Below are 922,746 nucleotides of genomic sequence, written 5' to 3'. Positions count from 1 at the left end.
ACCGGTCATCACAGAGATATCTTTCTGGATTGCGTCGCCCTCTCGACGTTGGTGGCCTTAACGACGGGGGGCAAACCAATGCAAGATTCGCGGCCGGAGCTGCGGGCGCTAACGGGACTTCGCGGGTTAGCCGCGATTGCTGTTGCTCTTGCACATTTTCAGAACACCATTCCCGGCTACTCCGGCACCCCATTCATGTGGCACAACGCCGTCGACCTGTTCTTTTGCCTTAGCGGCTTCACCTTATCCTACGTCTACAATCCGGAGACGTTTAGGTTTTCGACTTACCTGACAGCTCGCGTCGCTCGAATCTACCCGCTATATCTAGTCTGCTTGATCGCAGCCGGCGCTCTTTACGTCTGGCCCGTTGTCATCAATCCGATCAGCTACCCTATCCGAACTGCGGTCTCAGATTTCACATTGCAGCTGGCGATGTTGAATGCGTGGCCGGTGATCGGCTCAGGCGTCCATTGGGACACCCCGGCATGGTCCCTATCTATCGAATGGTTCTGCTACTTGCTGTTGTTCCCTATTCTGCTCTTCCAGAAAGCGCTACCGTCAACATCGACTAGGCTGCTCTGCATTGTTGTCGCGACATCCGCCTCCTTCTTCTTGTTCACGTTTTTCTATGATGATCGATTGGTCACTCCGCAGCTCCACGTTGCAAAGAGCCCGTGGAGTGACTGGATTGCGCTGGCTCGTGGGGCGTTGGGATTCACAGCCGGGTGGGCTGCGTTTGCAAGCTTCCAGAAGCGCGACGGGCTTTATGTGGCTTCCACAAAATTTGCTACATTGATCTGGTGTGGAATAGCATTCGTTGTGGTGCTGGCTTATTGCGGACTGGCCAATTCACACGCGCTGATAGTCGTCTATCCCTTCGTCGTACTTGCAGCAACGGACCCGACTTCGATCACGTCGCGGTTGCTCGGCTCGAAGCCATTGCATTTCCTCGGCGTGATTTCGTACTCGATCTACATGACCCACTTTGTCATTTTCCTCGGCGCGGTGGCCTTGTTCGGCGAGCCTGCCGCCTGGCCACTCGCCGTTTATGTGATGCTGGCTGCGGCGACAGCTGTCGTGCCCGTTGGCACTTACTTTGCGATTGAAATGCCAGCCCGCAACGCCCTTCGTGGCATTCAATTCCGTCACGTTCCAATTTGAGCAAGATCCAGCCAATCAGCGCTGGTCGCCCCCGATACCGACGATCGACGAATGAAGACGAGCAGATTTCCTGAATCCATCTGATTTGCTACCTTGAACGTGTTTTTCATTGGTGCCGCAGCAAGTATCGCGGCGATTTCGAGGCCTCTTCGGTTTCTGTCATTTGCAATTTTAACGCATCGATTTGGCACCGCGTGCCCCACACGAGTCAAAAACTCCATGTCTTTCGATGACCAGGTCAATCTTCGAGCGATATCCGTGCGGGCCGTGCGCTTTGCGCCACTGGTATATCCCGTGGCGCTTTTCCTCTCGGCGTTGTTGCTGTTCGCGATCCAGCCGATGTTCGCAAAGATGGTGCTGCCGCGGCTCGGCGGCGCGGCCGCGATCTGGTCGGTCGCAATGGTCTTCTTCCAGTCGGCACTGTTGCTGGGCTACGCCTATGCGCACCTGCTCTGCCGCATGCTCTCGCCGGGTCGCTCGGCCCTCGTCCATCTTGGCCTGCTAGCGATTGCCGCCACGACATTGCCGATCCGCATTGCTTACGGCTTCGAGGCTCCGCCGCAGGGAGGGCTCGAACTCTGGCTGCTGAGCTTGTTCGCCGCATCGATCGGCCTGCCGTTCGTCGCGCTCGCCGCGACCGCCCCACTGCTGCAGAACTGGTTCGCAGCGAGCGGTCATCCCCACGTGGCAAACCCCTATTTGCTCTATGCCGCGTCCAATCTGGGGTCGTTCGCGGCCCTCATGACTTATCCCTTCATCGTCGAGCCGCTGGCCACGCTACACTCGCAGGTTCACGCGTGGTCGGTCGGCTATTTCCTCCTGGTCCTGCTGATTGCGACGGCGGCGGTGATGGTCGCCAGCGCGGACAAGCCTGCGATCCGCGAGACAACCGCGGACACGACCGCCGTTTCCAAAATAGCCGAACGCACGATGTGGACCTTGCTGGCCGCGATCCCTGCGGGCCTCGTGGTCGCGGTCACGGCGGCGATCTCGGTCGATCTTGCGGCAGCGCCATTCCTATGGGTTCTGCCGCTATCGCTCTACCTCCTGACCTTCGTGGCGATCTTCCGCGACCGTGCCTGGGTGGAACATGAGCGGGTATTGCGCATGGTGCCGTTCGCCACTGTGGCTGTGATCGTCACTGCGTCGGCGCTGGCTCGGCCGTATTTGAGTGCGCTGCTGATGATGCATCTGGCGGCCTTCTTCGTGCTTGCGCTGGCGTGCCATGGCGAGCTTTATCGCCGCCGACCGGCGCCGGCGCGGCTGACGGAATTCTATCTGTGGACCTCGTTCGGCGGGATGATCGGTGGAATCTACGCCGGGCTGATCGCGCCGCATACGTTCAACGGCGTCGCCGAATACCCAATCCTTGTCCTTGCAGTGCTACTGGCAATGCCCGGTGCGTTTGCCGGCGGGCTAGGTGTGGTCTCTCAGGAGGTTGTCCATCTGGTCTGAACCGAGGAAGCTGAGGTTGCGAAGCTTCAGTGTTCCAAGGAGAGACCAGATGAACGTGCACAAGAATGCGCCTTTGACGCCCAAAGGTCGAGAGGCGATGGTCCGAAGCGTGGTGCAAGGCGGGCTGAGCCAAGCTGGCGCGGCCGACCTGTTCAATACGACGCCGAAGACGGTCGCCAAATGGGTCAAGCGGTTCCGCGCGGAAGGTGTGGAGGGATTGCGTGATCGCTCCTCCAGGCCCCTTTCATCGCCAAGCCAAACCCCGGTCGCCACGTGCACCGCTGTGGAGGCGTTGCGCCGGCAGCGCCACACCGGCAAACAGATCGCTGCCGAGGTCGAGGTGTCACCGGCCACCGTCAGCCGCATCCTGCGCCGTTTGGGATTAAACCGGATACGCGACCTGGAGCCGGCCGAACCGGAGCGCCGCTATGAGCGCGAGACGCCCGGCGAGATGCTCCACATCGACATCAAAAAGCTCGGGCGTTTCGAGCGTGTGGGCCACCGCATCACCGGCGATCCGAGTGGTCCGAACAAGAGCCGTGGCGCTGGTTGGGATTTCGTCCACGTCTGCATTGACGACCATTCCCGCGTCGCGTTCTCCGAGATCAAGCCCGACGAGACCGCGGACAGTGCTGTTCCTTTTCTCAAGGCGGCTGTGGCTTATTACAAAAGCCTCGGCGTCACCGTCACGCGCGTCATGACCGACAATGGCAGTTGCTACCAGTCCTTCGCCTTCCGCGACGCTTGCCGGGACCTCGGCATCAAGCATATTCGCACCAAGCCCTATACACCCAGAACAAACGGCAAGGCCGAGCGCTTCATCCAAACCGCGCTTCGCGAATGGGCTTATGCCAAAGCCTATCCAACATCAGATCGGCGCGCCCAAGAGCTGCCGTTCTGGCTGCACCAATACAACTGGCACCGGCCCCACGGTGGTATAAAATCTCAAACGCCGATCAGCAGGCTCGGTTTGACCGAGGACAACCTCTTGAGGCTCCACAGCTAGGCCGGTTTCTACGGCATAGCAGCCCCGGTCTGGTATTGGCAGCGGCGATCGTCGCCATGATGTGGTTCCGCGTTCGGATGCCGGCCGGCGCCGTGGTGCCAACCGAAATCGCGCTCATTGTCCTCGCTGGCGGCATGCTGCTGCTGCGACGGCAACCAGCGTTGTTCTTCGGCCTGGCGGCGCTCGCCTTCGCGATTGCCAAGCTCGATCCACTCCTCTCGCCGATCGAGCAAGACCGCAGCTTCTTCGGCGTGCATCGCGTGGTCGAGGACCCCGCGGGGAGAGTCCGTCTCCTGATGCACGGAACGACCGCACATGGTGCCGAACGCGTTCGCAACAACGACGGGACACGGGTGCGCGGCCGTCCCGAACCAACGATGTATTACTATTTCGGCGGACCGATCGGCGACGCCATCGCAGCGGCCCGCGCCGCGCAAGGACGGCTGGCGCGCGTCGCGGCCGTTGGGCTCGGCACCGGCAGTCTCGCCTGTCATCGGCGGGACGGCGAGGCATGGACCTTCTTCGAGCTCGACCCACATGTGGCCCGCATCGCAAGCGACCCGGCGCTGTTCCGTTTCCTGTCGGAATGCGGCCAGCACACGCGCATCGTGCTCGGGGACGCGCGGCTGACGCTCTCGGCGTCACCGGAGCACTATGATCTCATCGTGCTCGACGCGTTCTCCTCCGACGCAATTCCCGTGCACCTGCTCACGCGCGAGGCGTTCGCCGGATATCTGTCGCACCTGACCGCGCACGGCGTCATCGTGGTGCACATCTCGAATCAGCATATGTCGCTGTGGGGACCGACAGCCGCGGTCGGCGCTGCGGAAGGCCTCGTCGCTTTCGGCAAGGATGAAATTCCAACGAACCACGGCGACGACGATACGCGGACGCGCACACAGGTGGTCGTGCTTGCTCGGGACGTGCAGGATCTCGGTGATCTGCCGGCGCAGCCAGGATGGAAGCGCCTCGATCCCAACGCGCGCACGGCCTGGACCGACGACTATGCCAACGTCCTCGGCGCCGTAATCGACCGGAAGTTCAGGCGCTGATCAGACCTCGGTTGCCGCAGCCGTCCGGCGGGGCCGCAGCCACCTGCCCAAGGCTCCAATTTCCTTTCCAACGGCCTGGAAATACAGCAGGTGCGTGATCGCAAAGGACAGAAGGCAAGCCCCAAGAATCGTCGCCATGACGTACAGGCCGGCACCGGTCGGGACAGCGAACGGTCCAAGCGAAGCTTGCGCCGTGGTCGGCACGCCCGACTGCCAGGCGAAGAGCAGAAATCCCGCATAGCCTGCGCTCAGGTGCGTTGCGATGGTGAACGCGGGCCTGGCGTTGGCTGCGAGCCCGAGGCAGGCCAGCAGGAACAGCGGCAGCGCGACGCCGAAGAGCTGGAAACCGTCGATCCCAACAATCCCGCTGAGCAATGCGTGGCTGCGTTGGAAGATGCCGAAGATCCGGAGATTGACGAACCAGAGCAGTTCGGAGTTCGGCGCATATTGCAGGGCCTGCACCGCCAGTTCGGCGCCAAGGGTGGCCGCGAACAGCACGCACGGACCGATGAATTGCAGCTTGAAAAGGCGATTCATGAAACAAGCCATACGTGTATGAAAACGTCTGGCTTTTCTTAGTTCCAAAGCATTTAACTTGTCTTAACGCGTCCCTGCACCGGAGCCACCAAGTACAAAAACGCCATTAAAAACAGGCTACTGCGGCAAGGTTCTCAGCTCATGGCTGATTGTTCGGCGGCCGTTCGATGAACTTCCGGCTACCGTTGAGAAGCTCAAGGTTGTTGGCGATGACCGGGTTGCCCGGATCGAGCGAATACGCCTTCTCGAACTTGCGCCGCGCGCCATTCAGATTGCCGCGCAGCATGAGGGAATATCCCTGGTCATTCAGGATCTGCACGGTCTCGCCGCCAAGCCGGATCGCCTGCGCATAGGCCTGATCGGCAAGATCGAACCTGCGTATCCGGTCATAGCTTGCCGCGAGCCCAACCCAAGCGGTCACGTCCTTCGGCGACTTCTCGACCGCGTCCCTGAAGTAGCGCTGGGCCATTCCGTAGTTGCCGCGGTTGAAATGCTCCAGCCCGAGCCGCACGGGCTCGTCGGAGGGATAGTATTTGACGTCGGTCGGCTCCTGTACGGGGTCGCCGCCCGGCGGATCCACGGGGGCGACGATCGCGGCCTCCCGCGTCGTGTAGTCGCAGGCGGCAAGGCCCACGGCCAGCCAGCAACAGGCGAGCGCCGGAACGAGACGACGCAATGCGCGTCCCGTGCTCCAGCCCCGGCGAACTCCCTGCATCGTTCCAAAGATCATCGCGAAACAACCTACGAGTAACAGGCGGCGCGACCGAAACCGCTACGCCACGAACAGACCTTCACATCCCCGGCTCCGAAGTCCCCGCCCCCTGGCTCGATCAGCCGATCCAATGGGGTCGGTTGCGCTCGAGGGATCGAGATCTTCGGCTCCTTACCTGCCCCCTCCGACCCCGACGGCCACCGATCCTCCGGTCCCCGCTCCCAATCCGGTTGCGTTGACATTCTGAATTGTGGTGACGGGCGGCGGCTGGCCCATCGCCTTGGTCGGATCGCCCATGTCCGGAAGCTGATCAAGCGGACGCTGCTGATTGCCGTAGCGCGTTATGGCCCCGCCCGTGCGCCGGGCGTCGTACGCGATCCTGCGATCGCCGACGTATCGGGGCCATGGATGGATCGTGTGGGTGGCAGCGTTGACTTCCTTGGCGTTGCCGGCGCTCATCGTGATGGTGTCGGACCGCTGGAAGTAACGGTCCATCTCGTCATTGCCGGCAACCCCGTAGCAGCCTCCGAGCAGCAAGGGTGCGAGCAGTGCCAGATACCTGATGGTCATCCCTCGCCTCCTCTAGTTCAGGGTCTTCACGACCGGTTGGTTTGCACCAACGGCCGGTGGCGGAACAGGCACGATCGCATTGGGCGCGATGATGTGGCCGTAAGGCCCTTTCACTTCGCCGCCGGAATTGACGTAGTCGTCGTAACGCTTGCGGACTTCCATCTGGCCATTGAGGAAGAAGTCGACGTCGTTGGCCGGCAGGCGCGAGTCGAGCGGCGATGCCAGTTGCTGGCCGGGCGCCGCAGGCGCGACCAGGCGCGGCGTCACGATGATGACGAGATCGGTTTCTTCCTGCTGGTACGACTTGCTGCTGAACAGGGTTCCAATCACGGGCACCGAGCCGATCCACGGCAATTGCGAGACGTCCTGCCGGTTGCGGGTCTGCAAGAGGCCGGCGATCGCAAAGCTCTGGCCGTCGCGCAGTTCGACGGTGGTGCGCGCGTCGCGGCGGGTCAGTGACGGAACAGTGGTGCCCTGGATCGAGATCGCATTGGCAAAATCGAGCTCGCTGACCGAGGGCTCGACCCGGAGGTTGATCACGCCGCGCGAGAGCACGGTGGGCACGAAGGCCAGCTCGACACCGAACTTCTTGTACTCGATCGTGACGGTGGGAAAACCGCTCGTCGTGTTGCTCGGAATCGGGACCGGAAACTCGCCGCCGGCCAGGAAGCGCGCGGCATCTCCGGAAAGCGTGGTCAAATTCGGCTCTGCCAGCCGGCGAGCCAGTCCCTTGGTTTCCAGGGCCGTAATCAGCAGGTCCACCGAGCCGCCGTTGCTGGTCCTCAAGATGCTGGTCAGCAGGCTTCCGAACGGGGCTGGAGATATGCCGCCGGCGGAACCTATGAGCGTGCCTGCCGTAGCAAGCAGGGGAAGGCTGCCTGTGGGAGGAGCGCCAACAGGACCCCCTCCCGTGCCTAGGGGGCCATTTGCGGTATTGATACCACCAATAGGATCCCGCCCCGCTGCCGTGTTCAACGATCCCCGTCCGGTATTCGCAACGTTGGTGCCATTGGCGTTCGCCGCATAAAGGTTCACACCGAGGTCACGGCCGGCCTGCCGGTTGACCTCGAGGAAGCGCACCTCGAGCATCACCTGCTGCGGTGCCGCAACGCTCATGGCGTTGACGACGATGCCGCCCTCGGGAACAATGCCCTTGGCAATCGTCAGCGCCCGCTCCGCGGCGACCGCATCGGCGGCCATTCCGCTCAGCACCACCTGGCCCTGCGATGCGGAAACGCGAATGCCGCGCGTGCCCGTGCCGGACTGGATGTTCTGCTGCAGGTTGCCGATGTCGACGGTCACCTCGACATCGAGAATGCCGATCTGCTTCATCGAGCTGTCGAACAGGATGACGTTGGTGGTGCCGGTCTTCTTGCCCTGGACGTAGATGAGGTGGTCGGTCAGCGACTTCACGTCCACGATGTCAGGCGAGCCCGCGACGATCGACGCAAATGCCGTATCGACCCTGAAGGTGCGCGACTTGTTGACCGTCACCCTGACCCGCTGGACGTCGTTCATCTCGCTGACAAAGACGCCGCTGGAGGAGTCCCGACGCTCAGCCGCCCGCGCGCGATCCGCCGACGGGAAAAAGGCGAGCGCAGCGCCAAGAGCCACCAGGCTTACGGCGAAAAGACCACGTTCCGCGTTACCCCACACGCGACCGCCACTCATTTCGAATCCCCTCCACCGCGGATATCGCGGCTACATCCCGTAAATTTACGATCCCCGGCGTTCTGGCCACTCTCCTTCGCACATCACGCCGCGGAGCTTACAATGTGTCCGATTACAAATAGTTACCGATGAATTCGCTTTACTGGCGCGCTGGAGAAGGTACGAACCCACCCTGCCCCGGCGCCGCCAGCCGCAAAACGCGGCCCGGAGATAATCCCCTGCCGCACCCGTGGTTTGCAAGGAAAGACCGTCATCCGGTTGCGGCAAGGCCAGAGAAAACTTCCCGATGTTGCCAGCGCGCACCACTTTGGGGGCATGGCTGGGGCCTGCGGGCTGGCCGACGGACAGCCGCCACGCGCTGCGGACGATCGACGCAGCAACCACGCCGATTCGGCGGCAACGAATCGCCGGCCGGATGGCTAGAACGGGACCTTGGTGGAGGCGCTCGGATTGTTGAACGATGCGCCCCATATCGTTGGCCACAACATGGTGAAACCCGATGCCGACGCCGTAACCGTAACGGCGGAACCTGACGTCACCGTATTCACGGTAGGCGTGGCACCGTTGGCATACACGAATGGGGCAAGCGCCTGCTTCTGCGCGAGCGTGGTGTAGTCACCGCTGCAGGTCGGGGTTGTCTTGGTGAGTACGGCGTTCGTGTAGCAGTCGTTGATCATGGCGGCCCGCGCTGCGGCGCCCGCCAGCGACCGCAACGACTGCATCGTGATGACGTAACGTCCGAGATCGATGACGGCGTAAATCAGCGTGAAAACCGCCACGGCGACAACGCAGAATTCCAACGCCGCAACGCCGCGCTGATCGAGCTTCCTCATCATTGCACCAGTCGAACGATTTGACTTGTGGGTTTAGAGGTTGCGGGACATCCTGAATTGTCAAAACTCGAGTTGCCGGACAGGGTGACCGCGTATGCAATGACCTCGGTGCAAGTGCCGGAACTCACGGCGCTGCCGGTGTATGTAACGGGAGTGTTCGGTACGTACATGATCCCCTTGAAGTAGCTCGAGGAGTTGCCGCTGATATTGATACCTTGCTTGCTGTACGGTTCCGGATCGTAGATCAGCAGCTTGCTCATCAAGCCGACAACCGTCGACATCGAGGCCGGCACTTGCGTGATCGCAACGGTATCCGGCGCGGTGAGCTGGATCGTCGGGTTGCCCGTGATTGTCAACGTCGCGCCTTTATCTCCGTTGCTTAGAAATTTCGGAGGCAGCAAGATCAAGGTCGCCGTTCCACTTATAGTGACATCACCGTTGATCTTGATGTCGCCCGTCAGGAAATAGACACCGCTCAAGGTCGCGCTGCCCGACGGCCACGTCGTGTTGTAACAAGGCGCGGTAGTGCCATTATCGGGCCCATACGCTTTCAGCGTTCCACCGCAACTGCCGCCTGTGAAGCTGGCCTTGGTCAATGCCGAAATCGCCGTAGTCAGCCCACTCAGGGGATCAGGTGCCGCCGGCGCATAAGTGATTGCCTTGCTGCATTGGGAGCCGCCCGTCTGAGCGCACCCGCCCTGCCCCGAGATTGATCCCGCGTTGCTCACGTCGAGCCCGTTACCGGTGAAGTCCAGCGAGTTTTGGGCAGTACTGTTCGATGCCAGCCCGCAATTCGGAGACGTCACGGTCGTACTGCCCTGAAAGCTCAGAGGGTCATGAAGACTCAGGACGCACGGATTCGCCAATTGGATGACCCGAGCAATAGCCGTCGCGGCGATGGTCACCGTGGAATAACCAAGCACCTTTGCCAAGTAGGCTGACTGTGTTTGGCTGACCGTGGCTTGGACACCGTTCGACCCCACGGCCGCGATGGTTACGCTCTGAGTTGCGCCGCTCGGAAGGGTGCCACATTGGCGGCCGGGGTACGAGGTACCGTCGCCCGTGGTGCAGAAGGCGTTTTGTGACGCAAATTGCTTGCCGCGATAGTCCATCGACCGCGTATCGGCCGGGCAGAGAGATGAGCCGGCCGTCGAGCAGGCCAGCCACAAGCCGCCGGCATAGGCTGCCGCGTCAGCGGCACTCTGCGCGCGCTGCTTGGTGACATACCACGATCCCGCCTCGCCTCCGAGTGCCATAAATCCGACCACCGGCACTAAGGCGGCGGCGACTGCGAATGCAGTCGAACCTCGACGGCAACGGAGCAGCTTGAGCATGAAACACTCCTATTGAAACCGCTCTGAATAAGGCAGCGTGAACGTACATCCGCCAGTGCCACTCTTGCACAACAATGCTTTCATCACGATCGGTGCAATGGTGACGGAGGTTGAGTACGAATAATATCTGGGCGTCACATTGTTGCCGGCGGAACAGACGGTACTGCTGTCGCCGCACATGATCTGAAAATTGGAAATGGGATATTTGGGATCGGCCTTGGCAACCGCGGCTGCCGTCCAACTCGACGCGCTCGTGACATCAGTCGGCGGGGAGTACTGGATGGAGTATCCGAAGTTACGCAATGCCTGCCGCGCGGATATGAACTGAAAGCCGGCGACCGCAATGTCAGCAAGCGGCAGAATTATGATCAACATCAGGAAAAGCCAGACGGCCGGGACCTCCAACGCGACGGCGCCGCGTTGATCCGCCAGGAAAGAAGCTTTGCTCGTCGCTCCCGTCCGCATTGGGATTCACCTCAACGCATGAATGAGGTTCAGCATCGGCCCGCCGCCCAGGATGACGAACATGGCCGGAAGCAGGAACAGCACCATCGGAAGAGTCAGCTTGGCGCCCAGCTTGTGGGCTCGTTCTTCCAGCTTGGTGATGCGTTCCCGGCGCAGGTCGGCAGCGATGGCGCGCAGGGCCTGGCTCAACGGCGTTCCGTATTGCAGGCTCTGGCTGATCATGGTGCCGAAGCGGCGAAGTCCCTCCGACCTCGCTCCCAGCTTCTCGAACGCGTCAAAGCGATTTGGCAGGATCCTGAGATCATCGAGCAGATCGGTCAGGACGGCGGCCATGGGGGGATTGGTCTGGTGGATCTCAGCCGCCACACGCTGCAGCGCGCTTTCGAGGCCCATTCCCGCTTCGCTGCACACAACCAGCAAATCGATGGCATCCGGCATGCCGAGCCGAATGGCAGCGTCAAAACGCCGCTTCAGCCTCAACATGATCAGTCGCGGCCCCATGATCCCGATCACAACGCCAACAAGCGTGAAGACCAGCAAGTTCGCCCCCGATAGCTGCGCAAAGAGGAAGGCAGCAATCGGGACCGCGAACATGCAGAAGATCTTGACACCGATCCAGATCGAGAGGGTTCGATGATGATTGAAACCAGCCGACTGAAGGATCGTTCGCAGTTCCTCGATATTTTCCTCGGCATAGAAGCGCCGATAGCGCGCGCCCAGCGATGAAAACCAACCGACAATGTCCTTGGAGCGCGCCGTCTGGTCAGGGATACCCAGCACCGCGTTCGACACACGTGTGTCCAATGCACGAAAGTGCATTTCGCGGATGAGCAACAGGAAGGTCGCAGTCGCAGCTGCGATGGCGAGAGCGACCAGGCCGAGACTTGCGGTCATAGCGCCGTATCCCTTCTGATCATCCAACGGATCACGAAGTGCCCGATAACCACCGAGGTGACCGCGTAGGCCAGCATCACGTTTCCGGCCGGATCACGGAACAGGATATCGATGGTTTCCGGATTGAGCGAGTAAATCACGCCACCGACGATGAACGGCGCGAGTGAAAGTGCGCGTGACGAAAAGATCACCTCTGCGGCGAGAGCCTTCGCGCGAGCAGCCAGCGCAACACGCTGCCGCACGGTATCTCCGAGGATCTGCAGGGTCTCGGCCAAACTGCCGCCCGACTTCAACTGCACCGCAAGCGTCACTGCGAAGATGCCGTACTCCGCCACTTGCGTTCGCCGATAGATGCCTTCAATGACGTCCTCCGGCGGCCTGCCCAGATTCAGTTCGCTGCATGCGATCGCAAACTGCCCGGCAGTCGGTTGCGGCATATCGCGGGCGATGGTTCGGAATGCTTCGTGGACGGGCAACCCCGACCGAACGGTACTCGTGACGAGCTGGACCGTGTCAGGCAGTTGCCGGAACAGTCCGTCGGTAAAGCTACGCTGCTGCCATCCGAACAGGCCTCGCACCACCATGATGGCTATAAATGCAGCCACGATGGACACCTTGAGCGTGGAAAATTGCAGCGGGTTTACGGCAAACCAGAATGCCGCGGCTGCGATGAAACCGGCAAGCAGCACATAGGCCGGGCGCCAGGCGTAAGGGATCTCGGGCCGGTAATTGACCAGGCGGTGCAGAAACTGCGAGCGGGATCCGGTCTCCGCACGACGAATTGACGGCAGGCCGGCCGTATGCGAGGCGGGCAGAGCTATCGCGAGCTGACGATCGACGCGTCGCTGTCGGGCATCGAGCACCAACGTCGTGCAAGACGCGCACACGAGCAGCCCAAGGACAATGACGATCACAGAAATCGGTATCATATTTGCCCCATCGCGTCGGCCCAGGCTCGCTCGAGCCCATAATAGACAAGACGGCTCTTGAATTTCGGGACCGCGTTGGTCGACTTGTAGGTGCCCCGGATCCTGCCGTGAACGTCTTCCTCCCGGTACTCGAACACGGCGATGTCGTTGGTCGTGATCACCTCGCCTTCCAGGCCGACCACCTCGCTGATCTGGACAATGCGGCGCTGTCCATCCCGCATGCGTTCGACCTGAACGATGATGTCCAATGCAGCGACGATCTGGGTCCTGATCGCCCGCGATGGCAGATTGACCTGCCCCATCTGCACCATGTTTTCGACGCGTGTCAGGGCGTCGCGGGTGCTATTGGCATGCACGGTGGAAATCGAACCGTCATGGCCGGTGTTCATCGCCTGCAGCATGTCGAATGCCTCGGCGCCGCGCACCTCGCCCACCACGATCCGGTCCGGACGCATGCGCAGCGCGTTCCAGAGCAGATCCCGCTGCGTCACCTGCCCCGTGCCTTCGAGGCTGGGAGGCCGCGTCTCCAGGCTGATCACGTGCGGCTGCTGCAGCTGCAACTCCGCGGCATCCTCGATGGTGACAACGCGCTCGCCGTGATCGATGAACTGGCTCATGGCGTTGAGCAGCGTGGTCTTGCCGGAGCCGGTACCGCCGGAGACCAGCACATTGAGCCGGCAGCGGGAAGCGACCTCCAGCAGCTGGCCGATGCCCGGGCTCATCGAACCGTTCTCGATCAATCCGGCGATGTTCAGCCGCCGGGCCGAGAATTTGCGGATCGAGATGCAGGGGCCGTGAATTGCCAGCGGCGGAAGAATGATGTTGACGCGGCTGCCGTCCGGCAGGCGGCAGTCGACCATCGGACTGGATTCGTCGACGCGGCGGCCGACCTGCGCGGCGATCTTCTGCGCCACCGACGCGATGTGGTCATTGTCGCGGAAGCGGACCGCGACCCGCTCCAGCTTGCCGCTTCGCTCGACATAGATGCTGCTCGGTCCGTTGACCATCACATCGTTGATCGACTCATCCAGCAGGAGCGGACGCAGCGGTCCGTAGCCGGTCATGTCGTCGGCAATCTCGTCCGCCAGCAGAAGCTGTTCGCGACCCGACAGTTCGAGCCGCTCCTGATTAGCGATGCCGTGGATGATTTCCTCGATCTGCCGCCGCAGAACGTCGCGCGGAACCGTTGCAGCCGCCGATGGCTCAATCTGCTCGATAACGCGTTCGCGCAGCGATGCTGACATCACTGGATGGTGAATAGGCGGTTCGTCGCGCCTCGGCGTCGCGCTTGGCGCCGATGCAGGCAAGCTTGGAGCCGACGGCGGCGCGCTTGCCGTCGATGCAGTGAAGCTTGGCGGCGATTCAGGCAGGTCCGGCGCCAATGAAGGCAAGCGAGCCACCAGGTCGTCTGCGCGCCTTCCGAATTTTTTCATAGCCCAAGCAGCCTCCGCAAGCGTCCCTTCCGCTGCCCGCCGACACCGGCGATCTCCCGCACGATCGGGGCAAGGTAACGTCGCAATCCCCTGACGTGCTTGAGTGCTGGAATTCCGAGATTGACGGCCTGGGTCATCCCCTTTCCGAGATCGGGGATCACCATGTCCGGCTCCGCGCCCAGGGCCTTGACGATCGTGGCCCTGGGAAGGCCCCCGGGCCGATTGGCGCGATTGAGCAAGGTAAAGACCCGATCCTTGCCGGCGATGTTGGTGACGGCGGTGCGGAGGGCGTGGGCATTGCGAAGTCCGGTCACTTCGGCTTCCAGCAGCACAAGCACGTGACGCGAAAGCGTGATGACCGGATGGATCGACGGCCCAAACGGGACCGGCACGTCGACGACAATGTAGTTGAAGCGTTGACGGAGCAGACCCAACACGTGTCGCACGCCCGCTTCGGTGACGTTGAGCTGTGCATCCAGATCTTCATCGGCCGAAATCAGGCAAACCCGGTCGTTGACCTCGATCGCGGCGCGTTCGAGGAACAGCGTGTCCGCCCGCATCGGGTTTTCCAGGGCAATCCGGAGCCCCGGCCCGGGCTGAACACCCAACATGACTGCCGTTTCACCGTTCTGCAGATGAAGGTCAAGCAACGCAACCTTGGCCTTGGTGGCATCGGCGAGCTGCAGGGCGAGATTGATGGCGATGCTGGTTGCTCCGGCGCCTCCCTGTGCCCCGCAGATCGAGATCACATGCCCGCCACGATCGGCCTGACCGGTCGGCACGTCGCCGAGCAGCTTCGGGCGCAGCAGGTCCATGACCATGTCGCGCGTGAGCGGCTTCGGAAGGTACTCGGTCACACCGGTTTCCATGAGCTCGCGGTAGAAAGTGATCTCCCTGCTCTCACCGATCAAGGCAACTCGGACATCGGGTGGACAGACTCTTGCCAACCTTTCCAGTTCGGTAAACGGGTCATCGAAACCACTGATGTCGACCACCAGCGCAAACAGCTCAGTGTCGGTTTCGAGCATCCGTATCGCATTGCTAATCGTGCCGCGCCTGATCGCCAGGTTGCTGCCTTCGAGACCCTTGCGCAGAGCCGCGGCACTTAGCTCGTCATCGACGAAACAGACGACACGGTCGCGCGCGACAACCGATAGAGCTTCAGGCGCACTTACCATTGCCATGTTCATCATCTTTTCTCCTGCAACTTGGCGGCGGAACCTGCCGCCGCCGTTGTAGTCTGGCGGGCAACCTCGGGCGACCCATCGCAGCTCACGCTGGTGATGCTGTTTCCTGTGTCTTCCTTCCTGACCGAGAACTCCTTACGCTCGCCGCCGGAATGAACCACCACCGCGGTCGTCTGGCCGGCAATTGCATTCTGGCGGGCAAGCTCAGGCGATACATCGCAGCTCGACATGGCTCCGCCGTCTGCCTTATCCCATTGGTCGACAGCCGCGCGCACGGACAGCGAGAGCGTCCCGAGTTGCTTTGCGACAGTGATCTTCTTGACCTGATCCGGACCGAGCTCCAGCGACACGGTTTGCGCCTGTTTGCCTGTCACGGCGGCGACGCCGCGCCCGCCTTGCACAATCTCCTGGTCGATAGCGATGACGCGAACATTGCGGAGGACGGTTTCGCTCAGGGCACGGCGCGCCGGAGTTGCCTTCTCGAACACCTGGGTCAACAAGACATCCACGTAATCACCCGGCCTGATCAGGCCCGAGACGCCAGACTCCTCGTCAACCTTGATGCTGATGGCACGGCTGTCTGGCGCAAGGACGCTGGCGAGAAAGCCCCGATCCTTTGGGCGCAAGATGTCTTGCAAAGTCACAGGACTGCCAGCATCGACGAATTTGCGAACCAGAGCACCAGGAAGTCCAGCCTTGGAGTCGGGCGTCTCAAGAATCGCCCCTGCTGGAACATGCTCCGGCGCTGCCGTTCGGACCGCGAAGTCTTCGTCACGGGCCAGTGTGCCCCTCGGCAGCGCACGCGCCGCAACGAAATAACCGACAGTCGCGGGCCCAGCCGCCGGCGGCGCGCCCTCCGCGACTGCCACGGGGACCTGCTTCGGCTGGTTCATGTTGTAGGCAATGAGCCCGAACGCGGTGGCTGCGAGCAGCAGGACCACGATGATCGAAAGACGCAATGCAGATGACATCTCAAAATCCTTTGCTCAAAATCGTCCAGATGCCACCGCAGGCTATGGCAACGCCGTACGGCAGCGGTGCGTGCCGCAAATGGCGCCAGCGTTCTACCGCGTAGACCCGCCGCGCGAGCGACGATCCGGCGGGAGCCAATTTCGGATATGGCAGGTTGCGCATCACTAGATGCGCGAGGGCAAGAACGCCGCCGGCCAGCGCGGTGATGGTCAACAACTCGATCACACCCGTCAGCGGGAGGCCAACCGCCAGGGCAACCAGCAACTTGACGTCGCCGCCGCCAACCGCTCCCCGTATGTAGACAACCAACATCAGCAGAAACAGGATCGCAGCGGCGATCAACGACTCCGCGATTTGCATCGAGCTGCCCAATTGGCTGGCTATTCCGAGCAGCGCCAGAGCCAGACAGATCTCGTTTCGGATGAGTCGCGTCGCGACATCGATCGTCGCCACATACAGCAACAAGAGGATTTGCAGAACCGAGACTATGGGAACAATCCAACTCATCAAAAACACGCCTCACAACAGTAAAGAATGCGCGGCTTCAAAACGGGTACGGTCGATTCAAACGTCTCCTTCCGACGGCAATATTAAACTCCAGCTGCAGTGGCGATGGCAGCGCTGATCGCGGTCACCGTGCCCGTCAGCGCTGCCGAGACATCGTTGCCGGGACCGAACACTGCGATCCCTACGACGACAACGCAGACAGCGAGGATCACGTATTCGAAGGACGCCACACCGCACCTGTCCGTACGGAGAAGCCTCGAAGCATCAATGATCTTTTCGCAATACCCCAACACCGGAAAAATCCTTCGTTGGCTTGAGGAGTTTCAAAAACGAGACGTCCGTTCAGTCCGACCTGTAAAATGAAATCCTGAGTATATGGGCAGCGGGTGCGGGGGAAGGCGCCGCCCCCCCCGTTCCAGCAGTCAAATCAGAGGCCAGCCATAGCGGTCGAGATCTTGGTGATCCCGGAGGTCAGAGCAGTCGAGATGCTGGTGTCGCTCTTGAACACCGCGATCACCACGGCGACGATGCAAGCCGCGACGATGATGTACTCGAACGACACCACGCCCTTCTTGTCGGCGACCAGATTCTTCAGAGCTTCCGTGGTCTTGATGTAGTATTTAAGCATAGGAAAAAATCCCTTTTACGATGAATTTACGCATTCCGTTGGCCAGTAAATCCGGTGCCAACCGGAATTTATTTATAATGTCTCGACAGTTGACTGTCATCCGTTAATCGTTCGTTAACCCTACCGAGGTAGCTCGCGAGCCCCTCACCCGTATGGGTTGTCGCACGGACAATGGCCGGGATCCCTTGAGATGACTGGGAATTTCCAACGCCCGGCAACCTCACTGGAGCCGTTCCGTGTGAATACGGGCGGGGGTTCTTGGGGTGCGAACGCAAAGGAAATACCGCGACAAAACGCCCGAAGGGTTACCGTGGCTTCACAGCGCATGCGCAATGTAGCAAGGGCTTTCCGCGCAAATTCCTGTCAGCTCATGCGCAGGATACACCTGGCTAGACGGCAGCTTGTGACCGGGGAAGCAACGTCGAAACCGATTTGGCAGCCGTGCCGGTGCCGAAATCCGGGTCGCGCGCGCGCATGACCGGCCAGCATTTCAGAGAAACATCGAGCGGGTAGACCTACTACAAAATATCCGCATTTTCTGGATGCGCGTACCGGACGAGTCCGCCAGATCGTGAAGCGAAAGTCGCGAATAGCGGATGAGAAAGCCGGCCCAAAGCCCGGCAGTGAATCGATGAACGTCGGAATGCGCTGGAAGATCAGATACTGTAGAACAGCTGTAGTCATCCAAGATGCGGCTTTGCTTTCAGCTCCTCGAGCCTGTCCACTGCGACGCGCGGAATGCCTGGTGGCGTGTGCCCACAGCAGGCACGATCACCGCGGTCGCGACAAACGAGAGCGACGATACCGCGACGAATGCTGTCCGGGCTGCGGAAATAATTTCGGCCGCGCTGCAACCGATGCGATGAAAGGGCCGGCTAACGGACCGGCAATGAACAACGGCGCAGCCAGTGCGAAAGCGTCGACATAGCGCGCATGAAGCAAGTGTCTGCCAAATGACCGCGAGCAGCGCAGCAATCCTGAACGGAGACAGCTGGAGCCCGCCGCGCCGGACGTAGGCAACGCCAGCCAGACTGTAACGGGAATCTGGCGTGCCTAAGTCCAGCAGCCTCCACTCGCCGATATTTCAAAGCATCGCCCGAAAGGTTCAGGACCCGACTGCCCTCTTCGAGCAGTCAGATCAAAGGCCAGCCATCGCGGTCGAGATCTTGGTGATTCCCGCGGCCAGAGCAGTCGAGACGCTGTTGTCAGTCTTGAACACAGCAATCACCACGGCGACGATGCAAGCCGCAACGATGATGTACTCGAAAGACACCACGCCGTCCTTGTCCGCGCGCAGCCGCTTCAAAGCTTCCGTGGTCTTGATGTAAAACTTCGACATAGGAAAATCCTTTTTACTCAGACGAATTTACAAACCGATGGCGCGCAATCCCGCCGCCACCGTTAAGATTTATAATATCTTGCCTAAAGTTGTCACCGTAAATTTTTCTTTAACCCTACTGTGGCAGCCGTTTCCGTATTTACACCGGAGGACGCGCCCGGCGGCTCGCTGGGAATTTAGGGTTACTCCTGATTTAAAGACAGCAACATTGTCGTATCCTGATTTCTGGGCAATCAGCCGGACGGCATTTCAGGGAATGCAAGGCAGGCCCTACCTTCGGGCATCCGCATTTTCCGGACGCGAGCGCCGAACGTGGATGACGGCGACCTCATCCGCATAGGCTCGCTCCCATTCCGGCAGTCGATCGAGCAGACCTACAGCTCGAGTCGACGGGAACAGCAGCGTTGCGCCGATCTTGTATTCGTCGAGCAATCTGACGAAGTCCGCCATATCCTCAAGCGAAAGATCTCGGTAATAGCGGGTAAGAAAGGCCGTTCCGTAAAATTCGGCACGTGAATCGATGAACGTCGGAAAGCCCTGAAAGATCAGATATCCGCAGAGATAGTACTCATTCAAAACGCGATTTGCCTTCAACTCCCTGAGCTTCTCCACCGCAGCGCGCGGAACATTAGGTGGCGTGTGGTGCACCGTCGCTACGATCACGCCAGTCGCGACAACTAGGGCGGCGATAGCTGCGATAAACACTGTCCTTGCTGGTTGTACGACTTTCCTGCTGTGTTGCGACCGGGGCCACGAAAGGTGTTGGCCTAGCGGACCGGCAATGAAGAACGGCGCAACCAGCGCGAAAACGTCGACATAGCGTACATGTGCAAGGGTCTGCCAAATGACCGCGAGCAGCGCGGCAATCCTGATCGGAGGCAGCTTGAGCCCGCTGTACAGGACGTAGCCAACGCCAGCAATCAAGCATACCGTTACAGGATTTGTTTCGCTGAAGTCCAGCGGTTGCCACTCGTTGATCTTTGAAAGAATCGGTCCCAGTTGAAAAAGGCGTATAGTAACCAGGATTGATTCCGGCCCATACGGCGTGATGCAGGCGGCCCCGAGCGCAAGCCCCCCAAATCGAAGCCATTGCAACGCAATCTTCGCGCGCACGGATTTGTCTGCGGTCCAAACCGCCTCCAGGGCGAACGGCACGATCAACGCCAGCCCCATCGTAAAACTGCCGTGAAGGTTCGCCCAGAGCGTAATGAGCGGGACGTACCAGAGCGAAGGCGCTCGTCGTTGTTCACTCGCCTCTACAAGGGCGTTCGCCCACAGCACCATCAACGGGAAGGTCAGGACATGCGGCCTGGCCATCGTGTGCATCGCCGCCATGGCGATTGCAGCCGCCACGATGATCGTGGCCGGCACGTTCGGCAATCTTTTCAGTAGCAAGCGGGTAAGTAGGAAAATCGCTACAGACGCCGATAGCGCCGCAAGAATTGCAGGTCCGGACCATCCGGCCAATTTGAACGCAACGAAATAAATGACTTCTGCCAACCACGCGCTGGTTATCCAGGGCGCGCCGGGCATCGTGAAAGAGAACAGATCAACGTGAGGTACAGCACGATGATCCATGATCCACTGGCCGACCACAATGTGCCAATAGATGTCGGCATCCATTAAAAGGCCGAACCTCTTGGTGATGAGCGTCAGGTACGTTGTGGTTGCGAATATGAGCGGTAACCAAGGCCGAAGGTAGTCGTTGCGCGCAGTGGCTGGGCTCATCTTCGCTTCTGAATCCATCTGAACTGAATGACTATTTGAAACCATGCTTTTCGTCCTGGACGTCAATCAAGGTCAACTTCGATAAATAGGCGCAACCCGATGGCTGCCAAATTGCCCATCTCCACAGCAGCCGCAGAGGCGCCCTCACCTCTCCGGCTTGGATTGCCGCCACTGCGTGACCGCAAGCGCGGGTCTGCTCGGCGCTCGCACCATCCGGGGGCAAGAGCGAGGTTCGGCAGTTGCAGAACAAGCACGGTCTAGGTCAACGCCGGCAACGCCTCGATCAAGGATCGATCCAACAAAACGGCAAACGCGGGTCGGCCGCAATAAGCAGCTGCGCGCATGGCTAACAGCCCAATCAGCGTGGCAGGCGCCCCGCGTTTCGATGACGCGATTGTCACGTCATCGAGGCAAAGAAAAAGCCTAACGAAGAACAGCCAATAATGTCATCGTCGCGAAATCGGAAATGTGGGCTAAGTTATTGAAAAGATGACGCAAGACGGCAACTCGAACCCGTCTCCGCCACGAGTGAACGGAAGCGAAGTCAGTAGAGCTTGACAAGTTCTGGCATTTGGAGGGGGCGATCCAACTCTAAAAGTGGTCACACGGGGGACGGCGCCGGAATTCGGGCAGGATGGTTCCGCGCGGCGACTAACCATCAACACGACTTCCACACCCGCTCACATTGTTCGGCGACCGTCTTGATGCTACGAGTCCGTTCGGCGCGAAGGGAGAGCGACAAGCTTGGAGTCTCGTCACATCGTGCAAGACGGTCCTGCGCACCATCTGCGCCTAGAGCTGAAGGCGCTGACAGGGCTCCGCGGAGTTGCGGCCACGGTCGTTGCCCTGGCACACTTCCATCCCACACTGCCCTATGGCCTCCAGGAATTCATCCTCTGGCATGATGCCGCCGTCGATCTGTTTTTTTGCCTGAGCGGCTTCACGCTTTCTTACGTCTACACCGGGACGAACTTTCAGTTCTCGCCCTACCTGATCGCGCGCATTGCTCGCATTTATCCTCTTTACCTTGTTACGCTAATCATTGTCGGGGCGACCTATACCTGGCCCGTTCTCGTCAACCCAACGACCTATCCTGCCAGTACGTCCCTAACCGACTTTGTGCTGCAGGTGTTGATGCTGAACGCCTGGCCGATCATCGGTACCGGAGTGCATTGGAACATGCAGTCCTGGTCGATATCGATCGAATGGTTTTGCTACATCCTGCTGTTTCCCCTGCTGCTGCGTCTGGAAAACGTCAAACTGCTCTGCGTGATCGCGCTCACTGCCGTTTCCTATGCTCTTTTCGTCAGGTTTTTCGATGAACGGTTGACGAACCCCGAGCTCTATGCCGCCGAGAGCCCTTGGAGCTACTGGGTGAATCTCGTGCGAGGAATAGCCGGCTTCACCACGGGATGGATCGCGTTCTCGAGCTTTGAGCAGCGGGACGAGATCCACACGCTCTGCACCAAGTTCTCAGCCGTCATCTGGCTCTGCTTCGGGGCCATTCTGGTCTTGCTGTATTTCGGCCTGGCAAATTCGCACGCGCTTGTCTTTCTGTTTCCGTTCGTGGTGCTCGCCGCGACAGATCAAACGTCAGCGGCATCGCGCTTACTGGGATCGAAGGCACTGCATTTTCTCGGCGTCATTTCCTATTCAATCTATTTGATGCACTTCATCGTCTTTCTCTTGTTCCGACTTGCTTTCGGTGTGTCTAGTACGTGGTCGATTTGGGTATACGCAGCACTGATTGTTGCGACCTTTGGCATCTCGGTCATCAGCTATTTTGCCATCGAAAGACCCGCACGCGACGCGGTCAGATCGCTCCAAGGAAAGCCGGCCGATCTCGCTGCGAGGGCGTAAGTACCGATACCAGCAGCAGGCCGACGCACACACCGCGCCGTCCTCGACGCGCATCGCCAGCAAAGGTCAATACATTTGTGGGGCGACCACCGGGAAAGAACCAGTAATCCCTTCCAAATGCGCCTCTCGATGGAATTCCTGAGGGCGATCGACGGATGGCGCCACGCTCACCCCCAATTTGGGGGCAAACTGAAAAGGTTGACTAAGAGGATCGATCAGCATCGTCCGCATTGGCCGGCTAGCAAAGCAGCGGTTGTAGGGGAATCGTTACAAGCTGTCGCCCTCTCAGTGCGTCAGCTCGAGCTTCCGCATTTCGGCCATGCGTGCCAGACAGTATTCGCGGTACAGGTCGTTAAGAATTGCCCACATGATAAGTCCCCATCGCTCGAAGCCAGGACAGACTGGTCCAGCAACGTTTCGGCGCGATGTCGGCAACCAGGGAAACGAGTTTCCGGACGGTTTCACAGCCCGCCAATTGGGTCAGGATTTATGCCATTTTAATGGTGCGGGCTTGGAAAGCTTCCGTCCCTTTACGGGTTATTTATCCCGGATCGGCCGCCTCTGTTGCGGCCCCGATCGAGAGAAAACGGAAGTTTGGTTTTGGCAAGGTACGCCCCTCGTGATCGGACAGGGCCTTGGCGTGCTCGCGTGTTTGCTTGGCCTCGGCGATCAGGAGGCAGCGCCTCAGCTCCTCGCTGCAGTGCTTTGCCTGGGCGCGCATCTGGCACTTGTCATCAGCGGGGATGGAGGATTTGGCAAGACTGCTCCAGGTCGCTGCGAGCGACTTCTTGAGCAGCTCAATCTTGCGCTCCAGGTCGTCCAAACGCTGCTCCGTCGATCCTCTTACGGATACACGCTTCGAACGGAGCTAAGCCGATTCTCCTGCTTCGTGGAACCCCGTAGGCGTACTGTCCCCCTCGCGGTCCGCCTATGAAGCGCCGAGCCTCGTCCAGACTGCATGGACAACGAGGAAAACGGACAGCGCCCCCAGGAGCCAACCCAACTCGGTGCCGGTCTGGCGCTCGTCAAATTCAAGATTGGGGTCGTTCTCGCGGCCGAACGGGACCTCTGGTGCCGGCCGTTGCGAGCGAGCCGCTCGTCCGGCTGCGCGTCGCAACAATCGACGAACGATCGTCTCCCGCTCGACAATGCGGCCTCTGTCAGAATCGACCGGCATCGTCAGCCTTGCCCGGCCTTACGAGGAGGTCGTCGTTGCATCATGGCCATGAGGCGCGCCAGGCGGTTTATGCGGCGAACGCTGTCGGAAAAGCGGGCTGCGGGCGTACGGTGCCGAATGTGGAAGACAAGCTTTCGAAGCCGACCGAGCATAATGTCCCTCGCAATGTGACAGAGCGCATGAGGACCCGGATGTCCTGGCAATTTGCAGCCGACCAGCGCGCGGCTAGCGCGGCAGACGTGGTGATCTCACATAGCGCGTCAGGACAGGCGCGCTATGGGCATTGGCGAGGACCCGGACGCTGACGGCCTGCCGCTTGCCGGACCGCTGATCGGGAGCCAGGTTGTAGCTCACCCGGGCACCGGCCTCGGGGGTGAGGCCGGGAGAGAATGATTTGAGATGAAAGAAAATGTCGGTGCCGCCGGAATCCGGCCTGATGAAGCCGAATGCCCTGTCGCCGTGATATGTCTTGATCGTACCTTCCAGCATCTTGCAACCTTCTCAGTTCGATCGACGCATGGTTTCGGAAATTGCTAGCGAATGGACTAAGCAGTTTCCTCACCCTCTCGATATCCGTATCAGCCAACGCCGGGAAAACGGACTCGGCATTTGAGCCCGGCGGGAAGCGCGTAGTTCGGATTTGGCAATTCAAGGCGAACGCCGATCGTCCCGCTCGCCGCATCGAAAACCTGATCGACGACGGTCACGAGCGCGGGATATCTGCCCCCGACCGGCTCCTCGGGATAAACCTCAGCCGACGCCCCCACACGGATCTTTCCGAATTGGCTGAGCGGAACATAGACCTCGACCAGCAGCGGATCGATCTGCGAGACCGTCAGGAGATGGGCCTGGTCGAACGCATACTCGCCCGGTCCCAGTTTGCGCTCGACCACCACGCCGTCGATGGGGCTCCGGATAGTGCGCAGCTTCAGGACTTCGTTGGCGCGGGCCACTTCCAGCGCCGCGAGGGCAAGGTTGACCTTCGCTTCCTCGACATCCTGTTCGGCCACCCGCGCACTCGTCTCCGCCTCATCGGCGACCGCCGCGGAAACCGAGTCATTCTTGCGCAATAACTTGGATCGCTCGTCCTTCCGTCGCTGGAATTCGAGCTTGGCGATGCTCGAGCGAACCGTTGCCTCGTTTTCGGCACGGGCTTTCGCCAGCGAAACCGCCGCCTGCTCGACCCCCGACTCGAGGCGAGCAACGACGTCTCCCTTCTTGATGATGTCGCCACGGTCGACCAGCATCTCGCTCAAAAGGCCCGGCACCGACGTTCCGAGCTTGAGCACCATCTTCGGCTGGATCAGGCAATCGAACTGCCCCTCTGGTCTTCTCTCCTGCGCGTTGGCGCATCCTGCGCCCGCGGCGACCGAGACGACCAGAATGGCGAGAAATGCTCGAGCTCGTTTCATTCGCCCCTCCCCGAAAACGCAAGCACCCGGTCGAGCCGACGATCCAGCTTCACGTTCTGGACGCGCACATAGCCATGTCGCCGTTCGGCCTGGAATTGAGCCAGCCAGCGCAACGACTGGTAGAACCGCAGCGGAACGGGAATCCGGCTGCCGACAAGCCGTGCAATCACGCGCGTCATCGATCCTGCATGGATCATGAACACGTCGTCCTGAAGTGAAACGATTGCCTCGCAGCTGCCGGGATCGCCCTGCCGTGCGCAGCGGCCGAACAGCTGGCGATCAACCCGCCGGGAATCGTGGTACTCGGTCAGGATGACATGCAGGCCGCCGCGCGCGGCAACACCTGGGTCGAGCCGGATATCGGTGCCGCGGCCCGCCATGTTCGTCGCGACCGTCACGCGCGCGGGCTCGCCGGCCCTCGCGACCACCTCCGCCTCATCCTGGTCCTGCTTCGCATTCAAAAGGGCATGCGCAATGCCGCGCGCATTCAAGGCGGCGCTGATCTCCTCGGACGCACCCACCGAGCGCGTGCCGATCAATACCGCCCTGCCCTCGGCCACAGCAAGCCGCTCCACCCTGTCGGCAATGATCCGCAGCTTTTCAGCCGGGGTCGTGCATACCAGAGGGGGCGCCACGCGGCGCCGCGAGGGCCGGTTCAGCGGGATGCGAACGACATCGAGCCCGTACACGGACTTGATCTCCGGCGCGACCTCACGGGCGGTACCGGTCATTCCGGACAGGCGAATGTAGCGACGAAACAGGCGCTGATAGGTGATGCGGGCGAGCGTCTCGCGCCGCTCCGTCAGTTCGCAATCCTCCTTGACCTCGATCAGTTGATGCAGGCCGCGCTCCCAGGAGCGGTCCGGCATCACGCGTCCCGTCGACTCGTCCACGATCTGCACCTTGCCGTCGATGACGACATAGTGCTGATCACGGTTGAACAGCATCATCCCGGAGAGCGCCTGGGTCACAAGCTCCTCGCGAGCCCGAATCGAACTCCAGACGCCCTGCAGCCCCTCGGCCAGCCTGCCGATCTCCCGTCGACCTTCCTTGGTCAGCGCCAGACTTCGCTCTGCGAGATCGATCTCATAGTGCTCTTCGGCAACCAGACCGCTTGCGATTTCGAGCGCCTGCTCGCATTGCAGTCTTTCCTCGCCGGCCCCCGTCGACGATGACAGGATCAGGGGCGTGCGCGCTTCATCGATGAAGATGCTGTCGGCTTCATCGACGATGCCGAAATAGAGCCCGCGCAGCACGAGATCCTCGTCACGCTGCAGACTGCCGCGCAGCCGCTCGAGCGAGAGGTGCAAACTGCTGCTTCGGTGCGCCAGCGCGACACGGTCGCGCAGATAGTCGAATGCGAGCTCCTTGTTGGTGCAATATGTCACCGAGCTCGCATAGGCCCGACGCCGCTCGGCTTTCGGCATGCCCTGGACCACGGCCCCCACACTCAGGCCCAGGAACTCATAAAGTGCCCGCATCTCGCTTGCGTCACGTTGGGCCAGATAATCGTTGACGGTGATGAGATGCACGGGATACCCGGCGAGCGCCACGGTGGCTGCCGGCAGCGTCGCAGCGACGGTCTTGCCTTCGCCGGTCGCCATCTCCACCAGCCTGCCTTTCAGCAGCCCGAATCCCGCAATCAGCTGAACGTCATAGTGCCGCTGACCGATGGTCCGCGACGCCGCCTCCCGCACCAGCGCAAAGCATCGGCCGACGAGAGGCGGCGTGAACCCCGCATTTCGCAGTCTCGCACGGACACTGGACACCTGCAGACGGAGTTCTTCGTCGCTCATGATCCGCAGGGCGTTCTCATGTGCGGCGGTGTACTCGACGATAGGCATCAAGGCGCGAACGGGGTCCCGTAGCCCCTCGAACGCGCGTCCGATCAGACCCTTCGCCAGATATTCGGCCACCCGATCATGCACCGCCGGCTCGCGGTCCGCGCGCTCCGGATAGGGACGGCCAACCGCCAAGTCGCGGTAATCGAGTTCCATCAAGCTCTTAGACATGGAAGTTCGTCAACAATAGCAGTCTGACGCCGCGATACCATTGCACCGCCAGCGGCTCCATCCGATGCTCGAACCGAACGAAGACGTGCTGGCCGAAATGGTCCACCGCCTCCAGACCTTGAAGCTCGATGTCGAATTGAAAGGTCCGCTGGAGCGTCTTCGGCCCCTTCGCATCGCGCGGATCAATCGCGAAATCCCCACCACCTTCCACGCCCAGTGCCGCGCTGGGCAGGTATTCGCCGCCGGCGGGCACCGCCCGCAACACATGCCCCTCCAAAGTCAGGCGCGGCTGGTCCACCGAACGGACCTGGATGCGATCGGTGGTGATGCGTACCCTGTCGACCGCCTCTTGCGGCACGACGACACGCGCCAGCGGCGTCGTGGTTCCGACGACATAGCCGAGGAGTTCACCCCGGCGATAATAGCGGCCGGGCATATCGACCATTTGTGGCACGACGAACACGCCATCGCTGCGCGCGCGAGCCACGAGGTCAGAGGCGCGCTCACGGGCGAGGCCCAGATTTGCGCGCTCGAGTTCAAGCTTGTCGCGGACAATCTGCGCTTTCGCGCGATCCGACACGAATTGCGCTGCATACTCGGCCTGCAGCTCCGCCACTTTGGCCTCATTCCTGCGCAATTGCGCAACGAGCGTCGGCTCGCGGCTCTGGATCAGCGGATCTCCCTGTGCGACCTGCGTTCCTGGCGTGACCAGGAGTTCATGGACGAAGCCATTCGAAGCGGCGCGTACCATTGCCTCTTCAGGCAGCCACAGCACTCCCTCCACGTTGGAATGGTAGGGCATCGGGACGGCGAGCAGAAAGACGGCCAGACCGAGCACGAGACCGGCCGCGATCGTGACAGACCGGGCACGATGCTTGCGCAGGCGGGGGTTTTCGACGAGATGCCGCACCGCCTTTACGACCGGCAGGATCGCCATCGCCCCCACCGCCCAGATGGCGAGAATGACGCCGATGAAGAAGAATTGCCCCGCGATGAACAACGCGATGAAGATCGTCACCATGATGCGATAGACGGTCGAGGCAAAGCCGTAGAAGAAGAACCATGCCCGCTCCACGCGGGACGCATCGGGACGGTCGAGATCGGAGACGCCGAGCAGGTATCGCTCGAACAAATAGCCCCAGTAGCGCGCCGAGCGCGCCGCCAGATTCGGAATCTCGATGAGATCCACCAGGATGTAATAGGCATCGTAGCGAAGCAGCGGATTGCCGTTGAACAGAAGCGTCGACACGCTCGCGATCAGCATGACGTTGAACAGGATCGCCCGCACCAGGCCCGGCTCGACCAGGAGCCACAGATAGAACGCGATCGCCGCGACAAAGAGTTCGACACCCATGCCGGCGGCACCGACAAGCGCGCGCCGATACTTGGACCTGAACACCGTGGCCGCCGACGCATCGACGTAGGGAACCGGCAGCAAGACCAGCAGGATGATGCCGAGATCGTGAACCTCTCCACCTCCGGCCTTGGTGGCGGAGGCATGCCCCAGTTCGTGCAACGCCTTGATCGCCGGAAAGACCAGATAGATGATGAACAGATTGTCGATCGCCAGGACGCGGTCGCTGAAATTGTGGCTGAGCTCCGGCCAATGCGGCCAGACCAGAATGAAGGCCGGAAGCACGATCGCCAGCCACGCGATGGCCCCCCAGCCGCTCCACACGAACCGTACAAGACCCGCCCAGCGATTGAGCAGCCGATCCGGATCAAACAGCGGGATGCGGATCGCCATGGGGTTGCCATAGGACCGCAAATGGCGCGCCCTTTGCTCGCGCTCGCTGCGAGCAAATAGCTCGGCGACATCAGGGGTTACATCGCTTTCCAGCAGGTCGGCGGCATGCAGCTGGCCCAGCAGCTGGATGAGCTCGTCCTGGCTGGGCGCGTCCTCGCCGAGGTGCCTGTTCGCGAGCTCCCACAATTGTTCGACGGAATGCGTCCCGTCCATGAGCGAGACAATCAACCGGGCCGAGGGGCTGAAGCGATGCACCCGCGACGAGGCGGGATCCTGCAACAGGTACCAGACCTCGCCACGATAGATGTGCCGATGCAATCGCGCATGCGAGCGCAACTTTGGCTTTCGCGCTGCGACGCGATACCACCAATTGCTGAGCAACGGCGCGTTCACCATGACCTCGCAATCAGAACAGCCATTTCCAAATCGACAGACGGACCCAGTCCGCGAAATTGTGCGTCCAGATCCAGATCAGCTTGCGCTCTCCGACATCGACCTTCCCGACACCCTCCATACCGGGGCGCACGCGCTCCGATGCGTTCTGGAGCCGCGCCTCGACGCGGAAATAGTTGCGACCCTCCTGGGCTGTCGAGACCGGCGTCATTTGCTCGACCGAGAACTCCATCCGCCGGTGTGGGGATACCCGAGAGGGTAAGCTCGCCCTGCTGACCGAGCTTCACGAAGGAAATGTCCCGCTCCTCGACCTGCAGGATGACGCGATAGCTGTCCAATGGCGCCACCGTGAAGAGCATCTTGCCCAATTCGACCGGCGTGCCGAGAAGCTGGTGCAGGTCGCCCGCGACGACGACGCCATCGAAGGGAGCCACCAGCGTGGCGCGAGCGAGCTTGTCGGTGACCAGCGACAGCATGGCATCGACCTGCTCGATCTGCGCCTGGAGGATCGTCATGGTCGCGCGCTCCTGGGCAGCCAGCGCCTGCCGATATTTGCGGTCGAGCTGCTCGCGCTCGGACGACAACCGCGTCTGTTCGAGCTTGAGCTCCCGGTCGTCGAGCTTGCACAACACCTGCCCGGCACGCACGGTGTCGCCGGCGCGAACGAAGCTCTGTGCGATATACCCGTCGAACGGTGCCGCGGCGATCCGCTGGACCGCTCCTTCGATCACCGTCTTTGCCGCGACACGATACGTGCCCGTCGCGACACTGAAGAACAGGATGACGCCGACCAGCACAAGCGCGATCAGCTTCGCGCCGGGATGGCGCGGTCCGAACAGGAGCTCCAGGCCATGGTGCAACGAGGTCGCGGCATGTCGCAGAACGCCGCGCTCGCTTTCACGCTTGAGCTTCAGGATCGGACCGAGCAGCGCGCCAACCGTCTTGCACAGCTCGATGGTTTCGAGGTCGAACGGCTCGCCCGTGGCCCGTTCCAGGGTCAATACGCCGGTTGCATGTCCGCCGTCTGTGAGCGGCACCGAGCAGACCGCAATATCCCTGTACTCGCGCGCGAGATCGGCATGCGCGAGTGCCGCGCGCTCCACGTCGTCGCGCGGGGGAAACACCAGCGCGACGTCGAGGTCGAGCACCTCGTCCATGGCGTTGCCGATGCGCCGGCCAAGATCCATTTTGGGGTCGAAGGTCGCGGTATGCGAGATCGCCTTGACTTCAACGCTGCCTGAACGCTCGAGTCCCACGCTCACCCGATCGCACGCCAGGCGTCCCGCAAGTTCGTTGGCGACAGCCAGTGCCGCCGCCGAGAAATAGCGCTCCTGCATGGCAGTCGCCACGATATCCATGGCGAGCCCCATTCGCGCGAGCCGTGCGTCGCGTTCTTCCAGCGCGCCCTTGCGGAACTGGTCGATCAGCCAGGCGCTCGCCCAATGCAACAGCCGCAAAGCCCGCTGCAGCGCAGCGTCCGGGCCGGGCCCGATGTCGAGCACGACGACCCCGTGCAGGGTGCCGGACACTTCAATCGGATAGCCGATAAAGGCGTGGTGCTCGCGCAAAGCGCCATGCCCCTCCGAAGGCAGCACAACTCCGCGGCGCTCGGTCAGAGCACGTTCGGCCGCCGGACTGAGATATTGCATGTCCAGGCCGGGGTGTGGCCACACCGCCGCCGGCACGTAGCTGCCATCCTTGTCGGGCCCCAGCAACAGCAGCCCGCCGCCGACCCGCTCGACCTGCATGCAAAGGATTGCGAGCCAGCTCGCGCAAAACTCGGCACTGTCCTTGGCTGCCGAGAATTTGGCCCAGGCTATCGATTCGGCGCGCGCTGCGTCCTCGGTAAAGGAATAGATCGGGGACGCAGTGGTCATGGCTACTGATCGCTCTCGGAGCTATGCCCGCGATGCTGCCATGATGGACAGCATCGCAGCGCGCGCGACGGAGGCGGCGCGGAGGCGTCGCATTCACACGGGGACACGGTGTGATCCGTTCTCTAGGCGGATGCCCTCGCCCCATTCAGGCGATCGCCTGCTTCCGCCTCCGCTGCACCGTCAGATCCGATCGCCGGCGGGGCCGTCCCCTTCACGACCGCGAGGCGCGACGGAAGGGCCTGGAAGTTGCGCATCGACTGAAGGTGAAGATAGAGCAGCTCAAGCTCATCCGTCTTCGCAAGCTCGGCGAGCTTTTCACCGGGAAGAGCCTTCAATTTCTCCCGGTTCACCGCCATGAACCCCGCGAGCGACAGCTTTTCGCCCGAGGCGAGCTCGACCTGAGCCTGCATCGGCTCGAGCAGATCAAGCTCGCGCACCTTGCGGCAGAAAGCCTGGGTGCGGTTGAACTGGGTCTGATATTCCTGCAGGAAGGTCAGGATGTTCTGGACGTACTGGGTGGGCTTGCTGTCGTCATCGAACAGCTGTTGCCCGCGACCGTCACGGTTGAATCCCGAATAGGCCTCGTCGATGCACAGGACGAACCTCTCGCCGTCCGCGCTGGTCGAGAACACGAATGGATAGCGGCGGAGAAATGCCGGGACATACTTGGCGTCCCATTTGGAATCCTGCGACAGGAACAGGTTCTCGCTGTCTCGCACGCCGAGAATGACGGCCGGCATGACGTTGTCCTTGGTGCCGGCAAACACGATCGCATATTCCGATGCGGCAGCGGGAAACTCGACGGCCATCAAGGGCACCGAATTGGTCTTGCTGCTGAAGCCGTAATTCCTGGCCATCTCGACTGCGCAGCCGCGATGCCTCGCGGCGGACAACGGAATAACGGTTTCGTAAATCAACAATTGGGCAGTCATTACTATGCTCCTTCCCTTGCAATTTCGGGCTCAGGCATGGCCCTGAAGATTCATCGACAATGGACGTACGCGGAGACCGGCGTTCGGATTCCACTGGGCCTTGTTCTGGCCCACGTGGTTCAGGAAATCGTCGAGCCACTCCTGCGAACCATTCGACGGTCCTGAAGCGAGATGCTCAACGTCATCGAGACTATTGCGCCAGTTTATGCTGGTTGTTTCCTTCGCGCTATTGATAATCCGCGAGGAGTGATGCTCCGGCGTAGAGAGATCGTCTTGTGAGACTGTCGAGCTCTTCGGGACACCACCGGTCAGGCTTGCCGACAGCGAGACAAAGGACTTGCCGGGATCCTCGCTTGCGCCGACGGACTTACGGACCTCGGCGTTCTGCGACGCGCTTGCGATCGGGCTGAGGAGGATATTCGAGATCAGCGTAATGCCGCTGGGCTCGTCCGCCTTGGCGACCGCCGGTAGCGGCGGCGCGATCGTGGTCGTTGCCGGTGCAAGCGGGATCAGCGTCATCTGCGGCGCGGCTTGAGCGGCAGCCGCGCTCTGCAGCACCGCCGCGGAAGCCGGCGCCGGATGCCCGGCAGGCTCAGGCAGCCGCCTTTCGCCCGCGCGCAGGGTCATGCCGGCCACGTCGTCGCCGAGGTCTTCCGGCATTCCCATCGCATTGCCCATCTCATGGACCAGCGTCGTGAGCAGGTCCATGTGTCCGGCAGCCGGGCTTGACGATGCGGCTTCCAACACCTCATTGGACAGTCGGATCGCGAACTCCCGGTTGTCGCCAGGCGTCGGGTCGACGAACCATCCCCAACCGGCAGCCTCGGCATCAAGAACGATCGTGGATCCTGTCGTCGCGCCCAACATTTGATCCGGCAGGTCGGCGATCAGGACCGTGACCTGATCGAGGATCGACAGACGCGGATCGGCCGGTCCAAGCGCGGCGGTCCAAGCCTGTTTCGCAGCCGCAACGATGGCCGTCAGCTGGTCGGCCGTCACAACGGCGACATCCGTCGCCGGAGGCGCCGCCAGCGCGGCCACCTGCGGAGTACCGCCGCCGGCATAGGCGATATCGTCGCCGCGGATCAGCACGTTGTCGAAGGACGCATTGCCGTTGCGGGCGTAGAGCCCGAGGCTGCCATCGTGCACCAGGATGTTGTAGTTGAAGTTCAGGACGCTCTTGCCGTTGAGCACGACGTTGACGTTGTTCGTCACGCCCTCGGACAGCGCTACGAGCAGATTATAGTCGGTCCCGGCGGCGATGGTCGTGCTTGCGACGGCGTCGACGTACCAGTTTCCGTTGCTGCGGTGTCCGAGCACGACCTGGTTGGTTCCGGCGACGATGCCGGCATAGAGGAAGTCGTTGGTCGATGTGTACGCAAAGGTGAGCCCTGCCGATGTTCCGGCCTTGGCCGCATTCACCGTCGCCGAGTATTCGACATAGGACAGTGGTGCAACCGCGAACGCACGCGTGGAGAAGGCGGCATCGTTCGCCGGCGGAACCGCAAAGTAGCGGCCATTCGTCCCGCTGGTGGTGGTCCATGTCCCGGTCTGGGCGGCAAAGTTATTTGCGACGCCGTCCGAAAAATCTTCCAGCACATTGTAGGTGAAGCTTATCGGCAATCTCTGCACCGTGTACGAGGTGTACGCGGCGATGGAATTGTTGGTGCCGACGCCGACCATTCCCGTGTTCAGCGGCGCGTTGAACGCATACGACAGCTTCAGCGCGCTCGCGGCCTTGCCACCGTTTGCACTGGTCACCGTCAGGGTTGCCACGGTTCCGTTGACCGAGAGCAACAGGCTGTTCTGCGAGTTCAGGCCCAATCCGGGCTTGCCGGCGGAAAGCGTCGCAAGATCAGTCCAGCCGGTGTCTGAACGCTGACCGATCTTGATCAGGTTGTTGGTGACGTCGACACCCGCATACTTGAAGTTGTTCGTTCCCTGATAGTCGAAGATGATGAAGCCATTCTGCAGGGTGCCACCACTTGACACCTTCATGGTGGACTGGATTTCGAAGAAATTGCCCGGCAGCCACATATCGAGGTCGAACAGGCTGACATTGTCGCCGCTCACCTTCACCGTGCTGTTCTGGTAGGCGCTGTTGGCCACGGACCAGCTGCCGCTGTCGACGAACATGCCGGTTACGGTGTTTGGTGCGTAGCTCGCGCTACGCAGCACGTCGCGCTGCGTGCCCGGCGTGTTGCCAGCCTGCGGATCGGTCGGTGCGCCGGTCTGGGCGTGCCAGGCGGCATCCTGTTGCAGGACCAGACCGAGCTCGCCGGCCGGCTCGCCATTTCGGCTCGGAATGGGGTCGTTGGCCTTGGTCGGGGCCGGCGGCAGCGCGCCATTGTTCAGGTCGGAATAGCGCGTGGCGTCGACGCCATCGCTCAGCGACTCCGCATACAGGAAGTGGTGCAGGAAGGGCTGCATCGTGCGGCTGACCGTGGCCATGCCGAATTCGGAGAACGGCACGAGATAGCTGTTGTACTCGCCGACCCAGTCGATCAGCCGGTCGCCGCCGGTGTTGGCGATCAGAACGTCCTTGCCCGCGCCACCGTAGGCCCGATCTTCGTAGGTCGGTGCGGTCTCCGGAACGTTGTTCAGCCCGCTCGCCGTCGTCAGATCATCGTCGGCATTGAGCAGATCGTTGCCCCAGCCGCCATAGGTGTGGTCGCGGCCCGTGCCACCGACGATCCAGTCGTTGCCGTTATCGCCGAAGATATCGTCGTTGCCGTCGTCGCGGACCGGTCCATACGTCACGGACTGGTTCTGGTTGCCTGGCGTCGTGCCGCCCGGCCTCAAGACGCCCTCGGTCTGGTCGAAGTTCAGGAACCACTCGAGGCCGGCACCCGTGCTGCTGGCAGTCCCGTCCGCATTGAGGAGAATCTTCCGCATCGGATTGTTCTCGTCGTACAGCGCGAACTCACCGGTACGGTTCGCGATGTGCGGATGAGTGAACTTGCCGTCCGGATCCGTCGGATTGAAGCGAAGCGCGTCGCCGGGATTGAACGGATGGTAGTAATCGGTCTCGGCGATGCCCGTGAGATCGAGGGTCGTCGCGTTCTGCATCTGCGTGTAGGACAGCTTCAGCGCCTCGGCTCCCGACACTGCGTCGTCGCCGGAGCCGCCATGGATCCAGTCGCTGCCCAGGCCGCCGAAGATGATGTCGTCGTTGTGCCGTCGCGTCTTGCCATCGCTTGCGGCGCCGTTGTTCTTCGTGCTGACGACCGAGAAGTCGTCACGGGTTCCGTCGAAGCTCGGGTCCGAGCTGAACGGCGTCAGATCGACGGTCTTCTTCAGGGCGCCGCTCACGTTGATCGTGTCGATCTGCATGTTACCCGGTGTATAGATGTACTCGTTCAGCGCGTTGCCGTTGCTGTACTTCGGATCGGCATCGCTGGAGAGCAGCGGAGCGATGCCGAATAGCGGCTCACCCACGCTGACCAGATAGTTCGCATTGGCCGCGTCGGCGCTCAGGCTGTTGCGGTTGGTGAAGATGCGGCCGTCGTCACCGATGATGCCGTCCGAGCCGGTGCCGCCGGAGATCCAGTCGTTGCCGTAGCCACCGATCAGGTCGTCGTCCTGGCCTTCGCCGTATAGCCAGTCCTCGCCCTTGCCGGCGTAGATGAAGTCGTCACCGGACTCGCCGTGCAACTCGTCGGCCGCGCCGATGTCGGATGGCTGGTGCACCGGATCGAAATCAACACCGCCCGGCGTGTAGTCGAGCAGCCGATCGACGCGCGGGATAATGCGAACGAAGCCCACGGCGCTGTTGTAGTTGTCGTAGTTGAATGACAGGAAGCCATTGAGCGTCTGGACCGGATTGCCAGCCTGCGTCATCGTACCGGAGATGACGAGGGCGCCGACCGGTGGCGCAACCTGGCCCTTGATGCCAACCAGGCGGATGACGTCTCCGTTGTCGCCGATGATCGAGTCGGAGTCGTTGGCATGGCCATTCGGCGTGGTTGCAATCAACGAATTTCCGTCGATCGTCGCATCGCCAATGGCATTGCGGGCGATACCGCGGCCCGAACCGCCGAAGATCAGGTCAGAGCCGTCGGGCCGCTTGGCCGGCGTGTTGAGGCTGAACAGGTCGGAGCTGCCGCCGATCAAGTCGTCCTGGTTCTGGTTGCCGAACAGGATATCGTTGTCGCCGCCGCCTTCGATGTAATCCTGCCCGTCGGACGCGCCATCGAATGACGGGCGCAGGAACAGGGCGTTGGTGGCATCGCGGAACGGGTTGCCGGCGATGTTTGCGGCGACGTTGAGAACGCCCACCCGCCCGCCGATCGCGGTAGAGTAGCCGGCCGTGCCGTCGCCATTGTCGATCAGCGTGTGAGAGACGTACTCGATCGAGCCGTCGCCCTGCGCGACGTCGTTGCCCATCTCGCCGAAGATCATGTCGTCGGCGGCGCCGCCGGCGATGTAGTCGTTGCCGTACGAGCCGGCCGGCGCCAGCACCGTGGTGTTGCCGTGGTCGAACAGGGTGATCAGGTAGTCGCCCCAGCTGCCATGGCCGCGCGGATCGGCTTGCGGCAGGCCATTGGCGTAATCCAGGCCGGCGGCCAGGGTGTCGGTGCTCAACCCGGTGCTGTAGATCTGCGTACCGGACAGCGTCTCGAAGCGTCCGTTGCGGAAGTCGCCGAGATGTGTCGTCCGGCTGAGCGCGACGTTGTCGCCGAACAGCAGGTCGCGCCCGTTTTCGCCATCGAGCGAGTCGTTACCCATCCCGCCGATCAGGATGTCTTCGCCGCCATTGCCGAAGATCGTATCGTTGCCGCCGTATTGCCGGGACTGGCTGACGATGGTCCGGGCCAGCAGCGTGGTCTCGATGCGCTGCGGGGTGAGCGAAACCGGCTTTGTGGTATCGCGCCAGCCGGAGGTGGCCTGGCCGATGTCGCCGAGGTCGCCGAAGATCACGTCGTCATAGTCGCCGAACGCATCGGTTGCCGTTGAGCCCGGCGCGTCGCCGTAAATCAGGTCATTGCCGCCGTCGGTGACGTTGTCGAGCACCGTGGTCCCGGTGTTGCCGGCCGTCTGTGCGACGTTGAGGACGCGCGTGATGACGTCGACGTTGAAGCCGGAATCGCCGTAGATGTGGTCGACGCCGCGCTGGCCGATGATCGTGTCGTTGCCCGACCCGCCGGCGAGATGATCGCCGGCCTGGCTGCCGATGATCGTATCGTCGCCCTTGCCGCCGTATGCCGTGATGCCGACCGTCGGCAATTGCCCCGCCGGGATATTGCCGAACAGGTTGTGTGCGTCGATGACGTCGTTGCCCGCATACCTGTACTCGTTGGCCAGCGGGAAGACGTAGAAGTCGGCGTTCTGGCCGAGCCTGTTGCGCTCGACGATCGTGCGCGTGAGCGTCGGCGCCGAATTGCCGTTGTTGGTGAGCGTCAGGAAGGCGGGCTTCAGGTCGAACATGAACAGCGTGTCGACCTTCGTGCCCTGCCCGGAGATGATCGCCTGCTCGGGACCTTCCGCGATGACGCTGTTGGACACCTTCAGCGTCAGCACGGTGGCCGTCACGTGATCAACCTGGAAGACGCGCTTGTTCCCGGGGTCTCCGGGCGAGCCTGCTTTGTCCGGCGTACCGTAGACAGCGATGTTCATGCCGTCCTTGAAGCCGTCGGTGATCCAGCTGCCGCCATCGGATCTCGTGATGGTGTCGCCGGTCGCGTGCTGGGCAAACGTGACGAGGTACTGCGAGCCCGCGATTGCAACAGCGCCGACGTCGGCAGCGATCCGTGCGCCTTCCGTGATCGTTGGCGCTCCGGGATCCGCCAGCGTCGTCGGAATGACGCTGTTCTTGACCTCGAGGGTCAATGTATTCGCGGTGACGTCCACGAGTGTGAAGTTGACGTTGTTGTAGGTGGTGAGCGAGACCGAGATGGTCTGGCCCTTTGCAAAGCCTTCGGTCAGCCAGTTGCCGCCGTCGAACCGTGTGATGGTGTCGCCGGTATTGGAACGGGCAAACGCGACCTGGTAGGTGCCGCCGATCGCGATCAGGCCTTCCGGCACGAAGCCAGGATCGAACAGTCCCTGCCCCGGCTGCAGCTTGATCGTGCCGCTGTTCCATTCCTTGATGGTGTGGTTGCCATTCGCGAACGTCGTGAAGGCAGGCGTCAGATCGCTCAGGATCAGGGTGTTGTAGACCAGCGGATGGGCCGGATCGGTTCTGGTAAGCGTCTTCACGTTGCCGACCGGCGTGCCGTCGATCGTGATGAGGCCGTCGACCAGGAAGCGGGTCAGATCGGTGCTGCCGTTCCAGTCGCCGGTCGTACGCTTGATGACGCCGAACGTGCCTTCCAGTGTCGTAAACGTCGAGAATTCGAGACCCAATCCGGCGATCTCGGGGTTGGCCTGGCCCAGCGACGGCGTCGCCATGGTGAACGACACGTTGTCCATGTGCGGCTGCGGCTTGTTGCTGAACTTGCCGAGCGAGGAGGACTTGTCGGCCTTGCCGTTGTACCAGATGCCGTCCTGCGTGGTGTCGCCGTAGACGACCAGAGGCGCATCGACGTTGACCGTCATCGGCGCCGCGAAGATGGGCAGCCCGACTGCGCCCTTGACCAGCAGCGTGTCGCCGGCAACGGCGCTGGTGGCGAAGCCCGTCACCAGGAAATTGCCACTGATCCCGATCGTCACCGGCTCGGTGCCGACCGTGGGTACGACGGTATTGACCGCCGTCAAGGTCAGGGTCGACGCCGTCACGCTCTTGATCGTGAAGTTGCCGTTGTTGGTGAGATTGCCATTGGTGCTGGTCGTGCCCGAGAGCACGATCGTCTCGCCGGCAACGAAGCCGTCCGATAGCCAGCTGCCGCTGCTGCGCGTGATCGTGTCACCGTTGGCATTGCGCGCGAATGTGACGCCAGCATACGACCACTCGCCGGTGATGGTGATCTGTTGGCCGACCGCGAACGCGCTGTCGCCCAGATGGTCCGAAGCCCAGCCATGACCATCCGACCGGGTGATGCGATTGGTCGTTCCCTGCGGATCGCCGGCCAGTGCTGCGGCGACGGTGTTGATGCCGTTGATGTATTCCGTCGTGCCGTTGACGTTGATCGTGTCGCCGCCGATGCGGACGATCGCAACCTTCTGGATCGCAGGCAGCGCCGTCAGATCACCGCCCGTGAGCTTGAGCTTGGTGCTGGTGGGATCGTCGGTCACGAACCACACGCCCGGCTGTCCGTTGATGGCGACCGCCTGGCCCTTGGCGAAGCCGTCGGCAATCCAGCTGCCGCTGCTGCGTGTCAGCGCCTTCGCCGCGACGGTAAACGGTCCAGACACGACGTTCCGGCTGGTCACGGCCACAGTGCCGACAAGTCCGGTTGCGGGGGTCAGCGTCGTGTTGCCGAGCAGCAAGGCACTGCCGAAGCCGGTGCCGGATGGCGTGCTGGCGTTGTCGAAGCCAAGGACCGTGGCGTTCCCGACATTGCCGTTGGACAGCGAGAATGACACCTGCTGCCCCGCTGCGAAGCCGAGATTGTCCCAGGACAGGCCGTCGCGACGGATGATGCGGTCCGCCTGAACGTCGAAGTTGCCGGTCACCTGCAGCCAGTCGGTCACCGAGATCGTCCCGGTGGCGTTGGCCAGAAGCGTCAGTGCGGGGGCCCCGTTGGCGCCGAGCAGAACCAGGATGCTGCCGGGCTTGAGGTCCTGATCGAGGATCGCGGTGATCGTGTAGGAACCGGTGACGGAGCCACCGACCGTGTCGACGCTCAGCATCACTTGCTGACCCACGGCGAAGCCGGCGTCCACCCACGAGCGGCCGTCGGTGCGCTCGAGCGTACCCGTCTTGCCGCCCAGGCTCGGCGTGATGTTGAAGGCGTTGGTCGGCGCAATGCCGGCCGTCATCTGGATCGGCGCATTGCCGCCACCGTGCACGGTGGTGAGGCCGCCGTGCTCGGAGACGAGCCCGATCGTGCCGTCGGCATTGTGATCCGGCCCCGGGATCAGCGTGCTGTTGATGTCCAGCCGGTCGTTGCCGGCGCCGAGGAAGATGTTCACCGACTCGATCGTCGAGTGGCTTGCGTCGGTGCTGAACTCATGCGTGACCGGGTCGACGACGATCGATCCGTAGCTGATGCCGCCCGGATACTTGACGGACTCGCCGAACGGCGCTGGCGCACCCGCCAGCAACTTGCTGAAATCGAGGGTGCCGCCCATCTCGAAGCCCGTCAGGGCCGTCGAGGTCAGCGTTCCCGTATCGTTGGCGACCGTGCCGTCGTTGTAGATGTTGAGCACGTCGATCGACTGGGTCTCCGGCGGCTGCGGCGGGATGTTGAACAGCGGCCCATTGGCCTCGCCCGGCAGCAGCACGGCCTGCACCAGCGAGCGGTCGGCCGCGGTGGTACCGCCTTCAACGGCGAGCGGTCCGCGGATGCCGTCGAGACGATGCGCGACCTTCGGGAAGGCGCGGTAATTCTCGTGGCCCGGCTGGATGTCGAACCATGGGTCGGCGATCAGCTGAACCGTAACCTGCTGATACCAGTTTCCGGTGTCCGGATAGCTGGGATCGGGTTTGGGCGGGCTGGGCGGCGTATAGGTCACGCGCGCGGCCATCTGGATGACCGTCACCGTAACGTTGTTGCCGTTGCCACCGAGCGACCCGCTGTAGAAGCCCGACGCCGGGTGGTCGGTCAGCACCAGCATGTCGAGCTTGTCCGGCGTCGTGCCGGTGATGAGATCGATCTTTTCGATCTTGTCGCCGCCAATGCCCTTGATCTTGATCAGCTGGCCCTCGAAGAAGCCGCTGTCGAGCCAGCTCGTGCCGTCCCTGCGGACCAGCACATCCAGCATCTTCCTGATGCTGACGTTCTGGTACGACGCGTCCGCGGCCGGGCTTCCGCTCAGCGTCAGCTGCGTGTCGCTCACCCCGGTCACTGTGAGTGCCGTTCCCAGGGCACTCTGGTCCGCCTGGAGGATGGTGATCACCTGCCCGATGGCGAAATTGTCGTTCTTGAAGCTGCCGACGTCGTTCCTGGTGATCACGTTGCCGGACACGCTGATGTTGCCGGTGAAGAGCTGGAACGGAACGCTCGTGACGCTGTAGTCGACGTTTCCGACGTACCGGCCGCGCTCGACGACCATGTCGATCGCCACGGTCTTGTTGTCGTCGGTATCGAAGGTACCGAACGCCGTCGGCAGGGCCGAGCCACCGGCATCCGTGAGGCGGATGGTGCTCGCCGTGACGCCGTCGTTCGCGGAGTCGATCGTGTAGAAACCGCCGGGCAGATTGATGTCGCCGTTGTCGACACCGACCACGCCGGTTCCCTCGATACGGATGCGCTGGCCCGGCAGGAAACCGTCGCCGATGAAACTGCCGGTCTCCGAACCGCTGGCGCGCGTGATGATCACGGTGTGGGCATCGACACTGGTCACCGTGATGTGGCCGGTGAAGAGCTGCACGGGCTGGAGCCCGCCCGTTTCCTGCAGACTGACCCGACCGCCGGTCACGAGGTCGGTCTGTCCGTCCGTCACCACATCGACATTGACGTTGGACTTCGGCGGGCTCTGCAGGCGCATCGTGTAGCTGTCGCCCTCCCCCGGCCCGTCCGAGGTTGTGCCAGCCGTGACCAGCGTCCGGCCGGCGCTCTCGAGCAGGAACACGCCCGCCGTCTCGTCGTCCAACACCTTGGCATAGATCGGCGTATCGCTGCTGAACGCCGCGTTCTTGTACGCCGTGTTCGATGTCGATACGAGGCCGTCAAGGTTGACGGTGCTCAGGAAGACACCGCCGGTAAAGGTCGGTACCACGTTGGCCAGTGTCTTCAACGTCAGCGTCGTCTCGGTTGCCGCAGTAATGAGATAGGCGCCGGCGTTCGGACCACCCGTAATGGTGATCTTGTGACCGACCGAGTAGCCGTCGGTCAGCCAATTGGCACCGAAATCCGCCGGATCCTGGCGGCTGACCGTGGCGCCGGCGAAGGTGAGATTCAACGACTGATCAACGTAGATCGAGTGAACGATCGTCGTGTTGTGCGGATCCTGGATCTGGCCATCGTTCACGGCGGTCGCCGTGATGATGACGGGCTTGTTCCAGTTGCTCGAATCGAATGTGAGGTAATAGACGCCCGAACGGACGCCAAACTGGTCCAGTCCGACGCCGAACCGCGCGTCGGACGAGCTCAGCGTCATGCGGCTGTCCTGCGGCTTCAGTGCAATGGTGACCACGCCGCCGATCGGCTGGTTCTCGAGCTCGACCGCATAGAGGTCGGTCACCGCCGTGGTGGCATCCCCCTCGAGCACGATCGTGTTGTTGTCGCTCGGATGATTGAGATATTTCGCCGGATAAAGCGCCGGGTCTGTCGTCGTCGGATCCAGTTGCGTGATCAGGATCCCGGGCTGGTCGTTGTCGTGAATCGTCACTTCGACGTTGCGCACGATGGCATGGTTGAAGGAGGCGTCGTCGCTGAGGACGCTGTGGCTCGTCACCACCGTCCGCACGCCCTCCGGCCGGTTGTCATCGACCGCCATCAGGTGGACCAGATGCTCGTGCGCCTTGTCCCAATTGGTGTCGTCGAACACCAGCACGATGGACCGCGCCGGGACGTGGATGAGGGTTCCGTTGAGGTAGATGTCGCGGTCGTAGTTCGCCGCCGCAATCGCTCCGACCTTCGAATCGTCCTCCGCCAAGAGCATGCTGTCGCCCGGCGGCAGGCCGTTCGCGTCGAGGGGAACCAGACCATTGCCGAGCTCATCCAGGATGTCGCCCGAATGCAGCAGCCCGTCCTTCACGTGCTCTTCCTCCGGCGGCATCGCCGCCGTGATGGTGACGTAGACATGGGTGCCGTGAACCGGCGCGTGCTGCAGATAGACGCCGTAGACGTCCTGGATTCCGCTCTCGCTGATATCTGTGAAACCACGGCTCGCATCGCCGAGCACTTCCTCGTCGATGATCACCTGCCCCTGGTTGGGCCGCGCGACGCTGAGATCGATGCCGTCGGCAACGATACCGTCATAGGCCGAGTCATCCGAGGTGACCCGGTTGTTCACCATTCCGCTGGTGCCTTCGATATCGCGCGACACCACCGGGCCGGTGACGTCACCCGCAACGTTCATCGTGTCGTTGCCGAGGCCGCCGATGACCCGCGTCGCCACGCCCGGCTGCGTGCTCAGCACGTCGATGATGTCGTCTCCCTCCAGCGCATCGACCTCGAGAACCTCGATGTTCTGGTAGGTCACCGTGAGGCCGGCTCCGAAGATGCCCTTTTCAGTGACGACGATGTGGTCGGCAAACTCGGTGCCGAGGATCACCAGCTTGTCGAAACCGTTGCCGCCATCGACCGACACCGGCGCATTGATGTTATATTCGACCTGGTTGGCACCGGCGCCCGTCCGAATGGCGGTTTCGGCCGCCGTCGAGAAGCCCCTGGTGAGCTTCGGCTTCGCGATCTCCTGGACCGGATCGACCCAGACGATGTCGCCCGTGACCGGGTTGGTCTCGGCCAACGCGAAGGCCCGCACCGTGAAGAGGTCGTTGCCATCGTCGCCTTCGAGCCGCAATGGCGATTGATTGCTGTAGACGGTGAACGTGTCATCGCCGGTGCCGCCCTCGGCCACCAGCGGCGAGGTCGCACCGGCAGAGAGCCAGCCGCGCGTCGTGGCGACCGTCCCGTAGATGCTCTGGGGCGTCAGCGAATTGACCAGCTGCGGGAACTGATCGTAGGGCGTCACGACCGAGCCGCCGAACGTATTGCCGAGCGGCGCCGGCGAATGGGTGCTGCCGTCACGCTGATAGCCGTAGATCTGGCCGATCTGGAACGAGTCGTTGTCGGCCCCGCCATCGAGCGTCGTGATGGCGGCATTGTCGTCCACGGCAAAGTAGTCGTTGCCGCCCTGGCCTAACACCATCAAGCTGCCGTTGATCGAGCTGTCGTAGTTGATGCGCTGGACGCTTTGCGACCGGACGTTTGGATCGTTGTTGGGATCCGAGGCCTGCGCCCGGGCGAGGTTGTTCACATGCAACAGCGCCACGAATGCCGAATCGTCGGCATAGAGCACCGGCCGGTTCGCCGTCTCCTGGGCTATTCCGGTCGTGCGCCGCAGCAGGAAGACGTCATCGAAGCCCTTGTCTGCTCCCCGATAGTTGGCGTTTGGATCGTTGATCGCGTTGTCATCGCGGCCGTACACAGTGAGGTTGTCGACGCCGTCGGCAGCGGCGCCGGTATCGAGCACGTTGACCACATAGTTGCGGACCTCGCCGTGCGTGCCGGTGGTGTTGATGACGTAGGTATCGGACGCCGACTGGCCGTCCAGCGTCAGGGTGTCGCCCGTTTCGACGCCGGTCTGCGTCTCCTGGGTGATGACCATCGACTGCAGCTGGTTGACGATGAAGAAGTCCTCGCTGTCGCCTGCCGGGGCCACCTTGTTGTTCTTGACCTTTGCGGAGACGGATTCGGCCCTGACAAAGTTCACGGCCGACAGCGTCAGAACGGTCGCCGTAACGTTCAGGACCGTGAAGCTGCGGTTGTTGGGATCGTCAGCGATTCCCGTGTCGACCGTGACGATGTCGCCGACGGCGAAGCCCGCCCATGTCCCGGCCGCGGCAGTGATCGTGTCGCCCCCGGCATTCCGCGCAAATGTCATCGAGGCGGTGACATTAATGATCTGCGTTGGGGTATTGCTGCCGAACGCGCGGGTCTTGCCGCCCGAGTAGCTCGACATCAAGCCGGCATTGCCGATACCGAGGCCCGTCGTGAATCCGCCATCGGGGATGACCTGGGCGGTGCCGCCCGGTATTGCCGACGTCGCCGTCCCGCTGAGGCCGCCAAGGAACGTCTCATCGAAGAATATCTGATCCGTATCGGCGTTGCCGAAGATGCGGGTCAGATAGCCGCTCGCCGTCGCGCCATGCGCGATGACGCCATGCAGGTGCATCACCGTGCCGAATTTCGGCGTGTCGTCCGGCGAGACGGTGTCGGTCCGGGCAATCCCGCTCGAGAGCTCGTTCACGCGGCGGAAGTCGCCATAGATATCGATATTCTGGCTGGCGAGTATCTGGGAGTTCGCCTCCGTGGTCACATTGTCGGCGACGCGCAGCAGAATCGAACCGTTGGGGGTGTTGATCAGACCGTGGACCAATGTCTCGGGCCCATTCTCGAGGAACAGGACCGCCCCCGTATTCAGCAGATGCAGGTCCTCGCCTTGCACCGCGCTCTCGCGCACGGTGAAGCGAATATTGCCGCCGACCGCATCGCCGCCGGCGATGCCGAGCGCCTGCAACAGCACCACTTCGGCGTTGTTGCCGTAGGGCGATGCCGTCGTGGGCAGCGCCTCGCTCAAATAGATACTTCCGGTCGCGCGGGCGCCGATCGTGCCATAGGCATAGGCCTGGGAATCGATCTCCAGGTCGTTGCCGCCGCTGGTATTGCCGATATTTCCGCCCCTGGCGAACAGATTGATCGTGTTGCCGATGACGGAGGCCGTGTCGTCACCGACGCCATCGGCGCGCGCATCGACGATGGAGCCCCTGGTCGTCGCCAGCGAGACGTCGCCCTGGGTGTTGACGAGGTCGACTTCCAGATCATCCACCTCGTTGGCGATGGCGCCGAGCCAGTGCTGGGATTCGGGCCCGCGCTGCACCTCCGTGATGAAGATGCCGCTCGTGTTGCCGACCTGAGCCGCCGTATCGATTGCGTCGAGGACGCCGAGCGCTGAGCCGACGCCATAGAGCGCATCGACGTTGATCTCGATGAAATTGTCCGGTGTGCCGATGCCACCGAAGCCCGACTTGTCGGCGCTCGTCGAGGTGATGCCGTTGTCGCCCGCGATCAACGTGATGTTGACGCCGGTCACGTCGGCTTCGCCCGAAGCTCCATCGTTCAGCGCATCGATGATCCGGGCCGGCGAATGCAGGGTCACGTCGTTCGCGGTCGACATGATGCGCCCGACGCGCAGGTCGCCGGTCTTCTCGGCCAGATCGATCCAGCCATTCGTCAGGACGTCGATGTGGTAGCTGTCGCTCGGACCGGGCGTCGCGGACCCGGTGATCTCCGTAATCGCCTTGACGTTGACGAGCCTCGGACTCGTCGCCGTCGGCTCGGCATTGGCGATGATGATGTTGTGGGCCGAGATGATGCCGGGACGATAGCGGTGGCCCGTCGAATCCAGCGCCCGGATGTCGTACGTGCTGTCGATATGCACGCCGCCGGTGCCGAATGCACCCGCGTCCTGTGGCAACGCGCTGCCTTCGTCGGGTAGGAATTTGTTGAAATAATCCTTGGTGTTCGCCGGCTCGCGGTCGATCACGTGCACCGCGCCGACCGTCCCGACATTCGTATCCTGGACGCTGCCCCAAATCCTCAGATTGGCGTCGCCCGCGGTATCCACCGCATCGATGACGACCGAGTACGGCGTATTGTCGTCGCGCAGCCGGCCCTTGACGTCCAGCCAGGCGAATCCTTCGGTCGTGCCATTGCCCTTGGCCACGGCCGTGAAGCGCTGTGCCGGTGTGAGAGAATGGAGGTCGGTGGCCGTTGCGGTCGGGGTGATCTCGATCGGGGTCGTCGGGCTCGATACCTCAGCCAGCTGGACCCGCAGGGAATCGAGCGCGATGATGTAGTAATAGTTGCCCGATGTCAGCCCGCCGAGCGCGGTGCCCGAGGCGACATATTTCACGAGCTCGCCATCGAAGAACTGGTTGAGCCCCAGCACGATCGAGTGATCGCCGCCGCTGACGTTTCCGCTCACGAAATCGGTCGCGGCCGGAACATTCGCGCTGTCGACCACATCGATGTTGACCCGATGCTGCGACGGGGAGACAGGATCGGCGAAGTTCACGATGCCGGGGTTCTGGCCAATATTCCCCTGCCGCGCCTCGATGTCGAGGATATTGGTCCGGATCAGCGAAGCTGGATCCGCGTCACCGTCTGCCCGGCTCGCGCTGGACAGGATGTCTCCATGGACGTTGATGACGCGCGTGGTACCGATCGGGTTGTCGATGACGCCGCTGAGCGTAATGTTCGGCGGATCCGTGTTGGTATTCTCGATGTCGATCAGCGTGGGGCTGACGTCGCGCTTGAGCTTGAAGGTCAGGCCGCGCGAGCCCGTGTTGGAGATGTCGACTTGCGGCTTGTCGGCCGGGTCGACATCCAGGACCTTGATGTCCTGCACGTTCATGTCCAGCTTGGACTTGTTGATCAACAGAACGTGGTGATAATTGTCGCGGAACTCCCAGGTGCCGCCGCTGCCGTTGATGTGGTCTGCCGCCGCGAAATAGACGTCGCCAGGATCGTTGTTAATGATGTCGTGAACGTTGATGAAGCTGCCGATGTCGACGTCGACGTTGACCTGGCGCTCGATCGCTCCGTTCTCTCCGACGATCAGCACGGGGGACTGCCCCGAGTAGATCACGACGTTGGAATCGAATTCGATCGTCGCCACCACGTCCGGGTCCCTGTGGGGACTTCCGGACAGGCTGAAGCCGAGCGCTCGAACATGATCCGGGTTCTCGCTGATGATGGCCATGGCGCCCGGCCCGGTCTCCGGCTGGTTCGTCATGTCGATATCGAATGCGAGCCGCGGAGTGGACGGATGCACCGACGGCAGCAGCACCGGATCGCCGTCGACGCGCGGGGTCGCGGTGACTATCGCGTTCGACGCGCTGTTGACGTCCGAGTGGAGCTTGGTCGTGTTGCTGGAGCTCGAATCGACGCCGCCGAACAGCCCAGTCGCGCTCGAATTAGCCCGCGCCTTGGTGAAGATGGCATTGTAGGACGTCCGGAAATCGACGCCTTCCCAGCCCGTGATGGTCGCAAATCCGTTCACCTTGATGTTGAGCGGAATCTCGACGTTGACCGTGGACGAGGCGGTTCCAACCGCGACGAGGCCACCGCCATCGCCTTCGCTGATCGCGACGACCGACATCAAGGCCTGGTTCCCGGTCGCTCTCACGTCGCCATCGCTGGCGGACAGCACGACGATTCTGCCTTCAAGCTTGGCGGCGGTACCGACCTCCACGTTGGTATTGCCGCCCAACGTGGCTTCGGCGCTTGCATTGGCGTCGCCGCCGAGTCCAACGCCGGTCGCATCCGTATTGGCGCTCTGATTGCTCCGTACCTCAGCCGCAACGATCAGATCACCGCCAGCGAGGATCGCCGCGTTGTTGTTGATGGTGGCGAGCGTATCGACCGAAATCCTGGAATGAGTGTGACCAATGGCGACGCCGACCAATCCTCCCGTGATCACGTGAGCGGCCGCCTGGGCCTGATTCAGAGTCAAGGCGAGCACCGACACGCCACCGTTGGCCTCGATGCGCGTACCATCGCTGACATAGGCCAGGGTCTTGTGGTTCGGACCGTTCTGGTCGGAATCCGCGGTCGGAATGCCGAGCCCGACGAAGCCACCGCCCTCGTCTTCTGCGTTCGACGTCGCATTCGTAGTCGACTGGGCCTTGATGACGACATCGCCGCCTGCCGAGACGAGATCAGCGCGTAATGTATGCTTCGACGTCAGGATTGTCGTTGACGACTGCGTGCGTGATGTTCGCACCGAGCAGGACGCCGCCTCCCGAGCCAGTTGCTACCGCAGAGGAGACGCCGTCTCCGGTCGGTGGGGAAATGACATTGAGCGGCGTACCGCCCGGTCCGGTCAGCGTGACCGTCACCGCAGGGCCACTCTTGAGATTGACGCGCAGCTGTTGCAGGCCGGAGCCGGCCGCCTTGATGTCAACGGCTTCCGCTCCGATCGTGTGATTTCCGGTCGCTCCGGGAGCCGACAGGGTCAGTGCCGTATCGCTCAGATCGGCCTTGAGGTGCAGCTTGAACTGGTTGTCGTTCAGCTTCTCGACGTAGAACTGCTTGCCGTCGGCGTTGTTGCCGTCCGCCGTCATCGGCAGATCCGACTTCTTCACCAGGCTGTGTGTGACCGCCTTGAGATCAGTAAAATCGGGGTTGGTCTGATCTTTCGTTCCGGGATTCAGCCCGATCACGACCTTCGCCGCGGTCGTGTCGTTGTTGACCGTGTTTGATTCCGTGAGAGTGAGCGTCGAGCCGCCAGAGCCGCTGCTGATGTGGACGGTGCGATTGTTGCTTCCAAGGTTGGTAGCGCTGATGACCAACGTCTGGCCATCCTTGAAGCCGAAGTCCGACCAGTTATGGCCATCGGTCCGCGTGATCGTGTCGCCGGTGCCGTGCCTCGTGAAGGTGATATTTCCCATTCCGAGCGAGGAAGCGTCGCCGAGCTGGATCGAGCTGCTGTTCGGTCCGCCGACGGTCACGACCTTGTAGTCGGCACCGTCGGTCAGACCGTCGATCACCTTAATGGGCAGTTTACCTCCGGTCGCTTCGTAACGGACGATATCGCCCAACGCGAAGCCCCAACTGGCGGCATCGCCGTTGGCGTCGACGTATTGGATGTTGTTGTTGTCGACGTTGTTGTACGTCTTGCTGCCAGAGTTGAAGATCGCGGAATTGGGATCCACGTCCACCTGCACGCTGACGAAGGTATGCGCCGCCGGCGCATGATAGGTGACCGCCTCGCCATTGAAGAACTGGTGGTTTGTCAGGTCGATCGTCTGACTGGATGCAGGCGGCGTGAAGTTCTCCTGGACATAGCTTCCACCCGGCTCCCGCAGCTTGATATGGACTGGATCCAGCGGATTGGGAATGTAGACGCTGTAGATGTGGCCCGGCGTCAAGCCGTCGACGACCACGCCTCCGGCGGGTTCGTACTCGATCAGGTCGCCGTTGTTCAAATTCACTGCCGACGGCAGCGTGATGATGTCCGTCGTCGGATCGACCTTTGCACCGTCGAAGACATCGCCAAACGCAAGGTGATTATCGTCGATCCTGATCACGGTCTTGATGATGATGTCGTTGTTGTCGTTGTCCTTGCCATTGACGGTGAGACCGTCGATCCCGGCGTTGCTCGGCAGCACGACCGTCGATCCGGTCTGAAGCCCGTGATTGGTCACCTCGACCGAATTATTGAGCGGATTGGCGAGGTCGTCGGATGTCTCCGTATTGATGATCTGGTAGTTCGGCGGCGTCTTGGTCTGCTGCGGTTCGGCCTTCGCCATGACGGTGATGTTACCGCCGGCGGTCACCGTTGGCGGGTCGATATAGGCCTTTACTGTTGGTGTGATGTCGGTGGTCGAGTCGGCCTCGCCGATCTGCGCACCACCCGACAGCCCGAACCCCTTGGTCAGGGCGTCACCCTCCGGATGGTCGATCGCCAGCACTTCGATCTTTCCGGTGGTGTTGATGCTGCCGCCGGACTGGACATAGGCCTCTACGTCCGGCGCGACCCTCGCCGTCGAGCTGTTGATATCCAACGTGAACAGGATTCCTCCAACGACTGCGGTCTCGGTCGCCTTCGCCGCTTCGGTTCCCGTGGCGTAAATGTTTAGCTCCGAAGCCGTGATCACCGAGCCGTCGAGGTGAGCCTTGACTGAGCTCTTCGTTTCCGCTGTCGCGATCGTCACGCCGATGCCGAGACCACCCAGGCCGATGCCGTGCGCCGAAGCGACGGCGTTGCTGTTGTCGGTCGCACTGATCGTCACGGCGTCAGTCGCGGTCACCGTGCCGGTGATCTTGCTCTCCATCGTCGGCGACATGATCGCGGTGGCGACGCCGCCTTCCGCACCCAGAAGGGTTCCGCCCGCGGAGGTCTGCGCCTCGGCACTTGACCCATAACTGGTATCCTTGCCGAGATTCTCCGAAGTCGTGACGGACACCTTCCTGGCACTGACCGATCCGTTGCCGATGCTCGCAGTGATCGCGGTCTCGACGTCCGCCTTCACGAAGGACAGGCCGGCTCCCGCACCGAGGCTGATCTCCACGCCCTCGACGAACGGATTGACCAGGTCGACCGATTCGGCGTTGACCGTGACGTCACCGGTGACGATGACCTTGGCGCCGTCGCCGATGGCCGCGCTCGCCACCGCCTTGTCCGAGACCCGCGCAAAATTGACGCCCGTGGCAACGAGTCCGGCCGAGACCGCGACAGTGTGCACATCGGTGGTCGTGGTATCGCTCGCATCGACCGTCAACGACTTGACCACCCCGGCCTTGCCGATCTCCGCGCTTCCGTCGACCGTTGCGCTGGCGCCGCCCGTCACGTCGAGGCTGGTATAGGACACGCCGGCGGCCACGGCACCAGCCGACACCTGGGCGGTGAGTTCGGTGAGATCCCTTGTGTTGGTCGCGCTGACTTTGACGTCGGCTGCCTGCGTGACGTTGCCGAGGCTGGCCTGCACCAGGCTCGTGTCGCTGATCACCACGACAGCCGCGCCGACGCCGACAAAACCGCCTGCCGCGTCCAGCGCGAGCAGGTTCACGCTCTCGTTGAGGCTCGCATTCACATTGATGTCGCTGGCGAGGCCGGCGCTCAGCGTTCCGTCTGCAAAAGCGGTCACGTTGTTGCCGAGCGACAGCACGGCAACGGCGGCGCCCGCCCCCACGAATCCAACCGCAGCCTGACCGGTCGTAACCTTGATGATGTCGGACTCGTGCGCGCCGACATTGATGGCCAACCCGGCATTGAGATGAGCGCCGCCCTTCACGATCGCCGACGTGCCGTTCGGAATGAGCGGGTCGGCCGCCGGTGGCGGCGCGCTGTTCTCGGTGTTGGTGATACCGGTCTTGGTCGGCGCCTTGGCATTGATGCCGGCGGTGGCCCCGCCGGGCCCGGAGATCGCCTGGCTGATCCGGTCGCGATTGCTGTTCGCCTTGCCGTCGGAGGTGAAATTGTTGATGCCGCCCGCGTTGCTGTTGGTGACCTGGTTCTTGCCGGCCTCCGCCTCGGCGGCCGCATCACTGTCCGCCGACCCGTTCACGTTGCTGAAGGATTGATTGTCGTTTCCGGCCTGCGACAGGGCGATCAGGCCCGTGCCGTTGTGGTTCTGTGCATTCAAGGCCGAATTGTAGAGCTCGACCTTGCCGGTGGCATGACCGCTGCCATCGAGGAGCTGGTGCAGGAAGACGTGATCCCCGTCATGCACGGAGCCGAGATCGCTGCCGCCGCCGCTATGGTAGATCACCTCGGCGCCGTCGCCGAAGGTCGGCTTGCCGAAGTCGATAGTGCCATCGCCGGTATCGACGGCGCCCGTGCCGAATGAAACCGGCTTCGCATCCAGCGCGCTGTCGCTGGTCGCGTTGCCGTCCTTGTCTTTTCCGGTCTTCTCGATCTGCTTGCCGATGGACCAGACGCTGACCGCACCGCCGACGCCGACAAAGCCGCCCGCGCCGCTGGCATCGAATCCTTCGATGTCCTTGAGAGACAATGCATACACATCGATGTCGGCAGCTGCATTCACGGTCGCATTTGCACCGACCACGGCCTTCACATTGTTGTTGACCGTGCCGACGTCCACTGCGCCGGAAACGCCGACGAATCCTGCGCCGATGCCGATGACGAATGTCTTCACGCTGACGTCGTCCGCAGCGCCGACATGGACGCTCTGCGCGCTCGCGGCACTGCCCTCATGCGCCGTGTTGATCAGCGCTCCGTCCAGGATCGAGGCGTCGGTCTCCCCGCTGATCAGCGTCACGCCGACGGCTCCCGAAACGCCGACGAAGCCGCCTGCGCCGGCGGCAACGATATGGAGGAGATCCTCTTTCGACTCTGCCTGCACCAGCACGCCATGCGCCGTGGTCCGGCCGAACCCGGAACCGATCGTCCCATCCAGGATGTTGCCCTGGCCGGCCGATTTTCCGAGCCCATCAACTTGGGCATTCGCCGCGATGAAAGCTTCGGTATCCTTGTGGATCAGCATCACGCCGACCGACCCACCAACGCCGACGGCACCACCGGCCAGAGCGCCGGACAGCTCGAGCACATGGGTGTCGTCGGCGGCAGAGACCAGGACGTCGCCGTGTGCGAACACGACGGCGTGGTCGTCGATATGCGCCTTGGTCGTGTTGCTGACGCTAAGGACATCCACCGCGCCGCCGACGCCAACGAAGCCTCCGGCAATGCCGAAGCCGATCATCACGACGTTCTCTTTGGCGTTTGCCGCGACGCCGATGTCGCCGAGCGCATTCACGGTGGCGTGGTCGCCGATATAGGCCTCTGTGGTATTCCCGATCACATTGACGCCGACCGCCGGCGCCACGCCGACCAGACCGCCGGCCGCCGAGCCGGCAATTGCGAGGTGATAGAAGTCGGCGGCGGCGCCGACCAGCACCGTTTGTTCGCCGGCAGCGGTGGCCGTACTGCCGTTCACCGTGGCATGGTCGCCGATATAGGCCTTGGTCGTCGCATTGACGACGTCGACGCCGGCCGTGACCGCGACGCCGACTTCGCCCGCACCGACGCTGAACGTGAAGGTTCTGATCTCGTCCTGATTGGTGGCCGCCACCGCGACACCGTGGAAGCCGCTTTGGACCGTCGGGCCTGCCGACCGGATGTTGCTCAGCGAGTCGTCGGACACGTCCTGGTCGCCGCTACCGCTCGAGCTCGTCTTCATCGGCTTGAGCGCGGGCGTACCAACATGTCCGCCCGAGCGAAGATTGCTGCGCGCCACCGGATCATCGGACTCCGCGTTCGAGCTGGTGCTGCTGTCGCTGGTCTCGATCCCCTGCCCTTTCGGGCTATCCGGCGAGAACTTGTCGCCGGCATTGACCGGCGTCAGCGTGATGCCGATCGCGCCCGTGTTCACGTCCGCGCCCACGCCTTGTCCGTCGCCCGTCACGACGGCCCCGGACCCGATGAACGCTTCGATGTCCTTGGTCATGACGTTGACGCCGGCGGCTGCGCCGATACCGACGGTTCCGGCCGCAAGAACTGCGGCTATCTCGTTGATGTCGGTCTGGTCGTCCGCCGAAATGGCGACGGTGCCTGTGGCGTGCACGTTACCTTGACCGAAGCTCAGCGTGCCGTCGGTGGGATCGTCGCCAATGAAGGCCCTCGTATGCAACTCGAAGACATTCACGTCGGCATTCGCACCCACGCCGACCGTACCGCCGACGGCGATGCCGGCCGACACCGAAATCAGCGTCTCGGTCGACGCGGCGGCGACCAGGATGTTGCCGCCGACGGTCGCCGTCACGTTCGAGTCGATGAAGGCAGTCGTGAATTTCTTGAACACGCCCACACCGACGCCGACGCCCACACCGGCCGTGCCGCTCGCCGCGATCGAGCCCGCAACCGTGGTAACTGCCGTGTCGTCGGTCGCCTTCACGGTGAGATCGTGCACGCCCACGACCGTGACCGAGGTGCCGTGCCCGATCGACGCCGTGGTGTGCTCCGTCAAGACGTTGATCGCCGCCGAGCCCGCTACCCCGACATCTCCGCCGCCGCCAAAGCCGGCCGCGATCGTGATAATGTCTTCGCTTTCCTTGGCGATGACATCGATATTGCCGCCGGCGCGCAGCGTGGCGTTGGCGCCGACATAGGCCTGCACGGTCGCATTGTGAACCAGCGTGGTGTTCGCCAGACCGATTCCCGCGGTATTCCCGACTCCAATCGCGCCCGCGACCATCGTCGTAATGAAGGTGTCGGTCGCAGTCACCGAGATGGCGCCACCCGAACGCACCTGCGCAGAATCGTCGATATAGGCGTCTGTCTGCGGGTGAATGTCGGCGATGCCAACCGATGCCGCCGCTCCAGTTCCTCCAAACCCGCCGCCGATCGTGCCGGCAACCGACAACATCGTCTCCGGGGATGTCGCCGTCACGGTGACCGCTCCGCCGCCATTGTTGCCGACATGCGCCGACGAACCGATATAGGCCTTCGTCGTCTTGTGCAGGATCTCGACATCCAGTCCGACGCCGAAGCCTGACGAGTCGATAGACAAGGCCAATGCGCCAGCGACGCTGACGACCTTGGTCTCGTTCGTCGCCCCCACGGTAACCGTCTGGCCGCTGCCGACCGTGTAGAGACCGCCCTGGTTGATCTGGCTGAAGGCGCCGATATGCGCATCCACGTCGACGTGCAGATCGTTGATGATGAATGAGCCGGCAACGGCCAAATCGGCTTGGCTGGCAGACCCCGCGACCGCCACCGACGTGAGCTTCGGCTTGAGCAATGGCAGGTCGATTTCGGTCGGCACCATGTGACTCTCGGCGTTCACCGAGATGGCGCCGGCGGCGTCGGCGTCGCCACCGATTGCTGCCGTTACCGTGGCATGCAGCAGCGTCACGTTGATCGCGGCGCCGAACGCGCCCTTGTCCTTGGAGAACGCACCCGCAGCCGCGAGCGTCTGTGGCCCGAGAACGGCCGTTCCATTGACCGCGATACCGCCGTCGGACTCGAGGTGCGATGTGCTCGCCGTCGACGCTTCGGTGTCGAAATGATCGACGATGTTGATCGCCACTGAGCCGGCAATGCTCATGCCGCCCTTGCCGCCCGCGGCCGCCGCACCCCATGCGACAAAGTCGTTGGTCTCGCCGCTCGGCGTGATCGCTTCGAGCGTGATGCCCGCGACCGCATCATGACTAATGATGATCGACCCGCCGCCGACGAGGGCCTTGTTGGTCGCTCCGAGCCAGTTGACGCTGACACCGGCCGCAATGTGATCGTCACCGTCCAGCTTGACACCGGTGCCGATCGCCTTGGCGCTGCCGTCATATTGGGCCACGGCGGAAATCATCACAGCGCCTTGCGCCGTGATGTCCGCGCCGTTTGTCACCTTGGCGGTGTTATCCGCCAGAATCCGGTTCACCGCAATCGATGCCGCAACCGACACGCCGCTGTCGTTCTGACCGCCCTGCGATGAGGCCGAGCTGTTGCCACTCGAGGCGTTGCCGCCCGCCGACGGCAACGACACGCCCTTGCTGTTGGTGCTCGCGTTGCTGCCGTTGACCTGTCCGTCAGCCTGCTTGTCGGCATTGTTGCCCGATCCGGAATCGTCGTCCTTGCCCTTGGCCGACGCAAGGGCCGTCGTTTCGCTGACGACCGTGGAGCTCGAGGCGACCGTCGCAGCGCCGCCGGTGGTGGTGACACTTCTTGCAAGTTCGGCACTGACGTTCTCGGTCAGCCAGGCAATCGCGATCGAGGCACCGACACCGACACTCTTGCCGGCCGCCTCGGCGTCGGTTTCGGTGATGTAGTCCACCTCGTTCGACGCGGTGATCGACGCATCGCCCGTGGCCGAAACGGTGCCGCCCGTGCCGACATAGGCCGACACCGTATCGGAGGCGACCAGGATGCCGGCGCCCACGGCGACGCCAACGCCACCCGCAGCGCCGTTTTCGCCGTGCGTGAACGTCGACACCACGTTTTCGGCCGAGACCGTGAATTGGCCGGCGGCGCCGGACCATGTCGTGCCGTTGATGATCGCCGCGTTGACCGTGTTGGTGGGGACGTCAACCGCGACCGAGGCGCCAACGCCGACATTCTCTCCATCGGTATCGCCGTGCGGAAGTGCTCGTGACAGATTGTCCTCGCTGCTTCCAGCTCTCACTGCAACATCGAGACCGCCGGTGATCGCGACCTTCGCCGTGCTCGTCCCGGAATGATCCCCGGACGGCGTCTTGCCGATGACCGCTTCGGTTTCATTGTTCACGACATTGACTGCGACCGATACGGAGACCCCGATATCGCCGGATCCGGCCGCCGACAATGCCTCGGCGCGCGACGAATGGCTTTCGTCGACGACCCTGGTGCCGTTGCCGTCACTCGTCAGTTCGAGCGCCTTGCCGGCATAAGCCTCGTTGCGTGATGCCGCGAGCTGATAGTGCCCGCCGGTCAGGTCGATGACGTAATAGACCGTGTTGCTGGAAAGGCCACCAATCGCGGTGCTTCCGGGCGGAACGTCGTACGTCACGGAATCGCCGGTGCGCAGATGCGCATTGGCGCCGAGATTGAGCAGCCGGACGGTGCCGCCGGCCGTGAACTTGACATCACTCAGAGGATTGGGCGTCGGAACGCCCATGACATCCTCGACCTTGTAGAAATGCTGATCGCCGGATCCCGGCGACGTAAGGTCGATCTGCTTGTTCGCGCCGGTGGTCTCTCCCGCCTCGGCTTTCGCCTTGCTGTCATAGAGCCTGATCGTGCCGTCGTCGTTGACGTGCACGTAGTAGTCCTGGCTGAGATTGGTCAGTCCGCCGATATCGCCGCTGAGGGCGAAGTTAAGGTATTCGACCCGATCACCGTTCTTCAGGCCCGATCCAAGCCCAACGAAGATCGTATCGTCGGTCGTGTTCACGACGTCGGGCTTGATCACCGGGGCGTCGATCTTCCGCTCGTCCATCACCGCTTCGACGATCACGCCGCCGGCGTGAATATCGGTGTTGTTGCCGATGTAGCCGAGGTTGGTCGGGTTGTTCAGGGCAATTGCCACGCCCAGGCCGACGCCGGTTCCCCCGGACTCAGTAGTCGCCTTGCCATCGGCAGTCGCGTGTCCGTCGGAATTGAGCGCCGAATGAACGGTGAGCAAGCCGGTAGCGGTGACCTTGCGATTGTCCGAGATCGACGCAGTCGACGTCGCATTCTGGACATCGAGGGCAACCGCGCCTGCGACGGTGACGTTGCCCCCGCCCGAAGACGCCTTGTTGGTGTCCGTCGCGCCGGTTCCCTTCGCATTGCTGTTCTTGCTCGTCGCAGCAGAGTTCGCGAAATTCTTCTGACCCGTCGTCTTCTGGTCGATGCTCTTGCCGCCGTTGCTGTTGTTCTTCGTTTCGTCCTCGCCGCCGGCGGCACTGGCCTTGGCCCTGGTCTCGCTGATCGAAATGGCATTCGACAGGAATGCCGCCGCGCCGCCCGTAGTGACGAGGTCGCGTCCGGTAGTCGCCAGTGAATGGTCGTTGACGAAGCTGAGCCCGATGGAAATACCGATCGCCGTCCCTGCCTGGGTGTCTCCCTCGGCCGAGGTCGTTACCTGATCGGTAAGCGTAGCGGACGCCGTGAAGGCACCGCCGATGTCCAATTCGCCTCCGGTGCCGAGCTTGGCCGACACATCATTATCGGAGATCGATATCGCGATGACCGGGGTGACAGAAGTGCTCTTGCCCACCGCCCCGTTCATCGCGTCGGTTTCCATCGTGTGGATCGACGTGGCGATGAGCGTCAGGTCCTTGGCGCCTGCCAATACGGCACCATCGTCGAGGTAGGCGGAGGTCGTGTCATCGTCGTAGCCGAGCGCGACCGAGATTCCGACACCGGTCTTGGCGGGATCGCCCTTGCTGTCGGCGGGCGTGGCCCTGGTGACGAGCGCAATGTTGGACTCCGCCTCGATCGTAACGTTGGTCGGACTCGACAGCGTGACGTTTGCCGTCTTGGCGAGGTACGCATAGTTATGATTGAAGACGAAGTTGAGCGCGACCGAACCGTCGACTGTCAGGTTCTCGGCCGTGCCAATGCCCGAGATCGACGTGACCGTGAACACGCTCTGTTGCGGAGCCAGCACGTCGATGACAAGCGAGCTTCCTGTAATGGTCGTGTTTCCGTCGATGTAGGCGAGATTGCTCCGGTCGGCGACGCCGATCGCCACCGCGATGCCCACGCCCTGCTGAGCGTTGCCGGAGGTGTCACCGGTGAAGCTCGCGTCGGCACCAACAGTCTGCACGTCCCTGGTCGTGGTTGTGACTGCGACCGCGCCGGTCCTGGCGTCGATCGTGCCCGCGTTGATGAACGAAGACGCTGTTCCGGTGTCGACGCCCACGGCAACCGCACCGGCGAAAGTGATGCTGCCCTCGTTGGTGGTCGCACCGTTGCTGCCGAGGGTCTTCTGGCTCGCGTTGCCTCCGCCCCCGTCCGAGGATCCGCCGACCGAGGAGGACGCCGACGTCATGATGGTGCGATCGGCTCCCGCAGCCAGCGTCACCCCTGTGCCGTCGACGGTCGCGCCGTCGATCGACGCCGTTGTATCGCCGAAGATCACCGAAACCGCGACGGCCGCGCCGGCGCTGCCCGCGCTGCCGTCGGCCAAGGTCGTGGCGTTCAGCTTGCTCGTCGCTTGCAGCGTCGCAGCACTCGCCCCGGTGGCATTCACAGTGGCTCCGCCGGAAACACCAAGCTTGGCCCCGCTGTCGAATACGGTCAAAGCAACGGCGGCGTCCTTGGACGCATCGCTGCCGGAGCCGGGCGCGGCGGACGCATTGATCGTAACGTCGGACTTGGCTGTCGCGCCGATCTTGCCGCTGGCGTTAACATGGCTTGACGCCCCGTGGATCAGCACCTCCGGATCGGCCTCGCCGGCCACGAGCGTGATCTTGAACGAACCATTGTTGACCGACGATGCCTTGAGCGTGCCGTCGACCGTCGCAGCGAGGGTGAGATCGCCGGCAGTCGCGCTCAATATCGAATCGCCGATGTCGATCTTTGCGCTCGAGAAGCTCGTGACCAGCGAGACGAGATGGATGTTGTTGCCCAGGTTGTCGTTGATCGCATCGGCGATCTTTCCGGTAATCTTGCCGCTGAAGCCGGAATCATCAGCATTGCCCTGAACCGAGCCGTCAGCGTCCACATCGAGGGCTGAGTGTGCGGTGAACGCGACAGAGCTTGCAGTGAGATTGGCGCCGGTCAGCGTGATCCCTGAATTTGCATCGGCCAGGATGCCTTGGTTCACGACGGGGTCGTTGCCCGCGGTCACCTGCGAAGCGAGGGTCAGGCTGCCACCGAAAGCCGCATGCGCACTCGACGAGATGGCGGAATCGGCCGTGAGATTGAGCCCAAAGTTGAGGACGGCCGAAGCGCCGTCGAGCTTGACGGTGTCCTGGAACAGCCTTTGGTCGCCCCCCGTGAAATTGATATTGAGGGTACCGCCACCGCCGACGAATCCGTTCAAGGCGGAGAACGTATCGAGGTCGATGTGGATCGTGTCCCCGAAGCCCGCCTGTGCGATCGAACCGCCGGAACGCTCGATCGTGACGTTGTTGTCCGTCAGAGCCGCGGTACCCGCGACGTTTGAAGTGCCGGTCTCGAAGAGAGTGAGGCTGCTGGAGCCACTCGCCTGCAGCGTGAACTCGTGCACCGATGGGTTCGGTATCGTCGCGTACGAAATGTCGGCCGACAGCAGCAGACGCGGCTCTATCGCCTCCAGCGTGAAGTTCTGCCGCCGCGGCTTTGCAACCGAACTCGCGGCACTGCCCGTGCGTCGGCGCCTTCTACTGTCCCGCCCGGGAATGATCTCGCGAATGACCTTGTTGAGAAGCGTCTCGAACACGGAGCGCTTGTGAGCTTCCTTATTCCAGCGCCAGGCTATACCCATCGGAATGCCCCATCAAAAAATGGACCGAACGGCGAGCAGCAAATTCGCGTACGCAAGGCGGCTCAAGCACTACGCGCTTGAGAAGGCTAGTGATGTGTGCCGGGGAGAGATCGAGTGCACGTGCCGTCGACGGCACGCGACAGAGGACGAGCTAAATTCCAAATGTTTAAGGTGCTAAAATTCTTGTTCATTGCATCGCCTCCTTCGAATGACGAGTGGGCGGCTTAAACGAAATTTACGCGCAGCTTAAATCGGCTTTAACTACGAAAGTATGACACGACCTCAGATTGGCTACAAGCGCTTTACTCCCGCGCAGTTTATCGACAACTCGTTGAAATAAATTCCGGTTGAAACACGACCGTGATTGCAACCCGACACTCCTGACGATGATCAGCTCCGCTCAGGAGGCGTGTGCCTCCTCAATAACTTAGGCGCAGAGCCCGGCAGAAATTTTGCCAAAATACGCAACTCCACCTTATGTAGCCTGAGGTTGTAAATGGTGCGGATGCCACGAAACGAAAGCATGCGTTGCGTCAGAGCAGCTCCGATACCGTCCTGCCTCGCGGTTTTTTTATCGAGCGTGAGAGACCGGGAATCTTTGGCCGGTCGTGCCGCATCCCGGATGCCACTGCACCCCGAGCACCACGCCGCGACGTTCAGGCGTTACAGACCGATCAGCGAACAGCTGCACATTTGCGCTGGATGATGCTGCAGGTTGAACGCTGCCTCGCCAAACTCGGCCGAGGAGTGCTCGTCGAAGCACGAACGTGAGGTCGTGACCGACGGACGGCACCGACCTTGGCCGGCAAATGCAGTATCCAGGATTGCCGGACTCACGGAGCCGTTTGGCGTAAGCGAGTCACCCGCGTTAATTGCAGGCCGGCCGACTTCGCGGGGTTCAACACAGACATAGGTAGAGGAGCTTGGCGTTGTTCGCCAAGATTCCGGGCCAAGATTCGGCGCGCTTCGCCTTCTAGATGTCCCGATCGCCGACCGAAGAGATCCGGACGCGGAAGCCTTTAGCCTCGATGGCGCGGATCAGCTGTTCGAGGCTCATCTCCTCCGGCCGCATCGAGAGCTGGTCCGAGGGACCTTGATCCTGAGTATTCACGAGATGAACACCGTCCTCGAGAAACTCAGCGCTGACGTTAAGTACCTTTGCCACGGCCTTTATGGTGGCGGGCTTGGGCACCCTGCCGCGCTTCTCCCAATGCCAGATCGCAGGGGGAGTCACGTCAATCCGTCGAGCCAGCTCCGTGATGGTCATCGACCGCTCTTCTCGCAGCTGTTTCAAGCGCGAACCGAAATTGGCAATCGTCTTGTTCTTGAATTTAGGCACCTGTAAATTCCATTTGCAGTCTGGGAATCAGCGTTAACGACCAAAAGCAGGCGAGACTACGGTCTCGTTCGTTTTCAAGTCAATGATAGATCTATAGGTTTTCGCCCTCGGAAACCGGTGCGGTCCGTCGCAATCCTATGCAATCGGTCAGCCAACCTGTCCTCTTCGGTTTTGTTCAGCCGGCCCAGCCATGCAAGGCCCGAGCCACAACTGGAAAGACAATCTCGTTCAGCGTCACGCGTTCCTAACTCCATAGCCCGACGCCGGCGTGACACATATCCCTCGCCGCAGACGGCCGCTCCGCCGAGGCAAAGGGCGGCCGGTCGGTTACGGCCCTGTAATGCCTCGGCGGCGTTAAGTAAACAGGCAAGGCAATCCCTGCCGCTCCTTCACTCGATTGATCAGTGGCCGCTCCAGTGTCACTATGCGCCGGATTGAGCAGGGTAAGGGTTTGGCCGGACGAGCTTTTCTTCATCGCCGGCCATAGCCCGGCAGAGGGGATTGCGTGACCATTTGGCGACGTTCTTTATGTCGGTTGCGGCCCGGGCTGTTGCTGTCGACCGGGGCGCTTTTTGCTCTTGCGGCTCCTTGCGTCGCGCAGACGGCCGCGCCCCGTCCGGCAGCAGAGCAAAGTCCGGAGGGTCCCAAGCGCATCGAGCATCGTCAGCCTCTGATCGACATCCTTGCACACATGTCCGGCAGGTGCACGACCCTCAAGATCGCGGGTCGCAGCTACGCCTGCAAGGCCGTTGTCTACGCTCATAACGAAGCCGGGCGCGTGAGCTTCGCGGTGGCTATCGAGGATCCGGCGGACGACGGCCACGTCGTGTCCTTCTCCGGCGAGAAAGGAAAGCGCTTCGACGACAATTCCTATGAGCTTCCGATCGATCGGATGCTCTTGAACTCCAAGCACCGGCCGAAGGTCCACGGGCTGCCGGTGCCCGCGGAGGAGGCATCGACCGGCATCTGCCGCCAGTTCGGCAACTTTGCCGCGCGGCGGGTCTCGAGTGTCACCTGCACTGCAACGGACTCGCGAGGACAGAGCTATGAACTGCTGTTCGTTTCGGACGGCTCTCCCATCGGCGTTCGACGCGTGAGGCAGTCAGCCGCGTCGATCGACGACCCGTTCAAGTAGTCCTGCATCCAAATAATCCTAGAGCGACGCAGGCAGGTTTTCTGCGCTGCCGTTGCGCGCCAGGATTTGGCCGGCATGGCGCATCATAAAAGGGCATTAACGCGTTGGCGCCACGAGTTAATGGCAGCCTGACCGCCATCCGCGCGAGCACGCTCGACCTCGCCCATGCTTCCTATTTCTGGCGGAAGGAGTGATTGAACGACATGATCAATGGGCCGACGAGATATTCAAATGCCGTGCGCTGGACGGTCGGGATCATGACGGTTGCCGGCATTCCCGGATAAAGCTTGATGTTCGGCATGGCCGCAAGCTCGTCCTGATCAATTCGCACGAACGCCGTGTAGTACGGGTTGTTGCTCTTGGGGTCGGTCAGACGATCTGCCGAGACCTGGATGACGTCACCATGAATGATCGGCACGATCCGCTGCTTGTAAGCCGTGAGGTGAACTTCCGCGCGCACGTTGGGATGCACGTCGCTGATGTCCTCCACCGCCACCTGCGCTTCGATTGTCAGCCCATCCTGCTCCGGGACGATGTCCAGGATCTTTTCGCCGCGCTGTATGACGCCGCCGACTGAAAAGACGTTGAGGCCGACCACCTGGCCGCTATAGGGCGCGCGGATCTCCATGCGCCCCAGGACCGCTTTGGCGTTCATGGCTTTCGGGATGACTTCCAGAATTTTCGCTTGAGTGTCACGAAGGTCCTTGGTCACGTCGGTCATTCGATCATTGTCGAGCTGCGCCATTTGCTGCTCTTGCTCGGCAATTGCCTGGCGGGCTTTGGCAATGTTGGCGTTGGAATCCGCGATCTGACCTTCGAGGCCGTAGGCGGTACGCTCCAGCTGCAGAATACGCGGGCGCGCGCGATCAGGCCCCGCTCGACGAGAGGCGCGATGTCCCTCGCCTCGCTGTGAACGGAATTGATCTGGTCGGTAAATGACTTCACTTGCGCCTGGGCGCCGACGATCTGCGAGCCGAGCTGGTTGATCTTCTCGCGAATGACGCTGCGCTGTCCCTCCAGCGCGGCGCGGCGGCTCTCGAACTGGCTGACCTGCCCGTTCCAGACGCTCTTGAGATAGGGATCTTCGGAACGCGCCTTCAGATCCGACGGCATCACGAGCTCGGATCCGTGATCGAGCTCGGTCAGGAGCCGAACCTCCGTGGCACGAAGCACGGCCCATTGCTGCGTCAGAACTTCGTATTCGGCGCGCGCCTGGGTCTCATCCAGCACGATCAGGAGGTCACCGGAACGGACCTTGCCACCCTCCCTGACCCGCAGCTCCTTCACGATGCCGCCGTCAAGGTGCTGGACGCTCTTGCGATTGCCGTCAACCTTGACGACCGCGTTTGCCACGACGGCGCCGTTCAGCGGCGCGGTCAACGCCCACGCACCAATCCCGCCGAAGAATACGGCAACAATGGCCCAGCCGGCGAGAGAGATACGCCTGATCGAGTCGCTGGGCGGCCCGGCGGAAAGACCGGCGCGGCTGCCAGCAGCGGCGAGATTCTTGGGTGTTCCATCTAAAATGGCCATTGGGCGAGCCTAGCTGCTTGAGCCTTGCACGGCGTGCACGGGCACAGGACGGGTCAGCCGTGCCATGATCTCGGCACGAGCCCCGAACATTTCGGCGACGCCATCTCTGAGGACGAGAATCTTGTCGACGACCCCGATGGTCGCCGGCCGATGCGAGACGATGACAACCGTCGTCCCGCCTTTTTTCAGTTGCACGATGCAATCTGCCAGAGCGACATCACCTTCCGCATCGAGGTTCGAGCTCGGCTCATCGAGCACGACGAGGCTTGGGCTGCCATAGACGGCACGGGCCAGACCAATCCGCTGGCGGAAGCCGCCGGACAGAATTGCGCCGCCTTCTCCGACCTGGGTGTCATAGCCGTGCGGAAGCCTCAGGATCATTTCATGCACGCCGGCGAGCTGGGCAGCGAGGATGACGTCCTTGTCGTTCCCCTCGTCGAAGCGGCCGATATTGGCGGCGATCGTATCGGAGAACAGCTCGATATCCTGAGGCAGGTAGCCGACATGGTCGCCGATCGCCCGCTTGACCCAGGTCGAGACATCGGCACCGTCCAGCCGCACGGCGCCCGCCGAGGGTGTCAGCACGCCGACAAGCTGGCGCGACAGGGTCGATTTCCCGGCCCCGGACGGCCCGATGACCCCGAGCACCTCTCCTGCCTCCACGGCGAAGGTGACGCCGCGCAGAATGGGCTTGGCGCTTCCCTGGGGAACGAAGGTGAGCGCCTCCACCGCAACGTGCCCGTCGGGCCTGGGCAGCGTGAGGCCGGCCTCGAGAAGAGGATGCGCCGTAAGCAGCTCGCGAATGCGCAGGAACGCAGCACGCGCCGACACGAGACCACGCCACGATCCCACGATCTGCTCGACCGGCTGCAGCGCGCGGCCGAGCAGAATGCTGGCCGCGAACATCGAACCGACCGTCGTGACCCGCTCGATCACAAGATATGCGCCGAGCCCCAGGATCAGCGATTGCATGGCGAGGCGCAGGAAACGGATCAGGCTCTGGATCGCGGCGGCGCGGTCGCTTGCCGCGACCTGGCGCTCCAGCATCCTGTCGCGATCGCGACTCCAGCGCCGCAGCAGACCGCCGGTCATGCCCATGGCACGCACGACCTCGGTGTTGCGCAGGCTCATTTCGGTGAAGCTGTAGCTGCGCGCGGCGGCTTCGTTCGATTCCGTGAGCGGCAGCTTCACCAGCCACTCGCTCAGCAGCGCCATCAGCACCAGAATGACCGAACACCCCAGCGCAAAGGCCCCCAGGAACGGATGAAGTGCGAAGATCACCGCGATGTAGATGGGGGCCCAGGGGAGATCGAAGACGGCGTGGATGCCCGTCCCGGTGACGAACTGGCGAAACGTATCGAAATCGCGGATCGCCTGGCTGCGGGCGCCGCCCGCGCTGGCGGAGCGATCGATGATCGCCGTCATCACCCGCGAGGCAATCTTGCGGTCAAGGCGGATGCTGGCGCGGGTCAGCACCCTTGCGCGGACCGCGTCCAGCCCGGCAAGCGCCATGAACGCCAGCAGCAGCGCAATCGTGAGCATCAGCAACGTGATCTCGCTGGCGCTCGAGATCACGCGGTCATAAACCTGCAGCATGTAGAGCGGGCCGGCGAGATAAAGCAGGTTAATGGCAAGGCTGAAGATGCCGGCCGTCGCGAAATAACCCTGGCATGTCTGCAGCAGGCGCCGGAGCTCGTCCGGCCTCTTGAAAGGCGCGCTCACACAATCCGGCGGATTCCCGCCCCCCTAATCAAAAAACACGCCGGAGCGATGACGCCCGGCCAAATAGCCTGCCGACAAAAGTTACAATTCTTATCTAATCCAAGACAATGATTAGCACAGTCCCCAGGCCGCGCGAAATCAATCCTCGCTGGAAAGGTAAAGGCCTCCGTAGAGCTACGGGCACCTTGCGAATTAAACGAGTTACGTTGCGCGAAGCGCACATAAAAAGGTGGCGGCTTGACGGAAAGCGACGACACCAGCGCAGTCCAACAGGCGCTCGAAATGCGGGGGCAACCTTTCTTTCTCGCGCTGCAACATGCCGCGTTTTGGGCTGATAATTCGACATTTTCGGAAAACGCGAGCGCGGGAAAGTCCCGCGCCCGGCGGGCATCCGCAGCGGAAACGCGGGCGTAACGGAGCTTAAAACAGATTTATGCCCCGTTAAATCAGTTCCGAAATTTGAACGGCCGGCGTCAGCCCTCTGGAACCGCTGAATCGAACTTAACAACCGAATTTACCCACCTTTAAATCGCCCCGGCGCCCGATCCCTGCACCGACGCGCGACATCACGCGCTTCTTCTTCCGTCGCACAGGGCAAGGAGCTTCAATGGCCAAGCGGGGCGCGAATGATCAGTACGGGAATTTCTCTGAAGCGAATGCGCATGCTCTGGAATGGGAATTCATCGGACTGAACATCGCCTCGGCAAATGTCGGATCGATGGACACTCCGGCGGTGCACCAGGGTCATGGCATCGAAATGAGCTTTTCGGCTTCGGACGGCGGCGGTCCGGAGAGCTTCGCCGGGAAAAAGGGTGGCGGAGGTGCCACGACCAGCGGAACGACAGGCGGGAGCACATCGGGTGGAAGTGGCACCTCGGGCACCGGCACCACTGTTGGGCAGGGAACCACCACAACGAAACTTGTAGCTGTAACAATCCTGGCGCCGACCCTGAACCCACCCACCGGCAACAGCACGCTGCCCAGTGACACGTACTTTTACAAGGAATGGAATCTGACCAGTAGCACCGGCGGCATCAATGTCACCAAGGCCTGGCAGAACTATACCGGACTGGGTGTCAAGGTCGGCGTCATCGACGACGGCATCGATTACAACAACACCGATCTTCATTCGCACTATCTCTTCAATCTGGACTATGACGCGACCAACGGCGGGAGCGATGCCTACGGCACGTCGACCGACAGTCATGGGACGACGGTTGCCGGTGTGATCGGCGCCGCGCGTGACGGCAGCGGTACTGTCGGCGTGGCTTACGATGCCGGGATCGCGGGCTTCCGCATCAGCTACGGCACCGGCGGCGGCCCGAGCCAGATTGCCGATGCCTTCAACCACACGCTCTCGAGCGGCATGGACGTCGTCAACGCGAGCTGGGGCTACACGACCGCCTACTCGGACAACTTCTTCTCGTCTGCGTTCGCGTCGTCGAAGACCGCCATCCTCAATGAGGTCATGTACGGCCGCGGTGGCCTCGGGACCAGCATCGTCTTCGCGTCCGGCAACGGCCGGAGCTCGGGTGACAACGTCAACTACCACAACTACCAGAACGACCCGTATGCCATCGTCGTTGCCGGAGTCGATCCCACCGGACGCGTTGCAAGCTTCAGCACGCCGGGCGCAGCGCTCCTGGTTTCGGCACCGGGGGGCGCGTATAGCGACGACCGGGTCGGCAGCGCCGGCTACAACACCAGTGGCGACTACATCTCGATCTCCGGCACGTCCTATTCGGCTCCGGCGGTCTCCGGCGTCATCGCCCTGATGCTGCAGGCCAACCCAAATCTGGGATTCCGCGACATTCAGGATATCCTGGCTTATTCCTCCAAACAGACCGACCCGACCAGCGCCAGTTGGCACGTGAACGGTGCCCATGACTGGAACGGAGGCGGCCTGCACTACAGCGAGGACTACGGCTTCGGACTGGTCGACGCGACGGCGGCGGTTCGGCTTGCCGAAAGTTGGCGCTACCAGAAGACCTACGCCGACATGTCGACGGAATCGGCGACGCATGGTGACAACGCCGCGATTCCGGACGGCATCGGAAGCCTGAGCAGCCAGATCACCTTCGCCTCGTCGCTCAAGGTCGAGAAGATGGTGATCGATCTCAACATCACGCACGCAAGCCCCGGCGACCTAACCGTGACCTTGACCGGGCCCGACGGTACGAGCGCCACGCTCGTCTCGCATCCCACGGGCGGCACCGGCGGCGGGATCGTGTTCGAGACCACGGCGAACAGCTTCTGGGGCGGCGACGCCAAGGGCACCTGGACCCTGACAGTCACCGACAGCGCATCAGGCAACAGCGGTACGCTGAACGGCTGGACGCTGACGGCGCTGGGCGATGCACCAACCACCCCGACCACCTACGTCTACACCGACGAATTCGCGACCATGGCCGGAAGCAACCGCGTCGTGCTCACGGACTCCAGCGGCACCGCACAGATCAACACCGCGGCCGTGACCACCGGCTCCTACCTGGATCTCAATCCGGGAGCGACCGACACCATCGCCGGCAAGACGCTTCAGATCGCGTCCACCTCGATCATCAAGAATGTCTGGGCGGGCGTCGGCAACGACACGATCATCGCCAATGATTTCGGCGACACGATCCAGGCCGGCCTCGGCAACGACACGATCGTCACCGGCAAGGGCGCGGATATCCTCTACGCCGCGCAAGCCGCGGGAGGCAGCGACATTTTCATGTTCAATGCGCTTTCGAGCACGACCGACACGATCCTGAACTGGGTGTCGGGCAACAACACCATCAATGTCGGGCAGCTGCTCAGCTCGATCGGCTATGGCGGCAGCAATGCTTTCACCGATGGCTGGCTCAGCTTCGTCTCCGATGCGAAGGGCGGCACCAACGTGGTCGTCGACGCGCACAACGGCGCGGCGCCGCAGGTCATCGTGGACATCGTCGGCATCGCGCCGACGCTGCTTCACGAGAGCACGACGTCGTGGAGCCTGATCGTGTGATCAAGAAAAAGGCCCCGCGGCGATTTCGCCGCGGGGCCTGCTTGGGACTTCGTAGTTCGTCCCGCCTAGGCGTGATTGGCGATTCCCGCGATCGGATGCAGGCCGATCAGGTTCTGATCTTCCATGATGCCCCAGAACGCGTCCACAGTATTGGCTTGAACGTCGTAGACCGGGCCGCCAAGGCTGTCCTGCCAGCCGATCAGGCTGCCGTCCGTCGATATCACGAAGCCGCCAGTCGAACCGTCCAGCCCGTGGTTGTAGGCGGCGAGAGCGTTCTTCAGCCCCTCGCCGCTTGCATACACGGTGGTGGTGACGTCGTTGCCGGCATCGCTGTCGGTATTGGCCGCGATGTAGGACGACTTATAAGAGTATCCAGTCGAAGCAAGCTTCGACCACGAGTCGTCGCTCGAGGACATGCTCGTGCTCTTGAACGTGATGGCACTGCCGTTCAAGGTGTAGTCCGTTCCGGCCGCATCGTTGATGATAGCCTGAACCGCTGGTGACGCCAGGTCATTTGCAGTCGAGAAATTGATCTTGCTGTTGCCGTTGCTGAAGGCACCCTGCCCCTTCAGCCACAACACCGCCTCCTCGATCAGGCCGGTTGGGGATGCATCAAAGCCCGGTGCCAGCCCGCCATGCGCCTGATCGTAGATATAGTCGTTGTACTCGTTGAGCTGCGCCGCAACCGCCTGGCTCGCCAGGATGATGCGGGCGTCGCCGGAGACCGAGCTGTTCGCGAGTATCTGAGCGGAGGCCAGATCAAAGAACAGATGACCCGACTCGCCAGTGACCAGACCGTCATGGTTCAGGTCGCCCATCAAAAGCCCGGAATCCCCGCCTCCGTTGTTGGCGCCTTTCACGAGTCCAAGACTGCTCGAAGGACCGTTCGTCGTAAGCGTGCTGAGATCGTTCGAGCCGGTCTTCGTATCGTGGTCCCAGTCGTACTTCGGAACGACGTTGATCTCCGAGCCGGAGCCTTTTTCGTCGCCGGACGTCGCATCCCACAACGTGAGGTGTGTAGACCAATAACCCTTGGTCAGGCCGGCCAACGTCACGCCGATCGGCGTATAGCTGCTGGGATCGGTTGCGGTGGGCGTCGTCGAGTCACCGCAATCGTCGGAGACCGCATTGGTCGTGGCTGTGCCGATGTTGGTGTAGGCCGTTGCCCCCGCAATTCCGCTCGCCTTGAATTGCCAGGTTTCGCCGACATCGAGCACGTTGTTGTTGTTGAGGTCGCCGATGTTGTGGGTCGTATCCGACCCCAGTAGATCCGCGTTGGATCCGAACACCGTTGCCGCGGCAAAATCGTCGGCCGTCGTGCCCGTCGTGCCATTGTTGTCGGAAACGCCGACACCGGTCAGCCCGACATTGCCGTCGTTTGTGACCGCGTAGGTCCAGTTGATCACCTGCCCCACCAGGACTTTGGCGGAATCCGCACCATTCGTCTTCTTGTCCAACGTGATGTGCGGAGCGAGCCCGAAGTAGATGGCAGAATCGGAAGGATCGGCGGTGAACGTGTTGCTCGCACCGTCGGTGAAGCTGACGCTGACATCCGCCGTGTTGGTGTTGGGTCCACCGGCAACCCAATCGGCGAGCACGGTGTAGGTCCAGGTCTCGCCGACATCGAGGATGTTGTCGCCCGCCGTCCCGGTACCGGTGTCCGTGTGCGTCCCCAGCGCAAGCTGCGAGTCGGTGACGACCGGGTTCGCAAACGCGACGTTCCCAGTGTTCGTCACCGTAATGCGATACTCGACCTTGCCGTCGGAGTCCTTGAGCAGGTTGATCTTGGTATCGGCTTTCAGGACATCGCCGTCATCCGGACAGATGATGTCCTTGGAGATCGTCAGCGAGGGGTTGGCGCCGAAATAATTGGCGTCGTCCGAGTCGCTCGCGGTCGCGGTGTTTTCACAGTCATCGGTGAAGGTCGCCGATACCGTCGCGGTGTTGGTCTGCTGCCCTTCCGCCCAGGATGCGGTGATTGGACTACCACCGATGGCGTCGACGAGTTCGGACCCGCCGCTGCCGGCAACGGTGACGACCTGGTCGATTCCCAATTTGGAGTCGACCAGGTGAATGTCGAGGGACACGTCGCTATTGTTAGTGATCGTAAAACGATACTGAGGATCGTCGTACCCGGTGAGCAGGACCGGTCCAGTCGGATCGTTGGCGTCGGACCAGGTCTGACCGCCGTCGACGGACACCTCCTTCTTGATGGTGATCGAGTCGGGAGCCACCGTTACGCCGGTGTAGCCGCTGATGTCGAATGCGGTTGGATTGAGATCGGCGGGCGGATTGGCCGGGTTATAGCCTGTCGCGCTCGTCGTGACGGTCCCCGTGTTCGAGTAGGCGCCGGCAACCGTCGTCCCCGTTGCAGAGTACTGCCAGGTTTCGGCTTCGTTGACACCGGTCGTTGTGGCGTCATCGGCATCCAGGATACCGTTATGATTGACGTCGCCGACGTTGTACTCCTGGCTGTTGAAAGTCACGGTGACGGCAGTCGCAGTGAAATCGTCGGCCGTCGTGCCGGGCGTCCCGTTGTCGTCGGTCACAACGACGTTGTTCAGACCCACCGTTCCGGTATTCGTGACCGCGTAAGTCCACTTGACGTCTTCACCCGAGAGCAAGGTCTTGCCGGCGACGCTCTCTCCATCCTCCGGGCAGACAGTGTCCTTGGCGATGGAGACCGTCGCATGCGGGGTGGGTGGAGGCGTGACGTTGCCGGACGCCCGGTACGACCACTCCTCGAAAGTGCCGTCGACCCGCTCGCCGCTCACCCCACCGAAGACCGAATACAGGTATATGTAGGAACTGTTGCTAAGCCCCGCGAAGAAGGAGTTCGGGACGAGGAAGCTGTAGTCCGGATGACCATTGCCTGAGGAGAGGTCGTTCAGCTTGAGCGAGACATCTCCGTCGGCACCTGCATCCATGTTCCAGATCAGCGTCGCCGCCGCACCGAAGCCGGTGTCGGTGCCGCCAAGGGCACCTATCGGATCATAGCTGGTGAGTGCCGGATTGGATGAATAGTACAGCTTGAGAACGTCCAGGGAGATCAGGTTGTTGACGTTCTCGCCCAGATCCAGCCGGAATTCCCTGTAGTCCGTCCCGCCGACGTTGACGATCGCCATCGATCCCAGTTGGACGGAGTGGGTAAAGTTGCCTCCAACCTGATCGAACTGGAAATCCTGCGCACCGGTGCTGGGCTTGACGTCACCATCGGTGTTGTAGCCCTGTTCGGTGTTATTGTTGCCGGCATTGTGGATCCGCAAGAACGACGGAAACTGACCAGTGCCGGACGAGCCTGTTGAACCGACCGGAATCTGTTCAATGGTCACCTGATTGACCTGGGCGGTAGAGCCCACGGTCGAAAGGTCGACCTGGACCTGGTACGAAATGTCTGTCGTCGCAGTGCCGCCGGAATCGGTAAAGGCGGTTGTGGCCATCAGGCCTGCGGTCTGGTCGATCGCGCTCAGCACGAAAGACTCCCCGGCTGCGTCGAAGCCGACGTTCCAGGTCGTCTGAACGACGCCGTTCGCAACGTTGTCGAGATCGCCGGCGCCGCCGTCCGTCACCGTCCACGGCACATTCGTTCCGGATACGGGGTTGCCATTCACGTCCGTGACTTCAAAGGTGACGGTGTCGCCGACGCCGACGTTCGCGGTGAAATAGGCGGTCGATCCCGGCGCGTAATCGGCTTGGTCGGTGCTGATCGAGATGGCCGCGAGCGTCGGATCGGCGATCAACTGAGAGTCGTCGACAAGAACGTACACGCCGCTCGCCGGATCGTACTTGTAAATTGCCATGACCTAAGCCTCCAAAAAATCACAACAAAAATTCCAAAGTCACGTGGGAGGAGGCAGGAATGCCGCCTTCGGTTGCGCACGAAAAAACCGACACGCGCGGGCGCGCGTGCCGGCCTATGCAGACCTCCGTCGGCAAAAAACAATCAAAACAGCCCTGCCTGCCCAGTAACAACCAAACAGGGAACTTTAAGCAATTATTTACGATTAACGCAACGTTTAGTCGTGAAATGGATGCCGACCAATTGGGCAGGCGTCGGGAAATCTCGGCAATTTCCGTTTTCGGAGGTTAGTGAATACCTTCGGCGGAGCCGGGATGTTTGTCATCGTAAATTCTTGCAGCAATGGAGTTAAGTGACGCCGCGTCAACGCTCCACGGGGGGTGACATCCAGCCTAGCTCTTGGGTATCGCCCGCTGCGCCAGCAATGCATCGGCGCTCTTGGTGAGCCCTCCGGCCAATTGTTTCGCAGCGTCCGGCGAGAACGCGTAGCCGGCCTGCCCTTCCAGCCGGTGATTGAGGATGAAGAGCACAAGACCGCGGCCGCTGGTGTCAGCGGAAATCGTGCAGTTCTTGGGGATTTCGAACCTCACCTCGTTGGCCTTGTCGGTCGCGCCCGGTTTGGTCCGCGCTGCGGCTTCAGCGCTGGGGGCGGCTGCTTCGGAGGCAAGCGCCGGCCCGCCGTCATTTGACGCCGCCGGCTGCGCACCGCCTCGCACCTTTGTCAGTGCCGCGATCAGATCATCGACGCAGTCGCTGGCGAATCTCAGCTCCAGGGCACCGGTATATTTGCCCGTGGTCTGGACGATGAATTCCTTCTTGTCGTCCGACATGGTGGCGGAACTCACCGCCGCAATCCTGATCGCCATTACTCAATGCCCCGAAATATGGTTGAGGCCTCGCTGGCCCCTCTCGCCCAGTTCTGTGCCGACTATACTGCCCGGAGCGGCCCGGGATAGCACCTGCGCTGGTCGCCCGAAGATCAGGCGATGGATTAACCTTGACGCATCCGCCTTGCCGCTTCCACACGAGCGACCTAGGATAAAGCCATGTTACGGTCAATTCGCATTGCAGCACGATGAATATAAATCCCGCTCCCCGGATCATTGCAGAGTTGCGGCCGAAGTACGAGGTCAAGATCGACCTCGACGAGCGATGCTTCCTGTTTCCGGCCGGAAAGTCGGTCAGCCAGCTGCTGTTGCTATCGGACGGCCACACCATCCTCATCGACGCCGTGTATCCGTTCAACCAGGCGCGCACGCCGCCGCGGCTCGCAGCGCTTGACCTCGACGACGCCAGGGAGTTCGGGCGGCGGCTGGTCGAAGCGGTCCATACGGCGCGCACCCAGCTGGTGGGCACGAATGGCATCAGGATATCCATCAACGTGATCGCCAATGGATATCACCTGCAGTTTGGCGACATGAACGCAGCGACCGAACTGTTTCTCGGAACCGGTTGCATCTGGCGTGTCTGCCAGGGCCTGCTCCGTATCGTCGACCTGATCGCACCGATCGAATCCAACTGAAACGCCGCCGCGGGCGGCGCCGTCTCAGGACGCGGTTTCGACCAGCGGCTCCAGATAGCTGCGATGCAGCGTTTGCGGATGCTTGTGTCCGTCCAGAATGACGCGCAGCGCGTTCTTGGTGTGGGCAAAGCCGATAACCCGTCCCGTCTTGCCGTCCAAACGCTTGCTATGCTTGCCGAGGGACTTCACCCGGAAGCGGCTGCCGATCGCAAGATCGAGCAAGAGCGCGTCGTTTTCATTCATGGCGATCAACTCTTCATCAAATCTCTTCCAGACGGGATCACCCGGTCAACCTACAGGCTACGCTTCTCTACGAGGCTGCTGCAAAGCCGGCGATCATCCTCCGACATGCCGGGCGGCGTCTCCCCATACTTGAAATAGGCCAGGATATGCGCGAGACGGGCAGCGTGCACGATCGCGCTTCGCCTCTTCGCGCGCTGCCAGGCAGTGCGCTGGTGCCCACTCATTGCGAGCTTTGTGGCAGTCTGCACCTCCATGGACAACACCGAGATCATCGTGCTGCGATCGACATCGACGAGTGAATTCAACAAGGCCTCTACGTCACGCATTCCGTTCAGTCCACCTCCTGTTAGGGCCGACTATACATGGAAGATGAAGTCGGCCGCCTTGAGGCTCGACGCCGCGATATTCTTGAGCAGAATGGAGTCGTTGGCATCCAGCGTGACCAGCGTGTCGTTGGGACTGTCCGCCGCCGAAGCCCAGGTTACGTTCGCGAACTGACGAACGTCGAGCCTGTCGATTCCCTCCGCGAAATCGGTGATCGTATGCTGGACGGGCGTCGAAGCCGGAGGGGACGCGAACACGAACTGGTCCCGCCCCCCGCCCCCGGTGAGCACGTCCTGACCGCTCGCAGCGAAGATGACGTCGTTGCCGGAGGTGCCCTGCACGGTCGTCCCCGTGCCGTTCTGGAAGATGAAATTCACGGCCTGAGTGGCACCGGCAACGTCCGACATCGTCAGCGCGACCTTCTCGTACGCGGGTGGCGTACTGCCGGGCGTGTAAGTCACGACGGGCGCGGTCGGAACACTCGGATCGCTGTCGGTCACCTGAATTCCGGTCACGGTGTACGTGCCACTGTTGAAACTGACGGTCAGCTGGCTGGTATCGATGACGGGCCCCTGATGATTCCAGCTGATCTTCGCGCCACCTTGCCCGTCGGAAGCGATGAGGAATCCGGCCGGATCGTAACTGCCGCCGAGAGCGAACGAACCCGTGCCGAAATCGACGTGAAGACCACCCGAACTGGACACGCTGACGTTCGCGGGAGCGATCCCGACGAGATCGATCGTGTCTCCAAGTGCAAAGCCGGTGACCGTGCCGGTAAAATGGGCGGCATCGGCAAGCACCAGAGTCCCGGGCGTGCTTGTGCCGGTATCGAATGCGACGTTGGCGTCCGACGCCGCGCTGAACACAAGGAAAGCACTATAGATCACCGCCGCGCCGCCGCCGGTCACCTCGCTCCCGATGGTCAGGCTGCCGGATTCCACCGCGATCGTTCCGGTATTGGTGAAGCCCACCAGGCCCAGAATCGACGACGTGCCGGTGCTTTCGATCGTGCCGGCATTCGAGAGCGTACTGGCGCCGGTGAACGTGCTAGCACCGCTGAATTGCCAGTCTGCCCCCGCCTCGTTCGTGAACGTCGCGTTGTAGCCAAGGACAACGCCCTCAACGAAGCCGGCATTGTCGATGGTGACCATACCCGTGCCGGTCGTGCTGACGTCGAGCCCCGCCGTGCCACCCATCACCGAACCGTCGATCGTGACGCTCACATCGCCGCCATCGAAGCCGAACGCCGCTACGCCGTACCGGCCCGCGAACACACGGGAATCCGACTCGACCGTAACCGTTATGTCGCCGTCTCCGTAATTCACGGCGCGGATGCCGTCGGTCCCGGTCGGCGCGACGATCGTTGCGTGATCGTGGACCACGACATTTCCGTGGACCGCATCGTTCGCCGTGTTCTGATTGTTGGGATTGTAGCCGGCCAGAATGCCTGCGGCCGGGTCGGCGGCGACGGTGCCCGTCGGGGTCGTTCCGGAGTGGATCGTGCCGGAGGCATTCACGAAGACCTCGGACGTCGCCGGCACGACCACGGTGGGATCGAGGGGATCTGCCGTGGTCGCCTTGTTGACCGCTGCAATGCCGGAGCTACCGGACGTGATCGAGGTGGTAGCCGAGGTCGTCACATGAATGCTGCCCGGCCCAAAATTCTGCGCGAGAATGCCGACACCCGTTCCGTTCGGCGGACTAGCTCCGCCCAAGGCGACGATGGTTCCGGCAAAATTGTTCACGTCGACATCGCCGACGCCGTAGTTATAAGCCCTGATGCCGTCGCCTGCATCGGCGGTGATGTTGCCGAAGTTATAGACGTCAACCTCGCCATAGACGTTGTAGTTCGCGGGATTCGGTGGATTGTTCAGACTTGGGTCCGTCGCCTGACCGATATAGCCTGCGAGGATGCCGGCCGGCTGGCTGTTGAATCCGGTTGTGCCGGAGCCGGAGTGTATGAAGGCCGCGTTGTTCACAATCACCGAACTGTTGAACGACGGCGCAATGCTCGTGGCCTCGTTGACTGCATTGATGCCGGCGCCGCCCTGGTGGGAGTCGATCGTATCTCCCGTCGACGTGACCACCGATATACTGCCGGCGTTGGTGCTCAGGGCGAGGATACCGTAAGCCTTGTTGAACGCTGCGGAGCCAGCGGTGATGGTCGTGTTGGCATAGACGGTGATGGCAATGTCGCGGGACGGCGCGCTCGCCGTTACCGGATCGGTGAAACCGCCATCGGCGTGGGCATAGATGCCATTTGCGCCCGCCGTGATATTGGCGCCGGACGCAACGTTAATGGTGATATTGCCGTAGCCGTAATTGTAGCCCTGGAGGCCGAAACCGGCCGCGGAGACGATCGCGGCATTGTTGATGAAGACGTTGCCGCTGACATACTGGTTTGCATGCCCGGCTCCGTTCACCGGGGCAAAGAAGCCGGCGGCGATACCGGACGGCGTGCCGCCGCTGTTGGTGGACAGTCCGCCGGCGGTGATCGTGCCCGCTGCCGTCACCGCGACCACGGCAGGTTTGCCAGCGGCGACGTTGGCCGCAAACAAATTGGCCAGATCTGAGCCCACCGTCGGATTTGCGTCGTTGACGGCGTTGATGCCGGTGCTGCCGGAATTGATGGAGGACCCATTCGACGTCACGACAACAATATTGCCCGAGCCGCGATTGGTGGCGCCGATGCCGTAGGGCGCATTGCCGCCCCCCGACGACGTTGCAGCCGTTAGCGCCTGGATCGAGACACCCGAGCCGACGTTGACTGTGATGTTGCCGACGCCATAGTCGTACGCAACGATGCCAGGCCCGGCCGCAGCGAGCAGAGTCGGATTGGCGTTGCCGAAGGGATTGCCGTCGCTCGCGACATAGACGATCACGTCGCCGTACACCGCAGAGCTGAACGCACCGCCACCGCCGGGATTATAGCCCGCCTGGATCGCAGACTGTGCGCTGCCGCCGTTGTTGACGTTCGTTCCGGATGAAATGAACCCCTGGCTATAAACCGAGACGGTGCTGCCGCTGCCCGAAGCAATCGTCGTGGCCTGGTTGCCGGCATTGATACCCGTGCTGCCCGAGGTAATGCTGGTGCCCCAGCCGGCATTCACCAGCGAGCTTCCTGCGCCGTAGGTGAAGGCGAAGATACCGTACTGGGTAAGGCCGCTGCCGACACCCGTCACTCCCCCATTGACCGCCGTGATCGCATACTGGCCGGGCGCAAACGTGACTGAAGTATCTCCTGAACCGTAATTGTCGGCAAAAATACCTGCTCCGGCCTGCGCTGTGATGCTGGCCCGATTCTCGATCGTGATGTCGCCTGTGATCGCGGCGTTCGGCACCGTGGTGTTGTTATTGAGAATGCGCGCGCGAATACCGGCCGCGCCGCTGCCCGCAATGTTTGCGGTGTTCGTGCCACTCGCAATGGTGGACGAGTTGTAGATGATAATGTTGCCGCCCGCCCCGGGGGCGGGTTGCTGCAGCTCGGCGGCGCGGATACCGTTAAAGCCGGCATTGATCGTGCCGCCCGACGTCGTGATGGTGACGCCGCCCGTGCCGCTGGACACGCCCAGGATTCCGTACGCGTTCGTTCCGGTCAGCGCGGCACCCACGCTGACGATATTGATATTGCCGTTGACCGTAGTGGCGGAGATGGCGTTGGCGACACCGCTCACATTCGCATAATTGACGATATCGGCGGAGCCGCTGCCGGTGTTTGCATTTTGCGTGGTATCCACGACGAGGCCGGTGTTGGGGCCGGTACTGGCGGTCGGGCCGGATATATTCGCGGCGTTGATGATCGTGCCGCTGGCGCCCTGTGTCGCGACCCGGATACCGGGAAAGGCACCGTTGATCACAATGTCGGAACTTGCGTTGGCCTCGACCGTGTACGTATTCGCAGCAACTCCGTCAGTCGTCGACAGGTTGAACCCAGGTCCGGTGCTGCTGTTGATGTGGTCGTTGTCGAGGATGTAGAAATTTGCCGGCGTCAGCGGTGATTGCGACGTGGTGACACCGGAGATGATGGTCGCGCTGGTCGGCACCAGCACGATACGGTTCGGCGAGAGAACGTCGAACGTATTTCCAGACAGCCCGCTTCCAGACACCTGGAACGCATAGTTTTGTACGCCGCTGATGGTCAGCGTTGAGCCGCTGACGTTCGCGGCCGTGATGCCGCCGCCCTGCAGGGTGATGATGGAGCCAACGTTGCCGCTACCGCTGGCGCTGAAGCTGAGCGGCAGATTCGCGCCAACCGAGGCCGGGTTGTCGAATGCGAGAAGTCCCCTGCCGCCAAGATTGATGGTTTGCGTGGCCGCAACAGACAGTCCGAGCTCGAGGGCCGAGTGGTCGCCCAGGAGGATCGAGCCCACGCCGGTTACGTTGGCGAAGATCTGCGCCGAAGCGTTGGGTACAACGGATATAATACCCGTGTTCGACAGCGCAATCGCGCCTGCCCCGGACAAGGCGGCAAGGCCGAGCATATTGAAGATGCCGGCATTGCTGATCGCGTTCGTGCCGCTGCCAAAGAAGTTCGAGCCGTTGATATTCCAGTTTGCCCCGAGCGCGTTGGTGAAGCTGCCGCTGCCAGTCCCGCTGAAGCTAATGTTGCCGGTGATCGAGCCGTTGTTGGTGACCGACCCATTGCCGGCGAAGAACGAGATGGCGAAGTTGTCGGTCGTGCGGGCAAAGAGAGACGAGGCGATGAACTTGCCCGCGGCGTTGGAAACCGTTGCAGTCTGAGTGCTGTTGCCGTTGCCGATCGTCACGACCGGCATGAACGGCACACCGGGCGCAACGATCGTTCCGGAATTGGAAATCGAGATCAGCCCGTTGACCGACGTACTGGATCCGTTGCCGGCCGAGATGCCGATGGCCGCCGCAGTGATGGCGCCCTGGTTGTCGATCGTAATGTTGCCACCCGCGGCCGAGAATGCGGTAACGCCGCTTCCCTGCGCCGCAGTGATCGATGACGTCGGCCGCAGCGTTGCGCTGATATTGCCATTGCCGCTGTTGTAGAGATTGATGCCGGGACCCGAAGCCGCAATGACAGTCGCCGCATTGTCCAGAACGACGTTGCCGTGAATGTTGGCCGGCGAGAGGACGGAATAACCAGCCGAGATGCCGGCAGGCGTCCCGCCGCCCGAGAAGAAGTTGAAACCGGAGTTGATAGTGCCCGTCGACGTGGTGACCGATATCTGATTTCCGGATGCGACGCTCGCGGCCGCCGAATTGGCGTTGATGCCATAGCCGCCCGACACGAACTGGTCATTGGCGCCGGTCGTGATCGTGATATTGCCGCCGCTCGCGTTGTTGGCGTTGATTGCGGCAAGGCCCATGAGTGAGCTCGCAGTCACCGCAGCAGCCGTCGGCGTCGAATTGGCTTCGACACTGATCGAGACATTGGAAGGCGACACGGTGCCGTTGACAGACGAACCAGCGGCGATGCCGAATTGCGCACCGCTCACCGACTTGTCGGCCCTGTTTATGATCGTGATGTTGCCGTAGCCGAAATTAAAGCCAATGATGCCATATCCGGCTCTCGCCGAGATATTGGCAGCATTGTCGACAAGGACGGAGCCGTTGATGTTCGGGTTTGAGGTCCCGTTGCTGCCATAGTATCCGGCGGAAATGCCCGCCGGCTGGGCACCTCCGACCGACAGATGCACACCCGAGTTGATCGTGCCGGCGGCCGTGACGGTGACGGTCGAGCCCGCGCCCTGCAAAATGGAAGTGGCCTGATCGATCGCGAGGATACCGTGCGACCCCGAGGTGATGCTGGAGCTCGCAGTCGTCGTGACCGAAACATTGCCAGTGCTATTGCTTGAACCGGCGATGCCATAGACATCCCTGGCAATAATGGTCCCGGAATTGCTGATAGCAACGTTGCCGGGCCCGAAATTGTAGCCGCGGATGCCATCACCACCAGCCGCATGGATGGTGGCGGAGTTGTTGATGAAAACGTTGCCGAACACGTTGGAATTGACGGTATTGGTCTCGCCGCCCTTGTAGCCGGCGAGGATGCCGGCTGGACGGCTGCCCTGTCCTGTCAGGGCCGTACCCGAGATGATCGCGCCGCTCGCATTGACCGTAATCGAGCTTGCGATCGATCCGCCGACCTTGGCCAGAGAGATCGCTTCGTTGTATGCGTTGATGCCAACGCCACCCGACGTGATAACCGTGCCGGCGCCCGCATTGATCTGGATATTGCCGGTACCCTTGGATTGCGCCTCGATACCGTAGAGCGTCAGACCAATGATCTGCGCAGTCGCCTCGATCGGATTTGGCGCCGTGGTTACACTGATATTGCCGTTGCCATTGGTCTGAACACGGATGCCGTCGTGACCGCCGATGACATTTCCGCTTTGGCTGACGGTGATATCGCTGTTGTTCGCAGAATTGAGGTTGACGGCGACAATCCCGCTGAACGCAGCGCCCGTTCCTGCCACATTGCCTGATCCATTGATCAGGATACTGCCTGTGCCTGTCCCGTTCTGCTGCGCAAGGATGCCCCTGCCCGCCTGGCCGATCACCGTCCCCGACGTCGTGACCGTGATCGATCCGGCGGCATTCTGAACCACGGAAATGCCGCTTCCGGCTCCGGTGATCTGGCCCGTGGGATTGACGGTCAGGTTCGCGGGACTGCCCGCACTTGCACCGGTCGCATACAGATCGATCGCATCGCCCGCGCTGGTCGTAATGTTGCCGCTTCCGCCGACCGCAACCGGACCGCCGGCGATCGAAATGGCATTGATCGTTGCAGTGACGGCTGCGCCGATCTGCAAAGAGCCACCGGATCCGGTGAACTCGACGACGCCACCTGCCGGATTCATCGAGACGCTGGCGCCGCCACTGGCGACCAGTATCGGTATCGCCGCCGTCGCGCCAACGTTGCCTGTCGAATCGACCACGCGTGTGAAGTAGGTGAAATTCGCGCTTCGGACCGTGCTGTCGGTGAAGGTCCACCGGGTCAAGCCGCTTCGAGCAACATCCGTCCACGTCACGTTGTCGGTACTGATCTGGACCTTATCGCCAAACGCAAGCGTGCCATTCGTCCCCGTCACGATGATCGAGGTGCTGGTCGAAGATGAGCTTCCGGCGACGGACGTAATCGCGACGGATTCCGTCGGCGAACCGGTGTCGACGATATAGCTGGCATTGTCCGCCACCGCGGCCGCGGTCAGCACCGCCGCGTTGCCGGCAGCATCCGTGATCGTGCCGCCGTTCAGGCTCAGCGCGTTGGCATTGATGCTGATGCCGTTGGCATCGTTCTGCCCGGCCTGAATCGTGTAGGTGAACACCAGTTGCGTGCTGCCGCTGCCCGAGGCGTAGCTGGCCTGCACCGGCATCCCACCGATGTTCAAAGCCAGCTGCGGCGTTCCCGTCACCGTGACGCTCTCGCTGAACGACACCGTGACGCTGACCACGTCGCCGGCATTGAGCGTGCCGTTCTGTGCTCCCATCGCGGAGGTGAGCGCCTCGCTGCTCACCGTCGGCGCGGCGGTATCAACCTTGTAGCTCGCATTGTCCGCCACCGCGGCCGCGGTCAACACCGCCGCGTTGCCGGCAGCATCCGTGATCGTGCCGCCGTTCAGGCTTAGCGCGTTGGCATTGATGCTGATGCCGTTGGCATCGTTCTGCTCGGCCTGAATCGTGTAGGTGAACACCAGTTGCGTGCTGCCGCTGCCCGAGGCGTAGCTGGCCTGCACCGGCGTCCCACCGATGTTCAAAGCCAGCTGCGGCGTCCCCGTCACCGTGACGCTCTCGCTGAACGACACCGTGACGCTGACCACGTCGCCGGCGTTGAGCGTGTTGTTCTGCGCGCCCGTCGCGCTGGTGATCGCTTCGCTGCTCACCGTCGGCGCCGCCGTATCGACCTTGTAGCTGGCATTGTCGGCCACCGCCGCCGCGGTCAGCACGGCAGCGTTGCCGGCGGCATCCGTGATCGTACCGCCGTTCAGGCTCAGCGCATTTGCGTTGAGGCTGATGCCGTTGGCATCGTTCTGGCCAGCCTGGATCGTATAGGTGAACACCAGCTGGGTACCGCCGCTGCCCGAGGCGTAGCTCGCCTGCACCAGTGTCCCGCCGATGTTCAATGCCAGCTGCGGCGTTCCCGTCACCGTGACGGTCTCGCTGAACGCCACGGTGACGCTGACCACGTCGCCGGCGTTGAGCGTGTTGTTCTGCGCGCCCGTCGCGCTGGTGATCGCTTCACTGCTCACCGTCGGCGCCGCCGTATCGACCTTGTAGCTGGCATTGTCGGCCACCGCCGCCGCGGTCAGCACGGCCGCATTGCCCACGGTGTCGGTAATCGTGCCGCCGTTCAGGTTCAAGGCATTGGCATCGAGGCTGATGCCGTTGGCATCGTTCTGGCCAGCCTGGATCGTATAGGTGAACACCAGCTGGGTACCGCCGCTGCCCGAGGCGTAGCTCGCCTGCACCAGTGTCCCGCCGATGTTCAAGGCCAGCTGCGGCGTTCCCGTCACCGTGACGGTCTCGCTGAACGTCACGGTCACGCTGACCACGTCGCCGGCATTGAGCGTATTGTTCTGCGCCCCCACTGCGCTGGCGATTGCTTCGCTGCTCACCGTCGGGGCAGCGGTATCGACCTTGTAGCCGGCATTGTCGGCCACCGCGGCCGCGGTCAGCACCGCCGCGTTGCCGGCAGCATCCGTGATCGCGCCGCCGTTCAGGCTCAGCGCGTTGGCATTGATGCTGATGCCGTTGGCATCGTTCTGGCCGGCCTGGATCGTGTAGGTGAACACCAGCTGGCTGCTGCCGCTGCCGGAGGCGTAGCTCGCCTGCACCGGTGACCCGCCGATGTTCAGCGCCAGCTGCGGCGTTCCCGTCACCGTGACGCTCTCGCTGAACGACACGGTGACGCTGACCACGTCGCCGGCATTGAGCGTATTGTTCTGCGCCCCGGTCGCGCTGGTGATTGCCTCGCTGCTCACCGTCGGCGCGGCCGTATCGACCTTGTAGCTGGCATTGTCGGCCACCGCGGCCGCGGTCAGCACCGCCGCGTTGCCGGCAGCATCCGTGATCGCGCCGCCGTTCAGGCTCAGCGCGTTGGCATTGATGCTGATGCCGTTGGCATCGTTCTGCCCGGCCTGGATCGTGTAGGTGAACACCAGTTGCGTGCTGCCGCTGCCCGAGGCGTAGCTCGCCTGCACCGGTGACCCGCCGATGCTCAAGGCCAGCTGCGGCGTTCCCGTCACCGTGACGCTCTCGCTGAACGACACGGTGACGCTGACCACGTCGCCGGCATTGAGCGTATTGTTCTGCGCTCCGATCGCACTGGTGAGCGCTTCGCTGCTCACCGTCGGCGCGGCGGTATCGAGCGTGATGACCAGTGCGGCGGTCGTTGAAGTGTTGCCGAAACCGTCGCTCAGTCTAGCCGAGATCGACTTGGCACCGTCAGGGCCGAGGTCACCGTCGGTTACGGTCAAGCTCACGCTCTGCGCGCCGATGTCGGCTGCGCTGATCGTGTGCGTGACGGGATGGGCGAACGGCGAACCATTGAGCAACAGCTGGATCGTATCTCCCGCCACGACATTGGCACCGAGCACAACCGTGAAAGTCGGCGCGGTCACGTTCGTCGTGTTGTCACCGCTGGAACTGCCGGAATCGGAGCCTGCCACCAGGTCCGGCGTGCCGCCGGTCGGAGCATTGGTGTTCAGGGTAAAGATCACCGTGTTGCTGACGCCCTGGTTGCCGGCGGCATCAGTCGCTTGCGCAGTCAAGCTGTTGGTGTCGCTGTGCAGCGTGACGTCGGTGCTCCAATTGCCGTTGGCCTGGATGGTTGCGACGCCAACGACGGAGGCGCCATCATCCAGCACGGTCACAGTCGCACCCGCGTCAGCGGGATCCGCCGTGCCGGTAATCGTCTGCACGGATTGATTGGTGTTGCCGCCCGGACTGGTGATCGCCAGCACGGGCGCGCTTGTGTCGAGCGTGATAGTCAGGGCGCTGGTGGTCGAGCCGTTGCCCGCCAGATCGGTAAACCGGCCGGAGATCAGCTTGAGCCCGTCAGCTCCAAGATCACCGGGGCTCACTGTGAAACTGACGCTTTGGGCCGCAATGTCGCCGGAGCTGACGGTTCGCACCAGAGGATGGGAGAATGACGACCCATTCAGCAGCAGCTCGACCGTGTCGCCCACTGCAACACCGGCACCAAGCGCGACCGTCAGCGTCGGGGCCAATACGTTGGTGTTGTTGTCGCTGCTGGAGGAGCCGGAATCAGAGCCCGCAATCAGATCCGGCGTGCCGCCGGACGGGACGGTCTGGTCCAGTACGTAGCTGTGGCCGGTGCCCGCAGCGATATTGCCGGCCAAATCGATGGTACGGACCGACAGCAAACTGCCAGCCCCGGAGAGGATCACCCCCGAGGCGGACCACACGCCGCCTGCGGCGTTTGCCGTCACCCAGTTCGTGCCATCGATGCTGAGCTGAATCGACTCGCCGGGACCCAGCGTGCCTGTGTAAGTTCCGGTCACAGTCTGTGACGCTACATTGGTGACGAAATCGCTCGACGAGCTGCCGCTGTCCGAACCCAGTGCCGTCACCGTCGCAACTGCCGATGGCGCGCCGGTGTCCAGCGTGTAGGCATGCCCGGTGCCGGCGAGGCCGTTGCCGGCCAGATCAATCGTCCGAACCGATAGCGTGCTCCCGGCGGCCGACAGCGATACTCCAGATGCTGTCCAGGTGCCGTTCGATGCGTTAGCGACCGCCGTCATCCAGGTTGCGCCGCCATCGGCGCTGACCTGGATGGACTCGCCTGCACCGAGGGTGCCGGAATAGGCGCCGCTGATCGTCTGCGATGTGACATTGGTGACGAAATCACTCGACGAGCTGCCGCTGTCCGACCCCAGCGCCGTCACCGTCGCAACTGCGGACGGCGCGACGGTATCGAAGACGTAGCTGTGGCTGGTCCCGGCCGCGATATTGCCCGCAAGGTCGATCGTGCGGACCGACAGCGTGTTTCCCGCAGGCGACAGCGTCACGCCGGATGCTGACCAGGTGTTGTTGGCTGCATTGGACGTTGCGGTGACCCAGGTCACACCGCCATCCGCGCTGACTTGAATCGCTTCGCCGAAAGCCAGGGCACCCGTGTAGGTGCCGCTTACGGTTTGCGACGGCACATTGGTGACGAAATCGGTCGAGGAGCTGCCGCTGTCGGAACTTAGCAGCGTCACGGTCGCGACCGCGGTTGGTGCTACGCTATCGAGAGTATAGCTGTGTCCCGCTCCGGCCGTGATGTTACCGGCGAGATCGATCGTGCGAACGGTCAGAAAGTTGGTGCCAGGCGACAGCGACACGCCAGATGCCGACCAGTTGCCGCCCGATGCGGCCGCCGTCACCCACGTGGTGCCATTGTTGGCGCTGACCTGGATCGTCTCCCCCGGAGCCAAAGCACCGGTATAGGTGCCGCTTACCGTTTGCGCAGTCACGCTGGTGTTGAAGTCGGTCGGCGCGTTGCCGCTGTCGGCGCTCAGTGCCCCGACGGATGCAACGGCCGCCGGCGACGTCGAATCCAGCGTCAGGACGACCGTATTGCTCTGGCCCAAATTGCCGGCCGCGTCCGTGTCCTGGGCGACGAAACTATTGCCGCCCTCGGAAAGCTGTACGATCACGCTCCAGCTGCCGTCAGCCTGGACAACGGCACCGGCTATGGCCTGCGCATTGTCGAACACGATCACGGTGGTTCCGGCATCGGCCAGGCCGACCGTTCCGGAAATTCTTTGGGTGGCCTGGTTGGTCAGCGCATCCGAATTGTCGATCGTGACCACAGGCGGAGCCGTGTCGATCGTGACGGCCTGCGCTGCGGAGCCGATGGTGTTGCCAACGGAATCGACAACGCGCACCTGGTACGAAAAGCTCGCATTGTGGACGCCCGGATCGATCAGGCTCCAGGTCGTTCCTGTCGCCTGAACAACGTCACTCCAAGTGACACCGCTGTCGCTGCTGACCTGAATCTTCTCGCCGGGCGTGAGCGCTCCATTGCTGCCGGAGACCGACAACTGGGTGCTGTTGGTGATGAAATCGCCGGAGGCTCCGCTATCAGGGCTGATCGCCGTAACAGCCAGCGGCAGCGTGATGTTGAGACTTGCGGTCGAAGCCGCAGTCTTGATCGAATCAGAGACCGTATAGCCGAAGACAACGTGGCCGCTGAACCCCGGATCCGGCGTGTACGTCCACGTCTGATCGCTATTCCGGACCAGACCGCCGCCTCCACTCTGGATCGTCAGCGACGAAATGGACAGGGAGGGACCGTCGATGTCGGAGACGCCCTTGAGCAAGGCCGTCGGCGCGATGACGTAGGGGCTGTCCTGCTGCCCCTGCGCGAGCGTTACGGGCGCCGCCACCGGAGCCGCATCCGTCTTCTGGATGGCAGGCTGGACGCCGTCGTGCACCGTTACGAAGACGGGGATGGTTATGAAGCCATTGTCAGCGGAGAGCCTGATGATGAATTCTTGCGTGGCGGTCTCGCCGAAAGACAGCCCCGCGAAGTCGCTCTTCGGCTCAGCGAAGCTCCAGTTGATATGCCCGTTTGCGTCAAAGCTGGCGCTGAAATAGGGGGTCGCGCCGCCAGATTGATCCGTCACGCTGAGCACGACGCCGGTGTAGTCACCCGTGACTTCAATCGATCCCTTGGCGGTCAGGACGTGGGACGACTTCGCCGTCTCCAGAATGATCGCGCTAAGTCCCGAGGTCGGATCGGCAAAGAAGATATTACTGCTGTTGCCGAAGGCGACGTACTGGCCGCCGGCACTGATCGCGGCGCCGCCATTGGACGCTGTACCCACCCCGTCCGAGACCAGCCGATAGGCGGGGGCCGCCGGATCCGTGACGTCGACGATATAGATATCGGCGAACCCGTTCTGGTCGGCCGAGGTCAGCCTTGCCTCGCTCGTGAACACGATGAAATGGCCGTCCGGGCTCAGCACCGGACTATAGCTGCTGCCCGAAGCGTTGGACGTGTGAAATACGACGGCCCCGGCATTCAGATCATAGAGATAGATCTCGGAATGGCCGGTGCCGTCAGTTCCCTGATAGGCGATCATGCGGCCGTCGGCGCTGATGGTCGGCGCAACCGCACCGGCCCCGGCGGAGATGCTGGCAATCACGGCCACTTCACCCGTCGACAAATCGAAGGCAAGGAGCCTGCCCCCGCCTCCCGGAGCAGCCACATCCGAATTCCAGAAGGCAATCAAGTGGCCGTCGGCGCTGATGGCGGGCTTCCAAAGCGCCCCCGAGCTCCCCACCGCCCCTGGCGTCACCGTTCCTTTGAGCGTGCCGTCAAGACTGTAGATGGCAACGTTGCCGCCATCCTGCTGCACGACGATCGTGCTGCCGTCGCCACTGACGGCCGCGGCACTTCCCGGCGCCAGCGCGGTCTGAACATGATAGTGCGCCGGATCGGAAGGATCGGTGCCATAGACGAAGACGAAGCTCCCGCCACCATCGGAGCCCTGATAGACGATATAGCGACCATCAAAGCTGATCGTCGGCGAACCGTAGCTCCAGCCGTTCGCGGGAGACGCGACGGTGGTGGTCACCCCCGTCTCGTGGCTGAAAAAATAGATCGCGCCGTCGGGATCGTAGACGACGTCGCCATTGGCGCTCATGACCGGGCCGATATGATCTCCCGGCCCGGAGGTGATTGCCGCTACGTTCGGCGGCGTGACGACGAATGGAACGGCCGACAGTTTGACCGGAACAATGATCGGTTGCGCCACAACGGGGCTGCTCGGCGGCGAGCTCGGGCCGGTGTCGGAAACCGGGTTGACCGTGACGACAATGGTCGGGGGCACTGCGTTCGAGGGCGGAGTGGCGCTTGTCCCGGGCAGGGAATGATATTCCGTACCGGGCGGCTGTAGCGGCGGGCTTCCGGCGAATTTCGTCGTGCTGTTCGGACTCGTGTTGTTGTTATTCTGGTCCCGGTTCTCCGTGTGCTGCGGCAGATTTGGAAACAGTTGTTTGCCGGCATCATATGTGCTCAGCACCTGCTGGAATGCACCGAATTCCTGCGCGATCTGATCCGTCGTCTTGTTGCTCTGCTGAGCAATCACGTCGAAATTCGCCGTCGGCGTCAGCGTCAGCGTCGACCCGTTGCTCGTGACGGTACCGATCAGGACGCCGGCCGTATTGAAGACCTGGACGGCATGCACCTGACCGTCGCGCTGATCGATGACGGAAACCGAAATCTTGCCGTCGGTCGCCGAAACGTCGAGGATCACGGCCGTGCCGCGAATGCCGATCGTGGCGCTGGGTGTTGCCACCCGCATATCGCCGGTCTTCGCAACTTGGCCCGCCACAAAGCTGGCGGCGCCCTGCACCAGCGTCATCAGCGAGCTGTTGGATGTGCTGCTGGCATCGTAGGTCAGTTCGTTCAGCATGAACCGCGCACCGGCGGACAGATTGAACGTCGTGCCGTCGTCGAGCACGAGACCAAGCGTCGAGTCGCTGCCCGTCTGCACCACGTCATTCTGGTTGACCGCATCACCGACGTTGACGACGATCGTCACGCCATTACGGACGATGCTCGCGCTGCCGGTCATCTTGACGACATGGCCCACCACCTTGCCGCTAGCGGCGGGTGCCCCGGCCTGCGCATATTGGGTGTGTCCGGTCAGAGCATCGATGACGCCGGGATCGAGGTGCGCGCCTTCGGGGGAAACGAGCAACGGACGCGCGTGATCGCGGAAATAATTCGGCACGACGACGCGATGGAGCTGATCCGAGAGGATCAGGTCGGCGCCGATGCGCACGAAGTCGCCGGAGAAGAGAAGGTGAGCGTCCGGGACCGCAACCACAGCGGGTGGCGTTTCCGCCAACCCGTCGCGCTCGAATTGAAGGGATTGGTGCCCCAGGCCGTTCGGCAAAAACCCGTCGGTGTGGTTCAAGACGCCACCGTAAAAAAGTTAAAAATCAATTAAATCGTTTTTAAGTACCATTTCGAAGTTCCCCGGAAAAGTGGCGACGAACATCTTGCGTGGGTTTTCAGCACCTTAATTAATTCGGGCCGCGGGCGGCGAAAACGCCCGGTTCAAATCCGCGTCAAGCGATTGAAAATATTTCTGAATTTCAATTTTTCACCTGGTCTGGCGCTCACTGCTCCGAACGGATTGCGTCCGAAGAAGGCCTCGAAAACCTCGAGCCGATCGTGCGGGTCATGCGCGAGCGCGACCTGCGGCTCGACCGCGAGGCCGGCGGATGCGGCAGATTGCGAGGAAAGCTGCGCGAGATCGCGGAGTCTCGATTCAAGATCAGACCAGTCGCGCGCGGGCTTTGCCGGACCTCTCGCGGGTAACTCGCGCGAACCGAAATTTATGCGACGCAATGCTCAACTCCCCTGCGTTCTCGTCGACGCAGGAGGGACGCAAAAGCGCCGATCCGAAATCACTCCACGAAAATCATCGCGCCTCCGATTCAAATCGACGCTTGCACGTCGCAAAATGACCTGTCGTGAAAACTTCGACGTTCAAAGACTTCTTGATGGGGATTGGCGAGCGCTCCCGGTTCCGGATCGCCGAAGCGTACCGCACATCCGACAAGAACTTTCAGCCGTGCGCCACGCACAAGCGAATGGAAACTGCTTGCCTCACGCGCCCGCTCGCTCCTAGGATAGCTGCACTCCCTCGCCTCGCCGCGCGGCGACGGGATCGAGCGTGCCGGAGCAGAAGCTATGCCCAAAGCGGAAAGCTTGTCGATCGACAAAATTCGCATTCCGCCCAAGAGCAGAAGGACGCTCGACGCCGGACTCGTTCAAAAGATCGCAGAAAGCATCCTGGAGATCGGACAGCAAGTTCCCATTTCCGTTCGCCCCGAAGATGATCAGTTCGTTCTGGTCGACGGACTGCATCGGCTTGAGGCCTGCAAGGCCCTTGGTGAAATGTCCGTCATTGCTGTCGCGGTCGCAGCAGAGAGTCCTCAGCACAGGAAGCTGCTGTCCGACAGCACCGAACTGGAAGCCGAGCGCAACAAGATGGCTCGATTGAAGCAACTGCGACTTGAGAGGGAGGCCGCCGCAGCAATCGCGGCTGCGCCGGCGAAGCCCGGCCTGAATCGGCAACCGGAACGAAGCACTGTGGCCAAACCGACCGCACCATCGACGCGAACCAACCGGACGTCAGCAGCATTGGCGCCAAGACCGAAAACGCTGTCGCAATGGATCGCTCAACAGAAAAGCGACGGTAGCCGTTATTGACCCTTCGGCCCGAGCGGCGCCATTTCCAGCGTGTTACCGGGGACTAGCAAATTCAAGCGATTGGCCATACGCTTTGGGTCGCATGGGCTGAATGATGACAGCGCGCGACATCTTAAATCATCGAGCGAGCGTAGAGTGCGACCGCGACGGATGCAATGAACGACAGCCCGAACACCTCCTGGCCTGCCTTCATAAGAGACGTGCAAGCCGATTCTCCCGAGCATTTTGACTGGGACGCGCTGGCGGCGTTGCGGGCGAGGCCGGCACCGGCTGCCGCGTCCGGCGCGGCCTATGACGCTTCACGGCGCAACGGCGAATTCCGCGATGGCCGGGCCTCCGTGCAAAGCGTGCCGCCCGTCGTTGAGCCGGAGTCTCAGCCGGGCACTGAACCAACATCCTTGCCGGATGAACCCGCCACGACAGCGGCAGGCGCGATCGATCCGGCGCCCGAGGCTCGTGCTACGCAGAGTGACGCCGGCGCGCTCTCCGATCCGCTTGCATCAGAGAGATCTGCAATCGACCGAGAACCATTGCTCCTTGCGACAATACATCGGCCGCCACTCCCCTTTCCGAAAGACGGCATTTTACGGTTGCGGTTTTCCGATGTCGGTGAGCCAGCCGAACCGGGCGAACACCGCTCGCGCTACGGTCTTGTCGCAATTACACGAAGTGATCTCGCCGTCTGGAAGGCGTTTCCGGACGCGGTCTTCACCGTCATACAACCCTCGCCCTACTCGAACGCGGCAGCCTTCCGACTTGGGACTTTCGAGGTCTGAACGCCCAGCATGTCTCCTTAACGCGAGGGCGGGATCATCGCCCGCAGGATGTCCGGCTTCCAGGCCTGGCGCGCGCTGTCGAAGGCCGCGAAATCATGGTCGAACTGCCAATAGGCCCATGACCAGCCCAGCCTGTCCGCGCTTCTCGCGACGTATGACAGGTATCTCGTGCGACTATCGGATGGCGCGCGCTCGTACACGCCGAACTCGCCGAGGTAAACCGGGCGCCTCTCTTTCTCTGCCCAGAGACTCATCTTCTTGAAGTCGGCCGCGGCCCGCGCTTCGTCGTCCTGTGAACCCCAATCCAGCGGACCGATCCGCGAAAACGTCGGGGACCACGGCGCCCCCTGATGCGTGAACCGCAAGGGCGCATAATAGTGAAACGTGACGATGAGGTTCCGGTCGTCGGCCGGCAAAGCCAGTTCGTCGACGGGATTGTCATCGGTGTTGAGAACAGCAGCAATGACCGGCCGCGCAGGATTGGTGCGACGGATGATGCCGAGGCATTCGTTGAGCAGCGAATTCCACTCGGCCGACGTCATCTGTCCGCCCGGCTCGTTCAAGACCTCGAAGATCAGTTTCGGATACTTCCCGGTATAGCGCTCGGCGATCTGCCGCCAGAACGCCTTGAGCTTTTCCGCGCATCCGGCCACGTCGCGCTGGCAGACATGGGTATCGTGCTCGTCGAGCACAGGAATGAGATTGCGCGCGAGGACCTCCTCGATGACGGCATCGAGCCGCCTCAGGACGATCTCGTCCAGGACATTCCCCGGACCCATGAACTTGAAGCCGAAGAAATTGATTCTGACATGCGCGAACCCGGCCTTCTTGATGGCCGTCAGATTGTCCAGGCGGAACGGCGCATTCTGACCGCCTTCCCAGATCCCGTCATAGCCGAGAATGTTAATGCCGCGCCCCAGTTTCGGCACGCCGTTGGAAGCAGCCTGCGCGGCAGCGACGGATGGGGAGCAGAGCGCCGCGAGGAAGAAGAAACCTGCCGCGAGACTCTTCGGCCAACGAGCACGGATGACGGTCATCTGCTTCCATTCCAGAAACTAGAAATCTGTCGGTCGTACCGGTCTGCACGTCGCGAAGAAGAACCCGACCAGCAGCACCGACGTGAACATCGTCGAGCGAAGGAACGTCGTCTCCGTGAAATTGGTCTGGAAGCTCAGGACGACAAATCCGATGATGAGGGCGCAGTGCGACCGATCGATCGACTGGGCGGAAATGAGATGGAGCATCTTGTTCGAGAACAGAAGGACGCTTCCCGTGAACAGCATATACCCGAGAAATCCTGTCTCGATCAGGATGGCGATGTAGCCGCTGTGATAATTGTCCAGCACCCAGCTGTGGTTCTGCTCGAAATAATCGTAGATCGACGGGATCGTCCAGAACCCGTTGATCCCGAAGCCGAGCAGCGGCGCGTCGTCAAAATGGCTTATCGCGTAGTGCCAGATGAAGGTCCGCTCGGTAAAGTCGATGCTCGCGTCACCGACATGGATCGCATCATATCCGGTCGCGTAGAAATAGAGGAACAGCGCGCCGGCCGCCAGGCACATGACGAAAGGCAGGACCGCATAGAGCCTCATGCAGGTGACCGACCACATCGAGGTCACGAGCAGCGCGCAGGCAGCCAGGGCGACAGCGCCGGCGCCTCGCGATTCCGAGGCAAACACGCACGTCGACGCCAGAAGGAATGTCGCGAGGAACGCTGGCCAGCCCTGCCCCCTCATCTTCAAATAGCAGGCAAAGAACATCAGGTAGGCGCCGACGAAGCCAAGCGTCTGCTTCGATTCATAGATGCCTTGCCATTGACCGCTGTGCATCCAGCTGTGATCGATCCCGATGTCGGGAACAGCGAGCGCAAAGAAGGCCGATGCGGCGGCCAGGACGAAGAGTCCAAGGGCCGTGGCTCCTACGATCTCGTCGATGTCAATGCGCGTGACGAGGCAGAAGGCACCGAAGGTCGTCATCGCAAGCGCTGCACTCTTCATGAGCGCGGCGACATTCAGGCTGGACCAGAACACGGAGATGACGGCGAAGCCGTAGAATGCGACCAGCACGATCAAATCGGGGTTGAATTGCAAACGCAGGCGCGGCCGCACGAATGCGCTTGCATAGATCAAGACGCCCCACATTAGGATCGCGACGGCCTGCTGCATATAAGTCAGCTCCGCCGGCAGCAACCCGGTGTTGAGGGTGCCCATCGACGCAACGACATTGATGGTGATCGAACAACGGATTGCGGCCCTGGCAATCTTCTCGATGCCAACGCTGCGCGTCTTCCAGATCGCGCTCTCGGGTACCCCGGCGTCCGCATCGGTCTGTAGGCTGGCCATGGGCCGACCTTCCTTAAACGCGGTTAATTATTTGCTAGCGCAGGTTGACCTCCGAGCCCCGGCGAAGCCGCGACGTTAAGAATTTGGTAACGATACGAGCCTGGCTCGGTGCATTAATGCAAATCATAGCGCCTCGGTATCTCGATCGTCACTCCCCTGCTATAAGGCCTCGGTTCCGGCTCGATCGACCATTCCCGAGTGACATGATTTCCCTGGTTACGCATGACTATGTCTAGCAATACGTTCGATATCGCCGTCGAGCCGGCATTCGACTTTCTCTCTCCGGAATACGCAGAGCTGTTCGACGGTTCGGCCGCAACTGCCTTCCAGCATCCGCTCTGGCTGCACAGCCTCTACACCAGGCTCGCATCGCATGCCGGGGCAACGCCACTGGTCGTCGTGGCTCGCCATCGTGCGACCGGCACCCTTGCGATGGTGCTGCCTTTGCTGCGGGTCCGGCGCGGTCCGATACGAACCATCGAATTCGCCGACCTGCGCGTCTCCGACTATCTGGCGCCCGTTTGCAGCCCGCAGGTGTTTGCCGAGTTGCTCAGGAACACGGATGCGTGCGCAGAAATCCGGCACATCGTCCGCCCCTTCGACCTGCTCCGGATGACCAAGCTGCCGGACGGGCGGCTTCCGATCGAGAGCCTCCTGGACGCGCCCCGCCGGGTCGCGATGGACAGCAATGCCTATGCGACGGTTCTCGTCGCGCCATTCGAGCAATGGCGGGCCAGCGCGATGGATCGCTCCTACCAGAAGGAGCTCGCAAAGAAATATCGTCAGCTCCAGAAGAAAGGCGCGCTGACCTTCTCATGCTGCGATGACAGCGCCTCGATCCTGAACGCGCTGGACGTGATGAGGAAATTCCGCGGTCCTCGCTTCCAGTCGCAGGGCGACGGAGACCTGCTCCAGCGAGCCGAATACTACGACTTCTATTCCGACGTGGCGGTCCGCGGCCTCGGCTCCTTTGTGCGGCTCTATGCCATGAAGATGGATGGCGAGGTGATCGCCGCGGTGCTTGGATTGCACCACCGCGACAGCTTCCTCGTCATCATGAGCGCCTTCGACATCGCCGGCTACAAGAGCCAGTCGCTGGGCGCGCTGATGTTCGAACAGGTGGCGAGGGATTGCATCGAGCGCGGGGATCAGATGCTCGACTTCACGATTGGCGACGAGCCATACAAGAAACTGTTCGGCGGGCAGCCTTCGCCAATGTGGACCGTCACCCAGGCCGGGAGCACTGTGGGCGCCATATCGCTGTTCGCACTGAAGCAGGCCCCCTGGCTCAAGCTGGCCGCCAAGCGAATATCGGAGTTCAGGCTCCTGCCGACCCGTACCTCGACGCCCACGCGCTGAGGCGCCGACGGATCCGGCGCTCAGGCGCGCAGCGCGCTTCGCACCTGCGCGAGCCAGCCCGGTCGCATCTGATCGACCCGATGGGTGATACTGCGCCGCAGGAAGTGCAGCCGCCGCCGCACGTCCCAGCTGATGTCGTTGCGGGACGTCAGCGCCTGTCGGAAGCGCGCCATCTTCAGCGACTGCTGGTCTGCGGCGATCTTGTCGGGATCGGAATAGAACTGCGATATCTTCTCCGTGCCCATGCCCGCAGTTGCGAGCCAGCGTGGCGCATATTCGGTGCAAAGACGCTCGACGTCGACCAGCAGGCGGGCAACGCCCGTGCCGGCTGCCGGACAGTTGGTTTGGAACGCATCGCCGATGAGCGCGATTCCGGGCTGAAGATGTCCTTCGACGACGGACAGATCCATCACCCAATTCTGCACCCGGTCCGTCACGCGGAAGTCGCCGAGGAAGGACCGCAATCCCGGCAGCAACCGCAACAACGCGGCTTCCGTATCCCGACGCAGGTCACGCATGATGGGATCGGTCGGATCGCGGAACATGAAGAGATTTGCCCGCATGCCCGCGCGCACCGGAAACAGACTGAGATAATCGACGCCGTCCGCCGTGCGCTCGCCGTAACAGGTCAACGCCTCGAAATCGAACGGCGCGCCATCGCGGCGGGCGATGGTGAAGCCGAACGAGACCGAATGGCGCTCCGCCAGCACGCGCCGCCTGATGCCGAGCTTGTAACCGAGCGCTCCCGCCATGCCCGTGGCCAGAACGACGAGGCGCGCATCGATGCGCCGTCCGGAGGCGAGCTCGAGATGCTGCACGTCGTCGCTGGAGGTGATCGCGGCGACCTCGTCGACGATCAGACTTGAGGGATCGGGTAACTGGCTGCGCGCCATGGCAACGAGATCGGCATAGGGAAGCCCGTAAGCCCGGCCGACGGTGACATCGACCACCTTGCCTTCCCTGACATTGAGCACGCGGTCATAGCGGCAACCGGCGCTCGCGAGACCATCGATGAAGCCGAGCCTGCGGAACAGCTCCAGCTGATGGCCACCGATCTTCTCGACCCGAAACTCGTCCGGAGGCACCGCGCGCTTGTCGACCAGAGCGACGCGATGCCCTGCCCGCGCGAGGACGGACGCCGCGAGCGACCCCGCAAGGCCGCCGCCGACGATCGCGATGTCCGCAGCGCTCGTCGAAGTCTCCGCTGCCGCGATCGGCTCGGTCACGGTGCTATCCGCCGTCATCATCCAGGCTCCCACGGTTAACGGAGGTTCCACGTGCAATTATCCCGCCTGATGTCGCATCGCAGGGCCGAACGCGATCATTTCCAGAGATCGAGGTTAACGGATCACGGGATCATCCGTCCCGGCACGCCCCTTGCTCGGGATGATCAACAAAACCCGGCCTCCAATCCTCTCACGGTTCAACACATGATCGTTTTCCGTCAGATCAACAGCCCGCCGAGCCGTGACGCGGCATCACGTCGCTTTCGATTGCAGCCGGTCTCTGCTCTATCTGGGACAAGAGGGACGCAGATGTTTCAGGGTGAAGCAGCGGCCCACGCCGGCGGCGCATGCGAGGATTCCGGAGACCGCGCATTAACACTCGCGATTTCCTGGCATGCTAGGCTCTCATCACTCTCGCAACGGGCATTTTCGGGGGACGCCCCGTATCTTCGATGATCGCATCCATTGTTCAGTTTCTGCGGCGTGACGTAACGCGCGGCGTCGTCGGGACCATCCTCCTCAAGGTTGGTAGCGGCGCGCTTGCGTTTGCGTTGTTCTCGCTGGCGGCACGAACGATGTCGCCGGATGGGTTCGGCATCTTTGCGACCTGGCTCTCCGTTGCCCAGATCGCGGCGGTCGTGGGCTTGGTCGGGCAGGAATCGCTTCTGGTGCGCTTCCTGAACGAGTACCACGTGCAAGATCGGCCCGATCTGACCAAGGGCGTATTGCTATCGAGCCTGAAGATCTCATCCGTCGCGATGCTGATTGCGATCGGCGCAATCGCGATCATGGCGAGCATGAGAGGCGATGGGTGGCTGCTGATCGTTGCGGTGTCCGCCTACACCGCCGTGAGCGCAGGAGTGATGCTCGGCAGCCAGGTCGCACGTTCGCTGGTCAGCATTCTCATGGGAGAAGGAAACCGGGAATTCTTCTGGCGGGTCGGCGTTGTCCTGTTTCTGCTCGCCGTGTTGTTCGGCCACTGGCAGCTCGATCCTGCCGAACTGATTGCCGTGATGACGATCGCGATGTCGATTGGTCTGGTGACGCAGGTCATCGCGGTCGCAAGAGCGCTACCGGATTTCCGCGACACGGCGGCGCGGTCAGAGACGTCGCGCTGGAGATCGAGCGCACTTCATTTCTGGATCGCGTCCATCCTGGAGGCCGCAAACCAGTATTTCGACGTCATCCTGGTGTACTGGATGCTCGATCCGGCAACCGCCGGAATCTATTTCGCCGCCTCGCGCCTCGCCAACATCTTCGCCATGCTGTCGGCTGCACTGTACAGTTTCGGCGCCCGCCGGCTTCCTTCGCTGTATTTCAGCAAGAACCACCAGGAGTTCGAGCGAACGTTGCAGCTCATGGCGGAAGTGACCGCGCTTTGCGTGGTCAGCGGATTGCTCCTGATCTGGGTCGGCGGGCCCCATCTTCTCAATCTGTTCGGGCCTCACTTCGCCGCGCAGCACTGGGTCCTGATCGTGCTCGCGATCGGAACGGCCTTCCAGGCGGCGGGCGGTCCATCTGCGGCGATCCTGCAGCTGACCGGCCACGAGCGCATCTATGTCCCCGTCGTCGCTGCGAACGTCGCGCTGCGGCTGGTTGGGTTCCTCGTCCTGATCCCCTGGCTCGGCGTGCTTGGCGCTGCGATCTCGGCGACCCTGTCGCTGGCGCTCGCGACCATCGCGCTCAACATCCTCTGCCGGCGGCGAACCGGAGTGGATCCTTCCATTCTCGCGCTTTTGCGCTTCTCGACGTGGAAGCGCCGCGCCTATGCGGTCCGCGCTGCCGAGCCCGGCGAGTAGGCGCCGGTCAACCGGCGAGGCCCAGCACTTCGCCGCGACGCTGCGCCGACGCCGGATCAGCCGGCACATGATTGACGACGATCCCGGTCGGCACGCCGCCGAAGCGGGAGAGCGCGGCAATCGCCCGGCGCATGGCGGCTGAATCGACGGCGTCTTCGCGGGCGACCAGAATGACAAGATCAGCATGCGCGGCCAGCGCCGCCGCCTCGGGCTGCAAGGCCAGCGAGGTCGCATGGACGACGATCAGATCGAACTCGGAACGGATATCGTCCGCGGGCAGCGGCTCGGGACGCTTGCTGGCGCCCAGAAGCGCATCGACGCTGCGAAAGTTCGCGATCGTGGCACCGTCCGCCTGCCCTTTGGCAAGGCCCGCCCCGGCACCGCCGAGATCAGGCTCGACCCGGATCAGGACGCTCAGCTTCCCCCTGTTCACCGCCCACCGATTCAGCGACCGCGCGACGGTGTTGCCGCCGGCACGCTTGCCGACCGACATCACGAGCGCGACCTTGCCCCGGGCTCCCTGCAGCTTCTCCAGCCTGTCGAGCACCGGACGCAAATGCGGACCGAGATCGAGCTCGGTCGTCGCGGACACCGGGCCTTGCCAGATGTTTCTGGGCGCATCGCCAGGCAACAGGTCGGGAATGCGCGCCCACACCGGCGGCCGCGGCCAGGCCGCGGGCTGGCGCGGCGCCGGATCTGGAGCAGGAACCTCTTCAGCGGCCTTGTCCGATCCGCGCCCGGTCGCGGCAACGACCGCCGTCGATGCCAGCAGCGAGCCGATCGCGAGGACAGCGAGCAGCAAAGGCAGCGGCGGAAGGGTCGAGCGCAGCGGCGGGATGGCTGGCGAGGCCACCTTGGTCTGGGAGCTCTGCAGGAGGCGCTGCTCGTTCGTCGTCTTGGAGCGCGAGAGGAATTGCTCGTAAATGTTCCTGTTGGCCTCGGCGTCGCGCTGCAGCTCCTGGAGCTTCACCAAAGCCTGACCGTCGACCAGCAGCTGCGATTCAGCCGCCTTCATCTGGCTTTCGAGCGCCTTCTGCTGATCGCGCTGGGACTCGTATTCCGACTTTGCGGTGTCGATGCCCTTGGCCCGCTCGACCTCGATCTGCCTGTTGAGGTCGTTCAGCTGGCTGTACGACATCACGAGATCGGGATGGCGATCGCCGAGCACCGCGCGCTTCTGCGCAATCTGATCGTTGAGAGCCGATCGCTGGGCGCGCAGCGCGCTGAGAAGATCCTGCTTGGCGGGAGCCTCGACATTCGCCTTCACGTCGCGCTGCGCCTGCTCGTAGCGGGCTTTTGCTTCTTCGGTCCGGGCGCGCGCGGCGGCAACCTGCTGCGACAGCTCGGTCACGCGCAATTGCTGGGTCGTGGAATCCTTGCCGGCATTGACGATCCTGTGCTCGAGCTTGAACGCGGCGACGGCGTCCTCCGACGCCTTCAGCCGGTCGTTCAACGTCTTGAGCCGGCTGCTCAGCCAGTCGGCGGCTTCATCAGTCGCCTCGGTTCGGATGCTTTTCTGGCTCGCGACGAAAGCCTCGGCGATCGCATTGGCATAATAGGCCGCCCGCTCCGACCGGTTCGAGGTGAAGCGGATGGCGATGACATAGGTGAGCCCGCGCCGGGAAATATCGAGACGATTGCGGAATCTCTCGAGCAGGCGCGCAGGGTCGGTATGTCCTCCGGAAATGTCCTCGTCGTCGCGAACCTTGAGCTGCTCGATCAGCGGCTTGAGGAAGCCGTCAGACTTCGCAACTTCAACGAGGCTCTGCAGCGCGGCGCTGTCCTGCCCGATGCCGGGCAGAACGTCCTGGTCCGCAGTCACGCGCTGCTCGCGCGGATCGACGACGACCAGCGCGGTCGCGGCAAATCGAACGGGAATGACCAGGAGAATGACGACGCCGAGGGCGAAGATCGCGAGCGCCAGCGTCAGGATGCGGCGCGCATTGTCGCGAAGGAAGGAGAATGCACCTGCGGCGGTGAGCAGGCCGCCAAGACGGGCGACGGTCGCGCGAGGCTCGTCGTTCGATGCGGTCCGAATCTGCCACGACGCGGCGACACCGGTCGATCCGGAACTTGTCGGGTCTGCACGGCGACCGAACGTCATGGACTTTACTCGGATTCAACTGGCGAACACTGTTCAGTGGCCTGCTCCACCGTAAATATCTATGGTTAATCGGCGGTTACCCGCCCCTCGCGCGACCGTCACCAATTGGTTAACGCGCTCGCGTCGCGCCGTGCCGAAACCTGCGGAATTCACCTGCGATCGGCGGCGTTCCGGGCGTGCGCGCATTAACTCCGTTTGTTGCTAGTCGGTGTCCGCGCGATGCTCGCATGATAGGTACGGGGTTAAGAAGGTGAACGTTTCATTAGCGGGTCGGGATCAGTGCTCCACTACCAACCAGGCGCAGAACTGGGCGACGCACCGAAGCTGCCGTCCACCGCAGCAGCACGCGCAAGACCAGACAGCCGCACATCGAAGCCGCATGTGCTTCTCGTTCAGACCCAGGCCGAGAACGCGGGCGCGCAGGAGATCTCCAGGCTGCTTGGCGCCGGCCTCTCCGCGCGCGGCTACCGCGTCACCCACCTGTTCTTCTTCCGCAAATCGGAGTCCTTCGACGAGCCGCCGGATACGCTCTATTGCGCTGCGCGCCGGCCCGGCAACCCGCTGGCGCTGCTGCGAATGCTGTGGACGCTCGGCCGTCATATCAGGACTGTCAGGCCCGATGCGGTTCTGACCTTCCAGCATTTCGGCAACGTCATCGGTGCAGGCACATCGCGCCTCGTCTGCCGTGCGCCTGTTGTCGCCAACCAGGTCTCGTCCGCGCTGTCGATGAGCTGGCCGGTGCGCACGGCCGACGTCGTCATGGGCAGCCTCGGCTTCTTCGACCGGATCACGCTCAATTCGAAGGACATGCAGCGCGAATATTCGCGCTATCCCGCGGCCTATCGCTCGCGCATGGTGCATGTCCCGCACGGTTTTGACGACAAGGCGCTCACTCTGTCGAAGGAAGCTGCACGCGCGAAATTCAATCTGCCGCAGGACTGCATCCTGCTCGGCTGCGCTGCGAGGCTGCATCCGCACAAGCGGCTCGATGCGGCCATACGACTGTTGCCGGACCAGCCGTCCTGGCATCTTGCACTGGCCGGCCAGGGCGCCGACGAGGCCCGGCTGAGGCAGCTGGCGGATGACTTGAAGGTGTCGGACAGGCTGCATCTGCTCGGCGAAATCACCCCGCGCCGGATGGCCGACTTTCTCGCCTGTCTCGATATCTTCGTGTTTCCGACCCAGGCCGAAACCTTCGGTCTCGCTGCGGTCGAGGCCGCCAACGCCGGCGTTCCCTCGGTCGTCACCGATCTTCCCGTGCTGCGCGAGGTTTTGTCCTTCGAGGGAAAACCGACGGCGCTGTTCGTCGATGCGTCCGATCATGCGGAGCTGTCGGCGGCGGTCTCGAAACTCCTGACCGACAAACCCCTGAGCGACGAGCTGCGACAAAACGCCAAAGGCCTGCGGTCGCGCTATTCGGTAGACGCCATGGTGGAGGAATACGTTCGAATTCTCGGCCAAGTCATTTGACCTGACAGGTTGGACTAGATGGGCTCGACATGATCATCGAGTTTCGCTGTGAAATTGAGCACGCGCGGCGGTGGATGGACCGCGAGACGCTGTCGATCGACGGACGCGATGTGCCGGTTCAAGTCGCATGGACGGCAACGGCAGAGCCGCGGCCTGCAGGTCTCGACATGCTGTTCGAGCTCGAACGCCTGGTGCTGCACAAGGGCAAGCACAGCGGCGCCGACAAGCTGAAGGTCATTCCGGAGCGGACGCGGGCGCGCGCCACCACTGCCGATGTGATCGTCGATTTCACCAGCGCTGCGCGGGACCCGAACTGCCCTGCCCGGCTGTATCTCCGCCCGCGGTTCAACGGAGCCGCCGGCGAGAACGCCGCGCTTGCCGCCATCCTCGCCGGCGACCTGCCCGTCATCGAGATCGTCAACGAGGTCGACGGAGCAATCGTTGATCGCGGTCACCCGTCTGGAGAGATTGCGGCTGGCCTCAGCGGCGCGCTCGAAACCGTCATGGCGCGCATCCTGACCATGCTGGCGGCGATCGTATCGGGACGGCCGCGGATTGTGCCGCAGCTTACGCATGTCGCCACGACGACAAGCCAGCGCGGTCCCGTTGGCTACGTCGCGCGTGGCCTCGCGGTGTCGATCGCCAAGGAGATCTATCGCCTTTGCTGCTACGCCCCGCACTGGCACGTCGGATGGCGTTTCAATGACAATGCAGGGGTCTGGCAGACCGGAGATCTCTCCGGGCCAGGCTGGAACGTGCTCGGCGATCCCGGAAACCACTTTTACGCCGACCCCTTCCCCATCACCTGGCGCGGACGGACATTCGTCTTCTTCGAGGATCTCGATCACCGCGTCGGCAAGGGAATCATCTCGGCGATCGAGTTCGGCGACGCGGGGCCGACCGGCGCCGTCGTGCCGGTGCTGGAAGAGCCCTGGCACCTCTCCTATCCCTTCCTGATCGAGGACGACGGCGAGTTGTGGATGATCCCGGAGAGCTCGCTCGCCGGCGACGTCGCGCTCTACAAATGCGTGCGGTTTCCGGACAAGTGGGAGCGGCATGCGACGCTGCTGTCCGGCCTCGAGCTCGCCGATGCGACGATCACGCGGCACAACGGTCTTTCCTATCTGTTCGGCGCCTGGCGCGACGGCACCGGCGGCTATTCGGATTCGCTTGCGATCTATTACGCCGAGCATCTGCTCGGCCCCTGGATGCCGCACGCCAGCAACCCTGTTATGATCGATCGCGCGAGCGCGCGACCGGCCGGGAATTTCGTCACCATGAATGACAAATTGTGGCGCCCGGTGCAGGACTGTGCCGGAGGATACGGCGCAGGGCTGGCGCTAGCGGAAATTATCGAACTGTCGCCCACGGCGTTCAAACAGGTCGTCCGCCACTCCCTCAAGCCCGGACCGCTATGGCCCGGCCGGAAGCTGCACACGCTGAACCGCTGCGGCCGGCTCGAGGTGATCGACGGATCGCGGGTTCAGCCCAAGACGCGAGCCTTCGCGCGTCGATTTCCATCGGCTGTCCTGCCGCCGCGAACCCGTCCATCGACCGCCTGCTGAGCAGAGTTCCGTCAACGGCGCATCCCTCGCCTGAGCGCGAGCGACGTTCTATTCGAACGGGATTCGTGGCAAACAGGTGAGAGCGACGCCGGTCACAGCCACGACGGGCCGCCCGGAGACTCCATGATCAACACCACAAGCTCGGCGCATCGGCCGTTCGACCCCCGCAGCAAATGGGCCGAGCTGTCCCAGGCGGAACGCAGCGCCGCCTATGACAACAACGCGGCCGTCAAGAACAGCCCGGCCCTGATCGCCGAGCGCAACGAAGCATCAAGCCGGCTGCGCGGTACGCTGAAATCGCATCTCGATCTGCCTTACGGCGAACGGGCGAACAACAGGATCGATCTCTACCCTGCCGCAACGGCCGATGCGCCCTGCCTCGTGTTCGTGCACGGCGGCTATTGGCAGCGCAATTCGCGCGAGCTGTTCGCCATGCTGGTCGAAGGCGTCGCCGCACATGGCTGGTCGGTTGCGATTCCCGGCTATTCGCTGGCGCCCGAGGCGTCCCTCACCGACATCGTCGCCGAGATCCCGGGTGCACTCGACTGGCTCGCCGCGCATGGCGCATCCTATGGGGTTGCCGGGCCGGTCATCCTGTCGGGCTGGTCCGCCGGTGCTCATCTCGTGGCTATGGCGCTGAACCATCCGCGCGTCCATGCCGGGCTCGCACTCTCGGGCGTCTACGATCTCGCGCCGATCCGCGATACCGGACTCAACACCGCGCTCAAGCTGACGGATGCGGAGATCGCCACGCTTTCGCCGCTTCGCCTGCCGGTGACGCCAAAGCGGCTCGACATCGCCTATGGCAGCAGCGAGCTGCCGGCGCTGGTGTGCGATTCAATCGACTTCCACGAGAAGCGCGCAGCGGCCGGAGCGCCGGGCAAGCTCATTGCGATCGAAGGCGCCGACCATTTCACCATTCTCGAGGCGCTGCGGCAGCCGGATGGCGTCCTGGTGGAGGCCGCGCGCCGGCTGCTGGATTAAAAAGTGCGAAAACAACCCCATGCACAGTAGAGACGCCGTTGTTTTCAAAGACTTATTTTTTGAAGGCGAGCCGACACTGTCGCGACCGCTTTGACTCGTCGGGCAAAACAGGGGCATGATGCCATCATCGCCCCGGCTGCCGCTCCTGCACCTCAATCCAGATCTGCTCGCCCGTGATCCGCACCGGATAGAGCCGCAGCGGCGGGCTCGGCCATCCCGCTGTGATCGCTCCGTCGCGCAAGTCGAATGATGCCGCATGGCGCGGGCAATGCAGCCGCCCCGTCCTTACCTGTCCCAGGGCGAGATCCGCCTGTTCGTGCGGGCATGCACGTTCGCAGGCGACGACATTGCCCTCGTTCCAGATCACGAGCAGGTCGCGCCCGGCGACGCGGACAATCGCCTCGTGCTTCAGCTGGTCGAGGTCGCAGACCGCAATCCACCCGGCCTCGTCATCCACCGAGATAGGCCTTGCGCACATGCTCGTTCTCGATCAGCTCGGTGCCGGCGCCGGACAGCACGATGCGGCCGTTCTCGAGCAGATAGGCGTGGTCGCACATCTCGAGCGCGGCGAAGGCGTTCTGCTCGACCAGCAGCACCGTGGTGCCGGCATCGCGGATGCCGCGGATGATCGCAAAGGTGCGCTCGACGATGTTGGGGGCGAGCCCGAGCGAGGGCTCGTCGAACATGATCAGCCGCGGCCGCGACATCAGCGCGCGACCGATCGCGAGCATCTGCTGCTCGCCGCCGGACAGCGTGCCCGCGGCCTGCCGGCGGCGTTCGGCGAGCCGCGGAAATTCCGCGTAGATGCGGTCGCGATCGGCCGCGATCTCGCCTGAACCACGACGGAGGTAAGCCCCCATGTCGAGATTCTCCTCGACGCTCATATGCGGGAAGACGCGCCGCCCTTCCGGACAATGCGCAATCCCGCTCGCCAGCACGCGCGGCGGCCTCGCGCCGGTGATGTCGATGCCCTCGAACTTCATCTGCCCGGAGCGCGGCGGCACCAGGCCGGAAATCGCACGCAGCGTCGTGCTCTTGCCGGCGCCGTTGGCGCCGATCAGGGCGACGAGCTGTCCGGCCTTCACGTCGAGCGAAATGCCGCGCAGCGCGGTGACACCGCCATAGCCGCAGACCATGTCGCGGATCTCAAGCACGTCCCGCTCCATGTCCGAGATAGGCTTCGATCACGGCGGGATCGTTACGGATCACGTCGGGCGTGCCTTCCGCGATGATACGGCCATAGTTGAGCACCACGATGCGGTCCGAGACCGTCATCACCATCGGCATGTCGTGCTCGACCAGCAAAATCGTGATGCCGCGGTCGCGGATGCCACGGATCAATTCGACGAAGCGGTGCGTCTCCGAGGCGTTCATGCCGGAGACGGGCTCGTCGAGCAGCAGCATCGACGGCTCCGCCGCCAGCGCCAGCGCCACGCCGACGAGGCGCTGCTCGCCATAGGAGAGCGAGCCGGCCGCATCGTGGGCGCGGCGTTCGAGGCCGACCCATTCGAGCAGTTCGCTCGCCCGCTGCCGTAAGCGGCGCTCCGAGGCACGCGCGCCCGGCAGACCGAGGATGGCGTCGAGCAGCCGGACCCGGCCCTGACGATGCAGGCCGATCAGGAGATTGTCGTAGACGGTGTCGTTGGGAAACACGCTGGTGCGCTGGAAGGTGCGGATCAGGCCGAGATCGGCGATCTCGTGCGGCTTCAACCCGGTGAGCGTCGTGCCCTGATAGGTGACGCGGCCCGCGCTCGGCGTCAGGAAGCCCGTCATGACGTTGAAGGCCGTGGTCTTGCCGGCGCCGTTCGGGCCGATCAGGCTGACGATCTCGCCCTCGCCGACCGTAAAGCTCATGTCGGAGATCGCGACCAGCCCGCCGAAGCGGACGGCTACCTGATCGATGGTCATGGCAATGCTGCGCGCCGTCATCACGCCGGCTCCTTGACGCCGGGCTCAGCAAGCGTCACGGGCGCGAGCGCCGCGGTACCGTTCCGTCGCCGGGTCAACCGCTGCGCCAGCGACGGCACAATGCCGCGCGGCAGCACGAACAGGATGGCGATCAGCACGCCGCCATAGGCGATCCATTGCGCTTCCGGCGCCATCACCGGACGCAGCGCGACCGGCAGCAGCCCGAAGATCAGGCCGCCGACGATGGGCCCCGCCAGCGAGCCCTTGCCGCCGCTGATGACCATGATCACCATGGTGACGGTGTTGATGAAAGCGAACACCTCAGGATCGATGATCCGGATGTAGTGCGCATAGAGGCTGCCGGCCGCGCCGGCGATGGCGGCCGAGATCACCGCCGCAATCGTCAGCGTTTTCGTCACGTCGATGCCGACGGAGACCGCGAGCGTTTCATTTTCCATCAGCCCGCGCATGGAGCGGCCGAAATGGGAGTGAACGAGACGCGCGATCAGGAGATAGGCGATCAGTGCCACGACCAGGACGAGATAGTAGTTCTGCATCTTGGTGCGCAGCGTCAATTCACCGATGCCGGGCAAAGGCAGCGCGATGGAAGGAATGTTGGTCAGCGCCAGCGGGCCCTGCGTCAGCTCGACCCAGTTGAGCGCGACCAGCCGCACCACCTCGGCAAAGGAGATCGTCACGATGACGAAATAGGCGCCGCGGACGCGGAACGAGAGCAGGCCGACGAAATAGCCGCACAACCCGGCAATCAGGATCGCGAGCACGAAGCCTGCGATCGGCGGCCAGGGCGTGTGAACCAGGCGGAAGTCGCCGGGCAGACCGATGTCGAAGCCGAGCGAGGTCAGCGCGCTGACATAGGCGCCGATGCCGAAGAAGGCGATGTGACCGAGGCTGAGCTGCCCGGTGAAGCCGAGCAGCAGATTGAGGCTCATCGCACCGATGACGAAGATGCCGGTGGTGATCAGCGCGTTCAGCAGATAGGGATCGCGCAGCCAGAGCGGCACGGAGGCTAGGGCCGCGACGGCGAGAATGGTGATGATCGTCCTCATCCGACGCGCTCCGCACGCGCGAACAGGCCGGTCGGCCGGAAAATCAGGACGGCGATGATGATCAGAAAGCCCATAGCGTCGCGGTAGCCCGACGAGACGTAGCCGGCGCCGAGCTCTTCGGCGAGCGCCAGGATGAAGCCGCCGATCACCGCGCCCGTGATGTTGCCGAGACCACCGAGGATGACGATGGCGAAGGCCTTCACCGCGGCGAGATCGCCCATTTGCGGGAATATCACATAGACCGGCCCGAGCAGAGCCCCCGCGGCCGCGGCGAGGCTTGAGCCAATCGCGAAGGTCGAGGTGTAGATCATGTCGACATTGACGCCCATCAGCGAGGCCGTGTCATGATCCTGGAACGTCGCCCGCATCGCGCGGCCGAGGCTGGTCCTGTTGATCAGCAGATACGTCACCAGGATCAGCAGCGCCGCAGCGGCAAGGACGAACAGGCGCAGCCAGGATACGGACACAGGCCCAAGCACCAGCGGCGCTTCGGGAAACGGTGTTGTCACCGATTTGGCGACCCCGCCCCAGATCCACAGCGTGCCGGATTGCATCGCGATCCAGGCGCCGATCATGACCAGCATCGTGGTATCGATGTCCGAGCCGCGCAACGGACGCAGCAAGGTCAATTCGATCGCGGCGCCTATCAGCCACCCCGCCATCACGGCCACGGGCAAAGCGAGGAAGAAGTTCAGCCCGAGCTGCTGCACCACGATGAACATGATGTAGGCGCCGAACGTGTAGAGCACGCCGTGGGTGAAGTTCACGACGTTCATGATGCCGAAGATCAGGGTCAGCCCGATGCCCAGCAGCGCATAGGTGCCGCCGAGCACGAGCATGTTGATCAGATGCTGGAGGAATTCGCTCAAAGCCGTTCCCGAGTGGCTCGTAGTAAGGTTGGGCTATTGCATATGACAGCGGGGGGCTGCCCGAGCAGATCGGCCTGCATGGTTCGAGACGCCCGCTTTGGCGGGCTCCTCACCATGAGGGTCTAATATCTCGCCGCAAAACGCGTCCTCATCCTGAGGGCCCGCCATAGGCGGGCGTCTCGAAGGATGGGCCGCAGGCAAGCTGCCCGCCACGTTTTTCCTCATATGCGATAGCCCTGCGTAGTAAGGCGAGAGCGGCGGTATGCCGCCCTCGCCCAGGATATTGCGACGTTAGAGCGTCTTCATCTCGACCTTGCCGTCGTTGATCTCGATGAGATAGACGTTCGGCTGGCTCTGCCCGCTCTCCTTGCCCTCGGGGCCGGACTTGCGGAACACGATGTCGCCATTCAATCCCTTGATGTTGATGTTCCAGAGCGCCGCCTTGATCGCCGCAGGCTCGGCCTTGCCGGCCTTCTCAATCGCCGCCGCCGCGGTGCGGATGCCGTCATAACCGCGAAAACTCTCGGTGCAGCCGGCGAACTCGAAGCCGCGCTTCTTCCACTCCGTGATGAAATAGTTGGTCGCTTCCGGGTTCGGCGTCTTGTCGGGGAACCAGGGCAGGAAGGTCGTCAGATGCATGGTGCCGTTGGCGGCGGCACCGGCCTGGGCGATGATCTGATCCGGGTTCTGCGAGCCGCCGGTGGTGATGATGCGCTTCTTCAGGCCCAGCGCAGCGGCCTGCTTGAAGATCAGCGTGAGCTGGTCGACGGCGGTGGTAACGATGACAGTCTCGGAATCCGAGCTCTTGATCTTGGACAGCTGCGCGCTCATGTCCTGCGCGCCCTGGTCCATGGTCTCGACCAGGCCGATGGTGATGCCCTTGTCCTTCATCATCTTGCTGAAATCCTCGGCGGTGCCGCGGCCCCAGTCGTTGTTGATGACGAGGAAGTCCACCTTCTTGAGCGCGAGCTTGTCGACGATGCCCTTGAACGCGGCGGCCTCGACCGCCGAGGGCGGCGAGATGCGGAAGATGAAGGGATTGCCGGTCGTGGTGATCTTGCCGGAGGACGAGGTCTCCACCACCATCGGGGTTTCATATTCCATCAGCTTCGGCATCACCGCGAGCGTCAGGCTCGAGCCCCAGGCCCCCATCAGCACCGGCACCTTATCGCTGGTGATGAGCTTTTCGGCGACGGCGGCGGCTTCCGTCGGGTTGCTCTTGTTGTCCTCGATGACAAGCTCGATCTTCTTGCCGAGGATGCCGCCCTTGGCATTGATCTCGTCGGCGGCAATCCTGGCGCCGTTGACGACGTAGGTGCCGGAGGCCGCGAATGCGCCGGTGAGCGGCTCGTTGACGCCGATCTTGATGGTCTGCGCCCCTGCCGTACCGCCGAACAAGGCCGTCGCCAGCGCGAAAGCCGGAACCAGTCCGAGTGCTCGTGTCATGTTGTCTCTCCAAATCCCACGCTGTTGATATCCAGGGTCGTCCAAGGCTTCGTCACTCCGCGGCGCCGGCACGCCGATCATTCCGCGCCACCTTTTCCGGTGAAGACGCGGCCAAACACGCGCGCGATCCGGGCGCGCAAAACGTCCGAGACAATCGACCAGCCAATGAGCTCTGCCGCGGCCGCCTGCCCCGACGCCGCGCCGGACATGTGGCGGTCGAGATTGGCGGCGAACTCCGCAACAAGGCGCTTGGCGAGATCCCGCACTAGGCCGGGCCGGCCGACCTGGGCGAGCATTCCCGTGAGCGTGTAGCCGATCGACAGCTCGACGGCGGTCGCCGCGCCGCCTTCGAGCGGCAGCAGGCGATAACGGATCTCACCTTGCGTCGCCGAATGGCTGCGCTGGTCGTTGCCGATGCCGACGATGCGCCCCGACAGCGTCGCGGGATCGCGCTCGACGCGGGCGGCGCCCTCGAAGCTTGCTGCGATCGGCCCGAGCCTGACGCGGATCAATCCTTCCACGCGCTCCGGCCTTGGCGACGATTTCAGCGACACGCCGGGAAGGCAGGACGCAATGGCCCCGATGTCGTCGAACATCGCGAACACCTTTGCCGGCGGATGCGGCAGCGTGAAGCGCTGATCGAGAACGGTCGCCGGGGTGAAGTCAGGGATGGTGCCCGGCGCGGCACTCTCGGATGCCGGAGCCGACGCCTGCTGTGCCGGCCGCGGCTCGCCGCGGCCGGGCGCAGCGCGCTCCGATCCGACGGGGCCGAGACTGGTCCGGCCGCCACCTGCCTGCGGCGCGATGCTGCGCGCGCGTCTCGCTTCGATCACGGACTGCACCGCACGTATGATTCCGACATAGCCGGTGCAGCGACAGAGATTGCCGCTGAGGCCGACGCGGATGCGGCGCTCGTCGGCGTCGGGCAGACGCAGCACCAGATCGCGCGCCGAGACCAGCATGCCGGGCGTGCAATAGCCGCACTGAAGCGCATGCTCGCGGGTGAAGGCCGCGCGCAGCTCGGTCGTGATCTCGTCCTCGTCGAGGCCTTCGATCGTAGTGACATCGGCGCCCTCGCAAGCCGCGGCATAAGTGATGCAGGAGCGCGCCGGCACACCGTCGAGCAGCACGGTGCAGGCGCCGCAGACGCCATGCTCGCAGCCGAGATGGGTGCCGGTGAGATCGAGCCTGTCGCGGACGAAATCGGCAAGGCTGGTGCGTGGCTCGGCGGGCAGCTCCACCGCGCGCCGGTTGACCTGAAGCGCGATCGTAGTCATGCCGCAGCCTCCTGGACGGCACGCTTCAACACGCTGACATGGATGTGACGCTGCGCGGCATCGTCGATTCCCACTTTTGCCAGGAGCGCGTCGGCGGCGCTGATGTCAAAACGCTGCTTGTAGTCGGCGGCGATCCGTCCGCCGAACAGCTCGGCGGCATCGGTCAGGACGATCGGCGCCGTGTCGATCGCACCGATCACGACACGCGCCGAAGCCGCAATGGGATCGATCAGCACCGCACCGATGGCATGGGCGAACTCGCCTGTCTTGCGGCAGCTCTTGGCATAGCCCCAATGCGCCGACGCGGCGCGCGCCGGCACGTGAACCGCTTCGACGATCTCGCCTGCTTGCAGTGCCGATTCCAGAGCACCGACGACGAACGCCTCGATCGCCATCGTACGCGCGCCTGCAAGGCTGCGCAGCGTGACCCGCCCGCCCAAGGCCGCGAGCGCCGAGATCCAGTCCGCGGCGGGATCGGCATGGCTGAGCGAGCCGCCGATCGTACCGCGGTTGCGCACCGCGCGATAGGCGATATTGGCAGCAACAGAACGCATGGCGCCGCGGGTGACGTCGGCGGTGCGGCCATCCTCGATATCGGCATGGGTGACCAGGGCGCCGAGCACGAGCTCGCCGCCGGAGACCTCCGCCCGCTTGAGCTCAGCCAGGCCGGAGATGTCCACGATCAGCTCCGGCTGCACCAGCCGCAGATTGAGCATGGGACCGAGCGACTGGCCGCCGGCGATGATTTTTGCCGATCCGTTGCTCGCGGCCAGCATCGACAGCGCCGCATCGAGATCGCGCGGGCGTTCGTAAGCGAAGGGCGCCGGTTTCATGCCGCGCTCCTCTCAGTCGCGCGGGCGGCCAGCACCGCCGCGACGATCCGATGCGGCGTGATCGGCGACTGCATCAGCTCGACGCCGAGCGGACGCAGCGCGTCGTTGACGGCGTTGGCGATCGCTGCCGGCGGCGCAATCGCCCCGCCCTCGCCGATGCCCTTCACGCCGAACTGCGTATAGGGCGACGGCGTCTCCATGTGGTCGAGGCGCGCCGCCGGGACCTCGGTCGGCCCGGGCAACAGATAATCGGCAAGCGTCGTCGCCAGCGGCTGACCGGAGGCATCGAACGGCATCTCCTCGTAAAGCGCGGTGCCGATGCCCTGTGCGAGGCCGCCATAGATCTGGCCGTCGACGACGAGCGGATTGACCAGCACGCCGCCGTCCTCGACGATTACATAGTCAAGAATTTCCACCTCGCCCAGATCAGGGTCGACCGCGACGACGGCGGCATGCGCGGCATAGCTGAAGGTGCCGCTGTCGCGCACGGGCTTGTAGCCTTGCGTCACCTCGAGCCCGCCGGGATCGACATCGGCCGGCAGGTCCTGCGGGCGGCGATACCAGGTGTGGGCGATCGCCTTCAGGCTGACGCTGCCATTGACGCCGCGCACCTCGCCATTCTGCAACACCACGGCGGCCGGATCATGCTGCAACAATTTGGCGCCGATGCGCCTGGCGCGTTCGCCGAGCTCGCGGCAGGCGGTGGCCACCGCGCCGCCCGCCATCACCATCGAACGCGAGCCCCAGGTGCCGGTCGAATAGGGCGTCATCGCGGTGTCGCCGAGGATGATGCGGATCTTCGCGACGTCGACGCCGAGGATCTCGTGCGCGACCTGGGCGAGCGTGGTCTCCATGCCCTGCCCGTGCGAATGCACGCCGACGCGGAGTTCGAGGCCGCCGTCCGGCGTCAAGCGCGCCGAGGCCTGCTCGTGGCCCGGCACCATCGGGATGCCCCAGCCAGAATAGACCGAGGTGCCGTGCGCGGCCTGCTCGCAATAGATGGAGACGCCGACGCCGATGCGGCGGCCGTCGGTCTCGCCCTGCCTTTGCTTCGCGCGGATCGCGTCGATGTCGACCGCGGCGAGCGCGCGACGCATCGCTTCCGGATAATCGCCGCTGTCAAAGTGCTTCTTGGTGATGTTGTCGAATGGCATCTGTTCGGGGCGCACCAGATTGCGCAGTCGCACCTCGCCGGGTTCGAGGCCGGCTTCGGCTGCCACGAGATCGAGCATCAATTCCAGCGCAAAGCAGACGCCGGTGCGCGCGACGCCGCGATAGGGCAGGATCGGACATTTGTTGGTGGCGACCGAGAAGGTGCGGCAGCGATAGGCCGGCATCCTGTAGGGGCCGGGCAGGATGCTCGCGACCTGCGCGGCCTCTAAGCAGGCCGAGAACGGGTAGGACGAGTAGGCGCCGGAATCCACCGTCGCCTCGCAATCGATGCCGCGCAGCGTGCCGTCGTTGTCGGCATAGACCGTGATCCTGTAATGGTGCTCGCGGCAATTGGAACTGGCGACGAGATGCTCGCGGCGGTCTTCAAGCCAGCGCACCGGATGGCCGCAGCGCATGGTCAGCCAGGACAGGCAGACCTCTTCCGGCAGCAGAATGCCCTTGTGACCAAAGCCGCCGCCGACGTCGGGCGAGATGACGCGGATCTGGCCCTCCTCCATGCCGAGGCATTCGGCAAGGCCGCTGCGGGTGATGTGCGGCATCTGCGCCGCCGAATGCAGCGTGAGCTGGTCGAGCCGCCGGTCGAACGTCGCGACCACACCGCGGCCTTCCAGCGGCGACATGCATTGCCGCGCGGTCGATATCTCGCGCGTCACCTTGATCGGCGCATCGAGCGCCGCCGAGATATCGACCTCGTAGTTGGTTTCGAGGAAGACGTTGTCGCCCCAATGCTCATGTACCAGCGCCGAGCCGGGCTCGCGCGCCTTCAGCATGTCGGTGATGGCGGGCAGCTCCTCCAGGTCGAGCGTCACGGAAGCCGCGATGTCCTCGGCCTCGGCGCGCGTCGGCGCGAGGCACATCGCGACGAGCTCACCGACCTGGCGCACCTTGCCGGTCGCCAGCACCGGCTGCTCCGAAATCTTGAAGCCCGGCAGCCCTGACACAGCGCGGATCGGCTTGATGCCGACGAGGTCCGCGGCGGTGAAGACGCTGCCGCGATGGCGCTCGGGGACGTGGATGCCGCGGATGCGTGCATGCGCCAGCGGGCTGCGCACGAAGGCAACGTCCTGAAGGCCAGCGAGCCTGACGTCGCCGACATACTGGCCGCGGCCGCGCATCAGGCGGTCGTCCTCCTTGCGCGGCAGCCGTGCGCCCACGCCCTGCCCGGATCTGCTAGACGGAAATTCCCGCTCGCTGCGCAACTCCGCGTCCTCCTTCACCGCCCGGCCTTATGCCGCGACGGCTTGCGGCAGGATCGGCGCGACCGCATCGAAGCGCGTGCCGGAGCGCAGGCAGAAGGCCGGCTGCAGCAGACGCTCGGCAATCACCTCGTTCTTCTCGTTGTCCTTCAGGACGAAGCGGCCGTTCTTCTCCGCGAGCACGGAGACGTCGGCGTCCATGCCGACCTTGAGCGCGCCGATCTCGCCGCTGCGGCCGAGCATCTTTGCGGGATTGGAGGTGACCATCGGCACCACCTGCTCCAGCGACAGGCCGAGCGCCATCATCGAGCTCATGGCCTGCACCAGGCTGAACTTGGCCTGGCCGGCGAAGGGATGGTTCTCCTCGTCCTCGTGCTGGTCGGGCGTGCCGGCCGGCGCGGGCACATGGGTGTTGTAGCCGTGGATGTCGGCGCCCAGCGTGGTCGGAATGATGCCGGCGGCGATCGCCTTCTTCGCGAGCCGATAGGAGAAGTGGCTGCCGTGGCCGACATCGACCTTGAGGCCGCGATCGAGCGCGGCCTGGATCACCGGATGCACTTCGCCCTCGCGGTTGACGAAGCCGCCGGGATGGCGCGTGAAGGGATGGGCAAGAATGTCGCCCTCGCGCAGCAGCGGAATCACGCGGGTGAGGATGGTGTCGGCGTCCTCGCCGTTGGCACCGCTCTCGGGCAGACCCCAGAGCTGGCCGAAATGCACATAGACCGGCAGATCGGCGCGCTTGCCGATCTCCGCCGCCATCTCGATGACGCGGATGCCCCAGCGCGCGAAGCCGCCGATCTCCGCATGGGCCTTGATGCCGCGCACGAGATCGAGATTGGCCGTTGCCGACTTCACCGTCGCATCGATGTCGACACCATCGGGGCTATAGAGCTGCGGATAGAAATGTCCTTCGAGTCCGCCGACGAGATAGGCCGACAGAAAGGCATAGACGCGCGAGGCCGCGGACTCCGCGATGAAATGGCGAAACCCCGGCAGCGTCATGCAGGACGGCCCGCCCTGGTCGACCAACGTCGTCACGCCCGACTGCACGCCGACCATGTCGGGATTCATGCCGAAGCGGCCGGAGACATATTGATAGACATGCGCGTGGGTGTCGATCAGCCCGGGCAGCACAAGCTTGCCGCTGACGTCGACCACCTCCTTCGCGCTGGTCGGCAGGATGTCCGCCGCGACCGCCGCGATCTTGCCGCCCCGGACGGCGACATCCCTGATGCCGTCCACGCCCGAAGCGGGGCAGATCACGCGACCGCCGCGCAGCAGAAGGTCGAAGCTGGCAGTAACGGACATGGCGCTCTCCTCGATCTCGCGCAGGCGATTGCCCGCTCCCGGATTACGAAGCATGCTTCGCATCTCGATATACGAAGTATGCTTCGTATTTTGACAAAAGCAAGCATCATGCCATGATCAGGTGGTGGCGGGCGCGCTCGAATCGAGCTAAGCGCGACGGAGTTTTGGGTTGGGAGAGCGTGCATTGCGGCAAGCCAGGAAAAGTCGCAGCGGGGGCAAGCACCGCCCCTGGCCATTGGCGCAGCGACCCGGCTATCTGATCCGGCGACTGCACCAGATTCACGTCGCGCTGTTTCAGGACGCCTGCGGCGCGTTCGAGGTCACGCCGCTGCAATACAGCCTGCTCTCGGCGCTGGCCGTGCGCGAAACCGCCGATCAGACCACTTTGGCGGCCGATATTGCCCTCGATCGGACCACGACGACCGGCGCATTGAAGCGGCTCGCCGCACGGAACCTGGTCGAGCGCGCTGTCAACAAGGACGATCGCCGGGCGCGCCTGTGCCGGTTGACTCCGGCCGGCGCCGCGCTGCTGGTCAAGATCGAGGGCGCGGCACGGCGGGCGCATCGTGCAACGCTCGGCGATCTGAGCGAGCGGGAACAGGCGCTCTTCATCGAGATGATGCAGCGCATCGTGGCCGGCAACCCAAGTCGCGACAGTTCCGCTGCCCTATTCGACTAGACGCAGTTGCTGCGCTTTTGGGTTGGGCTGCTCAATTTATCATCGTACCGCTGCCTGGCCGTGCAACGTCCATCGCTTCTCGCAGGCACGTCGGGCGTGCCGCGGCGAGCCGGCGCGTGAGCTGAAAACTCAGTAGCATCCTGCGCGAGCCACGCTGCACGGCGTCGGGCGTACGCCCTGCTCCGGCCGCCTTGAAACCAATGGCACGATTTATGCTGCGATGATGCGAAGCGTGCTTCGTATTGGGGGATGTCATGACGGATTCCGAACTTCGCGCTGATATTCACAGCATCGAGCCAATTCCCGATGCGGACCGGGACTCGACCGGGCCGCAGCAGATGTGGATCTGGGCCGGCGCCAACATCGCGCCGGTCAACTGGGCGCTCGGCGCGCTCGGCATCATCTTGAAGCTCGGCCTGATGGAGACGATCGCGGTCATCGTGCTCGGCAACATCGTGGGCTGCGCGATCTTCGCGACCTTCACGGTGATGGGACACAAGACCGGCGTCAACCAGATGGTGCTGAGCCGGTCCGCCTTCGGTGTCCGCGGCGCCTACCTGCCGAGCATCCTGATGTTCCTGATGACGCTGGGCTGGATCGGCGTAAACACCTACTTCCCGGTGAAGGTCTCGATGGGCATCCTCGGCCAGTTCGGCGTGCCCGACACCTGGCTGATCGAAATCGTCGTCATCACGCTGGTGATGGCGGTGCAGGTACTGATCGGCATCTACGGCTTCTACGCGATCCGCACCTTCGAGAAGTACACGGTGCCGCCGACCATCGCCATCATGGTGTTGATGAGCGTGCTGGCGTGGACGCGCCCCGGCGTCGTCAACTGGAGCCTGACCACCTCGCTGCCGCCGGGCGCGCATCTGGCGATGCTGACCTTGCTGATGACCGCGATCGGCGTCGGCTGGGGCATCTCCTGGGTCACTTGGGCTTCCGACTATTCGCGCTTCGTGCCGCGCAGCACGTCGTCGAAGTCCGTGTTCTGGTACAGCTATGTCGGCATGTTCGTGCCGACGGTCTGGCTCGGCATCCTCGGCGCCACCATCGCCTCGACGACGCTGGACACCGATCCCGCCAAGATGGTCAGCGCGGTGTTCGGCGGCCCGGTCAGCATCCTCGTGCTGCTGATGGTGCTGCACGGCCCGATCGCCACCAACATCCTCAACGTCTATTCGGCGACGCTGGCGGCGCTGAGCTCGGGGCTGAAATTCTCGCGCTTCTGGCTCACCGTCATCGTCGGCGTCGCCGGCTATCTGGTCACCCTCTACTTCATCTTCGCACCGTCCTTCGCGAAGGCGTTCGACAACTGGATGATCAGCCTGCTGTTGTGGATGAGCCCGTGGGCCGGCGTGGTGCTCGCTGACTTCTTCATCAAGCGCAAGGGCGAGATCGACGTCGCCGAGCTCTACCGCTCGCCGGAGACCAGCGCCTATGGCGACATCAACTGGGCCGGCATGATCGCGTTCTTCGCGGGCCTTGTTGCCGGGTGGCTGGTCGAAGACGGTCTCGTCGGCGCGCTGCAGGGGCCGATCTCGATCAACTTCCTGGGCGGTGCCGATCTGAGCTGGCTGTTCGGAATTGGCGTCGCGGGCCTCGTCTATCTCGGGCTCGGCAAGTTCGCGACCTCGCCCTCCTCGATCGTCGCGAGCAGCGCGGGCAGATAGCGGCATGGACCACGTCCTGCGCTCCACACCCGGAAACGTCCAGTGGGGCCTCTGGGACGGACGATTGAAGCCGGTGCTCCGGATCGCATCCGGAGACCGGGTCACGATCGAGACGCTGTCGGGCGAGCCGGACGATCTGCCCGATCCGGCGCTCGGCTTTGATACCGTTCCCGGACATGCGGAGGTGCTGGCAAGCGCCTTCCGCGGTCCGGGGCCGCACCTTCTCACCGGGCCGATCCATGTCGAGGGCACTGAACCCGGCGACGTGCTGGAAGTGCGCGTCCTCAACATCGAGCTGCGCTGCAATTGGGGCTGGAACCTCCAGGTGCCGATGCTCGGCACTCTCCCTGAGGATTTCCCCGAATTCCGCCGCATCCACATTCCGCTGGACCGCGCGCGCAATATTGCAAAGCTTCCCTGGGGACAGGAGCTGCCGCTCTCGCCCTTCTTCGGCAATTTCGGCGTGGCGCCGCCGCCGTCATGGGGCCGGCTGTCCTCGAAGGAGCCGCGCGCGTTCGGCGGCAACATGGACAACAAGGAGCTCGGGGCCGGCAGCACGCTGTATTTTCCGGTGTTCGTGCCGGGCGCGCTGTTCTCCGCCGGCGACGGCCACGCGCTGCAGGGCGACGGCGAGGTCTGCCTGACCGCGATCGAGGCGGCGCTCACCGGCACCTTCGAATTGCACGTCCGCCGCGATCTCCGTCTCACCTCGCCCCGCGCGGAGACGGCATCGGACTGGATCACCATGGGGTTCGACGAGGATCTCGACGACGCGGCCAAGGCGGCGCTACGCGACATGATCGCGCTGATCCGGGAGAAAAGCGGCCTCAGCGCGCAGGATGCCTATACGCTCTGCTCGATCGCCGCCGACCTCCGCGTCACGCAGCTGGTCGACGGCAACAAGGGCATTCACTGCGTGCTGGCGAAATCGCGCATGCCGCGGCACGCCCTGACCGCGATCGGCTAGCGACGACGACGAGTATCTCGACGATCATGATCGGGCGGCGTGCCGCCCCATCAACAGCGATGCCGCCGTTTTGCACCGCTGATCGCCGGGCAATCGTTTGATAACATTACTTATGATACATTTCTTTAATCTGAATGTTAATTAGGATCGCTAGAGACCCGCCTACTTTCGCAACTCCGACCGAGTAGGATTGGGCTTCCTCTATGAGCAATGACGACATCGACTGCGCTGGAAACGATCGTTCCGGCAGCAGCAATTCCATGCGCCAAATGATCGATCGCCGCGCGGTCCTTCAGGGCGCGGCCAGCCTGTCCGTGCTGGCACTCGGCGCGGGCGCAGCCAAGGCGCAGACCAGCACTCCGTCATTGACCAGCTTCTCGATCGCGGTGCTGCCCGACACGCAATTCTATTCGCGCTACGCGACGACCGACGAAAGCCAGCAGTTTCAGAAGGCCTATGGCTCGACGCCATACGACGCGCAGACCCAGTGGATCGCCGACAACGCCGCCAAATACGGCATCCGCTTCGTCATCCATCTGGGTGACGTGGTCGACCAGCAGAACAAGCCGAACCAGTGGATCATCGCCGACGCGGCGATGAAGAAGCTGGAAGATGCCAGGGTCCCCTATTCGATCCTTGCCGGCAACCACGACGTCGTCACCGATATCGACTACCATAACCCCTGGGATCAGAATTCGGGCACCGACGCCCAGCGCAGCCTCAACGCCGAGCCCTATCTGAAGTGGTTCCCGAGCAGCCGCGCGGCGCAGCAGTCCACGTTCCGCGATCGGGACAGCAGCGGCTTCCACGAATACCACATCTTCCAGGCGAACGGCGTGAAGTTCATGGTGCTCTCGCTGTCCTGGCGCATTTCGGACGGTGCCATCGCCTGGGCGCGCGATGTGATCGATCGCAACCCGACGCTGCCGGTGATTCTGTCCAACCACCAGCTGCTCAACATCGACAGCGACGGCCTGTCGCCGCTGGAGACCGACTACGGCAGGATGCTGTGGGAGAGGCTGATCCGCGACAAGGATCAGATCTTCATGACGCTGAACGGCCACTACCATGGCGCGGCGTATCTGACGAAGACGAACAATTTCGGCAATCCGGTCCACCAGATGGTGGTCGACTACCAGATGGACTATCAGGGCGGCAACGCCATGATGCGGCTCTATGAGGTAGACTTCACCAACAACAAGATCGACGTGATGTCGTTCTCGCCCTGGGTGGTGCAGAAGCCGAAGGCCACGCTCAACCAGTTCGATCACGCCGAGCTGACCGGGCCGAACAACAGCTTCTCGATTCCGATCAACTTCAAGAACCGCTTCGCCCGGTTCACGCGCTTCAGTCCGAGCAAGGTGCTGACTGGACCAGCGATCATTCCGACCGTGCGCGCCGACCTGCTCGCCGGTTATGTCGATCCGCCGACGCCGGAAGTCGTGCTGCCCGCGGATACCGAGGACTATCCGCACGTCGCCGATACCGTGGCACACTGGCGCACGCCCTCCTCGATCGTCGACGGCCAGGTCGTTCCGATCGGCGGCGTCCTGCCTGACGTCGCCGGCGGCAACAATCTGATGCGTGCGGCGCTGGTCGCATCCGCCCAGCTTGGCGACGTCGTGTGGACCACGGACAAGCACCGTCTGTCGTCCGCCGCGGGCAGCGTGGTGTTTCTCAACACCGACAACACGGTCGGTCGCCTCAACGCCTTCCTGACGGCGTCAAGCGCCTCGCTCAACGGCCGCAGCTTCTGGAACGGCTATACGGTCGAGGCCTTCGTGAAGATCCCGGCCGGCTGGACGGCAAACCTGCACAAATGGGGCAACATCCTCGGTCGCATGGGTAACCGCGGCAACCTTCCCGGCGGCTATCAGGGCGGCGATCCCGAGGCCTCGAGCGTCCTGTTCGCCATCTCGAACCTGCGCGAAGTGCAGTGGGAAGTGGTGCCGGCGTCCGTCTCGCGCTACGCGCAGACCAACTGGTCGGGCGAGATCATCCGCGACAGCTGGTATCATATCGCGATCGTGAACGACCCGGCGACCCTCACCACCACGCTGTACATCGACGGCGCGCCGGTGTTGCGCAATGTCGGCAATGCGGCGATCGGCATGCGCTCGCAGAGTACGCCTCAACCCTGGATCCTCGGTGCAGGCTGGTGGGATGGCGTGCTGGCCGACGGCTTCTTCGGTGCGGTCGGAGAGATCCGCATGGTCTACCGGCCGATCGGTCGCGACCAATGGCTGACCGCGCGGCGGACCTGACCTGACCGCGTCCAGGCGCCGACAAAGACAAGGTGGAGCTCGTTGCAACGGGCTCCACTTTTTTGCGCCGCATGTCCGACGCGATCGCGGTTGGCGCGTTGCTTGAGCACTGCCGCGTGATGGCTTGCACACACACTGTTGCAATCCGCACCCACGACGTGTCATTCACATAATACATAACATATCATTAAATATATGATATACAGCGATGCAATACGGGCGCTCTCGCAACTTATTGCCGTAGACCGGCGGATGATATCCGCGGCCGGCACAGTCTGAATGAAAGCGATCCTGAACTATGGCTGCTCCCGTTGTAAAAGTCGGCTCCGAATTCTCCGTCAACACCACTACGACCGGCAGCCAGGAGGCGCCGACCGTCACCGGGCTCGCCAATGGCGGCTTCGTGGTCACTTGGGATGACATCAGCGGAACGCTGGGCGATGCCAGCGGCACCGGCATCAAGGCGCAGATCTTTGCGGCCGACGGCAGCAAGGTCGGTTCGGAATTCCGCGTCAACACCGAGACCTCCGGCGACCAGCTCGCGCCCGTGATCACGGGCCTTTCCAACGGCGGCTTCGTCGTCACCTGGTTCGACAACAGCCAGACGCTCGGCGACGGCGAGGGCACCAGCATCAAGGCGCAGGTGTTTTCGGCCAACGGCACGCCGGTCGGGTCGGAAACCCTCGTCAACAGCTCGACGTCCTATTCGCAGTTCGCGCCGACCATCACCAGTCTTGCCAATGGCGGCTTCGCCATCACCTGGACCGACGACAGCGGCGAAGGCGGCGACGACGACGGCACCAGCATCAAGGCACAGCTGTTCGCGGCTGACGGCAGCAAGGTCGGCTCCGAATTCCTCGTCAACACCGAGACCGGCGGCAGCCAGGACAACGCGACCATCACGGGGCTCGCCAATGGCGGGTTTGTCGTGACCTGGGAAGATCTCAGCGGCACGCTCGGCGATGACGCTGCGACCAGCGTCAAGGCGCAGATCTTTGCGGCCGACGGCAGCAAGGTCGGCGGCGAATTCCTGGTCAACACCGCGACCGCCTCCGACCAGCTCAAGCCGACCATTTCGGCGCTGCCCAATGGTGGCTTCGTCGTGACCTGGTACGATTTCAGCCAGGCGGGCGGCGACAGCAGCGGCAGCGCCATCAAGGCGCAGATCTACGCGGCCGATGGCAGCAAGCTCGGCGGCGAATTCCGCGTCAACACCACGACGGCCAATTCCCAGTTCACCCCGACGGTGACCGCGCTCAGCAACGGTGATTTCGCCATCGCCTGGCAGGACTGGAGCGGCACGGGCGGGGACGCCAGCGGCAGCAGCATCAAGCTGCAGGTGTTCACGGCGGATGGTCGCAGGGTCGGGGAGGAATTGCTGGTCAACACCAGCACGACGTCCAATCAGCTGCATCCCTCGATCACAGCTTATGCCGACGGCCGCTTCGTCGTCACCTGGCAGGATGCCAACGGCAACGACGTCAAGGCGCAGGTGTTCTCGGTCGATACCGTGAAACCGGTGCCGGTCCTGTCGTCCGTGACTCCCACCAACGCGGGGATCGTGACGCTCGCTGGTTCGGTCGACGTAGACGCTGCAGGCCAGATCCTCACGGTACGCGACGGTACGTCGCAAAGCGCGGGCTGGAGCACCACAGCGACCGTCGACAGCAACGGCGGCTGGAGCGCCGGCTTGTCGTGGGACCGGTTCAACACCGCCATCGATCTTGTCGTCACGGACGCGGCCGGCAACACCGGCGTGTCGAACTACGTGTTCGGCAGCGCCAGCGGCCGGACTTTCGGCGCCGGCAGCCATCAGCACATCTACGGAACGGCGAACGGCTACGTTCTCGGGAGCGGCGCGGAGCAGCACATCTATGCAGGCGGAACGGTCGTCGATACGACCCTGAACGCCGGCAGCACGCAGATCAACTGGGGTACGGAGCGCGACACTGCCGTGGCCCAGGGCGCGTCCGACTACGTCTACGGCATCGCCACCGGTTCGACGATCGCCGGCCGGCAAGTGATCGGAGCCGGCGGCAGCGCCAGCACGACGCTGATCGTCGCGGGCGGCGAGCAGGACATCTACAGCGGCGGCACGGCGACCGGCACCACCGTCCAGGGCGGGCTGCAGGCCGTCTACGGCACGGCCGACCAGACGGTGATCGGCAGCGGCGGCGCGCAAATGGTCCAGGGCACGGCTTCGCACACCATTGTCAACGATGGCGGCGAGCAGCGCGTCTATGCGGGCGGAACGGCCATTGGTACGACACTGAACGCCGGCAGCATGCAGATCGACTGGGGCAACGCCAGCGGCACGACCATCAACGGCGGTGTTCAGTACGTCTGGGGCACGGCGAGCGACACCACGATCGCTTCGGGTGCGCAGCATGTCGGTGCCGGTGGCAGCGCCAACGGCACCATCATCGGTGCCGGCGGTCTCGAATATGTCCACACCGGCGGTACGCTGACCAACGTGACCTTCGGCGGGGCCTCGGCGAGGCTGGTGCTCGACGAATCGTCGGCCTTCAGCGGGACGATCGCCGGCTGGCAGGATGGCGTAGAGCTCGACCTCAGCGACATCGCCTTCGGCGAAACCACCTCGCTTGCCTATGCGGCAAACGCCGGGAACACAGGCGGCACACTGACGATCAGCGACGGGGCTCATACGGCCTCGCTGCAACTGCTCGGCCAATTCAGCGCCGCGGACTTCGCGCTCGCTTCGGACGGTCATGGCGGTTCGGTCGTTACCAATCCGCTGGATCAGCCCCAGAGCCTGCTTTCCATCTCGCACGCGGCGTAAGCCGAGATCCGGCAGACCGACGCAAACAAGGAAGGGGCCCGCCTCATCGGCGGACCCCTTTCGATTCTCGGCCGCTGCGCACTTTTCCGGATCAAGCCCTGTCTAGTCGGCCGGCAATGCGTCCAGGTGGCACGCCACCCACCGCTCGTCTCCGGCCGCCCGGAGCGTCGGCTCCTCGGTGCGGCAACGGTCGAACACGTACGGGCACCGGGTGTGGAAGCGGCAGCCCTTCGGCGGATTGATCGGGCTCGGCACGTCGCCGCCGAGGATGATCGGATTGCGCTGGGCACCGGGCTCGGGCAGCGGCACCGCCGAGAGCAGCGCCTTGGTGTAGGGATGCCTCGGCGCAGCGAAGATCTCGCGGCGCGGCGCCACCTCGACGATCTTGCCGAGATACATCACCGCAACGCGATGGGTCATGTGCTCGACGATGGCGAGGTCATGGCTGATGAACAACAGCGCCAGGCCGAATTTCTGCTGGAGGTCCTGGAGCAGATTGACGACCTGCGCCTTGACCGAGACGTCGAGCGCCGAGACCGCTTCGTCGCACACGATCAGCTCGGGCTCGGCCGCGAGCGCCCGCGCGATGCCGATGCGTTGGCGCTGGCCGCCTGAGAATTCGTGCGGCCGGCGGTTCAGAGCCTCGCGCGGCAGGCGCACGGTGTCCATCAGCTCCGTGACGCGAACCTCGAGATCCTCCTTGGATTTGGCAAGGCCGAAATTGCGGATCGGTTCGGCGAGAATGTCGCGCACGCGCATGCGCGGGTTGAGGCTGGAGAACGGATCCTGGAACACAACCTGCACGCGGCGGCGCATCTGGCGCATCGTGCTCGGATGCGCGTCGTCGATGCGCTGACCGTCGAGAATGACCTGGCCCGAGGTGATCTCGAACAGCCGCAGGATGGCGCGGCCGACCGTCGACTTGCCGCAGCCGGATTCGCCGACGAGCGACAAGGTTTCGCCGCGCGCGATCTCGAACGACACGCCGTCGACGGCATAGACGAATTCGGTTTGCCGCCCGAAGAGGCCCTTGTTGATCGGAAAATGCTTCTTGAGGTCGTTGACCTGGAGCAGCGGAGGACTCATGCCGCAATCGCTCCCTTGGCAGCGTAGTGACAGGCCGCGATGTGGCGCGGACCCTTCTCTTCCAGCCCCGGCGCATACTGGCGGCAGAGATCGGTCGCGAGCGCACAGCGTCCGGCGAAGACGCAGCCGGTGATCGGCTTGCGGAGATCCGGCACCTGCCCGGGAATCTCGGCGAGTCGCGTCGCAGTGCCCGCGAGCGAGGAGCCGAGCTTGGGCACCGCGCCGAGCAGGCCTTGCGTATAGGGGTGACGCGGCGAACGGAACAGCTCGGCGACCGGCGCTTCCTCGACCTTGCGGCCGGCGTACATGACCATGACGCGCTCGGCGATCTCGGCGACGACGCCGAGATCGTGGGTGATCAGGATGATCGCGGCGCCAACCCGGCGCTTGAGGTCCAGCATCAGCTTGAGGATCTGCGCCTGGATGGTCACGTCGAGCGCCGTGGTCGGCTCGTCCGCGATCAGCAGTTTTGGATTGCAGGCCAGCGCCACCGCGATCATGACGCGCTGGCGCATGCCGCCGGAGAGCTGGTGCGGATATTCGCGTACGCGCCGCTTCGGCTCGGGAATGCCGACCAGCGTCAGCATCTCGATCGCATGCGCCTCGGCGGCCTGCTTGTCGAGGCCCTGGTGGATCATCAACGTCTCGCGGATCTGGCGGCCCACGGTCAGAACCGGATTGAGGCTCGTCATCGGTTCCTGGAAGATCATCGAGATGTCGTTGCCGCGGATCGCGCGCATCTCGCGGTCGGACAGCTTCAGGAGATCCTTGCCGGCAAAGCGGATGCTGCCTGCGATCCTGCCGGGCGGCTCCGGGACCAGCCGCATCAGCGACATCGAGGTCACCGACTTGCCGCAGCCGGATTCGCCGACGATGGCGAGCGTCTCGCCTTCGTTGACATGGAAGGACACCCCGTCGACCGCGCGGTTGATGCCGCCGGGCGTGCGGAAATGGGTCTGGAGGTTCTCGACTTCGAGCAGCGCCATCGCGATCAGCCTCTCGACATCACAGGCTCTTGGCCATGCGCGGATCGAGCGCATCGCGAAGGCCGTCGCCGAGCAGGTTCACGGCGAGCACGGTGACGGACAGGAAGGCCGCCGGGAAGAACACGATATAGGGCTTGACCTGCCACAGCGCGCGGCCCTCGGCCATGATGTTGCCCCAGGACGGAATGGTCGGCGGCGTTCCGGCGCCGATGAAGGACAGGATCGCCTCCGTGATCATGGCGCTGGCGCAGATATAAGTCGCCTGCACCAGCATCGGCGCGAGCGTGTTGGGCAGGATGTGGCGCAGGATGATCATCGGCGTGCGCGTGCCGCAGGCGACCGCCGCGTCGACATAGGGCTGCTCGCGCAGCGACAGCACGACGCTGCGCACGAGGCGCGAGACGCGCGGGATCTCGGCGATGGTGATCGCCAGGATGACGTTGCCGACGCTGCCACGCGTCAAGGCCATCAGCGCGATCGCCAGCAGGATCGGCGGGATCGACATCAGGCCGTCCATGAAGCGCATCAAAATGCCGTCGGCCCAGCGGACGAAACCAGAGACCATGCCGATGGCGAGTCCCGCTGCGGAGGCGAAGATCGCAACCGACAGGCCGACCGTAAGCGAGACCCGGGCACCAAAGAGCACGCGCGAATAGACGTCGCGGCCGAGCACGTCGGTGCCGAACCAGAAATCGGCCGACGGCGCCCGCGTCCGCTTGGCGGGCGCAAGCGCGGTCGGATCGACGGTGCCGAGATAAGGCGCGAAGATCGCGATCAGCACCAGGGTCAGCAGCAGCGCGCCGCCGATCGCGACCGTCGGATGGCCGCGCAACAGGCCGATGAAGCCGCGCCGGATCTTGACCGGCCGGAGGATGTCCGGCAGTTGCGGCGCAAGGACGAGGCCGGCGGGAAGCGATTGCGGGTTGACGGTGGTGTCGGTCAATAGCGGATCCTCGGGTCAACGAGCGTGTAGGTGACGTCGATCATCAGATTGACGAGGACGTAGACGAAGCTGAACAGCAGCACGATGCCCTGGATGACGGGATAGTCGCGGCGCAGGATCGCATCGATCGTGAGCCGGCCGAGGCCGGGAATCGCGAACACGCTTTCAGTGACGACCGCGCCGCCGATCAGCAGCGCAATGCCGATCCCGATCACGGTCACGATCGGCACCGCGGCGTTCTTCAGCGCATGAATGAACAGGATGCCGCCCTGCCCCAGGCCTTTGGCCTTGGCGGTACGGATATAGTCCTGCTGCAAGACTTCGAGCATGGCGGCGCGGGTGATGCGCGCGACCAGCGCGATGTAGACGCAGCCGAGCGCGATCGCCGGCAGGATCAGGTTTTCCAGCCACGGCCAGAAGCCTTGTGTGAGCGGCGTATAGCCCTGCACCGGAAGCCATTCGAGCTCCAGCGCGAAGATGTAGGCGAGCATGTAGCCGACCACGAAGACGGGCAGCGAGAAGCCGAACACCGCAAAGCCCATGATGACGCGGTCGATCAGGCTGCCGGCCTTCCACGCCGCCACCACGCCGAGCGGCACCGCCACCACGATCGTGAGCAGAAGCGTGACGATCATCAGCGACAGCGTCGGTCCGAGACGCTGCCCGATCATCGCCGAGACCGGCAGATTGGTGAAGATCGAGGTGCCGAGATCGCCATGCAGGATGCGCCAGACCCAGCTTCCGAACTGGACCAGGAAGGGCCGGTCGAGGCCGAGGCTCTGGCGGATGCGTTCCACATCCTCCGGGCTTGCCTGATCGCCCGCGATCACCACGGCCGGATCACCGGGCGCGATGTAAAGCAGGCTGAACACGAACAGCGCGACGATTGCCATGACCGGCAAGGTCGCGACGATGCGACGGAGGATGTAGGAGAGCATCTGGCCTCAACGCACGATCATGCGGACTTCGACACGCCCCAGAACAAGGGCAACGGTCCCTTGGTCACGCCGGAGACGTTCTTGCGCCACGCGGTGTAGCTCAGGAAGAAGCCGGTCGGAGCGTAGACGACGTCATCGATCGCCGCCTTGTTGAGACGACCGATGGCGGCCTTCTCCTCGTCGAGGTTCTTGGCCTCGAACCACGACGAGACCTCCTTTTCGGTGCCTGCGCTGGTCGGCCAGCCGAACCAGGCCTTGTCGCCATTCGCGCGAATGGCGGTGTAGGGAGCCGGATTGACGCAATCCGCGCCTGCGTGCCAGGTATGGAACATGTTCCAGCCGCCTTGTCCGGGCGGTGTCTTCTGCGCGCGGCGGGAGCCGACCGTGCCCCAATCGGTCGCCACGAAGTCGACATTCATGCCGAGCTTCTTGAGGAGGTCGGCGGTCACGTCGCCCATCGCCTTGGTGATCGGCTGGTCCTGCGCGACGAGACACGTCACCGGCTGGCCGGAATAGCCGCTCTCGGCGAGCAGCTTCTTGGCGGCGTCCAGATCGCGCTTGCCCTTCAGAATCTCGCCACCCACTTCGGTGTAGAGCGGCGTATCCGGCGTGAAGTAACCGGGCAGCGGCTTCCACAGCGAATTGTCGTCGCCGACGATCGCGCGCATGTAGTCTTCCTGGCTGAGCGCCATCAGCACCGCACGCCGCGCCTTGGCGTCGTTGAACGGCGGATAGAGGAAGTTCATGCGGAAGGAGCCGATATTGCCGAGAGGATCGCCGATATCGACGCTGATGTTCTTGTTCTTCTTCAGGACCGGAACGAGATCGGCGATCGGATTCTCCCACCAGTCGATCTCGCCGTTCTGCAACGCGGCCGCGGCTGTTGCCGGATCCGGCATGATCACCCACTCGACGCGATCGACCATCACCTGCTTGCCGCCGGCCAGCCAGGACGGCTTCTCCTGCCGCGGCGAATAATCCGCGAACTTCTCGAACACGGCTTTGGCGCCGGGGACCCACTCGCTCTTGGCGAACTTCAACGGACCGGAGCCGACATATTCAGAAATCTGCTTGAACGGATCGGTCTGCGCGATGCGCTCGGGCATGATGAAGGCGCATGGCGAATTGTTCTTGCCCAGCGCGTAGAGCATTTTCGGGAAAGGCTGCTTCAGCACCCATTTGAAGGTGCGGTCGTCGACGGCCGTCAGCTCCTGCTGGAGCGCCTTGATCATCAGGCCCATCGGATCGCGCGCCGACCAGCGCGCAAGGCTTGCGACGACGTCCTTGCTCCGCACCGGCTCGCCGTCGTGGAATTTGAGACCCGGGCGCAGCTTGAACGTCCAGGTCGTGCCGTCATCCGTCACTTCCTCGGACTCGACCATCTGCCGCTGCGGCTGGAACGAGGAGTCGATGCCGTAGAGCGTGTCCCAGACCATCGCGGCCGCATTACGCACGACATATTGCGTGCCCCAGATCGGGTCGAAATTGGCGAGATTGGCCTGCGGCACGAATCGCAGGGTGCGCGCAGCGGCGCCCTGGGCGATCGCCGGGGCCGAGAGGCCGCCCGTCAATGCCAGACCGCCTGCGCCAGCCAGTCCCTTCAATACCGTCCTGCGATCCATGAAGTCCTCCCAGTAATGCCGTGATGTCGGCCAATCGTTGGCCAAAGGCAGGTGAAACCGAAGTCCATTGGCAAGCAAATGGTATGCCAGTAAATGGGCCTTCGCCAGCGGGATCTCATCGACTTTTTGGCTGGCCCACGTTGACTTGCACGGCCTTAAAGAGCAGCCGCGAGCACCTCGCCGGTCTCGATATGCGGGATCGCCTCGACCAGCTTGCGGGTGTAGTCGGTCTTCGGATTGTCGAACAGCGCCCGGCTCTCCCCCTGCTCCACGATGCCACCATTGCGCAGCACGATGGTGCGGTCGCACAGCATGCGCACCACGTTGAGATCGTGGCTGACGAACAGCAGCGCGATGTCGTTCTCGCGCCTGAGGCGATCGAGCAGCTGCAGCACAACCGCTTGTACCGAGACGTCGAGCGCAGCGGTCGGCTCGTCCAGCACGAGCAGCCGCGGCCGGCAGGCGATGGCGCGGGCAATGCCGACGCGGGCCTTCTGGCCGCCGGAGAGCTGATGCGGAAAACGCGGCAAGAGATCGAGCGGCAGCCCGACCCGCTCGGCGCATTCTTCGACCCGTTGCCGCAACGCATCGCCCGCCCGCATGCCGTCGAGCCGCATCAGGGGATGCGCGATGCAGTCGAAGGCGGTGAAGCGCGGGTTGAGGCTCTCGTTCGGGTCCTGGAACACCATCTGAATGTCTTTGCGAAAGCGCGAACGGTGAAAGTCGCGCGAGGCGACATGGCCGATCGACTGCCCGTCGAACACGATGTCGCCTTCGCTGGGATCGATCAGGCGGCAGATCATGCGCGAGGTCGTGCTCTTGCCGGAGCCGGATTCGCCGACGAGACCGACACTCTCGCCGCCCGCCATCGTCATCGAGAAGTCGGCGACCGCGGCAGAGCCCTGGTCGAAACGTTTTGCCAGTTTGCGCACCTCCAGCAGCGGCGGCGTCCCGTGTGCGGGTTCCTGCCTGGGCTTGCTGACGACAGTCGCGTAACGCTCCCGCTCCTCCTCGGTCACGAGATCATCGATCCGCGATGTCGCCGTCGGTGATGCCGCGACGAGGCGCTTCGTATAGGCGTGCTGCGGCGCGCTGAAGAGAGTCTTGGGGCTCGCCTCCTCCACGATGCGGCCACGCTCCATCACCGCGATACGGCGGCAATAACGTGCCGCGAGGCCGAGGTCGTGCGTGATCAGGATTGTCGCCATGCCGCGCGCGGCTGCGATGTCCGCGAGCAGGTCCATCACCACCTTCTGCGTGGTGACGTCGAGGCCGGTGGTCGGCTCGTCCGCGATCAGGAGCGCGGGATTGCAGGAGATCGCGATCGCGATCATGACGCGCTGGCACATGCCGCCCGAGAGCTCGTGCGGATAGGCATTCATCCGCGCCTCGGGATCGCGGATCTGGACCGCGCGCAGCAGGTCCAGCGCCTCGGCGCGCGCCGCGTCCTTGGAGATCCGCTTGTGGGTGAGGATCGCGTCCGCGATCTGCAGACCGATCGCGCGGATCGGATTGAGCGCCGCCCGCGGATTCTGGAAGATCATCGACATCGCGGCGCCCTGGAGATGACGGAGGTCGTCGCCCCGGAGCTTCGTCACGTCCTGCCCGCGAAACAGGATTTTTCCGCCGGTGACGCGGCCGGCGGCATCGAGCAGCCGCGTCGTCGCAAAGCCGGTCACCGACTTGCCCGAACCGCTCTCGCCGACAAGGCCGAGCATCTCGCCGGCCCCGACGTTGAGCGAAACGCCGCGCACGGCCTCGACCATGCCGCGCCGCGTCGAGAACGAGACGTGGAGGTCCTCGATCCTGAGCAGTTCCTCGCTCATGTGCGCATGCGGGGATCGAGAATATCCCGCATCCCGTCCCCGAGAAGATTGAAGCACAGCACGGCCATCATCAGCGCGAGGCCCGGAAACGCCACCAGCCACCACCGCCCCGTGGAGATGAAGCGCGCGCCCTCCGCAACCATGATGCCCCATTCCGGCGTCGGCGGCTTGACGCCGAGGCCGATGAAGGACAGGCCGGCAGCATTCAATATGGCCCAGCCGAGATTGAGCGAGATCTGCACCGCCATCGCCGGCAGGATGTTCGGCAACAGGAAGCGCAGCACCACCGAGAAATGGCTCTCGCCGCAGGCGCGCGCGGCCTCGACCCAGCCGACATTGCGCCGGACGTTCACCTCGGCGCGCGCGAAGCGGATGTAGAAGGGAAGATTGATGATCGCGGTTGCGATCACGATGTTCTCGATCCGGTTGCCGAGCGCCGCGACCATCGCCATCGCCAACACGAACAGCGGAAAGGCCATCATCACGTCGACGAAGCGGCCGACCGCGCGATCGAGCTTGCCGCCGGCATAGCCGCAGAACGAACCGACCACGGCGCCGATCACGAAGGAGATGCCGACCGCCGAGACCGCAATCGCAAGATCCAGCCGCGCGGCAATGATGAGACGGCTGAACACGTCGCGCCCGAGCTGGTCGGTGCCGGCGAGATGCGCCGCGCTCGGCGGCAAAAGAGCCTCCGAGACATTGGAGACCACGGGATCATAGGGCACGATCCAGGGGCCGAAGATCGCGACGAGGACAAACAGGAGAACGCCGGTCGCGGCGACCGCGGTGAGCGGATTGCCGCGCAAAATCCAGACAGAATGGCGAAGGGTTGCGCTGGTCATTCGATCGACACCCTGGGATCGGCGATGCCGTAGCAGATGTCGACCACGAGATTGACCAGCACGAACAGGCTCGCCATCAGCAGCACGAAACCCTGCACCGGCGCGTAGTCGGACGACAGCAGCGCATCGAGCGCGTAGGAGGCAACGCCGGGCCAGGAGAACACCTTCTCCACCAGAACGTTAGCGCCCAGCATGGTCGAGAACACGATGCCGGCGATGGTGATGACGGGCAGGATCGCATTCCTCAGCGCGTAGGTGACGACCACCTTGCGCCAGGACAATCCGACCGAGCGCGCGGTGCGCACGAAATCGCTGCCGAGCGAGACCAGCATCGAGGCCCGCGTGATCCGCGCCAGCGGTGCGATCACGAACAGCGCCATACTGACCGCCGGCAGGATCAATTGCCTGCAGGCCGCCCACCAGCCCTCGAAGTCACCGGCAAGCAGGAAATCGATGGAGAGAAAGCCGGTGCGTTGCGGCGGCAGCGAGGTGAAGACGTCGATCCGCCCCGTGGGATCAGGTGCAAGCCCAAGCAGATAGTAGAAGACGTAGATCAAGAGCAGGCCCGAGACGAAGGTCGGGACGCAGACACCGAGCGCGCAGAACAGCCGCACGCCGTGATCGATGATCGATCCCGGCCGCAGCGCCGCGATGACGCCGAGCGGTACCGCCGCGATCAGCGCGATCAGGAGCGCGGTGAAAGTGAGTTCGAGCGAGGCCGGCAGCCGCTCGCGCAGATCCTTCAGCACCGGCTGCCCGGTCATCATGGAGCGGCCGAGATTGCCGTGACCGATGTCGGAGAGATAGAACACGAGCTGCTCCGGCACCGATTTGTCGAGCCCCATCTGCTTGCGGATCAGCTCGATCTCCTCCTTGCCCGCATTGGGCCCGGAGGCAAAGAACACCGCGGGATCCCCGGGCAGGACGCGCATCAGCAGGAAGGTGAAGACCAGCACACCGAACAGCGCCGGCAGCGACGACAGAAGCCGCCTGCCCGCCCGCACCATCGTTGCGCCAAGACCGGTCGTCACCTTTTAGAGCCTCCTTCGCTTTCCGATATCACTTGCGGCTGACGTCGCGATAGTCGACCTGGCGATGGAACTCGTAAGTGTAGCCTTCGACCGACGGCGCCATGACGGCATCCTGGTTCGGCTGCCACAGCATGATCTGCGGCATCAGATCGAAATGCATCGCGTTGAGCTTGCGGCCCGCTTCCTCATACTTGGCCTTATCCGGCTCGAAGCGGGCTTCCTGCGCGATCGCGGCGAGATCCGGGTTGTTGATCGAGCTGTAGTTCCAGCGCTGATTGCCGGTGTAGAAGTTGCGGTAGAAGTAATCGGTCGAGGGCAGCCAGGCGACGATGCCTTCGGTGTAGAAGGGAAGCTTCTTCTCGTTGATCTGCGTCGACATCTGCGCGTCCGGCAGCTTCTGGATGTCGACCTTGATCCCGATCTTGCCGAGCGACTCCTTCACGAGAGCCGCCATCGGCTCCGCGGTCGCGGCCTGGCCGACGTTGAAGCTGAAGGTGGTCGAGAAGCCTTCGGGCAGACCGGCAGCCTTGAGATATTCCCTGGCCTTGTCGAGATCGAGCTTCACCGGCTGCTGGAACGGATAGATGCCGTTCAGTGGCTTGCCATCCGGCCAGCTCGCGCCGAACAGCGGCGAACCGCGGCCGAACAGAGCGGCCTTGAACATGTCGTCATAAGGCAGCGCGTAAGCGATGGCGCGGCGGACGTTGACATTGTCGAACGGCGGCATCTGGTTGTTCATCGAGACATAGGTGATCGCATTGTATTGCGGCGTCGAGACCACCTTGAGCTTGCCCTTGGCCTCCAGCGACTGCACGTCGCTGGCCTGGAGATCGAGCACGAGATCGGCATCGCCGCGCTCGACAAGGTTGGCGCGGGTCGCGGGCTCCGGCACCGATTGCACGATCACGCGCTTGAAGAAAGCCGGCTTGTTGGCCGAGCCGCGGTTCCAGCTCTCGTCGCGCTTGAGGATGACCTGCTCGCCGGGCTTGAAGCTCTCGACCACATAGGCGCCGCTGCCGGCGGTGTGCTCCTTGAGCCAGGCCGTGGCCCAGGGATCGTCAGCCGTCGCATGCTCTTTTGCCACTTTCGAGTTGATGATCATCGGGTAGACGGTGGCAAGATTGGGCAGCGCGAGCTTGTCGGGCTTGGGCAGCGTCACCTCGATGGTGAGGGGATCAATGACCTTGAACTGGTCGGCCGACGTCAGCGAGCCCGTCAGCAGCTGCGCCTTGCCGAGGATCGGCGCGGTGACGCAGCGGTCGAGCGACCATTTCACATCCTCGGCGGTGACAGGCGAGCCGTCCTGGAACTTTGCATCCTTGCGCAGGCGGAAGGTGAGCTTCAGGCCGTCGGGACTGACCTCGTAGGATTCGGCGAGCTCGCCGGTGATGGTGTCGAGATCGAACACCCACTTGCCATTGAGCTGCTTGCGGCCGAACGCGACCAGCCGGTCATAGGTGCTCATGCTCAATGCGAAGGACTCGCGGGTCGAGCCGGGAATGTTTGGATCGAGCGTGTTGACGGATGCACCCGTCACATAGCGCAAGGTCTCCGCCCTGGTCTGCGCTTGTGACGGCGCGGTGGCGATGAGCAACAACGCAGCGGTAGCGAGGACGCAGGTCGCCGGCCTGAAAGACACAAAACGCATTCTTTTTTTCCTTGAATTTCGAGCAAGAAACGCCAGCAAGGCAGGTTAAGAAAGAAGCAAGTTGCGCGCCAGTCTCATGGGGCGTTTTTGGGGACGCATCGTCGCGGCGGCGCATGGATGATCACAGCATTTCCCCCATTTTTCGCGCCGGCCGCGTGACCACGGCCTGCGGCACGTCATAGGCGCTGAGCGAGGCCCAGTGACGCGCGATATCGGTGCGGAACAGGCCGCGCGTCAGGCCGTGGACCAGCTTTGGAACGGCGGTCGTCATCGCATTGATCGACGATCCCGACGGACCAAAGCTCATGGTGGAGGCGATGGCGAAGAGATGGATGTCGGAGATCCACGGCGTCTTTCCCGGCACGCGTTCGGTGAAGGCGTAGTCGTCGGCGAGATAGGGAAAGCGGCCGAGCCGTTCGTTGCGCTCGTTTTCCGGCGGACGATAGCGATCGGCCCAGGTCGCGATGTTGCCGGCGAATTTGGCGAGCTCGCCACGCCCGGCAAAGTTCATGTCGATGCCGGTGCCGCAGATGACGAAGTCCGCCGTGACGCTGCTGCGCGGCGTCTGCAATTCGATGCCTTTGCCGGTCTCGCGCGCGGCCTCGACCGGCGCGCCCTCGTGCAGCGTGAAATTGGCGTGACGTGCGCAGCGGTCATAGGTCGGTTGCGGAAATCCTTCCCGCATCTCGAGGATCTTGCGCATGAAGCGCCAGCGCCAGGCATCGTCGAGATCGCTGAGATGGCGCAGGAAGCCACGGAAGGTCAGCCAACGATAGGGCTGGATCACCTGGATTTGCGCGCGGCGGCACAGCAGATGCACTTCGGCGGCGCCCGCCTCCAAAGCCGTCGCGGCATTGTCGAAGGCCGATGCGCCCGCGCCGATCACAGCGACGCGCTTGCCGCGAAGCCCTTCGAAATCGATATCGTCGGCGACGGTCGCGACCGAACCCACCGGCAGATGCGCTAGCTGCGCCGGGATCATCCAGTCGCCCATGCCCTCCTGCCCTGTCGCCAGCACGATCTTGCGGGCGTACAGCGTCGCGACCTCTCCTGCCCGTTTTACGCGCGCGGCGAGTAGGCCATCGGCCGCAGGCGCGATCTCCACGAGCTCACTGCCATTGCGCACTGGCAAGCCGATCGTGCGCCGCAGCCAGAGCAGGTACTCCGCCCAATGCTCCCTCAGGATCAGGCTCAGCGTCTGCCAGCTCTCCTTGCCGAAGCGCGCTTCGTGCCAGGATTGGTAGGTCAGGCTGGGGATATCGAGGTCCGGGCCAGTGTAGTCCTTCGGGCTGCGCAGCGTCGGCATGCGGGCATAGGTGAGCCACGGGCCCTCCTTCCCCTCCTCGGCTTTGTCGAGCAGCAAGATGTTGCTGACGCGGGAGCGCATCAGGCCGAAGCCGATGGCGATGCCGGACTGGCCTGCGCCGATAATGAGCACATCCAGCGCCGGCTTGCCGTCGGGCCCCGTTTTCGGTTCGAGCCAGGCGGCGCCGGGATGCGCGATCATCGCAAGATCAGCGCGAATATGGGCTTCGAGCCGGGTGAGCGCCTCACTCATGCCGCGAGCCAGCCTCCGTCGACCACCATCACGGTGCCGGTCGTGAAGGACGACGCATCGCTGGCGAGATGCAGCGCGGTCTGCGCGATCTCTTCCGCCGCGCCGAACCGCTTCATGGCGTGACGGCTGCGCGAGGCTTCGCGCACCTCGTCCGGATTGGCGTGGCGGGCAAAGCTGCGGCGAAGCATCGGCGTGTCGATCGCGCCCGGCGCAATCGCATTGACGCGGATGCCGTCGGTGGCGAAATCCACCGCCATCGTCCGCGTCAAGCTGACGATCGCGCCCTTGGCAGCGATATAGGCGCTGTTGCCCTTGCCACCGGCGATCGCGAGCTGCGAAGCGAGCGTGATGATCGAGCCGGTCTTCTGCCGCTGCATGTGAGGTACGGCTGCCCGCGCCCACAGCCAGGTGCCGCCGACATTGGCGCGAAACACCGCGTCCCAGTCGTCCAGGCTCGTCGTCAGCACCGTGCCGCCGCAGGAGAAGCCGGCCGCCGTCATCAGGATGTCGAGCCGGCCGTGCCGCGCGACGATATCGCTAACAACGGCTTCAGCGAATGCGGCATCGCCGACGTCGCCGACATGCGTCGTTGCCGCACCGACCAGGCTCAGTGTTTCCTCAAGGCCAGCAGCATCGCGATCGACCAGAGCAAGACGCGCGCCCTCTTCCGCGAACAGCTTTGCGCTGGCGCGGCCGATGCCCGAGCCCGCTCCGGTGATGATGGCTGTGCGCCCCTGCAGCCGCATGTCAGATCCCTTCCCTGTGCTGCATCCACCAGGCGCTCATCGCGGCGGCCGACTCGGCACAGCCGAACCGGGCGCGCCAGCCGAACTCGTCGGCCATCCGCTCGACCGACATCGGCGCCCGATCCCCGCCGTGGAGCTTGATGAAGGTGTTCTCTCCGGGAGACGCGAGCCGGCACTTCAGCCCGGGATGCAGGGCCGCAAACGCCTCGCCCCATTGCAGCGCCGACCAGGCCGCGCCGCTGGAAATGTTGTAGAGCCGATGGCGCGGCCGCTCGGCCTCGATCAACACCGCCACCGCTTCGGCGGCGTCGGGCGCGTAAGTCCAATCCTTGATGCCTGGCGCAGGGAGAAGAGCCGGCTCGCCGCGGGCGAACGCGGCAAGGATCTGGAACTGGAGGCTCGGCGTATCGCGCACCGAGCCGGGCCGCTCCCACGGACCGAACACCGCACTTAAGCGCACGCTCAGGAAATCACCGCCAAAAAGCCCGGCGTGCCGTGCCACCGATCGTTCCGAGGTGAACTTGCTGATGGCGTAGAACGAGACGGGATCGCAGGGCGTCTCCTCGTCGAGGACCTCGAACCGCGTGCCCGATGCGCCGTAAGCCGATGCCGACGACAGATTGACGACCCGGCGAACACCATGGCGGATCGCGGCTTGCAGGATCGGGATCTGGGCCATGACGTTGATTTCAAGAACGCGCGCGGGCGATGCCCGTTCGAGGCCATCGCCCGCAGTGACCGCGGCGCCGAGCACGATCGCATCGCAGCCCTTTGCGATGAGGGCGTCGATGGCGTCTACGTCGGTGATATCGCCCTGCAAGGCTTTGAGCCGCTCGCGATAATCGGCCAGCGATCGCTGCGCAGCCGGCGGCAGCGGCGCACGATCATACAGCGTCACCTCATGGCCGCGCGCGAGCAGCACCTCGGCAAGATTGAGACCGACAAAGCCCGTGCCGCCGAAGATGACGATCTTCATCGCGCGCGATCCACCATCACAGCAGTTTTGCTCCGAAATTCCGTTCCGGATCCATGTCGGCGACGAGCCGGCCTGTCGGCTTCGCCGCCTCGCCGCCGCTGCGCGCCAGGAATTTTCCGCTGCCGGCGCTTGCGAGACACTTGTTGCCCTCGACGATCACGCGACCGCGCGAGAGCACCGACACCGGCCAGCCCTTCAGCTTGCGGCCCGCGAACGGCGTGTAGCCGGCGAGATCGTGCATCATCTCGTCGGCGATCACGGTCTCGCGGTTCGGATCCCAGATCGCGATGTCGGCATCGGCTCCGACCGCGATCGAGCCCTTGCGCGGATGCAGATTGTAGATTTTTGCCGGCGCGGTCGCGGTCAGCTCGACGAATTTTTCCAGGCCCAGCCGCCCCTTCGACACCATCGCGTCGAACAGCAGCGGCAGCCGCAGCTCCAGCCCCGGCAGGCCGTTGGCGACCTGCTTGAAATTGGGGTTGGGTCCGGCGCGCAGCTTGCCGGTCTCGTCATAGCGATACGGCGCGTGATCCGAGGAGATAGTCTGGAGATCGCCGAGCGACAGCGCCTGCCACAGCGCCTCCTGGTCCGCATGCGTACGCGGCGGCGGGCTGCACATCCATTTGGCGCCCTCGGAGCCGGGCTTGTCGAGATCGCGGGCCGTGAGGAACAGATATTGCGGACAGGTCTCGGCGAACACCTTGAGCCCCTGCCCGCGTGAATCGCGAATCACCTTGGCGCCTTCGGCGGTCGAGACGTGAAAGATCATGATCGGCTGGTCGATCAGCGCCGCCATGCCGATCAGCCGGGTAAAGGCTTCCGCCTCCGACACGCGGGCGTGACTGATGGCGTGGTATTTCGGCATCGTGTAGCCGCGCGCGAGCAGCCGCTTCACCATCCAGGCGATGATGCCGTGGTTCTCGGCATGGGCGCACAGCATCGCGCCGGACTGGCGGGCGGCGAGCAGGATGTCGAGCAAAGGCTCGTCGTCGACCTTGAGCCGGTCGTAGGTCATGAAGATCTTGATCGAGGCATGCCCCTGCTTCACCAGCGCCGGGATGTGCTCCTCGACCGTCTCCCTGGTCGCATCCGCAATGATCATGTGAAAGGCGTAGTCGATCACCGCGCCCTTCTTTGCCAGCGCGTGATAGTCCTCCACCACCTGTGGCAGCTTCATGCCGACATGCTGAGCCGCGAACGGGATCACCGTGGTGGTGCCGCCGAACGCCGCCGACACGGTCGCGCTCTCGAACGTATCTGCGTTCATGATGCCCGCCGCCGACAGCTGCTCTATATGGGCGTGGCTGTCGACGCCGCCGGGCAGCACCAGCTTGCCGCGCGCGTCGATCTCGCGCTTGGCCGCCGGAAGGCCCTTACCGATGGCTGCGATGGTCTCGCCTGAGATGGCGACGTCGGCCTCGAAGACGTCGGTGGTGGTGGCGACGCGGCCGCCGCGGATGATCAGGTCGTAAGCGGGTTCAGTCATGAGGCACTCCGTGATAGGCTCAAGGCACGTACTCGTAATTTCGCAGGAAGACCATCATGTCCCGGCCGCGCATTCTCGTCATCAACCCGAACTCCAACCCTGCAGTCACGCAGGGGCTGGAGGATGCGCTGAAGCCGCTCGGTTTCGAGGGCGGGCCGGAAGTGGTCTGCCAGACGCTGGCCGAAGGTCCCTTCGGCATCGAAAGCCAGGCGGACGTCGATAGCGTTGCGATGCCGCTGCGAAAGCTCGTCGAAAGCGACAACAGCTCGGCCGCCTTCGTCATCGCCTGCTACAGCGATCCCGGGCTTCAGGTCTGCCGTGAAGGCACCGACCGGCCGGTGTTCGGCATCGCCGAGTGCGGCGTGCTGACGGCGCTTTCGCGCGCCGAGACCTTTGGCGTCATCGCGATTGCCCAGCGCTCGATCCCGCGTCACATGCGCTATCTCAGGCAGATGGGGCTGACCGACCGCCTCGCCGGCGAGCGGCCGCTGAATATGAGCGTCGCCGAAACTGCATCGGGCGAAGGCACGCTCGCCAGGATGATCGAGATCGGCCGCGCGCTGCGCGACGAGGATGGCGCTCGCGCCATCGTGATGGGCTGCGCCGGCATGGCGCGCCACCGCCGCCCGCTGGAAGACGCGCTGCGCATTCCCGTGATCGACCCAACACAGGCGGCTGTCACCATGGCGCTGGGTACGGTGCAGTTCTCGGCTCACTAGGCGTCCTTCAGCTCTTTCTTGTCCTGACGCGCGAGCCATTGCGCATGGCTCTCGCGCGTCAAAGCAAACGTATCGCGCTGCGTGGTGTAGAGATTGCCGAACATGCGGCCGATCGGCCGGTAGGCGTCGAGATCGACATACATATTGGCCTCATCGACGAGGCCCTCGCGGGCGTGCACCCTGAGCACCTCGCCGACCAGGAGCTCGCGATCCGGCGAGAAGTTCAGCACGACATGACGCCGGCACTCCAGCGCGAAGGGCGCCGCAGCAAGGCGCGGCACTTTGACGTCGACGGAGGGAAGCGTCACTAGGCCCGTCGCGGCGACCTCGCTGTCCCCGGAGGGAAAATCGACGGCACAGTCGTTCATCGCGACCGACAGCGCCTCGTCCACCATGTGAACCACGAACTCGCCGTCACGATGGATGTTGCGGGTCGTGTCCTTCGGCGAGTGATCCGGCTTGTGCTGGAGCCCGAGCACGATCAGCGCCGGGCTCTCCGAGAAGACATTGAAGAAGCTGAACGGCGCGGCATTCACCGCGCCGTTCTCGTCCAGCGTCGTCACCAGCGCGATCGGCCGCGGCACCACCACGCCGCAGAGCAGCTTGTAGCGATCGCGCGGGTCGAGTTCACGCAGTGATATGCCGTTGTCCGCCATCGGCGTCACTTCTCCGGTGGCGGCACCGCGCCGGTCTGGCTGGTGATCAGGCCGTAATGCTCGATGCGGCGATGCCGGGCGAAATCGAAGATCGTGGTCTTGCCGAAGGTGGTGGCATCGAGGTCGCAGGCGTGGACCAGAACCTCGTCGTCTTCGGTCTTGGCTTCCGCGACGATCTCGCCGTTGGGATCGACGATCAGGCTGCCGCCGAACAGCGGATGGCCGTCCTCATTGCCGGCCTTGGCGACCGCGACGACCCAGGTCGCATTCTGGTAGGCGCCGGCCTGCACCGAGAGGCGATTGTGGAACAGGCGCTTCTCGACGCCCTCCTCGCTCTTCTCCGCATTCACGGACGGCGTGTTGTAGCCGATCAGCACCATCTCGACGCCCTGCAGGCCCATGACGCGGTAGGTTTCGGGCCAGCGGCGGTCGTTGCAGATCGCCATGCCGATAATGCCACCGAGCTCGCGCCAGACCTTGAAGCCGAGATCGCCCGGCTCGAAATAGCGCTTCTCCAGATGCTGGTGCGAGCGTTTGGTGTCGTAGTCCGCATGGCCGGGCAGATGGACCTTGCGGTACTTGCCGACGATCTTGCCGGACTTGTCGGTCAGGATCGCAGTGTTGAAATGATGACCGTCCGGCGTCAGCTCGGCATAGCCGAAATTCATCGCCATCCCGTGCTGCGCCGCGCGCTCGAACAGCGGCCTGGTTGCCGCGTTCGGCATCTCACGCTCGAACCAGATGTCGAACTCGGAGCGGTCCTCGACGTACCAGCGCGGGAAGAACGTCGTCAGCGCCAGCTCGGGATAGACGATCAGGTCGGCGCCCTTGCTCTTGGCCTCGTCCATCAGCGCGATCATGCGCTTGACCACGGCCTCGCGGCTGTCGGCTTTCTGGATCGGGCCCATCTGGGCGGCGGCGACATTGACGATACGCATCAGCGAATTCCTGATTTCTTGAGTTTCTTGGGGAGGCTGGGGAACGCAGCTTCAGGGGCGTGTCGGCGAGCGCAGCATAACGCAGCCTCGCACCGCTTTTCCAGCCAAGCAGCTTTCATGCCGTCCGCCCCCATTCGGCGTCCTGCAAAAGCCGCCAGTTGATCTTGTTGCTGGCGGTCCGCGGAAGCGACTCGACGAAGACGACGGCGCGCGGCGCCTTGTAGCTCGCCATCGCGCCGCGGGCCCAGCCGACGATGTCATCCGCCGAAATCGTCGCGCGCGCGGCCTCATCGAGCACCACCAGCGCCTTGACGGTCTCGCCGCGATAGCCGTCCGGCGCCGAGACGATGCAGCACTCCCTGATGGCGCGGTTCTGGTACATCGCCGCTTCCACCTCGGCCGGCCACACCTTGAAGCCGCTGACATTGATCATCCGCTTCAGGCGGTCGACGGCGAAGAAATAGCCTTCCGCATCGCGATAACCGAGATCGCCCGTGCGCAGGAACCGTTTGCCGTCGAGATCGATGAAGGCTTCGGCATCCGCCTGCGGCCTGTTCCAGTAACCCTGCAGCACCTGCGGCCCGTGCACGACGATCTCGCCGACGACGTTGTCGTCAAGCTCGATCAGGCTCTCGGGATCGACGACCCTAGCGTCGGTCTCGTGCACGGAGATGCCGAGGCACTGCCGCTTCGGCGCCGCCATCGGATTGAGATGGGTCGGCGACATCGTCTCGGTCATGCCGTAGCCCTCGACGAAATCGAGGCCGAACCGCCCCTTCAGCCGCTCGGCAACCGCGGTCGGCATCGCCGCACCACCGCCGGTCAGCACCTTGAGTTTTGCAAAGCATTTGTCGCGGAAGCTGGCGCTGGCGAGCACATCCACGATCATGGTGGGCGCCGCGTTCCAGAACGTCACGCCATAGGTCTCGAACAGGTCCGGCAGCAGATCCTTGTCCCAGCGCGCCATCAGCAGCAGCGTGGCGCCGGTGACGATGGCAGCATTCATCGAGCCCTGCATGCCCGCGACATGGAACAGCGGCATGAAGCCGGTCATCACGTCGCTGCCGCCGAGCCCGTACCAGCGCGCCTGCAACAGGGCGGTGAACAGCGCGCTGCGATGGGTATGCATGCAGGCCTTGGGCTTGCCCGTCGTGCCCGAGGTATAGGGCAGGATCATGAGATCGTCCGGCCCTGCCTCCATTGCACCCGGCTGCAGGCCTTGCGCGATCGCGGCCGACCAGGAATGCCAGCCCGGCGAGGACGGCGGCACCGACGGCGCTTCGATCACGCATGATGGCAGCGTGTAGGGCGTCGCGGCCGGAACTTCGTCGCGATACTGAGCGACGATTACATGCGCGATGGCATCGCCGGCCAGCGGCGCAAACACATCGCCCAGTTCGCTGCCGATGATCGCGACCCCAGCGCCGCTGTCCGCGGCGAGATACGCGATCTCGGCGGTCTTGTTCATGGGATTGACGGACACGATCACGGCGTCCGCCCGCATCACCGCGTAATAGGCGATGACATATTGTGGCGAGTTCTGCAGCGCGATCATGACGCGGTCGCCGCGCTTCACGCCGCAAACGCCTTGCAGGAAGCCGGCCATGGCATCGACCCGGTCGCGCAGCTCGGCGTAACTCAGGCTCGCGCCGTAAAACACCGTCGCCGGATGCGAGGGACGATCATTCACCGCGCGCGCCAGCGCGTCGTAAAGCGTCCCCTCGGGCATCGCGAGATGCCAGGGCTCATCCGCCGGCCAGGCCGGCGAGCGACGAGGTGCTGCGTGGTCCGCGGTCACGCGTGCTCCTTGTCGGCAATGTCGAGACCGTGGTCGAGCGCATCCAGAAGCAGCGTAGCCTCGCGCTCGGAGATCAACAGCGGCGGCGCCAGGAACAGCGAGGTCTGCTCGCCGCTGGTTCCGATCACCGCGCCGGCCTCCAGCGCGCGCTCCGCGACGCGCGAGGCGATCGGAACCTCCGTGGTATCGGCATGCCAGGTGCGCCAGTCAGGGCCGTGCAATTCGACCGTCCAGTGCAGCCCCTGCCCGGCCACGCGCTGCACGCTCGGGTGCTTTTGCGCGATCGCGAGCAGGCGGCGGGTGAACAGCTTCTCCAGATTTTGCACGTGCTCCAGAATCTTCTCGTCGGTGATGACCTTCAGATAGGCGCTGACAGCGGCCATGCTGATGGGGTGGCCGCGCAGCGTGCCGTAGTTCTGCCAGCTCGTGCCCTTGAGCCGCTCGACGATGTCCTTGGACACCACGACGGCAGCAACCGCCGCAGCACCGCCCCCGAGCGACTTTCCGAGGGTCACGATGTCGGGGCGGCTCTGCGCGCCCTGGAAGGCGAACCAGCGGCCCGCGCGACCGGCGCCGGTGACGACCTCGTCCGCGATCCAGTAAGAGCCGGCCTGCCGCGCATAGCGCGCCACCTCGTCCTGATAGGCGCCGTCGTAGTAGATGCCGCCTTGGGTGTAGTCGATGATCGTCGCCGCCGTGTCCGAGAGCAGGCGCGGGGCATCGGCGAGATATTCGCTCGGCGGCGTATTGGTGGCCGGCCCGCCATAGATCGCGCCATCCGGTGCCGGCAATATCCGCACCGGCGCCATCGGCGCCGGCAGTTTTGAGCCGCCCGCGTGCACGGCGAGGCCGCCGTGCCATTGCGGCTGCACGGTCATGCTGCGCGACAGGCCGGTGATGCCGTGATAGGCGCGCTCGCGCGTCGCCAGCGCGGAGCGCTGCGTCAGCGCCTGGCACAGCGACAGCGCCATGTCATTGGCCTCGCTGCCGCTGATGCAGAAACGCACCGCGCCGACCCAATCCTCCTCGCCTTTGAACGCGGTGGCCATCAGATCGTCCGCGGCCTGCTCGCGGCCGACCCAGGTCCACCCCTCGTTGACGACGGGCGTATCCGCCGCGCGGCGGATCGCCTCCACCATCGCGGGATGGCGATGGCCGAGGCCGCCGCCGGTGTTGCTGCCGTCGATCAGCTTGCGGCCATCCGCAAGATGAAAATAGACGCCCTCGCCGCCGACCACGGCCATCGGCGGGGCCTCGCCCGCATTCAGTCCGGTTCGCAACAATCTGCTCATCGCGGGTCCCCTTATTCCGCCGCCGCGGCGCCGTAGCCGCCGCCGCCGCACATCTCGATCGTGACGAGATCGCCTTGCTGCAACACCAGGTTCGACTTGCCGTCGATGGCGACGTGGGCGCCCTGCCGCACCAGCGAGATGCGGCAGGCCTTGCCGGACTCGCCGCCCTGCATGCCCCAGGGCGCAATCACCATGCGCTCGATGCAGGTGGTCAGGTGCATCGAGGGCGCGAGGATGCGGTAGGTGCGGACGGAGCCGTCACCACCGCGATGCGCCCCCGCGCCGCCGGAATTCCGGCGAATGGCTTGCTGCTCGAGACGGATCGCATAGTTCGCCTCGATCACCTCGACCGGCGTGTTCGAGGTGTTGGACAGATGCACCCGGGTTGCCGAGGTGCCCGCCCGGTCATGCCGCGCGCCTTCGCCGCCGCCATGAACCTCGTAGAGCATCTTCCATGAACCGTTCGGCCGCGGCTCGGCGAAGAACAGCACACCCGCAGTGGTCGCGCCGCCCGCCGACAGGCGCTCCGGAATCGTGTCCTGCATCGCGCGAAAAATCGCATCGACGATACGCATGGAGGTCTCGTGGTTGCCGGCGGCAACGGATGCCGTCCAGCCGGGCTCGAGGATCGACCCCGGGCGCGTGATGATGGTCAGCGGCCGCAACGCGCCGGCGTTTTGCTGCATGTCGCGTCCGCTCATGATGCGCGCGGCATAGGCGACAGCCGAGCGCGCCATGAACGGCGTCGTGTTGCAGAAATTGGAGACGCGGTCACAGCTTCCGGAGAGGTCGAAGGTCGCCTCGTCGCCACGAATGGTGATCTTCACATGGATGCGCGCCGGCGCGTTGTTCGCGCTGCCGTCGTCGAGGTAGTCCTCGCCCTCATAGACGCCGTCCGGAAGGTCGCGCAGCGCCTCGCGCATCTCGATTTCGGAGAGATCGTGCAGGCGCGACTGTGTCGCCATGAAGACGGCCTTGCCATGCTCGCGGCAGAGCTCGACGATGCGCTTCTCGCCGGCCTTGGTCGCCGCAATCTGGGCAAGGAGATCGCCCTCGCAGGATTCGGCATCGCGAACGTTGGCCTTGAGCAGCTGCACGATCGGCGTATTGAGGCCGGCTGAGGTTGCGATCAGCACCGGCGGAATGCGCAACGCCTCCTGGAAGGTGTCGACGGCCTTGGCGAAATAGCTGCCGGGCCAGGTGCCACCGATATCGGGCCAGTGCGCGAGGCTGACCGCGAAGGCGACGATCTCGCCGTCGACGAAGACGGGCCGCACGACCTTGACGTCGTTGAGGTGATTGCCGCCGAGCGCGCCGACATTGTAGATCACCACGTCGCCGTCGTTCAGGCTGTCGCGCGGCACCACCTTCAGCAGTTCAGGAATGGTGTAGGCCATCGCGCCGAGATGGATCGGGATGTCGCGGCCCTGCCCGACAAGGCCGCCGTGGCCGTCGGTGATCGCGGACGAGAGGTCACCGGCCTCGCGCAAGAGCGGCGACCGCGCCGAGCGCGTCATCACCAGGCTCATCTCCTCGGCCGCGGCGGAGAGCCCGTGCCTGATGACCTCGACGACGAACGGATCGAGCTTCATGCCGCCCTCCGGGTCAGGAACAGATTTCCGGCCTCGTCTGGCCTCGCCTGCCAGCCAGGCGGCACCACCACTGTGGACCATGCGTCCTCGATGATGGCGGGACCGTTGACGGTCTCCGTGAGCGCGGCGCGATCGATGATTGCGGTTGGCATGTCGTGGAAGCCGTCGAACGAGCAGATGCGCGTGCCCGACGACACCGCCCTCGCCGCCGTCGCCGGTCGGCTGACGACGGTCGTCGACGGGCGGCGGGCCTGCACACGCACGGATTCGATGACGCAGAGCTCACCGGTCGCATAGCCGAACAGCTCGTGATGCCGCGCCAAAAAATCCTTCTTCAGCCTGGCGACATCGAGCGGCAGCGTGAACGGCACCGGGATGGCATCGTTCTGGGCCGCATAACGCATCAAGGCCACCAGCTCGACCTGGATCTCCGCCTGCGCAACGCCATTGGCGATCAGCGGTGCGGATGCATCGGCAATCAGGGCCTCGATCCGCTCCGATACGCGCGCAAGATCGATGCCGTCGAGGGCGGCGCGAAGGGTCTGCTGCTGGAGGAAGCTGAAATCGGCAGTGAGGCAGCCCAGCGCGGAGAACGCGCTCGAGGCACTGGGCACGACGACCTCTGCAATCCCGTAGAGATCGGCGAGACCCGCGGCATGCATCGGGCCGCCACCGCCGAAGGCGAGCAGCGTGCAGTCGCGTCCGTCGATGCCGCGCTCGACCGTGACGCGCCGGAGCGCCCGGGCCATCGTGGCGTTCGCGACCTTGATGATGCCGAGCGCCGTTTCGGTCAGGCTGAGGCCCAAGGCGTGCGCGATCGGCCCGATGACGCGCCTGGCGGATTCGATGTCGATGCCGATGCGGTCGCCGAGCTTGGTCTCGGGATTGAGATAGCCGAGCACGGCATTGGCGTCGGTGATGGTCGGCTCAAGGCCGCCGCGGCCGTAGCAGGCCGGCCCCGGTTCGGAGCCGGCGCTCTCCGGGCCAACCGTGAGACCACCGGGACCGTTGCGCACGATCGATCCTCCGCCCGCGCCAATCGAATGAACCGCAAGCATCGGCTGGCGCAGCGGCTTGTCGCCGAGCATGCGGCCGTCGGTCATCTCGGCCTGGCCGTCGACGATCAGGCAAACGTCAGTCGTGGTGCCGCCCATGTCGAAGGTCAGCATGCGCGAGGTGCCGAGCTGGCGCGCGATGCTAACGGAGGCCGAGACGCCGGCCGCCGGGCCCGACATCGCCATCACCAGCGGCCGCCGCTTCACGGCGGAGATGGGGATCATGGCACCGGCGGAATGAAACACCTGCAACCCGGGGCCGATCGGCAGCCGCTGCTCCAGCTCGCTGAGATATTCCACCGCGATCGGCATCGCGGCCGCGTTGAACACCGTTGCGGAGGTCCGCTCGTATTCGCGCGCCTCGGGATTGACCTCGTGCGAGAGCGAGACGTGAGCGACCACATCCTTAAGCCGCTCGCCCAGCAACTTTTCATGTACCGGATTGGCATAGGCGTGAAGCAAGGCCACGGCGACGCTCTGCACGCCGGTCTGTTTCAACCACGCCACCAGGCGCTCGATCTCGGCTTCATCCAGCGCCTTCAGCACCCGGCCTTCGTGATCGAGGCGCTCGGCGAGTCCAAAGCATCGTTCAGGCGGCACCAGAGGCGGCGATTTCGGGGGAATGTCGAGCCGATAGAGATCGCGGCGGCGATAGCGCGCGATCTCCAGCACATCGGCAAAACCTTCGGTCGCGACCAGCGCCACCTTCGGCAACCGGCCCTCGACAATGGCGTTGGTGACGCGCGTGGTGCCGTGGACGAAGCGCCTGACCTCGCTCTTGCGCAGCCCCACCGCCTCGATGGCCTCCAGCATCGCCTGGACGGGCGCGTCGGGGCGCGACGGCACCTTAGCGATCCGCGCCTCCGCGGAATCCCGCCGGATCGCGATGATGTCGGTGAAGGTGCCACCGATATCGGTGCCGACCTCCCAGTGATGTTCGGAAGAGCTCATGTGCAGGGGTCAGCTACGCGTGACGTCCGAACCGGACGCCGGGTCCTTCCCGTTCATCGCAACGTCCAATGCCAAACCGAGAGCGTTCATCATGCATCCCCTGTCATGCCACCATGAGCGAGCGTGCGACAGAGCGATGGGCGCGGGCTAGGGCCAGAGTTGTCGCAAACCGTTAGACCAGCGCGCGACCTCAGCCGCGCGCCGCGCCACCAGCTGCACGTTTTGGTGCAGCGCTGCCCGCGCCGACGGCACGCGAGCGCGGACCGTTCCACGCGGGAAAAGTGCAGCGCACCACGGATTTCTCCGTGCAAATCGCAATCTCCGCTGCACTGCAATCCGACCACTTCAAATCGTCTGTCTAATTTGCAGGCGATCGATCGGCACTGCGGGATATTCACCTGCCTATGAGCTATGCATGCCGGTCGGCTCAGCCTCTCTTTATTGTACGAACAGTAAGAGAGGATATCGCCGGGGCTGATGGTGCGTTGCGGGAGCCGCTGCCGATGCAAGCCGCGATTCTCGCAAGCAGTGGCGAGGCATCCTCGACAAGCAGCCGCCCATAGCCGAACACCAGGCCCTGTCGCGTCGGTTGCTCGAGAAAGTTCTGCGACAATGGCTGGACGTGAATGCCAGCCTGCTTCAGGACTGCAGCCGCCTCGCGATCACTCATCCGCGCCCGCATCGCGCCGGTGAACTCCGCCACCAGATGCAAGCCCGTCACCGCCGCGGAGACGACCAGGTCATCCGGCATCTGCGCTGCGATCGCATCGATCAGCGCCTTTCGCCTGGCCGCATAGACCCGCCGCATCCCGCGCAGATGCCGAAGCAGGTGCCCTTCCCGCATGAATTCGGCCAGCGCGAGTTGCCCGATGCCGGAGGTGTGCACGTCGATCCGGGCGCGCCCCTTCGAAAATCCTTCGATGAAATGCCTGTTGGCAACGATGTAGCCGAGCCGCAGGTTCGGCATCATGATCTTCGAGAAGGTGCCGAAATAGATCACCCGCCCCTCGCGATCGAGCGACCGCAAGGAGGCGATCATGCTGTCCTGGTGCCTGAACTCCGAATTGTAATCGTCCTCGATCACCCAGACGTCGTTCCTGTTGGCCCAATCGAGCAGCTCGAGGCGCCGCTCCAGCCCCATGCTGACGCCGAGCGGATATTGATGCGACGGCGTCACCACGATCAGCCGCGCGCCCGGCGCGCGCCGGATTCCTTCGGAGACGACGAGACCCTTGTCGTCGACGGGAATTGGAACGAGCTTCGCGCCGGCAGCGGTCAATGCCCAGCGGGCCTCAACGAACCCGGGCTCCTCGACCCAGACCTCATCGCCGGGATCGAGGATCATCCGGCTGCAAAAATCCAGCGCGCCCGATGTGCCTGACGTGACGACAACCTCGTCCGGCGAGCAGACCAGCCCGCGCACCGAGCCGAGGAAGTTCGCGATCTCGCTCCGCAGGCGCGGATGGCCTTCGGCGGGAAGGTCGAGGCACTCCTGCTCGCGCGGATTCTGCCAGGTCTGACGCAGCAGGCGCGACCATTCCCTAAAAGGGAACGTCGAAATGTCGGGCGCGCCGGGTGCGAACACGGACGGCCAATTGGTCTCGTAATCCAAGCCAAGCAGTGATCGCCAGCGCTTCGACATATGGGCGGGCGCAGCCCCGGGCGACGCGACCGACGACGGCTCCGCATGCGACGTTGCGACGGACGCCACCATGACGCTGCCGCGTGGTGTCGATTCCAGATAACCCTCGGCATACAGCAGATCCCACGCCGTCAGCACCACCGTGCGCGAGCAGCCCAATTCCCGCGCGATCTCGCGCGAACCCAGAAATTGCGTTCCGCGCGGAAAGACGCCGCGCAGAATGCAGCCGCGGATGTGAGCCGCGATCTGCAAATGCAGCGGCACGGCCGAGGTGCGGTCGATATGCATGCCCGCAAGGGAGACGCGCTTGCCCGGGTGATGATCTCTGTCCATCGCGTGAAGGCGGCTGTTGAAACGACCGGCGATGGCCGCCGGCGTTCCCTCTGGATGGGCCAGAAGCGGATTCGGGTCCAGCCTCGGCTGGAGCTGGCGACGTTAGCGCTGCCCGGCGATGCGCAGTGCCTGTTCGAGCGCCTGCAACTCATCGCGTGTCGCCGCCGGCTGCGGCGGCCGCGCCGCGTCGCATGAGAGACGCCCGAGCAGTTTCAGGCACGCCTTGAGCCGCACGGTCGCGCGTCCTCCGGGCGGGTCGCGATAGATCGCGACCGCCAGCGGATAGAGCTTTTCGTGCGCGACGCGCGCCAGCTCCCAATCGCCGGCTTCGGCGGCGGTCCAGAGGCTGACGACAAGCTCCGGCACGACGCAGGCAAGGCTGACCTGGCTGCCGGCCGAGCCAACCAGATAGCTCGTCAGCAGATGTTCGTCGCCCGAGCCGAGCACGACGAAGTCCGGTCGCAGCTTCCGGATCAGCCTCAGGTTCTGTTCGTAGGCCGCAACCTCCCAGCTGCCTTCCTTCACCGCAACGAAACGGGGATCGGCGACAAGCCGCGTCAGCAGCGGCGGTGCATAGGCCATAGCGCCTGCACCAACCGGCGCGGCGTAGAGCATCAGCGGCACCGTCGTGGCATCGCGGATGCGGCGATGATGCTCGATCACGCAGTCATCGGCGTGGCCGAGCGCCCAGCTGTTGGGTGGAAACACCAGCAGCCCGTCCGCGCCGGCCTGCTCCAGCGCAGCCGCCTCGCGCGCAGCCTCCAGGCTCGATTCATGATTGACCCCGGAGACGATCACGCAGTCCTTCGGCGCGTGCCGGCGCGCCAGCTCCACCACGCGCCGCTTCTCGGCCAGCGACAGCACAAAATTCTCGCCGGCGTGGCCGTTGACGAGGAGCCCACTGATGCCGGGTGTGGATGCCACCGAGGTGAGATGGGCTGCGAGCTGCGCCTCGTCGACCTCGAAATCGGCCGTCATCGGCACGATCGTGGCGGCGTGGATGCCGCGCAGGCGGTCGCTGAATGTCCGCATCTTGGCCGACTAATGGATAATCTGGTCGAGGAACGTCCGCGCACGCTCCGCCTTCGGATGCTTGAAGAACTCCTCCGGCGTAGCCTGCTCGACCACCTTGCCCTCGTTCATGAACACGATGCGGTCGGCGACCTCGCGGGCAAAGCCCATCTCATGGGTCACGCACAGCATGGTCATGCCCTCTTCAGCGAGCTTCTTCATGGTCTCCAGCACCTCCTTGACCATTTCCGGGTCGAGCGCCGAGGTCGGCTCGTCGAACAGCATGATCTTCGGACGCATGCACAGCGCCCGCGCAATAGCGACGCGCTGCTGTTGGCCGCCGGAGAGTTGCCCGGGGAATTTCTCGGCCTGGTCCGGAATCCGGACTTTTGTCAGGAAATGCATGGCGAGGTCCTTGGCCTCCGTCTCGCTCATGCCGTTCGCGGTCATCGGTGCCAGGGTGCAGTTCTCCAGCACCGTCATGTGCGGGAACAGATTAAAGCTCTGGAACACCATGCCGGTGTCGCGCCTGACCGCATCGATGTTCTTGCGCTGATGGTCGAGCTCGACGCCGTTGACGTAGATCAGCCCTTCGTCGTGCTTCTCGATGTGGTTGATGCAACGGATGAGCGTCGACTTGCCCGAGCCGGAGGGACCGCAGACCACGATCTTCTCGCCCCTGGCGACCTTGAGGTCGACCTGGTTCAACGCGGTGAAGTCGCCATAGTGCTTGTAGACCGCCTCCATGCGAACCGCAGGAACATCACGCAACTGCGGCTGCATCGTCGCGCTTTCCATACTCATCGACATCTCGCTCATGCCCGAGCCTCCACGCTCGCCGGTGCGACCGGTGGGCTCGCTGCAACCCGCCTGATTTTCGCAGCGCTCGACCGTCCGAAATGTTTTTCCAGCCGGCGTTGCACCGCATCCCAGACCGATGTGAGGATCAGGTAATACGCCGTTGCAGCGGCATAGACTTCGAGAATTTGAAAGTGCTCCTGCATCAGCATGTCACTGCGGCGCATGAGCTCCTCGACCGAGATCACGGAGGCGAGCGAGGTCGCCTTCAAGAGCGAATTGATGGAGTTGCCGAGCGGCGGGATCATCAAGCGGAACGCCTGCGGCAGGGTCACGCGGCGGAACGTGACCCAGGGCGACAGGCTGAGCGCCCAGGCCGCCTCGCGCTGCCCCGCCGACACCGCCATGAAGCCGCTGCGCACGATCTCGGCGAGATAGGCGGCCTCGTTGAGGATCAGTCCGACGAGCGCGCAGGTGATCACGGAGAACTTGATGCCGAGCTGCGGAAGGCCGCTGTAGATCACCACCAGCTGGATCAGCAGCGGCGTGCCGCGGAAGAACCAGATATAGAAGCGCGCGGCTCCCGCGAGCACCGGATTGGACGACATGCGCAACAACGCGATGCCCATGCCGAGGATCAATCCGCCGACGACCGCCGCCACCGTCAAGCCGATGGTGACGAGCACTCCCTTCATCAGGAAGTAGTTGAAGAAGTAGCTGACGGCGGCCGTCGGACTGAAATGGCTCATCGGCTCGTCTCCGTAGGTATCAGGCCGGACCGGGGCCGGCGATCGCAAGCGGCTGGTCGGCCGGCATGCTGGTCAGGCCGAACTTGTCGAACAGCGCCTGATAGAAGCCGTCAGCCCGCATCGCGTTGAGCGCTTTGACGACGGTATCGGCGACCGTCTTGTTGCGGAAACCGAGCGTGGTGCGCGCTGTTCCAAGCCCGCTCAACACCTCTTTCACGCGACCACGGCCGACGAGATCGCGCGCCACGCTGTCCACCAGCAGCGCGTTGTCCACCTGGCCCGCAAGCAGCGCACTGACAACGTTGGTCGCGGTCGGGAACGTGCGCATCTCGACGGCTGCGCCGCCCTTTGCCACGCTCGCATCGCTGAGTTTCTTGAGCCAGTTCATCTGGTAGCTGCTGACCTCGACGGCGGACGATTTTCCAATCAGATCGTTTTCGGTAGCAAATTTTGTGCCGCTGTCGGGCGCAACGACGACCGAGATCGCCTGAATCGCGTACGGCACCATGTACATCAGCTTCGAGCGTTCCTCGGTCCAGAACATGCCGGTATTGACGCCGTCGATGCGCGCTGCGCCCAAGGCAGGAATCATGGCCGGAAAATCCATCCGGACGAGTTCGACCGGGAGACACAACCGCTTGCCGAGCTCAGCGGCGAGCTCGACGTTGAGGCCCTGCAGCTGACCGTCCTTGTCGACAAATTGCTGCGGCGGATTGGTCGGGTTGATCGAGAGCTGCAATTTGCCGGGTGCAATCAGATTGTCATCGGTGATCGCAGGCGTACAGGCGGCATGCACCGCCGTGGATGCAAGAACGAGTGCGGCAGCCGCACCCAAGCGAAACAATGTCGAGACCATGGATACCTCCAGTAAGACGCCAATGACCGATGCAGTTCCTCGCCCGGGATTCCCCTCGATGTTTCTTGGATGCGGCCGGCCAGATCTCGCGACATGGCAGGCAGCATCGTCCTTGATCCGCTTCAGGCCGGTCCCGACATCGGCCTGAGCTGGATGCGCATGAAATTCTTGACCAGGGATTCGAACGGACCGAAGCCTTTCACCTTCAGGAACTCCGGCGTCTCGAATGCCCATCGCCCCGCGACTTCGTACATCGCGGCGTATTTCGGCCCATCGCCCACCGAGACGAAGCGCTTGGCCGAGAGCCAGCCGGGACAGGCGAGCAGATCAGGGAAATGCTTCTGCTCGTACCAGGCGTTGAACGCAGCCTCATGCTCGGGATCGACGTCGACCCGCACGATATGGATGAAGGCTTCGTCCGGCATCGGCTCGCCCCCCATGCTAAGTGCGGATGTCGCCGGCCGTGCGCGCCGCGCCGACCGTCGTTGCAATGGCGTCGCACAGCGCAGGAAGAACCGGCAGCAGTGGCGGCCGCGGATCGGCGTTGCGGATCAGGCCGAGCGCCTTCAGCCCGACCTTCATGCGCGTGTGCATATCCATGATCGGGGCAGGCCCGTAGATGGCGCGGACGATCGGATAGAGCCGCTCGTTAACGGCGCGCATCGCCTTGAGGTCGTCGGCAAGCGCGGCCTGCCACAGCTCTGCGAACAGATGCGGCGCGAGGCTGACGAGGCCGGAGAGAATGCCGTCACCACCGACGGCGAGCTGCGGCAGGAACCAGTTGAAGTTCGACGGCAGGATCGCAACGGAAGGATCGGCCTGCTTCACCGCCCTCCGGTTCTCGTCATAGGCCAGCATGGTGTCGCTGCCTTCTTTGATGGCGATGACGCTGTCGAGCACGGCGATCTTCGCCAGCGTCTCCGGCGAATAGCCGAAGCCGGACGCCAGCGGATACTGGAAGATCGAGACGGGAATTCCGATCGCTGAGCTGACCGCCTGCACGAAAGCCAGTGGCGCGCGCGAGGTCGCCGAGGCGCCGCCGCCGAGCGGTGCGGGCGGGAACAGCACGGCGCAATCGGCGCCGGCCGCTTCCGCGAGCTGGGCCTGATGGATCGCTTCCGCGGTGGAATGCGCGATGATGCCGGCCAATAGCGGCTTGGCGCCGATCTGACGGCGCGTCCGCTCGATCACCGCCCGACGTTCGTCGTCCGAGAGCGAGCCGCCCTCGCCGGCGTGACCATTGACGAACACGGCCGCGATGCCGTCCGGACAGGCACAATAGTCGAGGACGCGGGCGTAGCCGTCCCAGTCGATCGAGCTGTCGTCCCTAAAGGGCAGCACGGTCGCGACCGTGACGCCGCGCAAATCGGGTTTCTTCATCGGCTTGCTCATGACGGTTTCCGCCGTGGGAATTTCAGGCTCGCGCGCGCCTTCAGCACTTCGAGGCCGCCCTCGTTGCGCGCGCTCGCCTCCCAGATGATGGTGCGGGTCTCCTCGTGCTGCTCGGCGATCCAGACGTCGAAGGTGAGCGTGTCGCCGTAGAACACGGGACCGGTGAACCAGAAGCGGTCCTCCACCGACACGCCGATTGTGCCGACCAGCTCAGAGGTGAGGATGCTGGTGCAGAGGCCCGCGACCATGATCCCCGGCGCCAGTCGGCGGCCAAAGCGGGTCGCGCCGGCATAGACCTCGTCGACATGAACGGGGCCGAAATCGCCGGTCGCGGCGATATAGAGCGCGCCATCGGCCTCGGTGATGGTCTTGCTCAGGCTGACCCTGTCATTGACCTTGAGATCGTCGAAGGATTTTGGCTCGTACATGGCTCAGCCCTTCGTGAAGGGAACCAGCGTCGCGGTGCCGTCGACCACGGTCGCGCCAGAGGGTGACAGCGTGCAGGTGACGCGGCAGACCGCGTCGTCGCCGTCAACGGAGACGATCTCGGCCCTGGCCTCGACGGACTCGCCGACGATCACGGGCGCGGCGAAAGTCAGCGCGATGCTGCCGATCCGTCGCGTCGGACCACCGAGCTGGCTGAGGCACGTCGTGGCAAGACCGCCGACGGCGAGCTCGAAGGCCACCATGTTGGACGCGCCGGCTTTCTTCGCGCGGACGGCATCGACATAGAGGCCGCCGAGATTGCCGCTGATGCCGGTGAACATCGCCTGTTCGGCTACCGTCATGGTCTTGCGGAAGGCGAAGGCGGCGCCGGGCTTGAGAGGTGCGTGAGACATGAACGTTCCCTAGAGCTGCAAGCCGTTCTTGATGGTGCTGCGCGCAACCAGCATGCGGTGGATCTCGGAGGTGCCGTCGTAGATGCGGGTGACGCGAGCGTCGCGATACATCCGCTCCAGCGGCAGGTCCTTGCTGAACCCCATGCCGCCGAACACCTGGATGGCGCGGTCGACCACGCGGCCCTGCATCTCGGACGCCGCGACCTTGATCATCGAGACCTTGTCGCGCGCATCCCTACCCTGATCGATGTCCCAGGCGGCGTTCATCACCATCATCTTCACGCCAAAAATCTCGGTGGCGGAATCGGCGATCAGCTTCTGCACCATCTGGAAATCGCCGATCAGCTGGCCGAACTGACGCCGCTCGCCGGCGTGCTTGCGCATCATCTCCAGCGCGCGCTGCGCCATACCGACGGCGCGGGCGCCGATATGGGCGAGCCGGATCTGGAGCACGCTCTGCATGATCAGCTTGAAGCCGCCGCCGACCTCGCCGAGCACGGCCGCCTTCGGAATGCGGCAGTCCTCAAAACTCAGCTCGGCATGGCCATAACCGCGATGACCCATCATCGGCTGGGTGCGCGCGACCTTGAAGCCGGGCGTGCCGCGATCGACCAGGAACAGGGTGATACCACCCCGCGCGCGCTTGTCCTTGTCGGTCAGCGCCATCAGGATCACGTAGTCGGCGATATCGCCGTCGCTGATGAAATGCTTGGTGCCGTTGAGCACCCACGCATCGCCATCGAGATGCGCCGTGGTGCTGATCGACGCCGCATCGGAGCCGGCGCCCGGCTCGGTGATCGCCATGGCGCAGATCTTGTCGCCCTTCACCGTGGGCAGCAAATAGCGCTCGACCTGATCGCCCTTGCAGGCCATCAGCATCGGATACACCTGGCCGAACACGCGGCGGATCAGCGCGTCCGAGGTCTTGCCGAATTCTTCCTCGACCAGGCAATGCTCGACGCAAGTTAGCCCGCCGCCGCCGACATCCGCCGGCATGTTCATGGCATAAAGGCCGAGCTTCTGCGCCTTGGCCTTGGTGACCGCCAGCGCGTCGGCCGGCACCTTGGCCGTCTGCTCCACGACATCTTCGAGCGGCTGCACCTCCGTCTCGACGAAGCGGCGAACGGTGTCGACCAGCAGGCGCGTCTCCTCGGGGACGGAAAAATCGATCATCGCGCCACTCCGACGGCCTTGCCCACGATCATCGCGTCAATGTCGGCAGTGCCGTAACCGATCTCGCCGAGCACCTCGCGCGTCTGCGCACCCAATCGCTGCGGCACCAGCCGCACCTCGGGCGTCCGGCCGTCGTAGCGCGCGGGATGCGCGACCATGCGGATCGGCGCGCCCCCTGCGCTCTCGGCACTCTTGAACACGCCGAGATGCCTGAGTTGGGGATCGGTCTCGAGGTCGCGATAGTCCTGCACCGGCGCGTGCCAGACCCGCGCGGCTTCCAGCCCGGGCAACCATTCCGCCGTCGACTTCTGCTTCAGCCGCGCTGCCACAATCCGCGTGATCTCCTCACGCTTCGAAAAGCTGTCGGCCTCCCCGAACTGCTTCAGCTCCTCGCTCTCGAGTGCGACCGCAAGCGCCTTGGGCGACGCCATGGAGATCGCGAGATGGCCGTCAGCCGTCGCGTGAATGCCGTAGGGACCGGGGCTGAACCACGCCGCGATACCGGCCGGACCGCGCGGCGTCGGCGACGGCGCGCCGTTCAGCCAGGCGGTCAGCGGCTCGACCTGGAGATCGAGCGCGGCCTGATAGAGGTTGACCTCGACGAACTGCCCCTTGCCGGTCTTCGTCCGGGCAAACAGCGCCGCGAGGATGCTCATCGCATAGAGCGAGGCCGCATGCTGATCGACGATCACGGCACCCACTGCGGTCGGCTCGCCATCCGCGCGTCCGGTCCGCATCGCAAGGCCCGACATCGCCTGGAGCAGCAGGTCCTGCCCGGGACGATCCTTGTACGGCCCCTCCGATCCAAACCCGGTCGCGACCGCATAGATCAGACCGGGCTTGATCGCCTTCAGCGTGTCGTAACCGAGACCGAGCTTGGCCATGGTGCCGGGGCGGAAATTCTCCATCACGACGTCGGCGGTCGCGACCAGCTTCTTCACCGCGGCGATGCCGTCGGGATGCTTGAGATCGACCGCGAGGCTGCGCTTGTTGCGCCCCGTGGCCAGATGATTGACGCTGTCGCCCGCGACAAAATGATTGGCGACCGCCCAGTTGCGCTGGAACGCGCCCTCGATCGGCTCGACCGCGATGACGTCGGCGCCGAGATCGGCCAGCGTCTGCGCCGCCAGCGGGCCCGCGAGATAGTGATTGAAGCTGAGGATCTTGACGCCGTCGAGCAGGTTCATCCGTTCACACCTCAGTTCAAGCAGCCGCAACTGGCGCGCCGCGCCACACGAGATCGAATGTCCTGACCAGGGCGCGCGCGGCCGCATCCTGCGCCGCCGGCAGCGGCAGACGCGGCGGGCGCGGGTGGCCGGCTGCAAAGCCCATATGACTGAGCAGCGCCTTGCTGCCGGCGACGTAGGCCTGGCCGCCGACGAATTCGATCACCGGCAGGTATTTGAGATAGAGTTCGCGCGCCTCTCTGATCTTCCCCTCGTCGGCGACGAGGCTGAAGATGCGCGCCATCTCCGCCGGGACCACGTTGGAGGCCACGGCCACCCAGCCCTGCGCGCCCTCGACGAAGGATTCGAAGCCGAGAATGCCGCCGAACACCGTCATCCTGTCGCCGCAGAGGCGGATGATGTCGCGCACCCGCGTCACCTCCAGCGTCGACTCCTTGATGTAGAGGCAGTTGTCGATCTCGGCGATGCGCGCCACGAGTGGCGGCTTGAGATCGACATTGGCGGTTGCCGGATTGTTGTAGACCATGATCGGCAGCGCGATCGCGTCGGCCACCGTCTTGTAATGATGGACGAGCTCGTCGTCGGTCGGCGTCGAATAGAACGGCGGGATGATCATCACGCCGTCGGCGCCCAGTTTTTCGGCACGGCGGCTGAGGCGCACCACCTCGCGCGTATCCTCCGCGCCGGTGCCGATCAGCACGGGAACGCGGCTCGCGGCCTGGCGAATGACAACCTCGGCAACCAGCGCCTTCTCGTCATCGTCCATGGACAGGAACTCGCCGGTCGAGCCAAGCGGGATCAACCCGTGAATGCCCTGCGCGATCTGCCAATCGACGAAGGCGCGCAAGGCCGCGACATCGACCTCGCCCGCTGCCGTGAACGGGGTGATCATGACGGTGTAGGTGCCGCGGAACGTCTTCATCAGGGAACTGCCGGGTGCTCGGGTGAATTCAGGCGATGGATGCCGCCTGCGGAATATCCGCATACTTTATGCAATCGTTTGCATAAATGGCTCTGCATTGGGCAACACCATCCATTTTTTGAGCTTGATCCGCGTGGAATTAGCTCATAGCGTTTCTGCAATCGTTTGCAGTCTATCGGCAGGTTTGATGAGCGTCACGCTCAAAGATGTGGCACAGGCGGCCCGCGTTTCAGTCAGCACTGCTTCCCGAGCGCTGACGGGAACCGGCCTGACCAGCGAACGAACGCAGCAGCGCCTTGTGCGCATCGCGCGCGAGCTCGGCTATCGACCGAACCCGATCGCGCGCGGATTGAAGACCGGACAATCGCGGCTGGTGGCGCTGCTCGTCCACAATCTCACCAACGCCTCGTTCCAGGTGATGGCTGAAGTGGTGCAGGCGCGCCTGAAGGCGCTGGGTTATCAGATGCTTCTGTGCATCGGCGGCGACGATCCGCAGCAGGAGAGCGACACCCTCACCACGCTGGTCGACCACCGCATCGACGGGCTGATCGTGGTGCCGACCGGCAAGAACGGCGCGCAGCTCAAGGCGCTCTCCAAGGACGTGCCCATCGTCTGCCTGGTGCGGCGCGATGACGCGACCGATCTCGAGACCGTGCTCGCCGACGATCCGCAAGGCGCTTATCTGGGCACGCGCCACCTGATCGAGCTCGGGCACAAGCGCATCGGGCTGATCGTCGGCCGCCAGGACACGACATCCGGCCGCGAACGGTTGTCCGGCTATGTCCGCGCGCTGCGCGAAGCCGGCATCACCAGGGACGACACATTGATTCATGCCGGCCATTTCGAGCCCGAGACCGGCGCGACCTGTGCCCGCAAGCTGCTCGACCTTCCCCGCCCGCCGAGCGCGATCTTCGTCGCCAATCACGAGGCAACGCTCGGCGTGCTGCGCGTGACGGCGGAACGGAACATCGCCATTCCCGACGACCTCTCGCTGCTTTGCTACGAGGACATGCCGTGGTTCGAATGGCATCGCCCGGCCATCAGCATCGTCGACAACGGCGCGCGTGATCTTGCCAATCTCGCCGTCGACCGGCTGCTGCATCGCATGGACGCCAAGGGAAACAGCAAGGACAACGGCAATGATGGCGTGCGCGAATATCGCGTCGGCGCCCGGCTGATCAAGCGCGACTCCTGCCGCCAGATCGACGCCCCGGCCCCTGCGAAATCCGGCAAGTCCAAATCGTCTTCATCCAAATCATCTGCGGCCAAATCCGCGAAGGTCTGATCGATGCCCTATGTCGAAGTGCTCGCCCCGCAAGCTTCATCCCAGCGCAAGGCTGCGTTGGCGCGGTCCGTGACCGATGGCCTGATGTCGGCGTTCGGCGTCACCGCGGATACGGTCACACTCTATTTCCTGAACATTGCGCCCGATGACTACGCGCATGCCGGCACGTTCGGCGCTCAGGCCACCGGCCAGCGCATCCTGCTCAAGGTCCACGCCTTCCGCCGCAGCGAGGCCGAGCGCCGCGCCGCCGCCATCGCGCTGACCCGCGCCGTATGCAGCGCCTATGGCGTGCCCGGCGACGACGTCGCGGTCTATTTCTGCGACCGCGACCGCAGCGAAGTCTCCCACGATTCCAAGCTCGCCAGCGACTGACGGGAGCACGCCATGGACCGCTTCTACAGCCAAGACCAGAAAGCCCTCCGCGAGACCGCCCGCCGCTTCGCCGAAGCGGAGATTTTGCCGCGCGCCGCCGCGATCGACCGCGAGGACCGCTTCGACCGCACCCTCTACAAGGGCATGGCCGATCTCGGCCTGTTCGGCATCTGCCTGCGTGAAGGCGCCGGCGGCGCCGGTCTCGACGCGGTCGCGGCCTGCATCGCGATGGAGGAGCTGGCGCGCTGCTCCGGCGCAGTCGCCAACGCCTTCGCGATCCCCGTCGAGGCCGTGCTGTTCTTCGATCATCACGGCACCGACGCGCACAAGGCGCTGATCCCGAAGATCCTGAGCGGCGACGTCATTCCCGCCACCGCCGTTTCCGAGCCCGACCACGGCTCCGACGTAGCTAGCATCCGCACCAATGCGGTGCGCGAGGGCAATGGCTGGCGGCTCAACGGCACCAAGGCCTGGGTGACGCTCGGCGGCGTTGCCGACCGCATCATGGTGTTCGCGCGCACCGGCGCCGAGGCGGGCCACCGTTCCATCTCCTGCCTCCTCGTCGACGGCGCCCTGCCGGGCATCGCCCGCGGCAAGAACGAGGAGCTGCTCGGCATGCACGGCCTCGATGACTGCCAGATCACCTTCTCCGACGTGCGCCTGCCCTCCGATAGCGTGATGGGACCGGAGAACCAGGCCTTCAAGATGGCCATGAGCAATTTCAACTTCAGCCGGCTGATGATGGCCTCGATGGCGCTCGGCATGGCGCAGGCCGCGTTCGAGGATGCGACCGCCTATGCCAAGGACCGCAAGCAGTTCGGCCAGGCCATCATCGGCTTCCAGGCGGTGCAGTTCATGCTCGCGGACATGTCGACCGACATTGCGGCTGCGCGCCTCTTGATCCACCACGCCGCGCGCCTGCACGACGCAGGCGAGCCGATCGCCAAGGAGGCGGCGCAGGCAAAGCTGTTCACGACCGACATGGCGATGAAGCACGTCTCCAACGCGCTGCAGATCCACGGCGGCAACGGCTATTCGCGCGAGTACCGTATCGAGCGCATCTTCCGCGACGTGCGCCTCGCCCAGATCTACGAGGGCACCAACCAGATCCAGCGGCTGATCATCGCCCGCCAGGTCGAGAAGGAGGCCGCGTGATGCGGGATGCGCGCTCATGCTGAGCATCATCACCGCGGCGGAGGCTGCCGGCCTCATCCGCGACACCGATACGCTGATCGTCGGCGGCAATGGCGGCACCGGCGCGGCCGAAGCGATCCTCGATGCGCTGGAGCAGCGCTTCATCAGTGGCCAGGGCCCGCACAATCTGACGCTGATCAACATCACCGGCGTCGGCGCCGTGACCGAGAAGGGCCTCTGCCATCTCGCCCATGAAGGCCTGATCGCGCGCGTGATCGGCGGCAATTTTGGGCTTCAGGTGCCGTTCATGCGCCTCGTCCGCGACGAGCTGATCGATGCCTACAATTTTCCGCAGGGCGTGATGAGCCAGCTCTGCCGCGCCATGGCGGCCAAGCATCCCGGCGTGCTCACCCATGTCGGCCTCAACACCTATATGGACCCGCGCCATGACGGCGGCCGCATGAACAAGCGCACCACCGCGCCGCTGGTCGATCTGCTCGAGCTGCACGGCCAGTCCTGGCTGCTCTATCGCGTACCCGCTCCGCCCGATGTCGCCATCATCCGCGGCACCTCGGCCGACGAGGACGGCTATATCAGCATGGAGCACGAGGGCACGACGCGCGAGGATCTCTCGATCGCGCAGGCCGTGCACAATGCCGGCGGCACCGTGATCTGCCAGGTCAAGCGCATCGTGAAGCGCGGCTCGATCCATCCGCAGATGGTGAAGATCCCGGGCTTCCTGATCGACCACGTCGTGCTCGAGCCCGAGCAGATGCAGACCTACGGCACCGCCTACGATCCCGCACGCTGCGGCGAGACGCGCGTGCCGGTGGCGATGATCACGCCCGATCCGCTGACCGAACGCCGGGTGATCGCCCGCCGTGCCGCCTTCGAGCTGCGCCCGCGCGACGTCGTCAATCTCGGCGTCGGCATTTCCGCGATGATCCCCAATGTCGCGGCCGAGGAAGGCATTTCCGACCTGATCACGCTGACGGTGGAATCCGGCGTCGTCGGCGGCGTGCCCGGTCACGCCCGCGAATTCGGCACCGCCATCAACCCGCGCGTCATTCTCGACCAGGCCTATCAGTTCGACTTCTACGATGGCGGCGGCCTCTCCTGCGCCTTCCTCTCCTTCGCGGAGGTGGACGTATCAGGCAACGTCAACGTCACCCGCTTCGGCGAGCGCCGCGACGGCTCCGGCGGCTTCATCGACATCACCCAGAACGCCAAGCGGCTGATCTTCAGCGGCACCATGACCGGCGGCAAGTTCGACATCGGTGTCGAGAACGGCCGCCTCGCGATCCGGCGCGACGGCGCCTTCCGCAAGTTCGTGCCGCAGGTCGGCCAGATCAGCTTCAGCGCGTCACTCGCCGCGCAGCGCGGCCAGCACGTCAGCTACATCACCGAGCGCGCCGTGTTCGAGCTGGAGAACGGACACGTGACGCTGACCGAGATCGCGCCGGGCGTGCGGCTGGAGGAGGACATCCTCGCCCATATGGGCTTCCGCCCACGCATCAGCCCGCAACTGAAGGACATGGACCCGCGCATCTTCCGCTCCGGGCCGATGGGGATCGCGCAGAGCTTCAAGGCGCTGCCGGCGCGGCGACGCAAGGTTGCCTGAGGGATCAGCATGGACACGAGCGCCCCGATCAATCTCCGTTACGAAGATATCGCGCTCGGTGCGGAGTTCGAGACCGCCGTGCACACCGTGACGGAAGCCGACATCGCGGCCTTCGCCGACGTCACGCGCGACCATCATCCGCTCCATGTCGATGGCGCCTATGCGCGCTCCCGCGGCTTCCCCGCGGTGATCGGCCACGGCCTGTTCGGCCTGTCGCTGATGGAGGGGCTGAAGTCGGAGCTGAAGCTGTATGAGGAGACCTCGGTCGCCTCGCTCGGCTGGGACGAGGTGAAGTTCAAAGGTCCCATCGTCGCCGGCGATACCTTGCGCGTGCGCTTCCGCTTCGTCGAGAAGCGGCCGACCAAAAACCCCGGACGCGGCATCGTCGTCGAGACGCTCGACCTGCTCAACCAGCGCGACGAGGTGGTGACCGCGGCGCGCCACATCTCGCTGATCCTGACCCGGCAAGCCGATGCTGCGGCGGCCAATTGACCAGACAACGAAGAAGACGCGGACCGGAGAACGGCTCCTCTGCCACCCACGATTTGATCGGAGTATTCAGATGCGATTTCCAAGAACCCTCTCCGCCCTCGTCCTTCTGGTCGGCCTGACGCAGGCCGCCGGTGCCCAGACCTGCACGCCGAAGGTGCCGGCGTCGAGCCTGATCGAGCCGCCCAAATGGCAGATGTCGATCAACCCGACGCTGCCGCCGCAGCAATTCGTCGACGACAAGGGCGAGCTGCAGGGTCTCAATGTCGAGCTCGCCCGCGAGATCGCCAAGCGCATCTGCGTCGAGCCGGTGTTCCTGCGCATGGACTTCCCGCCGATGATCCCGGCGCTGCGCTCGGGCCGGTTCGATGCCATCAACACCGGCCTGTTCTGGACCGAGGAGCGCTCCAAGATGCTCTACCTCGTGCCTTATGCGCAGCAGGCGATCAGCATCTACACCGATCCCTCCTCCAGCCTGAAGCTCGAAAAGTTCGAGGATCTCGCCGGCCGCGTGGTCGGCGTGGAATCGGCGACCTACACCGAACGCAAGGCGCGCGAGTTCAGCACCGCTATGGAGGCCAAGGGCCTCAAGCCGATCGAGCTGCGCACCTTCACCACCGTCACCGCCACCTCCGCGGCGCTGCGCGCCGGCCAGCTCGAGGCCGCGCTCAACATCAACGAGACCGCCAACTCGCTCGAGCAGAAGGGCATCGCAAAAATCTGGGTCCGCGACATCGCCGGCACCGACATTACCTTCGCCTTCCGCGACAAGCTGCTCGCCCAGGCCGTTGCCGACGCGCTCACCGCGATCCGCACTGATGGCACTTATGACAAGCTGTTCGACAAGTTCGGCATGACCAAGCTGAAGGCGACGACGTTTGCGATCAGGGGTGACGGGCCGACGAATTGAGGCGGCCCCCGATCTCGTGTCCCGGACGCGTTGCAACGCGCAAGCGTTGCGGCGCTGAGCCGGGACCCAGAGAGCGGTACGGCGCGCGACAAGATGGGCCCCGGCTCTGCAGCGCACCGCTGAAGGAGCGCTGCGCTGCGTCCGGGGGCACAAGACGTAGGGTGGGTTAGCGAAGCGTAACCCACCACTGTCTTGCTCCGCGGACATGGAAGAGGTGGGTTACGCCCAGCGGACGCGCTTCGCGCATCCGCTAGGCTAACCCACCCTACAAGTCTTCTTCTTACGCGCTCGCCTGCGTCACGAACTTCGTGTTCAGATACCCTTCGATCGCCTCGAGGCCGCCTTCCGAGCCGTAGCCGGAATCCTTGATGCCGCCGAACGGCACTTCGGGCAGCGCGAGGCCGTGGTGGTTGATCGAGACCATGCCGCTCTCGACGTCAGCGCCGATCGCCTGCATCGTCTTGGTCGAGGTGGTGTAGGCATAGGCCGCAAGGCCGTAAGGCAGACGGTTGGCCTCGGCCACGACCTCGTCGTAGCTGCGGAACGAGGTGATCGGCGCCAGAGGTCCGAACGGCTCCTCGTTCATGATGCGGGCATCGCGCGGCACGTCGGTGATCACGGTCGGCTCGAAGAAGAAGCCTTCATTGCCGATGCGCTTGCCGCCGGCCTGCACCTTGGCGCCGCGCTGGACGGCGTCGGAGACGAGACCTTCCATGGCATCGACACGGCGCGGGTTGGCCAGCGGACCCATGCGGGTATCCTTGTCGAGGCCGTTGCCAACCTTGAGGCTCTTGGCGGCCGCCACGAACTTGTCCACGAAGGGCTCATAGACGCTTTCGTGCACCAGGAAGCGCGTCGGCGAGACGCAGACCTGGCCGGCATTGCGGAACTTGTTGGCCGAGAGAATCTTGGCGGCATTGTCGAGGTCCGCGTCCGCGAACACGATCGCCGGCGCATGGCCGCCGAGCTCCATGGTGACGCGCTTCATGTGCAGGCCGGCGAGCGCGGCCAGATGCTTGCCGACCGCGGTCGAGCCCGTAAAACTGATCTTCCGGATGATCGGATGCGGAATGAGATATTCCGACACTTCCGACGGCACACCGAACACCAGCTGGACGACGCCGGGAGGAATGCCCGCATCGGCATAGGCCCGCACCAGCTCCATGCAGCTCGCAGGCGTTTCTTCCGGCCCCTTGACGATGATCGAGCAGCCGGCAGCGAGCGCGGCCGAGATCTTGCGCACCGCCTGGTTGATCGGGAAATTCCAGGGCGTGAACGCTGCGACCGGGCCGACCGGCTCCTTGGTCACGAGCTGGGAGACGTTACCCATCCGCGGCGGCACGATGCGGCCATAGGCGCGGCGGGCTTCCTCGGAGAACCAGTCGATGAGGTCGCCGGCGAGCATGGTCTCGCCCTGCGCTTCCACCACCGGCTTGCCCTGCTCCATGGTCATCACGGGCGCGATCTCGGCGGCGCGCGAGCGGATGATGTCCGCGGCCTTGCGCATCAGCTTGTAGCGGTCGAATGGCGAGGTCTTGCGCCAGACCTCGAAGCCGGCCTTGGCTGCTTCCAGCGCGCGGTCGAGATCGGCCTTCGAGGCGTGCGGGGTCTTGCCGATCGGCTGGCCGGTCGCGGGATTGAGGATGTCCTCCGACTTGCCGGACGTGCCGTCGGTCCACTCGCCGGCGATGAACATTTGAACTTTCGGATACATCCTTGGAGCCTCCATGATTTCGGTCGCCGGCGGGCCCAGCGCCCCACCGTTTCAAGCCGGCGCAGAGCTACACCGAAAGGGGCCCGGCGGAAAGGGATCAATGATGCCGCAGCAGCGCATCGCTGATCTTCTCGGCCGCCATGATCACGGGAATGTTGGTATTGGCGGTCGGCAGCCGCGGCATGATCGAGGCATCCGCCACGAAGATATTGTCGCTGCCGATCACCAGCCCTTGCGGATCGACCACCGCCATCCGGTCGGCGGGATCGCCCATGCGGCAGGTGCCCACGGGATGCCAGACGCCGAACACGCTCTGCCGCACGAAGGCTTCGAGCGCGCGGTCGTCCGCGAGCGTCGCCTGGAAGGCGGTGCCGTTCAGCAGCGCGAGCCGGATCAGGAGTTGCCGAAGACCCGCGGGCACGTCGAGCATCGGCCCGAGGACGGAGGCGATGATGCGGTTGGCGGTGCCGAAACGGCTCAGGCGCTTGATGCGCGGTGAATAGGAGGCCGGGAAGAAGTCACCGGTCTCGGGATTGAGTGCCGGATGCACCACGAGCTTCGCCAGCAGCCGGACGGCGGCAACCATCCGTTCGAGATCGCGTGCATCGGACAGCAGGTTGAAATCGACAACCGGATAGGTCTTCGGATCGCGGCTCGCCAGCGTGAGCGAGCCGCTCGAATACGGCCGATTGCACCAGAGGAAATAGAGCCCGAGCCGCGTGCCCAGCGCGTGCCAGCCGCCGCGGGCCGAGGCCGTGATGTACATGTCGGAGGAGTCGCAGCCTGCAAGTCCAGACGAGAAACGCATCGCCGCGAAATTGGGGCGCCGCCGGACCAGCGGCAGCCGCAGCCGGCGCGGCAGATATTGGCAGAAGGTCAGCGCGGGATGATCGCGCAGATTGCTGCCGACGCCCGGCAGATCAATGGCGATGGGAATGCCGAGCGCTTGCAGCGCAGCCCCGGGGCCGATCCCCGCCCGCATCAGAATCGCCGGTGATTGCAGCGCGCCCGCCGAGAGGATCACGCGGCCGGCGCCGACGCTGAGCTTTTGACCGCCACGGGCGAGCACCACGCCGGTCGCGCGACGGCCATCGAGCATGAGCTGCTCGACCTCGCTGTCGGCCCAGACGGTCAGGTTCGGCCGCGCGCGGGTCGCCGGGTCGAGATAGCCGGCGGCCGTGGAGACGCGACGATCGTTACGATTGGAGAAGGCCGGCGGAAAGATGCCGTCCTCGAAGTCGGCATTCTGGTCCTTCCGGAACGGCAGCCCGGTCGCCGACAAGGCCTCGCCGACGGCGTGACCAAACGGTGGCATCGCCTCGCGCGCGATGCGGCGGATCGGAATCGGGCCGCTCCTGCCGTGCAGCGGGCCGTCGAAATCGAGATCGGTCTCGAGCTTGAGGAAATACGGCAGCACGTCCGCCCAGCCCCAGCCGCGCGCGCCGAGATCGCGCCATTCGTCATAGTCGCGCGGCAGGCCGCGATTGGCCGACTGCACGTTGATGCTGGAGCCGCCGCCCATCACCCGCCCCTGCTCGTAGGCGCGGACGACCGGGTTGCCCTCGGCATTACGGCCGGCCGCGGCTGACAGGCCCGGCCAGATGTATCTGTCGCCGAAGAACAGCGGCATCGGATAGCTGTCCAGGATTTCAGGCGGCGTTGCCTCGGGCGGCGTGTCCATCCCGGCTTCGATCAGAAGCACGCGCCGACGCCCGTCCGCAGAAAGCCTGTTGGCGAGCACGCAGCCCGCCGACCCGCCGCCGACGATCACATCGTCGAAATGCAGCTCATCCATTTCCGTCTCGTTGCACGTTGAGCGAGCCGGCGCAGCAGCAGGGCAGCCGCGCCGGTGCAAGGCTCAGCGGAAGTTGCCCTTGGTCTCGGGGATCACGACCGCGCCGATCAGGTAGATCACGAACACCCCGACCGCGAAGTAAGCCAGCGACATCGGAATTTGCGCCGGGCTGGCGCTCACCAGCGAGACGAAGGTCGGCATCATGCCGCCCAGCGCAAAGCCGATGTTCCAGGACAGGCCCGTGCCGCTCGCGCGCAGCGCGGTCGGGAAGCGCTCGTTCAGGAAGATCAGCACCGGCGCGTAACCGGCATTGCCGATGAAGGCGATGGCGAGCGCAAGAAGCGTGATTTGCGTCGTGTCCTTGCTGGCGGCAAGGCTGATATAGCACAGCGGCAGCAGCACCGCCGCCAACGCGCCGATCAGCAGGAACGTTTTCTTGCGGCCGATCCAGTCGCTCAGCGCGCCGACCAGCACGGCCGAGAAGAACGCCGAGACGCTCGCACCCATCAGGATCAGCGACGAGGTCTGGTTCGGGACCGCGTTGATGATTTTCAGGAAGCTCGGCAGATAGCCGGAGGTGAGATAGTAACCGGCGCCGCCGCCGAAGGTGATCAGCAGGTTGACCAGCAGCACGCCGCGATATTGGCCGGAAAAGACGTCCTTGACCGGCGCCTTCGAGACCTTCGCCTGCTTGTTGCCCTGCTGGCGCTTGAGCTCCTTGAAATAAGGAGATTCTTCGAGGTTGCGGAAGATGAACCAGCCGAGCAGCGAGCTGAGCAACCCCGAGAAGAACATGAAGCGCCAGCCCCACACCGCGAAGGCATCGCCGGGGAAGACCGAGGACGTGATCAGGAAGATGAAGGACGCGAGCAGCGCGCCGATGCCGGCACCGCCGCCGCCGACCAGGCCCGACATCGCCCCGCGCCATTGCGGCGGCACCGACTCGGTACCGATCGTGTGCGTGGACGCTACGACGCCACCGACGAACACGCCCTGCACCAGGCGCAGGATCAGGAAGACGATCGGCGCGATCACGCCAACCTGCGCGATGGTCGGCAGCAGGCCGAACGCCGCCGTGCTGAGGCCGACACCGATGATGGCGATCAGCATGGCCTGCTTGCGGCCGTGCACGTCGGCATAATGGCCGAACACCGCCGAGCCGAGCGGCCGCATCAGCAGCGTGACGGCGAATGAGCCGTAGACCGCGGCCAGCGACAGTGCCGCATTGCTCGACGGAAAGAACAGCGCGCCGACGACCGGCGCCACGTAGAGCAGAATGAACAAATCGAACAGATCCAGCGCCCATCCGAGCACCGACGCGATGATCGCGTTGACCATCTGCTTATTGTCAGCCGATGCTTGCGCACCCGCGACCGGCATATCCATCTCAGCCATGTTGTTTACCTCCCCCGTTTGAGTAGCGCCGCGGTCCGCGCCATTGCGAACCGCGGCAGTCGTTGCGTCGTTCGATCAGCGGCCGACGAATTTCGGCGGACGCTTGGCATTGAAGGCTTCGACGCCCTCCTTGAAGTCTTCGGACTGGCGCAGGCGGCTGTAGCAATGGCCCTCGAGCTCGATGGCGATGGCGAGCGTGGAGTCCTCGGTGTCGTTGAGGAGCTTCTTGGCCGTGCGCTGCGCCAACGGCGAGAAGGTGCGGAGCTCGTCGACCAGCTTGTCGGTCGCCTTCTCCAGCTCGGCGTCGGGCACGCATTCGGTGGCGATGCCCCACTCGTACGCCTGCTTGGCCGAGATGCGCTTGGAGCGCATCACGATGTCCTTGGTGCGGGTGATGCCGACCATCTTCTGCAGCCGCGCCGAGCCGCCCGAGCCCGGGATCTGGCCGAGCTTCTGCTCCGGCAGCGCGTATTGCGTGGTCTCAGACGCGATGCGGAAGTCACAGGCGAGCGACAGCTCGAAGCCGACGCCGAAGCAATAGCCGCGGTTGGCGACGATCACGGGCTTGGCGCAACGCGCCGGCGCGGCGATGTTCCAAGCAAGCTTGGAAACGTGCTCGGGGCTTGCTTCCATGAAGCCGCCGATATTGCCGCCGCTGGAGAAATGCTCGCCCTCGCCGCGCACCACGATCACGCGCACGCGCGGATCCTCGTCCAGCGTCTCGAAAGTCAGGCGCAGCTGGTCACGCTGCGGCATCGCCACGACGTTGTAGGGCGGACGGCCGAGGATGATGTCGGCGCGCTCATTCGCCTCGTCGATCTCGACCTTGAACCCGTCGAGTTTTGCAAGCCGGGGATCGGCGAAAGTGTAGGGTGACGGCATTTTGGCTTCCTTCTGTTGAATGGATGATGATCAGGCGGCGTCCGACGGCGGCAGGCGCTCGGCCTCGTATTCTCCGGCGACGAGCAGTCGCCGCAGCAGCTTGCCGACCGGCGATTTCGGGATCGCGTCGACGAAAACGTAGCGTCGTGGCCGCTTGAAATTCGCAAGGCCCGAGGTGCGGCAGAACTGTTCCAGCTCGACCTCGGAAACACCGCGGTTGCGCTTGACGAAGGCGGCGACGATTTTGCCCCACTTCTCGTCGGCAACACCGACCACTGCGACCTCGTCGACGGCGGGATGCAGCGACAGGCAGCTCTCGATCTCGACCGGCGAGACGTTCTCGCCGCCGGTGATGATCATGTCGTCGACGCGGCCGGTGACGAAGAGGTCGCCGTCGGGATCGACGAAGCCGGTGTCACCCGTAAAGTACCAGCCCTCGCGCAGCGATTTTGCATCGGCCTCAGGGCGCCGCCAGTAGCCCTCAAAAGCTTCGTCGCCCGCAAGCGTCGCGATGATCTCACCCTCCTCGCCGACCGCGGCAAGCTCGGTGTCTGAACGCGCGCCGATACGAACCACCTTCACATGCTGGTTAAGTCCGGCCTTGCCGGCCGAGCCGGGCTTTGCCGCGGCATTCTGGTCGATCGTAAACGTGTAGATCTCCGAGCTGCCGTAGTGATTGACGAACAGTTCCGGCTTGAACGCCTCGTTCAGCTTCTTCAGAAGGCCATTGGTCATCGACGCACCGGCGAAGCCGAGCTTGCGCACGCTCGACACATCGGTTTTCGCAAACGCCTCGTGATGGACGAGGTCGTGATAGAGCGTCGGCACCAGATAGAGGTTGGTGATCTCCTCCTTCTCGATCAGGGCCAGCGCCTGGCGGCTGTCATAGCGCGGCAGGCAGATGAAGCTGCCGCCGATCAGCGACATCGCCAGCAGCGAGCGAACGCCCATGGTGTGGTAGAGCGGCATCACGCCGAGCGTGCGCTCGCCGCGGCCATAGAGATTTTGCGCGACATGGGCAATCGCCGCCGCGCGCTCGGCACGATGCCGACGCGGCACACCCTTTGGCCGCGACGTCGTGCCCGAGGTGTAGAGCATGATCGACCAGGCATCGGCGCCGACGCGCGGCTCGGCGTCGGGCGCGCTGTCCATGATCAGATGGGCGAAGCTGGTCGCCTCGCTCGCCCTGGAATCGACGGACACGCGCAGCAGCTTGCCGGCCAACGCCGAGCCCTGCACTGCCTCGGCGGAAATGTCCTGATAGAACACCGCACAGGCTTCGGCGTTCTCGATGCAATAGTCGAGCTCATCCGCCTTGGCGCGCCAGTTGATCGGCGTAATCACGACGCCGGCGAACTGGCAGGTCCAGTGCAGCGTCGCCGCTTCCCAGCGGTTCTGCAGCAGCGTCACGACGTGATCGCCGGGCTTGAGACCAAGGCGGTCGAACGAGGCCACCAGCGCGGAAATCTTGTCGTACCATTGCCGGTAGGTCAGGCGGAGATCGCCGTCGACGAGCGCGATGGAATTGGGATCGCGCGCGGCGCTGGCAACGAAGCTGCTGGCGAGATCAAGCATCTGACGTCTCTTTTTTGGATGAAGTGAGCTCGGCGGCGGCATCTAGCGCCGCCTTGATGATCGGGGTGTAGCCGGTGCAGCGGCAGATATGCCCGCTGAGGAGATCGCGGATCTCCGCCTCGGTCGGCGCCGGATTCCTGGCGAGATAGTGGTCGAGCGACATCAAAATGCCGGCGGTGCAGAAGCCGCACTGGAGCGCGTGGTTGCGGCGAAACGCCCGTTGCAGCACGCCGAGCCGGTCGGCCGAGGGTGCGAGCCCCTCCACCGTTTTCAGCTCGCAGCCATCGACCTGCGCGGCCAGCGTCAGGCACGACCGGGTCAACATGCCATCGACCACGACCGTGCAGGCGCCGCAGACGCCATGCTCGCAGCCGACATGGGTACCGGTGGCGCCAAGCTGGTGCCGCAGGAAATCGGACAGCAGCATGCGCGGCTCGGCTTCTGCCTCGACGGGCATGCCGTTGAGCGCGAAACGGACGGGATGCCGGCGGTCGGCCTTGAGACGGGTCATTGCAGCACCTCGCCGATCAAGTCGCGGCCGATCATGCGCACGAGGTCGCGCCGGTAGCGCGCGGTGGCGTGGACGTCGTCGCGCGCGCCGAGCTCGTAGGCGAAGGCATTGAGAGCATCGTCGAGCGCACTGCCCTCCAGGTGCGGCCAGTCGCGCGCCGTCGGGACATCGGCGACGCCGCCGACGGCAAGGCGAACGCCCGCCTCCGTCTTCATTGCGGCGCAGGCGACGATGGCAAAATCGCCATGCCGGCGCGCGACCTCGCGGAAGGCGAAGCGCGATCCCTTGATCACCGGCAGCGAGATGCCCTCGATCAGTTCGTCGTCGCTGCGCGCGGTCAGCATCATGCCGGCAAAGAAGTCTTTTGCGGCCACGCGGCGGCGACGCCTGGCGTTGCGCAAAAACACCTCGCCGCCGAGCGCGACCAATGCGAGCGGCATCTCGGCACTGGGATCGGCATGGGCGAGCGAGCCGCAGATGGTGCCGCGGCTGCGGGTCTGCATGTGGCCGACCCAGGGTAGCGCCAGCGCCACCAGCGGCAGCGCCTCGGCGAGGTCAGGCCAGGCCAGGAGATCAGCCTGCCGCACGCCTGCGCCGATGACGACGGCATCCTTCTGCCGCTCGATCCTGCGCAGCTCATTGATCCGCATGATGTCGATCAGCAGCTTCGGCTTGGCGAGCCGCATGTTGAGCATCGCCATCAGCGACTGGCCACCGGCGAGGACGCGGGCATCGCTGCCCTGCTGCGCGAGGCCTTCGAGCACGTCGCCGACCGTCTCAGCGCGGAGATAGTCGAATGCGGGCGGCTTCATCGGCGCCCCCCGAACAGGCTCGCGAGTTTCGCCAGCAGCGCGAACAGCGAGAAGCCGCTACCTTCCGCGCCACCGCCGCCGGCCTTGCGGGCGAGCGCGGCGAAGAACTGGCCGATGATGACGCGCGTGGCGCCATCGAGCAGACGGCCGCCGATGCTGGCGACCTTGCCGCCGATGGCGGCGTCGTAGCTGTAAGACAGCTTCGTTCCGCCATTGCCGTCGGGCACGAGCATGATGCGTCCCTCGGCGTTGCCGAATCCGAGCGCGCCGGTGGCGCCGCCGCGCAAGGTGACCGCACGCGGCGGATCGAGATCGAACAGCTCCACGTCGGCGCGATAGCGACCGGTGACCGGGCCGATGCCGAGCGTGACGTCGGCGCGGAAATGCGTGTCGGTGACCTTGTCGACGCGCTGGCAGCCGGGGATGACCGACTGCAGGGTGGCGGGATCGAGCAGCATCGCCCAGACCTGCTCCGGCGCGCCCTTCACCGAGGCCTGTCCTTCGCCGCGCAGTCGCCGGTCGCCTTCGCGAGCTGGAGCGGCGGTTGCTCCGCCTGCGGGAGGCGGCGGCTCGGCGCCGCGCGCGAGTTCGGCCAGCCGCGCCGGCACTAGCGGCAAGGCGATGTCGGCAACGCCGAGCGCATCCGCAACCGCATTGGCAAGGCACACCGGCGTCGACATGCAATTGCCTTCGCCCACGCCCTTGGCGCCGAGCGGCGTGAACGGCGACGGCGTCTCCACGTGGATGATTTCTGGCTCCGGCACCTCGGTCGTCGTCGGCAGCAAATAATCAGCGAGCGTTCCCGTCAGAAAGCTGCCGTCCTCGGCGTAGGCATATTCCTCGTAAAGCGCGGCGCCGAGCGCCTGCGCAAAACCGCCGCGGATCTGGCCGTTGACCATTCCCGGATGCAGGATGGTGCCGCAATCGTGCATGGTGACGTAGCGGTCGATCCGCGTCTCCAGCGTGACGCGGTCGATCTCGACGCCGCAGAAGTCGAAGATGAAACCGTGGCAGAGCGAGGAGTTGATGCGGTCTTCGTCGTCGGGCGGCGTCAGCTCCGGCGGCGTCCAGAACACGGTCTCGCGGATGGTCTGGCCGGCATCGTCGGGCAGCGAGCCCGGCGACCAGTGGCTGAGCGCGGCGACGCGCGAGAACGCGATCCGGTTCTCTGGATTGTGTTTCGACGCGACGAAGCCCTTCGCGAACACGATATCCGCCGCCTCGACATTCAGCTGGCTCGCGGCGATGCGCGCGAGACGGCCGGCGACGCGCTCGGCCGCGAGCTTTGCCGTGCCCGCCACCGCCGCCGCAAAACGGCTGGCGTAATTGCCGGAGGCGATCGACCAGGCGTCCTTGGCTGTGTCGATCTCGGTGTTGACGCGGATATCTTTTGGCTCGAGGCCGAAGACGTCGGCGACGACCTGCGACAGCACGGTGCGATGGCCCTGCCCCTGCGGCACCGAGGCGACATGGACGGTGACGCTGCCGACCGGATCGAGCCCGACGGACGCGGTTGCCTGTGCGCCGTTCTTCGGCCCGGCCTTGCGCCGCTCGGCCGCGGTCAGCACGGTGGTGATGTAGCCCATGTTGGAGACGCTGGGCTCGACCACGGCGGTGAAGCCGATGCCGTAGAGACGCCCCTGCGCCCGCGCCGCGTCGCGCTTCGCCTTCAGCTCGGCAAGCCTGCCCTGCTCCACCGCACGCGCGACGGCTTCCTGGTAGTTGCCCGAGTCAAGCAACGCGCCAGTTGCCGTACGATACGGAAACGCGCCGGCATCGATCAGATTGCGCTTGATCACCTCGAGCGGATCGAGGCCAAGCCCGATTGCGATGCGCTGCACCAGCCGCTCCAGCGCGAAATAGACCTGCGGCCCGCCAAAGCCGCGGTTGAGGCCGGTCGGCGTCTTGTTGGTGACGACGACGCGGTTGCGGACCTTGACGTGGCTGATGTCGTAGGCGCCGGTCAGGTTGCCATGCATGCGGTAGAGCGTCGCCGGCTCGGGTGCGCGCAAGTGGGCGCCGCAATCCTCGACCTGGTCCCAGTCAAGCGCGAGAATCTTTCCGTCGGCCGCAACGGCCGCCGCCAGCGTCGTTGCGCGATTGGTCGCCGACACCGAGGCGGTGAGATGCTCGAGCCGGTCCTCGATCCATTTGACAGGCCGGCCCGTGACGCGCGCCGCGGCGGCGATCAGCACGATGTAGGGAAACACGCCCTGCTTGACGCCGAAGCTGCCGCCGGAATCCGGCGGCGTGCGCAACCGCAACCGGTTGCCCGGCACTTTCAGAGCACGCGCGATCACGGTGTGGATGCTGAACGGGCCCTGGAAATTGGCGAGGACCTCATAGGCGTCCTCGCCGGCATCGTGCGAGGCGACGACGCCATAGGTCTCGATCGGCGTGCAGGAGTTGCGGGGATATTTGATGTCAATGGAGAAGCGGTGCGGCGCGTCGGCAAAGGCCTTCTGGGGATCGCCGTAGCGGAACGAGCGGTCGCTGGCGAGATTGCCGGGAAAGCCGTCATGCAACACGGGGGCATCCGGAGCGATCGCGCCAAGCGGATCGACGACGGCGCCGCGCGGGCGATATTCGACGTTGATGAGTTCGGCCGCATCCTCGGCGCGGGCGCGGTCGGTGGCGACGACCACAGCGACGGGCTCGCCGACATAGCGCACGCGATCCGTCGCGATCGGCCAGCACTCGACCGGCGCCTTCACGCCGACGACGAGGCTTGTGGTGACGGCCTTGACGTCGCTGCCGGTCAGAACCGCCGCTACGCCCGACAGGCGTTTTGCAACTTCAGCATCGATCGAGAGAATGTCGGCATGCGCGTGCGGCGAGCGCAAAATCGTCGCATGCAGCGTGCCGGGCTGGACGCCGAGATCGTCGATGAAGCGGCCGTGGCCAGAGAGCAGCGCGGCGTCCTCGACGCGTTCGATCGAACGCCCGACCCACGGCTCGTCGCCATTTCCCGGATTTGCGGATTTGACCGCCTGCAACATGTCCCGGCATACCTCCCGACGCGTTCTTTGACGCGACGGTGACACTTGTCAGGACAGGGGCTGCGCGGGCCATACCGCCCGCTCTCACGACTTACCAAATCGTCTCATTCGAGCGCGTGCAGCGCAATATCAGCCCGCAAAACTCAACCTGCAAGACGCGAGACGTTGCGAAACTCGCGCGGGCTGACGCCGGCATGATCGCGGAAGAAGCGTGTGAAATGCGCAGGCTCCGGAAAACCAAAACGCTCGCTGAGCTCGCCGAGCGGCGTGTCCTCGCGCATGACAGCGTCGAGCGCGCGTTCCATGCGGACGACGTTGAGATAGATTTTTGGCGAGACGCCGAGCGAGGTCTCGAACAGGCGGAAGAACTGCGCACGCGACAGGCCTGCGCCCTTCACGAATTGATCGACGTTGCCATAGGAATCCTGCCCGCGCATCGCGTCCATCGCGCGGCGGATGCGCCAGTCGCAGCTCACCGCGCTCATGCCGCGGATCGAGGTGGGAAAGCTGCGCCAGGGCGTAAAACGCTCAATCACCGCGATCATCAGATCGGACAGCGTCTGCTCGTGGGTCCGCACCGCATCCGGATTTGCCATCATCTCGGCCGCCAGATGCAACGTGAGCTGGCGGATGCGCGGCGACACTTCACCGGACGGACGCTCGAAAAAACCGGGCGCGCCACTCGCCGCCCACCCCGGGCGGAACTCTTTCAGCCATTCCGGCTCGATATAGAGCGCCATGATCAGCGTGCGCGGACGGTTGACGTCGTGCACGTAAGCGTGCGGCTTCCAGCCGTCGACCAGCACGGCGGCGGTGTCGGTCAGCGGCGTGACCTGGTCGCCGACCAGGAATTGCGTATCGGCGCCCTCGACCTTGAGCAGGACATGGCAATGATGATGGGCGTGGCGGACCAGCGAACGATCCATGTCGAGCAGAGCGACCCTGCCGAAAGCGCCATGAGCGATGCGCAGGGCCGTCGACATCAGTTTCTTCCTCCCAGCATTGCGCTGCAAAACGATTGGCTTGTTGGCGCGGCACTATAAGCAGCACCCGCTTCATATTCCAACCGCGCAAACCGACGCAAGTCGGTCATGTCTGAGCCTTCGCAAGCAACCGCGCGACCGCGGCGCTCGGATCGGCCTGCAAGGCCGTGGCGAGATCGACCTCCTCCTCGCCCTTGACGCGAATGCGCTTGAAGGCGAGCTCGGGCGCGCTGACAGGCGCCGTCGCATCGAGACCCATCTTGGCACTGATGCCGTCGTCGGTGGTTGGATCGAGCTTCGAGCCGAGCGCACCCGACACAACCATGAGATCGCGATCGGCCTGGAAGCGCGTCGCCACCGCCCATTCGATCTCTTCGGATGAGGAGATGTCGACGTCCTTGTCCACCACGACCACCTGCTTGATGTCGTAGTGCGCGCCGAAGGCGCACATCATGATGTTCTTGGGCTCGCCGTCATTGGCCTTGTCGATCTTGATCGCGAGATGGTAGCGGCAGGTGCCGCCGCGCGTGAGGCGAACGTCGATCACGCCAGGAAAGCTGCGGCGCAGATGCTGCAGCAGTGTCGCCTCGCGCGGCACGCCGCCGAGGATCAGATGCTCGAAGCCGCCGCCGACGATGGTGTGGAAGATCGGCGCCTTGCGATGCGTGATCGCATCGACCTCGATCACCTCGCGATTGGCGCGCGGGCCGTAATATTGAGGGAATTCGCCGAACGGGCCTTCGGGCTCGCGCACGCCCTGCAGGATCCGTCCCTCGATCACGATCTCAGCATGGGCGGGCACGCGGACCGAATTGGTGCGGCACTTCACGACATCGACGGGCGCGCCGAGCAGCGCACCGGCAATGGCCATCTCGTCCTCGTCGAGCGCGGCGATCGCCTGCGAGGCCAGCATCAAGGCCGGATGCGCGCCGATCACGATCGCAATCTCCAGGGCCTGCCCCAGCTCTTCGGCGAGGCGATAATAGGAAAATGTGTGCCGCGGCAGCAGCAACACGCCGATGCGGTTCCTGCCAGAGATCTGGCAGCGATGGATCGAGACGTTCTGAACGCCGGTCCTGGGATTGCGGGCGATCAGCAGCCCGGCCGTGATGTACGGGCCGCTGTCCCGCTCATTATGCTTTGGCACCGGGAGCTGGCGCAGCAGGTCGACGTCCTCATGCACAACCTCCTGCACCGGCCCGCTCGCGACCTCATGCGTCGGCAGCGGATGGCTCGCGGCGGCGAGAAACCGCGGCAGCAGCTGGTCCTCGGTGACGCCGATGGACTCGGCGACCCAGTCGCGGCCGGCAAAGAGGTTCGCGACGACCGGGATCTCGTGCCCGTCGGGGCGCGGAAACAGCACCGCGCTGTCGCGCTCCAGCCGCTTGGCGATGGCGGCGAGCTCATCAGCCAGGCCAATACCCTCGCGGGCAATCGCGAGCTTGCCGCGCTCGGCAAGATAAGCGAGCCAGGCGCGCAGATCGGCGGGCGGGCCCTTCCTCGCAACATTTTCCATTCGCATTCCGGTCTTTCCTTAACGTCTCAGGTCAGGGCGCGATCTTGCGCAGCGACGGCGAGCGGCGCTTGAGCGCCTCGTCCTCGCCCCAGCGGCGCACCACGCCGATATCGATGTCGTAGAGGTCGAGCACGCGGCCGACGGTATGCTCGACCATGTCGTCGAGGTTTTCGGGCTTGGCGTAGAAGGCCGGCACGGGCGGCGCGATGATCGCGCCGATCTCCGAGAGTGCAGTCATCGTCCGGAGGTGCCCGGTGTGCAGCGGCGTCTCGCGCACCATCAGCACCAGGCGCCGGCGCTCCTTGAGCACGACGTCGGCAGCCCGGGTCAGCAGTGTCGTGGTGACGCCCGAGGCGATCTCGGACATCGAGCGCATCGAGCACGGCGCAACGATCATGCCGGCGGTGCGGAACGAGCCGCTGGAGATCGCGGAGGCCATGTCGTCGATCGCATGGTTGACATTGGCGAGCGCCCTCACCTCCGCGATCTTCAAATCGGTCTCATAGGCAAAGGTCTGCTCGGCGGTCTTCGACATCACCAGATGTGTCTCGACGCCGGCATTGCGCAGCAGCTGCAGCAGGCGCACGCCATAGGTGACGCCGGAGGCGCCGGAAATGCCGATGACCATTCGCTTGGGGCTGGCGTTCTGCATGTCTCTGGTTTCGCTCCCGTGGATCACGCGCCCTCCGAGGTCCACGTTCATCCGCGGCAAGACTAGGCAATCGCATCCATCACCACAAATAATGATTGATTATATAATCGATCATCTGAGATGATGGCCAGAAGCAAGGTTGCGTACGGAGGACAGGCCCCGTGGAACTCAGGCAGATGCAATATTTCCTGTGCCTGGCCGAGGAAAAGAACGTCACCCGCGCCGCGCGCCAGCTCAACATCGTGCAGCCGGCGCTGAGCATGCAGATCGCCAAGCTCGAGGCCGAGCTCGGCCAGAAGCTGTTCGACCGCAGTGTGCAGGGCATGACGCTGACCAGCGCCGGCGAGGCGCTGGTACGGCTGACGGCGCCGATCGTGCGCGACGCGGAGTATGCGCGGCAGGAGATGGCGCAGCTCGGCGGGCGCATCTCGGGTCGCGTCTCGGTCGGCCTCATCACCTCGGTGGCGCAAAGCACGATGGCGAGGTCCTCGGCGACCGTCGCCAGCCGCTATCCCGAGATCACGCTGTCAGTCTGCGAGGGCTACACCGAGACGCTGGTCGACTGGGTCAACACCGGCCAGCTCGATTTCGCGTTGATCAACGTGCCGCGCCGCAAGACGCCCCTGGCCACGCACCACGTCATGGACGAGGAGATGGTGTTTGCCTGCCGCAAGGACGGCCCGATCAAGCCGCCTGCAAAACTGCGTTTCGACCACATCGCAAATGTCGACCTCGTGCTGCCGTCCAAGCGCCATGGCCTGCGCGTAATCCTCGACGAGCACGCCGCCGCAATCGGCATCGACCTGCGGCCGCGGCTGGAGCTCGACACCCTGCCGGCGCTCTGCGACGTCATCGCGACCACCGATTTCGCAACGGTGCTGCCGACCATCGCGCTCCGGCAATCTCTGGCGAACGGCACCATCCGGGCGCATCGCTTCGATGAGCAGCGGATCGTGCGTTCGATCGCCTGGGTGCATCACCCGCGGCGCGCGGTGTCGGTGGCGTCCAAGGCCGTGCTCGACGTCATCAGCCACGATCTTGCACAGGCAGCAACCGTGGCGCAGGAGTTCGTGGAGCCCGCCTCGCCTAGCGCGAATTCACCTTCCCGCAAGCGTCCAAAGCGGCGGAGGCGAGCCGATTAGAACCGATCGAGATTCAGGCCAGCAACGTTGAAAGTCGCAATGGATGGCCAGATATTGGTTCGGTCCAGTCCATCGCATCCGGATCGATCATTCGCCCACCATGCCCTTCTTCCGGCTCAACGACGGCGATCTTCGCCCCGATGACTCCATCGATTTCAACCCGGAGGACGTGCCGCGCGCCATCGCCGCCTTCGGCGGCCAGATGGTCACAAAGGGCACGGAGGTGGCCATGCACGCGCATCGCAAGGACGAACTCGTCCTGTCCTTGCGTGGCGTCGTCAGGCTTGAAGCCGGGCAAAGCGTCTGGATTGTGCCGCCGCGCTGCGCGGTCTGGATTCCCGGCAATGTCGCGCACAGCGTGACCGTCGCCGGAGAGGTCGAGGTCTACTGCCTGTTCGTCGAGCCAGATGCGGCACCGACGCTGCCCCGGCAATGCTGCACGCTGACGATCTCACCGCTGCTGGAGCGTCTGCTGGTGCATGCCACGCACATGCCGGCTTTGTACGATCTCGACGGCGCAGACGGCCGGATCGCTACGGTGCTGCTGGACCAACTCGCTGCCGCGCCGGTCGAAGAGCTGCGCTTCCCGATGCCTGAAGATGCCAGGCTGCGCCGGATCGCGAGCGCGATGATGGCCGACCCTTCCGACCGCGCGACGATCGACGATTGGGGCCGGCGCATCGCCGTCGCGCCGCGGACGCTTACCCGCATCCTGCAACGTGAGACCGGCATGAGCTTTGGCCGCTGGCGCCAGCAGCTCCACATCCTCATCGCGCTTCAGCGCCTCGACCAGGGCGCCTCGGTCCAGGCTGTGGCGCTCGACCTCGGTTACGAGGGTGCCAGCGCCTTCGTCACCATGTTCCGCAAGGCGCTGGGCAAACCGCCGGCACGATATCTGGCCGAGCGCCGCGCGCACTGACCGGAAATCGCAATCGATTGTCCCGTTCGCGGAATGCGGTCGCAGCTGCGATTTCGTATCCAGGCTCCGAAGCGCCGGTGGGCGCATTGCAAGGGAGCCGGATGCATGGATTCGATCAGCAGCGGACTCGTCGCGGACGTCCTTCATCGTCTTCACCGGGAAGCGGAGGTCGCCGACGCGCCGCTGATGCAGACCTTCGTGAATGACGGCACGAGTCGCGAAGAGATGATCAGCCAGGCCATCGCGGCCGAGAGCCGCGATCTCAATGAAGTCTACCAGCGGTTTGCGAACAATTTTCTGAGCGTCTCGCCGCGGTTCGGACGCTTCCTTTATATGTGCGCCCGCGCCTGCAAAGCGACGCGCATCGTCGAGTTCGGCTCCTCGATGGGAATTTCCGCGATCTACATGGCGGCAGCATTGCGCGACATGGGTGGCGGCCACCTGATCGGGACCGATCTCGAACCCGGCAAGATCACGCGGGCGCGGGAGAACGTCGCGGCCGCCGGGCTCGCCGACCTCGTCGAGTTCAGGCTCGGCGATGCCCGCGAGACACTCAGCTCCGGCATCGGTGAGATCGACATGGTGATGCTCGACGGCGCCTTCACCCTGTATCTTCCCATTCTCAGATTGCTGGAGCCGCAACTGAAGCCCGGCGCACTCATCGTCGGCGAGAACGCGTTCGAGGAAGCCTCCGGCTATATCGACTACGTGCGCGATCCCCGCAACGGTTACCTCTCGCTGTCGCTGCCGTTCGACCCCGGTCGCGGCAACGAACTCACGATCAGGACCTGATCATCCGGGAGCCAAGCCTTGAATAAGCAAGCACCGGATATCTCCGAACCATCGCAGGTCCCGCAAAGCCGCGTCACGCGGATGTTGCTGCGATGGCTGATGCGCCCTGCGCGCGTCGTGGCCGTCGAGACGCTGTCGCCGCACTTTCGGCTCATCGAGCTCGAAGGCGAGGCCCTCGAGAACGTCACCTGGACCGCCGGGCAAAAGATCCAGGTCGCGATCGGCGCCGGCTTGAGCGCACGCACCTATACGCCGATGTCGTGGGACGCCGCTCGCGGCAGGACACGGCTCCTCGTTTTCGCTCATGGTGACGGCCCCGGCAGCAGATGGGCAAGCAGCTTGTGCGAAGGCGATACTTGCCAGTTTTTCGGGCCGCGCCGCTCGCTCGATCTCGCCGGCCTTGAGGCGCCTGTTGTGCTGTTCGGCGACGAGACCTCGTTTGGCCTGGCTGCAGCTCTGCGCGACAATCTGCAGGCGGGCGGTGCGCTCCACATGTTCGAGGTGACTGATGTCGTGGAATCGCAGCAGGTGCTGGATGCCATAAGCCTCGGCCAGGCAAGATCGATCGCGCGCTGCGCCAGCGACGCCCATCTCGCGGCCGTCGAGGCGGAAATCCTGCGCCTTGCTGCAAACGGAGCGCGGTTCGTGCTAACCGGCAAGGCGTCCTCGATCCAGCGCATCAGTCGTGCGCTGAAAGCAGCGGGCGTTGCGTCGGCGCGGATCAAGGCCAAAGGCTACTGGGCACCGGGCAAGACCGGACTGGATTAAGCCTCGTCTTACTCGGACATGATGTCGCGCCCGCCGCAGAATGAGACGGGTTGGTAAGTTTTGAGACGAGCAGGCATGACGGCCGCGGCGGCCTGCTCGCTACGGTCCAGGCGCAGAAAACGCGACCTGGCTTCATCCCGACTCCTGTCCCGGACGATCCCGGCGCTCGCATAAAGAGACAGTCGGGAGATTCAGTCCGAGATGGCACGGTTCGGTCGCAGCAAGAACACGGGCAACACAGCGCAGCACACTGGGGGTTTTCATCCCGATCGGAGATCGCTGCTCGCACTCGGCGGTGGTGCCCTGCTCGCCGCCACAGGGCTGCGTCCCGCACGAGCACAAGACTATCCCGCCCGGCCGGCTCAGGTGCTCGTGCCCTTTGCCGGCGGCAGTGCCAGCGACGTGATCACGCGCATCCTGCTCAACCGCATGGCGACCTCGCTCGGCCAGGCTTTTGTGGTCGACAACCGTCCCGGCGCCGGCGGCAATATCGGCACCGCGGCCGCAGCGCATGCGGCCCCTGACGGCTACACCTTGCTGATGAGCACCTCCGGCCCGCTGGCCGCGAACAAATCGCTCTACAAGGAGCTCCCCTACGATCCGTTGAAGGATCTCGCCCCGATCGGCCTGTTCGCGACGCTGCCGAATGTCATCGTGATCAATTCGAAACTGCCGCCGAAGTCACTGGCCGAGCTGATCGATTACGCCAAGGGGCATCCGCGCGAGCTGAACTACGGGACTGTCGGCGTCGGCTCGTCGCAGCATTTGTCGGCGGCCTATTTCGAGCAGCTCACGGGCACCGAGCTCACGCACGTTCCCTACCGCAACATCGCCGCCTACACGCCGGACTTCATCGCAGGGCAAGTGCCGCTCGGCTTCCAGCTGCTGCCGAACGTCCTCGGCCTGATCAAGAGCGGCGATGCGCGCCCGCTCGCGGTGGCCAGCGACAAGCGCATGACGGCGCTGCCGGATGTGCCGACCGCGGCCGAGGCCGGCCTGAAGAACTACGAGAGCGCGGCCTGGCTTGCGCTGCTCGCGCCGGCCAATACCGACAAGGTCGTCGTCGACAAGCTCTACAAGGCGATGGTCCAAGCCGTGAACGATCCGAAGGTGCGCGCCCTTTTCGTCGAGCAGGGCGCCGAGCCGCTGGTGATGGACCCCAAAGGCCTGACGGATTACATGACCTCCGAGACCACGAAATGGGCCGGGATCATCAAGAAGATCGGCATCGAGCCGATGTGATCAGTCACATCGAGCCGATAAGCAATCACACCAGGCTCGACTTGCCGCGGCTCAGCACCTCGCCCGCGCCCTTGTCGCCGACGATCTTGCCGCGCTCGTACACCACGCGCCCCCGCGCGATGGTGGTCACGGGCCAGCCGGTGACGTCAAAGCCTTCCCACGGCGTGTAGTCCGCGCCGTGGTGCAGATCAGCCTGCTGGATCTTCTTCCTCAGCTTCGGATCCCACAGCACGACATCGGCATCGAAGCCGACGCCGATCGAGCCCTTGCGCGGATAGAGGCCGTAGATGCGGGCGTGGTTGGTCGCGGTCAGCTCGACGAATTTTTGCAAGGTGATGCGGCCCTTCGAAACACCTTCCGAGAACAGGATCGGCAGCCGGGTCTCGACGCCGGGAATGCCGTTCGGGACCCAGCGGAACGAGGTGCGGGCGTTCGGCGTCAGCTTGCCCTTGGGATCGTCGTAGCGGAACGGGCAGTGGTCGGACGAGAAGGTCTGGAACACGCCGGTCGTGATGCCTTCCCAGATCGCCTGCTGGCTCTCGGCATCGCGCGGCGGCGGCGAGCAGACATATTTCGCGCCCGTGATGTCCATGTTGAGGCCCTTCATGTCGTCGGCCGTCAGCGTGATGTATTGCGGACAGGTCTCCGCATGCACCGGCAGGCCGCGCTGCTGGGCCCAGCGCACCTGCTCCATCGCCTCGCGGCCGGAGACGTGCACGATCATGATGGGAACGCCGATCACCTCGGCATGGCTGATGGCGCGATGCGTCGCCTCGCGCTCGACCGCCTGCGGCCGCGAGGCGCCGTGATAATAGGGCGCGATATGGCCCTCGCGTTCCAGCTTGCTGGTGAGGAAGCGGATGGCGTCATAGCCCTCGCAATGGACCATGACCAGCGCTTCCTCGCGGCGCGCGACCTCGAAGACCTCGAGCAGCTGCTTGTCGCTGAGCACGAGGTCGTCATAGGTCATGAACACCTTGAACGAGGTGTAGCCGTCCTTGACGAGGGCCGGCAGCTCCTGCCCGAGCACGACCGCGGTCGGGTCGGAGATGATGAGGTGGAAGGCGGCGTCGATATAGCATTCGCCTTCGGCGAGCTTGCGGTAGTTCTCGACACAGGTGCGCAGCGAGGTGCCCTTCTCCTGCAGCGCGAAGGGCAGCACCATGGTGTTGCCGCCGGCAGCGGCTGCGCGCGTCGCCGAGGCGAAGTCATCGGCCATCACGACGTCGGGGCCGGAGGCTTGCGAGATGTGGACATGGCTGTCGATGCCGCCCGGCAGCGCCAGCAGCCCCGTCGCGTCGATCTCGCGCGCCGCGCCCTCGATGCTGTCGGCGATGCTGACGATGCGGCCGCTGCGAATGCCGATATCGGCGCGAAACTCATCGCTGGCCGTCACGATGGTGCCGCCGCGAATGGCGAGATCGAGCTGCGTCACTGATGTCTCCGTCACTTGATGACTGGCATTGTCTGAAAGATCCGCCCCCACTGCGCAAGGGCCGTGATGTCGCCGCCGGCAAGGCCAAGGCTCCGCCACAGCGTCACCGCGACCGAATCGAGCACGGCGATGTTCAGCTCCCGCTCCAGCGTCGCCGCGATCGCGGCGCCGTCGAGATTGGTGCAGAGGATGACGATCGCGTCGGCACCCTCCGCCGCCACATCGCGGATCATGTCCGCGATCGTCGCCGGCTCGACCTCGCCGAAGGAAAAATTGTCGCGCAGGCCGAGGTGCCGCTCGGCATGAGGTGCGATCCCCTCCTCGGCCCAGACATCGCCGATCCGCCGCTGCACATCGTCAGTATAGGGCGAAACCAGGCCGACGCGCCTTGCGCCGAGCGCGCGGGCGGCGTCGATACAGGCGAGCGTCGACGTCGTCGCCGGCACGCCGGTGCGCGCCGTGATCGCCTCGCACAGGCTCCGGTCGCGGCCGATGCCGAGCCAGCTCGCGGAGGTGCCGTTCCAGGCGATCGCGTCGACCTTGGCGTCCGCCAGCAAGTCCGCTGCCGGCAGCATCGCGGATGCGTCGAACTGGCTCAGCGCGGCGGCGTCGAGCGCGATCTCGGTGACGCGGAACCGCGCGAAATGTGCGGTGATGCCGGGGGCGCCCGCCAGCATGGCACTGGTGACGGGCTCGAGCACCGAGTTGGAGGACGGCGTGATCATGCCTAGACGCTTGCGCATGGCCTTAACCTTACGACGCCTGCGCAAGCCGCGTCGACTCCTCCCGGATCAAAGCCAGGATGTGGCGCTTGGCGTCGTTGAATTCGGGGCTGGTGATGTCGCGCGGGCGCGGCAGGTCGAAATTGACGGCCTCGCGGATCCGGCCCGGCCGCTTCGTCATCACCACGATCTTGTTGCCGAGCACCAGCGCCTCGTCGACGCTGTGGGTCACGAACACGATGGTGCAGCGGCGCTTCTGCCAGATCGCGACCAGTTCCTCCTGCATTTCGAGCTTGGTCTGGGCATCCAGCGCCGCGAACGGCTCGTCCATCAGGATCACGCTCGGGTTCATCAGCAGCGCGCGGGCGATGCCGACGCGCTGGTTCATGCCACCGGACATCTCCGACGGATGATGGTGCTCGAAGCCGCGCAGGCCGACGAGATCGATGAACTCCATGGCGCGGTCGTAGCGCTCGGCCCTGGCGACGCCCTTGAGCTTCAGGTGGAAGGCGATGTTGTCGATCGCCGTCAGCCACGGCATCAGCGTCGGCTGCTGGAACACCACGCCGCGGTCCGAGCCGGGCCGCTCCACCTGTTTGCCGTCCACCAGCGTGCGGCCGCTCGTGGCCTGCTCGAAGCCGGCGATGATGTTCAGGAGTGTCGACTTGCCGCAGCCGGACGGGCCGAGCAGGCAGACGAAATCATTGGCCTCGATGTCGAGATTGATGTTGTCCAGCGTTAGGAGGTCACGGCCGCGCCGCTTGTCGGAAAACACCTTGACGATGTTGCGAAGCTCGATTGCCGCCATCAGCCCGCCCTGCCCTGCACCGTGGTCGTCTGCTGCCAGCGTAGCGTGCGCGCCATGATCGCCTTGAGCCCGAGGTCGGAGAGATAGCCGAGCAGCCCGATCGAGATCATCGCCGCGAGCACGATGTCGTAGCGCAGGAAGTAATAGGAATCCCACAGGACATAGCCGAGGCCGCTCTTCACCGCGACCATCTCGGCCGTGACCGTCAGCATCCAGGCCGATCCGACCGCGATGCGAAGCCCTGCGAAGATCGAGGGCAGCGCCGCCGGCAGCACGATGTCGGTCAGCATCTGCCGGCCGTTCGCCCCCATCATCGCGCCGGCGCGGACGAGATTGTGGTCCACGGTCTTGACGCCGTGGATGCTGTTCATCAGCACGGGAAAGAAGGCGCCGAGGAAAACGAGGAAGATCGCCGGCTTGTCGGCGATGCCGAACCAGATGATGGCGAGCGGAATCCAGGACACCGGCGGGATCGGCCGCAGCATCTGCAGCGTCGGCTCCAGCGTCTTCTCGAACAGGCGCGACCAGCCGATCGCGACCCCGGCGAGGGTACCGAGGAGACTAGCCAGTGCAAAGCCGCCGAACACGCGAAGCGCGCTGGCGAACGCATCGCGCAGCCAGTGGCCGGAATAGGTCTGCGTGGTCTCGTCGAAGCCGAACACCCAGTCGCCGAGCGCGTGCAGCACCGCGCTCGGCGCCGGCAGCAGCGCGGGCGGCAGCATGCCGCTGCGGGCAAAGGCCTCCCAGCCCGCGATCAGCAGCGCAGGGACGACGAGGCGTTCGAGCCCCTGAAACGCCCGAGTCAGCCGAAACGCCGGCCTTGCGGGCGAGACGTCAGTAACCGAGGTCATTCCTAGCCTTTCCCGTGGCCTTCTCCAGGAACGAATAGTCCATGTTCTTCTCCGCGTCCGCGGAGACGTCCTTCGAGATGTATTTGAGGTCGCGCATCATCGCGGCGATCGCCAGCGTCTGCGAGCGATGGATCGCAGGATCGGGCGAGGCATTCTTCAGCGCCTCGGTCGCCACATTCTTGTCGAGGCCGGTGAGCTTGTTGATGACCTCGATCCACGGCGCCTTGTCGGCGATCAGCTTGTTGTCGAGCTCGACCACGGCGCTGACGACGCCCTGGACTCCGGCGCGCTGGCTCGCGATCACGTCGGAACGGGTGACGATCAGATTCGTGAGATTGCCCGCGGCCTGCTCATACGGCAGCACGAAATGCTTGCCGGCGCCGGCGAGCCGGATCTGCGAGGCAAACGGCTCGACCGAGCAGATCATGTCGACCTCGCCGCGCTGGAGCGCCGCGAGATGGTCGGACGGATTGGGAATGTTGATGAACTGGATGTCCTTGTTGGGATCGACGCCCTGCTTGAGGAATGCGCCGCGCATGTGGATGTCCTGCGCATTGCCGCGGGACGCCGCGACCTTGAGCGGCTGACCGTCGCTCTTCGCCTTCAGAGCGGTCGCCTTGAACGTGGCCCAGTCCTCAGGCGGAAGGCTCAGCTTGGCGGAGGAGAGACATTCCGAGCCGCCGTTGATCTGGCCCGAGACGGCGACGACGTCGAAACCTTTGTCCAGCGCGGTGATGTAGTGGAGATAAGTCACCTGCGCGACGTCGATGCTCTTCGACACCAGCGCGGTGAGCACGTCGTTGCCCGAGTTGAAGCCGGTGGCCTCAACCTCGACACCCTTGGTCATGCCCGGGATCAGCGACATCGGCAGGCAGTGCGCGCATTTGGCGTAGCCGAGCTTGATCTTCGCGGTTTGCGCCGAGGCGATCTCGCTTCCGCCAAGCACCGCCGCCATCACCACGAGGCCCAGTCGCAAACCCGTCCGCATCGCTTACTCCGTTTCGAAGGGCGCGAGATCTCGCGCGTCGCGCGGGATCATCCGTCGGCCTTCGCCGCAGCGCAATCCGGTTTTTGCATGCTGCATACAATTTGCGCGGTATGCCATTGTTTTCAGCGAGATGCGTCGGTATTTTGGGCAAGCCAAAGGGCCCGAAATGGCTAAGATCATTGTGAGAAACGAGGCACGCGTGCAGCCAAAACCGGAAGCGCCGAAGGGACGAAAGTCGCCCAAACTCAAGCGGATGGGCCTGCATGAGCGTGCGGCGGCGCGGATGCGGACGATGATCATTCGCGGCGAGCTGCCGCCGGGCTCGCAAACCCAGGAGACCAAGCTGTCGAAGGAGCTCGGCGTGTCGCGCACCCCCTTGCGCGAGGCGATGAAGGTGTTGGCCGCAGAAGGGTTGATCGAGCTTCGCCCCAACCGCAGCCCCCGCATCGCCGATATCGCTGTGGACGACATCTCGGAATTGTTCGAGGCCCTCGCCGGCATCGAGCGGCTGGCCGCCGAGCTTGCCGCAGAGCGCGCCACCGAGCGCGACCTCGCACGTCTCCGCACGCTGCAGACGCGGATGGAAGGTCATCACCGCAACGGCAAGCTCGACGACTATTTCGCCATCAACGGCGAGATCCACAACACCATCGTCCGTATGGCCCGCAACACACCGCTGCGCGAGGCCCACGAGACGCTGATCTCCCGCGCCGAACGCGCCCGTTATCTCGCGCTCGGCGCTAACAGGCGCTGGAGCAATTCGGTCGACGAGCATGCCGATATCCTGGCCGCCCTCGAAGCGCGCGACAGCGAAGCGGCCGGCCGCCTGCTCGGCGCCCATGTCGCGCGCACCGGCACGGCACTGCTCGAAGTCCTCGCCTCTCAAGCCAAGCAGACGGCGGCGTAATCATGAAGCTGCTGCTGCTCAACCCCAACACCAGCACCGCAGTCACCGACCTGATGATGGGTGTCGGGCAGCGCGCGGCCTCATCAGGCACCGAGCTGATCCCCTGCACCGCGACCCGCGGCGTACCCTATATCGCGACGCGCACCGAGGCGCAGATCGGCGGCGCCATCGCGCTGGAGATGCTGGCCGAGCAGCATCGGAAGGTCGATGCCGCGATCATCGCGGCCTTCGGCGATCCCGGCCTGTTCGCCGCGCGCGAAACGTTCGACATTCCCGTGATCGGCATGGCGGAAGCGGCGATGCTGACCGCCTGCATGGCCGGACGCCGCTTTGCCATCGTCACCTTCGCCCAGGCGCTGGGGCCCTGGTACGAGGAGTGCGTCCGCGCCCACGGGCTGTGGGAGCGCTGCGCCGGCATTCGCATGCTCGATACGCCCTTTCAGGCGATCTCCGAGGTCGGCACCGAGAAGGAGGACGTGCTGGTCGAGCTCGCCCGGCGCGCCATCGTCGAAGACGAGGCCGATGTGCTGATTTTTGCCGGCGCCCCGCTCTCGGGCCTTGCCGAGCGCGTCGCGGACCGAATCCCCGTCCCCGTGGTCGATCAGGTCATAGCCGCGGTGAAGCAGGCCGAAGCGCTTCACGCGCTGCGCCTGCGCAAGGCGACGGCGGGCACGTTCCGCCGCCCTGCCGCCAAGCCGACCACCGGCCTTGCCGAGGCGCTTGCCGCCCGGCTCGAGCATCGCGACAGCTGATCAGAGCGGCGGCCGGCGATGCGAAAAACCCAATTCGTTTTCGAGGATACGGCCGAAGGCAAACAAGCGGGATTCGCATCCCGGCGGCGCGATGATCTGGATACCGAATGGCAGCTCGCTCGCTTCTCGTCGCACCGGTATGGTCAGGACTGGAAAGCCGACCAGCGACACGATGAAAGTGACGGCGAGATAGTCGATCGGCGTTTCGAGCTCCGTGCCGTCGATCGCCATGACATCGCTGATCTCGTTCGGCCAGGGAAAGACCGACGCCGCCGGCGCGACCAGGAAATCGGCGCGGGTGAACAGATCACAAAAGCTGCGATAGATCACGGTGCGGCGCCGCTCGGCGTTGAGATAATCCTCCGCGGACAGGTTTGCGCCGGCCTCGATATTCCAGATCACCGTCGGCGTGAGCTCGGCGCGGCGCGTCCTCAGCAGCTCGCCGTAGCTGTTCGCGATGTGCGCGGCGCGCAAGGTGCGGAAGGTTTCGATCGCCCCGCCACAATCGGGCGAGGACGGCACGATATCGCCAACGCGCGCGAGCGCGTCGCAAGCCGTACCGAAGCGCGCACGAACCTCGCGCGCAACCGGCGCGACGCCGAAATCGGAGGTGACGGCAATCCGGGGACGGTCGGCGAGTGGTCGATTATCACCTACGCGGCTGGGCGAGAGTGGATCATTCGCATCGCGTCCGGCGCAGACCGACAAGGCGAGTTCGAGGTCCCCGACACCGCGGGCGAGAAAGCCGTGCGTGGCCAGCATGTCCCAGCCGAGCGGACGGCGCGGCGACGGGATGCGCCCGGGCGTCGGCCGGATCGATGCAACGTCGCAGAAGCTGGCCGGTGTGCGCACGGAGCCGCCGAAATCGGTGCCGTGCGCCAGCGGCACCATGCCGGCCGCGACCGCGACGGCAGAGCCGCCGGACGATCCGCCGGAGGTCAGCGCGGGATCGAACGGATTGCGCGTCGGCCCACACAGTTTGTTGGTACAGACCGCACCGAAGCCGAACTCAGGCGTGTTGGTCTTTCCCAAAACGATCGCGCCGGCGCGCCGCAGCCGCGCGACCACGAAATCGTCCTCGGCCGGCACGTGATTGCGGAACAAAACCGATCCGTAGGTCGTGGTGAGCCCGCCGGTATCCGCAAGGTCCTTGATCGCGACAGGCACGCCATGCAACGGGCCGGTCGGCGCCGGTGCGGCATCGCAGATTTGCGCAGCGCGACGAGCGCCCTCGGCGTCGACCGTCACGAACGCCGCCAATTGGGCGTCACTGTGCGCAATCCGCGCGAGATGGGCATCGACGACCTCTCGCGAGGACAGCTCACGTTGCGCGATGGCGCGCGCAATGGTTGTGGCGGTGAGGTCGCAAATCGATGTCATCGCGCCACCATGCCAAAACGTGCACCGAAAAGCGACCGGCTCGGGCACGAGACTTGCTTTCTCCTTTGGGGCAACGGGAGGCAATATCATGGCTGAAACGCAAGGCGGCCGATCGCTCGTCGTCGATGCGGTCACCCACCGCTATCCGAGCGGCGCACTCGCGGTCGAGAATATCAATCTCGACATCAAGGGCGGCGAGATCATCGCCCTGCTGGGCCCATCCGGCTGCGGCAAGACAACGCTCTTGCGCATCATCGCCGGCTTCATCGCGCAGACGCAAGGGCGGATCATCATCGGCGACGACATCGTCGATGCGCTGCCGCCGAACAAGCGTGCCGTCGGCATCGTGTTCCAGAACTACGCGCTGTTTCCGCATCTGTCGATCAGCGAGAACGTCGCCTATGGCCTTGCCGCCCGCGGCATCGACAAGGCCGCGCGCCAACGCGAGGCGCAGCGCCTGCTGGAGCTGGTGCAGCTGCCTGCTATGGCCGAGCGGCTGCCGCGGCAGCTCTCCGGCGGTCAGCAGCAGCGCGTGGCGCTCGCCCGCGCGCTGGCGATCAAGCCGTCGATCCTGCTGCTCGACGAGCCCTTTGCCGCGCTCGACAAGAATTTGCGGCTGGACATGCAGATCGAGGTCAAGCGGCTGCAGCGCGTCTCCGGCATCACCACGCTGATCGTGACGCACGACCAGGAGGAAGCGCTGTCGATGGCCGACCGCGTCGCCGTGCTGAGCCATGGCAAGCTCGAGCAGTTCGGCTCGCCGTCCGACGTCTACGACCGCCCGCAGACGCTGTTCGTCAACACCTTCGTCGGCTCCACCAACCGCATGCCCGGTGTCGTGGTCTCGGCGGATCGCACGGCGGCGAAGGTGCGGCTCGATGCCGGCGCCGAGATCATCGCACGGCCCGCGGGCGGTACGCTCAGCGAAGGCGGCCGCGTCACCGTCTGCATCCGCCCCGAGCATCTGCAATTCGTCGGCGACGAGACCGGCTTTGCCGGCGTGGTCGGCATGTCGCTGCCGCTCGGCGCCACCGTCGTGCACGAGGTCACCACAGCCGATGGCTCCGGCGTCAAGGTCTCGCAGGCGCGCATCGGCGAGACCCGCGCGCTGGAGAACGGCGCAGCGGTGCGGCTCGCGCCGCTCGCCCCGTCGCTCGCCAACGCCTTTCCCGCAACGCTTTAGATCCAGTCCAGAACGCTTTAGATCCAGTCCAGAGGGGAGTTCGACATGATCATGAACCGCAGAAGCCTGCTGACCACCGCGCTCACGCTCGGCGCCATGAAGGCGCTTCCCGGCCTGAGCTACGCCCAGGCCCGCCCGCTGGTGTTTGCGACCTTCACCGGAAGCTGGGAGGAAGCGCATAAGGCCGTGCTGGTGCCGGCGTTCCGAAAGGCCAATGCGGACGCCGCCATGGTGCTCGACCCCATGCTCTCGGTCGACCAGATCGCGAAGGTCAACGCCGCGAAAGCAAATCCGCCGATCGACGTCATGCTGCACGATCCCGGCCCCGCCCTCGTCGCCATAGGCCAGGACCTGGTCGAGCCCTATCCGGTCGAGAAGAGCGCGTACTACAAGGACCTGATCGCCGAGGCGCAGGAGCCGATGGGCCCTGCCCCGTTCTTCCAGGTCGTCGGCCTCACCTACAATCCGGAAGCCGTCAAGACGCCGCCGACCTCATGGGCCGACCTCTGGAAGCCGGAGTTCAAGGGCCGCGTCGGCATCACCAATCTCAACTCGACGCTCGGCACCGGCTGGCTGGTCGAGATCGCCAAGATGCGCGGCGGCTCCGAGGCCAATGTCGATCCCGGCTTCAAGGCGCTGGAGGAGCTCAAGCCCAATCTCGCCGCGGTCGCCGCCAATCCCGGCGCGCTCGCGACCCTGTTCCAGCAGGGCCAGATCGACATCTCGCCCGGCAATTTCAACGCCATCCAGATCCTGAAAGCGCGCGGCGTGCCGGTCGAGTTCGTGGCGCCGAAGGAAGGCGCCATCGCCTTCAAGACCACGATCCACATCGTCAAGAACTCGCCGAACCGCGAGCTCGCCTTCAAGCTGATCGAGGCGGCGCTGACGCCGGAGGTGCAGACCACGCTGATGAACCCGCCCTATCTGATCGTGCCGACAAATTCCAAGGTGACGATGGGCGGCGAGATCGCGCGCGTGCTGGCCAAGGACACGGCCGAGCTGAAGAAGAAGTTCGTGTTCCAAGATTGGAAGAAGATCAACGAGCAGCGCTCGGCCTGGATCGAGCGCTTCAACCGCGAGATCAAGATCTGAACCATGGGCGCAGCACCGGCATCACGGGACGTGACGTCCTACGGGATGGGATTGGCAGCGCCGCTGGCGCTGTTCTTCCTGCTCTTCTTCGTCGCGCCGCTGCTGCAATTGTTCTGGCTCTCGCTGCTCAACGACACCGCCGGGCTCCATTGGGGGCTCGGCCAGTACCTGCACTTCCTCACCGATCCCTTCAGCCTGGGCGTGCTCGGCTCGACGCTGCTGCTGGGCGCCGAGGTGACGGCGGTCTGCCTCGTGCTCGGCTTTCCCATCGCCTGGCTGTATCAGCGGGTCGGGCCCAAGCTCCAGACCATCATCATCCTGATCGTGCTGCTGCCGCTTCTGACCAGCGTCGTGGTGCGCACCTTTGCCTGGATCGTCATCCTCGGACGCCAGGGCATCATCAACGCCACGCTGCAATCCTTAGGGGTCATCGATACGCCGCTAAAGCTGCTCTACACCCAGTTCGGCGTGGTGATCGCGCTGGCGCAGGTGCAGATGCCGCTGATGACGCTGCCGCTGATCACCGCGCTCGGCCGCATCGATCCCAATCTCGACGATGCCTCCTGCTCGCTCGGCGCCGGAAGCTGGCGCACCTTCTTCCGGATCGTACTGCCGCTGTCGCTGCCCGGCGTCATCGCCGGCTGCACGCTGACCTATGCCGCCGCGATCACCGCCTTCATCACCCAGTCGCTGGTCGGCGGCGGGCAGATGCTGTTCATGCCGATGTATCTCTACCAGCAGGCCTCGACGCTGCAGAACTGGCCGTTTGCGGCCGCGATCTCGATCATTTTCCTGCTCGCCGTGCTCGCGGTCGTCTCGGTCTTCACCACGCTCGGCCGCATGTCGCGCGGCTATGGAGGCGCATGATGAGCGACCGCAAGCGCACTCTTGAGGCGATCAGCTTCGAGCTCGTCATGACGATCATCGCGGTGATCGCGCTTGTCATCATCATCGCGCCGTCGCTCGTGGTCCTGATCGTCTCCTTCACCAGCGGCTTCTCGCTGCGCTTCCCGCCGCCCGGCTATTCGCTGCGCTGGTACGCCGAGCTGTGGAATGCCTGGCAGCTGCATTTCGCGGCCAAGAACAGCCTGATCGTGGCGCTGTGGGCGACCGGCCTGTCTGTCACCCTCGGCGTCGCCGCGGCGCTCGCGATCTCCAGGTCGCGGACACTGTCGGCGCGGCTGCTCGATTCCCTCTTCATGTCGCCGCTCGTGCTGCCCGCACTCGCCTTCGGCCTCGCCGCCCTGATGCTGTTCTCGCTGGTCGGCCTGCCGGTGTCACCGCTGACGCTGGTGATCGGCCACACCGTGGTCTGCGTGCCCTATGTCGTGCGCAACACGGTCGCAGCGCTCGCCCAGCTCGAGCCGACCCTGCTCGAAAGCTCGGCCGTGCTCGGCGCGAGCCGCCTCTACACGTTCCGCCGCATCGTGCTGCCGCTGATCCGGCCCGGCATCATCGCCGGCGCCTTCATCGCCTTCATGTCGTCCTTTGACAACGTGCCGGTGTCGCTGTTTCTGCGCGATGCCGCGACCGACATGCTGCCGATCCGGATGTGGCAGGACCTCGAGGGCAAGCTGGATGTCACCATCGCCGCGTTGTCGGGCGTGCTGATCATCGCGACCGTCGCGATGGTCGCGGTCATGGAGCGCGTCACCGGCCTGTCGCGCCGGCTGACCAACTAAGGGCTGACAGGATGAGCCTCGCCTTTCTCCCCAGTGGAAGTGCGTTCACTGCCCCCTCGCGGGGCAGGGCTATCGCATATGAGTTGGTAAGGCCCGAGCAAGCGCCTCGTCCTTCGAGACGACCGCTCCGCGGTCTCCTCAGGATGAGGCTTAGCGGCAGTTTTGCCTGCCGAATTGCCGCCACGTACTCCGTCCTCATCCTGAGGGCCCGCCGGAGGCGGGCGTCTCGAAGGATGGCCGCAGGTAAGCTTCCCGCCACGTTTTCCTAGGCACCGCGGAACAGCGAATAACCCCAGCGCGTGAATTTCAGCGGCAGATGAAAATGCTCGTCAACGTTCTTGATGCGGAAGCGGAACGGCGTCACGGTCAGGAAACCATCGCGCTCGCCAAAGAACTCGCCGAGATGAAACAGCACCTCGTACTCGCCGGCGGTCACGCCTGCGCCTTGCGCAACGGAATGATCGAGCACGCCGTTGGCACCGAGCCGCCCGTCGGCGATGCGCAGCGAGTCCGGATCGATCCGCCAGATCTCGACGCGCAGGCCCTGCGCGGGCCGTCCGCTCGCCACATCGACCGCGTGAATGGAAATGCCGCCTGCCACTCTGTTCCTCCCATGAGCACGCCGCCATGGTAGACGGAAACACGGGCGGTCGGCCAGCACCGGCATTGCTGCCGGCCCTGGGGGCGATGACTGCGCTTCAGGCCCTCGTCGCGCTGGCCTTGTTCGCGCCCGGCGTGGTCGCGCCCCGCGCCCATATCGAGGTCTGGCAGCTCTCGATGTTCTCCTGCGCGGTGTTCGCGGTCGGCATTCCCGCCTCGTTCTGGGGCGGCGGCTTCATCGCGCGGGTTGGCTCGCTGCGGATCGCAAGTCTGTGCGCGGCGGCCATCGTCGTCGGCATGGCCCTGGCCTCGCTCGGATCGAGCGCCGCCCTGCTGGCCGCAGGCCTCTGCCTCGGCCTCGCGATGGGGCCCGAGACGCCGGCGAGCGCAGCGCTGCTGGCGCGGCTCGTCACCGCCGAGCGGCGCGCCTTCGTCTTCTCGGTGCGCCAGACCGGCAACCAGATCGGCGCGGTGTGCGGCTCGCTGGCCCTGCCCGCGATCGCGATCGTGTTCGGTCCGGCCTGGTGCTATGCGGTGGTGGGCCTCTGCGCGCTGCTCGCGATCGTGCTGTTCGAGTGGTTGCGACCGGCCTACGCCGGCAAGCTCGTCCCGCCGCCAAAGCTCGATCTCCGTGCGCGGCTGGCGCTGGTGACGGCGGACCGGCGCATCGCGATGCTGGCGCTGGCCTCGATGCCGTTCAGCGCGATGCAGGTGTCGCTCAACACCGTCTTCGTCACGCTCGGCACGCGCGAGCTCGGCCTTGGCCATATCGAGGCCGGCATGGCCCTCGCCTGCGCGCAAGCCGGCGGCCTCGTCGGCCGGCTCGGCTGGGGCTATGTTGCCATGCGCCTCGACGCCTCCCGCGCCGTGCTCATCGTCATTGGCCTTGGTATGGCGTTCTGTGCCGCGCTGCTGGGCCTTAATGGCGCATCGCTCGGCCGCAACGGGCAATTCATCGTTGCCGCATTGTTTGGCCTGACGGCGTCGGGCTGGAACGGCGTCTTCATCGCCGAGATCGCCCGCCTCGCCCCGCAGGACCGGATCGGCGAGACCACAGGCGCGGTGCTGACCGCATCCTATGCCGGGCTGCTGGCGGCGCCGGCCGTGGTGTCGATCCTGGACGGTGTGGCCGGCCTTGGCGCGGCCTTCTTCGCCTTGGCGTGCCTCGCCCTCTGCGGCACAGTGGCGCTGATCTGGGGAGGCTATGACAAAGCCAGCACGTAGTGTCCGCGAGATCGCGGCCGATGTCGCAGCTGGACGGACGAGCGCCGTCGAGACCGCAAAGGCCGCGCTGGCGCGGATCGAGGCAGCCAAGGCGTTGAATGCGGTCGTCACGACCGATCCCGCCCGCACGCTGGCTGACGCTTCGGCGGTCGACGATCGCCTGCGTGCCGGCGAGACCATGCCGCTCGCCGGCGTCCCCATCATCGTCAAGGACAACATCTGGGTCGGCGGCTGGCGCGTGACGCAGGGCTCGCGCCTGTTTTGCGATTTCATCGCGCCACGCGACGCGATTGCGGTCGAGCGCCTGCGCAACGCCGGAGCGGTCGTCGTCGGCATCGGCGCAACGTCGGAATTCGCCAGCAAGGGCGTCACGACTTCTCAGCTATTTGGGCCCACGCACCATCCGCTCGATCCCGCGCTGACACCAGGTGGATCATCGGGCGGACCGGCCGCGGCCGTCGCTGCCGGCCTCGTGCCGCTCGCGATCGGCACCGATGCGGGCGGCTCCAGCCGCAGGCCGCCGGCGCATGTCGGCGTCGCCGGCTTCAAGCCGTCCTACGGCGCGATCCCCTATGGGCCCGGCTTCGCCGAACCGTTCTTCGGCCTCTCCGTCATCGCGCCGATCGCCGCAGATGTCGCCGACATCGCGCTGGCCTTCGAGATCATGGCCGGCATCGATCCGCGCGATCCGGATTCGGCCGGCATCGCGCAAAAGGCCGAAGACATCGCCGGCCTCCGCATCGCCTTCTCGCCGCGCCTCGGGCTCGACGTCACCGTCGATGACGTCGTTGCCAACGGGCTCGTTTCTGCCGTCGCGCGCCTCTCCGCTGCAGGCCTCAGCATCACGCAGCGCGATCCCGTCTGGCCGGCCGGTGCGACGGAAGAGGCCATCATGCCACTCCAGCATGCCGGCCTCGCCGCGCTCTATGGCGACACCTTCCGCAAGGATCCGACCATCTTCGATCCTGACATCGCGAGGCAGATCGAACGAGGGCTGTCGTGGTCGGGCAGCGACGTTGCGGGCGCGCTGATCGCGAGCGCCGCGATCGCCACCGCCTTCGCGGCCTTCTTCAACGAGATCGACCTGCTGCTCACGCCAACCGTCCCCTGCGTCGCCTGGCCGTACACCCAGCTCGGACCCGATACGATCGGCGGCCGCGCGGCGAGCCCGCGCGCGCATGCCGTGTTCACGCCGTTCGTCAATCACGCCCGCCTGCCGGCGATCTCGCTTCCCTGCGGGGCCGACGCAAACGGGCTTCCCTTCGGCCTCCAGATCATCGCCCGCCGCGGACAGGACCGCACGCTGCTGCGCGCCGCCCGGCAGATCGAGGCGCAGTTGCGGGCGTAGTTTTGGGGCAGCGGGACCGTTTCGGAATAATCGCAATATACCCCTGTTTTGCCCGACGGGTCAAATCGCGGCGACGCCTCGGTAAGCCGTTGATTTCATTATCACCGGCTACTGTGCATGGGGTTGTTTTCGCACTTCTTGTTTGATCGGGCGTCCCTAGCTTGCAAAAGTCCGACGCAGCCGCCGCCAACCAATGACGATTCCGGTAATCGAGAACACCAGCCCGAGCACACAGAGGCCGACGATCAGCACATCGCGCCAACGCGGATGCGCCATGAGGATTGGGAAATCGAGCGTGTGGAGCGCGCTATAGACCCAGCGATAGGCCCGCCGCGAGGCATCCAGCCTTTGCAGCACACGGCCGTCGGCAGCGTCGATGTCGAACCAGACATCGCCGCAGCGGGAACGATAGACGGTCGCCCCGGGGACGATGGACTGTGCGGGATAATCGTCGTTATCGGCAAGAACGAGCGGCGCACCGCATCCTGTCGCAAGCCGCGCCATCAGTCTCTCGATCTCCTGCGCGCTGAGGCCCGGCGATCGCTCACCGTCCGGCCGCACCACAACCTGATTGTCGAGACCGATCCGCTCGCGTCGATAGAGCTTGCCGTCGAATGCAAACCATTCGACTTCGCGGGCCAAGGACGACATCGGCTTCCGATCGGGCGACGAGGCCGTCGCCCAGTCCGGCAAAGCATCGATCACGCCGGCTTCGACTGACGTCAACTGCCCGCGCGAAAACAGCCGGCCGTGGTCCATCGAGAGCCAGCCGCTGAAGATCCAGGTCAGCACGAAGACGGTCGCGACGAGACCGACGATGTGATGCAGCGCGTGCCAGCCGCGATAAGGCGACGAGAGTTGGCGTCCCTGCATCTTGACCCGCACGATCCCGAGCACCGCACCCAGCAGGGCTGCGATCAGGGCCAGCAGCGACAGCGTCCAGACCACGCCGTCCCATAGCGCCCAATTGCTCCTGAGGACCGTCGGATAGATCCAGTGCAAGACACTGCCGGCGAGATTCCAGCCACGCTCGTTTCGCGTCGTGTCCAGCACGACTTCGCCGGTGCGCGACGAGACGTAGACCTCCGTGCCGGCGGCATCGCCGAGGTCGACGCGAAACAAGGGCCGGTGGCGATCAAAGCCGTTCGGCACGCTCCATTGGTCGTAGTCAGCGTATGCAACGACAACCGCGCGCGCGGCGTCGAACCCGCGTTGACGCGCATGAGCCCGCGCGATGGCGAGTGCGACCTCGGGCGACCGCACTGAGGCATCCTGCCCGTCAGCGGCACGAACCGCGCGCAGGCGCGAGGGTCCCGACACGATGTAGACCGGCCCGTCGCTCCGCTGAAGCAACCGCAGGCGTGTAGCATCGGCGATCCCGCTCGCGGCCACCGCATCGGCAACGCTGATCCGCACCTCGCCACGATCCACCGGCGCGAGGCCGGCAACCCGCTCCGCTTCCGCCAGCGACGGAAACGGAACGAAGTGCATCACGATCCCCGTCGCGAACCACATCGCGAACAGCAGGCAGAACGCGATCCCGAGCCAGCGGTGCAGCAGGACGATCGCGCCCATCATGTGGTCAGCGCCCTACCATTTGAACGCCGCCGAGATCTCGTAGGTGCGCGGCGCGCCCAAGAGGATCTGGTCGGGATAGAACGGATCGCCCCAGATCGCGTAGCGCTTGTCGGTGAAGTTGCGCACCCGGAAGGTCAGGCGCGCCTGGTCGACGGCATTGAAGACGGTCTTCGGGATATCGACGAACGCATAGACGTCGCCGACCGTGTAGGCGTTCATCGTCACCGTGTTGGCGTCGGTGTTGTAGCGATCGCCGACGTGCCGGCCGACGATGCCGAGCTCCACCGGCCACGGCGTGAAGAACCGGTACGATGCACCGGCATTCGCGACGATGCGCGGCACGTTCGGCGGCGTGTTGCCCGAGAACGATCCGCCGGCGAAATTGTAGTCGGCATAGCGCGCATCGACATAGGCGATGTTGCCCCACAGCCGCAAAGGCTCGATCGGCCGCACCGCGGCGGCGAGCTCGACGCCCTTCGATTCCTCTCGCCCGGCGATGTTGAGCGCCTGCCCGCCGGCCGCAGCATAGACGTTCTTGCGCAGGATGTCGTAGGCCGAGAACGACCACTCCGCCCGGTTGTCCCAGAACAGATGCTTGACGCCCGTCTCGTAGATGCGCGACGTCGTCAGGTCGAGCGGCTGGGTCGGCAACAGCAGGAAGATGTTGTTGGCGGAAACGTCGGCGCCGGTCGCGTACTGGCTGAAGAAGGTCAGGCCGGGCATGGCCTCCCAGGTGTAGCCGATGCGTCCCGTCACCGGCGCCCAGTCCTTGGTGAACGGAAAGCCCGCGTTCACCAGGCCGTTGACGTCGGTCGAGTTGCGGTCGAGCCCGATATGCTCGACGCGCAGACCGCCGATCAGCGCGAAGGTCCGCGTCAGCTTCAGCCGATCCTCGAACGACAGCGCCTCGTTGTCGATACGCGCGGTCTGCTGCTTGGTCGTGAGCAGGCCGTAGAAACCGCGGTCAGGATTGACCAGCGACACGGAGTCGCCCGGAAAATTCGCTGCCCCCGGCCGGACGAAATCGAGGTAACTCGACGACAGCGTCGTGACCATCCGGTTGTCGAAGCCTGCAATGTTCGTATCCCAGATCAGGTCGGTGATGTTGCCGACCAGCCGCTGGCTATGCGCGACATAGAAGCGCTCGCGATCGACCAGGTTCGTACCGGAGTTGAATGCCTCGATCTCGTTGTTGAACCACGACCGCTCCGCGCCATAGCCATAGGCCTGGCTCTTCAGCGTCAGGTCAGGCGCCAGCTTCAGCTCGAAGCCGCCGCGCAGCCAGACCTCCTGCGCCACGTTGCGGTTGTCGAGAACGTTGTAATTGGTGTTGAAGGTGCGGTCGTCGATCGTGACGGCCCCGAGGTCGGTTCTGTTGAAGTAGGTGCCCGAGACAATCCCTGCCGTCGCATGTGATCCGCTGAAGGCGACCGGCACCAGCGGCGCGCCCCAATAGGCCTTTCCGCGATCCTCGCGATACTCGATCGCGCCCCAGACCTTGAGACTGTCGGAGACGCGGTAGTTCAGCTGGCCCGAGACATCGAGCGTCTTGGTATAGGTGTCGTCGACAAAACCGTTGAGCGAGGAGCGGCTGATGTCGAAGCGGTAGTCGAGGCCTTGAACGTTGGTGCTGCCGCCCGAGCCGTAATGCGCACGGAACGAGTTCAGGGAGTCGTACGAGAAGTCCGCTTCGTTGCGGATCGCTCCGGTGTGCGGCTGCTTGGTGACGAGGTTGATCGCGCCGCCGGCGGCGCCCTCGCCCGAGATAAGCGAGGCCGGGCCCTTCAAAAATTCCACGGCCTCCAGATTGGCCGTGTCCATGATCCGCGAGGTCATGTTCTGCGGGCCGATCTTGATGCCGTTGTAGAGCGTGTTGATCTGGCTGTTGGTGAAGCCGCGCATCGAGAAGCCCGCCGGCTCCCCCGGCGCGTCGCCGGAGGTGACGCCGACCGCGCCCTGGGCCACCTCGGACACGGTGCGATAGCCCTGCTCGCGCATGGTCTGGGCCGAGATGACTTCGACGGTCGCCGGTATCTCCCGCACGGTCAGGCCGAGCCGCGAGGCGCTTTCGGCCACCGCATTGGTGTTGAGCGGCGTCTGCGCCGCCGCAGCTGGCACGGCGGGCTTGGGCGCCACGGATGCGGGCACCGGCCTGCGCGCTGCCGCGCGGCGCGCTATCTGGGCCTCCCGGGCAGCCGGCTTGACCGGCTTGCGGGATTGCGGTGGCGAGACCTCCACGGGCGGGAGCGGCTCGCGGGCCTGCTGCGCCAGCGCGGCGGGCAGATCGAGAGCGGCAAGGGATGTGAACGCGGCGGAAGCGAGCAGAACGCTGCGCGGTCGTACAATACGGATAGAAGAAGACACGGTCTTGGACCTCGGTATGACGTCAGTGGCACGTCACAGCGAACGAGGTCTCACCCTGGGCTTGTCAGCCTTCCGATGAAGCCGAATGTCTGTACTCCCCGACCGACATCTTCGCGTGTGACCACGGCTGACGGCAGGTCTCCTGGCTCGCGGGTCACGACCGCTTCGTCGCCTTCCCGGGACCGAGGACCCAGTGGCTTCTGACGAAGGATTATCCGCTCACAGTTGCGGGGGCAGCCACGGCATTGGGGACAACGTCCCCGCACCGCATTCCCTTTTCATCCCCTCTCGGGGAAACCGTCGCGAGCATCTAGGATTACCAGCAAGACAGAGTCAATGTACCAGTTGCGGCGTTATTGCCACAGCGACCAACTTCCTTGGAGATTTGCATGGAAGGCGCGACCTTCCTCTGGCTGATCCGACATGCACCCGTCGACGGCGTCAAAGGGACGATCCATGCCGCCGATGCACCGGCGGACCTGACCGATCGCGCGCAGCTCGAAGCGCTGCGGCCGCGCTTGCCGCGGGATGCTGCGAGCTATGCGAGCCCTTCCCGGCGCACGGTAGAGACGGCGCGCGCGCTGGGGCTCGAACCGGAACTGGTGGACGAATTCGGCGAACAGGATTTCGGCGGCTGGACCGGCCGGCGACATGACGAACTGGCAGCGAGCGGCGGCGAGGCCTACGTACAATTCTGGAGCGATCCCGCACACCAGAGACCACCGGGCGGCGAGAGCTTTGAGGATCAGGTCGCGCGCGTCCGACTCGGACTGTCGCGGATCGGAGCCGGATCGGCAACGCTCGTCGTGCATTCAGGCACGATCCGCGCCGCGCTGTGCATCGCGCTCGATCTGACACCGGAAGCGGCGTTGCGCTTCGTGATCGATCCGCTGTCGCTGACCCGGATCGACCGGCTCGCGACCGGCTGGCGGGTGGTCTCCGTCAATCAGCGGATCAGCTAGGCCGATCCGGCACGTTGGCCTGCGCAAAAGTCGCCATGCCATTGTGGAGCGCGCAGGCCGACCGCACCAGCGGCAACGCGATGGCGGCGCCCGATCCTTCGCCGAGCCTGAGATCGAGGCTGATCAGCGGTTGCACGTTCAGCGCGCGAAGCACGAGGCGATGTCCCTGCTCCGCCGATTGATGCGAGGGCAGCAGGAACGGCTGGCACGACGGATTGAGCCGCACCGCCGCCAGCGCCGCGACCGACACGATGAAGCCGTCGATCAACACAGGGATGCGGCGCTGCGCAGCCGCAATGATGGCGCCCGCGATCGCCGCGATCTCGAGACCGCCGACGGCACACAGGATCTTTTCGGGCGGCGCGCCCGCAACGCCATGGCGCGCAATCGCGGCATCGATCACGCGCGCCTTGTGCGCGCGACCGGCGGCGTCGACACCGGTGCCGCTGCCTGCGATCTCCTCGGCACTGATGCCGAGCAGGCTCGCCGCAATCGCCGCGGAGGTCGTGGTGTTGCCAATGCCCATCTCGCCGAAGATCAGAAGGTCAGGCCGGCTAGCCTCGGCGCGCGCAACCGCGCGCTGGCCGGCTTCGAAGGCGAAGGCCAGCTCCGCAGGCGTGAGCGCAGCTTCGACGCTGAAATCGCGCGTGCCGTGACGCGGCTTGTCGGTGATGATATCAGGCATCGCCGCCGCCAGCGTGCCGGCGTCAACGACTTCCAGGTTTGAACCCAGCTCGCGCGCCAGCACCGAGATCGCGGCGCCGCCCGAGGCAAAATTCGCCATCATCGCGATGGTGACGGCCTGCGGATAGGCCGACACGCCCTGCGCGACGATGCCGTGATCACCGGCGAAGATGATGATGGGCACGCGCGCGGCACGCGGCTGTTCGCTCGCTTGCAGGCCGGCGAGCTCGATCGCGAGCTGCTCGAGCCGGCCGAGCGCGCCGGTCGGCTTTGTGAGCTGTGCCTGACGCGCGATCGCCGCATCGCGATGGACCGCGGAGATCTCGGGGCATTTCCGGGTGACCCAGTCGGGGAGCATGCTGCCTCGCTTACGGCCTGCGCTTGAGGATGTAGCTGTCCATGATCCAGCCGTGCCGCTCGCGCGCCTCCTGCCGCGCAGCGACGATGCGCGGGCCCGCGTCGGTGAGCGCGCCGGATATGACGATCTGATCGGGCATGCCGAGATAGGCGCCCCACCAGATATGCAGGCCGGCCGGATCGAGCGACTGGAATGCGGTGCCGCCGTCGAGCATCACGACCACCGTATCGACGCCCTGCGGCCAGCCGGCTTCGCGCAAGCGACGGCCTGTCGTGACCAGAAAGGGCTCGCCGATATCGTTGAGCGGCAGCGCATGCGCCGCGCACAGCGCCTGGATCGATGTGATGCCGGGCACGACCTCGATGTCAGGCAAGGGATCGAGCCGGCGCGCAATACGCAGCGAGGAGTCATAGAGCGAAGGATCGCCCCAGATCAGCAGCGCGACCTTGCCGTCACCGCCGAGATGGCCTGCAATGGTCTGCGACCACGCGGCGGCCACGGCATCGTGCCAATCATCCACACCCTTGCGGTAGTCCGCCTCGGCTGCATCACGCACAGGAAGGTCGAACTCAACGATGCGCGTCGCTTTGTTGGTGAGCACGTCTGTGCAGATCGTCCGCCTGAGATCCGCGAGATCGGACTTGGCGCTTCCCTTGCGCGGGATCAGGACGAGATCGGCCGCGTTGATGGCGCGGATCGCGGCGCGCGTGAGCTGCGCGGGATCACCGCAACCGATGCCTATCAGGGAGAGCGTGAGCATCGGGCGTACGGGGCGGCCATGACAGCCGCCCCTTGTCTCTTAAGCCGCGTTGTGCAGGCGCGGGGTGACGAGGCCGGGCGCGGTAACACCGCGCAACGACTTCGCCAGCGCCAGCACGGCGAGATCGGCCAGCGGCTCGATCACGATGACCAGCGCGTAGGAGGCCGCAAACGTCGCGATGTTGGCGAGGTTGCTCATGGCAAAGCCGGAGCCATAAAGCGCCCAGAACGCCACCCAGGCGATCACGCCGGCCTGATAGGTCGTCGAGAGCGCCAGCGCCTGGCGATAGCTGAGATCGACATAGGCGGTGTTGCGCGAAATGATCCGCGCCGCGATCGCCTGGATACCGAACAGCGGCACCAGCAGCGTCGTGACGTTCATGCCATATTGCGGGATGTCAGCGGGCTCGAAGAACGCGCCCTGGAGCAGGAGGCCAAATGCAAGGCCGAGGGCTGCAGGCGCCGCGCCGAACAGCAGGAACAAGGTCGAGCCGAGGATGAAGTGCACCTCGGACACGCCGACCGGGAAGTGCGGCAGGATCTCGAAGAAGGTGAAGACGAGCGCGGTGGTCGCGAGGGTGCGCACGGCGAGCGAGCCGATACCCTGCTCGCGCACGGTCTCGGCCGCGAGCTTCAAGGCAACGCCACCTGCGGCGATGCCGGTTGCGTAACTCAACACGAGCTTGGCGCCCATCACGACGCCGGGTTCGATATGCATGGCTCAGTTCCTTCCTGCCGTCACACCCGACGGCCTTGGCCTCAAAACATGCACGGCCGGTCTCCTGGCTCGCGGTTCACTGGGGTTCTCCGGCCTTCCCGGACCTTGCGGCCCAGTGGCTGATCGGAGCCCCTCACCGCTTACAGTCGCGGGGGCGGCTGGGGTTTTGGGCGCCGCAACTGGGTCCGCCCATCCCCATTCCCGATTATGCTCCGGCGCTTTGCGCCGCGTCGAGCACCATGCCCCTCTTGTGTGCCCCTTTCGCATTGCGGGCGTCAAGGGGCGAACGGCGGCAGTGGCCATCATGACGGATATTCCCCGGCCAGCGCGCCGAACAGGATCACGGCGGCCGTCGAAGCTGCTCCGCCCCGTGCAAGCTGCTCGGCAAGCTCGGCAATCGTGGTGCGGACCAGCCGTTCGTCGGGCCGCCCGAGGGATTCGGCGAACAGCGCCGGGGTGGTTGGAGCGAGGCCGTGGGCGATCAATTTTGCGGCAAGCGCCGGAAAGGTGCGCCGGCCCATATAGACAACGGTAGTCGCTTCAGGATCGGCCAGCGCCGCCCAGTTCAGGTTGGGCGGCAGCTCGCCGGTGACATCGGCCCCGGTGACGAACTGGACTCGGCGTGAGGTGTGCCGTCGGGTCAGCGGAATGCCGGCTTGGGCCGCGGCGACGCAGGCCGAGGTGACGCCGGGAACGATCTCGTAGCCGATGCCGGCTTCGCGCAACGTCTCGATCTCCTCCTCGAGCCGGCCGAATATGCCGGCGTCGCCGGACTTCAAGCGAACGACGCGCACGCCGGTTGCGGCGTAGTCGACCAGCAGACGATTGACATGGTGCTGCTTGGTCGAAGGACGCCCTGCCCGCTTTCCCACCGCGACGAGATTGGCGCCGGGCCGGGCGAGATCAAGGATCGCGCCGGAGGCGAGGTCGTCATAGAGCACGACATCGGCCTCGCGCAGCAGCGCGGCGCCCTTCACGGTGAGGAGCTCGGGATCGCCGGGGCCGGCGGAGATGAAGGAGACGAAACCGCTCACCGGTCCTCCGCGATCAGATGGAAGAATGTGCCGGTGGCACGGCCGCGCTGCGAGCCGGTCTCGGCAATGACCGCGCCCGTTGCATCATGCACGACCGCCAGCGGCGTATCGGGTTGGGCAAGGATGGTCGAATAGTGGAACTCATGACCGCGCAGGCGTGCGCCCGCCTGATGCCCCGGCATCGGCACCGCGAGGGTGGCAAGACGATAGCCCAGATGCATGCGGCGCTTGGCAAAGCTCGTCTCCAGGCCAAGCAGGCCCGTCATCTCATGGCGGATGCCGTCGGCGTCGGTCAGGCCTGCGCCCAGCACCATATAGCCTCCGCACTCGCCGTGCACCGGACGCATCTCGGCGAAGGCGCGCAAGCCGCTGCGAAAGCGCGCATTGGCCGCGATCTTTCCCGCGTGAAGCTCGGGATACCCGCCCGGCAGCCAGCAGACGTCGGCGCTCGAGTCGGGCACTTCATCTGCGAGCGGCGAGAATGTGGAGATCTCCGCGCCCGCCGTACGCCACGCTTCCAGCATATGCGGATAGACGAAGGAGAATGCGGCATCGCGGGCCAGCGCAATGCGCTGCCCTGGCGGCGTCACATTCAGCCCGTTCGCCGAAGGTTGCGGCGACCAGCTGGCAGCGAAGCGCAGCACCGTATCGAGATCGACGTGCTCGGCGACGAAGCGCGCGGCCTCGTCGATCAGCTTTCCGATTTCGGCCTGCTCCTCCGCCTGCACAAGGCCGAGATGTCGCTTCGGCAAACTGATCTCGGCGTGGCGCGGCAGCGCGCCGAACACGGCAATGCCGGCATCGTTGAGCGCACGCCGCACGAGGTCTTCGTGGCGCGGGCTGGCGATGCGATTGAGCACGACGCCGGCAAGGCGCACGCCGGGGCGATAGTCGCGCAGGCCAGCGGCGATCGCCGCCGCCGTTTGCGCCTGCCCCGATGGATCGATCACCAGCACCACCGGCCAGCCCAGCATCTCCGCGATGTCGGCAGAGGCACCGGTGCCGGAAACACCGCGCGCTGCGACGCCATCGAACAGGCCCATCGAGCCTTCGGCGAGGACAATGTCGGCATCCGTGCCGCGGCTGACGAGATGCAAGATCGTCGCGCGGTCCATCGCCCAGCTATCGACGTTGACGGAGGCGCGTCCCGTGGCCGCCGCGTGGAACGCAGGATCGATGTAGTCAGGTCCGCTCTTGAAGCACTGCACCTCGAGGCCACGATTGCGCCAGGCGCGCGCAAGCGCCAGCGTCAGCGTGGTCTTGCCGACGCCGGACGCCGGCGCGGAGATGACGAGCCCTGCCGGCATCAGGAGACCTCCGGAAAGCGCGGCGACACTCCAACGGGCCGATAGCGGCGGTCGTAGTCGGCGGCATAGAGGCGGCTCTCGTCGAAATCCGCAGCGCCAAGGGTCTTACCGACCAGGATCAGCGCGGTGCGCTCCATCTCGGTACCAACGGCGGCATCCAGCGTCGCCAGCTTCGCGCGCACGATGCGCTGATCTGGCCAGCTCGCACGCCAGACGATCGCGACCGGGCAATCCGCGCCGTAATGTGGCGTCAGCTCGGCGACGACCTGGTCGAGCAGATGGATCGACAGATGGATCGCGAGCACCGCGCCGGTCGCGGCGAATGCGGCAAGATTCTCGCCTTCAGGCACCGCGCTGGCACGGCCGGGCGTGCGCGTCAGCACCACGGTCTGGGCAAGGCCGGGCAGCGTCAACTCGGCTTCCAGCGCCGCCGCGGCAGCAGAGAACGAGGGAACGCCGGGCGTGATGCTATAGGGAATACCGAGCGCGCGCAGGCGGCGGAGCTGCTCGCCCATCGCCGACCAGATCGAGAGATCGCCGGAATGCAGCCGCGCGACATCCTTGCTCTCTGCATGCGCAGCGACAATCTCCGCGACGATCTCGTCGAGCGATAGCGGCGCGGTGTTGACGATGCGCGCGCCGGGCGGGCAATGCGCCAGGACGCCTTCGGGCACCAGCGAGCCGGCATAGAGACAGACCGGACAGGCCGCGATCAGGTCGCGGCCGCGCAACGTCAGCAAATCGGGAGCGCCCGGCCCGGCGCCAATGAAATGCACGGTCATGCGCCGTCTCCTTCCGCGATCGCCGCGGTCGCGGTGCGATCCTGCGAGACGACGCGTGGCGCGATCAGCCGGGCCCGAGGGCCGGCCGCGGCGAGCGCCGCAGCTTCGGCAACAGATCCCGTGCCGAATATCTCCGCGATGAGCTTCGATTGCGTCGACGTGCCGATGCCGGCCAGCACGTCAGCCGGGACAGCCCTAATCGGCACGCCGCATTCACGTGCGAGCTGCTTCAGCGCCGCTGCGTCGGCCTTGTCGCTGACAGTTGCCACCGCCGCAAGCCCTTCGGGACCGCCGGCAGCCAGAAGCGCTTCGCGGAGCGAAGCCAGCGTCACATCGCGCCTGAATCCGAGCCCGGCGACCTTCATCGGACCGCACTCCATTGCACCACAGGCCGCGCCGCCTCCCAGGACCGGTAGCGGCCGAGCGGAGCGGCATGTGCAATCTCGACCCGCATCAATTCGCCGCCATGGCGCTGGTGCAGCTCGCCGAGCAGCGCTTCCGTCTCCAGTGTGACTGAATGCGCGACCAGCCGAGCACCCGGCGCGAGCCGGGACCAGATTGCATCAAACATCGCGCTATCGAGGCCGCCGCCGATAAAGACGGCGTCCGGTGTGTCCAGCGCCGCAAGCGCTTCGGGCGCTTTGCCCGTAACGATGGTGATGCGGTGCGCCAGTCCGAACGCGGCTGCATTCTTGCGAATGTTCGCGGCGCGATCCTCGCGCGCCTCGACCGCAGTCGCCGTCCCACCACACAGCGCCCACTCGACCGAGATCGAACCCGAGCCCGCGCCAATATCCCACAGCCGTTCACCGGGACGCGGCGCCAGCGCGGAGAGCGCGAGCGCACGGACCGGTCGCTTGGTGATCTGACCGTCATGGATGAAGAGATCGTCTGAAAGTCCCGAGCTGCGGGGGATGCCCTGTACGCCCTTCGCCTCGACGGCTACTGCGACCAGGTTTCCGGCGAGATCGCCTGCAAAGCTGTCGGCGCGATATTCCCTGATGCTTTCGCGCGGACCACCAAGCGCGGCGAGAGTCCAGAAGGCCGAGGCGCCCCATCCGCGCTCGCTCAGCCATGTCGCGAGATCACCTGCAGCTTTCCCATCGCGCACGAGGCAAATGATGCGCGCCCCTCGCGCCAGATGCGGCACAAGACGCTCGAACGGCGCAGCGTGAAGCCCGAGGCAGACGGTGGATTCGAGCCGCCAGCCCAGCCGCGCGGCCGCAAGCGAGAAGGTCGACGGCGCAGAGTACGCAATCCACTCGCCCCCATCGAGCTTCTCGGCAAGGCTCGCGCCGGCGCCGTACCAGAAGGGATCGCCGGAGGCGAGCACCGCCGTCGGCCGGCCGCGGCAGCCCAACACGATATCTGCGTCGAACGGCACAGGCCAAGCACGGCCGCGGCTTCCCACGTCTGCAAGCGCGAGGTGGCGCTCACCGCCGAAGACGGTTTCAGCCCTCGCAAGTGCCTTTCGGCTTGCTTCTGACAGCCCGGCAAGGCCATCTTCGCCGATACCGATGATGGTCAGCCAGGGATCAGCCAAGGAATTAGCCATGACGCGCGCCCTCATTCTGGGCGGAACGGCCGATGCGAGCTCGCTCGCTGCGGAGATCGCGCGGGCGCGCATCGATGCCGTCTATTCCTATGGCGGCCGCACCCGCGCGCCCGCCGACCAGCCGCTGCCGACCCGCATCGGCGGCTTCGGCGGCGCGAGCGGCCTCGCCGACTATATCCGCGGTGAAGGCATCACGCACGTGATCGACGCAACGCATCCCTTCGCTGCCGAGATGAGCCGCAATGCGGTCGCGGCTTGCGCCGAAACCGGCACGCCGTTGATCGCGCTCGAACGCATGCCATGGGACAGGACGCAAGGCGACAACTGGATCGAGGTCGCGGACGTCAGCGCCGCAGTCGCCGCGCTGCCGGCGGCGCCCGCACACGTGTTCCTCGCCATCGGCCGCCAGCACATCGCGCCGTTCGCGGCCAAACCGCAGCACGCCTACACGCTGCGGTTCGTCGATCCCCCCGAAACATCCCTGCCCTTCGCCGCGGACGTGATCGTATCGCGCGGTCCGTTCACGTTCGACGCCGAGCTCGAGATGATGCGCACGCGCGAGATCGCCTGGGTCGTCGCCCGCAATTCCGGCGGCGACGGCGCGCGCGCCAAGGTCGACGCGGCCCGTGTGCTCGGCCTGCCCGTGATCATGATCTCGCGGCCAAAACTGCCCGAGCGGCCGCGAGTTGAAAGCGTCGCCGAGGTTATGGAGTGGCTCGGTCATTCTACCCGCCTCGGTGCATAGACCCAGCGGCCGACGCGGCGCGTCTGCGAATTGCCGACGATCACCAGCGTGCGCATGTCGGCCATCTCGGGCCGCGCCTCGTTCAGTGTCACGGTCGCGATCTTCTCGTCGGCAGCGCTGATCGCCCGCGCGAAGATCACGAGGCGCTCGCCGCAGCCGGCCTCCTTCAGCGCTGCGAGCGCGCGGCCAAATCCCTCCGGCCGGCTTGCCGAGCGCGGATTGTACATCGCGATCGCAAAGTCGGCTTCCGCCGCGAGGCGCAGCCGCTTCTCGATCACCGCCCAGGGCTTGAGATTGTCGGAGAGATTGATCGCGCAAAAATCATGGCCGAGCGGCGCACCCGCACGCGCGGCCGCCGCGAGCATCGCGGTGATGCCCGGCAGCACGCGGATTGGCAGCTCGCGCCATTGCGGCGCCTGTTCGAGCGCCTCGAACACGGCGGACGCCATGGCAAAGACGCCGGGATCGCCTGAGGAGACGACAACGACCTGGCCGCCTTCGGCGGCCAGGCGCAACGCCTCGCTCGCGCGTTGCAGCTCTTCGCGATTGTCGGATGGATGCAGCTTGAGACCTGGTCGCGGCGGCACACGCGCGACATAGGGTGCATAGCCCAGAACATCCGTCGCGGAGGCGAGCGCGGCGGAAACCTCGGGCGTCACCAGCGCCTCGCTGCCCGGCCCAAGGCCCGCGATGGTCAGCGTGCCCGTCATTCGGCAGCGTCCAGATGCCGTCCCTTGCCGTGCACCAGCACGATCGCGAAATAGGGACAGTCGGCCGCATCGATATCGGCGAGCCGCACGACGCGCTCACCCGGCATGGTGCCGCGTTCGACCAGCCAGGCGTCGTCCAGCCGGCCGGCGGATGCGAGCGCGCGGCGCACCTTTGCGAGATTGCGGCCGGTCTTCATGACGACCAGCGCATCGGAATCGCGCATCCGGCGCTCGAGCTCGTCCTGGGGGAGCGTCCCCATCAGCACCGTCGTGACATCGTCACCCAGCGCAATCGGCAGTCCGACGCCATTCCAGCAACCGACCATCCCGGGAATGCCGGCGATCACCTCGATCTCGACACGCCCCTGCAAGCGCATGTGCAGGTGCATGAAGGATCCGTAGAAGTAGGGATCGCCCTCGCAGAGCACAACCACGTCGACCGCGCGCGCCAGCCGCGCCAGGCGCTCGGCCCATTCGTCGTAGAAGCCGGCGAGCAGCTGGACATAGTCCGGACTGTCGAAGGCGATCTCGGTCGTAACCGGATATTCCATGGGATATTCGGTGACGTCGGCAGCCAGCATGCCCTCGACGATGCGGCGCGCCTGGCCCGGCCGACCCTTCTTGCGGAAATAGGCAACATGCTGCGCGGCGCGCACGGTCCGATCGGCGCGCACGCTCATCAAATCGGGATCGCCGGGGCCGAGACCGCAGCAGATGATGCGTCCCATCGCTATTCGCTCCGGCTCGCCAGCGCGTTCACGGCGGCAACCGTGATCGCGGAACCACCGAGGCGGCCCTCGACGGTCAGCGCAGCGACCTTCGGATCGGCCATCAGCGCCGCCTTGGACTCGGCGGCACCGACGAAGCCGACGGGACAGCCGATGATCGCCGCCGGCCGCGGACAGTTTTGGTCCTCCAGCATGTTGAGGAGATGGAATAGCGCGGTCGGCGCGTTGCCGATCGCAACGATCGCGCCCTCGAGATGGGGCCGCCACAGCTCCAGCGCCGCGGCCGAGCGGGTGTTGCGCATGGACTGCGCCAGCGCCGGTACGGCGGCGTCACCGAGCGTGCAGATGACGGCATTGTGGGCTGGCAGTCTCGCGCGCGTAATCCCCTCAGAGACCATCCGCGCATCGCACAGGATCGGCGCGCCCTTCTGCAGGGCGGCGCGCGCGACGGTCGCCATGCCTGATGTGAAGCGGATATGCGCTTCGAGGCCCACCATGCCGGCGGCATGGATCATCCGCACGACGACCTGCTCCTCATCGGGTGTGAAGCGGGCAAGATCGGCTTCTGCGCGAATGGTCGCAAAGGACTGCCGGTAGATCGCCGCGCCATCGGTCTCGTAAACGTGCGGCATCAATGCCCTCCCAGCAGGATGGAGGGGTTGCCGACGATGTCGTCGCGATTCAGCCCGCGCAGGACGGGCTCGTCGCGCGTCGATCCGCCGCGCACGAGATCGAAGCCCGCGCCGGTCGCGACCAGCGTGATCGCGGCTGTGCCGGAATGCGCGCAGCCCTTGGCGCAGCCGGAGACATGAAGCCGAGCCGCCGCGCCGATGTTCGGCGCAAGCGCGGCCGCCAGCGCGCGGGTATCGGCATGGGCCTCGCGGCAACGCGGCGCGCCGCTGCAGGCGATGACGCGCAGCGCCGGGTCGTAGGCCTCGGTGATGAGGCCAGCCGCGGTCGGCATCGTCCGCTTGCCTTCGCTCAAGACCATCCGCCACGGCGTCATGCGCAGCGCATGGCCGCAACCGGCGAACTGGTTGAGCGTCGCATGCGGCATCTGCCCGAAGGCGACGCCGACCAGCGCGCCCTGCGGATAAAGGCCGGGACGCGCCGCGGCCATGACCGGCGCAGGTTCGGTCTCACCCCGTAACGCCGCGGGCAATTCCGCACCGGCCGCGAGATGCGCGGCCATGCGCCCTCGCCCGCCCCTGGCACCGCCCGATGACACGAACCAGCTTGCAAGCGCGAGCGCGGCGGCGACGGCCTCGCCGCGCGCGACAGACCGGCCGAACTCGGCGCCATTGGCACGCACCAGCAGCCCGCCGGCCCGGTCGCGCTCGATCCGCACATCCGCGGAATCGCCGGCGAGCACGCGCGAGGTGCCGTCATCGACGGCGAAACCGAATTTCGTCGGAAGCGCGAGCACGCTGTTCTCAAGCGCTTCCTCGAGCTCGGCGGCAAGCGCCTGGGTCTCGTCGCCCGCGCGCCAGAACGGTGTCACCAGAATGTTGCGCCGGGACTCGGTGTCGGGATCCGGATCGAGCAGCGCCAGTTGCGCGAGCCCGTCGAGCAGCAGCCGATGGCTGCTTTCGCTGACGCCCCTGATCTGGAGATTGGCGCGGCTGGTGACGTCGATCAGGCCGTTGCCGTGGCGTTCGGCCAGATGCGCAAGTCCGGAGATCTGCGCCGCATCCAGCCGCCCGCCGAACGGGCGCACGCGGACGACGAGTCCGTCGCCCGATTGCATCGGCCGCAGCGCGCCCGGGCACCAGCCCTTGACCATGGCCGCGCTCATGAGGCCTCCCGCAGCGCAGCCGCGATCGAATTGCGGCGGGTCCGCCAGAGTGACGCCTCGTGCAAGCGAGTGAAGCACATCTCCATCGCGGCAAGGGCCGCCGGATTCTCACGGGCCATGAAGGCGCTGACATCCTCGTTGCCCAGCGTCGCGTCGTAGTAGAGATCGAACAGATGCGGCGGCACGGCGCCGGCCAGATGGGCGAAGGCGGCCATATGTTCGAGCGTCGCGGAGATCTCGGCCGCCCCGCGAAAACCGTGGCGCATCATGCCGGCGATCCAGGCCGGATTGGCCGCGCGCGCGCGGACCACACGCGAGATTTCTTCGGTCAGCGTGCGCGCATGCGGCTGGTCGGGGCGCGTTGCGTCGAGATGATAGAGCGACGGTGCGGTCCCGCCGAGCTGTGCTGCGGCGGCCGCAATCCCCGCTTCATGCGCGGCGTAGTCGGCGGCGAGCAGGAGATCGGTTTCCGGCAAGTCCTGGACGTGGACGAACGCATCGGCCGACGCGAGCCGCTGTTCGATGCCGGCGCGATCGGCCCTGATCTCGCCGTCGGCGGTGAACGCCCAGGAGGACGCCGACAGCCAGGCCTTACCGGCCGCTTCGCGGGTCTCGGATGTGAAGGCATCCGGGATCGCCGACAGGCCGACGCCGTATTGTCCGGGACGCGGCGCGAACACGCGGGAGGTGCGGTGGCGATAGGGATTCTCCTCGCCCTCGTCGTCGCGCGACGCGAGCGCCTCGGACGCGGCTTCGAACAATTGCGCAAGGCCTGCGAACACATCGCGGAACAGGCCGGACACGCGCAGCGTGACGTCGATGCGGGGACGGCCGAGCTCGGCCGGCGCGATGATATCGTAACCGGTGACGCGGCCGGAGGCGTGATCCCAGCGCGGCGCGAGGCCGGCCAGATGCAGCGCCATCGCAAACTCCTCGCCCGCGGTGCGCATCGTCGCAGAACCCCAGAGATCGACGACAAGGCCCTTCGGCCAGTCGCCGTGATCCTGCAGATGGCGCCGCAGCAGCTCTTCAGCGAGCTTGATGCCTTGCGCATGCGCCGACGGCGTCGGCACCGCGCGCGGATCGACGGCGAAGAGATTGCGCCCGGTCGGCAACACGTCCTGACGGCCGCGATAGGGCGAGCCCGACGGTCCCGGCGCGATGCGCCGTCCTGCGAGCGCAGCACGCAGCGCATCCCGCTCCGCCTCGCCGCAAGCGCCGCGGCCGAACACATGCAGGCCGTCGCCGAACTGACTTTCCTTGAGATCGCAGACGAAGCGGTCGATGCGCGGGATCGCTTCGGCCGGTGCAGCCGATGCATCCAGACCGAGATCGTCCTCCAGTCCTGCCGCGCGCGCCTCGTCACGGATCGCAGCGATCAATCGTTGTCGGCGCGCGGGATCGAGACCATCGGCGGTCGAATATTCGTCAAGGAGCCGCTCCAGCCGGCGCAAGCCCTCCGGCACGGCTGATCTTTCGAGCGGCGGCGGCAGATGGCCGATCGTCACCGCGCCGATGCGCCGCTTGGCCTGCGCGGCCTCGCCGGGATCGTTGACGATGAAGGGGTAGACGACGGGGAGATCGCCGATCAGTGCTTCCGGCCAGCAGCGCGATGACAGCGCCACCGATTTCCCGGGTAGCCATTCCAGCGTGCCATGCGCGCCCATATGCACGACGGCGTCACAACCCTGCTGCCGGAGCCAGAGATAGAACGCGACATAGGCATGGCGCGGCGTGCGGGCGAGATCGTGATAATCGTTATCGCGCCTCGCCGTTTCGCCGCGCTCGGGCTGGAGCGCGATGATCGACTTTCCGCACGCCATGCCCGCGAAATGAAACGCGCCGTCGCGGCAGCTCGGATCATTCTCCGGTGCGCCCCAGGCTCGCGCGAGCTCATCCTGCAAGGCTTGCGGAAGACGCGCGAGCGCGGCGCGATAATCGGCAACGCTCCAGGTCAGGTGCTGCGCGAGCAGCGTCTCGCCGAGCGCATGGACCGGCGCGACATCGAAGCCGGCCTCCGCGAGATCGGCTACCAGGGCTTCGACCGAAGCAAGCGCATCGAGACCAACCGCATGCGCGATCTGGTGCGGACGGCCCGGATAGTTCGAGAGCACGATCGCCGCGCGCTTCTCGCCGGCAGGCTTCTCCGCGAGGTGCCGCCAGGCCGCGACGCGCGCGGCGACGGCCTTGACGCGCTCATCATCCGCGCGATGAGCCAGGTGCGAAAACTGCAGATCGGGATCGCGCTCAGCGGCCGACTTGAAGCTCACCACGCCGGTGAACAAACGACCATCGACCTCGGGCAACACCACATGCATCGCGAGGTCGCCGGGCGAGAGGCCGCGCAGCGATTCCATCCAGTCCTCACGCCGCGCGGTGGAGAGCGCGACCTGAAACACAGGACACGTCGCGGCATCGAACGGCGTGGTGCCGTCGTCGCCAACCGCGGAAAACGCCGTCGCATTGACGATCGCAGCCGGCGGATTTTGCGCGAGATATGCGCGCAGCCAATCGGCAACGCCTGCAGCCTTCAACGAAGTGACGAACACGCCATACGCGTCAAAACCGTTGTCACGCAACGCCGCGATGAGTGCATCGACGGGGCCGGTGTCGGCCGCGGTGAGATAGGAGCGATAGAAGGTCACCAGCGCGCGCGGCTTTCCCTCGTCCGACGTCGGCGCAGCAATGACGCCGCGCGCGGGATCGTAAAAGCCCATCTCGGGAACGGTCATCTCGCCGGCGACCGGGCCTGCATAAAGCCCCGAGGCCAGCGCAAGCTGCGCGATCGCGGCTTGCGCCGCGACCGGGCCGCCGGTGTCGCAGAGCACCTTCAGCCGCCGCAGCGTCGAGACCGGCAATGTCGAATATGCATCGAGCCGGGTGTCGTCGCGGCCATCGGCCGGCAGCACGGCCAGCACAATGCCGCGATCCTTCGCGAGTTGTTGGAGAGCCGCGAGCCCGTACGGCCAATAGGACTCGCCGCCGATCAGGCGCACCAGGATGCCCCTCGCCTGCGACAGCGTGCGCTCGATATAGGTGTCGACCGACAGCGGATGACGCAGCTCCGCGAGATTGGCGAGCCGCAGCGACGGCAGGCTGTCACGGCCTCGCCGCCAGCCGGCCGCGAACGCGGCAAGGTCCGAATCCGAGTACGAGAGCACCACGAGATCAGCCGGGTCCTGGCCGATGTCTCTTGGCGTCGCGGTCTCCTCCAGACCGTGGCTCTCGCGGAAGACGACGTGCATCAGATACCAAGTCCTGACCTGATCGCGGCCTCGTCGATGTCACCATGCTCGCCGATCACGACGAGCTTTGACTGCCTGAGACCCGCGCCCCAGGGCTTGTCGAACTGGTGGCGCACGCGTTCGCCGACGGCCTGCAGCAACAAGCGCATCGGCTTGCCCGCGACCGCGATGTAGCCCTTGGCGCGCAGCACGTTCTGCTCGCGCGCCAGACGCTGCACGGAAGCGACCAGCGCATCGATATCGGCAACTTCCGGAAGATCGATCACGACGGAAGCGAAATCGTCATGCTCGTGCTCCTCCTCGCCATCATGATGCGAGGGGCGCGCGGCGAGATCATTCTCCGCGGCAGCGCCGAGACCGAGGATCACGCGCGCATCGATTGCGCCGTCGGTGACGGGCAGCATCGGCACGCGCCGCGGCATCTCGGCGGTGATCGCCGCCTTGGCGGCTTCAATCCCTGCGCTGCCGGCGAGATCGGCCTTGGTCAGCAGCACGATATCCGCACAGGCGATCTGGTCCTCGAACACTTCCGACAGCGGCGTCTCGTGATCGAGATTCTCGTCCGCCGCACGCTGCGCTTCGACCGCAGCCGGGTCCGGCGCGAAACGGCCGGCGGCCACAGCCTCGGCATCGGCGAGTGCGATGACGCCGTCGACCGTGATGCGCGAGCGGATCTCCGGCCAGTCGAACGCCTTCAGCAGCGGCTTCGGCAGCGCCAGGCCCGAAGTCTCGATCAGGATGTGATCAGGCCGCACCGGCCGCGCCAAAAGCTGCTCCATGGTCGGAATGAAATCGTCGGCGACGGTGCAGCAGATGCAGCCATTGGCGAGCTCGACGATGTTCTCCTCCGGGCAATTGGCGTCGGCGCAGGACTTCAGGATCTCACCATCGACACCCTCGCTGCCGAACTCGTTGACGAGCACGGCGAGCTTCTTGCCGTTGGCATTGCTGAGCAGATGCTGGATCAGCGTGGTCTTGCCGGAACCGAGAAACCCCGTAACCACCGTGACGGGGACTTTTGCGAGCGAGTTCATTCAGCGGCCTCCGGCACGACGGCGATGGGGGGAATGCGGGCAAGCGATTGCTTGCGGAAGATTTCGGGGCGGCTGCGCCAGGGCACGAGGCCATCGGGTGCCGCCGCATAGGCCGCGGCGCCGGCGACGACGTCCTGCGCATTCGCATCCGACAGGCGGCCATAGACGTAGGACCAGCGGCCGGGCGCGCTGAGCGCGACCGAGCAGCCCTGGCTGCATGCCGACAGGCATTCGACGGGAACCACATTGACACCCTCGGGCACGCCGGCCTCGAGAATCGCACCATGCAGGCGCTTGCCGGGCGTGGTCTCGCCCTCGCCAAGCGTCTGGCCGGCGCGGCAGGTGATGCAGACGTGAAGTGTGACGGTCATCGCCTCTTCCAGGATAAACATCGGGAGGCGATGAGGCACACGGACCATTCTCCTGAAGGCCCGCTTCCCCGTCGCGGAACACCCCGTCCGCCGGTCCAAAACTCGTCCGCGCTGGCAGGTCTCCCGGCTTGCGGAGCAGGGTTTTGCCCTTCGATCCCCGCCTTCCCGATTCCCGTGGGAATCAGTGGCTTCGGGCATCTCTCCGGTCACGGTCGCGGGGGCGGCTGCATTTTGGACCCAAATCTTGCCGATTCGGACCCTATCGCATTCCCTCTTCGCCTGTCATAGGACAGGAACCAACGCCGGGCCACCATTTGCCCCCGGCCGCCTCTTGTCAAGCCGAAGGACCCGTCAGATGACGCCTGAACCGGATACCCAAACGGCCGAGGAAACCGACGCCCGGCACGCCCAGAAAATGGCGAAGAAGAAGGCCGCCCGCGACAAGATCATGGCGACCAAGAGCGGCGAAAAGGGCCTCATCATCGTCCATACCGGCGCGGGCAAGGGCAAGTCCTCCTCCGCCTTCGGCATGATCGTCCGCTGTGTCGCCCACGGCTTCCCCTGCGCGGTCGTGCAGTTCATCAAGGGCGCCTGGGAAACCGGCGAGCGGCGCCTGCTCACCGGCCATTTCGGCGACCTCTGCCAGTTCCACGCCATGGGCGAAGGCTTCACCTGGGAGACTCAGGACCGCGCCCGCGACATCGCCGCCGCGCGCGCCGGCTGGGAGAAGGCGAAGGAGCTGATCCAAGATTCCAGCCTGCGCATGGTCGTGCTCGACGAGATCAACATCGCGCTGCGCTACGACTATCTCGACATCGCCGAGGTCGTCGAGTTCCTGACCACACAGAAGCCGCCGATGACGCATGTCGTGCTCACCGGGCGCAACGCCAAGGACGAGCTGATCGAGATTGCCGACCTCGTCACCGAGATGACGCTGGTGAAGCACCCGTTCCGCTCCGGCATCAAGGCACAGGCCGGCGTCGAGTTCTGATTTCGATGGCACGCGCATTGATGATCCAGGGAGCCGGCTCGGACGTGGGCAAATCGCTCATCGTCGCCGGCCTTGCGCGCGCGTTCACGCGGCGCGGCCTGCGTGTGCTCCCGTTCAAGCCGCAGAACATGTCGAACAACGCGGCCGTCACCGTCGATGGCGGCGAGATCGGCCGCGCCCAGGCGCTGCAGGCGCTCGCCGCCGGCGTCGAGCCGCACACCGACATGAATCCGGTGCTGCTGAAGCCCGAGACCGATGTCGGCGCACAGGTCGTCGTGCATGGAAAGCGCATTGCCACCGCGCGTGCGCGCGAGTATGCGGCGATGAAGCCCTCGCTGATGGGCGCGGTGCTCAAGAGTTTTGAGCGTCTGAAGGCGCGCGCCGATCTCGTACTGGTGGAAGGCGCCGGCAGCCCGGCCGAGGTGAACCTGCGCAAGGCCGACATCGCCAATATGGGCTTTGCCCGCAAGGCCGACGTTCCGGTCGTGCTGGTCGGCGACATCGACCGCGGCGGTGTCATTGCGCAGCTCGTTGGTATCAAAGCGGTCATCGATCCCGACGATGCCAAGATGATCCAGGGTTTTGTCATCAACAAGTTCCGCGGCGATCCCACGCTGTTCGACGACGGTTATAGGCTGATCGAAGCGAAGACGGTCTGGCGCGGCTTCGGCGTCCTGCCCTGGTTTGCCCGCGCCGGCGAGCTGCCAGCCGAGGACGCGCTGGGCCTGAGCGATGCGCGCAAGCCGGGCCAATGCAAGATCGCGTGCCTGGCACTGTCGCGGATCGCCAATTTCGACGATCTCGATCCACTCAAGCTCGAGCCCGGCGTCGATCTCGTGATGGTTCGTCCGGGCGAAGCGATCCCGGGTGATGTCCGTCTCGTCATCATCCCCGGCTCAAAATCCACCCGTGGCGATCTCGCCTTCCTGCGCGCGCAGGGCTGGGACATCGATCTCCTGGCGCATCATCGCCGGGGCGGCCATGTGCTCGGCCTCTGCGGCGGGTATCAGATGCTCGGGCGCAGCGTCGCCGATCCTGAAGGCCTCGAAGGCCCGGCGGGCGACACGCCAGGTCTCGGGCTTCTCGATGTCGAGACGGTGATGAGCCCGCAGAAGACGCTGACGCGCGTCGCGGCCGTACACGCCGCGACCGGTCAGCCGATCGAAGCCTACGAAATCCACATCGGCCGCACCGACGGGCCCGATCGCGCCCGTCCGTTCGCCAGCTTGAACGGCGAGCCGGAAGGCGCGATCTCACGCGACGGCCGCGTGCAGGGCAGCTACCTGCACGGCCTCTTCACGTCGGACGATTTTCGCAAGGCGTATCTGGCGAAGCTCGACATTCCCGCGGGAAACGAGCCCTATCACGCCAGGGTCGAGAGCGCGCTCGATGCGCTCGCCGACCACATCGAAAAGCATCTCGACGTCGAAGGCCTGCTCGCGCTAGCGCGCTAGAGCCTCGGCAAGGCGCGACCATTCGGCTTCGTTGCCTGGAAGCCCGAGACGCAACCATGCCGGCTTCTGCACGAAGACACGCGACCATATATGGGCGCGCGCGAGCTTGTCCTGTGCGGCCAGCGCGTCAGGCGTCTCGTAAAGGCGAAACAGCGGCGTGCCGCCAATCAGCGCCCAGCCTTGCGACTGCACCATCGCGTCGAGCCGTATGCTGTCGCGTGCAAGGCGCGCTGAGGTGGTCTCGGCCCAGGCATCGTCGCGCAACGCGCGGCAGCCGATGGCGATCGCCGCTCCCGAGATCGGCCATGGGCCCGATGCCGCCGCGAGCCTGGCGACATCGGCGGTATTCCCGATCGCGAACCCTAGCCGCAGGCCGGCAAGTCCGTAAAACTTCCCGAAGGAGCGCAGGATCAGCAGTCCCGGCCGATCTGCGTCCGACGCGAGCGACAGATGCGGAGCGGCATCGGCAAAACTCTCGTCGATCACGAGGCGGCCGACGCGCGGCAGCAGTGCGAGCAAATCCTTTGGCTCATAGTTTCGGCCATCGGGGTTGTTGGGATTGACGACGATGGCGAGATCCGCGCTGGCCAGCGCGTCGAGTTCGCTGACCTCCTGCACATCCCAGCCGGCTGCCGAGAGCACCCCGGCATATTCATTGTAGGTCGGCGCGAGAATGCGGGCGCGGCCGTATGGCGCGAGTTGCGGCAAGAGTTGAATGGCGGCTTGCGCGCCACCCATCGCAACGAGCGCCGCACTCGTGCGGTAGGCGTGCCGCGCAGCCTGATGCAAGGCATCGATCTCGGAACTCGACGGTAGCGCACTCCAGGCGCGCATGCTCACCTCGCCCACCGGATAAGGCACCCGGTTGATCCCCGTCGACAGATCGATCCAGTCCTCGGCACGGCCGCCAAACCGCCGCTGGGCCAGATCGAGATTTCCACCGTGCTCGCGCATGCCCCGTTCTTTCACGCGAAGGCCAGGATCGCAAGCAGGCCCGTCAGCAGCAGCATGGCACGGCGGTAGACGTTCAGTCCTTCGCCGATGTCGGCGGGATGCGGATCGCGCGCGCCTTCGTTGAGCCAGGGCTCGTCGGTGACGCTGCCGTGATAGATGCGCGGGCCGCTGAGCCGCACGCCAAGTGCGCCCGCCATCGCCGCCTCCGGCCAACCGGCGTTGGGCGAGCGGTGGCGACGCGCATCGCGCGTCATGCGAGACAGCGCCTCGGATCGCCTTGGCGCCAGCAGCACGAACAGAAACCCGGTCAGGCGTGCCGGAATGAAATTTGCGACATCGTCCATGCGCGCCGCGGCCCAGCCGAAGGCCTCGTGTCGTTCATTGCGATGACCGATCATGGAATCCAGCGTGTTGATGGCCTTGTAGCCGAGGATGCCTGGCAGGCCGAACAGCGCGCCCCAGAACACCGGTGCGACGATGCCGTCGGAGGCATTTTCGGCAAGACTCTCGATTGCCGCGCGCGCGATGCCGGCATCATCGAGCGCCGCCGGGTCGCGGCCGACGATGCGCGAGACCGCCTCGCGTGCTGCGGCGATGTCGCCTGCCTGCAAAGGCACGGCAACGGCGGCAACGTGATCATGGAGCGAGCGCAGCGCGACCAGCGGCCAGGCGAGCACGCCGACCAGCGCGATCTGGATCCAGCCCGAGGCAAGCCAGCCCTGAAGCATCCAGCCGAGTGCGACGGAAAGTACAATCACCAAAAGCGCTCCCGCGACACCGGCAGCGCGCCGAAGTGCTGGCGGATCGGAGGAGCGATTCCAGCCGGCATCAATCGCGCCAATCAGTCGGCCGAGCCAGGTCACGGGGTGACCGATCCGCGCGAACAGCCAGGACGGCCAGCCCAGACAGGCATCCACCGCCATCGCCACCACCATCGCGCCCGCAAAACCCACCGATACCTCCTGTCCTGCCCCTGTTGCGCAAAGCGAGGGGTAAGCGCAAGCCCCCGGCGGCCTGATTTCGGCTTTGTCTTTGGCTACGATTGGTGATTAGTGCTGCCGACAGGAGACCTTCATGGCCGTCATTCTGATCACCGGCGGAGCGCGATCGGGCAAGAGCACGCGGGCGGAAGTGCGGGCGCGCGCCTTTCCGGGGCAGCCTGTCTATCTCGCGACGGCGGAGGCGCTCGATGCCGAAATGGAGTCGCGCATCGCAAAGCATCGCGCGCGGCGCGGAACCGACTGGATCGAGCGCGAGGTGCCGCTGGATCTCGTGCCCGCTCTGCTCGCAACTGATGGCGGCGGCGCAAGGCTCGTGGACTGCCTGACACTATGGCTTTCCAACCTCATGCATGCGACGCGCGACTGGGAGCGTGAAGCGAGAGAGCTTGCCAGCGCCCTGCCCCGCCTCAACAGCCCCGTCGTCCTCGTCACCAACGAAGTCGGCCTCGGCATCGTTCCGGACAATGCGCTGGCGCGCAGCTTCCGCGACGCCGCCGGGATCATGAACCAGATCATCGCGGCCGTCGCCGACGAGGTCGAGTTCGTCGTTGCCGGCCTGCCGATGAAACTGAAATGACGCCGCGCGCCGAACTGTTCAAAGACCTCGTTGCCGATCTCAGGATGGCGGCGTCGTTCGTCACGATCTTCCCCGTGGCGCCGTCGAAGCCTGCAGTTGACGGCGCCGTCGCGCGCGCGACCTGGGCGCTCCCCGTGGCGGGACTTCTGGTCGGCCTTATCGGCGCTCTGGCCTACAAGGTCGCCATCCGCCTCGGACTGACACCGAACCTTGCCGCCCTGCTTGCACTCGCCACGACCACCCTCATCACCGGCGCGCTGCATGAGGACGGGCTGGCCGACACCGCCGACGGGCTCGGTGGCGGCCGCACGCGCGAGCGCAAGCTCGAGATCATGCGCGACAGCCGGATCGGCACTTATGGCGTCTGCGCGCTGATCCTGTCGTTCGGCCTGCGCTGGAGCGCGCTTGCGGCGATTGCCAATCCATCGGCCGTCGCACTTGCGCTCTGCGCCGCGCACACCGCTGCCCGCGCCGGCGTACCGGCCTTCATGTCGCTGGTGCCGCCGGCGCGGCCTGACGGACTGTCGGCAAGCGCCGGATCGCCGCCGGGCCGCAGCGTCGCCATCGCCTTCGCGGTTGGAACGCTCGTGCTCGCCCTGGCGTTGGGGCCGGGCAAGGCGCTGGTCGGCCTGATCTTGATCTCGCTCGCCGGGCTGCTGCTGGCGCGGCTCGCGATCCGCCAGATCGGGGGGCAGACCGGCGACATTCTCGGCGCGTTCGAGCAGATTGGCGAAATCCTGATCCTGCTGGTCGCCGCGGCATTTCAGATGGGACGCTGATCTCATGGTCGAGTTCGACGACACCTTCCGCCGGCACCTGCGCGAGCTGTTCGTGTGGCGCCGCGACGTGCGCCGCTTTCGCAGCGATCCGCTGCCGGAGGGCACCATCGATCGCCTGATCGAGACGGCCTGTCTTTCCCCGTCGGTCGGCCTCAGTCAGCCCTGGCGCTTCGTGATCGTCGACGATGCGGTAAGGCGTAGCGCCGTCATCGACGATTTCAGGGCGTGCAACGCCGATGCCCTGAACTGTTACTCCGGCGAACGCGCTGCGCGCTATGCCACGCTGAAGCTGTCGGGTCTCGAACAGGCCCCGGGCCACCTTGCCGTGTTCGCGGACAAGGCCAGCGACGTCGGCCACGGCCTCGGCCGCGCGACCATGCCGGAGACGACCGAATATTCCGTGGTGGCGGCAATCACCGCAATGTGGCTCGCTGGGCGCGCGGAAGGCGTTGGTCTCGGCTGGGTGTCGATCCTGAACCCGGATCGCATCCACGCCGTTCTCGACGTGCCTGACACCTGGAAGTTCATCGCCTATCTCTGCATCGGCTATCCGGAAGTCGAATGCGACCAGCCCGAGCTGGAGCAGGCGAAATGGGAGCACCGGCGCGGCGCGGGCGAGTTCACGTTGCGGCGTTAGCACGCCGCACTATCCTCCGCCATTGCGAGCGGCTTGTCCGCCGAAGCTCGAAGAGCGAAGGCGGAAGCGAAGCAATCCAGAATCTTCCCGCGGAGGTAGTCTGGATTGCTTCGTCGCAAGGGCTCCTCGCAATGACGGCGGAGAGAGACAACCTTCCGCTATGACTTGCCTAGGCCGCCACCGGGCCCGCGGAAAGTGGAGTGAGGAGACCGACAAGGGCCGGAACAAGATAGATTCTGCGCATCGCAAACCTTCAAAAACAACCTGAAACAACGGATCAAAATCGGCAGTCACGAAATCGGCTTCCCCGAACCGTCGTCGCGACCGAGACGGAAAATGTCGCAATGCCACAAGGCATTACGGGACGTCACGGATCAGACAACGATCGAAACAGCGACTCTCCCGGCGCGTAGGCATACGGTATCGGGGTGCGCATGGCTGCGAATGAACATTCACAAGCGCTTTTTTTCATCAATTGTGGTCGCTAGCCTTTCGCGATATGCACAGCGTCAGGGACAACTTTTGCGAAACATTTCATGATTGAGCGGTCCGCTCCTGCCCGCGCTGTGCCGGCGGTTGCCCGCCGCGACGTCCTTCGGCTTGCGGGCGCAGCCGCCGCAGGATGGATTACGCTCGGCGCAACGTCGGATCGCATGCGAATCGTCGCCTCGCTGACGGCATTGCCGCTCGACGACGAACTGACCAGGCGGAGCATGATCGACAGCGCGACCTCGCGCCTCGGCGGCCTCATCGTCGGCTTGCGGCAGCGAGGCTGGGTCGAAGGCGTCAATTTCCGCCTGGAGGTCCGTTCGACCTTCGGCCCACCGGAGCGGCTGAAGGCGGCGGTTCAGGAGCTGCTCGACCTCAAGCCGGACGTGATCCTGACCGGATCGACGGTCGAGACCGCGGCCATCCTGGCCGCCACCAAGACCATCCCGATCGTGTTCGCCACCGCCAACGATCCCGTCGGCAACGGCTTCGTCCAAAGCCTCGCCCATCCCGGCGGCAACGTCACCGGCTTCACCAACAGCACCGCCGAGATGGGCGGCAAATGGCTACAGCTGATCCGCGAGGCCGTGCCCGACGTCACGCGTGTTGGCATCCTGTTCAACCCCGCGACCACGCCGCGCGGCGGACGTTTCTTCCTCGAATCGATCGAGCAGGAGGCCGCCGCATCAGGCGTGTCCGCGATCCCCGCGCCCGTCCACGCGCCCGCGGAGATCGACGACGCCGTCAGGCGCATTTCCGAACCGCCCAAAGCGGCGATGGTCGCACTGGTCGACAGCTTCCTCGTGGTCAACCGCAAGGCGGTCGTCGCGGCAGCAGACAAATATCGCGTGCCGACGATCTATCCGTTCCATTATTTCATGGATGTCGGCGGGCTGATGAGCTACGGGCCGACGCTCGAAGTGCGTTCGGCCGACTATGTCGATCTCATCCTGCGCGGCACCAAGGCCGGCGATCTGCCGGTGCAATCGCCGCGGAAATACGAGCTCCTGATCAACCGCACGGTCGCCCGCACGCTGGGACTGACGATCCCCTTCACGCTGCTCGCGCGCGCCGACGAGATCCGCGAGTGAACGAGCAGGTCGACCAGGGACATTTGCGGACGCCCCCCGGCCGGCTGTTCCGGAAGTATCTCTACTCGATCGTTGCCCTCGCCTTTGCCGCGCTCGCCATCAACACCGGCTTCGACGTCTGGTTCTCCTATCGCGAGCAGAAGCAGCTGCTGGCGGCGATCCAGCGCGAGCAGGCGGCATCCGCGGCCACCCAGATCGGCCAGTTCATCGGCCAGATCGAAAACCAGATCAGATGGCTCTCGCGCCTGCCTCCGGAGCTGTCGACCAACGAAGACGATCGCCTGAACGCCATCCGTCTGCTGCGCCTCTCGCCCGCGATCGCGGAAATTGCCGAGCTCGATGCGCAGGGCCGCGAGCAGGTGCGCGTGTCGGGCCGCGTCGCGGACAAGGTCGGCAGCAAGATCGATCTCTCCGCCACGGCCGCCTTCCGCGGCGCCAACGAAAGCCGGGCCTATTACGGCCCCGTCTACTTCTTCGGCGACACCGAGCCGTTCATGACGCTCGCCACGCGCGGCACCGGACGCGCTCCTGACGTGATCGTCGCCGAGGTCAACCTGCGCTTCATCTGGGACCTGGTCACCGGGATCAGGGTCGGCAACACCGGCAAGGCCTATGTGGTCGACCGCATGGGCGTGTTGATCGCGCATCCCGATCTGTGGCGTGCGCTCCAGCGCAGCGATCTCTCCGGCCATGCGGACGTGCGCGCCGCGCTCGACGGCGTGGGCCCGCCCTCGGGCGGCCTGGTCAGGGAGGACCTGTCGGGTCAACGCGTGCTATCGACCTACGCGACGGTGCCCTCGCTCGGCTGGCTGGTGTTCGTCGAGCTTCCGCTCAGCGAAGCCTACGCCCCGATCTATGCGTCGATCGGACGTTCCACGTTTCTTCTGGTCGCCCTGCTTGCCATTGCGGTGCTGGTGTCCCTTTGGCTCAGCCGGCGCATGACTGTGCCGATCCAGCTCCTGACGCAGGGCGCGCGGCGGATCGGGAGCGGCGATCTCGGCCTGCGGCTCGCGATCAGGACCGGCGACGAGCTGGAGGCGCTCGGCGACCAGTTCAACCGGATGGCCGCTCACCTGCGCGACTCCTATGCAACACTCGAGGGCAAGGTGATCGAGCGGACCTCCGAGCTCGAGAAGGCGCGCGATCAGGCGCTGGCCGAGCACGACGCTGCCGAGCGCGCGCGCAGCCTTGCCGTGCAGGCCAACGAGACCAAGTCGCGCTTCCTTGCCGTCGTCAGCCACGAGCTGCGCACGCCGCTGAACGGCGTCATGGGCGTGCTGCAACTGCTCGACGACGGCAGCCTCGGCGAGGTGCAGCGGCGCCATCTCGCCACCGCCGCCGCATCGGGCGAAACGCTGATCGCACTGGTCGATGCGATCCTGGAATATGCGCGCCTCGAGGCCAGCACCGAGGCGCTGGAGACGCGCGACTTCCGCCTCGACCAGCTGATCGAGGCCGCCGCCGATCTGATGCGCCCGCAGGCCTTCGACAAGGGACTGACTTTCGATCTCGCCAGCGATGCGACGGTCAACATCTCCGTGCACGGCGATCCTGTCAGGCTCAACCGCATCCTGCTCAACCTGATCGGCAACGCGATCAAGTTCACCCCGCGCGGCGGGATCGCTTTGACGGCGGCCGCCGAGCAGCTCGAGGATCATGTCCTGCTGCACGTCACCGTTCGCGATACCGGCATCGGCATCGCGCCCGACATGCATGAGCGAATTTTTGAGGACTTCGTCCAGGCCGACGACAGCATTGCACGGCGGTTCGGCGGCACCGGTCTCGGCCTTGCGATCGCGCGGCGCCTCACGCGCCTGATGCGCGGCGAGCTGACGGTCGAAAGCACGCCGGGTGCAGGCAGCACGTTCACGCTTGAAGTGCCGCTCGGCCGCGCCGCAAGCGGCATTGCGCAAGGCGCGCTTCCGCCGCCGTCGCGACAGCTCAACGTGCTGCTGGTCGACGACGATCCCGTCAATTGCGAGGTCGGCGAGGCGATCCTGAACCGGCTCGGCCACCACCCCACGATCGCCAGGAACGGCGCATCGGCCATCGAGCTCGCCCGCGATCGGGCGTTCGACGTCATCCTGATGGATCTGCACATGCCTGACATGGACGGCGTCGAGGCGGCGTCTCGGATCGGGAGACTTGGTCTGCCGAAGATGCCGCGCATCATCGCCGTCACGGCCGACATCTCCAGCAGCGCGCGCGAGCGGCTCGCCGGCGCAGGCATCGCCAAGATCGTCAGCAAGCCGATCCTGATCAATGCCCTGCGCGAGGCGATCGAGGACGACCCCCAGGACGAGCCCGCAGCGGTGCAGCTCGCGGCGGGCGCATTGATCGACCGGCATTTCCTCGACGACCAGAAAGAGCTGCTCGGTGCGGCGCAGATCGCAAAACTCCATCAGCTTCTGCAGCAAACGAGCGAACGGCTGATCGACGACGTCGCCAAGGCTGCGGCGATCGGCGACCACAAGCAGCTCGCCCGATCCGCTCACCAGCTCGGCAGCGCCGCCGGCGCACTCGGCCTCGTCCGCCTGTTCGAGCACTGCCGCGAGGTCGAGCAGGCGGCGCCCGCGATGTCACCGCTTGAGCACCTGACTGCTGCCCGCGAACTCGCCGCGCTTCGAGAGGCGTCAATGAGTGCGCTGAACGATCTGCTCCCGGCCGGCCGAGCAGTGTTCGGGGAGCTAGCCGACCCTTGGTCGACTTACATGGCCGATTTTGTCCGCATCCTGCAGGCCTACGATCAAGTCCAGTGGGGCGACCGGGTCCGTTGACCACGACAGCTTGAATTGCGCATTGACGTCTGAGGGTCCCGGGCGTTGAATGGTGTTTTCGATGTGGCGGAGGAGCTGAGGCGTCCCGTCGCCCGACAAGCGGTCGGTTAGCCGCACCTGATCATCGCCTTCGGAAAGTACAGTCTGGCTTCACCGACGCGCTGGGAGGTCGAGGGCCATGAGATTTCCGATCGCTCTATGGGCGTTCGCGGTGGCATTGCTCACCGCAGCAGGGGCGCGTGCGCAGATCCAGGAGGGCCCGCCGGCATGGGCCTACCCGGTAAACCCGCCCAATTTTCAACGCACCCCTGACGATGGTACGATCAGGCGCGTTCCTGACAGCGCCGCCGGTTTTACACTCACGCAAGTGCGCGATCTGTTCGCCGCGCCCGACTGGCATCCGGACGATCATCAACCAATGCCGGAAATCGTGGCAAGGGGAAGAAAGCCAGAGGTGTTCGCATGCGGCGTCTGTCATCGGGCAGACGGACCGGGCGGTCCTGAGAATGCCAGCCTATTTGGCCTCTCCGCCGAATACATCATTCAGCAAACGGTGGAGTTCAAGATCGGCCTGCGCACGAACGCGGCGCCTCGCGTCGCCACCGATCTGATGATCAAGTTGTCCAAAGCCGTGACCGATCAGGAACTCGGAGAGGCCGCGGCCTATTTCGCCTCCATTAAGCCGAGATCGAATATTGCTGTCGTAGAGACCGAGGTGGTGCCCAAAACGCAGGTGAGAGACTTGTTCCTGGCTCCGCTGGAGGGCACCGAGAAGGAACCCATCGGTCAGCGCATCATCGAGATACCGGAAAACGTTGAACACTTTGTCAGCCGGGACTCGCGTGCTCGTTTCATCGCCTACGTCCCGGTAGGCAGCGTTCAGAAAGGACGAACGCTGGCAGCGAACAGCGATCCGCGCGTCCAATGCGGGGTCTGTCACGGTGCTGACCTCAACGGGACTGCCATCGCGCCAGGGATTGCGTCCCGTTCGCCCACCTACATGTTCCGGCAGCTCTATGACTTCAAATCAGGGGCGCGGAAGGGCGCCAATAGCGAACTCATGAAACCGGTTGTCGAGAATCTCAGCATCGACGACATGATCGCGCTGGTCGCCTTTTCAGCGTCGCTCAAGCACTAACGTTCTTCGGGTGCTGTGCGGGACGGTCAGCCGGCCAAGAGGTAGATCAATCTCACGATTCCAGTCGGTTCTTCAGCAGGTCGCCCGGCCGGCATGTGCCGCCGGCCGGGCCAACACGCCACACAAGGGATCGACTTCCTTCGTGCGGGGACCTGTGAACATTGCGTTGTCATGAGCCCGACGTTTTAACGACGAGCTTTATGTTGAGCAGGTTGACGCCTTTGAATGGGTTCGGCGCGCTTTCGATTGTGCCCGTGCCCGTGGCGTTCGCATAAGCACCTGTGCCCGATAGGATCGTGTATTCGCCCGTTGATTTGCCGTCTTTGGCCGAACCTGTGTAGCGCGCCGTAATCGAGCCTTCCTCGAACGTGTAAGTGCTATAGCCGAAGAAGGGGCCCGACCCTTTGAGCAGGTCCGAACTATTGACGAACTCTTTTACTCCGATACGGCCATCGTTGAAGATGGCGACCCCAAAGAATTTACCAGACACAATCGTCTGTCCTTCGACGTTTGCGGCCTCTATGACCTTGAGGTCGATCGGCTTCGTGATCAGCTTGAACTCAAGCACCCGTTCGCCTGCTATCGCGGTCGACGCCGCGACGGTCAATGCCACGCCAGAAAGGAAAAAGATGAGAGACTTCCGCATAGGCTCCTCCTGCGCTTGTTGAAATCAAGTCGAGAAGTGCCGGCGAGCTACACATCATGCCGCCGCTCTTCGCAGCGGCGCGAAAGAGAGCCCTCGGCGACGCCCCGGTAGCGGCTGAAGCTCTCTGGTCCTAAGGCGCGAAGCCGGGACGCAAGTATGAGTCCAGAGCGATCGGAAGAAAGTTCAGGTTCCGTTACGGTATAATAGTATCCGGCCACCTGCGTGGGAGTCCTTACCCGTGGCACTCCACTTGGCTGTGCCGAATACAACCTTGTCGTTTCCGCCGGCGTCGATCAATCTCAAACTTGTGACCCGTTGTTCACGGCCTAGCCTCCATACGTCTGCGCCCGCCGCCTTCGTCCTCCTCACGGCCAAAACGTTCGACCAGGAAGTCAATGAACAACCGTACCTTCACCGACAGATGCCGCGTCGGCGGATAGACCGCGTAGAGCGCGAGCGGCGGCGCAGAATAATCGTCCAGCACCGTCCGCAGCTCGCCTTTCCTCAAAGCGTCAGCAGCGATGAACTCGGGGAGCAGCGCCAACCCCCTGCCCTTGATCGCGACGTCGCGCAGCACTTCGGCATTGTTGACGCAGAGCGACCACGCCGGCTGGATCCAGTGATCGCCGTCGCTGCCTGTGAGCTTCCACTGATTGCCGGTGAGCAGGAAGCCGTAGGTCAGCGAGGCGTGCTCGCGCAGATCCTGCGGATGTTTTGGCGTGCCGTGACGCGCAAGGTAATCCCGCGAGGCGCAGATCATGCGCGGGACAGGCACGATCCTGCGCGCGATCAGGCTGGAGGATTCCAGCTCCGCGATCCGCAAAGTCACGTCAAAACCGTCCTGGACGGGATCGAGCAGATCATCGCTGAGCACGATCTGAAGCTGAAGCTCGCCATAGCGCGCCATGAAATCAGCAAGCACCGGCCCGAGCCGCATCGTACCGAACGACATCGGCGCATTGACGCGCAACAGACCCCGCGGCGCCGACTGCGCCTGCGTCACCGCCTGGTCGGCGGCCTCGATCTCCGAGAGGATCACCACCGCGCGTTCGAAATAGCGCTGGCCGTTCTCGGTCGGGCTGGCGTGGCGGGTGGTCCGGTTCAACAGCTGGACGCCGAGGCTCTCCTCGAGGTCGGCGATGTATTTGCTGATCGCCGAGCGCGACAGCCGCAACTGCCGGCCCGCCTCGGCAAAACTGCCGCTTTCGACCACTTTGACGAAGGCCCGAAGGCTGGCGACCTTATCCAAGGTCTGGCCCCTGCGATTGTTTCCAAATCGTAGACATAGCCGTCATAATTGCATGGATTGTCTCCAATCCAAAGCGGAACAATATTTCCGGCCAGAGCAAGACCGCTCCCCGAGCTTTGGAGGACGACAATGTCTGGACTGCACCATGTGACCGCGATCGCCGGCGATCCCATCAGGAATTTCGGCTTTTACACCAGGGATCTCGGCCTGCGCTTCGTCAAGAAGACGGTCAACTTCGACGATCCCGGCACCTATCACTTCTATTATGGCGACGAGACCGGCCGCCCCGGCACCATCCTGACCTTCTTCCCCTGGGCCGGCGTGCCGGCCGGCCGCCGCGGCGTCGGCGAGAGACCCATCAGACCGCCTTCCGCGTGCCGCAGCGCTCGCTCGGCTACTGGACGCAGCGCTTCACCGAGAAGGGCATTGCATACGAGGCGCTTGAGAAGCGCTTTGGCGAATCCGTGCTGCCCTTCACCGATCCCGATGGCATGGCGCTCGCCCTCGTCGGCGTCCCCGGCGCCGAGAATGAGCCCGGCTGGAGCAATGGCGACGTCCCGGCCGAGCACGCGATCCGCGGCTTCCACGGCGTGACCTTGCTGCTCGACAGCGCGGCGAAGACGGCCGCCATTCTTACCGACGTGTTCGGCTTCAAGGAGACGGGACGCGAAGGTTCTGTGATCCGCTTCAAGGCATCCGGCGATGTCGAGGGAAGCGTCGTCGACATCTACGAGGCCAAGGGCTTTTTGCGCGGGCATCAGGGCGGCGGCTCCGTCCACCACATCGCCTTCCGCGCGGCTGACGATGCCGAGCAGGGCCAGATGGCGCAAAAGCTCGTGAGCAATCACGGCCTGCACCCGACCGAGCAGCGCGACCGCAACTACTTCCGCTCGATCTACTTCCGCGAACCCGGCGGCGTGTTGTTCGAGATCGCGACCGATATCCCCGGTTTCGCCGTCGACGAACCCGTCGCGACGCTGGGACGTGACCTGAAGCTGCCCAGCTTCCTCGAACAGCATCGCAAGCAGATCGAGGACGTGCTGCCGAGCCTGGAAGAGAGCGTGTCATGACCGAGAGTGCATTCATCCATCGCTTCGAGCCCGCGACCAGCGCGGGCTCCCCTCCGCTCCTGCTGCTGCACGGCACCGGCGGCGACGAGAACGATCTGCTCGGCCTCGGCAAGTTGATATCGCCCGGCTCGGCCCTGCTCTCGCCGCGCGGCCGCGTGCTCGAGCACGGCATGCCGCGCTTCTTCCGCCGCCTCGCCGAGGGCGTGTTCGACGAAGACGATGTGCGCCGCCGCGCGCACGAGCTCGGCGACTTCGTTACGGAGGCGCGGCAACGCTACGGCATCGCCGCGCCAGTCGCGGTCGGCTTTTCCAACGGCGCCAATATCGCGGCGGCGCTGTTGCTGCTGAAGCCGGACGCGCTTGCAGGCGCGATCCTGCTGCGTGCCATGGTGCCGCTGTCGGATCCGCCGAAGACACAGCTCGGCGGCAAGCCGATCCTGCTCCTGTCCGGGCAGGCCGATCCGATCGTGCCCGCGAGCAACTCGGCACGGCTGGCAGCGCTGCTGTCGCAAGCAGGCGCCGGCGTGACGCACAAGGTCCTGCCCGCCGGCCATCAACTGTCGCAGGCCGACGTGACGCTCGCCCGCAACTGGATCGGCAACGTGGCCGCCGAAGCGGCCTGATCCACAAGACGCGGCGCACCGTCTCGCCGGTGCGCCGCTTTCGCTCCAACAAGCGACCTTCCGCCGCATCTGCGCAATTGGGCACCACGCTGCCGGAAATTTCCGCTTGCCCGCTTCCGCGCTAGGCTTAGAATTTGGGACAAGGTTCCGAAATTTGGAACTACCTTGGGCCAGCCTTCATGAGCGCTCTCACCAACGCCATCGAGATCCTCCGCTGCTTCTCCAGCGCGCGGCCCGATCTGTCGTTTGCGGACGTGATGGCGCTGACGGGCAAGCCGAAGAGCTCGACCTCGCGGCTGCTGCGCTCGTTGCGCGACTGCGGATTGCTCGAGCAGGACCCGCACACCCGCCGCTATCGGCCGGGCCTGCTCACCTTCGAGCTCGGCCGGCTGCACCGCGCCCATGACGATCTCATCAGCATGGCCGAGCGCGAGCTGCGCGAGGTCTGCGCGCGCACCGGGCACACCGGCTACATCGCCGTGCTCGATGGCTTTGAGCAGGTCGTGCTCCGCATCGTACCGGGCTCCAATCCCCTGCGCGTTGTCAATCCGCCCGGCCAACGCACGCCGGCGCTCGCGACCTCGAACGGCCGCGCCATGCTGGCCCGCCTCTCGGATGAGGACATCCGCGCGCGCGTGCCCGCGACCTATCCAAAGCTGCCGCGCAACTCGCCGCAGAATTTCAAGCAGCTGATCGCCCGCCTCGACGAGATCCGCCGCACCGGCGTGTCGGAGGCGGCCGATGAATCCATCGAGGGCGTCGGCTCGCAAGGCTTTGCGCTGAAGAGCGGCGAGACCGGCGAGATGATCGGGATCGCGGTGTCCTATTCGGTGCAGGCGACCACCGCCGCCGAGCGCGCCAATGTCCGCCGCGAGCTTGCGGCCATGGCCGCAAAACTAAGACGACTGACCGGCGACCCGCTCGATCAGGACGCCGCCCGCATCCGGACGGGGACGCGATGAGCAGCACCGCAAGCACGCGCCCCAACGGCCTTGCGCTCTTCATTCTGCCGAGCGCGCTGCTGTTTGCCTTGTTCTTCTTCCTGCCGATCGGCTTGATGGCGCTGATGAGCGTGCTCACCGGCAATCCCGTGGTAATGCCGAAGGTGGCCTTCACCACGCGCCACTATGCCCGCATGATCGGCGATCCCTACTATCTCGAAGTGATCTGGACCACGATCCGGATCGGGCTCGTCACCACGCTGGTTGCGCTTCTGATCGGCTATCCGCTGGCGCACTGGATGGCGCGCATCAAGAGCCGCGCCGGGCACGCGCTGCTGCTGATGGCCGTGCTGGCGCCGATGCTGACCGGCATCGTGGTGCGCACCTTCGCCTGGATGACGCTGCTCTCCGACAAGGGCGTGGTCAATCAGACCCTGATGTCGCTCGGCCTCATCTCTGAGCCCCTGAAGCTGATGTACACCGAGACCGGCATCGTGGTCGGCCTCGTCCACATCTACGTGCCCTTCATGGTGCTGACGCTGACCGGCGTGATCGGCCGGATCGACGAGCGGCTGGAGCAGGCCGCCGAAAATCTCGGAGCCAGCCCCTTGCGCGCCTTCCTCGAGGTGACGCTGCCGCTCAGCCTGCCCGGCATCCTCGCCGGCTCGCTGCTGGTCTTCGCGCTGGCGATCAGCGCCTATGTCACGCCGATCCTGCTCGGCGGCTTCCAGATCATGACGCTGCCGATCCTGATCTACCAGCAGATCTCGGCGAACTTCAACGTCGGCTTCGCCGCTGCGCTGGGCATCGTGCTGCTCGTGATCTCGCTCATGCTCGTCATCGCCTATAACCGCGCGCTCGGCCTCGTCTCCGGCCAGCGCGAATTGCAGTGAGGCGGTGATGCAAACCACGGCCTCGCCATCGCTTCCCGCGGCCCAGCAGACTGTGTCTGTGCGCACGCCAGGGCCTGCCAGGTACTACGGCCGCTACCTCTATCTCGCGATCAACATCGCTATCCTGATCTTCCTGCTGGCGCCGATCGCGATCGTGGTCGTGTTCGCGTTGAACCCGACGCCCTTCATCCAGTTTCCGCCGGTCGGTGTGTCCCTGCGCTGGTTCGAAAAATTCTTCGCCTCGCGCGATTTCATGCATGCACTCGGCTTCAGTCTCGAAGTCGCCGTGCTCACCACCTTGTCCGCAACGATCCTCGGCGCTTCGGCAGCGCTGGCGCTTGCGCGCGGCAACCTGCCGGGCACGCGGCTGATCGTGGCCACGATGCTGTCGCCCTTGATGCTGCCGGCGATCCTCACGGGTCTTGCGCTGTTCCAGACCTATGTACTGCTCGATGTGGGCCGCCCGACCTGGGGCCTCGTTGCCGGCCATACGCTGGTGACACTGCCCTACGTGGTGCGCACCACGCTCGCCGTGCTGCATAATTTTGACACGCGCCTGGAAGAAGCCGCACAAAATCTCGGAGCAAGCCCTGTGCGCACCTTCTTCGAGGTGACGCTGCCGCTGATCAAACCGGGTGTGCTCGCGGGCGCGATCTTCGCCTTCATCGTCTCGTTCGACCAGTTCCCGGTGTCGCTGTTCCTGGTCTCGCCGGGCAACGAGACGCTGCCGGTCACGCTGTTCAATTACCTGAAGTTCGATCTGGACGGCACCATCGGCGCCGCCTCGGTGGTCTCGATCGTGCTCGCCTTTGTCGTCGTCATCGGGCTCGACCGCACGGTCGGCCTGCGCTCCTACGTCAAATTGTAACCGCTCATTCCAACGAAGGAATCGACACATGATGAAAGCTCTGGGATCGTCACGGCTCAGTCGCCGCCGCTTTCTGACCGCGAGCGCCTCGCTCGGCATCGGCACGATCGCCGCGCCTTACGTCGCGCGCGCCGACGATCCGACGCTGCGCATCACCGGCTGGGGCGGCAAGTGGGGTGAGATCATGAAGGCCGAGATCGGCCCCGCCTTCGAGAGCGAGTTCAAGTGCAAGCTCCAGACCGATTCCGCCTTCCCATACTTGCCGAAGCTGCAGGCGAGCTCGCGCTCCGCGCCGATCTACGACGTGCTGCACACCAACTCCAACGAGCAGTGGGCTGCCGCCGAGATGGGCCTGGTCGAGCCGAAGATCGATCCCAAGCTGGTGCCGAATCTCGCCGACGTCTATCCCTACGCGGTCAGCGACAAGATCGTCGGCGTCTCGATCTTCACCAGCGCCATCGGCCTTGGCCTTCGCACCGACAAGGGCTACGGCCCCATCACCTCCTGGAAGGAGCTGTGGGACGCGAAGTACAACGGCGTCCGCGGCGGCTACGTCATTCCCGTCAACAGCCTCGGCCAGGCCTTCCTGATGATGTGCGGCACGCTGTTCGGCAAGGGCCAGACCGATCTCGACGCGGCCTACACCGCGCTGGAGAAGCTGAAGCCGATCAAGATCGTCGATTTCACCGGCGCGATGGAGAAGATGCTGCTGTCCGGCGAAGTCGGCCTCTGCGTCATCCACGATTCCGGCATCTACCGCTATGACGGCCAGAACCAGCCGACCGATTTCGTCTCGCCGAGCGAAGGCGTGCTGTCGCTGGAGCAGGTTCTGACCATCACGCCCGGCAGCAAGATGAAGGAACTCGCCAACGCCTATGTGAACTACATGCTCCGCCCCGAGGTGCAGAAGCGCCTCGCCGAGACCGTGTGGTACTCGCCGGCCAACAAGAAGGTGAAACTCGACGCCAAGTACGACGCCAAGCTGCTCACCACGCCCGAGAAGGTCTCCAAGCTGATCCAGGTCGACTGGAAGTGGTACAACGAGCGCAAGGACGAGATCGACCAGCGCGTCAACCGGATCTTCCGCGCATGAGCGCATCGATCGAGATCGCCGGCGTCAGCAAGGTCTATGACGGCGGCGTGCGCGCAGTGGACGCGGTCGCGATGGACATCCGGCAGGGCGAGTTCTTCTCCCTGCTCGGCCCCTCCGGATGCGGCAAGACCACGACGCTGCGCATGATCGCCGGCTTCGAGACGCCCAGCTCTGGTGCGATCCGGGTCGACGGCGCCGACATCACCCATGTGCCCGCACATAAGCGCGACATGGGCATGGTGTTCCAGAACTACGCGCTGTTCCCGCATCGGACCGTGGCCGAGAACGTCGCCTTCGGCCTGCGCATGCGTGGGCTCGACAAGGCGAACATTGCAGCGAAGGTGAAGGCGGCCCTCGCCATGGTCGAGCTGTCCGGCCTGGAAGATCGCCGCCCCGCCCAGCTGTCCGGCGGCCAGCAGCAGCGCGTCGCGCTCGCGCGGGCCATCGTGATCGCGCCGCGCGTCCTGCTCTGCGACGAGCCGCTGGGAGCGCTCGACAAGAAGCTGCGTCAGCAGATGCAGTTCGAGCTCAAGCAGCTGCAGAAGAAGCTCGGCCTCACCCTGGTCTTCGTCACCCACGACCAGGAAGAGGCGCTCGCGATGTCCGACCGCATCGCAGTGATGAACGGCGGCCGCGTCGAACAGGTCGGCACGCCGACGGAAATCTACAACCAGCCGACGACGCGCTTCGTCGCCGACTTCATCGGCGACACCAACATCTTCCGCGGCGAGCGCACTGCCGCAGGCCAGAGCCTCGACGTGGGCAAGGGCCTGATCCTGGCGCTGCCGCCCGCCGAGGCGCAGGGCACCGGCGTGCTCTCGGTCGCGCTGCGTCCTGAAAAGATTCGGCTCATCCCGCGCGCTGGGGCCGACACCACAGCCGGCAGCTCCGCCCATGGCATCGTCGAGAACACCAACTTCCTCGGCGGCGCCGTGCTCTACCGCATCACGCTCGAGGGCGGCCATCGCGTCCTCGTGCAACAACCCAATGCAGGCACGAGCCGCCTGTTCGTTCCCGGCAACGGCGTCACGCTCGAATGGACACCGGCCGATCTCGTCGTCTTGAAGGACTAGACATGAACATGCCATTGAAGCACCAGCGCATCGGAGTGGTCGTGATCGGCCAGAGCCCGCGCCCGACCGTCGCTGCCGAGATCTCGGCCGTGCTGTCGCCGGGCATCCAGATCGAGCTGCGCGGTGCGCTCGACGGCATGAGCCGCGCCGAGATCGACGCCATTCCGCCGATGGACGGATACGACACGCTGTTCACGCTGCTGCCGAACGGCGACGGCGTCACCATCAGCAAGAAGGAAGTGGAGCGGCGCGCGAGCCAGCAGATCACGCGCTTCAAGCATGAAGGCGCCGGCGTGACGCTAATGGCGTGCACCGGCAAATTCCCCAACCTCGCGGCTGACGGCCTCGTCATCCTGCCCTCGGCCATCCTGCATAATCTCGTCGAGGCCGTGCTGCCGAAGGGACGGCTCGGCGTGTTCTCGCCGCTGCCCGAACAGACCGCGCTGATCGACAAGAAATGGCAGCGCGACGGCGTCGAGGTCGTCGGCATCACGCTGCGCCCCGGTTCGAGCGAGGCCGCCGTCGACGAAGCCGCGCGCACGATGGCCGACCTCGAGCCCGATCTCGTGGTGATGGACTGCATCAGCTACACCAGCGCCAACAAGGCGCGCGTGCGCAAGGCCTATCCCGGCCCCGTGATCCTCGGCATCGCCGCCGCGGCCCGCATCGTCGAGGAGCTGGTGTCGTGAGCACAGTGGAATTGAAGACGATCAGCCTCGAGGAGATCGAGGCGCTCGCGGTCGGCGCCTGGATCCTCGGCACCGGCGGCGGCGGCAGTCCCTATCTCGGCCTGCTCAATCTGCGCCGGCTCTATGCCGACCGCCATCGCGTGCAATTGATGTCGCCGCTCGACCTCGACGACGAGGACTGGGTCGCGGTGGTCTCGAACATGGGCGCGCCGCTGGTCGGACAGGAACGCCTTGCCGACAGCCGCAACATCGCGCGCGCCGTGCGCATGCAGGAGGAGATCAACAACATCAAGTTCCGCGCCGTGATGTCGGTGGAGATCGGCGGCGGCAACGGCGTGCAGGCGCTGATGGCGGCTGCCCACCTCGCCATCCCCGTGGTCGATGCCGACTGCATGGGCCGCGCCTTCCCCGAGGCGCAGATGACCTCGGTCGCGATCGGTGGCCTGCGCCCCTACCCTTGCACGCTGTACGATCCCCGCGGCATCGAGGCCGTCGTCACCAAGGTGCCGAGCTGGAAGTGGATGGAGCGGGCGAGCCGCAAGATCTGCGTCGAGATGGGCTCGATCGCCTCCACCAGCAAGGCGCCGCGCACGGGCCGCGAGGTCAAGGACTGGGGCATCCACTTCACCACCACCAAGGCGATCCGCATCGGCCGCGCCGTGCAGGAGGCGAACCGCCGCCACGAGGATCCGATCGCGGCGCTGCTCGCGACCGAGGGCGGCAAGAAGCTCTTCACCGGCAAGATTGTTGACGTTGCGCGACGGACAACCGAGGGATTCCTGCGTGGCACAGCGATGGTGGACGGCAGCGACGCGGATCGCGGCACAAAGCTAAAACTCTCGTTCCAGAACGAATGGATCGTGGCCTGGCGCGACGAGGAGGCGATCGCGACCTCGCCCGATTTGATCTGCGTGCTCGACAGCGTCAACGGCCACGGCATCGGCACCGAGACCATCCGTTACGGCCAGCGCGTCACCGTCGTGGCGCTGCCGGCGCCGCCGGTGCTGACGAGCGCCCGCGGTCTCGAATTCGTCGGCCCCCGCGCCTTCGGCTACGACCTCGACTTCCGTTCCCTCTTCTCGCCCGCAGCAGTCGGAGCTTAAGATCCCATGAAGCGCATTGGCATCGATGTCGGCGGCACCAACACGGACGCCGTACTGATCGTCGACGAGAAGGTCGTCCATTCCGTCAAACGGCCGACCACGGCGGACGTCACCTCCGGCATCCTCGACGCGCTCAAGGCATTGCGCGCCGAGCCTGCCGCCGCGGTGAAGGTCGACGCGGTCGTGATCGGCACCACGCATTTCATCAATGCGGTGGTGCAGCGTCGCCATGTGCAGAAGATCGGCGCGATCCGCATCGGCATGCCCGCCAGCGCCTCGCTGCCGCCGTTCTGCGACTGGCCGACGGATCTCGCATCCCTCGTCAACGGCGAGATTTTTATGCTGGAAGGCGGCCACGATTACGACGGCCGCCCGTTCATGCCGCTCGACATCGCCGGCCTCAAGGACGCCGCGCGAAAGATCAAGGACAAGGGCCTGCGCTCGGTCGCGGTGTGCTCGAGCTTCTCTCCGCTCGATCCCTCCTGCGAGACCACCGCGCGCGAAATCCTCGCCGACATCTGCCCCGACGTCGCGGTGACGCTGTCGCACGATCTCGGCCGCATCGGCCTGCTCGAGCGTGAGAACGCCGCGCTGCTCAACGCCTCGCTGCACGATCTCGCCGTCACCACGGTCGCCGCCTTCCGCAAGGCGATCGCCGACAGCGGCATCGATGCGCCGCTGTTCCTGACCCAGAACGACGGCACGGTGATGCAGGCCGAGATCGCCACCGCCTTCCCGGTGATGAGCTTCGCCTCCGGCGCCACCAATTCCATGCGCGGCGCCGCGCATCTCTCTGGCCTCGACGACGCCATGGTCGTGGATGTCGGCGGCACCACGAGCGACATCGGCCAGCTGCGTCACGGCTTTCCGCGCGAAGCCAATGCGGTGGTCGAAGTCGGCGGCGTGCGCACGCTGTTCCGCATGCCCGACCTCTTGTCGATCGGGCTTGGCGGCGGCAGCCATGTCGACGAGGACCCGGTCCGCGTCGGCCCGCTCAGCGTCGGCTACCGCCTGACGTCGGATGCACTTGTGTTCGGCGGCTCGCGCCTTACCGCCACCGACATCGCCGTGGCTGCCGGTCTCATCGACATCGGCGACCGCTCCCGCGTCGCGAACTTGCCGAAGCGCCTGATCGAGGCCGCGCTGCGCGATGCCTGGCGCAAGCTGGAGGAAGACATCGACCGCATGAAGACGGAAGCCGGCGACGTGCCGCTGCTCGCGGTCGGCGGCGGCGCCTTCCTGGTGCCGGATCGTTTGCCCGGCATCTCCGAGATCGTCCGCGTGCCGCATGGCGACTGCGCCAACGCGGTCGGCGCCGCGATCGCGCAGGTCTCTGGCGAAGCCGACCAGGTGTTCCGCGATCTCAGCCGCGAGGACGCCATCGCCGCCGCGCGCGACATCGCCGCCGACCGTGCCGTCCAGGCGGGAGCTGCGCGCGACAGCCTCAAGACCGTCGACGTCGAGGACATGCCGATCGCGTATCTGCCGGGGAATGCACTGCGCGTGCGGGTGCGTGTTGCAGGGGCGATTGCCGACCCGGATCTGCCGGCCGCGGCGTAGCTAAACATCAAAAATGAAAAACAACCCCATGCACAGTAGCCGGGGATAGCAGAATCAACGGCTTACGCGAGCCGCCCACAAGGCGGTTTGACTCGTCGGGCAAAACAGGGGCATAATGCTACTATTCCGAAATCGTCGCGTGCCCTCTTGCTTCTCCCTTGCGGGGAGATGCTTGAGATAATTGGTGGTCCCATCTCGGGGCGACGCAAGGCTCAGTCACGAGGCTGGATGAAATTTCCTATCAGCCGAAGCTCCCTGTCGTTGAACGGCGTGATCGTAGTTGGAAAGACGCAAGTGCGCACCGAACCGTACCTGAGGCGCGCCCTTGGCGGCCGACGTGATCGACGAAGCGAGCGTTATCGATGGCGCCCCCTCGAAATCCGCGATTGGCTGGCGTCGGATGTCGGTTGGGAGCAAACACCACCCGTAAATTTCCCAAGTGTTGGCCTATCACCCTCCTGGTTAACTGGTGCCGTCGAGCACCGCAATGAAAGCACCGAAGCCAAAGCAATGGGCTGAGCAGGAAGTCCGCCGATTGATCAGGCTCGCCCGGCAGGGTGTTGGCGTATCGAAGATAGCCGCCGAATTGGGCCGTCACGCCGGGTCGGTGCGACGAATGGCGCGGAGCATGGGAATACTGTTGAAGAAGTAACCGCCCTTGGCAGGGCGTTGCTTGACAAATGAGGCGCACGGGTAGTGCCCGAAGGGCCCCTAGCCTCAGCAGATCTCCCGCATAACCCTAACCGCGACATCAGTATTGAGGCCACAGAACAGCGCTCGATCAAGCCGAGAAACGATACCCATTCCAAATAGCGCTATAGCGCTGTCTCTAAACATGGTTGTAGTTGGAGTTTGAAAATTCAAAGCGGCCCCAGCCGCAGGATGGGGTAACAGCCGGGGCCGGCATTCCCATTCCAATGTGCCGCAATCGGCGGTAATCGGCACGCTTCCAGTTAGGCACATAGAAGCTAACAAACTATTCTGTCTTGCACTCCCCCTGCGATGGCCGCGGTCGGTTGCGTGACACTGCGCTCTCCATGAGGCGGTGAGCCAACTTCGCAAAGTTCGAAATCATCGAGCGGCGTATCGTTGGCCAAATGCTCCCAATACTCAGCTTCGGCGAGCAGCTTCCAACTTCGATCAGGATGATGAGCTGCTGTCTGACGGCACAGCGATGCCATCGCCCGCAGGCGACTCGCAGTATCCATTTACTCCTCCCAGCTATTTTTTGTTTTTTGCACCTTATTTTCTTTTTTTACGACGGAGTCATCACGATTATGGCGCAGAACTAATTTTCACTTTCCGGACGTGATTCGAATTCGTTACGACTTCAAATCGTTCGAGCAACCGATGCAATCCAGTGACGTTTAACGCAGCTACCGCGAGCGACATGAGGCCGCGGCGTTATCTGCTAGATGAAGTCGCCGACGAACGGACGATCTGGAGACATCGACTTCGCACCAGGCCAACAGGTCACACTGGAAGAAGAGCACGTAGAGGCCGCCAACTCAGGTGGCCTTACTCTTCTTCTTTGGAAGAGGTTTCGGTTTTCGGCCCAGGAAGGTACCGGGAGACGGCGGCATTCTTGCTATCGCTTGCTCCAGTTCCACGGCGATAGCCTGGTAGCGAGCGAGCAATCTCGTGAGCGTGTCGCGCTTGATCTGGTTCTTGGCAGTCTTCTGGAGGCGCTCACATTCGGCGATTTGCACGCGGAGCAGTTCGAGGGCCGCCTGCATTTCCTTCATGGCCGATCCACCGCGAGAACAGCAACCTGGCAAAATCAAGTCATTCCCGAATTTAATTCGGGATGCTTTGGAATTCGACGACGTTATGTCGAGGAAGCGGTCTAGGCAGCCCGCTAGTATTCTGCCCCATATTTGAGACCGATTGCGTTGATCTGCTCCCGCGTCAATTCTTTTCGCGGCTCGCCGGGTCGGCTGCAGGTTTCGCGAAAGAAACCGTCGAGGCCCGGGGGCACCATGATCCACAGCAGAACCAGTTCCTGATCTGGACTACTGAAACCATGCCACGTGTTCCTGGGTATGAAAATCGTTCCACCTCTTTCGCAAGAGTGACGTACATCGTTGAGTGTGACCGTGCCACTGCCTTCCAGAACGTAGAAGGCTTCGTCCCTGTCGAGGTGTCGGTGAACCGGAATGCCTGAGCCCTTGGGTAGCTGTTGAATGCCGAGGCCAAGATTATTGGACCCCGTTACGGGGTCGACCTTGATGAAGATGTTGCCGCCATCACGAAAATGGATCAGGTGTTCACCCTCTCCGGCACCAAGCACATGGCCCTGCGGCACCGGGTTGTGCGACTTCGCCTCGATCTCCTTGCTGTTTGGCATCGCGCGCTCCATTGGCCGATATTCAACAATGAAAAGACCACAATAGCAGTATGCTGCACCACGAGCGACGCCCAAGCTTGCCGCCAACTACCTAGCCTTCATCCAACTCGCTTCAATCAAGCTATGGCTCGGCGCTAATGAGTCCAGTCCGAGTTGGGACAATCTCTCTGACAAATCGCCGTCGCGGGACGTTGCTGGAGAGGCTGTATTCGGTCATCGCCAAACAAGAAGCGATCCGTGGCCAGCGCGGTCAACCGTTACGTCGGCAATCTGGCACCAATGTCGGCGTGCCTTCGAGTTGATTGATCTGGATCAAGCCAGGCGAAGCCTGATTCAAGAGGATTGATCAGGCAACGCGCAGGGGCCTGGGATGAAACGTTGGGCGGGGCTCGTCATCGCAGCACTCATGGTCGCCGGATCGCGCTCGGGCGATGCCGCCATACGGATCACGGACGATCGCGGTGGATCGATCGGGAAGTACATATACAAGTACGAGCGGCTGCGCGCCTCGGGCCAGAAAGTCATCATCGATGGCTTCTGCGCATCGGCCTGCACCATTGTTCTGGCGACCTTGCCCTCCGAAAGGATCTGCGTGACCTCGCGGGCCAAGCTAGCGTTCCACGCCGCATGGAATATTGGTCCGCGCGGACGGGCTGTCACGAACGCCGACGCGACCCGTATGATGTATCTCATGTATCCCGCACCGGTGCGACGCTGGATCGCCCATCGCGGCGGTTTGACGCCCCGAACCATATTCCTCCGCGGAAATCCGCTGCAGGCGATGTATCGCGCGTGTCCATCGTGAGCCCGCGAGAGAAGAAAGCTCTCAAGGTGTTCGATCCGGAACAATCGGCGGCGAGAAAGCCGAGACGGCGGCCCTCGGTCACCGCCGTCCGCGCTCACCCGGTCTTCTCAATACCGATACGGATTTTGACCCGGACAGACGTAGCTGCCGTAGGCGTCGTAGTAGCAGCCGCTGTTGTAGTTGTTGTAGGCTCCGTAGGCTCCGTAGGCAGCGGCGGCGCCCACCGCGGCAGCACCATAGCCCGGACGGTAGTAGCGGCCGCCGTAGCCCGGATAACCTGCAATGGGACGCCCCGGGCGACCAGCGATCGGGCGGCCTGCTATCGGATGCGACGGCCGAACTCCTCCGGCCACGCGATAGCCGCGACCGCCGTGGATGCGTCCGGCATGAACGGCGCCGCCCCCAACGTGGGCAGCACGCATGCCACCGCCGTGAAAGCCACCGGCGCGCATGCCGCCACCTCCGCCACGGCGAGCAAACGCGTCATCGGGCACCAGGCTGGCAGCGATGAGGATAGCTGCCGCGAAACCAATCAGACCATAGCGAACCATGAGCTTCCTCCTGATGGTGAGGCGCCATCGATCCGCTGGCTTTTGCGAGTGATGTCCGCGCCAACGGCGACGGCACCAGCGCATGCATTTGGCATTTCGTCGTCTCGTGCTTGATCTAAATCAAGCGGCCGGCGCGCAGCGATGATTGATCACGCAAGTTCCCGACAGGAACCGGAAGCATCTGGGCCGGAAAAATCCGCGCGCGGCGCGGCGCCGCCGGATGAGGGTTGTCTCCGCGAATTCAACTCGCGGGATTCGCGCACTGACACGCACGCCTCATTTGTCTTTAGGGCGCTGCGGCTTCTCCCTTTTCGCCGCCTGCGAGGTTCGGCTTGCGGGGGCCTCAAAGACCGCAATACGGCGATCGAGCTGCCACAGCTCGACGTCGTTGACATCAACCAGTTGCGCAGCACGTTCTCGTGCTTCCTGCTCGTCGGCACACTGCAATTTGGCCACGCTTATAACGTGGCGGTGCTGATCCAAAAGGTAAGCCCGGTAGTGAGCCATCCCCACGCCTCCCTACGCTGTCGTCTATCGGATCATCACCTCAATCCTTCAATCAATGTTCTCCAGCCGAACGCATCGTTCGCCGCCAGCAGCAAAGCGCCAAGCGTTGCCAAGTAGGGCGGCAGTTCGCAATCGGGACGCGCGTTCATATTGCCGACGAACGAGGCGACCGCGTTCTTGAGATCGCCTCGGTCCAGATGATCGAAGGCCCGTTGCTTGCAACGCTCGACATATTTATCGCGCGCCATCTCAATTAACAGGGAACGTTCCATTTCGTCTCCCCAACCGATGACTTTTTTCGATCGTTGGGGAATTGGAACGAAGCGAGCTTTTTCCGTCTGTTCGAAAAGCGACAAACGAATGCTTTTTTGCTCGCGAGTGTGGGAATTGGGATACAGGCGCGCAGGGCTATCACATATGAAAAGTAGAGTTGCGGATAGCTCGCCCACAACGCATCCTTCGAGACGCCCGCCGATGGCGGGCCCTCAGGATGAGGGCGGAGTGCGCGGCAGCAATTTCAAACCGGCCCAATGCTGCTTAGCCTCATCCTGAGGAGACCGCTGGAAGCGGTCGTCTCGAAGGACGAGGCGCTTGCTCAGGCCGCCACCAAGACACCATCTGCGATAGCCCCCCACACGGGGAAAGGGCACAGCAATGGGCAACCCGCTGTCGCCGCCCCTACTCCCAATACCAGGTCGAGAAATCGTTCTCGAACTGCGGGACTTCCTTCCAGACGCCCTTCAGCTTCTTGTTGATGACGGTCGGCCATTGCGGCTGGAACAGGTAGGCGGAGACGGCGTCGGTGGCCAGCATGCGCTGGGCGTCGCCGAGCAGTTTTGCGCGGGAGGCTTCATCCGGCATCGAGACGATCTGCTTGTAGAGCGCGTTGAAGGCCTCGTTGTTGTAGCCGAGATAATAGTCGGGCTCGGTGATCTTGACGAGGTCGAACGGCTCGACATGGCTGACGATGGTGAGGTCGAAATTGTGTGGACCGTTACCGGCGAACACCTGCGACAGCCACTGCGCCCATTCGACGTTCTCGATCTTGGCGACGATGCCGACCTTGGCGAGCTGGGCTGCGACGATCTCGCCGCCCTGCCGCGCATAGGGCGGCGGCGGCAGCTTCAGCGACAGCTCGAGCGGCGTGGTGACGCCGGCTTCAGTGAGCAGCTTCTTGGCCTTCTCGGGGTCGTAGGGGTTGATGCCGGTGGTGTCGACATAACCGAGCGATCCCGGCGTGTAGAAGCTGCCGATCGGCGTGCCGAACCCCTCGACGGCGCCATCGATCAGTGCCTTGCGGTCGATCGCGGCGAGGATGGCACGGCGAACGCGGACGTCATCGAGCGGCTTCTTGCGCTGGTTGATCGCGACGATGGTCTTGGCCCTGGAACCACCGATCAGCACCGTGAAGCGCGGATCAGACTTGAATTGAGCAACGACGCGGGTCGCGATGCGCGGAAATGCGTCCACATCATTCGAGAGCAGCGCCGCGGCCTGGGCGGCCGGATCGGAGATGAAGCGGATCGTCACCTTCGAAAGCTTGATCGCCGAGGCGTTGCGGTAGTCGGCCCATTTGTTCAGCGTGATCGAGGAGCCCTTGGCCCAGGCCCCTAACTGATAAGGCCCGGTCCCGACCGGCTGCGTGACGTTGGTCGGAGCGCTCTTGGGCTCGACGATCGAGCCGCTTGCCTGCCCAAGAAGGAACGGCAGGTTCGGCTCGGAATATTTCACCGTGATCACGACGGTGTCGGCGTCGGGCGTCTCGACCTTCTCGAACGCCTGGAACAGGCTCCTGTCCTTGTTGGTGCTGGTCGCCGCGGCGTTGCGCTCGAACGAGAACTTCACCGCCGCGGAATCGAACGGCTCGCCATTGTGGAATTTGACGCCCTTGCGCAGCTTGAAGGTGTAGGTCTTCAGGTCGGGCGATGCGGTCCAGCTCTCCGCCAGCAGCGGCGAGACCGAGCCGTCCTCGTTGATCTTGGTGAGGGTCTCGTAGATGTTGTAGAGCGTGACCTCGGCGATCGCGGCCGCCGCCGCGTTGGTCGGATCGAGCCCCGGCGGCTCCAGCGTCATCGCCATGACGACGCTGTCCTTCTTGCTCTGCGCCAGCACCGGCAGCGGCGCCGCGGCGAGCGCGGCGGCAAATGCGACGATGGATAGTTTCCTGAACATCTCGTAACTCCCCGGCCTGCTGTCTTCGTAAGCCTACGCCAATCCTGCTCCGGACACTAACCTTCCATGGCCGCATGCGGCAACGCCATCACGGCCTCCGCCTTGTGACAGGCGGCAAGGTGCCCCTCGCCCACCTTGCGTAGCTCAGGCAGGGCCTCGCGGCAATGCTGGTCGGCGAGTGCACAGCGCGCAACATAGGGACATCCGGTCGCGGCCGCCGATTGCGAAGCGATCGCCTGCGCTCCGCGCCGGCGCCGGCCGCCCCCGGCGCGCGCCCGCGGCACCGCATCCAAGAGCGCCCGGGTATAGGGATGGGCACAGCGCTCGAACAGATCTTCGGGGCGCCCCTGCTCGACGATGCGGCCGAGATACATCACCGCGACCTCGTCGCAGAGATAGTCGACGACGGCGAGGTCATGGCTGATCAGGATGTAGCTGAGGCCGAACTGCTCCTGCAGGTCCTGCATCAGGTTGAGCACCTGGGCCTGCACGGAGACGTCGAGCGCGGAGACCGGCTCGTCGGCGACGATCAGCTTTGGTTGCGTGATCAGCGCCCGCGCGATCGCGATGCGCTGGCGCTGGCCGCCGGAGAACTCGTGCGGATATTTGTCCATGTCGGCTTCGCGCAAGCCGACTTGCTTCAGCACGGCGCCGACGCGGTCGCGGAAGGTGGTGCGGTCGGCGCCCTCAAGCACGGTCAGCGGCTCGGCCACGATGCGCGCGATGGTCTGGCGCGGATCGAGCGAGCCATAGGGGTCCTGGAACACCATCTGGAAATCGCGCCGGGCGCGGCGCAATTCGTCAGGCGGAATGCGGTTGAGATCGCGGCCGAGCAGCGCGACCTGGCCCGAGGTCGGCCGCTCCAGCGCCATCACGACGCGTGCGAAGGTGGACTTTCCGGAGCCGGACTCGCCGACGATGCCGAGGCTCTTGCCAGCTTGAACCTGCACGCTGACACCATTGAGCGCTCGCACCTGCCCGGGCGGACGAAACAGGCTCTCGCGCGGCAGCATGTAGCGCTGCTCGAGATCCTTCACATCGAGAAGAGGCGCGGTGCTCATGCGGACAGCGCTCCGACATTCGCAGCCATGGAGACGTCCGTTCGGATGCACCGCACGCCATGTCCGGGACCGACGTCCACCATCGGCGGCAGCGCGGCGCGGCACGCATCGATCACGAGCGGACACCGCTCCGAGAAGGTGCAGCCCGCCGGCAGATCGGCGAGCTCCGGCACCGTGCCAGAGATCGTCTTCAGCCGCGTCCCCTTGCGCGCACCGAGCTTCGGCCGGGCGCGGAACAGGCCCTGCGTGTAGGGATGGCCCATGCGGCGGAACACCTCGTTGGTCGGGCCGCTCTCGACCACGGTGCCGCCATACATCACCATCATGCGCTGGACGTTCTCGGCGATGACACCGAGATCGTGCGAGATCAGGATCATCGACATGCCGCGCTCCTCGACGAGATCGGCGATGAGGTCGAGGATCTGGCCCTGGATGGTGACGTCGAGCGCGGTGGTCGGCTCGTCCGCGATCAACAGCTCCGGCTCGCAGGCGAGCGCCATCGCGATGGTGATGCGCTGGCGCTGGCCGCCGGAGAACTGGTGCGGATAGGCATCGACGCGCCGCGCCGGATCGGGCAGCCCGACGCGGTCGAGCAAGGCGATCGCCTCTTTCCGCGCCTGCGCCGCCGAATATTTCTTGTGACGCCGCAGCGGCTCGGCGACCTGGTTGCCGATCGTGTGCATCGGATTGAGCGCGGTCATCGGCTCCTGGAAGATCATGCTGATGCGGTTGCCGCGCAGGCGGCAATAGTCCGCATCCGGTAAGCCGGCGAGCTCGTTGCCATCGAGCTTGATGCTGCCGGTGACGCGTGCGCTGTCCGGCAGCAGCCCCATCAGCGACAGCGCGGTGACCGATTTGCCGCAGCCGGACTCGCCGACGAGCCCGAGCGTCTCGCCGCGCTTCAGGGCGAAGCTGACGCCGCGCACGGCCTGCGCGGGGCCGCGGCTGGTGTTGAGACGGACGCCGAGATTGTCGACTGCAATTAGCGGCATGGTGGAGCGCTCGCTCATCGTCATCGCTCCCGCGCCAGTCTGGGATCGAGCAGGTCGCGCAATCCGTCGCCGAGCAGATTGAGGCCGAGCACGGCGACGGCGATCGCTGCGCCCGGATAGACCGCGAGCATCGGCGACTGGAACAGCAGCGTCTGCGCATCGTTCAGCATGCGCCCCCAGGACGGCTGCGGCGGCTGCGTGCCGAGGCCGAGATAGGACAGCGCGGCCTCGGCGAGAATGGCGAGCGCGAACTGGATCGTGACCTGCACGATCAGGATCGACAGGATGTTCGGCAGCACGTGCTCGATGGTGATGCGGAATTTTCCCTTGCCCGAGGCGCGCGCGGCCAGCACGAATTCACGCGCCCAGATCGCGTTGGCCGAGCCGCGCGTCAGCCGGGTCAGCGTCGGGATCTGGAAGATGCCGATCGCGATGATCGAGGTCACCATGCCGGGGCCGACCACCGCGGCGAGCATGATCGCGGACAGCACGGCGGGAAAGGCGAAGGTGAAGTCCGAGAAGCGCATGATGATCTCTTCGGTCCAGCCGCGCTTGGCCGAGGCGATCAGGCCGAGGCAGACGCCGAAGGTGAGACCGATGCTGACCGCGATGATGCCGACCATGATGGTGGAGCGCGCGCCGGCGAGCAGCAGCGAGACGATGTCGCGGCCGAAGGAATCGGTACCGAGCCAGTGCGCGGCCGAAGGCGGGCGGAGCTTTGAGGCGATGTCGATCTCGTAAGGCGACCACGGCGTCCACACCAGCGACAAGAGCGCCGAGACGAGCACCAGCAGACTGAGCGCGCCGCCGAGGACAAAACTGCGATGGCGCAGCGCGCGGCCCCAGAAGGTCCTGGCCGGCGGACGGCGCGTCGCGACGGGTGCGTCAATGGAGGTGGTCACTGGCGCGCTCACAGGTCGTGCACCTTGATGCGGGGATCGATGAAGGCATAGAGCACGTCGACGACGAAATTGACGATGACCACCATGGTCGCCAGCAGCATCACGCAGTTGCGCACCACGATCAGGTCGCGGTTGGCGATCGACTGGAAGATCAACCGGCCGAGACCCGGCAGATAAAACACGTTCTCGATCACGATGGTGCCGGCGAGCAGATTGGCGAATTGCAGCCCCATCACCGTCATCACGGGGATCATGGCGTTGCGCAGCACGTGGCTCCACAGCACTTCGCGCTTGCCGAGCCCCTTCGCACGGGCGGTGCGGACGAAGTCTTCGCGCAGCACTTCCAGAACCGCCGAGCGCGTGACGCGGGCGAGGATCGCGGCCTGCACGACCGCCAGAGAGACTGCCGGGAGGAGCAGCGACTTGACGCCTGGCCAGACGCCGTCCTCCCAGCCGGCGAAGCCGCCAGCCGAAAGCCATTGTAGCCGCACCGCGAACAACAGCACCAGCAGGATCGCGAACCAGAAATTCGGCAGCGCGATGCCGACTTGCGTCAGCGACATCACGCCGACGTCGCCGAGCTTGTTGTGGTTGGCGGCGGTGTAGATGCCGGCCGAGAGCGCCAGCGTCACCGTGATCGCCATCGACATGATCGCGAGCGGAATGGTCAGCACCAGCCGCTCCGCGATCAGGCCGGCGACCGGCGTGCCGTAGACATAGGAATTGCCGAGATCGCCAATGAGGAGGCCCTTGATCCATTGCAGGTAGCGAACGGGGAGCGGCTGGTCGAGCCCGAGCTTGACGGTGAGCGCGCGCACCGCGTCGGGCGAGGCGTCGGCACCCATCAGCATCTGCGCGGCATTGCCCGGCAGCGCATCCAGCACCAGGAAAATGATCAGCGATGCGCCGACCAGCGTCGCCAGCAGGGTCAACAGACGTCGGAGGACAAAGACGCTCATGTGCGCTCGGTTTCGCGGGTCATTCGCGGCACGATCAACATGTCCGGACGGCGGAGGCAAGGGCTTTGCGAACGCACCGTCGCTCTATCACCGTCACCCTGAGGTGCGCGCCCTTCGGCGCATCGCGCCGCAGGGCAAGCCTCGAAGGGCGACGGCCCGGCTGCATCTCGGCCGTTCATCCTTCGAGGCTCGCTGCACGGCGCTTCGCGCCGCGCGGCTCGCACCTCAGGATGACGGGAGCGACAGCGAACTAGCACATCCCTAAACAATGCGGTCTCCACAAGCTGCCCTTAGCCGGGCCAACGGGACAGAAGATCGCCCGACGCCTCGAACAGCGCGCTGACGCGCAGCAAGTCGGCATCATGCCGGAAGCGGCCGACCAGCTGAAGCCCGATCGGCAGCCCGTCGCGGGCAAAACCTGAGGGAAGGCTGACGGCGGGGTGCCCGGTCATGTTGAACGGCATGGTCCAGGGGAACCAGTTTGGGCGGACGGTGTCGTAATGCCGGCCATCGATCTCGATGCTGCCGAACAGGTCCTGCTTGATCGGCAGCGCCGTGCGGGTGAGCGTCGGCATCGCCAGAAAGTGCCCGCGCGCAAGCAGGGATTGCACGCGGCGGAACAGCGCGGTACGCGCGAACATCGCCTCCTGATAGTCGACGCCACTGACCTCGGTGGCGAGCGCGAGCTGCTTGAGGAACGCCTCGCTCAGCTCGTCCCCGTGCTCGGCCGCAAGCTTGGCAAAGCGCGTGCGCCAGACGGTGTGGTTGATGGCGCGCCAGATCGGCTCGATGTCAAAGCCCTCGCCGGAGAATTCCTCGAGCTCGGCGCCGAGCCCGGCCAGCCGGTCGAGGCTCGCCCTGAAATTGGCGGCGACCTCGGCGGAGACGGGGCGGCCCGGCGGCGTCAGGCAATAAAAAATCCTCTGCCCGCGCAGATCGCCGCGCGGGGCGGCGGTGCCGATGAAGTCGGGCACCGGTACGCCGATCGACCAGGGATCGCAAGCGTCCTCGCCGGCCATCGCCTGCATCATCAGCGCGGTGTCGGCGACGGTGCGGGTGGTCGGCGTGACATAGGTCTGGTTGCCGAAGACGTCGAGGGCCTGGCTGTGCGGGATCACACCGTTGCTCTGCTTCAGGCCCACCACGCCGTTGCAGGCGGCGGGAATCCGGGTCGAGCCGCCGCCGTCGGTCGCGATCGCCAGCGGCGCGATGCCGCTCGCCACCGCCACCGCCGCGCCGCCGCTGGAGCCGCCGGAGGAGCGGCAGGCATCCCAGGCATTGCGGGTGCGGCCGAACAGCGGCGAATCCGTCAGGCACTTGCTGCCGAATTCCGGCGTCGTGGTCTTGCCGATCAGGATCGCGCCCTCAGCTCGCAGCCGTGCCACCGCGACGGCGTCCTCGGTCGGCACATTGTCCTTGTAGGGAACGGCGCCGAAGGTGGTCTTGACGCCGCGGGTGTTGACGATGTCCTTGACGGTGACGGGGATGCCATGGAGCAGGCCGAGCGCCTCGCCCGCCATCATCTTGCGCTCGGCGGCGCGCGCCTGCGCCATCGCTTCGTCGCCGCAGATCGTGATGAAGCAGTTCAATTCGGGCTGCAGCGCCTCGGCGCGGGCGAGCACGGCGCTGACGATCTCGACCGGCGAAACCTTCCTGGCGGCGATGAGGCCCCGCAGCTCGGTTGCGGACAGCAGACAGGGATCGCCGTTCATCGTCACATCACGCTCCGAAGGCCGGCCACCGTTGGCAGGCATTGACAGCGAGAATGACAGTTTTGTTAACTCGCCGTCCAATACGATTTTGGTCGCCAACCCATACGTTTTCGGTATGCCAATGGATCTCCGCCGGCTCCGCTATTTCGTCGCCGTCGCCGAGGCGCGCAGCGTCGGCAAGGCCGCCGAGCGGCTGCGCATGGCGCAGCCGCCGCTGTCGGTGCAGATCCGCAAGCTGGAGGCCGAGGTCGGCGCGCCGCTGTTCCGCCGCGGCACCCGCGGCATGGACCTGACCGAGGCGGGCCAGGCGCTGCTGGTGCGCGCCAGCGAAGCGCTGGCGCTGGCGGCCGACGGCATCGAGGCCGCGCGCGCGGTCGCATCCGGCAAGCGCGGGCGGCTGTCGGTCGGCTACATGTTCGTGCTGGCCAACGCGATCCTGCCGCGGCTCATCCCCGAGCTGCGCCGCTCGGTTCCCGGTGTCGACCTCGACTTCGCCGAGCTCAGCGCATCGACGCGCGAGGCCCGGGTGCTCGACCGCAGCGTCACGGTCGCGCTGTGCATGCCGGCGATCAACCATCCCGAGATCCAGGTGGCGCGGATCGGTGCGCAGCGCTTCATGCTGGCGATGCCGACCAGCTCGCCGCTCGCGCGCCTCAGCTCCGTGCCGATGGCCCGGTTGCACGGGCGTCCGCTGATCGCGCTGCCGCATCCGGACCATGGTCCCGCATCGTCCGCCGTGGTGCCCCTGCTGCGCCGGCACCAGGTGGTGATGCCGATCGCGAGCCGGGTGGAGACGGTGCATTCGGCGATGAGCCTGGTTCTCGCCGGTGAAGGATTTGCCATCCTGCCGGCCTGCGCGCAGCTCGGCGCGCCGCGCGGCATCGTGTTCAGGCCGCTGCGCGACGCCACCGACTCCCTCGACATCGCGGTCTGCTGGCGGCGCGATTCACAGAGCCCGCTGATCCGCACCTTCCTCAAATGCGCGGAGAAGGTCGTTGCGGCGCTGTGACGGGCTACAGGGTCCAGCTGATCTCGTGGCTCCAGGGCGGATCGGCGCCCGGACGGGTGCAGGTCAGCCCGGCGCAATTGGCGGCAAAGGACAGAGTGCGGCGGAGCTCCTCAGTGCTGATGTTCTTGAGTTGCTGCCGCGCAAGTCGCTTTTGCTTGTGCAGGGCGAACAGCAGCGCGGCCTGAAAGCTGTCGCCGGCGCCGATGGTGTCGGCGACCGCGATCTTCGGCGCTTGCACTTCGATCTGCCCTGCGGCCGCATGCCAGGCGATGGCGCCATTGTTGCCGCGGGTGATGACGACGAGGCTGGTGCCCTGCCGTAGCAGCGCACTTGCGCGCTGCTGATAGGGCTCCTCGCCGTGGAGGTAGGCGAAATCGACATCCGACATCTTGATGAGATCGGCGCTTCCCGCGAACTCGGCCATGCGCGCGAGATAGGCCGGCTTGTCCTTGACGAGGTTGGGCCGGCAGTTCGGATCGAAGGAGATCGTCGACAACGCCCGCGCGTCTGCGATCAGCGCCTTGGTCTCGGCGGCACCCTGGTCGTTGACCAGCGTGGTCGAACCGACATGGATGGCCTCGACGGTGTCGAACGGAATTGTGCCGCGCCGGTAGGTCCAGCTCCGCGTCGCGGTCTCGGCATCGTAGAAGGCGTAATGCGACTCGCCCGCGACGATGTGGACGAAGGCGAGCGTGGTCTGGTGGTCGCTGCGGGTGGCGAGACCGAGCGCGACATTCGAGGCGGTTGCGTGGTCTGCGATCATCTGTCCGAACAGGTCGGTCGAGATGCCGCCGACGAAGCCGGTCGGCGCGCCCAGCCGCGCCATGCCGATCGCGACGTTCAGGCATGAGCCGCCGACCGCGGGCATCACCGCCTCGCGTCCCTCCGCGCTTCGCGTCGGCACGAAATCGATCAGCGCATCGCCGCTAGCAATCAGCATGTCTCTTCAACCTCTGGCGATGTCAGCCATCGCGGCACGGCTGCCGCGATCGACCTCGCGCAGCAGCTTGTAGACCTCGCGCTTGCGCGTGTGAAAGGCGGCCATGTCGGGCGCGGTCGGCTCGCTCTTGCGTCCCAGCGCCGACATTTTTGCCATGGTCTCGCCGATCGAGGCATAGGCGCCGCCGGCGACCGCCCCGAGCATCGCGGCGCCCAGCAGCACCGGCTCTTTCGTTTGCGGCAGCGCGACGGTGAGGCCGGTGGTGTCGGCCATGATCTGCCGCACCAGCGGGCTGCGACTGGCGCCGCCGCCCATGATCATGAGGCTGGAGCGGACCCCATGCGCCGCAAAGGCCTCGATCACCTCGGCGAGGCCATAGGCGAGCCCGCAGAGACCGGCGACGAACAGCCGCTCCATCGACGCGATATCGGTGTCAAGGTCGAGCCCCGCGATCACCGCGCGGGTGTCGGGGTCGGCATAGGGCGAGCGGTTGCCGATGAATTCGGGCAGCACATGAATGTCACGCGCGAGCAGCGCGGCACGGCTGGCATCGCCGGCACGCGCGATGATGCGGCGCTCGAGGAAATCGATGAGGTCGAGGCCTTCGCTGCGCGCCGCCGCGCTCGCATCAGCGTGGCCCGGATGCGACTTGAGCAAATGGTCGATCGCAGCGCCTGCGGCGGACTGGCCGCCTTCGTTGAGCCAGAACTCGGGCACCATGCCGGAATAATAGGGACCCCACACGCCCGGCACGAAGCACGGCTGCTTCGTCGTCGCCATGATGCAGGCCGACGTTCCCATGATGTAGGCGAGCCGATCACTCACATCGCTCGCGCCGCCCGCCCCGTCGCGGCCGCCGATCGCACCGATGCCGCCGGCATGGGCATCGATCAGGGAGGCCCCGACCGGCGTGCCCGGCGTCAGGCCGAGCTCGGCTGCGGCTGCCGGCGTGAGACCCGCGCCGAGGCGCGTACCGGGCGCAACGATGTCGGTGCCGATGCGGGCGTATGCCTCGTTGACGAAGTCGGACAGACCGATGCGCTTGAAGAACGGCGCGCTCCAGCCGCCGCCGTCATGGGCCAGATAGTTCCACTTGCAGGTGACGGTGCAGGTCGAACGCTGCAGCGCGCCGGTCGCGCGCCAGGTCAGATAGTCGGCCAGATCGAAGAAGTGACCTGCGGCGTCGAAACTCGCGCGCAGATGCCGCTTCAGCCATAGCAGCTTCGGCATCTCCATCTCCGGCGAGATCGAGCCGCCGACATAGCGCAGCACGGCGTCCTCGGTCTCGTTGATCAGCCGTGCTTCGGCCGTGGCGCGGTGGTCCATCCAGACGATGACGTTGCGCTGCGCTTCGCCGGAGGCGCTGACGGTGAGCGGCTCGCCTTGCGGATCAAGCACCACGAGGGAACACGTGGCGTCAAAGCCGATGCCGCCGATACTGTCGGGCGCAATCGCTGCTTCCGCCATCGCGACCCGCACCGATTTGGCGCAGGCCTCCCAGATGTCCTGGGACGACTGCTCGACGATATCGCCGGCCTCGTGCCAAATCCGGATCGGATGCCGGGCGGTTGCGAGCAAGGTGCCGGCCTCGTCAAACACCCCTGCCCGCGTGCTCGTGGTCCCCACGTCGACGCCGATATACGCTCGCGGCATTGTCACTCCCGGTCGCTTTCCGTCCGTTTTGACGGTGAGCCTACCAGCAAGTGTAGCCGCCATCCACCAGCACGATGCTGCCGGTCATCAGGCTCGCGGCCTCCGAGGAAAGGAACAGCACGACGGAGGCGATCTCCTCGACCTGCCCCATCCGCGCCATCGGGGTTCCGCCGATCCAGGCGTCGTACATCTTCGGATTGCTCTTCACGAAGGCGTTGAGCGGCGTCTCGATATAGGTCGGCGCCACCGCATTGACGCGGATGCCGCGCGCGCCCCATTCGGCGGCCAGCGACTTGGTCAGATGGTGCACGGCGGCCTTGGAGGCGTTGTAAAAGCACTGCTCCTGCGGCTTGTTGACGATGAAGCCGGACATCGAGCCGACATTGACGATGGCGCCGCTTTTCGCCTTCAGCATATGCTTGCCGAACTCGCGGCAGCACCAGAAAGTGCCGTTGAGATTGACGTCGATGACGTTGAGCCAATGCTCGTCGGTGACGGTCTCGGCCGGCGTCTCGCTGCGCGCGATGCCGGCATTGTTGACGAGGATGTCGACCTTGCCGTGGCGGGCGACGAGGTCGTTCGCGACTTCCGCCACGCGCCTAGTGTCGGTCACGTCCATGATCGTGGTCTCGACGTCAAAACCCTTCGCCTTCAGGCTGGCTTTGGCGCTGTCGGCGACCTTGCTGTCACGGTCGCCGATAATGACCCTGGCGCCGGCCTCGGCCAGCGCCTCGGCGCAGCCAAGGCCGATGCCCTGCCCGCCGCCGGTGATGAACGCGGTCTTGCCGTTCAATCTGAATTTTTCCAGGTACATGGTGGTATTTCCGTTTCTTGCCGTTGTCTTGCCGTTTCTTGTTAGCCTCGAAGGGCGTTGCCGCCCTCATCGAAGCGGTGAATGCGCTGGGGGTCCGGCACCAGCGAGACGCGGTCGCCGGCGTGCAGGCTCAATTCGCCGATATAGCGCGCGGTCAGCATGCCAAGCGGCCCGGCATCGACATAAAGGAACGTGTCGCTGCCGAGATGCTCGGCGACCGCGATCGTTCCCTGCCAGCCGCCTCCGCCGTCGCGCTCGATCTTCAGATGTTCCGGCCGTACGCCAATCGTCGCCGCCCCCTTCTGCAAGGCGAGCTCACCGGTGACAAAGTTCATCTTGGGCGAGCCGATGAAGCCGGCGACGAAGAGATTGGCGGGCCGCTCGTAAAGCTCCAGCGGCGAGCCGTATTGCTCGATCTTGCCGCCATTGAGCACGACGATCTTGTCAGCCATGGTCATGGCCTCGACCTGGTCGTGGGTGACGTAGATCGCGGTGGTGCCTAGCTGCTTCTGCAGCCGCGTCACCTCGATGCGCATCTGCACGCGCAGCGCGGCGTCGAGATTGGACAGCGGCTCGTCGAACAGGAACGCCTTGGGCTCGCGCACGATGGCGCGGCCGATCGCGACGCGCTGGCGCTGGCCGCCGGAGAGCTCGCGCGGCTTGCGGTCGAGATAGGGCGTGAGGTTCAGCGTCGCGGCGGCCGCCTCGACCTTGCGGTTGATCTCGTCCTTGGCAAGGCCGGCCATCTTGAGGCCGAAGCCGATATTGCCGCGCACGCTCATATGCGGATAGAGCGCGTAGGACTGGAACACCATCGACAGCCCGCGCTTTGCCGGCGGTGTGTCGACAACGTTCTTGCCGTCGATCAGGATCTTGCCGCCGCTGACATCCTCGAGCCCCGCGATCAGCCGCAGCAGCGTGGTCTTGCCGCAGCCGGAGGGACCGACGAACACCACGAAGGAGCCGTCGGCGATGTCGAGGTCGGCGCCCTTGATGATGTGCACGGGGCCGAAGGATTTCTGCACGCCCTGAAGTGTGATCTGACCCATGGCAGCCCCTCTTACTTCACCGCGCCAAAGGTGAGCCCGCGCACGAGCTGCTTCTGGCTGAACCAACCGAGGACGAGAATGGGCGCGATCGCCAGCGTCGAGGCCGCCGACAGCTTTGCCCAGAACAGCCCTTCCGGGCTCGAATAGGACGCGATGAACGTGGTCAGCGGCGCCGCGTTCGAGGTCGACAGGTTCAGCGTCCAGAACGCCTCGTTCCAGGCCAGGATCAGGTTGAGCAGCAAGGTCGAGGCGAGGCCCGGGATCGCCATCGGCGTCAGCACATAGACCAGCTCGCGGCCGATGGTGGCGCCGTCCATGCGCGCGGCCTCTAAGATATCGCGCGGGATCTCCTTGAAATAGGTGAAGAGCATCCAGATCACGATCGGCAGATTGCCGAGGCAGAGGATGAAGACCAGGCCGATGCGGGAATCGAGCAAACCGAACGTCTTGTAGATCAGGTAGATCGGCACCAGCACGCCGACCGGCGGCATCATCTTGGTCGAGAGCATCCAGAGCAGGATGTCCTTGGTGCGCTTGGTCGGCGAAAACGCCATCGACCAGGCCGCGGGGATCGCGATCAAGAGCGCGATCAGCGTCGAGCCGCCGGCGATGATGATCGAGTTCATCGCGTGGTGGAAATAGTCGCTGCGCTCCTGCACGGTCGCATAGTTCTCGGTGGTCCAGTGGAAGAACAGGAAGGACGGCGGGATCGCGAAGGCTTCGAGCTCCGTCTTGAAGCTCGCCAGCACCATCCACAGGATCGGGAAGAAGATCAGGAAGCCAAAGAACCACGCCCCGATCGTCGATATGACCACCCGCTGTCTCGTCGCCATCCGCGCCATGCTTCAAGCCTCCAGGTTGCGGCCGACGATGCGGACGAGGAAGAAGGCGACGATGTTGGCGATCACCACCGCGACGAGACCGCCGGCCGAAGCGCTGCCGACGTCGAACTGGATCAGCGCCTGCGCATAGATCAGGAAGGCGATGTTGGTGGTCTGCAGGCCCGGTCCGCCGCCGGTGGTGACGAAGATCTCGGCGAACACGGTGAGCAGGAAGATGGTCTCGATCAGGATCACCACGGTGATGGGGCGCGCCAGGTGCGGCAGCGTGATGTAGATGAAGGTCGAGATCGCGCTGGCGCCGTCCATCTCGGCGGCCTCCTTCTGCTCCTCGTCGAGCGATTGCAGCGCGGTCAGCAGGATCAGCGTCGCGAACGGCAGCCATTGCCAGGCGACGATCAGGATCACCGAGAACAGCGGCACGTCGTTGAACCAGTCGATCGGCGTCAGCCCGACCAGTTTTGCCAGCCAGGCGAACAGGCCGGAGACCGGGTGCATCAGCAGGTTCTTCCAGACCAGCGCACTCACCGTCGGCATCACGAAGAACGGCGCGATCACCATCAGCCGCACGAAATTGCGCCCGATCACGGGCTGGTCGAGCAGCAGCGCCAGGGGAATGCCGAGCAGGATGGTCAGCGCCAGCACCGAGCCGACCAGCACCAGCGTGTTCCGGAGCGAGGCAAGGAAGGCGGGATCGGTGAGGAAGTAGCGGAAGTTTTCCAGCCCGATGAATTCTTCCGAGCCGGGATCGAGCAGACTGTAATGCAGCGTCGAGAAATAGATCGTCAGCGCGAGCGGGACGATCATCCAGATGAACAGCAGCCCGACGGCCGGGGTCAGGAGCGACCGCGCAAGAAACTGCGTCTGCCGGGTTGCCATCCTTGGCTCTCCGCTGGGAGAAGGAGGCGGCCATCCAGCAAGGATGGATGGCCGCAAGTTTGAGCTCAGGAGGAAGAGCTCGGGTTCACTTGATGTAGCCGGCGCGCTTCATCTCGCGCTCGGTTGCGGATTGGGCCGCCGAGAGCGCCGCGTCAACGGTGGTCGATCCCGCGAGCGCCGCCGAGAACTGCTGGCCCACCTGGGTGCCGATGCCCTGGAATTCGGGAATCGCGGCGTATTGCACGCCGACATAGGGAACGGGCTTCACCGTCGGCTTGTTGGGATCAGCGGCGTCGATCGAGGCCAGCGTCAGCTTTGCAAACGGCGCGACCTTCAGATACTCATCGTTCTGGTAGAGCGAGGTGCGCGTGCCCGGGGGCACGTTGGCCCAGCCATCCTTCGAGGCCACCAGCTTGGTGTAGTCCTTGCTGGTTGCCCAGGCGATGAACTTCTCGGCCGCCTCCGTCTTCTTGGAGCCGGCCGGGATTGCGAGATTCCAGGCCCACAGCCAGTTGGCGTTCTTGCCGAGCCCGGTGTTGGGCGCGAGCGCGAAGCCGACCTTGTCGGCGACCTTGGAGTCCTTGGGGTTGGTGACAAAGGACGCCGCGACCGTGGCGTCGATCCACATCGCGCATTTGCCGGCGTTGAACAGCGCCAGGTTCTCGTTGAAGCCGTTGGAGCTCGCGCCGGGAGGGCCGGCTTCCTTCATCAGGTTGACGTAGGTGGTGAGCGTCGTCTTCCATTCCGGCGTGTTGAACTGCGGCTCCCACTTCTCGTCGAACCAGCGCGCGCCGTAGGAATTGGCCATCGCCGAAAGGAAGGCCATGTTCTCGCCCCACCCGGCCTTGCCGCGCAGGCAGATGCCGTAGGTGCCGGCGTTCTTGTCGGTGAGCTTCTTGGCGGCATCGATCACGAAGTCCCAGGTCGGCTTCTCCGGCATCTTCAGGCCGGCCTTCTCGAACAGATCGGTGCGGTACATCACCATCGAGCTCTCGCCGTAGAACGGCGCCGCGTAGAGCTTGCCGTCGGCGGAGACCGCATCCTTGATCTTCGGCAAGAGGTCGGCGACGTCGTAATCGGCGCCGAGATTGGCCAGCGGCACCAGCCAGCCCTTCTTGGCCCAGATCGGCACCTCATAGGTGCCGATGGTGAGGACGTCGAACTGGCCGCCCTTGGTGGCGATGTCGGTGGTGACCCGCTGGCGCAGCACGTTCTCCTCCAGCGTCACCCATTTCACGGTGATATCAGGATTCTTCTTGGTGAACTCCCCCGTCAGCCCCTGCATGCGGATCATGTCGCCATTGTTGACGGTGGCGATCGTCAGGGTCGTTTCGGCCATCGCGGGGACGGCCAGCAGAACAGACGCGGCGCAGACGGCGCCGAGGACATGTTTCACGGTGACCTCCCTTGGACTCGCGCTTTTGAGCATATGCCCACGCGTTGAGCGTATGTTCAACTGAGGCACGGTGCTTGTCAAGCAGGCGCGTGGGCGTTCCAGCAACTTATGAGTGCTGCGGTGCGGGAGGGATGGGAGGTTTTGCGGGTGCGGAAGCGATGTTGTCCGGAACGAATGCCGCGGCTTGCTCCACCTCTCCCGCTTGCGGGAGAGGTCGTATCGCATCGAAGATGCGATACGGGTGAGGGTTTTCGCCTTTTGGGGAGTCTTGCCAGCGGAGACACCCTCTCCCCACCCCTCTCCCGCAGGCGGGAGAGGGAGCGGAGTCCCGCTGCCGCGCCAGCCCGCCCCTACCGCTCCAGGATCGCCCTTGCGGTGGCCTCGTCCGTGATCAGGCCATTGATCAGGCCGCCGCTCAGCGCGGCTGCAATCGCCGGGACCTTGGCCGCGCCGACCGCGGCGCCGATCGTCGTGGTCTTCGCCGGCACTTCCGGCGGAATGCTGGTGAGGCGCTTGTTGGTGCCGGCCTTGAGCAGGCGGCCCTTTGCATCATAGGCCCAGCCCGTGATCTCCCCGATTGCGCCCAGGCGCATCATCTCGAACAATTCGTCGCGGGTGACGAAGCCATCGACGTGCACCTGCGCCTTCTGGTCCATCTGGCCGATGCCGACGAGGCGCAAGTCGGCCCTGGCCGCGACCGCCTTGACCTTGGCGATCGGCTCGATGCGCACCATCTTGTTGCGCTCGTCCTCCGACGACATCAGGAACGGCAGCGGCATCGGGTAGTGCCGGGCGCCGGTGCGGTCGGCGAGTCGGCCGACGGTGTCGTAGAAGCTCGCCGAGCCGTCGGCGGAGATGTTGCCGACCAGCGAGACGATCTGGTGATTGGGCCGCTCGATCGGCGTGACGCGCTCGACCGCGGCACGCACCGCCCGCCCCGTGCCGAGCGCGACGATGACGGGCGTTTCCGAGCGCAGCGTGGAATCGAGCAGATTGGCGCAGCGCTCGGCGATGCCTGCGGTTGCCTGCGGCGCGGCAGGATCCGCCGGCACCACCTCGCAATGAACGAGCTCGAACCGTTGCTTCAGGCGCGCCGCCAGCTCCATGCAGGCGGCGATGGGGTGTTCGAGCCGGAAGGTGATGAGCCGCTCGGCGAGGCACAGCGAGACCAGCCGCTGCGCCGAGGCGCGCGAGACCTGAAGCATTTTTGCGATCTCGTCCTGGGTGTGGCCGGCAATGAAATAGAGCCAACCGGCACGCGCGGCGTCGTCGAGTCTCGACTTGTCGTTCTCGGCGGCCATGCGGGCTTACACCTCCCAGAAATCGCTCATGCGCGTGAAGACCCGATCGGCCCCGGCGGCGGACAATATAGCCCGGCCGTCGCGGCTGCGATAATGGCCGCCGCCGACAAATCCCCAGACGGTCATGCCGGCCGCCTTGCCCGCCTGCACGCCGCTGACGCTGTCCTCGATCACCAGCGTGCGTGAGGGCGGTGTGCGCATGTTCTCGGCCGCATGGAGAAAAAGATCGGGCGCGGGCTTGCCGTGCCTGACCATCTGCGCGGTGTAGAGCCGATCGCCGAAATGTGCCCGAAGACCGGTGACGTCGAGCGAGAGCGAGACGCGATCAATGTCGCTGGATGAAGCGACGCAGAACGGCACGGTCAGCCCCGAGATCACCGCCTCCACCCCGGGGATCGGCTCGAGCGAGCCGGCAAACGTCTCCAGCACACGCGACTTCAGTCGCGGCAGGAAGCTGTCCGGCACGACCTGGCCGAGATCGCGGTAGTGCTGCTCGATCGCCTTGGTGCTACGTCCGAGAAACATCTCGAGCGCCTGCGCCTCGCTGAGCACGAGACCGAATTCGGCCAGCACCTCGGACAGGCAGCGACAGCTCAAGAGTTCGCTGTCGACGAGCACGCCGTCGCAGTCGAAGATGATCAGATCGGGTTCTGGCCGGCCCAAGTCCATCCGACCATTCGATCATATACCCACGCTATGAGCAATAGCTCAGGCAGGAACACGGCGCCGCGGCCGTTCCCGCGTCAATGCGCCACCTGCCGGTAGATCGCCGGCAGCGCCGCGGGCAATCGCTTGATGTTGCCGACGATCGCATAGCCGCTCCGGCCGAACAGCGTCGGAAAATAGGATTGCGCCGCCGCGTCGATCGTCACGCCGAACACCGCGATGCCGAGCCGGCGCGCTTCGTGCACGGACTTCCTGGTGTCTTCGACCGCAAAGCGCCCCTCATAGTGGTCGACGTCGTTCGGCTTGCCGTCGGTGAGGACGAGCAGCAGCTTCTTGCGCTGCGGCTGGCGCGCAAGCTCGGCCGAGGCGTGGCGGACCGCCGCGCCGATCCGCGTGTAATAGCCGGGCTTGAGCGCGCCGATGCGGCGCTCGACCACGCCGCTCATCGGCTCGCCGAACGCCTTGACCGTTTCGAGCCGCACCCAGGAGCGCCGGCGCGAAGTGAAGGTCAGGATGCTGTGGTGATCGCCGCAGGCCGACAGCCCGTGCGCAAGTACGAGCAGCGCCTCCTTCTCGACATCGAGCACCCGGTAGCCATTGACCCAGGCATCCGTCGACAGCGAGACGTCGACGAGCAGCGTGACGGCGAGATCATGCCCCTGCGGGCGCATCGCCATGTGGACACGATCGAGACCAGCGCTGCTGCCGGCGCGGAGGTCACACCTCGCACGGACCAGCGCATCGAGGTCGAGGTCATGTCCGTCGGCCTGGGCCCACATCAATTCATGGCGCGGCCGCAGGACCTCGAAGCGGCGACGCACCTGGCGGACGTGGCGGCGCATGGTCTCGTCAGGCGTCCAGCTCTCGCCGGTCTCCGACGCCGGAGATGCGAGCACGCGGCAATGATCGGGCAGATAGGAGCTGCTGCGATAATCCCATTCGGGATAGGTCAGGTCCGCATTGAGGCGCGAGGCATCAAGGGCCTCCGGCGGCAGGTCGAGATCGAACTTGAACCGGCTCGCCGGCTTGCCGCTGCGGCGGCTGAGCGTGATCTCCTCGAGATCGTCGGCCGCCTTCTGCGCGTCCTCGTCCTCGCTGTCATCGGCCGGGCGATCGACATTGACCATCTCGGCCATCGCCAGGATTTTTTCGAAGCGGTTGAGCACGAAGGGATCGCGGCGATTGGCCCCGTCCTCACGCTCGCGCACAGCAAAGCGCTTGCGACTGTCCTCGCTCGCGGGCTCCGCACCAGCAGCGCATTCGTCCTCGCCGGCATGTGCAGGCGACAGCTCGCGGGTCCGGCAATCGCCCCACAGCGGGCACGGCAGGATCGGACGATAGCCCGGTGGCGCCTTGTCCGGCAGCGGTCCCGTTCCCATCATGGCCGGCCACAATTTCCCTGCGGGCGCAGGTCCCGCGCCGAGCAGGGCCAAAACGATCTGCTCGACCTCCTGCTCGATGCGAGGCAGCGGCCGCCGCGGCCGGGCTTCGGCGGTTGCCGCGGCAAGCTGCCCATAGTCGGCGACGAGCCCGGGAAACTGCGTGAGCACGAAGACCGCCGTTTCGGCGGCGCGGCGCAGCACGAGCAGATCGCGCCGGAGCGGATCGGTCTCGGCGATCGCCTCGATCGGCGCGACCGCGAACCATGCCGCGAGCCAGCGATAGAGGCATGCATTGAGCTCGCGGTCGGCGAAAATCGCGATGCTGTCCGGCAGGAAGATCGTCGCGGCGTCGCGGCCCGGCTGCTCGAGGCGCTCGTCGCCGAGACCGATGCGTTGCCGCCAGCCGAGCCGGTGCCCGGACTTGCGCGCGCCGGCGCTCGCGATCTGCACGCCCGCCTCACCGCCGAGCGCGCGGAACATCACCGCAAGCCGGCCTCTCACCTCGGCAAGCGAGACTGCATGATCGGCGTGAACCGGGTAGCTGGCGGTGCCGCCGACCATTTTGTGCCAGGCGCGGCCGACCGTCTCCTCAAGTTCGAGGAAGTCGAGCATGGGACCCGCCTCACCCGATCACGGCACGTGCGACGTCGAGCAGCGCGGCCTTGACGTCGGCATCGTCGGTCAGAGGCTCGATCATGCCTGCGAGCACGGCATCCGCCGCCGACATGCCCGCGGCAATCAAGGTGGCGCAATAGACCACGAGGCGGGTCGAGACGCCCTCCTCCAGATCATGGCCCTTGAGCGCGCGCAGCCGGCCGGCCAGCGCAACCAGTGGCCGCACGCGATCCGGCGACAGTCCGCTCTCGGCCGCGACCACTGCGATCTCCTGCTCCGGGGCTAAGAAGCCGAACTCGATGGCGACGAAGCGTTGCCGCGTCGAGGGCTTGAGCGCCTTCAGCAGGGTCTGGTAGCCGGGGTTGTAGGAGACCACGAGCATGAATCTCTCTGGCGCGGCGAGCTCCTCGCCGGTGCGCTCCAGCGGCAGGATGCGGCGATCGTCGGTGAGGGGATGCAGCACCACCGTGACGTCCTTGCGCGCCTCCACGACCTCGTCGAGATAGCAGATGCCGCCCTCGCGCACCGCCCGCGTCAATGGACCGTCGGCCCACACTGTATCGCCGCCCCGCAGCAGATAGCGGCCGGTGAGATCAGCCGCGGTGAGATCGTCGTGACAAGCGACTGTGTGGAGCGGCAATCCGAGCCGTGCCGCCATATGCGCGACGAAGCGGGTCTTGCCGCAGCCGGTCGGGCCCTTGAGCAGGACCGGAAGCTGATGCCGCCAGGCGTGCTCGAACAGCGCGCATTCGTTGCCGCTTGCGACATAGGGCGGCAGCGCCGGTGCCGGTGCCGTGACAGCGTGAAGGGCAGCTTTCATGGTCATTCTCCACAATTCACATTGAGACGGCGGCCGCGGCGAACCGCGGCCGCCATGTGCGTTTACTCGGCCGGTTGCAGCGCGGCGGGAATGGCCGCCGTCTTCTCGCGGCCCGGCACCAGCACCGCCCAGACGAACATCAGCGCGGAGATCGCGACGAACACGCCGGAGCCGAGCCGGATCCAGTAGAAGAAGGCGAGCTGGTCCTGCACGTCCATGTAGCCCTGGCCGAGCACGCGCTGGAGGTGGACCTGGATCACGCCGGCGAAGGTCAGCGCGAACGTCATGGTCATCATGGCCGTGCACATGATCCAGAAGCTCGCCATGCTGAGCCACTGGTTATAGGGCGCGCGTCCCTTGAGCTGCGGGATCGCGTAGGCCATGACGGACAGGTTGAGCATCACATAGGCGCCGAAGAAGGCGAGATGGCCGTGCGCCGCCGTGACCTGGGTGCCGTGGGTGTAGTAATTCACCGAGGACAGCGTGTGCAGGAAGCCCCAGACGCCGGCGCCGAGGAACGCCATCACCGAGCAGCCGACCGACCACAGCAGCGCGGCGCGGTTCGGATGCTTGCGGCCGGCCTTCCAGGTCATCTGCACCGTGAAGATCACCATGGTGAAGAAGGGTGCGACTTCCAGCGTGGAGAACAGCGAGCCGATCCACTGCCAGTAGCCGGGCGCGCCGATCCAGTAGAAATGATGGCCGGTGCCGAGGATGCCGGAGAACAGCGCGAGTCCGATGATGACGTACAGCCACTTCTCCACGACCTCGCGATCGATGCCGTTGAGCTTGATCATGAGATAGGCGAGCACGGAAGCCATGATCAGCTCCCAGACGCCCTCGACCCAGAGATGGACGACGTACCACCAGTACATCTTGTCGACCGCGAGATTCGACGGGTTGTAGAAGGCGAACAGGAAGAAGATCGCAACGCCCCACAGGCCGAACAGCAGGATGTTCGTGACCGTGGTCTTGCGCCCCTTCAGTGCCGTCATGGTGACGTTGAACAGGAACATCAGGCAGACGACGACGATGCCGACCTTGATGATGAAGGGCTGCTCAAGGAATTCGCGGCCCTCGTGGTAGTGGAAGAGATAGCCGACCACGGCCACACCTGCCGCGCCGAAGAACATCCAGAACTGGATCTTCGCGAGTAGCGGGCTGTAGAGCTCGGTCTCGGTTTCCTCAGGCAGCAGGAAATAGGTCGCGCCCATGAAGCCGATCAGCGACCACACGATCAGCGCGTTGGTGTGGATCATCCTGACGATGTTGAACGGCAGGAGCGTCGACAGCGTGTTGGGCAGGACGTAGATGGTTCCGGCGAGCAGGCCGAACAGGACCTGGGCCAGGAACAGGGTCAGCGCGCCGTAGAAATACAGCATCGCGACTTTCTGGGTTTGGTATTTCATTTCGGGTTCTCTCTGTCTTGAAAGAGGAAAGCTATGCCTTGTTGTTCGAGCATGATCTCTTCGGAAAACCGCTTCACACTTTTCCGGATCATGCTCAGCCGGCCTTGTTCGGCGGCCACTCCTGGCGCTTGATCGTCGAGGTCCATTGCAGGAAGTCGGCGAGATCGTTGAGCTCCTGGTCGGTCAGGTTGAACTGCGGCATCTGCCGCCGGCCCGGTGCGCCCGACGGCTGCGCCTGCATCCAGGCCTTCAGCGTCTCGCGCGCGCCGGCCGGGTCCTCCTTGCCGCCCCAGCGATCCCAGACGTTGCCGACCTCGGGGGCGAAATAGGCGCCCTCACCCAGCAGCGTGTGGCAGTTGATGCAGGAGTTCTTCTCCCAGACATGCTTGCCGCGCGCGACCGACGACGTCAGCGTCGTCGCGTCGGTCGAGCTCGTGGCCATGTAGTAGTGGCTGTGCGCCGTCAGCCCTATGAAGATGGCGAAGAAAAAGGCCGAGCCGCCGTAGAACACGTTTCGAGCGGCCGACTTGGTCAGGCGTTCAGCCATTGCCAATCCTTTCCGGTTGCTTGCTTAGAGAATGCGATGCTGCGATTTATTGCCGCTTTGCCCGGCCGGTTCTTTGTCAGGGCGCAATGAGCGCGTCAGATCAGGGCGACGACGGCCGAGGCGAGCCAGGCAAGCAGCAGCACGATCAGGATCCAGGCGCTGACGAGGCCACGCCAGAGCGCGGGCGCCGAGCGGAGATCGAGGAAATCAAGTGCGATCCGGCGGCCCTTGAGCGCGGCCAAGGCGAGCAGCAGCGCGTTGCCGAGCAGCGGCCGCGGCATCAGCTGTGGCAGCAGGATGGTCGCGAGCGCGAGGCCGATCAGCACGAGCCAGGTGACGTCGAGGCGGTCCGGATTCATCAGCGCACCAGATAGAGAATCGGAAACATGACGATCCAGACCAGATCGACCATGTGCCAGAAGGCGGCGCCCGTCTCGACGCCGGAGACCTCGGCGCGGCGGCAGACCACGGCGAGAATGACGATGCCAAGGCCGACATGCAGCAGATGAAAACCGGTCAGGAGGAAGTAGAGCGTGAAGAACGGGCTGGTTTCGAGCCCGACGCCGCGCCCGATCTCTTCCGCGTATTCGGCGAGCTTGATCGCGATGAAGAAGCCACCGAGCGCCATCGCGATGAGGAGCCAGCGGCGCGTCGCCCGCCTCTCGCTGGCCCGCGCGGCCTTCGTTGCCCGGGCCGCAGCCCAGCCGCTGGTCACCAGCACGACGGTGTTGAGGCCGGCGAGGTTCGAATTGAGTGTGGCCTGTCCGGCCGCGAACACCACGGGGTGGATCGCGCGGGCGACTGAGAAGGCGCCGAGGAACAGGCCGAAGGCGACGAGCTCGCTGAAGATCAGCACCCAGATCATGGGATCGCCGGGGAGATCTTCCAGGATTCCCCAGCCGGTTCCCTGTTGTTCGCACTCGGCCGTCGACATCGTCTTTCCGGATCAGGACACCGGAAAGACTTAACTTACCCATCCAGTTCGGAATTTGTCGCAGGACAAACTGGGGAATTGCCGGGTGCTTGTTTGCGCCGACGCAACGTCCGGCCGGCCGGATCGCGGTACGAATCGGCTCAGGGTTCCCAGGAGTGGCGAGTGACGATATGAGCGACGCACAAATCGGGCTGATGACAGCGACGCCCATCATCATCGCCTTTGCGATCGCGCTCAGGCGCATGGGGGTCTTGTCGACGGTGGCGACCGTATCGGCGGTGAGCCTCTCCGTCGCGATCGCGACGGTGCTGTTCACGACACAGTAGCGGCACGCGACTCAGTCGCAGTGCAGCGCGCCGTTGCGGCACTGCACAGCAAGGCCTGCTGCATGTCGGTCTCGGGCAGTTTCGATTCCTCCGTCTTGGCTTCTTTGCGTCGTGAGCTAATATTGCGGTCCTATGATTGGACCAGTTCGCCATGCCTGAGATCATCGACCTTGGCGCGCTACAGCTGACGTTCCTACAGAGCAAGGATGACACCGCCGGCGGCCTCGATCTGTTCGAGATGACGCTACAGCCGAACGCGCGCATGCCGATTCCCCATTATCACGATCGCTGGGACGAAACGATCTATGGACTAAGCGGCATCTCGACTTGGCGGATCAACGCTAAGGATATCGACGTGGCGCCGGGCGAAAGCCTCTTCATCAAGCGCGGCGTGGTGCACGGTTTCATCAACCGCTCGCCCCGACCGGCGACTTGCCTGTGCATCCTCAGCCCAGGCGTACTCGGTCCGCAATACTTCAAGGACATGGCGGCCCTGCTATCGGCCGGCACGCCTGATCCGGCCAAAATGAAGGAAACAATGCTGCGCTATGGGCTGGTTCCTGTGATGCAATCCTGAGGATGAATGCGGCGCAGCCGAAGCGTTCGCCATAGCTCAAGGGGCGCCGGCGAAAGGCGCGCTCAGCGCTTTCGTCGTAGTCGTTGAAATTGGCGGGCACGGCGCGTTGCGCCTTTGCCCACCCTACGAGATCGTCGACTACCTTCGCTGGTTGTACACGTCGATGCACACCGCACCGAGCAGCACCAGGCCCTTGATGACCTGCTGGTAATCGATGCCGATGCCGAGGATGGACATGCCGTTGTTCATCACGCCCATGATCATGGCACCGACCACGGCGCCGCCGACGCGCCCGACACCGCCATAGGCCGAGGCACCGCCGATGAAACAGGCGGCGATGACGTCGAGCTCGAAGCCCAGACCTGCCTTCGGCGTCGCCGTGTTCAGCCGCGCGGCAAAGACGAGGCCGGCGAGCGCGGCCAGCACGCCCATGTTGACGAAGGTGAGGAAGGTCAGCCGCTCGGTCTTGATGCCCGACAGGCTGGCCGCCTTGGCGTTGCCGCCGACCGCATAGATCTGCCGGCCGATCACGGTGCGGCGGGTGACGAAGCCGTAGAGCGCGATCAGCGCGGTCATGATCACCAGCACGTTGGGCAGGCCGCGATGCGAGGCGATCAGGTAGGTGAAGTAGAGCACGGCGCAGGCGAGCAGAATGCACTTGCCGAGGAAGAACGCATAGGGCTCGACCTCGATGCCGTGCGACTGCTCGCGCGACCTCCCCTTGGCGCTGGCATAGACGAGGCCGAGCGCGAGCACGGCGCCGATCAGCATCGACGTCGGATGCAGGGTGCCGGCCTCGGGCAGCAGCTCGGGAATGAAGCCCGACGACAGTTTCTGGAAGGTCGGCGGGAACGGCCCGAGCGACTGGCCCTGCAGCACCGCGAGCGCCAGGCCCTTGAACACCAGCATGCCCGCCAACGTCACGATGAAGGACGGGATCTTGAAATAGGCCACCCAATAGCCCTGGGCGGCGCCGATGGCGGCGCCGACCAAAAGGCAGGCGATGAAGGCGAGCGTGTAGTCGACCTTGTAGGTCACCATGAGAAGCGCGGCCACGGCGCCGATGAAGCCCGCGACCGAGCCGACCGAAAGGTCGATATGGCCGGTGACGATCACCAGCAGCATGCCGAGCGCCATGATCACGATGTAGCTGTTCTGCAGCACCAGGTTGGTGAGGTTGAGCGGTTGCAGCAGCGTGCCGCCGGTTACGACCTGGAAGAACAGCATGATCGCGATCAGCGAGATCAGCATGCCGTAATTGCGCAAATTGTTCTTGATGAAGCTGCCGTGTTGGCGCTCCTCGGGCAGCGAAACCGTCTTGTCGGTCATGGCTGCGATCCTCCCATCTCCGCGGCCGCGGGCGCGGCGTTCCCAATGCTTCGTTCGTTGCGCATGATGGCGCGCATGATCTTTTCCTGCGTTGCTTCAGCGCCGTTGAACTCGCCGACGAAGGCGCCGCCGTTCATGACGCAGATGCGGTCGCAGATGCCGAGCAGTTCGGGCATCTCCGAAGAGATCACCACGACGCCGCGGCCGGCCTCCGCCAGCTCGTTGATGATACAGTAAATCTCGTATTTGGCACCGACGTCGATGCCCCGCGTCGGCTCGTCCAGGATCAGGACTTTTGGATCGGTCATCAGCCATTTCGACAGCACCACCTTCTGCTGGTTTCCGCCAGAGAGCTGGCCGGTCTCCTGGTAGACGTCGGAGCAGCGGATCCGCATGCGGTTGCGGTAGTCGCTGGCGACCTTCAGCTCGGCGATGTCGTCGATCACCCTGCCCGGCGCCACCTGGTCGAGGCTGGCGAGCGTGATGTTCTTGCGGACGTCGTCGGCGAGGATCAGGCCGAGCTGCTTGCGGTCCTCGGTGACATAGGCAAGGCCGGCGTCGATCGCCGCGGCCACGCTCGGCAGCGCGATCTCCCGGCCCTCGAGCCGGATACTGCCGCTGATATTGGTGCCCCAGGAGTGGCCGAACAGGCTCATGGCGAACTCGGTGCGCCCGGCGCCCATCAACCCGGCAATGCCGACGACCTCGCCGCGCCTGACGCCGAAATTGACGTTCTTGATCACCTGCCGCTCGGGATGGATGGGGTGATAGACCGACCAGTTCGCGACGTCGAGCACGGGCTCGCCGATCTTCACGCTGCGCTCGGGGAAGCGATGAGCCATATCGCGGTTGACCATGCTGCGGATGATACGATCTTCCTGGATCGGCTCGGCATGGCAGTCGATGCTGTCGACGGTGCGGCCGTCGCGCAGCACGGTGATGTGGTCGGCGACCTTGGCGACCTCGTTGAGCTTGTGCGAGATCAGGATCGAGCCGATGCCCTGCTCGCGGAACGCCATCAGGCGTTCGAGCAGCGCGGCGCTGTCGGCCTCATTGAGGCTCGCGGTCGGCTCGTCCAGGATCAGCATCCGCACGCGCTTGGACAGTGCTTTCGCGATTTCCACGAGCTGCTGCTTGCCGACGCCGAGATCGGTGATCAGCGTATCCGGGGATTCCTTCAGGCCGACCTGCGCGAGCAGCTCGCGCGTGCGCCGGTACACCTCGTCGCGGTCGATCACGCCGAATTTCGACGGCGGATGCGACAGAAAAATGTTTTCCGCGATCGACATCAAGGGGATCAGCGCCAGCTCCTGATGGATGATGATGATACCGAGCGCCTCGGAATCGTTGATGTCACGGAAGCGGCGCTCCTCACCCTCGAACACGATGGTGCCCTCATAGCTGCCGTGCGGATAGACCCCGCTCAGCACCTTCATCAGGGTGGACTTGCCGGCGCCGTTCTCGCCGACGAGGGCGTGGATCTGCCCGGCGTGAACCGAGAAATTGACGTCGCGCAGCGCCTGCACTCCGGCAAAGCTCTTGCTGACGTTGCGCATCTCCAGCATGGCGGTCATGGTGTTCGTATCCCTAAACTGCCCGTCATTCCGGGGCGATGCGACAGGACCGCGAAGCGCGGCCTGGAGCATCGAACCCGGAATCTCGAGGTTCCGGGTTCGCCCTTCGGGCGCCCCGGAACGACGGAGCACTCTCTTACTGGAACTGCGACTTCTTGTAGTAGCCGCTGTCGACCAGGGTCTTCTCCCAATTGTCCTTGTAGACCACGACCGGCTTGAGCAGATAGGACGGCACGGTCTTGACGCCGTTCTCGTAGGTCTTGGTGTCGTTCACCGTGACCTGCTTGCCGGCGAGCGCGGCGTCGACCATGTCGGCGGTCACCTTGGCGAGATCGCGGGTGTCCTTGAAGATGGTCGAGTACTGATCGCCGCGCAGCATCGCCTTGATCGAGGGCACCTCGGCGTCCTGGCCCGAGATGACAGGCATCGGCTGGTCGGCGCTGCCGTAGCCGACGCCCTTCAGCGAGGAGATGATGCCGATCGAGAGGCCGTCATAGGGCGACAGCACGGCGTTGACCTTCTTGTTGCCGTAGTAGGCGCTGAGCAGATTGTCCATGCGGGCCTGGGCGGTGGCGCCGTCCCAGCGCAGCGTCGCGACCTTGTCCATGCCCATCTGGCCCGACACGACGACGAGCTTGCCGCTGTCGATATAGGGCTTCAGCACGCTCATCGCGCCGTTGTAGAAGAAGTAGGCGTTGTTGTCGTCGGGCGAGCCGCCGAACAGCTCGATGTTGAACGGACCCTTGCCGTCCTTGAGACCGAGCCCCTGCACGAGCGACTCCGCCTGGAGCACGCCGACCTGGAAATTGTCGAAGGTCGCGTAGTAGTCGACGTTCGGCGTACCGCGGATCAGGCGGTCATAGGCGATCACGGTGATGCCCTTTGCTTTCGCCTGCTTGAGCACGTCGGACAGCGTGGTGCCGTCGATCGCGGCGATCACCAGCGCTTTCGCGCCCTTGGTCACCATGTTCTCGACCTGCGAGAGCTGGTTCGGAATGTCGTCCTCGGCATATTGCAGGTCGGTGTTGTAGCCGCGCTCCTTCAGCACCTTGACCATGTTGTTGCCGTCGTCGATCCAGCGCGCCGACGATTTGGTCGGCATGGCGATGCCGACGGTTGCCTTGTCCTGCGCCGTGGCGGACAGGCCCGTGGCCATCGTCGCAGCGCCGGCGAGCGCCAGCGCGAGGAAGGTCGTCTTCAGTTTCAGCATGTTTCACTCCCTTGGGTGTCAGACTGTTTCTTCGTGTCGTCGAGAAGGTTGGTCGTGGATTGCCTCAGGTCTCCTATGCGAGCTTGACGTCGGGCTCCGCGCGACCGCGCGCGGATGCTTCCAATAGAAACGTGCAGCCGGCTTGCGGATCGGCGGCGCGTGCCGCCGCGTCCATGTCCTGCCATGCCGAGGTGACGAGCAGGCGCGACAGGTCCGGGCCGACGAAGGCGGGGCAGCTTGCCTGCTTCGCCGGCACGTTCAGTGAGCGCAGGCGCTCACCTTGCGGCGAGTAGACGTCGACGCGGCTCGCGCCCCAGCACGCGTTCCAGATTTGCCCGGCGGCGTCGCACACCGAGCCGTCGAGGCCGCCGATGCCGCTGTGGCGCAGCAGCACCTCCGGCTCGCCGCGCGGCAGGCCGGTCGCGGGATTGAGCGGCACGGCATAGAGCACCGCGCGCGGGGTGTCGGTGAAATAGCCGGTGGCGCCATCGGGCGAGAAGCAGATCGAATTGGGGATGCTGATGCCCGGAAACAGCGTCGAGATCTTGCCGCGATGGAGCGCGTAGATCGCACCCGCCTTCGGCTCGGCCTTCTTGCCCATGGTGCCGATCCAGAACGTGCCGGATTGATGCACGCGGCAATCGTTTGAGCGCGTCGCCGGATTGTCCGCTTCGAGCGGAGAGAACAGCGTCATCGCGCCGTCGGCGAGCTCGCGGATGTAGAGGCCGTCCTCCGCGACGATCAACTGCCGCGCGGCATCGATGCGCCCGAGCGCGCTGGCCATCCGGCCGAGCACGTGGGCGCGGACAGAGCCGCTGCCAAGATGCGCCTCGAACAGCTTGCGCTCGCGGATGTCGAACCACCAGGCCGTGTCGGTGGTCGCATCATAGGTCGGCCCTTCGCCGAGATGACATTGCTCGGCAGATAGAACCGAGGTCGGTACCTGTTCCGTCATGGCGCCCTCACCCCAAAGCGATAGACGGTGTGATGCCGATAGACCTGGCCGGGATCGAGGCGCGGGCTCGGAAAGTCCGGCCGGTTCGGCGCATCAGGCCAGATGTGCGGCTCCAGGCACATGGCGTCCGATTGCCGGATCAGCTTGCCGCCCTTCCCCGCGATCGTGCCATCGAGATAGTTGCCGGAATAGACCTGGAGCCCGGGCTGATTGGTGAGCAGCTCCATGATGCGACCGGAACGCGGTGCCTCCAGCCGCGCCGCGAGCGCAAGCATGCCGTCGCGGCCGAGACAATAGGTGTGGTCATAGCCTCTGCCGTTGCGCAATTGCGGGTCGCTTTCGCGGATGCGCTCGCCCACCGGCCGGGGCTCACGGAAGTCGAACGGCGTGCCGGCAACGCTGCGCGGCGGCTCCGGCAGCGGAATGGCGGTGGGATCGATGGCGAGGAAATGCTCGGCCGCGACCGTGAGTTTATGGTCAAGGATCGGCGTGCCTGATGTGGCGCCTTCGAGATTGAAGAAGCTGTGGTTGGTCAGGTTGACGATGGTCGGCCGGTCGGTCCGCGCTTCCATCATCAGCGACAGCTCGGTCGGGCCGGTGACGCGATAGGTCAAGCGGACGTCGAGCTTGCCGGGATAATTCTCCTCGCCATGCGGACTGGAATAGGTGAGCGTCACCGCGGGCTCGGCGCCCTCCTCGATCGCGGCAATGTCCCAGAGCTTGCGATCGAAGCCGTCGAGCCCGCCGTGCAGCGCGTTCGGGCCGTTGTTGACGGGAAGCTGCACCGTCTCGCCGTCGAGCGAGAACTGTCCCTTGGCGATGCGGTTGGCATAGCGGCCGACAGTGGCGCCCAAAAACTTCCGTTCGGCGAGATAGCCGGCGAAGTCATCATGGCCGAGCACGACGTCGTCGTAACCACCTTTGGCGTCCGGCGCGATCAGCGCCTGGATCACCGCGCCATGGGTGATGATGCGGACCTCGAAGCCGCCCTTCCCGCGCAGCACGATGCGCTCGACCTTGCGGCCGTCGGGCAGTGTTCCGAAGACGTCCTTTTCTATTTTCTTTGAGCCGGCCATGTTCAGTCCACAAACGGTTCAACGATTGTGCGCTTGCCGAGCAGGAAAGAGTCGGCGACGAGACGGAGCGGTGCCAGATCGACATCGCTTGCGCCTGACGCCGCCAGCCTGACGAAGCGCTGGTACAGCTCGCGATATTCCTGATCGGGCGCCTCGGCAATGGCCTTGCCGTCGACGGCCATCCGTCGGCCGCCGTCAGACAATGTCATCCGGCCATGGTCTGTTTCCACGAGGATATCCCAGCTCTGCGGGCCGGTCTGCCGGAAGTCGAACGCGGCGGTGATGGGCAGGCCGTTGATATCAGTCAGATTCAGGTTCGCGGCGATCGGCGCCTGGCAGTTGGCCGGGAACGCAAGCTCGGCCGCAGCGACGAACACGGGCTGCGGCAGGATGCGGGTCAGGATCGAGAGCGCGTTGATGCCGGGATCGAACACGCCAAGCCCGCCTGGTTCCCAGATCCAGGCCTGGCCGGGATGCCAGACGCGGACATCCTCCTTCCAGTTGATATGCACGGATTTGATCTGGCGCGTCGCCAGCCATTCGCGGGCCGGCTCGACCGCCGGCGCGTAGCGCGAATGCCAGGTTGCAAACAGCGTGCGCCCGGCATCAGTCGCCATCGCAATCAGCGGATCGAGCTCGGCCACACCGATGCCCGGCGGCTTCTCCAGCATGACGTGCTTGCCGGCAGCGAGCGCCGTGGCGGCCTGGGCGCGGCGCACTTGCGGCGGCGTGCAGAGCGAGACGGCATCGATCGGCGGACCTTTTTCCAGCAGCTCCTCGATGGTGGCGAAATGCGGCAGGTCCGGCAGCGAGGCATTGCGGCTCGCGACGGCCGCGAACGTTGCGCCCGGTGTCGCGGCGATCGCCCCCACATGCTGGTCCCGCGCGATCTTGCCGAAGCCGACGATGGCGATACGAAGGTCTGTCACGCTTATTCTCCAGTATCGGCTGACGGCAGCGGCTCGGCCGGGGCGGTCTCGATCACCGTGCCCTCGTGGCGGCGCATGCCGTTGTGAATGACATAGACCATGGCCTCGGACGCGGCGTCCGCGTCGCCCGCGGCAATGGCATCGACGATCTTCTGGTGCCAGAGCAGCACGGTGTCGCGGTCCTCCGGCTCGACCGGGGCGCTGAGCAGGAACGAGGCGCGCAACGCCGCCTCGATGACATGCCCGATCGAGCGCATGAACAGATTGCCGGAGGCACGCGCCACGCCAACGTGAAGCGCGAGATCAGCGTCGGCAAACCCGACCGAGTCGGACGCTTCGCGCCGCATGCGATCCATGCAGCGGCGAAGCTCGGCGACGTCCTCATCGGACCGCTGCGCCGCGGCGAGCATCGCCGCGCGCGGCTCGACCGCGAGACGGATCTCGGCGAGATCGTTGAGGAAGCGCTTGTCGATACCGGCGTCGAGGTGCCAGGCCAGCACATCGGCATCGAACATGTTCCAGGCACCGCGCTCGCGCACGACGGTGCCGACCCGCGCCTTGGTGGTGAGCAGGCCCTTGGCGACCAGCGTCTTCACGCTCTCGCGCAGCACCGGCCGCGACACGCCGAACATCGCAATCATCTCGGCATCGCCCGGCAGCCGCGTGCCTTCCGCGTAGCGGCCGGCGATGATGTCAACGCCGATCGATCGGGCGACCTCCGCGTGGTTGGAGTGAGCCCGCCGTGTCGGGATGACGACGATGCGCGAGGTCATGACGCCGCTCCCACATGTTTCGCCGCCGGCCGGCGCGCCAGCGCCACCAGCCCCTGTTGCAGGGCGATGAAGGCGAACAGCAAGACGCCGGTCGCGATCTTGGTCCACCAGCTCGACAGCGTGCCGTCAAAATTGATGTAGGTCTGGATCATGCCCTGGATCAATACGCCGAGGAAGGTGCCGATCACCGAGCCCTGCCCGCCCGTGAGCAGCGTGCCGCCGATCACGACGGCGGCGATACTGTCGAGCTCGACGCCGACGGCGGAGAGCGAATAGCCGGCGCTGGTATAGAAGGAGAAGACGATGCCGGCGATCCCCGCCAGCAGGCTCGACAGCATGTAGATCTTGATCGTCATCTTGCCGACGGCGACGCCCATCAGGCTCGCGGTGGTCCGGCTGCCGCCGAGCGCATAGACATTGGCGCCGAACCTCGTGAGATGCAGCAGCAAGGCGCCGCCGATCACGATCGCGAGCATGATGATGGCAATCGCCGTCAATCGCCCGCCGCCGGGCATCCGCAGCGCAAAGTCCGACACGGTGGAGTAGACCGGCGCGGTGATCGGCACCGATTCCGTCGAAAGCAGGAAGCTTGCGCCGCGGGCGAGGAACATGCCGGCCAGCGTGACGATGAAAGGTGGCAGGTCGAAGACGTGGATGACCGCGCCCATCGCCGCGCCGAACGCCGCCGACAGCGCGAGGATGGCGACGAAGGCGACCAGCGGCGGCACGCCCCAGCGCTCGATCGCCAGCGCGACGAACACGGTGGTGAAGCCGATCACCGAGCCGACCGAGAGGTCGATGCCGCCGGAGATGATCACAAAGGTCATGCCGGTCGCGACGATGCCGAGGAACGCATTGTCGGTGAGGAGATTGCCGACCACGCGGGTGGAGGCGATGTTGGGGAATTGCACCGCGCAGAGCACAAAGCCCGCGACGAGCACGATGGCGGTGATGAGGACGGGCGGCAGTCCCTTCATGCTTTGGTCCTCCGCAGCCGCGCGGCGATCCCGGCCAGCCCTGAGAATTTCGGCGATTGCAGCAGCAGCACCGCGAGCACCACCACCGCCTTGACCAGCAGGTTGAACTCGGGCGGATAGCCGGACAGCAAAATGCCGGTGTTCATGGTCTGGATGATCAGGGCCCCCAGCACGGCGAGCACGAGGCTGAAGCGGCCGCCGAACAGCGAGGTGCCGCCGATCACGACGGCCAGGATCGCATCGAGCTCGAGCCAGAGGCCGGCATTGTTGGCATCCGCACCCATGATGTCGGCCGCCGCGATCACGCCGGCAAGCGCGGCACAGACACCGCACCAGACATAAACCGAAAGGATCATAGCGCGGGTGCCGACGCCGGCAAGCTCGCTCGCGCGCGCATTGCCGCCGGTCGCCTCGATCAACAGGCCAAGCGCGGAGCCGCGCACGACTGCACCGGTGAGGATGAGCATGCCCAGGGCAATCACGACCGGCACCGGCAGGCCGAGCACCGAGCCATTGCCGAGCCAGACCAGATCCGGCGAGGAGAACGTCACGATGCGCCCTTCGGTGATGAGCTGGGCGATGCCGCGCCCGGCGACCATCAGGATCAGCGTCGCCACGATCGGCTGCATGCCGAGCACGGCAACGAGAAAGCCATTCCACAAGCCGCAAACCAGACCGGCGCCGAGCGCGGCCGCCAGCACCACCGGCAGGCCGTGACTGTCAGCGAGGCTCGCCGCGATCGCGCCGCAGATTGCCATCACCGCGCCGACGGAGAGATCGATGCCGCGCGTCGCGATCACCAGCACCATGCCGAGCGAGAGCAGCGCCACCGGCGTGCCGCGGTTGAGCACGTCGATCAGGCTGCCGAACAGCCGGCCGTCCTGCAGGCGCAGGTCGAAGAATTGCGGCGACACCACGCGGTCGACCGCGAGGATGACGATCAGCGCCAGGATCTGGGCGAGGCCGCGGCGCGGCAGCAGCGCTGTCATGTGTGGGCCTCGAGCGCGACAGTGACGCTATCGGCGGCAATGGCGGCGAGAATGTTGCCGACGTCGATCGCCTCGCCCGCGAGCTCCTCGATATGGGCGCGGTCGCGCAGCACGACAACGCGATCGGAATACGTCACGATCTCGTCGAGCTCGGAGGAGATCACGAGCAGCGATAGCCCGTCATCGCAGAGCTCGCGGATCAGGCGGATGATCTCGGCATGCGCGCCGACATCGATGCCGCGGGTCGGCTCGTCCAGCACGAGAAGTCGCGGCGAGGTCGCGAGCCAGCGCGCCAGCAGCACCTTTTGCTGATTGCCGCCGGAGAGCAGGCCGACGGGTCGCTCCGGATCGGGCGGGCGGATGTCGAGCATCTTGACGTAACGGCGCGCGATCTCGTCCTGCTCGCGGCGCGACAATGGCCGATGCAGGCCGCGCTTGGCCTGAAGCGCGAGCACGATGTTCTCGCGCACGCTGAGCTCGGCGACAATGCCGTCGGTCTTGCGCTCCTCCGGGCAATAGCCAAAGCCGTGGCGGACGCCGTCGCGCGGCGACTGCAGCCGCACCGGCGCGCCCTCCACCCTCGCCTGCCCGCCATCGGCGCGCTCGGCGCCGAACACCAGCCGCGCCGTCTCGGTGCGGCCCGAGCCGAGCAGGCCGGCAAGGCCGACGACCTCGCCGTGGCGCAGCTCGAGATTGAAGGGCGCGACATAGCCGGCCTTGCCGTAATTCTCGAAGCTCGCACACACCTCGCGCACCTGATGCTCGCGCGTCGCCGCCCGCGCGCTGGTGGTTTCCGCGAGCTCGCGGCCGAGCATCATGCGGATCAGCTCGAGGCGCGGCAGCGAGGCGGTCTCGCGCTCGCCGACGAGGCGGCCGTTGCGCAGCACGGTGATGCGGTCGGAGATCTCGTAGACCTGGTCGAGGAAGTGGCTGACGAAGACGATGCCGATGCCGCGCTTGGCAAGCTTGCGCATGATGCCGAAGAGGATCTCGACCTCGTGACGATCGAGGCTCGCGGTCGGCTCGTCCAGGATCAGCACGCGCGCGGAGAGATCCACCGCGCGGGCGATCGCGGTGACGTGCTGGATGGCCACCGAATAATTGCCGAGCGGCGCGGCGACGTCGATGTCGAGACCGAAATCGGCGAGCAACGCCTTGGCGCGGCGCCGCATCTCGCCCTCGCGCACGATACCGAAGCGCATCGGCTGGCGGTCGAGAAACAGGTTCTGCGCCACAGAGAGGTTCGGCAGCAGATTGACCTCCTGGTAGACGGTGGCAATGCCGGCCTGGAGCGCAGCCTTGGCCGAGCGCGGCGCGACCTCTTCGCCACCAAGCCTGACAATGCCGGCATCGCGTGGGAATACGCCGGTGACGACCTTGATCAGCGTGGACTTGCCGGCGCCGTTCTCGCCGAGCAGCGCATGGATCTCGCCGGCGCGCAGCGTGAAGTCGACCTCCTGCAACGCGCGCACCGCACCAAAACTCTTGCTGATCCCGCGCACCTCCAGCAGCGGCAGAGCAGGATCAAGGCTGTTGTCCATCGCAACGTCACTCCCACCGGCGCCGCAAACGATGCGGACACCCAGCCTATTCGCTCGCGCAGCGGTTTCGAAGGGGGTGCCGGACCGCAAAGCGCGCGGTCCGGCGAGAGCCCCGCCTCAGTAACCGAGGCCCTTCTGGCTGTCGTAGATCTTCTGCGGATCGTCGGCAGCCGTATAGAGCTTGGACTCGGTCTGGATCCATTTCGGCGGCACCGTGCCCTTGTCCTTGAAGGCCGCGATGGCATCGAGCGCGGGGCCGGCCATGTTCGGCGTCAGCTCGACGGTGGCATTGGCTTCGCCGGCAGCCATCGCCTTGAAGATGTCGGGGACCGCGTCGATCGAGACGGTGAGGATCTCCTTGCCGGGCTTGAGGCCGGCTTCCTTCATCGCCTGGATCGCGCCGACCATCATGTCGTCGTTGTGGGCGTAGACAGCGCAGATGTTCTTGCCGCCGCCTTCGGCCTTGATGAAGCTCTCCATCACCTCCTTGCCCTTGGCGCGGGTGAAGTCGCCGGTCTGGCTGCGCACCACCTTCAGGTTCGGATGCTTGGCAACCGCGGTGTCAAAACCCTTCTTGCGGTTGGCGGCGACGCTGGCGCCGACCGTGCCCTGCAATTCGACGATGTTGCAGGCCTTGCTGCCGACCGTCTTCGCCAGCCAGTCGCCGGCGACCGCGCCTTCGTGCACGCTGTCCGAGGTGACGGCGGTGAGATAGAGCTCCTTGCCGGAGGGATCGATGTCGCGGTCGAGCAGCACGACCGGGATCTTGGCTTCCTTGGCTTCCTTCAAGACCGAGTCCCACCCCGTCGAGACGACGGGCGCGAGGAAGATCGCATCGACATTCTGCGCGATGAAGGAGCGGATCGCCTTGATCTGGTTCTCCTGCTTCTGCTGGGCGTCGGCGATCTTGAGATTGACCTGGCGCTTGGCGGCTTCCTGCTTGGAGACCGACGTCTCGGCCGCGCGCCAGCCGGATTCCGATCCGATCTGCGAGAAGCCGATGGTGAGCTGTCCGGCACTGGCCGGCAGCGCGAGCAGCAAGGCGGCCATGGCGCTGGCCGCAAAGAGGGCTTTAGGGGTCATCAGGCGTGTCTCCCAAGATGTTATCCGGGGCGCCGATTGGTAGCATGGCACCCACAGGCCGACCTCTAAGGCGGCGGGAGGCACTATTTCACGGAAGATCGGTTCCGACTAGTAATATTATTTGACTATTTGGAGGAAAATGCGCGCGAGCGACGGCGAGCGGTTTGAAGACACGCTGAGCGCGATTTTGTTCCAGCGATGCAACGGGGAGATGAAGGAAATTGTGGGGGCTGCTGCGACGGCGACGGTGCGCTCCCTCGCCCCGTCTTACGGGGCCGCGACGAGCTTCGCTCGCGCTGAGAGGGTTGGGGTGAGGGGCTCTCTCCACGAAAACGGTGAGAGTGGGACTCGCGGAGAGTCCCCCTCACCCGGATTGCATCTTCGATGCACTCCGGCCTCTCCCCGCAAGCGGGGAGAGGCGAAGAAGGCCCGCGCTAGATCAGCTTCCGCTGCGCGAGGTTCTTCATCAGCGCACCGATGCCGAACGTCCACGGCTCGCACTCGTCGCTGGTGCGCATGCGGTTGACGAGCTTGCCGAGCTGGGGCGCCGAGATGGTGACGATGTCATCGCGCTTGTGCGTAAAACCCTGCCCCGGCACGTCGCGGTCCTTCACGGGCGCGAACATGGTGCCGAGGAAGAGAACGAAGCCATCGGGGTATTGGTGGATCTTGCCGATGGTCTGCACGACGAGATCGGTCGGATCGCGGCTGATCTTGCTGATCGAGGAATGGCCGTCGAGGACAAAACCGTCCGTGCCCGTCACGTTCAGGCCGATGTCGAGCTTGCGCGCATCGTCGAGCGTGAAGCTGTCGTCGAACAGGCGCAGCAGCGGACCGATCGAACAGGACGCATTGTTGTCCTTGGCCTTCGAGAGCAGCAGCGCCGAGCGACCCTCGAAATCGCGCAGGTTCACGTCGTTGCCGAGCGCGCCGCCGACGATCTTGCCGCGGCTGGAGACGAACAGCACGAGCTCCGGCTCGGGATTGTTCCAGGTCGATTTCGGATGCAGGCCGGCATCCATGCCGGTGCCGACCGAGGACATGGTCGGTGCCTTGGTGAAGACCTCGGCATCCGGGCCGATGCCGACCTCGAGATACTGGCTCCAGGCGTTCTGGTCTATCAGCACCTGCTTCAGGTGCATCGCCTGGTCCGAGCCCGGCTTGAGCTTTGACAGGTCGTCGCCGATCAGCCGCGTCACCTCTTTGCGGATCGCCTCGGCCGAGGCCGGATTGCCCTTGGCGCGCTCCTCGATGACGCGCTCCAGCATCGAGATTGCGAAGGTGACGCCGGCGGCTTTCAGGGTCTGGAGATCGACCGGCGCAAGCAGCCACGGCTTCTTGGGATCGCGCCCGTCCGGGACCGTATTGGCCACGATGGCTTCGAGATCGCCGATGCGCTCGCCCTTGGTCGCGGCCAGCGCCTTGGCCGGATTGTCCTCCTCGCACAGCGCGCTGATGGTCGGAAATTTTGCAGTGACGTCGAACACACCGTCGCCGCGCATGGCGACAACAGCCGGGCCATTCACCTCCGGCAGCCAGACACGGCCGACGAGCGTTCCCCGCGTGCCGTCCTCGGGGAGAAGGTCTTTTGCAGTCAATGTCGTCATGCCGGCGTCCTCGCTGTTTTTCGGATCGGCCGCGGCCGATCACATTGGCGACGACCAATAAACGTCTGGCGGGGGAAGTCCAGAGAGGGCCCCTACTTGAACCAGTGCACCAGCGCGATGCTGATGCCGAGCAGCAGCATCAGCGAAAGCGTCACGGCTGCCGTCACCCTCCCGCCGACATTGGCGAGCACGCGCACGTCAACGCCGAGGCCCAGTGCAGCCATCGAGACCACCGTGAGAAAGCTCGTGATCTTCGTCACGGGGCCAACCACCGTTGCCGGCACGATCTCGAGCGAGCGCAGGGTCGCGAGCGCGAGGAAGCCGAGGATGAACCAGGGGACCAGGCGGAAAAACCCGACGCTGGTCCTCTTGGCATCGCTGTGCCAGCGCGAGGCGACCAGCGAGAGACCGACCACGACGGGCCCGAGCATCAACACGCGCATCAGCTTTACAAGTGTTCCGATTTGCGTCGAGACGAGGCCGGCCGGGACCGTCGCCGCAAGCACCTGTGGCACCGCGTAAACGGTGAGACCGGCGAGGATGCCGTATTGCGTGGCGGACAGTTGCAGCAGCGGGATCAGCAGCGGCAGGCCCAGCACCATCATCACGCCAAGGATCGCGGTGAAGGAGATCGAGGATGCGATCTCGTCGTTGTTGGCGCCGATGATGGGCGCCACCGCCGCGATCGCGGAATTGCCGCAGATCGAGTTGCCGCAGGCAATCAGGATCGACAGCCGTGTCGACAGGCCAAGCAGCCGGCTGAGGCCGAAGGAGACGCAGAGCGCGACCACGACGACCGCGGCGATGGAGGCGAGCAGCGCGATGCCTGACGCCGCGATGGCGGCGAAGCTGATGGAGGCACCCAGCAGCATCACCGCGACTTCGAGCAACTGCTTGGCGCTGAAGGCGATGCCGGCCTGCCAGCGCGGGGCCGGCTTCCAGAAGCTGCGGAGCGCCATGCCGAGCAGGATCGCCATCACCAGCGCCTCGACATAGGGATGCTCGAACACACCCAGTTCCGCCCGCTCCAGCAGGGCCGAGACACCGGCGACGAGAATGCAGAGGAGAATGCCCGGAATCAGCGCCGCAATGCGGCTGACGGCGGTGGCCGGCTTGGACTCGGCCGGGCTGGATGCTTGATTCTGCGACACAAATTTCTCCCGGAGGAGAAGGATTTATACGCAGCGCGACCCGATTGGGAAATATGTTTTCGACATATCAGGGCCGAGGGGAAGTTCTGTCCTCGGCCTGGAATAATTCGGGGTCAGAAGATCAGGCTTTTCGCCAGCGAAGCGACGCGGCTGAAGCCGTCATAGATGCCCGGCTCGAAGAAGGCCGCACGCGCCAGCACGATGCCCGCGACCAGCGACCAGAACAGCGTGGTGCCGGCCCGCAGCAGGAGCTTCGAGGCGCGCGACTTGGGCTGGGCGTCCGTTGCGGACACCAGCTGCTCGCCGAAGGGCTCAAATGCGGTGCGTTCCATGGCTGCCGATCCATTAATTTCTGGCAGAAATGTCGTCGTTTCGGCCCAAAACAGCAATGGAAGCGATTGGCGTTTTTACCCTCCGGAGGGGAAACTCCTTTCTCCGCGCACCCCCGGGACAATAGTTTTCTTCTTCTGGCCTATTTGGACACCGGCGCCCGGGGCTACAGGGCCAGATAACGCCGCCGGATCGCGTCATTGGCCTTCAGCTCGTCGATCCCGGCCGCATAGACGATCTGGCCCTTGTCGATGACCGTGGCGTGGCTCGCCAGCCCCAGGCAGAAATGCATGTTCTGCTCGGCGATCAGCACGGTCGAGCCGAGCTGGCGAAGCTGTCGCAAGAGCTCGCCGATCCGCTGAACGATGATCGGCGCGAGGCCTTCGCTCGGCTCATCCAGCAGCAGCAGCGCGGGATTGCCCATCAGCGTGCGCGCGATCGCCAGCATCTGCTGCTCGCCGCCGGAGAGGCGCCCGGCGATGCGATGGCGCAGCGGCTCCAAGAGCGGGAAGACCTCATAGATGCGCTTGATCGGCCATTCGTCCTGGCCCTCCGGCCCCTTCTTGCGACCGATGACGAGATTGTCCTCGACCGTATGCTCCGGAAAGATCTGGCGATCCTCCGGCACGAAGCCGAGACCGGCGCGCGCGATTGCGTGCGGCTTCTGGCCCGAGATCACCGTGCCGCGCAGGCTGACCGTGCCGCGTCGCGGCGGCGCGAGACCCATGATCGCCTTCATGGTCGTGGACTTGCCGGCGCCATTGCGGCCGAGCAGCGCCATCGTCTCGCCCTGCCGCACCGACAGGCCGACGCCGAACAGGATCTGGCTGGTGCCGTAATAGACGTCGAGATCGGCGACTTCGATGACGGCGGCGCTCATGCGGCGGCTCCCGCATGCTCGGTGCCGAGATAGGCGTCGATCACCGCGCTGTTGTTGCGGATCTCTTCGGGCGTGCCGGTCGCGAGGATGCGGCCGTAGCAGAGCACGACGATCTTCGGGGCGATCTTGAACACGATGTCCATGTCGTGCTCGATGAAGACGACGGTGATTTTCTGGCTCTCCCAGAGCTCGCGCACCTTGTCGATCATGCGCCAGCGCTCCTCCGGGCCCATGCCGGCGGTCGGCTCGTCCAGCAGTAGCACTTTTGGTTCGAGCACCAGTGCGAGAGCAATGTCGAGCAGTTTTTGGTCGCCATGCGACAGCGTGGCCGCGGTGCGATGGCGTTTGCTCGCAAGGCCCAGGAGCTCCATCACATGCTCGGCGCGGTCGCGCGTCTCGGGCAATGGAAAGCGCTTGTGCAGCACCGCGGAGGTGCGCTGGTCGGCGCTGACGGCGGCCAGCATGGTCTCCTGCACCGTCAGCGACTTGAAGATGCTGGCGACCTGGAAGGCGCGGCCGATGCCGTGACGCACGATCTCCGGCGGCGAGCGGCCGGCGAGATCGACGCCGTCGAGCAGCACCTGTCCGGAATCCGGCTTCAAGGCGCCGGTGATCAGGTTGAAGAAGGTGCTCTTGCCTGCGCCGTTCGGACCGATCACCGCGGTGAGGGAGCCGTCGGGGAAATCCAGCGAGACGTCATTGGTCGCCTTCACTCCGCCGAAGGATTTTGCGAGGTTGCGGATCTCAAGCATGGTGCGCCTCGCGCCGTTGTCTGGCACCGTCATTCCGGGATGGTCCGTCAGGACCAGACCCGGAATCTCGAGATTCCGGGTTCGCACGTCGTGCGCCCCGGAATGACTGCTCGATAGGTACACCACACATCGCTAGCGCCCCTCGCCTGTCTCGCGCCGGTGCGCGAACCATTCTGCGACGAAATCCAAAAGGCCTTTGCGCAGGCCGAGCGCAAAGAACAGGATGACGACGCCCAGCACGATGCCGTGATATTCGGTGAAGCGCGTCACGGTGTCGTTGAGCAGGAGCAGCAGCACGGTGCCGACCATCGGGCCGAGGAAGGTCGAGACGCCGCCGAGCATGTTGATGAAGATGGCTTCGCCCGAGATGGTCCAATAGGCGAACTCCGGATAGGCGCCGGAGACGAACAGCGCCATCACCATGCCGCCCATCGACGCGAACAGCGCCGCCAGCACGAAGACCGTCAGCTTCGCCCGCCAGACGTCGATGCCGAGGAAGCTCGCTCGCGCGGCGTTGTCGCGGATCATGCGCAAGGTGTAGCCGAACGGCGATTGCGCGATCTGGCGCATCGCGAGCAGGCCGAGGATCAGCAGCGCGCAGCTCGCGATGTAGAGATGGACGTGATTGGACAGATTGATGCCGAGGAATGCGGGGCGCGGAATGCCGCCGCGCAGGCCCTGGTCGCCGCCGGTGAAGGAGGCCCAGGACAAAATGGTCGAGTGAATCAGCATCTGGAAGGCAAGCGTGACGAAGGCGAAATAGATCTCCTTCAGCCGCACGCAGATCGCGCCGATGATGGCCGAAACCACGGCCGTGATCGCCAGCGTCGCGACGAAGGCGACTGGAATCGGCACGCCGAGCTTCTGCATGATCAGGCCAAAACTGTAGGCGCCGAGGCCAAAGAACATGCCGTGCCCGAACGAGGTCAGGCCGGTGTAGCCGACCAAGAGATTGAGTGAGGTCGCAAACAGGCCGTAGGCCGAGCAGCGGATGACGAAATCGAGCAGCGCCTTGCTGCCGGTGAACAGCGGCAGGCTCGCCAGCACGGCGAAGGCGATCAGCGCGATCAGCACATCGCGATAGCGTTGCAGCGCCGCGCCGCCACGCTCCGGCACCAGCGTTTGTGCGCGTCCGGCCTCGAGCTCGGTCATGCCGCCTCCTTGCCGAACAGGCCGGTGGGTTTCGAGACCAGCACGATCACCATGAAGAGGTACATCAGGCCTTCCGTGAACAGGGGAAAGCCGAGCGAGCCGAACGAGCGGATGAGGCCGAGCAGCAGCGCGCCGATCAGCGCGCCCAGGATCGAGCCCATGCCGCCGATCACGGTGACGATGAAGGACTCGATCAGCACGGAGAATCCCATGCCGGGCGTCAGCGAGCGCACCGGCGCGGCGAGCGCACCGGCAAGCCCCGCCAGCATGCCGCCAAGTGCGAACACGCCGCCATAGATCAGGCCGGTGTTGATGCCGAGCGCGGAGACCATGCCGGGATTGTGCGCGGCGGCGCGGATCACCTTGCCGATGCGGCTGCGCGACAGGCCGATGCCGAGCACGATGGCCGCGACAAGCGCGACGCCGATCAGCAGCAGGTAATAAGGCGGCACCACGCCGCCGGCGATGAACAGCGGCATCACCTGGAAGGCGGACGGCATGCCCATCGCCTTGAACTCGGGTCCCCAGATGATGCGCACGACATCGTCGAAAATCAGCACGAAGGCGTAGCAGACCAGCAGCTGCATCAGGACGTCGGCGCCATAGACGCGGCTCATGAAGACGCGCTCGAAGATCAGGCCGAGGAGCGCGGTGCCGGCCGCACCGGCAAGCATCGCCAACGCGAAGCTTCCCGTGAGCTGATAGGCCGTCATCGCGAAATAAGCGCCGAACATGTAGAAGGCGCCGTGGCTGAAATTGACCACCTTGAGCACGCCGAAGATCAGCGTCAGCCCGACCGCGACCAGGAACAGCAGCATGCCGATGATGAGGCCGCTGGTGGTTTGCGTCACCAGGCAGGCAGAGCTGACAAGGCAGCCGGCGAGCGCGTCGAGATCCACGGGAGCACCTTCACTGCAGCGCGCCTGAAGTGGCGCGAAGGCCAAACGAAAACGGCGGAGACGGTCGCCCGCGTCCGCCGCGCATCAGATCAGGTGTAGCCCTTGCTCTTCTTCCACTCGGCTTCGAGTTCGAAGATGGTCTTCCAGTCGCCGGCCTTGACCTCCGGCACATACGGTTCCTGCGGGATCGTGGTGCCCCAGCCGATGGCGTAGCCGACCAGCGTGTGGTCGTCGCCGCGCATGGTCACGGTGCCGTCGGCGCCGAACGGGCATTTGATGGTGAGGCCCTTCAGCGCCTCCGCAATCTTCTTGCCATCGGCGGAGTTCGCCTTCTTCGCAGCTTCCGCCATCAGCATGATGGCGGTGGCGTTCTCCCATGACCAGTTGGTCGGATATTCGTTGTACTTGGCCTTGTAGGCATCGCCCCAGGCGGCATTCTCCGGCGTGGTCGGGAACGTCTTGATGTAGCGGTTGCCGGAGTGGATGCCCTTGGGCAGGTTCTTCACCACGGTGAGCGCGGTGTAGTCGGCCATGTTGACCGCGAACACTTCCATCTGGCCGAACATCGCGTAGATGTTGGCCTGGTCGATGTAGGAAGTGAGATCGCCGCCCCACAGGCAGGAATACAGCGCTTGCGGCTTGGCCTGCAGGATCTTGGTGACCACCTCGGTATAGTCGGGCTGGAACAGCTTCGGCCAGGACTCGCTGATGATCTCGACCTCGGGCGCGAAGCGCTTCAGGTACAGCGTGAACTCCGCCGTGGTGTCGCGACCATAGGCATAATCGGGCGAGCAGGTCGCCCATTTCTTCAAGCCCTTCGCCTTGGCGATCGCCGCGGCATAGCTGCCGCCGACGATGGAGTCGTGCACGCCCTGTCGCGCGGTGCGGAACGCGTTGGGAATGTGCTGCTTGGGATCCGCGGTCAGCGACGAGGTTTCCGAATTGGTGTGGATGCAGAACACGCCGAGATCGCGCGCGACCTCATGCACCGCGAAGGCGCCGGAGGAGGCCTCGGCGTCGATCATCAGCTCGCAGCCATCGGTGTTGACGAGCTCGCGCGCGACGCGGGCGGCTTCCTGCGGCTGGCCCTTGGAGTCGCGGATCACCATCTCGATCTGCCGGCCGGCGAGACCGCCGGCGGCGTTGACCTTCTCGACCTCGAGCATCACCGCATTGCGCGAGGAGGTGCCGAGCTGCGCGACGCGCCCCGACAAGATCGTTGGCATGCCGATCTTGATGGTCTTGGCCTGGGCGCGCGCCACCCAGGGCGCGGCAAATGTCATCGCACCGGCGCCCATCAGCGCCAGCGTTGAACGGCGGCTGATGCCCGGCATGCGGGTTCTCGTCATTCTCCCCTCCCTCGTTCGGGTCGGCGTTTTCCTGGTCCCTTGCCGGAGATCATCTCGTCTCCGTGTTCCCAAGGATTTCAGAGGTAGGGGGTGACGTCAAGCCAAAGATGAATTATGAGTCAGAATTCATAGGAGAGGAAGCGCGGCCGGCAGCCGGCCCGAAACCAGCGAAAATGATCAATCTGTCGAGTTTCATCGCCTTTCATGCCCGGCACACGCCGGAGCGGCCCGCGCTGAAATACCGCGGCGAGGAGATTTCCTACGCGGCGCTCGACGCGCGCATCCGGAAGGCGGCCGGCTGGCTCGCCGCGCAGGGCATCGGTGCCGGCGATGTCGTGGCCGTGCTGATGAAGAACAGCGCCGCCTTTCTTGAGCTCGTCTTCGCCACCAGCCATCTCGGCGCGGTGTTCCTGCCGATCAATTTTCGTCTTTCGCGCGACGAGGTCGATTATATCGCCGGCAATGCCGGCGCGCGGCTGCTGATCGTCGACGAGGAATTGGCGGCGAACGCCGCGGGCGCGAGGATCGTCGCGCTCAATGAGGCCGCGCAGCAGAGCGTCACGCATCTCGCGGGCGACACGCCGCCTGCGCCGATGCATGTGCGCCAGCCATCAGACCTGATGCGGCTGATGTACACCTCGGGCACGACCGACCGCCCCAAGGGCGTGATGCTCACTTACGATAATTTCTACTGGAAGTCGGCCGACCAGACGATCGCGCTCGGCCTTGGTGCCGATACGCGTCTTCTCGTCGTCGGCCCGCTCTATCACGTCGGCGCACTCGACCTGCCCGGCATCGCCGTGCTCTGGCATGGCGGCTTCATCCGCATCGAGCGCAATTTCGAGCCCGAGACGGCGCTCGCGGCGATCGCGGAGGACAAGCTCAACGCCGCCTGGTTCGCACCCGTGATGACGACGGCGATGCTCACCTGCCCCGCCCGCGACCGCTACGACGTCTCCAGCCTGCAATGGGCGATCGGCGGCGGCGAGAAGACGCCGGAGCTGCGCATCCGCGCTTTCTCGGAGCTCTTCCGCAACGCGCGCTACATCGACGCCTATGGCCTCACCGAGACCGTCGGCGGCGACACCTTCATGAAGGCCGGGCGCGAGATCGAGAAGATCGGCTCGACCGGGCGCGCCATCGCCCATGTCGAGATCGAGATCCGCGACGAGGACGGCAGGACGCTGCCGCCGAACGTCAATGGCGAGATCTGCCTGCGCGGACCAAAAATCACGCGGGGCTACTGGAAGGATCCGGAGAAGACGGCGTCCGCCTTCTTCGGCGACTGGTTCCGCAGCGGCGACATCGGCTATCTCGACGACGAGGGCTTTCTCTACCTGACCGACCGCAAGAAGGACATGATCATCTCCGGCGGCGAGAACGTCGCCTCCTCCGAGGTCGAGCGCGTCATCTACGAGCTATCAGAGGTGCGCGAGGTTGCGGTGATTGGCCTCCGCGATGCGCGCTGGGGCGAGCGCCCCGTCGCCATCGTCGTGCTCGCCGAAGGCGCGAGCCTGGAGCTCCCTGCCCTCACCGAACACTGCCGCGCGCGGCTGGCGAGCTTCAAGGTGCCGAAACAGCTGATCATCCGCGACAGCCTGCCGCGCAACCCAACTGGAAAGATCCTCAAGCGCGTGCTGCGCGCCGAGCTGGAGACGTCCGAATGACGCAAGTGAACGCCAAGGTGACAAAGCTCAACCGCGTCGAGCGCAACGCCTGGACCAAGCAGAAGATCTTCGACGCCGCGACGAAGGTGGTCGGCAAGCACGGCTATGCCGAGGCCTCCGTCGCCCGCATCACCGAACAGGCCGGCGTCGCGCAAGGCACCTTCTACAATCATTTCGAGAACCGCCAGGAACTGCTCGACCAGCTGCTGCCGAAGATCGGCCTCGACATGGTCGAGTTCATCCGCGCCCGCACCGGCAATGCGCATGCGGCGCGGCAGGAGATCGAGCGCTTCTCCGCCTTCTTCGATTTCATCCGCGAGGTCCCGGAGTTCCTGCGCATCCTCAACGAGGCGGAGTTTTTCGCGCCGATTGGCTACCAGAAGCATCTCGACAACATCTCGGTCGCCTATGTCCGCATCCTGCGCCGGGCGCGTCTCGCCGGAGCGATCGAGGATTACAGCGACGAGGAATTCGAGGCGATCGTCCACATGCTGATGGGCTCGCGCGGCTATCTCAGCCGGCGCTACTCCTATTCCGCCGATGGCGTCACCGCCGTCCCCGACCACGTCATCTCCGCCTATCGCAAGCTGATGACGCGCGGCCTCTTCACTGCTTCCGGAGATCAGGACACGCCATGAACATCGAATCTCCGCACAAGCCGCGCGACCTCGCCTCTGCGATCGCCGAAGGCGACATCCGCTGCCTGCTGATGGTGCTGGTTCACATGACCGGCGACGAGAAATGGCTGGAGCCGCCGTACCTGCCCAAGCGCGACATCCGTCTCATTCCCGATCCCGAGGCCGGCGTGCCACGGGAGGTCCAGGACGAGATCCGCGCCGCCGTGGTCAGGCTGTTTGCCGACGACACGCCAAAGCCCGTCATCACCGACCCCGGCGACGGCCTGCTGCTGAGGATGATGCGCGCCTGCCTCGGCGAGAACGTTGCGCCGGAATACGCGCCCCTGATGCGCGAGGAGATGGGTTTTGTGTCACGCGTGGCGCAATGGACGACGCGTCCCTCGGATGACAAGCTCGCCGAGCAGCATGTGCTGATCGTCGGCGCCGGCGTCTGCGCCATCGCACTCGGCGTGGCGCTCGGTCATCTCGGCATCCCCTATACCATCGTCGAGAAGAACGACGAGCTCGGCGGCACCTGGTGGATCAACCGCTATCCCGGCTGCGGCGTCGATACGCCGAACCACTCCTATTCGTATTCGTTCGGCTCGGGCAATGCGTGGACGCGCTATTTCTGCCAGCGCGAGGAACTGCTCGGCTATCTGCTCAAGGTCGCCGACGAATACGGCATTCGCAAGCATCTGCGCGTCAACACCGAGCTGATCTCGTCGCACTGGGACGAAGGCAGGAAGCGCTGGATCTCGACGCTGAAGACCAAGGGCGGCGAAGAGACTTTTGAATCCACCGCGCTGGTTAGCGCCATCGGCCAGCTCAACGATCCCTCCCGCGCCCGCTTCAAGGGCGAGGAGAACTTCGAGGGAACGATCCTGCATTCGGCGCTATGGTCGGGCGACATCAAGTTCGACGGCAAGCATGTCGCCGTGATCGGCACCGGCGCGACGTCGATGCAGCTGGTGCCGTCGATCGCCGGCCGCGTCGCCTCCGTCACGGTCTATCAGCGCAGCGCGCAATGGGCTCGGCCGGTGAAAGGTTATTCCGATCCGATCAGCGAGGGTGCGCGCTGGCTGCTCGCACACCTGCCGTTCTATGTGCAGTGGTACCGCTTCAACATGTTCTGGCGTTACGGCGACGGCCTCCTGCCGTTCCTGCGCAAGGACCCGGCCTGGCCGCATCCCGAGCGCGCCGTCAACAAGGGCAATGACCGGCATCGGCAGGAGCTGACCGACTTCATCCTGTCCGAATTGCAGGGCCGGCCCGACTTGATCGAAAAATGCGTGCCGACCTATCCGCCCTACGGCAAGCGCATCCTGCTCGACAACAACTGGTTCAGGACGCTCACGCGGGACAATGTCGAGCTTGTCACGGACACCATCGACCGTTTCGACGAAAGCGGCATCATCACGAAGGGCGGCAAGCATCGTCCCGCCGACATCATCGTGGTCGCCACCGGCTTCAAGGTGACTGAGATGGCGGCGCGCCTCAACATCACCGGTCGCGATGGCAAGGATTTGCGCGACGCCTGGGGCAACGACAACCCGACCGCATTCCTCGGCCTCACCGTGCCCGATTTCCCGAACTTCTTCTGCATGCTCGGCCCGAACTCAGGGCCCGCCCACGGCGGCAGCGTCATCTTCCAGTCGGAATGCCAGAGCCGCTACATCTCGGCGTGTCTCGCCAGCATGATCGAGCAGAACGTCGCCGCGATCGACGTCCGCCCGGACGTGCTCGACGACTATGTCCGCAAGGTCGATGCCGAGCACGAGGCGATGATCTGGACCCATCCGGGCATGACGACCTACTACCGCAATTCAAGCGGCCGCGTGTTCTCAGCGATGCCGTGGCGGTTCGTGGACTACTGGCGGATGACGCACGATCCGGATCTGGGGCAGTACAGGCTGACGAAGGGGTGACGCCGCCGCCGTTGCGAAAGCAACTCCGCGAAGCTATGTCTTCGCCGTCTGATCTCTTGTCCCCTCCAGATTCGAGAGTGTCGATGCATTTCGTTCGATCGCTGATCGTTTGCAGCCTCGTTGCCATGACCTCAACCGCGATGGCGCAGAGCATGCCCGCCGACGCACCAAATGCACGTGATCATGCCGTGCTCAGCCGCTACGCCGGATCCTGGCTGGTCACTCAAGACGTGAAGGAATTCGATCAGGCCAGCCTTCCGGCAGGCAGAACCGATGTCGTCAAGCTCGAAGGGCGAGTGGGACGCTGGTTCTATCTTGCACCTGCCGGCAAATCCCTGCTGGAAGTCCAGCGCAACTACGAGCAGGCACTGGAACGCGCCGGCGCGACAAAGGTGGATTCCTGCGCTGACGATTGCGGCGAGCGCAGCTTCTCGCGGTTGCAGCAGCAACCGGCCAATCCGCAGCTTGGCAAGGCATCTCTCGAAGGTTGGAGCCCGATCACATTGCTCCAGCAGTGGCAGGACGCTGGCAGCCAGCGCTACTGGTACGGCACCCTGAATGCCTCCGGCACGACGCTGCACGTAGCCGTGCTATCGGCGAAGCCGGGCACTATTGCGCTCGCGGGCAAGTATGTGGCCACGGTGGTGGAAATCGTCGAGCCCAAGACGATGGACGGCAGCAAGGTGACGGTCGATGCCGCCGCCATGGCAAAGGGCCTGCAGAACGAAGGCAAGGTGGCGCTCTACGGCCTATTCTTCGATACCGGCAGGGCAAGCATAAAGCCTGAATCCAAACCTCAGCTCGACGAGATGGCACGCGTCCTTCAATCCAACGCTGCCGCGAAGGTCTTCATCGTAGGCCACACCGACAATCAGGGCACGCTGGATGCGAATCTCACATTGTCGAAAGCACGCGCGCAGTCGGTGGTCGACGCCTTGACCGGTACCTACAAGGTCGACAGCAACCGCATGTCGGCATCGGGCGTGGCGAGCTATGCTCCGCTCGCCAGCAACGCCAACGAGAGCGGCCGCGCACGCAATCGCCGCGTCGAGATGGTGTTGCAGTAGCTCGCGGGCGGCGTGCACGCCATTCTGATTTCACGCCGCCAGCCCGCTCTCCACCGGCGCAAATTCCAGCCCCAGACTCTCGGCCACCGCCTTGTTCGTAATCCGCCCGCGGTGCACGTTGAGGCCGTTGCGCAAATGCGGGTTCTCCAGCACCGCGGCAAAACCCTTGCTCGCGAGCATCAGGCCGAACGGCAGTGTCGCATTGTTCAGCGCCTGGCTCGAGGTCACCGGCACCGCACCCGGCATGTTGGCGACGCAATAATGCACGACGCCGTCGACCTCGTAGGTCGGCTCCGCGTGCGTGGTCGGGTGCGAGGTCTCGAAGCAGCCGCCCTGATCGATCGCGACATCCACCAGCACCGCGCCCGGCCGCATCGATTTGAGCATTGCGCGCGTGACGAGCTTCGGTGCGCTGGCTCCCGGCACCAGCACTGCACCGATCACGACGTCGGCGGCGAACACCTCCTCCTCGACCGACTCGATGGTCGAAAGGCGCGTCCGCACGCGTCCTATAAAGAGATCATCGAGCTGCCGAAGCCGGGGTATGGAGCGATCGATCACCGTGACTTCGGCGCCGAGGCCCGCGGCCATGCGCGCCGCCTGCGTTCCCACCACGCCGCCGCCGAGAATGACGACGCGCGCCGGCTGCACGCCGGGGACGCCGCCAAGCAGCAGCCCGCGGCCGCCGGCCGACCGCTTGAGCGCGGCGCCGGCTGCCTCGATGGCGAGGCGGCCGGCGACTTCGCTCATCGGCGCGAGCAGGGGGAGGTTACCCGCCGCGTCCGTGACGGTTTCATAGGCGATCGCGGTGCAGCCGGAGGCGAGCAGACCCTTGGCCTGTTCGGGATCCGGCGCAAGATGGAGGTAAGTAAAGAGGATCTGGCCTTCGCGAAGCTGAGCCCATTCGCTTCGCTGCGGCTCCTTCACCTTCACGATCATGTCGGATTTGGCGAAGATGTCGCGGGCACTGTCGGCGATCGCAGCCCCTGCCCGCCGATAGACCTCGTCGGACGCGCCGATACCGTTGCCGGCGCCGGTCTCGACCGTCACCTGATGACCGGCGGCGACATATTCACGGACCGCGCCCGGCGTGAGCCCGACGCGATATTCCTGCACCTTGATCTCCCTGGGAACACCGACGTGCATCTTCCGCTCCTTCGCCAACGAATTGATTCCGTTGTTGATCGTAGCGAGGGGGCCGGTTTGGTTTCGTGCAAATATCCGCTAGTTTGGCGAGCTGCGCGCCGGTTTCCGGCGCGGAAACATCCTTTCACGCTGGAAACAAGACTTTGGCCCTGGACCGGAAAGACCTCGCCATCCTCGCGGAACTCACGACCAACGCGCGGGCCAGCCACACCGAGCTCGCCAACAAGGTCGGGCTCTCAAGCACGGCGCTGGCGCGGCGGCAGAAGGCGCTGGAGGACGACGGCTACATCCAGGCCTACCAGGCCGCGCTCGATCTGACGCAGTTCGGCCTGACCACGACCGTGCTGGTGCGTATTGCACTCGAAAGCCAGAGCGACGAGGCGCTGAAGGCGTTCGAGGCGGAAGTGGGGAAATGCCCCTCCGTCGTGCGCTGCTTCCTGATGTCGGGCACCGACGACTACATCCTGATCGTGCTCGCCCGCGACATCCAGGATTTCGAGCGCATTCACCGCACCGAGCTGTCGCGCCTGCCGCGCGTCGCCCGGGTGCAATCGAGCTTCGCACTGCGCGAGATCGTCAACCGCACCGTGCCGACGGTGGTGTTCGGCGAGGTGAAGCGCTAGCGGACGCCATCCCGCACCACTGTCATCGAACTGTCATCGAATGTGCCGAGAGCTGTGTCCCTGGCACATTCGGGATGGACCATGGACTATTTCAAGCGCTTCAACTTCCTGTTCGCAGCACCCATGTTCGACGCCGACGACCTCGAGGGCGTCCGCTTCAATCAGATCATCGAGGAGATCCAGCGCTCCGGCTTCGAGGTGGTCCGGGCCCGCAAGCTGGAGGACGCCGAGATGGCGGTGCAGACCGATGCCGCGATCGGCTGCATGGTGGTGGACTGGGGCAAGAAGGGGCTGGAGGGCAAGACCTCGGCGCTGATCAATTTGATGCGGCGGCGCGGCCTCGACTTCCCGATCATCCTGCTGATCCGTCGCAAGCGCTTCGAGGACCTGCCGGTCGAGGTGCTCGACTTCATCGACGGCTATGTCTTCCTGTCCGAGGAGACGCCGCCCTTCATCGCCAAGAACCTGATCAGCCGGCTGAAGCAATACGCCGAGACGCTGAAGACGCCGTTTTTCGGCGCCCTCGTCGACTATGCCGAGGAAGGCAACCAGCTCTGGACCTGTCCGGGCCACAATGGCGGCGTGTTCTACAACCGCAGCCCGATCGGCCGGGTCTTCGTCGAGCATCTCGGCGAGTCCGTGTTCCGCGACGACCTCGACAATTCCGTGCTCGACCTCGGCGACCTCCTCACCCATGAGGGCCCGGCGCTGAAGGCGCAGAAGGAAGCAGCGGCGATCTTCGGCGCGGAAAAGACCTATTTCGTGCTCAACGGCACCTCGACCTCCAACAAGGTCGCGCTTGGCGCCCTCGTCACCGACGGCGATCTCGTGCTGTTCGACCGCAACAACCACAAGGCCGCCCATCACGGCGCGCTGATGATCAATGGCGGCATCCCGGTCTACGTCCCGACCGTCCGCAACGCCTGGGGCCTGATCGGACCGATGCGCTGGGACATGCTCGACGAGAAGACCCTGCGCGAGGCGATCCGCAACCATCCCCTCGTGAAGGATCGCGATGCCTGGCGCAAGGAGCGGCCGTTCCGCGTCGCCGTGGTCGAGCAGTGCACCTATGACGGGTCGATCCACAGCGCCGAGATGATCATCAAGCGTATCGGCCATCTCTGCGACTACATCCTGTTCGACGAGGCCTGGGCCGGATTCATGAAATTCCACCCGCTCTATGCCGGCCGCTTCGCCATGGGGCTTGCGAACCTGGCCCCCGAAGCGCCGGGCATCATCGCGACGCAGTCGACCCACAAGCAGCTCGCGAGCTTCTCTCAGGCCTCGCAAATCCACATCAAGGACCGCCACATCCGCGGCCAGAAGCGGCGCGTCGAGCACCGCCGCTTCAACGAAAGTTTTATGCAGCACGCCTCTACGTCCCCCTTCTATCCATTGTTCGCTTCTCTCGACGTCGGCGCGCAGATGATGAAAGGCCGCTCCGGCGAGGTGCTGTGGGACGACACGATCCGTCTCGGCATCGAGCTGCGCAAGAAGGTCCGCGCGATGCGCAGGGAGTTCGAGGAGAAGGAGCAGAATCCGGATCGCCGCTGGTTCTTCGAGCCCTTCGTTCCCGATCGCGTCGCCATTCCCGATGTCAGCCGCCCCGGCGCGGCGCATAACGTCGCCTGGGAGACGCTGTCCACCGACGAGCTCGCCACCAATCCCGCGCTGTGGCAGCTCTCTCCTGATACCAACTGGCACGGCTTTCCCGATCTCGCGGAAGGCTTTGCCATGACCGATCCGAACAAGCTGACGCTGCTCACGCCCGGATTCGACCGCGCCGCCAGCGCCTATGCCGAGCACGGCATCCCCGCGCCGGTCGTCGCGCAATATTTGCGCGAGAACCGCATCGTGCCCGAGAAGAACGACCTCAACTCCCTGCTCTTCCTGCTCACCCCCGGCGTCGAGGCGAGCAAGGCCGGCACGCTGATCTCGGGCCTCGTCGCGTTCAAGAGGCTGCATGACGACAATGCGCTGCTGGCCGACGCGATTCCGGAATTCTATCTGCGGCGACAGGCGCGCTATGCCGGCGTACGCCTGCGCGACCTCTGCGGCGACATGCACCGCTTCTTCCGCGCCGCCGATGTCAGCGCGCTCCAGGCCCGGCAGTTCATGCCCGAGCACATGCCCGAGATCGCGATGTCGCCCCGCGATGCCGCGCGCTATCTGTTCAAGAACGACGTCGACTATCTGCCGATCGAGGCGATCGCGGGCCGCATCGCCACCACGCCCTTCGTGGTCTACCCGCCCGGCATCGCCACCATCGTGCCGGGCGAGCGGCTGACGGAACGGGCCAAACCCATGATCGATTATCTCAAGATGTTCGAGACCTGCTTCAACACCTTCCCAGGCTTCGACGTCGAGATCCAGGGCGTCTACAAGGAGATTGATGCCCAGGGGCGCATCGGGCTCTATACTTACGTCGTTGCCGAGTAGGTGCCGATGAACGAAACAGCTGCGCGCGCGAGTGACGAGCCCGTCCTGGTCAGGCCGTCACGCGAGAGCGATGTCGAGGCGATGCTGGCGATCTACCGCCATCACGTCCGCACTGGCGTGCCGCGCGATGTCGAGGGAACCGGTGCGCCGGAGCCGGACGACTTGCGCGACCGCCGCAAGAATTTGAAGCAGACCCGCCTGCCGCATCTGGTTGCGACCTGGCGCGGCGAGGTCGTCGGCTATGCCTATGCCGTGCTGTTCCGCAAGCGCCCGGCCTATCGCTACACCGCCAAGCACTCGATCTATGTCCATCACGCGCATCTCGGCCGCGGGGTCGGACGGCTTCTGCTGCAGGAATTGATCGATGCTTGTGCTGCGGCCGGCTTTCGCCAGATGATCGGCTACATCGACGCGGACAATGCGCCCTCGCTGGCGCTGCACGAGAAGTTCGGCTTCGCGCGCGCCGGCCTGCTCGGCGGCGTCGCCTATCGCCACGGCCGCTGGTCCGACACTGTCATGGTGCAACGCTCGCTCGGCGCGGGGACGACGGCGCCCCCGCCGGTCACGGCGCCCGGGCGTTAGCCCTACGAGGGAAAATCAGCCGGTCTGACGTGGATGCGATCGGCATGCAGCGACCAATGATGCAACGCCTGGTCCTTGCAGAACTTCGCCTTCGCGCGTTCCCTGGCCTCGTCCTCGTCGGCGGCATCGATCTCGAGCGTGCCCTGGCACACCTCGATCTCGCGGCCGTACTGGCCGAGCACGTCCTTCATGAACTTGACCACAAAAGTTGACATGGGACCTCCCTGCTGCCCCGGCGGCACTCTAATCCCATTTAGGCCGGACGGGGTAAGAAGATTTTGACGCGGATCAAGGCCTGGCGAGTCCCGGCCGAAGACTCGTTGCGGAACCCACCGCGCGGGTTTATGGGCAAATGCCGACCGCCCATGAGGATTTTGCCTTGCACTTTGTCTCCGATACCGAAGTCACGAAAGTTCTGACCTTTCCGATCCTCATCGCGGCCCTGGAGGCAGCGCATCGCCGGCCGAAGATGGAGGTGCTGGACGCCTTCCTCGGTGACGAGAAAGGGCAGTACGTCATCCGCAGTGCGGTCGATCCCGGCCGCTACATGGCCAGCAAGATGTTCACCAGCTTTCCGGCCAATCTGGCGGAAGGCAAGATGCCGGCGGTGCAGGCCGTGTGCGTGCTGTTCGACGGCACCAATGGGCGGCCGCTGGCGGCGATGGACGGGACCGAGATCACGCATTGGCGCACCGCGGCGGACTCCGCGCTGGGCACGAAACTGCTCGCCCCGCCCAATCCCGAGACGCTGCTTTGCGTCGGTGCGGGGGAAATGTCCGAATGGCTGATCCGGGGCCATCGCACCGTGCGGCCGTCGCTGCAGCGCGTGCTGATCTGGAATCGTAGCCCGGAGCGGGCAGATGATCTCGCCAAGCGACTGGCGGCGGACGGCGTGAAGACAGAGGCGGTCACGGATCTCGACGCCGCGACGGGCGAGGCCGACGTCATCACCACCTGCACCCGCGCGCACCAGCCGCTGATCAAGGGCAGCAATTTGCGGCCGGGCACACATCTGGACCTCGTCGGCGGCTACACGCCGCAGACGCGCGAGGCTGACGACGACGCGGCAAAGATGTCGCGCGTCTTCGTGGACCGCAGGGAGTCCGCCTTCCATGGCGTCGGCGATATCCTGCAGCCGATCGCGAGCGGCGCGATCAACGAGGCTGACGTCCTCGGCGATCTCTACGATCTCGCCGGCGGCCGGGTGCAGGGACGAACGTCACCGTCCGACATCACCTTCTTCAAGAACGCGGGCGGCGGCCATCTCGATCTCATGACCTGCGAGGCCGTGTTCCAGCAACTCGGCGCAAAGCTGGGGTAGACGCTCCCCTAGACAAGGGCCCTCGTCGGCCATCACGTCGTGATGTCGAGCAGCGACTCTGTCGTTTCGGAGTAGGCTTGAATGACCTTCGCATTGGCAATGAAACTGTACTTTGCGGTCGCAAGCTCAACGAATTCGTTGGCGAGATCGACATTCGGCGCAGCGACCAGGCCGTCCTGGTTTGCGAAGGGAGCACTTGGGTCCGACTGTGCAGTATAGCTCGGCGAAACCGACGACACGGTCGCGACCGTCCCGCCGGGCGTCGAGCCGCTGGATTGGGAGACCTGATCGACGCGCAACGGCACATAGGCCGCGGGAAACGTCGGAGCAATGCCCGAACCGGCCGATGTGCTCGATCCGCCTGACGCAGGCAGCGGGCCGGTCGTGTTGACGTTGGCGATATTGCTCGCGGCCGCGTTCACGCGCAGGCTCGCCGCAGAAAGTCCCGATGTCGCAATCGAAAGTATGCTCATGCTCCCTGATCTACAGGACAAGTCATACGCGTTCATTCACGGCATCGGTAAAATCCGCCGCTTTCTGTTTTCAGCCTCGTAACCAACGATGGGAGCACGATCAGACTTCGCGCGCCCTACCCCGGCATCACGCCAAACGCCTGCTTGAAGCGTTCGGCATAACGCGGCCAGACCTCGGGATTGATGATGCGCGGCGGGCGCTTGCCGTCGAGCGTTTCCAGCACCTGCTCGGCGGCGATGCGGCCCATGTTCTGGCGCGCCTCGATCGTGACGCCGGCGGTGTGCGGGCTCGCCAGCACGTTGTCGAGCTGGAGCAGCGGATGCTCCGGCGGCGGCGGCTCCTTGGACCAGACGTCGAGGCCGGCACCGGCGATGCGCTTGTCGCGCAGCGCCTGCAGCAGCGCGTCCTCGTCGTGGATGAAGCCGCGCGCCGTGGTGACGAAATAGGCATGCGGCTGCATCAGCGCGAATTCGCGCGTGCTGATCAAGTTGCGGCTGCCCTTGTTCAGCGGGCAGGAGATCGAGACGAAATCCGCGCGGCGCAGCAGCTCGTCGAGCTCGACCTTTTCGCCGCCCCGCTCCGCCATCACCTCGGCGGTGAGATACGGATCATAGGCCAGCACCTTCATGCCGAGCAGGCCCTTGCAGAGCGCGGCGATGCGGCGGCCGACATTGCCGAGGCCGATGATGCCGACGGTCTTGTGCTCGACCTCGTTGCCGACGAGTTCGTTACGGTTGACGTCGCGCTCGCGGCGCAGGCGGCGATCGGACTGGATGATGCGCTTGGACAGCGTCAGCATCATCGCCAGCGCGTGCTCGGCGACCGAATGGGCATTGCCGCCGGACTGGTTGACGACCACGACGCCGGCGGCCGTGCAGGCCTCGACGTCGACCGGGTCGAAGCCGGCACCGTTGCTGGAGACGAGCAGCAAATTCGGCGTGCGCTTCAGGAAGGCGGCATCGACATGGAAATGCGGCGCCAGTTCGTCGCGGGCCGCGCCGATCTGGTAGACATGGGTAGCGCCGAGGAGCGGAGCGTAGACATCTTCAGGGCTCCCATTCTCGATGCGATCGAGCCGGACGTCCGGCCGGGCCTTCAGGATGTCGATATAGATCGGATTGGCCAAATAATTGGAGTAGACGACGCGCTTGCTGTTGACGGACATCAGGACCCTTCCGGCTCTCTCGTGGGAGGTCCGCAAGGTCAGCGCGATGCGCGCCCGTCCGTGCCCCTCCCGTTTTCTGGTTATAGCCGCTTATGCCATGGCGGTGCCGGCCACGGCAGGCCGGCTGGCGCAGATCACGGTGCCGGCCCGGACATGTTGACAATCCCGCTGCCTGCGTCAAGTTCGGCAAACCGCCGCGACGGCCAGAACCAAGAAGCATGCGCGGCTCGAGGGAGAACGCAATGGCGATTGCGGAACAGCAGACGCAGGGGACCGGCGACAGAAGCTGGCACAGCATCGTCCTGCAGACCCTGAAGCGGAACGAGATCAGCCTGATCCCTTACGTGCCCGACCGCGTGCTGACGCCGCTGATCAAGAATTTGCACGCCGATCCCTTCTTCACCACCTTCGCCACCGCGCGCGAGGAAGAGGCCGTCGGCATCGTCTCCGGCGCCTGGATGGGCGGACGGCGCGGCGCGGTGCTGATGCAGACGTCGGGCTTTGCCACGCTCGCCAACGTGCTGGCCTCGCTCGCAGTGCCCTACCAGATCCCGCTGATCATGTTCGTCTCGGAGCGCGGCACGCTCGGCGAGTTCAACTACGGCCAGTCGCTGGTCTGCCGCACCATGCGGCCGGTGCTGGATTCGCTGGCGCTGGAGCATCACACCATCACCCGGCTCGACGAGCTCGAATTCATTGCGGATCGCTCGATCAAGCAGGCCGTCACCACGCAGGCGCCGGTGGCCCTGATCCTCAACCCGCTGCTCACGGGCGGCAAGGTCTTCGACAAGTGAGCGCCTCCATGACCACGCGCAATACCGAGGTGATGAACCGCCTCGATGTCACCTCGCGCCTGATCGCAAAGCTCGAGCACGAGGAAGCCGTGATCGGCGGCATCGGCAACACCAATTTCGACCTCTGGGCCGCCGGCCACCGCCCGCAGAACTTCTACATGCTCGGCAGCATGGGCCTCGCCTTCCCGATCGCGCTTGGCGTGGCGCTGGCGCAGCCCGAGCGCCGCGTCTTCGCGCTCGAGGGCGACGGCTCGCTCCTGATGCAGCTCGGCGCGCTCTCGACGATCGCGGCGTTGAAGCCGAAGAACCTGATCATGATCGTGATGGACAACGGCATCTACCAGATCACCGGCGCGCAGCCGACGCCGGCCGCTGACGTCGCCGACATCGTCGCCATCGCGATCGGCTCTGGGCTCGCCAACAGCGCCTGGGCCGCGGACGAGGAGGATTTCGAGCGCCTGGTCGAGGAGGCGATGTCGGCCTCCGAGCCGAGCCTGATCGCGGTCCGCATCGACGACAAGCCGGGCGTCGGCACCACAAGGCGCGATCCCGTGCAGATCCGGGAGCGCTTCATGCACGGCCTCGGCGTGCGCGAGCCACTTTAACGTTTTGTCATTAACTACACGGCGATCTGATTCTCGCGCTGCAACGGGCTGTCGCGATTCCGTGCTATCGGCAACGGATGTCCATTTTTGTTCGTTTTTTTGCCTGGCTGCTCGCCGCCGCCGTCACCTTTGCAACCCTCGGGCCTCCGGGCCTGCGGCCCCATTCCGATCTCGGCCAGGACGGCGAGCATGCGCTGGCCTTCATCCTTGTCGGGCTGGCCTTCGGCCTCGCCTACCGGCAGCGGCGGCTCGCAGTTGCGGCCGTCTCGGTGGTCCTGATCGGCCTGCTCGAGTTGATGCAGTTCTGGGCGCCGGGGCGCCATGCGCGACTGGAGGATTTTCTGGTCGATGCCGGCACCGCCTGCGTCGGCTTTGCGCTCGCCGCCGTCGCCGATTGGGTCATGACCCGGTTTCGGACAACCTCGGCCCAGACAAGCTGAGGCCCCGCGAAGCGATGCTCCGCAGGGCCCGATTCTTCAAAGCCTGTACTGCGCCGATCAGTCGATGATCTTGATGACGCGGCGCGTGCGCGGCTCGACGATCACGCGGCGATCGTTCACGACCGCATAGCGATACTCGGTGTAGTTCGGCACGGGCCGCAGCACCACGGTCGGAGGCAGCGGCTCACCGACAACGACGCGCTCGTGAATCACGACGGAATCACTACGCGGGATACCGCCCAGCACCGCATTCGGAATTTCGAGGCCCGCGCCGACCGCCGCACCGACGGTGCCGCCGACCATCGCGCCGATCGGGCCGCCGACCTCGCCGCCCGCGCGCGCGCCGTCCCTGGCGCCCTGTTCCGTGGTCGACTGAGCGAAGGCCGCACTCGACGCCAGCAGCGACGCGGCAGCCAACGTAATCGCAAGACGGGTTTTCATGTCCTTACGCCTCCAGTGATTGTTGTGCAGCTTCAACCCGCGGAGCCGGAGCATTGTTCCGGTTCCCTCATGGCGAAAGACGCATCAAAACTGGAGACTGTTACCGCGTAACAGTTCAGGCAGCAGTGATCTCGTGGCCCGCCATCAGTTCCAGCGCCCGCACCATCGCGGAATGATCCCAGGCCTTGCCGCCATGCGCGGTGCAGGACGAGAACAATTGCTGCGCCACCGCCGTGCTCGGCAGCGAGAGGCCGAGTGCACGCGCGCCTTCGAGCGCGAGATTCAGATCCTTCTGGTGCAGCTCGATGCGGAAGCCCGGATCGAAATTGCGCTTCACCATGCGCTCGCCATGCACCTCGAGTATCCGGGACGAGGCGAAGCCGCCCATCAGCGCCTTGCGCACCAGCGCGGGATTCGCACCGGCCTTCGATGCGAACAGCAGCGCTTCGCTCACGGCTTCGATGGTCAACGCGACGATGATCTGGTTGGCGACCTTCGTGGTCTGGCCGTCGCCATTGGCGCCGACATGCGTGACGTTCTTGCCCATTTTGTCGAAGACCGGCTTCATGGTGCCAAAGGCCCGCTCCGGCCCGCCGACCATGATGGTGAGGCTCGCAGCTTTCGCGCCGACCTCCCCGCCCGAGACAGGCGCGTCGAGATAATCGGCGCCGAGCACTTCGATCTTCTTCGCGAACTCCTTCGTCGCCAGCGGCGAGATCGAGCTCATGTCGACGACGATCTTGCCCTTGGAGATGCCGCTCGCGACGCCGTCCTTGCCGAACAGCACGGCCTCCACATGCGGTGTATCCGGCACCATGATGATCACGGCATCCGCCGCTTCCGCGACCTCCTTGGCCGATTTGCAGGCGATGCCGCCCGCGGAGATCAGCTCAGCCGCGACCGGCGCGACGTCATGCAGGAGCACGCGATGGCCCGCCGCCAGGAGGTGGCCGGCCATCGGCCGTCCCATGGTGCCAAGTCCGATGAAGCCGATGTCGATCATGTCTTTTGTTCCTCTAGAATTGGGCTAAGTCGATCCGCGGGCGCGGTGCACCTCTCCCGCTTGCGGGAGAGGTCGGCACGCAGTGCCGGGTGAGGGTTCTCTCCACTGGGGATTTTCTCGGCGCACTTCAGCAGCCCCATCGCGGAGACACCCTCTCCCCAACCCTCTCCCGCAAGCGGGAGAGGGAGTGCACCGCCGTTTCCTCACGTCTCAAAAGTCTGCGCCGCGTGCCAGGAGAGGCCTTCCAGCGTCGTGGTGCGCGGCTTGTATTCGCAGCCGATCCAGCCGCGATAGCCGATCGCGTCGAGATGGCGGAACAGGAAGGGATAGTTGATCTCGCCGGTGCCGGGCTCATGGCGGCCGGGATTGTCGGCAAGCTGGATGTGGGCGATCTGGGGCAGATATTCCTGCATGGTGCGACCGAGATCGCCCTCCATGATCTGCATGTGATAGATGTCGTACTGGATGAAGAGGTTGTTCGAGCGCACCTCGGAGATCAGCTGCACCGCCTGCTCGGTGCCGTTGAGATAGAAGCCGGGAATGTCGAGCGTGTTGATCGGCTCGACCAGCAGCTTGATATTTTCGCGGGCCAGCGTCGAGGCGGCGAAGCGCAGGTTTCCGACCAGCGTCTCCTGAAGCTCGCGCGGATCGGCATCGGCAGGCGCGATGCCGACGAGACAGTTGAGCTGGTCGCAATCGAGCGCCTTGGCGTAGTCGATGGCGCGGAACACGCCGTCGCGGAATTCGACGGTGCGGTCGGGCAGAATCGCGATGCCGCGCTCGCCCGCCCCCCAGTTGCCTGCGGGGAGATTGTGCAGCACCTGCGTCAGCCCATGGGCCTCCAGTTGCTCGCGCAGCTGCGCCTTGTCGAAATCATAGGGGAAGAGATATTCGACCCCGGCAAAACCCGCCGCCTTCGCCGCCGCGAAGCGGTCGAGGAACGGCATCTCGTTGAAGAGCATGGTGAGGTTGGCGGCAAATTTCGGCATGATGCTCTCCTTTATTCCGCCGGCTGCAGCACGCGCGTGGTCCCGACCTCGTCGAGCGGCAGGTCCAGCACCTCCTCGAACTCGACGATGTTGTCGATCTCCGTTCCCATCGCGATGTTGGTGACACGTTCGAGGATGAACTCGACCACCACGGGCACGCGGTGCTTCGTCATCAACTCACGCGCGGTCGCGAATGCGGCCTGCGTGTCCTTCGGGTCCGTCACGCGGATCGCCTTGCAGCCGAGGCCTTCGGCGACCGCGACATGATCGACGCCGTAGACGCCGATCTCGGGCGCGTTAATGTTCTCGAAGGAGAGCTGGACGTGGTAGTCCATGTCGAAGCCGCGCTGGGCCTGGCGGATCAGGCCGAGATAGGAATTGTTCACGACGACGTGGATGTAGGGCAGATTGAACTGCGCGCCGACCGCGAGCTCCTCGATCAGGAACTGGAAGTCGTAGTCGCCCGACAATGCGACGATCTCGCGCTCCGGACACGCTGCGCGCACGCCGAGGGCGGCGGGCAGCGTCCAGCCGAGCGGGCCCGCCTGCCCCGCATTGATCCAGTTGCGCGGCTTGTAGACACCGAGGAATTGCGCGCCGGCGATCTGCGACAGGCCGATCACGGTGACATAGGTGGTGTCGCGACCGAACGCCTTGTTCATCTCCTCATAGACGCGCTGCGGCTTGATCGGGACGTTGTCGAAATGGCTCTTGCGCAGCATCGTCTTCTTGCGATCGCGGCAGGTCGCGGGCCACGCCTGGCGCTCGCGGAGCCTGCCTGACCGGCGCCACTCCCTGGCGACGGTGACGAACAGCTCGAGCGCAGCCTTGGCGTCCGAGACGATGCCGAGATCGGGATTGAACACGCGCCCGATCTGGGTCGGCTCGATGTCCACGTGAACGAATTTGCGGCCCTTCGTGTAGGTCTCGACCGAGCCCGTGTGGCGGTTGGCCCAGCGGTTGCCGATGCCGAGCACGAAATCGGATTCGAGCAGCGTGGCATTACCGTAGCGGTGGCTGGTCTGGAGGCCGACCATGCCGGCCATCAGCACGTGATCATCGGGGATCGCACCCCACCCCATCAGCGTCGGCACGACAGGCACGTTGGCGATCTCGGCGAACTCAACCAGCAGGTCCGACGCGTCGGCATTGATGATGCCACCACCCGCGACGATCAGCGGACGCTCGGCGGCGTTGAGCATCTCCAGCGCCTTCTCGACCTGCTTGCGCGTCGCCGCCGGCTTGTAGACGGGGAGCGGCTCGTAGGTCTCGTCGTCGAACTCGATCTCGGCGAGCTGCACGTCGAGCGGCATGTCGATCAGCACCGGTCCCGGCCGGCCCGAGCGCATCACATGAAAGGCCTGGCTGAACACGCGCGGCACCAGCGCCGGCTCGCGCACCGTCACCGCCCATTTGGTCACGGGCTTGGCGATCGACTCGATATCGACGGCCTGAAAGTCTTCCTTGTAGAGCCGCGCACGCGGCGCCTGGCCGGTGATACAGAGGATCGGAATGGAATCTGCGATCGCCGAATAGAGCCCGGTGATCATGTCGGTGCCGGCCGGCCCCGAGGTGCCGATGCAGACGCCGATATTGCCGGCCTTCGCCCTTGTGTAGCCCTCTGCCATGTGCGAGGCGCCCTCGACATGCCGTGCCAGGATGTGGCGGATCGAGCCGCGCTTCTTCAGCGCTGAATAGAGCGGATTGATCGCAGCCCCGGGAACGCCGAAGGCGGTCGAGATGCCTTCTTTCTCCAGGATACGCACGGCCGCATCGACAGCTCGCATCTTCGCCATATCGGACCTCGCTTGGTTTAAGTCAGTGAGCGAGATCATCAGATGCGCGGGATGCGATCTCAACGAGATCGATTTTATTTTCCACGATGCGGCAGCCGTGGAAAAATCGTGGCGGTCTCAATCAGTTAGATCGAGATATGCGTGAAAGCCGCTTCACTCGAACAGCGGCGCCAGCTCCATTTGCGGCACCAGCACGAGGCCTTTGTCGGTGATGCGAATTTCCGGAATGACCGATAGGGGAATCAGATTGAAGCCCATGTAGGGGATGGTGCAGCCGGCTTCCGCCCATTCCTTCTTCAGCGACTTGACCTCTTCGGCGACCTCAGTGACGCGCTTGTCGGAGAGCAGCCCCGCGATCGGCAGCGGAACCAGCGCCCTCACCTTGCCCTCGGCGACGACGCAAACGGCGCCCTGGTGCTCCTTGATCGCCGCGATCGCAACCTGCATGTCGGCCTCGTTGGTGCCGGCGACGATGATGTTGTGGCTGTCGTGGCCGACGCTGGAGGCGACCGCGCCGCGCTTGAGACCAAAATCCTTCAGCAGGCCATAGGCGACGTTACCGGCCGACTTGCCGTGGCGCTCGACCACCGTGACGAAGCAGAGGCCGTAGCGCGCGAACAGCGACAGCCAATCCTTGGCGGGCTCGATCGCGACCTTCTCGTGGATCAGCGTGATGCCGGGCAGCGCGGTCTTGATCGCGTTGACGGTGCAGGCCTTCGCGGGCAGCTCCGGCGTCAACTTCATCTTGTCCGGCAGTTTCACGGTCGCATAGGCGGCCTTCGGATATTGATAGCGCTGCGACAGTGCCTGATCGAGACGCGGCGTGATCTTGCCGTGCTCGACCACGAGCTCACCGCCATACCAGGTGCATTGCGGCATGAGCTGATCGTCCATCAGCACGAGATCGGCGCGGCGGCCGCCGCCGAGACCGCCGATATCGCCCTCCATGCCGAAGCGCGTGGCGCCATGCAGCGAGCCCATCGACCACGCCTGCTCCGGCGACATCCCCGCCTTCACCGCCTCGCGCACCACCCAGTCGAGGCCGAACAGCAGGAGATCATCGGCGTCGCGGTCGTCGGTGCACACGGCCGTGCGCTTGTGCGAGGCCCCGAGCTCGGTGATCGTCCGGATAGCCTGCGGCAGCGAGTGCCAGGGCGTGGTCGGCGGTCCCCCGCGCAAAAACACCCAGACGCCCGCATCGAGCAGATCGTCGGCGATGTCGCGGTCGATCGCCTCATGGGTGTCGGTGACGCCGCTCGCCGCATAGGCCGCGACGAATTCGCGGCCGTAGACATGGCCTGACACCGGCCGTCCACGTTTCAAGGCGGCCGCGAGGATCGCATGGCTGCGCTCGTCGCCCATCGTGACAGGTACAAAGTCCATCTTCTCGCCGAGCGCGACCGCCTCGGGCCAGCGATCGAACAGGCCGGCGATCTTGTCCGGCGTGAGATCGCCGCCCGCGGTCTCAAGTTCCGCCGATGTCGCCGGCACCGTGCTCGGTACCGTCAGGAAGATCGAGAGCGGCGCCTCGCGCGCGTCCTCCAGCATCGCCTCGACGCCGGCGACGTCCATCACGTTGCCGATCTCGTGGCTGTCGCAGAATATCGTCGTGGTGCCGTTGAGCAGCGCCGCCTCGGCATAGGCGCAGGCCGTCACCATCGAAGATTCGATATGGATGTGCGGATCGACGAGGCCCGGCGCGATGATGCCGCCTGCTGCGTCGTAAAGCGCAACGTCGCTCCAGGCCTTCTTTGCTGTGCCTGCCGGTTTCACCGCCGCGATGCGGCCGCCTGTGATCCAGACCTCCCGCCCCTGATGGATGCGCTCGGAATAGGTCGAGAGCACCCGCGCGCCTGATATGACGAGATCCGGCGCGACACGGGCCGAGGCGACGTCGGCGAGGCGCCGCGTCATGCTGTGCAGCGGCGCGACGGAGAAACGGGTCAGTTTGGTCATCGGGGCTCTCGCGGAGATTGGACAGCCCGGCGATGGTTGCCCTCGACAGCGGCAGGGGCAACTCAAATAAAACGGCACCCGTGCTTACGCATTGGGCACGGGCGCCGCTTGAGTTCCGCTAGTCCTCGTTTGCCTTGAACCGGCCGAGCCCCTTCAGAACGAAGGGCGCCAGCAGCGCGATCAGCGCGACGCCGAGCAGCGTCGCCGAGATCGGGCTCTGCAGCAGCGTCATGGGGTCGCCGAGGCTGATCGCGAGCGCGCGGCGCAGCTGGCTCTCGGCGATCGGGCCGAGGATCAGGCCGACGACAACAGGCGCGATCGGAAAATCGAACCGGCGCATCAGGAAGCCGAGCACACCGAAGCCGGCCAGCATCGACAATTCGACCACCGACGGCTTTGCCGCGATGGTGCCCATGGTCGCGAACACGAGGATGCCGGCATAGAGCCAGGGCTGCGGGATCGCGAGCAGCCGCACCCACAGGCCGACCAGCGGCAAATTGAGCACCAGCAGCATCATGTTGGCGATGAACAGGCTCGCGATCAGGCCCCAGACCAGATCGGGCCGTTCGGCGAACAGCAGCGGCCCCGGGTTGAGACCGTATTGCTGGAAGCCCGCGAGCATCATCGCGGCCGTCGCCGAGGTCGGCAGCCCCAGCGTCAGCAGCGGCACCAGCGTGCCGGCGGCCGACGCATTGTTGGCGGCTTCGGGTCCGGCGACGCCTTCGATCGCGCCCTTGCCGAACTCTTCGGGATGTTTCGTGAGACGCTTCTCGGTCGAATAGGACAGGAAGGTCGGGATCTCCGCGCCGCCGGCGGGCAGCGCACCGATCGGGAAGCCGAACATGGTGCCGCGCAACCACGGCTTCCACGACCGCTTCCAGTCTTCCTTCGTCATCCACAGCGAGCCGCGCACCGGCTCGAGCTTCTCTTCGGTGTGGTGGCGGCGAGAGGCGACGTAGAGCGCCTCGCCCACCGCGAACAGGCCGACCGCGAGCGTCGTCACCTCGACGCCGTCGAGCAATTCAGGCACGCCGAACGCGAGCCGCGCCTGGCCGGTCAGCTTGTCGATGCCGACGAGACCGAGCGTCAGGCCGATGAACAGGCTGGTCAGGCCGCGGACCGGGGAATCGCCGAAGGTTGCCGACACCGTGACGAAGGCGACGCACATCAGCGCGAAGTAATCCTCCGGGCCGAAACGCACGGCGACATCGACCAGCCAAGGCGCAAGGAACGCGAGCCCGATGGTTGCAATGGTGCCGGCGACGAAGGAGCCGATCGCGGAGGTCGCAAGCGCCGGACCGCCGCGGCCGGCCTTGGCCATCTTGTTGCCTTCAAGCGCGGTCGCCATCGAGGCGCTCTCGCCCGGCGTGTTGATCAGGATCGCGGTGGTCGAGCCGCCATACATGCCGCCGTAATAGATGCCGGCAAACATGATCAGCGAGCCGCCGGGATCGAGCTTGTAGGTCACCGGCAGCAGCAGCGCGACCGTCAGCGCCGGGCCGATGCCGGGCAGCACGCCGACGGCGGTGCCGAGGAACACGCCGATCAGCGCGTAGAGCAGATTCATCGGCTGGATGGCGACCGCCATGCCGTGCGCCAGGGCGGCAAACGTGTCCATCACAGCAGTCGCTCCAGGGGGCCGGCCGGAAGGCTCAGCGTCAACAGCCGGTCAAAGGCGAGATAGATGAGGGTCGACATCACGAGGGCAATGACGCTGTCGACGAGGACGGCGCGGCGGCCGAACGCCGCCGAGGTCGTGACGAACAGCGCTGATGTCGCCAGGATGAAGCCACCACCGAAGCCGATGATGGCGATCAGCAGCGCAAGGCCGACGAGGATCAGGACCACCGGCACGGGATCGGCACTCTCGCGCGCCGGCAGATTGCCGCGCAGCGCATCGATGAAATTGCCGATCGCGAGCAGCGCAAGGCCGCTGGCGACCACAACCGGCATCGCCTCCGGCCCCATGCCGTACATCGCGGCCGATTGCAGGCCGCGCGCATCCCAGACCAGCACGGCCGCCAGCACGGCGAGCAATGCAGCGATGACGATGCCGGCGCGATCGACGCGCCGCGGCGGCTGGGCAGAATCGCCTGACGTCATGACTTGACGAGGCCGACCGATTTCAGCACGTCGGTGACACGCACGGTTTCCTTCTTCAGGAAGTCGGCGAAGGCGTCGCCGCCGAGATAGGCATCCTCCCAGCCCTTCTGCTTGAGGATCTCCTTCCAGGCGTCCGACTTCACCATCTTCTCGACCGCATCGCCTAGGGTTTTGCGCTGCTCCGGCGTGATGCCGGGAGGCGCGACGACCGAGCGCCAGTTGGCGATGACGAGGTCGATGCCCTGTTCCTTGAAAGTCGGAATGTCGCTGCCTGCGATGCGCTTCTCCGAGGTCACGCCGATCGCGCGCAGCTTGCCGGACTTGATCTGCCCTTCATATTCGCTGAGGCCCGAGATGCCTGCGGTGACCTTGCCGCCGAGGATCGCGGCGAGCGACTCGCCGCCGCCGGAGAACGGGATGTAGTTGATCTTCTTCGCGTCGGCGCCGACCGCGCCGGCGAACAGCGCGGCCATCACATGGTCGACGCCACCGGCCGAGCCGCCGGCGAAGGTCACCTTGGCGATATCGGCCTTCACCGCGGCGGCGAGGTCCTGCGCAGTCTTGATCGGCGAGTTCGCGGGCACCACGATCACCTGGATTTCCTCGGTGAGGCGCGCGATCGGCGTCACCTGCTCGAGCGTCACCGGCGACTTGTTCATGGCGAGCGCGCCGACCATGACGAAGCCGTTGACCATCATCTGGTTGCCGTCGCCCTTGGCGCCGTTGACGAATTGCGCGATGCCGACGCTGCCGCCGGCGCCGGGAACGTTGGTGACCTGCACGCTGCGCGCGACGCCGGAGGCAACCAGCGCCTGCTGCATCGAGCGCGCGGTCTGGTCCCAGCCCCCGCCCGGAGCCGCCGGCGCCATCAGCTTGAGCTCGAGCTGCTGGGCGAATGCAGGCGTGGCTGCCGCAAGGGTCAGCGCGACGGCTGCGCCGACAAGGCGCGCGGGAAATCGAAACATGGGGGCATTCTCCAGGCTCGTGCGGACGTGTTGATCGTTTGCCGCATTGTGTCGTTTGGTCGCATATCAGCCAAAACGGCCGATGCTGTCCAGCGACGGGCCTGGTTCCCGGTTAGCTGGATTTCGGCATCACCCCGCCGAGCGCGACGGTCAGCTCGGCGGCGATTTCGCGCACGATTTGGCCGATTTCCGGCAGCCTGCCGTCGGTCAGGCGGCTGGTCATGCCGGAGACGGAAATCGCCGCCAGCGGCTCGGCGCAGTCGTTGTAGACGACTGCGGCAATACAGCGCAGGCCCATGCAGGCCTCCTCGTCGTCGACCGCAAAGCCCTGCTTGCGGATCTTTTCGAGCTCCCTGAACAGGTCGCTCGGCCGCACGATCGATTTTTCGGTCAGCCGCGGCATGCCGTGATGGCGGATGACCGCGCCGACGTCCTCGTCGGAATAGGTCGCGAGCACCGCCTTGCCGACGCCCGACGTCACCATGGGAACGCGGCCGCCGACCTTGGTCAGCGAGCGCATGATCTCGCGGCTCTCCATGCGGGTCAGCACGATGATGAACTCGTCGTCGACGACGGCGAGATTGGCGGTTTCGCGGGTGAGATCGCGCAGCTTGCGCAGATAAGGAACGGCCTGCGCCGAGAAATTGCGCCGCCGGGCGAAGCTGGCGCCCACCGTGAAGCTGCGCACGCCGACATGCCATTTGGATTCGGCGCGGTCGAACTGCACGAAGCGGCGGCTTTCCAGCGTCGCCAGCAGGCGGTGCACGGTCGAGGCGGACAGACCCGTGCGCACGGCAAGATCGCTGAGGCGGTAGCCCTCGTCGTCTTCGGCGAGCGTCTCGAGAATCGACAGCGCGCGGTCGACGGACTGCACGCCGCCGTCGCGCGCCTCGTGCTCGGCCTCCAATGGGGACCGAGGTTCGAGCGATTTGCGCCGGATCACGTTCTTGCTCATCGCGACCTGCCGCTTGTGCATCCGTCATTCCGGGATGGTGCGCCGGGACTGCGCGCAGCGCGGGCCTGGCGTACCAGACCCGGAATCTCGAGATCCTCAGGTGCGCAAGTGCGCACCGTAGTTCGATGCTCCGCATCGCCCCGGGGATGACAGGAGAGTCAGGCTCAGAGCAGCCCTGCCCCACGCGCCCACTTGTACTTGGCACCTAAGACCTCGACCGGCAGCTCGGTGGAGTAGGCGTAGGCCGGGATGCCATGCTGGTAGAGATATTCGGCGGCTTCCTCGACCTCGACGTCGCCGGCGAGCGAGGCGACCATGGGCTTCACGAACCCCTTGGCCTCCATCTCCTTCTTCACCTCGACCATGTTGCGGGCGAACACCATCGGCGGGGTGACGATGGTGTGCCAGTAGCCGAGGATCAGCGCGTGGATGCGCTCATCCGACAGGCCGAGCTTCACGGTGTTGACGTAGGTGATCGGGGGCTCGCCGCCGGTGATATCCACAGGATTTCCGGCCGCGCCAAACGGCGGGATGAACTTGCGGAACGCCGCATCGAGATCCGGCGGCATCGACATCAGCGACAGGCCGTTGTCGACGCAGGAGTCCGACAGCAGCACGCCCGAGCCGCCCGCACCGGTGATGATCAGCACGTTCTCGCCCTTCGGCGTCGGCAGCACCGGCACGCCGCGGGCGAATTCGAGCAGCTGACGAAGTGAGCGGGCGCGGATCACGCCGGACTGCTTGAACACATCCTCGTAGATGCGGTCGTTGCCGGCGAGCGCGCCGGTGTGCGAGGACGCGGCCTTCGCACCGGCCGAGGTGCGGCCGGCCTTGAGCACGACAACCGGCTTCTTCTTGGAAACGCGCTTGGCAGCTTCGGCGAACGCGCGGCCGTCTTTGAGGTCTTCGCAGTGCTGCGCGATCAGATTGGTGTTCGGGTCCTGCTCGAAGAAGGCGAGCAGATCGTCCTCGTCGATATCGGACTTGTTGCCGAGGCCGACGATGGCGGAGACGCCCATCTTGGCCGAGCGCGAGAAGCCGATGATGGCCATGCCGATGCCGCCCGACTGCGACGACAGCGCCGCATGGCCCTTGACGTCATAGGCGGTGCAGAAGGTCGCGCAGAGGTTCGCGGGCGTGTAGTAGAAGCCGTAGATGTTCGGTCCCATCAGGCGGATGTCGTACTTCTTGCCGACCTCGACGATCTCGGCCTGCAGCTCCGGCGCGCCGGCTTCCGCAAAGCCCGACGGAATCAGCACCGCGCCCGGGATTTTCTTCTCGCCGCACTCGGTCAGCGCCGCGGCCACGAACTTCGCGGGGATCGCGAACACCGCGACGTCGATCACGCCGGGCACGTCCTTGACGCTCTTATAGGCCTTGTAGCCGAGGATCTCGGCGGCCTTGGGATGGATCGGATAGATCTCGCCCTTGTAACCGCCGTTGATGAGGTTCTTCATCACGGAGTTGCCGATCTTGCCGTCCTCGGCGGAGGCGCCGACCACGGCGACGGCCTTCGGCTGCATGATGCGGTTCATCGCCGCGACGATCTCTTCGGTCGGGCGCGGCTTCGGCTTGGGAACATAGGCGAAGTCGACGACGATGCGGACGTCGGCGGCGATCGCGCTCTTTGCCGTCGCGAAGACAGGGTTGAGGTCGAGCTCGACGATCTCAGGGAAATCGGCGACGAGCTGCGAGACCTTGACGATGACGTCCGCAAGCGCGGTGCGGTTCACCGGCTCGCCGCCGCGCACACCCTTCAGGATTTCATGCGCCTGGATGCCGTCGAGCATCGACAGCGCGTCTTCCTTGGTCGCGGGCGCGAGGCGGAAGGTGATGTCCTTCAGCACTTCGACCAGCACGCCGCCGAGGCCGAAGGCGACCAGCTTGCCGAACGAGCCGTCGGTGATCGAGCCGACGATGACCTCGGTGCCGCCGGCCAGCATCTGCTGCACCTGGACGCCCTCGATCTTGGCATCGGCCTTGTACTTCTTGGCGTTACCGAGAATGGTCTCGTAGGCCTTTTCGGCCTCATCGGCCGTCTTGAGCCCGACGATGACGCCGCCGGCTTCGGTCTTGTGGAGAATGTCCGGCGAGACGATCTTCATCACGACGGGGAAGCCCATGGACGACGCCATCTTGCCGGCCTCGCCCGCCGACTTGGCCACGCCCTCCTTCGGCACCGGAATGCCGTAGGCGTCGCAGACCAGCTTGCCTTCCGGCGCCGTCAGGCTGGTGCGGTTGTCCGCCTTGACCTGGTCAAGCACCTTGCGGACGGCATCTTTGGAATTGGACATGTGGCTTCTCCCTTGACCTGAGTTCGTTCTTTGCAAAGCGCGCGCGTGTTGCGGCCGCCCGTGATGCTTGCCATTCGCCGCGCTCTGTTCCATGCGGCGGAACGGAGTGGCATAAAGAGCCAGAATACTCCGCCGGCTTGGATCAAAAATGGCTGGCGATGGCATTTGGTATGCCAGAAGCCAACTTGTCAAGCCAGTGCACACCTTAGAACGCCGCAAAAAATAGGCAGCTTGACATTCTGGCATGTGGTATGCCAAAAACTTTCCCGTTAATATTCCTGTAAAAGACGACTCCCACTGGAGGAGATTCGTCGTGTCACTACGGAAACCAACCAAGGCGTTGCCGAACATGGCCGAGGCAGACATCGCAATCGTTCGTATTGCCCCGGAGAGCAGCTTCAAGAACAAGGCGTATGACGCCTTGAAGGAAGCCATCCTCAAGATGGACATCTACTCGACGCCCGAGCCGGTGATGCTCGACGAGCGCGCGCTGTCCGAACGACTGGGTGTGAGCCGCACGCCGATCCGCGAAGCCATCGCGATGCTCGAGCAGGACGGTTTCGTGAAGACCGTTCCACGGCGCGGCATCATGGTGGTGCGAAGGACCAAGAGCGAGATCGTCGACATGATCCGCGCCTGGGCGGCGCTGGAGAGCATGGCCGCGCGCCTCATCACCACCACCGCGCGCAAGAAGGACATCACGGCGCTGCGCGACTTCTTCAAGGATTTCGGCAAGGACCGCCTGCCCGAGGATCATGTGGAGGAATACTCCAAGGCCAACATCGCCTTCCACCAGGCGCTGATCTCGCTGTCGGAATCGCCGGTGCTGGTCGATCTCACCAACGACCTGCTGCTGCATGTGCGCGGTTATCGCCAGCTGACCATCGGACGCAAGGACCGCACCGCGACCTCGCTGCCCGAGCATCTCGGCATGATCGAAGCACTCGAAGCGCGCGATACCGAGCTCGCCGAGAAGCGCGCCCGCGACCACACCCTTGGCCTTGCCGCTTACGTCGAAGCGCACGGCCAGGAACTGTTCACATAACTCTACCTAGCAACGTTCACCAGAAGGGCGAAAAATTCGCCCCGTTACTTGAGACCAGGGAGACAAGGCCCATGCTGAATACCGCGACCAAGTCCGAAGCACCGGGCACCGAGCAGGAACTGACGGATGGCTTCCATCTCGTCATCGACGCGCTCAAGCTGAACGGCATCAACACCATCTATAATGTGCCGGGCATCCCGATCACGGACTTGGGCCGCATGGCGCAGGCCGCCGGCATTCGCGTGATCTCCTTCCGCCACGAGCAGAACGCCGGCTACGCCGCAGGCATCGCCGGCTACCTCACCAAGAAGCCCGGCGTCTGCCTCACGGTGTCGGCGCCCGGCTTCCTCAACGGCCTCACCGCGCTCGCGCACGCCACCACCAACTGCTACCCGATGATCCTGGTCTCGGGCTCCTCCGAGCGCGAGATCGTCGACCTCCAGCAGGGCGACTACGAGGAAATGGACCAGCTCGCGATTGCCAAGCCCCTGTGCAAGGCGGCCTATCGCGTGCTGCACGCCCAGGACATCGGCATCGGCTTCGCCCGCGCCATCCGTGCCGCGGTCTCGGGCCGTCCGGGTGGCGTCTATCTCGACCTGCCGGCAAAGCTGTTCGGCCAGGTGATGAACGCCGAGGCCGGCCAGAAGTCGCTGGTCAAGGTGATTGATGCTGCCCCCGCGCAGATCCCCTCGCCCGCTTCGGTCAAGCGTGCGCTCGACGTGCTCAAGAGCGCCAAGCGTCCGCTCATCATCCTCGGCAAGGGCGCGGCCTACGCGCAGGCCGATGAAGAGATCAAGAGCTTCGTCGAGAAGAGCGGCGTGCCGTTCCTGCCCATGAGCATGGCCAAGGGCCTCCTGCCCGACACCCATCCGCAGTGCGCCGGCGCCGCCCGCTCGACCGTGCTGAAGGATTCCGACGTCGTGATGCTGATCGGCGCGCGGCTGAACTGGCTGCTCTCGCACGGCAAGGGCAAGAGCTGGGGCGAGACGCCGAAGAAGTTCATCCAGGTCGATATCGAACCGCGTGAGATGGACTCCAACGTCGAGATCGTCGCACCCGTCGTCGGCGACATCGGCTCGGTCGTCTCCGCCTTCAACCAGGCCATCGGTGCGGGTTGGACCGCGCCGCCGGCTGAATGGACCAAGGCTATTACGTCCAAGCGCGACGAGAACGTCGCCAAGATGGCGCCGAAGCTCATGAACAACAAGTCGCCGATGGACTATCACGGCGCGCTCGGCGTCTTGAAGAACGTCATCAAGGAGTACCCCGAGGCGATCCTCGTCAACGAAGGCGCCAACACGCTCGACCTCGCCCGCGGCGTCATCGACATGTACCGCCCGCGCAAGCGTCTCGACGTCGGCACCTGGGGCGTGATGGGCATCGGCATGGGCCAGGCGATCGCCGCCACGCTCGAGACCGGCCATCCCGTGCTCGCGGTGGAAGGCGACTCGGCGTTCGGTTTCTCCGGCATGGAGGTCGAGACCATCTGCCGCTACAACCTGCCGATCTGCGTCGTCATCTTCAACAATGACGGCATCTATCGCGGCACCGACGTCAACGGCGCCAACGACGATCCGGCGACCACCGTGTTCGTCAAGGGCGCGCGCTACGACAAGATGATGGAAGCCTTCGGCGGCGTCGGCGTGAACGCGACCTCGCCCGATGAGCTCAAGCGCGCCGTCAACGAGGCGATGAAGTCCGGCAAGCCGACGCTCATCAACGCGGTGATCGATCCGGCCGCGGGCTCGGAGAGCGGCCGCATCGGCAATCTCAACCCGCAGAGCGTTCTGCAGAAGAAGAAGTAATCGACCGCCGGGTCACTCCCCGCGCAGGCGGGGAGTCCAGTATTCGCCGGACCGCATGGGTGGCGAGCACTGAGCCCAACCGAAACGACAGTGAATACTGGATGCCCGCCTTCGCGGGCATGACGGAAACAAAGTGGTAACAGGAGCAACATGATGACCAAAGCGCTCACGGGCGTTCGCATTCTCGACTTCACCCACGTCCAGTCCGGACCGACCTGCACGCAGCTGCTCGCCTGGTTCGGTGCCGACGTGATCAAGGTGGAACGCCCGGGCGTGGGTGACATCACCCGCGGCCAGTTGCAGGACATCCCGAACGTGGACAGCCTGTATTTCACCATGCTCAACCACAACAAGCGCTCGATCACGCTCGACACCAAGAACCCCAAGGGCAAGGAAGTCCTCACCGAGCTGATCAAGAAGTGCGACGTACTGGTCGAGAATTTCGGCCCCGGCGTGCTCGACCGCATGGGCTTCCCCTGGGAGAAGATCCACAGCCTCAACCCGAAGATGATCGTCGCCTCGATCAAGGGCTTTGGCCCCGGCCCCTACGAGGACTGCAAGGTCTACGAGAACGTCGCGCAGTGCACCGGCGGCGCCGCCTCGACCACCGGCTTCCGCGATGGCCTGCCGCTCGTCACCGGCGCGCAGATCGGCGACACCGGCACCGGGTTGCATCTTGCAATCGGCATCCTGGCCGCGCTCCATCAGCGCACCACGACCGGCAAGGGCCAGAAGGTCACCGCCGCGATGCAGGACGGCGTGCTCAACCTCGCCCGCGTCAAGCTGCGCGACCAGCAGCGCCTCGCCCACGGGCCGCTGAAGGAATACAGCCAGTTCGGCGAAGGCGTTCCGTTCGGCGATGCCGTGCCGCGCGCCGGCAACGATTCCGGCGGTGGCCAGCCCGGCCGCATCCTGAAGTGCAAGGGCTGGGAGACCGATCCCAACGCCTACATCTACTTCATCACCCAGGCCCCGGTCTGGGAGAAGATCTGCGACGTGATCGGCGAGCCGACCTGGAAGACCGATCCGAACTACGCCAAGCCGCCGGCCCGCCTGCCGCGGCTCAACGAGATCTTCGCCCGCATCGAGCAGTGGACGATGACCAAGACCAAGTTCGAGGCGATGGAAATCCTCAACAAGGACGACATCCCCTGCGGCCCGATCCTGTCGATGAAGGAGATCGCCGAGGACCAGTCGCTGCGCGCGACCGGCACCGTTGTCGAGGTCGACCACCCCACCCGCGGCAAGTACATCTCGGTCGGCAACCCGATCAAGCTGTCGGACTCCCCGAGCGATGTGGAGCGCTCCCCGCTGCTCGGCGAGCACACCGACGAAATCCTGCGCTCGGTGCTCGGCTTCTCGGACCACCAGGTCGCCGAGATCCACAAGTCCGGCGCGCTCGACCCGCCGCAGAAGCAGGCCGCGGAGTAACGCGGGCCGCATCGAACGAGACGAAAGGGCTGCCCCAAAGGGCGGCCCTTTTTGCTTGTGCAGGCCGTGTGGCCGCGGGCTCAAACCAAAAAGTGGAAAAACAACCCCATGCACAGTAGCCAGCCCCTTGGCACCAAAGGATATTTCTGATTTAACGAAAAAAATTTTGACCCGTCGGGCAAAACAGGGGTAGAAGTCTATCATTGGGATTTGTCCGCCCGAGGTTCGTCATCGTGCCCGATACCAACGGGCATCCGGCTTCCCCACCCATCTATCGCTTCAGCTCCCTGATCAGGTCGGTCAGACGCGAATCGTCAGGCCGGAGGCGCGCCAGTCGCTCGGCGTAACCAAGCGCCGCCGCGATGTCTCCCTTCTCCCTGCTGAAGTTCAAAGCAGCTGAAAGCAGCTCCAGATTGTTCGGATGTCCGCGCAGGCCCTGGTTCAGCACAGAAAGTGCGTCGTCGCGCCGACCCATTCCGTTCAGTCCTACAGCATAGACATAGGCGTACCGCATCTGGCCGGGGTCAAGAGAGGCGGCCCGACGCAGCTCGTCGAGGGCCTCCTCGCTGCGCTTCTGGCGCACGAGTGTCAGACCAAGCACGTAGTGGAGTGATGCGTCCTGCGCCGACGTGGAGAGTGCCTCACGCAGGATTTGCTCCCCGTCACTGTCGCGTCCGAGCTGCCGATACAGGTCGGACAGGTTGACGGCGGCCGCCGCAAACGAGGGATCGAGCCTGAGGGCGGCGCGGTATTCGGCCTCCGCCACGCCGGGATTGGCCTGGCGCAGGAAGAAGTCGCCGAGCGCCGTTCGCGAATCCGGCCGATCAGCATTCAGCTTCTGCGCAGCAATGAATTCGGCGGCCGCCCGCATGAACTTGTCGCGATCGGCCGCTGGCTGGCGCGCTGGGGGCATGGCGGCCAGAAGTTCGGCGGCGCGAATGCGCACACCACGCACGGGATCGCCCAGCTGCGGCGAAGCGAGCGGCCAGAGCTGATCGGCCGGCACTCCTTCGAGCCGATCGAGCGCGCCGAGCCTCACGAGCGGATCGGAATCGGAAAGCCCATGCCGGATCAGATAGAGAACCGGTGCCGGAAGCTCCGCCAGCGCGCTGGCGCGGACGAGACCGGGAACGTCAGCCGATTCAGCGATTGCGGCAAGCTGCGCTTGCGCGTCGGCAGCTTCGCTCCAGGCCGCATGGAAGGCAGGTGCATAGGTCTGATGGCCGCGTCGCTCCGGCCCGAACCAGCCCTCGATCTGATGCGCTGCCCAGGCCGCCGGCTTGTCGCGATGGCAGTCGTTGCACGCATTCGGTGCGCCCGTCTGCACCGAGAGATCGGGACGCGGAACGCGGAAGCCGTGATCGTGGCGACGATCGAGGACCATGTAGCGGCGCTCCGGCATATGGCAGGCCGGACAGCCCAACGGCGGCGAGACATCGGCGTGGCGCCGGTGCGCCACGGACTCATATTTGGCGGGCGCGTGGCACTGCGAACAAACGCCGTCTCCGGGCGCCTTCAACGTTGCGCTGTGCGGGTCGTGGCAGTCGCTGCAGGTCACGCCTTTGGCGAACATCCTACTCTGCTTGAACGGTGCGTAATTGTAGGTCTCCTCGTCGTCGCGCATCTGCCCGTCGGCATGGAAGCGCTGGCGGTCGAGCAACGATACGCGGTGTGTGTCAGAGAGCGGTCGGCCCGGTATCCAGTCTTCCGAAAGCTGCCCGCGGCGCGCGTGGCAGCGCCCGCAGGTCTCGACCTCCTTGCGCAGGGCCGGAGCCTGCGTGCTGCGTGCCGGCGTCAATGTGCCGACAGAGGCGGACCAGATGATGCCGGTGCGCTCGTCGAAGCGGACCAGCAGGCCGTTATCGGCCTCGCGCGCCGCCGGCTTGCCGCGCGCCCAGGCGACGTGGCGCGAGCCCGCACCGTGGCAAGCCTCGCAGCCGACGCTGATCTCGGAAAAGGTGGTCGTGAACCTGTCCCGATCGGCATTGTAGCCCTTGTGCACATCAGTCGAATGGCACTCCGCACACATGAAATTCCAGTTCTGGCTCAGCTTCGTCCAGTGCAGGGAATCGCTGCTGGTGATGGCGTTGTCCGGGTAAAGATGAAACCAGCGCTGACCGCCCTGCTCTTTCGGCCGCGTGTCCCAGGCGATGGACAGGGCCTGGACGCGACCGTCCGGGAATTCGATCAGATATTGCTGCAGCGGGTCGATGCCGAAGGTGTATTTCACCTCGAAGGTCGCGAGCTTGCCGTCAGGTCCATCGGTCTCGACAAGGAACTTGTCTTCCTTGCGGAAGAAGCGCGAGCGGGTGCCGGCATAGTCGAAGGTTGCGTCGTTGAAATCGCCGCGCACGGATTGCGCGGTGGCATGATCCATGGCGCGGCGGTGTTGCGACGTCCGCCAGAGTTTCGCCTCTGCCTGGTGGCAGCCGGCACAGGACTCGCTCCCGACGAAGGCCAATTCGACCGCTGCGGGAAGCTGGATCGGGGCCCTTGACGTCGCGAACCAGAGCAGGCCGACGGCGATCGCGGCGGCAAATAGGCTCGCGACGGCGATCCACCGCCTCGTGGTGCCCTCGGAGGCAGGCCGTGACTGCGGTGAGGAACGATCTGGCTCAGGCGCTCGCGCCGTACGGACCTTGTCGCGCTTGCGGTTCTTTCGCGAGCCTCGTGCCACGTCTGCTTACCGCTCCAGCCGTTCAACCGTCGTTTGGCTTACACGTGAAGGTCGCTGCCATGAACCGCCGCGCGCTTCGTCACCGCAGCGGCTCGATCTTGGCGGGCATGTCTGGCCAGCGGCTCACCCGATAGCTCGCATTGCTGCATCTGAGCACCCAGACCCCATGATCGGCCCTCGAGCGCCCGGCATCCTTGGTTGCGCCCAGCGGCTTGTCGCAAGTAAACCCCTGCGAGCGGATTTGTGCGGCAAGCATGCCCTGAAGCGTCTCCGCCGCGCCCTGCGCTGCAGCGCGGCCGACGGCCAAGACGTCGATCAGCGCAAGCGTTGAAATGAAGATCCAACGACCGTTCTTCATGAGCTTCTCCGATCCCGCATCGCGTGCATTTGGCCGGCAGGAAGCCAATTGGCTTCCCGCCGGTCTCGCGTCGAGCTATTGCCGGACACATTCCTGAACGAACTTGATCCGGTCCATGACGCCGAGATCCTTCGCCTCCGCCTGCTTGCGGCAGCCCTCGCGCTTGTCGATCCGCAACTGGATCTTGTCGACGAGGCTCAGGCCGACAGTGCCGACTTGTGGTTCGGCCGAAGCCGCCTGTCCGGCGTCGGCCGCCGGGCCGTCGCCAGCCGCGCGCGCGGCCTCCTGCAACCGCTTGACATCATCCGGACCCAGCTTTTGCCGCTCGATGTCCAGCGTGATCCTGTTGATCTTGCCGGTGAAGGCGAACGGCGCCTGATAGTCGTTGTCGTCCACCGACGTGCCGGTATCTGACCCGATATCGAACGCCTCGTCCCATTGCAGGATGAGGGGGATCGTGTGCTCCATCTTCTCGGTGGCCACGGCGTTGCCGTCGACCTTGAGCGTTCCGGTGCCGCCTTGTCCGATGCCGCTATAGTTGCCGAACATCATGGTAGCTGCACCAAGCCCATCGTACTTGAAGTCAAACTCGATCAGGTGCTTGCCAGGCGTCAGCTCCGGCCCCTCCCAGCGAACGCGCTTGAGGTCGACGAGATTCCACGTGAAGACGGGTTTATTCTTCAGGACATAGAGGCCATAGCCGCCGAAGCGGCCGCCCTGGGTCACCAGAACGCCGTCCGCGCCTCCTTGCGGAATGTCCACATCGGCCTTGAACGTGTAGGAGGAGTTGAGCAGGCTCGGCGCGTCGCCATTCGGCGTGCCGGTCATCGGTCGCGTCCAGGCGAAACTCGTGCGGCCGGCGCTCAGGCTCGGGCGCGGCGTGATGAGCCGGACCGCCACCGAGGAATCGAGCGGCAGCACCTGATATTTTTCCGCCTCCTTCCAGAACAGCGCTTGCAGCTCCTTCAGCTTGTCCGGATGCTTCGCAGCGACGTCCTCGGCCTGCGTCCAGTCGTTGCGCAGGTCATAGAGCTCCCAGGGGTAGTCGCCCGGGTTCGGCAGCTTCGCGATCGTCACCCACGGCGGCCGCATGACCTTGGTGCTGGCGATCCAGCCGTCGTTGTAAATGGCGCGATCCGCAAACATCTCGAAGTATTGCGTCGTGTGGGTGGACGGTGCGTTCGCGTTCTTGGCGTCGAACGTGTACATCATGCTGACGCCTTCGATCGGGCTCTGCTTGATGCCGTCGACGATTTCCGGCTGCTTGATCTTCGCGGCCTCGAGAATGGTCGGCACGACGTCGATGACGTGGTGGAATTGGCTGCGGATGCCGCCCTTGTCCTTGATCACCGCCGGCCAGGAGATTGCCATGCCCTGACGCGTGCCACCGAAATGCGAGACGATCTGCTTGGTCCAGGAGAACGGCGTGTCGAACGCCCAGGCCCAGCCGATCGACATGTGGTTGTAGGTACGGTCAGTGCCCCAGACGTCGTAGAAGTACTTGAGCTGATCCTCGACCGACGGGTTGATCTGATTGAACATCGCCACTTCGTTGGGCGTGCCATTCGGCTGCCCTTCGGCGCTGGTGCCGTTGTCGCCCTCGATGTAGATGATCAGGGTGTTCTCGAGCTTGCCGAGATCGTCGATCGATTGGATCACCCGGCCGATTTCGTTGTCGGCATAGGCGGCGTAGGCCGCGAACACTTCCGCCTGGCGGATAAACAGCTTCTTCTCGTCGGCGGAAAGCTGATCCCATTCCTTGATCAGGTCCTTCGGCCACGGCGTCAGCTTGGCATTCTGCGGAATGACACCGAGCTTCTTCTGGTTCTCGAAGATGGTCTCGCGCAGCTTGTTCCAGCCCTGGTCGAACAGGTGCATATCGCCGATCTTCTTCACCCACTCCTTGGTCGGATGATGCGGTGCATGCGTCGCACCGGGCGCGAACTTGACGAAGAACGGCGTGTCGGGCGACAGCGCGTTCATGCGGTTGACATAGTCGATGGCGTCGTCCGCCATCGCCGTCACCAGATTCCAGCCCGGATTTCCCTGGTAGGGATAGATTGCCGTGGTGTTGCGAACGAGATTGCCGGGCTCCCACTGATTGGTATCGCCCCCCATGAAGCCGTAGAAATATTCAAAGCCCATGCCGGTCGGCCACTGGTCGAACGGGCCGGCCTGGCTCGCCTGGTATTCCGGCGTGTTGTGGTTCTTACCGAACCAGGCGGTGTGGTAGCCGTTGTCGGTCAGGATGCGGCCGATCGTGGCCTTGTCCTTGGTGATGATGCTGTCATAGCCGGGATAGCCGGTGGCCTGTTCGGCGACCACGCCGTAGCCGACCGAGTGATGATTGCGGCCGGTAATCAGGGCCGCGCGCGTCGGCGAGCACAACGCGGTCGAGTGGAAGTTGGTGTAGCGCAATCCGCTTTGCGCGATACGGTCGAGCGCCGGCGTCGGGATGACGCCTCCGAATGTGCTGGGGACGCCGTAGCCGGCATCATCGGTGATGATGAGCAGCACGTTCGGTGCGCCCTTGGGCGGCACCACGCGCGAGGGCCAAAAAGGTGTCGAATTGCGCGCGTCGCGCTCGATCTTGCCACCGAACTTCTGCGGCGGCGGCGGCAGCTGATTACCGGGAATGGTGATGGTCGCGGCGGGCGAGCCCGGAGGCGGTGCGGCTTGTTGGGCTTGCTGTGCCAATGCAGGCGAAGAAAGCGCCAGGCTCAGTGAAAATGCGACAAGATGAAAGGATCGCGCAGTGCTCATTGCAATTCCTCCCTTCAAATGAGCCACCATCATTTTCCGGCGCCCCGAAAAAGGGTTTGATATGGATCAACAGATCAAGACGACGGATCAGAAGCGGAGATGCGCTTTTCCGTAAACTCCCGGGACCTCAACTCCATCGCGCCGGTATCATGGCGCTGTACTGTGTCCTCTTGCTACATCCGACTGCCAAACATTCCCGACGAATCGTCAGCTATGGCAAGCACGCTCGGCTGAGTCATAGCACGTCATCACCAAGTGACGGGCGTTCACGATGGTGTCTGGAGTGCGAGACCTTACTCGATCACGGAATCCGCACTGACGAGAATGGATCCGGGATTTGCGATCAACTGAAGGCGCGTCGGCCGTTCGATCGGCAGCTCGGCGACCGGGCTGCCCTGCACCACCTTGCGCGTTATGAAGCCCGCTCGTGCGAACAGGCTTGGCAGATCGGGTCCGTAGCCGGCCAGGCCCCATGCACAGTAGCCAGCCCCTTGGCATCAAAGGATATTTCTGATTTCACGAAAAGATTTTGAACCCGTCGGGCAAAACAGGGGTATTATGTCATCATCCGAACAGTGAATGTCCCAGACGGCACCGGCCCCCCGCGGCCTCCGGTTTCGGCCGCCTCTTCGTTGACGCCAGACGAGATGGTGCTGCCCCTCACCGTGGAGCGATCGATACCGAATTTAGGTCGCCTCCAAGGAACAGACGGGATTCTGCCCCGTTGTTCCCTGCACAGGCGCGCCCGTGGAATAGCAGGCGGCCATCCGACGACAGCAAGTCGCTCGCCACCAATCCGCGAACAGGAAGCGTCCGGTACGGCGCGTTTCGAGATCGCGCCTGTCCACCCAAATCGAGGTCAAGACGATGAGAGATCATCCCGCGTCCCGGGCTCTGCGGGAGGCCAACAGAGCGTTCAAGCCGGTCGAAACGAAAAAGCCGATGACCGACTATGCGAAGGCGCAGCAGTCTCTTCATGAAAATCGCGAGCGCCTGAAAGCAGAACGATTGGCGCGAGAGGCCAAGCAGGGAAACCGCCCCAAATAAGGGAATGCCGGTGCCGCATTATTACTTCGACATCAGGGACGGCAAAGCACTCGCCGTGGACGAAGAGGGATTAAGTCTGACGAACCAGCGAGCCGCCGAGATCGAAGCTGCGCTGTCTCTTGCCGATAGCGCCAAGGACCTTCCGCCGTCCGCGAGCGGCCGCGGCCTGGCGATCGAGGTTCGCGATGCCAATGGCCCGATCTTTCGGGCGGCATTTCTCTTCGGGACCGCCCGGTCGAACGATTGAGATCGGCTCCGGACTTCGGTCTAGAGCGTGATGAGACTTGGATGAATCGTCATCGCGCTTCAGGTTGTTGTTTACGCATGATCTTTCCGGAAAACCGCTTCGCACTTTGCGCTAACGCGGCCCTCCGGGTCCGGATCATGCTTCAGAGCATCGAGAGGACCACGACGCCGTCCTCGAGTTCACCTGACGCCAGTCGCGCCCGTGCGATACGCTCGAACTCCGTCCGGTACTTCTGAAGATAGCTGAAGGCCTGCTTCTGCGTCTGAAACGTCGTTGCAAGACGGCATAGCTGTCGGCCCGCGCCCAGCGCGAGAAAGAAGGTGATTGTGCCGCCGTCATCCGGCTTGATCCTAGGCACGACCCGCACTCTTTCGCATGTGAACGGCCCTCTTCAGCTGCTCGGCGGCGCTGTTGAATTCGGCTATCGCGGCAATTTCCTCGTGCGCTTCTTGGGTGCAGGCGCCGGCAACGATGCGCGTAGATTTGCGTCGGCCGCTTGCTCAGCTGCCTCCCTGGCCTCGCGCAGCTCGCGAAGCCGCGCCATGTTCTTGCGGACATCGATCGCCCGCCTTTCGACATCCGCGATCGCCCGCGCGCCCTCTTCCGCGGCCAGGCGCAGACGCTCGGACCGCGCGATGGATTCGGGAGACGGTACGGCCGATTTCTTGGCGCTCATCTTTCATCCCGCTCGGCAACGAACGAACCCCGCTCAATCCCAGGGATCGAGCGGGTCGCATCGCCGTTTCAGTACATCCGTGAAACGGCGCTACAGAGGTCAGGCCAGCGAGAGATTCTCAGCGCTGACCTTGCCTCGCATCTTGTCGGTCTTGACCTCGAAGTTGACCTTCTGGCCCTCGGCCAGACCCGCAAGACCAGCCCGCTCGACCGCGCTGACGTGAACGAACACGTCATTGCCGCCGTCGTCGGGTTGAATGAATCCAAAGCCCTTCTGGCCGTTGAACCACTTCACAGTACCTGTCGCCATTCTTCTTCTCCAAAGCGCAAAGGCGCATTCCGCGTGACGCTCACGCAGATCGAATTCAATTCGTCGATGTCTCTGGAAAAGGAGCCCGCGGGCGCATTCAACAAGGCACAGCGGCTGAACGAACAAAGTCAAGGTATACCTCACCATGGGCATTAGCAAGGCTTGACCAGATTTAATTGCGCCACGGCTTCAGTGGAACATTTCCGGCTTTGGGACGTGAGACTAGCAAGCATCTCGCACACGTGCGACCGGATCGACGTCATCGCGGAGCTGCCATATCCGATCCAATCATCCCTGCGCATGTGGCTGTCGCGCAGTCCTGGTCGACCAACGCAGCCTCAACCAAGGGAGCCGCCGGTGCAGGTTTTCGTCCGCGACAACAATATCGATCAGGCCCTACGCATCTTGAAGCGAAAGATGCAGCGCGAAGGCGTGTTCAAGGAAATGCGGCGCGCGCGGTTCTACGAGAAGCCGTCGGAACAGGCGGCGCGACGAAAATCCGATGCGGTGCGGCGCGTGAAAAAGCTGGCGCGGAAGCAGGCGATCCGCGATGGATTGATCGTGGTGAAGCCGAAGAAGCGCGTTGCAGACGGCGCGAGACGTCCCGCGCAAGGGGCTGCCGCAACAGCACCGACGATCTCCGCAACGGAATAGCGCGCGGAATTGCACCAAAGCAGTTGGGATATGGTTGCGCGAGGGATTTATCCAGGCGCCAGCCCCTGCCCGACTGCGTAGAGCGAGCATTCCTTCCATGCGGCCACGCATTGGCGCAGCGTCTCGCTCTTCGCCTCCTCGACTGTTCGAGTGGTCACCGACGAACAATGACCTTCGCGATTCCAGGCATAGGCTTTGGCGTCGGTCCATGCCTTCACGTAAGCGTCGAAATAGTCGGTGCAGGCCGCGTTGAGCGGCATCGGCGCCGGGATGGACGCGCGCGGAGGCAACTCGACAAGCACCGACGTCGGCAGGCGCAACTGGTTCAGGAAGCTCTCGACGGCAGGCCACCAGATGTCGGCGGGTCCCATCGACACCATGGCATGGCCATCGACACCGAAGGGCGGCAGAACCTGCAACTGCGCTGGCGCGCCGGAGGCGACGTAGGCATCGAACATGCGACGACCCAGCGCCGGCGGAGCACTGCGATCGTTCTCCGAATAAACCCAAAGCGCCGGAATTCGCGCAGTGCGGCCAAAGATGCCCGCGTCCGCCACGAGATGATCCGGGCTGCAGGTGCGCCCCGGGACAGAGCCGTGAGCACCCTCGAAGTTCAGAACACCGACGACGCCGGCAGGATTGCCCGCCGCCGCAGCCGTCACGGCAAAGCCGCCAGTCGAATGCCCCATCAGAAGGACCTGATCAGACTCGACCCAGGGCTCGCCGCGGAGCATGACGACAGCGCCAGTGACGTCCTCCGCCGCGATCCGGCCAACGTCAAGATAGTCCCGGTCGTCGCATGGTCCAGAAAGACTCTCGGCGAACCGGCCCTCTGAACGACCGAACCCCCGACGCATGATCGACGCGGCGGCATAACCATGCTGTGCAAACGCGACGGCAGCATTGAGGAGATCGTCCGGCGATTGTCGCGCGGCAGCGGCGCGAAACGCTTGTCCCGCGGCAGGATTTGTACCGTGAACCAGCAGGACCAACGGAAAGCGCCCGGGCCGGTCCGGGCGGACGATCATGGTCTCGAGCTTGACCTCGCTGCCATCGTTCAAACTGACGGGTATCAGTCGATCTTGCCGAACGAGCCCCGGCAGCGCCGTATCGGCCGAAGCCGGCAACAGCAGAAGCCCAAGCAACGCAATCACACAGCCAAGTCGTCTCATCGTCGCCTCCCCGGGCTCGAAGCTCAGTGATCTCCGCCAGCGAGTTGCTCACGGAAATACTTCACCACCGCAGTGTTGAACTCGCGGTGAAATGCTGCCCTGTCGAACCCCGCCGGCACGTCGGTGCAGATCCGCGGGACTGCCGCCGCAAGCTCGGCCGAGCACGGCGCAAGGAAGGCAAAGTGGCCGGCCGGCACGACATGAATCTCGGGCTTGCCGGGCAATCCCTCCGCGACGCGCGCCGTGCCCGAGCCGTCGCCGACGCCGGGGCCGCCGAACTGCGACCGCCAGAACTGGAAAGGCATCTTGACCACGGCGAGGTTCTCCCGCGTCAGGACGCCCGGCGCGGGATCGACGATGACAGCGGTGCGGATCCGCGCATCCTGTATCGGCTCGGGCGGCGTCACGCCGTTGTGCAGCTCTGCGCAAGCGCCTGTCGTCTCCTTGCAAAAGCTGGCGATCCTCGCGAAATCCGGCCTGGTCCCCATCAGCACGAGGCCGGTCGCGCCGCCGAGCGAGAAGCCGAAGAAGCCGACCTTGGCGGGATCGATCACCGCCCTGTCCTTCCAGTCCTTCAGCAGAAAATCGAGCAGGCGCACGATGTCCGCCGGACGCGATTCCCACACCGACAGGGTGTCGCGCCGTGAGGAGTCGCTGAACATGTCGCCTGGATGATTGATGGCGGCGACGACGAAGCCGGCATCAGCGAGCGCCTCCTCGGTGTCGTGGTTCGCGCCGAACCACCCGCCCCGACCGTGCGAGAAGATAACCAGCGGGAGCTTTGCCCCCGTGACGGGACAATCCTTCACGCCCTTCAGGTCGAAATCAGCGCCGACCGCTAGACGGCCAAGCGCCACATGCGTCGGCTCCGCCGCGCAGGGATACCAAATCGCACCTGACAGCGCCGGACCAGAGTCGAGAAGCTGAATGCCTGCGGCCTTGGCGGGTGAGCCAAGACAATGAAGCGCGACGGCAAAGGCCCAAAGTGTCCTGCGCAACGGAGCCCCCTGATTTCGCGCAGGAGTTGAGCGAGCAACGATAGCGGAATTGTGGCCTCGATCCGGCTAATACCGCGCCCGTGGCACGATCCGCGTCAGCAGAGGCACGCGTGAGTGCCACAACATGCAATCGCGCGCGCGGGCCGTCTGGCCGGCCGCAAGCTCGGAAAGCTGCTCGCGTGAGAACACATGCCGTTCGCAGAAGGACGGCCGAAGCGGCGATCGCGAGAAGAACTTGTAGAAGAGCGCGCAACGGTCGCGCGCGATCGCCGGACGCCCGCGATGGTAGTGGCTTGCGACATCGGCGAAGATCACGGTACCGGCCCTTCCGGTGCAGGTCGTCACGTCACCGCGGTCCAGCGTTGCGCCCAATCTCTCCTCCAGCATTTCCTGCGTCAGTATCGGAAAGTTGGCGCCGTCGAGCGAGTCGCTGCCGGGAAAGGAGCGGTGCAGGATTTCAAGCGGACCGGTATCCTCATCGACATCGTGCAGATAGACGATCACCCGGACCATCCGCCGATCCTCGACATCGCGATGCCATCTGCGTGCCGCCACCTGCCGGCCATCGGCCAGAGTATAGAAGAAGTTCATCGTATCATATGCCGCAGGCAGGCCGAGATAGGTCTCGACGATGTCGAGGATGCGATCGTTGAGGGGCCAGCGGACGATATGCGGATGACGCATCAGATCCTCGGCGCCGACCTGCACGGTGTATTCACCGACAAACTCGCCCGTTTGGGCCCGGCGGGAATAGGCGTTCGCGATACTGGTTGCCGATGCCCAGAGCGCGTCGGTGCCGGGCAGATCAAGCTTGTCGAGCGAGGTGACGTAGACGCCGTTCTTCTCCAGCCCGGCGACAATATCCGTGTCGAGCGGCGAGAGCCTGGGCAGGCGCGGCCTGTGAGATGCGCGCGCCCTTTCGTAGGCCTTGTTCAACTCTCGACTGATGGCCGGCATTCCGAGCAATCGCGAAGCGGTCTCCGCTGGCAGGCTGCGGACCCGGCGCAAGGCCCGGTAACGCAGCGTCGTCTGCTTCATGTCGCAATGTCCCCTGGTGCGATGGATTGGTAGCGCGGCCATGTCGCAGGACGCGACCGGCGGCAAACCCATCGCCGGGACTAGAGGCTAAAATCTGACTCGAGTGTTTCGAAGTGTATCGGGGCCTCCACGCCCGCGAATTGTGCGAATGCTGTCCATCCCGAACAGCGCAGCAAGTTCGGCGACTTGCCTGCGCGATAACGCCGCAGGATGTCGCGGCACCTTGGAACTCCGGTCACACTCTGCAAAAAAAATCTGGATGTCCTGTCGGATCGACGATGTCTGGCTCGTCCTCGGATCATGAATGGGCAAGAGACGTTGATGTCGGCCCATCGATGCAAGAGGATGAAAGAACATGCCCAGCACTGTACGTCTCCACCGCGTTCTCGCGACCAGCCCGGAGAAAGTCTATCGCGCCTTCCTGGAGGCGGATGCGATGGCGAAGTGGCTGCCGCCGAACGGCTTTACCTGCACGGTGCATCATTTCGAGCCCAAGGTCGGCGGCACGTTCAAGATGTCGTTCCGCAACTTCACGACGGGCAACAGCCACTCCTTCGGCGGCGAATATCTCGAGCTCGTCCCCGGCGAACGCCTGCGCTACACCGACAAGTTCGACGATCCCAATCTGCCGGGCGAAATCCAGGTCACCGTGATCCTGAAGAAGGTCTCGGTCGGTACCGAGATCGACATCACGCAGGCCGGCATCCCCGACGTCATCCCGCCGGAAGCCTGTTACCTCGGCTGGCAGGAGTCGCTGCGGAATCTGGCGAAGCTCGTCGAGCCCGAGATCAACCAGTAGCCGCCCGAGTGGAGCGCACGCCTCGTCCTTCGAGACGACCGCTTCGCGGTCTCCTCAGGATGAGGCTAAGCGGCATCGGTGCCGTCGAAACTGCGGCCACGCACTCCGTCCTCATCCTGAGGACCCGCCAAAGGCGGGCGTCTCGAAGGATGGGCCGCAATCGAGCGCAGTCGCCTCGCTCGCTAGGCGCCCGCCTTCGGCGCAAGCCCGCCGCTGGCGGTCCAGCGGTCCGGCTCCGGACTGTGTCCGATCAAGGCGAGGCCATAGGCGATCGACTCGAACTGGTCGCCCGACATCAAGCGTTCGTTGCCAAAGCGGTCGGCGAACAGCTTGCGGACGGCGGGCACGAAGGAGGTGCCACCGGTCAGGAACACCTTCTCCACCTCGCGCGCGGTGATGCCGGCCTCGCCCAGCACCTTGTCGACCGTCGCGCCCAGCCGGGCGATATCGTCGGCAATCCAGGCTTCGAAATTCTTGCGGGTGATGGTTGCGCCGATGTCGACGCCGCCACCTTTGAAGCGGAAGTCCACTTGATCCTGTGCCGACAGCGCGACCTTGGCGTCGGACACGGCGCGGTAGAGCGAGAAGCCGAGGTCGAGGTCGACGATGGTGATGAAATCCTCGAGCAGATCAGGCTTCAGCGCGGTGCGCGCAAGCTCGCGGAGCTCGCGCAGATCGCCGTTGCTCTTCATCATCGCGAGCTGGTGCCAGCGTGCGAGGTTGGTGTAGTGGCCGCTGGGGACGGGCAGCACCTTGTCGAACGAGCGGAAGCTGGAGCCTTTGCCAAGCCGCGGCGAGACGACGTGGTCGACGATGCGATAATCGAACGTATCACCGGCGATGCCGATGCCGGCGTGTCCGAGCGGCTCGGCGCGCAAGACGCCACCGGCGCGCGAAAACCGCATCACCGAGAAGTCGCTGGTGCCGCCGCCGAAATCGGCAACCAGCACAGTGGCATCGCGCTCGAGCCTGCGGGCGAAGGAGAACGCCGCCCCCACGGGCTCGTAGACATAGCGCGCATGGCCGGCACCCAAGCGCTCGAACGCGGCCCGGTAGCGCTGCATCGCCAGCGCCTCGTCGGGATTGCCGCCGGCGAAGCGCACCGGGCGGCCGACCGTGATGTTGGACGTCTCGAAGCCGAACCTGTCGCCGCCATGGCGCGCCAGCGTACGCAGGAACGCCGCCAGGATGTCCTCGAATTTGAAGCGCTGGCGGAACACCTGGGTGGTGTTGAAGCTGCTGCTCGCCGCAAAAGTCTTGAACGACTGCAGGAAGCGGTAGACGTGGCGCCCTTCGAGGAACGTCTCGATCGCCCAGGGCCCGCCTTCGGCCTGGGCCCCGGCGCCCGGCCGGTCCTCCCAGAAGCACAGCGCCGACACATAGGTGCTGTGGCGATGTCCGCCGTGATCGAAGCGGATGGCCTCGACCCGGCGGTCGTCCGCGGCAAGGGCTACGACCGTATTGCTGGTCCCAAAATCGATGCCGATCGAGACGGCGGGCGAGGCGCTCGACATGAACCACTCTGACAGTTGGCTGGAAAAGGGGGCAGACCACTAACGGCTTTGACGTGCGCTGCCAAGGCCCAAATGCTGCAGTGCGGTTGGATTTGTGCCGCCGTGTGCGCGATGGCCGCGCCCTTCTGACGCCGGATTCGATGGTTTTGGGCTAGTCTTGCGCCCGCAGTAGCCACGTTGGCAATTTTAAGCCCGAAGCGGTCGCTTTAACGGAGTATTATGCTGCAATGCGGCAGAGCACATGCTGCTATGCAATGGCATGCATGGACATTGGCATCTGGTATACATAGATTGCCCTTCGAAATGAGACAGCAATACTGACCGTCTCAAGAAAGGGAATTCCGATGTCCAAGACCGCCTCCGTCGCTTTCGCCCCCTCCAGCTCGCTGTTCGCCCGTTTCCTGGCTGCGATCGACCGCTTCCTGATGGCGAGCGCCGAAATCTCCAATCACAACGGCGACCTGCCCCGCTTCGGCCTCTGAGAAGGCTCTACGCGCAGCCGAAACGGCGCGCCGGTGGACACGTTTCGAGGACCATACGTCCGATCAAATGGCCCCGCATGTCGGGGCCATTTTGTTTTTGAGCCCTCCTCGCTCGCGAACACCGCTGCGACGATTGGTCCGCCGACATGACCCTTTGATCCAATTGTTTGTCTACTGGCATCTCGCATACCATTCGGGAACCAAAAACAATTGCACAAATTGAAGGTGCAAGACGGGAACAGGAAGGACCGAGGGCGAAGCGCGCTTGCCGCGATCCTTGTCGGAACCTTAGCCGAAAGGAGCGGATGCCGGGCCCTGTCCCCTGCTCATAAAGTGCTGGCCGGGACTGCAACGGGAGATCGACCAAAAAGGTGACCCCAAGCATCTAAATCGAGATGGGCTGACGCAAGCCGCCAGAGAGCGGCGGCGTTCGAGGTTCGACAGGGAGAGAAGCAAGATGAAGCCATTCGTTCTGAATGTCGCTTTGGCGGCAATCGCGATGTCGTGCGCCAATAGCGCCGCAAGCCGTGCCGCCTGGGAGCCGGTCCGTCCGGTCGAGTTCATCGTGCCCGCGGGCACCGGCGGCGGCGCCGACCAGATGGCACGCACCATCCAGGGCATCGTCACCAAGCACAATCTCATGAAGCAGCCGCTGGTCGTCATCAACAAGGCCGGCGGCGCAGGTGGCGAAGGCTTCCTCGACGTGAAGACGTCGTCGGGCAATCCGCACAAGATCATCATCACGCTGTCGAACCTGTTCACGACACCGCTGGCGACGGGTATTCCGTTCAACTGGAAAGATCTCACCCCGGTCGCGATGCTGGCGCTCGACGAATTCGTGCTCTGGGTCAACGCCGAGAAGCCGTACAACAGCGTCAAGGATTACGTCGACGCTGCAAAGAAGGCTCCGAGCGGCTCGTTCAAGATGGGCGGCACCGGCTCCAAGCAGGAAGACCAGATCATCACGGTCGGCATCGAGAAGGTGATCGACGCGAAATTCACCTACATCCCCTACAAGGGCGGCGGCGAAGTCGCGGTTCAACTCGTCGGCAATCACGTCGATTCCACCGTCAACAATCCGATCGAGGCGGTCGCGCAATGGCGCGGCGGCAAGCTGCGTCCGCTCTGCGTCTTCGACGCCCAGCCGATGGCCTATGACGAGCCGATCGCCGACGGCAAGGCCTGGAAAGATATTCCGACCTGCAAGTCGCAGGGCCTCGCGATGGAATATCTCATGCTGCGCGGCATCTTCATGTCGCCCAAGGCCACGAAGGACCAGATCGAATACTATGTCGAGCTGTTCAAGAAGGTCCGCGCCACGCCGGAGTGGCAGGAATTCATGAAGAGCGGCGCCTTCAACACGACCTTCCTGACTGGAGCCGATTACGCCAAGTGGATCGAGGCGGAGGAGAAGCGCCACGAGGGCCTGATGAAGGAAGCCGGATTCCTCGCATCGGGGAATTGACGCGCGACGTCGATGACGGCTGAGGACGCTGGTCGTCCTCACGCCTGCCGCGACCGCGAAAGACTGCGTTTCGCCTGGAGGTCCCATGACTGAACAATCCGGATCCGAATCTGGCCCGGCACACAAGACGCTGGAAATCGGCATGGCGCTGCTGATCGGCGCCTTCGGGCTGGTGGTGATCTTCGGCAGCCTGAAAGCCGGCATCAACTGGGGCGCGGAGGGCCCGCGTGCCGGCTTCTTCCCCTTCTATGTCGGCGCCGCCATCGTCGGCGCGAGCGCCATCAACCTCTGGAGCGCGCGGCGCGGCGACGACGGCCGGCTGTTCGCGGAATGGGGACAGCTTCGCCAGGTCATGAGCGTCGTCGTGCCCACCGGGATCTATGTCGGCTCGATGCCGTTCGTCGGCCTCTACTTGGCCTCGATGGTGTTCATCGCCTGGTTCATGCGCTGGCTCGGCGGCTATCGCTGGCTGACGGTCGCCGCGGTGGCGGTCGGCATGCCGGTCGTGACCTATCTCGTCTTCGAGCGCTGGTTCCTGGTCCCGCTTCCCAAGGGGCCGCTCGAGGAATGGCTCGGTCTGTAAGAGCCACGCATTCGTTCAATTGCTGCTGCAGGACGTATTGACATGGAAGAGTTGGCCAATCTGTTTCACGGCTTCGCGGTCGCCCTGCAGCCCTACAACATCATGCTGATGATCATCGGCATCACGCTCGGGGTCATCATCGGCGTGCTGCCGGGGCTTGGCGGCGCCAATGGCGTGGCGATCCTGCTGCCCCTCACCTTCAGCATGCCGCCGACATCGGCGATCATCATGCTGTCCTGCATCTATTGGGGCGCGTTGTTCGGCGGCGCCATCACCTCGATCCTGTTCAACATCCCCGGCGAGCCATGGTCCGTGGCGACCACCTTCGACGGCTATCCCATGGCGCAACAGGGCAGACCCGGTGAAGCCCTGACGGCGGCCTTCACCTCCTCCTTCGTGGGCGCGCTGTTCGCCGTCATCATGATCACGCTCGTCGCGCCCCTGGTCGCGGGCTTCGCGTTGCGATTTGGCCCGGCGGAAAAGTTCGCGGTTTACTTCCTCGCCTTCTGCAGCTTCGTCGGCCTCAGCAAGGAGCCGCCGTTCAAGACCATCGCGGCCATGATGATGGGCTTTGCGCTTGCGGCGGTCGGGCTGGATTCCATCACGGGACAGTTGCGGCTGACCTTCGGGGTGACCGAGTTGCTCAACGGCTTCGACTTCCTGATCGCCGTGATCGGCCTGTTCGGGATCGGCGAGATCCTGCTGACCATGGAGGAAGGGCTGGCGTTCCGCGGCGGCAATGCGAGCATCAACCTCCGCGTCGTGCTTCAGACCTGGCGCGAGCTGCCCGCCTACTGGATGACCTCACTGCGCTCCTGCCTGATCGGCTGCTGGATGGGCGTCACGCCCGCCGGCGCAACGCCGGCGTCCTTCATGAGCTACGGCATCGCCAAGCGGCTGGCGCGGCGCGGCAACAATTTCGGCAAGGGCGAGATCGAAGGCGTGATCGCGCCGGAGACGGCCGCGCACGCCGCGGGCACCTCCGCGCTGCTGCCGATGCTGTCGCTCGGCGTGCCGGGCTCGCCGACGGCTGCCGTGCTGCTTGGCGGATTGCTTATCTGGGGCCTGCAGCCCGGCCCGATGCTGTTCGTCGAACAGAAGGAATTCGTCTGGGGCCTGATCGCGTCGATGTATCTCGGCAATCTCGCCGGCCTCATCGTCGTGCTCACCTGCGTGCCGATCTTCGCCGCGATCCTGCGCGTGCCCTTCGGCATCATCGCCCCGCTGATCCTGGTGCTGTGCGCGATCGGCGCCTACTCGGTGCACAACAGCACCTTCGACGTGATGCTGATGCTGGTGTTCGGCGTGCTCGGCTATCTCCTGAAGAAGTGCAACTATCCGCTCGCGCCGCTGGTGCTCGCCATCGTGCTCGGCGACAAGGCGGAGGAAGCCTTCCGACAATCCCTGCTGGGATCGCAGGGGTCGCTCGGCGTGTTCTTCTCCAACGGCCTCGTCAGCACGATCATGGCGCTCGGCCTGGTCGCCCTGTTCTGGTCCGCGATCCAGGAAGGCTACAGCCGGCTGCGCATGTCGATGGCGTGAAGCGCGGCCGGCGTGATGCGCGCCGCTGGTCGCGCGTCAAATCCGCCGCACCCCGGCCTTCTGGGATAAAGAATTCCAGGAATCGCGCGGTCATCTGACGACGCCATCCATGCAAGCGGAACTGCGCATGTCGACTTGCGCACGAGTGTAAATCGACTTCCCACAGCCTGCTTGCGGCTCGCCGAGACAGCCGAAATCTCTCACAAATTCAAGCTCTTGCGCGCATACAGCCGCTGCGGCCGCTGCACGCTGCAGCGATTGGGGCTTTACAATTCCGCAGCCAAAGCGCATGTGAACTGATCCCGCGATATTTCGCCGCACCCTCCAGTCCCTCTGTTGAATCTTGGCATAATGAATACCAAGATGCGGCCAGCGCACGCATAAGAATGATCGGCGCCTTCGGGAGGGTTTTTAATGACGGACATGGTGCAGTCAGCAGCGGCTCCAAGTGCCGCCCGCGTCAGCGATGCCTATCGCTGGGCGCAATTGGCAATCGGCGTCGCCGCAATGGTGATGATCGCCAACTACCAGTACGGCTGGACGTTCTTCGTCCCTGACATCCAGAAAAAGTTCGGCTGGGATCGCGCTTCGATCCAGTGGGCGTTCACGCTGTTCGTGCTGTTCGAGACCTGGCTCGTGCCGGTCGAAGGATGGTTCGTCGACAAATACGGTCCGCGCATCGTGGTTCTCGTCGGCGGCGTGCTCTGCGCCATCGGCTGGGCGATCAACGCACAGGCCACCTCGCTCAACGGCTACTATCTCGGCATGATCATCGCAGGCATCGGCGCCGGCGGCGTCTACGGCACCTGCGTCGGCAACGCGCTGAAGTGGTTTCCGGACAAGCGCGGTCTCGCCGCGGGCATCACGGCGGCAGGCTTCGGTGCAGGCTCCGCGCTCACCGTCGCGCCGATCCAGGCCATGATCAAGGACAGTGGCTTCCAGACCACCTTCCTCTATTTCGGCCTCGGACAAGGCATCATCATCTGCATCCTCGCCTTCTTCCTGCTTGCCCCGAAGGCGGGCCAGGTGCCGAACGTGGTGGCGAATGCCAATATCATCCAGACCCGGCGCAACTATCAGCCGACCGAAGTGCTGCGCCAGCCGATCTTCTGGCTGATGTACTTCATGTTCGTGATCGTCGGCGCGGGTGGACTGATGGTCACCGCGAACCTGAAGCCGATCGCGGTTGACTGGAAGGTCGACAGCGTGCCGGTGACGCTGATGGCGGTGACGATGACCGCGGTGACCTTCGCAGCGACCATCGACCGCGTGCTCAACGGCCTGACGCGTCCGTTCTTCGGCTGGATCTCCGACAATATCGGCCGCGAGAACACGATGTTCATCGCCTTCGGCATGGAAGGGTTCGGCATCTGGATGCTCTATCTCTGGGGCCACGATCCGGTCTGGTTCGTGCTGCTCTCGGGCTTCGTGTTCTTCGCCTGGGGTGAGATCTACTCGCTGTTCCCCTCGACCTGCACCGACACGTTCGGCGCCAAGTTCGCGACCACCAATGCCGGCCTGCTCTACACCGCCAAGGGCACCGCCGCGCTGCTCGTCCCGGTCGCAAACCTGATGCAGCAGTCGTCGGGCACCTGGGACAGCGTGTTCATCATCGCAGCCGGCGCCAACATCCTGGCTTCGCTGCTGGCGATCGCGGTGCTCAAACCCTGGCGCAAGGTCGTGGTTGCCAAATCCACGCTCTGACGCGCGCCAGCACAGCTGATCCAAACACGACGCCCGGCCTCACGGCCGGGCGTTTTCGTTTGGGCAGGCTTTCGACACTCCGTAAAATCCGAAGGGAACTCGCAATTTCTTGCCTGGCGAGCCAAGTTAGGGCTTGCCTTCTGGAATATGGTATACCAATCTCCCCGCCGCGCTTGCGACGATAAGCCACAACATTTGCGACATCAGGTCATCTTGGCAAACTGATGCGCGACCAAACAGGCGCGTTGGGAGGTTCTTGATGATTTCCAGCACGGACGGCGCCGTCACGGCCGCGCCTCTTCGCACCGGTTTCCGCTGGCTCCAGCTCGCGATGGGCATCGTCTGCATGGCGATGATCGCCAACCTGCAATATGGCTGGACGCTGTTCGTCGATCCGATCGATGCCGCACACCATTGGGGACGCGCCGCGATCCAGCTCGCCTTCACCATCTTCGTCGTCACCGAGACCTGGCTGGTGCCGGTCGAGGCCTGGTTCGTCGACAAATACGGCCCGCGCATCGTCATCATGTTCGGCGGCGTGATGATCGCGCTGTCCTGGGTGCTCAACTCCTACGCCGACTCGCTCACTCTGCTCTACGCGGCCGCGATCGTCGGCGGCATGGGCGCCGGTGCCGTGTACGGCACCTGCGTCGGCAACGCGCTGAAATGGTTTCCCGACCGCCGCGGCCTTGCCGCCGGCGCGACCGCCGCGGGCTTCGGCGCGGGCGCCGCGCTCACCATCGTCCCGATCGCGACCATGATCGCATCGAGCGGCTATCAGCAGGCGTTCCTGACCTTCGGCATCGGCCAGGGCCTGATCGTGTTCGTGCTCGCCTTCTTCATCCAGCCGCCGCGGATCTCGATTCCGCCGAGGAAGAAGCAGCTCAATTTGCCGCAGACCAAGATCGACTTCACCCCGCCACAAGTGCTGCGCAGCCCTATTTTCTGGGTGATGTACCTCGTCTTCGTCATGGTCGCCTCCGGCGGCCTGATGACCGCGGCGCAGATCGGCCCGATCGCGCACGACTACAAGATCGCCGACACGCCGGTCACGCTCGCCGGCTTCCAGATGACGGCGCTGACCTTCGCGATCTCGCTCGACCGCATCTTCGACGGCTTCGGACGGCCCTTCTTCGGCTGGGTCTCCGACACGATCGGCCGCGAGCACACCATGTTCATCGCCTTCGGCACCGCCGCGGTGATGCTCCTGGCGCTGTCGGCCTATGGCCAAAATCCCGTTGTCTTCGTGCTCGCGACGGCGGTGTATTTCGGCGTGTTCGGCGAGATCTACTCGCTATTCCCCGCAACCTGCGGCGACACCTTCGGCTCGAAGTTCGCGACCACCAACAACGGCATGCTCTACACCGCAAAGGGCACCGCCTCGCTGCTCGTTCCGCTCGCAAGCGTGATCTCGGCAACATATGGCTGGAAGGCCGTGTTCGTGGTGGCGGTGGCGCTGAACGCAACGGCCGCGCTGATGGCGCTGTTCGTGATCAAGCCGCTGCGCCGCTCCTTCATCCTCGGCAAGGAAGCCGAGACCGCCAGCACGGCAACGGGCAACGCCAAGACCGAGACGGCGTAAGCCACCACACACGAGAGCTTTCAAAAGGGGCGCAGCGATGCGCCCCTTTCTTTTTGGCCCACGACAAACGTCAGTATTGCTGCCGCAAGATTTTTCGGATCAGCCAAATCCAGCGCTTGACGATTGGCATTATGTATACCACACTTCCTCCTGTCATTCACCCAGGGAGGTCGCAATGCTGGTCGGAGACATTCTGCGCAAGAAGACGCCGCGCGTTGTCACGGTGCGAATGAACGAAACGGTGGGTATCGCCGCCAAGCTGATGCGCGCCAACAATATCAGCGCGCTGGTGGTCAAGGACGTGGTCCGCTCCGAGGGCAACACCGCGGTCGGCATGTTCACCGAGCGCGACGTGGTGCGCGCCGTCGCCGAGCACGGCGCCAACGCCATCAACGTCAAGGTCTCGCAGCTCGTGTCGGTGCAGCAGCTCGTCTCCTGCACCTCCACCGATACGATCGAGCACGTGCGCCATCTGATGAATCGTCATCACATCCGTCACTTGCCGGTCATCGACGATTACAGCCTCATCTCCGTCATCAGCATGCGCGACATCGCCGCTGCGATGGACGAGGCGATCAACGGCACGCCGCAAGCGGCAGCCTAAAACGTCGTCGCACTGAACTGCAGCTACGGAAGAGTCGCGCTCCCTCTCCCGCTTGCGGGAGAGGGTTGGGGAGAGGGTCTCTCCGCTAGGGAGACTCCCCAAGAGGATAGAGCCCTCACCCGCCGCGCTCTTCGAGCACGTCGACCTCTCCCGCAAGCGGGAGAGGTGCAGGGAGCCTGTTGCCCGATCGATCGAACCAACTGCCAATCTTGGTCCCGCGAGGATTTCATGAAGATCTGCATCTACGGCGCCGGCGCGATCGGCGGATATCTCGGGGTTCAGCTCGCGCGCGCGGGCGCCGATGTCAGCCTGGTCGCACGCGGCGCGCATCTCGCCGCGATGCGCGAGCGCGGCCTGACGCTGCTCGCCGGCGAGGAGACGCACACCGTGCATCCGCGCTGCACCGACGATCCCACTGAACTCGGCGTGCAGGACTACATCATCATCACGCTGAAGGCGCATTCGATCACCGGCGTGATCGAGAAGATGCAGCCGCTGCTCGGGCCCCACACCCGCATCGTCACCGCCGTCAACGGCATCCCCTATTGGTATTTCTACAAGCACGGCGGCCAGTACGAGAACTCGACGCTGGAGAGCATCGATCCCGGCGCCCGGCAATGGCGCGAGATCGGCGCCGAGCGCGCCATCGGCTGCATCGTCTATCCCGCCACCGAGATCGAGGCGCCCGGCGTGATCCGCCACGTCTACGGCAACAATTTCCCGCTCGGCGAGCCCTCCGGCGAGATCACGTCGGACGTGCAGCGCCTCGCCGATCTCTTCGTTGCCGCCGGCCTGAAGGCCCCGGTGCTCGACCGCATCCGCGACGAGATCTGGCTAAAACTCTGGGGCAATGTCTGCTTCAACCCGATCAGCGCGCTGACCCACGCCACGCTCGACGTGATCTGCACCGATCCCGCCACGCGCGCGCTGTCGCGCGCGATCATGGTGGAGACCCAGGGCATCGCCGAGACCTTCGGCGTCAAATTCCGTGTCGACGTCGAGCGCCGCATCGAAGGCGCGCGCAAGGTCGGTGCGCACAAGACCTCGATGCTGCAGGATCTCGAGCGCGGCCGCCCGATGGAGATCGACCCGCTCGTCACCGTGGTGCAGGAGATGGGCCGCCTGACCGGCATTCCGACGCCCGCGCTCGACTCGGTGCTTGCGATGGTGACCCAGCGCGCCCGCATCGCCGGCCTTTATGACGGCGTCTCCGCGTCCACCGATCCGCGCGCACTGGCGGTGGCGTGATGGCGGGCGAGATGAAAAAATGGCTGCGCTTTCGCCATGCCGGCACCACCGGCTTCGGCACGCTGACATCCTCCGGCATCAGCGTGCACGAGGGCGAGATGTTCGGCCGCCATGCCGCCACCGGCAGGACGCTGGCAGTGTCGGAGGTCGAGCTGCTCGCGCCCTGCGTCCCCAGCAAGATCGTCGCTCTCTGGAATAATTTCCACGCACTCGCGGCCAAGCTGAACCAGCCCGAGCCGCCGGAGCCGCTGTATCTGCTGAAGGCCACAACCAGCATCACGACGCCCGGCGCCGTGATCCGCCGCCCCTCCTATTACGACGGCAAGACGACTTATGAGGGCGAGCTCGGCATCGTCATCGGCAAAACCTGTGCCCGCGTGTCGCCTGCGGAAGCCGACGGCTTCATCTTCGGCTACACCTGCGTCAACGACATCACCGCCAACGACATCCTGACCAGCGATCCCACCTTCCCGCAATGGGCGCGTGCCAAGGGTATCGACGATTACGGCCCGTGCGGTCCTGTGATCGCGAGCGGCCTCGATCCCGCAAAACTCACGGTGCGCACCATCCTCAACGGCGCCGAGCGGCAGAACTATCCGATCTCGGACATGATCTTCTCGGCACAGGAGCTGGTGAGCAGGATCTCCCACGACATGACCCTGCTCCCCGGCGACCTCATCGCCGTCGGCACCTCGGTCGGCGTCGGCGTGATGAAGGAGGCGGTGAATACGGTCACCGTCGCGATCGACGGCATCGGCGAGCTCACCAACGAGTTTCGGCTGTAGTCCTCCCTGTCATTCCGGGGCGCACCCCCTTCGTGCCCCGGAATGAAGGCCCACCGGCCATTTTTGCCGCAGCGCGGCAAAATTGATCCTGCGCAAATCGCGCCGTCGCGGCCGCCCTTATCCTTTCCGGCAATCGATTTCTGATGCCAGGGAGGACGCCATGACGAACGCAAGCAATGCACTCTTGTGGACGGCTATATACTTTGCTCTCTCGTTCGCCGCGATCTTCGTGGTCTGGTTTGCCGACAAGATGCGCTCGAACTTCCTCGGGAAGTGATAGCGCGCACGACGCCGTAACCCGGATGAGCGGAGCGACATCCGGGACAGACCGTGACGTGGTCCCGCATGGCGCTGCCTACATGCGGTCTACGATCCTCTCTCCGTCATTCCGGGGCGCGACGAAGTCGCGAGCTACGGTGCGCAATTGCGCACCTGAGAATCCATAACCACGACGGCGATTGGGTGAGACGTTGCGCGCCACGCCGATCTCGCTTCAACACAACCGCCTGTGGTTATGGATTCCGGGCTCGGCGCTGCGCGCCGCCCCGGAATGACGGCGGAGGATGTTCGCAGCCACGGCCCCAACCAATCGGGAAAATCCGGCACCTCTCTACGCCGCTCCACCGTCGGCTGGCGCAACCAGTCGTGGATTCGCGCGACCAGACGCATCCGGCAAGCCCCGCGCCCCTTGATCTCGGTTCCGCTCTCCAATAGCAACTATGGCGAAATTGTGTGCCGGCGTGAGGAATTCACGATGTGGCTGTTTTTCCTGGTTGCCTGGTTTGCCCTGCTGGCCGTCATCGCGATCCTCGCCCAGCAGGCGTTCGGTTACGACGTCGGTCACCTGCCGGCCTGGTTCGCGGCCCTGTCCGTGCCGCAGCGCATCGCGGCCGGCACGATCCCGGCCGCAGGCCTGGCGCTGATCGGCGCAACCGCCTGGCGGCTGTCGCGCCAGGACCGGCGCCTCGACACGTTGCGCGACCGCCTGAGGAAGACGCGGGAAGACGTCGTCGTCGCGCACGCCCTGCAAAACCACCTCGACGCCACCGTCCAGCACCTGATCGAGAGCGATCCACGGGAGGCCGTCTCCGCCCTTCACGACAAGCTCGGCGAGACCGAGCAGCGCGCGCTGCTGCAGCAGGGCCGCAACGACGCCACCGACATGCACGACCAGCTCGCCGAGATCCGCCGCCGCCAGCAGGCGCTGCGCGAGATGGTCGGCAAGGTCGCCGACCAGCGCCGCGCGGTCGAGCCCGTCTTCACCGAGATCCGCGACCGCCAGAACCAGCTCGAACGCTCCCTGCACGACCTCGAGACCGACGACCGCAAGAACAACCTCGCCGACCGTCTGAAGGAGATCGCGCGCGACGTGTCGGCGCTGCTGACGCGGGTGAGCGCGGTCCAGGACACGTTCGCAACCCTCAACCAGTACAAGGAGGATCTGGCGAAATCCCATGCCGAGCTGGCGCCGCTGCGCTCCGCCGACGCCGGCATCAACGCCCTGATCGGCGAGCTCAGCCTCAGCCATGACCGCCTCGAAAAAAGCATCGACGAGCTCGAGATTGGCGGCGAGGCGCCGCTCGGCAGCCGCGTCGAGACGCTGTCGAAGAACAAGATCGAGATCGAGCAGCGTCTCGCCCGCATCGACGACAGCTTCAACATCCTGAAAGGCATCCGCCTCGACTTCGAGGAGCTCGGCCAGCGCCGGGGCCAGCTCGAACGCGCCATCGCGGAGGTCGAGATCGATGGCGACGGCAACAGCCTCACCGAGCGCCAGAACGCGCTGAACGATTTCGTCCTCCAGTCGCGCCAGCGCCTCGGCGCGTTGCAGGAGACGCTGACGACGCTGAATGTCTTCAAGACCGAGCTGTCGAAATCGCAGGCCGACCTCGTCCCGCTGAAGGCTCCGGTGTTCGGCATCGAGGCGATGATCGCGGAGGTCAGCACCACCCGCGACCTGCTCGAAGACCGTCGGCGAGATCGAGGCGAACGCAGGCGTGACGCTGGCCTCGCGCGTCGACGCGCTCACCAAGAGCAAGCGCGAGGTCGAAGACCGCCTCGCCCGCGTCTTCGAGAATTTCAACGCGCTCGATGCCTTGCGCAAGGACATCGGCGGCATCTTCGCGACGATCAGGAACAGTTTGAACCGGATCGGGTGAGCCTCCTACGCCCGCCATCACCCCCCGAAACACCCAGACACATCACATCTGCGCGCGTCCGACAGATGCCGCCAACATGTCCCGTGCGCGCCGCAACTTGGACGCATTCGGCCGCCCTTCTGTGAGGCGTGTCTGGGGGGCACGGCACTGCCGTGTTTGGACCAAACCTTCTAGGGGTATGACTGTGAAGAAGATTGTATTTGCTCTCGGTGCTACGCTTGCTCTGGTGACGGCCGCGAATGCCGCGGATTTGCCGCGCCGGCAGCCCGTACCTGTCTATCCGGCGGAGCAGGCCCCGATCGGCAAGATGCCGATTGGCAAGAGCCCGGTTGGCAAAGCCCCGATCGGCAAGGCTCCCGGCCCGGTCGCGGCGCGCTACTGACGCGCAGAGTCTAGCGTAAGCGGCCGACAGTTGAGGGGGCACAGCGTGACGAACAAAGCTGATCGATCGGGATCCTGCATCCTCGCGGGGCTCGGCCTCGCGGCGATGATCGCATGCACGACGCCCACGGCCTCGGCCCACGAAGCAAACAAGCGCGTTGCCGATGCCAACGCGCTTGCTACGACCGAGACCGCATCGCGACCTCAGCCGCAAGCGACGCGGCGTCCCGTCGCGCGTGCGGAGAAAGGCCCCTACTACGTCGACTTCCGCGCCCGGACGGCGGCGAGCTGGGGCCACGCCTTCGTCTGGTACGGCAAGACCAGCGAGAAGGCGGTCGAGGTCGCGGGCCTGACGCCGGCCGGCGACACGCTCGCTTACGTGCTCGGTCACATCACCTTCGTGCCGTCGGAGACCGGTGCTAGCTACGGCGACCTCGATCCGGAATATCTGACCGCGAACTACCGGGTCTACCTGAACGAGGCCGACGCCAAGCGCGTGTTCGCGTACATCAAGAAATTGCAGGCGAACTCGCCGGTCTGGAACGCCGAGACCGCCAACTGCACCGGCTTCATCGGCGACATCGCCGAGTTCATGGGCCTCGAGGTCCCCAATCGCTGGCAACGTCCGGAAAACTTCGTCAACCGCCTCAAGGAAATGAACGGCGGCCGGCGAATGGTGCGGCTGTCGGCGGAGTAGAACGGCAGCCTCAGTTATCCGTGCCCCGGACGCAGCGCAGCGTCCCCTTCGACGATGCGCTGCAGAGCCGGGGCCCATCTCTCAAAGCATTCGCGGAATGTGGGTCCCGGCTCTGCGCCGCAACGCCAAGAGGCGTTGCAGCGCGTCCGGGACACGAGACCATCCAAATTATCCGCTGTGCGGAATCCCCTCGCCTCCCGCATGATCGCCCCGCCCGGCGGCGCAATAGACTTTTGCCACCCCCGGCGGCATCCTCCCCGCCATCAACCGACAACAGAGCCTGCGGGCCGCCCAGGGGGAAACAGATCATGCTGCAGACACGGTTCACCAAGCTCGTCGGCGTCGAGCACCCGATCGTCCAGGGCGGCATGCAATGGGTCGGGCGCGCCGAGCTGGTGGCCGCCGTCGCCAATGCCGGTGCGCTCGGCTTCATCACGGCGCTGACGCAGCCGACGCCCGAGGACCTGGCGAAGGAGATCGCGCGCTGCCGCGACCTCACCGACAAGCCGTTCGGCGTCAACCTCACCATCCTGCCCGCGATTAAGCCGCCGCCTTACGCCGAGTACCGTGCCGCCATCATCGAGGCCGGCATCAAGGTGGTCGAGACCGCCGGCAACAAGCCGCAGGAGCATGTCGACGAGTTCAAAAGGCACGGCGTCAAGGTCGTGCACAAATGCACCAGCGTCCGCCACGCGCTTTCGGCCGAGCGGATGGGCGCCGACGCCATCTCGATCGACGGTTTTGAATGCGCCGGCCATCCCGGCGAGGACGACACGCCCGGCCTGATCCTGATCCCGGCCGCCGCCAACAAGGTCAAGATCCCGATGATCGCCTCGGGCGGCTTTGCCGATGCCCGCGGGCTCGTCGCGGCGCTGGCGCTCGGCGCCGAGGGCATCAACATGGGCACCCGCTTCATGGCGACGAAGGAAAGCCCGATCCACCAGTCCATCAAGGAGAAGATCGTCGCCAATGACGAGCGCGAGACCGAGCTGATCTTCCGCACCATGCGCAACACCTCGCGCGTGGCGAAGAATGCGGTCTCGACCAAGGTCGTCGCGATGGAGAAGGAAGGCGCCAAGTTCGAGGACATCCGCGAGCTCGTTGCCGGCGCCCGCGGCAAGATGGTCTATGCCACCGGCAATTCCGACGAAGGCATCTGGTCGGCCGGCCAGGTCCAGGGCCTGATCCAGGATATCCCGAGCTGCGCCGAGCTCGTCTCCCGCATCGTTCGCGAGGCGGAAGCGATCATCCGCAGCCGGCTGGAAGGAATGATCGTTCAGCCGCAACGCGAAGCCGCTGAATAGTCACTGCAAGAAGCGAGAGCAATTCATGAAGGCTTACGTCTACGGCCCTGAGGGCGCTCGGATTTCCGACGTCGCTCAACCAAAGCCGAAAGGCACGCAGGTGCTGGTAAAGGTCCGCGCCTGCGGCCTCAATCGCGCCGACACCGGCATGCGCAAGGGCCACGCCCATGGCGCGGCCGGCGGCGTCGGCACCGTGCTCGGGATGGAATGGGCCGGCGAGGTCGCCGAGCTCGGACCGGATGCGAAGGGCTTGGAGGTCGGCGACCGCATCATGGGATCGGGCGGCGCGGCGTTCGCCGAATACACGCTGGCCGACCACGGCCGGCTGTTCCGCGCCCCCTCGAACATGAACTTCGAGGAGGCCGCCGCGCTCCCCGTCGCGCTCGCGACCATGCACAATGCCGTCGTCACAATCGGCGGGGTGCAGCCCGGGCAAGCCGTGCTGATCCAGGGGGCCAGCTCCGGCGTCGGCCTGATGGCGATGCAGATCGCCAAGCTGAAGGGCGCTAGGCTCGTGATCGGCTCGTCGACCGATGCCTATCGGCGCGGCCGGCTGAAGGAATACGGCGCCGACCTCGCGGTCGACTGCTCCAATGCCAAATGGGTGGACGAGGTGTTGAACGCGACGAACGGCGAAGGCGTCGACCTCATCGTCGACCAGGTCTCGGGCAAGGTCGCCAACCAGAACCTCGCCGCGACCAAGGTTTTGGGCCGCATCGTCAATGTCGGCCGTCTCGGCGGCACCCATGCCGATTTCAACTTCGACCTGCACGCGGCACGCCGCATCAGCTATATCGGCGTCACCTTTCGCACCCGCACCATCGAGGAGGTCCGCGAGATCTTCGACGAAGTCCGCAAGGACATCTGGGGCGCGGTGGAATCGCGTAAGCTGCAGCTGCCGATCGACAAGGTGTTTGCGTCCGACGACATCGACAAGGCGTTCCAGCACATGGAGGCGAACAAGCATCTGGGGAAGATCGTGGTGACGCTTTAAGGGGCAGGCTCGGCCAAAGCGACGGTCCCGTAGGGTGGGCAAAGCGAAGCGTGCCCACGATCTGTATCCATCACGGACGGATGGTGGGCACGGCGCTTTACGCCTTTGCCCACCCTACGAGACCGAATTCGTGGCATTCAATTCAGAAGCATTCGCAATAGCTTCGCTCCTGCAACTCACTTGCGACTAGAGCTGTGGATCGTCGCTTGATGTTCAGCCCTAGGCTGCTAAATCCCCCGCCATGAGTGCGCAGCACAGCAAGACATCGGTCGCGGCCATCTCGATCTTCGCCAGCGGCGGCATGGCGGCGGCCAAGTTCGTGGTCGGCGTGGCGATCGGCTCGCTGGCGCTGATCTCCGAGGCCCTGCACTCCTCGATCGACATGGTCGCCACCATCATCACCTGGGCGGTGGTACGGGTGTCCGACAAGCCGGCGGACGAGGAGCACCATTACGGCCACGGCAAGCTGGAGAGCATCTCCGCGCTCGGCGTCACCGCCCTGCTCTACGTGCTCGCCGGCGGCATCCTGGTCGAGGCTTATAGCCGGCTGCGCGAGGGGACATCGCCGCCGACCATCTCGGCCGTGCCGTTCGTGGTGCTGGTGGTCGACATTGCCGTCAATCTCTGGCGCGCCCGCGCCCTGCACCGCGCCGCACGCGAGACCCGGAGCCAGGCGCTCGCCGCCGATGCGCTCCACTTCGCCTCCGACGTGATGGGCTCCTGCGCCGTGATCGTCGGGCTGATCCTCGCCGCCCTCGGCTTCTGGTGGGGCGATGCCGCGGCCGCCGCCGCGGTCGCCGTGATGATCGCCGCTCTCGGCCTGCGCATGGCCGGCTCGACCGTGCAGACGCTGGTCGACCGCGCGCCCGAGGGCGCCCAGGAGAAGGCCACGGCCGCGATCTGCAGCGTGCCCGGCGTGATCGACGTCGAGCGACTGCGCGTGCGCATGGTCGGGGCGACCACCTTCATCGACACCATCGCGAAGGTGCCGCGGACCTACCCGATCGACCGCATCGAGGAGATCAAACGCAAGGCGCAGGCTGCCGTCGACAAGGCGTTCGGCGATGCCGACCTCACCTTCACCCCTGTGCCCGTCGCGCGCAACAACGAGACCGTCCGCGACCGCATCATGGTGATCGCGCGCAATTCGGGCCTCGCCATCCACCACGTCACGGTGCACGATCTCGGCGCCAAGCTGATCGTCGGCATCGATCTCGAGGTCGACGCCGGCATGCGGCTCGACGCCGCCCATGACATCGCCAACACGCTGGAGCGCAACATCCAGGAGGAGTTCGGCGAGGACGTCGAGGTCGACGTCCATATCGAGCCGCTGGAACCGGAACTGCCGTTCGGCGTCGACGCCGCGCCGGAGCGGGTGCAGACCATCGCCGCCGCGCTGGCCGAGTTCGCCGGCGAAGGCGAGATCCACGACATCCATAATGTGCGCGTCCGCAACACCGACGCCGGCGAGATCGTCAACTTCCACTGCCGCGCCGCGCCGTCGATGAGCGTGATCAAGGTACACGAGCATGTCGATGCGATCGAGCGCGCATTGCGCCGCGCGTTCCCGAGCGTGAAGCGCGTCATCAGTCACGCCGAGCCGCCGCGCACGTGACATACAATGTGCGCGGAGTCACACGTTCTCGTTTCGGACTCCTCGCGCCCGTGGGTTTGCGGACGCACGATGCGCAAACTGCGCGTTGGATAAGAATAATTTCGCGTTAACGATTCGTTGACTCTCGACAGCCCGGTAAAACTGGATTCAAATCGGTCTGATTCGGAAGCGACGTGGGGCTGCTTCCGAGCTCAAGTTGCAAGCTGGTTTTCAGGGGGCCGAAGGCATGTCGCGTGCAGACGCCGCGAACGCGTGCGTCCAATCCGATTCGATCAAGGGATTGGCGCAATCGATCGCGAAACCTGCCTATCACCGGCTCCTGGTTGCTGAGCCGGCGTTGCGCCGTGCCGTGCCGACGCTCATCATCGCATTCCTGATCACGATCTGCCTCGGCGCGTTCGTGCAGGTCGTCGATCAGACGCGCCAGAAGCGGCTGGTGATCCGGCATGACATCTCCGCGCTCGCCGACCTGCTCGCCGAGCGCATCGACCGCCTCACCTCGTTGCGGATCGAGCGGCAGAAGAACATCGAGCGCCTGCCGACGCTGCTGCCCGACCTGATCCCGTCCTGGGGCACGGCCTCCGGCCGCCACGTCATCGTCACCTCGGCCGGGATCGACCGCCGCCTCCTCGCCCGCATTCCCATCGACAGCGACCCTTCCGGCAATGACCGCCTGCTCGATGCCATCACCACGGCGCAGCTGCTCGCGGCGCCGCCGCGCGACGGCAACGTCTCCGATATGACATTGCCGAGCGGCAATGCCGCGATGGCGACCTCGCGGCAGATCAAGTCGCTGCCCGGCTTCGTCACCGTGATTCAGGAACGCAACGAGCCGATCTGGGGCTCGGACGCCGCGCTCTCGGTGACGCTGTCGGCGACCACCGGCTTCGTCGTCCTGATCCTCGGCTTCGCCTTCCACTGGCAGTCCACCCGCGCCCGCGAGGGCGACCTCATCAACGACGCCGTGCGCGGCCGGATCGACACCGCGCTGAACCGGGGCCGCTGCGGATTGTGGGACTGGGACCTGTCGCGCGGCCGGATCTTCTGGTCGCAGTCGATGTTCTCGATGCTCGGCCTCGACGGCCGCAACGAGCTCCTCACCTTCGGCGAGGTCAACGCGCTGGTGAAGTCCGACGACATCGACCTGTTCGAGATCGCCGATCAGCTTATCTCCGAGAAGATCGACCACATCGACCAGACCTTCCGCATGCAGCATGTCGACGGTCACTGGATCTGGCTGCGCGTCCGCTGCGAAAAGACGCGCGGCGCGACCGATTCCAGCGTGCACCTGATCGGCATCGCCGTCGACATCACCGAGCAGAAGAGCCTCGCCGAGCGGACCGTCGAAGCGGACCTGCGGCTGCGCGACGCCATCGAGACCATTCCGGAGGCCTTCGTGCTGTGGGATGCGAGCGACCGCCTCGTGCTCTGCAACTCGCATTTCCAGCGCCTGCACAAGCTGCCGGACAGCGCCGTCATCCCCGGCACCTCCTACGAGACCGTGCTCGAGGTCGGCCGCATGCCGGAGGTGCGCACCCGTCACAACGAGACCGCTGCCCAAGGTCCGGGCGCGCGCACCTTCGAGGCGCAGCTCGACGACGGCAGCTGGCTGCACATCAGCGAGCGCCGCACCAAGGACGGCGGCTACGTCTCGGTCGGCACCGACATCACCCGCATCAAGGAGCACGAGCAGAAGCTGGTCGACAACGATCTGCGCCTGCGCGCCACCGTCATCGACCTCAAGCGCTCGCAGGCCGCGCTGGAGCGCCAGACCAACGAGCTCGCCGATCTCGCCGAGAAGTACCAGCGCGAGAAGACCCGCGCCGAGGAAGCCAACCAGACCAAGTCGAAATTCCTCGCCAATATGAGCCACGAGTTGCGCACGCCGCTCAACGCCATCATCGGCTTCTCCGAGATCATGGGAAGCGGCATGTTCGGCGAGCTCGGCAGCGAGAAGTACCAGGAATATTGCCAGGACATCCTGACCAGCGGCCACTATCTGCTCGAGGTCATCAACGACATCCTCGACATGTCCAAGATCGAGGCCGGCCGCATGAAGCTCGACATGGAAGAGCTGGACCTCGCACGGACGCTCGCGGAGTCGCTGCGGGTCGTCTCCGGCCGCGCGCAGGACAAGCAACTGACGCTCGATGCCGATATCGCAAAATCCATCTCCGTCGTCGCCGACCGCCGCGCCACCAAGCAGATCATCGTCAACCTGCTCTCCAACGCGGTGAAGTTCACGCCCGACGGCGGACGCATCGTGGTGCGCAGCCGGCAGCTCGACGACAGGATCGTGCTGATGATCGCCGACACCGGCATCGGCATCGCGCCGCACTCACTAGCGCGGCTCGGCCGCCCGTTCGAGCAGGTCGAGAGCCAGCTCACCAAGACCTATCACGGCTCGGGGCTGGGCCTCGCCATCGCCCGCTCGCTGGCGCAGCTCCACGGCGGCTCGATGCGGCTGCGCTCGAAGATCGATGTCGGCACCGTCGTCCGCGTGACTCTGCCGCGCGACGCCGTCAAGGCGGGGTCCGGAATATCGGCCGCGGCCTAGCGCACGGCGGGAAGCTCCCCTGCGGCCATCCTTCGAGACGCCCGCCTCCGGCGGGCCCTCAGGATGAGGGCGGAATACGCGGCAGCAGTTTCAACGAACACCAATACAACGGAGCCTCATCCTGAGGAGACCGCCACCGGGTCCGCGCAAAGCGCGGCCCGATGACAGGCTCCGCGGGCGTCTCGAAGGACGAGGCGCTTGCTCAGGCCCCCCGCCCTGGCCCCTACAGCTGCAGCGTCGGCGCGACTTCCCGCGCGACATTGACCAGCGCCGCGATCAGCGGCGTCATCGGATCGCGCTGCGGGATCACCATGCCGATGCTGTAATTGACTTCGGGGTCGACGATCGGGATCGACCGCACCGTATCGGACAGGCCGAGCGTCTCGGCGAGCTTGGCCGGCATCACGCTCGCCCAGCGTCCCGTCTTCACATGCGTGAACAGCACCAGCAGCGAGTTCGAGGTCAGGGTCGGCGTCGCCTCCGCGCCGACCGAGCGCAGCGCGCGGTCGATGATGCGACGGTTCTGCATGTCGGGCGTGAGCAGGCACAGCGGCACCTGCCCCACTTCCTTCCAGGTCACCGTCTCGCGATCACCGAACATTCCGTCCGGCGCAGTCAGCAGGCGATAGCTTTCATTGTAGAGCGGAATGGTGCGTACCTTGCCGATCGGCTCGTTCTCGATATAGGTCAGCCCCGCATCGACCTCGAGATTTTCGAGCAGCCCGAGCACCTCCGATGAGGTCGTCGAGCGGATGCTGAAACGCACCTCGGGATGCCGGGCGCGGAACGGCGTCGTCAGCGAGGCGACCATGCCGAGCACGGTCGGGATCGCGGCGATGCGGATCTCGCCGGAGAGCTGGTGCTTCAGTCCGTTGATCTCGTCGCGCATGGCGCGGGCATCGCCCACGATCCGCCGCGCCCAGTCCAGCGCCCGTTCGCCCTCGGGCGTAAAACCCTGAAAGCGGGAGCCGCGCTGGACCAGCATGACGCCGAGAATCTCCTCAAGCTGCTTCAGCCCGGTGGACATGGTCGGCTGCGTGACCCCGCAGGCCTCTGCCGCGCGTCCAAAATGCCGCTCCTTCGCCAGCGCCAGCAGAAGTTCAAGCTTGTCGATCAACCGGTCGTCCCCTCGGATTCTGTGTTGGCATGCAAGCTAGCATGCCGGGCCCGCACCAACACGCAAAAACCGGCAGCCGATACAATCTTCATTACCATTTTGTATCGACCGATTGCGGTTGCAAATCGATCCGAATTCGCAATCGCAGCATGAGACAGCTTTATTGATCTTCGAATGATTCCAAATAGTTTGGAGGGAAGAAACGCTCAGGTTGAGAACGAACAATGACAACGCTTTACGAACCTCGTTACGATTCTTGGGACGAAGCGCGCGGCGCCGAGATCATTGCCGAACATGCCGGGCAGGAAGGCGCGACGCTGGTCATCCTGCACGCGCTTCAGGAGGCGTTCGGCTACGTGCCGGAGGCCGCGATTCCCATGGTGGCGCAGGCGCTCAATCTGTCGCGCGCCGAGGTCCATGGCGTGTTCACCTTCTATCATGATTTCCGCCACAAGCCGGCCGGTCGCCACGTGCTGAAGCTGTGCCGCGCCGAAGCGTGCCAGGCCGCCGGCGGCGATGCGCTGGCTGCGCGCGCAGAAGCCAAGCTCGGCGTGTCGCTCGGCAACACCACCGCCGACGATCGCGTCACGCTGGAGCCGATCTACTGCCTCGGCCTGTGCGCGACCGCGCCGTCCGCCATGCTCGACGGCCGCCTCGTTGGCCGGCTCGACCAGAAGCGTCTCGATGCACTGGTCGCGGAGGCACAGCGATGAGCATGCGTCTCTTCGTCTCGCGCGATGCGGGCGCGGTCGCCGTCGGCGCCGACGAGGTTGCGCTGGCGCTGGAGCAGGCTGCTGCCAAGCGCGGCATTGCGATCGAAATCGTCAGGACCGGCTCGCGCGGCATGTACTGGCTGGAGCCGCTGGTCGAGGTCGCAACGCCGCAGGGCCGGATCGCTTTCGGCCCGGTCACCGACGCCGACGTGCCCTCCCTGCTCGACGCGCTCGCCAGCAACACGCCGCATCTGTTGCGGCTCGGCGCGACCGACGAGATCCCCTGGCTGAAGCGCCAGACCCGCCTCACCTTCGCCCGCTGCGGTGTGATCGATCCGCGCTCGCTCGACGACTACCGCGCCCATGGCGGCTACAAGGGTTTTGAGCGCGCCCTCTCGCTCGGGCCTGATGCGATCCTGAACGAAGTCACCGCATCCGGCCTGCGCGGCCGCGGCGGCGCGGGCTTCCCGACCGGCATCAAGTGGAAGACGGTCGCGCAGGCCAAGGCCGATCGCAAATTCATCGTCTGCAACGCCGACGAAGGCGACAGCGGCACCTTTGCCGACCGGATGATCATGGAAGGCGACCCCTTCCTGGTGATCGAGGGCATGACCACCGCCGGCATCACCGTCGGCGCGACCAAGGGCTACATCTACATCCGCAGCGAATATCCGCACGCGGTCGAGGCCATGAACGCCGCCATCCAGGCTGCCAAGCGCGGCGGCTATCTCGGCGACAAGATCGGCGGCTCCACCTATAGCTTCGATATGGAAGTGCGCGTCGGCGCCGGCGCGTACGTTTGCGGCGAAGAGACCTCGCTGCTGGAGAGCCTGGAAGGCCGCCGCGGCATCGTGCGCGCAAAACCGCCGCTGCCGGCCCATCACGGCCTGTTCGGCAAGCCGACCGTCATCAACAACGTGCTGTCGTTCGCCGCGATCCCCTTCATCCTCGCCGAGGGCGCCAAGGCCTATGCCGATTTCGGCATGGGTCGCTCGCGCGGCACGATGCCGATCCAGCTCGCCGGCAACATCCGTTACGGCGGACTGTTCGAGACCGCATTCGGCGTGACGCTCGGCGAGCTCGTCGACGACATCGGCGGCGGCACCTTCACGGGCCGACCGGTTCGTGCGGTGCAGGTTGGCGGCCCGCTCGGCGCCTACTTCCCCCGCGCCCTGTTCGACACGCCATTCGACTACGAGGCCTTCGCCGCGCGTGACGGCCTGATCGGCCATGGCGGCATCGTCGTGTTCGACGACAGCGTCGACATGCGCAGGCAGGCGCGTTTCGCGATGGAATTCTGCGCCGTCGAATCCTGCGGCAAGTGCACGCCGTGCCGGATCGGCTCGACCCGCGGCGTCGAGACCATCGAGAAGATCATCAACGGCGAGCGCGTCCATGAGAACCTCGCGCTCGTCGAGGACCTCTGCAACACCATGAAATTCGGCTCGCTCTGCGCACTCGGCGGCTTCACGCCCTACCCCGTGCTCAGTGCATTGAAGCACTTCCGGGAGGATTTCGCACCCATCCCGACCACGCTTCAGGCCGCGGAATAGGAGAACGACAATGTCTCTGATCGAAGAAATCGACTACGGCACGCCGCGCTCCAAATCGACGACGATGGTGACGCTGACCATCGACGGCAACCAGGTCACGGTGCCCGAGGGCACCTCGATCATGCGCGCCGCGATGGACGCCGGCCACCAGATCCCGAAGCTGTGCGCAACCGACATGGTCGATGCGTTCGGCTCCTGCCGGCTCTGTCTCGTCGAGGTCGAGGGACGCGCCGGCACGCCGGCCTCGTGCACCACGCCCGTCATGAACGGCCTCGTCGTGCACACCCAGACCGAGCGGCTGAAGAAGCTGCGCAAGGGTGTGATGGAGCTCTACATCTCCGACCACCCGCTCGACTGCCTCACCTGCGGCGCCAATGGCGATTGCGAATTGCAGGACATGGCCGGCGCCGTGGGCCTGCGCGACGTCCGCTACGGCTATGAGGGCGAGAACCACGTCTTCGCCAAGACCGACGGCTGCACCAACGACCACTGGATGCCGAAGGACGAGTCCAACCCGTACTTCACCTATGATCCCTCCAAGTGCATCGTTTGCTCACGCTGCGTCCGCGCCTGCGAGGAGGTGCAGGGCACCTTCGCGCTGACCATCTCCGGCCGCGGCTTCGACAGCCGGGTCTCGCCGGGCATGAGCGAGAGCTTCCTCGGCTCCGAATGCGTCTCCTGCGGCGCCTGCGTGCAGGCCTGCCCGACCGCGACGCTGACGGAAAAGTCCGTGATCGAGATCGGCCAGCCCGAGCATTCCGTGGTTACCACCTGCGCCTATTGCGGCGTCGGCTGCGCCTTCAAGGCCGAGATGCGCGGCGAGGAAGTCGTGCGCATGGTGCCCTACAAGGACGGCAAGGCCAACCGCGGCCATTCCTGCGTCAAGGGTCGCTTCGCCTGGGGCTACACCAACCACAAGGAACGCGTTCTCAAGCCGATGATCCGCGAGCGGATCGAAGATCCCTGGCGCGAAGTGTCCTGGGATGAGGCGTTCTCGTTTGCGGCCGCCAAGATGCGCGGCATCCAGAAGAAGTACGGCCGCGACGCCATCGGCGGCATCACCTCGTCCCGCTGCACCAACGAGGAAACCTATCTGGTGCAGAAGCTGATCCGCGCCGGCTTCGGCAACAACAATGTCGACACCTGCGCCCGCGTCTGCCACTCGCCGACCGGTTATGGCCTCGCCACCACCTTCGGCACCTCCGCGGGCACGCAGGATTTCGACTCGGTCGAGGACACCGACGTCGTGGTCGTGATCGGCGCCAATCCGGCGTCCGCCCACCCGGTGTTCGCCTCGCGCCTGAAGAAGCGGCTGCGCCAGGGCGCCAAGCTGATCGTGATCGATCCGCGCCGCACCGAGATGGTGGAATCGCCGCATGTGAAGGCGCTGCACCTGCCGCTGATGCCCGGCACCAATGTCGCGGTCATGACCGCGCTGGCGCATGTCATCGTGACCGAGGGCCTCGTCAACGAAGCCTTCGTGCGCGAGCGCTGCGACTGGGCCGAGTTCGAGGAATGGGCCGCCTTCGTGGCCCAGCCGAACAACAGTCCGGAAGCCACCGCCATCCTCACCGGCGTCGATCCCAAGGTGCTGCGCGAAGCCGCCCGCACCTACGCCACCGGCGGTAACGGCGCGATCTACTATGGCCTCGGCGTCACCGAGCACAGCCAGGGCTCGACCACCGTGATCGCGATCGCCAACCTTGCGATGGTAACAGGCAATATCGGCCGCCCCGGCGTCGGCGTGAACCCGCTGCGCGGCCAGAACAACGTGCAGGGCTCCTGCGACATGGGCTCGTTCCCGCACGAGCTGCCCGGCTACCGCCACATCTCGGGCGATGCCGCGCGCGACCAGTTCGAGGCGCTGTGGAACGTCAAGCTCAACCCCGAGCCGGGCCTGCGCATTCCCAACATGTTCGACGCCGCGGTCGAAGGCACGTTCATGGGCATCTACGTGCAGGGCGAGGACATCCTCCAGTCCGACCCCAACACCAGCCACGTGGTGGCGGCGCTCTCGGCGATGGAATGCGTCATCGTCCACGACCTCTTCCTGAACGAGACCGCGAACTACGCCCACGTCTTCCTGCCCGGCTCGAGCTTCCTCGAGAAGGACGGCACCTTCACCAACGCCGAGCGCCGCATCCAGCGCGTGCGAAAGGTGATGACGCCGAAGAACGGCCTCGCCGACTGGGAGGTCACCATCGGCCTTGCCAAGGCGATGGGCTTCGAGATGAAGTACAGCCATCCTTCCGAGATCATGGACGAGATCGCGGCGCTGACCCCGACCTTCGCCGGCGTCTCTTATGCCAAGCTCGACGAGCTCGGCTCGGTGCAGTGGCCCTGCAACGAGAAGGCGCCCGAGGGCACGCCGGTGATGCATATCGACGGCTTCGTCCGCGGCAAGGGCAAGTTCGTCGTGACCGAATATGTCGCGACCGACGAGCGCACCGGCCCGCGCTATCCGCTGCTGCTCACCACGGGCCGCATCCTCAGCCAGTACAATGTCGGCGCGCAGACGCGGCGCACCGACAACGTGGTCTGGCATGCGGAAGATCGCCTCGAGATTCATCCGCACGATGCCGAGCAGCGCGGCGTGCGCGACGGCGACTGGGTGCGGCTGAAGAGCCGTGCCGGCGAGACCACGCTGCGCGCGGAGATCACCGACCGCGTCGCACCCGGCGTCGTCTACACCACCTTCCACCATCCGGACACGCAGGCCAACGTCATCACCACGGACTATTCGGACTGGGCGACCAACTGCCCCGAATACAAGGTCACGGCGGTGCAGGTCTCGCCCTCGAACGGCCCGTCCGACTGGCAGAAGGCCTATGACGCGCAGGCGCGGCAATCCCGCCGCATCGTGCCAGCCGAAGCCGCGGAGTAACGGCATGCACGTGCCCGTCCAGGCCATCGACCGCGAGATCTGGCGCGACGGCGTCGCGTCCGAAGGAACACGGCTGATTCCGGAGGAGACGCCGCTGGCGCTGACCTATAATGGCGGCACCTATGCCGTCATGATGGGGACGCCGCAGAACCTCGAGGACTTTGCCGTCGGCTTCAGCCTGGACGAAGGCATCATCAAGTCGGTCGACGACATCAAGTCGCTCGAGGTGGTCCGCCTCGACGACGGCATCGAGCTCAGGATGTGGCTTGCACCGGAAGAAGCGGCACTCATCAGCGAGCGCCGCCGCCACATCGCCGGTCCCACCGGCTGCGGCATCTGCGGCGTCGAGTCCATTGCCGAGGCGGTGCGGCCCGCGGCGGTCGTACCGCAGGGGCAGAGCTTCACGCCGGAAGAAGTCATGGCGGCGATGCAGGCGATCGCACCGCTGCAATCGATCAATTTGCAGACCCGCGCCGTTCACGCCGCGGCGTTCTGGTCTACTAGCGGCAATATCGTCGCGCTGCGCGAGGACGTCGGCCGCCACAACGCGCTCGACAAGCTCGCAGGCGCACTGGCGCGCAGCCGCACGGATGCGCGCGGCGGCATGGTGCTGCTGACCAGCCGCGTCTCGGTCGAGATGGTGCAGAAGACCGCCGCGATCGGCGCGCCGGTGATGGTCGCGGTGTCCGCGCCGACCGCGCTCGCGGCGCGCACTGCGGAAGCCGCGGGCATCACCCTGATCGCCATTGCCCGCCAGGACGGGTTCGAAGTGTTTTCGCATGGTGGCCGGATCGTCGCCCGCCATGCCACGGAGGTTGCCGATGTCGCCTGACCGCCTGATCTACATGGCCAACCAGATCGGCAAGTTCTTCAAGAGCCAGGGCCATGACAAGGCCGTGCCGGGGATCGCCGAGCACATCAAGAAGTTCTGGGATCCCCGGATGAAGCGCGCGATCTTCGCCCATCTCGATGCCGGCGGCGCGGGCCTGGAGCCCAACGTGCGCGAAGCGCTCACCGCGCTGAAGCAGACGACGTCCCTTCCAGCAGCGCCCTGAACACGCGCCGCACCTCGCTCTGGGTTTCCTTCACGCGGGCCTCCAGCGAGGAGAAGTCCGGCGCATCGCCGGCGCGCGCCATGACGCGCTGCAGATCCGTGCCGGCGGTTTCCGGCTTGAAGCGGTCGCTGACGCAGAGCCGCAGGATCTGCGTCAAATCGTGATAGAGCCGCGCCGCCGCGCGCAGGATCTCGGTCTCCGATTGTCCGAGCACGCCGAGCCTGCAGGCATTTTCCAGCACCTGCAGCGTGCTGACGTCGAGGATCTCGGGCTTGTCGTGGGCATGCACGAGCTGGAGATATTGCGCGATGAAGTCGATGTCGATCATGCCGCCGGCGGCATATTTGAGATCCCAATAGTCGGTCTCGCCCTTCTCCTGGCCGATCGCGCTGCGCATGTCGGCGACGTCATTGGCGATGATCGTGCGATCGCGGCGGCGCGTCAGGACATCGCGGATGACGCGCTCGATCCGTTCCCGGAATTCAGGCGAAGCCGACACCACGCGCGCGCGCGTCAGTGCCATGTGCTCCCAGGTCCAGGCCTCGTTGGCCTGGTAGTCCGCGAAGGAGGCGAGGCTCGACGCCACCGGCCCGGCGCGCCCCGACGGGCGCAGCCGCATGTCGATCTCGTAGAGCACGCCGTAATTGGTGCGCGTCGTGAAGGCGCTGATCAGGCGCTGGGTGAAGCGGGCGAAATAATGCGCGCCCTGCAGCGACTTCGGCCCATCCGAGTCCGGGTTCTCGGCGTCGAAATCGTAGAGCAGGATCAAGTCGAGATCGGACGAGGCCGTCATCTCGCGGCTACCGAGCCGGCCCATCGCGATGATCGCGGTCTCCTGCCCCTTGATCCGGCCGTGCTGGGCGGCAAAGCGGTCGGCAACGAGGCCATGCACGGTGTGGACGATGCCTTCGGCGACATCCGCAAAGGCCGTGCTCGCCTGCTGCGCCGAGACGGTGCCGGAGAGGATGCGCGTGCCGATCAGGAACAGGCTCTCCTGCCCGAACAGGCGCAGGCGATCGAGGAATTCTTCGTATGAGGCCGCATCCTGCACCGTGGCGGCGAGCCGCGCCGACAATTCCTGCCTGTCCGGCATCGCCCCGAAGAAGCGCGGGTCGATCAGCCCGTCCATCAGCTGCGGCTGTCGCGCCAGCATCTCGCCGAGCCGCGGCGCCGCGCCCAGCACCAGCGCCACCAGCGCGACGAGGTCGCGGTTCTGTCCGAGCAGCGTGATCAGGCGGCCGCCGCGCTGGAGCGCCCCGAGGAAGTGATCGAACGCCACGACGGCGCGGTCCGGCTCCTCGGCATGCGCGAGACCGTCAATCAGGGCCGGCACGAACTCGATGAAGGCGTTGCGCGTCGCCTCGTTACGGAACACGCGATAGTCGCCGGTGATCCAGTCGCGCACGGTTTGGGCGACGGCGGCGGGCTTCTTGAATCCGAGCGTCGACAGGTGCTGGAGCAGGCGCGGATCGTCGGGACCCGCGCTGTAATCCAGAGCCGGCAGCTCGGCCGTGCCGGTCGGATCATCGCCCTCGAACAGTTTTTCATAGTGGCCCTGGACGATTTCGAGCTGCCGCAGCAGGTCGCGCGCAAAGGCCTCGCGATCGGGATAACCGAAGAAGCGCGCAAAGCGCTCGACTGCTTCCTTGTCGTCGGGCAGCGCATGGGTCTGCTCGTCGGCGACCATCTGGAGGCGATGCTCGACCCGGCGCAGGAATTCGTATGCGGCGGTCAGCTCGTCCCGCGCAGCGAAGGTGATCCAGTTGCTGGTGGCGAGCACGTCCAGCGCCCTGAGCGTCGGCCGCACCCGCAATTGCGGATGGCGGCCACCGGCGATCAGCTGCTGGGTCTGCGCGAAGAACTCGATCTCGCGAATGCCGCCGCGGCCGACCTTGACGTTGTGCCCCTCGACCGCGACCTCGCTCTGGCCGCGATAGGTCTGCATCTGCCGCTTCATGTCGTGGACATCGGCAAGCGCGGCAAAATCGAGATGCTTGCGCCAGACGAACGGCGCGATCTCGGCAAGCAGCGCTTCGCCCGCTCTGGCATCGCCGGCACAGGCGCGTGCCTTGATCATCGCAGCGCGCTCCCAGGTGCGCCCTTCCCGCTCGTAGTAGTTCAACGCCGCATGCCGCGAGATCGCCACCTGCGTCGAGGACGGATCGGGGCGCAGGCGCAAATCGACGCGGAAGACATAACCGTCATAGGTTCGCTGCTGGAGGATCCGCGCCATGCCCTGCGTCACGCGGACGAAGAACGGCTGCGGCTCGATGTCGGGTGCGAGCGTCGTTGCATCGGGATCGAAGAACACGATGAGGTCGATGTCGCTGGAATAGTTCAGCTCGCCCGCGCCCATCTTGCCCATCGCAAGCACGATCAGGCCGCTGCCCTCTTCCGGTGCCTCGGGATTGGGCGGCAGGATCTTTCCGCGTGCGGCTTCCTGCCGCAGCTGATACTGCAGCGCCGACTGCACCGAGGAGACCGCGACGTCGGTGAGCGCTGCCGTCACTTTCATCACCGGCCAGACGCCGCCGATGTCGCACAGCGCGGTCAGCAGCGCGGCCTCCGCCTTCATACGGCGGAGCAGCCGCATCACCTCGGCTTCATCAGGTGCTGCGAACACCGCGCTCCTCGCCTCAGCGATCAGTGCGGCGAGATGCGCATCCGGATCGCATTCGAGCAGCCGGATCAGGCGCACCGCATCGGCGCGCACCAGATCGAACAGATAGGGCGAGAATTCCGCGATGCCGGCCAGGATATTCCGGGCGAAGGGATGAATCAGCAACGCTTCAAGACGGGCCAATTGCGCCGGCTCGAGCTCGGCCAGCCAGTTGTCCAAACGTGGTTCGTCTGTTGCGGAAGCGACAATATGGGGAGCCTCCGCGAAGCGTGCGGCGAGGCTCTCACCATGTTTGTCCGCGTTTCCCGGCGCGGAGTGGTTCATGCCACCTTCTGTGGCACATCCGGTATTGGCGGAGCAACCCTGTCGCCCGCGCCCGTGCGCGCCGGCAGCACCAGCGTGGCGACGAGGCCCGGATGGGCATCGCCCAGCCGCAATTCTCCGCCATGCAGCGTCGCAACAGCCGAGGCGAGGCTGAGGCCGAGGCCGGAGCCGGGCAGCGTGCGGCTCGCTTCCAACCGCACGAATCGTTCGACGGCATGTTTGCGATCGGCTTCGGGGATGCCGGGGCCGCGATCGGTGACGCTGAGCAGCACCTGGTCACCCTCGCGCCTTGCCTCGATGGTGATCTGCCGCGCGTCCATACTGACCACGGTTCCTCCGGCCTGCGCGACCGGCTTGCCGTATTTGATCGCGTTCTCGACCAGATTGGCGAGCGCCTGGCTGATCAGCTCGCGGTTGCCGTGAACCGGCGTCGGATCGGCCTTCACCTTCAAGGTCATGCCGTCGTCCTCGGCCAGCGGCTCGTAGAGCTCGTGGATGCCGCCCGCGACCTCGGCGGCGTCGAAATCATCCATGTTGCCGCGCGCCTGTCCGGACTCGGCACGCGCGATCATCAGCAATGCGTTGAAGGTGCGGATCAGCCCGTCGGATTCCTCGATGGTCCGCTCCAGCGCCGCACGGTAATCGGCCTCGCAGCCCGATTTCGCCAGCGCCTCCTCGGCGCGGTTGCGCAAGCGCGTCAGCGGCGTCTTGAGATCGTGGGCGATGTTGTCGGAGACTTCCTTCAGCCCCGCCATCAAGGCCTCGATCCGCTCCAGCATGGCGTTGAGGTTTTCGGCGAGGCGGTCGAGCTCGTCGCCGCTGCGTCCCACGGGCAGGCGGCCGCTGAGATCGCCGGTCATGATGCGCTGGGCGGTACCGGTCATCGCGTCGATGCGCCTCAGCACCCTGCGCGCCACGAAGATGCCGCCGCCGAGGCCAAGCACGACGACGATCAGGACCGACCATTGCGCCGCCTTGGCGACGATGCCGAACAGGCGACGCCGCTCCGCGAGGTCGCGGCCGATCAGCAGCCGGAAGCCGTTTTCGAGTTCGGTGACGCGCACCAGTGCACGATGATCGCGGTCATCGGCGTCCTCGATCCGCCGGTAGGCGGTCTCGGACCAGCCACGCGTCGCCATCACGCCGGGCGCGAGCGAGCCGACATTGCCGGCAACCGCCTGCCCGGTCGGCGTGGTCACCAGGTAGAGGTTGGCGCCCGGACGCAGCGCGCGATACTCGATCGTGCGCACGAGGCCGTACATGCCGCGGCGATCATAGATCTCGTTGATCTCCGAGGTCTCGGCATTCACCGTCTGCGTGATTTCCTCGGTGATCAGCCGCCGCGTATTCCAGGCGAAATAGGCAAGCAGAGAGGCCGCGAACATCGCGAACAGCAGCAGATAGACCAGCGTGAGCCGGAATGCCGTGGTGCGGACGAGTTTACCGAATGCCGTCACGGATCATGTATCCGGCGCCGCGGATCGTGTGCAGCAGCGGCCGCTCAAATCCCTTGTCGATCTTGGAGCGTAGCCGCGAAATGTGCACGTCGATCACGTTGGTCTGCGGATCGAAATGATAGTCCCAGACGTTTTCCAGCAGCATGGTGCGCGTCACCACCTGCCCCGCATGCTTCATGAGGTATTCGAGCAGGCGGAACTCGCGCGGCTGCAGCGTCAGCTCGTCCTTGCCGCGGGCGACGCGATGGGAGAGCCGGTCGAGCTCGAGATCGCCGACGCGATAGAGGGTGTCCTCGGCAGGTCCCCCGCGGCGGCGCGACAGCACCTCGACGCGGGCGAGCAACTCGGCGAAGGAATAGGGCTTTGGCAGATAGTCGTCGCCGCCGGCGCGCAGGCCCTTGATGCGGTCGTCGACCTGTCCGAGCGCGGAGAGAATCAGCACCGGCGTCGTGTTGTCCTTGTCGCGCAGCGCGCCGATCAGCGACAGGCCGTCGCGCTTGGGCAGCATGCGGTCGACCACCAGAACGTCGTAGTCGCCGTTCTCGGCCATGGCGAGGCCTTCCTCGCCGTCCGCGGCGTGGTCGGCAATGTGTCCGACCTCGCGAAACGCCTTCACGAGGTAGTCGGCGGATTCGCGATCGTCTTCAATGATGAGGAGGCGCATCGTGCGTTCGGCGGCGGTCAAGGAGGTCAACCTTCTCTAAACATGGCGCGAGCGGCAATCGCATGCAAGCCGAGCGGGAGAGTGTCGAAGCGAGAAAAAGGCGGGCGGTGAAGCTGGGGGGACCTCACCGCCCTATGCCTTCCGACGGAGGGGGGCGTAATTCCACCGGAAGGTAGGCTGGGGAAGCGAAATTTACGCTGCTCCCCCGAAGGGCGCCGGCGGCGGGGGCGACTGATGCCGACGACACCCTTCATCACTTGGTTTCCTGGGCCTCCTGAGGCTTACCCCTTGGCGAGGGGGATCGCGACGAAGCGCGACTGGCCGCCGCTCTTCACGCGCATCAGGACGCTGTTCTTGTTGTCGGTCCGCGCCGCGTTGATGGCGTCGCGGACTTCGCCGGCAGTGGCCACGCTCTTGCCGCCGACCTCGAGGATCACGTCGCCTTCCTTGAAGCCGCGTTCGGCCGCGGCGCTCTTCGGATCGACTTCGGTGACAACGACGCCTTCCTTGCCGGCGCCGGCCACGGAGTTCGCGGGGGCAACGGTCATGCCGAGCTTCGGCACGTCGGTGCCCTTGCTTGCACCCTTGCCGCTGTCCTTGTCGAGGTCGGCCTTGGCCTCGACCGTGTTCGGCAGCTGGCCGAGGGTGAGGTTCACGACCTTGTCCTGGCCCTTGTGCAGCACGTTGAGCTTCACGGTCGCGCCGGGCGCCATGCCGCCGATGGTGCGGGCGAGCTCGCGGGCGTCCTTGACGGATTCACCGTTGACCGCGGTGATCACGTCACCGGATTCGATGCCGGCCTTCGCCGCCGGACCATTCGCCTGCGGTTCCGCCACCAGCGCGCCTTCGGCCTTCTTCATGCCGAGGCTGTCGGCGATATCGGAGGTGACGGGCTGGATCTGCACGCCGATCCAGCCGCGGCTGACCGAGCCCTTGTCCTTGAGCTGGGCCACCACGCTCTTGACGGTGTTGGCCGGGATCGAGAACGCGATGCCGACGCTGCCGCCGGAGGGCGAGTAGATCGCGGTGTTGACCCCCATCACTTCGCCGTTGGTGTCGAAGGCCGGACCGCCGGAATTGCCCTTGTTCACGGGCGCGTCGATCTGGATGAAGTCGTCATATGGACCGTTGCCGATGTCGCGGCCGCTGGCCGAGACGATGCCGGCGGTCACGGTGCCGCCGAGACCGAAGGGATTGCCGACCGCAAGCACCCAGTCGCCGATCCGCGGCTTGGCGTCGGCCAGCTTGGCGAACGGGAAGTTCGAGCCACCCTCGACCTTGATCAGGGCGAGGTCGGTGCGCTGGTCGGTGCCGATCACCTTGGCGGTGTAGGTCTTGCCGTCGTCGGTGGTGACCTCGACCTTGTCGGCGCCGTCGACCACGTGGTTGTTGGTCACGGCAAAGCCGTCAGCCGAGATGAAGAAGCCGGAGCCCTGCCCCTGTACGACGCGGCCACGGCCGCCGCCCTTCAGGCCGGGAATACCATCCGGCCCGCCGAAGCGGCGGAAGAAGCGCTCCATCGGCGAGCCCGGCTGGAACGGCGAGGAGGAATCGTCGCCGTCGTCGTTGCTCGCGGTCTTCTCCTTGATGTTGACCTTCACCGAGATCACCGACGGCTTCACGCGCTCGACGATGTCGGCGAAACCGACCGGACGCTCGACCTTGCGGACCTCGTTATTGACCTGCGCATGCGCCGGGCTCGAGAACAGGTCGGCCGGCGAGCTCGACGGGCTGAAGCCGTAGACGGCGGCGCCGAGGCCGGCGACGACCGAGGCCATCAGCGCGACCTTGCGCGCAGAGAAAACCGACCGGCGCGGCTGCCGGTAGGACGGGAGGTTCGAGAGGTCGGGACGTTCGGTCATGCAGAAATCTCCAGGGCCTTGAATTTCTTTTGGTGCCGGATGTCGGGCACCTTGCGAACCTGAAGATGGGGACTCCCGCCTTACCGTGCGCTGGCGGCGGGGTTAAACTTTTGTAATGATCCCGCGGCACGGATGCGGCAGTTTAGCGCAGGCCGAAAATCGTGCATCCACAGGAACTTAGTCGAGTTCCCGTGACCGGCACCAAGCGAGATTTCGCTGGCCTAGCTGGCCCGGACGCTGACGATGAACTCATCGACTTCGCGCTTCAAAGTCTCGGCCTGCCGCGACAGATCGACGGCGGAATCCCGCGCCTCGGCCGCCATGCGCCCGGTCTCCGCCGAGGTCGAGGTGATCTGGGCGATGTGATTGGAGACGTCCAGGGTTCCCTGAGCGGCATCCTGCGCGCTGCGGGTGATGTCCTGCGTGGCGGTGCGCTGCTGGGCGGTATCGACCTCGATGCCGGACATGATCGACGAGATCTCCGCCAGCGTCTTCGAGATGCCGTCGATCGCGCCGCGCGTCTCCGCGGTGATGCCCTGGATGCTGGCGACATGGGAGGTGATCTCCTCCGTCGCCTTGCTGGTCTGGTGCGCCAGATTCTTCACCTCGGAGGCGACCACGGCAAAGCCCTTGCCGGCTTCGCCCGCCCGCGCCGCCTCGATGGTGGCGTTGAGCGCGAGAAGATTGGTCTGCGAGGCGATCGCCTGCACGAGCTGCACGACCTCGCCGATCTTGTCGGCGGCGTCGGACAGCGTGTGGATGGTGTCGCGGCTCTTCTCGGCCTGGCTTGCCGCGCCTTCGGCGCGCTGGGTCGCATCGGTGACGCGGCGGCTGATCGTGCCGATCGAATTCGTCATCTCCTCGGCGGAGCCCGCGACCGTCTGCACGCTGGCGCTGGCCTGGCTCGCGCCGCTCGCCACCGCATTGGCCTTGGTGCTGGTGTCGTTGGCCGTCCGCGACAGCGTCTCGGCATTGCGTTTCAGATGCACGGCCGACGAGGCCACGCTGTCGACCACGCTGGCGACGAGACCGTTGAAGCGCTTGATCCGCGCGTCCAGAAATTTCGACCGCTCGGCCTGGTGCTGCGCCTCCTGCAACTGCTGCTCGGTGAGGCGGCGCCGCTCGAGCCCACTGGTCTTGAACACCTCGAGCGCGCCGGCAAGCAGTCCGATCTCATTGGTGCCGCCGAGCCCCGGAACTGACGTCTCGAACTTCTGGTCCGCGACCTCGCGCATCGCATGCACGATCGCCGCCAGGGGATTGAGGATGCCGTTGCGCACGGCGAACCATGTCGTGAGGCAGATCGCGAAAGCTATCACCGCGATCACGCCGCAGGCGATCAGGAACCAGGAGAACGCGGTCTGCGCCTGCTGGTAGATCTGCATCGCGTGGTCACGCGCAGGGCCGCTGAGCGCCGCGAAGTCCGACGACAGGCTGGTGATCTCGTTGTTGAGATAGAGCACCGCGACGAATCCGGTGCCGCCGCCGATGCCCAGCAGGAACAATAATGCAGCGACGACGGCGCCGACCAGGAAGCGGATCGTCAGATTGCTGTTCGCGAACATCTCGGGGACTCAGAGTCTGGAATCGAATCTCGCGACAAGCTTCCAGACAAAGGTCAACAGAGGATGAAACGCACAGCGCCCGACAGGCTACGTATCATTACGTAGGTCAGGACGACTTCGTATCATCGGACATCAAGGCAGCGAGCCGTGCCTTTTCCTCCGCAGTGAGCGGCGGAGCCGGTACGTCTGCACCGCTCCGCGCGCGACGGCGGATTTGCAGCCACAACGCCGTGCCGCCGCCGATCAGCAGCAGCGGCGCGAGCAGCCACAGCAGCAGGGTCTGTCGTTCGAAGCGCGGCTTGAGCAGCACGAACTCGCCGTAGCGCGCGACCAGGAAATCGAGCACCTGCGAATTGCTGTCGCCGGCCGCGATGCGCTCGCGCACCAGGAGGCGCAGGTCGCGCGCCAGCGGCGCATCGGAATCGTCGATCGACTGGTTCTGGCAGACCATGCAGCGCAGCTCGCGCGACAATTCGCGCGCGCGCCCCTCCTTCACGGGATCCGACATGATCTCGTCGGGCTGCACGGCGTACGCCGCAGGCGACGCCAGCAGCATCAGCGCGATGAACGCGGCCATCATCCGGCGCATCAAAATCACTCCGCCGGCTGCAGGCGCTGCTTGGCCCGCGCCGGCTTCGGCGCGCCGACCCGCAGGCGCCGGTCGGACAGCGACAGCACGCCGCCGAACGCCATCAGCACCGGCCCCCACCAGATCAGGAGCACCAGCGGCTTGTGATAGATGCGCACGGCAATGGCGTCCTGGGCGGTGGCGTCACCGAGCGAGATGTAGAGCTGGCTCGCGCCGCGCGTCAGCAATGCGGCCTCGGTGGTAGACGAGCCGCGGGTGGTGAAGCTGCGCTTGGACGGCGTCATGACGCTCAGCGTCTCGCCATCGCGGCTGACGTTGAACTCGGCGATCATCTCGCGGTAGTTCGGGCCCTGACGCTGCAACAGTCCGTCGAGCTTCACGTCGTAGCCGGCGATATGGGCGACCTCGTTCTGCTTCATGGTCGCGATATATTCGCTGTTCCAGGTGGTCTCGCAGACGATGCCGATCAGCGCGACGCCGAGGCCCGCATGCGCGAACGCGGTGCCCCAGGCCGAACGCGGCAGGCCGCGCGCCCGGTGCAACACCGTCGCGAACGGCAGCCGAACCAGGCCGGTCCGTTCGACGAGGTCGGTGACGGCGCCGGCAATGACGAAGACGCCTAATCCGATCGCGAGCGGCGCCAGCGTAGCTCCGCCGCTCGCCCAGCCCCAGGCAATGGCGACGGCGACGAGGCCGGCGATACCGGCTGCGAGCAGGCGCTGGGTGACGCCAAGCAGATCGCCGCGCTTCCACGCCAGCATCGGGCCGAACGGCACGGCGAGCAGCAACAGGGCAAACAGCGGAGCGAAGGTGAGGTTGTAGAAGGGTGCGCCGACCGACATCTTGAAGTCGGCGAGCATCTCCATCGCCAGCGGATAGAGCGTGCCGAACAGCACCACCGCGCAGGCGACCGTGAGCAGCAGATTGTTCAGCACCAGCGCGCCCTCGCGCGAGATCGGCGCGAACAGGCCGCCCTGCTTCAGCGAGGTGGCGCGACCCGCGAACAGCGACAGGCTGCCGCCGATGAACAGGCACAGGATCAGCAGAATGAATACGCCGCGGGTCGGATCGGTGGCGAAGGCGTGCACGGAGGTGATGACGCCCGAGCGGACCAGGAAGGTGCCGAGCAGCGACAGCGAGAAGGTCAGGATCGAGAGCAGGATGGTCCAGACCTTCAGCGCATTGCGCTTCTCCATCACCAGCGCCGAATGCAGCAGCGCCGTGCCGGCGAGCCACGGCATCAGCGAGGCGTTCTCGACCGGATCCCAGAACCACCAGCCGCCCCAGCCGAGCTCGTAATAGGCCCAGTACGAGCCCATGGCGATGCCGAGCGTCAGGAAGATCCAGGCGACCAGCGTCCACGGTCGCACCCAGCGCGCCCAGGCCGCGTCGATCCGCCCCTCCATCAGCGCCGCGATCGCGAAGGAGAACGAGATCGAGAAGCCGACATAGCCGAGATAGAGCATCGGCGGATGCACGGCGAGACCGATGTCCTGAAGCACCGGATTGAGATCGCGTCCCTCGATCGGCGGGTTGGCGATGCGCAGGAACGGGTTCGAGGTCACCAGGATGAAGAGGTAGAATGCGCTGGCGATCCAGGCCTGCACGGCGAGCACATGCGCGCGCAGCGACAGCGGCAGGTTATTGCCGAACGCTGCGACGAGTCCGCCGAACAGCGCGAGGATCGACACCCACAGCAGCATCGAGCCTTCGTGGTTTCCCCACACGCCGGTGATCTTGTAGAGCAGCGGCTTCATGGAGTGGGAATTCTCGTAGACATTGGCGACGGAGAAGTCCGAATTCACGTGCAGCATCACCAGCGCCACGAACGAGGCGCCGACGAACAGCAGCTGCGCCAGCGCGGTGGACCGCGCCACGTTCATGAGCGCGGCATCGCGCAAGCGCGCGCCGATCAGCGGTACGATGGACTGGATCAGCGCCAGCCCGAGCGCCAGCACCAGCGCGTAATGTCCTGATTCCGCGATCAACGGACTGCTCCCTGCGGGCTGCCCTGCGCGGTGGTGGCCGCAGGCGCGGCACCACCGGAAGCCTGGGTGCCGTAATCGTCCTTCCAGTGCCCCTGCTTCTTCAGGGCATCGGCGACGTCCTTGGGCATGTAGGTTTCATCATGCTTGGCGAGCACGGTGTCGGCCTTGAACACGCCGCTGGCATCGAGCGCGCCCTCGGCGACGACGCCCTGTCCTTCGCGGAACAGATCCGGCAGGATGCCCTTGTAGGCGACAGGCAGCTTTGCACCGCCGTCGGCGACCTCGAAGGTCACCGCGAGATTGTCGCCGCGCTTAAGCGAGCCGGGCTGCACCAGGCCGCCGAGGCGAAACCGCTTGCCGGGCTCGACGTGCTTCTCGGCGACCATGGTCGGGGTCGAGAAGAATACGATGGAGTCGCGAAGTGCATTGAGCACCAGCGCGGCCGCGAGCGCGAGCACGGCGAGCGAGCCGCCGATGATGGTCATACGTCGCTGCTTGCGCGTCATGGCGTATCCGTTCTCCGCTCGTCTCGTCCCGAAATCATCATCCGTCGAGCCCGAGAGTCTTGAGGCCTTCGTTGAGCTGGCGGAGCCGATCGGCATCCTTGGCGACCGCCTGACGGGCGTCGGTCGACGCGCCCATCGCCTTGTCACGATCACCCATCACCAGATAGGCGCGCACCAGGCGCAGCCAGCCCTCGACGTCGTCGCCGTTCTGCTTCAAGCGGGTCGCAAGACGTTCGACCATGCCGCGCACCATCGCGTTGCGATCACCTTCGGCCATGTCCTTGGAAGCCGCGATGGTCTCGTCCGACAGCGCCGGCATCGTGCCGCCGCCGCCGACCCGCGACAGCGAGGATTGCACCAGGGGCCGCCACGGCGCATCCGCCGGAGCCTTGGCCAGCAGCGCGCGCCAGATGGTGGCGGCATCGTCCTTGCGGCCATCCTGCTCGGCCGCGAGCCCGAGGAAGTAGTTCGCCTTGGGATCATCGGCGTCGAGCGCGTGCGCACGCTCGAACTCGGTCTTGGCCTCGGCGGTCACCACGCCGCCGGCGGCGGCCGAGATCGCTTCGCCGAGATCGGACCGGCGCTCTGGGCTCTCGCCATTGTAGGTGAGCGAGTTGCGATAGGCCCGCACTGCATCGTCGAAGCGGCCGAGCCGCTGCAGCACCGGCGCGAGCACGTTCCAGCCGCGTCCGTCGGTCGGATTCTTTTCCAGATGTTGCTCGACCTGCACGACGAGATTCTCGAGCGATCGCGCCATGCCGGATCCGGCCTCGCGCTCCCGCTCCGCCAGCGGAAAGTCCTGAAGCCGGGGCGAGCCGAGCGGCATGTAGACGCCGATCGCGACCAGCGGCAGGCCGGCGAGCGCCAGCACCGCCGCCGCGCGGCGCCATTTGAGGCTCGGCGCCGACTTGAGATCCGACGAGGACTCGCTTCCGGCCGCCGCGAGCAGCCTGCGGCTGATCTCGACACGCGCCGCCTCGGCTTCGGGTGCCGCGATCAACCCCGCGGCAAGGTCGCGCTCGATCTCAGCCAGCTGGTCCTTGTAGACCGCGACTTCGCTGCCTTCATTTTGGCTGCCCTGATCCTGCGCGCGTCCGCTGCGGCCGAGCGGCCAGAGCACGGCGAAAATCGCCGCGACCGTCATCAGCGCGAACACGAACCATAACGTCATCTGGCAAGCTTCCGGCAGCGCGCCACCCGCGCCCATAAGTGGCTTTACACCACGGCCGGACGATGCGGCAATTGACAATTGTCAATTCGGCGCGACCGCGCGCTGTCCTGAAACGGTCAGGATCCCAACGGCTTAGCCGATCTCGAAGTCGGCGCTCCGAGCGGCATCCTCGCCGTGACCGTTGAAGGCCTTCAGGAAGTACGTTCCCGGCGGAATCGCATCCGGCAACCTGATGCGCACCGCCCCGACCGGAACCGGAGAAGCAACCCTGGTCGCTGTCTCAGGCAATTGCCGGCCGCTCGCCTTCTCGACGAGCACGACCTTCGCCCCGACCATCAGCCTTTGATATTTGGCAACAATGACGCGGTTCTCGATCTCGATGGAGCTGATAATGGATTTCATGCGCCCACAGGTAGAAATTCCAAAAGCGTGCGCAGCGACCGTAGGGCTCGCCACCGGCAGCGTCAACTACAAATTGTGATCAGGAAAATATGCGCTTGAGTCAGCTTGCGCGCGACGATTTGCGCTCGCCGGTCGCAGCGTTCTCCGCAGCGCGGCTCATCAGCGACGCATAGTCATCGCCGAACAGCACCTGGCAGAAGCGAATCGCGGCCTGCACCTGCTGCTGCCTGTAGGTGCGGACCTTGTGATCGGCGGCGCGCAGCGACTGCACCAGCTGCTCGGTCGAACGTTCGACATATTGCTGAAGGTCGGAATAGGTGCGCAGCGTCACCTCGTTGATCGCAAGCTCGCTCGCGTAGTTGCGGCAGGTCGCGACGAAATCGATCAGCGCCGCGGTTTCCTCCACCTCGGTGCTGTCGATCCGCGCCCCCGGCGGAATGTCCTTCTCGGGCCGCTGGCGCAGGATGCGGCGCACGCGACCGGGAACGCTGTCGATCTCCGATTGCAGCGCATTGGAGATGTCGGCCCGGATCGAGGTCAACTGCTTGCCCCAGACGGAATCGTTGCGCAGATCGAGTTCCGTGCGCAGGCCGCGCACGCCATCGTGCAGCGCCTTGAGGTTGTCGGCGACATTGTCGAAATGGCCGCGCTTGATGTCCATGCGCAGGATCGCGGCCACGCAGGACAGATCGTGCAGGGCGATGGTGACGGCGACGCCATAGGGCGTTGCCGCGACGCGGATCTCGTCGTCGGAGGCGGCGATCTTGATGGCGAGGCGGATGATCTGCCACGGCGCGGTCATGCGCTGCACGACAATCGACAAGGCGAAAGGCAGCATCTGCGGCGTCTGCAGGACCGGAATGTTGAGCGCCGACGTCACCGAGGCGATCTGGGAATCGCCGAAGGCGCGCAAGGTGCGCGGCAGCTTCTCGTTCAGCGTGGCGATGGCTTCGCGGACCCCGAGCACCGCTCCGATCGAATAGAGGTCCTCGATCACGTTTGGCGGGCCGACCCGGGCGAGCGCACGCGACTTGTCGCCACCGCCCGGTCCTGTCAGCGCGAAGATCGCGTCCGCGGCGACCGCCTGCAGCTTCTGGGCGAGAGCTTCGACCTGCCCCGCATTGTCGGAGGCCGGCATGCGCGCCAGCGCCGCCTCGAATTCGTTGACCTTGTCCGGGGCGCCGTCCCGGCCGAACCATTGCCAGATCGGCTCGAGCGAGGAGCGCCGGATCTGTCCGACCCGGATCGGGGCGCCCGCCTCGACCAGGAACGGTTCCAACGCCTGGAACAAGAGGCGCGAGAGGTCGTCGGTGCGCGGCGTCGGGGCTTCGTCGGCTTCGGTCTTGCGGACGATCTTGCGCAGCTGCTCGAGCACGAGGGTGGCCACGGCCGTGTCCTGGCCACGCTCGAGCGCGCGCTCGAACTCCCGCATCAGCAGCGCCTGCGACTGCGGCGGGAGCTGCGCGAGATATTCCCTCAGCCGCTCGATCGATGTCTGGCTCATGCGCCCGGGTAATGCACGGTAAAATGGCGGACGTGGGATGCGTCCGGGCGCGATCATAGGTGGCTGCGCCTTAAGAAGCCGTTGAGGACGTTGGCTCCAATGCCCCCGTTTTGCTCCGGATCGGGACGCCGCAGGCCCAATAAGCCGTTGGGAACAGAGGATTATATTCCCGGAAGGACCAGATCGGCCCGCAAGCCGCCGATCGGCGCGCCACTGAGCGAGAGGTTGCCGCCATAGAGGGCGGCAAGATCGGTCACGATCGACAGCCCCAGCCCGGAGCCGGGCTTGGATTCGTCGAGTCGCTGGCCGCGCCGGGAGACCTGGGCCCGCTCCGCCTCCGACAGGCCGCGGCCGTCGTCGTCGACGATGATCCGCAGGCGCGGACCCGCGCCCGCCTGGTGCGGCGCCTCGACCAGCACCTCGATGAAGACCCGCGAGGCCGCCCATTTGCAGGCATTGTCGACGAGATTGCCGACCATCTCCTCCAGATCCTGCCGCTCGCCGCGGAATTTGGCCGAGGGATCGGCCTTGGCCTCGACCACGATGCCGCGGTCGCGGTGGATCTTCTCCATGGTCCGCCGCAGCGCCTCGATCGCAGGCGCAACCTCCGTCACGGTTGCGACGACCGAGACGCGCGCCGCAATGCGCGCGCGCTCCAGATGATGGGCGACCTGGTCGCGCATCACGTCCGCCTGCTCCATCACCTTCTCCGCGAACGGTTCGGCCGCATGCGCGCTGGCCTCGTTGACGATGACCGACAGCGGCGTCTTGATCGCATGGGCGAGATTGCCGACATGAGTGCGGGCGCGCTCGACGATCTCGCGATTGGCGTCGATCAGCGCATTGGTCTCGCGTGCCAGCGGCGCGATCTCGACCGGGAATTCACCCTCGAGCCGCTCGGCCCGCCCCGAACGGATGTCGGCAATCGATTCCGAGATGCGCTTGAGCGGCGCCAGGCCGAAGCGGACCTGGAACACCGTGGTCAGGAGCAGCACGATGCCGAGCGCGGTGAAGGTGCCGCCGAGGTAATAGTCGAAGCTCCGCGTCTCGTCGAAGATCTCGGTGTCGTCGCCGGCGACGCTCACCAGATATTTGCCGTCGGCGCCGAGATCGACCGGCCGCTCCACCATCCGTAAATTCTGCCCTTCGGGCCCGTCGACATAGCCGAGCCGGATGCCGGCGGCGGTGAGCTCGGCGCCCTGCTCCTCCAGCTTCGGCAGCTTCTTGTCCCAGAGCGAGCGCGAGGAGCGCACCTCCGGCTTCTCGGTGTCGGTGCGCGTGATCTGCCAGTACCAGCCGGACAGCGGCAGCTCGAACAGCGGCTCGCCGAGCGACTGGAACTGGCGGTCCGGCGGCTCGTCCGGGGTTGCGACTTCGGCGATGAGGGTGCGCAGATAGAGATTGAGCCGGCGGTCGAAGGCACGCTCGGTCGCGTTCTTGTAGACCGACGACAGCACCACGCCGGTGATGGCCAGAATCACCACGAGCCAGGCGGTCGCCGACAGGAACAGGCGATTGGCAAGTGAGCTAGCAGCCATCGGCAGGGTCCCGGCGGGCGCAGGATATCAGATCGTCGGAGGTCATGACCGGACCAAGGGCCCTGTTCGGCCTCCCGTCAAGCCCGGGAAGGCCTCAAGCGCCGGGCGCTGGCGGCGGGGTCAGGAGATAGCCGAGGCCGCGGACGGTCTGGATGATATCGACGTCGAGCTTCTTGCGGATGCGGCCGACAAACACCTCGATCGTATTCGAGTCGCGGTCAAAATCCTGGTCGTAGAGATGCTCGACCAGCTCGGTGCGGGAGACGACGCGCCCGGAATGGTGCATCAGGTAGGCCAGAAGCCGATATTCGTGCGACGTCATCTTGACGGGGTTGCCTGACACGCTGACCCGGCCGGTCCTGGTGTCGAGGGTAACAGGGCCGCAGCTCAGCTCGCTCTGGGCATGGCCGGTGGAGCGGCGCAGCAGCGCGCGGATGCGGGCCAGCACCTCCTCCAGGTGGAACGGCTTTGCGACATAGTCGTCGGCGCCGGCGTCGAAGCCTTGCACCTTGTCGCTCCAGCGATCGCGCGCGGTCAGGATCAGGACCGGCATGGTGCGGCCGTTGCGGCGCCAGGCCTCCAGCACCGAGATGCCGTCCTTCTTCGGCAGGCCGATGTCGAGCACCACGGCATCGTACGGCTCGTTGTCGCCGAGATAGTGTCCCTCCTCGCCGTCAAAGGCGCGGTCGACGACATAACCGGCGTCCGTCAGCGCTTTGGTGAGCTGGCGATTGAGATCGGGGTCGTCCTCAACAACGAGCAGGCGCACGCTTCTCTCCAGACATAGGCAGCATGAACACGCCCCGAGATGAGCAATTCCGGCGTGAACTGAATATGAACGAGGGGAACCGCCGACGTTACTTTTTGGTCATATACGACCTGTCCGCCAACGCGACTGCGCCCGCCAGGCGCCGGACGAGCCGGCAGCCTGGCGGGCGCAATGTGCCGCGTTACGCGGCGATTAGGAAGGCCCGGAGCGCTCCGATCGGGCCGTCAGGTCCGGAAGAACACGAACCAGATGACGGCGAGGATCAGGATCGCCAGCCCGGTCGAGATGGCGAGCAGCGCCGCCACCGACGGTCCAAGTTCGCCCTGGCGCGCCTCGGTCGGAGTTTCGACGATCTGACGCTGCTCTCGCGTGGTTGCCATGATAACCTCGATCTCTGGATGTCGCCGCCGATGACCGCGACTTCCTCGCAGCCTTGCCTCTTCCAGCCAACGCCCGATCCGATATGATGTTCCGGCTTTTGCCATCCGATCGGGCAGCAACCACGCGCTCGGCGACCGGTTAACGCAGTTGCAAGATTCCGCGCCGAGCCGTGTATGATTCGGTGTTCCCCGATGGTATTCTTATAAGTCTGTCCCCTGTTGCGTTTGGAGTAGCCCATGGCCCCCCGCGCCAATTGGAAGGGTTTTCTGCGTTTGTCGCTCGTGACCTGCCCGGTCGCGCTCTATCCGGCCACTTCGGATACCGAGAAGGTCTCCTTCAACCAGATCAACCGCAAGACCGGTCACCGGATCAAGTACCTCAAGGTCGACGCCGAGACCGGTGACGAGGTCACTTCCGAGGACATCGTCAAGGGCTACAAGGTCGACACCGACACCTATATCGAGGTCACCAAGGACGAGCTCGACGACATCGCGCTCGACTCCACGCATACGATCGAGATCGACGAGTTCGTGCCCAAGGCCGACATCGACAACCGCTATCTGATCCGCCCCTACTATCTCGTGCCGGACGGCAAGGTCGGCCACGACGCCTTTGCGGTGATCCGCGAGACCATCCGCAGCATGGACAAGGTTGCGATCGGACGCGTGGTACTGACCAACCGCGAGCACATCATCGCGCTGGAGCCGCTCGAGAGCGGCCTGATGGGCACGCTGCTGCGCTATCCCTACGAGGTGCGCAGCGAGACGGAATACTTCGACGACATTCAGGACGTGAAGCTGACCAGGGACATGCTCGACCTTGCCAAGCACATCGTGGAGAAGAAGTCCGGCGCGTTCGAGCCCGAGCTGTTCGAGGATCACTACGAGACCGCGCTGATCGATCTCATCAACAAGAAGCGCAGCGGCATGCCCATCACCGCGAAGGCGGCGCCGAAGACGGGCGGCAACGTCATCAACCTGATGGACGCGCTGAAGAAGAGCCTCGCGAGCGAGAAGGAAGCGGCACCTGTGGCGAAGGTCGCCAAGGAGGCCGTCAAGGGCAAGAAGCCGAAGAAGCGCGTCGAGGGCCAGCGCGAGATGCTGCTGCCGATATCAGGCAAGGGCGGCAAGGACGCTGCGGCCAAGGCGGCTCCCAAGGATGCGAGCAAGGACGCCCCGAAGAAGGCCGACAAGCCAGTGCGCGCGCCGGCGCGGGCGAAGAAGGCCGGCTAGCGGCACCAAACCCTTCGATCGCGCCGTGATGTCCCTCCCCTCCGGTCGACCGGCCTGACATGCCCTGGTCGGCGGCGTTCGACGATCCGATCCCACTCTCCAATGGGCGCAAGCTGCGGACGCTGCAGGAGGCGGCCGATCACATCATGCAGCTGCCCGAGGATTCGCAGCACGCGAGCCACTGGCAGACCGCGATCGAGACCCTGATCCAGGCGGCCGAAAACGGATGGCGGCTGGATGATGTTCGCCCGCATCGCGATGCTGCGCGCGCTGAACGCGGACGCATCCCGCAAATAGCCTCAACAATCAGTTAAGCCGCGCCGCTCTTTCCGGCAGGCTTGCGCGCCGCCACGTAGTCCTACGGAAGACAAAATTAACCGTCGATTCCCGTTGCGCAGGACATGGTCGCGCCCTCGATTGAAGCCAAGGTTTGCGCGTGGTGCAGCAGCCGGACGCCAGCAAGAACTATATCGGCCTCGTGAACGACACGACCGAGGACAAACGCCTTGCCGACAGCGCTGCGCGGTCGCAGCCGCGCGTCATGGGCTATCTGGTCGGTCGCCTCGCAGCCGCGCTGAGACGCCCCGGCAAGGCCGCGTCCGGATGCGCGATCAAATCCTGAGACAGCGGCGACACGGTCGAATGCACCAGCATTGGGTGACGAAACCTTAAATCAAGGCAGTCTATAAGGTCCGGGGTCGGGACCACCGACCTTGCACTTTGGCGTGCCCGCGCCGCGAAAAACTTAGTGAATCAATTTACCATTCCGAAAACGGCACCAGCCTAAATTTGACGGATGAACAGGAGTTGACGATGGCTTTGCTCAGGTCCTTTCTTGCCGATGAAAGTGCAGCCACCGCTATCGAGTACTGCCTGATCGCCGCCGGCATCGCGCTCGCGATCGTCACTATCGTGAACAACACGGGCAGCGCACTGCTGAACAACAAGTTCAATTCGATCGACGCGGCCACGAAGTAGGCGGCATACCCGGTCCTCCGACTATCTGCGATAGCGTCGAAAGCACGGCGCCTCCACAAACTCGTCATGACGAGCGCAGCGAAGCAATCCAGAGTCCCTCTGCGGCGACAGTCTGGATTGCTTCGCTGCGCTTGCAATGACGGAGCAAGCTGCACAGCCGCCGCTTAGTTTCCGTATCCCGGACGCGCTGCAATGTCGTTCGCGTTGCGGCGCAGAACCGGGACCCACACCCCAGGGAATGCTCTCGGAGAGATAAGCTCGGCTCTGCAGCGCACCGCCGCGCGGGTCCGGGGCACGGCAGCCTCGATACGAGTTTTCAAACAGCAGACACACTTTTCCATCCTCGCGGCATGTTTCGCCCGAGCTTTGCTCTCTGATTTTGCCCTCTTCAAAGAAAGGGCGCAGGGAAGGCCGGGCACCGGCTGGCACCCGAGGTCCCGTGTGCCATAAGAAGCGCGCACGGGGTGGACGACAGGTGACGCCGGGCATCCCGGCCTTCCCTGCGCGGATGGTTTTAACGGTGTCCTTCGTGCTCTCCCCGGGGAGCGATGCACTATTGCCCCCGTCGCCATGCAGATGACTGATGCGCGCGCCCGGTCGGGCAGCTCACATCACCACAGGACTTGACGCACAGACCCCGGGCGTCAGGACCACACGACTTCTCCGTCCGCACACATCTCCGCCCGCATCCCCGACGGCTGGCGTGCGCTCGCCATCGAAGCCGAACGGGGACGCTGTCAGCGCCGTGTCGTATCGCGCTTGCGGCTGCTCACGGGATTTCCGCCCTGCAACCTGCCATGCGCGCCAACGCCGTCGCGGCCACCGCATCCCGATCCGCGTTCCGTGACGGTCGCGAAACGCCCCTTGTGGCGGGCCGGGATGTTTCGGCTTGTACGGCAAAACAGAATTTCTGTAAATACGAATATTTTGGCAAGCGGCTATGGACCCAGCGCTGGCGTGTTTTGCCCGCCGGGCAACACAAGGGATCGTAGGTCGGATGGAGCGGAGCGAATCCGGCAAGCGCCCTCCCCCAGCAAAGATCGCGAAGGTTCATCTTGGCCAAGACAATTAGTCGCAAATCAATCCGAGCTTTCTCGGCTTGCGATCAGCGTTGCGATCCGACGAAGTGCACTCTGAATGCTTGCCCAGTTCCCTGGAGCTCTCTCTTGAGTATATTCTTTGAGAGCTTCATGATAAGCTCTGGCAGCTTCCTCTAACCGTGCAATGCCTACCTCGCGCTCACCGAGCAAGGCTAGCGCAGCCCCGAGGTTATTCTGGGTCATAGCCCACTTCAGTGGTACGCGGCTCCGAGTTCTCTCTTCGAGAGCTTGACGATAAGCACTGACGGCGTGCTCCAGCCGTACCGTACCGCCCTCGCGATCGCCGAGCCTCGCTAGTGCTACCCCGAGATTGTTCTGGGTCATCGCCCATTCCAGCGGGACACGATCGCGAGTGTATTCCTCGAGCGCTTCACGATGAGCACGGATAGCTTCCTTTAGCTGGATGGTATCGCCTTCGCGCTCACCGAGACTAGATAGCGCAGTGCCGAGGTTATTCTGAGTCATAGCCCAATCCAACGGCACGCGGGCGCGGGTTCTTTCTTTGAGGGCTTCACGATAAGCAATGACTGCTTCCTTCAGCCGCACAGTACCACCCTCCCACTCGCCGATGGTCGACAGCACGTTCCCAAGATTGCTCTGGGTCATTGCCCAATCTAGAGGAGTGCGGTCGCGCGTTCTTTCCTTGAGAGATTTACGATAAGCACCGACAGCCTCCTCCAGCCGAGCGATATCGACCGCGCGGCCGCCGAGACCTTCGCCATCACGGCCAACGGCACGCGCGTGCGCTTCGACCGCGTCGACCCCGTGCCGTTCTCGCTGGACATCGGCACCACCGAGAATCTCGTGGTCCATGCCAATGGCGGCGATGACCTCATCACCGCCACCGGAAATCTCGCCGCGCTCATCACGCTGACGCTCGACGGGGGCGCCGGCAATGACACCATCCTCGGCGGCAATGGGGCGGACCGCCTGCTGGGCGGCGACGGCAACGATTTCATCGACGGCAACCAGGGCAACGACACCGCCTTGCTGGGCGCCGGCAACGATACCTTCCAGTGGGACCCCGGCGACGGCAGCGACAAGGTGGACGGTCAGGCCGGAGCCGACACCCTGCTGTTCAACGGCTCGAACATCGGTGAGAACATCACCGTTTCCGCCGCCAATGGCGGACGCGTGCTGCTGACCCGCGATGTCGGCAACATCACGATGGACCTCGACGGCATCGAGACCATCACGATCAGCGCGCGCGGCGGCAGCGACAACATCGTCGTCAACAACCTCGCTGGAACCGATGTCAAGCAGGTCAACATCGATCTCGGGTCGGCCGGGACCGGCGACGGTGCGGCCGATACGGTGACGCTCGAGGGCACGGGCAGCGCCGATACGATCCAGGTGTCCGGCTCGGGCACATCGGTGTCGGTCACGGGCTTGCCCGCCGCTCTCACCATCACCAACGCGGAAGGCGCCAACGATGCGCTCGTCATCGAGGGCCTCGGCGGCAACGACACGATCTCGGCGGCCCTGCTTGCCGCGGGGGCCGTGCACCTGACGATCGACGGCGGCGCCGGCAACGATACGATCACTGGCAGCGCCGGCGGCGACACGCTGATCGGCGGTGACGGCAATGATACCGTCGTCGGCGGCCGCGGCGACGACCTCGCGCAGCTCGGCGACGGCCGTGACCTGTTCCAGTGGAATCCGGGCGACGGCAGCGACACCGTCGATGGCGGCGCCGGCGTCGACACGCTGCGGTTCTTCGGTGCCAACATTGCCGAGAATATCGCCATTGCGGCGAACGGCGACCATGCCCGGCTCGCGCGCGACGTCGCAAACATCACGATGGACCTGCACGCCGTCGAGCACATCGATCTCCACACGCTGGGCGGCGCCGACCATATCGCGGTGGGGGATCTGACTGGGACCGACGTGACGCAGGTGAACATCGACCTCGGCGGTTCGACTGGTACGCCCGACGGCGCCCTCGATACCGTCTCGGTCGATGCCACCCAGGGCGCCGACACGTTCGGCGTCAGCGGCAATGCCGGCGGCGTGACGGTGTTCGGCCTGCACGCGACCACCAGCCTGAGCAGCATGGACGCAACCGACCAGCTGACGCTCAACGGCCTCGGCGGCGACGACGTCATCGATGCGAGCGGGCTGGCGGCCGGCGTCCTGCAGCTGACGATCAATGGCGGACTTGGCAACGACACCATCCGCGGCAGCCAGGGCGATGACGTGATCAACGGCGGCGACGGCAACGACGTCGCTCTGATGGGCGCCGGCAACGACACCTTCGTCTGGAATCCCGGCGACGACAACGACACGGTCGAGGGCCAGGGCGGCAGCGACACGCTGCTGTTCAACGGCGCCAACATCGCCGAAACCATCAACATCTTCGCGAACGGCTCGCGTGCCGAGCTGACGCGGGACGTTGCCTCGATCACGATGGACACCCACGGCGTCGAGACGATCGCGTTCAATGCCCGCGGCGGCGCCGATACGATCAATGTCGGCGACATGAGCGGGACCGACGTGACGGAGGTCAAGATCGATCTCGGCGGTGTTCCCGGCAACCCTGGCGGCGACGGCGCGGCCGACAAGATCGTGATCAACGGCACCGGCGGCGACGACGTCATCACGCTTTCGCTCAACAGCAACGGCGCGCTGGTGATCGACGGTCTGGCAAGCCAGGTCGTGATCGAGAACTTCGACTTCAACGACACCATCACCATCAACGGCCTCGGCGGCGCCGACGTGATCGAGGCGTCGGGCGTCGGTCCCGGCGGGCCGCACCTCGTTTTCGACGGCGGTGCCGGCGACGACGTGCTCATCGGCAGCGCCGGCAACGACACGCTGCTCGGCGGGCTCGGCGACGATGTGCTGATCGGCGGCGGCGGAACCGATGTGCTGGACGGGGGGCCCGGCGACAACATCGTGATCCAATCGTTGCTCGCCCATGCAAGCTTTCACGCGGGCACGCTGATCTGAGCCGGCGGTCGCGCTTCGCCCGGCGATGGCGTGTTATGCTCGCCGGGCAAGGCGCAAGGAATCGTAACCCGGATAGTGCGGAGCGCCATCCGGGCTACGACGCTTTGACGGCTGTGGGAGTCCTGATACTCTGCACGTCGTGGTTCGGCGAGCCATGCTGCCAATCGATGAACCAGAGCCGTTCGAAGGATTCTGATGAGACGCGTGACGCTCCTGGCTCTCAGCCTCATGTTTACCGGCGCATGGTCGCACAACAGCGCGAGCGCGCAGACTTCGGCGCCGCCGGTTTCGCTCGCTCCGCCCGATGCATCTCCACCACGCCCGGGTGTCAAAAATTCCAAGCCCAAAGGCGAGCCCGCACGGGCGACGACAGATAGAGCTCCGCCGGCGTCGCGCAGGGATACCTCGACATCCGTGATCGGCGTGCCTCAGCCGATGCCGAATCCGGCGGCCGACTACGACGGCTTCAGCGTCGGCACCGTCGATGACAATGACACCTCGAGCCAAGTGAGGCCGCCCGTGAGGTCACGCGCAACAAAGGACGCCAGGTCCAATCCGGATGCAAATGACCTCGATCAGGAAGATGGCGCGCTAAAGCGAAAGCTGATGATCTGCCAGAACTGCAAATAGGACGTTTGGCCATTGGCCAGCCCGAACTGCGGCTTTGGCCGTTCGCAAGTTCGTTGCCCGGATGGAGCGTCCGGGCTATCGCCCTTCCGGGGAAGTCCGCAGTACGGAAGCGCCTGTAAATGCGGCGCAAAACCCGCTGGTGAGCATCGCGCGCAAGCACGCCGCCGATAAGAACCTCATCTTTCAGCGCCTTCTCGAATCCGGAGCTGATGTTGAGGATGCCTATCAGAAGTATTGGAAGGAATTCGAAACTGGTTTCTGGGAAGTTGAGATAAGTGTTGGGCGGTTTCGCTACCCTCCTGACCGGCAAGTTGAACTCAACGGTATCCAACGGTCCTTGGTGCGGAACGAACAGCAAGCGGGCAGGTCTTGAGGCGCATGACGTACTCCTCCTAAATCGGACCTTGTTGAAAGAAGCAGGAGCGGAGTGGAGTGACGATTCAATCAGTCGGCGTTCGCAAGGACTCGCACTAATCCTCGCGGAGATTTGGGCGGTCCCCCCCAATCACCGCTCCGGCTTTGCCATTACTCGGCGACGACCGGGAAGAAAGGTAGAACTCACCGACCTCATCAACGCGGGTCTTCTGCAGCCAGGAATGTCATTAATTCCAAAGCGCAAGAAGTTCAGCCATCGTGTGGCTACGTTGTTAGCGGACGGGCGTGTAGAAGTGGATGGCGAGGCTTTTGCGACCGCCAGGGAGGCCGCAGCAGAGATCTATGGAAAGAAGACCGGGGGGTGGTGGTTCTTCCTCACCGATCCTGCGTCGGGTCGCACACTACGAGCAGTTCGCCGCGACTACATCGAAGCTATGGCTGTTGATTCTGACGATGACGAACAGGGCGACGAGGATGATGATGACGAAACATAGACGGCGCGGCGGTCCCGCCTCTGGCCGCAGCCCGGCCACCGCGCGCTTTCATGGGGATAGATCGGGGGACAGTCCGCCGTCGCGCCAAATAGGCAATATATTTCAATGATGTAACCCGGATGGAGCGCAGCGAAATCCGGGGCGCAGGTCCCGCGGATGCAGCTACTTCGGAGGTTGGCTGACGCCGTTCACCTGCCCCCAACCTCAACTGCTTCCAAGACCACGGCCGTCCGATCGGCCAGCTCGGGAATTTTGGCCAGGTAGTCCTGGTAGTGCGGCGTGGTTCGGTGAGCTTCGACGGCCGCAACGTCCCGGTACAGCTCGTCGAGAACGTAGCGATCTTCATTCGATGGGTCGCGCCAGACATCCCAATGCAGGTTGCCGGGTTCGGCCCTGGAATGCGGTGCCATGCCGACAAGCAGTGCTCTGAGTTCAGCGGACTTGCCCGGGCGAGCAACCAGGATAGCGGTGATCTTGGATGGCGATTGCGTCATTCGATAGCTCCCGATGCCAGGGTAGGCGCGACTTCGGAGATGCCGAGCCCGTTCCCTCGCGACTTGCGTCCACGGCGACATTTCAGATTTTCGCGTCACCGGTCCTGTCGCTTGAGGGCGGACAGCAACTCTTTTCCCAGCGGTCCGGCCGAAGCGGGGTTCTGCCCCGTGATGAGCCGGCCATCGACGACGACGTGAGGTTGCCAGTTGGCTGCAGACGAGTACTCGGCACCTTCTGCCCTTAACGCGTCCTCGAGCTCGTAAGGCACATCATCGCGGGCGTAGTCGTACTCTTCCTTCTTCGAGAACGACGTGAGCTTCTTGCCGCGCACGAAAGGGATGCCATCACCAAGGTCAACGCCAAGCAGCGCGCACGGCCCGTGACAAACAGCAGCGACGAGCTTGCCAGTGCTCCAGGCGCGCACGATGGCATTCTGGACCGTTGCATTGCGCTGGATGTCCACCATGGGCCCAAGACCGCCAGGCACCAGGATGGCGTCGTAGTCGGCGGCGTCCACCTCGGACAATTTGCGACTGTGATTTAGGCGGCGAAAGGCTTTGCTCGCGAGAAAATCCTTCTGAGCGGGATCCTTCTCGTCGTACGCATCGTAAGGCGTCCATCCCCCGGCCGGGGACGCGAACTCCACCGCGACCCCAGCCTTGTCGAGCACCTCGAAAGGATGGGCGACCTCGGCGAAAAAGAAGCCGGTCTTGCGACTATGCGGACCGAGCACAGCCGCGTTGGTGACGATGAAGAGAACATGTTGGGTCATGGTTTTCTCCTTTGAATAACGCTGTGCATTCGGGCGGCCAGAACATGACGACTGACCGATCAACAACTTTATTGCCGAGATCCCGTCGCCACCATCGGGTTCGCGCTGGCGCGACGCGGAGAACGGTCAGTTCGGACAGGGCTGTCCGGCCGCGCCCCACATCGCCATGTCCTTGACGTGTTCTTCGAAGGTGCCCGGCGGCGTCGAGCGGCCTGCGCCGGGGGCCCAGCCCCGGGGAATGAAGCCGTTCAGAGATGCATCGTGCCGCAAATGGTCGACGAGGCCGGCGGCGTCGCGGCCGCCATTGCGCTTGGGATCCTTCAGCTGCGCGCAGATTTCGGCACCGCTCTTGCCGAACCAGATGAAAGCCACCGGCGCGAGCTGCCAGTCGATGCCGGCGCGCGGCGGCGCCGGTGCGGGCTCGTTGGCCTGGGTCGAGGTCATGTGGCAGGTCGAGCAGGCCAGCTTCTCTGCGCCGATGCGGCTCTCGCCGCCGTGGATGTTCATGCCGTGCACGCGCGGTTTCGTTTCGCCTGCAGGCGTCCAGATCGGGATCGCCTTGGCATCGACATGGCAGTTGGCGCAGCGCGGATGCGTCACCACCGCTTCAATCCGCTTCCAGGCCTCCAGCCCCTCGGCGCGACTGACGCTGCCCGGCGGCAAGACTTCTCTTTTGCCTTCGTCCTTGGCGGCGACAATTCCGGTGAGGGCCGCAATGGCCGACGCAGCGAGAGCGAGCGCGATAAGAGATTTCTTCATGGCCCGCCTCAGACGAAATCGATGAACTTGTTGAAAGGCATTTCGCGGATGCGCTTTCCGGTCGCCGCGAAGATCGCGTTCGCAAGCGCAGGCGCGGCCGGCGGAACCGGCGGCTCGCCGACGCCCCTCACCTTCGGATCGTTCTCGAGCCCGCGAACCTCGATGACCGGGCATTGATAGATCCGCATCGCTTCGTGGTGATTGTAGTTGGTTTGCTGCACCGCGCCCTTGGCGTATGTGAGCTCGCAATTGATGGCGTGGCCGAGCCCCCAGATCACCCCGCCCTGCACCTGGTTCTCGAAGTTGACGGGATCGACGACCTTGCCGACATCGACCGCGACCCAGACCTTGTCGATCCTGATACCCTCCGGCGTCGCCGTCACCTCGACGACTTCGGCCGTCGGTGTTCCGAAGGACTCCACGAACGCAACGCCGCGGCCCCTGCCCTTGCCGAGCGGCCCCTTCCAGTCCGACATCTCCGCAACCGTCTCCAGCACCTTGCGATAGTGCGGCACGGTGCACATCGCGATGCGCGCCTTCATCGGATCGAGGCCCGCCGCATGGATCAGCTCGTCGACGAAGCTCTCGGTGAAGAAGCCCGATGTCGAGGCGCCGACCGAGCGCCACGTGGTGCTCGGCGAAAGCCCCTGCGCCTCGTAGCTCGTGGCCCGAAAATTGGGGATGTCGTAATAGACGTTCCAAAGGCCGGCGGCCAATTGCGCATCGGGATCCTTCGAGGGCGTGCCCGAACGCTCGAGCAGCCCCTTGAGCGGAGTCGTCGAAGCCAATTGCAGGTCGGCTGCGACGATCTTGCTCTTGTCAACGCTGCCGCGATGCCGGGCGATCGCGATCTGCCGCGGAATGTCCTGGAGGAAATCTTCCTCGCGCGAGAACACGAGCTTGATCGGCGTGCCCTTCATCTGATTGGCGATCTCGGCGAGAACGCGGACGTTCTCGTACTCGAGACGATGGCCGAAACTTCCACCCGCCCACTGATTGTGGAAGGTGACCTGCTCCGGCTTGAGGCCGATCGCCGTCGCCGCGACATATTGCACGAAGCGGGGGCTCTGATGGCCGACCCAGATCTCCATCCCCTTGTCGGTGACGAGGCCGATCCCGTTCAGCGGCTCGAGCGGCTGATGCGCCACATAGGGTGCGCGATATTCGGCTTCGACGAGCTTGCCCGTCTTCAGGCCGGTTTCGATATCGCCGATTTTCCGCCACTCCTTGCCGAGGAATTCAGGCTTGAACGAGGATTCCAGCACCTTCCAATGATCGGCCTGCTCGGCGGGATAGGCCGATGGCGCCCACTCGCACGCGATGGCGTCGACCGCCTTCATCGCGTACCAGCTGTTCGTCGCGATCACCGCGACGCCATTCTTGATTTCGAGGATCTTCTTGACCCCCGGCATCGCACTCGCCTTGCCGGCGTCGTATGATTTCAGCGGCTGCCCCTTGTTGGGGTTCAGCTTGACGGAGGCGTAGAGCATGCCGTCGATTTTCATATCGATGCCGAACTTCAGCTCGCCCATCACTTTTGCGCGGACGTCGAGCCGCATCATCGGCTTGCCGAGCATGCGCCATTTGGACGGGTCGCGCGGCTTGGCATCGAGCACTGGCGGAATCCTGGCGGCGTCCGCGGACAGATCGACGTAGGCGATCTTGGTCCCGTTGGGCAGGATCACATGGCCTGATTGCGTGCGCAGGTCGGCCACTGCGACGCCCGAACGCTTGGCCGCGGCGGCTTTCAGCGTCTCGCGCGCGACCGCGCCGGCAACACGCAGCTTGTCGTAGGTGTCCGGCAACGTGCTCGACCCACCGGTCATCTGCAGGCCGGCTTGTCTCAGCCATTCGAGCGTCTTGGCGCGCGCTTCCTCGGCGGCCGGACTCTGGTCCGCAGCCACGAACGGAGCGAACTCGTCCGCGAAGCCGGTGTTGAAATAAGCGGGACTGGGGCCCGCGAACCGGACTTCGAACTGGCCGGGATCGAGGTCCATCTCCTCGGCAATCATGATCGGCTGCACCGAGCCGACACCCTGGCCGATGTCGGCGTGCTGCGCGATGAGCGTGATCTTGTCCGGGCTGATCTCGACCCAGGGATTGAAGGTCACGGAGTTCGGCCCGAGGCCGGCGACCAACGGATTGCCATCGGCGCTGGTCGCGGCCGCTTCAGCAGGGCCGTAGGCACCGAAAGCGATGCCGCCTGCCACGGCGGCGGAGCCGAAAACGAAAGCCCGACGCGAAAGGGTCTGCATGTGGCCCATCTCACTTCTCCGCCATCTTCTTGGCCGCAGCCGCATGGATCGCCGCGCGGATACGCGGATAGGTGCCGCAACGGCAGAGATTGCCGGACATCACCTGATTGATCTCCTCGTCCGTCGGCTGCGAGATCAGCTCCAGAAGCGAGATGGCCTGCATGATCTGGCCGGTCTGGCAGTAGCCGCACTGCGGGACCTGATGTTCGATCCAGGCCTGGAGAACCGGATGCTGTTCCTTCTTGTCCAACCCTTCGAGCGTGACGACCGACTTGCCGGCGACCTCGCCGATATGGGCCTGACAGGATCGGACCGCCATGCCGTCGATCTGGACGGTGCACGCGCCGCATTGTGCGACCCCGCAGCCGTATTTGGGACTGGTGATGCCGAGCTCGTCGCGCAGCACCCACAAGAGCGGCATCTCGGGAACGACGTCGATCCTGTGCTTCGTCCCATTGACGGTGAGCTCGATCATGTCGATGTGTCCCCTAGCGGATCTGGTCGGCACAACAGCACTGCCTGATAGACGCCGCGGCGTATTTCCGATTCCTGCGGGATCATGTGCAATCCCTGCGGAATGCCGTATCGGAACGATCGGTCTTCACGTCAGCCTGGCCGCAGCACAATTCGCGATACTGCCCCGGCGTGAGAGTTGCGGCCTTGCGGAACACGCGCGTGAAATTGGCCTGCGAGCCAAAGCCGAACTCAAGTGCAATTTCGACCAGAGACAGACGGTCGCCTGCGAGTTCGTGCCGCGCAGCCTGGACGCGGCGATCGGTCACGTAACGGTGCGGCGACAATCCGGTCGCCTCGCGAAACAGCCGGGAGAAATGATACGGGCTGAGGCAGGCCTGGGCCGCCAGATCCTCGAGCCTGATATCGCTGGCAAGAGAAGCCTCGATATAGTCCAGCACGCGCTGCAGGCGCCTGGGATCGAGCGACGGCGACTTGTCGGGCGCTCGCCAGCGGTCGATGGTATAATTCCCCAGAAGGTGCGCGGCGAGCGCAACCTGGATTCCCTCCACGAACAGCGCGTCGGTCGGCTGGCGCGGGCGATGGAGCAGATCGCGAAGCGGCGAGCAAATGTGGAAGAGCACCTGGTCCGCCAGACCGTGGGCGTAGGCGATCTCGACTTTCGCCGGATCGATATCGAAATCCGCAAGCGCGCTCTGGTCCAGCAGCGTCGGGGGCAGATAGAGATGAAGACATTCCATCCGGTCCGAAAGCTCGAGATGGCTCTCCTGCGTCCCCACGGGCACGAGGTAGCTCATGCCCGGCCGTGCGAGGCTCTTCTGGACTTCGCCATTGCCGGCCCGGCACACCATCCCGCCGCCTGACAGCACCATGACGATTTCGGTGCAGATGGGAACGGGCGTTGCCTGGCGCCCCGCCTCGAACCTGCGATGCTCGATGCTCAGCCCCGGCCAGTCGCTGGTCTCCGCGAGCTTCTCGCTGTTTTTGTATTTCTGATCTCCATGTGTCACGAGCGCCATCACGACCTCCGCTTCGTTGCGGCGAATCCCGGCCCCGTATCGCGAGCGAGCGATCATTCCATCCGGTGATGAGTTGCAGCCCCGGCCGCTGCCACGCCGACCGCGAATTTCTCACAAGCGGCGATAGCGAAGTCCAGAGGCGGCGCGGTTAAAAGAGGTAAAAGTCAGGCAAAGCAAAGGCTTGGAGCGCGGCGTGCTCGGCTTTGAAAGCCGATCTCTTCATGGAAGAGCAAGATGCGTTGGTCATCGCGCAGGAATCGGAAATACCGCAGTGCTCGCGTGCGCTAGCGAAGGGCTCATCAACGGCAATGCCGCCGTATCGATGATCGGAGCCTGGTATGAAGCCGCTTATCTCCGCGCTTGCCGCAATGTCGATCGCAACGGCCGCCCCCGCGGTCGCGGCCGAGAGGACCGTTTCCATCGTCCTTGTCCACGGTGCCTTCGTCGACGGCTCGGGCTGGAAGGACACCTACAACATCCTCTCGGACGCGGGCTATGAAGTGCTCGTCGTCCAGCAGCCGACGATCACACTTCGCGACGATGTCGCGGAGACCGAGCGCGTGATCGCCAAGGCGCGGCATCCGGTCATTCTCGTCGGGCATTCCTATGGTGGAATGGTCATCACCGAAGCCGGCGACAATCCGAAAGTTCGCAGCCTCGTCTATCTCGCGGCATTTGCCCCTGATGCCGGCGAGTCGGTCAGCACGCTGGCGGAAGCCCCAGTGCCGGCCGGCGAGCACAAGGCTCCGCTGGTCACTGAGGGCAATTATCTCCTCGTCGACCGCGAAAAATTCCCCACCTCGTTCGCGGCCGATGTCGATGCGGCCACGACCCGCTTCATGGGTGCCGCGCAACTGCCCTGGGGATTGCTGGCGGTGCAGACCAAGGTCGATCGCGTCGCCTGGAAGGCGAAGCCGACCTATTACATGGTGACGAGCGAGGATCACATGATCCCGCCGACCGCACAGCGCACCATGGCCAAGCGTTCCGGCGCGAAGGTGACGGAGCTGAAAAGCAGCCACGCGGTGATGCTGTCGCATCCGCGCGAAGTCGCAGCGTTCATCAGAAGCGCAGACACGTCCGCAGCCGACTGAGATTGGTCGCGCCGCTCACGAATGGTCTTGCCCGTCACACAGAAGGACTCGGAACATGGCCCTCAAGGATATTCTCCCGGGAAAACTGGGTTTCGGTGCGGCGCCGCTCGGCAACATGTTCCGCGACATCCCGGAGCAGGAAGCGATCGCGACGGTGAACGCGGCCTGGGACGACGGCATCCGCTATTTCGACACGGCGCCCTTCTATGGCGCAGGCCTCGCCGAGATCCGCATGGGCGCCGCACTCGCCGGCCGGCCGCGAAGCGACTATGTCGTCAGCACCAAGGTCGGCCGCCTGATCCTGGACGAGATCGAGGATGTCGGCGCCCGCGACCTCGGCGAGAAGGGCGGCGTCTTCAAATACGGTCGCCCGAACAGGATCGTGAACGACTATTCCCGGGACGCGACGCTGCGCTCGATCGAGGACAGTCTGAAGCGGCTCGCTACCTCCCACATCGACATCGCCTTCGTGCATGACGTCGCGCAGGATTTCTACGGCGACGAGTGGCTTTCGGTGTTCGAAAGCGCGCGCAAGGGTGCGTTCAAGGCGCTCGACCGGCTGCGCGACGAGGGCGTGATCAAGGCGTGGGGTCTCGGCGTCAACCGGGTCGAGCCGATCGAGCTGCTGCTCGCGCTCGAAGAGCCGCGCCCCGACGGCTTCCTGCTCGCGGGCCGCTACACGCTGCTCGACCATGCAAGGGCGCTTCAGCGGGTGATGCCGATGGTTGCGGAACATGAGCTCGCGATCGTCGTCGGCGGCCCCTACAGTTCGGGCGCCCTCGTCGGCGGCCCGAATTTCGAATATGCGCCGGCGCCCCCGGAAATTCTCAACAAGGTGGCGCGGATCAAGGCGATCGCCGACCGCTACGGCATCAGCATGAAGGCGGCTGGCCTGCAGTTCGCGCTCGCCAATCCGGTGGTGGCGGCCGTGATTCCCGGTGCGAGCCGCCCGAACCGCATCGCCGAGGATCGCGCCGCACTCGAGGAAGCCATTCCCGCCGATTTCTGGCGCGAGCTGCGTTCGGAGGGACTCGTCAACGCCGCAGCTCCGCTTCCCGGCACCGATTGAGCCGCCCGAGAGCGCAGCAGATTCATCCCGGCCGGGTGCTGCTTCGGCCGGCACGATAACACACGCAAAATCCACCGAGCGATCACGGAGAGCGACATGACAGAAGAATCACACAACGCCGCCGACATGGGCCGCCGTACCCTGCTCCAGACAGCCGGCGCAGCCGTCGTCACGGGTCTCTTCGCCGGCACGACCGACGCGCGGGCCGCGACACAAGACGCGGGCGCCATGTCGTCAGCCGAGCGCAACGAAGCGCCGCTCGGCGCGCGGCTCCAGGGTGTCCAGCATTTCGGGCTGACGGTGCAGAACATGGAGCGGGCCTATCAGTTCTACACGGAGGTGCTCGGCGGCACGGAGGTGTTCCGTCACGGCGACTTCCAGGGCGACGGGGTGCAGAACACGCTGCTGGCCGACCAGGAGATCGAGGCGAATGCACGCGGGGTCAATCCGCGAACCATCGGCGTACCCGACCTCAGAAGCGGAGCGCAGCGGCTCGATGTCCGCTTCATTCAGTTCGACAACATGGTGCTCGAACTGCTGCAATATCGCGAGGCCGACCAGCCCATGGGCAGCGCGAAGAGTTTTGCCGAACCGTTGGAGCACATGAGCCCGGCTTTCCCGCGCATGATGCACATCTGCTTCTACGTTCGTGATGACGTCGACTTCAACAAGTTCATCGCCGACCTCGAAGCCGAATCCGCGCGCCGCGGCATGACGCAAGTGCGGGCGAACCGCACCATCCGCGTCATGACGGAGGCGGACCGCAAGGCCGCGCCCCGCAACACCAACACGAACCGGGTGACCGCGGAACCTTCGAACGGCTGGGAGCTGATCTATTGCAAGGGTCCTGAAGGCGAGCAGCTCGAGTTCGTCAAAGCGCTCGGCCCGGTCAAGCAACGCTTCAGCGAGGCCCTGGCCAAGCGGCAGCAGACAATCGTGCGCTGACCCATCAAACGTCGGGCATCGGCTTCCGCTGGTCGCCCGACAAAGCGATCACGATCACAATGAAGGACTTCATCATGCGAACTATCGTCCGCAATTCACTTCCCGCCCTGCTGTTCGCCGCCTCGATGACCATCACGACGCCATCGGCCGTAGCACAGGAAGCGCCGCGCGTGCGCTATCAGGAGATTCCGGAAGGCGCCTATTCGGTGGTGGCTCAAGTGCGCGCCAAGGCGGGGAAGGAAGACGCGTTGCGCGCGGCCACGCTTCCGCTGATCGAGCTGGTTCGGGGCGATCCCAAGAACCTGGTCTATTTTCTGCAGGAAGACCGCGCCAAACCCGGTCATTTCATCTTCTACGAGGTGTTCGCCAGCCAGGCCGATTTCGACGCGCATAATGCGATGCCTTACGTGAAGGACTGGTTCGCCAAGCTGCCGGAGCTTGCCGATGGCGGCGTCGAGGTCATGCGCATGGCGGTTCTTGGCGTGCCCAGGAAATAGCCGGCGCCTGCGCGAGCCGTTTTGTCGCAGCCATCCTGCGGGCAAATGCCCGCCGCAATCGTGCGAATTCAGAACGGCTCACTCCAACAATTTTGCAGCGCATGATAATTGCAAGCGATCTCTTCGATCGATTGGCAATGATCAATGCAGGCTGCCACCGAGACACGGCAACGGGGCACACGCCGACAGGAACTCACATACTGCTTCGGCCCATTTCGACTGGTTCCCAGCCGCCAGCTCCTCCTGCTCGACAGGCGCCCCGTCAAACTGGGCGGACGCGCATTCGAGCTGTTGCAGCTGCTGGTACAGCGTCGCGGCGAGCTGGTCAGCAAGAATGAGCTGATGACGGCGGCGTGGCCAGGCACCTTCCTCCACGACAGCAATCTCAAGGTCAACATGTGGAGCGTGCGGCGTTCGCTGGGGGATACCCAGATCGAGCCCGTCTACATCGCGACCGTGGCGCGCCGCGGGTACAAGTTCATCGCGGAGGTGCAAATCAGCATCAGCGACGTCGAGGACGATCTGGCGCTCGCCGAACCGGTTCCCTTGTCCAGGCCGCCCTTGTTGCGCGGCATCGTTGGTCGCGCGGCGGAAATCGCCGAAATCGCCGATCTGTTGGCCGACAACAGGCACGTGACCCTGGCTGGCGCAGGAGGGATCGGCAAGACGACAGTTGCTTTGGCCGTCGCCCAGGCGTTCGCGCCACGGTGCCGCGACGGCGTCTGCTTCGTCGATCTCGCTACGATCTCCGATCCGATGCTTTTCGGCACAGCGCTGGTGACGGCCCTGGGCATCCGAGGCAATACGGACAACGGTCTGGCGGCAGCCCTCGATTATCTGAGGTCGCGGCAGATGCTGCTCATTCTGGACAATTGCGAGCATGTGCTGCCTGCCGCCACGATCTTTGCCGGCAAGTTCCTGACGGACACATCGCCGTCCAGGCTGCTTGCGACGAGCCGCGAGCCGCTCGGCACCGCCACCGAGCATGTCGTCCGGCTTGGTTCGCTACCCTCACCGCGTTCCGGCCTCGCCCTGACCGTCGATCAGGCCGTGACATTTCCGGCGGTGCAGCTGTTCGTCCGCCGTGCCGCCGAATGGTCGGACTACCAGTTCGTCGACGATGATTGCGAGGCCGTCGCCGCGATCTGCCACGCGCTCGACGGCCTTCCGCTGGCCATTGAACTGGCGGCAGCCCAGATCGGCAGATTCAATCCGCGCGAACTGGTCGCGATGCTCGATCAGAAGCTGGGTTTTCGCGCCCCCGGCGCCGATGGCTCGCCGCCGCGCCATGAGACCCTGATGGCGGCGATCGACTGGAGCTTCCGGCTGCTGTCGCAGAAGGAAGCCAGGCTATTCGCCCTGCTGTCGGTGTTCAGCGACGCGTTCGAGGTGGAGGATGCGGCTTTCGTCGCGGAAGCGGCAGGGCTCACGCCGGTCGACGTCGTTACCGGCCTCGGCAGCCTCGTCTCCAAGTCGCTGTTGAGCGCGCAGGCCCGGGGCGCGGTCCTGAGCTACCGGCTGCTCGACAGCACACGCCGCTATGCGGCCGAGCGGCGCCAGGCCGATCCCGCCTGCCGCCAGGCGCTGCGCCGTCATGCGGAGCGTGTCCTCGCGCTCTTCGAACAGTCCGAGGAGGAGTGGAACTGGCGCGAACCGAGCGACTGGACAGAGCGCTACCTTGGTCGCATCGCCGATTTGCGGGCTGCGCTTTCATGGGCGTTTGGCGAGGAAGGCGATCCCGTCCTCGGGATCAGGCTCACGGTTGCGGCGATCACCTTGTGGTCGGAAACCTTCATCCTGTCGGAAGCGCAGGCGGGGCTGGAGGACGCGCTCGCCCTGGCCAAGACCGTCGCGTGCGACGATCTGTCGAAGGCAAAGCTTGCCTGTGCTCTTGGATGGAGCTTGTTCTACGCCCGCAACATGTCGAATGAGAACGAGGTTGCCTGGCTCGATGCGATCGCCTTTGCAAGGCGCGCCGGCAGCATTGAGTATCAGCAGCGCGCGCTGGTGGGTTTTGCCTTTTACCTGTTGCAGATCGGTCAGGTCCCGCGCGCCATAACCTATCTCGAGGAGGCCACCGCGCTGACCAACCGGGACCGCGACCTGACGGCAACGTCCGAAGCCGATCGGGCCCTCGCCTGGGCCCACGCCTTTGCCGGCGAGTTGCGCAAGAGCCGCCCGGTTCTGGATCGTCTCGCGGCAACCTATTCGCTGGCCGAGGGCCGTTCGCGCAAGGATGCGAACGAGGTCTACCGGTTCATCACCGTCCGCTTCAACCTGCCCTTCGTTGCGTGGATGCAAGGGCAAGCCGACTACGCGGCAAGGCTGGCCCGCGATGCCGTCGACGCCGCGGACCGCGGCGGCCATTGGGTGTCGCAGTCGAACGCACTTGGGCTTGCCGCACTTCCTGTCGCGCTCGAAACCGCCAACCTGGATGCGCTCGAGAGCTTCACGATGCGGCTGCGTCGCAACCTGGAACGCGAGCGCATCTCGCGCTGGGTTCCGGTCGAGCGCTATTTCTCCGCCTGCCTTCGCGAGCTGCGTGGCGATCAACGCGCGGTGGAGGATATCCGGGCCGCGATCGACGAACTGATCGAATGCCGTTTCCTGATGCGGATCGGCAGCTATCTTGCGGTCCTCGCCCGCGCCTATCTGCGGCAAGGGCGGATCTCTGAAGCGCGCGAAGCCATCACGCGGGCGATCGCACATCAGGAACGTCAGGGCGAGCGCTGGTGCCGGTCGGAACTCCAGCGGGTCGATGCAGCGGTCCTTTTCCATGCCGGCGAGCCCCTGCTCGCCGAAAAGCGGCTACAGCAGGCGCTCGCCGAAGCGCGCGCCATCGGTGCGATGACCTTCGCGTTGCGGATCTCCACCGACCTCGCCGCGCACTGGATTGCGACCGGCCGCAGGCCCAAAGCCGTTCGACTGCTCGCCCCGATTTATGACGAATTCACCGAGGGCTTCGAGACGCCGGATCTCGTTGCTGCCAAGCGCCTGCTGCAGCGCATGCGGCCAATGGCGAGCGGCTGCAGCCATTATCGCCGACCGGGGCCGGTGCACGCTCGCGGTGCATAGCTGGCCTACCGCCGCGCTCACCGCGCGCGCTTTACGCTTCCCGGATTTCCTGATCCTCTCTCCCCAACCAGCCGGATCAACCGGCCTTGCCAGGGAGAGAGACGTCATGAAGCTCGGCACCGCGATTGCGGAAATCATGAGGCGCGAGGGGATCGAGATCCTTTGCGGCTATCCCGTCAATCACCTGATCGAGCATGCGGCCAAGGCCGAGATCCGCCCGGTCATGGTGCGGCAGGAGCGCGTCGGCATCCACATGGCGGATGCGATCTCGCGGGTGACGTCGGGACGCAGTATCGGCGCGTTCTGCATGCAGCACGGGCCGGGCGCGGAGAACGCGATGGGCGGCGTCGCGCAGTGCTTCGGCGAATCCGTTCCCGTGCTGGTGCTGCCGATGGGCTATCAGCGCCGGCTTGCGCATATCGAGCCGAACTTCAATTCCAGCGAGGCGATGAAGCCGTTCGCAAAATCGTCCGAGCCGATCATCCTGGCCGCGGAAGTCGCCAGCATCTTTCGTCGCACCTTCACCAAGCTGAAGAACGGCCGCGGCGGACCCGTGATCGTCGAGATTCCCTCCGACATGTGGAACGAGGAGGTGCCGGAGCCGCTGAACTACACGCCGGTGCTGCGCACCCGCTACGGCGCGGACCCTGTTCATGTGAAGGAAGCGGCCGACCTGCTCGTCAACGCAAAGCGGCCCGTGATCTATGCCGGCCAGGGCGTGCATTACGCGCAGGCCTGGCCGCAATTGAAACGGCTCGCCGAGCGTCTCGCTATACCCGTCACCACCAGCCTCGGCGGCAAATCGGCGTTTCCGGAGACGCATCCGCTCTCGCTCGGCTCCGGCGGCCTCGCGGTACCCCGTGCCGTCCCGAAATTCCTCGCCGAGGCCGACGTCATCTTCGGCATCGGCTGCTCCTTTACGGAGACCAATTTCGGCGTCGCGATGCCCAAGGGCAAGACCATCATCCATTCGACGCTCGATCCGAATCATCTCAACAAGGACGTCGAGGCCAGGATCGGCCTCGTCGGCGACGCCGGCCTCGTGCTCGATGCGCTGCTCGAGGAGATCGGCAAGACCGTCACCGCGGACCGCGACGCCTCGGCGGTCGCGGCGGAGATCGCGGCCTCGCACAGGGAGTGGCTGGCGAAATGGATGCCGAAGCTCACCAGCAATGACGCACCTTTAAGCCCCTATCGCGTGCTGTGGGACTTGCAGCACACCGTCGACATCAAGAACACCATCATCACGCATGATGCCGGCAGCCCGCGCGACCAGCTCTCTCCGTTCTGGAAGGCGGTCGAGCCGCTCACCTATCTCGGCTGGGGCAAGACGACGCAGCTCGGCTATGGCCTCGGGCTCGCGATGGGCGCAAAGCTGGCAAAGCCCGACAAGCTCTGCATCAACGTCTGGGGCGATGCCGCCATCGGCTTCACCGGCATGGATTTCGAGACCGCGGTGCGCGAGCGCATTCCGATCATGTCGATCTTGCTCAACAATTTCTCGATGGCGATCGAGCTGAAGGTGATGCCGGTCTCGACCGAAAAATATCGCTCGACCGACATCTCCGGCGACTATGCCGCGATGGCGCGCGCCTTCGGCGGCTATGGCGAGCGGGTAACGAGGCCCGAAGACATCATCCCCGCTATCAGGCGCGGCATCCAGAAGACGCAGGAAGGCATCCCCGTGCTGCTGGAGTTCATCACCAGCAAGGAGACCGAGGTGTCGCGGCCGGGCACCTGAGCAGGCAGCTCCCGGCCGCAAGCCTTGCTGTCGCTGGCGCTGGCTCCCGCCGCAGAAGGTGTGATAATCCGGCCCGGTGCCGCGCCTGTCGCGGCATTTAGCCGGATTGCGAATGACCGACCCCTCCCACGATGCCGCCGACGAACTCGCAGCCGAGAACGCGCGGCTGCGCAGCGCGCTCGCGATTGCGCGCGATCGGGAGAGTGCCAGCGCGGAAATCCTGCGCACCATCGCGGCCTCCCCCTCCGACGCGCGGCCGGTGTTCGCTGCGATCGCGTCCAGCTCGAAACGCCTGCTCGGCGGCTTCTCCGCCACCGTGCTTCAGTTCATCGGCGACGAGCTCCACCTCGTGGCGTTCACGCCGACCAGCCCCGAGGCGGATGAAGGGCTGAAGGCCTCGTTCCCGCGCAAGATCACCGACTTTCCGACCTTCGCCCTGGTTCGTAACGGCGAGACGATCCAGTTTCCCGACAGCGAGGCTGACGATGTCCCGGAGCTGAACAGGACTCTTGCTCGGCTGCGCGGCTTCCGCAGCGTGCTGTTCATGCCGCTGATGAACCGGGGCACGCCGGTCGGCATGATCAGCGTCACGCGCGCCGAGCCCGGCGCATTCGCGCCCGATCTCGTGCAGCTGCTCCAGACCTTTGCCGACCAGGCCGTGATCGCGATCGAGAACGCACGGCTGTTCAACCAGACGCGCGAGGCACTGGAGCGCCAGACCGCGACCGCCGACATCCTGAAGGTGATGGCCGCCTCACCCTCCGACGTCCAGCCGGTGTTCGACGCCATCGCCGCCAACGCGAACCGGCTGATCGGCGGCTTCTCCACGGCCGTGCTGCGCTACGTCGACGGCGCCGCGCATCTCGCGGCGTTCACACCGACCGATCCGGCCGGTGATCGCGTGCTTCAGGCCTCGTTCCCCGTGCCTTTCGCGCAGTTCCCGCCGTATCAGCTCGTGGCCAATGGGGCCGCGGCGCAATTGCCCGACACCGAGCTCGAGCCTGCCGCGCGCGACATCGCACGCGCGCGCGGCTATCGCAGCATGCTGTTCGCGCCCCTGATGAGCGAGGGCGAGGCCATCGGCATCATCATCACCACGCGCCGCGCGACGGGCGCATTCGCCGAACATCATGTGCGGCTGCTGCAGACCTTCGCCGACCAGGCGGTGATCGCGATCAAGAATGTCAGCCTGTTCAACGCCACCAGGGAAGCGCTGGAGCGCCAGACTGCGACCGCCGACATCCTGAAGGTGATCGCGGCTTCGCCCGCCGATGTCACCCCGGTGTTCCAGGCGATCTCCGACAGTGCCAAGGCGCTGATCGGCGGGCATTCCTCCACCGTCACCCGCGTCATCGACGGCATGCTGCATCTGGCTGCCTTCACCACTGACAATGAAGCCGGCAATGCGGACCTGCTCAGCTCCTTCCCGGCGCCGCTGTCCTCCTCGGGCATTCACAGCCGGGTGGCAACGAGCGGAGAGTATGCTTTCCGCAGCGACATGCAGAACGAGCCCGATCTCACCGACGCCATGAAGGAGCTGGCGCGCACCCGCGGCTATCGCAGCATCGTCGTGGTGCCGATGCTGCGCGACGGCATTGCGATCGGCACCATCGCGGTGACGCGGCGGGAGGCCGGTCAGTTCCCGGACAAGGCAATCAACCTACTCAAGACCTTTGCCGATCAGGCCGTGATCGCGGTCGAGAACACGCGCCTGTTCAACGAGGTGCAGGACCGCACGAGGGAGCTCGCCAGATCGCTCGACGACTTACGCGCAGCGCAGGACCGGCTGATCCAGACCGAGAAGCTTGCCTCGCTCGGCCAACTCACCGCCGGCATCGCGCACGAGATCAAGAACCCGCTCAACTTCGTCAACAATTTTGCCTCGCTTTCCGCCGAGCTGACGAGCGAGTTGAACGAGGTGCTGGCGCCCGCCCCGCTCGCTCACGATGTCCGCAGCGAGGTCGACGAGCTGACCGGGCTCCTGAAGGACAATCTGGACAAGGTCGTGCAGCACGGGCGGCGCGCCGATTCCATCGTCAAGAACATGCTGCTGCATTCGCGCGAGGGCGGCGGCGAGCATCGCTTAAGCGACATCAACGCGCTGGTCGAGGAGAGCCTCAACCTCGCCTACCACGGCGCACGCGCCGAGAAGCCGCAGTTCGACGTGACGCTGAAGCGCGAGCTCGATCCCGCGGCCGGGCAAGCCGAAGTGTTTCCGCAGGAGATCACGCGGGTGCTGCTGAACCTGATCTCGAACGGATTTTACGCGGTGACCAGGCGCAAGGCGGAGGACGGCGGCGCCGGCTACGAGCCGGTGGTGATCGCTGCAACCCGCGATCGCGGCGAGCACATCGAAATCCGGATTCGCGACAACGGCACCGGTATTCCGGACGAGGTGAAGGAGAAGATGTTCAATCCGTTCTTCACCACCAAGCCGGCCGGCGAAGGCACCGGCCTCGGGCTGTCGATGAGCCATGATATCGTGGTCAAGCAGCACGGCGGCACGATCGACGTCGCGACCGAGCCGGGCGAGTTCACCGAATTCACGATCCTGCTGCCGCGGAAGAGCGGCTTCCCGGACAAGGACGGACGATAGCTTCGCGCGGAAGGTGCTTTGATGAATCTGACCCGGCTCATTCGGCGACAATTGGTCTCGCTGTCCGGCGTCGGCCTGATGCTGGGCGCCCTGTTCTTCGCGGCCGCGCTGACGCCGACGCTGGTGCCGCGGAGCTATCTCACGCAAGGCGCCCTTGCCGGCACCTGCTTTGCGATCGGTTACCTCGCCGGCAACCTTTGGCGCTGGCTGTGGCACTATCTCGAGCTGCCCGAGCCCTCGACACGCCTGCGCTCGCAGGCCAATGCGCTGGTCGCGGCGGGCTGCCTGGTCGTCGTCGTCATCTATCTGTGGCGCGCCGCCGAATGGCAGAACTCGATCCGCGCTGTGATGAAGATGCCGCCGGTCGAAACCGCGCATCCGCTCAAGGTCTGCGCCATCGCCCTCGTCACCTTCGCCGCATTGCTGCTGCTGGGGCGGCTGTTCGCGCTCGTATCGCGATTCCTCGCCTGGCACGCGAAGCGTATCATTCCACGCAAGGTCGCGAACGTCATTGGCGTGGTGGTTGCGGGCCTGCTGTTCTGGTCGATTGCCAGCAATGTCCTGATCAGCACGGCGTTTCGCGCGCTCGATTCGTCCTTCCGTGAACTCGACGCCCTGCACGAGCCCGAACGGCCGCAGCCGACCGCGCCGGATCGCACGGGAAGTCCGGCGTCGCTGGTGAAGTGGACGGAGCTCGGACGCACGGGCCGCCGGTTCATTGCCTCGGGTCCGACCGCAGCGGACATCGGCGCCGTCACGGGCCGGGCCGCACGTGACCCCGTGCGCGTCTACGTGGGCCTCGCCGGCGGAGGCACGGCGCAGGCGCGCGCCAGGCTTGCACTCGAGGAGCTCAAGCGGCAGCGCGGCTTTGAACGCAAGATCCTGATCGTGATCACGCCGACCGGGACCGGCTGGGTCGATCCGTCCGCGATGGATACGGTCGAATACCTCCACCACGGCGACGTCGCGAGCGTGGCGATGCAATATTCCTATCTCAACAGCCCGCTGTCGCTGCTGTTTCAGCCTGAATACGGCGCAGAGGCCGCGCGCGCCCTGTTCGCGGAAATCTACGGCTACTGGACGACACTGCCGAAGGACCGGCGGCCGAAGCTGTACCTCCACGGCCTCAGCCTTGGCGCCATGAACTCCGAAAAATCAGCAGAACTGTTCGAGACGATCGGCGATCCCATTGCCGGCGCGCTATGGAGCGGGGCACCGTTCGAGAGCCGCATCTGGCGCTCGGTCACCGCGAACCGCAATCCTGGCTCGCCGGCGTGGCTGCCGGAATTCCGCGACAGCCGCTTCGTACGCTTCATGAACCAGAACGGGCCGACGGTGCCGCCGGATACGCCCTGGGGCCCGATGCGCGTCGTCTACCTGCAATATGCCAGCGACGCGATCACGTTCTTCGCCTATCGCGATGCCTTTCAGGCCCCGGCCTGGATGAGCGCACCGCGCGGGCCGGACGTCTCGCCGGAGCTGCGATGGTATCCGATCGTGACGATGATGCAGCTCGCCCTCGACATGGCGGTCGCGACCAATACCCCGATGGGCTTTGGCCATGTCTACGCGCCCGAGCACTACGCTGATGCCTGGGTCGCGGTCACCAATGTCCATGATTGGTCTGCTGAAGCACTGGCGCGGCTCAAGGAACAGCTCGCGGCGAAAGCGCGGAAGACGGGCAATGCCGACGACGATCCCGATCGCGGCGGCTAACCCCTACTCGGCCATCTCCACCTGCTGCGTGACGGTCGGACCGGCCAGCGGCCGCTCCTCCATCATGATCAGGCAGAGCGCGGCGCCGGTCATCAGCGCCGTGGCGGCGCCGAAGACGTAGCGGAATGCATGCCGCATGTCCTCGGTGGGGATCGCAGGGATGCCGCCTGCGACATGATGCTCGCCGGCGAGCGGAATGTCGGCGCCGAGCGCGATCAGCAGGATCGCTGCGAAGGCTGCGACCGTGAACGAGGACATCAGCGAGCGGAAGAAGTTCAGCGCGCCGGTGATGGTGCCGACTTGCGGCCGCGGGACCGAATTCTGCAGCGAGACCACGCAGACCGGGAAGGTCGTGCCGAGGCCGAGCGCAAACGCGGCCATCAGCGTCAGCAGCCCCCAGAGCGGCAAGGTCGTGAATGTGAGGCCGAGGCCGCACAGCGCGGCCCAGGACGTGCCGACGATGGCGACGCGCTTGTAGTGCTTGGCGCGCGCCATGGTGCGGCCGGCGATCGCCGCACCGCAGGTCGAGACCGCCGCGAGCGGGATCAGCGCAAGCCCCGCCTCGCTGGCGCTGAGATGGTAGACCGACTCGTAATAGAGCGGGAGCTGCACGGTAAGACCCGTGATCGCCCCGAGCGCGCAGCCGCCGGCCGTCAGGCCGAACGGTGCGACCCTTCCGCCAAGCATCGGCAGCGGCAGGAACGGCTCGTCCGCGCGGCGTGCATGCCAGACGAAGGTGACGGCGAGCGCGACGGCGCCTCCGACCATCGCGAGCACGGTCGGCGACAGCCAGGGATAGCGCGTGCCGCCCCAGGTCAGCACCAGCATGAAGACGACGGCGGAGGCCATCAGCAGCACGCCGCCGAGCCAGTCGACCTTGCGCTTGCGGTGGAACACCGGGATCTTCTTCATCTTCGGCAGCAGCAGCGCAAGGGCCGCGGCCGTGAGCGGCAGGTTGATCCAGAAGATCATCGACCAGTGCAGATGCTCGGCGAACACGCCGCCGATCACAGGGCCGAGGATGCCGCCGACCATCCAGACGCTGGAGAAATAGGCCTGGTACTGGCCGCGCTCGCGCGGGCTCACGACGTCGGAGATCACCGTCTGCACGACAGGCATGATGCCGCCGCCGCCAAGGCCCTGCAGGCCGCGCGCGAGGATCAGCATCGGCATGTTCGGCGCGATCGCGCACAGGATCGAGCCGGCCACGAACAGGCTGAGCGAGGTGATGATCATGGCCTTGCGGCCGTAGATGTCGCTGAGCGTGCCGAACACCGGCGCGACCGCGGTCGAGGCGAGCAAATAGGCGGTGATGACCCAGGACAGGTTGGAGACGTCCTGGAACTGACGCCCGATGGTCGGCAGCGCGGTCGCCACGATGGTCTGGTCGAGGGCTGCCAGGAACATCGTCAGCATCAGGCTGATGACGATGGTGCGGACCTCGTCGGAGCTCAGCGGTACCGGCGGCGCGATGGACGGCGCATCATCGACGCTGATGACCTCGCTCGGAAGGCGGGACAGCTCTTCGGCAATGTCGTCGGGCAATGCCTGGATGTCGGCAGAACTGCTCTGCCGGTCGAACTTGTTCATCTCGATCGGACGCATGAGGCGGCGCAACGCCGCGAAGGATTCATTCTATGCAGCCCAATGTAGACAGCAAAGTTCTTCCCGGGCAGGCACCGCGGCGCATGGGTGCATCCCATCGCCGGGTCATCCCGAACACGTGATGAGGCCTGCGCGGATCAGTCCTTCGGGCGTCGCTTCAGGCGTGCCCGTTTCGGCAGCATGGCCGGCCATTGCACGATGTGATCCTCGAGGTCCTCGTCCGGGACCTCCTCCTCACTGCCCTCGACCCGGCCGCGTACGGAGACGCCGGCTTCATGGACGGTGTTGGGATCACCGGAGACCAGCGGATGCCACCAATAGAGGTCGCGCCCCTCGGCGACGAGCTTGTAGCCGCAGCTCGGCGGCAGCCAGTTCAGGGTGCGGACATTGGCCGGGGTCAGGCGGACGCAGTCCGGAACCTTGTCGGAGCGATTCGGATAGTCCTTGCAGGCGCAGGTCGCACCATCGAGCAGCTTGCAGCCGATATGGGTGAAATAGATCTGCCCGGTATCCTCGTCCTCGAGCTTGTTCAGGCAGCAGCGCCCGCAGCCGTCGCACAGGCTCTCCCATTCCTCCCCAGACATCTCTTCCAACGTCTTGGTTTTCCAGAAGAATCCTTCCTGGCCGGAAGGTCGTTTGGGAGCTGCGGTCATGCGCCTCAACAAGATTCGAAAGAGCTACGGCTAACCCATCTAGGCCGTGCGGCCGTCACGCTGCAAGCAACGCCCCCGGAACGCCCGTAATGAACCGGGGTTCGATTAGGCCTGTTGTTCAAAATCGTGAGCCTGACCATTGGTTTATGGGCCCTGCTCGGTTAGAAGGAACACAGAGTCCCCAGAGGACGCGAACCGGGCGCCTTGGGTTTGCCGCAACATTCCCTCAAGACGTCTCGATGCCGCCCCCGGCCGGGTGCTTGAACGCTTTCGAACCAAGCCTCAAGGGTTCTAGGTGCGCCAGATCATACCACCGCATTGGAAGCAAAAGGTCCGGAATTTCTTCCTGGACCTCGATGCGCGCATCGACTCCTCCCTGTTCTCCTCGGCCAAGGGCATCCGCGAGCTCTACGAGCGCTACTCGACCTTCATGGACCGCTTCTATGTCGGGCGGTGGAAGCGCTGGGTGTTCATCGAGCCGCTGTCGGAGGCGGCAACGCTCGGGCTCGGCGGCCTGGTCGTGATGCTCACGCTCGCCATCCCCGCCTTCCGCGAGACCGCGGACGAGGACTGGCTGAAGAAGTCCGATCTCGCGGTGAGCTTCCTCGATCGCTACGGCAACCCGATCGGCAGCCGCGGCATCAAGCACAACGACTCCATCCCGCTGGAAGATTTCCCCGACGTCCTGATCAAGGCGACGCTGGCGACCGAAGACCGCCGCTTCTACGAGCATTTCGGCATCGACATCGCCGGCACCGCGCGCGCGCTCGTCACCAACGCGCAAGCCGGCGGCGTCCGCCAGGGCGGCTCCTCGATCACCCAGCAGCTCGCGAAAAACCTGTTCCTGAGCAACGAGCGCACCATCGAGCGCAAGGTCAACGAGGCCTTCCTCGCGATCTGGCTGGAATGGCGCCTGACCAAGAACGAGATCCTCAAGCTGTATCTCGACCGCGCCTATATGGGCGGCGGCACTTTTGGCGTCGACGGCGCAGCCCACTTCTATTTCAACAAGTCGGCACGCGACGTGACGCTGGCGGAAGCGGCGATGCTCGCCGGCCTGTTCAAGGCCCCGACCAAGTACGCCCCCCACATCAACCTGCCCGCCGCCCGCGCGCGCGCCAACGTCGTGCTCGACAACCTCGTCGATGCCGGCTTCATGACCGAGGGCCAGGTGTTCGGCGCCCGCCGTAACCCCGCCTTCGCCGTCGACCGCCGCGACGAGGCTTCGCCGAACTATTATCTCGACTACGCCTTCGACGAGATGCGCAAGCTGGTCGACACCTTCCCGAAATCCTACGTCGAGCGCGTCTTCGTGGTACGCCTCGCCATCGACGCCAACGTGCAGAAGGCGGCGGAGGACGCGGTCGAGAACCAGCTGCGCCAGTTCGGCCGCGACTATCACGCGACGCAGGCGGCGACCGTCGTCGCCGATCTCGACGGCGGCATCCGCGCCATGGTCGGCGGCCGCGATTATGGCGCCAGCCAGTTCAACCGCGCCACCGACGCCTATCGCCAGCCCGGCTCCTCGTTCAAGCCCTACGTCTACACCACGGCCCTCCTCAACGGCTTCACGCCGAACTCGATCGTGGTCGACGGCCCGGTCTGCATCGGCAATTGGTGCCCGCAGAACTATGGCCATTCCTATTCCGGCTCGGTGACGCTGACGCAGGCGATCACACGCTCGATCAACGTGGTGCCGGTCAAGCTGTCGATCGCGATCGGCCAGAAGGAACAGCCGAAGGCGCCGAACCCGGCCAAGATCGGCCGCGCCAAGATCGTCGAGGTCGCGCGCCGCTTCGGCCTCAAGGCGCCGCTGCCCGATACGCCCTCGCTGCCGATCGGCTCGGACGAAGTCACCGTGCTCGAGCACGCCGTCGCCTACGCGACGTTCCCGAACCGCGGCAAGTCGGTGACGCCGCATTCGGTGCTGGAGGTGCGCACCGGCGCCGGCGACCTGGTCTGGCGCTGGGACCGCGACGGGCCGAAGCCGAAGCAGGCCATTCCGCCGAACATCGCCGCCGACATGGCGGGCATGATGAGCCACGTCGTCAGCGAAGGCACCGCGCGCCGCGCCGCGCTCGACGGCATTCCGACCGCGGGCAAGACCGGCACGACCAATGCGTATCGCGACGCCTGGTTCGTCGGCTACACCGGCAATTTCACCTGCGCGGTCTGGTACGGCAACGACGACTACTCGCCGACCAACCGCATGACCGGCGGCTCGCTGCCGGCGCAGACCTGGCACGACATCATGGTCGCCGCGCATCAGGGCGTCGAGGTCAGGGAAATTCCCGGCATCGGCATGGGCCAGAAGCTGCCGCCGCAGCCGAAGGACGCGAACGCGCAGGCCAGCGCGGCGCCAAAAGTGCTGGAGACCAAGCCCGGCCCGCCGCCGGTGCTGACCAAGCGTGGCGCCGACGTTCTGGTGCGCGTCGAGAAGCTGCTCGATGACGCGGCCAAGACGGCGACCAAGTCAACCAGCAACGACACCAAGGCGGCCAAGCCGTCCTCGTCGACGAGCGCGCTCGCCTTCCCGCAGAACTATGCGGAAGAGAATGCGAACGCATCCGCCCCGCGCAAGAACTGATCGAAACCCGTGCGGCTGATCCTGATCACATTGACGGCCCTTCTGCTCGCGACCGTGGTCGGCGTCGGCGCCACCTGGATGACGACGACGCGCGGCACCGAGATCGGCGCGCTGACCATCGGCGCCTGGACCGCGCGCCCGCGCACCGGCACCGCCGACGTCGATCCCTATTCGCGTGCCACCATCGTGCGCAACGGCGAGCTGCCGATCGGCACCGGCGACGGCGTCGCCTTCACCGCCACCGCCGACGACAAGAAGAAGGCGCTCGACGGCCGCTGCGACGTCGTCGTCTCCGGCGTGACGCCTCCGGCGCGGTTCTGGACTCTGACGCTGTACGACCGCAAGGGCCATCTCGTCGCCAACTCGCTTGCCCGCTACGGCTTCACCAGCCAGGAGATCGTGCGGCAGTCCGACGGCACGTTCGAGATCCGCATCGCCTCGCGCTCGCGCGCCGGCAACTGGCTGCCCACCGGCGGCATCGAGCGCTACGCCTTGATGCTGCGCCTCTACGACACTCCTGTCGGCGTCGCCACGCGCACCCAGCGCGATGCGCCGATGCCCACCATCTCGACGGTGGGCTGCTCATGATCCGCCTCGCCTTCACCATCGTTGCCGGCGTGGTGCTGGGCCTCGTGGTCCATCTCGTCAGCGTGCTGGCGCTGCCGCGGATCGCGACGCAGGACGCCTATTCGCGGCTGACGCCGATGACCAAGCTCAACGGCGTGACGCAGCTGCCCCTCGCCGATCCGCAGACCTCGCCGATGCCGTTCATGGACCCGGCCTTTGCGCTCGCGATCTGCCGCTATGATCTCTCGGGCGGCCCTATCAAGCTGACGGTGCCGGTGAGCCAGGCCTACACCTCGGTGTCGTTCTACACCCGCAACGAGATCGCCTATTACGCCATCAACGACCGCTCGGCGGGCCGCAAGGTGATCGAGCTCGACCTGATGACGGAAGCGCAGCACAACGAGCTGCCGGAGGACGAAGAGGTGACCGCGGCCGACCGCCTGATCATCGACTCCCCCAGCACCACCGGTCTGATCGTGATGAAGGCGCTCGCCGCCGAGCCCGGCCTGATGCCGCAGGCGCAGGCGACGCTTCAAGCTGCGAGCTGCGGCCCGCAGACCGAGCAACCCGCCAAGGCCGAGGCGCCCCGCGGTCGGCGCTGAGCGCGGCCGTTTCGGCGGCGCCAAACAAAAAGTTGCGAAAACAACCCCATGCACAGTAGCGGGGGCATTGAAATCATTGAGCTCTTCGGGGCGGTGATGATGAGGCTGCCGGCGGCACGCGCGCGGCTTTGACTCGTCGGGCAAAACACTGGCAGAATGGCATCATCGAGAGTTCGTCACACCCGCGCGGAGCCGTCCGTCGCGGGTGTTTTCATTTGGGAGCACGGAGCGCCATGATCTTTCATCCTGATATCCAGGACGCAGCTCCCCGAGCTTGCTGGTCAACGTCGCCCCCGACCCTGAGCTGCGGACGCCGCCGGATGCGATAGACCGATGCCGGCGGAATATTGAGCGCCGTTCGCCCGACCAGGCTCGCCTTCAGCCCGAGACGGTCAAGGATTGGCCGGGGCACCGGGCAGCGCGGTCCGTAGGTGAACTGGTAGAGCGTGCCGCCTTCCTGCATGTGGCGGAAGGCGCCCGTCAGGATCGCGATCACCTTGCGCGGCGACATCGACAGGAGCGGAAGGCCGCTGACGACGGCCGAGGCCGGCGCCACGAACGGCTCGTACTGGGCGAGCTGGCGCGCATCCATCCAGAGCACGCGCGCTCTCGGGAAGCGCTCCTGCAACAGGCGGACGAAATCCGAACCATATTCGATCAGCAGCAGGTCCCGCTCCGCGACGCCGCGCCGGAGCAGCGCCTTGGTGAAGATGCCGGTGCCCGGCCCCAGCTCGATCACCGGCCCGGTCCCCGGCACGATCTCCTGCGTCATCAGGCGCGCCAGTGACTGGCCCGATGGCGCAATGGCGGAGACTTGCCAGGGATTGGACAGGTACGAGCGGAAGAACTGGAAAAAGTCCGCAACTGCTGTGGCGTTCATCACGATCCTCTTTTCCGTTCGCCGCAGGGGAACGGACGCGTTTTAAGGGCGACGGCTGCGCGACTTACGACGCGATGTCGCGTTGCCGCGACTCGCCCTGAGCGGCGTTGGAAAGGGGCTCCCACGCTTCCCACGTCGCGAGGCGATCGGCATAGGCGGCCCGGGCGCGCGGCAACCCTTCCGTACCGACGAAGAACCGCAATGGCGGATTGTCGGCGTCGACGATCTTCAGGATCGCATCGGCCGTTGCCTCCGGCTCGCCAAAAGCAAGCTTGGCGCCGGCGGCAAACACCTCCGCCCGCGTGTTGCTGTAGGCGTTGATGACCGGTGCGATCCTGAGCGAGGCCGTGCTGGCAAACCCCGTCGCATAGGCGCCAGGCTCAAGCAGCGTCACTTTCAACCCGAAGCCCCTGACCTCCTGTGCCAGGCTTTCATGGAGAGCTTCGATCGCGAATTTCGAGGCGTTGTAGAACCCAGTGATGGGCCCGGCGACAATGCCCGCAACGCTCGACACGCCGATGATGTGGCCGCTGCCCTGCCGTCGCAGCAGGGGAAGCGCGGCCTGGATGACGCGGAGAGTGCCGAAGAAATTGGTGTCGAACTCAGCACGGACGTCGGCCTCATGCGCCTCTTCAATCGCCCCGACCAGCGCGTAGCCTGCGTTGTTGAGCACGACGTCCAGCCGTCCGAAATGGGCGTGAGCCCGGGTCACGGCATTCTGCACCGCGTGGGCATCGGTCACGTCCAGGGCGATCGGCAGCACGGCGTCGCCGTAGGCTTCCGAAAGATCAGCGACGTCAGCCAGGATGCGGGCGGTGGCAGCCACCTTGTCGCCGCGCCTGAGGGCAGCCTCTGCCCAGATGCGGCCAAAGCCGCGGGATGCCCCGGTGATGAACCAGACTTTGCCAGACATGCGATATCCTCGATGAATTGAGTTGGACTTACTCAGCAAGTCCTAACGGTGCAGGTCTGGATCGGCAGTGACGAGGCACGCCAACGAAGTTGCCGCAGGCGCCAAAACGGGAGCAGCAGCCGTCAGAGCCCCGTTCCGATGGAATCGGAACGGGGCTCTGGATTCCTATTTTGACGCGTTTTCTTGACGCGAACCGGTATCCACTTCGCTCGAAAACGCTCTAGTGAATCTTGCTGCCGTGCAGCTCGCGCCAGCGGCTCGGTGTCACGCCTTCCCAGTACCGGAAAGCGCGGTAGAAGGAGCTAGCATCCTGGTAGCCCAGGAGGCATGCGACCTCGTCGATGTCGGCCGTTGGATCCGACAGAAGCTGCCGCCCGAGCTCCTGCCGCGCCTCGACGAGGAGCTCGCGGAAGCTCGCGCCTTCCTCGGTGATGCGGCGCTGAAGGGTCCGCTCGCTCAAACCGAGATCGCGCGCGACGTCGGACAATTCCGGCCGCCCGCTCGCAAGGCTCCGCTTCAGGACGACCTTCACCTGCTCCCTGACGGAGCTGCGCGCTTCCAGCTCGCCCAAGGCTGACGCCAATGCCGGCGTCAGGATTTCGAGCAGTTCCTTGTTGTGGCCGGGAAACGGACGATCGAGGTCAGCGGGTTTCAGCACCAGCAGGTTCCGTGCCGCGCCATAGCGGATTTGGCATTCGAAATATTTGTGGTGGACGTCGCTCTTGGGGCGAGGACGAACCAGCTCCACCCGCTTCGGCGTCAGGTGCTGTCCGGTCCCGCGACGCCCGAGTTCGACCAGTGTCGCGAAGGTCACGTCGGTCGAAATCGCGGGCTCCGGATCGGTTGCGTACGGCCACTCCGCCGTGACCACGCACTCGTCCTTGCCTTCCTCGACGTGCAGCTGCTCGGGCGAGCACAGCCGCTTGAAGCGCGCGATGCGGCGCAATCCGTCGCGATAGTCCCGTGCATAGAACGCAGCGAGGCTCGACGGCGGATGCACCGCCGTCTCGACGCTCTTGACCAGCATCAAGCCGAGCCCTGGCTCCGGCTTCAGCTCCTCGAGCGCTCTCCAGAGCGCAAAGTATTGCACTGTGGTGACCTGCCCCTGATCGTTCAGGTGCAAGGTCGCCGGCAATTTCGCCTGCCGCAACAGCACGGCCGGCGGCACGCCGATATGTTCAACGGCCTGCCAAAAGGCTCGGGGGATCTTGCATCTGTCTGCCGCTGTTCCGCTCATGACCGATCCCTAAAGCATGATCCGGACCCGAAGGGCCGCGTTAGCGCAAAGTGCGAAGCGGTTTTCCGGAAAGATCATGCGCAAACAACAACCTAAAGCGCGATGACAATTCATTCCAATCTCATCGCGCTTTAGCGCATCTGGCTCATGATCACGCGGTCGAACATGCGGTCGCCGAACCATTCGCGAATCTTGATCATCGGCAGGGCATATTTGCCCGCGACGTAGCGCGTGCGCGGCTTCGGCGCCTTCACCGCCCTGGACACGATGTCGGCGATGACGCTCGGATTGGTGCCGCGTCCCTGTCCATAGGCCTCGCGGGTCGCTTTCGCGACGGCCTCCGTCAGTTTGGCGTAAGGACCTCCGCCCGATCGTTTGAGCAGGCCATTGGCAACGACATCGCCAAATCCCGTCTCGATCAGGCCGGGCTCGACGACGACGACCTTGATGCCGAACGGTGCAAGCTCGAGCCGAAGGCAGTCGGACCAACCTTCCAGCGCATGCTTGGTCGCGTGGTACCAGGCGCCCAAAAGTGTGTAGATCTTGCCGCCCATCGAGGTGATGTTGACGATGGTGCCTGCGCGCTTCTCGCGCATTTTCGGCAGCAGGAGCTGCGTCAGGCGGGCGGCGCCGAACAGGTTCACCTCGAACTGGTAACGCGCTTCGTCGATGCCGACGTCCTCGACGGGACCGTAAAGGCCGAAGCCGGCGTTGTTGACGAGCACATCGATGCCGTCCACCTTGCGCAGGATGGCATCGACTGTCGCCGTGATCTCGGCCTCATTCGAAATGTCCATGCGCAGGGACCTCGCCCCGAGCTTGACGAGGTCATCCATCTTGTCGACGTGCCGCGCGGCGACGAAGACCTGAAAGCCGTCCTTGATCAGACGCCTTGCGATTTCCTTGCCCATGCCGGAGGAGGCTCCGGTGACGAGCGCGGTTCTTTTCGATCTGTCGAACATGTCAACCTCTCTTCGTTCCGACCTCTATCGTGCAGCCTCCCCGGTACGAATTGACTGACCAAGCGCGCCAATAGACTTGCACAACGCGCCAATCCTGGCGACCACTCAAGCTGCTGTATTCGCAAGAAAAAAGTGCGGTCCGGGCGACCGCGCTTCGGCAGAGCGGTTCGGGATTGGCGCAAGGCCGTTACCCGCGAACGCGGTGGAATGTGCGGGTTTGTCCCATCGCCGGAAGGCCGAGATACCCTCTCAGATGCATCTTGCCGTCCTTGACGGTGGCCTTGCAGTTGTAGGTGCGCCCCGATGAGGCGTCGTAGATCGAGCCGCCGGTCCACTCGCCATTTTCCCAGTGCAAGCCCGTGATGAAGACGATGTTCTTGAGCGACCGCGAACGCAGCGTGGGGTCAGGGTTCTTCGCATCCTTCTTGAAGGTCAAATTGTCCGCCTCGACGATCTCGTTGCCGTAGAGCATGCGGGCCTGGAATTCGGTCCCGGCCTTGAACATGTCGAGCTTCACGGTGCCGTCGTCCGCCTCCCAGGTCCCGACGATCGCTTCGGGGGCCCGCGCCTCGCCGTGCGCCATCGGTATCAGTCCGATGTTCAGGGTTGCCATCAGCAGGAAGATGGCGGATCGACGGGAAAGACGTGATGTTTGCATGCTGCGTTCCTTGGTTTGCGGATGGGACGAGCGATCGAGGCGCTCGCCGGTCTCGCAAATGTCTCTAGATTTCGGAAACAGCGTTCGCAGCGGCAGAAGGCGCCAGCGGAATTGCGCGGCGCGCCAATCGATGCCGCTGGCCAGCGTCATCGGGTACGGCGCGACTGGTCAGGAAACAGTACCGCGCGCCATCCGCGCCCACAGTAACGCGAACGGCCCGAACATGATTCCAGCCGCGAGGACGATGAACGCCAGCAGCCAGCCGGTCGCGCTCTGCGGGCCGCCGGCTGCATCGAGTGCGGCGCCGGTGCTCCAGGCCCCAAGCGCTGACAGACCGAAGCCGACCGTCGAGTGCAGGGCCAGGGTCGCGCCGCGATGCTCGGATGTCGCCGCGGCCGACATGCCGGCGGTCAACGCACCGGAATCCGCCGGCACGGTCAGTCCATAGAGGAGCAGCAGCAGTGCGAGCAGCCATGCCGGCGCCGTTGCATTGAGCCCGATCACCAGCGCCACGCAGGCTGACGCGATCATCACGAGCGTGATCGCACGATGGCGGCCGAATTTCAGCGCGGCTTCGTTGCCGAGGATGCTCGCGGGCATCGAGATCACCGCAAAACAGAAGCTCAACAGGACGGGACTCAGCCACGACGGCGCGCCTTGATGCGTGACGACGAACGTCCAGAATCCCACCAGCCAGGTGCGGATGCCGTAGAGCTCGAAGCAATGGGCGCCATAGCCGAGGATGTAGCCAAGCGCCTCGCGGTTGGCGAAGACGGGAGCGAAGTTCAGCAGCCGTCCGGCCTTCGGCGCAGGCTGCCTGCGGTCGATCAAGAGACACGCGACCACCATTGCGATCGGGCCGGAGCCGGTGACAAGGAAAGCAGCCCGCCATCCCCAGCTGTCGGCGATCAGTTGCGCGACGAGGAACGAGAGGCCGACACCGACCGAGAAGCTCGACGTGTACAGCGTGACGACCCGCGAGGTATCGCCGGGGGGAAGCCGATCTGTCAGCGCCTTCAGGCCGGGCATGTAGGCGCCGGCAAATCCAAGTCCCGCGAGCGACCAGATCGCGGTCCCCGACCAGAACCCTTGCGCGAAGATGCCGAACGCTGCGGTCGCAAGGCCGCTGATGATCGAGCCCCAGAGCAGGACGAGCCGCGCATCGATCCGGTCGGTCAAGGTCGTCAGCACGGGCACGGCGAGCATGTAGCCGAACGCATAGCCGCTCGCCATCAACCCGCCCTCGGCGGCGGAGAGACCCCACGCCGGCATCAGATGCTGCGCGAGGTTTGCGGACAGCGTGACATGCGGCAGGAGATTGCCGACCTGGCCGATGCACATCACCGCAATCAGGGACCGACCGCTCAGCTTAGGAATTTTGTTCTCCCACCTGGAGGGGCGTCGATGTTGCCTGCTCGCCACGTAACAGCAAGAGCGCAAAGAAGGCCGAGAGCGAAACGAGCGCGCTGATCCACAGCGCGCTGCTGCCGATGTGCTCAACCATCAGCCCCAGCGCGAGCGGCGCGGCGGCACCCGTTACCCTCGAAGGCAACGAGATCATGCCGACGCGCCTGCCGAAACCGGCCGGCCCGAACAGCGCAAGGGGAAGCGTCCCGCGGGCAATGGTGATGATGCCGTTGCCCGCGCCGTACAGCACCGTGAACGTCGTCGCCAGCACGGGGCCGCCCGCGACCAGCGCGACGACACCGATCGGATTCATGAGCATGGCCAGCCTCGCCGAGAGCAGCGGATGAAACCTGGCGAGCCATCCCGCCTCCAGAAGCCGCGCGCCGACCTGTGCAGGCCCAACCAACGCTCCCGCGAGCAAGGCCTGCGCCGGACTAGCACCGAACGCAACCAGCATGGTCGGCAGAATGGCCGAGATTCCCGAGCTGACAAAGCTTGCCGCCGCAAACATGTAGGCCAGCAGCACCATCGCGAAGGTCTCGCTCTGGCGTCCGGATTGCCGGCTCGCGCCCGTGCCCGGTCGAGGCTGCTGGTCCAATGGAACGGCGCGCGGCAGCGAGAGATTGAGCGGCAACGCGAGCGCGATGTGGATTACCGCCCAAACCTGGCAGGCGACGCGCCAGCCGTACTCGGAAGTCAGCCACGTCGTGAGCGGCCAGCCGAGCGTGCTGGCGAAACCGGCGATCAGGGTGATGCCGGTGATGGTTCGCCGCGCATTGGTGCCATAGATTCGCGCAAGCGTTGCGAAGGCCGCCTCATAGAGGCCCATGCCCATGCCGATCCCGAGCAGCACCCAGGCCGCGACCAGCACCGCCGCGCCATGGGCCACGGACAGCAGGAGCAACCCTGCCACAAACACGAGGTTCGAGATCGCGAGCAGACCGCGCCCTCCGAACGTGTCGATGGCATGCCCGACCCGCGGGCCGAGCAGCCCGGAGATGACGAGCGCCCCTGAGAGCGCGCCGAACACGTAGGTCGGCGCAAGACCGAGGTCGCGCGCGATCGGCGCAGCCAGGATGGCAGGAAGATAGTAACTCGACGCCCACGCAATCGTTTGGGCGGTGCCGAGCGCGACGACAATTGCGACCGGACCGGCAGACCGGCCCGCAATAACTTGCGTCATGAACAACCGCACCCCGCAGTGCCCGCCTTCTTCGCCGTCTCGTCGGCGGCACAGCAGGCTGATAACTCCTCCTTCGGCGGTCCGCCGCAGCATCCCGCTGCAGCCCCTGTCTCGACACCACCCCGCGTGCAGACGCCGGTCTCCGGCAGCACGAGCTCCACCCTTGCCGCGGCTTCCTTGTCGCCGGCGAGATCGGCCGCGATCGAGCGGACCTGCTCGTAACCCGTCATCATCAGGAAGGTCGGGGCGCGACCGTACGACTTCATGCCGGCGAGATAGAAGCCCGGCTCATCGTGCGCGAGCTCGCGCGCGCCATGCGGACGCACCGTGCCGCAGCTGTGCTCGTTGGGATCGATCAGCGGGGCCAGGGCGACCGGCGCCTCGATGGCGGGATCGAGCCGCAAGCGCAGCTCGGACAGGAAGGAGAAGTCGGGACGGAAGCCGGTCGATACGATCAATTCGTCTGCGATCACGCTGCGCGCACCGGAACAGGAACCGGCCGCGATCTTGAGACGACCGTCGGAGTCCGAGAGGTGCATGACGCCGAATTCTGTTTCGACCTTGATCTTCCCGGAGGCGACAAGCGCGGCGAAGGTGCTGCCAAGCTCGCCGCGCGCGGCAAGCTTGTCATTTCGGCCGCCGCCAAAAGCTTTCGCAGGATCGGCGCCGCGCAACAGCCAGACGGGTTGCGTGCCCGGCACTTCGTCGGCGAGGTGCGCGAGATCGATGAGCGTACCAATCGCGGAGTGGCCCGCGCCCAAGACCGCAACGGTCTTGCCGGCATATCGGGCGCGGCCCGCTCCCCGCACGTCCGGCATGCCGTAGACGATGTGGTCGGCACATTCGGGCTCGCCGACCGCCGGCAAGCCGTTGCGGCCGGCCGGATTGGGAGAGAACCATGTGCCTGATGTATCGATCACCGCATCCGCATGCAGCACCTCGGGCCCCTTGCCGTTCTGATAACGGATTTCGAACGGCGCCTGCTCCCTGCCCCTGGTCTTCGCCTTGTCGAAGCCGGCACGGCTGATGGCCGTGACGCGGCTCGATGTCCGGACCACCTCGCGCAGCGGCGTTCTCGTCGCGAGCGGCATCAGGTATCGTTCGAGCAGTTCGCCGCCGGTCGGATAGGTCTGCGGGTCCGGCGAATTCCATCCGGTCGGCGCCAACATGCGCGCGGCGGCCTTGTCGACGTTGTACTCCCACGGCGAGAACAGCTGGACGTGCTGCCACTGGCGGATCGCGTGCCCCGCCTCGGGGCCGGCCTCGAGCACGACGGGCGACATTCCGCGCTCGCGCACATGGGCTGCTGCAGCCAGGCCGACAGGCCCGGCCCCGATGATGGCGACCGTCTTAGCGTTCATTCGGATTCTCCCATCCTTCTAGAATCATCGAACAATATCGGCCAAAAAAGATCACGCCGCCGTCTGCGTAGTCTTGCATCCGACTTCGTCTGCGCAGCACTCCGCCGCCAGGAAATCGACCAGACCCTGCATGGCCTCGAAGTTCGCGTGACAGACGAGGGTCGTGGATTCCCTGATCTGACTGACCAGCCCGACCGAGACCAGGGTCTTGATGTGATGCGACAGCGTTGACGCCGGGATCTTCAGCTTTTCCTGCAGGCGGCCGACGGGCATGCCTGAATGCCCGGCCCGGACCAGGGCGCGGTAGATCTGAAGCCGGGTCCGGTTACCCAGAGCTTCCAGGCGTGCTGCTGCATCATCGATTTTCATGGGCGACACCATGCGCAGTTCGCCTCTCCCTGTCAACGATATTTCTAGAATATTCGAAATAAAAGGCGTGTCTTCAGGGCTTGGGCCGGCTTCAACAGCACTTTCCGTTCTGCTGGATCGGTGGACAAGGGACAGAGCCGTAAGAACAATAGACGCAGCAATCGCCACTCCTGGGCTTCAGCCGTGTCCCGCACCCTCTGCAATCGTAGAAGAACTGACAGGCATCCGTCGGCATGGTTTCGGCTGATGCGTGACGACAGACCGGACACGTGATTATCGATTGCGTTTGCATGGCAAATTTTCCGCGATCGCAAGACACAGCATACTAATCAGTCAGAACAACCGGAGCCAATGGATTGACGTCGCCCCTATAATTCCATAAGTCTGGATATATGGAAACCGAAGAAGCTGTCCTCGCGCTCGCCGCCCTCTCCCAATCGACCCGTCTGGAGGCCTTCCGGACGCTGGTCAGGCACGAGCCCGACGGTCTTGCGGCGGGCGATCTCGCGCGCCAGCTGGAAGTCCCGCCGAATACGCTGTCGGCGCATCTGTCGATCCTGACCCGCGCGCGCCTCGTCACCTCCGAGCGGCGCAGCCGCTCGATCGTCTATCGCGCCAACCTCAGCGAATTCCGCGACGTCGCCGTTTTCCTGCTGCGCGATTGCTGTGGCGGCCGGCCTGAGGTTTGCGAGCCGGTGGTCGACAGCCTCCAAGCCTGCTGCTCTCCAAAGCGAAAGGGGAAAGTCCGTGCCTGACCAGATGTACAACGTGCTGTTCCTCTGCACCGGCAATTCGGCGCGCTCGATCCTCGCCGAGTCGATCCTTCGCAAGGACGGCGCCGGCCGCTTCCGATCCTTCTCCGCCGGCAGCACCCCGAAAGGCGCGGTCCACCCGCTGGCACTGCGTACGCTGGAAAGCATGGACTACCCCGCCGACGGGATGCGCTCGAAGAGCTGGCTGGAGTTCGCCGCTCCCGATGCGCCGGTGATGGATTTCGTCTTCACCGTTTGCGACAACGCCGCCGGCGAGGCCTGCCCGATCTGGCCGGGACAACCGATGACCGCGCATTGGGGGATCGAGGATCCCGCCTCTGCCGAAGGCACCGATCTGGAGAAGCAGACGCAGTTCATCACCGCTTTCCGCTACCTCAAGAACCGGATCGACACCTTTGTGAGCCTGCCGCTCCGGAGCATCGACAAGCTGTCCCTCGGCACCAGGCTGCGTGAGATCGGCCGCTCCGAGGGCGCAACGCATCCAGCACCGAAGGCCGGCTGATGGACAATTTCGACCTTTCGCGGCGCCTCGCGGCCGAAGCACTCGGCACCGGCATTCTCGTCGCCACCGTCGTCGGCTCCGGCATCATGGCGGAAACGCTGACCAGGGACGTTGCGCTTGCGCTTCTGTGCAATACCTTGCCGACCGGGGCCATTCTCGTCGTCCTGATCACCGTGCTCGGCCCGATCTCCGGCGCGCATTTCAATCCGGCGGTGACGCTGGTCTTCACCGGCAGGCGCGAGCTGCCGGTGAATGAAGCCGCGCTTTACATTGTCGCGCAGATCGCCGGCGGCATCGCCGGGACGATCGCCGCGCATCTGATGTTCGGTCTGCCCCTGCTCGATCTGTCGACGAAGGTCAGGACCGGCGGGCCACAATGGTTTGCCGAAGCAGTCGCTGCTTTCGGGCTGGTCGCCACCATTCTCGCCGGCATCCGCTTCCAGCGCGCGGCCGTTCCCTGGCTGGTCGGCCTCTACATCACGGCCGCCTATTGGTTCACCGCATCGACGTCGTTTGCAAATCCGGCGGTCGCCATCGCGCGTTCGCTGACGAACACTTTTTCCGGCATTCGCCCGGCCGATCTTCCCGGCTTCATCGTCGCGGAGCTCTGTGGCGCGATCGCCGGCATGCTGCTGATGAACTGGCTGCTCGGACGCGCCCATGTGCGCGGCCCCGGTTGCCACTGTGGAGACCCGATCATGAGCGTCACGATCTATCACAACCCGGATTGCGGAACCTCGCGCAACACGCTTGCGATGATCCGGCAGAGCGGCGTCGAGCCCACCGTGATCGAGTATCTCAAGACGCCGCCGTCGCGCGACACGCTCAAGGACCTGATCGCAGCGATGGGGATATCCGTCCGTGCGTTGCTGCGCGAGAAGGGCACGCCCTACAAGGAGCTCGGCCTCGCCGACCCCAAATGGACCGACGACGAGCTGCTCGATTTCATGATGGGGCACCCCATTCTCATCAACCGTCCGATCGTCGTGACGGCGAAGGGCACCCGGCTGTGCCGGCCCTCGGAGGTCGTCGTCGATCTCCTGGACAATCCCGTCGGCCGCTTCGTGAAAGAGGATGGCGAGGTGGTCGAGGCCAGGTAGGCTCGCGTCGGCCCCGGCCCTTCATTGCGCTCCAGGCCAGACATCGAGCCTAGTGGATGATCTGGCCGAGGAAATCCCTCGCCCGCTCCGTCCTCGGCGCGCGGAAGAAGGTTTCGGGATCGGCTTCCTCGACGATCGAGCCGCGATCCATGAACACCACCCGGTCCGCGATCTCGCGGGCAAAGCCCATCTCGTGGGTGACGCAGACCATGGTCATGCCGTCTTTGGCGAGCTCCACCATGGTGTCGAGCACTTCCTTGACCATCTCCGGGTCGAGCGCGGAGGTCGGCTCGTCGAACAGCATGATCTTCGGCTGCATGCACAAGGCACGCGCGATGGCGACGCGCTGCTGCTGGCCGCCGGAGAGCTGCCCCGGATATTTGTTCGCCTGGTCGTGGATGCTCACCTTGCGCAACAAACCGATCGCACGCTCATGCGCCTCGGCGCGCGACAGGCCCCGCACCTTCATCGGCGCCAGCATGCAGTTCTCGACGACAGAGAGATGCGGAAACAGGTTGAAGCTCTGGAACACCATGCCGACCTCGCGGCGGACGCCGTTGATGTCGTCCATCCGGTTCGTCAGCTCGACACCATCGACGACGATCCGCCCCTCATCGTGCTTCTCGATGTGATTGATGCAGCGGATCAGCGTCGACTTGCCGGAGCCGGACGGACCGCACAGCACGATCTTCTCGCCGGCCGCGACAGTGAGGTTGACGTCATTCAGGGCCGTGAAATGGCCGAACCGCTTCACCAGATTTTCCACGGTGACGATGGACGCATTCCCCGTAGTAAGCTGAAGCATTTTCCTCTCCAAAGAACAGGATGATCCGCTAGCGGCCCGCGATCGCATATCGCTTGCGTAAGGACGCCACGCATTGCGATGCCGCCGAGCTGATTGCGAGGTAGACCACCGCAATGACCAGATACATCTCGACGAGACGGCCGTTGAGCTGCGCGAGCTTCGAGGCTGCGCCGAGCAGATCGGTGAGCGAGAGCACGTAGACCAGCGAAGTGTCCTGGAACAGGATGATGGTCTGGCTCAGGATGATCGGGCTGGCGACGCGGAGCACCTGCGGCAGGATCACGGAGCGATAGGTCTCGAAGGTGGACAGTGCGAGCGCCTGACACGCCTCGAACTGTCCCCGGTTCACCGCCCGCAATCCGACGCGGATGATCTCCGAATAGTAGGCGGCCTCGAACAGGCCGAAGGTGATGAACGCCGTCCAGGTGGCGCCGATCGGAACGGGCCGTCCGTTTCCGCTGAGATGGCCAAGCACGATCGGCACCAGGAAGAAAAACCAGAACAGGACCAGGATCAGCGGGATCGAGCGCATCAGGGCGACATAGCCACGCACGAGCTTGCCGAGCACGGGCACTTCGAAGTGCTGCACCAGCGCCAGTAAGGTGCCAAGGATCAGGCCGACCACGAAAGCAACGGCAGTCAGTGCCAGCGAGAACAGCAGGCCCGACCAGAGGTAAGGCCACGCCTGAAGCACAATGGAGAAATCGAGGCTGCTCATTTCACGACCTCCATCGCGTCGGGCAAGGCGCCGACCTGTTGGGTGGCGTGTGTCGCGGCAGGTTCGATCGCATCCTCCGCGCGCTCCGTGCCGGGAATGCGGACGGCCCTGTCGATCAGTGCCATCCCCTGATAGGCGATGAGTGCCAGCGCGAGATAGACAAGCGTCGCGGCGCCGAAAGCGGTGAAGGTCTGGAACGTCGCTTCGCTGATCTGGCGGGCCTGCGCCGTCAACTCCATCAGCCCGATGGTGAGAGCGACCGAAGTGTTCTTGTAGATGCCCATCACCTCGCTGGTCAGGCTCGGGATGATCAGGCGCAGCGCCTGCGGCACGATGACATGGCGATAGGTCAGATAGCCGCTGAGCCCGAGCGCGCTTGCCGCCTCGATCTGTCCTTTCGGCAGAGCCTCGATCCCGGCACGAACCTGTTCAGCGATCCGGGCGGCGGTGTAGAGACCGAGGCACACCAGCGCCGGAAAGAACGATCCCCAGGGCGGCGGAATTTGCTTGATGGCGTTTCCGAGCGCGGCGGGAAGCAGCTCCGGTAGGACGAAGTACCAGAGAAACATCTGCACGAGGACGGGGATGTTGCGGAAGATCTCTACATACAGGCGCGCAAGCGCCGCGACGGCCCGGTTCTGCACGGTACGGCCGATGCCGACGACGACGCCGACCGCGAAGGCAATCCACCAGCCGAAGAACGCCAGTGCCAAGGTCCAGCCGAGGCCCGACACGAGCCAGTCGATGTAGCGCTGGCCATCCGCGGTCTGTTCAAGAAGCACTGCAAACATAGCGAACCTCAGGGCTCGGTTTGCGGGACACTCTCCGCCGATGCCGCAATTAGTCGACCGCGTCGCTGGGATGCGCGATCCGCTCCGTGAGCTCGACCGTCAGCGGGAACGCCAGGTTCTCATTCTTGGGCGGAATGGGCCTCGTGAACCACTTCGCATAGGTCTTCTCGAACTGGCCCGACGCCATCTGCTTCGACAGCACGTCGTCGACGAGCGCCTTGAAGCCGGTATCGCCCTTCGTGAACATCAGGCCATAATAGATCTTCGCGTAACCTTCGGGGAGAAATATCAGCGCATCCGGCTTCGGGGCCGCGGCCTTGAGGCCGGCGAGGAGAATGTCGTCTTCCATGAAGGCGGCTGCGCGGCCGGTGTTCAGCATCAGGAAGGATTCGGCGTGATCCTTGGCCTGGACGATGTTGAAGCCGAGCTGCTCCTTCGCATTCACGCCCTGCGCGAAGCCGACGGCGTTGGAGCCCTGGGTGACGACAACAGTCTTGCCCTTGAGATCGCCGGCCGTCTTCAGGCCGCTGTCCGCCTTGACCAGCCAGCGCGGCTGGCTGACGAAGGTGGCGACGGAAAACGAAACCTGCTCCTGCCGCTTCCTGTCATTCGCGGTGCCGCCGCACTCGATATCGACGGTGCCGCTCTGGATCAGCGGGATGCGATTGGACGAGTTCACCGGCACGTAATTGACCCTGAGATTGGGCAGGCCGGTCTCCGCCTTGATGCGCTCAACGATGGCCGCGCAGAGGTCGAGCGAAAAGCCGATCGGCTTCTGGTCGGGACCGAGATAGGAGAACGGGATGGAGGCCTCGCGGTGGCCGATGGTGATCGTGCCGTTCGATTTGATCCTGGCAAGCGTTGGACTGTCGGCGGCAACCGAGGGTCCATTGACAGCGCCAAGGACCGCAAGGCCGGACAGAATGCTCAAGACACGCGCAAAGTTCGTCATGTACGTCTCCTTGATGAACAGCCTATGCGGCCCTCGATGATGGCTTCACGCCGCGCCGCCGGATGATCTCGATCAGGCGGTCGACATCGGCAATCGTGTTGAACATCCCGAACGAGACGCGAATGCCGTCCCGCTCCGGCGACACGCGGACCCCATTCTCCTCGAAATGGCCGAGCCATTCGGCGGCGGGCAGCGCGATGACGTAGATGTGCGGCGCGCGATGCTGCCGCGCGCGCGGGCCGACGAGGCGAACGTCCAACGCATCGAGCCGGGCGATGAGATGGTCGCCGAGATCGAAGCAGTGGTTCTGGATGTTCTCAACGCCCAGCACTTCGATCATGTCGAGCGATGCGCCGAGCGCATGGATCGCCGGAAGATTGAAATTGCCGAGCTCGAAGCGGCGCGCGCTCGGGGCAGGCTCGAGCTTGTCAGGCCGGGCGATGAGATCGGCCGGGACTTCCGCAAGGCTCGCCGCCGCGAGATAGGCGGGCTCGAGCTCGGTCCGGGACTTGTCCCAATAAAGCAGGCCCAGCCCCTGCGGCACGAGCAGCCCCTTGTGACTGCCCGACCCGATGAAAGTCGCGCGCATCGTCTTGGCATCGATCGGCACGACGCCGATCGCCTGCATCACGTCGACGACGAAATAGAGATTCTTCTCCCGGCAGAGGGCACCGATGCTTTCGACGTCGAAACGGTGACCGGCATGGAATGTCACCTGCGACATCGAGATCGCCCTCGTGTTCGAGTCGACGTGCGGACGAATGCTGTCGGCATCGACGACCTCCGTCATCGGCACGAACTCGACGGTGACGCCCTTGCGCCGCAGATTGAGGAATGCGTAGGCATTGTTTGGATGATCGCCGTGGATCATCAGGACCTTGTCGCCGGCGCGCAGCGGCAGCGCATTCGCGGCGATGTTCATGCTCTCCGAGGTGTTCTTGGTGAAGGCGATCTCGTCGGCCGATGCGCCGAGAAACCGCGCCAGCTTCTCGCGGGTTTGCTCGACGCGATCGAGCCAGACGCTCTTGGGGCCGGCGCTCTCGAGACCTTCGCTCAGGAAACGATCGATCGCCGCCTTGACGGGACGCGCAAGCGGCGTCTGGAAGCCGGAGTCGAGATAGGTGATCCGCTCGGCAGCCGGAAACTCCTTCCGCACCGCTTCAACGTCGTAGTGGCCTGACATCCCGATCTCCACGTCCGCGGCGGGTCGCGCTGCACAAATCCTGTTCACCGCCTCGCAACGCCAACGATATGGGCAAAGACGCAAAAGCGCCTACATAATTTTCATATTTCAGTAGTTTTAATTCCGAAAAATGATAATTTGATAGAAACAAGGTGAGACCGGCAAAATGCAGCAGCCGAGTACCGACGGACCATTGGACCGCGCCTTCGCGGTCATTGGCTATGTTGCCAGCCAGACCAGGGCAGCCTCGGTCGCGGAAATCGCCGCTGCGCTGTCCCTTCCGCTGCCGACCGCGCATCGGCTGATCGGGAATCTGGAGCAGCGTGGGCTGCTTCAGAAAGCCGTGGGAACGAAGCGCTATGTGGTCGGCAATCAACTGGTCACGCTGTCGGCCCGCGTCATCGGCGCAGCTTTCCGGACCGCGCGCCGGCACGCGGTGCTCCGTGCCGTTGCCGCCGAAATCGGCGAGCAGTGCGAGATCGGCGTGGTGCGGGACAATGTCGTTGCCTATGTCGACAGCGTCCGCGAGTCGCAACCCCAAGGTCTCCAGTTCAATCCGGGAGAAGCGGCCCCGCTCCACTGCACGTCGACCGGCAAGATCTACATGAGCCGCTTGCCGGAGCGCGCGCGCGAGAAGCTGTGCCGCGCGCTCGCGCTCACCAAGTACACCGACACGACCATCGTCGATGTCGAGAGCCTGATGAAAGTGCTCGACGAGACGCGCAAGCGCGGCTGGGCCAAGACCAACGAAGAATATGTGAGAGGCGTGGTCGGCTGCGCGGTTCCCATTCTCTCCCCGGATCGCGAGCTGATCGCGTGCCTCGGTGTGTCCGTTCCCGTGGCACGCGTGAGCTTCACCGAGCTGGATCGGTTCATAGCTCCACTGCAGAAAGCCGCTGCGCTGCTGTCGGAGACAATCCTCGGAGATGATGAGGACGGCGCAAGCGAAGGATCGGAGGAACTTTGAACGTGTCCTCCGGCAGTTCCACACGGCCCTTCCGCGATCGAGAGAGCATCAGCGGATGATGGCAGCAGCTGTCACGCGACAGTAGGACGCAATCTAAGATCGACTGCGCCGTTGAAGCGCCGAGTCCCGGGAGCTATCGATCTGAAAAACCTGTCGTCGATCGGAGGAACGCATGAGCACCATCACCGGCGGTTGTCACTGCGGCGCAATCCGTTATCGGGTCGAGGGCGAAGCGATCGTTCACGCGTTGTGTCATTGCCGCGATTGCCGGCTCCATGCCGGCGCGCCGGTCGTCGGCTGGACGATGTATGCGGATGACGCCGTCAAGGTGACCAGGGGTGAGCCCAAGGTCTACAATTCCTCCGAACATGGCCGGCGGCTCTTCTGCGGCAATTGCGGCACCGGCCTGTTCTATGTCAACGCCAACATGCTGCCCGGGGTCATCGACATCCAGAGCGCGACTTACGATGATCCCGACGCCGTACCGGCGACGATGCACATCCAGGTGGCCGAGCGCCTTCGCTGGATGGAGCGCGCGCACGAGCTGCCGACGTTCGACCGCTATCCTCCGCAGCCGTAGCAGCGAGACGAGCGGCACGCATCAGCTCTTCGTGCTGGCCGTCTTGTCGAGCGCGGCACGTACGCCGCTCGCAAGCTTGATCGCGTCATCGTTCGCCCAGAAGTGCATGAAGAACAGGCGCGGCTGCTCGTCCAGCATGTGGCTGTGAAGAGCGGTCACGGCGATGCCGTGCGATCGCAACGCCCTAATGACCGGGTTCACCTCGTCGCCGGTCAGCACGAAGTCGCCGGTGATGGCCGCCTTGCCGTCCCCGGTCGGCTGGAAGTTGATGGCAGTGGCCACGCCCATCGGCCCGACCGGGCTCAGCTGCATTCCCTGCTCGGTGACCGGATCACGGCGGGGCACGTTGAACTGATAGACTCCGCCATTGGCCTGTCCCTTGACGCCGATGATCTGGTCGAGCTGCGCCGTGTCGAGATCGACGGCAGGCGGCGGGGCCGTCGAAGCCGGCACTGACAGCGGCGTCTTGCTTTCGGCGAGCGCCTCTTTGATCGCAGTTGCGATCCTGACGGGATCGCCGTGTCCGGCCACGTGCATGTAGAACGTCGCCGGGCTCGCGCCGAGCAGATGATTGTGCACGGCCGTGATCTCGAGCCCGTTTGCGATCATCTTCAGCATGACCGGGTTGATCTCGGACTCGAGCAGCACCAGATCGCCCATCGCCATGACGCCGCCATGAGCCGGCTTGAACGCGACCCAGCCGCCGAGCGCCAGCGCCGGCTTGATGGTCACGCCATCAAGCGTCACCGTGAGGTCCGTGCGCGGAAAACCGTAGCGATGCACGTCGCCGGTCACGGCCGGCTTGCGGCCCAGCGCGTCATCGACCTTCTGCCAGTCGACATCCTGCGCGCGGGCGGTCGCGATGAAGCAGGCGCCGATGACCATCAGCGCCGAGATTGTCTTGCGCATTGATCTCTTCCCTTTAGCTTGAATTCGGTTTCCGGAGCCGCCTCAGTTCCGCTCCTTGATCTGGCCGCTGCTGTCGACAACGAGCCGCACCTGCTTGCCGTTCTTGATCGCCCTGGCGGTCGTGCCCTCTGCGGTGGACTTGATGTCGCTGACCTCGGTGTAACCAGCCGCCTTGATCCTGGCGACGAGCTCGTCCTGGGTCAGCGCGCGTACGGCAGACGCGCCGCCCATCAACGCCAGAATGAGGAAAGCCTGAACGATTGTCCGTGTGCGCATGGTCGTTCTCCTGTGTCCCCGCCCCAGGTGAAGTCCGTTCCGCAAGGTTACGCATCGACAAGGCCGACGCGCCGCGCCGGACCGATGAGCTGAAATGATGCGTTGGATGATATCGGGGTGGCTGATGACATGCGGCGTCCTTGCTGAGAACCAGGACGCGATTCTTGGGCATGTCGCCTCACGGGGAGATCGCACATCCCCGACAGGCCGAGTAGAAGCCGGGGTGGCCAAGCTGTCAACTCACCCTTCCCTAAGGGTCCTCACAAAGAATTTTACGCTTCGTTGGAACCACGGCGACCGCTCTTGAAACCTGAAGACCATCTCACGTAAGGTAATCCGCACGGGGACAATGCAGACTCCCCTTGAGACCCCGGTCCAAGCTCTGCGCAGCACGCCAATACGTGGAGCTTGCGCATGGACACCGAACGTCACTCCTCTCCCCGCCAGACCGTAGCCATCCTCTCACGCGGCGACGCTGCCGCGCGCCGCGAGGCCACGGCGCAGAACAGCCGCTTCGTCCGCGTCTTCGAAGCGCTCGCCGCCGTCGGCATCGAAGCCTCGCCGGTGATCTACGACGAAAGCTTCGCGAGCGCGGTCCGCGATCAATTGCTCGCAGCTGACGGCGTGCTGGTCTGGGTCGATCCGATCCACCAGGGCAAGACGCGCGCCGGGCTCGACGCCCTGCTGCGCGACGTCGCGGCGCAAGGGCCATGGGTGAGCGCGCATCCCGAAATCATCTTCAAGATGGGCGTCAAGGAGGTGCTCTACCGGACACGTCATCTCGGCTGGGGCGCGGACACGCATCGCTATGACAGCGCCGCAAGCTTCCGCACCGAATTTCCAGCGCGCCTTCGCGCAGACGGGCCGCGCGTGCTGAAGCAGAACCGCGGCAATGGCGGCCAGGGCGTCTGGAAGGTGGAGGCACTGCCCGACACCGACGGCATGGTTCGCGTGCTGCATGCGCAGCGCGGCAGCACGCCCGAGGACATGCCGATCGACGCCCTCTTCGCGCGGTGCGAGCCGTATTTCGGCTGGGGCGGCTGCATCATCGACCAGGCGTTTCAGCCGCGCCTGCCCGACGGCATGATCCGCTGCTACATGAGCGGGTCCAAGGTCGCAGGCTTCGGGCATCAGAAGATCAAGGCCCTGATTCCACCGCCACCGGAGGGGCCGGATTCGCCTGAAGCGCAGCCGGGCCCGCGGATCATGCACGGGCCCGACGCGCCGCAATTCCAGGCGCTGCGGCGAGCGATGGAGGACGAATGGACGCCGCAGATGATGGCGACGCTCGGCATCGATGAGCCGTTATTGCCGGTCATCTGGGACGCGGACTTTTTGTACGGACCGCGAGATGCAGCCGGCGCCGACACCTACGTGCTGTGCGAGATCAACGCGAGCTCGTGCTTTGCGATCCCCGAGGAGGCCCCGGCGGCGATCGCGCGGACGGTGAGGCAACGCATGCTCCGGACAGCAGGCGTGCATTCGGGCGCATAGCGGGACAGCGGGCAAGCTCCCTCGCCTCAGATCTTCGGGAGCTTCGCCCGCTCCACCACACCGGTCCATTTGACGATCTCGGTCTCGATCAGCGCCTTCATCTGCGCCGGCGAGCTGCCGCGGACCTCGCCGCCGACGGCCGTCTCCAGGCGCTGCTTGATGTCGGGGTCCCTGAGCACCTCGAGCGTCGCCGCATTGAGCGTGGCCGTGATCGCGGACGGCGTGCCCTTCGGAGCCAGGAGCCCTGCCCAGGTGCGCACGTCGTAGCCCTTGATGCCGGCTTCCTGCACCGAGGGGACATCCGGCAACAACGCGGTGCGCGCCGGCGAGGTCACCGCGAGGCCGCGGACCGCGCCGCTCTGGATTTGCGGGGCGAGCAGGACGGGCGTGCCGACAATGATGGGAACTTCGCCGCCGAGCAGCGCGGTGACGGATTGCGAATCGCCGCGGTACGGCACGTGCACGATCTCGACGCCGGCCGCCGCATTCAGCAGCTCTCCCGCAAGATGATGCGTGCTGCCGAAGCCGACCGATCCGAAGCTGAGCGCACCCGGCTTCTCCTTCGCTATAGTGATGAGATCGCCGAGCGATTTTGCGGGATGATCGTTGCGCACGGCAATGACGAGCGCGTAATAGACCAGCGTCGAGATCATCTCGAAACTCTCGGCCGGCTGGTAGGCGAGGCTCTTGTAGGTCGCCGCGGAAATCGCATGCGCCCCGGTGACGAGCCCGAGCGTGTAGCCATCGGGCGCCGCTTTCGCGATGGCATCCGCGGCGATGTTGCCGCCGGCGCCCGGCTTGGCCTCGACGATGATCGGCTGCCCGAGCTTCTTCGAGAGACCGTCGGCGATGATGCGCGACAACGTGTCGGCCGCACCGCCCGCGGCAAATCCGTGCAGCAGGCGGATCGGGCGCGACGGATAGGTGTCCGCCGCCGCAAGAGTGGTTGCAAGACAACCACCCAGCAGAAAAATGGCCGCAGCAAGCCGCTTCATCCCTCGCATGGATGCTTCTCCCTTTGATGTTATGTCTTTGGCCGCGCGTGCGGCGTCTTCAAGTCGTCGTCTGAGCCGTTAAAGTGTGAGCATGATCTATTCGGAAAACCGCTTCGCACTTTTCCGGATCATGCTCTAGCGCGCGAACTCCGTGCATTCCGGCGACGGCGGCATGCCCCAGACGTCGCGCGGCAGCCCGACCCAGACTTTCGGCCGCTGCGGACGATCGCGGTGCCACGGGCGCGGCTCGAAATAGCCGAGCGCCTCGTCGGTCATGCGGTCGAGATCGCAAAACAGCTCGACCAGATGGCCGTCGGGATTGCGGTGGTAGATCGCAGTGTTGTGGCCGGGGCCGTGACGCACCGGGCCCCACAGCACGGGCAGCTTGTGCCGCGCCAGGTGATCGCAGGCGCGATGCATGTGCTCGGGCCCCCGCAGCTCGAAGGCGAAGTGATGCAGACTGCGTTCGGATGCACGGGCGAAATTCAGCGTGTGATGCTCGAAGCCGCTGCGCATGAAGACGAAGCGGTCCTCGATCCAGTCGGAGACCCGCAGGCCCATCACATCAGCGTAAAACTCCGACGCGGCTTGCGGATCGGGCGTGCGCAGCGCGACATGGCCGAGCTTGGCGACCGCGAGGGCGCCGATCCGCTCCTGCGCGGGCGTCGGCGTCCAGCCCTGGATCAATTCGAAGCGCGTTCCTTCGGGGTCGCTGAAAGACAACAGCCGGGAAACCCCAGGCAGGGGATCGCTGTGGAGCTCGGGCCGCAGATCCGCCTGCTTCAGCGCCGCGCCCAGCGCCTCCAGCTGGACATCGGGGGAAATCTCGAAGGCGATGCTCTTCAGCGCGGCATCGCCGGGCTCGATTACCAGCGAGAGCTGCTCGGACTCGTTGGCGAGGAACAGGCGGCCTCCGTCGCGGGCGACGAGGCCGAGACCGATCACGCCGCGGTAGTAGTCCAGCAGCCGCTCCGGATCGGGCGAGGTGAAGGTCGCGTGCCGCAGCCGGGTGAAGCGTGCAATGGGTGCTTGTGTCATCGTCCACCCCCTCATGGCGTCATGATGATCTTGCCGAGCGCGGAGCCCTGCTCCAGCAGCGTATGGGCTTTCCTGACCTCGTCGAGCTTCAGCACCGCCGAGATCGCCGGCTTGATCGCATTGCGGCTCAGCGCATCGATCACGCTGCGCATCAGGGCGCGGCGGCCGTCGCGATCGTGGTCGTAGATGTGGAAGGAGAAGCAGCGCACGGCCGGACAGATGTCGAGATGGTTGCGCATTGCCGCCATCAGATTCTCTTCCGGCAATCCGGCGAAGGCGTTGTACGACAGCAGCGTGCCCCATTTGCCGAGCGCGCCGAGATAGCCGGTGAACTCCGGCCCGCAGACGTGATCGAGCACGAGGCCGACGCCCTCGCCCTCGCCCTCGGTCAGCTCGCGCGTCCGCACCACGACATCCTCGCTGCGGTAGAAGATGATGTGATCGGCGCCGTTCGCCTTCGCGAACGCGGCCTTCTCCTCGGTCGAGACCGTACCGATCACGGTCATCCCAGCGAGCTTAGCCAGTTGCACCAGCGCGGTGCCGACGCCGCCGGCGGCGCCGATCACCAGTGCGCTGCTAGGTGCGCGCGGATGGCGGCACTCGTGCAGCAGCGCGTAGGCGACCTGGTAGTTCGACAGGCACACGGCCGCTTGCAGATCGACATGGTCGGGCAGTGCGTGAACGGCATCGGCGGGCGCGACCACGTAGTCGGCGTAGCAACCGCCGCGCTGGGACAGATCGCGGGCGCTCAGCAGCACCTTCTGGCCGACGGCAAGTCCCTCGACGCCGGGTCCGAGCGCGGAGATGCGTCCGGCGACATCGTTGCCGGGATTGGCCGGCAGCGGCGGCATCCATTTGTAGACGCCGCGCCGGATCAGCGCGTCGGGCTGCCCGACCCCGAACGCCTCGGCCCGGATCTGCACCTGCCCGGCCCCCGGCACGGGCACCGGAAGCTCGACCACCTCAAGTGCATCCGGCCCACCCGGCTGACGCACCAGCACTGCCCTCATGTCTCCACGCTCCCCAGACGACTTCTGAAACCGTATTTTCGAAAATAATACCGTTTACGAAAATTATTGCAAGATGGTCGTTGGCGCGGCATCTTGAGCCATCGATTCATTGGCAGACCCATGTCCGACAGCGCCATTCGCCCCCGCAAGGAATTCGGCAAGACCATCGCCGCCGACATCACCCATCGGCTGCGCGAGGAGATCATTGCCTGCGGCCTTGCGCCGGGCGAGCCGCTGCGCTTCGACGTCTTGCGCGAACGGTTCGGCGCGAGCTTTACGACGCTGCGCGAGGCACTGACCGCGCTCGCCGCGGAAGGGCTGGTCGACGCCCAGGAGCAGCGCGGATTTCGCGTGGCGCCGGTCAGCCGCCAGGATCTGGTGGAGGTCACCGACGCAAGGGTGCTGATCGAGGTAGAATTGATCCGCCGCTCGATCGAACGCGGCAATGACGACTGGGAAATCGCCGTGATCTCGACGCTGCACCGCTTGAAGCGGATCGAGCAGCGCGACCCCGAGCATCCCTTGCGCGATCCCGAGTGGAAGATCGCCCATCGCCAGTTCCACCAGGCGCTGGTGTCCGCCTGCGGCTCGGCAACGCTGCTGGCCATTCGCGCCGAGCTGTTCGACCGCGCCGAGCGCTACCGGCACCTGTCCGCCAATTTCCGGCCGCGTCCGCGCGACAAGGCCGGCGAGCATCAGGCGATCATGCTGGCCGCGATCTCGCGCAATGCCGATCTCGCCGTGCAACTGATCGAGACGCATATCCGCTCGACCTCCGACAACGTGGCGACATACGCCGGCCATCTGCTCGACTCCGAATAGGCGCGCCGGCAATTTCACGTACACTGGGCTTGCGCCCGGCCTCATTTTCGAAAATAATACAAAAGATCGAAAATCGAAACCCTTGGGGGCGAAACCATGAAGCTGCTGTCGTTCTTGGACGGAAATCGGGAAAGCTGGGGCGCCGTTGTCGAAAACGGCGTGGTGGATCTCGGCCGCGCCCTGCCCCAGTACCCGACCCTCGCCGACTTCCTCGGCAGCGACGACTACGCGCGCCGCGAGGCCATCGTTGCCGGGCACAAGCCCACGGTGGCGCTGAGCGACGTCAAATATCTGCCGGTGATCCCACGCCCGGAAAAGATCGTCTGCGCCGTGCGCAACTATCTCGACCACCACAACGAGGCGGTGGCGTTCGGCATGAAGCGCGAGATCACCGAATTCCCGCCGATCTTCCTGCGGGTCTGGCGCTCGCAGGTCGCGCACAACGCGCCGGTGATCCGGCCAAAAGTCTCGGACAATTTCGACTGGGAGGGCGAGCTCGCCGTCGTCATCGGCAAGGGCGGCCGCCACATCAGCCAGGCCGATGCCTGGAATCACGTCGCGGGCTACTCGATCTACAACGACGTCAGCGTGCGCGACTGGCAGCGCCACGCCCAGCAGATCGCTTCCGGCAAGAACTTCGTCGGCACCGGCCCGTTCGGGCCGTGGCTGGTCACGCCGGACGAGATCGGCGATCCCACCAAGCTGAAGCTGGAGACGCGCGTGAACGGCGCGACCGTGCAGTCCTCCGACACCTCGATGCTGATCTTCTCGATCCCGCGGCTGATCGAATATTGCTCAACCATCTTCGACCTCGTGCCCGGCGACGTCATCGCCACCGGCACGCCGGCCGGCGTCGGCTTCACCCGCAAGCCGCCGATCTTCCTCAAGCCGGGCGACGTGGTCGAGGTCGAGATCGAGAACATCGGCGTGCTCAGCAATCCCGTCGTGGACGAGGCGTAAGACCCGCATGTCTCACGACATTCGCAAGACCGCACTCAGCGTCGAGACCGTCTGGCACGAGCGCGGGCCCCGGCTGGAAAAACCGCTGCTGGTGGGGACCGCGATCGCAGTGATCCGCAATCCCTTCGCCGGCCGCTATGAGCCTGACCTGATGCCGTTCCAGGCCTCCTTGCGTGAGCTCGGGCGCGAACTCGCAACCGGGCTGATCGCACAGCTCGGCGGCGCATCGCGGATCGAAGCCTATGGCAAGGGCATCATCGTCGGCGAGGACGGCGAGCTCGAGCACGGCGCCGTCTGGCACGAGGCCGGTGGCCACGGCATGCGCGAGGTGCTGGGACAGCCCAAAGGACAGCCGAAGGCGATCGTGCCGGCGGCGAAGACCATCGGCGGTCCCGGCACGCGCCTGATGGTGCCGCTCGGCCACATCCACGCCGCCTATGTCCGCAGCCATTTCGGCACCGCGGAGATGACGCTGTGGGATGCGCCACGCCGTGACGAGATCGCCTTCGGCCTCGTGATGGCAACCGGCGGTAGGCCGCATGCGCGCATCGGGGGACTCGCAGCGTCCGGGATCTCCGTGCACGACGGGCAGCGCTGACGCGCCGCCTTACAGGAAGCCGGTCGAAATCCAGGGTATCGCGGCAACCACGAGCGTGCCGATCAGCAAGGCCACGATATAGCCGACGATCGGCTTGATGCCTTCGTCGGGACTGATGCGGCTAATGGCGCAGGCCGCATAGTAGCCGACGCCGAAGGGCGGGGCGAACAGGCCGATGCCCATGGCGAGGACGACGACCATCGCGTAGTGCACCTCGTGCACCCCGACCTGGCGGGCGATCGGAAACAGCAACGGCCCGAACAGAACGATGGCGGGGATGCCCTCCAGCACGCTGCCGAGGATGACGAATGCGAGGATCGTCACGCCGAGGAAGACCGGTGTTCCGCCCGGCAGCGCGGTCATGAACTTCGCGAGCGATGCCGAGAAACCCGATTGGGTCAGGGCCCACGCCATCCCGGTCGCAGCACCGATGATCAGCAGAATCGCGCCGGACAGCGACGCGGTCTCCACCAACATCGGATACAGCCGGCGCCAGGAGAACTGCCGATAGATCAGGAGCCCCGTGAGGACCGAGTAGACGATGCCGATGGTCGACACCTCGGTCGCCGTCGCGACGCCCTCGACCACGGCCGCGCGGATGACGAAGGGCAGCGCCATCGCCGGAATCGCGATGACGAAGGCGCGGCCGATCTCCCTGCCCGTCGCCCGCTTCACATGCGACAGGTTCTCGCCGCGGTATCGCCACCAGACCACCGCACAGAGGCCGACGGCGAGCACGATGCCGGGCAGCAGGCCGCCGGTGAACAGCGCAGCGATCGACACGCCCGTCACCGAGCCGATCGTGATGAGCACCAGCGAAGGCGGGATGGTCTCGGTCTGGGCACCGGTTGCGGCAAGAAGCGCGACGAGATCGCCGGGTCTGGCGCCCCGCTTGGTCATCTCGGGAAACAGCACGGGCGCGACGGCGGCCATATCGGCCGCCTTGGAGCCCGAGATTCCCGACACCAGGTACATCGCGCCGACCAGCACATAGTGCAAACCGCCACGCACATGTCCGAGCAGACTGGCGAGAAAGCCCACCATGGCACGCGCCATGCCGGTCATTTCGATCAGCAGGCCGAGGAACACGAACAGAGGCACCGCCAGCAGGATCAGATGGCTCATGCCCTCGTCCATCCGCCCGATGATGACCACATCCGGCGTGCTCGTCGTCAGGGCCAGATAGCCGACGGTTGCAAGGCCAAAGGCAAATGCAATCGGCACCGCCGCAAGGACCATGGCACCGACGATGACCACGAAGAAGATCAGCAGGTTGAGATTGCCGAGCGGTTTCAGCACCGGCGCCACCAGCACCAGCGTCGCGATGATCCCGGCAACGAGCGCAACCGCGGCGAGCAGATCCCTCAGGCCCGCGATGCGAACCAGCCGCAGCACCGCCGCGACCAGCATCAAGCCGATGCCGACGGGTAACGCCGCAGCACGCCAGCTGTTGACGATCTCGAGCGCCGGGGTCGTGACGAACACTTCGTCGGCCGCGAACTCGTAGGCCGGGTGGATCACCAGCAGGAGAAACGCCAACGAGGCCGCGGCGGCAACGACATCCAGAAACGCGCGGGCGTCCGCGCCGAGCATCCCGATGATGGCGGTCATCCGCATGTGCTCACCGCGCTGGAAAGCAATCACAGATCCCAGCATGGCGAGCCACAGGAACAGGATGCCGGCGAGCTCGTCGGCCCAGATGATCGGGGCGTGAAAAACGTATCGTCCGACGATGCCGGCGGACAACACGACGATCTCGGCCAGCACCAGCAATGCCGCCGGAATCGCAACCACATGTCCAAGCAGCCTGTTGGCCCTGGCGGCCCACAGCTGCACACCAGACTGCGATGCCGCAGTTGCGGCACCCTGATCGATCTCAGGCATATGGTTGATCGCGGTCATGACAGCTTGCCCGCCGCTTTCTCGAGCTGCGCCCAGGCCTCATCGCCGAACTTGGTCTTCCAGTCGGCATAGAAGCTGGTTTTCGCCAGCGCCTGGCGGAACGCGCCGCGGTCGACGTCGATGAACTGCATGCCCTTGGCGGTCAGATCGGCGCGCAGCGATTCGCTGAGCTTGGCGACGTCGGCGCGCTCGTCCTTGGCCGAACGATCGAGCTCGCGCGTCACGATCTCCTGCACGTCCTTCGGCAGCTTCTCGAAGGCGCGCTTGTTGCCGAGGATCCAGTAATTGTCCCAGACATGCCCGGTCAGGGAGCAGGTCTTCTGCACCTCGTAAAGCCGGGCCGTTGCGATGATCGGCAGCGGGTTCTCCTGCCCGTCCACCACCTTGGTCTGCAGCGCGGAGTAGACCTCGTTGAAGTTGATCGGCGCGGGTCCCGCCCCGAGCGCCTGGAACAGCGATGTCAGATTGGGCGCCGCCGGCACGCGCAGCTTGAAGTTCTTCAGATCCTCCGGCGTCCTGATCTCACGCCCGGACGAGGTGACATGGCGAAAGCCGTTGTCCCAGGGGCTCGACACCGCCATGATCGGTGTCCTGGCGATCTGTGCGCGGATATAGGCGCCGAGTTCGCCATCCATCGCCTTCCAGACCGCGTCATAGCTGGTGAAGAGAAAGCCAAGGTTGACGATGCCCGCCGCCGGGACCAGCGTCGCGAGGATCAGCGACGACAGGTTGAAGAACTCGACGCCGCCGTTGCGGACCTGCGTCAGCAGGTCGGTGTCGGAGCCGAGCTGGTTGGCCGGAAACAAATTGATCTCCAGCCGGCCGTTCGTCGCCTCGCGGATGCGGTCGACCGCTTCCTTGGCGCGGACGTTGACGGGATGCGTCGGGTCCTGGCCGGTCGCGAGCTTGTAGGTGAACTCCGCGGCCGAGGCCGGGCGGGTGAGAATGGCACATAGCGGCACGGCCGCGCCGGCCATGAGCAACTTGCGGCGGCTGAGATTGGTCGGCTTGCGCAAGGACATTGTTTCCTCCTGTTGGGCATCGATTGATCTGCCGCGACGGCTTTCGCCGGCGCGTATTGCAGCTGGCCGGCTCTCGATGCGCCGGCATTGGACAGCAGCCGTCGTTCATCGCAGCGATGCTGCGAAGCATGTCTGTCGAGTCGGTCGTGAAAGCCGGCTGCTAGCGCAGCCACTCCTTGATCTGCCGCTTCACTTCTGCGGTCGAGATGCCGTAGCGGTCGTGCAGCGTCGGCAGCGCGCCGGCGGCAAGAAATTCGTCCGGAAGCGCGATCTGCCGGAAGGCCGGATGGACGCCCGAACGCATCAGCAGCGCCGCGACGGCTTCGCCGAGACCGCCGATCACGGTGTGGTTCTCGGCGACGACGACGAGGCGGCCGGGCTTGCCTGCTTCACGCAGGATCGCCTCCGTGTCGAGCGGCTTGATCGTCGGCACGTGCAGGACGCCTACGTTGACGCGGTCGTCCGACAGGGCCTGGGCCGCCTCCAGCGCGCGCATGGTCATGATGCCCGAGGAGATGATCAGGACCTCGGCGCCGTCGCGCAGAAGCGCAGCCTTGCCGAGTTCGAAACGGTAGTTGTACTCGTCGAGCACCAGCGGCACCTGGCCGCGCAACAGCCGCATATAGACCGGTCCGCGATGCGCAGCGATCGCCGGCACGATCTGCTCGATCTCGTGCGCATCGCAGGGGTCGATCACCGTCATGTTGGGCATCGCGCGAAACAGCGCGAGGTCCTCGGCGGCCTGGTGGCTCGGCCCGTAGCCCGAGGTCAGGCCCGGCAGCGCGCAGGCGATCTTCACGTTGCGGTCTTCTTCCGCGATTGTCTGATGGATGAAGTCGTAGGCCCGGCGCGAGGCGAACACCGCATAGGTGGTCGCGAACGGCATGAAGCCTTCAGCCGCCAGACCCGAGGCTGCGCCGAACAGGAGCTGTTCGGCCATGCCCATCTGGTAGTAGCGATCGGGAAAGGCCTGCGCGAAGATGTGCAGGTCGGTGTACTTGCCGAGATCGGCAGTCATGCCCACGATATCTTCGCGGCTGCGCGCGAGCTCGACGAGCGCGTGGCCGAAGGGGGCGGGCTTGGTGCGCTGCCCTTCTGCCGCGATCGAGGCGATCATGGCCGAGGTGGTCAGGCGCGGCTTTCCGGGCGGTGTCGATCCGGCGGACTTCATGACTGGTCTCCCGCGTTCAGTGCAGACAGCGCGAGCTGCCATTCGTGCGGCTCCACGCGAATGAAGTGGTTCTTCTCGCGCTGCTCGAGGAAGGGAACGCCCTTGCCCATCAACGTGTCGGCGACGACCATGCGGGGTTTCGGCCCGGCATGCGACATCGCGGCATCGAAAGCCCCGACCACCGCATCGAGATCGTTGCCGTCGACGCGCTGCACGAACCAGCCGAACGCCTCGAGCTTGTCCACCAGCGGCTCGAAGCCGAGCATCTGCTTCGAGGGACCGTCAGCCTGCTGATTGTTGACGTCGACGATTGCGATCAGATTGTCGAGCTTGTGATGGGCCGCCGACATGATGGCTTCCCATTTGGAGCCCTCGTCCAGCTCGCCGTCCGAGAACAGCGTGAAGATGCGCGCGGCCGATTTCTTGCGCTTCAGCCCGAGCGCCATGCCGACGGCGATGCCAAGGCCAAGGCCCAGCGAGCCGCCAGACATCTCCATGCCCGGCGTATAGGACGCCATGCCCGACATCGGCAGGCGACTCTCGTCGAAGCCGTAGGTCTGTAGTTCAGCCTCGGGAATGATCCCGGCCTCGATCAGGGCCGCATAGAGCGCGATGGCATAGTGTCCGTTCGACAGCAGGAAGCGATCGCGGCCTTCCCAGGCTGGATCTTCGGCGCGAAACCGCATCGCGTGAAAGTAAGCCACCGCCAGCACATCGGCGATGTCGAGCGCCTGCGCGATGTAGCCCTGGCCCTGGACTTCGCCCATCAGCAAGGCGTTGCGGCGGATGTTGCGGGCGCGCTGGACAAGCGTCGGCGCGTTTGCGAGTGTCGGTGTTGCCATGATGGTTTCTCCCCTCCTCCGCTCAGTGGATCAGCATGCCGCCGTTCACGTCGACCACCGCGCCGGTCACGTAGGCCGAGAGGTCGGAGGCGAGGAAAGTGTAGATGCCGGCGACGTCAGCAGCCTCGCCGAGCCGGCCGAGCGGAATTCCCTCCAAAATCTTCGCCCTCATCTCGTCGGTGAGCTTGCCGGCGGTGATGTCGGTGCCGATCAGGCCCGGCGTCACGCAGTTGACGCGGATTCCGTCGGGGCCGAACTCGCGCGCCATCGCCTTGGCAAGCCCGAGCACGCCGGCCTTGGCCGCCGAATAGTGCGGTCCCCCGAAAATGCCGCCGCCGCGCTGGGCGGAGACCGACGACATGCACGCGATCGATCCGGTCTTGCGCTTCTGCATGTGCGGGATCACGGCCTGCGACAGGAACAGGATGCCCTTGAGGTTGACATCCTGGATGCGGTCCCAATCCTCGGGTTTGATGTCGAGGAGCTTCACGGGCTGGGTCACGCCCGCGTTGTTGATGAGGATGTCGATCTGGCCGAATTTTGCGATGACCGCCTCGACGGCCTTGATGCACGCCTGCCTGTCAGTGACGTTGCAGGCGAGGCCGAGATGCGGCTCGCCTGCGGATTCAAGGTTGCGCGCGGCGGCTTCCGCCGCAGGGCCGTCGATGTCGAGAATGGCGACCCGGGCCCCTTCGGCCGCAAAGCGGCGGGCGGTTGCAAGTCCAATGCCCCGCGGAGAGGCGGCTCCTGTAATGATTGCAGTCTTGCCGCGTAGCAGCATTCGCTCCTCCCTGAATGGCTGTTGCCGGGCCCCGAAGGCGCCGCTGTTCTTGACCAGATTGATTATGCCGCTGCCCGCTTTCCCACAAACGCGCTGTTGTCTTGCATAGATGAATTTGGTTCACTTGTCCGATGTTGCTGTCCAGTATTCCGATATCGTCCATCCGCGCCTTCGAGGCGGCTGCACGCACCGGCTCGTTCCGGGACGCGGCGAACGAGCTTCATCTCACCCCGAGCGCGGTGAGCCACGCCGTTCGCAAGCTCGAAAGCGCGATGAGCACCACGTTGTTCGAGCGCAGCGCCCGGGCGGTCCGGCTGACACCGGCGGGCGAGAACCTGATGCGTCATGCGGGTGCCGCGTTCGACAATCTGCGCCGGGGTATCGAAGAGGTCGCAGGCCGCGGCCCGCAATTGCTGAGGGTGCACTGCGCGCCGAGCTTTGCCGCCCAATGGCTTGCCCCGCGCCTCGCCCGCTTCATGGCCGCAGAGCCGAAGCTCGAGGTGCGGCTTGCCGCCAACACCGAATATGCGCGGTTCAGCAACGACGACTTCGACATCGACATCGTGTACGGCCAGCCGAGGGCAGAGGGCGTCGAGGTCGTTTCGCTGGGTGAAGAAACCGTGACGCCGCTCTGCACCCCCGAACTCGCGAAAAAAATCCGCAAACCGAAAGACCTGCTCGACCAGGTGTTGATCCGCTCGGACGTGAAGCAGGTGCAGTGGCACCAATGGTTCACCGCAAACGGGCTCGAAGCGCCGGCCATTCACGGCATGCGCTTCGATCGCAGCTTCCTGGCGATCGCGATGGCTTCGAGCGGCCTCGGCGTGACGCTGGAATCAACGCGGCTTGCCGAACGCGAGATCGCGACGAAGCGGTTGGTTGCGCCCCTTGCCGGACGCTCGGTCGACATCCGTTATGTCGGCCATCATCTCGTTTTTCCACGCGCAAGCCAGCAGCGTCGGCCGATCCGCGTTTTTGCCGAGTGGATCACGCGTGAGCTTGCGGCGGGCGGCTCAGCTTGATCCGGTCCGGTCGCCTCGACGAACGGTCGGCTCTGGTTTCAACACCTAGTGCGTCCCGCACCGGCAGCGCTCGTAGTCCACGGGATCGTGACTGTTGACGATCCTCACCCGGTCGCCGTGCTCCTGCTTCAGCGCGCGCAGCCGCGCCTGGTTGGCGATCCGCATCTTGCGGTCCATGTCGCCCTTGCGCTGGAAATAGCCGAGCATCAAGGGCACGCGCGGCGATGCGTCGAGTTGGCCGTGGTGGAAATAGCTGTCGCCGGCATGCAGCAGCCATTTGTCGCCCGAGCGCACCGCGATGCCGCAATGGCCGAGCGTGTGGCCGGCGAGCGGGATCATCAGCACGTCCGCCTCCTTGTCGCCGAGCGCGCGCACGCCCTTGAAGCCGAACCAGTCTTCGCCGGGCTCATCGTAGAATGCCCAGCGCGGTCCATGGCTCCACTGCCCGGTGACATAACGCCCCTCCGGCGGCGCCGGCTTGCGCAGCACCGCCATGTCGTATTCGGCGCGATGGACGTGGATCGCGGCTTGCGGAAAATCGGGCACGCCGCCGGCATGATCGCGGTCGAGATGGGTCAGCAGCACGTGACGCACGTCGGCCGGTGAATAGCCAAGTGCCTTGACCTGCTGCACAGCCGTCTCGGCTGGATCCAGCTTCGGCGCGGTCTGCCGCAGCCATCGCCGTCCCAGCCGGCCGGGCGCTGCGATATCGCCAAGGCCGATACCGGTATCGACCAGCGCGAGGCCGTCATTGGTCTCGACCAGCAGGCAATGACAGACCAGGCGGGCGCGCTGGAACAGGCTGCCGGTGCCGTTCACCAGGCGGCGGCCGACCGGGCACATCGTGCCGGTGTTGAGATGGTGGATTTTCATGGATGACCCTCGCCTGTTGTGACAGGCGCGGTCTTGCCACCACGTAATCCATAGGTAAAATATCGAATATTGATACTATCTCTAGGTCTATCCTATGGACATCGCGAGCTTCGCTACTTCGCCGCCGTCTACCGCGAGCGCAATCTGACCGCCGCGGCGCGCGCCTGCTTCGTGTCGCAGCCGTCGATCTCGACCGCGATCACCCATCTGGAGGCCGAGCTCGGCACCACGCTGTTCATCCGGCACAAGAAGGGCGTTGCGCCGACCGCGTCGGCCGAGCAGTTTCACATCCTCGCCCGCCGCATCATCGACGAGGCCGATGCCGCGCGCAGCCTGTTCAGGAAGCCGAGCACGAAGACCACGGTGACCTTGGGCCTGATGCGCACGCTCGACGTGCCCCGCACCATCGCACTGCTCAAACCGCTGACGGCGCGCAGCGATGTCGCGCTCCGCCTCGTCGGCAGCGACGAGCGCGCCGATGCGCGGATCATCGCGAAGACCATGCTGTGCGACGACGAGCATTTCGTCGCGCTGTGGAGCGAGCGCTATGTCGCGGCGCTGCCGCCGGCGCATCCGCTGACGCTGAAGGAGAAGCTCCGCGCCGCCGATCTCGCTGACGTGCCCCTGATCGACCGCTGCCATTGCGAGCAGAGCGCATTCTTTGGCCGCAATGCGCAGCGGCGCCAGACGGCCGCGATCGCGCAATCGGAGGACTGGGCGATGGCGCTCGTGGCCGCCGGCGTCGGCGTCGCCATCGTCCCGGAAGGCGTGGCACGCAGCAACCCTGATGTCGCGGTGCGCGAGATCGAGGTCAAGGTGAAGCGCGAAGTCGGCCTCGCCTACCGCGCATCGGCCCCGCTGTCGGACGCGCTGAAGGAGTTTGTGGGGAAGCTGCAGAAGCAGCGGCGAAAGTCCGATCGGACCGCACGCAAGGCTCCTGGCAGAAGACTCTGACGAAAGAGTTGCTAGCGTGCCGTTCCGCGGATGACCGGCGTTCCACGAACGATGCGAATGCCGTCGTCATAGCAAGCGATGTTGGGCGGCGGCGTGTAGTGCTCCAGAATCATGATCGGCTGACCACATCGACACCGCGCGACAGAGGTGATGTTCCCTGTCTTGTCGATCGGGCACCATTCGCGACGATCAGGAAACGCAGCCCAGGCAGACCCCTGCCGGAACGGGCTGACCGCATCGAATTGCGGCGCAATGACGAAAGTCTTCGTCGCATCGATGAAGCCCCATTTGCCGGTCTTGTCGTCAAGCTGCGCGGCGAGTCCTTCCGACCACGGCAAGCGCGGCGCAAGACGGCGCGTCAAGACACTGGGATCTCGCATCAGTTCAGCAAGCAACGCCTTGTCGAGCGTCCTGTAACCCTCCTCGAATTCGATGCTGTATTCCCCGCTTCCGCTGGTCGTCGTGCCCCTCGCGAGCTTCAGCGGCCCGAGCAGCGGCGACCCGTCCTGCCCGATCACGGCCCACTGTCCGCTGTCGACGATCATTGCAATCCCGTCGTGAAATGCTTCGGCCCGATCGAAATAGCGGTCCGCCAGAAGCTTGCCGTCGACCGATATGAAACCCCATTTGCCATCGTGCTGGACAATCGACGGGCCATCGCATGCGAGGTGCACGTATTGGAATGCGACGTCTGGCGCCGGCCTGTCGTCGGCCGTCACGATCGTCCAGCGGCTCTGCTCGAAACGAAGATGGCGGCCGTCCGGGCATTTGGGACGATCGGAGCCGAGCAGCTCTGTGCCAGCCTTGTTGGTGTACAAAGTCTTGCCATCGACGACGGCGCCGAGCTTGACGTCCGGGCTGAGAGCGGTGGGTTGGGCCGCTCCATTCGACAGGACATTTCCGTCGCGGTCGATCCGGCCCTCGCGTCCTCCCAGCCGATACGGAGCCCAGCCGTCACGGAAATATCCGAGCCAGTCGAATTTCAGGTCAACGACGATCTTCCCTTTGGCATCGATGGCGCCCCAGCGCCCGCCCCGCTGCACGATCGCGCGATCGTCGGCGCGCTGAATGAGCTGGACGTGGTCGAACAGCTCGTTGCTGACGGGATTGCCATCCGATCCCATCAATTGCCACCGAGCATTATCGCGTGCGGAGTCCGCTGCCCAGAACAGCCCGATCAAGTCTTCCGACAGCAGGCTCACCTTCGCGAACCTCGGCTGCACTATCCAGTTCCCACCGCCGACAACGATGCCCCATCGCTTGCCATATGCATAAGGGGCCAAGCGATCGCCCAGCGAGTTTGGCTGTCTACCAACATTGGCATAGGGCGGCTCTGCGACCAGGAAGGCGTTATCGGCGATACGAATGATCGCGCCGTGCTCCGCAGGCACAATCATCTGACCATCCTTGTCGATGGCGCCCAAGCGATTTCCGACGACGACCAGCGCCAGGCCGCGATCGAACCTGCTCATGGAGTCATAGGTCGGGGCTATCGCGTAACGGCCGGTCGTGTCGATCGCGCCATATTTCCCACTGCTGCCGACCAGCGCGCGGTCGCCGACGAACAGATCGACCCAATCGAACTGCGGCGCGATGACGGTCTTGCCGCTAGCATCAACATAGCCGCAGCGAGCACCTTCAAATCGGCAGGTGGGGATCAGGGACGCGCCTTGCTTGCGGGCCTGACTCTCCAGATCGTCGGATCCCGCCGCGATGGGAGCGGGCAGAGGCTGGGCGGATTGCGCACGATCGGCCAGCGTTGCCGCAAGGACAACGGCGACACCGGCTAGCAGACCAAAGCATCTGTTCAAGACTGAACAACCTCCGACGAGCCTGATACGATAGGCTCAACTTCGGCGATTTTTAGCTCGTGCTTGACGTTGGTGTCGGGCATTTGGCGGTTTTGCCAAATCGACCGTTACTTCATTGCACTAAATGCCGTGACCGTGAGGCGGGCCAAGCTCCGCTCAGCCCTTCGAGACCACCGCGCGCCCGTAGGGCGGCTGGCTCATGACCGGGGGGTTGGCGGTCTGGGCGGCGAGCTCGCCGATCAGGCGGTCGGCATCGGCCGCCATGCCGTCGGGCGCCTGGATCACCAGGCGTTCCAGGGCCCAGCGGTACGACGAGACGCGCTGCTCCAGGCACTGCTGCACCCACTGCACGATCAGCGAGTTCTCCTGCATGCGCGCGACCGCATCGTCCCTCTCCCGCGGCGAGAGCGCGGAGACGCGCGCGATGCTGGCATCGCGCTTCCTGTCGAGATCGATGACGCGGATCGCGGAGGCGAAGAAGGGCTCGAAGCGGGTGATGTCGTTGCGGACGTCCTCGATCAGCTGCGCATAGCGCGAGGAGTGCGAGCGGTGCGGCTCGTCGATCAGCGTGCGGCCGTACATGGTGCGGTCGAACACGATCTTCTGCCGCCAGGGCGAGGGCAGCGGCTTGTAATCGCCGAACACGCTCTTCCAGGCCGGGCGCGACAGCGGCGGCTCGATCATGGGATAGGCGAGGTCGCGAAGCTGGCGCTCCTCGTCGGTGAGCTGGAATTGCGAGGGCCTCAGGCCGACGCTGCCGGTGGCTTCGGCGCCCAGCCAGCGATGCATGTCGTCGCTGCGCATGTCAGCGCGGGTGCGGCCGAAATCGCCGCCGCTGCAGGCGCCGAGCATCGCGGCGAGCAACGCGAGCAAGGCGGCCGATACGAAAGGCCGGATATGGCGGATGAGGTCCGGCATTGCAAAAAGCCGGACCTAGCGACGGCGACGACGGCGCCCCGGCGCTGTGCCCTGCTCCGGCCCGCGATCGCCGCTGGTTTCGTCGCTCTCGCGCTCGATGCGGATCACCGGGAGGATCAGAACCGTTCCCATGTCCGCGTGCGGTGTGACGTCCCCCGACGAGCCTACCCGGCGACCGGCCGGAAATTCGATGATGGTCCCCATGTCAGCTCTCTCAATTGCCGCGCGATCAAATACGCTCCTGCAACATGGCGATCATTAAGATCAGCTCATGGTTAACGGGGTGTAAACATGCCCTTTGGACCGTAACCACACGGACCGGCCGCGCCGTCCCGTTGCGGCACGAGAACGCCTCAAATTTAAGGGCCGCCTTCACGCCTCGTTTTCCTTAACGAGGCTTTAAAGGAACCTGCGCTAGGCTCCCCGCGCAAGTATCTTTCTCGAGTTGCGTACGCCTCCATGACCAAGTCGCTGTTTCCCGGATTCGACGGGCTGATGAGCCTCTCCCGTCGCGAAGGCGTCGATGTTCGGCCGACGCTGCTGCGCGTCCTGACCGACCTCTATGTCCAGACGCGCGTCCACAGCGATGACGAACAGCGCCAGTTCATCGAGCTTGCGACGCGGCTGATCGACCAGGTCGACGATGCGACGCGCGCGGCCATCAAGGCGAAGCTCGCGGTCTATCCGCAGACGCCGGTCCCGGTCCTGCAGAAGCTCGGGCTGGTCGCGGCCCAGGAAGGCCGCAGGGTTCCGCTGGCGCGCGAAATCCCCGCGCCCGCGCCCGCGCCGGCGCCCTCCGCGGCCCGCGCGCCGACCGAGGCCGAGCAGCGCATGGCCGCGAACTTGGCGATGCAGCCGAAGGATGCCGCCGAGATCCACGACATGTTCTTCCGCGCCGGCGCCTCCGAGCGCGCGCTGATCCTGCACAATCTGGCGCAGACGCCGCTGAAGGCCGCGCCGCGGATTCCGACCGTGCGCGCCAAGCGCGCGATCCAGATCCTGGAGATGGCAGCGATCGCCGGCGACGTCGACAATTTCACCCTCGAGCTCGGCGACAGCCTGATCCTGCCCTCGCGCGTCGCAGCGCAGATCGTCGACGATCCCGGCGGCGAAGCGCTCGCGGTCGCCGCGCGCGCGCTCGACATGCCGAGCCCGAACTTCCAGCGCATCCTGCTGTTCTTCAAGCCGGAGATCGGCAATTCCGTGAGCGAGGTGTACCGGCTGTCGCGGCTCTACGACCGCCTCGACGACCGCTCCGCGCTGGTGATGCTGGCGGCCTGGCGCGGCTCGACGCTCGCGGTGACGCGCGCGAAGTACCAGTCCTCGCTGCATGACGGCGAACGCCAGCGCGCCCGCGCGGCCGCAAGCCAGACGCGGTCGGGCGTGCAGCCCGGCTCCAGCCCAACGGTGCGCACCGGCACCGGGGGATCGTCCGATCACTAGAGTCCGCAGCGCCGCCTCGATCCAGCTCGACACGGACCACAAGCTGGTCCAAAAGGCGGAGCGTCGTCGTCCGCAAACGCGGCTGTGCGTCGACCGACCAGACGGATCAACAGACCATGGGCCACATTGCTTCGACGGCTTTCAGGGAGATCACCGAAGCCGATTTCGATGACGTCGCAGATGCGATGATCGAGATGCAGGCCCACTATCGCGCCCGCTGTCCCGCGCGGGACTTTATCATCGACGGGCTGAGGTCGAGGCCGACGGGATCGCGAATCCTGCTGGCCTGCGAGAACGAGCGCGTCGCCGGCTTTGCGTGCTTCAGCGCGATCTATCCCGGCCCCGGTTTGACGTCGGGCTTCTTCCTGAAGGAGCTCTACGTGCGTCACGATCGGCGTAGCAGCGGATTGGGGCAGAAGCTCATGGCGCGCCTGGCGGCAATAGCCCGGCAAGAAGGGCACGACCGCATCGATTGGACTGTCGATGCGGCTGATCTGCGGCTTCAGCAATTCTATGAAATGCTCGGCGGACAGGCGCTGCCGGAAAAGCGGTTCTTTCGCATCGCCGGCGCAAAACTGACGGCGCTCGCCGAAAGGTAATTGGCGATCGCGCTAGTCAAGCCTTCGCCAGCTCCAGAAAATGCCGCCCCGCGCGGTCCTCCGTCTCGACGATCCACGCATCGGGATCGAAGCGAAGCTCCTTGGTCAGCCGTTCCTCGATGGTGTGCTCTGGCAGCGGCTGCGGCGCCACCGGCACGAAGAAGCGGTCGACCGGTCGGCCGTCATCATAGACGGTCTGCGGCGCCGGGACGTAGAGCATCGCATGGCCGTCGAGCAGCGACACTTTCACGAACACCGCACCCGCCTCCTCGGCGCCGCGACGGCGCACCGCGCCGAACACGCCCTCGGTCTGACAGCGGCGCAAATAGGCCGCGACCCATATGTTGGATTTCAAACGCATGAATCGGACGATAGGCCAGTGCCGCGATCAGCACCAGCCTTGCGCGCAGACGTGACGCTCATTCGACGGGATGGCCGATTGCGGCGGCGAGCTCGCGCAGCAGACGGTCGGAGACCTGGCCGGTGACGGGCATCTTGTGCTCGCGCTCGAACTTCTGGATCGCGGACTGGGTTTCGCCGCCCATCGTGCCCGTGATCTTCAGATTGCCATAGCCGTATTCGGACAGCGCGCGCTGCACGCCGGCGATGCGCCGCGCGGCCGGGCTCTGCTGCACCGGAATCGGGGCCGGCGGACGGATCGCGGACGGCGGCGTCGAGGTCGTCGCCTTCACCAGATTGGTCATGGGATCATTGCCCGCGCGCGGCGTCGATGCGGTCGCCTCGACCGGCTTCTCCGCCGGCTTCTCGGCGGCGCGCTCGGCCGGTTTCGGCTCGACGCGAAACTCCGTCGCCTTCGGCTCGAGCGGCGAGGTATCGGCGCCGACCGGGCGCGGACGCGGCATGGGATTCGACAACGGCACCGAGGACGGCGCGGGAAGATTGATCACGGTGCCGAACATCGGCGCCGGATGCCGGCCGGTCTGCAGGAACAGCGCATTGGCGACGATCGCGCCGATGGCGGCGACGGCAACGAGGCCGGCCAGCGTGTCCTTGGGGCTGTGCAGCAGCACACGCATCACGAGGTTGCGCTCGGTCTCGACATCGATGACCGCAGCCTTAGCCCCACCCTTGGCACCACGTCGGCGCGGAGCGGCTTCGTCGTTGGCAGACTTCTTAGGCACTTTTCTTCACCGGAGCGGGTTGGTCGTGACGTTGATCGTTGAGTTCTTCGTGAGATTCTTCGCGAAGTTCCTGGCGCAGCACCGGCATCAAGGTCGTTACCTTGCTCTCGACCGGTTTGGCTTGCGGCGGCGTATAGACGAGCGGCAGCTTGACGGTGACGGCAGTGCCCTCACCCAACCGGCTTTGTACCGTCAATTCGCCGAGATGCAATGCTATGAGACTCTTCACGATGGACAGCCCGAGACCGGTACCTTCGTGACGGCGCTGATAGGTCTTGCCGGCCTGGAAGAACGGCGCGCCGATGCGCTTGAGATCGTCGGGCGCGATGCCGACGCCGGTGTCGCTGATGCGCAGCGTGAGCTGCGATCCGGTCACCGCGGCGGACACGGAGACTTGCCCACCGCGCTCGGTGAACTTGATGGCGTTGGCGACGAGGTTGAGCACGATCTGCTTGAACGCGCGCGGATCGCCGGTCATGACCGGCAGGTCCTGCGGCGCGTCGGTGACGAGGTCGATGCCGTTCTCCCGCGCCTTCAGCGCCAGCAGATTGCAGCAATGCATCAGCGAGGCGCGCGGTGCGAACGGCTCCGATGCGATCTCGAAATTGCCCGATTCCATCTTGGACATGTCGAGGATGCCGTTGACGACCGACAACAGATGCTGGCCGGAATCGTTGATGAGCTGGGCATATTCCTTGCGCTGAGCCGCGCCCAGCATCAGGGTCTGCTCCTGCGCGATCATCTCGGAGAAGCCGATGATGGCATTGAGCGGCGTGCGCAGCTCGTGGCTCATCGTGGCGAGGAAGCGCGTCTTGGCGGCATCGGCGGCTTCCGCCGCGCTGCGGGCCTGATCGAGCGCCTGCTCCGAATGCTTGCGATCGGTGACGTCACGCATCACGGCGACGACCTCGGCCTCGCGCGCGGGATCGCGGCCCCGATCCTGGTCGAGCGGCCGGCAGCGCATCTCGACCCAGATGAAGTCAACCTGGCCGCGCTCCGAGCCGGCAGGCTCGCGCCGCAACCGGAACTCGACGCTGCGCACGTCGCCCCGCGCGGCATCCGACAGCGCGGTGAGATAGGCCGGACGGTCGGCGACATGGACGCGGTCGAACAGGCCGTGGCCGTGCAGCTGCGCGACTGAAATGCCGAGCATGGCCTCGGCGGCCGGCGAGATGAACTGCACCGCGCCGTTGCGCTGATGCCGGGAGATGACGTCGCTCATGTTGCGCGCGAGCAGGCGATAGCGCTCCTCCTCGCGCGACAGCAGCGCGACGCTGGTGCGCGCAAGCGATTCCGCGCCGAAGGCAAGGCCCGCAGCATAGAGAGTAGCCGAGGCGACGCCGAAGGCCATCAGCACGCCGCGCTGCGCGGCGCTCGGCTCCTCCACCGGCAGCCAGCCGAGCTGGCTGACGAGGATCAGCATTCCGGCGCACGACAGCGCGAGCAGCGAGGCGAAGGCCGCGACGCGGCGCGAGGCCGACAGCGCCGCCTCGAGTGGAACCACCACCAGCCAGACCGCGGCGAACGATTCAATGCCGCCCGTCGTGACCGCGACCGCCATGATCAGGCCGGAGAGCGCCAGCGACGACAGCACATGCGCGCCCTCGTAGCGGCCGGTCCGCGACAGGAACCAGGACAGCATGATCGGCGCGATCAGCCAGGCAAAGGCCGCGACCTCGACCGCACTCGGCGCGCCACGCATGGCGAGATAGACAGGGAATGCGGCAAAGGCTGCCAGGCTGCCCAGCAGCCGCGGCGCCATGAAGGCACGATGGCGCGCTCGCGTCAGCGCATCGTAACGCGCGGAGGGATGCAGCAGCGCATCGAGACAATCGCGGATGATACTCAAAACTGTCACGGGTCTCGCGCTTCGGCTCAATCGTCTTGAGAAGACGCGCCGGAACGCCTCCTTGTCGTTGAGCCACCGTGTCAGAGCGACCTTAAACGAGTGCTAAGGCGGCGCGGCGTGCGGCCGGACACCGTGTCATCGCGGAGCTTTTTAGACGATTTGACGACGTCTTCGGTGAGGATGGTGAACACAGGGTTTCACCGTCCGCCGCATGGTTTCGAAATGGTGGATGCAAGGCTCCGGAAGGTCACGGGCCGCAGCATCAATGGAAAATTTACGAGACCGGGCTCTGCAAAGTTTTTTGCGTCAATTTTCCGCGAATTAAGCTCAAGGCAATCACTTGCGATTTATCGAGGGTTGCTAGGTCCGACGCGCTCTGCGGGGATCGCCGCGGCGGGATCTAACGTACAGGTCGACAAGATGCGCTTTCTGCTCCGCATCACATTCTGGCTCGGGCTGGTGCTGGTGCTCCTGCCCAGGGACAAGACGCCCGAATCGGAGAAGCTGCCGCAGATCGGCGCCGCCGATGCGGTGCAGGCTGCGACCGCGGCCGTCTCCGACATGACCCAGTTCTGCAAGCGCCAGCCGGCGGCCTGCGAGGTCGGCGGCCAGGCCGCGAGCATCATCGGCCAGCGCGCCCAGGACGGCGCGAAGAAGATCTATCAGATCATCAACGACAAGAAAGAGCAGATCACCAACGACAAGAACGACGGCCCCAAGAACGACCATAAGAAGGCGCCCGACCATACCGGCTCGATCGCGATGGCCGACGACGGCGACGCTGCCGCGAGCGAGGCGCTGCGCGACACCCTGACCCAGGACGACCTCGCGCTCGAATGGCGCGGCCCGGCGGGCACGAATTAGGGCCCAAACCCTATCGATTTCACGGCTTCGCGTCCCTATATTGGCCTTAACGGGAACTGTGGGCCAAAATGACGACGATCGACGAAATCAGGGACAATTTCGAGCTTCTGGACGAGTGGGACGACCGCTACCGGTACGTCATCGAGCTCGGCCGCACCCTGGAACCTATGCCGGAGGCCGAGCACTCCGCCGAGAACAAGGTGCAGGGCTGCGTCAGCCAGGTCTGGCTGCAGAAGCGGATCGACCACGATGGTGGCGCGCCGATCCTGAGATATCGCGGCGACAGCGACGCCCATATCGTGCGCGGGCTGGTTGCGATCGTGCTCTCGCTCTATTCAGGCCGTACGCCGCAGGAAATCATCGATACCGACGCGATCGCCGTGTTCAACGAGTTCGGCTTCCGCGATCATCTGACGCCGCAGCGCTCCAACGGCCTGCGCTCGATGGTCGAGCGCATCAAGACCGACGCGAAAGAGGCGCTCGCGGAAGCGACGTAAGAAGTATCGTAGGGTGGGCAAAGGCGCCCTTGCGCCGTGCCCACCAGCTTTCTTCAATCGCGCCCGAAGTGGTGGGCACGCTTCCGCCTTCGCTCTTCGAGCTTCGGCGGACAAGTCGCTTTGCCCACCCTACGGCATCCAGCCCAGGCCTACTTCCGCTTCCGCTGCTGCTGTCCGAGGCCCATCTGCTTGGCCAGCTGCGAGCGCGCCACCGCGTAGTTCGGCGCGACCATGGGATAGTCGGCCGGCAGGCCCCATTTCTCGCGATATTGCTCCGGCGTCATGTTGTACTGGGTGCGCAGATGGCGCTTCAGCGACTTGAAGCGCTTGCCGTCTTCCAGACAGACGAGATAGTCGGGCGCGATCGACTTCTTCAGCGAGACCGCCGGTTTTGCCGGCTCGAGCGGCGCCGCCTCGATGCGCCCCGTCGAGACCCGCACCAGGGCGCCATGCACCTGGCTGATCAGGTTCGGAATCTCGGCGGCCGGCGTCGGATTGTTGCCGAGATAGGCCGACACGATGCTCGCCGTCAGCTCGATGAAATTCTTGGCCCCGGCATCCGACATGGGCTTGCCCCTTCCCTGTTGCGCCGCGGGATTGACGACGCCAAAGTATTCCGTGTCAACAATACGTTCGGCGAAAATACGACGACTGGCGAATATGAGCTGACGACTGACGACGTGACAAGAACGGTCGCGCTTTACTTGCGTAGCCCAGGTCTCAGGACCAAATCTCAGGACCGCTGGTCGAGGTGCGCGCGCAACTCGTCGATCGAGGCAAAGCGCATCATGCCTTCCGGCATCTGCGCTTCGATCGAGCCGTCGGAATAGAGCGAATAGGCCATGCCGTCGACGATGCCGGACTTGAGCACCGTCACGGGCGGCTGCTCGACCGCAGGCTCCGGCTCGGATGCAGGCGGCGGCGGGGGAGCCTCGGCAAAGGTCGAGGGCGAGCGCGGCGGCGGGGACGGACGGCGTGCGGCGGCCGGAGGCTCCGAGGGGCGCATGCGATCCGGCTTCGGCCAGGCATCATCGAAGCTCGCAGGCGGGGCGTCCGGCGCGGCAGGCGCTGCGGGCTCCACAGGCGGCGGCGCGCCCTCGGCGGCCTTGGCCTCCGCGCGTTCGCGTTCCTTGCGTGAGGTCGAGGCGAACATCAGGTTGCGACGGCGCGGCGGTTCCGGCGCCGCAGGAGGCGTCGGGCCGACCGGCTCCGGCGGCGGCTCGGCGCGCGGGCGCTCCCGCGCGGGTGCTTCGCCTAGCCATGGCGGCGCCGCCGGCGGTGGCGGGGGCGACGGCTCAGCCCGCATGGCCGAAGCGGGCATCGTCTCGGACGAAGGCGCGCCCGGCACCGCGAGGCCCGGCAGTACGGGCCTGACCCGAACCTCGGACGGTGCGCCAGCGAGCCGACGAGCGATGCCCTTCAGCTCCAGCAGCACCAGATGGAGGCCGGCCAGTAACATCCCGGAGCAGACGCCGATCGTGCCGGCGATTATGAGAGTGCTGCCGAGACTGAATTCCCTGACGGTGAAGCCAAACAGGATCGCAAGGAGGCCCGCCACCACGGCGACAATCCCCACGATCAACATTGCCAAGGTCATCGAACTCACCCCCGGCCGCGCATCCACGCGCGACACACGCCACGATACCGTCATACGGTGTTCCACGCCAACGGCGAATTGTTGTCAACGTTCCTAAAGAGAAGGAAATCAGGGACTTATTCACATTCCCTTCAGCTACGGCTCGCTACTGCTAGTCCGCTCCCAGTTGCAAGGGTTTGCTGCGTCGCATCAGGAATTTAGCCATAATGCCCAATTACTTGGTAATGGAACTGCGCTATACGGAGTCCGGGGAAGTGGCCCGCGCGCGCCAGCAGGGCCAAGAGGGGATTCCGGGTCACCAATAGCCATGACATCCATCACGACTTCGGCGATCGACACGCCTCTGCGGCGCTCGGTCGAACGGACTTGCGACGATCTCGCCATGCTGGTGCTGGCCGCGGTCGCCGTGATTGCAGGCTTGACCTTCCGCGACTACGGGCTCGGCTGGGACGATTACACCCACGCTGAATATGCCGACCTGCTGCTGCGCATGTTCGGTTCCGGCTTCAAGGATACCGCGGCGCTCTCCTTCGCCAATCTCTACATGTATGGCGGCGGCTTCGACATGGTCGCGGCCCTCTTGCACAAGGTGCTCCCGCTCGAGCTGTTCGAGACGCGCCGTCTGGTCGGAGCCATCGTCGGCGTGATCGGACTTGCCGTGACCTGGCGGCTCGGCCGCCGCATCGGCGGCCCCCTCGCGGGTCTTGCCGCGCTCCTGCTGCTCGCACTGTGCCCGATCTTCTACGGCCACATGTTCATGAACCCGAAGGATGCGCCCTTCGCGGTGGCCATGATCATCCTGATGCTGGGCCTGGTCCGGCTCGCCGAGGAATATCCGCAGCCTTCGCCGCGCACGATCCTCATTGTCGGCTTAGGGGCCGGCCTCGCGCTCGGCACGCGCATTCTCGGCGGCCTTTCGCTGGTCTACGCCATGATCGGCTTCATCCCGCTGTTCCTGGAGGAACTGCGCACCGAGGGCCTGCGCGAGTCGGTCCGCCGCTTCGCCCATGTCATCTATGTGCTGCTGCCCGGTCTCGTGCTCGGCTACCTCGTGATGGGCCTGATCTGGCCGTGGTCGATCATGGAGCCCGGCAATCCCTTCGAGGCGCTGACCTACTTCTCGCACTTCTTCGAGAAGCCGTGGAAGGAGATGTTCGACGGCGCGATCGTGTCCGTCCCCGACATGCCCTGGTCCTATCTGCCGACGCTGTTCGCGCTGCAGCTGCCCGAGGTGATGCTGGTGCTGATGGGCGGCGCCGTGGTCAGCACCTTTGCGCTGCTGCCGCGCGGCGACGTTCCGGCCCGCCGCAAGACCATCCTGCTGATGCTGACGCTGGCTGCGACCCTGCCGCTCGCGATTGCGATGGTGAAGCGTCCGGCGCTCTACAACGGCATCCGCCACTTCGTCTTCGTGATCCCGCCGATGGCGGTGCTGGGCGGCGTCGCCTTCGCCTGGGCGATGGAGCGCCTGCGCGCCAACCACCGCACTTGGCAGCCGGTCGTGCTGGCGACCTTCTGCTTTGGCCTCGCGCTCTCACTGGCCGAGATGATCCGGCTGCACCCCTACCAGTACACGCACTTCAACCACATCGCCGGCACCGTGCGCGCTGCCGACGACCGCTTCATGCTCGACTATTGGGGCCTCGCGCTGAAGCAGGCTTCCGACGAGCTGCGCGAGCAGCTGGTCGAGCGCCAGGAAGTGCCGCCCGTCAATCGCAAATGGAAGGTCGCGGTGTGCGGTCCGCAGCGTCCGGCGCAGGTCGCGCTCGGACCCGACTTCACCATCGGCTGGGATTCCAACGCGGCCGATTTCGCCATGACGCTCGGCGAGTTCTACTGCAAGGGCCTGACTGCGCCCGTCATGGTCGAGATCAAGCGCGACGACGTGGTGTTCGCCCGCGTCTACGACATCCGCGGCCGCAGCATTTCCAGCCTGCTCTCGATCCCGGCGCCGTAAGATCATTATCCGATCGGACGGTCGCGGAGGCGAAACGTCGCGTGGACCGTGATCGGCGGTTCTGGAATCCGGAACCTCCAGCGCGCACTCCATGCGGGCGACGCTGAACTGCCGCGCTTGACGCGCCTTGCTGCCAGCCATTTGCAGGACTAGGCTCGCTTCCCGCAACAACGAGGTTCGGAGAGAATTGCCATGTCACCAGCAGAAGCGCGCCTGAGGGAAGTGCCCTCCAACATGACGGAGGCCGAGTGGCAGCAACGGGTCAACCTCGCCGCCTGCTATCGCCTCGTCGCGCTGTACGGCTGGGACGACCTGGTCGACACCCACATCTCGGCGCGCGTGCCGGGTCCCGACCATCACTTCCTCATCAACCCCTACGGGCTGATGTTCGAGGAAATCACGGCCTCGAGCCTCGTCAAGGTCGACCTCCACGGCAACCAGCTCTCCGAGAGCGAGTACAGCATCAACCCCGCCGGCTTCACCATCCATTCGGCGATCCACGAGGTGCGCGAGGACGCGATCTGCGTGCTGCATCTCCACACGCTCGACGGCACCGCGGTGTCGAGCAGCGCGGAAGGGCTGCTGCCGCTGAACCAGACCGCCCAGCTCGTCACCCACGACCTTGCCTATCACGACTATGAAGGCATCGCCCTCGACCACGAGGAGCGGCCGCGGCTGCAGAAGGACCTCGGCGACCACAACCACATGCTGCTGCGCAACCACGGCACGCTGACCGTCGGCCGCTCGGTCGCCTCCGCCTTCGAGCGCATGTATCACCTCGAGCGCGCCTGCTCGATGCAGGTGCGCACCCGCGCGCTGGGCACGCCGGTCTATCCGGTCGAGGAGATAGCGATCGAGAAGAACACCGAGCTCCTAGCGAACCGCGACCGCGCCGAGCTGCGTGCGAACAACCTCGTGTGGCCGCCGCTGCTGCGCAAGCTCGACCGCGTCAATCCCGGCTACCGCTCTTGAGATTTTCCGGATTTGGTGTAGGGTAGCGCTCAACGAACCTCTACGCCTTTTGGAATGAAACGCCGCCCAATTCCGGGCGGCGTTTTTATTTGGTGAGCTTCGTAGGGTGGATTAGCCCTGCGGACTGCGCACAGCGCAGACCGCTCGGCGTAATCCACCTCTTCTCTCGACGCGGCCGCAAAAGTTGGTGGGTTACGCCTTCGGCTAACCCACCCGACGCACCGGGGATGAAGCTCTCGTAGGGTGGGCAAAGCGAAGCGTGCCCACGTCTTCTTCCTTCGCAATCACTGAGTGATGGTGGGCACGGCGCTTTGCGCCTTTGCCCACCCTACGGCACCGTGCCTATTTCACCTCCGCCAGCGCGGCCAGAATGCGGGCCCAGGAGCGAATGCCTTTCTGGAAGCTGCGGAGGTCGTACTTCTCGTTCGGCGAGTGGATGTTGTCGTCGTCGAGGCCGAAGCCGACCAGCAGCGAGTCCAGCCCCAGCGTGCGCTTGAAATCGGCGACGATCGGGATCGAGGCGCCGGAGCCCATCAGCACGGTCTCCTTGCCCCATTCCTCCGCCAGCGCCTTGCTGGCCGCGGCGAGCGGCTTCATGTTCCAGTCGAGCGCGACCGCGGGCGCGGCGGAGTGATCGCCGAACTCGACCTTGCAGTCGCCGGGAAGCCGCGCCGTCACGTAGTCGCGGAAGGCCTTGCGGATTGTTGCGGGATCCTGCCCCTCGACCAGGCGGAACGAGACCTTGGCGGAAGCATGCGACGGGATCACCGTCTTGGAGCCCTCGCCGATATAGCCGCCCCAGATACCGTTGACGTCGCAGGTCGGACGCGAGGAGGCCTGCTCGATCAGGAGCCGGCCCTTCTCGCCGGCCGGGATCGACAGCCCGATCGGCTTCAAGAACATCTCCGACGTCAAATTGAGCTTCTTCCACTGCTCCAGGATATCGGGCGGCAGATCCTTCACTCCGTCATAGAAGCCGGGAATGGTGATGCGATTGTCGTCGTCGAACAGGCCGCCGAGAATCTTGGTGAGCACCCGGATCGGATTCATCGCGCTGCCGCCGAACACGCCGGAATGCAGATCGCGATTGGCGGCGGTGATCTTCAGCTCTTCATAGAGCAGGCCGCGCAGCGAGGTCGTGATCGCCGGCGTGTTGCGGTCCCACATGCCGGTGTCGCAGACCAGCACGTAATCGGCCTTGAACTCGTCCTTGTTGGCCTCGATGAACGGCACGAAGTTCTTCGAGCCGACCTCCTCCTCGCCTTCGATCAGGAAGGTGATGTCGATCGGCAGCGATCCCGTCACCTTCTTCCAGGCGCGGCAGGCCTCGACGAAGGTCATCACCTGGCCCTTGTCGTCCTCGGCGCCGCGCGCGACGATGATCTTGCGGCCGTCGGCGTGGTCGGTGACCACGGGCTCGAACGGCGGACGGTGCCAGAGATCGAGCGGATCGACCGGCTGCACGTCGTAATGGCCGTAGAAGATCACATGCGGCCGTCCGCCCACTGCGGTTTTGCCCACGATGGCGGGATGGCCGGCGGTCGGCCTCACTTCGGTCGCGACACCGAGGCTCGCGATGTCTTTGGCCAGATGCTCGGCCGCCGCCTTGCAATCGGCGGCAAAGGCCGGATCCGCCGAGATCGACTTGATCCGGAGCAGCGAGAACAGACGCTCCAGGCTGTTGTCGAAATCCTTGTCGATGTGGTCGAGCACGGATTGAAGCTGCGCATTGGCCATGGTCGTATTCCCGATTGTTGATCTCAAGCTGATGTCTTGGCTTTTAGCGCCGTCGCAGGCCCGGAGCCAGCAGCAACCGGCGGATGGCGGATGTGCCAGGCGAGCGCACCGGCCAGGATGGCAGTCGCCAGCAGGTTATTGCCCCAAGCCTGCAGGACATTGGGAAACCACGGCAGCGACAGCAGCATGAGGATGCCGGCCGCGCCCAGCGCGAGCCAGGTTCCCAGCCGCACATTCGGCCGCTCGTCGAAGGCGGCGCGATGCATCAGCACCGTCATCGGGAAGAACAGCCACATGAAGTAGTATTGTCGCGCGAGCGGCGATGCCACCGTCATCAGGCAGAACAGGATGCCGAGCTCCTCGGCATCCGAGCGCGCCGTCCGCCGCGATTGCCGTGGCATGACCGCGACGAAGCCGAGCCCGAGCAGCACCGATACCGCCAGCACGATCCAGTTCGCTGTCCTGTAATCGACGTCGATGACATTCATCGTGCGCGGCGGCTTGTTGGGGTCTTCCTGATTGTAGTTGATCGGCCGGACCAGCCGATGCGTGACCGCAATGAGGGACTGGTTGACCCACGACCAGTTCTGCTCGTCGCGCTGGCCAAAGCCCTTTTCCGAGCTCGACCCGACCATGCCCTGATACCAGGTCTTGAGCTCGGCTGCGTTGCGCTCGAAGCCGCGCATCGGCGCCGGCACGACATAAAGAAGGATGCCGGTGAAGGCGACCGTCGCGACGACGGCAGCCCACTTCCGCCGCCAAACCAGATATGGCAGCACCGCGATCGGAAATACCTTGATGGCAGTGGCGAGCGCGAACATGAAGCCTGCGAGCCAGGCCCGCTGATGTTGCAAGCTCCAGAAGCCGTAGAGCATCATCGCCAGCAGGACGAGATTGGGCTGGCCGAGATCGAACATGTCGAACACGAAGGTCACGGTGACGAAAGCCGGCAGCGCTTCCAGCCAGCGGCCGGGCTTGCGGCCCGAGCCGGTCATCGCATGGGACAATGTCCCGGTGTACCACCACGCCAGCACATTCAGGATCGACAGCACGATGTAGAGCGGAATCTTGCCGAACCAGCTCGGGATGGCGAGCAGGATCGCAGGAAGCGGCGGATAGATGAATTCGAAATACGCGCGGATGTCGGCGGGATAGAGCGGCCCGCCGTTCAGAACCTGCTGCCCGGCCCAGTACCACAGCCCGTAGTCCTTGGTCTTGCCGTGGCCGAAGATCTCCGGAACGAGAACGTCGGCCGTCAGGATGACACAGCAGAACAGGAAGAGCAGGTCCAGCGGCGCGCGCAGCGACAGGCGTCTCGGCGCATCAGGCTTGGGGAATGGGTCGGTCAAGGTCACAACAAAGTCCGGTCCGGCGAAGGCACAGGACGTAGCAGACCGCGGAAGGCTTGGAGAGCCCCCTCACCTGAAATTGTGCGCGCTGTGAGGCGACCGCGCTCGACCGCGGATGGCTTCCAATCGGGCTTACTGCCTATCTCCGCAGCAACCCGCCGAGCGCACCCCGGACCAGGGTGCGGCCGATCGAGCCGCCGAGCTGGCCGCCGATCGACTTGCCGACATTGGCGGCCAGCCCGCCGATCACCTGGTTGGAGACCGATCGCGTCACGTCGCGCGCAATGACCTGGCCGGTCGAAAGGCGGCCGCGCTTGACGTTGGTGCCGAAAATGGTGCCGACGATCGAGCCGATCTGGCCGAGGATACCGCCGCCGCTTTCGCCGGTCGGACCGTCGGCCGTGGCCGCGGTGCCGGCGATGCGCTTCTGAAGCAACTCGTAGGCGGATTCGGCATCGACGGCGGTGTCATATTTGCCCTTCACCGGGCTTGCATCCATGATCGCCTTGCGCTCTTCCGGCGTGATTGGCCCGATCCGGGCGGATGGCGGCCGGATCATCACCCGCTCGACCATGGTCGGCGTGCCGTTGCCCTCGAGGAAGGACACCAGCGCCTCGCCCTTGCCGAGCTCCGTGATCACCTTGGCGGTGTCGAGCTTCGGGTTGGGGCGGAAGGTCTGGGCTGCGGCCGCAACCGCCTTCTGGTCGCGCGGGGTGAAGGCGCGCAGCGCATGCTGCACGCGATTGCCGAGCTGCCCGAGCACGCGGTCCGGCACGTCGATCGGGTTCTGCGTCACGAAGTAGACGCCCACGCCCTTGGAGCGGATCAGGCGCACCACCTGCTCGATCTTGTCCATCAGCGCCTTGGGCGCGTCGTTGAACAACAGATGCGCCTCGTCGAAGAAGAACACCAGCTTGGGCTTCGGCAGGTCGCCGGCCTCGGGCAGCTCCTCGAACAGCTCGGACAGCATCCACAACAGGAATGTCGCGTAAAGCCGCGGGCTCTGCATCAGCTTGTCGGCGACCAGGATGTTGACCATGCCGCGGCCGTCGCGATCGGTCTTCATGAAGTCCTTCAGCGCCAGCGCCGGCTCGCCGAAGAACTTGGCGCCGCCCTGGTTCTCCAGCACCAGGAGCTGGCGCTGGATGGTGCCGACCGTGGCTTTGGTCACGTTGCCGAAGCCCTGCGCCTCCTTCTTGATGTCGCCAAGCGGGCTATCCTCGGCATCCGCCCCCTTCTTGCCGGCCTCCGGCACGATGGCATCGAGCAGCGCGCGCAGATCCTTCATGTCGATGAGGGTCAGCCCGTTGTCGTCGGCGACGCGGAAGGCGACGTTAAGCACGCCTTCCTGCACATCGTTGAGGTCGAGCATGCGTGCGAGCAGCAGCGGCCCCATCTCTGTGACGGTCGCCCGCACCGGATGGCCCTGCTCGCCGAACACGTCCCAGAACACCGTCGAGAACTGGTCGGGCTGGAATTTCAGCCCCATCTCGGAGGCGCGCTTGACGATGAAGTCCTTAGGCACCCCGACCTCGGAGATGCCGGAGAGATCGCCCTTGATGTCGGCGGCGAAGACCGGGACACCGGCGCGCGCAAAACCTTCCGCCATGACTTGCAGCGACACGGTTTTTCCGGTTCCGGTTGCGCCGGTGACGAGGCCGTGGCGATTGGCCAGCGCCAGCGTCAGCCATGCCTGCTCGTCTCCCTTACCGACGAAGATCTTGTCGTCGGTGTCGCCGAGCTTGCTGTCCTGTGCCGTCATTACTCTCTCTGATCTCTCTGCCGTGTTTCGCGTATTGAAACTCGAATACACCAGTTCCGTAGTTTAACGCATCTCGCGCGCCGATTAAAACCGTTCAACGCGGCCTGAGCATGCGACATTGTCGGAAACAAGCGGGCGGCATCGGCCGAAAGTAGGAACGAGGCGTTCGCACCGCGGCAATTTCCTGCAGATTCCATCTCCGCTCGTGCATCGCTGCAACACTTTTGGCGCGTTCGGGAGTGAATCGGATCGTTCGCCGCGTTCATCGCTTGTATTTCACATCGCACCGGCTCAAGATCATTTTCGAAAACAATACTCCGGCATGTGAACCGGCTGAGGGGCAGGCCATATGGACGAGCTGATCGGACGGCTGGCGGCGAACGCCAGCATAGATAGTGCTGTCGCCGAAAAAACCGTCGGCATTATCCTGGGCTTTCTCCGCAGCGAGGGCCCTTCCGAGAACGTCGAAGCCCTGATCAATCAGATTCCCGGTGCGGAAGCGGCGATCGAGGCGTCCAAGAGCGGCGGCGGACTGTCGCGGCTGATGGGCGGCGGCCTAATGGCCGTCGGCACGCGCCTGATGGGGCTGGGACTTGGCATGTCCGAGATTCAGACCATTGCCCGTGAACTTTTCCGCTACGGCCGAGACAAAATCGGAGCGGATCAGATGGGCAAGATCATCGCGGGGACGCCGGGCCTCAGCCAGTTCGCCTGAGCGACGTTTTTCATATCGAGTATCATGACATATCCGATCTCCGAGATTGAGGGCCTGCCTGCCTTTGCCGCCAACAAGCTGAAGGCGCAGGGCATCCGCACGACCGAGGCACTGCTCGAGGCCGCCTCGACCGTGAAGGGCCGCAAGGCGCTGTCCGCCAAGACCGGCATCAGCGAGCAGCTGCTGCTGGAATGGGCCAACGTCTCCGACTACATGCGCATCCCCGGCATGGGCCGGGCCAAGGTCGGCCTGGTCCGCGCCGCCGGCGTCACCACCGTGCGCGAGCTCGCCTATCGAAATCCGGCAAGGCTCGCCCAGAGCATGCGCGAGGCCAACGAGAAGAAGAAGCTCGTCCGCATCCTGCCGTCGGAGAAGTCGGTCGGCGACATCATCGCCAAGGCCAAGAAGCTGCCGCCGAAGATTACGTATTAGCTTTGGCTCCCTCCCGTCATCCTGAGGTGCGAGACATGGGACGCAACGCGTCACATGGGGAGCCTCGAAGGATGCACGGCCACGCTGCATCTCCACGGAAAGAGCCGGGCCGTCGCCCTTCGAGGGCCGCTGAAGAAGCGGCCACCTCAGGGTGACGGTCAGGGAGCAGCGCTGCATCCCCAAACTCTGCCGTCATACCCCGCGAAGGCGGGGTATCCAGTACGCCGCGGCTCCTCCGTATCGCCTCACTGCCTCGGAGTACTGGATTGCCCGCTTTCGCGGGCAATGACAGCGAGGGGTTGGTCTTGACTCCCCCTCCCCGACCGCTAAAGCGGGCCGCATGAATGCGTCGCCCTCACCATCCGTCCCGCCGGCCGGCTCGGCCGGGCTTGATGCGCTGCGGACGCTCGTGGGCCGGCCGATCCCGGCGGTGATGGGCGTGCTCAACGTCACCCCGGATTCCTTCTCAGACGGCGGAAAATTCATCGCACCGGAACAGGCGCTGAAGCGGGCGCGGGCGATGATCGAGGCGGGCGTCGACATCATCGATATCGGCGCCGAATCCACCCGGCCCTACACCGGCGCCAAGGCCGTCACGGCGGCGGACGAGCTTGCCCGACTGAAGCCGGTGCTGCCAGGCGTCATTGCGCTCGGCGTTCCCGTGTCGATCGACAGCATGAAGGCGGAGGTGGTGCAGTTCGCGCTCGACCAGGGCGCGGTGATCGCAAACGACGTCTGGGGCCTGCAACGCGACGCCGATATGGCGCCGCTGATCGCCGCAAGGGGCGTCCCTGTCATCGTCATGCACAACCGCGACAGCGTCGATCCCGCCATCGACATCGTCGCGGACATGAAAGCATTCTTCCTGCGCTCGCTGGATATCGCCGCAAAAGCCGGCATCGCGCGCGAAAAAATCGTGCTCGATCCCGGGATCGGCTTCGGCAAGACCGCCGAGCAGAGCATGATCGCGCTGGCGCGGCTGCGCGAGCTCGACATATTCGGCCTGCCGATCCTCGTTGGCGCCTCGCGAAAACGCTTCATCGCCTCGGTGTCGCCGTCGGAGCCGTCGGAGCGGCTCGCCGGCTCGATCGCCGCGCATCTGATCGCCGCGCAGCGCGGCGCCAAAATCATCCGGACCCACGACGTCGCCGAGACCTTGCAGGCCCTGCGGGTGGCGCACGCAATCGAGAGCAAGCAATGACCGATACGATCTTCGTGACCGGCCTGTCGATCCATGCGCGCCATGGCGTGATGGATCACGAAACCGAAGTCGGCCAGCGCTTCGTCATCGATCTCGAACTCTATACCGACCTGTCGGAGCCAGCGCGCACCGACCGGCTCGCCGACACGGTGTCCTACGCCGAAGTCGTGGCCACCACGACGGCGGCGTTCAAGAACACCAATTACAAGCTCTTGGAACGCGCAGCCGGTGCGGTCGCGGACGCCATCTTGTCGCACTTCCCGCGCATCCGCGCGGTCAAGATCACCGTGCACAAGCCGCACGCGCCGATCGCGGCGATCTTCGACGACGTCGGCATCATGCTGACGCGCTCGCGGCACCCGTAAGATGGCGAGCGTGCTGATCGCACTGGGCGGCAATGTCGGCGATGTCCGCGCGACGTTCAAAAAGGCGATCGCCCATATCTGCGGCATGGCACAAGCCGCGGTGATCGCGCGCTCTTCGGACTATGCGACGCCACCCTGGGGCGACGAGGACCAGGATCCCTTCATCAATGCCTGCGTCGAGATCGAGACCAGCCTCGATCCGCATGCGCTGCTGTTCGTGCTGCAGAAGGTCGAGCAGAAATTCGGCCGCACGCGGACCAAGGAGCGGCCCTGGGGTCCGCGCACGCTCGATCTCGACATGATCGCCTATGACGATGTCTCTTTGCAGAAGCCCGATCTGACGCTGCCACATCCGCGCCTGTTCGAGCGTGCCTTCGTGCTGGTGCCGCTGGCCGAAATCGCGCCCGACCGCGTGATCTCGGGCATTCGTGTGCGTGACGGGCTTGCCAGCGTCTCGACGCAAGGCATTGAGCGGCTTCCGGATACCGGTTAACCAAAAACAACCGTTTGCAGGGACGGCCCGCCGTGGCAATTTCGCCTGCGAATAACAAGATGTTCGGGAGCCCCTCGCCGCATGACCTCCGTGACTGACGACCTGCCGCTGGCGGCGGATTTTCCCAAGGCCACGCCTGAAGACTGGCGCAAGCTGGTCGACGGCGTGCTGAAGGGCGCGCCGTTCGAGAAGCTGGTCGGCAAGACCTATGACGGAATCAAGATCGATCCGCTCTATCCGCGCGCCAGGGGCGTTGCGCCCGTGGTCGGACGGGCCGCGGCCGCGCCGTGGCAGATCGTGCAGCGGATCGACCATCCCGACGCGGCGCTCGCGAATGCGCAGGCCCTGCAGGATCTGGAGAACGGCGCGACGGGGCTTGCGCTGGTGTTCGCCGGCGGCAGCGGCAGTCATGGCTTCGGTCTGGAACCTTCGGCGGATGCGATCGCAAAGGTCTTGAAGGATGTCCATCTCGATGCCGGCATCGGCATCGAGCTCCAGATCGGTCCGCAATCGCGGATGGCAGCGATCCATGTCGCGGAATATGTGAAGAGCAACGGCCTCGATCCCGCGGCCTGCAACATCCGCTTCGGGCTCGATCCGCTCGCGGCCGGCGCGGTGTGGGGCCACAGCCCTTATACGTGGGAAGAGATCGCGCCCGCCGTCACCGGTGCGATCAAGGGTCTCACCGCGCTCGGCTTCAAGGGGCCGTTTGCCTCCGCCGACGGACGCGTGATCCACGATGCCGGTGGCTCCGAGGTGCAGGAGCTCGCCTTCGTGCTCGCCTGCGGCGTTGCCTATCTTCGTGCGATCGAAGGTGCCGGCATTCCGCTCGAGCAGGCGCAGGGCATGGTCTATGCGCGGCTCTCTGCGGATGCCGACCAGTTCCTCACCATGGCCAAATTCCGCGCGCTGCGGCTGCTGTGGGCGCGCATCGAGACCGCCTGCGGGCTCACGCCAAAGCCGCTGTTCATTGCCGCCGATACGGCCTGGCGCATGCTGACACAGCGCGATCCTTACGTGAACATGCTGCGCGCGACCATGGCGACGTTCGCGGCGGGACTTGCCGGCGCCAATGCCATCACGGTGCTGCCGCACACGCTGGCGCTCGGACTGCCAGATCCGTTCGCGCGGCGCGTGGCGCGCAACACGCAACTTCTGCTGCTGGAGGAAAGCAACCTCGCCAAGGTCAGCGATCCCGCGGCCGGCGCCGGCGGCATCGAGACGCTGACGGCTCAGCTGTGCGAAGCTGCCTGGGCGCTGTTCCAGGAGAGCGAAAAAGCCGGCGGCGCCTTCGCCGCACTCCAGCAGGGCCTGTTCCAGAGCAAGGTCGCGGCCACGCGCAAGGCGCGCGACGCCAATATCGCAAAGCGCCGCGACGTTCTGACCGGCGCCAGCGAGTTTCCGAACCTGCAGGAAAGCGAGACGGCGGTGCTGAAGGCCACGCCGGTTACGCTCGCGCCTTACGGGGAGCAGAAGTACAAGTTCGAGGCGCTGCCGCCGATCCGGCTGGCAGAGCCGTTCGAGGCGCTGCGCGACAAATCCGATGCGGCACTGAAGGCGCAGGGGGCGCGGCCAAAGATGTTTTTGGCCAATCTCGGCACGCCCGCCGATTTCACCGCGCGCGCGACCTTTGCGAAAAGCTTCTTCGAGGCCGGCGGCATCCAGGCTGTCGAGAGCGAGGGTTTTATCGATCCGGCCAAGCTGGCCGCCGCCTTCAAGGTCTCCGGCGCCGCGCTTGCCTGCCTTTGTTCCAGCGACAAGGTCTATGCGGAACACGCCGAAGCTGCGGCAAAGGCCCTGCAATCGGCCGGCGGGCGACATATCTATCTGGCAGGCCGCCCGACTGATGCCGAGGCGGCGCTGCGGGCCGCCGGCGTCACGGGCTTTGTCTTCGCCGGAGGCGATGCGCTTGCCACGCTGCAAGACGCCTATCGACGGATGGAACAGGCATGACCGAACCAGGCAAACCAGTTCTCACCGGCGGCTGCCAATGCGGGGCGGTGCGCTTTGCCCTGAAGGCGACGCCGAACAAGATTTCGATCTGCCACTGCCGGATGTGCCAGAAGGCCAGCGGTGCGCCGTTCGCCTCCTTCGCCGACATCGAGAAGACGGACTTTGCCTGGACCAAGGGCACGCCATCGGCGTTCCAATCCTCGTCGATCGCGATGCGCGATTTCTGCGCCTCCTGCGGCACGCCGCTGAGCTTCCGCCGCATCGATGGCCCGCGGATCGAGATCATGACCGGCGCCTTCGACCGGCCGGACCACGTGGTGCCGACGCGGCAATACGGCACCGAATCCCGCCTTGGCTGGGTGGTCGGGATCGCCAACCTGCCGAGCCAGACCACGCAGCAGAATTACGGACCGGAGAAGATGGCGACCATCGTCAGCCATCAGCATCCGGATCATGATTGATAATATGGTTGAAGCCATGAGCCGCATTCCCAATTTCGCCAACGTCGCCTTCGAGCGGACCGCAACCAAAGCGCTAACCGGCAGCGCTGAGCCTTGGCTGACGCCCGAGGGCATTCTGGTGAAGCCCGCCTATGGCGAGGCGGATCTGGCCGGGCTCGATTTCCTCGAGACCTATCCGGGCATCGCGCCCTATCTGCGCGGCCCCTACCCGACCATGTATGTCAACCAGCCCTGGACGGTCAGGCAATATGCCGGCTTCTCCACGGCGGAGGATTCCAACGCGTTCTACCGCCGCAATCTCGCTGCGGGGCAGAAGGGCCTCTCGGTCGCCTTCGACCTTGCCACCCATCGCGGCTATGACTCTGATCATCCGCGCGTCGGCGGCGACGTCGGCATGGCCGGCGTTGCCATCGATTCCATCTACGACATGCGCACGCTGTTCGCAGGGATTCCGCTCGACCAGATGAGCGTGTCCATGACCATGAACGGCGCGGTGCTGCCGATTCTCGCGCTCTACGTCGCCGCCGCGGGCGAACAGGGCGTGGCGCCGGAGAAGCTTTCAGGGACGATTCAGAACGACATTCTGAAAGAGTTCATGGTGCGCAACACCTATATCTATCCGCCGGCGCCCTCGATGCGGATCATCTCGGACATTTTTGCGTACACCTCGCAAAGGATGCCGAAGTACAATTCGATCTCGATCTCCGGCTATCACATGCAGGAGGCCGGCGCGACGCAGGACCTCGAGCTCGCCTATACGCTCGCCGACGGCGTCGAATATCTTCGCGCCGGACTTGCCGCGGGCTTGGATGTCGACCGCTTCGCGCCGCGGCTGTCGTTCTTCTGGGCGATCGGCATGAACTTCTTCATGGAAGTCGCCAAGATGCGCGCCGCGCGTCTGCTCTGGGCGAAGCTGCTGAAGCCGTTCAATCCGAAAGACCCGCGCTCGCTGTCGCTGCGCACGCACAGCCAGACCTCGGGCTGGTCGCTGACCGCGCAGGACGTCTTCAACAACGTGATGCGCACGACGGTGGAGGCGATGGCGGCGACGCAAGGCCACACCCAGTCGCTGCACACCAACGCGCTCGACGAGGCGCTGGCGCTTCCGACCGACTTCTCGGCGCGCATCGCGCGCAACACCCAGCTCTTCCTGCAGCAGGAGAGCGGCACCACGCGGATCATCGATCCCTGGGGCGGCTCGTATTACGTCGAGCGGCTGACGCGCGACCTCGCGGCCAAGGCGTGGGGCCACATCCAGGAGGTCGAGGAGCTCGGCGGCATGGCCAAGGCGATCGAAGCCGGCGTGCCGAAGCTGCGCATCGAGGAGGCCTCGGCCAAGACCCAGGCCCGGATCGATGCCGGCAAGCAGGCGGTGATCGGCGTCAACAAGTACAAGCCGACCGACGAGGTCCCGATCGAGATTTTGAAGGTCGACAACACCAACGTTCGCCGGCTCCAGATCGACAAGCTGACGCGGCTGAAATCCGAGCGCAACCAGAAGGACGTCGATGCCGCGCTCGCCGCGATCACGCGCTCGGCCGGCGAAGGCAACGGCAATTTGCTCGCACTCGCGATCGACGCGGCGCGGGCGAAGGCGACCGTCGGCGAAATCTCTGACGCAATGGAGAAAGTGTTCGGCCGCCACCGCGCCGAAATAAAATCCATCACCGGCGTCTACAAGCGGGAGGCGTCCAGCATGGGCACCCAGGTCGAGAAGGTTCAGGCGCTGATCGACGCCTTCGAGGAGGCGGAAGGCCGCCGTCCGCGCATCCTGGTCGCCAAGATCGGCCAGGACGGCCACGACCGCGGCCAGAAGGTGATTGCGTCCGCGTTCGCCGATATCGGCTTCGACGTCGACATCGGACCGCTGTTCGCAACCGCCGATGAAGCCGCGCGGCAGGCGGTCGAGAACGACGTGCACATCCTCGGCGTCTCCTCACTCGCCGCCGCCCACCTCACCGCGGTCCCCGAACTGAAGGCCGCGCTGAAGAAGCAGGGCCGCGACGACATCATGATCATCGTCGGCGGCGTGGTGCCGCCGCAGGATTACGACGCGCTCTACGCGGCCGGAGCGGAAGCGATCTTCCCGCCGGGCACGGTGATCGCGGATGCGGCCGAGGAGCTGATCCGGAAGCTGAACGCGCGGCTCGGGCATAGCGAGGCGGCGGAGTAAATGCTAGACTGGCCGCGTAACCGGCCAGATTGTATCATGACACGTGACGAGATCGTCGCTGCGATACGCAAGAACGCCGATGCCATCAAAGGCAAGGGCGTGTCAAAGCTTGCCGTATTGGGTTTACGCGCCAATGAGGATTACCGCCCGGACGATGACATCGACGTCCTTGTCGAGGTCGAACCGGAGACATCCTTCTCGCTGCTCAATTTGATCGATGTCGAGCAGATCATCGAGGATGCGACTGGCTTGCAGACGCAGGCGACCGTCCGGCACTCCATTTCACCTCGCTTTGTGGAGCGCATTGCGGGCGACATTTTCGAAATATTCTGACGCCCACGCAGGAACACTTCCCTTGAAATTCATCACCAGCTTGAGCGTTGCGATGGCGCTTATCGCAACGTGCGCAACAACGGCTTTCGCCGCCGCCCCCAAGCCCGACGCCGTCGTCAAGACCAGGAGCATCGAAGCGCGCGTCTTCCTCGACGACAGGATCAAGGCCGACGCGGCGCTGGCCGCTGATTGCCTCGCCGAGGGCAGGAAGTGGCTCGACAAGAACGCGGCCGAGGCGGCCGCCTCGCGCAAGCAGGACCCGCAATTCTTCAAGGATGTCGGTTGGGACTTCGAGCGCAAATACAGCATCCGTTCAATTGTCGCCGACCGCTATGTCAGCGTCCTGCGCAACGACTACATGGACACCCACGGTGCCCACCCCAACTCGGACGTGAATACGATCCTGTGGGACAGGACGGCGAACAAGCGTATCTCGATCCGCCCGTTCTTCACCGAGACAGCCGATGGCGGGCCCACCATGAAGGCAATAGTCAAGGCCGTGATCGCCTCGCTGAAAATCGAGAAGAAGAAGCGCGACGCAAGCGAGACCGCGACCAATGAATGGTTCAAGGGCGTGGAGCCGAGCCTGCTCAGGATCGGCGCGGTGACGCTCACCCCGTCAACCGACGCGGGCAAGAGTTCCGGGCTCACGTTCCACTATCCGCCTTACGCGGTCGGCCCCTACGCCGAGGGCGAATATGTCGCATTCGTGCCGTGGGAGACGCTGAAGCCCTACCTCACCGCGGAGGGCGGGCGCGTCTTCGGCGGCGCACGCCCGAAGGGCGATGCGGGCGAGCCTCAATGATCATGTTTTGAGCAGCACCGCGTTTGCTCACAGCGCTGTGGTAGCGCTACCTTGCGGCCCTGCCGCAAAGCCGACTAGAATGTCGCCATTGACAAGAGCGCCCGGTGTTACGGGCGCCGCTGGGAGGCATTCATGTCCAAGATTTCGCGCCGCACGTTTGCGGCTTCGACCGCTGCAGTTGCAGCATCCGCCGCATTCGGCTTCAAGCCCGCACTTGCGCAGGCCTATCCGGCCCGGCCGGTCACCGTGATCGTGCCCTGGGGCGCCGGCGGCGGCACCGATGCGACGGCACGCATCGTCGCGGCCCTGCTGGAAAAGGATCTCGGCCAGCCCTTCAACGTGGTCAACCGCACCGGCGGCTCCGGCGTGGTCGGTCATAGCGCGATCGCGACCGCGCAGCCCGACGGCTACACCATCGGCATGCTCACGGTCGAGATTTCGATGATGCACTGGCAGGGCCTCACCGAGCTGACGCCGAAGAGCTACACCCCGCTGGCGCTGATGAACGAGGACCCGCCGGGCATCCAGGTCTCCTCCTCTTCGCCCTACAAGACGGTGAAGGAGCTCGCCGAGGCGATCAAGGCGGCGCCTCCCGGCAAGTTCAAGGCCTCCGGCACCGGCCAGGGCGGCATCTGGCATCTGGCGCTGGTCGGCTGGATGCAGGCGATGGGCCTGCCCGCCAACCAGGTCGCCTGGGTGCCGTCGAACGGCGCGGCCCCTGCGATGCAGGATCTCGCCGCCGGCGGCCTCGACCTCACCACCTGCTCGGTGCCGGAAGCGCGCGCCATCATCGAGGCCGGCAAGGCCAGGAGCCTCGCCATCATGGCACCGGCGCGCAACCCGATCTTCAAGGACGTGCCGACGCTGAAAGAGGCGATGGGCATCGATTATGCGACCGGCGCCTGGCGCGGCATCGGCGCGCCCAAGAACCTGCCGCCGGAGATCGCAACCAAGCTCACCGCGGCGCTGAAGAAGGTCTACGACTCCGCCGAGTTCAAGGACTTCATGAGCAATCGCGGCTTCGGCACCGTCTGGGGCGATGCCAGCCAGTTTGCCAGCTTCATGGACAAGGGCGACGCCCAGATGGGCGAGGCGATGAAGGCCGCAGGGCTGAGCAAGGCGTGATGTTTCATCTCTCCCCGCGCTTGTCCCGCCGAAGCTTTAGCGAAGGCGGATGCGGGGAGAGGTCGAATTCGAGCTCCGCTCGAATTCGGATGAGGGGGGTCTCCGCGAGTCCAACTCTCACCGTCCGCGCGGAAAGTCCCCTCACCCCAACCCTCTCCCCGTAAAAACGGGGCGAGGGAGAAGAAACTCCACAGGACTCCTCCCATGCGTCTTCCCGACTCCGTCACGGGATCGTTTCTCGTCGTGCTCGGCGCGGCTGCCGCCTATGGCGGCTACATCCTGCCGCCGGTGCCTGGGCAGCCGGTCGGCCCCAACGTGTTTCCGCTGGTGATCGGCACGGGCCTCGCACTGTGCGGGCTCGCGATCGTGTTCGGCATCGGCCATTCCTTCGAGGAAGAGGAAGAGCTCGTCCCGTTCGAGGACGGCCAGGCCGCTGCCCCGCCGCCGCAAGGAAAACTCCAAGGCAAGCTCTACGGCCTGCGCGCCTTGCTGCCGCCGGCGCTGCTGCTGTTCTACGTCTTTGCCGCCGACCGGCTCGGCTTCATCATCACGGCCGCGATCATGGTCTACGTCACCTCGACCGCGCTCGGCGCAAAGTGGAAGCTGGCGCTGCCGCTCGCTGCGCTGTCGCCCTTCGCCATCCACCTCATCTTCGGCAAGCTGTTGCGCGTGCCGCTGCCCGCCGGCCTGTTGCCGACGCCCTGGTAATCCCATGCTGAAAACCCTGCTTGACGCCTTTGCGCTGATCTCCACCTGGGAGGTCATCATCGCGATGTTCGCGGCCTCCGTGTACGGCCTCGTCATCGGCTCGCTGCCGGGCCTGTCGGCGACGATGGCGACCGCCCTGCTCGTCCCCGTCACCTTCTACCTGTCGCCGATCGCGGCGATCGCGACCATCGTCGCGGCGTCCTCGATGGCGATCTTCTCCGGCGACATTCCCGGCGCGCTGTTGCGCATTCCCGGCACGCCCGCCTCCGCGGCCTATGCGGACGAAGCCTATGCCATGACGCGCAAGGGTCAGGCCGAGCTCGCGCTGGGCGCCGGCGTGTGGTTCTCCGCGGTCGGCGGCATCGCCGGCGTGCTGTCGCTGATGATCCTGGCGCCGCCGCTCGCCGAGATCGCGCTGTCGTTCTCGACCTTCGAATATTTCTGGCTGGCGCTGCTCGGCCTGATGTGCGCCACTCTGGTGGCGCGCTCCTCGCCGGTGAAGGCAATCGCCGGCATGTTCATCGGCCTGCTCGTCTCCTGCATCGGCATCGAGAATCCCGGCGGCATCCCGCGCTTCACCTTCGGCATCACCGATCTGTTCGGCGGCATCGAGCCGATCCCGGCCCTCGTCGGCGTATTCGCGGTGGCGCAGGTAATGCGCGCGATGCTGACGCCGGAACCGCCGCCGCTGCCGCGCCGAAAGTTCGGAAGCATCATGGCGGGCCAGTGGAGACTGACCAAGCTCTATCACTGGCAGATGACGCGCGGGAACATCGTCGGCATCATCATCGGCGTGCTGCCCGGCGCCGGCGCCGACATGGCCGCGTGGGTCTCCTACGCGATGTCGAAGCGCTTCTCCAAGGAGAAGGAAAAGTTCGGCACCGGCCATGTCGAGGGCCTGGTCGAGGCCGGCGCCAGCAACAATGCGAGCATCGCCTCGGGCTGGGTGCCCTCGCTGCTGTTCGGCATCCCCGGCGACACCATCGCCGCGATCGCCATCGGCGTGCTCTACATGAAGGGCCTCAATCCAGGCCCGACGCTGTTCACCGAGAAGGCGTCGAGCATGTACGCGATCTACCTGATGTTCATCATCGCGAACATCCTGATGATCCCGCTCGGCATCGCCATGATCCGCGTCGCCGCCTACATCCTGCTGGCGCCGCGCTCGACCGTGATGCCGATCATCATGCTGTGCTGCGCGGTCGGCTCGTTCGCGATCGGCAACAACATGTTCGGCGTCGTCACCGTCGCCGCCTTCGGCGTGATCGGCTACGTCATGGAGGCGAACGGCTATCCCGTCGCCGCGATGGTGCTCGGCATCGTCATGGGCACCATGGTCGAGCAGGCCTTTGTCACCTCGCTGATCAAGTCCGATGGCAGCATTTTGCCATTCTTCGAGCGCCCGGTCGCGGCGATCCTCGCCGCGATGGCGATCGGCGCGCTGCTGTGGCCGGTGATGGTGTGGGTGTGGCGGAAGGTGAAGCCGCCTCAGACGGTCGCGGCAACGACCCGGTGATATCGGGCGGGCGGCCCTCGCCTGTCTCCCCTCGGCGTTGTAAAGCAAGGCATGACTGAGAAGAAGGCCTCGCTCGACATCAAGACCCTCGCCCGCGACCTGCGCGCCGGCAGTCGCGCGGCCCTCGCCCGGGCCATCACGCTGGTGGAGAGCCGGCGCGGCGACCATCAGGCGCTGGCGCGGGAGCTGGTGCAGATGCTGCTGCCCGACACCGGCAAGGCATTTCGTGTCGGCATCACCGGTTCGCCCGGCGTCGGCAAGTCCACCACCATCGATGCGCTCGGGACCTATCTGATCGAACAGGGCCACAAGGTCGCGGTGCTCGCGGTCGATCCGTCCTCGGCACGCAGCGGCGGCTCGATCCTCGGCGACAAGACGCGGATGGCGCAGCTCGCGGCCTCCGCCGACGCCTTCATCCGCCCCTCGCCCTCCTCCGGCACGCTCGGCGGCGTCGCCGCCAAGACGCGCGAGGCGATGCTGCTGTGCGAGGCAGCCGGCTTCGGAGTCGTGCTGGTCGAGACCGTCGGCATCGGCCAGTCCGAGACCGCTGTCTGCGACATGACCGATTTTTTCCTCGCCCTGATGCTGCCGGGCGGCGGTGACGAGCTGCAGGGCATCAAGAAGGGCCTGGTCGAGCTCGCCGACATGATCGCCATCAACAAGGCGGACGGCGACAACCTCAAGCGCGCCAACATCACCGCCGCCGACTATCGCGGCGCGCTGCACATCTTGGCGCCTCGGTCCGAGCATTGGCATCCGCCGGTCGAGACCTATTCGGCGCTGACCGGCGCCGGTATCGCAAAGATCTGGCAGAAGGTTCTGGATCACCGCAAGGCGATGAATGCCTCCGGCGATTTCGCGGCACGGCGGCGCGAGCAGCAGGTGAAGTGGATGTGGTCGATGCTGGAGCAGCGCATGCTGGCGCGGCTGCGCAGCGAGGCCTCGGTGCGGACCAAGGTGCGCAAGATCGAGGCTGAAGTCGCCGAGGGCCATCTCACGCCGGCGCTCGCCGCCGAGCAGATTTTGGAGTTGCTGCAATGAGCGACAAGCTCCGCATCCTCCTCACCGGCTTCGGACCGTTTCCCGGCGCGCCCTATAATCCGACGCAGCCGCTGGTGGCGCGGCTGACGCAACTACGCCGCCCGGCGCTCGACGATGTCGAGCTGTCGAGCCACATCTTTCCGGTGACCTATGCCGCGGTCGACCGCCAATTGCCTGATGTGCTCGCCGCGCAAAAGCCGGACGCGCTCCTGATGTTCGGTCTCGCCGCCCGCACGCCTTACCTGCGCATCGAGACCCGGGCGCGCAACGCGGTCACCATGCTCTGGCCCGATGCCGCCAACACCCGCTCGAGCAAGCGCGGCATCGCCGGCCATGCGGACGCGATGATGTTCGGCCCGCACACGGCAAGGCTGCTGCGCGCCGCGCGCCTCACCGGCATCGACGCGCGCCCCTCGCGCGACGCCGGCGCCTATCTCTGCAACTACCTGAGCTGGCGCGCGATCGAGAACGTCAGGGCGGGCGGACCGAGGCTCGCCGCATTCATCCATATTCCCCTGCTCGCACGCAGCGGCGCGGTGCGCCGCAAGGGAGCGCCGCGCATCACGCTGGACGAGCTGGTGGATGCGGGGGAAGCGATGCTGATGGAGATGGTGCAACTGGCGCGGAAGCGGCGGAACACGCCGGCCTCGTAGGGTGGGCAAAGGCGCACTTGCGCCGTGCCCACCACGCATCTGCATCCATGGTGACGATGGTGGGCACGCTACGCTTTGCCCACCCTACAGCACCGTCTTTGCGGTAAACATTTAACCCTACCGCGAACAATCCTCACCGGCCCCTCCGCCCTGCGCTACCTAATCGGCGCGGACCCCCGCGTCCGCCGGAGGACGCGTCATGGACCTCAATCGCCGTCATCTCATCGGAGCCTCGACCGCCGGCATTGCCGGCGCGCTGGCCATGCCGGCCGACGCCGCGCGTGCGGCGCCGCTGACGGCGCTGCTCGGCCGCGATGCCACGCAATATGGCGTGCGGCCCGGCAGCAGCGAGGACCAGACCCGCGCGCTGCAGCGCGCGATCGACGAGGCCGCGCGGGCGCAAATGCCGCTCGCCTTGCCGCCCGGCATCTACCGCAGCGGGTTGCTGCGGCTGCCGAACGGCGCGCAACTGATCGGCGTGCGCGGTGCGACCAAACTTGTCTTCACCGGCGGGGCCTCGGCGATCCAGAGCGACGGCGCCGATGCGATCGGCCTCACCGGCATCACCTTCGACGGCGGCGGCATTGCGCTGCCGACGCGGCGCGGACTGATCCATGTGCTCGGCGGGCGCGATGTGCGCATCACCGATTGCGAGATCACGAGCTCGGGCGGCAGCGGCATGTGGCTCGAGCAGGTATCCGGCGATATCTCCGGCAACATCTTCACCGGCATCGCGGTGACCGCGGTGGTGTCGTTCGACGCAAGGGGCCTCAGCGTCGCCCGCAACACGATTCTCGGCACCAATGACAACGGCATCGAGATCCTGCGCACGGCGATCGGCGACGACGGCACGCTGGTGGCCGACAACCGCATCGAGAACATCAAGGCCGGACCCGGCGGCTCCGGCCAGTACGGCAACGCCATCAACGCCTTCCGCGCCGGCAACGTGATCGTGCGCGGCAATCGTATCAAGAACTGCGACTATTCCGCGGTGCGCGGCAATTCGGCCTCCAACATCCACATATCAGGCAACAGCGTCAGCGACGTACGCGAGGTCGCGCTCTATTCCGAGTTCGCGTTCGAGGCGGCCGTGATCGCCAACAACACGGTGGACGGCGCGGCGGTCGGCGTCTCCGTCTGCAATTTCAACGAGGGCGGCCGCATCGCAGTGGTCCAGGGCAACATCATCCGCAATCTGATCCCGAAGCGCCCCATAGGCACCGCGCCGGATGACGGTGCCGGCGTCGGCATCTACATCGAGGCGGACACCTCGGTGACCGGCAACGTGATCGAGAATGCGCCCTCCTACGGCATCGTTGCCGGCTGGGGCAAATATCTGCGCGACGTCGCGATCACGGGCAATGTGATCCGCAAGGCGCTGGCCGGCGTCGGCGTCTCCGTGGTGCCCGGCGCCGGCACCGCGCTCGTCAACAACAACATGATCTCCGAGACCCCGCGCGGCGCCGTCGTCGGCCTCGATCACGCCCGCGCGGTGACGGCTGATCTGTCGGCCGACGGCGCCCAGCGCTTTGCGCAGGTGGTGATCGGCGGGAATGCGGTGCGGCGGTAGGTGCGCGGCTGGCAGACCGGCCGTGCATCCTTCGAGGCTCGCTTCACGGTGCTCTGCACCGCGAAACTCACACCTCAGGATGACGGAATAGCCGGAGGTTGTTGCATCAAAACTTGACAACCGAGACACCGCCGTCATCCTGAGGTGCGAGCCGTGCGGTGCGAAGCAGCGCGCGGGGAGCCTCGAAGGATGATGTTGTGGGCATCTATGTCTACATGCTGCGCTGCGCCGACGGCTCTTTCTACATCGGGAGCGCCACCGGTGAGGACACATCCAAGCGGGTCGACCAGCACAATGCCGGTACCTATCCAGGATACACTTATTCGAGGCGCCCGGTCGTTCTGGTGTGGTCGGAATATTTCGATCGCATCACTGATGGCATCGCGGCTGAGCGGCAGCTCAAGGGATGGAGCCGCGCCAGGAAGGAAGCGCTCATTCGTTCGGATTGGAAGTCGGTAAGCCGATTTGCGCGGCGACGCGCAGGAGTGCCTAGGTCGAAGACGTAAGCGTTGGTTTGGGAGACAGCTGGGCCGCGCATCCTTCGAGGCTCTCCATGGGACGCGCTGCATCCCATGCCTCGCACCTCAGGATGACGGGGTTGGAGAGAACGCTGCGGTTCCCCCGAACGCCTCGCTAGAACGCGTTCCTGAGCAGCGGGTACTTCGCTTCGATGCCGTCGAGGCTGAGCGTGAATTCGACGACGCGCTCGGGGGCTGCGACGATTTCGGCAGCCGGCGGAGCGAACTGTGGCAGGAGCGTTGCCATTGCAGCAGGCGTGGCGGCCGGCGGCTTCACAGCGGGCACTGTGAATGGCGCCATCGCGGCGGGCGCGGCGACCGGTGGCCTCACAACAGGCGCGGTGCGCGGGGCCAGTGCAGCGGGCGCGGCGACCGGCGGCTTCACGGCGGATGCGGCTGACGGGGCCCTCGCAGCGGGAGCCCTGAGCGGCGGCATCTCGGCGGGCGCGGTGAACGAGGCTATCGCAGCGGGCGCGGCTAGCGGCACGAGCGGGGCTTCGGGAACTTCGGCGAGAACGTCCGGCTTGGGATTGAGCGCGACCGGCACGGTGGTCTCGGGGGCGATGTGGACGGCCTTTGGCTGCAAGGTCTTTGGCTGCAAGGTCTTGGGCTGCACGGTCTGCACCTGCTGCTCGCGCGGAAACACGCGAGGCATCGTCGCCGGCGACCAGCCGAATGCGGAGGTGACGCTCGCAGCCGCTGCCGCGACGTCCCCGCCGGTGGCGATGGCGCGCCAGGTCTGGACCGCGCGCTTGGCTTCCTGGATGTTTTCGAGAAAGGCGAGCTCGGAGTGATAGCGGCGCCAGCGTCCGGTCTCGAACATTTCGGAGAGATGTTCCAGCCGCTGTTCGGCGAGAGCGCACCAGCGTGCCGCGACCTCGCGGCTGCAACCCTCCGCGCGGAAAGGCGCGCGACCAGACTCTTGGCGATGTGTCATGAACCAGCCCGTTGGGAGAAAACACGGACGCGGGGGACGCAACGCACACGAATCAATTTAGACGCGACATGAATATTTTGTGGAAAAGTTTTGACTTGTCCAGCAACGACACGCCGTCCGTCATGAAAGACCGTAGTCGCGCGGAGATTTGCTGTGATTTCGAGTCAAGCTTCGCACAAGCATGGCGGAGGTGCGCCGCACTTGATGAGCGCTGGCGATCAGCGCCACTGCGATCGCTCAACCGGAAGCTGATCTCGAATATCGCTTCAAGGAATCGGAGGTCCAAAAAGAAAAGACCCGTCCGGGGGGACAACCGGACGGGTCGAGCCATATGGGCGCTTGGGGTGGATGGGCGCTCGCGCCTGATATGACTGATGGGGAGGGATGACCGCTCCCACATAATTTGGTCGTGCTAGCCGGCCGAACGTTCAATGCGGGGTTTGATTTTTTAAAACTTCGGCGTGCGTGCAATCTTGTCGCAGATGCTATCGCGTCGCCGGCCTATCCGCCTGAGAAATCGCGGCTTTATCGCCTGCGCCCGACAGCGAGGGTTGCTCGATCGCACGGATGCCGGGCTCGTCGCGACGCTTGTCGGCGTCTTCACGTTTTGTTGTACCGGACGCAGCCGCAACCGGCGTCGCATTATCGGCGGGAACAGCCATCACCGCGGCAAACGCGTCGGCCTCGCCGTCGCCAAAGAGATCATCGCGCCCGGGTGAGCCGAGATCGCGCGCGGTCTTCGCCAGCGTCATGCGCAGCGCTTCCGGCTTGAGTGCGTAGTTGCGCTCGAGCAGCAGCGCCGCGACGCCGGAAACATAGGCGGCCGAGAACGAGGTTCCCGACGTCATCTGGTATTTGCCGTCGGGCGCCGGCAGGAAGATGTCGACGCCTGGCGCTGCCAGCGCGATGTAATTGCCGCGGTTGGACGCGGAAAACAGCTTGTCTTGCTGGTCGGTCGCGCTGACCGCTATCACGTTGGGATTGGCGGCGGGATAAAGCGGCGGCGATTTCGCGCCGGCATTGCCGGCCGCCGCGATCAGCACGAGGCCGCGCGCGGCGGTCGCCGCAATGGCGCGCTCGATCACCGCGTCCTTCGGGCCGGCAAAGCTCATATTGACGATCTGCGCGCCGTGCTCGGCAGCGTAGTTGAGCGAGCGCAGGATGATGTAGGACGAGCTCTCCGCGCCGCCCTTGGTGCCACCGAAGGCGCGGATGGCGATGATGCGCGCCTCGGGCGCGCTGCCCATCAGCTTGGCATGCGCCACGATGGCGCCGGCGATGCCGGTGCCATGAACATGCGGGCCCTCGGCGCTGCCGAGCGCGTCGAAACTGTCGGAGATGGAATTGGCAAGCTCGGGGTGTTTGGCATCGATGCCGGAGTCGATCACCGCAACCGTCACATTGGCGCCATGCGCCAGCGTGTGCGCCTGCGGCAGGCGAAGCTTTGCCAGCGCATATTGCGCAGGGTCGCCCTCGACCGGCACGGCGGATTTCTGGTCCTGGAGCGCGTAGCGGAAGTTCGGCTGGACCGAGCGCACGTTGCCGTCGGCGGCGAATTCACGCCGCACCGTCTCGAAGGGCCGGCCGTCGGTGATGCGGAACAGGCCGAACGTCGCCCCGATCAGCGGAAAATTCTCGGATGCGACGCGTGCAAGGCCATGGCGGCGCGCGAGCTCGTCGGCCTCCGTCACTGAGAGGGCGCCGTCGATCTCGGCGACGAATTCGCCTGCGAAAATGCGCTGGTTCACCGCAACCGGCGTGTTGTTGCCGCGCCCCTTGCCGGCGCTCTTCTTGCCTGATTTGCCGCTGCCGCTGCCCTCGCCGCCTGCATTCGGCTGCGCCAGGCATTCGCCGCCGGCATCGCGATAGGCTGCGGTGCAGGACGGGTAGAGGTTCGGCGAGTAGCGCACATGGGGCAGCACCGGCGTCGGCCCGATCCGGGCCGACGGGATCCGTGCGACCGTCGTCGTGGGTATGGTGCGTGGACCGGTACCAACGCTCACCGCCCGCGCAGTGACGGTGGGAGAGATCGTCGGCGTGCGCGAGGGGACGCTGATCGTCGGCGTACGCATGATCGCCTGCGCCTGCGCGACCTCGACGCCGAGGCAGGCGGCGAGCAGCAGCGCGGCCCCGACCGACGAAGCGTAGGCCGCGGCTCGCAACTTACTCTCGGACTTGCGCGTCATCGGCTCAGAGGCGCCCTACGGCGCCGCAACGGCGAGGTTCACGAACTTCTCGCGCTGCATCCTGGCGAGCAGCGCGGCGAGCTCGTCCTGGCTCATCGCCTTGTCGAACTGGAGGCGGAACATGCCCCCCTTGGCATCGCCGATGATCGACGCCTGGTAGCTGTCGAGCAATGCGGTGATGTCGGCAACACGTGCCTCGGGCGTGAAGCGCACCAGCGCGCGTGCCGGTGCAGCGGCTGCACCGAGTTCGCGCGTGATCGGCGCGCCGGTCGAAAGCGAGGCGGTCTGGAAGGTCGCGGTCTGGGTCTTCATCAGCACCGCGCCGATAATGCCGGCCTGCAGCAGCAGCGCGATGGCGCCGAGGCTCGCCGACCAGGCCAGCGTCCGCGGCGACAGGCTCGCGAAGAAGGTGGCGATGCGCGCCGACAGCGGCAGCGGGCCGACGGCACGCGCCGGCTCGGCATCGATCGCGGCGAACAGCTTCTGCATCGCGCGCGCCGACGGAGCGCCCAGGCTCTCGTTCAGATGGATGGTCTCTTCGTACTCGCCGCGGATCGCGGCATATTGCTTTGCAAGCTCCGGATCGCGCGCCAGCGCTTCCTCGACGCGGCGGGCATCGCGCGCGTTCAGCGTGCCGGCGGCGTGCCACGGCAGCAGCAGTTCAATTTCACTGGGCTCTTGCTCCAGCATCTTCTTGCTCAAAGCCATCATGGCCAGCCTCGCTCAACGCCGGCTGCTTTCAGCAGTTCGGCCAGTTTCTTGCGCGCATAGAACAAGCGCGTCTTCACAGTGTTCTCCGGTATCCCGACGATTTCGGCGACTTCTTCCACGGACTTCTCGTGGTAGTAGACGAGATCGACGATTTCCCGGTGTTCCGGCGAGAGGCCCGTCAGACACTCCCGTAACGCTGCACTGGTATCCTTCTTCTGCACCACCGTTTCCGGATCGTCGGACTGGTCTTCGATCGCGTTCGCGGCGTCTTCGTCCAGTTCAAAATCCTTCCTGCGCCGGAGCGCCGAGAGGGCCTTGAATCGGGTGATTGCCAGCAGCCAGGTGGAAACGGCGGATCGGCCCTCGAACTTGCCGGCTTGACGCCAGACGTCGAGAAACACCTCGCTGATGAGGTCTTCCGCCGCCTGCTCGTCCCGCACGAGCCTCAGCCCGAACCTGTAGACCCTGACATGGTGCCGCCCGTACAGCACCTGCATGGCGAGCCGGTCGCCTTGAGCGATCCTGGCGATCAGAACCTCGTCCGAAGCCGCCTGTGTCACGCTCAAAGCTCGTCTCGCAAGGTTGGTCGGGTCGATGAGGCGGAGGGTTCGACGGCAGGTGCAAAATTGTTCAACCTACCGCAGTCGTACGGGGACCCGTGTGATCTGCCCCACATACATGCGCTTTTCCTGCCCCACCGGTAGGGGGCGCCCGCCTCAGTCCAGATCGGTAACATAATACTGAAACACTTTCCTGCGGATCGCCCGCCCGGCACGGGCGGGCCGATCAAGTCCGGTTCCATAGCAGTCCTGCACGACGTATGTCTCACGAACCCCCGCTTTGGCTCGACCGCGTCGCAAACGATGCCTAATCGCCGGCAAATTCCCCCGTCCGGCCAATGTCATCCTGTTCCGCGCTGCACGCTTCGGATTCGATTTCAAAGGATACCAAACCTAAAGGCTTGCCACGTAGATTTTTGGGCTGACATCCACCATTGGCGGGACCATGAACACGGCCGCGACGTCGCTTCCCGAGAGGAATGCCGCTGAGGTCGCGGATCTCGTCCTCATGCCCTCGGCGGCGGCGTCGGAGGTCCGGGCGCGCCGGGCCTGGCAGCGCCGCCAGATGTATATTGGCCAGGTGGCGAGCTACTCGCTCGGCGCCTCCGTCCTGCTGCTCTACGCCTATGACGGCGTGATCTCGATCGACATTGCCTCGCTGTTCTGGGTCGGCGGCCTCCTGATCATCGGCACGTTCACCGTGCTGTCAGAGGCCGGCGTCGGCGACAAATTCGCCGACCATTATCTCACCGTCTTCCAGATCTCGGCGCATATGGCGCTGCAATTCGTGTTCCTGCTGTCGGCCCCGACCATCGGCATCGCATTCATCAGCGTGCTGTTCCTGATCTTCGCCTTCGGCACGCTGCGCATGACGTCGACCCAGGCGATGCTGACCTGGGCGCTTGCGACCGCCGGCCTTGCCGCCGTGTTCTTCGCCTCCGACCTGCCGATCGGCATGCCGGTTGCGACCAGGCTGCAGCGGACCGCCTCGATGCTGTGCTTCGTGTTGGTGATCGGCCAGTGCGCCTTTCTCGGCCTGTTCGGCGCCACGTTGCGCAAGATCCTGTATCAGCGCAGCATCGAGCTGAAGGCCGCCTATCAGCGCATCGAGGAACTGGCCGAGCTCGACGAGCTGACCGGCTCCTACAACCGCGGCTGCATCATGCGTCTGCTCGACGCCGAGATCGAAACGTCGCGGCGGACATCGAGGTCTTGCGCGATCGCGCTGATCGACCTCGACTGGTTCAAGCGCATCAACGACGCCCACGGCCATCCCGTCGGCGACGAGGTGCTGCGCACCTTCGCGATCACGATTTTCGCCAACATCCGTCCGGCCGACAGCTTCGGCCGCTACGGCGGCGAAGAATTCCTGCTGCTGCTGCCGGACACCGAGAGCGACGCCGCCTCGCGCATGCTCGAGCGCCTGCGCCGCGTCGTCGCCGAGCTCGACTGGAGCGCATTCTCTCCGGGCATGCACGTGACGATTTCAGCGGGCGTCGTGACGCTTCGCGACAATGATACTGCCGACACGTTTCTCGCGCGCGCCGACAGCGCGCTTTATTCCGCCAAGGCGCAAGGGCGCAACCGCATCGTAACGAACTGACCAATCCATTTTCTTCTTCCGGTGCGCCAGAGGTTGCGCCGGACCGAACGCTCCAGGACAGGGCAATGAGATCCAAACCCGAGAAATCATCCGAGAATTTGCTTGAAGAATTGCAGGCCGCGCTCTCGCACGGCACCGTTGCGCGGCGGGTCGAGACACTGCGCCGCGTCACCAATCTCTTCGTGGGCAACGCGGTGGATTATTCCGACGACCACATCCGCGTGTTCGACGACGTGTTCGAGTGCCTGATCGAGCAGATCGAGACGTCGGCGAGGGCGCTGCTTGCCGACCGCCTCGCACCGATCGTGGCCGCGCCGCCGAAGATCATCCGCACGCTCGCGCTCGACGAGGTCATCGAGGTCGCAGGACCCGTGCTGACAAAATCGGAACGGCTGGACGAGGCCACCCTGATCGAGATCGCGCGCACGCGGGGCCAGGCCCATCTGAAGGCGATCTCGCTGCGGCGGGTGCTGTCGGAAGCCCTCACCGACGTGCTGGTGACACGCGGCGACGAGGACGTCGTGCAATCGACCGTCAGCAATCCGGGCGCGCGGCTCTCCGAGGAAAGTCTCACCGACCTCGTCACGCGCGCCGAGCGCGACGACGGCCTCGCCACCTGCATCGGCCTGCGGCCCAGCCTGCCGCGCCATCACTACCTGAAGCTGGTTGCGAAGGCGTCCTTGAGCGTACGCAGGAAGCTGGAGGCCGCGCATCCCGAGCTCGCGGACGAGGTGTCGAGCGTGGTGCAGGAGGCGGCCCAGCGGGTCCGTGCCGCCGCCATGACCAGGCAGACCGAGATGGCCCGCGCACTGGTGAAGTCGCTGCACGAGGACGGCCGCCTCAACGAATTGCAGGTCACCACCTTCGCCGAACAGGGCAAGTTCGACGAGACCAATGCCGGGCTCGCCGCGCTCGCGGGCGTTGCGGTCGAGACCGCTGAGACCATGATGATCGAAAGCCGCACCGAGGGCGTGATGATCCTCGCCAAGGTCGCGGGCATGCAATGGTCGAGCGTGCGCGCGATCGTCGCAATGCGCGAAAAACTGTCAGGCGGCTCTCCGGCCGATATGCTGGCGCTGCGCGACACCTACGAGGCCCTACGCTCATCGACCGCGCAGCAGGTGCTGCGCTTCCACCGCATGCAGAACGCAACACCGGCAGCCTAGTATCTCAAAACCCTCGAGCCGAGCGCCGCGCCGATCGCGGTCACCACCGCGGTCGCGATCGTGTACCAGGTCGCGACGAACAGCGGAGAATCGTCGGTGCAGTGTGAGGCGTAGAGCGTCGCGGCGAGCCCGGCCGACACGAGGCCCGCGAGCGCGCCGGCAAGCGCAGGGCGCGAGGGCGCGCCATGGCGCAGGCCGAACAGTGCCCCCGCGAGCAGCGGCAGCGACATCGCGGGGATCGCCATCAGGCAAGTCCTGGAGTTCTTGCCCATCAGGCGCATCGTCATCGGCATGGCCGGCGCCATCATCGCCTCGCTGCCGATCGCAACCGCAAGCAGCCCGACGGGGAGCAGCAGCAGCCAGCCCCAGCCGCGCAGCAGGGCTTCAGGGCGCGACAGATGCAGGCTGACGATGATCGCGGGAATCGCGAGCGACAGCGTCACCGCGAACTTCATGTCGAAGAACGGATTGCGCATCGCGCTCATCACGTCGGCGCGCATGCCGAGGAACGTCGCGAAGATCAGGATCGACAGCGGCGCGGCCACCAGCAGCGCCATGGTCAGCACGGCGCCGACGCGGGGCTCGCGGTGGGCGTTATCGGCTGCGAGCGAGCGAATGAGTTGATCGGTATCCATGACTAGTGGTCCCGCAGTTTGGCAGTCAGTGCGGCAAGTCCGCGGTGCAGCGCGACCCGCACCGCGCCTTCACTCATCGCGAACTTCGCCGCCGTGTCCTTGATCGAGGCGGCCTCGACCGCGATCGACTGCAACACGTCGCGCTGGCGCTGCGGCAGCTTGCCCAGCTGCGCCGCAACCTCGCCCGCCGAAGCCGTCTCCTGCGGCGCCTCGCCCGGCAGGGTCTCGGCGAAATCGTCGATGTTGACGAAGACGCGCCTGCCGCGCCGCCTCAACGCGTCGATCAGCTTGTTGCGGGCGATCGCGAACAGCCAGGGCGCGAAGGGCGCGTCGCTGTCCCAGGTGTGCCGCTTCAGGTGCACCGCCAACAAAATCTCCTGCACGATATCCTCGGCCTGGTCCGGAGGCTGCCCGGCCCGCGCCAGGCCGCGCCTCGCGGCGGCGCGCAGCACCGGCGTGACCGCCTTCAGCAGGCGATGATACGCCGCATCATCGCCGGCCATGGCCGACCGCATCAGGCCGGTCCATTCGTCCTCACGTCCGCGCACGCGCGCCCCTCACCATGCAATTCGGCCGCTCTTTCAATTTGTTACGCCGGTCCCACGCGATCACGAACTCGTGATAGATACTGGGTGCCAGTGCTCCGATGCGGCCGCAAAAACTCGCGACGGCTCATAACACCGATCGTTCCCGTCCGCACCCGGCGGCCGGCCGCGACGGACGGCTTGCCCCGCTTTTGCCCAGTGTGGCCCGAAGATTCCCATTTTCTGCCCCGCTGTCGTCACGTCGCGGCGTCTCTGTTCGGTCCGGGGATGGGTGAATTGGGGAGATCGTCAACATGATGAAAGCCAGCGGGCACGCTGCCCTGATTCTTCTTGCCGGGCTTTTCCTGCTGTTCGGAGGCGCTGCACAGGCGGCGCCAGCCTCTGCTGCGAGCAGCCAATCGGACAGCGCGGGCAAACAGGCTGACGCGGTCAAGCCGAGCAAGCAGCGGCACCAATCTTCTCGCCGCACCAGTAGCAAGACGGCGCAGAAGTCCTCCGACGACAAGGCCGACAGCAAGGGGGCCGCGGCGAAGGCCGGCGAAGCCAAGACTGGCGACAAGACTGCCGATAAGGCCGATAGCGGCCCGCCCGCCTCGAGCCAGATGCCGCCGGAGGTCGCCAACGCCAATGCGCAGCTTGCCACCGCCGATACACCGCCCGCGGCTGCGGCCTCGGCCATGACCGGCCGCGCCAACGACAACGTCCAGGCCGCAGCCGATAATACCGCGGCCCCGAACGCCGAGGGCCAGATCGTCGCGCCCGATCAGCCCAACGATCTCGACCGCGCCGCGCAACAGGACAACCCGCCCGCCCAGAAGGCGGTGATTGCCGCGACCGAGGCGCAGCCGCGCCCCGCGCCGGTGATGGCCAGCAGCCAGCAGAGCTCGGCCTGGGACCAGAGCTCCCTGATCGGCAAGATCTTCATCGGCGTCGGCACGCTGCTGACCTTGGCGTCCGCCGCGCGCATGTTCATGGCCTGATGTCTTGGCCTGATTTCTTGGCCTAGGAAGTCCCGCCCGGAACGCGCGACTTGCCGCGTGTTCCGGGCCGGCTTGTTCCGAATGCTTCCTGGGCTCTTGAAGCCCACCGCGCCAGCGGGCACATTGCCCGCTCAATCAAAAGCGTGGGTGGAGCATGAGCACGTTCGAACACATCATCGTCGAAAGCAAAGGCGCGGTCGGCATCGTCAAGCTGAACCGGCCGAAGATGCTCAACGCGCTCTCCTTCGGCGTCTTCCGCGAGATCGCCGCGGCGGTCGACGATCTCGAGGCCGATGACGCCATCGGCTGCATCGTCGTGACCGGCAGCGAGAAGGCCTTTGCCGCCGGCGCCGACATCAAGGAGATGCAGCCGAAGGGCTTCATCGACATGTTCTCCGAGGACTTTGCCGCGATCGGCGGCGACCGCATCGCGCGCTGCCGCAAGCCGACCATCGCCGCGGTCGCAGGCTACGCGCTCGGCGGCGGCTGTGAGCTCGCCATGATGTGCGACTTCATCATCGCCGCCGACACCGCCAAGTTCGGCCAGCCCGAGATCACGCTCGGCACCATTCCCGGCATCGGCGGCACCCAGCGCCTGACCCGCGCCATCGGCAAGTCCAAGGCGATGGACCTCTGTCTCACCGGCCGGATGATGGATGCAGCCGAAGCCGAGCGCTCGGGCCTCGTCAGCCGCATCGTGCCCGCCGACAAGCTGATGGACGAAGTCATGGCCGCCGCCGAGAAGATCGCCTCGATGTCGCGCCCGGCCACCGCGATGGCCAAGGAAGCGGTGAACCGCGCCTTCGAGACCACGCTCGCCGAGGGCATGAGCGTCGAGCGCAACCTGTTCCACTCGACCTTCGCGCTGGAAGACCGCTCCGAAGGCATGGCGGCGTTCATCGAGAAGCGCAAGCCGGTGAACAAGAACCGGTAACGCGAGCGCGCGGTCAGGCTGGTGTAAGGCTCTGGCGTCTCCCCGAAAAAATGCTGTGACGCACCTGCAACAAGCACGGAATACATGGGAGTTTTCCCCGCGGCAGTTTGCCTGCGCGACCCCGGCTGGTTAAACAGTTAAGAGGCCACCGTCGGCGGGGGCGGACAGCCGGGGTTTAGCGGGATTACATGATTGGGCGAGCCGCCAGAGCTGGTCGCGTGATGACGCGGCGTCGATCGGGCGTGGGTCCTGTGCTTGCGACATGGACCACGCTGGCGCTCTCGTGCGCCCTGCCCTCGGCCGCATCTGCCGAGGCCCTGCCGGAGGCATTGGCAAAAGCCTACCAGACCAATCCGCAGCTCAATGCCGAGCGCGCGCGCCAGCGTGCCACCGACGAGAACGTGCCGCAGGCGCTGGCCGGCTACCGGCCGCAGATCGTGGCGAGCCTCAGCGCCGGCCTGCAATCGGTGCGCAACCTTTTGCCTGACAACACCGTCCAGACCGCCAATCTGAAGCCGTGGATCATCGGCGTCACGGTGACGCAGTCCCTGTTCAACGGCTTCCGTACCGCCAACAACGTGCGTGCGGCCGAGCTCCAGGTACAGTCCGGCCGCGAGGCGCTGCGCAATGTCGGCCAGGGCGTGCTGCTCGACGCGGTCACCGCCTACACCAACGTGCTTGCGAACCAGTCGCTGGTCGAAGCGCAGCGCTCCAACGTCGCCTTCCTGCGCGAAACGCTCGCCGTCACCCAGCGTCGCCTCAACGCCGGCGACGTCACGCCGACCGACAGCGCCCAGGCCGAGGCACGGCTCAACCGCGGTCTCTCCGATCTCAACGCCGCCGAGGTCGCGCTTGCGGTGAGCCAGGCGACTTACGCACAGGTGATCGGCAACGCGCCATCGCAGCTCAAGCCCGCCGAAGTGGTCGACCGCTATCTGCCGAAGAGCCGCGAGGATGCGCTGACGATGGCGATCCGTCAGCACCCGGCGGTGATGGCGGCAAGCTTCGACGTCGACGTCGCCTCCACCAACATCCGCGTCGCCGAGGGCGCGCTGCTGCCGAGCGCCAGCGTCCAGGGCAGCGCCAGCAAGAGCCGCAACAACGACCCGACGCTCGGAACCTTCGCCGAGGACCAGGCCTCGATCGTCGCCAATGTCACCGTGCCGATCTATGACGGCGGCCAGGCCGCCGCACAGACCCGGCAGGCCAAAGAGATCACGGCGCAGAGCCGGCTCGTGCTCGACCAGGTGCGCAACCAGGCGCGCACGGCAGCGGTCAGCGCCTGGGTCGCCAATGAAGGCGCCAAGATCGCGGTGTCGGCCTCGGAGTCCGAGGTGAAGGCGGCAACCGTCGCGCTGCAGGGCGTGCAGCGCGAGGCGGCCGGCGGACAGCGCACGACGGTGGACGTGCTGAACTCGCAGGCCGATCTGATCCAGGCCAAGGCCCGCCTGATCGGCGCGCTGCGCGACCGCGTGATTGCCTCCTATACGCTGCTCAGCGCCGTCGGCCATCTCGACGTCAAGACCTTGAGCCTGAACACGCCGGACTATCTGCCCGAGGTGCACTACCAGCAGGTCCGCGACGCCTGGCACGGCCTGCGTACGCCGTCGGGGCAATGAGTTACGCGCTGCAGGCCCAAGAACTGGCTGAGAAGTGTGATGCGCAAGGCAACGTTCAAGACAGAGTCCACCGCGGCATCAAGGACAACGCGATTTGATGCCGCCGATTATCTCAACTCTGAAGTACTTCAGGCTGCCTATGTCACGGCGGCACTCGAAACCGGCGACGCCGATTTCGTGCGTGACGCGCTTGGACTCGTCGCGCGTGCGCGCGGCATGAGTGCGATCGCGAAGAAAGCCGGCTTGAACCGCGAGAGCCTGTACAAGGCCCTTGGAGAGACCGGAAATCCCGAGTTCGGCACGGTCATGCGTATTGTCGGAGCGTTGGGTCTGACACTATCAGCCCAACCCGCGACAAGCGGACGAACGCCAAAGCGCCGCCGCGCGGCCTGAGGGAGCACGCCACGGCCCGGCGCTCCGAAACGTCGTGGTCGCCGTCACCGCCCACCAAACCGGTTCGAGCTCTCGGGATGGGAATATGAAAAGCCGCCGCATCCATCTGATGGGAGCTTCGGGCTCCGGGGTGACGACGCTCGGTCGCGCGCTCGCGGGCCGGCTTGCGCTGCCGCATCACGACAGCGACGATTATTTCTGGCTGCCGACCGTGCCGCCCTACCAGACGACGCGCCCCGCCGCCGAGCGGCTGCGTCTGATGCGCGAGATGTTTCTGCCGCGTCTCGATTGGGTGCTGAGCGGTACCGTCACCGGCTGGGGCAACGAGCTCGTCCCGTTCTTCGATCTCGTCGTCTTTGTGACGACGCCGCGCGAGCTTCGCTTGCAGCGCCTGCGTGGCCGCGAGGCTGCGCATTTCGGAGTTGATGCCATCGCACCGGGCGGCTGGCGTCATGAGGAGACGGAGTCGTTCGTCGAATGGGCCTCGCGCTACGAAGCCGGCGATCGCGAGGGCCGCAGTCTCGCGAGAGATGAGGCCTGGCTCTCGGGCCTGCCCTGCCCGGTCGTGCGCGTTGACGGCTCACGTCCGCTCGCGGACCTTGTCGAGCAGCTATGCAACGAAGCGGAGCAGTTGTCCGGCTGATGTGATAGTGTCCCGGCACCACGACCAAACAACAAAAACAGGGAGAGAAACCGTGCTCAACCGACGCAGCGTCCTGCTTGCCTCCCTCGCCGCCGGAGTAGCCATGACCAACAGAGCCCACGCCCGCGCGGCGCAGCCTGCGACGCCGGTCAATTTCGACGTCCCCGCGCACGCCTGCGACTGCCACACTCACATTCATGGCGATGTCGAGAAGTTTCCGTTCTTCGCCGGGCGCGTCTACACGCCCGAGCCGGCAAGCCCCGAAGAAATGGCCGCACTGCACAAGGCGCTGCATATGGAGCGCGTGGTGATCGTGACCCCCAGCGTCTACGGCACCGACAATTCGTCGACCTTGTACGGCATGAAGGCACGCGGCGCCAATGCGCGCGGTGTCGCCGTGATCGACGACAAGACGACCGAGGCGCAGCTCGATGCGATGCAGGCGGACGGTTTCCGCGGCATGCGCCTCAATCTCGCAACCGGCGGCGTCAACGACCCCAACGTCGGCAAATCACGCTTCACCGCGGCCGTCGAGCGCATGAAGGCGCGCGGCTGGCACGTGCAGCTCTACACCACGCTTGCCATGATCTCGGCGATCAAGGACCTCGTCGAGACGGCGCCGGTGCCGGTCGTGTTCGACCATTTTGGCGGCTTAGAGGCCTCGCTGGGCCTGGAGCAGCCGGGCTTCTCCGATCTCGTCGCGCTGGTGAAGTCCGGCAAGGCCTATGTGAAGATCTCCGGCGCCTATCGCTCGTCGAAGCTCGCACCGGATTATCAGGACATGGTGCCATTCGCGCGGGCCCTGATCGCGGCGAATCCGGACCGCATCGTCTGGGGCACCGACTGGCCGCATCCGGATTCGAGCCGTGTCGAAGGACGCAAAGCCACCGACATTGCTCCGCTCTACCAGATCGACGACGCCCGCTTGCTCAACCAGCTTCCGGTGTGGGCGCCGGACGCGGATGTGCGCAAGAAGATCCTGGTCGACAATCCGGCGCGGCTCTACGGATTCTGACGTCGGCGCCGGGCGTCAGCGCGCGCGACGGGAGAAGAAGGAGATCAGCACCGGCAGCGTCACCAGGATCACGACCGGCGCCAGCATCATGCCGGTGACGACGACGACCGCGAGCGGCTTCTGCACCTGGGAGCCGATGCCTTCGGACAGCGCTGCCGGCAACAGGCCGACGCCCGCGACCACGCAGGTCATCAGCACGGGGCGGAGCTGCAGCTCGCCGGTGCGGATCACTGCGCTCATGCGGTCCATGCCCTCTTCGATCAGCTGGTTGAACTGCGACAGGATGATAATGCCGTCCATCACCGCGATGCCGAACAGCGCGATGAAGCCGATCGCCGCGGACACGCTGAAGGCTGTGCCGGTGATCAATAGACCCAGCACGCCGCCGAAGATCGCCATCGGGATCACGCTCATCGCGAGCAGCGTGTCGGTCATCGAGCCGAAATTGAACCAGAGCAGGACGCCGATCAGCGCCAGCGAGATCGGCACCACGATCGACAGCCGCCGGATCGCATCCTGGAGATTGCCGAACTCGCCGACCCATTCCATGTGCGAGCCGGGCGGCAACTGCACCTGGGTGGCAATCTTCTGCTGCGCCTCGCGGATCGCGCTGCCGAGGTCGCGCTCGCGCACCGAGAACTTGATCGGCAAATAGCGTTCCTGCTGCTCGCGATAGATGTAGGCCGCGCCCGAGACGAGGCTGATGGTGGCGACTTCGCTGAGCGGAATCTGGGTGACGGTACCGTTGGGCCCGGGCGCGCCGATGCGCAGATTCTGGATCGCCTCGGCACTCCTGCGGAATTCCGGTGCAAGGCGCACGATGATCGGGAAGTGGCGGTCGCTTCCCGGCTCGTACAGATCGCCCGCGGTGTCACCGCCGATCGCGACCTTGATGGTGGCGTTGATGTCGCCGGGCGCGAGCCCGTAGCGCGCGGCCTTGGCGCGGTCGATGTCGATCTGGACGGTCGGCTGGCCGAGCGAGGTGAACACCGCAAGGTCGGTGACGCCCTGCACGGTTGCGAGCACCGACTTGATCTTGTTGGCGGTATCGGTGAGCGCCTGGAGATCGCTGCCGAACAGCTTGATCGAGTTCTCGCCCTTCACGCCGGAGACGGCTTCGGAGACGTTGTCCTGCAGATATTGCGAGAAGTTGAACTCGACGCCGGGGAAGCGGTCGTCGAGCTGCTTGAGCAACTCCGCGGTCAGCTCTTCCTTGTCGCGCGTGCCGGGCCATTGGCTGACGGGCTTGAGTGGCGCGAAGAACTCGGCGTTGAAGAAGCCGGCGGCGTCGGTGCCGTCGTCGGGACGGCCGTGCTGCGACACCACGGATTCCACCTCGGGCCGGGCCCGGATCACCTTGCGCATCTCGTTGACGTAGCTGTTGCCTTCCTGGAGCGAGATGGTCGGCGGCAGCGTGGCGCGGATCCAGAGATTGCCCTCTTCCAGCTTCGGCAGGAATTCGAGGCCGAGCAGCCGGCCCAGCGCCACCGTCATCACCACGAGGCCGATCGCGCCGCCGAGCACGATGTTGCGGTTGGCCACGGCCCAGTTCAGCACCGGCATGTAGATCCGGTGCAGGATCAGCATCACCCTGGTCTCGGTCTCCTCGACATGCGCGGGCAGGATGATGGCGGACAGCGCGGGCGTGACGGTAAAGGTGGCAAGCAGGCCGCCGGCCAGCGCGTAGGCATAGGTGCGCGCCATCGGCCCGAAGATGTTGCCCTCGACGCCGGAGAGCGTGAACAGCGGCAGGAAGGCCGCGATGATGATCGCCGCGGCGAAGAAGATCGAACGCGAGACGTCGGCGGCCGCGCTGAGGATGGCGTGACTCTTCATGCCGAACAGCGTCTCGTTCGACATATGCTCGGTTTCCGACACCGGCGTCGTCTGCGTCAGGCGGCGGAAGATCGCCTCCACCATGATGACGGTGGCATCGACGATCAGGCCGAAGTCGATCGCGCCGACCGACAAGAGGTTCGCCGATTCCCCGCGCAGCACCAGGATGATCACCGCGAAGAACAGCGCGAACGGAATGGTGGCGCCGACGATCAGCGCGCTGCGGAGATCGCCGAGGAATATCCACTGCAACAGCACGATCAGCAGGATGCCGACCACCATGTTGTGCAGCACGGTATGGGTGGTGAGCTCGATCAGGTCGCCGCGGTCGTAGATGCGCTCGATGCGCACGCCGGGCGGCAGGATGCTGGAGTTGTTGATGGTCTGAACCAGCTGATGGACGCGCTTGATGGTCGGCGAGCTCTGCTCGCCGCGGCGCATCAGGACGATGCCCTGCACTATGTCGTCGGAATCATCGAGGCCGGCGATGCCGAGACGGGGCCGTTGCCCCACGGTGACGGTGGCGACGTCCTTGACCAGCACCGGGTTGCCGTTGGTCTGTGAGACCATGGTGTTGGCGAGATCGTCGATCGAGCGGATCAAGCCGACGCCGCGCACCACGGCCGACTGCTGGCCGATATTGACGGTGTTGCCGCCGACATTGACGTTGGAATTGCCGACCGCCTGGAGCAGCTGCGGCAGCGTCAGGCCGTTGGCGACGAGCTTGTTGAAGTCGACCTGGAGCTCGTAGGTCTTGCTCTTGCCGCCCCATCCGGTGACGTCGATGACGCCGGGCACGGCGCGGAAGCGGCGCTGCAGAACCCAGTCCTGGATGGTCTTGAGGTCGAGCACGCTGTAGTTCGGCGGACCGACCAGGCGATAGCGGAAGATCTCGCCGATCGGGCTGAGCGGCGAGATCTGCGGCTGCACGTTGCCGGGCAGCGGCGCGAGCTGCGCCAGGCGGTTCAGCACCTGCTGCAGCGCCTCGTCATAAGTATAGGCGAAGGAGAACTGGATTTTGACGTCGGAGAGACCGTAGAGCGAGATGGTGCGGATGGTCGTGATATTCTTCAGGCCCGCGACCTGGGTCTCGATCGGGATCGTGATGTAGCGCTCGATTTCCTCGGCCGACAGGCCCGGGCTCTGCGTCACGATATCGACCATCGGCGGGGTCGGATCGGGATAGGCTTCGATGTTGAGCTGGTTGAACGCGATCAGGCCGCCGATCAGCACGGCCACGAACATGCCGACCATCAGGAAGCGCCGGTTGACGGCAAGGGCGACGAGGCGATCCATTCAGGTCTTCAGCTTGTCTTCAGTTTTTTTTGGGTCGTCGATCAGCTGCCGGACGCCGCGCGGTCGATGAACAGGCTGCCCTTGGTGACGATCTGCTCGCCGGGTTTCAGGTTGCTCGTGACTTCGACGAGATTGCCATTGATGAGGCCGGTCTTGATCTCACGCAGCTCGACCGACTTGTCCTCGCGTGCGACCCAGAGACGAACCTTGTCGGCTTCGTAGATCAGGGCCTGCTTGGGCACCGCCGGGGCGGCACGATCGCCGGCCGAATAGATCGTGACGTTGGCGAACATCTCCGGCTTGAGCAGGCCGTCCTTGTTGTCGATGGTGGCGCGGACCAGCAGGCGGCGGGTGCTCGGATCGATCGCCGCGGCCACATAGTTGATCTTCGCGCTGAGCGGGCGGCCCGGCAGCGCCATCACGTTGACGGTGATGTCCTGGCCGATGCACACCGCGGCCGCGTCGCTCTCGCGCACGAAGGCGGTGAGCCAGACCGTCGAGAGATCGCCGATCACGAACACCGGATCGCTGGCGCCGGAATTGACGTACTGGCCCGGGCCGATCTTGCGCTGCACGACCGTGCCGGAGATCGGCGAGTAGATCGTGATCTCCCGATTGATCGTGCCCTTGTCCTGGAACGCCTTGATGGTCTCGTCGGTGAAGCCGAGGATGCGCAGCTTGTTGCGTGCGGCCTCCAGCGCCGTCACCGAGGAGCGCACATCGTTCTGCGCCTGAACCTGGGTCGCTTCCGCCTGCTGATAGTCCTTCAGCGGAATGGCGTGGCCCTCATAGAGATCCTTGGCGCGCTTGAACTGGATGTCGGCGAGATCGATCGCCGACTTCGCCTTGTTCTGCGCGGACATCGCCGCGATGAAATCGTTCTGGGCCTGCACGGTGTCGGCGGCCTCGATTGTGAACAGCGGTTGACCTTGCGTCAGGGTCTCGCCGGGCTTGGCGAGCAGCTTGGTGACCCGGCCCGCATAAGGCGAGAACACCGGCGTCGAGCGATCCTCGTCGACCGCGACCTTGCCCTCGGTGACATATTCGGCCCGGAAGGTCTTGGCCTTGACCGGCTCGATCGTCAGCGTCGCCCACTCGGACGGCGTCGGCGTGAAATTCTGCGCATTCCTGCGCGACTGGCTGGAAATCTCGGAGTGGCTCTTCTCCTTGGCGCCCGCACGAAGAAAGCCGTAGGCCCCGCCGGCGGCAAGAGCTAGTAAAACTACGGATGAGATCACCCGCTGTTTTGTAAGCACCTGCAATCGCTTGGTATTTTCAACTACCATAGGGCCCGGTCATGTCTGCGACGATGTCGGCAAACGATAGCCTCATCGGTCGCGCTAATAGTGCCGAATTGAGAGTTCAAACAACCTAAAAAACGCGTCGCGCCTTTCCGTTTGCGTTAAAATTTTGCGACGCGTCAGCTTCACGTCAGCTTCGAGCCGGCCACTGTGCCGGATGGCTGCCGAGCGGCATCGCCGGACGGCTCCATTGCGCCGGCGTCCTCGAGAGCAGTGCCGAATGCTGCACCGCCTTCAACGTGCCGAAGCCAGATGGCATGCTCTCGATGAACGCAGCATGTACAGCTTCCCCCGTAATATCCGGGGTGTTCAGTCCGCCGTCGAGCCGGCCGAGATTCCACAACCAGCGGCCGGTCTGCGCCAGCGACACGCGCACGTGCCAGCTGCCGCCTTCGCGCGCCTGGCGCGCTCTGGCCATCATCGCGCCGAACGCCATCAGATAGCCGGTGGCGTGGTCGAGGATCTGTGCCGGCAATTCCTTGGGACCGTCGACGCCCGCGGCCTTTCCCTCGGCGTGGTTGAATCCGGTCGTGGTCTGCACCAGCGAGTCGAAACCGCGCCGCTCGGCCCAGGGGCCGGCATGGCCATAGGCTGACAGCGTGACATAGACGATGCCGGGGCTGATCGTGGCGACCTCTTCGGGCGCAAAGCCGAGGGCGGCGAGCGCGCGCGGGCGATAGCCCTGCGAGAAGATATCGGCGTCAGTGAGCAGCGCGCGCAATTGCGCCCAGCCCGCTTCGCTCTTGAGCTCGATGAAGGTGGTGAGCTTGCCGCGGCCGGTATCGATGGTGAGCCACGGGATAGCCGGCAGCTCCGGGCCTGACACCAGCAGCACATCGGCACCGTGCGCGGCGAGCGTGCGGCCGGCGACGGGTCCTGCAATGACGCGGGAGAGATCGAGCACGCGCAGCCCTGAGAGCGGACGATCGCCTTTCGGCCACGGCCTTGGCGGAGCATCGCCGATCTTCTCGATCGAGAGCAGCGGCAATTGCGCAAGCGCATGCGCCTGCGGCAGCGCCGACCATTCATCGTGAGAGCGCATCAGGGCAACGACGCAGCCCGCGGCGTAAGCCGCGGTCTCGAAATCCTCACCCTTCCACTGCATCAGCGCGGCCTGCACCTTCTCGCGCTCCGCCTCGCAACCGAGCACCTTGCAAACGGCATCGCGGTGATGCGGGAAATTGGTGTGGCAGCGGACGAAGCGGCCATCGCCCGTCCTGTAGACGCCGGCGATGGCGTCCCAGGCCGGTGGCGGCGGCTTGTCGTCGAGGCGCAAATAGCGCTCGGAACGGCATTCGGCGACGGCGTGGCGCAGGTCGACGGTGACGTCCTGCACCTGCCCGCTGCGCAGCTTCCATATTTCGGCGGCGGCGAGGCCGGCGGCGGCGATCGTGGCCTGTCCGGCAACCGCGACGCGAAACCAGGACGGGATCTGCGGCTCCTCGCCGGTCAGCCGCACGCAATCGAGCGCGGTCTTATCGCCGCCCGCGGTGGTCCAGATGTCCCTGAGAATATCGGCGGGGCTTGGCATGGCCGCTTCTCTCCCTTTCCATGAGCATGATCTCCGCGCAAACGCGTTTTGCGTTTGTCGCGAGGAAAAACCGCTGCACACTTTTCCGGATCATGCTGTATTTTTTTGCGACCATCCATCAGCACACAAGGGAATGCAATGGCCGCCATCGATCCTCTCATTGCGGGCGCCGTGTTCATCGCAACGGCGGCCACCGACGCAGTCTATGTCATGTTCACCTCGGCCGTGATCGCACGCAAGCGCATCCCGGCGGCAAACTGGAGCGCGATCTGGTATCTGCTCTCCTCCTACGCCGTGATCAGCTACACCGAAAACGCCTTCTATGTCGCCTTCGCCGCGATCGGCTCCTGGGCCGGCGCCTACGCCTCGCTGACCTTCCTCCACCGCCCGCCCGGCGGCCCGCCCGTGGGGGCTGCGCCGGAGTGAGAGTGGCGGGCGATTTGAGCGAGGCATTCAACTACCCGTGCGAGGTTGTCCTGGCGAAAGCCAGGACCCATTACCCCGGGCGAATGTTGTCGGAGCACGCTTTGGCCACGACATCGCGCAGCCATAGCGATTTGTGGTAATGGGTCCTGGCTTTCGCCAGGACGACGCTCGGGGAGACACTCTCCTCTCATTCGCGCAACGACCAACAACAAGGAAAACCAAGAATGGATCTCGGTCTCAAAGACAGAAACGCCATCGTCCTCGGAGGCACGCGCGGCATCGGGCGGGCGATTGCGGCGACGCTGGCCGGTGAAGGCAGCAATGTCGCGGTATGCGCGCGCAACGCGGATCAGGTCGCGGCAACCGTCGCGGAGTTGAAGGCGGGCGGAATCCGTGCCACCGGCAGCCCGGTCGATGTGACCGACGGCGCGGCGCTGAAAAGCTGGATCGAGAGTGCTGCAAAAGAGCTCGGCGGCATCGACATGCTGTTCTCCAATGCCGGCGCAATGGCGCAAGGGCACGATCCCGCATCCTGGGAGCAGAACTTCCGGCTCGACGTGCTCGGTGCCGTGCACGCCTTCGACGCCGCGCGGCCGTTCCTCGAGACAAGCGGCGCCAGCAGCGGCGATGCGGCCTTCGTGATCATCTCGTCGATCTCCGCGGCGCAGGCGGACACGGCCAGCTCCTACGGTCCGATCAAGGCCGCGCTGATCCACATGGCCAAGGGACTGGCGCGGCAATACGCGAAGAAGAAGATCCGGGTCAACGTGGTCTCGCCCGGCACCGTCTATTTCAAGGGCGGCGTCTGGGAGATGATCGAGCAGAACATGCCCGAGCGCTACAGCGACGCGATGAAGCGCAATCCGACCGGCCGCATGGCGACGCCGCAGGAAATCGCGAGCGCGGCGGTGTTTCTGGCGAGCCCGGTGTCGGGGTTCACCACGGGGTCGAATCTCGTCGTGGACGGCGCGATCTCGAACCGGGTGAATTTTTGAGGGGCGACATCGTCATCGAAGAACTTGTAGGGTGGGCAAAGCGAAGCGTGCCCACCGCTTTCGCGACGAGACCCTAAAGGTGGGCACGGCGCTCACGCGCCTTTGCCCACGCTACGGCAGCTTGCTGGAGGTGGAGAGCCTCAATGAAAATCCCGCGACGGCGGCAGGATGCGGACGTTGCGGGGGTGGCGGATTTTTTGCGCGGGCATGTCCGCGAGGGCGCGGGGATCTTCGTTGAGCGGCTCGACGACGGTGGCGCCTGCCGGCACCGGATGCTTGCCGCTGAGCGCATCGTTGGCGAGCCCCACCAGGTCGTGCGAGCGGTCGATCATGCGCTGGGCGATGAGATGCGTCACCTTTTCGGGGCTGCTCTGGATATAGCCCTGAACCTCGATGAGGCGTGCGCCCATCACCTCCTTGCGGTACTGCTCCATGACCTTGGGCCAGACCACGACATTGGCGATGCCGGTTTCGTCCTCCAGCGTCATGAACACGACACCGCTGGCGCTGCCCGGCCGCTGCCGCACCAAAACCACGCCGGCACAGCGGACGCGGCGCCGCTCGTTCTCATGGCTGATGTCCTTGCAGGCGACGACGCGCTCGCGCGTAAACATCTCGCGCAAGAATTCCATCGGATGGCCTTTCAGCGACAGCCGGATGGTCTGGTAGTCCGCGACCACCTGCTCGGAACGCGGCATCGCCGGCAGCGGCTTTGCGCCTTCGTCTGGCTGCTCACGCGCGGTCGCCGCCTCGAACAGCGGCAACGGCACGTCGTCGGGCAGCCGCCGCACCTGCCACAGCGCCTCGCGGCGGTCGAGCCCGAGCGAGCGGAACGCGTCGGCATCGGCGAGCAGGATCAGCGCACGCTTGGGCAGGCCGGTGTCACGGGCGAAATCTTCCAGCGAGGTGAAGGGACGACGCTTGCGCGCGGCGATGATGCGGTCGGCCCAGTCTTCGGCTCTCTCCACATTGTCATTCCGGGGCGCGCCTCTTGGCGCGAGCCCGGAATCCATACTCCCGATCGTGGTTATGGATTCCGGGCTCGACGCTGACGCGTCGCCCCGGAATGACAACTGAGAGCGTTTCAGCCGCTCCTCATCCTCATCGAGCCAGTGGAAGCCGTCGATCTGGCGGAAGCCGAGGCGCACGGCGCAATACTTGCCATCCGTATTTTCCAGCGTGTTCTGCGCAAAGCTAAAGGACACGTCGATGTCGCGGACCTGGACACCGTTCTTGCGGGCATCGCCGACGATCTGCGCCGGGGCATAAAATCCCATCGGCTGCGAGTTCAGGAGGCCGCAGCAGAAGGCGTCGGGATGGTAGTGCTTCAGCCATGAAGAAATGTAGACCAGTTGCGCGAAGCTCGCGGCATGGCTCTCCGGAAAGCCGTAGGAACCAAAACCCTTGATCTGGTCAAAGCAGCTTCTGGCGAAATTGGGATCGTAGCCGCGCGCCACCATATTGCCGATCAGCTTCTCCTCATATTGGCCGATGGTGCCGACATTGCGGAAGGTCGCCATCGAGCGGCGCAGGCCGTTGGCTTCCTCGGAGGTGAAGTGCGCGGCCTCGATCGCGATCCGCATCGCCTGCTCCTGGAACAGTGGCACGCCCAAGGTTTTGTGCAGCACATTGTAAAGTTCGTCCTTGTCGCCTTGGTCCGGCGACGGAGATGGATAGCTCACCTTCTCAAGCCCGTTCCGCCGGCGCAGATATGGATGCACCATATCGCCCTGGATCGGACCCGGCCGCACGATCGCGACCTCGATGACGAGGTCGTAGAAGGTCCGCGGCTTCAGGCGCGGCAGCATGTTCATCTGCGCGCGGCTCTCGACCTGGAACACGCCGAGCGACTCCCCCGCGCACAGCATGTCGTAAACCCTGGGATCATCCTGCGGAACGCTCGCCAGCACAAAACGCTCACCCTTGTGCTGGTCGATCAAATCGAAACATTTCCTGATGCAGGTCAGCATGCCCAGCGCGAGCACGTCGACCTTCATCATGCTGAGCGCGTCGACGTCGTCCTTGTCCCATTCGATGAAGGTGCGGTCGTCCATCGCGGCATTGCCGATCGGCACATAGGTATCGAGCCGGTCCTGGGTCAGCACATAGCCGCCGACATGCTGGGAGAGATGGCGCGGGAATTCGATCAGCTCGGTCGCAAGCTCGACCGCGAGGTTGATCATGGGATTTTGCGGATCGAGCCCGGCCTGCCTGACCTGCATGTCGTTGAGACCCTTGCCCCAGCTGCCCCAGACGGTGTCGGCGAGCGCGGCGGTGACGTCCTCGGTCAGGCCGAGCGCCTTGCCGACGTCGCGGATGGCGCTGCGCGGGCGGTAGTGGATGACGGTCGCGATGATCGCGGCGCGGTGGCGGCCGTAGCGGCGGTAGACATATTGCATCACCTCCTCGCGCCGCGAGTGCTCGAAATCGACGTCGATGTCGGGCGGCTCCAGCCGTTCCTTGGAGATGAAGCGCTCGAACAGCAGGTCGACCTTGGTCGGATCGACCGAGGTGATGCCGAGCACGTAGCAGACCGCCGAATTCGCCGCCGAGCCGCGGCCCTGGCACAGGATGTTCTGGCTGCGCGCGTAGTGGACGATGTCGTGCACGGTGAGGAAATAGTGCGCGTATTTCAGCTCGGCGATCAGTGCGAGCTCTTTCTTCAGGGTGGCCCGCAGCTTGTCGTCGATCTCGCCACCGAAATACTTTTGCACGCCCGCCCAGGTCAGATCCTCCAGATGCCCCTGCGCGGTCTTGCCCGGCGGCACCGGCTCGTCCGGATACAGGTATTTGAGCTGATCGAGCGAGAAGTCGATCCTGTCCGCAAAGCGCATGGTCTCCGCGATCGCCTCGGGAAAATCGCGGAACAGCCGCGACATCTCGCGTGGCGTTTTCAGGAACCGCTCGGCATTGGCCTCGAGCTTCCGCCCCACAGCCTCGATAGTGGTCTTTTCCCGGATGCAGGTCAGCACGTCCTGCAGCGGACGGCGGCCGGGATCGTGATAGAGCACCTCGTTGGTCGCGAGCAGCGGCACTTTTGCCTTGGCGGCGAGATCGTCGAGCCGCGAAAGGCGACGCCGGTCGTCGCCGCGATAGATCAGGCTCGCTGCCAGCCACACGCCCTCGGCGCGGCTGTCTTTGAGCTTTGCGAGGACATCCAGCGCCTGCGCGGGCTCGAAACGATGCGGCAGCGTCAACACCAGGAGCTGGCCTTGCGAAAACTCCAGGAGATCAGAGAAAGTGAGATGGCATTCGCCCTTCTCGATCCGCGTAATGTCGTCGCCGCGCTTGCCCCGGGTGAGGAGCTGACAGAGCCGGCCATAGGCCGCGCGATCGCGCGGATAGACCAGAATGTCGGGGGTACCATCGATGAAGACGATGCGGGCGCCGATCAAAAGCTTCGGCTTGTGCAGCACCTTGTCATTGTCGAGCTCCTTGTAGGCCCGCACCACGCCAGCGAGCGTGTTGTGGTCGGCAATGCCGATCACCGGAATCCCTAAAGCGCTCGCCTGATGCACATAGGCGCGCGGATCCGAGCCGCCGCGCAGGAAGGAGAAATTGGTGGTGATGCCGATCTCGGCATAGGCGGGCGTATTCATGCGAAAAGACCGTGCACATACCAGCCGGGAGAAGCGGGCTCGCCGTCACCGTCGAACACCTCTCCCTCGTAGAGACCATCGCGAAAGATCCAGAAGCGCAGGCCTTCGGCATCCTCGATGCGGAAGTAATCCCGCGTCAGCTGCTTGCCGTCCTGCCGCCACCATTCCATGGCGATGCGCTCGGGCCCTTCCACCCGCACCACCGCATGCAGCGCACGCCGCCAGGTGAACTGATGCGGTGGGCCGTCAGGCACGGTCGCGAACGGCACCTTGATCGGCTCTGGCTTGTCGAACAGCCGCAAGGGACGCAGCGGCGGCTCGCTCTCGGTGCGAACAGGCCATTCGGCCTGCATGGCAGCCGCAAGATGATGCTGCGCAGATGCGGCCAGCACCGCGCTTTCGGGGATATGGGTGTCTTGCGGCAGATGCACGACGACACGCTTTCCCCCGATGCGTGCGGCGATGCGGTCGATCAGCGCGGCGAGCTCGTCATTGTCGTGGACATGGGCATCGAGGTCGCGCTGCTCCTGCACCACGATCTCGGTACGGCTCGCCGACAGCCGCACCATGTCGAAGCCGAAACCGGGATCCAAGGGATCGGCGAGCGCATCGAGACGCTCCCGGAACAGACGGTCGATGACCGCGCTGCGCGTCACGGGACGCCCGGTCTCAACCATGATGGCGCGCACCACGCCGTCGGTGCGGAAGAAGGCGGCCTCCAGCCGCCGCGCGCCCTTGCCCTGTTTCTCCATGGACGCAATCAACGTGTCGGCGAGCCGCGACAGCGTCATCGCAATCATGGTGTCGGTCGCGATCGGCTCGGCAAAGCGTTTCTCGACGATGTAATCGGGCAATGGCTTGCGCGGATTGATCGGCGCATCGCCCTGGCCCAGCGCACGCGCGAGCAGGGTGGAGAACCGTGCACCGAACCGCGCCGTGATCTCGCTCGGCGTGCGCGAGGCGACATCGCCGATGGTCTTCAGGCCGGCACGGCGCAGGCCGGTGGTGATGGCCTCGCCCGCACCGAGCGCGGAGACCGGAAATGGACTGATCGCCTCCGCCTCCCCGCCGTCGGCCACGATGGTGCCGGATGCCTGCCGCGTCAGCGTGCGCGCGCAGACCGAGGTGCCGGCGATCGCCGCACTGACCGCAAAGCCCTGACGTGCGAGGGCACGAACCAGTGTCTGCAGCAGCGCCGCTTCGCCGCCGAACAGGTGCGCGCAGCCGGTGATGTCGAGGAACAGCCCGTGCGGCGGATCGAGCGCCACCAGCGGCGTGAAGCGGTCGCACCAGTCGGCGATGTCGCTGAGCGTCTTCGCATCGGCCACGACATCGGCGTCGAACACACGCAAGTCCGGACACATCGCCCGCGCATTGGCGAGCGGCTGGCCGATATGCAGACCCAGACGGGACGCCGCATCGTCCAGCGCATGGATCACCAACGCGTTGTTGTCCTTGATGACGACGACGCTTGGCTCATGATTGGCCTTACCCAGTCCGGCGCTGCCAAGGAACCGCTGGATCCGGTCGATGGGCAGGCGCGGCAGCCACAGGCTGAGAATACGTCGAGGGTTCACTGAACTGGCACTCATCACAATTCCATTCCATGATCCACCGGCCGCACGGGCCATGACGATTGCGCAAGAGCTCGGCATCGAAGCGCGGCGCGCCCCAAACACTCCATGCTGAGCCCGGCGGCGAATGCGCCGCGCGCAGCATCCATCGCGTCTCCGCAGTCGAAGGCAGCGGCTGCGCGGCCATGCGCAACACGAGGCCGGTAACGCCCGAACCTTGCGCGGCCAGCGTCAGCTTGCGGCTCGCTACGAGATCGAACTGCCTGATCTCGCCCCAGAGCTCGAGCACGACGGCGCCGAGCGCATCGCAGGCGAGCGCATCGGCCGAGGTGCGCAGCGCGCTCTCGACATCGGCGGCGCGCACTATCACCACGCGGCGCGGATCGAGGCCGAGTTCGGATAGCCCGCTCATCGACAGCGCGCCGGCCTCTAACTCCGAAAAATCCTGCCGCACCCACAGCAGCGGCCGACGCGCGCTCACGCGTCCCGCAAGGCCCATGACAAAGCCCGTCGCGGCCGCGCCCTGGCGCCCTTCGCAAAACACCTCATGGATCGCCGCACGCGCGAGCCCGCCCTTCAGCGCGCTGTCGGCCTCACCATGGCCGAGCGCGACGCGCTCGTGCTGATGCACGACCTCCGCGGTCTCGATGCGCTCGATCTGGCCGCGCAAGGTCGCAAGCGCGCTCATACGTGCGCCGCTCATGCTCGCCGCTCCTTCAGGAATTGGTGCCGTGGTCTTCAAAAGAAGAACCAACGGCTGGCTCATTTGTTCATGATATGTTCTAATATAAAGCTAACGGCGGCCGGAGAGTCAATCCGAATTGGCGGGCCAGGGATTCATGAGCTGAATCAAAGGGATTCCAGGATGGACGTACAACGCAAGCTGGAGATTCTGGCGGATGCAGCCAAATACGACGCGTCCTGCGCCTCGAGCGGCACCGAGAAGCGGGATTCCAGCGACGGCAAGGGCATGGGCTCGACTGCGCCGGGCATGGGCATCTGCCATTCCTACGCGCCGGATGGACGCTGCATCTCCCTGCTCAAGGTGCTGCTGACCAACGCCTGCAATTACGATTGCCTCTATTGCGTCAACCGCGCCTCCTCGAACGTGCCGCGCGCCCGCTTCACCATCGACGAGGTGGTCAAGCTGACGCTCGACTTCTACCGGCGCAATTACATCGAGGGCCTGTTCCTCTCCTCCGGCATCATCCGCAGCCCCGACTACACCATGGAGCAGGTGGTCAGCGTCGCGCGAAAGCTGCGCGAGGAGCATCACTTCCGCGGCTATATCCATCTCAAGACCATTCCCGAGGCCGACGACGCCCTGATCGCGGAAGCCGGCAAATATGCCGATCGTCTCTCCATCAACATCGAGATGCCTGAGGAAACGAGCCTGCAGCAATTCGCGCCGGAGAAGGATGTCCGCGCGATCCGCCGCACCATGGGCCGGCTGCGGCTGAAGCTCGACGAAACCGAGGAAGATCGCAACGCGAAGACGAAGGCAAAGCCGCAGCGCTTCGCGCCGGCCGGACAGAGCACCCAGATGATCGTCGGCGCCGATACGGCCTCCGATCACACCATTCTCCACACCAGCGCCAATCTCTACGGCTCATACCGGTTGCGGCGTGTCTATTACTCCGCGTTCAGCCCGATCCCCGATGCGAGCCGCGCGCTCCCCCTGCGCGCGCCGCCCTTGCTGCGCGAGCACCGGCTTTACCAGGCCGACTGGCTGATGCGGTTCTACGGTTTTGACGTCGGCGAGATCGTCGACGACAGCGCGATGCTGCCGCTCGACATCGATCCAAAGCTCGCCTGGGCGCTGCGCCATCGCGACCGCTTTCCGCTCGACGTCAACCGCGCCAGCCGCGAGGAGCTGCTGCGCGTGCCGGGCTTCGGCACCAAGGCGGTCGAACGCATCATCGCAACGCGGCGCACCACCACGATCCGCCTCGCCGATCTCGCACGGCTGCACGTGCCCAAGCACAAGGCGCTGCCGTTCATCGTCCTCAGCGATCACCGCCCCTCACCGCATCGGCTCGACGCTGCCGGGCTGATCGAGCGGTTCAAGCCGAAAGCAACGCAACTGGGGTTTGGCTTCTGATGCAGTACATCATCCTCGACACCGAAACCGATTTCGACGGCTGGCGCAAAGCCGCGCGCAGCCTCGTGCTTCACCACGTGCAGCCCAGCGATGTCACCTGGACCGTGAAAGGCGGCGAAGCGGAGTTGTTCGCACCGCCCGCGCCGTCTCCGATCCTCGAGGTGAACGACGGCACCTTCAACGTATCAGCAAAATTCGTCGAGCTCGCCAAGGCCGCGATCCTGCATCGCGATGGCGAGCGCTTTGCGATGCTCTATCGCCTGCTATTCCGGCTGAAGGACAATCACGACCTCATCGAGGTCGCGACCGATCCTGATGTTACGCAGGTCACGGCGATGGCAAGAGCCGTCCATCGCGACGAACACAAGATGCATGCCTTCGTGCGCTTCCGCGAGATCGGAAGGGAACGCGCAGCGCATTACGTCGCCTGGTTCGAGCCGGAGCACCACATCGTCGAGCTTGCAGCCCCATTCTTCGCCAAGCGCTTCGCCGACATGCCCTGGTCGATCCTGACGCCGGATCTTTGCGCGCATTGGGACGGTCACGCGCTCTCGTTCACGCCGGGCGTCAGCAAGAGCGAGGCACCGGGCGAAGACCGGCTGGAGGAAACCTGGCGGCGTTACTACGCCAGCATCTTCAATCCGGCCCGGCTCAAGGTGAAGGCGATGCAGACGGAGATGCCGAAGAAATACTGGAGGAACCTGCCCGAGGCTTCGATCATTAAGCCCCTGATCGAGGATGCCGAGCGCATGACCGGCGCCATGATCGCCAATGCCGCAACCGATCCGCACAAGCCTCAGAAGCGGACGGAGGCTCCGATGACACGCAAGCCTGCTGCCGACGATCTCGAAGCGCTCCGCGAGGAAGCCGCGCAATGCCGCGCCTGCCATCTCTACAAGGACGCGACGCAGACCGTGTTCGGCGAGGGCCCGAAGAACGCCAACATCATGCTGGTCGGCGAGCAGCCCGGCGACAAGGAAGACCTCGCCGGCCACCCCTTCGTCGGCCCGGCCGGGCAGATGCTCGATCGCGCGCTGGAGGAGGCCGGCGTCGACCGCAAGAAGGTCTATGTCACCAACGCGGTGAAGCACTTCAAATTCGTGCCACGCGGAAAGATCCGCCTGCACCAGAAGCCGAACACGCCGGAGATCCGGGCGTGCCGGCAATGGTATGAGCGGGAAGTTTCGGCAATCCAGCCCGACCTCATCGTCGCGATGGGCGCCACTGCCGCGCAGAGCGTGTTCGGCAAGATCACTCCCATAGGCAAGACCCGCGGCCGGCTCATCGACCTTCCCGACGGGCGCAAGGCGCTGGTGACGGTGCACCCGTCCTATCTGCTTCGGCTGCCCGACCCGGAGGCCAAGGTGCTGGAATATCAGCGCTTTGTCGAAGACCTGAAGATCGCCGCCAGCTTGCAGAAGAAGGCCGCGCGCGCCGCCTAAATACAGGTGGCAAACGGCTTTCAAGCTCCGGTTGTCATCCAGCCTTCAAATCCATCGCCGACAATAGCCCTTCCAAAAAGTTAAGGGGCGTCCAATCATGACTGACGTAGCATTCGACCGCGCGATAGGCGATCCAACGCCTGTCCAGCCGGCCTCGCGGCCCAATCTCGACAAGGGCTTCAACCCGCTGACAATGATCCTGTTCTTCGGCATCCTCGCCGCGGGCCTGCTGTTCGTCGCCTACAGCATCTATATCGACGTCAACGCGACCGGCGCGCGGGTGACGACCTTCCTGCCCTACATCCTGCTGTTCGTCGCGCTCCTGATTGCGCTCGGCTTCGAATTCGTCAACGGCTTCCACGACACCGCCAACGCGGTGGCCACCGTGATCTACACCCACTCGCTCCCGGCCGAAGTCGCCGTGATGTGGTCGGGCTTCTTCAACTTCCTCGGCGTGCTCCTGTCCTCCGGCGCCGTCGCCTTCGGCATCGTCTCGCTGCTGCCGGTCGAGCTGATCCTACAGGTCGGCTCCAGCGCCGGTTTCGCGATGGTGTTCGCGCTGCTGATCGCGGCGATCCTGTGGAATCTCGGCACCTGGTTCTTCGGCCTGCCCGCCTCCTCCTCGCACACGCTGATCGGCTCGATCATCGGCGTCGGCATCGCCAACGCCGTCATGCGCGGCCGCGACGGCACATCGGGCGTGGACTGGACCAAGGCAACAGAGATCGGCTACGCGCTGCTGCTGTCGCCGCTGTTCGGCTTCATCTGCGCCGCCGTGCTGCTGCTGCTGCTCAAGTTCATCGTCCGCAACCCGGCGCTCTATGCGGCTCCCGAAGGACACAAGGCGCCGCCGCTCTGGATTCGCGGCCTGCTGATCGCGACCTGCACCGGCGTCAGCTTCGCGCACGGCTCGAACGACGGTCAGAAGGGCATGGGCCTGATCATGCTGATCCTGATCGGCACCGTGCCGACCGCCTACGCGCTCAACCGCGCGCTGCCGGAATCCCAGGTCGCCCAGTTCCAGAAGACCTCGGAGGCCGCCTCCAAGGTGATCTCGGCGAAAGGCGCCGGCCACAGCATCATCGGCGATCCCCGTCCGGCGGTGACGCAGTACATCACGCTGCGCCACATCAATGAGGGCACCTATCCTTCGCTCGCCGTGCTGGTGAAGGACGTCGGCGACCAGGTTGCCAAGTACGGTTCGCTGAACAAGGTGCCGGCGGAAGCCGTCGGCAACACCCGCAACGACATGTACATGACCTCGGAAGCGATCCGCTTCTTGATGAAGGACAAGGAGAACGATCTCAACAAGGAGGAGATCGCGACCCTCAACGCCTACAAGGGCTCGCTCGACTCCGCCACCAAGTTCATTCCGACCTGGGTGAAGATCGCGGTGGCGATCGCGCTCGGCCTCGGCACCATGGTCGGCTGGAAGCGCATCGTCATCACCGTCGGTGAGAAGATCGGCAAGAGCCATCTCACCTATGCGCAGGGCGCCTCCGCCGAGCTCGTGGCCGCGGCCACGATCGGTGCCGCCGACGTGTTCGGCCTGCCGGTCTCGACCACCCACGTGCTGTCGTCGGGTGTCGCCGGCACCATGGCCGCGAACGGTTCGGGCCTGCAATGGTCGACGATCCGCAATCTGCTGATGGCCTGGGTGCTGACGCTGCCCTGCGCGATCATGCTGTCGGCCACGCTCTACGTGATCTTCTCGCGGATCTTCTGAGCAATCACATCACTTAAAAACAAAGGGCCCGTGCAATGCACGGGCCCTTTTCGTTTGTGCGAACAGCCCGGCCCTACGACGCCGCGAGCTGTTCCTCGACCAGCTTGACCCAGTACGACGTGCCGAACACGATCGCCTCGTCGCTGAAATTGTAGGCGGGGTGATGCAGGCCGGCGCTGTCGCCGTTGCCGCAGAAGATGAAGGCGCCGGGGCGCGCTTCCAGCATATAGGCGAAATCCTCGCCGCCCATCAGCGGCGGCATCTCGTGCACGTTGGCTTCGCCCGCGACCTGCTTGGCAATGCGCCGCGCCACCTCGGTCTCCGCGGCGTGGTTGTTCACCACGGGATAATTGCGCTTGTAGTGCAGGTCGATCTTGGCACCGGTGATCTGCGCCACGCCCGCCACCACCTCGTGCACGCGCTTCTCGACCAGCTTGCGCACCTCCGGCGACAGCGTGCGGATGGTGCCCCTCAGCGTCGCGGTCTGCGGAATGACGTTGCGGGCGTTGCCGGCATGGAATTCGCAGATCGAGATCACGGCCGATTCCAGCGGATCGACGCTGCGCGCGACGATCGACTGCAGCGCGGTGATCACCTGCGCACCGACCAGCACGGAATCGATGCATTTATGCGGACGAGCGGCATGGCCGCCGAGGCCCTCGATCATGATGTCGACCTCGTCGGTCGCCGCCATGATCGGGCCCGGCCGGATCGCGAACGAGCCGACCGGAATGCCCGGGCCGTTGTGCATGCCGTAGACCTGCTCGATGCCGAAGCGTTCCATCAGGCCGTCCTTGACCATGGCTGCGCCGCCGGCCCCGCCCTCCTCGGCGGGCTGGAAGATCACGATCGCATCGCCGGCGAAGTTGCGGGTCTCGGCGAGATAGCGGGCCGCCCCGAGCAGCATCGCGGTGTGGCCGTCATGACCGCAGGCGTGCATCTTGCCCGGGTTCTTGGAGGCGTAAGGCAGGTTGGTCTGCTCCTCGACCGGCAGCGCGTCCATGTCGGCGCGCAGGCCGATCACCTTGAGCCCCTCGCCGGCCGGCTTGCTGCCCTTGATCACGCCGACCACACCGGTCTGGCCAAGGCCGGTCACGACCTCATCGCAGCCGAACTCCCGCAGGCGGTCCGCCACGAATGCTGCGGTGCGGTGAACGTCGTACAGCAGCTCGGGATGCTCATGGATGTCCCGGCGCCAGGCCTGAATATCGGGTTGGAGGTCGGCGACACGGTTCACGATGGGCATGGAGGGGCTCAAGCTTTGTTGCGAATACAGGACTGTCTACCATGCAAGCGGCAGTCCACCCAACTCCCTGGGATCGGGGTCTGGCCCTGACGAACAGGCATGGCCGGGCTTGTCCCGGTCCGGCGGGTCTGCCTATTAGGACGGAACGTTAAGTGACCATCCGGGTGGAAGCAGAATGCCGAGACGGCTCGAAGGTGAATTTGACTACATTGTCGTAGGTGCGGGCACGGCGGGCTGCATTCTCGCCAACCGGCTGTCGGCCAATTCCGGGAACCGCGTCCTCATCCTCGAAGCGGGCGGCGACGACAACTGGATCTGGTTCCACATTCCCGTCGGCTATCTCTTCGCGATCGGCAATCCGCGCTCGGACTGGATGTTCAAGACCGAGGCCGAGCCCGGCCTGAACGGCCGCGCGCTGGCCTATCCCCGTGGCAAGGTGATCGGCGGTTGCTCGGCGATCAACGCCATGATCTCGATGCGCGGCCAGGCCGCCGACTACGATCACTGGCGCCAGCTCGGCATGACCGGCTGGGGCTATGATGACGTGCTGCCGCTGTTCAAGCGGCTGGAGGATCACTTCCTCGGCGCCAGCGAGCATCACGGCGCCGGCGGCGGCTGGCGCATCGAGGCGCCGCGGCTGTCGTGGGACGTTCTCGACGCCGTCGGTGACGCTGCCGAGGAGATGGGCATCAAGCGCATCCCGGATTTCAACACCGGCGACAACGAAGGCACCAGCTACTTCCACGTCAACCAGAAGCGCGGCCGGCGCTGGTCCTCGGCGCGCGGCTTCCTCAAGCCCGCTTTGAACCGCCCCAATTTGCGGCTCGAGAAGCACGTGCTCGTCGACCGCCTCATCATCGAGCAGGGCCGCGCCGTCGGCGTGCGCTTCATCCAGAACGGCGAAATCATCGAGGCGCGTGCGAAACGCGAGGTGATCCTCTCGGCCGGCTCAATCGGCTCGGCGCAGGTGCTGCATCGCTCCGGCATTGGGCCTGCTGACTGGCTGTCGCCGCTCGGCATCGACATCGTCATGGACAAGCCGGGTGTGGGGCGCAATCTGCAGGATCATCTGCAGCAGCGCGCGATCTACAAGGTCGAAGGCGTACGCACGCTGAACGAGACCTATTACAATCTGTTCCGCCGCGGCCTGATGGGGCTCGACTACGCCTTCCGCCGCCGCGGCCCCCTGACCATGGCGCCGTCGCAGCTCGGCATCTTCACGCGCTCCGATGCGACGCGCGCCCGTGCCAACATCCAGTTTCACGTGCAGCCGCTGTCGCTCGACAAGTTCGGCGATCCCTTGCACCGCTTCCCCGCAATCACGGTCAGCGCCTGCAATCTGCAGCCGACCTCCCGTGGCACTGTTCGCTTGCGCGCGGCGACGCCCGACGAGAAGCCGATCATCGCGCCAAATTACCTGTCGACCGACGATGACCGCCAGGTCGCCGCCGACGCCATCCGCACCACGCGACGCCTGATGCAGCAGAAGGCGCTCGCAAAATATCGCCCCAGCGAATATCTGCCCGGCCCCTCCGTCGGCGACGACGAGGCCTCGCTCGCGAAGGCCGCCGGCGATATCGGCACCACCATCTTCCATCCCGTCGGCACCGCAAAGATGGGCGCGGCGAACGACCCGATGGCCGTGGTCGACGAGCGCCTGTGCTTCTACGGCCTCAGCGGATTGCGCATCGTCGATGCCTCGATCATGCCGACGATCACCTCGGGCAACACCAACACGCCGACGGCGATGATTGCGGAGAAAGGCGCGACAATGATTTTGGAGGATGCGAAGTAAACGAACCCGTAGCCCGGATGGAGCGAAGCGCAATCCGGGACGCCGCCGCAACACTGACCCCGGATTACGCTTCGCTCCATCCGGGCTACAGCCCCTCACGAAAACGTCATCGCATCCGGGAATAACTCCCCCGCTCCCGCAATCACCTCCCCGAAGCCCAATTCCGGGCGACGTGGAGAGGCGCGATGAGCGGACAAGATCACGGGGATGACGGCATCAGCCGCCGCAAGGTGCTGGAGTGCATGACCTGGGCCGGCACCGGGGTGCTCTGGACCGTCACTGGCGGCGTGCCGCGCTCGCTCGGCATCATCGATTCCGCGCAAGCTGCGACCGCGGCCACGCCCGGCATGAGCTTTCTCCAGATCAGCGACAGCCATGTCGGTTTCGACAAGCCGGCCAATCCCAATGCGCTCGGTACGCTGGAGGAAGCGGTGGGCAAGATCAACGCGATGCCGACAAAACCCTCCTTCATGATCCACACCGGCGACATCACCCATTTGTCGAAAGCCGCCGAGTTCGACAATGCCGAGCGCATCATCTCGCAGACCAAGCTCGACGTGCACTACGTCCCCGGCGAGCACGACTTCATCGATGAGGAGGTGAAGCTCTATCGCGAGCGCTACGGCCGCGGCACCAAGGGCCACGGCTGGTACTCGTTCGACGCCGGCGGCGTGCACTTCGTCGGCCTCGTCAACGTCGTCGACCTCAAGGCTGGCGGTCTCGGCAATCTCGGCGCCGAGCAGCTCGCCTGGCTCGAGGACGACCTGCGCGGCAAGTCGAAATCGACGCCGGTCGTGCTGTTCGCCCACATCCCGCTCTGGACGGTCTATCCCGAATGGGGCTGGGGCACCGAGGACGGCGGCCGCGCGCTGGAATACGTCAAGGGTTTTGGTTCGGTCACCGTGCTGAACGGACACATCCACCAAGTGATGCAGAAGGTCGAAGGCAACGTCACCTTCCACACCGCGCGCTCGACCGCCTTCCCGCAGCCGGCGCCGGGAGCCGCGCCTTCGCCCGGCCCGATGAAGGTCGAGAACGCAAAACTCCGCTCCATGCTCGGCGTTGCCAGCATCAACTTCAAGCAGAACGAGCAGCGGCTCGCGATCATCGACACGCCGCTGCAAGGCTAAGGTTGAACGGAAGCTGACAATGAAAACTCTCAATCGCCGCGACTTCGGTGTCGATTTCGGTCTCGCTTTGGCCGCGGCCATCCTGCTGCCCGCAACAAAAGCCCGCGCTGCCGACGACATGGAAGTACACATCGACAATTTCGTGTTCCAGCCCGCCGAGCTCAAGATCAAGGTCGGCACCACCGTGACCTGGACCAACCGGGACGACATCCCGCACACCGTGGTGTCGGCCGGCAAGTTCAGGTCCAAGACCCTGGATACCGACGACAAGTTCTCCTTCACCTTCACCAACGCGGGCGACTACAAATACTTTTGTTCGCTGCATCCGCACATGACGGGGATGATCAAGGTTGAGTCATAACTCGAACCAAGGCATCAACGTCCTGCCCGGCCGGTGGTCCCACGCCGGCCGGGCGCACGCGCCCGCGGTCACGGCAAAAGAAGAACCAGAGGCAAAGCGAGGAGCGATGCCCGTCACAGACGATGTGCAGAAGGCACAGCGCTTCCGCGAGGCGGCGCTGCCCTATCTCGACGACGTCTACACGCTCGCACGCTATCTGCTGCGCGATGCCTCCGACGCCGAGGATGCGGTGCAGGAGTGCTATCTGCGCGCACTGAAGCATTTCGACAGCTACCGGGGGCCGGCGATGAAGCCCTGGCTGTTCGCGATCCTGCGCAATGTCTGCAACGCAGAATACGCAAGGCGCGCGCATCGGCCCAGCGCAATCGATGACACGCCAGGCGCCGAGGAGCAGACGCCGCTCTGGCAGGAGACCGAGGCGAGCCCCGAGACCGAAGTGCTGCGCAGCCGCGATGCCGGCGCGATCCGCAAGCTGATCGACGCGCTCGCCGAACCGTTCAAGGAAACATTCGTGCTGCGCGAGATCAACAACCTGTCCTACCGTGAAATCGCCGAGGCCGTCGGCGCCCCCATCGGCACCGTGATGTCCCGCCTCGCCCGCGCCCGCGCCATGCTGCGCGCAGCCTGGACGGCGGAAGAGGAGCAAGCGAAATGACCTGCGACGAAGCAAGGATCCTGCTTCACGCGTTGCTCGACAACGAGCTGGACGCCGGCCATGCGCGCGAGGTCGAAGCCCATATCGCGGGCTGCCCGGCCTGCGCCGCCGAGCTTGCGGCACAGCGCGAGATGCAGCGCGCGCTCGCCGACACCAATCTGCGCTACACCGCGCCTGCAAGCCTGCGCGCTCGCATCGAAGCCTCGCTGCCGCAGCCGCAGCGCCAGCAGCCGACGCGCCGCTCGGTGCTGCGCGGCTTTGCGATGGGCTCGGCCGTCTCCGCGCTCGCCGCCTCCGGAATCGTCGCCGTGGTGCTGCGCCAGGACGACCAGCAGCGCATCCTGTCGGAGGTCGTCTCCGCCCATCTGCGCTCGCTCCAGGCCGGCCACCTCACCGACGTGGTCTCGACCGACCAGCACACCGTCAAGCCCTGGTTCAACGGCAAGCTCGACGTCGCTCCGCCCGTGATCGACCTCACCGCGCAAGGTTTTACGCTGGTCGGCGGCCGGCTGGACTATATCGACGCCCGCGCCATCGGCGCCGTGGTCTACCGGCGCCGGCAACACGTGATCAATTTGTTCGTGTCGCAAACCGCGAGCACCGAGCACCGGCCGCCGAAGACCCAGACCATGCAGGGCTTCAACTGCCGCCGCTGGGGCGGCCGCGGCCTGAACTTCTGGGCCGTCAGCGATCTCGGCGCCGACGAGCTCGCCGAATTCGTCGACAAGTTCGAGGCGGCGATGAAGGCGAATGTGGAGGGGTAACGGTCGCAACATCAACGCGCGATGTTGCTAGAGCGCAATGCTCCCACGTGGTCATCCTGGCGAAAGCCAGGATCCATTGCCACCGAACGAAGCTATTCGCGTGGTATTAGCCCCAAGCTCTATTGAGAGATCACGCGGTATGGGTCCTGGCCTTCGCCAGGACGACAGCCGAGGGCGACCGGCCTTACGCCGAGCGCCGCACCGCGTTGTCCACCAGCGTCTTGCCGAGCGACCAGATCGCACCGGGGACCTTGTGGCTGCCGGCGATGACGTCGTCGAAGGCGCGCTCGATCCAGCTGCAGTCTTCCTCGGTGATGGTGAGCGGCGGCAGCAGCTTGATGGTGTGGCTGCCGTGGCCGGCGACCTGCGTGAGGATCTTGTGGTCCTTGAACAGCGGCACGGTGATGAGCTGGCAGAACAGGCCCTTGTTGGCCGCCTCCAGCACGTTCCACGAAGCCCGCAGGCGCAGCGATTTCGGCGGGCCGAACTCGATGCCGATCATCAGGCCCTTGCCGCGGACTTCCTTCAACAACTCGTAGCCGGGCACCATGCGCGTCAGCGCCAGGCGCAGCTCGGCGCCGCGCTTGGCCGCGGCCTCGATCAGCTTCTCGGACTCCATGACGTCGAGCGTGGCGATGCCCGCCGCCATGGCGAGGTCATTCTTGGAGAAGGTGGAGCCGTGCACGACCGCGCGGTCCATCTGGTTGAAGATCTTGTCGAAGATGCTCTTGCGCGTCAGCACCGCGCCAACGGGCACGTGGCCGCCCGAGAGCGACTTCGACAGCAGCACCATGTCGGGCTCGACGTTCCAGTGCTCGACCGCGAGGAAGCGGCCGGTGCGGCCCATGCCGGTCTGGATCTCGTCGGCGACGAACAGCGTGCCGTATTTCTTGCAGAGCGCAGCCGCGCCGGGCAGGAACTCGTCGGTGGGCATGTTGACGCCCTTGCCCTGAATCGGCTCGACGATGAACGCGGCGACCTCGCGCGAGGCCAGCGCCTTTTCGAGCGCGGCCAGATCGTTGAACGGGACCGGGGTGCAGCCCGGCAGCAGCGGCTCGAAACCGGTGCGGAAGTTCGAATCACCCGTCAGCGACAGCGCGCCATAGGTCAGGCCGTGGTAGCCGTGGGCGCAATAGACGATGCCGGGACGCCCCGTCGCGCCGCGCGCGAACTTGATCGCGGCCTCGACGCATTCCGCGCCGGAATTGGCAAAGAACGCCTTGTCGAGATAGGGAACGTATTTCAGCAGGCGCTCGGCCAGCACGCCGGCGAGCGTCGAGACGTCGAACTGGACGAGGTTGGGCAGGTCGGCATCGAGCACGCTCTTGAGCGCCTCGCGCATGACCGGATGATTGCGCCCGATCGCAAACACGCCAAAGCCGGACAACAGGTCGAGATAGCGCGCCCCGTCGCGGTCGTAGAGGTACTGCCCCTGCCCCTTCTGGAAGCCGACATCGTAGCCGATAGTCTTGAGAACCCGAACGAACTGCTCGTTCAGATACCGATTATGCAGGGCGCTGCGCTGGGCCTGCCGGTCCGCGAACAGCTGAGACATGTCTGGATTTGGACTGTGCATCCGCTACATACTTCGGTTGAGGGCCGTCTCGTCAACTGGAAAACGGACCGTTACTGTAAACGGTCTGTGCGGCCTTTTGCCCTTTTTCGGACCATCTTCGCAAGCACAGCTTTTAGATCATGTTGCACTGCCAAGGAACACTCATGCGTTTGGCCCTTTACACCGGAATTATACTGGCTGGCGGTTACGCCTGCCTGACGCCTGCCCTCGCCGCCGATCCCACCGGCGACTGGCGGGTCGCCGACGGCGTCGCCAACATCCGTGTCGCCCAGTGCAATGGCAACATGTGGGGCGCGGTTTCCTGGGAAAAGAAGCCCGGCGGTCGCGACGAAAACAACCCGGATGTCTCGAAAAAGAACAGGCCGACGCTGGGCATGCCGACCCTGATCGACATGAAGAAGAAGCCCGGCGCCGATCAGTGGGAGGGACAGGTCTATAACGCGCAAGACGGCCAGACCTACAGCGCGACCATCACACCTGTCGGCACCGACCAGCTCGAAATCAAGGGCTGCGTGATGGGCTTCCTCTGTGGCGGCGAGACCTGGACCCGGGTCGGGCCGCCGATCCCCTTGAGCCCCGCCAACGCCATGGCCAAGGGCGCGCCGAAGTCCACTGGCGCGGCGCCGAAAGCCCAAGGAGCGCAACAAGCAGCCCAGCAAGCAGTCCAGGCGCCCCAAGCCACGACCGGCGCCACACCCCCCGCACCGGCCGCGAAGACGGCCGCTGCGACCAAGCCCGGTCAGAAAGGCGCCGCCGATCCCATCGGCGACATCTGCCTACTCCCTGACATTGCGGGGCTTGCCCATTAGGGCCGGCTGGAACAGCAACACGGCGGCGAGTGTCGTCACCAGCGATAGCGCCAGCAGCTTGCCCATGCTGGACGTGCCGGGATGGCTCGACAGCCACAGGCTGCCGAACGCCGTCGCCGTCGTCAGCGCGCTGAAGAAGATCGCACGCGTCAGGCTGGTCTGAAGCAGGTTTGTTCTGCCGGAGCGCCAGGCCACGACATAATAGATCTTGAACGCGACGCCGACGCCGAGCAGCAGCGGGAACGCGACGATGTTGGCGAAGTTGAGCGGCAGGCCGATCAACACGCAGATTTCGAGCGTCACGGCGCCCGCCACCAGCAGTGGCACCAGCGTCATCAGCACGTCCACGAACCGGCGCAGCGTGATCCACAGCAACAGGCCGATCACGAGCAGCGCATAGATGCCGGCGTGGATGAACGCCTTCACCACAGTGTCGCCGGACTTGAGGATCGAGACCGGTCCGCCGATCGCGGTCGGCTCGGCCTTGAGCACCGCCGCCGCAAATTTGCGCAGCGTGTCGTTGTCGTTGGGGTCGCCCTTGGGCAGGGCCTCGACGCGGATGATGCCGTCCTTGCTCTTCCAGGCGCTGACGAGATCGGGCGGCAGTGAGCTCAGGGTGACGGGACCTGCCTGCATCGCGTTCCTGAGCTGGTCGAACACGATCTTCATCGGCGTGACGAACACGTCCTGCGCCTTGTTGCGCGTGGCCTCGTCGCCATTGGCGAGCTTCTCGAGCGCATCCGCGAGCCGGCGCGAGGCGACGGCGCCCGGGCCCTTCGCGTCACCGGCGGTCCGGCGCAGATTGTCGACCGAGGATTTCAGCGACTCGACGTTCTCCTGGTCCGTCGGCGCCGCATCGATCTGATCGGGGTTGAGCGCGGGGTTCAGCACCTTGGCGCCCTGCGCGATCAGCTTCAGCTTCGGCTGCTGGTCCTGGGGCACGAAGCTGTCCAGCGACATCACCCTGAGCACCTCGGGCACCTTCTCCAGCCTCGCCTCGACCTGCCTTGCCTGCTCCTCCGACGTGGTCATCACGTTGATGGCATTGGCGCCGGTGTTGGGATCCTTGCGCAGGTCGAGGAAGGTCGCGGTCGACTCGGCACGCGGGTTGCGCAGGTTCATCGGGTTGAAGTCGAACTTCATGAAGTAGAGCAGCGGCAGGCCGGCGAGCGCGAGCAGCAGCGTGCCTCCGACGACCAGCACGCGGTGTTTCTCCAGAAAGTGATCGAGCGGCGCCAGGAAGGCGTAGCCGACCGGCTCCTGCTCGCCGGGCGGATTCAGCAGCTTGAGCAGCGCCGGCAGCACGGTGATCGAGGAGACGAACGCCACCAGCATGCCGACGCCGGCGATCTGGCCGAGCTCCGAGATGCCCTTGTAGTCGGTCGGCATGAAGCAGAGGAAGCCCGCCGCGGTCGCCATCGCCGCCAGCGACAGCGGCACCGCCGAGCGTTTCGCGGCCAGCACCAGCGCGCCCGAGAGATCGTTGTGCTTGTAGCGTTCGGAGCGGTAACGGACGCTGTACTGGATGCCGAAATCCACGCCGAGGCCGACGAACAGCACCGCGAACGCGATCGACAGGAGGTTGAGCGAGCCGACCATCATCAGACCGGCCGCGGTCGTGATCGCGAGCCCGACGAACAGATTGACGAACACGGCGAAGATGATCTTCGCCGAATGCAGCGCCAGCCACAGGATGAGCAGCACGACGAGGACGGTGCCGACGCCGTTGACGACGGCACCTTCCTGAACGGTGGCGTATTCCTCGTTCGCGATCGGGACCGGACCGGTCAGGCGCACCCGCGCCTGAAATTTGGTCGGGAAATCCAGATCCGCCGCCGCTTTCCGGATCGCGTCGGTGGCGCCCTTGCCGGGCTCCAGCGCGTTGTAATCGAGGATCGGCTTGAACTCGATGAAGGCGCGCTTGTCGGAGTCCTTCAGCGGCTCGTCGCTGACGAGCTCGCGCCAGGAGAAGCTCGCATTGCCCTTGTTGAGCACGGTCTCGACGGTCTGCGCGATCTGGTTGAACGGCCGCGCGGTGTTGTCGAGCTTGACCTGGCCGCGCTTGACGCCGGCAAGTCCGGTCTCCAGCGCGCCGGTCAGGCCGCGAATCGAGGGATCGCCCGCCATGATCTCGATCAGGGGCGCTGCCGATTCGAACTCGCCGGTGATCTTGGCGACCTCCTCGGTCGGCAGGAACAACAGGCCGTTCTTCTCGAAGAACTCGCCGGTGCCGAGCTGCTGCATCGACTGGAAGTTGGTCTTGTCGTCCCTCAGCCTGGCATAAAGCGCATCGGCCGCCGCGGTCGTCATCTCCGGCGTCCTGGCCTCGATGACTGCCAGAATCGTCGCATCGCGGTCGAAGGCGCGGTCGAACTGCTGGTCGCGCTGCCGCCAGTCGAGATTTTGGGCAATCAGCGAATTGATGTCGGTGTTGATGGCGAAATGGCGCGCAGCGTAATAGCCCGCGGCAACCGACAGCAGGAGCCCGAGAATGACGACGAGGGAGGCAAATCGGGTGCAGGCCCTGACGATGGCAACGACTACGCTTTGCAGCACTTCTTTTCTTTCTGCGGTTAATAGCTTGCCGGAAACGCCCGCTGTTTATCGGAGTTCCCGGGCGAAACCTATTGCTGTTTTGGCTGGTTCTCGCCGCAAGAAGGTTCGAGGTAAACGGCGGGAGACCGTGGCCAAATCATGCGGGGCGGTCGGTATAGCCGTGGAGTTGAGGCGGGAAAGTGACGAAGGGGTGAGCACAAATGTCGCCATTTTGCTCAGGGCCATCCCTATACTATGGTACCGCGAAATTCGGCCGGCAGGGAACCATAGTTTCATCTGAGCTTTCCTTTCTGCCGATTTTTTGACACAAAGTGTGCCTCCATGCGCCGGGGCCCGGTTTGGGGTGGGCGGTTACCGCGTGCGCGAGGCCAATGGTGCGTTACTTGCAACCCGTTGGTCAGGATCGGGGTGCCGCTGGGGACAGAGAAGCGGATTGGTGCAACTTGCGTGATGGGCGTCCTATGGAAGTTTATCTGGCGCAGCCGCGCGGCTTCTGTGCGGGCGTGGTGCGTGCGATCGAGATCGTGGAACGGGCCCTGGAGAAATACGGCCCGCCCGTCTACGTGCGCCATGAGATCGTGCACAACAAATACGTGGTCGAGAGCCTGAAGAACAAGGGCGCCATTTTCGTCGAGGAACTGTCCGAGGTTCCGCCGAAATCGGTCACGGTCTTCAGCGCCCATGGCGTCGCCCGGAGCGTCGAGGAGGAGGCCGCCGCGCGCGACCTTCCGGTGCTCAATGCTACCTGCCCGCTGGTCACGAAAGTTCACAATCAGGGGAAGCGGTACATCACCAAGGGGCGCACCCTGATCCTGATCGGCCATGCCGGCCACCCCGAGGTCGAGGGCACGATGGGCCAGGTTCCCGGACCGGTGCTCCTTGTTCAAAGCGTTGAAGAGGTTAGGGCCCTGAGCCTGCCGGCGGATAGCCCAGTGGCCTACATCACCCAGACCACCCTGTCGGTCGACGACACCAGGGACATCATTGCGGCCCTCCAGGCCCGCTTTACAGATATTCAAGGCCCGGATATCCGGGATATCTGCTATGCGACACAGAACCGCCAATCTGCGGTAAGGGACTTGAGCAAGCTGGTCGACGTGATCTTGGTGGTGGGCGCTGCCAACAGCTCGAACTCGAACCGGCTCCGCGAAATCGGCACTGAAGCCGGCGTCGCGAGTTATTTGATTGCCGACGGCAGCGAGCTCAATCCGGAGTGGTTGAAAGATGCCAGGACTGTCGGCGTCACGGCCGGCGCTTCGGCGCCTGAGGTACTCGTGGATGACGTGATCGAAGCGATGCGGCGGATCGGACCGGTCAAGGTCCAGGTGCTCCCCGGTCGCGAGGAAAACATCGAATTCCGGCTTCCGGCCCAACTGGCCGCGAGCTGACCCACCCGAATTTCAAGCCCAGAAAGAAACGTGTAATGGCAATCCCCTTCTTCAAGGAAATGCGTATCGGCGGCTATTTGCTCAAGCAGAAACTGCTTGGCCGCAAACGCTATCCGCTCGTGCTGATGCTGGAGCCGCTGTTCCGCTGCAACCTCGCCTGCGTCGGCTGCGGCAAGATCGATTATCCCGACGCGATCCTGAACCGCCGCATGACGGCGCAGGAGTGCTGGGACGCCGCCGACGAATGCGGCGCGCCGATGGTCGCCATTCCCGGCGGCGAGCCGCTGATCCACAAGGAGATCGGCGAGATCGTGCGCGGCCTCGTCGCGCGCAAGAAGTTCGTCTCGCTCTGCACCAACGCGCTGCTGCTCGAGAAGAAGCTCGACCTGTTCGAGCCCTCCCCGTACTTGTTCTTCTCGGTGCATCTCGACGGCCTGAAGGACCATCACGACAAGGCCGTGTCGCAGAAGGGCGTGTTCGACCGCGCCGTCTCCGCGATCAAGGCGGCCAAGGCGCGCGGCTTCACCGTCAACGTCAACGCCACCATCTTCGACGGCCATCCGGCCGAGGAGATCGCGAAATTCCTCGACCTCACCGTCGAGCTCGGCGTTGGCGTCTCGATGTCGCCAGGCTATGCCTATGAGCGCGCGCCGGACCAGGAGCACTTCCTCAACCGCACCAAGACCAAGAAGCTGTTCCGCGACGTCTTCGCGATGGGCAAGGGCAAGAAGTGGAACTTCATGCATTCCGGCCTGTTCCTGGACTTCCTTGCCGGCAACCAGGAATACGAGTGCACGCCGTGGGGCATGCCCGCGCGCAACATCTTCGGCTGGCAGAAGCCCTGCTATCTGCTCGGTGAAGGCTACGCGAAGACCTTCAAGGAGCTGATGGACACCACCGACTGGGAGACCTACGGCACCGGAAAGTACGAGAAGTGCGCCGACTGTATGGCCCATTGCGGCTACGAGCCGACGGCGGCCACCGCTGCCCTGAACAACCCGATCAAGGCGATGTGGGTGTCGCTGCGCGGCATCAGGACCTCCGGTCCGATGGCGCCGGAGATCGACATGTCCAAGCAGCGCCCGGCGCAGTACATCTTCTCGGCCGAAGTGCAGAAGCGCCTGTCGGAGATCCGCAAGGACGAGGCCGAGGCTGCTGCCGCAAAGGCCGCGCAGAAGGCTTCGACCGCGGCGTAAAGCGCGCACGATCAAATCTCACCACGAAGGCCCGGCCGCGATCGCGACCGGGCCTTTGTCTTTGTGGGCCGTTGTGCCGGCGGCCCGCGTCCCGGACGCGTTGCAGCGCTTCTATAGCGCTGCTGCGCAGAGCCGGGACCCAGCAGCCGCGTGCCGTGTCGATGCATGGGCCCCGCCTCTGCAGCGCACCGTCGAAGGGACGCTGCGCTGCGTCCGGGGCACGAGAGGAGATCGGGTCACCCTCCCTCGCCGTCATTGCTGTCGATGTTCAATAATTCGCTGATTGGATCGCGGTGGTCTTGGTCGCGGCAAAGGTCTTGGGAGTTTGTCCCGCCAAGGCCTGATGGGGTCTGTGGTTGTTGTAGTAGACGAGGTACTCGAACAGTTCATTGGCGAAGTGGTCGAGGTTGTCGAAGGTCGCGCCGTCGATGACGTCGTCATCGAGGGTACGCCAGAAGCGTTCGACCTTGCCGTTGGTCTGCGGCCGATAGGGCCTGGTGTAGCGGTGTTTGATGCCGAGCTCGAGCAGCATGGCCTCGAACGGATGCTCGCCCGGCTTGGTGCGGGCGGCGAACTCGGCGCCGTTGTCGGACAGGATTTCCTGGAAGACGAGCCCATAGGTGACGTTGAGGGTGTTGATCATCTTCAGGGTCTTGAACATGACCGGCAGCGCCTTCTTGGATGTCAGGACCTCGGCCCAGGCCAGACGCGAGCAGCTGTCGATCAGGCTGATGATGTAGGCCGTGACCGGGGGTGGCGCGAGGAACATATCGCGCGGCAATTGATGCAGATCGACGTGGCCCAGCTCCCCGAGCTTGTCCTTGATAATACGGCGTTTCTCCTCACGCATCGCCGGCGTGCGGCGGTTCAGGCGGTAGCGTTTCAGCACCCGGTAGATCGTGATCGGCGAAGGTACCGTGTCGCGCGTTTCGCGCAAGACGGCATGAATCTCATAACGGTTCATCCCCCGCTTGCGATGGGCGACGATCTCCGCCTCGATCCCTTCCGGCTCGCGCCGTTCCCGCCACTTCGGGCCGCGCCGCCGCGGCAGCAGATCCGCGTCCTCGCCGCTCTGCAGATAGCGATTGTAATACTTGCGGAACGTCTGCGAGCAGGTCCCGTGGTGCCGGTAGAAGTCGCCGACCCGCTCGAACAGCGGCGATCGGCCAGCCTTCACCGCCTCATACTCCGAAATCAGAAAGCGCCACTTGTGCAGATAGTTGCGTTCAACCGTTCGGTCATAGCTGTTGTCTCGCATCGGATCGTTCCTCCGCTGGAGCGATCCAATCAGCGAATTAGTGAACATGCACAATTGCGAGCGCAGCGAAGCAATCCAGAATCGTTCCGCGGAGGCAGTCTGGATTGCTTCGCTGCGCTCGCAATGACGGAGTGTGCGGCAGTGGCCCGCTTTCTCCATGAACGCTCTCCATCGCAGACGCGCCTTCGCATTCCCGCGGCGCATTTCGCCCGAGTCTTGCTGATCGTTGCCGCCCTCAACTGGACCAGAGGGCGCAGGGAAGGCCGGGCGCCGGCGGCACCCGCGGTCCGCGTGCATCGAAAACGCACACGGGGTGGACTACAGGTGTTGCCGGTCGCCCGGCCTTCCCTGCGCGGATGGTTTTAACGGTGTCCTTCGTGCTCTCCTCGGGGAGCGTTGCACTATTGCCCCCGTCGCCTCACGGCTGATCGATGTGCCGCCGGTCGGCAGCCACATCACCGCGAGCCTTGACGCCAGAACCCCGGGCGTCGGGACCACACGACTTCTCCGTCCGCGGACAGCCTCGCCGAAAGCATCGGACACTCGCGTGTGCTCGCCCCCGATATCCAGCGCGGCCGCTGTTACGGCGCCGTGTCGTATCGCGTCGCGCATGACTCACGGTTGTCCGCCCTGTCATCGCTTTCGCGCCGGCGCTGCCGCGTCCACCGCACCCCGACCCGCATCTCGTGACGATCGCGAAGCGCCCTCTGGGAGGGCCGGGATGAGCGCTCTATGCCATAAATCCGAAATTCGGGAAAGTGGAATATTTTTGCGAGGAGGGATTGACGGGGGTTGGGGGTGTTTTGCCCGACGGGTCATTTTGACCAACTGCTTGCCGCGCCGCTAGCCGTCGGTCGAAGATGGCGGTCGTCTCATTGCCTCCGCCCCGACCACACGAAGGAGCAAAGGATGCAGAATAAGCGATCTCGCGTGCTTCGACCTGAAGCCGTATATTCCCGTGAGTGTTTACAGGAGGCTGCCCTGCCCCACGTCGCCAAGGTCTTCAAGTTCGGCAATTTCCAGTTTATCCGATTGCCGAATGCTCTGTCCCTTCCCGTCGCGCATGTGCAGGAAACAATACATCTCCCGATTTGCTCAGGTGGAGGGAGACTAGCTCAAGCTGGTCGGGATCTTGCCGTGCGAGCAATGGTTGTCGCGCTGGTCTCATACTCATTTATCGCGTGCGGTGGGTCACCTTCCATCGCTCAGGAGGAGCAGAGCTTCCCCCATCAACCTCCAGCCGATTGGGTGGGCAATTGGTCAGATTACGACGTGATTAGGACGCGATGGGTTTCGCAAGGGCGAAACCTATCCAACGCCCAACGAAAAAAGCCCGATCGCTTTCGCGACCGGGCCTCTTCTTCGATTTCGACGCGACTATGCGCTCAGGCCGCCTTCGACACCAGCGCCTCGCTGTCGATCAGCTCGGTGCCGATCAGATAGTCGCGGCAGCCGCGCAAAGACCGCAGCGCACGGTTGAAGTCGATGCCGGTCGAGACCAGCGCGTGGAGCGTTGCCGGATTGCGCACGATGCCGCGCAGCACGGCGGCGAGGTCGATCTGGCCGTTCGGCTTGATCGCGGCGCGGGCGAGCGCCGGCAGCGCGCGATGGGCGGGGTCGCTGATGACGCGGACCGCGGCGAAGGGCAGCCCGGCCTCGGCGGCGTAGGCGGCGGCGATGTGGCTTTCCATGTCGACGGCCGCGGCTCCGGTCTCGGAGTGCAGTGCCGCCTTGCAGGACCGCTTCGTGACCACTTCCTCGGCGCCGGCGAGGCTGCCGCGCACCACACGGCGGCGCCCCGAGGTCAGGCGCTCGATCAGGTCGTCGCCGAGCGACAGGCCGGCCGCCCAGCGGGTGTCGCCGGAGAGCACCTCGGTCGCCAGCACGACGTCGCCGGAGCGCAGCGTCGGGTCGAGCCCGCCGGCCACGCCGAACGAGATCACGCCGCGAATCGTCTCGGGATCCACCACCGTCAGCAGCGCCCGCAACTGGGCCGGGCTGCTGGATGAACAGATGACCGCCATGCCAGGGCCGGCCGCAATACGGGCCTCCTGCACCAGTCCGGTCACGATCAGTATCGGCCGCGGGTCGATGGCATTACCCACGGTAATATAGTCCCCCGTCCCCAAAGTCACATTCCGACCCCTACCACCCTGCTGTTGGTGTTCCGCAAGTTCCGATACCGCGCCAACGCCCACAGCGGAAAGAACTTTGGGTAACCATGATACCGTAGATAGAACACGCGGGGGAAGCCTGTGGCGGTGTACCGCTGCTCGTCCCACAGTCCTTTTTCGTTCTGTGTTGCAATCAGGTACTCCACCCCCCGGGCGACGGCGGGGTGATCAACCTCGCCGGCCGCCATCAGGGCAAGCAAGGCCCATGCCGTTTGCGAGGCGGTCGAGGGGGCGGCTTCCCAGCCCTTGTAATCGAGCCGGTAGCTGACGGCGTCCTCGCCCCAGCCGCCGTCGTCGTTCTGGATCGAGGCCAGCCAGTCGGCGGCTTTCCGGATCATGGGGTCGTCGTGGCGGACGCCGGCCATGTTGAGGGCGCAGAGCACCGACCAGGTTCCATAGATGAAGTTCATGCCCCAGCGGCCGTACCAGGACCCCTCCGGGTGCTGGGTCTTGCGCAGATAGGCGACGCCGTCGGCGACGTGCTTGCTGGTCTTCTCGGTCTCGCCCAGCTGGGCCAGCATCGAGATGCAGCGCGCGGTGACGTCCTCGGTCGGCGGATCGAGCAGCGCGCCATGGTCCGAGAACGGGATGTTGTTGAGGTAATATTCGAGGTTGTTGACGTCGAAGGCGGCCCAGCCGCCGTCGTCGCTCTGCATGCCCTCGATCCACTCCCGCCCGCGGGCGATCGCGGCATCATAGCCGGTCGCACCGTGCTCCCGGCGCATGCGGTCCATCGACATCACCACCACGGCGGTGTCGTCGAGATCGGGGTAATGGGCATTGTTGTACTGGAAGGCCCAGCCGCCCGGACGCACGTCGGGCCGCTTCGCCGCCCAGTCGCCCTTCACCTCGAGCTCCTGCCTGGGGATCAGCCAGTCGAGGCCCTGCTTGGCCGCAGGCACCGCCTTGTCGCCGCCGGCTTCCAGCAGCGCGTGTGCGGTCAGCGTCGTGTCCCACACCGGCGAGACGCAGGGCTGGCAATAGGCTTCGTCGTCGCCGATCACGAGCAGCTTGTCGATGCCGCGGCGCGTGATCGCGCGCGGCGGGAAATTCTCGTCCTTGCCGAGCGCGTCGTACATCATGACGATGTTGGCCATCGGCGGATAGATCGCGCCCATGCCGTCCTCGCCGTTGAGCCGCTCCTCGGTGAAGGCGAGCGCGGCGTCGATCGCGCGCTTGCGCAGGCTCTTCGGAAACAGCGGCTCGATCACGCGCAGAATCGCATCGAGCGAGCGGAACAGCAGAAACCAGGCCATGCTCTGATGCGGCGCCTTCGCGGTCATGCCGATCGAGCGCGGATCCTGCAGGAACAATTCGTCGATGCCGACGCCCTTCGGATTCCTCGCGCGCGGCTTCAGCGCGGCGATCACCATCAGCGGCACCATGGTGGTGCGCGCCCAGTAGGAGATCTTGTTGAGATGGAACGGCGACCAGAACGGCAGCAGCACGATCTCGATCGGCAGCACCGGCACCGCGCGCCAGGTCACGACACCGAAGGTTGCGAGCAGGAAGCGGGTGAAGACGTTGCTGTTGATCGCGCCGCCGCGGGCGTGGATCGCCTCGCGCGCCCGCACCATATGCGGGGCGTCGACGGAGTCGCCGATCATCTTGAGCGCGAAGTACGCCTTCACGCTGGCGCTCATGTCGAACTCGCCGTCATGCACCAGCGGCCAGCCGCCATGGGCGCCCTGCACGCGGCGCAGATAGTTGGCGATCTTGGCCTCGAGCACGATGTCGACCGGCTCGGCGAGATAATGGCGCAGGAGAACGTATTCGGCCGGAATCGTGCAGTCGGCCTCGAGCTCGAACACCCAATGGCCGTCGGCTTGCTGGAAGCCGAGGACGCCTTGCGTCGCCGACGCAATGCTCGATTCCAAAGCTTCGCGGCTGGTCGCGTTCACGGAATCCATGTCGCTCGATTGCTCCGATAGTCGATTGAAAGTTGACCGGGACATCGCCCGTCAGGGCCGCTTTTTCAGGATCCTTTGGCGGCCAGAACCAGATCGGCGGCGCGGTCACCCGACCGGACCGATCCCTCGATGGTTGCCGGCAATCCCGTAGCAGTCCAGTCGCCGGCGAGGAACAGGTTTTTCAGCGCAGTGACCGGCCCCGGACGCAGGGCATTCTGGGCAGGCGTCGCCGCAAATGTGGCACGGCGCTCACGCACGATCTGCCAAGGGGGCAATTGAGGCGGCAGCTCGCCGGAAACGCCGCCCGCCTTGCAGACATCGTTCCAGATCACCTGCGCGAGTTCCTCGCGCGGCATGTCGACGAGACGATCGCCATTGCTGATGGTGACGGACAGCCGGTTCGGGAACGCGAACAGCCACTCCACGACACCGCCGATCACGCCGAGGATCGGCGCCGAGCCCGGCGGCGGTGTGATGCGGAAATGCGCGTTGACGATGGCGCGGAATTCGGTCGGCGTCTTCAGGCCCGGCAGCAGGCTCGCGGCCGCGCGCGGCGGCACCGCCATCACGATGACGTCACCCGCACCGAGCTGCACCACATCCTCGCCGCCGAAATTCAGCGCGCTGACCTTGCCGTCGATGCTGACGAACGAACGCAGCTCATGGCCGAGCTGAACGGTGTGGCCATGCTCAGCCAAGAACTTCACCGCCGGCTCTATCAGCACGGCGCTGAGGCCGTCGCGCGCGATCAGGGGACGGCAGGCCTGCCCGCCCGCAAGCAGCGTCTCGCGCACGATCGCGCCGGCAAGCCCGGCCGAGCCCTCGGGCGGATCGACGTTGAGCGCGGCCAGCAACAACGGCTGCACCAGGCGCTGATAGAGAATGCCTTCGGTCGGAATGGACTTGCCGACCAGCGTCTCCTCCGACGCCCAGATCAGCGGCGCCAGCTTGAGATAATCGGTGAGACCGGTGTCGGGCACGCGGCGCCCTTCGTCGAGCACCCAGGTCGGCCATCGGCCATCGCCGAGATCGATCTGCCAGCGCTGCCCGGTCTTGATATCGACGAACGGAAACTGCGCGCTGTCAGGGCCGACGAGCCCCGCCTCGGTGCCGATCGATCGCGCATAGGCGCGCGCGTGGCTGTTGCCCGACAGCAGCAGATGATTGCCGTTGTCGATGGTGAGATTGGTGGCACCGTCGAAATAGGACCGGCAGCGGCCGCCGGCCTGGTGCGTCGCCTCGTGCACGGCAACCTTGAAGCCGGCATTGGCGAGCCGCACGGCGGCGGAGAGGCCGGAAATTCCAGCACCGATGATGTGAGCTGTGTTTTGCATCAGATAAAAGCGTAACGGAGCAGGATCAGGATGCGTGTGATCTTCGACACACGCACCGGCTCGCGCGGCGCGTTGAAACCGCGCGCGATCAGGAGGTCCAGAATGGAATGATAGTATTTCGACATGATCCGCGGCGCGCGCACGGCGCGGCGCTTGTTGCGGTTCATGATCTCGTCCGACTTCTCGAAATGCACCTTGGCGCGCTGCGTCAGCGGCACGCAGACCTTCGGCAGCGCGCGCTCGGTGATGACGCGGTTCGGATCATTGGAGGTGATGCCGGCATGCAGCAGCGCCTCGCGCGGCAGATAGAGCCGGCCGAGACCGGCGTCCTCGTCGATGTCGCGCAGGATGTTGGTGAGCTGCAGCGCGCGGCCGAGATGGTGGGCGAGCAGGATGCCGTCTTCCTCGGGCATGCCGAACACCCGCACCGACAGCCGTCCCACGGCGCTGGCGACGCGATCGCAATAGAGATCGAGCGTCGCCATGTCGGGCGCGCGGATGTCCTGCGGCACGTCCATCTCCATGCCGTCGACGATTGCCAGGAAATCCTCGCGCTTGAGCCCGAAGGTCTTCACCGAGGCGACGTAGTCCTTCAGCCGCGGCGGCGGATTGCCCTGGTAGAGCGCGTCGATGTCGTTGCGCCATTGCTGAAGCGCGGCGAGCCGCTCCTCGCGCGGGCCGTCGGAATCGGCGATGTCGTCGACCTGGCGGCAGAAGCTGTAGATCTGGAACATCGCCTCGCGCTGGTCGTGCGGCAGGATGCGCATCGCGGCATAGAACGAGCTGCCGGATGCGGTCGAGCCATAACTGGCGCCGGGCGTGGCCGCCTCAAGCGTCATGTGCAGTCCCCGGTCTGGAAATGGCCTTGCGTCCGATCGCGCGGCGGCCGACTTCGCCGATCATGCCGGCGAGGCTGAAGGTGAGCAGTTCGAACTTGTTCAGATGCACGCGCTCGCGCAGGGGATCGCGCACCCTGAGCAGGCGCACGATGCGGTCGGCATAGGCCTGGATCACCGCGACATCGACGCCAAGGCGGAAATCCCGGATCTCTGCGCTCAACGACCTGCCCTCGTCGAGCAGCGCCTCGTTGCGCGCGGCGAGCGACTGCAGGCAGGCCAGCATCGCCGGCGGCGACTGCGCGAGCCCGAGCTGCTCGACCGAGGCGCCGCTCGCGGCCAGCGCATCGCGCGGCAGATAGACGCGGTTGAGCTCGCGGAAATCCTTGCCGCAATCCTGCAGGTGGTTGTTGATCTGAAGGCCCGCGCAGAGCGCGTCCGATGCGGCCCAGGTCGAGGTGCTCTCGCCATGGACGTCGAGCATGAAGCGGCCGACCGGCATCGCCGAATAGCGGCAATAGTGGATGACCTCGTCCCAGGTCTCGTAACGCAGCTTGGTCACGTCCATGCGGAAGGCGATGAGCACGTCGAGCGCGTGACGCGGCGCCATCCCGCGCTCGGCCAGCGCACGGCGCAGCGTGACGGCCTCAAGCTGGGTGTCGCCCTTGCCGAGCAGTTCCGCCTCGAGCAGGTCGAGATAAGCGAGCTTCTGGTCGGGCGGCAGCGTGGCGTGATCGGCGATGTCGTCGGCAGTGCGGACGAAATTGTAATAGGCCAGGATCAGGGCGCGATGACGCGGATGAATGATCCAGGACGCGACGGGAAAATTCTCGTCGCGGTCACCCTTGCCGGATCGCAATTCGCTCGCAGTGGTCATCGAGGGCTGGTTAACAATCGTTTGGACAGGAAGGGCTTTTTGGCTCGCGCGGGCTCATGCCGACGATGCCGCCGCGGCCCCCATATAGGGGAATACGGCCGCAAAACCAATCCTGTCTGTCGATGGCCGCCCCTGGCGGATCGCCCCCGAAAAGGCGGCCCCCGGGCCGCCTTGGGTAGGCCAATGGCCGAGCTTACTGGTTGTGGTTCTTCAGGACCTGGTCGCAGGCCTGGGAGATCTTGGCCCGGTTCTCCTTCAGGCAGGCCAGGATGGTGAAATCGCCCTGGTCGATGACCGGACGACAGAACTTCTGCACATCGCGCGTGCAGGCCTTCTGCTCGGCGTCCGTGCCGCGCCCTTGCTGGGCGAACGCCGCCGTCGAAAGGGATGCCGACAGCAGGGTGAGAGCGACGAGAAGCTTACGCATTGTATTCCTTCATTCTGACGGCAGAATCGCACCGATCCCGGACAGCACTGGGCGGACGGCCGGAACGGATTGTTCTGATGGCAAGTCGCCGCGAAAGTAGCGGCCTCAGAGAAGGCACAAGCACTGGCAAATGCGGCCAAATTGGCGCCGCCCCCACCAAATCAGGTCTTCCCCGCACCTTCATTGGCAGATGTAAGGGGTTGATACTACGTCATAATTCAGAAAGCTCGCATTTTACTGCACGGCTGTTGCAGAGCTGCATCTCTCCGCCCCGCCCTTTTGGCCGGAAACACGCCGAAACACGGCAAATCGCAAGGTCTGGGCCCTCGCCGGCGCCCGATGAACCACCATCTCTGGTCCTGGCGCGTTGAACCTGACACAGGCTCGGAACACTAAACCTTCGATGTGGCGAGACGTCCTTAATCCTTGAGCGGACGTCGTTCCAAAACGGGATATTTGTGATGAAATTCTTTGGGCGATCTGGACTGGCAATCACTGCGGCCGGCGTTGGCGCTGCGCTGCTCTTCTCGGCTTCGGCGAGCCACGCACAGTCGTCCGGACCGTTTGCCGGCTTCGACGGCGCGTGGACCGGCACCGGCACGGTCTCGCTGTCCGACGGCTCCACCGAACGCATCCGCTGCAAGGCCGACTACAAGGTCGCCGGCAGCGGTCTCAGCCTCAAGCAGGCCCTGCACTGCGCCTCCGACAGCTACAAATTCGACCTCACCAGCGACGTGACGAGCCAGGGCGACCGCATCTCCGGCAATTGGAGCGAGGCCAGCCGCAACATCTTCGGCAATCTCCAGGGCACCGCCGGCGGTGGCCAGATCGACGTGTTCGTCGAGGCCAACGGCTTTGCCGCCAATCTGTCGCTGCGCACCAACGGCACCAAGCAGACGGTGCAGATCTCTTCCAAGGGCGAGATCCGCGGCGTCAACATCACGATGACGAAGGGCTGATTGCCCTTCGCGGCCGATGAGGAAACACGCCCCCGGTTCTCGCGAGCCGGGGGCTTTTTGCTGACATGAACCATCTCCGCAGAAACCTGCTCAAAGCCATTGGGCTCTTCGCCGCGAGCGGCGCATGGGCCAATGATCAACCGTCAATCCAGCGGGAGACGGACATGCAGCCTTCTGCGGTAAAGCCGCGCCACGTACTCTGCTTCCTCGGCAAGGATGACAGCCTGCTGCGACCGCCGAAGGCGGTGGCCAGGACGATCGCGGATTTCAACTTCGAGATCGATCGCACCTATTCGCAAGCCAGGCCCGATCCGCACATGGAGCGCTCGTTCGGCGTATGCTGGGACCGCGTCTTCCCGAAAGCATGGTCTGCGGCAGACGAAGCCGCCGTGGCCAACCACAAGGCGGTGCTCTACGTGCTGAGCCCGCCGCTGGAGCAGCAGAAGGCAGTCGCCTATTCGGCGGCGGCCTTGCGCATCGTCGAGGAGATGATCGAGGCCGGCGCCAGCGCCGTGAAGGGCGAGAGCGCGGGCGTCGCCCACGGGCTTGCGCGATGGCGCAGCCTCGCCGATCAGGCACGCACGGGCGCAAAGACCGGCCAAGGCCTCGGCATCACGCCCGCCCTCGCCAAGGCCTGTCGGCTTGCCTTCGCCAAGCGCCCGCTTGGCGGCGATCGCTATTACGAGACCGTCGGCTATCACCTCGTCGGCCTGCCGGAGGTCTATGTCGCGAAATCGCGCGGCAACGAATGGTCCGCGGTGATGCTGATGGAGGAGATCGCCAACGCCATGGCCGAGATCGGCGTTGAAGCGACCATGCGCGACCGCAAGCTCACGCTCTCGCGGGAGCAGGACTACGCCGAGGACGATTTCAAGTTCAACCCGTACGGGATCGTTCGGATCGAGGAGTGAGTGCGGGGCGGCTTCTGCCGCCCCACGCTCAAATCGCCGGCTTGTCCGTGCCCTGCAGCTTGTCGTGCAGGTTGATCAGCCACATCGCGGTCGGCCTGAGGATGAAGAGGTCGGCGACGAGCGCCATGACCATCGAGAAGGCGCTGAGCCAGCCGAACAGCCGCAGCGACGGCAGGTCGGAGAACACGGTGACGACGAGGCCGCAGGCCAGCACCACCGTGGTCAGGATCAGCGCGGGTCCCACCAGCACGGTCGCCCGCTCCACCGCGAGCGCCGAGCCGACGCCCGGCTTGCTCTCCAGTCTCAGGCGATTGAGGAAGTGGATGGTGGCGCTCAGTCCCAGGCCGAACGAGACGGTGAGCGCGACGACGCTGGCGAATTGCAGCCCCTCGCCCATCGCCCACAGCACCGTTCCCGACATCACCACCGGGAAGATGCCCGGCAGGATGCAGGCGAACATCACGACCCAGGAACGGAAGGCAAGGCCGATGAAGATCGCGACCAGTGCGAATTCGACGGTGAGGCCGCGGTTCAGCTTCTCGATCATGCTGGCCGAGTTGCGCGCGGCAATGGCGGCAAGGCCGGTCACAGCGATTTCGTAGCCGGGATGCTTCTTGCGGACGGCGTCGAGCTCGGAATCGAGCTTGTCGACGATCGGCAGGAGCTGGCTGGAATCCTTGTCCGGCACGCGGCCCGCGACCACCACGGCGTCCTGCTCGGCGTCGATGAAACGCCGCACCAGATGCTCGGGAATGACGCTGACATATTCCTTCAGCGTCGCGACGTCGGCGCTGCCGGCCTTTTCCGCGAGCCAGCGGCGCAGGGTCTCGAGCGACCAGACGTTGCCGACGCCGGCCGCCTTCTCCACCGTCGCGTGCACGTCGGCGATGGTCTGCAGCGTCTCCGGCGAATACAGCGTTTCACCCTTGGGGAACGCGATCAGCACGTTGACCGGATTGGCGCCAGTGAGCTTGGCGTCGAGCCGGTCGCTGGCGGCGACCGCCTGGCGCTTGTCCGGCACCTGGTCGGCGAGCCGGTAGCGCGGCTCCAGATTGGCGTAGATGACGCCGAGGCCGCCGACGAACAGCACCGCGATCAGGCTGAACAGGCCGGGCCGGCCCACCATGCGCACCGCGATCCAGTAGCAGAAATTGCGCAGCGCCTGGACGCCGGCATCGGCGCCCTGGAACTTGACCGCGAAGACCTTCTCGTTGCGCACGAACAGCACGCCGAACACCGGCACCAGCGACAGCACCGCGACCAGCGCGATGATGGTGGCGGCAAGGCCCGCCTCGCCGAACTTGCGGATCAGGTCGGAGTCGGAGAATTGCAGCGCGATGAAGGAAATGCCGGCGGTGCCGTGCGTCAGCACGCAGGCCGGGCCCACCACCAGCACCGCATTCTTGAACGCGGTGAACTTGTCCTGGCCGGCGATCAGCCGGTCGCGCGCGGCGAAGGTCAGCTGCATCGAGTCCGAGAAGCTGATGACCATGATGAGCGGCGTCATCACGTTCAGGAACATGTTGAGGTTGAAATTGGCCCAGCCGAGCGCGCCGAGCGCCAGCAGGATCGCGATCATCGGCGGGAACGCCGCCGCGATCATGAAGGAGATCTTGCGGAAGAAGATGATGGCGATGATGCAGCCGGCGAGAATGCCGAGGATGTTGTAGGTGAGCCCGTCGCGCTCGACCGCGTTGCGGATCTCGAGCTGCATCACCGGCACGCCGGAGAGCTGCACGTTGAGCCCGGTATCGCTGAGATCTTCCTTCATCAGCGCGCGGATGTCGGCGACGGTCTTGGTCAGCTTGTTGGAGGCGACCACTTCGGGATCGAGCGAGAGCACGATCAGCGCCAGCGTGCCGTCCTCCGACAGCAGCTTGCCGCGGATGATCTCGTTGTTCTTGACGGTCTCGATGAACTTGTCATAGGCCGCGCCCTCGGGCAGCTCGGGCGGGAACAGCGCCGCCGGCAGCTTGCCCGGCGCAGGGGCCTGACGCGCCGAGAACAGCGAGACGAGGCCCCGCGTGCCTTCGACCAGCTGCATGTCGGTGACGAAGTCGCGCAGCTTCTCGAGGTTGTTCCGCGCCAGCAGGGTCTTGCCCTCGACCACGACGAGGACGTCGAATTCCTCGGCCGGGAACTTCTTCGTCACCTCTTCATACTGCTTGAATTCGCGGGTGTCGGAACGGAACAGCTGCGACAGCGAATCGTCGATCTTGATCCGGTAGATGCCGAATACAGCGCCGACAATCAGGGCGAGCAGGACGATGCAGGAAACAATCGGCGCCCGGACGGCGATCAGCCCGAGCCGCTCCAGCCCGAAGGCGATCGAGGACGAAGGTCCCTGCTCGATCTTCTCGACATGAACCTTACTCTCGCTGTGCTTTTCGAGCATGCCTTGTCCAGTTCCTAAATCGGCTCGGTCTTGTGAGCTTATTGCGCCCCGCGAACGGCTTGAAAACGCCATACCAATGGGAGGCTTGCCCCTTGAAAATGCGCGGAAAATCGCCGGCAGCGGTTTAGCAGGTCAAAAGGCCTTTTCGCAAGCAGGCGGAGGGGTCGCCGAACCGATCAAAATGCGGCGATTTTGCCGGAATGCCCGTCATTTCGGCAAAGCCGTGCCGATTCGACGCGGCGCCCGGTCGGCGCTCTCGTCCTTCAGCGCCACGCCGGTGACCTCCCGGGCCAGGCCCTCGCGGATGAGCCAGGCGATCTTGAAGGCGGCCTCGTCGTGACTCAACCCAGCCTTGTGGATGTTCGACACGCAATTGCGCTCGGCATCGGTGCGGCCCGGCTTCGGCGCGAAGGTCAGATAGGCACCGAGACTGTCGGGCGCGGACAGGCCGGGCCGTTCGCCGATCAGCATCACGACCATGCGGGCGCCGAGAATCGCGCCGATCTCGTCGCCGAGCGCGACACGGGCGCCTGAGGCGACGACGACATGGCCGGGCGCGACAGCATCGCCCTCCGCGAGCAGCGGCAGCAGGCACCTCACCAGCGCCACCGCATGGGCGTGGACCGCCGCCGCCGACAGGCCGTCACCAATCACGAGCGCGAGCTGGCATGGCCCGGCAGCGCCTCGCGCGAGAGCTTCGGCAGACCCTGGATCGAGCTGTCGTCCGAGATCGGGGCGCCGCAGATAGTCCCGGCGGTCGGCGGCCTGGCTCCTCGCCTCGCTGACGGCAAGACCCAGCGCGCCGAGATCGGCGACCAGACGCGGCGCTTCGAAGACGGCATGCACGGCATCGCGGGCGCGGGCATGATCCAGCGTGAAATCGAGCAGCGCCCGCGTCGGCACGCTCGCGCCGCTGCGCCCGAGCGCAACGCGTGCGGGCGTGAACGACCTGAGGTCGATAATGGGGCGAGCCGGAACGGATCTGTCACTCATTCGGCGGGAACGGCGGCCTCGCGCAGCCGGATCGAGTAGTTCGAGGCGTTCTGCTTGCCGCTGGAGGCCGCGCGCGCAAAGGTGATGAGGTGGTGCGCGATCATGGTGCAGCCGATCAGGCCTTCGATGTCGCCGTGCTTGATGCGTCCAAGCGCAAACTTCCAGAACACGCGCTTATAATCTCCGAGCACGCCGACCTTCCAGAAGATGTTGCGCAGCATGACGAGAGCGCGCCTGATATTGGGCCAGGTCTTCATCTCGTCCGGCACCGGCACCTTGAGGCGGTGCACATAGACCTGGTCGCACTGATACTGGAAGCGCGCGTAGACCTTCTCGGGCTCGTAAGCGACCGCCATGGCGTGCTTCCAGGATGCGACGACCTCGTCATAGGGCAACAGGAAGTCGACGTTGGAATCGCGCCCGTCGTCCTCGATCAGGCGTCCCTCGCGCTCCAGACGATCCCACAGCGGCGTCTTCGGCAGCGCCTGAAGCAGGTTGATGGTGAGCAGCGGAATCCGGGATTCCTCGACGAAGGCGAGCAGTGCCTCCGAGGTGTTGGGCTTGTCGGTGTCGAGCCCCATGATGATGCCCGACACGACCTCCATGCCATAGGAGTTGATAGTGTGCACACCCTCGAGGATCGGGACCATCATGTTGTGGTCCTTGTGCATCGCCTTCAGCGCGTCAGGGTCGGGCGTCTCGATGCCGCAGAAGATGGTGATGAAGAAGGCCTCGCGCATCTTCTCGAGGATCTCGGGCCGCTTGGCGATGTTGAGCGTCGCCTCGCAGGCGAGCCGCACCACGTAGCCGGTCCGTTTCTGCCATTCAATCAGGTGTGGCAACAGATCCATCGCCGCCTTGCGGTTGCCGATGAAATTGTCGTCGACGAAATAGACCGTGTCGGTCATACCGCATTCGCGCAGGCGGTCGAGTTCGGCGATGATCTGCTCCGGCGTCTTGATGCGCGGGTTGCGCCCATAGAGGCCGGGGATGTCGCAGAACTCGCACTGATAGGGACAGCCGCTGGAATACTGGATGCTGCCGAGGAAATATCTCTTCACATCGGCGAGCTCGTAGGCCGGGATCGGAAACTCCGTCATCGGCACGCGGTCCTTGGTCGTCAGCACCACCTGCGCCTCGGGCCGCGAGGTGTCGCGCGAAAGAATCACGAGCAGCTGATTGGTGGCATCGCCGAGCTCGCCGACATGGAGATAGTCGAACGACGGATAGTAATCCGGGCAGGCGCTGACCGAGGGGCCGCCGAGCGCGACCGGCAGATCGAATTCATGGGCGCGGCGGCAGATGTCGTTCATCTGCTGGCGCTGGATGTGCATGCCGCTGACGAAGACGACTTCCGCCCACTCGAACTCTTCCTTGGTCGTGCAGCGGAGGTTCTCGTCGACGAATTTGACCTGCCAGTCTTTCGGAAGATAAGCAGAGATCAGCAGCAGGCCCTGCGGCGGCATGAAGGCGCGGACGCCATCGGTCAGGGGGTAGGAATGCTCGAACGTACCGAACGAGGACGTGTAGCGCGGAAATACGCAGAGAATCCGCCGGGACGTACCGTTGCTTTCAGCTCGCATCTAAGCTCCCCCGCCACGCTCGACCTGGTTGCGGAAATTGCCAGCCAGACACATAGCGTAATGCCGTCGCCGGAATTTCTCAATATTGTGGCATGAGCATAATTCCGAGGGGGACCAATGGTTTCCCGGGGGACTCCCGGCCGCGTCACGCGATCAGCCGCGAGGCGAAATCGGGCAGCAGGCCTGCATCGCCGGCAAGGCGGAAATCGGCGCCCGCAATCCCCGACTGCACCAGCCAGTCGTCGAATTCCGGCGCGCGGCGCAGACCGAAGACGTCCCGGACATAGAGCGCGTCGTGAAAAGAGGTGGACTGGTAGTTCAGCATGACGTCGTCGGCGCCGGGCACGCCCATGATGAAGGTGACGCCGGCGGCCGCAAGCAGCGTCAGCAGATTGTCCATGTCGTCCTGGTCCGCCTCGGCATGGTTGGTGTAGCAGATGTCGATCCCGAGCGGCAGGCCGAGCAGCTTGCCGCAAAAATGATCCTCCAGCCCCGCCCGGATGATTTCCTTGCCGTCATAAAGATACTCCGGGCCGATGAAGCCGACGACGCTGTTGACGAGCAGCGGCGCAAAGGCGCGTGCGACCGCATAGGCACGGGCCTCGCAGGTCTGCTGGTCGACGCCGTGATGGGCGCCCGCCGACAGCGCCGAGCCCTGCCCGGTCTCGAAATACATCACGTTCTGCCCGACCGTGCCGCGCCTCTGCGACAGCCCGGCCTCCTGTCCCTCCTTCAGCAGCGCGAGGTCGATGCCAAAGCTGCGGTTGGCCGCCTCGGTGCCCGCGACCGACTGGAAGACGAGGTCGACCGGCACACCCTGCCCGATCAGCGACAGCGTCGTCGTGACATGGGTCAGCACGCAGGCTTGCGTCGGAATCTTCAGCCGCGCGATGATCTCGTCGAGCAGACGCAGCAATTGGGCGATGACGGCCGGATCGTCGCTGGCCGGGTTGATGCCGATGCAGGCATCGCCGGCCCCCAGCAGGATGCCGTCGAGAATCGAGGCGGTGATGCCCCTGGCATCGTCGAACGGATGGTTCGGCTGCAGCCGCGTGCTCATCCGCCCCTTCAGGCCGATGGTGTTGCGGAAGGCGGTGGTGACCTCGCATTTTCGCGCCGCCAGGATCAGGTCCTGGTTGCGCATCAGTTTTGACACTGAAGCGGCCATCTCCGGGGTGATGCCGGGTGCCAGCTTGCGCAGGATGTCGGGCGTTGCAGCATCAGACAGCAACCAGTCGCGGAAGGCCCCGACGGTCAGCGATGCCACCGGCGCAAAGGCCCTGGCGTCATGGCTGTCGATGACGAGGCGGGTGACCTCGTCGGTCTCATAGGGAATGACGGCTTCCTGCAGGAATTGCCCGAGCGGCACGTCCGCGAGCGCCATCCGCGCCGCGATCATCTGCTCGGAGCTGGCAGCGGCAATTCCGGCCAGCCGGTCGCCGGAGCGCGGCGGTGTCGCCTTGGCGAGCAGGTCGCGCAGGTCAGGGAAAGTGTAGGTCGTGGCGTCGATGGTGTGGCGGTAGACCAAGGGCCTCTCCGGGGTTCGTCGGCCAACGGCCGACTCCAGGACTATCCTGACACTATACCTTCGGATCAAGACGCTGAAATATCTTAGCTTTCATTCGACCAAGGACGAAGGGAGCCAATCGGCGCGTTAACGCCGCGTCCATCTTCGTTTCGCATAGTTTTGCATCAATTCCGCACGACCGCGCTCACCGGCCGCTTCAGGCCATTCCGGGCCCCTGAACACCATGACATCCGACCGATCTGGGAATGCCGCCACTCTGGCGGGCCGCTTTACGCTTGCCACCAAGCTCTACGCGATCTTCGCGCTGTTCGCGCTGCTCACGGCGGCGATCGCGATGCTGTCCGACTACAACAGCCGCCGCAACGCCGACCTGACCAGCGCGATCGAGACCGCGAATGCGGCCGCGCTGAACGTCGAGCGCGTCAACTCGCTGGTCTACGCGGTCGTGATGGAATCGCGCGGCGTCTACATGTCGACCGAACCGGCCGTGGTGAAGAAATACGGCGAGGGCCTGCTCAAGTTCAACGCCCAGATTCTCGATGTCGTGAAGCGCTGGGAGACCATCGTCAAAGCCGACGATGCCGAGCAGTTCGCAACGTTCAAGAAGCGCATCGAGCAGTTCGTCGAATTCCGCAAGGAGCTGGTGCGCCGCGGCGTCGAGATCAACGCGGCCGCGGGCCGCGAATGGGGCGACAACGACGCCAACCGCGCGGTGCGTTCGGCGCTGAACAAGGATCTCGAGGCGCTGTCCAAGGTCTATGCCGAGCGCGCCAAACAGATCGCGCGCGAGACCGAGACCAACCGCACCCTGTCCTTCGTCCTGACCTGCCTCGGCGGCGTGGCGCTGGCCCTCGTCGTGATCGGCATCGTCATCATCGCCCGTTCGATCGCCCGGCCGCTCGCCGCGATCACCGCGACCATCAAGCAGGTCGCCGACGGCGCCGACAACGTCGTGGTGCCGCATAGCCATCGTGCCGACGAGATCGGCGCACTCGCCCGCGCGATCCAGGTGTTCCAGGACGCGATGGGGCGCAACCGCAACCTCGCCTCGCAGGTCTCTCAGGACTCCGCCGCGCGCGAGGCGCGCGCCCGCCATATCGAGCAATCCGTCGAGGCATTCCGCGAGGCGATCGGCGCCATCATGCGCGGCCTCAGCGACAACGCCGCCGTCATGCGCGAGACCGCGCAGACCATCACCCGCGTCACCGCGGATGCGAGCAGCCGCGCCGGCACGGCGGCCAACGCCACCGAGCAGGCCTCGCACAACGTCACGGCGGTCGCGGGCGCGGCCGAGGAGCTGTCGGCCTCCGTCGAGGAGATCGGCCGCCAGGTGCGGCAGAGCGCCGGCGCAGTCGAGCAGACCGGCCAGCGCACCGAGAAGTCGATCGCGGAGATCGAGAGCCTTGCGGCCGCGACCCAGCGCATCGACGGCGTGCTCAGCCTGATCCAGGCGATCGCCGAGCAGACCAACCTGCTCGCGCTCAACGCCACCATCGAGGCCGCGCGTGCCGGCGATGCCGGTCGCGGCTTTGCCGTCGTCGCACATGAAGTGAAAGCGCTGGCGGGACAGACCGCGAAAGCGACCGCCGACATCAGCGAAAACGTCGCGAAGATCCAGGCCTCGACCCGCAACGCGGTCGACGCCGTGCGCGAGATCGGCGGCGCGGTGCGCGAGATCAACGAGGTCACCTCTGCCATTGCCGGCGCCGTCGGCCAGCAGGACCAGGCCACGCGCGAGATCTCGTCCAACGCGCAAAGCGCCGCGCAAGGCAACGAGACCCTCGTCGCCAACATCACCTCGCTGCGCGACGCCATCGGCGAGACCGATACGGCGGCGACGTCCGTGCTGACGGCGGCGAGCAGCCTGACGGAAACGGCGGAGACGCTGTCGCGGGAGGTGGAGACGTTCTTCCAGAACCTGCGGTCAGGGGCGGCGGATAGCCGCGTCGCCAGGGCGGGATAGCGGCGCCTCTACCGCTCCCAGGTCAGCGGCGTGCTCGCTGCAATATTCGAACGCGGCCGCCGGCATCCTCGACTTCACGATACTGGCTCAGTTCCACCTTGAGCTCGGGATCCGAATTGGCCCAGGCCAGCCAATCGAACGGGACCGAACTCAGCAGATAGGTATCCACGAGGATCACATCCGGACGACCGCTTCGCAGGTCCGCCAGCAACTGCCGCCGCTCGAAATTGACGATGCCGTCGAGTTTTGCCCGCTCGCCTTGAGTGAGCTGCGAGCTTTTCTGTTGCAGTATTGCGCCGGCCGCCAACAGTTGCACACAGGAGTTGCCGACCCAGGTCCCATTGATCTGACGGACGAGCGGATGCCCCAGGGCGACGTGATCGCCAATCGTGATCAGCCGCGGGGGCTTTGCAAGAGCCTGGATACGCCCCTCCAACGGCGGAAACGGCCGGATCTGCAGCGACAAGCAGGACCCGAGAAGCATAATGACAGCAAGACCGCAGATCATGACCGGCAGCCGCAACGTCTTTGTACGAACATGCAGCAACGGCGCGGCAATCGCAAACATGCAAAGCGCAAATGCCGTGTATGTCCAGCCCTTGCCCTGGAGAACGAAACTCGCGGCTCCGCCAACCGCTGCGGCGAGCCACGGGGTCGCGTCGCCGCCCAATTTGAAGTCCTACGGAGCCAACAGGCGCAGAAACCCGATGGAAGCCGCTATCACGATGATCGGGAAAGGAAGCAGACCGTCCAAATCCAGCCTCAACGGCAGATAGGCGGCGGTGACCATCGGGGCATAGGTAAACAGATAAGCGGGAAAGACGATGACCAGCACCGCCCCGTAACCGATGACGACAGCAGCGGCCGCACACGCTTCGGCAGTGAACAAGGGCCTGAGAGAACGTTGGCGGAAGGCGCCGAGGACGATGGGAAGGCCTGCCACGAGAGCAAGGTGGGGCTTGAGGCTCATGGCCAGCCCGGCACCCAGTCCTGCCAGGACCGCAACCGGTCCGGGAGCAAGACCGCGCCAGCGGATCGCAGTGACGGCGACAAAAGGGGTCAATGCAATGACGGCTATGTGTTCACGTTGTCCGAATACGGCGCTCGGAAAAATTGCGAGCAGAAACGCGAGCAGGCAGGTTGAAATACGTCTCTCTTCAGCTCCGAACTTTGCCGTCGCAGCGGCGCCATCGATTACAAGAAGCGCGCCAACGATCTCGATCATCACCAGGATGATCACGATGATCTCGGGCGCAATGCCGGTTATTCGCGCCAGCATCGTTGCCGGCATGTACAGGTAGACCGATAGCGGCGGATTCAGCTCAAAGACGTCGACCCCAAGCTTGCCGCCATCCAGAACTTTCTCGCCTTCAGTCAGCAGGCAGCCCAAATCCGCGTTAAGAACGACCGGTATTTGAACGAGCAGGGCCGTCAAGAGGATCGCGGCCACGATAATCCAACGCTGATTCATGCCGTAGCTGCTTCCAGGAATAGTCCAGGGCTGACCGTCTCCTCCGACTCGGCAAAAGCGCTCTCGTCGCGCGGAAGCGGCCTGCTCTCTATCAACCTGCGTAAACCCGCAAGATGCAGACGGCGCTATTCTCAATCATTAGTCGTTACTATTGTCCTACAACAATGCGAAACAATATTGCTTCACGGCCGAACGCCGGAGCTCCCGTCGCTTCGCTCCGGGGATTGCAGGACGGTCGCCTCGACGCGGACGCGGCCTGTAAAGTCGTCGGTGGCTCGGGCTCACACAAGCATAAGCAATGGGAGGCGCTGCAGCGCATCATGCGCCCGCAACACGCCCTTCATGCAGCTCGCCGATCGTGATAGGATCATCGATATTCAGGTGCCGTCCTCAGCGACAAGGCAGCCACCATGCTATTTCGCTCTCCCTGGTCCACATCTGGGATCGACAAGTTCGCCACCGGCAATGCCGACCTGCTGATCCTGGTCGGCCGCATCCTGCTGGCCTGGGTCTTCGTCGGCAGCGCGTACGGCGCGCTTAACAACTTCAGCGGCTCGGTCGGCTATTTCCGGTCGCTGAACGTTCCCGCGCCCGTGCTGTTCACAACTTTCACCGTCGCGCTGGAAATCGTGATGTCGGCTTGTCTGATCCTCGGCGCAGGCACGCGCTACTGCGCGATCGTGGTGTTCCTGTTCGTTTTGTCGGCGACTGCAATCGGACATCGCTACTGGGAATATCCCGCCGGTGCGCAACAGATCGGGCAGTACAATCATTTCCTGAAGAACATCTCGATCATGGGCGGCGCTCTGTTGATGTTTGTCACCGGGGCGGGCCGGTTCTCCCTCGACCGGAGGCTGACAGGCTAGCAGCGTCGTTCGCTTCAGCCTCTTCCGCGGTGTGCAGCCGATAACCTGCCCGAACTTGCCTGAATCGCGGCGCAAGTGTCTTCGCCACTCGCAAGCTGCGAGTGCGTCAGGCAACACGATGTGGCCTTGAAGGAAGGCCGTTACCGCATCACTTCGCTCTTAGCCTGAAAGCAACCTCGAGCAGATGGCCGAGCCGTTTCGAGAGCGGCTTCAGGCGCTCAGCCATGATCATGAAGAGAAGCATCAGCCACGTCGCCAGCGCGGCACACCACAACAGGCTTTCCAATGTCTCGGGCATGAAAGGCCCCCTTTAAAACAATTACTTGAAATACGAGCAGTGTCGCCGAATGGACCCGGCGCGGCAAGCCCTCCCAGAAGTGGCAACCTCGCCGAAACACTCGGAACGGCCGTCGCGATGAAAAATTCGCCAAGGCTCCGGCGACCGGGTGCGCGCCGCCGAGGCTGTAAACGAGCGGCAGTCGGCTACCGTTCAAGCTCTGCCGTTCGATGATTGGGTCCCATTTGGGCCAGAAGCCCGGCCCGAAATCATTCGATCGCCTTGCCGGCAAACGAGCCCCGACTTCATCGCGGCTCTAGCCGTGAACCTCGATCGCGGAGCCGGCGTCCGTCAAAAGCCCGGACTTGGTCGCGGAAAACCCTTTTCAGGACCGCCTATTCAATCACCTCATCGGCACGAGCAACGAGGATCGATGGCAGCTCAATTCTGATGGCGCGTGCCGTCGCGATATTCAGGACGAATTCGTATTTCGAAGCCTGTTCCACCGGAAGGTCGCCCGGCTTTGCTCCCTTCAATATCTTGTCGATGTAGAAGGCGACATACCGATACATGTCATTGAAATTTGGGCCATAGCTCATGAGCCCGCCGGCCTCCACGTTGGCTCTATTTGCGAACATCGTCGGCAATTGGTATTTGATGCCTAACTCCGCAAGAGCGCGCCGGCGGGTGTTTGTGACCGGGGACGACGGCACGAGCACCGAATTGACTTTCTCGCTCACCATCAGATCAAATGCTCGAACAAAATCATCAGCCGTTCTGATTGGTGCCCCGACCAACGTAATGCCTTTGCGCGCGGCTGTTTCTTCAAGCACCGATACTACGCGCACGTGGGTTGGCGTCGTGGAATTCCACATGACACCCACTCGCGGTGGGCCAGGTATCGCTTCGGCGAGAATCTCCAGTCCTTTAGCGGACATTTCGGTGAGCACCATCGACACGCCAGTTACATTGCCGCCTGGCCGCGCAAGACTCGACACGTGTCCAATACCAACCGGATCGGCATGCTGCGCAAATACGATAGGAATCGTTTTTGTGGCCCGGAGCGCTGGCTCAACTTGAGTCGATGCCGGAGCAATGATTATGTCCACATTCAAACGCGATAATTGCTCCGCAAGTTCGCGCAGCTCAGGAACATCAGCTGCCCATCGAAACTCCACCAGCAGGTTGCGCCCTTCCAAGTACCCGAAGCGCTTCAGCCCCATGCGCAAAGCTTCGATCTGATCCCTCCAGTCTGCGGCCTGCCCCAGACCAAGAAATCCGATGCGTGGCACCCTCGATGTCGGTTGCGCCACTCCTTCCAGGGGCCACACCGCTGCACCAAGCGCCATTGTAATGAATTGTCGCCGCCGCATGTCTCGCCCCGAAGCTCTGGAGATGGCTCGCAAATCTTCGCTAGCCTCAGACTATTAGCATATGGGCACCGCTCCTGGCAGGTTCGCCAGGGGCCAATGACACCGGTCTATACCAGATCGCGATAATTCCGGTTCACCCGCGGCTACGGGCATGTTGCAGCACCGCGCCAACAGGCGCGAGGAGCCAATAAGCCAGGCAGAGTGCCTACTCGATCACTGCATCGGCCCGCGTCAGCAGGGTCGGTGGCATGTTGATGCCGAGTGCCTTGGCGGTCTGGAGGTTTATGACAAGTTCGTACTTGGTCGGCCGTTCGACCGGCAGATCGCCGGGTTTCGTACCCTTGAGAATCTTGTCGACAAGGGTCGCAGACCGGCGAAACTGATCTGGCAAGTCAGTTCCGTAGCTCAAGAGGAAGCCCGCTTCCGCGTATTCTCTCACCGCAGAGATTGCAGGCAGCCGATTTCTGACGGCCATGATGCCAATCAGGCCGCGATGGTTGAACAGCACTCCATCGCTCAGCACGACGAGCACCTGCGCGCGCTCCCTCACCATTGTCGCGAACGCTGGTTCAAGTATGTCCGGGCCGCGCGCTTCGGCCGGGACAAGCGTCAACCCCAGCGCTTGGGCAGCTTCGCGCAGCGACGTCAGGCGGTCCTGATTGGGCGCAAAGTCCGGATTCCACAGAATGCCCACACGCGAGAGGTTCGGCAGAGTGTCCTTCAGAAATTCGAGCCGCTTGCCGTTGATCTCATCGCCGGGCTCCGAGCTGAACCCGGTGACATTGCCACCCGGGCGCGCCAGACTGGCGACAAGTCCGGCACTGACCGGCTCAGCACTGTTAGCCATCACGATCGGGATCGTCCGGGTCGCCTTCATGGCCGCAACCGTGGTCGCATTGGTTCCGGAAACGATGATGTCCACGCCGAGCCCGGCCACCTCTGCGGCAAGTGCCGGCAGCCGCCCCATGTCTCCGTCGGCAAAACGGTACTCGATGACGACATTCTCGCCAACGCGGTAACCAAGGCTCCGCAGGCCCGCTTCGAAGGCTCTAACATTGCGAAGTGTTTGCTCCCGCGACGCGCTCGCGAGATAGCCTACCCTGTAGACCCACCTTGCCGGTTGCTGCGCACGCGCGCCGAGCGGCCACGTCGCTGCCGCCCCGCCGATCAACCCCATGAACTCGCGTCGTCTCATCGAGCACCGCGAAGGAAACGCCCGTCGATGTTCAAAGCCTAGCACTTTGCGGCGAGACAGCTAGTGAGAATGGGCAACTAGTCGGATGTCCGAAGCTGCGTCCCTATGTCCGAGATCGGTCACAAGCCGAAGTGCGCAATTCCTTGCCCCTCATCTACTGCATTCCTCTATGCGCACACCCATGAATGCACGTCCTGGCGCAGGATGACACCTCTACCCCGCCATCACTCCGCCGCGCCTGATCAGCTCCTTCCCCAACGCTGCCAGATGCACCTGGTCCGGCCCATCGCCGATGCGGATGAAGCGGGCGTAGACGTAAGCACGCGCGAGGAACGTGTCCTGCGAGACGCCGGCGGCGCCGTGGATCTGGATGGCGCGGTCGATCACGCGGGCGGCCATGCCGGGGACCACGATCTTGGCCGCCGCGATTAGGTCGCGCGCAGCCTTGTTGCCTTCGCGGTCCATCTTGTCGGCGGCTTGCAGCGTGAGGAGGCGCGCCTGCGCGATCTCGCAGAAGGAGTTTGCGATGTCCTCACGCACCGAGCCCTGCTCGGCGAGCGGCTTGCCGAAGGCGACGCGGGAGACCGACCGCTGGCACATCAATTCCAGCGCGCGCTGGGCGCAGCCGATCAGGCGCATGCAGTGATGGATGCGGCCGGGCCCGAGCCGCCCTTGCGCGATCTCGAAGCCGCGGCCCTCGCCGAGCAGGATGTTTTCCGCGGGCACGCGGACGTTGTCGTAGACGATCTCGGGATGGCCGACCGGGGCATCGTCGTAGCCGTAGGTGAGCATGTCGCGGACGATGAGCACGCCGGGGGTCACCTTCGGCACCAGGATCATGGATTGCTGGCGGTGGCGGTCGGGATGGTCGGGCGCGGTCTTGCCCATCACGATCAGGATCTCGCAATCCTCGTTCATCGCACCTGACGTGAACCACTTTCGTCCGTTGATGACGTAATCGCCGCCGTCGCGTTTGATCTCGCACTGGATGTTGGTGGCATCGCTGGAGGCGACCTGCGGCTCCGTCATCGAGAAGCCGGAGCGGATGCGCCCTTCCAGCAGCGGCGTCAGCCAGCGCTCCTGCTGCGCCTTCGTGCCGTAATTGGCGAGCACCTCCATGTTGCCGACATCGGGCGCCGAGCAGTTGAAGGCCTCGGGCGCCCAGAGGATGCGGCCCATGATCTCCTTCACCGGCGCGTATTCGAGATTGGTGAGACCCGGTCCGTGCTCGCCTGACAGGAACAGATTCCAGAGCCCCTGCTCCCGCGCCAGCCGCTTCAGATCCTGGAGGATCTGCGGCGTCTTGTAGCGTGTGGCCTCCGGCTTGACCTGCTCGTAGTAGAGCTCCTCGACCGGCTCGACATGGGTCCGCATGAACTGGCGGACGCGCTCCTGCAGCTCCAGCGAACGGGCGGAGTGTTGAAAATCCATTCTATTCCTCCCGCTCGCCGATGCTCGCGCCAGTCCCGTAGGGTGGGCAAAGCGACTTGTCCGCCGTAGCTCGAAGAGCGAAGGCGGAAGCGTGCCCACGCTTTCTCTCGATAATCATTGATAGGTGGTGGGCACGGCGCAAGTGCGCCTTTGCCCACCCTACGATTCCGAGTTCGCGGAGAGAGCGCCGCCTCACGTCCCGCGCAAGAGCTCGCTGGCCACGACCCAGTCGTTGCCGTCGAACTGCAGCATGTAGCCGTCCTTGATCGGGCGGAAATCCTGCGGCGTGGTGTTGAGGGTGATGCCGGGCATCAAGAGCGACAGCGGCACGTTCTTCAGGTTGGCCGCCTGCGCCATGATGTTCTCGCGCGTCAGATTGTCCTTGCACTGCCTCAGCAGCACCACCAGCGCTTCGGCGACGGTGTAGCCGTAGAGGCCGGCGACGTTGTTGATGTCGGCATTGGGCAGGCGCTTCTTCATGAAGTCGATATAGGCCGTCATCGCCGGGTCGTCCTTGGGCGTCTCGACGAACGGCTTCAGCGCGCCGAGCGACAGCACGCCCTTGCCGGCATCGAGCCCGGCCGGCGCCATCACGGTCGCCTTGTTGGCGCAGCCGCTGGCGAGGAAGCGCGTCGGCTGCCAGCCGACCTCGTGCGCCTTGCGGATCGCCTGTGCGCAGGCGCGCGGCGTCACCGAGTAGATCATGAAGACGTCGGCCTTGGTGTTGGCGAGTGTCAGCACCTGCGAATCGACGGTGGGATCGGCGACCTCGAAGCTCGAGGCCATCGCGATCGCCTTGTCCGCATCGGCACCCAGCGCCTCCCTGACGCCGCGCAGATATTCCTTGCCGGCGTCGTCGTTCTGATAGAGCACCGCAAAGCGCGCATTCGGGTTCTTGGCGCGGGCATAGGCGACGTCGATCGCGGCCTCGCTGGTGTAGTTCGGCGCCCACGGCAGCGCCATCGACCAGGGCATGTTGGCGGGATCGTTCCACTTCGAGGCCGAGCTGATCAGGAACAGCTGCGGCACCTTGTTGCTGTTGAGATATTTGGCGATCGCCGAGCTCGGCGCGGTGCCCATGGTCGCGAAGATGAAGGCGACGCCGTCGCCCTCGACGAGGCGCCGCGCGGCCTCCATGGTCTTGGGCGGCGAGAAGGCATCATCCAGCGAGATCAGATTGAGCTTGCGGCCATTGACGCCGCCCTTCTCGTTGACCTCGTCGAAATAGGCCGAGATCACCCGGCCGGTGATGCTGAGCGGCGAGGCCGGCCCGCTATAGGGCATGGTATTGCCGATCTTGATCTCGATGTCGCTGACGCCGGGACCATAGGATTTTTGTGCGGAAGCAGGCGTGGACAGGCAGGCGGCAGCCAAAGCTGCGGCCAGGGCCAAAGCGGCTCTCATGGTGTCTCCCCGATGATATATCGCCGCGCGGCGAAGCGGCCGCGCTGCGCGCGGCTTTTGTCAGCGCGCCAGATCAGCGGAGTTCCGCAAGATGGTCTTGCGTCGAGTTGCTGATGGCCTGCTGCGCGCCTAAAGCGCGATGAGATTTGGATGAATCGTCATCGCGCTTTAGGTTATTGTTTGCGCATGATCTTTCCGGAAAACCGCTTCGCACTTTGCGCTAACGCGGCCCTTCGGGTCCGGATCATGCTTTAGCCGCGTCGCTTCAGGCTGAAGCCGAGGCTGATCCAGCCGGCGCCGGCCATGATCAGGTCGATGCCGAGGAACAGGCCGAGGATGTAGACGCTGTTCACCGGCCAGCGCGCCACGATCAAGAGGCCGAGCAGCAGCGTGATGACGGCCGACAGCGCCACCCAGACCCACGGGCTCTCGCGCTTCATGCTGAAGGCGAGAAACAGCCTGACGGCGCCCGAGGCGATCAGCGAGGCGCCGAGAAACAGCGTCAGCAGGACAGCCGCGAACAGCGGATTCTCGAAGGTCAGGAAGCCCGCGATCACGTAGAGCACGCCGAGCAGCGCCCAGATCAGGAACTTGCCCCAGCTCTTCATCTGGAACGCGCCGATGATCTCGGTGACACCAGCGACGATCATCATGGCGCCGACCACGATGACGCTCGCCACCGTCGCCATCACCATGCTGCCGAGCGCAATGAAGCCGGCGATGAGATAGACGACGCCGAGCGCGACGATCCAGCCCCATTTGGCATGCAGCGCCGCGATGCCGGAGCCAAGGCTTGGATGATGAGGCGTATCGGAAGCAAGGGTCATGGCGGCCACTCCTGCATGCGAAGCCCGGGGGCACACGCCAGAATAGCACGCACCGTGCCGGGACGACAGCCAGCAGAGCACCGTCACCGGCAACAACATTGACGCAAATCAAGATCTAATGCGGTGCATCATCCGCGCGAGCGCTCTATCTCGAGCTCGGCCCTGAGATTGTCGAGATCGCGATAAATTGAAGCGACCGCTAGCACGTGGCCGCCCTTGCGGTACTTCAGCAGGCAATCCTTGCCGGCAATGCTGCCGTCGATGGCGACCTCGTCGAAGCTCTCGGCATGACCGACATAGTTGATCGGGACGTCGTAGTGCTGGGACCAGAAGAACGGCACGGCGTCGAAGCGTTCGCGCCGGCCGAGCATGTTGCGCGCCGCGGTCTGGCCCTGGCGCTCCGCCACCACCCAATGCTCGACGCGGATGGTGTGCCGCGAATGCGGATCGGGCCAGCGCGCGATGTCGCCGGCGGCGAAGATGCCGGCGACGCTGGTTTCGAGATATTCAGTCACGCTGACGCCGCGGTCGGCGGCAAGCCCCGCCTGCTCGGCGAGCGCAAGGCGCGGCCTGACGCCGATGCCGACCACGACCAGGTCCGCCTCGATGACGGCGCCGCTCTTCAGCGTGGCGCGGGGGCCCTCGAGCCTCTCCACCGTGTCCTCGAGGTGGAACCTGACGCCCTTCTTTTCGTGCAGCGTACGAATGAAGTCGCCCATCTCGGACCCGAGCACCTTCTGCATCGGTCTCTCCTCCGGCGCAACCACATGCACCTCGAGCTTGCGCGCGCGCAAGGACGCCGCGACTTCCAAGCCGATGAAGCTGGCGCCGATCACCAGCGAACGCTTCGCGCCGCCGGCGGCCGTGATGATGGCGCGGCTGTCGGCGACGGAGCGCAAGGTGTGGACGTGGGGCTGCTCCGCACCCGGGATCTGCAGCTTGACGGGCTCGGCACCGGTCGCAAGCAGCAGCCGGTCGAATAGCAGGCTGTCGCCATTGCCGAGGGTCACGCTGCGTGCTCTTGGATCGATCGCCGCAACGTTCGTGCTGAGCCTGAGATCGATGCCGGCGCTCTGATAGTAGTCCTCGCCCCGCAGCGGCAGCCAATCCTCCGGCGCACTGCCGGCAAGGTAATCCTTGGAGAGATTCGGCCGATCGACCGGCATCGCGCCGTCATTGCTCAGCATGGTGATGGTGCCGGCAAAGCCTTCGCGCCGGAGCGTCTCCGCCGCAGCGAAGCCGGCGGCGCCGCCGCCGACGATGACGAATTTTTCGGGTGTCGGCGCATTGCGATGCGCGGCCGACGGCTTCGGCGCCTCACGCTTGCGCTGAACCAGAATCCTGTCCCGGTCCTGCGTCACCTCCCAGACCGCCAGCGCATTCAATGCCGGCGGACGCGTGGCCTCGCCTGTGCGCAGCGAGAAGCAGGCGTGATGCCAGGGGCAGCGGATGGTGTCGTCCACGACCAGGCCCTCGGCGAGCGGACCGTGATAGTGGCTGCAGGCGGGCTCGATTGCAAAGATCTCGCCGCCGGCCTGCACCAGCAGAACCTCTTCGCTCCCGACATGGCCGAGCAGCTTGCCGTCCTTGAAGTCGGCGAGCGATACGCCCCTGGTCAGATCCGGCCCGCTCGGCTTCTTGTCCTCGCTCATGGTCACCTCCTGACAGCATAATGCGCAACTCAGGAATTGGACGACGGGACGCGCAAAAGGTTCCTGCGATCGCGAAAATCAGGGACCGCCCGCCTCGCGCACGTCGAGCACGGCCTGCGCCCATTCGGCCGGCCGCTCCTGCGGCAAATTATGGCCGGCGCCCGCAAACACGCGCCGCTCGAAGAATCCCTCGAACTTGTGCGCGTGATGGGCGGTGCCGGGATTGACGCCGTCGCGGTCGCCGTCGATCGCGATGGTCGGCACGCGGACCTGTGGCTGCGCGGCGAGCTTCGCCTCGATCGCGGCATAGGCGGGATCGCCTTCGACCAGCGCATAGCGATGGCGATAGGAGTGGATAACGACATCGACGAAATCAGGATTGTCGAAGGACGTAGCGCTGTTCTCGAACGTCGCATCGTCAAAGGCCCATGTCGGCGACCACATCGACCAGAGCTGGCGGGCAAAGCCGCGCCGGTTGCGCTCCAGCGCGCGGCGGCCGCGCTCGTTGTGGAAGAGATATTGATACCAGAGCGCCGCCTCCTCCGGCGGCGAGGCCGGCTCCATGGATCGGGCGATGTTCTGGATGTTGTAGGAATTGCCTGAGACCAGCCCGACGACGCGCTCGGGATACAACGCCGAAACCACGCAGGCCGCGCGTCCGCCCCAATCGTAGCCGCCGACGATTGCGCGCGCGATGCCGAGCGCGTCCATGAAGGCGAGCAGATCGGCGCCGAGCGCGGCCTGCTCGCCGGAGCGCGGTGTTGCAGCGGAGCGAAATCGCGTCGGCCCATAGCCGCGCAACCAGGGTACCAGCACGCGCGCGCCGGCTTGCGCGAGGATCGGCGCGGCCTCGGCATAGGCGTTCACGTCGTAGGGAAAGCCGTGGCCCATGATGCAGGGCCAGCCATCGGGCGCGCCGTAGTCGCGATAGGCGATGTCGAGGACATCCGTGGTGATGGTTTTTTGTTGCATGGTTTTCTCACGGATTTCCGCGGTCGTAGCCCGGATGGAGCGCAGCGCAATCCGGGGTTCACGGATACAGGCGTCCCCGCATTCGCTTCGCTCCATGCGGGCTACAAGAGCCTTACTTCTGCGGCCCGGACAGCGAGATGTCGCGTTCGGCGCGGAACACGTTGCTGTAGAGATTGGCGATCCACTGCCGGCCGATCTCGGTCTTGTTGAGATAGCCGATCTCGGTCTGGATGTGCGGTGCGACGCTGTTCCAGTAGAATTGTGGATAGCGGTTCACGATGTCGGCGGGCGAGTCGTAGCCGAGCTGCCGGTTCATGCCCACTTCCTCGAACTCGTAGTAGAGCGCGTTGGCCTTGCGCAGATAATTGGGATCGCCGAGCTGGCCGATGAAATCGGCGGCGCGCAGGATCGAGGCTTCGTCGTCATATTCCTGCCCCTCACGGGCCGGAAAGCGCGTCCCCTCGATGGCGCGGGCAACACGCTCGGAGTCCACGCCGCGGATCGGGGGAAGCCGCCGCCGCACGAAAAGTTTCGACCGGTCAACGTGATACATCATCAGACTGGCATCGGATGCGCCGCGCGGCAGCGACACCTTGGTGCCGGCCTCGTCGATCAGGAAACCGTCCTCGTCGTCCTCCGCGAACAGGCCGCGCACATAGCCGATGTCGTGGGCGAGGCAGGCGATGAGGATATGAATGTAGTCTTCAGCATCGAGATGCGTGTGCAGATTGCGGCCAAGCATGATCGCCTGGGCTGCCAGCGTCACCAGCATCGTATGCTCGATGTTGTGATAGAGCGCATCGCTGTTGCCGATGCATTCCATCGCGGTGCGCGTCGAGGCCTCCACTACCCTGGCATAGGAATCGTCATACCTGCGACGCATGAACGAGCCCAGCAACTTCTCCAGGGATTCAGCCGCCAGTCTCGGTAACGTCATCATGGATGCAGCCCCGCTTGTCGGTGGTGTCCCACGCCAGCTCCCGACGTCCCATTGTTGCCTTCGACGCAAGAGCCAGCATAGCCCATCTTGGGCCGAGGGACCAAATCCCGGACCCAAATTACGTAAATTATGTTGCTCTTGTGCCCTGCGACATCGTGGTTGCGGTCGCGGCGCGACACAGCCGGGCCGACCAGTCGGAGGCTCCGCCCAGGCGCGGAAATCAAATTCGCTTTATCGCACGTCGGCGCAAGGCCGGCGCAATGAACCGCAGCCTGGCGCATGCGCCTGCATCGTCTTCGCGACCGCGGCGGAGGCCGCCGTCACTCCACCAGCAGCACGTCGACGGCGACGCCGAGCTTCTGCTTCGGCGAGCCGACGATGATGCCGTCGACCGGCGAGACGTCGGAGAAGTCGCGTGCCACCGCGAGCACGATATGGTCGTTCGCGACCAGAAGATCGTTGGTCGGGTCGAAATCGACCCAGCCCAGTTCCGGCCCGCACCACAGCGAGACCCAGGCATGGGTGGCGTCGGCGCCCTGCAGGCGCGGCTGGCCCGGCGGCGGAATGGTCCGCAAATAGCCGCTGACATAGGCCGCCGGCAGACCGAGCCCGCGCAGCCCTGCGATCATCACATGGGCGAAGTCCTGGCAGACGCCATGGCGCTTGTCGAAGACCTCGTTCAGCGGGGTCGAGATCACGGTGGCCTTGGGGTCGTAGCGAAACTGGTTGCGAATGCGATGCATGAGATCGACCGCGCCCTTGAGGATGCCCTCGCCGGGTGGAAAGCTTTCCGCCGCATAGGCGCTGACCGGGCGCAGCACCGGCACCAGGGGGCTCGCAAAGACATAGCCGACCGGCGATGACGGCCCGAGGCTGGTCGCCTCAAACGCGATGTCGCGAATGCTCTCCCAGGGCGGACTGGAAGCATCGCGCGCCGGCGGCTGGCGCGATACGGAGACGCGCGAGCGCGAGTCGATGCGCAGATTGCGATGCGCGGCCTCGATGACGACGCTCTCGGTCAGCGTGCCGAAGAAGTCGCGACGAACGTTACGCTCGGACGGGCGCGGACGGATCTCGGCCTGGTGCGAGATCAGCTCCTGACCGTTGCCGCTTCTAGGCTCCAGCCGCAGCGTGCAGCGGGCGAAGCTGACCGGACTTTCGTATTCGTAAGTCGTCACGTGACGGATGTCGTAGATCACGCCAGCCCCGTCAGCTTTTCCGGCCGGCTGGCATTCGGGCCGTGCGGGAAATAGTGCAGCCCGATCGCCTCGGCGAGGCTGAGCAGATCCTGTTCCAGCGCGAACAGCGTCTTGACCTCGAGCTTCTCGGCCTCGGCCGTCGCCAGCATCGCCTGCACCGCCACCGCAAGCCGCTGCGGCTGCTCGATCAGGCCGTGCTCCTTCAGGCTCGGCAGCGCCGCGATGTGCTCGTTCAAGGTCGCGACCTGGAAAGCCACCGAACGCGGATTGTAGCTGTCGAGCACCGCGAGGTCGCGCACGGGGGCGAGGATCGGCGCCAGCAGATAGCGCGAACGGTAGGTGATCTGGGAATCCACCAGCGTCAGCAGGATGTCGAGATCCTCGTCGCCGGCCTCGTCATATGCAAATTGACGTGCAAAGCGCGTGGTGTTGATGGCGCGCTCGGTGCGGCGGCCGATGTCGAGGAAGCGCCAGCCGGCGGCGCGGTTCATGTTCTCCTGCGCAAGGCCGGCGAAGCTCGCCAGCTCCTGCAAGGTCAGCTCGGCCGCGCTGAGCACGCTGTCGTCGTCCTCGACCTCATAGGCGAGGCGCTCGGCCATCTCGGTGATGACCTGCCAGGCGTCGGGCGACAGCCGCTCGCGCAAGGATGTCGCCGTGCGCTGGGCTGCGCGCACCAGCGAAAGCGCCGAGCCGAAACGCTCCGCGCTCTGCAGCGCCTCGGCGACGATGCGCCCGGGCGCCGCGCGCGAGGTCTGCGAGATCGCGCCCCAGGCCACCAGCATGCGCTGGATGCGTTCGGCCGATTGCAGCGAGGCCGCGGTGCCCTTGTTGGGCCCGCTGGGCGAACCCAGCGCGCGCACCAGCCGCAGCGTCGCCTCGGCGCGTTCGAGATAGCGGCCGAGCCAGAACAGATTGTCGGCGGCACGGCTCGGCAGCACGCCGGCGATGCGGCGGATGCGGACCTTGTCGGTCGCCGGCAGCAGCGTCGCGGTCGAGACCTGCTTGTCGGAGACGACCCAGACGTCGGCGGCGCGGGCGCCGTCCCCCATCGACACCGCGCGCGCATCGGCCTGCTCTGCGATCCGGCAGAAGCCGCCGGGCATGATGGCCCAGCCGTCCGCCGTTGCGGCCGCGAACACGCGCAGCACGAAGGGACGCGGCGTGATCTGGCCCTGCTCCCACACCGGCATGGTCGAGAGCCGCACCACCTCCTGGCCGACATAGTCCATGCCGCGCCCGCTGATCGCGTCGATCAGGCGCTGGCGTCCGGATGCGTCGAGCTCGCTCGCAAGCACCGGCCCCGTGCTGTCGAAGCCGGGCACGCCGCGACGGTAAGCGCCTTCGATCGCGACCTCGTCGAGCCGCGACAGCACCTCATCGCGCGCGCTGCGCTGGCCGCACCACCAGGTCGCGATGTGCGGCATCTTCAACTCTTCGCCGAGCAGGCGACGGCTCAGCGCAGGCAGGAAGCCGAGCAGCGCCCGTGCCTCCAGCACGCCCGAGCCCGGCATGTTGGCGACGACGACGCCGTCCTTGCGCAGCACGTCGATCAGGCCGGGCACGCCCAGCCGCGAGGAGGCATCGAGCTCGAGCGGATCGAGCGAATTGGAATCGACGCGGCGCAAGAGCACGTCGAGGCGCTTGAGGCCGGCAACGGTGCGGATGTGGATGCGGTTGTCGCTGACGGCGAGATCGTCGCCCTCGACCAGCAGGAAGCCGAGATAGCGTGCCAGCGTGGCGTGCTCGAAATAGGTCTCGCTGAAGCTGCCGGGCGTCAGCACGCCGATCCGTGGTTCATCACGGTCGGCGCGCGCGCGCAGACTGTCGCGGAACGCCTCGAAGAACGGCGCGACGCGCGGCACGTTCATCGACTTGTAGAGATCGGAGAAGGCGCGCGAGAGCACCAGGCGATTTTCCAGCGCATAGCCCGCGCCTGACGGCGCCTGGGTGCGGTCGCCGAGCACCCACCAGCGGCCGTCGGGGCCGCGGCCGACATCGGCGGCATAGATCGAGAGATAGCGCCCGCCCGGCGGCGGCACGCCGCAGACGGGGCGGAGATATTCGGGGCTGCCGGCGATCGCCGCCGCAGGGAGCGCACCTTCTGCAACCAGGCGGCCCTCGCCATAGATGTCGCGCAGCACGAGCTCGAGCAGCTCGGCGCGCTGGGTGATGCCGGCGCAGAGCTGCTGCCAGTCGGCCTCGTCGATCAGCAGCGGCAGATGGCTGATCGACCAGGGCCGGTCGGCGCTGTCGCCGGGCGCGCGGTAGGTGACGCCGGCCTCGCGCAGATGGCGGTCGGCCATGCCGAAGCGACGCTCGACCTCGTCGGGGGCGAGCGCACCGAAGGCGTCGAAGAAGCGGCTCCAGACCGCGCGCGGTGCGCCGTCGGGCCCCAGGAACTCGTCGGGAATGCCGGGCAGGCGGCTATAGTCGCGGACCCATTGCGTGATACGTTGCTGGGCCTGTGCCCTGCCCGCCTGGTCGTTGCCTTCCGCTGCGCCCTCGCCCATGGGCCTTTCCCTCCACCCTCATACTCATTGCAGGAGCGGGGTCCGCAAGTCGAGGGTCAGCGGAAATTCATTTGTGCGTTCCTCGGGTGGCGGCTGCATAGGACCCGGGGTGTGGCCGTGATCCTGGAAGCGCGCCAGCCGCCGCGCCTCGGCCTCATAGGTGTTGACCGGCTTGGTGTCGTAGTTGCGACCGCCGGGATGGGCGACGTGGTAGACGCAGCCGCCGAGCGAGCGGCCGTTCCAGGTATCAATGAGATCAAAGGTCAGGGGCGCGTGGACGGGGATGGTCGGGTGCAGGCCGGAGGCCGGCTGCCAGGCCTTGAAGCGGACGCCGGCCACGGCTTCGCCCGAGCGGCCGGTCGAGGTCATCGGCAGGCGGCGGCCGTTGCAGGTCACGATGTGGCGCCCCTCGACAAAACCCTCCGCCTTGACCTGGAGCCGTTCGACCGACGAGTCGACATAGCGCACGGTGCCGCCGGCCGAGCCCTCCTCGCCGAGCACATGCCAGGGCTCCAGCGCCTGCCGCAGCTCCAGCGTCACGCCGCCATGATGGATACGGCCGAAGGCGGGGAAGCGGAATTCGAGCTGGGCCAGATACCATTCCGGCTCGAACGGATAACCGAACTGCTTGAGCTCGGTGAGCACGTCGAGAAAATCTTCCCAGATGAAATGCGGCAGCATGAAGCGGTCATGCAGCGCGGTGCCCCAGCGCACGAACTTGCCGGTCTGCGGCTCGCGCCACATCTTCGCGATCAGCGCGCGGATCAGCAGTTGCTGGGCCAGCGACATGCGCGGATCCGGCGGCATTTCGAGCGCGCGGAATTCGACGAGGCCGAGCCGCCCGGTGGGACCGTCAGGCGAATAGAGCTTGTCGATGCAGATCTCGGCGCGATGGGTATTGCCGGTGATGTCGACGAGCAGATGCCGGAACAGCCGGTCCACCAGCCACAGCGGCGTCTGGTAGCCCGGTGGCGGCACGTGCGAGAGCGCGATCTCGAGCTCGTAGATGCTGTCGTGGCGCGCCTCGTCGATGCGCGGCGCCTGGCTGGTCGGGCCGATGAACAGGCCGGAGAAGAAGTAGGACAACGAGGGATGCCGCTGCCAGTACAAGACCAGACTCTTCAGGAGATCGGGCCGGCGCAGGAACGGCGAGTCCTGCGGGCTCGAACCGCCGACCACGACGTGGTTGCCGCCGCCGGTGCCGGTGTGGCGGCCGTCGACCAGGAAACGGTTGGCGCCGAGGCGGACCTTCCCTGCGTCCTCATAGAGGCCGGAGGTGATCTCGACCGCATCGCGCCAGCTCTTGGCCGGCTGGATGTTGATCTCGATGACTCCGGGGTCGGGCGTGACCTTGATGACCTCGATGCGCGGATCGAACGGCGGCGGATAGCCCTCGACATGGACCTGGAGCTGCATCTCCTCGGCGGTGGCTTCGAGTGCAGCTATCAGCTCGAGATAATCCTCGATGCGCTCGACCGGCGGCATGAACGCGCAGAGCACGCCGTCGCGGACTTCGACCGACATCGCGGTGCGGACCGGGATGGAGGTGTTGAGATGCTCGGGCGCGACGCGTGGCGGCGCTTCCGGGCGCGCCGCCAGCGTGAACACCGGCAGCTTGCCGCGCGGCTCCATCGGGTCGCGCTCGATGATGTAGGGATATTGGTTGGGCGGGACGTAGCCGAGTGAGCCGATCGGCAGGCGCAGGCCGAGCGGTGAATCGCCTGGCGTCAGGAACAAATGATTGCGCCGGAGTTGCCAGCGCTCGCTGCGCCAGCGCGGCGGCGCATTCCAGCGCTGCACCGGCAGCACGAAGCCGCGCGGCGTGTTGAGGCCCTGCTCGAACACCCGCGCCATGCGCGCACGCGCTTCCGGATCGGATAATTTGGAGTCGGTCGGACTGACGTTGACGGGAAGCTCGGCTTCCTTCTGAAGCCAGAGCGCGGTGTCCTCATAGGCCGGCATGATATAGCCGGGATCGAGCCCCAGCCGCAACGCCGCGCCCTCCATGAAGGCCTCGGCGTCCTTCGTCTCGGCAGGCCGGGGATTCTCGATCTTGGCGATGAGATCGGCGTTCTTCCAGATCGGCACGCCGTCCTTGCGCCAGTAGAGACCGAAGGCCCAGCGCGGCAGGCTCTCGCCCGGATACCATTTGCCCTGGCCGTAATGCAGCAGGCCGCCGGACGCAAAGCGCGTGCGCAGGCGGCGGATCAGATCGTCCGCGAGCGTGCGCTTGGTGGGACCAACGGCCTCCGTATTCCACTCGCCCGCTTCGAGATCGTCGACCGAGACGAAGGTCGGCTCGCCGCCCATGGTGAGCCGCACGTCCTGCGCGGCGAGATCGCCGTCGACCTGCTCGCCGAGATCGTTGAGCCGCGCCCAGGATTCGTCGGAGAACGGTTTTGTTATGCGCGGCGCCTCGCGGATGCGGCGGACGCTCATGTCGAATTCGAACTCGACCTCGGCAAAGCCGGCGCCGCCGGAGATCGGCGCAGCCGAGCGATAATGCGGCGTGGCGGCGACCGGGATGTGGCCCTCGCCCGCGAGCATGCCGGAGGTGGCGTCAAATCCGATCCAGCCCGCGCCCGGCAGGTAGACCTCGGCCCAGGCGTGCAGATCGGTAAAATCGTTCTCGACCTCAGGCGGCCCCTCGATCGGATCGATGTCGGGACGGATCTGGATCAGGTAACCGGAGACGAAACGCGCGGCGAGCCCGAGATGGCGCAGCGTCTGGATCAGGAGCCAGGCGGAGTCGCGGCACGAGCCGGCACCGGAGGAGAGCGTCTCCTCCGGCGTCTGGACGCCGGGCTCCATGCGGATGATGTAGCGGACGTGCTTCTGAAGCTCGCGGTTGAGATCAACCAGGAAGTTGACGGTGTTGGGAGCTTCGTGCGGGATCGTGTCGAGAAATTTCGCGAACAGGCGATCGGGCTTGATGGTCTCGAGATACGGCGCAAGCTCCGTCTTCAGGTCTTTGGTATACTCGAACGGAAAGCTGTCGGCGTAGGGCTCGACGAAGAAGTCGAACGGGTTGACCGTGGTCATCTGCGCCGTGAAGTCGACCTCGAATTTCAGCTCGGTGGTCTTCTCCGGGAAGACGTAGCGCGCGAGCCAGTTGCCTTGCGGGTCCTGCTGCCAGTTCACGAAATGGTTGGCCGGGGTGACCTTGAGCGAATAGCTCAGGATCGGCGTGCGCGTGTGCGGCGCCGGCCGCAGGCGGATGGTCTGCGGTCCCAGATCGATCGGGCGGTCGTATTTGTAGTGCGTGACGTGGTGTAATGCGACGTAGATCGACACGGGGTGCGGTGCTCCAGCAGCTTTTTTGAGCAGAACACCTGACGTCAATGCGATCAAGCACTAACAACGGGCAGAGGGTGCCTATGCAAGGTGCGGGCCGAGTGTTTGTGGGGCGTTATCCGGTACGCCGGCGACGCTGTAACCCCGAACTCAGTATCGTAGGGTGGGCAAAGCGAAGCGTGCCCACGTCTGTGCCCGATTGATGCGAAGACGTGGGCACGGCGCAAGTGCGCCTTTGCCCACCCTACGATTCTACGACGTCGCCACAGCGTCATGGCCGGGCTTGTCCCGGCCATCCACGACCCTTCGTTTGCGGTCCCCAAGAACGTGGATGCCCGGGACAAGCCCGGGCATGACGACCTCTTGTGGATCCAGGTGCTGTGGCTCCCCTGCGCAGCCCTACGCCGCCGAGGTCAGCCGCTGCAGGAACTGCGTCACCTCGCGGCGGAGCGTCTCGACTTCACCGTGGACGCGCTCGGAGGCGGTGTTGACGCGGCTGGCGACGCGGCCGGTGTCGGCGGCGGCATCGCTGATGCCTGTCACGTTGGAGGAGACCTGGGAGGTGCCGGCCGAGGCTTCCTGGACGTTGCGGGCGATCTCGCGCGTCGCGGCCCCCTGCTGCTCGATCGACGCCGCAATGCTGGCGGTGATGTCGTTGATCTCGGCGATGGTCTGCGCGATCGCCTCGACGGCCGCGACCGAATTGGTGGTCGACTGCTGCATCTCGCCGACCTTGGCGCTGATCTCTTCGGTCGCCTTCGCGGTCTGGTTGGCAAGGCTCTTGACCTCGGAGGCCACCACCGCAAAGCCGCGGCCGGCGTCCCCTGCCCGCGCCGCCTCGATGGTGGCGTTGAGCGCGAGCAGATTGGTCTGCGAGGCGATCTCGCTGATCAGCTTGACGACGTCGCCGATCCGCATGGCCGCGTCCGCCAGCGTGCGTATCTCGCTGCCGGCGCGATTGGCTTCGTTCACGGCGCGCCCCGTGCTCGTGGTCGAGCCAGCCACCTGGCGGCTGATCTCGGCGATGGAGGATGCGAGCTGCTCCGCCGCGCTGGCGACGGTGGCGACGTTGCGCGAGGCCTGGTCGGAGGCGCTGAGCACGCCGGAGGTCTGCCGGCTGGTCTTCTCGGCCGCCGATGCCATCTGGCCGGCGTCGGATTCGAGGTCGGTAGCGGCGCTCACCAGGGTGCCGGCGACCTGGTCGAGATGCGTGCCGAACTGTCTTGCGAGGTCCGCGATCTCGACCACGCGGCGGCCGAGGCTCTCGGTGCCGGAATTGATGACGGTGGCCGAACGGCGGAACGAGCCGGGCAGCCCGCGCGCCAAGATCTTGCGGAAATACTTGCCGCGGCTGGCATACTCCATCGATGCCGAAGCTTCGCGCTGGAAGGCGTCGGTGATGTCGAGCATGTCGTTGACGGATTTCTGGATCGCTCCGATCCGCCCGGCTTGCCGCTCGCTGAGGATGCGCGCCTCGAGATCGCCATGCGCCGCCTTGCGGCAGACATCGGCGACCTCATCGACCGCCAGCGCCGTGCGATGCTGGCACCAGAGGGCGTAACCGAGCAGCGCGACCGTCGCGCCGAGCAACACGGCATTGGCGATTCCGGTCACACCGAGAAACGAAAGTCCGAATGCAACGACGGCAAGAACACACGCGAGCGCGGTCGCTCCCTGGGCCTTAGAGAGAGAGCACAAATTCATCGTAACAGACACCCTGTTGCTTGAGCAGTCCGACCATCGCCTCGAAGCTCGCATGCATGCCGTCCCTGGCATTGGGATGCCGCGCTTCTTCCGCGCACAGCGTCTTGTAGATCGGCTTGATGCGCTCGATCTGCGCCGGATCGGGCTTGCGGCGGTTGGAGTGATAGCCGACGATATTGCCGCGCTCGTCGAAGGTCGGCGTGACGTGGGCGAACACCCAGTAATGGCTGCCGTCCTTGGCCAGATTGACGACGTAGGCGAAGATCTCCTGCTTGGACTGCAGCGTATCCCAGAGCAGCTTGAACACGGCGCGCGGCATGTCGGGATGGCGGATCAGGCTGTGGGGCGCGCCCATCAGCTCGGCGTAAGAGTATTTCGCCATGCGAATGAAGACGTCGTTGGCGTAGGTGATGCGGCCCTTGAGATCGGTCTTGGACACGATTAGCTCCTCCTCACCGAGGAGGGTTTCCACGCCAGTCGGCCGTATCGCACGCGTCATCGTTGACGAATCCTGTCGAAGGGCAGCGCCCTCGAAGGAGTCGCCCGCATCACCTCACGATTACGGTGCGAAATGTTAATCCCGAGTGACCGCAGGAACTGCTGCGGTCATAGGACACCTACGTATGACTACGTAGGTGTCCGCATCCTGTCATTCCGGCAGCGAGGTGCATCAGCACCGTCACATCGTCGCGCCCAGCACCCAGGGCGCGAACTCGGCGCCGCCGAAATCGAAGCTCTCGCTCTTGGTCGGCTGGCCCGAGGCGGTCTTGAGGATGAGATCGAAGATGCGCTGGCCACATTGCTCGACGCTCTCCTCGCCTTCGAGGATGGTGCCGCAATTGACGTCCATGTCCTCTTCCATGCGCTTGTACATGGGCGTGTTGGTGGCGAGCTTGATCGAGGGCGCGGGCTTGCAGCCGAACACGCTGCCGCGGCCCGTGGTGAAGCAGACGAGGTTGGCGCCGCCGGCGACCTGTCCCGTCGCGGCGACCGGATCGTAGCCGGGCGTATCCATGAACACGAAGCCGCGCTTCGTCACCGGCTCGGCGTAGCGCAGCACCTCGACGAGATTGGTGGTGCCGGCCTTTGCCATCGCGCCGAGCGACTTCTCCAGGATGGTGGTGAGACCACCGGCCTTGTTGCCGGGGCTCGGATTGGCGTTCATCTCGGCGCCTTCGCGCGTCGTATACTCGTCCCACCAGCGCATGAGATCGACCAGCTTCTCGCCGACCTCGCGGCTGACGGCGCGGCGCGTCAGCAGGTGCTCGGCGCCGTAGGTCTCCGGCGTCTCCGACAGGATCACGGTGCCGCCGTGGCGGACGACGAGATCGCTGGCGGCGCCCAGCGCGGGGTTGGCCGAGACGCCGGAATAGCCGTCCGAGCCGCCACATTGCAGCGCCACGGTGAGCTCGCTCGCCGGCACCGTCTCGCGCTTGACCTTGTTGGCATCGGCGAGCGCCTCGCGCACGAAGGCGATGCCTGCCTCGACCGTCTTGCGGGTGCCGCCGACCTCCTGGATATCCATCGCACGCAGGCGACCGGCGAGCTTCTGCTCTTCCATCAGCCCGCCGATCTGGTTCACCTCGCAGCCGAGGCCGAGCACGATGACATGCGAGAAATTGACGTGGCGCGCATAGCCGCCGAGCGTGCGGCGGAGCAATGCCAGCGGCTCGTTCTGCGTCATGCCGCAGCCGGTCTTGTGGGTCAGCGCGACCACGCCGTCGACGTTGGGGAAATCGGCCAGCGGATTGTCGCCGGTGAAGGGATTCTTCTTGAAGACGTCGGCGACGAGGCTAGCGACATGCGCGCTGCAATTCACCGAGGTGAGGATGCCGATATAGTTGCGCGTGGCGACGCGGCCGTCCGGACGGCGGATGCCTTCGAACGTCGCCGGCAGGTCGAAGTTCGGCGTCGGCTTGACGTCGGCGCAATAGGCGTAGTCCTTGGAGAAATCGCCCATGCCGCAGTTCTGCACGTGCACGTGCTGGCCCGGCGCGATCGGAATGGTCGCAAAGCCGATGATCTGGCCGTAGCGGATCACCGGCTCGCCCACCGCGATCGGCTTGATCGCGACCTTGTGGCCGGAGGGAATGCGATCGATCGTGGTCACGCCATCGGCCACCAATGTTCCCGGCGGCAGGCTCGCGCGCGCGATCACCACGCCATCATCGGGATGCAGGCGGATGACGGGGCTGATGGTCATGGTAGATCTCCTTGGGTCTCTTACTTCACCTCTCCCCGTTCTTACGGGGAGAGGTCGGATCGCGCAGCGATCCGGGTGAGGGGCAAGCCGCGCGTTCGATCGTTAGATTGGTTCGTGTTGAGAGAGGCCCCTCACCCTAACCCTCTCCCCGCAAGAGCGGGGAGAGGGAAAGGAGAGAGAGCTTAGGCCTTGCCGGCCGAATCCTTGCGGGTCGCGTTGACCTGCATCTTGGCGTAGGTCGTCATCAGGCCGACTTCGTTCGAGAGCGTCACCAGCTTGAATCCCATGTTGATGGCGCGTGCCGCGCCTTCGGCGCCGCTGCAATGGATGCCGGGGTTGAGGCCGCGCTTGCCGCATTCCCTAATGATCTTCTCGTAGATCGCGAGGATCTCGGGCTCGCTGCGGTCGAGCTTCGGCTCGAGGCCGTAGGAGAAGCCGAGGTCGGAAGGGCCGATATAGACGCCGTCGATGCCTTCGACGTCGAGGATCGCTTCCATGTTCTCGACCGCGGTCTTCGTCTCCATCATCGGCAGCAGCACGATCTCGTCGTTGGCCGTCTTCTGGTAGGAACCGGCGGTGCCGTACATGCCGGCCCGGATCGGGCCGTTGGAGCGCACGCCCTTCGGCGGATATTTCGCATAGGAGACGAGGTTCCGGGCTTCCTGCGGGGTGTTGACCATCGGGCAAATCACGCCATAGGCGCCGCCATCCAGCACCTTGCCGATGATGCCGGGCTCGTTCCAGGGCACGCGGACCATCGGGGTCACCGGGTGCTTGTCCATGGCCTGGAAGCATTGCACCATCGAGAGATAGTCCTGCACGCCGTGCTGCATGTCGACCGTGACGCTGTCGAAGCCGCATTGCGCGACCATCTCGGCCGAGAAGCCGGAGGGAATTGCCAGCCACGCATTGACCACGGCCTTGCCCGACTTCCAGATCTCTTTGACTTTGTTCGCCACGTTGCCTTCCTTCTTTGTTGTTTGGACCGTCGTCACCATGACGAGCGCCGCGTCAGGCGGCGCCGTTATTACCGCGAACCCGATCGCCGCGCTACGCTCGCGATGACGCAAGATGTCATCCGGCAAGGGGGGCATCCGTCCCGGCACCGAGTTTCGAGCGATCGGCTTGGGCGGCACTTTGAGCGAAAAAGCGCGGTCATGTCCATGACAGTTGCCGCGCGGGAGCGCATATCTGCTGTCACTCCTCGGCACTTGCCTCGTTGCCGGCGCCGAGCCCAGCGAGACTGTGTTCGAGCTCGCCAAGCATCTCCTGCAATTCGGCGAGCTTGCGGGCGCCGAACCGGCTGGTGATCTCCGCGTAGATCGCCTCCGACGTCGGCGCCACGGCGGCCATCAGCTTCACGCCCTCCTTCGAGATCGAGACCATGCTGCGGCGCTGGTCCGCCTTGGCCGTCTTGCGCTCGATCAGGTTGCGCGCCTCGAGATCGCGCAGGATGCGCGACAGGCTCGGCCCGAGCAGGAACGCCGTGCGCGCGAGTTCCGTGACCTCGGCGGCCTCGATGGCGGCGAGCGCGCGCAGGATGCGCCATTGCTGCTCGGTGAGGCCGTGCTCGCGCAGCGAGGGGCGGAACTGCCGCATCACCGCCTCGCGCGCCCTGAGCAGCGACATCGGCAGCGAGCGCGAGAAGTCGCGCATTGGCACCTGGCGCGCGGCTGGCGCGCTTCCGTTCGCGGGATCGGCCGGTCTCTTGCTCATGACGCCCCTTCAGACCGCAAAACGTTTGCAGTGCAGCAAACCCAGATTCTGTTTGACGCATTCACTTAACATGTTAAGTAGCACCACGATTTGTAAGATCACGAATGGCGCTTTCCAACGACGATATCCAGGCTTGCGCAAGGCGTCTGCACCAGGCGGAGAAGACCCGCACGCAGATCCGCCAGCTCTCGCAGGAATTCCCTGACATCAGCATCGCCGATGCCTACGCGATTCAGAAGGCCTGGGTCGAGGTCAAGATCACCGAAGGGCGTATCGTCAAGGGCCACAAGATCGGCCTGACCTCGAAGGCGATGCAGAGCGCGCTCAATATCGACGAGCCGGATTCCGGCGTGCTGCTCGACGACATGTTCTTCGCCGATGGCGGCCTCGTTCCGACCGAGCGCTTCATCGCGACGCGCGTCGAGGCCGAGCTCGCCTTCGTCATGAGCAAGCGGCTCGCCGGCCCTGACTGCACGATGTTCGACGTGCTCAACGCCACCGACTTCGTGGTGCCTGCGCTGGAGATTTTGGACACGCGGATCGAGCGCGTCGATCCCAAAACCAAAGCCACGCGAAAGATTTTCGACACCATCGCCGACAATGCGGCGAATGCCGGCATCGTGCTCGGGGGACGGCCGATCCGTCCGCTGGACGCCGACCTGCGCTGGATCGGCGCGCTCTGCTTCAAGAATGGCCAGCTCGAAGAGACCGGCCTTGCCGCCGGCGTGCTCAATCATCCCGCGACCGCCGTGGCGTGGCTTGCGAACAAGATCGCGCCGCTTGGGCTTGCACTGGAGCCCGGTCAGGTCGTGCTCGCCGGCTCCTTCATCCGCCCGATCGAGACCCGCAAGGGCGACACAATTCAAGCCGATTATGGCGCCTACGGCTCGGTGAGTTGCTACTTCGCGTAAACCAACAAGACGACACAGGGAGTGAAACCGCGATGCCGCATTTCACGATCGAATATTCGGCCAATCTCGATGGCCGCCTCGACATCGACACGGTGTGCGAAGTCGTGCGCAAGGCTGCTGTCGAGACCGGCATCTTCCCGCTCGGCGGCATCCGCGTCCGCGCGATCAAATGCGAGCATTATGCGATCGCAGACGCGCGGCAGGATTACGGCTTTCTCGACATGGTGCTGCGCATCGGCGAGGGCCGCGATCTTCCCACGCGGCAGAAAGCCGGCGAGCATGTTTTCCAGGCGCTCTCAAAGCATCTTGATCCCGTCTTCGCCGCCAGCAAGTTCGCTTTGTCGTTCGACATGCAGATCAACGACAAGGATACGAGCTGGAAGCGCAACAACATCCACGACGCCCTGAAGGTGGAGGCCGCCCATGGATAAGCCGACCCCGAAAGCCGATGTGTTCCAGGCCAACCGCGACCGCGTCGCGCCGCTGCTGAAAAACCTGCGTGCCGACGGCATCGGCCACATGATCGACGGCAAGATCGTGCCTGCGATCTCCGGCGAGACGTTCGAGACCAAATCGCCGGTGGATGGCGCGGTGATCGCCAGCGTTGCCCGCGGCAATGCGGAGGATATCGATCGGGCGGCAACGGCCGCGGCCCTCGCCTTCAAGTCCTGGCGCGACATGGGCCCTGCAATGCGGCGCAAGCTGCTGCATCGGGTGGCTGACGCCATCGAGGACAATGCCGACGACATCGCCGTGCTCGAATGCATCGACACGGGACAAGCCTATCGCTTCATGGCCAAGGCCGCGATCCGCGCCGCCGAGAATTTCCGCTTCTTCGCCGACAAATGCGCCGAGGCGCGCGACGGCCTCAACACGCCGAGCGACGAGCACTGGAACATCTCGACGCGCGTGCCGATCGGCCCGGTCGGCGTGATCACGCCATGGAACACGCCGTTCATGCTATCGACCTGGAAGATCGCCCCTGCCCTCGCGGCAGGCTGCACCGTCGTGCACAAGCCGGCCGAATGGTCGCCGGTGACGGCCTCCATTCTGGGAAGGCTCGTCAAGGAGGCCGGCGTTCCCGATGGCGTGCTCAACACCGTGCACGGCTTTGGCGAAGAGGCCGGCAAGGCTTTGACCGAGCATCCCGCCATCAAGGCGATCGGCTTCGTCGGCGAGAGCGCGACGGGATCGGCGATCATGGTTCAGGGCGCGCCGACCTTGAAGCGCGTGCATTTCGAGCTCGGCGGCAAGAACCCCGTGATCGTGTTCGACGATGCCGATCTCGACCGCGCGCTCGATGCCGTCGTGTTCATGATCTACTCGCTCAACGGCGAGCGCTGCACCTCATCCAGCCGCCTGCTGATCCAGCAAAACATCGCGGACAAGTTCATCGAGAAGCTGACCGCGCGGGTGAAGGCGCTGAAGGTCGGCCATCCCCTCGATCCCGCCACCGAGATCGGGCCGCTGATCCACGAGCGGCATCTGGCAAAGGTCTGCTCCTATTTCGATGTCGCGCGCCAGGACGGCGCTGTGATCGCCGCCGGTGGCAAGGCCTATGACGGCCCCGGCGGTGGACACTATGTCGAGCCGACCTTGGTGACCGGTGCGCACGGCAAGATGCGCGTGGCGCAGGAGGAGGTGTTCGGCCCGTTCCTCACGGTGCTGCCCTTCAAGGACGAGGCGGACGCCGTCGCGATCGCCAACGACATCCGCTATGGCCTCACGGGCTATGTCTGGACCAACGACGTCGGCCGCGCTCTCCGCGTCGCCGACGCGCTGGAAGCCGGCATGATCTGGCTGAACTCGGAGAACGTCCGCCATCTGCCGACGCCGTTCGGCGGCATGAAGGCCTCGGGCATCGGCCGCGACGGCGGCGATTACTCGTTCGACTTCTACATGGAAACCAAGCACGTCTCGCTGGCGCGGGGCACGCACAAGATTCAGAAGCTGGGAATTTAGGGAAACAGTCGTTCCGGGACGATGCGAAGCATCGGACCCGGAACCTCGAGATTCCGGGTTCGGCTCTTCGAGCCGCCCCGGAATGACAGGAGACCGAGGGGAAACGCCAATGCCCGTACCGCAACACGTCTTCGAGCCGCCGTTCAACATCATCCGCTCCAGCCACGTCGTGCTCGACGTCACCGATCTGAAGCTGAGCCGCGAATTCTACGAGACCACCGTCGGCCTGCATGTCGAGGACGCCGACGACAAGGTCGTTTACCTGCGCGCCGCAGAGGAGCACCAGCACCATTCGCTGGTGCTGCGCAAGGCGGCCGTGCCCGCCTGCGCCCGGCTCGGCTTCAAGGTCGGCAACGACCGGGATCTCGACAAGGCCGCCGCCTTCCTCTCCGAGAATGGCCTCGCTTACGCCTTCGTCGACCAGCCGTTCCAGGGGCGCACGCTCCAGTTCACCGATCCGTTCGGCTTCCAGATCGAGCTCTATGCGTCGATGGACCGGCGGCCGCATCTGCTCCGCCGCTACGATCTCTACCGGGGCTGCCACCCGCAGCGGCTCGACCATTTCAACGTCTTCGCCGCCGAGGTGCAGGACACCGTCGACTTCTACGCACGGCTCGGCTTCCGCCTCACCGAATATGCCGAGGAGGACGGCCCGAACGGACGCATCGCCGCGGCCTGGATGCATCGCAAGGGTAACGTGCACGATTTCGCGATCACCAACGGCAAGGGCCCGCGGCTGCACCATTTCGCCTACTGGACGCCGACGGCGATGAACATCATCCATCTCTGCGACGTCATGGCCTCGCAAGGCTTCGTCAAGAACATCGAGCGCGGCCCCGGACGCCACGGCATCTCGAACGCCTTCTTCCTCTATGTCCGCGATCCCGATGGACATCGGCTGGAGCTCTACACCAGCGACTATTTTACAGGCGATCACGACCACGAGCCGCTGCGCTGGTCGCTGCGCGATCCGCGCCGCCAGACGCTGTGGGGCGCGCCGGCGCCGCGCTCCTGGTTCGAGCAGGGCTCGCCGTTCAGCGGGCAAGCCGTGCGCGAGCCGAAATTCGTCGCCGACGTGCTGGTGGCGGATTGATGCGGGTGACAAGCAAAACCTCTCTCCCCGTCGTCCCGGCGAAAGCCGGGACCCATAACCACAGGGAGAAGTTTGGCGAAGACTGGTCGTTCGGGATTGTCACCACGCGCTATCGATAAATTCCGCGGTATGGGTCCCGGCCTTCGCCGGGACGACGCAAGGTAATGAGCAGCCGATGACACTCCCTCGCCTCGCCACTTATTCCGTCAAGGGCGCAACCCGCTACGGCGCCGTCCTCGACGGCGGCATCATCGATCTCTCCGCGCGCTACGCAAAAGACTATCCGACGCTGCGCGAGGTGATCGCGGCCGGCAAGCTCGTGAGCCTTGCCGAGGAAGCCGCCGGCCGCGCACCGGATCACGCGCTCACTGAGATCACCTGGCTGCCGCCGATCCCAGCGCCGGAGAAGATCATCTGCATCGGCGTCAACTATCCCGACCGCAACGCCGAGTACAGGGACGGCCAGGAGGCGCCGAAATATCCGAGCATGTTCATGCGCTCGCCCCGCTCTTTCGTCGGCCACGACACGCCGCTGGTGCGCCCGCGCGCCTCGCACCAGCTCGACTATGAGGGCGAGATCGTGCTCGTGATCGGCAAGCAAGGCCGGCACATTGCGGAAAGCACAGCGCTTGACCACATCGCCGCGCTGACGCTGTGCAATGAAGGCTCGGTGCGCGACTGGCTGCGCCACGCAAAATTCAACGTCACCCAGGGCAAGAATTTCGATTCCAGCGGCAGCCTGGGGCCGTGGCTCGTGCCCTACACGCGGGAAGCGCAGATCGCCGACATCCGCCTCACCACGCATGTCAATGGCGAGCTCAGGCAGGACGATCGTACCAGCCGGCTGATGTTTCCGTTCCGCTATCTCATCAGCTATATCTCGACCTTCGCAACGCTCGTCCCCGGCGACGTCATCGTCACGGGCACGCCGACCGGCGCCGGTGCGCGGTTCGATCCGCCGCGCTACCTCAAGCCGGGTGATGTCATCGAGATCGCAGCCGAGGGCATCGGCTCCTTGCGCAACGGCGTCGTCGACGAAGCCTGACCAACAACCGAAGTGGAATAGCAGAATGACCACCCTCACCGGCGGCGAAGCGATCGTAAGCGGGCTTGTCGCCCACGGCGTCGACACCGTGTTCGGCCTGCCCGGCGCGCAGATCTACGGCCTGTTCGACGCGTTCCACCAGGCGCAGCTCAAGGTGATCGGCGCGCGGCACGAGCAGGCCTGCGGCTACATGGCGTTCGGCTATGCGCGCGCCAGCGGCCGGCCCGGCGTGTTCAGCGTCGTGCCCGGCCCCGGCGTGCTCAACGCCAGCGCGGCGCTGCTGACCGCCTATGGCTGCAACGAGCCTGTGCTGTGCGTGACCGGCCAGGTGCCGACGCAATTCCTCGGCAAGGGCCGCGGCCATCTGCACGAGATGCCGGATCAACTCGGGACCTTGCGCACCTATGTGAAATGGGCCGACCGCATCGAGACGCCCGGCAACGCGCCGACCACGGTGGCGCGCGCTTTCCAGGAGATGACGTCCGGCCGGCGCGGCCCCGCCTCGGTCGAGATGCCCTGGGACATCTTTACCCAACGCGCGGATACAGCGGCTGCACAGGTGCTGGAGCCGCTGCCCGCACCATTGCCCGATCCTGATATGATCAGGCAGGCGGCCGCGCTGATCAAGAATAGCAAGGCGCCGATGATCTTCGTCGGCAGCGGCGCGATCGATGCAGGCGAGGAGATCCTCGAGCTCGCCGAGATGATCGATGCGCCCGTGGTCGCCTTCCGCAGCGGCCGCGGCATCGTGTCCAATGCGCATGAGCTCGGCCTCACCATGGCCGCCGCCTACAAGCTGTGGCCGAACACCGATCTCATGATCGGCATCGGCACGCGGCTGGAGCTGCCGACCATGTCGCGCTGGCCGTATCAGCCCGCTGGCCTGAAGAGCATCCGCATCGACATCGATCCCGTCGAGATGCGGCGGTTCGCTTCCGACACCGCGATCGTCGCCGATGCAAAAGCCGCGACCGCCGATCTTGCCGCCGCCGTGCGCAAGGCCGGCTACAGCAAGACCGCCGGCCGCCGCGGCGCGATCCGCGAAGCGACCGCGGCCGCGCAGGCCGAAATCCAGCGCATTCAGCCGCAGATGGCGTATCTGAACATCCTGCGCGAGGTGCTGCCGGCGAACGCGATCGTCACCGATGAATTGTCGCAAGTCGGCTTCGCCTCCTGGTACGGCTTTCCGATCTACCAGCCGCGCACCTTCATCACGTCAGGCTATCAGGGCACGCTCGGCTCGGGTTTTCCGACCGCGTTGGGCGCCAAGGTCGCCAACCCGGACAAGCCTGTGGTCGCCATTACCGGCGACGGTGGCTTCATGTTCGGCGTGCAGGAACTCGCCACCGCCGTGCAGTTCAACATCGGCGTGGTGACGCTGGTGTTCAACAACAACGCCTATGGCAATGTCCGCCGCGACCAGCGCGAGCGCTTCGACGGCCGCGTGGTGGCGTCGGATCTGGTCAACCCGGATTTCGTCAAGCTCGCGGAGTCCTTTGGCGTTGCCGCGGCGCGCGTCACCGCGCCAGATCAGTTCAAGGCGGCGATGGAGAAGGCGCTTGCCCATGGCGGGCCGTATCTGATCTCGGTCGAGGTGACCAGGGATTCGGAGGTCAGCCCGTGGGCGTTCATTCACCCGCCGAAGCCTTGATGTCGTTCCGGGGCGGCTCGCAGAGCCGAACCCGGAACCTCGAGATTCCGGGTTCGACGCTTCGCATCGCCCCGGAATGACGAGCAGCGTCACCGCGTCCTGCGAAACGTCAAATTGACCCGTTTCCTTCCCAGCAACGCATGCTCGCCTTCCGCGAGTGGCGCGACGCCGTGATAGGCGAGCCTGCTCGGCCCGCCCCAGACCACGACATCGCCATGCACGAGCCGGAAGCGGCGCGGCTTGTCGCTGCGCGCCATGCCGCCGAACAGGAAGGTCGCGGGCAAGCCGAGCGAGACCGAGACGATCGGGGCGGAAAAATCCAGCTCGTCCTTGTCCTGATGCAGCGACAGCCGAGTGCCGGGCTCGTAGCGATTGACGAGGCAGGCGTCGGGGGCGAAGCCGTCAAAGCCGCCCTGCTCCGCCGCGCGGCGGGCGAGATCGCAAAACACCGGCGGCATCGCCGGCCATGGCGCGCCGGTTCGCGGATCGATCGGATCGTAGCGATAGCCGGTGTGATCGGTGATCCAACCGCGCTCGCCGCAATTGGTCATGGCCACCGACATCTGGTAGCCACCGGGCGTGGTCATCCGCCGGAACGGCGATTGCGCCGCGATGGCGCGCACGGCGTCGATCAGCTCGCTTTCGATCGGCTTGACGAAGCCGCGCAGCAGCACGGCGCCGTCGGCGATCTCCTCGCGCGGCGGCTGCGCCTCGGCGACATTGTCGAACAGATCACCCGTCAATCGCAGTGCTCATTTGGCATCATGGAAGATCACACCCAACGTGTGGCGCTGACCGGACCTGATCCGGCTGACGCCATGGCGGAGATTAACGCGGTAGGTGCCGCGTGTCCCCTGCACCGGGCGGTGATGCACAGCGAAGGCGACCGCATCGCCCTGCGCAAGCGACACCACCTCGGCGCGGGACTGCATGCGCGGGCGCTGCTCGGTCAGCACGAACTCGCCGCCGGTGAAATCGCGTCCGGGCTCGGACAAGAGGATCGCGACCTGGAGCGGGAACACGTGCTCGCCATAGAGGTCCTGGTGCAGGCAATTGTAGTCGCCGGCCTCATATTGCAACAGCAGCGGCGTCGGCCGCGCCTGCCCCGCCTCATGGCAGCGCTTGAGGAAGGCCGCGTGCGCTGTGGGATAGCGGATGTCGATCCCCATCGCCTCGTTCCAGCGATTTGCGACGGCTTGAAGATGCGCGTAGAGCGCCGGGCGGAGCTGTGCGATCAGATCGGGCAGCGGATAGGAGAAATACTTGTACTCGCCGCGGCCAAAACCGTGACGGCCCATGACGATGCGGCTGCGGAAGTGCGCGTCGTCCGGGTAGAGCGCGGCCATGCCGCGGCATTGGTCGGGCGTCAGCAGACCCTTCAGGACGGCGCTGCCCTGGGCGTCGAGCTCGGCGGTGATCTGCGGCCAGTCGAGGGCGTCGACGTGGGCGGCGAGGTCAGCTCCAAAGTCAGGAGCGGCAACACGTTTAGCAATGGCCATAGCGATATCCCATCCACATCCGTCATTCCGGGGCGCGACGAAGTCGCGAGCCCGGAATCCATAACCACGATCGGGAGTATGGATTCCGGGCTCGCGCCCAAGACGCGCGCCCCGGAATGACGGACATGGGTGTCGCAGATGGCGGCCGCCACAACCACCCGATTTCCGACCTACCCCCTCACCGGCAACGTCACCACGTCATAGCCGTGCCTGATCGTGCGCTTCAGCACGGGATCCTCGAGCTCGAAGTCGAAGCGCTCCGCCGGGCGGATGCCGCCCTTGGCCGCAAACGTTCCGCCGAACATGGCGCAGCCGTCCGGGAACTTTCCAGCCGCAAAGCCGCGTGCGATCAGCTCAGTGACCGGCAGCATCGCATCCAGCGTGCCCTCCTGGTAGAGCACGCGCTCGCCCTTGATGGTGGCATAGGAGCGCAGGATCATCCTGTCCCAGTGGCCGATGACGTCCTCGAGCTCCCACAGCGTCGAGGCGATCGGCTTGTCGCACATCTGCTTGGAGACCGTGACGTTATAGGCCTCGACCTTGCGGTCGGTGTGGTCGGAGCCGCAGCCGACGAAGATGCGGCCCTGCCAGCCGATCAGCACGAACTCGACCTCACCGGATGAATCACCGCCGGTGCATTCGATGCGGTCTTCCTGGGTCAGCCGCCGCGCCGAGGCGCGATAGTAGATCGGCGTCGAGGCCGGCGGGGCGATGCCCATCTCCTGCAGCTCGGCGATGTGCTTGTCGCGCGCGACGGGATCGCGGCCGGTCCAGCCGGCGATGACCATCTGGTCGATCGCGAGCGTCAGCGGCGTGGTGGCGTCCTGGGCGTCGACGGTAAAGGTGAGATCAAACACGAATGACGGCCTCCATGCCGGCAGCAAGTTCAAAGATACGGCGGTCCGAGCCGCCCGCGCCCGCCAGCATCAGGCCGACCGGGACGTCGCCCTCGCGATGCGCGGGCAGCGAGATGGCGCAGCCGTCGATCATGTTGATCAGGGTGCAATTGCGCAGCGCGCGCAGGTTTTCCCTGGTGAACGCCTTGTCGTCGGCGAGATCGGCGATCTTCGGCGGGGTGTTGGCGGTGGTCGGCAGCACCAGCGCGTCATAGGGCGCGATGCGGGCATTGACGCGGGCGATCAGCGAGCGGCGCTCGTTGAGGAGATCGATGTAGTCGGCCGCGCTCTGCGCCTCGCCGCGCATGATGCGCACGGCGACCCTGGGATCGTAGACGTCGCCCTTGGCCGTGATGAGATAGCGGTGCCAGGCGTAGCTTTCGGAGGCGGCGAAGCCGCCCTTGGCGTTCATCGGGCCGATGTCGTGGAATTCGGCCATCTCGATCCGCTCGATGATGGCGCCGTGATCGGCGAGCGTCTTCAGCGCACGCTCAAAGGTCTCGGAGACCGCCGCGTCGAGATCGTCGAGCGCGATCGTGGTCGGCACCGCGAGCCGCATGCCCTTCACGGGCCGCGGCTTCAGCGCGACGATGGGCTCGTTGGCGAGCACGGCATCGAGTATGGCACAGCAGCTGACCGATCGCGCCAGCGGCCCGATGCTGTCGAGCGAGAAGGACAGCGGCACTGCGCCGTCCAGCGGCACGCGGCGCTGCGTCGGCTTGTAGCCGACGATGCCATTGAAGGCCGCCGGAATGCGGCATGAGCCGCCGGTGTCGGTGCCGAGCGCGCCATGCGCCATGCCGTCGAGCACGGAGACCGCGGCGCCCGAGGAGGAGCCGCCGGGCACATGGCCCAGACCTTGGCCCTCGGCCCGGTTCCAGGCGCCTTTCGGCGTGCCGTAATGCGGATTGATGCCGATGCCGGAATAGGCGAACTCGGTCATGTTGGTGCGGCCGATCAGCACGAAGCCGGCCTTGCGCAGCCGCGCGACCGCCGCCGCATCGTGCTCCGCCGGATCGGAATCGTCGAGCGCACGGGAGCCGGCGCGCGTGGTCTGTCCCTTGATGTCGAACAGATCCTTGATCGAGATGGGAATACCGGCATAGCGCGACGGCGCCGCCTTGACCTTGCGCAGGGCATCCATGGCGTCGGCGGTCGTCAGCGCCGCGTCCTTGTCGACATGGATGAAGGTGCGCTGCCCCTCGCCGGCGGGATCGGCGATCCTGGCGATGCAGGCTTCGACCAGCTTGCGGGAGGTGGTGCGGCCGCTTTCGAGGTCGTCGGCGAGCTTCGCCAGTGTCGGAAAATCGGGCATGTCTGTCTCACGGAATATTGGCGCGCGCAATCTATAGCGCTGGCTCAGGCCGACACAAGCATTGTGCGCATGATGGCATGCATGCGCATTGCTGGACCGTTGACGCACGATGGTCGATTGTCGCATCAAGATCGAAACAGGCGGGCGCGAAGCCTGCCCCTTGGGAGGCGTTCCGACATGGCCGAACCGCAGCGCGCGCGACCGAAACCGACGCCGGAGACCCAGCATTTCTGGGACGGCACCAAGGCCGGCGAATTGCGCCTGCAACGCTGCGACGCCTGCGCGCATGTCTACTTCCCGCCGCGCCCGTTCTGCCCGTCCTGCGCCTCGCGCAAGGTCAGCATCTTCAAGGCGAGCGGCAAGGGCTTGCTCTACAGCTACGTGATCAACCACCGCCCCGCCGCGCCCGGCTTCACGCCGCCCTACGCGATCGCGGTGGTCGAGCTCGCCGAGGGCCCGCGGATGATGAGCAACATCATCGACTGCCCGCAGACGCCGGAAGCCCTCGAGCTCGACATGAAGCTCGAGGTCGCTTTCCAGGAGCTGGACGACAAGATCACCCTTCCCGTTTTCCGTCCGGGGAAGGGGTAAGCCATGCGCAGGAACCAGGTTGCCGTCGTCGGCGCGGCCGAGACCACCGAGCTCGGCGTCATCCCCAACGCCTCGCAGCTCCAGCTGCATGCGGACGCGGCGCTAAATGCCATCGCCGATGCCGGACTGAAGCTGTCCGACATCGACGGCTTTGCCACCGCGGTCGAAACGCCGCAGCAGGTCTGCCACTATCTCGGCATCAAGCCGACCTGGGTGGACGGCACCTCGGTCGGCGGCTGCTCGTTCATGCTGCACGTCCGCCACGCGGCCGCCGCGATCGAGGCGGGTCTCTGCAAGACCGTGCTGATCACCCATGCCGAGAGCGGCAAGTCGATGATCGGCAAGCTGCCGCGTTCGACGCCGCCCGACAGCCTCAACGGCCAGTTCGAGGCGCCCTACGGGGTCTACGGCCCGCCCAGCATGTTCCCGATCCCCGTGCTGCGTTTCATGAGGACCTACGGCATCACGCATGAGCAGCTGGCTTCGGTCGCCGTGGTGCAGCGGGAATGGGCGGCGAAGAATCCGCGCGCGATGATGAAGGACCCGATCACGGTTGCCGACGTGCTCAACTCGCGCATGATCGCCTATCCATTCCGCCTTCTTCAGTGCTGCCTCGTCACCGACGGCGGCGGCGCGCTGATCCTGACCTCGGCCGACCGCGCCAGGGATTTTCCGACGAAGCCCGTCTACATCATGGGCACCGGCGAGAGCGTGGAGACGCCGATGGTCAGCCAGATGGAGACGTTCAACTCCTCGCGCGCGTTCAAGACGGCGGGGCCGCTGGCGTTCAAGGAGGCCGGCATCGCGCACAAGGACGTCGATCATCTCATGATCTACGACGCGTTCGCGCATCTGCCGCTGTTCGGGCTCGGCGATCTCGGCTTCATGCCCTATGAGGAGACCGGCCAATTCATCGCCGCCGGCAACACGCGCCCCGGGGCCAAGCTGCCGCTCAACACCAATGGCGGCGGATTGAGCTACATGCATTCCGGCATGTACGGCATGTACGCGCTTCAGGAAAGCGTGCGGCAGATGCGCGGGATTGCACCGGCGCAGGTGCCGAATGCGAAGATTTCAGTGTGCCACGGCGTCGGCGGCATGTTCGCGGCATCAGGCACGATCGTGTTTACGAACGAGAGGTAGCTACTGTCATTCCGGGATGCGCCGAAGGCGCAGGCCCGGAATCCATACTCTCGATGGTGGTTATGGATTCCGGGCTCGCGCCAAGAGGCGCGCCCCGGAATGACGGCGGAATTTGGAACGGCTAGCGGAGAACCCACATGACAAAATCACTGCAAGACAAGGTCATCATCGTCACCGGCGCAGGCCGTGGCATCGGGCGCGAGATCGCGCTGCTGTGCGCCGGCGAAGGCGCCAAGGTCGTGGTCAACGATCCCGGCGGGGCTGCCGACGGCGCCGGCTCGAACGCGGCCCCGGCCGAAGAAGTGGTCGAGGAGATCAAGAAGCGCGGCGGCACCGCGGTCGCCAATTTCGAGTCGGTGGCCGAAGCGATCCCCGCCAGCAAGATCGTGAAGACTGCGACCGACCATTTCGGCCGGCTCGACGGCGTCGTCAACAATGCCGGCATTTTGCGCGACATGATCTTCCACAAGATGAGCGTGGAAGCGTTCGAGGCCGTCATCAAGGTGCATCTGATGGGCTCGTTCTATGTCAGCCACGCCGCGGCGCGGATCTTCCGCGAGCAGGAGAGCGGTTCCTTCGTGCACTTCACCTCGACCTCGGGCCTGATCGGCAACTTCGGGCAGGCCAACTACGCCGCGGCAAAACTCGGTATCGTCGGGCTGTCGAAGTCGATCGCGCTCGACATGGGCCGCTTCAACGTCCGCTCCAACTGCGTCTCGCCGTTCGCCTGGACGCGCATGATCGGCACCATCCCGACCGAGACCGACGCCGAGAAGGCGCGCGTCGAGAAGATCAAGCAGATGGGGCCGGAGAAGATCGCGCCGCTGTGCGGCTACCTGCTCGGCGATTCCGCCAAGGACGTCACCGGCCAGATCTTTGGCGTGCGCATGAACGAGATCTTCCTGTTCAGCCAGAACCGGCCGATCCGCTCGGTGCAGCGGAGCGAAGGCTGGACGCCGCAATCGATCGCGGAACACGGCATGCCGGCGCTGAAGGGCTCGTTCTACAAGCTCGACCGCTCCGCCGACATCTTCACCTGGGATCCCGTCTAGCCGGTCCCGGCTTTGCTGCATTGCGATCTCCGGTTGCCCGGCCGGGGATCGCCCGCTTTACGCCCGATTGCCAGCGGATGGTTTCCTCCCAAACAAAAATATGGGAGGCGACTATGACGAAGCCACTGACCATTTCTGCCGAACCCAGCGAGCCCTTTCTCGCGCGCCGCACCCTGCTGAAGGGCGCGGCGGCCGCAGTTGCGGCGACGGGCGTTTCCGTGAACGCGACCTTGGCAGCCTCCGTCGCGCCCTTGGGCCAGACGGGCGCACCGACGAGATCGACGGCGCCATTGCCCTTGGGTCCACTGCCGGGGAGCCGCTACCCTGACTCCCACCTGGAATCCGCCAAGAAGGGACCGCCGTCATTCGGGCCCCCCGGTTTTCCGGCCTTCGCCGGCACCATGGCCGTCGAGCGCGTCGCGACCGGCTTTCGCTGGGCTGAGGGACCGGTGTACTTCGCAGCCGGACGATACCTGTTGTTCAGCGATATTCCGAACAACCGCATCATGCGCTTCTCGGAGGATGACGGTCACCTCAGCGTCTACCGCCAGCCCTCGATGAACTCGAACGGCAACACCATCGATCGCGAAGGACGCCTGATCACATGCGAGCATAGCGGCCGGCGCGTGACGCGGACCGAACTCGACGGCTCGATCACCATCATTGCGGACAAATTCAACGGCAAGCGACTGAATTCGCCCAACGATGCGGTCGTCACGGCCGATGGCGCGATCTGGTTCACCGATCCCGCCTACGGCATCGGCGGCTTCTATGAGGGTATCAAAGCCGAACCCGAGCAAGAGAAAAAGAATGTCTACCGGGTCGACCCCAAGTCCGGAGAGGTCAAGGTCGTGGTCGACGATTTTGTGGAGCCCAACGGGCTCGCCATCTCACCCGACGAGAAGAAGCTCTACATCTGCGACACCGGCTTCACCGATGGGCCGGACAACCCTTCGCATATCCGCGTGTTCGACCTCGACGTCGCCGGGGGGAAGGCATCGAACAGCAAGGTCTTCGCTGACATGCCAAAGCCTGGTATCACCGACGGCGTCCGCTGTGACACCGAGGGACGGGTCTGGTGTTCGGTCGGCTGGGGCGACCCGAACGAAGACGGCGTGCGCTGCTATACGGCATCGGGCGAATTGCTCGGCAAGATCCATATTCCGGAGACCGTGGCAAACCTGTCCTTCGGCGGCCAGCAGCGAAACAGGCTTTATATTTGCGGCTCGACATCGCTCTATGCCGTCTACACCAGTGTGCAGGGCGCGATGAAGCCTTGACCGAACAGCGAGTGGGGTGGCGAAGAGCGGGCGGCGCGCCCGTCTGCTCGCTACCCTACCCCGTATTCCTCAACCCCGCCGAGATGCCGTTGATCGTCAGTTGAATCCCGCGCAGCACCTGCTCGTCGGGGTTCTGCGCGCGGTGTTCTTTCAGCAGCTCGACCTGCACGTGGTTGAGCGGGTCGAGATAGGGAAAGCGGTGGCGCACCGAGCGCTCCAGCAGCGGATTGCCTTGCAGCAAGCGGTCCTGGCCCATGATGTCGAGCAGCGTCTCGATGCAGGAATGCCATTCGCGGCGGATGCGGCCAAAGATCTTTTCGCGCAAGGCTTCGTCCGGCACGAGCTCGGCATAGCGCGAGGCGATCGCAATCGAGCTTTTCGCGAGCACCATGTCCATGTTCGACAGCAGCATGCGGAAGAACGGCCATTCCTTGTAGAGCTCTTTCAGGAACGGCATGCCCTTGTCGGGATGCTCCGCGATCCACTGCTCGACCGCACTGCCGAAGCCGTACCAGCCCGGCAGCATCAGGCGGCACTGCGCCCAGGAGAACACCCAGGGGATGGCGCGAAGGTCCTCGATCGCGCGCGTCTTCTTGCGCGAGGCCGGGCGGCTGCCGATGTTGAGCGTCGCAATCTCGTTAATGACGGTCGAGGCCCAGAAGTAATCGACGAAGCCCTCGGTCTCGTAGACGAGGCCGCGATAGGCCTTGAAGGCGAGGTTCGACAGCTCGTCCATCGTCGTCAGATATTCGCGGCGCGGCGCGCTCTGGCGCGGATGCAGCAGGCTCGCCTCCAGCGTCGCGGCGGCGAGGATCTCCAGATTGTTGCGGCCGACTTCGGCGTTCGAATATTTCGACGAGATGATCTCGCCCTGCTCGGTGATGCGGATCTGGCCGTTCACCGCGCCGCCGGGCTGCGCGATGATGGCGTCATAGCTCGGCCCGCCGCCGCGGCCGACCGAACCGCCGCGGCCGTGGAACAGACGCAGCCGCACGTGGTGACGCTCGAACACCTCGACGAGACCGATCTCGGCCTTGTAGAGCTCCCAGCCCGAGGTGACGAAGCCGCCATCCTTGTTCGAGTCGGAATAGCCGAGCATGACCTCCTGCACGCTGCCGCGGCTGTCGACGAGGCGGCGGTAATCGTGCAGCGACAGCATGCGGTCCATGATGCCGGATGAAGCCTGCAGATCCTCGATGGTTTCGAACAGCGGCACGATGTTGATGGCGCTGCGCCCGGACGGATGGACGAGGCCGACTTCCTTCAAGAGCACCGCGACCTCGAGCATGTCGGACATGCCCTTGCACATCGAGATGATGCATTGGGGAATGGCGTCCGAGCCGAACTTCGCATGCGCTTCCGCGGCGGCATGGAAGACGTTGAGCTCGCCCATGGTCTCGTCGCTGTACTTGACGAATGGCGAGACCAGCGAGCGCGTCGAGCGCAGCTCGTTGGTGAGCAGCGAGATGCGCGCCTCCTCGCCGAGCGCGAGGTAGGACATGCCGGGATTGGCGGCGTCCATCAGCTCGGCAATGGTGCGCTCGTGCACCGCCGAGTTCTGGCGGATGTCGAGCCGCGCCAGATGGAAACCGAAGCAGTCCACCGCGCGACGCAGCAGCCGGAGCCGGCCGCGGGCGATGACGCGGGCATTGTTGGAGATCAGCGAGCGGTGCAGCACGTCGAGATCGGCCTGCAACTCCCTCACGCTCTCGTAAGGCCTACCCTTGCCGACCGGCCGGCGCGTGATTTCGACCTCGAGCGCTTCGGCCGTCGCGGTCAGGCGCGCATAGATGCCGGAGACCGCGAGGCGATAAGGCTCGCCGCTCCGGTGCGGCGAGGTGTCCGGCGAGCGCTCCGCCAGCGTGCGCAGCTCCTCCGAGACGTCGGCGAGATGGGCTGCGATCGACAGCTCCGCGCCGAGGACGTGCAGCTCGTTCAGATAGAACTGCATCACCCGGCTCGACTGCAGCCGCAGCGTGCCGCGCATGACATCGGCGGTGACGAAGGGATTGCCGTCGCGGTCGCCGCCGATCCAGCTGCCCATGCGCAGGAACGAGGCAAGCTCGCCCACCGCCTGCTCGCCCTCTTCCAGCCGGTCCTCCAGCACGTTGACCAGCCGCGGCACCTCGCGCAGGAAGGTGTAGTCGTAGAACGACAGGCCGTTGCCGACCTCGTCGAGCACGGTGAGCTTGGTCCGGCGGAGCAGATTGGTCTGCCACAGTGTCAGCACCTCGCGACGGAGCTGCTCGTCGCTGGCGGCGGCCTCGTCCGCGGTCAGCGCGACGCGCTCGCGGCGATCGAGCAGGCCGGCGACCTCCATTTCGCGGTCCATGGTGCTCTTGCGGCGGACCTCGGTCGGATGCGCGGTCAGGACCGGGCTGACGAGCGCGGTCTTGAAGAAGTTGCGGAGCTGGTCGGCGCCGATGCCCGCCGCCTTGGCATGCGCCAGCGTTTCCGCCAGCACGCCGGAGCCGCCGCTTTGGGCGGCGCCGCGGGCGCGCATCTGGCGGATGTTGTTCTGGTCCTCGGCGATGTTGGCAAGGTGCGAGAAATAGCTGAAGGCGCGGACGATCCGCACAGTCTCGGAGGTCGACATGCTGTCGAGGATCTGCTCGAGCTCGCGGCGGGCGAGCCGGTCCTCGTCGCGGTGGAACCGGATCGAGGTTTGCCTGATGCGCTCGACCAGGTCGAACACGTCGGCGCCCTCCTGGTCGCGCACGGTGTCGCCCAGGATGCGCCCGAGCAGGCGGATGTCGTCGCGCAGCCGGGCATCCGCTTCCAGCGCCTGGGCGTCCTCAGGGCGGTTGGGGCGATGCTCAGTGGCGTCGGATGGTACGGTCTGGAGGGACATCGGCTCGCTCCCCTTCAAGAGCTCCTACGGCTCCCCGGTCCGAAGGAGTGTGCGATATTTTTCTGCCGCAGTGCAAGATGAACTTGGTGGCGGCGCGGCAAGATGGCTGACCGTGACAGGAGGGCTCTCGTAGAGAAGCGCGCACACGTGCTCGGTCTCGCGGCGCAGGCGCCCGAAATTTTGCTGTCCGTTTCACCCTCGTCGAGAACAGAGGGCGCAGGGAAGGCCGGGAGCCGGCTGGCACCCAGGGTCCGCACGCGAAAAGACGCACGCGGGGTGACCACAGGTGACGCCGGGACATCCCGGCCTTCCCTGCGCAATGGTTTTACGGCTTATGGCGCGCTCTCCCCGGGGAGCGATGCACTATTGCCCCCGTCGCCTTGCGGATGACTGATGCGCGCGCCCGGTCGGGCCGCTTCATCACCGCAAGCCTTGACGCACAGACCCCGGGCGCCAGGACCACACGCTTTTGCCGTCCGCGGACGTCCCTCCCAAACATTCGAAAGCTCGCGCGTGCTCGCCCCCGAGGCCGAAAGGAAACGCTGTGACAGCGCCGTGTCGATCCCGCGGATCGTGATGACTCACGGGGCTCGCCCGCCCTGCCACCCCGTCACGCGCCGGCGCTGCCGCGTCCATCGCATCCCGGCCTACGTATCGTGATGATCGCGAAACGTCCCTTTGACGGGCCGGGATGTTTTGCGGTTTACCCGAAGACACGAATTCGGTCAATCAGAATATTTTGCGCCACTGTCCCTTGACCTGCATGTGGCGTGTTTTGCCCGTCGGGCAACGCGAGACATTGTGCATGCAGGGGTAGGATGGGTAGAGCGAAGCGAAGCCGATGCTGTTTCGCCATCCGAGGGCGGATTGATGGGCTTCGCTGGCTCCCATCCTACGAGCTATGGGCCGTCTTTCTGCTCAATAAAGTTGCCCCACTCCTCCCTGAGAACCGCGCGAAAGATTCCGGGTGGTAGCGCTTCCTCCGCGACCTCCGCTTTCGAGGAGGCGTTGGGGTCCAGGAAAATCCCGAACAGCGGCAGACACGCTCTCATCGCGTAGCTTGCAGCGTCCTCAAGCGTCCGAATCCCCGCCGTTTCCGCATCATGTGCGTGCAAACGAACACAAGCACGGAAGCGTGAAACGGACGGCTGCGCTCCATGATACGTCTGAGCGGATATCGGTGATGACGACAAGGCCAGAAGCGAGATCAGAACGATTACTCTCAACTGAATCCCTCCCAAGGCTAAGGCTCACGTTGAACCAAGCTATTGGGACGGAAATAAGGGTCTGATCGGCGGGCGGGATGATGGGTTTCGCTGGCGCTCTACCATCCTACGCCCTATGCCGGCACGATCACCTTGCCGATCGGCCAGAGCGCGATGCCCGCGAGCTTCAGATGGGCCCAGGCAAAGGGAATGCCGATGATGGTGATCGCGAGCACCAGCGCGGTCACGAGGTGGCCGAGCGCCAGCCACCAGCCGGCCAGCACGAACCAGATAATGTTGCCGATCACCCCGAGCGGGCCGGTGCCGATATCCTCGACACCGGTGACCTCGTAGCGGCTGACCGCCCGCGAGCCGAACGGCAGCAGCGTGTAGACGGCGATGTTGAACGCTGCCCGCGCCCAGGGCAGGCCGATGATGGTGACGGCCATGATGACCGCAGCCACCAGCCAGCCGAACGCCATCCAGGCGCCGCCGATGAGGATCCAGAGGATGTTGAGCAGGATGGAAACGGGGGTCATGGCATGATCCGCAAGAGGATGACGCCGTCTATATAGGATCGAAATCTGTCTCTGCTAAGACGGCCCGATAGACGCAACCGGCTACCGCCCCTCGAATTTCGGCTCCCGCTTCTCCATGAACGCCTTCATGCCTTCGGCCATGTCCTCGGTTTTGAACAACGGCAAGAGCTGGAGATAGACGTGGTGGACGTGGTCGGCGAAGTTTTCGTTGAGACCCATCCGCATCATGCGCTTGGAGGCCTGCACCGCCAGCGGCGCGTTGGCGGCGATTTCGCGGGCGATCGCAACGGCGCGGCTCATAAGGTCGGCGTCCGGCACGACCTCGTTGGCGAGGCCCCATTCCAGGCATTCGCGCGCGCTCAGCGTGCGGCCCGTAAAGATCAGCTCGGAGGCCTTGGCCCAGCCGAGCATGCGCGGCAGCAGCCAGGTGCCGCCGGATTCCGGCACCACGCCGCGCTTGACGAAGGCGGCGGCGAGCTTTGCCGACTCCGCCATGATGCGGATGTCGCAGCCGAGCGCGGTGTCCATGCCATAGCCGGCCGCGCCGCCATTGACGGCGCAGATGGTCGGCTTGTCCATCGCCTGCAAGACGGTCGGCGGGGTGTTGCGTAAATTGATCGTGGTCGGCGAGGACGCGGCGCTGAGGCCGTTTCCGTCGCGCTCCTTGCGCAAATCGAGCCCGGCGCAGAACGCCCTGCCCTTGCCGGTGAGGATCACGACGCGGACGTTGTTGTCCTCGTTGGCCTCGGTCAAGAGCCGCGCCAGATCGTTCAGCATCGGCCCGGAGATGGTGTTCATGCGCTCCGGCGCATTCAGCGTGATGGTCGCGATGTGGTCGGCGACTGTGTAGAGGACTTCTTTCGCCTCGTCGCTCATGGAGAATGTTTCCTTGTCCGTGATCTCGTAGGGTGGGCAAAGGCGCGCTTGCGCCGTGCCCACCATTGGTGCCTTGAGCCCGCCTTGGTGGGCACGCTTCCGCCTTCGCTCTTCGAGCTACGGCGGACAAGTCGCTTTGCCCACCCTACGGGTTCTCGTCGAATTGTCAGATCTTGCGTCCCGCCTGCTCCCAATAGGGATCGCGCAGGCGGCGCTTGAAGATCTTGCCGGAGTCTTCTCGCGGCAGGCCGGTGCGGACCTCGATATGCTTCGGCACCTTGTAGTCGGCGAGCGAGGTCTTCAGACGCGCGCGAACATCGGCGGCATCGAGCGTGACGCCGGCTTGCGGCTCGACCACGGCCATCAGCGCCTCGCCGAACTCGGCATCGGGGATGCCGAACACCGCGCAATCGTGCACGCCGGGCACGGCGTGCAGCACGGATTCGATCTCGGCCGGATAGATGTTGACGCCGCCCGAGATCACCATGTCGCGCTTGCGATCGCAGATGAAGACGTAGCCGTCCTCGTCGATATAGCCGACATCGCCGGAGGTGATGAAGCCGTCGCGGTCGATCTCGGCGCGCTTCTCCGGCTTGTTGTGGTAGGTGAAGTCGGCAAGCTCCGCCATGCGGGAATAGATCTCACCGATCTCGCCGACGCCGAGCACGCTTCCGTCCTCGCCGAGGAAACGAAGCTCGGCACCGGGCGAGATCCTGCCGACGGTGCCGGGTTTCTTCAGCGCGTCCTCGGAGGTCGCGAAGGTGACGGCGCTGGACTCGGTCGAGCCGTAGAATTCATAGATCACCGGCCCCCACCATTCGATCATGGCGCGCTTGACGTCGGCCGGGCACGGCGCGGCGGCATGGATGACGTGTCGGAGCGAGGAGACGTCATACTTCCTGCGCACCTCTTCCGGCAGCTTCATCAGGCGGATGAACATGGTCGGCACCATGAAGATGGTGTCGATCTCAAAGCGCTGAATGAGTTCGAGAAACTCTTCGGCCTCGAAGCGCGGCATCAGCACCAGGGCGCCGCCGAGCTTGCCGGCGCGGATGCCGAACGAGTTCGGCGCGGAATGATACAGCGGGCCCGGCAGCAGTGCGCGGGCGCCGGGCTTGAGCCCGTAGATCATCGCGCGCATGCGTTCGCCGGCGGCTTGCTGATCCGGCGTCGGCGCATTGCGGCGTACACCCTTGGGATGGCCTGTTGTCCCCGATGTATAGATCATGTTCATGGGCTGCGGCACGACCGGGCCGTCATAAGGCTGGTGCTGCGCGAGCCAGGATTCGAAATCGATCGCAAAATCTGGCGTGGTCAGGTGATCCGGATCGATCCTGTAGTTGGACAGGATCTCCGGCGGCGTCGGCACGCTGAGCACTGTGATGCCGGCGGGAATCGCCTCGCGCAGGGCGTGGAGCATGTCGGCATGCCCGATCAGCACGGACGTGCCGGTATCGCCAAGGATGTAGTTGATCTCCTCCGGCTTGAAGTGCCAGTTGATCGGCACGCCGTAGGCCCCGAGCCGCATCGCGGCGTAGGCGGCTGCCAGGAAGGCGATGTCGTTGCGCATCAGCATGCAGACGCAATCGCCTTGCCGGACGCCGATCTTGGCGAGGCCGCTCGCGATGCGGTCGGCGCGACTGGTGACCTCCGCATGGGAACGGCGGCGCTCGCCGGAGACGATGCCGAGGAATGGGGACGTTTCGCTCATTTTTGTTTTTCTTTGTTGTTGTTTGTGTCGTCATTCCGGGGCGGCTCGGAGAGCCGAACCCGGAATCTCGAGGTTCCGGGTCTGGTCCTTCGGACCATCCCGGAACGACAGCGCACTAATCCGCAAACTTCGGCGCGCGCTTCTCCAGATTGGCGCGCACCGCTTCGGTCTGGTTGGCGCTGCCGATCAGCTTCTGCTGCTCGACGGACTCCGCGAGCAGCGCGGGGCCCGGATCGACCGAGAGGTTGTTGAGCAGACGTTTTGCCGCGCGGATCGCATCGGGACTCTTGCCGGCGATCTCGCGCGCGACTTCGAGCGCGGCGGCCCGCGGGTCGTCGCAGATCCGCGTGGCGAGACCGTAAGACACCGCCTCCTGCGCGGAGAAGATGCGGCCGGTGTAGGTGAGATCGCGCAGGATATCGTCGCGCACCAGCGAAGCCAGGATCGGCGTGCCCGCCATATCGGGCACGAGCCCCCATTTGATCTCCATCACCGACATCCGCGCATCGGCGCTGAGGAACCGCATGTCCGCACCGAGCGAGAGCTGGAAGCCGCCGCCGAAGGCGACGCCGTGCACGGCCGCGATCACCGGAACCGGAAGCTGACGCCATCCCCATACCGCCTGTTGCGGAAAGTTCGCCTGGCCGTGCGTGCGCACGGTGAGGTCGCGATTTTCGCCACCCGGAATTCCATTGCCGCCCTTTTCCTTCATGGCGGCAAAACGCCCCATGTCGAGACCGGCGCAGAAGGCACGTCCCTCGCCGGAGAGAACGACGGCGCGCACGCTCTTGTCCTTCGAAAGCCGGTCGGTTGCAGCGACCAGGGCCTCGAACATGGCCTGATCGAGCGCGTTCATCTTGTCCGCGCGCACCAGGCGCACGTCGGCGACACCTTCCGAGATCGAGATCGAGACGCGCTCTTCCATGGATGAATTCTCCCTGTTCTTGTTCGGTGCCGCTTTACAGAAAGCCGGCGGCCGGATTTAGTCAATCGACCAATTAACTGACAATCCGTACGGGAGAAACAGTCATGTTCAAGGAAAATCTTCTGGCCGGACGGCGCATTCTCGTGACCGGCGGCGGCACCGGGCTCGGCAAGTCGATGGCGGCGCGCTTCCTGCAGCTCGGCGCCGAGGTGCATATCTGCGGCCGGCGCAAGATCGTGTGCGACGAGACCGCGACCGAATTGATGGATCTCTATGGCGGCCGCGTCACCAGCCACGGCGTCGACATCCGCAACGCGCTCGCGGTCGAGGAGATGATCGAGACCATCTTTCGCGATGGCCCCCTCACCGACCTCATCAACAACGCCGCCGGCAATTTCATCTCGCGGTCAGAAGAGCTCTCTCCGCGCGGCTTCGACGCGGTCGCCAACATCGTCATGCACGGCACGTTCTACGTCACGCACGCGATCGGCAAGCGCTGGATCGCCTTGAAGCAGCCCGGCAATGTCGTCTCGATCACCGTGACCTGGGTGCGCAACGGCTCGCCTTACGTCGTGCCGTCGGCGATGAGCAAGTCGGCGATCCACGCCATGACGATGTCGCTCGCGACCGAATGGGGCCGCTACGGCATCCGCCTCAACACGATCGCGCCGGGCGAGATTCCGACCGAGGGCATGAGCAAGCGCATCAAGCCGGGTGATGAGGCCGGCGCGCGCACCAAGGCGATGAACCCGATGGGCCGCGTCGGCACCATGGAGGAATTGCAGAACCTCGCGGTGTTCCTGATCTCCGGCGGCTGCGACTGGATCAATGGCGAAACCATCGCCATGGACGGTGCCCAGGCGCTCGCGATGGGCGGCAATTTCTACCAGCTCCGCGACTGGAGCGACGACGACTGGAAGGCCGCCCGCGAGAGCATCATGGCGCAGAACGAGAAGGACCGGGCGAAGCGGGGGTGATTATTGTCGTCCTGGCGAAAGCCAGGACCCATTACCACCGAACGTCGTTTGACGAAGATTGGTCATGACCAGTCTTCTCCAAATTGCGCTCGGTGGTAATGGGTCCTGGATCGGCGCTCCGCTTCGCTGCGCTTGTCCAGGACGACGATATCCTTAGTTGTCGTCCCGGCCTAGTGCGCAATTGCGCACTAGGTGTGGAGCCTCAAGAGGTTGTCCTCGGTCAAACCGAGCCTGCTGATCGGCGTTTGAGATTTTATACCACCGTGGGGCCGGTGCCAGTTGTATTGGTGCAGCCAGAACGGCAGCTCTTGGGCGCGCCGATCTGATGTTGGATAGGCTTTGGCATAAGCCCATTCGCGAAGCGCGGTTTGGATGAAGCGCTCGGCCTTGCCGTTTGTTCTGGGTGTATAGGGCTTGGTGCGAATATGCTTGATGCCGAGGTCCCGGCAAGCGTCGCGGAAGGCGAAGGACTGGTAGCAACTGCCATTGTCGGTCATGACGCGCGTGACGGTGACGCCGAGGCTTTTGTAATAAGCCACAGCCGCCTTGAGAAAAGGAACAGCACTGTCCGCGGTCTCGTCGGGCTTGATCTCGGAGAACGCGACGCGGGAATGGTCGTCAATGCAGACGTGGACGAAATCCCAACCAGCGCCACGGCTCTTGTTCGGACCACTCGGATCGCCGGTGATGCGGTGGCCCACACGCTCGAAACGCCCGAGCTTTTTGATGTCGATGTGGAGCATCTCGCCGGGCGTCTCGCGCTCATAGCGGCGCTCCGGTTCGGCCGGCTCCAGGTCGCGTATCCGGTTTAATCCCAAACGGCGCAGGATGCGGCTGACGGTGGCCGGTGACACCTCGACCTCGGCAGCGATCTGTTTGCCGGTGTGGCGCTGCCGGCGCAACGCCTCCACAGCGGTGCACGTGGCGACCGGGGTTTGGCTTGGCGATGAAAGGGGCCTGGAGGAGCGATCACGCAATCCCTCCACACCTTCCGCGCGGAACCGCTTGACCCATTTGGCGACCGTCTTCGGCGTCGTATTGAACAGGTCGGCCGCGCCAGCTTGGCTCAGCCCGCCTTGCACCACGCTTCGGACCATCGCCTCTCGACCTTTGGGCGTCAAAGGCGCATTCTTGTGCACGTTCATCTGGTCTCTCCTTGGAACACTGAAGCTTCGCAACCTCAGCTTCCTCGGTTCAGACCAGATGGACAACCTCCTGAGAGACCACAACTAGGCCGGGACGACGGTGTTGAAGCAGTAGCGCACTCCCACCCCCATCTTGTCTTCACCCGCGGATGACGCCACACTCCGCGGCATAAGAACAAGACGTACGGGAGAAACATGTCCACACAGCCATTGGCTGACCTCGCCGACGTGGTGCGCGAGCGCGCGAAGAGTCGCGGCGGCGCCATTGCCTATGAGTTCGAGGGCCGCGCCACCAGCTTTGCCGAGTTCGACATCAAGACCAACAAGGTCGCCAACGCGCTCCTAGCGATGGGCGTGAAGAAGGGCGATCGCATCGCCTATCTCGGCAAGAACAGCGATCTCTATTTCGAGCTGCTGATGGGCGCGATGAAGGCCGGCGTGGTGATGTCGCCGGTGAACTGGCGGCTCGCAGGGCCCGAGGTCGCCTTCATCGTTTCGGATTGCAAGGCGCCGGTGTTGTTCGTCGGGCCGGAGTTCATCACGCAGGTTCGCCAGATCAGGGGCCAGATCCCGGGCGTGCGTACCATCATCACCACGGAGGGTGGCGCCCCGGAATGGCAGGATTTCACGGCGTGGCGCGATGCGCAGAGCGGCGACGATCCAAAAGTGCCGATCGACACGAAGGACGTCGCGATCCAGCTCTACACCTCGGGCACAACGGGCAAGCCGAAGGGCGCGATGCTGTCGCACGCGAACTTCCTCAATCTCGTGCAGACGGGCAATGCCGAGGACAAGCCGGAGTGGAACCGGTGGTCGACCGACGACGTCTCGCTGGTGGCGATGCCGATCTTCCATATCGGTGGTTCCGGCTGGGGCGTGATGGGGCTCTATCACGGCGCCCGCGGCGTGATCGCACGCGAGTTCGATCCGACCAAGGTGCTGGATTTCTTCGAGCAGTCGGGCATCACAAAACTGTTCATGGTGCCAGCGGCGATGCAGTTCGTGGTGCGGCAGCCGCGTGCGAAGACGGTCGATTTCTCCAGGCTGAAATACATGCTGTACGGTGCCTCGCCTATACCGGCGGCGCTGCTGAAGGAGTGCATCGAGGTGTTCAAATGCGGGTTCGTGCAACTATACGGCATGACGGAGACGACCGGGACCATCGTTGCATTGCCGCCAGAGGATCACGTCGAGGGTCTTGAGCGGATGCGCTCGGCCGGAAAGGCGCTGGCGGGCGTGGAGCTGGCGATCCTCGACGCCGACGGCAAGCCGCTGCCGCCGCGCGAGGTCGGCGAGATCGCGACGCGCTCAGGCTCGAACATGGCGGGCTACTGGAATTTGCCGGAGGCGACCGCCGCAACGCTGCGCGGTGACGGCTGGCTGCGCACCGGCGATGCCGGCTACATGGACAAGGACGGCTATCTCTACATCCACGACCGCATCAAGGACATGATCATCTCCGGCGGCGAGAACATCTACCCGGCCGAGGTCGAGAGCGCGCTGTGCGATCACCCAGATGTCGCCGAGGCCGCCGTGATCGGCGTGCCCGACGACAAATGGGGCGAAGCGGTGAAGGCCGTCGTGGTGATGAAGCCCGGCAAGCAGGCGAGCGCCACCGACATCATCAACTTCACCCGCGAGCGCATTGCCGGCTACAAGACGCCCAAGAGCGTGGAGTTCTTGCCGGCGTTGCCGCGGAATCCGTCAGGCAAGATATTGCGACGGCAATTGCGCGAGCCGTATTGGGCGGGGAAGGACCGAAGGGTGAATTGATTTTTGCTGTCGTCCTGGACAAGTGCCGTAGGGTGGGCAAAGGCGCAACGCGCCGTGCCCACCATTCCTTCACGCTTGTAACAGGTGGTGGGCACGCTCCGCTTTGCCCACCCTACGATAGCGGTGGAAGCCTCAATGCTTCCCCGGCCCCATATAGCCAAACAAAAACCCCGCCACTTTCCGCATCTGGATCTCCTCGCTGCCTTCGGTGATGCGGTAGCGGCGGTGGTGGCGGTAGATGTGCTCGAACGGCTTGTGGCGTGAATAGCCCATGCCGCCATGGACCTGCATGGCGCGGTCGGCGGATTCGCAGCAGAGGCGGTTTGCCCAGTAGTTGCACATGGAGACGCGGTCGGAGAGCGTACGCTCGATCTGCTCCTCGGTGAGCTGGTCCATCTCCCAGGCGGTCTTGCGGATCAAGAGGCGCAGCATCTCGGCTTGCGTCGCGAGCTCGACCAGCGGGAACTGGATCGCCTGGTTTTCCGCCAGCGCTCTGCCGAACGGTTTTCGCTCGCGCGCATACTTCACGCTCTCGTTGATGCAGTAGACGGCCGCGCCGAGCGAGCTTGCGGCCTGCCGGATGCGGTTCTGGTGGACAAAACATTGCGCCAGCGACAGGCCGCGACCGACCTCGCCGAACTGGGCATCCTCCGGCACGAACACGTCGGTAAAGCTGACGCGGGGATGGTCGGTCGGCATGTTGAAGGTCCACATATACTCCTCGATCCTGACGCCGTGGCTCTTCGCCGGCACCAGGAAGCAGGTGATGCCGCGGGCATCGCCGTCATTGCCGCTGGTGCGCGCGAACAGCGCGCAGTGGGTGGCAACATGCATGCCGGTCGTCCACATCTTCTCGCCGTTGATGATCCAGCCCTTGACGTTGTCGCGCGTGGCCGGCACCGCGCGCGTCTCCATGTGGGTCGCGTCCGAGCCGTGATGCGGCTCGGTCAGGCCAAAGGTGATGCGGTATTTGCCCCTGATCGAGCCGTCGATCATCGCCTTCTGGTCGTCGCGGCCATAGCGGTCGAGCATGGTCACGACGGGGAAGTTGCCGACGATGGAATGCTCGTTCTGGAGATCGTTGTGCAGGCCGAGCCCCTTCGCAGCAAAGTGCTCGCGGATCACGGCCATCCAGAGGTTGGAGCCGTCCTTGCCGCCATATTGCTTCGGCACCGGAAAGCGCAGGTGCCCGGCGGCGTCGGCGAGATCCTTCGCCTTGCGCAGCAGCGTCTCCCATTCGTGGCGCGGCAGGCCGCCGTTCTCGAAATCGGTGCGCGCCCATTCGCGGCGATGGTCGAAGAAGCGGATGTTGTCGTCGGCCTCCTCCAGCGGCTTGATCTCGCGTGCGATGAAACGGTCGAGCTCTCCGAGATAGGCGACGAGGTCGGCAGGTAATGAGAAATCCACGGTTCTCTCCCGGATTGATTTTGTCGTTTTGCGTTAAGGCGCTAGGCGCGTCTTTGCTTCGCACGATTAAGGTGAGAAGAGCGTCGCCAAGTCAAGCAAGCCGAGACGTGTGAGATGCGCAAAGCGCATTGCGCAATTCGATGGTGCTCAGGCGCCGACGCGCGCTAGTATGACGCCAATATTCCTTCACGAGAAAATGCGGGAGCGCGCGATGGAGCTGAAATTTTCCAAGGTGGAACGCAAGGGGCCGATCACGATCGTCACGCTGTCGCGGCCCGAAGTCTACAACGCGCTGCACACCGACGCGCATTTCGAGCTGCAAAAGGTGTTCGACGATTTCTCCGCCGATCCCGAACAGTGGATCGCGATCGTCACAGGTAGCGGCGACAAGGCGTTCTGCGCCGGCAACGATCTGAAGTGGCAGGCCGCCGGGGGAAAACGCGGCTGGGACAAGGGCGGTTTCGCCGGCCTCACCTCGCGCTTCGACTGCGACAAGCCGATCATCGCAGCGGTGAATGGCGTCGCCATGGGCGGCGGTTTCGAGATTGCGCTCGCCTGCGACCTCATCATCGCCGCGGAGAACGCGACCTTCGCCCTGCCCGAGCCGCGCGTCGGCCTTGCCGCGCTCGCCGGCGGCCTGCATCGCCTGCCGCGGCAGATCGGGTTGAAGCGCGCCATGGGCATGATCCTCACGGCGCGCCATGTCAGCGCCAAGGAAGGTCTCGAGCTCGGCTTCGTCAACGAGGTGGTGCCGCAGGGCGAGGCGCTGACCGCCGCGCTGCGCTGGGCGGAGATGATCACCAAGAACTCGCCGATGTCGATCCGCGCGTCCAAGCAGGCGATCCAGCGGGGGCTTGGCGTGTCGCTGGAGCAGGCGATCGAAGAGCAGCGGGAGTATCCGGCGGTGAAGGCGATGGTGGCCTCGCAGGATTACATCGAGGGGCCGAAGGCGTTCTCGGAGAAGCGGCCACCGAAATGGGTGGGGAGGTAGGAGGCCCACATCGCAACCGTGCGCAACAACTCTCTCCGCAGTCGTCCCGGCGAAGGCCGGGACCCATAACCACAATAGCTAGTTTGGCGGAGGTTAGTCGTTCGGTACTCCGACCATATGCACCCGATAGATCACGCGGTATGGGTCCCGGCCTTCGCCCATGGGCGCTAAAATAGTTGCATAGCTTGATAGCGACGTTTTCGTCTTGGTGGTTCGTGTAGGTGCCGTCCGAGCGTGGAGCGAAGTCTGCGCAGGCAAGCAATCGCGGGTTGGGGCATGATTGCTTGTCGAAGCGAGGCGACGAGTTGGCGGAGCAGACGCCAGGTCCCTGGACGGGTCAGGCGGCCTCGGCCAAGCGGGGAGAGTCCTCGAGTTCGTCGACGAGTGGCTCGAGCAGGAGAATGATCAGCAGATGAGCGAGGATGTGGGGCCTGGCGGACCGCTCGTCAGTTCCGGGAGGGCCCTTCAGGCCAATCAAACTCTTGAGCCGCTTGAAGCCGAGTTCAATGCGCCATCGCAGCCGATAGAGGGCAAGGACATCGCTCGTTGAGAAGTCCTCCGGTGCGAGCGAGGTCACCAGGATCACCCAATCTGCAGCGTCAAGTGTTTGCCTGGAGAGCTGGTGGCCTCCCTTTTGGGCCGTTCGGCGCGCCTTGCGTCGTGCGACCGCGGCCGCTTGCGCCGGCTTCTTGACGGCAACCAGACGCAGAGCGAGCAGCGGTGCGCCAGACTTGCGTTTTATCCAGATCGGTCGATCGATCAGGCCACATGCCGAAGCCTTGCGCAGTTCGGCCGTCAGATCGACCAGACCACCTTTGGCATCAACCCAACGCGCGCTCTTCCAGCCGGACCGGATCACGAAGTCCGCGCCGGCATCGACGAGACGTGCCATGCGCTCCGGTTGCAGATAAGCGCGGTCGCCAAGACGGATTTCGCCGGCAATCACCGGTATCCGGTCCAGCGTCTCGCCCGCTCGCTGATCGGTCAGCTCGAAGTGACCAAAGCGCTCCTGCGGAAGATCGAACGCGCTGTGTATGCGCCACACCGCGTTCTTGTTCCTGCCGCTCGTCCCAGCCTTCGGGACCGTCGTGGCGTCAACAATGCGGATCAGGCGGCCGTGGCTCGCCTTCGGCGCACCGCTCGCCAGTGCTTGGCCTATCAACTTCGCCAGCCAATCTCCGCACTGACGCAACCGATACAACAGAGCCACGTTGGAGATATCGACAAGGCCCACCGACGTGGCCCATGCCGCCGTCAACCGCAGACCTCGCTCGCCAAGGCAATACGCCAGGATCAAGCGCAGCAAATCCACCGCATTGCTGATTTCCCGCGGGCGGACAAACGCCTTCGTCTCGCGCGCGCTAACGTTGAGCGCTTCGGCGCCGCCAAGCCGGGCGACTACGCGCGCCCAGTCCTCGTTCACAAGCGATTCGTGTGCCATCCCAATTTGGAATCACAAGCGAATCCAACGCGCAAATCCTATTTTAGCGCCCATGGGCGCAGGCCGGGACGACGATGGAGATTCGAGCGTCGCCTAATCGCTCCGCCCTAGCTCGCGCTTGTACGAGGCGTAGTTCGGCTGATCGACCGCCAGCTTGTCCATCGTGGTCGCCCACAGATGCTCGGCGAGGCCCGGGGTTGCGAGATCGACCTCGCCTTTGGCGATGCGCTCCGCAAGCACACGGTTGAGCTCGGTCACCGAGCCGTTCACGCCAAGCAGCGTGCGCAGGCGCTCCACCTCCTTGGCATCGCTCCCCTCTTCCTGCGTCAGCTGCCGCGCGACGAGATCGAGGATGTTGATGGCGACACGCAGCTTGAAGGCCTGATGGCCGGAGATCAGCGGCGTGATGTCGCTGCGGAGGAAGTCGGCGACTGACTTGGTCAGCTCGACCGGCGTCGGCTCGTCCTGCATGTGTCAACTCCCGCGCGGCGCCAATAGCCGCAACAGATCGATCTCGGTCTCGGAGGCGCGGCGGCCGATCATGGCGCGCTCCATGGAATGGTCCGGGCCCTCGCGAAACCGCTGCATCATGCCGCCGCACATGATGCCCCAGCGCAGCGTGCCCATCACTTCCCAGAATTTCACACGCGCCGGATCGACCTTGCGGCCCGCGGTCTCGTAGCCGGCGAACAGCTCCTCGCGCGAACCAAAGCCGCCGACGGGCTTGTCGATCTCGCCGAAGCGCCAGGAGTTGACGCAAACCCAGCCAAGATCCTCCATGGGGTCGCCGAGATGGGCGAGCTCCCAATCGAGCACGGCGCGGACACCGTCGGGGCCGATGATGAGATTGCCGTTGCGGAAATCGCCATGCACCAGCGTGGTCTCGACTGAGGGGCCGGGATCGTGGTCGCGCAGCCAGCGCAGCGCCAGCTCGAACACCGGCTTTGGCCAGTTCAGGCTGCGATAGTCGCGCTCGAACTCAGAGATCTCCTCGGTCGCGTTCCGGCTGCGCAGCTCGGGCAGCTTGTCCTGCGGCAGCCTGTGCAGGCCCGCAAGCACGCCGCCGATCTGTCGCGCAAGCAGTGGCCGCGCCGCGGCAAACTCCTCATCGCGAAGAATCTTGCGGGCGATGGTCTCGCCCTCGACCCGCTGCATGATAAAGCCAGTGCCGAGATCGTCCTCAGCCGTCAGCACATGCAGCACGCGCGGCGACGGCACGCCGGCCTCAAACGCGAGCTGCATCAGCTGCGCCTCGGCTGCGAGGCCCGCCGCGCGCGTCGGCGCTGCGCCATAGCCCTTCGGCGAGCGGCGCAGGATCGCACCGATCGGCCCATCGGGATGCACGATATCGAAGCGCCAGGTTTCCTGGCTGGCGCCGCCGGACAGCTTTGCCGCGCCGGTGACGCCGGTCGCGCCCGGGTACCAGCGCGCGACGCTGCGGGAAAGCTCCGTCTCGATCATTTGCCCTTGAACTGCGCGGGGCGCTTCTCAAGAAACGCGCCGACGCCCTCGCGAAAGTCCTGGGTGTCGCCGGCACGGAGCTGGCACTGGAATTCGAGATTGAGCTGATCCTCGAAGGAATTTTCGGGGCTGTCCCAGTAGAGCTTGCGGATCAGCGACAGCGCGACCGTCGGGCCGCTGGCGAGATCACGCGCGAGCTTCATCGCCTCCTCCATCAGCACGCCGTCGTCATAGACGCGGTTGACGAGGCCCCATTCCAGCGCCTTTTCTGCCGGCAGCCGCTCGCCCATCAACGACAGTTCGATCGAGCGCGCCCGGCCGACGAGGCGCGGCAGCAGCCAGGTCGAGCCGCAATCCGGCACGAGCCCGATGCGGCGGAAGGCTTGAAGAAAGTAGGAGGACCGCGCGCACAAAATCATGTCGCCGAGCAGCGCGAAGCTCATGCCGGCACCAGCGGCCGGGCCATTGACCGCGGTGATGATCGGGCAATGCAGATTGCGGATGCGCCGCAGGAAGGGATGAAAGCCGGTCTCCAACGTCAGGCCGGCCTTGGTCTTCTTCGACTGGTTGTTGCGGCCCTGGAGATTCGCGCCGGTGCAGAACGCGCGGCCCGCGCCGGTCAGCACGACGCAGCGCACCTCGTCCTTCTTCTCCTCGATCGTATCGAGCGCCTCGGCAAGGCCGCCGAGCATGTCCATGGAGACCGCGTTCATCACCTCCTGATGGTCGAGCCTGAGGATCGCGACCGAGCCATCGAAATCGAGCGTGACGTGTTTGAACTGCATGGTTTCCTCGTCAGTTGCAGCCTGCATCAATTTCGCAGACCGGAATTCGTTTTGCCGGGGTGCATATTTGATTTTTGGCGCTGTCTTGTCCATGGTGATCGGAGCATAGCAAGCAATCTTGTGCGCAGCGGCTGATGCGCCTTATGCCCAAAGCAGGAAACGCGCCATGAACCTTTTCGACCTCACCGGCCGCGTCGCCGTGATCACCGGCGGCAATGGCGGCATCGGGCTCGGCATCGCGCAGGCGCTCGCCGGCCAGGGCTGTAACGTCTCGATCTGGGGCCGCAATGCTGACAAGAACAAGGCTGCTGCCGCGAGCATGGCGGGGCTATCAGGCAAGGTCGATAGCCGTGTCTGCGACGTCACCGATCCAGCCTCGGTCGAAGCCGCGATGAAGGCCACACTGGAGACCTTCGGCCGAGTGGATGGCTGCTTCGCCAACGCCGGCATCGGCGGCGGTGGCCGGCGCTCCTTCATCGAGCGCACCGAGGAGGAATGGCGCACGATGTTCGCGACCAATCTCGATGGCGTGTTCCACGCGTTCCAGGCGGCGGCCAGGCACATGACCGAGCGCGCCAATGCCGGCGATCCCTTCGGCCGGCTGGTTGCGACCTCGAGCCTCGCCTCGATCTTCGGCACCGCGCGCAATGAGCATTATGCGGCGACCAAGGCCGCGATCAACGCGCTGGTGCGCGCGCTCGGCGTCGAGCTGGCGCGGCACGGCGTCACCGCGAATGCGATCCTGCCCGGCTGGATCAAGAGCGACATGACATCAGGTCTCATGGCCAACGACAAGTTCGTCGCCAACGTGATGCCGCGAATTCCGGTGCGCCGCTTCGGCGAAGCGTCCGATTTCGGCGGCATCGCGGTGTACCTGATGAGCAAGGCGTCATCGTATCACACGGCGGATACGTTCGTGATCGACGGCGGCTATACGGCGTTTTGAATTTCGCAGCCCGGATGGAGCGAAGCGCAATCCGGGACGACCAAAAGCAAGCAAGACCCGGATTTCGCTACGCTCCATCCGGGCTACAAACTCTGAGGGGATAGGGCAAATGTTCTCGCACGTGATGATCGGCACCAACGACCTCGACAAGGCCAAGGCGTTCTACGACAAGCTGCTCGGCACACTCGAAGTGCGGCCGGCCAGGGTCGACGGCCACCGCATCTTCTACATTACCAAGACCGGCGTGTTCTCGGTGTCGAAGCCGATCAACGGCGAGCCGGCGACCTGCGCGAACGGTGGCACCATCGGCTTTGCCGCCAACTCGCCTGAGCAGGTCGACAAGTGGCACGCCGCCGGTGTTGCCGCCGGCGGAACGCCGATCGAGAATCCGCCCGGCATCCGCGAGGGCGCGGGCAACAAGCTCTATCTCGCCTACTTGCGCGACCTCGACGGCAACAAGATCTGCGCGATGCACCGGATGGCGAACTAGGCATGCATACATTCGGTGTCGGCCCGGCCTAGTGCGCAATTGCGCACGGGGGCCGGGACCCATTACCCCAAAGAGAAGTTGTAGCGCGAAGCTGGCAACTCCGAGCCTTCGCAAAACTATTGCTGCGGCGTATGGGTCCCGGATCTACGCGCGCTTGGGGCGCGCTTGTCCGGGACGACATCGGGGAAGAGTTCGCCCGCCCCCATTCAAACAACATTTCAAACGCCTCGCGATATTCCATCGCGTGGCACGGCCCCGCGTAAAAAATGCGCGCTCGCACTTTGGCCGCGCTGCGACTATTCTTGCGTGCAGCATGAACTCAGCGTCCCCGGGAGGAACAATGACAAAACACACCTACATTCCCCGCACCACCAACTACACGCTCAATCCGGGCGACGAGCTCAACGATCTGCGCATGTCGGACCAGGTCCGGCCGCTCTACGACCATGTCAGGAAGTTCATCCGCGACACCGTCGAGCCGATGTCGATCGAGTTCGCGAAGGCGGGCGAAGGCAAGGAGGACCGCTGGAGCTTCACGCCGAAGCAGCTCGAGGTGCTGGAGAAGGCGAAGAACAAGGCCAAGCAGGAAGGCCTCTGGAACTTCTTCCTGCCCGATGACGAGACCGGCCAGGGCCTGAAGAATCTCGACTATGCCTATATCGCCTCGGAGCTCGGCAAGAGCCCGCTAGCGTCCGAGACCATGAACTGCTCGGCGCCCGACACCGGCAACATGGAGGTGCTGGAGCGCGTCGGCACCAAGGAGCAGAAGGAGAAGTGGCTGAAGCCGCTGCTCAACGGCGAGATCCGCTCGGCCTATGTCATGACCGAGCCGAACGTCGCCTCCTCCGACGCCAAGAACATCTCGACGACGGCAAAGCTCGTCGGCGACGAATGGGTCATCAACGGCGAGAAGTACTACATCTCCGGTCTCGGCGATCCCCGCTGCAAGATCCTCATCGTGATGGTGAAGACCAATCCGGATGCGGCGCCGAGCAAGCAGCAGTCGCAGATCCTGGTGCCGCGCGACACGCCCGGCGTCGAGGTGCTCGGCCCCATGTACGTGTTCGGCCAGGACCACGCCCCGCGCGGTCACATGCACATGCGCTTCAACAACGTGCGCGTGCCGAAGGAGAACATGCTGCTCGGCGAAGGCCGCGGCTTCGAGATCTCGCAGCTCCGTCTCGGTCCCGGCCGCATCCATCACTGCATGCGCACCATCGGCAAGGCCGAGAAGGCGCTCGATCTGATGGTGCAGCGTGGCCTCACCCGCGAAGCCTTCGGCAAGAAGATCGCCCATCTCGGCGGCAACATGCAGATCATCGCGCAGGCCCGCTGCGAGATCGAGGCGATGCGGCTGATGGTGCTGAAGGCCGCCAAGGCGATGGACGTGCTCGGCAACAAGGAAGCCCGCGTCTGGGTCTCCATGGTCAAGGCCATGGTGCCCGAGCGCGCCTGCAAGATCATCGATCAGGCGATCCAGATGCACGGCGCCACCGGCATCTCGCACTGGACCCCGCTCGCCGAGATGTACCAGGACGTTCGTCACCTGCGCTTTGCCGACGGTCCGGACGAGGTGCACTGGATGGTGGTCGGCCGGCACGAGCTGAGCATGGCGTGAGGCTTCGCCTCTTCCCGCTCGGGAAGAGCCGTAGGGTGGGCAAAGGCGCGCACTTCGCGCGCCGTGCCCACCATCGCGACGCGCGCAAGAACTCTGGTGGGCACGCTTCCGCCTTCGCTCTTCGAGCTACGGCGGACAAGTCGCTTTGCCCACCCTACGAGACTGAGATCGCAGTGAGACCTGTGCCCCTCACCCGGATCGCGCCGGACGATGCTTCGCATCGCCGGGGGCGATCCGACCTCTCCCCGCAAGCGGTAGGGCTATCGCAGATGGCGTCTTGGTGGCGGCCTGAGCAAGCGCCTCGTCCTTCGAGACGACCGCTTCCAGCGGTCTCCTCAGGATGAGGCTAAGCAGCATTGGCCCCGTTGAAATTGCTGCCGCGCACTCCGCCCTCATCCTGAGGGCCCGCCATCGGCGGGCGTCTCGAAGGATGTGCCGTGGGCGAGCTATCCGCCACTCTTCTTCATATGCGATGGCCCTGCCGCAAGCGGGGAGAGGTAAAGAAGCAATCACCTACGTCGCGGGCGCGAGCTTGTCCTGGGTCTTCGTTTCGAAATCGCTGGCGTCGTGGCGCTCGTGGAGCTGGCTGGCGGGATCGCCGGAGACACGGTTGACCATGCGGCCGCGCTTCACGGCCGGACGCTTGGCGATCTGGTCGGTCCAGCGCTGCACGTGCTTGTACTCCTGCACCGACAGGAATTCGCCGGCGCCATAGACCAAGCCCTTGGCGAGCGCGCCGTACCAGGGCCACACCGCGATGTCGGCGATGGTGTACTCCTTGCCCGCAAGGTACTCGTGGTCGGCGAGGCGACGGTCGAGCACGTCGAGCTGGCGCTTGGTCTCCATCGCAAAGCGGTCGATGGCGTATTCAATCTTGAACGGCGCATAGGCGTAGAAGTGGCCGAAGCCGCCGCCGAGATAGGGCGCGCTGCCCATCTGCCAGAACAGCCAGGACATCGCCTCGGTACGGGTCTTGATGTCCTTCGGCAGGAAGGCGCCGAACTTTTCGGCGAGGTAGAACAGGATCGAGCCGGATTCGAACACGCGGATCGGCTCCGGACCCGAGCGATCCATCAGCGCGGGGATTTTCGAGTTCGGATTGATGTCGACGAAGCCGCTGCCGAACTGGTCGCCATTGCCGATCCTGATCAGCCAGGCGTCGTATTCCGCGCCCTTGTGACCCAGCGCCAGCAGCTCCTCCAGCATCACCGTGACCTTCACCCCGTTCGGCGTCGCCAGCGAATAGAGCTGCAAGGGATGCTTGCCGACCGGCAGCTCCTTGTCGTGGGTGGGGCCGGCGATTGGCCGGTTGATGCTGGCGAACTGCCCGCCATTCTCCTTGTTCCAGGTCCAGACTTTGGGCGGCTCGTAGACGGGGGCGTCGGTCATGCGGGGGCTCCGGCGGAAAGATGCGCCTGCATTAATTAGCCCGCAAACGGCCAATGACAAGCCCTGCCGGCCCTGCGTCCGGCGCGGGCCTCAAGCCGGCGTCATGCGGCCTTGACCTACCCCGTCACGGCCTTGCGCGGCTGCATCTCGGCTTCCATCACGAATCCGTCGTATCCCTTCGCCGCGACCTCGTCGCAGATCCGCCGGTAAGTGCCGACGCCGCCGATATAGGGCATGAAGATGCGCGGCTTGCCCGGGATGTTGGCGCCCATGTACCAGGAATTGGCCTGCGGATAGAGCGTTCCCTCGGCGACCTCGTTGACGTGCGCGACCCATTTCTCCTCCGCATCCCTGCCCGCTTCAATGGTCGCAAGGCCGCGCTCGCGCATGTGGGTCAGGCAATCGGCGATCCAGTCGACATGCTGCTCGATCGACACCATCATGTTCGAGAGCACCGACGGGCTGCCGGGCCCGGTGATGATGAAGAGATTTGGAAAGCCCGCACTCATCAGGCCGAGATAGGTTTTCGGGCCCTCCGCCCATTTGCCGTTCAGCATCTGCCCGCCGCGGCCGCGAATGTCGATCTTCGCGACCGATCCGGTCATCGCGTCGAAGCCGGTCGCCAGCACCAGCGCGTCGACTTCGTGATCCTTCCCCGCGACACGAACCGCATTCGCGGTGACCTCTTGAATCGGATTGGTCTTGATGTCGACGAGCGAAACGTTCGGCCGGTTGAAGGTCTTGAAGTAATCGGTGTCGACGCAGATGCGCTTGGTGCCGATCGGATGGCTGTTGGGCTGCAGCAGCTTTGCGGTTTCAGGGTCCTTCACGATCTCGGCGATCTTGCCGCGAACATAGTTGGCGGCGGTATCGTTCGCGGCCCGATCGAGGCCGAGGTTGTTGTAGACATACATGAAGGTGAGACCGCCGCGGTCCCAGCGCGACTTGTATTTGGCGCGCCTGACATCCTCGCTGTCGTCGAGCGCGCCGCGGTCGGGCTGCTCGGCGTAGATGCCGTTGCGCGCGACTTCGCGGGCAAAGCGGCGGATCTCCGGATAGTTCTTGCGGAACGCATCGCGCTCCCCGGCGGTGAGCGCAGCATTACGGGCGGGGATCGAGAAGTTTGCGGTGCGCTGAAATACGGTGAGATGTTTCGCCTGCTCGGCGATGATGGGCGCCGACTGGATGCCCGACGATCCCGTGCCGATCAGGCCGACGCGCAGCCCGGTGAAGTCAACGTCTTCATGCGGCCAGCTGCCGGTGTGATAGACGGGACCCCTAAAGTTTTCGAGGCCTTGAATATCCGGCTGGCGCGCGTTCGAGAGGCAGCCGGCGGCAAGCACGACGAATCTGGCTTCGACGGTCTTGCCGCCGGAGGTCGTCACCGACCAGTTTTTCTCGCGCTCGTCGAACACGGCCCGCTCGACGCGGGTGTCGAACTGGATGTCGCGGCGCAGATCGAAACGGTCGGCGACGTGGTTGGCGTATTTCAAGATCTCTGCTTGCGGCGCGTAGCGCTCGCTCCAGTCCCATTCCTGCTGAAGCTCCTCGGAGAAGGAGTAGGAATATTGCATGCTCTCGACGTCGCAGCGCGCGCCGGGATAGCGGTTCCAGTACCAGGTACCGCCGACGCCGCCGCCCTGCTCATAGACGCGAGCGGAGAAGCCGAGCCCGCGCAGGCGATGCAGCATGTACATGCCGGCAAAGCCCGCGCCGACGACGACCACGTCGTAGGCTTCCGTGGTCTGAGACGGACTCGCTTGCGCTGACGACATCGGCTGACGCTCCCTCGCTGTTTTCTGTTGTTGTGAGCCAGCATCGCTCGCCTTTGCAAAAGCGCAAGAGGCAAATCGGCCGGCTCTGATCTGCTTATTTTGTGCAGCGGAATGGCTTGTCCGTTGCGCGGCGCCTGCACGCAAGATACGCGGCCAGATCCGGCTTGGCATCGCTGATGACAATGGGCTAGCGTCGAACGGACTTCGCAGCAGAAAGCAACAAGATCACCGCGAAGGCAGCCGCCGGGAGAGGACCATGAAATCGCCGATCTGCGACATGCTGGGCATCGAGTTCCCGCTGCTCGCCTTCAGCCATTGCCGCGACGTCGTCGCCGCCGTAAGCCGCGCCGGCGGCTTCGGCGTGTTAGGTGCCACCGTGCACACGCCCGATACACTCGAACGCGAACTGAAATGGATCGACGACCACGTCGACGGCAAGCCCTACGGCATCGACGTGCTGATCCCCGAGAACATCTCGACCGCGGGCGAGAAGGATGTCACCTGGAAGAGCCTGGAAGCGCGCGTGCCGCAGGCGCACCGCGACTACACGCGGATCTTCTGAAGAAATACGATATCGAACTGACTGCCACTGAAGTGGCAGACAATCAGCCGCAACCGTTCGACGGGAAGACCGCACTTCAATTGCTCGAGGTCTCCTTCAATCATCCGATCCGCCTGATCGCAAATGCGCTGGGCGTGCCGCCGAAGGCGATGATCGAGATGGGCAAGACGCACGGCGTGCCGGTGGCCGCCCTCGTCGGCGCCAAGGAGCACGCGTTGCGCCAGGTCGCGGCCGGTGTCGACATCCTCGTGGTGCAGGGCACCGAGGCCGGCGGCCATTGCGGCGAGGTCTCGACCATGGTGCTGGTGCCGGAGGTGATCAAGGCGATCAAGCCGATCCGCGACGTGCCGGTGCTGGCGGCCGGCGGCATCATGACGGGACGGCAGATGGCGGCCTGCATGGCGATGGGCGCGGCCGGCGCCTGGACCGGCTCGGTGTGGCTTGCGACCGTGGAGGCGGAGACCACGGAAATCTTCCGCGAGAAAATGATCGCGGCGTCCTCGCGCGACGCGGTCCGCTCGAAGGGCCGCACCGGCAAGCCGGCCCGGCAACTCCGTTCGGTGTGGACCGATGCCTGGGACCGCGCGCCGGAATGCCCCGGTGCGCTGCCGATGCCGCTGCAAAGCATCGTCAGTCGCGACGCCTTCAACGCGATCGACCGCGCAGCAGCGGCCGGAAACGCCAGGGCGCGCGATCTCGTCAGCTACTTTGTCGGCCAGGGCGTCGGGCTGATCGACAGCGTGAAGTCGGCGGGTGCGGTGGTGCAGGAGTTCAAGGAAGATTTTGCCGAAGCCGTCGAGCACATGAATGCGCTGGTGGCGGAGTAGTATGTGTAGACCCTCATGGTGAGGAGGCGCGCAAGCGCCGTCTCGAGCCATGAGAGCCCGCGGCCCATCCTTCGAGACGCCTGCTTCGCAGGCTCCTCAGGATGAGGTCGGAGATTTCCGAGAGAGTGAAGAAGCAAGAACAATGACGACTGTTTCCCTTGACCGCATCCCCGTCATCGTCGGCATCGGCGAGATCGTCGACCGCCCCAGGGAGATCACCGAAGGCCTCGAGCCGCTCGACCTGCTCGAACAGGCGCTGCGGCGCGCCGAGGCGGATGCCGGGGCAAAGCTGCTCAGTGAGGTGCAGTCGCTCGACGTCGTCAATTTCCTGAGCTGGCGCTATCGCGATCCGGAGAAGCTCTTGGCGCAGCGCCTCGGTGTCACGCCGGCGCATTGCTATTACGGCCCGGTCGGGGGCGAGAGCCCGATCCGCTACGTCCACGAGGCCGCCAAGCGCATCGCGCGCGGCGAATGCACCGTGGCCGCGATCTGCGGCGCGGAGGCGCAGTCGACCGCGACCAAGGCGGAGCGCGCCGGCGCAAAACTGCCATGGACACCGTTCGCGCATGACGTCGAGGAGCCCAAGCGCGGCGCAGCGTTCCAGAAGCCGCTGGCGGTGAAGCTCGGCGTGTTCCGGCCCGTCACGGTCTATCCGTTCTACGAGGCGGCCTCCTCCGCCCATTGGGGCCAGACGCCGCACGAAGCGATGGCGGAGTCAGGCACGCTGTGGTCGCGCTATTCGGAAGCCGCTGCGCAAAATCCCAATGCCTGGCTGAAGCGGCGTTATGCGCCGGAGGAGATCACGACGCCGACGGCGGACAACCGGCTGATCGCCTGGCCCTACAACAAGCTCATGGTGGCCAATCCCAGCGTCAACATGGGCGGCGCGCTGCTGCTCACCAGCCTCGCCAAGGCGCGTGCGGCCGGGATTGCCGAGGACAAATTGGTTTATCCGCTCGGCGGTGCCTCCGCGGAGGAGCCGCGCGACTATCTGCTGCGCGACCAGTTCTACGAGAGCCATCCGCAGAATGCGGTGCTGAAAGCAGTGATGGACCTCGCCGGGGGCGACGGCAGGAAATTCGACGCGATCGAGCTCTACAGCTGCTTCCCATGCGTGCCGAAGATGGCGCGACGGACATTGGGCTTAGGCCCCGACGTGCAGCCGACCGTGACCGGCGGCCTCACCTTCTTCGGCGCGCCGCTCAACACCTACATGACCCACGCGGCCTGCGCGATGGTGCGGCGTGTGCGCGACCGCGCAAAACTCGGCCTGCTCTATGGCCAGGGCGGCTTCGTCACCAAGCACCACGCGCTGGTGGTCTCGAAGACGCCGCCGCGCGAGGCGCTGGCGCAGGAGACGAGCGTACAAGGCGAAGCCGACCGCAACAAGCGCGCGGTGCCGGAGTTCGTCACGGAGGCGTCAGGCAAGGGCAAGGTCGAGAGCTTTACGGTGCTCTACGGTCGTGGCGGCGACGTCGAGCATGGCGTGGTGATGCTGCGGACGGAAGATGACCGGCGCACGCTGGCGCGAATTCCGGCGAGCGATAGCGCGACGCTGGCGCGTCTGCTGAATATGGATCGCACGCCGGTGGGCTCGCTCGGCGAGATCGCGATGACCACGGATGGCGTGCCGGAGTGGCGGGTGGCGTAGCTCTCGTAGGGTCGGCAAAGCGAAGCGTGCCCACCACCTTCATGTGATCGGACAAGATTGGTGTGCACGGCGCAAGCGCGCCTTTGCCCACCCGTCCGGGCGCGAGACCGCGCCTAGCTCTTCGGCGATTGCTTCTCCGACGCCGTCGCCGGCTTGCCGCTGGCGCCGGTCACGCGCACCTGATCACCGTCGGAGAGGCCGTCCGGCGGGGCGGTGATGACGCGGTCGTCCGGCGCGATGCCTGAGGCGAGCTCGATCTCGCGGCCGAGGTCGCGAGCGATGGTCACGGTCTTGAACCGCACCTTGTCGTCTGCGCCGACGGTCGCAACGCGCAGGCCGCTGCCGTTGAAGATCAGCGCACTGGCGGGAATGCTGAGCGGCGCGGAGTCGCGCTGGAGGTTCAGCTTCACGCTGGCATAGCCGCCGGGCATCAGCTCGCCGCTGGAATTGTCGAGGCCAAGCTGCATCCGTGTCGTGCCCGAGGCGACGTCGACGGCTTGCGAAGAGGCCTCCACCGTCGCCTGAAAAGTCCGGTTCGGATACTCCGGCAGCGCGATGGTGGCCTTGGCGCCGATCCTGATTGCCGGAACATAGTTCTGGGGCACGTTGACGTAGACGCGCAGCTTGGTGATGTCGGAGATCACGAACATCGCCGGGCCCGAGCCGCCGCCGGCATTGATCAGCGCGCCGACATCGGTGTCGCGCGCGGTGACCACGCCGTCGAAAGGCGCGGTGATCTTCTTGTAGCCGGCCAGCGCTTCCAGCCGCTCGACATTGGCTTTGCCCGAATTGACGGCGGCGTTCTTGTTGGAGAGATCGGCGGTACGCTCGTCGATCTCCTGCGCTGAAACGAAGTTGGAGGCGACCAGCGTCTTGCGCCGGTTCAGCGTCGCTTCCGACAGCCTGGCGCTGGCCTGCTGGCTGGCGAGGTCGGCGCGGGCCTGCAACAGCTGCTGGTCGAGATCCGGCGCCTCGATCTCGGCGATCACCTGCCCGGCCTTGACGCGGGCGCCGATGTCGGCGCTCCAGCTCTTCAGATAACCGCTCACGCGGGCGAAGATCGGCGCGCGATAATAGGCCTCGAGCCGTCCCGGCAGATCGATGGTGGCGTTCAGGGCCTTGGCATTCGGCAGGGTCACCGCGACGCTAGGAACCGCCTGATCATCGGTCCATTCCTTCAGCTTGCTTCCCTGCTCCTCGCGGGCGCGGATGCCGGTGCCGACGACAAGGCCTGCCGCAATCAGCGCCACCACGCCGAAAATGCCCAGTTTCCGGTGCGACACCGCCGAGCGGGATTCAGTGGGCGACATGCGGAGTCTCCGATGAGGCGGCGGCTTTGGCGCCTTGTTTCTTGTGGACCATGCTGAACACCACGGGAACGAACATCAGCGTGGCGAAGGTTGCAAAGATCAGGCCGCCGATCACGGCGCGGCCGAGCGGCGCATTCTGCTCGCCGCCCTCGCCCAGCCCCAGCGCCATCGGCGCCATGCCGATGATCATGGCGAGCGCGGTCATCAGGACGGGGCGGAACCGGACGAAGCCGGCTTCGAGCGCCGCGGCGATGGGATCGCCGAGCTCCTCGTAGCGCTCGCGCGCGAAGGAGATCACGAGCACGCTGTTGGCGGTGGCAACGCCCATGCACATGATGGCGCCGGTGAGCGCCGGGACCGACAGCGTGGTCTCCGTCATGAACAGCATCCAGACGATACCGGCGAGCGCGGCCGGCAGCGCCGTGATGATCACGAAGGGATCGGACCACGACTGGAAGTTCACGACGATCAGGAAGTAGATCAGCACGACGGCGCCGAGCAGGCCGAACAGCAGGCCGGTGAAGGCGCTGTTCATGGTCTGCACCTGGCCGAGCAGCACCACCGAGGAGCCCTTCGGCACCTCCTTGGCGGTGTCCGCGATCAATTGCCGGATATCGTTCGACACCGCGCCGAGATCGCGGCCCGAGGTCGTCGCAAAGATCTGCACCATCGACTGGATGTCGTATTGCGACACCACCGCGCTCGAGGTCGAACGCTTGATGTCGGCGATGCCGCCGAGGATCGGCGACTGCGCATTGCCGGCGGCGGTGATCGGCAGGGTCTGCAGCGCGCTGAGCGAGTCGATCTGGTATTGCGGCGTCTGCATCACGATCGAGTAGGACACCCCGTTATCCGGATTGAGGTAGTAGGTCGGCGCCACCTGCGATGAGCCGGCGAGATTGACCACGAGACTGTTGGTGACATCGCGCTCGGTCAGGCCGACATATTGGGCGCGGGTGCGGTCGACATCGATGTTGAAGGTCGGGTTGCTCGGCGATTGCTGGATGCGCGCATCGGCCACGCCCGGAATGCGCCGGAGCTTCGCTAGCAGATTGTTGGCATAGGCAAAGTTGGCGCTGAGATTGGCGCCGCGGATCTGCAGGTCGATCGGCGCCGGGGCGCCGAAGTTCAGGATCTGGCTGACGATATCTGCGGGGAGGAACGCGAAGCTGACGCCGGGGAACAGGCGCGGCAGCTGCTCGCGCAGCACCTTCACATGCTCTTCGGTCGGCTTGTGGCCCTCCTTCAGCTTGATCTGGATGTCGCCGTCCTGCGGGCCGATCACGCCGGTGTTGTTGTAGGTCATGTTGATGCCGGAGATCGGCATGCCGATGTTGTCGGTCATGGTCTCGATCTCGCCCGGGATCAGCTTGCGGACTGCCTTCTGCACGTCGGCGAGCTGGTTGGCGGTCTCCTCCACGCGGGTGCCGACCTGGGTGCGCACATGCATCAGGATGTTCCCGGCATCGACCGCGGGGAAGAAATTGCGTCCGAGGAACGGCACCAGCGCGAAGGACACGCCGACCACGCAGATAAAGCCGATCACGAACACGGCGCGATGCACCAGCGCAAGGCCGAGCAGCCCGCGATAGCCGCCGCGGATACGCTCGAACCGCGCCTCGAAGCCGCGCTGGAACCAGACGAATGGATTGCGCGACTTGGGCGGGGCGCCCTCGTGATGGACATGGGGCTTGAGCAGATAGTTCGCCATGGTCGGCACCAAGGTGCGCGACAGGATGAACGACCAGATCATCGCGAACATCACCGCTTCCGCCATCGGCACGAACAGGAAGCGCGCGACGCCGGTGAGGAAGAACATCGGCACGAACACGATGCAGATACAGAGCAGCGAGACGAAGGCCGGCGTCACGATCTGGTTGGCGCCGTCGAGGATCGACTGCTCGACCGGCTTGCCCTGCTCCAGATGGTAGTTGATGTTCTCGATCGTGACCGTGGCGTCGTCGACGAGGATGCCGACCGCGAGCGCAAGGCCGCCGAGCGTCATGATGTTCAGCGTCTCGCCGATCGCCGACAGCATGATGATGGCGCCCAGCACCGAGAGCGGGATCGAGACCGCGATGATGATGGTCGAGCGCCAGCTGCCGAGGAACAAGAGGATCATGACGCTGGTCAGCAGCGCCGCGATGACGCCCTCGAAGGCGACGCCCTCGATCGCACCGCGGACGAACACCGACTGGTCGCCGATGAAGCCGATCTTCAGCGCGTCCGGGAGCTGGTCCTTGACCTCGATCACCTTCTGCTTGATGCCGGCGATGATGTCGAGCGTCGAGGTCGCGCCCGCCTTCAGCACCATCATCAGCACCGAACGGTTGCCGTCGACATGGACGATGTTGGTCTGCGGCGGATTGCCGTCGCGCACGGTCGCGACATCGCGCACATAGACCATGGCGCCGTTGACGGTTTTGATCGGCAGATTGCCGAGCTCGTCGATCCGGAGCGGCGAGTTGTTGAGCTGAATGTCGTATTCGAACTGGCCGATCTTCTGAGTGCCGACCGGCGTGATCAGGTTCTGGGCTGCAAGCGCATTGGCGACGTCCTGGCCTGATAGCCCGCGGGCCTGCAGCGCGGTCGGATCGAGGTCGATCTGGACCTGGCGCTGCTTGCCGCCGAACGGATAGGGGATCGCGGCGCCCGGCACGGTGACCAGCGGGGTACGCAGATTGTTGATGCCGATGTCGGCGAGGTTCTGCTCGGTCAGGCCATCACCCGACAGCGCCACCTGGATGATCGGCACGGTCGAGGCGGAGTAGTTCAGGATCAAGGGCGGCGTTGCGCCCGGCGGCATCTGCTTGAGCAGCGTCTGCGAGATCGCCGTGACCTGGGCGTTGGCGGTGCGGATGTCGACGTTCGGCTGGAAGAAGATCTTGATGATACCGAAGCCGTTATAGGAATTGGCCGTGATGTGCTCGATGTCGTTGACGGTCGTCGTCAGCGCGCGCTGGAACGGCGTGGTGATGCGGCCGGACATCTGGTCCGGCGGCAGGCCTGTGTACTGCCAGACCACGCCGATCACGGGAATGCGAATGTCCGGGAAGATGTCGGTCGGCGTCCGCAGCGCCGCGAGCGGTCCGATGATCAGCAGCAGGAGCGCCAGCACGACAAACGTGTAGGGCCGGCTCAGGGCAATACGGACCAGAGCAATCATGCGCCAGGCAATTCCAGGTCAGGCAGGAATACAGAATCCGCCCCCACGGCGATCCCCATTCCCCTTTACCCGAGCACCGCCGAACGCGCCAACGCGAAGCGCTGCCGGCCCATTCACTTCCCTGCTACCGCACTGCGGAATTGGCATCGCAGCTATGCGAGGGGAAGCACATCACGGCGTCGTCCCGGCACTAGGCCGGGACGACATAGGGGATGCAGCTGGAGCCCGACGTCGACAGCTTACGCCGCGCGGACATTGGTCAGGAACTTGCTGACCTCGGTCCTGAGACGGTTCGAATCGTTCGACAGCATCTGCGCCGCCGACAGCACCTGCGAGGACGCCGTGCCGGTTTCGGTCGCACCGCGCTGCACGTCGGTGATGTTGGACGAGACCTGCTGCGTGCCTTGCGCCGCCTGCTGCACGTTGCGGGCGATCTCCTGCGTGGCCGCGCCCTGCTCTTCCACGGCCGCCGCGATGGCCGAGGAGATTTCCGACAGGCGCTCGATGGTCGAGGAGATCTCCTTGATCGCGCCGACCGAATCGTTGGTCGCCGCCTGGATGCCGGAAATCTGCTGGCCGATCTCGCCGGTCGCCTTCGCGGTCTGCTCGGCGAGCGCCTTCACCTCGGAGGCGACCACCGCGAAGCCGCGGCCGGCTTCGCCCGCGCGCGCCGCCTCGATGGTCGCGTTCAGCGCCAGAAGATTGGTCTGGCCGGCAATGGTGTTGATCAGTTCGACGACGTCGCCGATGCGGGACGCCGCCTTGGAGAGCTCGCTGACACGCTCGGTGGTGGCACGCGCCTGGCCGACGGCGTCGCCCGCCATCCGCGCCGATTCCTGCACCTGACGGCTGATCTCGCCAACGGACGAGGCCATCTCCTCGGTGGCCGAGGCCACCGACTGCACGTTGGTCGAGGCTTCCTCCGACGCGCCGGCGACCGTGGTGGCCAGCCGCTGTGAGCGGTCGGCGGTCGAGGTCAGCGTCGAGGCGGAAGCTTCGAGCTGGGACGAGGCCGATGAGACCGTCTGGACGATCTCGCCGATCATCGTTTCGAATTCGCGGGTGATGTTGTCGACACGGCGGCCGCGTTCGATCTTGGCCTCCGCATCGGCCGCGGCGGCTTCATCGGCCGCTTTCTTGGCGATCAGCGCCTCCTTGAAGATCTGGAGCACGTCGGCCATGGCGCCGATCTCGGTCTTCTCGCCCCGGTGCGGGACTTCAGCGGTGAGGTCTCCCTTGCCCAGCGCCTGCATCGGCAGGGTGATCGAATTGATGCCGCTGGAGACGTCGTGGACGAGGTAGAAGCCGACGCCGATGCCGACGATGACGGCGGCGCCGAGAATGATCGAGACCAGCATGAACGCGAAGGAATAGCTGTCGGCCGCATCCTGGGCGGCCTGATCACCGCCCTTGGTGTTGAGGTCGATATCCTTGCGCAGGATTTCGTCGGACTGGATGCCGATCTTGTTGGCGGTCTTGACGTTCAGCTCATGCGACTCGTGCGGGACCTTGCCGACTTCCTTGCGCGACAGCGCAAAGACCTCGTCGGCGCTCTTCTTGTAGTCGTCCCACAGCTTGGACCATTCGGTGTAGAGCGCCCGCTCCTCCGGCGAGGTGATCATGGTCTCGTAGGTCCGGCGGGCCTTGGCCAGGGTCTCGCTGGTGGTGACCGCAGTCTTTTCCATCGCGAGCTTTTCTTCCAGGGTCTCGGCCAGCATGTGCTCGCGGACCACGCTGCGATAAGTGATGACTGCCGACCTGAGTTCACCCAGCACCCGCACGCTCGGCATCCAGCTCGTCGTGATGTCGACCGTGTTGGCGTTCATCGACCGCATCTTCATGACGGCGAGGAGGCCCATGCCGGCCATCGCGACCAGCAGGAACGCCACGACACTGATGATCTTGGCGCGGATGGAAATGGTGGCGAGCATAATAAGGTCTCTTTGTGCTGGCGCGGTGCGCGTCCGAAAGGTTTACGAATCAACCAAAAGGAGCAGCACCGACATCCGACACCAGAGCACCTGAGCAGATGTTAACTACGACTCCGTACGAGTACGGAAACCCGAAACAAATGAACAGGCAGCTAAGAACGCTCTGCGCTCAGCGCATGAGCCTAAGCGCGTCCGAGAAAAACTCCGCACCGCCGAAATTTCCGGACTTCAGAGCGAGCAACATCTCGCCCGCGTCTGCGCCGACCGCGCGCAGCACCGGGACTCCCGCGGCGATCTCTACTCCTACGAGAAACCCCGGAATCCTCAACCGATCGACCACGGCGCCGGATGTCTCGCCGCCGGCGACGATCAAGCGCCGGACGCCGGCCTGCACCAGCCCCTCGGCGATATCGGCCATGGCCTGCTCGATGGCGTGGCCAGCGGCATCGCGGCCGTGGCGGGCCTGAACGGCGGCAACGGCTTCCGGCGTCGCGCTCGAAGCGATCAGCACCGGACCGTCGGCAAGCCGGGGTTTCGCCCAGGCCAGCGCGCGCTGTGCTTCGCCGGCGCCAGCGACGATCTGCTCGGGATCGAGATGCAACACCGGCATGACACGCTCGGCATTCGCGATCTGCTGAAGCGTCGCCTGCGAGCAGCTTCCGGCAAGACACGCCACCGATCCGCCGACCGCCGCGCCGGCTTCGTTGCCCGCCGCAGCCGACTTGACCTTGCCCGTCGAGACCAGCGCCCGCGCCAGACCGAGGCCGATGCCGGAGGCACCAACTGACAGCCGGTGCTCGGCGGCGACGAGACCGATGGTCTCGAGGTCGCGGTCGAAGACAGCATCGATGATCGCAGCGCCAATGCCCTTGGCGGCGAGCTCGGCCAGCCGCGCCCGCACGGCGTCCGCGCCGCGCGTGACGGTGGCGAGATCGACGAGGCCGATTTGCGTCTTGCTCTGGCGCGTCAGCACGCGCACCAGGTTGGAATCGTGCATCGGGTTGAGCGGATGGTCCTTCAGCGGGCTCTCGTTCAGCGGCACCGCGCCGACGAACAAATTGCCCTGATAGACCGTGCGGCCGGTCTCCGGAAAGGCCGGCGTCACCAGCACGGCGCTCTCGCCGCTATCGGCGCGCAGCGCGTCCATGACGGGGCCGATATTGCCGGCGTCGGTCGAATCGAAGGTCGAGCAGATCTTGAACAGCACGTGGCGCGCGCCGCGGCCGCGCAGCCATTTGTCCGCTGCGCGCGAGCGCGATACGGCAAGGCCGGCCTCGATCGATCGGCTCTTCAAGGACACCACGACGGCATCGACCTCGGGCAGCGCCAGATCGTCCGAGGGTACGCCGATGGTCTGCACGGTGCGCAGACCCGCGCGCGTCAGCGTGTTGGCGAGATCAGAGGCGCCGGTGTAGTCGTCGGCGATGCAGCCCAAGGCAAGTGTCACGGCTTCACTCCCGCATAGGGCTTGAACCAGGCAAGGCCATCCGTGGTCTTGCCGCGCGGATTGTATTCGCAGCCGACGAAGCCGGCGTAGCCGAGCCGGTCGAGCTCATCGAACAGGAATGGATAGTTCAGCTCCTCGCCGTCGGGCTCGTTGCGCGAGGGAATGCTGGCAATCTGGATGTGGCCGATGATCGGCATCATCTCGCGCAGCCGCATGGTGACGTCGCCGTGGATGATCTGGCAGTGATAGATGTCGAACTGGAGTTTCAGGTTCGGCAGCCGCAGTTCCTGGATCAGATCGCGCGCGAAGCCGAAATCGTTGAGGAAGTAACCGGGTACGTTGCGGGCATTGATCGGCTCGAGCACGATGTCGATGCCATGCGGTGCGAAGAATTCCGCGGCCCACGCCACCGATTTGTAGAACGCCTCGATCGCGACGCGCTCGCCGCGATTGGCGATGCCGGCCATCAGGTGCAGGCGCTTGACTCCGGTCGCCTTGGCGTAAGGCAGCGCCGTCTCCAGGCTCGCCTTGAGATCGGCAAACCGCGCTGGCAACGCCGCAAAGCCTTTCTCGCCGGCATTCCAGTCGCCCGGCGGCAGGTTGAACAGCGCCTGGGTCAGGCCGTTGCGCTTGAGCCGCTCCCCGACCTCCTCCACCGGATGCTCGTAGGGAAAGAGAAATTCGACGGCGGTGAAGCCCGCTTGGGCTGCGGCATCGAAGCGATCGAGGAACGGCACCTCGGTGAACATCATCGAGAGGTTGGCGGCGAAACGGGGCATTGCAAATCCTCTGGTTTACTTGTCGCCGGGCAGCTTCACGCCGGTGACCTGCGCATACATGCGCGCGACCGAGGCGTCGTCATCGCGGCCCATGCCGGCGGCAGCCGTCATCAGGAACATCTGGAGCGCGGCGGCCGAGACCGGCACCGGGAATCTGGCGCTGCGCGCCATGTCCTGGATGATGCCGAGGTCCTTGACGAAGATCTCGACGGCGCTGCGCGGCGTGTAGTCGCCGTCGAGCACGTGCGGCATGCGGTTCTCGAACATCCAGGAATTGCCGGCGGAGGCGGTGATCACCTCATAGACCTTGCGGATGTCGAGCCCCTGCTTGGCCGCGAACGCCATCGCTTCGCTGGCGGCGGCGATGTGCACGCCTGCCAGCAATTGGTTGATCATCTTGAAGGCAGCGCCCTGCCCGGCGGCGTCGCCGAGCTCGTAGAGCTTTGCCGCCATGGCATCGAGCGCGGGCCGCGCTTTCGCAAACGCAGCGGCACTGCCGGAGGCGAGGATCGTCAGCTCGCCCTGCGCGGCGCGCTGCGCCCCGCCGGAGATCGGCGCATCCAGATAATGCCGGCCGGTCGCCTCCAGCTGCTTGGCGAGGCGCCGCGCCACGTCCGGATCCATGGTGGCGGAGGAGACGAACACGCTGTCCTTCGGCATGGTTTCGGCCGCGCCATCCTTGCCGAACAGAATCGCCTCGGTCTGGGCGGCATTGACGACGACGCTGACGACGATGTCGGCACCCTTGGCCGCCTCGGCCGGCGTTTTGGCGCCGGCGCCGCCGTCCTTCACGAACCGCGCCACCGCATCAGCCGAAACGTCACAGCCGGTGACGGCATGGCCGGCGCGCTGCAGCGACGTCGCCATGCCAAACCCCATCGAGCCGAGCCCGACGACGGCGATACGCTGATTTTGTGACGTGGAGGCGGACATATGCAACTGATCCTTGCGAACGTTTCCCGAATAGCCGCCCTTTGCGGCAGCTTGGCAACCGAATAACACGGCTTGGCCGCGCTGCCAAAGCGTGAGACAAGCGGGCATGACGGCCATGAGCAACGAGACACGGCTGCGTGAGGATATCTGCCGCTTCGGACGGTCCCTGTTCGAGCGCGGGCTGACGCCGGGATCCTCCGGCAATATCAGCGTCAGGCTGGACGGCGGCGGCTGGCTGGTGACGCCGACCAACGCCTCGCTTGGCTTCCTCGATCCCGCCAAGCTGTCGCGGCTGGACGAAAGCGGCCGGCTGGTTTCGGGCGATGCCCCCACCAAGGAAGTTCCGCTGCACACCGCGCTTTACGACACGCGCGGCAGCGCACGCGCGATCGTGCACCTGCATTCGACTCATTCGGTGGCGCTCTCGATGCTACCCGAGATCGACCCGCGCGCCGCGCTGCCACCGATGACGGCCTATTACCTGATGAAATGCGGCGCCACCGCGCTCGTGCCCTATTACCGCCCGGGCGACCCGGCGGTGGCGGATGCGATCAAGGGCCTGGCGGGGAAGTACTCATCCGTGCTGCTCGCCAATCACGGCCCGGTCGTCGCCGGCGACACGCTGGAAGCCGCGGTGTTCGCCACGGAAGAGCTGGAGGAAACGGCGAAGCTGTACCTGCTGCTGCGCGGGATGAACCCGCGGTATCTGTCACCGGAGCAGGTTAAGGATTTGGTGAAGGTGTTCGGCGTGACGTTGCCGGAGCATGGGCACTGAGCCCCATCGTCATCCTGGCGAAAGCCAGGACCCATTACCCCAAGACTCAGTTGTGGCGCGACGCTGTGGGACCAGCACGCGCAACAACGACCAACGGTGGTAATGGATCCTGGATCGCGCTCGCTTTGCTCGCTTGTCCAGGACGACGGGAGAGATATTAGCCCGCATGAGCGGAGCGATATGCGGGGCCAGCGGACCGGAATTGATTTGCATCACCGGGATCGCGAGCACATGATCCCCCTGTAATTGACTGAAGGAGTTGTTTTATCGATCGCTAGGAGAACTGTCATGGATTTCAGAGTATCCTGCGCCCTCCTCTTCGCCGCCTGCTTTATTGCCCAGCCATTTTCCGCAAGCGCGCAGACGTCTACGCGCGGCGTCCCCGATCTCAAGGTCGAGGCCAACTGCAAGGCAACTCAGGAGATCGACAAGTCGCTGACCGAGCCGCAGTCCTACGAGGCCTGCATGGGCGACGAGCAAACCGCACAGCAACAGCTCGGGCCCATCTGGACGACAACGCCGGAGACTGTTCGCACCCAATGCACCATTGAGGCCTCCGCCGGTGGCATCGAAAGCTATGTCGACCTGCTCTCCTGCATCCAGATGAATGGCTTCGGGCAACCCTCGGCACCCGCGTCAACGCTGCGCGGCGCAAGCAAGAACCGGAACAAGAAGCAATCAGGATAGGGATCGTAGCGAGCGGCTACAATCCGAGATACGCCTTCCTGACGTCCGGGTTGGTCATCATCTCCGAGGCCGAGCCCTGCATCAGCACGCGGCCGGTCTGCAGGATGTAGGCGCGGTCGGCGATCTCCAGGCATTCGGACATGCGCTGCTCGACGATCAGCACCGTCATGCCGGCGTCGCGGATGCGCTTCACCGCCTGGAAGATTTCGTCCACCAGCTTCGGCATGATGCCCTGCGAGGGCTCGTCCAGCATCAGCAGCCGCGGGCGCGTCATCAGGGCGCGGCCGATCGCGAGCATCTGCTGCTCGCCGCCGGAGAGCGTCTCGGCGCGCTGCTCCAAACGTTCCTGGAGACGCGGAAACAGGTTGAAGACGAGGTCGAGCGGCCCCTCGCGATTGGCGTCACCGCGATAGAGGTAGCTGCCGAGGCGGAGATTGTCCCGCACGGACAGGCGCGGGAACAGGCGACGGTTCTCCGGCACATAGGCGATGCCGGTTGCGGTGATGAGATGCTGCGCCATGCCGTCGAGGCGCTTGCCGTCGAACGTCACCGTGCCCGAGCGCGGACGCTCGGCGCCGGCGATGGTTTTCAGCAGCGTCGACTTGCCGGCGCCGTTGGCGCCGGCGACGCAGACGATCTCGCCCTTCTCGACCTTGATCGAGACCGCGGAGATCGCAACCAGGCCCTGATAGGCGGTCGTGACTTCATGCACCGACAGCATGACGATCTCCCAGATATGCCTTGATCACCTTGGGATCGCGGACGACGTCGGCAGGCTTGCCCTCGGCCAGCACCTTGCCGAGGTCGAGCACGATGGCACGGTCGACCAGCGGCATCACGATTTCCATGACGTGCTCGACCATCAGCACGGTGATGCCGGCATCGCGCACCTTGCGCACCAGCGCCACACCGGTCTGCGCCTCGGTCGGTGTGAGGCCGGTGAGGCATTCGTCGAGCAGCAACAATTTCGGTTCGGTCGCGAGCGCACGCGCAACTTCGAGGCGGCGCTTCTCGGCCGGCACGAGCTCGCTCGCGAGCACCTCGGCGCGCGCGGCAAGGCCGGTGAACTCCAGCACCTCATGCGCCTTGCGACGGGCCTCGCGCATCACGGTGTTGCGCACGAGAGCGCCGACGATGACGTTGTCGATGACCGTCATGGTCTCGAAGCTCTTGACCACCTGGAAGGTGCGCCCGATGCCGCGCTGGCAGCGCGCGGCCGCCGGCAGATTGGTGACGTCCTCGCCGTCGAAGATGATCGAGCCCTGGGTTGGCGGCAACACGCCGGCGATCAGGTTGAACAGCGTCGACTTTCCGGCGCCATTCGGGCCGATCAGGCCGACGATCTCGCCGCGCTCAACCGAGATCGAGACGTCGCTGTTGGCGATCAGGCCGCCGAAGCGCTGCCAGACGCCGCGGGTTTCCAGGAGCGCCGTCATCGCGTGGCCTCCTTGCGCCGGCGCGAGAACAGGCCGACCAGACCTTCCGGCCGCGCGAGCGCGATCAGGACGATCAGCGCGCCGTAGACGATGAGGTCGACGCCGCGGCCGGAGCCACCGATATAGGACCGCGTCAGCTCGGTGATCGGGATCAGGATGACGGCACCGAGCAGCGGCCCCCACAGCGTTCCGATGCCGCCCAGCACTGCCGGCAACGCCATCAGAAGCGAGAACTGGAAGCCCATGACGCTTCCGGGATCGATGTAGGAAACGAACTGCGCATAGAAGCTGCCGCCGACCGCGACCAGGAAGGCGGAGACCGCCGCCGCACCCATCTTCGAGTTGAACACGACGACGCCGAGACTCTCGGCCGCCTGCGGATTGTCCTTCACCGCGCGCCACCAATAGCCCCATTTGGAATCTTCCAGCCACCAGGTGACGAACCAGGCGACGCAGGCGAGCGCCAGCGCGAAGTAGAAGTACGGCAGCTTCGAGCGCGTGAACTGGAATTTCAGCCAGCTGTCGCCGCGCACGGGAATGTCGATGCCGAGGGCCGCGCCCGCCCAATCCCAGTTCTGGATCAGCAGCAATCCGATCTCGGCGATCACGATGGTGGCGATCGCGAAGTAGTGGCCGCCGAGGCGGAAGCAGGGATAGCCCAGCGCCATCGCGATTGCGGCCGAGATCAGCCCGCCGGCGATCATGCCGAACCAGGGCAGCACGCCGAACTTGGTGAACAGCAGCGCGGTGGTGTAGGCACCGAGCCCGAAATACAGCGCGTGTCCGAGCGAGATCTGCCCGCAATAGCCGGACAGGATGTTCCAGCTCTGCGACAACGCCGCGTACATCAGCGTCAGCACCATGATGTTCTGGACGTAGACGTCCTTGACGAACAGCGGCACGATCGCGGCGACAGCCGCAAGACCAGCGGCGGTGATGAGGTCGCGGCGGCGCCGCTCGACGAAATGCTGGTCCATCACATCGACCCGAACAGGCCACGCGGCCGGATGAACACGACGAGCAGATAAACCGCGTAGATGCCGACCGACTTCAACGATGGCGGCAGGATCAACGCAGTGGTGGCTTCGACCAGGCCGACGACGATGCCGCCGGCAAAGGCGCCGAACACGCTACCGAAGCCGCCGAGCGCCACCGTGACATAGGCGATCAGCGCAAAGGACGCGCCGACGTCGGGATAGATGTAGAAGAAGGTCGCCATGATGGCGCCGGCAAGCCCGACCAGCGCGCCGCCGAGGCCCCAGCCGAGCGCGAACACGCGGTTCTTGTCGATGCCGACGAGGGCGACCGCACCTGGATCCTCGCGGGTCGCTTCCAGCGCACGGCCGAAGTCGGTGCGGTTGATGAAGAGGTAGAGACCGCCGAACGCGGCGATCGCGACCAGCGCGCCGAACAGCTGCGGCTGCGGCAGGAAGATGCCGGCGACCGACACCGTCTTGCCGCCGAGCCATGAGTTGGGGACGCTGCGGTAGTCGGCCGTGAAGAACAGCTGCGCCAGGCCGCGCATCACGATCGCGAGGCCGAAGGTGGCGAAGATCTGCACCATGCCGACATTGGCCTTGGCACGCATCGCAAACCGCACGATCACGAGATAGACCGCCGCCCCCAGAACGAACAGGGCGGCGGCGGCCAGCGGCGCCGACAGCAGTGGATCGATCGCGAAGAACGTGAACAGGAAGAATGTCACGTACATCGCCAGCATCAGGAATTCGCCATGGGCGAAGTTGACGACGTCCATCAGGCCAAAGATCAAGGCCAGGCCGACGGCGATCAGTCCGTAAAGCAGCCCCATCAGCAGGCCGCTCGCAAGACTCTGGATAATCGTTTCAGCTGTCACGTCGCTTCGTCCCCCGCACGCAACCTGATCGCTTACTTCATCGGCCAGATCGGCTCGGCCACCGCCGCCTGCGGCGGGAAGATGGTGACGAACTTGCCGCCGACATATTGCAGCAGGACCGGATCGGCATCGTTGTTCTGGCCCGACTCGTCGAACTTGACGCGTTTCCAGGGCATGATGGTCTGTTCGCCCGTCATCTCGGTCGCGGCCAGCGCGTCACGGATCTTCTCGCCGTCGGTCGATTTGGCGCGGTTGATGGCGTCCGCCATGATGATCATGGCCATGAACTGCCGCGACGTGTTGTCGTTGAGGTCCTTGCCCGACTTCGCCTTGAACAGGTCGTTGATCTTGCCGACCATTGGCCGCTTGGCGGCGAGATCGAGCGAGAAGCTGCCGCGGGTGATCGCACCCTCGAGCTTGTCGCCGACCGCGTCGTAGAGCGCTTTCTCGGAGAAGCCGGCCGCCTGGGCCACGATCGCGTTGGGCTTGTAGCCGAGCTCGGCCATGGTCTTGACCAGCAGGATGCCGTCCGTGGTGTAGCTCGACGGCATCAGCACGTCGGCATTGGCAGCCTTGAGCTGCTGCACACCTCGGCCGAAAGCGACGGCGAGTTGGCGCGGTACTTGATGTCGGCGACGATCTTGTAGCCGCGCTCGGTCGCGAGCTTGGTCTGGGCGTTGGCGGAATCGGTGCCGAAGATGGTGTCTTCGTGGAACAGCGCCAGCGTCTGGGCCTTGGCGCCCTTCTTCTTCATCGCATCGAGGAAGTCGAACATCCCGGCCGAGAACATCTCGTCATGCGGCGAGGCGCGGAAATAATACTTCAGACCGCGGCGATGCAGGCTCGGCGAGGAGTTGTCCGCCGACATGAACGGAATCTGGTAGCGTTCGCAGATCTGGCTGATCGTGACTGCGACCGCACTTTGATAGGAGCCGAGGATCGCGGAGACCTTTTCCTGCGTGATCAGGCGCTCGGCTTCGGCGCGCCCCTTCTGCGGATCGCCCTGGGTGTCGGCGTAGACAATACGGATCTTGGCACCGCCGAGGCCGGGCAAGCCTACGCCCTTTGCCAGCGGAAGCTCGAAGTCCTGGTCGTTGTTGATGATGTCGATCGCGGTCTCGAATGCACGTTGCGCATCGACACCCACCTGCGCGCCGGAGCCGGACAGCGGATAGGTTGCGCCAATCACCACTTCGGACGTTTGCGCGCGCGCAGCTAGCGGCAGCAGCGCAGCAGCGGCGGTGGCTCCGAGCAGTACGTCGCGGCGAGTGATCGTCATTGGCAAAGTCCCCTGTTATCCGAATTTTGCGCGTATCGAATGAAGTGATTGGCAGACAGCGTAAAGCCTGAAGAAGCAGCAAACGCTGCCTACTAAATCACGGCCATGGTCCTGTTCTTCAGATCCGTCACCAGCATCAGGCCGGGCGAATGCGTGATCGCGAACGGTACCTTGGCTGCGTTGATCACCGATTGCGGCGTCACGCCGCAGGCCCAGAATACCGGAATCTCGTCATCGGCGACAGGTACGGGGTCGCCGTAGTCGGGCTTGGCGATGTCCTTGATGCCGATCAGGTGCGGATGGCCGAGGTGCACGGGCGCACCATGCACTGCGGGATAGCGCGAGGTGATCTGTACCGCGCGGATCGCATCGGCGGGCTTGAACGGGCGCATCGACACAACCATAGGGCCTGCGAACGGACCGGCCTCGCCGCAGGCGATATTGGTGCGGTACATCGGCACGCGCACATTGTGCTCGATGTGGCGAATTGGCATGCCCTCGTCGAGCAGCGCCTCCTCGAACGAGAACGAGCAGCCGAGCACGAAGGTCACGAGGTCGTCGCGCCAGTAGCTGGTCACGTCGGTCGGTTCGTCGACAACCTCGCCGTCACGCCAGACGCGGTAGCGGGGAACATCGGTGCGGATGTCGAGATCGGCGCCCAGCGCCGGGATATGCGGACTGCCGACGTCGGACATGCCGATGATCGGGCACGGTTTCGGATTGAGCTGGCAGAATCGGTGAAAGGCGCTGGCATATTCGGCCGGCAGGATCGCGAGATTGCCCTGGACGAAACCAGGGGCGACCCCGGCGGTGGAACCAACCTGGCCGCCACGATAGGCGAGCCGGGCCTGACGGCTCGGGAGCGTGTCGGGTGTTTCAGTTTGCTGCGCTGCCACCAAAACAGTCATGCGATTGACCTGCCTATAAACTCGACAAAGACAGCCAACACCAAGCGTGCTATAAAGTCTAATCTTCCTTTCTAATCAATATCGATAAATCTAATTTATCGATCGGGAAAATCCTTCCTATGCTGGACTTCAGGTCAATCGAGACATTCCTCTGGGTTGTGAAGCTCGGCAGCTTTCGCGGCGCCGCCGCACGGCTCAACACCACCCAGCCGGCGATCTCCCAGCGCATCGCCCAGCTCGAACGCGAGATGGGCGTGAAGCTCCTGAACCGCGATCATCGTGTCGCTTCACCGACGCCGAGCGGCCGGCAGATGATGGTCTACGCGGAGAAGCTGATCGGCCTGCGCGCGCAGATGATGGCAGAGATCGGCGACCGGTCGGCAATGCGCGGCGTGATGCGGCTCGGCGTCGCCGAGACCATCGTGCACACCTGGCTGCCGCGCCTCGTGAAGAGCGTGAACGAGATCTATCCGAACCTGTCGCTGGAGATCGAGGTCGACATCACGCCGAACCTCACCGCGCGCTTGCTCGCGCAGGAGATCGAGCTCGCCTTCGTGGTGGGTCCGCTGTCGGCCTCCGGTGTACACAACCGCGTGCTCGCCGACTATCCGATCGGATTCCTCGCAAGCCCTTCGCTCGGGCTCGGCAACGGCCCGGTCACGCCGGCGGAGCTCGCGCGGTTTCCGATCATCACCTTCCCGCGCAAGACCAAGCCCTACGAGGTCGTGCGGGAGGTGTTCGACCGGCCGGAGCTGCCACCGATCCGGCTGCATGCCTCCGCTTCGCTGGCGACCGTCATCCACATGGCGGTCGAAGGGCTCGGCATCGCCGTGATCCCCGACGCCATCGTCGAGAACGAACTCGCCGACGGCCGGTTGCAGCTGCTCGACACCGACCTCGCCATCGCGCCGCTGACATTCACCGCGAGCTGGCTCGCCTCGCCCGACGTCGTCGCCGTGGAGCGCGTCGCCGAGCTTGCATGTCAGATTGCGCAGAGCAGCCTCGCGGTTGACGCGCCCGCGCTGGCGCGTCATTGAAAAAGGCGCCGGACAACCTTCAACGTCTTTCCGGGGCGATGCGAGGGGACCGCGCAAAGCGCGGCCCCGGCAGCATCGAACCCGGAATCTCGAGATTCCGGGTTCGGCTCTTCGAGCCGCCCCGGAATGACAGCCAAATGGACTGACGCATGAGCCGAGCCGCCACCAATCTGCAAATCGATTCCGCCCGCCTCTGGGGCTCCATCCACGAGACCGCGCAGTTCGGCGCGACGGCCAAGGGCGGCGTGCGGCGGCTGACGCTGAGCAGCGAAGACAAGCAGGTACGCGACTGGTTCCGCAAGGCCTGCGAGGATGCCGGCCTCGAGGTTCACGTCGACGCGCTCGGATCACAGTTCGGCCTGCGCAAGGGCCGCGACATGTCGAAGCTGCCGGTCGGCATCGGCTCGCACCTCGACACCCAGCCGACCGGCGGCAAGTATGACGGCATTTTGGGAACGCTCGGCGCGCTGGAAGTGATCCGCACGCTCAACGATGCCGGCATCGAGACCGAGGCGCCGATCTGCGTCGTCAACTGGACCAACGAGGAAGGCTCGCGCTTCGCACCCGCGATGATGGCCTCCGCCGCTTATGTCGGTGATTTCACCACGGACGACATCCTATCGCGCAAGGACATCGAAGGCACGACCGTCGGCCAGGCACTCGACAGCATCGGTTATCGCGGCGACAAGCCGGTCGGCTTCCAGAAGCTCGGCTGCTTCGTCGAATTGCACATCGAGCAGGGGCCGATCCTGGAAGCAGAAGGCAAGACCATCGGCGTGGTCGATTCCGGCCAGGGCGTGCTCTGGTACGACGGCAAGATCTCCGGCTTCGAGAGCCATGCGGGCTCGACCCCGATGCCGCTGCGGCGCGATGCTCTCGCCACACTCTCCGAGATCGTGCTGGCGATGGAGGCGACTGCGAAGAAGCATGGGCCGAACGCGGTCGGCACCATCGGCGAAGCCGTGATCGCAAACCCCTCACGCAACGTCATTCCCGGCGAGATCGCCTTCACCATGGATTGTCGCAGTGCCGATGGCGCGATCATGGATGCGCTCGACCGCGACCTGCGCGCCGCCATTGCCGAGATCGCCGCGCGACGCAAGGTCGAGGTCAAGATCGACCTCGTCTGGCGCAAGCCGCCGACGCATTTCGATCCCAAGCTGATCGCAGCTGTCGAGAACGCGGCGAAGACGCTCGGCTATTCCTCCCGCCGCATCACCTCCGGCGCCGGCCACGATGCCTGCAATCTCAACACCGTCATGCCGGCGGCGATGGTGTTCGTGCCCTGCAAGGACGGCATCAGCCACAACGAGCTGGAGGACGCCACGCAGCCCGACTGCGCGGCTGGCACCAACGTCCTGATGCATACCGTGCTGGCGATCGCCGGCGTCGCGTCCTGACCGGAGAGAGCCATGCGCGGAGTTTTCGTCGACGCCAACGAAGCCCTCGCCGTGATCATGGAGCGGCTGGAGAAGCCCGGGGATCCCAAGGTGCGGATCCACCGGGATCCCGATATCAAGCCCGAGCAATATCCTGAGATCCTGGGCGGCGCCGAGATCGCGATCGTCGACCACACCGCGCTGCCGACCGAGGTCGCGAAGAAGTGCACCGGCCTGAAGCACGTCGTATTCCTCGGCACCGGCGCGCGCAGCTACATGAACCCGGAAGAGCTCGCCGAGCTCGGCATCTCCGTGCACCTGATCAAGGGCTATGGCGACACCGCCGTGGCGGAATCCGCGATCGCGCTGATGTGGGCCTCGGCCCGCGTCATTGCGATGATGGACCGCGAGATGCGCGCCGGTAGCTGGCTGCGCGAGGACGGCATGCAGCTCACCGGCAAGACGCTCGGCTTGATCGGCTTCGGCGGCATCGCCGCGGAGGTCGCGCGCATCGCCACGGGCAGCGGCATGAAGGTGATCGCCTGGAACCGCTCGCCGAAGAGCTATCCCGGCGTCGAGTTCACCGATCTCGATACGGTGCTGGCGACAAGCGACGTCGTCTCGCTGCATCTGCTGCTCAACGACGAAACCCGCGGCATGATCACCCGCGAGAAGATCTTTGCGATGAAGCGTGGTGTCATCCTCGTCAACACCGCCCGCGCCGCGATCGTCGACGAAGTCGCGATGATCGACGCGCTGAAGTCCGGCCATATCCGCCATGCCGGCCTCGACGTGTTCAACATCGAGCCGTTGCCGGCGGATCATCCGCTGACGAAGATTCCGAACGTGACGCTGTCGGCGCATTCGGCGTTCCGCACGCCGGAGGCGAGCGAAAACCTGATTGAAGCGGCGTGGATCCACTGCCGCCGGATCGTGAATTCGTAGGGTGGGTTAGCGCAGCGTAACCCACCTCTTTGGTTTCCGCGGAGACAGAAGTGGTGGGTTACGCCTTCGGCTAACCCACCCTACGCCCCCGCCAAATCGAAGGGATAAGAACAACAACAATGGCTGATTATCGCACCATCAAGGCCGAAGCTCTCACCAACGTCGTCCGCGCCATCGTCAAGGCCGGCGGCTCCACGGACCGCGAGGCCGAGCTCGTCTCCACCAATCTCGTCGAGGCCAATCTCAGGGGACATGACTCGCACGGCGTCGGCATGATCCCGCGCTATGTCCAGAGCGTCACCAACGGCGGCCTCGCGGTGAACCAGCACGTCAAGATCGTGCTCGACACTGGTCCGCTTCTCACCCTCGACGGCCTCACCGGCTACGGTCAGGTGATCGGCCATGAAGCGATGGAGCTGGCTGCCGAGCGCGCCAAGCGCAACGGCGTGTGTCTCGTCGGCCTCTCCAACTCGCATCACATCGGCCGCATCGGCCACTGGGCCGAGCAGTGCATCGACCACGGGCTGGTCTCGATCCACTTCGTCAATGTGATCTCGCGCCCGATCGTGGCGCCCTGGGGCGGCAGCGATGCACGCCACGGCACCAACCCGTTCTGCGTCGGCATCCCGCGCAGGGGCAAGGACCCCATCGTACTCGACTTCGCCACCAGCAGGATCGCGCAAGGCAAGACCCGCGTCGCCCACAACAAGGGCGTCGAGCTCGAGCCCGGCACCATCATCGACAATGAAGGCAAGCCCACGGTCAATCCCCGCTACACCGTGATCCCGCCGTACGGAGCCATCCTGCCGTTCGGCGAGCACAAGGGTTCGGGACTCGCGCTGGTGTGCGAAATCCTCGGCGGCGCGCTCTCCGGCGGGCAGGTGGTCAAGGGCCCGTCCGACGGCAAGTACAACGTCATCAACGGCATGCTCTCGATCATCATCGACCCCGGCAAGCTCGGCACCGGCGAAAACCTCGCGCGCGAAGTCGAAAGCTTCGTCGCCTGGCACACCGGCTCACCGCCCGGCCCCGGCGTCGACAAGGTCAAGATCGCCGGCGATCCGGAGCGTGAGACCAAGAAGAAGCGCCTCGCCGAAGGCATTCCGGTCGATCCGACCACCTGGCAGGAGATACTGGAGGCCGGGAAGAAGTTCGGGTTGGATCAGGCGGCGATCGAGAAGATTGCGGGCTGACCGAAAACGAAGCCCATCTCTCGGAATAGACCCGGCCGAATGCACAATTGCGCAACGGAGGCTGGACCGCGGCGAAACATCGGCTCGCCTGCGGGACGGATTTGAACCAGCCCGCGTTGCCTTGCGACAACGCGGATGTCCCGGCTCACATCCGCTTCCGAGGTTCACATGCTCTCCCGTCTCGCAAAGTTCATGTCCGGCTCTGGTCAGCCGTCAGGCGCGGCCGACCTCTACCGGCATCGGCTCGCCATCTATGAAAACGAGCTGGGCGAGCCCGAACACAGCTTCAAGGACAACGCCGAGCGCCGCATCGACATTCACGCCTTTGGCCGCGATTTCGTGCCGGTGTGCCAGGAGGGTTCTGACGAAGGCTACGTGCTTCTGACCAACGGCATGAGCGAGCAGCGGATGCCGGGGGTGCATGGGGACGCAAAGCCACGTGCCGAGCTGATGTGGTACGTCCGCGAACCGACAGAGGAGGTTTGCGCCAATCTGCGCTGGCTGGCCAATCTGCCGTTCATCGACACGACCTGGTTCGGCTTCGGCCATCGCGTCGCGCTGCCGTGGCCGCCGGTTGCAGGAACGGACTTCCAGACGTTCCTGTTTCTCACGCCGATCATCGGCCCCGATAAGCAGATCGCCGAGGCGCTGGAGATCGCGGGCGATCCCGTGGAGATCTTGACCGTGAACCTGATCTCGCATCAGGAGCTCGAGCTCATCAAGTCCAGGGGGCTCGACCCGTTTCTCGACCTGCTCGACGAGAACGACTATCCGCCGATCTTCGATCCGGCGCGGAAATCGTATGTGTAGGGTGGGTTAGCCGAGCGGATGCGCGGAGCGCATCTGCTTGGCGTAACCCACCACTTCTGTCTTCGCGGATGCAAACAGTGGTGGGTTACGCCAAGCGGACCACGCTTCGCGCGTCCGCAGGGCTAACCCACCCTACTCCATGTCGCCCAGCCTCAATCCACCATATCCGCAACCGCCTTGCCGCAGGCGGTGGTGTCGGCGTTGCCGCCGAGGTCCTTGGTGCGCAGCGTGCGCTCGGCCAGCGTGCGCTCGATCGCCTCGACGATCGACTTGCCGGCTTCCTTCTCGCCGAGATGCTCGAACATCATCGCGCCCGACCAGATCGCGCCGATCGGGTTGGCGATGCCCTGCCCCGCGATGTCAGGCGCCGAGCCGTGCACCGGCTCGAACACCGAGGGGAAATCGCCCTCGGGATTGATATTGCCCGACGGCGCGATGCCGATCGTGCCAGTGCAGGCGGGGCCGAGATCGGAGAGGATGTCACCGAACAAATTCGAGCCGACCACGACGTCGAACCAGTCCGGATGCAGCACGAAGTTCGCCGTCAAGATGTCGATGTGGTACTTGTCCCACTTCACGCCAGGAAACTTCTTGGCCATCGCCTCCACGCGCTCGTCCCAATAGGGCATGGTGATGGAGATGCCGTTGGACTTGGTCGCCGAGGTCAGGTGCTTCTTCGGCCGCGACTGGGCGAGCTCGAAGGCGAATTTCAGGATGCGATCGACGCCGGTGCGGGTCATCACCGTCTGCTGGGTGACGAACTCACGGTCGGTGTCCGGGAACATGCGGCCGCCGACCGAGGAATATTCACCTTCGGTGTTCTCGCGCACCACCCAGAAATCGATGTCGCCGGGCTTGCGGCCCGCCAGCGGCGACGGCACGCCGGGCATCAGCCGCACCGGACGCAGATTCACGTACTGGTCGAACTCACGGCGGAACTTGATCAGCGAGCCCCACAGCGAGACGTGATCCGGAATCTTGGCCGGCCAGCCGACCGCACCGAAATAGATCGCATCGTGCTTGCCGATCTTCTCCTTCCAGTCATCGGGCATCATCTGGCCGTGCTTCTCGTAGTAATCGTAGGACGAGAAGTCGAAATGGTCGAAATGCACGGAGACGCCATGCTTCTTCGCGGCTGCCTCCAGGACGCGCAGGCCTTCCGGCATCACTTCCTTGCCGATGCCGTCGCCGGGAATGACCGCGATCCGGTATTGTTTCTTGCTCATCGAGAACGTCCTTGTTTGGTCCGGCAGCCGCCGTCTTTTTGACCGCACTGCAATGGACCAAAGTCGGCGACAGTGCAACGCTGCACTGCAATGTTGACCATGGCGCTGCCGGGCGCCTACTGATTTCATCCTGTTCCCATCCTGCGAGTAGTCCCCATGGATCTGCATCTGCGTGGCAAGCGCGTCCTGATCACCGGCGCGTCCAAGGGCATTGGCGCCGCCGCCGCCGAGGCGTTTGCCGAGGAAGGCGCACATCTCCTGCTGGCGGCCCGCAGCGGCGAGGCGCTGGAGGCGCTGGCCGACCGCTTGCGCTCCGCACATCAGATCGACGCCGCAACCAGCATCGTCGACCTGCGCAAGGAAGAGGGTGTGGCGCGGCTGGCGAAAGAAGCCGCCAACATCGACATCCTCGTCAACAATGCCGGTGACATCCCCGGCGGCTCGATCGACAAGATCGACGAGGCGGCGTGGCGGCACGCCTGGGAATTGAAGGTGTTCGGCTATATCAACCTCACGCGGTACATCTACGCCCAGATGAAGGCCAGAGGCGGCGGCATCATCGTCAACGACATCGGCGCCGCCGGTGAGAAATTCGATGCCAACTACATCTGCGGCAGCGCCGGCAATGCCGCGCTGATGGCTTTCACCCGCGCGCTCGGGGGCAAGAGCCTTGCCGACAACATCCGCGTCGTCGGCATCAATCCCGGTCCGGTCGGCACCGACCGCCACGTCACACTGCTCAAGACGCGGGCAAAGCACCAGTTCGGCGACGAGAGCCGCTACAAGGAATTCCAGAAGAGCCTGCCGCTCGGCCGCCCCGCGCATGCGCGGGAGATCGGCGATCTCATGGCGTTCCTGGCGTCGGACCGCGCCGGCTATACCTCGGGCGTGATCTACACTGTCGACGGCGGCATCAGCGCGGGTTGGGGTTAAGTATTTCCGTCATTGCGAGCGCAGCGACTTGTCCGCCGAAGCCTTTGGCGAAGGCGGAAGCAATCCAGGAATGTATCCGCTGTGGCAGTCTGGATTGCTTCGCTGCGCTCGCAATTGTGCATGTTCACTAATTCGCTGATTGGATCGCTCCAGCGGAGGAACGATCCGATGCGAGACAACAGCTATGACCGAACGGTTGAACGCAACTATCTGCACAAGTGGCGTTTTCTGATTTCGGAGTATGAGGCGGTGAAGGCTGGCCGATCGCCGCTGTTCAAGCGGGTCGGCGACTTCTACCGGCACCACGGGACCTGCTCGCAGACGTTCCGCAAATATTACAATCGCTATCTGCAGAGCGGCGAGGACGCGGATCTGCTGCCGCGGCGGCGCGGCCCGAAGTGGCGGGAACGGCGCGAGCCGGAAGGGATCGAGGCGGAGATCGTCGCCCATCGCAAACGGGGGATGAACCGTTATGAGATTCATGCCGTCTTGCGCGAAACGCGCGACACGGTACCTTCGCCGATCACGATCTACCGGGTGCTGAAACACTACCGCCTGAACCGCCGCACGCCGGCGATGCGTGAGGAGAAACGCCGTATTATCAAGGACAAGCTCGGGGAGCTGGGCCACGTCGATCTGCATCAATTGCCGCGCGATATGTTCCTCGCGCCACCCCCGGTCACGGCCTACATCATCAGCCTGATCGACAGCTGCTCGCGTCTGGCCTGGGCCGAGGTCCTGACATCCAAGAAGGCGCTGCCGGTCATGTTCAAGACCCTGAAGATGATCAACACCCTCAACGTCACCTATGGGCTCGTCTTCCAGGAAATCCTGTCCGACAACGGCGCCGAGTTCGCCGCCCGCACCAAGCCGGGCGAGCATCCGTTCGAGGCCATGCTGCTCGAGCTCGGCATCAAACACCGCTACACCAGGCCCTATCGGCCGCAGACCAACGGCAAGGTCGAACGCTTCTGGCGTACCCTCGATGACGACGTCATCGACGGCGCGACCTTCGACAACCTCGACCACTTCGCCAATGAACTGTTCGAGTACCTCGTCTACTACAACAACCACAGACCCCATCAGGCCTTGGCGGGACAAACTCCCAAGACCTTTGCCGCGACCAAGACCACCGCGATCCAATCAGCGAATTATTGAACATCGACAGCAATGACGAACTAAAATAAGCATAGGAGTAAGATACTTGTCTCAAGACCTGATCCGCGAAACCGCCTGCACCGTCGTCGACAAGCTGCGCTCAGGCGATGTCTCACCGCTCGAGCTGCTGGACGTGCTGGAGAAGCGGATCGGCGAGGTCGACGGCAAGGTGAACGCGCTGCCGATACTGTGCTTCGATCGCGCGCGGACCCATGCGAAAGCAATGATGCAGAAGCCGGCCGGTGCGCGCGGACTGCTCGCAGGCCTGCCGGTGCCGATCAAGGATCTGACCGATGTCGCGGGCGTGCTGAACACGCAGGGCTCGCCGATCTTCAAGGACAACATCCCCGCGAAGTCCGACCTCATGGTCGAGAACCTCGAAGCCAATGGCGCGGTGGTCTACGCCAAATCCAACACGCCGGAATTCGGCGCCGGCGCCAACACCTTCAACGAGGTGTTCGGCGCGACGCTCAATCCGTGGGACACGACGAAATCGGCGGCGGGCTCGTCCGGCGGTGCGGCGGTGGCGCTTGCGACCGGCATGGCCTGGCTCGCGCAGGGCTCCGACATGGGCGGCAGCCTGCGCAGCCCGGCGGCATTCTGCGGCATCGTCGGCATGCGGCCGAGCATCGGCCGCGTCGCGCATACCCCCAAATCGGGCATCGATCGCAATCTCGGCGTTGCCGGCCCGATGGCGCGCAACGTCGAGGATCTCGCGCTGCTGCTGGATGCCATGAGCGGCGACTATACGGACGATCCGCTATCGCTGCCGGCCCCCGCGACCTCGTTCCTGTCGGCGGCCCAGGCGGGCAAGAAGCCGAAACGCATCGCCTATTCGCCCGATCTCGGCATCACCCCGGTCGATCCCGAAGTGAAGGCGATCACGCGCAAGGCCGCCGAACGTTTCGCGGAAGCCGGCGCCATCGTCGAGGAGGCGCATCCGGACTGGCGCGAGGCGCATGAATGCTTCCACGTGCTGCGCGCCTTCGATTTCGCGATCACCAAGGCCAATCTGCTGCGCACCAAGCGCGACCTGCTCAAGCCCGAGGTGATCTGGAATATCGAGGAAGGCCTCAAGCTGACCGTCGAGCAGCTCGCGCGCGCCGAGGCGCAGCGCGTCGGCATGACCGCCCGCGCGGTCGAGTTCTTCAAGACCTACGACCTGCTTCTGGTGCCGACGACGATCGTGCCGCCCTTCCCGATCGAAAACCGCTACGTCGCCGAATGCGACGGCAAGAGGTTCGAGAACTACATCGAATGGCTCGGGATCGTCTACGCCATCACGCTCGCCTGCTGCCCGTCGCTGTCGCTGCCTTGCGGCTTCACGGCATCGGGCCTGCCGGTCGGCGTGCAGGTGGTCGGCGCCCCGCGCGCCGACGCGCAGGTGATTGCCGGCGCGAAAGTGCTGGAAGATATTTTGGGCGTACGCGGGACGACGCCGATCGATCCGAAGGTGAAGAAGTAATTCCTTTTGTGCCCCGGACGCAGCGCAGCGCTTCTTCAGCGGTGCGCTGCAGGGCCGGGGCCCATCTCTCGGCACCTGCCGTGCATCCCTGGGTCCCGGCTCTGCGGCGCAGCGCTGACGCGCTGCACCTTGTCCGGGACACGAGAGATCAACTCCCGCAAGCTCGCGGACCCAGCTCTCGTCTAGGTCGCCCCGAACTTCATCTTCGACAACGGCAGGCTGCGGATGCGCTGGCCCGTCAATGCGGCAACCGCATTGGCCACGGCCGGCGGCACGCCGGGCAGCCCCGGCTCGCCGATGCCGCCCATCGGCGCGCCGCTTTCGACGATGCGGACGTGGACACGCGGCATGCGGTCCGGCGGCAGGATCGGATAGCCGTCGAAGTTGCGCGCCTGCGGCACGCCCTTGGCATAGACGACCTCCTCCAGCAGCGCCGAGGACAGGCCGAGCGCAACGGCCGAATTGACCTGCGCTTCGATGATGCCGGGATTGACGATGCGGCCCGGGTCGATCGCCACCCAGACATCGTGCACGGTGACCGCGCCTCCCCTGAGCGACACTTCCGCGATCGTCGCGACCTCGCTGCCGAACGGCGAAGCCATCGCGACGCCGCGCGCGCGCTTGCTGCCGTCGGGCGCGGTGAAGGGACCGCGCTTCCAGCCGCCGGAGAGATCGCCGACCGCCTGCAGCAGCGTCTTGTGGCGCGGCTTGTCCGCGAGCAGACGGAGCCGCAGATCGTACGGGTCCTGCTGGCCGGCGTCGGCCACCTCGTCGAAGAACGTCTCGTAGAAGAAGTCGTTCATGGAGTGGCCGACCGAACGCCAGAAGCCGATGATCGCGGGATCATCGACGAGGACATGGGCAACGCGGCGATTGTTGATGGCATAGGGTTTTCCGGAGATGCCCTCGACCGCCGAACCATCGGCGGCATCCGGCTTGCGGCCAAACCAGCGATCACGCGGTCCTTCGCCAACCGCCTCGGCATCCAGCGCCACCGGCAACCCGCTCGCATCGAGGCCGGCGCGGAAACGCACAAAGCCCATCGGCCGCAGCGCATCGCGCAAAAACTCTTCCTCGCGGCTCCAGATCAGCTTGACCGGCCGGCCGACCGCCTTCGACAGCAGGATCGCCTGCGGGAACGGATTGGCGGTCTCGTAGATGAAGTGGCGGCCGAAGAAGCCGCCCAGCATCGGCGAATGAATTTTGACCTTCTCCGGCGGAATGCCGGCAGCCTTGGCGGCAAGCACCTGGAACATTTCAGGAGCCTGGTTGGGCACCCAGAGATCGAGCGTGCTGTCCTCGTTCCACCGCGCCAACGCCGAGGGCGGCTCGAGCTGGCCGTGCGCCAGATAAGGCGCATCATAGGTCGCGGTGACGATTTTCGCCGCGCCTTTCAGCGTGGCGGCGGCATCGCCGACCGTCTCCCCGGCAATCCCCGGTCCGGCCGCGGCCGCAAGCTGCGCTCTTCGCCCCTCTGACGAGAAGTCCGCTGGCATCGCGCGACGCGCCCCCGGCGCCGCGTCGGTCCACGTCACCTGCAACGTTTCCACCGCGCGGCGCGCGTGCCACCAGCGGTCAGCGACGACAGCGACGGCGCCCGGCAGACGATGGATCGAATGCACGCCCGGCATCGCCTTCACGTCCGCCTCGTTGGCGAAGGCGCCGGGCTCAAGGTCGAGGCGCGGCGCGTGCTGAACGGCGGCGCGCAGCATGCCGTCGACCTGCATGTCGATGGCATAGGCAGCCTTGCCGGTCGACTTGTCGCGCACGTCGAGACGCGCCACCGGCTTGCCGATCCAGCGGAAATCCTTGTCCGCACGCAGCGTGACAGTCTCCGGCACCGGCAGGGCGGCTGCGTCCGCAGCGAGCGCACCATAAGCGAGCGTGCGGCCCGATGCAGCGTGGCGCACGCGGCCGGGCTCGGTCGACAGGCTTGCCACCGGCACCTTCAAACGGGAGGCCGCGGCCTGGAGTAGCATCTGCCGCGCCGACGCGCCGACGCGGCGCATGGTCTCGTAGCTCGATCGCACCGAAAAGCTGCCGCCGGTGAAGCGGCGACCGCCAACCACCTGATAGTCGGTGCCGGGCGGCGCGCATTCCACGGTGAAGCTTGCCGGGTCAGCATCAAGCTCTTCGCCGACGATCTGCGCCATCGCGGTGGCGACGCCCTGCCCGCCCTCAACGAAGGGGCTTCGCAACAACACGGTGCTGTCTGTGCGGATTTCGAGGAAAGCTGAGACGCGCGGCACCGACTTTGCCCCCGTCGCTGCACCCTGCGCCTTTGCACCAGCGCCGGGCAATGCGACGCCGAGCACCAGCGCACCGAGCGAGGCGCCAAGGAAGCCGCGGCGCGACAGGTTGACGGGCCGGTCTTCCGGCAGCTCGCCAGCCGGAGCGAATTCATGGGTCATGCTGTTCATGATCGTGCGCTCCCTCAGCCCTGAGCAACCTGGCGCACCGCCGCGGCGATGGCGTTGTAAGTGCCGCAGCGGCAGAGATTGATCATGGCCGCGGCGATGTCCTGCTCGTTGGGCTTCGGGTTCTGCTTCAGCAGCGCGGTCGCGGCCATCACCTGACCGGACTGGCAATAGCCGCATTGCGGCACCTGGTTCGCCACCCAGGCTTCCACCACGCGACGGCCGACGGCGTCGTCCGTCACGGCCTCGATGGTGGTGATGGCCTGGCCGGCGACGCTTCCGACCGGCGTGACGCAGGATCGCGTCGCCTGGCCGTCGATCAACACCGTGCAGGCGCCGCATTGGGCGATGCCGCAGCCATATTTGGTGCCGGTCATCCCGAGCTCGTCGCGGATCACCCACAGCAGAGGCGTATCGTCCTCCGTCTGGACCTGATGAGTCTTGCCGTTGATGATGACGTCCATGGAAAGCCGCTCCTCGGATTACCGCCCAGCGTCCCGCCGGTCACGCTGGGAATGCCAGACACACCGTCTGGCAAGAGGCGACCCTTAACGCGGGCGGTTCCCTCGGATAACCGGCTCAATTTCGCATGGTGTTATGAGCCGTATTGATAAATCGCGGGTGAGCGCGGCACGACCTCCCGCCGCACCCTGCCGGTCATCGCGCGGCACGCAGGACGGCTGCTCGGTTCGCTAATTGGCGATCGGGCAGGAACCGGGATTTTCGCAGCGAGGAGGCGTCGATCGCGTGGTGCCGGTCGCATCGTCGGAGCCGGGGCCCGCCGCTCCGTTCAGAATGACCGAGACACGCCAGCGATATGTTGTTTGCGGCGTCAGGCCGGAATCCCCAAAGCTCGCTCCTGTCACGTCGCCAATCGCCTGGAACGCGCCATCTGGCCCCGCACGCGAAACCCGGTAGGACGTTACGCCGTCCACTGGAGACCAGGCCAGGTCAGCGCCGCTATCCGACGTATCGATCACCGTGAGCGACTGCGGTGCCGATAGCGATGGCGCGGTCGTGCCGGCGGGCGCCGCGGCCCCGGCCGTGAGCGCATCCAGCATGGCCTTGATCGCCTTGATTTGCGATCCGGACTTCGTCACGTAGCTATCCTGATGGTCGACATAGCTCCACCAATCCCAACAGGCCTGCGGATTGCTTGGCCAGTATGGGCTGGTCTTGGTCTGCGGATAGAGAATGATCAGGTGGTTCGTATCGGCCCACGCATTGTAGCCGGCCTCATCCACGAATCTGCGTCCGATATCGGCGACGTCCTGCTTGCATCCGTGGAGCGCGACGTGGACGCGACACGGACTGCCCTGCTCGCAATCCTGAGGCACGAACACATAGCCGGTGTCGCCCATGCTCAGCGCGTCGGGCAGATGCGGCGTGGTATAGATCGATTGATCAAAGCTCTTCACCGAGCCTGCAAGTTGCGCAGGACCGGGCGGATTCAGGCGGCCGTAAATGTGCTGCAGAATGACGCCGGCCTGGTCATAGCCGCATTGGTCGATATAGGGCTCTGTGTTGGCCTTGCAGTCGTTGAGCCCGGGTGCGCCCTGTTTCGTCACGACGAACGAGTGGCCCGCGCCGAGCGTGGCCTGATAGAACAAGTTGCCGCGATTGGCATCCCCCAGATAATGGCGATAGAAATCGGCGGCCGCATCGGTCGCGGCCTTGTCGACGACCGCGTCATTGTAGCCGTGAAAGAGATAGATCTTCTGCCTGCCGACATTGCTGAGAGGGTCGATCTCGCCCGCTGCGGCCTTCGCGTCGGCCTTTGCCGTAAAATCCTTCGGATCCAGATCCGACGCCGGCCCTTTCATGCACGCACCCGTGGCCCGCCAGATCGGCCCCCAGTACCAGGTGGCGGCGTCGAGCGCGTCCGCCTTCGCGCACCAGTAAGGGCCGCCTGCAACCACGCCGACGCCCTTGATCACCGACGACCACGCCGTGCCGAACTGAACGGCCATGAAAGCGCCCGACGAAATTCCTGAAATCGAACTCTCACCGATCGGCGCGCGATAGCCCCGTAACCCCTCAGGCTCGGCGGCACGCGACGACACGCCGAGAGTGGTTGTGAAGATCAGGGCGCAGATCAGGGCGGCGGTAAATTGCCGCAAAACGGCCACGCGCATGACAGCCTCGCCAAATCGACCGCAGGAGCAACCTCTGGTATTACAGCTCCAGATCGGCAATCGGTGCAAGCGCAAACAAGCGGCACCAAACGAGGAACCGTCACTTCGGCGTTGTCGGCGCCTCCAGGCTGCGGCTGTAGCGCGACATCGCGAAACAGAAGACGAAGTAGATCGCGGCGACGAAGATGTAGACCTCGACCGAAAACTGCTGCCAGGCCGGATCGATGATGGCGGTCTTGGCCGTCGTCAGCAGGTCGAAGATGCCGACGATCAGGACGAGGCTGGTATCCTTGAAGAAGGCGATGAAGGTGCTGGAACACATTCTCGGCCTGCGCGGGACGACACCGGTCGATCCCAAGACGAAGAACTAGCGCGCGCCGCACCGGCGGGGGTCTTCTGTCCCCCCGGTGCGCGCATCCTGATCTTCCGCATTGCCCCTTGCCGGCGCGAATGGGTCGGCCAGCAGGTCACGGACGCCTTGGTGCTTGGCCGGATCCTAGTCGTCCGCCTTCGGTCCGCCGTGATACTGATGCGCCTCGTATCCGGCCTCCTGTGTCGGAGCGGCGAAGCCGAGGGCGTTGGGATGGATTTCCGATACCTGCGTTGTGGCTGCTGAAGCCATGCTCGGATAGTGCATGGCCTCGTGGGCCGTGGCGGCGGAGCACAGTGCGACCAGCATGGCCGATGCTGCCAGAACAGACTTGATCATGATTTGACGTGCCTCTTGTGAATGCCACCAGCAAATTGCAGATGGCCTTCGCGGCATAGGATTCCCAGCCTGAATCCGGGCACGTGTTTTAGGCGCGGCATATACTGCGCCTTCGGTTCACCTCGATGCCGTATGCGCCTCCAGGCTGCGGCTGTAGCGCGACATCGCGAAGCAGAACAGGAAGTAGATCGCGGCGACGAAGATGTAGACCTCGACCGAAAACTGCTGCCATGCGGGATCGATGATCGCGGTCTTCGCCGTCGTCAGCAGGTCGAAGATGCCGATGATCAGGACGAGGCTGGTGTCCTTGAAGAAGGCGATGAAGGTGTTGACCAGCGGCGGGATGACGTGGCGGATCGCCTGCGGCAGGACGATGAGCCGGTGCTTGCGCCAGTAGGACAGCCCCAGCGCGTCGGCGGCTTCATATTGCCCGCGCGGCACGGCCTGAAGCCCGCCGCGGATGACCTCGGCAAGGTAGGCGCCGGCGAACAGGATGATCGCGATCTGCGCGCGCAGCAGCTTGTCGATGTTGAATCCGGCAGGCATGAACAGCGGAAACATTACACTCGCCATGAACAGCAGGCTGACCAGCGGCACGCCGCGGATCAGCTCGACATAGAGCACGCTGAGCGAGCGGATCGCCGGCAGCTTCGAGCGCCGGCCGAGCGCGACGAGGATGCCGAGCGGGAAGCCGAAGGCGAGACCGAACGTCGCCAGGATCAGCGTTACCGGCAAGCCGCCCCAGCGATCCTGCGAGACGAAGGAGAGCCCGAACACGCCGCCCCACATCAGCACGCTGATCAGCGCCAGCGCACCGATCCAGATATAGACGAGCTCGCGCCGCCATAGCGCGCGGCGGGTCGAGAGGTAGTACAGCGCGATGAACAGCATGACCGACAGCGCCGGCCGCCACTGCTCGTCGAACGGATAGGTGCCGAACAGGATGAAGCGGTACTTTTCGGGGATGATCGCCCAGCAGGCGCCGACACCACGTACCGCGCGGCAGGCGCTGGAATCGTTCGCCGGCGTCAGCCACACTGCGTTCGCCAGGCCCCATTGCACAAAGCTGAAAATGCCCTTGGCGAGAATCGCCAGCAGCACGATTGAAAGAATGCCGTTCGGGATCGACGAGAACAGATTGGTGCGCAGCCAGCGCAGCACCGGATTGCCCATCTGCGGTCGGCGGGCGGCGCGGGGCGCATCGGGGATGTCGGTGATCGCGGTCATGCTCAGCGCTCCACCAGCGCGATGCGCGCGTTGTACCAATTCATGAAGAAGCTGATGGAAAGGCTGATGGTCAGGAACACCGCCATGATCAGCGCGATCGCCTCGATCGCCTGCCCGGTCTGGTTCAGCGTGGTGTTGGCGACCGAGACCACGTCCTGATACCCGATCGCGACCGCCAGCGAGGAGTTCTTGGTCAGGTTGAGGTATTGGCTCGTCATCGGCGGCACGATCACGCGCAACGCCTGCGGCAGGATGATCTGCCGCAGCATGAAGCTGCGGCGCAGGCCGAGCGCATTGGCGGCATCCCATTGGCCACGCGGAACCGATTGGATGCCGCTGCGAACGATCTCGGCGATGAAGGCCGAGGTATAGGTCACGAGCGCGATCAGCAGCGCGAAATATTCCGGCGCGAGCGTCAGCCCGCCGACGAAATTGAAGCCGCGCAGCTGCGGCCACTCGATCGTCCAGGATACGCCGAGCGCCACGGACACGGCCGCCGGCAGCGCGAGGACGAGGCCAACCGCAAAGGGCCAGGCCGGACGCGGCTTGCCGTCCCGCATCTGCTGCGCGATCAGCCATCGCTGGATCAGAAAGAACGCGGCAAGCCCGAGCACCGCCGTGCCGAGCACCCAGAGCTGCGGCGAGCCGACCGGGATTGCCGGCAGGATCAGGCCGCGGTTGGAGAGGAATACGCCCTCAATCGGCCGCCACGCCGCGCGCGCGGCCGGCAGCGCCTGCATCAGCACGTACCAGAACAGCAGCTGGAGCAGCAGCGGGATGTCGCGCAGCGTTTCGACATAGACGGCGGCGAGCCGCGACAGCAACCAGTTGGCGGAGAGACGCGAGATGCCGATCAGGGTGCCCAAAATGGTCGCGAGCACGATGCCGATCACCGCGACGCGCAGGGTGTTGGCGATGCCGACGACGAAGGCCCAGAGGTAGGTATCCCTCGGATTGTAGGCGAGCAGGCTGTCGGCAATGGGCATGCCGGCCTCACGGCCGAGGAAGGCGAAGCCGGTGGTGATGCGGCGGGCCGACAGGTTGGTGACGGTGTTGGACCAGAGGAAGGCGATCACGCCAACCGCGATCCCGACCACCAGAACCTGCCAGAACAGGCCCTTCAATTCGTTGCGCCCAAGCGCGAAGAAGCGGCGGCGCGGCGGCGGTCTGGGATGATCGGCGGTCACAGCACAAAAATCCTTCTCAAATGCAGCGATTTCCGGCGGCGCACGTCAACTGTTGCACCAAACCTCGTTTCATGCAACAAATGTTTCATGGCCGAGCCCGCGAAATCCTCGCCGCTGAGCGAACTGCGCATCGCATTGCCATCGCTCCCCCTGCGCCTGCAGGAGGTCGGTCGCTTCGTCGCCGCCAATGATTACGACGCCACCACACGTTCGATGCGCGATCTCGCGGCGGAAGCCGGCGCCGACCCCGCTGCATTCACCCGGCTTGCCAAGGCGATCGGCTATTCCGGCTGGGACGAGCTGCGTGCGGCGCTGACCGAGGCACGGCGGCCGTCGCAGACCTCGCCCTTCTCCGGCAGGGCGAAGAGCCGGCGTCATGGCCCCAACGCCGATGTCGCGCTCGTCATCGACAAGCTCGAGGCCGAGGCTGCCGGCCTTCCGCGCATTCCAGCACACCCCATCGCGGACGCGGCCCGCGCGCTGCACGACGCAAAGCGGATCTGGATCGCGGGTTATCGCAGCTGCCGCAGCGTCGCGGAGCTCTTGAACTATGAGCTGCGCCTATTCCGTCCCGAGCAGGTGCAACTCGTCGGCGCGTCCGGCCCCGACGATCTCGATCTTGGCGCGTTCTGTCCTGGCGAGGCCGTCATCGTCATCGGCTTCCTGCCTTACACGCATGCGAGCGTCCGCGTCGCGCAAGCCGCGCATCGCAGCGGCGCAACGTTGATCGCGATCGCGGACAGCCTCTCGGCACCGATGGCCGAGGGCGCCGATCACGTGCTGCTATTCGAGGCCGCCTCCTCGCCCGGCTTTTTCCCCAGCCTCACCGGCGCCATCGCGATCGCGCAGTCGCTCGCGGCGGTGACATTCTCGCTCGGTGGCGTCGCCGCGAAGAAGCGTCTGGAAAATACCGAGGCGCGGCTTGCCGCGACCTCGACTTACGTCTCCGAGAAAGGTTGATCCATGAGCACTCGCACCAGCCGCGTGCTGCATCGCTCGCTACGCGAAACGCCGCCCAAGGCGATCGGCGGCGAAGGCGTCTATCTGTTTGCCGAGGACGGGCGCCGCATCATCGACGCCTCCGGCGGCGCGGCCGTCTCCTGCCTTGGCCACCAGCATCCGCGCGTGATCGCGGCGATGGCCAGGCAGGCTTCGACGCTGGCCTACGCCCACACCGCCTTCTTCTCCTCCGAGCCGGCCGAGGCGCTGGCCGAGAAGCTGGTCGGGCATGAGCCGGGCGGACTTGCCTATGCCTATTTCGTCAGCGGCGGATCGGAGGCGATCGAAGCCAGCATCAAGCTGGCGCGGCAATATTTCATCGAGCGCGGCGAGCCGCAGCGGCAGCATTTCATCGCGCGGCGGCAGAGCTATCACGGCAACACGCTCGGCGCGCTCGCCGCCGGCGGCAACGCCTGGCGCCGAGCGCCCTATGCACCGCTGCTGTCCGCCGCCTTCAGCCATGTGACGCCGGCCTTTGCCTATCACGAGAAGCGCGAGGAGGAATCCGACGCACAGTTCGTGGCGCGGCTCGCCGCGGAGCTCGAAGCCGAGTTCCAGCGGCTTGGTCCTGACACGGTCGCGGCATTCCTCGCCGAGCCCGTCGTCGGCGCGACCGCCGGCGCTGTGACGGCGCCCGACGGCTACTTCAAGGCGATGCGCGAGATCTGCGACCGGCACGGCGCGCTGCTGATCCTCGACGAGGTGATGTGCGGCATGGGCCGAACCGGCACCACCCACGCCTGGGAGCAGGAAGGCGTCGCCCCTGACATCCAGGCGATCGCGAAGGGGCTCGGCGGCGGCTATCAGCCGATCGGCGCGATGCTTGCGAGCGGCAGGATCATCGACACCATCCGCGCGGGCTCGGGCGCATTCCAGCACGGCCACACATATCTCGCCCATCCCCTCGCCTGCGCGGCGGCGCTCGCGGTGCAGGACGTGATCCGCGAGGACGGCCTGCTCGACCAGGTCAAGCAGCGCGGCCGGCAGCTCGAGCAGCGCCTTACCGAGCGCTTTGGCAATCACCGCCACGTCGGCGACATCAGGGGCCGCGGCCTGTTCTGGGCGATTGAGCTGGTCGCCGATCGCGCGACGCGCGCCTCGTTCGATCCGGCGCTCAAGCTGCACCAGAAGATCAAGGCCGAAGCCTTCGCGAACGGGCTCGGTTGCTATCCCGGTGGCGGCACCGTAGACGGCGTGCGCGGCGACCACGTGCTGTTGGCGCCGCCCTATATCGCGTCAGCCGACGAGATCGACCTGATCGTCGACAAGCTCGGCACCGCCGTCGACAACGTGTTGCGTAGTGTCAATCACTGAGGGGAGAGTAGTATGAGGAAAGTGGTTATCGCAGCGAGCATGCTCGCTGCATCGACGGTGATCGCGTCGGCGGCGACGCTCGACACGGTGAAGGGGCGCGGCACGCTGGTGTGCGGCGTCAGCGCCGGCTTTGCCGGTTTCTCGGCACCGGACTCGCAAGGCAACTACAAGGGCCTCGACGTCGACTATTGCCGCGCGCTCGCCGCCGGCGTGCTCGGCGATCCCAGCAAGGTGCGCTACGTCTCGCTGACGGCGCAGAACCGCTTCACCGCCCTGCAATCGGGCGAGATCGACGTGCTCTATCGCAACTCGACGCAAACATACTTGCGCGGCGTCACGCTCGGCCTGCGGCAGGGTCCGATCAATTTCTACGACGGCCAGGGTTTTGTGGTGAAGAAGGACCTCGGCGTGAAGGAGCTGAAGGATCTCAAAGGCGCCACCGTCTGCGTCGCGCAAGGCACCACGCATGAGGTCACGCTCGGCGATTACGGCCGTGCCAACGGCATCGACTGGAAGCCGCTGGTGTTCGACCGCGTCGACACCATGTACCAGACCTTCTTCGGCGGCCGCTGCGATGCCATGACCCAGGACGCCTCCGCGCTCGCCGGCGCGGTGACGACCGCCGCGCCGAACCCGGCCGACTACGTCGTGCTGCCGCAGACCATCAGCAAGGAGCCGCTCGGCCCCTTCACCCGCAACGGCGACGAGGTCTGGAGCGACATCATCACCTGGCTGCACTACGGCCTGATCGAGGCCGAGGAGCTCGGCGTCACGCAAGCCAATGTCGAGGAGATGGCGAAGTCGCAGACGCCCGCGATCCAGCGCCTGCTGGGCGCCTCGGGCGATCTCGGCTCGCGCCTCGGGCTCGACAACAAATGGCTGGTCACCGCGATCAAGGCCACCGGCAATTACGGCGAGATCTACGAGCGCAATGTCGGCAAGGCGAGCCCGCTCAAGCTCGATCGCGGCCTCAACGGCCTCTGGAGCAAGGGCGGCTTGATGTACGCCGTGCCGTTCAAGTAAACGTCCCCCGTGTCCCGGACGCGCTGCAGCGTCCCGGCGATGCGAAGCATCGTCCGGTGCGCTGCTGCGCAGAGACGGGACCCAATGACCAAGATGGGCCCCGGCTCTGCAGCGCAATACTGCGCATTGCGCTGCGTCCGGGGCACGAGACCTGTCAGGTAGTCACGTTCAATGACGACGCCTCCTCGCATCGCCCTGATCCACGCCCTCAAGCACTCCATCGCCCCAATCGAGGCGGCCTTCGCGCAGGCGTGGCCCGAGGCGCGGCTGATGAATCTGCTCGACGACAGCTTGTCGGCTGACCTCGCACGCGACGGCCAGCTCAACGATGCCATGACCGAGCGTTTCCTGGCACTCGGCGACTATGCGGCGGCAACGGGGGCCAACGCGATCCTGTTCACCTGCTCCGCCTTCGGCCCCTGTATCGAGGCGGTGGCGCGCGCGCATGCGCCGATGCCGGTCTTGAAACCGAACGAAGCGATGATCGAGCGCGCGGTAACGATGGGCAAGCGGATCGGCCTGCTCTCGACTTTCCCGCCAACGCTGGTTTCGATGCCGCCGGAATTCCCCCCTTCGGTCCAAGTCGTACCGAAACTCGCCGAGGGCGCGCTGGCCGCGCTCGACCGCGGCGACCGCGCCACACATGACCGGCTGATCGCGGACGCCTCGCGCGACTTGCGCGATTGCGACGTCATCGCGCTGGCGCAATTCAGCATCGCGGCGACGGCGCCGCTGGTCGCGGAGGCCACCGGCCGCCCCGTCGTGACGACGCCGGACAGCGCGGTCGAGAAGCTGATGAGGCTGCTGCAGGCGAAGACTTAGGCGCTAGTCTTTTTCCGCCGCCGCGCGTCCTTGATCGCAGCGGTCAGCGCCGCCTTCGTCTCATTGACAAAATCCTCGACCAGCTCCTCGCGCGTGGCATGGGCGGACTCGCCGGTGAACAGGCCCTGCTCGGCCAGCATCACCACGCCATGCAGCGCCGCCCAGATCTTGAGTGCGTGTCGTTCACGCAAATAGCCGACCGCAGGTGCTTCCAGGGCTTCGATCACGAGCCCGAACGTCTCGCGCGTCGCCTCGTGCAGCTCGCTGCCCTTGGCCGCGCAGGAGACGGTGCGGGAGGCAAACATCAAGCGGTAGATGCCGTTGCGACGCAGGCCGAAATCGAGCGTCGCCTGCGCCAGCCGCGACAGTTTTGATTGCTTCGACGGCTTTGCCATCGCCTCGCGCAAGATCGCGCTGAGCTGCCGGAACGCTTCCGCAGTCACCGCCGCAAGCAAGGCATCACGATCGGCAAAGTGCCGATACGGCGCCGGCTGCGAGACGCCGAGCTGTTTCGCCAGCGCCTTGATGCTGATCGCCTCGACGCCGCCCCGTTCCGCCTCGCGCAACGCGGCCTTGATCAGGGCGTCGCGGAGGTCGCCGTGGTGGTAGGTGTTCTCGGGCTTGCGAGCGAGTTGTGAACGCATGTTACGGCCAAGCCTATAAGTTTGCGCTTGACAGGGGAAGCCCGTCGCGAATGTAATAGGATATAACTTAAAGCGAGCGGCAAATGCCGCCGACAAAATTGACATGAGGAACGCGGGGCCGCCTTTCGCGCGCACGCAAACGACCGAGGACGCCGCCATGGCAGAGCGACTGAAGGTTCACGTCGATCCCGACAAATGCCAGGGCCACGCCCGCTGCAAGGCGCTGGCGCCGGAGCTGTTCGAGCTCGACGAATACGGCAACGCGCATGAAGCCGGCGATGGCACTGTCCCGCCGGGACTCGAAGACAAGGCGTGGCTTGCCAAATCCAACTGCCCGGAAATCGCTATCGATGTGATCGAGGAATAGCGCGGTCTCCGGCCGCCCCGCGCCTGCATTCAGCGAACACCAGCCCAAGGGATCTTTCGAGATGTCCGACGTCAGCCAGCCTGTCGCCCATCCGCCCGTCACCGACTGGGTCAACGATTTCGACCACACCGATCCGCAATGGACGGACGATCCGTTTCCGATCTGGGATGAGCTGCGCGCCGCAAGCCCGGTCGTGCACACCGAGCGGTTCCTCGGCTGCTATATGCCGACGACCTACGAGGCGGTGCGCGAGATTGCCAACGACACCGAGCATTTCTCCTCGCGCCGCATCATCGTCCGCGACGTGCGGCCGGAGATTTCCAGGAACGCGGCTCCTCCGATCACCTCGGACCCGCCCGTGCACAAACCGGCCAAGCAGTTGCTGCTGCCGCCGTTCACGCCGGATGCGATGAAGAAGCTGGAACCGCGGATGCGCGCGATCTGCAACGAGCTGATCGACGGGTTCATCGCCGATGGCAAGGTCGACGCCGCCGCGCGCTACAGCAAGTACATCCCGGTCCAGGCCATCGCCCACATGCTCGGCATTCCCGAGTCCGACAGCGATCTCTTCATCAACTGGATTCACATGATCCTGGAGCTCGGTATCAAGGACGAGACCAAGCTGCTCCAGGCCGTGCAGGAGATGAGCGACTATTTCAGGACGCACATCGAGGAGCGCAGATCGAGGCCGACCGACGATCTCATCTCCTATCTGATGAACGCAAAGGACAAGGAGGGCCAGCCGCTCGAAGAGTCCCACGTGCTGGGATCGCTGCGCCTGCTCCTGATCGCCGGCATCGACACCACCTGGAGCGCGATCGGCTCCTCGCTCTGGCATCTCGCCAGGACGCCGGCCGACCGCGAGCGGCTGATTGCAGAGCCCGCCCTGATCCCGACGGCGGTCGAGGAGCTGCTGCGCGCCTATTCGCCGGTGACCATGGCCCGCGAGGTGGTCAAGGAAACCACGATCTCGGGCTGCCCGGTCAAGGCGGGCAACATGGTGTTGCTGTCCTTCCCGGCCGCCAACCGCGATCCAAAAATGTTTCCGGAAGCTGACAAAGTCGTGATCGATCGCCGCGAGAACCGTCACGCCGCCTTCGGCCTCGGCATCCATCGCTGCGTCGGTTCCAATCTTGCGCGAATGGAGATGCAGGTTGCGCTGGAGGAATGGCTGAAGCGAATCCCGGATTTCCGCCTCGATCCGGCAGGCACTGTGACCTGGTCGCAGGGCACGGTGAGAGGCCCCCGGCAGTTGCCATTTCTGCTGGGAAAGGCGATGTAGGCCTTCCAAGCAGGAAGTGGAAAGGCCGGACGTGACAGATCAAGCAATCAGACCGGCCTCCGAACATTTTGACGTTGCCGACGCCGAGCGGCGGATCAAGGCGATCTTCATCGGCTCGATCGGCAATCTCGTCGAGTGGTACGATTTCTACGCCTATACCGCGTTCGCGCTCTATTTCGCTCCCGCCTTCTTCCCCGGCAACGATCCCGTCGTGCAGCAATTGAACGTCGCCGTCGTATTCGCGGCGACCTTCCTGATGCGTCCGCTCGGCGGCTGGTTCTTCGGCTACCTCGCCGACCATTTCGGCCGGCGCATCTCGCTGACGCTGTCCGTCGTCTTCATGTGCTTCGGTTCGCTGATCATCGCGCTGACGCCAACCTATGCCACGATCGGCTTTGCCGCGCCTGTCATCCTGGCGCTCGCCCGCGTGATTGAAGGCCTCAGCCTCGGCGGCGAATACGGTGCCAGCGCCACTTACTTGAGTGAGGTCGCAGATCCCAGGCATCGCGGCTTCTATTCCAGCTTCCAGTACGTCACGCTGATCGGCGGCCAGCTCACCGCGATCATCGTGCTGCTGCTCCTGCAAAAGGTTTTCCTGACGCCGGAGGAGCTGAAGGCCTGGGGCTGGCGCATTCCCTTCGCGATCGGCGCGGCGCTGGCGATCTTCGCCGCGGTGATGCGGCGCGGCCTGCACGAGACCGAGGCTTTCGAGGAAGCCAAGAAGGTAGTGAAGCCGACCGGCTCGATCACCAATCTGCTGCGCTATCCACGCGAGCTGCTGCTGGTGGTCGGCCTCACCGCCGGCGGCACCGCGGCGTTCTACACCTTCACCACCTACATGCAGACCTTCGTCAAGCTCTCGGTCGGGCTGACCGAGGACCAGACCACCTTCGTGATCTTCGGCTCGCTGATCTTCGCAACCCTCCTGCAGCCGATTTACGGTGCCATCTCCGACAGGATCGGCCGCAAGCCGCTGCTGATCTTCTTCGGTGTTGCCGGCACGCTCGCGACCGTGCCGCTCTTGATGACGCTGAAGGAGACCAAGTCGCCCTTCATGGCCTTCATCCTGATCTGCTGCGCCTGGCTGTTCGTCGCCGGCTACACCTCGATCAACGCGGTGGTGAAGGCCGAGCTGTTCCCGACCAATGTCCGCGCGCTCGGCGTCGGCCTGCCCTACGCGATCACGGTCTCGATCTTCGGCGGCACGGCGCCGGCGATCGCGCTCTACTTCAAGAGCATTGGACACGAGGACTGGTTCTATTACTATCTCGCCGGCATCATCTGCCTGTCGCTGATCATCTATTCCACCATGCGCGACACCAAGCACACTTCCGCAATGCATCGCCACGAGTAACTCATGGCCGACGACGAGCCGCTGCCCGACAGCAAGCTGACGCGCACCAAGGAGAAATGGGCGCGCGAGGGCCGTTTCCTGACGGGCAAAATCACGCGGCCGGAAGACCAGCGCCTGCCGCCCGGGCAGCACCTGACCAAGGACTGGCCGGTGCTCGATCTCGGGGTCATGCCGCCGGTGTCGCGCGAGCGCTGGCGGCTCGACGTCTACGGCGCGGTCGAGAACCCCGTGTTCTGGACTTATCCCGAGTTCAGCGCGCAGAAGCAGGTCCAGTTCACCTCCGACATCCACTGCGTGACGACCTGGTCGCGCTACGACAATGAGTGGGAAGGCCTCGCCACGCGCGAGCTGCTCGCCGTCTGCCGGCCGCGCGAGGATGCGCGCTTCGTCGTGCTGCATTCCTACGACGGTTACACCACAAACCTTGCGCTCGAAGACTTCGCCGCCGAGGACGCGCTGCTCGCCCATAGCTGGTCAGGACAGCCGCTGACGGAGGAGCATGGCGGGCCGGTGCGGCTGGTGGTGCCGCATCTCTATTTCTGGAAGAGCGCGAAATGGCTCAAGGCCATCGAATTCCTGACCGAGGACGCGCCGGGTTTCTGGGAAGTCCGCGGCTATCATAACCGCGGCGATCCCTGGGCCGAGCAGCGCTATTCGGGCGACTAGAATTCAAACCGAACGGGGGAATCCCATGCCCACGGAACGCTTTCAGTTCACCGGAGAAGGTGGCCATCAGCTCGCGGGGGCGCTCGAGCTGCCCGACGGCGAGCCCGCCGCCTACGCGCTGTTCGCGCACTGCTTCACCTGCGGCAAGGACACGCTGGCGGCCAAGCGCATCTCGGTCGCACTCGCCGCCAAGGGCATCGCGGTGCTGCGCTTCGACTTCACCGGGCTCGGCTCCAGCGAGGGTGATTTCGCCAATTCGACCTTTTCCTCCAACGTCGCCGATCTCGTGCGCGCCGCCGATCATCTGCGCAGCGTCCGCAAGGCACCCGCGATCCTGATCGGCCATAGCCTCGGCGGCGCCGCGATCCTTGCGGCAGCCGCTCAGATTCCCGAGGCGAAGGCGGTGGTCACCATCGCGGCGCCCTCCGATCCCGCCCACGTCACCGGCCTGTTCAAGGAGCATCTCGACAACATCCGCACGCAGGGCGAGGTCGAAGTCTCGCTCGCGGGACGCCCGTTCCGGATCAAGCGCGAGTTCCTTGACGACATCGTCGAGCACGAGCTGATGAAGGATGTCACCGGCCTGCACAAGGCGCTGCTGGTGATGCATTCGCCCGTCGACGACACCGTCGGCATCGACAACGCGACCAAGATTTTCGTTGCGGCCAAGCACCCCAAGAGCTTCATCTCGCTCGACCATGCCGATCATCTGCTGACCAAGCCGGCCGATGCGCTCTACGCGGCCGACGTGATCACCGCCTGGGCAAGCCGTTACATCGACACCGCAAAGCCCGCGAAGGTGATGGACCTTGCGGAAGAGCCGCGCAAAGTGGTGGTGCAGGAAACCCGCAAGAGCAAGTTCAACCAGATCATCACCGTCGGCCCGCATCATCTGGTGGCGGACGAGCCGGTGGCTGCCGGCGGCGAGGATGCCGGTCCCGGCCCCTATGACTTCCTGCTTGCTGGCCTCGGGGCCTGCACGTCGATGACCATGCGCCTCTATGCTGATCGCAAGTCGCTGCCGCTCGACCGCGTCACGGTCACGCTGAAGCACTCGAAGATCTATGCCAAGGACTGCGCGGAGTGCGAGACGCGCGAAGGCATGCTCGACCAGATCGAGCGTGACATCGCGATGGATGGCGCGCTCGATGCCGAGCAGCGCAAGAAGCTGATGGAAATCGCCGACAAGTGCCCGGTGCACCGCACGCTGACATCGGAGATCCGCATCGTGACGAAGGCCGTGGAGTGAAGCGGCGCGCTAGAAGCACGATGCCATCGTCCGCACCGCTGCGCTGATCTCGCTCTCGCGCCACGCCGCAAAGCCGAGCAGCAGGCCGTGATCACGCGGCTTGCCGAGTGCCAGGCTGGATATGGCTCGCGTGACGACGCCCGCCTCGCCCAGCCGCTTCACCGCCGCCTGATCGGCGCGACCGCGCTTGAGGCGCGCCACGAGCTGGATGCCGCCCGAGGGCACCTCGACAGTGAGCACCTCGCCGAGATGCCGCTCCAGTCCTTCGGCGAGGTGATCGCGGCGCGCGCGATAGAGCCTGCGCATCCGGCGCAGATGCGCGAGGAAATGCCCGTCTGCGATGAACTCGGCCAGCGCCTCCTGGATGTGGCTGGACGCAATCAGTCCGATGTGCCGCTGCGCGATCTCCAGCGTGCTGACCAGTGCCGGAGGCGCGACGAGATAGCCGAGCCGGATATCAGAGGTCATCGCCTTCGAGAACGTGCCGACATAGAACACACGGCCTTGGGCGTCTAACCCCTGCAACGCCGGCACTGGCCGGCTGTCGTAGTGAAATTCGCCGTCGTAGTCGTCCTCCACGATCCAGGTCTTGCCGGGCCTGCTCAGCCTGAGAAACTCGGTGCGGCGCGCCAGCGACATCAATCGTCCGGTCGGATGCTGGTGCGATGGTGTCATGAACATCAGCGTTGGCGTCGCCAGGCTCGCAATCCGCTGCATGCCCTGCTCGTCCAGACCGATGCCGGTCACGCGCGCCCCGGAGGCACGGAAGGCGGCCGCGGCTCCGGGGTAGCCGGGATCCTCGACCCAGACCGCGTCGCCGGGCGTGATGACGGCAGCTGCAATCAAGGTGAGCGCTGCCTGCGCGCTCGGCAGGATCAGGATCTGCTCCGCCGTGGCGCGAACGCCTCTGCTGGTCGCGAGGTAATGCGCCAGCGCCTCGCGCAAGCGCGGCCGGTTCACCGGTCCGAGCGCCCGCCTCGCTGCCCCTACGGCGCTGCGGCGCAGGCAGCGTCCCCAGATTTCGTTCGGAAACTCTCTTGCGTCGCCATGTCCCGGTCGCAAGGGCTTTAGCGGCGCCAGATAAGACATCGGCCAGTCCGTCTGCTGGAGCTTTGAGGCCCAGGGCGAGAGCCGCGGCTTGCCGGCGCGCGAACGAAATGCAGCTGCGCCTCCTGCATCGATTCGCTCGGCGCCGTCGACGGTCACGACCGGGCGCCGCCCGTGCGACGCTGCCAAATACCCTTCCGCGGCGAGCTGCTCGAACGCGTAGGTGACGGTGTTGCGGGATACGCCGAGATCGCTCGCCAGCTGCCGGCTCGACGGCAGCGCACGGCCCTTGCCGAGGCGACCGCTCGCAATCAGGCCGCGGAGCTGCCCCGTCAGCTGAGCCGCCAGCCCCTCCCCGTCGGCCCGTTTCAGGTCGATCAGGCCCGCGATCATGCTCTCGGAAACTGGCACCTTGTTCTTCTCCAATCTGGCACTTTTTCAGGTGCCAGGCGAGATGCTATCCGCCGGACTGGACTGTTTCAAGGATCTCCGAGATGAACTCCCTGTCCCCCCGCGCGGCCGTCGGCCTGTTCCTCATCGTCGTGCTGGCCTGGGGCGTGAACTGGTCGGTGACGAAACAGCTCGTCCAGTTCCTTCCGCCGCTGTGGACTTCGGCGATCCGGAGCTGGATCGCGCTGGCTGGATTGTTCGTGATCCTCGGACTGAGCAGGAATCTGGTGATCCCGGAGCGGCGCGACATTCCCGTGGTCCTGAGCGTGGCGCTACTGCACATGACGGTGTTCTCGGTCCTGGTCGCGGCCGGCGTGCGCTTCCTGCCCGCGAGCAAGGCCATCGTGCTCGGCTACACCACGCCGCTCTGGGTCGCCATCGCCGCGCCCTTGCTGGGGAAGGATATCCTCACCGCGCCAAAGCTCGCCGGCGCCCTGCTCGGATTGATCGGCCTTGCCGTGATCCTGAATCCCGCGTCCATCGACTGGGCCAATGCGAACGTCGTGCTCGGCGCCGGCATGGTCATCCTGGCCGCGATCTCCTGGGCCGCGAACATCATCTATATCCGCGCTCATCGCTGGATCGCCTCGCCGCTCCAGCTTCTGATCTGGCAGGTGCTCGTCGCGACGATCGTGCTGACGGGGTCGGCGGTGGTCACGAACGGCCTGCCGCACGCGGAATGGTCCTGGAGGGTCGTCCTGCTGTTCCTGTATTCAGGCCTGATCGGGACGGCGCTGGCCTATTGGGCGATGTCGATGGTCAACATGAGCATCTCAGCCTTGACGACGGCGCTCGGTACCACCGGGACACCGCTCGTCGGCATCGCCAGCGCGGCGATCCTGCTCGGCGAGCCGATCGACATGAGCCTTGCCGTCGCGGCCGGACTGATCGTCACCGGCATCGGCCTTGCGACGCTGGGCGACCGTCTGCTGCGCGGTCAGGCCACCGCGAGCGGCTGAACGCGCAAGCTTCCGCGCAGGCCCGCCGTGGTTCCGAGCAGGATGCCGGCGACCGCGACGAACGAGCCTAGGGCGAGGGTCGAGACGCCCGTGAGCCCCTGCCCGATCGAGCAGCCGAACGCCATCACGCCGCCGATCCCCATCAGCGCAGCACCGGTGCCCGAGCGCAGCATGTGGCGTGGCGACGAGTAGCCTTCGAGCTTGAAGCGGCCCGTGGCGAGTGCCGTGACCAGACTGCCGGCGAAAACGCCGGCGACCGTCGCGACGCCGAAATTCAGCGTCAAGCCGGTCGAGAGCATGACGTATTGCAGGGCGTCAGCGATCGGCGCGATGAAGGTGAGCGAGGTCACGGGGACCGGATTGAAGTCGTCGGCGCCGAGATAGCCGGTGACGTACCAGCCGCCGGCGACGAGGAGGCCCACGACGATGCCGGCTATGATCTGACCGGGCGAGCGGCGGAACGCCGGATGGGCAAAGGCAAACAGGATCAGCGCGACGACAATCGTCGCGGCAGCAAGCGAGCGCGACACCACGTCCGTGAGTCCGAGCGTAACCAGCATGGACGGCAGCGAATTCGCGTTGACACTGGTTTGCGAAGCCTGGACGAGCGCAATGCGCGCCGGCGCGATCAGGCCCTTGAGCGTCATCTGCGCGGCAATCGCCAGCACGATCACGACGACGAACGAGCGGAGATTGCCGCGCCCGAGCAGCACCAGGGCGCGCGAGCCGCAGCCGTTCGACAGCACCATGCCGTAGCCGAACAGCAGGCCACCGAGGAACAGCACCGCCGGCGAAAACGACCGCTGCAGGTAGATCGACTTGCCGAGATCGACCATGCCATTGCCGACAAGGAACTGGCTCGCGGCAATCGCGACAGCGATCGCCAGCGCGTAGGTTCGCACCAGCCGCCCATCGCCCTCCGCCAGAAAGCCACGCATGCTGCTCATCAGGCAGAAGCCGCTGAGCAGGCCGACGGCGCCGTAGACGAGGCCTATGACGAGGCCGGCGAGGATGACGAGCTGGGCGGAGGATTCCATCGTCACGGCTTCAGGATCACCCGGTCGCGCGACGAGCCGGCGACGGCGACGTACGCCTCCTTCGCGCGCTCGAGCGGATAGATCGCATTCGCCTTGATCGGGAACGGCTTCAAATGGCCGCTCGCAAAGCCCGGCCCGAGGTCGCGCAGCACCGCGCCTGTCGCGGCGGAGGACAGGCCGAGCGTGTCGATGCCGACATAAGTGTGCTGGCCGCGGTAGAACTCGAGAATGTTGAACTGCACGATGCGGTCGATCGCGGCGATCAAGATCTGGCGGCCGCGAAGTGCGAGCGTCTTGTGCGCGGCCTGGAAATAGGGGTCGCCGACCGTGTTGAAGACGATGTCGGCGCCCTTGCCGCCGGTCAGTTCGCGCACGCGCGTGGCAACGTCGGCGACGGAAGCGTCGATCACCTCGATGGCCGCGTTGGCGTGGCCTTCGTAGGCTTCCGCCTTGCGCACCACGCCGATCACGCGCGCGCCCTGCCAGGTCGCGATCTGCACCGCGGCCTGGCCGACCTTGCCATTGACGCCGAACACCAGCACGGTCTCGCCGCTCTTCGGCACGCCGGCACGGCGAAAGCCTTCCATCGCGGTGACGAAGGGCACGCCGATGCCGGCGGCCTCTTCCCAGGACACCGTCTTGGGCTTCTCCACGACCGCATCAGCCTCGACGACGAGATGGGTTGCGTGGGTGCCGTCGCGGCGGATGCCGAGATCGCCGGAGGAGCCGAACACTTCGCGCCCCATTGCGCCCGCGGGCCCGTCGATCACCACGCCGGCGTAATCGCGGCCGGGGGTCCGGGGGAACACGGCATAGGGCATCAGCCCGGTCGCGGCCTTGACGTCGGAGGGATTGACGGCTGCAGCCTTCACCTCGATCAGGAGATCATTCGGGCCGCGCGCAAGCGTCTGGCGCTCGACGCCAGGTAGGACCGCGGCGGCGTTTTCAGCTTTGGCGTTGAGGCGCACACAGCGCGCTTCGACCGTTTTGGCATCGGCTGGCGACATGAAAAGACCCGCGATTTTCTCGCGGGCCTTGTCGCCTCTGGGACCGGTCAAGTCAATCCTTTGGCCGCTTATCGTACAAGCGCTTGGCCTTGCCCAGCGAGCGCTCCAGCGTGGCGGGCGCGACCACCTGAACCCTCGAACTGACGCCGATCGTGTTCTTGATGTGGGTCGCGATCCGGTCCGCATGATCGACGAGCCCGCGGCCGTCCCAGCTTTCAGGCCGCGCCTCGGCGATGATGGTCAACTCGTCCATGCGGCCTTCCCGGGTCAGCTCGAGGATGAAATGCCCGCCGCACCAGTCGGTCGCCAGCAGCACCTCCTCGATCTGGGTCGGGAACAGGTTGACGCCGCGCAGGATGATCATGTCGTCCGAGCGTCCCGTCACCTTCTCCATGCGCCGCATGCCCGGCCGCGCCGTACCAGGCAAGAGGCGCGTCAGGTCGCGGGTGCGATAGCGGATCACCGGAAAGGCTTCCTTGGTGAGCGAGGTGAAGACCAGCTCGCCCTTCTCGCCATCCGGCAGCACTGCGCCGGTCTCGGGATCGATCACTTCGGGATAGAACTGATCCTCCCAGATGTGCAGGCCGTCCTTGGTCTCGATGCACTCCTGCGCAACGCCGGGGCCGATCACCTCGGACAGGCCGTAGATGTCGGTCGCATCCATATCGAAGGCGTCCTCGATCTCGCCGCGCATCGCATTGGTCCAGGGCTCGGCGCCGAAGATGCCGACCTTGAGCGAGCACTGGCGCGGGTCGAGTTTTTGGCGCTTGAACTCGTCGAGAATCGCCAGCATGTAGCTCGGCGTCACCGTGATGATGTCAGGCCGGAAATCGTTGATGAGCTGCACCTGCCGCTCGGTCATGCCGCCGGAGATCGGCACCACCGTGCAGCCGAGTTTTTCGGCGCCGTAGTGCACGCCGAGACCACCGGTGAAGAGGCCATAACCATATGCATTGTGGATGATCATGCCGGCGCGGCCTCCGGCGGCGCGGATCGACCGCGCCATCACCTCGGACCAGGTGTCGATGTCGCGTTGGGTATAGCCGACGACGATCGGCTTGCCGGTCGTGCCGGAAGAGGCATGCACACGCACCAGTTTTTCGCGCGGCACGGCGAACATGTTGAAAGGATAGTTGTCGCGCAGGTCCGTCTTCACCGTGAACGGAAATTTTGCAAGATCCGACAGCTCGCGAAAGTCGGACGGATGCACGCCGGCCTTGTCGAAGGCCTTGCGGTAATGCGCGACATTGTCGTAGGCGTGCTTCAGCGACCAGGCCAACCGCTGCTTCTGCAATGCCATGACCTCGTCACGCGACGCGCGCTCATGCGCGTCCATCTCGGCGCTATAGGTGCTGGCACCTTCCTTGTGCCTCGTCAGAGCCATCTTCGTTTCCCCACATTGGTTTGTTCTTTTCTTTTTTGGTCTTATTGATCTTGCGCCGGCAGCCACGTGCCGGGAATGACGCGAGAATGCCCGCGGAATTCGGCGATGACGGTCTCGCCCGCGGTCACGCGCACGTCGTAGATGCCGGAGCGGCCGCCGCGGGTGATCTCCCGCGCCTTCGCAACGAGTCGGTCGCCGAGCTTGCCGGGCTTGATGAAGGTGATCTGCCCCTGCCCCGCGACCACGCGCTCATTGTGCGAGTTGCAGGCGAACGCGAAGGCGGAATCGGCGAGCGTGAAGATGAAGCCGCCATGGGCGATGCGCTGGCCATTGACCATGTCCGGCCGCACCGTCATGGCGAGCGTCGCGAAGCCCGGGCCGATCTCGACGATCTCCATGCCGAGACCTTTGGACGCGTCGTCCTCGGCCCACATCGCATCGGCGCAGGCGCGGGCGATATCCTCACGCGACAGGGCGGCTTTGACGTTCACGCGCTTCTCCCGGCTGTTTGCACGCAATGTTCTGCTGGTTGGACAACACTGTCAAACATGGTCGTAATCGACGACGACCCGCTCCGTAGAAGGCTTCGCCTGGCAGGTGAGAACAAAACCGGCCTTCAGCTCCCACGGTTCCAGCGAATAGTTGATGTCCATCGGCGCCTCGCCCTCGACCAGCTTGGCGCGGCAGGTCGAGCACATGCCGCCCTTGCAGGCGAAGGGCAGATCGACGCCGGCGCGCAGCGCAGCATCAAGAATCGCCTCATCTTCGGCGACCGGCACGTCGCGGCGTTTGCCATCGATGATGAGCGAGGCGACTGCCTTCGGCGGGGCGTCGGGAGCAACGGCCTTCTTCGGCCGCGGCTTGCCGCCGAATTCGGAGACGAAGCGCTCGACGTGAATGCGTTCGTCCGCGATGCCGAGATCGCGGCAGGTCGCCTCGATCTCCTCGCTCATGCCTGATGGACCACAGATGAAGACATGATCGACGCTTCCCGCCGGCACCAGCGAACGCAGCAGCACCCTCACCTTGTCGCCGTCGAGCCGGCCATGCAGGATCGGGATGTCCTGCTCCTCGCCGGAGATGACGTGGAAGATCGAGAGGCGATCGATGAACCTGTCCTTCAGCTCCTCGAGCGCTTCGAGGAACATGATGTTGTCGGTGGTGCGGTTGCCGTAAAACAGGAAGAAGCGGCTGTTCGGCTCACGCGCGAGCACGCCCTTCACGATCGACAGGATCGGCGTGATGCCGGAGCCTGCGGCGAAGCCGACATGGATACGGCCTGCATCGGCGGGCGGGACCACGCCAAAACGCCCGGTCGGCGTCATCACGTCGAGCTCGTCGCCGCATTTGAGATCTTCGGCTGCCCAGCTCGAAAACGCACCGCCATCAACCTTCTTCACGGCGATGCGGATCTCGCCGTCGTCGGGACCGGAACAGATCGAATAGGAACGGCGCACCTCCTCACCGTCGAGCATGGTGCGTAGCGTGAGATACTGGCCCGGCGTGAAGACGTAGTCGCCGGCGAGTTCGCCGGGAATGGTGAAGGTCATCGAGACGGCATCGGACGCCTCGCGGCGGATGTCGCTCACGGCCAGGCGATGGAAGCGCGGTGCGGCTGCTGACATGGTCAATGACACTTGAAGTAATCGAAGGGTTCGCGGCAGGTCTTGCAACGCCACAGCGCCTTGCAAGAGGTCGAGCCGAATTCGGACAGCAGCTCGGTCTTGTCCGAGCCGCATTGCGGGCATGCTACCGCCTGCTCGCCGAACAGCGCACGGCGCGAGCTTGAAGCTTGCGGCGGCGCGATGCCGTAGGCGCGCAGCTTCTCGCGCCCCTCCTCGCTCATCCAGTCGGTCGTCCAGGCCGGCGACAGCACGGTGCGGACTTTGGGTTGACGGAAGCCGGCGCGCTCCAGCGCGATCTCGACTTCGAGCGCAATCATGTTCATGGCCGGACAGCCCGAATAGGTCGGCGTGATCGCGACCTCGACATGATCGCCGTCGAGAACGACATCGCGCAGCACGCCGAGATCGGCAATGCTCAACACCGGGATTTCCGGATCGACGACGCTCGCCGCGGCATCCCAGGCCCGCTGGCGCAGCTCGTCGTCGCGCTCGAGCACCGTCACCATGTCAGCCCCGGAAACGTTCGCTGCATCGATTGCAGCTCGGACAGGAGATGGCCGAGATGCTCGCTGTGGCGACCGGAGCGGCCGCCCTGCTGCATCCACTCGTTCTGCGGCAACTCGAGCGTTGCTTCACGGGTGACATCCGAGACCGTCGTCAGCCAGCGACCGCGCAAGGTGCCGGGATCGATGGCGATGCCGGCATGGACCAGGGCGCGCTCGCCGTCGTCGACGGCAAACATCTCGCCGGTGAAGGCCCAGAGGTGATCGATCGCCCCTTGCGCGCGGGCATGGCTTTCGTCGGTGCCGTCGCCGAGCCGGATGATCCATTCCGAAGCGTGGCGCAGATGATAGGCGCTCTCCTTCTCCGACTTGGCGGCAATCGCGGCCAGCGTCGCATCGCGCGAGGTCACCATCGCGCGCCAATAGAGGTCGGCGAAGGCGGAATAGAAGAACTGCCGCACCAGGGTCTGGGCGAAGTCGCCATTGGGTTGCTCGACCAGCAGCAGATTGCGGTACTGCCTGACATCGCGCAAATAAGCGAGCTTGTCCTCGTCGTTGTCCCCGCCTTCGGCCCTGGCGGCATAGCTGTAGAGTTCGCGCGCCTGGCCGATGAGGTCGAGCGCGATGTTGGAGAGAGCCATGTCCTCTTCAAGCATCGGCGCATGTCCGCACCATTCCGACAGCCGGTGACCGAGGATCAGCGCATCGTCGGCGCGGCGCAGCGCGTAGAGCACCAGCGGCGTTTCGGAGACCTGGATGTTGGCGACCGCCATCACATATGCCCCACTTCTTCGGGCACCTCGTAGAACGTCGGATGCCGATAGATCTTCGATTCCGCCGGCTCGAACATCATGCCCTTCTCGGCGGGATCGCTCGCCGTGATCGCGGTGGATGGCACGACCCAGATCGACAGGCCCTCGCCGCGGCGGGTGTAGATGTCGCGGGCAGCCTGCAGCGCCATCGTCGCGTCGCTCGCATGCAGCGATCCCACATGCTTGTGCGCGAGCCCGTTGCGGCTGCGAATGAAGACTTCCCACAGCGGCGTATTCGGCGTGGCCATATCGATCTCCCTATTCGGCGGCCTGCGCGGTCTGGCGCCGAGCGCGCTTGGCCGCATAGCTAGCTGCCGCCTCGCGCACCCAGGCGCCCTCCTCATGCGCCTTGCGGCGCGCGGCCATACGGTCGCGGTTGCAGGGGCCGTTGCCGGCGAGCACCTGCTTGAACTCGGTCCAATCGATCTCGCTGTAGCGCCAGTGCCCTTCGGCATCCTGAATCATGCCGGGGTCGGGAATGGTGAGGCCGAGATATTGCGCCTGCGGCACGGTGGCATCGACGAATTTCTGGCGGAGCTCGTCATTGGAGAAGCGCTTGATCTTCCATTTGGTCGAGGCGTCGCTGTGCTGGCTCGTCGCATCGGGCGGGCCGAACATCATCAGCACCGGCCACCACCAGCGGTTCAGTGCATCCTGCGCCATCGCCTTCTGTTCGTCCGAGCCGCGGCACAGCGTCAGCATGATCTCGTAGCCCTGGCGCTGGTGGAACGACTCCTCCTTGCAGACGCGGATCATCGCGCGGGCATAGGGGCCGTAGGAGCAGCGGCACAGCGGGATCTGGTTCATGATCGCGGCGCCGTCGACCAGCCAGCCGATCGTGCCGATGTCGGCCCAGGTCAGCGTCGGATAGTTGAAGATGGAGGAGTACTTTGCCTTGCCCGCGAGCATCGCGTCGACCAGTTCTTCGCGCGAGGTGCCGAGCGTCTCGGCGGCGGCATAGAGATAGAGCCCGTGGCCGCACTCGTCCTGCACCTTGGCAAGCAGCGCGGCCTTGCGGCGCAGAGTCGGCGCGCGGGTGATCCAGTTGCCCTCAGGCAGCATGCCGACGATTTCGGAATGGGCGTGCTGGGAGATCTGACGGGTGAGCGTCTTGCGATAGGCCGCCGGCATCCAGTCGTTCGGCTCGATGCGCTCTTCGGCATCGATGCGGGCCTGGAACTGCGCAGCCCTCGCAGCGTCCTCGAGACCACGATCGTCGGCCTCGGCCGTGTTCAGCGCCTGGGTATACATGCGCGTCCTCCCGTTTTATTGGGAGGCAATATATAACAGAAATTACGTCATGCAAGATAATTCTGTAACATAAAGATCAGGCGTCGAACCGTCGTTCCAGGAGCTTTCGCGCCGGCGGCAGCGATCCCTTTTCATTGGTTGCATGGCCGTCAAGCCATTGTTCGGACGGCGCAAGCAGCGCGCGGTAGATTTCGCCGCAGAGCGCGCGGGCCGCCCTGCCCGGCCAGTCCGCCGGCAGCAGGCCCTCCGGGAGCAGCGGATCGCGCAGCACGACGCGACGATAGTGGTGGATCAGCAGGATTCGCGCGGTGAAGGCGTCGGCTTCGGACAAGTCCGTGCCGCGGCCGATCGCGGCACGGAGCGGCTCGAACGTCTTCATGAATTTCAGGTAGGCATCCGCGGTGCGCTCCAGCGGCCAGCTCGCGCTGAGCAAACGGCGGCCACTGTCGTCCTCAGCGGAGACTTCGAGGCGGATCGCGCCTGCCGCCTCCTCCGGCACCGGCACGCCTGACGGTGCAACCCACACACCCGGCAGCGGAGTGCCGAAGCCGGCATTGCGCAGCGCTTCGCGCGAGACGTCGCGATCCTCACCGTTACCGATCAGCAGCAGCTCGAAGCGCCCGGTCCAATCCGATGGCGGCGGATCGTAGATGTGGCGCGTGGCCGCTTCAAACGTCTGCCGGCCCTTGTCGGCGAGGCGATAGAAACTGTTTCGGCCGACCTTTTCGCGCGTCAGCCAGCCGTCGGCGGCAAGGCGCGACATCGCGGTGCGCACCACGCCGCTGTCGATATCCAGGCTTTCGAAGAATTCCAGCAGCGTGCCGAGCCACACGGAGCCGCCGCGCGGCACGATGGCGTCGCCGAACACGGTGATGACGATGGAGCCGGTGCGCGAGGGTTCGCGCTTGAGCTGGTCGATGATGCGGGAGAGCGGATGCGCCATGCGCGAGGCATAGCGCGTTTGATGCGGCTACGACAATGGACGGAAGCGACGTCTTACTCCCTCTCCCCGTTCTTACGGGGCCGCGACGAGCTTCGCTCGCGCTGAGAGATGAACGTGAGACCTGAACCCCCTCACCCGGATCGCAAGAGCGATCCGACCTCTCCCCGCAAGCGGGGCGAGGTGAAGAAGCGGACTACCGATGCGGATCAGGATACGCCAGGCTGCGCCAGCCGCTGCGGTCGAACGGGCGCCACTGGCCTTCCTTCTGGGCAAGCCGGTCGGCCACGGCATAGACAGCGGCGGGATGATGGCCCATGCCGCAATGGCTGCTCTCGATCTCGATGCTCTCGGTCTGCGCACCCGATTTCTCCATGCAGCCCTGCCAGGCGCAGACGCCGTCGGTGCGGCTGAAGATGGCGGTGGTCGGCACCGGCGGCGGGACGGCGAGCTCACCGCCGAAGCGCGGATCGACTTCGTCGGCCTTGCGGCCGCTCGCCCATTCATAGACCCGCCAGGCATTGGTCGAACGGGGGTCACCGGCGAAGGGGCTGCCGAGGGTGATGACCTGGCGCACACGCTCGGGCATCATCTTGGCGAGCTGGCGCGCATAGAGGCCGCCGAGGCTCCAGCCAACCAAGCTGATCTTGCGGCCATGCGTGTCGCTGAGCTCTTCGACCAGGTCGACCATGGCATGCTGCACGCCCGGGCGCAGGCCGTAATTGCGGCCCTGGCGCCAGCCGCTCACCGCGTAGCCCTTGCCGGCCAGGAACGTGCGCAGCGCGCGCGTCGACGCGTCGGAGGCCACGAGGCCGGGGAGCACCAGCACCGGATGCCCGTCGCCCCGCGGCGCGAGGCTCAGCAGCGGCAGTGCGCCGAGGAATGCGCCGAACTCGTGGATCGCGCGCCCTTCCAGAAACATCAAAGTACGGGACGGCGGACGCAGCGTCTGGGCAGTAGCGGTCATCAAGATTTCCCCTGAGAAGGCGCCGGCTGCGATGCCGGCAATGGGCATGAATTCCAATACGCCGGCTTCTTGAACGTTCCGCAGCGCAACATGAATCAGCTAGGCGGCCGGTTCCCGACATTCAAGCGGGAGAGACGCGGGGCGACAATAGGCCCGCGCGTTAATGCTAACGGCCGTGACGCAAAAGTCACAACCATCGGAGCAGGGATTCTACGGAGTAGAGCGCAAGCCCGGTGAGCCCGCCGATCAGCGAGCCGTTGAAGCGGATGTATTGCAGGTCGCGGCCGATGTTGATTTCGATCAGCGAAATCAGCTGCGCCATGTCCCACGCCTTGACCTGGTCGGAGATGAAGGTCGAGACGCCGCTCTTCTGGTCGGCGACGAAGCTGCGCAGCACCGTCACCAGGCCTTTGTTGATCTCGCCGCGCAATTCGGCATCGCCGGCAAGCGCCTCGCCTGCCGAGACGAACATGCCGGCGAGATGATGCTGCAGCACCTGCGTCTCGCCGCTCGCGCTGCGCTCGATGAAGGAGCGCGTATTGGCCCAGACGGTGCGGGCGAGATCGGCAAGCTCCGGCCGCGCCAGCAGGTCGCGCTTCAAGCCGTCGATGCGGTCGATATAAGCCTGATCGGTGCCGAGCCGGTCGACGAAGCTCAGCACCATGCGATCGAACTCGCCGCGGAACGGATGCTTGGGGTCGCTGCGCACCTCGTTGAAGAAAGCGGTGGCGGAGGCCACGATCTTGTTCACCAGAAACTTGTCGGCGCGATAGAGCCGCAGCAGGGTCGGCAACTCCGCGCGCACCTTGTCGCGGATCATCGCCATCGTCTCCTTCTGGTTCAGCGTCTCGTGCATCACGCGCAGGAGATCGTCGAACAGGATCTGGTGGCGGCCTTCCGCGACGAAGCCGCGCAGCGTGCCGGCCGCGAGCGGGGCGAGGTCGATCGCCTGCAACTGCGAGGACATGCGGCGGATGATGAAGGTCATCAGGCCGGAGCTTTCCGTCGCGGACACCGCCTCCGGCAACAGGCGCAGCGCGAAGCGCGCAAGATCATCGCTGCGCTTGCGGTCGCGCAGCCAGTCCGCGACGAAGGAGCCGAAATCGATCTCATTCAGCTTGGCCTCGACGGGACCGGCCTCGAGAAAATGCACCTGGATGAATTCGCCGAGCTTGTCGGCGATGCGGGCCTGGTTGCTCTGGATGATCGCGGTGTGCGGGATCGGCAGGCCGAGCGGCCGCTTGAACAGCGCCACCACCGCATACCAGTCGGCGAGGCCACCGATGGTGGCGGCTTCCGCGAAGGCTGCAATGAAGCCGAACACGGGATGCACGGGCAGCAGCCATTTCGCGACGATGAAGAGGGCGAGCGTCGAGGCCAGCACCAGCGTCGCCAGCGCCTTCACGCGGCGCAGCTCGGCCGCACGTTCGGCATCGCCGGGGGTGTCGAAGGAGAAGGTGGCGGGTGGAGTCATTGCAGATACTTAGCGCGTCGATCTCCGCGTGTCCCGGACGCGGTGCAGCGCGGAGCGATGCGCCGCAGAGCCGGGACCCAGCAAGCCGATGGACCCCGGATCAGCAGTGCACCACGCCGCAAGAGCGACGCGCTGCACTGCATCCGGGGAACGCAAACCAAAACAAAAGGCCCGCCGAAGCGGGCCTCAAATTCAGTTGCTACTCAGGCGGCCAAATCAGGCGGTCTTGTTGTAGACCTTGGCAAAGTTGTCCTGAGCGGACTTCGCACCGTTGGCGGCGAGCTTGCCGAGATAGTCGGTGGTCGCCTTGGCGCGCGAGACGAACGCTTCGCCGCGGGAGCGGAGCAGGCTCGACTGGATCTCGACGGCTTCGCTGAACGACTTGGCGGACGCGAGCTTGTCGATGCCCGAGAAGAACGCCTCGGCGTCCTCGTAGATCGCCTGCTGGATGTTGCGGCTGATCTTGCCGGCCTCGGTGACGGACTCGGTCACCGCGTTCTCGACGGCCGCGGTCACGCGCTCGGAGCCAGCGAACACCTCGGCAGCACGGTCCTTGGCGGTGTTGGCGGTCTTCTTGACGAACTCACGGGCGGCCTCGGGAACTTCCAGGTTCTGGATGTTCTTGAAAGCGTCCTTGAAGCCCTCGAAAGCGGTGTTGGTTTCAGTGGTCATGGGGTTCTCTCCATCCTCATTGGGTTGAGCTATGGGCTCACCCCGTCCGCATTGGCCCGGGGCACGGCTTATATGGCACGGTTAATTGTGCGGTGCAATATTCATATTGCACCGCGATATCACGAAATCGTGAACAGCCTTAACGGGAGGCAATATGGTGCCTCCCTAGCCAATTGGCCCCGCGATCGGCCCGATTTGGACCTAATGCTGGACGGCGTTCTCAATGCTGGACGGCGCCCGGTAGCCCATAGGCCTCCATCTGAGCCTGGACCTGCGCGATGTTGTGGCCGAGCACGACGATGTCGTGGGTCTTGCCGTCGACGTCCCGGACATGGTCCCGCAGCAGGGCTTCGGCCTTGAAGCCGAGGCTTTCGAACAGCGCGATCGCCGCCTGCTGGTCGACCGTCATCTGGACCGAGAGCTTTTCCAGGCCTGCGCCGAGCGCGAGGGCGAAGGTCTCCTGCGACAGCGCCTTGCCGACTCCCTTGCCGCGGACGTCGGGCGAAACCACCATGCGGATCTCACCGACATGGGGGGACCAGGAGTGCGGATCGCGCACCAGCGTGCCGCAGCCGACGACCTTGCCGTCCCTGACCGCGAGCAGGCTCGTGATCGCACCGCGTTCGATCTCCTTGACCCAGGCGGAGAGCACCTTGGGCTCGCTGATGTTGCGGGGGAGGAACAGCAGATCATGGGTCGGCAGGCCCTTGCCGAAGGCCAGCACAGCGGCTTCGTCCGCGGGCGACATCAGGCGGATCTCGATATCGCCGGCGTCGGTCTTGACGTGGCGCGGATAGGAACGCTGCTCACTCATGTCGATCTCTTCCCCAGCCAGGAATCCAGTTTCGGCCACAGCCGTTTTACCGCATTGGCGCCGGCAACCAGCGAGACGTGACCGCCTTTCAGCATCACCTCTTCCTTGTCGTCGGACCCGATCTTGGCGATCAGGTGCTTGGCGGCGTCATAGGGCACGATGTGATCATGCTCGGCGACCGCATGCAGGATCGGCACCTTGATGTTCTCGAGCTTGGCCGCGCGGCCGCCGACCGACATGGTGTCGTTGAACAGCTTGTTGTCCCACATCAGGTCCTTGGTGATGGCGCGGAAGTACTCGCCGGCCAGCGGCAGCGTATCGGTCGCCCAACGGTCGAACATGCGGTAAGACTTCACGAACTCGTCGTTCCAGATGTTTTCCCAGAGCTGGATCTGGCTCACTGTGCGCGAGGCCGGGCGCAGCATCTCGAACGAGGACAGGATCATCTCCGGCGGCACGTTGCCGACGCTGTCGACGAGGTGGTCGACGTCGAAATAGCGGCGGTCGGAGAAATTCGAGAACAGCTTCATCTCGCGGAAATCGATCGGCGTGGTGAAGCAAATCAGGTTCTTCATCGGCCCGTCCTTGTGGATCGAGCCGTAGAGCAGCGAGAGCACGCCGCCGAAGCAATAGCCGATCACGGAAACGTCCTGCTCGCCGGAATCGGCCTGCACGCGGCGGACGCAGTCCGGGATGAAGTCGAGGACATAGTCCTCCATCCGCAGGCTCTTCTCCTCCGGCCGCGGCGCGCTCCAGTCAAGCATGTAGACGTCATAGCCGCGCTTCAGCAGGAACTCGATGAAGCTCTGCCCCGGCACGAGGTCGAGGATGTATCCGCGATTGGTGGTCGCCATCACGATCAGCACCGGCACGCGGTAGATCTCGTCCGACATCGGCCGATAGTGATAGAGGCTCATGGTCCCGCGCGAATGCAGCACGTCCTTCGGCGTCGATCCAAGCGTTGGGCCGGAGGTCGAAAAATATTCGACGCCCTTGATGCTGCGCTGGATGGCGCGCTGCACCTCGGACTGGATGCGTTCCGGGATAGATGCAAAATCAACTCCCGTCGGCGCGTTCATTTTTGCTCTCCGTTTTCGGAGGGCGGACGCTTCGTCCGCGGCGGCCGTGGCGCCCCGTCGACGCCTTGCGATATTCCGGAACTTGCCGCCATCTGGCTCAGCATCGACTTCATCTCGCCGATCTGGGCTTCGATGGACTGTAGCCGTTCCGCGAGAGCCGTGACCTGCTCCCGGCTCGGCAGGTTCATCGTGACGAGGTATTTCTCCATGAGCTCGCCGAGCTGCTTCTGAGCACCTGCAGCAACGCCTCCCGCACGGTTCATCGCCTGTGAAAACTCGGGCGAAGACATGGCCTGGTTGGCGAAGGTGTTGAACCCCTTCTCCATCTCCCCCATCATCTTCTGCCACATGGCGACCGGGTCATTGGTCTTGTCGGTCATCGGCGTCCTCCTGAAATCGAGAGCTGCGATGCCCTTCTTTTTCGCCATACCACACCGTTGCGCGGGGCCGGTCAACCGGCAAGCGGCGGGCGCGGTGTCGCGCACGCGCTTCTTTGCGGCGGCAAACCGTGCGATACAGCATCGCTCAGCAGGAGGGACCCGTGACCGCCCATCAGCCGCCCCAGACCGTCCGCGCCAACGGCATCGACATCTGTTACGAGATCTTCGGTAACGACAACGCCGAGCCGCTGCTGCTGATCATGGGTCTCGGCGCGCAGATGATCCATTGGGACGATGCGTTCTGCGAGCAGCTCGCCACGCACGGCTTTCGCGTGATCCGCTTCGACAATCGCGACATCGGCAAGTCGAGCCATCTCACCGGCGGCAAGCGCCTGACGCCGCTCGAGCTGCTGAAGCTGCGCTTCCTGCGGATTCCCGTGGCCGCAACCTACAAGCTGATCGACATGGCCAAGGACACGGTCGGCCTGATGGATGCGCTGGGCATCAAGTCCGCGCATCTGGTCGGCGCCTCCATGGGCGGCATGATCGCGCAGGAAGTGACGCTGTCGTTTCCGCAGCGCGTGCGCTCGCTGACCTCGATCATGTCGACCACGGGCAATCCGCGCGTGCCGCCTCCGACGCGAGAGGCCGCGGCGATGCTGATGGCGCCGCCGCCGCGCAGCAAGGAGGAGTTCATGGTCCGCTTCGGCCAGACCTGGAAGGTGCTGCGCGCCGGGTCCTTTCCCGAAGAGGAAGCGCTCGACCCTGACCGTGCCGAGCGCGTGTTTGCGCGCGGGCTCAATCCGGCCGGCGTCGGCCGGCAGCTGCGCGCCGTGCTCGCCTCCGGCAGCCGCAAGGAGCGGCTGCACGCCGTGAAGACGCCGACGCTCGTCATTCATGGCACCGTCGATCCGCTGGTCCATCCCGAAGGCGGCAAGGACACGGCGGCGTCAATTCCGAACGCAAAGCTGTTGCTGATCCCAGGCATGGGCCACGCGCTGCCGATGCGCTTCTGGCCCGAGATCATCGGCGCCATCGACAAGCACGCGCATGGCGCAGCAGTGCGGGCGGCGTAGATCGACGCGGGTGGTCTCTCCGCGGTGACCATGTGAGCTGCCGGTTACTGTCTTAACGGAAGCCGGCGCGAAAGCTATACAGGCCTTCCTCAGTCGCAAGAATAGAGGCTACGGCCTCTCGGAGCTCACATGCATCCTATCGTCCGATCGGCGGCAATGATTGCCGCTTCCATTCTCATGCTGTCTCTCGGCAACGGCGCCGCGACCGCCGGCAGCGCGCAGGAGGAAGCCAACCGCACCGCCGTGCTTGCCTTCTACGAGAAGGGCCTCAACCAGAAGGACGCCGATGCAGCCATCGCCTATATGGGCAGTCGCTACGTGCAGCACAACCCAAATGCCGCTGACGGCCCGGATGGCTTCCGGAAGTTCATCGGCTTCCTCCGTGAAAAGTTTCCGAACTCGCATAGCGAGATCAAGCGCAGCTTCGTGGACGGCGACTACGTCATCCTGCACGTCCACTCCGTTCGCGAGCCCGGCACCAGGGGCCGCGCCATCGTCGATATCTTCAAGCTGGAAAACGGCAAGATCGTCGAACACTGGGACGTCGTGCAGGAGATTCCCGAAAATCCGGCGAACGGCAACACGATGTTCTAGCTCAGAGGCGTAGCTGCGTAGGGTGGGCACGGCGCGCGCTCCTCGCGCGCCGTGCCCACCATCCATGCGTCAAGGCGCCTAGCCCTTCCTTGCCATCCAGATCACGTGGCGCGCGCCGCCGCCTCTGCCGGTGGCGCGGACATTGACTTCGTTGACCTCGAAGCCCGCGGTCGTGAGACGGCGCGAAAATTTCGGATGCGGCCCGGACGACCAGATGGCGAGCACCCCGCCCCGCCGCAGCGCGGTGTGAGCGATCCTCAAGCCGGCAACATCGTACAAGGCGTCATTGGCCTTGCGGGTCAGTCCTTCCGGACCATTGTCGACGTCGAGCAGGATCGCATCGAATTTGAGCGGATGCCTCTCGATCAACTGCGCGACATCCGTCTCGCGTATATCAACGCGGGGGTCACTGAGACTTTCGCCGAAAATTTCAGCCATCGGCCCGCGCGCCCATGCCACCACGGCAGGAACCAGCTCGGCCACCATGATCTCCGCCTTGGTTCCGAGCACGGCGAGCGCCGCCCGCAGCGTAAAGCCCATGCCGAGGCCCCCGATGAGGACAACGGGCTTCTTCACCTTCTCGATCTGCTTCGCCGCGAGCGTTGCCAGCGCCGCTTCCGAGCCCGACAGGCGGCTGTTCATCAGCTCGTTGGTGCCGAGCTTGATGGAGAACTCCTTGCCGCGCTTCATGAGGCGGAGCTCTTCGTCGGAGCCGGGGATTTTGGCGGTGTCGATCTTTTCCCAGGGAATCATGGGAATGCTTTAGCATGATCGGACGAACAATCACCCACCCGCCCACACGTCGAGCACATAGCGGTTCTTCGTCCCCATCTCCTCGATCCACCGGGCACCGGCGGCGGCATCGCTGCCGCTCTTCTCGCCATGGATCGCGACGAGCGCGGCCTTCACGTCGGGCTCCATTTTCCCGCCGTCGCCGCAGACATAGATGATGGCGCCCCGCTCGATCAGCGGCCAGAGCCTGTCCTTTTGCGCGGCGAGCACATGCTGCACGTAGGTCTTCGGTCCGTCCGCGCGCGAGAACGCCGTGAACAGCTCGGTGATGCCGGCGCCCGCCAGTGCTTTCAGCTCGTCCGCGTAGAGAAAATCCTGATCGGGATGGCGGCAGCCGAAGAACAGCATGGCCGGGCCGAGCGTGGTCCCTTTCGCCTTGCGCGCCGCGCGCTCCTGGAGGAAGCCGCGGAATGGCGCAAGTCCCGTGCCGGGACCGATCATGATGATCGGCACCGATGGATCATCCGGGAGCCGGAAGCCCGCCTTGGTCTCGCGCACAGTGGCGTAGATCGTATCGCCCGCACGGCGGTTGGCGAGATAGTTCGAGCAGATGCCCTTGTAGGTGCCGCGGCCGGAGGCGGCTGGGCCTTCGACCACGCCGACCGTAACGCTGCATCGCGCCGGATCGACCGATGGCGAGGACGAGATCGAGTAATAGCGCGGCGCCAGCAGCGAGAGCATTTCCAGATAGGCGTGGAACGGCAATTCGCAGGCGGGGTATTCCAGCAGAAGGTCGAACACCGACTTGCGCCTGGACAAAATCTCGGTGCGGTAACGCTCGAGCGTTTCAGCCTCCTCACCGACGAAGCCCAGCAGCTTCGGCTTGGTCACCGGGCAGCCGGTATGGTCGGCCATGATCTGGATCTGCTTGCGGGTCGCGACCTGCTGCAGCTCGACGAACTCGCTGAGCAGGCGGCCGACCGACACGGCGGTGCCGACCGGCAATTGCGCGCGGCGACCCTCGGTGACCTGAAGCTTGATCTGGTCGGCCGGCAGGAAGCCGAAGCGGCGCGCAACCGAATCCACCAGCGTCGGATCGTTGCGCGGGACGACGCTTAAGTGATCGCCGACGCGGTAGATGAGATTGGCCGGCAGCTGCACCTCGATGTGGCGCGTCGAACGTTCCGACGGATTGGGCCCGCTCTTGTTCTGAAGCTCGTCATTGACCAGCACTTTCATCGCCACCGCGCCGCCTTGGGCGACGATGGTGTTGACGGCGGTCACCGCGACCGGTTCGATCGCGTAGAGCGGATCGTCCTCCGCAGTGCGGGTGAAATTCCAGTCGATGCCGAATTCCTTGGTCGCGACCTGGGCCGCCGCCGGGAACCACTTTTGGAACTGGCCGTCGAGATCGCTGCGCGCATCGCCCTCGCCGCGCGGATAGACCGCCCGCGCACCATGCGCCGACAATTGCTCGTCGATGAAGCGCGGCACCGATTGATAGGTCGCCGCCCAATCGCTGTTGCCGCAGCCGAACACGGCATAGCGCACGCCGGCGAAGGCCTCCTTCGGCAGGTCGTCGCCGAGCCATTTGACGAACTGCGTTGCATTGTCGGGCGGCGCGCCGTTGTAGGAGGCGCAGATGATCAGCACGCCGCCCTCCTGCGGCAGCTTGCCGACATAGTCGTCGAGCGGGCCGAGATTCACGGCAAAGCCGTTGATCTCCGCAAGGTCCGCCATGCGCGTCGCAAGCTCCTCCGCGGTACCGAGGTTGGAACCGTAGAGCACCAGCATCGGCGTGTTGTGACCGGGCCGCGTGGTGGGCTGGCGCTGCGCCTTCGGCACTGAGGGCGCAGCCGCGACCGGCCCACCATAGGCGCCGCGCTCGCGATCGGCGCGCGGACGCACCTTGATCTTGAAGCCCTCCGGCTTCATCGTCAGGGTTTCCTTCAGGTGCATCTGGTAGCGCTGGTGGTCGATCAGCTTGAAGCGCTGCAGGATCATGCCGAGCGCAAGCGCGGCCTCGTGCATGGCAAAGCCCCGGCCGATGCAGGCGCGCTGCCCGTTGCCGAACGGCTTCCAGGCATTGATCGGCCGTTTGGCTTCCGCCTCGCGGCTGAAATTCTCGGGGTCGAAGGCATCGGGATTGGGGCCCCACACACTGGGGTCACGATGCAGCGCCGTCACCAGGATGGTGACGAACGTGCCCTTCCTGAGCTTGTACTTGCCGCCGCCGATGGTCTCGTCGTTCAGCGGCGAGATGCCATAGGCCGGCGCCGGCGGCCACAGCCGCAGCGCCTCTTTCAGGATCTGCGTAATGTAGGTGAGCTTCGTCACCTGCTGATAGGTCGGCTTCGCATTGACGTCGGGCCCGAAGACGCGGTCGACCTCGTCATAGGCCTTCTTGAGGATGTCCGGGTGCTTGAGCAGCGCATAGAGCGTGTAGGACAACAGGCCGCTGGTGGTCTCGTGGCCCGCGATCAGGAACGTGTTGATCTGGTAGCGGATGTTGACGTCGTCGAGCTGCTCGCCGGTTGAGCGGTCGACGCCGGTCATCATCGCGGCGAGCATGTCCTTCTTGTCGTCGATCCCTTCCGAACTCTTTCGGCGCTCGGCGATGATCTCGTCGACCATCTTGTTCATGAAGGCGACGTCTCCGGCGAGCGTCTTGCGGCGCTTCTGCATCCAGAGCTGCTCGAACGGCAGGCCGCGCGTCATCATGATGGTTTCGAGCGAACGCACCAGCGACTCGACGAAGGGATGGTAGTCGCGCCGGTAGAAGGAGTTGAAGCGATAGTCGAAGCCGCACAGGCCGATCGTGTCCAGCGTCAGCGCCGTCATGTCATGGACGACGTCGATCTCGTCGTCGGCGTTGAGCCGCTCCCATTTCTGGACGAGCTGTTCGGCGATGTCGACCATGCTCGGGTGATAGGACTGCATGGCGCGGTTGCCGAAGGGCTGGAGCAGGATGTTGTGCGCCTTGCTCCAGTTCGGCTCACGGGTGTCGGCCGTAAACAGGCCGTCGCCGCCGACCGCACGCACGCGCCGCAGGGCGCCGCGCACCGTCTTGTCGAAGCGCTTCTCGTCGGAGAGCTCGTCGACGAGATCGTGGCCGGAGACGACGACGATCGGCGCGCCCATCATGTCGAGCCAGAAGATCGGGCCCAGCTCCTTGGCCAGCCGCGTCAGGTGCTGCACGGGGGCAGCGGAATCCAGCGACAGCATGTTGCCAACCACCGGCTTGGTCGGCGGCTGCGGAATCGGGTTCAGTCGGTTCTTGGATGACATTAAAAGCGTTCCCCCTGATCGCGTCATTCCGGTGCGATGCGCAGCATCGAGCCCGGAATCTCGAGGTTCCGGGTCTGGTCCTCCGGACCATCCCGGAACGACGCTTGAAGCTTACATAGACGACTGAGCCATCACCCAAACCGCCTTCTACGCCATTCGATCAGCTTGGCGCTGACCTCTTCCGGCTTCTCCTGCTGCGTCCAATGGCCGCTGTCTTTCACCAGGTACTTCTCGAGATCGGAGATCAGCTTCTCCATGCCGTCGGCCGCAGACGGCGGCAGCACCGCGTCGTTCTCAGCCATGATCATCAACGACGGCACGTGGATGTGGTGGTCGAGCCCCTTCGCGCGCTCCCAATTGCGGGTGAAGTTGCGATACCAGTTGATGCCGCCGGTGAAGCCGGTTTTCGTGAAGGTGTCGACGAACACCTTCTTCTCCTCCGCCGACGGGATCGGCGTGCGCGGATCATGTCTGGCGTCGTAATTCGCGATCATCTGCGGGAACGCCAGGTTGATGCGGGGCGAAGCACCAATGCCGGCAATCGGCTGTTCCTCGGGCGCACCCGGAGGGCGCGCGGCCGGCTTGCGCATGAAGGCGTCAAAGGTCTGCTCGACGCGGCTGCCGAAGATCTTGTCCGGCTCGCGCGCGGGGTCCTGGAACTGGACGATATACATGTGGTCGCCGAAGCGCTGGCGGAACAGCACGATCGGGTCGATCGGTGCGCGGTCCCAATGCGGTGTGTTGACGCCGACCACTCCGGCGACGCGCGTGGGGTGCCGCAGCGGCATCTGCCAGACGACGAAGCCGCCCCAGTCGTGGCCGACGAAGATCGCCTTGTCGATTCCGAGATGATCGAGCAGCCCGACGAGGTCGCCGGTCAAATGCTCCATGTCATAGGCCTCGACCGGCTCGGGTCGATCGCTCGCGCCATAGCCGCGCTGGTCCGGCGCGATCACGCGGATGCCGGCCTCGCTCAGCGCCTTGATCTGGTGACGCCAGGAGAAGGCGAGCTCGGGCCAGCCGTGGCACAGCACGACCGGCGGCTTGTCATCGGCCGGGCCCGCCTCGTAATAGCCCATGCGGATTCCGTTCGACTGCGCGAACTTGAGCGGCGGCATTTCAATCATCGAGACATTCCTTATTCCGCGGCGCCTTTGACGTCGGCTGCCGGCGGCGCGTAGGCCGCCTCCAGCGCGGCGAACTCCTCGGGCAGCATGTCGCACATTACCTGCACATGCGGAATGATGTTGGCACCGACGATGAAGCCGAAATCGAGCTGGTCGCGATAGCTCTGCACGGTGATGTTGAGCGCCTGCCCGTGCGTCGAGATCGACACCGGGAAGATGTGCAGCAGCTCTGCTCCGGCAGCATAGAGCGTCTGCCGCGGTCCGGGCACATTCGAGACCGTGATGTTCGCCGCCGGCGGCAGCACGTCCGACAGGTTCGAGCGGCTGTAGAGCAGCGCCAGGATTTGCACCATGATCGGCGCGCCCAGCATCGAGATGTTGGAGACCTGCGGCATCAAGGCGCGCAAGGGATGCGACATCTCCTTGGACTTGGTCGATTGCGCGATGATCGCCTCCAGCCGCGCCTTGGGATCATCGATGTTGGTTGCGATCGCGCAGATCATGCCGAACACCTGGTTGTTGGCCTCGGTGTTGCCCTCCTCGCGCAGCGAGATCGGCACGGCGGCCGTCAGGGATTTCGCCGGCAGCGTGCCATATTGCAGGAGATAGCGGCGGACCACGCCGGAGGCGAGCGCCAGCACGACGTCGTTGAGCTTGCCGCCGGCCTGCTTGGCCAGCGCCTTCGCCCGCGACAGCGAAATCGATACGCCAGCGAAGCTTCGCTCCGACGAGATCGTCTTGTTCAGCATGGTCGGCGGCGACACCATGCTGGCAAGGCTCTCGCGCGACTTGGGATCGGAGACCTTGCCGAGCACCTCGGACACGCTCTTGAGCACGGTCGGGATGTTGCCGGCGAAGCGCACCGCGCTCTCGATCTGGTACATCGCGTTGTCGAACAGGATCGAGCCGATGTCGCTCTTGCCGGTGCGCGGCAGCTGCAGGTTCTTCGCCGCCTGCGAGGCATCGAGCGGCTGGCTGAACAGCTGCTGATAGGAATCGAGCAGGTTCGCGGCGATGTCGCGCGGCTCCTGTCCGGGCTTGGCTCCGGCCGTCGGCGGATCGACCTTCCGCGGGATCGGCGAGATGTCGTAGATCATGTTGGTCAGCGCCGCACCGGCGCCGCCGTCGATCGCGGCATGGTGCATCTTGGAATAGAGCCCGACCTCGTTGTCCTTCATGCCCTCGAACACGTAGAACTCCCAGAGCGGGCGGGCGCGGTTCAACAGCTTGGCATGCATCCAGCCGACGATGCGCTCCAGCGTGGCGCGGTCGCGCGGCTGCGGCAGGCTGGCGCGGAAGATGTGGCGGTCGATGTCGAACTGATCGTCCTCGACCCAGGAGGGATGATCGATATCGAGCGGCGCCTTCTCCAGCCGCGCCTTCAGGATCGGCGCGATGTGCAGGCGCGAGACGATCATCGCCTTGAAGTCTTCGAAGAAATCGCCCTTGTAGTCGTCGGGCAGGCGAAAGATCGCCATGCTGCCGACATGCATCGGCATTTCAGGCGTTTCCAGATAGAGAAACGACGCGTCCAGCGACGACAGCTTCTTACCGTCAGCCATGGTTCCCTCCCGAGTATTCGACGGGCGCCTTGGCGGCGCTTCTCGTCAGGCCGATACTGCCCGCTCCGGCGGGGCATATGCAATGGCAAAGGGCCCTGCCCGGTCAAATGGCCAGAACTCTCCCTCCGGTTGCGCCAGGCGGTCCGCCACGGCCCACAGCACCGCGGGGTTCACGCCGAGCCCGATATGGCTCGCCAGGTACACCTCGATGTTCTCGGCACGGTCGGAGGGACTGAGCAGGCAGGTCCGCCAGTTCACGACACCGTCGGCACGCGAATAGATCGACGTCGCCGGCACCGGCAGTTCGCCGGCGATCGCCTCGCGCGCTTCGGCGAAGTCCTCGACCCGCTCGCCGGACAGCGCCTCATAGAGCCGCGTCGCATTGGTCGCGCGCACGTCATTGGCAAAAGGGCTGCCGAGCGTCACGACGTAGCGGACCATGTCCGGCGCCCGAAGCGCGAGATCACGGGCATAGACGCCGCCGAGGCTCCATCCGACGAGGCTGACCTTGCGCCCGTTCGCCGCATGGATTTCGGCGAGACGCGTGCGCAATGCCTCCCGCATCCGCTCCAGCCCGCCGAGATTGCGGCCCATCCGCCAGGCATGAGCCTCATAGCCGAGCTCGCTGAGATAGCGTCGTATGGGCACCATCGAAAGATCGCTGGCGAGAAAGCCCGGCAGCGCCAGCACCGGATGGCCGTCGCCTTTGGGCGCACGCATCAGGAGCGGCGAGAGGAGCAGGCTCGCGTTGAACTCGAACAGCCCACGGGCTTCGGCCAGCAGCAGGCCGAGAGCCGGCGGACGAAGCCGGCCTGCATCCTGCGCCCCGTCCCGCCCGGACTGCACTATTTCTTCTTGTCGCTGCTGCGCGGGCTGCCGAGACCGGCCATGGTGACGAACATGTCCTGAAACCGCTCGGCGATCTTGGGATCGAAAGTGAACCAGCTCTGGATCAGCGATTCCGGCGAGACCTTCTCGATGTTGCTGAGGACCTGCTGCTGCAGCTTGTCCATCACCGCCGTCTGCATCGGCGACACGTCGGGCAATCCGAAGAACTGGCGGGCTTCAAGGGGGGTGCAGTCGATTTCGATATTAACCTTCATGTCCCCTCCGGATGAGATTCGAGCGGCCTGCTGGCAGTATCACCGCGACACGGTGTGCAACGCAAGCGACCTGAGGGGAAGCCGCTAGGACCGGCTTCCGCAATCGACGGGTATGGTCAATCAAATCGCCCGGCCGCGACCGCAGCGGACGGCTGAAACGCAGAGGGACGGCAGGGCCAATCTCCCTTCTTCCGGAGACTTCACAGGTCGAAAGTCGAATGTCGCTCGCGCGCCGGCCTCCCCTAGATTGCCGGGCAGCATTGCTGCACAGCGGTGCAACTTGGCGCGTTCCTTGCTGGAATGGCGCTTGCACGGGTCGAGAACTCTGGGCAACATGGATCAGTCAGCCTCGCCGAACAATCAAAAATCACCGGCGTGGCGTGTGGAGAGGGTCAAGAATGTCAATCGGTCGAAGTCTGTTTGCGGCGACGCTCGCCGGTACGCTTGCGTTGGCGGTCTCGCCGGCGTCGAGCCAGACGCTACGTTATGCCAACCAGGGTGACCTGAAGTCGCTCGATCCCTATACGCTCAACGAGAGCACCACCCACGCCCATCTCGGCCACGTCTATCAAGGCCTCACCGCACGCGACAAGGATCTCAAGATCATCCCGGCGCTGGCGGAAAGCTGGGAGACTCCGGAGCCGACCCGCTGGCGCTTCCATTTGCGCAAGGGCGTGAAGTTCCACAATGGCGACCCCTTCACTGCCGACGACGTGGTGTTCTCGGCCGATCGCGTCCGCAAGAAGGGGTCGAACATGCAGACCCGCCTTGCGCCCGACGTCAAGGTGGTCAAGGTCGACGACTACACCGTCGATTTCGTCCTGCCCTCGCCCAATCCCATCCTGCATAACTCGTGGGATGTCTGGTACATCATGGACAAGAAATGGGCCGAGGAGAACAACGTCGTCGATCCGACGCCGGTGGCGGCGACCACGCCGAGCTACGCCTCGCTCCACGAGAACGGCACCGGTCCCTTCATCATCGAGAGCCATCAGCCCGGTGTGAAGACCGTGTTCAAGGCCAATCCCAACTACTGGGGCAAGGTCGAAGGCAATCTGAAGGAGATCATCTTCACCCCGATCGCCTCCGACGCCACCCGCGTCGCCGCGCTGCTCTCGGGCGAAGTCGACGTCATCGAGCCGGTGCCGATCCAGGACATCTCCCGCGTCGATTCCAGCCCGAATGCCCAGGTGCTGAAGGGGCCGGAGCTGCGCACCATCTTCATCGGCTTCGACCAGATGCGCGATGAGCTGCTCTACTCCAACATCAAGGGCAAGAATCCCTTCAAGGACGCCCGTGTCCGCGAGGCCTTCTACAAGGCGATCGACATCGAGTTGATCAAGACGCGCGTGATGCGCGGGCTGTCGACGCCGTCGGCGCTGATGATCGCGCCGGAGCTGTTCGCACTGTCCAAGAGCTTCACGCGGCCGAAATTCGATCCTGACGGCGCCAAGAAGCTGCTCACCGAGGCCGGCTACCCCGACGGCTTCGAGGTCACCATGGACTGCCCGAACGATCGTTACGTCAACGACGCCGCGATCTGCCAGGCCGTGGTCGGCATGCTTGCCCGCATCGGCGTCAAGATCAACCTGCTGGCGCAGCCGAAGGCGCAGTACTTCGCCAAGGTGCTCAAGCAGGGCGGCTACCAGACCTCGTTCTACCTGCTGGGCTGGACCCCGAGCACGATGGACTCCCACAACGTGCTCTACGACATCATGGGCTGCCGCGACGATGCGAAATCCTCGCGCGGCGAGGCCAATCTCGGCGGCTACTGCAACAAGGAGTTCGACGCCATCACCGACAAGGTGCTGGTCGAAACCGACGCCGAGAAGCGCAACCAGCTGATCAAGGAGGCCTACGAGATCGGCATCAAGGACTGGTCCTACATCCCGCTGCACCAGCAGGCTCTCGCCTGGGGAGTCTCGAAGAAGGTCAACCTGCCGCAGCGCGCCGACAATCTCGTCATGTTCCACTGGGCGACCAAGAAGGAATAGCGTCGTTTGAACACGAGGTCCCGGCAGCGTCAGGCTTCCGGGACCTTTCCTTTTCCGGCTGACAAGGACGTCGGCCGTACGCACACCCAAGGAAAGTGGAAGGCATGCTCGCTTTCACGCTTCGCCGCGCCGTTCAGGCCATCGGCGTCATGTTCGCCGTCGGCATCATCGCGTTCTCGATGTTCCGTTTCGCCGGCGACCCCGTCAACCAGATCGTCTCGATCGACACCTCGGCGGCGGAGCGCGCGATCGTGCGCAAGTCGCTCGGCCTCGACGATCCCGTGCCGGTGCAGTTCGTGCGCTATTTCGCCGATGCCGCGCAGTTCAAGTTCGGCGTCTCCTACCAGTTCCGCCAGCCGGTCTCGGCGCTGCTCAGCGAGCGCATGCCCGCGACGCTGGAACTTGCGATCTGCGCGACCGTGTTTGCGATGGTGTTCGGCATCCTGATGGGCGTCTATTCGGCGCTCAAGCGCGACACCGTGCTCGCCAAATTATTCCAGGCGGTCTCGCTGATCGGCATCTCGCTGCCGACCTTCCTGATCGGCATCCTCCTGATCTACCTGTTCGCGGTGACATTGGGCTGGTTGCCCTCGTTCGGCCGCGGCGAAGTCGTCAAGCTCGGCTGGTGGACGACGGGCCTGCTCACGCTGTCGGGCCTGAAGGCGCTGATCATGCCCTCGATCACCCTCGGCCTGTTCCAGATGACCCTGATCATGCGGCTGGTGCGCGCGGAGATGCTGGAAGTGCTGCGGACCGACTATATCCGCTTCGCCCGGGCGCGGGGGCTGACCACACGCGCGATCCATTTCGGCCATGCGCTGAAGAACACCCTCATTCCCGTGATTACCGTGGCCGGACTGCAGTTTGGCTCGGTTATTGCATTTTCGATCATCACCGAAACCGTGTTCCAGTGGCCGGGCATGGGACTTCTGTTCGTCCAGGCCGTGCAAAACGTCGATATCCCGATCATGGCCGCCTACCTGCTGATGGTTTCGCTGATCTTCGTCACCATCAACCTGGTGGTCGACATTCTCTACACCGTGGTCGATCCGCGCCTGCGCGCGACGGTCGGCCGCGCCGCATAAGGCAGCCTGCATGTCCGACGCAGTCGTCTCAAATTCCAATGGGCAGAGCACGCAGCCGGCACACGCCGCCCGCAGCTGGCTCAGCCGTGTGCTCGACAGCGACGTCTTCTATTCGTTCCGCCGCTCCAAGCTCACCATGGTTGCCGCCGCCATCACGGTCCTGTTCTTCCTGCTTGCGATCTTTGCATCCGTGCTTGCGGTGCAGAACCCGTTCGATCCGGCGCAGCTCCAATTGATCAATTCGCGGATCTCACCGCTCTGGACCGCCGACGGCCAGACCCCGTTCCTGCTCGGCACCGACGAGCAGGGCCGCGACGTGTTCTCCGCGATCCTTTACGGCATGCGCATCTCGCTTGCAGTCGGCGTCGCCGGCGTGATCTTCGCGGGTGCGCTCGGCATCGCGCTCGGCCTGATCGCCGGCTATTTCGGCGGCGCCGTCGACGGCGTGATCATGCGGATCGCCGACGTGCAGCTCACCTTCCCCGCCATCCTGATCGCGCTGCTGGTCAACGGCATCGCAAAATCCATCCTCGGCAACCGGCTGGACGCCACCAGCATGCTATTCGTGCTGGTGATCTCGATCGGCCTGAGCTTCTGGGTCGGATATGCCCGGACCGTGCGCGGCTCCGTGATGGTCGAGAAGAACAAGGACTATGTGGCCGCCGCGCAGCTGATCGGCCTGCCTGCGCCGAAGATCATGCTGCGGCACGTGCTGCCGAACACGATGGGCCCGATCCTGGTCATCGCCACGATCAACCTCGCGCTCGCCATCATCACGGAGGCGACGCTGTCCTTCCTCGGCGTCGGCCTGCCCGACACCATGCCTTCGCTCGGCACGCTGATCCGGATCGGCAACAACTATCTGTTCGCCGGCGAATGGTGGATCGTCGCCTTCCCCGGGCTCGCGCTGGCCGCGTTGATCCTGTCGATCAACCTGCTCGGCGACTGGCTGCGCGACGCGCTCAACCCGAAGCTTCGATGAGTACGCCTCGCCCATGACCGAACCCGTTCTCTCCGTGCGTAACCTCCAGGTCGAGTTCGCCTCCCGCCGCGGCACGCTGCGCGCGATCGACGACGTCTCCTTCGATATCGCCAAGGGCGAGGTGTTGGGAGTGGTCGGCGAATCCGGCGCCGGCAAGTCCGTCACCGGCCTTGCGGTGATCGGCCTGATCGATCCGCCCGGACGCATCGCCGGCGGTGAGATTCGTCTGGCTGGAATGCGGATCGACAACCTGCCGCCCGAGGAGATGCGCCGCATCAGGGGCAAGCGCATCGGGATGATCTTCCAGGATCCCCTCACCTCGCTGAATCCGCTCTACAAGGTCGGCGACCAGATCGTGGAGACGATCCGCACCCATCTCAATCTGTCCGAAACGGCCGCCCGCCGCCGCGCCATCGACCTGCTTGCCGAGGTCGGCATTCCCGCACCGGAAAAGCGTATCGACGGCTATCCCCACGAATTCTCCGGTGGCATGCGCCAGCGCGTGGTGATCGCGCTCGCGATCTGCGCCGAGCCGGAGCTGATCATCGCGGACGAGCCGACCACCGCGCTCGACGTCTCCGTGCAGGCCCAGATCATCTCGCTGATCAAGCGGCTCGGCCGCGATCACGGCACCGCCGTGATGCTGGTGACGCACGACATGGGCGTGATCGCCGAGACCTCGGACCGCGTCGCGGTGATGTATGCCGGCCGCGTCGCCGAGATCGGCCCGGTCCAGGACGTCGTGAAGAACCCGCTGCATCCCTACGCCAAGGGCCTGATGGGCGCGATCCCGACGCTTGCCGGCGAGGACAAGCGCCTGGTGCAGATCCCGGGCTCCATGCCGCGCCTGTCGGCGATCCCGCGCGGCTGCTCGTTCAATCCGCGCTGCGCCTTCGCTTTCGATCGTTGCCGTGTCGAGCGACCGGAGCCGCTGCCGCGCGGCGCGCAATCGGTCGCCTGCCATCTCTACGACGACGTGCCGGCGGAGAGCGCGGCATGAGCACGTCCTTCGTCCAGGCCACAAATCTGCGCCGCGTGTTCGACGTCTCAAAACCCTGGCTCAACCGCGTGCTCGAAGGCGGCCATCTCGAATACCTCAAGGCGGTGGATGGCGTCACCTTCGACATCAGGAAAGGCGAGACTTTTGCGCTGGTCGGCGAATCCGGCTCGGGCAAGACCACGGTGGCGCGGATGGTGGTCGGCCTATTGCCGCCGAGCTCCGGCGACGTGCTGATCGACGGCATCTCGATGGCCGATCCGCGGCAGGCACTGGCGCGGCGAAAGCTGCGCCGCCGCATCCAGATGATCTTCCAGGATCCCTATGCGAGCCTGAACCCGCGTTTCCGCGTCGATGCCATCATCTCCGAGCCGATCCGCGCCTTCGACCTGATCCAGGGTGAGCGCGATATCCGGGCGCGCGTCGGCGAGCTGCTCAGCCTCGTCGGCCTGCATCCCGACGACCGGCTGAAATTTCCGCACGAGTTCTCCGGCGGCCAGCGCCAGCGCATCGCGATCGCGCGCGCGCTCGCATCCGACGCCGAATTCATCGTCTGCGACGAGCCGACCTCGGCGCTCGACGTGTCCGTGCAGGCGCAGATCCTCAATCTGATGCGCGACCTCCAGGACAAGTTCGGCCTGACCTACATGTTCATCAGCCACAACCTCGCCGTGGTCCGCCACATGGCGAGTCGCGTCGGTGTGATGTATCTCGGCCGCATCGTCGAGATCGCGGAGGGACGCGAGCTGTTTTCCCGCCCGCGCATGCCCTACACCAAGATGCTGCTGGGCGCCGTGCCTGATCTCGCGATGAGCGGCCGCCAGCGCATTCCGGTCAAGGGCGAGATCCCGAACCCGATCAATCCGCCCCCCGGCTGCGCCTTCAATCCGCGCTGCCCGCTGGCGTTCGATCTCTGCCGCAAGGAAACGCCGGAACTGATCGACGGCGTCGCCTGTCACGCAGTCAACACCGCGCCGGTCCCGGCGTGACGCGCGCGTGCCATGCAGCCTGCGCATTGGCGGCGCGGCACCGCCTGTGATCAATTGCGCGCGCCGGAAATAAAGTAGCGAAAGTCCCATGGCCAGCAACATCAATCCCGATCCGTTCACGACGAGGCCCGAGATCGAGGGCACGTTCGGGGTCGTCGCCACCACGCACTGGATCGCGACGGCCGTGGGCATGGGCATTCTGGAAAAGGGCGGCAACGCCTTCGACGCCGGCGTCGCCACCGCTTTCACGCTTCAGGTGGTCGAGCCGCATCTGAACGGCCCCGGCGGCGATGTTCCGATCATCGTGCACGACGTCAAGCGTGGCCGTACCGAGGTGATCTGCGGCCAGGGCCCGGCGCCGGCGCGCGCCACCATCGCGCATTACAAGAGCGAAGGCCTCGACATGGTGCCAGGCACCGGCCTGCTCGCCGCCTGCGTCCCCGGCACCTTCGAATCCTGGATGATGCTGCTGCGCGACTACGGCACGATGCGCGTGCGCGACGTGCTGGAGCCGGCGATCTCCTACGCCCGCGACGGCTATCCGCTGGTCGAGCGCGCCTGCGCCACGATCCAGACCGTCGAGCAGCTGTTCCGCAAGCACTGGCCGACCTCCGCCGCGGTTTATCTGCCGAACGGCGAGGTGCCGAAGCCCGGCACCCTCTTCACCAACAAGACGCTGGCTGCGACCTACGCCCGGATACTGAGCGAAGCGGAAAGCGGCGGCGGTGGCCGCGACGCCGAAATAGAGCGCGCGCGAAAGGCGTGGTCGCAGGGTTTTGTCGCGGAAGCCATCGACAAGTTCTGCCGGACGCAGGAGGTGATGGACGTCAGCGGCTCGCCGCATCGCGGCGTGCTCTCGGCCGACGACATGGCGCGCTGGCAGCCCACCGTCGAGGCGCCGCTCACCTATGACTACGGCCGCTACACCGTCTGCAAGGCCGGCGTCTGGAGCCAGGGCCCGGTGACGCTGCAACAGCTGGCGCTGCTGAAGGGTTTTACGCTCGACGGGCTCGACCCGACCGGGCCGGAGTTCATCCATCTCCAGATTGAATGTGCCAAGCTCGCCTTCGCCGACCGCGAAAAATTCTACGGCGATCCCAAGTTCAACGAGATCCCGATCGGAACGCTGTTGTCTGATGCCTACAACGACGAGCGCCGCAAGCTCGTCACCGACAAGGCCTCGCTCGATTTCATCCCCGGCTCCATCGAAGGTTTTGGCGGCGTGGTCAAGCTGCGCCGTGCCGAAGGTCAGCGCGAAGCCGTCGGCGCGCTCGGTGCCGGCGAGCCGACGGTGGGCCGCTTCGGCGAAGTGCGCGGCGATACCGTGCATTTCGACATCATCGACAGGGACGGCAACATGGTGTCCTCGACACCGTCTGGCGGCTGGCTGCAATCGTCGCCGATCATTCCGGAACTCGGCTTTTGCCTCGGCAGCCGCGCCCAGATGTTCTGGCTGGAGGAAGGCCATCCCGCCGCGCTCGCGCCGGGCAAGCGTCCGCGCACGACGCTGTCGCCGACCATGGCGTTGCGCGACGGCGAGCCGTACCTCGCCTGGGGCTCGCCCGGCGGCGACCAGCAGGATCAGTGGATCACGCAATTTTTCCTGCGCCACGTCCATTGCAATCTCAATCTCCAGGAGGCGATCGACGCACCGGCCTGGCATTCGGAGCATTTCCCGATCTCGTTCTGGCCGCGCACCGCGCGCCCCGGCGTGCTCGTGGTCGAGAATCGCGTGCCGAAGGCGACCATCGAGAACCTGCGCGAGCGCGGACATATCGTCGAGGTCGGCCCCGACTGGTCGGAAGGCCGCCTCACCGCGGCCTCGCGCGTCGGCGTGCGCCGCCGCGCCGCCGCCAATCCGCGCGGCATGCAGGGCTACGCCGCGGGACGCTGAAGGCAGCACATGACCTGGTCGATCATCGCGCGAGACCCTGCCACCGGCCAGTTCGGCATCGCGGTTGCGACCCGATTCTTCGCCGTCGGCGCGCGCGTGCCGTACATCGCCGCCGGCCTCGGCGCGATCGCGACCCAGGCCTTCGTCAATCCCTATTACGGCATCGACGGCGTCAAGCTGCTGCGCGAAGGCCTCAACGTCCACGACGTGCTCGCCACGCTGCTCGCGACCGACGAGGGCCGCGAGAGCCGCCAGGTCCACATCATGGATGCCAGCGGCGAGATCGCCGCGCATACCGGGCGCCACTGCGTCGACTGGTGCGGCCACATCGCCGGCAGCGGCTTCTCGATCGCCGGCAACATGCTCGTCGGCGCCGACGTGCTCGACGAGACCGCGAAGACCTATATCGCCAATGACAGCCTGCCATTCCCGCGCCGCCTGCTCGCGGCGATGCGCGCGGGCGAAGCCGCCGGCGGCGACAAGCGCGGCAAGCAATCGGCTGCGCTGCTGATCCACGGCGAGGAGGAATGGCCGGCGCTCGACATTCGCGCCGACGATCATCTCGACCCGCTCGGCGAGCTCGAACGGCTCGAGCGCGTCAGCCAGGAGCTCTGGGTTCACTTCCGTTCGTCCATGCCGACGCGGCAGAACCCTGCCGGCAACACCGATCGCAGCGTCATAGACGCCAGCATTGCTGCGGCGCGTGCGAGACGATCATGAGCGCCAGCCCCCTCATCGAGATCAGGGATCTGCGCATCCGCTTCCACGGCGACGACGGCCGCGTAACCCATGCGGTCGACAGCGTCGATCTCAGCGTCGCCAATGGCGCGACGCTCGGTCTCGTCGGCGAATCCGGCTGCGGCAAGAGCGTGACGTCGCTGGCAATCATGGGCCTGCTGCCGAAGCAGAGCGCGGAGATCACTGGCGCGATCCGCTTCGACGGTTTTGACCTGCTGAAGACTCCGGACCAGACGTTGCGCGACTTGCGCGGCAACCGGTTGGCGATGATCTTCCAGGAGCCGATGACCTCGCTCAACCCGAGTTTTACGATCGGCGACCAGATCATCGAGACGATCCTGCGCCATCGCGGCGGCTCGCGGAAGAGCGCGCGCGAGCGCGCTATCGAGCTCCTGCGCCGGGTCCACATTCCCTCGCCCGAACGGCGCATCGACGAATATCCGCACAAGCTCTCCGGCGGCATGCGCCAGCGCGTGATGATCGCCATGGCACTCGCCTGCGATCCCCGGCTGCTGATCGCGGACGAGCCGACCACCGCACTCGACGTCACCCTGCAGGCCCAGATCCTGGAGCTGATGCGCGAGCTGAAGGCGGCGAGCGGGGCCGCGATCATCCTGATCACCCATGATCTCGGCGTCGTCGCCGAGGTCTGCGACGAGGTCGCGGTGATGTATGCCGGCGAGATCGTCGAGCGCGCGCCGGTGGATGAATTGTTCTCCGCGCCGCAGCATCCTTACACCGTCGGCCTGCTCGGCTCGATCCCACGGCTCGACCACCGCGCCGAGCAGCTTGCCACGATCGAAGGCATGGTGCCGAACATGGCGCAGCCGCCGGCGGGCTGCCGCTTCGCCGCGCGCTGTCCCTTCGTGTTGGATGCCTGCACCAAGGCGCCGCCGCCGCTGGTCGAAATCAGCACCGGCCACCTCTCGCGCTGCATCCGCGCGCCGCTCGAACTTCTGGTGTCGTGATGGCGCTGCTCGAAGTCGAAGGCCTGGTCAAGCATTTCGTCGCCGAGCGCTCGCTGCTCGGCCGGGCGCTGGCGCATGTCAAAGCGGTCGATGGCGTATCCTTCTCGCTGGAAGCCGGCAAGACGCTGGCACTCGTCGGCGAATCCGGCTGCGGCAAGTCCACCGTCAGTCGCCTGGTGCTGCGCCTGATCGAGCCGGATGCCGGCACGGTCCGTTTCGACGGCCGCGACCTGCTCTCGCTCGATGCCGGCGGCTTGCGCGCCTTCCGCCGCGAGGCGCAGATCATCTTCCAGGACCCTTACGCCTCGCTCAATCCGCGCATGACGGTCGGCCAGATCCTGACCGAGCCACTGGCGCTGCACGATCTCGTGCCGGCGGCGCGGCGGGGCGAGCGCGTCGCCGAGCTGCTGCGGCTGGTCGGGCTGGAGCCGCGCCTCGCCCGGCGCTATCCGCATGAATTCTCCGGCGGCCAGCGCCAGCGCATCGCCATTGCCCGCGCGCTCGCAGTCGAGCCGAAGCTCATCATCTGCGACGAGCCGGTCTCGGCGCTCGACGTCTCGATCCGCTCGCAGATCCTGAACCTGCTGCGCGAGCTCCAGGACCGGCTCGGCCTCGCCTACATCTTCGTCTCGCACGACCTCGCCGTGGTCAAGCACATCGCCGACCACGTCGCGGTGATGAATCTCGGCCAGATCGTCGAGACCGCGGAGGCCGACGCGCTGTTCGCAGCGCCGCGCCATCCCTATAGCCGCGCGCTGTTGTCCGCGATCCCGGTGCCCAAACCGCGGGCAAAGCGCAGCCGAATTGTGCTGCAGGGAGAGATCCCCAGCGCGCTCAATCCGCCGCCGGGGTGCCGCTTCCACACCCGCTGCCCCTATGTGGTCGAGCGCTGCCGCAGCGAAATGCCCCGGCTCGTGGCGGATGGCATCGGACATGCAACGGCCTGCCATCGAACGTCGGAACTGCCGTCCTCGACGGCGATCGTTCCCATGGACGGCGGCTTCTCGCCGGTCCTGGAAAAATTGGTCGCGGCCTTCAGCGGCGGACCGGAAGCAGCACGCGGCGGCGGGGTTAGTTCATTGGGAGCGGACCCCGCGTAGCCGTGAAACAGAGGTTGAGAGCGATGAGCTTCATGCGTTTGACAATCCTGGCGTCGGCCCTGCTGACGCCGCTCGTGGGCGCGGCCCAGGCTCAGACCACGCTTCGCATCGGGATCGCCGAAGACCCCGACATTCTCGATCCCAGCATCGGCCGCACCTATGTCGGCCGCATCGTGTTCTCCGCCTTTTGCGACAAGCTGTTCGACATCGACGAGAAGCTGAACATCGTGCCGCAGCTCGCCCTGTCCCACGAGACGTCGGCCGACGGCAAGGAAATGACGATCAAGCTCCGGCCTGGCGTCAAATTCCACGACGGCGAGCCGCTGGATGCGGACGCCGCAAAATTCTCGATTGAGCGTCACATGACGCTGCCGACCTCGTTCCGCAAGTCGGAGCTTGCCAGCGTCGACCACGTCGAGGTGGTCGATCCCCTCACCATCAAGCTGGTGCTGAAGACGCCCTACTCGCCGCTGATCGCCCAGCTCACCGACCGCTCCGGCATGATGGTGTCGCCGAAGGCGGCGAAGGAAGCCGGCGACAAGTTCGGCCTGCATCCGGTCTGCGCCGGCCCCTACAAGTTCGTCGAGCGCGTCCAGCAGGACCGCATGGTGTTCGAGAAGTTTGCCGACTACTGGAACAAGGACAACGTTCATATCGACCGCGTCGTGTTCCAGCCGATCATCGATTCGACCGTGCGGCTTGCCAACCTGAAATCCGGTGCGCTCGACCTGATCGAGCGCGTGCTCGCGACCGACATCAAGGACGTCCGCGCCGATCCCAAGCTGGTACTGTCGACGGCCGCCGAGCTCGGCTATCAAGGCCTGACCATCAACATCGGCAACGACAAGGCCAAGGGGCCGCTCAGCCAGTCCGCGAAGGTGCGCCAGGCGCTCAGCCTGTCGATCGATCGCGAGGCCATCAACCAGGTCGTGTTCAACGGCGAGTTCACGCCGGGCAACCAATGGGTCAGCCCGACGCACCCCTACTACCAGAAGGCGTTTCCCATTCCGGGCCGCGACATCGCCAAGGCCAAGGCGCTGTTGAAGGAAGCCGGCGTCACCCTCCCCGTCACCGTCGACTACATGGTCCCCAAGGGCACCGAGTACGAGGCCGTCGCCCAGGTCGTGCAGTCCATGGCCGCGGAAGCCGGCTTCGACATCAAGATCCGCGCCGTCGAATTCGCGACCACCTTCAAGCAGGCCCAGGCCGGCGAATTCCAGGTGTTCCAGATCAACTGGAGCGGCCGCATCGATCCCGACGGCAACTCCTACATCTTCATGCGCAGCAAGGCGCCGCAGAACGACGGAGGCTATTCGAACCCCGAGGCCGACAAGCTGCTGGAAGAGGGACGGGCCACATCCAATGTCGAGGAGCGCAAGGCGATCTACGCCAAGCTGACCAAGATCCAGCTCGACGACCTGCCGATCATCTACATCTATCACCGCACGCTGCTGATCGCACACACGAAGAAGCTCGAAGGCTACCGGCAGATGCCCGACGGGCTGGTGCGCGTGGTCGGGCTGAAATTCAAGTGATCGACCTGATGACGACAATGGCGTGTCCCGGACGCGGCGCAGCGCACAAGCGCTGCACCGCTGAGCCGGGACCCACGGCAACAGCGAACCGCGGCCGCTGGGTCCCGGTTCAGCAGCGCAACATTGCATGTTGCGCAGCGCCCGGGACACGCGTGGCATCATGCTGAACTTCCTCGCCCGCCGCATCGCGCAGATCGTGCCGACACTGTTCTTCGTGTCGGTGCTGATCTTCTCGCTGCAGCAATTGCTGCCGGGCGACCCTGCCCTGGTGATGGCCGGCGAGGAGCGCGATCCCGCCGTGATCGAGCAGATCCGCCAGCAATACAAGCTCGATCAGCCGATCCCCGTGCAATACGTCTATTGGCTCAAGGGCGTGCTATCAGGGAATTTCGGCGAGTCGCTGCGCAACAAGATGCCGGTGCGCGAGCTGATCGCGCAGAAGCTGCCGGTGACGCTGCAGCTCGGCTCGATGGCGATCCTGATCGCGTTCTTCATCGGCATTCCCGCCGGCATCGTCTCCGCGGTGAAGAAGGGCACGGCCTGGGATTATGGCGCCAATCTGTTCGCGCTGTGGGGCATCTCGACGCCGAATTTCTGGCTTGGAATCCTCTTGATCTTCCTGTTCTCGATCGAGCTCGGCTGGCTGCCAGCCTCGGGCTACGTGCCGCTCACCGAGAACTGGCGCGCAAGTCTCGCCGCCACCATCATGCCGGCCTTCGTGCTCGGCAACGCGATCTCCGCGATCCTGATGCGGCATACCCGCAGCGCTATGCTCCAGGTGCTGGAAAGCGACTATGTCCGCACGGCGCGTGCCAAGGGCCTCTCCGAGCGCTCGGTCATCCTCAAGCACGCGATGCGCAATGCGCTGACGCCCGTGATCACGCTCGGCGCGCTCGAGCTCGGCACGCTCTTGTCGGGCGCCGTGCTGACCGAGCAGATCTTCTCCATTCCCGGCTTCGGCAAGCTGATCGTGGACGCCGTGTTCAACCGCGACTATGCGGTCGTGCAGGGCGTCGTGCTGGTGACGGCCACGGTCTACATCACGCTGAACCTCGTTGCCGACATCGCCTACATCCTCGTCAATCCGCGGCTGCGGGGCTAGCGCCATGACCGACGCCGCGCTGCCCGCCGCCCCCTCCGCCACGCAGGCCTATGAGCTCGACAGCCCGGCGCGCCGCGCGCGGCGGCGGCTGTTCAAGCGCAAGGCCGCCGTGTTCGGACTTGTCGTGATCACGATGTTCATCGTGCTTGCAGTCCTTGCGCCCATCGTCGTGCCCTACGATCCCATCGCGACGAGCTGGAGCCTGGTGCGCAAGCCGCCCACTGCAGCGCACTGGTTCGGCACCGACGAGCTCGGCCGCGACATCCTGAGCCGCGTCGTCTACGGCGCGCGCGCCTCCCTGCTCGCAGGCCTGATCTCGGTCGCGATCGCGCTGGGCATCGGCGTGCCGCTCGGCCTCCTCGCCGGCTATCGCGGCGGCTTCACCGACGCGCTGATCAGCCGCATCACCGATGCGATGCTGGCCTGCCCGTTCCTGATCCTGGCGATCGCGCTCGCCGCGTTCCTCGGTCCGAGCCTCGGCAATGCCATGATTGCGATCGGCATCTCGGCAACCCCGATCTTCATCCGGCTGACCCGCGGCCAGGTGCTGAGCGTCAAGGCCGAGGATTATGTCGAGGCCGCGCGTGCGCTCGGCAACCCGCCCTGGCGGATCGCGTTCTCGCACATCCTGCCGAACATCCTGCCGTCGCTGCTGGTGCAGGCGACGCTGTCGATCGCCGCGGCCATCATCGCCGAGGCCGCATTGTCCTTCCTCGGCCTCGGCCAGCAGCCGCCGGCGCCGTCCTGGGGCAGCATGCTCAATGCGGCACAACGCTTCCTGACCCAGGCACCGTGGATGGCGATCTGGCCGGGACTTGCGATCTTCCTGGTGGTGCTGTCGCTGAACCTGCTCGGCGACGGCCTGCGCGACGCGCTCGACCCAAGGCAGCGCTAGATCACGACTTCCCGCAGCACCCGCCGGCAATCCATCTCGTATTCGAGATCGACCACCGGCGGCCGGGCGAAATGCCAGGTCAGGCCGGAGCGCAGCGCGCCGCGGCGGACCAGCTCGTCGACCAGCGTGTGGTGGAAGTCGTGCACGGAATAGGCCTGGACGCCGGTCGTGTCCTTCCAGCCGAAGCCGAACGCCGCCATCCGGCTTTCCATCTGCGAGGTCGTGGTGAAGCGCACCTTCTCGCGCAGCCCTTCCGGGCTGAGGTCGCGGTAGCGCACCGTGCGCTCGACATAGGTGCCGCTACCCTCGCGCGCCTCGGCACCACCGGCGATAACGAAGCTCGGTGCGTTTGACCGTGTCGGACGCGTGAAGGAGAACGCGTAGAACGACGGTTCGGACGGCGGATCGATCTCGGGACAGACATTGCTGCGCGCCACCGGATTGGTGGTGCCGTCGAAGATGCCCCATTCGGACAGCGTCTTCACATAGTGCAAATTGAACGCACGAAAACCCTCTTCGCTGAAGGCCGCCGGCGAGCGCAGCTCGCAGGCACAGAACGCCGTCAGCGGCCGCCCGGCCTCCTGGATGAATTTTGCGGCCAGCGCAAATCCTTCGGCGAGCGGCACCAGGCGGTCGAACCGGACACGCTCGATCTCATAGCCGTCATCCGCAGCCGCGCCGGCCGAATACTGGAACACGGACGGGATGAAACGATAATTGCCGGCGGAGAATTCGCGCGTCATGACGGGCTCCTATTCCAGTTGCATGCGAATGCCCTTGGCGCCGTTGAGCAGGCGCTTCAGGTGAAACCCGGCTAGCGGATCGTCGGCGTAGACGCCGACCAGCGCCGCAAAGGCCGGCATGGCGGCAGCATCCCCGGCCTCCATCTTGGCAAAGGCTTCGGAATATTGCGCCGTCGCCGGCGCTTCGAACCTCGCCTGCGGCAGCGGCTCGAACGCACGCAGCGGCTCGCTGCGCCCGCGCAGCATCAGGTCGCCCACGGGACGACCGTGGAAGTTTGCAGCGGCCTCAGCCACGCTGGCACTGACGCAGATGCGCGTTCCCAGATGCTTGTTCGCCGCCTCCAGCCGGGCCGCAATATTGATAGTGTCGCCATAGGCCGTGTAGTCGAAGAAACGGTTGCCGCCGAAATTGCCGACCAGCGCCGGGCCGGCATGGACACCGATACGGGTGGTGCCGAAATTCACGCCTTTGGCCTTCCAGCGCGCCGAAAAATCCTGCGCCCAGGCGTCGAGAGCATGCGCGCAGGCAACCGCACGCGTCGCATAGTCCGGTTGATCGCCGGGGGCATTGAACAGCACCTGGATCGCATCGCCGATGATCTTGGCGACCGTTCCCTCATGCGCGAACACGATCTCGGTCATGCCGCCGACATATTCGTTGAGGAGCTGGCCGAGCGTCTGCGGAGGCGCGGTCTCGACCAGCGAGGTGAAGCCGGTGATGTCGGTGAAGAGGGTGGCGACATCGCGCCACTGCACCTCCATGCCGTCGCCGTCGGCATCCGTCGCCAGGCGTCTTGCGATCTCCGGCGAGAAGAAGCGCGACAGCGAGGCATGGGCGCGCTCGGCTTCCATCTGGCGCCGCCGCACGTCGCGCAGCATCTCCACATGGCGGATGGTCTTCTGGATCGTGGTTTCCAGATCGGCGAAGTCGATCGGCTTGGTCAGGAAGTCGAACGCACCGCGGTTCATGGCGGTGCGGATGTTGCTCATGTCACCGTAGGCCGAGACGATGATGGTCGATTTCTTGTCCTCGGCCTCCTGCAGCTTCGCCAGCAGCGACAGCCCGTCCATCCGCGGCATGTTGATGTCGGAGACCACCATGTCGACATGCGGGTTCTGCTCCAGCGACTCCAGCGCCTCGATGCCGTCGCGAGCGAACATCAGGGCGAGCTGCCCATCGCGAATCTGCCTGCGGAACTTCTGCAGGATCAGCGCTTCGAGGTCCGGCTCGTCGTCGACGAAGAGGATGGTCGCAGTCATGCGGCTTGCTCGAGCCTCGTATCGATCTCCTGGCGCAGCAGCGCAAAGTCAATCGGCTTGGTGAGGAGCCCGACGGCGCCCCGTTCGATCGCCTTGCGGCGCGTCTCGGCATCGCCATAGGCGGTGATCATGATGACGGGGACGTCCGGATGCGCGGCACGGACCTTGGGCAGCATGTCGAGCCCGCTCATGCCGGGCATGTTGATGTCCGACAGGATCAGGATCAGCGAGGGATCGCGAACCTCGGCGGCGCGCTTGATCGCATCGGGCGCGGAGGACGCGAACTCCATCTGGAAACGGCCGGCGCGCAGCTCGCGCCGGAACTGCTGCCGGAACAACGCCTCGACATCGGGCTCGTCATCGACGACCAGGATGTAAACGTTCAAGTCTTGCCTCCGGGTGTGCTGCCTGCTGCCATCGTCCGCGGCAGGGTGATGATGAATTCGGTGAATACACCGGGCGTGGTGTTCACGTCGATGCTGCCGCCGTGCTGTTTCACGACGATATCATGGCTCATCGAAAGGCCGAGCCCGGTACCCTCGCCGGCCGGCTTGGTGGTGAAGAACGGATTGAACATCTTCTCCTTCACCTCGGGCGGAATCCCGGTGCCGTTGTCGCGGATCCGGATTTCGACCCTGCTGCCGAGGTTCTTCGTTGCCGCACTCAAGGTGGGCTCGAAGGCGTCTCCGTCGCTCTCCTTGCGCTTGGCCGCGGCATAGAAGCCGTTCGAGATCAGGTTGAGGAAGACGCGCGTGATCTCCTGCGGATAGATGTCGACCATACCGGCGGCGGGGTCGAAATCGCGCTGAAGCGTGACATTGAAGGCAGGCCGTTCGGCGCGCGCGCCGTGGTAGGCGAGGTTGAGGCTCTCCTCGACGACCGCATTGATGTCGACGGGCCGATGCTCGCCGGACCCCTGGCGCGAATGCAGCAGCATGTTCCTGACGATGGAGTCGGCGCGCTTGCCATGCTGCACCACTTTCTCGAGATTGCCCCTGAGCATCCCGGTCAGCTCCTCGACCTCCTCCTTCGTCTTGCCGTCGAGCGCGGCCGATTGCAGGACCTCAGTGAGCTCGTCGATCAACTCGGTCGACACCGAGGAGAAGTTGTTGACGAAATTGAGCGGGTTCTTGATCTCATGGGCAATGCCGGCCGTGAGCTGGCCGAGCGAAGCCAACTTTTCCGTCTGAATCAGGCGGCCCTGCGCGGCGCGCAGGTCCTCGAGCGAACGCGACAGCTCATCCGTGCGGTCACGCAATTCGTTGAGCAGGCGCGCATTTTCCATGGCGATCACCGCCTGCGCCGCAAAATTCGTCACCAGCTCGATTTGCTTGCTGGAGAAGGCAAGAGGCCGCTGACGGTAGATCAGAAGGGCACCGATCAGGTCCCCGTCCTTGAGCATGGGAACGCCAACCAGTGTCCGCGCCCCGGCGCGCAGCGCCAGTATTGGTCCGTCATATCCGCGAGGCGTTTCGAAGAAGTCCGGCTCCGTCCTCGTGTCGACGACATGCACGGTTTCCCTGGTCCGAACGATGCGGCCAATGACGGTATTCGGAGCCGGCCGTGTCGGCTTCTGGTAGATCTCGTCCTTCAGCTCGGCCGGGACGCCGTGCATCGCGATGGCGCGGAACGTGTCTCCCTCGCGCAGATAAAGCGACCCGAACTCAGCCTGGCAGATGCGAGTGGCGTTCTCCAACATGATGCGAAATACCGGCCCCAGCTGTCCGGGGGAGATGGAGATAACCTGGAGCACTTCGGAAGTTGCGGTCTGCTGTTGCAACGATTCGCTCAATTCCGCCGTGCGCTGCTCGACCTTCCTTTCCAAATCCGCATAGGATTCCTGCAGGCGCGCGCCCATGTCGTTGAACTGATCCGCGAGACCCTCGAGCTCATCGCCGGTCTTGATCGAGATGCGTTGCGCGAAATCGCCGCCGCCGATCCGCTCGGCGCCGCTGCGCAGCGCCTGGATCGGTCCGACCATGCGGCGGGCGAGAAAGATCCCGGCGAGCACCGCGAAGATCGACGCCGCCAGCAGCACGATCGCGAGCCGCTGCAGCGAGGCATACAGCGCGGCATAGGCCTCTTCGACCGGCAGCTCGACGAACATGGTCCAATGCAGGGGCGCGATCGGGGCCGATGCGGTCAGCACCTTCTGGCCCAGGATGCTGCGCGCTTCAGGGAGCACGTCCGAGATCGTGCCCCCTCCCGCCTGCGCGGCGCGCACCTGTGCAAGGCCAGACATGTCGGTGTTGCGCAGGACGAGGCTGATGTCGGGATGCGCAATCAGGCGCCCTTCCGGGCCGACCACATAGGCATGACCGTGCTCGCCGACCTTGATCTGGGACACGACGTCCCAGATCAGCTTGAGATTGACCTCGGCGATGCTGACGCCGGCATCCTTGCGCGCGCCGGCCAGCGCCAGCGTCATGTAGGGCTCGGAGTCCCTGCGGAAATAGACCGGCCCGTAGTAGACCTTGCGCGCGACCGCCTCGGTGAATTTTGGATCGGCCGACAGGTCGAGCCCGCTGTCGATCGCGTCCATCGCCAGCCGCGAGACCCGCAACCGTTCCTTGCCGGTCGAATCCACCTGGGCGAGTTCGGTGATAGCCGGTACCTGGCGCAGCAGCCGCAGCGCGTCGAACCGACGCTGCTCGACCGAGCCCGCCGACCAGGGCAGCTGCGTGGTCCAGCCGAGTTGGCTCTCGATCTCCTTGACGAACTGGCCGATCTTGGCCGCGGCCGCCTCGGCCTGCTCATGCTGGACCCGGATCAGCGAGGCCTTGTGCTCGCGATAATAGAAGAAGACCTCGAACAGCCCGTTGGCGAGCAGCGCGACCGCGACGACCGCCACGAACAGCGCGACGTATTTGGCGAACAGGCGGGTCCTGATCCCCCGCCCGGCCGCTTCGCCGGACACGACGCCATTCGAGGCCGTGCTCGGCGACGTCCTGGCTTGCGGCGCATCGGGATGGAGGGAGAGGGTCATCCCGCGGAACCTAGCAAGAAGGCCCGACCTTGTCTCTCGCCTGCGCGGCCGAGGACCACCCCAATCGCTACGGCCGCCGGGTGGGGCCGGGCCGGGATCCAACGAAAAAGGGCGGCAGCGGACTCGCCGCTGCCGCCCTCCGATTGGCTTGCTTCCGGACTCAGGTCGGGCGTAGCGCCTTGGCGCCGAGATCGAGCTCGTTGACCTCTTTGTTCCGCTCGGAATCGGCCGCCGCACGATGGTCGGTCGCCAGCACCACGTAGACCGCGGGCAGCACGAACAGAGTGAAGAGCGTACCGATCGACATGCCGGCGACGACGACCAGACCGATCGAGAATCGGCTGGCCGCACCCGCACCGGTCGCGGTCAGCAGCGGGATCAGGCCGGTCACCATCGCGGCCGTGGTCATCAGGATCGGCCGCAGACGGATGCGGGCCGACATCTCGATGGCCGAGCGGCGGTCGAGACGCTCCTTGACCTGGAGCTCGTTGGCGAACTCCACCATCAGGATGCCGTGCTTGGTGATCAGGCCAACCAGGGTGAGCAGACCGACCTGGGTGTAGATGTTCATGGTCGCCACGCCGAAGAACAGCGGGATCAGCGCGCCGACGATCGCCATCGGCACCGAGATCATGATCACGAACGGGTCACGCAGGCTCTCGAACTGCGCCGCCAGCACCAGGAAGATGATGATCAGCGCGAAGCCGAAGGTGATCGCGAGCTGGTTGCCTTCCTGCACATACTGCCGGGAGTCGGCCAGATAGTCGTGGCTGAAACCCTGCGGCAACTTCTTGGCCTCGCTTTCGAGGAAGTCGACCGCAGCACCGACGGTCACACCGGGCATCGGCACGGCCGAGAACGTCGCCGAATTGAGCTGGTTGTAGTGGGTCAGCGAGTTCGGATCGGTCTTGGTCCTGATCGACACCACCGTCGACAGCGGCAGCTGCTGGCCGGTGTTGGTGGTCACATAGTAGCCGCTGAGCGATTCCGGCGAGAGCCGCTTGCCGCGGGGCACCTGCGGAATCACCTGGTAGGAGCGGCCCTCGAGATTGAAGCGGTTGATGTAATTGCCGCCGAGCAGCACCGCGAGCGTAGAGCCGAGGTTCTGCATGTTGACGCCGAGGTCCTGCGCCTTGGTCCGGTCGATCGTCACTTCGACGTTCGGCTGGTTGTAGGCGAGGTCGCTGTCGGAGACGATGAACATGCCGCTCTTGCGCGCGGCGTCCTTCAGCTTCTCCATCTGCTCATAGACCGTCTGGAACCCGGCGGTGGAGTTGATCACCATCTGCACCGGCAGACCGCCCGGTCCGCCCGGCAGCGGCGGCAGGTTGAACGCGAAGGCCTGCACGCCCTCGATCTTGGAGAGCTCGGCCTGCACCAGCGGCTTCAGCTGGATCGACGAGCGCTTGCGCTCGTCCCAGGGCTTGAGCAGCATGCCGGCGGTGCCGCCCTGCGGGCCGTTGATGCCGTTCAGCACGAAGCGCAGATCGGTCTCGGGGAATTTCTGGAATTCCTTGTCGAGCTTCTCGCCGTAATAATCGACATAGTCGATGTTGGCGTATTTCGGCGCCTTGGTCACCGCGAACACGATGCCCTGGTCTTCCTCGGGCGCCAGCTCCTTCGAGGTGTGCATGTAGAGGAAGCCGACGAGGCCGAGGATCGTGATCGCGAACAGGCCGGTGATCGCCTTGTAGTCGAGCGAGCGGTCGAGCTTGCGGCCGTACCAGCGCGTCAGCGCCCCGAACACCCGGTTCACGAGCTTGGCGAAGCGGCCCTCTTCGGTGTTCTTCAGCAGCACCGAGCACATCATCGGCGACAGCGTCAGCGCGATGACGCCCGACACGATCACCGAGCCCGCCAGCGTGAAGGCGAATTCGCGGAACAGCGAACCGGTGAGGCCACCGAGGAAGCCGATCGGCGCGTACACCGCGGCGAGCGTGATGGTCATCGAGATGACGGGACCGACGATTTCGCGCGCGCCTTGCAGTGATGCCTGGACCGGTGTCTTCCCTTCCTCCAGATGGCGGTGGATGTTCTCCACCACGACGATGGCGTCGTCGACGACGAGACCGATCGCGAGCACCATCGCGAGCAGCGTCAACAGGTTGAAGCTGAAGCCCAGCGCCAGCATCAGGGTGCAGACGCCGATCATCGACAGCGGGATGGTGACGACGGGAATGATGACCGAGCGGAGCGAGGCCAGGAACAGGAAGATCACCACGATGACGATGATCACGGCTTCGCCCAGCGTCTTCTCCACCTCGTCGATCGAGGACTGGATGAACTTGGTCGAATCGTAGGCGACCTTCATCTTCATCGACGGCGGCAGATTGCGCTCAAGCTCGGGGAACAGTGCGCGCACGCCCTTGACCAGCGTCAGCGGGTTGCCTTGCGGCGTTGCCTGCACGCCGATGAAGATCGCGTGCTCGCCGTTGAAGGCGACGCTGGCGTCCGTACTCTGGGCCGCAAGCTCGACGGTGGCGATGTCCTCCATCCGGACGAAGCCGCCGTCCTTGGCCTTGACGATCATCTTCTTGAACTGGTTGACGTCGGTCAGGCCCGTATTCGTCGAGACGTTCGAGACGATGAGGTAGCCCTTGGTCTGGCCCGCCGCGGACTGGAAGTTGTTGGCGGTGATCGCGGCTGCAACATCCGCCGGCGAAACGTTGCGGCCGGCCATCTTCACGGGATCCAGCCACAGCCGCATCGCGAAGGTCTGGCCGCCCAAAATGTCGGCCGAGGCGACGCCGTCGACGGTCGACAGCACCGGCTGCACCACACGCGTCAGATAGTCGGAGATCGCCGAACCCGACAGCTCCTCCGAGGAGAAGCCGAGATACATCACGGCCGTGGTCTGGCCCGTGGTCTTGGTGACGATCGGATCGTTCGACTCCTTCGGGATCAGGTACTTCACCGAATTCGTCTTCGCCAGCACCTCGGTGAGCGCCTGGTTCGGATCGAAGTTCAGCTTGATGTAGACCTGGATCGTCGAGGTGCCGAGCACGGAGGACGAGGTGATGTAGTCGACGCCCTCGGCGGAGGCGACCGCCTGCTCGATCGGCGTGGTGATGAAGCCCTGGATCAGGTCGGCGGACGCGCCGGGATAGACGGTCGTGATGTTGATGACCGTGTTCGACAGTTTCGGATATTGCCGGATCGGCAGCACCATCGCGGCGCGCAGGCCGATCAGCAGGATCAGCAGGCTGACGACGACCGACAGAACCGGGCGCTTGATGAAAATATCGGTAAAGGCCATCGCGGCGATCTCGATTTCTTTTGTCTCAAGATGCGTGATCCGGCCGGGCCGGATCACGCGAGGATGTTGTCAGTAGCGCGGCGGCTGCGCCGGGATCTGCGGAGCCGGGTCGGTCGAAATCGACACCGCCGCGCCCGATTGCAGCTTGAGCTGGCCGACGGCGACGACCTTGTCGCCCGCCTTCAGACCCTTGACGATCTCGGTGCGACCTTCGACCCGGTTGCCGGTCTGCACGAAGGTACGCACCGCCGAGAGGCTGATCTTGCCGTCCTCTTCCTTCTTCTCGGTGATCACGAACACGGAGTCGCCGTACAGCGTGTAGTCGACCGCCGTTTCCGGAACGGTGATCACCGCCGGCTTGTCCGGCAGCACCACCGTCGTGGTCACGAACATGCCCGGCTTCAGGATCTTCTCGGGATTGGCGATCGTGGCCTGCACGCGGATGTTGCGGGTGTCGGTCGCGATCTGCGGCTCGATCGTGGTGATCTTGCCCTCGAAGGTGCGGCCCGGATAGGCGTCGACCTTGAGCCGAACGGTCTGCCCGACCTTGAGGCTGCCGGAATCCTTTTCGGTCACCGTGAAGTTGGCCCACAGCTCCGACAGGTCGGTCAACGAGACGATCGCGGTGCCGGCCGTCAGATACTGGCCGAGTTCGACCTTGCGCATGCCGAGATCGCCGGAGAACGGCGCGCGCACCAGCTTCTGCGAAATCAGCGCCTCGGTCTTGGCGATGCCCGCCTCCGCCTGGTCGTAGGCGGCCTGGGCCTGGTCGACGGTCGCCTGCGGACCGAACTGGCGCGAGGCCAGCTGCTTGGCGCGGTCGAGCGAAAGCTGCGCGACGGTCGCCTGCGCCTTGTAATTGGCGAGGTCGCCCTGCTCCGGCGTGTCGAACAGCTGCACCAGCGGCGTGCCGGCCTCAACACGCGTGCCGGGCTCGAACTTGATCGCGGTGACGCGGCCGTTGACGTCGGCGCTGACGTCGACCTGGTGCACGGCAACGAGGCTGCCCACCGCGGTGAGCAGGTTCGGCACCACCTCCGACTTCGCCTCGGCCGCGCTGACTGCCGTCGGCGGCGGCTTGTTGTTGGCGAAGAACTGCTTGATCATCTGGCCGCGGAAGTTATTGAACCAGACGAGACCACCGACGAGCACGGCTAGCAGCGTGCCGACGATGATGAACCAGAGCACCGGCCGGACCGGACGCTTGGGAGCCTTGTTGTCGATCGGTTCGCCCGAAATCTTGTGTTCGGCTACGATGTTCATGTCATGCACTTTCTGCAATCGCCGTCTTGCCCGCATCCGCGGCCTGATCGCGGCCCAAATGCGAAGCAATTGCGGCGTCGTTAAGTCCGATACCCCTCAGGAGAAACTCACAGAGCTGCCGCTCCAGATCGTTCGCCTTGCCGTAAGCGAGACAGGGCGCAGCCGGCAGCCTGGTCAGCGCAGCCGTCATCACCGTGTGATGCGCGAACCAGAACAGGTTGAGCGGATCGCCGCTGAAAGGCCGCGCGTCACCGCTGGCAACCGCACGCTCGAGCGAGGCGACGAAGACCGCCCCGATCAGCTTCTCGATTTTGGCATATAGCAGACGGGCGAATTCGCCATCATCCAAATGACTCGTGGCCATCAGTCGCAGGCGCTGCGCTTCTTCCTGGTCGGGACCGTCGGCGATGTGGAGGAAGTGCTGGACCATGCCGCGGATCAGTTCGACCAGGGCGGCCGTCGACGGCTCCCGCTCGAGCAGCTCGATGAGCGCCGGGTCCGCCTCGCATTCGTCGCTGAGGATTTCGGCGTACAGCGCCGCCTTGGAGGGGAAATGCTTGAACAGCAGCGCCTCGGAAATAGCAGCAGCGGCCGCCACGCTCTTCGTCGTGGTGCCGTTATATCCGTGGCGGGCAAAGCAGCGTTTCGCGGCACCGAGGATCAACTGACGCCTCAGGTCGCTCGTCATACGCAATGAGCTCATGATTAGTGAGTAAGCACTCACCCACGCAAAAGTCAAGCACTATGCTGCATCGCAACCTGCATGCGGTGTAAAAATTAGTGGAAATTGATCCAGCCTGCACGGCCCGCGTGCAGGAGGTCGGCGACGCGGGATGGGCAGACCGCCTAGATCGGCTGGAAGCCGAGATCCCCACGGATCCGGTTGACGATGTAGGTCCCGTCCCGGGTCGGCAGAATTCGCTCCAGATTGGCGCTGTCGATCTTCACATTGGCAAATCGCGGGCCCGCCGACACGTCATGGACGGCTTTGGCGAAGGCCTCGACCCCGGCCATGGTCGAGATCGACCGGCTGTCCTCGATGCCGCAGGCCCTGGCGACGCCGACGAGGTCGGCGGCGGCCGAGGTGTGACTGGTCTGGCCGCCGGTCTCGCCATAGGCCTCGTTGTCGAGCACCGCGATCGAGAGGTTGGCGGGCTTCTGCAGGCCGATGGTGGCAAGGCTGCCCAAGCCCATCAGCATCTCGCCGTCGCCGGTGATGACCAGCACCGGCAGTTTTGGCTGCGCCAGCGCCAGACCCAGCCCGATCATCGCGGCGCCGCCCATGCCGCCCCAGAGATAGAAGTTGCGGGCATGGTCGCCGGCCGCGCACATGTCGTTGGTCGAGGCACCGAGGCCGCCGATCGCGACCACGTCCTTGCGGTCTGCAAGCAGGGTGGAGACCACCTGACGGCGGTCGAGGAGATTGGCCTTGCTCATTTGGTGAAAACCTTGGCGCCGATCAGGCGCTGCGACAGAAGGACGGCGGTGGGCGTAAGCGCGTTGTAGGCTTGCGATGCAGCGGCTTCGAGCACTGCGGGAACTTCCGCCGCGCTGGAGGCCCGCAGCACCTGGACACCCGAGAGCTCGAACACGCCCTGCGTGGTCGATCCCATCGGCACCTGCCACGGATTGAACTCGCCCCATTCGCCGCGCATGGTCACGAGCGTGAGGAACGGAAAGCGCAGGATCGGGATCAGCGACAGCATGTTGATGCAATTGCCGACGCCGCTCGACTGCATCAGCAAGACGCCGCGCTGGCCACCGGCCCAGGCACCGGCGAGAAGCGCCACGCCCTCCTCCTCCGTCGTCAGCGCAATGCCGCGCATGGTGGAGGAGTCCAGCACGCGCTGGATCAGTTTCGAATGACCGGCATCGGGCACGTAAGGCACCTGCCGCACGTCGAAGCGTTGCAAGGTCGCGAAAATATCGTCGGGCCAGTTCGGCACCGTGTCGGCAGCGTCAGCGCGTGCGTGCATTTTCCTGTCCGGTCGGCTAGCAAGGTGCAAAGACTGTAGACGCATGCATGCGCCGACCAGAACAACAAAAACGGCATAACGGCTTTAACCGGCGAGTATAACGGGATGAACGCAGATGCGAAGGCGCTGGCGGCCAGCTTCGACCTCGAGAAGCTGACGCCTGAATTCTACGACAACCCCTATCCGACTTATCGTGCACTGCGGGAGAACGAGCCGGTCAAGCGCCTGCCGAACGGCACGGTGTTCCTGACCCGCTACGACGATCTCGTCACCACCTACAAGAACACGAAGTCGTTCAGCTCGGACAAGAAGCGCGAGTTCGCACCGAAATACGGCGACACGCCGCTCTACGAGCACCACACCACCAGTCTCGTCTTCAACGATCCGCCGGCGCACACCCGCGTACGCCGCCTGATCATGGGCGCGCTGTCGCCGCGCGCGATCGCGGGGATGGAGGGCGACATCGTCAAGCTGGTCGACGGCCTGCTCGACGCCATCGCCGCCAAGGGCGCCTGCGAGCTGATCGAGGATTTCGCCGCGTCGATTCCCATCGAGGTGATCGGCAATCTGCTCGACGTGCCCCATGACGAGCGCGGACCGCTGCGCGACTGGTCGCTGGCGATCCTCGGCGCGCTCGAACCCGTGGTGTCGACGGAAGTCGCCGCGCGCGGCAACAAGGCGGTGACTGACTTTCTCGCCTATCTCGAAACACTGGTGGCGCGGCGGCGCGCCAAGCCGGGCAATCCCGAGCGCGACGTGCTGACGCGTCTCATTCAAGGCGAGGAGAACGGCGAGCGGCTGACCGAGAAGGAGCTGCTGCACAATTGCATCTTCCTGCTCAATGCCGGCCATGAGACCACCACCAACCTGATCGGCAACGGCCTCGTCGCGCTCGACCGCAATCCGGACCAGAAGCAGCGCCTGATCGATACCCCCGATCTAATCAAGACCGCGGTCGAGGAGATGCTGCGCTACGAGAGCTCGAACCAGCTCGGCAACCGCATGACCACGGAAAAGGTCGAGCTCGGCGGCGTCATGCTCGACGCCGGCACGTCGGTGACGCTGTGCATCGGGGCAGCCAACCGCGACCCCGCGCAGTTTCCCGACCCCGAACGTTTCGACATCGCGCGGACGCCGAACCGGCATCTGGCCTTCGCCACCGGCGCGCATCAATGCGCCGGCATGGCGCTGGCGCGGCTGGAAGGGGCGATTGCGATCTCCCGTTTCCTGGCGCGCTTCCCGAACTATGCCGTCAGCGGCCAGCCGGTGCGGGGCGGTCGGGTGCGGTTCCGCGGCTTTTTGAGCGTGCCGTGCGCGCTTGGCTGAGGGCCCAAAACAAAAGTGTCGAAAACAACCCCATGCACAGTAGAGGCCAGGTCGGCGAAGGACACCATATGGTTCCGCAGAACTATCTGACGTTTCGGACAAATCGGGCTGCGCCTCGCCATTGGCGCATGGAGGCTTCCAAGGCGGCAGACTGATACCCAAATCAAGCTGAAGGCCGCCGGTGCAGTCGGTTGAAGCCCCCGCGGGCAGCAATGGAGTGACGACAGATGAGCGCGTCGGTCATTGATTTCATCGCAACAGAAGCCCGCTTTGGGGCCCAAAATTACGCGCCGATCGGGGTCGTCCTGTCGCGCGGCGAAGGTGTCTGGGTCTGGGATACCGAAGGCAACCGTTATCTCGATTGCCTCTCCGCCTATTCGGCGGTCAGCCAGGGCCACTGCCACCCCAAGATCCTGGCGGCGATGGTCGAACAGGCGCACAGGCTGACGCTGACCTCGCGGGCCTTCCACAACGACCAGCTCGCCCTGTTCTACGAGGAGATCGCGGCGCTCACCGGTTCCCACAAGGTGCTGCCGATGAACAGCGGCGCGGAGGCGGTCGAAAGCGCGATCAAGTCGGTTCGCAAATGGGGCTATGAGGTGAAGGGTGTGCCGGACGGCCAGGCCGAGATCATCGTCTGCGCCAACAATTTCCACGGACGCACGCTGGGCATCGTCGGTTTTTCGACCGACCCCGAGACACACGGACACTTTGGGCCGTTCGCGCCGGGCTTCAAGATCATCCCGTTCGGCGACGCCGCGGCGCTGGAGGAGGCAATCACCCCAAACACGGTCGCCTTCCTGGTCGAGCCGATCCAGGGCGAAGCCGGTGTCGTCATTCCTCCTGCCGGCTATTTCACGAGGGTGCGGGAGCTCTGCACTGCCAACAACGTGATGCTGGTGCTCGACGAGATCCAGACCGGGCTCGGCCGCACCGGCAAGCTGCTCGCCGAACAGCACGAGGGGATAGAGGCGGACGTGACGCTGCTCGGCAAGGCCCTGTCCGGCGGCTTCTATCCGGTGTCGGCCGTGCTCTCGAACAACGACGTGCTCGGGACTTTGCGACCCGGGCAGCACGGTTCGACCTTCGGCGGCAACCCGCTTGCCTGCGCCGTGGCGCGCGCGGCGATGCGCGTGCTGGTCGAGGAAGGCATGATCGAGAACGCGGCCAGGCAGGGCGCGCGCTTTCTGGAAGGCTTGAAGGACATTCGCGCCAACACGATCCGCGAGGTACGCGGGCGCGGCTTGATGCTGGCGGTCGAGCTGCATCCCGAGGCCGGCCGCGCCCGCCGCTACTGCGAGGCGCTGCAGGGCAAGGGCATCCTGGCCAAGGACACCCATGAGCAAACGATCCGCATCGCTCCACCGCTGGTGATCACCAGCGACCAGGTCGACTGGGCGCTGGAGCGGCTCGCCACCACCCTGACGCAGGATTTCTCCTGAAGCTGCCTGCGTCGGAAGATCGCATTGCCGGCCCCGGCCAACGACGAGTTAGCGGCCCGGCCAGAACCGGACTCGTGCAGCGCAGCAAATAGTGACGCATGGTCCCAAGGCAAAACTCTGCATGATCCCGGCAACCGGATGAACGGGGTGCTGGAACTTATCGGAGCGACGGACGTTTTGGTCCGCGAATGAGCAGCGCCGTGCCCGGCGCAGCAAGCGCCGAGGCCGGAGGCGCTCAGCTGTGCGGATCGGAGAAATGCTCATGAGACTCACTCTTTCAGTCATCAAAGCTGACGTTGGCTCCGTTGGCGGGCATACGAAACCGTCATCACGCATGATCGCGACTGTCGAGGGCGAGGTTGCCAAGGCGATCTGCAATGGTCTGCTGATCGACGGTTTCATCTGCCACACCGGCGACGACATTGCGATCATCATGACGCACACACGGGGCGAAGGGAGCTCCGAGGTCCATCAACTCGCCTGGAAGACGTTCCTCGCGGCCACCTCGGTCGCGAAAACCTCCGGGCTCTATGGCGCTGGCCAGGATCTTCTCGCCGACGCGCCTTCCGGAAACATTCGCGGCGCCGGGCCGGGCGTCGCCGAGCTCAGCTTCGACCACAGCCTTTCCGGCGTGCGCCCCGCGGAGTCCTTCATGGTGTTCGCGGCCGACAAATGCGGCCCGGGGGCCTACAACCTGCCGCTCTATCTCGCCTTCGCCGATCCCATGTACTGCGCCGGGCTGATGCTGCCTCCGATGATCAAGGGATTCCGTTTCCATGTCATCGACATGGACAACACGGCCGGCGACAGCCTGATCGAGCTCGACGCACCCGCCGACAGCTACCACATTGCCGCTCTGCTTCGCGACAATGAGCGCTTCGGCATCGATCGCATCATTTCTCGAACCCATGGCGAGGTCGTCGTCGCCGTTTCGGCACAGCGCCTCCACGCGATCGCCGGCAAGTACACCGGCAAGGATGATCCGGTCGCGATCGTCAGGAACCAGGGGATTTTTCCAGCTCCGGAGGAAATAGTCTCACCGTTCGCCAAGGCACACTTCGTGGGCGGCGATGCACGCGGCTCGCATGTGATGCCGCTCATGCCGGTGCCACTCAACACGCCCGTTACCGGCATGTACTGCCTGCCGATCGTTTCTTGCGTCGGCTTTTCGATCGACAGGGAAGGTCGCTTTGCCGAGTCCTACACCGATTTCTTCGACAACCCGGCATGGGATGAGGTCCGCCGGCGCGCCCAGCGCAAGGCCATCGAGATGCGCAGCCAAGGCTGGTCTGGCGCCGCCATGCTGCCCTATTCCGAACTGGAATATGGCGGCTTCCGCGACACCGTGTCCGGACTGCTGAAGCGTTTTCGACTGCGCGACGACCGCAAGCCGGAAGCGGCCGAGTAGCGACCGCCTCCAATCAGAAGCTCGAGCGACGTTCACCGTTCAATCGACAGATGCAGGCGCTATGACGACATGCCGATCCGGGAGGTGGATATGGCCAAAAAACGCATCGGCATTCTCACGGGCGGCGGCGACGTCGCCGGCCTCAATGCAGTCATCAAGAGCGTGACTTATCGCGGCAGCGAGGACGACATCGAGGTTGTCGGCCTGCGCCGTGGTTGGGAGGCCCTCACGCACCTGAACCTCGACGACCCCAACAGCAGGTCCCACTACGTCATCCCGCTGAACCGTGAAAACACGCGAACCATCGACCGGCGCGGCGGCACCGTGCTGCACTCGAGCCGCGTCAATCCCTCCAAAATACAAAAGCTGCCCGATCATCTCGTCGGCAATGATGTTCCGGTCACGCTGAGCACCAACGGCGGCATCGCGACAAAGACGTGGGACCTCACCAGCCGGGTGCTCGCCAACCTTTCGGGACTTGGTATCGAACACCTGATCGCCATCGGCGGCGACGACACGCTCAGTTATGCGGCCAAGCTCAACGAACTCGGCGTCAAGATCATCGCCATCCCGAAGACGATGGATAATGACGTCCGCAACACCGAGTACTGCATCGGATTCTCGACCGCGATCACCCGCGCCAGCGATGCCATCCAGCGGCAGCGCACCACCGTCGGCTCGCATGAGCGAATTGGCATTTTCCGCGTCTTTGGCCGCGATGCCGGATTTACGGCACTCTACACCGCGTATGCGACCTCGATACGATGCGTCATACCGGAGTATAAGGTCGACCTCGACAAGCTGATCCGGTTGCTCATCGAGGACAAGCGCGCCAATCCAAGCAACTACGCGCTGATCGTGCTCAGCGAGGGAGCTCAGTGGGAAGGCTACAAGCTGCGGGAATACGGCGAGCCTGACGCCTACGGTCACCGCAAGAAGGCCAACGTGGCGGAATCGCTTGCCGACGAGATCAAGCAGCGCACCGGCGAGGAGACGATCATCTCCGATCTCACCTACGATTTGCGATCGGGCGATCCGGACTTCATCGACAAGCTTGTGGCCCTGACTTTCGGTAACATGGCCTACGATGCCATGCTGGAAGGCAAGACAGGCCTCATGTCGGCGCTGGTCGAGGGCCGCTACGACCTCGTGCCCATCCCTGACGCCAAGCTCGGTCCGCGCAAATTGGACGTTGCGAGCAGCTACAACACGGAGCGCTACCGCCCCATCTACGCCAACAAGCAGGGGCTGCCGATCTTTCTCAATCGCGCGTCCTAGCGTGCCGGACCGGGCGCTGGAGCGGCTCGCCACCACCTGACGCAGGATTTCTCTTGAGGCTGCCTGCGTCGGAAGATCGCAAGGACGGACGAGGCCAACAACGAACAATTCCGCCAGCCGTGCGTTGAATGTCGTGGGCGATTACGAGCTGGGAGCTACAATCATGCTTCCGCGTGGCGTTTGCCTGACGGCTGCTTTAGTTGGTGTATCGATGCTGACGGCGAGCATCAGTGCGCTCGCCCAGGGACCTGGCCAGGGTCATGGAAGAGGCGGGCCCCCCGGCCCAGCCGCGGCGCCGGCAGCTCGGCCGGCACCACCACCGGCCATGGCCCGTCCGGCGGCGCCGCCAGCGATGGCTCGTCCCGCCGCGCCGCCACCCGCCATGGCACGTCCCGCCGCACCGGCCATGCCGCAGCGGCCGGCCATGGCGCCACATCCCGCGCCGCGCATTGCCTCACCGCCACCGCGCCCGACCCCACATATCGCTGCACCGCCACCGCGCGCGGCCCCGCACGTGGCGGCGCCGCGGCCTGAATTCCATCGGGCGCCGGCACCACAGCAACGTCCGGCCATGGCACCCCGGCCGACGCCACACATCGCCGCCCCCTCGCGCCCGAGCGCGCCGCCGGCCGTGACCGATCGACCGCAACGGCCGGGCGAGATGCTTTCGCGCCAATCCGCGGAACGCCAAGGTCGGGTCGACCGCTTGCAGCAGCGCGTGCAGCAATTGCAGTCGCAAAAGCCGGAAGGCGCAAGGGCGCAGCACGAGCAACAGCGGTTGCTGCGGTCGCAGAGCCGCCTGCTTGAGCGCGAGCAACGTGTCCAACAGCGCGAGCAGCACGTCGAGCAGCGCCAGCGCGAGATGCTGTCGCGCCAGACGACGGAGCGTCAGACCCGCATCGATCGCCTGCAGCAGCGCGTGCAGCAACTCCAGTCGCAGAAGCCGGAAGGCGCGCGGGCGTTGCGCGAGCAGCAACGGACGCTCCAGACGCAGAACCGCTTGCTCGAGCGTGAACAGCGCGCTCAGCAAAGCGACCTGGCGCGCCAGCAGCGGCTTGGACTACAAGCTCCGGCCGCGCGGGCGACAGCTACGGCGGCCGCGGCCACAGCTACTGCGGCCGCGGTCCAGGCCGCCCAGCGCGGGCGGTTTACCGAGCGCTTCCGCGAGCAGCCCGCTGCGCAAACCCAGGCGGCGCTCACCACCCGCCAGAGCGGCTGGGCTCCCCGGCAGGCCTGGCGTCACCGCCATCGCGCGGTGTTCGTGGCCTGGCTTGGGCCCGTGTTCTGGCCTTATGCCTATTCCGACATTTTCGACTACACATTCTGGTCCTATGCCTACGAGCCCGGCTATTGGGCGTACGCGTATGACGACTTCGTCGACACCGTGTTCTGGGGCGGTGACGGCCCCTATTCCGCCTACGCCAGCATCAATCCGTATGACTATCCGCAAGCCGGCGGCGGCCGCGCGCGTTCGCGCGCCAGCGTGAGCCCGCAGACGCTCCAGCAATTGTGCGGCGCACCGGACAAGGGCGTGACCGCCTGGCCGCTTGCCGACATCACGCGGGCCGTGCGGCCGACACCGGAACAACGCGCACTGCTCGACGAGCTGAAGACCGCGGCAGCCAACGCTGCCGGTGTGTTCAAGGACTCCTGCGCTGAGACCTATGCACTCACTCCGCCTGGCCGCCTGCGGGCGATGATGAACCGCGTCAGCGCGACGCTGGAGGCCGTCAAGATCGTGCGACCGGCGCTGGAGAATTTCTACAACTCGCTCAGTGACGAGCAGCAGGCCAGCTTCAACGCGCTCGGTCCCAATGTCGGCGAGCGCTCACCGCCGCAGCAGCAAGCCAGCGCCGAGGGCTGTGCCGACCCGAAATCCGGCCTGACCCAGCTGCCGATCCAGAGGATCGAGGCTGTGCTCCACCCCGCCGGCAAGCAGAAGGAGGCGCTCGACCGCCTTAGCGAAGCGACAGCCAAGGGCGTTGAAGGCCTGCAGGCGGCCTGCCCGAACGATGTACCGCTGACGCCGGTCGGACGGCTGGAGGCGATGCAATACCGGCTCGAGGCCATGCTGACGGCCGCCAAGCTGGTCGAGCCCGCCCTGGACGAGTTCTATGCCACGCTGAGCAGCGAGCAGAAGGCGCGCTTCAACACGCTGCAACAGGTCGCAGGGCCGTGAGGACGGCGTCGCGTTCTCTCGTTGCAATTTGCGCAGCGGTCGAACGAAGCGGGGTGACCAGGGCGTGTACTCACTAAGCGGATGGCCGACTGGTCCGGTTAACTCCCAACAGCCGCCCAAGAGCGGACATTCAAAACCAGACCTCCCGTTCGTGACGCGCCCGTAGCAAAACAAGCGATTAGAACAGGAGGATGGCGCACCATGCGCCCGGGACTTGATTTAGCGCAAGAAGCTGAGGCGACTTCGGGCTAAGCTTTCAAAGCTTCTCAATCGGTCACTTTGTGGATCACAGCAATGATCATTGAGCGCTTGAGCCAAGAGCACCGCAATATCGAGAAACTGCTCGCCATCCTTGAGCGGGAGCTTCAGGTTTTCGACCTGGGCGACCGCCCCGACTATGAGGTTATTGGAGCGGTCATAAGCTATTTCGAACTTTACCCCGAGGTTTACCACCACCCTCAGGAAGACCTGGTCTTCGCCAAGTTAAAAATTCGCGATCCCGGTGCGGCTGCGAAGATCGGTGATCTCGCTCGCGAACACCAGAGAGGGGCCGAACTTTTGCGCCGCGTCGCTCGTGAGATTGACAATGTTCTTGCGGGCCGCGAACTCCTTCGGCAAGATGTGCATGCCATCGTTCACGATTTCATCGAGCACGAGCGACGCCACATCACGATGGAAGATCGCGATTTCTTTCCCGCTGCCGTGAAGGCTCTCGAGCCTCAAGATTGGACGGAGATCGCTTCGGCTATGTCCAATCCTGAGGATCCGCTGTTTAGCGAGGCAGCCGAAGAGACTTTCGACGCGCTACGGGTACGCATCTCGCAGTTGGAACAAGAAGCCGAAGCCGAACGGCACTAGTCGAGCTCATCCGCATTGTGCTGATCGGATTCAATGTCCGAAAGGTCAAATCGTCGCTCCAATCGCCGCTTGGTCATTTCCGGTGTGCCAGACGGGCCGGCCCCGCAACCATGAGCGTAGGGTTGGGATAGCAGGAGAAGACAATGATGACTGACGATCAAGTCAATCTCGTCGTTCGGCACCTTTGCGAGCAATTGCATTTGGCGCTCCGATTGAAGGAGAGCGAGGCCCATCCACCAAACGCCAAGGATATTGGATTTGATCCTACCTCTGTAAGAACTGTATTGCTGACCGGATTGCGCTCGGCGGGTGTCACGATCAACCACGAGGCAGTCGCGGCGGGCGAAGAGCCGCCGTGGTCCTAAACGCAGAATGCGAGACAGAAGTTCGCGCCAATGTCTGAGTTGGTCAAAAGCGCCACTGTTTTGGCCCCTACTTCCATCGCGCCCGCAATCGAGTTGGACGGTTCTTCAACAGGATCAAGCAATGTCGTCGGGTGGCGACGCGTTATGACAAGCTTGCCGCCAATCATCTTGCCTTCGTCCAACTCGCTTCGATCAGACTATGGCTCGGCGCTAATGAGCCACGCCTTAGTCGTCCTGTTTCAAAAGCTCGACGAGAGCATCCAGGTTTCTGCCGCACACTCTCTGTAAGAGTGCAGCGGCACGAACGCAAACGACAGCCTCGCTTCCGACGTCACGCGGAAATCGTCTTCGGCCCGGCATCATTCGTGCTTGTGGTCGCGTTGCACTGTTGGAAGTGAGAAGACAGCGCAAGTTCGGCCAGATGATCCCAGTATTCTGCTTCTGCGAGCAGCTTCCATTTGTTCATGCTGTTGTACGCGGCCTGTTGGCGGCACAGTGAGCTCATCGCACGCAAGCGTCGGACTTTCTCCACTGCGGACCTCCCTTCGCGCTTGCTTGTCTGCAAGCGCATTTGTGTTGTCACAGCTTCGCAGATCGAATTGGCGAGCGATAGCCCGGTGTTTGACGGTGAATCTATGATAGCGCAATCGTCTGACTTTTCCTCGAGGGTGTCGAGAAATCTTTCTTTTTCGCCGAAATAGAGCACACCAGAGCCCTCAGCAAAGCTCGCCGGCCTTGTCACGCCGATCACAACAATGGCCCCGACGCTTGCACGTCGGGGCCATTCAAGATCAACAGGCGTGGGTACGTCCGCCGTACCTGCTGATCGTTGATGCCACTGATCGCCACATCCGATCTGGCACAGACTGTGGCGAGGCTGCGGCATCGGGAAGATGATATTCTGCCTGAAAGCTGATGGCTGTCCACCTCATCATTGGTGGTACTCCCAGCTCGCTGACCCGCACGAGCTGGCCGCTTCGCAAGTCGTGCACCCACGCTGACCTATATTGCGTTCGTCATCCGGCGTCATCGTCGCTGAACTTTTTCGGGATTTCCGCGACCAAACTCTATAGGCTGCGAGAACGACGGCTTTTCTGCCGTGAACCGGCCGACCATTGTGAAGTGACAAATTGATTTTTTGGCGCTGCATTAGCGCGAGAGAGGTCCGTTATGGACCGAACAGCTGGCAAGAAAGTCAGTTGCCATACCATACAGTGTCATTCGCCAGGATGGCGCCGCTGTGGAATTCACATTGTTGCGCTGCTCTGTGCCGCTTGCACTCTCCTATTTGCGAGTGAAGCCAGCGCTCAATGCACGGCGCGAGATGTCCTGCAGAATCAGCTCAGGCTCAAGAAAGCTCCGTCAGCCGACAGGCCGCAAATCCTGATCAAATCCGCCGTCGAAGTCCCGGTGTGGAAGACGATCACAATCGGGACGTTTGCAAATTTCTTTGCCCTCAGTAACGCATTGGATGCGGTAGGTTGCGGTATCGGAAACTCGGCTGGCGAAATTCTCGCACGACCGACCTTTACCCTTCGCGGCGCGAAAACAAACGTAGAGCTTTTTGCGGTGTCGGCAGCCGAACTCGGCTTTCAGACCGATACTGCGTCGCTGGCGGACATTTATGCGCGCGCCAAACAGCTGGGTTTCGGACTTGCGGCGGCAGAAGTCGGGCCACAGCTGAGGCTTCAATATTTTGACCAGCCGATCGGTGAATTTCTCATCATCGGAATGGAGCCAATCAGGACGTGGAAGGGTGCCCCCGTCATCTTGAATGTCGCCAATGGCGGAGCGGGACTCATTCTCATCGGCCAGGATGGCAGCCCCGACGCACAGATCCCCGTGGCATCCCGTTTTGTATTTGTGCGGACCAATGAAGCTGCACCTGCCGCGGAACAGGAGGCCGTAGCACTGATCGATCGCTGAATTTCCAAGTGTGCGCAGCGACACAGCCAGGACTTTGCGTCGGTATAGCCGCACCTCGGCTTGCGGGCACAAAGCTCAGCGGAGAGGTGCCCTGGACCAGTTCAATGTCGCGCTGAGCAGCGAGCTGAAGGCACGCTGCAACGGGCCACATGCCCGTCAGGGCCTCGCTCGCGGAGCCTACACCACCGTCCTGTGCCGCGTAATGCAGGTGCGAAGCACCTCGTCCATCGGCTTGCCCCACCATTCGTTGGAGAAGATCTCGATCTCCGAATAGCCGGCAAAGCCCTGCGCTTCGACGGCGGCACGCACCGATTTGATGTCGATGACGCCGTCGCCCATCATGCCGCGGTCGTTGAGGATGTCCTTGGTCGGCACCAGCCAGTCGCAGACATGGAACGCCAGAAGGCGATCCTTGCCGGCGCGCGCGATCTGACTCATCAGCTCCGGATCCCACCAGATGTGATAGACGTCGAGCGCCACGCCGAGCATGCCGCTGCGGCCGGGGTCGAGCCCGTCGCAGATGTCGAGCGCCTGTTTTGTCGTGTTCACGCAGGCACGGTCGGCGGCATAGGCCGGATGCAGCGGCTCGATCGCCAGCGGCAGGTTTGCCTGCTTGGCGTAGTCGAGCATCTCGGCGAGGGCCTCCTCGACCTGCCCGCGCGCGGCCACGATATCCTTCGATGCCTCGCTGCCCGGCCGCGAATATTGCGGCAGGCCGCCGACGACGAGGACGATGCAGGAGGCGCCCAGCGCCCTGGCCTCGTCGACGCAGCGCCGGTTGTCGTCGCGGACCTCGCCCCGGCGCGAGGCGTCCGAGGTGAACATGCCGCCGCGGCAATAGCCGGATAGCTCCAGGCCGGCATCGCGCACCGCGCGCGCGGCACGGTCGAGACCGACGGCGGCGACCTGGTCGCGCCAGGGATCGATGGCGCGGATGCCGTGCGTGGCGCAGGCATCGATGATCTCGACGAGGTCACCCTGCTTGCGGACGGTCGCAGTGTTCAGCGACAGCCAGCGGTGGTCGGACGAAAAATCACGCATCAGGATTCGATACCGTGGGTGGCGAGCACGGTCTTCATCCGCTGCGTCGCGAGTTCGGGATTGGCGAGCAGGCCGGCCTTGTCGGCGAGACGGAACAGCTCGGCCAGATGCAACGTCGAGCGCGTGCTCTCCTGTCCCCCGACCATGGTGAAATGGTCCTGGTGGCCGTTGAGATACGCCATGAAGACGACGCCGGTCTTGTAGAAGCGCGTCGGCGCCTTGAAGATGTGGCGCGACAGCGGCACCGTCGGCCCCAGGACATCGTGGAAGCCGGCTTCGTCGCCGGCAGCGAGCCGCGACAGCGCGTAGGACGCCGCCGGCGCGATCGCATCGAAGATGCCGAGCAGCGCGTGCGAAAAGCCTTGGCTATCGCCGGCGATCAGCTCCGCATAGTTGAAGTCGTCGCCGGTATACATCTTGATGCGCTTGTCGAGGCGACGGCGCATGTCGATCTCGCGCTGCTTGTCGAGCAGCGAGACCTTGACGCCGTCGACCTTGGCGGCGTTGCCGTTGATGATGGCGATCGCCGTGTCCATCGCCCTGTCGAGATCTTTGGTGCCCCAATAACCGGTCAGCGCCGGATCGAACATGTCGCCGAGCCAGTGAATGATCACGGGCTCGCGAACCTGAGACAGCACGCGGTCATAGACTTTTCCGTAGTCGTCGGCATTGCGGCCGAGTTTTGCCAGCGCGCGCGAGGCCATCAGGATGATACGGCCGCCGACCTTCTCGACCGCCGAGATCTGCTCCTCATAGGCGCGGATCACGTCGTCGATGGTTTTGGCATCCTCGACCGCGAGATGGTCGGTGCCGGCGCCCGAGAACACCAGCGCGTTGCGGCGCTTGGCGGCAGACACCGAGCGCGTGATCAGCTCCAGCGAGGTCGGCCAGTCCAGTCCCATGCCGCGCTGCGCGGTGTCCATGGCCTCCGCAACGCCGAGGCCGAGATCCCAGACGTGCTCGCGGAAGGCGATGGTCTTGTCCCAGTCGACGGCGACCGAAAGCCAGGGATCGTTGTCCGCGAAGGGATCGGCGACCGTGTGCACGGCCGAGAAGGCGATGCGGTTCAGCGGGCCCTCGAGCTTTGCGGGGAACGTTCGCGAGGCCGCGAGCCGATAGGTCTCGATCGAGCGATCGGCCTTCGGCAGCTTGAGCGACAATGACGACATTGAAGGAGCAGGCTTGGGTTGGACTGGCTTGTTCATGTGCCGCTCCTCAGACCTTGATCGGGGCGACGTCGATCCAGCGACGCTCCTTCCAGCTCTTCAGCGCGCATTCGGCGAGCTGCACGCCCTTGGCGCCTTCGAGCAGCGTGAACTTGTAGGGCGCATCCTCGTAGACGTGGCGGATGAACATCTCCCACTGCTCCTTGAAGCCGTTGTCGTAGGTGACGTTGTCGGGCAGCTTCTGCCAGTCGCCGTAGAAATCGTGCAGCCGCTTCTCGTCGGGATTCCACACCGGCCTCGGGGTGGCCTGCCGCGCCTGGATCATGCAGTCGGTGAGGCCCGCGACCGCCGAGCCGAGCGTGCCGTCGACCTGGAAGGTGACGAGATCGTCGCGATAGACGCGCGTCACCCAGGACATGTTGATGTGGGCGATGATGCCGCCCTCGAGCTGGAAGGTGGCGTAGGCGGAATCGTCCGCGGTCGCCTTGTACTTCTTGCCCTGCTCGTCGAACCGCTCGGGGATGTCGGTGTTGCCGATGCAGACGACGCTCTGGACATTGCCGAAGAGATTATCGAGCACGTAGCGCCAGTGGCAGACCATGTCGAGGATGATGCCGCCGCCGTCCTCGTCGCGGTAGTTCCAGGACGGCCGCTGCGCCTCCTGCCAGCCGCCTTCGAACACCCAATAGCCGAACTCGCCGCGCACCGAGAGGATGCGGCCGAAGAAGCCGGAGTCGCGCAGGAAGGCGATCTTCTTCAGCCCCGGCAGGAACAGCTTGTCCTGTACCGTGCCGTGCTTGACGCCCCTGGCGTTGGCGAGCTTCACGACCTCGACGGCTTCCTCGAAATTCGTCGCGATCGGCTTCTCGCAATAGACATGCTTGCCGGCATTGATGGCCTGGGTCAGCAGGCCCGGGCGCGCCTGCGTGGTCGCGGCGTCGAAGAACATGGTGTCGTTCTTGTCGGCGAGCGCCGCGTCGAGATCGGTGGTCCAGCGCGTGATGTTGTAGCGCTTCGCGAGCCCCTCGACCTTCTCGGCGCTGCGGCCGACCAGGATCGGATCCGGCATCACGCGGTCGCCGTTCTTCAGGCGGACGCCACCCTGCTCGCGGATCGCGACGATCGAGCGGATCAGATGCTGGTTGAGCCCCATGCGGCCGGTGACGCCGTTCATGATGAGGCCGAGGCGTTGGGTGGTCATGCTAATTACTCCCAGAGTGAATTTGGCTGTTCGAGCGGACGGAGCGCCGACCAGTCCGGATGGACCGACGTCGCAAAGCCCGTTGCATGAAGCGATCCCGTCAGGAGATCGCCGTTGTGAATCCTGAGACGGATGCCCTGCCCGGCATCGGCATAGAGATCGGGATGCGCGGTGGCGAAGGCCGCAGCTTCGGCGGCGGGCGTGTCGCCAAAACCGTCGACATAGTGATGGCCGTTGCGTTCGGCGTGGGTGACGCCAATGAAGGCGCCGAGCGCGAGATCTTGCTGCACGGCATGACCGGCCTGGCAGGTCAGGTCCTCGCCGGTTACGAAGGAGGTTTCGCCGCCCGCGCTCCACTTCGCCGCGCGCGTTGCGTTGACGATGGACTTGTAGAGCCCCTTGCAGGACTTTGAGGAAATGCCGCGATAGCCGAGCGCCCGCGCTGCGGGGAAGGCATCGTAGGAATCGTCGGCCTCGTCGATGATGAAGCCGTGCGCCGCCAGCGATCCCAGCGGCGACTGCCTGGTGATATCGCGCGGCATCGGCTGCTCGACATAGAGCAGGTGCGAGGCGATCGGACGCAATGCGGGATCACGAGCGAGCCGGTCCATCAGCGCCTGCAGCACGGCGAGATCGGCATACTGCTCGTTGGCATCAAGGGTCACCTTGTAGCCGCGCCCGAGCGTATCGAGCTCCTTGCCGATCCGTGCCAGCCGCGCCGCATCAGTTGCGGGATCGCCTGACAGCTTCAGCTTGTAGTAATTTGCACCGGCGTTCTCGTGAGCATCTGCAACACCGCCCTCGCCTTCGACGGCATCGTCGAGGCCGACGGTATGCCTGATCGCAACGCGCGGCAGCGGTTTGCGGCCGGCGAGAAACGTCGTGAGATCCGCGTCCTTTAGATCCGGCGAAAGCCGCGCATCGACGCCGGCAATGTTTCCGGCCATCCCGCCGAAGAAGTTAGTCTCTACGCCGCGCAGCAGCGCATCGAGGATCGCCTTGTCGATCTCCGCGGGGGCATAGGCCGCGGCAAGCGCCGGAATGTTCTTCTTCGCACAGGTCGCGACCTGAGCACCGATGCACGAGGCATGCAGATCGAACGCCGTCTGAAATCCAGTCCGCGCAAGGTAAAGACCGCGCGCGATCTCCAGCGAGCGACGCAATTCATCGACCGTCTGCGCCGGCGACAGCTCCGGCCGCTTGTCGAACCACTTCGGCACCAGCAGCTCGGCACTGGCGCCGACCGCGGTCCCCTTGCCTTCGACCTCGATCTCGGCCCGCACGAACAATTGCGGCGTTGCGTTGATGGTGATCGCGCCGAAGCGGAACGGCCGCGCGAACTGCACGGGACGTTCGAAGAAGGCGATGTCTCGCAGCTTCAGGCGCGGCGCCATGGTTTTAGTCCAGCGAACCTTGCGAGAAGAAATGCTTGCGGATGCGTTGCACGAGCTCGGTGAAGACGGGATCGGCCATCACGTCGAGCGAGCGCGGGCGCGGCAGCGGCACGTCGTAGATCGCGGCAACCGCGCCGGGGCGTTCGGTCATGACCAGCACGCGGTCGGCGAGGAAAACCGCCTCCGGAATCGAATGCGTGATCAGCAGCACCGTCTTCTTCGTCTCGCGCTGGATCCGCATCAATTCGACATTCATGCGCTCGCGCGTCAGCGCATCGAGCGCACCGAACGGCTCGTCCATCAGCATGATCCTGGGATCGTGCACCAGCGCGCGGCAGATCGAGGCGCGCTGCTGCATGCCGCCGGAGAGCTGCCAGGGCAGCTTCTTCTCAAAACCTTCGAGGCCGACCAGATTCAACAGCGACTTGGCGCGATCGAGATATTCCTGCCGCGGCAGCCGCTTCATGTCGATCGGCAGCATCACGTTGTTGAGGATGTTGCGCCAGGGCAGCAGCAGCGCGTTCTGGAAGACGATGCCGACATTGCCGTGCGGCGTCGTCACCTTCTCGCCCTCGACCAGGATCTCGCCCGTGGTCGGCGGCAGCAGTCCCGAGATCAGCTTGAGCAGCGTGGACTTGCCGCAGCCGGAGGGGCCGACCACGACGAAGAATTCGCCGTCGTTGATGTGGAAGTCGAGCGGACGCAGCGACGGCACGTCGCCGTCGCGCGTCCGGTAGGTCTTCGACACGCCTGACAGCTTGATGCCCGACGCATCGCCGGCCCGGTCGCTCACCAGTCTCAGATGCGCGGCCGGCTGCACGGTTTCGCTCGCGACTGCGGCTTGCTTCACGAGCCACTCTTCGGCAGATAGTCGTTGGTGTAGAAGGCCTTCGGGTTCTCCTTGGCCTTGGCATCGAGGCCGCCATATTCGACCAGCAGGTTGACGGTCTCGGTCATGTTCTGGTCGGTGACCTGGAAGGGCCGCTTGGTCTTGGTCTCCGCGGTCCGGTACAGCGGAATGGTCAGCTCAAAGCCCTGCGTCAGCGTGTCGATCTTGCCGCCCTTGGGGTTGGCATCGAGGATCGATTGCGCAGCGGCCTTCGGCTCCTTCTCGGCGGCCTCGACCGCCTTGGTCGTCGCCGACATGAAGCGGCGGACGAGGTCGGCATTGGCCTTCACATAGTCGGCGTTGGCGATGATGCCCGAGGAAACCATGTTGATGCCGTAGTCGGCGAACTTGATCGGATAGACTTCCTTGCCGGTGGCGTCCTTGATCTTCATCGACTGGTCCATGACGTAACCGAGCAGCAGGTCAGCCTGGCCGTTGATGACGGCGTTGAGCTTGGTCTGGCCGTCGCCGGCCACGGTCTGGAAGTCGCTCTCCTTCAGGCCGGTCTTCTTCAGGAACAGCGGCCAGATCTGGGTCATGGAATCAGCCGGCGTGATCGCCACGGTCTTGCCCTTGATGTCCTCGGGCTTCCTGATGTTCTTGTCGACGAGGCCCATGGCGGACATCGGCGAGGTCTGCAGCAGCACGCCGGTCGCAACCACGGGAGCACCCTTGATCGCCGCGCGCATCATGGTGGGCACGTCGACATAGCCGAAATCGGCGGTCTTGGCGGCGACGGCCTGCGTGGTCGCGGCCGAGCCGCGGCCTTCCTGGATCTCGAGCTCGATGCCCTCGGCGGCATAGATGCCCTTGGCCTTGCCGTAATAGAACGGCGCGTGCTCGCCATAGACGTACCAGTTCAGCATCAGCACGACCTTGTCCGCCGCCTGCGCCGGCATGGCCGCGAATACCATCAGCGCCGCTGAGACAGCCCCAATCAACCTCTTCATCGTCACTCTCCCTTGCCTTTGTTGCGTCGGCCTTTGTTGGCCGTTCGTTGCTTTGGTTATGCTGCGAAAATCACGTCCTCGCGCTGGCTGACATGCCAGGGGATGACCAGCTTCTCGATCCGGTCCACGATCCAGAACAGGATCACGCCGAGCAGCGCCAGGATCACCAGCGCCGCGAACATCGTCGGCAGGTCGAACGTGCCGATCGAGCGCTGCATGACGTAGCCGATGCCGGAATTGGAGCCGACGAACTCGCCGACGACGGCGCCGACCACGGCGAGCGTGACCGACACTTTGAGACCGGAGAAGATCGCCGGCAGCGCATGCGGCAAATTCACCGCGCGGAACACCTGCAGTCGGCTGCCCTGCATCGCGCGGGCGAGATCGACCATGTCAGGATCGACCGACTTGAAGCCCTGCACGGCAGAGACCACCACCGGGAAGAAGCCGAGCAGGAAGGCGGAAATGACTTTGGGAATGATGCCGAAGCCAAACCACACCACGAACAGCGGCGCGATTGCGATCTTCGGCACGGATTGGGAGAACACCAGCAGCGGATAGACGTAGCTTTCCACCGTCTTCGAGCCCGCGATCAGCATCGCGACGGGGATGCCGAACAGCGCCGACAGCAGGAAGCCGCAGACGGTCGCATAGGTGGTCGGCCAGGACTGCCGCAACAGCTCCGGCCATTCGGTGCGCAGCACGGCGACGACATCGGCCGGCGACGGGATCTGATAGGCGGGAATCCTGAACACCCGGATCGCGAGATCCCAGGCGACGACGATGAAGACGAGGAACAAGAACGGCCGAACCCAGGCCGCATTCAGCAATTTGGAGATCGCATTCTGTGGCTTCGGCTCGGCCAATTTTCACTCCCGGCAGTCTTCTTCGTTGTGTGGAGAAATTAACCCGTTGGATAAATACTGTCTAGAGGTTTCCCTGTGACGTTTTGCGCCGGGGGCGGTCGAGTTGGTGTCCTTTTGGGATCAAGACGTCGCCAAATCCTCGGTGTCGTCCTGGCGAAGGCCCATGGGCGCTAAAATAGTTGCATTGCTTGATAGCGACGTTTTCGTCTTGGTGGTTCGTGTAGATGCCGTCCGAGCGTGGAGCGAAGTCTGCGCAGGCAAGCAATCGCGGGTTGGGGCATGATTGCTTGTCGGAGGGAGGCGACGAGTTGGCGGAGCAGACGCCAGGTCCCTGGACGGGTCAGGCGGCCTCGGCCAAGCGGGGAGAGTCCTCGAGTTCGTCGACGAGTGGCTCGAGCAGGAGAATGATCAGCAGATGAGCGAGGATGTGGGGCCTGGCGGACCGCTCGTCAGTTCCGGGAGGGCCCTTCAGGCCAATCAAACTCTTGAGCCGCTTGAAGCCGAGTTCAATGCGCCATCGCAGCCGATAGAGGGCAAGGACATCGCTCGTTGAGAAGTCCTCCGGTGCGAGCGAGGTCACCAGGATCACCCAATCTGCAGCGTCAAGTGTTTGCCTGGAGAGCTGGTGGCCTCCCTTTTGGGCCGTTCGGCGCGCCTTGCGTCGTGCGACCGCGGCCGCTTGCGCCGGCTTCTTGACGGCAACCAGACGCAGAGCGAGCAGCGGTGCGCCAGACTTGCGTTTTATCCAGATCGGTCGATCGATCAGGCCACATGCCGAAGCCTTGCGCAGTTCGGCCGTCAGATCGACCAGACCACCTTTGGCATCAACCCAACGCGCGCTCTTCCAGCCGGACCGGATCACGAAGTCCGCGCCGGCATCGACGAGACGTGCCATGCGCTCCGGTTGCAGATAAGCGCGGTCGCCAAGACGGATTTCGCCGGCAATCACCGGTATCCGGTCCAGCGTCTCGCCCGCTCGCTGATCGGTCAGCTCGAAGTGACCAAAGCGCTCCTGCGGAAGATCGAACGCGCTGTGTATGCGCCACACCGCGTTCTTGTTCCTGCCGCTCGTCCCAGCCTTCGGGACCGTCGTGGCGTCAACAATGCGGATCAGGCGGCCGTGGCTCGCCTTCGGCGCACCGCTCGCCAGTGCTTGGCCTATCAACTTCGCCAGCCAATCTCCGCACTGACGCAACCGATACAACAGAGCCACGTTGGAGATATCGACAAGGCCCACCGACGTGGCCCATGCCGCCGTCAACCGCAGACCTCGCTCGCCAAGGCAATACGCCAGGATCAAGCGCAGCAAATCCACCGCATTGCTGATTTCCCGCGGGCGGACAAACGCCTTCGTCTCGCGCGCGCTAACGTTGAGCGCTTCGGCGCCGCCAAGCCGGGCGACAACACGCGCCCAGTCCTCGTTCACAAGCGATTCGTGTGCCATCCCAATTTGGAATCACAAGCCAATCCAATGCGCAAATCCTATTTTAGCGCCCATGGGCGAAGGCCAGGACCCATAACCACAGGGAGAGGTTTGGCGAAGGCTGGTCGTTCGGGATTAGCACCGCACACGATCGATAGATCACGCGGTATGGGTCCGGCTTTCGCCAGGACGACGATGGGGAGAGAATACCGCGTCAAGCGACGCGACGAGCCGCAGCGCTACACCGTCTGCACCACCGCGCTGCGCGACTTCGGCGCCTTCGCGATCTCGAACAGCTCCACCGAACGTCCGGTCAGTGCGGCGAGCACGAGGCCGGACATGTGCGCGAGGCGCTCATCCTTGGCCTTCTTGTCCAGCAGATCGCGGCCGAAGATCACGCTGAGGGTCGCCGAGTTGGAGAGATAGAAGAAGCTGAGCGCCGCAATGGAGATGTAGAGCTGGACCGGGTCGACCGCGACCTGGAAGTCGCCAGACTCGACGCCGCGCCGCACCACGGTGCGGATCATCTCGACGAAGGGCGAGTGCATCGACTTGACCTTGGTCGATTTCTTCAGGTGCTTGGCGCGCGCGAGGTTCTCGGTCTGGAGCAGCGACAGGAATTCGGGGTTGCGGAGGAAATAATTCCAGGTGAACTCGATCAGGCGCCGAATCGCCTCGGGTGGATCGAGATGCTCGAGATCGAGCCCGCGCTCCTCGCTGCGGATCTTGTCATAGGCGCCTTCGAGCACCGCCAGATAGAGCTCGTCCTTGTTGCCGACGTGATAGTACAGCATGCGCTTGTTGGCGCCGGCCTTGGCCGCGATGCGGTCGACGCGCGCGCCGGCGAGCCCGTGGGCGGAAAACTCCTGCTTGGCGGCTTCGAGAATGCGCAGCCGCATCCCCTCGGGGTCGCGCTGCCATTTCAGAGTTCGCTTTGCCTTTGCCAAACCGGATGCTCGCTGGGTGGTCACAAGACGCATGTAACACGCGGGCGGGCGTTTGAGAATGTCTCGTGCCCCGGGACGCAGCGCAGCGCTGTCCCGGCGATGCGAAGCATCGTCCGGTTCAGCGGTGCGCTGCAGAGCCGGGGCCCATGTCTCCAAGCGAGAAGTCGCCGCCTTCTGGGTCCCGGCTCTGCGGAGCGTCACTGCGTGCCGCACCGCGTCCGGGACACGAGAGTTTCGTAGGGTGGGCAAAGGCGCTCTTGCGCCGTGCCCACGTCTTCTCATCACGTGGGCACGCTTCCGCCTTCGCTCTTCGAGCTACGGCGGACAAGTCGCTTTGCCCACCCTACGGGAGTCTTCGAACGGAGAAAGCAGCGCGCCTCACTCCACCGGCTTGGGCGACCGCTCCAGCAGCACGGTCTGGATCCCGCAGGTGCCGTTCCGCACCGTCATGATCCGCGTGCCCGGCTTGCGGCCATTGCGGACTTCGGTGACGTCGAGGCCGGCCGCGATCAGGCGGGCGCGGGTGGCGTCGATGTCGGCGACGCGCCAGCTCAGGCCCCAGAGACGGTCATGCGCGGCATCGCCGCCCGCCACGGGGCGGCGCACCACCTCGACGATGAGGTCGCCGCAGCGGAAGAACATCAGCTGGCCCCAATCCTGGTGCGAGCGGTCGAGCGCGAGGTCGAGCCCGAGCCGCGCGCCGTAGAGCGCGGCGGCGCGCTCGGAATCCTCGGTGGTGATCACGACATGATCGAGCCCGTCGACCGGCGCGATGTCGGTCGCAACCGATTTGGGGCGCTCCTCGGCAAGCTCGAGGAAGAACATGCGCACGCCGCGCGTCAGCTCGGTGGCGGCGCGGGTACGCTTCCAGTGCAGGACGGCGTCGGTCGCGGCATCGCTGCTTTCGACCTCGGCGACCGGATCCGGCTTGAGCGCCACCCGCTCCAGCCGCCGGTGCATCTTGCCCATGTCCGCGACACGAAAGCACAGGCTGGCGAGCACGCCCTCGTGGTCGTCGAGAAGCGCGCGCATGCGGTCGGCGGTGACGCTGAAGCCGCTCGGCGCCATCAGCTCGATCGTCATGTTTTCGAGAGTGAACAGCACCCGGTCGGCGCCCTCGCCCGAATTCTGCCAGGCCGGCGCGCGGGCGAGCAGCGTTTGATAGGCCGCCCTGGCCGCGCCGATATCCCTGACCAGAACGACGATGTGATCGAGGCCGGTGATCATGCTCCCTCCTCCGCAACGGACCGGAACCGAAACGCCCGTGAGGTCGTTGGCTCTGCCCGAGCGGCTCGCCCAGCCACGGTCGTATTCCGCCCCCAGGCCGACCTCAAGCACCTATCGCCATGACTTTGCGAATATTTTGGCTCCCGCGGAAGCGGTGCTAAGGTAAGCAGCAGGTCGGGACCACCCAGCGCATCACGGACAACCAATGCAGGCTCTCTTTATCGGACAGACCTATATCGACGTCGTCTTCATCACCGACCACATGCCGACCGGCGACGAGAAGCACGTAGCCTCGGACTACGCGGTTTCCTTCGGCGGCAATGCCGTGACGGCGGCGTTCTGCTGCGCCAAGCTCGGCATCGTGCCGGATCTGATCGCCACCGCCGCCAATGACTGGCTGGGGCGCATGTTCCAGGACATGTGCGCGAAATACGCGATTTCGCTGCATGCGCGGAAGGTGAACCAGTCCTCGCTATCCTTCATCATGCCGAAGGACGGCAAGCGCGCCATCGTCCGCTGCCGCGACGATACCCACATCCACCCCTTCCCGATCCTCAATCTCGGCAATTGCCGCGCGCTGCATATCGACGGCCACCAGCCCGATGCCGCGATCCACTACGCAAAAGTCTGCCGCGAGGCGGGCATCCTGACCTCGCTCGATGGCGGCGGCCTGCGCACCAACACCCATGAGCTCCTGGAATTCATCGACGTCGCGATCGTCGCCGAACGCCTGTGCGAGCAGATGGACCTGACGCCGGAGAAGATGCTGGAGTACCTGAAGAGCCGCGGCTGCAAGATCGGCGGCGTCACCATGGGTGAGAAGGGCCTGCTCTGGTACAACGAGACCGGCACGGTCGAGACCATGCCGGCGATGCCGATCCCGCGCGAGCGCGTGATCGACACCAACGGTGCCGGCGACGTGTTCCACGGCGCCTATGTCTATTCCTATCTCGCCCATCCCGGCAAAAGCTGGCGCGAGCATTTTGACTTCGCGCGCGCCGCCTCGACCTACAAGATCCAGCGCCTCGGCAACGAGGCCGGCCTGCCGACGCTTGTCGACATCGCCAAGGTCAGGCACGAGTTCGAGGTCAGGGTCTAGGCTCACATGGGGCGCGTCTTCGTCGCCGGCAGCATCAACATGGACGTGGTGGCGACGGCCGATCGCCACCCACGCGTCGGCGAGACCGTCGCAGGGCGTCAGGTGCTGTATTTTCCGGGTGGTAAGGGCGCGAATCAGGCGGTGGCGGCGTCGCGGCTTGGCGCGCGGACGACGCTGGTCGGGCGGCTGGGCAAGGACTCCTTCGGGGCCGAGCTGAAAGCCTTCCTCGGCGCTCAGGGCATCGACCTCGGCTATATCAAGGAGACGGCGGAGGCCCATACCGGCACGGCGATCATCACGGTGGCGGAAGCCGACAACACCATCGTCGTCATCCCCGGCAGCAATGCGCTGGTCAGTGCGGACGATGTCAGCGTCGTGCCGCTGCTGAAGGGCGATGTCGCGGTCAGCCAGTTCGAGATCCCGCTGCCGACGATCGCCGCGTTCTTTCAGCGCGCGCGAGAGGCGGGCGCCGTGACCGTGCTCAACCCGGCGCCGGCGCAAAAGATGTCGAGCGAGCTGCTGGCGCTGGTCGACATCCTCGTGCTGAACGAGACCGAGCTCGGCTTTCTCGCGGGCGTGGAGCTGTCCGAGAGTGACGAGGGCGCGCGCATCATCGACGTCGCGCGAAAACTTCAGGCGCGCGAGGACCAGACCATCTGCGTCACGCTCGGCAAGCGCGGCGTGCTGGCGCTCGCTGCCAGCGAGGAGCTTTCAGTCGCAGGCCGCGCGGTGAAGGCGATCGACACCACCGGCGCCGGCGATTGCTTCGTCGGCGCGCTCGCATCGCAACTGGCTGACGGCGTGCAACTGCGCACTGCCCTCGCCTTCGCCAACGCCGCCGCCTCGATCAGCGTGCAGCGCATGGGCGCCGGGCCGTCGATGCCGACGGCCGCGGAGGTGGCGGCGGTCATATAGGACGGAGCGTGCTTCCTTCGCCTCTCCCCGCCTGCGGCAGGGCTATCGCAGATGGCTTCTTGGTGACGGCCAGAGCAAGCGCCTCGTCCTTCGAGACGACCGCTTCCAGCGGTCTCCTCAGGATGAGGCTAAGCAGCATTGCCCCCGCTGAAATTGCTGCCGCGCACTCCGCCCTCATCCTGAGGGCCCGCCATCGGCGGGCGTCTCGAAGGATGCGCTGCGGGCGAGCTATCCGCCACGCATCTTCATATGCGATAGCCCCGCCGCAAGCGGGAAGAGGGAGAAGAACATCACGCCAGCGCGCTCTTCAGGTCGAAGCTCTCGTCCGCGGCCTGTTCCGGCGTGATCGAGCGGTCCATGCTCTGCAGCCGGCGGCCGAACATGTGATCGCCGGCGCGATTGATCGATTCGATGCCGAGCAGTCTGTCGCCGTGATAGCAGAACGCCGAGAACGCCTTCCTGGCGGGATCGCCGCGCAGCACGACGCGGTCGTAGCCGGTGGTGAGGCCGGCGATCTGGAGCTTGTCGTCGCCCTGATCGCTCCAGAACCAGGGATGGCTGTCGTACGGTTTGCGGTCGCCGGTCAGGCGTGCGGCGAGACAGCGGGCGTGGTCGGTCGCGTTCTGCACCGATTCCAGCCGCAGCGAGCTACCGAAGCGAGGACTTGCGAACAGCGCGCAGTCGCCGATCGCGGAGATATCAGGGTCGGCCGTCGACAGATATTCGTCGACGATGATGCCGGCGGCAACCGGCAGCCCCGCCTCGGCCGCGAGCTCGATGTTCGGCAGCACGCCGACGCCGACCACGACGAGGTCGGCGGGCAGATGCCGGCCGTCGCTCAAGGACACGCCGGTGACCTTGCCGCCCTCCGCTTCGATGGAGGTGGCCTGCACGCCGAGATGGATGCGGATGCCGGCCTCGCGATGGCGTTCCTGGAAATACTCGGAGACTTCCGCCGTCACCGCGCGCGCCATCACGCGCGGGGCGAGTTCGAGCACGTCGACCTCGAGCCCCTTGATGCGCGCGGTGGCCGCAAATTCGAGACCGATGAAACCGGCGCCAATCACGACGACACGCGTCTTCGACGGCATGATCGCCCGCAGCGCCTCGCTGTCGTCGAGGATGCGCAAATATTTCACGTCGGGCAGATTGGCGTTTGGCAGATCAAGCAGCCGGTTGCGCGCGCCCGTCGCCAGCACGAGGTGGCCGTAAGGCAGCGTCTCGCCGGAAGCGAGAAGCAGCTTGTGCCCGGCGCGGTCGATCGACACGGCGCGCCCCGAGATCAGCTCGATGGTCTGGTCCTGGTAGAATTTCTCCGGCCGGAACATCAGGCTCTCCGGCCCCGCCGAGCCCTTGATATAGCCCTTGGACAGCGGCGGCCGCTGATAGGGCAGATGCGCCTCGTCATTGATCAGGCAGACGCGGTCCGAAAACGCAGCCTGGCGCAGGGATGCCGCGACCTGGTAGCCGCCATGGCCGGCACCGACGATGATCACCGGACCGTCCGTCATCGGAGCAGCCCATTTCCGGAGACACGAGCGTGACCCATGTCGTCTCCTCTCTCGCTGATTTTGGTTTGCTGGCCTTTCGAGGAGCCGGCGCTCGTGTCCGTCCCTTGGCGAAGGCGGGCCCATTTGAGCCTATCGCTCCGCCCGGCGCAAGGGCGGCGGCCGGGGATTGTCTCCCCTCGCCTTCTGCGATTTAGTTGCAGCAACGAACCTCTTGCCGGGGATATTCCAGATGCCAGCTCCTGTCTCCAAGCCCGACGATCCCGCCCTGCTGCAGATCGACGGCCCGATTGCAACCATCACGCTCAACCGCCCCACAGCGTTCAACTCGATCAACCTCGCCATCGCGCAGAAGCTCGAGCAGCTTGCGAGCTATATCGAAGGCGACGACGCCATCAGGGTTCTGGTGATCGAAGGCGAAGGCCGCGCCTTCTCGGCCGGCGGCGATCTGCAGACGATTGGAGCCGCCGCCGAGGCCGGCACGGTGACGCCAGTCGTCGGCGAGCTGCTCAAGCACTATCACGCCTTCATCGAGATCATCAGGCGCATGCCGAAGATCTCGCTGTCGAGCGTGCACGGCTCGGCCGCCGGCGCCGGCATGGGCCTCGCCTTCGTCACCGACCTCTGCATCGCCGCAGAGGATGCCAAGTTCACGCCGGCCTATGCCAAGATCGGCGTGTCGCCGGACGGCGGCTCCACGGTCGGCATCGTCGGCACGGTCGGCTCGCGCCGCGCGCTGCAGATCTTTCTCGCCGAGGACAATTTTACCGCGCAGCAGGCCTATGAATGGGGTCTCGTCGCCAAGACCGTTCCTGCGACCGAGCTGAAGGCGGCGACGCGGCAGCTCGCCGAGCGCCTCGCCCAGAACCCGCCGGCGGCGATCGCCGGCACCAAGTCGCTGGTCTATGCGGCCACCACCACGCCCGTAAAACAGCAGCTCGAAGCCGAGGAGCACAAGATCATCATGGCGATGAACACGGAGGCGTTTCGCACCGCCGTGAAGAAATTCACGAGCAAGTCGAAGTGACACCCGCGCGCACGTTCTACGGCCTGCGTCACGGCGCGACCGACTGGAATCGCAAGGGACTGTTCCAGGGCCGCACCGACAACCCACTGAACGAGGACGGTCTGCGGCAAGCACACGAGGCAGCTAGCATGTTGCGCGGCGTCGGCATCAGCCGCATCGTCGCAAGCCCCCTGGTGCGCGCGGCGCGAACGGCCGAGATCATCGCGGACGCGATCTCGGTGCCGCTGGCGGTCGATGATCGGATCATCGAGTTCGATTTCGGCAGCTTCGAGGGACTTCCCGTCCGCGACCTCATGGTCAAGCACGGCGTCACATCAGCGACGGGCCTCGTGTCGATCCTGCCTGCCGACGGCGAAAACTGGGACGCCATGGCCGGACGCTCGCTGGCCTGCGTCTCGGCGTGGCTCGCGCGTCACCCTGACGACAACCTTCTGTTCGTCTGCCACGACGCGGTGATGCAAGGAATGGCGAACGCGCTGTGCGGCAGCTACTTCAAGAACAGCCACGGCACGCCGTTCCGCTACGTGCACGAAAACGAGCGATGGCGTGTCGAGCAGGTCGCTATTGCGGACAGATATAGCCCGTCCCCGTCGGCGACTTGAAGCAGCCGACCGATTCCGGGAGCACGTGCCGCGGCAGCCACAGCACCACGCTCGGAAAGTAGATCGCGAACGCGATCGTCGCCAGGAACACCACATAGATCGGCAATGCGGCGCGCAGCGCCTTGGCAAAGCTGATGCCGACGAATTTCGAGGCCATCAGCAGCACCAAACCGTAAGGCGGCGTGATCAGGCCGAAGGCGAGCGTTGCGATCAGCACCACACCCATGTGCACGGCGTTGATGTCGCCGGCTTCCGTCAGCGCGTTGACCAGGGGCATGAAGATGATGATGGTCGGGACCGGCTCGATGAAATCGCCGACCACGGTGAACAGCAGCACCATGAGCAGCATGATCAGATGCGGGTCGTTTCCGGCGATGGACGTGATCCACTCGGCGATATAGGTCGCACCGCGCAAATAGGCGAGCATCCAGCCGAAGGCGTTGGCGGCGCCGATCGTGATCAGCGGCAGCGAGAAGATCAGGCCGGCGAGGCAGAAATCGTACGGGATCTTGCTGATGTGCCCGCGGTTCAGCGCGGGGATCACGACCAGGATGATCCAGACCACGGCGACGACGCCCGCCTCCGTCGGCGTGAACCATCCGGTGAGGATGCCCCCTAACAGGATCACGGGGATCATCAGCGGCAGAGCCGCATCGCCCGCGGCAAACACCACCTGCCGCAGCGGCGCGCGCGGCTTGCGCAGGCCGGACGGGCCGAAGAAATAGCAATAGATCATCAGGCCGAAGCCGATCATCAGCCCCGGCACCACACCCGCCATGAACAGGCCGGCGATCGAGACGTTGCCGACCGCGCCATAGACCACCGCCGTGATGCTCGGCGGCACCAACGCCGCGATGGTCGAGGCCGAGGCGATGATGGCGGCGATGAAGGCGGGCTCGTAGCCCTCGCGCTTCATCGGGCCGCCCAGCGCGCGGCTCATCACGGCGACGTCGGCGGTGGTCGAGCCCGACATCTCCGAGAAGAACATGCTGAAGACGACCACGACCTGCGACAGCCCGCCCCTTATATGCCCGACCAGCGACACCGACAGGTTGGCGATCCGCACCACCACGTTCGCCGAGCTCATGAGCTCGCCGACCAGCAGGAAGAACGGGATCGCCAGCAGCGCCTCGGAATCGACGCCGTCGAAGATCTTCTGGATGATGGCGGCGAGCGAGACGTCCGACAGGATCGCGCCGATGAAGACGCCGGCCATCAGCGAGAACGGCACGGGCACACCGAGATAGCCGAACGACAGGAAGCAGATCGACATCAATGCCAGGACGACGGGTGCGCTCACGGCTGCGCCCTCATCTGTGCCTCGGTGAGACCTGGCGCAGCATCTTCCTCGGGCGGCTCGGGATGGTCGAAGCCGTTGCGCAGGCCGTTGACGAGCTGCTCGATGGTGAACAGGCCGATCAGCACGCCCGAAAGCGGGATGATCGCATAGAGCGAGGCGATCGGCGTGCCCGACGGCAGACGAAAGCTGCCGAAGCCGCGCAGATAGTTCTGATAGCCGTACCAGATCAGGCAGAAGGCGACGCCGAGCACGACGAGACGGATGATCACCTCGACGACCAGCCGCGGCGTGCCATGCATCGCCTCGGAGATCGCGGTGAGATAGAGATGATCGTTGCGCCGGGTCGCGGCCGCCGTGCCGAGGAAGATCGCGTAAATGAACAGCGTCGAGGTGACTTCCTGAAGCCACAGCCAGGGGTGGCCGATGGTGCGGGTGACGATGTCGGCGGTGACCGACAGCGAGAAGCCGAAGCAGAGCACACCGCAGAGGATCATCAGCGCAAGCTCGAGCCAGTCGAGCGCGCGCCATTTCAGGTGGCGCTGGCGTTGAACGAGCAGTTTGTCGGCGATTGCCATCAATGTCCCCCGTCGTTCCGAGCTAGTGCGGAATGATTGAGTTGAGTCGGCGGCTGCGGGTGGTCTGAACCTCTCCCGCTTGCGGGAGAGGCATAGGCCGCCTTCGGCGGCCGTTCCTTAAGATACGCCGAGGTGAAACCTCGGCTATGGCGGAGCGCCGGGTGAGGGCTCTCTCCTCATTGGGAGTCTCTCCGCAGAGGCACCCTCTCCCCTACCCTCTCCCGCAAGCGGGAGAGGGAGTGCACCGTCTGCCGTCGGCCCTAATTGATCGACCGGATCAGATTCTTGATCTTCTCGGCGTGCGGGCCGAGATCCTTGGCGAGCTTGTCGAGATAGGGATCGGCGACCGCCGTAAAACTCTTCTTGTCGACATTGTCGACGATCTTCACGCCCATCTTCTTCAGCTTTTCGGCCGCGGTGCGTTCGAGCTCGAATGCCTTTGCCGGCTCCTTGGAGCTGATCTCGTTGGCCGCGGTCTGCACCCAACCCTTCTGTTCGGCGGAGAGACTCTGCCAGAGCTTGTCGGAGATGAACACCAGCGCGTTGTTGGCTTCGTGTTCGGTGATGTTGAGAACAGGGGCGACCTCGTAGTGCTTGTTGACGAGGTAGACATTGATGCTGTTCTCAGCGACGTCGACCACGCCGGTCTGCAAGCTGGTGTAGACGCTGCCGAACGGCATGTGCACGGTCTGGGCGCCGTAGGCCGGGAACATGGTGTCCTCGGTCGCGGTCGCCTGCACGCGGATCTTCAGGCCCTTGATGTCGCCGACATTGTGGACTTCCCGCTTCGAGTACATGTGGCGCACGCCCTGCGAGCCGGTCGCGATCACGTGCAGACCCTGCGTGGTCTCGTCGATCATGGTCCTCAGCGCCTCGAACACGCGGGGATCGGCGAGGCCCTTGATGACGTGGTTCTCGTCGCGGAACAGGAAGTGCAGGGACATCACGCCGGCCTGCGGCGAGATCGTCGCGGTGTTGGCGGAGGAGATGATCGCGAACTCGACGTCCCCGGCCTTCACGAGCTGGAGCACCTGCGGCTCCTGCCCGAGCTGCGCGCCGGGATACTGGTCGATGATCATGGTGCCCTTGCTCAATTCCTTGAGCTTCTCGGCGAAGAGGTCACCCGCGATGGAATAGCCGGTGTTGCGCGGCTGGTCGTAGGCAAAGCGATAATGCTTTACCTCCTGTGCCCCGGCCCCCGTGACGAACAGCATGGCGGCCGCGGCCACCAACCCATGTAGGAATCTTGGCATGGATCGCGCAATCATCGTTTCCCCCTGTTTTATCGCCCGCCGCTTGTGCGGTCTGAGCGTTCGTGCGAGTCGCTAATCCGTCTTTGGTCCAGTCCTCTGCATAAAGTCGAAATCGCAGCCCTCATCGGCCTGCATGATGGTCTCGTTGAACAGCCAGGCGTAGCCGCGCCGCGCCTCTTCGGGCGCAGCGGCCGGCTTCAAGGCGGCGCGCCGACGCTCCAGCTCGGCGGCGTCGACCAGCAGCTCGATGCTGCGCTTGGCCACATCGAGGCTGATCATGTCGCCGTTCTTCACCAGCGCCAGCGGCCCGCCGACGGCGGATTCCGGGGTGATGTGCAGCACGATGGTGCCGAACGCAGTGCCGCTCATGCGCGCATCGGAGATGCGCACCATGTCCTTGGTGCCGCCGCGCGCGAGCTTCTTCGGGATCGGCAGGTACCCCGCCTCGGGCATGCCCGGCGCGCCCTTGGGGCCGGCATTGCGCAGCACCAGCACGTCGTCGGCGGTAACGTCGAGATCGGGATCGTCGACGCGCAAGGTCATGTCCTCGACGGATTCGAACACCACGGCGCGCCCGGTGTGCTGCAGCAGTTTCGGGCTCGCGGCCGACTGCTTGATGACCGCGCCGCGCGGCGCGAGATTGCCGTGCAGGATGGCGAGGCCGCCTTCCTTCTTGATCGGATTGTTGCGCGGCCGGATCGCGTCCTGGCCGGGCACGTCCTCCGCATTCGCGACGACGTCGCGCAGCGTCTGGCCCGAGATGGTCTTCGCATCGAGATCGACGAGATCGCCGAGATGCGCCAGCAGCTTCGGTACGCCGCCGGCATGATGGAAATGCTCCATGTAGTGCTCACCTGACGGCTTGAGGTCGACCAGCACCGGCACCTCGCGGCCGATCTGATCGAACGCGCCGAGGTCGAGCCGGTGCGGCGAGCGATGCGCCATCGCGGTCAGATGGATCAGGCCGTTGGTCGAGCCGCCGATGGCCTGAAGCACGACCTGCGCGTTCTTGAAAGACGCAGGTGTGAGCAACTCGCTCGGCTTCGGTCCCTTGGTCTTGGCCATCTCGGCAGCAACCTTGCCGCTGGCCTCAGCCAGACGAAAGCGCTCGGCATGCGGCGCGGGAATCGTCGCGCTCATCGGCAGCGACAGCCCCATGGCCTCGATCATGCAGGCCATGGTCGAAGCCGTGCCCATCACCATGCAGGTGCCGACGGATGGCGCGAGGCGCCCGTTCACCGCCTCGATCTCGGCATCGTCGATGTCGCCGGCGCGATATTTCGCCCAGAGACGGCGGCAGTCGGTGCAGGCGCCCAGCACCTCGCCCTTGTGATGGCCGACCACCATCGGCCCAACCGGAATGACCACGGTCGGCAGGTCCGCGCTGATCGCCGCCATCACCTGTGCGGGAAGAGTCTTGTCGCAGCCGCCGATCACGATCACCGCATCCATCGGCTGGGCGCGGATCATCTCCTCGGTATCCATCGCCATCAGATTGCGCAGATACATCGAGGTCGGATGCGCAAAGCTCTCGGCGATCGAGATGGTCGGGAACACGAACGGCATCGCGCCCGACAGCATCACGCCGCGCTTGGCGGCTTCGATGATCTGCGGGACGTTGCCGTGGCAGGGGTTGTAGTCGCTATAGGTGTTGGTGATGCCGACGATCGGGCGCTCCAGCGCGTCGTCGGAATAGCCCATGGCCTTGATGAACGCCTTGCGCAGGAACAGCGAAAAGCCGGCATCGCCATAGCTCGTCAGACCCTTGCGCAAGCCACTCGTCATCACGTCACTCCTTCCAGGTTACCATTGTGGTACAGGCTGCCCCTGGATTGTCAATAAGATTGGTCCATATTGTCGCATTTTCGGCCTATGAACGCTGCTTTGGCCGCAAATTATTGACAATCCATCCCTTCCCTGCTCCACAGGGCGGGCCGGCCAGGCGCCGGGAGGCTGAGGGCATGTCCGACATTCGCACCGCAGACGCCATGACGGTCCGGCGCGACGATCCGGACGACGTCGTCGCGCGGCTGGAGGAAGACATCATCTTCGGCCGCCTCGCGCCCGGCGCGCGCCTCACCGAGGACGCGCTGATGTCGCGCTATGGCACGTCGCGGCACTTCGTGCGGCAGGCGCTGGTGGATGCGGAGCGGCGCGGCATCGTCCGCCGCGAGAAGAATGTCGGCGCCACCGTCCGGTTCTACTCGGCCGAGGAGGTGCGGCAGATCTACGAGGTCAGGGAGATGCTGACCCGGCAGGCCGCGCTGATGATCCCCCTGCCCGCGCCGCAAGGCCTGATCGACGAGCTGGCCGCGCTGCAACGGCAATATTGCGCCAAGGCCGACGTGCAGGATCTGCGCGGCATCCACGAGGCCAACGACGCCTTCCACCTCGCGCTGTTCTCCGCCTGCGGCAATCCCTATCTGGTGCGCTCGCTGCAGGACTACATGAACCTGACGCTACCGATGCGCGCCAAGAACCTCGCCGACCGCGAGGGCCTCGCGCAATCGCGCCGCCAGCACGAGCTGATGATCGAGCTGTTGAAGGGCCGCGACAGCTGGGCGCTGGCGCAGCTCTGCGTCGACCACATGCAGTTCAGCAAGTCGGATTATCTGGCGCGGATTGCGGGCGACAGCTAGCGCCGGCCACTCCTTCGCCTCTCCCCGCTTGCGGGGAGAGGCCGGAATTTGCGCAGCAAATTCCGGGTGAGGGGGACTCGCCGCGAGTCCAACTCTCACCGTCCCCGCGGAAACTCCCCCTCACCCCAACCCTCTCCCCGCAAGCGGGGCGAGGGAGCACACCTGCGATGCCGGCGCCATGGAACTCGACGGAACTCATCCAATCGAGCGGATAATCTTTTGGTAGAATCCGCGCAATCACTCAACCGATTAACGGGTTGTTAGAGGGCTCTATCCCAAATGGTTTCAGAAATACATAACAACCATACCGGGTTCCATTGCCCGGAGCAGTCCCATGAATGTACCTGGTTTCCTGATCGCAGTGGCTTTCGGCGCAGCATTTTTCGCCGCGGAGTATGCATGGTACTACCAGCCCGATTTCATCAACCCGGACGTCCTGTTCAGCACGTTCTCCTCGGAACACATGAAGGCGCGCGCGGCCGTCAAACATGCGCTGATCGATCCGGACTCGGCCAAATTCAGCGCACTGCATTCAGTCGAGGCCGGCGCGGCGAGGTATGTTTGCGGCGGCGTCAAGGCAAGGGACAAGTCCGGCCATTCCATCGATGTCGCTTTCGTCTACACCGTGGCCATTGATTTTGCCCGCATCGACGACGACGGGCGGATCACGCATCAGCGTTCGGGATACAGACCTTGCCCCACTGAGGACAAGGTCGCGCAGCAGCGGCCGGGTGTGTCACCCGGCGTGGCGGCGGTCGTCAAAACCGTTCAGAAGGTCGCCCCCGACGTGCAGACGTCGGTTGCACCCGGCCTGACGTCGCCTGCAGCGTCAGTGGGCGGATCGTCATCCGGCGGCACGATGGAGCAGCAGGTCCGCGAGCTGGCCGCCAAGACCGTTCCGCCTGATGCTGCAAATTCACAAAGCGCAAATCCGCCCGCGAACCGCGGGGCTGCCAAGGAGAGCGAGTTGCGAGCCGATCGGCCTCCGGCCGCCTGGCCCACATTCCCTCCGGATCACGCATTGGCGCGATCAACCCGGAAACGAACCCCGTCCGAAGCACTGGCCCTGGCGAAAGACATCGAAGACCGCTGGAAGAAGGCGGAGTCATCGGCCAACATCTCGATGCGTCCTTCGCCGGAAGACATCAACGAGGCATGCCGCGCGCTGCTCACGATCGATTCAAAGGACGCCGACTATCCAAAAGCGTGGGCTGCGTTTACGCGACTGCAAAAGATGAGTCGGGACATCGCCAGTGGCTGATTTCGGCCGACGCGCTTCGCTCGTCGCCGGACGCACAAAGACCATTCAGTACCGTCTGAGCAAGCCGCGCTCGACGCTGGTCTCGCCATGATCGGCGCAGGCCCGTATCGGGTTCCTGATCAAGTCCGTCCGGACCCGGCTGAATGTCCTTCTGGCGGCTTCGGCGACCTCGGGGCGGAATTTTCCGGGATCGTAGCTCTCGCCATCAAAGGCCTTGATGGCCGCAGCATAGGCGTCGATCATCGCCATCGCGGCATCAGGGCTGCCGAGAAGGCGGGCGCCGAGTTGAACGCTGCCCGAACCATCGACCTCATAGCCGGAGCATCGCTGCTCCAGCACCGCGGATGCGGTGACGAGCTCGTCGAGGAACGCCGCTTCGGCCTCGCTGAGCGCTGCGGCTTGCGCCGGCGCTGAGACGATGAGTGCGAGCATCGCGACGGCTGGCATTGTTTTCAATGTCGCGGTTCTCCCCGTGGCTATCCGCGATCGAAGCTCCGCTGCGAATTGCGGTCGCGCGAGTCGTTTCCTTGGGGCATCAGCTCCGCAAAGCGACGTTGATCCAGATCAATGGGTAGAAAGCCGCCAACGTCCCGAGGCCGCGAGGGCCGGATGATGTCAGTGAGAGAAGACGCGCGTGCCGGCAGTCCACGCCCGCGGGCTTCCGAGGGGACTGGCTCCGATTTCCCAGCCCGCGCCACCCCACAGGGCGTCAACCACGCCAAGATCGCCCGCACCGTCACGGACAAAGAAGAGGTTCGGCGCGGAGCTGGTCTGCAGCGCCCCGCTTTCGCCGTTGGCCTGCAGCTTCAGGAGACACCAGATATCGGCAAGCTTGCTCTCGGCGCGAGCGCCCAGCTCATCGACGATCCGCGCGGCATTCGCGGGATTGTTCAAGACATGAGTCTGCAGAGACGTGTCGTCCGCGGTCTCGACCTTGACGGCGAAGCGGCGTGCGAAGGTCGCGCCGAGCCACGAAATCTTGACGGACGCGGTCGGCGCAATGTCCTCCCTGAAATGCTTGTTCGCAACGAAGGATTCGGTCAGGGGGATGGCGGCCGTTGACGGGGGATCGAGCGGCTCACCAGGCCTGCGCTTGAGCGAGCATTCGATCTTCGCACGCGGAGCGAGCGACGCCGAGCTGCCGCCATCGGCCTTCTTGTCGTCGGCGTAGGCGCTGAAACCCGATGCCGCCAGAACAATCACGAGACATGGGTTGAGCGCTAAGCGGCGCATTGCTGGCGTCCTTGAATGACCGATTCAAGAACAAGGTAAACTGTAGATTGCAGCTGTAAATCGAGGATTAGGTTTCTGGTTAAGCTTAAAGCAAGGAACTCATTTGAGAGAAATGCGAGCTATCTCCGGAACCATATGCGTCGACCTGGCACAGCGCGTGTTTGCAGCCGGACACTTCAATCGGAAACCAGATAACCACGCGGCCTTCTACTTGGCTGCCAAGCGCGCGATCGCCTGACTGGCCGGAGGAACCTGCCCGCCCGGTGCGGATATCGGCTGCGGCGTGGCGCGGCAGCATCTTGCCTGTGCGCGCAGCGGATTGTTCCACGTCCAGCGCACACTCCAGGCTTGGTTGTGGGCGTAGGCCGGGATGCGCCAGAACCAAATGGTTTCGTAGATACTGTCCCCGAATCGCTCCACATCCGGGCGCGGCGTTGGCCAGGATACCGCCGCAACGAGGACGACGGTCAACACCGCGGCCCCTGAGAGAACCATCTTGCGCATCTTGCTTCCACAATCGTTAGAATGAAAAGGGCGGTCATTTCCGCGCAACGCAATGCATAGAAGAAACGCTCACGTGTTCCGACAATAGAACGCCTATTTCCGAAAACGGAAATCCGGAACTCTACGGTGTGCACTCAGACGTTAGACGCAAGGGACGTTTCAGAACCTCCGCCGCAATCGCAATCGTGCCCTCTCCCGGCCCCGCAAGCCGAGCCGGGAGGGCGCACTACATTCGCGTCAAGTGTCAGCGCTTCTTCCAGTCGATGATGCGGCTCGGGTCGGCGTCGAACTCCATGCTGCAGAACGTACCGCCCTGGAAATAATCGCCGACCGGATCCGGCTTCAGCTTGGCCTGCTCGGCCATCGCGTGCTCGCGGAAATCCTCGGCGCGGCCGGTGGGGCGATAGCCGAATTCGTAGGCGCGACTGTTGTCCCACCAGGCGCGCTCGTTGAGGGAGGCGCCATAGAAGACCTCGAAATGGATGTCGGGATGTTCGAGCCCGATGCGGCAGAGCTGCACGAGGTCGTCGGGCTTGAGCCAGATCGAGAGCCGGCGCTGGTCGAGCGGCATGTCGCCGAAATTGCCGATGCGCAGGCAAGTCACCTTCAGCCCATGCTTGTCGGCGTAGAGCGCGCCGACGGCCTCGCCGAACACCTTGCTGACGCCGTAGCGCCCATCCGGGCGGGGGGTGACGTCGGTGCCGATCTTGTGGTGGCGCGGATAGAAGCCGACGGCGTGGTTCGACGAGGCGAACACCACGCGCTTGACGCCCTTGCGATACGCCGCCTCGAACAGATTGTAGCCACCGATGATGTTGGCCTGGAGGATTTGATCCCACGTGCCTTCGACCGAATAGCCGCCGAAATGGATGATGCCGTCGACACCCTCGCAGATCGCCTCGCATTGCGCGAGATCGGCGAGGTCCGCCGCCTTGAATTTTTCGTTCGCGGCGAGATCGGCCGGCGGCTTGATGTCGGAGAGCAGGAGATCCGGGTAGATCGGCGGCAGCAGTTTTCGCAGGCTCGTGCCGATTCCGCCCGAAGCTCCCGTCATCAAAATACGCGGCATATCTTCCCTCGCCTGTGGTGACCGATTTGCGGCCGTAGATAACTGATGCTAGCAGACTTGGACAGAGGGAACGTAACAACGAGAATTGCACATGAACGATGCATCGTCCCGCACTCAAGGCTGGCAGCCGGCGACCTATTACCCCGATCCGGCGATAAAAGCACTGGACCCCCGCTTCGAAAAATACTGGCTGAAACTTTCGGCGGTGGAGCGGCTGGCGACCGGGCTGCGCTGGGCCGAAGGTCCGGTGTGGTTCGGCGACGGGCGCTATCTGCTCTGCAGCGACATTCCGAACCAGCGCATCATCAAATGGGAGGAAGAGACCGGCGCAGTCAGCGTATTCCGCAAACCTTCCAACTTCGCCAACGGCAACACAAGGGATCGCCAGGGCCGGCTGATCACCTGCGAGCACGGCGGGCGGCGCGTGGTGCGCACCGAATATGATGGCAGCATCACCGTGCTGATGGATTCCTTCAACGGCAAGCGGCTGAACTCGCCGAACGACGTCGTGGTCAAATCCGATGGCTCGATCTGGTTCACCGATCCGACCTTCGGCCTGCTCGGCAATTACGAGGGCTACAAGGCCGAGCCGGAGATCGAGCCGAACGTCTACCGGCTCGATCCCGCGACGGGCAAGGCGACCATCGTCGCCGAAGGCGTGCTCGGTCCGAACGGGCTGTGCTTCTCGCCGGACGAGAAGATCCTGTACGTCGTGGAATCACGTGGGCAACCGAACCGCAAGATTCTCGCCTATGACGTTTCGCCTGAGGGCACTTCGATCTCCAGCAAGCGCGTCCACATCGATGCAGGCCCGGGCACGCCCGACGGCATGCGCTGCGACATCGACGGCAATCTGTGGTGCGGCTGGGGCATGGGCGATCCCGAACTCGACGGCGTCGTGGTGTTCGCGCCCGACGGCGTCATGATCGGCCGCATCGCACTGCCCGAACGCTGCGCCAATCTCTGCTTCGGCGGCGTCAAGCGTAACCGCCTGTTCATGGCCGCGAGCCAGTCGATCTACGCGCTGTATGTGAACACGCAGGGCGCGTTGGGGGGATAGTCTCTCCGCAGCGCCGGTCTCGTAGGGTGGGCAAAGCGGAAGCGTGCCCACCACTTCTTGTTCGTCGCGCGATGGTGGGCACGTCGCTACGCTCCTTTGCCCACCCTACGAGACCTCGCGTTGTCGAAACACATTGGCCAAAACAAAAAACGCCGGAGCGGTTTTCCGCTCCGGCGCTTTGTTCGTTCAGGCGCTGAAATCTACGCCGCGTTGAAGCCGGCGACGGCCTTCACTTCGAGGAAGTCCTCGAGGCCGTACTTGCCCCACTCGCGACCGTTGCCCGACTGCTTGTAGCCGCCGAACGGCGCGGTGCGGTCGTTGGGCACGCCCTGGAGGTTGACGTTGCCGGCGCGGATCTGGCGGCCGACGCGCTTGGCGTCCTCGACCGTCGCGCCCGAGACGTAGCCGGCAAGGCCGTACGGCGTGTCGTTGGCGATCTGCACGGCGGCGGCTTCGTCCTTGGCACCGAGGATGGTCAGCACCGGTCCGAAGATTTCCTCCTTCGCGATCGTCATCTCGGGGGTGACGTCGGCGAAGATGGTCGGACGGACATAGAAGCCCTTGTTGACGCCTTCGGGCAGGCCCGGGCCGCCGGCGACGAGGGTCGCGCCCTCGTCGATGCCCTTCTTGATCAGCGCCTGGATCTTGTCCCACTGACCGCGATTGACGACCGGGCCGATGGTGGTGCCTTCGCCGCGGGGATCACCGGCCTTGGTCTTGTCGGCGACGGCCTTCGCGATCGCGGAGACTTCCTTCATCTTCGACAGCGGCACGATCATGCGCGAGGGCGCGTTGCAGGACTGGCCGGAGTTGTTGAACATGTGCATCACGCCGCCGGTCACCGCCTTCGTGAGGTCGGCGCCTTCGAGGATGACGTTCGGCGACTTGCCGCCGAGTTCCTGGCTGACGCGCTTCACGGTGGGCGCGGCGCGCTTGGCCACGTCGATGCCGGCGCGGGTCGAGCCGGTGAAGGAGATCATGTCGATATCAGGATGCTCGCTCATGGCGGCACCGACCTCGGGGCCGAGGCCGTTGACGAGGTTGAACACGCCCTTGGGCACGCCCGCTTCATGGAGGATCTCCGCGAAGATCAGCGCCGAGGTCGGCGTGAACTCCGACGGCTTCAGGATCATGGTGCAGCCGGCGGCGAGCGCGGGCGCGACCTTGCAGGCGATCTGGTTCAGCGGCCAGTTCCAGGGCGTGATCATGCCGACCACGCCGATCGGCTCGCGCAGCACCATGGCGGTGCCGACCGGCTCCTCGAAATGATAGTTCTTGAGCACGTCCAGCGTGGTCATGAGATGGCCGAGGCCGGCGCCGGCCTGCAGCTTCTCTGCCATCGGCAGCGGCGCGCCCATCTCGTCGGAGACGGCGGCGCCGATCTCCTTGAGGCGGGTCTTGTAGACCTCGATGATTTTCGAGAGCAGCGCGACACGCTCGTCGCGGCTGGTCTGGGAGAACGTTGCGAAGGCGCGCTTGGCGGCGGCAACGGCCTTGTCGACATCGGCCTTGGAGCCGAGCGCAACCTCGTACATCGCCTCTTCCGTCGCGGGATTGACCACGGCGGTGGACTTCTTGACGGCGGGATCGACCCAGGCACCGTCGATGTAGAATTGCAAGCGATTGACCATCGTTAACCTCTTCTTGGGGGCTTGGAGGGGGCGTTTCGGCAGGCATCCTTGCACGAAAGCGCCGGCAATTGAACCCGCCATATGCGGGGCCAGCGTTGCGGCGGACGGAGGTTATATGAGCCGATGGCGGGAGGGAGGCAAGGTGGCACCCGCCGTCGTCCTGGCGAAAGCCAGGACCCATTACCACCAAGCTGAGTTGGTTTGCGCCGGTGTCTACCACCTGCGGCCGACAACGACTGCCGCGGCGTATGGGTCCTGGCTTTCGCCAGGACGACGACGGAGACTTAAACAGCCATCTTCCGATGCAGCACCGGCGCGCCGGTGGTGAGGCTTTCGGCCGCATCGATGATCGCATTCGCATCGATGCCATAGTGGCGATAAAGGTCCGCGATGCTGCCGGTCTGGCCGAACTGCTCGACGCCGAGCGCCTCGACGCGATGGCCGCGGACGCTGCCGAGCCAGCCGAGCGCGGAGGGATGGCCGTCGATCACGGTCACGATGCCGCAGTCGCGCGGCAGCGGCGCCAGCAGTTTTTCGATGTGGCTGAGATGCTGCACGCCACGCCGGTCGCGCCGCAATTTCCGCGCGGCGGTCCAGCCCGCGTGCAGGCGGTCGGCCGAGGTGATCGCAAGCAGGCCGACGTCGCGGCGGCTCTCGCCGATGAAGCCCGTGGCCTCGATCGCCTCAGGCGCGATCGCGCCGGTATAGGCGATCACGGCCTCGGCATTCGGGCCCGGCTTGCGCAGCCAATAGGCGCCATCGGTGATGCCCTGCGCAAGCTCAGGCGTCATGATCCGCTGCGCCTGCTCGATGCTCCGCGTGGAGAGGCGCAGGTAAACGGAACCGCCCTCGCCCGGGTCGCGCTGCATGTGGTCAAAACCCCAGCCCATGATCACGGCGAGCTCGTCGACGAAGGCCGGCTCGAACGAGGCGAGCCCGTCCTGCGCCATTCCGATCAGGGGCGTTGCAATCGACTGGTGCGCGCCGCCCTCGGGCGCGAGCGTGATGCCCGACGGCGTCGCCGCCGCCATGAAGCGCGCATCCTGGTAGCAGGCATAGTTCAGCGCATCGAGGCCGCGCTCGATGAAGGGATCGTAGAGCGTGCCGACCGGCAGCAGCCGCGCGCCGTTGATCTGGTGCGACAGGCCGAGCGCGGAGAGCATGATGAACAGGTTCATCTCGGCGATGCCGAGCTCCAGATGCTGGCCCTTGGGCGAGGCATCCCAGTTATAGGTGGAAGGAATTTTCTCGCTGCGGAATAAGTCCGCCTTTTCCGCCCTCGCGAACAGGCCGCGCCGGTTCACCCAGGGGCCGAGATTGGTCGAGACAGTCACGTCGGGCGAGGTCGTGACGATGCGTTTTGCCAGCTCGCTGTCGCTGCGCGCGATCTCGTTCAGCACCAGACCAAAGCCCTGCTGGGTCGACATCTGCGGCGACGGCTTGAAGGCGAGCTGCGCGGGCACCTCGACGACGGGCGCGGTCAACCGGCGGCCATCCTGGTTGAACGGCACGCGCGCGAGGAAGGCGTCGAGCTCGGCCGCGTCCTGCGCAAGGCCCTCATATTTGTCCCATTCGTGGCCGGGGCGGATGTTCTGGCTCTCGCGATATTTCTCCATCTGCGCGACCGTCATCAGGCCGGCATGGTTGTCCTTGTGGCCCTGGAACGGCAGGCCGACGCCCTTGATGGTGTAGGCGATGAAGCAGACCGGGCGGTCGTGGTCGATGGACTCGAACGCCTCCAGCATGCTCGCCATGTCGTGGCCACCGAGATTCGACATCAGCGCCAGCAGCTCCTCGTCGCTGCGCTTGTCGATCAGTTTCGTGATCGGGCCCTGATCGCCGATCTCATCGTGGAGATGCTTGCGGAAGGCCGCGCCGCCCTGGAAGCACAGCGCCGCATAGAGCGCGTTCGGGCAATTGTCGATCCAGCGCTTCAGCGCCTCGCCGCCGGGCTCGGCAAAAGCCTCGCGCATCAGGCGGCCGTATTTGACGATCACCACGTCCCAGCCGAAATTGCGGAACATGGTCTCGAACTTTTCCCACAGACCTTCGCGCACGACGGCATCGAGCGACTGGCGGTTGTAGTCGACCACCCACCAGGTGTTGCGCAGGCCGTGCTTCCAGCCCTCGGCGAGGGCTTCGAAGATGTTGCCCTCGTCCATCTCGGCATCGCCGACCAGCGCAATCATCCGCCCCTCGCGGCGGTCCTTCATCCAGCCATGCGCCTTGACGTAATCCTGCACCAGCGAGGAGAACAGCGTCTGCGCGACGCCGAGGCCGACCGAGCCGGTGGAGAAATCAACGTCGTCGACATCCTTGGTGCGCGAGGGATAGGACTGCGCGCCCTTGAAGCCGCGAAAGTTCTCCAGCTTCTCGCGGCTCTGCCGGCCGAACAGATACTGGATGGCGTGGAACACCGGGCTCGCATGCGGCTTCACCGCGACGCGGTCCTCGGGGCGCAACACGTGGAAGTACAGCGCCGACATGATGGTGGCGAGCGAGGCGGACGAGGCCTGGTGTCCGCCAACCTTGAGGCCGTCCGCGTTGGAGCGGATATGGTTGGCGTGGTGGATGGTCCAGGACGACAGCCACAGCGCCTTGCGGCCGAGAGCGGTCAACGTGTCGAGGCGAGCGGAATCGACGGGCATGGCGATGCTCCGGAAATCTGATTTCGGGATCATACGCCTGCGGGCGGGGCCAAACTTCTCAATTTTTCGCGCCATACCCGCCAATATTGGGATACTTTACCAATGAAATGCCATCCCATACAGGTTCCATCCCAATGCCCGAGCTCGACGCCATCGACCGCAAGATCCTCAGCTACCTCCAGAACGACAGCCGCCTGACCATGCAGGAGCTCGCCGACAAGGTCGGGCTGTCGGTCTCGCCCTGCCATCGCCGGGTCAAGCTGCTGGAGGAGCGCGGCGTCATCTCGCGCTATGTCGCAACCGTCGACCAGAAGGCGCTGGGACTGCATGTCAGCGTGTTCATCTCGATCAAGCTGGCGCGGCAGAAGGAGGAGGACCTCAACCGCTTTGCCCGTGCCATCTCGAAATGGGATGAGGTGCTGGAATGCTACCTGATGACCGGCAACCGCGACTACCTGCTGCGCGTGGTGGCGGCCGACCTCGCCTCCTACGAGACGTTCCTCAAGACCAAGCTGACCCGGCTCGACGGCATCGCCTCGATCGAATCGAGCTTTGCGCTGAGCCAGGTGAAATATTCGATCGCGCTGCCGGTGTGATGGTCCACCCGGCTACCGCTGTCACATGGGTGCAACAAACCCCGCTGATGGTCGTTGGGACCACTCGTATCCAAGCCGAGAGAAAGACCCATGACAGACCGCACCGCCCAGATCGCCAAGCGCGAGCGCATCATCCAGGAGATGGCCGACGATCTTGACGAGGAACTGGAGATGGAGCTGGACGACGCCCGTCTCGACGAGCTCCTGGACGAGACCGATACGCTGAGCCCGACAGTCGACCGAAAGCTCTATTTCCGGGAGCTGCTGCGGCTCCAGGGCGAGCTGGTCAAGCTGCAGGACTGGGTGCAGAGCGAGAAGAAGAAGGTCGTGGTGCTGTTCGAGGGCCGCGATTCCGCCGGCAAGGGCGGCGTGATCAAGCGCATTACCCAGCGCCTCAATCCGCGCATCTGCCGCGTCGCCGCGCTGCCCGCACCGAGCGAGCGCGAGCGCTCGCAATGGTACTTCCAGCGCTACGTGGCGCATCTGCCGGCCGGCGGCGAGATCGTTCTGTTCGACCGCAGCTGGTACAACCGCGCCGGCGTCGAGCGCGTAATGGGCTTCTGCTCGGAGGCGGAGTACCAGGAGTTCTTCAAGACGGTGCCGGAGTTCGAGCGGATGCTGATCCGCTCCGGCATCATCCTGGTCAAGTACTGGTTCTCGATCACCGACGACGAGCAGCAGTTCCGCTTCACCATGCGCATCAAGGATCCGCTGAAGCAGTGGAAGCTGAGCCCGATGGACGTCGAGGCGCGCAGCCGCTGGGAGGCGTACACCAAGGCCAAGGAGACGATGCTGGAGTACACGCATCTTCCAGACTCGCCGTGGTGGATCGTCGATGCCGTGGACAAGAAGCGCGCCCGGCTCAACTGCATCTCGCATCTGTTGACCCAGATCCCCTACCAGGAGGTCGCACGGGTCCCGGTGGTGCTGCCGGCGCGCGTGCGCAATCCCGACTATCACCGCGGCCCGGTCCCGCCGGAGATGTATGTGCCGGAGCAGTATTGAGGTTTCGTAGGGTGGGCAAAGCGCAGCGTGCCCACCATTCCTACCACGAACGCGGACGCATGGTGGGCACGGCGCTTTGCGCCTTTGCCCACCCTACGGCACCGTCACCGCCACGGCTGCACGATGATCTTGGTGTGGACTTCCGGATTGGCGAGATCGGCAAACGCCTTTGCAACGCCGTCGATACCGACCTCGGCGGTCACCATCGCCGCAGCATCCACCTGCCCTTCCGCAATCAGGCGAAGCGACGCGGCAAACTCCTCCGGCGTGTAGCCGAGCACGTACTGGACGCTCAGCTCCTTCATGATGCCGAGCATGGGCTCGCTCTTGTCGGCCTCCATGCAGACGCCGACCACGACGATGCGCGCATCGCGCGGGGCACCTTCGAACACCTGCTGCAACAGGCCGGGCACGCCGACGCATTCGAAGATGATTGCAGGTTTCAGCGCCGGCAGCATGGCCTGGAACGGCGGCCGCGCCGCCTTCTCGGCCTCCGACATCTGCGCGTGCTCGGCCCAGGTCGCGTAGGGCTGCGACACCCTGGGATCGACGACGATGTCGGCGCCGAGCTTTGCCGCGAGCGCTCGACGCGCCGGTGAATAATCGGCAGCGACGATCGGATGCAGGCCCCTGATCTTCAGCGCGGCGATCACCGCGAGCCCGACCGGGCCGCAGCCGATCACCAGCGGCACCTCGCCGCCCCTTATGTTGGCCTTGGGCTCGCTCAGCAGCATCGCTTCCGCATAGCCGCCGACAAATTCGTTGGAATAACCGATGCCCTTGATGCCCTCCGGCGTCAGCAGCGCGGGCAGCGAGCAGACATATGTCCCCGGTTTGAGCCGGCGTTCAGTGCCCGGGCCGTAATCGACGATCTCGCAGCAGAACTCGTGACCAAACACGACATCGCGCGACAAATCCATCGGCGTGCGACCGGTCTTCCTTGCCATTTCCACCATGCGGGGAGCGTGCTGACGTGCATGCAGATCGGAGCCGCAGATGCCGCAGGCGAGCGTCTTGACCAGCACCTGGCCATTGCCAGGTTTCGGCTCTGCCATCTGGCCGACGACAATCTCACCGTTCCTGAAAATCGCGGCCCGCATCCGGCTCCTCCCATGTTGTTGGAGCCGTTGATAGCACGAAGCGGCAGTCGCGATATTGCGTCAGGCGTTCGGGGAACGCTCGGCTTGCACCAGGAGCGAGGCGCGGCGGACGCGCTCGCGATGGGCGATGTAGAGACCGCTGGCGACGATGAAGGCCGCACCGACGATGGTCCAGATGCTCGGCACCTCGCCGAAGATGAAGAAGCCGAGAATGCTGACCCACAACAATTGCGAGTAGGAGAACGGCGCCAGCACCGAGGCATCGCCGTAGCGATAGGCGAGCACGACGATCCACTGCCCCGCGGTCGAGGCGACGCCGATGAAGATGCCGAGTGCGATCGCGGTCCAGGACGGCGTCACCCAGACGAACGGCACGATGGCGGTGAGGATCGCAAGGCCGGTCAGCGAGGAATAGGCCATGGTCGTGACGACGGCCTCGCGGCCGCTCATCATGCGCGTCAGGATCAGCGTACCGGCCCAGCAGGCCGCCGAGACGACCGGGAAGAACGCCGCCGGATGAAATGCGCTGGTGCCCGGGCGCAGGATGATCAGCACGCCGATGAGGCCGAGCGCGGTGGCGAACCAGCGGCGCATGCCGACCTTCTCGCCGAGGAAGACGATCGAGAGCGCCGTGACGAACAGCGGCGCAACGAAGCCGGTGGCGGATGCCTCTGCGATCGGGAGGAAGCCGAGCCCCGTGATGAAGAACAGCGAGGAGCCGAGCAGCACCGTGCCGCGCATCACGTGCAATCCGAGACGCTCGGTGCGCATCGCGTAGTACGGCGAGGACCGCAGCATCACCGGCGTGAAGATCAGCGCAAAGGTGAGAAAGCGGATCCAGGTGATCTCGATCGAAGGCAGGCTGGTCGACAGATATTTCGCGGTGACGTCGGAGCAGCCGAGAAACACCGTCGAGAGCAGGATCAACGCGATGCCCTTGAAGGGATGATCGACGCGCGCGGGTGCGCGGCGGCCGACATGCTTCCTGTCGGGCACGGGCATGGAAAGACTGTCGAGCCTTGCGGCTGCGGCTGGCGGCGGGGTCACGGCTGGAACTCGGGAAAAATGCGAATCGAGTGCGCTTGTAAAAAACGACAAATGCGCCGCTTTCACAACTTCCGAAAACAGGATGCCGATATGCGCTGATCGCCGCGCGCGTCAATACTCCATTAATATTGAGCGTTTGTTGCACTACAGCATGGGCAGGCCGCGCGGCTTCGGCCCGCGCGGAAACGCCGCATCGAGCGCAGCGATCTCCTCTTTCGTCAGCACGAGATCGCCCGCGGCCGCGTTTTTGCCGGCATGTTCCGCCGACGACGCTTTCGGAATTGCGAACACCGTAGTTGCACGGGTGAGGAAGCTCAGCGCGACCTGACGCGGTGTCACGCGTCGTGCTTCCGCAATGCGCGCGAGCACGGCGCCGCCCTTGCTGTTGCTCGCTGGAAAATCATCGTGACCGAACGGCGAATAGGCGACGACAGCAACGCCGTGCTGCTCGCACCACGGGATCACCGCATGCTCGATGGCGCGTTCCTTGAGATGATAGAGCACCTGATTGCAGGCGATGCGTCCTTCGCCTGAGACATCGAGAATCTCGTCGAGATCGTCGGCATCGAAATTGGAGACGCCCCAGGATTTGATCTTGCCTGATGTCACCAGATCCTCGAACGCGGCGACGGTGTCTTCCAGCGGATAGGAACCGCGCCAATGCAGCAGATAGCAATCGAGCCGATCGGTCTTCAGCCGCTTCAACGAGCGCTCGCACGCCGTGATGGTGCCGCGACGCGAAGCGTTGCTCGGCAGCACTTTTGAGACGAGGAAGACTTCATCGCGGCGGCCCGCGATCGCATCGGCAATGACGAGCTCGGCATCGCCATACATCTCGGCGGTGTCGATATGGGTCATGCCGAGATCGAGCCCGCGCTGAAGCGCCGCGATCGCGCGCTTGCGATCGCCATGGTCGAGGTACCAGGTGCCCTGTCCGATGACGGAGACGTTGGTGCCGGTCTTGCCGAAGGGGTGCGTGTTCATGTTTATTCCTTCAGATGCCCTGTAGACCGCTGATGTCGGCCACCAGCACGCTGCCGGTCGCAGACTCCGTGATATAGAGCCGATCCTTGTTTTCGCCACCGATGGCGACATTGGTGCAATTCGGCCCCGCGCACGACTTGATCCGCGCGATCAGTTCCCCGTTCGGCGCGAACACGAAGACATGGCCGAGCGAGGCATGGCCGACAAACAGGCGTCCCTTCGCGTCCATGGTCACGCCGTCGGGGCCGCTGGTGCCGAACAACGAGCAGAAGCGCCCGACCTTCGACACGCTGCCGTCCTTCATGAACGGCAGCCGCCACACCGCATTGTCGCGCGTCATCGCGACGAACAACACGGTTTCGGTTGGATCGAGCACGAGGCCATTCGGGCTGATACCGGTGTCGAGCAGGCAATCCAGCCGGCCATTTGATGCGAGACGATAGACCCGCCCGCTTGGATCATGCAGGCCCGTCTGGCCCTGATCGGAGAAATAGATGTCACCGTTGGACGCCAGATGCAGATCGTTGCAGCCGCGGAACGATTCCGAATTGCGCGCGGTCAGGATCGGCTTGATCCGCCCTGCTTTCGCATCGAGCTCCATGATGCCATGCATGTAGTCCGCGACAAGAATGCGGCCGTCGGCTGCGATCTTCAACCCGTTCGGCCAGCCCTCATATTCGATCACCAGCAACCATTCGCCGTCGGGCGCAATGCGGAAGATGCGGCCGAAGGGAATGTCGACGATGTAGAGATGGCCGTTCCTGTCGAATGACGGGCCTTCGATGAAGCTGTCGGTCGCAACACCCGGGCGATTGGCATCGGCCCAATCGGTCCGCTCGCCCTTGCGGCGGAATTTGTCGGGCATCGCGGAGAAGAGCCTGGTCTCGATCAAGCGCGGCGGCGTTTCCAGGTACATCATTGTTGTTATTTGGGGCTAAGGGGGAAGCCGCCGCAACATAGGGCACAATCGAGGGCGCGTCGATTGGTGCGGACGGCATGGCGCCCCGCCCTCACTGTCATTCCCCGCGAAAGCGGGGAATCCAGTACGCCGCGGCTTCTCCGTATTTCTCGCTGTCTCTGGAATACTGGATCGCCCGGTCAAGGCCGGGCGATGACAGCGGTGTCTACGGCGACGGCCGAGAACGTCCCGCCTACCCCGCCGCGCTTGCCACCTTCGCCTGCTTCGCCGGCGCCACTTCCGTCGTCGCGATCAGGCGCTTCAGCTCGGGGATGCAGGAGCCGCAATTGGTGCCGGCCTTCAGCTTGGCGCCGATCTCGGCGGCGGTGCGCGCGCCGGCGGCAATGGTGTCGCAGATGGTGCCGCGGCCGACGCCGAAGCAGGCGCAGACGATGGGGCCGGTTGAGACGGCGCCTTCGCTGGACTTGCCCGACAGCAGCATGCGGCGCTGATCGTCGGTGACCTGATCGGCCACGAACAGGCTCTTCACCACCTCCCAGTCGCCGGCGTCGTGCGCGGGTCCGACGAACAGGCAGGTCTCGATGCGGTCGCCTGCGAACGAGGCGGCACGATAGACGCCGCCACCGAAGTCGCGGTACTCGGCAACGTCCTCGCCGGCGACGCTGTCGAGCCAGGCCGGCCAGCGCGCGAGGTCCGCATTGTCGGCGAAGAGATAGCCGAAGCCGCCGGCCACCGTGACGCGGGTCCACAACAGGTTCTGCGGCAGGTCGAGCGGCTTGCGCGACAGCGCGAAGCCGCGGAAGACGAATTCATAGGGTGCGATCGCCGCCGGCGTCGCCTTGGACTCCGGCTGGCCCGAGAACGGATCGGTGAAGGACTGCACCAGCGCGCCGACACGGCCGTGCGAAGCATTCATCGCGCTCCAGTGGATCGGCACGAACAGGGTGCCGCGCTGCTGCCCTTCGCTGACGACAGCCTTCAGGATGCACTGGCCGTAATCGGTGGTGACGCGGGCATAGCCATCATGGGCGATGCCGTATTTGCCGGCGTCATCGGGATGAATCTCGACGAACGGCTCGGGCAGATGCGCGCCCAGGCGCTGGCTCAGCCCCGTGCGCGTCATGGTGTGCCACTGGTCGCGGATGCGCCCGGTGTTGAGCCTTAAGGGGCGCGACGGACCGGTCTCGCCACGCAGCGCCGGCACCTCCGGCGCAATGAAGCGGCCCTTGCCGTCATTGGTGAAGAAGCCGCCTTCCGCAAAGAAGCGCTCGCCAGGCACTCCGCCTTCGCGCACCGGCCACTGCACCGGCTTCAGCGCGTCGAAGGCCTCGTCGGACATCGAGGTCAGCGCGCCGATGTCGAAATCGCGGCTGCCATTGTTCTCGAAGGCCGAGAGCGCGGCATGCTCGCGGAAGATATCGGCCGCGGATTTGTAATTAAAACTGTCGCCGAAGCCGAGGCGCTTTGCGGTCTCGCTCAGGATCCACCAATCGGGGCGCGCCTCGCCCGGCGCCGGCAGGAACGAGCGCTGGCGCGAGATGCGCCGCTCGGAATTGGTCACCGTGCCCGACTTCTCGCCCCAGGCCAATGCCGGCAGCAGCACGTGCGGACCCGCCTCGACGGTATCGTTGGAGAGCACGTTCTCGGAGACCACGAACAGCTCGAGCTTCTTCAGCGCCTCGCGCACGAAGTCCGCATCGGGCAGCGACACCGCGGGGTTGGTGCCCATCACCCAGAGAGCCTTGACCTCGCCGCGGTTGATCGCCTCGAACAGCTGCACCGCCTTCAGCCCCTCATGGGTCGCGATGCGCGGCGCCTTCCAGAACCGCCTGACACGATCGATGTCGGGCGGCGTGAAGCCCATATGGGCGGCGAGCATATTGGCGAGCCCGCCGACCTCGCGGCCGCCCATCGCGTTGGGCTGGCCGGTGAGCGAGAACGGCGAGGCACCGGGCTTGCCGATGCGGCCCGTGGCGAGATGGCAGTTCAGGATCGCGTTGACCTTGTCGGTGCCCTGCGCCGACTGGTTGACGCCTTGCGAATAGAGCGTGACGACCTTCTCGGTGTCACGGAACATCTTGAAGAAGGCGGCGACGTCCTGTTCGGACAGGCCCGTGGCAAGCGCCGTCGCAGTGACGCTGCCGGCGATGTTGCGCGCGCGCGCCAGCGCATCGTCGAAACCGCTGGTGTTCTGCGCGATGTAGTCCTGGTCCAGCGCGCCGTTGTCGGCGAGATGCACGAACAGGCCCGAGAACAGCGCGGTGTCGGTGCCGGGCTTGAGGCCGAGGAACAGATCGACGTCGCTCGCGGTGTCGGTGCGGCGCGGATCGATCACGATCATGCGCGCACCGCGCTCCTGCCTGTTCTTCAGCATGCGCTGGAACAGCACGGGATGGCACCAGGCCGCGTTCGAGCCGACGAAGACGAGCAGATCGGCCTGGTCGAGATCCTCGTAGCAGCCGGGCACGGTGTCGGCGCCGAAGGCGCGGCGATGGCCGGCGACCGAGGACGACATGCAGAGCCGCGAATTGGTGTCGACATTGGCCGTGCCGACAAACCCCTTCATCAACTTGTTGGCGACGTAATAGTCCTCGGTCAGCAGCTGGCCGGAGAGATAGAAGGCGACCGCATCAGCGCCGTCGCGGGCCACGATGTGCTGCATGCGATGGGCGACGTGGTCGAGCGCATCGCTCCAGGCGACACGTTCGAGCACGCCCTTGCAGCGGATCATCGGATAGAGCAGCCGGCTCTCGAGCCCGACGGTCTCGCCGAGCGCCGAGCCCTTCGAACACAGACGGCCGAAATTGGCGGGATGGTCAGGATCGCCCGCGATCGCCGCGCCGCCCTTGCCGTCGGGCGTCGCCAGCACGCCGCAGCCGACGCCACAATAAGGGCATGTCGTTCGGGTCGCGCGGAGGTTTGGGTCGATCGCCGTCATATCAAGCTGCCTTATCAAGCCGCCTTGGAAGGACGCGCCAGCGCGCGGCCGAACATCATGTCGGTGCGGATCGCGGCGACCTTGTCGCGATTGCGGATCAGCTCGAGATACCAGAGCGCATCGATGGTGTCGCCGATCAGCACCGCGCCGGTGAGCCGGCCGTCGGCGATGACAAGCTTCTTGTAGGTGCCGCGCCTGCGGTCTGACAGCACGAGGCTCTCGCTGCCCTCCCCGCCCATGAAGTCGCCGGCGGAGAACACACTGACGCCGGAGACCTTGAGGTTGGTCGAGACCACGCTGCCCTGATAGGCGGCGGGCCGGCCGGCGAGATGCCGCGCCAGCACGCGCGCCTGTTCATAGGCGGGCTCGACCAGGCCATAGCAGGTGCCGCGATGCTCGGCGCATTCGCCGAGCGCGAAAATGTCGGACGAGGAGGTCTGCATCAAATCGTTGACGACGACGCCGCGGTTAACCGCAATCCCCGCCTCCTTCGCCAGCGCGACGTTGGGCTTGATGCCGGCGGCGAAGATCACCGCATCGGCTTCGATGCGGCTGCCGTCGGCAAGCTCGACGGCCTGGGCGTAGCCGTCGCCATGGATGCGGGCGGTCGAGGCGTTGAGCAGGATGCGGATGCCCTTGCGCTCGACCAGCGTCTTGAGCAGGTCGGCCGCGGGCGCGTCGAGCTGACGCTCCATCAGCCGGTCCATCAGATGCAGCAGCGTCACCGGCGCACCGGCCTTGGCGAGGCCGTAGGCGGCCTCTAAGCCGAGCAGCCCGCCGCCGACCACGACGACGCGCTTCTTGGCAGCAGCCAGCGTCAACAGCAGGTCGACATCGCGCGTATCGCGGAACGTGTGCACGCCGGCGAGATCGGCGCCGGGCACGTTGAGCCGCAGCGGCGTCGAGCCGGTGGCGAGCACGAGCCTGGAATATTCCATGCTCTCTTCGCCGGCGATCTTGAGCTCGCGGCGGCCGGTGTCGATCTCGGTGACGCGATAGCCGTAGCGCACCGTGACGCCGCGATGGCGCCACCAGTCCGCCGGCCTGAGCTCGATCTCGTGCGAGCCGGTCTCGCCGGCCAGCACGGAGGAGAGCAGCACGCGATTGTAGGCGAGCCGCGGCTCATCGCCGATGACGGCAACCGCGTAGCGGCCGAGTGCGGTCTTGGCGAGCTCGTCGACAAGCCGCGCAGCCGCCATACCGTTACCGACGATGACCAGCGGTTCACTCACAAGGCATCTCCTATTCGGCGGCCTGCGCCTGTGCGCCATAGGCCTCGGAAATCATGTAGCCGGACAGCACGCCGTAGGCGTCGGTCCAGGCGGCAGCGAGTTCGGGCGTCCAGGCTTCGCCAAGACCCTTCTCGAGGGTCCACAGCAAGGTCGCGCCGACCACGGGATAGTGCTCGGCCTTGGCGCCATAGCCGACGTGACGCTTGGCGAGCGCCGAGGCCGCGGGAAGAATCGTCTCGAGCTTCGACAGGCCGCCGACCACGGCGGCGAGCATGCCCATCAGCTTCTTGCGCTGCTCGGTCATGTCCTCGGGAAACATCGCGCGCACCGGTGGCGCCACCTCGAACAGACGATCGTAGAACAGCACCGCGGCGGCTTCCGAAATCGGCGCGACCTTGGCGAAGCTCTGCTGAATAAGGGTAACCTGTTCGGGCGTCATGATGTTCTCCTGTCTGTTTCGGTCTGCCTTTGTCCGCGCCGTTGCGGACAAGGTTCATGGGTCAAACGTCATCAGAGAGTCTTCTCCCCGCGTACGGGGAGAAGCGAGATTCGTACCAAGTGTCAGACCCGTGCTTCGGCAAGGCCTGCTGCGCCTTCGCCTTGCGGGCTGCGACGCAGATAGAACCACCAGGTCAGGCCGAGGCAGGAGGCGTAGAAGGCGAGATAGACCATGAGCGCGAGCTGTGGACCGCCGGTCAGGGCGATCGACTTGCCGAAACCGCTCGGGATCAGATAACCGCCGACGGCACCGATCGCGCCAATGAAGCCGACTGCCGCGCCGCTCTCGATGCTCGCCGTCTTCAGGGCAGCGCTACGTGCCGCATCACCCTGGCCGCGCACCTTGAACAGGTTCTGCTCGCGGAAGATCGAGGGGATCATGCGGTAGGTCGAGCCGTTGCCGATGCCCGTCGTCACGAACAGGATCAGGAACATCGACAGGAAGCCGATGAAGTCCTTGTGGCCGACGAAATAGAGCGCACCGACCGTCGCCGCTGCCATCGCGATGAAATTCCAGAAGGTGATGACGGAGCCGCCGATCCTGTCGGCGAGCCAGCCGCCGAACGGACGCGACAGCGAGCCGACCAGCGGCCCGAGGAAAGCGATCGAGATCGTCACCGACGGAAACTGCGTCTTGAGCAGCAGCGGAAACGCCGCGGAGTAGCCAATGAAGGACCCGAACGTACCGATGTAGAGGTACGCCATGATCCAGGTGTGCTTGCGCTTGACCACCGCGAGCTGGTTCCGGATCGACGACTTGGCCGTGGTCAGGTTGTTCATGAAGAACACCGCACCGAACACCGCGATCGCGATCGGCAGCACCCACATCAGGCCGGCATTCTGCAGGAAGATACCGTCGACGGGGCTTGCCTGGAACAGGTTGATGACGGCGAGCGTCATCAGGATCGGGGTCAAGAGCTGCACGCTGGAGACGCCGATATTGCCGCCGGCGGCATTGAGGCCGAGAGCCCATCCCTTCATCCGGTCAGGGAAGAAGAACGAGATGTTGGTCATGCTGGAGGCAAAATTCCCGCCGCCGAGACCGGCGGTCGAGGCGACCAGCAGCATCAGCCAGAACGGCGTGTCGGGCTGGCTGACGAAATAGGCAAGCGACAGCGTCGGGATGAACAGGATCGCCGCGCTGAAGATGGTCCAGTTGCGGCCGCCGAAGGTCGTCACCGCGAAGGTGTAGGGAAAGCGCATGAAGGCGCCGATCAGGCCCGGCACCGCGACGAGCTGGAACAGCTGGTCCGTGGTGTAGTGGAAGCCCGCCAGCGGCAGCTTGGTGGTGACGATGCTCCAGATCAGCCACACCGAGAAGCCGATATGCTCGGCGACGATCGACCAGATCAGGTTACGCCGGGCGATGGTCTTGCCGCCCGCATTCCAGAACGCCTCATCTTCGGGGCGCCAGTCAGAAATCCAAGTCTGACTTAGAGACGAATTCTTGGTCATACATTATCCCTTCCAGTCTCACCGCTGCGTCGTTGCAGGCTCAGCCTCCTGTCACGGAGGCGCGCTCCGGGGCTTCACCCCGGTGGCGAGTTCACGATGCTGATTGATGATGTTGAGGGACGTCGTCGTTGGCGTCGCGCAAAGGACGTTTCAATTTCCGTGCCAATTGCGCGCAGGCTGAAAATACAGGGATTTCAGGACGATATTCGTATTGCCCGAAATTTTCGCGGGGCTTTTTCGCACGCAAAATTTGCGATTCGCTCAATCCTTGTGCGGCGCACAAGGATTGAGCTTGATGTCGATTATTTAGGCGCGGACGTTTCGCGCATTAAACCTTGGTTTACGCGGCCTCAACGAAACGATGACGCTCGTAGAGGAATTCGAGCACGCGCTGCCGGCACTTCAGATACGTGGTGTTGGTCGCGAGCTCGAGCCGCTTGCGCGGGCGCGCGAGCGGCACCTCCAGCACCTCGCCGATGCGCGCGCTCGGCCCGTTCGTCATCATCACGATGCGGTCGGACAAGAGCACGGCCTCGTCGACGTCGTGGGTGATCATCAGGATGGTGTTGCCGAGCTTCTGATGCAACGCCATCACCGAGTCCTGCAAGTGCGCCCGGGTCAGCGCATCGAGGGCGCCGAACGGCTCATCCAGCAGCAGCACCTTCGGCTCCATCGCCAGCGCCCGCGCGATGCCGACGCGCTGCTTCATTCCGCCGGAGATTTCCGAGGGACGCTTGTCCCTGGCATGGGCCATCTGCACCAGGTTGAGATTGTGCATCACCCAGGCGTCGCGCTCGGCCCTCGTCTTGGTCTTCGCGAACACCTTGTCGACGCCGAGCTTGACGTTCTCGTAGACGGTCAGCCAAGGCAGCAGGCTGTGGTTCTGGAACACCACCGCGCGATCGGGGCCCGGCGAATTGACCTCGCGGTTCTCCAGCAGCACGCCGCCGGTGGTAGCGGTCGTGAGCCCGGCGATGATGTTGAGCAGGGTCGACTTGCCGCAGCCGGAATGACCGATGATCGAGACGTACTGCCCCTTCTCGATCGTCAGGTTGATGTCCTTCAGCACCTCGGTCGCCGCAGCGCCGCGGGTAAAAATCTTGTCGATGTGGTCGAGCTTCAGATAGGCGGTCATGTGTCCCTACTCCTTAGCTTGTCGCGGTGCCGCGGGTGACGACCTTGCCGAGGCCCGCGATCAGGCGGTCCAGCACGAAGCCGACGATACCGACATAGAACAGCGCCAGGATGATCTCGCTGATATGCGAGGAGTTCCAGGCGTCCCAGATGAAGAAGCCGATGCCGACGCCGCCGATCAGCATTTCCGCGGCGACAATCGCGAGCCAGGACAGGCCTATGCCGATGCGCAGGCCCGTGAAGATGTAGGGCGCGGCCGCCGGGATCATGATCTTGGAGAAGAACTCGAGCGGATTGAGCTGCACCACCGCGGCGACGTTGCGGTAGTCCTGCGGGATGTTGCGGATGCCGACCGCGGTGTTGATGATGATCGGCCAGATCGAGGTGATGAAGATGACGAAGATCGCCGAGGGCTGGCCGTCGCGGAACGCGGCGAGCGAAAGCGGCAGCCAGGCGAGCGGCGGAATGGTGCGCAGCACCTGGAACAGCGGATCGAGCCCGCGCATCGCCCAGACCGACTGCCCGACCAGCACGCCGAGCGCGATGCCGGCGATCGCCGAGAGCGAATAGCCGAGCGCGACGCGCTGGAGACTGGCGGAGAGATGCCAGAACAGGCCCTTGTCGATGCCGCCATGGTCGAAGAACGGATCGAAGATCAGCTCCTTGGTGTCCTTGAACACCCTCGACGGCGGCGGCAGCGCCGAGCCGGCGCGGCGGCAGACGAGCTCCCACACCAGCGTCAGCAGCGCGAGCACGACCAGCGGCGGGATGACGCGCACGGCGGTTTCCCTTGCCATCCGTGCATAGGCCTCACTGCGCGGCGGGCGCTTCGGCGTCATCGCGACGACAGGCGCGGCGGTGGCCGCCGGCGTCGCGGTGTCGACCTCAATCTTCGTGGCAGTCATATTCATCGCAATATCTCTCCGGCTGCAAAGGACGATGCGGCCGCCCAACGGGCGGCCGCTGGCTCCATCAGACTTCGACGCGCTTGATCGCGAGCGACTTCAGATAGGCAGCCGGATTTTCGGGATCGAACACCTTGCCGTCGAAGAAGGTCTCCTTGCCGCGCGAGGTCGAGGCCGGGATGTCGGCGGCAGCGACGCCGAGCGTCTTGGCCGCGTCCTTCCAGAGATCCTCGCGGTTGACCTTGGCGATCAGCGCCTTGCTGTCGAAGCCGGCCTCGTACTTGCCCCAGCGGATGTCCTCGGTCATGAACCAGAGATCGTGGCTCCTAAACGGATAGGAGGCATGATCACGCCAGTACTTCATGATGTGTGGCGAGTTCTCGACCACCTTGCCGGGGATGCCATAGTCGAACTTGCCCTTGGCGCGATCGGCGATGTCCTCGACCGGGCAGTTGATCCACTGCCGTTTCCCCATGATGGTCGCGAGCTCGTCCTTGTTCTCCATCTTGTCGGCCCATTGCTGGGCCTCCATCACCGCCATGAGGATCGCTTTCGCGGCCTTCGGGTTCTTGTCGACCCAGGCGGCGCGCATGCCGAGCGATTTTTCCGGATGCTTGCTCCAGATCTCGCCGGTGTTGACGGCGGTATAGCCGATGCCCTGGTGCACCAACTGCCCCGGCCAGGGCTCGCCGACGCAGAACGCGTCCATGGTGCCGACCTTCATGTTCGCCACCATCTGCGGCGGCGGTACGGTGATGGTCTCGACGTCCTTGTCGGGGTCGATGCCGCCGGCGGCGAGCCAGTAGCGGATCCAGAGATCATGCGTGCCGCCCGGGAAGGTCATCGCGACCTTGGCCGACTTGCCTTCGGCCTTCTTCTTCTCGAACGCGGCCTTGAGCACCGAGGCGTCCGCGCCGACCTTGAGATCGGCATATTCCTTGGCGACCGAGATGCACTGCGCATCGAGATTGAGCCGCGCCAGGATGTACATCGGCGTCGGCTGGTTGTTCTGCGTCACCTTGCCGGCCGAGATCAGGTACGGCATGGGGGTGAGGATATGCGCGCCGTCGATGCCGTTGCCTTCGGAGCCGAGCACGAGGTTGTCGCGCGTGGTGCCCCAGGAGGCCTGCTTCTGCACGTCGACGTCAGGCATGCCGTGCTTGGCAAACAGGCCCTTGTCCTTGGCGACGAACAGCGGGCCGGCGTCGGAGAGCGCAATGAAGCCGAGCTTGGCGCCCTTGACCTCGGGACCTGAATCCTGCGCGAAGGCGCCGGCGGGGAAATTGAGTTTGGCGGCGGCGAGAAGGGCAGCAGTAGAGCCCGCAGCTTTCAATAATTGACGGCGGCTGAGGCCCGTCTCGGAGGGCCGGCGAATGCGCTTGGTCATCGTTGGTGTCGTCCTTTGCGTCGTTGCAGAATTGATGGCGTCAGTGCACACGAGCAGCCCGTCCGTCCGGCGGCGCCATCTTTGGCGCATGCGAACGCACGACGGGGGAGACCCCCGTCTGGTGGCGTCAGCAAATCGGATGAGAAGTCTCGCGGGACGGCTTCAATGGCGTCGGCATGGAACTATTCAAGCTTCATGCCAAGCTCGGCATCGCCAAAATGCCAATACATTGAGTAGCTTAGATGGCCCGCGCCAGACTGTCGCAGGCTGGTCCCGCTTGCGAAATTTGCGCACTGCCCAATCTTTGTGCGACGCACAAAGCTTGGGCAGCCGCTTAAGCAGGAGGCTGCCAAGCGCCTCCGGCTGGAATCGGCAAGAGACGCATCCGCTTGATATGGCTTCATTTTTCCTGCGCGTCTCGACGGCACGCAACTTGCTTCTTTATTTGCGTCAACGAAGACTGCGGCTTGCCGCATTGTTGCAGCCTCTGCCGGCTGCATCCCGGAAGCTCACCTGCTTCGCGGCCCTCCCCGGCTCAGTTTGTCGTGACGCGATTCCCAAGGCTTCCAGACATCCCATAGCCCTCGTGCGCGGCAGAGCCGTCCGCACGGCCAAAACGTTCAGCCACGTCCTCTGAGGGGGCGTGTCGATCTCACTTACGAAGCAAAAGGAACCATTGATGTCGTATCTCGCGCCTTCGGAATTCGTCACCAAAATGGTGGATGCGGGCGAGTCCAAGATCTTCATGTCCACCCGGGATACCATCATCCGGGCCTACATGGCCGGCGCGATCCTCGCCCTCGCCGCCTGGTTCGCCGTCACCATCAACGTGAACACCGGCCAGCCGCTGGTCGGCGCGCTGCTGTTCCCGGTCGGCTTCGTCATGCTCTATCTGCTGGGCTTCGACCTGCTGACCGGCGTGTTCGTGCTCTCCCCGCTCGCCTTGATCGACAAGCGTCCGGGCGTCACCGTTAGCGGCGTGCTGCGCAACTGGGGCCTCGTCTTCGTCGGCAACTTCGCCGGCGCCTTCACGGTGGCCTTCATGATGGCCTTCGTCACGACCTTCGGCTTCACCCAGGCCCCCGACAAGGTCGGCGCGGCGATCGGCAATATCGGCGAAGGCCGAACGCTGGGCTACGCCGCGCATGGCGCGGCCGGCATGGCGACCCTGTTCTTGCGCGGCATGCTCTGCAACTGGATGGTCTCGACCGGCGTCGTCGGCGCCATGATCTCGACCTCGGTCCCCGGCAAGGTCATCGCGATGTGGATGCCGATCCTGGTGTTCTTCTACATGGTGTTCGAGCATTCCGTCGTGAACATGTTCCTGTTCCCGTCGGGTCTGCTGCTGCACGCCAAGTTCTCGATCATGGACTATCTGATCTGGAACGAGATCCCGACCGTGCTCGGCAACCTCGTCGGCGGCCTCGCCTTCACCGGCATGACCCTCTACGCCACGCACGTCATGACCCTGCCGAAGCGCCAGACCGACAAGGCTGCGAAACCCCGCGTCGCAGCCTGATCGAATACGTCTCGACAGGGGAGCCTCGCCCGAGCAGGGTGAGGCTCCCCTCTCCTGGTGATGACGATGTCCCGCGGACTCCAGATCTCGGTCGGCCAGCACTCGGACAGGGGTCGCAAGCCCGTCAACCAGGATTTTCACGGCGTCCTCATTCCAGAGGAGCCGTTGCTCAGCCTGAAGGGCATCGCGGCGGTTCTCGCCGACGGCATCTCCAGCAGCAGCGTGAGCCAGATCGCCAGCGAGTCGGCGGTCAAGAGCTTCCTGATGGACTATTACTGCACGTCGGAATCCTGGACGGTGAAGACCTCCGCCCGCCGCGTGCTGGAGGCGACCAATTCCTGGCTGCATGCGCAGACGCGCAAGAGCCAATATGCCTATGACCGCGACAAGGGCTATGTCTGCACCCTCAGCGCCATGGTCATCAAGGCGGCCACCGCGCACATTTTCCATGTCGGCGACTGCCGCATCTACCGCGTCGCCGGCAAGGCGCTGGAGCAGCTGACCGACGATCATCGCATCATCGTGTCATCGGAGCAGACCTATCTCGGCCGCGCGCTCGGTATCAATCCGCAGCTCGAGATCGACTATCAGACGGTCGAGATCCAGGCCGGCGACACCTTCCTGCTGGCAACAGACGGTGTGTACGAATTCGTCGAGCCGCGTTTCGTCACGAACGCGATCAACGAGCATGCAGCCGAGCTCGATGGCGCGGCAAAGGCGATCGTCGAGGAAGCCTATCGGCGCGGCAGCGACGACAACATCACTGTGCAGATCCTTCGCATCGATGCGGTGCCGGAGGAATCGGGCGTCTTCGATCAGAGTTCGGCGCTGCCCCTGCCGCCCCTGCTGGAGCCGCGAGCGATGTTCGACGGCTACCGGATCATCCGGGAGATCCACGGCAGCAGCCGCAGCCACATCTATCTCGCCGTCGATGCGGAGACCGAGGAGACAGTCGCGCTCAAGATTCCGTCGATCGATCTGCGCGACAACCAGGCCTATCTGAAACGTTTCCTGATGGAGGAATGGATCGCGCGGCGGATCGACAGTCCGTACGTGCTCAAGCCGCGGTCGCGATCGACGCGGCGCAATTATCTCTACGTCGCGACCGAATTCGTGGAGGGGCAGACGCTGCGGCAGTGGATGCTCGACAATCCCCGTCCCGACCTGGAGACGGTGCGCAGGATCGTCGAGCAGATCGCCACCGGGCTTCGCGCCTTCCACCGGATGGAGATGCTGCATCAGGATCTCAGGCCCGACAACGTCCTGATCGACAAGACCGGCACCGCGAAGATCATCGACTTCGGCTCGGTCAGGGTCGCAGGCGTCGCCGAAGCTGCGCCGAGATCGGACGACGCGGAAATCCTCGGCACGGTCCAATACACGGCACCGGAGTATTTCCTCGGCGAGGGTGGATCGCCCCGGTCCGACATGTTCTCGCTCGCCGCCATCTGCTACCAGATGCTCACCGGACATCTGCCCTACGGCGCCCAGCTTGCCAAAATCCGGGGACGATCGGACGCGTGGAAATTGCGATACCGCCCCGCGATCGACGCCGAGCGGGGCATCCCGGGCTGGATCGATGGCGCGCTCAGGAAGGCGCTGCATCCCGATCCCTACAAGCGCCACGAAGACCTCTCCGAGTTCGTGTTCGAACTCAGAAATCCCAATCCGGCCTATCTCGCCACGCGGACCACGCCACTGCTGGAGCGCAATCCGCTGCTGTTCTGGAAGCTGACCACGGCGATCCTGGCCTGCGCCGTCATCGTGCTGCTCGCAGCGCTACGGCTGCGATAGCGGGATCACGCCGGCTCTGCCGCCTTCACCCCCAGCGGCTTCGGCGCCATGCCGCCACCCGGCTTCAGGTGGAATTCGTAGGTCATCAAGTGCCACCGTCCGCTCGCCTTGGTGCCGTCGGGCATCGCCGGCTCGTTGCGCGGCTCGATCTTGGCGACGAGGTCATCCTTCACACCGAACACAACGTCGGAATCGAGATATTTGTCGCCGTCCATGAAGACGTGCGTGATCAGCGGCTCGTAGCCCTTCGCGTTGACCAGGAAGTGCACATGCGCAGGCCGCATCGGGTGGCGATTGGTCTGCAGGATCATCTCGCCGACGGGACCGTCGGTCGGGATCGGATAGCTGCACGGCAGGATGGTGCGGAAGAAGAAGCGGCCGTCATCATCGGTGATAAAGCGCGCCCGCGCCGAGGCGCCGACCTCCTCATAGTTCGCCTTCTGTGAATCGTAGAAGCCATCGTCGTCGGCATGCCAGACGTCGACGGGGACGTTCGCGAGCGGCTTGCCCTTGAGATCCGTGACGCGGCTCTGCACGAACATCCGCTCGCCGGTCTGATTGTTCGGCGAGATGTCGGTGCCATGCGCGGTCACCTTGTGCTCGCCGACATAGAACGGCCCGAGCACTGTCGTTTGGGTAGCGCCCTCGCGATCCCTGTGGTTGACGGCGTCGACCAGCATGGAGACGCCGAGCACGTCGGACAGCAGAATGAATTCCTGGCGGGTATCGGTGCATTTCTGCCCGGTTCGGGTCAGGAAATCGATGGCATATTCCCATTCCTCGAAGGTGAGACCGGTCTTGCTCACGTAATCGTGCAGCGACTCCACCAATTCCTGGAGCAGGAATTTTGCCCGCGGGTTCGGCGTCTGGTCGAAGCTTTTGACGACGGCTTCCGTGAGGTCGGTCTCGTTGAACTGGGTCATGGTGCGTTTGCCCTCGTGTTTTTTCGTTGGCCCGGGCGGGCTCCCTGGAGGCGTTCCGGACTGAACATTACACCAGTCGGCGGCCCCGCGTTAAGCGCGACCGGCTTGGAAAGGGGCCGCCATTTGGCTATCACCGTCCTTGAGAAACTGCCCGGAGGAACTGATGCTCGCCCCCACCCCCGCCTCGCCCGAATCCGTCGGCATGTCCAAGGCCGCGCTCGACCGCGCCGATGCGCATCTGAAGAAGCAGTACATCGATGCCGGCCGCTTCCCGGGCACGCAGCTCCTGGTCTATCGCCGCGGCAAGATCGCCCACAGCTCGGTGCAGGGCCTGGCCGATGTCGAGCGCAATGTGCCGGTGAAGGACGACACCATCTACCGCATCTATTCCATGACCAAGCCGCTCACCAGCGTCGCCTTCATGATGCTGGTCGAGGAAGGCCTCGTCGCGCTCGACGAGCCCGTCGCCAAATACATTCCGGAATGGAAGGACCTCGGCGTGTTCGTCGCCGGCACCGCGCCGGCCTTCCTGACCCGGCCGCCGTCCCGGCCGATACTGATCGTCGACCTCTTGCGCCACACTTCCGGCCTCACCTACGGCTTCCAGCAGCGCTCCAACGTCGATGCCGCCTATCGCACTGAAAAGATCGGCGAGGTCGAGAAGTCAGGCACGCTCCAGACCATGATCGAGAGCCTCGCGAAAATCCCGCTGGAATTCTCGCCGGGCGAGTCCTGGAACTATTCGGTCGCGACCGACGTGATCGGCTACCTCATCGGCAAGATCTCAGGCGTGCCGTTCGAGCAATTCCTGAAACAGCGCATCCTCGACCCGCTCGGCATGACCGACACCGATTTCCACGTGCCGGCCTCCAAGGCGCACCGCTTCGCGGCCTGCTATTCGGCGGATCCGGGCGGCGGCATGACCTTCCATGCCGGCCAGCGCCGCGAGGGGCTGACGCTCCAGGACGATCCGACGACGAGCTCGTTCCTGACGCCTCCCTCCTTCATCTCGGGCGGCGGCGGACTGTGCTCGACGGCTGCCGACTATCTCACCTTCTGCCGCGCGCTGCTCAACGGCGGCGAGCTCGGCGGCGTCAGGCTGATCGGGCCGAAGACGCTGGCGCTGATGACGACCAACCACATTCCGGGCGGCCGCGCGCTGCCGGAGGTGTCGCGCTCGCTGTTCTCCGAGGCGACCTATAACGGCATCGGCTTCGGCCTGGGCTTCGCCGTGACCATGCGCCCGGCGGAGACGCTGATCGCCGGCAGCCCCGGCGAATACAATTGGGGCGGCGCGGCCACGACCTCGTTCTGGATCGATCCCGCCGAGGAGCTGATCACGATCTTCATGACGCAGGTTCTGCCGTCGAGTGCCTATCCGCTCCGCCGCGAGCTGCGCAGCATGGTCTACGCCGCGATCACCGAAAGCAATCTGTAACCCATTGAACTGATCCCGCGGCCCGCGGCCGCGGGATCAGACGCTCATTTCAGCATCTCCGGCACGATCAGGCGCGGCAGGAACAGCGACACGCTCGGCCAGACGATGAGCGCCGCCAGCACGAGCAGCATCGGGATCAGCATGATCATCGTGTCCTTGAGCGCATAGCGCAGCCGCACGCCGGCGACCGAACAGGCGATCATCAGGCATAGGCCGTAAGGAGGCGTCACCAGCCCGAAGGCCAGCGACACGATCGATATGATCGCGAACTGGACCGGATGGAGGTCGACGGACTTGGCCAGCGGCTCCAGCACGGTGCCGACGATGATGATGGCCGGGATGGCGTCGAGGAAGCAGCCCACCACCAGAAAGCAGAAGCAGATGAAGAAGCCGGCCGCGACCGTGCCCATGCCCCATGCCGAGACGTTGGCCAGCAGCTCCTGCGGGATCCTGTAATAGGCCAGCAGCCAGCCGAACGCGCTTGCGGTGCCGACGCAAAACAGCGCGACGCCGGCAAGACGCCCGGTGTCGAGAAAGGCCTTGTACAATTCGCGGGGACCTGTCTCGCGGTAGAAGAACGCCGAGAGCGCCACGGAATAGAGCACCGCGACGCAGGCGGACTCAGTCGCAGTGAACCACCCGAGCAGAATGCCGCCAACGATGATGAACGGCGTCATCAGGGCCGGTATCGACTGCCAGATGGCGCATCGCATCTCGACCCAGGTCGCCTTCGGATAGGTCGGGTAGCCGCGGCGCAGCGCATAGATGTGCACCGTCGCCATCTGCGCGCCCGCGATCAGCAGGCCCGGCACGATGCCGGCCAGGTACATCGCCGCAATCGAGGTCGAGATCAGCCCACCCCACACGATCATCAGGATCGACGGCGGGATGATGACCGCCAGAACCGCCGACACCGCCGTGATGGCGATGGAGAACGAGAGGTCGTAACCCTCCTTGGTCTGCGCATCGATGAATATCTTTGATTGGCTCGCCGCGTCGGCGGTCGACGAGCCCGAGATGCCGGCAAAGAACACCGACAGCACCACATTGATCTGCGCCAGCGATCCCGGCCAGTGCCCGACCATCGAGCGCGACAACGCCACCAGGCGATCGGTGATGCCGCCGATGCTCATCAGATTCGCCGTCAGCAGGAAGAACGGCACCGCCAGCAGGATGAATGAATTGTACGCATTGAAGGTCTCCTGCGCGAGCGTCATCAACGACAGACGCGGCTCGATCAGCAGGATCGGCACGCAGGCAAGGCCGAGCGCGAAGGCGACCGGCACGCGCACGATGAGCAGGCCGATGAAGACCCCGAACAACACCATCGCAGCCTGTCCGGCAGAGAGTACATTGCCGTTCATCGCCGGGCCCCGACCAGAACGCGCATTTCATCGACGATCTGTTCACCCGCAAAGACGATCCAGGTCGCGCCGGTCACGGGCCAGGCGACGTGGATCAGCCAAAGCGGCAGATCGGCCAGCTCCGACGTCCTGTTCCAGGCAAAGCGGGTGAACTCGAGGCCGGCGGACACGAACACCAGCGCCAGCGCCAGCACCCCGAGCCGCGCGAGAATCCGCACCGCGGCCTCCGACCGCCGCGACAGGTCCGGCCACACGTCGACCTCGAAATGCTGCGCTTCCCGCACACCAACCATGGCGCCGATCATGATCGTCCAGACGAACAGGAAGCGGGCCATTTCCTCCGTCCAGATGTAGGACGGGATGAAGGGCGTGTAACGCGAGATGATCTGCAGCGTCACCGGAATGACGAGAATGCCGACGCAGGCCGCGAGCAGGATTTCGAGCAATTTCGCGTAGGCCGCCGTGACGCGGCGCCACAGCGACGGTGTGGACGGGACGGGCATTTCAGACATTGGGACTCCCTGCGGCAGCTCATCCGCCACGGCCGGGCAAGAAGCGGGGCTTGCCCGGACGTGCCGTCGGCGGATGCAACGAGCTCAGGCGACGTTGATCTTCTCGAAAATGCCCTCCGCGCCGATCTCCTTGGCGTAGGTGGCCATCACGGGGTCGGCGAGCTTCTTCATGGCGTCCCGCTCCTCGAAGGGAACGCGCTTGAGCTTGCCGGCCTTCTCGAGCGTGTCGAGCTTGACGACCTCTTCGCTCGACTCGAGCTGACGGCCGTAGTCGCCGGCTTCCTTGCCGGCCTTCATGATCGCGTCCTGCAAATCCTTCGGCAACGTCTTCAGCGTCTTCACCGAGAAGCAGATCGGCCGGATCGATACGGCGTGCTGGGTCAGGCTGAGATGCGGGGCCACTTCGTAAAACTTCATCGCCTCGACGCCGGCCGCCTCGTTTTCGCCGGCCGATATCACGCCGTTCTGGATCGCATTGTAGATTTCGTTGTAGGCGATCACGGTCGGGCTCATGCCGACGGCCGCAAAGGTCTTCGACCAGATCGGGGCGCCCTGCACGCGAACCTTGAGGCCCTTGAGATCGGCGAGATTCTTGAGCGGCTTGTTGGCGAAGATGTTGCGGATGCCGCCGCCGGAATAGCCGATCAGAACGACCTCGGCTTTCGCCGCGACCTCGTCGGCGATCGGCGCCAGGATATTGGCTTCGACGACCTTGTTCATGTGGTCGATGCCCTTGAACACGAAGGGCGCATCGATGAACGGAGCCGCCTTGGCGAAGGTCGACATGTGGGCCGGCGAGACGATGCCGTAGTCGACCGCCTTGCCCTGCGACATGTACTCGAAATACTGCTTCTCAAGGCCGAGCGAGGAGTTCTTGTGCAGGGTGAAATTGACGGGCTTGCCGTAGTATTTCTTCACCAGCTCCTCGAACCGGATCAGTGCCCGGTTGAAGGCATGGTCGTCGTTGAACTGGACCGCGCCGTTCAGCGTGATCGGCGCCTGCGCCCTGAGGATCGACGGCATGCCGATCGTGGCCGCCGCAGTGGTTGCACCGATACCAGCGAGAAATGACCGTCGCTTCATCGTCTCCCCTCCCTTGATGCTCCGGCCCTGTCGCCGGGCCGTGCGTGCAGCCGGTATGCGGCTTGCGAGAGGTGAAGCGTATGAAAAACCCCTGCGGGACGGAAGTCATTTCGCGGGCGCCGGAGGTACTCTTCGTCGCAGGACTTGCTCCTCCACGACCTGCTGCACTGCAACTCGCGTTCCTGCCGGCGCGCGGGCACGCCGCGTCAGCGGCCCCCCACTCCCTGGGGACACGGGAAGACGCGCGGACCTTTGCGCTGCACGCAGAGACCCGCGCGTCTTCCACGACCGACCTAGTGCATGTGACCAATCAGATAGATGCCGCCGCCGACCAGAATGATCGTCGGCACGGCCCAGAGAATGAATACTGGCACCAAGCCCTCCTCAATTGGTTGTGCAGACCTTGACGGTCTTCATGCCGCTCTCGGCTTCGGTGCGCGTCTTGTAGATCATGCCCGACGGGCTGACGACGGTCATGGACGCGTCCATCGGCTTCTTGTCGACGATCGTGCACTTCTTGGTCTTGACGTCCTGGACCACGTAGAACTCGTCGGCCGCGAACGCCGGCAGGGAAAACGCAGCAACCATCAGGGCTGCAGTCGCTATCTTCAGCTTCATCTTTCTCCTCCTCCAGTTGCCGGACTTCGGCCCGGTCGATTCGAAAACGGGAAAAAATGGCAATTTGTTCCTATGCGCAGGAACGTCGCGCGCGGCGGAAGGTTGTTGCGGCGCTTATGCTAGTGAGGAGGACAAGATGAAGAAACTGTTCCTGCTTTCCGCTGCGGCCGTTCTGATTTCGACCGGCGCATTCGCGCAATCCACCGTGACCACGACCGGAACCGGTCACGCCGCGGTAGTTCAGATCGAGCCGGAATATCGCACCAGGATCAAATCCTACGTCACCGAGCACCGGGTGCGTCCGGTCACGACGAAGGAGAAGATCATCGTCGGCGCAACGGTGCCGAGCGAGGTCGAGCTCGAAGCAGTTCCGTCCGATTGGGGCCCGTCCCTCACCAAATATCGCTACGTCTATTCCGGCGAACGCGTGATGCTGGTGGATCCGGGCACACGAACCGTCGTTCAGGAAATCGATTGATCAGGAACTGACGGACGGGCGGCGGCCGCGAAGGCGGCCGCCTGCCGGAGTTGACCGCATGAAGCCGCATCGAGAGGCGCGGATCGTCGGGCTCAGTCTGGCGGCCGTCTACGCCATGTGTCTGCTACTGACCGCGATCAGCATGAGCTGAGACGCGGGGCTCCCCGCACTGCGCTGCAAAATCCTCACGGACCGCGCGCCGCATGCGAAAATCGTGGCGCGAGGCAAGGCCTGCCCGTATGGTTCTCTTCAAGATCATGATCCGGCGCCGCCGCGCCGGAACCGGGACGCCCGCGCTTGTCAAAGCTCTCCCTGCCGGTCCGGCTCGCTCTCCTGGTCGCGGGAACGATGCTGCCGATGATCGTGTTCGCGGTCGGCATCGCCTTCTACCATTACAAGCAGGACCGCAGCGACGCGACGCGCCGCGTGCTGGAGAATGTGCGGAGCGTGCGCCTCGTGCTGGATTCCGAGGTGCAGCGCATGACCGGCAGTTTGCAGGTGCTGGCGCTGACGAACTCGCTGCGCAACGACGACTTCCCGAACTTTCGCCGCATCGCGCTCGGCTTTCTCGATCAGTACGGCAAGGGCGGTCTCTTGCTGATCTCCGACCGCAAGGGCCGACTGCTGTTCTCCACCGCGACGGAGGATACCGCGAGCCTGCCGCTGCGTGGTAATCTGGAGATCGTCGAGAAAGTGTTCGCGACCAGGACGCCGCAATATTCCGACCTGTTCACCGGCGCGATCAACGGGCGACAGGTGTTGACGGTCGAAGTGCCGGTGTTCCGCAACGGCGAGGTGATCTACGACCTCTGCTTCAGCCCGCCGATCGGCATCTTCCAGGAGCTGGTCGAGAGGCAGCGGCCCGACCAGCAGTGGACGGTGTCCCTGCTCGACACCAAAGGCACCGTGTTTGCCCGCGTGCCGAACCCAGGAGAAAACTTCGGCAAGCGCGCGTCGCCGTCGCTTTACGCGGAAATGTTTCGCGCGCCCGAGGCAACGCTCTCGTCGGTCTCACTGGATGGCGTTGCGCTCGCCTCCGCCTACACAAGATCGCAGCTCACGGGATGGACGGTGGCCGCAGGCGTCCCCGAGAGCTCGTTGATCGCCCCGCTCTGGCGCAACATCGCGATCACCAGCCTGATCGGCGGCATCCTGCTGCTGGTCGGCCTCACCTTCGCGGTGCGGATGGCAACCACGATCGCCCGCGGCGAGATGCTGCACAATCTCCTGATCGAGGAGCTCAACCACCGCGTCAAGAACACGCTCGCCCTGATGCAGGCGATCGCGGTGCAGACCTTCCGCAGCGCAAGCCGCGACGAACGGGCCAAGTTCGAGGGACGGCTCGGCGCGCTCGCCGAGGCGCATAATCTGCTCAGCCAGGAGAAATGGGCGGGCTCGGAGCTGAGGGACGTGATCGCCCGCGCACTTCGGCCGTTCCTGCTGACCAATCCCGACCGCATCCGCATGGCCGGCCCCGCGGTGCCGCTGTCGCCGCGCTTTGCCGTGGTGCTGTCGATGATCGTGCACGAGATCGCCACCAACGCGGCGAAATACGGCGCGCTGTCCAACGAGACCGGCCGGGTGACGCTCGACTGGGAGGTCCTCACTGATGCGCCGAAGCCGCGGCTGCACCTGATCTGGACCGAGATCGGCGGACCGCCGGTGACCGCGCCGGTACGGCGCGGCTTCGGCTCGCGCCTGATCGAGCGCAGCGCGCGCGACCAGCTCGGCGGCGAGGCGACCGTCGACTTCCTGCCGCGCGGCGTCGTCTGCACGGTGACTTGCACGCTGGACGAGACGCGGTGAAGGGGGAGCATCGGAAGATCACAGGGATTCGGACCCACATTTTCTCGGCAAAGCTGTCGCAGCCTTTCGCTTATTCGGCCTAGTACAACACGGCATGTCATCGACAATCGAACGTCGGTGCCGACCTGCTCGTCGGATAGCCGTGTGACGGCCTGCAAGCCGCCTTTCGCAGGACATTTCAACGGCATTTAACGCCTCTCGCGCGATCCCCGTTCGGCGCCGCGGCGCCGCCCGGCGTGCATTTGCGAAAACGCGCGCCTGCCCTGAGCAGGATCGGACAAAGCACGGCCGCTTCAGGAAAGACGCTGCTCCGTCACGCGCATAGAACACGCGCCAACCCGTACAAATACGGACGACTGATGTGCAGCCTGAGACGATCAGGAGGAGCCGCACAATGATCGGGAGCACCGCACTCATGCGCAATCCCTCACCCAAGGGCTTGCCACCCTCACCCGGCGCGCAGCCTGACGATGGCACGGCGCCCCAGCTGCGCGCTGCCGATGCGGAGATGGCGCGCGTGCTCAAGACGAGGCCGCTTCGCATGGCCTCCGATTCCCAGAGCGGCACGATTGCCTATTGGAAGCACGAGCCGCTGCATGATGTGGTCGAACCCATGGCCGATCACGTCATCATGGCCTATCCCGCCGGCTCGCAGGCGCTGGAGCGGCGCAGCGGAAAATCGGCGGCGATCAGTACGGCGCGTCCCGGCGTCGTCACGATCATTCCGGCCGGATCGACCTCGCGCTGGGACATTCACCGGCCCATGCATGTCGTTCAGCTCTATCTTCCGCAGCGAACGCTGCTGCGTATCGCCGATGAGGCCAGCACGACGAGCCCCGGCGACCTCCTGGAAAGAACCGGGCATCCCGACGCCATCACGTCCCGCCTGCTGCTGAGCGCAGCCGACTCGCTCGAAGGCAGCGCCACGCTCGACACGCTGTTCAGGCAGCAACTGACCGATCTCCTCGCCACGCGCGTGCTCGCGGCCCATGCCGGCGTGCCGGCCGCGCCGCAGCCGATCATCGGCGGCCTCTCGCCAACGGTCCTGCGCCGGGCCATCGAACGTCTTCGCTCGGACAGTGATGCGGACGTCTCGCTCTCGGCGCTTGCGTCCGACGCGGGTCTCTCGCGTTTCCATTTCTGCCGGTCCTTCAAGGAGAGCACCGGGCTCTCGCCGCACGCCTGGCTGCGCCAGCACCGGCTCGAGCAGGCCATGAACATGCTGCGGGAGACCGACGAACCCGTCGTCTCGATCGCCGCGGCGCTCGGCTATTCCACGCAGACGGCCTTCGCCGCGGCCTTCAAGAAGCTGACGGGTGAAACGCCGAGCGATTGGCGCAGGCGGACGCGTTAGCAGCAATCCCGCGACAGGAACGGCAATCGCTCTTGGGCAGTCGAATATCTGGTTCGCTAAACATCGCAGGAACAGAGACCACGCGGACGGAGACGAGCAATGGACTGGAAACGCTTCGCAATCGCACCGCGCCGCAAAGCCATCGCGACGGCGCTCCTGTACGGGCTCTCGCTGACCGTGCGTCTCACCTCGCCGACAGCCGAGGAGGCGCCGACACAGAACGCCAGTCTCCTGGCGTCAATCCTGATCAATCATGATTGGCCGAGGAAACCTGCAGTGCCGGTCGCCCTGCAGGGCTGGCCATCGAGCCCGAGAAGCTGCCAGGCGGCCTGCGGAAGCCCCGCGCTGCTGTCGTCACTGCCGAGCTGCACCGCTCCGTAAGGCTGTAGCGTCCACCGTTTCACCTCTTCGCGTCATCGCCGATCGCAGCAGGCTCCGCCGGCTTTGGGCGGCGGCTATGACGCACGTCTGTCCCGATCAACCAAATCCAGGAGTGAACCACATGCGACTGCTCATCATCGGCGCCGGCTTTGCCGGCATGTACGCCGCCCTCTCCGCGGCCCGTCTGCGCGACATCCAGGGTGTCTCGCCCGACGATCTCGACATCGCGCTGATCGCACCGGAGCCGACGCTGGTGGTCCGCCCACGGCTCTATGAGCCGAAACCGGAAACCCTGACGGCACCGTTGCTCGACGTCCTCAAGGCGATCGACGTCGATTACATCCAGGGCAGCGCCGAGACGATCGACGCCAAGGCGCGAACGGTGCAGATCGCGACGTCCCAGGGTACGCGCAAATCCCTGTCCTATGACCGCCTGGTGGTCGCGACCGGCAGCCGTCTGTTCCGCCCCAATATTCCCGGCCTTGCCGACCACGGTTTCAGCGTCGACTCGCTCGATGATGCCATCGCGCTGGACAAGCATCTGCATGGTCTTGCCGACCGGCCGCCCGTCAACGGACGCGATACGGTCGTCGTCGCCGGTGGCGGCTTTACGGGCATCGAAGCCGCAACCGAGCTGCCCGCGCGCCTGCGCAAGATCCTCGGCAAGGATTCCAAAGCGCGCGTGATCATCGTCGAGCGCAACGGCGCGATCGCGCCCGACATGGGCGAAGGCCCTCGTCCACTCATCGAGGATGCGCTGCGCAAGCTCGGCGTCGAGACCCGGCTCGGGGCCGGCGTCGCCTCGCTCGACAAATTCGGCGTGACGCTCTCGACCGGCGAGCACATCGAAACCGAGACGGTGGTCTGGGCCGCCGGAATCCGCGCCGCGCCGTTGACGGCGCAGATCCCTGCCGAGCGCGACAATTTCGGCCGGCTGCTGGTGGATCGCGACCTGCGCGTCCCCGGTGTCGCCGGCGTGTTCGCCACCGGCGATGCCGCGCGAGCCGCCTGCGACGACGAGGGCAATTACGCACTGATGTCGTGCCAGCACGCCACGCGGATGGGCGCCTTTGCCGGCAACAACGCCGCCGCCGAGCTGCTCGGCGTTCCGACCAGGCCCTACCACCAGAAGGCCTACGTCACCTGCCTCGACCTCGGCGAAGCCGGCGCGCTGTTCACGCGCGGCTGGGAGCGCAAGGTCGAGATGGCCGGCGACGTCGCCAAGAGGACCAAGCAGGAGATCAACACCGTCTGGATTTATCCGCCGAAGGCCGAACGCGCCGCCGCGCTCGCGTCGGCCGATCCGGAGCGTGTGACCGATCTCTAGACCCGCGAAGCGACAGCGGCCGCGCGTCCTGGCTGCGCGGCCCGCTCAACCAGAACCAGCCAGAAGCCTTCCAACAGGAGACCAACATGAACCTGCACAACACCTCATATCCCCAGGCAGCGGGCCCCGAAGAGCTGGTGCCGTCACGCTACGCGCTCAAGATCGGCGAGATCGACGTGCTGGTGGTCAGCGACGGCGTGCTGCCGCTGCCGACCACGATGCTGGCGCACAATGCGGCCCCGGCCGAGCGGGCGGCCTGGCTGCACGACATGTTCCTGCCGCAGGACGCGTTCGACTGGGCGCTGAATGCGGTCATGGTGCGCAGCGGCGGCAAGACCATCCTCATCGACGCTGGCCTCGGCTCCGACCCGGACTTGCACCTGCCGCGGGCCGGGCAGTTGATCAAGCGACTGGATGCCGCCGGCATCGATCTTTCGGCCGTGACCGACCTGGTGCTGACGCACATGCACATGGACCACATTGGCGGCCTGCTCGTCGACGGCGTGAAGCAGCGGCTGCGCAAGGACCTGCGCATCCACGTCGCGGCCGCCGAGGTCAAGTTCTGGGAGGCGCCCGATTTCTCCCACACGAACATGCCGCAGGGATTCCCCGACGCACTTCGGGCGACCGCCAGGCGCTTCGTGAGCGAGTATGGCAGTCAGTTGCGGACCTTCGACGACACGCACGAGATTGCGCCCGGCGTCGTCGCCCGTCGCACCGGCGGTCACACCCCCGGACACAGCGTGGTTCGGATCGCGTCCGGCGGCGACGCGCTGACCTTCGCGGGCGATGCCGTGTTCGCGGTCGGCTTCGAGCAGCCCGAATGGCACAACGGCTTCGAACACGATCCCGAGGAAGCGGCGCGCGTTCGTATCGGCCTTTTGCGGGAGCTTGCCGTGACCGGCGAGATGTTGGTCGCCACGCATTTGCCGTTCCCGTCGGTGGGCCGCGTGGCGGTTGATGGCGACGCCTTCCGCTGGGTGCCCGTGTTCTGGGATTACTGACGGCTTGATGGGTTGGGCCAAACCGGGGCGCGTGCTCATGACGTTCGTGAGTGCGCGCCCCGCTTCAAATCGTCACGAGAGCCCGGGGACACCTTTCGGGCCGGTCTTCATGGCTGCGTGCGCACTATAGGCGCCCGGTCCATAGGTCGCGATCAAGGCAAGCGCGCCGAGCAGGCCGAGATTCTTCAGGAAGTTGATGGTCTGGGTGACAATTTGCGCTTCCGGCGCCGCCCAGAAATTATGGAACATCAGCGTGGCTGCGATGGTGAACAGGAACAGGATCACCGCCGCCGGACGCGCAAACAAGCCGAGCAGCAGCGCCATGCCGCATCCGAGCTCGACCGATAGCGCGCCTGCGGCAAGGACGGCGCCAAATCCGTCGGCTCCTCCGGGAAGCCGTCCGGCGGTTGCGGCAAATGCCAGCACCTTCCCGGTGCCGCTGTAGAGAAACAGCGGCGCGATCGCGACCCGCGCGAGCAGGAGCGCCCAAGACTCGAACGGGCCCGCGGGCTTCCCCATGTCGGCGAAACGGGTGGACGTCGGCATTTCAATTCTCCTTGGGCAGGACTTGGACAATAAGGCCGCGTGTGGCCGGCGATGATCACTCCGCGGGCGCAACATCGGCGCTCGGAAGACGATTTGCTGCGGCCATGCCAAGCGAGCCGATCGCGAGCGCGCCGACGATCGACGCGCCGCCGATCGCCCAGAACACAGCGTCCGGCCCGCCGGTGACCTGCTGCAACAGGCCGATGACGTAAGGGCCGAGAATTGCGCCTACGCGGCCGATGCCCAGCTCCATTCCGACGCCGCTGGCGCGGAAGCAGGTCTCGTACGAACCGGCGGTGAAATTGTTCAGCACGTGTTGCGCGCCGATGATGCAGAACCCCGCGACGGCGACGATGGCCAGATTGACGCCGTGACCGCTGACGAAGATCAGCGCCAGCACGGCAATCCCGCCGCTCAGCCACCATGTGGCGAGATAGCGGGGCGTCAGCGCAAAGTTGCGATCGGCCAGCATTGCCAAGGTCAAGCCGCCGATGAAGGACATCGCCTGCATCAGGGCGCCGAAGCCGAACGAGGCCGCAAAGGTTTCGCCGCGCTTCAGCATGACGGTCGGTATCCATCCGGTGAGACCGAAGATCGCGAACAGGCTGAGGAACGCCGTGATCCAGATGGTCAGTGAGACACGGCGATAGCGTGGGCTGAGCAGGGTTGCGATGGTGCCCTGCTCCGGCTTGCTCTCGGCGGACGCGAACGTCGCATTCCGATAGATGTCCGCCCGCTCCGGCCGCAGCCTTGCGAGCAAGGTGCGCAGCTCCGCAACGCGCGAGCGGGCAGCCAGGAAGCGCGGGCTTTCGGGCAGAATGGCATGCGCCACGAAGGTCAGGGGGATTGAGAGCGCGCCCACGTAATAGAGAATTTGCCAGCCATGTTGCGGCGTCAGGAACACGCCGACGAGACCGGCGCAGACGCCGCCGAGCGACCAACCCAGCGTCACGCCCCACAGGGAGAACGTGTTGCTGACGCGCTTTGGCGCAAGCTCGTTGATGAAGGTCGTCCCCAGCGGCAGCAATACGCCGAGGCCAAGCCCCGTGACGAAGCGCAGGGCGCAGTAGCTCCAGAAATCGCCGGCCAGCACCGCGGTCAGCAGGGTGAAGACGTTGACGATCCACAGGCCCGCGAGCAGCGTCCCGCGCCGGCCGAACCGGTCCGCGACGCTGCCGTGGCCGATCGCGCCGAACAGGAATCCGACGAGACCCGAGCTCATCAGGAAGCCTGCCTGGCTCGGTGCCAGCCCCCAGGGCTGAACCACGTAATGGATGACATAGGCCGGGTTGAACGTGTCATAGCCGTCGAACAGCGTGATGAGCGTGATGAGAAAGCCGAGCAGCTTGTGGAACGGCCCGATCGGGGCGTCGGACAATTCCTCATGCACGTCGATTTCGGACGAGAAGCTCACGGGTTTCCTCCATATGAATTGATGATGTGCTCTGCTCTGCGGCAGATTGAATCGATGCATCGTCGAGCTTGAACAGGGCGCGCGCGTTGTCGCGGCCGATCTTGAGGCGATCGCCTTCGGAGATGGTGGCGGCGTCGAACCATTGGGCGGCGTGGTCGATGTTCTCGAACGGCCAGTCGGCGGAGAAGAGAATGCGGTCGGCGCCGATCTCCAGCATCGCGTCGATCAGCGTCTGGGTGCGAAAATTGCCCGACGTGGTGATGTAGAAATTTTCCCTGAAGTAATCGGCGATCTTGCGCCGCGCCGGATAGGCGTTCTGGGTGCGCATCCACTTGTTGTGATTGTCGACCCGCCACATCGAGTAAGGCAGCCCCTCGCCCATGTGACCGAGGATGATCTGCAGCTGCGGATAGGCGTCGAACAGGCCCGAGCCCATCAGGCGCAGCGCGTGCACCGCGGTTTCCTGCCCGAACGCCCAGGTCGGCCCCAGCAGCCAACGGTGCCCCTCATAGATGGCCGCGTCCTTCGCCAGCGGATTGCGCGGGTGCAGATAGAAGGGAACGCCGAGGCGCGCGACCTCCGACCAGAACGGCCAGAACTCCTTGCGATCGTAATAGATGGCGTGATCGGTGCCGGTAAGCTCGCTGAAACCGTTGACGAGCGCGCCACGAAACCCGAGCGCGCCGACGCACCGGTCGAGCTCGCGTGCAGCCGCCTCGGGATCCTGCATCGGCAGCGCCGCAAGCCCCTGGAAACGATCCGGCCGCTTTGCGACCTGCTCGGCGAGGAAATCGTTGGCGCGGCGCGACAGGTCGATGGCGCGCTCGCGGTCGGGAATGGCCTGCACGGCCGGCGCGTTGAGCGACAGCAGCATCATCTCGATGCCGTGGGCATCCATCTCCACAAGCCGCCGCTCATGGATGTCGAGCAGCCGCGCCTTGAGCTCGACCCAGTCCTGAGCCGGGGCGAAGCCCGCGCTGTCCTGGACGGTGTCGTCCATTGCGAAATGCTCCTCGAGCGCAATCTTGCCCTGCATGGCGTCGTTCCTTCGGCTTTGCTTTCGGCGTTGACAAAGCAAAGCATCCGATACAAATACTTGTCAATGAGAAAGTTGCATTTGCAAATGATTGATATGCAAATATTGCACATGCGAAGGTTGGCGCTTATTCCGGGCGGAGCTCTCCCGCCAGGACCCAAGCCCGGACCTAAACTCATGTATCGATTTTCGAATTCGCTGCCCTATCTGCTCGCCCGGCTCGGCGTCCGCATGGGCGATCTCTTCGCGCGCGTGATCCGTCACGAGAAGTTGACGCTGCCGATGTACCGTGTGCTCGCTGCGCTTTCGGAGCAAGGACACCCGTTGCGCCTCGGCGAGATCGCCGAACTCACCTCGGCCGACGTGTCCACCCTGTCGCGCATCGTCGCGGAGATGAGCCGCGTCGGCCTGTTGACGCGCGACCGGCCGGAGAACGACCAGCGCAGCCTTCAGGTCGCGCTGACGCCCAAGGGTGCGGAGCTCGCGGGACGCCTGATGCCGCTCGCCGCCTATTATGAAGAGGTCGTCACCGGAAGCATGTCCGCGAAGGAAGCGGCCGAGCTCAAGCGCGTGCTGGTGGAGCTCTACCACAACATCGACCGGCTCGAGCAGGAAGTCGAGGCCGGGCTGATCAAGGTGCCGGCACCGGCACGGCCGAAGGAATCCCGCGACGAACGGCCCGAGGCAAAGGCGAAGACCAACCCGCCGCGCGGCAAGACATCACGAAAATAGGGAAACGACCGAGGAGAGGCCATGCGACAGGATCCCATCATCATTGCAGGCGGCGGCATTGGCGGACTTGCGGCAGCAATCGCGCTGGCGCAGAAGGGTTTCCAGGTCACGGTCCTCGAGCGTGCGGCGCGCTATCAGGAAATCGGCGCCGGCATTCAGCTCGGTCCGAATGCGTTCCATACCTTCGATCGCCTCGCGCTCGGAGATGCGGCGCGGCAGATCGCCGTGTTCATCGATCAGCTCCGCCTGATGGACGCGATCTCGGCGGAAGAGATCACGAGCATCGATCTGACCAGCTATTTCCGCCGTCGCTTCGGCAATCCCTATGCCGTGGTTCATCGCGGCGATTTGCACGGCATCTTCGTCCGCGCCTGCGAGACGCATGAGAACGTCACGCTGCGAGCCGACTGCGACGTCGTCGGCTATGAGCAGGATGGTTCGCGGGCCACGGCCCTGCTGAGGTCCGGCGAGCGCGTCGGCGGATGTTTGCTGATCGGCGCAGACGGACTCCGTTCCCGCATCCGCCAGCAGATGGTCGGCGACGGCGCGCCGCGGATCGCCGGCCACACCACCTATCGTTCGGTGATCCCGACCGAGCAGATGCCGGAGGACCTGCGCTGGAACGCGGCGACACTGTGGGCCGGCGCCAAGTGCCATCTCGTGCACTACCCGCTGTCAGGCTGGAAGGTGTTCAACCTCGCGATCACCTGCCACAACGATCCCGTCGAGGCGTTCGCCGCCAGGCCCGTGACCCATGACGAGGTGCTCGAGGGCTTTCGCGACGTGCATCCCCGCGCGAAGGCGATTATTCATCACGGCAGGGACTGGAAGGCCTGGGTGACCTGCGATCGCGACCCGACCGATCGCTGGACCGACGGCCGCGTCGTGCTGCTGGGCGATGCCGCGCATCCGATGCTGCAATATTTCGCGCAAGGGGCCTGCATGGCGCTGGAGGATGCGGTTTGCCTCGCCGAGGAGCTCGACGAGACGGAAGGAGAGGTCGCCCACGCGCTCGAGCGCTACAGGAATGCCCGGCTGCTGCGCACCGCGCGGGTCCAGCTCCAGGCGCGCGAGCTCGGCGAGCACGTCTATCATCCGGCGGGCGTCCACGCGCTGCTGCGCAATCAGCTCATGCGCGAGACCAGCCTTGAGCGCTTCTGCGACAACCTGGCCTGGCTCTACCAGTCCCCGTTCCCGGAACGGGATTCAATAAGACGGCTCGCGCAGCCCTGAGCGCATGCGGGAGGCACCGTTCGCGTGCCCGTCCCGGGTTCGGCATCTAGATCGACCGCGAAGCGCTGTCGCGCTTCGCGGCGAGCCGGGCCACTTCGTGGCCCAGCTTCATGCGCGTGGCCGGCCAATCGCCGAACGTCTAGACGGTCGAGATGCCGTCGATCGGACTGATATCTCCGACAAAGCGCAGCAGGTCGGCCATGGTGAATTCGCCCGGCACTTGCGACGGAAGCGTCGGCTTCCAGCTCTTGCCCTTGACCCAAAGGTACGACTGGTGATCGCCATGGACGAGGCCGACAAAAACCTCGGCAAGCAACGTCGCACCGACCGGCCCCAGCTTTTCACCGCCGCCGCGCTGCTCCGCTTCCTTGAGGATGTAGTACCAGAGCGGGGTGTGCTCGTGCAGACCATGCTTCTTCGCCACCGCACCGTCGCTCCCCTTCGAGATTTCGGCCGGCGTCAGCGGATTCTTGATCTTCATGGCCCTGGCCACGTCCTGCCCGGACGGCAATCCGAGCAGCACGCCGCGCTTGAGATTGCGGAACGGCAGGCTGCCGCCGTCACCCGGCAAGGTGTGGAGTTGCGGCACGACGAACGGGTCGATCTTGCGAGATGAATTGAGTGCCACACCCGGCGGATTGGACGGCAGGACCGCATAGAAGCGCCGCCAGTCGATGATCCAGTTGCTCGAAAGCACCGGAAGAGGAAGCGGCGGCTGAATCGGATTGGGCGCGAGATCTCCGATGATCCCGCCGGAGAGCCCGGTAAACCTGAACAGCAGGTCGAGCGTCGCGGGCGTAAGGCCGCCTGGCCCGGGCGTGAAGATTCTGTTGTGGCTGTAGACCTGGCGAACCATGCTGTGGCCGAGCCGATAGACGGCCGCGGAAAACTCGACCGGCATATAGGGCGTCTTCTTGAAGCGGTAGAAGCGTCGCCCCTGCTCCAGAATCTTCGCAACCAGTCCCTTCTCGGTGATCCGCTCGACGAAATCGTGCAGGACCATCCATTGATAGTGCCAGGTCACGATCCGGCGCGCTTCCTCGAATATCTCTCCCGGCGGCTTGCCTGACGCCGCCAGCTGATCGCAGACCTTGTTGTGAAATTTCAGCATAGCAAGATGGGTTTGCGCGACGAGCAGGTTCTCGTCGTTGCGATGATCGCCGATCAGGGCAAAGCCCTCGGGACTGCGCGGAAGATCGTTGCGATGATCTCCCGTGATGCTATCGACGTTGACGGTCTTGCCGATCAGGAGTTTCGGACCCGGAGTCTTGCCGTTGTCGCCCGCCGAATTGCGCGCGTACAGGTGACGGCTTCCGTCGGGACCGAGGCCGTATACGCTGTCGAGATCGAGCGCCGGCGTACGAAAATTCTGCACGGCCATCGGATCGGCCTCCTTGTCGCCAAAGGAGGTCAAATCCAAAGTGATGTCGTGGTCGACGAATTGCCCGAGATAGGTGAAGCCGGCGGGCACGTTGGCGTTGTTTCCCGCAGCATCGCCGGGAGCGGGATCCTTCATTGCATCGGCGAGTTCATGAAGCGGACCATCGTCGACCGCGAGCGGCTCGAGGGCCGGAAACATCCGGCCAAACATGCCCGGATCGTCATGTCCGGAAAGCGTATCCAGAAATTGCCGCGTCGGCTGACGTCCGGCTTTGCCGTGACCGGGCTGAACGTTCACGTCGGTTCCCATCGCTTGCTCCTGCTTGAAATGCTGAAAAGGGAGAGGGGCGAGGAAGTTTGTCGATTGTTCCAAAATTCTCGTGTCAGTATAGGTTTTCGAAAATTACCCCTCTGGGTGCAGTAACACGAAATATTACCACAGATTGTATTCTGCAGAGAGCATCATCAGCGAGGCGTTTTGCCCCACCTGAACACGCGCTGTTGATTACGATCGCTTCGCGGCGAACCGCGCCCAGATCTCGGCGTCCGTGTAGAAATCCACGCCGCCGTCTAGATCCCTCACGAGCCACTCGCCGAGATAGACAATCTGCGTGCCGCTGCGCCGCTCGTGGCGAAGCTCGAACTTTCCTTCGGCATCCTTGTGCAGCGAGCAGATCGACTGAACCCAACTCGGCCAATCCTGCAATGGTTGACCGACGAATTGCCAGGCGACCAAGGCCGCGTTGTTCGACAGGGGTTCTAGGCGCAGTGTCTTGGTCACGTGATCTCCACCATGCGGTTGTCCCTAACTCCAACGTCCCGGGACCGGAAAGGTTGTTATTCAGCCGCTCCTCAGCGTGAGCATGACCGGCGATCCTTTCAGGTTCCATCCGTGAAAACCCGGTCCTCGCCCGCCGGTTGGTTGCGCCCTACCCGATCGTCTGCAGCGCCGGGAAGGTCTCGAGCAGCCAGATGCTCACATTCGAGACCGCGCCGGTGAGAAAGCCGATGCCGGTGATCACCATCAACACGCCCATGGCGCGCTCGACATTGACGAGCTGGCCCTTCATGCGCGCGAACAGCGTGGAGAATTGTTCGATCATCAGCGCGGCGATCAGGAAGGGAATGCCGAGGCCGGCGGAATAGACCGCGAGCAGCCCCGCGCCCTTCGTCACCGTGGCTTCGGCCGCGGCGATCGAGAGGATCGCAGCCAGGATCGGGCCGATGCAGGGCGTCCAGCCGAACGCGAAGGCGAGCCCCATGATGTAGGCGCCCCAGAGGCCGACGGGTCTTGGGATCGGCAGCCGGCCCTCGCGCATCAAGAGGCCAATGCGCGTCAAGCCGAGGAAGTGCAGGCCCATGATGATGATGACGATGCCGGCGAGGATCGACAATTCGGCCGACCAGGCCCGGATCAGCCCGCCGATCAGCGAGGCGCTGGCGCCGAGCGCCACGAACACCGTGGAGAAGCCGAGCACGAACAGCAGCGCCGACATCATGATCGCGCGCTTGGACGCCGATGCCGGCTCCTCGCTCTCGACATGCTCGATCGTCGCGCCCGTGAGATAGATCAGGTAGGGCGGAACCAGCGGCAGGACGCAAGGGGAGAGGAAGCTGACGAGGCCGGCAATCAGCGCCGCCGGGATCGAAACATTTTGCATGATGCAGTCGGAGCCATCTCAGGCCCCGGCGCGGCACGCGGGAAATGCGCGCGGCCCGGAGCACCGGCTCTGGTGTAGCCGATGCCGGAGAATGCGCAACAGAGGCGCACAAAACCAGGGCTCCTCCCGATGCCGTCCGTGATCACAGATGCGGCATCGGGACGCGCACAAATCTCGCCAAAAAGCGAGACTCGGCGGCGCGGCTACTTCACCACGCGGAGCAGCGGACGCCGGGGCTGGTCCTGCGTCTGCTTGGAAGGGGGCTGCGGTTCGCTTCCGGCGTTCCGCAGCATTTCGTCGCACAGCGCCTTGAGATCGGCGCTATCAATTCCTTTGAGCTTCATCCGTACGTCGAGGATGACAATCGACAGCAGCTCGGCCGACTCACGACTGTTCATCTCGTTGAGCGCCCTGCGGCACTCCTCGAGCGTTTCCAGCACCGACTGCAACTGTTCGTCTGAATGCGACACCGGGCGTTCTTTCCGTTAATTCGGCCTGCGAGACGTATTTGCGACGACCCCTTTGGCCCCCATGGGAGACCAAGGATAACACGAGGCCGCCGCGCCTCTGAACATGATTTCAATGTGTTTCTGCGCTGAATCCGTGGTTCCGGCGAACATCCCACCGCCGCACTCTTGGCCATCGTTGAAGCGGCCAGGGACAGAACGCCCGTTGCGCTGTGATTGATCCAGTCCGGGAGTTGGAAGCGCCACATGCGCAAGGACGTTCATTGCGGACAGCGCCGACAATCCCGCAGCCATCTCAAGGCTCGCAACGGAACTCACGCGACACCCCTCAATTCGAGCGATCGTTTGCCCGATTCCCAGCCGTAGCCGCACCCAAATACCACTCGCGAGCCAGTAAGGATGACGTTCAAAACTCGTCACCCCGCAACCCGCCGTGGTTGTGGTTTGCGCCAGATTCTGCCAGTTTAGCAATCCGAAGGGAATTGTATGCACTCCTTGGCGGAAAGGGGCGTTCCGCTGGAAGAACGCCCAAAGACAAATATCAGCGGCCTCTCCGATTGGGACACGGCCCGCATATTCTTGGAAGTCGTCCGTTGTGGAAGTTTCCGCTCGGCGGCTGAACGTTTGTCGCTGTCGATCAACGCCGTCCGCCGCCGGATCGATGATTTCGAGCGTCAGACCGGCACCACTCTCTTCACCCGCGACGTCCACGGCACCCATCTGACCGACGAAGGCGCGGTGGTGGTCTCCGCGGTCGAGCGGATGGAAGCGGCCGCATTCGACGTGCTGCGCACCAGCGATTCGACGGGCAATGCCCTGTCCGGCGAGGTTCGCGTTGCCGTCACCGAAGGTCTCGGCACGTTCTGGCTCGCTCCGCGCCTGGTCGAATTCCAGCAGGCTTATCCGAAGATCCTGGTCGACCTGCATTGCGCGATGCGCTCGGCCGACGTCTCGCGCCACGAAGCGGACGTCGCCATCCACCTGTCCCGGCCTTCGGCCCTCGACGTCAAGCTGGTGCGGCTCGGCCGCATGCATCTGATGTTCTGGGCCTCCGAGAAATACATCGCGAAACACGGCGCGCCGCGCTCCGCGGCGGAATTGATCAAGCACCGCCTGGTGCTGCAATTCGCCGACCAGCTCGCCGCCAAGGAATCTTTCGAGAGCTTCTTCCCGGGCGTTTCGGAGCGTGACCTTCTGGTCATGAAGACCAACGTCTCAAGCGCCAACTACTGGGCGGTCGCGAACGGCGCCGGAATCGGCGTCTTCCCGAGCTACGCCATTGCGCTTGGCGGGAAGTTGATTCCACTGGAGGTCGAGTTGAACCGACCGCTGGATATCTGGTTGTCCTACCATCCCGGTAGCGGCCGGATTCCCCGCGTGCGGCACATGATTGACTGGCTGATCGAGGCTTTCAATCCGGCCCGCTTCCCGTGGTTTAAGGAAGAGTTCGTGCACCCGCATGAATTCAAGGACTCGTATATGGGCGAACCCCTGACCCAGCTCTTCGGGGGATTTTCAACCGAAGAACGGTGAGAAACGACTATGAAAACAGCGGCGAAAAGAATGAAGCAGCGCAGTGCCGGCAAGCCGGACATTGAGCTTGGCAAGCGGATCCGTCTGCGGCGCGTCGAGATGAAGATCTCGCAGGCCGAGCTCGGCGAAAAGCTCGGCGTGAGCTTCCAGCAGGTCCAGAAATACGAGAAGGGCGTCAATCGCGTCGGCGCAGCCCGCCTGCAGCAGATCGCCTCCGCCCTCGACGTGCCCGTGACCTTCTTCTACGACGGCGACAACAAGGCGCGCGAAGTCGAGAGCCTGCTCTTCCTCGACTCGGCTTTCAGCCTCCGCCTGCTGCGCGCTTACAGCAAGATCAAGGACCAGACGGTGCAGCGTCAGCTCGTCTCGCTGATGGAATCGATCGCGGCCAACGAAAGCTGAGCCGATCGACGGCCTGGCCTTGACGGCCATGTTCAATCCGCCGCGTCGCGGGGGCGCGGCCGGATTGGACGAGATCGACTGGATCGGATCTTCTGAATGAGATCTGACCTGCGCGCCGTCCGCGCGCGGCCTTCATTTTTCGGGGCGGCCTGACCGCCCCTTTTTCTTGCCCTTTTCCAGCACAACGGCACCTTCAACGCGCTCGGCGCGGTCAAGATCGACATGCCGAATTCCTATTCGGTCTACATGCACGACAGAGGCGGCGTTCTTCGGCAAGGCCGCCGGCCATCCACTGGCCGCGCACATGCACGTGACGCAGTAGGATCTGGCGCGACAGCAGCCGCGCCATGCAATCGCGGCACAGACGGATGCAAAGCCGCATCCCTGCCGCGGTTGACCGTGGCCTCAGCCCGGCCGCACATTGCGCCTCGCCAACAACACGCGAGCGCGCGATGCCGACATCTCCAACGAAAAATCCTACGCCGACGGCAAGATCCTCCAGCACGCCACTGATGGCGTCGGCGTGATCACCTTCAACAATCCCGACAAGCGCAACGCGATGTCGCTGGAGATGTGGGAGGGGTTTGGCGAGGCGCTCACGGCCCTGCGCGACGACGACGCCGTGCGGGTTGTGATCCTGCGCGGCGCGGGCGGCAAGGCGTTCGTATCGGGGGCCGACATCAGCCAGTTCGAAAAGACCCGTCACAACGCCGCGGCGTCCGAGGAATATGCCAGGCGCAGCGTCGCCCAGCGCGCACTGCTTGCCGACTATCCGAAGCCGACCATCGCCTGCATCCAGGGTTTTTGCCTCGGCGGCGGCATGCAGGTCGCGATGCTCGCCGACATCCGTATCGCTTCGCGCGACAGCCAGTTCGGCATCCCTGCGGCGAAACTCGGCATCGCCTATGGCTATGACGGCTTGAAGCACCTGGTGTCGCTGGTCGGCCCGTCCTGGGCGCGGCTTCTGATGTACACGGGCATGCGCATCGATTCCGCCGAGGCGCTGCGCATCGGCCTCGTCGAGCGCGTGCTCCCGGAGGGCGAGCTCTGGGGCGAGACCATGGCGATTGCCGAGACGATCTCGCAGAACGCCCCGCTCGCGATCAAGGCCGCCAAGATCACCATCGCGCAGGCCTTGAAGGACGAGAGCGCACGCGACATGGACGCGATCAAGGCGATCGGCACCGCATGCATGGACAGCGCGGATTTCCGCGAGGGCCGGCAGGCGTTCATGGAGAAGCGCAAGCCGCGGTTTTCGGGGCGGTGAAGCTGAACCGACATTCAGGAAGATTAAATTCCTCTGTCTCCTGCGCTGCGATAGCAACCAATTGATCCGTCGCAAGTTCTTCCGCCACCAATGAGGGAGAGTGCGATGAAACTCAAATTTGCTGTTCTCGGTCTCGCTGCGCTGGGCGGCGCCGCGCTGGCGTCGGGGCAAGCGCTCGCTGCGATGCCGAACGGCATTCCGCAGGCCGATCGGATCGCAAGCGGGCCGGCCGCCAACATCGATCAGGTCCGCATGGTCTGCAATGCCTGGGGCCGCTGCTGGTGGCGACCGAACTATTACGGTGCCTATGGCTACTACGGCCCGCGCCGCTTCTACGGGCCACGGCCATATGGCTATTACGGCCACCGCCACTGGCGTCGCTGGTAAACGACGAAGGGGCCTCGAGGGCCCCTTTTTCACGCGCGCGTTGACTACAGTGCCGCAAGCACCGCCTTCGTGATATCCGCGGTACCATTGCTGCCGCCGAACTCCATCGGCTTGATGCCGCCGGCATAGACCCCGTCCACCGCGCGCTCGATTTGCTCGCCGGCTTCCGCCGCACTCTCCACGCCATGCTTCTCGGCGAGCCAGTCCAGCATCATCGCCGCCGACAGGATCATGCCGGTGGGATTGGCCTTGCCCTGCCCCATGATGTCAGGCGCGGTGCCGTGGCAGGGCTGGAACACGGCATATTTGTCGCCGATGTCGGCGGACGGCGCCATGCCGAGGCCGCCGATCAGGCTCGCGGTGATGTCGGAGACGATGTCGCCGAACATGTTCTCCATCACCATCACGTCGAAATCCCAGGGACGCTTGACCAGCATCGCCGAGCAGGCGTCGACATAGAGCCGGTCGGTCTTCACATCAGGATGCTTCTTCTCGATCTCGTCGAAGATGCCGCGGAAGAATGCAAAGGCCTTGAACACGTTCGCCTTGTCGACACAGGTGAGTGCGCCCGGCTTGCCGCGCGCCTTGCGCCGCTCGGCGAGGCGGAACGAGAACTCGAACAGACGCTCGGACGTCCGCCGCGTGATCACCATGGTCTCGCGCGCATCCTCGTGGGTGACGACGCCCTTGCCCATCGAGGCGAACAGGCCCTCGGTGGATTCGCGGATCACGACGAGATCGATGCCGCGCTTGTCCGCGCCGACGATCGGGCTCGGCACGCCGGGAATGAGGCGCGCCGGCCGCACGCCGGCATAGAGATCGAAGATGAAGCGCAGCTCGATCTGCGGCGCGATCTCGGTATTATCAGGGTAGCGCACCGACGGCAGGCCGCAGGCCCCTAACAGGATCGCGTCCGCCTCCTCGCACAGCTTGATCGTCGTATCCGGCATCGACTTGCCGGTGGCGAGATAATTGTTGGCGCCGGCCGGCGCCTCGGTGAACCGGAAGCCGAGGCCGGATTTCTCGCCGACCTTGCGCAGCACCTCGAGCGCCGGCGCCATGACTTCGGGACCGATGCCGTCACCGGCGAGCACGGCAATGTGGAAGGCGTTGTTTGCGGACATGGGGGTTCCTGTATCGGATGCGTCATCCCGGGGGCGGCGCGAAGAGCCGAACCCGGGATCTCGAGATTCCGGGTTCGGTCCTTCGGACCGCCCCGGAATGACGGAAATTACTACGGCGTCAGCACGGTTCGGCCGACCACCGCGCCCTGCTGCAATTGCACCAGCGCCTCGTTGGCTTTCGCGAGCGGGGCCGTCGTCACCGGGATCGGCGGCACCTTCTTGGTGCGAACGAGATCGAGCAGCTCCTGCGTTTCGCGCAGATTTCCGACATAGCTGCCCTGGATCGTCACCGCCTTGATCGGGATCAGCGGCAGCGCCCAGGTCGCGCCGCCGCCGAACAGGCCGACGATGACGAGCTTGCCGCCCTTGGTCAGGCAGTCGAAGCCGAGCTGTGTCGTGGCGGAGTTGCCGACGAGGTCGATCACGGCGCGGATCGGCCCGCCCGCCTTCTTCGCAAGCTGCTCCAGCGCATCCGGCGCCTTGGGATCGATGGTGGCGAGCGCGCCGGCCTTCTCGGCCGCTTCGCGCTTCCTGGCGTCGATGTCGACCATGATCGCGCCCTTGCCGCCCATCGCCTTGAGCAGCGACAGCGCCATCAGGCCGAGGCCGCCGGCGCCGAACATCACGATCGGCGTGTCGAAATGCTGCTCGACCTTCTTCAGCGCGCTGTAGGTGGTGACGCCCGAGCAGGCATAGGGCGCGGTCGTCGCGGGATCGAGGCCTTTCAGATTGAGCAGGTAGCGCGGATGCGGCACCAGCATGTGGTCGGAATAGCCGCCGTCGCAATAGACGCCGAGCGAGCGCGGCGTCAGGCACATGTTCTCGTCGCCGCCAAGACAGGTCGCGCATTTGCCGCAGCCGATCCAGGGATAGACCAGGCCGACATCGCCGAGCTTGACATCGCCCTGGTCGGTCGGCTTCACGTCGGGGCCGAAGGCGAGGACTTCGCCGACGGTCTCGTGGCCCATGGTCAGCGGCAGGTTGATGCCGCGGTCTTTCAGCGACAGCGGCTTGCGGCCGTGGCCGAGATCATAGCCGCCTTCCCAGATGTGGAGGTCGCTGTGGCAGACGCCGGCGGCCTTCACCTTGATCAGCACCTGCGTGCCCGAGGGTTGCGGCGTCGCCTCGTCGAACTCCTGCAGCGGCGCCTTGAAATCGGTGACCTTAAAACTCTTCATCGGCGTCCTCCCGGCATGCTTCTCGTTCTCGGCCTCACCATGCCATGGCAGGCGAGGCCAGACAAACCGGTCTTAGTTCAGGCCAGCGGATGGTGGCAAGCGGCGAACTGGCCGGGTGCGACTTCGCGCAACTCCGGTATCTCCGCGCTGCATCGCTGATCGGCGCGCGGGCAGCGGGTGCGGAAGCGGCAGCCGGACGGCGGTGCAATCGGCGATGGCGGCTCGCCGGTCGCCACACTCTCGGCGGGACGCACGTCCGGATCGGGCACCGGGATCGCCTGCAGCAACAGGCCGGTGTAGGGATGCGCGGGCCTTGCGAACAATTGCTCCGAGGGCCCGACCTCGCAGAGCCGGCCGAGATACATCACCGCGACGCGGTCGCTGACCGCTTTGACCACCGCGAGGTCATGCGCGATGAACAGCAGCGTCAGGCCGAAGCGCGTCTTCATCTCCTCCAGCAGATTGAGGATCTGCGCGCGGATAGAGACGTCGAGCGCCGAGACCGGCTCGTCACAGACGATGAATTCGGGGTTGAGCACCAGCGACCGCGCGATGCAGATGCGCTGGCACTGGCCGCCGGAGAATTCGTGCGGCAGGCGGTGTACCACGAGATCAGGGTCGAGCCCGACCGCAGCGAGCACCTCGTGCACGCGCCGCTTGCGCTCGGCGGCATCCTTGACACCGGCGATGATCAGCGGCTCGGCGACGATGTCGCCGATGCGGCGGCGCGGATTGAGCGAGGCGATCGGGTCCTGGAAGATCAGCTGCACGCGGCGGCGCATCCTGCGCAGCGCCTCGCCCTCCATCGCGGTGAGGTCCTCGCCGTCGAACAGCACGCGGCCGGATTTGGCGCGGCGCAATTGCAGCACCGCGCGCCCCAGCGTCGACTTGCCGCAGCCGGATTCGCCGACCAGCCCCAGCGTCTCGCCGCGCGCGACCTGAAGGCTGACGCCGGACACCGCGTGCACCGTCTTGTTGCCGAGACCATATTCGACGACGAGATTGTCGACGTCGAGAAGCGGCGCATCGCGCACGGCAAGCTGCATCATGCGCCGATCTCCTCGGTCATCCGGATCGGGTGGAAGCAGGCATAGAGATGATCAGGCATCTCCGCGCCCTTCAGCTCGGGCTTGGCTTCGTGACAGCGCCCAGTGGCATAACGGCAGCGCGGCGCGAAGGAGCAGCCCTTCAGCGGCCGCGTCGGATCGGGCGGACGACCGGAGATGGCCGGCAGCGGCGTATGCGGTGCGGTCTCCAGCTTCGGGATCGCCGCCAGCAGCGCCTCGGTGTAGGGCATGTGCATGCGCTTGAACAACGCCTGCGCCGGCGCGCGCTCCACCACCCTGCCCGCATACATCACCGCGACCTCGTCGGCGCGACCGGCGACGACGCCGAGGTCGTGGGTGATGATGATCATCGCCATGTGGCGGCGGCGCTGCTCGCGCGCGAGCAGGTCGAGGATCTGCGCCTGGATGGTGACGTCGAGCGCCGTGGTGGGCTCGTCCGCGATCAAGAGCTTCGGCTCGCAGGACAGCGCGATCGCGATCGCGATGCGCTGGCGCATGCCGCCGGAGCATTGATGTGGATATTGCGCGAGCCGCTGCTCCGGCGCGGGAATGCCGACGGCCGCCAGCAGCTCGATGCTGCGCGCCTTCGCCGCGGCGGCGTCGAGCTCGAGATGCTCCTGGATCGTTTCCATCAGCTGGGTGCCGATGGTCAGCACCGGGTTGAGCGAGGTCATGGGATCCTGGAACACCACCGCGAGGTCGCCCCCGCGCAGCTGTCGCAAGCTCTCGCGATCGAGCCGCACCAGGTCATGGCCGTCGAACATCACGCGGCCCGTCAGCTTGGCCTTCTTCGGCAGCAGCTGAAGCACCGCGCGCGACAGCATGGTCTTGCCGCAGCCGGACTCGCCGACGATGCCGAGCGTGCGCCCGGCTTCGAGCGAGAGATCGACATGATCGACGGCGCGCAGGTTTCCGCGCGGGGTCGGCAGCTCGACCGCGACATCCTCGATGGTCAAGAGCGGCGTGCTCACAGCGCCCCCTGACGCGGGTCCGTGAGCGCCCGCAAGGTGTCGCCGACGAGGTTGAACGCCAGCACGGTCAGGAACAGTCCGGCCGCGGGCAGGAAGGCGAGCCGCGGCGCGACGTCGAGGCTGTCGCGCCCCTCCCCGATCATGCTGCCCCAGCTCGCCATCGGCGGCGGCACGCCGAGGCCGAGGAAGGACAGCGCTCCCTCGACCACGATGGTGACGGCGACGCCGAGCAGGAAGAAGGCGAGCAGCGGCAGGATCACGTTCGGCAGCAACTCGCGCACGAGGATGCGCGCATGGCTCGCACCCAGCGCCTCGGCCGCAATCACGAACTCGCGCCGCGCCAGCGTCAGCGTCGCCGCGCGCGCCACCCGCATGAAGGCGGGGATGCCGAGCACGCCGAGGATCGCAGTGAGATTGGGAACGGACTGGCCGAGATAGGCGGTCACCGCGAGCGCGAAGATCAGCGGCGGAAAGGCCAGCAGCACGTCCATGCTGCCGACCACCAGCGTCTCGAACCGCCCGCGGAAATACCCGGCGAGCAGGCCGAGCGCACCGCCGAACACGAGTCCGATCATCGGCGCAATCAGTCCGACCGTCAGCGAAACGCGCGCGCCAAAGATCAGGCGGGCGAGCTCGTCGCGGCCGAGCCCGTCGGTGCCGAGCCAGTGCTCGGTGGAGAACGCGGCGCGGCGCTCCAGCATGTCCATGTCTACAGGGTTCTGCAGCGGCAGCACCGGTGCCAGGATCGCGAGTGCAAGGATGATCGCGAGCCAGCCGCTCGCGAGCCAGAACAACAAGCCGAGCTTGCGCCCGCGTCGCACCGGCGCAGATACGGCCTCGTCCTGCATCGACAACTCAAGCGTGGCCATGGCGGATCCTCGGATCGAGCACGGCGTAGAGCATGTCGACGATGAAATTGACGATGACGAAGCCGCAGGCGACCAGCAGCACCACGCCCTGGAGAATGACGAGGTCGCGGGTATAGATGGCGCCAACCAGCAGCCGGCCGATGCCGGGCAGCGCGAAGATCGATTCCACGATCAGCGTGCCGCCGAGCAGGCGGCCGATATTGATGCCCGTCACCGTCACCAGCGTCAGCGACGAGGGCTTGAGTGCATGCACGAACAGGATGCGCGATGGCTTAAGGCCCTTTGCCTTTGCGAGCGCGATATAGTCCTCCTGCAAGGTCGCGATCATGTCGGAGCGCAACACCCGCATGATTCCAGGCCATTCGGCGAGGGCCAGCGTCAGCGCGGGCAGCACGAAGAAGCGCAAATTTGCCAGCGGCTCCTCGGTGAACGGGACATAGCCGGTCGCCGGCAGCCAGTGCAGCTCGACCGCGAACAGATAGATCAAGAGGATCGCCATCAGGAAGGACGGCATCGACAGCATCGCGAACGCACTGCCGGTCATGAAGCGGTCGAAGGCGCCGCCGGCGCGCGCGGCGCAGGCGATCGCGACGGGAACGCCGATCAGGAGCCCGATGAACTCGGCCATCAGCATCAGCTGAAGCGAGACCGGAATGCGCTCGGCGACCGCCTGTAGCACGGTCTGACCGGTGCGGAACGAGCGGCCGAGATCGCCCTGCAGGACGTGGCCGAGCCAGCTCAGGTAACGCCACCACAGCGGCTGGTCGAGCCCCATGTCACGGCGCAGCGCCGCGACATTCTCCGGCGTCGCCTGGTCGCCGAGGATGACGAAGGCGAGATCGCCGGGGAGCAGCGAGGCGATCAGGAAGGTGAGCAGCGAGACGGCAAGCAGCACCGGCAGGATGGCAAGCAGCCGCCGCACGACGAAGTTCAGCATCGCGCTTTCATTCCAGCCAGGTGGTCGAGACGTCGATCACGCCGTTGTAGATCTTTGGAAAGCCCTTCAGCCTGGCGCTCGACAGCGCATAGTACGTGTTCTGGAAGGTCCAGAACCAGATCGCCTCCTTGTTGATCAGGCGGCTGATGGCGCAATAATCCTCGATCCGCGCCGCGGTGTCGGCGGTGACGCGGGAATGGTCGAGCAGCCGGTCGAGCTCCGGATCGGCGAAGTTGGAGAGCGCCAGCGGGCTGCCGCTGCGGAAGTTCGCATACATCTGCGGATCTGGATCGGCGAGATCGACGATGCGCCAGGGTATGAGCTGGAACTGACGCGTGAAGCCGCGCGGCGGGATCGTCGCCTGATCGACCTGCTCGATCTCCATGTTGGCGCCGGCGCGCTTCCAGAATTGCTGGAGCACCTGGCCGATCATGCGGCCGCGCGGCGTTGCGCTCACCAGCATCTTGAACTCGACCGGCTTGCCGTAGTCCTTGAGGAGCGCCTTGGCCTTCTCGAGGTCGAACGGCAGCGCGCCGTCATCCTTGCACTTGACCCAGGAGCCGTCGCCGTAGGGATTGCTCGCAGGCCGGCTCAGGCCGTTGCTGATCGCCTGCGACATCTTTGGACGATCGATCGACATCACCAGCGCCTGGCGCACGCGGACGTCGTCGAACGGCGCCACCTTGGTGTTGAAGGCGTAGACCGCGGCACCCGAGCCCTTGTAGGTGTGCACGGTGAGCTTGGGGTCCTTCTGCGCCTTCATGATGTTGTCGGCGTCGTTCTCGTCGTCCCAGATGATGTCGGCCTCGCCCGATTGCAGCGAGGCGAAGCGCGACTGCGCATCGGGCAGCGGCTTCAGGATGATGCGGTCGAGATAGGGACGGCGCTTGTCCCAGTAATTCGGGTTCTTCTCCAGCACCATACGGTCGCCGGCGGTCCATGATTTCAGGATGTACGGACCGGTGCCGACGGGATTACGATTGTAGTCGTCACCCTTGGTCTTCCAGGCGGTCGGCGAATGCACCGCATTGTTCTGGCTCTGGATCGTGATCACCGCCGGCAGATTCACCGAGGGGTCGGTGAGATTGTAGACGATTGTGTATTCGTCCGGCGCCAGCACCTCCTTGACGTTGGTGATGTAGAAGGCGCAGCGGCACTTGTTGGCGGGGTCCTTCTGCCGGTCGAAATTCTCCTTGAAGGCTTGCGCGTTGAACGGCGTGCCGTCGTGGAATTTCACGCCCTCGCGAAGCTTGAAGGTCCAGCTCTTGTAGTCGTCGGAATGCGTCCACGACACCGCGAGCTTTGGCGCGGCCTCGCCCTTGTCGTCGAGCGTGGTCAGCGTGTCGAAGATCGCGGCGGCCGCGGTGAAGGTCGAGGTGTCGTAGACGCCGACCTTGAGCGGATCGAAGCCGGGGATGTCGAGCTCCTGGCCGACGGTGATGCTGCCGCCCGATTTTTGCGCCTGCGCAGGCGAGACAAGCGCAAATGCCGCAACAAGGAAAATCGGCACGTGCTTGCGCGCCGCGGCAGCAATCTTCGTCATGGTTCCTCCCGGGATCCCTCGTCCGATGTTTCGGATCGTTGATGACTCGGGAAGCGAGCTTGGCGACAAATGCTCGCCACGGCAAGAGGAACACACGAGAGATCAAACGCCGCATGCGCGCGGCGTCATGTTGCTCAGGATGTCGCGGCCGTTTTGCCTGACGGAATTGGCGCCTTGTCGGCAAGGCCGATCTCGTCGCGCAATGCATCGGTGTGCGCGCCGAGCACGGACACCGTCGTGGCCGGCGTCGTGTCGGCCCCCGACATCCGGAACGGCAGGTTGAGCACCTGGAACGAGCCGCCCTCGTCACGCACCTCGGAGAGCGCCTGGCGATGCGCAAGCTGCGGATCGGCCAGCGCCTCTGACACGGTGCGATAGGCCGAGGCCGGCACGCCCGCGGCGCCGAGCGCGAGGAGGCATGCATCGGTCGAAAGCTGCCGCGACCAGATCTCGACACCGTCCATCAACGCCGCCCAGTTCTCGCGGCGCGGGGCGTAGGTAGCAAAGCGTGGATCGGAGACCCATTCGGGACGGCCGATCACCCCCATCAAGGCCTGGAACGTCTTCTCGCTGGCGACCGTGATCATGACATAGCCGCTGGCCGTCTCGGTCGGCCCGAACATCGGACGGGGCGGCGGCGCCACCGCGAATTGCGAGCTCTGCAACTCGGTCAGGGTCAAGGTCAGCATCGATTCCAGCATCGAGACGTCGATGTGCTGGCCGAGCCCGGTCACGGTGCGCTGATAGAGCGCGGACGCAATCGCGCCGAAGCCGTAGGTGCCGGTGACAACGTCGGCGTGATAGATGCCGCAATAGTCGGGCCTGTGACGGCCGGGCTGGTAGGCGAGATGCGCCATGTCGTAGCCGGAGGCGGCATGGATCACCGGCGCATAGGCCGGCAGCTCGGCCGAGGGGCCGGTCTGGCCGTAGCCGGAGATCGAGCAGTAGATCAGCCTCTCGTTGACCGCACGCAGCCTGTCATAGTCGAGCCGCAGCCGGTGCATCACGCCGGGGCGGAAGTTCTCGACCAGGATGTCGGCGGTCGCAGCCAGCCGGTAGACGGCGTCCCTGCCATCCTCGGATTTGAGGTCAAGCACCAGGCTCTTCTTGCCGACATTGAGCTGGCCGAACGCGGTGCTGCAGCCCTTGCGCAGCGGCGGCCGGGTCCGCATCGTCTCCCCACCATCGGTCTCGATCTTGATGACCTCGGCGCCCATGTCGGCTAGCATGCGCGCGCAGTGCGGACCGGCGATCGTGGTCGAAAAATCCAGGACCCGCAGGCCCGCGAAAGCCTTTGTCGTCGTCCCCTTACGCTTATCTGGTAGCTGCATGCGTGCCGCGTCTCCCTGGGGCTCCCTCAGGAACCATGGATGTTCTCTCTTGTTGGTGCGGCGACCCTAGAGGGCGGAGGCTGAGTAGGAAAGTCTTTACCGAACAGACGCGTCTTGCGGGAAGCTGGAGAATTTCCGGAGCAACTGGACCCGTTCTTGCATAGCAGCAAACGGGATCGGAAGAGGGCAGCTCTTGAGGGTCTTGTTCGTTACGACAGAGATGGACGACTTCGTCCGCGTCGGCGGACTCGGAGCCGTTTCCGCCGCCCTTCCCCGAGCGCTACGTCCCTTCGCCGATATCCGGATCATGCTGCCCGGCTATCGTGACATCATCGAGCAGCTCACGCATATCCAGATTGTCGGCCGCTGCCCGCCGTTTGCGGAGATGCCGGCCTGCTCGCTCGGCCGTGCCGCGACCAAGGACGGCCTGCCGGTCTACGTGCTGCTGTGCTCGCAACTCTACGACCGGCCCGGCAATCCCTATGGCGATGAGGCCGGGCACGACTGGCCCGACAACGACATCCGCTTCGCGCGCTTCGCCTCGGCAGCCGCTGAGCTTGCCATGGGCAAGCTGGACAAGAATTGGGCAGCGGACCTGATCCATGCCAACGATTGGCAGGCTTCCCTCGTGCCGGCCTATCTCGCCTGGCGCGGCGCCAGGCTGCCGTCGATCCTGACCATTCACAACCTTGCCTACCAGGGCCTCTTCCCGAAGGAGGCGCTGCGGCGGATCGGCGCACCGGAGAGCTCCTTCCACATCGACGGCGTCGAGTTCTACGATCAGGTCTCCTTCCTCAAGGCGGGCCTCGTCTACGCCTCGCATCTCACCACCGTCAGCGGCACCTATGCGCGCGAGATCACTACGGCCGAATTCGGCTGCGGCCTCGAGGGCCTGCTCCGCCTGCGCTCCGATGCGGCCGAGCTCACCGGCATCCTCAACGGAATCGACGAGAGCTGGGACCCGCGTTATTGCGCGCAGCTCGCCCAGCAGTTCGGCGCCGGCGACTGGGTCGGCAAGAGGGCCAATGCGGATTACGTCCGCAAGCAGTTCGGGCTTGCGGTGTCGCGCGGACCGATGTTCGGCATCGTCGCCCGCCTCGTGCACCAGAAGGGCATCGACCTCGTGCTGGCGGCGGCCGACGAGATCATCGATGCCGGCGGGCAGATCGTGGTCACCGGCTCCGGTGAGCCGGCGCTCGAGCAGGCGCTGATCAACGCCCATCGTCGCCGTCCCGACGCCATCGGTGTCGCGATCGGCTTCAACGACGCCCAGGCGCGGCGCATCTTTGCCGGCAGCGACTTCACCTTGATGCCGTCGCGGTTCGAGCCCTGCGGCCTCAGCCAGATGTACGCCCAGCGCTTCGGCTCATTGCCGATCGGCCACCAGACCGGCGGACTTGCCGAGACCATCAGCGACGGCGAGACCGGCTTTTTGTTCTCGAAGCCTTCGCACGAATCCTTCCTCGGCGGCGTCCGCCGCGCCTTCTCGGCGTTCATGGCGCAGGACCAGCTCGACACCATGCGCCGCAGCGCCATGGGACGATCGTTCTCCTGGAGCATCTCGGCCGGCAGCTACAGCGCGCTGTATCGGAAGCTGGCGTCGGTGTGAGGCTGGGGCGTTTCGGCACACTCCGTCATTGCTGTGCATGTTCACTAATTCGCTGATTGGATCGCTCCAGCGGAGGAACGATCCGATGCGAGACAACAGCTATGACCGAACGGTTGAACGCAACTATCTGCACAAGTGGCGCTTTCTGATTTCGGAGTATGAGGCGGTGAAGGCTGGCCGATCGCCGCTGTTCGAGCGGGTCGGCGACTTCTACCGGCACCACGGGACCTGCTCGCAGACGTTCCGCAAGTATTACAATCGCTATCTGCAGAGCGGCGAGGACGCGGATCTGCTGCCGCGGCGGCGCGGCCCGAAGTGGCGGGAACGGCGCGAGCCGGAAGGGATCGAGGCGGAGATCGTCGCCCATCGCAAACGGGGGATGAACCGTTATGAGATTCATGCCGTCTTGCGCGAAACGCGCGACACGGTACCTTCGCCGATCACGATCTACCGGGTGCTGAAACACTACCGCCTGAACCACCGCACGCCGGCGATGCGTGAGGAGAAACGCCGTATTATCAAGGACAAGCTCGGGGAGCTGGGCCACGTCGATCTGCATCAATTGCCGCGCGATATGTTCCTCGCGCCACCCCCGGTCACGGCCTACATCATCAGCCTGATCGACAGCTGCTCGCGTCTGGCCTGGGCCGAGGTCCTGACATCCAAGAAGGCGCTGCCGGTCATGTTCAAGACCCTGAAGATGATCAACACCCTCAACGTCACCTATGGGCTCGTCTTCCAGGAAATCCTGTCCGACAACGGCGCCGAGTTCGCCGCCCGCACCAAGCCGGGCGAGCATCCGTTCGAGGCCATGCTGCTCGAGCTCGGCATCAAACACCGCTACACCAGGCCCTATCGGCCGCAGACCAACGGCAAGGTCGAACGCTTCTGGCGTACCCTCGATGACGACGTCATCGACGGCGCGACCTTCGACAACCTCGACCACTTCGCCAATGAACTGTTCGAGTACCTCGTCTACTACAACAACCACAGACCCCATCAGGCCTTGGCGGGACAAACTCCCAAGACCTTTGCCGCGACCAAGACCACCGCGATCCAATCAGCGAATTATTGAACATCGACAATTGCGAGCGCAGCGAAGCAATCCAGAATCTTTCCGCGGAGGGATTCTGGATTGCTTCGCTGCGCTCGCAATGACGATGTGGAGAGCAGCGCGTGCCCATCCATCACCGTCACCCTGAGGTGGCCGCTTCTTCAGCGGCCCTCGAAGGGCGACGGCCCGGCTGCAGCGGGGCCGTGCATCCTTCGAGGCTCCCGGCGCGGTGCTTTCGCATCGCGCCACTCGCACCTCAGGATGACGGAGCTGATGATGGACCACCCGACCTCCCGCTGCGCACATCCATCTGCGGCCGGCCGATCCAGGCGCGGTTGAGACAGCGGGTCATCCAGTCCGGATGCGCCTCTCCGCGTAGTCGCGCCTGCGCTTCCTGATAGGGACCGACATAGCGCAACCTGTCAGGCAGTTTCGGATAGAGGCGCCTGATCCATCGTAGCGCACTGTCGGCGGATCCGGCTTCGCGCTCGTCAAGCTCAAAACCAAAACCTGCACGCAAGCGTTCCGGCAGCATGCTCGCCGTGACCGCGCGATACCAGCGCGGTGGACGCAACCACGGACGCGCGCCATCAAAAATCTGCGTTGCGATCTCGCGTGCCGCGGCGCTGACCGTCAGCGTGTCCGATTGCGTCATCGCCGCGGTGTAAGCGGCAAAGCCCGCCCAGTCCGCCGGCAGGTCATCCGCCGTCAGTCCGAACAGCGCACCGAACATCCGGCTCTCGGCCCAGTAACGCTCGCGCTCCTCCGCCGAGAGCGGTGGCAGGACGAGGTCATGCGCCATCAGCGCGGTGTCGACCAGCGTGGCGTGAACCCAGCGCAGCGACGGAATGTCGTTGGCGCAATAGCGCGAGCCTTCCGCGAACGGACCGACAGTCTCGGGCATCTCGCCGACGATCATGCTGTGGCGCCGGTGCAATTGCCGCGACGACAGCAGCGCCCGGTCGAGCGAGCCGAACACCATGGCAAAGACGATGTCGAAGGTGCGATGGAAGCGGCCGATCGGATCGGCAAAGGTTGTGGAATGCTCTGCGATGGCGGCCGCGACCCAGGGATGCGCCAGTTGCAGCAGCAGCGCGCGGCCGGCGCCGAGGAAGTTCACGGCTTCACGATCGATCTGCCAGGTCACCGTATCAGGGCCGAACACGCCGGCAACCGGGCCCGCTGCGTCAGCGCGGACCTGATCGAGTGCCGCTTCCAGATCTTTCTCAACGACCACTTGCGAGTCTCGCGACGAAGACGCCGCGATAATAGCCCAGACCGGGCGCCCTTGACATGGTCACCGCCCGAAACAAACGACGGACGAGGCCCTCACTCCGCCGCAATCGGCATCTCGTCCGTGTGCTCGTGCAGCACCACGCCGGCGAGCGGATCGAACTCGCCGATCCAGGGCTTGCGCGACAGCACCGATCGCGTGTGAGCGTAGCCGGCGTGCCAGCGCCGCGTGATCCCCGACGGACTGAAGTCGATATCCTTGGTATGGGTCTCGTGCTCGAGCTGCGGGGCCAGCAGCCGTACCACATGCATGCGGGTCGAGCAGCCGTAGCTCATCAGCTCCCTCACCGCGGGATCATTCAGCTCGCCCTCGGGCAGCCGCGCCGCGAGCTGGTTGATGACATGGCGCAGGCGATGGGCCTGCTGCTGTCGCACGATCTGGCTCGCGATACGGCTGGAATATTGCACGTCCTTGTGCCGGTTCATCACCTCCGCCATGGTGGACGGCTCCGGCCCGACGGGATTCCACAGATGCACGGAAAAGATCAGCGAATCCCTGCGTGGATTGTCGTCAAACACCGCTTCGGTCGGGGTGTTCGACAGGATGCCTCCGTCCCAAAAGAGTTCGCCGTCGATGCGCACCGCCGGAAAAGCCGGCGGCAGCGCGCCCGACGCCATCACATGCTTCACCGTCAGTTCGCCGTCACGGCTGTCGAAATAGCGCATTTCGCTGGTGCCGACATGAGCCGCACCGACCGTCAGGCGCGGCGCGCAGCGATTGGCCAGATCGAAATCGACCAGCTCGCTCAGCGTCTTCTCCAGCGGCGCGGTCGAATAGAAGCCCGCGTGATCGGCACCCAGCGGATATGAATCGCCGGCATGCGCCAGCGGATTGGGCCGGAAGAAGCCTGGAATACCGTGCGTGACCGTCGACCAATAGGCCAGCTTCTCGTTGAAGCCGGGAAACGCGGCGCGCCAGTCCCAGACCGGCTGCTGCTCCATCCGCTTCCAGAACTCCCTCAGGCGCGCCAGCCGGTGCTCCCTTGCGTTGCCCGCAATCAGGCTCGCATTGATGGCGCCGATCGACGTGCCGATGATCCAGTCCGGCTCGATGCCGGCCTCGTGCAATGCCTGGTAGACCCCGGCCTGATAGGAGCCGAGCGCGCCGCCGCCCTGCAGCACGAGCACGACCTGCCCAGGCAGGTCCATACCTTTACGCTGCAAATTGTCCTGCTTGCCGTTCATGTCTCGCTCCTGTCGAGCCTATGGTTATCATTCGTCAGGTGTAAGGCCATTGTTACGTCCTGCCGTTCTCGGCAATTGTCGGGCCTTTTGGAAATGCCGGCTGGCTTCCATAACCATACGTAGGCGCTATCGCGCCCGGGATGTCATTCCCTGTCCGGATCGGCTAGATTCCGGTCGATCCTGCTGGGGAGCCGATCCATGGAAATGCATCAGGTCCGCTATTTCCTCGCGGTGGCGCAGCTCTTGAATTTTACCCGCGCCGCCGAGGAATGCAACGTGACGCAGCCCTCGCTGACGCGCGCGATCAAGCAGCTCGAGGCCGAGCTCGGCGGCGACCTGTTCCGCCGCGAACGGCCGGCCGCACAACTGACCGAGCTCGGCCAGCGCATGCATCCGCTGCTGAAGCAATGCTACGACGCCGCCACCGGCGCGCACTCGCTCGCCTCTTCGTTCAGGAGCGGCGAGATCGGCGCGCTGCGCATCGCGCTGACGCATTCGATCGACCTGGCGCTGCTCATTCCGCATCTCAACGAAATCAGGCGGCAGTTCAACCGGCTCGAGCTGCGCTTCCTGCGCGGGACCAGCCGCGAGGTCGGTGAATTCCTGAAGAAGGGCGAAGCCGAGCTCGGCATCGCCGCCGAGATCGACGAGGCCTGGGAGCGGCTCGACGTGTGGCCGCTGTTCACGGAAGACTTCGATCTCGTCGTCAGCCGGGAGCACCGGCTCGCCGGGCGCGATACGATCGAGCCGGATGATCTGCGCGCAGAGCAATTGCTCGGCCGGAATTACTGCGAACATTCCCGGCGTATCTCCGCGAGCCTGCGCGAGCACGGCATCGACGTCGATCACGGCCACGAGATTTCGAGCGAGCGCGATTTGATCGAGCTGGTCGAGGCCGATATTGGCATCGCCATGATGCCGCGCACCTCGCCGGTGCCGGAGAGCATCAAACGCGCGGCAGTCGCCGGGCTCGATGCGCGCCGCACCGTCAGCCTCTACGGCGTCGCCGGCCGGCAGCGCACGGCGGTCGCCAATGCGGTGATGCGGATGCTGCGCGGGGCAGACTGGCGGGAGATTGCGGGGTAGCTGCGAGAACGATTGCCGCTGCTCTTCCTTCTCTCGCAACGAGAGAATGGAAGAGAGCGCATAGCGAAGCTCAATTCTCCCGGCTCGCGCGCTCCAGCGCCGCGATCAGATCGTCGATCTCCATCCGCTTGCGGAAATCCGGATCGACGAAGCGTGCCCTCACCAGTCCGTCGCGGCCGACGACGAACACGGCCGGGATCGGGAGCATCCAGCCGTCATTGCCGTGGAACCTCGCCATGTCCTGATAGGACAACAGGCTCTGGATCTCGGTGCCGAGCCAGATGGCGAGATTGAGCGACAGCGCATAGCCGTTGTCGAGATCGGTCAGGATCGGAAAGGCCGCGCCGGAGTCGGCCTCGACCTGCCGCGTGTATTCCTGCGTCTCCGGCATGATCGCGACGACCTGTGCGCCCATCGCCTCGATGCGCTCCTGCGCCTGCACCACGGCGCGGACATTGAGCCGGCAATAGGGACACCAGTGTCCGCGGAAGAACATCACCGCGACGGGGCCCCGCTCCAGCAGCGCGGGCAGCGCGACGAGAGCTCCACTTTCATCCGGCAGCATGAACGGCGGCATCGCATCGCCGGGACGCGGTGCGGTCTCGCCGCCGCCGTTCCCGCTCAATCGCACCACCAGGCGATCGACCGCCTCGCCATAGGCCGGAAACACCTTTCGGCTGGCATCGGCATACGCGCGCAGCTGCTCGTTCAGGGTTCCCTCCATGTCGCGGCAGCGCTGGAAGGCAAGCCTGAGCTGCTCGGCGTCGGTTGGTGAAAGAGACGTCATCTTCCGCTCCGGCGTTCAGGGGCGAATACTAGTTTCCAGATCCGGCCGCCCGCAAGGGGCGGCCGTTGCGCGAGGTCCGGTTCAGTTCACGTAGAAATTGCCGGTGGGATCGAGCCGTCCCGACGTCGAGTACAGGGTGCCGTTGTCCATGAAGAAGACGGTGTTCGCGGGCACCTTCCTGGCGTTCTTCATCATGGCCTCGTGGTTCTTCTCGGCCGGGGCCATGGCCATCGCCGACATCTTGCCGGGCCCGCCATAGACATAGGCCATGCCGGCCTTCAGATCCCAGGCTGCTTCCGAGAAGGCCGACGTGGCGATCACCGCGAAGGCGGCAGTAAAGATCAGGGTTTTTGACACTTTCGTCATGGGATGCTCCTCCGGATTGACGTGAACGCCCGCCAATCGGGCGCCATGTCATCGAACGACGGATGTCCCGGAAGCGGAAATGCCGTTGTCCAATCGGTTCGATAGCCGCCGCGCATCAATAGCGCGGAGCTATCGCGTCGAAAGCAAGCCGGCATTTCAATATCGACGCGGTCTCGACGAAGCTCCTGCCACAGCCGGCGACCAGCGAGGTTGCGGCCAACAGAGGAGACTTCCCATGTTCAAGCAGCACATGTTGTCGCGCCTGGTCTGGTCGGGCGCAGCCGTTCTCGGCACGCTGACATTCGCAACGCCGGTCTTCGCCGGCGAATGTCCCGCCGGCAAGACCCAGCCGAACGCACAACAGATGGTCGACACCAAGCCGGTCGGCGTCACCGACGTAACGCTGGGCGCGATCGACCTCGGCAAGCAGCCCGCCCATATCGAGGGACGGGAGCTGCGCTTCCGCAAGCTGACCATCGCGCCCGGCGGCATCGTGCCCTGGCACAGCCATGACGACCGCCCCGCGCTGATCTTCGTGCAGCAGGGCGAGATCGTCGAATACGCCTCCAACTGCGTCGACCCGATCGTGCACAAGGCCGGCGACATCCGTCCCGAAGTCTACGGCACCTCGCATTGGTGGAAGAACCTCGGCAAGGAAACCGTCATTCTCTATGTCGGCGACGTCCGCAAGGATCCCAACGATCATCATATGTAAACGAGTCCTTCCTGCTCGTCATTCCGGAGCGATGCGCAGCATCGAATCCGGAATCTCGAGATTCCGGGTCTGGTGCTCCGGGCCGCTTTGCGGTCCCGTTCGCACCAGCCCGGAATGACCAGTCAAAGAGAAGCCCCGTCATGATTGACCTCTCCGCGCCTATCAAGCCGAGCGCTATGTCGATGGGTGAGCACTCGCCAGGTCTTGCGCTGCGCTCGCTCGTGATCGGCCTCACCGCCTTCCTGACCGTCGTCGATCTCTTCGCAACGCAGGCGATCCTGCCCTCGCTGACGCGGCACTACGGCGTCACCCCCGCAGCGATGGGCTTTGCCGTCAACGCAAGCACCTTCGGCATGGCCGTAGCCAGCCTCGTCGTCGGGTTCTTCAGCCCGCACATCAACCGGCGGACCGGCATCCTGCTCAGCCTGACGCTGCTGGCGATCCCCACCAGCCTGCTGGCGTCCGCGCCCAATCTTGCCGTCTTCACCGCCTTGCGGGTCGCGCAGGGCCTGTGCATGGCCTCCGCCTTTGCGCTCACCCTCGCTTATCTCGGCGAGCAATGCAGCGCGATCGACGCCGGCGGCGCCTTTGCCGCCTACATCACCGGCAATGTCGTGAGCAACCTCGTCGGCCGGTTGATCTCGGCGGCGGTCGCCGACGGCCTCGGCCTCGCCTGGAATTTCTATTTGTTCGCAGCGCTCAATCTGGCCGGCGCGGTGCTGGTCTATTTCACCATCGGACGCGTGCAGCCGATGCAGGCGATGATGCCGGCGTCCTCGCCGCTCGCCGCCACCATCGCGCAGTGGCGCAATCCGCGGCTGCGCGCGGCCTACGGCATCGGCTTCTGCATCCTGTTCGCCTTCATCGGCACCTTCACATTCGTCAATTTCGTGCTGGTGCGGCCGCCGCTGTCGCTCGGCATGATGGATCTGGGTCTCGTCTATTTCGTCTTCCTGCCGTCGATCGCCACGACACTTCTGGCCGGCAAGGTGGCCGCGCGGCTGGGAACGCGACCGACAATCTGGGGCGCGCTCGGCATCGCCGCGCTCGGCCTGCCCTTGATGTTGATGCCGCATCTCGGCGAAGTCCTCGCCGGCATGGTTCTGGTCGGCGTCGGCACATTCTTCGCGCAAGCCGCTGCGACAGGCTTCGTCGGACAGGCGGCGGCCGACAACCGCGGCATCGCCAGCGGGATCTATCTTGCCTGCTACTTCTGCGGCGGACTGGTCGGTACGGCCCTACTCGGCCGGCTATTCGACGCTTTCGGCTGGCACGCCTGCGTCACCGGTGTCGGCGCGGCCCTCGCGCTGGCGGCCCTGCTCACCGTCGCCCTGAAGCCCTAGCGCTTGACTGGAGCTTCCTGCGGCGGGTCGTCGTCGGCGATGGCGCGCCAGGCGGCGCCATCGAGATCGTCGTACTGGCCGCTTCGGAGCGACCAGAGGAAGGCGACGAGACCGGCGCCTCCGAGCATCAAGGCGAGCGGGACCAGGATGACCAGGATCTCCATCACGCGATCTCCCGCGAGGCGCTGCGGGCGCGCAGCGAGTTCAGCATGACCAGGATCGACGACCCGCTCATGGCGGCCGCTGCAATCAGGGGCGTCACGATGCCGCTGATCGCAACCGGCACGGCGAGCACGTTATAGCCGATCGCGAGCCAGAGGTTCTGCCGCATCAGGTGCAGCGCCTTGCGCGACGCGTCGATGGCGGCGACCACGGGAGCCAGCGGACGGCCGAGGAAGACGAGGTCGGCGGTCGCCTGGCTCAAATGCGCGGCCGAGATCGGCGACATCGAGACATGGGCTGCCGCAAGCGAGGGCGCATCATTCATGCCGTCGCCGACCATCAGCACCTTCATGCCGCGCCGCTTCAGTTCCTCGATCCGGGCGATCTTGTCGGCCGGCGTGACGCCGGCGCGCCACTCGGCAATGGAAAGGGCGTGCGCCGCCGCCTTCACGGCCGGCTCGCGGTCGCCGGAAAGGATCTCGATGCCGATGCCCCGCGCCTTCAGCGCCGCGATCACGGCCTGCGCGTCCGGACGCAGGCCCTGACGCACCGGGAGGATGAACTTTGCCGTGCCCTTGCTGAAGGCGACGATGGAGGCTTCGGGGTCGAGATCGTCGATCAGCCCGACGAGGCCCTCGGCACCACAGAAGGACGGACGGCCAAGACGGATCTCAACACCATCCACGGTCGCACGCACGCCCTGCCCGGCTTCCTCGACCGCACCGACGATGGGCGATCTGGCACCGGCAGCCTGCGCGACCGCGGCGGCGACCGGATGATGGCTCGACAGCGCGAGGCGCCCGGCGAGCTCGAAGATGTCGGCGGGGATATCGGCTGCGTTCATCACTTCGAGGTCCGGCAGCGTCAGCGTGCCGGTCTTGTCGAAGATGACGTGATCGGCTTCCGCCAGCCGCTCGATCGCATCGCCGGCATTGAGCAGCACACCCGCCTTGAACATCGCGCCCGAAGCCACGGTCTGCACCGTCGGGATCGCGAGCCCCAGCGCGCAGGGACAGGTGATGATCAGCACGGCAACGCCGGTCACGATTGCATCATGCCAGGAGGCACCGGCGATGACCCAGCCGAGAATGGTCAGCAGCGCGGTCGCATGCACCACCGGCGCGTAGAGCCGCGAGGCGCGGTCTGCGAGCCGCATGTAGCGCGAGCGAGCCTGCAGCGCGTTATCCAATAGCCGCGTGATCTCGGCGAGCAGCGTCGCCTCGGAGGCCGCCGAGACCCGCACCCGCAGCGTGCCGGAGATGTTCATCGATCCCGCATAGACCGGCGTGCCCTGCTCGGCCGTGACATAGAGCGTCTCACCGGTGATCAGGCTCTGGTCGATCTCGGAACGGCCCTCGATCACGGTGCCGTCGACCGCGCAGCGCTCCCCGGGCCGCAGCAGCACGATATCGCCGGGGTGGATCGCCGCCACCGGCACCTGCGAGATCTCGTCGGGCCCGACGAACTTGGCCGCGGTCTCCGCCTTGAGCGCGGCAAGATTGCCGGCCACCGCGCGGGTCCGCCGCCGCATGTTCTGGTCGAGGAAACGGCCGACCAGCAGGAAGGTGAGCAGCATGATCGCCGCGTCGAAATAGGCATGCTCGGCGTGGTGGATGGTCTCGACCACGGACATGCCGAGCGCCAGGATCACGCCGATCGAGATCGGCACGTCCATGTTGGTGGTCTTGTTCGACAGCGCGCGCCAGGCCGAGCGGAAGAACGGCTGGCCGGCATAGGCCGCCGCCGGCAGCGCGATCAGCGCCGACAGCCAGTGGAAGAAGTCGCGCTGCTCCGGAAGCATGTCCGAGACGTTGCCCGACCACACCGGGATCGACAGCATCATCACGTTCATGGTGGCGAATGCCGCGACCCCGAGACAGCGCAGCAGGAAGCGGGATTCGGCAACCTCGGCTTCCTCCGCGCTCTCGGTCTCGAACGGATAAGCCTTGTAGCCGAGCTCTTCGAGCCGATCGATGAAACGGCCGGGGTCGAGCGTGCCCGCCTTCCATTCCAGCGCGACACGGCGGTCGGTCAGGTTCACGCGCGCCAGCGTGACGTCAGGAATGGCGGACAGGCCGCGCTCGATCTTGGCCATGCAGCCGGCGCAGTGAACGCCTTCGACCGCGAGGTCGATGTGCCGGAGGCCCGCGCCGGCGTCGCGAACATAGTGAGAGAAATCGCGCGTGACCTGCATGACGAGACCCTTCAGTTCAGGATCACGCGGTTGCGCGAGAGGAACACACGCGCCCCTCGCGTCTCACCCTCGATCACCAGATCCCACTGCCCCGGCGCGACGGACGCGGCATTGCCGCGATAGATGCCGATGCCGGCTTCCGCGAGCTCGACCTGGAGATCGGCGCGCTTGTCGGTCGGCCGCTCCAGGCGCCCGCCGAACTTCAATCCGGCGAGCGGCTGGCCGCTCGCATCACGCGCCTCGACCTGGATCGCGGCGCCGCCGTCGGTGCGGCGCTCGATATGGGCGCTGATCTGCCATTTGCGCGCAGCCTGATCCTGTGCCGCGGAGATCTCGCGATCATAAGCGAGGCCCGCGGCATAGGGGCTGTCGACATCGGTGCCCGGCAGCGTCGCGATCGCGAGCTTCATCATGGTCACGTTGACGCCGATCACGAGGCCGAAGAAGGCGACCAGCATCAGGAACACCTTGGTTCCGGTCAGTGGCTTCGATGCCATCGCAGTCTCCTGGTCCTACGGCGCGACGAAATTGTCGGTGGCGGACGCGACCTCGCCGAGGCCGATATCGGTGACGTGGAAGTGGACCGGGACCGACTTCTCCGGATTGTTCTCCGCCGGCGCCGTGACGAGCAGCCGCAGCTCGCTGGTCGAATCGCGGGGGATCACGACCATCGGCCGGTCGGGCGTCACCGAATCGACGCCCACGACGTGCACCGTCAGATTGGCCGGACCGTTCGCGTCGATCGCGATGACACGGTCGTAGCCGCTCTTGTTCAGCAGCCGCACGGTATAGGCGTTGCGGATCGAGCCGTCGCTGAGCTTGACCGCGACCGGATTGCGGTCGTGCAGCACGTTGACGTCGAGCAGGCTGCGCGTCGCCAGCGTATAGATCATGATGCCGCCGACTGCGGCGATGATCGCGCTGTAGACGATCGTGCGGGGCCGCACGATGCGGTAGATCGGCGCCTTGCCTTCCTGGCGGCGATGGATGTTGATGTCGTTGTCGTAGCCGATCAGCCGCTTCGGCCGGCCGATCTTGGCCATCACGTTGTCGCAGGCGTCGATGCAGAGGCCGCACTGGATGCACTCCATCTGCGGTCCGTTGCGGATGTCGATGCCGGTCGGGCAGACCGCGACGCACTGGTAGCAGTCGACGCAATCGCCGACCTGCTGGCCGAGCGCGCGCAGCTCGGCCGCCTTCTTCACCGAGGTGCGCTTCTCGCCGCGGTCGTAGCGATAGGTGACGTTGAGCGCCCATTCGTCGGTGAGCGCGGCCTGGATGCGCGGCCACGGGCACATGTAAGTGCAGACCTGCTCGCGCATGTAGCCGGCGAGCAGATACGTCGTTGCGGTGAGGATGCCGATCCAGACGTAGGCGATCATCGGTCCCTGGAAGGTGACGAGCTCCTTCACCAGGGTCGGCGCATCATTGAAGTAGAGCACCCAGGCGCCGCCGGTCCACCAGGCGATCAGCAGCCAGATCGAATGCTTGAGCACGATCTCGGAGATGCGCTCGAGCTTCATCGGATCGGTCGACGCATCCTTCTTCATCCGCTCGCGCCGGTCGCCCTCGATCAGGCGCTCGACGGCATAGAACAGGTCGGTCCAGACGGTCTGCGGACAGAGATAGCCGCACCAGATGCGGCCGCCGATGGAGTTCATCAGGAACAGCGCCACAGCGGCGACGATCAAGAGGCCGGTGAAGTAGTAGACTTCCTGCGGCCACAGCTCGATGAAGAAGAAATAGAAGCGGCTGTTGGGAAGATCGATCAGCACAGCCTGGCTGGGCGCGCCGAGACCGCGATTCCAGCGCACGAAGGGCAGGAAGTAGTAGACGCCGAGGCAGAACGCCATCAGGCCCCATTTGATCCGGCGGAACGTGCCGGAGACGCTCTGGGGATAGACCTTCTTGCGGGCTGCGTAGAGCGGCCCATAGTCATCTTCCGATGTGAGGTCTTTGGGGTTCACGGTCTTGTTCATCGCCTGGAGCTTCTCGAAAAGGTGCGATTAAACCTAGACCCGACACCGCCGCGTCAGTTGATCCAGCTCAAACGGGGGCACTTTTGTTCGCCCCCGTTCGGACTCATTGACCGCCGATCGACTATTTGCCGCCGCCGAGCGAGTGCACGTAGACCGCCATCGCCTTGATGGTGGCGGGGTCGAGCCGGCCTTCCCAGGCCGGCATCACGCCGGCACGGCCCTGGCTGATGGTCTCGATCAGCGCGGCCTCGTCCGAGCCAAAGAGCCAGATCTTGTCGGTCAGATTCGGCGCGCCGAGCTCCTGGTTGCCCTTGCCGCCATCACCGTGGCAGGCGACGCAGTTCTCGGCGAAGATCTTCTCGCCCTTGGCCGCATCGAAGCCGTTGCGGGTCGGAAGGCCCGCCAGCGAGCGCACGTAATTGGCGACCGTGACGATCTCGTCGGCCTTCAGCACGCCATCCTTTCCGAAGGCGAGCATCTGGCCCTCATGCGTCTTGGCATGGCCGGAACGCGCGCCGAACTGGATGGTCTGCATGATCTGGTCGAGCGTGCCGCCCCACAGCCAGTCGTCGTCGTTCAGGTTCGGGAAGCCCTTGGCGCCGGCTCCGCCTGAGCCGTGGCACGGCGCGCAATTGTCGCCGAACACCGTCTTGCCCTTGGCGCGGGCGAGCGCCAGCAAGGCCGGATCCTTCTCGATGTCGGCGAGCGAGGCCGCGCCCAGCGCCGCCATCTTGTCGCCCCTGATCTTCTCGAGATTGGCGAGCTCGACCGCGACGTCGGCACGCGAGGAGTAGCCGAACACGCCCGTGGTGTTGCTGGAGATCAGCGGCCAGGCCGGATACACGATCCAGTAGCCGATCGCCCAGACGATGGTGAGGTAGAAGGAGATCACCCACCAGCGCGGCAGCGGCGTGTTGAGCTCCTTGATGCCGTCCCACTCGTGTCCGGTCGTGGACTTGCCGGTGACGGTATCGACTTCGCTATGATCGGTCATGGTCTCTCACTCCTCCCGCAACGGCAGGCGTGCCGCTTCGTCGAACGCGGCCTTGTTACGGGGCCATAATGCGTAGGCGATGATCGCGAGAAAGATCGCGACGAACACCGGCGTCCAGATCGTGGTCACGAGCTCGGACGCAAGATTGTGGGCTGTCAGGATGGCTTTCATCGTTGATGCCTTCTCAGCGAAGATTGGCTTTCTCGTTGTAGATCTTGAAGTCGACCAGCGTGCCGAGCATCTGCAGGTACGCGATCAGCGCGTCCATCTCGGTCGGCGTGCCGGTCTTGCCGTCGAAGTTGCGCACCACCGCCTTGGCGTAGCGCTTGCTGAAGGCATCGGAGCCGGCATTGTCCGGATCAGCCTGGGCCTTCAAATCGGCGCCTGCGCTCGCGATCTGGTCGTCGGTGTAGGGCACGCCGACGGTCCGCAGCGTGCGCATGTGGTCGGCGATCGTGTCCGGATCCACCTCGTTCTGGCTGAGGAACGGATAGCCCGGCATCACCGACTGCGGCACGATCGCGCGCGGGTTGATCAGGTGGGCGACGTGCCAGTCGTCGGAATATTTGGCGCCGACGCGGGCAAGGTCCGGACCGGTGCGCTTGGAGCCCCACTGGAACGGGTGGTCGAACATGCTTTCGGCGGCGAGCGAGAAGTGGCCGTAGCGTTCGACCTCGTCACGCAGCGGCCGGACCATCTGTGAATGGCAGAGATAGCAGCCCTCGCGGACGTAGACGTTGCGCCCCGCCAGCTCCAGCGGCGTATAGGGCCTGACCCCGTCGACCTTCTCGATCGTGCTCTTGAGGTAGAACAGCGGAGTGATCTCGACGAGACCGCCGATCGCGATCACCAGGAGGATGCCGACGATCAGGATGATCGAGTTCTTTTCGAAGATTTGGTGGCGTGTCCAGAACGACATTGCTTTAGCTCCTCATTCCGCCGGCTGAAGAGCGACGGGCATCTGGACTTCCTGTTCGCCTGTGCGAACGGTCATCCAGAGATTGTAGGCCATGATCAGCGAGCCGATCAGGAACAGCCCGCCGCCTGCGGCGCGGATGACGTAGAAGGGATGCATCGCCTCGACGGTTTCGATGAAGGAATATTCGAGGAAGCCGAGCGAGGTGTAGGCGCGCCACATCAGGCCCTGGAGGATGCCGGACACCCACATCGCCGAGATGTAGAGAACGATGCCGAGGGTCGCGACCCAGAAGTGCCAGTTGACGAGCTTGAGGCTGTAGAGGCCCTTGCGATTCCAGGCCCACGGCACCAGGCAGTACAACGCGCCGAAGGAGACGAATCCCACCCAGCCGAGTGCGCCGGAGTGGACGTGACCGATGGTCCAGTCGGTGTAGTGGCTGAGCGAGTTGACCACCTTGATCGACATCATCGGGCCTTCGAAGGTCGACATGCCGTAGAAGGCGACGGAGACCACCAGCATGCGCAGCACGGGGTCGGTGCGCAGCTTGTCCCAGGCGCCCGACAGCGTCATCAGGCCGTTGATCATGCCGCCCCAGGAGGGCATCCACAGCATGATCGAGAAGGTCATGCCGAGTGTCTGCGTCCAGTCGGGCAGCGCCGTGTAGTGCAGATGGTGGGGACCGGCCCAGATGTAGAGGAAGATCAGCGCCCAGAAGTGGATGATCGACAGGCGATAGGAATAGATCGGCCGGTCGGCGCGCTTCGGGATGAAATAGTACATGATGGCGAGGAAGCCGGCGGTCAGGAAGAAGCCGACCGCGTTATGGCCGTACCACCACTGGAACATCGCATCCTGGATGCCGCCCCAGGCGACGTAGGACTTCGAGCCGAACACCGAGACGGGCAGCGCCGGATTGTTGCCGAGATGCAGCACCGCGATCGTCACGATGAAGGCGAGATAGAACCAGTTCGCGACGAAGATGTGCGGTTCCTTGCGCTTGATGACGGTGACGAGGAAGACGAGCAGATAGACCACCCAGACGATGGTCAGCCACAGGTCCGCGTACCATTCCGGCTCGGCATATTCCTTCGACTGGGTGACGCCGAGCAGATAGCCCGTGCCAGCGACCAGGATGAAGAAGTTGTAGCCGATCACGACGAACCAGGGCGCGAGGTCGCCGGCGAGGCGAACGCGGCAGGACTTCTGCACGACGTAGAAGGACGTCGCGATCAGCACGTTGCCGCCGAAGGCGAAGATCACGGCCGAGGTGTGCAGCGGCCGCAACCGGCCGAACTGAATCCAGGGCAGATCGAAGTTGAGCGCGGGCCAGGCCAGCTGCGAGGCGATGATGAGACCGACGAGGAAGCCGGCGATGCCCCAGAACATCGCCATGAAGGAGGAGAACTTGATCGGCCCCATGTTGTAGTTGGGGCGGCCGTTGATCTCCGCCGGCGGCAGCGCCGCGGGACGCTCGAAGTAGCGGTTGACGATGCAGAACACCGCCGCCAGGCTCGCCGCCGCGCTGAGCGCGGCATGGAAGGCGAAAGGCGCGTCGAGCGCCTTGGCCGAGGCGATCACGCAGAGGAAGGCGGTGGCTGCGAACACGACAGCCAGGCCGCTTTCACCGATGGTCATGGATTTGGAGATGGAGGGCTGGCTCATGCGGATTCTCTCTGAAAGAACACGGAGCCAGAAACCACATTCACCCTCGCGGGGAATTGATTGAAATCAAGACAGATGGATTTCCGTTAATGTGAGACGGCGAAGTTTCAATAAACGATATCAACCGCCTGCATCTCGTCGCTTACGCGGCGCTTGCCTCCGTGAAATCACGGAGCTTGCAATCACGGGATCTGAAATCGCGGAACTTGGCGGCGTCGCGTCAGTCGCGCGCCGTGGCCTTGAGCGCCTTGATGACGTCCTCGCGCGCGATGATGCCGACCAGCTTCTGCGCGCCGTCGAGCACGATGATGCTCCTGATGCGGTGCTCGACCATGATCTGAAGCACGCGCGTCAGGCGCGTGTCGGGGCTGACATAGATGAACTCCGGCGTCATGACGTCGCCGATCTTGCGGCTCATCAGGTCATGATAGCGCGGCAGCATCTGGTTTGGGGTGAAGGCGAAGCACTTCAGGATGTCGAACTTGGTGACGATGCCGACCACCTGCCCGTCGTCCTCGACCGGATAGGAGTTGAAATCGTCGCGCTCGAACATCTCGCTGAGCTCGAGCATGTCGAGGTCGCGCTGCACGGTCCTGACGTTGCGCGTCATGTAGCCACTGGCAGTCTGCTCGAGAAATCTGTACACGGCGCGTCCTCCTCTACTCGCTATGGCCGACCGGCCGTCAGTGCGACAGCAGCACGCAACGCGTGGATTGAGTGACCAGGTGCTGGGTGACGCCGCCCAGGATCAGCTCACGGAACCTCGAATGACCGTAGGCGCCCGCCACGATCAGGCCGGCTCCGACGTCGCCGGCGACCTTCTCCAATTGCACAGCGGCGGGTTCGTTCCGCGCGGCCTCCGAGACGCGCGCCGTCGCGGTGACGCCGTGACGGGCGAGCCAGGCGGCGACGTCGGTGACGCCGGCCATCACGCTCGAACGGTCGTCGCCCTGCTCCGGAATCTCGACGATGGTGACGTCCCTCGCCTTGCGCAGCATCGGCAGCGCGGCCGCCACCGCCCGCCGCGCCTCCGCCGTATCCTTCCACGCCACCAGCACGCTGCGCAGATCGAGCCAGTTGACCCGGTCTGGCACGACGAGAAGCGGACGGCCGACCTGCATCACCAGATCCCTGGGGCTTGCCAGCGCGAAAGCGTCGGAGAAGGCCGGGCTCTGCCCGCCGCTGACGACGATGTCGGCGCAGCGCGCCTGCGCGAGGGCGAAGCGCGCCGGAAAATCCAGGGCGCTGCGCCACTCCGCGTGCCCGCCACGATTCTTCGTCGCGGCGCGGAATTGCGTTTCGAGACCGGCGAGGCGCCGCTTGATGGAAGCTTCGCCCTCGTCGATCAGCCCCTGGGCCTCGGCGCCGTCGGTGAAATAGAGCGGCGGGCTGAACTGCGCCGCGGCAACCCCGACGATGGCCGATTCGAATCGCTCGGCGAGCTCGCCCGCGACCTGAAGACGCGCCTCGTTGGATTGATCGAGCGCCAGGCTGACCATCACGGTCGCGTATGTCATCGGGATTCTCCGAACGGCAATGAACTCGCGCGAAATCTAGTCCTGCCGACGCAAAGCGGGATGAGATAGATCAAACCGCGCGCCATCCGGGATCACCGGAATTACACCAACGGAATCAAACATCGGAACTTGCCTCCGGCCCGGGCTTGGGCGAAAATTCCCGGTGCGCTTGCGGCACCCTGCCCGCAGCATGAGAAGGGGAGTGACCGCTTGATGCCGACCCGCGTAACGCAACCGCCTGATGACGGCAGGGGCGAGCATTTCCGGGTCCGGATCGAGGGATTCGGTGTCGGCACCTGGGATCTCGACCTCAAGACCCGGGCGCTGGACTGGTCGGATACCGCGCGGACCCTGCTCGGGATCGCGCAGGACCAGCCGGCGAGCTACGACCTCTTCCTGTCGCGGCTCGAACCCCGGGACCGCGACCGCGTGGAAAGCGCGATCGAGCATGTCAGCGAACGTGGCGGCGGCTTCGACGTGTCCTTCAAGGTCGCGGGCGCCGCCAACGGAGGACAGTGGATTCGCGCCCGCGCCGGCGTCATTCGGGACGAAGTCGGCACGGCCCGTCATCTCAGCGGCATCTTCCTCGATATCGACGAGGAGAAGCAGGTCGAGGGTGCGCTCCGGACCCGCGAGACCCACCTCCGCTCCATCCTCCACACAATCCCCGACGCCATGATCGTCATCGACGGCCACGGCATCATCCAGCTGTTCAGCACCGCCGCCGAGCGCCTGTTCGGCTGGTCCGAGCGCGAGGCGATCGGCAAGAACGTCAGCATCCTGATGCCGGAGCCCGACCGCTCCCGGCACGACAGCTACATTGCGCGCTACCGCACCACCAGCGATCCCCACATCATCGGCATCGGCCGCATCGTGACCGGCAAGCGCCGCGACGGCACCACCTTCCCGATGCACCTGTCGATCGGCGAGATGCAGTCCGGCGGCGAGCCCTATTTCACCGGCTTCGTCCGCGACCTCACCGAGCACCAGAAGACCCAGGCGCGGCTCCAGGAGCTGCAATCCGAGCTCGTCCACGTCTCGCGGCTGAGCGCCATGGGCGAAATGGCGTCCGCGCTCGCGCACGAGCTCAACCAGCCGCTGGCGGCGATCAGCAACTACATGAAGGGATCGCGGCGGCTGCTTGCCGGCAGCGTCGATCCGAACACCCCGAAGGTCGAAAGCGCGCTGGACCGTGCCGCCGAGCAGGCGTTGCGCGCCGGCCAGATCATCCGGCGCCTGCGCGACTTCGTCTCCCGCGGCGAATCGGAGAAGCGGGTCGAGAGCCTGTCCAAGCTGATCGAGGAGGCCGGCGCGCTGGGGCTCGCCGGCGCGCGCGAGCAGAACGTGCAGCTCCGCTTCAGCCTCGATCCGGAAGCCGACCTCGTCCTCGCCGACCGGGTGCAGGTCCAGCAAGTCCTGGTCAATTTGTTCCGCAACGCGCTGGAGGCCATGGCGCAATCCCCGCGGCGCGAGCTCGTCGTCACCAACACGCCCGTCGCCGACGACATGATCGAGGTCGAGGTGTCCGACACCGGCTCCGGCTTCCAGGACGACGTCATTCCAAACTTGTTTCAAACTTTCTTCACCACCAAGGACACCGGCATGGGCGTGGGACTGTCCATCAGCCGCTCGATCATCGAGGCTCACGGCGGGCGCATGTGGGCCGAGAGCAACGCATCGGGCGGGGCGACATTCCGCTTCACCCTCCCGGCAGCCGACGAGAATTGATGCATGACGACCAAGGGACATGTCTACGTCATCGATGACGACGACGCGATGCGGGATTCGCTGAATTTTCTGCTGGATTCCGCCGGTTTCGGCGTCACGCTGTTCGACAATGCGCAGAGCTTCATCGACGCCCTGCCCGGCCTCGCCTTCGGCTGCGTCGTCTCCGACGTGCGCATGCCGGGCCTCGACGGGATCGAGCTCCTGAAGTGGATGAAGGCGCAGCACAGTCCGTTTCCGATCCTGATCATGACCGGTCACGGCGACGTGCCGCTCGCGGTCGAGGCGATGAAGCTCGGGGCGGTCGACTTCCTGGAAAAACCGTTCGAGGACGATCGCCTCACCGCGATGATCGAGACGGCGATCCGCCAGGCCGAGCCGGCCGCCAAGAACGAGGCCGTCGCGCAGGACATCGCCGCCCGCGTCGCGTCCTTAAGTCCCCGGGAGCGCCAGGTCATGGAAGGACTGATCGCAGGTCTTTCCAACAAGCTGATCGCCCGCGAATACGACATCAGCCCGCGCACCATCGAGGTGTACCGGGCCAATGTCATGACCAAGATGCAGGCCAACTCCCTCTCGGAGCTGGTTCGCCTCGCAATGCGCGCCGGCATGCTCAACGATTGAGCCGAACCGGCTTGAGGCAGGTCAAGGCGGTTGCGCCCGCCTGTGCTAGCCAGTCAGAATGATCGAGATTGGCTCGCTGCCTCAGCGTGTCCCGATGGCGTCATCGGCAAAGCCCACAGTCTACGTGGTTGACGACGATGCCGCCGTGCTGGGCTCCCTGCGCTTCCTGCTGGAAACCGACGGCTTCGCCGTGCGGACCTTCAGGAATGCGACGGCGCTGCTCAATGCCGCCGGAGCGCCGGACGCTGACTGCTATGTGATCGACTACAAGATGCCCGATATCAACGGGATCGACCTCGCCGGCCGCCTGCGCAAGTCCGACAGCGACACGCCCGTGATCCTGATCACCGGCTATCCCGACGAGAACATCTCGACCCGGGCGGCCGCAGCGGGCGTCAAGGACGTGGTTTTGAAGCCGCTTCTCGATGAAAACCTGGTCAAGTGCATCCGCCACGCCATCCAGGACCGTCGCGGTAATTGACCTACGGGATTCTACGTAGGTAAACGTCCTTAAGATAACGCGCGAAATTTCCGGATTGCGCAAACCCGGGTAGCGATGTTCCATCACAACGGAGATGGCGCAGATGCTGACCCAGACACTCAAGACCCAGGCGATCAACACCCAGATCGGTGGCAAGATTGCCCCTGCCCACCCCGTTTCCGACCAGTTCGGCGCGATCACCGGCCATGTCGGCCTCGTCGCCACCGAGTTCTCCTATCGCAAGGACGAGGAGATCTATGGCGAGGACGAGCCGGCCGAATATGTCTACCAGGTCGTGTCAGGCGCGGTGCGCAGCTACAAGCTTCTTTCCGACGGCCGCCGCCAGATCGGCGCCTTCCATCTTCCCGGCGACGTGTTCGGCCTCGAATCCGGCGCCACCCACCGCCTCGCCGCCGAGGCCATCATCGACACCACCGTGCGCCTGGTGAAGCGCGCCAGCCTCGAGAAGGCCGCCGGCACCGACGTGCAGGTCGCCCGCAAGCTCTGGGCCATGACGGCCTCCGAGCTGCGTCACGCCGAAGACCACATGCTGCTGCTCGGCCGCAAGACCGCGATGGAGCGCGTTGCGACCTTCCTGCTCGAAATGGACCGCCGCCTCGCGGTTGCCGGCATGATGGCGCTGCCGATGTGCCGCCGCGACATCGGCGACTATCTCGGCCTCACGCTCGAAACCGTGTCGCGGGCGCTGTCCCAGCTGCACACCCAGGGCATTCTCGGCTTCTCCGGCGCACGCCAGATCGTGCTGCGCAATCGCCAGCGCCTGCACAATCTCGACGCCTGACTTTCTTCCTCCCTGCCTACTTTGGCCGGCTGAAGTCCTTCAGCCGGCCATTTCTTTTGTCGCGGTCATGCCGGTGCGCCGGGTCTCCGGCATGACGAACAGGATCAGCAGCAGCCCCGTCGCGGCGACGCCGGACAGCCCGATGAAGGCGGTGGCGTTGCCGAACTTGTCGCTGGCATAGCCGCCGAGCGCCGTGCTCAGCGACGCGCCGATGCCGGTCGCGGTGCCGACGATGCCCTGCGCCAGGTTGAAATGACCGCTGCCGAAGGCGACGTCGGCGACGATCAGCGGAATCATCACCGCGAACACCGCCGCGGTGATGCCGTCGAACACCTGCACCGCGACCAGGAGATAGGGATCGCGCACGGTCGCGAACAGCAGACCGCGAATCGTCAGCGCGCCGAATCCGATCAACAGCAGTGGCCGGCGGCCCCAGGCTTGCGCCTTTCGCCCGACGGTCGGCGACAGCAGCGCCACGATCGCCTGCGGCACGATGATGCAGGCGGCGACCAGCACCGTCGCCCACTGGCTCGACCGCGCCGTCACTGCGCTTGCCATCAGCGGCATCATCGCCGCGTTCGCGAGCTGCAACAGCAGCACGCTGAGCGCGAAGACGATCAGCGGACGCTGCCGGATCAAATGCCAGACATTGGTGTCGCCGCGGTCGGCGGCTTCCGGCGGCATCTCGCCGTGACAGCGCCTGATGTCGACCTCCTCCTCGCGGATCCGCGACAGCGCGATCAGGGTCGGGATGGCGAGCAGGAAAGTGACGAGGAACACCGAGCGGCTCGAGAGCAGATATCCGGCCGTGCCCATCACGGCAGCCGCGACGCCGTTGCCGAGCGAAGCGAACCGCGCGTTGCGGCCGAGCCGCTCGCCGATCGCGAGCGGGCCGACGAGGCCGAGGCTGATCGCGGCGATCGCCGGCCCCAGCACGCAGCTCGCCATCGCATGCAGCGTGGCGGCCGTCACCACCACGGCGAAGACCGGCATCGCGGCATAGGCGAGCGCGCAGGCGCCGATGGTCGCGATCGCGAGCGCTGCGACCAGCCGTTCGGACTTCGCGGCGTCGATGATCGCGCCGCCCGGCATCTGCCCGATCAGCGCGACGATGCCGCCGATCGACAGCACGAGGCCGATCTCGACCTGGGTCCATTTCTGCGTCGTCAGGTAGACCGCGATGAAGGGTCCGAAGCCGGTCTGCACGTCGGCGAGGAAGAAGATGAACCAGTCGAGGCCGCGCAGGCTCTGACGCGACGGCGCCGGAATACCCGCAGGCGGCGGCGCGGCGACGTTGTGCTTTTCAACGTGGCCATCGCGATCTGCATGGTTCGGCTTCCTCGACAACAGCACAGGCGGTCAGCCCTCCCGGCACCTCACTGGATCACTTGCAGCGGTTGAAGGCTGCCGGACGCGCCGAGCACGACCATCGGCGTGTCTTCCTTGTATTCCGGCGCGGCCGCGACCTGCGCCTTGGTCAGTTCCAGCGTGATGCTGTCCTTCTTGTTGGCAATCTTGCCGAAGCGCATCGCGTTCCAGTCCACCACGATCTTGCGGCTGCCGACGCCGAGGAAGCCGCCGAAATCGATCACCGCCGCGCGCACACGCCCGTCCCGGTCGACGATGACATCGACGACGCGGCCCATGTCCTCGTCCGCAGCACTGCGCACGTCGCGGCCGAGCACGCCATGTGCATCGCTCGCACCGATGATGGTCACCGATGGCGGCGGCGCGGCGTCCTTCGGCGTGACGGGAACGGTCGAGGCCGGCGGCTGAGCCGTCGGCGGCACATTTGCTTCAGTCTGGCCCGCGGGCGGCTGCTCGTCCGCGCGCGACGTGGCGACTGCCACGCCCGCGACGACGGCCACGCCCAAGATCAGCGCTCGGATCAGCGCTCCGATCGCACGCATAACACCCTCCTCATCGCGCGCCGCTAGCGCGCCAGCACGATCGACACCTGGATCTGGCCGCGCGTGCGCAACACCTCCAGCGCCACGTCGTCGCCGTGGCGGCTGACGCGCAGATCCACGCTGGAATCGCCGAGGCGCAGATCGCGCAGAATGACCTCGTTCAGGAACGCCGGCAGATGCGGATTGCGCAGGCGAATCTCGCCGCGCGCCACGTCGAACTCGAGGCCCAGCGCCGCCTCCAGCAGCGTGAACGGCGTCGCGCTGGCCCAGGCCTGCGGCGCGCAGGCGACCGGATAGAGCGTCGGCCCGCGCCGCTTCTCGCGCCGGAAGCCGCAGAACAATTCGGGCAGCCGGCGCAGGTCCATATAGGTGGCGGCGTCGAACAGCCCCTTGAAGACATGCGCCACCGAATGCTTGAGGCCGTAGCGCGCGAGCCCGAGCGCGATCAGCGCATTGTCGTGCGGCCAGACCGAGCCGTCGTGATAGGACATCGGGTTGTAGCGCACCTCGCCGACGGCGACGGTGCGGATGCCCCAGCCCGAGAAGAAATGCGGCCGCATCAGGTCGGCGGCGACGAGACGGGCGCGATCCTCCCGGATCATGCCGCTGAACAGCACCTGCCCAGCATTGGAGGTCCGCACCTTGCAGGGCCGCTTCCTGCCGTCGAGGGCCAGGGCGTAGGTGCCGAGCTCCTCGCACCAGAACGCCTGCTCGAAGCGCTCGGCCAGCGCCTTGGCTTCGGCCTCGAACTTGCGCACGAGGTCCGGCTTGCCGAGGCGCAGCGCGCAGCGCGCGGCCAGCTGCTTGGCCGCATAGACATAGCCCTGGACTTCGGCGAGCGCGATATTGCCTTCCGCAAGCTGACCGTCGGCATGGAAGATCGCGTCGTAGGAATCCTTCCAGCCCTGGTTGGCCAGCCCCTTCTCCGTCGCACGCTGATATTCGACGAAGCCGTCCTGGTCGGGATCGCCGGGACCGTCGATCCAGGCGAGTCCCGCCTCGATCGCGGGCCACAGCTCGATCAACGTCTTCTCGTCACCGGTGCGCTCGAAATAGCTTCCGGCGAGCAGCACGAACAGCGCGGTCGAATCGACGCTGCCGTAATATTGCGCGAACGGCACCTCGCGCAGCGCCGCCATCTCGCCGCCGCGCATCTCGTGCAGGATTTTTCCGGGCGCGGCATCGGCCAGCGGATCGATCGCCCTGGCCTGGAAATGTGCGAGCCGCCTGAGCACGCCCTTGGCGATCCGCGGGTCGATCCACAGCATCTGCAGCGCGGTGATCAGTCCGTCGCGCCCGAAGGTCGTCGAGTACCAGGGAATGCCGGCATAGGGATAGCGGCCCTGCGGCGTCTCGGTCATCAGCATGTTGAGGTCGGCCATGGCCTGGCACAGCACCTCGTTGAAGATGTTGTTGGAGGTCTCGATGCTGGCCGCGCCCATCGTCGACTGCCGCATCTCGCGGCGGTGGGCGAGCAGACCCCTGAAGAAGCGCGCCGGTTTCTCCGTGATCGGCCGGTTGCAGGACACTGCCACGAACAGCGATTTCGACTCGTGCGGATCCAGCTCGAGCTGCCAGGCGGCAGCATTGACCGAGAGCCGCGTCGGACGCGGATCGAAATGCAGGGCGGTGGTGCGCTCGCAATCGTCGAGACCGCGATATTCGAACAGCACGTCGGTCGGCCCGAGCAACCGGCTCGTACCCGTCCCGCGGCGCGGGCCGCCGCTCGCCGCGGACCTCGAACAGATCGGCGAAGTCGTTGTCGAACAGCAGCGTCAGCTCGAAGCTGGCAGGCCGGTCGCCGTGGTTCTGCACGCCGATGCGCTGATAGGCGGTGCCGCGCCACAGGAAGACCGTGCGCACGATGTGCAGCAGGTCCTTTTGCAGCACGAGGCTGCCCTCGCGGTAGATGTCGGGGTTGGTGAGATCGACGGTCAGCGCCGAATTGTCGTCGCGCAGGTTGGAGCCGAGCAGCAGGGGCTGGAGATCGTCGAGCACGAGCTCCAGCCGCGCGAGATAACGCGTGTCGTGGTGAAACAGGCCGTCCGGCCCGCCTGCCGATGCGCCGATGTCGCCATGACTGTCGAGCACGATGAAGGTGTCATCGTGCTTGAGCGAACGTCGCGGGCGCGCCGACGGCCCCGTCATCGGGATATAGAAGGGCTGCTCCACGACCTGCTCCACGGTCCGCGCCACAGCGACGAACTTGGTGATGACTTCGGCTGCCATAAGCTGCTCCCCTGCGCTTGTTTCGAGACGCAACCAACGCGAACGCGACTGTCGGGCCTACGCGGCGACTTTCGCGAGCCGGCTCATCTCCTGCGTCACCAGCTCACGGTAGGGGCCGTGGCCCTGCATCAGCCGGTCGGGCGCGCCGTCCTCGATGATCCTGCCGGCCTTCAGCACCACCACGCGATCGAAATTGCGCAGCGTCGCGAGGCGATGCGCAATCGCAACCACGGTGCGGCCGCGCATCAGGCGCGTCAGCGCCTCGCGGATCGCCTCCTCGGACTCGCTGTCGAGCGCCGCGGTGGCCTCGTCGAGCAGCAGGATCGGCGCGTCCTTCAGGAAGGCGCGCGCGATCGCGATGCGCTGGCGCTGGCCGCCGGACATCTTGACGCCGCGGTCGCCGACCATGGTGTCGAGCCCCTCGGGCAGGCTCTCGACGAAATCGCAGCGCGCCGCGATAGCCGCACGCAGCACCTCGTCGTCGGTCGCGTTCGGCCGCCCATAGCGGATATTCTCGCGAATCGAGCGATGAAACAAGGAAATATCCTGCGGCACCACCGAGATCGCCTCGCGCAGGCTCAGCTGGGTCACCTTGGAGATGTCCTGGCCGTCGATGGTGACGCTGCCCTCGTCGACATCGTAGAAGCGCTGGAGCAGCGTGAACAGCGTCGACTTGCCGCCGCCGGAATGGCCGACCAGACCGACGCGCTGGCCGGGCTGCAGCCGCAGGCTGAAGCGCTCGAAGATCTTCTCGGCCCCGGGATAGCCGAAGGTGACGTTGTTGAACGCGATCGCAGCCCCGCTCTTGACCAGGGGTTCGGCCTCGGGATGGTCGCGCAATTCGTGCGGCACCAGCAAGGTCGCGATCGCCTCTGTCAGCCGCGCGACGTGCTGGGTGACGTCGACCAGCGCCACCGCCAGATCGCGCGTCGCATTGAGGATGGAGAGGCCGAGCGTGCAGACCAGCACGACGTCGCCGGTGGTCGCCTCGCCCCGCTGCCAGAGCGTGATGGCCCAGGCCATCAGCGCCACGGTCAGGAGAACGGTCACGCCGGCATGGGTCAGCCGCAGCTTCTCGAGATAGCGCAGGCTGCGTCCGCGCGCGGTGAGCTCGCGATTGACGGTCGCATCGAACCGCTCATGCTCATGGCTGATGCCGCAGAAGGCGCGGACCAGCGGCATGTTGCTGATGACGTCGATCATCTCGCCGTCGACAACAGCCGCCTTGTCGGCGAAGTCGTCGTGCAGCGGCTTGCCGGCAGCGGCTAGGTGGAACATCGCGATCACCATGCCGCCGGCGATCACGATCAGGCCGAGTGCCATATAGGGACTGACGGTTCCAATCAGCATGATTGCCGCAATTGTGGCAATGCACGGCGGCAGGACATTCCAGACGAACATGTTCTCGACCGTGAACACCGCGTTCGAGGTCGCCGTGATGCGGCTCGTCAGCATGCCGGGCATCCGATCGGAGAAATAGCTCGGCGCGTGCCCGGTCAGATGACGAAAGATGTCACGCCTGAGATCGCCGGTGACGCGAACGAAGGTGAAGCTCGCCGTCCAGCTCGCGATCCGCCACAGGAAGTTGTCGGCGGCGATCAGCGACATGAGCAGAAGGAATGCCAGCCATACGCTGCCGCCATGCGAGGTTCCCGCCGACAGACTGTCGACCAGGGATTTGACGCCGTACTGCGTGCCCACGGAGCAGGCAACGGCAGCCACGACCGCGGTCAGGATCACCAGATGTGACGTGAGGCGACGCCGGAGATAGCGCAAGACAAAGGCAAATGGCCTGCGCGCGTATCCAGAAAGCTGATCCATATGGCTATCGCCCCGTCATGATTGTTTTTCGATTTGTACTGATCGACTGAACATCGACCGCTTCGTCCCGGTTCCCGGGCTCACTGATCACGACATGCGGATGCGGACGATCTGCGAAGATGTGATGGCAGCATCGCGACAAGCCCCCAACGTGTCGAATAAGTAACGTTCAGGGGAAGGAACTTCGCAAGTGCGGGAACGTTCCCTTGGCTGGCATTGCCGGTGCCGTACTGGCGGGGGTTTCAACATTCATGATCGCAGAGGAGATGGTGAGATGCGCATCGCGCAGGTAGCTCCGTTGACGGAGGCTGTTCCACCCAAGCTGTATGGCGGCACCGAGCGGGTGGTGCATTGGTTGACGGAAGAGTTGGTGGCCCTGGGACATGACGTGACGCTGTTCGCCAGTGGCGACTCGCAGACATCTGCGAAGCTCGATGCATTATGGCCGCGGGCGCTTCGCCTCGACGGTTCCGTACGAGACCCCAACGCCCTGCACATGGTGCTGCTGGAGCGCGTGCGGCAGAAATGTGACGACGAGGAGTTCGATTTCCTCCACTTCCATCTCGATTACTATCCGTGGTCGCTGTTTCACCGGCAGCCGACGCCGTTCGTGACCACGCTGCACGGGCGACTCGACCTGCCGGAGCATCAGCCCGTCTTCAACACCTTCACCAAGATGCCGGTGATCTCGATCTCGAACGCGCAGCGGCGGCCGGTGCCGCAGGCGAACTGGGTGACGACGATCCACCACGGCCTGCCGGAGAACCTGCTGACGCCGAAACCGGTGAAACAGGAATACCTCGCCGTGCTCGGCCGCATCGCGCCGGAGAAAGGCGTCGACCGCGCCATCAAGATCGCGACCCATTGCGGCATCCCGCTCAAGATCGCGGCCAAGGTCGATCGTGCCGACCAGGACTACTATGACGAGTTGATCAAGCCGATGATCGAAAACAATCCGCTGGTGGAGTTCATCGGTGAGATCAGCGATCACGAGAAGTCCGACTTCCTGAGCGGCGCGCTTGCACTTCTGCTGCCGATCGATTGGCCGGAGCCGTTCGGCCTCGTGATGATCGAGGCCATGGCCTGCGGAACGCCGGTGATCGCCTTCAACCGCGGCTCGGTGCCTGAAATCATCGACGAGGGCCTGACCGGTTTCGTCGTCGAGGACGTCATCAGCGCCGCCGGCGTCGTCAAGCGGCTTCCGCAACTGAACCGCGCCGCCATCCGCAAGCAGTTCGAGACGCGCTTCACCGCGCGGCGGATGGCACTGGACTATCTCGCGGCCTATCGCAGCCTGACCGAGGAGCAAGCCCCGCGGATCAAGCTGGTGAGCAGCGCGGAGTAAGCAGCTACAATCTCAGTCGTCGTCCCGGCGCAGGCCGGGACGACACCGAAGGGTGGTAACGATTCGCTACCCCACCTCCGCCCGCTTCGGCTCCACAATCTCGAACATCCTCGGAAACTCGTCCATCAGCCCCATCCGTTCGGCTAGCTTCATCGGGTTGCCCGACAGCTTGATCTTCCCCGCAGCCACCGCTTCCGGAAAACTCGTCAGCTTCGCGATCACCTCGTCGAGCGTCGCGCGACAGCCGATTGCCCTTGTGAGCGCCGTGCAGCTGGCGTGACTCGACACTTGCCCTCCCCTGGAGGGTAAGCACCGTCCGCGCATCCGCTTAATGCATCCCCAGCACCCGCGGCAGCCACAGCGTCAAATCGGGCCAGTAGGTCACGATGACGAGGAAGCCGAGCATGGTGATCAGCCACGGCATCACCGCAACCGCCAGATCCGTGATGCGCATTCGCGCGATCATGGACGCGACATAGAGGTTGAGGCCGACAGGCGGATGGCAGAGGCCGACCTCCATGTTGACATCCATGACGATGCCGAAATGCACGAGGTCGATGCCGAGCTTCTTGGCCGCCGGCGCCAGGATCGGCGCCATGATCAAGATGATCGAGTTCGGCTCCATGAAGTTGCCGGCGAGCAGCAAGAGGATGTTGACCACCAGCAGGAAGCCGACCCAGCCGAGATTCTGCGCCGCGATCCAGTCGGCGAGCATCGCCGGCAGGTTCTCGTTGGAGAGCACGAAGGAGAACAGCACCGCGTTGGTGACGATGTAGAGCAGCATCGCGCTGGTGTTGGCGGCCCGCAGCAGCACCCGCGGCACGTCGGCTATCTTGATCGCCTTGTAGACGAACACCGCGATGATGAAGGAGTAGACCGCCGCCATCGCGGCCGCCTCGGTGGCGGTGAACAGGCCGCTGTAGATGCCGCCGATGATGATGACGACCAGCATCAGGCCCCAGATGCTCTCGCGGAAGGTGCGCAACGTCTCGCCCCAGCTCGCCTTCGGCAGCCGCGGATAGTCGCGCTGGCGCGCGAGCCACCAGGTGACGATGCAGAGCATCGTCGTCAGCATGATGCCGGGCAACAGCCCAGCGACGAACAGCGCGCCGATCGAGGTGTTGGTGGAGACCGCGTAGACGATCTTCGGGATCGAGGGCAGCATCAGGATGCCGAGCGAGCCCGCCACCGTGATGATGCCGGCGCCGAAGCGCATGGGATAGCCGTGACGGACCATCTCCGGCAGCACGATGGCGCCGATCGCGGCCACCGTCGCGACGCTCGAGCCGCACACCAGCGCGAACATGGCGCAAGCGACGATGCCGGCAAGACCGAGGCCACCATACCAGTGGCCGATCAGCGAGGTCGCGAAATTGATCATGCGGCGCGCGACGCCGCCATGGGTGAGGAAATTGCCGGCGAGGATGAAGAACGGGATCGCCATGATCTCGAAGCCCTCGATGCCCGTGAAGAGCTTCATCGAGACTGCCTCGATCGGCACCGTGGTCAGCGTGAACAGGAACGTCATCACGGTGAGGCCGAGCGCGATCGAGACCGGGATGCCGGTCAGCATCAGCGCGATCAGCAGTGCGAACACGGTCGCGGCGCGCATCCAGTGCGGCAGCACCACCACGCCGAATTTTTCGGCGAGGCACATCGCGAAGATCAGCACCGGCGCCATGATCAGGATGACGCCGAGCGGCGAGACTTTTCGCGCGGCAGCCTTCGTTGCGGCGCCGGCGGGCTGCGGATGCAGCGCCGGCGAGCCATCGGCCTCGACGCCTTCCACATGGCTCTCGTCGTGATGCGGCAGGTCGCCGGTCCAGTAGTAGTGCCAGGACACCTGGAGGAAGCGGAAGCACATCAGGCCGGAGCCGAGCGGGATCGCGAGATAGACGAACCACATCGGCGCTTCCAGATCGTTGGACTGCTGCCCGGTGTGGAACATCTCGCGCACGAAGGAGGTGCCGAAGGCGGCGATCATGCCGGTGAACAGCGCCCCGCACAGCAGCGCGAACAGGATCACGTGCTTGCGCGAATGCTCGGGCAGGCGGTTGACCAGCAGGTCGACGCCGACATGGATGCCGGTACGCACGCCATAGGCCGCGCCGAACTTCGCCATCCAGATGAACATGTAGATGCAGAGCTCCTGCGCCCAGGACAGGTCGAGCTCGGACAGGAAGGTGAACACCGCCATCGACAGCGATGCCAGCCAGGTCATCCCGTGCGCGGCCGCCCATCGCGAGAGAGCAATCGATTCGCCCGCGCCATAGCGGTGCACGACAGCGATGAAGATCAGGCCGGTTGCAGCCGCAATCAGCGTCGCGATCAACCACTCTTCGAGATGGTTGAGCGCCGAATTGAGCACGCGAAGCAAATCAAAGTCCCCCCTATCGATACGAAACGGCCGGAAGTGCCTGCACTCCCGACCGTTGGTATTGTTCTCCCCGGAAACCGCGTCAGTTCATCTTGACGTCGAGTTCCTTGGCAACGAGATCGAGCACTTCCTGCCCGACCCGGCCCTTGGCCCATTTGTAAGTCGGCTGCATCGCGTCCTGCCACGCCTTGCGGTCGGCGTCGGTCAGGTAATGCAGCGAGGTCTTGCCGGTCTTCTTGATCTCGGCGAGCGCGTCCTCGTTCTCCTGATGCGCGATCAGGTTGGTGTAGTCGGTCGCCTCAATCATCGCCTTTTCGAGCTGGGCGCGGATGTCGGGCGGCAGGCCGGACCAGAACTTCGAGTTGACGATGACGGCATATTGCAGGTGCGCGTGATAGGACACGGTGATGTCTTTCTGCACCTCGTAGAACTTCTGCGTCAGATAGTTGGACGCGGTGTTCTCGCAGCCGTCGACCACGCCGGTCTGCAGCGCCTGGTACACTTCGGAGAACGCCATGATCTGCGGGATCGAGCCGAGCAGGCGGAAATACTGGTCGGCGATCTTCGATCCGGAGATGCGGAACTTGAGGCCCTTGAAATCCTCCGGCTTCGTCAGTGCACGGCTCGACGAGACCATGTGGAAGCCGTTGTCCCAGTAAGCGAGCCCGGTGATGCCTTTCGCTTCGAGTTTCTGGAACAGCCACTTGCCGACCGTGCCCTTCATCGCATTGGAATAGGTCGCATCGTCCTTGAACAGCCAGGGCAGATCGAGCGCCTCGAATTCCTTGATGCCGAGCGGTGCGAATTTCGCGGTCGAGGGTGCGAGCATCTGCACGGAGCCGAGCTGGAGCGCCTCGATCTCCTCCTTGTCCTTGTAGAGCGAGGAGTTCGGATAGACTTCGATCTTGACCTTGCCGTCGGTGTATTTCTCGGCGAGTTCCTTGAACTTCAGCGCGCCCTTGCCCTTCGGCGTGTCGTTGGCGACGACGTGGCTGAACTTGATGACGATGGGGCTCTGGGCCTCGGCAATCGCGGGGGCCATGAGAATGGCCGCGGCGGCAACCGCAAGGAGCAGCTTGCGCATGAAGAACCTCCCAACAACCTCTAAAACCGGGTCTTTTTGTTTTGCAGCCCGGTTTGGCACGTCAGTAGTGGCAGCAATCCGCCACACCAACAACTAGACCTAAGCCCAATTTGCCGCAGCCAAGCTATCTTGACGTCGACCAGATGCGCAAGCCGGTAGCCGCTGTCCCTTGCCATCCTTCGAGACGCCCGCTTTAGGCGGGCTACTCAGGATGAGGACTGAGTGCGTCGCAACAGTTTCCAACAGGCAACGATGCCGATGAGCCTCATCCTGAGGAGACCGCGAAGCGGTCGTCTCGAAGGACGAGGCGTGCGCTCAGGGCGGGCCCAACAGGCCACACACGGCCGCCTAAGAATCGAGCGCTTATGTCGCATTGCGGCGGTGCAATCAGTCCTTGCGCTGGGCAACGATGAACAGACGCCGGAACGGGAACAGCGTCTGGCCCGCAGCATTCTTCGGATACGCCTTCGCGACACGCATCCCATAGGCCGCTTCGAAAGCGGCCTTCTCGTCACCTTGCAAGATGTCCAGATAGCGCGTCAGCCAGGTCCCCTTGGTCCATTCCTTCACGGGGTTTTCGCCTTCCAGCACTTGCAGATATTCGGTCTCCCAGATGTCGATATTGGCGGACATCGGAGCAAGAACATCGTGATAGAAGGCCGGCCCCTCGACCGGCGGCGGGGTGACGAGATGCTCGACCTTGGAGCGCCAGGGACCATCAAGCGCGGTCTCGCCGATCAGCACATGCGAGGGCGCGAGAAAATTGCGCGGCATCTGCACCGCAAGCATGCCGCCGGGCTTCACCTTCTCCATCACCGACGGAAACAGTGCCGCATGATTGGGCAGCCAGTGCAGTGCGGCATTGGAATAGATCAAATCATACTGCTTCGCCGGGCGCCAATGGCCGAGGTCCTCATGCGACCATTCCACGTCAGGCGCGGCCTTGCGGCCGGCGGCAACCATCTCGGCCGAGCCCTCGACACCGGTCACGGTCGCATCCGACCAGCGCTCCTTGATCAGTTTGGTGACGTTGCCGGCGCCCGCCCCGAGATCGGCGATCGTGCGCGGGGCAAAATCCGGAATCCGCATCAAGAGGTCGACGGCGGGCCGGAGCCGGTGGCCGGAGAATTTCAGATATTGCTGCGGATCCCAGACCATCGCTCAACGCCTTTTTCTTTTTCGTGTTTCCTTCACAGAGGCTCTTGGTTACCACTGCTTGTCCCGGTCGGGCAAATCACCCGGCGGGGACAGGGCAGGAAACGAACAGCAACAAGCAAAAAACAGACAAGAGGGCGTGCGACCATGGACCTCGGGCTCACATCGAAAACCGCTGTCGTGACAGGCGCGAGCATCGGCATCGGCCGCGCCATCGCCAAGGGCTTAGCTGCCGAAGGCGTGCGCGTCGTCGGCGTGGCGCGGCGCGCCGACCTGCTCAACGAGCTGGTGAAGGAAGTCGGCTCCAAGTTGATCACACCATTCGAGCAGGACGTGATGGCCGGGGACGCCGCCGAGAGGATCGCGGCCTTCGCGGTGAAGGAGCTCGGACATGTCGACATCCTCGTCAACAATGCCGGCGGCAGCCGTCCCCTGCCCGTCGATGCGCCCGACAGCAAATGGGACGAGGCGATCGCGCTGAACTTCACCAGCTACCGCCGCATCGCGCATGCGCTCTTGCCGCAGATGATCGATCGCAAATGGGGCCGCATCGTCAACATCACCGGCAAGTCCGAGCCGGAAGGCCTCAACGCCGCCTTCGCGGCGAAGGCCGCCGTGCACGCCTGGGCCAAGGGCCTGTCGCGCGAGATCGGCGAGCACGGCATCACCATCAACTGCATCCCGCCCGGCCGCATCATGAGCGAGCAGATCCGCCGCAACTATCCGCCGGATTATCGCGAGCGCTTCGCGGAAGAGGAGATCCCGGTCGGCTATTGGGGCGAGCCGGAAGACCTCGCCGCGCTCGCGGTGTTCCTGGCCTCGCCGGTGGCGCGGTACATCACGGGGACGGTGATCCCGGTGGATGGGGGATTAAGGAGGTATCAGTTCTAGGGGCGCAGGTTCTCGATCAGCGTCCGAAACATTGCTGCGTCGCCGAAGTGCGGAAGCATCGGCAACGTTGATTTGCGTCAAGGGTCAGCCGAGCGGTTACGAAATCCTAGCGCATTCCGTGCAGGTGACATCTGCAAGGACGGTCCATGATGACGTTCTAGACCTTCGCCGTCGCGGTCCGCATGGCGACCGGCCTTTGGAGTGAGCGCGGTGAGCGGTTGGACGCGTTGGGTGCCCGGGATCGATACGCTTCGCCACTACGAAGCTGATTGGCTTCGGCATGATGTTTTCGCGGGTCTCGTGCTGGCGACCATGCTGGTCCCGGTCGGAATCGCCTATGCCGTGGCGTCGGGCCTGCCGGGCATCCACGGCCTCTACGCAACCATCGTCCCTCTTCTGGCCTACGCGATGTTCGGTCCGAGCCGCATCATCGTGCTCGGACCCGACTCGGCGCTGGCAGCTGTCATCCTCGGCGTCATTATTCCGTTGTCCGGCGGTGATCCGGCCCGTGCCGCAATGCTTGCCGCGATGATGGCGCTCGTTTCAGGGAGCGTGCTCGTTGTGGCGGGTATCGCGCGGTTGGGGTTTGTGACCGAGCTTCTCTCCAAGCCGATACGGTACGGCTACATGAACGGGATCGCATTGACCGTCTTGATCAGCCAACTGCCAAATCTGCTCGGCTTCTCGATCAAGAGCGAAGGGCCGCTGAGAGACCTGTGGGCGATCGCCAGCGGGATCGCCGACGGCAAGCTAAATTGGGTCGCATTCGCAGTCGGACTCGGCACGTTGATGGTCATCCTGCTGCTCAAGGACAGCAAACGGCTGCCGGGCATCCTGATTGCCGTCGTGGGAGCGACCCTTGTCGTCGCACTATTTGATCTCGGAACTGGTTATAGCGTGAAGGTCTTGGGGCCACTTCCTCAAGGTCTGCCGGCTTTCTCCATTCCCTGGATCGGCTATGGCGATCTGGTTTCGGTCGTGGCCGGCGGCTGCGCCATCGCTCTGGTCTCGTTCGCCGATACCAGCGTGTTGTCGCGAACCTATGCTGCTCGATTGGGCGACAAGGTCGATCCGAACCAGGAGATGGTGGGTCTCGGCGCGGCCAACCTGGCAACCGGTTTTTTTCAGGGCTTCCCGATCAGCAGCAGTTCCTCGCGTACGCCCGTTGCCGAGGCCGCCGGCGCGCGCACCCAGCTCACATGCGTCGTCGGCGCGTTTGCCATCGCGTTCCTTCTGCTGGTCGCGCCGAATTTGTTGCAGCACCTGCCGAATGCCGCATTGGCGGCGGTGGTGATCGCATCTGCGATCGGCCTGTTCGAGATCAACGATCTCAAACGAATCTACCGGATCCAGCGTTGGGAGTTCTGGTTGACGGTGCTGTGCTTCGTGGGCGTGGCCGTGCTCGGCGCGATCCCGGGAATCGGCCTTGCCATCGCGGTGGCCATCGCGGAGTTCCTGTGGGACGGCTGGCGTCCGCACTCCGCCATTCTGGGGCGAGCGCACGGCGTCAAGGGCTATCACGACATCACGAGATATCCCGATGCCCGCCTGATCCCCGGACTGGTGCTGTTCCGCTGGGATGCGCCGCTGTTCTTCGCCAATGCCGAGTTCTTCAAGGAGCGAATTCTGGCCGCGGTCGAGAAATCGCCAACGCCTGTGCGCTGGCTGGTCGTCACCGCCGAACCGGTCACGAGCGTGGACGTCACCGCCTGCGATACCGTTGCCGAACTGGACGAGGCGCTGCATGCCAGGGGCATTGAACTTTGCTTTGCCGAGCTCAAGGATCCGGTGAAGGACAAGCTGAAGCGTTTTGGTTTTGTACGCTCAGGTCGGCGAGGCCCACTTCTTTCCGACCATCGGCTCAGCCGTCTCGAGCTACCTGGAGATCCACAATGTCGAGTGGGAGGACTGGGAGGATCAGGTCGAAGGTTAGCCCGCAGGATGGGGAGAGCGCAGCGAAACCCGTCGACGATATTCGACATGGAGCTGATGGGTTTCGCAAGTGCTCAACCCATCCTTGTAGTAGCGCAAAGCTGGCCTGCTGAATACGGTCTGCGAAACCTGATGTCCGCTGTGCCCAGGAGCGGTTGCAGCCCCATCGAGCCCGGCTTGCCTGCTATGGGCCAAAATCAGACGTGAATCGAAGCCATACGTCGCGTCAGTTTGGCCGACGCGACGTTCTTTGGCGATCCGTCAAGGGAAGCGGCGCGCCCACGTCTCCAGCGGCATCCGTATCGCATTGGTCAGATACGAGACGACCTTGTAACGACCGGCCAGCATCAGGATTTCGATGGCCTGATCGTCGCTGAAGTGCTTCTTCAGTTCCGTCCATGTCGAATCCGAGATGTCACTCGAATTGTGCAGTTCGTCGCAGGCTGCAATCAGCGCCTTCTCCTGCGAAGTCCAGCAGTCATCGACGGCACCTCCCTTCGCGGTGGAAACAATCTGGTCCTCGGTCAGGCCCGCTTCCGCCCCAAAGACCGCAACGTGGACGCCCCACTCGTATTCCGAACCAGACAGCGCGGTGATGCGGTCAATCACGATTTCACGGAGCCGGACTCCAAGGGTCGTGCCGGGGTCTAGAAGGCTGCCCGAGAAAAACATGTGAAAGAGCCGCTCATTCCTGGCGAGTGTCGTGAACAGAACCAGTGGCGGACGCTCACCGCGACTCCGAAATTCCAGCTTCTGCTGAACTTTCTCCGGGAACGGTGGGACTGCTGGCGTGATCCTTGCTGACATAGTGCAAACTCCATGCTATGATTTACATAGCAAACTTACAGGCTATGCTATGAAAAAGATAGCACTCAATTCTGTGCGCGGGTCAAAAACCGGGCGCCCCATCATGGTGCTGCTCGACCTGCTCGGTCGCAGGATGGCACTCCGTGTCATGTGGGAACTCTCCAAGTCAGCGGAACCAATGACCTTTCGGGACCTGCAGGCAGCAGCTGAGACCAACCCCTCCGTTCTCAATGCGCGCCTAAAGGAGCTTCGGGAAGCTCGCATTATCAGCCATGAGGGAGATGGCTACGTGTTGACGGAGACCGGACACTCGCTATCCGCCACCTTGAAGCCGCTTCACCAATGGGCGCGGGCGTGGGCGCAGGGAGCCGACGACTGACCTTCAAGCGGCTAAACGTTTCGCCGAATTTTTATCGACTGCTGATGTCGGCAAGAGCCGAAAAACGTCCCCTTCTCTCTGAAGCCGGATTGCGCCCGTCAGGCGGCCCCGCGCGCCCGCTGCCACGCCCCGGATGCTTGATCCAGATCAAGGCCGCCACGGCAGCGCCACACCGGAATGGGCTCGATGGCCGCGCAGAACGCGCCGCCCATAGCCAAGGAGATGATCGATCATGACCTCCTCGAATTCCCTGCGTAGCCTCGTGCTCGCAGCTGCGAGCGCCGTGCTGCTCGGTACGGGCGCCGAGGCCGGGCCGATTCCGACGCATCTTTCGACGATGAAATCGATGGTCGATCAGACCACGACCGAAGTGCGCTGGGTCGGCGGCTGGCGTGGCGGCTACGGCTATCGCGGCGTCGGATGGGGTTACCGCGGCGGTTACGGCTATCGCGGAGGCTGGGGCTATCGCGGCTACGGTTACCGCGGTCTCGGTTACGGCTTGGCCGGCGCGGTCGTTGGCGGCGCGATCGCGCGAAGCGCCTATTACGGAAGCTATGGCGGCTATTATGGCGGTTATCCCGCCTACGGCTATCCGGCCGCGTCCTATTACGGGAATGGCGGCGACTACGGCTATGGTTACGGCTATGGCGGCGATTATTGCGCGCCCTCCGGCAGCTACTGGGCCTACTAAAGCATGATCCGGAAAAGTGCGAAGCGGTTTTCCGGTAAGATCATGCGCAAACAACGACCTAAAGCGCGATGACGATTCATCCAAATCTCATCGCGCTTTAGCGGAAACGTATTCGCGCCTGAGGAGGACGGCTGCCATGGGCCGCCGTTCTCCTGCGAGTCAATTCGCAGCGCTCCACACGACAGCCTTCATCCCTGGCCCGCCGGCGGGACGACATACAGCGTCAGCGCAAAGACCGCATAGATGAAGATCATCAGCGCGCCGACGAACCATGCCGAGCGTCCGCTGGCGGTGACGAAGGCCGACGTAATCGTTGCGATCATCACCATGGTGACGGCGCCCGGCCAGAACTGCAGGTCCATCGGCTTCGGCCCCACGACATAGCTGAGCAGCACCAGCGCCGGTGCAACGAACAGCGCGATCTGGGAGGCGCTGCCGAGCGCAATGCTGACGACCATGTCGAGCCGGTCCTTGCGCGCCGCGGCGAAGGCCACCGCAAATTCGGCGGCGGCGCCGACCAGCGAGACGATGATGAAGCCGACGAAGGCCGGGCTCATCCCGAAGGCTTCCGCCGCCTTCTGCACCGATTCCACGAAGATTTCGCTGACCAGCGCGACCAGCACCGTGACGACCAGCAGTGTGCCGACCGCTATCCCGATCGGCCAGTGCGCCTCGTTGTCGTCGCCGTGATCGGCGCTCGCGAACAATTCCTTGTGCGTCCCGAGCGAAAACAGCAGGCCAAGCGCGTAAGCGATGATGAGCAGGATAGAAATGCCGAGGCTGAGCTTGTTCAGGATGCCCCCGCCCTGCGGCAGGTAGTCGAGATCGGCGACCGCCGACGGCGCAAGCAGGGCGACGGTTGCCATCAGCAGCAGGCCGGACGAGAGCCGCGCGCCGGCGCGATTGTACTCCTGCACGTGGTAGCGCAGGCCGCCGAGCAGCAGGCAGGCCCCCAGCATGAACACCGCGTTGGTGACGATCGCGCCTGCGATCGAGGCCTTCACCAGCATGTACTGGCCTGCGCGCAGCGCCGTGATGGCGATGATCAGCTCCGTCAGATTGCCGAGGGTTGCATTGAGCAGTCCGCCCACGGCATCGCCGGTCTTGGCTGCGACCGCCTCGGTGGCGTGGCTGAGCAGCGCCGCCAACGGCACGATGGCAAGCACGGCCAGCACGAACAGCAGCGTGTGCGAATGCGGGGCCACCGCCTCGGCCAGCAGCACGACGGGCACGAACACCAGCATCCAGAGCAAAGGGGTATCCCGGATTTCCCTGAGCAGGGTCTGCATATGGGCCGTCCTTTCCATGGATGCACTGATGGAAAGGTCCGGCGGCCGCGCGGGGCGAGTATTGATCTGGCTCAACGTGGGCGGGGAGAGGCGCCGACGGATGGCGTGACGTAGACATCGCGCGCGATGAGAAAGCACCTTGGCCCCATCGCCGCCACGATAACATTTTGCCAGTGTTTTGCCCGACGGGTCAACGCGATCGCAACTGCGGATGTCATCGCGACGCGTCGCGAAAATCCCTTATCGATCAAGGGCCGTTCTACTGTGCATGGGGTTGTTTTTCGACTTTTTATTTTGAGCCCACCTGCACTGCGTACATTCCGGCCTTTTCCCCACAAGCGGCAGAGGAAGTGCATTTGAGTGCGGTTCCTGCGGCCATCCTTCGAGACGCCCGCTTTGGGCGGGCTCCTCAGGATGAGGACGGAATGCGTGGCAGCAGTTTCAGCGGGCACGGTGCTGCTTAGCCTCATCCTGAGGAGACCGCGGAGCGGGCGTCTCGAAGGACGAGGCGTGCGGTCAAGCGTTGCCGAAAGTCAAATGTGATTCCCCGGCCGCAAGTGGGGAGAGGCGGAGAAGCGGCTCACTCCACCTGCAGGATCTCCGCGATCGCAGCACCCGCCGCCATGGTGCCGAGCTTGCCGCCGACGTCCCGCGTTGCCCTGCCCTCGCGAAGCGCCTTCGCGACCGCTGCCTCGATCGCATGCGCGGCCTCCTCGTAACGCACGGCGCTCGTCTTCTCGCCATGCCAGGCCAGCAGCAGCGCCGTCGACAGGATCAGCGACACCGGATTGGCAACGTCCTGCCCTGCGATGTCAGGCGCCGAGCCATGCGCGGCCTGCGCCATGGCGTAGCGATCGCCGACATTGAGCGAGCCGCCGAGCCCGAGGCTGCCCGAGAGTTCGGCCGTGAGGTCGGACAGGATGTCGCCGAACATGTTGGTCGAGACGATCACGTCGAAGCGATCGGGGCTACGCACCACATGCGCCATCATGGCGTCGACCAGGATGTCGTCGACTGCGAGACCGGGATAGCCCTTCGCCGCCGCGCGGCAGACGTCGAGGAACATGCCGTCGCCGATCTTGAGCACATTGGCCTTGTGCACGATGGTGAGATGCTTGCGCCGCTTCATGGCGAGACGGCAGGCGGCGTGCGCGATGCGCTCGCAGCACAGACGCGTGATCCGGCGCAGCGAGATTGCGACGTCAGGCGTGACCAGCATCTCGCCATTGCCCTGTTCCATGTTGCGGTCGGCATAAAACCCTTCGGTGTTCTCGCGCACCACGACGAGGTCGAAATCACTGATGCGGCCAGGCCTACCTGCATAGGTGCGCGCGGGCCGGACATTGGCGTAGAGGTCGAGGTTCTTGCGGAAGTGCCTGGACGGGTTGATCTCGCCATGCGCCTCGTCCTTGAAGTCGAAGGTCGCGGTCGGCCCCAAAATGAGGCCGTCGGCGGCGCGGACGATGTCGAGCAGCTCGGGCCGCACCGTCGTGCCTGATAGCTTCAGGCTGGCATGCCCGACCGCGTGCTCCTCCAGCCGCAGGTTGAGCTGGAAGCGTTCGGAGGCCGCGCGCAGCACGCGCGATGTCGCGGTCGTGATCTCCGGACCAATGCCGTCACCGGGCAGAACGACGATTTGCATGGCGTTTCCCTGTCATTGCAGTAGCCGACGCGATCATACGCCGGTGCGAGGCGACATCGCCTCACCTTCGCGCATACACAGCATGCAAGCATATGCCTGTGGAAGCGGCCTTCGGCGTAGTACATGCGAAAAGTCCCTTTTAGCCACGCCGCCGGAGCGACGCGCTCACGCAATGACAATCACGTTACCTGCCGCAGCGCGCGAGCCCGACCACATCACCGCCGACGGCCTCCCGGCCACGCAGCGGCGCTGGGCCATCGCTGCGATCTTCACCGCGCTGGCGATGGCCTCGCTCGACACCGCGATCGCCAATATCGCACTGCCCGCCATTGCCGCCGATTTGCATGTCACGCCGGAGCAGTCGGTCTGGGTGGTCAATGTCTACCAGATCGCGCTGGTGGCGACGCTGCTGCCGCTCGGGGCGCTCGGCGAGATCGTCGGGCATCAGCGGATCTATCTCGGCGGCCTGATCCTGTTCACCATCGCCTCGCTGTTCTGCGCCGTGGCATGGTCGCTGGACAGCCTCCTGGTCGCGCGCACGCTGCAGGGCTTGGGTGCCAGCGGCATCATGAGCGTCAACACGGCGCTGGTGCGCTTCGTCTATCCCGGCCGGATGCTCGGCCGCGGTTTTGGTCACAACGCGCTGGTGGTCGCGACCGCCTTCACATTCGGACCGTCGATCGCCTCCGCCATCCTCGCGCTCGGTCCGTGGCCGTGGCTGTTCGCGGTCAACATCCCGTTCGGCCTCGTCGCAATCGGCATCGGCTTTGCGATGCTGCCGAAGACCCCGCGCGCCGATCACGGCTTTGATTTCCTCGGCGCGATCCTGGCATCGGCTTGCCTTGGCCTGTTCATCACCGGCATCGGCAGCGCCGCGCATAATCTGTCGCCTGTTGTCGTGGGCATCGAGCTGGTCGCGGCCATCGCGTTCGGCTTCATCCTGACGCGCCGCCATGCCGACCACCCCGCGCCGATGCTGCCGATCGACCTGTTCAGCCGTCCCATGTTCGCGCTGTCGGCGGCCACCGCCGTGTGCTCCTTTGCAGTCCAAGGCCTCGCCTTCGTCTCGCTGCCGTTCTATTTCGAGGACGTGCTCGGCCGCTCGCAGGTCGAAACCGGCTTCTTCATGACGCCATGGCCGCTGGTGGTCGGCATCATGGCGCCGATCGCCGGGCGCCTCTCCGACCGCCATGCGGTCGGCCTGCTCGGCGGCATCGGGCTCGTGCTGCTCGGCCTCGGCATGGCGCTGCTTGCGATGCTGCCGTCCAACCCGGCCATCCCGGACATCATCTGGCGGATGGTGATCTGCGGCATGGGGTTCGGCTTCTTCCAGGCACCGAACATGAAGGCGGTGATGTCGAGCGCCCCGCCCCATCGCAGCGGCAGCGCCTCCGGCATCGTCGCCACCGCGCGCCTGACGGGCCAGACGACGGGCGCTGCGCTCGCCGCGCTGTGCTTCGCGCTTGCCGGCCACGACGGCGCAACCGTCGCGCTGGCCCTCGGCGCGGGCTTTGCCGCGCTTGGCAGCGTGATGAGCTTCCTGCGGCTGGCGGTGAAGTAAGCCTTCAGGCCAGGTGCCGGGCTGCGGTCCCGTCGATCGTCGCAGCGGCCGGGATAACCGTCTCGTCATCCAGCGCGGCGAGGCGCCCGTCGATGGCTTCGATGACCTTGCGCGAGAACGGCCCGAGATGCGCATAGGCGGCAATCATCTGCACGGCAATGCGCGCCGACGACGTGTCGCGCTTGGCGCAGTTCATGAAGGTCTGCCACAGCGGCCCGCGCGCCTCGGGAAGGGCGGTGACGACGCGGTGCACCGTCTCCATCGCTCCGAGCCTGGCGCGGATATCGCCTTCCGCGAGCTCATGGCGCTGCCTCGAACGGTCGAGCAGCGTCATCAGGCGGTCGACACGCCGCGCATACGCCGCCGGGCTGTAGACGTGCTCCAGCACCCGCTTGTAGTCGGTCAGGATGTCGCGCAACGGGCGGACCGGATCGAAGTTGATCCCGCTCGTGCACTGATCGGCGCCGATGGTCGGCGCCACATCGTGGCCCGGATGCAGCCGGCCTTCCTTGGCGAGGCGCCGCGTCAGCTGCGTGTTCGGCAAGGCATAGAGCAGGCCGACCATGGCAACCGGGATGGCGGCCTCCTCGATGAAGTCGATCATGGCGTCGGCAATCGAGACCTTCTCACTGTCGAAGCCGACGATGAAGCCGGCGGTGACGAGGATTCCGGCGGCGTAGATCTTGTGGATACTCTCGGCGATGTTGCGCCGTGTGTTCTGCTTCTTCCGCATCGCGACCAGCGTCGCCGGATCCGGACTTTCGATGCCGACGAAGATGCCGAAGAAATTGGCCGCGCCCATCAACTCCAGCAGCTCCGGATCGTCGGCGAGGTTGACCGAGGCTTCCGTGGATAATTCGAAGGGATAGCCGTGCGTACGCTGCCATTCCGCGAGTTGCGGCAGGAATTGCCGCAGCGACTTCTTGTTGCCGATGAAGTTGTCGTCGACGAAGTCGAGATGGCCACGGTAGCCCATCCGGTAGAGCGTCTCGAGCTCGACGAACATCTGCTCGGTCGTCTTGGTCCTGGGCACGCGGCCGTAGAGCTCGATGATGTCGCAGAACTCGCAGGTGAACGGGCAGCCGCGCGAATACTGCACACCGATATAGAGATAGTCCTCGAATTTGAGCAGGTCGAAGCGCGGCACCGGCGTCTTGGTGACGTCGGCCTGGAATTTCGGCGCGGTGAAGACACCGGAGCGGGCCCCGCTTTCCCAGGCGGCGATGAACTCGTCGATGACGCCCTCGGCCTCGCCGAGCACCCGGAAGTCGGCCCGCTCGTAGATGTGGGGGCTGGAGGTGGGATCGGGCCCGCCGACGACCACCGGCTTGCCGGCGGCGCGGCAGAGCTCGATCAGGCGCAGCGTATCGGACTGTTGCGGCAACATGCCGCCGGTGAAGACGACGTCGGCCCAGGCGAAGTCCTCGTCACTGAAGGCCTGCGTGTTGCAATCGATCAGCCGGACCCTCCAGCTCTCGGGCAGCATCGCGGCAACGGTGATGAGGCCCAAAGGGGCGGCAGGTCGCTTGACGCCCAGCACCTTGCAGGATTCGCCAAAGCTCCAGAAGGACTCTGCCGAGAACAGCGGATAGAGCATTAGCACATTGCAAGGGCTTGCCACGTCGATGGAACTCCTTCTGACTCGGGTGCAGTGTAAGCAAAGCGGTGCGGTCTTGCACCCCGGCAAAAGAGACAAACTGTCGCCGCAAAGCAATGGCAGTCAAGCCTGGAACCGGCGTTCACGGTCCAACGTCGCTCCAAACCGCAGATTGGCGTTCGGGGACGGGCCGCCCGCGGTGGGACCCAGAACCCGGCCCCAGCGGAGCTGATCGATCAGGCGTGCTCGGCCGCCAGCATCTTCCCGCTGGTCGCCAGGACATCGCTACACCAGGCGAAGAACGCGCCAAGGAACTCCCGGCCGGCCGCGTCCGTGCGGGCATGCTGCCGCAACGTCTCGAACCCCTTCTCCATCCGGGATGCATTGCGCGCGAGCAGCGCGCGGATGTCGCTGCGGACCTGCGGGTCCTCTTCCTGCTCCAGCATATGCACGTCGAGCTGGGTGACGTGGATGAACGAATATTGCGCGTGCAACACGGCCGTCATCGGGCGCGGTCGGTCGACCACGATCGGGCTGGGATAAAGCTCATCCTGCGGGTTGCTGATGATGCGGATCGCGTTCTCGTTGGCGACGCCGAACGCCCTCAGCTTGTGATGCGCCATTTCATGGACGATCGCCTGCGCGGTCGCGAGTGGACAGTTGACCGTGAGGCCGATGACGCCGAACCGCGCATCGACCGAATGGCTGGCCGAGCCGAGGCGGCCAGGTCCTTCGGTCGGCTGCTCGGTGTCACGATAGCACTGGATGGTATGGACGATATCCGGCCATTGTTTCGCAGCTAGCGGCCAGCGGCGGACATAGTGCAGCGCCTCCTCCATCGCCGGGACGGCTTGGCCGTCGGGAGCGAACCGCGGCGCGGGCAGCAATGGATCCTCGGTGCGCAGGGCCACCCTGCCCTCCGCAATGGTCGGGGCGCCGTTCACCAGAGGCCGCTGCGGCGGCAGCGGACGCCACGGCGCCGGCTCGGTTTCGATGAGGCCAAGGGCGACGGCGGTATCGTAACCGTCAGCCTGCGGCCGTGCCGTGCGTTCCCAGTCAATCGACGTCGCATTCATGGCGCGTTCTCCTTCGAACCTGTCAGTGCGGGCGATCCATCGCTGGCAAAAGGGCTGCGGACACGCGTGCTGGGCGCCCAGGCAGCAAGGCAAATCCCATCGATGCCGCAAGCGTGTCCATGTCCTTGAAGCGGTGCAGCGCGCGGTCGCTGCCGATCACGATCACCGTTCTTGCAATCGCATGGATGGAGACAAGCGAGCTGCCATCGCCAAGCCGTTCCGGATCGACAAAGGCGAGATCAATGCCGTCGGGCGCAAGACGCGACAACGTCGCGAGCGCCTCGATGCCGGACCCGCCAATCACCGGCAAGGACGTACCAAGGCGCTGGCGTGCGGCTTCGGCCAGCGAGACATCCTCCTCGGTGCCATACAATCCCAGCTTGGGCCTCGTCTGCGCGATCAACTCCAGCAACAGGCCGTCACCGCAACCGACATGCACGGCCCTTGCGGCGCGGCGGAGCGCAGCGGTCTGCTCCCAGACAATCGTGCTGAAGCGCGAGCGCATCGCGAACGGGCTCTCGAAACCAGCGGCCTTAAATCCGGTGCCGAGTCCGGCAAGGATGTTGGCGCTATTCGCAGGTGCATCCGCTGCGACCTTCCGTTTCTCCAGGCGCGTCCCTGCCCCACTGTGACGAGCCCGCCGACGCCACGGTCTGCCCTCGTCGGAGAGCCACGTGCAGCGGAAGGCCGCCGTCGTGACCTCGGCGATGCCGTTGACCAGCGACGCATCGACGGCCCAATCCGCGATCTCTTCGAGCCACGCCATCTCTTCGACAAATCCGAGTTCGCGGCCGAGATCGAGGAACGCACGCGAGCATTCCCGCGAGGCGAGACAATCCGCCGAACACATCGCGTGCCGTACCGGCCCCAATCCCAGAACCGCGAGCGCGACGTGGGCAGGCATCGCCGCCCTGTTCTCGCGCGCGAGAAGGATCGCCAGCGGGTCGCTTCCGCCGTGCCGGAGGTAATCCGCCCAGGACCTTGCGCAGCATGCGGGATAGCCGAACCGCATCGCCGCTTGCTTCAGTCCATCCGCCGCAGGCTCTGCGATCGATGCATCCAGCGGCGCAGCACCGATCAGGAACGCATAGTCGAGCAGCCGCTTCGGCTCGTCGATCGATGCCTCAAGCGGCCAGTCCGCGGCATAGCCGAGCGAGGCCTTGAGCGGCTTCGCTTCAAAGCCGATCGCGCGTGCCTGCGCCGTCAAGGCATCGACGCCATCATAGTCAGTCCACACCAGCGTCGTCGGAAGGCGCCCTTGGCGCACCATCTCGAATTCGATCGCGAGCGCCGCATGCCGAAGACGCTCCAGACGCGGCTGCCAGAGCGCACGGGCTTGCGGGCCGCTGAAGCTGATGCGTTGTGTAGCCGCCTTGGCGACAACAGGCTCGCGCGGGGTCGCCGCAAGCGGAGGACGCGGCCATGTCAACCAGGCGGACGTCATGGTGCGTCTGCCTGCTGGATCAGCGACTGCAAGGTCGGATTATCTCCGATCGACCAGGCCGCGATCATCTTCGCTTCGAGGTCGGACCGGCGCTCCGACCGGCTGATCGCGGTTTCTCCGTTCGCCTGAAGCTCGGTCTCGATATCCTCGAACAGGCCGAACCACACCGGGCAATCGATCGAGCGCATCCGCCAGTCGCCGCCGATCGCGGTGCCCGGGCAATTGCCCTTGCACGCCAGGAAGAACCGGCAGCCCTGGCATCCGCCATCGGCCTGCGGCGTGCAGTAGAGCGAGAGCTGGCGCTCGAACGCCTCGCGGCCAGCGCGCAGATGGGTCACGCCGTCCTTGTTGGTGCGGCCGCAATTGCCGAGCCGGCCATCGCTCTCGACGCCCACCACGGCGCGGGTCGCATAGGGATCGCAGGCGTGAAAGACGCACGAGGTCCTGCTGTCGTCGCCCCGGAGCATCGCGGCCATCTCGGCGAAAATGTCGAATTGAACCGATGGCAGCTCCTGTTCGAGCCGGCGCAGTCGCCGCAGGGCCGCCAGGTTCTCCTGCGCGGTGAGCGGCAGGCCCTCGCCGGCTTCCGTTTCGTCCTGCTCCAGCAGATGCAGGCGCAGCTTGCGCACACCGAGGCTGCCGAGAAACCTGATCCATTCGCACAATGCGCCCAGTCGATCCGGCGCGGCGTTCATCCGGTTGAGCGTCACGATCACGTTCGGCGGCATGCCCTCGCGGCACAGCGTCTCGATCACCGCCTCGATCCGCGCGGTCGCTCGCCGCGTCGCGGAGAGGCTCCCGGCCCAGCGCGCATCGTTGAGCGGCCCCGGCCCGTCGATCGAAATACCGATGCGGACGCGATATTTCCTGAACAGCTCGATGTCGCGCTCCTCGATCAGCGTGCCGTTGGTCTGCATGCCGACGCCGCCGTGGCGGTCGAAGCCCAGCTGCATCAGGCGTTCGAGATCGGACCGTCGCGTCATCATGATCTCGCCGCCGAACAGGCTGAACGGCTCCGCCAACTTGTCGAGCGTGGCGATGATCGCATCGAGATCGTAGCGTGTCGGGACGTTTCCGGCAGTGCGGATACCCTCCTGATAGCAGTAGCGGCACTTGATGTTGCATTTGTCGCCGAGCGGGCGGACTTCGACGGTCATGGCTGCACCCGTTCGAGGTCAGCCGGCTCTTCGCGAACTTCAGTCAATGCCGCGTGAGCTGTCGCGCGCTCGCGCGGCAGGACGAATCCGAGCGGAAACTCGGCGCGGGCGTCAGCGTCGAAAATCTCCCGGCCGGCCTCCGTGACGAGCGAGAGCATCCTGCCGTCGATCTCGATCGCGAACCGCCGCGCCAAGACTGCATCCATCGCGACCTCGATCGATGCAGCATCGAGGCGATCGGCCAGCTGCGCAGCGGCGCTCGGCCGCGTACAGGGATTGCGCAGCAGATTGAGCACGGCGATTTCTGCCGGCGTCGGGCAGTAGAATGGCTGGAGCGCGCATGTCCGCGTGTCGCTGACGAGATGCGCGCTGCCGACCGCCGTCATCGTCAATTGCGGTGCAAACGGCTGGTCGAACCAGCGCGCGCGCCAGGCAGCACTCGCGTCCTTGAGCGACACCAGGTCCTGCTCGCATGCGGCATTGGGTGCGTCGCCCTCGAAGAAGTAGGCGAGGTCGGCGAGATCCGCGTCGGGAACGTCGTAGATCGCGCCATAGGCCGGCATCGGCGTGACGTTGCGAAAACCGATCTCGGCGGCGCGCTCGAAATTGGGGCTGAAGCGGTCGAGCCGAATGCGGCCGCAGCCGACCGGCGGCTGAAGATGTTCGAGCAGCGGGACCATTTTGGCGACGGCGTCGTAGGCCTCGCGTGGCTCGCCGGGAAATCCATACAGGATCGACCAGACCAGCCCGACGCCGAGCTCGCGGCAATTGCGCAATAGACGCAAATTGAGCAGAGCACTGACGCCCTTGCGCATGAGATGCAGCACCGGATCCGACAGGCTCTCGATGCCGGGCTGCAGCCAGACCGTCCCCGCCAGCGCCAGCTTCTCGAGCTGCGCCTCGTCCATGTTCGCCTTGATCTCGTAGAAGAAGCGGAAGCCGCGCGCCGGGCGCTCGGCGAGCTTTCCGAGCACGCCGTCGATGTGGGCCATGCCCAGGATGTTGTCGGTCGCAGCAAAACGTCCAATCCCGAATTTCGCATGCAGCGTCTCGATCTCGCTCAGCACGCGCGGCGCCGACTTGGCCCGGAACGCCATGCCCTCGCCGTTAAGGCCGCAGAACGTGCAGTGGTGCTTCTGCCCCCACCAGCAGCCGCGCGAGGACTCGAACGGAATCGAGGGGCGCACGCGCGCGGCTTCGGACAGCCCGGCGAGCTGCGCGAAATAGTCGGCGTAGTCAGGAATCGGCAGCGCATCCATCGCGGTCGGGCCGGCCGCAGCTGCTGCGGCAGACTGGTCGCGGGACAGGCATCCCGGCAGACCACTCGGCTCTTCACCGCGCAGGATCGCCTCCACGGCCGGGCCGAACACGGTGTCGGCCTCGCCATTGAAGACGTAGTCGATGTGCGAAAAATTCTTCAGCAGAACCGCGCCCATCGGACCGTGGCAATTGGCGCCGCCGAAGCAGACCACGACGGACGGATCACGCGCCTTCACCGCGGCCGCGATCGCGAGAGAAGCAACCGTCTGCTCGAACATCGAGGTGAAGCCGATGATCTTGGGATTGCGTTCGAGCAGCCGGTCGGCCGCTTCCTCAACGAAGGACGGGATCAGACTACGGCGGATCTCGTAGAGCTGCGCCAGCCCCTTCCGCTCGATGGCGGCGCCGAGCTCGCGGATGTGGCGCTGCGCCTGCGGCCGGTCCGGCCGTGTGCCCAGGCACTCGCCGAACAACCAATCGCCGGCCAGGAGATGGCTGGGCAGCTTCTCCGCGAGCTGCTCGTTCAGATCGAGCCCGATGCGGTCGGCGAAGAGCAGATTGAGATAGAGCGTCTCGGCCCGAATGCCCTTCTGCCGCAGCAACGCCTGCAGCAGACCGAGCGCCGCCGACGGCCGCACCACGGACATCACCGGCGCCGAGCAGAAGAGGACATCGACGCTCATGGGACGGCCACAATGTTGGCAGGCGCGGGCTGTCCGTCCAGCAGGATCTCGCAGGTCTCGATCTGGCTGCGGCGCTCTTCGGCGGCTTCGCGCACGCGCGCGAGCAGTGTTGGCGAGCGGAAGATGCGATCGCATGCGGTGCAGATGCCGTCGAAATCCTCCGCGCGCATCGGCACGGGATCGTGGGCCGTGACAGCGGCGAGAATGGCGACGGGTCCCTCCAGCCGGATCCATCTATAGAGCGGATCGTCCGCGGCCGCGCGCATGGCGGCTCCAATCCCTTCCTTTTCGATATGCCCCACCTTCAGCGAGTCATAGTGAGGCAGCACGCCGCAACACGGACGGATGCCGCCCTCGTGATCGACCGTGACGGTGTGGAGAACGGACTCGCAGGGACCGCGATAGGCCGAGGAATGGTGAACGCGTCCGGCTTGCGTATCCTCGTCACTGCCCTCGCCGCGGCCGGTCGAATTGGCGACGGTCTCGTAGATGTTGATGCCGGGCTCGTCCTGAAGGCCGAGATCGGCGCGCAGGCTGGTAGCAGTGATCTTCGAGCCGGCTTCGACCACCACCGCGATCCGAAGCAGCAGGCCGCACTCACGCGCCGCAGTCACCGCATTGGCGATGAAATTGAGCGGCACAAACTCGGCGTGGGGATCATCGTAAGACAATGTCATTTCGGTGAGCCCGGCAGCGCGCAGTCGCCGGACAGCCTCCGTAGCGCGCGCGTGCGACTTGGCCCAGAACGCGCTGGTGGTGATTCCCGCGCGCAAGCCCAGCGACGCCGCCAGCGCCACCGCATCAGCCACGATGTCCGCATGCAGCATCGGATCGCCCCCGACGAAATGAACGATCTCCATCGACGGGATTTCTGCGGCCTGGCGAATGCAGCGATGCACGTCCTCGGCGGACAGGTGCCCACCGTGAAACATGTCGGACGAAAAGCAGCAGTGCGAGCATTTGAGCGGGCATTTCAGAGTGACGTTGAGAACGAGATTTGTGGGCGTCACCCTCGCCGCATGAAAATCGGATAAGAATTGTGCGCCGAACGCCATGGCCGACGACCTCATATCCCGGCTGCCCGGCGAACCGGTCAGCCGGCCATCATGATCTGCCGACGAGATATTTGCCGACGCGGGATCAGAGGATGTCGATATGGATCGTTCCGGCCTGCACGCCGCCGCTCCGCGTGGCGAGCTTGCTCCGCAACATCGTCGCCGTCTGGTCGTCGAGCTGAACGCCAACGCTGCTCAGATAGGCGACGGGATCCTTGCTGACGTCGCTGGCAAGGCCGAGCAGGTCTGCGTGTGTCGTGAGTCCAGAAGGCGACTTGGCTTTGAGATCGTTACCTGACGCGAGAACTTTTTCGAGATCAATCGTGACGATGCGACCCATGGCGCTTCTCCCTTAGGATGGACTAATGATCCACCAAACGCAAAGGTTGTACAACGCCCTGGGTTAGTCAAATTAATTCTGTGCGGCTAAGCGCTGCGGCCATGCACCGCCGTTCACACGCCGCAACACCGCACTCCCGACATTCTTCCCCGCGCGTTTCGATCTCTTTGACGGCCACCCCTCGGACTGTTGATTTGAACAGTTCCAATTTGCCGGACACATTGCGCCCCTGAGTCCAATCGGTGGATTGGGCCAATCAGGGGACTGCGATGGCAAACCTAACAATCAACGGAAAAACCTTCACACTCGACGTCGAGCCGGATACGCCGCTGCTCTGGGCGATCCGCGAGAATGCCGGCCTGACCGGCACCAAATATGGCTGCGGCATCGCACAATGCGGCGCCTGCACCGTCCACCTCGACGGCGTGGCGATGCGCTCCTGCGGGATCTCGGTCAGCGAGGCCGAGGGCAAGAAGATCACCACGATCGAGGGGCTCGCCTCCGGCGCCACGCTGCACAAGGTGCAGGAAGCCTGGATCGCGAAGGACGTTCCGCAATGCGGCTATTGCCAGAGCGGCATGATCATGGCGGTCGCGGCGCTGCTGAACGAGAAGCCGAAGCCGACCGATGCCGACATCGACGAGGCCATCACCAATATCTGCCGCTGCGGCACCTTCCAGCAGGTGCGCGAAGCGATCCACACGATCGCAAGCGCCTAAGGAGCCGCCCCATGAACAAGCACGTCTCTCCCAAGATGAACCGTCGTGCCTTCGTCATCGGCAGCGCTGCTGTCGGCGCGGGCCTCGCAATCGGTCTCGACATCCCCTTCGGCGGCCCCGCCGTGGTCCGCGCCGCCGACGGCTCGCCCGAGATCGGCGCCTGGGTCGTGGTCCGGCCCGACGACACCGTCGTGATCCGCATCGCCCGCTCCGAGATGGGCCAGGGCTCGCTCACGGGCCTCGCCCAGCTCGTCGCCGAGGAGCTCGAATGCGACTGGTCGAAGGTCACGACCGAATATCCGACCCCTGGGCAGAGCGTCGCTCGCAAGCGCGTCTGGGGCGATTTCTCCACCGGCGGCAGCCGCGGCATCCGCTCCTCGCAGGACTATGTCCGCAAGGGCGGCGCCACTGCGCGCGTGATGCTGATCGAGGCCGCCGCCAATGAGTGGAAAGTGCCGGCGTCGGAATGCACCGTGGCCAAGGGCGTCATCACCCACAAGGCATCGGGCCGGACCACGACCTATGGCAAGGTCGCCGAGGCCGCCGCCAAGCTGACGCCGCCCGCCGACGTCAAGCTCAAGGATCCCAAGGACTGGACGATCATAGGCAAGGGCCTGCTGCGCCTCGACACCGCCGACAAGACCACCGGCGCGATGGTCTACGGCATCGATGTCAAGCTGCCGGGCATGCTGAACGCCGCGATCAAGGACTGCCCGGTGTTCGGCGGCAAGCTGAAGAGCTTCGACGAGGCCAAGGTCACCGGCATGAAAGGCGTCAAGAAGGTCGTCAAGGTCGGCGATACCGCGGTCGCGGTCGTTGCCGATACCTGGTGGCACGCCAAGACCGCACTGGAAGCGCTGCCGATTGTCTGGGACGAAGGCGACAACGCCAAGGTCTCCAGCGAGTCGATCGCGAAGTGGCTGGCGGAAGGCCTCAACAACGATCAGCCCGCCTATGTCGGCAACAAGAACGGTGACGCCAAGGCGGCAATCGCCGGTGCCGCGAAGAAGGTCGAGGCGGTCTACAGCTACCCCTACCAGAACCACGCCACCATGGAGCCGATGAACGCCACGGCGGTCTACACGGCGGACAAATGCGAGGTCTGGTGCGGCACGCAGAACGGCGAAGCCGCCTTCGCGGCGGTGCTGGAAGCGTCCGGCCTGCCAGCGGAGAAGTGCGACGTGCACAAGGTGATGCCGGGCGGCGGTTTCGGCCGGCGCGGCCAGACCGACTACGTCCGCCAGGCCGTGATGATCGCCAAGCAGATGCCGGGCACGCCGGTCAAGCTGCTGTGGTCGCGCGAAGAGGACATGGCGCATGGCAGGTATCACCCGATCACCCAGTGCAAGATGACCGGCGCGTTCGATGCCAACAACAATCTGGTCGCGCTGCACTACCGTCTGTCCGGGCAGTCGATCCTGTTCTCGCTCCGCCCCGAAGCGCTGCAGAACGGCATGGATCCGGCGGCATTCCAGGGCGTCGCCCAATCCGGCGAGGCCGCGATCGGCTACTCGGTGCCCAACCTGCTGGTCGAGCACGCGATGCGCAACCCACACGTTCCGCCGGGCTTCTGGCGCGGCGTCAACGTCAATCACAACGCGATCTACATGGAGTGCTTCATGGACGAGCTCGCCCATGCCGCAGGCCAGGACCCGCTCGAGTTCCGCCGCAAGTTGATGGGCAACCATCCCAAGCATCTGGCGGTGCTCAATGCGGTCGCCGAGAAGATCGGCTGGGACACGCCGGCGCCGCAGGGCGTCTATCGTGGCATCGCACAGGTGATGGGCTATGGCAGCTACGTCGCCGGCGCCGCCGAGATCTCGGTGACCGAAGGCAGCAAGATCAAGGTGCTCCGCATCGTCGCCTCCACCGATCCCGGCTACGTCGTCAATCCGGCCCAGGTGGAGCGGCAGGTTGCCGGCTCCTTCGTCTATGGCCTCTCCGCGCTGTTCTACGGCGGCTGCACCGTCAAGGACGGCAAGATCGAGCAAAGCAACTTCGATACCTACAACTCGATGCGCATCAACGAGATGCCGAAGGTGGAGACGGTGATGGTGCCGAGCGGCGGGTTCTGGGGCGGCGTCGGCGAGCCGACCATCGGCGTCGCAGCGCCGGCGGTGCTCAACGCGTACTTCGCGGCAACCGGCAAGCGCATCCGCTCTGTGCCGCTGCGCGATCAGAACATCACCTTCGCTTGAAGCAACATGCTGCGGCGGGGGAGCTCGCCGCCGCAGCCCTTTTCCAGATGCCCCTGATGACCACGCGCCCGATAACGCGGCGGAATGCCGTGTTCGGCATCACCATGGCGGCCGCAGCATTGGCGCGGCCATCGATTTCGCGCGCGCAATCCACGGGACGTGTCGTCGTGGTCGGCGGCGGTTTCGGCGGCGCGGCTTGCGCCCGCGCTCTGAAGCGCGCGCAGGGAGACTTGCAGGTCATCCTGATCGAACCCAACGCAGTCTTCACCTCCTGTCCCTTCAGCAACGAGGTGATCGCGGGCCTGCGCGACATCGACACGCAGCAGTTCGGTTATGACAAGCTTGCTGCCGATGGCATTACCGTGATCGGCCAGACCGTAACCGCGATCGAGCCGGAGCGGCGCAGCGTGATGACGACCGATGGCGTCGCGCTGCCCTACGACCGTCTCGTGCTCTCGCCCGGCATCGACTTCCATGCCGAAGCCTTGCCCGGCTATGACGAGACCGCGTCGAAAAAAATGCCGCACGCCTGGAAGGCCGGCGCGCAGACGCTGTTGCTGCGCCGGCAGTTGGAGGCGATGGAAGACGGCGGCACGGTCGCCATTGCAATCCCCGCCAATCCCTCGCGCTGTCCACCGGCGCCTTACGAGCGCGCCAGCCTGATCGCGCATTACCTGAAGACGAAAAAGCCGCGCTCGAAAGTGCTGGTCCTCGACGCCAAGGACAGTTTCTCCCAACAGCGGCTGTTCGAGAAGGCGTGGAAGGAGCTCTACGGCGACACGATCGAGCGCATCGGGCTGTCACAAGGCGGCCGCGTGACCTCGGTCGATCCTTCAACCAGGACCATCATCACCGAGTTCGGCAATTACACCCCTGACGTCGCCAACGTCATCCCGCCGCAGCGGGCCGGGCGCATCGCCGAGATCGCGGGCGCGGCGGACCATACCGGCTGGTGCCCGATCGATCCTGTCACCTTCGAGTCAAAGCTCGTTCCGAACATCCACGTCATCGGCGATGCCTGCCTCGGCGGCGGCATTCCCAAATCGGCCTCCGCTGCCAGCGCTCAGGGCAAGGCCTGCGCGAACGCGATCATCGGCCTCCTCGCAGGTCGTGCACCGGATGCGCCGCGGCTGACCGGCGTCTGCTACAACACCGTCGCACCCGGCTACGGCTTCTCGCTCGCCGGCAATTACCAGCCCAGGGGCGACATCTTCGCCGAGGTCGAGGGCGGCGCGACCAGTCCGGTCGATGCTCCGCGCGAGCTGCGTGCCCGCGAGGCGGCCGAGGCGGAGCGCTGGTTTCAAACCATCACGGCGGACACGTTTGGTTAGGACATGTTGAGACGGAGCCGCCGCCACGAACACAGTGCGCCCCCTCCCCCGCCTGCGGGGGAGGGTTGGGGAGAGGGTGTCTCCGCTCGCGAGAACCCCCATGAGGAGAGAACCCTCACCCGCGCCTTCGGCGCGACCTCTCCCGCAAGCGGGAGAGGTCAGAGGAGTGCGCGGCGACCTCCGTCATTCGATCCGATACCTGCGATTGCGGCATTCTTCGTAGCGAGCCTTGCCTTCACCTTGCCCACCCAAGCGGACGAGCTTGTGCCCTACAAGATCGTCGGCGACGGCATCCCACAATCGCTCACCGGCGCGCCCGGCGATGCCGCGCGCGGGCGCACGCTGGTGCTGGCGCGCACGACCACCTGCATCCTCTGCCATTCCGGCCCGTTTCCGGAAACGCGGTTCCAGGGCGACCTCGCACCTGATCTCAGCGGCGCCGGGAACCGGTGGTCGGCGAGCCAGTTGCGGCTTCGGCTGGTCGATGCCTCGCGCTTCAACGCGGAGACCATCATGCCATCCTATTATCGCAACGACGGCCTCGTCCGCGTCGGGCGCAATTTTGCCGGCAAGCCGATCTTGTCGGCCGCGGAGATCGAGGACATCGTGACTTTTCTAGCAACGCTTCGGGACTAGGTTCATGCCAACCACGCGACGACGATTTTTGAGCCTTGCCGGAGGCGTCACCGCCGCCGGGACGATCCCGATCGTCACGCTGCGACCGCTGGAGGCGACGCCGTTGATGCTCAACACCGCGATCCGCAACGTCGTCGGCGAGGCACCTATTCGTACCGGCAGGGTCAAGCTCGACATTCCGCCGCTGGTCGAGAACGGCAACACGGTGCCGATGACGGTGAGTGTCGCCAGCCCGATGACGGCGGACGATTACGTCAAGAGCATCCATGTCTTCAACGAGAAGAATCCGCAGCCGAACATCGGCAATTTCCATCTCGGCCCCTTCTCCGGCCGCGCCCAGGTCTCGACCCGGATCCGTCTCGCCGACACCCAGAAGGTGGTCGCGATCGCGCGCCTCTCCGACGACAGCTTCTGGCAGGTCATGGCCGACGTCGTCGTGACGCTGGCCGCCTGCACCGAGGAGATGAACTGATGGCCGCGCTCATCAACGTTCCCGCAAAGGCCAAACGCGGCGACATCATCGAGATTCGTACCCTGACCTCGCACATCATGGAAACCGGCTTCCGCCACACCGCGGACGGCAGACTGGTGCCGCGCGACATCATCACGAGCTTCACCTGCCGCTACAACGGCACCGAGATCTTTCGTGCCGACCTGTTTCCGGCGATCGCCGCGAACCCCTATCTGTCGTTCTTCACCGTCGCGAAGGAAAGCGGCAAGTTCGAATTCGAGTGGATCGGCGACAACGGCTATTCATCCACCGCCTCCGCCTCGATCACGGTCGAATGATTCTTTGGCGCGCGATAGCGACGGCGATACTGGTCGTCACGGGCCCTGTCCTGCTCGCCGGCGAGATCCCGCCCGATGCGCGCCGCTCCGGCTATTCGTTCATGGGGCCTGACACGCGCGCCATGCAGGACGACGACACGTCCAATCCGGGCATGCTGTTCGTGCTCGACGGCGAGGCGCTCTGGGGCAAGAAGATGGGCGACGCTGGCAAATCCTGCGCGGATTGCCACGGCGATGCGCGCAACAGCATGAAAGGCGTCGCGGCGCGCTATCCCGCCTTCGACAAGGCGCTGGCGCGTCCCGTCACGCTCGACCAGCGCATCAATCTCTGCCGGGCCAATCATCAGCAGGCAACGCCGCTACCCTACGAGAGCCGCGACCTGCTGGCGCTGTCCGCCTTCGTCGGCCATCAGTCGCGCGGCGTTCCGATCACCGCCGGCGACGATCCGCAGCTCAAGCCATTCGTCGACCAGGGCCGCGACCTCTTCATGCAGCGCGAGGGCCAGCTCAATCTCGCCTGCACCAACTGCCACGACGACAATTTCGACAAGCGCCTCGCGGGCGCCCCGATCACGCAAGCGCAGCCGACCGGCTATCCGCTCTACCGCCTGGAGTGGCAAACGCTGGGGTCGATCGAGCGGCGGTTGCGCAGCTGCATGAGCGGGGTCCGCGCCCAGGCCTATGATTACGGCTCGCCCGAGCTGGTCGCGCTCGAACTATACCTGATGTCGCGGGCGCACGGCCTGCCGATGGAGACGCCGGCCGTACGTCCCTGATCATAGATTAGGACTAGGCAGGCGTGGTACGGCCGCTAGTATCCCTCCCAAAGAAGATGAATCAGAGGGAGGGACTGCATTGGCCAACCACAACATCTCACGCCGCACGCTGCTCAAGGGCACCGCCGCGGCCGGTGCGCTCAGCCTGACCGGATTGCCGGCACGCGCCGAAGTCAACTGGAAGAAATACGCCGGGACCAAGCTGGAGGTGATCCTCGCCAAGGGTCCACGCGGCGACAACCTGCAAAAGAACATCAAGGAGTTCACCGAGCTCACCGGCATCCAGGTCGAGTCCGAGCAGATTCCCGAGCAGCAGCAGCGGCAGAAGGTCGTGATCGAGCTCACCTCGGGACGGCCGAGCTTCGACGTCGTGCATCTCAGCTATCACGTGCAGAAGCGGCAGTTCGAGAAAGCCGGCTGGCTCGCCGACATGACGCCGTTCATGAAGGACCCGACGCTGACCGCGCCGGATCTCGTCGAGAGCGATTTCTCGGCCGCCGGCCTGCAATACGCCAAGAACGACAAGGGTCAGATGCTGTCTCTGCCGTGGTCGGTGGACTATTTCATCCTCTACTACAACAAGGAGCTGTTTCAGAAGAAGGGCGTCTCGGTCCCCAAGACGTTCGACGAGATGGTGGCGGCCGCCGAAAAACTCACCGACGCCAAGGAAGGCACCTACGGCTTCGTCGGGCGCGGTCTGCGCAATGCCAACATGACGTTGTGGACCAACTTCTTCCTCAACTATGGCGGCGAATTCCTCGACGCCAAGGGCAACATCCTCACGGACGGCCCGGAAGCGATCGCGGCAACAAAGCTCTATCAGACGCTGCTGACCAAGGTCGCCCCGCCCGGCGTCGCCGGCTTCAACTGGATGGAGTCGATGGCTTCGTTCACGCAAGGACGTTCCGCGATGTGGATCGACGGTGTCGGCTGGGCGCCGCCGCTGGAGGATCCCGCCGCCTCGCGCGTGGTCGGCAAGGTCGGCTACACCGTCGTGCCGGCCGGACCGAAAGGACAGTATTCAGCCACTTACGGCGACGGCATCGGCATTGCCGCGGCGAGCAAGAACAAGGAAGCCGCCTATCTGCTCTGCCAATGGGTGGTCTCGAAGAAGCAGGGCGCACGGCTGCTGCAGGCCGGCGGCGGCGTGCCGTTCCGCAACTCGATCCTGAACGATCCCGAGATCCAGCAGGGCGTGAAGATGCCCAAGGAGTGGCTGCAATCGGTGATCGACTCCGCCAAGATCAGCAAGCTCGGCCTGCCCGTCGTGATTCCGGTCGCCGAGTTCCGCGATCTCGTCGGCGCGGCGCTCACCTCGACACTATCAGGCGCCGATCCCGCAGCCGAGTTGAAGAAGGCTCACGATCAGTTCCGGCCGATCCTGGAGCGCAGCGAAAAAGCGTGAGTGCGTTGACACAATCGACTCCGGCCGCGGCACGGTCCAATGCCGCGCCGGAGAAGGAGCTGCGGCCGCCATCCTACTGGCCCTTCGTGGTGCCGGCGCTGGTCGTCGTGCTCGCCATCATCATCTTCCCATGGGTCTTCACAATCTGGATGAGCCTGAACGAGTGGAAGGTCGGTTCGCCGACCACCTTCGTCGGGTTCTCCAACTATCTGCGGCTCACGAGCGATCCGCGTTTTCTCGAGGCGGTCGGCCACACACTGGTCTACACCGTGCTGTCGGTGGCGCTGCCGCTGATCCTCGGCACGCTCTCAGCCGTGGTGTTTCACCAGAACTTCGCCGGCCGTGGATTTTTGCGCGGCGTCTTCATCATGCCGATGATGGCGACGCCGGTGGCGATCGCCCTGGTGTGGACCATGATGTTCCACCCGCAGCTCGGCGTGCTGAACTACCTGCTGTCGCTGATCGGGATCCCGGCACAGCTCTGGGTCTTCCACCCCGCAACCGTGATTCCCTCGCTGGTGCTGGTCGAGACCTGGCAATGGACGCCGCTGGTGATGCTGATCGTGCTCGGCGGCCTCGCCGCGATCCCGACCGAGCCCTACGAGAGCGCGCAGATCGACGGCGCCAGCTTCTGGCAGGTGTTCCGTTTCATCACGCTGCCGCTGATCATGCCGTTCCTGTTCATCGCCGGCATGATCCGCATGATCGACGCGGTGAAGAGTTTTGACATCATCTTCGCGATCACGCAGGGCGGACCGGGCTCGGCGTCGGAGACGATCAACATCTATCTCTACAGCGTCGCCTTCACCTATTACGACCTCGGCTACGGCTCGGCGATCGCGGTCGTGTTCTTCCTGCTGATTGTCCTGCTTGCGGCGGTGATGCTCTACGCCCGCCAGCGCATGCTGTGGACCGAAATCGCGAGCGGCGCATGACACCCCGTCAGATCATCGGCAAAATCGGCCTGTGGCTCTCCGTGTTGGTCATCGTCTCCCCGGCGATCCTGTTCTTCCTCTGGATGATCTCGCTGTCGCTCAAGTTCGAGGTCGACAATGCCGCCTACCCGCCGGTGTTCTTTCCGGATCGCATCGCCTGGAAGAACTATGCCGACGTGCTCGCCTCCAACCGCTTCCTGACCTATTTCGTCAACAGCCTGATCGTCACCGGCAGCTCGACGTTCCTCGCGCTGCTCGTCGGCGTACCCGCCGGCTACGGCATCGCGCGCATGGCCGCGCATAAATCCGCGATCGTGATCCTGATCGCCCGCATCACGCCGGGCCTGTCCTACCTGATCCCGCTGTTCCTGCTGTTCCAGTGGCTCGGTCTGCTCGGCACGCTGGTGCCGCAGATCATCATCCATCTCGTCGTGACCGTACCGATCGTGATCTGGATCATGATCGGCTATTTCGAGACGACGCCGATGGAGCTGGAGGAAGCCGCCTTGATCGATGGTGCCGGCCGCTGGCAGGTGTTCCGCCACGTGGCGCTGCCGATCGCAAAGCCCGGCGTCGCCGTCGCCTTCATCCTCGCCGTGATCTTCTCCTGGAACAATTTTGTGTTCGGCATCGTGCTGGCGGGGCGCGACGCGCACCCTGCCCGTTGCGGTCTACAACATGATCTCGTTCGATCAGCTGAGCTGGGGCCCGCTGGCCGCCGCAGCGCTGATCGTCACCTTCCCGGTGCTGCTGCTGACGGTGCTGGCGCAGCGGCAGATCGTCGCCGGACTGACGGCGGGGGCGGTGAAGGGCGGGTAGCAACGAAGCGGCCGGGCGACTGACGTCGCCCGGCCGCTTCTGTTGCTAACTAGCCTACTCCGCCGGCGCGGCGTGCATCTCCGGATGCGCGGCGTAGTGCTCGGTGGCGCCGAGCTTGCTGGCCGCGAACAGGCCGGCCGCCATCACGGCGTAGGCAAGCGCGACCGCGGGCGTGACGCCGAAGCCGCCGCCGATGCCGACGGCTTCGCCGTGCATGAAGCCGAAATAGGTCAGCACCGCACCGACGAGCGCAAAGCTCGATGCCTTTTCGAAGTCGCGCTCGATGATGAAGACACCGATCGCACCCAGGATGAGGCCGCCGAGGATGGAGCCGCCGCCCATCACCTCGAGGCCGTGATAGAACACGCCCTGCTGCGGTAGCGCCGCCACCGCAGCCGTCTTGACCGCGTCGGCCTTGTCGGCCGCCATGCCGCCGACGGTTGCCGCCGCCGTCATGGTCGAGGCCAGCATGGTGTCGATCTGGAGCTTGGCCCAGGCGGCCAGATGCGGCGTCAGCGCCAGCACGATCGCGGGCGCGTGCTTGACCGGCGTGGTCTGGAACGCCTGCGCGCCGATCAGCATCCCGATATAGAGCAAGATCGGCGAGATCGCGACGACCGGCACCAGCGCCAGCAGCACCGAGATGATGCCGAACCAGGCCAGCACCACCACCATGATGCCGGTCGCAGCGGAGTAGCCGATGCGGCCGCCCATCGCCTTCCAGCCGGGATGGCCGATATAGACGGCGTTGATGAAGGGATTGCCCATCAGGCAGCCGATCAGGCTGACGACGCCGTCGGCGGTCAAGACGCGCGTGGTCGGATATTCGTCGCCGGCCGCTTCCGCGCTCTCGACATTGTCCATGGCCTCGACGAGATCGTAGATGCCGAAGGGAATGGCGGTGACCAGGATGATGCCGAGGAATTCGAAGCCGGAGAAGACGTAGCCCACCGCCGGGATCGGCACCGAGAAGCCGAAGTTTGCGAAGGCAGCTCCGACGCCAGCAATGCTCAATCCGCCGAGGCCGAGCCCGAACAGATTCGAGCCCCAGGCAATGATCATGCCGGCTGCGATGGCGACGAGACCCGCGGGAATGCCGCGCCAGTACTTCACCCCGCCGAACCAGCTCACCAGGATGATGGCAAAGCAGACGAGGCCGATCTGCGGCGTCATATACATCTCGAGCGCCGGCCGCATCGAGATGAAGGTGACGGAGACGCCGGCGAGCGTGCCGAGCAGCGCGGCGCGCGGCGTGATCTTGCGGATGAACGGCGCGATGAAGCCACCGATCATCAGGATGAAACTCTGGAAGAATACCCAGACGAGGCCTGCCGACCAGCCCTTGAGCGGATCGCCGGTCTTCAGCGTGATCGGCAGCATGATCACGAAGGTGACGATGAACATGTGCGGCACGCTGACGCCCGAGGGCAGCGCGCAGACATCGTCGCGGCCGGTCTTCTGCGCAAGGCGATAGGCGAGATACGCGTAGTAGAAGGTGGAGAGGCACATCATCAGCCCGAGCGCGGGCAGGATGCGGCCGAACACGAGGCTGTCAGGCATCTTCAAGACGAAGCGCAATAGGCCCGTGAGCACGAGCATGTTGACGAGGATGTTGGTGCCGAAGCCGAAAAACGCGTTCCAGTCGCCCGATGTCCATAGCGCCGGCTTGAAATCGGACTTGTTCAGATCAGATCTGCCGGCCGTCCCCGTCAATGTGCTCATGATAATACCCCTATGTGGTCGAAGTCTTCATTGCCTCCAGAACTGCAGCTGAATCTGTGACCCAGCCGAAGATGCCGCCCTGGGCCTTGATCATCTTCAGGCCCATCTCGTGAAACTCGGGGAAGTAGGATGCGCAGCCGTCCGAGATGACGACGCAGCGATAGCCGCGGTCATTGGCCTCACGCACGGTGGTGTTGACGCAGACCTCGGTGGTGACGCCGCACACCAGCAAATTCTCGATGCCGTACTTTTCCAGCACGTCGCTGAGCTCGGTGGCGTAGAACGCGCCCTTGCCGGGCTTGTCGATCACGACCTCGCTGTCGAGCGGGTAGAGCTCGGGGATGATGTCGTGGCCGGCTTCGCCGCGTATGAGAATGCGCCCCATCGGGCCGGGATCGCCGATGCGCAAGGACGGCGCGCCGCGCTCGACCTTTGCCGGCGGCGCATCGGAAAGATCGGGCAGATGGCCCTCGCGGGTGTGGATCACCAGCATGCCAGTGTCGCGCGCCGCCTTCAGCACCGCGCCGATCGGCTTCACCGCGCGCGCGAGCTGGCTGACGTCATTGCCCAGCGTCTCGCCGAAGCCGCCGGGCTCCATGAAATCGCGCTGCATGTCGATGATGAGAAGCGCGGTGGCGGGCCAGTCGAGCTTGATCGGCTCGGGCTCGGCGTTGATGACGCCCAGTGTCGGCTTGGCTGAGTTCAACATGACGCCCCCGCGAGAACTCTCTTTGCGAGGAGTTCTGCAAGCGCCGTGCCATTGTGTACAATAGCGGAAGGGCGTGGGCGACGAGCGAATTTGCTGTTTGGTCAGACGGTTACGCCGGAGATCAGCGTCTGCTTATTCCCTGTGCGACGGCTTTGCGACGTGCATTTGCCTACAGGATGAGCGGCGAAGCGGCGCGTTCGTTCGCTGTCATTCCGGAGCGACGCTCTCTTTTCTCCCTCTCCCCGTTCTTTGTTCAGACCGGGGAGAGGGTTGGGGTGAGGGGCTGCTTCCGCAAAATCGGTGAGAGTTGGACTCGCGGAGACTCCCCCTCACCCGGAATTTGCTCTCGCAAATTCCGGCCTCTCCCCGCACGCGGGGAGAGGCGAAGAGCGAGCCCTACCGCCCCGCCCCATACAGCCGCCGATGCTCCTCCTCATACGGCGCATACGAGTCCTTCAGCGTCGCCATGTTCAGCAGCATCGTCGCCACCACCGTGCCCGCCTTGTCGAACACGCGTGTCTTCACCCAGGCGCTCTCGGTGCGGCGACTGCCGGAGAGCGCGACCACTTCGCGCTCGACCTCGTACTCCTCGTCGACGAAGAGCGGGCCCTTCACCAGGCGGATCTCCTGGTCGGCAAACAGGCCGACGGCCGGTCCCTTGGCCGGCAGCGGATCGTCCTTGGAGCGGTATTGGAACAGCACACTCAGCATCTCCATCGGGATGATCGGCTTGCGCCACGGATTCGAAGAAGGATTGTCTGCGCCCGTATAGTACGGCGAGCTCTCGGTGATGACGGCGAGCTTCTGCCTGAGCGAGAACGGATAGAGGTCGCCCATGTTCTGGTCGAACGCCATCCGTACCGTCTGCCGCTTGCCGGTCTGCGCCACTTTCACGTCGCGCAGGATCACGGGATCGGTGAGCGGCTTGAGTTCGGTGAGACGCGCTTCGAGCGCGGTCTGGGCATGCGGTTCACCGATCGAGGCCGTCCCGCGCAGCACCTCGGTGCCGTCGCGCTTCACCATCTGGATCTGGCACTGGCTTGCGCCCGGCAATGGCTTCGACAGGATCGCCTGCACCTCCTCGCCCTCGTAGCAGACGCTGCGGTAATGCGCGGACAGGCAGCCGCGCTCGAACCAGGCTTGCCCCCAGAGCCGCGCGCCGAGCGGGGCGAACTGGCTGAAATGCGTCGGCCCTTCGATGGTGCCGCCCTTGAAACCCAGCTTCTGCGCGGTGGCATCGTCATGGATGGAGGCGTGTGCATCATAGACCTGCGCGTGGAGCATCTGGCGCGGCTGACGCCACGGGCCGATCAGCGCCTCGGCAGTCTCGGTGATCTCGGTCTCGAATGCGTTTGCAGTCATGGCTTTCCTCCACAGGCAGCCATGACTAACAGGACCGCCACGGATGCGGCCAGCGATATTGACTTCGGTGGTCCATGCTTTTGACTGGCAACACCCGCTTCGCAAGGCCGCATCTCTTTCCGCGGCGCAAAATCCCCGCCGAACCAAGAAGAACAAGGACCTCCGAAATGACGCTGATGCAGGTCGAGCTGGATGACAAATACCGGCTCGAATCGAAGCGGATCTTCCTGTCCGGCACGCAGGCCCTGGTCCGCCTGCCCATGTTGCAGCGCGAACGCGACCGGCTCCAGGGTCTCAACACCGGCGGCTTCATCTCGGGCTATCGTGGTTCCCCGCTCGGCATGTACGACCATGCGCTGTGGCGCGCGAAGTCGCATCTGCAGCAGCATGACATCGCCTTCGTCCCCGGCCTGAACGAGGATCTCGCGGCAACCGCGGTCTGGGGCAGCCAGCAGGTCGGGCTGTTCCCCGGCGCCAAGGTCGATGGCGTGTTCGGCATCTGGTACGGCAAGGGTCCCGGCGTCGACCGCTCGGTCGATGCGCTCAAGCACGCCAATGCGGCCGGCACCTCGCTCAATGGCGGCGTGCTTGCGCTCGCGGGCGACGACCATGGCTGCCAGTCCTCGACCCTGGCGCATCAGAGCGAGCAGGTGTTTGCGGCGGCGCTGATTCCCGTGATCAATCCGGCGACGCTGCAGGACTATCTGGATCTCGGCCTCTACGGCTTTGCCCTGTCGCGCTTCTCCGGCTGCTGGGTCGGCTTCAAGGCGATCAGCGAGACCGTCGAGAGCTCGGCGTCGATCTATAGCGATCCCGAACGCATCAAGATCGTACTCCCCGAGGATTTCGAGATGCCGCCCAGCGGCCTCAACATCCGCTGGCCCGATCCGCCGCTGGAGGCCGAGCGCCGCCTGTTCGGCCCGAAGATGGAAGCGGTGCAGGCCTTCGCCCGCGCCAACCAGCTCGACCGGATCGTGCTCGATTCAAAGCCCGCACGGCTCGGTATCGTCGCAACCGGCAAGGCCTATCTCGATTTGCGCCAGGCGCTCGCCGATTTGGGCATCAGCGACAAGGACGCGCAGGATCTCGGCTTACGCATCTACAAGGTCGCGCTGACCTGGCCGCTGGAGGAAAGCGGTGCCAAGCGCTTCGCCGAAGGTCTGCAGGATGTGCTGGTGGTCGAGGAGAAGCGCGGCTTCATCGAAGACCAGTTGATGCGCATCCTCTACAACATCGACGCTTCAAAGCGCCCGACGGTCACCGGCAAGCGCGACGAGCGCGGCGCGCCGCTGTTGCCGGGCGAAGGCGAGCTGACGCCGACGATCGTGGCGGGCGCGCTGGTGGCACGGTTGCGCAAGCTCGGCCATCACAGCCCGGTGCTGGAGCAGCGCCTCGCCCGCCTCGAGGCGTTCGACAATCCCGTTACCACGAGCACTCAGATCACCCTCGCGCGCACGCCGTTCTTCTGCTCGGGTTGTCCGCACAACACCTCGACGCGCGTGCCCGAGGGCAGCCGCGCCATGGCCGGCATCGGCTGCCACGGCATGGCCTTGAGCATGCCAACCCGCCGCACCGATCTGATCTCGCATATGGGCGCCGAGGGCGTGAACTGGATCGGCCAGTCGCCCTTCACCACCGAGACGCACATTTTTCAGAATCTCGGCGACGGCACCTACACCCATTCCGGGCTGCTCGCCCTTCGCGCGGCTTCGGCCGCCGGCATCAACATCACCTACAAGATCCTCTACAACGATGCGGTCGCGATGACCGGCGGCCAGCCGGCCGAAGGCGCCTTCAACGTCGCGCAGATTGCGCATCAGGTCTGGGCCGAGGGCGTCAAGCGGCTTGCGATCGTCTCGGACGATCCCAGCAAATACCCTGAAGGCAACTACTTCCCGCAGGGCGCGACCATCCATCACCGCCGCGAGCTCGATGCCGTGCAGCGCGAGCTGCGCGATATCAAAGGCCTCACGGTCATCATCTACGACCAGACCTGCGCGGCGGAAAAGCGCCGGCGCCGCAAGCGCGGCCTCTATCCCGACCCCGCCAAGCGCGCCTTCATCAACGAGCTCGTCTGCGAAGGCTGCGGCGACTGCTCGCAGGCCTCCAACTGCGTCTCGGTGCAGCCGCTGGAGACCGAGTTCGGCCGCAAGCGTCAGATCGACCAGTCGAACTGCAACAAGGACTTTTCCTGCGTCGAGGGCTTTTGCCCGAGCTTTGTCACCGTCCATGGCGGTTCGCTCAAGCGCATGAAGACTTCGGCGGTGGACTCCGGCCAGCTGTTCGCCGACTTGCCGCTGCCGCCCGCGCGTGTGCTTGACGGACCCTACAACATCCTCGTCACCGGCATCGGCGGCACCGGCGTCATCACCATCGGCGCGCTGCTCGGCATGGCCGCCCATGTCGACGGACGCGGCTGCTCGGCGCTGGACTTCACCGGCCTGTCGCAGAAGAACGGCGCGGTGATGAGCCATGTCCGTATCGCCCCGAAGCCGGAGGATATTTCCGCGGTCCGCATCACCACCGGCGGCGCCGACGTCATCCTCGGCTGTGACATGATCGTCTCGGCCGGCCCGACCGCACTCAGCCGCGCCGAGCGCGGGGTGACGAAAGCCTACATCAACGCCGATTTGCAGCCGACCGCGAGCTTCGTGCAAAATCCCGATCTCGATTTCGAGATGGGCACGATGCAGACCGTGCTGCGCGACGCCATCGGCGACAAGAACCTCGACATCATCGACGCGACAGGCATTGCCGCCGCGCTGATGGGCGACAGCATCGCGACCAATCCCTTCATGCTCGGCTTCGCCTTCCAGAAGGGCGCGATCCCGCTGTCGCTGGAGGCCCTGCTCCGCGCCATCGAGATCAACGGCGCCGCAATCGAGATGAACAAGCTCGCCTTCACCTGGGGGCGCCTTGCCGCCCACGACATGTCGCGGGTGCGCAGCGTGCTCCAGTTCAAGGCCCGGGCCGCCGCGCCGGCGAAATCGCTCGACGACATCATCGCGACCCGCGCGGAGTTTTTGACCGGGTATCAGGACAAGGCCTACGCCGATCGCTATCTCGCCGCGGTCGCCAAGGTGCGCAAGGCGGAAATAGCTGCCTCGCCGGCCTCCACGGAACTGACCGTGGCGGTCGCGAAGAACCTGTTCAAGCTGATGTCGTACAAGGACGAGTACGAGGTCGCGCGGCTCTATACCGACGGCAGCTTCGCCAACAAGGTGTCCGAAAAATTCGACGGCGACTTCACGCTGAAGTACCACCTCGCACCGCCGATCTTCGCGAAGCGCGACAAGGCGACCGGGCGTCTCCAGAAGCAGGAGTTCGGCAGCTGGATGATCCACGCCTTCCGCGTGCTGGCCAGGCTGAAATTCCTTCGCGGCGGCGCGTTCGATCCGTTTGGCCGCACCGAGGAGAGGCGAACCGAGCGGAAGCTGATCGAGGATTATTTTGCCATGATCGATCAGCGCATCGCCGGGCTGAGGGCGGAGCAAATTCCGCTGCTGGCACTGCTCGCGCGCGTGCCGGAAACGATCCGCGGCTTCGGGCATGTCAAGGAAGCCAACATCAAGCTGGCGGCCGCCGAGACGGCGCGGCTGGAGGCGGAGCTCGAGAACAGCCGCTTTGCGGCTGCGGCGGAGTAGCGGGGACACGCTCGCCACACACTCAGTGTCATCGCCCGCGAAGGCGGGCGATCCAGTATTCCAGAGACGCGCGTTGAGAGCTCGCTCTCGCCACGCCCGCTGCGGAATACTGGATGCCCCGCCTTCGCGGGGCATGACAGTGGTGGGGATGGCTAGACTGGAGTTCCTGCGGCCGCAGGGATCGTCATCGCCGTCGCCCCCTCCGCCAGATGCCGTCCCGCGATGTACCCGAACGTCAGCGCCGGGCCGAGCGTGATGCCCGGCCCCGGATAATTGCCATTCATGATCGAGCCCATGTCGTTACCGCAGGCATAGAGTCCCGCGACCGGCGTGCCATCCGCGCGCAGCACGCGGGCCTGCGCATCGACCTTCATGCCGATCGCGGTGCCGAGGTCGGCGGGATAAATCCGCATCGCGAAGAGCGGCGCGCCGACGATCGCCGCAACGCAGGGATTCGGCTTGTGGGCGGCGTCGCCGAGATGGCGCTGATAGATGGTGCTACCGCGGCCGAATTCGGGATCGCGGCCATCCTTCGCGTCGGCGTTATAGGCCGCGACCGTCGCCGCGAGCGTCGATGGCGTGATGCCGATCTTCGCCGCGAGCTGCGCCACATCGGGAGCCTCGACCAGCTCACCGCTCGCCACGTAGCGCCGGACACTGCGCGTGAATGGCTTGATGCGGCCGAGGCCGTAAGCCCACAGGAACGCGCGGTCGCAGATCAGATAGAACGGCCGGTCCGGCTCGCCATTGCCGTCGCGCAGCATGGCCAGCACGAACTCGTGGTAGGACAGCGCCTCGTTGACGAAGCGGCGGCCCGCGGCGTTGACGGCGATCACGCCGGGCTTGGCGCGGTCGGTCACCGTGTGCGGGAAGACACCGCGGCTGCCGTCGGCGCGGCGGAACAGCGAGGCCGGTACCCAATAGGCCGGGCTGGTCGCGTCCGTGTTGAGCGCGGCACCTGCCGTGGTCGCAAGCCGCAGCCCGTCGCCGGTGCCTGATGGGTTCGTCGCCGAAACAAATCCCGCTGCCGCAGGGAAGAAGCGTTTGCGCAAAGTCGCATCGTGAGAGAAGCCGCCGGTCGCCAGCACCACGCCGCGGCGCGCGGCGATCAGGCGGTCGCGCGAGCCGTGGCGGATCACCACGCCGGCGACACGATCGCCCTGCATCGACAGATCCTCGACATCAGCGCTGAAGAGGATCTCGACCTGCCGCGCCAGCAAGGACGCATACAGCCGAGCCGCAAGCGCGTTGCCGAGATGCAGCGTCGTGCCGCGCGGGTTGCGCAGCCGTTGCAATGCGTATGCGGAAACAAGCCGCGCCGCGCGCAAGGTCGAGCGCAGCGATTTTCCGACACGCCGCAGATGCGGAATGTCGAGCCGGTTGACCATCATCCCGCCGAACAGCGTGAACTCCGGCAGTGGCGGCCGCAGCCGCGCGAAAGCCCGGCCAAGCCGCGTGCCGTCGAAAGCCACCGGCTCGAGCACGCGTCCGCCGGACGTTGCGCCCAGCCGTTCCGGATAATAATCCGGATAGACCTTCACGGGCTGGAGCTGCACCTCGGTGTTGGCTTCGAGCCAGGCAACCGCCTCCGGCCCGCGCGCGAGGAAGGCGGCGCGCAGGCCGGCATTGGCGGGCTCGGGGACCGTGCTCGACAGATAGCGGACGGCATCGGTGATGCTGTCGGAGAGCCCCGCCTCTTTCATCTTGGGATTGGCGGGGATCCAGACCATGCCGCCGGACCACGCAGTGGTGCCGCCGACAAAGGCGGTCTTCTCGATCACCAGCACGCGCAGGCCTTCAGCAGCCGCAACGGCCGCCGCCGTCATGCCACCGGCTCCGGCGCCGATGACAATGACGTCGTAGGTCTCGTGCGCCGGCATCATGCGGCGGGTGTCCGGAAGCGAGGCATGACACCGTCATACCGCGTCCCGGCGGCTGAGCGCTCTATTTATTTGCACATGATCTTATCGGAAAACCGCTTCGCACTTTTCCGGATCATGTGCCCCGCGCCGGCTTGCGCTCGATCGGGTCGATGTCGATCGCGCGCAGGCGGCCGAGCCGCAGCACGTCCATGGCGAGCCGCCGGCCGATCCGGTCGCGGTCGAGCACGCGGATCAGATCGTCGACGCCGTTGATCTCGACGCCGTCGAGCCCGATCACGACGTCGCCGGGCAACAGGCCCGCTTTCGCCGCTGGGCCATCAGGCTCGATCTGCATCAACAGCGCGCCCATCTTGTTCTCGACGCCGGCCAGAACCGCGTGCCGTCGCGGCACCGGCGCAGTTTGCCCGGCAACGCCGATATAGGCGCGGCGGACATAGCCGTGGCGGATGATCTCCGACAGCACGAATTGCGCTGTGTTGCTGGCGACCGCAAAGCAGATGCCTTGCGCGCCGTTGATGATGGCCGTGTTGATGCCGATCACCTCGGCTTTCGACGACACCAGCGGCCCGCCGGAATTGCCGGGATTGAGCGCGGCATCGGTCTGGATCACGTCCTCAATGGTGCGGCCGCTGACCGAGCGGATCGAGCGCCCGAGCGCCGAGACGACACCGGCCGTCACGGTCGATTCGAAGCCGAGCGGATTGCCGATCGCGATCACGAGCTGGCCGCGCTTCAGGCTCTTGGAGTTACCGAGCGCGGCATAGGGCAAATCGCGCACGCCATTGGCGCGCAAGAGCGCAAGGTCGGTGTCGGGGTCGACGCCGAGCACCCGGGCGTCGCCAACATGGCCCTCGACGTCGCGCAGCCGGATCTCCTTCGACGTGCCGACCACGTGACTGTTGGTGAGAACGAGACCATCGGGCGAGATCACGATGCCCGAGCCGAGCCCGCCGCGCTCGCGGCCGTTCGGCACTTTTGGTCCGGTCTCGACGCGCACGACCGCAGGGCCGACCCGGTCGGTGACGTCGATCACGGCATTGGAATAGGCGTCCAGCAGCGCCCGGTCATCGGCCGGGGCAGCCGCCGCCGTTCGCGATGACGGGGCGTCATCGGCGATATCTGAGGTGAAATCCAGCATGGCAAGAGTCCTTGAGGCTCACACAGATGGTGGCCTGTTCCCGCCAGCGCAAGGGATCCGCCTGGAGCGCGGGGCTGGGCTGCCCAGTGGACTGCCCAAGTGGCTAGGGCGCGCGCCGCAGCGTGCCCGCCCTTGACCTGACCGGATCGAGCAACGACCAGTCGCCGTCCGGGAGCACATGGCCCTTCGGGAACGGCGCACGCAGCTCCAGCCCGAGCGAACGCAGCACGCGGTCGTCGCGGTAGTAGCATTGCAGGACCACGCGAACGAGCGTTGCGGCGACGACGCCGCCAGAGCTGCGGAACTGCTGCGCGACGCCGTCGCGCGCGTCGGGCGCGAGGTCGGCGAGCGGCATCCCCGCGAGCCGCGCCAGATGATCGAGCGCCGCCGCGACCGGCCTGGTGTCCCGACCAAGGGTTGCCAGGATGTCGGCCTGGATGATCTCGTCATCGGCGCCGGGGACGCGATATTCGTCGCTCGGTGGAATGATCATCGCGGCGATGGTGCGCAAGTCCTGGCGCTGCCGCGGCGTGAGGGTGAGCTGATCAGTCATGGCTTCCTCGCGTTGGTTCATCCCCGCCACGAAGGCGGTCCGCTCCCTCCCCCGCTTGCGGGGGAGGGTTGGGGAGAGGGTGTCCCCACAGAGGGATTCTCCCCGAGGAGAGAGCCCTCACCCGGCACTTCGTGCCGACCTCTCCCGCAAGCGGGAGAGGTGCACCGAGGTCGTGGCTCGCTTGGATCCACATCATGATCAATCGAACAAATTGGCGAGGCGCTGCTTCATCTGGTCGGCGATGTAGAGCGCGAGGGCCTGGATGGTGGAGGTCGGGTTCACCCCGCCGGAGGTGACGAAGATGCTGCCGTCGACGATGAAGAGGTTCTTCACGTCGTGCGAGCGGCCCCATTCGTTGACGACGGAGCGCTCGGGGTCTGTGCCCATCCGCGCCGTGCCGAGCAGATGCCAGCCGCCCCAGGGGATCGGCGAGTTGACGCAGATGTCGCTCGCTCCCGCCGTCTCGAGAAACTCGCGGCCGCGCGCGAGCGCATGCTCCATCATCTTCCGGCTGTTCTCGCTGATGGTGTAGTCGATCTTCGGCGCGGGAATGCCGTGGCTGTCCCTCAGCACAGGATCGAGCGTGACGCGATTGTGCTCCACCGGCAGGTCCTCGCAGATCGCAGAGAAACCCAGGCGGTGGCCGTTGAGCTTGCGGAAGACGCGGTGGTGATCCTCGCCCCACGGCAAGATGCCCTTCTGCTCGCTGACTACGGCCTCGAACACCGGCCCTGCCCCGCGCACGAACTGGACGCCGTAGCCGCGCACGAAGCCGCGCGACAGGTCGGTGTCATACCATTCCTTGCTCCAGAGGCAGGTCGGCGGCGCGCGGTTGGAGTCGGTCGGCTCCTTCACATAGCCGTAGATCTGCGCATAGGGGTGGAACATCAGGTTCTTGCCGACGAGGCCCGACGAATTGGCAAGGCCGTTCGGGAAGCGGCCGGACGCCGAGTTCAGCAGCAGCCGCGGCGTACCGACGCCGTTGCAGGCGATGATGACGACATGCGCGGGCTGAAACTGCTCGACACCGTCCTTGTCGTAATAGACCACGCCCGCGGCCATGCCGTTCTCGTCGGTGGTGATCTCGCGCACCCGGCAATGGGTGCGCAGCTCGACGCCGGCGCGGATCGCATGCGGCCAATAGGTGATGTCGGTGGAGGACTTCGCGCCTTGCGCGCAGGCCGGCGTGCAATGGCCGAGATTGATGCAGCGCGCCCGGCCCTCATAGTCCATGGTCGCGACCGTGGTGTCCGACGGCCACCAGTGCCAGCCGCGCTTGTTCATGGCCTTGCCGATGATGGCGCCGGACAATCCCATCGGCTGCTGCGGCATCGGCGGGTGCGTCAGCGGCGAGAGCGGATCGCCAGATAGCCCCGACGTGCCCATGATGCGGTCGTTCTCCTCGAAGAACGGCGTCAGCGCGTCGTAATCGATCGGCCAGTCGTCGGCGACGCCGTCGAGCGTCTTCACCTTGAAATCGGAAGGGTGCAGCCGCGGCCAGTGCGCGGTGTACATCACCGTCGAGCCGCCGACCGCATTGTAGTTCACCACCTTGATCGGCGAGTTGTCGTCATTGATCGGATAGTCCTCGGGGCGGCCGCGGACGTTGGGGCTCGACGACCACTCGCCGTAGAACTTGGCCTCCCAGTCCCGGCCTGTGCTCGGATATTCCGCCGGGTTCATCCAGCCGCCCTGCTCCAGGCAGAGAATGTGCATCTTGGTCTCGGCCAGCGACCACGCCACCGCCGCGCCCGATGCGCCGGCGCCGATGATCAGGACGTCCACGGGGTCTTTCATCGCAACCTTGTCCTCCCCTCGCCGCTTACCGGGCGATTCGGCCTTTCGCGCTCCGCGAGGCCGGCGAACGATAGGGTCAGAGCTGCGGCCGAGTAAAGCCGCGAGGCCGGAATGTCGCACTTCGCGGGGCGCAGACCATTGGTATCGCCACGTCCGGATGCTAGGAACAGGGCGCACGAGCAATCGATAGCGAGACCGCATGTCCTTCCAAAATTTCTTTGCCGCCGCCCGCGCTTTTGCGCTCGTATTGTTTTTCGTCTTGTCCGGATCTCTGGCGTCTTCCGAGCCGGCCTCCGCCCTGACCGGCGCCGCGACCGCCCGCGACGGCAACTCCATCCAGCTCGGCGATGTCACCTACCGGCTCGACGGCGTCGACGCGCCCGAGCTGGACCAGGTCTGCATCGACGACCACGCCGATCCCTGGACCTGCGGCATCGAGGCCCGTGACCAGCTGTCGAAGCTGATCAACAAGCGCTCGGTGCGCTGCGACGATGTCGGGCCGGAAAAGAGTTTTGGCAAACGCCACCGCGCCATCTGCACGGCCGAGGGCGACAAGGCGACCTTGAACGAGCAACTGGTCAAGCTCGGCTATGCCATCGCTCGCGAGCCGATCAAGGCGAACGTCAAGCCGGCGGCGGTCGAGGCGAAGACGGCCGCGGCCGGGATCTGGAAGGGCTGCTTTGTTGCGCCGCAAGAATTCCGCAGCGGCAAGAAGGACGGTGCGCTGCTGGGCGCCGCCTGCCGCTCGGATCGCGACAAGGAGATCCGCGCCGTGCTGTTCCCGGACGAGCTGACGATGCCGCCGAGTTGCAGCATCAAGGGTAAGCTCGCGGTGCGTGCCCGCGTCACCGGCAATATCGGCATCTATCATTTGCGGGGCTGCCCGAGCTATCCGGCAACCACCAAGCCGGACCGCTGGTTCTGCTCCGAGGACGATGCCCAGGCCGCCGGCTTCCGCAATGCCTATAATTGCCGTCGGCCGAAGTGAACAATTCCTTCACGCACGCGTGAGTGGTAGTCCTAGACCGTATTGATCCGGAATTGAACCTCGTCGGGAGTTGCTGCACTTATAAGAGTGCGCACGCGCTTTGCGCGAGCGTTTCCTTGGCAGACGATCCTCATCGGATTGTCTTTGCTCGGGCGTTTCCTCCCTAGACTTGGGCCGCTTGTCACAACAAGCGGCTCTTCTTTTTTGGGGGGTCTCTACGTCCGCATCCGCATGATCTGGTCCATCGGCGGCATGTTCGCATTCAGATGCGACATGATCCAGACGGTTCCGCCGACCACCAGGAAGACCACCAGCAGTCCGAAGGCCAGCGCCAGCACGTTGTTGGTGTTATCAGGGCCGGTGGTGATGTGCAGGAAGAACACCAGGTGCACGCCCATCTGCGCGATCGCCAGCACGATCAGCGCGACCGGGATCGAAGGCTGCCAGACCAGATCAGTGCCGGCGATGAAGAACGAGGTCGCCGTGAGCAACAGCGCCAGCACGAGACCGACGACGTAACCCAGGATCCGCTCACCGACGCTATGCTGCTCTTCCTCGCCCGGCGCGAGATCGTGCCCGGCCGGAATATGCGTCTGATCGCTCATGGGGCACCCCCAAGCAGGTAGACGACGGAAAAGACCCCGACCCAGATGATGTCGAGCGCATGCCAGAACAGCGCAAAGCACATCATCCGGCGCAGGACGTCGGCACGAAAACCCTTGGCGAAGACCTGGGCCATCATCGTGAGAAGCCAAAGCACTCCGGCCGAGACGTGCAGGCCATGGCAGCCGACCAGCGAGAAGAACGACGTCAGGAAGGCGCTGCGCGAGGGGCCATAGCCGCGCGCGACGAGATCGGCGAATTCGCGGAACTCGATGACGAGGAAAATCAGGCCGAGCACGCAGGTCACGGCCATGCCGAGATAGAACCAGAACCGGTTGCGCACGTCGGCGGCAATGCTGGCCATGCCGCAGGTGAAGCTCGACAGCAGCAGGCAGACCGTCTCGATCGCGACGTTCCTCTGCTCGAAGATCTCCGAGCCCTTCGGGCCATCCGCGGTCTGGCCGGACAGCACCGCATAGGCCGCAAAGAAGCAGGAGAACATCACGATGTCTGAGAGCAGGAAGACCCAGAAACCATAGGCGGTGACGATCCGCTTCGACGCCGGCCCGGGATGCTCGACGACGACGCCGATGTGATGGGGATCGGCGTGGGCATGGCCGACGGTTGCTGTCATCGCCATCAGACCGCTCCCGCCATGCTGACGAGGCTGCGCCGCTCCTCGAGATTGACGCGATCGATGCGGGCGACCTCCTCGGCGGGAATGACGTATTCGTCATGATCGCGCCAGGCGAACACGACGAAGGTCGCGAACGCGCCGATGCCACCCAGGATCACCATCCACCAGATGTGCCAGATCAACGCAAAGCCCATGATGCTGGCAAAGAACGCGCAGATGAACCCGGTCGGCGAGTTCCTGGGCATCTCGATGTCCTGATATTCGGGCACGTCATGCTCGAACGATTGCTGCCGGGCGTGCACCTTCATGTCCCAATAGGCGTCTTCGCCGCGAACATCGGGGTGGAAGGCGAAGTTGAACACCGGCGGCGGCGAGGACGTCGCCCATTCCAGCGAGCGGCCGTCCCAGGGATCGCCGGTGCGGTCGCGCAGCGCCTCGCGATTGCGGATGCTGACCACGAGCTGCATGATCTGGCAGATCACTCCGATCGTCAGAACGGCCATGCCGAATGCCGCGACGATCATCCAGGGCCGCCAGGCCGCGACGTCGTAATGCTGCAGGCGCCTGGTCATGCCGAGCATGCCGGCGATATAGAGCGGCATGAAGGTGACGTAGAAGCCTGCGAAGGTGAACCAGAACGCGGCCTTGCCCCAGCGCTCGTCGAGGCGGAAGCCGAAGGCCTTCGGGAACCAGTATTCGAAGCCAGCGAAGGCGCCGAACAGTACGCCGCCGATGATGACGTTGTGGAAGTGGGCGACCAGGAACATGCTGTTGTGGAGCATGAAATCCGCGGGCGGCACCGCGACCAGCACGCCCGTCAGTCCGCCGATGATGAAGGTCACCATGAAGCCGACCGACCACAGCATCGGCGTCGCGAAGCGGATACGGCCGCCATACATCGTGAACAGCCAATTGTAGATCTTCACGCCGGTCGGTATCGCGATGATCATGCTGGCGATGCCGAAGATGGCATTGACGTCCGGCCCTGCACCCATTGTGAAGAAATGGTGCAGCCAGACCATGAAGGAGATGACGCAGATCGCCATGGTTGCAAGCACCATCGAGCGGTAGCCGAACAGCGCCTTGCCGGAGAAGGTCGAGACCACCTCGGAGAAGATGCCGAAGGCCGGCAGCACGAGGATGTAGACCTCAGGATGCCCCCAGGCCCAGATCAGGTTCATGAACATCATGACGTTGCCGCCGGCTTCATTGGTGAAGAAGTGGAAGCCGAGGTAACGGTCGAGCAAGAGCATCGCGAGCGTCGCGGTGAGGATCGGGAACGCTGAGACAATCAAGAGGTTCGAGGCCAGCGTGGTCCAGCAGAACATCGGCATGCGCAGATAGTTCATGCCCCTGGTGCGCAGCTTCAGCACCGTCGTGACAAGGTTGATGCCGGCGACCAGCGTGCCGACGCCGGAGATCTGCAGCGACCAGGCGTAATAGTCGACGCCGACGCCGGGTGAATAGGACAGTCCGGAGAGTGGCGGAAACGCGAGCCAGCCGGTGCGTGCGAATTCGCCGACCACCAGCGAGATATTGACCAGCAGCGCGCCGGTCGCGGTCAACCAGAAGCCGACCGAATTGAGCGTCGGAAACGCGACGTCGCGGACGCCGAGCTGGAGCGGTACGACGAGGTTCATCAGCCCGATCACGAACGGCATCGCCACGAAGAAGATCATGATGGTGCCGTGCGCGGAGAAGATCTGGTTGTAGTGCTCCGGCGGCAGATAGCCTTGCGACTGGTAGGCGACCGCCTGCTGGATCCGCATCATGATGGCGTCGCTGCCGCCGCGCAGCAGCATCACCGAGGCGAGCAGGATGTACATGACGCCGATGCGCTTGTGATCGACGCTGGTGATCCATTCATGCCAGAGATAGGGCAGATGCCCCTTCACCACGACCCAGATCAACACGGCGAGGATCGCGACCAGCACCACCGCGCCCGCGACGAGCGGGATCGGCTGATCGAACGGAATGGCCGACCAGTCGAGCTTACCGAGCATCGTGACCTCCACTGTGCGACCGGCCGGCTTGGGAGATCAGCTCCGGGCCCGGCCCCGGCGGAATGTGCTGGGTGGCGATCAGGTCGAACAGGCGCGGGTCTTCGAGACGGTAGACCGGCCTACCCTTTTCGATGCCCTGCTGCATCAGCTTGGTGTAGCTCTCCTCGTTCAGCACCGCGTCGGTCTTTGCCGTGGTCGCCACCCATTCCGGAAAGGCGAGCGGCGAGATCACGTTGACGTCAAACATCATGTCCGGAAAGCCGTCGCCGGAGAAATGCGCGGAGAGGCCCTGAAGCTTGCCCTCATTGTCCGCGCGCAGGTTCAGCCGCGTCACCATGCCGTTCATGGTGTAGATCATGCTGCCGAGCTGCGGGATGAAGAACGTGTTCATCACGCTCGACGACGTCAGCTGGAAATTCAGCTCGGCGCCGGCCGGCACCGTCAGCGTGTTGACGGTGGCGATGCGCTGGTCCGGATAGATGAAGAGCCATTTCCAGTCGAGCGAGACGGCCTGGATGCGAACCGGGCTGCCGGTCCCCGGCACGGGCGCTGCGGGATCGAGCTGGTGCGAGCCGATCCAGGCGACGCCGCCGAGCAGGATGACGGTCAGCGCAGGTATAGACCACACCACCATCTCGACGCGGCCGGAGTAGACGAAATCCGGCTGGTAGCGCGCCTTCGGATTCGAGGCGCGAAACCAGAATGCAAAAGCCAGAATCGCGAAAATGGTCGGGACCACGATCACGAGCATGATGAAGACGGAATCGACCAGGATGGTGCTGTTGGCCACAGCCACGGGCCCTTGTGGGTCGAGCAGATTCATCGGCAAGCCACTGGCGATTGGGAAGCCCCGGGAGAGAGCCTAGCGCGGAAAAGGCTCCGCAACAAACGCCGCGACTTCGGAACGGTTCCTGAACCGCAAGGGCAGCCATGCCCGACGAGCCGGCCGCCGCATGCAATTCCATGTGATGTCAATGACATGAACGCAGGAGCCGCGCCCTTCTCTCCGGTCGGGGCGATTGCTAATCTGCAAGAAAATAATGAGATGTACCGATCCAGGGAGTGAGCTGAGATGCGCCTGAAGGACAAGGTTGCCGTCGTCGTCGGCGCCGGGCAAAGCCCCGGCGAAGGCATGGGCAACGGCCGCGCCACCGCGCTGACCTTCGCGCGCGAAGGCGCGAAGGTCTTGTGCGTCGACCATCATCTGGACTCGGCGCAGGAAACGGTCGCGATGATCACCGCGACAGGCGGTACCGCCGCGGCCTTCAAGGCCGACGTGACCAAGTCCACTGAGATCAAGGCGATGGTTGAGGACGCGCAAACGCGCTGGGGGCGGATCGACGTGCTGCACAACAATGTCGGCGTGAGTCTATCCGGCGGCGATGCCGAATTGCTCCAACTGACCGAGGAGGCGTTCGACCGCGTCGTCGCCATCAATCTGAAGAGCTGCATTCTGGCCGCGAAAGAGGTGATCCCGATCATGCGCGCGCAAGGGAGCGGCGCCATCATCAACATCTCCTCGATGGCGGCGATCACGACGTATCCTTATGTCGCCTACAAGGCGACCAAATCGGCGATGATCGCCTTCACCGAACAACTCGCCTACCAGAACGCCGAATACGGCATCCGCGCCAACGTCATCCTGCCCGGCCTGATGAACACGCCGATGGCGGTCGATACCCGCGCCCGCGAATGGCACAAGACCCGCGCCGAGGTCGAAGCCGAGCGCGACAGCAAGGTGCCGCTGCGCAGGAAGATGGGCACCGGCTGGGACGTCGCAAACGCCGCGCTGTTCCTGGCATCGGACGAGGCGAATTTCATCACCGGCGTGACACTGCCGGTGGATGGCGGGGCGAGTGTGAGGAGGGGGTAGGTCTTTCTTCCCCCTCTCCCCGCTCTTGTCCGCCGGAGCCTTGGCGAAGGCGGATGCGGGGGCGCGACGAGCTTCGCTCGCGCTGAGAGGGTCGGGGTGAGGAAGAGTCTCCGCAAGGGCAGACGGACTCGCGGAGAGTCCCCCTCACCCGGAATTTGCTTTCCGCAAATTCCGGCCTCTCCCCGCAAGCGGGGAGAGGCGAAGCACGCTCGCTCACCGCGAATGCGTCACCCGCCAGATCGTCCCATTGCCATCCTCCGACACCAGCAGCGATCCATCCTTCGCCACCGCGACGCCCACCGGCCTCCCCCACACCTCCGTGTCGCTCACCACGAACCCCGTGACGAAATCCTCATACTCGCCCGTCGCCTGGCCGTCTTTCATGCGGATACGGATCACCTTGTAGCCGGTACGCTTCGACCTGTTCCAGGAGCCGTGCTCCGCGGCGAAGGCGCCGCCCTGGTATTCAGTCGGAAACTGCGTGCCCTGGTAGAACGTCATGCCGAGCGAGGCCGAGTGCGGCTGAATCAGCACGTCGGGGACCGTCACCTTGTCCTTGATATCAGGCCGCGCGCCGGCGTGGCGCGGGTCTTCATTGCCGCCGATATAGAACCACGGCCAGCCGTAGAACGCGCCTTCCTTCACACTCGTCACGTAATCGGGCACGAGATCGTCGCCGAGACCGTCGCGCTCGTTGGTCGAGCACCAGGGCAAGCCTGTCTGCGGCTGTATCGCAAGGCCGACGCAGTTGCGGATGCCGGTGGCGTAGATTTTCCTGTCCTTGCCATCAGGATTGAAGGCCAGCACGGTGGCGCGCTCCGTCTCGCTCGCCCAGGCCGCGCCGAGCGGCTGCGCTTTCGACCAGGCACCCATTCCGCCCGGCGGCGTGCCCATGCCCTCGGCGACATTGCTGAGTGAACCCACCGACACCAGCATGCGCTTGTCGTCCGGCGTGAAGACGATATCGCGCGTGGAATGGCCGCCGTTATGCGGCAGGCTTGCCACGATCGTCTGCGCCTTGCCGCGCGCCTTGATATCGCCGGCCTGATAGGGAAAGCGGACGACGCTGTCGGTGTTGGCGACATAGACCCATTGCGGGTTGTCGCCGTTTGGAAAGAAGGCGATGCCAAACGGCTGCTTCAAGCCGCTCGCAAACACCTCGTTGGTCGCGACCTTGCCGCCCTCCCCAGTGCGCAGCACGCGAATGGTGCCGGCCCGCGTTTCCGCGACGAAGACATCGCCGTTCGGCGCCACACGTATGATGCGCGGCGCGCGCAAGCCGTCGGCGAACAGCTCGATCTTGAAACCCGGCGGCACCTGCGGCGAGGCATCCGGCGGCCGCGGCACCACGCGCGCGAAGCTCGCGACCGAACGTGTGACGCCGGGCCCGACCAGATCCTGCGGCCGGATCAACCTGACCGTGCCGGGCTTGTCGGACTGCCAATCGCCATAGGCGTCCTTGCCCTGCAGCACCGGCTCGGCCTGCCCACCGGTCGCGGCCGCGATCAACCACCCCGCGCACATCCCCACGGTCCATGTCTTGCTTTTCACGTCGTCTTCCTCCCGGCCTGCATGTCTCGCGCGTCAACGTCGATCGACCTGCAAAGGGTCCGCGACAGGCAAAACGCCTGCCGCATCCCACATCAGCTCATGCCCGCACGATGTGCATCAGCCGCAATCCATCGTACTGGAAAACACCGCGGATAGGTGCGAGACATTGTAAGGGCGCGGCCGCCGGTTGCGGCCATCAAAGCTGCGGCATCCATGTCGCACCTGATGGGGTGATCATGTGGGGATCCATCATATCGGAATGGGCGAGCCTGCTGCTCCGCTGGCTGCACGTGGTGGCGGCGATCGCCTGGATCGGCAGTTCCTTCTACTTCATCGCCCTCGACCTCAGCCTGAAGCCGAGGGATGATCTGCCTGACGGCGTGCAGGGCGAGGCCTGGCAAGTCCATGGCGGCGGCTTCTACCGGATCATGAAATACCTGGTCGCGCCAAGCCAGATGCCGGACGAGCTGACCTGGTTCAAATGGGAGGCCTACACCACCTGGCTGTCCGGCTTCGCGCTGATGGTCGTGGTGTACTATCTGGAGGCCGACCTGTTCCTGGTCGACAAGTCGATCCTCGATCTCACGCCATTCCAGGCCGGCCTGTTCAGCTTCTTCAGCCTGGCGCTGGCGTGGCTGCTCTATGAGGCCGCCTGCCGCAGCGGACTGGCACAGCGCGAGCTGCCCTTCGCCATCGGCGGCTATCTGTTCCTGGTCGCGCTCACTTATGCCTTCACGCATGTGCTGAGCGGCCGCGGCGCCTTCAACCAGATCGGCGCGATCATCGGCACCATCATGGTCGCCAATGTCTTCACGCTGATCATCCCGAACCAGAAGAAGATCGTGGCGGCGCTGATCGCGGGACAGGCACCCGATCCGAATCTCGGCAAGACCAGCAAGGAGCGCTCGGTCCACAACAACTACCTGACCCTGCCCGTGGTCGTGCTGATGATCAGCAATCACTATCCCCTGCTCTACGCCACGCGCTTCAACTGGATCATCGTCGCGATCATCCTGGCGCTCGGGCCGGTGATCCGCCACTTCTTCAACGAGCGCCATGCCGGGCGCAAATCGCCGTGGTGGGTGTGGAGCGTGGCCGCCGTGGGCGTGGTGGCAATCCTCTTCCTCTCCGCCGCCGGCCCGCGCGAGGTGAAGACGGGCGCCTTGTCGACGCCGGTCACAGCCGCCAATGTCGAAGAGATCGTGATGTCCCGTTGCAGCATGTGCCATGCGGCCGAGCCGGTCTGGGCCGGCATCGTCACCGCGCCGAAAGGCATTTTGCTCGACGCGCCCGAACACATCCACCGCAACATCCGCCGGATCGGCCGCGTCGCCGCCTGGTCCAATGCGATGCCACCGGGCAACATCACGGAAATGACCAGCGAGGAGCGCGCCATCCTCGCAGCCTATATCGAGCAGGCGCGCTGAGGCCGTCACGCGTCGCGGCCACATTTGGCGGAACGAAATTCCGCATTTCCCACTGAATTGAAAATGACTTGATCGCCCATCCGGCGTAGACAGGACCAGCGGCCGCTGGTGCGGTCAAAATTCAGTTTACATTCGGGGATGAGAACAGTGGCCCTCAAGAACGTCATCGGTATCGACCACGCCGTGGTCATGGTGAAGGACCTCGACAAGGCCGCCGAGAACTATCGCCAGCTCGGCTTCACCATCTCCCCGCGCGGCACCCACAGCGCGCATATGGGCACCGGCAACTACACCATCATGTTCGACCCCGACTATATGGAGCTGCTCGGCGTGCTCGTGGCGACCGAGCACAATGCGCCGGCCCGCGCCTTCGTCGAGCGGCATGGCGAGGGCATCGAGCGCATCGCCTTCACCGCGGTCGATAGCGCCGCCGGCGCGGAGGAGATTCGCGCGCGAGGCCTGACGCCGATCGGCCCGACTGATTTCGAACGCCCCGTCACGCTGCCTGATGGTACGATCTCGGCGGCGAAATTCCGCACCTTCATGTGGCCGACCGCCGAGGCACCCGGCGGCGTGCGCATTTTCGCCTGCCAGCACAAGACCCACGAGACGGTGTGGATTCCCGAGCTCATGAAGCATGCCAATGCGGCCAGGCGGATCAAGCAGACGTTGATCGCAACGCCGGAGCCGGCGAAGGACGCCGCGCATCTGGGCCGGCTGATCGACCGCGAGCCGAAGGCTGAGGCTGACGGCGCCGTGACCGTGCCCTCGGGCGGCGAGCGCGCCGATTTCGTCTATCTGACGCTGGACCAGCTGGCCAAGCGCTATCCCGGCGTGCCACTCGCAGGCCTCTCCGAGCGCGGCGGCGCGGCCCTGGTGCTGGTCAGCGGCGATCTCGCGGCGACCGAGAAGGCGCTGGGGTCGGCCGCGGTGCGGAGCGGGACCGCGATCTGCGTCCCCCCGGCCAAGGCCAACGGCACCCTGCTCGCCTTCATTGCCGGCTGATTTGAACTAATTCTTTAACGCGTGTTTACCCGGCGGCTTTAGGATTCCCGGCAATCCAAGTCGCCGGGACCAGACGCATGTTCAAAGAGGGATCGCCGATCGCCTACGACGCGCCGGCCGAGCTGAAGAAGTGGCCGTCGCTGAAGGGCGAGAGGCAGAAGCATCGGGGCCCGCCCTATCTCGTCTACAACGGGACGCTCGCCGACTGCGTCCGAGAGCTCATGGGCAAGCCGATCAAGGGCATCTCGCTCTATGACATCATGACGAAGCCGCAGGCCGCCTTCGACCAGACCGTGCTGTCGCCCGGCGATGCCGCCGAGATCGCGATGCGCAAGGATTTTCCCAAGGCGTAAGCGCGGCAGTCTGCGCACACTACGCGTGACAGGCGCTGCGGTTCCCGTAGATCCGCGGCGCACGCCGTATGTTCAGCGGCGGGAACACCGTACTAACACCGGGCGCCCTTCGGAATCGCAGCTTCGCCGCAATTACGGTTAATGAAGTCCTCGTCACCGGCGCAGGCGCTGGTCGTTCCCCCACAGTTCGAGGACTCTTACCGAGATGCGATTTCTCGTCGCGGCTTGCGCTGCGTTCCTGATTCTGATGTGCGACGTCGACTCGCCGCCGTCCTGGCAACCGTCAAGTTTCGACAACTCCACTCCCAAGGCCGATCGCGCCCCCTCGCTGGTGCCCCTGGTCGAGCTCTTCCTCGCGAGCGTGCAGGCCATTGAGCTCGCGAACGCGCGCGCGGCTTACGAGGAGCCAATCGAGCCGGCGCGCACGGTCGAAACCGTCGTGCAGACCCCGGCTTCGCCAACCGACCAATTCTGTCACGCGTTGAGGGAGGCGGCTGAGGCCAGCGGCATTCCCGTGCCGTTCTTCGCGCGCCTGCTCTGGCAGGAGAGCCGCTTTCGTTCCAACGAGGTCAGCCCGGCCGGCGCGCAGGGCGTCGCGCAATTCATGCCGGAGACGGCCGCCGAAGTCGGCCTCGATGATCCCTTCGATCCCATGAAGGCGCTGCCGGCATCGGCAAAGTTCTTGCGCAGGCTCCGCGACGATTTCGGCAACCTCGGTCTCGCCGCGGCTGCCTACAACGCAGGGCCCGGCCGCATCCAGAAATGGCTCGCAAAGGAAAGCGAGCTGCCGCGCGAGACGCGCGACTATGTCCGCATCATCACCGGCACCAGGGCCGAGGACTGGACCGAACGCACGGAGGCCCTCGCGATCAGGATCGACCTGCCGCGCGAGGCGCCATGCGAAGGCATCGGCAGCCTCTCCAAGACGAAGGATGTCGCCTGGGTTCCGGTGAGCCTGACGCCGTCCGTCGTCACCATCATGCGCAAGGCCGAGCAGCTGGCGGCGCGCCTCTCGGCAAACCGTGCGCGCAAGCGGTTCGCGTCCCTGCTGCGGAAAAGCGCTTCGGCCCATGGCAAGGCGCGCAGCATGATCGCGGCGCGCGCGACCGGCAAGAGCGCCAAGGCCCGTGCCATCCGGCTTGCCGCGCGCGAACGATCTTCGGGCTAGCTCACACCGGCTTGTCGTCGTCCGTCACCGGCGAGGTCACCACCAGGAACACGAGGTCGGTCAGGCCCGAATTCGAGATCGCGTGCTCGACGCCTGGCGGCAGGAAGATCACGTCGTGCTTGCGCACGACATGGTTCTTGCCTGATATCTCCATCAGCCCCTCGCCGTCGAGCACGTGATAGACCTGCTCCTGCACCTTGTGATGGTGGCGCGCGACATAGGCCATCGGCTGGTACATCGAGATCCGGTAGTCGATGCGGCGCGAGCCCGCGGTCTCCGGCATCACCAGGGGTTTTGACAGCGCACCGCCGAAATGGTTGGGGAATTCGCGCCAGGGCACCTCTGCGATGTTGCGGATGAAGGCGCCATTGCTTTCTTCAGCCATGATCGTGTCCCTAGTTCACCAGTGCGCCACCGTCGATATAGACGATCGAACCCGTGGCAAAACCGTTGGTCATGAAGCTTCCGATCTGCCGGGCGATGTCCTCGGCGACGCCGACGCGGCCGACCGGCAGTGACGCCGCCGTCTTCGCCAGCATCTCCTTGCGCGCCGCCTCCGGCATCGCCGCCCGGATCGGCGTATCGATCACGCCCGGCGACACCGCATTCACGCGCACCGGCGCAAGCTCGAGCGCAAGGGCACGGGCCAGCGATTCCAGCGCGCCATTGGCCGCACTGATGATCGCCGAGTTCGGCCGCGGCCGGACGCTGAGGAAGCCGGTAACCAGCGTCAGCGAGCCGCCCGGACGGATCTCGGCTGCGCGCGCCACGCGCCAGGCTCCCCAGAATTTTCCTTCCATCGTGCCGCGCACATCCTCCATCGCAACCGTCTTGAATGGTCCGGTCCGAAGCTGCGCTGCGGTCAGCACGACGTGATCGACGGGGCCGGTGCGGCGGAACAGATCAGTGACGCTCTGGTCGCTGGTGACGTCGGTGGGAATCGCCGTCACCTTCAACCGCTCGGCGACGGGATCGAGCTTGGCGGCGCTGCGCGAGGCGATGACGACGTCCGCGCCCTCTCCCTTGGCAAGCTCTGCCGTAGCGAGGCCGATGCCTGAGGAGCCGCCGATCACGACGACCTTCTTGCCTGCGAGCGTCATTTCCCTCTCCCTGCTATGTTCTTGATTGGTGGCCTGCGATCAGCCCGGCTGGAAGCGTTTGCCGATGCCGGCCTTGCTCTGGCCAAGGCCCGGCAATTCCCAGACGCCGGCCCCCGCCGGATTGACGTCGGCGGCGATGTCGACATCGATCAGATACGGCCTGTTCGCGGCGATGCCCTTGCGGATCGCTTCGCCGATATCGGCGGCGCGGTCGACCCGCACACCCTCGACGCCGCAGGAGCGCGCCATCGCCGCGAAATCAGGATTGTAGCGCTCTCCGGTCTCGGGATGCTTGAAGTCGGTGGCGAGCTCACGCCCGCCGAGATAGCCACGCTGAAGCCCGCGGATCGACGCGTAGGCATAATTATTCCAGACCACCCAGACCACGGGCAGATTGTATTCGACCGCCGTGCCGAGCACGTTGGCATGCATGAAGAAGGCACCGTCACCGCACACGGACACGCAGGGCCGATCGGGCGCTGCGAATTTCGCGCCCATCACGCCGGCGACACCAAAGCCCATCGGGCCAAAGCCCATCGAGCCGATCAGCGAATCCGGCCGCTTCGGCTTGCAGAAGCCGAGCAGCCAGTTGTGATGCACGCCGATGTCGGAGACGAGGATCGCATCCTCCGGCAGCGCCTTGTCGATCTCGGCCGCTGCGCGCTGCGGATTGATTGGCGTGGTGTCGTCGGAGAAGCCCGGCGCGACGAACTTGTCCCACTCCCTGCGATAGCCGTCGATCTGCGTCAGCCATTTCTTGCGCGCGTCGGACTTCCTAGAGAGGTTGTCGCGGCGATCGAGCTCGACATGGACCTGGCGCAGGAAGGTGCGGACGTCGGCCATCAGGCCGAGCGCAACGGGATAATTGCGGCCGATCTCTTCGGGATCGATGTCGACATGGATCAAGCGCGTCGGCGGGATCGTGAAGGAATAGCCAGGGATCCACGAGCTCGAGGTGCGGTCGTCGAAACGGACGCCGAGCGCCAGCAGCACGTCGGCCTGACGCGTCGCATGATTGGCCTGATAGTGCCCGGCGCGCGCGACGAGGCCGAGCGCGAGCGGATGATTGACGTCGAGCGCACCGAGCCCGCTCGCGGACGCCGCCACAGGAATCTGAAGCCGTTCGGCGAGCTTTCGCAATTCATCCGCCGCGCCGCCATAACGCACGCCCTGCCCGACCAGCATCACCGGCCGCTCCGCCGACAGCAGCATGTCGACCGCCCTCTCCACGCCATCGGGATCAGCGCCGCAGCGGCTGGAGATGTTGGCGTTCCACTCGATCGCCTTCGGTGCTTCTTCCGCTGCTGACTCCATGAAGACGTCGAAGGGCACGTCGACCACCACGGGACCGGGCCGTCCCGTGACCATCGTCTTCCACGCCTGCCGCACGGCAAGCGGCACCATCTCGCCGCGGGTCGGCTGAAACACCTTCTTGCAGATCGTGCGCACCGTGGAGGGAAAGTCGGCCTGGTGGTGCCGGTACATCTCCTGGAAGGCGCCGCGGTTGAACTGGCTGGTCGGCACATTGCCGGTGATCGCCATGAACGGCACGGAATCGAGGAAGGCGTTTGCGAGCGAGATCGGCAGATTCGCCGAGCCCGGTCCGCAGGAGGTGAAGGTTGCCGTCGGCCTGCCGGAGACGCGGTAATAGACGTCGGCCATGAAGCCGGCGACGCTCTCGTGATGCACGGAGATGGTCTTGATCTCGGACGAGCGCTCGTACAGCGCGTCGATGAACTGGATGTTGCCGTGGCCGCAGAGCCCGAACACCTGCGGCACTTTCTCCTGGATCAGATAGTCGACAATGACCTGGGCGCCATTGAGCATGTTCTTCGACATCAACCCGTCTCCCTCTCGGCCCGACGACGTCTTCTGCACCGATGCGGGGAACGCGGCCGGTCATCACAGGGCCGCGGGAGCCTATTTCTCATAATGCTGTACGTCAATTTATATTGTGATAGTCTCCACCTCGAGGAAATGCCGAGCTCCGCGCCGACGGTCGCGCCGGTTGCGTGCTAGGGTCGCAACAACGGAGTCACGTCGATTCACGAGAAGGGGACCTTGTCCTTGAAATCGCGCACCAAGCCCACGACCGAGAAGCCTGCAAGCCCGCGCAAGGCTGCGATTGCCAAGCTGGTCCCCGCTGCCAGAGCCGACGGCGACGTCGACGCCGATGACAAGCAGCGCGGCGGCGGCGTGCAATCGCTCGGCCGTGCCTTCTCGATCCTCGAAGAGGTCGCGCGGCATCGCGAGGGCATTGGCCTTGCGGAACTCAGCAAGCTGGTCGGCCTGCACAACTCCACCACGTTTCATCTGGCAAAGACGCTGGTCTCGCTCGGCTATCTCCGTCAGGAGAAAGACAACAAGCGCTACCGTATCGGCCGCCCGCTGTTCGCGCTCGCGGCAAGCGCGCTCGACGAGATTGAGATGGTCAATGTCGCGACCCCCGTGCTGGAGGAGCTGTCGCGCCAGACCGGCGAAAGCAGCCATTTTGCCGTGCGGATGGGCGATGCCGTCGTCGTCATCGCGCGCACCAGCGGCCCCGGCGCGTTCCAGCTGACCGACCGCGTCGGCGTGGTGCGACCCGCGCACTGCACCGCGCTCGGCAAGATCATTCTGGCCTCGCTCCGCCCCGAGCAGCTCAAGCGCTTCCTCGATCGCGCGGAGCTGAAGCCGTCAACGCCGAAGTCGATCACCGACGCCGGCGTCCTCATGCGTGAGATCGCGGAAGTGCAGCGGACCGGCGTCGCCTTCGACGACGGCGAGTTCAATCCGGAGGTACGCTGCGTTGCCGTGCCGGTCACCGATTTCACCGGACAGGTGATCGGCGCACTCGGCATTTCAGGGCCGATCTGGCGGCTCTCCAACCAGGCGCTGCACGCCGGCGCGCAGGTCGTGCAGGCTGCGGCCGACCGCCTCTCGGCCGAGTTCGGCGCCAAGGACCGAGCGCACAAGGCGTTCGCGCAAAAAGTCTGAACCGCGCGCAAGCGGCGATTTTGCCGGTTGACACCGGCAATGGCGTTCGGGATTATCCTCCAGCATTAAAAGAATATCTCTCACATTATCGGATACCCGGTTTTTGAAGAGAGGCACGATGCACCCGGGAGGAGACAAACATGATCCGCTACCCGCGACGGACGGTGTTACGTGCGGGCGCCGCCTTCTTCGGCGCGTCCGCACTGGGATTTCCCGCGATCGTGAGAGCGCAGGCCGAGAAGATCCGGATCGGACACCTGACGCCGCTCACCGGCTTTCTCGGCGTGATCGGCAGCTACGCGCAGCTTGGCGTGAAGCTCGCGGCGGAAGAGATCAACGCGTCCGGCGGCGTTTTGGGCAAGCCAATCGACCTGCTCTCCGAGGACTCGATCAACCCCGCGACGGCCGCGACCAAGGCGCAGCGGATGCTGGAGCAGGACGGCGCGGCGGTGCTGCTGGGCGAAATCTCCTCGGCGTCCTCGCTCACCATCATGCAGGTCGCCGAGCGCAACAAGAAAGTGTTCTTCTCGACCGGCGCCCGCTCGGACGCGCTGCGCGGCAAGAACTGCAACAAATACTCCTTCCACTGCGACATCCCGAACACCGTGATGGTCAACGCGGTCGGCACCGCGCTGTCACAGAAGGGCATGGTGAAGGGCAGGAAGTTCTTCACGCTGACGGCCGACTACATCTTCGGCCACGACCTGCTGAAGGCTGCGAAGGCCTTCTTCGGCACGCATGACGCCAACCTGATCGGCGACGAGCTGATCGCGACCGATGCGACCGATTTCAGCCCGTATCTGCTGAAAGTGCGGCAAGCGAAACCCGACGTGGTCTGCTGCAATCTCGCCGGCAACCAGGTGACCAATCTCGTCAAGCAATATGCCGAGTTCGGCCTGCCCTATCCGCTGGTCGGCTTCAACCTCAACACCGGCGATGCCTGGGCCGCGGGCGCGGGCAATCTCAGCGGCACCTGGCCGACGGTCTGGTATCACACGCTGGCCAATCCGGCGTCGCAGGCCTTTGTCGCCGCGTTCGGCAAGAAATACGGCAAGCCGCCGGAGAACCATGCCTGGATCGACTACGTCACGCTGAAGCTGCTGGCGGAGGCGATCAACACGACGAAGTCGACCGACAGCGCTGAGCTGATCGCCTATTTCGAGAAGCAGTCGCAGTTCGACATCATGAAAGCGCGAAAAGCCTACTTCCGCGCCTGGGATCACCAGCTGGTGCAGGAGGCCTATCCGTTCACCGTCAAGCCAAAGGACCAGATGAAGGACCAGTGGGACATGCTGGTGCTGGGCGATGCGGTGCCGGCGGCGAACGATCCGCTCGAGACGATCTATCCGACCAGGGAGCAGAACCCCTGCGAGATGAAGGCCTGACGCGCACCCTCGCGGCAAGGACGCAACATGCAGTTCGAGTTCTTGCTGGAACAGGTGGTGAATGGCCTCGTGCTCGGCGGCTATTACCTGCTCATCGCGCTCGGGCTGTCGTTGATCTTCTCGGTCGGCGGCATCGTCAACCTCGCCCATGGCGCCTTCTATGCGCTCGGCGCTTACGTCTGCGTCGAGCTGACGAAACGCCTCGGCTTCGGCGTTTCCGTGGTGATCTCGCCGTTCGTCGTCGCCCTGCTCGGCATCCTCTTTGAACGCTTCATCCTGCGCCGCTTCTACACGGCCGATCCGATTCTGAGCCTGCTCGTGACCTTCGGCCTCGCGATGGTCGCAGAGCAGGCCATCCGCATGATCTGGGGCGCAGCGCCTGTTACGACCGAGATCCCCCAGAGCTTTCGCGGCTCGGTCATCGTCGGCGACTTCCTGTTCTCGCGCTATCGCCTGCTGATCCTGGCCGTGGTCGCGGCGATCCTGCTCGGCGTCTGGCTGCTGCTGCAGAAGACCTCGTTCGGCCGCGTGGTGCGCGCCGGCATCCAGCGGCCGGACATGGTCGCCGCGCTCGGCATCCGGCTGCAGCCTTACATGACGGCGATCGTCATGCTCGGCGTCGGCATGGCCGCGCTCGGCGGCGCCTTCTTCGCGCCGATCACCACGGTGCATCCGGCCATGGGTGCCGACATCATGACCATCGCCTTCGTCGTCGTCGTGATCGGAGGCCTCGGCAGCTTCTGGGGCGTGGTCATCTCGGCCCTGCTCGTCGGCGTGGTGCGCGGCATCGCCATTCACTTCGAGCCAGCGGCCGGCGAAGCCTCGGTCTACATCCTGATGTTCCTGGTGCTGCTGGTGCGCCCGCGCGGCCTGCTCGGCGAGCGCATCGAGAAGTTCGAATGAGGGCCGCCTCCACACCCGCGAAGCTGCAGCCGCTGCTGATTGCGGCCATTGCGGTCATCGCGCTCCCGTTCCTGCTGAAGGCATTCGGCTTGTCGCTGAACACCGGCACCTGGATCGTCGGGCTTGCGATCGCGACCATGGGGCTGAACCTCTGCATCGGCTATACCGGCCTCGTCTCGTTCGGTCACAGCGCCTGGTTCGGCATCGGCGCCTATGCCGCCGGCCTGATCCAGCTCCGATACTTCCCGGGTGAGATCTGGCTGCCGCTGCTGGGATCGATGGTCGTCGTCGCGATCGGCTCGACGGCGATCGGCATGCTGATCCTGCGCCGGCGCGGCGTCTATTTCTCGCTGCTGACGCTGGCGCTGGCAGCGCTGATCTACACCACCGCATTCCGCTGGACGAGCCTCACCGGCGGCGAGGACGGGCTGGGCGGGCTGAAGCGCGGCGGCATCGGCGCCGTCAGCTTCGACAGCGCGCTCAACTACTACATCGTCGTCGCGGTGATCGGCCTCGCCGTGCTCTACATGCTGATGCGCCTGGTGCGCTCGCCGTTCGGGCATGTGCTGGTCGCGATCCGCGAGAACCAGCTGCGCGCGAGCTTTCAGGGCTATCCGGTCGAGCGCTACAAGCTCGCGGTGTTCGTGATCTCGGCCGTCGTCACCGGACTTGCCGGCGCGCTGATCGGTTTCCTGAACTATCTCGTCTCGGCCGAAGCCGTCTCGGTGCCGTTCGCGGGCGAACTGCTGGCGATGGTCGTGATCGGTGGCATGCGCAGCCTGCTCGGCCCCGCGCTCGGCGCGCTGTTCTTCATCCTGTTCCGCGAGCTGTTCTCGATCTGGACGTCGGACTGGCTGTTCTGGTTCGGTCTCACCTTCGTGGCCTTCGTGATGTATTCGCCCGGCGGCCTCGTCGGCATCGGTGCGCTGATCATGCGGCGCCTGCGTCCTCCCGCGGAAGAAACCGCGGCGATGAGCCGCCGCAAGATCTATGACGGCCTGCCGCTGCCCGACTTCCTGCGGCCGGAAGCACTGCAAGGCACGGTGCTCGAGGTCAGCGGCGTCTCCCGAAAGTTCGGCGGCATCCGCGCCGTCGAGAACGCCAGCATCAAGGTTGCCGCCGGCGAGATCCACGCGCTGATCGGGCCGAACGGCGCCGGCAAGACCACCCTGTTCAATCTCGTCTCCGGCCTCTATGCGCCGGACCAGGGCACGATCCGCCTGAGGGGACGCGACATTGCCGGCGTGCCGGCGAATGCGATCTGCCACCAGGGGCTGGCGCGCTCGTTCCAGATCACCAATCTGTTTCGCGGGCTGACGATCTACGAGAACCTCCGCCTGTCGCTGCAGGCGCGGCGCGCGATGCGCTTCAACATCTGGAACGACATCGACGCCTACGAAGATATCCATGCCGAGACCGCGGCGCTGGTCAAATTCCTGGGCCTTGAAGGCATCGAGGAGATCGAAGGCGGCGAGCTCTCCTATGGCGGGCAGCGGCTGGTCGATCTCGGCATCGCGCTTGGCTCCAAGCCGCAGGTGCTGCTGCTCGACGAGCCGCTGGCGGGCCTTGCCGCCGCCGAACGCGAGCGCGTCTCCAATCTCGTCAAGAACATCGCGGCCAACATTCCGGTGCTGATCGTCGAGCACGACATCGACCGCGTGCTCGGCTTCTCGCAAGTGGTCACCGTGATGAACCAGGGCGCGGTGCTGATGTCCGATTGCCCGAAGGCGGTGCGCGCCGACCTGCGGGTGCAGGAGATCTACACCGGCAAGGGCATTCCTCCGGTCGAGCACCGGCGCAGCATCGAGGAGGCCGGCGCGCGCGAGACCGTGCTCCGCCTCGATCGTGTCAACACCTTCTACGGCAAGAGCCAAATCCTGAGCGATGCCGCGCTCGACGTGCGCGAGGGCGAGATCGTTGCGCTCCTGGGCCGCAACGGCGCCGGCAAGTCGACACTGCTGAAGACCATCGCCGGCCTGGTGCCGGCGGCCTCGGGCACGATCGATTATCGCGGCAGCGATATCGCGAGCCTCGCCGCCCCCGACATCGCGCGGCGCGGCGTCGGCTACGTGCCACAGGGCCGCGGGCTGTTTGCCGGCATGACCGTGCGCGAAAACCTCGCGCTCGGCCGCCTCGCCCGCAAGACCGACGGCAGCGACAGCGTGGTCTGGAACGAAGAACAGATCCTGCACTATTTTCCGCGCCTGAAGGAGCGCATGAACGTCGCGGCCGACTATCTCTCCGGCGGCGAGCAACAGATGGTCGCGGTTGCGCGTGCGATGTCCGGCAATGTGCGCCTGCTGCTGCTCGACGAACCCTTCGAGGGACTTGCCCCGGCGGTGACACTGGAGCTTTTCAAGGTGTTCGACCAGCTCCGCAAGCACATGTCGATCGTGATCGTCGAGCACAATCTCGACCTCGTGCTGGCGCTCGCCGACCGGGTCTTCGCGCTGGAGCGCGGCGCGGTGTTTCACCAGGGGCCGGCCGCGCCGCTGCTGAACGATCTCGGCTATCGCAAGCAGATCCTGTGGCTGTGATGGAAACAGGTGCGCGCCCTCTCCCGCTTGCGGGAGAGGGTTGGGGAGAGGGTGTCTCCGCAACGGGATAGTCCCCCAGAGGAAAGAACCCTCACCCGGCGCGCGGGACGATGCTTCGCATCGCCCGGGACGCGCCGACCTCTCCCGCATCCGCCTTCGCCAAGGCTTCGGCGGACAAGCGCGGGAGAGGTGAACTCACTCCGCCTTGATGTTCGCGGCCGCCACGACCTCGGCAAGCTCCTTCGTCTCCTTCGCGATCTTGGCGGCATACTCGGCCGGGCTCAGCACGCTGACGACGCCTTGCGAGCCGAGCTTCTCTTCGACCGCCGGATCCTTGGCCGCAGTGACGATTTCCTGGTGCAGCGCCTGGAGGATCGGCGCGGGTGTCGCCTTCGGCATGAAGAAGCCGACCCAGAACGAGATGTCGAAGCCGGGATAGCCGGCCTCCGCGACTGTCGGCACGTCGGGCAGCGCCGGCAGCCGCTCGGCCGAGGACACTGCGAGCGCGCGCAGCTTGCCGGCCTTCACCAGCGGCACGGCCGAGAGCGGATCGAACACCGCCAAAACCTCCTGCGCGAGGATGCCGACCTCGGACGCAGCGCCGCCGCGATAGGGCACGTGGATCAGCTTGATCCCGGCCTTCTGGGCGAGCAGCTCCATGGCGAGATGGGCGAGGTTGCCGTTGCCGCCCGAGCCGTAGGCGAGCGCGCCGGGTGCGGCCTTCGCCGCCGCGACGAGATCGGCGACGGTCTTGATATCGGCGGTCTTGGGATTCTCCGGATTGACCACCAGCACCAGCGGCGCCGACACGACGGTGGTGAGCGGCGCGAAGTCTTTCTCCGGATCGTAGCGGATGTCCTTGAACAGCGTCTTGTTCAGCGTGATGGTGGAGGAGTTGCAGGCGAGCATGGTGTAGCCGTCCGCATCAGCACGCGCGACGCCTTCGGCGGCGATCATGCCGTTGGCGCCGGCGCGGTTCTCGACCACGAAGGGCTGTCCGAGCTTGTTGCCGAGCCGGTCGCCAATGATGCGCGCGACCACGTCGACGGGGCCGCCCGCGCTGAAGCCGACCATGATCTTCACCGGCCGCGACGGATATTTCTGCGCGAGCGCCTCGGTCGTCAGTGCAGCGGCGCATAATCCGGCGATGAGCGCCAGCAGGCGGGCCGTTCGTTGCATTCGTTCTCTCCCCAACCTCGCGCGCCGCTTGTGCATGTTTGTTGGTGCAGCGCATGCGAAGACCATGATGAGCGGCCGCACCGGATTTCGCAATCGCGTTTCCACGCCTGCCGTGCCCGGCATTCCGCCGCGCGGCAGGCGAACGCTGCTTCCAAACAAAAAGTGCGAAAACAACCCCATGCACAGTAGCCGGCACCTGAGAGAACAGGGACTTGCGCGCTCGGCAGGGCCGTTTGACTTGTCGGGCAAAACAGCGGCAGAATGCCACCATCGCAACAATCGTCAGCATCCACGCCGATCCGGCCATGGATGTCATGACCTGGTTGCGGGTAAACCCTTCATCGACATCCCGAAATTCGCATCCGCGCGCAACGAGCGAACGGTCGCTCGCGCGTGCCTGCGTCAGCAAAGGACACGGCACATGACGACAGCTCTCGAACGTCACATCACATCGCCACTTGCGGCAAACGATCGCAGCGCCGCTGCTGCGAGCCCGCGGGTCAAACTCTACAAGCGCCGCATTGCGATCAGCCATCCGGACCCGCAAGCCGGCGAGCGGTTGCTGGCCGAGGCGCTCGGTGCCGTCGACCGCGACGCGCTGCACGGCATGCTCCGGCAATTGGTCAAGGCGAGCGCGATCGGACAGAAGCCCGACGAGGCCAATCTCGCCTTCATGATCTCGACGATCAGGAGCATCGCGCCGAAGGATTCCATCGAGGCCATGCTGGTGTCCCAGATGGTCTCGGTTCACATGGCGGCGATGCGCTGCGCCTGCCGGCTTGCCTGCATCGACGATCTGCCGCAGCAGGAAAGCGTCACCCGCGCGTTGACCCGGCTGTCCCGCACCTTTGCGGCCCAGGTCGAGGCGCTGAGCCGCCACCGCAACAGCGACGAACGCGCGATCACGGTGCAGAACCTGTCCGTGCAGGACGGCGGACGGGCGATCGTCGGCAACGTCATGCAGCATTCGAACGTGCTTGTCGCCGAAGCGGGCCCGGGCGACGCAAGGCAAGGGGCAAACCCATGACCGGCGCCCACGCCCGCAACACGGCTCCGATGCGGTCGAGCCTTCGCTGCGGCGCGAGGACCCGCGATGGCGGCACGTGCCGTGCACCGGCCCGGCAGGGGAAGGAGCGATGTCGCATGCATGGAGGCGCGCGACGAAGCGGCGCCCCGAAAGGAAACGAAAATGCGCTGAAGCACGGCCTGTTCACGCGAGCGGCCCGAGCCGAGTCGGCGCAGCTGCGCCTGCTGCTCGACGAGGCGCAAAGACTGCTAGAGGAGTTGAATTGATGTCGTTGGGCGCGCTGCCGCTCTCGCGCCGGTCGGTTGCGCTTCGCCGCATCCCATCCCGGGGCCCGCCCTGACAATTTGTGCGTGTTTGTGAACTGCTTCACACGCCCGCCATTGCCGTTATCGCTAGCTTGGACCGATCTCGGTGAAACGGCGGGAGGGGTGTCATGGGGGCATTGAATCTTTCGCAGGTCCTCTTGGAGGAACGACGGGCGCTCGCCGGAGATCCCCTGAAATTCCCGCCAAAGAACGAGAACGATGCAGCAGCCGGCAGCTCGCCGATTCCGGCACCGCCAGCGCCTAAGCCCTCGCCGATCCCTCCCTTCGACTTATCGGTTACAAATGCGCTGTCCACCGAAACCCCGCCAGGGTCACCGCCGCCGCCGGCCAAGCCGGTCCCCGATGAGCTCCTTGAAGTCTATCGGGTGCTCAACGCAGACGACCGTTGGGCGCTGTGCCTGTCCGGTGGAGGAATCCGCAGCGCGGCGTTTGCGCTCGGTATCCTGCAAAGGATCGCGGCGCTGGAGGTCACGTCGAAGCGCAAGGGCGAGAAGCAAGATTCGGCCCTGAAGCAGTTCGAGTATCTGTCGACAGTATCGGGCGGCGGCTATATCGGCAGTTGGCTGTCAGCCTGGCTCTATCAGCAGCGCAAGCTGCCTTCTCACGGAGCAGCCGCGAATACGGGCAAGACCGCTCAGGGCTCCACGCCGGACCCGGTGGTTTCAGCCCTCAATCGGCGAGAGAGCCGCGGTCAACTCGGAGATCACGAAGAAGCAGAGCCGATCTCCAACCTTCGGCGCAACTCGCACTTCCTCTCTCCAAGCTTCTCGTCGCTTTCTCCCGACCTGTGGAGCGATGTCGCCAGCGTCCTGCGCAATCTGTTCCTGAACTGGATCCTGCTCGTCCCTCCGATGATCCTCGCGGTGCTCGTCACCAAGGCACTCTACTTCGCTCTCATCGACGCCCACGGCATCACGGAAAGATCGATATGGTTCCTGGTCGTGATGACCATACCAACGCTCTGCTTGTTGGTTTCCCTGTCCTTCTCTGTCGCGAACCGCCCCGCGCGCGGCTGGATCAATGTCTCGCAACCCCGCTTTCTCCTGTGCGATCTCGCTCCCTTCCTTGTCGGAGCCACACTTCTTGCCTTCGTGCTGCAAAGTCCATACGGCCTACAGACGCTCTCCGACATACTTAGTGCCGGCGGATTCGGATTCCTCGAGCAGTTCGAACGCGAGCACCTGGCAGCGGCGGTGCTGATCCGCGGAACACTGCTTGGAGTGATATTTTTTCTCATCTCCTGGGCGCTGGCACCGCTATGGACAGTCGTTTTTGGAAAGTCTGCACGCCCACCGCCCGCCGCCCGTCCCAAGCATCCGCGGATCGAGCCAATCGCCTGGGCCGTCGCCGGCGCGGCTTTCGGTCTGCTGAGCGCCATGGGACTGATCTTGCTCTGGAGCATCAACCCGTCCGACTCCGCCGCCACGGCCGCGGGTTTTGCCTGCGTACTCGGGCTGCCCTGGATCGTGCTGGCGCGCATCGTCGCCGACGTGATCTATATTGCGTTTGCCGAGTTCCTGTCCGAAGTGGACGTCGGGCTCGAATTTCAGGCGCGGTCGAGCGGGTTCTTCACGCTGGCCTATCTCGGCTGGCTCGTGTGGTTCGGGCTCGTGCTCGGCGCGCCACCGGCCGCAAGATGGATCGAGACACAGATTGGCAGTGCAACCGTGCCCTCGCTCGCAGCCGGAGGAGGTCTTTCCGGCCTGCTCTCCATCCTCCTCGGAGCAAGTTCGAAGACCAAGACCGCCGCCGAGCAGATTTCAGGCTTGCGCCAATACCTCGGACTCAACACGATCGCGGCCATTGCAGCGGCGATCTTCGCGGCAGTCCTGGTCGCTCTGCTGTCCATCGGTTGGGACGCGGCTTTCAAATCGTTTGCCTCCGGCGCAGACAGTCACATGCCCTGGATCATGGTGTTCGTGGCCGGCATCTTGCTCGGCGTGCTGATCTACGCGGCCTCACATGTCCTCAGCATCAACCGGTACTCACTCCACGGCCTCTACCGGAACCGGCTGGTTCGCGCCTTTCTGGGTGCGTCGCGTAACGAGAAGGAGCGTGACAAGACGAAGAACGCCTTCACGGATTTCGACGGCCGGGACAGCCCGCTCCTGCAAGAGCTTTGGGAGCATGGCGTCGCGCCGACAGGGGCCAAATGGAAGCCGCTCCACGTCATCAGCGGGGCGCTCAATCTCGTGTCATCCAAGAACCTGGCTTGGCAGGAACGGATGGCAGCGCCCTTCACGTTCTCGCCTCTGCATTGCGGCAGCGCCATATTTTCGGACGGTGCATACCGGACGACCTACGCCACAGCCGACCAGCCGCAGCCTTACGGCGGAAACCTGACGCTCGGGACTGCCATGGCGATTTCCGGCGCGGCCGTGAGTCCGAGCATGGGCTACAACTCGTCGCCCGGCGTGGCCTTCCTGATGGCGCTGTTCAATGTGCGGCTCGGCTGGTGGCTGGCCAATCCGCGCGGCGACAATCCCTACTATTCGGAGGTCAAGCCAACGAACGCGCTTCGGCCGTTCTTCATGGAGATGTTCGGCCTGACCAGCGAGACCGAGCGCTGGGTCTACCTGACCGACGGCGGGCACTTCGAAAATCTCGGCCTTTACGAGATGGTTCGCCGGCGCTGCCGCGTGATCGTGGTCAGCGACGCCGGCTGCGACCCCGATTATTCCTTCGAAGATCTCGGCAACGCGCTGCGCAAGATCTGGATCGACCTCGGAGTCCGCATCGACCTGCACGGGCTGGACCTCCTGAAGAAGCGCTTCAAGGAACGGCCGACCCCCGCGGAGCAGGCGCCCTACTGGGCGATTGGCGACATTCTTTATAGCGAGGCCGATGGCGGCACCTCGCAGGACGGATTGCTCCTGTACTTCAAGTCGGGCCTGCACGGCACGGAGCCCATGGGCGTGTTGAGCTACGCGATCGCCCACCCGACCTTTCCGCACGAGACCACGCTGAACCAGTTCTTCTCGGAATCGCAATTCGAAAGCTACCGGGCGCTCGGCCACGAGATCGCAGCATGCGCATTCGAGTCCGGCGAAGGTCTTTCGGTCGACGCGAAGACCGGAGCGCCGCCGACATTCCTCTCGATTGTCGAGAAGCTCAAAAGCAAGATCGGAGCCTCGCCACCGCCACCACCGCAATGAGTGAGCACCAGGAACGTCAATGCGATCCTTGTCATCGTGCTTGTCCTGGCCGGCGGTGCTGTCTCGCTCTATCGCCTGCCAGGACCGTCAAGGCGACATGACAGCCCTCACCTGTCCTGCCGTCCGGCAGCGCCGCCAAGAAACAGCTTCCATGACTTCTCGAAATACAGCTTCCGCTCCCTGGCCGAGGCGAGCGGCTTGAATCCGAACATCGCCAGCGTGGTCGGGCCGACGATGATGCTGTTGATGAGAAAGTCGGTCAGGAAGATCGTGTCGCCCGAGACGAGGTGCTGATCGGCCTGGGCTTTCGTCACGGACGCCCGCAGCAGCGACATGATGGCATCCGGCGCCGGCTCGGCATCGTTTCCGGGAGCCACCATCATCTCGCTCGCGGCGATCCTCTTGAAGGCCACCAGCTCCTGATCGAGATTGATGTCGAGGAGACAGCTCGCCAGCTCCTTGAGCTGCGCCAGGCTGTTCCGACCCGACTGCCTGACTTGGAGATCGGCAAGGAGCGCCATGATGCGGCGGCGGCTCCGCTCGAGCACGGCATCGAAGATCGCGCGCTTCGATGGGTAGCGCCGGTAGATGGTATCCTTGCCGGCGCCACATTCCGAGACGACGCGCTCCATGGATGTCGCAGCATAGCCGTCCCTGGCGAACAATTCTGCGGCAACCGCAAGGATCCGGTCTTCGATCGCCTGCGCTTCCGCCTTGGTCGGCCGGCCGCCACGGCCTTCCCGCTTTGGGCCGGCACGCTTGCTGACGGATGCCTTGGCGGATGTCCTGCCGCGCCTGCCGGTCTTCACTGCCGTCTTCATGCCTTCCCCTGCGCGGCCCCGGAATCATCCGCTGGACTTTTAATAGTTCTAAATACTCGAAAATGCCAACCACATAACTGGACAGTTCCGTCCCGTTTTGTTTTAAGCCGGTCCGCAGATTTTGGGTGGGGTTTTGAAATGGGAATGACCGGGGGATCGCAGCGGACTCTGCGAGGTGCGGCGCTTTTGCTTGGTTCTACCGCTTTTCTGGCGTTCGACGTGCCGGCCTTTGCGCAAGGCTCCGCGCTGCCGCCGGTCACGGTGGACGCACCGCAAGCACAACGGGCGGCACGCAACGTCACATCACAGCGTCAACAGGCCGCGACGCGGCGCAGCGCCCGGGCGAGGAGCAATCCGACGGCACCGGCTGCTCCGGCGGCGACATCCGCAACAGGCCGGCAGGACACGCGCGACCGGGTGCTTGCCACCAGCCAGTCGACGGCGACGAAGACGTCCACACCCGTACTGGAGACACCGCAATCGGTCACCACGGTGACGCGCCGGCAGATCGACGAGCAGAATCCGCAGACCGTCGGCAACGCCCTGCAATACACGGCGGGCGTCCTCTCCGAACGCGACGCGACCACGCGCTATGACAGCGTGTTCCTGCGCGGCATCGGCGGCTTCGGCGTGTCGACCAATTTCGTCAGCTTCCTGGATGGATTAAAGCTGCCCCGCGGACAGGCTTTTGCGGTGACGTCAATCGATGCGTTCCTGCTCGACCGCATCGAGGTCATCAAGGGTCCCTCGGCCGTCCTGTACGGGCAGATCAGCCCCGGTGGTCTCGTCAATCTGGTCAGCCGCCAGCCGAGCGATGGCCCCTACAACGAGGTGCGCATCGAAGGCGGCAGCTACGGCCGCATCCAGGGCGGTATCACCAGCCAGGGTTCGCTGGATGCTGCGCATCAATGGCTCTACAGCATCAGCGCGATCGGCCGGATGTCGGGCACGCGCTATGACGACGTGGACGAGCAGCGCTTTGGCGTGGCGCCGGCGATCACGTGGCGCCCGGACGCCGATACGCAGCTGACGGTATCCGGCTTCTATCAGCGTGATCCCAAGGGCGGCTATTTCAACTCGCTCTATCCGCAATCGCTGGCGCCGGCAGCATACCGGCCGTATCTCAATCGCAATCTGAACATCGGCGACCCCGGGTTCGATCGTTTCGACCGCGAGCAATCGGGCATCGGCTATGTGTTCGACCGCCGCCTGAACGACGTCGTCAGCTTCCACTCGGCACTGCGCTACTCCAAGGTCGATACCGACTTCCAGTCGCTTCAAATGTTCGGCCCGCTGACCGCGGCCGGCACGATCCCCCGCGCGGCGATCCGGTCCACCGAGAGCGCCGACGGCATCGCCGCCGACAATCGCCTGCGCTTCGACTTCAGGACGTCAGCCGTCGAGCACACCGTGCTCGCCGGCTGGGACCAGCAGAACATGCGCAGCTCATGGCTCTATCAGTTCGGCGCCGCGACCTCGCTCGACGTCGTGAACCCCGCCTATTATCAGCCGGTGGGAACGCTGTTCCCGTTCATCAACAACGACCAGTCGCTGTCGCAGACCGGCATCTACGTCCAGGACCAGATGAAGTTCGGCGGCTTCCGCCTGACGCTCGGCACACGGCACGACTGGACGGAGCAAAACACCGACAATCGGATCTCCTCGACGAGGCAGTCGCAGGACAGCGACAAGCAGACCTATCGCGCCGGTCTCCTTTATCTCTTCGACAACGGTCTGGCGCCTTACGTCAGCTATTCGACATCGTTCGAGCCGACCATCGGTGTCGGGCCCGGCGGCCTGCCCTTCGTGCCCACGACGGGCGAGCAGTATGAAGGCGGCCTGAAATACAAGCCGGCCTTTGCCGACATGCTGTTCACCGCAGCCGTGTTCGATCTGCGCCAGCAGAACACGCTGACGCCGTCGGCCGTGCCGGGCGTCAGCGTGCAGCAGGGCGAGATTCGCTCGCGCGGCGTCGAGCTGGAAGCGCGCGGCAAGGTGACCGAGAACATCGAGATCGTCGCGGCCTCGACCTTCCTCGACACCAAGGTCACCCGATCGACCGACCTTGCGGCGATCGGCAAGCGCCCGCAGGCCGTGCCGACACATTTCGAATCGCTGTGGGCCAATTACAGCTTTCTCACCGGCGGCCTCGCCGGCCTGACCATCGGCGGCGGCGTGCGTTCGGTCGGCCCGAGCTATGGCGACGACATCAACAGCCTGGTTTCGCCGGGATATGTCGTGTTCGACGCCGCAGTACGCTACGACCTCGTCAATCTCGTGCGCGCCTGGAAGGGCGCGGAGGTCACGCTCAACGTCACCAACCTCTTCGACAAGAGCTACTACACCAGCTGCAGCTCCAACTTCTACTGCCAGTTCGGAAACGGCCGGCTCGTGCTCGCTGGCCTGCGCTACAGGTGGTGATCGCATGACGCGGTGCCGGCCATGACAGCAAGACGGCTGCGGTGGTGGTCCTGGATTCACAAGTGGAGCAGCCTGATCTGCACGATCTTTGCGCTGCTCCTGTGTCTCACGGGGCTGCCCCTCATCTTTCACGAGGAGCTGGGACCAAATCCCGCGATCGATGAGGTCGCCGAATCCGGCATCCGCGCGTCCGTCGACACGATGATCGCCCAGGCGCTCGCCGAGCGGCCGGGCGAGGTCGTGCCGTATCTGTTCTACGATCGCGAGAAACCGATCGTGAAAATACCGACCGCCGCCAGCATGACGTCTGCTCCGGACACCTTCTTCTACAAGGTGTTCGACGTCAGAACCGGCAAGGCACTCAGCGTCGATCAGCCCAATGAGGGCTTCATCTATGTCATGCTGCGGCTTCATGCCGATTTGTTTGCCGGTATCAAGGGCACGCTGTTCCTCGGAGGCATGGGACTGTTGCTGGCCGCTTCGATCGTCTCGGGCATGGTGCTGTACGGGCCGTTCGCGCGGCGCCGCGGGTTCGGCGAGATACGCAAGCGGCGCAGCAGCCGGCTGCGCTGGCTCGACCTGCACAATCTGCTCGGCATCATCACCCTGGCCTGGTTCGGCATCGTCACGCTGACGGGCGTGATCAATACGCTGGCGGCGCCGATCGAGCTGATGTGGCAGTCGAACCAGTTGATCGACATGGCGGCGCAAAACAGGGGACGGGCGCAAGGCGATCGCAGGGCTCCGGTCGACCTGGTGCTCGCCAGGGTCCGCGCGGCCGTGCCGGGAATGACGGTCACGACGCTCGCCTTTCCGGGCAGCCCGTTTTCAACGCCCACGCATTACGCGGCGTTCCTGACCGGGAATACGCCGCTCACGAGCCGCATCCTCAAGCCGGCCATCATCGATGCGGCCAGCGGCGAAGTCGTCGCCGTTCGCGACATGCCGTGGTACGCGACAGCCCTGTTCGTGTCGCAGCCGCTGCATTTCGGCGACTACGGCGGACTGCCGCTGAAGATCATCTGGGCGATCCTCGACATCGTCACCATGATCATCCTGATCAGCGGCCTGTATCTCTGGCTCGCCAAATGGCGCTTGGGCTCTGCTGTCGTCGACGCCGTGGGAGCAGCCCCGGCTGAGCCCGCCCGATGACGACAGGCCGGACAAGGCGAGCGCCCTGGGCGATCCCGGCGCTGCTGGCGCTCGTGACGCTGTTCGGTCTGCTCGCGGCCCTGATCGGTGAAGGGAGCATCTGGTGGCTCCTTTCGTGGGTGACGCTGGCGGTGCCTTGCCTGTGCAGCGGATATTATCTCGTCCGCGGCCTTTTGCCGCCCGAGCAACCCTGACACCGCGTCCGGTCCGCTCTCCGCACTGCCCGCATCGGAATTCGACGTTGCACACGGAACTTCCCGCGCTGGCTCCACTTTGAATCGGCAACGGAAGCATGCCCGATGAATGCCGAAACGGAACTCAAATTCCACCTTGCGCCGCGAAAGCTGTCATCCGTCCTGCGCGCCAGCGCTTCAAACGGACGACGCGGCGACCGGTCGGAGCAGGCGCTGGTGTCGACCTATTACGACACCAGCAAGCAGAAGCTCAGGCGACATGGTCTCACGCTCCGCGTCCGCAAGGTTGGCGACCACTACGTGCAGACCGTGAAGGCCGGCGGCTCCGGAACCGTGACACGCGGCGAATGGGAACATGAGGTCGCAGGCGCAAAGCCCGACTTCAGGAAGATCAAGAACACGCCTCTTGCGGACCTCGCGTCCAAGAAACTTCCGCGCAAGCTGCGGCCGGTGTTCCAGACCGAGGTCCATCGCACCACGGAGGCAAGGCGGGTGCGACGGAGCCAGATCGAGCTCGCCGTCGACCGCGGCCGCATCGGCGCCGGCCGGCGCTCGCGGCCGGTCGCCGAGCTCGAGCTGGAATTGAAGTCCGGGCAGGTCGCCGATCTGTTCCGACTGGCGCGCAATCTCGAACGCAGGACGGGCGCCGAGCTCGATCTGCGCTCGAAAGCCGAGCGAGGCTTTCAACTCGTGACGGGAAACGGCGCGGGCGCGCAGTACGCCGAACCGATCGAGCTGAAATGCGAGCTCTCGCCGCGCAACGCCTTCGGCGTGATCGCGCATTCGACGCTTCGCCAGATCACGGCGAATGCCGATCCGGTGCGGGAGATGGATTCGGAAGGTGTCCACCAGATGCGCGTCGGCCTGCGGCGCTTGCGGGCCGCGATCTCGCTGTTCTCCGACATCCTGCCGCGCGCCAGCACGGAGCGGATCAAGGCCGAGCTCAAATGGCTCACGGGCGAGCTGGCACCGGCGCGCGAGATCGATGTATTCCTCAATGAAAGCATTCGGCCGATCGCGGGCCAAGCCGTCCCGAAACGCGGCGCTCGCGCGCTCGCCAAGAAGTTTTCCGCAGAGCGAAGGGCCGCCTTTGCGCGCGCCCGCGAGGCCGTCGAATCGCCCCGCTACCGCCGCCTGCTGATCGACGTGATCGAGTGGATCGAAACCGGACAGTCCCGCGCCGGTGACGACCAGTCGATTGCTGCTTACGCCGCCGCAATGCTGGACCGCCGGATCAGGAACGCGCGCAAGCAGGGCAAGGATCTGAACGATCTCGACCCTGGACAGCGTCACAAGCTGCGGATCAAGATCAAGAAGATCCGTTACGCCGTCGACTTCTTCAGGAGCCTCTACAGCGATCGCGACTTCAAGCAGCTCGCAGGCCTCTCCGGCCGGCTGAAGACGATTCAATCCGCGCTGGGATCGCTCAACGACTTCATGACGCATCGCGAGCTGGCGACGGAGGCGGCGTTGGCGGCGCCGCCGGCGAACCGGCGCGCGCAGGCTTTTGCTTCAGGGTTCATCGTCGGCCAGGAGCGCGAGGCGGCGCACGGCCTGATGAAGGACGCCGCCAGGGAGCTGCATCGATTGCACCGGCTGCGGGTCGCGCCGGGCAAGTGACCGTGGGAGAACCGGGATGTCATGGGTCGGCAGTTGGCGAAATCAGTTCGGCTCCATCCTTCGCATCATCAGCGAGACGGAGGAGCGCATCGAAGGCACGTTCGAGACCGCGCTCGAGGACAGCGGCTTCTATGGACAAACGGTGCAGGTCACCGGGTTTCATCGGGGCAATTGCATCGGCTTTGTCGCCGTGGGCTCGTCTGCGACAGGCGACCGCGTCGTTTCGTACGCGGGACTGTTGCGCCACGGGAAGATGGAGACCGCCTGGTTCGTGGTCGCCGACCAGGCGCTGATTGCCGCCAACGAGGGCGATCCCGCCAAGCTCAAGCCGCTGAACTGGTGGCGTGCGGTGACAACCAACGTCGACACTTTCGAGCGGACATAGGGTTCGGCGTCCGGCCGGCGTTCACTTAACTTACGTTAAAGAACGTCACAGAATAGCCTCATTCCACCCGGGTTCGCCGTCGTATTTTGGTCCAGGATTGTTCCTTCTCTGCGGCGGGGCAGGCTTCATGAACCTGGAGACCTGCGATGCGCCGCCGTCATGTTGCGTTTGCGTTTTCCTTTACTTGCATTGTCGCGATTTCATCGGGCACCGCCGATGCACGCCCCGCTCGATCCCTCCTCGCGGCGCCGCCCGAGTGCAACGTCATCATGCCCTGCGACTTCTCCGGCTCGAACATGCGCACGACGGCATCGCGACTTCGCGCGCCGCGAGAGGTGACGGGACGCGTTGCCGTCATGCGGGTTGCGACGACGGAAGGCGCAGCCCAGGTCGTCGGCGGCCGCCCTTCCGGCTGCCCGCGCTCCTTCTGCGGATGCGCGGCGTCGATCCGCGTGTTCGGCCACATCGTGCCGGGATTGAATCTGGCTTCCAACTGGCTGCGCTTTCCGCGGACGTCGCCCGCGCCCGGGATGGTCGCCGCGCGGCACGGGCACGTCTTCGTTCTGGAGCAGCATGTCGGGGGAGACGTGTGGATGGCCTATGACGGCAACTCGGGAGGCCGGGCCACCCGCATTCACGCGCGATCGTTGCGGGGCTATGCGGTGGTGAATCCGCGAGTCGGGTGAACGAGGCCATCGCTCCGGCTTGGCACGGTCGTCCCGATCGTGTAACGCCACAAGAAAATTGCCGGGACGGAACGCTGATGGGGACTGCCGCCACCGACGACGCGGGCGATGCCAGCCGCGCGCTGATCTTCGCGCTCGTGGCACTCGCCTGCGGGCACATGCTCTCCACATTGCTGCGCACGATTCCGGCCGTCAGTCTCGACCTGATGGCGGCGGATTTCCGCATCGAGCCGCAGGCGCTGGCGAGCCTGACCTCCGTCTATCATTTTGCCTTTGCAGCCTCGCAGATCCCGGTCGGCGCGGCGATGGACCGGTTCGGCGTGCGGCCGGTGTCGCTCGGTCTGCTGGCAGGAACCGTATTCGGCGCGGTGGCCTCGGGGTTCGCGACGGGACCTGAAAGCTTTGCCGTCGGACAGCTCATGCTGGGCGTCGCGACCTCGGGCATGCTGATGTGCCCGATGACGCTCGCGGCCAAGCAATTGTCCGCGGCGCGCTTCGGATTGTGGTCCGGCGCCATCCTCTCGATCGGCAATATCGGCATGCTGCTGTCGTCGAGCCCGCTCGCCTTCGTGATCGAGCATTATGGCTGGCGGGCGGGGTTCTGGATCTCCGCGATCGGCGGCGTCCTCGTCGCGCTCGCGGTGTTCGTGCTGGTGCCGAGCCAGCCGGCCGAGCACAAGGACGACTCCTCGCCGCTGTCGCAGATGATCGAGGTGTTAAGGCTCGGCCTGTCGCGGCCGCTGCGCGGCCTGATCGCGCTGGCGCTGGTGTCGCTGGCGAGCACGCTGGTGCTGCGCGGCCTGTGGGGCGGGCCATGGCTGATGGAGATCAAGGGACTGACGCGGGTCGAGGCCGGCAACCAGCTCGGCGCGTTCACGCTGGCGATGATCGCCGGGCCGTTGATCGTCGGCATGATCGATCGCAGGCTCGGCCGCCGTCGCGAACTGGTTGCCGGCACGCACGCGGTCGCCGCGCTGCTGCTCGCGCTGATGGCACTGGGAGCGCCGCACTTTGCCGTTGCATGGCTGTTCGGCGTGACCGTCATGCCGCCGTCCTACGATCTGGCACTGTTCGTGCTCATCGGGCTCTTCACCTCCGCGCAGCCGCTGCTGTTCGGCATGTCCAGGCAACTCGTCGACGCGCAGGTCGCAGGCAAGGCACTCGCGGCCGTCAATCTCGCCTTCTTTCTCGGCACGGCGCTGATGCAGTCCGTCACCGGCGCGGTGGCGGCGCTCGCGGGGCTGCCGGCCGTGCTGCTGTTCATGGCGGCTGCGCTGGCGTTCGGCGTGCTGATCTTTTTGATCTACACACGGCCTGTCTGAGCCCCTTGCGAAATGCAAAGCCGCAGGAGATGCTGCGCCGCTATCTGCATCAAGGGAATTCCAGTCCATGCCTGTCGACCACAAAGCCGCCACCGATCGTCTCATGCGCTTCCTCTCTGTAGAGGGCGTCACCGGACAGGAGGCGGCGATCGGGCGTGAGCTCACCGCCGCGCTCAAGGAGGCCGGCGTGCCGGCAAAGGCGATCCGGCTCGACGACGCCAACACGCGCATTCCCGTGCCGACCGAGACCGGCAACCTCATCGTCGACCTGCCCGGCCGCGGCACGCTGCACAACCAGCCGCGGATCATGTTCATGACCCACATGGACACGGTGCCGCTGTGCGCCGGCGCCAAACCCAAGAAATCCGGACGCAAGATCGTCAACGAGGCCAGGACCGCGCTCGGCGGCGACAATCGCTGCGGCTGCGGCGTGCTGGTGACGCTGGCGGCCGAATTGGCAAAACAGAAGCTCGATCATCCGCCGATCACGCTGCTGTTCTGCGTGCGCGAGGAGAGCGGGCTCTATGGCGCGCGCCACGTCAAGCTGGACGAGCTCGGCTCGCCGGTAATGGCGTTCAACTATGACGGCGGCTCGGCTTCCAACGTCGTGATCGGGGCCGTCGGCGCCGACCGCTGGACCGTCGAGATTTTTGGCCGCGCCTCGCATGCGGGCGTCGCACCCGAGCGCGGCATCTCCTCGACCATGATCATGGCCCTCGCGCTGGCGGACGTGAAGGCCGGCGGCTGGTTCGGCAAGGTGGTGAAGGGCAAGCAGCAAGGCACCAGCAATGTCGGCCCCGTCACCGGCGGCGAAGGCCGCCCCGCGGGCGATGCCACCAACGTCGTCACCGACTACGTGCATGTGCGCGGCGAAAGCCGCAGCCATGACGGAAAATTCTTCAAGGAGATCACCAAGGCCTACAAGGCCGCGTTCGACAAGGCGGCCAAGAAGGTGACCAACGCGCAAGGCAAGTCCGGCAAGGTCAAGTTCAAGGCCGAGACCGACTATTATCCGTTCCGCATGAAGGAGAACCTGCCGGTCGTCAAACGCGCGATCGAGGGGGTGTCGGCCGTGGGCGGCACCCCGAACGTGCGCTGCGCCAATGGCGGCCTGGATGCCAACTGGATGGTGCGCCACGGCGTTCCGACCGTGACGTTCGGCGCGGGGCAGAACGAGGCGCACACGATCGACGAATGGATCAATCTCGACGAATATGATCGTGCCTGCGCGCTGGCGCTGCAGCTTGCGACGATGAGATGAGTCCGTAGGGTGGGTTAGCCGTGCGGATTGCGCGAAAGCGCAAACCGATCGGCGTAACCCACCACGTCTCTGCCCACGCGAAGAATAAAGAGGTGGGTTACGCCAGCGGACTGCGCTTCGCGCAGCCGCCAGCTAACCCACCCTACGAAGAAGAAGAAGAAAACACAGGGAGGCCACATGGCACGCATCGCAAGCATCGAGACCGGACTCTACCGGATCCCCCTCCCCGTTACGCTGTCCGACTCCACGCATGGCGAGATCGCGGCGTTCGAGCTGATCACCTGCCGCGTCCGCGATGCCGATGGCGCTGAAGGCGTCGGCTACACCTATACGGTCGGGCGCAACGGCGGGGCGACCGCCGACATCCTCGGACGCGAGATCCCGCCGCTGGTCGAAGGGCGCGAGGCCGACGACACCGAGGCGATCTGGCATCGTGTCTGGTGGGGGCTGCATTACGGCGGGCGCGGCGGGCCGGCCGTGCTGGCGCTCTCGGCGCTCGACATCGCGCTGTGGGACCTGAAGGCGCGCCGCGCGAAGCTGCCATTGTTCCGCCTGCTCGGCGGGTTCGATGCGCGCGTACCCTGCTATGCCGGCGGCATCGACCTCGATCTCTCCGTCGAGGCGCTCTTGAAGCAGACCGACGGCAATCTCGCGAAGGGCTTTCGCGCCATCAAGATGAAGGTCGGCCGGCCCGACCTCAAATCCGACGTCGCCCGCGTCGCCGCCATGCGACAACATCTCGGCGATGGCTTTCCGCTGATGGCGGATGCCAACATGAAGTGGACGGTCGAGGAAGCGATCCGCGCCGCCCGCGCGTTCGTACCCTACGATCTCACCTGGCTCGAGGAGCCGATCATCCCCGACGACGTCGCGGGCCATGTCCGCATCATGCAGGAGGGCTGCGTGCCGATCGCGGCGGGCGAGAATCTGCGCTCGCTGTGGGAGTTCAAGAACTACATCGCCAGTGGCGCGGTGTCCTATCCCGAGCCTGACGTCACCAATTGCGGCGGCGTCACCGCCTTCATGAAGATCGCGCGGCTGGCGGAGGCCTTCAACCTGCCGGTCACCAGCCACGGCGCGCACGACATCACCGTGCATCTGCTCGCGGCCTGCCCGAACCGGTCGTATCTCGAGGCGCACGGTTTCGGGCTGGACAGCTATATCGAGCATCCGCTGGTGCTCGAGGATGGCAAGGCGCTGGCGCCGTCGCGGCCGGGCCACGGCATCGGCTTCGACTGGAAGGGCCTGGCGAAGCTGGTGGCGTAGGGCGGATCCGCGGCCGGAGGTGCGCCCCCTCTCCCGCTTGCGGGAGAGGGTTGGGGAGAGGGTGCCTCCGCAGCGAGACCCCCAATGACGATCGAGCCCTCTCCCGGCCTCTCCCGCAAGCGGGAGAGGTGAAGCGGAGCGCGTGGCGCGATCGGTCTGCACCAGCAATCACCGTACGCATTGCTGCACGCGAGGCATTCGCTGGCGCTTGGTGCGGCGTCCCAATATTCGGCTATGCTGGCTGCAAGCCGGCCCTCCCAGTGAAAGATCCCCTGCCTTGACACCCGAGCTGCACCAGAAATTGACCGCGTGGCGCCGGCATCTGCATGCCCACCCCGAACTGTCCCTCCAGGAGACGGCGACCGCCGCCTTCGTGCAGGACAAGCTCACCGAGCTCGGCATTCCGTTCGAGGCTGCTATCGGCGGCCACGGCATCGTCGCGACGTTGACGCGCGGGTCGGCGCAAGGCTGCGTCGGCCTGCGCGCCGACATGGATGCGCTGCCGATCACCGAGGACACCGGCCTGCCCTACGCCTCGAAGACATCAGGCGTGATGCATGCCTGCGGCCATGACGGGCACACCGCCTCGCTGCTTGGCGCGGCGGCCCTGCTCGCCGCCGACACCAGTTGGAGCGGCACGGTTCACTTCATCTTCCAGCCGGCCGAGGAAGGTTATGGCGGCGCGCGCACAATGGTCGCGGCCGGACTGTTCGAGCGCTTCCCGATGGAGCGGGTGTTCGGCTTTCACAACTGGCCCGGCCTTCAGGCCGGCAGCATCGCGATCCATGACGGCGTCGTCATGGCCTCCGGCGGACGCGTCACCATCACCATCGAGGGCCATGCGGGACACGCCGGCATGCCGCATCTGACGCGCGATCCGGTGATGGCGGCCGGCCATCTGATCGTGGCGCTGCAGTCGATCGTCTCGCGCAGTGTCGATCCGCTCGACACGGCGGTGCTCTCGCTGTGCACGATCGAGGGCGGCACCGCGCCGAACCAGATCGCGGGACGCGTCACCATCCGCGGCACGCTGCGGTTTCATCGCGAGGAGATCAAGGACACCATCCTGGGCGGGATCGAACGGACCTGTGCCGGCGTCGCCACGAGCTTCGGCGTCAAGGTCACGCCCGAGATCGTCATGGGCGTCGGCGTGGTGATCAACAGCCCGGCCGAGGCCGGCCTGGCGCGCTTCGCCGCCGGGAAGGTGCAGGCGCCTGTCCGCCGCGACCTTGCGCCGAGCATGGCCGGCGAGGACTTCGCCTTCTACCTCAAGCATCGGCCCGGCGCCTTCGTCTGGATCGGCAACGGCGAATTGCGCGACGGCGCCGAGCTGCACGGCCCGCGCTACGACTTCAACGACGCGATCCTTCCCGTCGCATCCAGCTGGATGGCCGAGGTTGCCAAGACGGCGCTCAGCGCGAACTAGGGCGTGTACTCATCAATTGGCCGCATCAGCTTTACTCTCGAAAGCAGACCTCAGAGCGGACACACCATGATGTCCGCCAGTAGACGACCCGTCGCCGTTCTACAGATTTTTCAGCAAGCGCTGGTGAAGAGTTGCGGCATTGGGCTGCCTGGCGGCCCACTCCCTGTTATGTTCCCCATCGATCTTCACCCAGTACGTACGCGTAGGCGCATCGCTCCCATCGAGTGAGTTGAAAGTGCATGACGCCCTTTCTCGAATGATGGCGCCGATCGAGTCCTGAGCTTGGTAGTCGATGAGCGCGATATACTGAACCGGCGGCCCCCGCGCGGCCCGGATCATGCCTTTTCTCATTGCTTCAGGTCCGGCCCGCTCCGGCTCGGCGAAAAATTCATCCCACGTGATCGTTCTTCTGGAGTCGTCCAGGCCAATCCGTTGATAGGTGGAGGGAACCGCCAGCCGCTCTTGGATTGCCTTTTCGCAGGTCTGCACAAATTGAGAAGTGAACGGCGAATAGCCACGGACGTAAGCATACCCGAGAACAGCGACACCGAGGACCAGGAACGCTGCGATGGCAAGCCTAATCTTCATCTGTGACTCTTACAGGTCTTTGCCAACTTGGCTCTGAGCGATGGGCACCAGGGTGCAATACTCTCAATCACGCATTTGATCGCGCTGGCGTAGGAAAACAAAGGACATCACGCCGTTCACAACAAAAAAACCGCAGATGACGACGGCGGCGTATTCACCGGGAAGCCCAAGAAACATCATGACGAAGATTAGGGCGACTGCCCATGCAACGTTGATCATGATTCGTTTGAACAGCGCTCCATAGGTTGGGACACCCGCGAACCAGTCGCTCAAGAAGTACCACAGACTCATACGGCCTCATTCTGGCGAGCTGCAACGGACGGACCGATTACCGTAACTCGAACGAGACTAAGCGTGCATTAACGGGCCCGCACAACCCGGCAACTCAAATGTGCCACTTTGTCGCTGGCGGTTGCGACGTCCCATTCGGCTCTCTCTGGCCAACGTCTGGTTTGGGTCACAAGCCGCCAGTTGGCAAGCAGTTCGGCAAAGCCAGCCACGGGCCAGAAGCTGAAATTCAGGACGGTAGGTCGCGAGGCGGAACTTGATGTGAACGACGGCCATGACGAAAGGCACGGACAAATTCGAAACCACAATAAGCAATTATCGAAAGGATGATGAGGGCAGGGACGAATTTGCCGGGATGACGCACGAGCTCGTGAATGAACAAACGGAAGGTGAACCAGAGCGCAAACCAAAAATCGTCATGTATCATCATTTCGTGTTCGTCCGGGCCCAGATGCGAAAATCTACCCTTCAGTAATACCTGCAAGCCAAGTCATAGCGTCGGACGTGAGGTTTGGGCTCCGCCACCGCGACCCTAATTGGATCACCAACCTTCCCCTCAAAGCGCACGCAGCGCCCAATAACGACGTCGATTACCGGCGGCACCTTGTTCGCTTCCCAATCCTCAACTTGCATCTGCACGGCATCGTTAGAGCACTCCCTCGATACGCCAAGGATGCGACCGGAAAGAACCTTCGCTCCCTGGCGCGGCTTATCGCATGTTGTAAGTGCAAATTCTGCACGACACCTAATCGGAACGCATTCCGTATCATGTGCGGAAGCAGCGAGCGGTTGGACAATCACAATCAAGGGAAGGAAAAGCGCGGATGTCATAAATCTAAGCATTACTGGCCCGCTCGCCGTGGGTAGAGAGATTGGGTGAGCGGAAAATTGAAGAGATGCTGAGCACCGAGAAGGAGTACTGAAAAATCACGGTGAAAACGCCGAGGAGCAAGCCAATAACTAGGCCGCCAAATGCGGGAAGTGCATGCACGGTTCAGCCCCTATCATCCGCTGGCGTTCCGTCTAAAGGAAACTAGCTAAAGTTTAGTATCAGGATACACTCAATTTGGATGTTGACCCTCCGCCAAGGATCAAGGCTCGCGAACGCGAAGTCTTTTTTCCAAGCTTGTTGGAATGGTCGCTATATCGGTCGTGGTGGCGACATTGCTTTTCGGTGGGGGCAAGGATGCTAGCACCTTTGGTTTTGTCGGTCTCTTAGTAGCAACCTTCTGGGGGATACCGGCCATCGTTGTGATCACGCTGTACCGTTATGTCGAAAAGCGCGATCATGATCGGTGATCTAAAGGTCTGCTACGGGTCAAAGGCCGCCTTGACCAGTTTGCATGGCCCCGCTCGAGTCCCCTTCAGGAAGCAGACCTCGTAGAGGCAGCCACGGGCCACAAGGGACATCGAGGCTCAATTCCCACCGAAGCGAAACCGGACAGAGACGCTATGCTTCAGTCCGTATCTTTACCGTGCTCGCAACTTGAGCGAGAGATTCTTCAACAAGATCAAACACTGTCGGCGTGTGGCAACGCGCTGCGACAAGCTCGCGGCCAACGACCTCGCATTCCTCCAGCTTGCATCCATTCGGCTATAGTTGCGCGAGTCCAGGCATGCGAAGGCGGCGAGCCTGGTGCTCGCCGCCTCCGGCATGGTCAGCATCCGCGACAGATGATCAGCTTGCGATCGATCTCCTCGTCGAGACGCCGCAGCTCGGCGTCGACGGGCGAGGCCTGCACGAGCTCCAACATGTCGCTGGGCCGCGGCTGTCGGTGTCCGACGGGAGCTTGCCGGAACAGGTCCGCGAACCTTGTCGGGGCGAGACTGCCGGGCGGGCCGATCACCGAGCGGGCGCCGGCGCGCGCGCCTTCTCCCGCCCTGAGACTCGAAACCGGCCAGAACAACACCGTAGCTGCGACGATGGTCACACCAAGTCTGATCGACATCATTCTTCTCCTATCGCGGTGACATTGCGAAGCCGCGCCTGTCCTGGATAGGAGATGCCGGCTACCCGGCCATGTCGCCCGCGATGCGATCGCGTTACGGCTGAAACCGCCTGCAGATCATGCTTCAGGAAACCCCGGCTATTCGCCTCGATCTGCCGCCCGTCGCGGACGAGGCGAGGCTCCGCGCCAGCACGCCGGCGAGCTCCGCCGACACCAGCGGATGATGAACGAGCTCGGTGATGCCCGACGTCTCGAGCGAGGGCATCGCCAGGTCGCGCGTCGAGGGCGCCGCCAGGATGATCGGCAGATCCGCTGCGGCATCATGCAACGCCGCCGCGACATCGAGCGAGGAGCCTCCGGGCAGATGACACACCAGCGCCGCGTCGAAGCGGGCGTGCG

General features: G+C 64.8%; 776 protein-coding genes, 15 pseudogenes and 3 riboswitches (1 of these 794 running past the window's edge). Of the genes and pseudogenes, 318 read left to right on the top strand and 473 right to left on the bottom strand.

Annotated features, from left to right (window positions below; genetic code table 11):
- Positions 1-78 precede the first annotated feature (78 nt).
- The 4 genes from ACVJ19_RS24305 to ACVJ19_RS24290 all read left to right on the top strand — a co-directional run bounded on the left by ACVJ19_RS24305 (position 79) and on the right by ACVJ19_RS24290 (position 4,674).
- The gene (locus ACVJ19_RS24305) at positions 79-1,161 is read left to right on the top strand and encodes an acyltransferase family protein (RefSeq protein ID WP_453951626.1); all 1,083 of its coding nucleotides are present in this window, start codon (positions 79-81) and stop codon (positions 1,159-1,161) included.
- 93 nt (positions 1,162-1,254) lie between these two features.
- Positions 1,255-2,616, top strand: coding sequence for a hypothetical protein (locus ACVJ19_RS24300; protein WP_456739444.1), 1,362 nt, complete (start codon positions 1,255-1,257; stop codon positions 2,614-2,616).
- Positions 2,617-2,665: 49 nt separating this feature from the next.
- A complete protein-coding gene (locus tag ACVJ19_RS24295) occupies positions 2,666-3,622 on the top strand; it encodes an IS481 family transposase (RefSeq protein WP_453951623.1) in 957 nt (318 codons plus the stop codon).
- A gap of 56 nt (positions 3,623-3,678) precedes the next feature.
- Entirely contained in the window at positions 3,679-4,674 is a 996-nt protein-coding gene (locus ACVJ19_RS24290) for a spermidine synthase (RefSeq protein WP_453951622.1), read from the top strand.
- Here ACVJ19_RS24290 and ACVJ19_RS24285 read toward each other — a convergent pair whose 3' ends face one another.
- The 17 genes from ACVJ19_RS24285 to ACVJ19_RS24205 all read right to left on the bottom strand — a co-directional run bounded on the left by ACVJ19_RS24285 (position 4,675) and on the right by ACVJ19_RS24205 (position 20,458).
- Entirely contained in the window at positions 4,675-5,259 is a 585-nt protein-coding gene (locus ACVJ19_RS24285) for a hypothetical protein (protein ID WP_453951621.1), read from the bottom strand.
- Positions 5,260-5,350: 91 nt separating this feature from the next.
- On the bottom strand, positions 5,351-5,887 hold the full coding sequence (locus ACVJ19_RS24280; protein ID WP_453951620.1) for a tetratricopeptide repeat protein: 537 nt from the start codon (positions 5,885-5,887) through the stop codon (positions 5,351-5,353).
- 207 nt (positions 5,888-6,094) lie between these two features.
- On the bottom strand, positions 6,095-6,493 hold the full coding sequence (locus ACVJ19_RS24275; RefSeq protein ID WP_453951619.1) for a hypothetical protein: 399 nt from the start codon (positions 6,491-6,493) through the stop codon (positions 6,095-6,097).
- 12 nt (positions 6,494-6,505) lie between these two features.
- On the bottom strand, positions 6,506-8,164 hold the full coding sequence (locus ACVJ19_RS24270) for a type II and III secretion system protein family protein (protein WP_453951618.1): 1,659 nt from the start codon (positions 8,162-8,164) through the stop codon (positions 6,506-6,508).
- Positions 8,165-8,583: 419 nt separating this feature from the next.
- On the bottom strand, positions 8,584-8,997 hold the full coding sequence (locus tag ACVJ19_RS24265) for a TadE family protein (RefSeq protein ID WP_456739443.1): 414 nt from the start codon (positions 8,995-8,997) through the stop codon (positions 8,584-8,586).
- Positions 8,997-10,331, bottom strand: a complete 1,335-nt coding sequence (locus tag ACVJ19_RS24260) for a pilus assembly protein TadG-related protein (RefSeq protein ID WP_453951616.1) — start codon at positions 10,329-10,331, stop codon at positions 8,997-8,999. Before ACVJ19_RS24260 ends, ACVJ19_RS24265 begins: the two co-directional genes overlap by 1 nt.
- A gap of 9 nt (positions 10,332-10,340) precedes the next feature.
- Entirely contained in the window at positions 10,341-10,796 is a 456-nt protein-coding gene (locus tag ACVJ19_RS24255; protein ID WP_453951615.1) for a hypothetical protein, read from the bottom strand.
- Between the two features lie 6 nt (positions 10,797-10,802).
- On the bottom strand, positions 10,803-11,690 hold the full coding sequence (locus ACVJ19_RS24250; protein ID WP_453951613.1) for a type II secretion system F family protein: 888 nt from the start codon (positions 11,688-11,690) through the stop codon (positions 10,803-10,805).
- Positions 11,687-12,604, bottom strand: coding sequence for a type II secretion system F family protein (locus ACVJ19_RS24245; protein ID WP_453951612.1), 918 nt, complete (start codon positions 12,602-12,604; stop codon positions 11,687-11,689). The genes ACVJ19_RS24250 and ACVJ19_RS24245 overlap by 4 nt, the downstream gene beginning before the upstream one ends.
- Before the next feature lie 11 nt (positions 12,605-12,615).
- Positions 12,616-14,052 (bottom strand): ATPase, T2SS/T4P/T4SS family, encoded by a 1,437-nt coding sequence (locus ACVJ19_RS24240; RefSeq protein ID WP_453951611.1) that lies wholly within the window; start codon positions 14,050-14,052, stop codon positions 12,616-12,618.
- Entirely contained in the window at positions 14,049-15,245 is a 1,197-nt protein-coding gene (locus ACVJ19_RS24235; protein ID WP_453951610.1) for an AAA family ATPase, read from the bottom strand. Before ACVJ19_RS24235 ends, ACVJ19_RS24240 begins: the two co-directional genes overlap by 4 nt.
- Positions 15,242-16,210 (bottom strand): Flp pilus assembly protein CpaB, encoded by a 969-nt coding sequence (gene cpaB / locus ACVJ19_RS24230; RefSeq protein WP_453951609.1) that lies wholly within the window; start codon positions 16,208-16,210, stop codon positions 15,242-15,244. The genes ACVJ19_RS24235 and cpaB overlap by 4 nt, the downstream gene beginning before the upstream one ends.
- Position 16,211: 1 nt before the next feature.
- Positions 16,212-16,718 carry an A24 family peptidase gene (locus tag ACVJ19_RS24225; RefSeq protein WP_453951608.1) on the bottom strand — a complete coding sequence of 169 codons (507 nt, stop codon included), beginning with the start codon at positions 16,716-16,718 and terminating at the stop codon, positions 16,212-16,214.
- Positions 16,719-16,801: 83 nt separating this feature from the next.
- The gene (locus ACVJ19_RS24220; protein ID WP_453951606.1) at positions 16,802-16,948 is read right to left on the bottom strand and encodes a hypothetical protein; all 147 of its coding nucleotides are present in this window, start codon (positions 16,946-16,948) and stop codon (positions 16,802-16,804) included.
- Positions 16,949-17,145: 197 nt separating this feature from the next.
- Positions 17,146-17,346, bottom strand: a complete 201-nt coding sequence (locus ACVJ19_RS24215; RefSeq protein WP_453951604.1) for a hypothetical protein — start codon at positions 17,344-17,346, stop codon at positions 17,146-17,148.
- A gap of 1,138 nt (positions 17,347-18,484) precedes the next feature.
- Positions 18,485-18,685, bottom strand: coding sequence for a Flp family type IVb pilin (locus tag ACVJ19_RS24210; RefSeq protein ID WP_453951602.1), 201 nt, complete (start codon positions 18,683-18,685; stop codon positions 18,485-18,487).
- Positions 18,686-18,955: 270 nt separating this feature from the next.
- Positions 18,956-20,458: a hypothetical protein gene (locus tag ACVJ19_RS24205; protein WP_453951601.1), complete on the bottom strand. Its 1,503-nt coding sequence runs from the start codon at positions 20,456-20,458 to the stop codon at positions 18,956-18,958.
- A gap of 717 nt (positions 20,459-21,175) precedes the next feature.
- Between ACVJ19_RS24205 and ACVJ19_RS24200 the strand changes: the two genes are divergently transcribed.
- Positions 21,176-22,273 carry an acyltransferase family protein gene (locus ACVJ19_RS24200; RefSeq protein ID WP_456739442.1) on the top strand — a complete coding sequence of 366 codons (1,098 nt, stop codon included), beginning with the start codon at positions 21,176-21,178 and terminating at the stop codon, positions 22,271-22,273.
- A gap of 541 nt (positions 22,274-22,814) precedes the next feature.
- Here the strand turns inward: ACVJ19_RS24200 and ACVJ19_RS24195 are convergent.
- The 10 genes from ACVJ19_RS24195 to ACVJ19_RS24150 form a co-directional block, all read right to left on the bottom strand.
- Entirely contained in the window at positions 22,815-23,096 is a 282-nt protein-coding gene (locus ACVJ19_RS24195) for a hypothetical protein (protein WP_453951597.1), read from the bottom strand.
- 579 nt (positions 23,097-23,675) lie between these two features.
- Positions 23,676-23,939: a cold shock domain-containing protein gene (locus ACVJ19_RS24190; RefSeq protein ID WP_183241550.1), complete on the bottom strand. Its 264-nt coding sequence runs from the start codon at positions 23,937-23,939 to the stop codon at positions 23,676-23,678.
- A gap of 89 nt (positions 23,940-24,028) precedes the next feature.
- The gene (locus ACVJ19_RS24185) at positions 24,029-24,862 is read right to left on the bottom strand and encodes an efflux RND transporter periplasmic adaptor subunit (protein WP_453951596.1); all 834 of its coding nucleotides are present in this window, start codon (positions 24,860-24,862) and stop codon (positions 24,029-24,031) included.
- Positions 24,859-26,859, bottom strand: a complete 2,001-nt coding sequence (locus ACVJ19_RS24180) for a preprotein translocase subunit SecA (RefSeq protein WP_453951595.1) — start codon at positions 26,857-26,859, stop codon at positions 24,859-24,861. The genes ACVJ19_RS24185 and ACVJ19_RS24180 overlap by 4 nt, the downstream gene beginning before the upstream one ends.
- Positions 26,860-26,866: 7 nt before the next feature.
- Complete coding sequence (locus ACVJ19_RS24175) at positions 26,867-29,014, bottom strand: peptidase M50 (RefSeq protein ID WP_453951594.1); 2,148 nt, start codon at positions 29,012-29,014, stop codon at positions 26,867-26,869.
- Positions 29,011-30,891 (bottom strand): efflux RND transporter periplasmic adaptor subunit, encoded by a 1,881-nt coding sequence (locus ACVJ19_RS24170; protein ID WP_456739441.1) that lies wholly within the window; start codon positions 30,889-30,891, stop codon positions 29,011-29,013. The genes ACVJ19_RS24175 and ACVJ19_RS24170 overlap by 4 nt, the downstream gene beginning before the upstream one ends.
- 122 nt (positions 30,892-31,013) lie before the next feature.
- Positions 31,014-31,823 carry a SapC family protein gene (locus ACVJ19_RS24165; protein WP_456739440.1) on the bottom strand — a complete coding sequence of 270 codons (810 nt, stop codon included), beginning with the start codon at positions 31,821-31,823 and terminating at the stop codon, positions 31,014-31,016.
- A gap of 30 nt (positions 31,824-31,853) precedes the next feature.
- Complete coding sequence (locus tag ACVJ19_RS24160) at positions 31,854-48,320, bottom strand: hypothetical protein (protein WP_456739439.1); 16,467 nt, start codon at positions 48,318-48,320, stop codon at positions 31,854-31,856.
- Positions 48,256-59,925, bottom strand: coding sequence for an LEPR-XLL domain-containing protein (locus tag ACVJ19_RS24155; RefSeq protein WP_456739438.1), 11,670 nt, complete (start codon positions 59,923-59,925; stop codon positions 48,256-48,258). The genes ACVJ19_RS24160 and ACVJ19_RS24155 overlap by 65 nt, the downstream gene beginning before the upstream one ends.
- A gap of 973 nt (positions 59,926-60,898) precedes the next feature.
- Positions 60,899-61,264 carry a helix-turn-helix domain-containing protein gene (locus ACVJ19_RS24150; RefSeq protein WP_453951590.1) on the bottom strand — a complete coding sequence of 122 codons (366 nt, stop codon included), beginning with the start codon at positions 61,262-61,264 and terminating at the stop codon, positions 60,899-60,901.
- Positions 61,265-61,769: 505 nt separating this feature from the next.
- Between ACVJ19_RS24150 and ACVJ19_RS24145 the strand changes: the two genes are divergently transcribed.
- The gene (locus ACVJ19_RS24145; RefSeq protein WP_453951589.1) at positions 61,770-62,399 is read left to right on the top strand and encodes a hypothetical protein; all 630 of its coding nucleotides are present in this window, start codon (positions 61,770-61,772) and stop codon (positions 62,397-62,399) included.
- Between the two features lie 172 nt (positions 62,400-62,571).
- Here the strand turns inward: ACVJ19_RS24145 and ACVJ19_RS24140 are convergent, their stop codons facing one another.
- From ACVJ19_RS24140 to ACVJ19_RS24130, 3 genes are read right to left on the bottom strand one after another with little or no spacing between them, the layout of a single operon-like run.
- Positions 62,572-63,144, bottom strand: coding sequence for an HlyD family efflux transporter periplasmic adaptor subunit (locus ACVJ19_RS24140; protein WP_456739437.1), 573 nt, complete (start codon positions 63,142-63,144; stop codon positions 62,572-62,574).
- Positions 63,117-63,932: a hypothetical protein gene (locus ACVJ19_RS24135; RefSeq protein ID WP_456739436.1), complete on the bottom strand. Its 816-nt coding sequence runs from the start codon at positions 63,930-63,932 to the stop codon at positions 63,117-63,119. Before ACVJ19_RS24135 ends, ACVJ19_RS24140 begins: the two co-directional genes overlap by 28 nt.
- A gap of 9 nt (positions 63,933-63,941) precedes the next feature.
- Positions 63,942-65,654 carry a type I secretion system permease/ATPase gene (locus ACVJ19_RS24130; protein WP_453951587.1) on the bottom strand — a complete coding sequence of 571 codons (1,713 nt, stop codon included), beginning with the start codon at positions 65,652-65,654 and terminating at the stop codon, positions 63,942-63,944.
- 607 nt (positions 65,655-66,261) lie between these two features.
- On the opposite strand from ACVJ19_RS24130, the gene ACVJ19_RS24125 reads away from it, so the two are divergent.
- Positions 66,262-68,643 (top strand): S8 family serine peptidase, encoded by a 2,382-nt coding sequence (locus tag ACVJ19_RS24125; RefSeq protein WP_453951586.1) that lies wholly within the window; start codon positions 66,262-66,264, stop codon positions 68,641-68,643.
- 65 nt (positions 68,644-68,708) lie between these two features.
- Here ACVJ19_RS24125 and ACVJ19_RS24120 read toward each other — a convergent pair whose 3' ends face one another.
- Both ACVJ19_RS24120 and ACVJ19_RS24115 read right to left on the bottom strand, forming a co-directional pair.
- Positions 68,709-72,443, bottom strand: a complete 3,735-nt coding sequence (locus ACVJ19_RS24120) for a beta strand repeat-containing protein (RefSeq protein ID WP_453951585.1) — start codon at positions 72,441-72,443, stop codon at positions 68,709-68,711.
- 391 nt (positions 72,444-72,834) lie between these two features.
- Entirely contained in the window at positions 72,835-73,287 is a 453-nt protein-coding gene (locus tag ACVJ19_RS24115; protein ID WP_453951584.1) for a hypothetical protein, read from the bottom strand.
- A 230-nt stretch (positions 73,288-73,517) separates the two neighbouring features.
- Here ACVJ19_RS24115 and ACVJ19_RS24110 point away from each other — a divergent pair, with 230 nt between their 5' ends.
- Positions 73,518-73,964 carry a hypothetical protein gene (locus ACVJ19_RS24110; protein ID WP_453951583.1) on the top strand — a complete coding sequence of 149 codons (447 nt, stop codon included), beginning with the start codon at positions 73,518-73,520 and terminating at the stop codon, positions 73,962-73,964.
- 24 nt (positions 73,965-73,988) lie between these two features.
- On the opposite strand, the gene ACVJ19_RS24105 is transcribed toward ACVJ19_RS24110, so the two are convergent.
- From ACVJ19_RS24105 to ACVJ19_RS24095, 3 genes are read right to left on the bottom strand one after another with little or no spacing between them, the layout of a single operon-like run.
- Positions 73,989-74,207 carry a hypothetical protein gene (locus tag ACVJ19_RS24105; protein ID WP_453951582.1) on the bottom strand — a complete coding sequence of 73 codons (219 nt, stop codon included), beginning with the start codon at positions 74,205-74,207 and terminating at the stop codon, positions 73,989-73,991.
- Between the two features lie 50 nt (positions 74,208-74,257).
- Entirely contained in the window at positions 74,258-74,533 is a 276-nt protein-coding gene (locus ACVJ19_RS24100; protein ID WP_453951581.1) for a hypothetical protein, read from the bottom strand.
- Positions 74,534-74,563: 30 nt separating this feature from the next.
- The gene (locus ACVJ19_RS24095; protein WP_456739435.1) at positions 74,564-89,434 is read right to left on the bottom strand and encodes an Ig-like domain-containing protein; all 14,871 of its coding nucleotides are present in this window, start codon (positions 89,432-89,434) and stop codon (positions 74,564-74,566) included.
- Between the two features lie 782 nt (positions 89,435-90,216).
- On the opposite strand from ACVJ19_RS24095, the gene ACVJ19_RS24090 reads away from it, so the two are divergent.
- Together ACVJ19_RS24090 and ACVJ19_RS24085 are read left to right on the top strand one after the other, a co-directional pair.
- Complete coding sequence (locus tag ACVJ19_RS24090) at positions 90,217-90,738, top strand: chromosome partitioning protein ParB (RefSeq protein ID WP_453951575.1); 522 nt, start codon at positions 90,217-90,219, stop codon at positions 90,736-90,738.
- Positions 90,739-90,893: 155 nt separating this feature from the next.
- Positions 90,894-91,514: a hypothetical protein gene (locus ACVJ19_RS24085; protein WP_453951574.1), complete on the top strand. Its 621-nt coding sequence runs from the start codon at positions 90,894-90,896 to the stop codon at positions 91,512-91,514.
- Positions 91,515-91,531: 17 nt separating this feature from the next.
- Here the strand turns inward: ACVJ19_RS24085 and ACVJ19_RS24080 are convergent, their stop codons facing one another.
- Both ACVJ19_RS24080 and ACVJ19_RS24075 read right to left on the bottom strand, forming a co-directional pair.
- Positions 91,532-92,551: a glycoside hydrolase family 5 protein gene (locus tag ACVJ19_RS24080; protein WP_453951573.1), complete on the bottom strand. Its 1,020-nt coding sequence runs from the start codon at positions 92,549-92,551 to the stop codon at positions 91,532-91,534.
- 18 nt (positions 92,552-92,569) lie between these two features.
- Positions 92,570-93,856 carry an O-antigen ligase family protein gene (locus ACVJ19_RS24075; RefSeq protein ID WP_456739434.1) on the bottom strand — a complete coding sequence of 429 codons (1,287 nt, stop codon included), beginning with the start codon at positions 93,854-93,856 and terminating at the stop codon, positions 92,570-92,572.
- Between the two features lie 222 nt (positions 93,857-94,078).
- On the opposite strand from ACVJ19_RS24075, the gene ACVJ19_RS24070 reads away from it, so the two are divergent.
- The gene (locus ACVJ19_RS24070; protein WP_453951572.1) at positions 94,079-95,215 is read left to right on the top strand and encodes a GNAT family N-acetyltransferase; all 1,137 of its coding nucleotides are present in this window, start codon (positions 94,079-94,081) and stop codon (positions 95,213-95,215) included.
- A 20-nt stretch (positions 95,216-95,235) separates the two neighbouring features.
- On the opposite strand, the gene ACVJ19_RS24065 is transcribed toward ACVJ19_RS24070, so the two are convergent.
- Entirely contained in the window at positions 95,236-96,459 is a 1,224-nt protein-coding gene (locus ACVJ19_RS24065) for an FAD-dependent oxidoreductase (RefSeq protein WP_453955195.1), read from the bottom strand.
- A gap of 434 nt (positions 96,460-96,893) precedes the next feature.
- Between ACVJ19_RS24065 and ACVJ19_RS24060 the strand changes: the two genes are divergently transcribed.
- Positions 96,894-98,240 carry a lipopolysaccharide biosynthesis protein gene (locus tag ACVJ19_RS24060; protein ID WP_453951570.1) on the top strand — a complete coding sequence of 449 codons (1,347 nt, stop codon included), beginning with the start codon at positions 96,894-96,896 and terminating at the stop codon, positions 98,238-98,240.
- A gap of 7 nt (positions 98,241-98,247) precedes the next feature.
- On the opposite strand, the gene ACVJ19_RS24055 is transcribed toward ACVJ19_RS24060, so the two are convergent.
- Positions 98,248-100,344: a GumC family protein gene (locus ACVJ19_RS24055; RefSeq protein WP_453951569.1), complete on the bottom strand. Its 2,097-nt coding sequence runs from the start codon at positions 100,342-100,344 to the stop codon at positions 98,248-98,250.
- A gap of 279 nt (positions 100,345-100,623) precedes the next feature.
- On the opposite strand from ACVJ19_RS24055, the gene ACVJ19_RS24050 reads away from it, so the two are divergent.
- From ACVJ19_RS24050 to ACVJ19_RS24040, 3 genes are all read left to right on the top strand, one after another.
- On the top strand, positions 100,624-101,814 hold the full coding sequence (locus tag ACVJ19_RS24050) for a glycosyltransferase family 4 protein (protein ID WP_453951568.1): 1,191 nt from the start codon (positions 100,624-100,626) through the stop codon (positions 101,812-101,814).
- 29 nt (positions 101,815-101,843) lie between these two features.
- Complete coding sequence (locus ACVJ19_RS24045) at positions 101,844-103,379, top strand: glucosamine inositolphosphorylceramide transferase family protein (RefSeq protein WP_453951566.1); 1,536 nt, start codon at positions 101,844-101,846, stop codon at positions 103,377-103,379.
- A gap of 123 nt (positions 103,380-103,502) precedes the next feature.
- Positions 103,503-104,363 (top strand): alpha/beta hydrolase, encoded by an 861-nt coding sequence (locus tag ACVJ19_RS24040; protein ID WP_453951564.1) that lies wholly within the window; start codon positions 103,503-103,505, stop codon positions 104,361-104,363.
- A gap of 124 nt (positions 104,364-104,487) precedes the next feature.
- On the opposite strand, the gene ACVJ19_RS24035 is transcribed toward ACVJ19_RS24040, so the two are convergent.
- The 10 genes from ACVJ19_RS24035 to ACVJ19_RS23990 all read right to left on the bottom strand — a co-directional run bounded on the left by ACVJ19_RS24035 (position 104,488) and on the right by ACVJ19_RS23990 (position 115,440).
- Complete coding sequence (locus ACVJ19_RS24035) at positions 104,488-104,820, bottom strand: Rieske (2Fe-2S) protein (RefSeq protein WP_453951563.1); 333 nt, start codon at positions 104,818-104,820, stop codon at positions 104,488-104,490.
- Positions 104,813-105,517, bottom strand: coding sequence for an ABC transporter ATP-binding protein (locus tag ACVJ19_RS24030; protein WP_453951562.1), 705 nt, complete (start codon positions 105,515-105,517; stop codon positions 104,813-104,815). The genes ACVJ19_RS24035 and ACVJ19_RS24030 overlap by 8 nt, the downstream gene beginning before the upstream one ends.
- Positions 105,510-106,292 (bottom strand): ABC transporter ATP-binding protein, encoded by a 783-nt coding sequence (locus ACVJ19_RS24025; protein ID WP_211400938.1) that lies wholly within the window; start codon positions 106,290-106,292, stop codon positions 105,510-105,512. The genes ACVJ19_RS24030 and ACVJ19_RS24025 overlap by 8 nt, the downstream gene beginning before the upstream one ends.
- The gene (locus tag ACVJ19_RS24020) at positions 106,292-107,338 is read right to left on the bottom strand and encodes a branched-chain amino acid ABC transporter permease (protein WP_453951561.1); all 1,047 of its coding nucleotides are present in this window, start codon (positions 107,336-107,338) and stop codon (positions 106,292-106,294) included. The genes ACVJ19_RS24025 and ACVJ19_RS24020 overlap by 1 nt, the downstream gene beginning before the upstream one ends.
- Complete coding sequence (locus ACVJ19_RS24015; RefSeq protein WP_453951560.1) at positions 107,335-108,207, bottom strand: branched-chain amino acid ABC transporter permease; 873 nt, start codon at positions 108,205-108,207, stop codon at positions 107,335-107,337. Before ACVJ19_RS24015 ends, ACVJ19_RS24020 begins: the two co-directional genes overlap by 4 nt.
- Before the next feature lie 291 nt (positions 108,208-108,498).
- The gene (locus ACVJ19_RS24010) at positions 108,499-109,653 is read right to left on the bottom strand and encodes an ABC transporter substrate-binding protein (protein ID WP_453951559.1); all 1,155 of its coding nucleotides are present in this window, start codon (positions 109,651-109,653) and stop codon (positions 108,499-108,501) included.
- A gap of 77 nt (positions 109,654-109,730) precedes the next feature.
- Positions 109,731-110,930, bottom strand: a complete 1,200-nt coding sequence (locus tag ACVJ19_RS24005; RefSeq protein ID WP_453951558.1) for a xanthine dehydrogenase family Fe-S subunit — start codon at positions 110,928-110,930, stop codon at positions 109,731-109,733.
- Positions 110,927-111,763: an FAD binding domain-containing protein gene (locus ACVJ19_RS24000; protein ID WP_453951557.1), complete on the bottom strand. Its 837-nt coding sequence runs from the start codon at positions 111,761-111,763 to the stop codon at positions 110,927-110,929. Before ACVJ19_RS24000 ends, ACVJ19_RS24005 begins: the two co-directional genes overlap by 4 nt.
- Positions 111,760-114,153: a xanthine dehydrogenase family protein molybdopterin-binding subunit gene (locus tag ACVJ19_RS23995; protein ID WP_453951556.1), complete on the bottom strand. Its 2,394-nt coding sequence runs from the start codon at positions 114,151-114,153 to the stop codon at positions 111,760-111,762. The genes ACVJ19_RS24000 and ACVJ19_RS23995 overlap by 4 nt, the downstream gene beginning before the upstream one ends.
- Before the next feature lie 9 nt (positions 114,154-114,162).
- Positions 114,163-115,440, bottom strand: a complete 1,278-nt coding sequence (locus tag ACVJ19_RS23990) for an amidohydrolase/deacetylase family metallohydrolase (protein ID WP_453951555.1) — start codon at positions 115,438-115,440, stop codon at positions 114,163-114,165.
- A 184-nt stretch (positions 115,441-115,624) separates the two neighbouring features.
- Between ACVJ19_RS23990 and ACVJ19_RS23985 the strand changes: the two genes are divergently transcribed.
- From ACVJ19_RS23985 to ACVJ19_RS23965, 5 genes are all read left to right on the top strand, one after another.
- Complete coding sequence (locus tag ACVJ19_RS23985; RefSeq protein ID WP_453951553.1) at positions 115,625-116,119, top strand: MarR family winged helix-turn-helix transcriptional regulator; 495 nt, start codon at positions 115,625-115,627, stop codon at positions 116,117-116,119.
- Positions 116,120-116,373: 254 nt separating this feature from the next.
- The gene (locus tag ACVJ19_RS23980; RefSeq protein WP_453951552.1) at positions 116,374-117,792 is read left to right on the top strand and encodes a cytosine permease; all 1,419 of its coding nucleotides are present in this window, start codon (positions 116,374-116,376) and stop codon (positions 117,790-117,792) included.
- A gap of 4 nt (positions 117,793-117,796) precedes the next feature.
- Complete coding sequence (locus tag ACVJ19_RS23975; protein WP_453951550.1) at positions 117,797-118,759, top strand: acetamidase/formamidase family protein; 963 nt, start codon at positions 117,797-117,799, stop codon at positions 118,757-118,759.
- A 260-nt stretch (positions 118,760-119,019) separates the two neighbouring features.
- Positions 119,020-121,023 (top strand): LamG-like jellyroll fold domain-containing protein, encoded by a 2,004-nt coding sequence (locus ACVJ19_RS23970; RefSeq protein WP_453951549.1) that lies wholly within the window; start codon positions 119,020-119,022, stop codon positions 121,021-121,023.
- A gap of 298 nt (positions 121,024-121,321) precedes the next feature.
- The gene (locus ACVJ19_RS23965) at positions 121,322-123,823 is read left to right on the top strand and encodes a hypothetical protein (protein WP_453951548.1); all 2,502 of its coding nucleotides are present in this window, start codon (positions 121,322-121,324) and stop codon (positions 123,821-123,823) included.
- 102 nt (positions 123,824-123,925) lie between these two features.
- Here ACVJ19_RS23965 and ACVJ19_RS23960 read toward each other — a convergent pair whose 3' ends face one another.
- The 13 genes from ACVJ19_RS23960 to hydA (ACVJ19_RS23900) all read right to left on the bottom strand — a co-directional run bounded on the left by ACVJ19_RS23960 (position 123,926) and on the right by hydA (ACVJ19_RS23900) (position 139,514).
- Positions 123,926-124,909 carry an ABC transporter ATP-binding protein gene (locus tag ACVJ19_RS23960; RefSeq protein WP_453951546.1) on the bottom strand — a complete coding sequence of 328 codons (984 nt, stop codon included), beginning with the start codon at positions 124,907-124,909 and terminating at the stop codon, positions 123,926-123,928.
- The gene (locus tag ACVJ19_RS23955; RefSeq protein WP_026312732.1) at positions 124,906-125,895 is read right to left on the bottom strand and encodes an ABC transporter ATP-binding protein; all 990 of its coding nucleotides are present in this window, start codon (positions 125,893-125,895) and stop codon (positions 124,906-124,908) included. Before ACVJ19_RS23955 ends, ACVJ19_RS23960 begins: the two co-directional genes overlap by 4 nt.
- A gap of 19 nt (positions 125,896-125,914) precedes the next feature.
- A complete protein-coding gene (locus tag ACVJ19_RS23950) occupies positions 125,915-126,838 on the bottom strand; it encodes an ABC transporter permease (protein WP_453951543.1) in 924 nt (307 codons plus the stop codon).
- Positions 126,835-127,776, bottom strand: a complete 942-nt coding sequence (locus ACVJ19_RS23945) for an ABC transporter permease (protein WP_211400951.1) — start codon at positions 127,774-127,776, stop codon at positions 126,835-126,837. The genes ACVJ19_RS23950 and ACVJ19_RS23945 overlap by 4 nt, the downstream gene beginning before the upstream one ends.
- 17 nt (positions 127,777-127,793) lie before the next feature.
- On the bottom strand, positions 127,794-129,398 hold the full coding sequence (locus ACVJ19_RS23940; RefSeq protein WP_453951541.1) for an ABC transporter substrate-binding protein: 1,605 nt from the start codon (positions 129,396-129,398) through the stop codon (positions 127,794-127,796).
- Positions 129,399-129,553: 155 nt separating this feature from the next.
- The gene (gene nikE / locus ACVJ19_RS23935) at positions 129,554-131,224 is read right to left on the bottom strand and encodes a nickel ABC transporter ATP-binding protein NikE (RefSeq protein ID WP_453951539.1); all 1,671 of its coding nucleotides are present in this window, start codon (positions 131,222-131,224) and stop codon (positions 129,554-129,556) included.
- Positions 131,221-132,069: an ABC transporter permease gene (locus tag ACVJ19_RS23930; RefSeq protein WP_453951538.1), complete on the bottom strand. Its 849-nt coding sequence runs from the start codon at positions 132,067-132,069 to the stop codon at positions 131,221-131,223. Before ACVJ19_RS23930 ends, nikE begins: the two co-directional genes overlap by 4 nt.
- Positions 132,066-133,100 carry an ABC transporter permease gene (locus ACVJ19_RS23925; RefSeq protein ID WP_453951537.1) on the bottom strand — a complete coding sequence of 345 codons (1,035 nt, stop codon included), beginning with the start codon at positions 133,098-133,100 and terminating at the stop codon, positions 132,066-132,068. Before ACVJ19_RS23925 ends, ACVJ19_RS23930 begins: the two co-directional genes overlap by 4 nt.
- A gap of 28 nt (positions 133,101-133,128) precedes the next feature.
- The gene (locus ACVJ19_RS23920; protein WP_453951535.1) at positions 133,129-134,748 is read right to left on the bottom strand and encodes an ABC transporter substrate-binding protein; all 1,620 of its coding nucleotides are present in this window, start codon (positions 134,746-134,748) and stop codon (positions 133,129-133,131) included.
- A 121-nt stretch (positions 134,749-134,869) separates the two neighbouring features.
- Positions 134,870-136,306 (bottom strand): NAD(P)-binding domain-containing protein, encoded by a 1,437-nt coding sequence (locus ACVJ19_RS23915; RefSeq protein WP_453951533.1) that lies wholly within the window; start codon positions 136,304-136,306, stop codon positions 134,870-134,872.
- Positions 136,303-137,052, bottom strand: coding sequence for an SDR family oxidoreductase (locus ACVJ19_RS23910; protein ID WP_453951531.1), 750 nt, complete (start codon positions 137,050-137,052; stop codon positions 136,303-136,305). Before ACVJ19_RS23910 ends, ACVJ19_RS23915 begins: the two co-directional genes overlap by 4 nt.
- 1 nt (position 137,053) lies before the next feature.
- Positions 137,054-138,028 carry an NAD-dependent epimerase/dehydratase family protein gene (locus tag ACVJ19_RS23905; RefSeq protein ID WP_453951530.1) on the bottom strand — a complete coding sequence of 325 codons (975 nt, stop codon included), beginning with the start codon at positions 138,026-138,028 and terminating at the stop codon, positions 137,054-137,056.
- A gap of 16 nt (positions 138,029-138,044) precedes the next feature.
- A complete protein-coding gene (gene hydA / locus ACVJ19_RS23900) occupies positions 138,045-139,514 on the bottom strand; it encodes a dihydropyrimidinase (RefSeq protein WP_453951528.1) in 1,470 nt (489 codons plus the stop codon).
- 56 nt (positions 139,515-139,570) lie between these two features.
- On the opposite strand from hydA (ACVJ19_RS23900), the gene ACVJ19_RS23895 reads away from it, so the two are divergent.
- Positions 139,571-140,233: an aspartate/glutamate racemase family protein gene (locus ACVJ19_RS23895; protein ID WP_453951526.1), complete on the top strand. Its 663-nt coding sequence runs from the start codon at positions 139,571-139,573 to the stop codon at positions 140,231-140,233.
- On the opposite strand, the gene ACVJ19_RS23890 is transcribed toward ACVJ19_RS23895, so the two are convergent.
- The 18 genes from ACVJ19_RS23890 to dapA all read right to left on the bottom strand — a co-directional run bounded on the left by ACVJ19_RS23890 (position 140,230) and on the right by dapA (position 159,420).
- Positions 140,230-140,889, bottom strand: coding sequence for a flavin reductase family protein (locus ACVJ19_RS23890; RefSeq protein ID WP_453951524.1), 660 nt, complete (start codon positions 140,887-140,889; stop codon positions 140,230-140,232). The genes ACVJ19_RS23895 and ACVJ19_RS23890 overlap by 4 nt on opposite strands.
- A gap of 5 nt (positions 140,890-140,894) precedes the next feature.
- Positions 140,895-141,827: an N-carbamoyl-D-amino-acid hydrolase gene (locus tag ACVJ19_RS23885; RefSeq protein WP_453951522.1), complete on the bottom strand. Its 933-nt coding sequence runs from the start codon at positions 141,825-141,827 to the stop codon at positions 140,895-140,897.
- A gap of 115 nt (positions 141,828-141,942) precedes the next feature.
- A complete protein-coding gene (locus ACVJ19_RS23880) occupies positions 141,943-143,625 on the bottom strand; it encodes a long-chain-fatty-acid--CoA ligase (RefSeq protein WP_453951520.1) in 1,683 nt (560 codons plus the stop codon).
- On the bottom strand, positions 143,622-144,917 hold the full coding sequence (locus ACVJ19_RS23875) for an aminotransferase class III-fold pyridoxal phosphate-dependent enzyme (RefSeq protein ID WP_453951518.1): 1,296 nt from the start codon (positions 144,915-144,917) through the stop codon (positions 143,622-143,624). The genes ACVJ19_RS23880 and ACVJ19_RS23875 overlap by 4 nt, the downstream gene beginning before the upstream one ends.
- A gap of 11 nt (positions 144,918-144,928) precedes the next feature.
- Positions 144,929-146,509, bottom strand: coding sequence for a hydantoinase B/oxoprolinase family protein (locus ACVJ19_RS23870; RefSeq protein WP_453951516.1), 1,581 nt, complete (start codon positions 146,507-146,509; stop codon positions 144,929-144,931).
- The gene (locus ACVJ19_RS23865) at positions 146,506-148,515 is read right to left on the bottom strand and encodes a hydantoinase/oxoprolinase family protein (RefSeq protein WP_453951514.1); all 2,010 of its coding nucleotides are present in this window, start codon (positions 148,513-148,515) and stop codon (positions 146,506-146,508) included. Before ACVJ19_RS23865 ends, ACVJ19_RS23870 begins: the two co-directional genes overlap by 4 nt.
- Before the next feature lie 427 nt (positions 148,516-148,942).
- The gene (gene pdxR, locus ACVJ19_RS23860) at positions 148,943-150,490 is read right to left on the bottom strand and encodes a MocR-like pyridoxine biosynthesis transcription factor PdxR (protein ID WP_453951512.1); all 1,548 of its coding nucleotides are present in this window, start codon (positions 150,488-150,490) and stop codon (positions 148,943-148,945) included.
- Positions 150,491-150,592: 102 nt separating this feature from the next.
- Positions 150,593-151,522, bottom strand: a complete 930-nt coding sequence (locus tag ACVJ19_RS23855) for a dihydrodipicolinate synthase family protein (RefSeq protein WP_453951510.1) — start codon at positions 151,520-151,522, stop codon at positions 150,593-150,595.
- Between the two features lie 9 nt (positions 151,523-151,531).
- Positions 151,532-152,320, bottom strand: a complete 789-nt coding sequence (locus tag ACVJ19_RS23850; protein ID WP_453951508.1) for an amino acid ABC transporter ATP-binding protein — start codon at positions 152,318-152,320, stop codon at positions 151,532-151,534.
- Positions 152,317-153,048, bottom strand: a complete 732-nt coding sequence (locus tag ACVJ19_RS23845) for an amino acid ABC transporter permease (protein ID WP_453951507.1) — start codon at positions 153,046-153,048, stop codon at positions 152,317-152,319. The genes ACVJ19_RS23850 and ACVJ19_RS23845 overlap by 4 nt, the downstream gene beginning before the upstream one ends.
- 19 nt (positions 153,049-153,067) lie before the next feature.
- Positions 153,068-154,138 carry an ABC transporter substrate-binding protein gene (locus tag ACVJ19_RS23840; RefSeq protein WP_453951505.1) on the bottom strand — a complete coding sequence of 357 codons (1,071 nt, stop codon included), beginning with the start codon at positions 154,136-154,138 and terminating at the stop codon, positions 153,068-153,070.
- Entirely contained in the window at positions 154,027-154,329 is a 303-nt protein-coding gene (locus ACVJ19_RS23835; RefSeq protein WP_453951504.1) for a hypothetical protein, read from the bottom strand. The genes ACVJ19_RS23840 and ACVJ19_RS23835 overlap by 112 nt, the downstream gene beginning before the upstream one ends.
- 16 nt (positions 154,330-154,345) lie before the next feature.
- Positions 154,346-155,296: a dihydrodipicolinate synthase family protein gene (locus ACVJ19_RS23830; RefSeq protein WP_453951502.1), complete on the bottom strand. Its 951-nt coding sequence runs from the start codon at positions 155,294-155,296 to the stop codon at positions 154,346-154,348.
- Positions 155,293-155,724, bottom strand: a complete 432-nt coding sequence (locus tag ACVJ19_RS23825; RefSeq protein ID WP_453951501.1) for a MaoC/PaaZ C-terminal domain-containing protein — start codon at positions 155,722-155,724, stop codon at positions 155,293-155,295. The genes ACVJ19_RS23830 and ACVJ19_RS23825 overlap by 4 nt, the downstream gene beginning before the upstream one ends.
- A gap of 3 nt (positions 155,725-155,727) precedes the next feature.
- Complete coding sequence (locus tag ACVJ19_RS23820) at positions 155,728-156,135, bottom strand: MaoC/PaaZ C-terminal domain-containing protein (RefSeq protein WP_453951500.1); 408 nt, start codon at positions 156,133-156,135, stop codon at positions 155,728-155,730.
- 9 nt (positions 156,136-156,144) lie between these two features.
- A complete protein-coding gene (locus ACVJ19_RS23815) occupies positions 156,145-157,308 on the bottom strand; it encodes an acyl-CoA dehydrogenase family protein (RefSeq protein WP_453951498.1) in 1,164 nt (387 codons plus the stop codon).
- Positions 157,305-158,495, bottom strand: coding sequence for a CaiB/BaiF CoA transferase family protein (locus tag ACVJ19_RS23810; protein ID WP_453951496.1), 1,191 nt, complete (start codon positions 158,493-158,495; stop codon positions 157,305-157,307). The genes ACVJ19_RS23815 and ACVJ19_RS23810 overlap by 4 nt, the downstream gene beginning before the upstream one ends.
- 16 nt (positions 158,496-158,511) lie before the next feature.
- Positions 158,512-159,420, bottom strand: coding sequence for a 4-hydroxy-tetrahydrodipicolinate synthase (gene dapA, locus ACVJ19_RS23805; RefSeq protein ID WP_453955194.1), 909 nt, complete (start codon positions 159,418-159,420; stop codon positions 158,512-158,514).
- Between the two features lie 184 nt (positions 159,421-159,604).
- On the opposite strand from dapA, the gene ACVJ19_RS23800 reads away from it, so the two are divergent.
- From ACVJ19_RS23800 to ACVJ19_RS23775, 6 genes are all read left to right on the top strand, one after another.
- Positions 159,605-160,702 carry a LacI family DNA-binding transcriptional regulator gene (locus ACVJ19_RS23800; protein WP_453951495.1) on the top strand — a complete coding sequence of 366 codons (1,098 nt, stop codon included), beginning with the start codon at positions 159,605-159,607 and terminating at the stop codon, positions 160,700-160,702.
- A 3-nt stretch (positions 160,703-160,705) separates the two neighbouring features.
- Positions 160,706-161,074 carry a tautomerase family protein gene (locus ACVJ19_RS23795; RefSeq protein WP_453951493.1) on the top strand — a complete coding sequence of 123 codons (369 nt, stop codon included), beginning with the start codon at positions 160,706-160,708 and terminating at the stop codon, positions 161,072-161,074.
- A 12-nt stretch (positions 161,075-161,086) separates the two neighbouring features.
- Entirely contained in the window at positions 161,087-162,229 is a 1,143-nt protein-coding gene (locus tag ACVJ19_RS23790) for an acyl-CoA dehydrogenase family protein (RefSeq protein ID WP_453951492.1), read from the top strand.
- Between the two features lie 16 nt (positions 162,230-162,245).
- Positions 162,246-163,829 carry an acyl CoA:acetate/3-ketoacid CoA transferase gene (locus ACVJ19_RS23785; RefSeq protein WP_453951490.1) on the top strand — a complete coding sequence of 528 codons (1,584 nt, stop codon included), beginning with the start codon at positions 162,246-162,248 and terminating at the stop codon, positions 163,827-163,829.
- A gap of 9 nt (positions 163,830-163,838) precedes the next feature.
- On the top strand, positions 163,839-164,321 hold the full coding sequence (locus ACVJ19_RS23780) for a MaoC family dehydratase (protein WP_453951488.1): 483 nt from the start codon (positions 163,839-163,841) through the stop codon (positions 164,319-164,321).
- A 70-nt stretch (positions 164,322-164,391) separates the two neighbouring features.
- Positions 164,392-165,228 carry an ABC transporter substrate-binding protein gene (locus ACVJ19_RS23775; RefSeq protein ID WP_453951486.1) on the top strand — a complete coding sequence of 279 codons (837 nt, stop codon included), beginning with the start codon at positions 164,392-164,394 and terminating at the stop codon, positions 165,226-165,228.
- Between the two features lie 280 nt (positions 165,229-165,508).
- Here the strand turns inward: ACVJ19_RS23775 and ACVJ19_RS23770 are convergent, their stop codons facing one another.
- The 11 genes from ACVJ19_RS23770 to ACVJ19_RS23720 form a co-directional block, all read right to left on the bottom strand.
- On the bottom strand, positions 165,509-166,957 hold the full coding sequence (locus ACVJ19_RS23770; RefSeq protein ID WP_453951484.1) for an NAD-dependent succinate-semialdehyde dehydrogenase: 1,449 nt from the start codon (positions 166,955-166,957) through the stop codon (positions 165,509-165,511).
- 82 nt (positions 166,958-167,039) lie between these two features.
- Positions 167,040-168,737 carry a GMC family oxidoreductase gene (locus ACVJ19_RS23765; protein ID WP_453951482.1) on the bottom strand — a complete coding sequence of 566 codons (1,698 nt, stop codon included), beginning with the start codon at positions 168,735-168,737 and terminating at the stop codon, positions 167,040-167,042.
- Between the two features lie 63 nt (positions 168,738-168,800).
- Positions 168,801-170,132: an MFS transporter gene (locus ACVJ19_RS23760; RefSeq protein ID WP_453951480.1), complete on the bottom strand. Its 1,332-nt coding sequence runs from the start codon at positions 170,130-170,132 to the stop codon at positions 168,801-168,803.
- Between the two features lie 75 nt (positions 170,133-170,207).
- The gene (locus tag ACVJ19_RS23755; protein ID WP_453951478.1) at positions 170,208-171,014 is read right to left on the bottom strand and encodes an enoyl-CoA hydratase/isomerase family protein; all 807 of its coding nucleotides are present in this window, start codon (positions 171,012-171,014) and stop codon (positions 170,208-170,210) included.
- A gap of 30 nt (positions 171,015-171,044) precedes the next feature.
- Positions 171,045-172,589, bottom strand: coding sequence for an AMP-binding protein (locus ACVJ19_RS23750; protein WP_453951476.1), 1,545 nt, complete (start codon positions 172,587-172,589; stop codon positions 171,045-171,047).
- Positions 172,582-173,100 carry a (2Fe-2S)-binding protein gene (locus ACVJ19_RS23745; protein ID WP_453951474.1) on the bottom strand — a complete coding sequence of 173 codons (519 nt, stop codon included), beginning with the start codon at positions 173,098-173,100 and terminating at the stop codon, positions 172,582-172,584. The genes ACVJ19_RS23750 and ACVJ19_RS23745 overlap by 8 nt, the downstream gene beginning before the upstream one ends.
- Positions 173,097-173,912: an FAD binding domain-containing protein gene (locus ACVJ19_RS23740; protein WP_453951473.1), complete on the bottom strand. Its 816-nt coding sequence runs from the start codon at positions 173,910-173,912 to the stop codon at positions 173,097-173,099. Before ACVJ19_RS23740 ends, ACVJ19_RS23745 begins: the two co-directional genes overlap by 4 nt.
- Positions 173,909-176,911 (bottom strand): xanthine dehydrogenase family protein molybdopterin-binding subunit, encoded by a 3,003-nt coding sequence (locus tag ACVJ19_RS23735; RefSeq protein ID WP_453951472.1) that lies wholly within the window; start codon positions 176,909-176,911, stop codon positions 173,909-173,911. Before ACVJ19_RS23735 ends, ACVJ19_RS23740 begins: the two co-directional genes overlap by 4 nt.
- Before the next feature lie 143 nt (positions 176,912-177,054).
- Complete coding sequence (locus ACVJ19_RS23730) at positions 177,055-177,894, bottom strand: helix-turn-helix transcriptional regulator (RefSeq protein WP_453951471.1); 840 nt, start codon at positions 177,892-177,894, stop codon at positions 177,055-177,057.
- A gap of 106 nt (positions 177,895-178,000) precedes the next feature.
- Positions 178,001-179,416, bottom strand: coding sequence for a UbiD family decarboxylase (locus ACVJ19_RS23725; RefSeq protein ID WP_453951470.1), 1,416 nt, complete (start codon positions 179,414-179,416; stop codon positions 178,001-178,003).
- 25 nt (positions 179,417-179,441) lie between these two features.
- On the bottom strand, positions 179,442-180,062 hold the full coding sequence (locus tag ACVJ19_RS23720; RefSeq protein WP_453951469.1) for a UbiX family flavin prenyltransferase: 621 nt from the start codon (positions 180,060-180,062) through the stop codon (positions 179,442-179,444).
- Between the two features lie 176 nt (positions 180,063-180,238).
- On the opposite strand from ACVJ19_RS23720, the gene ACVJ19_RS23715 reads away from it, so the two are divergent.
- The 5 genes from ACVJ19_RS23715 to ACVJ19_RS23695 all read left to right on the top strand — a co-directional run bounded on the left by ACVJ19_RS23715 (position 180,239) and on the right by ACVJ19_RS23695 (position 184,925).
- Positions 180,239-181,204 carry a LysR family transcriptional regulator gene (locus ACVJ19_RS23715; RefSeq protein WP_453955193.1) on the top strand — a complete coding sequence of 322 codons (966 nt, stop codon included), beginning with the start codon at positions 180,239-180,241 and terminating at the stop codon, positions 181,202-181,204.
- Between the two features lie 169 nt (positions 181,205-181,373).
- Positions 181,374-182,123, top strand: a complete 750-nt coding sequence (locus ACVJ19_RS23710) for an AraC family transcriptional regulator (protein WP_453951468.1) — start codon at positions 181,374-181,376, stop codon at positions 182,121-182,123.
- A 105-nt stretch (positions 182,124-182,228) separates the two neighbouring features.
- Positions 182,229-182,915 carry an O-methyltransferase gene (locus ACVJ19_RS23705; RefSeq protein ID WP_453951467.1) on the top strand — a complete coding sequence of 229 codons (687 nt, stop codon included), beginning with the start codon at positions 182,229-182,231 and terminating at the stop codon, positions 182,913-182,915.
- Between the two features lie 18 nt (positions 182,916-182,933).
- Positions 182,934-183,683, top strand: coding sequence for a siderophore-interacting protein (locus ACVJ19_RS23700; RefSeq protein ID WP_453951466.1), 750 nt, complete (start codon positions 182,934-182,936; stop codon positions 183,681-183,683).
- A gap of 201 nt (positions 183,684-183,884) precedes the next feature.
- Positions 183,885-184,925 carry a Bug family tripartite tricarboxylate transporter substrate binding protein gene (locus tag ACVJ19_RS23695; RefSeq protein ID WP_453951464.1) on the top strand — a complete coding sequence of 347 codons (1,041 nt, stop codon included), beginning with the start codon at positions 183,885-183,887 and terminating at the stop codon, positions 184,923-184,925.
- Between the two features lie 25 nt (positions 184,926-184,950).
- Here ACVJ19_RS23695 and hydA (ACVJ19_RS23690) read toward each other — a convergent pair whose 3' ends face one another.
- The 5 genes from hydA (ACVJ19_RS23690) to ACVJ19_RS23670 are packed head-to-tail and all read right to left on the bottom strand — an operon-like array spanning position 184,951 to position 189,729.
- Positions 184,951-186,360 carry a dihydropyrimidinase gene (hydA, locus tag ACVJ19_RS23690; protein ID WP_453951463.1) on the bottom strand — a complete coding sequence of 470 codons (1,410 nt, stop codon included), beginning with the start codon at positions 186,358-186,360 and terminating at the stop codon, positions 184,951-184,953.
- A gap of 11 nt (positions 186,361-186,371) precedes the next feature.
- Positions 186,372-187,103: a maleate cis-trans isomerase family protein gene (locus tag ACVJ19_RS23685; RefSeq protein ID WP_453951462.1), complete on the bottom strand. Its 732-nt coding sequence runs from the start codon at positions 187,101-187,103 to the stop codon at positions 186,372-186,374.
- A 10-nt stretch (positions 187,104-187,113) separates the two neighbouring features.
- Positions 187,114-187,890, bottom strand: coding sequence for an ABC transporter ATP-binding protein (locus ACVJ19_RS23680; RefSeq protein ID WP_453951461.1), 777 nt, complete (start codon positions 187,888-187,890; stop codon positions 187,114-187,116).
- Complete coding sequence (locus tag ACVJ19_RS23675) at positions 187,890-188,741, bottom strand: ABC transporter permease (protein ID WP_453951460.1); 852 nt, start codon at positions 188,739-188,741, stop codon at positions 187,890-187,892. Before ACVJ19_RS23675 ends, ACVJ19_RS23680 begins: the two co-directional genes overlap by 1 nt.
- Complete coding sequence (locus ACVJ19_RS23670) at positions 188,725-189,729, bottom strand: ABC transporter substrate-binding protein (RefSeq protein ID WP_453951459.1); 1,005 nt, start codon at positions 189,727-189,729, stop codon at positions 188,725-188,727. Before ACVJ19_RS23670 ends, ACVJ19_RS23675 begins: the two co-directional genes overlap by 17 nt.
- A gap of 166 nt (positions 189,730-189,895) precedes the next feature.
- Here ACVJ19_RS23670 and ACVJ19_RS23665 point away from each other — a divergent pair, with 166 nt between their 5' ends.
- Positions 189,896-190,636, top strand: a complete 741-nt coding sequence (locus ACVJ19_RS23665) for a GntR family transcriptional regulator (RefSeq protein WP_453951458.1) — start codon at positions 189,896-189,898, stop codon at positions 190,634-190,636.
- A 2-nt stretch (positions 190,637-190,638) separates the two neighbouring features.
- Positions 190,639-191,388, top strand: coding sequence for an aspartate/glutamate racemase family protein (locus ACVJ19_RS23660; protein WP_453951457.1), 750 nt, complete (start codon positions 190,639-190,641; stop codon positions 191,386-191,388).
- On the opposite strand, the gene ACVJ19_RS23655 is transcribed toward ACVJ19_RS23660, so the two are convergent.
- A complete protein-coding gene (locus ACVJ19_RS23655; protein WP_453951456.1) occupies positions 191,389-192,768 on the bottom strand; it encodes an amidase in 1,380 nt (459 codons plus the stop codon).
- An 88-nt stretch (positions 192,769-192,856) separates the two neighbouring features.
- Between ACVJ19_RS23655 and ACVJ19_RS23650 the strand changes: the two genes are divergently transcribed.
- Genes ACVJ19_RS23650 through ACVJ19_RS23635 form a run of 4 tightly spaced genes read left to right on the top strand, consistent with a single transcriptional unit; the run spans position 192,857 to position 196,725 of the window.
- Positions 192,857-193,951, top strand: a complete 1,095-nt coding sequence (locus ACVJ19_RS23650; protein WP_453951455.1) for an ABC transporter ATP-binding protein — start codon at positions 192,857-192,859, stop codon at positions 193,949-193,951.
- 45 nt (positions 193,952-193,996) lie between these two features.
- Entirely contained in the window at positions 193,997-195,043 is a 1,047-nt protein-coding gene (locus ACVJ19_RS23645) for an ABC transporter substrate-binding protein (protein ID WP_453951454.1), read from the top strand.
- 3 nt (positions 195,044-195,046) lie between these two features.
- On the top strand, positions 195,047-195,910 hold the full coding sequence (locus ACVJ19_RS23640; RefSeq protein WP_453951453.1) for an ABC transporter permease: 864 nt from the start codon (positions 195,047-195,049) through the stop codon (positions 195,908-195,910).
- A complete protein-coding gene (locus ACVJ19_RS23635) occupies positions 195,910-196,725 on the top strand; it encodes an ABC transporter permease (RefSeq protein ID WP_453951451.1) in 816 nt (271 codons plus the stop codon). The genes ACVJ19_RS23640 and ACVJ19_RS23635 overlap by 1 nt, the downstream gene beginning before the upstream one ends.
- Positions 196,726-196,990: 265 nt before the next feature.
- Here the strand turns inward: ACVJ19_RS23635 and ACVJ19_RS23630 are convergent, their stop codons facing one another.
- On the bottom strand, positions 196,991-197,326 hold the full coding sequence (locus tag ACVJ19_RS23630; RefSeq protein WP_026312749.1) for a hydroxyisourate hydrolase: 336 nt from the start codon (positions 197,324-197,326) through the stop codon (positions 196,991-196,993).
- Between the two features lie 26 nt (positions 197,327-197,352).
- On the opposite strand from ACVJ19_RS23630, the gene ACVJ19_RS23625 reads away from it, so the two are divergent.
- Complete coding sequence (locus tag ACVJ19_RS23625; RefSeq protein WP_453951449.1) at positions 197,353-198,549, top strand: MFS transporter; 1,197 nt, start codon at positions 197,353-197,355, stop codon at positions 198,547-198,549.
- Positions 198,530-199,897 (top strand): amidase, encoded by a 1,368-nt coding sequence (locus ACVJ19_RS23620; RefSeq protein WP_453951448.1) that lies wholly within the window; start codon positions 198,530-198,532, stop codon positions 199,895-199,897. The genes ACVJ19_RS23625 and ACVJ19_RS23620 overlap by 20 nt, the downstream gene beginning before the upstream one ends.
- Positions 199,898-200,053: 156 nt before the next feature.
- On the opposite strand, the gene ACVJ19_RS23615 is transcribed toward ACVJ19_RS23620, so the two are convergent.
- Positions 200,054-201,475: a PepSY domain-containing protein gene (locus ACVJ19_RS23615; protein WP_453951446.1), complete on the bottom strand. Its 1,422-nt coding sequence runs from the start codon at positions 201,473-201,475 to the stop codon at positions 200,054-200,056.
- 12 nt (positions 201,476-201,487) lie between these two features.
- A complete protein-coding gene (locus ACVJ19_RS23610; RefSeq protein ID WP_453951444.1) occupies positions 201,488-203,839 on the bottom strand; it encodes a TonB-dependent receptor in 2,352 nt (783 codons plus the stop codon).
- A gap of 115 nt (positions 203,840-203,954) precedes the next feature.
- Positions 203,955-204,156: riboswitch (cobalamin riboswitch) on the bottom strand.
- Between the two features lie 72 nt (positions 204,157-204,228).
- Between ACVJ19_RS23610 and ACVJ19_RS23605 the strand changes: the two genes are divergently transcribed.
- Positions 204,229-204,801 carry a histidine phosphatase family protein gene (locus ACVJ19_RS23605; protein WP_453951442.1) on the top strand — a complete coding sequence of 191 codons (573 nt, stop codon included), beginning with the start codon at positions 204,229-204,231 and terminating at the stop codon, positions 204,799-204,801.
- Here ACVJ19_RS23605 and cobT read toward each other — a convergent pair.
- From cobT to cbiT, 8 genes are all read right to left on the bottom strand, one after another.
- Complete coding sequence (cobT, locus tag ACVJ19_RS23600; RefSeq protein ID WP_453951440.1) at positions 204,794-205,843, bottom strand: nicotinate-nucleotide--dimethylbenzimidazole phosphoribosyltransferase; 1,050 nt, start codon at positions 205,841-205,843, stop codon at positions 204,794-204,796. The two genes, ACVJ19_RS23605 and cobT, sit on opposite strands and share 8 nt — an antisense overlap.
- A 10-nt stretch (positions 205,844-205,853) precedes the next feature.
- Complete coding sequence (cobF, locus tag ACVJ19_RS23595; RefSeq protein WP_453951439.1) at positions 205,854-206,603, bottom strand: precorrin-6A synthase (deacetylating); 750 nt, start codon at positions 206,601-206,603, stop codon at positions 205,854-205,856.
- A gap of 39 nt (positions 206,604-206,642) precedes the next feature.
- A complete protein-coding gene (locus ACVJ19_RS23590; RefSeq protein ID WP_453951438.1) occupies positions 206,643-207,320 on the bottom strand; it encodes an energy-coupling factor ABC transporter permease in 678 nt (225 codons plus the stop codon).
- 37 nt (positions 207,321-207,357) lie between these two features.
- Positions 207,358-207,577: riboswitch (cobalamin riboswitch) on the bottom strand.
- Between the two features lie 45 nt (positions 207,578-207,622).
- The gene (gene cobA / locus ACVJ19_RS23585) at positions 207,623-208,354 is read right to left on the bottom strand and encodes a uroporphyrinogen-III C-methyltransferase (protein WP_453951437.1); all 732 of its coding nucleotides are present in this window, start codon (positions 208,352-208,354) and stop codon (positions 207,623-207,625) included.
- Positions 208,351-209,661, bottom strand: a complete 1,311-nt coding sequence (locus tag ACVJ19_RS23580) for a cobyrinate a,c-diamide synthase (RefSeq protein ID WP_453951436.1) — start codon at positions 209,659-209,661, stop codon at positions 208,351-208,353. Before ACVJ19_RS23580 ends, cobA begins: the two co-directional genes overlap by 4 nt.
- Positions 209,661-210,443: a precorrin-4 C(11)-methyltransferase gene (gene cobM / locus ACVJ19_RS23575; protein ID WP_456739433.1), complete on the bottom strand. Its 783-nt coding sequence runs from the start codon at positions 210,441-210,443 to the stop codon at positions 209,661-209,663. The genes ACVJ19_RS23580 and cobM overlap by 1 nt, the downstream gene beginning before the upstream one ends.
- Entirely contained in the window at positions 210,440-210,808 is a 369-nt protein-coding gene (locus ACVJ19_RS23570) for a cobalamin biosynthesis protein (protein WP_453951434.1), read from the bottom strand. The genes cobM and ACVJ19_RS23570 overlap by 4 nt, the downstream gene beginning before the upstream one ends.
- Positions 210,805-211,986, bottom strand: a complete 1,182-nt coding sequence (gene cbiT, locus ACVJ19_RS23565) for a precorrin-6Y C5,15-methyltransferase (decarboxylating) subunit CbiT (protein WP_453955192.1) — start codon at positions 211,984-211,986, stop codon at positions 210,805-210,807. Before cbiT ends, ACVJ19_RS23570 begins: the two co-directional genes overlap by 4 nt.
- A 10-nt stretch (positions 211,987-211,996) precedes the next feature.
- On the opposite strand from cbiT, the gene ACVJ19_RS23560 reads away from it, so the two are divergent.
- A complete protein-coding gene (locus ACVJ19_RS23560) occupies positions 211,997-212,743 on the top strand; it encodes a cobalt-precorrin-6A reductase (RefSeq protein WP_453951432.1) in 747 nt (248 codons plus the stop codon).
- Here ACVJ19_RS23560 and cobJ read toward each other — a convergent pair.
- Genes cobJ through ACVJ19_RS23525 form a run of 7 tightly spaced genes read right to left on the bottom strand, consistent with a single transcriptional unit; the run spans position 212,719 to position 220,626 of the window.
- A complete protein-coding gene (gene cobJ, locus ACVJ19_RS23555) occupies positions 212,719-213,453 on the bottom strand; it encodes a precorrin-3B C(17)-methyltransferase (RefSeq protein WP_453951431.1) in 735 nt (244 codons plus the stop codon). The genes ACVJ19_RS23560 and cobJ overlap by 25 nt on opposite strands.
- On the bottom strand, positions 213,450-214,181 hold the full coding sequence (locus ACVJ19_RS23550) for a precorrin-2 C(20)-methyltransferase (RefSeq protein ID WP_453951430.1): 732 nt from the start codon (positions 214,179-214,181) through the stop codon (positions 213,450-213,452). The genes cobJ and ACVJ19_RS23550 overlap by 4 nt, the downstream gene beginning before the upstream one ends.
- A gap of 2 nt (positions 214,182-214,183) precedes the next feature.
- Entirely contained in the window at positions 214,184-214,813 is a 630-nt protein-coding gene (locus ACVJ19_RS23545; protein ID WP_453951428.1) for a precorrin-8X methylmutase, read from the bottom strand.
- Positions 214,813-215,976, bottom strand: coding sequence for a precorrin-3B synthase (gene cobG, locus ACVJ19_RS23540; RefSeq protein WP_453951427.1), 1,164 nt, complete (start codon positions 215,974-215,976; stop codon positions 214,813-214,815). The genes ACVJ19_RS23545 and cobG overlap by 1 nt, the downstream gene beginning before the upstream one ends.
- Positions 215,973-219,221: a cobaltochelatase subunit CobN gene (gene cobN, locus ACVJ19_RS23535; RefSeq protein ID WP_453951426.1), complete on the bottom strand. Its 3,249-nt coding sequence runs from the start codon at positions 219,219-219,221 to the stop codon at positions 215,973-215,975. Before cobN ends, cobG begins: the two co-directional genes overlap by 4 nt.
- Positions 219,221-220,255, bottom strand: coding sequence for a cobalamin biosynthesis protein CobW (cobW, locus tag ACVJ19_RS23530; protein ID WP_453951423.1), 1,035 nt, complete (start codon positions 220,253-220,255; stop codon positions 219,221-219,223). The genes cobN and cobW overlap by 1 nt, the downstream gene beginning before the upstream one ends.
- Positions 220,252-220,626 carry a DUF1636 family protein gene (locus ACVJ19_RS23525; RefSeq protein ID WP_018647636.1) on the bottom strand — a complete coding sequence of 125 codons (375 nt, stop codon included), beginning with the start codon at positions 220,624-220,626 and terminating at the stop codon, positions 220,252-220,254. Before ACVJ19_RS23525 ends, cobW begins: the two co-directional genes overlap by 4 nt.
- 96 nt (positions 220,627-220,722) lie before the next feature.
- A riboswitch (cobalamin riboswitch) is annotated at positions 220,723-220,942 on the bottom strand.
- 39 nt (positions 220,943-220,981) lie between these two features.
- Here ACVJ19_RS23525 and cobO point away from each other — a divergent pair.
- Both cobO and ACVJ19_RS23515 read left to right on the top strand, forming a co-directional pair.
- Positions 220,982-221,617, top strand: a complete 636-nt coding sequence (cobO, locus tag ACVJ19_RS23520) for a cob(I)yrinic acid a,c-diamide adenosyltransferase (protein WP_453951422.1) — start codon at positions 220,982-220,984, stop codon at positions 221,615-221,617.
- Between the two features lie 5 nt (positions 221,618-221,622).
- Positions 221,623-223,071, top strand: coding sequence for a cobyric acid synthase (locus tag ACVJ19_RS23515; protein ID WP_453951420.1), 1,449 nt, complete (start codon positions 221,623-221,625; stop codon positions 223,069-223,071).
- On the opposite strand, the gene cobD is transcribed toward ACVJ19_RS23515, so the two are convergent.
- Entirely contained in the window at positions 223,060-224,025 is a 966-nt protein-coding gene (gene cobD / locus ACVJ19_RS23510; RefSeq protein WP_453951418.1) for a threonine-phosphate decarboxylase CobD, read from the bottom strand. The genes ACVJ19_RS23515 and cobD overlap by 12 nt on opposite strands.
- A gap of 11 nt (positions 224,026-224,036) precedes the next feature.
- Positions 224,037-224,978 (bottom strand): adenosylcobinamide-phosphate synthase CbiB, encoded by a 942-nt coding sequence (gene cbiB, locus ACVJ19_RS23505; protein WP_453951417.1) that lies wholly within the window; start codon positions 224,976-224,978, stop codon positions 224,037-224,039.
- A gap of 121 nt (positions 224,979-225,099) precedes the next feature.
- On the opposite strand from cbiB, the gene cobU reads away from it, so the two are divergent.
- From cobU to ACVJ19_RS23475, 6 genes are all read left to right on the top strand, one after another.
- The gene (gene cobU / locus ACVJ19_RS23500; RefSeq protein WP_453951416.1) at positions 225,100-225,603 is read left to right on the top strand and encodes a bifunctional adenosylcobinamide kinase/adenosylcobinamide-phosphate guanylyltransferase; all 504 of its coding nucleotides are present in this window, start codon (positions 225,100-225,102) and stop codon (positions 225,601-225,603) included.
- Positions 225,600-226,382: an adenosylcobinamide-GDP ribazoletransferase gene (cobS, locus tag ACVJ19_RS23495; protein ID WP_453951415.1), complete on the top strand. Its 783-nt coding sequence runs from the start codon at positions 225,600-225,602 to the stop codon at positions 226,380-226,382. The genes cobU and cobS overlap by 4 nt, the downstream gene beginning before the upstream one ends.
- Before the next feature lie 4 nt (positions 226,383-226,386).
- On the top strand, positions 226,387-227,019 hold the full coding sequence (gene bluB, locus ACVJ19_RS23490; RefSeq protein ID WP_453951413.1) for a 5,6-dimethylbenzimidazole synthase: 633 nt from the start codon (positions 226,387-226,389) through the stop codon (positions 227,017-227,019).
- 536 nt (positions 227,020-227,555) lie between these two features.
- Complete coding sequence (locus ACVJ19_RS23485) at positions 227,556-228,599, top strand: ABC transporter substrate-binding protein (protein ID WP_453951412.1); 1,044 nt, start codon at positions 227,556-227,558, stop codon at positions 228,597-228,599.
- Positions 228,596-231,376, top strand: coding sequence for an ATP-binding protein (locus ACVJ19_RS23480; protein WP_456739432.1), 2,781 nt, complete (start codon positions 228,596-228,598; stop codon positions 231,374-231,376). The genes ACVJ19_RS23485 and ACVJ19_RS23480 overlap by 4 nt, the downstream gene beginning before the upstream one ends.
- 178 nt (positions 231,377-231,554) lie before the next feature.
- Positions 231,555-232,514, top strand: coding sequence for a c-type cytochrome (locus tag ACVJ19_RS23475; protein ID WP_456739431.1), 960 nt, complete (start codon positions 231,555-231,557; stop codon positions 232,512-232,514).
- 169 nt (positions 232,515-232,683) lie between these two features.
- Here ACVJ19_RS23475 and ACVJ19_RS23470 read toward each other — a convergent pair whose 3' ends face one another.
- Positions 232,684-233,160, bottom strand: coding sequence for a hypothetical protein (locus ACVJ19_RS23470; RefSeq protein ID WP_453951406.1), 477 nt, complete (start codon positions 233,158-233,160; stop codon positions 232,684-232,686).
- A gap of 319 nt (positions 233,161-233,479) precedes the next feature.
- Positions 233,480-234,409 (bottom strand): LysR substrate-binding domain-containing protein, encoded by a 930-nt coding sequence (locus tag ACVJ19_RS23465; protein WP_453951405.1) that lies wholly within the window; start codon positions 234,407-234,409, stop codon positions 233,480-233,482.
- Positions 234,410-234,538: 129 nt separating this feature from the next.
- On the opposite strand from ACVJ19_RS23465, the pseudogene ACVJ19_RS23460 reads away from it, so the two are divergent.
- The 10 genes and pseudogenes from ACVJ19_RS23460 (at position 234,539) to ACVJ19_RS23415 (ending at position 244,322) form a co-directional block, all read left to right on the top strand.
- Positions 234,539-235,479 (top strand): annotated as a pseudogene (locus ACVJ19_RS23460) (ring-cleaving dioxygenase).
- A complete protein-coding gene (locus ACVJ19_RS23455; protein WP_453951402.1) occupies positions 235,476-236,102 on the top strand; it encodes an alpha/beta hydrolase in 627 nt (208 codons plus the stop codon). Before ACVJ19_RS23460 ends, ACVJ19_RS23455 begins: the two are co-directional and overlap by 4 nt.
- 179 nt (positions 236,103-236,281) lie before the next feature.
- Complete coding sequence (locus ACVJ19_RS23450) at positions 236,282-237,064, top strand: IclR family transcriptional regulator (protein ID WP_453951400.1); 783 nt, start codon at positions 236,282-236,284, stop codon at positions 237,062-237,064.
- Positions 237,061-237,936 carry an ABC transporter permease gene (locus ACVJ19_RS23445; protein ID WP_453951399.1) on the top strand — a complete coding sequence of 292 codons (876 nt, stop codon included), beginning with the start codon at positions 237,061-237,063 and terminating at the stop codon, positions 237,934-237,936. Before ACVJ19_RS23450 ends, ACVJ19_RS23445 begins: the two co-directional genes overlap by 4 nt.
- Before the next feature lie 7 nt (positions 237,937-237,943).
- Positions 237,944-238,804, top strand: coding sequence for an ABC transporter permease (locus tag ACVJ19_RS23440; protein WP_453951398.1), 861 nt, complete (start codon positions 237,944-237,946; stop codon positions 238,802-238,804).
- Positions 238,805-238,832: 28 nt separating this feature from the next.
- Entirely contained in the window at positions 238,833-239,897 is a 1,065-nt protein-coding gene (locus ACVJ19_RS23435) for an extracellular solute-binding protein (protein ID WP_453951396.1), read from the top strand.
- Positions 239,894-240,970 (top strand): ABC transporter ATP-binding protein, encoded by a 1,077-nt coding sequence (locus ACVJ19_RS23430; protein WP_453951395.1) that lies wholly within the window; start codon positions 239,894-239,896, stop codon positions 240,968-240,970. The genes ACVJ19_RS23435 and ACVJ19_RS23430 overlap by 4 nt, the downstream gene beginning before the upstream one ends.
- Positions 240,971-240,972: 2 nt before the next feature.
- Complete coding sequence (locus ACVJ19_RS23425) at positions 240,973-241,659, top strand: AroM family protein (protein WP_453951394.1); 687 nt, start codon at positions 240,973-240,975, stop codon at positions 241,657-241,659.
- Complete coding sequence (locus tag ACVJ19_RS23420) at positions 241,656-242,762, top strand: DUF917 domain-containing protein (protein ID WP_453951392.1); 1,107 nt, start codon at positions 241,656-241,658, stop codon at positions 242,760-242,762. Before ACVJ19_RS23425 ends, ACVJ19_RS23420 begins: the two co-directional genes overlap by 4 nt.
- 6 nt (positions 242,763-242,768) lie before the next feature.
- Complete coding sequence (locus tag ACVJ19_RS23415; protein WP_453951390.1) at positions 242,769-244,322, top strand: hydantoinase/oxoprolinase N-terminal domain-containing protein; 1,554 nt, start codon at positions 242,769-242,771, stop codon at positions 244,320-244,322.
- A gap of 1,508 nt (positions 244,323-245,830) precedes the next feature.
- Here the strand turns inward: ACVJ19_RS23415 and ACVJ19_RS23410 are convergent.
- Both ACVJ19_RS23410 and ACVJ19_RS23405 read right to left on the bottom strand, forming a co-directional pair.
- Positions 245,831-246,067 (bottom strand): hypothetical protein, encoded by a 237-nt coding sequence (locus tag ACVJ19_RS23410; RefSeq protein WP_453951389.1) that lies wholly within the window; start codon positions 246,065-246,067, stop codon positions 245,831-245,833.
- A 113-nt stretch (positions 246,068-246,180) separates the two neighbouring features.
- Entirely contained in the window at positions 246,181-246,669 is a 489-nt protein-coding gene (locus ACVJ19_RS23405) for a cupin domain-containing protein (RefSeq protein WP_453951387.1), read from the bottom strand.
- A gap of 73 nt (positions 246,670-246,742) precedes the next feature.
- On the opposite strand from ACVJ19_RS23405, the pseudogene ACVJ19_RS23400 reads away from it, so the two are divergent.
- Together ACVJ19_RS23400 and ACVJ19_RS23395 are read left to right on the top strand one after the other, a co-directional pair.
- Positions 246,743-246,820 (top strand): annotated as a pseudogene (locus ACVJ19_RS23400) (IS5/IS1182 family transposase); the annotation flags it as partial.
- Positions 246,821-247,039: 219 nt separating this feature from the next.
- The gene (locus tag ACVJ19_RS23395) at positions 247,040-247,474 is read left to right on the top strand and encodes a hypothetical protein (RefSeq protein ID WP_453951386.1); all 435 of its coding nucleotides are present in this window, start codon (positions 247,040-247,042) and stop codon (positions 247,472-247,474) included.
- A gap of 107 nt (positions 247,475-247,581) precedes the next feature.
- Here the strand turns inward: ACVJ19_RS23395 and ACVJ19_RS23390 are convergent, their stop codons facing one another.
- The 9 genes from ACVJ19_RS23390 to ACVJ19_RS23350 all read right to left on the bottom strand — a co-directional run bounded on the left by ACVJ19_RS23390 (position 247,582) and on the right by ACVJ19_RS23350 (position 256,330).
- Positions 247,582-248,025, bottom strand: a complete 444-nt coding sequence (locus tag ACVJ19_RS23390; RefSeq protein ID WP_453951385.1) for a hypothetical protein — start codon at positions 248,023-248,025, stop codon at positions 247,582-247,584.
- 276 nt (positions 248,026-248,301) lie between these two features.
- Positions 248,302-248,532, bottom strand: a complete 231-nt coding sequence (locus tag ACVJ19_RS23385) for a hypothetical protein (RefSeq protein ID WP_453951384.1) — start codon at positions 248,530-248,532, stop codon at positions 248,302-248,304.
- Positions 248,533-248,567: 35 nt separating this feature from the next.
- The gene (locus tag ACVJ19_RS23380; protein WP_453951382.1) at positions 248,568-248,981 is read right to left on the bottom strand and encodes a hypothetical protein; all 414 of its coding nucleotides are present in this window, start codon (positions 248,979-248,981) and stop codon (positions 248,568-248,570) included.
- A gap of 229 nt (positions 248,982-249,210) precedes the next feature.
- Positions 249,211-250,704 (bottom strand): ABC transporter substrate-binding protein, encoded by a 1,494-nt coding sequence (locus ACVJ19_RS23375; protein WP_453951380.1) that lies wholly within the window; start codon positions 250,702-250,704, stop codon positions 249,211-249,213.
- 56 nt (positions 250,705-250,760) lie between these two features.
- Positions 250,761-251,765 carry an ABC transporter ATP-binding protein gene (locus ACVJ19_RS23370; protein ID WP_453951378.1) on the bottom strand — a complete coding sequence of 335 codons (1,005 nt, stop codon included), beginning with the start codon at positions 251,763-251,765 and terminating at the stop codon, positions 250,761-250,763.
- On the bottom strand, positions 251,762-252,775 hold the full coding sequence (locus ACVJ19_RS23365; RefSeq protein WP_453951376.1) for an ABC transporter ATP-binding protein: 1,014 nt from the start codon (positions 252,773-252,775) through the stop codon (positions 251,762-251,764). The genes ACVJ19_RS23370 and ACVJ19_RS23365 overlap by 4 nt, the downstream gene beginning before the upstream one ends.
- 2 nt (positions 252,776-252,777) lie before the next feature.
- A complete protein-coding gene (locus ACVJ19_RS23360; protein ID WP_453951374.1) occupies positions 252,778-253,671 on the bottom strand; it encodes an ABC transporter permease in 894 nt (297 codons plus the stop codon).
- Positions 253,668-254,618, bottom strand: coding sequence for an ABC transporter permease (locus tag ACVJ19_RS23355; RefSeq protein WP_453951373.1), 951 nt, complete (start codon positions 254,616-254,618; stop codon positions 253,668-253,670). Before ACVJ19_RS23355 ends, ACVJ19_RS23360 begins: the two co-directional genes overlap by 4 nt.
- 290 nt (positions 254,619-254,908) lie before the next feature.
- Positions 254,909-256,330 (bottom strand): amidase, encoded by a 1,422-nt coding sequence (locus tag ACVJ19_RS23350; protein WP_453955190.1) that lies wholly within the window; start codon positions 256,328-256,330, stop codon positions 254,909-254,911.
- 121 nt (positions 256,331-256,451) lie between these two features.
- Between ACVJ19_RS23350 and ACVJ19_RS23345 the strand changes: the two genes are divergently transcribed.
- On the top strand, positions 256,452-257,339 hold the full coding sequence (locus tag ACVJ19_RS23345; RefSeq protein ID WP_453951371.1) for a LysR family transcriptional regulator: 888 nt from the start codon (positions 256,452-256,454) through the stop codon (positions 257,337-257,339).
- A gap of 4 nt (positions 257,340-257,343) precedes the next feature.
- Here the strand turns inward: ACVJ19_RS23345 and ACVJ19_RS23340 are convergent, their stop codons facing one another.
- The 15 genes from ACVJ19_RS23340 to ACVJ19_RS23270 all read right to left on the bottom strand — a co-directional run bounded on the left by ACVJ19_RS23340 (position 257,344) and on the right by ACVJ19_RS23270 (position 272,583).
- Entirely contained in the window at positions 257,344-258,279 is a 936-nt protein-coding gene (locus tag ACVJ19_RS23340; RefSeq protein WP_453951369.1) for a carbohydrate kinase family protein, read from the bottom strand.
- Positions 258,280-258,285: 6 nt separating this feature from the next.
- Complete coding sequence (locus ACVJ19_RS23335) at positions 258,286-259,932, bottom strand: FGGY-family carbohydrate kinase (RefSeq protein ID WP_453951367.1); 1,647 nt, start codon at positions 259,930-259,932, stop codon at positions 258,286-258,288.
- Positions 259,933-259,972: 40 nt separating this feature from the next.
- Positions 259,973-260,746, bottom strand: a complete 774-nt coding sequence (locus ACVJ19_RS23330; RefSeq protein WP_453951366.1) for an SDR family NAD(P)-dependent oxidoreductase — start codon at positions 260,744-260,746, stop codon at positions 259,973-259,975.
- Positions 260,747-260,787: 41 nt separating this feature from the next.
- On the bottom strand, positions 260,788-261,795 hold the full coding sequence (locus tag ACVJ19_RS23325) for an ABC transporter ATP-binding protein (protein ID WP_453951364.1): 1,008 nt from the start codon (positions 261,793-261,795) through the stop codon (positions 260,788-260,790).
- Between the two features lie 11 nt (positions 261,796-261,806).
- On the bottom strand, positions 261,807-262,637 hold the full coding sequence (locus tag ACVJ19_RS23320) for a carbohydrate ABC transporter permease (RefSeq protein ID WP_453951363.1): 831 nt from the start codon (positions 262,635-262,637) through the stop codon (positions 261,807-261,809).
- A gap of 3 nt (positions 262,638-262,640) precedes the next feature.
- A complete protein-coding gene (locus tag ACVJ19_RS23315; RefSeq protein ID WP_453951361.1) occupies positions 262,641-263,513 on the bottom strand; it encodes a carbohydrate ABC transporter permease in 873 nt (290 codons plus the stop codon).
- Positions 263,514-263,598: 85 nt separating this feature from the next.
- Positions 263,599-264,942, bottom strand: coding sequence for an ABC transporter substrate-binding protein (locus ACVJ19_RS23310; RefSeq protein ID WP_453951360.1), 1,344 nt, complete (start codon positions 264,940-264,942; stop codon positions 263,599-263,601).
- 317 nt (positions 264,943-265,259) lie between these two features.
- The gene (locus ACVJ19_RS23305) at positions 265,260-266,210 is read right to left on the bottom strand and encodes a sugar-binding transcriptional regulator (RefSeq protein ID WP_453951358.1); all 951 of its coding nucleotides are present in this window, start codon (positions 266,208-266,210) and stop codon (positions 265,260-265,262) included.
- Between the two features lie 6 nt (positions 266,211-266,216).
- Positions 266,217-266,879, bottom strand: coding sequence for an HAD family hydrolase (locus ACVJ19_RS23300; RefSeq protein WP_453951357.1), 663 nt, complete (start codon positions 266,877-266,879; stop codon positions 266,217-266,219).
- Positions 266,880-266,953: 74 nt separating this feature from the next.
- Positions 266,954-268,870, bottom strand: coding sequence for a VWA domain-containing protein (locus tag ACVJ19_RS23295; RefSeq protein ID WP_453951355.1), 1,917 nt, complete (start codon positions 268,868-268,870; stop codon positions 266,954-266,956).
- Positions 268,871-268,880: 10 nt separating this feature from the next.
- Complete coding sequence (locus ACVJ19_RS23290; RefSeq protein WP_453951352.1) at positions 268,881-269,693, bottom strand: AAA family ATPase; 813 nt, start codon at positions 269,691-269,693, stop codon at positions 268,881-268,883.
- Between the two features lie 62 nt (positions 269,694-269,755).
- On the bottom strand, positions 269,756-271,102 hold the full coding sequence (locus ACVJ19_RS23285; protein ID WP_453951350.1) for a cbb3-type cytochrome c oxidase subunit I: 1,347 nt from the start codon (positions 271,100-271,102) through the stop codon (positions 269,756-269,758).
- 94 nt (positions 271,103-271,196) lie between these two features.
- Entirely contained in the window at positions 271,197-271,649 is a 453-nt protein-coding gene (locus tag ACVJ19_RS23280; protein WP_018647685.1) for a c-type cytochrome, read from the bottom strand.
- Positions 271,650-271,744: 95 nt separating this feature from the next.
- Entirely contained in the window at positions 271,745-272,008 is a 264-nt protein-coding gene (locus ACVJ19_RS23275) for a cytochrome C oxidase subunit IV family protein (protein WP_453951348.1), read from the bottom strand.
- Positions 272,008-272,583: a cytochrome c oxidase subunit 3 family protein gene (locus tag ACVJ19_RS23270; RefSeq protein WP_453951347.1), complete on the bottom strand. Its 576-nt coding sequence runs from the start codon at positions 272,581-272,583 to the stop codon at positions 272,008-272,010. The genes ACVJ19_RS23275 and ACVJ19_RS23270 overlap by 1 nt, the downstream gene beginning before the upstream one ends.
- Positions 272,584-272,753: 170 nt before the next feature.
- On the opposite strand from ACVJ19_RS23270, the gene ACVJ19_RS23265 reads away from it, so the two are divergent.
- Positions 272,754-272,909, top strand: a complete 156-nt coding sequence (locus ACVJ19_RS23265; protein WP_085965373.1) for a hypothetical protein — start codon at positions 272,754-272,756, stop codon at positions 272,907-272,909.
- A gap of 151 nt (positions 272,910-273,060) precedes the next feature.
- Positions 273,061-273,486: a cupin domain-containing protein gene (locus ACVJ19_RS23260; RefSeq protein WP_453951345.1), complete on the top strand. Its 426-nt coding sequence runs from the start codon at positions 273,061-273,063 to the stop codon at positions 273,484-273,486.
- Between the two features lie 138 nt (positions 273,487-273,624).
- Here the strand turns inward: ACVJ19_RS23260 and mmsB are convergent, their stop codons facing one another.
- The 19 genes from mmsB to ACVJ19_RS23165 form a co-directional block, all read right to left on the bottom strand.
- Complete coding sequence (mmsB, locus tag ACVJ19_RS23255) at positions 273,625-274,815, bottom strand: multiple monosaccharide ABC transporter permease (RefSeq protein WP_453951343.1); 1,191 nt, start codon at positions 274,813-274,815, stop codon at positions 273,625-273,627.
- A complete protein-coding gene (gene mmsA, locus ACVJ19_RS23250) occupies positions 274,812-276,389 on the bottom strand; it encodes a multiple monosaccharide ABC transporter ATP-binding protein (RefSeq protein WP_453951342.1) in 1,578 nt (525 codons plus the stop codon). The genes mmsB and mmsA overlap by 4 nt, the downstream gene beginning before the upstream one ends.
- 136 nt (positions 276,390-276,525) lie before the next feature.
- The gene (gene chvE, locus ACVJ19_RS23245; RefSeq protein ID WP_453951340.1) at positions 276,526-277,599 is read right to left on the bottom strand and encodes a multiple monosaccharide ABC transporter substrate-binding protein; all 1,074 of its coding nucleotides are present in this window, start codon (positions 277,597-277,599) and stop codon (positions 276,526-276,528) included.
- Positions 277,600-277,672: 73 nt separating this feature from the next.
- Positions 277,673-278,554 (bottom strand): SMP-30/gluconolactonase/LRE family protein, encoded by an 882-nt coding sequence (locus ACVJ19_RS23240; protein ID WP_453951338.1) that lies wholly within the window; start codon positions 278,552-278,554, stop codon positions 277,673-277,675.
- Positions 278,551-279,630, bottom strand: a complete 1,080-nt coding sequence (locus ACVJ19_RS23235) for an aldose epimerase family protein (RefSeq protein WP_453951336.1) — start codon at positions 279,628-279,630, stop codon at positions 278,551-278,553. Before ACVJ19_RS23235 ends, ACVJ19_RS23240 begins: the two co-directional genes overlap by 4 nt.
- Before the next feature lie 2 nt (positions 279,631-279,632).
- Entirely contained in the window at positions 279,633-280,559 is a 927-nt protein-coding gene (locus ACVJ19_RS23230) for a Gfo/Idh/MocA family protein (protein WP_453951335.1), read from the bottom strand.
- A gap of 2 nt (positions 280,560-280,561) precedes the next feature.
- Positions 280,562-281,332, bottom strand: a complete 771-nt coding sequence (locus ACVJ19_RS23225) for a FadR/GntR family transcriptional regulator (protein ID WP_453951333.1) — start codon at positions 281,330-281,332, stop codon at positions 280,562-280,564.
- Positions 281,329-282,309: a galactofuranose ABC transporter, permease protein YjfF gene (yjfF, locus tag ACVJ19_RS23220; protein WP_453951331.1), complete on the bottom strand. Its 981-nt coding sequence runs from the start codon at positions 282,307-282,309 to the stop codon at positions 281,329-281,331. Before yjfF ends, ACVJ19_RS23225 begins: the two co-directional genes overlap by 4 nt.
- Positions 282,306-283,298 (bottom strand): ABC transporter permease, encoded by a 993-nt coding sequence (locus ACVJ19_RS23215; RefSeq protein ID WP_211401095.1) that lies wholly within the window; start codon positions 283,296-283,298, stop codon positions 282,306-282,308. Before ACVJ19_RS23215 ends, yjfF begins: the two co-directional genes overlap by 4 nt.
- Positions 283,295-284,839 carry a sugar ABC transporter ATP-binding protein gene (locus ACVJ19_RS23210; protein WP_453951329.1) on the bottom strand — a complete coding sequence of 515 codons (1,545 nt, stop codon included), beginning with the start codon at positions 284,837-284,839 and terminating at the stop codon, positions 283,295-283,297. The genes ACVJ19_RS23215 and ACVJ19_RS23210 overlap by 4 nt, the downstream gene beginning before the upstream one ends.
- A gap of 117 nt (positions 284,840-284,956) precedes the next feature.
- The gene (ytfQ, locus tag ACVJ19_RS23205) at positions 284,957-285,922 is read right to left on the bottom strand and encodes a galactofuranose ABC transporter, galactofuranose-binding protein YtfQ (RefSeq protein ID WP_453951328.1); all 966 of its coding nucleotides are present in this window, start codon (positions 285,920-285,922) and stop codon (positions 284,957-284,959) included.
- A gap of 434 nt (positions 285,923-286,356) precedes the next feature.
- Positions 286,357-287,529, bottom strand: a complete 1,173-nt coding sequence (locus ACVJ19_RS23200) for a fumarylacetoacetate hydrolase family protein (protein ID WP_453951327.1) — start codon at positions 287,527-287,529, stop codon at positions 286,357-286,359.
- 92 nt (positions 287,530-287,621) lie between these two features.
- Positions 287,622-288,680: a YeiH family protein gene (locus ACVJ19_RS23195; protein ID WP_453951326.1), complete on the bottom strand. Its 1,059-nt coding sequence runs from the start codon at positions 288,678-288,680 to the stop codon at positions 287,622-287,624.
- Between the two features lie 113 nt (positions 288,681-288,793).
- Entirely contained in the window at positions 288,794-289,012 is a 219-nt protein-coding gene (locus ACVJ19_RS23190; protein ID WP_018647704.1) for a hypothetical protein, read from the bottom strand.
- Between the two features lie 164 nt (positions 289,013-289,176).
- Positions 289,177-289,890, bottom strand: a complete 714-nt coding sequence (locus ACVJ19_RS23185) for an ABC transporter ATP-binding protein (RefSeq protein WP_456739430.1) — start codon at positions 289,888-289,890, stop codon at positions 289,177-289,179.
- A complete protein-coding gene (locus tag ACVJ19_RS23180; protein WP_453951324.1) occupies positions 289,887-290,642 on the bottom strand; it encodes an ABC transporter ATP-binding protein in 756 nt (251 codons plus the stop codon). The genes ACVJ19_RS23185 and ACVJ19_RS23180 overlap by 4 nt, the downstream gene beginning before the upstream one ends.
- 132 nt (positions 290,643-290,774) lie before the next feature.
- On the bottom strand, positions 290,775-291,794 hold the full coding sequence (locus tag ACVJ19_RS23175) for a branched-chain amino acid ABC transporter permease (protein WP_453951323.1): 1,020 nt from the start codon (positions 291,792-291,794) through the stop codon (positions 290,775-290,777).
- Positions 291,791-292,693 carry a branched-chain amino acid ABC transporter permease gene (locus tag ACVJ19_RS23170; RefSeq protein WP_453951321.1) on the bottom strand — a complete coding sequence of 301 codons (903 nt, stop codon included), beginning with the start codon at positions 292,691-292,693 and terminating at the stop codon, positions 291,791-291,793. The genes ACVJ19_RS23175 and ACVJ19_RS23170 overlap by 4 nt, the downstream gene beginning before the upstream one ends.
- Before the next feature lie 89 nt (positions 292,694-292,782).
- Positions 292,783-294,042: an ABC transporter substrate-binding protein gene (locus ACVJ19_RS23165; protein ID WP_211401105.1), complete on the bottom strand. Its 1,260-nt coding sequence runs from the start codon at positions 294,040-294,042 to the stop codon at positions 292,783-292,785.
- Between the two features lie 173 nt (positions 294,043-294,215).
- On the opposite strand from ACVJ19_RS23165, the gene ACVJ19_RS23160 reads away from it, so the two are divergent.
- From ACVJ19_RS23160 to ACVJ19_RS23145, 4 genes are all read left to right on the top strand, one after another.
- Complete coding sequence (locus ACVJ19_RS23160; protein ID WP_453951319.1) at positions 294,216-295,709, top strand: AMP-binding protein; 1,494 nt, start codon at positions 294,216-294,218, stop codon at positions 295,707-295,709.
- Entirely contained in the window at positions 295,706-296,347 is a 642-nt protein-coding gene (locus tag ACVJ19_RS23155; RefSeq protein WP_453951317.1) for a TetR/AcrR family transcriptional regulator, read from the top strand. The genes ACVJ19_RS23160 and ACVJ19_RS23155 overlap by 4 nt, the downstream gene beginning before the upstream one ends.
- Positions 296,344-298,254, top strand: coding sequence for a flavin-containing monooxygenase (locus tag ACVJ19_RS23150; RefSeq protein ID WP_453951315.1), 1,911 nt, complete (start codon positions 296,344-296,346; stop codon positions 298,252-298,254). Before ACVJ19_RS23155 ends, ACVJ19_RS23150 begins: the two co-directional genes overlap by 4 nt.
- 83 nt (positions 298,255-298,337) lie before the next feature.
- Positions 298,338-299,321 (top strand): OmpA family protein, encoded by a 984-nt coding sequence (locus tag ACVJ19_RS23145; RefSeq protein WP_453951314.1) that lies wholly within the window; start codon positions 298,338-298,340, stop codon positions 299,319-299,321.
- A gap of 30 nt (positions 299,322-299,351) precedes the next feature.
- Here ACVJ19_RS23145 and ald read toward each other — a convergent pair whose 3' ends face one another.
- Positions 299,352-300,467: an alanine dehydrogenase gene (gene ald / locus ACVJ19_RS23140; RefSeq protein ID WP_453951313.1), complete on the bottom strand. Its 1,116-nt coding sequence runs from the start codon at positions 300,465-300,467 to the stop codon at positions 299,352-299,354.
- A 143-nt stretch (positions 300,468-300,610) separates the two neighbouring features.
- Here ald and ACVJ19_RS23135 point away from each other — a divergent pair, with 143 nt between their 5' ends.
- The 3 genes from ACVJ19_RS23135 to ACVJ19_RS23125 all read left to right on the top strand — a co-directional run bounded on the left by ACVJ19_RS23135 (position 300,611) and on the right by ACVJ19_RS23125 (position 304,111).
- The gene (locus ACVJ19_RS23135) at positions 300,611-301,090 is read left to right on the top strand and encodes an Lrp/AsnC family transcriptional regulator (protein ID WP_211401110.1); all 480 of its coding nucleotides are present in this window, start codon (positions 300,611-300,613) and stop codon (positions 301,088-301,090) included.
- Between the two features lie 81 nt (positions 301,091-301,171).
- Entirely contained in the window at positions 301,172-303,529 is a 2,358-nt protein-coding gene (locus tag ACVJ19_RS23130; protein ID WP_453951312.1) for an Orn/Lys/Arg family decarboxylase, read from the top strand.
- A gap of 6 nt (positions 303,530-303,535) precedes the next feature.
- Positions 303,536-304,111: an N-acetyltransferase family protein gene (locus ACVJ19_RS23125; RefSeq protein ID WP_453951311.1), complete on the top strand. Its 576-nt coding sequence runs from the start codon at positions 303,536-303,538 to the stop codon at positions 304,109-304,111.
- A gap of 2 nt (positions 304,112-304,113) precedes the next feature.
- Here ACVJ19_RS23125 and ACVJ19_RS23120 read toward each other — a convergent pair whose 3' ends face one another.
- Positions 304,114-304,326, bottom strand: a complete 213-nt coding sequence (locus ACVJ19_RS23120; protein ID WP_270169416.1) for a hypothetical protein — start codon at positions 304,324-304,326, stop codon at positions 304,114-304,116.
- Positions 304,327-304,490: 164 nt separating this feature from the next.
- On the opposite strand from ACVJ19_RS23120, the gene ACVJ19_RS23115 reads away from it, so the two are divergent.
- The gene (locus ACVJ19_RS23115) at positions 304,491-305,432 is read left to right on the top strand and encodes an ornithine cyclodeaminase family protein (RefSeq protein ID WP_453951310.1); all 942 of its coding nucleotides are present in this window, start codon (positions 304,491-304,493) and stop codon (positions 305,430-305,432) included.
- A gap of 32 nt (positions 305,433-305,464) precedes the next feature.
- On the opposite strand, the gene ACVJ19_RS23110 is transcribed toward ACVJ19_RS23115, so the two are convergent.
- Positions 305,465-305,905 (bottom strand): flagellar basal body rod protein FlgC, encoded by a 441-nt coding sequence (locus ACVJ19_RS23110; protein ID WP_456739429.1) that lies wholly within the window; start codon positions 305,903-305,905, stop codon positions 305,465-305,467.
- Between the two features lie 116 nt (positions 305,906-306,021).
- Entirely contained in the window at positions 306,022-307,071 is a 1,050-nt protein-coding gene (locus ACVJ19_RS23105; protein ID WP_453951308.1) for a hydroxyacid dehydrogenase, read from the bottom strand.
- A gap of 242 nt (positions 307,072-307,313) precedes the next feature.
- Here ACVJ19_RS23105 and ACVJ19_RS23100 point away from each other — a divergent pair, with 242 nt between their 5' ends.
- The 3 genes from ACVJ19_RS23100 (at position 307,314) to ACVJ19_RS23090 (ending at position 308,910) form a co-directional block, all read left to right on the top strand.
- Positions 307,314-307,865 carry a thiamine pyrophosphate-binding protein gene (locus ACVJ19_RS23100; RefSeq protein ID WP_453951307.1) on the top strand — a complete coding sequence of 184 codons (552 nt, stop codon included), beginning with the start codon at positions 307,314-307,316 and terminating at the stop codon, positions 307,863-307,865.
- 8 nt (positions 307,866-307,873) lie between these two features.
- Positions 307,874-308,470 carry a thiamine pyrophosphate-dependent enzyme gene (locus ACVJ19_RS23095; RefSeq protein ID WP_453951306.1) on the top strand — a complete coding sequence of 199 codons (597 nt, stop codon included), beginning with the start codon at positions 307,874-307,876 and terminating at the stop codon, positions 308,468-308,470.
- Between the two features lie 77 nt (positions 308,471-308,547).
- On the top strand, positions 308,548-308,910 hold the full coding sequence (locus ACVJ19_RS23090; protein WP_453951305.1) for a VanZ family protein: 363 nt from the start codon (positions 308,548-308,550) through the stop codon (positions 308,908-308,910).
- Positions 308,911-308,967: 57 nt separating this feature from the next.
- Here ACVJ19_RS23090 and ACVJ19_RS23085 read toward each other — a convergent pair whose 3' ends face one another.
- From ACVJ19_RS23085 to ACVJ19_RS23040, 10 genes are all read right to left on the bottom strand, one after another.
- The gene (locus ACVJ19_RS23085) at positions 308,968-309,351 is read right to left on the bottom strand and encodes a DUF1236 domain-containing protein (RefSeq protein WP_453951304.1); all 384 of its coding nucleotides are present in this window, start codon (positions 309,349-309,351) and stop codon (positions 308,968-308,970) included.
- A gap of 115 nt (positions 309,352-309,466) precedes the next feature.
- Positions 309,467-310,354, bottom strand: coding sequence for a 2-hydroxy-3-oxopropionate reductase (locus tag ACVJ19_RS23080; RefSeq protein WP_453951302.1), 888 nt, complete (start codon positions 310,352-310,354; stop codon positions 309,467-309,469).
- A gap of 203 nt (positions 310,355-310,557) precedes the next feature.
- Positions 310,558-311,343, bottom strand: a complete 786-nt coding sequence (hyi, locus tag ACVJ19_RS23075; protein ID WP_453951301.1) for a hydroxypyruvate isomerase — start codon at positions 311,341-311,343, stop codon at positions 310,558-310,560.
- 11 nt (positions 311,344-311,354) lie between these two features.
- Positions 311,355-313,139, bottom strand: a complete 1,785-nt coding sequence (gcl, locus tag ACVJ19_RS23070) for a glyoxylate carboligase (RefSeq protein ID WP_453951300.1) — start codon at positions 313,137-313,139, stop codon at positions 311,355-311,357.
- A gap of 153 nt (positions 313,140-313,292) precedes the next feature.
- Positions 313,293-315,095: an adenine deaminase C-terminal domain-containing protein gene (locus ACVJ19_RS23065; RefSeq protein WP_453951299.1), complete on the bottom strand. Its 1,803-nt coding sequence runs from the start codon at positions 315,093-315,095 to the stop codon at positions 313,293-313,295.
- A 118-nt stretch (positions 315,096-315,213) separates the two neighbouring features.
- Positions 315,214-316,713 (bottom strand): tripartite tricarboxylate transporter permease, encoded by a 1,500-nt coding sequence (locus ACVJ19_RS23060; protein WP_456739428.1) that lies wholly within the window; start codon positions 316,711-316,713, stop codon positions 315,214-315,216.
- On the bottom strand, positions 316,713-317,198 hold the full coding sequence (locus tag ACVJ19_RS23055) for a tripartite tricarboxylate transporter TctB family protein (RefSeq protein ID WP_453951298.1): 486 nt from the start codon (positions 317,196-317,198) through the stop codon (positions 316,713-316,715). Before ACVJ19_RS23055 ends, ACVJ19_RS23060 begins: the two co-directional genes overlap by 1 nt.
- Positions 317,195-318,163 (bottom strand): Bug family tripartite tricarboxylate transporter substrate binding protein, encoded by a 969-nt coding sequence (locus ACVJ19_RS23050; RefSeq protein WP_453951296.1) that lies wholly within the window; start codon positions 318,161-318,163, stop codon positions 317,195-317,197. The genes ACVJ19_RS23055 and ACVJ19_RS23050 overlap by 4 nt, the downstream gene beginning before the upstream one ends.
- A gap of 112 nt (positions 318,164-318,275) precedes the next feature.
- A complete protein-coding gene (locus ACVJ19_RS23045; protein ID WP_453955189.1) occupies positions 318,276-319,118 on the bottom strand; it encodes an IclR family transcriptional regulator in 843 nt (280 codons plus the stop codon).
- A 164-nt stretch (positions 319,119-319,282) separates the two neighbouring features.
- Complete coding sequence (locus ACVJ19_RS23040) at positions 319,283-321,412, bottom strand: acetate--CoA ligase family protein (RefSeq protein WP_453951295.1); 2,130 nt, start codon at positions 321,410-321,412, stop codon at positions 319,283-319,285.
- Between the two features lie 349 nt (positions 321,413-321,761).
- Between ACVJ19_RS23040 and ACVJ19_RS23035 the strand changes: the two genes are divergently transcribed.
- From ACVJ19_RS23035 to frc, 3 genes are all read left to right on the top strand, one after another.
- The gene (locus ACVJ19_RS23035; protein ID WP_164936202.1) at positions 321,762-322,457 is read left to right on the top strand and encodes a GntR family transcriptional regulator; all 696 of its coding nucleotides are present in this window, start codon (positions 321,762-321,764) and stop codon (positions 322,455-322,457) included.
- A gap of 71 nt (positions 322,458-322,528) precedes the next feature.
- A complete protein-coding gene (gene oxc, locus ACVJ19_RS23030) occupies positions 322,529-324,262 on the top strand; it encodes an oxalyl-CoA decarboxylase (protein ID WP_453951294.1) in 1,734 nt (577 codons plus the stop codon).
- Between the two features lie 153 nt (positions 324,263-324,415).
- On the top strand, positions 324,416-325,693 hold the full coding sequence (gene frc / locus ACVJ19_RS23025) for a formyl-CoA transferase (protein ID WP_453951293.1): 1,278 nt from the start codon (positions 324,416-324,418) through the stop codon (positions 325,691-325,693).
- Positions 325,694-325,964: 271 nt separating this feature from the next.
- On the opposite strand, the gene ACVJ19_RS23020 is transcribed toward frc, so the two are convergent.
- The 3 genes from ACVJ19_RS23020 to ACVJ19_RS23010 all read right to left on the bottom strand — a co-directional run bounded on the left by ACVJ19_RS23020 (position 325,965) and on the right by ACVJ19_RS23010 (position 331,491).
- Complete coding sequence (locus ACVJ19_RS23020; RefSeq protein WP_453951291.1) at positions 325,965-328,370, bottom strand: tetratricopeptide repeat protein; 2,406 nt, start codon at positions 328,368-328,370, stop codon at positions 325,965-325,967.
- A 79-nt stretch (positions 328,371-328,449) separates the two neighbouring features.
- A complete protein-coding gene (locus ACVJ19_RS23015; protein ID WP_260384973.1) occupies positions 328,450-328,728 on the bottom strand; it encodes a hypothetical protein in 279 nt (92 codons plus the stop codon).
- A 75-nt stretch (positions 328,729-328,803) separates the two neighbouring features.
- Positions 328,804-331,491 carry an arylsulfatase gene (locus tag ACVJ19_RS23010; protein WP_453951290.1) on the bottom strand — a complete coding sequence of 896 codons (2,688 nt, stop codon included), beginning with the start codon at positions 331,489-331,491 and terminating at the stop codon, positions 328,804-328,806.
- Positions 331,492-332,358: 867 nt separating this feature from the next.
- Here ACVJ19_RS23010 and ACVJ19_RS23005 point away from each other — a divergent pair.
- Together ACVJ19_RS23005 and ACVJ19_RS23000 are read left to right on the top strand one after the other, a co-directional pair.
- Positions 332,359-332,538: a hypothetical protein gene (locus ACVJ19_RS23005; RefSeq protein WP_453951289.1), complete on the top strand. Its 180-nt coding sequence runs from the start codon at positions 332,359-332,361 to the stop codon at positions 332,536-332,538.
- A gap of 4 nt (positions 332,539-332,542) precedes the next feature.
- Entirely contained in the window at positions 332,543-332,785 is a 243-nt protein-coding gene (locus ACVJ19_RS23000) for a DUF6894 family protein (RefSeq protein WP_246820166.1), read from the top strand.
- A 142-nt stretch (positions 332,786-332,927) separates the two neighbouring features.
- Here the strand turns inward: ACVJ19_RS23000 and ACVJ19_RS22995 are convergent, their stop codons facing one another.
- The 3 genes from ACVJ19_RS22995 to ACVJ19_RS22985 form a co-directional block, all read right to left on the bottom strand.
- Entirely contained in the window at positions 332,928-333,152 is a 225-nt protein-coding gene (locus tag ACVJ19_RS22995) for a hypothetical protein (protein ID WP_453951288.1), read from the bottom strand.
- 54 nt (positions 333,153-333,206) lie between these two features.
- The gene (locus ACVJ19_RS22990) at positions 333,207-333,461 is read right to left on the bottom strand and encodes a transcriptional regulator (RefSeq protein WP_453951287.1); all 255 of its coding nucleotides are present in this window, start codon (positions 333,459-333,461) and stop codon (positions 333,207-333,209) included.
- Between the two features lie 99 nt (positions 333,462-333,560).
- The gene (locus tag ACVJ19_RS22985) at positions 333,561-333,770 is read right to left on the bottom strand and encodes a cold-shock protein (RefSeq protein WP_453951285.1); all 210 of its coding nucleotides are present in this window, start codon (positions 333,768-333,770) and stop codon (positions 333,561-333,563) included.
- A 357-nt stretch (positions 333,771-334,127) separates the two neighbouring features.
- Here ACVJ19_RS22985 and rpsU point away from each other — a divergent pair, with 357 nt between their 5' ends.
- On the top strand, positions 334,128-334,424 hold the full coding sequence (gene rpsU / locus ACVJ19_RS22980) for a 30S ribosomal protein S21 (RefSeq protein ID WP_453951283.1): 297 nt from the start codon (positions 334,128-334,130) through the stop codon (positions 334,422-334,424).
- A gap of 47 nt (positions 334,425-334,471) precedes the next feature.
- Here rpsU and ACVJ19_RS22975 read toward each other — a convergent pair whose 3' ends face one another.
- From ACVJ19_RS22975 to ACVJ19_RS22965, 3 genes are all read right to left on the bottom strand, one after another.
- Positions 334,472-335,596 carry an alpha/beta hydrolase family protein gene (locus ACVJ19_RS22975; RefSeq protein ID WP_453951281.1) on the bottom strand — a complete coding sequence of 375 codons (1,125 nt, stop codon included), beginning with the start codon at positions 335,594-335,596 and terminating at the stop codon, positions 334,472-334,474.
- Positions 335,597-335,619: 23 nt separating this feature from the next.
- Positions 335,620-336,594 carry an alpha/beta hydrolase family protein gene (locus ACVJ19_RS22970; protein WP_453951279.1) on the bottom strand — a complete coding sequence of 325 codons (975 nt, stop codon included), beginning with the start codon at positions 336,592-336,594 and terminating at the stop codon, positions 335,620-335,622.
- Positions 336,595-336,660: 66 nt separating this feature from the next.
- Entirely contained in the window at positions 336,661-337,632 is a 972-nt protein-coding gene (locus ACVJ19_RS22965) for a hypothetical protein (protein ID WP_453951276.1), read from the bottom strand.
- 355 nt (positions 337,633-337,987) lie between these two features.
- Between ACVJ19_RS22965 and ACVJ19_RS22960 the strand changes: the two genes are divergently transcribed.
- Positions 337,988-338,431 (top strand): SRPBCC family protein, encoded by a 444-nt coding sequence (locus ACVJ19_RS22960; protein ID WP_200454286.1) that lies wholly within the window; start codon positions 337,988-337,990, stop codon positions 338,429-338,431.
- A 182-nt stretch (positions 338,432-338,613) separates the two neighbouring features.
- Here the strand turns inward: ACVJ19_RS22960 and ACVJ19_RS22955 are convergent, their stop codons facing one another.
- A complete protein-coding gene (locus ACVJ19_RS22955) occupies positions 338,614-339,945 on the bottom strand; it encodes an Hsp70 family protein (RefSeq protein ID WP_453951274.1) in 1,332 nt (443 codons plus the stop codon).
- A gap of 344 nt (positions 339,946-340,289) precedes the next feature.
- Here ACVJ19_RS22955 and ACVJ19_RS22950 point away from each other — a divergent pair, with 344 nt between their 5' ends.
- From ACVJ19_RS22950 to ACVJ19_RS22875, 16 genes are all read left to right on the top strand, one after another.
- Positions 340,290-340,427 carry a hypothetical protein gene (locus ACVJ19_RS22950; protein WP_453951272.1) on the top strand — a complete coding sequence of 46 codons (138 nt, stop codon included), beginning with the start codon at positions 340,290-340,292 and terminating at the stop codon, positions 340,425-340,427.
- Positions 340,428-340,884: 457 nt separating this feature from the next.
- Positions 340,885-341,892: a Bug family tripartite tricarboxylate transporter substrate binding protein gene (locus tag ACVJ19_RS22945; RefSeq protein WP_453951270.1), complete on the top strand. Its 1,008-nt coding sequence runs from the start codon at positions 340,885-340,887 to the stop codon at positions 341,890-341,892.
- A gap of 85 nt (positions 341,893-341,977) precedes the next feature.
- Complete coding sequence (locus ACVJ19_RS22940) at positions 341,978-342,475, top strand: tripartite tricarboxylate transporter TctB family protein (RefSeq protein ID WP_453951268.1); 498 nt, start codon at positions 341,978-341,980, stop codon at positions 342,473-342,475.
- Positions 342,476-342,517: 42 nt separating this feature from the next.
- Positions 342,518-344,017, top strand: a complete 1,500-nt coding sequence (locus ACVJ19_RS22935; RefSeq protein ID WP_018647758.1) for a tripartite tricarboxylate transporter permease — start codon at positions 342,518-342,520, stop codon at positions 344,015-344,017.
- Between the two features lie 414 nt (positions 344,018-344,431).
- Positions 344,432-345,721 (top strand): oxalate/formate MFS antiporter, encoded by a 1,290-nt coding sequence (oxlT, locus tag ACVJ19_RS22930; protein WP_453951266.1) that lies wholly within the window; start codon positions 344,432-344,434, stop codon positions 345,719-345,721.
- A 259-nt stretch (positions 345,722-345,980) separates the two neighbouring features.
- The gene (gene oxlT, locus ACVJ19_RS22925) at positions 345,981-347,303 is read left to right on the top strand and encodes an oxalate/formate MFS antiporter (protein WP_453951264.1); all 1,323 of its coding nucleotides are present in this window, start codon (positions 345,981-345,983) and stop codon (positions 347,301-347,303) included.
- 175 nt (positions 347,304-347,478) lie between these two features.
- Entirely contained in the window at positions 347,479-347,907 is a 429-nt protein-coding gene (locus ACVJ19_RS22920) for a CBS domain-containing protein (RefSeq protein WP_453951263.1), read from the top strand.
- A gap of 228 nt (positions 347,908-348,135) precedes the next feature.
- The gene (locus tag ACVJ19_RS22915; protein WP_453951261.1) at positions 348,136-349,155 is read left to right on the top strand and encodes a 2-dehydropantoate 2-reductase; all 1,020 of its coding nucleotides are present in this window, start codon (positions 348,136-348,138) and stop codon (positions 349,153-349,155) included.
- Between the two features lie 11 nt (positions 349,156-349,166).
- Positions 349,167-349,940: a fumarylacetoacetate hydrolase family protein gene (locus tag ACVJ19_RS22910; protein ID WP_453951260.1), complete on the top strand. Its 774-nt coding sequence runs from the start codon at positions 349,167-349,169 to the stop codon at positions 349,938-349,940.
- A gap of 754 nt (positions 349,941-350,694) precedes the next feature.
- Positions 350,695-352,224, top strand: coding sequence for a hypothetical protein (locus ACVJ19_RS22905; RefSeq protein ID WP_453951258.1), 1,530 nt, complete (start codon positions 350,695-350,697; stop codon positions 352,222-352,224).
- Between the two features lie 53 nt (positions 352,225-352,277).
- The gene (locus tag ACVJ19_RS22900) at positions 352,278-352,481 is read left to right on the top strand and encodes a hypothetical protein (protein WP_209965301.1); all 204 of its coding nucleotides are present in this window, start codon (positions 352,278-352,280) and stop codon (positions 352,479-352,481) included.
- 45 nt (positions 352,482-352,526) lie between these two features.
- Positions 352,527-353,177, top strand: a complete 651-nt coding sequence (locus ACVJ19_RS22895; RefSeq protein ID WP_453951257.1) for a hypothetical protein — start codon at positions 352,527-352,529, stop codon at positions 353,175-353,177.
- 308 nt (positions 353,178-353,485) lie between these two features.
- The gene (locus tag ACVJ19_RS22890) at positions 353,486-354,481 is read left to right on the top strand and encodes an NAD(P)H-dependent flavin oxidoreductase (RefSeq protein WP_453951255.1); all 996 of its coding nucleotides are present in this window, start codon (positions 353,486-353,488) and stop codon (positions 354,479-354,481) included.
- A 25-nt stretch (positions 354,482-354,506) separates the two neighbouring features.
- Positions 354,507-355,475 carry a zinc-binding dehydrogenase gene (locus ACVJ19_RS22885; RefSeq protein ID WP_453951254.1) on the top strand — a complete coding sequence of 323 codons (969 nt, stop codon included), beginning with the start codon at positions 354,507-354,509 and terminating at the stop codon, positions 355,473-355,475.
- 241 nt (positions 355,476-355,716) lie between these two features.
- Positions 355,717-357,090 (top strand): cation diffusion facilitator family transporter, encoded by a 1,374-nt coding sequence (locus ACVJ19_RS22880; protein ID WP_453951251.1) that lies wholly within the window; start codon positions 355,717-355,719, stop codon positions 357,088-357,090.
- A 226-nt stretch (positions 357,091-357,316) separates the two neighbouring features.
- On the top strand, positions 357,317-359,647 hold the full coding sequence (locus ACVJ19_RS22875) for an ATP-binding protein (RefSeq protein WP_453951249.1): 2,331 nt from the start codon (positions 357,317-357,319) through the stop codon (positions 359,645-359,647).
- Positions 359,648-359,870: 223 nt separating this feature from the next.
- On the opposite strand, the gene ACVJ19_RS22870 is transcribed toward ACVJ19_RS22875, so the two are convergent.
- Complete coding sequence (locus tag ACVJ19_RS22870; RefSeq protein WP_453951247.1) at positions 359,871-360,764, bottom strand: LysR family transcriptional regulator; 894 nt, start codon at positions 360,762-360,764, stop codon at positions 359,871-359,873.
- A 224-nt stretch (positions 360,765-360,988) separates the two neighbouring features.
- On the opposite strand from ACVJ19_RS22870, the gene ACVJ19_RS22865 reads away from it, so the two are divergent.
- From ACVJ19_RS22865 to ACVJ19_RS22845, 5 genes are read left to right on the top strand one after another with little or no spacing between them, the layout of a single operon-like run.
- Positions 360,989-361,477 carry a formate dehydrogenase subunit gamma gene (locus ACVJ19_RS22865; RefSeq protein ID WP_453951246.1) on the top strand — a complete coding sequence of 163 codons (489 nt, stop codon included), beginning with the start codon at positions 360,989-360,991 and terminating at the stop codon, positions 361,475-361,477.
- Entirely contained in the window at positions 361,474-363,030 is a 1,557-nt protein-coding gene (locus ACVJ19_RS22860; protein ID WP_453951244.1) for a formate dehydrogenase beta subunit, read from the top strand. The genes ACVJ19_RS22865 and ACVJ19_RS22860 overlap by 4 nt, the downstream gene beginning before the upstream one ends.
- A gap of 10 nt (positions 363,031-363,040) precedes the next feature.
- The gene (gene fdhF / locus ACVJ19_RS22855) at positions 363,041-365,914 is read left to right on the top strand and encodes a formate dehydrogenase subunit alpha (RefSeq protein WP_453951242.1); all 2,874 of its coding nucleotides are present in this window, start codon (positions 363,041-363,043) and stop codon (positions 365,912-365,914) included.
- Positions 365,915-365,918: 4 nt separating this feature from the next.
- Positions 365,919-366,746, top strand: a complete 828-nt coding sequence (fdhD, locus tag ACVJ19_RS22850; RefSeq protein ID WP_453951241.1) for a formate dehydrogenase accessory sulfurtransferase FdhD — start codon at positions 365,919-365,921, stop codon at positions 366,744-366,746.
- The gene (locus tag ACVJ19_RS22845) at positions 366,736-366,969 is read left to right on the top strand and encodes a formate dehydrogenase subunit delta (protein WP_453951240.1); all 234 of its coding nucleotides are present in this window, start codon (positions 366,736-366,738) and stop codon (positions 366,967-366,969) included. Before fdhD ends, ACVJ19_RS22845 begins: the two co-directional genes overlap by 11 nt.
- Here the strand turns inward: ACVJ19_RS22845 and ACVJ19_RS22840 are convergent.
- The 14 genes from ACVJ19_RS22840 to ACVJ19_RS22775 form a co-directional block, all read right to left on the bottom strand.
- Positions 366,926-369,913 carry a bifunctional [glutamine synthetase] adenylyltransferase/[glutamine synthetase]-adenylyl-L-tyrosine phosphorylase gene (locus tag ACVJ19_RS22840; RefSeq protein WP_453951239.1) on the bottom strand — a complete coding sequence of 996 codons (2,988 nt, stop codon included), beginning with the start codon at positions 369,911-369,913 and terminating at the stop codon, positions 366,926-366,928. The genes ACVJ19_RS22845 and ACVJ19_RS22840 overlap by 44 nt on opposite strands.
- Positions 369,910-371,370: a sensor histidine kinase gene (locus tag ACVJ19_RS22835; RefSeq protein WP_453951238.1), complete on the bottom strand. Its 1,461-nt coding sequence runs from the start codon at positions 371,368-371,370 to the stop codon at positions 369,910-369,912. Before ACVJ19_RS22835 ends, ACVJ19_RS22840 begins: the two co-directional genes overlap by 4 nt.
- On the bottom strand, positions 371,354-372,034 hold the full coding sequence (locus tag ACVJ19_RS22830) for a response regulator transcription factor (protein ID WP_035731438.1): 681 nt from the start codon (positions 372,032-372,034) through the stop codon (positions 371,354-371,356). The genes ACVJ19_RS22835 and ACVJ19_RS22830 overlap by 17 nt, the downstream gene beginning before the upstream one ends.
- A 281-nt stretch (positions 372,035-372,315) precedes the next feature.
- Positions 372,316-373,896 carry a Do family serine endopeptidase gene (locus tag ACVJ19_RS22825; protein ID WP_453951237.1) on the bottom strand — a complete coding sequence of 527 codons (1,581 nt, stop codon included), beginning with the start codon at positions 373,894-373,896 and terminating at the stop codon, positions 372,316-372,318.
- A 221-nt stretch (positions 373,897-374,117) separates the two neighbouring features.
- Positions 374,118-375,461 (bottom strand): methyl-accepting chemotaxis protein, encoded by a 1,344-nt coding sequence (locus ACVJ19_RS22820; RefSeq protein ID WP_453951236.1) that lies wholly within the window; start codon positions 375,459-375,461, stop codon positions 374,118-374,120.
- A 106-nt stretch (positions 375,462-375,567) separates the two neighbouring features.
- Positions 375,568-376,050: a cytochrome c-type biogenesis protein gene (locus ACVJ19_RS22815; protein ID WP_453951235.1), complete on the bottom strand. Its 483-nt coding sequence runs from the start codon at positions 376,048-376,050 to the stop codon at positions 375,568-375,570.
- Positions 376,051-376,055: 5 nt separating this feature from the next.
- A complete protein-coding gene (locus tag ACVJ19_RS22810) occupies positions 376,056-378,038 on the bottom strand; it encodes a heme lyase CcmF/NrfE family subunit (protein WP_453951234.1) in 1,983 nt (660 codons plus the stop codon).
- Positions 378,035-378,544 carry a cytochrome c maturation protein CcmE gene (gene ccmE, locus ACVJ19_RS22805; RefSeq protein WP_453951233.1) on the bottom strand — a complete coding sequence of 170 codons (510 nt, stop codon included), beginning with the start codon at positions 378,542-378,544 and terminating at the stop codon, positions 378,035-378,037. Before ccmE ends, ACVJ19_RS22810 begins: the two co-directional genes overlap by 4 nt.
- A gap of 37 nt (positions 378,545-378,581) precedes the next feature.
- Entirely contained in the window at positions 378,582-379,715 is a 1,134-nt protein-coding gene (gene ccmI / locus ACVJ19_RS22800) for a c-type cytochrome biogenesis protein CcmI (protein WP_453951232.1), read from the bottom strand.
- Between the two features lie 132 nt (positions 379,716-379,847).
- The gene (locus tag ACVJ19_RS22795) at positions 379,848-380,117 is read right to left on the bottom strand and encodes a hypothetical protein (RefSeq protein ID WP_026312775.1); all 270 of its coding nucleotides are present in this window, start codon (positions 380,115-380,117) and stop codon (positions 379,848-379,850) included.
- Between the two features lie 100 nt (positions 380,118-380,217).
- Complete coding sequence (locus ACVJ19_RS22790; RefSeq protein ID WP_453951231.1) at positions 380,218-381,621, bottom strand: hypothetical protein; 1,404 nt, start codon at positions 381,619-381,621, stop codon at positions 380,218-380,220.
- Between the two features lie 161 nt (positions 381,622-381,782).
- Positions 381,783-383,159, bottom strand: a complete 1,377-nt coding sequence (locus ACVJ19_RS22785) for an ATP-binding protein (protein WP_453951230.1) — start codon at positions 383,157-383,159, stop codon at positions 381,783-381,785.
- A 94-nt stretch (positions 383,160-383,253) separates the two neighbouring features.
- Positions 383,254-383,928, bottom strand: a complete 675-nt coding sequence (locus ACVJ19_RS22780; protein WP_011085905.1) for a response regulator transcription factor — start codon at positions 383,926-383,928, stop codon at positions 383,254-383,256.
- Positions 383,929-384,152: 224 nt separating this feature from the next.
- Positions 384,153-384,308 carry a hypothetical protein gene (locus ACVJ19_RS22775; RefSeq protein ID WP_453951229.1) on the bottom strand — a complete coding sequence of 52 codons (156 nt, stop codon included), beginning with the start codon at positions 384,306-384,308 and terminating at the stop codon, positions 384,153-384,155.
- Positions 384,309-384,545: 237 nt separating this feature from the next.
- On the opposite strand from ACVJ19_RS22775, the gene ku reads away from it, so the two are divergent.
- From ku to ACVJ19_RS22755, 4 genes and pseudogenes are all read left to right on the top strand, one after another.
- Positions 384,546-385,541: a non-homologous end joining protein Ku gene (gene ku / locus ACVJ19_RS22770; protein ID WP_453951227.1), complete on the top strand. Its 996-nt coding sequence runs from the start codon at positions 384,546-384,548 to the stop codon at positions 385,539-385,541.
- A gap of 59 nt (positions 385,542-385,600) precedes the next feature.
- Positions 385,601-385,838 (top strand): annotated as a pseudogene (locus ACVJ19_RS22765) (hypothetical protein).
- A gap of 142 nt (positions 385,839-385,980) precedes the next feature.
- The gene (locus ACVJ19_RS22760; RefSeq protein WP_453951225.1) at positions 385,981-386,163 is read left to right on the top strand and encodes a hypothetical protein; all 183 of its coding nucleotides are present in this window, start codon (positions 385,981-385,983) and stop codon (positions 386,161-386,163) included.
- A gap of 191 nt (positions 386,164-386,354) precedes the next feature.
- Positions 386,355-386,519, top strand: coding sequence for a Flp family type IVb pilin (locus tag ACVJ19_RS22755; RefSeq protein ID WP_211401177.1), 165 nt, complete (start codon positions 386,355-386,357; stop codon positions 386,517-386,519).
- Positions 386,520-387,598: 1,079 nt separating this feature from the next.
- Here ACVJ19_RS22755 and ACVJ19_RS22750 read toward each other — a convergent pair.
- Positions 387,599-388,225, bottom strand: coding sequence for a tetratricopeptide repeat protein (locus tag ACVJ19_RS22750; RefSeq protein WP_453951224.1), 627 nt, complete (start codon positions 388,223-388,225; stop codon positions 387,599-387,601).
- Between the two features lie 135 nt (positions 388,226-388,360).
- Between ACVJ19_RS22750 and ACVJ19_RS22745 the strand changes: the two genes are divergently transcribed.
- The 4 genes from ACVJ19_RS22745 to ACVJ19_RS22730 all read left to right on the top strand — a co-directional run bounded on the left by ACVJ19_RS22745 (position 388,361) and on the right by ACVJ19_RS22730 (position 392,067).
- A complete protein-coding gene (locus ACVJ19_RS22745; protein WP_453951223.1) occupies positions 388,361-390,568 on the top strand; it encodes a beta strand repeat-containing protein in 2,208 nt (735 codons plus the stop codon).
- Positions 390,569-390,982: 414 nt separating this feature from the next.
- Positions 390,983-391,198, top strand: coding sequence for a hypothetical protein (locus ACVJ19_RS22740; RefSeq protein ID WP_453951222.1), 216 nt, complete (start codon positions 390,983-390,985; stop codon positions 391,196-391,198).
- Positions 391,199-391,232: 34 nt separating this feature from the next.
- A complete protein-coding gene (locus ACVJ19_RS22735) occupies positions 391,233-391,571 on the top strand; it encodes a hypothetical protein (RefSeq protein WP_453951221.1) in 339 nt (112 codons plus the stop codon).
- A 31-nt stretch (positions 391,572-391,602) separates the two neighbouring features.
- A complete protein-coding gene (locus ACVJ19_RS22730) occupies positions 391,603-392,067 on the top strand; it encodes a restriction system modified-DNA reader domain-containing protein (protein WP_453951220.1) in 465 nt (154 codons plus the stop codon).
- 188 nt (positions 392,068-392,255) lie between these two features.
- Here ACVJ19_RS22730 and ACVJ19_RS22725 read toward each other — a convergent pair whose 3' ends face one another.
- The 6 genes from ACVJ19_RS22725 to ACVJ19_RS22700 all read right to left on the bottom strand — a co-directional run bounded on the left by ACVJ19_RS22725 (position 392,256) and on the right by ACVJ19_RS22700 (position 397,841).
- Positions 392,256-392,561 carry a putative quinol monooxygenase gene (locus ACVJ19_RS22725; protein ID WP_453951219.1) on the bottom strand — a complete coding sequence of 102 codons (306 nt, stop codon included), beginning with the start codon at positions 392,559-392,561 and terminating at the stop codon, positions 392,256-392,258.
- 95 nt (positions 392,562-392,656) lie between these two features.
- Positions 392,657-393,334 (bottom strand): type 1 glutamine amidotransferase domain-containing protein, encoded by a 678-nt coding sequence (locus ACVJ19_RS22720; RefSeq protein WP_453951218.1) that lies wholly within the window; start codon positions 393,332-393,334, stop codon positions 392,657-392,659.
- Between the two features lie 126 nt (positions 393,335-393,460).
- Complete coding sequence (locus ACVJ19_RS22715) at positions 393,461-394,093, bottom strand: hypothetical protein (RefSeq protein ID WP_453951217.1); 633 nt, start codon at positions 394,091-394,093, stop codon at positions 393,461-393,463.
- An 8-nt stretch (positions 394,094-394,101) separates the two neighbouring features.
- On the bottom strand, positions 394,102-396,357 hold the full coding sequence (locus ACVJ19_RS22710; RefSeq protein ID WP_453951216.1) for a xanthine dehydrogenase family protein molybdopterin-binding subunit: 2,256 nt from the start codon (positions 396,355-396,357) through the stop codon (positions 394,102-394,104).
- Position 396,358: 1 nt separating this feature from the next.
- On the bottom strand, positions 396,359-396,823 hold the full coding sequence (locus tag ACVJ19_RS22705) for a (2Fe-2S)-binding protein (protein ID WP_453951214.1): 465 nt from the start codon (positions 396,821-396,823) through the stop codon (positions 396,359-396,361).
- A gap of 82 nt (positions 396,824-396,905) precedes the next feature.
- Positions 396,906-397,841: a helix-turn-helix domain-containing protein gene (locus ACVJ19_RS22700; protein WP_453951213.1), complete on the bottom strand. Its 936-nt coding sequence runs from the start codon at positions 397,839-397,841 to the stop codon at positions 396,906-396,908.
- A 338-nt stretch (positions 397,842-398,179) separates the two neighbouring features.
- On the opposite strand from ACVJ19_RS22700, the gene ACVJ19_RS22695 reads away from it, so the two are divergent.
- From ACVJ19_RS22695 to ACVJ19_RS22660, 8 genes are all read left to right on the top strand, one after another.
- The gene (locus tag ACVJ19_RS22695) at positions 398,180-398,935 is read left to right on the top strand and encodes an alpha/beta hydrolase (protein WP_453951212.1); all 756 of its coding nucleotides are present in this window, start codon (positions 398,180-398,182) and stop codon (positions 398,933-398,935) included.
- A gap of 55 nt (positions 398,936-398,990) precedes the next feature.
- Positions 398,991-400,004, top strand: a complete 1,014-nt coding sequence (locus ACVJ19_RS22690; protein ID WP_453951210.1) for an aldo/keto reductase — start codon at positions 398,991-398,993, stop codon at positions 400,002-400,004.
- Between the two features lie 96 nt (positions 400,005-400,100).
- Positions 400,101-400,949: a VOC family protein gene (locus ACVJ19_RS22685; protein WP_453951209.1), complete on the top strand. Its 849-nt coding sequence runs from the start codon at positions 400,101-400,103 to the stop codon at positions 400,947-400,949.
- Positions 400,950-401,023: 74 nt separating this feature from the next.
- On the top strand, positions 401,024-401,446 hold the full coding sequence (locus ACVJ19_RS22680) for a putative quinol monooxygenase (RefSeq protein WP_453951208.1): 423 nt from the start codon (positions 401,024-401,026) through the stop codon (positions 401,444-401,446).
- Positions 401,447-401,590: 144 nt separating this feature from the next.
- A complete protein-coding gene (locus ACVJ19_RS22675; protein ID WP_453951207.1) occupies positions 401,591-404,521 on the top strand; it encodes an ATP-binding protein in 2,931 nt (976 codons plus the stop codon).
- The gene (locus ACVJ19_RS22670; protein WP_453951206.1) at positions 404,514-406,262 is read left to right on the top strand and encodes a thiamine pyrophosphate-requiring protein; all 1,749 of its coding nucleotides are present in this window, start codon (positions 404,514-404,516) and stop codon (positions 406,260-406,262) included. The genes ACVJ19_RS22675 and ACVJ19_RS22670 overlap by 8 nt, the downstream gene beginning before the upstream one ends.
- Positions 406,263-406,374: 112 nt before the next feature.
- Entirely contained in the window at positions 406,375-408,858 is a 2,484-nt protein-coding gene (locus tag ACVJ19_RS22665; protein WP_453951204.1) for a GAF domain-containing protein, read from the top strand.
- Between the two features lie 21 nt (positions 408,859-408,879).
- Positions 408,880-410,574: an alpha/beta hydrolase gene (locus ACVJ19_RS22660; RefSeq protein ID WP_453951203.1), complete on the top strand. Its 1,695-nt coding sequence runs from the start codon at positions 408,880-408,882 to the stop codon at positions 410,572-410,574.
- A 3-nt stretch (positions 410,575-410,577) separates the two neighbouring features.
- Here ACVJ19_RS22660 and ACVJ19_RS22655 read toward each other — a convergent pair whose 3' ends face one another.
- Both ACVJ19_RS22655 and ACVJ19_RS22650 read right to left on the bottom strand, forming a co-directional pair.
- Positions 410,578-412,164 (bottom strand): MDR family MFS transporter, encoded by a 1,587-nt coding sequence (locus ACVJ19_RS22655; RefSeq protein ID WP_456739528.1) that lies wholly within the window; start codon positions 412,162-412,164, stop codon positions 410,578-410,580.
- A gap of 152 nt (positions 412,165-412,316) precedes the next feature.
- The gene (locus ACVJ19_RS22650) at positions 412,317-412,832 is read right to left on the bottom strand and encodes a YcgN family cysteine cluster protein (protein WP_453951202.1); all 516 of its coding nucleotides are present in this window, start codon (positions 412,830-412,832) and stop codon (positions 412,317-412,319) included.
- 295 nt (positions 412,833-413,127) lie between these two features.
- Between ACVJ19_RS22650 and ACVJ19_RS22645 the strand changes: the two genes are divergently transcribed.
- From ACVJ19_RS22645 to ACVJ19_RS22635, 3 genes are read left to right on the top strand one after another with little or no spacing between them, the layout of a single operon-like run.
- Positions 413,128-415,419, top strand: a complete 2,292-nt coding sequence (locus ACVJ19_RS22645) for a transglycosylase domain-containing protein (RefSeq protein ID WP_453951201.1) — start codon at positions 413,128-413,130, stop codon at positions 415,417-415,419.
- 9 nt (positions 415,420-415,428) lie between these two features.
- Complete coding sequence (locus tag ACVJ19_RS22640; RefSeq protein ID WP_453951200.1) at positions 415,429-416,007, top strand: DUF1214 domain-containing protein; 579 nt, start codon at positions 415,429-415,431, stop codon at positions 416,005-416,007.
- On the top strand, positions 416,004-416,588 hold the full coding sequence (locus ACVJ19_RS22635) for a DUF1254 domain-containing protein (RefSeq protein WP_453951199.1): 585 nt from the start codon (positions 416,004-416,006) through the stop codon (positions 416,586-416,588). The genes ACVJ19_RS22640 and ACVJ19_RS22635 overlap by 4 nt, the downstream gene beginning before the upstream one ends.
- 241 nt (positions 416,589-416,829) lie before the next feature.
- Here the strand turns inward: ACVJ19_RS22635 and ACVJ19_RS22630 are convergent, their stop codons facing one another.
- The 10 genes from ACVJ19_RS22630 to ACVJ19_RS22585 form a co-directional block, all read right to left on the bottom strand.
- Positions 416,830-417,468 carry a class I SAM-dependent methyltransferase gene (locus tag ACVJ19_RS22630; protein WP_453951198.1) on the bottom strand — a complete coding sequence of 213 codons (639 nt, stop codon included), beginning with the start codon at positions 417,466-417,468 and terminating at the stop codon, positions 416,830-416,832.
- A 64-nt stretch (positions 417,469-417,532) separates the two neighbouring features.
- Positions 417,533-418,381 carry an SDR family NAD(P)-dependent oxidoreductase gene (locus ACVJ19_RS22625; protein ID WP_453955188.1) on the bottom strand — a complete coding sequence of 283 codons (849 nt, stop codon included), beginning with the start codon at positions 418,379-418,381 and terminating at the stop codon, positions 417,533-417,535.
- Positions 418,382-418,601: 220 nt separating this feature from the next.
- Positions 418,602-419,618, bottom strand: a complete 1,017-nt coding sequence (locus ACVJ19_RS22620; RefSeq protein WP_453951197.1) for an AraC family transcriptional regulator ligand-binding domain-containing protein — start codon at positions 419,616-419,618, stop codon at positions 418,602-418,604.
- 131 nt (positions 419,619-419,749) lie between these two features.
- Complete coding sequence (locus ACVJ19_RS22615; protein WP_453951196.1) at positions 419,750-420,580, bottom strand: oxidoreductase; 831 nt, start codon at positions 420,578-420,580, stop codon at positions 419,750-419,752.
- Positions 420,581-420,767: 187 nt separating this feature from the next.
- Positions 420,768-421,388, bottom strand: coding sequence for a DUF2147 domain-containing protein (locus ACVJ19_RS22610; RefSeq protein ID WP_453951195.1), 621 nt, complete (start codon positions 421,386-421,388; stop codon positions 420,768-420,770).
- 18 nt (positions 421,389-421,406) lie between these two features.
- Positions 421,407-422,579, bottom strand: a complete 1,173-nt coding sequence (locus ACVJ19_RS22605; RefSeq protein ID WP_453951194.1) for an MFS transporter — start codon at positions 422,577-422,579, stop codon at positions 421,407-421,409.
- A gap of 28 nt (positions 422,580-422,607) precedes the next feature.
- Positions 422,608-423,828, bottom strand: coding sequence for an MFS transporter (locus ACVJ19_RS22600; protein WP_453955187.1), 1,221 nt, complete (start codon positions 423,826-423,828; stop codon positions 422,608-422,610).
- Entirely contained in the window at positions 423,825-425,189 is a 1,365-nt protein-coding gene (locus ACVJ19_RS22595) for an NAD(P)-binding domain-containing protein (protein ID WP_453951193.1), read from the bottom strand. The genes ACVJ19_RS22600 and ACVJ19_RS22595 overlap by 4 nt, the downstream gene beginning before the upstream one ends.
- Before the next feature lie 51 nt (positions 425,190-425,240).
- A complete protein-coding gene (locus tag ACVJ19_RS22590; RefSeq protein WP_453951192.1) occupies positions 425,241-425,558 on the bottom strand; it encodes an ArsR/SmtB family transcription factor in 318 nt (105 codons plus the stop codon).
- Between the two features lie 91 nt (positions 425,559-425,649).
- Positions 425,650-425,850 (bottom strand): GDCCVxC domain-containing (seleno)protein, encoded by a 201-nt coding sequence (locus ACVJ19_RS22585; protein WP_453951191.1) that lies wholly within the window; start codon positions 425,848-425,850, stop codon positions 425,650-425,652.
- Between the two features lie 100 nt (positions 425,851-425,950).
- Between ACVJ19_RS22585 and ACVJ19_RS22580 the strand changes: the two genes are divergently transcribed.
- The 4 genes and pseudogenes from ACVJ19_RS22580 (at position 425,951) to arsC (ending at position 427,933) form a co-directional block, all read left to right on the top strand.
- Positions 425,951-426,313 carry an ArsR/SmtB family transcription factor gene (locus ACVJ19_RS22580; RefSeq protein WP_453951190.1) on the top strand — a complete coding sequence of 121 codons (363 nt, stop codon included), beginning with the start codon at positions 425,951-425,953 and terminating at the stop codon, positions 426,311-426,313.
- The gene (locus ACVJ19_RS22575) at positions 426,306-426,833 is read left to right on the top strand and encodes an arsenate reductase ArsC (RefSeq protein WP_453951189.1); all 528 of its coding nucleotides are present in this window, start codon (positions 426,306-426,308) and stop codon (positions 426,831-426,833) included. The genes ACVJ19_RS22580 and ACVJ19_RS22575 overlap by 8 nt, the downstream gene beginning before the upstream one ends.
- Positions 426,833-427,483, top strand: a pseudogene (locus ACVJ19_RS22570) (aquaporin); the annotation flags it as partial. The gene ACVJ19_RS22575 and the pseudogene ACVJ19_RS22570, both read left to right, overlap by 1 nt.
- A complete protein-coding gene (gene arsC / locus ACVJ19_RS22565) occupies positions 427,460-427,933 on the top strand; it encodes an arsenate reductase (glutaredoxin) (RefSeq protein ID WP_453955186.1) in 474 nt (157 codons plus the stop codon). The pseudogene ACVJ19_RS22570 and the gene arsC, both read left to right, overlap by 24 nt.
- A gap of 49 nt (positions 427,934-427,982) precedes the next feature.
- Here the strand turns inward: arsC and ACVJ19_RS22560 are convergent, their stop codons facing one another.
- From ACVJ19_RS22560 to ACVJ19_RS22540, 5 genes are read right to left on the bottom strand one after another with little or no spacing between them, the layout of a single operon-like run.
- The gene (locus ACVJ19_RS22560) at positions 427,983-428,738 is read right to left on the bottom strand and encodes an amino acid ABC transporter ATP-binding protein (protein WP_453951188.1); all 756 of its coding nucleotides are present in this window, start codon (positions 428,736-428,738) and stop codon (positions 427,983-427,985) included.
- 28 nt (positions 428,739-428,766) lie between these two features.
- A complete protein-coding gene (locus tag ACVJ19_RS22555) occupies positions 428,767-429,456 on the bottom strand; it encodes an amino acid ABC transporter permease (protein ID WP_453951186.1) in 690 nt (229 codons plus the stop codon).
- Positions 429,453-430,247, bottom strand: a complete 795-nt coding sequence (locus tag ACVJ19_RS22550) for an amino acid ABC transporter permease (RefSeq protein ID WP_453951185.1) — start codon at positions 430,245-430,247, stop codon at positions 429,453-429,455. The genes ACVJ19_RS22555 and ACVJ19_RS22550 overlap by 4 nt, the downstream gene beginning before the upstream one ends.
- Positions 430,248-430,296: 49 nt before the next feature.
- Positions 430,297-431,199 carry an amino acid ABC transporter substrate-binding protein gene (locus tag ACVJ19_RS22545; protein WP_453951184.1) on the bottom strand — a complete coding sequence of 301 codons (903 nt, stop codon included), beginning with the start codon at positions 431,197-431,199 and terminating at the stop codon, positions 430,297-430,299.
- Between the two features lie 22 nt (positions 431,200-431,221).
- A complete protein-coding gene (locus ACVJ19_RS22540) occupies positions 431,222-432,382 on the bottom strand; it encodes an aminotransferase class V-fold PLP-dependent enzyme (RefSeq protein ID WP_453951183.1) in 1,161 nt (386 codons plus the stop codon).
- Between the two features lie 166 nt (positions 432,383-432,548).
- Between ACVJ19_RS22540 and ACVJ19_RS22535 the strand changes: the two genes are divergently transcribed.
- Positions 432,549-433,349, top strand: coding sequence for an IclR family transcriptional regulator (locus tag ACVJ19_RS22535; protein WP_453951182.1), 801 nt, complete (start codon positions 432,549-432,551; stop codon positions 433,347-433,349).
- A gap of 172 nt (positions 433,350-433,521) precedes the next feature.
- Positions 433,522-433,929, top strand: coding sequence for a GFA family protein (locus tag ACVJ19_RS22530; RefSeq protein WP_453951181.1), 408 nt, complete (start codon positions 433,522-433,524; stop codon positions 433,927-433,929).
- Between the two features lie 21 nt (positions 433,930-433,950).
- On the opposite strand, the gene ACVJ19_RS22525 is transcribed toward ACVJ19_RS22530, so the two are convergent.
- On the bottom strand, positions 433,951-434,838 hold the full coding sequence (locus ACVJ19_RS22525) for a DUF1259 domain-containing protein (protein WP_453951180.1): 888 nt from the start codon (positions 434,836-434,838) through the stop codon (positions 433,951-433,953).
- 42 nt (positions 434,839-434,880) lie between these two features.
- On the bottom strand, positions 434,881-435,114 hold the full coding sequence (locus ACVJ19_RS22520; protein ID WP_453951179.1) for a hypothetical protein: 234 nt from the start codon (positions 435,112-435,114) through the stop codon (positions 434,881-434,883).
- A 414-nt stretch (positions 435,115-435,528) separates the two neighbouring features.
- Between ACVJ19_RS22520 and ACVJ19_RS22515 the strand changes: the two genes are divergently transcribed.
- Positions 435,529-436,608, top strand: a complete 1,080-nt coding sequence (locus ACVJ19_RS22515) for a Cj0069 family protein (RefSeq protein ID WP_453951178.1) — start codon at positions 435,529-435,531, stop codon at positions 436,606-436,608.
- Positions 436,609-436,634: 26 nt separating this feature from the next.
- Here ACVJ19_RS22515 and ACVJ19_RS22510 read toward each other — a convergent pair whose 3' ends face one another.
- The 3 genes from ACVJ19_RS22510 to ACVJ19_RS22500 form a co-directional block, all read right to left on the bottom strand.
- Positions 436,635-437,612 carry a tripartite tricarboxylate transporter substrate binding protein gene (locus tag ACVJ19_RS22510; RefSeq protein WP_453951177.1) on the bottom strand — a complete coding sequence of 326 codons (978 nt, stop codon included), beginning with the start codon at positions 437,610-437,612 and terminating at the stop codon, positions 436,635-436,637.
- 126 nt (positions 437,613-437,738) lie between these two features.
- Positions 437,739-438,641: a VOC family protein gene (locus tag ACVJ19_RS22505; RefSeq protein ID WP_453951176.1), complete on the bottom strand. Its 903-nt coding sequence runs from the start codon at positions 438,639-438,641 to the stop codon at positions 437,739-437,741.
- Positions 438,642-438,652: 11 nt separating this feature from the next.
- Complete coding sequence (locus ACVJ19_RS22500) at positions 438,653-439,651, bottom strand: zinc-dependent alcohol dehydrogenase family protein (protein ID WP_453951174.1); 999 nt, start codon at positions 439,649-439,651, stop codon at positions 438,653-438,655.
- 120 nt (positions 439,652-439,771) lie between these two features.
- Here ACVJ19_RS22500 and ACVJ19_RS22495 point away from each other — a divergent pair, with 120 nt between their 5' ends.
- From ACVJ19_RS22495 to ACVJ19_RS22485, 3 genes are all read left to right on the top strand, one after another.
- The gene (locus ACVJ19_RS22495; RefSeq protein ID WP_453951173.1) at positions 439,772-440,473 is read left to right on the top strand and encodes an FCD domain-containing protein; all 702 of its coding nucleotides are present in this window, start codon (positions 439,772-439,774) and stop codon (positions 440,471-440,473) included.
- A 96-nt stretch (positions 440,474-440,569) separates the two neighbouring features.
- On the top strand, positions 440,570-441,433 hold the full coding sequence (locus ACVJ19_RS22490; RefSeq protein WP_453951172.1) for a fumarylacetoacetate hydrolase family protein: 864 nt from the start codon (positions 440,570-440,572) through the stop codon (positions 441,431-441,433).
- Between the two features lie 7 nt (positions 441,434-441,440).
- Positions 441,441-442,031 carry an amino acid synthesis family protein gene (locus ACVJ19_RS22485; RefSeq protein WP_453951171.1) on the top strand — a complete coding sequence of 197 codons (591 nt, stop codon included), beginning with the start codon at positions 441,441-441,443 and terminating at the stop codon, positions 442,029-442,031.
- A gap of 9 nt (positions 442,032-442,040) precedes the next feature.
- Here ACVJ19_RS22485 and ACVJ19_RS22480 read toward each other — a convergent pair whose 3' ends face one another.
- The 5 genes from ACVJ19_RS22480 to ACVJ19_RS22460 all read right to left on the bottom strand — a co-directional run bounded on the left by ACVJ19_RS22480 (position 442,041) and on the right by ACVJ19_RS22460 (position 447,749).
- Positions 442,041-443,933, bottom strand: coding sequence for a TRAP transporter large permease (locus ACVJ19_RS22480; protein WP_453951170.1), 1,893 nt, complete (start codon positions 443,931-443,933; stop codon positions 442,041-442,043).
- The gene (locus ACVJ19_RS22475) at positions 443,930-444,955 is read right to left on the bottom strand and encodes a TRAP transporter substrate-binding protein (protein WP_453951169.1); all 1,026 of its coding nucleotides are present in this window, start codon (positions 444,953-444,955) and stop codon (positions 443,930-443,932) included. The genes ACVJ19_RS22480 and ACVJ19_RS22475 overlap by 4 nt, the downstream gene beginning before the upstream one ends.
- Before the next feature lie 160 nt (positions 444,956-445,115).
- Complete coding sequence (locus ACVJ19_RS22470; protein WP_453951168.1) at positions 445,116-446,126, bottom strand: transketolase family protein; 1,011 nt, start codon at positions 446,124-446,126, stop codon at positions 445,116-445,118.
- On the bottom strand, positions 446,123-446,968 hold the full coding sequence (locus tag ACVJ19_RS22465; RefSeq protein ID WP_453951167.1) for a transketolase: 846 nt from the start codon (positions 446,966-446,968) through the stop codon (positions 446,123-446,125). The genes ACVJ19_RS22470 and ACVJ19_RS22465 overlap by 4 nt, the downstream gene beginning before the upstream one ends.
- A gap of 22 nt (positions 446,969-446,990) precedes the next feature.
- Positions 446,991-447,749, bottom strand: coding sequence for an SDR family NAD(P)-dependent oxidoreductase (locus tag ACVJ19_RS22460; RefSeq protein ID WP_453951166.1), 759 nt, complete (start codon positions 447,747-447,749; stop codon positions 446,991-446,993).
- A gap of 134 nt (positions 447,750-447,883) precedes the next feature.
- On the opposite strand from ACVJ19_RS22460, the gene ACVJ19_RS22455 reads away from it, so the two are divergent.
- Complete coding sequence (locus ACVJ19_RS22455; protein ID WP_453955185.1) at positions 447,884-448,771, top strand: LysR substrate-binding domain-containing protein; 888 nt, start codon at positions 447,884-447,886, stop codon at positions 448,769-448,771.
- A gap of 45 nt (positions 448,772-448,816) precedes the next feature.
- On the opposite strand, the gene ACVJ19_RS22450 is transcribed toward ACVJ19_RS22455, so the two are convergent.
- Entirely contained in the window at positions 448,817-449,644 is an 828-nt protein-coding gene (locus tag ACVJ19_RS22450) for an MBL fold metallo-hydrolase (RefSeq protein ID WP_453951165.1), read from the bottom strand.
- Between the two features lie 69 nt (positions 449,645-449,713).
- Between ACVJ19_RS22450 and ACVJ19_RS22445 the strand changes: the two genes are divergently transcribed.
- A complete protein-coding gene (locus ACVJ19_RS22445) occupies positions 449,714-450,598 on the top strand; it encodes a LysR family transcriptional regulator (RefSeq protein ID WP_453951164.1) in 885 nt (294 codons plus the stop codon).
- A gap of 11 nt (positions 450,599-450,609) precedes the next feature.
- Here the strand turns inward: ACVJ19_RS22445 and ACVJ19_RS22440 are convergent, their stop codons facing one another.
- From ACVJ19_RS22440 to ACVJ19_RS22425, 4 genes and pseudogenes are all read right to left on the bottom strand, one after another.
- On the bottom strand, positions 450,610-452,022 hold the full coding sequence (locus ACVJ19_RS22440) for a WG repeat-containing protein (RefSeq protein ID WP_453955184.1): 1,413 nt from the start codon (positions 452,020-452,022) through the stop codon (positions 450,610-450,612).
- Between the two features lie 48 nt (positions 452,023-452,070).
- Positions 452,071-452,409, bottom strand: a pseudogene (locus ACVJ19_RS22435) (WG repeat-containing protein); the annotation flags it as partial.
- Between the two features lie 156 nt (positions 452,410-452,565).
- Entirely contained in the window at positions 452,566-453,327 is a 762-nt protein-coding gene (locus ACVJ19_RS22430; protein ID WP_453951163.1) for a hypothetical protein, read from the bottom strand.
- Positions 453,328-453,342: 15 nt separating this feature from the next.
- Complete coding sequence (locus ACVJ19_RS22425; RefSeq protein ID WP_453951162.1) at positions 453,343-453,531, bottom strand: hypothetical protein; 189 nt, start codon at positions 453,529-453,531, stop codon at positions 453,343-453,345.
- A 255-nt stretch (positions 453,532-453,786) separates the two neighbouring features.
- Here ACVJ19_RS22425 and ACVJ19_RS22420 point away from each other — a divergent pair, with 255 nt between their 5' ends.
- Both ACVJ19_RS22420 and ACVJ19_RS22415 read left to right on the top strand, forming a co-directional pair.
- On the top strand, positions 453,787-454,770 hold the full coding sequence (locus tag ACVJ19_RS22420; RefSeq protein WP_453951161.1) for a DUF2336 domain-containing protein: 984 nt from the start codon (positions 453,787-453,789) through the stop codon (positions 454,768-454,770).
- Positions 454,771-454,886: 116 nt separating this feature from the next.
- The gene (locus ACVJ19_RS22415; protein ID WP_453951160.1) at positions 454,887-455,369 is read left to right on the top strand and encodes an N-acetyltransferase family protein; all 483 of its coding nucleotides are present in this window, start codon (positions 454,887-454,889) and stop codon (positions 455,367-455,369) included.
- Positions 455,370-455,385: 16 nt separating this feature from the next.
- Here the strand turns inward: ACVJ19_RS22415 and ACVJ19_RS22410 are convergent, their stop codons facing one another.
- From ACVJ19_RS22410 to ACVJ19_RS22400, 3 genes are read right to left on the bottom strand one after another with little or no spacing between them, the layout of a single operon-like run.
- A complete protein-coding gene (locus tag ACVJ19_RS22410) occupies positions 455,386-455,730 on the bottom strand; it encodes a DUF1491 family protein (protein WP_453951159.1) in 345 nt (114 codons plus the stop codon).
- Positions 455,731-455,788: 58 nt separating this feature from the next.
- Positions 455,789-456,511 (bottom strand): peptidoglycan-binding protein, encoded by a 723-nt coding sequence (locus ACVJ19_RS22405; RefSeq protein WP_453951158.1) that lies wholly within the window; start codon positions 456,509-456,511, stop codon positions 455,789-455,791.
- Positions 456,504-458,369, bottom strand: coding sequence for a PAS domain-containing sensor histidine kinase (locus ACVJ19_RS22400; RefSeq protein ID WP_453951157.1), 1,866 nt, complete (start codon positions 458,367-458,369; stop codon positions 456,504-456,506). Before ACVJ19_RS22400 ends, ACVJ19_RS22405 begins: the two co-directional genes overlap by 8 nt.
- A gap of 411 nt (positions 458,370-458,780) precedes the next feature.
- On the opposite strand from ACVJ19_RS22400, the gene ACVJ19_RS22395 reads away from it, so the two are divergent.
- Complete coding sequence (locus ACVJ19_RS22395; RefSeq protein ID WP_453951156.1) at positions 458,781-459,224, top strand: DUF5330 domain-containing protein; 444 nt, start codon at positions 458,781-458,783, stop codon at positions 459,222-459,224.
- A gap of 68 nt (positions 459,225-459,292) precedes the next feature.
- A complete protein-coding gene (locus tag ACVJ19_RS22390) occupies positions 459,293-459,721 on the top strand; it encodes a SufE family protein (RefSeq protein WP_453951155.1) in 429 nt (142 codons plus the stop codon).
- A gap of 149 nt (positions 459,722-459,870) precedes the next feature.
- Here ACVJ19_RS22390 and ACVJ19_RS22385 read toward each other — a convergent pair whose 3' ends face one another.
- A complete protein-coding gene (locus ACVJ19_RS22385) occupies positions 459,871-460,287 on the bottom strand; it encodes a MucR family transcriptional regulator (RefSeq protein WP_453951154.1) in 417 nt (138 codons plus the stop codon).
- Between the two features lie 167 nt (positions 460,288-460,454).
- Positions 460,455-461,318: a DUF308 domain-containing protein gene (locus ACVJ19_RS22380; RefSeq protein WP_453951153.1), complete on the bottom strand. Its 864-nt coding sequence runs from the start codon at positions 461,316-461,318 to the stop codon at positions 460,455-460,457.
- Between the two features lie 307 nt (positions 461,319-461,625).
- Here ACVJ19_RS22380 and ACVJ19_RS22375 point away from each other — a divergent pair, with 307 nt between their 5' ends.
- Complete coding sequence (locus ACVJ19_RS22375) at positions 461,626-463,275, top strand: glycosyltransferase family 39 protein (RefSeq protein WP_453951152.1); 1,650 nt, start codon at positions 461,626-461,628, stop codon at positions 463,273-463,275.
- A gap of 192 nt (positions 463,276-463,467) precedes the next feature.
- Positions 463,468-464,247, top strand: coding sequence for a class II aldolase/adducin family protein (locus ACVJ19_RS22370; protein ID WP_036005973.1), 780 nt, complete (start codon positions 463,468-463,470; stop codon positions 464,245-464,247).
- Between the two features lie 342 nt (positions 464,248-464,589).
- Here ACVJ19_RS22370 and ACVJ19_RS22365 read toward each other — a convergent pair whose 3' ends face one another.
- The 3 genes from ACVJ19_RS22365 to ACVJ19_RS22355 form a co-directional block, all read right to left on the bottom strand.
- Positions 464,590-465,984, bottom strand: a complete 1,395-nt coding sequence (locus tag ACVJ19_RS22365) for a M20/M25/M40 family metallo-hydrolase (protein ID WP_453951151.1) — start codon at positions 465,982-465,984, stop codon at positions 464,590-464,592.
- 23 nt (positions 465,985-466,007) lie between these two features.
- On the bottom strand, positions 466,008-467,339 hold the full coding sequence (locus tag ACVJ19_RS22360; protein WP_453951150.1) for a glycosyltransferase family 87 protein: 1,332 nt from the start codon (positions 467,337-467,339) through the stop codon (positions 466,008-466,010).
- 133 nt (positions 467,340-467,472) lie between these two features.
- Positions 467,473-469,095: a helicase HerA-like domain-containing protein gene (locus ACVJ19_RS22355; protein WP_453951149.1), complete on the bottom strand. Its 1,623-nt coding sequence runs from the start codon at positions 469,093-469,095 to the stop codon at positions 467,473-467,475.
- A 349-nt stretch (positions 469,096-469,444) separates the two neighbouring features.
- On the opposite strand from ACVJ19_RS22355, the gene ACVJ19_RS22350 reads away from it, so the two are divergent.
- The 17 genes from ACVJ19_RS22350 to ACVJ19_RS22270 all read left to right on the top strand — a co-directional run bounded on the left by ACVJ19_RS22350 (position 469,445) and on the right by ACVJ19_RS22270 (position 485,145).
- Positions 469,445-469,810: a DUF2267 domain-containing protein gene (locus ACVJ19_RS22350; protein WP_212343795.1), complete on the top strand. Its 366-nt coding sequence runs from the start codon at positions 469,445-469,447 to the stop codon at positions 469,808-469,810.
- A 24-nt stretch (positions 469,811-469,834) separates the two neighbouring features.
- Positions 469,835-470,242, top strand: coding sequence for a DUF4332 domain-containing protein (locus ACVJ19_RS22345; protein WP_453951148.1), 408 nt, complete (start codon positions 469,835-469,837; stop codon positions 470,240-470,242).
- 340 nt (positions 470,243-470,582) lie between these two features.
- On the top strand, positions 470,583-471,443 hold the full coding sequence (folP, locus tag ACVJ19_RS22340) for a dihydropteroate synthase (RefSeq protein WP_453951147.1): 861 nt from the start codon (positions 470,583-470,585) through the stop codon (positions 471,441-471,443).
- Positions 471,440-471,808: a dihydroneopterin aldolase gene (gene folB, locus ACVJ19_RS22335; protein WP_211410350.1), complete on the top strand. Its 369-nt coding sequence runs from the start codon at positions 471,440-471,442 to the stop codon at positions 471,806-471,808. Before folP ends, folB begins: the two co-directional genes overlap by 4 nt.
- 1 nt (position 471,809) lies before the next feature.
- Positions 471,810-472,301, top strand: coding sequence for a 2-amino-4-hydroxy-6-hydroxymethyldihydropteridine diphosphokinase (gene folK / locus ACVJ19_RS22330; RefSeq protein ID WP_453951146.1), 492 nt, complete (start codon positions 471,810-471,812; stop codon positions 472,299-472,301).
- A gap of 81 nt (positions 472,302-472,382) precedes the next feature.
- A complete protein-coding gene (locus tag ACVJ19_RS22325; RefSeq protein ID WP_453951145.1) occupies positions 472,383-474,254 on the top strand; it encodes a methylmalonyl-CoA mutase family protein in 1,872 nt (623 codons plus the stop codon).
- Complete coding sequence (locus tag ACVJ19_RS22320) at positions 474,251-474,715, top strand: GFA family protein (protein ID WP_453951144.1); 465 nt, start codon at positions 474,251-474,253, stop codon at positions 474,713-474,715. The genes ACVJ19_RS22325 and ACVJ19_RS22320 overlap by 4 nt, the downstream gene beginning before the upstream one ends.
- 16 nt (positions 474,716-474,731) lie before the next feature.
- Positions 474,732-476,888, top strand: a complete 2,157-nt coding sequence (gene scpA / locus ACVJ19_RS22315; RefSeq protein WP_453955183.1) for a methylmalonyl-CoA mutase — start codon at positions 474,732-474,734, stop codon at positions 476,886-476,888.
- Between the two features lie 36 nt (positions 476,889-476,924).
- Complete coding sequence (locus ACVJ19_RS22310; protein WP_212343779.1) at positions 476,925-477,221, top strand: nucleotidyltransferase family protein; 297 nt, start codon at positions 476,925-476,927, stop codon at positions 477,219-477,221.
- Between the two features lie 52 nt (positions 477,222-477,273).
- The gene (locus tag ACVJ19_RS22305; protein ID WP_453955182.1) at positions 477,274-478,026 is read left to right on the top strand and encodes an RsiV family protein; all 753 of its coding nucleotides are present in this window, start codon (positions 477,274-477,276) and stop codon (positions 478,024-478,026) included.
- Between the two features lie 132 nt (positions 478,027-478,158).
- A complete protein-coding gene (locus ACVJ19_RS22300; RefSeq protein ID WP_453951143.1) occupies positions 478,159-479,151 on the top strand; it encodes a tripartite tricarboxylate transporter substrate binding protein in 993 nt (330 codons plus the stop codon).
- A gap of 204 nt (positions 479,152-479,355) precedes the next feature.
- Positions 479,356-479,859: a tripartite tricarboxylate transporter TctB family protein gene (locus ACVJ19_RS22295; RefSeq protein ID WP_211401251.1), complete on the top strand. Its 504-nt coding sequence runs from the start codon at positions 479,356-479,358 to the stop codon at positions 479,857-479,859.
- Positions 479,860-479,863: 4 nt separating this feature from the next.
- Positions 479,864-481,375: a tripartite tricarboxylate transporter permease gene (locus ACVJ19_RS22290; protein ID WP_453951142.1), complete on the top strand. Its 1,512-nt coding sequence runs from the start codon at positions 479,864-479,866 to the stop codon at positions 481,373-481,375.
- A 51-nt stretch (positions 481,376-481,426) separates the two neighbouring features.
- Positions 481,427-482,416: a methylmalonyl Co-A mutase-associated GTPase MeaB gene (meaB, locus tag ACVJ19_RS22285; protein WP_453951141.1), complete on the top strand. Its 990-nt coding sequence runs from the start codon at positions 481,427-481,429 to the stop codon at positions 482,414-482,416.
- Positions 482,413-483,069 (top strand): pyroglutamyl-peptidase I family protein, encoded by a 657-nt coding sequence (locus ACVJ19_RS22280; RefSeq protein ID WP_453951140.1) that lies wholly within the window; start codon positions 482,413-482,415, stop codon positions 483,067-483,069. Before meaB ends, ACVJ19_RS22280 begins: the two co-directional genes overlap by 4 nt.
- 199 nt (positions 483,070-483,268) lie before the next feature.
- The gene (locus ACVJ19_RS22275; protein WP_453951139.1) at positions 483,269-484,639 is read left to right on the top strand and encodes a TIGR03808 family TAT-translocated repetitive protein; all 1,371 of its coding nucleotides are present in this window, start codon (positions 483,269-483,271) and stop codon (positions 484,637-484,639) included.
- 197 nt (positions 484,640-484,836) lie between these two features.
- On the top strand, positions 484,837-485,145 hold the full coding sequence (locus ACVJ19_RS22270) for a GIY-YIG nuclease family protein (protein ID WP_453951138.1): 309 nt from the start codon (positions 484,837-484,839) through the stop codon (positions 485,143-485,145).
- Between the two features lie 127 nt (positions 485,146-485,272).
- Here ACVJ19_RS22270 and ACVJ19_RS22265 read toward each other — a convergent pair whose 3' ends face one another.
- From ACVJ19_RS22265 to ACVJ19_RS22250, 4 genes are all read right to left on the bottom strand, one after another.
- Positions 485,273-486,094: a TIGR03809 family protein gene (locus ACVJ19_RS22265; protein ID WP_453951137.1), complete on the bottom strand. Its 822-nt coding sequence runs from the start codon at positions 486,092-486,094 to the stop codon at positions 485,273-485,275.
- Between the two features lie 485 nt (positions 486,095-486,579).
- Positions 486,580-488,280 carry a S8 family serine peptidase gene (locus ACVJ19_RS22260; protein ID WP_453951136.1) on the bottom strand — a complete coding sequence of 567 codons (1,701 nt, stop codon included), beginning with the start codon at positions 488,278-488,280 and terminating at the stop codon, positions 486,580-486,582.
- Between the two features lie 15 nt (positions 488,281-488,295).
- Complete coding sequence (locus tag ACVJ19_RS22255) at positions 488,296-488,991, bottom strand: hypothetical protein (RefSeq protein ID WP_453951135.1); 696 nt, start codon at positions 488,989-488,991, stop codon at positions 488,296-488,298.
- Positions 488,988-489,557: a sigma-70 family RNA polymerase sigma factor gene (locus ACVJ19_RS22250; RefSeq protein WP_018647974.1), complete on the bottom strand. Its 570-nt coding sequence runs from the start codon at positions 489,555-489,557 to the stop codon at positions 488,988-488,990. Before ACVJ19_RS22250 ends, ACVJ19_RS22255 begins: the two co-directional genes overlap by 4 nt.
- Positions 489,558-489,996: 439 nt before the next feature.
- On the opposite strand from ACVJ19_RS22250, the gene ACVJ19_RS22245 reads away from it, so the two are divergent.
- Together ACVJ19_RS22245 and ACVJ19_RS22240 are read left to right on the top strand one after the other, a co-directional pair.
- On the top strand, positions 489,997-491,154 hold the full coding sequence (locus tag ACVJ19_RS22245; RefSeq protein ID WP_453951134.1) for a GGDEF domain-containing protein: 1,158 nt from the start codon (positions 489,997-489,999) through the stop codon (positions 491,152-491,154).
- A 65-nt stretch (positions 491,155-491,219) separates the two neighbouring features.
- Entirely contained in the window at positions 491,220-492,320 is a 1,101-nt protein-coding gene (locus ACVJ19_RS22240; RefSeq protein ID WP_453951133.1) for a DUF2336 domain-containing protein, read from the top strand.
- On the opposite strand, the gene ACVJ19_RS22235 is transcribed toward ACVJ19_RS22240, so the two are convergent.
- Both ACVJ19_RS22235 and ACVJ19_RS22230 read right to left on the bottom strand, forming a co-directional pair.
- Positions 492,317-492,955, bottom strand: coding sequence for an NrsF family protein (locus ACVJ19_RS22235; protein WP_453951132.1), 639 nt, complete (start codon positions 492,953-492,955; stop codon positions 492,317-492,319). The genes ACVJ19_RS22240 and ACVJ19_RS22235 overlap by 4 nt on opposite strands.
- Before the next feature lie 2 nt (positions 492,956-492,957).
- Positions 492,958-493,503, bottom strand: coding sequence for a sigma-70 family RNA polymerase sigma factor (locus tag ACVJ19_RS22230; protein WP_453951131.1), 546 nt, complete (start codon positions 493,501-493,503; stop codon positions 492,958-492,960).
- Positions 493,504-493,793: 290 nt separating this feature from the next.
- On the opposite strand from ACVJ19_RS22230, the gene ACVJ19_RS22225 reads away from it, so the two are divergent.
- The 6 genes from ACVJ19_RS22225 to ACVJ19_RS22200 all read left to right on the top strand — a co-directional run bounded on the left by ACVJ19_RS22225 (position 493,794) and on the right by ACVJ19_RS22200 (position 499,084).
- Positions 493,794-494,480, top strand: coding sequence for a hypothetical protein (locus tag ACVJ19_RS22225; RefSeq protein ID WP_453951130.1), 687 nt, complete (start codon positions 493,794-493,796; stop codon positions 494,478-494,480).
- Positions 494,481-494,634: 154 nt separating this feature from the next.
- The gene (locus ACVJ19_RS22220) at positions 494,635-495,414 is read left to right on the top strand and encodes an enoyl-CoA hydratase (protein ID WP_453951129.1); all 780 of its coding nucleotides are present in this window, start codon (positions 494,635-494,637) and stop codon (positions 495,412-495,414) included.
- Between the two features lie 188 nt (positions 495,415-495,602).
- Positions 495,603-497,033 carry a TolC family outer membrane protein gene (locus ACVJ19_RS22215; RefSeq protein WP_453951128.1) on the top strand — a complete coding sequence of 477 codons (1,431 nt, stop codon included), beginning with the start codon at positions 495,603-495,605 and terminating at the stop codon, positions 497,031-497,033.
- 39 nt (positions 497,034-497,072) lie between these two features.
- On the top strand, positions 497,073-497,426 hold the full coding sequence (locus ACVJ19_RS22210; protein ID WP_453951127.1) for an addiction module antidote protein: 354 nt from the start codon (positions 497,073-497,075) through the stop codon (positions 497,424-497,426).
- Between the two features lie 85 nt (positions 497,427-497,511).
- Entirely contained in the window at positions 497,512-498,069 is a 558-nt protein-coding gene (locus tag ACVJ19_RS22205; protein WP_453951125.1) for a hypothetical protein, read from the top strand.
- A gap of 52 nt (positions 498,070-498,121) precedes the next feature.
- Positions 498,122-499,084 (top strand): amidohydrolase family protein, encoded by a 963-nt coding sequence (locus ACVJ19_RS22200; protein ID WP_453951124.1) that lies wholly within the window; start codon positions 498,122-498,124, stop codon positions 499,082-499,084.
- Positions 499,085-499,099: 15 nt separating this feature from the next.
- Here ACVJ19_RS22200 and ACVJ19_RS22195 read toward each other — a convergent pair whose 3' ends face one another.
- From ACVJ19_RS22195 to ACVJ19_RS22185, 3 genes are all read right to left on the bottom strand, one after another.
- The gene (locus ACVJ19_RS22195; RefSeq protein WP_453951123.1) at positions 499,100-502,216 is read right to left on the bottom strand and encodes an efflux RND transporter permease subunit; all 3,117 of its coding nucleotides are present in this window, start codon (positions 502,214-502,216) and stop codon (positions 499,100-499,102) included.
- Between the two features lie 41 nt (positions 502,217-502,257).
- A complete protein-coding gene (locus tag ACVJ19_RS22190; RefSeq protein ID WP_453951122.1) occupies positions 502,258-503,502 on the bottom strand; it encodes an efflux RND transporter periplasmic adaptor subunit in 1,245 nt (414 codons plus the stop codon).
- A 145-nt stretch (positions 503,503-503,647) separates the two neighbouring features.
- Positions 503,648-505,048, bottom strand: a complete 1,401-nt coding sequence (locus tag ACVJ19_RS22185; RefSeq protein ID WP_453951121.1) for a CoA transferase — start codon at positions 505,046-505,048, stop codon at positions 503,648-503,650.
- A gap of 138 nt (positions 505,049-505,186) precedes the next feature.
- Between ACVJ19_RS22185 and ACVJ19_RS22180 the strand changes: the two genes are divergently transcribed.
- Both ACVJ19_RS22180 and ACVJ19_RS22175 read left to right on the top strand, forming a co-directional pair.
- Positions 505,187-505,474, top strand: a complete 288-nt coding sequence (locus ACVJ19_RS22180; protein ID WP_285811990.1) for a hypothetical protein — start codon at positions 505,187-505,189, stop codon at positions 505,472-505,474.
- 224 nt (positions 505,475-505,698) lie between these two features.
- Positions 505,699-506,469: an SDR family NAD(P)-dependent oxidoreductase gene (locus ACVJ19_RS22175; protein WP_453951119.1), complete on the top strand. Its 771-nt coding sequence runs from the start codon at positions 505,699-505,701 to the stop codon at positions 506,467-506,469.
- A gap of 140 nt (positions 506,470-506,609) precedes the next feature.
- Here ACVJ19_RS22175 and ACVJ19_RS22170 read toward each other — a convergent pair whose 3' ends face one another.
- The 3 genes from ACVJ19_RS22170 to ACVJ19_RS22160 are packed head-to-tail and all read right to left on the bottom strand — an operon-like array spanning position 506,610 to position 512,345.
- On the bottom strand, positions 506,610-510,068 hold the full coding sequence (locus tag ACVJ19_RS22170; protein ID WP_453951118.1) for an error-prone DNA polymerase: 3,459 nt from the start codon (positions 510,066-510,068) through the stop codon (positions 506,610-506,612).
- Positions 510,065-511,660 (bottom strand): Y-family DNA polymerase, encoded by a 1,596-nt coding sequence (locus tag ACVJ19_RS22165; RefSeq protein ID WP_453951117.1) that lies wholly within the window; start codon positions 511,658-511,660, stop codon positions 510,065-510,067. Before ACVJ19_RS22165 ends, ACVJ19_RS22170 begins: the two co-directional genes overlap by 4 nt.
- The gene (locus tag ACVJ19_RS22160; protein ID WP_453951115.1) at positions 511,557-512,345 is read right to left on the bottom strand and encodes an ImuA family protein; all 789 of its coding nucleotides are present in this window, start codon (positions 512,343-512,345) and stop codon (positions 511,557-511,559) included. Before ACVJ19_RS22160 ends, ACVJ19_RS22165 begins: the two co-directional genes overlap by 104 nt.
- Positions 512,346-512,507: 162 nt before the next feature.
- Between ACVJ19_RS22160 and ACVJ19_RS22155 the strand changes: the two genes are divergently transcribed.
- From ACVJ19_RS22155 to ACVJ19_RS22145, 3 genes are all read left to right on the top strand, one after another.
- Entirely contained in the window at positions 512,508-513,743 is a 1,236-nt protein-coding gene (locus tag ACVJ19_RS22155; protein ID WP_453951114.1) for a putative DNA modification/repair radical SAM protein, read from the top strand.
- On the top strand, positions 513,743-515,185 hold the full coding sequence (locus ACVJ19_RS22150) for a UdgX family uracil-DNA binding protein (protein ID WP_453951113.1): 1,443 nt from the start codon (positions 513,743-513,745) through the stop codon (positions 515,183-515,185). Before ACVJ19_RS22155 ends, ACVJ19_RS22150 begins: the two co-directional genes overlap by 1 nt.
- A 97-nt stretch (positions 515,186-515,282) precedes the next feature.
- Complete coding sequence (locus ACVJ19_RS22145) at positions 515,283-516,911, top strand: inorganic phosphate transporter (protein WP_453951112.1); 1,629 nt, start codon at positions 515,283-515,285, stop codon at positions 516,909-516,911.
- 73 nt (positions 516,912-516,984) lie between these two features.
- On the opposite strand, the gene ACVJ19_RS22140 is transcribed toward ACVJ19_RS22145, so the two are convergent.
- Complete coding sequence (locus ACVJ19_RS22140) at positions 516,985-518,157, bottom strand: M20 aminoacylase family protein (protein ID WP_453951111.1); 1,173 nt, start codon at positions 518,155-518,157, stop codon at positions 516,985-516,987.
- 175 nt (positions 518,158-518,332) lie between these two features.
- On the opposite strand from ACVJ19_RS22140, the gene ACVJ19_RS22135 reads away from it, so the two are divergent.
- The 5 genes from ACVJ19_RS22135 (at position 518,333) to ACVJ19_RS22115 (ending at position 522,862) form a co-directional block, all read left to right on the top strand.
- On the top strand, positions 518,333-519,952 hold the full coding sequence (locus ACVJ19_RS22135; protein ID WP_453951110.1) for a GMC family oxidoreductase: 1,620 nt from the start codon (positions 518,333-518,335) through the stop codon (positions 519,950-519,952).
- Between the two features lie 185 nt (positions 519,953-520,137).
- The gene (locus ACVJ19_RS22130; RefSeq protein ID WP_453951109.1) at positions 520,138-521,082 is read left to right on the top strand and encodes a metallophosphoesterase family protein; all 945 of its coding nucleotides are present in this window, start codon (positions 520,138-520,140) and stop codon (positions 521,080-521,082) included.
- A 19-nt stretch (positions 521,083-521,101) separates the two neighbouring features.
- Positions 521,102-521,443, top strand: a complete 342-nt coding sequence (locus ACVJ19_RS22125) for a cupredoxin domain-containing protein (RefSeq protein WP_453951108.1) — start codon at positions 521,102-521,104, stop codon at positions 521,441-521,443.
- 106 nt (positions 521,444-521,549) lie between these two features.
- Complete coding sequence (locus tag ACVJ19_RS22120) at positions 521,550-522,098, top strand: sigma-70 family RNA polymerase sigma factor (protein ID WP_453951107.1); 549 nt, start codon at positions 521,550-521,552, stop codon at positions 522,096-522,098.
- On the top strand, positions 522,095-522,862 hold the full coding sequence (locus tag ACVJ19_RS22115; protein ID WP_453951106.1) for an anti-sigma factor family protein: 768 nt from the start codon (positions 522,095-522,097) through the stop codon (positions 522,860-522,862). Before ACVJ19_RS22120 ends, ACVJ19_RS22115 begins: the two co-directional genes overlap by 4 nt.
- Before the next feature lie 184 nt (positions 522,863-523,046).
- On the opposite strand, the gene hpnO is transcribed toward ACVJ19_RS22115, so the two are convergent.
- Entirely contained in the window at positions 523,047-524,438 is a 1,392-nt protein-coding gene (hpnO, locus tag ACVJ19_RS22110) for an aminobacteriohopanetriol synthase HpnO (RefSeq protein ID WP_453951105.1), read from the bottom strand.
- A gap of 143 nt (positions 524,439-524,581) precedes the next feature.
- Between hpnO and ACVJ19_RS22105 the strand changes: the two genes are divergently transcribed.
- Positions 524,582-525,247: a DUF2147 domain-containing protein gene (locus tag ACVJ19_RS22105; RefSeq protein ID WP_453951104.1), complete on the top strand. Its 666-nt coding sequence runs from the start codon at positions 524,582-524,584 to the stop codon at positions 525,245-525,247.
- Here the strand turns inward: ACVJ19_RS22105 and hpnN are convergent.
- Positions 525,215-527,803 (bottom strand): hopanoid transporter HpnN, encoded by a 2,589-nt coding sequence (hpnN, locus tag ACVJ19_RS22100; RefSeq protein WP_453951102.1) that lies wholly within the window; start codon positions 527,801-527,803, stop codon positions 525,215-525,217. The genes ACVJ19_RS22105 and hpnN overlap by 33 nt on opposite strands.
- A 461-nt stretch (positions 527,804-528,264) precedes the next feature.
- Between hpnN and ispH the strand changes: the two genes are divergently transcribed.
- On the top strand, positions 528,265-529,191 hold the full coding sequence (gene ispH, locus ACVJ19_RS22095; protein WP_453951101.1) for a 4-hydroxy-3-methylbut-2-enyl diphosphate reductase: 927 nt from the start codon (positions 528,265-528,267) through the stop codon (positions 529,189-529,191).
- Between the two features lie 35 nt (positions 529,192-529,226).
- On the top strand, positions 529,227-530,387 hold the full coding sequence (hpnH, locus tag ACVJ19_RS22090) for an adenosyl-hopene transferase HpnH (RefSeq protein ID WP_453951100.1): 1,161 nt from the start codon (positions 529,227-529,229) through the stop codon (positions 530,385-530,387).
- A gap of 268 nt (positions 530,388-530,655) precedes the next feature.
- On the opposite strand, the gene ACVJ19_RS22085 is transcribed toward hpnH, so the two are convergent.
- The 7 genes from ACVJ19_RS22085 to ACVJ19_RS22055 form a co-directional block, all read right to left on the bottom strand.
- The gene (locus ACVJ19_RS22085; RefSeq protein ID WP_453951099.1) at positions 530,656-531,645 is read right to left on the bottom strand and encodes an integrase core domain-containing protein; all 990 of its coding nucleotides are present in this window, start codon (positions 531,643-531,645) and stop codon (positions 530,656-530,658) included.
- A gap of 1,385 nt (positions 531,646-533,030) precedes the next feature.
- Positions 533,031-533,780: a phosphorylase gene (locus ACVJ19_RS22080; protein ID WP_453951098.1), complete on the bottom strand. Its 750-nt coding sequence runs from the start codon at positions 533,778-533,780 to the stop codon at positions 533,031-533,033.
- Positions 533,777-535,729: a squalene--hopene cyclase gene (shc, locus tag ACVJ19_RS22075; protein ID WP_453951097.1), complete on the bottom strand. Its 1,953-nt coding sequence runs from the start codon at positions 535,727-535,729 to the stop codon at positions 533,777-533,779. Before shc ends, ACVJ19_RS22080 begins: the two co-directional genes overlap by 4 nt.
- 65 nt (positions 535,730-535,794) lie before the next feature.
- Positions 535,795-537,063 (bottom strand): hydroxysqualene dehydroxylase HpnE, encoded by a 1,269-nt coding sequence (gene hpnE / locus ACVJ19_RS22070; RefSeq protein ID WP_453951096.1) that lies wholly within the window; start codon positions 537,061-537,063, stop codon positions 535,795-535,797.
- Positions 537,063-537,902: a presqualene diphosphate synthase HpnD gene (hpnD, locus tag ACVJ19_RS22065; protein ID WP_453951095.1), complete on the bottom strand. Its 840-nt coding sequence runs from the start codon at positions 537,900-537,902 to the stop codon at positions 537,063-537,065. Before hpnD ends, hpnE begins: the two co-directional genes overlap by 1 nt.
- Positions 537,892-538,776, bottom strand: a complete 885-nt coding sequence (hpnC, locus tag ACVJ19_RS22060; protein WP_453951094.1) for a squalene synthase HpnC — start codon at positions 538,774-538,776, stop codon at positions 537,892-537,894. The genes hpnD and hpnC overlap by 11 nt, the downstream gene beginning before the upstream one ends.
- A 193-nt stretch (positions 538,777-538,969) precedes the next feature.
- The gene (locus ACVJ19_RS22055; protein ID WP_008553259.1) at positions 538,970-539,203 is read right to left on the bottom strand and encodes a hypothetical protein; all 234 of its coding nucleotides are present in this window, start codon (positions 539,201-539,203) and stop codon (positions 538,970-538,972) included.
- A gap of 461 nt (positions 539,204-539,664) precedes the next feature.
- Between ACVJ19_RS22055 and ACVJ19_RS22050 the strand changes: the two genes are divergently transcribed.
- Positions 539,665-540,162, top strand: a complete 498-nt coding sequence (locus ACVJ19_RS22050) for a hypothetical protein (protein ID WP_453951093.1) — start codon at positions 539,665-539,667, stop codon at positions 540,160-540,162.
- A 65-nt stretch (positions 540,163-540,227) separates the two neighbouring features.
- Positions 540,228-541,073: a hypothetical protein gene (locus ACVJ19_RS22045; protein ID WP_453951092.1), complete on the top strand. Its 846-nt coding sequence runs from the start codon at positions 540,228-540,230 to the stop codon at positions 541,071-541,073.
- A gap of 28 nt (positions 541,074-541,101) precedes the next feature.
- Here the strand turns inward: ACVJ19_RS22045 and ACVJ19_RS22040 are convergent, their stop codons facing one another.
- The 4 genes from ACVJ19_RS22040 to ACVJ19_RS22025 form a co-directional block, all read right to left on the bottom strand.
- Positions 541,102-543,468, bottom strand: a complete 2,367-nt coding sequence (locus ACVJ19_RS22040) for an efflux RND transporter permease subunit (protein ID WP_453951091.1) — start codon at positions 543,466-543,468, stop codon at positions 541,102-541,104.
- A gap of 207 nt (positions 543,469-543,675) precedes the next feature.
- On the bottom strand, positions 543,676-544,461 hold the full coding sequence (gene eutC, locus ACVJ19_RS22035) for an ethanolamine ammonia-lyase subunit EutC (protein WP_453951090.1): 786 nt from the start codon (positions 544,459-544,461) through the stop codon (positions 543,676-543,678).
- Entirely contained in the window at positions 544,458-546,044 is a 1,587-nt protein-coding gene (locus ACVJ19_RS22030; protein ID WP_453951089.1) for a B12-binding domain-containing radical SAM protein, read from the bottom strand. The genes eutC and ACVJ19_RS22030 overlap by 4 nt, the downstream gene beginning before the upstream one ends.
- A 145-nt stretch (positions 546,045-546,189) precedes the next feature.
- Positions 546,190-547,572, bottom strand: coding sequence for an ethanolamine ammonia-lyase subunit EutB (locus tag ACVJ19_RS22025; protein ID WP_453951088.1), 1,383 nt, complete (start codon positions 547,570-547,572; stop codon positions 546,190-546,192).
- Between the two features lie 223 nt (positions 547,573-547,795).
- On the opposite strand from ACVJ19_RS22025, the gene ACVJ19_RS22020 reads away from it, so the two are divergent.
- Positions 547,796-549,535 carry a methyl-accepting chemotaxis protein gene (locus tag ACVJ19_RS22020; RefSeq protein ID WP_453951087.1) on the top strand — a complete coding sequence of 580 codons (1,740 nt, stop codon included), beginning with the start codon at positions 547,796-547,798 and terminating at the stop codon, positions 549,533-549,535.
- A 22-nt stretch (positions 549,536-549,557) separates the two neighbouring features.
- On the opposite strand, the gene ACVJ19_RS22015 is transcribed toward ACVJ19_RS22020, so the two are convergent.
- Together ACVJ19_RS22015 and ACVJ19_RS22010 are read right to left on the bottom strand one after the other, a co-directional pair.
- Positions 549,558-550,205, bottom strand: a complete 648-nt coding sequence (locus ACVJ19_RS22015; RefSeq protein WP_453951086.1) for a hypothetical protein — start codon at positions 550,203-550,205, stop codon at positions 549,558-549,560.
- A gap of 9 nt (positions 550,206-550,214) precedes the next feature.
- Complete coding sequence (locus tag ACVJ19_RS22010) at positions 550,215-551,006, bottom strand: hypothetical protein (RefSeq protein ID WP_453951085.1); 792 nt, start codon at positions 551,004-551,006, stop codon at positions 550,215-550,217.
- Positions 551,007-551,416: 410 nt separating this feature from the next.
- Between ACVJ19_RS22010 and ACVJ19_RS22005 the strand changes: the two genes are divergently transcribed.
- Positions 551,417-551,872, top strand: a complete 456-nt coding sequence (locus tag ACVJ19_RS22005; protein WP_453951084.1) for a DoxX family protein — start codon at positions 551,417-551,419, stop codon at positions 551,870-551,872.
- Positions 551,873-552,020: 148 nt separating this feature from the next.
- Here the strand turns inward: ACVJ19_RS22005 and ACVJ19_RS22000 are convergent, their stop codons facing one another.
- The 17 genes from ACVJ19_RS22000 to hpaR all read right to left on the bottom strand — a co-directional run bounded on the left by ACVJ19_RS22000 (position 552,021) and on the right by hpaR (position 574,569).
- Positions 552,021-552,170: a hypothetical protein gene (locus ACVJ19_RS22000; protein WP_453951083.1), complete on the bottom strand. Its 150-nt coding sequence runs from the start codon at positions 552,168-552,170 to the stop codon at positions 552,021-552,023.
- Positions 552,171-552,544: 374 nt separating this feature from the next.
- Complete coding sequence (locus ACVJ19_RS21995; RefSeq protein ID WP_453951082.1) at positions 552,545-553,498, bottom strand: ABC transporter substrate-binding protein; 954 nt, start codon at positions 553,496-553,498, stop codon at positions 552,545-552,547.
- 229 nt (positions 553,499-553,727) lie between these two features.
- Positions 553,728-554,699, bottom strand: a complete 972-nt coding sequence (locus tag ACVJ19_RS21990) for an ABC transporter substrate-binding protein (RefSeq protein ID WP_453951081.1) — start codon at positions 554,697-554,699, stop codon at positions 553,728-553,730.
- Between the two features lie 231 nt (positions 554,700-554,930).
- Positions 554,931-556,148 (bottom strand): acyl-CoA dehydrogenase family protein, encoded by a 1,218-nt coding sequence (locus ACVJ19_RS21985; protein WP_453951080.1) that lies wholly within the window; start codon positions 556,146-556,148, stop codon positions 554,931-554,933.
- Between the two features lie 192 nt (positions 556,149-556,340).
- The gene (locus ACVJ19_RS21980) at positions 556,341-557,552 is read right to left on the bottom strand and encodes an ABC transporter substrate-binding protein (protein ID WP_453951079.1); all 1,212 of its coding nucleotides are present in this window, start codon (positions 557,550-557,552) and stop codon (positions 556,341-556,343) included.
- A 251-nt stretch (positions 557,553-557,803) separates the two neighbouring features.
- Positions 557,804-558,379, bottom strand: coding sequence for an HdeD family acid-resistance protein (locus tag ACVJ19_RS21975; RefSeq protein WP_453951078.1), 576 nt, complete (start codon positions 558,377-558,379; stop codon positions 557,804-557,806).
- A gap of 128 nt (positions 558,380-558,507) precedes the next feature.
- Positions 558,508-560,031, bottom strand: a complete 1,524-nt coding sequence (locus ACVJ19_RS21970; protein ID WP_453951077.1) for an FAD-dependent oxidoreductase — start codon at positions 560,029-560,031, stop codon at positions 558,508-558,510.
- Positions 560,032-560,109: 78 nt separating this feature from the next.
- Entirely contained in the window at positions 560,110-561,003 is an 894-nt protein-coding gene (locus ACVJ19_RS21965; RefSeq protein WP_453951076.1) for an alpha/beta fold hydrolase, read from the bottom strand.
- Between the two features lie 112 nt (positions 561,004-561,115).
- Positions 561,116-561,943, bottom strand: coding sequence for a metal-dependent phosphohydrolase (locus ACVJ19_RS21960; RefSeq protein WP_453951075.1), 828 nt, complete (start codon positions 561,941-561,943; stop codon positions 561,116-561,118).
- Positions 561,944-562,263: 320 nt separating this feature from the next.
- The gene (locus ACVJ19_RS21955; protein ID WP_453951074.1) at positions 562,264-563,142 is read right to left on the bottom strand and encodes a transglutaminase family protein; all 879 of its coding nucleotides are present in this window, start codon (positions 563,140-563,142) and stop codon (positions 562,264-562,266) included.
- Complete coding sequence (locus ACVJ19_RS21950; protein WP_453951073.1) at positions 563,139-565,652, bottom strand: circularly permuted type 2 ATP-grasp protein; 2,514 nt, start codon at positions 565,650-565,652, stop codon at positions 563,139-563,141. Before ACVJ19_RS21950 ends, ACVJ19_RS21955 begins: the two co-directional genes overlap by 4 nt.
- A gap of 24 nt (positions 565,653-565,676) precedes the next feature.
- Positions 565,677-568,946, bottom strand: coding sequence for a transglutaminase family protein (locus ACVJ19_RS21945; RefSeq protein WP_453951072.1), 3,270 nt, complete (start codon positions 568,944-568,946; stop codon positions 565,677-565,679).
- A 399-nt stretch (positions 568,947-569,345) separates the two neighbouring features.
- A complete protein-coding gene (locus ACVJ19_RS21940) occupies positions 569,346-570,650 on the bottom strand; it encodes a methyl-accepting chemotaxis protein (RefSeq protein ID WP_453951071.1) in 1,305 nt (434 codons plus the stop codon).
- Positions 570,628-571,149 (bottom strand): PAS domain-containing protein, encoded by a 522-nt coding sequence (locus ACVJ19_RS21935; protein WP_453951070.1) that lies wholly within the window; start codon positions 571,147-571,149, stop codon positions 570,628-570,630. Before ACVJ19_RS21935 ends, ACVJ19_RS21940 begins: the two co-directional genes overlap by 23 nt.
- A 180-nt stretch (positions 571,150-571,329) precedes the next feature.
- Positions 571,330-572,853, bottom strand: a complete 1,524-nt coding sequence (locus tag ACVJ19_RS21930; protein ID WP_453951069.1) for a UxaA family hydrolase — start codon at positions 572,851-572,853, stop codon at positions 571,330-571,332.
- Between the two features lie 182 nt (positions 572,854-573,035).
- Positions 573,036-573,812, bottom strand: coding sequence for an HpcH/HpaI aldolase family protein (locus tag ACVJ19_RS21925; protein WP_453951068.1), 777 nt, complete (start codon positions 573,810-573,812; stop codon positions 573,036-573,038).
- Positions 573,813-574,050: 238 nt separating this feature from the next.
- Complete coding sequence (hpaR, locus tag ACVJ19_RS21920) at positions 574,051-574,569, bottom strand: homoprotocatechuate degradation operon regulator HpaR (protein ID WP_453951067.1); 519 nt, start codon at positions 574,567-574,569, stop codon at positions 574,051-574,053.
- 104 nt (positions 574,570-574,673) lie between these two features.
- Here hpaR and hpaH point away from each other — a divergent pair, with 104 nt between their 5' ends.
- From hpaH to ACVJ19_RS21890, 6 genes are all read left to right on the top strand, one after another.
- A complete protein-coding gene (gene hpaH / locus ACVJ19_RS21915) occupies positions 574,674-575,480 on the top strand; it encodes a 2-oxo-hept-4-ene-1,7-dioate hydratase (RefSeq protein WP_456739427.1) in 807 nt (268 codons plus the stop codon).
- Positions 575,481-575,512: 32 nt separating this feature from the next.
- Positions 575,513-575,911, top strand: a complete 399-nt coding sequence (locus ACVJ19_RS21910; RefSeq protein WP_453951066.1) for a 5-carboxymethyl-2-hydroxymuconate isomerase — start codon at positions 575,513-575,515, stop codon at positions 575,909-575,911.
- On the top strand, positions 575,904-577,442 hold the full coding sequence (gene hpaE / locus ACVJ19_RS21905; protein WP_453951065.1) for a 5-carboxymethyl-2-hydroxymuconate semialdehyde dehydrogenase: 1,539 nt from the start codon (positions 575,904-575,906) through the stop codon (positions 577,440-577,442). The genes ACVJ19_RS21910 and hpaE overlap by 8 nt, the downstream gene beginning before the upstream one ends.
- A gap of 109 nt (positions 577,443-577,551) precedes the next feature.
- Positions 577,552-578,535, top strand: coding sequence for a 3,4-dihydroxyphenylacetate 2,3-dioxygenase (gene hpaD / locus ACVJ19_RS21900; RefSeq protein ID WP_453951064.1), 984 nt, complete (start codon positions 577,552-577,554; stop codon positions 578,533-578,535).
- A gap of 175 nt (positions 578,536-578,710) precedes the next feature.
- Complete coding sequence (locus ACVJ19_RS21895) at positions 578,711-579,580, top strand: fumarylacetoacetate hydrolase family protein (RefSeq protein ID WP_453951063.1); 870 nt, start codon at positions 578,711-578,713, stop codon at positions 579,578-579,580.
- A 25-nt stretch (positions 579,581-579,605) separates the two neighbouring features.
- Complete coding sequence (locus ACVJ19_RS21890) at positions 579,606-581,231, top strand: thiamine pyrophosphate-dependent enzyme (protein WP_453951062.1); 1,626 nt, start codon at positions 579,606-579,608, stop codon at positions 581,229-581,231.
- An 89-nt stretch (positions 581,232-581,320) separates the two neighbouring features.
- On the opposite strand, the gene alkB is transcribed toward ACVJ19_RS21890, so the two are convergent.
- The 4 genes from alkB to ACVJ19_RS21870 all read right to left on the bottom strand — a co-directional run bounded on the left by alkB (position 581,321) and on the right by ACVJ19_RS21870 (position 584,941).
- Entirely contained in the window at positions 581,321-581,974 is a 654-nt protein-coding gene (gene alkB / locus ACVJ19_RS21885; protein ID WP_453951061.1) for a DNA oxidative demethylase AlkB, read from the bottom strand.
- 9 nt (positions 581,975-581,983) lie between these two features.
- The gene (locus ACVJ19_RS21880) at positions 581,984-582,730 is read right to left on the bottom strand and encodes a 2OG-Fe(II) oxygenase (RefSeq protein ID WP_453951060.1); all 747 of its coding nucleotides are present in this window, start codon (positions 582,728-582,730) and stop codon (positions 581,984-581,986) included.
- A gap of 170 nt (positions 582,731-582,900) precedes the next feature.
- The gene (locus ACVJ19_RS21875; RefSeq protein ID WP_453951059.1) at positions 582,901-583,587 is read right to left on the bottom strand and encodes a DUF2848 domain-containing protein; all 687 of its coding nucleotides are present in this window, start codon (positions 583,585-583,587) and stop codon (positions 582,901-582,903) included.
- A complete protein-coding gene (locus tag ACVJ19_RS21870; protein WP_453951058.1) occupies positions 583,580-584,941 on the bottom strand; it encodes an amidase in 1,362 nt (453 codons plus the stop codon). The genes ACVJ19_RS21875 and ACVJ19_RS21870 overlap by 8 nt, the downstream gene beginning before the upstream one ends.
- 177 nt (positions 584,942-585,118) lie before the next feature.
- Between ACVJ19_RS21870 and ACVJ19_RS21865 the strand changes: the two genes are divergently transcribed.
- The 4 genes from ACVJ19_RS21865 to ACVJ19_RS21850 all read left to right on the top strand — a co-directional run bounded on the left by ACVJ19_RS21865 (position 585,119) and on the right by ACVJ19_RS21850 (position 589,007).
- Positions 585,119-585,532, top strand: a complete 414-nt coding sequence (locus ACVJ19_RS21865; protein ID WP_453951057.1) for a Zn-ribbon domain-containing OB-fold protein — start codon at positions 585,119-585,121, stop codon at positions 585,530-585,532.
- A gap of 3 nt (positions 585,533-585,535) precedes the next feature.
- A complete protein-coding gene (locus ACVJ19_RS21860; RefSeq protein WP_453951056.1) occupies positions 585,536-586,675 on the top strand; it encodes a thiolase C-terminal domain-containing protein in 1,140 nt (379 codons plus the stop codon).
- Between the two features lie 137 nt (positions 586,676-586,812).
- Positions 586,813-587,727 (top strand): SDR family NAD(P)-dependent oxidoreductase, encoded by a 915-nt coding sequence (locus ACVJ19_RS21855; RefSeq protein ID WP_211410256.1) that lies wholly within the window; start codon positions 586,813-586,815, stop codon positions 587,725-587,727.
- A gap of 113 nt (positions 587,728-587,840) precedes the next feature.
- Positions 587,841-589,007 (top strand): SMP-30/gluconolactonase/LRE family protein, encoded by a 1,167-nt coding sequence (locus ACVJ19_RS21850; protein ID WP_453955180.1) that lies wholly within the window; start codon positions 587,841-587,843, stop codon positions 589,005-589,007.
- 55 nt (positions 589,008-589,062) lie between these two features.
- On the opposite strand, the gene ppc is transcribed toward ACVJ19_RS21850, so the two are convergent.
- From ppc to ACVJ19_RS21825, 5 genes are all read right to left on the bottom strand, one after another.
- Positions 589,063-591,858 (bottom strand): phosphoenolpyruvate carboxylase, encoded by a 2,796-nt coding sequence (ppc, locus tag ACVJ19_RS21845; RefSeq protein ID WP_456739426.1) that lies wholly within the window; start codon positions 591,856-591,858, stop codon positions 589,063-589,065.
- A gap of 1,339 nt (positions 591,859-593,197) precedes the next feature.
- The gene (locus ACVJ19_RS21840) at positions 593,198-593,602 is read right to left on the bottom strand and encodes a YccF domain-containing protein (RefSeq protein ID WP_183240804.1); all 405 of its coding nucleotides are present in this window, start codon (positions 593,600-593,602) and stop codon (positions 593,198-593,200) included.
- An 81-nt stretch (positions 593,603-593,683) separates the two neighbouring features.
- Complete coding sequence (locus ACVJ19_RS21835) at positions 593,684-594,478, bottom strand: enoyl-CoA hydratase/isomerase family protein (protein ID WP_453951055.1); 795 nt, start codon at positions 594,476-594,478, stop codon at positions 593,684-593,686.
- Positions 594,479-594,644: 166 nt separating this feature from the next.
- Positions 594,645-596,189 carry an acyl-CoA synthetase gene (locus tag ACVJ19_RS21830; protein ID WP_453951053.1) on the bottom strand — a complete coding sequence of 515 codons (1,545 nt, stop codon included), beginning with the start codon at positions 596,187-596,189 and terminating at the stop codon, positions 594,645-594,647.
- Between the two features lie 115 nt (positions 596,190-596,304).
- A complete protein-coding gene (locus ACVJ19_RS21825) occupies positions 596,305-597,114 on the bottom strand; it encodes a crotonase/enoyl-CoA hydratase family protein (RefSeq protein ID WP_453951052.1) in 810 nt (269 codons plus the stop codon).
- A gap of 104 nt (positions 597,115-597,218) precedes the next feature.
- Between ACVJ19_RS21825 and ACVJ19_RS21820 the strand changes: the two genes are divergently transcribed.
- Positions 597,219-598,091, top strand: a complete 873-nt coding sequence (locus ACVJ19_RS21820) for an SDR family oxidoreductase (protein WP_128942983.1) — start codon at positions 597,219-597,221, stop codon at positions 598,089-598,091.
- A 188-nt stretch (positions 598,092-598,279) separates the two neighbouring features.
- Here the strand turns inward: ACVJ19_RS21820 and ACVJ19_RS21815 are convergent, their stop codons facing one another.
- Entirely contained in the window at positions 598,280-599,236 is a 957-nt protein-coding gene (locus tag ACVJ19_RS21815; RefSeq protein WP_453948050.1) for an IS481 family transposase, read from the bottom strand.
- 195 nt (positions 599,237-599,431) lie between these two features.
- Between ACVJ19_RS21815 and ACVJ19_RS21810 the strand changes: the two genes are divergently transcribed.
- Positions 599,432-601,009: a fatty acid--CoA ligase gene (locus ACVJ19_RS21810; protein WP_453951051.1), complete on the top strand. Its 1,578-nt coding sequence runs from the start codon at positions 599,432-599,434 to the stop codon at positions 601,007-601,009.
- A gap of 132 nt (positions 601,010-601,141) precedes the next feature.
- Here the strand turns inward: ACVJ19_RS21810 and ACVJ19_RS21805 are convergent, their stop codons facing one another.
- Positions 601,142-602,416 (bottom strand): acyl-CoA dehydrogenase family protein, encoded by a 1,275-nt coding sequence (locus ACVJ19_RS21805; protein ID WP_453951050.1) that lies wholly within the window; start codon positions 602,414-602,416, stop codon positions 601,142-601,144.
- 211 nt (positions 602,417-602,627) lie between these two features.
- Here ACVJ19_RS21805 and ACVJ19_RS21800 point away from each other — a divergent pair, with 211 nt between their 5' ends.
- The gene (locus tag ACVJ19_RS21800; protein ID WP_453951049.1) at positions 602,628-603,407 is read left to right on the top strand and encodes an enoyl-CoA hydratase-related protein; all 780 of its coding nucleotides are present in this window, start codon (positions 602,628-602,630) and stop codon (positions 603,405-603,407) included.
- Between the two features lie 337 nt (positions 603,408-603,744).
- On the opposite strand, the gene ACVJ19_RS21795 is transcribed toward ACVJ19_RS21800, so the two are convergent.
- The 4 genes from ACVJ19_RS21795 to ACVJ19_RS21780 form a co-directional block, all read right to left on the bottom strand.
- Entirely contained in the window at positions 603,745-604,848 is a 1,104-nt protein-coding gene (locus ACVJ19_RS21795) for an IS4 family transposase (RefSeq protein ID WP_453947895.1), read from the bottom strand.
- Between the two features lie 93 nt (positions 604,849-604,941).
- Positions 604,942-605,319, bottom strand: coding sequence for a DUF6285 domain-containing protein (locus tag ACVJ19_RS21790; protein ID WP_453951047.1), 378 nt, complete (start codon positions 605,317-605,319; stop codon positions 604,942-604,944).
- A 3-nt stretch (positions 605,320-605,322) separates the two neighbouring features.
- Positions 605,323-606,309: a phosphotransferase family protein gene (locus ACVJ19_RS21785; RefSeq protein WP_453951046.1), complete on the bottom strand. Its 987-nt coding sequence runs from the start codon at positions 606,307-606,309 to the stop codon at positions 605,323-605,325.
- Positions 606,306-607,094: an enoyl-CoA hydratase/isomerase gene (locus ACVJ19_RS21780; RefSeq protein WP_453951045.1), complete on the bottom strand. Its 789-nt coding sequence runs from the start codon at positions 607,092-607,094 to the stop codon at positions 606,306-606,308. The genes ACVJ19_RS21785 and ACVJ19_RS21780 overlap by 4 nt, the downstream gene beginning before the upstream one ends.
- A gap of 166 nt (positions 607,095-607,260) precedes the next feature.
- On the opposite strand from ACVJ19_RS21780, the gene ACVJ19_RS21775 reads away from it, so the two are divergent.
- The 3 genes from ACVJ19_RS21775 (at position 607,261) to ACVJ19_RS21765 (ending at position 610,148) form a co-directional block, all read left to right on the top strand.
- Positions 607,261-608,040, top strand: a complete 780-nt coding sequence (locus ACVJ19_RS21775) for an SDR family NAD(P)-dependent oxidoreductase (protein ID WP_453951044.1) — start codon at positions 607,261-607,263, stop codon at positions 608,038-608,040.
- A 109-nt stretch (positions 608,041-608,149) separates the two neighbouring features.
- Positions 608,150-608,530 carry a VOC family protein gene (locus ACVJ19_RS21770; RefSeq protein WP_453951043.1) on the top strand — a complete coding sequence of 127 codons (381 nt, stop codon included), beginning with the start codon at positions 608,150-608,152 and terminating at the stop codon, positions 608,528-608,530.
- A gap of 340 nt (positions 608,531-608,870) precedes the next feature.
- Positions 608,871-610,148 carry an acyl-CoA dehydrogenase family protein gene (locus tag ACVJ19_RS21765; protein ID WP_453951042.1) on the top strand — a complete coding sequence of 426 codons (1,278 nt, stop codon included), beginning with the start codon at positions 608,871-608,873 and terminating at the stop codon, positions 610,146-610,148.
- Between the two features lie 513 nt (positions 610,149-610,661).
- Here the strand turns inward: ACVJ19_RS21765 and yghU are convergent.
- Both yghU and ACVJ19_RS21755 read right to left on the bottom strand, forming a co-directional pair.
- Positions 610,662-611,537 carry a glutathione-dependent disulfide-bond oxidoreductase gene (yghU, locus tag ACVJ19_RS21760; protein ID WP_453951041.1) on the bottom strand — a complete coding sequence of 292 codons (876 nt, stop codon included), beginning with the start codon at positions 611,535-611,537 and terminating at the stop codon, positions 610,662-610,664.
- A gap of 116 nt (positions 611,538-611,653) precedes the next feature.
- Positions 611,654-613,312 carry a flavin-containing monooxygenase gene (locus tag ACVJ19_RS21755; protein ID WP_453951040.1) on the bottom strand — a complete coding sequence of 553 codons (1,659 nt, stop codon included), beginning with the start codon at positions 613,310-613,312 and terminating at the stop codon, positions 611,654-611,656.
- A gap of 256 nt (positions 613,313-613,568) precedes the next feature.
- On the opposite strand from ACVJ19_RS21755, the pseudogene ACVJ19_RS21750 reads away from it, so the two are divergent.
- Together ACVJ19_RS21750 and ACVJ19_RS21745 are read left to right on the top strand one after the other, a co-directional pair.
- A pseudogene (locus ACVJ19_RS21750) lies at positions 613,569-614,701 on the top strand (nitronate monooxygenase).
- Positions 614,702-614,843: 142 nt separating this feature from the next.
- Complete coding sequence (locus tag ACVJ19_RS21745; protein WP_453951039.1) at positions 614,844-616,352, top strand: acetyl-CoA acetyltransferase; 1,509 nt, start codon at positions 614,844-614,846, stop codon at positions 616,350-616,352.
- 113 nt (positions 616,353-616,465) lie between these two features.
- Here the strand turns inward: ACVJ19_RS21745 and ACVJ19_RS21740 are convergent, their stop codons facing one another.
- From ACVJ19_RS21740 to ltnD, 6 genes are all read right to left on the bottom strand, one after another.
- Positions 616,466-617,662 carry an efflux RND transporter periplasmic adaptor subunit gene (locus tag ACVJ19_RS21740; RefSeq protein WP_453951038.1) on the bottom strand — a complete coding sequence of 399 codons (1,197 nt, stop codon included), beginning with the start codon at positions 617,660-617,662 and terminating at the stop codon, positions 616,466-616,468.
- Positions 617,649-620,828, bottom strand: a complete 3,180-nt coding sequence (locus tag ACVJ19_RS21735; protein WP_453951037.1) for an efflux RND transporter permease subunit — start codon at positions 620,826-620,828, stop codon at positions 617,649-617,651. Before ACVJ19_RS21735 ends, ACVJ19_RS21740 begins: the two co-directional genes overlap by 14 nt.
- 239 nt (positions 620,829-621,067) lie before the next feature.
- Positions 621,068-622,759, bottom strand: coding sequence for a methyl-accepting chemotaxis protein (locus ACVJ19_RS21730; protein WP_453951036.1), 1,692 nt, complete (start codon positions 622,757-622,759; stop codon positions 621,068-621,070).
- A 169-nt stretch (positions 622,760-622,928) separates the two neighbouring features.
- The gene (otnK, locus tag ACVJ19_RS21725) at positions 622,929-624,206 is read right to left on the bottom strand and encodes a 3-oxo-tetronate kinase (protein ID WP_453951035.1); all 1,278 of its coding nucleotides are present in this window, start codon (positions 624,204-624,206) and stop codon (positions 622,929-622,931) included.
- Positions 624,203-624,985 (bottom strand): 2-oxo-tetronate isomerase, encoded by a 783-nt coding sequence (gene otnI / locus ACVJ19_RS21720; protein ID WP_453951034.1) that lies wholly within the window; start codon positions 624,983-624,985, stop codon positions 624,203-624,205. The genes otnK and otnI overlap by 4 nt, the downstream gene beginning before the upstream one ends.
- 15 nt (positions 624,986-625,000) lie before the next feature.
- On the bottom strand, positions 625,001-625,924 hold the full coding sequence (ltnD, locus tag ACVJ19_RS21715) for an L-threonate dehydrogenase (RefSeq protein WP_453951033.1): 924 nt from the start codon (positions 625,922-625,924) through the stop codon (positions 625,001-625,003).
- 100 nt (positions 625,925-626,024) lie between these two features.
- Here ltnD and otnC point away from each other — a divergent pair, with 100 nt between their 5' ends.
- The gene (gene otnC / locus ACVJ19_RS21710; protein ID WP_453951032.1) at positions 626,025-626,693 is read left to right on the top strand and encodes a 3-oxo-tetronate 4-phosphate decarboxylase; all 669 of its coding nucleotides are present in this window, start codon (positions 626,025-626,027) and stop codon (positions 626,691-626,693) included.
- Positions 626,694-626,981: 288 nt separating this feature from the next.
- Positions 626,982-627,380, top strand: a complete 399-nt coding sequence (locus ACVJ19_RS21705; RefSeq protein WP_453951031.1) for a hypothetical protein — start codon at positions 626,982-626,984, stop codon at positions 627,378-627,380.
- Positions 627,381-627,396: 16 nt separating this feature from the next.
- On the opposite strand, the gene ACVJ19_RS21700 is transcribed toward ACVJ19_RS21705, so the two are convergent.
- The 6 genes and pseudogenes from ACVJ19_RS21700 to ACVJ19_RS21675 all read right to left on the bottom strand — a co-directional run bounded on the left by ACVJ19_RS21700 (position 627,397) and on the right by ACVJ19_RS21675 (position 632,858).
- The gene (locus tag ACVJ19_RS21700) at positions 627,397-628,101 is read right to left on the bottom strand and encodes an ABC transporter ATP-binding protein (protein WP_453951030.1); all 705 of its coding nucleotides are present in this window, start codon (positions 628,099-628,101) and stop codon (positions 627,397-627,399) included.
- Entirely contained in the window at positions 628,085-628,816 is a 732-nt protein-coding gene (locus tag ACVJ19_RS21695; RefSeq protein WP_453951029.1) for an ABC transporter ATP-binding protein, read from the bottom strand. The genes ACVJ19_RS21700 and ACVJ19_RS21695 overlap by 17 nt, the downstream gene beginning before the upstream one ends.
- A complete protein-coding gene (locus ACVJ19_RS21690; protein WP_453951028.1) occupies positions 628,813-629,793 on the bottom strand; it encodes a branched-chain amino acid ABC transporter permease in 981 nt (326 codons plus the stop codon). The genes ACVJ19_RS21695 and ACVJ19_RS21690 overlap by 4 nt, the downstream gene beginning before the upstream one ends.
- Positions 629,793-630,671 (bottom strand): branched-chain amino acid ABC transporter permease, encoded by an 879-nt coding sequence (locus ACVJ19_RS21685; RefSeq protein ID WP_018648089.1) that lies wholly within the window; start codon positions 630,669-630,671, stop codon positions 629,793-629,795. Before ACVJ19_RS21685 ends, ACVJ19_RS21690 begins: the two co-directional genes overlap by 1 nt.
- A 32-nt stretch (positions 630,672-630,703) precedes the next feature.
- A pseudogene (locus tag ACVJ19_RS21680) lies at positions 630,704-631,950 on the bottom strand (ABC transporter substrate-binding protein).
- A gap of 92 nt (positions 631,951-632,042) precedes the next feature.
- Positions 632,043-632,858 (bottom strand): putative hydro-lyase, encoded by an 816-nt coding sequence (locus ACVJ19_RS21675; RefSeq protein ID WP_453951026.1) that lies wholly within the window; start codon positions 632,856-632,858, stop codon positions 632,043-632,045.
- Between the two features lie 119 nt (positions 632,859-632,977).
- Here ACVJ19_RS21675 and ACVJ19_RS21670 point away from each other — a divergent pair, with 119 nt between their 5' ends.
- The 5 genes from ACVJ19_RS21670 to ACVJ19_RS21650 all read left to right on the top strand — a co-directional run bounded on the left by ACVJ19_RS21670 (position 632,978) and on the right by ACVJ19_RS21650 (position 638,222).
- Positions 632,978-633,895, top strand: coding sequence for a LysR family transcriptional regulator (locus ACVJ19_RS21670; protein ID WP_453951025.1), 918 nt, complete (start codon positions 632,978-632,980; stop codon positions 633,893-633,895).
- 149 nt (positions 633,896-634,044) lie between these two features.
- Positions 634,045-635,295: an allantoate amidohydrolase gene (locus ACVJ19_RS21665; RefSeq protein ID WP_453951024.1), complete on the top strand. Its 1,251-nt coding sequence runs from the start codon at positions 634,045-634,047 to the stop codon at positions 635,293-635,295.
- Between the two features lie 12 nt (positions 635,296-635,307).
- Entirely contained in the window at positions 635,308-636,219 is a 912-nt protein-coding gene (locus ACVJ19_RS21660; protein ID WP_453951023.1) for an NAD(P)-dependent oxidoreductase, read from the top strand.
- A gap of 119 nt (positions 636,220-636,338) precedes the next feature.
- On the top strand, positions 636,339-637,412 hold the full coding sequence (locus ACVJ19_RS21655; RefSeq protein ID WP_453951022.1) for a malate/lactate/ureidoglycolate dehydrogenase: 1,074 nt from the start codon (positions 636,339-636,341) through the stop codon (positions 637,410-637,412).
- A 168-nt stretch (positions 637,413-637,580) separates the two neighbouring features.
- Entirely contained in the window at positions 637,581-638,222 is a 642-nt protein-coding gene (locus ACVJ19_RS21650) for a suppressor of fused domain protein (protein ID WP_453951021.1), read from the top strand.
- 152 nt (positions 638,223-638,374) lie between these two features.
- Here the strand turns inward: ACVJ19_RS21650 and ACVJ19_RS21645 are convergent, their stop codons facing one another.
- Positions 638,375-639,448 carry a tartrate dehydrogenase gene (locus ACVJ19_RS21645; RefSeq protein ID WP_018648097.1) on the bottom strand — a complete coding sequence of 358 codons (1,074 nt, stop codon included), beginning with the start codon at positions 639,446-639,448 and terminating at the stop codon, positions 638,375-638,377.
- Positions 639,449-639,604: 156 nt separating this feature from the next.
- Between ACVJ19_RS21645 and ACVJ19_RS21640 the strand changes: the two genes are divergently transcribed.
- The 3 genes from ACVJ19_RS21640 (at position 639,605) to ACVJ19_RS21630 (ending at position 643,004) form a co-directional block, all read left to right on the top strand.
- On the top strand, positions 639,605-640,381 hold the full coding sequence (locus tag ACVJ19_RS21640; RefSeq protein WP_453951020.1) for an SDR family oxidoreductase: 777 nt from the start codon (positions 639,605-639,607) through the stop codon (positions 640,379-640,381).
- A gap of 168 nt (positions 640,382-640,549) precedes the next feature.
- Positions 640,550-641,539, top strand: a complete 990-nt coding sequence (locus ACVJ19_RS21635; protein WP_453951019.1) for an integrase core domain-containing protein — start codon at positions 640,550-640,552, stop codon at positions 641,537-641,539.
- A 46-nt stretch (positions 641,540-641,585) separates the two neighbouring features.
- Entirely contained in the window at positions 641,586-643,004 is a 1,419-nt protein-coding gene (locus ACVJ19_RS21630; protein ID WP_453951018.1) for an amidase, read from the top strand.
- Positions 643,005-643,186: 182 nt separating this feature from the next.
- Here the strand turns inward: ACVJ19_RS21630 and ACVJ19_RS21625 are convergent, their stop codons facing one another.
- The 7 genes and pseudogenes from ACVJ19_RS21625 to ACVJ19_RS21595 form a co-directional block, all read right to left on the bottom strand.
- Positions 643,187-645,424 (bottom strand): molybdopterin cofactor-binding domain-containing protein, encoded by a 2,238-nt coding sequence (locus tag ACVJ19_RS21625; protein ID WP_453951017.1) that lies wholly within the window; start codon positions 645,422-645,424, stop codon positions 643,187-643,189.
- Between the two features lie 14 nt (positions 645,425-645,438).
- Positions 645,439-645,885 (bottom strand): (2Fe-2S)-binding protein, encoded by a 447-nt coding sequence (locus ACVJ19_RS21620; RefSeq protein ID WP_453951016.1) that lies wholly within the window; start codon positions 645,883-645,885, stop codon positions 645,439-645,441.
- Positions 645,886-646,113: 228 nt separating this feature from the next.
- On the bottom strand, positions 646,114-647,556 hold the full coding sequence (locus tag ACVJ19_RS21615; RefSeq protein WP_456739425.1) for an extracellular catalytic domain type 2 short-chain-length polyhydroxyalkanoate depolymerase: 1,443 nt from the start codon (positions 647,554-647,556) through the stop codon (positions 646,114-646,116).
- Between the two features lie 100 nt (positions 647,557-647,656).
- Positions 647,657-647,869 (bottom strand): annotated as a pseudogene (locus ACVJ19_RS21610) (amino acid ABC transporter permease); the annotation flags it as partial.
- Positions 647,870-648,052: 183 nt separating this feature from the next.
- Complete coding sequence (locus ACVJ19_RS21605) at positions 648,053-648,265, bottom strand: hypothetical protein (protein WP_453951014.1); 213 nt, start codon at positions 648,263-648,265, stop codon at positions 648,053-648,055.
- A gap of 117 nt (positions 648,266-648,382) precedes the next feature.
- Positions 648,383-649,492 carry an amino acid ABC transporter permease gene (locus ACVJ19_RS21600; protein ID WP_453951013.1) on the bottom strand — a complete coding sequence of 370 codons (1,110 nt, stop codon included), beginning with the start codon at positions 649,490-649,492 and terminating at the stop codon, positions 648,383-648,385.
- Positions 649,493-649,494: 2 nt separating this feature from the next.
- The gene (locus ACVJ19_RS21595) at positions 649,495-650,679 is read right to left on the bottom strand and encodes an amino acid ABC transporter permease (protein WP_453951012.1); all 1,185 of its coding nucleotides are present in this window, start codon (positions 650,677-650,679) and stop codon (positions 649,495-649,497) included.
- Positions 650,680-650,766: 87 nt separating this feature from the next.
- Between ACVJ19_RS21595 and ACVJ19_RS21590 the strand changes: the two genes are divergently transcribed.
- The 4 genes from ACVJ19_RS21590 to ACVJ19_RS21575 all read left to right on the top strand — a co-directional run bounded on the left by ACVJ19_RS21590 (position 650,767) and on the right by ACVJ19_RS21575 (position 654,837).
- Positions 650,767-651,639, top strand: coding sequence for a MurR/RpiR family transcriptional regulator (locus tag ACVJ19_RS21590; protein ID WP_453951011.1), 873 nt, complete (start codon positions 650,767-650,769; stop codon positions 651,637-651,639).
- 3 nt (positions 651,640-651,642) lie between these two features.
- Entirely contained in the window at positions 651,643-652,992 is a 1,350-nt protein-coding gene (locus ACVJ19_RS21585; protein ID WP_453951010.1) for an aspartate aminotransferase family protein, read from the top strand.
- 12 nt (positions 652,993-653,004) lie between these two features.
- On the top strand, positions 653,005-654,015 hold the full coding sequence (locus tag ACVJ19_RS21580; RefSeq protein WP_453951009.1) for an amino acid ABC transporter substrate-binding protein: 1,011 nt from the start codon (positions 653,005-653,007) through the stop codon (positions 654,013-654,015).
- 171 nt (positions 654,016-654,186) lie between these two features.
- A complete protein-coding gene (locus tag ACVJ19_RS21575; protein ID WP_453951008.1) occupies positions 654,187-654,837 on the top strand; it encodes an aspartate/glutamate racemase family protein in 651 nt (216 codons plus the stop codon).
- Here ACVJ19_RS21575 and ACVJ19_RS21570 read toward each other — a convergent pair.
- Positions 654,834-655,481: a TetR/AcrR family transcriptional regulator gene (locus ACVJ19_RS21570; RefSeq protein ID WP_453951007.1), complete on the bottom strand. Its 648-nt coding sequence runs from the start codon at positions 655,479-655,481 to the stop codon at positions 654,834-654,836. The two genes, ACVJ19_RS21575 and ACVJ19_RS21570, sit on opposite strands and share 4 nt — an antisense overlap.
- Before the next feature lie 157 nt (positions 655,482-655,638).
- On the opposite strand from ACVJ19_RS21570, the gene ACVJ19_RS21565 reads away from it, so the two are divergent.
- From ACVJ19_RS21565 to ACVJ19_RS21545, 5 genes are all read left to right on the top strand, one after another.
- Complete coding sequence (locus tag ACVJ19_RS21565; protein WP_018648108.1) at positions 655,639-655,848, top strand: ferredoxin; 210 nt, start codon at positions 655,639-655,641, stop codon at positions 655,846-655,848.
- 61 nt (positions 655,849-655,909) lie between these two features.
- A complete protein-coding gene (locus ACVJ19_RS21560; RefSeq protein ID WP_453951006.1) occupies positions 655,910-657,130 on the top strand; it encodes a cytochrome P450 in 1,221 nt (406 codons plus the stop codon).
- Between the two features lie 31 nt (positions 657,131-657,161).
- On the top strand, positions 657,162-658,484 hold the full coding sequence (locus ACVJ19_RS21555) for an MFS transporter (RefSeq protein ID WP_453951005.1): 1,323 nt from the start codon (positions 657,162-657,164) through the stop codon (positions 658,482-658,484).
- A gap of 3 nt (positions 658,485-658,487) precedes the next feature.
- Positions 658,488-659,150: a sulfite oxidase-like oxidoreductase gene (locus ACVJ19_RS21550; protein ID WP_453951004.1), complete on the top strand. Its 663-nt coding sequence runs from the start codon at positions 658,488-658,490 to the stop codon at positions 659,148-659,150.
- A gap of 25 nt (positions 659,151-659,175) precedes the next feature.
- Positions 659,176-660,399 carry a bifunctional alpha/beta hydrolase/OsmC family protein gene (locus tag ACVJ19_RS21545; RefSeq protein ID WP_453951003.1) on the top strand — a complete coding sequence of 408 codons (1,224 nt, stop codon included), beginning with the start codon at positions 659,176-659,178 and terminating at the stop codon, positions 660,397-660,399.
- Between the two features lie 9 nt (positions 660,400-660,408).
- On the opposite strand, the gene pdxR (ACVJ19_RS21540) is transcribed toward ACVJ19_RS21545, so the two are convergent.
- Entirely contained in the window at positions 660,409-661,839 is a 1,431-nt protein-coding gene (gene pdxR, locus ACVJ19_RS21540; protein WP_453955179.1) for a MocR-like pyridoxine biosynthesis transcription factor PdxR, read from the bottom strand.
- Positions 661,840-661,940: 101 nt separating this feature from the next.
- Between pdxR (ACVJ19_RS21540) and ACVJ19_RS21535 the strand changes: the two genes are divergently transcribed.
- Complete coding sequence (locus ACVJ19_RS21535) at positions 661,941-662,855, top strand: DMT family transporter (protein ID WP_453951001.1); 915 nt, start codon at positions 661,941-661,943, stop codon at positions 662,853-662,855.
- Here the strand turns inward: ACVJ19_RS21535 and ACVJ19_RS21530 are convergent.
- From ACVJ19_RS21530 to ACVJ19_RS21455, 16 genes are all read right to left on the bottom strand, one after another.
- Positions 662,834-663,892 (bottom strand): YeeE/YedE family protein, encoded by a 1,059-nt coding sequence (locus ACVJ19_RS21530; RefSeq protein ID WP_453955178.1) that lies wholly within the window; start codon positions 663,890-663,892, stop codon positions 662,834-662,836. The two genes, ACVJ19_RS21535 and ACVJ19_RS21530, sit on opposite strands and share 22 nt — an antisense overlap.
- 2 nt (positions 663,893-663,894) lie before the next feature.
- Entirely contained in the window at positions 663,895-664,899 is a 1,005-nt protein-coding gene (locus tag ACVJ19_RS21525) for a quinone oxidoreductase family protein (RefSeq protein ID WP_456739424.1), read from the bottom strand.
- Between the two features lie 52 nt (positions 664,900-664,951).
- The gene (gene paaK, locus ACVJ19_RS21520; protein ID WP_453951000.1) at positions 664,952-666,283 is read right to left on the bottom strand and encodes a phenylacetate--CoA ligase PaaK; all 1,332 of its coding nucleotides are present in this window, start codon (positions 666,281-666,283) and stop codon (positions 664,952-664,954) included.
- A 41-nt stretch (positions 666,284-666,324) separates the two neighbouring features.
- Complete coding sequence (gene paaI, locus ACVJ19_RS21515; RefSeq protein WP_453950999.1) at positions 666,325-666,774, bottom strand: hydroxyphenylacetyl-CoA thioesterase PaaI; 450 nt, start codon at positions 666,772-666,774, stop codon at positions 666,325-666,327.
- A gap of 51 nt (positions 666,775-666,825) precedes the next feature.
- Positions 666,826-667,908: a 1,2-phenylacetyl-CoA epoxidase subunit PaaE gene (gene paaE, locus ACVJ19_RS21510; RefSeq protein WP_453950998.1), complete on the bottom strand. Its 1,083-nt coding sequence runs from the start codon at positions 667,906-667,908 to the stop codon at positions 666,826-666,828.
- Positions 667,909-667,910: 2 nt separating this feature from the next.
- Positions 667,911-668,414, bottom strand: coding sequence for a 1,2-phenylacetyl-CoA epoxidase subunit PaaD (paaD, locus tag ACVJ19_RS21505; RefSeq protein WP_453950997.1), 504 nt, complete (start codon positions 668,412-668,414; stop codon positions 667,911-667,913).
- Positions 668,408-669,184, bottom strand: coding sequence for a 1,2-phenylacetyl-CoA epoxidase subunit PaaC (paaC, locus tag ACVJ19_RS21500; RefSeq protein ID WP_453950996.1), 777 nt, complete (start codon positions 669,182-669,184; stop codon positions 668,408-668,410). The genes paaD and paaC overlap by 7 nt, the downstream gene beginning before the upstream one ends.
- Positions 669,184-669,471 carry a 1,2-phenylacetyl-CoA epoxidase subunit PaaB gene (gene paaB, locus ACVJ19_RS21495; protein ID WP_008136594.1) on the bottom strand — a complete coding sequence of 96 codons (288 nt, stop codon included), beginning with the start codon at positions 669,469-669,471 and terminating at the stop codon, positions 669,184-669,186. The genes paaC and paaB overlap by 1 nt, the downstream gene beginning before the upstream one ends.
- A 10-nt stretch (positions 669,472-669,481) precedes the next feature.
- Positions 669,482-670,474 carry a 1,2-phenylacetyl-CoA epoxidase subunit PaaA gene (paaA, locus tag ACVJ19_RS21490; RefSeq protein ID WP_453950995.1) on the bottom strand — a complete coding sequence of 331 codons (993 nt, stop codon included), beginning with the start codon at positions 670,472-670,474 and terminating at the stop codon, positions 669,482-669,484.
- 76 nt (positions 670,475-670,550) lie between these two features.
- Entirely contained in the window at positions 670,551-671,417 is an 867-nt protein-coding gene (gene paaX, locus ACVJ19_RS21485) for a phenylacetic acid degradation operon negative regulatory protein PaaX (protein WP_453950994.1), read from the bottom strand.
- 193 nt (positions 671,418-671,610) lie between these two features.
- The gene (locus ACVJ19_RS21480) at positions 671,611-672,381 is read right to left on the bottom strand and encodes an alpha/beta fold hydrolase (RefSeq protein WP_453950993.1); all 771 of its coding nucleotides are present in this window, start codon (positions 672,379-672,381) and stop codon (positions 671,611-671,613) included.
- Positions 672,382-672,568: 187 nt separating this feature from the next.
- On the bottom strand, positions 672,569-673,855 hold the full coding sequence (locus ACVJ19_RS21475; RefSeq protein ID WP_453950992.1) for a DUF445 domain-containing protein: 1,287 nt from the start codon (positions 673,853-673,855) through the stop codon (positions 672,569-672,571).
- A gap of 216 nt (positions 673,856-674,071) precedes the next feature.
- The gene (locus tag ACVJ19_RS21470; RefSeq protein WP_011085671.1) at positions 674,072-674,527 is read right to left on the bottom strand and encodes a phasin; all 456 of its coding nucleotides are present in this window, start codon (positions 674,525-674,527) and stop codon (positions 674,072-674,074) included.
- A gap of 220 nt (positions 674,528-674,747) precedes the next feature.
- Positions 674,748-675,341: an N-acetyltransferase family protein gene (locus ACVJ19_RS21465; protein WP_453950991.1), complete on the bottom strand. Its 594-nt coding sequence runs from the start codon at positions 675,339-675,341 to the stop codon at positions 674,748-674,750.
- Complete coding sequence (locus ACVJ19_RS21460) at positions 675,338-676,420, bottom strand: PHA/PHB synthase family protein (protein WP_453950989.1); 1,083 nt, start codon at positions 676,418-676,420, stop codon at positions 675,338-675,340. The genes ACVJ19_RS21465 and ACVJ19_RS21460 overlap by 4 nt, the downstream gene beginning before the upstream one ends.
- Entirely contained in the window at positions 676,417-676,800 is a 384-nt protein-coding gene (locus ACVJ19_RS21455) for a hypothetical protein (protein WP_453950988.1), read from the bottom strand. Before ACVJ19_RS21455 ends, ACVJ19_RS21460 begins: the two co-directional genes overlap by 4 nt.
- Before the next feature lie 161 nt (positions 676,801-676,961).
- Here ACVJ19_RS21455 and ACVJ19_RS21450 point away from each other — a divergent pair, with 161 nt between their 5' ends.
- Together ACVJ19_RS21450 and ACVJ19_RS21445 are read left to right on the top strand one after the other, a co-directional pair.
- Complete coding sequence (locus tag ACVJ19_RS21450; protein ID WP_453950987.1) at positions 676,962-677,876, top strand: alpha/beta fold hydrolase; 915 nt, start codon at positions 676,962-676,964, stop codon at positions 677,874-677,876.
- A gap of 129 nt (positions 677,877-678,005) precedes the next feature.
- On the top strand, positions 678,006-678,470 hold the full coding sequence (locus tag ACVJ19_RS21445) for a nuclear transport factor 2 family protein (RefSeq protein WP_453950986.1): 465 nt from the start codon (positions 678,006-678,008) through the stop codon (positions 678,468-678,470).
- Positions 678,471-678,548: 78 nt separating this feature from the next.
- On the opposite strand, the gene ACVJ19_RS21440 is transcribed toward ACVJ19_RS21445, so the two are convergent.
- From ACVJ19_RS21440 to ACVJ19_RS21415, 6 genes are all read right to left on the bottom strand, one after another.
- Positions 678,549-679,223: a spermidine synthase gene (locus tag ACVJ19_RS21440; protein WP_453950985.1), complete on the bottom strand. Its 675-nt coding sequence runs from the start codon at positions 679,221-679,223 to the stop codon at positions 678,549-678,551.
- A gap of 30 nt (positions 679,224-679,253) precedes the next feature.
- Positions 679,254-682,490, bottom strand: a complete 3,237-nt coding sequence (locus ACVJ19_RS21435) for a bifunctional cytochrome P450/NADPH--P450 reductase (protein WP_453950984.1) — start codon at positions 682,488-682,490, stop codon at positions 679,254-679,256.
- A 131-nt stretch (positions 682,491-682,621) separates the two neighbouring features.
- Positions 682,622-683,617 carry an alpha/beta fold hydrolase gene (locus ACVJ19_RS21430; RefSeq protein WP_453950983.1) on the bottom strand — a complete coding sequence of 332 codons (996 nt, stop codon included), beginning with the start codon at positions 683,615-683,617 and terminating at the stop codon, positions 682,622-682,624.
- An 11-nt stretch (positions 683,618-683,628) separates the two neighbouring features.
- Positions 683,629-685,179, bottom strand: coding sequence for a WS/DGAT/MGAT family O-acyltransferase (locus ACVJ19_RS21425; RefSeq protein ID WP_453950982.1), 1,551 nt, complete (start codon positions 685,177-685,179; stop codon positions 683,629-683,631).
- Positions 685,180-685,224: 45 nt separating this feature from the next.
- Entirely contained in the window at positions 685,225-686,025 is an 801-nt protein-coding gene (locus tag ACVJ19_RS21420) for an esterase/lipase family protein (protein ID WP_453950981.1), read from the bottom strand.
- Positions 686,025-686,282, bottom strand: a complete 258-nt coding sequence (locus ACVJ19_RS21415; protein WP_453950980.1) for a DUF6489 family protein — start codon at positions 686,280-686,282, stop codon at positions 686,025-686,027. Before ACVJ19_RS21415 ends, ACVJ19_RS21420 begins: the two co-directional genes overlap by 1 nt.
- 398 nt (positions 686,283-686,680) lie before the next feature.
- Between ACVJ19_RS21415 and ACVJ19_RS21410 the strand changes: the two genes are divergently transcribed.
- The 12 genes from ACVJ19_RS21410 (at position 686,681) to ACVJ19_RS21355 (ending at position 700,561) form a co-directional block, all read left to right on the top strand.
- The gene (locus ACVJ19_RS21410; protein ID WP_453950979.1) at positions 686,681-688,276 is read left to right on the top strand and encodes an ABC transporter substrate-binding protein; all 1,596 of its coding nucleotides are present in this window, start codon (positions 686,681-686,683) and stop codon (positions 688,274-688,276) included.
- 104 nt (positions 688,277-688,380) lie between these two features.
- Positions 688,381-689,361, top strand: a complete 981-nt coding sequence (locus ACVJ19_RS21405; protein WP_211401417.1) for an ABC transporter permease — start codon at positions 688,381-688,383, stop codon at positions 689,359-689,361.
- A gap of 10 nt (positions 689,362-689,371) precedes the next feature.
- Positions 689,372-690,343 (top strand): ABC transporter permease, encoded by a 972-nt coding sequence (locus tag ACVJ19_RS21400; protein ID WP_453950978.1) that lies wholly within the window; start codon positions 689,372-689,374, stop codon positions 690,341-690,343.
- Positions 690,344-690,356: 13 nt separating this feature from the next.
- Positions 690,357-691,343, top strand: a complete 987-nt coding sequence (locus ACVJ19_RS21395; protein ID WP_453950977.1) for an ABC transporter ATP-binding protein — start codon at positions 690,357-690,359, stop codon at positions 691,341-691,343.
- Complete coding sequence (locus ACVJ19_RS21390; protein ID WP_453950976.1) at positions 691,340-692,329, top strand: ABC transporter ATP-binding protein; 990 nt, start codon at positions 691,340-691,342, stop codon at positions 692,327-692,329. Before ACVJ19_RS21395 ends, ACVJ19_RS21390 begins: the two co-directional genes overlap by 4 nt.
- A gap of 88 nt (positions 692,330-692,417) precedes the next feature.
- On the top strand, positions 692,418-694,223 hold the full coding sequence (locus tag ACVJ19_RS21385; protein WP_453950975.1) for a gamma-glutamyltransferase family protein: 1,806 nt from the start codon (positions 692,418-692,420) through the stop codon (positions 694,221-694,223).
- Between the two features lie 9 nt (positions 694,224-694,232).
- The gene (locus tag ACVJ19_RS21380; protein ID WP_453950974.1) at positions 694,233-694,943 is read left to right on the top strand and encodes a DUF1028 domain-containing protein; all 711 of its coding nucleotides are present in this window, start codon (positions 694,233-694,235) and stop codon (positions 694,941-694,943) included.
- Positions 694,940-695,929 carry an ABC transporter ATP-binding protein gene (locus tag ACVJ19_RS21375; protein WP_453950973.1) on the top strand — a complete coding sequence of 330 codons (990 nt, stop codon included), beginning with the start codon at positions 694,940-694,942 and terminating at the stop codon, positions 695,927-695,929. The genes ACVJ19_RS21380 and ACVJ19_RS21375 overlap by 4 nt, the downstream gene beginning before the upstream one ends.
- Positions 695,929-697,029, top strand: a complete 1,101-nt coding sequence (locus tag ACVJ19_RS21370; RefSeq protein ID WP_453950972.1) for an ABC transporter ATP-binding protein — start codon at positions 695,929-695,931, stop codon at positions 697,027-697,029. The genes ACVJ19_RS21375 and ACVJ19_RS21370 overlap by 1 nt, the downstream gene beginning before the upstream one ends.
- 23 nt (positions 697,030-697,052) lie before the next feature.
- Positions 697,053-698,564: an ABC transporter substrate-binding protein gene (locus ACVJ19_RS21365; RefSeq protein ID WP_453950971.1), complete on the top strand. Its 1,512-nt coding sequence runs from the start codon at positions 697,053-697,055 to the stop codon at positions 698,562-698,564.
- Between the two features lie 160 nt (positions 698,565-698,724).
- Positions 698,725-699,666 (top strand): ABC transporter permease, encoded by a 942-nt coding sequence (locus ACVJ19_RS21360; RefSeq protein ID WP_453955177.1) that lies wholly within the window; start codon positions 698,725-698,727, stop codon positions 699,664-699,666.
- 4 nt (positions 699,667-699,670) lie between these two features.
- Positions 699,671-700,561, top strand: a complete 891-nt coding sequence (locus ACVJ19_RS21355; RefSeq protein WP_453950970.1) for an ABC transporter permease — start codon at positions 699,671-699,673, stop codon at positions 700,559-700,561.
- Here ACVJ19_RS21355 and cnbZ read toward each other — a convergent pair.
- The 9 genes from cnbZ to ACVJ19_RS21310 all read right to left on the bottom strand — a co-directional run bounded on the left by cnbZ (position 700,558) and on the right by ACVJ19_RS21310 (position 712,045).
- Complete coding sequence (cnbZ, locus tag ACVJ19_RS21350) at positions 700,558-701,304, bottom strand: 2-amino-5-chloromuconate deaminase CnbZ (protein WP_453950969.1); 747 nt, start codon at positions 701,302-701,304, stop codon at positions 700,558-700,560. The two genes, ACVJ19_RS21355 and cnbZ, sit on opposite strands and share 4 nt — an antisense overlap.
- A gap of 9 nt (positions 701,305-701,313) precedes the next feature.
- Positions 701,314-702,564: an adenylate/guanylate cyclase domain-containing protein gene (locus ACVJ19_RS21345; protein ID WP_453950968.1), complete on the bottom strand. Its 1,251-nt coding sequence runs from the start codon at positions 702,562-702,564 to the stop codon at positions 701,314-701,316.
- Positions 702,561-702,950, bottom strand: a complete 390-nt coding sequence (locus ACVJ19_RS21340) for a response regulator (protein WP_453950967.1) — start codon at positions 702,948-702,950, stop codon at positions 702,561-702,563. Before ACVJ19_RS21340 ends, ACVJ19_RS21345 begins: the two co-directional genes overlap by 4 nt.
- Positions 702,947-705,550, bottom strand: a complete 2,604-nt coding sequence (locus ACVJ19_RS21335; protein WP_453950966.1) for an ATP-binding protein — start codon at positions 705,548-705,550, stop codon at positions 702,947-702,949. Before ACVJ19_RS21335 ends, ACVJ19_RS21340 begins: the two co-directional genes overlap by 4 nt.
- 160 nt (positions 705,551-705,710) lie before the next feature.
- Positions 705,711-708,806 carry a MexW/MexI family multidrug efflux RND transporter permease subunit gene (locus ACVJ19_RS21330; protein ID WP_453950965.1) on the bottom strand — a complete coding sequence of 1,032 codons (3,096 nt, stop codon included), beginning with the start codon at positions 708,804-708,806 and terminating at the stop codon, positions 705,711-705,713.
- A gap of 69 nt (positions 708,807-708,875) precedes the next feature.
- On the bottom strand, positions 708,876-710,069 hold the full coding sequence (locus ACVJ19_RS21325) for an efflux RND transporter periplasmic adaptor subunit (RefSeq protein ID WP_453950964.1): 1,194 nt from the start codon (positions 710,067-710,069) through the stop codon (positions 708,876-708,878).
- A 1-nt stretch (position 710,070) separates the two neighbouring features.
- Complete coding sequence (locus tag ACVJ19_RS21320) at positions 710,071-710,772, bottom strand: TetR/AcrR family transcriptional regulator (protein ID WP_453955176.1); 702 nt, start codon at positions 710,770-710,772, stop codon at positions 710,071-710,073.
- A gap of 143 nt (positions 710,773-710,915) precedes the next feature.
- Complete coding sequence (locus tag ACVJ19_RS21315) at positions 710,916-711,506, bottom strand: thiamine pyrophosphate-dependent enzyme (protein WP_453950963.1); 591 nt, start codon at positions 711,504-711,506, stop codon at positions 710,916-710,918.
- Entirely contained in the window at positions 711,503-712,045 is a 543-nt protein-coding gene (locus ACVJ19_RS21310; protein ID WP_212343565.1) for a phosphonopyruvate decarboxylase, read from the bottom strand. The genes ACVJ19_RS21315 and ACVJ19_RS21310 overlap by 4 nt, the downstream gene beginning before the upstream one ends.
- A gap of 105 nt (positions 712,046-712,150) precedes the next feature.
- Between ACVJ19_RS21310 and ACVJ19_RS21305 the strand changes: the two genes are divergently transcribed.
- From ACVJ19_RS21305 to ACVJ19_RS21270, 8 genes and pseudogenes are all read left to right on the top strand, one after another.
- Positions 712,151-713,371: a cytochrome P450 gene (locus ACVJ19_RS21305; RefSeq protein WP_453950962.1), complete on the top strand. Its 1,221-nt coding sequence runs from the start codon at positions 712,151-712,153 to the stop codon at positions 713,369-713,371.
- 227 nt (positions 713,372-713,598) lie between these two features.
- On the top strand, positions 713,599-714,813 hold the full coding sequence (rocD, locus tag ACVJ19_RS21300; protein WP_453950961.1) for an ornithine--oxo-acid transaminase: 1,215 nt from the start codon (positions 713,599-713,601) through the stop codon (positions 714,811-714,813).
- A 256-nt stretch (positions 714,814-715,069) separates the two neighbouring features.
- Positions 715,070-716,221, top strand: coding sequence for a fructose 1,6-bisphosphatase (locus ACVJ19_RS21295; RefSeq protein WP_453950960.1), 1,152 nt, complete (start codon positions 715,070-715,072; stop codon positions 716,219-716,221).
- A 90-nt stretch (positions 716,222-716,311) separates the two neighbouring features.
- Complete coding sequence (locus ACVJ19_RS21290) at positions 716,312-717,499, top strand: 6-phosphofructokinase (protein ID WP_453950959.1); 1,188 nt, start codon at positions 716,312-716,314, stop codon at positions 717,497-717,499.
- Positions 717,500-718,070: 571 nt separating this feature from the next.
- Positions 718,071-719,678, top strand: coding sequence for a Spy/CpxP family protein refolding chaperone (locus ACVJ19_RS21285; protein WP_456739423.1), 1,608 nt, complete (start codon positions 718,071-718,073; stop codon positions 719,676-719,678).
- 294 nt (positions 719,679-719,972) lie between these two features.
- The gene (locus ACVJ19_RS21280) at positions 719,973-720,536 is read left to right on the top strand and encodes a hemerythrin domain-containing protein (RefSeq protein WP_453950957.1); all 564 of its coding nucleotides are present in this window, start codon (positions 719,973-719,975) and stop codon (positions 720,534-720,536) included.
- A gap of 143 nt (positions 720,537-720,679) precedes the next feature.
- Entirely contained in the window at positions 720,680-720,901 is a 222-nt protein-coding gene (locus ACVJ19_RS21275) for a hypothetical protein (protein WP_453950956.1), read from the top strand.
- A 77-nt stretch (positions 720,902-720,978) separates the two neighbouring features.
- A pseudogene (locus ACVJ19_RS21270) lies at positions 720,979-721,107 on the top strand (IS5/IS1182 family transposase); the annotation flags it as partial.
- Between the two features lie 125 nt (positions 721,108-721,232).
- On the opposite strand, the gene ACVJ19_RS21265 reads toward ACVJ19_RS21270, so the two are convergent.
- Positions 721,233-721,652, bottom strand: coding sequence for a hypothetical protein (locus ACVJ19_RS21265; protein ID WP_453950955.1), 420 nt, complete (start codon positions 721,650-721,652; stop codon positions 721,233-721,235).
- Between the two features lie 419 nt (positions 721,653-722,071).
- On the opposite strand from ACVJ19_RS21265, the gene ACVJ19_RS21260 reads away from it, so the two are divergent.
- Entirely contained in the window at positions 722,072-722,827 is a 756-nt protein-coding gene (locus tag ACVJ19_RS21260) for a hypothetical protein (protein WP_453950954.1), read from the top strand.
- 177 nt (positions 722,828-723,004) lie between these two features.
- On the opposite strand, the gene ACVJ19_RS21255 is transcribed toward ACVJ19_RS21260, so the two are convergent.
- The 10 genes from ACVJ19_RS21255 to ACVJ19_RS21210 form a co-directional block, all read right to left on the bottom strand.
- The gene (locus tag ACVJ19_RS21255) at positions 723,005-723,868 is read right to left on the bottom strand and encodes a sugar phosphate isomerase/epimerase family protein (protein WP_453950953.1); all 864 of its coding nucleotides are present in this window, start codon (positions 723,866-723,868) and stop codon (positions 723,005-723,007) included.
- A complete protein-coding gene (locus ACVJ19_RS21250) occupies positions 723,868-725,073 on the bottom strand; it encodes a dihydrodipicolinate synthase family protein (RefSeq protein ID WP_453950952.1) in 1,206 nt (401 codons plus the stop codon). The genes ACVJ19_RS21255 and ACVJ19_RS21250 overlap by 1 nt, the downstream gene beginning before the upstream one ends.
- Before the next feature lie 10 nt (positions 725,074-725,083).
- Complete coding sequence (locus ACVJ19_RS21245; protein WP_453950951.1) at positions 725,084-726,235, bottom strand: Gfo/Idh/MocA family protein; 1,152 nt, start codon at positions 726,233-726,235, stop codon at positions 725,084-725,086.
- 5 nt (positions 726,236-726,240) lie between these two features.
- Positions 726,241-727,629 (bottom strand): hypothetical protein, encoded by a 1,389-nt coding sequence (locus ACVJ19_RS21240; protein ID WP_453950950.1) that lies wholly within the window; start codon positions 727,627-727,629, stop codon positions 726,241-726,243.
- A 4-nt stretch (positions 727,630-727,633) separates the two neighbouring features.
- Entirely contained in the window at positions 727,634-728,479 is an 846-nt protein-coding gene (locus tag ACVJ19_RS21235; RefSeq protein ID WP_453950949.1) for an ABC transporter ATP-binding protein, read from the bottom strand.
- Positions 728,476-729,468 (bottom strand): ABC transporter substrate-binding protein, encoded by a 993-nt coding sequence (locus ACVJ19_RS21230; protein ID WP_453950948.1) that lies wholly within the window; start codon positions 729,466-729,468, stop codon positions 728,476-728,478. Before ACVJ19_RS21230 ends, ACVJ19_RS21235 begins: the two co-directional genes overlap by 4 nt.
- 56 nt (positions 729,469-729,524) lie before the next feature.
- Positions 729,525-730,334 carry an ABC transporter permease gene (locus ACVJ19_RS21225; RefSeq protein WP_453950947.1) on the bottom strand — a complete coding sequence of 270 codons (810 nt, stop codon included), beginning with the start codon at positions 730,332-730,334 and terminating at the stop codon, positions 729,525-729,527.
- A 340-nt stretch (positions 730,335-730,674) separates the two neighbouring features.
- Positions 730,675-731,778: an IS4 family transposase gene (locus ACVJ19_RS21220; protein WP_453947895.1), complete on the bottom strand. Its 1,104-nt coding sequence runs from the start codon at positions 731,776-731,778 to the stop codon at positions 730,675-730,677.
- Between the two features lie 218 nt (positions 731,779-731,996).
- Positions 731,997-732,737, bottom strand: coding sequence for a TetR/AcrR family transcriptional regulator (locus ACVJ19_RS21215; protein ID WP_453950945.1), 741 nt, complete (start codon positions 732,735-732,737; stop codon positions 731,997-731,999).
- A 345-nt stretch (positions 732,738-733,082) separates the two neighbouring features.
- Complete coding sequence (locus tag ACVJ19_RS21210) at positions 733,083-733,931, bottom strand: VOC family protein (RefSeq protein WP_453950944.1); 849 nt, start codon at positions 733,929-733,931, stop codon at positions 733,083-733,085.
- Between the two features lie 205 nt (positions 733,932-734,136).
- Here ACVJ19_RS21210 and ACVJ19_RS21205 point away from each other — a divergent pair, with 205 nt between their 5' ends.
- Together ACVJ19_RS21205 and rbsK are read left to right on the top strand one after the other, a co-directional pair.
- Positions 734,137-735,030, top strand: a complete 894-nt coding sequence (locus tag ACVJ19_RS21205; RefSeq protein ID WP_453950943.1) for a sugar kinase — start codon at positions 734,137-734,139, stop codon at positions 735,028-735,030.
- A 6-nt stretch (positions 735,031-735,036) separates the two neighbouring features.
- Positions 735,037-735,945, top strand: a complete 909-nt coding sequence (rbsK, locus tag ACVJ19_RS21200) for a ribokinase (RefSeq protein WP_453950942.1) — start codon at positions 735,037-735,039, stop codon at positions 735,943-735,945.
- 290 nt (positions 735,946-736,235) lie between these two features.
- Here the strand turns inward: rbsK and ACVJ19_RS21195 are convergent, their stop codons facing one another.
- Positions 736,236-737,456, bottom strand: a complete 1,221-nt coding sequence (locus tag ACVJ19_RS21195) for an NAD(P)/FAD-dependent oxidoreductase (protein ID WP_453950941.1) — start codon at positions 737,454-737,456, stop codon at positions 736,236-736,238.
- A 229-nt stretch (positions 737,457-737,685) separates the two neighbouring features.
- Between ACVJ19_RS21195 and ACVJ19_RS21190 the strand changes: the two genes are divergently transcribed.
- The gene (locus ACVJ19_RS21190) at positions 737,686-738,480 is read left to right on the top strand and encodes an enoyl-CoA hydratase/isomerase family protein (RefSeq protein WP_453950940.1); all 795 of its coding nucleotides are present in this window, start codon (positions 737,686-737,688) and stop codon (positions 738,478-738,480) included.
- Entirely contained in the window at positions 738,477-739,082 is a 606-nt protein-coding gene (locus ACVJ19_RS21185; RefSeq protein WP_453950939.1) for a histidine phosphatase family protein, read from the top strand. Before ACVJ19_RS21190 ends, ACVJ19_RS21185 begins: the two co-directional genes overlap by 4 nt.
- On the opposite strand, the gene ACVJ19_RS21180 is transcribed toward ACVJ19_RS21185, so the two are convergent.
- The 4 genes from ACVJ19_RS21180 to ACVJ19_RS21165 all read right to left on the bottom strand — a co-directional run bounded on the left by ACVJ19_RS21180 (position 739,042) and on the right by ACVJ19_RS21165 (position 743,995).
- A complete protein-coding gene (locus tag ACVJ19_RS21180) occupies positions 739,042-740,382 on the bottom strand; it encodes a TRAP transporter large permease (RefSeq protein WP_453950938.1) in 1,341 nt (446 codons plus the stop codon). The two genes, ACVJ19_RS21185 and ACVJ19_RS21180, sit on opposite strands and share 41 nt — an antisense overlap.
- A complete protein-coding gene (locus ACVJ19_RS21175) occupies positions 740,379-740,957 on the bottom strand; it encodes a TRAP transporter small permease (RefSeq protein WP_453950937.1) in 579 nt (192 codons plus the stop codon). The genes ACVJ19_RS21180 and ACVJ19_RS21175 overlap by 4 nt, the downstream gene beginning before the upstream one ends.
- A 260-nt stretch (positions 740,958-741,217) precedes the next feature.
- Positions 741,218-742,225: a TRAP transporter substrate-binding protein gene (locus ACVJ19_RS21170; RefSeq protein ID WP_453950936.1), complete on the bottom strand. Its 1,008-nt coding sequence runs from the start codon at positions 742,223-742,225 to the stop codon at positions 741,218-741,220.
- 57 nt (positions 742,226-742,282) lie between these two features.
- Positions 742,283-743,995, bottom strand: coding sequence for an IlvD/Edd family dehydratase (locus ACVJ19_RS21165; protein WP_453950935.1), 1,713 nt, complete (start codon positions 743,993-743,995; stop codon positions 742,283-742,285).
- Positions 743,996-744,171: 176 nt separating this feature from the next.
- Between ACVJ19_RS21165 and ACVJ19_RS21160 the strand changes: the two genes are divergently transcribed.
- Positions 744,172-744,849 carry a GntR family transcriptional regulator gene (locus ACVJ19_RS21160; protein ID WP_453950934.1) on the top strand — a complete coding sequence of 226 codons (678 nt, stop codon included), beginning with the start codon at positions 744,172-744,174 and terminating at the stop codon, positions 744,847-744,849.
- Between the two features lie 334 nt (positions 744,850-745,183).
- Complete coding sequence (locus ACVJ19_RS21155) at positions 745,184-746,110, top strand: hypothetical protein (RefSeq protein WP_453950933.1); 927 nt, start codon at positions 745,184-745,186, stop codon at positions 746,108-746,110.
- A gap of 45 nt (positions 746,111-746,155) precedes the next feature.
- Here the strand turns inward: ACVJ19_RS21155 and ACVJ19_RS21150 are convergent, their stop codons facing one another.
- The 4 genes from ACVJ19_RS21150 to ACVJ19_RS21135 form a co-directional block, all read right to left on the bottom strand.
- Positions 746,156-746,557 (bottom strand): hypothetical protein, encoded by a 402-nt coding sequence (locus tag ACVJ19_RS21150; protein ID WP_453955175.1) that lies wholly within the window; start codon positions 746,555-746,557, stop codon positions 746,156-746,158.
- 168 nt (positions 746,558-746,725) lie between these two features.
- Entirely contained in the window at positions 746,726-747,343 is a 618-nt protein-coding gene (locus tag ACVJ19_RS21145) for a hypothetical protein (protein WP_453950932.1), read from the bottom strand.
- A gap of 207 nt (positions 747,344-747,550) precedes the next feature.
- On the bottom strand, positions 747,551-747,847 hold the full coding sequence (locus ACVJ19_RS21140) for a hypothetical protein (protein WP_453950931.1): 297 nt from the start codon (positions 747,845-747,847) through the stop codon (positions 747,551-747,553).
- A gap of 244 nt (positions 747,848-748,091) precedes the next feature.
- A complete protein-coding gene (locus tag ACVJ19_RS21135; RefSeq protein ID WP_453950930.1) occupies positions 748,092-748,916 on the bottom strand; it encodes an NAD-dependent epimerase/dehydratase family protein in 825 nt (274 codons plus the stop codon).
- Between the two features lie 91 nt (positions 748,917-749,007).
- Between ACVJ19_RS21135 and ACVJ19_RS21130 the strand changes: the two genes are divergently transcribed.
- Entirely contained in the window at positions 749,008-749,976 is a 969-nt protein-coding gene (locus ACVJ19_RS21130; RefSeq protein ID WP_453950929.1) for an SMP-30/gluconolactonase/LRE family protein, read from the top strand.
- A 200-nt stretch (positions 749,977-750,176) separates the two neighbouring features.
- Here ACVJ19_RS21130 and ACVJ19_RS21125 read toward each other — a convergent pair whose 3' ends face one another.
- Both ACVJ19_RS21125 and ACVJ19_RS21120 read right to left on the bottom strand, forming a co-directional pair.
- Positions 750,177-751,607, bottom strand: coding sequence for an aldehyde dehydrogenase family protein (locus ACVJ19_RS21125; RefSeq protein ID WP_453950928.1), 1,431 nt, complete (start codon positions 751,605-751,607; stop codon positions 750,177-750,179).
- A gap of 284 nt (positions 751,608-751,891) precedes the next feature.
- The gene (locus tag ACVJ19_RS21120; protein ID WP_453950927.1) at positions 751,892-754,255 is read right to left on the bottom strand and encodes a transketolase; all 2,364 of its coding nucleotides are present in this window, start codon (positions 754,253-754,255) and stop codon (positions 751,892-751,894) included.
- 134 nt (positions 754,256-754,389) lie between these two features.
- Between ACVJ19_RS21120 and ACVJ19_RS21115 the strand changes: the two genes are divergently transcribed.
- A complete protein-coding gene (locus ACVJ19_RS21115; protein WP_018648199.1) occupies positions 754,390-754,851 on the top strand; it encodes an Lrp/AsnC family transcriptional regulator in 462 nt (153 codons plus the stop codon).
- Positions 754,852-754,941: 90 nt separating this feature from the next.
- On the top strand, positions 754,942-755,856 hold the full coding sequence (gene ppk2 / locus ACVJ19_RS21110; protein WP_453950926.1) for a polyphosphate kinase 2: 915 nt from the start codon (positions 754,942-754,944) through the stop codon (positions 755,854-755,856).
- Between the two features lie 104 nt (positions 755,857-755,960).
- Here the strand turns inward: ppk2 and ACVJ19_RS21105 are convergent, their stop codons facing one another.
- From ACVJ19_RS21105 to ACVJ19_RS21055, 11 genes are all read right to left on the bottom strand, one after another.
- Positions 755,961-756,956, bottom strand: a complete 996-nt coding sequence (locus ACVJ19_RS21105; protein WP_453950925.1) for a zinc-binding dehydrogenase — start codon at positions 756,954-756,956, stop codon at positions 755,961-755,963.
- A 60-nt stretch (positions 756,957-757,016) separates the two neighbouring features.
- A complete protein-coding gene (locus ACVJ19_RS21100) occupies positions 757,017-757,958 on the bottom strand; it encodes a DMT family transporter (protein ID WP_453955174.1) in 942 nt (313 codons plus the stop codon).
- 189 nt (positions 757,959-758,147) lie between these two features.
- Positions 758,148-758,987, bottom strand: a complete 840-nt coding sequence (locus ACVJ19_RS21095; protein WP_456739422.1) for an aldo/keto reductase — start codon at positions 758,985-758,987, stop codon at positions 758,148-758,150.
- Between the two features lie 10 nt (positions 758,988-758,997).
- The gene (locus ACVJ19_RS21090; RefSeq protein WP_453955173.1) at positions 758,998-759,903 is read right to left on the bottom strand and encodes an SMP-30/gluconolactonase/LRE family protein; all 906 of its coding nucleotides are present in this window, start codon (positions 759,901-759,903) and stop codon (positions 758,998-759,000) included.
- 235 nt (positions 759,904-760,138) lie between these two features.
- Entirely contained in the window at positions 760,139-762,844 is a 2,706-nt protein-coding gene (locus ACVJ19_RS21085; RefSeq protein ID WP_453950924.1) for a nitrate reductase, read from the bottom strand.
- A gap of 14 nt (positions 762,845-762,858) precedes the next feature.
- A complete protein-coding gene (locus ACVJ19_RS21080) occupies positions 762,859-764,076 on the bottom strand; it encodes an NAD(P)/FAD-dependent oxidoreductase (RefSeq protein ID WP_453950923.1) in 1,218 nt (405 codons plus the stop codon).
- Between the two features lie 10 nt (positions 764,077-764,086).
- The gene (locus tag ACVJ19_RS21075) at positions 764,087-764,515 is read right to left on the bottom strand and encodes a globin family protein (RefSeq protein WP_453950922.1); all 429 of its coding nucleotides are present in this window, start codon (positions 764,513-764,515) and stop codon (positions 764,087-764,089) included.
- Between the two features lie 122 nt (positions 764,516-764,637).
- Entirely contained in the window at positions 764,638-766,029 is a 1,392-nt protein-coding gene (locus ACVJ19_RS21070) for an MFS transporter (protein ID WP_453950921.1), read from the bottom strand.
- Positions 766,030-766,369: 340 nt separating this feature from the next.
- Complete coding sequence (locus ACVJ19_RS21065; protein ID WP_453950920.1) at positions 766,370-767,164, bottom strand: ABC transporter ATP-binding protein; 795 nt, start codon at positions 767,162-767,164, stop codon at positions 766,370-766,372.
- A 13-nt stretch (positions 767,165-767,177) separates the two neighbouring features.
- Entirely contained in the window at positions 767,178-768,074 is an 897-nt protein-coding gene (gene ntrB / locus ACVJ19_RS21060) for a nitrate ABC transporter permease (protein ID WP_453950919.1), read from the bottom strand.
- Between the two features lie 61 nt (positions 768,075-768,135).
- Positions 768,136-769,455, bottom strand: coding sequence for a CmpA/NrtA family ABC transporter substrate-binding protein (locus ACVJ19_RS21055; RefSeq protein ID WP_453950918.1), 1,320 nt, complete (start codon positions 769,453-769,455; stop codon positions 768,136-768,138).
- Between the two features lie 679 nt (positions 769,456-770,134).
- Here ACVJ19_RS21055 and ACVJ19_RS21050 point away from each other — a divergent pair.
- Both ACVJ19_RS21050 and ACVJ19_RS21045 read left to right on the top strand, forming a co-directional pair.
- Complete coding sequence (locus tag ACVJ19_RS21050; RefSeq protein WP_453950917.1) at positions 770,135-770,974, top strand: formate/nitrite transporter family protein; 840 nt, start codon at positions 770,135-770,137, stop codon at positions 770,972-770,974.
- 60 nt (positions 770,975-771,034) lie between these two features.
- A complete protein-coding gene (locus tag ACVJ19_RS21045; protein WP_453950916.1) occupies positions 771,035-772,768 on the top strand; it encodes a protein kinase domain-containing protein in 1,734 nt (577 codons plus the stop codon).
- Positions 772,769-772,773: 5 nt separating this feature from the next.
- On the opposite strand, the gene ACVJ19_RS21040 is transcribed toward ACVJ19_RS21045, so the two are convergent.
- Positions 772,774-773,691: an intradiol ring-cleavage dioxygenase gene (locus ACVJ19_RS21040; protein ID WP_453950915.1), complete on the bottom strand. Its 918-nt coding sequence runs from the start codon at positions 773,689-773,691 to the stop codon at positions 772,774-772,776.
- A gap of 163 nt (positions 773,692-773,854) precedes the next feature.
- Between ACVJ19_RS21040 and ACVJ19_RS21035 the strand changes: the two genes are divergently transcribed.
- Complete coding sequence (locus ACVJ19_RS21035) at positions 773,855-775,129, top strand: serine hydrolase domain-containing protein (RefSeq protein WP_453950914.1); 1,275 nt, start codon at positions 773,855-773,857, stop codon at positions 775,127-775,129.
- A 44-nt stretch (positions 775,130-775,173) separates the two neighbouring features.
- On the opposite strand, the gene ACVJ19_RS21030 is transcribed toward ACVJ19_RS21035, so the two are convergent.
- The 4 genes from ACVJ19_RS21030 to ACVJ19_RS21015 all read right to left on the bottom strand — a co-directional run bounded on the left by ACVJ19_RS21030 (position 775,174) and on the right by ACVJ19_RS21015 (position 778,706).
- Positions 775,174-776,493 carry a TRAP transporter large permease gene (locus ACVJ19_RS21030; protein ID WP_453950913.1) on the bottom strand — a complete coding sequence of 440 codons (1,320 nt, stop codon included), beginning with the start codon at positions 776,491-776,493 and terminating at the stop codon, positions 775,174-775,176.
- The gene (locus ACVJ19_RS21025) at positions 776,490-777,005 is read right to left on the bottom strand and encodes a TRAP transporter small permease (protein ID WP_453950911.1); all 516 of its coding nucleotides are present in this window, start codon (positions 777,003-777,005) and stop codon (positions 776,490-776,492) included. The genes ACVJ19_RS21030 and ACVJ19_RS21025 overlap by 4 nt, the downstream gene beginning before the upstream one ends.
- A gap of 84 nt (positions 777,006-777,089) precedes the next feature.
- Positions 777,090-778,088, bottom strand: coding sequence for a TRAP transporter substrate-binding protein (locus ACVJ19_RS21020; RefSeq protein WP_453950910.1), 999 nt, complete (start codon positions 778,086-778,088; stop codon positions 777,090-777,092).
- Positions 778,089-778,472: 384 nt separating this feature from the next.
- Entirely contained in the window at positions 778,473-778,706 is a 234-nt protein-coding gene (locus tag ACVJ19_RS21015) for a hypothetical protein (protein ID WP_453950909.1), read from the bottom strand.
- Between the two features lie 136 nt (positions 778,707-778,842).
- Between ACVJ19_RS21015 and ACVJ19_RS21010 the strand changes: the two genes are divergently transcribed.
- From ACVJ19_RS21010 to ACVJ19_RS20985, 6 genes are all read left to right on the top strand, one after another.
- Positions 778,843-779,184 carry a DUF1236 domain-containing protein gene (locus ACVJ19_RS21010; protein ID WP_453950908.1) on the top strand — a complete coding sequence of 114 codons (342 nt, stop codon included), beginning with the start codon at positions 778,843-778,845 and terminating at the stop codon, positions 779,182-779,184.
- Positions 779,185-779,532: 348 nt separating this feature from the next.
- Positions 779,533-780,990 carry a sensor histidine kinase gene (locus ACVJ19_RS21005; RefSeq protein ID WP_453955172.1) on the top strand — a complete coding sequence of 486 codons (1,458 nt, stop codon included), beginning with the start codon at positions 779,533-779,535 and terminating at the stop codon, positions 780,988-780,990.
- A gap of 394 nt (positions 780,991-781,384) precedes the next feature.
- On the top strand, positions 781,385-782,344 hold the full coding sequence (locus tag ACVJ19_RS21000; RefSeq protein ID WP_453950907.1) for a helix-turn-helix domain-containing protein: 960 nt from the start codon (positions 781,385-781,387) through the stop codon (positions 782,342-782,344).
- 99 nt (positions 782,345-782,443) lie between these two features.
- A complete protein-coding gene (locus ACVJ19_RS20995; protein ID WP_453950906.1) occupies positions 782,444-782,725 on the top strand; it encodes a hypothetical protein in 282 nt (93 codons plus the stop codon).
- 121 nt (positions 782,726-782,846) lie between these two features.
- The gene (locus ACVJ19_RS20990) at positions 782,847-784,052 is read left to right on the top strand and encodes an NAD(P)/FAD-dependent oxidoreductase (RefSeq protein WP_453950905.1); all 1,206 of its coding nucleotides are present in this window, start codon (positions 782,847-782,849) and stop codon (positions 784,050-784,052) included.
- 86 nt (positions 784,053-784,138) lie between these two features.
- Entirely contained in the window at positions 784,139-785,056 is a 918-nt protein-coding gene (locus ACVJ19_RS20985; protein ID WP_453950904.1) for an MBL fold metallo-hydrolase, read from the top strand.
- A gap of 72 nt (positions 785,057-785,128) precedes the next feature.
- On the opposite strand, the gene ACVJ19_RS20980 is transcribed toward ACVJ19_RS20985, so the two are convergent.
- Genes ACVJ19_RS20980 through ACVJ19_RS20970 form a run of 3 tightly spaced genes read right to left on the bottom strand, consistent with a single transcriptional unit; the run spans position 785,129 to position 788,052 of the window.
- The gene (locus tag ACVJ19_RS20980; RefSeq protein WP_453950903.1) at positions 785,129-785,602 is read right to left on the bottom strand and encodes a DoxX family protein; all 474 of its coding nucleotides are present in this window, start codon (positions 785,600-785,602) and stop codon (positions 785,129-785,131) included.
- Positions 785,603-785,657: 55 nt separating this feature from the next.
- Complete coding sequence (locus ACVJ19_RS20975) at positions 785,658-787,016, bottom strand: MFS transporter (protein ID WP_453950901.1); 1,359 nt, start codon at positions 787,014-787,016, stop codon at positions 785,658-785,660.
- Complete coding sequence (locus ACVJ19_RS20970; RefSeq protein WP_453950899.1) at positions 786,985-788,052, bottom strand: amidohydrolase family protein; 1,068 nt, start codon at positions 788,050-788,052, stop codon at positions 786,985-786,987. Before ACVJ19_RS20970 ends, ACVJ19_RS20975 begins: the two co-directional genes overlap by 32 nt.
- Positions 788,053-788,229: 177 nt before the next feature.
- Here ACVJ19_RS20970 and ACVJ19_RS20965 point away from each other — a divergent pair, with 177 nt between their 5' ends.
- Together ACVJ19_RS20965 and ACVJ19_RS20960 are read left to right on the top strand one after the other, a co-directional pair.
- Positions 788,230-788,784: a MarR family winged helix-turn-helix transcriptional regulator gene (locus ACVJ19_RS20965; RefSeq protein ID WP_453950898.1), complete on the top strand. Its 555-nt coding sequence runs from the start codon at positions 788,230-788,232 to the stop codon at positions 788,782-788,784.
- A 21-nt stretch (positions 788,785-788,805) separates the two neighbouring features.
- Entirely contained in the window at positions 788,806-790,017 is a 1,212-nt protein-coding gene (locus ACVJ19_RS20960) for a 3-hydroxybenzoate 6-monooxygenase (RefSeq protein ID WP_453950897.1), read from the top strand.
- 139 nt (positions 790,018-790,156) lie between these two features.
- Here the strand turns inward: ACVJ19_RS20960 and ACVJ19_RS20955 are convergent, their stop codons facing one another.
- From ACVJ19_RS20955 to ACVJ19_RS20940, 4 genes are all read right to left on the bottom strand, one after another.
- Positions 790,157-791,707, bottom strand: coding sequence for a peroxidase family protein (locus ACVJ19_RS20955; protein ID WP_453950896.1), 1,551 nt, complete (start codon positions 791,705-791,707; stop codon positions 790,157-790,159).
- A gap of 195 nt (positions 791,708-791,902) precedes the next feature.
- The gene (locus ACVJ19_RS20950) at positions 791,903-792,178 is read right to left on the bottom strand and encodes a hypothetical protein (protein ID WP_453950895.1); all 276 of its coding nucleotides are present in this window, start codon (positions 792,176-792,178) and stop codon (positions 791,903-791,905) included.
- A gap of 148 nt (positions 792,179-792,326) precedes the next feature.
- Positions 792,327-793,058 (bottom strand): cytochrome c biogenesis protein CcdA, encoded by a 732-nt coding sequence (locus ACVJ19_RS20945; protein WP_439374061.1) that lies wholly within the window; start codon positions 793,056-793,058, stop codon positions 792,327-792,329.
- 203 nt (positions 793,059-793,261) lie between these two features.
- Entirely contained in the window at positions 793,262-793,528 is a 267-nt protein-coding gene (locus ACVJ19_RS20940; RefSeq protein WP_211401495.1) for a hypothetical protein, read from the bottom strand.
- A 483-nt stretch (positions 793,529-794,011) separates the two neighbouring features.
- Here ACVJ19_RS20940 and ACVJ19_RS20935 point away from each other — a divergent pair, with 483 nt between their 5' ends.
- Together ACVJ19_RS20935 and ACVJ19_RS20930 are read left to right on the top strand one after the other, a co-directional pair.
- Positions 794,012-795,058 (top strand): LysR family transcriptional regulator, encoded by a 1,047-nt coding sequence (locus ACVJ19_RS20935; protein WP_453950894.1) that lies wholly within the window; start codon positions 794,012-794,014, stop codon positions 795,056-795,058.
- Between the two features lie 30 nt (positions 795,059-795,088).
- Positions 795,089-795,460, top strand: coding sequence for a helix-turn-helix domain-containing protein (locus ACVJ19_RS20930; RefSeq protein WP_020608151.1), 372 nt, complete (start codon positions 795,089-795,091; stop codon positions 795,458-795,460).
- 132 nt (positions 795,461-795,592) lie between these two features.
- On the opposite strand, the gene ACVJ19_RS20925 is transcribed toward ACVJ19_RS20930, so the two are convergent.
- Entirely contained in the window at positions 795,593-795,736 is a 144-nt protein-coding gene (locus ACVJ19_RS20925) for a hypothetical protein (RefSeq protein ID WP_456739421.1), read from the bottom strand.
- Positions 795,737-795,881: 145 nt separating this feature from the next.
- On the opposite strand from ACVJ19_RS20925, the gene ACVJ19_RS20920 reads away from it, so the two are divergent.
- Entirely contained in the window at positions 795,882-796,727 is an 846-nt protein-coding gene (locus tag ACVJ19_RS20920; protein WP_453950893.1) for an enoyl-CoA hydratase, read from the top strand.
- 105 nt (positions 796,728-796,832) lie between these two features.
- Positions 796,833-797,114 (top strand): hypothetical protein, encoded by a 282-nt coding sequence (locus ACVJ19_RS20915; RefSeq protein ID WP_453950892.1) that lies wholly within the window; start codon positions 796,833-796,835, stop codon positions 797,112-797,114.
- Positions 797,115-797,158: 44 nt separating this feature from the next.
- Here the strand turns inward: ACVJ19_RS20915 and ACVJ19_RS20910 are convergent, their stop codons facing one another.
- The 8 genes from ACVJ19_RS20910 to ACVJ19_RS20875 all read right to left on the bottom strand — a co-directional run bounded on the left by ACVJ19_RS20910 (position 797,159) and on the right by ACVJ19_RS20875 (position 806,134).
- Positions 797,159-798,238, bottom strand: a complete 1,080-nt coding sequence (locus ACVJ19_RS20910; protein WP_453950891.1) for an isocitrate/isopropylmalate dehydrogenase family protein — start codon at positions 798,236-798,238, stop codon at positions 797,159-797,161.
- Positions 798,239-798,348: 110 nt separating this feature from the next.
- Positions 798,349-799,416 (bottom strand): alcohol dehydrogenase, encoded by a 1,068-nt coding sequence (locus ACVJ19_RS20905; protein WP_453950890.1) that lies wholly within the window; start codon positions 799,414-799,416, stop codon positions 798,349-798,351.
- A gap of 77 nt (positions 799,417-799,493) precedes the next feature.
- Entirely contained in the window at positions 799,494-800,465 is a 972-nt protein-coding gene (locus tag ACVJ19_RS20900; RefSeq protein ID WP_453950889.1) for an ABC transporter ATP-binding protein, read from the bottom strand.
- Entirely contained in the window at positions 800,462-801,454 is a 993-nt protein-coding gene (locus ACVJ19_RS20895; RefSeq protein ID WP_453950888.1) for an ABC transporter ATP-binding protein, read from the bottom strand. Before ACVJ19_RS20895 ends, ACVJ19_RS20900 begins: the two co-directional genes overlap by 4 nt.
- On the bottom strand, positions 801,451-802,323 hold the full coding sequence (locus ACVJ19_RS20890; RefSeq protein ID WP_453950887.1) for an ABC transporter permease: 873 nt from the start codon (positions 802,321-802,323) through the stop codon (positions 801,451-801,453). The genes ACVJ19_RS20895 and ACVJ19_RS20890 overlap by 4 nt, the downstream gene beginning before the upstream one ends.
- Complete coding sequence (locus tag ACVJ19_RS20885) at positions 802,310-803,260, bottom strand: ABC transporter permease (protein WP_018648238.1); 951 nt, start codon at positions 803,258-803,260, stop codon at positions 802,310-802,312. Before ACVJ19_RS20885 ends, ACVJ19_RS20890 begins: the two co-directional genes overlap by 14 nt.
- Before the next feature lie 7 nt (positions 803,261-803,267).
- Positions 803,268-804,803 carry an ABC transporter substrate-binding protein gene (locus tag ACVJ19_RS20880; protein ID WP_453950886.1) on the bottom strand — a complete coding sequence of 512 codons (1,536 nt, stop codon included), beginning with the start codon at positions 804,801-804,803 and terminating at the stop codon, positions 803,268-803,270.
- 134 nt (positions 804,804-804,937) lie between these two features.
- Positions 804,938-806,134 (bottom strand): CaiB/BaiF CoA transferase family protein, encoded by a 1,197-nt coding sequence (locus ACVJ19_RS20875; RefSeq protein WP_453950885.1) that lies wholly within the window; start codon positions 806,132-806,134, stop codon positions 804,938-804,940.
- A gap of 193 nt (positions 806,135-806,327) precedes the next feature.
- Here ACVJ19_RS20875 and glgA point away from each other — a divergent pair, with 193 nt between their 5' ends.
- Both glgA and ACVJ19_RS20865 read left to right on the top strand, forming a co-directional pair.
- Positions 806,328-807,743, top strand: a complete 1,416-nt coding sequence (gene glgA / locus ACVJ19_RS20870) for a glycogen synthase GlgA (protein WP_453950884.1) — start codon at positions 806,328-806,330, stop codon at positions 807,741-807,743.
- Between the two features lie 85 nt (positions 807,744-807,828).
- Positions 807,829-808,818: an integrase core domain-containing protein gene (locus tag ACVJ19_RS20865; protein ID WP_453950883.1), complete on the top strand. Its 990-nt coding sequence runs from the start codon at positions 807,829-807,831 to the stop codon at positions 808,816-808,818.
- Positions 808,819-809,053: 235 nt separating this feature from the next.
- On the opposite strand, the gene ACVJ19_RS20860 is transcribed toward ACVJ19_RS20865, so the two are convergent.
- Together ACVJ19_RS20860 and ACVJ19_RS20855 are read right to left on the bottom strand one after the other, a co-directional pair.
- Positions 809,054-810,034, bottom strand: a complete 981-nt coding sequence (locus ACVJ19_RS20860; protein ID WP_453950882.1) for an oxygenase MpaB family protein — start codon at positions 810,032-810,034, stop codon at positions 809,054-809,056.
- Between the two features lie 92 nt (positions 810,035-810,126).
- On the bottom strand, positions 810,127-811,275 hold the full coding sequence (locus ACVJ19_RS20855; protein WP_453950881.1) for a patatin-like phospholipase family protein: 1,149 nt from the start codon (positions 811,273-811,275) through the stop codon (positions 810,127-810,129).
- 198 nt (positions 811,276-811,473) lie between these two features.
- Here ACVJ19_RS20855 and ACVJ19_RS20850 point away from each other — a divergent pair, with 198 nt between their 5' ends.
- Positions 811,474-812,361: a LysR family transcriptional regulator gene (locus tag ACVJ19_RS20850; RefSeq protein ID WP_453950879.1), complete on the top strand. Its 888-nt coding sequence runs from the start codon at positions 811,474-811,476 to the stop codon at positions 812,359-812,361.
- Positions 812,362-812,431: 70 nt separating this feature from the next.
- On the opposite strand, the gene ACVJ19_RS20845 is transcribed toward ACVJ19_RS20850, so the two are convergent.
- Together ACVJ19_RS20845 and ACVJ19_RS20840 are read right to left on the bottom strand one after the other, a co-directional pair.
- Complete coding sequence (locus tag ACVJ19_RS20845; RefSeq protein ID WP_453950878.1) at positions 812,432-813,148, bottom strand: peroxiredoxin-like family protein; 717 nt, start codon at positions 813,146-813,148, stop codon at positions 812,432-812,434.
- A gap of 81 nt (positions 813,149-813,229) precedes the next feature.
- On the bottom strand, positions 813,230-813,514 hold the full coding sequence (locus ACVJ19_RS20840) for a hypothetical protein (protein WP_122406772.1): 285 nt from the start codon (positions 813,512-813,514) through the stop codon (positions 813,230-813,232).
- A 235-nt stretch (positions 813,515-813,749) separates the two neighbouring features.
- Between ACVJ19_RS20840 and ACVJ19_RS20835 the strand changes: the two genes are divergently transcribed.
- On the top strand, positions 813,750-814,229 hold the full coding sequence (locus tag ACVJ19_RS20835; RefSeq protein ID WP_453950877.1) for a cupin domain-containing protein: 480 nt from the start codon (positions 813,750-813,752) through the stop codon (positions 814,227-814,229).
- 140 nt (positions 814,230-814,369) lie between these two features.
- On the top strand, positions 814,370-815,572 hold the full coding sequence (locus ACVJ19_RS20830) for an MFS transporter (RefSeq protein ID WP_453950875.1): 1,203 nt from the start codon (positions 814,370-814,372) through the stop codon (positions 815,570-815,572).
- On the opposite strand, the gene ccoS is transcribed toward ACVJ19_RS20830, so the two are convergent.
- From ccoS to ACVJ19_RS20780, 10 genes are all read right to left on the bottom strand, one after another.
- Positions 815,569-815,736 (bottom strand): cbb3-type cytochrome oxidase assembly protein CcoS, encoded by a 168-nt coding sequence (ccoS, locus tag ACVJ19_RS20825; RefSeq protein WP_063691453.1) that lies wholly within the window; start codon positions 815,734-815,736, stop codon positions 815,569-815,571. The two genes, ACVJ19_RS20830 and ccoS, sit on opposite strands and share 4 nt — an antisense overlap.
- Positions 815,736-817,928 carry a cation-translocating P-type ATPase gene (locus tag ACVJ19_RS20820; RefSeq protein ID WP_456739420.1) on the bottom strand — a complete coding sequence of 731 codons (2,193 nt, stop codon included), beginning with the start codon at positions 817,926-817,928 and terminating at the stop codon, positions 815,736-815,738. Before ACVJ19_RS20820 ends, ccoS begins: the two co-directional genes overlap by 1 nt.
- Positions 817,929-817,939: 11 nt before the next feature.
- Positions 817,940-818,425, bottom strand: coding sequence for a FixH family protein (locus ACVJ19_RS20815; protein WP_453950874.1), 486 nt, complete (start codon positions 818,423-818,425; stop codon positions 817,940-817,942).
- A 15-nt stretch (positions 818,426-818,440) separates the two neighbouring features.
- Complete coding sequence (gene ccoG, locus ACVJ19_RS20810; protein ID WP_453950873.1) at positions 818,441-819,907, bottom strand: cytochrome c oxidase accessory protein CcoG; 1,467 nt, start codon at positions 819,905-819,907, stop codon at positions 818,441-818,443.
- 121 nt (positions 819,908-820,028) lie between these two features.
- A complete protein-coding gene (gene ccoP / locus ACVJ19_RS20805) occupies positions 820,029-820,901 on the bottom strand; it encodes a cytochrome-c oxidase, cbb3-type subunit III (protein ID WP_453950872.1) in 873 nt (290 codons plus the stop codon).
- Positions 820,902-820,907: 6 nt separating this feature from the next.
- Positions 820,908-821,072 carry a cbb3-type cytochrome oxidase subunit 3 gene (locus ACVJ19_RS20800; protein WP_453950871.1) on the bottom strand — a complete coding sequence of 55 codons (165 nt, stop codon included), beginning with the start codon at positions 821,070-821,072 and terminating at the stop codon, positions 820,908-820,910.
- A gap of 13 nt (positions 821,073-821,085) precedes the next feature.
- On the bottom strand, positions 821,086-821,820 hold the full coding sequence (ccoO, locus tag ACVJ19_RS20795) for a cytochrome-c oxidase, cbb3-type subunit II (RefSeq protein WP_453950870.1): 735 nt from the start codon (positions 821,818-821,820) through the stop codon (positions 821,086-821,088).
- 12 nt (positions 821,821-821,832) lie between these two features.
- The gene (gene ccoN / locus ACVJ19_RS20790) at positions 821,833-823,482 is read right to left on the bottom strand and encodes a cytochrome-c oxidase, cbb3-type subunit I (protein ID WP_453950869.1); all 1,650 of its coding nucleotides are present in this window, start codon (positions 823,480-823,482) and stop codon (positions 821,833-821,835) included.
- Positions 823,483-823,702: 220 nt separating this feature from the next.
- The gene (locus ACVJ19_RS20785; protein ID WP_453950868.1) at positions 823,703-824,128 is read right to left on the bottom strand and encodes a CBS domain-containing protein; all 426 of its coding nucleotides are present in this window, start codon (positions 824,126-824,128) and stop codon (positions 823,703-823,705) included.
- Between the two features lie 37 nt (positions 824,129-824,165).
- Complete coding sequence (locus tag ACVJ19_RS20780; protein ID WP_453950867.1) at positions 824,166-824,999, bottom strand: universal stress protein; 834 nt, start codon at positions 824,997-824,999, stop codon at positions 824,166-824,168.
- A gap of 210 nt (positions 825,000-825,209) precedes the next feature.
- On the opposite strand from ACVJ19_RS20780, the gene fixL reads away from it, so the two are divergent.
- The 4 genes from fixL to ACVJ19_RS20760 all read left to right on the top strand — a co-directional run bounded on the left by fixL (position 825,210) and on the right by ACVJ19_RS20760 (position 828,631).
- Positions 825,210-826,727 carry a sensor protein FixL gene (gene fixL, locus ACVJ19_RS20775; RefSeq protein WP_453950866.1) on the top strand — a complete coding sequence of 506 codons (1,518 nt, stop codon included), beginning with the start codon at positions 825,210-825,212 and terminating at the stop codon, positions 826,725-826,727.
- Positions 826,728-826,730: 3 nt separating this feature from the next.
- Positions 826,731-827,348, top strand: coding sequence for a response regulator FixJ (gene fixJ / locus ACVJ19_RS20770; protein WP_453950865.1), 618 nt, complete (start codon positions 826,731-826,733; stop codon positions 827,346-827,348).
- Positions 827,349-827,406: 58 nt separating this feature from the next.
- On the top strand, positions 827,407-827,829 hold the full coding sequence (locus ACVJ19_RS20765; RefSeq protein ID WP_453950864.1) for a response regulator transcription factor: 423 nt from the start codon (positions 827,407-827,409) through the stop codon (positions 827,827-827,829).
- 103 nt (positions 827,830-827,932) lie between these two features.
- Positions 827,933-828,631, top strand: a complete 699-nt coding sequence (locus ACVJ19_RS20760; protein ID WP_453950863.1) for a helix-turn-helix domain-containing protein — start codon at positions 827,933-827,935, stop codon at positions 828,629-828,631.
- Between the two features lie 39 nt (positions 828,632-828,670).
- Here ACVJ19_RS20760 and ACVJ19_RS20755 read toward each other — a convergent pair whose 3' ends face one another.
- The 4 genes and pseudogenes from ACVJ19_RS20755 to ACVJ19_RS20740 form a co-directional block, all read right to left on the bottom strand.
- Positions 828,671-829,984 (bottom strand): MFS transporter, encoded by a 1,314-nt coding sequence (locus ACVJ19_RS20755; RefSeq protein ID WP_453950862.1) that lies wholly within the window; start codon positions 829,982-829,984, stop codon positions 828,671-828,673.
- 23 nt (positions 829,985-830,007) lie between these two features.
- Entirely contained in the window at positions 830,008-830,541 is a 534-nt protein-coding gene (locus tag ACVJ19_RS20750; protein ID WP_453950861.1) for a PRC-barrel domain-containing protein, read from the bottom strand.
- 23 nt (positions 830,542-830,564) lie between these two features.
- Positions 830,565-832,770: pseudogene (locus tag ACVJ19_RS20745) on the bottom strand (amylo-alpha-1,6-glucosidase).
- A 57-nt stretch (positions 832,771-832,827) separates the two neighbouring features.
- Entirely contained in the window at positions 832,828-834,591 is a 1,764-nt protein-coding gene (locus ACVJ19_RS20740) for an ABC transporter ATP-binding protein (RefSeq protein WP_453950859.1), read from the bottom strand.
- Between the two features lie 274 nt (positions 834,592-834,865).
- On the opposite strand from ACVJ19_RS20740, the gene ACVJ19_RS20735 reads away from it, so the two are divergent.
- Positions 834,866-835,936, top strand: coding sequence for a glycosyltransferase family 4 protein (locus ACVJ19_RS20735; protein WP_453950858.1), 1,071 nt, complete (start codon positions 834,866-834,868; stop codon positions 835,934-835,936).
- 66 nt (positions 835,937-836,002) lie between these two features.
- On the opposite strand, the pseudogene ACVJ19_RS20730 reads toward ACVJ19_RS20735, so the two are convergent.
- From ACVJ19_RS20730 to ACVJ19_RS20710, 5 genes and pseudogenes are all read right to left on the bottom strand, one after another.
- Positions 836,003-836,176, bottom strand: a pseudogene (locus ACVJ19_RS20730) (alkyl sulfatase C-terminal domain-containing protein); the annotation flags it as partial.
- Between the two features lie 88 nt (positions 836,177-836,264).
- Positions 836,265-837,548, bottom strand: a complete 1,284-nt coding sequence (locus ACVJ19_RS20725) for a TRAP transporter large permease (protein ID WP_453955171.1) — start codon at positions 837,546-837,548, stop codon at positions 836,265-836,267.
- A gap of 240 nt (positions 837,549-837,788) precedes the next feature.
- Positions 837,789-838,133, bottom strand: a pseudogene (locus tag ACVJ19_RS20720) (TRAP transporter small permease); the annotation flags it as partial.
- A gap of 262 nt (positions 838,134-838,395) precedes the next feature.
- Positions 838,396-839,397: a DctP family TRAP transporter solute-binding subunit gene (locus ACVJ19_RS20715; RefSeq protein WP_453950857.1), complete on the bottom strand. Its 1,002-nt coding sequence runs from the start codon at positions 839,395-839,397 to the stop codon at positions 838,396-838,398.
- 387 nt (positions 839,398-839,784) lie between these two features.
- Positions 839,785-840,555 (bottom strand): methyltransferase domain-containing protein, encoded by a 771-nt coding sequence (locus ACVJ19_RS20710; protein WP_453950856.1) that lies wholly within the window; start codon positions 840,553-840,555, stop codon positions 839,785-839,787.
- Positions 840,556-840,699: 144 nt separating this feature from the next.
- Between ACVJ19_RS20710 and ACVJ19_RS20705 the strand changes: the two genes are divergently transcribed.
- The gene (locus ACVJ19_RS20705) at positions 840,700-841,443 is read left to right on the top strand and encodes an SDR family NAD(P)-dependent oxidoreductase (protein WP_453950855.1); all 744 of its coding nucleotides are present in this window, start codon (positions 840,700-840,702) and stop codon (positions 841,441-841,443) included.
- A gap of 210 nt (positions 841,444-841,653) precedes the next feature.
- Positions 841,654-843,376, top strand: a pseudogene (locus tag ACVJ19_RS20700) (SulP family inorganic anion transporter).
- Between the two features lie 260 nt (positions 843,377-843,636).
- Here the strand turns inward: ACVJ19_RS20700 and ACVJ19_RS20695 are convergent.
- Positions 843,637-844,182, bottom strand: coding sequence for a carboxymuconolactone decarboxylase family protein (locus tag ACVJ19_RS20695; RefSeq protein ID WP_453950853.1), 546 nt, complete (start codon positions 844,180-844,182; stop codon positions 843,637-843,639).
- Between the two features lie 103 nt (positions 844,183-844,285).
- On the opposite strand from ACVJ19_RS20695, the gene ACVJ19_RS20690 reads away from it, so the two are divergent.
- Complete coding sequence (locus ACVJ19_RS20690; protein WP_453950852.1) at positions 844,286-844,561, top strand: winged helix-turn-helix transcriptional regulator; 276 nt, start codon at positions 844,286-844,288, stop codon at positions 844,559-844,561.
- 232 nt (positions 844,562-844,793) lie between these two features.
- Positions 844,794-845,252 carry a hypothetical protein gene (locus ACVJ19_RS20685; RefSeq protein WP_453950851.1) on the top strand — a complete coding sequence of 153 codons (459 nt, stop codon included), beginning with the start codon at positions 844,794-844,796 and terminating at the stop codon, positions 845,250-845,252.
- A 188-nt stretch (positions 845,253-845,440) separates the two neighbouring features.
- Here ACVJ19_RS20685 and cax read toward each other — a convergent pair whose 3' ends face one another.
- Together cax and ACVJ19_RS20675 are read right to left on the bottom strand one after the other, a co-directional pair.
- Positions 845,441-846,541 carry a calcium/proton exchanger gene (cax, locus tag ACVJ19_RS20680; protein WP_453950849.1) on the bottom strand — a complete coding sequence of 367 codons (1,101 nt, stop codon included), beginning with the start codon at positions 846,539-846,541 and terminating at the stop codon, positions 845,441-845,443.
- A gap of 580 nt (positions 846,542-847,121) precedes the next feature.
- Positions 847,122-848,183: an isocitrate/isopropylmalate dehydrogenase family protein gene (locus ACVJ19_RS20675; RefSeq protein ID WP_453950848.1), complete on the bottom strand. Its 1,062-nt coding sequence runs from the start codon at positions 848,181-848,183 to the stop codon at positions 847,122-847,124.
- 172 nt (positions 848,184-848,355) lie between these two features.
- Between ACVJ19_RS20675 and ACVJ19_RS20670 the strand changes: the two genes are divergently transcribed.
- A complete protein-coding gene (locus ACVJ19_RS20670) occupies positions 848,356-849,744 on the top strand; it encodes an MFS transporter (RefSeq protein WP_453950846.1) in 1,389 nt (462 codons plus the stop codon).
- Positions 849,745-849,748: 4 nt separating this feature from the next.
- Here ACVJ19_RS20670 and ACVJ19_RS20665 read toward each other — a convergent pair whose 3' ends face one another.
- The 7 genes from ACVJ19_RS20665 to ACVJ19_RS20635 all read right to left on the bottom strand — a co-directional run bounded on the left by ACVJ19_RS20665 (position 849,749) and on the right by ACVJ19_RS20635 (position 858,356).
- Positions 849,749-851,371, bottom strand: a complete 1,623-nt coding sequence (locus tag ACVJ19_RS20665; RefSeq protein WP_453955170.1) for a B12-binding domain-containing radical SAM protein — start codon at positions 851,369-851,371, stop codon at positions 849,749-849,751.
- 206 nt (positions 851,372-851,577) lie between these two features.
- Entirely contained in the window at positions 851,578-852,417 is an 840-nt protein-coding gene (locus ACVJ19_RS20660) for an aKG-HExxH-type peptide beta-hydroxylase (protein ID WP_453950844.1), read from the bottom strand.
- A gap of 22 nt (positions 852,418-852,439) precedes the next feature.
- Positions 852,440-853,861 carry a hypothetical protein gene (locus tag ACVJ19_RS20655; protein WP_453950842.1) on the bottom strand — a complete coding sequence of 474 codons (1,422 nt, stop codon included), beginning with the start codon at positions 853,859-853,861 and terminating at the stop codon, positions 852,440-852,442.
- Positions 853,858-855,018, bottom strand: coding sequence for a radical SAM protein (locus ACVJ19_RS20650; RefSeq protein WP_453950840.1), 1,161 nt, complete (start codon positions 855,016-855,018; stop codon positions 853,858-853,860). Before ACVJ19_RS20650 ends, ACVJ19_RS20655 begins: the two co-directional genes overlap by 4 nt.
- Positions 855,015-856,961, bottom strand: a complete 1,947-nt coding sequence (locus tag ACVJ19_RS20645) for a RiPP maturation radical SAM C-methyltransferase (RefSeq protein ID WP_453950839.1) — start codon at positions 856,959-856,961, stop codon at positions 855,015-855,017. The genes ACVJ19_RS20650 and ACVJ19_RS20645 overlap by 4 nt, the downstream gene beginning before the upstream one ends.
- Positions 856,958-857,971 carry a radical SAM protein gene (locus ACVJ19_RS20640; RefSeq protein ID WP_453950838.1) on the bottom strand — a complete coding sequence of 338 codons (1,014 nt, stop codon included), beginning with the start codon at positions 857,969-857,971 and terminating at the stop codon, positions 856,958-856,960. The genes ACVJ19_RS20645 and ACVJ19_RS20640 overlap by 4 nt, the downstream gene beginning before the upstream one ends.
- Positions 857,972-858,101: 130 nt before the next feature.
- The gene (locus tag ACVJ19_RS20635; RefSeq protein ID WP_453950837.1) at positions 858,102-858,356 is read right to left on the bottom strand and encodes a hypothetical protein; all 255 of its coding nucleotides are present in this window, start codon (positions 858,354-858,356) and stop codon (positions 858,102-858,104) included.
- Between the two features lie 269 nt (positions 858,357-858,625).
- Between ACVJ19_RS20635 and ACVJ19_RS20630 the strand changes: the two genes are divergently transcribed.
- From ACVJ19_RS20630 to ACVJ19_RS20585, 10 genes and pseudogenes are all read left to right on the top strand, one after another.
- Positions 858,626-859,075 carry a (2Fe-2S)-binding protein gene (locus ACVJ19_RS20630; RefSeq protein WP_453950836.1) on the top strand — a complete coding sequence of 150 codons (450 nt, stop codon included), beginning with the start codon at positions 858,626-858,628 and terminating at the stop codon, positions 859,073-859,075.
- Positions 859,076-859,086: 11 nt separating this feature from the next.
- A complete protein-coding gene (locus tag ACVJ19_RS20625) occupies positions 859,087-861,273 on the top strand; it encodes a molybdopterin cofactor-binding domain-containing protein (RefSeq protein WP_453950833.1) in 2,187 nt (728 codons plus the stop codon).
- A gap of 47 nt (positions 861,274-861,320) precedes the next feature.
- Complete coding sequence (locus tag ACVJ19_RS20620; protein WP_453955169.1) at positions 861,321-862,604, top strand: FCSD flavin-binding domain-containing protein; 1,284 nt, start codon at positions 861,321-861,323, stop codon at positions 862,602-862,604.
- Positions 862,605-862,844: 240 nt separating this feature from the next.
- Complete coding sequence (gene soxX / locus ACVJ19_RS20615; RefSeq protein ID WP_453950832.1) at positions 862,845-863,240, top strand: sulfur oxidation c-type cytochrome SoxX; 396 nt, start codon at positions 862,845-862,847, stop codon at positions 863,238-863,240.
- A 4-nt stretch (positions 863,241-863,244) separates the two neighbouring features.
- Positions 863,245-863,712, top strand: a complete 468-nt coding sequence (locus ACVJ19_RS20610; protein ID WP_453950831.1) for a SoxY-related AACIE arm protein — start codon at positions 863,245-863,247, stop codon at positions 863,710-863,712.
- Complete coding sequence (soxZ, locus tag ACVJ19_RS20605; protein WP_453950829.1) at positions 863,712-864,029, top strand: thiosulfate oxidation carrier complex protein SoxZ; 318 nt, start codon at positions 863,712-863,714, stop codon at positions 864,027-864,029. The genes ACVJ19_RS20610 and soxZ overlap by 1 nt, the downstream gene beginning before the upstream one ends.
- On the top strand, positions 864,026-864,805 hold the full coding sequence (gene soxA / locus ACVJ19_RS20600) for a sulfur oxidation c-type cytochrome SoxA (protein ID WP_453950827.1): 780 nt from the start codon (positions 864,026-864,028) through the stop codon (positions 864,803-864,805). Before soxZ ends, soxA begins: the two co-directional genes overlap by 4 nt.
- 79 nt (positions 864,806-864,884) lie before the next feature.
- On the top strand, positions 864,885-866,210 hold the full coding sequence (locus tag ACVJ19_RS20595) for an ABC transporter substrate-binding protein (protein ID WP_453950826.1): 1,326 nt from the start codon (positions 864,885-864,887) through the stop codon (positions 866,208-866,210).
- Positions 866,207-867,145, top strand: a complete 939-nt coding sequence (locus ACVJ19_RS20590; protein WP_453950825.1) for a carbohydrate ABC transporter permease — start codon at positions 866,207-866,209, stop codon at positions 867,143-867,145. Before ACVJ19_RS20595 ends, ACVJ19_RS20590 begins: the two co-directional genes overlap by 4 nt.
- A pseudogene (locus ACVJ19_RS20585) lies at positions 867,142-867,964 on the top strand (carbohydrate ABC transporter permease). The gene ACVJ19_RS20590 and the pseudogene ACVJ19_RS20585 overlap by 4 nt, the downstream one beginning before the upstream one ends.
- 54 nt (positions 867,965-868,018) lie before the next feature.
- On the opposite strand, the gene ACVJ19_RS20580 reads toward ACVJ19_RS20585, so the two are convergent.
- From ACVJ19_RS20580 to ACVJ19_RS20570, 3 genes are all read right to left on the bottom strand, one after another.
- A complete protein-coding gene (locus ACVJ19_RS20580; protein ID WP_453950824.1) occupies positions 868,019-869,686 on the bottom strand; it encodes a regulator in 1,668 nt (555 codons plus the stop codon).
- A gap of 10 nt (positions 869,687-869,696) precedes the next feature.
- Positions 869,697-870,395, bottom strand: coding sequence for a cysteine hydrolase family protein (locus tag ACVJ19_RS20575; RefSeq protein ID WP_453950823.1), 699 nt, complete (start codon positions 870,393-870,395; stop codon positions 869,697-869,699).
- Positions 870,396-870,791: 396 nt separating this feature from the next.
- Positions 870,792-871,757, bottom strand: a complete 966-nt coding sequence (locus ACVJ19_RS20570) for a hypothetical protein (RefSeq protein ID WP_453950822.1) — start codon at positions 871,755-871,757, stop codon at positions 870,792-870,794.
- Positions 871,758-871,924: 167 nt separating this feature from the next.
- Here ACVJ19_RS20570 and ACVJ19_RS20565 point away from each other — a divergent pair, with 167 nt between their 5' ends.
- The gene (locus tag ACVJ19_RS20565; RefSeq protein WP_453950821.1) at positions 871,925-875,401 is read left to right on the top strand and encodes an indolepyruvate ferredoxin oxidoreductase family protein; all 3,477 of its coding nucleotides are present in this window, start codon (positions 871,925-871,927) and stop codon (positions 875,399-875,401) included.
- A gap of 152 nt (positions 875,402-875,553) precedes the next feature.
- Here the strand turns inward: ACVJ19_RS20565 and ACVJ19_RS20560 are convergent, their stop codons facing one another.
- The 4 genes from ACVJ19_RS20560 to ACVJ19_RS20545 form a co-directional block, all read right to left on the bottom strand.
- On the bottom strand, positions 875,554-877,284 hold the full coding sequence (locus ACVJ19_RS20560; protein WP_453950820.1) for an FAD-dependent oxidoreductase: 1,731 nt from the start codon (positions 877,282-877,284) through the stop codon (positions 875,554-875,556).
- A gap of 112 nt (positions 877,285-877,396) precedes the next feature.
- Positions 877,397-878,422 carry a S1C family serine protease gene (locus tag ACVJ19_RS20555; protein ID WP_453950818.1) on the bottom strand — a complete coding sequence of 342 codons (1,026 nt, stop codon included), beginning with the start codon at positions 878,420-878,422 and terminating at the stop codon, positions 877,397-877,399.
- Between the two features lie 103 nt (positions 878,423-878,525).
- Positions 878,526-878,975: a hypothetical protein gene (locus ACVJ19_RS20550; protein WP_453950816.1), complete on the bottom strand. Its 450-nt coding sequence runs from the start codon at positions 878,973-878,975 to the stop codon at positions 878,526-878,528.
- Positions 878,976-879,173: 198 nt separating this feature from the next.
- Positions 879,174-880,772, bottom strand: a complete 1,599-nt coding sequence (locus ACVJ19_RS20545) for a GMC family oxidoreductase (protein ID WP_453950815.1) — start codon at positions 880,770-880,772, stop codon at positions 879,174-879,176.
- A gap of 199 nt (positions 880,773-880,971) precedes the next feature.
- Here ACVJ19_RS20545 and ACVJ19_RS20540 point away from each other — a divergent pair, with 199 nt between their 5' ends.
- Positions 880,972-881,760 carry a thermonuclease family protein gene (locus ACVJ19_RS20540; protein WP_453950814.1) on the top strand — a complete coding sequence of 263 codons (789 nt, stop codon included), beginning with the start codon at positions 880,972-880,974 and terminating at the stop codon, positions 881,758-881,760.
- A gap of 215 nt (positions 881,761-881,975) precedes the next feature.
- Here the strand turns inward: ACVJ19_RS20540 and cyoD are convergent, their stop codons facing one another.
- Genes cyoD through ACVJ19_RS20520 form a run of 4 tightly spaced genes read right to left on the bottom strand, consistent with a single transcriptional unit; the run spans position 881,976 to position 885,826 of the window.
- A complete protein-coding gene (cyoD, locus tag ACVJ19_RS20535) occupies positions 881,976-882,365 on the bottom strand; it encodes a cytochrome o ubiquinol oxidase subunit IV (protein ID WP_453950813.1) in 390 nt (129 codons plus the stop codon).
- Entirely contained in the window at positions 882,362-883,003 is a 642-nt protein-coding gene (locus tag ACVJ19_RS20530; RefSeq protein WP_453950812.1) for a cytochrome (ubi)quinol oxidase subunit III, read from the bottom strand. Before ACVJ19_RS20530 ends, cyoD begins: the two co-directional genes overlap by 4 nt.
- Positions 883,003-885,003, bottom strand: coding sequence for a cytochrome o ubiquinol oxidase subunit I (gene cyoB, locus ACVJ19_RS20525; RefSeq protein WP_453950811.1), 2,001 nt, complete (start codon positions 885,001-885,003; stop codon positions 883,003-883,005). Before cyoB ends, ACVJ19_RS20530 begins: the two co-directional genes overlap by 1 nt.
- Positions 884,993-885,826 (bottom strand): cytochrome ubiquinol oxidase subunit II, encoded by an 834-nt coding sequence (locus tag ACVJ19_RS20520; RefSeq protein WP_453950810.1) that lies wholly within the window; start codon positions 885,824-885,826, stop codon positions 884,993-884,995. The genes cyoB and ACVJ19_RS20520 overlap by 11 nt, the downstream gene beginning before the upstream one ends.
- A 249-nt stretch (positions 885,827-886,075) precedes the next feature.
- Here ACVJ19_RS20520 and ACVJ19_RS20515 point away from each other — a divergent pair, with 249 nt between their 5' ends.
- The gene (locus ACVJ19_RS20515; protein WP_453950808.1) at positions 886,076-886,876 is read left to right on the top strand and encodes an SDR family NAD(P)-dependent oxidoreductase; all 801 of its coding nucleotides are present in this window, start codon (positions 886,076-886,078) and stop codon (positions 886,874-886,876) included.
- Positions 886,877-887,089: 213 nt separating this feature from the next.
- Here the strand turns inward: ACVJ19_RS20515 and ACVJ19_RS20510 are convergent, their stop codons facing one another.
- Positions 887,090-888,400 carry a PQQ-dependent sugar dehydrogenase gene (locus ACVJ19_RS20510; RefSeq protein WP_453955168.1) on the bottom strand — a complete coding sequence of 437 codons (1,311 nt, stop codon included), beginning with the start codon at positions 888,398-888,400 and terminating at the stop codon, positions 887,090-887,092.
- Between the two features lie 263 nt (positions 888,401-888,663).
- Between ACVJ19_RS20510 and ACVJ19_RS20505 the strand changes: the two genes are divergently transcribed.
- From ACVJ19_RS20505 to ACVJ19_RS20490, 4 genes are all read left to right on the top strand, one after another.
- Complete coding sequence (locus ACVJ19_RS20505; protein WP_453950806.1) at positions 888,664-889,854, top strand: urate hydroxylase PuuD; 1,191 nt, start codon at positions 888,664-888,666, stop codon at positions 889,852-889,854.
- A gap of 147 nt (positions 889,855-890,001) precedes the next feature.
- Positions 890,002-890,859 carry a VOC family protein gene (locus tag ACVJ19_RS20500; RefSeq protein WP_453950805.1) on the top strand — a complete coding sequence of 286 codons (858 nt, stop codon included), beginning with the start codon at positions 890,002-890,004 and terminating at the stop codon, positions 890,857-890,859.
- 77 nt (positions 890,860-890,936) lie between these two features.
- Positions 890,937-891,212, top strand: coding sequence for a hypothetical protein (locus ACVJ19_RS20495; RefSeq protein ID WP_453950804.1), 276 nt, complete (start codon positions 890,937-890,939; stop codon positions 891,210-891,212).
- 205 nt (positions 891,213-891,417) lie between these two features.
- Positions 891,418-892,380, top strand: coding sequence for a lytic transglycosylase domain-containing protein (locus tag ACVJ19_RS20490; RefSeq protein WP_453950803.1), 963 nt, complete (start codon positions 891,418-891,420; stop codon positions 892,378-892,380).
- Position 892,381: 1 nt separating this feature from the next.
- On the opposite strand, the gene ACVJ19_RS20485 is transcribed toward ACVJ19_RS20490, so the two are convergent.
- From ACVJ19_RS20485 to ACVJ19_RS20475, 3 genes are read right to left on the bottom strand one after another with little or no spacing between them, the layout of a single operon-like run.
- Positions 892,382-892,765 (bottom strand): cupin domain-containing protein, encoded by a 384-nt coding sequence (locus tag ACVJ19_RS20485; protein ID WP_453950801.1) that lies wholly within the window; start codon positions 892,763-892,765, stop codon positions 892,382-892,384.
- A 10-nt stretch (positions 892,766-892,775) separates the two neighbouring features.
- Positions 892,776-893,480, bottom strand: coding sequence for an SDR family oxidoreductase (locus tag ACVJ19_RS20480; RefSeq protein WP_453950799.1), 705 nt, complete (start codon positions 893,478-893,480; stop codon positions 892,776-892,778).
- Positions 893,481-893,519: 39 nt separating this feature from the next.
- Positions 893,520-895,319 carry a thiamine pyrophosphate-binding protein gene (locus ACVJ19_RS20475; RefSeq protein WP_453950798.1) on the bottom strand — a complete coding sequence of 600 codons (1,800 nt, stop codon included), beginning with the start codon at positions 895,317-895,319 and terminating at the stop codon, positions 893,520-893,522.
- Positions 895,320-895,541: 222 nt separating this feature from the next.
- On the opposite strand from ACVJ19_RS20475, the gene ACVJ19_RS20470 reads away from it, so the two are divergent.
- The 4 genes from ACVJ19_RS20470 (at position 895,542) to ACVJ19_RS20455 (ending at position 901,281) form a co-directional block, all read left to right on the top strand.
- The gene (locus ACVJ19_RS20470; protein WP_453950796.1) at positions 895,542-896,456 is read left to right on the top strand and encodes an IclR family transcriptional regulator; all 915 of its coding nucleotides are present in this window, start codon (positions 895,542-895,544) and stop codon (positions 896,454-896,456) included.
- Between the two features lie 140 nt (positions 896,457-896,596).
- The gene (locus ACVJ19_RS20465) at positions 896,597-897,841 is read left to right on the top strand and encodes an ABC transporter substrate-binding protein (RefSeq protein WP_453950794.1); all 1,245 of its coding nucleotides are present in this window, start codon (positions 896,597-896,599) and stop codon (positions 897,839-897,841) included.
- A gap of 27 nt (positions 897,842-897,868) precedes the next feature.
- Complete coding sequence (locus ACVJ19_RS20460) at positions 897,869-898,744, top strand: branched-chain amino acid ABC transporter permease (RefSeq protein WP_453950792.1); 876 nt, start codon at positions 897,869-897,871, stop codon at positions 898,742-898,744.
- Entirely contained in the window at positions 898,741-901,281 is a 2,541-nt protein-coding gene (locus tag ACVJ19_RS20455) for a branched-chain amino acid ABC transporter ATP-binding protein/permease (RefSeq protein WP_453950790.1), read from the top strand. The genes ACVJ19_RS20460 and ACVJ19_RS20455 overlap by 4 nt, the downstream gene beginning before the upstream one ends.
- Before the next feature lie 195 nt (positions 901,282-901,476).
- On the opposite strand, the gene ACVJ19_RS20450 is transcribed toward ACVJ19_RS20455, so the two are convergent.
- Positions 901,477-902,460, bottom strand: a complete 984-nt coding sequence (locus ACVJ19_RS20450) for a Bug family tripartite tricarboxylate transporter substrate binding protein (RefSeq protein ID WP_453950788.1) — start codon at positions 902,458-902,460, stop codon at positions 901,477-901,479.
- Between the two features lie 421 nt (positions 902,461-902,881).
- Here ACVJ19_RS20450 and ACVJ19_RS20445 point away from each other — a divergent pair, with 421 nt between their 5' ends.
- The 3 genes from ACVJ19_RS20445 (at position 902,882) to ACVJ19_RS20435 (ending at position 906,968) form a co-directional block, all read left to right on the top strand.
- A complete protein-coding gene (locus ACVJ19_RS20445) occupies positions 902,882-903,487 on the top strand; it encodes a hypothetical protein (RefSeq protein ID WP_453950786.1) in 606 nt (201 codons plus the stop codon).
- A complete protein-coding gene (locus tag ACVJ19_RS20440; protein WP_453950785.1) occupies positions 903,484-903,753 on the top strand; it encodes an HGGxSTG domain-containing protein in 270 nt (89 codons plus the stop codon). The genes ACVJ19_RS20445 and ACVJ19_RS20440 overlap by 4 nt, the downstream gene beginning before the upstream one ends.
- Before the next feature lie 425 nt (positions 903,754-904,178).
- The gene (locus ACVJ19_RS20435) at positions 904,179-906,968 is read left to right on the top strand and encodes a hypothetical protein (RefSeq protein WP_453950784.1); all 2,790 of its coding nucleotides are present in this window, start codon (positions 904,179-904,181) and stop codon (positions 906,966-906,968) included.
- Between the two features lie 107 nt (positions 906,969-907,075).
- Here the strand turns inward: ACVJ19_RS20435 and ACVJ19_RS20430 are convergent, their stop codons facing one another.
- Positions 907,076-907,789, bottom strand: a complete 714-nt coding sequence (locus ACVJ19_RS20430; RefSeq protein ID WP_453950783.1) for a TetR/AcrR family transcriptional regulator — start codon at positions 907,787-907,789, stop codon at positions 907,076-907,078.
- Positions 907,790-907,975: 186 nt separating this feature from the next.
- On the opposite strand from ACVJ19_RS20430, the gene ACVJ19_RS20425 reads away from it, so the two are divergent.
- The 10 genes from ACVJ19_RS20425 (at position 907,976) to ACVJ19_RS20380 (ending at position 919,522) form a co-directional block, all read left to right on the top strand.
- A complete protein-coding gene (locus tag ACVJ19_RS20425; protein ID WP_453950782.1) occupies positions 907,976-910,210 on the top strand; it encodes a TonB-dependent siderophore receptor in 2,235 nt (744 codons plus the stop codon).
- A 21-nt stretch (positions 910,211-910,231) separates the two neighbouring features.
- Positions 910,232-911,362, top strand: coding sequence for a PepSY-associated TM helix domain-containing protein (locus ACVJ19_RS20420; protein WP_456739419.1), 1,131 nt, complete (start codon positions 910,232-910,234; stop codon positions 911,360-911,362).
- A complete protein-coding gene (locus ACVJ19_RS20415) occupies positions 911,359-911,556 on the top strand; it encodes a hypothetical protein (RefSeq protein ID WP_453950778.1) in 198 nt (65 codons plus the stop codon). Before ACVJ19_RS20420 ends, ACVJ19_RS20415 begins: the two co-directional genes overlap by 4 nt.
- Positions 911,557-911,661: 105 nt before the next feature.
- Positions 911,662-913,176 (top strand): CYTH and CHAD domain-containing protein, encoded by a 1,515-nt coding sequence (locus ACVJ19_RS20410; protein WP_453950777.1) that lies wholly within the window; start codon positions 911,662-911,664, stop codon positions 913,174-913,176.
- A gap of 16 nt (positions 913,177-913,192) precedes the next feature.
- Complete coding sequence (locus tag ACVJ19_RS20405) at positions 913,193-913,561, top strand: avidin/streptavidin family protein (protein ID WP_453950775.1); 369 nt, start codon at positions 913,193-913,195, stop codon at positions 913,559-913,561.
- Positions 913,562-913,707: 146 nt separating this feature from the next.
- Positions 913,708-914,247: a hypothetical protein gene (locus ACVJ19_RS20400; RefSeq protein ID WP_453950774.1), complete on the top strand. Its 540-nt coding sequence runs from the start codon at positions 913,708-913,710 to the stop codon at positions 914,245-914,247.
- A 77-nt stretch (positions 914,248-914,324) separates the two neighbouring features.
- The gene (locus ACVJ19_RS20395) at positions 914,325-915,569 is read left to right on the top strand and encodes an MFS transporter (RefSeq protein ID WP_453950772.1); all 1,245 of its coding nucleotides are present in this window, start codon (positions 914,325-914,327) and stop codon (positions 915,567-915,569) included.
- Positions 915,570-915,636: 67 nt separating this feature from the next.
- Positions 915,637-916,830 carry a M20/M25/M40 family metallo-hydrolase gene (locus tag ACVJ19_RS20390; RefSeq protein ID WP_453950770.1) on the top strand — a complete coding sequence of 398 codons (1,194 nt, stop codon included), beginning with the start codon at positions 915,637-915,639 and terminating at the stop codon, positions 916,828-916,830.
- A 177-nt stretch (positions 916,831-917,007) separates the two neighbouring features.
- The gene (locus ACVJ19_RS20385) at positions 917,008-918,096 is read left to right on the top strand and encodes a mandelate racemase/muconate lactonizing enzyme family protein (RefSeq protein ID WP_453950769.1); all 1,089 of its coding nucleotides are present in this window, start codon (positions 917,008-917,010) and stop codon (positions 918,094-918,096) included.
- A gap of 277 nt (positions 918,097-918,373) precedes the next feature.
- Entirely contained in the window at positions 918,374-919,522 is a 1,149-nt protein-coding gene (locus ACVJ19_RS20380; RefSeq protein ID WP_453950768.1) for an amidohydrolase, read from the top strand.
- A 99-nt stretch (positions 919,523-919,621) separates the two neighbouring features.
- On the opposite strand, the gene ACVJ19_RS20375 is transcribed toward ACVJ19_RS20380, so the two are convergent.
- On the bottom strand, positions 919,622-920,110 hold the full coding sequence (locus ACVJ19_RS20375; protein ID WP_453950766.1) for a hypothetical protein: 489 nt from the start codon (positions 920,108-920,110) through the stop codon (positions 919,622-919,624).
- A gap of 63 nt (positions 920,111-920,173) precedes the next feature.
- Positions 920,174-920,401 (bottom strand): hypothetical protein, encoded by a 228-nt coding sequence (locus tag ACVJ19_RS20370; protein WP_456739418.1) that lies wholly within the window; start codon positions 920,399-920,401, stop codon positions 920,174-920,176.
- 1,411 nt (positions 920,402-921,812) lie between these two features.
- Here ACVJ19_RS20370 and ACVJ19_RS20365 point away from each other — a divergent pair.
- Positions 921,813-921,998: pseudogene (locus ACVJ19_RS20365) on the top strand (IS5/IS1182 family transposase); the annotation flags it as partial.
- Positions 921,999-922,056: 58 nt separating this feature from the next.
- Here the strand turns inward: ACVJ19_RS20365 and ACVJ19_RS20360 are convergent.
- On the bottom strand, positions 922,057-922,347 hold the full coding sequence (locus ACVJ19_RS20360) for a hypothetical protein (protein WP_453950764.1): 291 nt from the start codon (positions 922,345-922,347) through the stop codon (positions 922,057-922,059).
- A 124-nt stretch (positions 922,348-922,471) separates the two neighbouring features.
- Positions 922,472-922,746: the 3' portion of a hypothetical protein gene (locus ACVJ19_RS20355; RefSeq protein ID WP_453950763.1), read on the bottom strand. It continues 115 nt past the right edge of the window; 275 of the gene's 390 nt are visible here — the last part of the coding sequence; its start codon lies off the right edge, out of view; the stop codon is at positions 922,472-922,474.

Source organism: Bradyrhizobium sp. USDA 376, assembly GCF_054063675.1.
The sequence above is the reverse complement of the archived record's forward strand: the minus strand, read 5'-3'. Positions and strand labels throughout refer to the sequence as shown.

Coding starts and splice junctions, on each gene's coding strand:
- ACVJ19_RS24305 (WP_453951626.1), top strand. CDS start 79: ATGCAAGATTCGCGGCCGGAGCTGCGGGCGCTAACGGGACTTCGCGGG.
- ACVJ19_RS24295 (WP_453951623.1), top strand. CDS start 2,666: ATGAACGTGCACAAGAATGCGCCTTTGACGCCCAAAGGTCGAGAGGCG.
- ACVJ19_RS24290 (WP_453951622.1), top strand. CDS start 3,679: ATGATGTGGTTCCGCGTTCGGATGCCGGCCGGCGCCGTGGTGCCAACC.
- ACVJ19_RS24275 (WP_453951619.1), bottom strand. CDS start 6,493: ATGACCATCAGGTATCTGGCACTGCTCGCACCCTTGCTGCTCGGAGGC.
- ACVJ19_RS24270 (WP_453951618.1), bottom strand. CDS start 8,164: ATGAGTGGCGGTCGCGTGTGGGGTAACGCGGAACGTGGTCTTTTCGCC.
- ACVJ19_RS24265 (WP_456739443.1), bottom strand. CDS start 8,997: ATGAGGAAGCTCGATCAGCGCGGCGTTGCGGCGTTGGAATTCTGCGTT.
- ACVJ19_RS24260 (WP_453951616.1), bottom strand. CDS start 10,331: ATGCTCAAGCTGCTCCGTTGCCGTCGAGGTTCGACTGCATTCGCAGTC.
- ACVJ19_RS24255 (WP_453951615.1), bottom strand. CDS start 10,796: ATGCGGACGGGAGCGACGAGCAAAGCTTCTTTCCTGGCGGATCAACGC.
- ACVJ19_RS24250 (WP_453951613.1), bottom strand. CDS start 11,690: ATGACCGCAAGTCTCGGCCTGGTCGCTCTCGCCATCGCAGCTGCGACT.
- ACVJ19_RS24240 (WP_453951611.1), bottom strand. CDS start 14,052: ATGAAAAAATTCGGAAGGCGCGCAGACGACCTGGTGGCTCGCTTGCCT.
- ACVJ19_RS24235 (WP_453951610.1), bottom strand. CDS start 15,245: ATGATGAACATGGCAATGGTAAGTGCGCCTGAAGCTCTATCGGTTGTC.
- cpaB (WP_453951609.1), bottom strand. CDS start 16,210: ATGTCATCTGCATTGCGTCTTTCGATCATCGTGGTCCTGCTGCTCGCA.
- ACVJ19_RS24225 (WP_453951608.1), bottom strand. CDS start 16,718: ATGAGTTGGATTGTTCCCATAGTCTCGGTTCTGCAAATCCTCTTGTTG.
- ACVJ19_RS24215 (WP_453951604.1), bottom strand. CDS start 17,346: ATGCTTAAATACTACATCAAGACCACGGAAGCTCTGAAGAATCTGGTC.
- ACVJ19_RS24210 (WP_453951602.1), bottom strand. CDS start 18,685: ATGTCGAAGTTTTACATCAAGACCACGGAAGCTTTGAAGCGGCTGCGC.
- ACVJ19_RS24205 (WP_453951601.1), bottom strand. CDS start 20,458: ATGGTTTCAAATAGTCATTCAGTTCAGATGGATTCAGAAGCGAAGATG.
- ACVJ19_RS24190 (WP_183241550.1), bottom strand. CDS start 23,939: ATGCTGGAAGGTACGATCAAGACATATCACGGCGACAGGGCATTCGGC.
- ACVJ19_RS24185 (WP_453951596.1), bottom strand. CDS start 24,862: ATGAAACGAGCTCGAGCATTTCTCGCCATTCTGGTCGTCTCGGTCGCC.
- ACVJ19_RS24180 (WP_453951595.1), bottom strand. CDS start 26,859: ATGGAACTCGATTACCGCGACTTGGCGGTTGGCCGTCCCTATCCGGAG.
- ACVJ19_RS24170 (WP_456739441.1), bottom strand. CDS start 30,891: ATGACCACTGCGTCCCCGATCTATTCCTTTACCGAGGACGCAGCGCGC.
- ACVJ19_RS24165 (WP_456739440.1), bottom strand. CDS start 31,823: ATGACTGCCCAATTGTTGATTTACGAAACCGTTATTCCGTTGTCCGCC.
- ACVJ19_RS24155 (WP_456739438.1), bottom strand. CDS start 59,925: ATGGGTATAGCCTGGCGCTGGAATAAGGAAGCTCACAAGCGCTCCGTG.
- ACVJ19_RS24140 (WP_456739437.1), bottom strand. CDS start 63,144: ATGGCGCAGCTCGACAATGATCGAATGACCGACGTGACCAAGGACCTT.
- ACVJ19_RS24135 (WP_456739436.1), bottom strand. CDS start 63,932: ATGGCCATTTTAGATGGAACACCCAAGAATCTCGCCGCTGCTGGCAGC.
- ACVJ19_RS24125 (WP_453951586.1), top strand. CDS start 66,262: ATGGCCAAGCGGGGCGCGAATGATCAGTACGGGAATTTCTCTGAAGCG.
- ACVJ19_RS24120 (WP_453951585.1), bottom strand. CDS start 72,443: ATGGCAATTTACAAGTACGATCCGGCGAGCGGCGTGTACGTTCTTGTC.
- ACVJ19_RS24110 (WP_453951583.1), top strand. CDS start 73,518: ATGAATATAAATCCCGCTCCCCGGATCATTGCAGAGTTGCGGCCGAAG.
- ACVJ19_RS24105 (WP_453951582.1), bottom strand. CDS start 74,207: ATGAATGAAAACGACGCGCTCTTGCTCGATCTTGCGATCGGCAGCCGC.
- ACVJ19_RS24100 (WP_453951581.1), bottom strand. CDS start 74,533: ATGCGTGACGTAGAGGCCTTGTTGAATTCACTCGTCGATGTCGATCGC.
- ACVJ19_RS24090 (WP_453951575.1), top strand. CDS start 90,217: ATGCCCAAAGCGGAAAGCTTGTCGATCGACAAAATTCGCATTCCGCCC.
- ACVJ19_RS24085 (WP_453951574.1), top strand. CDS start 90,894: ATGAACGACAGCCCGAACACCTCCTGGCCTGCCTTCATAAGAGACGTG.
- ACVJ19_RS24080 (WP_453951573.1), bottom strand. CDS start 92,551: ATGACCGTCATCCGTGCTCGTTGGCCGAAGAGTCTCGCGGCAGGTTTC.
- ACVJ19_RS24075 (WP_456739434.1), bottom strand. CDS start 93,856: ATGGCCAGCCTACAGACCGATGCGGACGCCGGGGTACCCGAGAGCGCG.
- ACVJ19_RS24070 (WP_453951572.1), top strand. CDS start 94,079: ATGACTATGTCTAGCAATACGTTCGATATCGCCGTCGAGCCGGCATTC.
- ACVJ19_RS24065 (WP_453955195.1), bottom strand. CDS start 96,459: ATGACGGCGGATAGCACCGTGACCGAGCCGATCGCGGCAGCGGAGACT.
- ACVJ19_RS24060 (WP_453951570.1), top strand. CDS start 96,894: ATGATCGCATCCATTGTTCAGTTTCTGCGGCGTGACGTAACGCGCGGC.
- ACVJ19_RS24055 (WP_453951569.1), bottom strand. CDS start 100,344: ATGACGTTCGGTCGCCGTGCAGACCCGACAAGTTCCGGATCGACCGGT.
- ACVJ19_RS24045 (WP_453951566.1), top strand. CDS start 101,844: ATGATCATCGAGTTTCGCTGTGAAATTGAGCACGCGCGGCGGTGGATG.
- ACVJ19_RS24040 (WP_453951564.1), top strand. CDS start 103,503: ATGATCAACACCACAAGCTCGGCGCATCGGCCGTTCGACCCCCGCAGC.
- ACVJ19_RS24025 (WP_211400938.1), bottom strand. CDS start 106,292: ATGACGGCGCGCAGCATTGCCATGACCATCGATCAGGTAGCCGTCCGC.
- ACVJ19_RS24020 (WP_453951561.1), bottom strand. CDS start 107,338: ATGAGGACGATCATCACCATTCTCGCCGTCGCGGCCCTAGCCTCCGTG.
- ACVJ19_RS24010 (WP_453951559.1), bottom strand. CDS start 109,653: ATGACACGAGCACTCGGACTGGTTCCGGCTTTCGCGCTGGCGACGGCC.
- ACVJ19_RS24005 (WP_453951558.1), bottom strand. CDS start 110,930: ATGACTACGATCGCGCTTCAGGTCAACCGGCGCGCGGTGGAGCTGCCC.
- ACVJ19_RS24000 (WP_453951557.1), bottom strand. CDS start 111,763: ATGAAACCGGCGCCCTTCGCTTACGAACGCCCGCGCGATCTCGATGCG.
- ACVJ19_RS23990 (WP_453951555.1), bottom strand. CDS start 115,440: ATGTCCGTTACTGCCAGCTTCGACCTTCTGCTGCGCGGCGGTCGCGTG.
- ACVJ19_RS23980 (WP_453951552.1), top strand. CDS start 116,374: ATGACGGATTCCGAACTTCGCGCTGATATTCACAGCATCGAGCCAATT.
- ACVJ19_RS23975 (WP_453951550.1), top strand. CDS start 117,797: ATGGACCACGTCCTGCGCTCCACACCCGGAAACGTCCAGTGGGGCCTC.
- ACVJ19_RS23970 (WP_453951549.1), top strand. CDS start 119,020: ATGCGCCAAATGATCGATCGCCGCGCGGTCCTTCAGGGCGCGGCCAGC.
- ACVJ19_RS23965 (WP_453951548.1), top strand. CDS start 121,322: ATGGCTGCTCCCGTTGTAAAAGTCGGCTCCGAATTCTCCGTCAACACC.
- ACVJ19_RS23960 (WP_453951546.1), bottom strand. CDS start 124,909: ATGAGTCCTCCGCTGCTCCAGGTCAACGACCTCAAGAAGCATTTTCCG.
- ACVJ19_RS23955 (WP_026312732.1), bottom strand. CDS start 125,895: ATGGCGCTGCTCGAAGTCGAGAACCTCCAGACCCATTTCCGCACGCCC.
- ACVJ19_RS23945 (WP_211400951.1), bottom strand. CDS start 127,776: ATGCTCTCCTACATCCTCCGTCGCATCGTCGCGACCTTGCCGGTCATG.
- ACVJ19_RS23940 (WP_453951541.1), bottom strand. CDS start 129,398: ATGGATCGCAGGACGGTATTGAAGGGACTGGCTGGCGCAGGCGGTCTG.
- nikE (WP_453951539.1), bottom strand. CDS start 131,224: ATGAGCGAGGAACTGCTCAGGATCGAGGACCTCCACGTCTCGTTCTCG.
- ACVJ19_RS23930 (WP_453951538.1), bottom strand. CDS start 132,069: ATGACCAGCGCAACCCTTCGCCATTCTGTCTGGATTTTGCGCGGCAAT.
- ACVJ19_RS23920 (WP_453951535.1), bottom strand. CDS start 134,748: ATGCGTTTTGTGTCTTTCAGGCCGGCGACCTGCGTCCTCGCTACCGCT.
- ACVJ19_RS23915 (WP_453951533.1), bottom strand. CDS start 136,306: ATGAGTGAGGCGCTCACCCGGCTCGAAGCCCATATTCGCGCTGATCTT.
- ACVJ19_RS23910 (WP_453951531.1), bottom strand. CDS start 137,052: ATGCGGCTGCAGGGGCGCACAGCCATCATCACCGGAGCGGGCTCGGGC.
- ACVJ19_RS23905 (WP_453951530.1), bottom strand. CDS start 138,028: ATGAAGATCGTCATCTTCGGCGGCACGGGCTTTGTCGGTCTCAATCTT.
- hydA (WP_453951528.1), bottom strand. CDS start 139,514: ATGACTGAACCCGCTTACGACCTGATCATCCGCGGCGGCCGCGTCGCC.
- ACVJ19_RS23895 (WP_453951526.1), top strand. CDS start 139,571: ATGTCCCGGCCGCGCATTCTCGTCATCAACCCGAACTCCAACCCTGCA.
- ACVJ19_RS23890 (WP_453951524.1), bottom strand. CDS start 140,889: ATGGCGGACAACGGCATATCACTGCGTGAACTCGACCCGCGCGATCGC.
- ACVJ19_RS23885 (WP_453951522.1), bottom strand. CDS start 141,827: ATGCGTATCGTCAATGTCGCCGCCGCCCAGATGGGCCCGATCCAGAAA.
- ACVJ19_RS23875 (WP_453951518.1), bottom strand. CDS start 144,917: ATGAGCAGATTGTTGCGAACCGGACTGAATGCGGGCGAGGCCCCGCCG.
- ACVJ19_RS23870 (WP_453951516.1), bottom strand. CDS start 146,509: ATGAAGCTCGATCCGTTCGTCGTCGAGGTCATCAGGCACGGGCTCTCC.
- ACVJ19_RS23865 (WP_453951514.1), bottom strand. CDS start 148,515: ATGAGCTCTTCCGAACATCACTGGGAGGTCGGCACCGATATCGGTGGC.
- pdxR (WP_453951512.1), bottom strand. CDS start 150,490: ATGGACAGAGATCATCACCCGGGCAAGCGCGTCTCCCTTGCGGGCATG.
- ACVJ19_RS23855 (WP_453951510.1), bottom strand. CDS start 151,522: ATGCGGACATTCAGCGACCGCCTGCGCGGCATCCACGCCGCCACGATC.
- ACVJ19_RS23850 (WP_453951508.1), bottom strand. CDS start 152,320: ATGAGCGAGATGTCGATGAGTATGGAAAGCGCGACGATGCAGCCGCAG.
- ACVJ19_RS23845 (WP_453951507.1), bottom strand. CDS start 153,048: ATGAGCCATTTCAGTCCGACGGCCGCCGTCAGCTACTTCTTCAACTAC.
- ACVJ19_RS23840 (WP_453951505.1), bottom strand. CDS start 154,138: ATGGGCATTCGAGACGCCGGAGTTCCTGAAGGTGAAAGGCTTCGGTCC.
- ACVJ19_RS23835 (WP_453951504.1), bottom strand. CDS start 154,329: ATGCCGGACGAAGCCTTCATCCATATCGTGCGGGTCGACGTCGATCCC.
- ACVJ19_RS23830 (WP_453951502.1), bottom strand. CDS start 155,296: ATGAGCAAGCCGATGAAGAAACCCGATTTGCGCGGCGTCACGGTCGCG.
- ACVJ19_RS23825 (WP_453951501.1), bottom strand. CDS start 155,724: ATGTACGAGCCAAAATCCTTCGACGATCTCAAGGTCAATGACAGGGTC.
- ACVJ19_RS23820 (WP_453951500.1), bottom strand. CDS start 156,135: ATGTCTCACGCACCTCTCAAGCCCGGCGCCGCCTTCGCCTTCCGCAAG.
- ACVJ19_RS23815 (WP_453951498.1), bottom strand. CDS start 157,308: ATGATCGATTTTTCCGTCCCCGAGGAGACGCGCCTGCTGGTCGACACC.
- ACVJ19_RS23810 (WP_453951496.1), bottom strand. CDS start 158,495: ATGAACCTGCTCGACGGCGTCAAGATCCTCAGCTTCAATCACTATCTC.
- ACVJ19_RS23800 (WP_453951495.1), top strand. CDS start 159,605: ATGAGCGTCACGCTCAAAGATGTGGCACAGGCGGCCCGCGTTTCAGTC.
- ACVJ19_RS23795 (WP_453951493.1), top strand. CDS start 160,706: ATGCCCTATGTCGAAGTGCTCGCCCCGCAAGCTTCATCCCAGCGCAAG.
- ACVJ19_RS23790 (WP_453951492.1), top strand. CDS start 161,087: ATGGACCGCTTCTACAGCCAAGACCAGAAAGCCCTCCGCGAGACCGCC.
- ACVJ19_RS23785 (WP_453951490.1), top strand. CDS start 162,246: ATGCTGAGCATCATCACCGCGGCGGAGGCTGCCGGCCTCATCCGCGAC.
- ACVJ19_RS23780 (WP_453951488.1), top strand. CDS start 163,839: ATGGACACGAGCGCCCCGATCAATCTCCGTTACGAAGATATCGCGCTC.
- ACVJ19_RS23775 (WP_453951486.1), top strand. CDS start 164,392: ATGCGATTTCCAAGAACCCTCTCCGCCCTCGTCCTTCTGGTCGGCCTG.
- ACVJ19_RS23770 (WP_453951484.1), bottom strand. CDS start 166,957: ATGGAGGCTCCAAGGATGTATCCGAAAGTTCAAATGTTCATCGCCGGC.
- ACVJ19_RS23765 (WP_453951482.1), bottom strand. CDS start 168,737: ATGGATGAGCTGCATTTCGACGATGTGATCGTCGGCGGCGGGTCGGCG.
- ACVJ19_RS23760 (WP_453951480.1), bottom strand. CDS start 170,132: ATGGCTGAGATGGATATGCCGGTCGCGGGTGCGCAAGCATCGGCTGAC.
- ACVJ19_RS23755 (WP_453951478.1), bottom strand. CDS start 171,014: ATGCCGTCACCCTACACTTTCGCCGATCCCCGGCTTGCAAAACTCGAC.
- ACVJ19_RS23750 (WP_453951476.1), bottom strand. CDS start 172,589: ATGCTTGATCTCGCCAGCAGCTTCGTTGCCAGCGCCGCGCGCGATCCC.
- ACVJ19_RS23745 (WP_453951474.1), bottom strand. CDS start 173,100: ATGACCCGTCTCAAGGCCGACCGCCGGCATCCCGTCCGTTTCGCGCTC.
- ACVJ19_RS23740 (WP_453951473.1), bottom strand. CDS start 173,912: ATGAAGCCGCCCGCATTCGACTATCTCCGCGCTGAGACGGTCGGCGAC.
- ACVJ19_RS23735 (WP_453951472.1), bottom strand. CDS start 176,911: ATGTTGCAGGCGGTCAAATCCGCAAATCCGGGAAATGGCGACGAGCCG.
- ACVJ19_RS23730 (WP_453951471.1), bottom strand. CDS start 177,894: ATGTCGACGGCCCTGCGCATCGCTCATGGCGCTTTCGGCAGGGTCGCT.
- ACVJ19_RS23725 (WP_453951470.1), bottom strand. CDS start 179,416: ATGCGAATGGAAAATGTTGCGAGGAAGGGCCCGCCCGCCGATCTGCGC.
- ACVJ19_RS23720 (WP_453951469.1), bottom strand. CDS start 180,062: ATGCAGAACGCCAGCCCCAAGCGAATGGTCATCGGCATTTCCGGCGCC.
- ACVJ19_RS23715 (WP_453955193.1), top strand. CDS start 180,239: ATGCAATATTTCCTGTGCCTGGCCGAGGAAAAGAACGTCACCCGCGCC.
- ACVJ19_RS23705 (WP_453951467.1), top strand. CDS start 182,229: ATGGATTCGATCAGCAGCGGACTCGTCGCGGACGTCCTTCATCGTCTT.
- ACVJ19_RS23695 (WP_453951464.1), top strand. CDS start 183,885: ATGGCACGGTTCGGTCGCAGCAAGAACACGGGCAACACAGCGCAGCAC.
- ACVJ19_RS23685 (WP_453951462.1), bottom strand. CDS start 187,103: ATGCGCAAGCGTCTAGGCATGATCACGCCGTCCTCCAACTCGGTGCTC.
- ACVJ19_RS23680 (WP_453951461.1), bottom strand. CDS start 187,890: ATGGCGGCAATCGAGCTTCGCAACATCGTCAAGGTGTTTTCCGACAAG.
- ACVJ19_RS23675 (WP_453951460.1), bottom strand. CDS start 188,741: ATGACCTCGGTTACTGACGTCTCGCCCGCAAGGCCGGCGTTTCGGCTG.
- ACVJ19_RS23670 (WP_453951459.1), bottom strand. CDS start 189,729: ATGCGGACGGGTTTGCGACTGGGCCTCGTGGTGATGGCGGCGGTGCTT.
- ACVJ19_RS23665 (WP_453951458.1), top strand. CDS start 189,896: ATGGCTAAGATCATTGTGAGAAACGAGGCACGCGTGCAGCCAAAACCG.
- ACVJ19_RS23660 (WP_453951457.1), top strand. CDS start 190,639: ATGAAGCTGCTGCTGCTCAACCCCAACACCAGCACCGCAGTCACCGAC.
- ACVJ19_RS23655 (WP_453951456.1), bottom strand. CDS start 192,768: ATGACATCGATTTGCGACCTCACCGCCACAACCATTGCGCGCGCCATC.
- ACVJ19_RS23650 (WP_453951455.1), top strand. CDS start 192,857: ATGGCTGAAACGCAAGGCGGCCGATCGCTCGTCGTCGATGCGGTCACC.
- ACVJ19_RS23645 (WP_453951454.1), top strand. CDS start 193,997: ATGATCATGAACCGCAGAAGCCTGCTGACCACCGCGCTCACGCTCGGC.
- ACVJ19_RS23640 (WP_453951453.1), top strand. CDS start 195,047: ATGGGCGCAGCACCGGCATCACGGGACGTGACGTCCTACGGGATGGGA.
- ACVJ19_RS23635 (WP_453951451.1), top strand. CDS start 195,910: ATGAGCGACCGCAAGCGCACTCTTGAGGCGATCAGCTTCGAGCTCGTC.
- ACVJ19_RS23625 (WP_453951449.1), top strand. CDS start 197,353: ATGGTAGACGGAAACACGGGCGGTCGGCCAGCACCGGCATTGCTGCCG.
- ACVJ19_RS23620 (WP_453951448.1), top strand. CDS start 198,530: ATGACAAAGCCAGCACGTAGTGTCCGCGAGATCGCGGCCGATGTCGCA.
- ACVJ19_RS23615 (WP_453951446.1), bottom strand. CDS start 201,475: ATGATGGGCGCGATCGTCCTGCTGCACCGCTGGCTCGGGATCGCGTTC.
- ACVJ19_RS23605 (WP_453951442.1), top strand. CDS start 204,229: ATGGAAGGCGCGACCTTCCTCTGGCTGATCCGACATGCACCCGTCGAC.
- cobT (WP_453951440.1), bottom strand. CDS start 205,843: ATGCTCCCCGACTGGGTCACCCGGAAATGCCCCGAGATCTCCGCGGTC.
- cobF (WP_453951439.1), bottom strand. CDS start 206,603: ATGCTCACGCTCTCCCTGATAGGCATCGGTTGCGGTGATCCCGCGCAG.
- ACVJ19_RS23590 (WP_453951438.1), bottom strand. CDS start 207,320: ATGCATATCGAACCCGGCGTCGTGATGGGCGCCAAGCTCGTGTTGAGT.
- ACVJ19_RS23580 (WP_453951436.1), bottom strand. CDS start 209,661: ATGCCGGCAGGGCTCGTCATCTCCGCGCCGGCGTCCGGCGTCGGCAAG.
- cobM (WP_456739433.1), bottom strand. CDS start 210,443: ATGACCGTGCATTTCATTGGCGCCGGGCCGGGCGCTCCCGATTTGCTG.
- ACVJ19_RS23570 (WP_453951434.1), bottom strand. CDS start 210,808: ATGAAGGTCGCCGGGCTCGGATTCAGGCGCGATGTGACGCTGGCTTCG.
- ACVJ19_RS23560 (WP_453951432.1), top strand. CDS start 211,997: ATGACGCGCGCCCTCATTCTGGGCGGAACGGCCGATGCGAGCTCGCTC.
- cobJ (WP_453951431.1), bottom strand. CDS start 213,453: ATGACGGGCACGCTGACCATCGCGGGCCTTGGGCCGGGCAGCGAGGCG.
- ACVJ19_RS23550 (WP_453951430.1), bottom strand. CDS start 214,181: ATGGGACGCATCATCTGCTGCGGTCTCGGCCCCGGCGATCCCGATTTG.
- ACVJ19_RS23545 (WP_453951428.1), bottom strand. CDS start 214,813: ATGCCGCACGTTTACGAGACCGATGGCGCGGCGATCTACCGGCAGTCC.
- cobG (WP_453951427.1), bottom strand. CDS start 215,976: ATGAGCGCGGCCATGGTCAAGGGCTGGTGCCCGGGCGCGCTGCGGCCG.
- cobN (WP_453951426.1), bottom strand. CDS start 219,221: ATGCACGTCGTCTTCCGCGAGAGCCACGGTCTGGAGGAGACCGCGACG.
- cobW (WP_453951423.1), bottom strand. CDS start 220,255: ATGAACTCGCTCGCAAAAGTCCCCGTCACGGTGGTTACGGGGTTTCTC.
- ACVJ19_RS23525 (WP_018647636.1), bottom strand. CDS start 220,626: ATGACCGTCACACTTCACGTCTGCATCACCTGCCGCGCCGGCCAGACG.
- cobO (WP_453951422.1), top strand. CDS start 220,982: ATGACGCCTGAACCGGATACCCAAACGGCCGAGGAAACCGACGCCCGG.
- ACVJ19_RS23515 (WP_453951420.1), top strand. CDS start 221,623: ATGGCACGCGCATTGATGATCCAGGGAGCCGGCTCGGACGTGGGCAAA.
- cobD (WP_453951418.1), bottom strand. CDS start 224,025: ATGCGCGAGCACGGTGGAAATCTCGATCTGGCCCAGCGGCGGTTTGGC.
- cobU (WP_453951416.1), top strand. CDS start 225,100: ATGGCCGTCATTCTGATCACCGGCGGAGCGCGATCGGGCAAGAGCACG.
- cobS (WP_453951415.1), top strand. CDS start 225,600: ATGACGCCGCGCGCCGAACTGTTCAAAGACCTCGTTGCCGATCTCAGG.
- bluB (WP_453951413.1), top strand. CDS start 226,387: ATGGTCGAGTTCGACGACACCTTCCGCCGGCACCTGCGCGAGCTGTTC.
- ACVJ19_RS23485 (WP_453951412.1), top strand. CDS start 227,556: ATGATTGAGCGGTCCGCTCCTGCCCGCGCTGTGCCGGCGGTTGCCCGC.
- ACVJ19_RS23475 (WP_456739431.1), top strand. CDS start 231,555: ATGAGATTTCCGATCGCTCTATGGGCGTTCGCGGTGGCATTGCTCACC.
- ACVJ19_RS23470 (WP_453951406.1), bottom strand. CDS start 233,160: ATGCGGAAGTCTCTCATCTTTTTCCTTTCTGGCGTGGCATTGACCGTC.
- ACVJ19_RS23455 (WP_453951402.1), top strand. CDS start 235,476: ATGACCGAGAGTGCATTCATCCATCGCTTCGAGCCCGCGACCAGCGCG.
- ACVJ19_RS23450 (WP_453951400.1), top strand. CDS start 236,282: ATGAGCGCTCTCACCAACGCCATCGAGATCCTCCGCTGCTTCTCCAGC.
- ACVJ19_RS23445 (WP_453951399.1), top strand. CDS start 237,061: ATGAGCAGCACCGCAAGCACGCGCCCCAACGGCCTTGCGCTCTTCATT.
- ACVJ19_RS23440 (WP_453951398.1), top strand. CDS start 237,944: ATGCAAACCACGGCCTCGCCATCGCTTCCCGCGGCCCAGCAGACTGTG.
- ACVJ19_RS23435 (WP_453951396.1), top strand. CDS start 238,833: ATGATGAAAGCTCTGGGATCGTCACGGCTCAGTCGCCGCCGCTTTCTG.
- ACVJ19_RS23430 (WP_453951395.1), top strand. CDS start 239,894: ATGAGCGCATCGATCGAGATCGCCGGCGTCAGCAAGGTCTATGACGGC.
- ACVJ19_RS23425 (WP_453951394.1), top strand. CDS start 240,973: ATGAACATGCCATTGAAGCACCAGCGCATCGGAGTGGTCGTGATCGGC.
- ACVJ19_RS23415 (WP_453951390.1), top strand. CDS start 242,769: ATGAAGCGCATTGGCATCGATGTCGGCGGCACCAACACGGACGCCGTA.
- ACVJ19_RS23410 (WP_453951389.1), bottom strand. CDS start 246,067: ATGAAGGAAATGCAGGCGGCCCTCGAACTGCTCCGCGTGCAAATCGCC.
- ACVJ19_RS23405 (WP_453951387.1), bottom strand. CDS start 246,669: ATGCCAAACAGCAAGGAGATCGAGGCGAAGTCGCACAACCCGGTGCCG.
- ACVJ19_RS23395 (WP_453951386.1), top strand. CDS start 247,040: ATGAAACGTTGGGCGGGGCTCGTCATCGCAGCACTCATGGTCGCCGGA.
- ACVJ19_RS23390 (WP_453951385.1), bottom strand. CDS start 248,025: ATGGTTCGCTATGGTCTGATTGGTTTCGCGGCAGCTATCCTCATCGCT.
- ACVJ19_RS23385 (WP_453951384.1), bottom strand. CDS start 248,532: ATGGCTCACTACCGGGCTTACCTTTTGGATCAGCACCGCCACGTTATA.
- ACVJ19_RS23375 (WP_453951380.1), bottom strand. CDS start 250,704: ATGTTCAGGAAACTATCCATCGTCGCATTTGCCGCCGCGCTCGCCGCG.
- ACVJ19_RS23370 (WP_453951378.1), bottom strand. CDS start 251,765: ATGAGCACCGCGCCTCTTCTCGATGTGAAGGATCTCGAGCAGCGCTAC.
- ACVJ19_RS23365 (WP_453951376.1), bottom strand. CDS start 252,775: ATGAGCGAGCGCTCCACCATGCCGCTAATTGCAGTCGACAATCTCGGC.
- ACVJ19_RS23355 (WP_453951373.1), bottom strand. CDS start 254,618: ATGAGCGTCTTTGTCCTCCGACGTCTGTTGACCCTGCTGGCGACGCTG.
- ACVJ19_RS23350 (WP_453955190.1), bottom strand. CDS start 256,330: ATGAACGGCGATCCCTGTCTGCTGTCCGCAACCGAGCTGCGGGGCCTC.
- ACVJ19_RS23345 (WP_453951371.1), top strand. CDS start 256,452: ATGGATCTCCGCCGGCTCCGCTATTTCGTCGCCGTCGCCGAGGCGCGC.
- ACVJ19_RS23340 (WP_453951369.1), bottom strand. CDS start 258,279: ATGCTGATTGCTAGCGGCGATGCGCTGATCGATTTCGTGCCGACGCGA.
- ACVJ19_RS23335 (WP_453951367.1), bottom strand. CDS start 259,932: ATGCCGCGAGCGTATATCGGCGTCGACGTGGGGACCACGAGCACGCGG.
- ACVJ19_RS23330 (WP_453951366.1), bottom strand. CDS start 260,746: ATGTACCTGGAAAAATTCAGATTGAACGGCAAGACCGCGTTCATCACC.
- ACVJ19_RS23325 (WP_453951364.1), bottom strand. CDS start 261,795: ATGGGTCAGATCACACTTCAGGGCGTGCAGAAATCCTTCGGCCCCGTG.
- ACVJ19_RS23320 (WP_453951363.1), bottom strand. CDS start 262,637: ATGGCGCGGATGGCGACGAGACAGCGGGTGGTCATATCGACGATCGGG.
- ACVJ19_RS23315 (WP_453951361.1), bottom strand. CDS start 263,513: ATGGCAACCCGGCAGACGCAGTTTCTTGCGCGGTCGCTCCTGACCCCG.
- ACVJ19_RS23310 (WP_453951360.1), bottom strand. CDS start 264,942: ATGCTCAAAAGCGCGAGTCCAAGGGAGGTCACCGTGAAACATGTCCTC.
- ACVJ19_RS23305 (WP_453951358.1), bottom strand. CDS start 266,210: ATGGCCGCCGAGAACGACAAGTCGAGACTCGACGACGCCGCGCGTGCC.
- ACVJ19_RS23300 (WP_453951357.1), bottom strand. CDS start 266,879: ATGGACTTGGGCCGGCCAGAACCCGATCTGATCATCTTCGACTGCGAC.
- ACVJ19_RS23295 (WP_453951355.1), bottom strand. CDS start 268,870: ATGCTCGACTTCCTCGAACTTGAGGAGACGGTCGGCCGCGCCTGGCAC.
- ACVJ19_RS23290 (WP_453951352.1), bottom strand. CDS start 269,693: ATGAAAGCTGCCCTTCACGCTGTCACGGCACCGGCACCGGCGCTGCCG.
- ACVJ19_RS23285 (WP_453951350.1), bottom strand. CDS start 271,102: ATGAAATACCAAACCCAGAAAGTCGCGATGCTGTATTTCTACGGCGCG.
- ACVJ19_RS23280 (WP_018647685.1), bottom strand. CDS start 271,649: ATGGCTGAACGCCTGACCAAGTCGGCCGCTCGAAACGTGTTCTACGGC.
- ACVJ19_RS23275 (WP_453951348.1), bottom strand. CDS start 272,008: ATGAATCCGGACCGCCTCGACGTCACCTGGCTCGTGCTGATCGGCCTC.
- ACVJ19_RS23270 (WP_453951347.1), bottom strand. CDS start 272,583: ATGTCGACGGCCGAGTGCGAACAACAGGGAACCGGCTGGGGAATCCTG.
- ACVJ19_RS23265 (WP_085965373.1), top strand. CDS start 272,754: ATGAGCGACGCACAAATCGGGCTGATGACAGCGACGCCCATCATCATC.
- ACVJ19_RS23260 (WP_453951345.1), top strand. CDS start 273,061: ATGCCTGAGATCATCGACCTTGGCGCGCTACAGCTGACGTTCCTACAG.
- mmsB (WP_453951343.1), bottom strand. CDS start 274,815: ATGACCGACAAGACGGTTTCGCTGCCCGAGGAGCGCCAACACGGCAGC.
- mmsA (WP_453951342.1), bottom strand. CDS start 276,389: ATGACCGCCATGCTGGAGATGCGCAACGTCAGCAAGAGCTTTGCCGGA.
- chvE (WP_453951340.1), bottom strand. CDS start 277,599: ATGCTGAAACTGAAGACGACCTTCCTCGCGCTGGCGCTCGCCGGCGCT.
- ACVJ19_RS23240 (WP_453951338.1), bottom strand. CDS start 278,554: ATGACGGAACAGGTACCGACCTCGGTTCTATCTGCCGAGCAATGTCAT.
- ACVJ19_RS23235 (WP_453951336.1), bottom strand. CDS start 279,630: ATGGCCGGCTCAAAGAAAATAGAAAAGGACGTCTTCGGAACACTGCCC.
- ACVJ19_RS23225 (WP_453951333.1), bottom strand. CDS start 281,332: ATGACCTCGCGCATCGTCGTCATCCCGACACGGCGGGCTCACTCCAAC.
- yjfF (WP_453951331.1), bottom strand. CDS start 282,309: ATGAAGGGACTGCCGCCCGTCCTCATCACCGCCATCGTGCTCGTCGCG.
- ACVJ19_RS23215 (WP_211401095.1), bottom strand. CDS start 283,298: ATGACAGCGCTGCTGCCGCGCCGCGGCCTCGCCCAGATCCTGGCGCTG.
- ACVJ19_RS23210 (WP_453951329.1), bottom strand. CDS start 284,839: ATGGACAACAGCCTTGATCCTGCTCTGCCGCTGCTGGAGGTGCGCGGG.
- ytfQ (WP_453951328.1), bottom strand. CDS start 285,922: ATGACCCCTAAAGCCCTCTTTGCGGCCAGCGCCATGGCCGCCTTGCTG.
- ACVJ19_RS23200 (WP_453951327.1), bottom strand. CDS start 287,529: ATGACGACATTGACTGCAAAAGACCTTCTCCCCGAGGACGGCACGCGG.
- ACVJ19_RS23190 (WP_018647704.1), bottom strand. CDS start 289,012: ATGGAACGCACCGCATTTGAGCCCTTCGGCGAGCAGCTGGTGTCCGCA.
- ACVJ19_RS23185 (WP_456739430.1), bottom strand. CDS start 289,890: ATGAGCGCCGCCGTCATCGAAGTCGCCGATCTCGACGTCTATTACGGC.
- ACVJ19_RS23180 (WP_453951324.1), bottom strand. CDS start 290,642: ATGCTTGAGATCCGCAACCTCGCAAAATCCTTCGGCGGAGTGAAGGCG.
- ACVJ19_RS23175 (WP_453951323.1), bottom strand. CDS start 291,794: ATGACCGAGCTCGAGGCCGGACGCGCACAAACGCTGGTGCCGGAGCGT.
- ACVJ19_RS23165 (WP_211401105.1), bottom strand. CDS start 294,042: ATGACGAGAACCCGCATGCCGGGCATCAGCCGCCGTTCAACGCTGGCG.
- ACVJ19_RS23160 (WP_453951319.1), top strand. CDS start 294,216: ATGATCAATCTGTCGAGTTTCATCGCCTTTCATGCCCGGCACACGCCG.
- ACVJ19_RS23155 (WP_453951317.1), top strand. CDS start 295,706: ATGACGCAAGTGAACGCCAAGGTGACAAAGCTCAACCGCGTCGAGCGC.
- ACVJ19_RS23150 (WP_453951315.1), top strand. CDS start 296,344: ATGAACATCGAATCTCCGCACAAGCCGCGCGACCTCGCCTCTGCGATC.
- ACVJ19_RS23145 (WP_453951314.1), top strand. CDS start 298,338: ATGCATTTCGTTCGATCGCTGATCGTTTGCAGCCTCGTTGCCATGACC.
- ald (WP_453951313.1), bottom strand. CDS start 300,467: ATGCACGTCGGTGTTCCCAGGGAGATCAAGGTGCAGGAATATCGCGTC.
- ACVJ19_RS23130 (WP_453951312.1), top strand. CDS start 301,172: ATGGACTATTTCAAGCGCTTCAACTTCCTGTTCGCAGCACCCATGTTC.
- ACVJ19_RS23125 (WP_453951311.1), top strand. CDS start 303,536: ATGAACGAAACAGCTGCGCGCGCGAGTGACGAGCCCGTCCTGGTCAGG.
- ACVJ19_RS23120 (WP_270169416.1), bottom strand. CDS start 304,326: ATGTCAACTTTTGTGGTCAAGTTCATGAAGGACGTGCTCGGCCAGTAC.
- ACVJ19_RS23110 (WP_456739429.1), bottom strand. CDS start 305,905: ATGAGCATACTTTCGATTGCGACATCGGGACTTTCTGCGGCGAGCCTG.
- ACVJ19_RS23105 (WP_453951308.1), bottom strand. CDS start 307,071: ATGTCCGTCAACAGCAAGCGCGTCGTCTACTCCAATTATTTGGCCAAT.
- ACVJ19_RS23100 (WP_453951307.1), top strand. CDS start 307,314: ATGGCGATTGCGGAACAGCAGACGCAGGGGACCGGCGACAGAAGCTGG.
- ACVJ19_RS23095 (WP_453951306.1), top strand. CDS start 307,874: ATGACCACGCGCAATACCGAGGTGATGAACCGCCTCGATGTCACCTCG.
- ACVJ19_RS23090 (WP_453951305.1), top strand. CDS start 308,548: ATGTCCATTTTTGTTCGTTTTTTTGCCTGGCTGCTCGCCGCCGCCGTC.
- ACVJ19_RS23085 (WP_453951304.1), bottom strand. CDS start 309,351: ATGAAAACCCGTCTTGCGATTACGTTGGCTGCCGCGTCGCTGCTGGCG.
- ACVJ19_RS23080 (WP_453951302.1), bottom strand. CDS start 310,354: ATGATCGACATCGGCTTCATCGGACTTGGCACCATGGGACGGCCGATG.
- hyi (WP_453951301.1), bottom strand. CDS start 311,343: ATGCCGAAATTTGCCGCCAACCTCACCATGCTCTTCAACGAGATGCCG.
- gcl (WP_453951300.1), bottom strand. CDS start 313,139: ATGGCGAAGATGCGAGCTGTCGATGCGGCCGTGCGTATCCTGGAGAAA.
- ACVJ19_RS23065 (WP_453951299.1), bottom strand. CDS start 315,095: ATGACCAAACTGACCCGTTTCTCCGTCGCGCCGCTGCACAGCATGACG.
- ACVJ19_RS23060 (WP_456739428.1), bottom strand. CDS start 316,713: ATGGACACGTTTGCCGCCCTGGCGCACGGCATGGCGGTCGCCATCCAG.
- ACVJ19_RS23055 (WP_453951298.1), bottom strand. CDS start 317,198: ATGACGTCAGGCGATTCTGCCCAGCCGCCGCGGCGCGTCGATCGCGCC.
- ACVJ19_RS23050 (WP_453951296.1), bottom strand. CDS start 318,163: ATGTTTCGATTTCCCGCGCGCCTTGTCGGCGCAGCCGTCGCGCTGACC.
- ACVJ19_RS23045 (WP_453955189.1), bottom strand. CDS start 319,118: ATGAGCAAGAACGTGATCCGGCGCAAATCGCTCGAACCTCGGTCCCCA.
- ACVJ19_RS23040 (WP_453951295.1), bottom strand. CDS start 321,412: ATGTCCAATTCCAAAGATGCCGTCCGCAAGGTGCTTGACCAGGTCAAG.
- ACVJ19_RS23035 (WP_164936202.1), top strand. CDS start 321,762: ATGGCCGAGGCAGACATCGCAATCGTTCGTATTGCCCCGGAGAGCAGC.
- oxc (WP_453951294.1), top strand. CDS start 322,529: ATGCTGAATACCGCGACCAAGTCCGAAGCACCGGGCACCGAGCAGGAA.
- frc (WP_453951293.1), top strand. CDS start 324,416: ATGACCAAAGCGCTCACGGGCGTTCGCATTCTCGACTTCACCCACGTC.
- ACVJ19_RS23015 (WP_260384973.1), bottom strand. CDS start 328,728: ATGAAGAACGGTCGTTGGATCTTCATTTCAACGCTTGCGCTGATCGAC.
- ACVJ19_RS23010 (WP_453951290.1), bottom strand. CDS start 331,491: ATGAGCACTGCGCGATCCTTTCATCTTGTCGCATTTTCACTGAGCCTG.
- ACVJ19_RS23005 (WP_453951289.1), top strand. CDS start 332,359: ATGAGAGATCATCCCGCGTCCCGGGCTCTGCGGGAGGCCAACAGAGCG.
- ACVJ19_RS23000 (WP_246820166.1), top strand. CDS start 332,543: ATGCCGGTGCCGCATTATTACTTCGACATCAGGGACGGCAAAGCACTC.
- ACVJ19_RS22990 (WP_453951287.1), bottom strand. CDS start 333,461: ATGAGCGCCAAGAAATCGGCCGTACCGTCTCCCGAATCCATCGCGCGG.
- ACVJ19_RS22985 (WP_453951285.1), bottom strand. CDS start 333,770: ATGGCGACAGGTACTGTGAAGTGGTTCAACGGCCAGAAGGGCTTTGGA.
- ACVJ19_RS22975 (WP_453951281.1), bottom strand. CDS start 335,596: ATGAGACGACTTGGCTGTGTGATTGCGTTGCTTGGGCTTCTGCTGTTG.
- ACVJ19_RS22965 (WP_453951276.1), bottom strand. CDS start 337,632: ATGAAGCAGACGACGCTGCGTTACCGGGCCTTGCGCCGGGTCCGCAGC.
- ACVJ19_RS22960 (WP_200454286.1), top strand. CDS start 337,988: ATGCCCAGCACTGTACGTCTCCACCGCGTTCTCGCGACCAGCCCGGAG.
- ACVJ19_RS22955 (WP_453951274.1), bottom strand. CDS start 339,945: ATGTCGAGCGCCTCGCCCGCCGTCTCGATCGGCATCGATTTTGGGACC.
- ACVJ19_RS22950 (WP_453951272.1), top strand. CDS start 340,290: ATGTCCAAGACCGCCTCCGTCGCTTTCGCCCCCTCCAGCTCGCTGTTC.
- ACVJ19_RS22945 (WP_453951270.1), top strand. CDS start 340,885: ATGAAGCCATTCGTTCTGAATGTCGCTTTGGCGGCAATCGCGATGTCG.
- ACVJ19_RS22940 (WP_453951268.1), top strand. CDS start 341,978: ATGACTGAACAATCCGGATCCGAATCTGGCCCGGCACACAAGACGCTG.
- ACVJ19_RS22935 (WP_018647758.1), top strand. CDS start 342,518: ATGGAAGAGTTGGCCAATCTGTTTCACGGCTTCGCGGTCGCCCTGCAG.
- oxlT (WP_453951266.1), top strand. CDS start 344,432: ATGACGGACATGGTGCAGTCAGCAGCGGCTCCAAGTGCCGCCCGCGTC.
- oxlT (WP_453951264.1), top strand. CDS start 345,981: ATGATTTCCAGCACGGACGGCGCCGTCACGGCCGCGCCTCTTCGCACC.
- ACVJ19_RS22920 (WP_453951263.1), top strand. CDS start 347,479: ATGCTGGTCGGAGACATTCTGCGCAAGAAGACGCCGCGCGTTGTCACG.
- ACVJ19_RS22915 (WP_453951261.1), top strand. CDS start 348,136: ATGAAGATCTGCATCTACGGCGCCGGCGCGATCGGCGGATATCTCGGG.
- ACVJ19_RS22910 (WP_453951260.1), top strand. CDS start 349,167: ATGAAAAAATGGCTGCGCTTTCGCCATGCCGGCACCACCGGCTTCGGC.
- ACVJ19_RS22905 (WP_453951258.1), top strand. CDS start 350,695: ATGTGGCTGTTTTTCCTGGTTGCCTGGTTTGCCCTGCTGGCCGTCATC.
- ACVJ19_RS22900 (WP_209965301.1), top strand. CDS start 352,278: ATGACTGTGAAGAAGATTGTATTTGCTCTCGGTGCTACGCTTGCTCTG.
- ACVJ19_RS22890 (WP_453951255.1), top strand. CDS start 353,486: ATGCTGCAGACACGGTTCACCAAGCTCGTCGGCGTCGAGCACCCGATC.
- ACVJ19_RS22885 (WP_453951254.1), top strand. CDS start 354,507: ATGAAGGCTTACGTCTACGGCCCTGAGGGCGCTCGGATTTCCGACGTC.
- ACVJ19_RS22880 (WP_453951251.1), top strand. CDS start 355,717: ATGAGTGCGCAGCACAGCAAGACATCGGTCGCGGCCATCTCGATCTTC.
- ACVJ19_RS22875 (WP_453951249.1), top strand. CDS start 357,317: ATGTCGCGTGCAGACGCCGCGAACGCGTGCGTCCAATCCGATTCGATC.
- ACVJ19_RS22865 (WP_453951246.1), top strand. CDS start 360,989: ATGACAACGCTTTACGAACCTCGTTACGATTCTTGGGACGAAGCGCGC.
- ACVJ19_RS22860 (WP_453951244.1), top strand. CDS start 361,474: ATGAGCATGCGTCTCTTCGTCTCGCGCGATGCGGGCGCGGTCGCCGTC.
- fdhF (WP_453951242.1), top strand. CDS start 363,041: ATGTCTCTGATCGAAGAAATCGACTACGGCACGCCGCGCTCCAAATCG.
- fdhD (WP_453951241.1), top strand. CDS start 365,919: ATGCACGTGCCCGTCCAGGCCATCGACCGCGAGATCTGGCGCGACGGC.
- ACVJ19_RS22845 (WP_453951240.1), top strand. CDS start 366,736: ATGTCGCCTGACCGCCTGATCTACATGGCCAACCAGATCGGCAAGTTC.
- ACVJ19_RS22840 (WP_453951239.1), bottom strand. CDS start 369,913: ATGAACCACTCCGCGCCGGGAAACGCGGACAAACATGGTGAGAGCCTC.
- ACVJ19_RS22830 (WP_035731438.1), bottom strand. CDS start 372,034: ATGCGCCTCCTCATCATTGAAGACGATCGCGAATCCGCCGACTACCTC.
- ACVJ19_RS22825 (WP_453951237.1), bottom strand. CDS start 373,896: ATGACCGAACGTCCCGACCTCTCGAACCTCCCGTCCTACCGGCAGCCG.
- ACVJ19_RS22820 (WP_453951236.1), bottom strand. CDS start 375,461: ATGTTCGCGAACAGCAATCTGACGATCCGCTTCCTGGTCGGCGCCGTC.
- ACVJ19_RS22815 (WP_453951235.1), bottom strand. CDS start 376,050: ATGCGCCGGATGATGGCCGCGTTCATCGCGCTGATGCTGCTGGCGTCG.
- ccmE (WP_453951233.1), bottom strand. CDS start 378,544: ATGACGCGCAAGCAGCGACGTATGACCATCATCGGCGGCTCGCTCGCC.
- ccmI (WP_453951232.1), bottom strand. CDS start 379,715: ATGACGTTATGGTTCGTGTTCGCGCTGATGACGGTCGCGGCGATTTTC.
- ACVJ19_RS22795 (WP_026312775.1), bottom strand. CDS start 380,117: ATGAAATCCATTATCAGCTCCATCGAGATCGAGAACCGCGTCATTGTT.
- ACVJ19_RS22790 (WP_453951231.1), bottom strand. CDS start 381,621: ATGAGCCAGACATCGATCGAGCGGCTGAGGGAATATCTCGCGCAGCTC.
- ACVJ19_RS22785 (WP_453951230.1), bottom strand. CDS start 383,159: ATGGCTGCTAGCTCACTTGCCAATCGCCTGTTCCTGTCGGCGACCGCC.
- ACVJ19_RS22775 (WP_453951229.1), bottom strand. CDS start 384,308: ATGGCAACCACGCGAGAGCAGCGTCAGATCGTCGAAACTCCGACCGAG.
- ku (WP_453951227.1), top strand. CDS start 384,546: ATGGCCCCCCGCGCCAATTGGAAGGGTTTTCTGCGTTTGTCGCTCGTG.
- ACVJ19_RS22755 (WP_211401177.1), top strand. CDS start 386,355: ATGGCTTTGCTCAGGTCCTTTCTTGCCGATGAAAGTGCAGCCACCGCT.
- ACVJ19_RS22750 (WP_453951224.1), bottom strand. CDS start 388,225: ATGACCCAGAGCAATCTTGGGAACGTGCTGTCGACCATCGGCGAGTGG.
- ACVJ19_RS22725 (WP_453951219.1), bottom strand. CDS start 392,561: ATGACGCAATCGCCATCCAAGATCACCGCTATCCTGGTTGCTCGCCCG.
- ACVJ19_RS22720 (WP_453951218.1), bottom strand. CDS start 393,334: ATGACCCAACATGTTCTCTTCATCGTCACCAACGCGGCTGTGCTCGGT.
- ACVJ19_RS22715 (WP_453951217.1), bottom strand. CDS start 394,093: ATGAAGAAATCTCTTATCGCGCTCGCTCTCGCTGCGTCGGCCATTGCG.
- ACVJ19_RS22710 (WP_453951216.1), bottom strand. CDS start 396,357: ATGGGCCACATGCAGACCCTTTCGCGTCGGGCTTTCGTTTTCGGCTCC.
- ACVJ19_RS22705 (WP_453951214.1), bottom strand. CDS start 396,823: ATGATCGAGCTCACCGTCAATGGGACGAAGCACAGGATCGACGTCGTT.
- ACVJ19_RS22700 (WP_453951213.1), bottom strand. CDS start 397,841: ATGGCGCTCGTGACACATGGAGATCAGAAATACAAAAACAGCGAGAAG.
- ACVJ19_RS22695 (WP_453951212.1), top strand. CDS start 398,180: ATGAAGCCGCTTATCTCCGCGCTTGCCGCAATGTCGATCGCAACGGCC.
- ACVJ19_RS22690 (WP_453951210.1), top strand. CDS start 398,991: ATGGCCCTCAAGGATATTCTCCCGGGAAAACTGGGTTTCGGTGCGGCG.
- ACVJ19_RS22685 (WP_453951209.1), top strand. CDS start 400,101: ATGACAGAAGAATCACACAACGCCGCCGACATGGGCCGCCGTACCCTG.
- ACVJ19_RS22680 (WP_453951208.1), top strand. CDS start 401,024: ATGCGAACTATCGTCCGCAATTCACTTCCCGCCCTGCTGTTCGCCGCC.
- ACVJ19_RS22675 (WP_453951207.1), top strand. CDS start 401,591: ATGCAGGCTGCCACCGAGACACGGCAACGGGGCACACGCCGACAGGAA.
- ACVJ19_RS22665 (WP_453951204.1), top strand. CDS start 406,375: ATGACCGACCCCTCCCACGATGCCGCCGACGAACTCGCAGCCGAGAAC.
- ACVJ19_RS22660 (WP_453951203.1), top strand. CDS start 408,880: ATGAATCTGACCCGGCTCATTCGGCGACAATTGGTCTCGCTGTCCGGC.
- ACVJ19_RS22655 (WP_456739528.1), bottom strand. CDS start 412,164: ATGAACAAGTTCGACCGGCAGAGCAGTTCTGCCGACATCCAGGCATTG.
- ACVJ19_RS22650 (WP_453951202.1), bottom strand. CDS start 412,832: ATGACCGCAGCTCCCAAACGACCTTCCGGCCAGGAAGGATTCTTCTGG.
- ACVJ19_RS22635 (WP_453951199.1), top strand. CDS start 416,004: ATGATCCGCCTCGCCTTCACCATCGTTGCCGGCGTGGTGCTGGGCCTC.
- ACVJ19_RS22630 (WP_453951198.1), bottom strand. CDS start 417,468: ATGAACGCCACAGCAGTTGCGGACTTTTTCCAGTTCTTCCGCTCGTAC.
- ACVJ19_RS22625 (WP_453955188.1), bottom strand. CDS start 418,381: ATGTCTGGCAAAGTCTGGTTCATCACCGGGGCATCCCGCGGCTTTGGC.
- ACVJ19_RS22620 (WP_453951197.1), bottom strand. CDS start 419,618: ATGAGCGGAACAGCGGCAGACAGATGCAAGATCCCCCGAGCCTTTTGG.
- ACVJ19_RS22615 (WP_453951196.1), bottom strand. CDS start 420,580: ATGTTCGACAGATCGAAAAGAACCGCGCTCGTCACCGGAGCCTCCTCC.
- ACVJ19_RS22610 (WP_453951195.1), bottom strand. CDS start 421,388: ATGACGCTGGCCAGCGGCATCGATTGGCGCGCCGCGCAATTCCGCTGG.
- ACVJ19_RS22605 (WP_453951194.1), bottom strand. CDS start 422,579: ATGTGCATCGGCCAGGTCGGCAATCTCCTGCCGCATGTCACGCTGTCC.
- ACVJ19_RS22600 (WP_453955187.1), bottom strand. CDS start 423,828: ATGACGCAAGTTATTGCGGGCCGGTCTGCCGGTCCGGTCGCAATTGTC.
- ACVJ19_RS22595 (WP_453951193.1), bottom strand. CDS start 425,189: ATGAACGCTAAGACGGTCGCCATCATCGGGGCCGGGCCTGTCGGCCTG.
- ACVJ19_RS22590 (WP_453951192.1), bottom strand. CDS start 425,558: ATGAAAATCGATGATGCAGCAGCACGCCTGGAAGCTCTGGGTAACCGG.
- ACVJ19_RS22585 (WP_453951191.1), bottom strand. CDS start 425,850: ATGCAAACGCAATCGATAATCACGTGTCCGGTCTGTCGTCACGCATCA.
- ACVJ19_RS22580 (WP_453951190.1), top strand. CDS start 425,951: ATGGAAACCGAAGAAGCTGTCCTCGCGCTCGCCGCCCTCTCCCAATCG.
- arsC (WP_453955186.1), top strand. CDS start 427,460: ATGCTGCTGATGAACTGGCTGCTCGGACGCGCCCATGTGCGCGGCCCC.
- ACVJ19_RS22560 (WP_453951188.1), bottom strand. CDS start 428,738: ATGCTTCAGCTTACTACGGGGAATGCGTCCATCGTCACCGTGGAAAAT.
- ACVJ19_RS22555 (WP_453951186.1), bottom strand. CDS start 429,456: ATGAGCAGCCTCGATTTCTCCATTGTGCTTCAGGCGTGGCCTTACCTC.
- ACVJ19_RS22550 (WP_453951185.1), bottom strand. CDS start 430,247: ATGTTTGCAGTGCTTCTTGAACAGACCGCGGATGGCCAGCGCTACATC.
- ACVJ19_RS22545 (WP_453951184.1), bottom strand. CDS start 431,199: ATGACGAACTTTGCGCGTGTCTTGAGCATTCTGTCCGGCCTTGCGGTC.
- ACVJ19_RS22540 (WP_453951183.1), bottom strand. CDS start 432,382: ATGTCAGGCCACTACGACGTTGAAGCGGTGCGGAAGGAGTTTCCGGCT.
- ACVJ19_RS22535 (WP_453951182.1), top strand. CDS start 432,549: ATGCAGCAGCCGAGTACCGACGGACCATTGGACCGCGCCTTCGCGGTC.
- ACVJ19_RS22530 (WP_453951181.1), top strand. CDS start 433,522: ATGAGCACCATCACCGGCGGTTGTCACTGCGGCGCAATCCGTTATCGG.
- ACVJ19_RS22525 (WP_453951180.1), bottom strand. CDS start 434,838: ATGCGCAAGACAATCTCGGCGCTGATGGTCATCGGCGCCTGCTTCATC.
- ACVJ19_RS22520 (WP_453951179.1), bottom strand. CDS start 435,114: ATGCGCACACGGACAATCGTTCAGGCTTTCCTCATTCTGGCGTTGATG.
- ACVJ19_RS22515 (WP_453951178.1), top strand. CDS start 435,529: ATGGACACCGAACGTCACTCCTCTCCCCGCCAGACCGTAGCCATCCTC.
- ACVJ19_RS22510 (WP_453951177.1), bottom strand. CDS start 437,612: ATGCGAGGGATGAAGCGGCTTGCTGCGGCCATTTTTCTGCTGGGTGGT.
- ACVJ19_RS22505 (WP_453951176.1), bottom strand. CDS start 438,641: ATGACACAAGCACCCATTGCACGCTTCACCCGGCTGCGGCACGCGACC.
- ACVJ19_RS22500 (WP_453951174.1), bottom strand. CDS start 439,651: ATGAGGGCAGTGCTGGTGCGTCAGCCGGGTGGGCCGGATGCACTTGAG.
- ACVJ19_RS22495 (WP_453951173.1), top strand. CDS start 439,772: ATGTCCGACAGCGCCATTCGCCCCCGCAAGGAATTCGGCAAGACCATC.
- ACVJ19_RS22490 (WP_453951172.1), top strand. CDS start 440,570: ATGAAGCTGCTGTCGTTCTTGGACGGAAATCGGGAAAGCTGGGGCGCC.
- ACVJ19_RS22485 (WP_453951171.1), top strand. CDS start 441,441: ATGTCTCACGACATTCGCAAGACCGCACTCAGCGTCGAGACCGTCTGG.
- ACVJ19_RS22480 (WP_453951170.1), bottom strand. CDS start 443,933: ATGACCGCGATCAACCATATGCCTGAGATCGATCAGGGTGCCGCAACT.
- ACVJ19_RS22475 (WP_453951169.1), bottom strand. CDS start 444,955: ATGTCCTTGCGCAAGCCGACCAATCTCAGCCGCCGCAAGTTGCTCATG.
- ACVJ19_RS22470 (WP_453951168.1), bottom strand. CDS start 446,126: ATGAAGTCCGCCGGATCGACACCGCCCGGAAAGCCGCGCCTGACCACC.
- ACVJ19_RS22465 (WP_453951167.1), bottom strand. CDS start 446,968: ATGGCAACACCGACACTCGCAAACGCGCCGACGCTTGTCCAGCGCGCC.
- ACVJ19_RS22460 (WP_453951166.1), bottom strand. CDS start 447,749: ATGCTGCTACGCGGCAAGACTGCAATCATTACAGGAGCCGCCTCTCCG.
- ACVJ19_RS22450 (WP_453951165.1), bottom strand. CDS start 449,644: ATGAAAATCCACCATCTCAACACCGGCACGATGTGCCCGGTCGGCCGC.
- ACVJ19_RS22430 (WP_453951163.1), bottom strand. CDS start 453,327: ATGCCGGACCTCATCCGCCATATCCGGCCTTTCGTATCGGCCGCCTTG.
- ACVJ19_RS22425 (WP_453951162.1), bottom strand. CDS start 453,531: ATGGGGACCATCATCGAATTTCCGGCCGGTCGCCGGGTAGGCTCGTCG.
- ACVJ19_RS22420 (WP_453951161.1), top strand. CDS start 453,787: ATGACCAAGTCGCTGTTTCCCGGATTCGACGGGCTGATGAGCCTCTCC.
- ACVJ19_RS22415 (WP_453951160.1), top strand. CDS start 454,887: ATGGGCCACATTGCTTCGACGGCTTTCAGGGAGATCACCGAAGCCGAT.
- ACVJ19_RS22410 (WP_453951159.1), bottom strand. CDS start 455,730: ATGCGTTTGAAATCCAACATATGGGTCGCGGCCTATTTGCGCCGCTGT.
- ACVJ19_RS22395 (WP_453951156.1), top strand. CDS start 458,781: ATGCGCTTTCTGCTCCGCATCACATTCTGGCTCGGGCTGGTGCTGGTG.
- ACVJ19_RS22390 (WP_453951155.1), top strand. CDS start 459,293: ATGACGACGATCGACGAAATCAGGGACAATTTCGAGCTTCTGGACGAG.
- ACVJ19_RS22385 (WP_453951154.1), bottom strand. CDS start 460,287: ATGTCGGATGCCGGGGCCAAGAATTTCATCGAGCTGACGGCGAGCATC.
- ACVJ19_RS22380 (WP_453951153.1), bottom strand. CDS start 461,318: ATGACCTTGGCAATGTTGATCGTGGGGATTGTCGCCGTGGTGGCGGGC.
- ACVJ19_RS22375 (WP_453951152.1), top strand. CDS start 461,626: ATGACATCCATCACGACTTCGGCGATCGACACGCCTCTGCGGCGCTCG.
- ACVJ19_RS22370 (WP_036005973.1), top strand. CDS start 463,468: ATGTCACCAGCAGAAGCGCGCCTGAGGGAAGTGCCCTCCAACATGACG.
- ACVJ19_RS22365 (WP_453951151.1), bottom strand. CDS start 465,984: ATGGCCAATGCGCAGCTTCAATCCGTGCTCGACCACATCGACAAGGAT.
- ACVJ19_RS22355 (WP_453951149.1), bottom strand. CDS start 469,095: ATGACGGCACAGGACAGCAAGCTCGGCGACACCGACGACAAGATCTTC.
- ACVJ19_RS22350 (WP_212343795.1), top strand. CDS start 469,445: ATGGACGAGCTGATCGGACGGCTGGCGGCGAACGCCAGCATAGATAGT.
- ACVJ19_RS22345 (WP_453951148.1), top strand. CDS start 469,835: ATGACATATCCGATCTCCGAGATTGAGGGCCTGCCTGCCTTTGCCGCC.
- folP (WP_453951147.1), top strand. CDS start 470,583: ATGAATGCGTCGCCCTCACCATCCGTCCCGCCGGCCGGCTCGGCCGGG.
- folB (WP_211410350.1), top strand. CDS start 471,440: ATGACCGATACGATCTTCGTGACCGGCCTGTCGATCCATGCGCGCCAT.
- folK (WP_453951146.1), top strand. CDS start 471,810: ATGGCGAGCGTGCTGATCGCACTGGGCGGCAATGTCGGCGATGTCCGC.
- ACVJ19_RS22325 (WP_453951145.1), top strand. CDS start 472,383: ATGACCTCCGTGACTGACGACCTGCCGCTGGCGGCGGATTTTCCCAAG.
- ACVJ19_RS22320 (WP_453951144.1), top strand. CDS start 474,251: ATGACCGAACCAGGCAAACCAGTTCTCACCGGCGGCTGCCAATGCGGG.
- scpA (WP_453955183.1), top strand. CDS start 474,732: ATGAGCCGCATTCCCAATTTCGCCAACGTCGCCTTCGAGCGGACCGCA.
- ACVJ19_RS22310 (WP_212343779.1), top strand. CDS start 476,925: ATGACACGTGACGAGATCGTCGCTGCGATACGCAAGAACGCCGATGCC.
- ACVJ19_RS22305 (WP_453955182.1), top strand. CDS start 477,274: ATGGCGCTTATCGCAACGTGCGCAACAACGGCTTTCGCCGCCGCCCCC.
- ACVJ19_RS22300 (WP_453951143.1), top strand. CDS start 478,159: ATGTCCAAGATTTCGCGCCGCACGTTTGCGGCTTCGACCGCTGCAGTT.
- ACVJ19_RS22295 (WP_211401251.1), top strand. CDS start 479,356: ATGCGTCTTCCCGACTCCGTCACGGGATCGTTTCTCGTCGTGCTCGGC.
- ACVJ19_RS22290 (WP_453951142.1), top strand. CDS start 479,864: ATGCTGAAAACCCTGCTTGACGCCTTTGCGCTGATCTCCACCTGGGAG.
- meaB (WP_453951141.1), top strand. CDS start 481,427: ATGACTGAGAAGAAGGCCTCGCTCGACATCAAGACCCTCGCCCGCGAC.
- ACVJ19_RS22280 (WP_453951140.1), top strand. CDS start 482,413: ATGAGCGACAAGCTCCGCATCCTCCTCACCGGCTTCGGACCGTTTCCC.
- ACVJ19_RS22275 (WP_453951139.1), top strand. CDS start 483,269: ATGGACCTCAATCGCCGTCATCTCATCGGAGCCTCGACCGCCGGCATT.
- ACVJ19_RS22265 (WP_453951137.1), bottom strand. CDS start 486,094: ATGACACATCGCCAAGAGTCTGGTCGCGCGCCTTTCCGCGCGGAGGGT.
- ACVJ19_RS22260 (WP_453951136.1), bottom strand. CDS start 488,280: ATGACGCGCAAGTCCGAGAGTAAGTTGCGAGCCGCGGCCTACGCTTCG.
- ACVJ19_RS22255 (WP_453951135.1), bottom strand. CDS start 488,991: ATGATGGCTTTGAGCAAGAAGATGCTGGAGCAAGAGCCCAGTGAAATT.
- ACVJ19_RS22245 (WP_453951134.1), top strand. CDS start 489,997: ATGAACACGGCCGCGACGTCGCTTCCCGAGAGGAATGCCGCTGAGGTC.
- ACVJ19_RS22240 (WP_453951133.1), top strand. CDS start 491,220: ATGAGATCCAAACCCGAGAAATCATCCGAGAATTTGCTTGAAGAATTG.
- ACVJ19_RS22235 (WP_453951132.1), bottom strand. CDS start 492,955: ATGGATACCGATCAACTCATTCGCTCGCTCGCAGCCGATAACGCCCAC.
- ACVJ19_RS22225 (WP_453951130.1), top strand. CDS start 493,794: ATGATGAAAGCCAGCGGGCACGCTGCCCTGATTCTTCTTGCCGGGCTT.
- ACVJ19_RS22220 (WP_453951129.1), top strand. CDS start 494,635: ATGAGCACGTTCGAACACATCATCGTCGAAAGCAAAGGCGCGGTCGGC.
- ACVJ19_RS22215 (WP_453951128.1), top strand. CDS start 495,603: ATGATTGGGCGAGCCGCCAGAGCTGGTCGCGTGATGACGCGGCGTCGA.
- ACVJ19_RS22210 (WP_453951127.1), top strand. CDS start 497,073: ATGCGCAAGGCAACGTTCAAGACAGAGTCCACCGCGGCATCAAGGACA.
- ACVJ19_RS22205 (WP_453951125.1), top strand. CDS start 497,512: ATGAAAAGCCGCCGCATCCATCTGATGGGAGCTTCGGGCTCCGGGGTG.
- ACVJ19_RS22195 (WP_453951123.1), bottom strand. CDS start 502,216: ATGGATCGCCTCGTCGCCCTTGCCGTCAACCGGCGCTTCCTGATGGTC.
- ACVJ19_RS22190 (WP_453951122.1), bottom strand. CDS start 503,502: ATGGTAGTTGAAAATACCAAGCGATTGCAGGTGCTTACAAAACAGCGG.
- ACVJ19_RS22185 (WP_453951121.1), bottom strand. CDS start 505,048: ATGCCAAGCCCCGCCGATATTCTCAGGGACATCTGGACCACCGCGGGC.
- ACVJ19_RS22180 (WP_285811990.1), top strand. CDS start 505,187: ATGGCCGCCATCGATCCTCTCATTGCGGGCGCCGTGTTCATCGCAACG.
- ACVJ19_RS22175 (WP_453951119.1), top strand. CDS start 505,699: ATGGATCTCGGTCTCAAAGACAGAAACGCCATCGTCCTCGGAGGCACG.
- ACVJ19_RS22170 (WP_453951118.1), bottom strand. CDS start 510,068: ATGAATACGCCCGCCTATGCCGAGATCGGCATCACCACCAATTTCTCC.
- ACVJ19_RS22165 (WP_453951117.1), bottom strand. CDS start 511,660: ATGAGTGCCAGTTCAGTGAACCCTCGACGTATTCTCAGCCTGTGGCTG.
- ACVJ19_RS22160 (WP_453951115.1), bottom strand. CDS start 512,345: ATGAGCGGCGCACGTATGAGCGCGCTTGCGACCTTGCGCGGCCAGATC.
- ACVJ19_RS22155 (WP_453951114.1), top strand. CDS start 512,508: ATGGACGTACAACGCAAGCTGGAGATTCTGGCGGATGCAGCCAAATAC.
- ACVJ19_RS22150 (WP_453951113.1), top strand. CDS start 513,743: ATGCAGTACATCATCCTCGACACCGAAACCGATTTCGACGGCTGGCGC.
- ACVJ19_RS22145 (WP_453951112.1), top strand. CDS start 515,283: ATGACTGACGTAGCATTCGACCGCGCGATAGGCGATCCAACGCCTGTC.
- ACVJ19_RS22140 (WP_453951111.1), bottom strand. CDS start 518,157: ATGCCCATCGTGAACCGTGTCGCCGACCTCCAACCCGATATTCAGGCC.
- ACVJ19_RS22135 (WP_453951110.1), top strand. CDS start 518,333: ATGCCGAGACGGCTCGAAGGTGAATTTGACTACATTGTCGTAGGTGCG.
- ACVJ19_RS22130 (WP_453951109.1), top strand. CDS start 520,138: ATGAGCGGACAAGATCACGGGGATGACGGCATCAGCCGCCGCAAGGTG.
- ACVJ19_RS22125 (WP_453951108.1), top strand. CDS start 521,102: ATGAAAACTCTCAATCGCCGCGACTTCGGTGTCGATTTCGGTCTCGCT.
- ACVJ19_RS22120 (WP_453951107.1), top strand. CDS start 521,550: ATGCCCGTCACAGACGATGTGCAGAAGGCACAGCGCTTCCGCGAGGCG.
- ACVJ19_RS22115 (WP_453951106.1), top strand. CDS start 522,095: ATGACCTGCGACGAAGCAAGGATCCTGCTTCACGCGTTGCTCGACAAC.
- hpnO (WP_453951105.1), bottom strand. CDS start 524,438: ATGCACAGTCCAAATCCAGACATGTCTCAGCTGTTCGCGGACCGGCAG.
- ACVJ19_RS22105 (WP_453951104.1), top strand. CDS start 524,582: ATGCGTTTGGCCCTTTACACCGGAATTATACTGGCTGGCGGTTACGCC.
- ispH (WP_453951101.1), top strand. CDS start 528,265: ATGGAAGTTTATCTGGCGCAGCCGCGCGGCTTCTGTGCGGGCGTGGTG.
- hpnH (WP_453951100.1), top strand. CDS start 529,227: ATGGCAATCCCCTTCTTCAAGGAAATGCGTATCGGCGGCTATTTGCTC.
- ACVJ19_RS22085 (WP_453951099.1), bottom strand. CDS start 531,645: ATGCGAGACAACAGCTATGACCGAACGGTTGAACGCAACTATCTGCAC.
- shc (WP_453951097.1), bottom strand. CDS start 535,729: ATGGATTCCGTGAACGCGACCAGCCGCGAAGCTTTGGAATCGAGCATT.
- hpnE (WP_453951096.1), bottom strand. CDS start 537,063: ATGCAAAACACAGCTCACATCATCGGTGCTGGAATTTCCGGCCTCTCC.
- hpnD (WP_453951095.1), bottom strand. CDS start 537,902: ATGACGCTTGAGGCGGCCACGCCCGGCGCCAGTTATGGCTCGACCGCA.
- hpnC (WP_453951094.1), bottom strand. CDS start 538,776: ATGACCACTGCGAGCGAATTGCGATCCGGCAAGGGTGACCGCGACGAG.
- ACVJ19_RS22055 (WP_008553259.1), bottom strand. CDS start 539,203: ATGCGTAAGCTTCTCGTCGCTCTCACCCTGCTGTCGGCATCCCTTTCG.
- ACVJ19_RS22050 (WP_453951093.1), top strand. CDS start 539,665: ATGAAATTCTTTGGGCGATCTGGACTGGCAATCACTGCGGCCGGCGTT.
- ACVJ19_RS22045 (WP_453951092.1), top strand. CDS start 540,228: ATGAACCATCTCCGCAGAAACCTGCTCAAAGCCATTGGGCTCTTCGCC.
- ACVJ19_RS22040 (WP_453951091.1), bottom strand. CDS start 543,468: ATGCTCGAAAAGCACAGCGAGAGTAAGGTTCATGTCGAGAAGATCGAG.
- eutC (WP_453951090.1), bottom strand. CDS start 544,461: ATGAGTGACAGATCCGTTCCGGCTCGCCCCATTATCGACCTCAGGTCG.
- ACVJ19_RS22030 (WP_453951089.1), bottom strand. CDS start 546,044: ATGCGAGCTGAAAGCAACGGTACGTCCCGGCGGATTCTCTGCGTATTT.
- ACVJ19_RS22020 (WP_453951087.1), top strand. CDS start 547,796: ATGACATCCGACCGATCTGGGAATGCCGCCACTCTGGCGGGCCGCTTT.
- ACVJ19_RS22010 (WP_453951085.1), bottom strand. CDS start 551,006: ATGAATCAGCGTTGGATTATCGTGGCCGCGATCCTCTTGACGGCCCTG.
- ACVJ19_RS22005 (WP_453951084.1), top strand. CDS start 551,417: ATGCTATTTCGCTCTCCCTGGTCCACATCTGGGATCGACAAGTTCGCC.
- ACVJ19_RS22000 (WP_453951083.1), bottom strand. CDS start 552,170: ATGCCCGAGACATTGGAAAGCCTGTTGTGGTGTGCCGCGCTGGCGACG.
- ACVJ19_RS21995 (WP_453951082.1), bottom strand. CDS start 553,498: ATGGCGCTTGGTGCAGCGGTGTGGCCCCTGGAAGGAGTGGCGCAACCG.
- ACVJ19_RS21990 (WP_453951081.1), bottom strand. CDS start 554,699: ATGGGGTTGATCGGCGGGGCGGCAGCGACGTGGCCGCTCGGCGCGCGT.
- ACVJ19_RS21985 (WP_453951080.1), bottom strand. CDS start 556,148: ATGGATTTTCAACACTCCGCCCGTTCGCTGGAGCTGCAGGAGCGCGTC.
- ACVJ19_RS21980 (WP_453951079.1), bottom strand. CDS start 557,552: ATGAGAGCCGCTTTGGCCCTGGCCGCAGCTTTGGCTGCCGCCTGCCTG.
- ACVJ19_RS21975 (WP_453951078.1), bottom strand. CDS start 558,379: ATGACCCTTGCTTCCGATACGCCTCATCATCCAAGCCTTGGCTCCGGC.
- ACVJ19_RS21970 (WP_453951077.1), bottom strand. CDS start 560,031: ATGAGCGAGGACAAGAAGCCGAGCGGGCCGGATCTGACCAGGGGCGTA.
- ACVJ19_RS21965 (WP_453951076.1), bottom strand. CDS start 561,003: ATGCAACAAAAAACCATCACCACGGATGTCCTCGACATCGCCTATCGC.
- ACVJ19_RS21960 (WP_453951075.1), bottom strand. CDS start 561,943: ATGATGACGTTACCGAGACTGGCGGCTGAATCCCTGGAGAAGTTGCTG.
- ACVJ19_RS21950 (WP_453951073.1), bottom strand. CDS start 565,652: ATGGGCGAGGGCGCAGCGGAAGGCAACGACCAGGCGGGCAGGGCACAG.
- ACVJ19_RS21940 (WP_453951071.1), bottom strand. CDS start 570,650: ATGAATTTGTGCTCTCTCTCTAAGGCCCAGGGAGCGACCGCGCTCGCG.
- ACVJ19_RS21935 (WP_453951070.1), bottom strand. CDS start 571,149: ATGACGCGTGCGATACGGCCGACTGGCGTGGAAACCCTCCTCGGTGAG.
- ACVJ19_RS21930 (WP_453951069.1), bottom strand. CDS start 572,853: ATGACCATCAGCCCCGTCATCCGCCTGCATCCCGATGATGGCGTGGTG.
- hpaR (WP_453951067.1), bottom strand. CDS start 574,569: ATGAGCAAGAGACCGGCCGATCCCGCGAACGGAAGCGCGCCAGCCGCG.
- hpaH (WP_456739427.1), top strand. CDS start 574,674: ATGGCGCTTTCCAACGACGATATCCAGGCTTGCGCAAGGCGTCTGCAC.
- ACVJ19_RS21910 (WP_453951066.1), top strand. CDS start 575,513: ATGCCGCATTTCACGATCGAATATTCGGCCAATCTCGATGGCCGCCTC.
- hpaE (WP_453951065.1), top strand. CDS start 575,904: ATGGATAAGCCGACCCCGAAAGCCGATGTGTTCCAGGCCAACCGCGAC.
- hpaD (WP_453951064.1), top strand. CDS start 577,552: ATGCCCGTACCGCAACACGTCTTCGAGCCGCCGTTCAACATCATCCGC.
- ACVJ19_RS21895 (WP_453951063.1), top strand. CDS start 578,711: ATGACACTCCCTCGCCTCGCCACTTATTCCGTCAAGGGCGCAACCCGC.
- ACVJ19_RS21890 (WP_453951062.1), top strand. CDS start 579,606: ATGACCACCCTCACCGGCGGCGAAGCGATCGTAAGCGGGCTTGTCGCC.
- ACVJ19_RS21880 (WP_453951060.1), bottom strand. CDS start 582,730: ATGGCCATTGCTAAACGTGTTGCCGCTCCTGACTTTGGAGCTGACCTC.
- ACVJ19_RS21870 (WP_453951058.1), bottom strand. CDS start 584,941: ATGCCCGATTTTCCGACACTGGCGAAGCTCGCCGACGACCTCGAAAGC.
- ACVJ19_RS21865 (WP_453951057.1), top strand. CDS start 585,119: ATGGCCGAACCGCAGCGCGCGCGACCGAAACCGACGCCGGAGACCCAG.
- ACVJ19_RS21860 (WP_453951056.1), top strand. CDS start 585,536: ATGCGCAGGAACCAGGTTGCCGTCGTCGGCGCGGCCGAGACCACCGAG.
- ACVJ19_RS21855 (WP_211410256.1), top strand. CDS start 586,813: ATGACAAAATCACTGCAAGACAAGGTCATCATCGTCACCGGCGCAGGC.
- ACVJ19_RS21850 (WP_453955180.1), top strand. CDS start 587,841: ATGACGAAGCCACTGACCATTTCTGCCGAACCCAGCGAGCCCTTTCTC.
- ppc (WP_456739426.1), bottom strand. CDS start 591,858: ATGTCCCTCCAGACCGTACCATCCGACGCCACTGAGCATCGCCCCAAC.
- ACVJ19_RS21840 (WP_183240804.1), bottom strand. CDS start 593,602: ATGACCCCCGTTTCCATCCTGCTCAACATCCTCTGGATCCTCATCGGC.
- ACVJ19_RS21835 (WP_453951055.1), bottom strand. CDS start 594,478: ATGAGCGACGAGGCGAAAGAAGTCCTCTACACAGTCGCCGACCACATC.
- ACVJ19_RS21830 (WP_453951053.1), bottom strand. CDS start 596,189: ATGAGCGAAACGTCCCCATTCCTCGGCATCGTCTCCGGCGAGCGCCGC.
- ACVJ19_RS21825 (WP_453951052.1), bottom strand. CDS start 597,114: ATGGAAGAGCGCGTCTCGATCTCGATCTCGGAAGGTGTCGCCGACGTG.
- ACVJ19_RS21820 (WP_128942983.1), top strand. CDS start 597,219: ATGTTCAAGGAAAATCTTCTGGCCGGACGGCGCATTCTCGTGACCGGC.
- ACVJ19_RS21815 (WP_453948050.1), bottom strand. CDS start 599,236: ATGAACGTGCACAAGAATGCGCCTTTGACGCCCAAAGGTCGAGAGGCG.
- ACVJ19_RS21810 (WP_453951051.1), top strand. CDS start 599,432: ATGTCCACACAGCCATTGGCTGACCTCGCCGACGTGGTGCGCGAGCGC.
- ACVJ19_RS21800 (WP_453951049.1), top strand. CDS start 602,628: ATGGAGCTGAAATTTTCCAAGGTGGAACGCAAGGGGCCGATCACGATC.
- ACVJ19_RS21795 (WP_453947895.1), bottom strand. CDS start 604,848: ATGGCACACGAATCGCTTGTGAACGAGGACTGGGCGCGCGTAGTCGCC.
- ACVJ19_RS21790 (WP_453951047.1), bottom strand. CDS start 605,319: ATGCAGGACGAGCCGACGCCGGTCGAGCTGACCAAGTCAGTCGCCGAC.
- ACVJ19_RS21785 (WP_453951046.1), bottom strand. CDS start 606,309: ATGATCGAGACGGAGCTTTCCCGCAGCGTCGCGCGCTGGTACCCGGGC.
- ACVJ19_RS21780 (WP_453951045.1), bottom strand. CDS start 607,094: ATGCAGTTCAAACACGTCACGCTCGATTTCGATGGCTCGGTCGCGATC.
- ACVJ19_RS21775 (WP_453951044.1), top strand. CDS start 607,261: ATGAACCTTTTCGACCTCACCGGCCGCGTCGCCGTGATCACCGGCGGC.
- ACVJ19_RS21770 (WP_453951043.1), top strand. CDS start 608,150: ATGTTCTCGCACGTGATGATCGGCACCAACGACCTCGACAAGGCCAAG.
- ACVJ19_RS21765 (WP_453951042.1), top strand. CDS start 608,871: ATGACAAAACACACCTACATTCCCCGCACCACCAACTACACGCTCAAT.
- yghU (WP_453951041.1), bottom strand. CDS start 611,537: ATGACCGACGCCCCCGTCTACGAGCCGCCCAAAGTCTGGACCTGGAAC.
- ACVJ19_RS21755 (WP_453951040.1), bottom strand. CDS start 613,312: ATGTCGTCAGCGCAAGCGAGTCCGTCTCAGACCACGGAAGCCTACGAC.
- ACVJ19_RS21745 (WP_453951039.1), top strand. CDS start 614,844: ATGACGACTGTTTCCCTTGACCGCATCCCCGTCATCGTCGGCATCGGC.
- ACVJ19_RS21740 (WP_453951038.1), bottom strand. CDS start 617,662: ATGTCGCCCACTGAATCCCGCTCGGCGGTGTCGCACCGGAAACTGGGC.
- ACVJ19_RS21735 (WP_453951037.1), bottom strand. CDS start 620,828: ATGATTGCTCTGGTCCGTATTGCCCTGAGCCGGCCCTACACGTTTGTC.
- ACVJ19_RS21730 (WP_453951036.1), bottom strand. CDS start 622,759: ATGCTCGCCACCATTTCCATCCGCGCCAAGATCATCAGTGTCGTGGCG.
- otnI (WP_453951034.1), bottom strand. CDS start 624,985: ATGCCCCGTTTCGCCGCCAACCTCTCGATGATGTTCACCGAGGTGCCG.
- otnC (WP_453951032.1), top strand. CDS start 626,025: ATGACGGCCATGAGCAACGAGACACGGCTGCGTGAGGATATCTGCCGC.
- ACVJ19_RS21705 (WP_453951031.1), top strand. CDS start 626,982: ATGGATTTCAGAGTATCCTGCGCCCTCCTCTTCGCCGCCTGCTTTATT.
- ACVJ19_RS21700 (WP_453951030.1), bottom strand. CDS start 628,101: ATGCTGTCGGTGCATGAAGTCACGACCGCCTATCAGGGCCTGGTTGCG.
- ACVJ19_RS21695 (WP_453951029.1), bottom strand. CDS start 628,816: ATGACGGCGCTCCTGGAAACCCGCGGCGTCTGGCAGCGCTTCGGCGGC.
- ACVJ19_RS21690 (WP_453951028.1), bottom strand. CDS start 629,793: ATGGACCAGCATTTCGTCGAGCGGCGCCGCCGCGACCTCATCACCGCC.
- ACVJ19_RS21675 (WP_453951026.1), bottom strand. CDS start 632,858: ATGACTGTTTTGGTGGCAGCGCAGCAAACTGAAACACCCGACACGCTC.
- ACVJ19_RS21670 (WP_453951025.1), top strand. CDS start 632,978: ATGCTGGACTTCAGGTCAATCGAGACATTCCTCTGGGTTGTGAAGCTC.
- ACVJ19_RS21665 (WP_453951024.1), top strand. CDS start 634,045: ATGAGCCGAGCCGCCACCAATCTGCAAATCGATTCCGCCCGCCTCTGG.
- ACVJ19_RS21660 (WP_453951023.1), top strand. CDS start 635,308: ATGCGCGGAGTTTTCGTCGACGCCAACGAAGCCCTCGCCGTGATCATG.
- ACVJ19_RS21655 (WP_453951022.1), top strand. CDS start 636,339: ATGGCTGATTATCGCACCATCAAGGCCGAAGCTCTCACCAACGTCGTC.
- ACVJ19_RS21650 (WP_453951021.1), top strand. CDS start 637,581: ATGCTCTCCCGTCTCGCAAAGTTCATGTCCGGCTCTGGTCAGCCGTCA.
- ACVJ19_RS21645 (WP_018648097.1), bottom strand. CDS start 639,448: ATGAGCAAGAAACAATACCGGATCGCGGTCATTCCCGGCGACGGCATC.
- ACVJ19_RS21640 (WP_453951020.1), top strand. CDS start 639,605: ATGGATCTGCATCTGCGTGGCAAGCGCGTCCTGATCACCGGCGCGTCC.
- ACVJ19_RS21635 (WP_453951019.1), top strand. CDS start 640,550: ATGCGAGACAACAGCTATGACCGAACGGTTGAACGCAACTATCTGCAC.
- ACVJ19_RS21625 (WP_453951017.1), bottom strand. CDS start 645,424: ATGAACAGCATGACCCATGAATTCGCTCCGGCTGGCGAGCTGCCGGAA.
- ACVJ19_RS21620 (WP_453951016.1), bottom strand. CDS start 645,885: ATGGACGTCATCATCAACGGCAAGACTCATCAGGTCCAGACGGAGGAC.
- ACVJ19_RS21615 (WP_456739425.1), bottom strand. CDS start 647,556: ATGCGCGTGGCCGTTTTGCGGCAATTTACCGCCGCCCTGATCTGCGCC.
- ACVJ19_RS21605 (WP_453951014.1), bottom strand. CDS start 648,265: ATGATCAAGTCTGTTCTGGCAGCATCGGCCATGCTGGTCGCACTGTGC.
- ACVJ19_RS21600 (WP_453951013.1), bottom strand. CDS start 649,492: ATGACCGCGATCACCGACATCCCCGATGCGCCCCGCGCCGCCCGCCGA.
- ACVJ19_RS21590 (WP_453951011.1), top strand. CDS start 650,767: ATGGCCGAGCCCGCGAAATCCTCGCCGCTGAGCGAACTGCGCATCGCA.
- ACVJ19_RS21585 (WP_453951010.1), top strand. CDS start 651,643: ATGAGCACTCGCACCAGCCGCGTGCTGCATCGCTCGCTACGCGAAACG.
- ACVJ19_RS21580 (WP_453951009.1), top strand. CDS start 653,005: ATGAGGAAAGTGGTTATCGCAGCGAGCATGCTCGCTGCATCGACGGTG.
- ACVJ19_RS21575 (WP_453951008.1), top strand. CDS start 654,187: ATGACGACGCCTCCTCGCATCGCCCTGATCCACGCCCTCAAGCACTCC.
- ACVJ19_RS21570 (WP_453951007.1), bottom strand. CDS start 655,481: ATGCGTTCACAACTCGCTCGCAAGCCCGAGAACACCTACCACCACGGC.
- ACVJ19_RS21565 (WP_018648108.1), top strand. CDS start 655,639: ATGGCAGAGCGACTGAAGGTTCACGTCGATCCCGACAAATGCCAGGGC.
- ACVJ19_RS21560 (WP_453951006.1), top strand. CDS start 655,910: ATGTCCGACGTCAGCCAGCCTGTCGCCCATCCGCCCGTCACCGACTGG.
- ACVJ19_RS21550 (WP_453951004.1), top strand. CDS start 658,488: ATGGCCGACGACGAGCCGCTGCCCGACAGCAAGCTGACGCGCACCAAG.
- ACVJ19_RS21545 (WP_453951003.1), top strand. CDS start 659,176: ATGCCCACGGAACGCTTTCAGTTCACCGGAGAAGGTGGCCATCAGCTC.
- pdxR (WP_453955179.1), bottom strand. CDS start 661,839: ATGATCGCGGGCCTGATCGACCTGAAACGGGCCGACGGGGAGGGGCTG.
- ACVJ19_RS21535 (WP_453951001.1), top strand. CDS start 661,941: ATGAACTCCCTGTCCCCCCGCGCGGCCGTCGGCCTGTTCCTCATCGTC.
- ACVJ19_RS21530 (WP_453955178.1), bottom strand. CDS start 663,892: ATGGAATCCTCCGCCCAGCTCGTCATCCTCGCCGGCCTCGTCATAGGC.
- ACVJ19_RS21525 (WP_456739424.1), bottom strand. CDS start 664,899: ATGTCGCCAGCCGATGCCAAAACGGTCGAAGCGCGCTGTGTGCGCCTC.
- paaK (WP_453951000.1), bottom strand. CDS start 666,283: ATGGCTCTGACGAGGCACAAGGAAGGTGCCAGCACCTATAGCGCCGAG.
- paaE (WP_453950998.1), bottom strand. CDS start 667,908: ATGTCAGCAGCCGCACCGCGCTTCCATCGCCTGGCCGTGAGCGACATC.
- paaD (WP_453950997.1), bottom strand. CDS start 668,414: ATGGTGACGGTGCTCGAGCGCGACGACGAGCTGCGCCAGCGGGCCTGG.
- paaC (WP_453950996.1), bottom strand. CDS start 669,184: ATGGCGGTCGCCAACATCCAGGTCTCCGAAACGCCGCTGGTGCTCTAC.
- paaB (WP_008136594.1), bottom strand. CDS start 669,471: ATGGCCACGCCGAATACGCCGCTGTGGGAAGTCTTCATTCGCAGCCGC.
- paaA (WP_453950995.1), bottom strand. CDS start 670,474: ATGTATACCCAGGCGCTGAACACGGCCGAGGCCGACGATCGTGGTCTC.
- paaX (WP_453950994.1), bottom strand. CDS start 671,417: ATGGCGCATCCGCTCTCCCGCATCATCGACCAGCTCAAGCGCGAACCC.
- ACVJ19_RS21480 (WP_453950993.1), bottom strand. CDS start 672,381: ATGACCGCTACTGCCCAGACGCTGCGTCCGCCGTCCCGTACTTTGATG.
- ACVJ19_RS21475 (WP_453950992.1), bottom strand. CDS start 673,855: ATGACTCCACCCGCCACCTTCTCCTTCGACACCCCCGGCGATGCCGAA.
- ACVJ19_RS21470 (WP_011085671.1), bottom strand. CDS start 674,527: ATGACCACTGAAACCAACACCGCTTTCGAGGGCTTCAAGGACGCTTTC.
- ACVJ19_RS21465 (WP_453950991.1), bottom strand. CDS start 675,341: ATGAGTGAGCAGCGTTCCTATCCGCGCCACGTCAAGACCGACGCCGGC.
- ACVJ19_RS21460 (WP_453950989.1), bottom strand. CDS start 676,420: ATGAACGCGCCGACGGGAGTTGATTTTGCATCTATCCCGGAACGCATC.
- ACVJ19_RS21455 (WP_453950988.1), bottom strand. CDS start 676,800: ATGACCGACAAGACCAATGACCCGGTCGCCATGTGGCAGAAGATGATG.
- ACVJ19_RS21445 (WP_453950986.1), top strand. CDS start 678,006: ATGCATCCTATCGTCCGATCGGCGGCAATGATTGCCGCTTCCATTCTC.
- ACVJ19_RS21440 (WP_453950985.1), bottom strand. CDS start 679,223: ATGATTCCCTGGGAAAAGATCGACACCGCCAAAATCCCCGGCTCCGAC.
- ACVJ19_RS21435 (WP_453950984.1), bottom strand. CDS start 682,490: ATGTCATCCAAGAACCGACTGAACCCGATTCCGCAGCCGCCGACCAAG.
- ACVJ19_RS21430 (WP_453950983.1), bottom strand. CDS start 683,617: ATGATTGAAATGCCGCCGCTCAAGTTCGCGCAGTCGAACGGAATCCGC.
- ACVJ19_RS21425 (WP_453950982.1), bottom strand. CDS start 685,179: ATGGCTGACGGTAAGAAGCTGTCGTCGCTGGACGCGTCGTTTCTCTAT.
- ACVJ19_RS21415 (WP_453950980.1), bottom strand. CDS start 686,282: ATGAAGGTTAATATCGAAATCGACTGCACCCCCCTTGAAGCCCGCCAG.
- ACVJ19_RS21410 (WP_453950979.1), top strand. CDS start 686,681: ATGTCAATCGGTCGAAGTCTGTTTGCGGCGACGCTCGCCGGTACGCTT.
- ACVJ19_RS21405 (WP_211401417.1), top strand. CDS start 688,381: ATGCTCGCTTTCACGCTTCGCCGCGCCGTTCAGGCCATCGGCGTCATG.
- ACVJ19_RS21400 (WP_453950978.1), top strand. CDS start 689,372: ATGTCCGACGCAGTCGTCTCAAATTCCAATGGGCAGAGCACGCAGCCG.
- ACVJ19_RS21395 (WP_453950977.1), top strand. CDS start 690,357: ATGACCGAACCCGTTCTCTCCGTGCGTAACCTCCAGGTCGAGTTCGCC.
- ACVJ19_RS21390 (WP_453950976.1), top strand. CDS start 691,340: ATGAGCACGTCCTTCGTCCAGGCCACAAATCTGCGCCGCGTGTTCGAC.
- ACVJ19_RS21385 (WP_453950975.1), top strand. CDS start 692,418: ATGGCCAGCAACATCAATCCCGATCCGTTCACGACGAGGCCCGAGATC.
- ACVJ19_RS21380 (WP_453950974.1), top strand. CDS start 694,233: ATGACCTGGTCGATCATCGCGCGAGACCCTGCCACCGGCCAGTTCGGC.
- ACVJ19_RS21375 (WP_453950973.1), top strand. CDS start 694,940: ATGAGCGCCAGCCCCCTCATCGAGATCAGGGATCTGCGCATCCGCTTC.
- ACVJ19_RS21370 (WP_453950972.1), top strand. CDS start 695,929: ATGGCGCTGCTCGAAGTCGAAGGCCTGGTCAAGCATTTCGTCGCCGAG.
- ACVJ19_RS21365 (WP_453950971.1), top strand. CDS start 697,053: ATGAGCTTCATGCGTTTGACAATCCTGGCGTCGGCCCTGCTGACGCCG.
- ACVJ19_RS21360 (WP_453955177.1), top strand. CDS start 698,725: ATGCTGAACTTCCTCGCCCGCCGCATCGCGCAGATCGTGCCGACACTG.
- ACVJ19_RS21355 (WP_453950970.1), top strand. CDS start 699,671: ATGACCGACGCCGCGCTGCCCGCCGCCCCCTCCGCCACGCAGGCCTAT.
- cnbZ (WP_453950969.1), bottom strand. CDS start 701,304: ATGACGCGCGAATTCTCCGCCGGCAATTATCGTTTCATCCCGTCCGTG.
- ACVJ19_RS21345 (WP_453950968.1), bottom strand. CDS start 702,564: ATGACTGCGACCATCCTCTTCGTCGACGACGAGCCGGACCTCGAAGCG.
- ACVJ19_RS21335 (WP_453950966.1), bottom strand. CDS start 705,550: ATGACCCTCTCCCTCCATCCCGATGCGCCGCAAGCCAGGACGTCGCCG.
- ACVJ19_RS21330 (WP_453950965.1), bottom strand. CDS start 708,806: ATGGCCTTTACCGATATTTTCATCAAGCGCCCGGTTCTGTCGGTCGTC.
- ACVJ19_RS21325 (WP_453950964.1), bottom strand. CDS start 710,069: ATGAACATCGTAGCCGAACACAAGATTTCGGGCGAACCGATCGACAAC.
- ACVJ19_RS21320 (WP_453955176.1), bottom strand. CDS start 710,772: ATGAGCTCATTGCGTATGACGAGCGACCTGAGGCGTCAGTTGATCCTC.
- ACVJ19_RS21315 (WP_453950963.1), bottom strand. CDS start 711,506: ATGAGCAAGGCCAATCTCCTCGACCGCCGTCAGGTGGTCTCCACCCTG.
- ACVJ19_RS21310 (WP_212343565.1), bottom strand. CDS start 712,045: ATGCACGCACGCGCTGACGCTGCCGACACGGTGCCGAACTGGCCCGAC.
- ACVJ19_RS21305 (WP_453950962.1), top strand. CDS start 712,151: ATGAACGCAGATGCGAAGGCGCTGGCGGCCAGCTTCGACCTCGAGAAG.
- rocD (WP_453950961.1), top strand. CDS start 713,599: ATGAGCGCGTCGGTCATTGATTTCATCGCAACAGAAGCCCGCTTTGGG.
- ACVJ19_RS21295 (WP_453950960.1), top strand. CDS start 715,070: ATGCTCATGAGACTCACTCTTTCAGTCATCAAAGCTGACGTTGGCTCC.
- ACVJ19_RS21290 (WP_453950959.1), top strand. CDS start 716,312: ATGGCCAAAAAACGCATCGGCATTCTCACGGGCGGCGGCGACGTCGCC.
- ACVJ19_RS21285 (WP_456739423.1), top strand. CDS start 718,071: ATGGCACCCCGGCCGACGCCACACATCGCCGCCCCCTCGCGCCCGAGC.
- ACVJ19_RS21280 (WP_453950957.1), top strand. CDS start 719,973: ATGATCATTGAGCGCTTGAGCCAAGAGCACCGCAATATCGAGAAACTG.
- ACVJ19_RS21275 (WP_453950956.1), top strand. CDS start 720,680: ATGATGACTGACGATCAAGTCAATCTCGTCGTTCGGCACCTTTGCGAG.
- ACVJ19_RS21260 (WP_453950954.1), top strand. CDS start 722,072: ATGGACCGAACAGCTGGCAAGAAAGTCAGTTGCCATACCATACAGTGT.
- ACVJ19_RS21255 (WP_453950953.1), bottom strand. CDS start 723,868: ATGCGTGATTTTTCGTCCGACCACCGCTGGCTGTCGCTGAACACTGCG.
- ACVJ19_RS21250 (WP_453950952.1), bottom strand. CDS start 725,073: ATGAACAAGCCAGTCCAACCCAAGCCTGCTCCTTCAATGTCGTCATTG.
- ACVJ19_RS21245 (WP_453950951.1), bottom strand. CDS start 726,235: ATGACCACCCAACGCCTCGGCCTCATCATGAACGGCGTCACCGGCCGC.
- ACVJ19_RS21240 (WP_453950950.1), bottom strand. CDS start 727,629: ATGGCGCCGCGCCTGAAGCTGCGAGACATCGCCTTCTTCGAACGTCCC.
- ACVJ19_RS21230 (WP_453950948.1), bottom strand. CDS start 729,468: ATGAAGAGGTTGATTGGGGCTGTCTCAGCGGCGCTGATGGTATTCGCG.
- ACVJ19_RS21220 (WP_453947895.1), bottom strand. CDS start 731,778: ATGGCACACGAATCGCTTGTGAACGAGGACTGGGCGCGTGTTGTCGCC.
- ACVJ19_RS21215 (WP_453950945.1), bottom strand. CDS start 732,737: ATGCGTCTTGTGACCACCCAGCGAGCATCCGGTTTGGCAAAGGCAAAG.
- ACVJ19_RS21210 (WP_453950944.1), bottom strand. CDS start 733,931: ATGATCACCGGCCTCGATCACATCGTCGTTCTGGTCAGGGATATCGGC.
- ACVJ19_RS21205 (WP_453950943.1), top strand. CDS start 734,137: ATGCAGGCTCTCTTTATCGGACAGACCTATATCGACGTCGTCTTCATC.
- rbsK (WP_453950942.1), top strand. CDS start 735,037: ATGGGGCGCGTCTTCGTCGCCGGCAGCATCAACATGGACGTGGTGGCG.
- ACVJ19_RS21195 (WP_453950941.1), bottom strand. CDS start 737,456: ATGACGGACGGTCCGGTGATCATCGTCGGTGCCGGCCATGGCGGCTAC.
- ACVJ19_RS21190 (WP_453950940.1), top strand. CDS start 737,686: ATGCCAGCTCCTGTCTCCAAGCCCGACGATCCCGCCCTGCTGCAGATC.
- ACVJ19_RS21175 (WP_453950937.1), bottom strand. CDS start 740,957: ATGGCAATCGCCGACAAACTGCTCGTTCAACGCCAGCGCCACCTGAAA.
- ACVJ19_RS21170 (WP_453950936.1), bottom strand. CDS start 742,225: ATGATTGCGCGATCCATGCCAAGATTCCTACATGGGTTGGTGGCCGCG.
- ACVJ19_RS21165 (WP_453950935.1), bottom strand. CDS start 743,995: ATGACGAGTGGCTTGCGCAAGGGTCTGACGAGCTATGGCGATGCCGGC.
- ACVJ19_RS21160 (WP_453950934.1), top strand. CDS start 744,172: ATGTCCGACATTCGCACCGCAGACGCCATGACGGTCCGGCGCGACGAT.
- ACVJ19_RS21155 (WP_453950933.1), top strand. CDS start 745,184: ATGAATGTACCTGGTTTCCTGATCGCAGTGGCTTTCGGCGCAGCATTT.
- ACVJ19_RS21150 (WP_453955175.1), bottom strand. CDS start 746,557: ATGCCAGCCGTCGCGATGCTCGCACTCATCGTCTCAGCGCCGGCGCAA.
- ACVJ19_RS21145 (WP_453950932.1), bottom strand. CDS start 747,343: ATGCGCCGCTTAGCGCTCAACCCATGTCTCGTGATTGTTCTGGCGGCA.
- ACVJ19_RS21140 (WP_453950931.1), bottom strand. CDS start 747,847: ATGCGCAAGATGGTTCTCTCAGGGGCCGCGGTGTTGACCGTCGTCCTC.
- ACVJ19_RS21135 (WP_453950930.1), bottom strand. CDS start 748,916: ATGCCGCGTATTTTGATGACGGGAGCTTCGGGCGGAATCGGCACGAGC.
- ACVJ19_RS21130 (WP_453950929.1), top strand. CDS start 749,008: ATGAACGATGCATCGTCCCGCACTCAAGGCTGGCAGCCGGCGACCTAT.
- ACVJ19_RS21125 (WP_453950928.1), bottom strand. CDS start 751,607: ATGGTCAATCGCTTGCAATTCTACATCGACGGTGCCTGGGTCGATCCC.
- ACVJ19_RS21120 (WP_453950927.1), bottom strand. CDS start 754,255: ATGCCCGTCGATTCCGCTCGCCTCGACACGTTGACCGCTCTCGGCCGC.
- ACVJ19_RS21115 (WP_018648199.1), top strand. CDS start 754,390: ATGCCCGAGCTCGACGCCATCGACCGCAAGATCCTCAGCTACCTCCAG.
- ppk2 (WP_453950926.1), top strand. CDS start 754,942: ATGACAGACCGCACCGCCCAGATCGCCAAGCGCGAGCGCATCATCCAG.
- ACVJ19_RS21105 (WP_453950925.1), bottom strand. CDS start 756,956: ATGCGGGCCGCGATTTTCAGGAACGGTGAGATTGTCGTCGGCCAGATG.
- ACVJ19_RS21100 (WP_453955174.1), bottom strand. CDS start 757,958: ATGCCCGTGCCCGACAGGAAGCATGTCGGCCGCCGCGCACCCGCGCGC.
- ACVJ19_RS21095 (WP_456739422.1), bottom strand. CDS start 758,987: ATGAACACGCACCCCTTCGGCAAGACCGGCACCAACGTCTCCGTCATC.
- ACVJ19_RS21090 (WP_453955173.1), bottom strand. CDS start 759,903: ATGTACCTGGAAACGCCGCCGCGCTTGATCGAGACCAGGCTCTTCTCC.
- ACVJ19_RS21085 (WP_453950924.1), bottom strand. CDS start 762,844: ATGACGGCGATCGACCCAAACCTCCGCGCGACCCGAACGACATGCCCT.
- ACVJ19_RS21075 (WP_453950922.1), bottom strand. CDS start 764,515: ATGACGCCCGAACAGGTTACCCTTATTCAGCAGAGCTTCGCCAAGGTC.
- ACVJ19_RS21070 (WP_453950921.1), bottom strand. CDS start 766,029: ATGACCAAGAATTCGTCTCTAAGTCAGACTTGGATTTCTGACTGGCGC.
- ACVJ19_RS21065 (WP_453950920.1), bottom strand. CDS start 767,164: ATGACCGCCTATCTGAAGCTCGACCACATCGACAAGATTTTTACCCGC.
- ntrB (WP_453950919.1), bottom strand. CDS start 768,074: ATGAATATGACTGCCACGAAGATTGAGGTCGACACCGCGACGCCGGCG.
- ACVJ19_RS21055 (WP_453950918.1), bottom strand. CDS start 769,455: ATGACCAAGCGCATTCGCCGGCCCTCCGAGACGGGCCTCAGCCGCCGT.
- ACVJ19_RS21050 (WP_453950917.1), top strand. CDS start 770,135: ATGTCGTATCTCGCGCCTTCGGAATTCGTCACCAAAATGGTGGATGCG.
- ACVJ19_RS21045 (WP_453950916.1), top strand. CDS start 771,035: ATGACGATGTCCCGCGGACTCCAGATCTCGGTCGGCCAGCACTCGGAC.
- ACVJ19_RS21040 (WP_453950915.1), bottom strand. CDS start 773,691: ATGACCCAGTTCAACGAGACCGACCTCACGGAAGCCGTCGTCAAAAGC.
- ACVJ19_RS21035 (WP_453950914.1), top strand. CDS start 773,855: ATGCTCGCCCCCACCCCCGCCTCGCCCGAATCCGTCGGCATGTCCAAG.
- ACVJ19_RS21030 (WP_453950913.1), bottom strand. CDS start 776,493: ATGAACGGCAATGTACTCTCTGCCGGACAGGCTGCGATGGTGTTGTTC.
- ACVJ19_RS21025 (WP_453950911.1), bottom strand. CDS start 777,005: ATGTCTGAAATGCCCGTCCCGTCCACACCGTCGCTGTGGCGCCGCGTC.
- ACVJ19_RS21020 (WP_453950910.1), bottom strand. CDS start 778,088: ATGAAGCGACGGTCATTTCTCGCTGGTATCGGTGCAACCACTGCGGCG.
- ACVJ19_RS21015 (WP_453950909.1), bottom strand. CDS start 778,706: ATGAAGCTGAAGATAGCGACTGCAGCCCTGATGGTTGCTGCGTTTTCC.
- ACVJ19_RS21010 (WP_453950908.1), top strand. CDS start 778,843: ATGAAGAAACTGTTCCTGCTTTCCGCTGCGGCCGTTCTGATTTCGACC.
- ACVJ19_RS21005 (WP_453955172.1), top strand. CDS start 779,533: ATGCTGCCGATGATCGTGTTCGCGGTCGGCATCGCCTTCTACCATTAC.
- ACVJ19_RS21000 (WP_453950907.1), top strand. CDS start 781,385: ATGATCGGGAGCACCGCACTCATGCGCAATCCCTCACCCAAGGGCTTG.
- ACVJ19_RS20995 (WP_453950906.1), top strand. CDS start 782,444: ATGGACTGGAAACGCTTCGCAATCGCACCGCGCCGCAAAGCCATCGCG.
- ACVJ19_RS20990 (WP_453950905.1), top strand. CDS start 782,847: ATGCGACTGCTCATCATCGGCGCCGGCTTTGCCGGCATGTACGCCGCC.
- ACVJ19_RS20985 (WP_453950904.1), top strand. CDS start 784,139: ATGAACCTGCACAACACCTCATATCCCCAGGCAGCGGGCCCCGAAGAG.
- ACVJ19_RS20980 (WP_453950903.1), bottom strand. CDS start 785,602: ATGCCGACGTCCACCCGTTTCGCCGACATGGGGAAGCCCGCGGGCCCG.
- ACVJ19_RS20970 (WP_453950899.1), bottom strand. CDS start 788,052: ATGCAGGGCAAGATTGCGCTCGAGGAGCATTTCGCAATGGACGACACC.
- ACVJ19_RS20965 (WP_453950898.1), top strand. CDS start 788,230: ATGTATCGATTTTCGAATTCGCTGCCCTATCTGCTCGCCCGGCTCGGC.
- ACVJ19_RS20960 (WP_453950897.1), top strand. CDS start 788,806: ATGCGACAGGATCCCATCATCATTGCAGGCGGCGGCATTGGCGGACTT.
- ACVJ19_RS20955 (WP_453950896.1), bottom strand. CDS start 791,707: ATGGGAACCGACGTGAACGTTCAGCCCGGTCACGGCAAAGCCGGACGT.
- ACVJ19_RS20945 (WP_439374061.1), bottom strand. CDS start 793,058: ATGCAAAATGTTTCGATCCCGGCGGCGCTGATTGCCGGCCTCGTCAGC.
- ACVJ19_RS20935 (WP_453950894.1), top strand. CDS start 794,012: ATGCACTCCTTGGCGGAAAGGGGCGTTCCGCTGGAAGAACGCCCAAAG.
- ACVJ19_RS20930 (WP_020608151.1), top strand. CDS start 795,089: ATGAAGCAGCGCAGTGCCGGCAAGCCGGACATTGAGCTTGGCAAGCGG.
- ACVJ19_RS20915 (WP_453950892.1), top strand. CDS start 796,833: ATGAAACTCAAATTTGCTGTTCTCGGTCTCGCTGCGCTGGGCGGCGCC.
- ACVJ19_RS20910 (WP_453950891.1), bottom strand. CDS start 798,238: ATGTCCGCAAACAACGCCTTCCACATTGCCGTGCTCGCCGGTGACGGC.
- ACVJ19_RS20905 (WP_453950890.1), bottom strand. CDS start 799,416: ATGAAGAGTTTTAAGGTCACCGATTTCAAGGCGCCGCTGCAGGAGTTC.
- ACVJ19_RS20900 (WP_453950889.1), bottom strand. CDS start 800,465: ATGATGCAGCTTGCCGTGCGCGATGCGCCGCTTCTCGACGTCGACAAT.
- ACVJ19_RS20890 (WP_453950887.1), bottom strand. CDS start 802,323: ATGGCCACGCTTGAGTTGTCGATGCAGGACGAGGCCGTATCTGCGCCG.
- ACVJ19_RS20885 (WP_018648238.1), bottom strand. CDS start 803,260: ATGCTGAACTTCGTCGTGCGGCGGCTGCTTGCCATCCTGCCGGTGCTG.
- ACVJ19_RS20880 (WP_453950886.1), bottom strand. CDS start 804,803: ATGACGAAGATTGCTGCCGCGGCGCGCAAGCACGTGCCGATTTTCCTT.
- ACVJ19_RS20875 (WP_453950885.1), bottom strand. CDS start 806,134: ATGCAGCTACCAGATAAGCGTAAGGGGACGACGACAAAGGCTTTCGCG.
- ACVJ19_RS20865 (WP_453950883.1), top strand. CDS start 807,829: ATGCGAGACAACAGCTATGACCGAACGGTTGAACGCAACTATCTGCAC.
- ACVJ19_RS20855 (WP_453950881.1), bottom strand. CDS start 811,275: ATGAACGGCAAGCAGGACAATTTGCAGCGTAAAGGTATGGACCTGCCT.
- ACVJ19_RS20850 (WP_453950879.1), top strand. CDS start 811,474: ATGGAAATGCATCAGGTCCGCTATTTCCTCGCGGTGGCGCAGCTCTTG.
- ACVJ19_RS20845 (WP_453950878.1), bottom strand. CDS start 813,148: ATGACGTCTCTTTCACCAACCGACGCCGAGCAGCTCAGGCTTGCCTTC.
- ACVJ19_RS20840 (WP_122406772.1), bottom strand. CDS start 813,514: ATGACGAAAGTGTCAAAAACCCTGATCTTTACTGCCGCCTTCGCGGTG.
- ACVJ19_RS20835 (WP_453950877.1), top strand. CDS start 813,750: ATGTTCAAGCAGCACATGTTGTCGCGCCTGGTCTGGTCGGGCGCAGCC.
- ACVJ19_RS20830 (WP_453950875.1), top strand. CDS start 814,370: ATGATTGACCTCTCCGCGCCTATCAAGCCGAGCGCTATGTCGATGGGT.
- ccoS (WP_063691453.1), bottom strand. CDS start 815,736: ATGGAGATCCTGGTCATCCTGGTCCCGCTCGCCTTGATGCTCGGAGGC.
- ACVJ19_RS20820 (WP_456739420.1), bottom strand. CDS start 817,928: ATGCAGGTCACGCGCGATTTCTCTCACTATGTTCGCGACGCCGGCGCG.
- ACVJ19_RS20815 (WP_453950874.1), bottom strand. CDS start 818,425: ATGGCATCGAAGCCACTGACCGGAACCAAGGTGTTCCTGATGCTGGTC.
- ccoG (WP_453950873.1), bottom strand. CDS start 819,907: ATGAACAAGACCGTGAACCCCAAAGACCTCACATCGGAAGATGACTAT.
- ccoP (WP_453950872.1), bottom strand. CDS start 820,901: ATGACCGATCATAGCGAAGTCGATACCGTCACCGGCAAGTCCACGACC.
- ACVJ19_RS20800 (WP_453950871.1), bottom strand. CDS start 821,072: ATGAAAGCCATCCTGACAGCCCACAATCTTGCGTCCGAGCTCGTGACC.
- ccoO (WP_453950870.1), bottom strand. CDS start 821,820: ATGTCGTTCTGGACACGCCACCAAATCTTCGAAAAGAACTCGATCATC.
- ccoN (WP_453950869.1), bottom strand. CDS start 823,482: ATGAGCCAGCCCTCCATCTCCAAATCCATGACCATCGGTGAAAGCGGC.
- ACVJ19_RS20780 (WP_453950867.1), bottom strand. CDS start 824,999: ATGACATACGCGACCGTGATGGTCAGCCTGGCGCTCGATCAATCCAAC.
- fixJ (WP_453950865.1), top strand. CDS start 826,731: ATGACGACCAAGGGACATGTCTACGTCATCGATGACGACGACGCGATG.
- ACVJ19_RS20765 (WP_453950864.1), top strand. CDS start 827,407: ATGATCGAGATTGGCTCGCTGCCTCAGCGTGTCCCGATGGCGTCATCG.
- ACVJ19_RS20760 (WP_453950863.1), top strand. CDS start 827,933: ATGCTGACCCAGACACTCAAGACCCAGGCGATCAACACCCAGATCGGT.
- ACVJ19_RS20750 (WP_453950861.1), bottom strand. CDS start 830,541: ATGCGTGCGATCGGAGCGCTGATCCGAGCGCTGATCTTGGGCGTGGCC.
- ACVJ19_RS20740 (WP_453950859.1), bottom strand. CDS start 834,591: ATGGATCAGCTTTCTGGATACGCGCGCAGGCCATTTGCCTTTGTCTTG.
- ACVJ19_RS20735 (WP_453950858.1), top strand. CDS start 834,866: ATGCGCATCGCGCAGGTAGCTCCGTTGACGGAGGCTGTTCCACCCAAG.
- ACVJ19_RS20725 (WP_453955171.1), bottom strand. CDS start 837,548: ATGCGCGCCGCGACCGTGTTCGCACTGCTGATCGCGCTGATGCTGACC.
- ACVJ19_RS20715 (WP_453950857.1), bottom strand. CDS start 839,397: ATGCGCAAGCTGCTCCTTGCGGTTGCCGCCGCGGCCATTCTCATGGCC.
- ACVJ19_RS20710 (WP_453950856.1), bottom strand. CDS start 840,555: ATGGTCTGGGATCCGCAGCAATATCTGAAATTCTCCGGCCACCGGCTC.
- ACVJ19_RS20705 (WP_453950855.1), top strand. CDS start 840,700: ATGGACCTCGGGCTCACATCGAAAACCGCTGTCGTGACAGGCGCGAGC.
- ACVJ19_RS20695 (WP_453950853.1), bottom strand. CDS start 844,182: ATGTCAGCAAGGATCACGCCAGCAGTCCCACCGTTCCCGGAGAAAGTT.
- ACVJ19_RS20690 (WP_453950852.1), top strand. CDS start 844,286: ATGGTGCTGCTCGACCTGCTCGGTCGCAGGATGGCACTCCGTGTCATG.
- ACVJ19_RS20685 (WP_453950851.1), top strand. CDS start 844,794: ATGACCTCCTCGAATTCCCTGCGTAGCCTCGTGCTCGCAGCTGCGAGC.
- cax (WP_453950849.1), bottom strand. CDS start 846,541: ATGCAGACCCTGCTCAGGGAAATCCGGGATACCCCTTTGCTCTGGATG.
- ACVJ19_RS20675 (WP_453950848.1), bottom strand. CDS start 848,183: ATGCAAATCGTCGTTCTGCCCGGTGACGGCATTGGTCCGGAGATCACG.
- ACVJ19_RS20670 (WP_453950846.1), top strand. CDS start 848,356: ATGACAATCACGTTACCTGCCGCAGCGCGCGAGCCCGACCACATCACC.
- ACVJ19_RS20660 (WP_453950844.1), bottom strand. CDS start 852,417: ATGAATGCGACGTCGATTGACTGGGAACGCACGGCACGGCCGCAGGCT.
- ACVJ19_RS20655 (WP_453950842.1), bottom strand. CDS start 853,861: ATGACGTCCGCCTGGTTGACATGGCCGCGTCCTCCGCTTGCGGCGACC.
- ACVJ19_RS20650 (WP_453950840.1), bottom strand. CDS start 855,018: ATGACCGTCGAAGTCCGCCCGCTCGGCGACAAATGCAACATCAAGTGC.
- ACVJ19_RS20645 (WP_453950839.1), bottom strand. CDS start 856,961: ATGAGCGTCGATGTCCTCTTCTGCTCGGCGCCGGTGATGTCCGTGGTG.
- ACVJ19_RS20635 (WP_453950837.1), bottom strand. CDS start 858,356: ATGGGTCGCATCGTCACGATTGATCTCGAAAAAGTTCTCGCGTCAGGT.
- ACVJ19_RS20630 (WP_453950836.1), top strand. CDS start 858,626: ATGGCAAACCTAACAATCAACGGAAAAACCTTCACACTCGACGTCGAG.
- ACVJ19_RS20625 (WP_453950833.1), top strand. CDS start 859,087: ATGAACAAGCACGTCTCTCCCAAGATGAACCGTCGTGCCTTCGTCATC.
- ACVJ19_RS20620 (WP_453955169.1), top strand. CDS start 861,321: ATGCCCCTGATGACCACGCGCCCGATAACGCGGCGGAATGCCGTGTTC.
- ACVJ19_RS20610 (WP_453950831.1), top strand. CDS start 863,245: ATGCCAACCACGCGACGACGATTTTTGAGCCTTGCCGGAGGCGTCACC.
- soxZ (WP_453950829.1), top strand. CDS start 863,712: ATGGCCGCGCTCATCAACGTTCCCGCAAAGGCCAAACGCGGCGACATC.
- soxA (WP_453950827.1), top strand. CDS start 864,026: ATGATTCTTTGGCGCGCGATAGCGACGGCGATACTGGTCGTCACGGGC.
- ACVJ19_RS20580 (WP_453950824.1), bottom strand. CDS start 869,686: ATGAGCACATTGACGGGGACGGCCGGCAGATCTGATCTGAACAAGTCC.
- ACVJ19_RS20575 (WP_453950823.1), bottom strand. CDS start 870,395: ATGTTGAACTCAGCCAAGCCGACACTGGGCGTCATCAACGCCGAGCCC.
- ACVJ19_RS20570 (WP_453950822.1), bottom strand. CDS start 871,757: ATGACTGCAAACGCATTCGAGACCGAGATCACCGAGACTGCCGAGGCG.
- ACVJ19_RS20565 (WP_453950821.1), top strand. CDS start 871,925: ATGACGCTGATGCAGGTCGAGCTGGATGACAAATACCGGCTCGAATCG.
- ACVJ19_RS20560 (WP_453950820.1), bottom strand. CDS start 877,284: ATGATGCCGGCGCACGAGACCTACGACGTCATTGTCATCGGCGCCGGA.
- ACVJ19_RS20555 (WP_453950818.1), bottom strand. CDS start 878,422: ATGCTGGATTTCACCTCAGATATCGCCGATGACGCCCCGTCATCGCGA.
- ACVJ19_RS20550 (WP_453950816.1), bottom strand. CDS start 878,975: ATGACTGATCAGCTCACCCTCACGCCGCGGCAGCGCCAGGACTTGCGC.
- ACVJ19_RS20545 (WP_453950815.1), bottom strand. CDS start 880,772: ATGAAAGACCCCGTGGACGTCCTGATCATCGGCGCCGGCGCATCGGGC.
- ACVJ19_RS20540 (WP_453950814.1), top strand. CDS start 880,972: ATGTCCTTCCAAAATTTCTTTGCCGCCGCCCGCGCTTTTGCGCTCGTA.
- cyoD (WP_453950813.1), bottom strand. CDS start 882,365: ATGAGCGATCAGACGCATATTCCGGCCGGGCACGATCTCGCGCCGGGC.
- ACVJ19_RS20530 (WP_453950812.1), bottom strand. CDS start 883,003: ATGGCGATGACAGCAACCGTCGGCCATGCCCACGCCGATCCCCATCAC.
- cyoB (WP_453950811.1), bottom strand. CDS start 885,003: ATGCTCGGTAAGCTCGACTGGTCGGCCATTCCGTTCGATCAGCCGATC.
- ACVJ19_RS20520 (WP_453950810.1), bottom strand. CDS start 885,826: ATGAATCTGCTCGACCCACAAGGGCCCGTGGCTGTGGCCAACAGCACC.
- ACVJ19_RS20515 (WP_453950808.1), top strand. CDS start 886,076: ATGCGCCTGAAGGACAAGGTTGCCGTCGTCGTCGGCGCCGGGCAAAGC.
- ACVJ19_RS20510 (WP_453955168.1), bottom strand. CDS start 888,400: ATGTGCGCGGGGTGGTTGATCGCGGCCGCGACCGGTGGGCAGGCCGAG.
- ACVJ19_RS20505 (WP_453950806.1), top strand. CDS start 888,664: ATGTGGGGATCCATCATATCGGAATGGGCGAGCCTGCTGCTCCGCTGG.
- ACVJ19_RS20495 (WP_453950804.1), top strand. CDS start 890,937: ATGTTCAAAGAGGGATCGCCGATCGCCTACGACGCGCCGGCCGAGCTG.
- ACVJ19_RS20490 (WP_453950803.1), top strand. CDS start 891,418: ATGCGATTTCTCGTCGCGGCTTGCGCTGCGTTCCTGATTCTGATGTGC.
- ACVJ19_RS20485 (WP_453950801.1), bottom strand. CDS start 892,765: ATGGCTGAAGAAAGCAATGGCGCCTTCATCCGCAACATCGCAGAGGTG.
- ACVJ19_RS20480 (WP_453950799.1), bottom strand. CDS start 893,480: ATGACGCTCGCAGGCAAGAAGGTCGTCGTGATCGGCGGCTCCTCAGGC.
- ACVJ19_RS20475 (WP_453950798.1), bottom strand. CDS start 895,319: ATGTCGAAGAACATGCTCAATGGCGCCCAGGTCATTGTCGACTATCTG.
- ACVJ19_RS20465 (WP_453950794.1), top strand. CDS start 896,597: ATGATCCGCTACCCGCGACGGACGGTGTTACGTGCGGGCGCCGCCTTC.
- ACVJ19_RS20460 (WP_453950792.1), top strand. CDS start 897,869: ATGCAGTTCGAGTTCTTGCTGGAACAGGTGGTGAATGGCCTCGTGCTC.
- ACVJ19_RS20455 (WP_453950790.1), top strand. CDS start 898,741: ATGAGGGCCGCCTCCACACCCGCGAAGCTGCAGCCGCTGCTGATTGCG.
- ACVJ19_RS20450 (WP_453950788.1), bottom strand. CDS start 902,460: ATGCAACGAACGGCCCGCCTGCTGGCGCTCATCGCCGGATTATGCGCC.
- ACVJ19_RS20445 (WP_453950786.1), top strand. CDS start 902,882: ATGACGACAGCTCTCGAACGTCACATCACATCGCCACTTGCGGCAAAC.
- ACVJ19_RS20440 (WP_453950785.1), top strand. CDS start 903,484: ATGACCGGCGCCCACGCCCGCAACACGGCTCCGATGCGGTCGAGCCTT.
- ACVJ19_RS20430 (WP_453950783.1), bottom strand. CDS start 907,789: ATGAAGACGGCAGTGAAGACCGGCAGGCGCGGCAGGACATCCGCCAAG.
- ACVJ19_RS20420 (WP_456739419.1), top strand. CDS start 910,232: ATGACAGCAAGACGGCTGCGGTGGTGGTCCTGGATTCACAAGTGGAGC.
- ACVJ19_RS20415 (WP_453950778.1), top strand. CDS start 911,359: ATGACGACAGGCCGGACAAGGCGAGCGCCCTGGGCGATCCCGGCGCTG.
- ACVJ19_RS20410 (WP_453950777.1), top strand. CDS start 911,662: ATGAATGCCGAAACGGAACTCAAATTCCACCTTGCGCCGCGAAAGCTG.
- ACVJ19_RS20405 (WP_453950775.1), top strand. CDS start 913,193: ATGTCATGGGTCGGCAGTTGGCGAAATCAGTTCGGCTCCATCCTTCGC.
- ACVJ19_RS20400 (WP_453950774.1), top strand. CDS start 913,708: ATGCGCCGCCGTCATGTTGCGTTTGCGTTTTCCTTTACTTGCATTGTC.
- ACVJ19_RS20395 (WP_453950772.1), top strand. CDS start 914,325: ATGGGGACTGCCGCCACCGACGACGCGGGCGATGCCAGCCGCGCGCTG.
- ACVJ19_RS20390 (WP_453950770.1), top strand. CDS start 915,637: ATGCCTGTCGACCACAAAGCCGCCACCGATCGTCTCATGCGCTTCCTC.
- ACVJ19_RS20385 (WP_453950769.1), top strand. CDS start 917,008: ATGGCACGCATCGCAAGCATCGAGACCGGACTCTACCGGATCCCCCTC.
- ACVJ19_RS20375 (WP_453950766.1), bottom strand. CDS start 920,110: ATGAAGATTAGGCTTGCCATCGCAGCGTTCCTGGTCCTCGGTGTCGCT.
- ACVJ19_RS20370 (WP_456739418.1), bottom strand. CDS start 920,401: ATGAGTCTGTGGTACTTCTTGAGCGACTGGTTCGCGGGTGTCCCAACC.
- ACVJ19_RS20360 (WP_453950764.1), bottom strand. CDS start 922,347: ATGTCGATCAGACTTGGTGTGACCATCGTCGCAGCTACGGTGTTGTTC.